At 65.0% G+C, this 922,746-nt stretch carries 812 protein-coding genes, 1 tRNA gene, 6 pseudogenes and 3 riboswitches (1 of these 822 cut by a window edge); of the genes and pseudogenes, 321 read left to right on the top strand and 498 right to left on the bottom strand.

Annotated elements, in window-relative coordinates:
• The 5 genes from XH83_RS14260 to XH83_RS14240 form a co-directional block, all read right to left on the bottom strand.
• Positions 1-815 carry the 5' portion of an AMP-binding protein gene (locus XH83_RS14260; RefSeq protein WP_194407597.1) on the bottom strand. Its footprint begins 904 nt before the window's first position, so the window shows 815 of its 1,719 coding nt (coding positions 1-815); the start codon lies at positions 813-815; the stop codon falls past the left edge of the window.
• A gap of 128 nt (positions 816-943) precedes the next feature.
• Positions 944-1,831, bottom strand: a complete 888-nt coding sequence (gene mmsB / locus XH83_RS14255; protein WP_194407596.1) for a 3-hydroxyisobutyrate dehydrogenase — start codon at positions 1,829-1,831, stop codon at positions 944-946.
• A 25-nt stretch (positions 1,832-1,856) separates the two neighbouring features.
• Positions 1,857-2,924 carry an enoyl-CoA hydratase/isomerase family protein gene (locus XH83_RS14250; RefSeq protein WP_194407595.1) on the bottom strand — a complete coding sequence of 356 codons (1,068 nt, stop codon included), beginning with the start codon at positions 2,922-2,924 and terminating at the stop codon, positions 1,857-1,859.
• The gene (locus XH83_RS14245) at positions 2,921-4,066 is read right to left on the bottom strand and encodes an isobutyryl-CoA dehydrogenase (RefSeq protein ID WP_194407594.1); all 1,146 of its coding nucleotides are present in this window, start codon (positions 4,064-4,066) and stop codon (positions 2,921-2,923) included. The genes XH83_RS14250 and XH83_RS14245 overlap by 4 nt, the downstream gene beginning before the upstream one ends.
• Positions 4,067-4,089: 23 nt before the next feature.
• Positions 4,090-5,586, bottom strand: a complete 1,497-nt coding sequence (locus tag XH83_RS14240) for a CoA-acylating methylmalonate-semialdehyde dehydrogenase (RefSeq protein ID WP_194407593.1) — start codon at positions 5,584-5,586, stop codon at positions 4,090-4,092.
• Between the two features lie 102 nt (positions 5,587-5,688).
• On the opposite strand from XH83_RS14240, the gene XH83_RS14235 reads away from it, so the two are divergent.
• The gene (locus XH83_RS14235; RefSeq protein WP_194407592.1) at positions 5,689-6,597 is read left to right on the top strand and encodes a LysR family transcriptional regulator; all 909 of its coding nucleotides are present in this window, start codon (positions 5,689-5,691) and stop codon (positions 6,595-6,597) included.
• A 28-nt stretch (positions 6,598-6,625) separates the two neighbouring features.
• On the opposite strand, the gene XH83_RS14230 is transcribed toward XH83_RS14235, so the two are convergent.
• Both XH83_RS14230 and XH83_RS14225 read right to left on the bottom strand, forming a co-directional pair.
• Positions 6,626-7,240 (bottom strand): TetR/AcrR family transcriptional regulator, encoded by a 615-nt coding sequence (locus tag XH83_RS14230; protein ID WP_194407591.1) that lies wholly within the window; start codon positions 7,238-7,240, stop codon positions 6,626-6,628.
• A gap of 64 nt (positions 7,241-7,304) precedes the next feature.
• Positions 7,305-7,838 (bottom strand): PaaI family thioesterase, encoded by a 534-nt coding sequence (locus tag XH83_RS14225; protein WP_194407590.1) that lies wholly within the window; start codon positions 7,836-7,838, stop codon positions 7,305-7,307.
• 157 nt (positions 7,839-7,995) lie between these two features.
• On the opposite strand from XH83_RS14225, the gene XH83_RS14220 reads away from it, so the two are divergent.
• From XH83_RS14220 to XH83_RS14210, 3 genes are all read left to right on the top strand, one after another.
• Complete coding sequence (locus XH83_RS14220) at positions 7,996-8,766, top strand: enoyl-CoA hydratase (RefSeq protein ID WP_194407589.1); 771 nt, start codon at positions 7,996-7,998, stop codon at positions 8,764-8,766.
• A gap of 151 nt (positions 8,767-8,917) precedes the next feature.
• Complete coding sequence (locus XH83_RS14215; RefSeq protein WP_194407588.1) at positions 8,918-10,114, top strand: acetyl-CoA C-acyltransferase; 1,197 nt, start codon at positions 8,918-8,920, stop codon at positions 10,112-10,114.
• Between the two features lie 111 nt (positions 10,115-10,225).
• On the top strand, positions 10,226-11,524 hold the full coding sequence (locus XH83_RS14210; RefSeq protein WP_194407587.1) for an MFS transporter: 1,299 nt from the start codon (positions 10,226-10,228) through the stop codon (positions 11,522-11,524).
• Positions 11,525-11,712: 188 nt separating this feature from the next.
• Here the strand turns inward: XH83_RS14210 and XH83_RS14205 are convergent, their stop codons facing one another.
• From XH83_RS14205 to XH83_RS14180, 6 genes are all read right to left on the bottom strand, one after another.
• Positions 11,713-12,459 (bottom strand): CoA-transferase, encoded by a 747-nt coding sequence (locus XH83_RS14205; protein WP_194407586.1) that lies wholly within the window; start codon positions 12,457-12,459, stop codon positions 11,713-11,715.
• Complete coding sequence (locus XH83_RS14200) at positions 12,456-13,262, bottom strand: CoA transferase subunit A (RefSeq protein WP_194407585.1); 807 nt, start codon at positions 13,260-13,262, stop codon at positions 12,456-12,458. Before XH83_RS14200 ends, XH83_RS14205 begins: the two co-directional genes overlap by 4 nt.
• A gap of 106 nt (positions 13,263-13,368) precedes the next feature.
• A complete protein-coding gene (locus tag XH83_RS14195) occupies positions 13,369-13,944 on the bottom strand; it encodes a peroxidase-related enzyme (protein ID WP_194407584.1) in 576 nt (191 codons plus the stop codon).
• A gap of 364 nt (positions 13,945-14,308) precedes the next feature.
• A complete protein-coding gene (locus XH83_RS14190) occupies positions 14,309-14,962 on the bottom strand; it encodes a TadE/TadG family type IV pilus assembly protein (RefSeq protein ID WP_194408264.1) in 654 nt (217 codons plus the stop codon).
• 8 nt (positions 14,963-14,970) lie between these two features.
• Complete coding sequence (locus XH83_RS14185) at positions 14,971-15,522, bottom strand: TadE/TadG family type IV pilus assembly protein (protein WP_371746349.1); 552 nt, start codon at positions 15,520-15,522, stop codon at positions 14,971-14,973.
• A gap of 9 nt (positions 15,523-15,531) precedes the next feature.
• Positions 15,532-16,926: a TadE/TadG family type IV pilus assembly protein gene (locus XH83_RS14180; protein ID WP_246776502.1), complete on the bottom strand. Its 1,395-nt coding sequence runs from the start codon at positions 16,924-16,926 to the stop codon at positions 15,532-15,534.
• Between the two features lie 514 nt (positions 16,927-17,440).
• On the opposite strand from XH83_RS14180, the gene XH83_RS14175 reads away from it, so the two are divergent.
• Positions 17,441-18,916, top strand: a complete 1,476-nt coding sequence (locus XH83_RS14175) for an FAD-binding oxidoreductase (protein ID WP_194407582.1) — start codon at positions 17,441-17,443, stop codon at positions 18,914-18,916.
• Between the two features lie 5 nt (positions 18,917-18,921).
• On the opposite strand, the gene XH83_RS14170 is transcribed toward XH83_RS14175, so the two are convergent.
• From XH83_RS14170 to XH83_RS14160, 3 genes are all read right to left on the bottom strand, one after another.
• Positions 18,922-20,619, bottom strand: a complete 1,698-nt coding sequence (locus XH83_RS14170; protein ID WP_194407581.1) for a GMC family oxidoreductase — start codon at positions 20,617-20,619, stop codon at positions 18,922-18,924.
• Between the two features lie 110 nt (positions 20,620-20,729).
• Positions 20,730-22,289 (bottom strand): acyl-CoA carboxylase subunit beta, encoded by a 1,560-nt coding sequence (locus XH83_RS14165; protein WP_194407580.1) that lies wholly within the window; start codon positions 22,287-22,289, stop codon positions 20,730-20,732.
• Positions 22,219-23,193, bottom strand: a complete 975-nt coding sequence (locus tag XH83_RS14160) for an IclR family transcriptional regulator (protein ID WP_194407579.1) — start codon at positions 23,191-23,193, stop codon at positions 22,219-22,221. Before XH83_RS14160 ends, XH83_RS14165 begins: the two co-directional genes overlap by 71 nt.
• 94 nt (positions 23,194-23,287) lie before the next feature.
• Between XH83_RS14160 and XH83_RS14155 the strand changes: the two genes are divergently transcribed.
• The 4 genes from XH83_RS14155 (at position 23,288) to glsA (ending at position 29,018) form a co-directional block, all read left to right on the top strand.
• Entirely contained in the window at positions 23,288-23,509 is a 222-nt protein-coding gene (locus XH83_RS14155) for an acetyl-CoA carboxylase biotin carboxyl carrier protein subunit (protein WP_194407578.1), read from the top strand.
• Positions 23,510-23,675: 166 nt separating this feature from the next.
• Positions 23,676-24,842 (top strand): TAXI family TRAP transporter solute-binding subunit, encoded by a 1,167-nt coding sequence (locus tag XH83_RS14150; RefSeq protein ID WP_194407577.1) that lies wholly within the window; start codon positions 23,676-23,678, stop codon positions 24,840-24,842.
• Between the two features lie 231 nt (positions 24,843-25,073).
• Positions 25,074-27,149, top strand: coding sequence for a TRAP transporter permease (locus tag XH83_RS14145; RefSeq protein WP_194407576.1), 2,076 nt, complete (start codon positions 25,074-25,076; stop codon positions 27,147-27,149).
• Positions 27,150-27,170: 21 nt separating this feature from the next.
• Complete coding sequence (gene glsA, locus XH83_RS14140) at positions 27,171-29,018, top strand: glutaminase A (protein ID WP_194407575.1); 1,848 nt, start codon at positions 27,171-27,173, stop codon at positions 29,016-29,018.
• Positions 29,019-29,108: 90 nt separating this feature from the next.
• Here the strand turns inward: glsA and XH83_RS14135 are convergent, their stop codons facing one another.
• From XH83_RS14135 to XH83_RS14070, 14 genes are all read right to left on the bottom strand, one after another.
• Entirely contained in the window at positions 29,109-29,411 is a 303-nt protein-coding gene (locus XH83_RS14135) for a nucleoside triphosphate pyrophosphohydrolase family protein (protein ID WP_194407574.1), read from the bottom strand.
• Positions 29,412-29,437: 26 nt separating this feature from the next.
• Positions 29,438-29,965, bottom strand: a complete 528-nt coding sequence (locus XH83_RS14130) for a carboxymuconolactone decarboxylase family protein (protein WP_194407573.1) — start codon at positions 29,963-29,965, stop codon at positions 29,438-29,440.
• Positions 29,966-30,561: 596 nt separating this feature from the next.
• The gene (locus XH83_RS14125) at positions 30,562-30,921 is read right to left on the bottom strand and encodes a Zn-ribbon domain-containing OB-fold protein (RefSeq protein WP_194407572.1); all 360 of its coding nucleotides are present in this window, start codon (positions 30,919-30,921) and stop codon (positions 30,562-30,564) included.
• Entirely contained in the window at positions 30,918-32,054 is a 1,137-nt protein-coding gene (locus tag XH83_RS14120) for a thiolase family protein (RefSeq protein WP_194407571.1), read from the bottom strand. The genes XH83_RS14125 and XH83_RS14120 overlap by 4 nt, the downstream gene beginning before the upstream one ends.
• A gap of 146 nt (positions 32,055-32,200) precedes the next feature.
• A complete protein-coding gene (locus tag XH83_RS14115; protein WP_194407570.1) occupies positions 32,201-33,400 on the bottom strand; it encodes a CaiB/BaiF CoA-transferase family protein in 1,200 nt (399 codons plus the stop codon).
• 126 nt (positions 33,401-33,526) lie between these two features.
• Positions 33,527-33,733, bottom strand: a complete 207-nt coding sequence (locus XH83_RS14110) for a hypothetical protein (protein ID WP_194407569.1) — start codon at positions 33,731-33,733, stop codon at positions 33,527-33,529.
• A gap of 166 nt (positions 33,734-33,899) precedes the next feature.
• Positions 33,900-35,069: an acetyl-CoA acetyltransferase gene (locus tag XH83_RS14105; RefSeq protein ID WP_194407568.1), complete on the bottom strand. Its 1,170-nt coding sequence runs from the start codon at positions 35,067-35,069 to the stop codon at positions 33,900-33,902.
• Between the two features lie 60 nt (positions 35,070-35,129).
• Positions 35,130-35,780: a bifunctional 4-hydroxy-2-oxoglutarate aldolase/2-dehydro-3-deoxy-phosphogluconate aldolase gene (gene eda, locus XH83_RS14100; RefSeq protein ID WP_194407567.1), complete on the bottom strand. Its 651-nt coding sequence runs from the start codon at positions 35,778-35,780 to the stop codon at positions 35,130-35,132.
• An 18-nt stretch (positions 35,781-35,798) separates the two neighbouring features.
• Positions 35,799-36,767: a sugar kinase gene (locus tag XH83_RS14095; protein ID WP_194407566.1), complete on the bottom strand. Its 969-nt coding sequence runs from the start codon at positions 36,765-36,767 to the stop codon at positions 35,799-35,801.
• Between the two features lie 24 nt (positions 36,768-36,791).
• Positions 36,792-37,778 (bottom strand): D-erythronate dehydrogenase, encoded by a 987-nt coding sequence (gene denD / locus XH83_RS14090; protein ID WP_194407565.1) that lies wholly within the window; start codon positions 37,776-37,778, stop codon positions 36,792-36,794.
• 67 nt (positions 37,779-37,845) lie between these two features.
• On the bottom strand, positions 37,846-38,769 hold the full coding sequence (locus tag XH83_RS14085) for a carbohydrate ABC transporter permease (RefSeq protein WP_194407564.1): 924 nt from the start codon (positions 38,767-38,769) through the stop codon (positions 37,846-37,848).
• 81 nt (positions 38,770-38,850) lie between these two features.
• Complete coding sequence (locus XH83_RS14080; RefSeq protein WP_018319834.1) at positions 38,851-39,768, bottom strand: ABC transporter permease subunit; 918 nt, start codon at positions 39,766-39,768, stop codon at positions 38,851-38,853.
• 100 nt (positions 39,769-39,868) lie between these two features.
• Positions 39,869-41,188 carry an ABC transporter substrate-binding protein gene (locus XH83_RS14075; RefSeq protein WP_194407562.1) on the bottom strand — a complete coding sequence of 440 codons (1,320 nt, stop codon included), beginning with the start codon at positions 41,186-41,188 and terminating at the stop codon, positions 39,869-39,871.
• Between the two features lie 47 nt (positions 41,189-41,235).
• The gene (locus XH83_RS14070) at positions 41,236-42,303 is read right to left on the bottom strand and encodes an ABC transporter ATP-binding protein (protein WP_194407561.1); all 1,068 of its coding nucleotides are present in this window, start codon (positions 42,301-42,303) and stop codon (positions 41,236-41,238) included.
• Positions 42,304-42,505: 202 nt separating this feature from the next.
• Here XH83_RS14070 and XH83_RS14065 point away from each other — a divergent pair, with 202 nt between their 5' ends.
• The 7 genes from XH83_RS14065 (at position 42,506) to XH83_RS14035 (ending at position 48,917) form a co-directional block, all read left to right on the top strand.
• A complete protein-coding gene (locus XH83_RS14065) occupies positions 42,506-43,606 on the top strand; it encodes a LacI family DNA-binding transcriptional regulator (protein WP_194407560.1) in 1,101 nt (366 codons plus the stop codon).
• Positions 43,607-43,729: 123 nt separating this feature from the next.
• Complete coding sequence (locus XH83_RS14060; RefSeq protein ID WP_194407559.1) at positions 43,730-45,559, top strand: IlvD/Edd family dehydratase; 1,830 nt, start codon at positions 43,730-43,732, stop codon at positions 45,557-45,559.
• A 137-nt stretch (positions 45,560-45,696) separates the two neighbouring features.
• Positions 45,697-46,428, top strand: coding sequence for an SDR family oxidoreductase (locus XH83_RS14055; RefSeq protein WP_194407558.1), 732 nt, complete (start codon positions 45,697-45,699; stop codon positions 46,426-46,428).
• A 19-nt stretch (positions 46,429-46,447) separates the two neighbouring features.
• A complete protein-coding gene (locus XH83_RS14050) occupies positions 46,448-47,194 on the top strand; it encodes an SDR family NAD(P)-dependent oxidoreductase (protein WP_194407557.1) in 747 nt (248 codons plus the stop codon).
• A 7-nt stretch (positions 47,195-47,201) separates the two neighbouring features.
• Complete coding sequence (locus tag XH83_RS14045) at positions 47,202-47,594, top strand: GFA family protein (RefSeq protein ID WP_194407556.1); 393 nt, start codon at positions 47,202-47,204, stop codon at positions 47,592-47,594.
• Positions 47,595-47,750: 156 nt separating this feature from the next.
• Positions 47,751-48,431 carry a site-2 protease family protein gene (locus tag XH83_RS14040; RefSeq protein ID WP_194408262.1) on the top strand — a complete coding sequence of 227 codons (681 nt, stop codon included), beginning with the start codon at positions 47,751-47,753 and terminating at the stop codon, positions 48,429-48,431.
• Positions 48,432-48,494: 63 nt separating this feature from the next.
• The gene (locus tag XH83_RS14035; protein WP_194408261.1) at positions 48,495-48,917 is read left to right on the top strand and encodes a hypothetical protein; all 423 of its coding nucleotides are present in this window, start codon (positions 48,495-48,497) and stop codon (positions 48,915-48,917) included.
• Here XH83_RS14035 and XH83_RS14030 read toward each other — a convergent pair.
• From XH83_RS14030 to XH83_RS14005, 6 genes are all read right to left on the bottom strand, one after another.
• Positions 48,905-49,717: an energy transducer TonB gene (locus XH83_RS14030; RefSeq protein ID WP_194407555.1), complete on the bottom strand. Its 813-nt coding sequence runs from the start codon at positions 49,715-49,717 to the stop codon at positions 48,905-48,907. The genes XH83_RS14035 and XH83_RS14030 overlap by 13 nt on opposite strands.
• A gap of 11 nt (positions 49,718-49,728) precedes the next feature.
• Complete coding sequence (gene exbD, locus XH83_RS14025) at positions 49,729-50,184, bottom strand: TonB system transport protein ExbD (protein ID WP_194407554.1); 456 nt, start codon at positions 50,182-50,184, stop codon at positions 49,729-49,731.
• A 3-nt stretch (positions 50,185-50,187) separates the two neighbouring features.
• Complete coding sequence (gene exbB / locus XH83_RS14020) at positions 50,188-51,141, bottom strand: tonB-system energizer ExbB (RefSeq protein ID WP_194407553.1); 954 nt, start codon at positions 51,139-51,141, stop codon at positions 50,188-50,190.
• A complete protein-coding gene (locus XH83_RS14015; RefSeq protein WP_194407552.1) occupies positions 51,138-51,827 on the bottom strand; it encodes a Fe2+-dependent dioxygenase in 690 nt (229 codons plus the stop codon). The genes exbB and XH83_RS14015 overlap by 4 nt, the downstream gene beginning before the upstream one ends.
• A 2-nt stretch (positions 51,828-51,829) precedes the next feature.
• Positions 51,830-54,232, bottom strand: a complete 2,403-nt coding sequence (locus XH83_RS14010; RefSeq protein ID WP_194408260.1) for a TonB-dependent siderophore receptor — start codon at positions 54,230-54,232, stop codon at positions 51,830-51,832.
• Positions 54,233-54,475: 243 nt separating this feature from the next.
• Entirely contained in the window at positions 54,476-54,715 is a 240-nt protein-coding gene (locus XH83_RS14005; protein WP_027571757.1) for a hypothetical protein, read from the bottom strand.
• Positions 54,716-55,094: 379 nt separating this feature from the next.
• Between XH83_RS14005 and XH83_RS14000 the strand changes: the two genes are divergently transcribed.
• From XH83_RS14000 to XH83_RS13990, 3 genes are all read left to right on the top strand, one after another.
• Positions 55,095-56,264, top strand: coding sequence for an efflux RND transporter periplasmic adaptor subunit (locus tag XH83_RS14000; RefSeq protein ID WP_194407551.1), 1,170 nt, complete (start codon positions 55,095-55,097; stop codon positions 56,262-56,264).
• The gene (locus XH83_RS13995; RefSeq protein WP_194407550.1) at positions 56,261-59,407 is read left to right on the top strand and encodes a multidrug efflux RND transporter permease subunit; all 3,147 of its coding nucleotides are present in this window, start codon (positions 56,261-56,263) and stop codon (positions 59,405-59,407) included. The genes XH83_RS14000 and XH83_RS13995 overlap by 4 nt, the downstream gene beginning before the upstream one ends.
• A gap of 64 nt (positions 59,408-59,471) precedes the next feature.
• Positions 59,472-60,038, top strand: a complete 567-nt coding sequence (locus tag XH83_RS13990) for an invasion associated locus B family protein (protein ID WP_194407549.1) — start codon at positions 59,472-59,474, stop codon at positions 60,036-60,038.
• A 12-nt stretch (positions 60,039-60,050) separates the two neighbouring features.
• On the opposite strand, the gene XH83_RS13985 is transcribed toward XH83_RS13990, so the two are convergent.
• The gene (locus XH83_RS13985) at positions 60,051-62,339 is read right to left on the bottom strand and encodes an arylsulfatase (RefSeq protein ID WP_194407548.1); all 2,289 of its coding nucleotides are present in this window, start codon (positions 62,337-62,339) and stop codon (positions 60,051-60,053) included.
• Between the two features lie 137 nt (positions 62,340-62,476).
• Here XH83_RS13985 and XH83_RS13980 point away from each other — a divergent pair, with 137 nt between their 5' ends.
• Positions 62,477-63,151 (top strand): TetR/AcrR family transcriptional regulator, encoded by a 675-nt coding sequence (locus XH83_RS13980; RefSeq protein WP_246776465.1) that lies wholly within the window; start codon positions 62,477-62,479, stop codon positions 63,149-63,151.
• 8 nt (positions 63,152-63,159) lie between these two features.
• Here the strand turns inward: XH83_RS13980 and XH83_RS13975 are convergent, their stop codons facing one another.
• The 8 genes from XH83_RS13975 to XH83_RS13940 form a co-directional block, all read right to left on the bottom strand.
• Positions 63,160-63,522, bottom strand: a complete 363-nt coding sequence (locus XH83_RS13975; protein ID WP_194407546.1) for a DUF1428 domain-containing protein — start codon at positions 63,520-63,522, stop codon at positions 63,160-63,162.
• Between the two features lie 144 nt (positions 63,523-63,666).
• Positions 63,667-63,740, bottom strand: a tRNA-Gln gene (locus XH83_RS13970).
• Between the two features lie 248 nt (positions 63,741-63,988).
• Positions 63,989-64,960, bottom strand: a complete 972-nt coding sequence (locus XH83_RS13965; RefSeq protein ID WP_194407545.1) for a tripartite tricarboxylate transporter substrate binding protein — start codon at positions 64,958-64,960, stop codon at positions 63,989-63,991.
• A 59-nt stretch (positions 64,961-65,019) separates the two neighbouring features.
• Positions 65,020-66,150 (bottom strand): iron-containing alcohol dehydrogenase, encoded by a 1,131-nt coding sequence (locus XH83_RS13960; RefSeq protein ID WP_246776464.1) that lies wholly within the window; start codon positions 66,148-66,150, stop codon positions 65,020-65,022.
• Between the two features lie 13 nt (positions 66,151-66,163).
• Positions 66,164-67,201, bottom strand: a complete 1,038-nt coding sequence (gene pdxA / locus XH83_RS13955; RefSeq protein ID WP_194407543.1) for a 4-hydroxythreonine-4-phosphate dehydrogenase PdxA — start codon at positions 67,199-67,201, stop codon at positions 66,164-66,166.
• On the bottom strand, positions 67,198-68,304 hold the full coding sequence (locus XH83_RS13950) for a four-carbon acid sugar kinase family protein (RefSeq protein WP_194407542.1): 1,107 nt from the start codon (positions 68,302-68,304) through the stop codon (positions 67,198-67,200). The genes pdxA and XH83_RS13950 overlap by 4 nt, the downstream gene beginning before the upstream one ends.
• Complete coding sequence (locus XH83_RS13945; protein ID WP_194407541.1) at positions 68,301-69,746, bottom strand: FAD-binding oxidoreductase; 1,446 nt, start codon at positions 69,744-69,746, stop codon at positions 68,301-68,303. The genes XH83_RS13950 and XH83_RS13945 overlap by 4 nt, the downstream gene beginning before the upstream one ends.
• Positions 69,747-69,750: 4 nt before the next feature.
• Positions 69,751-70,671 (bottom strand): dihydrodipicolinate synthase family protein, encoded by a 921-nt coding sequence (locus tag XH83_RS13940; protein WP_194407540.1) that lies wholly within the window; start codon positions 70,669-70,671, stop codon positions 69,751-69,753.
• Between the two features lie 103 nt (positions 70,672-70,774).
• Here XH83_RS13940 and XH83_RS13935 point away from each other — a divergent pair, with 103 nt between their 5' ends.
• Positions 70,775-71,626 carry an IclR family transcriptional regulator gene (locus tag XH83_RS13935; protein ID WP_246776463.1) on the top strand — a complete coding sequence of 284 codons (852 nt, stop codon included), beginning with the start codon at positions 70,775-70,777 and terminating at the stop codon, positions 71,624-71,626.
• 16 nt (positions 71,627-71,642) lie between these two features.
• On the opposite strand, the gene rnz is transcribed toward XH83_RS13935, so the two are convergent.
• The 4 genes from rnz to XH83_RS13915 are packed head-to-tail and all read right to left on the bottom strand — an operon-like array spanning position 71,643 to position 76,202.
• Positions 71,643-72,545 (bottom strand): ribonuclease Z, encoded by a 903-nt coding sequence (rnz, locus tag XH83_RS13930; protein WP_194407539.1) that lies wholly within the window; start codon positions 72,543-72,545, stop codon positions 71,643-71,645.
• Positions 72,546-72,573: 28 nt separating this feature from the next.
• Positions 72,574-73,557, bottom strand: a complete 984-nt coding sequence (locus tag XH83_RS13925) for an antibiotic biosynthesis monooxygenase (protein ID WP_194407538.1) — start codon at positions 73,555-73,557, stop codon at positions 72,574-72,576.
• 14 nt (positions 73,558-73,571) lie between these two features.
• Entirely contained in the window at positions 73,572-74,969 is a 1,398-nt protein-coding gene (gene guaD, locus XH83_RS13920; RefSeq protein WP_194407537.1) for a guanine deaminase, read from the bottom strand.
• Between the two features lie 15 nt (positions 74,970-74,984).
• Complete coding sequence (locus tag XH83_RS13915) at positions 74,985-76,202, bottom strand: multidrug effflux MFS transporter (RefSeq protein ID WP_194407536.1); 1,218 nt, start codon at positions 76,200-76,202, stop codon at positions 74,985-74,987.
• A gap of 436 nt (positions 76,203-76,638) precedes the next feature.
• Between XH83_RS13915 and XH83_RS13910 the strand changes: the two are divergent.
• A pseudogene (locus XH83_RS13910) lies at positions 76,639-78,119 on the top strand (amidase).
• Positions 78,120-78,202: 83 nt separating this feature from the next.
• On the opposite strand, the gene XH83_RS13905 reads toward XH83_RS13910, so the two are convergent.
• Together XH83_RS13905 and XH83_RS13900 are read right to left on the bottom strand one after the other, a co-directional pair.
• The gene (locus tag XH83_RS13905) at positions 78,203-78,607 is read right to left on the bottom strand and encodes an MBL fold metallo-hydrolase (protein ID WP_194407535.1); all 405 of its coding nucleotides are present in this window, start codon (positions 78,605-78,607) and stop codon (positions 78,203-78,205) included.
• A gap of 229 nt (positions 78,608-78,836) precedes the next feature.
• Entirely contained in the window at positions 78,837-79,439 is a 603-nt protein-coding gene (locus tag XH83_RS13900) for a TetR/AcrR family transcriptional regulator (RefSeq protein WP_194407534.1), read from the bottom strand.
• A 199-nt stretch (positions 79,440-79,638) separates the two neighbouring features.
• Here XH83_RS13900 and XH83_RS13895 point away from each other — a divergent pair, with 199 nt between their 5' ends.
• Both XH83_RS13895 and XH83_RS13890 read left to right on the top strand, forming a co-directional pair.
• Positions 79,639-80,880 (top strand): efflux RND transporter periplasmic adaptor subunit, encoded by a 1,242-nt coding sequence (locus XH83_RS13895; RefSeq protein ID WP_194407533.1) that lies wholly within the window; start codon positions 79,639-79,641, stop codon positions 80,878-80,880.
• Positions 80,881-81,056: 176 nt separating this feature from the next.
• A complete protein-coding gene (locus XH83_RS13890) occupies positions 81,057-84,245 on the top strand; it encodes an efflux RND transporter permease subunit (protein ID WP_194407532.1) in 3,189 nt (1,062 codons plus the stop codon).
• Here the strand turns inward: XH83_RS13890 and XH83_RS13885 are convergent.
• The 15 genes from XH83_RS13885 to XH83_RS13815 all read right to left on the bottom strand — a co-directional run bounded on the left by XH83_RS13885 (position 84,242) and on the right by XH83_RS13815 (position 102,948).
• Positions 84,242-84,970, bottom strand: coding sequence for a sulfite exporter TauE/SafE family protein (locus XH83_RS13885; RefSeq protein ID WP_194407531.1), 729 nt, complete (start codon positions 84,968-84,970; stop codon positions 84,242-84,244). The genes XH83_RS13890 and XH83_RS13885 overlap by 4 nt on opposite strands.
• A gap of 14 nt (positions 84,971-84,984) precedes the next feature.
• Positions 84,985-85,218 (bottom strand): hypothetical protein, encoded by a 234-nt coding sequence (locus XH83_RS13880; RefSeq protein WP_194407530.1) that lies wholly within the window; start codon positions 85,216-85,218, stop codon positions 84,985-84,987.
• A 426-nt stretch (positions 85,219-85,644) separates the two neighbouring features.
• Complete coding sequence (locus tag XH83_RS13875; protein ID WP_194408258.1) at positions 85,645-86,763, bottom strand: helix-turn-helix transcriptional regulator; 1,119 nt, start codon at positions 86,761-86,763, stop codon at positions 85,645-85,647.
• 108 nt (positions 86,764-86,871) lie between these two features.
• A complete protein-coding gene (locus XH83_RS13870; protein WP_194407529.1) occupies positions 86,872-87,987 on the bottom strand; it encodes a helix-turn-helix transcriptional regulator in 1,116 nt (371 codons plus the stop codon).
• Positions 87,988-88,132: 145 nt separating this feature from the next.
• Entirely contained in the window at positions 88,133-91,345 is a 3,213-nt protein-coding gene (locus XH83_RS13865; protein ID WP_194407528.1) for an autotransporter domain-containing protein, read from the bottom strand.
• A 220-nt stretch (positions 91,346-91,565) separates the two neighbouring features.
• Positions 91,566-94,382 (bottom strand): autotransporter outer membrane beta-barrel domain-containing protein, encoded by a 2,817-nt coding sequence (locus XH83_RS13860; RefSeq protein WP_194407527.1) that lies wholly within the window; start codon positions 94,380-94,382, stop codon positions 91,566-91,568.
• A gap of 222 nt (positions 94,383-94,604) precedes the next feature.
• A complete protein-coding gene (locus XH83_RS13855; RefSeq protein ID WP_194407526.1) occupies positions 94,605-94,853 on the bottom strand; it encodes a hypothetical protein in 249 nt (82 codons plus the stop codon).
• A 119-nt stretch (positions 94,854-94,972) separates the two neighbouring features.
• Complete coding sequence (locus XH83_RS13850) at positions 94,973-95,938, bottom strand: AraC family transcriptional regulator (RefSeq protein ID WP_194408257.1); 966 nt, start codon at positions 95,936-95,938, stop codon at positions 94,973-94,975.
• Positions 95,939-96,174: 236 nt separating this feature from the next.
• Positions 96,175-97,326 carry a LuxR C-terminal-related transcriptional regulator gene (locus XH83_RS13845; protein ID WP_194407525.1) on the bottom strand — a complete coding sequence of 384 codons (1,152 nt, stop codon included), beginning with the start codon at positions 97,324-97,326 and terminating at the stop codon, positions 96,175-96,177.
• A 305-nt stretch (positions 97,327-97,631) separates the two neighbouring features.
• Complete coding sequence (locus XH83_RS13840; protein ID WP_194407524.1) at positions 97,632-98,129, bottom strand: hypothetical protein; 498 nt, start codon at positions 98,127-98,129, stop codon at positions 97,632-97,634.
• 443 nt (positions 98,130-98,572) lie between these two features.
• A complete protein-coding gene (locus XH83_RS13835) occupies positions 98,573-98,995 on the bottom strand; it encodes a hypothetical protein (protein WP_194407523.1) in 423 nt (140 codons plus the stop codon).
• 12 nt (positions 98,996-99,007) lie between these two features.
• Entirely contained in the window at positions 99,008-99,229 is a 222-nt protein-coding gene (locus XH83_RS13830) for a hypothetical protein (RefSeq protein ID WP_018319783.1), read from the bottom strand.
• 130 nt (positions 99,230-99,359) lie between these two features.
• Entirely contained in the window at positions 99,360-100,175 is an 816-nt protein-coding gene (locus XH83_RS13825) for a lytic transglycosylase domain-containing protein (protein ID WP_194407522.1), read from the bottom strand.
• Between the two features lie 119 nt (positions 100,176-100,294).
• Complete coding sequence (locus XH83_RS13820; protein WP_194407521.1) at positions 100,295-101,098, bottom strand: shikimate dehydrogenase; 804 nt, start codon at positions 101,096-101,098, stop codon at positions 100,295-100,297.
• Positions 101,095-102,948 (bottom strand): NAD(P)/FAD-dependent oxidoreductase, encoded by a 1,854-nt coding sequence (locus XH83_RS13815; RefSeq protein ID WP_194407520.1) that lies wholly within the window; start codon positions 102,946-102,948, stop codon positions 101,095-101,097. Before XH83_RS13815 ends, XH83_RS13820 begins: the two co-directional genes overlap by 4 nt.
• Positions 102,949-103,125: 177 nt before the next feature.
• Here XH83_RS13815 and XH83_RS13810 point away from each other — a divergent pair, with 177 nt between their 5' ends.
• Positions 103,126-104,751: a long-chain fatty acid--CoA ligase gene (locus tag XH83_RS13810; RefSeq protein WP_194407519.1), complete on the top strand. Its 1,626-nt coding sequence runs from the start codon at positions 103,126-103,128 to the stop codon at positions 104,749-104,751.
• Positions 104,752-104,797: 46 nt separating this feature from the next.
• Positions 104,798-106,009 (top strand): acyl-CoA dehydrogenase family protein, encoded by a 1,212-nt coding sequence (locus tag XH83_RS13805; RefSeq protein ID WP_194407518.1) that lies wholly within the window; start codon positions 104,798-104,800, stop codon positions 106,007-106,009.
• 84 nt (positions 106,010-106,093) lie between these two features.
• On the opposite strand, the gene XH83_RS13800 is transcribed toward XH83_RS13805, so the two are convergent.
• Positions 106,094-107,002 carry an amino acid ABC transporter substrate-binding protein gene (locus XH83_RS13800; protein WP_194407517.1) on the bottom strand — a complete coding sequence of 303 codons (909 nt, stop codon included), beginning with the start codon at positions 107,000-107,002 and terminating at the stop codon, positions 106,094-106,096.
• 131 nt (positions 107,003-107,133) lie between these two features.
• A complete protein-coding gene (locus tag XH83_RS13795; protein ID WP_194407516.1) occupies positions 107,134-107,553 on the bottom strand; it encodes a nuclear transport factor 2 family protein in 420 nt (139 codons plus the stop codon).
• Positions 107,554-107,698: 145 nt separating this feature from the next.
• Between XH83_RS13795 and XH83_RS13790 the strand changes: the two genes are divergently transcribed.
• Both XH83_RS13790 and XH83_RS13785 read left to right on the top strand, forming a co-directional pair.
• Positions 107,699-108,940 carry an amidohydrolase family protein gene (locus tag XH83_RS13790; protein ID WP_194407515.1) on the top strand — a complete coding sequence of 414 codons (1,242 nt, stop codon included), beginning with the start codon at positions 107,699-107,701 and terminating at the stop codon, positions 108,938-108,940.
• Positions 108,941-109,145: 205 nt separating this feature from the next.
• A complete protein-coding gene (locus tag XH83_RS13785; RefSeq protein WP_194407514.1) occupies positions 109,146-109,493 on the top strand; it encodes a hypothetical protein in 348 nt (115 codons plus the stop codon).
• Here the strand turns inward: XH83_RS13785 and XH83_RS13780 are convergent.
• From XH83_RS13780 to XH83_RS13745, 8 genes are all read right to left on the bottom strand, one after another.
• Positions 109,483-110,400 carry a DUF1932 domain-containing protein gene (locus XH83_RS13780; protein WP_194408256.1) on the bottom strand — a complete coding sequence of 306 codons (918 nt, stop codon included), beginning with the start codon at positions 110,398-110,400 and terminating at the stop codon, positions 109,483-109,485. The genes XH83_RS13785 and XH83_RS13780 overlap by 11 nt on opposite strands.
• The gene (locus XH83_RS13775) at positions 110,397-111,266 is read right to left on the bottom strand and encodes a hypothetical protein (protein ID WP_194407513.1); all 870 of its coding nucleotides are present in this window, start codon (positions 111,264-111,266) and stop codon (positions 110,397-110,399) included. The genes XH83_RS13780 and XH83_RS13775 overlap by 4 nt, the downstream gene beginning before the upstream one ends.
• A 19-nt stretch (positions 111,267-111,285) precedes the next feature.
• Positions 111,286-111,969: a 4-carboxy-4-hydroxy-2-oxoadipate aldolase/oxaloacetate decarboxylase gene (locus tag XH83_RS13770; RefSeq protein WP_194407512.1), complete on the bottom strand. Its 684-nt coding sequence runs from the start codon at positions 111,967-111,969 to the stop codon at positions 111,286-111,288.
• On the bottom strand, positions 111,966-112,679 hold the full coding sequence (locus tag XH83_RS13765) for a PIG-L deacetylase family protein (protein ID WP_194407511.1): 714 nt from the start codon (positions 112,677-112,679) through the stop codon (positions 111,966-111,968). The genes XH83_RS13770 and XH83_RS13765 overlap by 4 nt, the downstream gene beginning before the upstream one ends.
• Before the next feature lie 67 nt (positions 112,680-112,746).
• On the bottom strand, positions 112,747-114,048 hold the full coding sequence (gene dctA / locus XH83_RS13760; RefSeq protein ID WP_194407510.1) for a C4-dicarboxylate transporter DctA: 1,302 nt from the start codon (positions 114,046-114,048) through the stop codon (positions 112,747-112,749).
• Positions 114,045-114,929 (bottom strand): amidohydrolase, encoded by an 885-nt coding sequence (locus XH83_RS13755; RefSeq protein ID WP_194407509.1) that lies wholly within the window; start codon positions 114,927-114,929, stop codon positions 114,045-114,047. Before XH83_RS13755 ends, dctA (XH83_RS13760) begins: the two co-directional genes overlap by 4 nt.
• Positions 114,929-115,888, bottom strand: coding sequence for an amidohydrolase (locus tag XH83_RS13750; protein ID WP_194407508.1), 960 nt, complete (start codon positions 115,886-115,888; stop codon positions 114,929-114,931). The genes XH83_RS13755 and XH83_RS13750 overlap by 1 nt, the downstream gene beginning before the upstream one ends.
• 70 nt (positions 115,889-115,958) lie before the next feature.
• Positions 115,959-116,669, bottom strand: coding sequence for a TetR/AcrR family transcriptional regulator (locus XH83_RS13745; protein WP_194407507.1), 711 nt, complete (start codon positions 116,667-116,669; stop codon positions 115,959-115,961).
• Between the two features lie 94 nt (positions 116,670-116,763).
• Here XH83_RS13745 and XH83_RS13740 point away from each other — a divergent pair, with 94 nt between their 5' ends.
• Together XH83_RS13740 and XH83_RS13735 are read left to right on the top strand one after the other, a co-directional pair.
• Positions 116,764-117,741, top strand: a complete 978-nt coding sequence (locus tag XH83_RS13740; protein WP_194407506.1) for a tripartite tricarboxylate transporter substrate binding protein — start codon at positions 116,764-116,766, stop codon at positions 117,739-117,741.
• A 137-nt stretch (positions 117,742-117,878) separates the two neighbouring features.
• Positions 117,879-118,801, top strand: a pseudogene (locus XH83_RS13735) (PepSY domain-containing protein).
• Positions 118,802-118,813: 12 nt separating this feature from the next.
• Here XH83_RS13735 and XH83_RS13730 read toward each other — a convergent pair.
• A complete protein-coding gene (locus tag XH83_RS13730; RefSeq protein ID WP_194407505.1) occupies positions 118,814-119,953 on the bottom strand; it encodes a mechanosensitive ion channel family protein in 1,140 nt (379 codons plus the stop codon).
• 127 nt (positions 119,954-120,080) lie between these two features.
• Here XH83_RS13730 and XH83_RS13725 point away from each other — a divergent pair, with 127 nt between their 5' ends.
• Complete coding sequence (locus XH83_RS13725; protein ID WP_194407504.1) at positions 120,081-121,331, top strand: DUF763 domain-containing protein; 1,251 nt, start codon at positions 120,081-120,083, stop codon at positions 121,329-121,331.
• Positions 121,332-121,366: 35 nt separating this feature from the next.
• On the opposite strand, the gene XH83_RS13720 is transcribed toward XH83_RS13725, so the two are convergent.
• The 6 genes from XH83_RS13720 to XH83_RS13695 form a co-directional block, all read right to left on the bottom strand.
• Positions 121,367-121,609 carry a hypothetical protein gene (locus tag XH83_RS13720; protein WP_194407503.1) on the bottom strand — a complete coding sequence of 81 codons (243 nt, stop codon included), beginning with the start codon at positions 121,607-121,609 and terminating at the stop codon, positions 121,367-121,369.
• A gap of 66 nt (positions 121,610-121,675) precedes the next feature.
• Positions 121,676-121,876, bottom strand: coding sequence for a hypothetical protein (locus XH83_RS13715; RefSeq protein WP_194407502.1), 201 nt, complete (start codon positions 121,874-121,876; stop codon positions 121,676-121,678).
• 15 nt (positions 121,877-121,891) lie between these two features.
• Positions 121,892-122,077 (bottom strand): hypothetical protein, encoded by a 186-nt coding sequence (locus XH83_RS13710; protein WP_194407501.1) that lies wholly within the window; start codon positions 122,075-122,077, stop codon positions 121,892-121,894.
• A 140-nt stretch (positions 122,078-122,217) separates the two neighbouring features.
• Positions 122,218-123,489, bottom strand: a complete 1,272-nt coding sequence (locus XH83_RS13705) for a cytochrome P450 (protein ID WP_194407500.1) — start codon at positions 123,487-123,489, stop codon at positions 122,218-122,220.
• Positions 123,490-123,571: 82 nt separating this feature from the next.
• On the bottom strand, positions 123,572-123,898 hold the full coding sequence (locus tag XH83_RS13700) for a hypothetical protein (protein ID WP_194407499.1): 327 nt from the start codon (positions 123,896-123,898) through the stop codon (positions 123,572-123,574).
• 95 nt (positions 123,899-123,993) lie between these two features.
• Positions 123,994-124,767, bottom strand: a complete 774-nt coding sequence (locus XH83_RS13695; protein WP_194407498.1) for a ferredoxin--NADP reductase — start codon at positions 124,765-124,767, stop codon at positions 123,994-123,996.
• A gap of 159 nt (positions 124,768-124,926) precedes the next feature.
• Between XH83_RS13695 and XH83_RS13690 the strand changes: the two genes are divergently transcribed.
• Complete coding sequence (locus XH83_RS13690; RefSeq protein ID WP_194407497.1) at positions 124,927-126,123, top strand: amidohydrolase family protein; 1,197 nt, start codon at positions 124,927-124,929, stop codon at positions 126,121-126,123.
• A gap of 125 nt (positions 126,124-126,248) precedes the next feature.
• Positions 126,249-126,938 (top strand): hypothetical protein, encoded by a 690-nt coding sequence (locus tag XH83_RS13685; RefSeq protein WP_194407496.1) that lies wholly within the window; start codon positions 126,249-126,251, stop codon positions 126,936-126,938.
• Between the two features lie 18 nt (positions 126,939-126,956).
• On the opposite strand, the gene XH83_RS13680 is transcribed toward XH83_RS13685, so the two are convergent.
• The 8 genes from XH83_RS13680 to XH83_RS13645 form a co-directional block, all read right to left on the bottom strand.
• Positions 126,957-127,412: a MarR family winged helix-turn-helix transcriptional regulator gene (locus tag XH83_RS13680; RefSeq protein WP_194407495.1), complete on the bottom strand. Its 456-nt coding sequence runs from the start codon at positions 127,410-127,412 to the stop codon at positions 126,957-126,959.
• Positions 127,413-127,438: 26 nt separating this feature from the next.
• A complete protein-coding gene (locus XH83_RS13675) occupies positions 127,439-128,143 on the bottom strand; it encodes an ABC transporter ATP-binding protein (protein WP_172786252.1) in 705 nt (234 codons plus the stop codon).
• Positions 128,140-128,931: an ABC transporter ATP-binding protein gene (locus XH83_RS13670; protein ID WP_194407494.1), complete on the bottom strand. Its 792-nt coding sequence runs from the start codon at positions 128,929-128,931 to the stop codon at positions 128,140-128,142. The genes XH83_RS13675 and XH83_RS13670 overlap by 4 nt, the downstream gene beginning before the upstream one ends.
• Positions 128,928-130,817 (bottom strand): ABC transporter permease, encoded by a 1,890-nt coding sequence (locus XH83_RS13665; RefSeq protein WP_194407493.1) that lies wholly within the window; start codon positions 130,815-130,817, stop codon positions 128,928-128,930. The genes XH83_RS13670 and XH83_RS13665 overlap by 4 nt, the downstream gene beginning before the upstream one ends.
• Before the next feature lie 159 nt (positions 130,818-130,976).
• Positions 130,977-132,179 (bottom strand): ABC transporter substrate-binding protein, encoded by a 1,203-nt coding sequence (locus XH83_RS13660; RefSeq protein WP_194407492.1) that lies wholly within the window; start codon positions 132,177-132,179, stop codon positions 130,977-130,979.
• A gap of 76 nt (positions 132,180-132,255) precedes the next feature.
• Positions 132,256-132,840, bottom strand: a complete 585-nt coding sequence (locus tag XH83_RS13655) for an amino acid synthesis family protein (protein WP_194407491.1) — start codon at positions 132,838-132,840, stop codon at positions 132,256-132,258.
• A gap of 15 nt (positions 132,841-132,855) precedes the next feature.
• Positions 132,856-133,752 (bottom strand): UPF0280 family protein, encoded by an 897-nt coding sequence (locus XH83_RS13650; protein WP_194408255.1) that lies wholly within the window; start codon positions 133,750-133,752, stop codon positions 132,856-132,858.
• Positions 133,749-135,206 (bottom strand): 6-hydroxynicotinate reductase, encoded by a 1,458-nt coding sequence (locus XH83_RS13645; protein WP_194407490.1) that lies wholly within the window; start codon positions 135,204-135,206, stop codon positions 133,749-133,751. Before XH83_RS13645 ends, XH83_RS13650 begins: the two co-directional genes overlap by 4 nt.
• Positions 135,207-135,456: 250 nt before the next feature.
• Between XH83_RS13645 and XH83_RS13640 the strand changes: the two genes are divergently transcribed.
• Both XH83_RS13640 and XH83_RS13635 read left to right on the top strand, forming a co-directional pair.
• Complete coding sequence (locus XH83_RS13640) at positions 135,457-135,939, top strand: (2Fe-2S)-binding protein (RefSeq protein ID WP_194407489.1); 483 nt, start codon at positions 135,457-135,459, stop codon at positions 135,937-135,939.
• Positions 135,939-139,460, top strand: coding sequence for a molybdopterin cofactor-binding domain-containing protein (locus XH83_RS13635; protein WP_194407488.1), 3,522 nt, complete (start codon positions 135,939-135,941; stop codon positions 139,458-139,460). The genes XH83_RS13640 and XH83_RS13635 overlap by 1 nt, the downstream gene beginning before the upstream one ends.
• Before the next feature lie 12 nt (positions 139,461-139,472).
• Here the strand turns inward: XH83_RS13635 and XH83_RS13630 are convergent, their stop codons facing one another.
• Positions 139,473-140,441, bottom strand: coding sequence for a catechol 2,3-dioxygenase (locus XH83_RS13630; protein ID WP_194407487.1), 969 nt, complete (start codon positions 140,439-140,441; stop codon positions 139,473-139,475).
• 436 nt (positions 140,442-140,877) lie between these two features.
• Here XH83_RS13630 and XH83_RS13625 point away from each other — a divergent pair, with 436 nt between their 5' ends.
• On the top strand, positions 140,878-142,617 hold the full coding sequence (locus tag XH83_RS13625; RefSeq protein WP_194407486.1) for an ATP-binding protein: 1,740 nt from the start codon (positions 140,878-140,880) through the stop codon (positions 142,615-142,617).
• Positions 142,618-142,907: 290 nt separating this feature from the next.
• Complete coding sequence (locus XH83_RS13620) at positions 142,908-143,411, top strand: MgtC/SapB family protein (RefSeq protein WP_194407485.1); 504 nt, start codon at positions 142,908-142,910, stop codon at positions 143,409-143,411.
• Here the strand turns inward: XH83_RS13620 and XH83_RS13615 are convergent.
• Together XH83_RS13615 and XH83_RS13610 are read right to left on the bottom strand one after the other, a co-directional pair.
• Positions 143,408-145,972 carry an HAD-IC family P-type ATPase gene (locus tag XH83_RS13615; RefSeq protein ID WP_194407484.1) on the bottom strand — a complete coding sequence of 855 codons (2,565 nt, stop codon included), beginning with the start codon at positions 145,970-145,972 and terminating at the stop codon, positions 143,408-143,410. The genes XH83_RS13620 and XH83_RS13615 overlap by 4 nt on opposite strands.
• Positions 145,969-146,136 carry a hypothetical protein gene (locus XH83_RS13610; RefSeq protein WP_194407483.1) on the bottom strand — a complete coding sequence of 56 codons (168 nt, stop codon included), beginning with the start codon at positions 146,134-146,136 and terminating at the stop codon, positions 145,969-145,971. The genes XH83_RS13615 and XH83_RS13610 overlap by 4 nt, the downstream gene beginning before the upstream one ends.
• A gap of 420 nt (positions 146,137-146,556) precedes the next feature.
• Here XH83_RS13610 and XH83_RS13605 point away from each other — a divergent pair, with 420 nt between their 5' ends.
• A complete protein-coding gene (locus XH83_RS13605; RefSeq protein ID WP_194407482.1) occupies positions 146,557-147,528 on the top strand; it encodes a hypothetical protein in 972 nt (323 codons plus the stop codon).
• A 34-nt stretch (positions 147,529-147,562) separates the two neighbouring features.
• On the opposite strand, the gene XH83_RS13600 is transcribed toward XH83_RS13605, so the two are convergent.
• Entirely contained in the window at positions 147,563-147,706 is a 144-nt protein-coding gene (locus tag XH83_RS13600) for a hypothetical protein (RefSeq protein WP_194407481.1), read from the bottom strand.
• A gap of 46 nt (positions 147,707-147,752) precedes the next feature.
• Between XH83_RS13600 and XH83_RS13595 the strand changes: the two genes are divergently transcribed.
• A complete protein-coding gene (locus tag XH83_RS13595) occupies positions 147,753-148,130 on the top strand; it encodes a hypothetical protein (RefSeq protein ID WP_194408515.1) in 378 nt (125 codons plus the stop codon).
• Between the two features lie 28 nt (positions 148,131-148,158).
• Here XH83_RS13595 and XH83_RS13590 read toward each other — a convergent pair whose 3' ends face one another.
• From XH83_RS13590 to XH83_RS13580, 3 genes are all read right to left on the bottom strand, one after another.
• Positions 148,159-148,464, bottom strand: coding sequence for a hypothetical protein (locus XH83_RS13590; protein ID WP_194407480.1), 306 nt, complete (start codon positions 148,462-148,464; stop codon positions 148,159-148,161).
• 83 nt (positions 148,465-148,547) lie between these two features.
• Positions 148,548-148,844 carry a hypothetical protein gene (locus tag XH83_RS13585; RefSeq protein WP_194407479.1) on the bottom strand — a complete coding sequence of 99 codons (297 nt, stop codon included), beginning with the start codon at positions 148,842-148,844 and terminating at the stop codon, positions 148,548-148,550.
• A 24-nt stretch (positions 148,845-148,868) separates the two neighbouring features.
• Positions 148,869-149,498, bottom strand: a complete 630-nt coding sequence (locus XH83_RS13580; protein WP_194407478.1) for a ParB-like protein — start codon at positions 149,496-149,498, stop codon at positions 148,869-148,871.
• Positions 149,499-149,824: 326 nt separating this feature from the next.
• On the opposite strand from XH83_RS13580, the gene XH83_RS13575 reads away from it, so the two are divergent.
• The 6 genes from XH83_RS13575 to XH83_RS13550 all read left to right on the top strand — a co-directional run bounded on the left by XH83_RS13575 (position 149,825) and on the right by XH83_RS13550 (position 154,599).
• On the top strand, positions 149,825-150,166 hold the full coding sequence (locus tag XH83_RS13575; protein WP_194407477.1) for a hypothetical protein: 342 nt from the start codon (positions 149,825-149,827) through the stop codon (positions 150,164-150,166).
• A gap of 222 nt (positions 150,167-150,388) precedes the next feature.
• On the top strand, positions 150,389-150,676 hold the full coding sequence (locus tag XH83_RS13570) for an acyl carrier protein (RefSeq protein ID WP_007592476.1): 288 nt from the start codon (positions 150,389-150,391) through the stop codon (positions 150,674-150,676).
• Between the two features lie 10 nt (positions 150,677-150,686).
• The gene (locus tag XH83_RS13565) at positions 150,687-151,157 is read left to right on the top strand and encodes a 3-hydroxyacyl-ACP dehydratase FabZ family protein (RefSeq protein WP_194407476.1); all 471 of its coding nucleotides are present in this window, start codon (positions 150,687-150,689) and stop codon (positions 151,155-151,157) included.
• Positions 151,154-152,359 (top strand): beta-ketoacyl-ACP synthase, encoded by a 1,206-nt coding sequence (locus XH83_RS13560; RefSeq protein ID WP_194407475.1) that lies wholly within the window; start codon positions 151,154-151,156, stop codon positions 152,357-152,359. The genes XH83_RS13565 and XH83_RS13560 overlap by 4 nt, the downstream gene beginning before the upstream one ends.
• 18 nt (positions 152,360-152,377) lie before the next feature.
• Positions 152,378-153,655, top strand: a complete 1,278-nt coding sequence (locus XH83_RS13555) for a beta-ketoacyl-ACP synthase (protein WP_194407474.1) — start codon at positions 152,378-152,380, stop codon at positions 153,653-153,655.
• An 11-nt stretch (positions 153,656-153,666) separates the two neighbouring features.
• Positions 153,667-154,599 (top strand): lipid A biosynthesis lauroyl acyltransferase, encoded by a 933-nt coding sequence (locus tag XH83_RS13550; protein ID WP_194407473.1) that lies wholly within the window; start codon positions 153,667-153,669, stop codon positions 154,597-154,599.
• Between the two features lie 32 nt (positions 154,600-154,631).
• On the opposite strand, the gene XH83_RS13545 is transcribed toward XH83_RS13550, so the two are convergent.
• The 7 genes from XH83_RS13545 to XH83_RS13515 form a co-directional block, all read right to left on the bottom strand.
• The gene (locus XH83_RS13545; protein WP_194407472.1) at positions 154,632-155,756 is read right to left on the bottom strand and encodes a polyamine ABC transporter substrate-binding protein; all 1,125 of its coding nucleotides are present in this window, start codon (positions 155,754-155,756) and stop codon (positions 154,632-154,634) included.
• Positions 155,757-155,763: 7 nt separating this feature from the next.
• Positions 155,764-156,942 carry an aminotransferase gene (locus tag XH83_RS13540; protein WP_194408254.1) on the bottom strand — a complete coding sequence of 393 codons (1,179 nt, stop codon included), beginning with the start codon at positions 156,940-156,942 and terminating at the stop codon, positions 155,764-155,766.
• A 21-nt stretch (positions 156,943-156,963) separates the two neighbouring features.
• A complete protein-coding gene (locus XH83_RS13535; protein ID WP_194407471.1) occupies positions 156,964-157,290 on the bottom strand; it encodes a rhodanese-like domain-containing protein in 327 nt (108 codons plus the stop codon).
• A 304-nt stretch (positions 157,291-157,594) separates the two neighbouring features.
• Complete coding sequence (locus XH83_RS13530; protein WP_194407470.1) at positions 157,595-159,523, bottom strand: potassium transporter Kup; 1,929 nt, start codon at positions 159,521-159,523, stop codon at positions 157,595-157,597.
• 140 nt (positions 159,524-159,663) lie between these two features.
• Positions 159,664-161,562, bottom strand: coding sequence for a potassium transporter Kup (locus XH83_RS13525; protein WP_194407469.1), 1,899 nt, complete (start codon positions 161,560-161,562; stop codon positions 159,664-159,666).
• Positions 161,563-161,774: 212 nt separating this feature from the next.
• Positions 161,775-162,605, bottom strand: coding sequence for a flagellar motor protein MotB (locus tag XH83_RS13520; protein WP_194407468.1), 831 nt, complete (start codon positions 162,603-162,605; stop codon positions 161,775-161,777).
• Positions 162,606-162,629: 24 nt separating this feature from the next.
• Positions 162,630-163,403: a motility protein A gene (locus XH83_RS13515; RefSeq protein WP_063195489.1), complete on the bottom strand. Its 774-nt coding sequence runs from the start codon at positions 163,401-163,403 to the stop codon at positions 162,630-162,632.
• A 299-nt stretch (positions 163,404-163,702) separates the two neighbouring features.
• Between XH83_RS13515 and XH83_RS13510 the strand changes: the two genes are divergently transcribed.
• Positions 163,703-163,996 (top strand): hypothetical protein, encoded by a 294-nt coding sequence (locus XH83_RS13510; protein WP_194407467.1) that lies wholly within the window; start codon positions 163,703-163,705, stop codon positions 163,994-163,996.
• Positions 163,997-164,010: 14 nt separating this feature from the next.
• On the opposite strand, the gene XH83_RS13505 is transcribed toward XH83_RS13510, so the two are convergent.
• The 4 genes from XH83_RS13505 to XH83_RS13490 all read right to left on the bottom strand — a co-directional run bounded on the left by XH83_RS13505 (position 164,011) and on the right by XH83_RS13490 (position 168,556).
• Positions 164,011-164,730, bottom strand: coding sequence for an RraA family protein (locus XH83_RS13505; RefSeq protein WP_194407466.1), 720 nt, complete (start codon positions 164,728-164,730; stop codon positions 164,011-164,013).
• Between the two features lie 122 nt (positions 164,731-164,852).
• On the bottom strand, positions 164,853-165,737 hold the full coding sequence (locus XH83_RS13500) for a phosphatidylcholine/phosphatidylserine synthase (protein WP_194407465.1): 885 nt from the start codon (positions 165,735-165,737) through the stop codon (positions 164,853-164,855).
• An 86-nt stretch (positions 165,738-165,823) separates the two neighbouring features.
• Positions 165,824-166,522 carry a phosphatidylserine decarboxylase gene (locus XH83_RS13495; RefSeq protein ID WP_194407464.1) on the bottom strand — a complete coding sequence of 233 codons (699 nt, stop codon included), beginning with the start codon at positions 166,520-166,522 and terminating at the stop codon, positions 165,824-165,826.
• A 78-nt stretch (positions 166,523-166,600) separates the two neighbouring features.
• A complete protein-coding gene (locus tag XH83_RS13490) occupies positions 166,601-168,556 on the bottom strand; it encodes an ABC transporter ATP-binding protein/permease (RefSeq protein WP_194407463.1) in 1,956 nt (651 codons plus the stop codon).
• 201 nt (positions 168,557-168,757) lie between these two features.
• Here XH83_RS13490 and XH83_RS13485 point away from each other — a divergent pair, with 201 nt between their 5' ends.
• Positions 168,758-169,363, top strand: a complete 606-nt coding sequence (locus XH83_RS13485; protein ID WP_194407462.1) for a TIGR00730 family Rossman fold protein — start codon at positions 168,758-168,760, stop codon at positions 169,361-169,363.
• A 100-nt stretch (positions 169,364-169,463) separates the two neighbouring features.
• Here the strand turns inward: XH83_RS13485 and XH83_RS13480 are convergent, their stop codons facing one another.
• On the bottom strand, positions 169,464-170,081 hold the full coding sequence (locus XH83_RS13480; protein ID WP_194407461.1) for an FMN-dependent NADH-azoreductase: 618 nt from the start codon (positions 170,079-170,081) through the stop codon (positions 169,464-169,466).
• A 100-nt stretch (positions 170,082-170,181) separates the two neighbouring features.
• On the opposite strand from XH83_RS13480, the gene XH83_RS13475 reads away from it, so the two are divergent.
• Complete coding sequence (locus tag XH83_RS13475) at positions 170,182-171,099, top strand: LysR family transcriptional regulator (RefSeq protein ID WP_194407460.1); 918 nt, start codon at positions 170,182-170,184, stop codon at positions 171,097-171,099.
• Between the two features lie 6 nt (positions 171,100-171,105).
• On the opposite strand, the gene XH83_RS13470 is transcribed toward XH83_RS13475, so the two are convergent.
• The 4 genes from XH83_RS13470 to cysS form a co-directional block, all read right to left on the bottom strand.
• Positions 171,106-171,483: a VOC family protein gene (locus XH83_RS13470; RefSeq protein ID WP_194407459.1), complete on the bottom strand. Its 378-nt coding sequence runs from the start codon at positions 171,481-171,483 to the stop codon at positions 171,106-171,108.
• Positions 171,484-171,526: 43 nt separating this feature from the next.
• Complete coding sequence (gene cimA / locus XH83_RS13465) at positions 171,527-173,125, bottom strand: citramalate synthase (RefSeq protein ID WP_194407458.1); 1,599 nt, start codon at positions 173,123-173,125, stop codon at positions 171,527-171,529.
• The gene (locus XH83_RS13460) at positions 173,122-173,613 is read right to left on the bottom strand and encodes a GNAT family N-acetyltransferase (protein ID WP_194407457.1); all 492 of its coding nucleotides are present in this window, start codon (positions 173,611-173,613) and stop codon (positions 173,122-173,124) included. Before XH83_RS13460 ends, cimA begins: the two co-directional genes overlap by 4 nt.
• 115 nt (positions 173,614-173,728) lie before the next feature.
• Positions 173,729-175,111 carry a cysteine--tRNA ligase gene (gene cysS / locus XH83_RS13455; RefSeq protein WP_194407456.1) on the bottom strand — a complete coding sequence of 461 codons (1,383 nt, stop codon included), beginning with the start codon at positions 175,109-175,111 and terminating at the stop codon, positions 173,729-173,731.
• Between the two features lie 288 nt (positions 175,112-175,399).
• Here cysS and XH83_RS13450 point away from each other — a divergent pair, with 288 nt between their 5' ends.
• The gene (locus XH83_RS13450) at positions 175,400-175,699 is read left to right on the top strand and encodes a hypothetical protein (protein ID WP_194407455.1); all 300 of its coding nucleotides are present in this window, start codon (positions 175,400-175,402) and stop codon (positions 175,697-175,699) included.
• 131 nt (positions 175,700-175,830) lie between these two features.
• Positions 175,831-177,024, top strand: coding sequence for a DUF2865 domain-containing protein (locus XH83_RS13445; protein ID WP_194407454.1), 1,194 nt, complete (start codon positions 175,831-175,833; stop codon positions 177,022-177,024).
• A 42-nt stretch (positions 177,025-177,066) separates the two neighbouring features.
• On the opposite strand, the gene XH83_RS13440 is transcribed toward XH83_RS13445, so the two are convergent.
• The 3 genes from XH83_RS13440 to XH83_RS13430 are packed head-to-tail and all read right to left on the bottom strand — an operon-like array spanning position 177,067 to position 180,594.
• Entirely contained in the window at positions 177,067-178,824 is a 1,758-nt protein-coding gene (locus tag XH83_RS13440) for an NAD+ synthase (RefSeq protein ID WP_194407453.1), read from the bottom strand.
• Positions 178,825-178,847: 23 nt separating this feature from the next.
• Complete coding sequence (locus tag XH83_RS13435) at positions 178,848-179,201, bottom strand: diacylglycerol kinase (RefSeq protein ID WP_194407452.1); 354 nt, start codon at positions 179,199-179,201, stop codon at positions 178,848-178,850.
• A 4-nt stretch (positions 179,202-179,205) separates the two neighbouring features.
• Positions 179,206-180,594, bottom strand: a complete 1,389-nt coding sequence (locus XH83_RS13430) for a class II 3-deoxy-7-phosphoheptulonate synthase (RefSeq protein ID WP_194407451.1) — start codon at positions 180,592-180,594, stop codon at positions 179,206-179,208.
• Between the two features lie 181 nt (positions 180,595-180,775).
• On the opposite strand from XH83_RS13430, the gene XH83_RS13425 reads away from it, so the two are divergent.
• Entirely contained in the window at positions 180,776-181,672 is an 897-nt protein-coding gene (locus tag XH83_RS13425) for an alpha/beta fold hydrolase (protein ID WP_194407450.1), read from the top strand.
• Between the two features lie 7 nt (positions 181,673-181,679).
• Here the strand turns inward: XH83_RS13425 and XH83_RS13420 are convergent, their stop codons facing one another.
• The 6 genes from XH83_RS13420 to XH83_RS13395 form a co-directional block, all read right to left on the bottom strand.
• The gene (locus XH83_RS13420; protein WP_194407449.1) at positions 181,680-181,943 is read right to left on the bottom strand and encodes a hypothetical protein; all 264 of its coding nucleotides are present in this window, start codon (positions 181,941-181,943) and stop codon (positions 181,680-181,682) included.
• Between the two features lie 205 nt (positions 181,944-182,148).
• A complete protein-coding gene (locus tag XH83_RS13415; protein ID WP_194407448.1) occupies positions 182,149-182,730 on the bottom strand; it encodes a TIGR00645 family protein in 582 nt (193 codons plus the stop codon).
• 34 nt (positions 182,731-182,764) lie between these two features.
• Positions 182,765-183,400, bottom strand: a complete 636-nt coding sequence (locus XH83_RS13410; protein WP_194407447.1) for a TerC family protein — start codon at positions 183,398-183,400, stop codon at positions 182,765-182,767.
• A complete protein-coding gene (locus XH83_RS13405; RefSeq protein ID WP_194407446.1) occupies positions 183,397-183,759 on the bottom strand; it encodes a hypothetical protein in 363 nt (120 codons plus the stop codon). Before XH83_RS13405 ends, XH83_RS13410 begins: the two co-directional genes overlap by 4 nt.
• Positions 183,760-183,761: 2 nt before the next feature.
• A complete protein-coding gene (locus XH83_RS13400; protein ID WP_194407445.1) occupies positions 183,762-184,235 on the bottom strand; it encodes a TerB family tellurite resistance protein in 474 nt (157 codons plus the stop codon).
• A 267-nt stretch (positions 184,236-184,502) separates the two neighbouring features.
• Positions 184,503-184,889: a nuclear transport factor 2 family protein gene (locus XH83_RS13395; protein WP_194407444.1), complete on the bottom strand. Its 387-nt coding sequence runs from the start codon at positions 184,887-184,889 to the stop codon at positions 184,503-184,505.
• A 135-nt stretch (positions 184,890-185,024) separates the two neighbouring features.
• Between XH83_RS13395 and XH83_RS13390 the strand changes: the two genes are divergently transcribed.
• The 3 genes from XH83_RS13390 (at position 185,025) to XH83_RS13380 (ending at position 187,347) form a co-directional block, all read left to right on the top strand.
• Positions 185,025-185,852: a class II glutamine amidotransferase gene (locus XH83_RS13390; protein WP_194407443.1), complete on the top strand. Its 828-nt coding sequence runs from the start codon at positions 185,025-185,027 to the stop codon at positions 185,850-185,852.
• Positions 185,853-185,869: 17 nt separating this feature from the next.
• Entirely contained in the window at positions 185,870-187,099 is a 1,230-nt protein-coding gene (locus tag XH83_RS13385) for a carboxylate-amine ligase (protein ID WP_194407442.1), read from the top strand.
• Positions 187,100-187,161: 62 nt separating this feature from the next.
• Positions 187,162-187,347, top strand: a complete 186-nt coding sequence (locus XH83_RS13380) for a hypothetical protein (RefSeq protein WP_194407441.1) — start codon at positions 187,162-187,164, stop codon at positions 187,345-187,347.
• Positions 187,348-187,360: 13 nt separating this feature from the next.
• Here the strand turns inward: XH83_RS13380 and XH83_RS13375 are convergent, their stop codons facing one another.
• Positions 187,361-187,669, bottom strand: coding sequence for a hypothetical protein (locus tag XH83_RS13375; RefSeq protein ID WP_246776461.1), 309 nt, complete (start codon positions 187,667-187,669; stop codon positions 187,361-187,363).
• Positions 187,670-188,041: 372 nt separating this feature from the next.
• On the opposite strand from XH83_RS13375, the gene XH83_RS13370 reads away from it, so the two are divergent.
• Entirely contained in the window at positions 188,042-189,181 is a 1,140-nt protein-coding gene (locus tag XH83_RS13370; RefSeq protein ID WP_194407440.1) for a hypothetical protein, read from the top strand.
• Positions 189,182-189,190: 9 nt separating this feature from the next.
• On the opposite strand, the gene gor is transcribed toward XH83_RS13370, so the two are convergent.
• The 3 genes from gor to rpiA are packed head-to-tail and all read right to left on the bottom strand — an operon-like array spanning position 189,191 to position 191,887.
• Positions 189,191-190,579: a glutathione-disulfide reductase gene (gene gor / locus XH83_RS13365; RefSeq protein ID WP_194407439.1), complete on the bottom strand. Its 1,389-nt coding sequence runs from the start codon at positions 190,577-190,579 to the stop codon at positions 189,191-189,193.
• A gap of 46 nt (positions 190,580-190,625) precedes the next feature.
• Positions 190,626-191,171 (bottom strand): DUF2059 domain-containing protein, encoded by a 546-nt coding sequence (locus XH83_RS13360; protein ID WP_194407438.1) that lies wholly within the window; start codon positions 191,169-191,171, stop codon positions 190,626-190,628.
• Positions 191,168-191,887, bottom strand: coding sequence for a ribose-5-phosphate isomerase RpiA (rpiA, locus tag XH83_RS13355; RefSeq protein ID WP_194407437.1), 720 nt, complete (start codon positions 191,885-191,887; stop codon positions 191,168-191,170). The genes XH83_RS13360 and rpiA overlap by 4 nt, the downstream gene beginning before the upstream one ends.
• Positions 191,888-192,058: 171 nt before the next feature.
• Between rpiA and XH83_RS13350 the strand changes: the two genes are divergently transcribed.
• The 6 genes from XH83_RS13350 to XH83_RS13325 all read left to right on the top strand — a co-directional run bounded on the left by XH83_RS13350 (position 192,059) and on the right by XH83_RS13325 (position 198,353).
• Entirely contained in the window at positions 192,059-192,730 is a 672-nt protein-coding gene (locus tag XH83_RS13350) for an HAD family hydrolase (RefSeq protein ID WP_194407436.1), read from the top strand.
• A gap of 156 nt (positions 192,731-192,886) precedes the next feature.
• Entirely contained in the window at positions 192,887-193,381 is a 495-nt protein-coding gene (locus XH83_RS13345) for a hypothetical protein (RefSeq protein ID WP_194407435.1), read from the top strand.
• Positions 193,382-193,489: 108 nt separating this feature from the next.
• Entirely contained in the window at positions 193,490-194,509 is a 1,020-nt protein-coding gene (gene moaA / locus XH83_RS13340; protein ID WP_194407434.1) for a GTP 3',8-cyclase MoaA, read from the top strand.
• A 171-nt stretch (positions 194,510-194,680) separates the two neighbouring features.
• Complete coding sequence (locus tag XH83_RS13335) at positions 194,681-195,262, top strand: TRAP transporter small permease subunit (RefSeq protein WP_194407433.1); 582 nt, start codon at positions 194,681-194,683, stop codon at positions 195,260-195,262.
• Between the two features lie 26 nt (positions 195,263-195,288).
• Positions 195,289-196,944, top strand: a complete 1,656-nt coding sequence (locus XH83_RS13330; RefSeq protein WP_194407432.1) for a TRAP transporter large permease subunit — start codon at positions 195,289-195,291, stop codon at positions 196,942-196,944.
• Between the two features lie 119 nt (positions 196,945-197,063).
• Positions 197,064-198,353 (top strand): M20/M25/M40 family metallo-hydrolase, encoded by a 1,290-nt coding sequence (locus XH83_RS13325; RefSeq protein ID WP_194407431.1) that lies wholly within the window; start codon positions 197,064-197,066, stop codon positions 198,351-198,353.
• A 119-nt stretch (positions 198,354-198,472) separates the two neighbouring features.
• Here XH83_RS13325 and XH83_RS13320 read toward each other — a convergent pair whose 3' ends face one another.
• Together XH83_RS13320 and XH83_RS13315 are read right to left on the bottom strand one after the other, a co-directional pair.
• The gene (locus XH83_RS13320; protein ID WP_194407430.1) at positions 198,473-199,900 is read right to left on the bottom strand and encodes an ATP-binding protein; all 1,428 of its coding nucleotides are present in this window, start codon (positions 199,898-199,900) and stop codon (positions 198,473-198,475) included.
• Between the two features lies 1 nt (position 199,901).
• A complete protein-coding gene (locus XH83_RS13315; RefSeq protein WP_038946264.1) occupies positions 199,902-200,576 on the bottom strand; it encodes a response regulator transcription factor in 675 nt (224 codons plus the stop codon).
• A gap of 3 nt (positions 200,577-200,579) precedes the next feature.
• Between XH83_RS13315 and XH83_RS13310 the strand changes: the two genes are divergently transcribed.
• A complete protein-coding gene (locus XH83_RS13310; RefSeq protein WP_246776460.1) occupies positions 200,580-201,314 on the top strand; it encodes an AAA family ATPase in 735 nt (244 codons plus the stop codon).
• Between the two features lie 227 nt (positions 201,315-201,541).
• Positions 201,542-203,070 (top strand): annotated as a pseudogene (locus tag XH83_RS13305) (FAD-dependent monooxygenase).
• 36 nt (positions 203,071-203,106) lie between these two features.
• Here the strand turns inward: XH83_RS13305 and XH83_RS13300 are convergent.
• The 5 genes from XH83_RS13300 to XH83_RS13280 all read right to left on the bottom strand — a co-directional run bounded on the left by XH83_RS13300 (position 203,107) and on the right by XH83_RS13280 (position 207,991).
• Positions 203,107-203,457, bottom strand: coding sequence for a hypothetical protein (locus XH83_RS13300; protein WP_194407429.1), 351 nt, complete (start codon positions 203,455-203,457; stop codon positions 203,107-203,109).
• Positions 203,458-203,719: 262 nt separating this feature from the next.
• Positions 203,720-204,808: a TRAP transporter substrate-binding protein gene (locus XH83_RS13295; protein WP_194407428.1), complete on the bottom strand. Its 1,089-nt coding sequence runs from the start codon at positions 204,806-204,808 to the stop codon at positions 203,720-203,722.
• A 166-nt stretch (positions 204,809-204,974) separates the two neighbouring features.
• Positions 204,975-206,063, bottom strand: a complete 1,089-nt coding sequence (locus XH83_RS13290) for a TRAP transporter substrate-binding protein (RefSeq protein WP_194407427.1) — start codon at positions 206,061-206,063, stop codon at positions 204,975-204,977.
• Between the two features lie 218 nt (positions 206,064-206,281).
• Positions 206,282-207,424 (bottom strand): Mrp/NBP35 family ATP-binding protein, encoded by a 1,143-nt coding sequence (locus tag XH83_RS13285; protein WP_194407426.1) that lies wholly within the window; start codon positions 207,422-207,424, stop codon positions 206,282-206,284.
• 129 nt (positions 207,425-207,553) lie between these two features.
• Positions 207,554-207,991: a VOC family protein gene (locus XH83_RS13280; RefSeq protein ID WP_194408252.1), complete on the bottom strand. Its 438-nt coding sequence runs from the start codon at positions 207,989-207,991 to the stop codon at positions 207,554-207,556.
• A 208-nt stretch (positions 207,992-208,199) separates the two neighbouring features.
• Here XH83_RS13280 and XH83_RS13275 point away from each other — a divergent pair, with 208 nt between their 5' ends.
• The 5 genes from XH83_RS13275 to XH83_RS13255 all read left to right on the top strand — a co-directional run bounded on the left by XH83_RS13275 (position 208,200) and on the right by XH83_RS13255 (position 213,032).
• Positions 208,200-209,072: an NAD(P)-dependent oxidoreductase gene (locus tag XH83_RS13275; RefSeq protein ID WP_194407425.1), complete on the top strand. Its 873-nt coding sequence runs from the start codon at positions 208,200-208,202 to the stop codon at positions 209,070-209,072.
• A 114-nt stretch (positions 209,073-209,186) separates the two neighbouring features.
• Positions 209,187-210,467, top strand: coding sequence for a sodium:proton antiporter NhaD (gene nhaD, locus XH83_RS13270; protein ID WP_194407424.1), 1,281 nt, complete (start codon positions 209,187-209,189; stop codon positions 210,465-210,467).
• A 138-nt stretch (positions 210,468-210,605) separates the two neighbouring features.
• Positions 210,606-212,201, top strand: a complete 1,596-nt coding sequence (locus tag XH83_RS13265; protein WP_194407423.1) for a HAMP domain-containing sensor histidine kinase — start codon at positions 210,606-210,608, stop codon at positions 212,199-212,201.
• 44 nt (positions 212,202-212,245) lie between these two features.
• Positions 212,246-212,449 (top strand): DUF1289 domain-containing protein, encoded by a 204-nt coding sequence (locus tag XH83_RS13260; RefSeq protein WP_194407422.1) that lies wholly within the window; start codon positions 212,246-212,248, stop codon positions 212,447-212,449.
• Positions 212,450-212,477: 28 nt separating this feature from the next.
• Positions 212,478-213,032 (top strand): TIGR02281 family clan AA aspartic protease, encoded by a 555-nt coding sequence (locus XH83_RS13255; protein WP_194407421.1) that lies wholly within the window; start codon positions 212,478-212,480, stop codon positions 213,030-213,032.
• A gap of 31 nt (positions 213,033-213,063) precedes the next feature.
• On the opposite strand, the gene XH83_RS13250 is transcribed toward XH83_RS13255, so the two are convergent.
• From XH83_RS13250 to dctA (XH83_RS13240), 3 genes are read right to left on the bottom strand one after another with little or no spacing between them, the layout of a single operon-like run.
• On the bottom strand, positions 213,064-213,903 hold the full coding sequence (locus tag XH83_RS13250; protein ID WP_194407420.1) for a bifunctional allantoicase/(S)-ureidoglycine aminohydrolase: 840 nt from the start codon (positions 213,901-213,903) through the stop codon (positions 213,064-213,066).
• A gap of 30 nt (positions 213,904-213,933) precedes the next feature.
• Complete coding sequence (locus XH83_RS13245; protein WP_194407419.1) at positions 213,934-214,434, bottom strand: ureidoglycolate lyase; 501 nt, start codon at positions 214,432-214,434, stop codon at positions 213,934-213,936.
• Positions 214,435-214,458: 24 nt separating this feature from the next.
• Complete coding sequence (gene dctA / locus XH83_RS13240; RefSeq protein WP_194407418.1) at positions 214,459-215,793, bottom strand: C4-dicarboxylate transporter DctA; 1,335 nt, start codon at positions 215,791-215,793, stop codon at positions 214,459-214,461.
• Between the two features lie 202 nt (positions 215,794-215,995).
• Here dctA (XH83_RS13240) and XH83_RS13235 point away from each other — a divergent pair, with 202 nt between their 5' ends.
• Complete coding sequence (locus XH83_RS13235; RefSeq protein WP_194407417.1) at positions 215,996-216,892, top strand: LysR substrate-binding domain-containing protein; 897 nt, start codon at positions 215,996-215,998, stop codon at positions 216,890-216,892.
• A gap of 374 nt (positions 216,893-217,266) precedes the next feature.
• Here XH83_RS13235 and XH83_RS13230 read toward each other — a convergent pair whose 3' ends face one another.
• From XH83_RS13230 to XH83_RS13220, 3 genes are all read right to left on the bottom strand, one after another.
• On the bottom strand, positions 217,267-218,049 hold the full coding sequence (locus XH83_RS13230; protein ID WP_194407416.1) for a hypothetical protein: 783 nt from the start codon (positions 218,047-218,049) through the stop codon (positions 217,267-217,269).
• 187 nt (positions 218,050-218,236) lie between these two features.
• Positions 218,237-219,004 (bottom strand): hypothetical protein, encoded by a 768-nt coding sequence (locus XH83_RS13225; protein ID WP_194407415.1) that lies wholly within the window; start codon positions 219,002-219,004, stop codon positions 218,237-218,239.
• A 116-nt stretch (positions 219,005-219,120) separates the two neighbouring features.
• The gene (locus XH83_RS13220; protein WP_194407414.1) at positions 219,121-219,507 is read right to left on the bottom strand and encodes a hypothetical protein; all 387 of its coding nucleotides are present in this window, start codon (positions 219,505-219,507) and stop codon (positions 219,121-219,123) included.
• Positions 219,508-219,862: 355 nt separating this feature from the next.
• On the opposite strand from XH83_RS13220, the gene XH83_RS13215 reads away from it, so the two are divergent.
• The 9 genes from XH83_RS13215 to XH83_RS13175 all read left to right on the top strand — a co-directional run bounded on the left by XH83_RS13215 (position 219,863) and on the right by XH83_RS13175 (position 228,372).
• Entirely contained in the window at positions 219,863-220,336 is a 474-nt protein-coding gene (locus XH83_RS13215) for a pathogenicity island protein (protein WP_194407413.1), read from the top strand.
• A 5-nt stretch (positions 220,337-220,341) separates the two neighbouring features.
• Positions 220,342-220,947: a hypothetical protein gene (locus XH83_RS13210; RefSeq protein WP_194407412.1), complete on the top strand. Its 606-nt coding sequence runs from the start codon at positions 220,342-220,344 to the stop codon at positions 220,945-220,947.
• A complete protein-coding gene (locus tag XH83_RS13205) occupies positions 220,944-221,954 on the top strand; it encodes a hypothetical protein (protein WP_194407411.1) in 1,011 nt (336 codons plus the stop codon). The genes XH83_RS13210 and XH83_RS13205 overlap by 4 nt, the downstream gene beginning before the upstream one ends.
• Before the next feature lie 68 nt (positions 221,955-222,022).
• The gene (locus XH83_RS13200; RefSeq protein WP_194407410.1) at positions 222,023-223,474 is read left to right on the top strand and encodes a hypothetical protein; all 1,452 of its coding nucleotides are present in this window, start codon (positions 222,023-222,025) and stop codon (positions 223,472-223,474) included.
• 68 nt (positions 223,475-223,542) lie between these two features.
• The gene (sctV, locus tag XH83_RS13195) at positions 223,543-225,669 is read left to right on the top strand and encodes a type III secretion system export apparatus subunit SctV (RefSeq protein ID WP_194407409.1); all 2,127 of its coding nucleotides are present in this window, start codon (positions 223,543-223,545) and stop codon (positions 225,667-225,669) included.
• Positions 225,666-226,823, top strand: coding sequence for a MotA/TolQ/ExbB proton channel family protein (locus tag XH83_RS13190; protein ID WP_194407408.1), 1,158 nt, complete (start codon positions 225,666-225,668; stop codon positions 226,821-226,823). Before sctV ends, XH83_RS13190 begins: the two co-directional genes overlap by 4 nt.
• On the top strand, positions 226,820-227,335 hold the full coding sequence (locus tag XH83_RS13185; RefSeq protein ID WP_194407407.1) for a hypothetical protein: 516 nt from the start codon (positions 226,820-226,822) through the stop codon (positions 227,333-227,335). Before XH83_RS13190 ends, XH83_RS13185 begins: the two co-directional genes overlap by 4 nt.
• Positions 227,332-228,096 carry a hypothetical protein gene (locus tag XH83_RS13180; protein WP_194407406.1) on the top strand — a complete coding sequence of 255 codons (765 nt, stop codon included), beginning with the start codon at positions 227,332-227,334 and terminating at the stop codon, positions 228,094-228,096. Before XH83_RS13185 ends, XH83_RS13180 begins: the two co-directional genes overlap by 4 nt.
• Before the next feature lie 18 nt (positions 228,097-228,114).
• On the top strand, positions 228,115-228,372 hold the full coding sequence (locus XH83_RS13175) for a hypothetical protein (protein ID WP_194407405.1): 258 nt from the start codon (positions 228,115-228,117) through the stop codon (positions 228,370-228,372).
• Positions 228,373-228,416: 44 nt separating this feature from the next.
• On the opposite strand, the gene XH83_RS13170 is transcribed toward XH83_RS13175, so the two are convergent.
• The 3 genes from XH83_RS13170 to XH83_RS13160 form a co-directional block, all read right to left on the bottom strand.
• Complete coding sequence (locus tag XH83_RS13170; RefSeq protein WP_194407404.1) at positions 228,417-230,750, bottom strand: hypothetical protein; 2,334 nt, start codon at positions 230,748-230,750, stop codon at positions 228,417-228,419.
• 450 nt (positions 230,751-231,200) lie between these two features.
• A complete protein-coding gene (locus XH83_RS13165; RefSeq protein ID WP_194407403.1) occupies positions 231,201-231,581 on the bottom strand; it encodes a hypothetical protein in 381 nt (126 codons plus the stop codon).
• Between the two features lie 6 nt (positions 231,582-231,587).
• Positions 231,588-232,826 (bottom strand): hypothetical protein, encoded by a 1,239-nt coding sequence (locus XH83_RS13160; protein WP_194407402.1) that lies wholly within the window; start codon positions 232,824-232,826, stop codon positions 231,588-231,590.
• 335 nt (positions 232,827-233,161) lie between these two features.
• Between XH83_RS13160 and sctI the strand changes: the two genes are divergently transcribed.
• The 12 genes from sctI (at position 233,162) to sctU (ending at position 242,669) form a co-directional block, all read left to right on the top strand.
• Complete coding sequence (sctI, locus tag XH83_RS13155; RefSeq protein ID WP_194407401.1) at positions 233,162-233,650, top strand: type III secretion system inner rod subunit SctI; 489 nt, start codon at positions 233,162-233,164, stop codon at positions 233,648-233,650.
• A gap of 49 nt (positions 233,651-233,699) precedes the next feature.
• Entirely contained in the window at positions 233,700-234,515 is an 816-nt protein-coding gene (gene sctJ, locus XH83_RS13150; protein ID WP_194407400.1) for a type III secretion system inner membrane ring lipoprotein SctJ, read from the top strand.
• A gap of 194 nt (positions 234,516-234,709) precedes the next feature.
• The gene (locus XH83_RS13145; protein WP_210347002.1) at positions 234,710-235,312 is read left to right on the top strand and encodes a hypothetical protein; all 603 of its coding nucleotides are present in this window, start codon (positions 234,710-234,712) and stop codon (positions 235,310-235,312) included.
• The gene (locus XH83_RS13140; protein ID WP_194407398.1) at positions 235,291-235,971 is read left to right on the top strand and encodes a FliH/SctL family protein; all 681 of its coding nucleotides are present in this window, start codon (positions 235,291-235,293) and stop codon (positions 235,969-235,971) included. Before XH83_RS13145 ends, XH83_RS13140 begins: the two co-directional genes overlap by 22 nt.
• A gap of 71 nt (positions 235,972-236,042) precedes the next feature.
• Positions 236,043-237,368 (top strand): type III secretion system ATPase SctN, encoded by a 1,326-nt coding sequence (gene sctN / locus XH83_RS13135; RefSeq protein ID WP_371746360.1) that lies wholly within the window; start codon positions 236,043-236,045, stop codon positions 237,366-237,368.
• Positions 237,365-237,841, top strand: coding sequence for a YscO family type III secretion system apparatus protein (locus XH83_RS13130; protein WP_194407397.1), 477 nt, complete (start codon positions 237,365-237,367; stop codon positions 237,839-237,841). Before sctN ends, XH83_RS13130 begins: the two co-directional genes overlap by 4 nt.
• Positions 237,841-238,542, top strand: a complete 702-nt coding sequence (locus XH83_RS13125; RefSeq protein WP_194407396.1) for a hypothetical protein — start codon at positions 237,841-237,843, stop codon at positions 238,540-238,542. Before XH83_RS13130 ends, XH83_RS13125 begins: the two co-directional genes overlap by 1 nt.
• A gap of 36 nt (positions 238,543-238,578) precedes the next feature.
• Positions 238,579-239,682 carry a FliM/FliN family flagellar motor switch protein gene (locus XH83_RS13120; RefSeq protein ID WP_194407395.1) on the top strand — a complete coding sequence of 368 codons (1,104 nt, stop codon included), beginning with the start codon at positions 238,579-238,581 and terminating at the stop codon, positions 239,680-239,682.
• A 23-nt stretch (positions 239,683-239,705) separates the two neighbouring features.
• On the top strand, positions 239,706-240,350 hold the full coding sequence (sctR, locus tag XH83_RS13115) for a type III secretion system export apparatus subunit SctR (RefSeq protein ID WP_194407394.1): 645 nt from the start codon (positions 239,706-239,708) through the stop codon (positions 240,348-240,350).
• Positions 240,351-240,421: 71 nt separating this feature from the next.
• Positions 240,422-240,688, top strand: a complete 267-nt coding sequence (gene sctS, locus XH83_RS13110; RefSeq protein WP_194407393.1) for a type III secretion system export apparatus subunit SctS — start codon at positions 240,422-240,424, stop codon at positions 240,686-240,688.
• A gap of 8 nt (positions 240,689-240,696) precedes the next feature.
• On the top strand, positions 240,697-241,554 hold the full coding sequence (gene sctT, locus XH83_RS13105) for a type III secretion system export apparatus subunit SctT (RefSeq protein ID WP_194407392.1): 858 nt from the start codon (positions 240,697-240,699) through the stop codon (positions 241,552-241,554).
• The gene (gene sctU / locus XH83_RS13100; protein WP_194407391.1) at positions 241,551-242,669 is read left to right on the top strand and encodes a type III secretion system export apparatus subunit SctU; all 1,119 of its coding nucleotides are present in this window, start codon (positions 241,551-241,553) and stop codon (positions 242,667-242,669) included. Before sctT ends, sctU begins: the two co-directional genes overlap by 4 nt.
• Before the next feature lie 76 nt (positions 242,670-242,745).
• Here sctU and XH83_RS13095 read toward each other — a convergent pair whose 3' ends face one another.
• From XH83_RS13095 to XH83_RS13085, 3 genes are all read right to left on the bottom strand, one after another.
• The gene (locus tag XH83_RS13095) at positions 242,746-243,795 is read right to left on the bottom strand and encodes a hypothetical protein (protein WP_194407390.1); all 1,050 of its coding nucleotides are present in this window, start codon (positions 243,793-243,795) and stop codon (positions 242,746-242,748) included.
• A 140-nt stretch (positions 243,796-243,935) separates the two neighbouring features.
• Positions 243,936-244,943 carry a hypothetical protein gene (locus XH83_RS13090; protein ID WP_194407389.1) on the bottom strand — a complete coding sequence of 336 codons (1,008 nt, stop codon included), beginning with the start codon at positions 244,941-244,943 and terminating at the stop codon, positions 243,936-243,938.
• A 123-nt stretch (positions 244,944-245,066) separates the two neighbouring features.
• On the bottom strand, positions 245,067-247,085 hold the full coding sequence (locus tag XH83_RS13085; protein ID WP_194407388.1) for a hypothetical protein: 2,019 nt from the start codon (positions 247,083-247,085) through the stop codon (positions 245,067-245,069).
• Positions 247,086-247,470: 385 nt separating this feature from the next.
• On the opposite strand from XH83_RS13085, the gene XH83_RS13080 reads away from it, so the two are divergent.
• The 4 genes from XH83_RS13080 to XH83_RS13065 all read left to right on the top strand — a co-directional run bounded on the left by XH83_RS13080 (position 247,471) and on the right by XH83_RS13065 (position 249,397).
• Positions 247,471-248,301, top strand: a complete 831-nt coding sequence (locus XH83_RS13080) for a Crp/Fnr family transcriptional regulator (protein WP_194407387.1) — start codon at positions 247,471-247,473, stop codon at positions 248,299-248,301.
• Entirely contained in the window at positions 248,294-248,539 is a 246-nt protein-coding gene (locus tag XH83_RS13075) for a hypothetical protein (protein ID WP_194407386.1), read from the top strand. Before XH83_RS13080 ends, XH83_RS13075 begins: the two co-directional genes overlap by 8 nt.
• A gap of 72 nt (positions 248,540-248,611) precedes the next feature.
• The gene (locus XH83_RS13070) at positions 248,612-248,950 is read left to right on the top strand and encodes an EscF/YscF/HrpA family type III secretion system needle major subunit (protein ID WP_194407385.1); all 339 of its coding nucleotides are present in this window, start codon (positions 248,612-248,614) and stop codon (positions 248,948-248,950) included.
• A gap of 108 nt (positions 248,951-249,058) precedes the next feature.
• Positions 249,059-249,397, top strand: a complete 339-nt coding sequence (locus tag XH83_RS13065) for a hypothetical protein (RefSeq protein ID WP_194407384.1) — start codon at positions 249,059-249,061, stop codon at positions 249,395-249,397.
• Between the two features lie 30 nt (positions 249,398-249,427).
• On the opposite strand, the gene XH83_RS13060 is transcribed toward XH83_RS13065, so the two are convergent.
• Positions 249,428-250,093 carry a hypothetical protein gene (locus XH83_RS13060; protein WP_194407383.1) on the bottom strand — a complete coding sequence of 222 codons (666 nt, stop codon included), beginning with the start codon at positions 250,091-250,093 and terminating at the stop codon, positions 249,428-249,430.
• A gap of 180 nt (positions 250,094-250,273) precedes the next feature.
• Here XH83_RS13060 and XH83_RS13055 point away from each other — a divergent pair, with 180 nt between their 5' ends.
• The 12 genes from XH83_RS13055 to XH83_RS13000 all read left to right on the top strand — a co-directional run bounded on the left by XH83_RS13055 (position 250,274) and on the right by XH83_RS13000 (position 261,443).
• The gene (locus tag XH83_RS13055) at positions 250,274-250,654 is read left to right on the top strand and encodes a hypothetical protein (protein ID WP_194407382.1); all 381 of its coding nucleotides are present in this window, start codon (positions 250,274-250,276) and stop codon (positions 250,652-250,654) included.
• Between the two features lie 17 nt (positions 250,655-250,671).
• Positions 250,672-252,318, top strand: a complete 1,647-nt coding sequence (locus tag XH83_RS13050; RefSeq protein ID WP_194407381.1) for a hypothetical protein — start codon at positions 250,672-250,674, stop codon at positions 252,316-252,318.
• Between the two features lie 69 nt (positions 252,319-252,387).
• Entirely contained in the window at positions 252,388-252,768 is a 381-nt protein-coding gene (locus XH83_RS13045; RefSeq protein WP_194407380.1) for a hypothetical protein, read from the top strand.
• A 2-nt stretch (positions 252,769-252,770) separates the two neighbouring features.
• Positions 252,771-253,229, top strand: coding sequence for a hypothetical protein (locus XH83_RS13040; RefSeq protein WP_194407379.1), 459 nt, complete (start codon positions 252,771-252,773; stop codon positions 253,227-253,229).
• A 150-nt stretch (positions 253,230-253,379) separates the two neighbouring features.
• Complete coding sequence (locus XH83_RS13035; protein ID WP_194407378.1) at positions 253,380-255,821, top strand: hypothetical protein; 2,442 nt, start codon at positions 253,380-253,382, stop codon at positions 255,819-255,821.
• A 141-nt stretch (positions 255,822-255,962) separates the two neighbouring features.
• Positions 255,963-256,517, top strand: coding sequence for a hypothetical protein (locus XH83_RS13030; RefSeq protein WP_194407377.1), 555 nt, complete (start codon positions 255,963-255,965; stop codon positions 256,515-256,517).
• Between the two features lie 150 nt (positions 256,518-256,667).
• Positions 256,668-257,312 carry a hypothetical protein gene (locus tag XH83_RS13025; protein ID WP_194407376.1) on the top strand — a complete coding sequence of 215 codons (645 nt, stop codon included), beginning with the start codon at positions 256,668-256,670 and terminating at the stop codon, positions 257,310-257,312.
• A 142-nt stretch (positions 257,313-257,454) separates the two neighbouring features.
• The gene (locus XH83_RS13020; RefSeq protein WP_194407375.1) at positions 257,455-258,036 is read left to right on the top strand and encodes a M48 family metallopeptidase; all 582 of its coding nucleotides are present in this window, start codon (positions 257,455-257,457) and stop codon (positions 258,034-258,036) included.
• Between the two features lie 32 nt (positions 258,037-258,068).
• Positions 258,069-259,043: a hypothetical protein gene (locus XH83_RS13015; RefSeq protein ID WP_194407374.1), complete on the top strand. Its 975-nt coding sequence runs from the start codon at positions 258,069-258,071 to the stop codon at positions 259,041-259,043.
• Between the two features lie 30 nt (positions 259,044-259,073).
• Positions 259,074-259,868 carry a hypothetical protein gene (locus XH83_RS13010; RefSeq protein ID WP_194407373.1) on the top strand — a complete coding sequence of 265 codons (795 nt, stop codon included), beginning with the start codon at positions 259,074-259,076 and terminating at the stop codon, positions 259,866-259,868.
• Between the two features lie 108 nt (positions 259,869-259,976).
• The gene (locus XH83_RS13005) at positions 259,977-260,453 is read left to right on the top strand and encodes a type III secretion system chaperone (RefSeq protein WP_194407372.1); all 477 of its coding nucleotides are present in this window, start codon (positions 259,977-259,979) and stop codon (positions 260,451-260,453) included.
• Between the two features lie 78 nt (positions 260,454-260,531).
• Positions 260,532-261,443 carry an HD domain-containing protein gene (locus tag XH83_RS13000; RefSeq protein ID WP_246776459.1) on the top strand — a complete coding sequence of 304 codons (912 nt, stop codon included), beginning with the start codon at positions 260,532-260,534 and terminating at the stop codon, positions 261,441-261,443.
• Between the two features lie 25 nt (positions 261,444-261,468).
• On the opposite strand, the gene XH83_RS12995 is transcribed toward XH83_RS13000, so the two are convergent.
• The 11 genes from XH83_RS12995 to XH83_RS12945 form a co-directional block, all read right to left on the bottom strand.
• Positions 261,469-261,978 (bottom strand): DUF2249 domain-containing protein, encoded by a 510-nt coding sequence (locus XH83_RS12995; RefSeq protein WP_194407371.1) that lies wholly within the window; start codon positions 261,976-261,978, stop codon positions 261,469-261,471.
• A gap of 30 nt (positions 261,979-262,008) precedes the next feature.
• A complete protein-coding gene (locus XH83_RS12990) occupies positions 262,009-262,830 on the bottom strand; it encodes a CbiX/SirB N-terminal domain-containing protein (RefSeq protein WP_194407370.1) in 822 nt (273 codons plus the stop codon).
• Positions 262,814-264,379 (bottom strand): cytochrome D1 domain-containing protein, encoded by a 1,566-nt coding sequence (locus XH83_RS12985; protein ID WP_194407369.1) that lies wholly within the window; start codon positions 264,377-264,379, stop codon positions 262,814-262,816. The genes XH83_RS12990 and XH83_RS12985 overlap by 17 nt, the downstream gene beginning before the upstream one ends.
• Positions 264,357-265,565, bottom strand: a complete 1,209-nt coding sequence (nirJ, locus tag XH83_RS12980) for a heme d1 biosynthesis radical SAM protein NirJ (RefSeq protein ID WP_194407368.1) — start codon at positions 265,563-265,565, stop codon at positions 264,357-264,359. Before nirJ ends, XH83_RS12985 begins: the two co-directional genes overlap by 23 nt.
• Before the next feature lie 15 nt (positions 265,566-265,580).
• Entirely contained in the window at positions 265,581-266,057 is a 477-nt protein-coding gene (locus XH83_RS12975; protein WP_194407367.1) for an AsnC family transcriptional regulator, read from the bottom strand.
• Between the two features lie 2 nt (positions 266,058-266,059).
• The gene (locus XH83_RS12970) at positions 266,060-266,512 is read right to left on the bottom strand and encodes an Lrp/AsnC family transcriptional regulator (protein ID WP_194407366.1); all 453 of its coding nucleotides are present in this window, start codon (positions 266,510-266,512) and stop codon (positions 266,060-266,062) included.
• A complete protein-coding gene (locus tag XH83_RS12965) occupies positions 266,512-267,495 on the bottom strand; it encodes an Lrp/AsnC family transcriptional regulator (protein ID WP_194407365.1) in 984 nt (327 codons plus the stop codon). The genes XH83_RS12970 and XH83_RS12965 overlap by 1 nt, the downstream gene beginning before the upstream one ends.
• Positions 267,492-268,667: a cytochrome D1 domain-containing protein gene (locus XH83_RS12960; protein WP_194407364.1), complete on the bottom strand. Its 1,176-nt coding sequence runs from the start codon at positions 268,665-268,667 to the stop codon at positions 267,492-267,494. The genes XH83_RS12965 and XH83_RS12960 overlap by 4 nt, the downstream gene beginning before the upstream one ends.
• A complete protein-coding gene (locus XH83_RS12955; RefSeq protein ID WP_246776458.1) occupies positions 268,664-268,975 on the bottom strand; it encodes a cytochrome c in 312 nt (103 codons plus the stop codon). Before XH83_RS12955 ends, XH83_RS12960 begins: the two co-directional genes overlap by 4 nt.
• The gene (cobA, locus tag XH83_RS12950; protein WP_194407362.1) at positions 268,965-269,744 is read right to left on the bottom strand and encodes a uroporphyrinogen-III C-methyltransferase; all 780 of its coding nucleotides are present in this window, start codon (positions 269,742-269,744) and stop codon (positions 268,965-268,967) included. Before cobA (XH83_RS12950) ends, XH83_RS12955 begins: the two co-directional genes overlap by 11 nt.
• 75 nt (positions 269,745-269,819) lie before the next feature.
• A complete protein-coding gene (locus tag XH83_RS12945) occupies positions 269,820-271,604 on the bottom strand; it encodes a nitrite reductase (RefSeq protein ID WP_194407361.1) in 1,785 nt (594 codons plus the stop codon).
• Between the two features lie 131 nt (positions 271,605-271,735).
• Here XH83_RS12945 and XH83_RS12940 point away from each other — a divergent pair, with 131 nt between their 5' ends.
• Both XH83_RS12940 and XH83_RS12935 read left to right on the top strand, forming a co-directional pair.
• Positions 271,736-273,814, top strand: coding sequence for a NosR/NirI family protein (locus tag XH83_RS12940; RefSeq protein WP_194407360.1), 2,079 nt, complete (start codon positions 271,736-271,738; stop codon positions 273,812-273,814).
• Positions 273,815-273,823: 9 nt separating this feature from the next.
• Positions 273,824-274,813, top strand: a complete 990-nt coding sequence (locus XH83_RS12935; RefSeq protein ID WP_194407359.1) for an FAD:protein FMN transferase — start codon at positions 273,824-273,826, stop codon at positions 274,811-274,813.
• Positions 274,814-274,848: 35 nt separating this feature from the next.
• Here XH83_RS12935 and XH83_RS12930 read toward each other — a convergent pair whose 3' ends face one another.
• From XH83_RS12930 to XH83_RS12920, 3 genes are all read right to left on the bottom strand, one after another.
• Positions 274,849-275,232: a cytochrome c family protein gene (locus XH83_RS12930; protein ID WP_194407358.1), complete on the bottom strand. Its 384-nt coding sequence runs from the start codon at positions 275,230-275,232 to the stop codon at positions 274,849-274,851.
• Between the two features lie 24 nt (positions 275,233-275,256).
• Positions 275,257-276,039 carry a Crp/Fnr family transcriptional regulator gene (locus tag XH83_RS12925; protein WP_371746339.1) on the bottom strand — a complete coding sequence of 261 codons (783 nt, stop codon included), beginning with the start codon at positions 276,037-276,039 and terminating at the stop codon, positions 275,257-275,259.
• A 251-nt stretch (positions 276,040-276,290) separates the two neighbouring features.
• Positions 276,291-277,436, bottom strand: a complete 1,146-nt coding sequence (locus XH83_RS12920; RefSeq protein WP_194408249.1) for an MFS transporter — start codon at positions 277,434-277,436, stop codon at positions 276,291-276,293.
• On the opposite strand from XH83_RS12920, the gene XH83_RS12915 reads away from it, so the two are divergent.
• Positions 277,345-277,638, top strand: a complete 294-nt coding sequence (locus tag XH83_RS12915) for a hypothetical protein (RefSeq protein WP_194408514.1) — start codon at positions 277,345-277,347, stop codon at positions 277,636-277,638. The two genes, XH83_RS12920 and XH83_RS12915, sit on opposite strands and share 92 nt — an antisense overlap.
• Positions 277,639-277,668: 30 nt before the next feature.
• Here the strand turns inward: XH83_RS12915 and XH83_RS12910 are convergent, their stop codons facing one another.
• From XH83_RS12910 to XH83_RS12880, 7 genes are all read right to left on the bottom strand, one after another.
• Complete coding sequence (locus tag XH83_RS12910; RefSeq protein WP_246776457.1) at positions 277,669-278,805, bottom strand: helix-turn-helix transcriptional regulator; 1,137 nt, start codon at positions 278,803-278,805, stop codon at positions 277,669-277,671.
• Between the two features lie 364 nt (positions 278,806-279,169).
• The gene (locus XH83_RS12905; RefSeq protein ID WP_194407356.1) at positions 279,170-281,617 is read right to left on the bottom strand and encodes an autotransporter outer membrane beta-barrel domain-containing protein; all 2,448 of its coding nucleotides are present in this window, start codon (positions 281,615-281,617) and stop codon (positions 279,170-279,172) included.
• Between the two features lie 158 nt (positions 281,618-281,775).
• Positions 281,776-282,279, bottom strand: a complete 504-nt coding sequence (locus XH83_RS12900; protein WP_194407355.1) for a DUF3455 domain-containing protein — start codon at positions 282,277-282,279, stop codon at positions 281,776-281,778.
• 151 nt (positions 282,280-282,430) lie between these two features.
• The gene (locus XH83_RS12895; RefSeq protein WP_194407354.1) at positions 282,431-284,740 is read right to left on the bottom strand and encodes a TonB-dependent receptor; all 2,310 of its coding nucleotides are present in this window, start codon (positions 284,738-284,740) and stop codon (positions 282,431-282,433) included.
• Positions 284,721-285,800, bottom strand: a complete 1,080-nt coding sequence (locus XH83_RS12890) for a HoxN/HupN/NixA family nickel/cobalt transporter (RefSeq protein WP_194407353.1) — start codon at positions 285,798-285,800, stop codon at positions 284,721-284,723. The genes XH83_RS12895 and XH83_RS12890 overlap by 20 nt, the downstream gene beginning before the upstream one ends.
• A 203-nt stretch (positions 285,801-286,003) precedes the next feature.
• A complete protein-coding gene (locus XH83_RS12885; RefSeq protein ID WP_194407352.1) occupies positions 286,004-288,265 on the bottom strand; it encodes a TonB-dependent siderophore receptor in 2,262 nt (753 codons plus the stop codon).
• Positions 288,266-288,492: 227 nt separating this feature from the next.
• Positions 288,493-289,485 carry a tripartite tricarboxylate transporter substrate binding protein gene (locus XH83_RS12880; RefSeq protein ID WP_194407351.1) on the bottom strand — a complete coding sequence of 331 codons (993 nt, stop codon included), beginning with the start codon at positions 289,483-289,485 and terminating at the stop codon, positions 288,493-288,495.
• Positions 289,486-289,693: 208 nt separating this feature from the next.
• On the opposite strand from XH83_RS12880, the gene XH83_RS12875 reads away from it, so the two are divergent.
• Positions 289,694-290,830 (top strand): GNAT family N-acetyltransferase, encoded by a 1,137-nt coding sequence (locus tag XH83_RS12875; RefSeq protein WP_194407350.1) that lies wholly within the window; start codon positions 289,694-289,696, stop codon positions 290,828-290,830.
• A gap of 27 nt (positions 290,831-290,857) precedes the next feature.
• On the opposite strand, the gene XH83_RS12870 is transcribed toward XH83_RS12875, so the two are convergent.
• A complete protein-coding gene (locus tag XH83_RS12870; protein WP_194407349.1) occupies positions 290,858-292,057 on the bottom strand; it encodes an NAD(P)/FAD-dependent oxidoreductase in 1,200 nt (399 codons plus the stop codon).
• Between the two features lie 456 nt (positions 292,058-292,513).
• Here XH83_RS12870 and XH83_RS12865 point away from each other — a divergent pair, with 456 nt between their 5' ends.
• The 3 genes from XH83_RS12865 to XH83_RS12855 all read left to right on the top strand — a co-directional run bounded on the left by XH83_RS12865 (position 292,514) and on the right by XH83_RS12855 (position 296,812).
• Positions 292,514-293,860, top strand: a complete 1,347-nt coding sequence (locus XH83_RS12865) for a lipopolysaccharide biosynthesis protein (protein ID WP_194407348.1) — start codon at positions 292,514-292,516, stop codon at positions 293,858-293,860.
• A 212-nt stretch (positions 293,861-294,072) separates the two neighbouring features.
• Positions 294,073-295,248 (top strand): glycosyltransferase family 4 protein, encoded by a 1,176-nt coding sequence (locus XH83_RS12860; protein WP_194407347.1) that lies wholly within the window; start codon positions 294,073-294,075, stop codon positions 295,246-295,248.
• A gap of 28 nt (positions 295,249-295,276) precedes the next feature.
• Positions 295,277-296,812: a hypothetical protein gene (locus XH83_RS12855; RefSeq protein WP_194407346.1), complete on the top strand. Its 1,536-nt coding sequence runs from the start codon at positions 295,277-295,279 to the stop codon at positions 296,810-296,812.
• A gap of 156 nt (positions 296,813-296,968) precedes the next feature.
• Here the strand turns inward: XH83_RS12855 and XH83_RS12850 are convergent, their stop codons facing one another.
• The 6 genes from XH83_RS12850 to XH83_RS12825 form a co-directional block, all read right to left on the bottom strand.
• On the bottom strand, positions 296,969-297,973 hold the full coding sequence (locus tag XH83_RS12850) for a hypothetical protein (protein WP_246776456.1): 1,005 nt from the start codon (positions 297,971-297,973) through the stop codon (positions 296,969-296,971).
• 463 nt (positions 297,974-298,436) lie between these two features.
• Positions 298,437-299,384, bottom strand: a complete 948-nt coding sequence (locus tag XH83_RS12845; RefSeq protein ID WP_194407345.1) for an ABC transporter substrate-binding protein — start codon at positions 299,382-299,384, stop codon at positions 298,437-298,439.
• A 100-nt stretch (positions 299,385-299,484) separates the two neighbouring features.
• Positions 299,485-300,525 (bottom strand): ribose ABC transporter permease, encoded by a 1,041-nt coding sequence (locus XH83_RS12840; protein ID WP_194407344.1) that lies wholly within the window; start codon positions 300,523-300,525, stop codon positions 299,485-299,487.
• A complete protein-coding gene (locus tag XH83_RS12835; protein ID WP_194407343.1) occupies positions 300,518-302,041 on the bottom strand; it encodes a sugar ABC transporter ATP-binding protein in 1,524 nt (507 codons plus the stop codon). The genes XH83_RS12840 and XH83_RS12835 overlap by 8 nt, the downstream gene beginning before the upstream one ends.
• A 130-nt stretch (positions 302,042-302,171) precedes the next feature.
• Positions 302,172-303,617 (bottom strand): xylulokinase, encoded by a 1,446-nt coding sequence (gene xylB, locus XH83_RS12830; protein WP_194407342.1) that lies wholly within the window; start codon positions 303,615-303,617, stop codon positions 302,172-302,174.
• Positions 303,618-303,630: 13 nt separating this feature from the next.
• Positions 303,631-304,554 (bottom strand): LysR family transcriptional regulator, encoded by a 924-nt coding sequence (locus tag XH83_RS12825; RefSeq protein ID WP_194407341.1) that lies wholly within the window; start codon positions 304,552-304,554, stop codon positions 303,631-303,633.
• 108 nt (positions 304,555-304,662) lie between these two features.
• Here XH83_RS12825 and XH83_RS12820 point away from each other — a divergent pair, with 108 nt between their 5' ends.
• From XH83_RS12820 to XH83_RS12770, 11 genes are all read left to right on the top strand, one after another.
• On the top strand, positions 304,663-304,986 hold the full coding sequence (locus XH83_RS12820) for a Dabb family protein (RefSeq protein ID WP_194407340.1): 324 nt from the start codon (positions 304,663-304,665) through the stop codon (positions 304,984-304,986).
• Positions 304,983-306,062 carry a maleylacetate reductase gene (locus tag XH83_RS12815; protein WP_194407339.1) on the top strand — a complete coding sequence of 360 codons (1,080 nt, stop codon included), beginning with the start codon at positions 304,983-304,985 and terminating at the stop codon, positions 306,060-306,062. Before XH83_RS12820 ends, XH83_RS12815 begins: the two co-directional genes overlap by 4 nt.
• 4 nt (positions 306,063-306,066) lie before the next feature.
• Entirely contained in the window at positions 306,067-307,431 is a 1,365-nt protein-coding gene (locus XH83_RS12810) for an amidohydrolase family protein (protein ID WP_194407338.1), read from the top strand.
• Between the two features lie 21 nt (positions 307,432-307,452).
• Positions 307,453-308,355 (top strand): NAD(P)-dependent oxidoreductase, encoded by a 903-nt coding sequence (locus tag XH83_RS12805; RefSeq protein ID WP_194407337.1) that lies wholly within the window; start codon positions 307,453-307,455, stop codon positions 308,353-308,355.
• Positions 308,356-308,369: 14 nt separating this feature from the next.
• A complete protein-coding gene (locus tag XH83_RS12800; protein WP_194407336.1) occupies positions 308,370-309,254 on the top strand; it encodes an intradiol ring-cleavage dioxygenase in 885 nt (294 codons plus the stop codon).
• 58 nt (positions 309,255-309,312) lie between these two features.
• Positions 309,313-310,707: an FAD-linked oxidase C-terminal domain-containing protein gene (locus XH83_RS12795; RefSeq protein ID WP_194407335.1), complete on the top strand. Its 1,395-nt coding sequence runs from the start codon at positions 309,313-309,315 to the stop codon at positions 310,705-310,707.
• Positions 310,704-312,227: a sugar ABC transporter ATP-binding protein gene (locus XH83_RS12790; RefSeq protein ID WP_194407334.1), complete on the top strand. Its 1,524-nt coding sequence runs from the start codon at positions 310,704-310,706 to the stop codon at positions 312,225-312,227. The genes XH83_RS12795 and XH83_RS12790 overlap by 4 nt, the downstream gene beginning before the upstream one ends.
• The gene (locus XH83_RS12785) at positions 312,220-313,170 is read left to right on the top strand and encodes an ABC transporter permease (RefSeq protein ID WP_194407333.1); all 951 of its coding nucleotides are present in this window, start codon (positions 312,220-312,222) and stop codon (positions 313,168-313,170) included. Before XH83_RS12790 ends, XH83_RS12785 begins: the two co-directional genes overlap by 8 nt.
• On the top strand, positions 313,167-314,144 hold the full coding sequence (locus XH83_RS12780; protein WP_194407332.1) for an ABC transporter permease: 978 nt from the start codon (positions 313,167-313,169) through the stop codon (positions 314,142-314,144). The genes XH83_RS12785 and XH83_RS12780 overlap by 4 nt, the downstream gene beginning before the upstream one ends.
• A gap of 42 nt (positions 314,145-314,186) precedes the next feature.
• Positions 314,187-315,161 (top strand): sugar ABC transporter substrate-binding protein, encoded by a 975-nt coding sequence (locus XH83_RS12775; RefSeq protein ID WP_194407331.1) that lies wholly within the window; start codon positions 314,187-314,189, stop codon positions 315,159-315,161.
• Between the two features lie 69 nt (positions 315,162-315,230).
• Positions 315,231-315,518, top strand: coding sequence for a YciI family protein (locus tag XH83_RS12770; protein WP_194407330.1), 288 nt, complete (start codon positions 315,231-315,233; stop codon positions 315,516-315,518).
• Between the two features lie 89 nt (positions 315,519-315,607).
• On the opposite strand, the gene XH83_RS12765 is transcribed toward XH83_RS12770, so the two are convergent.
• The 7 genes from XH83_RS12765 to XH83_RS12735 all read right to left on the bottom strand — a co-directional run bounded on the left by XH83_RS12765 (position 315,608) and on the right by XH83_RS12735 (position 325,038).
• Positions 315,608-316,600 carry an ABC transporter ATP-binding protein gene (locus XH83_RS12765; RefSeq protein ID WP_194407329.1) on the bottom strand — a complete coding sequence of 331 codons (993 nt, stop codon included), beginning with the start codon at positions 316,598-316,600 and terminating at the stop codon, positions 315,608-315,610.
• The gene (locus XH83_RS12760) at positions 316,597-317,586 is read right to left on the bottom strand and encodes an ABC transporter ATP-binding protein (protein WP_194407328.1); all 990 of its coding nucleotides are present in this window, start codon (positions 317,584-317,586) and stop codon (positions 316,597-316,599) included. Before XH83_RS12760 ends, XH83_RS12765 begins: the two co-directional genes overlap by 4 nt.
• 13 nt (positions 317,587-317,599) lie before the next feature.
• A complete protein-coding gene (locus XH83_RS12755) occupies positions 317,600-318,523 on the bottom strand; it encodes an ABC transporter permease (protein WP_194407327.1) in 924 nt (307 codons plus the stop codon).
• Positions 318,520-319,461, bottom strand: coding sequence for an ABC transporter permease (locus tag XH83_RS12750; protein ID WP_194407326.1), 942 nt, complete (start codon positions 319,459-319,461; stop codon positions 318,520-318,522). The genes XH83_RS12755 and XH83_RS12750 overlap by 4 nt, the downstream gene beginning before the upstream one ends.
• Positions 319,462-319,478: 17 nt before the next feature.
• Positions 319,479-321,080, bottom strand: a complete 1,602-nt coding sequence (locus XH83_RS12745) for an ABC transporter substrate-binding protein (RefSeq protein WP_194407325.1) — start codon at positions 321,078-321,080, stop codon at positions 319,479-319,481.
• 148 nt (positions 321,081-321,228) lie between these two features.
• Positions 321,229-322,662, bottom strand: a complete 1,434-nt coding sequence (locus XH83_RS12740; RefSeq protein WP_194407324.1) for a PepSY domain-containing protein — start codon at positions 322,660-322,662, stop codon at positions 321,229-321,231.
• A gap of 12 nt (positions 322,663-322,674) precedes the next feature.
• Positions 322,675-325,038 (bottom strand): TonB-dependent siderophore receptor, encoded by a 2,364-nt coding sequence (locus tag XH83_RS12735; protein WP_194407323.1) that lies wholly within the window; start codon positions 325,036-325,038, stop codon positions 322,675-322,677.
• Between the two features lie 114 nt (positions 325,039-325,152).
• A riboswitch (cobalamin riboswitch) is annotated at positions 325,153-325,355 on the bottom strand.
• Between the two features lie 75 nt (positions 325,356-325,430).
• On the opposite strand from XH83_RS12735, the gene XH83_RS12730 reads away from it, so the two are divergent.
• Positions 325,431-326,003 carry a histidine phosphatase family protein gene (locus tag XH83_RS12730; RefSeq protein ID WP_194407322.1) on the top strand — a complete coding sequence of 191 codons (573 nt, stop codon included), beginning with the start codon at positions 325,431-325,433 and terminating at the stop codon, positions 326,001-326,003.
• On the opposite strand, the gene cobT is transcribed toward XH83_RS12730, so the two are convergent.
• From cobT to cbiE, 8 genes are all read right to left on the bottom strand, one after another.
• Positions 325,996-327,048 carry a nicotinate-nucleotide--dimethylbenzimidazole phosphoribosyltransferase gene (gene cobT, locus XH83_RS12725; RefSeq protein WP_194407321.1) on the bottom strand — a complete coding sequence of 351 codons (1,053 nt, stop codon included), beginning with the start codon at positions 327,046-327,048 and terminating at the stop codon, positions 325,996-325,998. The genes XH83_RS12730 and cobT overlap by 8 nt on opposite strands.
• 10 nt (positions 327,049-327,058) lie before the next feature.
• Positions 327,059-327,808: a precorrin-6A synthase (deacetylating) gene (gene cobF / locus XH83_RS12720; protein ID WP_194408247.1), complete on the bottom strand. Its 750-nt coding sequence runs from the start codon at positions 327,806-327,808 to the stop codon at positions 327,059-327,061.
• A 44-nt stretch (positions 327,809-327,852) separates the two neighbouring features.
• On the bottom strand, positions 327,853-328,530 hold the full coding sequence (locus tag XH83_RS12715; RefSeq protein WP_194407320.1) for an energy-coupling factor ABC transporter permease: 678 nt from the start codon (positions 328,528-328,530) through the stop codon (positions 327,853-327,855).
• A 36-nt stretch (positions 328,531-328,566) separates the two neighbouring features.
• A riboswitch (cobalamin riboswitch) is annotated at positions 328,567-328,786 on the bottom strand.
• Between the two features lie 45 nt (positions 328,787-328,831).
• Positions 328,832-329,563 (bottom strand): uroporphyrinogen-III C-methyltransferase, encoded by a 732-nt coding sequence (gene cobA / locus XH83_RS12710; RefSeq protein ID WP_194407319.1) that lies wholly within the window; start codon positions 329,561-329,563, stop codon positions 328,832-328,834.
• On the bottom strand, positions 329,560-330,870 hold the full coding sequence (locus XH83_RS12705; RefSeq protein WP_194407318.1) for a cobyrinate a,c-diamide synthase: 1,311 nt from the start codon (positions 330,868-330,870) through the stop codon (positions 329,560-329,562). The genes cobA (XH83_RS12710) and XH83_RS12705 overlap by 4 nt, the downstream gene beginning before the upstream one ends.
• A complete protein-coding gene (gene cobM / locus XH83_RS12700; protein WP_194407317.1) occupies positions 330,870-331,652 on the bottom strand; it encodes a precorrin-4 C(11)-methyltransferase in 783 nt (260 codons plus the stop codon). The genes XH83_RS12705 and cobM overlap by 1 nt, the downstream gene beginning before the upstream one ends.
• The gene (locus XH83_RS12695; RefSeq protein ID WP_194407316.1) at positions 331,649-332,017 is read right to left on the bottom strand and encodes a cobalamin biosynthesis protein; all 369 of its coding nucleotides are present in this window, start codon (positions 332,015-332,017) and stop codon (positions 331,649-331,651) included. The genes cobM and XH83_RS12695 overlap by 4 nt, the downstream gene beginning before the upstream one ends.
• Positions 332,014-333,195 (bottom strand): precorrin-6y C5,15-methyltransferase (decarboxylating) subunit CbiE, encoded by a 1,182-nt coding sequence (gene cbiE / locus XH83_RS12690; RefSeq protein WP_194407315.1) that lies wholly within the window; start codon positions 333,193-333,195, stop codon positions 332,014-332,016. The genes XH83_RS12695 and cbiE overlap by 4 nt, the downstream gene beginning before the upstream one ends.
• On the opposite strand from cbiE, the gene XH83_RS12685 reads away from it, so the two are divergent.
• Complete coding sequence (locus XH83_RS12685; protein WP_194407314.1) at positions 333,194-333,940, top strand: cobalt-precorrin-6A reductase; 747 nt, start codon at positions 333,194-333,196, stop codon at positions 333,938-333,940. The two genes, cbiE and XH83_RS12685, sit on opposite strands and share 2 nt — an antisense overlap.
• On the opposite strand, the gene cobJ is transcribed toward XH83_RS12685, so the two are convergent.
• Genes cobJ through XH83_RS12650 form a run of 7 tightly spaced genes read right to left on the bottom strand, consistent with a single transcriptional unit; the run spans position 333,916 to position 341,823 of the window.
• Complete coding sequence (gene cobJ / locus XH83_RS12680; protein WP_194407313.1) at positions 333,916-334,650, bottom strand: precorrin-3B C(17)-methyltransferase; 735 nt, start codon at positions 334,648-334,650, stop codon at positions 333,916-333,918. The two genes, XH83_RS12685 and cobJ, sit on opposite strands and share 25 nt — an antisense overlap.
• Positions 334,647-335,378, bottom strand: a complete 732-nt coding sequence (locus XH83_RS12675) for a precorrin-2 C(20)-methyltransferase (RefSeq protein WP_194407312.1) — start codon at positions 335,376-335,378, stop codon at positions 334,647-334,649. The genes cobJ and XH83_RS12675 overlap by 4 nt, the downstream gene beginning before the upstream one ends.
• A 2-nt stretch (positions 335,379-335,380) precedes the next feature.
• Positions 335,381-336,010 (bottom strand): precorrin-8X methylmutase, encoded by a 630-nt coding sequence (locus tag XH83_RS12670; protein ID WP_194407311.1) that lies wholly within the window; start codon positions 336,008-336,010, stop codon positions 335,381-335,383.
• Complete coding sequence (gene cobG, locus XH83_RS12665; RefSeq protein WP_194407310.1) at positions 336,010-337,173, bottom strand: precorrin-3B synthase; 1,164 nt, start codon at positions 337,171-337,173, stop codon at positions 336,010-336,012. The genes XH83_RS12670 and cobG overlap by 1 nt, the downstream gene beginning before the upstream one ends.
• Positions 337,170-340,418, bottom strand: coding sequence for a cobaltochelatase subunit CobN (cobN, locus tag XH83_RS12660; protein WP_194407309.1), 3,249 nt, complete (start codon positions 340,416-340,418; stop codon positions 337,170-337,172). The genes cobG and cobN overlap by 4 nt, the downstream gene beginning before the upstream one ends.
• A complete protein-coding gene (gene cobW / locus XH83_RS12655; protein WP_194407308.1) occupies positions 340,418-341,452 on the bottom strand; it encodes a cobalamin biosynthesis protein CobW in 1,035 nt (344 codons plus the stop codon). The genes cobN and cobW overlap by 1 nt, the downstream gene beginning before the upstream one ends.
• Complete coding sequence (locus XH83_RS12650) at positions 341,449-341,823, bottom strand: DUF1636 domain-containing protein (RefSeq protein WP_194407307.1); 375 nt, start codon at positions 341,821-341,823, stop codon at positions 341,449-341,451. Before XH83_RS12650 ends, cobW begins: the two co-directional genes overlap by 4 nt.
• 92 nt (positions 341,824-341,915) lie before the next feature.
• Positions 341,916-342,136: riboswitch (cobalamin riboswitch) on the bottom strand.
• 40 nt (positions 342,137-342,176) lie between these two features.
• On the opposite strand from XH83_RS12650, the gene cobO reads away from it, so the two are divergent.
• Positions 342,177-342,812, top strand: coding sequence for a cob(I)yrinic acid a,c-diamide adenosyltransferase (gene cobO / locus XH83_RS12645; protein ID WP_194407306.1), 636 nt, complete (start codon positions 342,177-342,179; stop codon positions 342,810-342,812).
• Between the two features lie 5 nt (positions 342,813-342,817).
• Complete coding sequence (locus XH83_RS12640) at positions 342,818-344,266, top strand: cobyric acid synthase (protein ID WP_194407305.1); 1,449 nt, start codon at positions 342,818-342,820, stop codon at positions 344,264-344,266.
• On the opposite strand, the gene cobD is transcribed toward XH83_RS12640, so the two are convergent.
• Both cobD and cbiB read right to left on the bottom strand, forming a co-directional pair.
• On the bottom strand, positions 344,255-345,220 hold the full coding sequence (gene cobD / locus XH83_RS12635; RefSeq protein ID WP_194407304.1) for a threonine-phosphate decarboxylase CobD: 966 nt from the start codon (positions 345,218-345,220) through the stop codon (positions 344,255-344,257). The two genes, XH83_RS12640 and cobD, sit on opposite strands and share 12 nt — an antisense overlap.
• Positions 345,221-345,231: 11 nt before the next feature.
• The gene (cbiB, locus tag XH83_RS12630) at positions 345,232-346,173 is read right to left on the bottom strand and encodes an adenosylcobinamide-phosphate synthase CbiB (RefSeq protein WP_194407303.1); all 942 of its coding nucleotides are present in this window, start codon (positions 346,171-346,173) and stop codon (positions 345,232-345,234) included.
• A gap of 122 nt (positions 346,174-346,295) precedes the next feature.
• On the opposite strand from cbiB, the gene cobU reads away from it, so the two are divergent.
• Genes cobU through bluB form a run of 3 tightly spaced genes read left to right on the top strand, consistent with a single transcriptional unit; the run spans position 346,296 to position 348,215 of the window.
• On the top strand, positions 346,296-346,799 hold the full coding sequence (cobU, locus tag XH83_RS12625) for a bifunctional adenosylcobinamide kinase/adenosylcobinamide-phosphate guanylyltransferase (protein WP_194407302.1): 504 nt from the start codon (positions 346,296-346,298) through the stop codon (positions 346,797-346,799).
• Positions 346,796-347,578 carry an adenosylcobinamide-GDP ribazoletransferase gene (gene cobS / locus XH83_RS12620; protein ID WP_194407301.1) on the top strand — a complete coding sequence of 261 codons (783 nt, stop codon included), beginning with the start codon at positions 346,796-346,798 and terminating at the stop codon, positions 347,576-347,578. The genes cobU and cobS overlap by 4 nt, the downstream gene beginning before the upstream one ends.
• A gap of 4 nt (positions 347,579-347,582) precedes the next feature.
• Entirely contained in the window at positions 347,583-348,215 is a 633-nt protein-coding gene (bluB, locus tag XH83_RS12615) for a 5,6-dimethylbenzimidazole synthase (protein WP_194407300.1), read from the top strand.
• A gap of 17 nt (positions 348,216-348,232) precedes the next feature.
• Here the strand turns inward: bluB and XH83_RS12610 are convergent, their stop codons facing one another.
• From XH83_RS12610 to XH83_RS12595, 4 genes are all read right to left on the bottom strand, one after another.
• A complete protein-coding gene (locus XH83_RS12610; protein WP_194407299.1) occupies positions 348,233-349,306 on the bottom strand; it encodes a hypothetical protein in 1,074 nt (357 codons plus the stop codon).
• A gap of 252 nt (positions 349,307-349,558) precedes the next feature.
• Positions 349,559-351,241: a ShlB/FhaC/HecB family hemolysin secretion/activation protein gene (locus XH83_RS12605; RefSeq protein WP_194407298.1), complete on the bottom strand. Its 1,683-nt coding sequence runs from the start codon at positions 351,239-351,241 to the stop codon at positions 349,559-349,561.
• 3 nt (positions 351,242-351,244) lie between these two features.
• The gene (locus XH83_RS12600; RefSeq protein WP_194407297.1) at positions 351,245-367,867 is read right to left on the bottom strand and encodes a leukotoxin LktA family filamentous adhesin; all 16,623 of its coding nucleotides are present in this window, start codon (positions 367,865-367,867) and stop codon (positions 351,245-351,247) included.
• Positions 367,868-367,933: 66 nt separating this feature from the next.
• The gene (locus XH83_RS12595; RefSeq protein WP_194407296.1) at positions 367,934-368,683 is read right to left on the bottom strand and encodes a hypothetical protein; all 750 of its coding nucleotides are present in this window, start codon (positions 368,681-368,683) and stop codon (positions 367,934-367,936) included.
• Between the two features lie 295 nt (positions 368,684-368,978).
• On the opposite strand from XH83_RS12595, the gene XH83_RS12590 reads away from it, so the two are divergent.
• Genes XH83_RS12590 through XH83_RS12580 form a run of 3 tightly spaced genes read left to right on the top strand, consistent with a single transcriptional unit; the run spans position 368,979 to position 373,028 of the window.
• The gene (locus XH83_RS12590; RefSeq protein ID WP_194407295.1) at positions 368,979-370,010 is read left to right on the top strand and encodes an ABC transporter substrate-binding protein; all 1,032 of its coding nucleotides are present in this window, start codon (positions 368,979-368,981) and stop codon (positions 370,008-370,010) included.
• Positions 370,007-372,700: a hybrid sensor histidine kinase/response regulator gene (locus XH83_RS12585; protein ID WP_194407294.1), complete on the top strand. Its 2,694-nt coding sequence runs from the start codon at positions 370,007-370,009 to the stop codon at positions 372,698-372,700. The genes XH83_RS12590 and XH83_RS12585 overlap by 4 nt, the downstream gene beginning before the upstream one ends.
• Before the next feature lie 19 nt (positions 372,701-372,719).
• On the top strand, positions 372,720-373,028 hold the full coding sequence (locus tag XH83_RS12580; RefSeq protein ID WP_194407293.1) for a hypothetical protein: 309 nt from the start codon (positions 372,720-372,722) through the stop codon (positions 373,026-373,028).
• Between the two features lie 24 nt (positions 373,029-373,052).
• Here XH83_RS12580 and XH83_RS12575 read toward each other — a convergent pair whose 3' ends face one another.
• Positions 373,053-373,961, bottom strand: coding sequence for a LysR family transcriptional regulator (locus tag XH83_RS12575; protein WP_194407292.1), 909 nt, complete (start codon positions 373,959-373,961; stop codon positions 373,053-373,055).
• Positions 373,962-374,092: 131 nt separating this feature from the next.
• On the opposite strand from XH83_RS12575, the gene XH83_RS12570 reads away from it, so the two are divergent.
• Together XH83_RS12570 and XH83_RS12565 are read left to right on the top strand one after the other, a co-directional pair.
• Positions 374,093-375,031 carry a ring-cleaving dioxygenase gene (locus XH83_RS12570; RefSeq protein WP_194407291.1) on the top strand — a complete coding sequence of 313 codons (939 nt, stop codon included), beginning with the start codon at positions 374,093-374,095 and terminating at the stop codon, positions 375,029-375,031.
• On the top strand, positions 375,028-375,654 hold the full coding sequence (locus XH83_RS12565) for an alpha/beta hydrolase (protein ID WP_194407290.1): 627 nt from the start codon (positions 375,028-375,030) through the stop codon (positions 375,652-375,654). Before XH83_RS12570 ends, XH83_RS12565 begins: the two co-directional genes overlap by 4 nt.
• 48 nt (positions 375,655-375,702) lie before the next feature.
• On the opposite strand, the gene XH83_RS12560 is transcribed toward XH83_RS12565, so the two are convergent.
• The 9 genes from XH83_RS12560 to XH83_RS12520 all read right to left on the bottom strand — a co-directional run bounded on the left by XH83_RS12560 (position 375,703) and on the right by XH83_RS12520 (position 386,786).
• Positions 375,703-376,569 carry a L,D-transpeptidase gene (locus XH83_RS12560; protein ID WP_194407289.1) on the bottom strand — a complete coding sequence of 289 codons (867 nt, stop codon included), beginning with the start codon at positions 376,567-376,569 and terminating at the stop codon, positions 375,703-375,705.
• Between the two features lie 247 nt (positions 376,570-376,816).
• The gene (locus XH83_RS12555; protein ID WP_194407288.1) at positions 376,817-378,022 is read right to left on the bottom strand and encodes a calcium-binding protein; all 1,206 of its coding nucleotides are present in this window, start codon (positions 378,020-378,022) and stop codon (positions 376,817-376,819) included.
• Positions 378,023-378,238: 216 nt separating this feature from the next.
• The gene (locus XH83_RS12550; RefSeq protein ID WP_194407287.1) at positions 378,239-379,441 is read right to left on the bottom strand and encodes a calcium-binding protein; all 1,203 of its coding nucleotides are present in this window, start codon (positions 379,439-379,441) and stop codon (positions 378,239-378,241) included.
• Positions 379,442-379,861: 420 nt separating this feature from the next.
• A complete protein-coding gene (locus tag XH83_RS12545; RefSeq protein WP_194407286.1) occupies positions 379,862-381,358 on the bottom strand; it encodes an ABC transporter substrate-binding protein in 1,497 nt (498 codons plus the stop codon).
• A 55-nt stretch (positions 381,359-381,413) separates the two neighbouring features.
• Positions 381,414-382,418, bottom strand: coding sequence for an ABC transporter ATP-binding protein (locus XH83_RS12540; RefSeq protein WP_194407285.1), 1,005 nt, complete (start codon positions 382,416-382,418; stop codon positions 381,414-381,416).
• On the bottom strand, positions 382,415-383,428 hold the full coding sequence (locus tag XH83_RS12535) for an ABC transporter ATP-binding protein (protein WP_194407284.1): 1,014 nt from the start codon (positions 383,426-383,428) through the stop codon (positions 382,415-382,417). Before XH83_RS12535 ends, XH83_RS12540 begins: the two co-directional genes overlap by 4 nt.
• A gap of 2 nt (positions 383,429-383,430) precedes the next feature.
• Positions 383,431-384,318, bottom strand: a complete 888-nt coding sequence (locus XH83_RS12530; RefSeq protein ID WP_194407283.1) for an ABC transporter permease — start codon at positions 384,316-384,318, stop codon at positions 383,431-383,433.
• Positions 384,315-385,265, bottom strand: a complete 951-nt coding sequence (locus tag XH83_RS12525) for an ABC transporter permease (RefSeq protein ID WP_194407282.1) — start codon at positions 385,263-385,265, stop codon at positions 384,315-384,317. The genes XH83_RS12530 and XH83_RS12525 overlap by 4 nt, the downstream gene beginning before the upstream one ends.
• 99 nt (positions 385,266-385,364) lie before the next feature.
• Entirely contained in the window at positions 385,365-386,786 is a 1,422-nt protein-coding gene (locus XH83_RS12520; RefSeq protein ID WP_194408246.1) for an amidase, read from the bottom strand.
• 122 nt (positions 386,787-386,908) lie between these two features.
• Between XH83_RS12520 and XH83_RS12515 the strand changes: the two genes are divergently transcribed.
• Positions 386,909-387,796 carry a LysR family transcriptional regulator gene (locus XH83_RS12515; RefSeq protein ID WP_194407281.1) on the top strand — a complete coding sequence of 296 codons (888 nt, stop codon included), beginning with the start codon at positions 386,909-386,911 and terminating at the stop codon, positions 387,794-387,796.
• A 6-nt stretch (positions 387,797-387,802) separates the two neighbouring features.
• Here XH83_RS12515 and XH83_RS12510 read toward each other — a convergent pair whose 3' ends face one another.
• The 15 genes from XH83_RS12510 to XH83_RS12440 form a co-directional block, all read right to left on the bottom strand.
• Positions 387,803-388,738, bottom strand: a complete 936-nt coding sequence (locus XH83_RS12510) for a carbohydrate kinase (RefSeq protein ID WP_194407280.1) — start codon at positions 388,736-388,738, stop codon at positions 387,803-387,805.
• A gap of 5 nt (positions 388,739-388,743) precedes the next feature.
• The gene (locus XH83_RS12505; RefSeq protein WP_194407279.1) at positions 388,744-390,390 is read right to left on the bottom strand and encodes an FGGY-family carbohydrate kinase; all 1,647 of its coding nucleotides are present in this window, start codon (positions 390,388-390,390) and stop codon (positions 388,744-388,746) included.
• 40 nt (positions 390,391-390,430) lie between these two features.
• On the bottom strand, positions 390,431-391,204 hold the full coding sequence (locus XH83_RS12500) for an SDR family NAD(P)-dependent oxidoreductase (protein WP_194407278.1): 774 nt from the start codon (positions 391,202-391,204) through the stop codon (positions 390,431-390,433).
• A 20-nt stretch (positions 391,205-391,224) separates the two neighbouring features.
• Positions 391,225-392,232, bottom strand: coding sequence for an ABC transporter ATP-binding protein (locus XH83_RS12495; RefSeq protein WP_194407277.1), 1,008 nt, complete (start codon positions 392,230-392,232; stop codon positions 391,225-391,227).
• A 15-nt stretch (positions 392,233-392,247) separates the two neighbouring features.
• A complete protein-coding gene (locus XH83_RS12490) occupies positions 392,248-393,078 on the bottom strand; it encodes a carbohydrate ABC transporter permease (RefSeq protein WP_194407276.1) in 831 nt (276 codons plus the stop codon).
• A gap of 4 nt (positions 393,079-393,082) precedes the next feature.
• Entirely contained in the window at positions 393,083-393,955 is an 873-nt protein-coding gene (locus tag XH83_RS12485; RefSeq protein WP_063203477.1) for a carbohydrate ABC transporter permease, read from the bottom strand.
• Between the two features lie 152 nt (positions 393,956-394,107).
• The gene (locus XH83_RS12480) at positions 394,108-395,361 is read right to left on the bottom strand and encodes a sugar ABC transporter substrate-binding protein (RefSeq protein ID WP_246776500.1); all 1,254 of its coding nucleotides are present in this window, start codon (positions 395,359-395,361) and stop codon (positions 394,108-394,110) included.
• 304 nt (positions 395,362-395,665) lie between these two features.
• Positions 395,666-396,616, bottom strand: a complete 951-nt coding sequence (locus XH83_RS12475; protein WP_194407274.1) for a sugar-binding transcriptional regulator — start codon at positions 396,614-396,616, stop codon at positions 395,666-395,668.
• A gap of 7 nt (positions 396,617-396,623) precedes the next feature.
• Positions 396,624-397,286 (bottom strand): HAD family hydrolase, encoded by a 663-nt coding sequence (locus tag XH83_RS12470; protein ID WP_194407273.1) that lies wholly within the window; start codon positions 397,284-397,286, stop codon positions 396,624-396,626.
• Between the two features lie 72 nt (positions 397,287-397,358).
• The gene (locus XH83_RS12465; RefSeq protein ID WP_194407272.1) at positions 397,359-399,278 is read right to left on the bottom strand and encodes a nitric oxide reductase activation protein NorD; all 1,920 of its coding nucleotides are present in this window, start codon (positions 399,276-399,278) and stop codon (positions 397,359-397,361) included.
• Between the two features lie 10 nt (positions 399,279-399,288).
• Positions 399,289-400,098, bottom strand: coding sequence for a CbbQ/NirQ/NorQ/GpvN family protein (locus XH83_RS12460; RefSeq protein ID WP_194407271.1), 810 nt, complete (start codon positions 400,096-400,098; stop codon positions 399,289-399,291).
• 64 nt (positions 400,099-400,162) lie between these two features.
• A complete protein-coding gene (locus XH83_RS12455) occupies positions 400,163-401,509 on the bottom strand; it encodes a cbb3-type cytochrome c oxidase subunit I (RefSeq protein ID WP_194407270.1) in 1,347 nt (448 codons plus the stop codon).
• 40 nt (positions 401,510-401,549) lie between these two features.
• Positions 401,550-402,002 (bottom strand): cytochrome c, encoded by a 453-nt coding sequence (locus tag XH83_RS12450; RefSeq protein WP_100177802.1) that lies wholly within the window; start codon positions 402,000-402,002, stop codon positions 401,550-401,552.
• A 112-nt stretch (positions 402,003-402,114) separates the two neighbouring features.
• Positions 402,115-402,375 carry a cytochrome C oxidase subunit IV family protein gene (locus tag XH83_RS12445; protein ID WP_371746359.1) on the bottom strand — a complete coding sequence of 87 codons (261 nt, stop codon included), beginning with the start codon at positions 402,373-402,375 and terminating at the stop codon, positions 402,115-402,117.
• Positions 402,375-402,953: a cytochrome c oxidase subunit 3 family protein gene (locus XH83_RS12440; protein ID WP_194407268.1), complete on the bottom strand. Its 579-nt coding sequence runs from the start codon at positions 402,951-402,953 to the stop codon at positions 402,375-402,377. The genes XH83_RS12445 and XH83_RS12440 overlap by 1 nt, the downstream gene beginning before the upstream one ends.
• Positions 402,954-403,126: 173 nt before the next feature.
• Between XH83_RS12440 and XH83_RS12435 the strand changes: the two genes are divergently transcribed.
• Positions 403,127-403,294 carry a hypothetical protein gene (locus XH83_RS12435; protein ID WP_194407267.1) on the top strand — a complete coding sequence of 56 codons (168 nt, stop codon included), beginning with the start codon at positions 403,127-403,129 and terminating at the stop codon, positions 403,292-403,294.
• A 77-nt stretch (positions 403,295-403,371) separates the two neighbouring features.
• Here the strand turns inward: XH83_RS12435 and mmsB (XH83_RS12430) are convergent, their stop codons facing one another.
• From mmsB (XH83_RS12430) to XH83_RS12355, 16 genes are all read right to left on the bottom strand, one after another.
• On the bottom strand, positions 403,372-404,562 hold the full coding sequence (gene mmsB / locus XH83_RS12430) for a multiple monosaccharide ABC transporter permease (RefSeq protein WP_194407266.1): 1,191 nt from the start codon (positions 404,560-404,562) through the stop codon (positions 403,372-403,374).
• The gene (mmsA, locus tag XH83_RS12425) at positions 404,559-406,136 is read right to left on the bottom strand and encodes a multiple monosaccharide ABC transporter ATP-binding protein (RefSeq protein ID WP_194407265.1); all 1,578 of its coding nucleotides are present in this window, start codon (positions 406,134-406,136) and stop codon (positions 404,559-404,561) included. The genes mmsB (XH83_RS12430) and mmsA overlap by 4 nt, the downstream gene beginning before the upstream one ends.
• A gap of 179 nt (positions 406,137-406,315) precedes the next feature.
• Complete coding sequence (gene chvE / locus XH83_RS12420) at positions 406,316-407,389, bottom strand: multiple monosaccharide ABC transporter substrate-binding protein (RefSeq protein ID WP_194407264.1); 1,074 nt, start codon at positions 407,387-407,389, stop codon at positions 406,316-406,318.
• A gap of 73 nt (positions 407,390-407,462) precedes the next feature.
• The gene (locus tag XH83_RS12415; protein WP_194408245.1) at positions 407,463-408,341 is read right to left on the bottom strand and encodes an SMP-30/gluconolactonase/LRE family protein; all 879 of its coding nucleotides are present in this window, start codon (positions 408,339-408,341) and stop codon (positions 407,463-407,465) included.
• The gene (locus tag XH83_RS12410) at positions 408,341-409,417 is read right to left on the bottom strand and encodes an aldose epimerase family protein (protein ID WP_194407263.1); all 1,077 of its coding nucleotides are present in this window, start codon (positions 409,415-409,417) and stop codon (positions 408,341-408,343) included. Before XH83_RS12410 ends, XH83_RS12415 begins: the two co-directional genes overlap by 1 nt.
• A gap of 2 nt (positions 409,418-409,419) precedes the next feature.
• Positions 409,420-410,346, bottom strand: coding sequence for a Gfo/Idh/MocA family protein (locus XH83_RS12405; RefSeq protein WP_194407262.1), 927 nt, complete (start codon positions 410,344-410,346; stop codon positions 409,420-409,422).
• Complete coding sequence (locus XH83_RS12400; RefSeq protein ID WP_194407261.1) at positions 410,343-411,119, bottom strand: FadR/GntR family transcriptional regulator; 777 nt, start codon at positions 411,117-411,119, stop codon at positions 410,343-410,345. Before XH83_RS12400 ends, XH83_RS12405 begins: the two co-directional genes overlap by 4 nt.
• Positions 411,116-412,096, bottom strand: coding sequence for a galactofuranose ABC transporter, permease protein YjfF (yjfF, locus tag XH83_RS12395; RefSeq protein WP_194407260.1), 981 nt, complete (start codon positions 412,094-412,096; stop codon positions 411,116-411,118). The genes XH83_RS12400 and yjfF overlap by 4 nt, the downstream gene beginning before the upstream one ends.
• Positions 412,093-413,085, bottom strand: coding sequence for an ABC transporter permease (locus XH83_RS12390; RefSeq protein WP_194407259.1), 993 nt, complete (start codon positions 413,083-413,085; stop codon positions 412,093-412,095). Before XH83_RS12390 ends, yjfF begins: the two co-directional genes overlap by 4 nt.
• Positions 413,082-414,626, bottom strand: coding sequence for a sugar ABC transporter ATP-binding protein (locus XH83_RS12385; RefSeq protein ID WP_194407258.1), 1,545 nt, complete (start codon positions 414,624-414,626; stop codon positions 413,082-413,084). The genes XH83_RS12390 and XH83_RS12385 overlap by 4 nt, the downstream gene beginning before the upstream one ends.
• A 121-nt stretch (positions 414,627-414,747) precedes the next feature.
• Positions 414,748-415,713: a galactofuranose ABC transporter, galactofuranose-binding protein YtfQ gene (gene ytfQ, locus XH83_RS12380; protein WP_194407257.1), complete on the bottom strand. Its 966-nt coding sequence runs from the start codon at positions 415,711-415,713 to the stop codon at positions 414,748-414,750.
• 340 nt (positions 415,714-416,053) lie between these two features.
• The gene (locus tag XH83_RS12375; protein WP_194407256.1) at positions 416,054-417,226 is read right to left on the bottom strand and encodes a fumarylacetoacetate hydrolase family protein; all 1,173 of its coding nucleotides are present in this window, start codon (positions 417,224-417,226) and stop codon (positions 416,054-416,056) included.
• Between the two features lie 132 nt (positions 417,227-417,358).
• On the bottom strand, positions 417,359-418,336 hold the full coding sequence (locus tag XH83_RS12370; protein WP_194407255.1) for a HEAT repeat domain-containing protein: 978 nt from the start codon (positions 418,334-418,336) through the stop codon (positions 417,359-417,361).
• Positions 418,337-418,338: 2 nt separating this feature from the next.
• On the bottom strand, positions 418,339-418,572 hold the full coding sequence (locus tag XH83_RS12365) for a ferredoxin family protein (RefSeq protein ID WP_007593252.1): 234 nt from the start codon (positions 418,570-418,572) through the stop codon (positions 418,339-418,341).
• Between the two features lie 31 nt (positions 418,573-418,603).
• A complete protein-coding gene (locus XH83_RS12360) occupies positions 418,604-420,346 on the bottom strand; it encodes a fumarate reductase/succinate dehydrogenase flavoprotein subunit (protein ID WP_194407254.1) in 1,743 nt (580 codons plus the stop codon).
• Between the two features lie 104 nt (positions 420,347-420,450).
• Entirely contained in the window at positions 420,451-421,224 is a 774-nt protein-coding gene (locus XH83_RS12355; protein ID WP_194407253.1) for a ferredoxin--NADP reductase, read from the bottom strand.
• Positions 421,225-421,432: 208 nt separating this feature from the next.
• Between XH83_RS12355 and XH83_RS12350 the strand changes: the two genes are divergently transcribed.
• The 5 genes from XH83_RS12350 to XH83_RS12330 all read left to right on the top strand — a co-directional run bounded on the left by XH83_RS12350 (position 421,433) and on the right by XH83_RS12330 (position 426,077).
• Positions 421,433-421,744 (top strand): gamma-butyrobetaine hydroxylase-like domain-containing protein, encoded by a 312-nt coding sequence (locus XH83_RS12350; RefSeq protein ID WP_194408244.1) that lies wholly within the window; start codon positions 421,433-421,435, stop codon positions 421,742-421,744.
• Positions 421,745-421,923: 179 nt separating this feature from the next.
• Positions 421,924-422,700 carry a Crp/Fnr family transcriptional regulator gene (locus tag XH83_RS12345; RefSeq protein ID WP_194407252.1) on the top strand — a complete coding sequence of 259 codons (777 nt, stop codon included), beginning with the start codon at positions 421,924-421,926 and terminating at the stop codon, positions 422,698-422,700.
• A gap of 181 nt (positions 422,701-422,881) precedes the next feature.
• Positions 422,882-424,303 (top strand): ABC transporter substrate-binding protein, encoded by a 1,422-nt coding sequence (locus XH83_RS12340; RefSeq protein WP_194407251.1) that lies wholly within the window; start codon positions 422,882-422,884, stop codon positions 424,301-424,303.
• A complete protein-coding gene (locus XH83_RS12335; RefSeq protein ID WP_194407250.1) occupies positions 424,300-425,208 on the top strand; it encodes an ABC transporter permease in 909 nt (302 codons plus the stop codon). The genes XH83_RS12340 and XH83_RS12335 overlap by 4 nt, the downstream gene beginning before the upstream one ends.
• Positions 425,205-426,077 carry an ABC transporter ATP-binding protein gene (locus tag XH83_RS12330; RefSeq protein ID WP_246776455.1) on the top strand — a complete coding sequence of 291 codons (873 nt, stop codon included), beginning with the start codon at positions 425,205-425,207 and terminating at the stop codon, positions 426,075-426,077. The genes XH83_RS12335 and XH83_RS12330 overlap by 4 nt, the downstream gene beginning before the upstream one ends.
• A 132-nt stretch (positions 426,078-426,209) precedes the next feature.
• Here the strand turns inward: XH83_RS12330 and XH83_RS12325 are convergent, their stop codons facing one another.
• The 7 genes from XH83_RS12325 to XH83_RS12295 form a co-directional block, all read right to left on the bottom strand.
• The gene (locus tag XH83_RS12325; RefSeq protein ID WP_194407248.1) at positions 426,210-427,268 is read right to left on the bottom strand and encodes a YeiH family protein; all 1,059 of its coding nucleotides are present in this window, start codon (positions 427,266-427,268) and stop codon (positions 426,210-426,212) included.
• A 128-nt stretch (positions 427,269-427,396) separates the two neighbouring features.
• Complete coding sequence (locus XH83_RS12320) at positions 427,397-427,615, bottom strand: hypothetical protein (RefSeq protein WP_194407247.1); 219 nt, start codon at positions 427,613-427,615, stop codon at positions 427,397-427,399.
• A 163-nt stretch (positions 427,616-427,778) separates the two neighbouring features.
• Positions 427,779-428,492: an ABC transporter ATP-binding protein gene (locus XH83_RS12315; RefSeq protein WP_194407246.1), complete on the bottom strand. Its 714-nt coding sequence runs from the start codon at positions 428,490-428,492 to the stop codon at positions 427,779-427,781.
• Positions 428,489-429,244: an ABC transporter ATP-binding protein gene (locus XH83_RS12310; protein WP_194407245.1), complete on the bottom strand. Its 756-nt coding sequence runs from the start codon at positions 429,242-429,244 to the stop codon at positions 428,489-428,491. Before XH83_RS12310 ends, XH83_RS12315 begins: the two co-directional genes overlap by 4 nt.
• Before the next feature lie 2 nt (positions 429,245-429,246).
• Entirely contained in the window at positions 429,247-430,266 is a 1,020-nt protein-coding gene (locus tag XH83_RS12305; protein WP_194407244.1) for a branched-chain amino acid ABC transporter permease, read from the bottom strand.
• Positions 430,263-431,165 (bottom strand): branched-chain amino acid ABC transporter permease, encoded by a 903-nt coding sequence (locus XH83_RS12300; protein WP_194407243.1) that lies wholly within the window; start codon positions 431,163-431,165, stop codon positions 430,263-430,265. Before XH83_RS12300 ends, XH83_RS12305 begins: the two co-directional genes overlap by 4 nt.
• Positions 431,166-431,254: 89 nt before the next feature.
• Positions 431,255-432,514: an ABC transporter substrate-binding protein gene (locus XH83_RS12295; RefSeq protein WP_194407242.1), complete on the bottom strand. Its 1,260-nt coding sequence runs from the start codon at positions 432,512-432,514 to the stop codon at positions 431,255-431,257.
• Positions 432,515-432,688: 174 nt separating this feature from the next.
• On the opposite strand from XH83_RS12295, the gene XH83_RS12290 reads away from it, so the two are divergent.
• From XH83_RS12290 to XH83_RS12280, 3 genes are read left to right on the top strand one after another with little or no spacing between them, the layout of a single operon-like run.
• Positions 432,689-434,182, top strand: coding sequence for an AMP-binding protein (locus tag XH83_RS12290; protein WP_194408243.1), 1,494 nt, complete (start codon positions 432,689-432,691; stop codon positions 434,180-434,182).
• Positions 434,179-434,814 carry a TetR/AcrR family transcriptional regulator gene (locus tag XH83_RS12285; RefSeq protein ID WP_194407241.1) on the top strand — a complete coding sequence of 212 codons (636 nt, stop codon included), beginning with the start codon at positions 434,179-434,181 and terminating at the stop codon, positions 434,812-434,814. The genes XH83_RS12290 and XH83_RS12285 overlap by 4 nt, the downstream gene beginning before the upstream one ends.
• Positions 434,811-436,718 carry an NAD(P)/FAD-dependent oxidoreductase gene (locus tag XH83_RS12280; protein ID WP_194407240.1) on the top strand — a complete coding sequence of 636 codons (1,908 nt, stop codon included), beginning with the start codon at positions 434,811-434,813 and terminating at the stop codon, positions 436,716-436,718. Before XH83_RS12285 ends, XH83_RS12280 begins: the two co-directional genes overlap by 4 nt.
• Positions 436,719-436,754: 36 nt before the next feature.
• On the opposite strand, the gene ald is transcribed toward XH83_RS12280, so the two are convergent.
• Positions 436,755-437,870, bottom strand: coding sequence for an alanine dehydrogenase (gene ald, locus XH83_RS12275; RefSeq protein WP_194407239.1), 1,116 nt, complete (start codon positions 437,868-437,870; stop codon positions 436,755-436,757).
• A 143-nt stretch (positions 437,871-438,013) separates the two neighbouring features.
• Here ald and XH83_RS12270 point away from each other — a divergent pair, with 143 nt between their 5' ends.
• Positions 438,014-438,493: an Lrp/AsnC family transcriptional regulator gene (locus XH83_RS12270; RefSeq protein WP_194407238.1), complete on the top strand. Its 480-nt coding sequence runs from the start codon at positions 438,014-438,016 to the stop codon at positions 438,491-438,493.
• Between the two features lie 61 nt (positions 438,494-438,554).
• On the opposite strand, the gene XH83_RS12265 is transcribed toward XH83_RS12270, so the two are convergent.
• From XH83_RS12265 to XH83_RS12255, 3 genes are all read right to left on the bottom strand, one after another.
• Positions 438,555-438,767 carry a hypothetical protein gene (locus tag XH83_RS12265; protein ID WP_194407237.1) on the bottom strand — a complete coding sequence of 71 codons (213 nt, stop codon included), beginning with the start codon at positions 438,765-438,767 and terminating at the stop codon, positions 438,555-438,557.
• A 121-nt stretch (positions 438,768-438,888) separates the two neighbouring features.
• Positions 438,889-439,338 (bottom strand): flagellar basal body rod protein FlgC, encoded by a 450-nt coding sequence (locus XH83_RS12260; protein ID WP_194407236.1) that lies wholly within the window; start codon positions 439,336-439,338, stop codon positions 438,889-438,891.
• A gap of 115 nt (positions 439,339-439,453) precedes the next feature.
• A complete protein-coding gene (locus tag XH83_RS12255) occupies positions 439,454-440,503 on the bottom strand; it encodes a hydroxyacid dehydrogenase (protein ID WP_194407235.1) in 1,050 nt (349 codons plus the stop codon).
• 241 nt (positions 440,504-440,744) lie between these two features.
• Here XH83_RS12255 and XH83_RS12250 point away from each other — a divergent pair, with 241 nt between their 5' ends.
• The 3 genes from XH83_RS12250 to XH83_RS12240 all read left to right on the top strand — a co-directional run bounded on the left by XH83_RS12250 (position 440,745) and on the right by XH83_RS12240 (position 442,371).
• Positions 440,745-441,311, top strand: a complete 567-nt coding sequence (locus XH83_RS12250; RefSeq protein WP_194407234.1) for a thiamine pyrophosphate-binding protein — start codon at positions 440,745-440,747, stop codon at positions 441,309-441,311.
• The gene (locus tag XH83_RS12245; protein ID WP_194407233.1) at positions 441,308-441,916 is read left to right on the top strand and encodes a thiamine pyrophosphate-dependent enzyme; all 609 of its coding nucleotides are present in this window, start codon (positions 441,308-441,310) and stop codon (positions 441,914-441,916) included. Before XH83_RS12250 ends, XH83_RS12245 begins: the two co-directional genes overlap by 4 nt.
• Before the next feature lie 77 nt (positions 441,917-441,993).
• Complete coding sequence (locus tag XH83_RS12240) at positions 441,994-442,371, top strand: VanZ family protein (RefSeq protein WP_194407232.1); 378 nt, start codon at positions 441,994-441,996, stop codon at positions 442,369-442,371.
• A gap of 40 nt (positions 442,372-442,411) precedes the next feature.
• Here the strand turns inward: XH83_RS12240 and XH83_RS12235 are convergent, their stop codons facing one another.
• The 11 genes from XH83_RS12235 to XH83_RS12185 form a co-directional block, all read right to left on the bottom strand.
• The gene (locus XH83_RS12235; protein ID WP_018315876.1) at positions 442,412-442,795 is read right to left on the bottom strand and encodes a DUF1236 domain-containing protein; all 384 of its coding nucleotides are present in this window, start codon (positions 442,793-442,795) and stop codon (positions 442,412-442,414) included.
• Positions 442,796-442,909: 114 nt separating this feature from the next.
• Positions 442,910-443,797: a 2-hydroxy-3-oxopropionate reductase gene (locus XH83_RS12230; protein WP_194407231.1), complete on the bottom strand. Its 888-nt coding sequence runs from the start codon at positions 443,795-443,797 to the stop codon at positions 442,910-442,912.
• 112 nt (positions 443,798-443,909) lie between these two features.
• A complete protein-coding gene (hyi, locus tag XH83_RS12225) occupies positions 443,910-444,695 on the bottom strand; it encodes a hydroxypyruvate isomerase (protein ID WP_038947129.1) in 786 nt (261 codons plus the stop codon).
• A 13-nt stretch (positions 444,696-444,708) separates the two neighbouring features.
• On the bottom strand, positions 444,709-446,499 hold the full coding sequence (gene gcl / locus XH83_RS12220; protein WP_194407230.1) for a glyoxylate carboligase: 1,791 nt from the start codon (positions 446,497-446,499) through the stop codon (positions 444,709-444,711).
• Positions 446,500-446,650: 151 nt separating this feature from the next.
• Entirely contained in the window at positions 446,651-448,453 is a 1,803-nt protein-coding gene (locus tag XH83_RS12215) for an adenine deaminase C-terminal domain-containing protein (protein ID WP_194407229.1), read from the bottom strand.
• Between the two features lie 85 nt (positions 448,454-448,538).
• Positions 448,539-449,336 carry an NYN domain-containing protein gene (locus XH83_RS12210; protein ID WP_194407228.1) on the bottom strand — a complete coding sequence of 266 codons (798 nt, stop codon included), beginning with the start codon at positions 449,334-449,336 and terminating at the stop codon, positions 448,539-448,541.
• Between the two features lie 52 nt (positions 449,337-449,388).
• Positions 449,389-450,888, bottom strand: a complete 1,500-nt coding sequence (locus XH83_RS12205; protein ID WP_194407227.1) for a tripartite tricarboxylate transporter permease — start codon at positions 450,886-450,888, stop codon at positions 449,389-449,391.
• Positions 450,888-451,373, bottom strand: coding sequence for a tripartite tricarboxylate transporter TctB family protein (locus XH83_RS12200; protein WP_194407226.1), 486 nt, complete (start codon positions 451,371-451,373; stop codon positions 450,888-450,890). The genes XH83_RS12205 and XH83_RS12200 overlap by 1 nt, the downstream gene beginning before the upstream one ends.
• Entirely contained in the window at positions 451,370-452,338 is a 969-nt protein-coding gene (locus tag XH83_RS12195) for a tripartite tricarboxylate transporter substrate binding protein (RefSeq protein ID WP_194407225.1), read from the bottom strand. Before XH83_RS12195 ends, XH83_RS12200 begins: the two co-directional genes overlap by 4 nt.
• A 104-nt stretch (positions 452,339-452,442) precedes the next feature.
• A complete protein-coding gene (locus XH83_RS12190) occupies positions 452,443-453,285 on the bottom strand; it encodes an IclR family transcriptional regulator (RefSeq protein WP_194408242.1) in 843 nt (280 codons plus the stop codon).
• Between the two features lie 190 nt (positions 453,286-453,475).
• Complete coding sequence (locus XH83_RS12185) at positions 453,476-455,605, bottom strand: acetate--CoA ligase family protein (protein WP_194407224.1); 2,130 nt, start codon at positions 455,603-455,605, stop codon at positions 453,476-453,478.
• Between the two features lie 350 nt (positions 455,606-455,955).
• Here XH83_RS12185 and XH83_RS12180 point away from each other — a divergent pair, with 350 nt between their 5' ends.
• The 3 genes from XH83_RS12180 (at position 455,956) to frc (ending at position 459,799) form a co-directional block, all read left to right on the top strand.
• Positions 455,956-456,651, top strand: a complete 696-nt coding sequence (locus tag XH83_RS12180) for a GntR family transcriptional regulator (RefSeq protein ID WP_194408241.1) — start codon at positions 455,956-455,958, stop codon at positions 456,649-456,651.
• Positions 456,652-456,724: 73 nt separating this feature from the next.
• Positions 456,725-458,458, top strand: a complete 1,734-nt coding sequence (oxc, locus tag XH83_RS12175; protein WP_194407223.1) for an oxalyl-CoA decarboxylase — start codon at positions 456,725-456,727, stop codon at positions 458,456-458,458.
• A 63-nt stretch (positions 458,459-458,521) separates the two neighbouring features.
• Entirely contained in the window at positions 458,522-459,799 is a 1,278-nt protein-coding gene (gene frc, locus XH83_RS12170; protein WP_063195930.1) for a formyl-CoA transferase, read from the top strand.
• Positions 459,800-459,868: 69 nt separating this feature from the next.
• Here frc and XH83_RS12165 read toward each other — a convergent pair whose 3' ends face one another.
• Positions 459,869-460,828 carry an alpha/beta fold hydrolase gene (locus tag XH83_RS12165; RefSeq protein ID WP_194408240.1) on the bottom strand — a complete coding sequence of 320 codons (960 nt, stop codon included), beginning with the start codon at positions 460,826-460,828 and terminating at the stop codon, positions 459,869-459,871.
• Positions 460,829-461,048: 220 nt separating this feature from the next.
• Here XH83_RS12165 and XH83_RS12160 point away from each other — a divergent pair, with 220 nt between their 5' ends.
• Positions 461,049-461,492, top strand: coding sequence for an SRPBCC family protein (locus XH83_RS12160; RefSeq protein ID WP_194407222.1), 444 nt, complete (start codon positions 461,049-461,051; stop codon positions 461,490-461,492).
• A gap of 144 nt (positions 461,493-461,636) precedes the next feature.
• Here the strand turns inward: XH83_RS12160 and XH83_RS12155 are convergent, their stop codons facing one another.
• The gene (locus XH83_RS12155) at positions 461,637-462,968 is read right to left on the bottom strand and encodes an Hsp70 family protein (RefSeq protein ID WP_194407221.1); all 1,332 of its coding nucleotides are present in this window, start codon (positions 462,966-462,968) and stop codon (positions 461,637-461,639) included.
• Positions 462,969-463,312: 344 nt separating this feature from the next.
• Between XH83_RS12155 and XH83_RS12150 the strand changes: the two genes are divergently transcribed.
• The 13 genes from XH83_RS12150 (at position 463,313) to XH83_RS12090 (ending at position 478,460) form a co-directional block, all read left to right on the top strand.
• On the top strand, positions 463,313-463,450 hold the full coding sequence (locus XH83_RS12150; RefSeq protein ID WP_194388353.1) for a hypothetical protein: 138 nt from the start codon (positions 463,313-463,315) through the stop codon (positions 463,448-463,450).
• A 244-nt stretch (positions 463,451-463,694) separates the two neighbouring features.
• Complete coding sequence (oxlT, locus tag XH83_RS12145) at positions 463,695-464,984, top strand: oxalate/formate MFS antiporter (protein WP_194407220.1); 1,290 nt, start codon at positions 463,695-463,697, stop codon at positions 464,982-464,984.
• 252 nt (positions 464,985-465,236) lie between these two features.
• Entirely contained in the window at positions 465,237-466,571 is a 1,335-nt protein-coding gene (gene oxlT / locus XH83_RS12140) for an oxalate/formate MFS antiporter (protein ID WP_194407219.1), read from the top strand.
• 176 nt (positions 466,572-466,747) lie between these two features.
• On the top strand, positions 466,748-467,176 hold the full coding sequence (locus XH83_RS12135) for a CBS domain-containing protein (RefSeq protein ID WP_194407218.1): 429 nt from the start codon (positions 466,748-466,750) through the stop codon (positions 467,174-467,176).
• 108 nt (positions 467,177-467,284) lie between these two features.
• The gene (locus XH83_RS12130) at positions 467,285-468,304 is read left to right on the top strand and encodes a 2-dehydropantoate 2-reductase (protein ID WP_194407217.1); all 1,020 of its coding nucleotides are present in this window, start codon (positions 467,285-467,287) and stop codon (positions 468,302-468,304) included.
• Entirely contained in the window at positions 468,301-469,089 is a 789-nt protein-coding gene (locus XH83_RS12125; RefSeq protein WP_194407216.1) for a fumarylacetoacetate hydrolase family protein, read from the top strand. Before XH83_RS12130 ends, XH83_RS12125 begins: the two co-directional genes overlap by 4 nt.
• Positions 469,090-469,672: 583 nt before the next feature.
• Positions 469,673-471,079: a hypothetical protein gene (locus XH83_RS12120; RefSeq protein ID WP_194407215.1), complete on the top strand. Its 1,407-nt coding sequence runs from the start codon at positions 469,673-469,675 to the stop codon at positions 471,077-471,079.
• A gap of 169 nt (positions 471,080-471,248) precedes the next feature.
• Positions 471,249-471,449 carry a hypothetical protein gene (locus tag XH83_RS12115; protein ID WP_049820038.1) on the top strand — a complete coding sequence of 67 codons (201 nt, stop codon included), beginning with the start codon at positions 471,249-471,251 and terminating at the stop codon, positions 471,447-471,449.
• Positions 471,450-471,500: 51 nt separating this feature from the next.
• Positions 471,501-472,151 carry a hypothetical protein gene (locus XH83_RS12110; protein ID WP_194407214.1) on the top strand — a complete coding sequence of 217 codons (651 nt, stop codon included), beginning with the start codon at positions 471,501-471,503 and terminating at the stop codon, positions 472,149-472,151.
• 245 nt (positions 472,152-472,396) lie between these two features.
• Positions 472,397-473,392, top strand: coding sequence for a nitronate monooxygenase family protein (locus tag XH83_RS12105; protein WP_194407213.1), 996 nt, complete (start codon positions 472,397-472,399; stop codon positions 473,390-473,392).
• A gap of 25 nt (positions 473,393-473,417) precedes the next feature.
• Complete coding sequence (locus XH83_RS12100) at positions 473,418-474,386, top strand: zinc-binding dehydrogenase (RefSeq protein ID WP_194407212.1); 969 nt, start codon at positions 473,418-473,420, stop codon at positions 474,384-474,386.
• Between the two features lie 129 nt (positions 474,387-474,515).
• A complete protein-coding gene (locus XH83_RS12095; RefSeq protein WP_194407211.1) occupies positions 474,516-475,889 on the top strand; it encodes a cation-efflux pump in 1,374 nt (457 codons plus the stop codon).
• 240 nt (positions 475,890-476,129) lie between these two features.
• Positions 476,130-478,460 carry a PAS domain-containing sensor histidine kinase gene (locus tag XH83_RS12090; protein ID WP_194407210.1) on the top strand — a complete coding sequence of 777 codons (2,331 nt, stop codon included), beginning with the start codon at positions 476,130-476,132 and terminating at the stop codon, positions 478,458-478,460.
• A 178-nt stretch (positions 478,461-478,638) separates the two neighbouring features.
• On the opposite strand, the gene XH83_RS12085 is transcribed toward XH83_RS12090, so the two are convergent.
• Positions 478,639-479,532, bottom strand: coding sequence for a LysR family transcriptional regulator (locus XH83_RS12085; RefSeq protein ID WP_194407209.1), 894 nt, complete (start codon positions 479,530-479,532; stop codon positions 478,639-478,641).
• A gap of 223 nt (positions 479,533-479,755) precedes the next feature.
• Between XH83_RS12085 and XH83_RS12080 the strand changes: the two genes are divergently transcribed.
• From XH83_RS12080 to XH83_RS12060, 5 genes are read left to right on the top strand one after another with little or no spacing between them, the layout of a single operon-like run.
• A complete protein-coding gene (locus XH83_RS12080; RefSeq protein WP_194407208.1) occupies positions 479,756-480,232 on the top strand; it encodes a formate dehydrogenase subunit gamma in 477 nt (158 codons plus the stop codon).
• The gene (locus tag XH83_RS12075; protein WP_194407207.1) at positions 480,229-481,785 is read left to right on the top strand and encodes an NADH-quinone oxidoreductase subunit NuoF; all 1,557 of its coding nucleotides are present in this window, start codon (positions 480,229-480,231) and stop codon (positions 481,783-481,785) included. The genes XH83_RS12080 and XH83_RS12075 overlap by 4 nt, the downstream gene beginning before the upstream one ends.
• 10 nt (positions 481,786-481,795) lie before the next feature.
• Positions 481,796-484,669 (top strand): formate dehydrogenase subunit alpha, encoded by a 2,874-nt coding sequence (fdhF, locus tag XH83_RS12070; protein WP_194407206.1) that lies wholly within the window; start codon positions 481,796-481,798, stop codon positions 484,667-484,669.
• Between the two features lie 4 nt (positions 484,670-484,673).
• Entirely contained in the window at positions 484,674-485,501 is an 828-nt protein-coding gene (gene fdhD / locus XH83_RS12065; RefSeq protein WP_194407205.1) for a formate dehydrogenase accessory sulfurtransferase FdhD, read from the top strand.
• On the top strand, positions 485,491-485,724 hold the full coding sequence (locus XH83_RS12060; RefSeq protein ID WP_194407204.1) for a formate dehydrogenase subunit delta: 234 nt from the start codon (positions 485,491-485,493) through the stop codon (positions 485,722-485,724). Before fdhD ends, XH83_RS12060 begins: the two co-directional genes overlap by 11 nt.
• On the opposite strand, the gene XH83_RS12055 is transcribed toward XH83_RS12060, so the two are convergent.
• The 14 genes from XH83_RS12055 to XH83_RS11990 all read right to left on the bottom strand — a co-directional run bounded on the left by XH83_RS12055 (position 485,699) and on the right by XH83_RS11990 (position 503,057).
• Complete coding sequence (locus XH83_RS12055; RefSeq protein WP_194407203.1) at positions 485,699-488,668, bottom strand: bifunctional [glutamine synthetase] adenylyltransferase/[glutamine synthetase]-adenylyl-L-tyrosine phosphorylase; 2,970 nt, start codon at positions 488,666-488,668, stop codon at positions 485,699-485,701. The two genes, XH83_RS12060 and XH83_RS12055, sit on opposite strands and share 26 nt — an antisense overlap.
• Positions 488,665-490,125: an ATP-binding protein gene (locus tag XH83_RS12050; RefSeq protein ID WP_194407202.1), complete on the bottom strand. Its 1,461-nt coding sequence runs from the start codon at positions 490,123-490,125 to the stop codon at positions 488,665-488,667. Before XH83_RS12050 ends, XH83_RS12055 begins: the two co-directional genes overlap by 4 nt.
• A complete protein-coding gene (locus XH83_RS12045; RefSeq protein WP_194407201.1) occupies positions 490,109-490,789 on the bottom strand; it encodes a response regulator transcription factor in 681 nt (226 codons plus the stop codon). Before XH83_RS12045 ends, XH83_RS12050 begins: the two co-directional genes overlap by 17 nt.
• A 274-nt stretch (positions 490,790-491,063) precedes the next feature.
• Positions 491,064-492,647 (bottom strand): Do family serine endopeptidase, encoded by a 1,584-nt coding sequence (locus XH83_RS12040; protein ID WP_194407200.1) that lies wholly within the window; start codon positions 492,645-492,647, stop codon positions 491,064-491,066.
• A gap of 220 nt (positions 492,648-492,867) precedes the next feature.
• The gene (locus tag XH83_RS12035; protein ID WP_194407199.1) at positions 492,868-494,211 is read right to left on the bottom strand and encodes a methyl-accepting chemotaxis protein; all 1,344 of its coding nucleotides are present in this window, start codon (positions 494,209-494,211) and stop codon (positions 492,868-492,870) included.
• Positions 494,212-494,335: 124 nt separating this feature from the next.
• The gene (locus tag XH83_RS12030) at positions 494,336-494,818 is read right to left on the bottom strand and encodes a cytochrome c-type biogenesis protein (protein ID WP_194407198.1); all 483 of its coding nucleotides are present in this window, start codon (positions 494,816-494,818) and stop codon (positions 494,336-494,338) included.
• Positions 494,819-494,822: 4 nt separating this feature from the next.
• Positions 494,823-496,805 carry a heme lyase CcmF/NrfE family subunit gene (locus tag XH83_RS12025; protein ID WP_194407197.1) on the bottom strand — a complete coding sequence of 661 codons (1,983 nt, stop codon included), beginning with the start codon at positions 496,803-496,805 and terminating at the stop codon, positions 494,823-494,825.
• Complete coding sequence (gene ccmE, locus XH83_RS12020; RefSeq protein ID WP_194407196.1) at positions 496,802-497,329, bottom strand: cytochrome c maturation protein CcmE; 528 nt, start codon at positions 497,327-497,329, stop codon at positions 496,802-496,804. Before ccmE ends, XH83_RS12025 begins: the two co-directional genes overlap by 4 nt.
• A 37-nt stretch (positions 497,330-497,366) precedes the next feature.
• Positions 497,367-498,473: a c-type cytochrome biogenesis protein CcmI gene (ccmI, locus tag XH83_RS12015; RefSeq protein WP_194407195.1), complete on the bottom strand. Its 1,107-nt coding sequence runs from the start codon at positions 498,471-498,473 to the stop codon at positions 497,367-497,369.
• 131 nt (positions 498,474-498,604) lie between these two features.
• On the bottom strand, positions 498,605-498,874 hold the full coding sequence (locus tag XH83_RS12010; protein WP_194407194.1) for a hypothetical protein: 270 nt from the start codon (positions 498,872-498,874) through the stop codon (positions 498,605-498,607).
• Positions 498,875-498,973: 99 nt separating this feature from the next.
• Positions 498,974-500,374, bottom strand: coding sequence for a hypothetical protein (locus tag XH83_RS12005; RefSeq protein WP_194407193.1), 1,401 nt, complete (start codon positions 500,372-500,374; stop codon positions 498,974-498,976).
• A gap of 160 nt (positions 500,375-500,534) precedes the next feature.
• On the bottom strand, positions 500,535-501,911 hold the full coding sequence (locus XH83_RS12000) for a sensor histidine kinase (protein WP_194407192.1): 1,377 nt from the start codon (positions 501,909-501,911) through the stop codon (positions 500,535-500,537).
• Between the two features lie 94 nt (positions 501,912-502,005).
• The gene (locus XH83_RS11995; RefSeq protein WP_018315821.1) at positions 502,006-502,671 is read right to left on the bottom strand and encodes a response regulator transcription factor; all 666 of its coding nucleotides are present in this window, start codon (positions 502,669-502,671) and stop codon (positions 502,006-502,008) included.
• A 230-nt stretch (positions 502,672-502,901) separates the two neighbouring features.
• The gene (locus XH83_RS11990; protein ID WP_174718932.1) at positions 502,902-503,057 is read right to left on the bottom strand and encodes a hypothetical protein; all 156 of its coding nucleotides are present in this window, start codon (positions 503,055-503,057) and stop codon (positions 502,902-502,904) included.
• Between the two features lie 234 nt (positions 503,058-503,291).
• On the opposite strand from XH83_RS11990, the gene XH83_RS11985 reads away from it, so the two are divergent.
• From XH83_RS11985 to XH83_RS11955, 7 genes are all read left to right on the top strand, one after another.
• A complete protein-coding gene (locus tag XH83_RS11985; protein ID WP_194407191.1) occupies positions 503,292-504,266 on the top strand; it encodes a Ku protein in 975 nt (324 codons plus the stop codon).
• Positions 504,267-504,324: 58 nt separating this feature from the next.
• A complete protein-coding gene (locus XH83_RS11980; protein ID WP_194407190.1) occupies positions 504,325-504,561 on the top strand; it encodes a hypothetical protein in 237 nt (78 codons plus the stop codon).
• Positions 504,562-504,846: 285 nt separating this feature from the next.
• Positions 504,847-505,011, top strand: a complete 165-nt coding sequence (locus XH83_RS11975; protein ID WP_194408239.1) for a Flp family type IVb pilin — start codon at positions 504,847-504,849, stop codon at positions 505,009-505,011.
• 217 nt (positions 505,012-505,228) lie between these two features.
• A complete protein-coding gene (locus tag XH83_RS11970; protein ID WP_194408238.1) occupies positions 505,229-506,770 on the top strand; it encodes a thymidine phosphorylase family protein in 1,542 nt (513 codons plus the stop codon).
• Entirely contained in the window at positions 506,767-507,687 is a 921-nt protein-coding gene (locus XH83_RS11965) for a ribose-phosphate pyrophosphokinase (protein ID WP_194407189.1), read from the top strand. Before XH83_RS11970 ends, XH83_RS11965 begins: the two co-directional genes overlap by 4 nt.
• A complete protein-coding gene (locus tag XH83_RS11960) occupies positions 507,684-509,279 on the top strand; it encodes an MBL fold metallo-hydrolase (protein ID WP_194407188.1) in 1,596 nt (531 codons plus the stop codon). The genes XH83_RS11965 and XH83_RS11960 overlap by 4 nt, the downstream gene beginning before the upstream one ends.
• Positions 509,280-510,379: 1,100 nt before the next feature.
• A complete protein-coding gene (locus XH83_RS11955) occupies positions 510,380-513,133 on the top strand; it encodes a calcium-binding protein (RefSeq protein ID WP_194407187.1) in 2,754 nt (917 codons plus the stop codon).
• A gap of 57 nt (positions 513,134-513,190) precedes the next feature.
• Here the strand turns inward: XH83_RS11955 and XH83_RS11950 are convergent, their stop codons facing one another.
• Positions 513,191-513,829 (bottom strand): VOC family protein, encoded by a 639-nt coding sequence (locus tag XH83_RS11950; RefSeq protein WP_194407186.1) that lies wholly within the window; start codon positions 513,827-513,829, stop codon positions 513,191-513,193.
• A 215-nt stretch (positions 513,830-514,044) separates the two neighbouring features.
• Between XH83_RS11950 and XH83_RS11945 the strand changes: the two genes are divergently transcribed.
• Entirely contained in the window at positions 514,045-515,679 is a 1,635-nt protein-coding gene (locus tag XH83_RS11945; RefSeq protein ID WP_194407185.1) for a thiamine pyrophosphate-requiring protein, read from the top strand.
• An 86-nt stretch (positions 515,680-515,765) separates the two neighbouring features.
• A complete protein-coding gene (locus XH83_RS11940) occupies positions 515,766-517,724 on the top strand; it encodes a GAF domain-containing protein (RefSeq protein WP_194407184.1) in 1,959 nt (652 codons plus the stop codon).
• Positions 517,725-517,727: 3 nt separating this feature from the next.
• Here XH83_RS11940 and XH83_RS11935 read toward each other — a convergent pair whose 3' ends face one another.
• Positions 517,728-519,311 carry an MDR family MFS transporter gene (locus XH83_RS11935; protein ID WP_194407183.1) on the bottom strand — a complete coding sequence of 528 codons (1,584 nt, stop codon included), beginning with the start codon at positions 519,309-519,311 and terminating at the stop codon, positions 517,728-517,730.
• 157 nt (positions 519,312-519,468) lie between these two features.
• Positions 519,469-519,984: a YcgN family cysteine cluster protein gene (locus tag XH83_RS11930; protein ID WP_194407182.1), complete on the bottom strand. Its 516-nt coding sequence runs from the start codon at positions 519,982-519,984 to the stop codon at positions 519,469-519,471.
• 293 nt (positions 519,985-520,277) lie between these two features.
• Between XH83_RS11930 and XH83_RS11925 the strand changes: the two genes are divergently transcribed.
• The 4 genes from XH83_RS11925 (at position 520,278) to XH83_RS11910 (ending at position 525,098) form a co-directional block, all read left to right on the top strand.
• Complete coding sequence (locus XH83_RS11925; RefSeq protein WP_194407181.1) at positions 520,278-522,566, top strand: transglycosylase domain-containing protein; 2,289 nt, start codon at positions 520,278-520,280, stop codon at positions 522,564-522,566.
• A gap of 9 nt (positions 522,567-522,575) precedes the next feature.
• A complete protein-coding gene (locus XH83_RS11920) occupies positions 522,576-523,154 on the top strand; it encodes a DUF1214 domain-containing protein (RefSeq protein WP_194407180.1) in 579 nt (192 codons plus the stop codon).
• Entirely contained in the window at positions 523,151-523,735 is a 585-nt protein-coding gene (locus XH83_RS11915) for a DUF1254 domain-containing protein (RefSeq protein ID WP_194407179.1), read from the top strand. Before XH83_RS11920 ends, XH83_RS11915 begins: the two co-directional genes overlap by 4 nt.
• A gap of 175 nt (positions 523,736-523,910) precedes the next feature.
• Positions 523,911-525,098, top strand: a complete 1,188-nt coding sequence (locus XH83_RS11910; RefSeq protein WP_246776499.1) for a sulfotransferase — start codon at positions 523,911-523,913, stop codon at positions 525,096-525,098.
• A gap of 30 nt (positions 525,099-525,128) precedes the next feature.
• Here the strand turns inward: XH83_RS11910 and XH83_RS11905 are convergent, their stop codons facing one another.
• From XH83_RS11905 to XH83_RS11865, 9 genes are all read right to left on the bottom strand, one after another.
• Positions 525,129-525,569 (bottom strand): hypothetical protein, encoded by a 441-nt coding sequence (locus XH83_RS11905; RefSeq protein ID WP_194407177.1) that lies wholly within the window; start codon positions 525,567-525,569, stop codon positions 525,129-525,131.
• 44 nt (positions 525,570-525,613) lie between these two features.
• The gene (locus XH83_RS11900; protein ID WP_371746326.1) at positions 525,614-528,826 is read right to left on the bottom strand and encodes an adenylate/guanylate cyclase domain-containing protein; all 3,213 of its coding nucleotides are present in this window, start codon (positions 528,824-528,826) and stop codon (positions 525,614-525,616) included.
• A gap of 106 nt (positions 528,827-528,932) precedes the next feature.
• Positions 528,933-530,384: a serine hydrolase gene (locus XH83_RS11895; RefSeq protein WP_194407175.1), complete on the bottom strand. Its 1,452-nt coding sequence runs from the start codon at positions 530,382-530,384 to the stop codon at positions 528,933-528,935.
• A gap of 33 nt (positions 530,385-530,417) precedes the next feature.
• Positions 530,418-531,623 (bottom strand): cytochrome P450, encoded by a 1,206-nt coding sequence (locus XH83_RS11890; RefSeq protein ID WP_246776453.1) that lies wholly within the window; start codon positions 531,621-531,623, stop codon positions 530,418-530,420.
• Between the two features lie 445 nt (positions 531,624-532,068).
• Positions 532,069-532,578, bottom strand: a complete 510-nt coding sequence (locus XH83_RS11885) for a DUF2867 domain-containing protein (protein WP_194407173.1) — start codon at positions 532,576-532,578, stop codon at positions 532,069-532,071.
• A gap of 130 nt (positions 532,579-532,708) precedes the next feature.
• Positions 532,709-533,062: a hypothetical protein gene (locus tag XH83_RS11880; protein ID WP_194407172.1), complete on the bottom strand. Its 354-nt coding sequence runs from the start codon at positions 533,060-533,062 to the stop codon at positions 532,709-532,711.
• Between the two features lie 166 nt (positions 533,063-533,228).
• Positions 533,229-534,407 carry an MFS transporter gene (locus XH83_RS11875; protein WP_194408237.1) on the bottom strand — a complete coding sequence of 393 codons (1,179 nt, stop codon included), beginning with the start codon at positions 534,405-534,407 and terminating at the stop codon, positions 533,229-533,231.
• A 58-nt stretch (positions 534,408-534,465) separates the two neighbouring features.
• Positions 534,466-535,827: an NAD(P)-binding domain-containing protein gene (locus tag XH83_RS11870; RefSeq protein WP_194408236.1), complete on the bottom strand. Its 1,362-nt coding sequence runs from the start codon at positions 535,825-535,827 to the stop codon at positions 534,466-534,468.
• Between the two features lie 61 nt (positions 535,828-535,888).
• The gene (locus XH83_RS11865) at positions 535,889-536,206 is read right to left on the bottom strand and encodes a helix-turn-helix transcriptional regulator (protein ID WP_194407171.1); all 318 of its coding nucleotides are present in this window, start codon (positions 536,204-536,206) and stop codon (positions 535,889-535,891) included.
• Between the two features lie 121 nt (positions 536,207-536,327).
• Here XH83_RS11865 and XH83_RS11860 point away from each other — a divergent pair, with 121 nt between their 5' ends.
• The 4 genes from XH83_RS11860 to XH83_RS11845 all read left to right on the top strand — a co-directional run bounded on the left by XH83_RS11860 (position 536,328) and on the right by XH83_RS11845 (position 538,770).
• Entirely contained in the window at positions 536,328-536,690 is a 363-nt protein-coding gene (locus tag XH83_RS11860) for a helix-turn-helix transcriptional regulator (protein WP_194407170.1), read from the top strand.
• 75 nt (positions 536,691-536,765) lie between these two features.
• Positions 536,766-537,821 (top strand): ACR3 family arsenite efflux transporter, encoded by a 1,056-nt coding sequence (arsB, locus tag XH83_RS11855; protein WP_194408235.1) that lies wholly within the window; start codon positions 536,766-536,768, stop codon positions 537,819-537,821.
• A gap of 17 nt (positions 537,822-537,838) precedes the next feature.
• On the top strand, positions 537,839-538,240 hold the full coding sequence (arsC, locus tag XH83_RS11850) for an arsenate reductase (glutaredoxin) (RefSeq protein ID WP_194407169.1): 402 nt from the start codon (positions 537,839-537,841) through the stop codon (positions 538,238-538,240).
• 122 nt (positions 538,241-538,362) lie between these two features.
• On the top strand, positions 538,363-538,770 hold the full coding sequence (locus XH83_RS11845; protein ID WP_194407168.1) for a GFA family protein: 408 nt from the start codon (positions 538,363-538,365) through the stop codon (positions 538,768-538,770).
• Positions 538,771-538,788: 18 nt separating this feature from the next.
• Here the strand turns inward: XH83_RS11845 and XH83_RS11840 are convergent, their stop codons facing one another.
• The 7 genes from XH83_RS11840 to XH83_RS11810 all read right to left on the bottom strand — a co-directional run bounded on the left by XH83_RS11840 (position 538,789) and on the right by XH83_RS11810 (position 547,417).
• Positions 538,789-541,977 (bottom strand): efflux RND transporter permease subunit, encoded by a 3,189-nt coding sequence (locus XH83_RS11840; RefSeq protein ID WP_194407167.1) that lies wholly within the window; start codon positions 541,975-541,977, stop codon positions 538,789-538,791.
• Positions 541,974-543,395 (bottom strand): efflux RND transporter periplasmic adaptor subunit, encoded by a 1,422-nt coding sequence (locus XH83_RS11835; RefSeq protein WP_194407166.1) that lies wholly within the window; start codon positions 543,393-543,395, stop codon positions 541,974-541,976. Before XH83_RS11835 ends, XH83_RS11840 begins: the two co-directional genes overlap by 4 nt.
• Before the next feature lie 64 nt (positions 543,396-543,459).
• A complete protein-coding gene (locus XH83_RS11830; protein ID WP_194407165.1) occupies positions 543,460-543,852 on the bottom strand; it encodes a FixH family protein in 393 nt (130 codons plus the stop codon).
• A gap of 99 nt (positions 543,853-543,951) precedes the next feature.
• The gene (locus tag XH83_RS11825) at positions 543,952-544,428 is read right to left on the bottom strand and encodes a hypothetical protein (protein ID WP_371746325.1); all 477 of its coding nucleotides are present in this window, start codon (positions 544,426-544,428) and stop codon (positions 543,952-543,954) included.
• Between the two features lie 20 nt (positions 544,429-544,448).
• On the bottom strand, positions 544,449-545,435 hold the full coding sequence (locus XH83_RS11820; protein ID WP_194407164.1) for a tripartite tricarboxylate transporter substrate binding protein: 987 nt from the start codon (positions 545,433-545,435) through the stop codon (positions 544,449-544,451).
• A gap of 68 nt (positions 545,436-545,503) precedes the next feature.
• Positions 545,504-546,409, bottom strand: a complete 906-nt coding sequence (locus XH83_RS11815; RefSeq protein ID WP_194407163.1) for a VOC family protein — start codon at positions 546,407-546,409, stop codon at positions 545,504-545,506.
• A gap of 15 nt (positions 546,410-546,424) precedes the next feature.
• Positions 546,425-547,417, bottom strand: a complete 993-nt coding sequence (locus XH83_RS11810) for a zinc-dependent alcohol dehydrogenase family protein (protein ID WP_194407162.1) — start codon at positions 547,415-547,417, stop codon at positions 546,425-546,427.
• A 111-nt stretch (positions 547,418-547,528) separates the two neighbouring features.
• Here XH83_RS11810 and XH83_RS11805 point away from each other — a divergent pair, with 111 nt between their 5' ends.
• The 3 genes from XH83_RS11805 to XH83_RS11795 all read left to right on the top strand — a co-directional run bounded on the left by XH83_RS11805 (position 547,529) and on the right by XH83_RS11795 (position 549,784).
• A complete protein-coding gene (locus XH83_RS11805) occupies positions 547,529-548,230 on the top strand; it encodes an FCD domain-containing protein (protein ID WP_194407161.1) in 702 nt (233 codons plus the stop codon).
• A 91-nt stretch (positions 548,231-548,321) separates the two neighbouring features.
• The gene (locus tag XH83_RS11800) at positions 548,322-549,185 is read left to right on the top strand and encodes a fumarylacetoacetate hydrolase family protein (RefSeq protein WP_194407160.1); all 864 of its coding nucleotides are present in this window, start codon (positions 548,322-548,324) and stop codon (positions 549,183-549,185) included.
• A gap of 20 nt (positions 549,186-549,205) precedes the next feature.
• Complete coding sequence (locus XH83_RS11795; protein ID WP_194408233.1) at positions 549,206-549,784, top strand: amino acid synthesis family protein; 579 nt, start codon at positions 549,206-549,208, stop codon at positions 549,782-549,784.
• 15 nt (positions 549,785-549,799) lie between these two features.
• Here the strand turns inward: XH83_RS11795 and XH83_RS11790 are convergent, their stop codons facing one another.
• On the bottom strand, positions 549,800-550,627 hold the full coding sequence (locus tag XH83_RS11790) for an MBL fold metallo-hydrolase (protein ID WP_194407159.1): 828 nt from the start codon (positions 550,625-550,627) through the stop codon (positions 549,800-549,802).
• Positions 550,628-550,720: 93 nt separating this feature from the next.
• On the opposite strand from XH83_RS11790, the gene XH83_RS11785 reads away from it, so the two are divergent.
• Positions 550,721-551,602, top strand: coding sequence for a LysR family transcriptional regulator (locus XH83_RS11785; protein WP_194407157.1), 882 nt, complete (start codon positions 550,721-550,723; stop codon positions 551,600-551,602).
• Here the strand turns inward: XH83_RS11785 and XH83_RS11780 are convergent.
• From XH83_RS11780 to XH83_RS39710, 5 genes are all read right to left on the bottom strand, one after another.
• Positions 551,568-552,332 carry a hypothetical protein gene (locus XH83_RS11780; protein WP_194407156.1) on the bottom strand — a complete coding sequence of 255 codons (765 nt, stop codon included), beginning with the start codon at positions 552,330-552,332 and terminating at the stop codon, positions 551,568-551,570. The genes XH83_RS11785 and XH83_RS11780 overlap by 35 nt on opposite strands.
• A 196-nt stretch (positions 552,333-552,528) precedes the next feature.
• Positions 552,529-552,945, bottom strand: coding sequence for an Ig domain-containing protein (locus XH83_RS11775; protein ID WP_246776497.1), 417 nt, complete (start codon positions 552,943-552,945; stop codon positions 552,529-552,531).
• A gap of 57 nt (positions 552,946-553,002) precedes the next feature.
• Positions 553,003-556,422 carry a CHAT domain-containing protein gene (locus tag XH83_RS11770; protein WP_194407154.1) on the bottom strand — a complete coding sequence of 1,140 codons (3,420 nt, stop codon included), beginning with the start codon at positions 556,420-556,422 and terminating at the stop codon, positions 553,003-553,005.
• Between the two features lie 231 nt (positions 556,423-556,653).
• A complete protein-coding gene (locus tag XH83_RS11765; protein WP_194408232.1) occupies positions 556,654-557,415 on the bottom strand; it encodes a hypothetical protein in 762 nt (253 codons plus the stop codon).
• 16 nt (positions 557,416-557,431) lie between these two features.
• Positions 557,432-557,620: a hypothetical protein gene (locus XH83_RS39710; RefSeq protein ID WP_212067156.1), complete on the bottom strand. Its 189-nt coding sequence runs from the start codon at positions 557,618-557,620 to the stop codon at positions 557,432-557,434.
• Positions 557,621-557,874: 254 nt separating this feature from the next.
• Here XH83_RS39710 and XH83_RS11760 point away from each other — a divergent pair, with 254 nt between their 5' ends.
• Positions 557,875-558,852 (top strand): DUF2336 domain-containing protein, encoded by a 978-nt coding sequence (locus XH83_RS11760; protein WP_194407153.1) that lies wholly within the window; start codon positions 557,875-557,877, stop codon positions 558,850-558,852.
• Between the two features lie 174 nt (positions 558,853-559,026).
• On the opposite strand, the gene XH83_RS11755 is transcribed toward XH83_RS11760, so the two are convergent.
• The 4 genes from XH83_RS11755 to XH83_RS11740 all read right to left on the bottom strand — a co-directional run bounded on the left by XH83_RS11755 (position 559,027) and on the right by XH83_RS11740 (position 562,372).
• Positions 559,027-559,371 carry a DUF1491 family protein gene (locus XH83_RS11755; protein WP_194407152.1) on the bottom strand — a complete coding sequence of 115 codons (345 nt, stop codon included), beginning with the start codon at positions 559,369-559,371 and terminating at the stop codon, positions 559,027-559,029.
• Between the two features lie 52 nt (positions 559,372-559,423).
• Positions 559,424-559,633 carry a hypothetical protein gene (locus tag XH83_RS11750; RefSeq protein ID WP_194407151.1) on the bottom strand — a complete coding sequence of 70 codons (210 nt, stop codon included), beginning with the start codon at positions 559,631-559,633 and terminating at the stop codon, positions 559,424-559,426.
• 158 nt (positions 559,634-559,791) lie between these two features.
• The gene (locus tag XH83_RS11745) at positions 559,792-560,496 is read right to left on the bottom strand and encodes a peptidoglycan-binding domain-containing protein (RefSeq protein WP_194407150.1); all 705 of its coding nucleotides are present in this window, start codon (positions 560,494-560,496) and stop codon (positions 559,792-559,794) included.
• Positions 560,489-562,372 (bottom strand): PAS domain-containing sensor histidine kinase, encoded by a 1,884-nt coding sequence (locus tag XH83_RS11740; protein ID WP_194407149.1) that lies wholly within the window; start codon positions 562,370-562,372, stop codon positions 560,489-560,491. The genes XH83_RS11745 and XH83_RS11740 overlap by 8 nt, the downstream gene beginning before the upstream one ends.
• A gap of 409 nt (positions 562,373-562,781) precedes the next feature.
• On the opposite strand from XH83_RS11740, the gene XH83_RS11735 reads away from it, so the two are divergent.
• Complete coding sequence (locus XH83_RS11735) at positions 562,782-563,225, top strand: DUF5330 domain-containing protein (RefSeq protein ID WP_194407148.1); 444 nt, start codon at positions 562,782-562,784, stop codon at positions 563,223-563,225.
• 68 nt (positions 563,226-563,293) lie between these two features.
• Positions 563,294-563,722: a SufE family protein gene (locus XH83_RS11730; RefSeq protein ID WP_194407147.1), complete on the top strand. Its 429-nt coding sequence runs from the start codon at positions 563,294-563,296 to the stop codon at positions 563,720-563,722.
• Positions 563,723-563,862: 140 nt separating this feature from the next.
• On the opposite strand, the gene XH83_RS11725 is transcribed toward XH83_RS11730, so the two are convergent.
• Together XH83_RS11725 and XH83_RS11720 are read right to left on the bottom strand one after the other, a co-directional pair.
• Positions 563,863-564,282: a MucR family transcriptional regulator gene (locus XH83_RS11725; RefSeq protein ID WP_194407146.1), complete on the bottom strand. Its 420-nt coding sequence runs from the start codon at positions 564,280-564,282 to the stop codon at positions 563,863-563,865.
• Positions 564,283-564,415: 133 nt separating this feature from the next.
• Positions 564,416-565,300, bottom strand: a complete 885-nt coding sequence (locus tag XH83_RS11720) for a DUF308 domain-containing protein (RefSeq protein ID WP_194407145.1) — start codon at positions 565,298-565,300, stop codon at positions 564,416-564,418.
• Positions 565,301-565,610: 310 nt separating this feature from the next.
• On the opposite strand from XH83_RS11720, the gene XH83_RS11715 reads away from it, so the two are divergent.
• Together XH83_RS11715 and XH83_RS11710 are read left to right on the top strand one after the other, a co-directional pair.
• Positions 565,611-567,260 carry a glycosyltransferase family 39 protein gene (locus XH83_RS11715; protein ID WP_194407144.1) on the top strand — a complete coding sequence of 550 codons (1,650 nt, stop codon included), beginning with the start codon at positions 565,611-565,613 and terminating at the stop codon, positions 567,258-567,260.
• 120 nt (positions 567,261-567,380) lie between these two features.
• Complete coding sequence (locus XH83_RS11710) at positions 567,381-568,160, top strand: class II aldolase/adducin family protein (protein ID WP_145663372.1); 780 nt, start codon at positions 567,381-567,383, stop codon at positions 568,158-568,160.
• Positions 568,161-568,349: 189 nt separating this feature from the next.
• Here XH83_RS11710 and XH83_RS11705 read toward each other — a convergent pair whose 3' ends face one another.
• Positions 568,350-569,756: a M20/M25/M40 family metallo-hydrolase gene (locus tag XH83_RS11705; protein ID WP_194408231.1), complete on the bottom strand. Its 1,407-nt coding sequence runs from the start codon at positions 569,754-569,756 to the stop codon at positions 568,350-568,352.
• Between the two features lie 131 nt (positions 569,757-569,887).
• Positions 569,888-571,510 carry a helicase HerA-like domain-containing protein gene (locus XH83_RS11700; protein WP_194407143.1) on the bottom strand — a complete coding sequence of 541 codons (1,623 nt, stop codon included), beginning with the start codon at positions 571,508-571,510 and terminating at the stop codon, positions 569,888-569,890.
• A gap of 349 nt (positions 571,511-571,859) precedes the next feature.
• On the opposite strand from XH83_RS11700, the gene XH83_RS11695 reads away from it, so the two are divergent.
• From XH83_RS11695 to XH83_RS11655, 9 genes are all read left to right on the top strand, one after another.
• A complete protein-coding gene (locus XH83_RS11695; protein ID WP_194407142.1) occupies positions 571,860-572,225 on the top strand; it encodes a DUF2267 domain-containing protein in 366 nt (121 codons plus the stop codon).
• 41 nt (positions 572,226-572,266) lie between these two features.
• A complete protein-coding gene (locus XH83_RS11690) occupies positions 572,267-572,674 on the top strand; it encodes a DUF4332 domain-containing protein (RefSeq protein ID WP_194407141.1) in 408 nt (135 codons plus the stop codon).
• A gap of 233 nt (positions 572,675-572,907) precedes the next feature.
• Positions 572,908-573,777, top strand: a complete 870-nt coding sequence (gene folP / locus XH83_RS11685; protein ID WP_194407140.1) for a dihydropteroate synthase — start codon at positions 572,908-572,910, stop codon at positions 573,775-573,777.
• The gene (gene folB, locus XH83_RS11680) at positions 573,777-574,145 is read left to right on the top strand and encodes a dihydroneopterin aldolase (protein ID WP_194407139.1); all 369 of its coding nucleotides are present in this window, start codon (positions 573,777-573,779) and stop codon (positions 574,143-574,145) included. Before folP ends, folB begins: the two co-directional genes overlap by 1 nt.
• A gap of 1 nt (position 574,146) precedes the next feature.
• Entirely contained in the window at positions 574,147-574,638 is a 492-nt protein-coding gene (gene folK, locus XH83_RS11675; protein WP_194407138.1) for a 2-amino-4-hydroxy-6-hydroxymethyldihydropteridine diphosphokinase, read from the top strand.
• 82 nt (positions 574,639-574,720) lie between these two features.
• Positions 574,721-576,592 (top strand): methylmalonyl-CoA mutase family protein, encoded by a 1,872-nt coding sequence (locus tag XH83_RS11670; protein ID WP_194407137.1) that lies wholly within the window; start codon positions 574,721-574,723, stop codon positions 576,590-576,592.
• Positions 576,589-577,053, top strand: coding sequence for a GFA family protein (locus tag XH83_RS11665; RefSeq protein ID WP_194407136.1), 465 nt, complete (start codon positions 576,589-576,591; stop codon positions 577,051-577,053). Before XH83_RS11670 ends, XH83_RS11665 begins: the two co-directional genes overlap by 4 nt.
• 16 nt (positions 577,054-577,069) lie before the next feature.
• Positions 577,070-579,226 (top strand): methylmalonyl-CoA mutase, encoded by a 2,157-nt coding sequence (gene scpA / locus XH83_RS11660; protein ID WP_194408230.1) that lies wholly within the window; start codon positions 577,070-577,072, stop codon positions 579,224-579,226.
• Between the two features lie 58 nt (positions 579,227-579,284).
• Positions 579,285-580,052 carry an RsiV family protein gene (locus tag XH83_RS11655; RefSeq protein ID WP_371746358.1) on the top strand — a complete coding sequence of 256 codons (768 nt, stop codon included), beginning with the start codon at positions 579,285-579,287 and terminating at the stop codon, positions 580,050-580,052.
• Between the two features lie 7 nt (positions 580,053-580,059).
• Here XH83_RS11655 and XH83_RS11650 read toward each other — a convergent pair whose 3' ends face one another.
• Positions 580,060-580,539: an SRPBCC family protein gene (locus XH83_RS11650; protein ID WP_194407134.1), complete on the bottom strand. Its 480-nt coding sequence runs from the start codon at positions 580,537-580,539 to the stop codon at positions 580,060-580,062.
• Between the two features lie 220 nt (positions 580,540-580,759).
• On the opposite strand from XH83_RS11650, the gene XH83_RS11645 reads away from it, so the two are divergent.
• The 6 genes from XH83_RS11645 (at position 580,760) to XH83_RS11620 (ending at position 587,084) form a co-directional block, all read left to right on the top strand.
• Positions 580,760-581,752 (top strand): tripartite tricarboxylate transporter substrate binding protein, encoded by a 993-nt coding sequence (locus tag XH83_RS11645; RefSeq protein WP_194407133.1) that lies wholly within the window; start codon positions 580,760-580,762, stop codon positions 581,750-581,752.
• Between the two features lie 173 nt (positions 581,753-581,925).
• Positions 581,926-582,417, top strand: coding sequence for a tripartite tricarboxylate transporter TctB family protein (locus XH83_RS11640; protein WP_194407132.1), 492 nt, complete (start codon positions 581,926-581,928; stop codon positions 582,415-582,417).
• A gap of 6 nt (positions 582,418-582,423) precedes the next feature.
• Positions 582,424-583,935 carry a tripartite tricarboxylate transporter permease gene (locus XH83_RS11635; RefSeq protein ID WP_194407131.1) on the top strand — a complete coding sequence of 504 codons (1,512 nt, stop codon included), beginning with the start codon at positions 582,424-582,426 and terminating at the stop codon, positions 583,933-583,935.
• A 51-nt stretch (positions 583,936-583,986) separates the two neighbouring features.
• The gene (gene meaB / locus XH83_RS11630; protein WP_194407130.1) at positions 583,987-584,976 is read left to right on the top strand and encodes a methylmalonyl Co-A mutase-associated GTPase MeaB; all 990 of its coding nucleotides are present in this window, start codon (positions 583,987-583,989) and stop codon (positions 584,974-584,976) included.
• The gene (locus XH83_RS11625) at positions 584,973-585,638 is read left to right on the top strand and encodes a pyroglutamyl-peptidase I (protein ID WP_194407129.1); all 666 of its coding nucleotides are present in this window, start codon (positions 584,973-584,975) and stop codon (positions 585,636-585,638) included. Before meaB ends, XH83_RS11625 begins: the two co-directional genes overlap by 4 nt.
• 75 nt (positions 585,639-585,713) lie before the next feature.
• Positions 585,714-587,084 (top strand): TIGR03808 family TAT-translocated repetitive protein, encoded by a 1,371-nt coding sequence (locus tag XH83_RS11620; protein WP_194407128.1) that lies wholly within the window; start codon positions 585,714-585,716, stop codon positions 587,082-587,084.
• 135 nt (positions 587,085-587,219) lie between these two features.
• Here XH83_RS11620 and XH83_RS11615 read toward each other — a convergent pair whose 3' ends face one another.
• The 4 genes from XH83_RS11615 to XH83_RS11600 all read right to left on the bottom strand — a co-directional run bounded on the left by XH83_RS11615 (position 587,220) and on the right by XH83_RS11600 (position 591,475).
• Positions 587,220-587,957 carry a TIGR03809 family protein gene (locus XH83_RS11615; protein WP_194407127.1) on the bottom strand — a complete coding sequence of 246 codons (738 nt, stop codon included), beginning with the start codon at positions 587,955-587,957 and terminating at the stop codon, positions 587,220-587,222.
• A gap of 524 nt (positions 587,958-588,481) precedes the next feature.
• A complete protein-coding gene (locus tag XH83_RS11610; protein WP_194407126.1) occupies positions 588,482-590,197 on the bottom strand; it encodes a S8 family serine peptidase in 1,716 nt (571 codons plus the stop codon).
• A gap of 16 nt (positions 590,198-590,213) precedes the next feature.
• Complete coding sequence (locus XH83_RS11605) at positions 590,214-590,909, bottom strand: hypothetical protein (RefSeq protein ID WP_194407125.1); 696 nt, start codon at positions 590,907-590,909, stop codon at positions 590,214-590,216.
• Positions 590,906-591,475: a sigma-70 family RNA polymerase sigma factor gene (locus tag XH83_RS11600; RefSeq protein WP_194407124.1), complete on the bottom strand. Its 570-nt coding sequence runs from the start codon at positions 591,473-591,475 to the stop codon at positions 590,906-590,908. The genes XH83_RS11605 and XH83_RS11600 overlap by 4 nt, the downstream gene beginning before the upstream one ends.
• Positions 591,476-591,930: 455 nt before the next feature.
• Between XH83_RS11600 and XH83_RS11595 the strand changes: the two genes are divergently transcribed.
• Both XH83_RS11595 and XH83_RS11590 read left to right on the top strand, forming a co-directional pair.
• Positions 591,931-593,085, top strand: coding sequence for a GGDEF domain-containing protein (locus tag XH83_RS11595; protein ID WP_194407123.1), 1,155 nt, complete (start codon positions 591,931-591,933; stop codon positions 593,083-593,085).
• Positions 593,086-593,148: 63 nt separating this feature from the next.
• Positions 593,149-594,249, top strand: coding sequence for a DUF2336 domain-containing protein (locus XH83_RS11590; protein ID WP_194407122.1), 1,101 nt, complete (start codon positions 593,149-593,151; stop codon positions 594,247-594,249).
• A gap of 10 nt (positions 594,250-594,259) precedes the next feature.
• Here XH83_RS11590 and XH83_RS11585 read toward each other — a convergent pair whose 3' ends face one another.
• A complete protein-coding gene (locus XH83_RS11585) occupies positions 594,260-594,898 on the bottom strand; it encodes an NrsF family protein (protein ID WP_194407121.1) in 639 nt (212 codons plus the stop codon).
• A 2-nt stretch (positions 594,899-594,900) separates the two neighbouring features.
• A complete protein-coding gene (locus XH83_RS11580; protein ID WP_194407120.1) occupies positions 594,901-595,446 on the bottom strand; it encodes a sigma-70 family RNA polymerase sigma factor in 546 nt (181 codons plus the stop codon).
• A gap of 284 nt (positions 595,447-595,730) precedes the next feature.
• On the opposite strand from XH83_RS11580, the gene XH83_RS11575 reads away from it, so the two are divergent.
• The 7 genes from XH83_RS11575 to XH83_RS11545 all read left to right on the top strand — a co-directional run bounded on the left by XH83_RS11575 (position 595,731) and on the right by XH83_RS11545 (position 601,337).
• Entirely contained in the window at positions 595,731-596,396 is a 666-nt protein-coding gene (locus tag XH83_RS11575; RefSeq protein ID WP_194407119.1) for a hypothetical protein, read from the top strand.
• A 146-nt stretch (positions 596,397-596,542) separates the two neighbouring features.
• Entirely contained in the window at positions 596,543-597,322 is a 780-nt protein-coding gene (locus XH83_RS11570; RefSeq protein ID WP_194407118.1) for an enoyl-CoA hydratase, read from the top strand.
• 220 nt (positions 597,323-597,542) lie between these two features.
• Complete coding sequence (locus tag XH83_RS11565; protein WP_194407117.1) at positions 597,543-598,940, top strand: TolC family outer membrane protein; 1,398 nt, start codon at positions 597,543-597,545, stop codon at positions 598,938-598,940.
• A gap of 105 nt (positions 598,941-599,045) precedes the next feature.
• Positions 599,046-599,336 carry a type II toxin-antitoxin system RelE/ParE family toxin gene (locus tag XH83_RS11560; protein WP_194407116.1) on the top strand — a complete coding sequence of 97 codons (291 nt, stop codon included), beginning with the start codon at positions 599,046-599,048 and terminating at the stop codon, positions 599,334-599,336.
• Positions 599,336-599,686: an addiction module antidote protein gene (locus tag XH83_RS11555; protein WP_194407115.1), complete on the top strand. Its 351-nt coding sequence runs from the start codon at positions 599,336-599,338 to the stop codon at positions 599,684-599,686. Before XH83_RS11560 ends, XH83_RS11555 begins: the two co-directional genes overlap by 1 nt.
• An 80-nt stretch (positions 599,687-599,766) precedes the next feature.
• Positions 599,767-600,324: a hypothetical protein gene (locus XH83_RS11550; protein ID WP_194407114.1), complete on the top strand. Its 558-nt coding sequence runs from the start codon at positions 599,767-599,769 to the stop codon at positions 600,322-600,324.
• A 50-nt stretch (positions 600,325-600,374) separates the two neighbouring features.
• Entirely contained in the window at positions 600,375-601,337 is a 963-nt protein-coding gene (locus XH83_RS11545; RefSeq protein ID WP_194407113.1) for an amidohydrolase family protein, read from the top strand.
• A 3-nt stretch (positions 601,338-601,340) separates the two neighbouring features.
• Here XH83_RS11545 and XH83_RS11540 read toward each other — a convergent pair whose 3' ends face one another.
• The 3 genes from XH83_RS11540 to XH83_RS11530 all read right to left on the bottom strand — a co-directional run bounded on the left by XH83_RS11540 (position 601,341) and on the right by XH83_RS11530 (position 607,289).
• On the bottom strand, positions 601,341-604,457 hold the full coding sequence (locus XH83_RS11540; RefSeq protein ID WP_194407112.1) for an efflux RND transporter permease subunit: 3,117 nt from the start codon (positions 604,455-604,457) through the stop codon (positions 601,341-601,343).
• Positions 604,458-604,486: 29 nt separating this feature from the next.
• Positions 604,487-605,731, bottom strand: coding sequence for an efflux RND transporter periplasmic adaptor subunit (locus XH83_RS11535; protein ID WP_194407111.1), 1,245 nt, complete (start codon positions 605,729-605,731; stop codon positions 604,487-604,489).
• Positions 605,732-605,876: 145 nt separating this feature from the next.
• Positions 605,877-607,289: a CoA transferase gene (locus tag XH83_RS11530; RefSeq protein WP_194407110.1), complete on the bottom strand. Its 1,413-nt coding sequence runs from the start codon at positions 607,287-607,289 to the stop codon at positions 605,877-605,879.
• Positions 607,290-607,345: 56 nt separating this feature from the next.
• Between XH83_RS11530 and XH83_RS11525 the strand changes: the two genes are divergently transcribed.
• Positions 607,346-607,633 (top strand): hypothetical protein, encoded by a 288-nt coding sequence (locus tag XH83_RS11525; RefSeq protein ID WP_057027154.1) that lies wholly within the window; start codon positions 607,346-607,348, stop codon positions 607,631-607,633.
• A 199-nt stretch (positions 607,634-607,832) separates the two neighbouring features.
• Positions 607,833-608,603: an SDR family NAD(P)-dependent oxidoreductase gene (locus XH83_RS11520; RefSeq protein WP_194407109.1), complete on the top strand. Its 771-nt coding sequence runs from the start codon at positions 607,833-607,835 to the stop codon at positions 608,601-608,603.
• A gap of 172 nt (positions 608,604-608,775) precedes the next feature.
• On the opposite strand, the gene XH83_RS11515 is transcribed toward XH83_RS11520, so the two are convergent.
• The 3 genes from XH83_RS11515 to XH83_RS11505 are packed head-to-tail and all read right to left on the bottom strand — an operon-like array spanning position 608,776 to position 614,520.
• Entirely contained in the window at positions 608,776-612,249 is a 3,474-nt protein-coding gene (locus XH83_RS11515; RefSeq protein WP_194407108.1) for an error-prone DNA polymerase, read from the bottom strand.
• Positions 612,246-613,835 carry a DNA polymerase Y family protein gene (locus XH83_RS11510; protein WP_194407107.1) on the bottom strand — a complete coding sequence of 530 codons (1,590 nt, stop codon included), beginning with the start codon at positions 613,833-613,835 and terminating at the stop codon, positions 612,246-612,248. Before XH83_RS11510 ends, XH83_RS11515 begins: the two co-directional genes overlap by 4 nt.
• Entirely contained in the window at positions 613,726-614,520 is a 795-nt protein-coding gene (locus XH83_RS11505) for an ImuA family protein (protein WP_194407106.1), read from the bottom strand. Before XH83_RS11505 ends, XH83_RS11510 begins: the two co-directional genes overlap by 110 nt.
• Before the next feature lie 161 nt (positions 614,521-614,681).
• Between XH83_RS11505 and XH83_RS11500 the strand changes: the two genes are divergently transcribed.
• The 3 genes from XH83_RS11500 (at position 614,682) to XH83_RS11490 (ending at position 619,087) form a co-directional block, all read left to right on the top strand.
• Positions 614,682-615,917, top strand: a complete 1,236-nt coding sequence (locus tag XH83_RS11500; RefSeq protein ID WP_194407105.1) for a putative DNA modification/repair radical SAM protein — start codon at positions 614,682-614,684, stop codon at positions 615,915-615,917.
• The gene (locus XH83_RS11495; protein WP_194407104.1) at positions 615,917-617,359 is read left to right on the top strand and encodes a UdgX family uracil-DNA binding protein; all 1,443 of its coding nucleotides are present in this window, start codon (positions 615,917-615,919) and stop codon (positions 617,357-617,359) included. Before XH83_RS11500 ends, XH83_RS11495 begins: the two co-directional genes overlap by 1 nt.
• A 99-nt stretch (positions 617,360-617,458) precedes the next feature.
• A complete protein-coding gene (locus XH83_RS11490; protein ID WP_194407103.1) occupies positions 617,459-619,087 on the top strand; it encodes an inorganic phosphate transporter in 1,629 nt (542 codons plus the stop codon).
• Positions 619,088-619,279: 192 nt separating this feature from the next.
• On the opposite strand, the gene XH83_RS11485 is transcribed toward XH83_RS11490, so the two are convergent.
• Positions 619,280-620,452: a M20 aminoacylase family protein gene (locus XH83_RS11485; protein ID WP_194407102.1), complete on the bottom strand. Its 1,173-nt coding sequence runs from the start codon at positions 620,450-620,452 to the stop codon at positions 619,280-619,282.
• 174 nt (positions 620,453-620,626) lie between these two features.
• On the opposite strand from XH83_RS11485, the gene XH83_RS11480 reads away from it, so the two are divergent.
• From XH83_RS11480 to XH83_RS11450, 7 genes are all read left to right on the top strand, one after another.
• On the top strand, positions 620,627-622,246 hold the full coding sequence (locus tag XH83_RS11480; protein ID WP_194407101.1) for a GMC family oxidoreductase: 1,620 nt from the start codon (positions 620,627-620,629) through the stop codon (positions 622,244-622,246).
• Positions 622,247-622,258: 12 nt separating this feature from the next.
• Positions 622,259-623,137: an alpha/beta fold hydrolase gene (locus tag XH83_RS11475; protein WP_194407100.1), complete on the top strand. Its 879-nt coding sequence runs from the start codon at positions 622,259-622,261 to the stop codon at positions 623,135-623,137.
• Between the two features lie 237 nt (positions 623,138-623,374).
• Positions 623,375-624,319 (top strand): metallophosphoesterase, encoded by a 945-nt coding sequence (locus XH83_RS11470; RefSeq protein ID WP_194407099.1) that lies wholly within the window; start codon positions 623,375-623,377, stop codon positions 624,317-624,319.
• Between the two features lie 14 nt (positions 624,320-624,333).
• Positions 624,334-624,669: a cupredoxin family copper-binding protein gene (locus XH83_RS11465; protein ID WP_194407098.1), complete on the top strand. Its 336-nt coding sequence runs from the start codon at positions 624,334-624,336 to the stop codon at positions 624,667-624,669.
• A 109-nt stretch (positions 624,670-624,778) separates the two neighbouring features.
• Positions 624,779-625,327, top strand: coding sequence for a sigma-70 family RNA polymerase sigma factor (locus XH83_RS11460; RefSeq protein ID WP_194407097.1), 549 nt, complete (start codon positions 624,779-624,781; stop codon positions 625,325-625,327).
• Positions 625,324-626,091, top strand: a complete 768-nt coding sequence (locus tag XH83_RS11455) for an anti-sigma factor (RefSeq protein WP_194407096.1) — start codon at positions 625,324-625,326, stop codon at positions 626,089-626,091. The genes XH83_RS11460 and XH83_RS11455 overlap by 4 nt, the downstream gene beginning before the upstream one ends.
• A gap of 106 nt (positions 626,092-626,197) precedes the next feature.
• The gene (locus XH83_RS11450; RefSeq protein WP_194407095.1) at positions 626,198-626,383 is read left to right on the top strand and encodes a hypothetical protein; all 186 of its coding nucleotides are present in this window, start codon (positions 626,198-626,200) and stop codon (positions 626,381-626,383) included.
• A gap of 19 nt (positions 626,384-626,402) precedes the next feature.
• Here the strand turns inward: XH83_RS11450 and hpnO are convergent, their stop codons facing one another.
• Positions 626,403-627,794, bottom strand: a complete 1,392-nt coding sequence (gene hpnO / locus XH83_RS11445) for an aminobacteriohopanetriol synthase HpnO (protein ID WP_194407094.1) — start codon at positions 627,792-627,794, stop codon at positions 626,403-626,405.
• Positions 627,795-627,935: 141 nt separating this feature from the next.
• Between hpnO and XH83_RS11440 the strand changes: the two genes are divergently transcribed.
• Complete coding sequence (locus tag XH83_RS11440; protein ID WP_194407093.1) at positions 627,936-628,568, top strand: DUF2147 domain-containing protein; 633 nt, start codon at positions 627,936-627,938, stop codon at positions 628,566-628,568.
• Here the strand turns inward: XH83_RS11440 and XH83_RS11435 are convergent.
• Entirely contained in the window at positions 628,536-631,124 is a 2,589-nt protein-coding gene (locus XH83_RS11435) for an MMPL family transporter (protein WP_194407092.1), read from the bottom strand. The two genes, XH83_RS11440 and XH83_RS11435, sit on opposite strands and share 33 nt — an antisense overlap.
• Before the next feature lie 466 nt (positions 631,125-631,590).
• Between XH83_RS11435 and ispH the strand changes: the two genes are divergently transcribed.
• Positions 631,591-632,517: a 4-hydroxy-3-methylbut-2-enyl diphosphate reductase gene (gene ispH / locus XH83_RS11430; protein ID WP_194407091.1), complete on the top strand. Its 927-nt coding sequence runs from the start codon at positions 631,591-631,593 to the stop codon at positions 632,515-632,517.
• A 36-nt stretch (positions 632,518-632,553) separates the two neighbouring features.
• A complete protein-coding gene (gene hpnH / locus XH83_RS11425; RefSeq protein WP_194407090.1) occupies positions 632,554-633,714 on the top strand; it encodes an adenosyl-hopene transferase HpnH in 1,161 nt (386 codons plus the stop codon).
• A gap of 996 nt (positions 633,715-634,710) precedes the next feature.
• On the opposite strand, the gene XH83_RS11420 is transcribed toward hpnH, so the two are convergent.
• The 6 genes from XH83_RS11420 to XH83_RS11395 all read right to left on the bottom strand — a co-directional run bounded on the left by XH83_RS11420 (position 634,711) and on the right by XH83_RS11395 (position 640,859).
• Positions 634,711-635,460, bottom strand: coding sequence for a phosphorylase (locus tag XH83_RS11420; RefSeq protein WP_194407089.1), 750 nt, complete (start codon positions 635,458-635,460; stop codon positions 634,711-634,713).
• The gene (shc, locus tag XH83_RS11415) at positions 635,457-637,409 is read right to left on the bottom strand and encodes a squalene--hopene cyclase (protein WP_194407088.1); all 1,953 of its coding nucleotides are present in this window, start codon (positions 637,407-637,409) and stop codon (positions 635,457-635,459) included. Before shc ends, XH83_RS11420 begins: the two co-directional genes overlap by 4 nt.
• Positions 637,410-637,470: 61 nt before the next feature.
• Positions 637,471-638,724 (bottom strand): hydroxysqualene dehydroxylase HpnE, encoded by a 1,254-nt coding sequence (gene hpnE, locus XH83_RS11410; protein WP_194407087.1) that lies wholly within the window; start codon positions 638,722-638,724, stop codon positions 637,471-637,473.
• Positions 638,724-639,563 carry a presqualene diphosphate synthase HpnD gene (gene hpnD, locus XH83_RS11405; RefSeq protein ID WP_194407086.1) on the bottom strand — a complete coding sequence of 280 codons (840 nt, stop codon included), beginning with the start codon at positions 639,561-639,563 and terminating at the stop codon, positions 638,724-638,726. Before hpnD ends, hpnE begins: the two co-directional genes overlap by 1 nt.
• A complete protein-coding gene (gene hpnC, locus XH83_RS11400; RefSeq protein WP_194407085.1) occupies positions 639,553-640,437 on the bottom strand; it encodes a squalene synthase HpnC in 885 nt (294 codons plus the stop codon). Before hpnC ends, hpnD begins: the two co-directional genes overlap by 11 nt.
• A 188-nt stretch (positions 640,438-640,625) precedes the next feature.
• The gene (locus XH83_RS11395) at positions 640,626-640,859 is read right to left on the bottom strand and encodes a hypothetical protein (RefSeq protein ID WP_194407084.1); all 234 of its coding nucleotides are present in this window, start codon (positions 640,857-640,859) and stop codon (positions 640,626-640,628) included.
• Between the two features lie 459 nt (positions 640,860-641,318).
• Here XH83_RS11395 and XH83_RS11390 point away from each other — a divergent pair, with 459 nt between their 5' ends.
• On the top strand, positions 641,319-641,816 hold the full coding sequence (locus XH83_RS11390) for a hypothetical protein (protein WP_091953368.1): 498 nt from the start codon (positions 641,319-641,321) through the stop codon (positions 641,814-641,816).
• A 91-nt stretch (positions 641,817-641,907) separates the two neighbouring features.
• Positions 641,908-642,741, top strand: a complete 834-nt coding sequence (locus XH83_RS11385; protein ID WP_194407083.1) for a hypothetical protein — start codon at positions 641,908-641,910, stop codon at positions 642,739-642,741.
• Between the two features lie 28 nt (positions 642,742-642,769).
• On the opposite strand, the gene XH83_RS11380 is transcribed toward XH83_RS11385, so the two are convergent.
• The 4 genes from XH83_RS11380 to XH83_RS11365 all read right to left on the bottom strand — a co-directional run bounded on the left by XH83_RS11380 (position 642,770) and on the right by XH83_RS11365 (position 649,251).
• Complete coding sequence (locus XH83_RS11380; protein WP_194407082.1) at positions 642,770-645,136, bottom strand: RND family transporter; 2,367 nt, start codon at positions 645,134-645,136, stop codon at positions 642,770-642,772.
• A 207-nt stretch (positions 645,137-645,343) separates the two neighbouring features.
• On the bottom strand, positions 645,344-646,129 hold the full coding sequence (gene eutC / locus XH83_RS11375; protein WP_194407081.1) for an ethanolamine ammonia-lyase subunit EutC: 786 nt from the start codon (positions 646,127-646,129) through the stop codon (positions 645,344-645,346).
• Positions 646,126-647,712, bottom strand: a complete 1,587-nt coding sequence (locus tag XH83_RS11370; protein WP_194407080.1) for a B12-binding domain-containing radical SAM protein — start codon at positions 647,710-647,712, stop codon at positions 646,126-646,128. The genes eutC and XH83_RS11370 overlap by 4 nt, the downstream gene beginning before the upstream one ends.
• A 156-nt stretch (positions 647,713-647,868) precedes the next feature.
• The gene (locus XH83_RS11365; protein WP_194407079.1) at positions 647,869-649,251 is read right to left on the bottom strand and encodes an ethanolamine ammonia-lyase subunit EutB; all 1,383 of its coding nucleotides are present in this window, start codon (positions 649,249-649,251) and stop codon (positions 647,869-647,871) included.
• 225 nt (positions 649,252-649,476) lie between these two features.
• On the opposite strand from XH83_RS11365, the gene XH83_RS11360 reads away from it, so the two are divergent.
• Both XH83_RS11360 and XH83_RS11355 read left to right on the top strand, forming a co-directional pair.
• A complete protein-coding gene (locus XH83_RS11360; RefSeq protein ID WP_194408229.1) occupies positions 649,477-651,207 on the top strand; it encodes a methyl-accepting chemotaxis protein in 1,731 nt (576 codons plus the stop codon).
• A 255-nt stretch (positions 651,208-651,462) separates the two neighbouring features.
• On the top strand, positions 651,463-652,980 hold the full coding sequence (locus XH83_RS11355; protein ID WP_194407078.1) for a M81 family metallopeptidase: 1,518 nt from the start codon (positions 651,463-651,465) through the stop codon (positions 652,978-652,980).
• A gap of 96 nt (positions 652,981-653,076) precedes the next feature.
• On the opposite strand, the gene XH83_RS11350 is transcribed toward XH83_RS11355, so the two are convergent.
• Together XH83_RS11350 and XH83_RS11345 are read right to left on the bottom strand one after the other, a co-directional pair.
• The gene (locus XH83_RS11350) at positions 653,077-654,228 is read right to left on the bottom strand and encodes an FAD-dependent monooxygenase (protein ID WP_194407077.1); all 1,152 of its coding nucleotides are present in this window, start codon (positions 654,226-654,228) and stop codon (positions 653,077-653,079) included.
• Positions 654,229-654,273: 45 nt separating this feature from the next.
• Positions 654,274-655,473, bottom strand: coding sequence for an ABC transporter substrate-binding protein (locus XH83_RS11345; protein ID WP_194407076.1), 1,200 nt, complete (start codon positions 655,471-655,473; stop codon positions 654,274-654,276).
• Between the two features lie 134 nt (positions 655,474-655,607).
• On the opposite strand from XH83_RS11345, the gene XH83_RS11340 reads away from it, so the two are divergent.
• Complete coding sequence (locus XH83_RS11340; RefSeq protein ID WP_194407075.1) at positions 655,608-657,203, top strand: winged helix-turn-helix domain-containing protein; 1,596 nt, start codon at positions 655,608-655,610, stop codon at positions 657,201-657,203.
• A 92-nt stretch (positions 657,204-657,295) separates the two neighbouring features.
• On the opposite strand, the gene XH83_RS11335 is transcribed toward XH83_RS11340, so the two are convergent.
• The 16 genes from XH83_RS11335 to hpaR form a co-directional block, all read right to left on the bottom strand.
• Positions 657,296-658,258 carry an alpha/beta fold hydrolase gene (locus tag XH83_RS11335; RefSeq protein WP_194407074.1) on the bottom strand — a complete coding sequence of 321 codons (963 nt, stop codon included), beginning with the start codon at positions 658,256-658,258 and terminating at the stop codon, positions 657,296-657,298.
• 143 nt (positions 658,259-658,401) lie between these two features.
• Positions 658,402-659,616, bottom strand: coding sequence for an acyl-CoA dehydrogenase family protein (locus XH83_RS11330; protein WP_194407073.1), 1,215 nt, complete (start codon positions 659,614-659,616; stop codon positions 658,402-658,404).
• A gap of 175 nt (positions 659,617-659,791) precedes the next feature.
• Positions 659,792-661,003 (bottom strand): ABC transporter substrate-binding protein, encoded by a 1,212-nt coding sequence (locus XH83_RS11325; protein WP_194407072.1) that lies wholly within the window; start codon positions 661,001-661,003, stop codon positions 659,792-659,794.
• Positions 661,004-661,213: 210 nt separating this feature from the next.
• A complete protein-coding gene (locus XH83_RS11320; RefSeq protein WP_194407071.1) occupies positions 661,214-661,789 on the bottom strand; it encodes an HdeD family acid-resistance protein in 576 nt (191 codons plus the stop codon).
• Positions 661,790-661,915: 126 nt separating this feature from the next.
• Positions 661,916-663,439: an FAD-dependent oxidoreductase gene (locus tag XH83_RS11315; RefSeq protein ID WP_194407070.1), complete on the bottom strand. Its 1,524-nt coding sequence runs from the start codon at positions 663,437-663,439 to the stop codon at positions 661,916-661,918.
• A 26-nt stretch (positions 663,440-663,465) separates the two neighbouring features.
• On the bottom strand, positions 663,466-664,092 hold the full coding sequence (folE, locus tag XH83_RS11310) for a GTP cyclohydrolase I FolE (RefSeq protein ID WP_194407069.1): 627 nt from the start codon (positions 664,090-664,092) through the stop codon (positions 663,466-663,468).
• Positions 664,093-664,199: 107 nt separating this feature from the next.
• Positions 664,200-665,102 carry an alpha/beta fold hydrolase gene (locus XH83_RS11305; protein ID WP_194407068.1) on the bottom strand — a complete coding sequence of 301 codons (903 nt, stop codon included), beginning with the start codon at positions 665,100-665,102 and terminating at the stop codon, positions 664,200-664,202.
• Between the two features lie 47 nt (positions 665,103-665,149).
• Positions 665,150-665,977, bottom strand: a complete 828-nt coding sequence (locus tag XH83_RS11300) for an HD domain-containing protein (RefSeq protein WP_194407067.1) — start codon at positions 665,975-665,977, stop codon at positions 665,150-665,152.
• Positions 665,978-666,188: 211 nt separating this feature from the next.
• Complete coding sequence (locus XH83_RS11295) at positions 666,189-667,067, bottom strand: transglutaminase family protein (RefSeq protein WP_194407066.1); 879 nt, start codon at positions 667,065-667,067, stop codon at positions 666,189-666,191.
• Positions 667,064-669,601: a circularly permuted type 2 ATP-grasp protein gene (locus XH83_RS11290; RefSeq protein WP_194407065.1), complete on the bottom strand. Its 2,538-nt coding sequence runs from the start codon at positions 669,599-669,601 to the stop codon at positions 667,064-667,066. The genes XH83_RS11295 and XH83_RS11290 overlap by 4 nt, the downstream gene beginning before the upstream one ends.
• A gap of 27 nt (positions 669,602-669,628) precedes the next feature.
• Entirely contained in the window at positions 669,629-672,898 is a 3,270-nt protein-coding gene (locus tag XH83_RS11285) for a DUF2126 domain-containing protein (RefSeq protein ID WP_194407064.1), read from the bottom strand.
• Between the two features lie 334 nt (positions 672,899-673,232).
• Complete coding sequence (locus tag XH83_RS11280) at positions 673,233-674,537, bottom strand: methyl-accepting chemotaxis protein (RefSeq protein ID WP_194407063.1); 1,305 nt, start codon at positions 674,535-674,537, stop codon at positions 673,233-673,235.
• Positions 674,515-675,033, bottom strand: coding sequence for a PAS domain-containing protein (locus XH83_RS11275; RefSeq protein ID WP_194407062.1), 519 nt, complete (start codon positions 675,031-675,033; stop codon positions 674,515-674,517). Before XH83_RS11275 ends, XH83_RS11280 begins: the two co-directional genes overlap by 23 nt.
• A 228-nt stretch (positions 675,034-675,261) precedes the next feature.
• The gene (locus XH83_RS11270; protein WP_194407061.1) at positions 675,262-676,785 is read right to left on the bottom strand and encodes a UxaA family hydrolase; all 1,524 of its coding nucleotides are present in this window, start codon (positions 676,783-676,785) and stop codon (positions 675,262-675,264) included.
• 166 nt (positions 676,786-676,951) lie between these two features.
• Positions 676,952-677,728: an HpcH/HpaI aldolase/citrate lyase family protein gene (locus tag XH83_RS11265; protein ID WP_194407060.1), complete on the bottom strand. Its 777-nt coding sequence runs from the start codon at positions 677,726-677,728 to the stop codon at positions 676,952-676,954.
• A 114-nt stretch (positions 677,729-677,842) separates the two neighbouring features.
• Positions 677,843-678,361, bottom strand: a complete 519-nt coding sequence (hpaR, locus tag XH83_RS11260; RefSeq protein ID WP_194407059.1) for a homoprotocatechuate degradation operon regulator HpaR — start codon at positions 678,359-678,361, stop codon at positions 677,843-677,845.
• Between the two features lie 111 nt (positions 678,362-678,472).
• Between hpaR and hpaH the strand changes: the two genes are divergently transcribed.
• From hpaH to XH83_RS11245, 3 genes are all read left to right on the top strand, one after another.
• The gene (gene hpaH / locus XH83_RS11255) at positions 678,473-679,279 is read left to right on the top strand and encodes a 2-oxo-hept-4-ene-1,7-dioate hydratase (protein ID WP_194407058.1); all 807 of its coding nucleotides are present in this window, start codon (positions 678,473-678,475) and stop codon (positions 679,277-679,279) included.
• Between the two features lie 30 nt (positions 679,280-679,309).
• Positions 679,310-679,708 carry a 5-carboxymethyl-2-hydroxymuconate Delta-isomerase gene (locus tag XH83_RS11250; RefSeq protein ID WP_194407057.1) on the top strand — a complete coding sequence of 133 codons (399 nt, stop codon included), beginning with the start codon at positions 679,310-679,312 and terminating at the stop codon, positions 679,706-679,708.
• An 86-nt stretch (positions 679,709-679,794) separates the two neighbouring features.
• The gene (locus tag XH83_RS11245) at positions 679,795-681,423 is read left to right on the top strand and encodes a thiamine pyrophosphate-dependent enzyme (RefSeq protein ID WP_194407056.1); all 1,629 of its coding nucleotides are present in this window, start codon (positions 679,795-679,797) and stop codon (positions 681,421-681,423) included.
• On the opposite strand, the gene XH83_RS11240 is transcribed toward XH83_RS11245, so the two are convergent.
• From XH83_RS11240 to XH83_RS11220, 5 genes are all read right to left on the bottom strand, one after another.
• Entirely contained in the window at positions 681,401-682,645 is a 1,245-nt protein-coding gene (locus XH83_RS11240) for an MFS transporter (protein WP_194407055.1), read from the bottom strand. The genes XH83_RS11245 and XH83_RS11240 overlap by 23 nt on opposite strands.
• A gap of 57 nt (positions 682,646-682,702) precedes the next feature.
• Positions 682,703-683,356: a DNA oxidative demethylase AlkB gene (gene alkB, locus XH83_RS11235; protein WP_194407054.1), complete on the bottom strand. Its 654-nt coding sequence runs from the start codon at positions 683,354-683,356 to the stop codon at positions 682,703-682,705.
• 9 nt (positions 683,357-683,365) lie between these two features.
• Positions 683,366-684,112, bottom strand: a complete 747-nt coding sequence (locus XH83_RS11230; protein ID WP_194407053.1) for a 2OG-Fe(II) oxygenase — start codon at positions 684,110-684,112, stop codon at positions 683,366-683,368.
• Positions 684,113-684,291: 179 nt separating this feature from the next.
• Positions 684,292-684,978: a DUF2848 domain-containing protein gene (locus XH83_RS11225; RefSeq protein WP_194407052.1), complete on the bottom strand. Its 687-nt coding sequence runs from the start codon at positions 684,976-684,978 to the stop codon at positions 684,292-684,294.
• Complete coding sequence (locus XH83_RS11220; RefSeq protein ID WP_194407051.1) at positions 684,971-686,320, bottom strand: amidase; 1,350 nt, start codon at positions 686,318-686,320, stop codon at positions 684,971-684,973. The genes XH83_RS11225 and XH83_RS11220 overlap by 8 nt, the downstream gene beginning before the upstream one ends.
• A 177-nt stretch (positions 686,321-686,497) precedes the next feature.
• Here XH83_RS11220 and XH83_RS11215 point away from each other — a divergent pair, with 177 nt between their 5' ends.
• The 4 genes from XH83_RS11215 to XH83_RS11200 all read left to right on the top strand — a co-directional run bounded on the left by XH83_RS11215 (position 686,498) and on the right by XH83_RS11200 (position 690,393).
• Positions 686,498-686,911, top strand: coding sequence for a Zn-ribbon domain-containing OB-fold protein (locus XH83_RS11215; protein ID WP_027568974.1), 414 nt, complete (start codon positions 686,498-686,500; stop codon positions 686,909-686,911).
• A 3-nt stretch (positions 686,912-686,914) separates the two neighbouring features.
• Positions 686,915-688,054: a thiolase gene (locus tag XH83_RS11210; RefSeq protein ID WP_194407050.1), complete on the top strand. Its 1,140-nt coding sequence runs from the start codon at positions 686,915-686,917 to the stop codon at positions 688,052-688,054.
• Between the two features lie 145 nt (positions 688,055-688,199).
• Positions 688,200-689,114: an SDR family NAD(P)-dependent oxidoreductase gene (locus XH83_RS11205; protein ID WP_194407049.1), complete on the top strand. Its 915-nt coding sequence runs from the start codon at positions 688,200-688,202 to the stop codon at positions 689,112-689,114.
• 115 nt (positions 689,115-689,229) lie between these two features.
• Positions 689,230-690,393, top strand: coding sequence for an SMP-30/gluconolactonase/LRE family protein (locus XH83_RS11200; protein WP_194407048.1), 1,164 nt, complete (start codon positions 689,230-689,232; stop codon positions 690,391-690,393).
• A gap of 75 nt (positions 690,394-690,468) precedes the next feature.
• Here the strand turns inward: XH83_RS11200 and ppc are convergent, their stop codons facing one another.
• Positions 690,469-693,261, bottom strand: a complete 2,793-nt coding sequence (gene ppc / locus XH83_RS11195) for a phosphoenolpyruvate carboxylase (RefSeq protein WP_194407047.1) — start codon at positions 693,259-693,261, stop codon at positions 690,469-690,471.
• 200 nt (positions 693,262-693,461) lie between these two features.
• Positions 693,462-694,403 carry an IS110 family transposase gene (locus XH83_RS11190; RefSeq protein ID WP_194404488.1) on the bottom strand — a complete coding sequence of 314 codons (942 nt, stop codon included), beginning with the start codon at positions 694,401-694,403 and terminating at the stop codon, positions 693,462-693,464.
• Positions 694,404-695,665: 1,262 nt separating this feature from the next.
• On the opposite strand from XH83_RS11190, the gene XH83_RS11185 reads away from it, so the two are divergent.
• Together XH83_RS11185 and XH83_RS11180 are read left to right on the top strand one after the other, a co-directional pair.
• Positions 695,666-696,583, top strand: coding sequence for an NADP-dependent oxidoreductase (locus XH83_RS11185; protein WP_194407046.1), 918 nt, complete (start codon positions 695,666-695,668; stop codon positions 696,581-696,583).
• A gap of 214 nt (positions 696,584-696,797) precedes the next feature.
• Positions 696,798-697,994, top strand: coding sequence for an MFS transporter (locus tag XH83_RS11180; RefSeq protein ID WP_194407045.1), 1,197 nt, complete (start codon positions 696,798-696,800; stop codon positions 697,992-697,994).
• Positions 697,995-698,104: 110 nt separating this feature from the next.
• Here the strand turns inward: XH83_RS11180 and XH83_RS11175 are convergent, their stop codons facing one another.
• The 5 genes from XH83_RS11175 to XH83_RS11155 form a co-directional block, all read right to left on the bottom strand.
• Positions 698,105-698,560 (bottom strand): hypothetical protein, encoded by a 456-nt coding sequence (locus XH83_RS11175; protein ID WP_194407044.1) that lies wholly within the window; start codon positions 698,558-698,560, stop codon positions 698,105-698,107.
• A gap of 255 nt (positions 698,561-698,815) precedes the next feature.
• The gene (locus tag XH83_RS11170) at positions 698,816-699,220 is read right to left on the bottom strand and encodes a YccF domain-containing protein (protein WP_194407043.1); all 405 of its coding nucleotides are present in this window, start codon (positions 699,218-699,220) and stop codon (positions 698,816-698,818) included.
• A 139-nt stretch (positions 699,221-699,359) separates the two neighbouring features.
• Positions 699,360-700,163 carry an enoyl-CoA hydratase/isomerase family protein gene (locus XH83_RS11165; RefSeq protein ID WP_194407042.1) on the bottom strand — a complete coding sequence of 268 codons (804 nt, stop codon included), beginning with the start codon at positions 700,161-700,163 and terminating at the stop codon, positions 699,360-699,362.
• A gap of 110 nt (positions 700,164-700,273) precedes the next feature.
• On the bottom strand, positions 700,274-701,818 hold the full coding sequence (locus XH83_RS11160; protein WP_194407041.1) for an acyl-CoA synthetase: 1,545 nt from the start codon (positions 701,816-701,818) through the stop codon (positions 700,274-700,276).
• 156 nt (positions 701,819-701,974) lie between these two features.
• Complete coding sequence (locus XH83_RS11155; RefSeq protein WP_194407040.1) at positions 701,975-702,784, bottom strand: crotonase/enoyl-CoA hydratase family protein; 810 nt, start codon at positions 702,782-702,784, stop codon at positions 701,975-701,977.
• Positions 702,785-702,900: 116 nt separating this feature from the next.
• On the opposite strand from XH83_RS11155, the gene XH83_RS11150 reads away from it, so the two are divergent.
• Both XH83_RS11150 and XH83_RS11145 read left to right on the top strand, forming a co-directional pair.
• Complete coding sequence (locus XH83_RS11150; RefSeq protein WP_194407039.1) at positions 702,901-703,773, top strand: SDR family oxidoreductase; 873 nt, start codon at positions 702,901-702,903, stop codon at positions 703,771-703,773.
• A gap of 150 nt (positions 703,774-703,923) precedes the next feature.
• Positions 703,924-705,501: a fatty acid--CoA ligase gene (locus XH83_RS11145; RefSeq protein WP_194407038.1), complete on the top strand. Its 1,578-nt coding sequence runs from the start codon at positions 703,924-703,926 to the stop codon at positions 705,499-705,501.
• Positions 705,502-705,618: 117 nt separating this feature from the next.
• Here XH83_RS11145 and XH83_RS11140 read toward each other — a convergent pair whose 3' ends face one another.
• Positions 705,619-706,893, bottom strand: coding sequence for an acyl-CoA dehydrogenase family protein (locus XH83_RS11140; RefSeq protein ID WP_194407037.1), 1,275 nt, complete (start codon positions 706,891-706,893; stop codon positions 705,619-705,621).
• Positions 706,894-707,106: 213 nt separating this feature from the next.
• On the opposite strand from XH83_RS11140, the gene XH83_RS11135 reads away from it, so the two are divergent.
• Positions 707,107-707,886 carry an enoyl-CoA hydratase-related protein gene (locus XH83_RS11135; RefSeq protein ID WP_194407036.1) on the top strand — a complete coding sequence of 260 codons (780 nt, stop codon included), beginning with the start codon at positions 707,107-707,109 and terminating at the stop codon, positions 707,884-707,886.
• Positions 707,887-708,027: 141 nt separating this feature from the next.
• On the opposite strand, the gene XH83_RS11130 is transcribed toward XH83_RS11135, so the two are convergent.
• From XH83_RS11130 to XH83_RS11120, 3 genes are read right to left on the bottom strand one after another with little or no spacing between them, the layout of a single operon-like run.
• Entirely contained in the window at positions 708,028-708,405 is a 378-nt protein-coding gene (locus tag XH83_RS11130) for a DUF6285 domain-containing protein (protein WP_194407035.1), read from the bottom strand.
• Positions 708,406-708,408: 3 nt separating this feature from the next.
• A complete protein-coding gene (locus XH83_RS11125; protein ID WP_194407034.1) occupies positions 708,409-709,395 on the bottom strand; it encodes a phosphotransferase family protein in 987 nt (328 codons plus the stop codon).
• A gap of 10 nt (positions 709,396-709,405) precedes the next feature.
• A complete protein-coding gene (locus XH83_RS11120) occupies positions 709,406-710,194 on the bottom strand; it encodes an enoyl-CoA hydratase/isomerase (RefSeq protein WP_194407033.1) in 789 nt (262 codons plus the stop codon).
• Between the two features lie 168 nt (positions 710,195-710,362).
• Between XH83_RS11120 and XH83_RS11115 the strand changes: the two genes are divergently transcribed.
• From XH83_RS11115 to XH83_RS40370, 5 genes are all read left to right on the top strand, one after another.
• Positions 710,363-711,142 carry an SDR family NAD(P)-dependent oxidoreductase gene (locus tag XH83_RS11115; RefSeq protein WP_194407032.1) on the top strand — a complete coding sequence of 260 codons (780 nt, stop codon included), beginning with the start codon at positions 710,363-710,365 and terminating at the stop codon, positions 711,140-711,142.
• A gap of 105 nt (positions 711,143-711,247) precedes the next feature.
• Positions 711,248-711,628, top strand: coding sequence for a VOC family protein (locus XH83_RS11110; protein ID WP_063196139.1), 381 nt, complete (start codon positions 711,248-711,250; stop codon positions 711,626-711,628).
• 292 nt (positions 711,629-711,920) lie between these two features.
• Positions 711,921-713,198: an acyl-CoA dehydrogenase family protein gene (locus XH83_RS11105; protein ID WP_028143270.1), complete on the top strand. Its 1,278-nt coding sequence runs from the start codon at positions 711,921-711,923 to the stop codon at positions 713,196-713,198.
• Between the two features lie 113 nt (positions 713,199-713,311).
• Positions 713,312-713,929, top strand: coding sequence for a flavin reductase family protein (locus XH83_RS11100; protein WP_194407031.1), 618 nt, complete (start codon positions 713,312-713,314; stop codon positions 713,927-713,929).
• A 20-nt stretch (positions 713,930-713,949) separates the two neighbouring features.
• On the top strand, positions 713,950-714,675 hold the full coding sequence (locus XH83_RS40370; RefSeq protein ID WP_371746322.1) for an N-acetyltransferase: 726 nt from the start codon (positions 713,950-713,952) through the stop codon (positions 714,673-714,675).
• 117 nt (positions 714,676-714,792) lie between these two features.
• On the opposite strand, the gene yghU is transcribed toward XH83_RS40370, so the two are convergent.
• Entirely contained in the window at positions 714,793-715,668 is an 876-nt protein-coding gene (gene yghU, locus XH83_RS11090; protein ID WP_194407030.1) for a glutathione-dependent disulfide-bond oxidoreductase, read from the bottom strand.
• A 301-nt stretch (positions 715,669-715,969) separates the two neighbouring features.
• On the opposite strand from yghU, the gene XH83_RS11085 reads away from it, so the two are divergent.
• Together XH83_RS11085 and XH83_RS11080 are read left to right on the top strand one after the other, a co-directional pair.
• The gene (locus tag XH83_RS11085; protein WP_194407029.1) at positions 715,970-717,103 is read left to right on the top strand and encodes a nitronate monooxygenase; all 1,134 of its coding nucleotides are present in this window, start codon (positions 715,970-715,972) and stop codon (positions 717,101-717,103) included.
• 136 nt (positions 717,104-717,239) lie between these two features.
• A complete protein-coding gene (locus XH83_RS11080; protein ID WP_194407028.1) occupies positions 717,240-718,748 on the top strand; it encodes an acetyl-CoA acetyltransferase in 1,509 nt (502 codons plus the stop codon).
• A gap of 150 nt (positions 718,749-718,898) precedes the next feature.
• On the opposite strand, the gene XH83_RS11075 is transcribed toward XH83_RS11080, so the two are convergent.
• From XH83_RS11075 to ltnD, 8 genes and pseudogenes are all read right to left on the bottom strand, one after another.
• Positions 718,899-720,095: an efflux RND transporter periplasmic adaptor subunit gene (locus XH83_RS11075; protein ID WP_194407027.1), complete on the bottom strand. Its 1,197-nt coding sequence runs from the start codon at positions 720,093-720,095 to the stop codon at positions 718,899-718,901.
• Positions 720,082-723,261, bottom strand: a complete 3,180-nt coding sequence (locus XH83_RS11070; RefSeq protein ID WP_194407026.1) for an efflux RND transporter permease subunit — start codon at positions 723,259-723,261, stop codon at positions 720,082-720,084. Before XH83_RS11070 ends, XH83_RS11075 begins: the two co-directional genes overlap by 14 nt.
• Before the next feature lie 168 nt (positions 723,262-723,429).
• On the bottom strand, positions 723,430-725,526 hold the full coding sequence (locus tag XH83_RS11065) for a methyl-accepting chemotaxis protein (RefSeq protein ID WP_246776452.1): 2,097 nt from the start codon (positions 725,524-725,526) through the stop codon (positions 723,430-723,432).
• A 257-nt stretch (positions 725,527-725,783) separates the two neighbouring features.
• On the bottom strand, positions 725,784-727,976 hold the full coding sequence (locus tag XH83_RS11060; protein WP_194407025.1) for a methyl-accepting chemotaxis protein: 2,193 nt from the start codon (positions 727,974-727,976) through the stop codon (positions 725,784-725,786).
• Positions 727,977-728,153: 177 nt separating this feature from the next.
• A complete protein-coding gene (locus XH83_RS11055; protein WP_194407024.1) occupies positions 728,154-729,845 on the bottom strand; it encodes a methyl-accepting chemotaxis protein in 1,692 nt (563 codons plus the stop codon).
• Positions 729,846-730,015: 170 nt separating this feature from the next.
• Positions 730,016-731,305 carry a 3-oxo-tetronate kinase gene (otnK, locus tag XH83_RS11050; protein WP_194407023.1) on the bottom strand — a complete coding sequence of 430 codons (1,290 nt, stop codon included), beginning with the start codon at positions 731,303-731,305 and terminating at the stop codon, positions 730,016-730,018.
• Positions 731,302-732,084: a 2-oxo-tetronate isomerase gene (gene otnI, locus XH83_RS11045; RefSeq protein ID WP_194407022.1), complete on the bottom strand. Its 783-nt coding sequence runs from the start codon at positions 732,082-732,084 to the stop codon at positions 731,302-731,304. Before otnI ends, otnK begins: the two co-directional genes overlap by 4 nt.
• A gap of 14 nt (positions 732,085-732,098) precedes the next feature.
• Positions 732,099-733,058: pseudogene (ltnD, locus tag XH83_RS11040) on the bottom strand (L-threonate dehydrogenase); the annotation flags it as partial.
• Between the two features lie 65 nt (positions 733,059-733,123).
• Between ltnD and XH83_RS11035 the strand changes: the two are divergent.
• Positions 733,124-733,810, top strand: a complete 687-nt coding sequence (locus XH83_RS11035) for an aldolase (RefSeq protein WP_194407020.1) — start codon at positions 733,124-733,126, stop codon at positions 733,808-733,810.
• A 180-nt stretch (positions 733,811-733,990) separates the two neighbouring features.
• On the opposite strand, the gene XH83_RS11030 is transcribed toward XH83_RS11035, so the two are convergent.
• The 6 genes from XH83_RS11030 to XH83_RS11005 all read right to left on the bottom strand — a co-directional run bounded on the left by XH83_RS11030 (position 733,991) and on the right by XH83_RS11005 (position 739,569).
• On the bottom strand, positions 733,991-734,695 hold the full coding sequence (locus XH83_RS11030) for an ABC transporter ATP-binding protein (protein WP_194407019.1): 705 nt from the start codon (positions 734,693-734,695) through the stop codon (positions 733,991-733,993).
• Positions 734,679-735,410, bottom strand: coding sequence for an ABC transporter ATP-binding protein (locus XH83_RS11025; protein ID WP_194407018.1), 732 nt, complete (start codon positions 735,408-735,410; stop codon positions 734,679-734,681). Before XH83_RS11025 ends, XH83_RS11030 begins: the two co-directional genes overlap by 17 nt.
• Positions 735,407-736,390 carry a branched-chain amino acid ABC transporter permease gene (locus XH83_RS11020; RefSeq protein ID WP_194407017.1) on the bottom strand — a complete coding sequence of 328 codons (984 nt, stop codon included), beginning with the start codon at positions 736,388-736,390 and terminating at the stop codon, positions 735,407-735,409. Before XH83_RS11020 ends, XH83_RS11025 begins: the two co-directional genes overlap by 4 nt.
• Positions 736,390-737,223: a branched-chain amino acid ABC transporter permease gene (locus XH83_RS11015; protein ID WP_246776496.1), complete on the bottom strand. Its 834-nt coding sequence runs from the start codon at positions 737,221-737,223 to the stop codon at positions 736,390-736,392. The genes XH83_RS11020 and XH83_RS11015 overlap by 1 nt, the downstream gene beginning before the upstream one ends.
• Positions 737,224-737,420: 197 nt before the next feature.
• The gene (locus XH83_RS11010; protein ID WP_194407015.1) at positions 737,421-738,665 is read right to left on the bottom strand and encodes an ABC transporter substrate-binding protein; all 1,245 of its coding nucleotides are present in this window, start codon (positions 738,663-738,665) and stop codon (positions 737,421-737,423) included.
• 88 nt (positions 738,666-738,753) lie between these two features.
• Positions 738,754-739,569, bottom strand: coding sequence for a putative hydro-lyase (locus XH83_RS11005; protein ID WP_194407014.1), 816 nt, complete (start codon positions 739,567-739,569; stop codon positions 738,754-738,756).
• Positions 739,570-739,689: 120 nt separating this feature from the next.
• On the opposite strand from XH83_RS11005, the gene XH83_RS11000 reads away from it, so the two are divergent.
• The 5 genes from XH83_RS11000 (at position 739,690) to XH83_RS10980 (ending at position 744,691) form a co-directional block, all read left to right on the top strand.
• Positions 739,690-740,607 (top strand): LysR family transcriptional regulator, encoded by a 918-nt coding sequence (locus XH83_RS11000; RefSeq protein WP_194407013.1) that lies wholly within the window; start codon positions 739,690-739,692, stop codon positions 740,605-740,607.
• A 32-nt stretch (positions 740,608-740,639) separates the two neighbouring features.
• Positions 740,640-741,890 (top strand): Zn-dependent hydrolase, encoded by a 1,251-nt coding sequence (locus XH83_RS10995; RefSeq protein WP_194407012.1) that lies wholly within the window; start codon positions 740,640-740,642, stop codon positions 741,888-741,890.
• A gap of 12 nt (positions 741,891-741,902) precedes the next feature.
• Positions 741,903-742,814: an NAD(P)-dependent oxidoreductase gene (locus XH83_RS10990; protein WP_194407011.1), complete on the top strand. Its 912-nt coding sequence runs from the start codon at positions 741,903-741,905 to the stop codon at positions 742,812-742,814.
• 11 nt (positions 742,815-742,825) lie between these two features.
• A complete protein-coding gene (locus XH83_RS10985; protein WP_194407010.1) occupies positions 742,826-743,899 on the top strand; it encodes a malate/lactate/ureidoglycolate dehydrogenase in 1,074 nt (357 codons plus the stop codon).
• A 150-nt stretch (positions 743,900-744,049) separates the two neighbouring features.
• Positions 744,050-744,691 (top strand): suppressor of fused domain protein, encoded by a 642-nt coding sequence (locus XH83_RS10980; protein WP_194407009.1) that lies wholly within the window; start codon positions 744,050-744,052, stop codon positions 744,689-744,691.
• Between the two features lie 193 nt (positions 744,692-744,884).
• On the opposite strand, the gene XH83_RS10975 is transcribed toward XH83_RS10980, so the two are convergent.
• Positions 744,885-745,958: a tartrate dehydrogenase gene (locus tag XH83_RS10975; RefSeq protein ID WP_194407008.1), complete on the bottom strand. Its 1,074-nt coding sequence runs from the start codon at positions 745,956-745,958 to the stop codon at positions 744,885-744,887.
• A gap of 156 nt (positions 745,959-746,114) precedes the next feature.
• Between XH83_RS10975 and XH83_RS10970 the strand changes: the two genes are divergently transcribed.
• Positions 746,115-746,891: an SDR family oxidoreductase gene (locus tag XH83_RS10970; RefSeq protein ID WP_194407007.1), complete on the top strand. Its 777-nt coding sequence runs from the start codon at positions 746,115-746,117 to the stop codon at positions 746,889-746,891.
• 143 nt (positions 746,892-747,034) lie between these two features.
• Positions 747,035-748,447 carry an amidase gene (locus XH83_RS10965; protein ID WP_194407006.1) on the top strand — a complete coding sequence of 471 codons (1,413 nt, stop codon included), beginning with the start codon at positions 747,035-747,037 and terminating at the stop codon, positions 748,445-748,447.
• A 190-nt stretch (positions 748,448-748,637) separates the two neighbouring features.
• On the opposite strand, the gene XH83_RS10960 is transcribed toward XH83_RS10965, so the two are convergent.
• Together XH83_RS10960 and XH83_RS10955 are read right to left on the bottom strand one after the other, a co-directional pair.
• Positions 748,638-749,744 (bottom strand): amino acid ABC transporter permease, encoded by a 1,107-nt coding sequence (locus XH83_RS10960; RefSeq protein ID WP_194407005.1) that lies wholly within the window; start codon positions 749,742-749,744, stop codon positions 748,638-748,640.
• A 2-nt stretch (positions 749,745-749,746) separates the two neighbouring features.
• Entirely contained in the window at positions 749,747-750,931 is a 1,185-nt protein-coding gene (locus tag XH83_RS10955; RefSeq protein ID WP_194407004.1) for an amino acid ABC transporter permease, read from the bottom strand.
• Between the two features lie 87 nt (positions 750,932-751,018).
• Here XH83_RS10955 and XH83_RS10950 point away from each other — a divergent pair, with 87 nt between their 5' ends.
• The 4 genes from XH83_RS10950 to XH83_RS10935 all read left to right on the top strand — a co-directional run bounded on the left by XH83_RS10950 (position 751,019) and on the right by XH83_RS10935 (position 755,086).
• A complete protein-coding gene (locus XH83_RS10950) occupies positions 751,019-751,891 on the top strand; it encodes a MurR/RpiR family transcriptional regulator (protein ID WP_194407003.1) in 873 nt (290 codons plus the stop codon).
• A 3-nt stretch (positions 751,892-751,894) separates the two neighbouring features.
• Positions 751,895-753,244: an aspartate aminotransferase family protein gene (locus tag XH83_RS10945; RefSeq protein WP_194407002.1), complete on the top strand. Its 1,350-nt coding sequence runs from the start codon at positions 751,895-751,897 to the stop codon at positions 753,242-753,244.
• Between the two features lie 10 nt (positions 753,245-753,254).
• A complete protein-coding gene (locus tag XH83_RS10940) occupies positions 753,255-754,268 on the top strand; it encodes an amino acid ABC transporter substrate-binding protein (RefSeq protein WP_194407001.1) in 1,014 nt (337 codons plus the stop codon).
• A 167-nt stretch (positions 754,269-754,435) separates the two neighbouring features.
• Complete coding sequence (locus tag XH83_RS10935; protein WP_194407000.1) at positions 754,436-755,086, top strand: aspartate/glutamate racemase family protein; 651 nt, start codon at positions 754,436-754,438, stop codon at positions 755,084-755,086.
• Here XH83_RS10935 and XH83_RS10930 read toward each other — a convergent pair.
• On the bottom strand, positions 755,083-755,730 hold the full coding sequence (locus XH83_RS10930; protein ID WP_194406999.1) for a TetR/AcrR family transcriptional regulator: 648 nt from the start codon (positions 755,728-755,730) through the stop codon (positions 755,083-755,085). The genes XH83_RS10935 and XH83_RS10930 overlap by 4 nt on opposite strands.
• 156 nt (positions 755,731-755,886) lie before the next feature.
• Here XH83_RS10930 and XH83_RS10925 point away from each other — a divergent pair, with 156 nt between their 5' ends.
• Genes XH83_RS10925 through XH83_RS10905 form a run of 5 tightly spaced genes read left to right on the top strand, consistent with a single transcriptional unit; the run spans position 755,887 to position 760,640 of the window.
• The gene (locus XH83_RS10925; RefSeq protein WP_100181354.1) at positions 755,887-756,096 is read left to right on the top strand and encodes a ferredoxin; all 210 of its coding nucleotides are present in this window, start codon (positions 755,887-755,889) and stop codon (positions 756,094-756,096) included.
• A gap of 54 nt (positions 756,097-756,150) precedes the next feature.
• A complete protein-coding gene (locus tag XH83_RS10920) occupies positions 756,151-757,371 on the top strand; it encodes a cytochrome P450 (RefSeq protein WP_194406998.1) in 1,221 nt (406 codons plus the stop codon).
• Positions 757,372-757,400: 29 nt separating this feature from the next.
• Positions 757,401-758,723, top strand: coding sequence for an MFS transporter (locus tag XH83_RS10915; RefSeq protein WP_194406997.1), 1,323 nt, complete (start codon positions 757,401-757,403; stop codon positions 758,721-758,723).
• A 3-nt stretch (positions 758,724-758,726) separates the two neighbouring features.
• Positions 758,727-759,389 (top strand): sulfite oxidase-like oxidoreductase, encoded by a 663-nt coding sequence (locus XH83_RS10910; protein ID WP_194406996.1) that lies wholly within the window; start codon positions 758,727-758,729, stop codon positions 759,387-759,389.
• Between the two features lie 27 nt (positions 759,390-759,416).
• A complete protein-coding gene (locus XH83_RS10905) occupies positions 759,417-760,640 on the top strand; it encodes a bifunctional alpha/beta hydrolase/OsmC family protein (RefSeq protein ID WP_194406995.1) in 1,224 nt (407 codons plus the stop codon).
• A gap of 66 nt (positions 760,641-760,706) precedes the next feature.
• Here XH83_RS10905 and XH83_RS10900 read toward each other — a convergent pair whose 3' ends face one another.
• Positions 760,707-762,137 carry a PLP-dependent aminotransferase family protein gene (locus tag XH83_RS10900; RefSeq protein WP_194408226.1) on the bottom strand — a complete coding sequence of 477 codons (1,431 nt, stop codon included), beginning with the start codon at positions 762,135-762,137 and terminating at the stop codon, positions 760,707-760,709.
• 101 nt (positions 762,138-762,238) lie between these two features.
• Here XH83_RS10900 and XH83_RS10895 point away from each other — a divergent pair, with 101 nt between their 5' ends.
• Entirely contained in the window at positions 762,239-763,153 is a 915-nt protein-coding gene (locus XH83_RS10895; protein WP_194406994.1) for a DMT family transporter, read from the top strand.
• On the opposite strand, the gene XH83_RS10890 is transcribed toward XH83_RS10895, so the two are convergent.
• The 17 genes from XH83_RS10890 to XH83_RS10810 form a co-directional block, all read right to left on the bottom strand.
• Positions 763,132-764,190 carry a YeeE/YedE family protein gene (locus XH83_RS10890; protein WP_194406993.1) on the bottom strand — a complete coding sequence of 353 codons (1,059 nt, stop codon included), beginning with the start codon at positions 764,188-764,190 and terminating at the stop codon, positions 763,132-763,134. The two genes, XH83_RS10895 and XH83_RS10890, sit on opposite strands and share 22 nt — an antisense overlap.
• Positions 764,191-764,192: 2 nt before the next feature.
• On the bottom strand, positions 764,193-765,197 hold the full coding sequence (locus XH83_RS10885) for a zinc-binding alcohol dehydrogenase family protein (RefSeq protein WP_194406992.1): 1,005 nt from the start codon (positions 765,195-765,197) through the stop codon (positions 764,193-764,195).
• Between the two features lie 103 nt (positions 765,198-765,300).
• Positions 765,301-766,629 (bottom strand): phenylacetate--CoA ligase PaaK, encoded by a 1,329-nt coding sequence (gene paaK / locus XH83_RS10880; RefSeq protein WP_194406991.1) that lies wholly within the window; start codon positions 766,627-766,629, stop codon positions 765,301-765,303.
• A gap of 42 nt (positions 766,630-766,671) precedes the next feature.
• Positions 766,672-767,121, bottom strand: a complete 450-nt coding sequence (paaI, locus tag XH83_RS10875) for a hydroxyphenylacetyl-CoA thioesterase PaaI (protein ID WP_194406990.1) — start codon at positions 767,119-767,121, stop codon at positions 766,672-766,674.
• 101 nt (positions 767,122-767,222) lie between these two features.
• Entirely contained in the window at positions 767,223-768,308 is a 1,086-nt protein-coding gene (gene paaE, locus XH83_RS10870; RefSeq protein WP_194406989.1) for a 1,2-phenylacetyl-CoA epoxidase subunit PaaE, read from the bottom strand.
• 2 nt (positions 768,309-768,310) lie between these two features.
• Positions 768,311-768,814, bottom strand: a complete 504-nt coding sequence (paaD, locus tag XH83_RS10865; RefSeq protein WP_194406988.1) for a 1,2-phenylacetyl-CoA epoxidase subunit PaaD — start codon at positions 768,812-768,814, stop codon at positions 768,311-768,313.
• Positions 768,808-769,584 carry a 1,2-phenylacetyl-CoA epoxidase subunit PaaC gene (gene paaC / locus XH83_RS10860; protein WP_194406987.1) on the bottom strand — a complete coding sequence of 259 codons (777 nt, stop codon included), beginning with the start codon at positions 769,582-769,584 and terminating at the stop codon, positions 768,808-768,810. The genes paaD and paaC overlap by 7 nt, the downstream gene beginning before the upstream one ends.
• Entirely contained in the window at positions 769,584-769,871 is a 288-nt protein-coding gene (gene paaB, locus XH83_RS10855) for a 1,2-phenylacetyl-CoA epoxidase subunit PaaB (RefSeq protein WP_008136594.1), read from the bottom strand. The genes paaC and paaB overlap by 1 nt, the downstream gene beginning before the upstream one ends.
• 10 nt (positions 769,872-769,881) lie before the next feature.
• Positions 769,882-770,874: a 1,2-phenylacetyl-CoA epoxidase subunit PaaA gene (gene paaA / locus XH83_RS10850; protein WP_194406986.1), complete on the bottom strand. Its 993-nt coding sequence runs from the start codon at positions 770,872-770,874 to the stop codon at positions 769,882-769,884.
• A 76-nt stretch (positions 770,875-770,950) separates the two neighbouring features.
• The gene (paaX, locus tag XH83_RS10845) at positions 770,951-771,817 is read right to left on the bottom strand and encodes a phenylacetic acid degradation operon negative regulatory protein PaaX (protein ID WP_194406985.1); all 867 of its coding nucleotides are present in this window, start codon (positions 771,815-771,817) and stop codon (positions 770,951-770,953) included.
• A gap of 233 nt (positions 771,818-772,050) precedes the next feature.
• Entirely contained in the window at positions 772,051-772,821 is a 771-nt protein-coding gene (locus XH83_RS10840) for an alpha/beta hydrolase (protein WP_194406984.1), read from the bottom strand.
• Positions 772,822-773,019: 198 nt separating this feature from the next.
• The gene (locus XH83_RS10835; protein WP_194406983.1) at positions 773,020-774,306 is read right to left on the bottom strand and encodes a DUF445 domain-containing protein; all 1,287 of its coding nucleotides are present in this window, start codon (positions 774,304-774,306) and stop codon (positions 773,020-773,022) included.
• Positions 774,307-774,386: 80 nt separating this feature from the next.
• Positions 774,387-775,328: an IS110 family transposase gene (locus tag XH83_RS10830; protein ID WP_194404488.1), complete on the bottom strand. Its 942-nt coding sequence runs from the start codon at positions 775,326-775,328 to the stop codon at positions 774,387-774,389.
• Between the two features lie 320 nt (positions 775,329-775,648).
• Positions 775,649-776,104 carry a phasin gene (locus tag XH83_RS10825; RefSeq protein ID WP_194406982.1) on the bottom strand — a complete coding sequence of 152 codons (456 nt, stop codon included), beginning with the start codon at positions 776,102-776,104 and terminating at the stop codon, positions 775,649-775,651.
• Positions 776,105-776,317: 213 nt separating this feature from the next.
• Positions 776,318-776,911 carry a GNAT family N-acetyltransferase gene (locus XH83_RS10820; protein ID WP_194406981.1) on the bottom strand — a complete coding sequence of 198 codons (594 nt, stop codon included), beginning with the start codon at positions 776,909-776,911 and terminating at the stop codon, positions 776,318-776,320.
• The gene (locus XH83_RS10815) at positions 776,908-777,990 is read right to left on the bottom strand and encodes an alpha/beta hydrolase (protein ID WP_194406980.1); all 1,083 of its coding nucleotides are present in this window, start codon (positions 777,988-777,990) and stop codon (positions 776,908-776,910) included. The genes XH83_RS10820 and XH83_RS10815 overlap by 4 nt, the downstream gene beginning before the upstream one ends.
• Positions 777,987-778,370 carry a hypothetical protein gene (locus tag XH83_RS10810; protein WP_194406979.1) on the bottom strand — a complete coding sequence of 128 codons (384 nt, stop codon included), beginning with the start codon at positions 778,368-778,370 and terminating at the stop codon, positions 777,987-777,989. Before XH83_RS10810 ends, XH83_RS10815 begins: the two co-directional genes overlap by 4 nt.
• 160 nt (positions 778,371-778,530) lie before the next feature.
• Here XH83_RS10810 and XH83_RS10805 point away from each other — a divergent pair, with 160 nt between their 5' ends.
• A complete protein-coding gene (locus XH83_RS10805; RefSeq protein ID WP_194406978.1) occupies positions 778,531-779,445 on the top strand; it encodes an alpha/beta fold hydrolase in 915 nt (304 codons plus the stop codon).
• On the opposite strand, the gene XH83_RS10800 is transcribed toward XH83_RS10805, so the two are convergent.
• The 6 genes and pseudogenes from XH83_RS10800 to XH83_RS10775 all read right to left on the bottom strand — a co-directional run bounded on the left by XH83_RS10800 (position 779,442) and on the right by XH83_RS10775 (position 787,201).
• Positions 779,442-780,116: a spermidine synthase gene (locus XH83_RS10800; RefSeq protein ID WP_194406977.1), complete on the bottom strand. Its 675-nt coding sequence runs from the start codon at positions 780,114-780,116 to the stop codon at positions 779,442-779,444. The two genes, XH83_RS10805 and XH83_RS10800, sit on opposite strands and share 4 nt — an antisense overlap.
• A gap of 30 nt (positions 780,117-780,146) precedes the next feature.
• Positions 780,147-783,383 (bottom strand): bifunctional cytochrome P450/NADPH--P450 reductase, encoded by a 3,237-nt coding sequence (locus tag XH83_RS10795; RefSeq protein ID WP_194406976.1) that lies wholly within the window; start codon positions 783,381-783,383, stop codon positions 780,147-780,149.
• A gap of 152 nt (positions 783,384-783,535) precedes the next feature.
• Positions 783,536-784,530 (bottom strand): annotated as a pseudogene (locus XH83_RS10790) (alpha/beta fold hydrolase).
• Between the two features lie 10 nt (positions 784,531-784,540).
• On the bottom strand, positions 784,541-786,091 hold the full coding sequence (locus XH83_RS10785) for a wax ester/triacylglycerol synthase family O-acyltransferase (protein WP_194406975.1): 1,551 nt from the start codon (positions 786,089-786,091) through the stop codon (positions 784,541-784,543).
• A 48-nt stretch (positions 786,092-786,139) separates the two neighbouring features.
• Entirely contained in the window at positions 786,140-786,940 is an 801-nt protein-coding gene (locus tag XH83_RS10780; protein ID WP_194406974.1) for a triacylglycerol lipase, read from the bottom strand.
• Positions 786,941-786,943: 3 nt separating this feature from the next.
• Entirely contained in the window at positions 786,944-787,201 is a 258-nt protein-coding gene (locus XH83_RS10775; protein ID WP_028135213.1) for a DUF6489 family protein, read from the bottom strand.
• A 373-nt stretch (positions 787,202-787,574) separates the two neighbouring features.
• Between XH83_RS10775 and XH83_RS10770 the strand changes: the two genes are divergently transcribed.
• The 12 genes from XH83_RS10770 to XH83_RS10715 all read left to right on the top strand — a co-directional run bounded on the left by XH83_RS10770 (position 787,575) and on the right by XH83_RS10715 (position 801,327).
• On the top strand, positions 787,575-789,170 hold the full coding sequence (locus XH83_RS10770; RefSeq protein WP_194406973.1) for an ABC transporter substrate-binding protein: 1,596 nt from the start codon (positions 787,575-787,577) through the stop codon (positions 789,168-789,170).
• Positions 789,171-789,274: 104 nt separating this feature from the next.
• Positions 789,275-790,255, top strand: a complete 981-nt coding sequence (locus tag XH83_RS10765; RefSeq protein WP_194406972.1) for an ABC transporter permease — start codon at positions 789,275-789,277, stop codon at positions 790,253-790,255.
• 11 nt (positions 790,256-790,266) lie between these two features.
• Positions 790,267-791,238 (top strand): ABC transporter permease, encoded by a 972-nt coding sequence (locus XH83_RS10760; RefSeq protein ID WP_194406971.1) that lies wholly within the window; start codon positions 790,267-790,269, stop codon positions 791,236-791,238.
• A gap of 43 nt (positions 791,239-791,281) precedes the next feature.
• Positions 791,282-792,268, top strand: a complete 987-nt coding sequence (locus XH83_RS10755; RefSeq protein WP_194406970.1) for an ABC transporter ATP-binding protein — start codon at positions 791,282-791,284, stop codon at positions 792,266-792,268.
• On the top strand, positions 792,265-793,254 hold the full coding sequence (locus tag XH83_RS10750; RefSeq protein WP_194406969.1) for an ABC transporter ATP-binding protein: 990 nt from the start codon (positions 792,265-792,267) through the stop codon (positions 793,252-793,254). Before XH83_RS10755 ends, XH83_RS10750 begins: the two co-directional genes overlap by 4 nt.
• Positions 793,255-793,336: 82 nt before the next feature.
• Positions 793,337-795,142, top strand: a complete 1,806-nt coding sequence (locus tag XH83_RS10745) for a gamma-glutamyltransferase family protein (protein WP_194406968.1) — start codon at positions 793,337-793,339, stop codon at positions 795,140-795,142.
• 10 nt (positions 795,143-795,152) lie between these two features.
• Positions 795,153-795,863, top strand: coding sequence for a DUF1028 domain-containing protein (locus XH83_RS10740; protein WP_194406967.1), 711 nt, complete (start codon positions 795,153-795,155; stop codon positions 795,861-795,863).
• Positions 795,860-796,849 (top strand): ABC transporter ATP-binding protein, encoded by a 990-nt coding sequence (locus XH83_RS10735; RefSeq protein ID WP_194406966.1) that lies wholly within the window; start codon positions 795,860-795,862, stop codon positions 796,847-796,849. The genes XH83_RS10740 and XH83_RS10735 overlap by 4 nt, the downstream gene beginning before the upstream one ends.
• Entirely contained in the window at positions 796,849-797,955 is a 1,107-nt protein-coding gene (locus XH83_RS10730) for an ABC transporter ATP-binding protein (protein WP_194406965.1), read from the top strand. Before XH83_RS10735 ends, XH83_RS10730 begins: the two co-directional genes overlap by 1 nt.
• Before the next feature lie 22 nt (positions 797,956-797,977).
• Positions 797,978-799,486: an ABC transporter substrate-binding protein gene (locus XH83_RS10725; protein WP_194406964.1), complete on the top strand. Its 1,509-nt coding sequence runs from the start codon at positions 797,978-797,980 to the stop codon at positions 799,484-799,486.
• 10 nt (positions 799,487-799,496) lie between these two features.
• Positions 799,497-800,438 (top strand): ABC transporter permease, encoded by a 942-nt coding sequence (locus XH83_RS10720; RefSeq protein ID WP_194406963.1) that lies wholly within the window; start codon positions 799,497-799,499, stop codon positions 800,436-800,438.
• Positions 800,439-800,442: 4 nt separating this feature from the next.
• Positions 800,443-801,327, top strand: a complete 885-nt coding sequence (locus XH83_RS10715) for an ABC transporter permease (protein WP_194406962.1) — start codon at positions 800,443-800,445, stop codon at positions 801,325-801,327.
• Positions 801,328-801,392: 65 nt separating this feature from the next.
• On the opposite strand, the gene XH83_RS10710 is transcribed toward XH83_RS10715, so the two are convergent.
• The 9 genes from XH83_RS10710 to XH83_RS10670 form a co-directional block, all read right to left on the bottom strand.
• Positions 801,393-802,139: a hypothetical protein gene (locus XH83_RS10710; protein ID WP_194406961.1), complete on the bottom strand. Its 747-nt coding sequence runs from the start codon at positions 802,137-802,139 to the stop codon at positions 801,393-801,395.
• 9 nt (positions 802,140-802,148) lie between these two features.
• A complete protein-coding gene (locus XH83_RS10705) occupies positions 802,149-803,399 on the bottom strand; it encodes an adenylate/guanylate cyclase domain-containing protein (RefSeq protein ID WP_194406960.1) in 1,251 nt (416 codons plus the stop codon).
• The gene (locus XH83_RS10700; RefSeq protein WP_018315558.1) at positions 803,396-803,785 is read right to left on the bottom strand and encodes a response regulator; all 390 of its coding nucleotides are present in this window, start codon (positions 803,783-803,785) and stop codon (positions 803,396-803,398) included. The genes XH83_RS10705 and XH83_RS10700 overlap by 4 nt, the downstream gene beginning before the upstream one ends.
• Positions 803,782-806,358: an ATP-binding protein gene (locus XH83_RS10695; RefSeq protein WP_194406959.1), complete on the bottom strand. Its 2,577-nt coding sequence runs from the start codon at positions 806,356-806,358 to the stop codon at positions 803,782-803,784. The genes XH83_RS10700 and XH83_RS10695 overlap by 4 nt, the downstream gene beginning before the upstream one ends.
• 156 nt (positions 806,359-806,514) lie before the next feature.
• Positions 806,515-809,610, bottom strand: a complete 3,096-nt coding sequence (locus tag XH83_RS10690) for a MexW/MexI family multidrug efflux RND transporter permease subunit (protein WP_194406958.1) — start codon at positions 809,608-809,610, stop codon at positions 806,515-806,517.
• A 70-nt stretch (positions 809,611-809,680) separates the two neighbouring features.
• A complete protein-coding gene (locus XH83_RS10685) occupies positions 809,681-810,874 on the bottom strand; it encodes an efflux RND transporter periplasmic adaptor subunit (protein WP_194406957.1) in 1,194 nt (397 codons plus the stop codon).
• Position 810,875: 1 nt separating this feature from the next.
• Complete coding sequence (locus tag XH83_RS10680; RefSeq protein ID WP_194408225.1) at positions 810,876-811,577, bottom strand: TetR/AcrR family transcriptional regulator; 702 nt, start codon at positions 811,575-811,577, stop codon at positions 810,876-810,878.
• Between the two features lie 145 nt (positions 811,578-811,722).
• Positions 811,723-812,313 (bottom strand): thiamine pyrophosphate-dependent enzyme, encoded by a 591-nt coding sequence (locus tag XH83_RS10675; protein WP_194406956.1) that lies wholly within the window; start codon positions 812,311-812,313, stop codon positions 811,723-811,725.
• Positions 812,310-812,852, bottom strand: a complete 543-nt coding sequence (locus XH83_RS10670) for a phosphonopyruvate decarboxylase (RefSeq protein ID WP_194406955.1) — start codon at positions 812,850-812,852, stop codon at positions 812,310-812,312. Before XH83_RS10670 ends, XH83_RS10675 begins: the two co-directional genes overlap by 4 nt.
• A gap of 104 nt (positions 812,853-812,956) precedes the next feature.
• Here XH83_RS10670 and XH83_RS10665 point away from each other — a divergent pair, with 104 nt between their 5' ends.
• Positions 812,957-814,177, top strand: a complete 1,221-nt coding sequence (locus XH83_RS10665) for a cytochrome P450 (protein ID WP_194406954.1) — start codon at positions 812,957-812,959, stop codon at positions 814,175-814,177.
• Positions 814,178-814,276: 99 nt separating this feature from the next.
• Here the strand turns inward: XH83_RS10665 and XH83_RS10660 are convergent, their stop codons facing one another.
• The 9 genes from XH83_RS10660 to XH83_RS10620 form a co-directional block, all read right to left on the bottom strand.
• Positions 814,277-815,140 carry a sugar phosphate isomerase/epimerase gene (locus tag XH83_RS10660; protein ID WP_194406953.1) on the bottom strand — a complete coding sequence of 288 codons (864 nt, stop codon included), beginning with the start codon at positions 815,138-815,140 and terminating at the stop codon, positions 814,277-814,279.
• A complete protein-coding gene (locus XH83_RS10655) occupies positions 815,140-816,330 on the bottom strand; it encodes a dihydrodipicolinate synthase family protein (protein ID WP_194406952.1) in 1,191 nt (396 codons plus the stop codon). Before XH83_RS10655 ends, XH83_RS10660 begins: the two co-directional genes overlap by 1 nt.
• A gap of 10 nt (positions 816,331-816,340) precedes the next feature.
• Entirely contained in the window at positions 816,341-817,492 is a 1,152-nt protein-coding gene (locus tag XH83_RS10650; protein ID WP_194406951.1) for a Gfo/Idh/MocA family protein, read from the bottom strand.
• On the bottom strand, positions 817,489-818,886 hold the full coding sequence (locus XH83_RS10645; protein ID WP_194406950.1) for a hypothetical protein: 1,398 nt from the start codon (positions 818,884-818,886) through the stop codon (positions 817,489-817,491). Before XH83_RS10645 ends, XH83_RS10650 begins: the two co-directional genes overlap by 4 nt.
• A gap of 203 nt (positions 818,887-819,089) precedes the next feature.
• Positions 819,090-819,932 (bottom strand): ABC transporter ATP-binding protein, encoded by an 843-nt coding sequence (locus tag XH83_RS10640; RefSeq protein WP_194406949.1) that lies wholly within the window; start codon positions 819,930-819,932, stop codon positions 819,090-819,092.
• A 59-nt stretch (positions 819,933-819,991) separates the two neighbouring features.
• A complete protein-coding gene (locus tag XH83_RS10635) occupies positions 819,992-820,984 on the bottom strand; it encodes an ABC transporter substrate-binding protein (protein WP_194406948.1) in 993 nt (330 codons plus the stop codon).
• Positions 820,985-821,035: 51 nt separating this feature from the next.
• On the bottom strand, positions 821,036-821,845 hold the full coding sequence (locus XH83_RS10630) for an ABC transporter permease (protein WP_194406947.1): 810 nt from the start codon (positions 821,843-821,845) through the stop codon (positions 821,036-821,038).
• A gap of 325 nt (positions 821,846-822,170) precedes the next feature.
• Positions 822,171-822,878, bottom strand: a complete 708-nt coding sequence (locus tag XH83_RS10625; RefSeq protein WP_194406946.1) for a TetR/AcrR family transcriptional regulator — start codon at positions 822,876-822,878, stop codon at positions 822,171-822,173.
• Between the two features lie 213 nt (positions 822,879-823,091).
• Positions 823,092-823,940 carry a VOC family protein gene (locus XH83_RS10620; RefSeq protein ID WP_194406945.1) on the bottom strand — a complete coding sequence of 283 codons (849 nt, stop codon included), beginning with the start codon at positions 823,938-823,940 and terminating at the stop codon, positions 823,092-823,094.
• A gap of 224 nt (positions 823,941-824,164) precedes the next feature.
• Between XH83_RS10620 and XH83_RS10615 the strand changes: the two genes are divergently transcribed.
• Together XH83_RS10615 and XH83_RS10610 are read left to right on the top strand one after the other, a co-directional pair.
• Positions 824,165-825,058: a sugar kinase gene (locus XH83_RS10615; protein WP_194406944.1), complete on the top strand. Its 894-nt coding sequence runs from the start codon at positions 824,165-824,167 to the stop codon at positions 825,056-825,058.
• Positions 825,059-825,076: 18 nt separating this feature from the next.
• Positions 825,077-825,994 carry a ribokinase gene (locus XH83_RS10610; RefSeq protein ID WP_194406943.1) on the top strand — a complete coding sequence of 306 codons (918 nt, stop codon included), beginning with the start codon at positions 825,077-825,079 and terminating at the stop codon, positions 825,992-825,994.
• On the opposite strand, the gene XH83_RS10605 is transcribed toward XH83_RS10610, so the two are convergent.
• Complete coding sequence (locus XH83_RS10605; protein WP_194406942.1) at positions 825,995-827,215, bottom strand: NAD(P)/FAD-dependent oxidoreductase; 1,221 nt, start codon at positions 827,213-827,215, stop codon at positions 825,995-825,997. It abuts the gene before it with no gap.
• A gap of 227 nt (positions 827,216-827,442) precedes the next feature.
• On the opposite strand from XH83_RS10605, the gene XH83_RS10600 reads away from it, so the two are divergent.
• On the top strand, positions 827,443-828,237 hold the full coding sequence (locus XH83_RS10600) for an enoyl-CoA hydratase/isomerase family protein (protein WP_194406941.1): 795 nt from the start codon (positions 827,443-827,445) through the stop codon (positions 828,235-828,237).
• Positions 828,238-828,240: 3 nt separating this feature from the next.
• Here the strand turns inward: XH83_RS10600 and XH83_RS10595 are convergent, their stop codons facing one another.
• From XH83_RS10595 to XH83_RS10580, 4 genes are all read right to left on the bottom strand, one after another.
• Entirely contained in the window at positions 828,241-829,581 is a 1,341-nt protein-coding gene (locus XH83_RS10595; protein WP_194406940.1) for a TRAP transporter large permease, read from the bottom strand.
• Positions 829,578-830,156 carry a TRAP transporter small permease gene (locus XH83_RS10590; RefSeq protein ID WP_194406939.1) on the bottom strand — a complete coding sequence of 193 codons (579 nt, stop codon included), beginning with the start codon at positions 830,154-830,156 and terminating at the stop codon, positions 829,578-829,580. Before XH83_RS10590 ends, XH83_RS10595 begins: the two co-directional genes overlap by 4 nt.
• Positions 830,157-830,310: 154 nt before the next feature.
• Entirely contained in the window at positions 830,311-831,318 is a 1,008-nt protein-coding gene (locus XH83_RS10585) for a TRAP transporter substrate-binding protein (protein WP_194406938.1), read from the bottom strand.
• Positions 831,319-831,375: 57 nt separating this feature from the next.
• Positions 831,376-833,091 carry an IlvD/Edd family dehydratase gene (locus XH83_RS10580; protein WP_194406937.1) on the bottom strand — a complete coding sequence of 572 codons (1,716 nt, stop codon included), beginning with the start codon at positions 833,089-833,091 and terminating at the stop codon, positions 831,376-831,378.
• A 172-nt stretch (positions 833,092-833,263) separates the two neighbouring features.
• Between XH83_RS10580 and XH83_RS10575 the strand changes: the two genes are divergently transcribed.
• Positions 833,264-833,944, top strand: coding sequence for a GntR family transcriptional regulator (locus XH83_RS10575; RefSeq protein WP_194406936.1), 681 nt, complete (start codon positions 833,264-833,266; stop codon positions 833,942-833,944).
• A 39-nt stretch (positions 833,945-833,983) separates the two neighbouring features.
• Here the strand turns inward: XH83_RS10575 and XH83_RS10570 are convergent, their stop codons facing one another.
• Together XH83_RS10570 and XH83_RS10565 are read right to left on the bottom strand one after the other, a co-directional pair.
• Complete coding sequence (locus tag XH83_RS10570) at positions 833,984-834,394, bottom strand: hypothetical protein (protein ID WP_194406935.1); 411 nt, start codon at positions 834,392-834,394, stop codon at positions 833,984-833,986.
• 197 nt (positions 834,395-834,591) lie between these two features.
• On the bottom strand, positions 834,592-836,385 hold the full coding sequence (locus tag XH83_RS10565; RefSeq protein ID WP_194406934.1) for a winged helix-turn-helix domain-containing protein: 1,794 nt from the start codon (positions 836,383-836,385) through the stop codon (positions 834,592-834,594).
• Between the two features lie 152 nt (positions 836,386-836,537).
• On the opposite strand from XH83_RS10565, the gene XH83_RS10560 reads away from it, so the two are divergent.
• On the top strand, positions 836,538-836,843 hold the full coding sequence (locus tag XH83_RS10560) for a nickel-binding protein (protein WP_194406933.1): 306 nt from the start codon (positions 836,538-836,540) through the stop codon (positions 836,841-836,843).
• Between the two features lie 52 nt (positions 836,844-836,895).
• Positions 836,896-837,135, top strand: a complete 240-nt coding sequence (locus XH83_RS10555; RefSeq protein ID WP_194406932.1) for a hypothetical protein — start codon at positions 836,896-836,898, stop codon at positions 837,133-837,135.
• Here the strand turns inward: XH83_RS10555 and XH83_RS10550 are convergent.
• A complete protein-coding gene (locus XH83_RS10550) occupies positions 837,119-837,364 on the bottom strand; it encodes a hypothetical protein (protein ID WP_194406931.1) in 246 nt (81 codons plus the stop codon). The genes XH83_RS10555 and XH83_RS10550 overlap by 17 nt on opposite strands.
• A 91-nt stretch (positions 837,365-837,455) precedes the next feature.
• Here XH83_RS10550 and mddA point away from each other — a divergent pair, with 91 nt between their 5' ends.
• Complete coding sequence (gene mddA, locus XH83_RS10545) at positions 837,456-838,229, top strand: methanethiol S-methyltransferase (protein WP_194406930.1); 774 nt, start codon at positions 837,456-837,458, stop codon at positions 838,227-838,229.
• A 70-nt stretch (positions 838,230-838,299) separates the two neighbouring features.
• Here the strand turns inward: mddA and XH83_RS10540 are convergent, their stop codons facing one another.
• A complete protein-coding gene (locus XH83_RS10540; protein ID WP_194406929.1) occupies positions 838,300-839,124 on the bottom strand; it encodes an NAD(P)-dependent oxidoreductase in 825 nt (274 codons plus the stop codon).
• 90 nt (positions 839,125-839,214) lie between these two features.
• Between XH83_RS10540 and XH83_RS10535 the strand changes: the two genes are divergently transcribed.
• On the top strand, positions 839,215-840,195 hold the full coding sequence (locus XH83_RS10535; protein WP_194406928.1) for an SMP-30/gluconolactonase/LRE family protein: 981 nt from the start codon (positions 839,215-839,217) through the stop codon (positions 840,193-840,195).
• 214 nt (positions 840,196-840,409) lie between these two features.
• Here XH83_RS10535 and XH83_RS10530 read toward each other — a convergent pair whose 3' ends face one another.
• A complete protein-coding gene (locus tag XH83_RS10530) occupies positions 840,410-841,840 on the bottom strand; it encodes an aldehyde dehydrogenase family protein (RefSeq protein ID WP_194406927.1) in 1,431 nt (476 codons plus the stop codon).
• Between the two features lie 337 nt (positions 841,841-842,177).
• On the bottom strand, positions 842,178-844,541 hold the full coding sequence (locus tag XH83_RS10525; protein ID WP_194406926.1) for a transketolase: 2,364 nt from the start codon (positions 844,539-844,541) through the stop codon (positions 842,178-842,180).
• A 134-nt stretch (positions 844,542-844,675) separates the two neighbouring features.
• Here XH83_RS10525 and XH83_RS10520 point away from each other — a divergent pair, with 134 nt between their 5' ends.
• Positions 844,676-845,137: an Lrp/AsnC family transcriptional regulator gene (locus tag XH83_RS10520; RefSeq protein ID WP_097659511.1), complete on the top strand. Its 462-nt coding sequence runs from the start codon at positions 844,676-844,678 to the stop codon at positions 845,135-845,137.
• A gap of 4 nt (positions 845,138-845,141) precedes the next feature.
• On the opposite strand, the gene XH83_RS10515 is transcribed toward XH83_RS10520, so the two are convergent.
• The 11 genes from XH83_RS10515 to XH83_RS10465 all read right to left on the bottom strand — a co-directional run bounded on the left by XH83_RS10515 (position 845,142) and on the right by XH83_RS10465 (position 860,003).
• Positions 845,142-846,221, bottom strand: a complete 1,080-nt coding sequence (locus XH83_RS10515) for a zinc-binding dehydrogenase (protein ID WP_194406925.1) — start codon at positions 846,219-846,221, stop codon at positions 845,142-845,144.
• Positions 846,222-846,281: 60 nt separating this feature from the next.
• Positions 846,282-847,223 carry a DMT family transporter gene (locus XH83_RS10510; protein ID WP_194408224.1) on the bottom strand — a complete coding sequence of 314 codons (942 nt, stop codon included), beginning with the start codon at positions 847,221-847,223 and terminating at the stop codon, positions 846,282-846,284.
• Positions 847,224-847,411: 188 nt separating this feature from the next.
• Positions 847,412-848,251 (bottom strand): aldo/keto reductase, encoded by an 840-nt coding sequence (locus XH83_RS10505; RefSeq protein WP_194406924.1) that lies wholly within the window; start codon positions 848,249-848,251, stop codon positions 847,412-847,414.
• 8 nt (positions 848,252-848,259) lie between these two features.
• On the bottom strand, positions 848,260-849,156 hold the full coding sequence (locus tag XH83_RS10500) for an SMP-30/gluconolactonase/LRE family protein (protein WP_194408223.1): 897 nt from the start codon (positions 849,154-849,156) through the stop codon (positions 848,260-848,262).
• Positions 849,157-849,445: 289 nt separating this feature from the next.
• The gene (locus XH83_RS10495; protein WP_194406923.1) at positions 849,446-852,157 is read right to left on the bottom strand and encodes a nitrate reductase; all 2,712 of its coding nucleotides are present in this window, start codon (positions 852,155-852,157) and stop codon (positions 849,446-849,448) included.
• A 1-nt stretch (position 852,158) separates the two neighbouring features.
• Positions 852,159-853,376, bottom strand: a complete 1,218-nt coding sequence (locus tag XH83_RS10490) for an NAD(P)/FAD-dependent oxidoreductase (protein WP_194406922.1) — start codon at positions 853,374-853,376, stop codon at positions 852,159-852,161.
• A gap of 10 nt (positions 853,377-853,386) precedes the next feature.
• Positions 853,387-853,815 (bottom strand): globin family protein, encoded by a 429-nt coding sequence (locus XH83_RS10485; protein WP_194406921.1) that lies wholly within the window; start codon positions 853,813-853,815, stop codon positions 853,387-853,389.
• A 122-nt stretch (positions 853,816-853,937) separates the two neighbouring features.
• Positions 853,938-855,317: an MFS transporter gene (locus tag XH83_RS10480; RefSeq protein WP_194406920.1), complete on the bottom strand. Its 1,380-nt coding sequence runs from the start codon at positions 855,315-855,317 to the stop codon at positions 853,938-853,940.
• A gap of 327 nt (positions 855,318-855,644) precedes the next feature.
• Entirely contained in the window at positions 855,645-857,363 is a 1,719-nt protein-coding gene (locus XH83_RS10475; protein WP_194406919.1) for an ABC transporter ATP-binding protein, read from the bottom strand.
• 9 nt (positions 857,364-857,372) lie between these two features.
• Complete coding sequence (locus XH83_RS10470) at positions 857,373-858,461, bottom strand: ABC transporter permease (protein WP_194406918.1); 1,089 nt, start codon at positions 858,459-858,461, stop codon at positions 857,373-857,375.
• 78 nt (positions 858,462-858,539) lie between these two features.
• On the bottom strand, positions 858,540-860,003 hold the full coding sequence (locus XH83_RS10465) for a CmpA/NrtA family ABC transporter substrate-binding protein (RefSeq protein ID WP_194406917.1): 1,464 nt from the start codon (positions 860,001-860,003) through the stop codon (positions 858,540-858,542).
• A gap of 679 nt (positions 860,004-860,682) precedes the next feature.
• Here XH83_RS10465 and XH83_RS10460 point away from each other — a divergent pair.
• Together XH83_RS10460 and XH83_RS10455 are read left to right on the top strand one after the other, a co-directional pair.
• Positions 860,683-861,522, top strand: a complete 840-nt coding sequence (locus tag XH83_RS10460; protein WP_194406916.1) for a formate/nitrite transporter family protein — start codon at positions 860,683-860,685, stop codon at positions 861,520-861,522.
• Positions 861,523-861,588: 66 nt separating this feature from the next.
• The gene (locus tag XH83_RS10455; RefSeq protein ID WP_194406915.1) at positions 861,589-863,319 is read left to right on the top strand and encodes a bifunctional protein-serine/threonine kinase/phosphatase; all 1,731 of its coding nucleotides are present in this window, start codon (positions 861,589-861,591) and stop codon (positions 863,317-863,319) included.
• A gap of 78 nt (positions 863,320-863,397) precedes the next feature.
• Here the strand turns inward: XH83_RS10455 and XH83_RS10450 are convergent, their stop codons facing one another.
• The gene (locus XH83_RS10450) at positions 863,398-864,267 is read right to left on the bottom strand and encodes an SDR family oxidoreductase (protein ID WP_194406914.1); all 870 of its coding nucleotides are present in this window, start codon (positions 864,265-864,267) and stop codon (positions 863,398-863,400) included.
• A 99-nt stretch (positions 864,268-864,366) separates the two neighbouring features.
• Here XH83_RS10450 and XH83_RS10445 point away from each other — a divergent pair, with 99 nt between their 5' ends.
• On the top strand, positions 864,367-865,260 hold the full coding sequence (locus XH83_RS10445) for a LysR family transcriptional regulator (protein ID WP_194406913.1): 894 nt from the start codon (positions 864,367-864,369) through the stop codon (positions 865,258-865,260).
• Between the two features lie 10 nt (positions 865,261-865,270).
• Here XH83_RS10445 and XH83_RS10440 read toward each other — a convergent pair whose 3' ends face one another.
• Complete coding sequence (locus XH83_RS10440) at positions 865,271-866,188, bottom strand: intradiol ring-cleavage dioxygenase (RefSeq protein WP_194406912.1); 918 nt, start codon at positions 866,186-866,188, stop codon at positions 865,271-865,273.
• A gap of 173 nt (positions 866,189-866,361) precedes the next feature.
• Here XH83_RS10440 and XH83_RS10435 point away from each other — a divergent pair, with 173 nt between their 5' ends.
• Positions 866,362-867,636, top strand: coding sequence for a serine hydrolase (locus tag XH83_RS10435; protein WP_194406911.1), 1,275 nt, complete (start codon positions 866,362-866,364; stop codon positions 867,634-867,636).
• Between the two features lie 80 nt (positions 867,637-867,716).
• Here the strand turns inward: XH83_RS10435 and XH83_RS10430 are convergent, their stop codons facing one another.
• The 3 genes from XH83_RS10430 to XH83_RS10420 form a co-directional block, all read right to left on the bottom strand.
• Positions 867,717-869,036, bottom strand: a complete 1,320-nt coding sequence (locus tag XH83_RS10430; protein ID WP_194406910.1) for a TRAP transporter large permease — start codon at positions 869,034-869,036, stop codon at positions 867,717-867,719.
• On the bottom strand, positions 869,033-869,548 hold the full coding sequence (locus tag XH83_RS10425; protein WP_194406909.1) for a TRAP transporter small permease: 516 nt from the start codon (positions 869,546-869,548) through the stop codon (positions 869,033-869,035). The genes XH83_RS10430 and XH83_RS10425 overlap by 4 nt, the downstream gene beginning before the upstream one ends.
• Before the next feature lie 84 nt (positions 869,549-869,632).
• Positions 869,633-870,631 (bottom strand): TRAP transporter substrate-binding protein, encoded by a 999-nt coding sequence (locus XH83_RS10420; protein WP_194406908.1) that lies wholly within the window; start codon positions 870,629-870,631, stop codon positions 869,633-869,635.
• Positions 870,632-870,995: 364 nt separating this feature from the next.
• On the opposite strand from XH83_RS10420, the gene XH83_RS10415 reads away from it, so the two are divergent.
• Positions 870,996-872,453: a sensor histidine kinase gene (locus XH83_RS10415; protein WP_194408222.1), complete on the top strand. Its 1,458-nt coding sequence runs from the start codon at positions 870,996-870,998 to the stop codon at positions 872,451-872,453.
• A gap of 11 nt (positions 872,454-872,464) precedes the next feature.
• Here the strand turns inward: XH83_RS10415 and XH83_RS10410 are convergent, their stop codons facing one another.
• Together XH83_RS10410 and XH83_RS10405 are read right to left on the bottom strand one after the other, a co-directional pair.
• Entirely contained in the window at positions 872,465-873,196 is a 732-nt protein-coding gene (locus tag XH83_RS10410) for a cytochrome c biogenesis CcdA family protein (RefSeq protein WP_194406907.1), read from the bottom strand.
• A gap of 206 nt (positions 873,197-873,402) precedes the next feature.
• Positions 873,403-873,669, bottom strand: a complete 267-nt coding sequence (locus tag XH83_RS10405; RefSeq protein ID WP_194406906.1) for a hypothetical protein — start codon at positions 873,667-873,669, stop codon at positions 873,403-873,405.
• Between the two features lie 483 nt (positions 873,670-874,152).
• On the opposite strand from XH83_RS10405, the gene XH83_RS10400 reads away from it, so the two are divergent.
• From XH83_RS10400 to XH83_RS10385, 4 genes are all read left to right on the top strand, one after another.
• A complete protein-coding gene (locus XH83_RS10400) occupies positions 874,153-875,202 on the top strand; it encodes a LysR family transcriptional regulator (RefSeq protein ID WP_194406905.1) in 1,050 nt (349 codons plus the stop codon).
• Positions 875,203-875,231: 29 nt separating this feature from the next.
• Complete coding sequence (locus tag XH83_RS10395; RefSeq protein ID WP_020608151.1) at positions 875,232-875,603, top strand: helix-turn-helix domain-containing protein; 372 nt, start codon at positions 875,232-875,234, stop codon at positions 875,601-875,603.
• Positions 875,604-875,877: 274 nt separating this feature from the next.
• On the top strand, positions 875,878-876,693 hold the full coding sequence (locus XH83_RS10390) for an enoyl-CoA hydratase (protein ID WP_194406904.1): 816 nt from the start codon (positions 875,878-875,880) through the stop codon (positions 876,691-876,693).
• A gap of 102 nt (positions 876,694-876,795) precedes the next feature.
• Positions 876,796-877,080, top strand: a complete 285-nt coding sequence (locus tag XH83_RS10385; protein WP_194406903.1) for a hypothetical protein — start codon at positions 876,796-876,798, stop codon at positions 877,078-877,080.
• Positions 877,081-877,140: 60 nt separating this feature from the next.
• Here the strand turns inward: XH83_RS10385 and XH83_RS10380 are convergent, their stop codons facing one another.
• The 8 genes from XH83_RS10380 to XH83_RS10345 form a co-directional block, all read right to left on the bottom strand.
• Positions 877,141-878,220, bottom strand: a complete 1,080-nt coding sequence (locus XH83_RS10380) for an isocitrate/isopropylmalate dehydrogenase family protein (protein ID WP_194406902.1) — start codon at positions 878,218-878,220, stop codon at positions 877,141-877,143.
• Positions 878,221-878,328: 108 nt separating this feature from the next.
• The gene (locus XH83_RS10375; RefSeq protein WP_194406901.1) at positions 878,329-879,396 is read right to left on the bottom strand and encodes an alcohol dehydrogenase; all 1,068 of its coding nucleotides are present in this window, start codon (positions 879,394-879,396) and stop codon (positions 878,329-878,331) included.
• A 75-nt stretch (positions 879,397-879,471) separates the two neighbouring features.
• Entirely contained in the window at positions 879,472-880,443 is a 972-nt protein-coding gene (locus tag XH83_RS10370) for an ABC transporter ATP-binding protein (protein ID WP_194406900.1), read from the bottom strand.
• Positions 880,440-881,432, bottom strand: a complete 993-nt coding sequence (locus XH83_RS10365) for an ABC transporter ATP-binding protein (RefSeq protein WP_194406899.1) — start codon at positions 881,430-881,432, stop codon at positions 880,440-880,442. Before XH83_RS10365 ends, XH83_RS10370 begins: the two co-directional genes overlap by 4 nt.
• Positions 881,429-882,301, bottom strand: coding sequence for an ABC transporter permease (locus XH83_RS10360; protein ID WP_194406898.1), 873 nt, complete (start codon positions 882,299-882,301; stop codon positions 881,429-881,431). The genes XH83_RS10365 and XH83_RS10360 overlap by 4 nt, the downstream gene beginning before the upstream one ends.
• Positions 882,288-883,238 (bottom strand): ABC transporter permease, encoded by a 951-nt coding sequence (locus tag XH83_RS10355; protein WP_194406897.1) that lies wholly within the window; start codon positions 883,236-883,238, stop codon positions 882,288-882,290. Before XH83_RS10355 ends, XH83_RS10360 begins: the two co-directional genes overlap by 14 nt.
• A gap of 7 nt (positions 883,239-883,245) precedes the next feature.
• Positions 883,246-884,790, bottom strand: a complete 1,545-nt coding sequence (locus XH83_RS10350; RefSeq protein WP_194406896.1) for an ABC transporter substrate-binding protein — start codon at positions 884,788-884,790, stop codon at positions 883,246-883,248.
• A 130-nt stretch (positions 884,791-884,920) separates the two neighbouring features.
• Entirely contained in the window at positions 884,921-886,117 is a 1,197-nt protein-coding gene (locus XH83_RS10345; RefSeq protein WP_194406895.1) for a CaiB/BaiF CoA-transferase family protein, read from the bottom strand.
• A 192-nt stretch (positions 886,118-886,309) separates the two neighbouring features.
• Between XH83_RS10345 and glgA the strand changes: the two genes are divergently transcribed.
• Complete coding sequence (gene glgA, locus XH83_RS10340) at positions 886,310-887,725, top strand: glycogen synthase GlgA (protein ID WP_194406894.1); 1,416 nt, start codon at positions 886,310-886,312, stop codon at positions 887,723-887,725.
• Positions 887,726-887,852: 127 nt separating this feature from the next.
• Here the strand turns inward: glgA and XH83_RS10335 are convergent, their stop codons facing one another.
• The 3 genes from XH83_RS10335 to XH83_RS10325 all read right to left on the bottom strand — a co-directional run bounded on the left by XH83_RS10335 (position 887,853) and on the right by XH83_RS10325 (position 890,908).
• Positions 887,853-888,803 (bottom strand): oxygenase MpaB family protein, encoded by a 951-nt coding sequence (locus XH83_RS10335; RefSeq protein WP_194408221.1) that lies wholly within the window; start codon positions 888,801-888,803, stop codon positions 887,853-887,855.
• Between the two features lie 76 nt (positions 888,804-888,879).
• The gene (locus XH83_RS10330; protein ID WP_194406893.1) at positions 888,880-890,022 is read right to left on the bottom strand and encodes a patatin-like phospholipase family protein; all 1,143 of its coding nucleotides are present in this window, start codon (positions 890,020-890,022) and stop codon (positions 888,880-888,882) included.
• A gap of 61 nt (positions 890,023-890,083) precedes the next feature.
• Positions 890,084-890,908, bottom strand: a complete 825-nt coding sequence (locus XH83_RS10325; protein WP_194406892.1) for a 3-hydroxybutyrate dehydrogenase — start codon at positions 890,906-890,908, stop codon at positions 890,084-890,086.
• Between the two features lie 177 nt (positions 890,909-891,085).
• Here XH83_RS10325 and XH83_RS10320 point away from each other — a divergent pair, with 177 nt between their 5' ends.
• Positions 891,086-891,967, top strand: a complete 882-nt coding sequence (locus tag XH83_RS10320) for a LysR family transcriptional regulator (protein ID WP_194406891.1) — start codon at positions 891,086-891,088, stop codon at positions 891,965-891,967.
• A 178-nt stretch (positions 891,968-892,145) separates the two neighbouring features.
• On the opposite strand, the gene XH83_RS10315 is transcribed toward XH83_RS10320, so the two are convergent.
• Together XH83_RS10315 and XH83_RS10310 are read right to left on the bottom strand one after the other, a co-directional pair.
• Positions 892,146-892,859, bottom strand: a complete 714-nt coding sequence (locus XH83_RS10315) for a peroxiredoxin-like family protein (RefSeq protein WP_194406890.1) — start codon at positions 892,857-892,859, stop codon at positions 892,146-892,148.
• 83 nt (positions 892,860-892,942) lie between these two features.
• On the bottom strand, positions 892,943-893,227 hold the full coding sequence (locus XH83_RS10310) for a hypothetical protein (RefSeq protein WP_194406889.1): 285 nt from the start codon (positions 893,225-893,227) through the stop codon (positions 892,943-892,945).
• A 238-nt stretch (positions 893,228-893,465) separates the two neighbouring features.
• On the opposite strand from XH83_RS10310, the gene XH83_RS10305 reads away from it, so the two are divergent.
• Complete coding sequence (locus XH83_RS10305; RefSeq protein WP_194406888.1) at positions 893,466-893,948, top strand: cupin domain-containing protein; 483 nt, start codon at positions 893,466-893,468, stop codon at positions 893,946-893,948.
• Between the two features lie 90 nt (positions 893,949-894,038).
• A complete protein-coding gene (locus XH83_RS10300) occupies positions 894,039-895,244 on the top strand; it encodes an MFS transporter (RefSeq protein WP_194406887.1) in 1,206 nt (401 codons plus the stop codon).
• Here the strand turns inward: XH83_RS10300 and ccoS are convergent.
• The 10 genes from ccoS to XH83_RS10250 all read right to left on the bottom strand — a co-directional run bounded on the left by ccoS (position 895,241) and on the right by XH83_RS10250 (position 904,675).
• On the bottom strand, positions 895,241-895,408 hold the full coding sequence (ccoS, locus tag XH83_RS10295; RefSeq protein ID WP_008550618.1) for a cbb3-type cytochrome oxidase assembly protein CcoS: 168 nt from the start codon (positions 895,406-895,408) through the stop codon (positions 895,241-895,243). The genes XH83_RS10300 and ccoS overlap by 4 nt on opposite strands.
• Positions 895,408-897,597 (bottom strand): cation-translocating P-type ATPase, encoded by a 2,190-nt coding sequence (locus XH83_RS10290; protein WP_194406886.1) that lies wholly within the window; start codon positions 897,595-897,597, stop codon positions 895,408-895,410. Before XH83_RS10290 ends, ccoS begins: the two co-directional genes overlap by 1 nt.
• 11 nt (positions 897,598-897,608) lie before the next feature.
• A complete protein-coding gene (locus tag XH83_RS10285) occupies positions 897,609-898,094 on the bottom strand; it encodes a FixH family protein (RefSeq protein WP_194406885.1) in 486 nt (161 codons plus the stop codon).
• Positions 898,095-898,109: 15 nt separating this feature from the next.
• The gene (ccoG, locus tag XH83_RS10280; RefSeq protein WP_194406884.1) at positions 898,110-899,576 is read right to left on the bottom strand and encodes a cytochrome c oxidase accessory protein CcoG; all 1,467 of its coding nucleotides are present in this window, start codon (positions 899,574-899,576) and stop codon (positions 898,110-898,112) included.
• Between the two features lie 122 nt (positions 899,577-899,698).
• Positions 899,699-900,574, bottom strand: coding sequence for a cytochrome-c oxidase, cbb3-type subunit III (gene ccoP, locus XH83_RS10275; protein WP_194406883.1), 876 nt, complete (start codon positions 900,572-900,574; stop codon positions 899,699-899,701).
• A 6-nt stretch (positions 900,575-900,580) separates the two neighbouring features.
• Complete coding sequence (locus XH83_RS10270) at positions 900,581-900,745, bottom strand: cbb3-type cytochrome c oxidase subunit 3 (RefSeq protein WP_194406882.1); 165 nt, start codon at positions 900,743-900,745, stop codon at positions 900,581-900,583.
• A gap of 13 nt (positions 900,746-900,758) precedes the next feature.
• Positions 900,759-901,493 carry a cytochrome-c oxidase, cbb3-type subunit II gene (gene ccoO / locus XH83_RS10265; RefSeq protein WP_194406881.1) on the bottom strand — a complete coding sequence of 245 codons (735 nt, stop codon included), beginning with the start codon at positions 901,491-901,493 and terminating at the stop codon, positions 900,759-900,761.
• A 12-nt stretch (positions 901,494-901,505) separates the two neighbouring features.
• Complete coding sequence (ccoN, locus tag XH83_RS10260; RefSeq protein WP_194406880.1) at positions 901,506-903,155, bottom strand: cytochrome-c oxidase, cbb3-type subunit I; 1,650 nt, start codon at positions 903,153-903,155, stop codon at positions 901,506-901,508.
• A gap of 226 nt (positions 903,156-903,381) precedes the next feature.
• Complete coding sequence (locus XH83_RS10255; RefSeq protein WP_194406879.1) at positions 903,382-903,807, bottom strand: HPP family protein; 426 nt, start codon at positions 903,805-903,807, stop codon at positions 903,382-903,384.
• Between the two features lie 34 nt (positions 903,808-903,841).
• A complete protein-coding gene (locus tag XH83_RS10250; protein ID WP_194406878.1) occupies positions 903,842-904,675 on the bottom strand; it encodes a universal stress protein in 834 nt (277 codons plus the stop codon).
• Positions 904,676-904,873: 198 nt separating this feature from the next.
• Between XH83_RS10250 and fixL the strand changes: the two genes are divergently transcribed.
• From fixL to XH83_RS10230, 4 genes are all read left to right on the top strand, one after another.
• Positions 904,874-906,391, top strand: coding sequence for a sensor protein FixL (gene fixL, locus XH83_RS10245; RefSeq protein WP_194406877.1), 1,518 nt, complete (start codon positions 904,874-904,876; stop codon positions 906,389-906,391).
• A gap of 2 nt (positions 906,392-906,393) precedes the next feature.
• Positions 906,394-907,011, top strand: coding sequence for a response regulator FixJ (gene fixJ, locus XH83_RS10240; RefSeq protein WP_194406876.1), 618 nt, complete (start codon positions 906,394-906,396; stop codon positions 907,009-907,011).
• A 43-nt stretch (positions 907,012-907,054) separates the two neighbouring features.
• Positions 907,055-907,471: a response regulator gene (locus XH83_RS10235; RefSeq protein ID WP_194406875.1), complete on the top strand. Its 417-nt coding sequence runs from the start codon at positions 907,055-907,057 to the stop codon at positions 907,469-907,471.
• A gap of 103 nt (positions 907,472-907,574) precedes the next feature.
• Positions 907,575-908,273, top strand: coding sequence for a helix-turn-helix domain-containing protein (locus XH83_RS10230; protein WP_194406874.1), 699 nt, complete (start codon positions 907,575-907,577; stop codon positions 908,271-908,273).
• A gap of 72 nt (positions 908,274-908,345) precedes the next feature.
• Here XH83_RS10230 and XH83_RS10225 read toward each other — a convergent pair whose 3' ends face one another.
• From XH83_RS10225 to XH83_RS10210, 4 genes are read right to left on the bottom strand one after another with little or no spacing between them, the layout of a single operon-like run.
• Positions 908,346-909,632, bottom strand: coding sequence for an MFS transporter (locus XH83_RS10225; protein WP_194406873.1), 1,287 nt, complete (start codon positions 909,630-909,632; stop codon positions 908,346-908,348).
• A gap of 23 nt (positions 909,633-909,655) precedes the next feature.
• The gene (locus XH83_RS10220) at positions 909,656-910,168 is read right to left on the bottom strand and encodes a PRC-barrel domain-containing protein (RefSeq protein ID WP_194406872.1); all 513 of its coding nucleotides are present in this window, start codon (positions 910,166-910,168) and stop codon (positions 909,656-909,658) included.
• Between the two features lie 20 nt (positions 910,169-910,188).
• The gene (locus XH83_RS10215; RefSeq protein ID WP_194406871.1) at positions 910,189-912,393 is read right to left on the bottom strand and encodes an amylo-alpha-1,6-glucosidase; all 2,205 of its coding nucleotides are present in this window, start codon (positions 912,391-912,393) and stop codon (positions 910,189-910,191) included.
• A 59-nt stretch (positions 912,394-912,452) separates the two neighbouring features.
• Entirely contained in the window at positions 912,453-914,216 is a 1,764-nt protein-coding gene (locus XH83_RS10210; RefSeq protein WP_194406870.1) for an ABC transporter ATP-binding protein, read from the bottom strand.
• 273 nt (positions 914,217-914,489) lie between these two features.
• Between XH83_RS10210 and XH83_RS10205 the strand changes: the two genes are divergently transcribed.
• On the top strand, positions 914,490-915,560 hold the full coding sequence (locus tag XH83_RS10205; RefSeq protein WP_194406869.1) for a glycosyltransferase family 4 protein: 1,071 nt from the start codon (positions 914,490-914,492) through the stop codon (positions 915,558-915,560).
• Between the two features lie 63 nt (positions 915,561-915,623).
• Here XH83_RS10205 and XH83_RS10200 read toward each other — a convergent pair whose 3' ends face one another.
• The 5 genes and pseudogenes from XH83_RS10200 to XH83_RS10185 form a co-directional block, all read right to left on the bottom strand.
• Positions 915,624-917,552 (bottom strand): alkyl/aryl-sulfatase, encoded by a 1,929-nt coding sequence (locus XH83_RS10200; RefSeq protein ID WP_194406868.1) that lies wholly within the window; start codon positions 917,550-917,552, stop codon positions 915,624-915,626.
• 142 nt (positions 917,553-917,694) lie between these two features.
• Complete coding sequence (locus XH83_RS40365) at positions 917,695-918,936, bottom strand: TRAP transporter large permease (RefSeq protein ID WP_371746357.1); 1,242 nt, start codon at positions 918,934-918,936, stop codon at positions 917,695-917,697.
• Positions 918,937-919,245: 309 nt separating this feature from the next.
• Positions 919,246-919,473, bottom strand: a pseudogene (locus XH83_RS40360) (TRAP transporter small permease); the annotation flags it as partial.
• Between the two features lie 352 nt (positions 919,474-919,825).
• Positions 919,826-920,827: a DctP family TRAP transporter solute-binding subunit gene (locus tag XH83_RS10190; RefSeq protein WP_194406866.1), complete on the bottom strand. Its 1,002-nt coding sequence runs from the start codon at positions 920,825-920,827 to the stop codon at positions 919,826-919,828.
• A gap of 196 nt (positions 920,828-921,023) precedes the next feature.
• Complete coding sequence (locus tag XH83_RS10185) at positions 921,024-921,794, bottom strand: methyltransferase domain-containing protein (RefSeq protein WP_194406865.1); 771 nt, start codon at positions 921,792-921,794, stop codon at positions 921,024-921,026.
• A 138-nt stretch (positions 921,795-921,932) separates the two neighbouring features.
• On the opposite strand from XH83_RS10185, the gene XH83_RS10180 reads away from it, so the two are divergent.
• On the top strand, positions 921,933-922,676 hold the full coding sequence (locus XH83_RS10180; RefSeq protein ID WP_194406864.1) for an SDR family NAD(P)-dependent oxidoreductase: 744 nt from the start codon (positions 921,933-921,935) through the stop codon (positions 922,674-922,676).
• The last annotated feature ends 70 nt before the right edge of the window (positions 922,677-922,746 follow it).

The raw sequence follows: 922,746 nt of genomic DNA, 5'->3' as shown, positions 1-922,746 counted from the left end.
GGCTGGTTGACCACGAACACGGTGGCGCCCGCGTTCCACGGCGCAAAGAAGCAGCTCCAGGCATGCTTGGCCCAGCCGGGCGAGGAAATGTTAAGATGGACGTCACCGGGCTTCAGCCCGATCCAGTACATGGTCGACAGATGCCCGACGGGATAGCTGCGCTGGCTGTGCCGGACGAGCTTTGGTTTTGCCGTCGTGCCCGAGGTGAAATAGAGCAGCATCGGGTCGTCGGCGTTGGTCGGGCCGTCCGCCGCAAAACTTTCGGAGGCCTTCGCGGCTTCGTCGTAAGCGAGCCATCCGTCGGAGGCGCCGCCGACCATGATGCGAACGATGTTCTCCGCGCCAAGGCCTGCGAATTTCGCAACCTGATCCTCGGCGGCCACCACGGCCCTCGCCTTGCCGCGATCGAGACGATCGCGCAGCTCGTCCGCGGTGAGCAGCGTCGTTGCGGGAATTACGACGACGCCGAGCTTCATCGCCGCCAGCATCGTCTCCCACAGCGGAACCACATTGCCGAGCAGCAACAGAAGATGATCGCCACGTTTCAGGCCCTGCGCACGAAGGAAGTTCGCGACCTGGTTCGAGCGCTTGGAAAGCGCCGCGAACGACAGCTTGGTCTGCTTGTCCTGCGCGGCATCGACGATCCAGAGCGCGGGGCGGTCCCTGCTCTCCGCATTCGCCGCCAGCTCGGCGTCGAACCAGTCGAGCGCCCAGTTGAAGGGAACCGGATCCGGCCAGCGGAAACCTTTGACCGCGGCCTCGTAATCCGTGCGGTGGTCCAGCAGAAACGCGCGTGCGTCCAAAAATGTCGTCATGATCCGGGCCCGTCGAATGAGCGTTCGAGCGTAGCCCGGATGGAGCGAAGCGCAATCCGGGGCCGGTCGCGCCAGTCGAGGGAATTGTCCCGGATTTCGCTTCGCTCCATCCGGGCTACGAAGCTTCGCTATTTTCCAGCGAGGCTGCGAACGTGCTTGATAATTCCGGAAAAATCCACCCCACCCTGGCCGGCTGCGTCGAAAGACTGATAGATCTCCTGCGCGTGCTTGCCGAGCGGCGTCGCGGCACCCGCGGCCTTGGCGGCGTCCTGCGCCAGCGTCAGATCCTTCACCATCAGCGCCGAGGCAAAGCCCGGCTTGTAGTCGTTGTTCGCGGGCGAGGTCGGCACCGGGCCGGGCACCGGGCAATAGGTCGTCAGCGACCAGCACTGGCCTGAGGAAGTCGATGCGACGTCGAACAGCGCCTGATGCGAGAGCCCGAGCTTCTCAGCCAACGCAAAGGCCTCGCTGACCGCGATCATGGAAATGCCGAGGATCATGTTGTTGCAGATTTTGGCCGCCTGCCCTGCACCGGCCCCGCCGCAATGCACGATCTTCTTGCCCATGTTTTCCAGCACCGGCTTGGCCGCGGCGAATGCCTTGTCCTCGCCTCCGCACATGAAGGTGAGCGTCGCGCCCTTGGCGCCGCCGGTGCCGCCGGAGACCGGCGCATCGACCGACAGCACGCCGCTCTTGGCAGCCAACGCATGCGCGGCCCTCGCGCTCTCGACATCGATGGTGGAGCTGTCGATGATCAGCGCGCCCTTGGCCATGGCGGGCACGACCTCGTTCCAGACGCCGAGCACGTGCTTGCCGGCGGGGAGCATGGTGACGACCACATCGGCGCCCTTCACCGCGGCGGGCGCGCTGTCGGCGATGCCCGCGCCGTCGGCCTTGGCTTGCGCACGCGAGGCCTCGACGAGATCGAACGCCACCACCTTGTGGCCGGCCTTCACGAGGTTAGCCGCCATCGGGCCGCCCATGTTGCCCAGACCAATGAATGCGATCGTGGCCATTGTCGTTTCCTCCGCTGTCGCGTTGTTAGGTAAACTTCAGCTCATCCGCGCCGATCTCGGCAAGATACGGCGCCAGCATCTGCGGCGTCACATCCTCGATTGCTCGCGGCGACCACGTCGGATTGCGATCCTTGTCGATCACCGCCGCACGCACGCCCTCGCGAAAATCATCGCTGCGGAAGACTTCCAGGGCAGCGCGGTATTCGCGCACCAGACACTCCTCCAGGCTCGATGAAGCGCGCGCGAGCCGCAACAGCTTCAGCGTCACCACCATGCCGCGCGGCGATTTCTCGCTCAGCGTCTTCAGCGTGGCCAGCGCAAAGTCGGAGCCATCGCGCTTCAGCGCCGCAAAGATGTCCTCCATGCGGTCGAAGCCGAACAAGGCATCGATAACAGGCTCCTTTGCGGCCACCGGCCCCGTGCTCTCGCCGGTCGCAAAGCCGTCGATGAGCTTGCTGACGTCCGCTGCGGTCGCACCGGAGCGGACTTTCGTCAGCGCCTCGCGCAGCTCCGGCAATCTCGAAGCCGGCACGACCCAATCGGCGAACTTCGCATGGATCGCGTCCGGCCCGTTCATGGTCTGGCCGGTCAGTCCGAAATAGGTGCCGACCTCGCCCGGCGAACGCGACAAGAGATAGGTGCCGCCGACATCGGGGAAGAAGCCGAGGCCAACTTCGGGCATCGCCAGCTTGGTGCGATCCGTGACGACGCGATGGCTGGCATGGGCCGACAGGCCGACGCCGCCGCCCATCACGATGCCGTCCATGAAGGCGACATACGGCTTCGGAAACTTCTTGATGCGGGCGTTGAGGATGTACTCCTCGCGCCACAGGATCTTGCCGAGGTCGCCGTTGACCTTCGAGCTTTCCCAGAGCGTGCGGATGTCGCCGCCCGCGCAGAGGCCGCGCTCGCCGGCACCTTCCAGCACGATCACGGCAACGGCAGGATCGGCCTCGAAACGGTCGAGCGCCTTGTCGACGTCGCGAAACATCTCCAGCGTCACGGCATTGATGGCCTTCGGACGGTTCAGCCTGATGATGCCGGCCGCACCCTCGACGCGGGCGACGAGATCGCCCTCCTCCGCTTCGCTCATCGCGCGCCCTCGATCAGCTTGCGCGCCACGATCAGCCGCATGATTTCGTTGGTGCCTTCGAGAATCTGGTGCACGCGAAGATCGCGCACGATCTTCTCGATGCCGTACTCGCTGAGGTAACCATAGCCGCCGTGAAGCTGCAGCGCGTGGTTGGCGACCTCGAAGCCGACGTCGGTGCCGAAGCGCTTTGCCATCGCGCACAGCATGGTGGCATCGGGGTCCTTGCGGTCGAGCGCCGCGGCGGCGCGCCACAGGAAGGTACGCGCGGCCTCGAGCTCGATTGCCATGTCGGCTAGGCGGAATTGCAGCGCCTGGAATTCGTCGAGGCGCTTTCCGAACGCCTTGCGCTCCTTCATGTAGGCGCGCGCCTTGTCGAGCGCGGTCTGGGCACCGCCGAGCGAGCACGCCGTGATGTTGAGGCGGCCGCCGTCGAGGCCGGCCATCGCGATCTTGAAACCGATGCCCTCCTCGCTCAGCCGGTTGGCGACGGGCACGCGGGCGTTCTCGAACATCACCGCACGGGTCGGCTGCGCATTCCAGCCCATCTTGCGCTCATTGGCGCCGAAGGAGACGCCCGGCGTCTTGCCGTCGATCACGAGCGTCGAGATGCCACCGGGACCGTCGCCGCCGGTGCGCACCATCGCGACCAAGAGGTCGGTACCGCCGGCGCCGGAAATGAACTGCTTCTGGCCGTTGAGGACGTAATGAGCGCCGTCGCGCACGGCGCGGGTGCGCAGAGCTGCCGCGTCGGAGCCGGCGCCCGGCTCAGTCAGGCAGTAGCTCGCGATCAGCTCCATGGTGCAGAGCTTCGGCAGCCATTGATGGCGCTGGGTGTCGCTGCCATAGGCATCGATCATCCAGGACGCCATGTTGTGGATGGAGATAAAGGCGGACGTGGTCGGGCAGCCCGTCGCCAGCGCCTCGAAGATCAGCGCCGCATCGAACCGCGTCATCGCGGATCCCCCGACATCGTCGCGAATGTAGATGCCGCCCATGCCGAGCGTTGCCGCCTCGCGCATGACCTCGACGGGGAAATGCTTTTCCTCGTCCCAGCGCAGCGCGTGCGGCGCGATTTTCTCCGCCGCAAACGCCAGCGCCATGTCGCGAAATGCGATCTGATCCTCGTTCAGAGCGAACTGCATCCCCGGCCTCGCTCCTGAAAGGATTACTTCATCAGCGGGATCGAGAACTCCGCGCCTTCCTTGACGCCGGACGGCCAGCGCGACGTTACCGTCTTGGTCTTGGTGTAGAAGCGAATGGAGTCCGGGCCGTGCTGGTTGAGATCGCCGAAGCCCGACTTCTTCCAGCCGCCGAAGGTGTAATAGGCGATCGGCACCGGGATCGGCACGTTGATGCCGACCATGCCGACATTGACCTTGGCCGCGAAGTCGCGCGCGGCATCGCCGTCGCGGGTGAAGATGGCAACGCCGTTGCCGTAGTCATGGTCCGACGGCAGCGCCAGCGCTTCCTTGTAGTCATGCGCGCGCACGACCGAGAGCACGGGGCCAAAGATCTCTTCCTTGTAGATCCGCATGTCCTTGGTGACGTTGTCGAACAGCGAACCGCCGAGATAGAAGCCTTTCTCGTAGCCCTGCATCTTGAAGCCGCGGCCGTCGACGGCGAGCGTCGCGCCTTCCTTGATGCCGATGTCGATATAGCCTTTGACCTTCTCGACCGCCTCGCGCGTGACCAGCGGGCCGTAATCGGCCGACGGATCGATCGAGGTGCCGATCTTGAGGCTTTCGACGCGCGGGATCAGCTTTTCCATCAGCCGGTCGGCAGTGGACTTGCCGACGGGCACGGCAACCGAGACGGCCATGCAGCGCTCGCCGGCCGAGCCGTAGCCGGCACCGATCAGCGCGTCGACCGCCTGGTCCATGTCGGCGTCGGGCATGATGATGGCGTGGTTCTTGGCGCCGCCGAAGCACTGGCAGCGCTTGCCGGTTTGCGCCGCGCGCTCATAGATGTACTGCGCGATCGGCGTCGAGCCGACGAAGCCGACGGCCTTGATATCGGGATCGTCCAGGATGGCGTCGACCGCCTCCTTGTCGCCGTTGACGACGTTGAGGATGCCGGCGGGCAGGCCCGCCTCGATCATGAGTTCAGCGAGCAGCATCGGCACGCCGGGATCGCGCTCCGAAGGCTTGAGGATGAAGGCGTTGCCGCAGGCGATCGCGGGCGCGAACTTCCACATCGGGATCATCGCGGGGAAGTTGAACGGCGTGATGCCGGCGACGACACCGAGCGGCTGGCGCATCGAATAGATGTCGATGCCAGGGCCTGCGCCTTCGGTGTACTCGCCCTTCATCAGATGCGGAATGCCGCAGGCGAACTCGGCGACTTCGAGGCCACGCTGGATGTCGCCCTTGGCGTCGGGTACGGTCTTGCCGTGCTCGCGCGCCAGCAGCTCGGCGAGCTTGTCGTAGTCGCGCTGCACCAGCTCGACGAATTTCGACATGACGCGGGCGCGGCGCTGCGGGTTGGTCGCGGCCCATTCGGGCTGCGCGGCGCGCGCGTTCTCGACGGCGGCGCGGACCTCGGCCTTGGACGCCAGCGCCACCTTGGCCTGGACGTCGCCGGTCATCGGCTCGAAGACGTCGGCGGTGCGGTTTGAGGTGCCCTTGACCTCCTTGCCACCGATGAAATGTCCGATTGAGCGCATGGAATGATCTCCTGAGGTCCGAGCTTGAACGCTTTGACAAATCCTATTGACCTGCATTTTATAGGATTCAAGTCTGAGATAATGCACCATAGATGTGCGAAAATGCTGGATCAAGGCGCTATCGATTGGGACGACTTTCGCTTCGTGCTGGCCATCGTGCGGGGCGGCTCGGTCTCGGCTGCGGCAAAACAGCTCGGCGTCGACCATGCCACGGTGATCCGTCGTGTCGACCGGCTGGAAAAGCACCTCTCGGCGAAATTGTTTGACCGGCGCAAGACCGGCTACCTCCTCACCGAGGCCGGCCAGCGCGTCGCCGACAGCGCGGAAGCGATGGAATCGACCATCGTCGCCAACCAGGAGCAGGTCGGCGGCTCGGTGGCGCGGCTGACCGGCACGGTGCGGATCGGCGCGCCCGATGGCTTCGGCACCGCGTTCCTGGCGCCGCGGCTGGCGCCCTTCGCCGACCGGTATCCCGATCTCGACCTGCAACTTGTGGCCACCGCGCGACTATTCAGTCTCTCCAAGCGCGAGGCCGATATCGCCATCAGTCTGACCATGCCGAAGGAAGGCCGCATCGTCGGCCGCAAGCTGCTCGACTACCGCCTCGGCCTCTATGCGGCCCCCGCCTATCTCGACCGCTTCCCGAAAATCACCTCGCGCGAGGTGCTGCCGCAGCATCGCTTCGTCGGTTACATCGAGGAGCTGCTGTTCACGCCGGAGCTCGATTATCTGCCGCAGGTGTCGCCGCGGATCTCCGCGCGCTTTCGCAGCGCCAATCTGATCGCCCAGCTCAATGCCACGCTCTCAGGTTTCGGTATCGCCGTGCTGCCCCACTTCATGGCGAGCGACTACCCGCAACTCGTCCCAGTGCTGCCCGATGAGATCGCGATCACGCGGACGTTCTGGATGCTGATGCACGCCGACAGCAAGGATCTGGCGCGCATCCGCGCGGTGGCGGATTACGTCAGTGAGATCGTGGAGCGCGAGCGGGCGCTGTTTGCGGGGCGGTAGCACCGGTCTCGCAGGATGCGCAACGCGCCTAGTTCTTTGCCTTCTTCGCCGCCACTTTCGGCTCGCGCTTCGCGCCCTCGAGCGTACTGTCCCTGCCCGCCTTCAACACCTCGTCCGACAGCTCGCTTGACCCCGCGATGCGGGCCAGCAGCATGGTGCCGGCCATCGTCGCCAGCGTCGCGATCGCCTGCTTTCGCGCCGCCTTGCGCGGCATGTTCGGGATGTAGTCCGTCAGTTGCTCGATCATCTCGTCGAGCTTGCCGGCGAACGCCTTGCGCGCCTTGGGGCTCTCGCGGGCAATCTCGGCGCCCAATGCGGGAATCGAGCAGCCATGGCCGGGATTGTCGCGATGCAGCGTGGAGAGGTAGGCCTCTGCGACCAGCGCCAGCCGCTTGTCCGGCGAGACCTCGTCGGTGATCTGGCGCCAGTGCTCCATCGAGCGGTCCATCGCATAACCGAACGCCTCGATTACCAGCGCCTCGCGGGAATCGAAATGCGCGTAGAAGCCGCCATGGGTCAGGCCGGCCTCCTTCATGAGGTCGGCGACGCCAATGCCGTGGGCGCCCTTTTCACGCAACCGCGTGGAGGCCTTCCTCACGATGCGGTCGTGGGTTTCCTGCTTGTGTTCCGGGGAATAGCGCATGCTGGTCTCATTGGATGTCGAAGGTCATCTCATAACACGCAAATGACGAATTAGGTGCATTAATTCATGTTAAGTTGCCGCCGATCATCGAAAACGTTGCAGTTGCGTGCACCGCAAGGGCGCCCTTGCCGTCCCGGACGAAGCCTTCGGTGTAGCTGGTCTGCCGCCCGAGCTTGATCACTTTACCTTCGGCCGAAATCAGCCCGGAACGAACCGAGAGCGGACGCAGGAAGGCCAGCTTCAACTCCAAGGTCACCGAACCCTGCCCGGCCGCGAGCCGGGTCGAAATGGCACAGCCCATCGCGGTATCGAGCAGCGCCGCGGCGGTCGCGCCGTGGAGAAGACCGATGGTATTTTCGAGATCCTCGCGCGGCTCTAGTTCCATGACGATCCGGCCCGGCTCGACCATCGCCATGGTGAAGCCGATCAGTTTCGCGAAAGGCGGCGGCGGCAGCCGGCCGTCGCGAATCCCCAGCATGGCATCCATGCCGGACAACCCCATGGCCGCTCTCGCGACCGGGGCGGGCATCTGCCAGTCCACCACGCGCTCACGCCGCTGTGCCGGCGAAAACAGGTCGAGTTGTTCGATGTCGGTCATGGCCGCCCCTTTGAATGACACGCGTCATACTATGTCGCGGACTTCGCGCTGGCAACTCCACCTCGCCTGCCCGCTTGACAAGCAGGACGCTTCGGCCCGGAAGTAATCTCCGACCAGCGCGCCTTGCGCGCCTACGAAAGCCAATCGAGATCCCACGATGGAAATGCTCAACCACCATTGCGGCGTGACGCGCGATGCGCGCGGCGTCGTCCATGTCGCGATCTGCAACGCCGGCCCGCTCAACATTCTCGGCTCAGCGGTGACCAATGCCGTGCGCGAAGGCTTGCAGCAGCTCGCGCCCGACCGCAGCATTCGCGTCGTGGTGCTGCGCGGCCAGAGCGAGAAGAGCATGATCGGCGGTGCCGACATCAAGGAGATGGCCAAGCTCGACCAGGCATCGGCCGAAGCCTTCATCAGCCGCCTGCGCGATCTCTGCGAGGCCGTGCGCCAATTCCCGGCGCCCGTGATCGCACGGATGCCCGGCTGGTGCCTCGGCGGCGGCCTCGAGGTCGCCGCGGCCTGCGATTTCCGCATCGCCGCGCATGATGCCCATTTCGGCATGCCCGAGGTGCGTGTCGGCATTCCGTCGGTGATCCATGCGGCGCTGCTGCCGCGCCTGATCGGCTGGGCCCGCGCGCGCTGGCTGGTGATGACGGCGGAGAACATCGACGCGCCGACTGCGCTCGCCTGGGGACTGGTCGACAAGGTCGCGCCGGAGGGCGGGCTGGATGCGGAGATCGAGCACCTGGTGAAGGCTTTGCTGGAATGCGGCCCCGAGGCGCTGCGCTCGCAGAAGGCCCTGCTGCGGCAATGGGAGGAGCTGCCGCTCACCGAGTCCGTGAATTTGAGCGTGAAGGTGTTCGGCGAGTCGTTCCTGACGGACGAGCCGACGCGCTTGATGGGCGCGTTTGTGAACCGGAAGCGGTAGGATGCAGGCTTCCGTGCCCCGGACGCAGCAGCAGCCGCCGCAATAAATCTCATCTCACCACGACAATTTCTCATCCTCGCCGCGGTTGCATTTTTTGCACTGCATAATATGATGATCATAATCTTACCCGCCATCGCCAGGGAGTTCCATCATGGCCGAAGCTGCCGATCCCGTCGTCATCGTCTCCGCCGCCCGCACCCCACTCGGCCGCTTCATGGGCGAATTGTCCCCACTCCCCGCGCACAAGCTTGGCTCACACGTGATCGGCGCTGCGCTGGAGCGCGCAAAACTCTCGCCCGACAAGATCGACGAAGTCTTCATGGGCTGCGTGCTGCCGGCCGGCCAAGGCCAGGCGCCGGCACGCCAGGCTGCACGTACCGCGGGTCTTCCCGATGCCACCGGCGCGACCACCGTCAACAAGGTGTGCGGCTCCGGCATGAAGGCGACCATGCTGGCGCACGACATCATCCGCGCCGGCTCGGCCCAGATCGTCGTCTCCGGCGGCATGGAGAGCATGAGCAACGCGCCGTACCTGCTGGCCAAGGCCCGCGGCGGCTATCGCGTCGGCCATGACCGCATCATCGACCACATGATGATGGACGGGCTGGAGGACGCCTACGAGTCCGGCCGTTCCATGGGTGATTTTGGCGAAGCAACGGCGGAGGCCTATCAGTTCACGCGCAAGGACCAGGACGCTTACGCCATGGAGACGCTCAGCCGCGCCCGCAAGGCGGTCGATGGCGGCGCGTTCCAGGCCGAGATTGCGCCGATCACGCTCGCCGAAAAGGCAGGTCCCCGCATCGTTGCCAATGACGAGCATCCACTGAAGGTCGATCCGGCCAAGATCCCGGGCCTGAAGCCGGCGTTCCGCGCCAACGGTACGATCACGCCGGCGGCCTCTTCCGCCAATGCCGACGGTGCGGCTGCGCTGGTGCTGACGAAGCGTTCGCTCGCCGACCGGAGCGGCCTTCCCGTTCTCGCCGAGATCAAGGGCCACGCCACGCACAGCCAGGAGCCGCAATGGTTCACCACGGCGCCGATCCCGGCGATCCGCAAGCTGCTCGACAAGGTCGGCTGGGCTGCGTCCGACGTCGACCTGTTCGAGATCAACGAGGCCTTCGCCGTGGTGGCGATGGCGGCGCAACGCGATCTCGGCATTCCCCGCGAGAAGCTCAACGTCAATGGCGGCGCATGTGCGCTCGGCCACCCGATCGGCGCCACCGGCGCACGGCTGATCGTGACGCTGCTGCATGCGCTCGAGGCGCAGAACCTCAAGCGCGGCATCGCCGCGCTGTGCATCGGCGGCGGTGAAGCCACGGCCATCGCCGTCGAGCGGTCGGCCCGCTGATCAATGATGTCCGAAATTGAGGGAAGTCTGTCATTTTAGACTTCCATTCCTTGTGCCAGATTGCAACCGTGATGCGGGTCTCCAGGGGCCCGCCAAAAAGATTGAGGCCCAATGATCTCGAACTGGCTCGCGGCAGCATTGTCCCGCCGCAACGTCCATTACGGCTGGGTGATGGTCGGCGTGACCTTCCTCGCCGCGCTGATCAGCGCCGGCACGGTCGGCGCGCCCGGCGTCTTCATCGTTCCCCTGCAAAAGGAGTTCGGCTGGAGCACGGCGGAGATTTCTTCCGCGCTGTCGATCCGCTTCATCCTGTTCGGGCTGATGGCCCCGTTCGCGGCCGCCCTGCTCAACCGCTATGGCCTGCGCAACGTCACGCTGACCGCGCAGCTGATCGTCGTCTCGGCGCTGGTAGCCTCCCTCGGCATGACCGAGGTATGGCAGCTCATCGCGCTCTGGGGCGTGGTGATCGGCATCGGCACCGGCATGACCGCCCTGGTGCTGGGTGCGACCATCGCCACGCGCTGGTTCGCAGCAAGGCGCGGCCTCGTCGTCGGCATCATGACTGCGAGCGTCGCCACCGGCCAGCTCGTGTTCCTGCCGCTGCTGGCAAGCCTGACCGAACGTTACGGCTGGCGGCTCGCGCTCGGCTTCGTCTGCATCATGCTGGGCGTCTCCGCGCTGGCAGTGCTGCTCGCGATGCGCGATCGGCCGAGCGATGTCGGCCAGCGTCCGTTCGGCGACGAAGGCACGACACCCCTGCCCGCACCGCCCGTCAGCCACGGCTCGATCACAGGCGTGGCGCTCGGCACGCTGCGCGACGCCTCGAAGTCGACCGCGTTCTGGATCCTGTTCGCGACCTTCTTCGTCTGCGGCGCCTCGACCAACGGCCTCGTCCAGGTGCACCTGATCCCGATGTGCCTCGATTTCGGCATCCCGCAGGTGCAGGCCGCAAGCCTGCTCGCGGCGATGGGCATCTTCGATTTCTTCGGCACCATCATGTCGGGCTGGCTGTCGGACCGCTACGACAACCGCTATCTGCTGTTCTGGTACTACGGGCTACGCGGGCTCTCGCTGAACTTCCTGCCGTTCAGCGATTTCTCGTTCTATGGCCTCTCGATCTTCGCGATGTTCTACGGTCTCGACTGGATCGCGACGGTGCCGCCGACAGTGCGTCTCACCGCGCAGAAATTCGGGCCCGAGCGCGCCAATCTGGTGTTTGGCTGGATTTTTGCCGGCCATCAGCTCGGCGCCGGCGCGGCGGCTTTCGGGGCAGGCTTCTCGCGGACGGTCTATCAGAGCTACCTGCCCGCGTTCTTCATCGCCGGCGCACTCTGCGTGTTCGCCGCGTTGATCGTGCTGGCGCTGTCGCGGCAATCGAAACCTCAAGCCGCGATGGCGCAAGCGGCGTAGGCAGACGGAGGACGCAACTCTTCCCTACTCGTCAAGTGCGGCGTTTCGCCTCTCGGTCCAAATCAGGTGTGGCCCTTCACGACATCTGCCGCAATTGCATGAGGACGGCAGTATCGACGCGAGGCAGATATCGACGAATGTTCATGAGTACGCGCCCTAACCCGACCGCAGAGTGCAGGCGCGATCCCCTACCCCGGACCCGGCATGTTGCCCGCGAACTGCGGATAGCATTCGCGCAGCTCCTCGCGGATCCGTCCCCGGATCAAGGCCAGCGTCGCGTCGTCCGGCGACGGCGTCGTGACCTCGCATTGCTCGTTGTCGTAGGCAAAGCCCGTCGTGCCGCGAATGTCGCGCCAACCATAGCCGGGATGCGTGCTCTCGAGGCGAAAGCGCCCCGCCTCCCGGTCGAAGGAGAATAGCGCCGCGTTGGTCAGCAGCGCATGCGGGCCGCCGCGCCGATAGACCGTCTCGTCGGTGACCCCAGGCGCAGACACGAAGTCCACGCGCTCTACCAGGGACCGCAGGCTGTGCTCCTCGCGGAACAGGATGACCCGCGGAACGAGGAAGTACAGATAGGCGGAGCCGAACGAGCCGGGCCACCTGACCGGATTGTTCGGGTAGTCGCCGGTGCCGACGAGATTGACATTGCCCTGGCCGTCGATCTGGCCACCGCCGAGAAAGAAGGCATCCAGGCGCCCCTGCGCGGCACAATCGAACAACTCCTCGGCACCACCGGTGAAGGAATTGTGCTTGACCGATCCGAGGATCGAGAGCTGCACGCGCCCCGCTCCGTCACGCTCGTTGAGCGCACGCAACAGCATCGCACCGGCCGCCGGCATCGGCGAGGATTGACCGACCGCAACATGCCGCACGCCCTTCAGCAGCCGCGAGATCGTATAGATCATCAGCTCGCGGCTGGTGCACGCCTCGGTCATGCCGCGCTCCTCGAACCCCGGATATAGGCCTGGAACCCCTCCGGCGAGCGCGCCGCGCGCGCGTATTTCTCGACTTCCTGCCCATCCCTGGGATACTCGGCGTAAAGCCCCGTGGGCCACCCGCCGTTCTTCAACTGCGCCACCGCACTCACATAGATTGCAGGCAGGACGCCCGCGGCCATTTTCTCGTCCTCGAGCAGTGACGTCTCGGAGATGCGCTCGACGGTCACGAACGCCTTCTTCGAGGCGTGCGCCAGCAGCATCGTTTCGCGCCGGCGCCCCAGCCGAACGTTGCCGAACCGGTCCGCTTCAGGGGCATGAAACAAGGCAATGTCAGGCTGGATCGCCGAGACCACGACGATCTTCTCGCCGTCATCGAACGGATTCGACGTCACCTTCCAGTCGTCCCGCTTCTTGAGGACGTCACTGCCGATGATGCCGCGGATCGGCATGAACGGCACGCCCTTCTCGGCGGCCGTCAGGCCTGCGAACACCGCGGGACAGGTCGCATCGCGCAGGCGAATGGACCCGTCGCGGACGGCCCGGCTGAAACAGGGTGCGCCGCCGGCTTCGCCGAGACTGACGGCGCTGGTCTCCAGCGTCGTCACGGCGCCGGCGCCGATCAGCATATCGACTTGCATGCCCCCGATCGGCGCACACACTACATGGAGATCGCGAACGCCGCGATCGATCAGCAGCCGAATCATTCCGGGGGACGCAGCGTAATCGTCAGGCGCCAGACCGAGCTTGCACCCCGAGGGTATCATCTCCGCCATCTCTTGCGGCGTTACGAAGTCTGTCATCTCTTCACCTCTTTCAATCAAGACGCCGATCGAGCAAGATCAACTTCCGGATTCGTCGAAACGCCTAAGTCGCACGAACCGCCCGATCGTGATTGAGCGAACTCCGTCAGCCGCGTCCCATGCTGTAGAACTCTGCGTTCGGCCGCATACTGGTGACGTTGGCGAGCCGGTTGGACAGGCCGAAGAAAGCCGTGATCGCGGCAATGTCCCAGATGTCCTCTTCGGTGAAGCCGTGCGATTTCAGCGTGACGAAATCGGATTCGGAAACCTCATAGGCCTCGGTCGAGACGCGCACGGCGAAATCGAGCATCGCCTTTTGCCGGTCCGTGATGTCGGCCTTGCGGTAGTTGACCGCGACCTGATCCGCGATCAGCGGATTCTTTGCGCGGATGCGCAGGATCGCGCCATGCGCGATGACGCAATATTGGCATTGATTGAGGTTGCTGGTCGCAACCACGATCATTTCCCGCTCGGCCTTGGTGAGATTGCCGGGCTTGTCCATCAGCGCATCATGGTAGGCAAAGAATGCGCGAAATTCGTCCGGCCGGTGCGCGAGCACGAGAAAGACGTTCGGAATGAAGCCGGACTTCTCCTGGACGGCCAGGATACGAGCCCGGATGTCGTCCGGCATGTCGGCGAGATCAGGGACAGGGAAGCGACTGATGGCAGGTGCCTGGGTCATGGCTTGGATATCCTCGGGGCTGGTCGATGGGATTCTCTACCCATCGCGTTCCTCATGTTCTTGGCCCGGGTGATTGCAGGACATCCTCGGGCGGTTGCGTCGAGCGCGTCAGGGGTGGTCCGCGGTCGCCCGTAGCGCCCCCCTCCCAGCGCGGCTATCGCCATCAATGCCTGCTTCGACGTCGTAAAGCAATGCGGGCTACCGTAGCCCAGCCCCCCGCGCCGAGCGCGCCGGGGCGATCGCAGGCGCGCTTGTACGCAGACGCCCCCGCCTGCAAGCCCCGGCTCTAGCGTGATGAACTGCTCGAAGAGACCGACGTGCCGCCCGGCACCATCCCCGATCGATCAACCTCGCTCCCGCGGGACTAACAGGTCTTCTTCTGCAGGTGCTGGACGCAGGTGCAGGTGGACGTCGCCGGATATTTCACGTCGTAATAAGGAGGTTTCAACGTGGCCGGGCCGTTCGTCGAGCAGCGCGGGAACAGGTAGTAGCTGTCGGACAGCTTGACCGTGCCCGCGATGGTGAAGCCGAGGTTCGGCGTATAGTCGTAGGACACCTCGCTCAGGATGAGCGAAATGTTGGCGTTGCTGGTGCCGCCCGGCGCGGTGAAGGACGACAAAGTCATCGCCTGACCGACAGTCCTTGCTCCCGACGCACTGGTCGATTTGCTCCATCGCACCGTAGCGTTGCCGCTGGCGTCGGTCGAGACTTCCGAGACCGTGATCGTCATCAAGGACGTGTTGCCGTTCTTGATCGGATATGGGGCCATGGTGGCGGTCGCGGCCGCGAGAATGCCGTCCATCTGGGTCGTGGTAAGGGCCGTGTTCTGCGTGATCATGTCGGCGACGCTGTGCGCGGTCGCGCTGACCTTGACGTTCATCGCAAGCCCGTTGCCGAGCTCGACGCCGCCGATATAGAGCAGCAGCATGAACGGCGTCACGATGGCGAACTCGGTCGCGGCGACGCCGCGGACATCGCTCAACATGTGACGGGCGCGAGACGACAGGGTGGAGATCATCGGGTAGCTCATGGCTCGTTCTGGAACGCGGCGGACGACATGATCAGCCGGTTGCCGTTGCTGAGGTTCGACAGGTTGAAACCGAGCGGACCGAGGACGACCGGCCACTCGTACATGACGCGGAGCACGACGATATCGCCGGGGTCGCCCGGGTCGTACTGCCAGACGTTGGAGACCTTGCCCGTGCCGTCGTAGGTCAGGGTCGGCATCGCCGTGTTCGCGGACGTCCACGAAGTCGCGACCTGCATATCCACCATGAGGCCGCTGCAGCTGAACAGGATCAGGATCTGATCGCAGACCTTCTGCTTGAAGACGGCCTGCGTCATGTTCGCGGACTGAACCTGTCCGGTCATAACGAGACGCGCCGACTGGCGCACGATGGATTCGAGCGTCTGCTGGGCAAAGAAGACGAGAAAGGTCTGGATCAGCGCGATGACGAGGGCGAGGAACGGCGGAGCGATGAGCGCGAACTCGACCGCCGTGGCGCCCCTGCTGTCCCGCGCGAAGGCAGCGCAGCGATTGCGGCGTTTCTTGGTTGCAGCTACACCCGACTCCATCATGGCGCTTCTCTATTGCACCAGGCTGGCCGTGCTTGACGCGACCTTGATGAACAGGTCGGTCAGCGCGTCGGAAATGTTCTGGCCGTTCTGAACACTCTTGTAGAATCCGGGCGATGCGCACGCCTGGAGATTTTGTGCGATCTTTCCGGTCGAGGACGTGGGCTGGTCGTACTTGTCGATCCAGGTCATGTACCAATTATCGGTTTTCTGGATACCGGTATTGGGATCGGCGATGAGCTGCAGATACTCCGTGTAGAGGACAGCGATCTTGATCCCCCTGTCCTTGATGGTCTTGCACATCGTCGTATCGAGCGGCTGCTGGCATCGACTGTTGGAGGCGAAGCTCGCGTTGGGGCAAGTCGCGGAGATCTTGTCCTCGACGCCGTCGGTGACGAGGAACACCACTTCCTGTGGCGTATCGTTCGCCGTGTTGCTGCCAAGCCCGGGGTTAGGCATCTTGTCGTTGAGGCTCTTGAGCGCGCCGGCGATATCCGTGCCGTTGTCGGTCTTGCAGTTGGTCTTCACAACGACGCAGTTCTGGTAGGCGACCGGCATCAGCGAGATGTTGGAAACCTGGGCTCCTGCGGTGGTCGGGGTGGTCAGCGCCGCCAGTTCGTTCAAGCCCAAGTCGAACGTGTAGAGCGCCGCCTTGTAGGTGGTGTTGTTCAGCGCCGCCATGCACTGCATGACGCCCCCCGAAATGCCTGACTGCGGGCAGTTCGACCATGAATTGAGCAGCTGGTTGACGGCGCTCGTCACGAGATCGATGCGGAGGGTGATGTTTCTTTGCCGCGCGATCGCGAGGTTGTCCTTGCTCCCGCCGTCGTGGGCGATATCGGTTTGATGACAGGCGAAGCCGCAATTCTGCGAGGCCGCTGCCGACTGGTAGGCGGAAGAGGTGTACTTGATGAGGTTGCTGATGTCCGTCGCGGTCGCACCGATGCCCATGGACGGCGAGTCATCCATCAGCAGATAGAAATTCATGTTGGGGGCGCTGGATGCCCGCGCCGTCGCCGAACCGGACACCTGCCAGGTCTGCTTGCCGAGAACGCCGGGGAAGTTATTCACGGACTCCGCGGTGTAGGCCACCGTAATGGTTCGCGTGAGCCCTGAATCGCTGACCGTGATCGTCGGCGTCGGCGCGGCCGCCAGCCCGGGAAGGTTCGCTTTCGCGGCAAAGACGGCAGCCGCCGTGTCCTCGATAACGGACTTGGTGGTCTGCGTCAGCATCGCGGGCCGCACGGCCGCGATCGCGGCCGCGTCGGCGGCTGCGTTCAATTGCTCGCGCTTGCGCAAGGCCAGCGTGTAGTCGAGCGTCATGCCCAGGAGAAAGATGATGGGAACCATCGTCAGCGCGAAAATGATGGCGACGTTGGCCTTCCGGTCTGTCGCGAAACAGAGCATTGCGCGGCGGAGCATGAGGTTCATCCTGGCTGCCGTCGTGGCGGCAACGGTCCTTTCCCTGTGACATCGACGGAAGAGGCTGCCCGGTTCGATCCCGGCACTCGCCCATCACGGGCGGAATATGGCGATTGGTCTCTTAATCAACACTTACGGGCATTCCGCAAACCGGAACCTCACATGAGGCAGATGTCTCATATCGAGAAGGCATCATTAATGTCGCTTAAATGCGATCGCAGTGATTGACGCTAAACCCTAAGAAACACCCGTAAAACTCCGGACTGCCCCGATGCGCTTGCCGACAGAACGCGCCTCAGGCGGTCCGGCCGCTCAAACGGCAAATCCGAAACATCCCCACACACGGTCGTCGGCGCGAGCCGCGCCTGCCCGCCTGGCGCTCCGGGGAAGAGGCATATTGCCGTTAGACTCCACGGCGCAAACGTGGACAATGCCCTGACGCACGCCAGCGTGCGCAGTGCACATCAAGATGCGCCAGGGGAAACAAGAAGGGAAACAAATGCCGGCTGCCGGCCCGTCGTCCGAACCCACCATTCCAACCATTCCGCTCACCGCCCAGATCCGCGATTCACTGCGCGCGATCGTGGGCGAGAAGGGCCTGATCGAGGACGAACACGGCAAGCAGCCCTTCGTGACGGATTGGCGCGGATTGCTGGTGGGAGGTGCCGGCGCCGTCGTCCGCCCCGGCAGCACCGAGGAAGTCGCGCAGGTGGTCAAGCTCTGCCATGAGCATGGGATCGCGATCGTGCCGCAGGGTGGCAACACCGGCCTGATGGGCGGCGCAACGCCCTGGCCCGCGCACACCGGCATCGTGTTGTCGCTCGGCCGCATGAACCGCGTGCTGGAGGTCGATGCCACCGGCTACACCATGACGGTCGAGGCCGGCTGCGTGCTGCAGACCCTGCAGGAGACGGCGAGCCGGCACGACAGGTTCCTGCCCCTCAGCCTCGGCGCCCAGGGCTCATGCATGATCGGCGGCAATCTGTCGACCAACGCCGGCGGCGTGCAGGTGCTCCGCTACGGCAACGCCCGCAATCTCGTCCTGGGACTCGAGGTCGTCTTGGCCAATGGCGAGGTCTGGAAGGGATTGCGTGCGCTGAAGAAGGACAATACCGGCTACGACCTCAAGCACCTCTTCATGGGCGCGGAGGGAACGCTCGGCATCATCACCAAGGCCGTGCTCAAGCTCTGGCCGGCGCCGAAGGACGTCTGCACGGCGTGGCTGGCGATCCGCGATCCGCGCGCGGCGCTGGAGATCCTGTCGGAAGCCCATAGCGCGTCCGAGGACAATGTCGGCTCCTGCGAGCTGATGAGCCGCAGCGCGATCGACATGGTGCTCCGTCACATACCCGGCGTGCAGGATCCGCTGAGGGCGGAGACGCCATGGTATCTCCTGATGGAATGGTCGTCGGCGCGCGCACGCCGGGATGGCGCCGAGGGCATGTCCGAGAAGCTGGAGCAATTTCTTAGCCAGCAGCTCGAGGCCGGACGCGTGCTCGACGCGGTGATCGCCCAGACCGGAAACCAGTCGCGCAACATGTGGCGGATCCGGGAAAGCGTCGCGGAGGCCTCGCGCGCCGAGGGGCCGGGGCTCAGCTACGACATCTCCGTGGCCATCTCCAGGATTCCCGATTTCATCGACCTCGGGCTCAAGGCGGCGCTCGAGATTCTCCCGACCATCCGGCCCTATCCGCTGGGGCATATCGGCGACGGCAATCTGCACTTTTCGTTCATGGCGCCCGCCGGCATGGATCAGCAGACGCTGACGCAATACAAGGCCGCCATCACGCGGGCCGTGAACGATCTCGTCACCTCCATGGACGGCTCGATCTCGGCGGAGCACGGCATCGGCATCGACAAGCTCGACGAGCTCAGCCATTACCGTTCCAAGACCGAGCTCGACATCATGCGCACCATCAAGCGCGCGCTCGATCCACAGAACATCATGAATCCCGGCAAGGTGCTTCGGGTGTAGGGGCCCTATTGCATGATCGCGGCCGCGATCTTCTCCGCAGACATCAACACCGGGAAATTAGTGTTGGCGCACGGCACCACCGGGAAGATCGAGGCGTCGACGACGCGCAGGCCCTGGATGCCCTTGACGCGGCCCTGGTTGTCGACCACCGCCATCGGATCGTCAGCGCGGCCCATCCGGCATGAACAGGAGGCGTGCCACACGCCGATGGTGGCCTTGCGCACGAAGGCCTCCAGCGCATCGTCGTCGTTCATGACCTGATCGAAGGTAAAACCTTCGACCACGAAATTGTCGATCATGTAATGGCGCAGCGCGGCCGGCCCGTCCATCAAGGCCGCGGCGATCCTGGTCAGGATCCTGTTCCTTGTATTGACCACGCCGATCTTGCGGACCTTGTCGGTATAGGCGGCCGGGAACGGCTTGTCCGTCACTGTCCTGACGATGTCGCTCATCTGGACCGCAGCCATCTTGCGGAATCCGCTCATCAGCCGATCGAGATCGCGCCGGTCGGACAACAAATTGAACTCGACGAGCGGCTCCGCGGACGGATCGCGCGAGGCAAGCTTGACCTGCCCGGTTTCGGAATAGGTCTTGTTGACGAAGGTCAGCAGCGAGCCGATCTGCTCGCCGACCGCATGCCAGGCCGACTTGGAGAGCAGCACGACGAACATGTCGCCCTTCGGCACATCAGGCAGCCCCGACGAGTAGCGCAGCCCCAGCTGCATGTGGCGCCTGGTGTGCTCGTTCATGCGCGCGCCGCGGCGGACAAAGGACGACAGCGAGATCGAGGGATGATCCATCAGGCGCTGGCCGACGCCCGGCAGACCCATCAGCACGGGAATGCCGAGATCCTTGAGGTGGCCGACCGGCCCGATGCCGGCGCGGAGCAGATGCGCGGGCGAATGGATCGCGCCGCTGGAGAGGATGATCTCGCGTCCCCGGAATTCCTGTTCGCGTCCGCCGACAACGGCCTTCACGCCCACGCATCGCGTGCCTTCGAACAGCAGCTCCTTCACCTGCGTGTTGGTGGAGATGGTGAGATTGGCGCGCTTGCGGGTGTCGCGGTCGAGATAACCCATGGCGGCCGAGACGCGCTGCTCGGCCTGGTTGGAGTGCGTCACCGGGAAGAAGCCGTCGACGAACTCGCCATTCTGGTCGGGCAGGAATCGGTGGCCGGCCTGCTGGAACGCCTCGGCAAAGGCCTGCGAGTGCTTCGTCCAGTGCTCCCTCGGAATCCGGCGGACCGGAATCTTGCCGTCCTTGCCGTGATAGGGACCGTCGAAATCGAGGTCGCGCTCGACCTTCTTGAAAAAGGGCAGCACGTCATTCCACGTCCAACCCTCCGCGCCGCGCGCGTCCCATTCGTCGTAGTCGGTCGGCGCGCCGCGGTTGGCCATCTGGCCGTTGATCGAAGAGCCGCCACCAAGCACGCGGGCCTGCTCGTATTTGCGCAGCGGCGGACGAGCCTCGTTCGGATTGTTGTGGCTGACGACCTGGGTCGTGACCTTCAGCTCGGTCCAGTGGAAGCGCGGATCGAAATAGGCTGTGCCGGGATAGCTGTCTCGAATTTCAGCCGGCTCGTTGCCGGGCGGCGTATCCTGTCCGGCTTCGCACAGCAGGACCTTGTTGGCGCTCCTGGCGGAGAGCCGGTGGGCCAGCACGGACCCCGCCGAGCCGCCGCCCACGATAATGAAGTCATACACGATTGGCGCTTCCTCTTGTTCTTGCCCGGGGAACGTAGCGCGTTCTTATTTGGAGGTCACGATGCAAGCTGCCCGGCAAGATGCCGCGCAGCCGCACCAGCAGCCGAACCTCACGGCCTGATCGTCATGTTCTCCGGCGGCCCCGCTTTGCGCAGCGGCTCGGCAAGCCGCGCGAACTCGCACAGCAGCGAGCGGGTCTTGCGGGGATCGATGATCTCCTCGACCCAGAATTTCTCGGCCGAGCGGAACGGCGAGCGCAGCTTGTTGAGGCGCTCTTGGATTTCCTCCAGCTTGCCCGCCTTGTCCTCGGCCGCATCGATGTCGGCGCGATAGGCGGCCTCGATGCCGCCCTCGAGCGGCAGCGAGCCCCAATAGGCCGAGGGCCAGGCGTAGCGGATCGAGAAGCGGTCGGCCGGCTGGTGCACGACGCCGGCAACACCGAACGCGTTGCGCAGGATCACGGTGCACCAAGGCACGGTGGTCTGGTTTACCGCGGCCATGGCGCGCACGCCGTGGCGGATGGTCGCCGCCTTCTCGGCATCGAGGCCGATCATGAAGCCGGGGCAGTCCATGAGATAGACAATCGGCAGGTGGAAGGTCTCGGCGAAATCGACCCAGCGCACCACCTTCTGGCAGGCATCCGCCGTCCAGGAGCCGCCATAGTGAAAACTGTCGCTGGCCAGCACCATCACCGCCCTGCCCTCGAGCCGCGCCAGGCCGACGATGATGGGCTTGCCGAAATTCTTCGCGACCTCGAAGAACGAGCCCTTGTCCACGACAGACTCGACGATCGGCCGTATCTTGTAGACCTGCTTGCGGTTGCGCGGCACCGCCTTTATCAGCGCGTCTTCGCTGCGCTCGGGATCGTCGGCGCAGGGCAAGGTCGGCGGCAGCTCATAGACCGAAGACGGCAGATAAGACAGGAAACGCCGCGCGCAGGCGAACGCTTCTTCTTCGGTATCGACGGCATGATCGACCGCGCCGGCGCGGGTCTGGATGTCGGCGCCGCCGAGTTCCTCCTTCGAGAGATCCTGCCCCAGCGCCTTCACGACAGGCGGCCCCGCGACGAACATCGCGGACTTCCGGGTCATGATCGAATAGTGGCTGGCGGCAAGGCGCGCCGCCCCCAGGCCCGCCACCGAGCCGAGGCCAAGTGCGACCACCGGCACACGCGACAGGTTCTCCGTCGTGAAGCGGTACCAGCGCGTGCCGCCGATGCCTCCCGGCAAATTGGCTGCTCCCTTGGTCTCGATGGTCTTGACCGAGCCGCCGCCGCCGGAGCCTTCGATGATGCGGACGATGGGCAGGCGGAAGTCGTGCGCCATCTCCTCCGCCATCAACGGCTTTGCCGAGATCGACGCATCAGCCGAACCACCGCGGACGGTGAAATCGTCGCCGACGACCACCACGGTGCGCCCGTCGACGCGCGCCCGGCCGAACACGCAGTTCGCCGGCGTCAATTTTTGCAACTCGCCGCTGCTATCGTATTCACCGATGCCGGAGACGGCACCGATCTCGTGAAAGCTGCCTTTGTCGATCAGCTTGTCGATACGCTCCCGAACAGTCAGCCGGCCCTGGTCATGCTGTCGCTTGACCTTGTCAACGCCGCCCATCTCCCGCGCGAAGGCTTCGCGCCGGGCGAGCTCGTCGAGTTCCGGCTTCCAGTTCATTCACTCCCTCCGAATGGATCGGCTTGTTATTGTTGTGCACGGCCATTGCGACCGGTTTACGCGGGATGCGGTTGTTGAAGACGTCGCCTTCCGCGCCTTCCACCAGACTGCCGAGCGAGCGACCGAGTTCGAGCATCAATGGTGCGACTTCGGCGTGCAGCCGCTCCTCGTCGTACATCGACGAGAGAAGACCGATCGTGATGACCACGAAGGTCTGGTACTGCGGCGACCAGATCGGCACCGCGAGTCCGTTGATGTGCGGGCTCCACAGGCCGCAGGCCGTGACATAGCCGCGCTCACGCAGCGACTGCCTGTTCGCCTCGATGCGGGGCTTGAGGATCTTCGCAGCCTCGGGCGCTTCGCGCTCCATCTCCGCGATGAAGGCATCGCCGACTTCCGGCGACAAGGCCGCGGTGTAGGCCGCGCCCGCGGCCGTCGAGGCCATCGAGATGCGACTGCCGGTGCCCTCGTGCAGACCGAGTGCGGTCGCCGAGCGCGCGAACAGGAGATAGACGAGATGGAAGCGATCCGGAACGACGAAGCCGACCGTTCCCGGCAATTGCTCGGCGACGTCCTGCAGTCGCTGCCGGATCATGCTGCGCAGCTGCGCGCCCTTCATCATCGTCGCGCTCATCGCGACCGCGCTCGGGCCGATGCGATATTTCTGATCGCGCGGCAGGTAAACCAGTTGCCCCATTCGCGTCAGCGTGTGCGTGAGCCGCGACACCGTCGAGCGCGGCAGGCCGCAGCGATTTGAAATCTCGAGATTGCCGAGTCTCGCCTCGTGGCCCTCGAAGCATCGCAACACGTCGAACGCGCGCGAGACCACCTGGATGACATCTCCCTCACCGGCATCGCCAGCGAGCACGCCTTGCCTACTCAACCGCTCGGATCGTCGTCCCATGTTCCCTACCGTCTGTTCCGCTCTGCGGAATTAAATTCCACTTGCAGACGACGCTACCTCAGGCATTTTGCGACGACAACAAAAAGGCGATGGCATGCCAGAAATTAAGATCGTCACCGAAGTCGCGGGACGTGTCTGCGCAACTCCCGTGCAAGTTGGAGGAACCGTTGCGGATGGCGATGAAATTGTGGTGGTCGAAGCGATGAAGATGGAGATACCGGTGCCCTCGCCCGCGAATGGCACGATCACGTCACTTCTGGTGAAACTCGACGACATCGTTGCCGAGGGACAGGCGATCGCGATCGTCGCGAGCTGAGCATTCTCTCCGTCAATTGCGCGACAATCTGTCAGCTTCATCCCCGCATGCGCGGTACGGCGTTGCCATCGTTTGATGGCGGTGACATGATCTGCTGCAAACAAAACGTTGTTTCAAACAAAGAAAGAAAATCTTCGCGGCAAAGCGAGGATCATTGGAGGAAAACATGCTTCGTGGGCTGCTCATACTCGCGCCTGCCTTGGTGGCAGGCATTTCTTTTGCGTCTACACGCTACGCGTTCGCCGAAGACGTCAAGTTGCCGGCGACATTGACTTTCACCGCCTACGACACCGGAACAGCGGGCTTCAACATCGCCGTCGGCGTCGGCAAGATGATGAAGGACAAATACGGCACCGACGTGCGCGTGCTCCCCGCAGGCAACGACGTCGCGCGCCTTGCGCCGCTGCGTGCCAAGCGCGCGGCATCCGCGGCGATGGGATCGGGCACCTATTTCGCGCAAGAGGGCGTGTTCGAGTTCGGCGCGAAGGAATGGGGCCCGCAGCCGCTGCAGATCCTGCTCTCGACCGTCGACTGCAATTGCGGCTCGCTCGGTGTCGCCGCCGACACCGGCGTGAAGGAGCTGAAAGACCTCAAAGGCAAGCGTGTCGGCTTCGTGGTCGGCTCGCCGGCGTTGAACCAGAACTCGCTTGCCGTGCTCGCCTTCGCCGGCCTGACGCAGAAGGACGTCAAGGCTGTCGAGTTCGCAAGCTACGGCGCGATGTGGAAAGGCCTGATCAACAACGACGTCGATGCCGCCTTCGGCACCACCATCACCGGCCCCGCCAAGGAGGCTGAGACCTCGCCGCGCGGCCTGATCTGGCCGCCGCTGCCCGCGAAGGACAAGGAGGGCTGGGCGCGGATGCAGAAGGTCGGCTCGTTCTTCTTCCCGCAGGTCGCGACCTGTGGCGCCGGCATCTCGCCGGAGAAACCCGTCGAACTCGGCAACTACCCCTACCCGATCTTCGTAACCTACGCGTCGCAGCCGGCCGATCAGGTCTATGCGATGACCAAGGCCATGATCGTGAACTACGACGCCTACAAGGATTCCGCACCGGGCGCCGGCGGCCTCGCCGCCGACCGCCAGACCAAGAACTGGGTGGTGCCGGTGCATCCTGGCTCGGTGAAGGCACTGAAGGAAGCCGGGCAATGGAGCGATGCGCAGGAGGCACACAACAACAAGCTGATCAAGCGGCAGGAGGTACTCGGCGCGGCGTGGGCTGATTACGGCAAGTCCAGTCCGCCGTCGGACGACAAGGCGTTTCTCGCGGGCTGGATGAAGGCGCGCGCGGCTGCGCTTGCGAAGGCTGACATGACGAACGGGTTCGAGGAATAGAACGCGATGTTATTGCGCCCGATCGCGGCTCCGCGAGAAGTGCGCTCCCTCTCCCGCTTGCGGGAGAGGGTTTCTCCGCATTGCGATTCCTCAAGGGGCAAGAGCCCTCACACGGCGCTGCGCGCCGACCTCTCCCGCAAGCGGGAGAGGTTAAGGAGCCCGCGGCCCGACCGATTCAAACAACGGCCGTTCGCTTAATCTGCATTCAACTGCCCACGCGCGGGATCGATGATGCCTTCTGCTTCCACCTCCACCGCCCCGCAAGACGCGCCCAAGCGGATTGTGTTCGACGATCCGCACGGTGCCGCCGCTAACATGCAGGAAGCGGAGGTCACGCGCGTGCGCGCGCTTCGCGGCGCCTGGCGCTGGATGCTGGTGGCCGCGACCGCGGCGACCATCCTGCTCTGCATCAACCAGCAATTCTCGCTGCGATTCTTCGTCGGCTATACCCAGCTCAACACGGAGTATTTCTATCTCCTGATCGCGCTGATGCTGCCGTTCACGTTCCTGATCTTCCCCGGTACCGAGCGCGCGCCGCTCGACCGCATTCCCTGGTATGATCTCGTCCTGTTCGTCGTGACCTTCGCCGCGGCGCTGCTGTTGATGTCGAACGTGCGCAAGGCGGCGGAAGCCGGCTGGGAATTCGGCGGTGCACCGAACAATGTGATCGCCGCCGGGCTCGTGATGTGGGTGATGCTGATGGAAGCGCTGCGCCGCACCGGCGGCTGGAGCCTGCTCTTGAGCGTTCTCCCCTTCACCGTCTACCCGTTGTTTGCGGAGTCCGGCTGGCTCGGACCGTTCCGCGGCACGCAATCGACGATCGAACAGGCGACCGCCTATCACGTGCTGTCGGGCGAGAGCCTGCTTGGGATTCCCATCCAGGCCTTTGCCGACACCGTGATCGGCTTCCTCGTGTTCGGCACCGCGCTGATGATGACCGGCGCCGGAAAGTTCTTCATCAACCTCGCCTTCGCGCTGTGCGGCACCTTCCGCGGCGGCGCGGCAAAAGTCTGCATCTTCGCCAGCGGCCTGCTCGGCATGATGTCCGGCTCGATCATCTCCAACGTGCTGACCGCCGGCACCATGACCATCCCCGTGATGAAGAAGAGCGGTTTTCGCGCCTCCTATGCCGGCGCGATCGAGGCCTGCGCCTCGACCGGCGCGGTGCTGGCGCCCCCGGTGATGGGCGCAACCGCCTTCGTGATCGCGCAGTTCCTCAACGTCAGCTACGCCGACGTCGCGCTCGCCGCGATCATTCCGGCGGTGCTTTACTACGTCGGCCTCTTCATGCAGGTCGACGCCTACGCCGCCCGCCACAAGCTGAAGGGCATTCCGCGCGCCGAGCTGCCGCGCATCATGGATACGATCAAGGACGGCTGGTACTACGTCTTCGTCATCGCGCTCTTGATCGTGATGCTGCTCTACTTCAAGCGCGAGAGCCACGCGCCGTTCTATGCCACCGCGCTGCTGCTGGTGCTCAACCAGTTCTTCTCGAAGGATACGCGCTGGACGTTCGCGACCATCGGCAAATTCCTCGAGGTCAACGGCCGCACCTTCGTCGAGCTCGTCGGTATCCTCGCCGGCTGTGGCCTCCTGATCGGCGCGTTCTCGATGACGGGCGTGGTGTCGAGCCTCGCCAACGACTTGCTGCATATTGCAGGCGACAATCCCTTCCTGCTGCTGGCGATGTGCGCCCTCACCAGCCTGATCCTCGGCCTCGGGCTGACGACGACGGCCTGCTACATCTTCCTCGCCATCCTGGTCGCGCCCGCGCTGGAGAAGCTCGGGCTGAACAGGATGGCGGTGCACATGTTCATCTTCTATTGGGGCATGCTGTCGTCGATCACCCCGCCGGTCGCGATCGCGTCCTTCGCCGCCGCAGGCATCGCCGGCTCCCCGGCGATGAAGACGGGCTGGGAATCGATGTGGGTCGGCAGCATCATCTATTTCCTGCCGTTCTTCTTCGTGCTCAATCCGGCGCTGGTGCTGCAGGGGCCGAGCCCGTATCTGGCCGGGTTCGGCCTGATGGGGCTCGCGGCATTCGGGACGCTGTTCATCTGCGGTGGCATTCAGGGCTACCAGCCCTTCGTCGGTGACTTGCGCGGGACGGGCAGCCTGGAATGGCCGATCCGCGTTCTGCTGGTGATCGGCGGCTTCGTGGTGGCGACGCCTGGCGGCGGGATCATGCCGCTGTCGCAGCTGCAGGTGACGCTGCTGGGACTTGCGATCCTGGCGCCGACGGCTCTGCTCGCCCTGCTGCTGGTCCGGCGGCAGACCATGGTGCCGCACGGGTTGCGCGCTCCCTGATTGCGTTGCACAAGTGAGGCGATGACACCTCTCTCGCCTCTTGCCACCGCCTGGACCCGCTCGAAGCCGCCTTTGCTGCGGTTTCTGGACAATTGCCTCAACGAATTCTCTGCCGAAACCTCGGGCAGTGTCGCCGATTACATTCCCGAGCTGAGCAAGGCCGACCCTGCCTATTTTGGCATCAGCCTGGCTACGCTGGACGGCCATGTCTATGAGGTCGGCGATTCCAGGGTGCCCTTCACCATCCAATCGATGTCAAAACCGTTCGTGTTCGCGCTGGCGCTGGACCTGCTCGGCGCCGGCAAGGTTGAGAGCGCGATCGGTGTCGAGCCCTCCGGCGATCCCTTCAACTCGATCCGGCTCAATGCGGAGAACCATCCGTTCAACCCGATGGTCAATGCCGGCGCGATCGCCTGCACCGGGCTGATCTACGACAGCAAGGGCGCGGAGGCCTTCGAGCGAATCCGGCTCGCCCTCGGCCGCTTTGCCGGACGCGATCTGGATGTGGACGAAGCCGTCTACGCCTCCGAAAGCCAGACCGGCGACCGCAACCGCGCGATCGCGTATCTGCTCAAGACCAACGCGGTGATCTCAGACAACGTCGCCGCGGTGCTCGACGTCTATTTCCGGCAATGCGCCGTGCTGGTGACCGCACGCGACATCGCGGTGATGGCGGCAACGCTGGCCAATCGCGGCGTCAATCCGGTCACGGGCGAGCAGGTGCTGACGCCATACGCGATCTCGCGCGCGCTCTCGGTGATGACCTCGTCGGGCATGTACGACTATGCCGGCGAATGGATCTACCGGATCGGCATTCCCGCCAAGAGCGGCGTCGGCGGCGGCATCCTGGCGGCGCTGCCCGCTCGACTCGGTCTCGGCAGTTACTCGCCAAAGCTCGACAAGCACGGCAACAGCGTGCGCGGCATCAAGGTCTGCGAGGCGCTGTCGGCGCATTACGACCTGCACATGCTCAACCGCAGCGACGATGCCCGCAACGCCGTCATCGCCGATTACGATATCGGCAAGAGCCCGTCGCGCCGCGTGCGCCGGGCGCAGGAGCGCGAGATCCTGGCCGCGCACGACCAGGCAGTACGCGTGATCGAGCTGGTCGGCGTGCTGTCCTTGTCCGCGGTCGACTACGTGACGCGCAGGCTGGCGGGGCAACCGCGGCCGCAGATCGTCGTGTTCGACCTGCATCGCGTCACCTCGACCACCCGCGCCGGGGCGCGGCTCGTTGCCGAAGCGTTCGAGGAGCTTGCCGCACTGAATGTCACGGTCGTGCTGTCCGGCGTCAGGCGTGCGTCCAGGGAATGGGACTCTTTGCGCGAATGGACCGCCGAACTGAAGAACGTCCGCGACTTCTACCTGCTAGATACCGCGATCGAATGGGCGGAAGACCAGATTGTCTACCGCTATGGCGGCTCGATCGATTTCCACGAGACCACCGAGCTTGCCGAGCAGCCGCTGCTCGAAGGCCTCAACGAAGAAGAGCTGACGGATCTCGCCTCGATCTGCACGATCCGGACCTTTCAGGCCGGCGCGAAGATCATCACCACGGGCGATCCCGCCTCCTCCCTGTTCTTCCTGCGCAGCGGCGCGGTGCATGTCACGCTGCCCGACGGCGTGCGGCTGGCGACGCTGACCGCCGGCATGGCCTTCGGCGAGATGGCGCTGCTGGAGACGACGCGCTCGGCCGACGTGTTCGCCGACATGGCGGCGACCGCGTTCGAGGTCCCGCTGAAGGATTTTGAGCGTTTCCGCAAGCAGCACCCGCACGCCAGCGAGCGCGTCATGCGAAATCTCGCGCAGCTGCTTGCCGACCGCCTGATCGTCGCCAATGCGAAGGTGGATATTCTGACGTCGACGTGAGCGGCCTCATTCACCAGAGGTCGTCATGCCCGGGCCTGTCCCGGGCATGACCCTGCGGAGGGACTGTCGCCCGCGAACGTACACGTTTGCTCAGCGGCTCGCCGCCTCGCTCAGCCGCCGCTTGATCTTCCTTGCGCTGGCTTCCAGCAGCTCGGACGGCTGCTGGCCGGTGGCCGCGCACAGGCAGGCCCAGTAATAGATGACATCGCCGAGCTCATCGACCAGACCCGCCTTGTCGAGCCAGTCGTCGCGCAGCAGCTTCTTGATGTGGTCGGCGACCTCGCCGGATTCACCGGCGAGGCCGAGACCGAGATAGGACAACCGCTCGTTGGACGGATGCTCATCGACCTTCGCGATGGTCGCAGCCCAGGCCGCATATTCGTCGATCGTCATCGGCATCCCTCGCCGTTTCTGTCGGCTCAGCCCACCACTTCGGTAACAGGCTGAAGGTCGATCTCGAAAGTCTCCAGGAATTTCGAGGTCATGATGTAGAAGCCGACCGAGAGCTGCAGCTCGACCAGCGCGGCCGGCGTCAGCTTCGACGCGATCGCCTTGAAGGTCACATCGGTCGGCTTCTTCAGCTTCACGATCTCGTCGGTGAAGGCGAGCGCGGCGCGCTGCACCTCGTTGAAGCAGGTCGCGGCCTGCCAATTCTCGAGCGCCTCGTTCTGCTCGTCAGTGACGCCGACATTCTTGCCGATGCGCTTGTGCGCGACGATCTCGTACGGCGCCTCGCACAAGATGCCGGTGCGGGTGATCGCGAGCTCGCGGACGACAGGATCGAGCTCGCCCTTGTGGCGGATCGCGCCCCCGAGCCGGCAGTACTGCTCGAAATAGCTCGGCGAGTGCGACATCATGCGGAAGATATTGGCATTGCGGTTCTTTTCGAGGATCTCGCGGGTGCGGTCTGATGCCTTGGACGGGTCGCTGTACGGAATGCGGGCCATGATTTTCCTGAAGTTTTCCCTGAGTTTTTGATGCTTTTTGTAGGTACCGGCGAGATTTCCCTGAAACTCTATTCTTGCACCGACGCCGGAGCAACATCATCGAGTCAAAATGCCGCCGCATTGCTGATCGACCTTGAGACAGTCGATATTCGCCGTGTGGGGACACATCGCGGTGAGTACTCGAGAAGTGGGGTGTTCCGAGTAAAACAATTGGCCGTCGGGTGCGCTTGCCGCACAACGATGAGTCACGCCCAAGTCTAGGGAGAAAACGGCATGAAGGAAGCCACCAAGGGGGCGGCCTCGGGAGCGCTCGCGCATATGCTGGCGGTGACGGCGATGCTGGTCATCGCCAGCATCTTGTTCTACGGGCGTTAGTCAGCGTTGTGTGAGAGTTTTCGTCATTCCGGGGTGGCTCTCGCACAGGCCAGGCCCAGAATTCCCGTTCCAGGCTCGGTCTCTCAGGACCGCCCCCGAATGACGAATCCCATCGTTGCTCCGTAGCCCGGATGAAGCGAAGCGCAATCCGGGAAAGTCCAACAGCGAGGTGAGGACCCATTACGCTTCGCTCCATCCGGGCTACGGCAATCCCAATCTCACTATTTCTGTTTGGCGAAGAACGGCACGAGCTTTCCGGCGAACAGCTTGAAGCTCGCAACGACCGAATCGCCGATGGCGAGGTCATTCTCGCCGTGCGCCATCATGCGAAATCCCTCGGCGCAATCGACCAGCAGGATGTTGTAGGGCACGTGCGCCCGCGTCTCGGGCGTAGCGGCGCGGCAGACCAGCGAGGTGGCGTAAACTCTACCCTTGCCGCTGGCGCGCAGCTCGCGCGGATTCGATTCGCCGCACGCCGCGCAGAAGGCGCGGTGAAAATATTGCACATGCCCGCATGAGGTGCAGGCCTGGTAGGTGATGGCCTCCTCGCCCTCGGTCCAGTCTGCCACAGGCTCACTCATCGCACGCGCTCCAGGAACATGCTGACGTGCGACGACAGCACACCGCCGTCGCCATGCAACAGGGCGATCGAGGCGTCGCGCACCTGGCGATTCGCCGCCCGCCCCGTCATCTGCAAATGCGCCTCGACCAGATGCGCCATCGCGCCGCCGACACCGCAATGGCCATAGCTGAGCAGCCCGCCATGGGTGTTCAACGGCATCGCACCATCGCGGCCGAAATGACCCGCACGCACCTGCGCCGCCGCCTCGCCCCGAACGGCAAGGCCGAGGTCTTCCAGCAGCATCGCGAGCGTGATGGTGAAACTGTCGTAGATCGCGGCGTAGCGGACATCGGAGATCGCTAGGCCCGTGGCCTGCTTGGCGCGCGCGATCGAAATCTCGGCACCGAGTTCACTCAGCGCCGGCGCGGCCGTGACATGCTGATGCGTATGCGCCTGGGCGCAACCGCGGATGCGCACGCCCGCGTCCCCGGTCCGCTCGCGGCTGATGACGAAGGCCGCGCCGCCGTCGGACACCGGGCAGCAATCGAGCAGCTTGAGCGGCATCGCCACCGGCTTGGAGGCCATGACGTCGGCAATCGTGATGGGATCGTGGAATTGCGCGCCGGGATGGGTGCAGGCGTGCGCGCGCATCAGCACGGCGAATTCAGCGAGATCTTCTTCGGTCACGCCGTATTCGTGCATGTAGCGGTTTGCGACGAGGCCGTAATAGGCGGGAATGGTCGGCCCGAGCGGCACCTCGTAATCGGGATGGCCGACCTGCGCCAGCGCCTGGATCGAGGCGTCGCGGCTCTGCCCGGTGAGACGGTTCTCGCCGGCGACGACGAGTACGTGGCGCGCAACGCCGGCTTCCACGAGATGATGCGCCAGCATCGTCATCGCGAGCCCGGTGGCGCCGCCGACCTGCACGGCGTGGGCGTAAGACGGGCGGATACCGAAATGTTCGGCGAAGACGGTCGCGAGCATGATGTGCGGTGAGACCGTGGAATAGCCGCAGAGGATGCCGTCGATCTCGCTGCGCTTCAGCCCGGCATCGTCGAGCGCGGCTTGCGCGGCCTTGCTCATCAGGTCGAGCGAGGATGCGCCTTCGTGTCTGCCGAAGGGCGTGAGGCCTACGCCGGTGATGAAGCTCATGCTCTCTCTCCGCTGTCATTCCAGGGCGGCCCGAAGGGCCGAACCCGGAATCCATCGCGCCGCGTGTGCGGAGGACAGATGGATTCCGGGCTCGCGCCGAGGTGGGCGCGCCCTGGAATGACGGATGAGAGATTTATCGTCATTCCCTACTCCGGCGCCGCGCGCGTGACGCCGTCGCGCACCATGGCGGCGATCTCATCGGCCGAGTAGCCGATCTCGCGAAGGATCTCCGCGCCGTGCTCATTCAGTCGCGGTGCCAGCCGCACCGGCTCGGCTTCGGTCTCCGACCAGCTTGCCGTCACCTTCATGCTGCGGATTGGCCCCTCCGTCGGGTGGGTCACGACCGGGAAGAAATTCGTCGCCTCCAGATGCGGATCGTGCAGGATCGAGCCGAGGTCGTGCATCGGCATGACGGGGACGTCGGCCTTGGTCAGCAGGTCGATCCATTCGGCCGTGGGGCGCGTCTCGAAGATGCGGGCAAGCTCGGCATAGACGACGTCGATGTTGGCGGCGCGGCCGGCGAAGGTCGCGAATTTCGCATCGGCGCGCAGGTCGTCGCGTCCCGTCGCCTTGAAGAAATTCTCCCACTGCTTGTCGTTGTAGACGATGACGCTGAGATAGCCGTCCGAGGTCTTGTAAGGGCGGCGGTCGCGCGAGAGGTGGCGGGCATAGCCGCCCTTGTCGAGCGGCGGCTCGTAAGTGAGGCCGGCCATATGGTCGCCCATGACGAAGCCGGCCATGGTCTCGAACATCGGAATGTCCAGACGCTGGCCGCGCCCGGTGCGGTCACGATGGACGAGGCTGGCGCAGATCGCGCCGACGGCGGTGAGGCCGACGATGCGGTCGACCAGCGCATTCGGCACGTAGCGCGGCACGCCGTCGCCGGTCTGCGCCATCAGCGCCGGCAGAGCCGTGGCACCCTGGATCAGATCGTCATAGGCGGGTTTTGCCGCGTACGGCCCGTCCTGGCCGAAGCCGAACACGCCGGCATAGACCAGGCGCGGATTGATGGCGGAGACGACGTCGTAGCCCAGCTGCAACCGCGCCATCGCCTGCGGGCGGACGTTGTAGACGAGGACGTCGGCGTCCTTCAGCAGCCTCAGCACGACCTCGCGTCCCGTGGGCTTCTTCAGGTCGAGACAGATCGAGCGCTTGCTGCGATTGGTGTTGAGAAACACCGGGCCCATGCCGGCGTGGCGCATCGGGCCGATCAGCCGGGTGACGTCGCCGTCGAGCGATTCCACCTTGATGATTTCGGCGCCATAGTCGCCGAGCATCTGGGTCGCATAGGGCCCCATCAGCACGGTGGTCATGTCGACGACCTTGACGCCCTTCAGCGGCCCCATCGTTCGCTCCCGATTGCGCGGGAGCCAAGGCGCGGCCCCGCGATTGGGTCCAGCTAAAGGCAGCGAGGCCGCGCGCACAAGGGCGGCCGGCGTATGGCCGCATGCGCCGCGCGGCGTTACCGGACGCTATTTCTTCTGGCGGGATTCGCGGATCTTGAGCAGCCGGTCAAGCTCGTCGTTCTGCTGGCTGATCCGGTCGGCGATACGCGACTCGTTCTGCTCGCCCGAGGCGGCCGCGGCCTGCTCGATGAGCTGGCGGATATTGTCCTCGAGGATCGCGATGCGATCGTTGAGTGCGTCGAGGGAGAGAGAGTCTTCGTAGTCATTGCTCATGATGCATTCCCTGCAAATCAATCAGGAGCTTTAAGGGCCGCTGGCCGGCCCACCATGATCTAGCGCAAAGGTCGTAGGGTGGACTTAGCCGCATGCGTGATCCAGAGGTGGGTTACGCCGGCACCTGCGCTTCGCGCAGCCGCAGGCTAACCCACCCTACAAGAGCCTATTTCAGCGGCTCCAGGATGGAGACGTAGTTGGCGACCGCGGCCCCGCCCATGTTGAAGATGCCGCCGAGCTTGGCGTTGTTGAGCTGCATGCCTTCGGGCGCCTGGCCTGCGAGCTGCATCGCGGTCATCACGTGCATGGAGACGCCGGTGGCGCCGATCGGATGGCCCTTGGCCTTCAGGCCGCCGGACGGATTGACCGGCAGCTTGCCGTCCTTGAGCGTCCAGCCCTCCTTGATGGCGCGGGCGCCCTGCCCCCGCGGCGTCAGGCCCATCGCTTCGTACTCGATCAGCTCGGCCACCGTGAAGCAGTCATGGGTCTCGACGAAGGAGAGATCGCCAAGCGTCACGCCGGCCTGCTCCAGCGCGCGCTGCCAGGCGACGGTGCAGCCTTCGAACTGCAGGATGTCGCGCTTGCTCATCGGCAGGAAGTCCTGGGCATGCGCGGTGGCGCGGAAGCCGATCGACTTGCCCATGGTCTTGGCGGTCTCGGCATCCGCCAGCACCAGCGCCGCGGCGCCGTCGGAGACCAGTGAGCAATCGGTGCGCTTGAGGGGACCGGCGACGTAAGGGTTCTTCTCGCTCTCGGCGCGGCAGAAGTCGAAGCCGAAATCCTTGCGCATCTGGGCGAAGGGATTGGCGACGCCGTTCTTGTGGTTCTTGGCCGCGATTAGCGCCAGGGCGTCGGACTGGTCGCCGTATTTCTGGAAATAGGAGCTGGCGATCTTGCCGAACACGCCGGCAAAGCCGCCGACGGTGTCGCCGTCCTCGGGCAGATAGGAGGCTTTGAGCAGGTTCTTGCCGATCTCCGGACCCGGCGTGCGCGTCATCTGCTCGACGCCGACGACGAGGACGATCTTGGCGGCGCCCGCGGCAATCGCGCGCAGGCCCTGATGGACGGCGGCCGAGCCCGTGGCGCAGGCGTTCTCGACCCGGGTGGCCGGCTTGAAGCGCAGCTTCGGGTCGGCCTGGAGCACCAGCGAGGCGGTAAAATCCTGCGCCGAGAAGCCGGCGTTGAAATGGCCGAGCACGATCTCGTCGACATCGCCGGCCGAAATGCCGGCATCGGCCATCGCCTCGTTGGCGACGCGGGTGACGAGGCTTTCGACGGTCTCGGTGTCGAACTTGCCGAACGGCGTATGCGCCCATCCGACGATGCTGGCGGTCATGGTCTTTTCTCCCTGGCGGTCTCTTGCTGACCTAAGTCTTAGCGCAGGGATGGCAAGACTTCACGCAGGTTTAAGCGCCCCGAGGGTGCGCTGGCAGATGGCAGTTATGCCGGCCCAGTTCCCGGCCCTGACCTCGGCCGCCGGGCACAGCCAGGAACCGCCGACGCAGACCACGTTCGGCTCGGCCAGCCAGCTCGCCGCATTGGCCTCACCGACCCCGCCGGTCGGGCAGAACCGCACGTTCGGGAACGGACCGCCGAGGGAGCGCAGGCCCTTGATGCCGCCGGCCTGCTCGGCCGGGAAGAATTTTGCGACGTCGAAGCCATGGGACAGCGCCATCATCAGCTCGGACGCCGTGGCTATGCCCGGCGCGAACGGCAAGGAGCTATGGGCGGCCGCCTTGAGGAGGTCGGGGGTCAGGCCCGGGCTGATGGCGAACGCGACGCCGAGCTTCTCCACACGGGTGAAGTCGGCCGGATTGAGGACCGTGCCGATGCCGACGACAGCCTCGGGCACTTCGGCCATCATCGCCCGCGCCGCCTCGATCGCAACGGGGGTGCGCAGCGTCACCTCCAGCGTGCGGACGCCACCGGCGACCAGCGCACGCGCCAGCGGCACTGCGTCCTGGATGCGCTCGATGGTGAGAACGGGAATGACGGTCGCCGCCTTGAACAGCGCGACGAGGTGGTTCTGTTGGGCAGCAGTGGGCATCTCGTGGATCTTTTCGCTTTACTTGGTCGCTTGGCGCGTGGCCGCCGGCCGGTGCCGCTTCTTCGGCGGCATGGCATAGCCTGGAATAATGGCGCCGGGATAGCAGATCACGAGGCTGGCGAGGCGATGCCCGGCCTGGGCGGCCTCGACCGGATCGGAACCGGCGAGCCTGGCGGCAATGTAGGCGGCGGCAAAGCTATCGCCGGCCGCCGTGGTGTCGACCACGGGCTTGGTCATGGGCTCGGCGCGGACCTCGTGCGTAGCCCCGGGAACGCGCAGCAGGCTGACCGGCTCGGCGAGGCGGAACACCAGCTCGGGCGTCGGGATGCGCGCCATCAGTTGGTCATTGCTCTCGGCGGGATAGAGCGCAAGCAGATCCTCGGTCGAGGTCAGCACGATGTCGGCGGCCGCGAAGGCTGCGGCAAACACCTCGCGCGCGACGTCGCGGTCCGGCCAGCCCCGCGCGCGAAAATTGGTGTCGAACACGAAGCGGGTGCCGAGCAGGCGCGCGCGCTTGATCGCCGCGAACAGGCGATCGCGCCCCGAAGCGTCGTAGATCGAGAGCGTGATCGCGGAGAGATAGACGATGTCGTAGCTCATCAGCGAATTGAGCAGCTCGTCGGTCTCCGGCAGGCACATCAGCTGCCGCGCCGCCGCGCTGTCGCGCCAGTGAAAGAACTGGCGCTCGCCCTTCGCATCCGTCTGGATCATGTAGAGGCCGGGCAGCTTGCCCGGGATCCGCACGACGCGTCTGGTGCCGACATTCTCCGCGTTCCAGGCGGCGATCATCTCATCGCTGAGAGCATCGTCGCCGAGCGCGGTGAGATAGTCGACCTTGACCTCGAGCCGCGCCAGATAGACGGCGGTGTTGAGGGTATCGCCGCCGAAGCCGCGTGAGTAAAGGCCGCCCCCCTGCCCGGCAGACGCGCCGCCTTGCGCCTGCCTGAGCTCCACCATGCATTCGCCGATGCAAGCAACGCTCGCCATCACCAGGGCCCGCTCTGTCGGAGATCAGGCGACGAAATTGCCGCCGAGCTCGTCTTCGATGTGAATGCGGATGATGTCGTCGAAAGTCTTCTCGGCCGTGGTGAAGCCGAGCTCGAGCGACCGCTTGGCGTTGAAATTGCGCGGCCAGCCGCCGACGATGCCGACGATGAAGGGATCGGGCTCGCGCTTGATGCGCGCGGCGACCTTGTCGCCCGCAACCCGCTTCAACGCCGCGATCTGCTCGCCGACCGTGGCCGACAGGCCCGGCATGGTCAAATTGCGGCGCGGGCCGACGGCAGCGAGATCCATGGTGCCGGCGTGGAGCAGGAAGCCGACGGCCGAGCGCGGCGTGGCGTGCCAGTGACGAACGTCCTCGGACACCGGAAGCACCGCTTCCTTGCCGGCCAGCGGCTCGCGCAGGATGTTGGAGAAGAAGCCCGACGCCGCCTTGTTGGGCAGGCCGGGCCGGATGCAGATGGTCGGCAGGCGGATGCCGATGCCATCGAGGAAGCCGCGGCGCGAATAGTCGGCCAGCAGCAGCTCGCCGATCGCTTTCTGCGTGCCGTAGCTCAGCAGCGGGGTGTGGAAGAACTCGTCGCCGATCGCATCCGGGAACGGCGCGCCGAACACCGCGATCGAAGACGTGAAGACCACGCGCGGCTTGTAGCCGCCGCCGACGAGCCTGATGGCATCGAGCAGCATCCGCGTGCCGTCGAGATTGATGCGGTAGCCCTTGTCAAAATCGAGCTCGGCTTCGCCGGAGACGATGGCGGCGAGATGGAAGATCACATCCGGGCGGCCGGCGATCAGCTTTTCGGCCGCGTCGGGGACTGCGAAATCGCCCGACACCGTCTCGACCGGGAAACCAGCCTTCTCCGGCTTCTTCGGCTCGACCACGTCATGCATGGTCAGTTTCGTGATGTCGCTCTTGCCGAGCCGGCCGTCGCGCAGCAGCCGTTCACAGAGCTTGCGGCCGACCATGCCGGCGGCGCCGAGAACCAGAATGTGCAAGAGCTCAACTCCTTCTTATTGGCCCGGAGCGCACCGCTCCTGGCGCGCTCTTAAGGCAGCCCCGCGATCATTCCTTCACGGCGCCGGTCATCGCGGACACATAATGCTCCACGAAGAAGGCGTAAAGGATGACGAGCGGCAGCGAGCCGGCCAGGGCTCCCGCCATCAGCGAACCCCAGCGGTAGATGTCACCGTCCACGAACTCGTTGACGATCGCGACCGGCACCGTCTTGTTGCTGGTCGACTGCAGGAACGTCAACGCGTAGATGAACTCGTTCCAGCACAGCGTGAAGCAGAAGATGAAGGCCGATATCAGGCCGGGGATGGCGAGCGGCAGGACGATCTTGATCAGGATCTGCCAGCGGCTCGCCCCGTCGATCAGCGCGCATTCCTCGAGCTCGAACGGGATGGTCTTGAAATAGCCCATCAAGAGCCAGGTCGAGAACGGGATCAGGATGGTCGGATAGGTCAGGATCAGCGCCAGCGGCGAGTCGAACAGGCCGTACTGGAATACGACGGTGGCCAGCGGGATGAACAGGATCGACGGCGGCACCAGATAGGCGAGGAAGATCAGCCCGCCGACGAGATTGGCACCCTTGTAGCGCAGGCGGACGATGGCGTAGGCCGCGAGCACCGATGCGATGATCGAGAGAATCGTGGCGCAGATCGCCACGTACATCGTGTTCCAGAGCCAGTGCGGATAGTAGCTCTCGAACAACAGCTTGTGGAAATGCTTGAAGGTCGGATTCCAGGTCCAGAACGGGTTGAACCTGTCGAGATCGAGCAGCTGATCGTCGGGCTTCACCGAGGTCAGCGCCATCCAGTAGAACGGAAACAACAGCACCACGACGATGATCGTGAGCGGCAGGTACAGCGTCACCATGCGGCGCGGCACCGACTGCAGATAGCTCATGCCCTCGCTGTTATCGACGCGCGCCGACGTCGCCAGGACGGTCTTGAGATCCACTTTCGAGGCAGGAAGATCAGTCATTGTTCTCTCCCTGTTGCCAGTTGCGGCAGCGCGCGAGGGGCTTGCCGCGTTCGCGCAAAAAATACGGGCACAATGCGGAGATCAGTCATTGTTCTCCCCCTGCTGCCACTTGCGACGCTGCAGGCCGAACCATGACACCATGATCGCAGCGAGCAGGAACGGAATCATGGCGCTGGAGATCGCCGCGCCCTCGCCGAGCTGTCCGGCGATGATCGCGCGCTGGTAGGACAACGTCGCCATCAGATGGGTGGCGTTGACGGGGCCGCCGCGGGTCATCGCCCAGATCAGCTGGAAGTCGGTGAAGGTGAACAGCACCGAGAAGGTCATCACGACGGCGATGATCGGCGTCAGCAGCGGATAGGTGATGAATCGGAAATTCTGCCAGCGCGTGGCGCCGTCGAGCGTTGCGGCCTCGTAGAGCGACGGCGATACCGTCTGCAGGCCTGCGAGCAGCGTGATCGCCACGAACGGAACGCCGCGCCAGATATTGGCGAAGATCACGCAAATGCGCGCCCAGGTCGTGTCGCCGAGGAAATTGATGTTTTGATCGATCAGACCAAGATGCCTCAGCGACCAGGAGATGATCGAGAATTGCGAGTCGAAGATCCACCAGAATGCCAATGCCGAAAGCACCGTCGGCACGATGAAGGGAATCAGCACCATCGCGCGCAGCATCGCCTTGAACGGCATGTTCTCGTTCAGCAGCAGCGCGAGATAGAGCCCGATCGCGAATTTCAGGGCGCTGGCGACGAAGGTGTAGAGCAGCGTGTTGAACACCGACAGCCAGAAGATGGAATCGTCCCACAGCCATTCATAGTTTTCGGTGGCGACGAAGTGACCGACCCTGCCGATGCGGGTGTCGGTGAAGGACAGCCAGATGCCAAGCCCCAGCGGATAGGCCAGGAAGAAGATCAGGAAGGCCATGGCCGGCACCATGAACCAGAAGCCGAGCCAGTTGCGGTTGTGTTTGAGCTGGGTCCAGGCGCTGTCCTCGCTCATCTGAGGCTTGGCCCGGGGAATTGCGACATCAGTCATGCCCGATATCCCTGATCGAAATGTTGACGAGCGGGCGGCACGACTGCCGCCCGCTCCGTGATCTTCAGCGATAGATGCGCTTCAGCTGGCGCTCGGCTTCCGCCATCGCGCCCTTCGCATCCTTGGTGCCGGTGCAGTAATTGGCGAACATATCGACGACGATGAAGTCGGCGATTGCCGTTGCCGCCTTTTCGCCGACCGTGCCGATACCGGACGCCGGCAGCGTGCGCTTGGACGCCTGCGAGAACACCTCGTTCTTGGGATCGGCCTTCCAGATCGGTGCCGATTCATAGCCGTTCAGGGTCTGCGTCAGATAGCCCTGCGCGCCATCCAGCCACTTCTCGTAGTTCTCCTTCTCCAGCATGAAGGCGACGAAGGCCTTCGCCGCGTTCGGATATTTGGTGAAGTTGAACGCGAGGATCGGCAGCGCAAGCTGCAGCTCGGTCGGCTTGCCGACCGGTCCGACCGGCCAGAGCGCGTGATAGGTGTCCTCGGCGAGCTCCTTCTTGCTCGCATCGGTCTTGGCGGCGACGTAGATCGAGATGCCGTTCGCCGTGCAATAGAGCTCGCCGGCGAGGAACGCCTTGTTGTTGGAGGAATCGTTCCAGGACGCCGTGCCGGGAATGAAGCTGTCGTACAGCGCCTTGCAATATTCCAGCGCCTTCGCCGTCTCCGGCGAATTGATGATGATCTTGTCGTTCTGGTCGACCGTGTAGGCGCCGTGCCCCCACAGCACCCAATGCAGCCACGAATTGCCGTCGCCCGAGGCATGGCCGAGAGCGAAGCCGGCCGGCGTGTTGTTCTTCTTCAGTGCCTTGCACATCTCGAGGAAGCCGGGGAAGTCCTTCGGGAATTCTTTGAAGCCCGCCTTCTCGAGCGCCGACTTGCGGTACGTCATGTAACCGCCGTTGGTTGCGACGGGAATGCCGAGCCAGTCGTTGCCCTGCTTGCAGGTCTTGGCCGCCGCATCGGTCCAGCCGCCGTACTTCTTGCCGAGGTAGTCGGCGACGTCGTTCATCTTCAGCACTTTGGTCGGGAACAGCTGCGGCAGCGTGTGCAAGCCCCAGGCAAGATCGAGCCCCGAGCCGGTATTGGCCGCAACCGAGGCCTTCGGCTGCACGTCCTCGAACGACTCGCTGAACACGTTCATCTCGGTGCCGGTCGCGGCCTTGAAGGCCGCCACCATCGCGTTGAACGCATCGTCCTCAGCCGGCACGAAGCGCTTCCAGCGCATCACGGTCAGCTTTGCACCGGGCTCCGCCTTCCAGGGCGAGCTCTGCGCCCAGGCCTTTGCGAACTCGAAGAGTGCCGGCCCGGTGAGCATGCCGGTTGCAGCCAGTGCCGTTCCGCCCTGAAGCAGAGTCCGGCGGGTAAAGTCTTGCATGTCGTCCTCCCTGTGATGCTTTTTTATTGTCTTAAGTAAAACTCACGCTACGCGTTCAGGCGTTTTCCCGTCGCCTCGTCGAACAAGTGCACCAGTGACGGGTCGGGCTTCAGCCGGATCTTGTCACCCGGATTGAACTGGTGACGCTCGCGGAACACCGCGACGACCTGCTCGCCGCCGATCTTGGCGAACACCTGCGTTTCCGAGCCGGTCGGCTCGACCACGATGATCTCGGCTTCGGCGCCGTCGTCGGCGATGGTGAAATGCTCGGGCCGCACGCCGTAGACCGCGGGACGGCCGTCGGACGCCGCGGGCGCGGTCTTGAGCGGCAGCTTGACGCCGTTCGGCCCCTCGAAGGTCGCAACGCCGTTGGTGCGCACATGTCCCTTCAGGAAGTTCATCGCGGGCGAGCCGATGAAGCCGGCGACGAATTGGTTGTCGGGCCTGTCGTACAGCTCGAGCGGCGTGCCCATCTGCTCGACGATGCCGTCATGCATCACGACGATCTTGTCGGCCATGGTCATGGCTTCGATCTGATCGTGGGTGACGTAGACGGTCGTCGTCTTCAGCCGCTGGTGCAGCTCCTTGATCTCGGTGCGCATGGCGACGCGCAGCTTGGCGTCGAGGTTGGACAAGGGTTCGTCGAACAGGAAGACCTGGGGGTCGCGCACGATGGCGCGGCCCATCGCGACACGCTGGCGCTGACCGCCCGAGAGCTGGCGCGGATAGCGATCGAGCAGCGGCGTCAGTGCGAGAATTTCGGCAGCCCGCTTGACGCGCTTGTTGATCTCGTCGGAGCCGGCATTCCGCAGCTTCAGCGAGAAGCCCATGTTGTCGGCAACGGTCATGTGCGGATAGAGCGCGTAGTTCTGGAAGACCATGGCAATGTCCCGCTCCTTGGGCTGGACATTGTTGACGACGCGGTCGCCGATCGAGATCGTGCCGGAGGTGATGTTCTCGAGACCCGCGAGCATGCGCAGGAGCGTCGACTTGCCGCAGCCGGAGGGGCCGACCAGAACGACGAATTGGCCATCCTCGATCGGTACAGTCACGCCGTGCAGGACTTCAAAATTGCCGAACGATTTCCGCACGTCGCGGATTTGCACAGACGACATCTAGCTCCCTCCTCGAAAGTCCACGGCGCCTCTCGCGCCGCGACCGTCTTGTTTTTTCAGACTTCGCCAAACGAAGCCCGACCGTAGCGGGCAACATTGTCGGCAGTTTGTGCGGTTTTGGCAATTTGTCTTTGGTTAGTCGTTGCTGGTAGCGCTGTCAACGTTCCTTTGTTTGCGGGACTGACTGTGTTAAGAGCAGCAAATGGTTCGAAAACGCACCAAGTCAGGCAAAATCCGGCTGGCGGAAGTCGCCGAGCTTGCCGGCGTCAGCCCGATTACGGCGTCCCGTTTCTTTCGTAATCCGGAAGCCCTGTCGGTCGCCAAGCGGACGCGGGTCGAGAGCGCGGCCAAGGAGCTTGGCTATGTGCCGAACCTTGCGGCGCGCGCGCTGGCCTCGCAACGCACCGAGGTCATCGGTGTCTTGATTCCCTCACTCACCAACAACGTGTTCTCGGACGTGCTGCGCGGCATCTACGACGCGTCCGAAGGCAGCCGTTACTCGATCCAATTGTCCAACACGCGCTACAGTATCCTCCAGGAGGAGAAGCTGCTGCGCCTGTTTCTCGCGCAGAAGCCGGCCGGGCTGATCGTCACCGGCATCGACCAGACCGCGGAATCGCGTGCGATGCTGGATGCCGCCGATTGCCCGATCGTGCAGATCATGGAGATCGGCCCCGATCCGGTCGACATGATGATCGGCTTTTCACACTATGATGCAGCCCGCGCAGCGGTTGCGCACCTGTTCGAACAGGGCCGCCGCAAGATCGGCTTCGTCGGTGCGCGCATGGATCCGCGGGTGCAGCGACGACTGGACGGATACGTCTCGGCCATGAAGGACGCGGCCTTGTTCGAGCAGCGACTCGTCGTCACCACCGCGACGCCGACCTCGGTGACGCTCGGCGGCGCCCTGTTCACCGATCTGCTGGCGCGGGAGCCCGACCTCGACGCGGTGTTCTGCGCCAATGACGACCTCGCGCTCGGCGTGCTGTTCGAATGCCGCCGCCGCGAGATCACGGTCCCCGACCAGATCGCGATCGTCGGCTTCAACGATCTCGAATTCATGGCCTCCGCGGTGCCCACCCTCACCAGCGTGCGCACCAACCGCTACGAGATGGGCAACACGGCCGCCACCATGCTGATCGAGGCGATCGACGGACGGCGTCCGGAGCAGCCGGTGCTCGATCTCGGCTTCAAGGTGATCGAGCGGCAAAGCTCGGCGTCGCGCCATTCGGACAGCAGGCCAGCCGGCTCGGGCGCGGGTGCGGCGAACAAAATGGTAGCGTTACCAAGTAGCCATGACTAGTATCGGAATTGTGAGGAAACGACCCGCCAGCGGGCCAGCGATCCATCATTCGCGCCGTTGGGCATCGCACAAGCCGACAGCCCAAGGACGGAAGCCAGTGCGTTTGCATTGCAGGAGAAACCAATGACAAAAAAGCCAACCAATGGGCATACCCCCGCCGGCAACGGCTCTCGCCGCCACCTTCGCTCGCAGGAATGGTTCAACAACCCGCATAATCCGGGCATGACCGCGCTTTATATGGAGCGCTACCTCAACTACGGCCTCACCCGCGCCGAGCTGCAGTCCGGCAAGCCGATCATCGGCATTGCCCAGACCGGCAACGACCTCTCTCCCTGCAACCGTCACCATCTCGAGCTGGCCCACCGCGTCCGCGAAGGCATCCGCGAGGCCGGCGGCATTGCGATGGAATTCCCGACCCATCCGATCCAGGAGACCGGCAAACGCCCGACCGCGGCGCTCGACCGCAACCTCGCCTATCTCGGCCTGGTCGAGATCCTCTACGGCTATCCGCTGGACGGCGTCGTGCTCACCACCGGCTGCGACAAGACCACGCCCGCCTGCATGATGGCGGCGGCAACCGTGAACCTGCCCGCGATCGTGCTGTCGGGCGGGCCGATGCTGAACGGCTGGCACAATGGCGAGCGCACCGGCTCCGGCACCATCGTCTGGAAGTCGCGCGAGCGGCTCGCCGCGGGCGAGATCGACTATGAAGAGTTCATGGAGATCGTGGCCTCCTCCGCGCCCTCGGTCGGCCATTGCAACACCATGGGCACGGCGTCGACCATGAACGGCCTCGCCGAAGCGCTCGGCTTCTCGCTGCCGGGCTGCGCGGCGATCCCCGCCCCCTATCGCGAGCGCGGCCAGATCGCCTACGAGACGGGAAAACGCATCGTCGAGATGGTCTGGGAAGACCTCAAGCCTTCGGACATCCTGACACGCAAGGCGTTCGAGAACTGCATCGTGATCAATTCGGCGATCGGCGGCTCGACCAACGCGCCGATCCACATCAACGCGCTGGCCCGCCACATCGGCGTCGAGCTCACGATCGAGGACTGGCAGAAAGTCGGCCACGACGTGCCGCTGCTGGTCAACATGCAGCCGGCGGGCTTCTATCTCGGCGAGGAATTCCACCGCGCCGGCGGCGTGCCCGCCGTGGTGCGCGAATTGATGAAGCACAAGCGCATCCACGAGGACGCCGTCACCGTCAACGGCCGCGGCATCGGCGAGAACTGCAAGGATGCGCCAAAACCCGACAACGACGTGATCTGGACCTATGACAAGCCGCTGGTGAAGGACGCCGGCTTCCTGGTGCTGAAGGGCAATCTGTTCGATTCCGCGATCATGAAGACCTCCGTGATCTCCAAGGAGTTCCGCGACCGCTATCTCAGCAACCCCAAGGACCTCAACGCCTTCGAAGGCCGCGCCGTCGTGTTCGAGGGGCCTGAGGATTATCACGAGCGGATCGACGATCCCGCGCTCGAGATCGACGAGCGCTGCGTGCTGTTCATCCGCGGCACCGGCCCGATCGGCTACCCCGGCGGCGCCGAGGTCGTGAACATGCAGCCGCCGGCGGCCCTGATCAAACGCGGCATCCTGTCCCTGCCCTGCATCGGCGACGGCCGCCAGTCCGGCACCTCGGGCTCGCCCTCGATCCTGAACGCCTCGCCGGAAGCCGCGGCCAATGGCGGCCTTGCGATCCTCAGGACCGGCGACAAGGTGCGCATCGACCTCAACAAGGGCAGCGCCAACATCCTGATCTCGGACGACGAAGTGAAGAAGCGCCACGCCGAACTGATGGCCGATGGCGGCTTCAAGCATCCGGCGAACCAGACGCCGTGGCAGGAGATCTATCGCAACACCGTCGGCCAGCAATCGACCGGCGCCTGCATGGAGCTCGCCACGCGCTACCAGAACGTCGCCGGCACGTTCGGCGTGGCGCGGGATAATCACTGAAGACGTCTGTCATTCCGGGGCGCGACGCAGTCGCGAGCCCGGAATCGATCGAACCTCACAACACGCTGCACAATGCATTCCGGGCTCGCGCCAAGAGGCGCGCCCCGGAATGACGAACCCACAAGGAGAAGAACAACATGGCAAACCGCCTCAAGGGCAAACGCGCCGTCGTCACGGCTGCAGCGGCCGGCATCGGCCGCGCCTGCGCCATCGCATTCGCGCGTGAAGGCGCAACCGTCATCGCCACCGACATCAACGAGGCCGGCATCGCTGGCCTCACCAAGGAAGGCATCGCCGAGGTCGCAAAGCTCGACGTTCGCAACACCGCCGACGTCAACGCCTTTGCCACGCGCGTCGGCAAGATCGACATCCTGCTCAACGCGGCCGGCTTCGTGCATCACGGCACCATCCTGGAATGCTCGGAGGAAGACTTCGATTTCTCGTTCGACCTCAACGTCAAGTCGATGCACCGGACCATCAGGGCATTCCTGCCCGACATGATCGCGGGCGGAGGCGGCAGCATCGTCAACATCTCGTCCTGCGCGGCTCTGCGGCCGCCGGCGAACCGCTACGTCTACTCCTCGTCGAAGGCAGCGGTGTCGCTGCTGTCGCGTGCCGTCGCGCTCGACTTCATCACCAAGGGCATCCGCTGCAACTCGATCTGCCCCGGCACCGTCGAGACGCCCTCGATGCTGGACCGCGCCGCCGCGCAGGGACCGCAGGGCAAGGAGATGTTCATCTCCCGCCAGAAGATGGGCCGGCTCGGCACCGCCGACGAGATCGCCTCCATGGCGGTCTATCTCGGCAGCGACGAAAGCGCCTTCACCACCGGCGTCGACCTCGTCGTCGACGGCGGCTACATGCTCTGACGGCGCAGGGATCAGCCTCATGAACAAGATCGATCTCAACGGCCGCATCGCTGTCGTCACCGGCGGCGCGCAGGGCTTTGGCCGCGCCATCACCGAGCGCTTCGTCGCCTCCGGTGCCAAGGTCGCGATCTGGGATTTCGATGCGGCGCTGGCCGAGAAAACCGCGAAACAGATCGGCGATAGCGTCCGCGTGTTCAAGGTCGACGTCACCGACACCGTCGGTGTCGAGCAGGCGCGCGACGCGACGCTTGCCGCCTTCGGCAAGATCGACATCCTCGTCAACAATGCCGGCATCGCCGGTGTCAACAAGCCGGTCTGGGAGACCGATCTCGAGGAATGGCGCAAGGTGCTGCGCATCAACCTCGACGGTCCCTTCATCGTCTGCAAGGCGATCGTGCCCGCGATGCTCAAGCAGAAGTACGGACGCATCGTCAACATCGCCTCCATCGCCGGAAAGGAAGGCAATCCGAACGCCTCGCACTATTCGGCGTCCAAGGCCGGCCTGATCGCGCTGACGAAGTCGCTCGGCAAGGAGCTCGCGGCGCACGACATTCTCGTCAACGCGGTGACCCCGGCGGCCGCCAAGACCGCGATCTTCGACCAGATGACGCAGCAGCATATCGACTTCATGTTGTCGAAGATCCCGAAGGCGCGTTTCGTGCTGGTCGAGGAGCTGGCCGCGATGGTGAGCTGGCTGGCATCCGAGGATTGCGCATTCTCGACCGGCGCCGTGTTCGATATCTCGGGCGGGCGCGCAACCTATTGAGGACAGCATGATCCACGAGGGCGGATGCCTGTGCGGCGCGGTGCGGTTCAAGGCCGAGGGCGAGCCGCTCAACGTTCGCGTCTGCCATTGCCGCACCTGCCAGAAGGCGATGGGCTCGCCCTTCTTCGCCCGCGCACAGTTCGACCAGCGCGCGCTGACCGTCGAGGGCGAGACCGAGCGCTACGCGTCCTCGGAGAACATCGATCGCGTGTTCTGCAAGCGCTGCGGCACGCGGCTGTTCGCCTGGCGGCGCAACGGCACGCTCGCGGGCGCCGCGCTTGCGACATTCGACGACCGCAATGCCTTTGCGCCGACGGAGCACATCTGGGTGTCGGAAAAGCTCGCATGGCTGAAGCTCGACGACGGCCTGACCCAATATCAGACGACGATCCCGGCGTGACGTCAGGCAACGGTCGGCCGTTGCGCGGCATTATTCGCGGGTCATCTGCAGCGTGGCATTTCGGAACCGGCGCCCCTATCTTGAGCCTAAGCGTTGCTGCACCGCCGGTTGGCTGGGACGGCTGCAAGGCCGCAAGCAAACCGGGATCAACGAGCCGTGAACATTTCCATTTATGACTTCTCGGTCTGGGTGCTGCCGCTGGTGCTCGCCATTACCTTCCATGAGGCGGCGCATGCCTTCGTCGCGGACCGGCTCGGGGACAACACGGCCGCGCAGCTCGGCCGTGTCAGCTTCAATCCGATCAGGCACATCGACCCCTTCGGCACGCTGATCCTGCCGGCGATGCTGCTGTTCGCGCATTCGCCGTTCCTGTTCGGCTATGCCAAGCCGGTGCCGGTCAACTTCCGCAAGCTGAACAACCCCAGGCTCGACATGGTCTGGGTGGCGCTGGCCGGGCCCGTCACCAACATCCTGCTGGCGCTGGCCGCCGCCCTCGCCTTCCATGCCCTGCCCCTGGTGCCGGCGAGCTCGGCGAAATGGGTGGCCGACAACCTCAAGAATGCCCTCATCATCAACGCGATCCTGGCCGTCTTCAACATGATGCCGATCCCGCCGCTCGACGGCGGGCGCGTGGCGGTCGGGCTATTGCCGCGGCCGCTCGCCTTGCCGCTGGCCCGGCTCGAGCCGTTCGGGATGCTGATCCTGATCGGCCTCCTGATCCTGCTACCGCTCGCGGGCTCGCAGTTCGGTCTAAATCTTGATGTTATTTCAGCAATACTGCGGACGTTGACCGGTTATGTGATTCAGGCTGTTCTCTTCCTGACCGGCAATGCGTAGTTGAACAGCGACATTCGAACACAAGCCGAAGGGCCAGAGGCCGACTTGGTCAAAGCTGCCGATATGCTCATCGCGCGACGCGCCGATACCCGCGCCCGCGCCGATTTCGCCACCTGGAAGATGATGGCCAAGCTCAACGGATCGTCCGCGCTGCCGCCGGAAGCCCAGGAGTTCCTCGCAAGCTACCAGAACCTGCTGGCGCAGATGAGCGAGGGCGAAGCCACCGAGGCCACCATCGGCGCGATCTACAAGGCCTATTATGCGGAGATGGGCGGGGCGGGAACCCCGCCCGACGTCCGCCCACGCGCGGCCGAGCCGGCTGCGGACAATGTTACCGCCTTCCGCCGCCCGGCTCCGGCGCCGAAGAAGTCGGCGTCCTTCGGGGCGGCGGCGTTCGCCGGCCCTCAGAAGCGACCGCTCCCGGTGGCGCTGATCTTCGCGTGCCTGGTCGTGGTCTATGTCGGAATCCGGCTCTACTGGCGCTGAGCGGTCTTCTTCTTTTTCGCGTCCGGCGGCGTGAAGATGATATCGACGGTGCGCTCGAACCGGTCCTCGGTCAGGCCGGCAGGCGGCTGCGGGATGGGATCAGACTTGCGGACGATCGAGACCGCGGCCGCGTCATAGGCTGCATCCCCGGACGATTCCACGACATCCACCGACAGCACGTTGCCCTTGCGATTGATCGCGAAGCTCACCTTGACCTTCTGGTTGCTCGGTTGCTTGCCCTCCGGATTGACCTTGTGAGTCGCAAGGTGCGCGCTGATCTTGCGGTTCCAGTCGGCCGTGATCTTCAGGATGTCCTTGCCGAGCCCGATGACGGGCGCCAGCGCCTTCTCGGCCTCGCGCGCATCCTCGTCGAGCGTCTGCCGTGCCGTCGCCACCGATTTCGGCGACGCTTCGGCGGCCGGCGTTTCGACTGCCTGAATCTTCGGATCCTCTTCCGTCGGCTTCTTCGCGTTGTTCTCGGTCACGACGCGATCGGGATCCTCGACCTGCTGCGGCTGATCCTTTGGCAGCTCCGTCTCCTTGGTCTCGGCCTTTTGCTCGGGAAGCGCCTGCTGCTCCTGCATCGCTTCGCTGTCGGGCCCGGGCGGCAGGTCGGCTTCGGGCGCCTTGGGCGAGGCCATCTCGACCGCGAACTCCGCGCCGGCGGCCCCGAGACCATCGCCGTCATCATCGGCGCGCAAATGCGCCAGCGCGAGTGCAGCACCACCCAGATGGAGCACCAGCGCCGCTACCGCCGCCAGGATCCAGAGTTTTCGGGATGGTCTGAGTTCGTCTGACATAACGGGTCTTCTTAAGGCTGAGCGGCGCCGGCCGCAGGCGCCCCCGGAGCGCCTTCCAGCGCCACCAGCTTCACCCTGGTATAGCCGCCTGAGCGCAGGAGCTCCATGACGCCCATCAACTCCCCATACGGTACCGACTTGTCGGCACGCAGGAACACGTATTTGTCCTTGCTCATGTCGGACAGGCCGTCGAGGGTCCCGATCAACTCGGCCCGCTGGACCGGATTTTCTCCGATCGCGAGCGTCAGGTCGGGCTTGATGCTGAGATAGGTCGGCTTGTCCGGCTTCTTCTGCGGCGTCGCGCTGGACGTCGGCAGGTCGATCGGCAGATCGACCGTGGAGAGCGGTGCTGCGACCATGAAGATGATCAGCAGAACCAGGATGACGTCGATGAACGGCGTGACGTTGATGTCATGCGTTTCCGAGAAATCGTCGTCGTCATCATTGTCTGCGAGCGAAACGGCCATGGTTCACTCCGCTGCGCGCGAATGCACGCTGCCGTGGCTGCGATCGAGATCGCGCGAGAGCAGCCGTCCTGCCGCGCCCGAGGCGCGGCTGACGAGCTCGAGATAGCCCTTCGTCACGCGCGAGAAGTGGTTGTAGATGATGACCGCGGGGATCGCGGCGACGAGGCCGATCGCGGTGGCGAGCAGCGCCTCGGCGATACCGGGCGCGACGACGGCGAGGTTCGTGGTCTGCGACTTCGAGATGCCGATGAAGCTGTTCATGATGCCCCAGACCGTGCCGAACAGGCCGACGAAGGGCGACGTCGAGCCGATGGTCGCGAGCACGCCCATGCCGATGCGGATGCGCCGCGCCTCTGCGCGCACGATCTCCTGGAAGCTGGAGGCCGCGCGCTCCTTGATGCCGGCATCGCTGGACAGGCCGGCCGACATCCGCGCCTCGCGCAGTGCCGCCGCCAGGAAGGACGGCAGGATGCCCTCCTTGGCGCCGAGCGCCATCTGCGCCTCGGCAAGCGAGCGCGTCTCGGCAACCTTCTTCAAGGCCGAGCGAAGCTTGGTGGAGGCGACCGACAGCTCGATCGACTTGGCGATGAAGACGGTCCAGGTCATCAGCGATGCGAAGGCAAGCCCGATCATCACCGCCTTCACGATGACGTCGGCCGACATGAACATGACCCAGGGCGACAATTCCTTCATCGCCGGCGCGATACCGGATGCCGGCTCGGACTTGGCAGGCGCTGGAGCTGCGACCACGGACGGGGTTGCCGGAGCCGTCGAAGCCGCAGGTGCCGTTGCCGAGGGCGCAGCCGCCGGAGCCGGGCTGGCTACGGGCGGCGGAGCCGCCTGCTGCGCGGCCGCCGTGGGAGGGGTTTGTGTCTGGGCGGAAACGGGAGATGCGAGCCAGGCGGCCGTCAGCATGACGGCTGCGGCAAGGCTTGCTTGGAGGGACATGATCTTCATACTTCGGCCCAGTAGCGAATGAGGTTGTGATAGATACCCGTCAATTTGACCGTTTCGGGATCGTCACGCCCGAGCCGTTCCACCAGCGCCTGAATCGCGGTGTCGAGGTCAAAGATCATGCTCCGGGCTTGATCGTCCCGTATCATGCTCTGAAGCCAGAAGAAAGACGCAACCCGCGTTCCCTTCGTCACCGACGTGACCAGATGCAGGCTGGTCGAAGGATAGAGCACGCAGTCGCCGGCCGGCAATTTGACCTCGTGCGAGCCGTAGGTGTCCTCGATCACAAGTTCGCCACCATCGTACTCTTCCGGTTCGGCGAGGAACAGCGTGACCGACAGGTCTGTGCGGATGCGAAGGCCGGTCAGGCGGTCGCCGCGGATCGCGTTGTCGACATGCAGGCCGAAATGGTGGCCGCTATCGGCCGCATAGCGGTTGAACAGCGGAGGGAAGATCTGCAGCGGGATCGCGGCCGCGATGAAGCGCGGATTCGACGTCAACGCCGAGATGATGCGGTTGCCGAGTTTTCGCGCGACCTCGCTATCAGGCGGCAGTTGCTCGTTGCGTTTGACCATCGCCGATTGCGCGCCGGCGGTCGAACGGCCGTCTTCCCATGCGCTGGCGTCCATGATGCGGCGGAAATCCGCCACATCATCCTTGCTGAGAACGCCAGGCAGGCATGTCAACATGATCAGAACTTCGCCGTCGTCACGAGGTAGAACGCCCGCCCCGGCGCGACCGCAACGAACGGCACGTTGCTGCGATAGAACGAGTCGTAGTAGAGCTTGTTGGTCAGGTTCTGCGCGTAGAACTTCATGGTCCAGTTCTTGTCGATCTTCTTCTCGACGAACGCGTCGAAGCGCCAATAGCTCGGCAGCTCGTTGGTGTTGGCCGCAAACGTGCCGCCATAGACCTTCGAGCGGTACACCGCCTGCCCGCCGAGCTCCCAGCCGTCGTCGAACTTGTACTTGGTCAGCATGCTGAACGACTGGTGAGCCACGTTGGCAAGCTGCAGGCCGAGATTGGAGGCGACGCCGCTCTGCGTGACCTTGGACTGCATCAGCACCAGGCCGCCGAAGATGCTCCAGCGATCGGTGATCTTGCCCTCGGCTTCGATGTCGATGCCCTGGATCCTGTAGGCAGCACCCGACGTCAGCAGGCCGTTGACGGTCTCGCGCGCGTTGTCCTTAGTGGTTTGGAACAGCGCACCGGTCACCAGCAGGTGGCGATCCGCAAGCTCCCATTTGGTGCCGACCTCAATCGCCTTGTTGCGCTCGGGCCCAAGCAAGATGGTCGAGTTGGCGGGAACGCCGCCGTAGTCGGTGCCGGTCGCGTCGAGCTCCGAACCGAACGGATTGGCCGAGGTGGCGTAGGCTGCATAGACGCTGCCGATCGACATCGGCTTGTAGACCAAACCGACGTTGTAGTTCACCAGATCGGAGTTCTGCTTCACATAATTGGTATTGTTCGACGCGCTCTGGCTATAACCGTCGTAGCGAACGCCACCGTTCACGATGATCGTGTCCTGCCAGTTCGCGGTGTCCATCACATACACGCTGCTGGTGTTGACGCCGTAGCGCGTCGGATTTCCGATGAGTGACGGAATGCCGAAGCCGGAGAGATAGGTGTACTGGGGCGCATAGAGATTGACACCCGAGATGGCGCCGGTGCTCGTGAACGGCGAGCCGGACAGCTCCGCCGCGAGGCCGGAGTAACGGTCGATCGAGATGTTCTCGTTCGCATATTCGACGCCGAACACCGCAGTGTGCTTGACCCCGCCCGTGTCGAGCTTGAACGTAGCCTCGTTCTGGTTGGCCCACACGTCCACGGTCTGATAGCGGCTCTGCGCGCTCGCCGTCGTGGTCCAGAGCAGCGGATTGGGGCTGGTCGTAATCGGGTTCTGCGGCAGCGTGCCGATGTAGTTGAGCAGCGAGTGCTCGCCACGCACCTTGCTGGTCAGCGTGATGGCGTCGTTGACCTTGTACTCGACCGTGCCGGTGCCGAAATCCTGCCGCGCCGTCTGGAAGTCGCGGTTGAGGAAGCCGTACCAGTTGCCGCGCGGAATGCCGGCCGAGGTCACCGGCACGTTGCCCTGCTTGTAATAGGGCACGCCGAAATCGGGGTAGCCGCTGAGGTCGGTGTGGACGTAGTTGGTCGTGATCTTGAGGTCGCTGGTCGGGGTGTACTTGGTCGAGATGAAGGTGCCCCAGCGATTGTCGGTCACGTAGTCGCGGCCGGCAACATTGGCGTCCTGGAACAGGCCACCGGTACGCACCGAGAAGGTCGGGTCGATGACCTGGTTGACGTCGAGCGTGACGCGCTTGGTCCGGTCGGTGCCGAACTCGGTGTCCATGCGCTGGAAGTTGCGGTCACCGGCCTGCTTGGTGACGATGTTGATGGCACCGCCGGCGGTGCCGCGGCCGGCGTAGGACGATGCAGGGCCGCGCAGGATTTCGATCTGCTCGGTGAAGAAGTTCTCGCGGATGGAAACGGCGGGATCGCGGATGCCGTCGATGAACACGTCGTTGCGCGCATCGAAGCCGCGAATGAAGAAGCGGTCGCCAAACGCGTTGCCGCCCTCACCCGAGCCAAGCGTCACGCCCGCGGTCGAGCGCCCGATCTCCTTCAGGGTCGTCGCGTTCTTGTCCTCGAGAACTTCCTTGCTGAGCACCGTGATGCTCTTGGGCGTGTTCAGCATCTTCTCGGGAAACTTGCCCGAGGCCTGGACGTGGTCGACCTTGTAGGGAGCGGCAGGATCGGCATAGGGATTGCCGTCGACAGCGCCTGACGGCGTGGTCGGCGCGGCCTGCTGCGCCGCCTGTTCGCGTTGCGCGGCACGACGAATCGCGTTGCGGGCGCGGACCTGCTCCGGCGAGGGCTTCGATGCCGTCGGACGCGGCCGCTCGACGGGAGCGTCGACCGTCACCGGCGGCAGGTTCGACTGCTGCGCCTGCGCGCCGCTCGATACCGACGCCACCGCGATCAAGCTCGCAACCGCTGAAGCCTTCTTGCCAGAAACGCCCGCGAATTTTTCATCCACCAGATCGAATGCTGCGACCGAACGCAACGATTTCGGTGCGACCACCTGCCCCATTACCAAACGCCCCATCTTCCTGTTCGCTCATTCACTTCGACGAACGATGAGTTGTTGGTATCGGCGGCAAAATAGCGGGTCAATGCGAGCAGCTCGCAAGAACCCTTGAATCGATCCAGATCAAAACAATTCTAAACTGCAGTTTGAAACCGTTCTAAACTATGACTGGACTCATTCTAAAAAGCTGCGCCATTTGCCGGCATAAGCGCAGCCTCCTTCACATCATCGATCTCCCGCACGACATCAATCGCTGCTCGGCGGCTTCATCAGCGAAAACAATTCATCGACGGTCTTCTGCGCGACGGCGCGCACGCGATCGGTTGAGTCCATGCCGGCGATGTTGACACCGTTCACGACGGCTTTGATCTCGTCCCGGAAGTCGGTGAGGAAGCGCAAGGGATCGCGCTGCTCGTTGGCCACCCGCGCGATCAATCCCGTGATCAGAATCTGACACGCGATCAGCTTGCCGTTCAATTCATCCATTCTGCGCTCCATAGGTGGCGGCGCCGGATATGGCCGATGCACGAATTGCTGACAACCAAAACGGCTGCCATACGATTTAGAACCATTCTTGCGAGCAGTGCCGAGCGGCGACCCGGCGCGGCGCCATTCGGATCGAGCACACTGTCTGCGGGTGCCGCACAAGACTTGCCCGCCGTTCGAGCCGGCCAAGCAAATGCAGCCCTGCACACCGCCGCGCCAGAGCACTGCCCAGACGGTGCAAAGCTTTCCAATTGTTTAGGATTCTCAACCGATAGTGCTGTTTACACTGGAACTTGGCGTGTATTATACAAACTCGCTGGAACCCTGCGATTGCCCTGTCATTCGTTAGCTGAGGGCATACGAGCCGACACGAGACGACATGAAAAAGTCCCGGCCGATCCTCTGGCTTCTGATCATCGCGGCCGTGGCCTCCGCGGGTTACTATGGTTGGCAGAAATTCGGATCTGGGGCCGGAAAAACCCAGACCGCCCAGAAGGGTCCACCCCGCCCGCCCGCCGTCCCTGTAAGCGTTGCGCCGGTCCAAAAGGTCGACTTCCCGGTCTACTTGACCGGTCTCGGCACGGTTCAGGGCTTCAACACCGTCCAGGTCCGCAGCCGGGTGGATGGCCAGATCGACAAACTCACCTTCAGGGAAGGCCAGATCGTCCAGGAGGGCGAGCTTCTGGTCTCGATCGACCCCCGTCCCTATCAGGCCACGCTCGACCAGGCCAAGGCCAAGAAGGCGCAGGATGAGGCCAGCCTCGCCAACGCCAATCTCGAACTTCAGCGCGCCATGAAGCTCGGCGAATTCGCGACCGCGCAGCGGGTCGACACCCAGCGCTCGACCGTCGCCCAGCTCACCGCCCAGATCGCCGCCGACGAAGCCGCGATCGCCAACGCCCAGACCCAGCTCGACTACACCCAGGTCAAGGCGCCGATCACCGGCGTCGCAGGCCTGCGCCAGGTCGACATCGGCAACATCGTCAACGCCTCGACGCAGACGGGCATCGTCACGATCTCGCAGGTCGAGCCGATTTCCGTGATCTTCACCGCGCCGGAAGACCAGCTTCCCTATATCAGCGAGGGCCAGAAGAGCGGCGCGCTCAAGGTCATCGCTTTCAGCACCGACGGCAAGAAGACACTGGCCGAGGGCAAGCTTGCGGTCATCAACAACCAGGTCGACACGACCAGCGGGACGATCCGGCTCAAGGCGGTGTTCGACAACAAGGACCACGCGCTGTGGCCGGGCCAATCGGTCTCGACGCGGCTTCTCGTGCGGACGCTGAAGGACGCGACCGTGGTTCCGGATGACGCGGTCCAGCATTCCACCAACGGCCTCTATGCCTATACGGTCAATCAGGACAACAAGGCCGAGGTGCACAAGGTCAAGGTCAGCTATGCCATCGACGGCCATTCGGTCATCGAAGAAGGCTTGAGCCCCGGTCAGCAGGTGATTGTCGGCGGTCAGTTCAAGGTCCAGCCCGGGAGCCTCGTCTCGACGGCGGTGGCGAGCTCGGATCCGGCCCAGAGCAAGGTACGACGGGAATGACCGAGGGCGGGATTTCGGCACCTTTCATCCGTTATCCCATCGGCACCTCGCTGCTGATGGCCGGTATTCTCTTCATCGGTCTCGTCGCCTATCCCCTGCTTCCGGTCGCACCGCTGCCGCAGGTCGACTTCCCGACCATCCAGATCACTGCCAATCTGCCGGGCGGCAGCCCCGAGACGATGGCCTCGTCCGTGGCCCAGCCGCTGGAGCGCCAGTTCGCCCAGATCCCCGGCATCGCGCAGATGACCTCGACGAGCTATCTGGGCACCGCGTCGGTCACCATTCAGTTCGACCTCAATCGCAGCATCGACGGTGCCGCCAACGACGTTCAGGCAGCCATCAACGCGGCCTCCGGCCAGTTGCCGAAGAACCTGCCGTCGCCACCGACCTACCGCAAGGTCAATCCGGCGGACTCGCCGATCCTCATCATGTCCGCCACGTCGGACACCCTGCCGCTGACCACCGTGAGCGACTCCGTCGATGCGCAGCTGGCGCAGCAGATCAGCCAGATATCCGGCGTCGCGCAAGTCATCATCGGCGGCCAGCAGAAACCGGCGATCCGTATCCAGATCGATCCCGCCAAGCTCGTCGCCAAGGGCCTGTCGCTGGAGGACGTGCGCAGCCAGATCGCGATCACGACGGTCGATAGCCCCAAGGGCAACATTGACGGGCCCAACCGCGCCTACACGATCTACGCCAACGACCAGCTCACCCATTCCAAGGACTGGAACGACGTCATCATCGCCTACCGCAACGGCGGGCCGCTGCGCATCCGCGACATCGGGCAGGCCGTCACCGGCCCGGAAGATGCCAAGCAGGCGGCCTGGGCGAACGGCAAACGCGGCGTGTTCCTCGTCGTGTTCAAGCAGCCCGGTGCCAACGTCATCGAGACCGTAGACAAGATCAAGGCGGCCCTGCCACGCCTCGTTGCGGCGATCCCGCCGGCGATCAAGATCGAGCTGATGAGCGACCGAACCCAGACGATCCGGGCCGCGGTCGAAGACGTCCAGTTCACCCTGCTCCTGACCATCGTCCTTGTGGTCATGGTCATCTTCATCTTCCTGCGCAGCTTCTGGGCGACGGTCATTCCCACGATTACCGTCCCTCTGGCGCTGCTTGGCGCCTGCTCGCTGATGTGGGTGGCCGGCTATACCCTGGACAACCTCTCCCTGATGGCACTGACGATCGCGGTCGGCTTCGTGGTCGATGACGCCATCGTCATGCTCGAAAACATCTCCCGCTACGTCGAGGAAGGCGAAGCGCCGATGGCCGCCGCCTACAGGGGCGCGAAGGAAATCGGCTTCACGATCGTTTCCATCAGCATTTCGCTGGTCGCGGTGCTGATCCCGCTGCTGCTGATGGGCGGCATCATCGGCCGCCTGTTCCGCGAGTTCGCCGTCGTGCTGGCGATGACCATCTTCGTCTCGATGGTCGTCTCCCTGACGCTGACCCCGATGATGGCCTCGCGCTTCCTGCGCGCCCATGGCGAAGTCAAGCACGGCCGCTTCTATCAGTGGAGCGAAGGCGCCTTTGACGCGATGCTGCGCGGCTATGAGCATGTTCTCGACATCGCCCTGAGCTGGAGGCGCACCACGCTCGCCATCTTCTTTGCGACCCTCGCCCTGTCGGTCTATCTCTTCGTGCTGATCCCCAAGGGCTTCTTCCCGCAGCAGGACAACGGCCTGATCACCTCGACCTCCGAAGCCTCGCAGGACATTTCCTTCGCGGCCATGAAGGAGCGGCAAGAGGCGCTCGCCAAGGTCGTGCAGGCGGATCCAGGCGTCGCCAGCGTCGCCATGGCGATCGGCGGCAGCGGCAGGGCCGGCAACAACGGCGGCCTGTTCATCACGTTGAAACCGCGCAATCAGCGCGACGCTTCGGCGCAGGAGATCATCGCACGCCTCCGTCCCCAGCTCGACAAGGTGCCCGGCGCCCGCCTCTACATGCAGGCGTCGCAGGACGTCCGGCTCGGCGGCCGGCCGACGCGTACGCAGTTCGAATTCACGCTGCAGGACGCCAATCTGGAGGAGCTCAACGAATGGGCGCCCAAGATCCTCGCCAAGATGCAGACGCTGCCGGAGCTGCGCGACGTCGCGACCGACCAGCAGACGCAGGGCACCACCGTCCAGCTCAAGATCAACCGCGACACCGCCTCACGCTACGGCATCCAGCCGCAGCTGATCGACGACACGCTGTATGACGCCTTCGGACAGCGGCAGGTCACGCAGTATTTCACCCAGCTCAACACCTACAAGGTGATCCTGGAGATCCTGCCGGAGATGCAGGGCAATCTCGACAGCCTCAACAAGCTCTATCTCAAATCGCCGCTGACGGGCGATCAGGTCCCGCTGTCGACATTCGCGACCTGGACCACCGATCCGGTCCGCCCGCTCTCGATCAGCCATCAGGGCCAGTTCCCGGCGATCACGATCAGCTTCAACCTCGCGCAAGGCGTCGCGCTCGGCCAGGCAACCGAAGCCGTCCAGAAGGCGATGGCCGATCTCGGCGCGCCGCCGACGCTCAACTCGAGCTTCCAAGGCACCGCGCAGGCGTTCCAGCAATCGCTCGGCACCGTGCCGCTGCTGATCCTCGCCGCGCTCGTCGTCGTCTACCTGATCCTCGGCATTCTCTACGAGAGCTACATCCATCCGATCACGATTCTGTCGACGCTGCCCTCGGCCGGCGTCGGCGCGCTCGCGATCCTGATGGCGGCCGGCTTCGACTTCAGCCTGATTGCGCTGATCGGCATTATCCTTCTGATCGGCATCGTGAAGAAGAACGGCATCATGATGGTCGATTTTGCGATCGCCGCCGAACGCGACGAGCACAAGACGCCGGAGGAATCGATACGCCAGGCCGCGCTGCTGCGCTTTCGCCCGATCATGATGACGACGATGGCCGCCCTGCTTGGCGGCGTGCCTTTGATGCTCGGTCACGGCACCGGCGCCGAGATCCGCCAGCCGCTCGGCTACGCCATGGTCGGCGGCCTCATCGTCAGCCAGGCGCTGACGCTGTTCACGACGCCCGTCGTCTATCTCTATCTCGACAAGCTCAACAATTGGTTCTCCACCTGGGGCCGTTCGGACGACGACGAAGGCGACGAGGCGACCGCGCACGGCACCGTCAAGCAAGCGGCCGAGTAAGCTTGCGCCGCGCCTCCCGCGACGCTACAGCGGGGCCCCCGGTTCACGCCAACGCGGTTTCGTCATGCTCATGCAATCCAGACTTGTCGCCCTCGCCGCATTTATCCTGTTGTCCTTGGGCGCCGCGCATGCCCAGCAGGGCGCGAAGAAGAACGCAGCACCTGCCCCGGCCGTACACCCCTCGCCCGCGTCGACACAAGCACAGGCTGACGGTGCGCCCGGGCAGCCCGGCTGGATCGTCCGCTGCACCAGCGCCAGCCGCGATGCGCCGCTCGAATGCGCGATGGAGCAGAACGCGGTGCTGACCAAGACCGGCCAGACCGTCGTCCTGATCAACATCCGCATCGCGCCCGACACCCGCACGCCGGTTGCGCTGCTGCAATTGCCGCTCGGCCTCAACCTTCCCGTCGGCGCCAAGCTTCAGGTCGATGAAGGCAAGACGTTCGACCTGCAGATCCAAACCTGCGAGAATCGCGGCTGCTACGCCTCGACGCCGGTCGCGGCGGACCTCCTCGCCGCCTTGCGGTCGGGCAAGCAGTTGAAGGTCTCGTTCCAGAACATGGCCAAGGAGACGATCGCGATCCCGATGCCGCTGGGCGATTTTGCGGCCGCCTACGACAAGATCAAGTAAGGGGCTTCTCCGTCACTGCCGCGCCATCTGCGCGTTGCCGACGGCTTCGCCGTCGAGCTTCTGGTCGTCATGCATGGTGACAGTGACGCGCAGCAGCTTTCCCCCGTACGCGAACGGCGCCGCGTAATGCGAGACCGGGCTGCCGCGGTCGCGGCCGATGTCGAGGCCTGACCACGAGATCAGCGTGTGGAAGCCGAGCTGGGTCTGCAGCGACCCCGCCGGCTCGCCGTCGATCAGCAGCGTGTACGCGCTGACGCCGGTGCGCGCGCCCTTCGCCGGCGGCTCCTTGCGCACCAGACGCTCGACATGCACGCCGAGCCGCCGCGCGCCTGACGGTACCTTGCGGTCCGACCGCACGATCTGGTGGCTGCCGCCGATGTTGAGATCGTGCACGAGATGGCCGTCGCTGACATAGAGGCTGTAGCCCGACGTCGCATCGCCGTGCGAGATCAGCACGCCGTCAGCGCCCTGCTCGTCGGTCTCGACATGCGCCTCGATCGTGTAGCTGCGGCTGCGCACATCGGGCGCGACGTCGGTCGGCACGTGGCCCATGCCGGCGTGAAAGACGAAGTGGTGGCGCGCACCGTGGAAACGCTTGGCATTCTCCGCAAAGCGCGGCCCGAAGCGATCGTCGAGCGGCAGCACGTTGTGCTTCTCGGCCTCGTCCCACCACATCGCGATCATCCGGCCGAGACGCTCCGGCTCGGTTGTCGCAAGGTCGTTGGTCTCGGAGAAATCCGCATCCAGATGGAACAGCTCCCATTTGTCGTTCTCGAACGGCGTGCCCGACGGATGAAAGGCGACCGCCTTCCACCCGGCGTGCCAGAGACCGCGATGGCCGAACATCTCGAAATATTGCGGCGAGCTCTTCGACGGCGCGGATGCATCCGCGATCGACCGCGCAAAGCTCTCGCCTTCGAGCGGCATCTGCCGGCAGCCCGCGATATCCGCGGGAGCGTCGATGCCGATCAGATCCAGCAGCGTCGGCGTGAGGTCGCAGGCGTGGACGAACTGGTGACGCAGCTCGCCTTTGGCCACAATCCTCTTCGGCCAGTTGATGACGAAGGGATCGCGGATGCCGCCGCCATGGGTGTTCTGCTTGTAACGGCGCAACGGCGTGTTGGACGCCATCGCCCAGCCATGCGGGAAGTTGCTATGGGTGTCGGGCCCGCCGATATCGTCGATGCGGGCGAGCTTTTCGGCGATCGGCTCCGGCTTGAAGTTGAACGGCCCCATCGCATTGACGAAGCCGAGCGGCCCGCCCTCCTGGCTCGCGCCATTGTCGGACATCACGATGATCACGGTGTTGTCGCGGATGCCGGCCGTGTCGAGGAATGCGACCAGCCGCGCCAGATGGCGGTCGGAATGGTCGAGCATGCCGGCGAAGGCCGCCTGCAGCCTGGTGAAGACGCGCCGCTCGTCGGCCGAATGCTCCTCCCAGGCCTTCACGCCGTCATTGCGCGCGGGCATCTTCGTAGCCGCGGGCACCAGGCCCATCGCCTTCTGGCGCGCGAGACGCTGCTCGCGCTCGACGTCCCAGCCATGGGCGAAGGCGGCGTCATAGCTCCTGATGATCTCGGCCGGCGCCTGATGCGGCGCGTGGCAGGCCCCGAGCGCGACCCAGGTCAGCCAGGGCACATCAGGCCGATCGGCGAGGTGATCGCCGATGAAGCGGATCGACTGGTCGATCAGGTCTTCGGTCAGATGATAGCCGTCGGCGTAGCTGCCCGGCGGATCGACATGCGTGTTGTCGGAGACGAGCTCCGGCGCGTACTGGTCAGTCTCGGCATCGAGGAAGCCGTAGAAGCGATCGAAGCCGCGCCCGAGCGGCCAGCCGTCGAACGGGCCGGTGGCCCCGCTCTCGGTCAGCGGCGTGACGTGCCATTTGCCGACCATGTAGTTGCGATAGCCGTGCCCGCGCAGCATCTCGGCCAGTGTCCCCGCCTCGCGCGCGATCTTACCGCGATAGCCGGGATAGCCGGAATCGAAATTGGCGAGGCACCCGACCCCGACCGAATGATGGTTGCGCCCGGTGAGCAGCGCGGCGCGCGTCGTCGAGCACATTGCGGTGGTGTGGAAACCGCTGTAGCGCAGGCCTTCCGCGGCGAGCCTGTCGATGGTCGGCGTTTTGATCACCGAACCGTAGCAGCCGAAATCGGAGAAGCCGACGTCGTCGAACAGCACGACGAGGATGTTCGGCGCGCCCGCGGGCGGCTTCACGGCGTCCGGCCACCAGGGTTTTGACTCCGCAACCGTCTTGCCGACGCTGCCGCGGAACGGCGTACCGCTGCCTGCGCTCATCTGATCCTCCCTGCTGGGCCGTATTTCGTTGTCTTGAGCCCCGTTGTCTGTGGCGCGCCCGCGGTTGACCCGCGGTTCGTATCGGCCTAAATTATAATCCGAATTATGATTATGATTTTTGGCGGATGCAAGCCCGGATGCGCCCACGGTCAGACCAGCATGAGCTTCCCGATTTTGACCTGCCGGGGGTGGCTCCGTCGCGGCAGAAGCGCAGCCGGGAAACGACGCTGGCTCTGCTGCACGCCGGCGCCGCGATGCTGAGGACGCGCAGCCTTGGAGAGCTCTCGATCGAGGCGCTGTGCACCGAAGTCGGAGCCACCGTCGGCGCCTTTTACAGCCGTTTCGAAAGCAAGGAGAGCTATTTCAACGCGCTGATGGCACTGGCCACACGCGACGCGGAGCAGCGGCTCGGCGACATCCGTCCGCCCTTCCCCGGCATGGGCCTCGACGAGCTCTGCCATGTCGTCGTCAGCGGCGTCATCGTCTGGATGCGCAGCCACAAGGGCGTGCTGCGCGCCGCACTTCAGCACGACGACACTCGTCCGGACCAATGGACGCCGTTCAAAGCCCTCGCCCGGGCGACCACCACGCGCGCGACCCCGCTCCTGCTGCCGGCCATGGGCAAGGGCCGCAAGGCGGCAAAGACCCGCGCCATCGCCTTCGGCTTCCAGATCGTGCTGGGCACGCTGGTGAACGCGATCCTCAACGATCCCGGACCGCTGTCGCTCTCGTCGAAGGAGATGGAGACGCGGCTCGCCGACTGCCTGTTGCTGCTGCTCCAGGCCGAATGCGGCCGCGCGGCCCCGAGATAGGACTTCTGTCAGCCGACGACGTCGCTCGCCTGCATGAGCGTCGTGAAGCCGCCATAGATCATGCGCTTGCCGTCGAACGGCATGCCCTCCATCTTCAGCCGCGGGTCCGCCATTACCTTCTTGTTGACGGCGTCGCGGGTCTCCCGGTCGCGGTAGACGATCCAGGAGAACACCACGACTTCGTCTTCTTTCGCCATCACCGCACGCGGGAACGAGGTCAGCTCGCCATAGGGGACGTCGTCACCGATGCATTCGACGTAATCGAGTGCACCGTGCTCCATCCAGAGCGCGCAGGTGGTCGCCGTCAGCGTCTTGTAAGCCTCGATCTTGTCCTTCGGCACGGCCAGAACGAAACCATCGACATAGGGCATCACGGATCTCCCAAGGGTTGTATGGCCCAAGGACGATGCAGAGCGCGGCGATCCGACGGCGAGATGCGATTTTCAGCTGAGGCAAACCGTCGCGAGCGGCGCGGCTATCCGAACGAAGCCTGGATCGTGGAGAATGCCCGGGACTGGCTGGGGAACCTGGATTCGAACCAAGACAAACAGAGTCAGAGTCTGTTGTGCTACCGTTACACCATTCCCCAACGGAATAGTCGAACAAATTCAAACACTTGCTGATTTGTTCGACTGTCACCGGAAGCGCGTTTGGCGCAAATCACGGCTCGGGCGTGGCAGGGTTCTACCCGCTCGTTTCCGGGCTGGCAAGCGCCGCGGTGGATGGATCGCCGCCTAAAGCATGACCCGGAAAAGTGCGCAGCGGTTTTCCGAAAAGATCACGCTTTAACCATTAACCTCGAGCGCGATGGCGATTCCATCCTCATCGCATCGCGCTTTAGTCCAGCTTGATGTTCGCGGCCTCGATCACCTTCTTCCAGCGCGCCGTCTCGGCGGCGATGTAGGCCGCGAACGGTTCGGAATCCACGGCGACCGCGGTGGCGCCGAGCTCGGCCAATTTCTGCACCGTCTCCGGCTGCTGCATGAAGGCACGGATCTCGGCTGAGAGCTTTTCGACGATCGGCTTCGGCGTCCCGGCAGGAACGAAGAAGCCGTGCCAGGCCACGGCCTCGAAGCCGGGCAGGAACTCGGCGACGGCCGGCGCCTGCGGATCAAAGTCTGCGCGCTTGGGCGTTGCGGTCGCGAGCAGCGCGAGCTGGCCGGTCTTCACCTGCGGCAGCAGCAGCGGCACGTTGTCGAACGCGAGATCGATCTGTCCGCTCAGCAGATCCGTCAGCATCTGGCTCGAGCCCTTGTAGGGCACGTGCACCATCTTAGTGCCGGTCATCTGCTGGAACAGCTCGCCGGCAAGATGCTGCGAGGTGCCGACACCGGCCGAGCCGAACGAGACCTTGTCCGGATTCGCCTTCAGATAGGAGATCAGCTCGGGCACGGTGCGCGCCTTGATCTTGTTGGGGTTAACGACGAGCACGTTGGGCACGACGCTAATCTGAGCGACCGGCATCAGGTCCTTGTCCGGCTGGTAGCTGAGCTTCGGCCCGTAGAGCGACGGGTTGATCGCAAGCGCGGACGTGCTGGCAACGCCGAGCGTGATGCCGTCAGGCGCGGATTTCGCGAGCCGCGTCACGCCGAGGATCGAGCCGGCACCGCCGACATTCTCGACCACGAAGGGCTTGCCGAACTTCACCTGCAAATGGTTGGAGACCATGCGCGCGAAAATGTCCGCTGTGCCGCCGGCGGCAAAGGGAACGATCACCGTCACCTGCTTGGACGGATAGGCATCCTGCGCCTTCGCCGGTGACGTCGCCAGCAGCATGACTGAGGCAAGAGCAGCCCACATCGATCTCATCAAAGTTTCCTCCGTTGTCCGTGTCGTTGATTGGCCGCCGCGCGGAGCGGCGGAAAGAGCTAGAACGCGGCCTCGTACATGCTCAGGATCGAGTCCCGGCCGAGGTCGCGCGGATTGTTGTCGAGCAGGCGGCGAATGGCGTGCGCCTCGTCGGCCATCACGCCGAGATCGTTTCTGGGCACGCCGAGCGCGGCGAGCCGCATCTCGATGCCGAGCTCCTTGCAGAACCCATAGGTCGCGTCGAATGCGAGCTTCGGATCGTTGCGTTCCTGCAAGCCCAGTGCGCCCAGCACCGCGACCGTCTTCGCCTCCACCGCCGGCATGTTGAAGGCGAGCGTGTGCGGGAAGATCACCGCACAGGCCAGCCCATGCGCCACGTGGTGACGCGTGCCGAGCGGATAGGCCACCGCATGACCGGCGGTCGTGTTCACCGGCCCGAGGCAATAGCCGCCATAGAGCGAGGCCAGCGACAGACCCGCGCGCGCCTCGCGATCACCGCCATCGGCCACCGCGCGCTTGAGATAGCGTCCGACCAGCCGCGCGCCCTCGAGCGCGTAGAGATCGATCGTCGGATGCGCCTTGCGGCTGGTATAGGCCTCGACGCAATGCGCCAGCGCATCGACGCCGGTCGCCGCGGTGACGTCCTTCGGCACGGTCATCGTCAGGTCCGGATCGACGATGGCGATGTCGGCCAGCATGAAGCGGCTCTGCACCGCCTGCTTGTTCTGGCTGACGGGATCGGTGACGAGCGCGCGCGTGCCAGCCTCGCTGCCGGTGCCCGACGTCGTCGGGATCTGCATCAGGGCCACGCTGCGGCCGGCCACCTTTTCCGGCCCGACGATGTCGGCGAAAGGCACGTCACTCGTGCACATCACCGCAACCAGCTTGGCGAGATCCATCGCGCTGCCGCCACCGAAACCGACGACGAGATCGGGCTTGACGTCCTTCGCCATTGCCACCGCCTTCTCGAGATTGGGCAGGTCCGGCTCGGGCTTGACGTCGCCGAACACCTTGACGGCGCCCGGCAGCGCCAACGTGTCGACGCGGCGTGCGTTGAACGGATCGGAGATCACCAGCGGCCGCTTGGCGCCGATCCGCGCGGCGAAGCGCGCCGCGGCGGTGATGGTGCCGTTGCCGAACTCCAGGATGGTGGGGCGCTGGATTTCGATGGGCGTGAAGGCGTTGGTCATCTTGCGTTCGATCTCATGATTTGGATGCGGAGGCGCCGGCGGACAGCCGTTCGGCATAGTCGATGGCCTCGATCAGGCTGTGCTCATTGGCGATGCCCTTGCCGGCGATGTCGAAGGCGGTGCCGTGATCGACGGATGTGCGGATGATCGGCAGCCCCAGCGTGATGTTGACGCCCGAGAGCTCCTGCCAGCGGCCGGTCGCGGGATCGACCTGGAAGCCGAGCAGCTTGACCGGGATATGGCCCTGGTCGTGATACATCGCGACCGCCGCATCGTACTGGCCGGCGCGCAGCTTGACGAAGATGGTGTCGCCGGGCACGGGGCCGACGACGTCGAGACCATCCGCAACCGCTTTCGCGATCGTCGGCGCGGAGACGTCGATATCCTGCCGGCCGAACAGGCCGCCCTCGCCGGCATGTGGATTGAGCGCGGCGATCGCGATCTTCGGCTTGGCGATGCCGAGCCGCAGCAAGGCATCATTGGTGAGGTCGATCACCATGCGCAGGCGCTCCGGCGTCAGACGCTTCGGCACGTCCTCCAGCGCCACATGGGTCGAGACGTGGCTGACACGCATGTTGCCGTGGGCGAGCAGCATCACCGAGCCGCGCACGCCGGTGAGATGCGCCAGCATCTCGGTATGACCGGGAAAATGATAGCCGGCCTTGTTGAGCGCTTCCTTGTTGAGCGGCGCGGTGACGATGGCCCCGGTCCGTCCCGCCTGCGTCAAACGCACGCCTTGCTCGATCGCCTTGTAGGCAAAGCGGCCGCCATCGGCGCTGAGCACGCCGGGCTTGATCGGGTCTCCCTCAGCATCCGCCTGCAGGTAGCAGAGGTTCGGCCACTCACGATCCTCCGCGGAGACTTGGGGGATCGCAACATTGGCCCCGAGAGCCGCCTTCGCACCATCGAGCGCCGCGCCGCTGCCGATGATCAGCAGGCGCAGATCGCCGGTCGCGATCCGGTCCTTCAGCCCGACGCAGGCCTTGACGATGATCTCCGGGCCGATCCCGGCCGGGTCGCCCATGGTGATGGCAAGATGACGAGAGGTCATGTCGGACTCTCCATTCTGAGTAGATGATTGTCCCGCAGCAGATCTCGCCACAGCTCGCTGGGACCGAATGCACCGGATTTCGAGATGATTTCGACGCCGGCCCAGCGGCCGCCCTGCAGGATCGAGCGCGGCAGTCCCGGAACAACTCGCCCTGTCACCTCGAGCGCATGCGCGCCGAGGGCGACGCATGCGGCTCTCAGGGTTTCTCCACCGGCAACGATCAGCGTGCCCGGCGGTTCGAGTGCCGCAGTCAGTGCTGCCATTTCGCGCGCGATCCGCTGCGCCGCCTCGACGCGCGACAGACCGTCGGCAAGCGAGAACTTGACCAGCGCCACGCCCTCGTCGGCCAGCTTGCGTCGCACGCCCGCGCCACCCTCGCCCTCCGTCACCGCGATGGTGGCTTCGCCACATGCCGCGAGTTGGGCTGCGGTGGCAGCCTGGTCGGAGCCGAACAGCCCCAGCACCGGCGACTTCAATTGGCTCGGCGCATCGGCACGATGGCTGCGGGCCAGCGCACCCGCCAGGCCGCCGCTGCCGCACCACAGCACGGGCCCCGGCATGCGGCGCGCCATGTCGACGACGCGATCGAGGTCGAGGTCGCTCTCGGCATCGAACACCTGAACGCCGCCTTGCGAGAGCGTGTCGGGTGTGCCCGGCCGTGCATCGATGCCGTCTTGCCTCAATTGATCCAGCAGATTGTCGCCGACCCGATGCCAATCGCCATGCACGGTGCGCGCGAAGTGCTGGCCGCCGACGGTGCGGCGCCCCTGATAGTCGAAGGCGGGCGCGACCACGCAGGAGGCCCAATGGCCAGTGCGCAGGCAGGCGCCAAGCTCGGCCGCCCACGCGCCCCGAAGAAGGCTGTCGACCTTCTTGTAGGCGATCGTCCCGCCCTGGAGGTACGGCGCCAGTCGGCCGACGATTCCGACGCTCTCCGCCTTCGACCGCTCACGGGTGCCGCTGTCGATTGCCAGGCTGCCGGAGCCCCGCGGCGCAAATGTTTCCGACCAGATAACGTCGAACGGCCCGCACAGGCCGACGAACTCCGCCGCGGTGTCGAGCGCGCCGGTGAGATCGTCGGCGAGCAGGCGGACGCTGGTCATCGCTGCACGCCTCCTGCGGCGAAAATCTTGCCCGGATTCATCAGGCCGTTCGGGTCGAGCAGCCGCTTGATGTCGCGCATCAGGTCGATGTCGTTGGGATCGGCGACGCGGGCGAGACGGCCACGATTGGTGATGCCGATGCCATGCTCGGCGCTGATCGCCCCGCCCTGCGCCGCGGTCTCGTCATCGACGATCTCGTTGATCTCGGCGACCAGCTTGGCCGTAGCATCCGGGTTCTGGCAATGCATCCGGTCGATCAGGGCCACGACGTGGATGTTGCCGTCGCCGATATGGCCGTGCATCACCACGTTCGCATGCGAGACGGCCGCCTTGATCCGGGCTTCGACATTGGTCACGAAGGCCGCCTGACGCTCCAGCGGAACCACGCTGTCATGCGACACGACATAGCCGCTACGCTTGTTGCCTTCGGACACACTGTGCCTGACGGCCCAGATCGCCTTGGCCTGCGCGAGATTGGACGCGAGGATCACGTCTTCAGCCAGACCGACCTCCATCGCGTCCGCCAGCACCGTGGCCAGCGGCTCGTCGAGATCGACGCCGGGAAGCGTGTCGGTCAGCTCGACGATCAGATACCATGGCGTCGTCAGCTCGAAGGGAATGGTGACATGCGGCACGGTCGCGGCAATCGCCTCGATCTGCGACCGCGACATGATCTCGAGGCTGCCGAGCCGGTCCCCGACCGTGCCGCGCAGGCGCTGCATGATCTCGAGCGCCTGCTCGACGCCCTGCAATTTCAACAGCGCCAGCGCCGTGCTGCGCGGCGGCGCGAACAGTTTCAACACCGCCGCGGTGACTATGCCGAGCGTGCCCTCCGCACCGATGAAGAGCTGCTTCAGCGCATAACCGGTGTTGTCCTTGCGCAAGGCGCGCAGCCCATTGAAGACGCGCCCGTCAGGCAGCACGACCTCCAGGCCGAGCACGAGATCGCGCGTTGGACCGTAGCGCAGCACGGCGGTGCCGCCCGCATTGGTCGAGATGTTGCCGCCGATCTGGCAGGAGCCCTCGGCGCCGAGGCTCAAGGGGAAATAGCGATCGACGTCCCGCGCCGCGTTCTGCACCTCCGCGAGAATGCAACCGGCCTCGACCGTGATGGTGTTGGCAAGCGGGCTGACGTCGCGCACGGCCCGCATCCGGTCGAGCCGGATCACGACATTGCCCGCGTGATCGTCGGGCGTCGCCGCCCCGCACATGCCGGTGTTGCCACCCTGCGGCACGATCGCGAGCCGCCTTGCTGCGCAGAACTTCACGATTGCGGCGACCTCGGCCGTCGAGCCGGGCTTCACCACGGCGACGGCCCGACCGTGATAGCGCCCGCGCCAGTCCACCACATAAGGCTCCTGGTCGGTCCCTGCCGCGATGACGTGCTTGTCGCCGACGATCGCGGCGAGCCCGGTCAACGCATCCTGGAATGCGCAGGACATGGCGCTAGACGTCCGCGGCGAACGCCGCCGCATTCGCGAGCAGCTCTTTCACCTGAGCTGGCGGCAAGGATTCCAGCGGCGGCCGCAGGCGCTGCCAACCGGCATGCCGGGTGCGATCGGCCACCAGCGCCTTCAGCGAGGCCATCTGCGGAAAGCGCGAGACCAGCTCGCGCGCCTTCACGATGCGCGCCTGCGCCGCCTTGAGGGGTGCGTCGTCGTCGCTGTCGCGAAAGTGCTTGTAGACATAGGCCAGGTCGCGCGCGACGAGGTTGGAGGTCGCGGTGATGCAGCCGGCGCCGCCCTTGCGCAGCAGCGGCAGGAGCAAGGGATCAGCCCCGACCAGAACCGAGAAGCCCGGGAAGCACTCGACCATGGCACTCATGTTGGCGAAGTCGCCCGAGGAATCCTTGATGCCGGTGAAGGTCGTCGGATAGGCGTTGCGCAGCCGCTCGATCAGAGCATGCGAGATCGGCTGCGCCGACATCTGCGGAATGTGATAGAGCACGATCTTCAACCCGGCATCGCCGATGCGCTGCACGACCTCGCTGTAGGAGGCAAAGATGCCGTCGTCGCTGACGCCCTTGTAATAGAACGGCGGCAGCATCACCACGGTCTCGACGCCGACCGAGAGCGCATGACGCGTCAGCGCGATGGTCTCGGTGAGCGCGGCGACGCCCGTTCCCGGAAGAAGCCGCTGCGGCGCGATGCCCGCGGCCATCGCCGCGTCGAGCAGTGCCATGCGCTCGGCCGCCGAGAAGGAGTTCGCCTCGCCGGTGGTGCCGAGCAGCGCAATGCCGTCGCAGCCCTCCTCCAGCAAATAGCGGCAATGCGCGACGAAGCGCGCATGATCGGGGGCAAGTTCGGCGTCGAGCGGCGTCAGCGCGGCGGAGAACACGCCATGAGGGTGCAGCGATGATGTCGACAAACTTCCTCCGATCGCCAAATCGATATTGTTCGGAATGCGAACATTTGTTATTGTGTTGACCTGTCGTAAAATCAGCCGGCCGCCACGTCAAGGGCGGTGCGTCATGGCGAGGCATTCGGGCATGACCAAGGTCGAGAAAAAGGCCACGAAGCGCAAAGCGGAATCGCTCCCGAAAAATCCAAAGAACTACGTTGCTTCCGTCGGCAAGGCCTTTGCCGTGCTCCAGAGCTTCAGCAGTGAGGCTTTCGAGCTGACCCTGAGTGAGATTGCCGCACGGGCCGATCTCGATCGCGGAACGGCGTTTCGCCTGATCCAGACCCTGGTCGAGCTCGGCTATCTCCAGGCTGTTCCACCGAGCCGGCGGTTCCGCCTCGGGATTGCGTGTCTCGACCTCGGCTACAACGTGCTCTCGCATGGATCGTTGCGGCCGATGGTCGAGCCGCTGCTGCGCGGCCTCGTGCCTGATGTTGGCGACGCGGCTTCCCTCGGCATCCTCGACGGCGGCGACGTCGTCTATCTCGCGCGCGTCGGCGCCGGCCTCGACCGCCACAAGATGGACCGCCGGCCCGGCACGCGCATTCCCGCCTACAGCGCCGCGCTCGGCCATGTCATGCTGGCGCATCTGGCGCGTGAGGAACAGATTGCGCGGCTGGAAGCGCGCCCACGCGTCAAGCTGTCAGAGCGGACGCTGACCGATCTCGATGCCCTGCTCGCCCGGCTCGACCAGGTGAAGAAAAAGGGCCACGCCGTCTCCGACGGCGAGAACGCCTACGGCTTGCGCACGCTGGCAACGCCGATCTTCGACGCGCAGGACCAGGTGATCGGAGGATTGAGCGTCACGGTCGATGCGATGCGCATGGACATGGCAGCCTTCCGCGATCAGGCGCTGCCGAAGTTGATGCAGCTGACGGCCCAGGTGCAGGATCTCGCGATCAAGTCGGGACTGACGAGCTGATCACGGGGCGGGGTAACTAGATCTCGATATGATCGAAATCGGCGGCGATCCCGGTATTCGGAAAGATCCTCGCCGCCTCGGCCAAGATCTCATCGTCCTCGTACCGTCCCGACATGTGGGTCAGCACGAGTCGGCCGACGTTGCTGGCGGCCGCAAAGGCGGCCGCTTCCGCCGCGGTCAGATGGCCGTAATCCCGCGCAGTCGCGGCGTCACGATCGAGGAAGGTCGCCTCGATCACCAGCAGATCGGCGTCAGCGACGTAGCCGGACAGCCCGTCGGTGGTCTCGGTGTCGCCGATCACCACGAGCTTCCTGCCGCCGCTCGGCGGGCCCAGAACCTCTTCCGGATCGATCGTTCGACCGTCGATCACAACCGGCCGTCCTGCAGCCAGTTCGCCGCGCATGGGACCATCCGGGACGCCGAGCGCCGCGAGGCGATCGGGCCGAAGGTGGCGACGCGATGGACTTTGGAACACGAAACCAAAACTGTCGGTGTCGCGGTGACGGACTGGAAAGCAGTCGATGGTGAAATCACCGGCGTCGAGAAATTGGCCCGCGGCCAAGCCTGCGAACTCCACTGGAAGCGGCGCCCTGCCCGCGCCCCAGATCCCGGCCAACATCTGGATGACGATCTCGAGCGTGGCTGGTCCACCATGAACCGTCATCACCTCGGCGCTCTGCCGCAAGCGGAGCGTCGAGAACAGGCCGGGGATGCCGAGCACATGATCCAGATGCGCATGCGTGAGCAGGATGCGGTCGAGCCGCCGGAAGCCGGCGCCACTGCGCAGCAGCTGGCGCTGCGTGCCCTCGCCGCAATCGACCAGCATGCGCTGACCGGCCGCCTCGACCAGCAAGGCCGGATGGTTGCGTTCCGCCGAGGGAACGCTTGCCGAAGTGCCAAGGAATGTCAGGGCAAACATGGTCGTCGCGTGCCAGCTGTGGACGGTCTCACCGCCCCCAATGCCACGCGAGCAGCAGCGCGTACAGACCCATCGACGCCGCATAGAGCGCGGCAAGCAGTGTGTAACCTGCGATCTGGCGACTGATAGCCGCCTTCGGCGCCACCCACCAGTCGAGCGCCCTGAAGGCGGCGGGCACCAGCCACCAGCCGAGCAACTGGGTGCTGACAAGATTCCCGACGAACAGCGACAGCCAGACCGGCACGCCGTGGCTGTCGATCAGCGGTGCGCTGATGAACGTGCCCCAGAGGTAGACCACGGGGTAGAGCACGAGAAGGACGATGAGGTTGCTCTTCCAGATGAAGCCCGGCCCTTGCTCCGGCGCCCGCTCCTTGCCGGCCGGGAACCAGAAATTGAAGCCGTAGCTCGCACGCTTGACGTTCAAGCCGGCGTTGAAGCGCTCGCCTTCCTTCAGCAGCGTCTGCCGCACGGGCGAGCCGAGCCATGCATCGAGGTTGGCATCAGAGTCGAACGACAGGATGACGATCCATTCCTCGTGCAGTCCCGGAATCGGCCGCTCGATCTTGTGGCGCAAAAATCCCTTGAACTCGGCCTCCGTGGCCTGGATGCGCTGCTGCCATTTGAGGAACGAATCTTCCAGCTCGGCCGGGACCCTGAAGGAGATCACCGCGGACACCGCGTTGTCGCGCTGAACGCCGGTATCGGGCAGGATGTGAACGTCCTCCGAGCCGACGAAATAGCGCTGCACCTCCGCAATCAGCTTCGCCCGCACCTCGCTCTGAAGCCAGGCGCGCGCCGCGGCAGGACTCGCAAAGCGCAGGATCGTCACCCAATCGACGTGGGCCGGCGGCCGCGGCGGCACCACCTCCTGCCCCAGGAATCCGGGCCAGGCCTTGAGCGCCTCGCCGACCTCGCCGTTCCACCGCGCAAACGCGGCGAAGCCGTCATCGGCGATACGGCGCTGGATGACGAGGGCAACCGGCTGACCGGCGGTGTCTGACGATGCGCTCATGAGCTTGCCGCCGCTCAGCTCTTCTTGTAGAGGCGCTTGCCCATCACCCAGGTTTCGTCGACGCAGCGGTCGTCGCCGACCATCATGACGGCGAACAGCATGCTCGCGGCCTCGTCCATCGTGCGCGGGCCGGCGCCGTCGGCAATCAGCGACTGGTGCCAGGCTTGCGCGACCTGCCCTCCGTTCGGATCGAGCGCGACGAAATCGGCCTCCTTGCCGGCCTCGAAATTACCGAGCTTGTCGTCGATGTAGAGGCCTTCGGCGCCGCCGAGCGTGATCGACCAGAAGCCGCGATAAGGCGAGAGCTTGTTGCGCTCGGCCTCGGCAAGATCCTTGCGCGTTGGATCGATGCTGCCGTCGAGCAGCGTGTTGTTGCACATACCGACCTTGTAGGCGTCGTCGAGCACGGAAATCATCGAGAAGCGGTTGCCGCCGCCGACGTCGGTGCCGAACGACATCTTCACGCGGTGCTCCGGATCCGTGGCGCGGCCGAGGCGGAACAGGCCGCTGCCGAGGAACAGGTTCGAGCAAGGGCAAAACACCACCGCGGCGCCCTTCTTCGACATGCGGCGAAATTCGTTGTTGGAGAGATAGACGCCGTGGCCGCCGGAGAATTTCGGCCCGACCAGGTCGAACTTCTCGTAGACGCCGAGATAGTCCTGGCAGTCCGGGTGCTCGACCAGCACGCCGCTGCACTCGGCCGGATTCTCGGAGATGTGGGTGTTGACCCAGCAATCGGGATGCTCGTGCTTGAGGCGCTGGCACGCCTTGAGCAATTCGGGCGAGGCGCCGAAGGCGAAGCGCGGCGTGATGGCGTAGAGGTTGCGGCCCTTGTTGTGATATTCCGCAATCAGCCGCTTGCTGTCGCGATAGAAATTCTCAGGCGTATCGATGAAGTCGGCCGGCGCGTTGCGATCGATGCCGGTGAGGCCTGCAATGACGCGCATGTTGCGGCGCGCCGCTTCCTCGAACAATTCCTCGGTCGAAACCGGCGAGGAGCTCGTGAAGGCCTGGCAGGTGGTGGTGCCGGACGCCAGCAGCGCGTCGAGGAAACGCTTCACGCCCTCGCGCGCATAGTTGCGATCGCGGTATTTGAGCTCTTCCGGATAGACCCATTTCTGCAGCCATGGCAGCAGCTGCTCGCCATAGGCCCCGAGCACGCGGGTCTGCGGCAGATGGATGTGACCGTCGATGAAGCCAGGGACGATGATGCGGTCCTTGATATGAGTGACCTGCACGCCCGGATGCGCAGCAGAGATTTTGCCATAAGGACCGAACGCCTTGATGACGCCGTCCGTGACGATCATCAGGCCGTCCTGGTGAAAGCGCGCGGCGGCCTGCTCGTTGCCGACGTGCTTCCAGGGATCATCGACGAAATCGAAGAACGTGCCGCGAATACCGACGCTGGTCATGAATGGGTTCCTCCCTTAGGTCTGTGTGGCGTGGCGCACTGACGGCAGCGAGATCGCAAGCAGCGCGCCCGCAATTGCGCAGAGGCCGAGATAGAGCCATCCGATCGGCGCCTGCGTGGCTTCAGGCAGCACCGCCGCGATCGCCATGGCGCCGCTGACGGCGAGATAGCAGAGCGCGCTGATCAGGCCGCCGATCAGGCCGTGGTCGCGTTCGAACAGGCCGAGCGCCATGCCGTACATCATCGGGCACAACACGCCGCAGCCGCCGAGCACCAGCGCGCCGCCGATCGTGATCGACACGAAGTCGAGACCGACCGTCATGCCTGTCGCGGTCAGCACGGCCGAGCCGGCAAGAAACAGCGCGAAGGCGCCGAAGCCGAGGACGCGCGCCGGCATGAAGCGCGCGAAATGCGCGCAGCCGAGCTCGCCGGCGAGATTGACGCCGCCGAGGCCGAGCGCGACGAGGCCGTAGATCGCCGCCGAGTAGCCGAGCCCGGTCTGGTAGAAGAAAGGCGCGACGACGCCTAAGGCCAGCTGCGCGCTGGCCGCTGCGGCAAAGACAAGGACGAAAGCCAGGAAGCCCGGACGCAGCAGCGCATCGCGCAGGATGCCGGCCGTGCGGCGCGGATCGAACGGTGCCCGCCGGTCAGCGGGCAGCGTCTCTGGGAGAAAGAATGCGACGATCCCGGCTACGATCGCCGCGGCGATGGCGATGATGACGAAGACGCCGCGCCATGAGGTCAGCTCGACGATGAAGCCGCCGGCCGCGGGCGCCAGCACAGGCGCAAGACCCCAGGCCGCGCCGAGCAGACCGGAGATCGCCGTGAGCTCACGGCCGCGAAAGCAGTCGGCCGCGACGGCATAGGCGACGACGAGGCAGGTGCAGCCGCCGATGCCTTGCAGGAAGCGCAAGCCAAGCAGCAGCGAGGCACTGGTGGCGAGCGCGCAGGCGATGCTCATCGCAACGAGTACCGACAGGCCCGCGAGCAGAACTTTGCGGCGACCGAGCGTGTCGGAGGCGATGCCGACCGGCACCAGCGCGAGAGACATGCCGAGCATGTAGGCGGTGACGGTGTTCTGCATCGAGGCCGCGTCGGTGGCGAGATCCACCACCATCTGCGGCAGGCCGGGCGTATAGGCATCGAGCGGGATCTGGCTGAACGGCACGACGCACAGCAGGATCGGCACGATCCCGCTCCCGGCGCGACCGGCGTCCGAAGCGAGTGCAGTCATGAATTACGCCCCCTCGATTCCCGCGGGCCCGTCTTTTCGTGCGCGCAATGAGAGGCGACGATGCGGGTTGCGGACATTGACGCGCGGAACGTGCCAGAACTGTGTGTAGAAACTCTTAGGAGCTGCCGGCTGAGCCCCGGCCGTCGGCCTCCAAAACAAAAAGTGCGAAAACAACCCCATGCACAGTACAAATCATTGAAGAATTTTGCGAGCGGACAGTTCGATGTCGGCGAGCGCGCAGATTTGACACGTCGGGCAAAACAGGCGCACGGTTACATCATCAGCCTAGGATCAATTCGCCGTTGAGACGCCCCATTAACCTGTCGGAAGGCATGAGCAACGGCGACCACCCCGCGCCCTATCCGCATCGGAAGGCGCTCGATTCGGATGACGGTGCCATGGCTGCGATACAACGGAGTGCGTGGTGCAAAAGGGATTGAACGCAGATGCCGGCGACTTGAGCTACGGCTCGATCAGGACATTGCTGAGCGCCCTGCACACGCGCAAGATATCTGCGTCGGAACTGCTCGAACACACGATCGCGCGCATCGAGGCGCTGGACGGACAGATCAACGCGATCATCGTTCGCGATTTCGATCGCGCGAGAGCGGCTGCGCGCGCCGCCGATGCCGCGCTTGCGGCGAGCGGCTGCCGCTGCTCGGCATCCCCGTGACCTTGAAGGAGCCGTTCAACGTCGCCGGCCTGCCGACGACATGGGGCTTCCCGCATTTCAGGGATTACAAGCCGGCGGAAGATGCTCTCATCGTCTCGCGGCTGAAGGCGGCGGGCGCGATCATCATCGGCAAGACCAACATCCCGATCGGCCTCAGGGATTTCCAGAGCTACAACGAGATCTACGGGACGACCAACAATCCGTGGGACCTCGGCCGCTCGCCCGGCGGCTCCTCGGGCGGATCGGGCGCGGCGCTCGCGGCGGGCTTCGGTCCGCTCTCGATCGGCTCGGATATCGGCGGCTCGATCCGGGTGCCTTCGCATTTTTGCGGCGTGTTCGGACACAAGCCGAGCCTCGGCCTCGTCCCATTGCGCGGATATAGTCTGCCGCCGGCGCCGCCCGTTCCCGGTCAAGGCGATCTCGCCGTCGTCGGGCCGATGGCGCGCACCGCCTCCGACCTCGCGCTGTCGCTCGACGTGATTGCCGGTCCCGATGAGACGCGTGACGGGGTTGGCTATCGGCTTGCACTGCCTCCCGCGCGCCACGATCAGCTCGAGGATTTCAGGATTCTCGTGGTCGATACCCATCCACTGATGCCGACGGGCAATGCGGTGCGTTCTGCCATCGGGCGATTGGCTGAGCGGCTCGAACGAACCGGCGCGCGCGTTGCTCGTTCAAGCGCGGCCCTGCCCGATCTCGCCGAGTCCGCGCGGCTCTACATGAGGCTGTTGAACGGAGCGAGAAGTCCGCGCCTGACGGCGGCCGCGCTCGCCGAAGCGCAAGCAGCTGCCGCGACACTTTCGCCAGACGACCGCAGCCTGCAGGCCGAGCGCGCCCGCGGCTGGGGCATGAGCCACCGCGACTGGCTCGCGGCCGACGCGGCGCGGTTACAGCTGCAACAGAAGTGGCATCAGTTCTTCCGCGAGTTCGACGCGGTAATCTATCCGGCCGCGGCCGTGCCGGCCTTTCCGCAAGACCAGTCCGAGCCGTTCGACGCGCGGCAGCTCGACATCGACGGCAAGTTCTACAACTACGCCGATGCCTGCTTCATCTGGGCCGACCCGGCTTCGACCTGCGGACTGCCTGCAACCGCCATCCCGATCGAGCGCGCGCCGTCGGGCCTGCCGATCGGCGTCCAGATCATCGGGCCGTATCTGGAGGACCGCACGACGATCGCGCTCGCCGGTCTGATCGAACGCGAATTCGGCGGGTTCGTGGCGCCGCCGGGGCTGGCTGCAAAGTAATCTGCGCGATGATCGAGGCCGGCAGCGTTGACAGCCGCGACCAAGTCGTGCGGTCGCGACATGTCACGACGCGCCATGGACATTCAGCTCCGCCGGACCCAAGGCTGATGACCTAACCTCACGATCATGTTGGGGTGACGTTCACTCAAGGCTTTCAGTTGGAGCAGACTCTTTCGTTCGCTTTCCCGTTCGAAGGTGAAGCTTCCGGGCTCGACACCATGCTCCCACCCCCAGCGGGTATGGCAAGCATCGCCGGTAAACAGCACCGGCCCCGTTGGGGTGCGGGCGAGATAGGAGAGGTGGCCGGCCGTATGTCCGGGGGTCAGGATCGCAAACAGTGAACCATCGCCAAAGACATCGATCACGCCTTCCAGTTTCCCATCGGGGTCCTTCGTGAACTGAAACTCCTGGATTGCGGGTCTACCTTCAAAGAAGCCATCCTCCATCCCCTGAACGACGACGTTTTCGAACTTCTTCTCCTCAGCCACACCAGGGCCTGTGTAGAACGGAACGTCTTTCGGAACGTTTCCAATCCGAACTCGCGACAGTCCTGACCGCGATCGATCCCGGTTGATTGATCAGGGCCTCCATGGCCGACGGACTGATCGGTTTGCCGAGGCCGGCTGCGGCAATCGCAAAGCGGGCCAAGGATTAAGAGGAAGGCTCGCCCAAACGCGCCGCTTGCCGCGAGTATTCTCGTCGAGACACGACCAGGACCTATCTGTTCCCCGACTGCGCCTCGACCGCCTGCACCGCGACATCAGCGACCTGTCGCAGCGCTTCACGATCGGCGCCAGAGGACGCCATTACGCCCATGCCGACCGACACCGCCGAAACATAGCGCGCGAGCGCCGCGGGATCGGCGCTGTCCTTGAGATCACCTTCGGCCTTGGCGCGGACGAAGCGAGCGCGCAGCTGGTCTTCGTTCTGGGCTCTCCGGGCGGCGAGCTCGAAGGGGACGTTCTCGGACCCGGTGCCGCAGGCGATGCCACCTTGCACGAGCAGGCAGCCGGGCGGATTGGCGGGATCGGTCTGCTTGTCGGCGATGCCCATCAGCATCCGCTCGGCGACGGCGCGCGCGGTGGGGGCCGCGACCACCTCGTCCATCCACGCGCCCCGCAATTTGCTGTAGCGATCGAGGGCGGCCTTGAGCAGGCCTTCCTTGTTGCCGAAGCAGGCATAGAGACTCGGGGGGTTGATGCCCATGGCCTCGGTGAGCTGGGCGATCGTGGCGCCCTCATAGCCATGGCGCCAAAACACTTCCATCGCCTGGTCCAACGCCGTTTCGGCGTCGAATTCGCGGGGGCGTCCCATGCGCATGTGCCAGTCTCCTCGGAATCAGCGGGCCTTATGAGTCTAACGCCAGTCCCTATCTATTTGTTCTGACTTTCTTTTTCTTATGTCTTCCAATCGTCGCGGTATCGGCGTACAATTTTCTTAGCGACTGATACATAAGTATCTTGCGCTGCGGTATCCAGCTCCACATCTGTAGTGAACACTACATATCTGGAGCGCGCAAATGCCCCCCTCCCAAGAAACATCTTCTGCCGGCCGTTTTCGCCGTCTTCTCGGCGGTGTCGCTATCGTCGGCGCCCTCGCCGCCGCCGGCTCGATTGCGACCGGCCACTACTTCCACGCCGCCCAAGCGACGGCAACGGCAGCCGCGGCCGAGCAAGCCGTCCCCGTTACGGTCGCACTGATCGAACCCAAGCAGACCGCGCTGTGGGACGATTTTTCCGGTCGGCTCGAGGCAATCCAGCGGGTCGAGCTGCGCCCGCGGGTCGCCGGTGCGATTTTGTCGGCGAATTTCACCGAGGGCGCGCTGGTGAAGGCCGGCGATGTCCTGTTCAAGATCGATCCGGCGCCCTACGCGGCCGAGGTCGACAAGGCCAACGCCCAGCTCGAGGCGGCGAAGGCGCGCGTGGTGTTCACCACCAGCGAGGTCGAGCGCGGCGCGCAGCTCGTCGGCAACGCCGTCGTGACGCGGCGCGATTTCGATCAGCGCGAGAACGCCAACCGCGAAGCGATCGCCAACGTGAAGGCGGCCGAGGCAACGCTGCAGACCGCAAAGCTCAATCTCGACTACACCGAGGTGCGCGCGCCCGTGGACGGCCGCGTCGGCAAGATCGAGGTCACCGTCGGCAACCTCGTCGCTGCGGGCACCGCCTCCCCGGTGCTGACCTCGCTGGTCTCGGTCAATCCGATCTACGCCTCGTTCGATGCGGATGAAGAGATCGTGTTGCGCGCGCTGAATTCGATTGCGGACAGCTCCGGCCAGCGCGGCAAGCTCGACCAGATCCCGGTGGAGATGACGACCTCCGGCGGTCTGGCGGCGAAAGGCCATATCCAGCTCATCGACAACCAGGTCAACGGCCAGAGCGGCACGATCCGTGTCCGCGCGGTGTTCCAGAACGACGACGGGCGTCTCATCCCCGGCCAGTTCGCCCGCGTGCGCATGGGCCAGCCGAAGCAGCAGACGCTGGTGATGATCGACGAGCGCGCGATCGGCACCGACCAGGACAAGAAGTTCGTGATGGCGGTCGGCGACGACAGCCGCGCGGTGTACCGGCCGATCACGCTCGGTGGCGCCGTCAACGGATTGCGCGTCGTCACCGAGGGCCTGAAGCCCGGTGATCGCATCGTCGTCAACGGCCTGCAGCGCGTGCGGCCTGGTGCGCTGCTCAAGACCGAGGTGGCGGCGATGGGTGCGCGGGGGCAGCAAGCTTCCAATCACAGCAACCAGGACGTGGTGCAACGCTGACGTCATTCCGGGGCGCACGCAAACGCGAACTACGGTGCGCAATTGCGCACCCGAGAATCTAGAAATTACAAAGCTCCGATCGCCTCACCTCTGGATTCCGGGTCGCGCGTGCTACGCGCCCCGGAATGGCGGGGGAGTTGCCGGAGAACCGCACGATATTGCCCAGGGGCAAGGCCATGAATCTCTCAAAATTCTTCATCGATCGTCCGATCTTCGCCGGGGTTCTGTCGGTCGTGATCTTCCTTGCCGGCCTGATTTCGCTGTTCGCGATGCCGATCTCGGAATATCCCGATGTCGTGCCGCCCTCCGTCGTGGTGCGCGCGACCTATCCCGGCGCCAACCCCAAGGTGATCGCGGAAACGGTGGCGACGCCGATCGAGGAGCAGATCAACGGCGTCGAGAACATGCTGTACATGTCGAGCCAGGCGACCACCGACGGCGCGATGACGCTGACGGTGACGTTCCGCCTCGGTACCGACCCCGACAAGGCGACGCAGCTGGTGCAGAACCGCGTGCAGCAGGCCGAACCGCGCCTGCCGGCAGTGGTGCGCCAGCTCGGCATCATCACCAAGAAGTCGTCGCCCGACCTCACCATGGTCGTGCATCTCTTGTCGCCCAACGGCCGCTACGACATGACGTATTTGCGCAACTACGCCGTGCTCAATGTCAAGGACCGGCTCGCCCGGATCGACGGCGTCGGCGACGTCCAGCTCTATGGCGCCGGCGACTATTCGATGCGGGTCTGGGTCGATCCGCAAAAGGCCGCCGAGCACGGGCTGACCGCGAGCGATATCGTGAGGGCGATCCAGGCGCAGAACGTCGAGGCCGCCGCCGGCGTGGTCGGCTCCTCCCCGAACGTGAAGGGCATCGATCTCCAGCTCTCCGTCAACGCGGAAGGCCGGCTCGCCAACGAGGACCAGTTCGGGGACATCGTGGTCAAGACCGGCACACGCGGCGAAGTCGTACGGCTGCGAGATGTCGCGCGCATCGAGCTCGGGGCCTCCGAATACGGGCTGCGCTCGCTGCTCGACAACAAGCAGGCAGTGGCGATCCCGATCTTCCAGGCGCCCGGCTCCAACGCGCTGCAGATCTCCGACAACGTCCGCGCCACCATGGCCGAGATCAAGAAGAACATGCCCGAGGGCGTGTCCTACCAGATCGTCTACGACCCCACGCAGTTCGTGCGCTCGTCGATCGAAGCGGTGATCCACACGCTGCTGGAAGCGATCGCGCTGGTGGTGCTGGTCGTGATCCTGTTCCTGCAGACCTGGCGCGCCTCGATCATCCCGCTGCTGGCTGTGCCGGTGTCGATCGTTGGCACATTTGCCGTGATGCATGTGTTCGGCTTCTCCATCAACGCGCTCAGCCTGTTCGGCCTCGTGCTCGCGATCGGCATCGTCGTCGACGACGCCATCGTCGTGGTCGAGAATGTCGAGCGCAACATCGAGGCCGGGCTTTCGCCGCGCGATGCCACCTATCAGGCGATGCGCGAGGTCTCGGGGCCGATCATCGCCATCGCCATGGTGCTGATCGCGGTGTTCGTGCCGCTCGCCTTCATCTCCGGCCTCACCGGGCAGTTCTACAAGCAGTTCGCGCTGACGATCGCGATCTCGACCGTGATCTCCGCCGTTAATTCGCTGACGCTATCGCCAGCGCTGTCGGCGCTGCTACTCAAGGGCCACAACGAGCCGAAGGACCGGCTGACGTTGATCATGGAGAAGGGCCTCGGCTGGTTCTTCCGCGGCTTCAACAAGGCCTTCACACGCTCCTCGGAGAATTACAGCGGCACCGTCACCAAGGTGATCTCCGGCAAAGCCGCCGTGATGGGCCTCTATGTCCTGCTGGTCGGACTGACAGCTCTGTTGTTCCAGCAGGTGCCGAGCGGCTTCGTGCCCGGCCAGGACAAGCAATATCTCGTCGGCTTCGCCCGCCTGCCCGACGGCGCGACTCTCGACCGCAGCGAAGAGGTGATCCGCAAAATGAGCGACATCGCGCTGACCCAGCCCGGTGTCGAGAGCTCGGTGGCCTTCCCCGGCCTGTCGATCTCCGGCTTCACCAACTCGTCTAACGCCGGCATCGTGTTCTCGACGCTCAAACCGTTCGACGAGCGCAAGGATGCGGCCCTGAGCGGCAATGCCATCGCGGCCGAGCTGAACAAGAAATATGCCGGCATCCAGGAAGCCTTCATCGCCATGTTCCCGCCGCCGCCGGTCAACGGCCTCGGCACCATCGGCGGCTTCAAGCTGCAGATCGAGGACCGCGCCGGCCTCGGCTACGACGCGCTGAACGAAGCGACCAAGGCGTTCATGACGGCGATGCAGAAGGCGCCGGAGATCGCCGGCGTGTTCTCGAGCTTCCAGGTCAACGTGCCCCAGCTGTTCGCCGACATCGACCGCACCAAGGCACTACAGCTCGGCGTGCCCGTGACGGAGGTCTTCAACACGCTGCAGATCTACCTCGGCTCCTATTACGTCAACGACTTCAACAAATTCGGCCGCACCTATTCCGTCCGCGTGCAGGCTGACGCGCCGTTCCGCGCGCGTGCCGACGACATCAGGCAGTTGAAGGTGCGCTCGTCCTCGGGCGACATGGTGCCGTTGTCGGCCCTGCTCAAGATCCGCCAGAGCGCGGGGCCGGAGCGCGCGATCCGCTACAACGGATTCCTGTCGTCCGACATCAACGCGGCGGCTGCGCCCGGCTTCTCCTCGGGGCAGGCGCAGGAAGCCGCGACGCGGATCGCGGCGGAAGTGCTTCCGCAGGGCTTTGCCTTCGAATGGACCGACCTGACCTATCAGGAGTTCATCGCCGGCAATTCCGGCCTCTGGGTGTTTCCGCTGGCGATCCTCCTGGTGTTCCTGGTGCTGGCCGCGCTCTATGAGAGCCTGACGCTGCCGCTCTCGATCATCATGATCGTGCCGATGGGGCTTCTGGCTGCCATGTTCGGCGTGTGGATCTCCAAGGGCGACAACAACGTCTTCACCCAGATCGGCTTGATCGTGCTCGTGGGCCTCTCGGCCAAGAACGCGATCCTGATCGTCGAATTCGCGCGCGAGCTCGAATTCGCCGGGCGGACGCCGATCCGGGCCGCGATCGAGGCGAGCCGCTTGCGGCTTCGCCCGATCCTGATGACGTCGATGGCCTTCATCATGGGCGTGCTGCCCTTGGTGCTCTCGACCGGCGCCGGCTCGGAGATGCGGCGGGCCATGGGCGTTGCCGTGTTCTCCGGCATGATCGGCGTCACCGTGTTCGGCCTGTTCCTGACCCCGGTGTTCTATGTGCTGCTGCGGACCATCACCGGCAACAAGCCGCTGGTGCATCACGGCAGCGACATCAGCGCCGCGCCGGTTCAGACGGCGGGTCACTAAACCAGGGAAACTCCCGATATCAGCAACAGAACGAGCACAGTCTTGCGAAAGACCGTCTCGTTGACGCGATGGAAGGCGATCACGCCGAGCGCCGAGCCGGCAAACAGCGCCGGCAGACTGATGGCGAGATCGACGAAGACCTTTGACGACAGGTCCTGGTGCCCGACCAGCAGCGCGATGGCAAAGACCTGCATCGCCGCAATGAACGGCTGCACCAGGCCGCGTTGCTCGCTCTTGGGCATGCCGCGCATGTCGCACCATATCGTCGGGATCGCACCGGGCATCGCCGTGAGGCCACCGACCAGCCCTCCCCCGAAGCCGATCAGCGCGACCCAGTGCCGACCGACGGCCTCACCGGCCGTCACCAGCGTCGGCCGCAGCAGCATGTAGGCGGCATAGAGCGAAACGATGATGCCGAATCCGCGCCTGAGCAGATGCGTGTCCGTAGACTGCAGCAGCGACACTGCGATGGGAACGCCAATCAATCCGCCGACGATCAGCATCAGGCTGCCCTCCCAGCGGATGTTGCGCCGGAGCGCCCACAGATTGGTCGCCTGCACTCCGATGCTGCACGCCATCATCAGCGGCACGGCTTCGAGCGGCTGAAACACCCGCAGCAGGATCGCGCCGGCGACCGCCGAAAACGCGAAGCCGGAGAGTCCCGAAACGAAGGCCCCCGCGAATACGGCAACGCTCAGCAGAATCAGAGTCGTGATATCAGGCACGGACCGTCCTCCGGTCAGTCGGTTGGAATCTGCGAAGCCTCGGCATCCAGGCCCTCGGAGCAGACGGCCGTCTCGTGCGGAAACGGCGTTTGCATCGCGTGGGCGTGGGACCGCTCCAGGATTGCGAGACCGATCAGTTGAAGAGCGACGAGCGCCGCGGTCAGAACGACCGCGACGATGTTGAAATTACGCGCGCTCGAGGGCCGGCTGGCCGGCGGGGCGCCCGCGCGCATCAGATCCGTGGGCATTTCCTGAAATATCCTCTTTCCTGCTGACCGAAATGACGTCGTTCAAGAGCAATGGTTGGCCCGGCTGAGCCAGCAAATGGTGATAGCGCTGCAACGCGCGCCGCGCGTCGATCTTGCGCTGCTCGTGAAATACAGCACCGACGCGAGCTAAGATGTCTCGGAACTTGTCGGCCATAACAAGTGACGTCCTTCGCATGACGATCTCCTCTCAACCTGCGCGAGAGAATGACGGGATTCACTCCAGCCTGCTGTGAGTTGCTTCACAGAAGCATCTGATGGGTCGAACAAGAACTCGTGTGATGCCTCTCTAGAAGAGGACAAAAAAAATCGCGTCATTCGATCGTATGACGCGCGATAACTTTCTAATGATGTTACTGTTTGAACCCAGCGCGAGCTGCAGCGATCAGTCAGCGGCGCGGCTGCGCGTCAGTGCAGAAGCGGATTGGAAAATCCGGCCGCAAGCTTGACGAGATCGGCCTGGCGGGACACGCCGGTCTTGGCGAAGACCCGATGCAGGTGCGTCTTCACCGTCGTCTCGGCAATTCCCAGCGCCGCCGCGGTCTCCGGCACACCGCCGACCTCGACGATCGACTGCAGAACTCTCAGTTCCGCAGGCGTCAATTCGAACGTGCGGTCGATCAGGCCGGCACATGAGCGGCTGTCGAGTTCCGCTTTCCAGACGAGCAAGGCTCCGACAGCCGACGTCCGCTCCGTCGCGCCATCGCGCAACAGCGACGGCAGCGCGATCACATGAGCGACGTAGTACGACCCGTCATGCGACGTCAGGGGGATCTTTCGGCCCTCGGCCGCCGCCACCGCAACCTCTCCTGGATCGCGGAAGATATTGCGCAGGGCCCGGTTGGCGTCGGGCGATCTCGTCACCAGCCGGCCCGATATCGAGCGCAGGACATCGTCGGTCGCCAGGATCGTCTCCGCGGCCGGATTGCTGTGGACGATCCGGCAGGCCGCATCGAGCAGGACGACGCCGGCATTCAGGCGATCCACGACGTCGGCCAGCGCGGTCGCGCGTTGCTGTTTCCGCTCGATCGCGCGGTTGATCAGCAGCGCCCGGCTCGCATGCGGGACCAGCGACTGCATGCGCGCGCGTTGCCCGGCGTCGAGCATCTCCCGGCCCGGGATGACGGTCATCAACATCGGACACGGCGACTTCGATTGCTCGAGCACCACGTTGGCAACGTCGACGCAGCCCTGGGGGCGCAGCCATTCCTGATAGAAGCGCCCGCGGCGGTACTCGTCGAAATTCACGAGGTCCGGAATGTTGCGCACCTCGCCGTACTGGGGCAGCCGGGCGAGCGGATCGTATTGCGAATAGGTTTCGGAATAGAGCTGGATGTAGTGCGGATCGACCCCGCAATAATAATGGGTCGCACCTGATTTGCTGACCGTATCCTTCGAGATCAGGCCGCAGGCCTGGCTGCCGATGAACGCATTGAGCATGACGACGACGTCGCCCCACAACTCAGGGTGGAGCCCTGCATCATAGATGCTCTCGATCAGCTCGGCGTGATTGGGAACTCGGGACATCCGAACAGCCATGGTCAAACGCGATTGCGGAAATGTTCTACACGCCCGGAGGCTATGGTGAGTCTGTCCCGGCGACAAAAGGTTCAACGCCCACTGCGGTCGTGCCGGTCAATTGACGAGCGGATTGGCAAACCCTGCCGCGAGCTTGACGAGATCGGCCTGCCTGTTGACGCCGGTCTTGGCGAAGACGCGGTGCAGATGCGTCTTCACCGTACTTTCCGCGATGCCCAGCGCGGTCGCCGTCTCCGGAACGCCGCCGATGTCGACGATCGACAGCAGCACGCGGAGCTCTGTCGGCGTCAGGTCGAAGGTCCGCCCGATCAATTCGCCCCAGGATTGTCCGTCGAGCGACACCTTGCGCAGCAGCAGCGCGCCGGCGGCATCGACGACGCGCTCGCTGCCGTTCCGCAGCACGGAGGACAACGGCAGCATATGAGCGACATAGCGCTCGCCCGTAGACGACAGCAGCGGCATGGCATGGCCGCGAGCGGCAAGCAGCGTGGCATTGCGGCCCGAAAATGTCTCGCGGAACTTCTGATTGGCTTCGGTGCTGCTGGTCACGAGCTGTCCGGCGATGGTGCGAACCACGTCGTCGGCTGCAAGCAAGGCGTGACCGGCCGAATTCGCGTGCACCACGCGGCAGAAGGCGTCGAGCAGGAAGATCCCGGCCGTCAGATTGTCGAGGACATCAGCCAGTGCCGTCGCCAGCGTGAGTTCCGCGGTCATGGTGCGGTTGATCAGGAGCGCGCGGCTGGCGTGCGGCACGAGGAGCGAGAGGCGGTGCTTCATGCCGGGATCGACCATGCGGCGGTCCGACAGCACGGTCATCATCACGGGGCAGCTCGCATTCGACATCTCGAGCACGACGTTGGCCGCATCGCTGCAGCCCTGCGGCTGCATCCATTCCTGGTAAAAACGCCCCTTGCGATATTCTTCGAATTCGACGAGGTCCGGAACACTCACAACCTTGCCGTGTGGCGGCAGAACCGTGAGCGGATCGAACTTCGCATGCGTGTCGGCATAGAGCTGGATGAAATGCGGGTCCGCCCCGCAATAATAGTGAGTGACGCCGGATTTGCTGATCGAATCCTTCGAAAACAATCCGCAGGCCTGGCCGCCGACGAAATCGCGGACGCCGGCGACGACGTTGTTCCAGAGCGAGGGATCGAGCCCGGCATCGTAGATGGATTCGACGAGGTCTGGCAGTTTCTGCGGTCCGGGCATGGCTCGAAATGGCACTGGAATGATCAATGCCGGCGAGATTAACACAGCGGACGCATGCGACATCCTCCGATCGGAGGAGGCGCCGGCCGGGCGGATGGCACCCGGCCGGCGGCATCGTGTTCGAGCCGCCAGGGCTGATGCCGGCTCAGAACGCGACGCGAACGCCGCCTTTCGCCGTGCCGGTGCGGCTCTGGTCGGACATCATCACGCCCTCGACCGCGCCGAACACGGACACGTTCGCCCCGGTGCGATAATCGAAGCCGAAGCCGGCCACCGCACCGACCGTGCTACGGCTGCCCGGCGTCACGAACGACAGGTTCTGCCCGAGGAGCACTGCGTTGATGCCGGTGTCTCCGGCACGCTGGAGCGCGATCACGCCGCCGTGGATGTTGGCCTTGAGCTCGCCGCTAGCAAAGGCGGTGACACGTGAGAGATCGACCTCGCCGCGCTCCTCGAAATCCTGCAGCGTGCGGCTCCCGATGGATAGTCCTTGTGCCGAACCGCTCTCGCTGTAGCCGTCGAACCGGCCCGCGACATAGCGCAGCCGCGCCGTCGGCGTCAGCGCGTAACCGTTGCCGATGTTGAGCCTGTAGCCATAGGCGACTTCCGGACTGACGTACCAGCCGCTGTAATTCGCTCTCGCCGTCTCCAAGACGCCGACCGCAGCATTGTTCAGCACCAGCCGGCGCGATTTGTTGTCGGCATTGCCGCCCTGCAGCGAGAAGTCGAAGAACTGCGAGGCCCATTCGAACCGGCTATAGGCGCCGGCGAACACGTAATTGGTGTCGACCGACTGCGAGTTGAGATCGACCGAGAGGCCGCCCTGCCCGCCGCCGAGGAAGGCGCCGACCAGCCAGTCCGGCCGCACCTTGCGGTCGAGGCCGATCGCCCCGCCCCACGCGGTCGAGGCTGATCGCAACGTCGATGCCGTCTCGTCCTGGATGCGCTGGCCGCCAAAGCTGTTGGCCCAGACCGTGATCGGCGCCGGATCGGTCCACAGGCTGCGCGGCGCCTTGGTGAAGGGCCCGGCCTGCGCGGTCTCCGGCGCATAGGCCATCGCCATCATGTTGCTCCCGGCCGGCCCGGCACCGCCGCTGAGGCGGCCCTGCACCAGCGAGGACACCCCGCCGGTGAAATCCATCAGCGTGCGATCGGTCTGCGCCAAAGCGGTCGGATCGAGCGTTGCGAGCGTCAGGCCGGAGGCAACAGACGGGCCTTTGAAGTTGCCATTAGAGACGGTGGTGTTGATCGTACCCTCGAAGTTGACGAAGGTCGGGAGCTGAATCGTGGTCAGTGACGACACCCGCGTCGTCGGCGCAACGAGATTGACGTTGACGACGTCGGCCCCGAAGCCGAAATCAACCACGCCGTTGATCTTGGAGCCCGGCAGCAGGGTCAGCGTATCAGCCGCATTCGAGAGCAGGATCGCTGTGCCGCCGGTGCCGATGATCGTGCCGGAGTTCGTGATGTTTGCTGCCCCGCCCGAGCTGATACCGGTGCCACCGGAGATGACGCCGGAATTGAACAGGGTCGCGGTGGTCGCCGCTCCGACCGCCCCGCCCGCCGCTCCCGAGATCGAACCCGCATTGTTGAGGACAAAATGCCCCTGCGAAAGGACGCCATGGACACTGCCCGAGATGACACCGCCCGCAGCGTTCGTCAAATCGAGGCCGCCGAGGGTCTGTATGCCGTAGCGCCCCGAGATCGCACCGGCGTTGATGATTGTTGCCTGCCCTTGGGCGAAGACCGCAGGCGCCGTCGGCGCACCCTGGATGGTGCCCGAGTTGTTCAAGGTGAGATCACCGAAGACTTGAACCGCGCTGCCAGCCACCGACCTAAGGATACCGGAGTTGCTGATGTCAGCGGACTGCGCGTCGATGGCGGCCCCACCGAGCGTCGACTCCATGATGCCGGCATTGCTGACCTTGACCTCGTCCCCACTGACCGCAAACTGGCCAGCGGAAATCAGCCCGCCGGCCGCGTTCTCGACGGTCGCCTTACCGGTGGCACGGATTCCAATTCCGCCGCCGATTCCGCCCTTGATCGTGCCTGCATTGAACACGCTGGCGTTTGGGCCCGCGGAAATCGCGACAGCACCGAGGCTCGTGCCCAGGATCGTGCCGCCTGCATTGTTGTTCACGGCCACAACGCCTGCCGACGAGCGGATCCCGAAGCTTTCGCCCGAAATCAGGCCGGTGTTGGCCGTCACATTCACGGTGTCGACGTCGATGCCGACGCCCCCGGTTGCCAACGCTGATATTTGTCCGGCGTTGGCAACCGTCGCGGTGGTCGCCCGGATGGCCTTGCCGTTGGCGTCGAGCGCCGAGATCGTGCCGCCCACACCGTTGGAAATTGTTGCCGTGTTTGCCAAAATACCACGTGTGCCGCCGGAGATGAGGCCAGTATTTGCTGACACCACCACTGCATCCGCTTCGATAGCCGCACCGTTGGTAACCTTTGCGGAGATTTCACCGGCATTGGTCACCGTCGCGGTACCGCTGACAACAAAGACGGCAATGCCGCTTGGGCCGGTGGCCTCGATCAGCCCGCCTGCGCTATTGTTGATGGTAGACGACGTGATGGCAGTGATCGCGGTGTGGTGACCTGCGATGCGACCCGTGTTGCTTGCAATGGTCACGGTCCCGCCGGAGATGCCGGTCCCGCCGGCTCCGGCTGCGGCAATGACGCCGGCGTTGTTGACGACGACATCGTTGCTCGCGACTATCGCCAAGCCGTTCGATCCGGCGATGAAGATCTGCCCCTCGCTGTTGTTCGTGACTGTGGCATTGGTGGCGACGATTCCGAACCGATCACCCAAAACAGTGCCGGAGTTGGCTGTGACGTTGACCGCATCCCCCCTGATCGCGGCCGCGTCGGTGCCAAATGCCACGATCGTGCCGGCGTTCTCGAGGCTCACTGTGCCTGACAGAGCGTCGACTGCAATGCTGTTCGCGCCACGCGCATCGATGCGGCCGGTGCTCGTGTTGATCAAATCCACGCCCTGAAGCGCGGATATCCCGGTTTGTCCGTTCGTTACATCGGTGCGGATCGAGCCGGCATTGTTGACGGTCACGCGACTCTGCGCGATGCCGATGTTGGTACCGATGACGCTGGCCCCCGCAACCACGTTGATGGTATTGCCGCTATCCGTGGCGGTGCCGTAGCCCGTCGTTCCGTTCGCGTCGGTCGTCGTTCCCGTGCAGGTCACGATTGCGCCGCTGGTCGGCGACGGAGGCGTGCACGCCGCCTCGGCACGACCGCCAAGGATCCAGGGCATCAGTGCCAACGTAAGCGCGGTGGTCGATCCCCAACTCAGGAGACGGCTGCGTTGCGCGACGGACCAATTCATTCCCGGCATCTTTATATCCCCAGACGATTTCACAGGCCGAAAGCGCCATCCCTCGCTGTCCGCGGCAAACGCGGGACGGAGATCGAAACGCATGATTCTTCGATTGGCAGCGTAGGCACGCGGTTTCCTTCCAGCTTGGAGGGAAACGTCAGCGGCTTTGCCGGAAACGAACCGGCGCATAATCCGCGGGCGTGTTGCATGAGCGCCATAGATCAGCATGCACCCGCTTTCAGAACGCGACGCGAACGCCGCCTTTCGCCGTGCCGGTGCGGCTCTGATCGGACATCATCACGCCCTCGACCGCGCCGAACACGGACACGTTCGCCCCGGTGCGATAATCGAAGCCGAAGCCGGCCACCGCACCGACCGTGCTACGGCTGCCCGGCGTCACGAACGACAGGTTCTGCCCGAGCAGCACCGCGTTGATGCCGGTGTCGCCGGCACGCTGGAGCGCGATCACGCCGCCATGGATGTTGGCCTTCAGTTCGCCGCCGGCAAAGGCGGTGACGCGCGAGAGATCGACCTCGCCGCGCTCCTCGAAATCCTGCAGCGTGCGCCCGCCGACGGATAGTCCTTGCGCCGAACCCGTTTCGCTGTAGCCGTCGAACCGGCCCGCGACATAGCGCAGCCGCGCCGTCGGCGTCAGCACATAGCCGTTGCCGATGTTGAGCCTGTAACCGTAGGCGACCTCCGGGCTGATGTACCAGCCGCTGTAATTCGCTCTCGCCGTCTCCAAGCCGCCGACCGCAGCATTGTTCAGCACGAGGCGGCGCGATTTGTTGTCAGCGTTGCCGCCCTGCAGCGAGAAGTCGAAGAACTGCGAGGCCCATTCGAACCGGCTATAGGCGCCGGCGAACACGTAATTGGTGTCGACCGACTGCGAGTTGAGATCGACCGAGAAGCCGCCCTGCCCGCCGCCGAGGAAGGCGCCGACCAGCCAGTCCGGCCGCACCTTGCGGTCGAGACCGATCGCTCCGCCCCACGCCGTCGAGGTCGCACGCAGCGTCGATGCCGTCTCGTCCTGGATGCGCTGGCCGCCAAAGCTGTTAGCCCACACCGTGATCGGCGCCGGATCGGTCCACAGGCTGCGCGGTGCCTTGGTGAAGGGCCCGGCCTGCGCGGTCTCCGGCGCATAGGCCATCGCCATGATGTTGCTGCCGGCCGGCCCGGCGCCGCCGCTGAGGCGGCCCTGCACCAGTGACGACACGCCGCCGGTAAAGTCCATCAGCGTGCGATCGGTCTGCGCCAGCGCGGTCGGGTCGAGGGTTCCGACGGAAGTACCGGAGACAACCGAGGGGCCGTTGAAGTTGCCGTTCGAGATGTTCGTCTTGATGGTGCCCTCGAAGTTGACGAAGGTCGGGAGCTGAATCGTGGTCAACGACGACACCCGCGTCGTCGGCGCAGTGAGGTTGACATTGACGACGTCGGCCCCGAAGCCGAAATCGACCACGCCGTTGATCTTGGAGCCCGGTAGCAGGGTCAGCGTATCCGCAGCGTTCGACAGCTTGATCGCGGTGCCCCCGGTGCCGGTGACAGCGCCGGAGTTCGTGATGTTGGCAGCGCCAAGCGAGAGGATACCCACGATGCCAGCAATGGAGCCGCTGTTATTCACGTTGACGACGTTGGCGAGCAGCGCAGTTCCGTCGATCGAACTTGTCCCGCGAATCGTCCCGGCGTTCACGAGGTTCACCGTGCCCGCCGACAATATTCCGTCCGCGCCGATGATAGTGCCAGAAGCCGCGTTCGTTATCGTCAAAGGCACATCCGGGTTGGCAAAATGGAGGATCGCCGCCCGGTCTGCGACTACGCTTCCCGTGTTGACGATCGTTCCGCCACCTCCGATATGAAGGGCCTCTGATGCGCCGCTGCCTCGGATCGTTCCGGAATTCTCCAGCTCGAGCGTGCCGACCGTTCCTATCGCGAATGCGGTCCCCGCTCCCGAAATCAAGCCGGAATTCCTGACCGTGGCCTTGCTCGCGAATATTCCGAGAACGTCTCCGGAGATCGTGCCCGAGTTCGAAACCGAGACATTGGTACCTGAGACACCCCACGCTCCCGAGATGGAGCCGGTGTTGACGACCGTTGTCTGGAGACCCTGAATTGCAACGCTGTTTACGGCGAAGGACGCGATCTTTCCGTCGTTTGTAACCGTCACGGTCCGGCCCTTGACGCCTCCCAGGTCCGCCTGGATCAGTCCGGTATTGGTCAGGTTGACGATGTCGGAATCGATCGCAAGGCTGTTGCTGGCAAGTCCGACGATCTGCCCGGCATTCGAACCGGTGAGCGCCCTGACGGATATCACGCTGCCGTTCGGATCAATTTGATTGATCCGCCCCGTTCGGTCGTTCACCAGATTCATCGTGTCAGCCGCGATCGCAAAGCGACCGCCGGTAATTGTGCCCGTGTTGCCCAGGAGGTTCACGTTGGTGCTGCTGAAGATCGCCGTTCCGCCTGAAGCGGCTTCTATCCTTCCGGAATTCGTCACGGCGATCGTTCCGACGCTGCGGATGCCAGCTGCGGTTCCTTCTATGGCGCCCGAGTTGAAGACCTCGCTCCGCTCGGTGTTTCCCGCATTGACCGCAGTTCCGTTGATCCCTGATGCCGTAATGGAGCCCTCATTCCGCACATGCAGCTCAGATCCCACGACGGCACTGGCATTGTTTCCGGTGGCAGAGATGATCGATGACGTCCCGATGTTATTGATGATGGCCGTGCGATTGGAATCGACCGCAAAGTCGCCACCCGTGACGGTGCCGGAATTGTTGACTGTACCGGTCTCGAATACCAGACCGACGTCCGTTCCGGTCAGCGTCGCGCCGGGACCGATCACGTAGGTGTTGCCGACGTCGATAAGCGTGCCATAGCCGTTGGTGCCATTTGAATCCGTCGTCGTCCCAGTGCAGCTCACCGTCGCGTTGTTGACGGGGGAAGCCGGCGAACAGGCGGCTTCCACCCGCTTGATCACGAAGCAGGGCGCCAGCAGCAGCGCCGCTGCTGAAATTCGCAAAAGCCGATCATTGACGGTCGTAAGACGCTTACGTTGCATAGCAATTCCCCGGTCGATGCCTTCACCGCCGGGGGCGTGCAGGCGTTCACCATCGACCTCCTCCGCTCGGATGAGGCCGATCGCCGCGAACTGGATTCGCGACCCCTAAGGTAGAAACTTCAGCAAGGTGCGACTTGGACGAACACGACCGCCGCTCGGCTCAAAACGAACCGAATGCGCTTCGCGCCGCACTGGTGCAGAGTTGCTACACCGCTGCGCCGCTCACGCTTGGTCCCAGCCGTGCTTCTCAGCACATTCCGACCAGACCGCGGCGCGATAGATCTCGGTCCCGCCGGCATCCCTGACGCGGATGAAGGCGTCGCGATCGCGCAAATCGTCGCGCCAGACGAACAGATGCCTCGCCATCTCGTCGGCAACGACGAACGTCGCGTCGGCCTGCTCGAAGACCATGCCGCCGGGATCGATCTTGACGATGTTGCCGACCAGAAGGTCGAAAAAGAAACGGCGCATTCGATACTCCGGCTGCCGATGCCGCACGCAATGCCGTGGTCACGTCTTGGCGATCACGGAACGGGGCAATCTCCGTCCGCCGATCGAAATTGCAGATGACTGAATTCAGTCGCGCCCGGTCAGGGCATCTCGCCGCTCCTGACGTCGCTCGGCGTCGCGTTATAGGTCCGCCGGAAGCAGCGGTTGAAATAAGAGAGATCGCCGAATCCGACGTCGTAGGCGATCGAGCTCACCGTTCGCTCGGCGAATCCGGGTTCTCGCAGCATGCGATGCGCACGCTTGACGCGCTGTTCGATCAGGAACGAGGAAAACGTCTTGCCGTCCGCCTCGAACAGACGCTGGAGATAGCGCGGCGTCACGCCGAGCTCCTGGGCAACCGAAGCGACCGACAGATCCTGCCGCCAGCAATTGTTGGCAATGGAGACTTTCGCCTTCTGAAGCCGGGCCGCCTTGACGCCGCGCCGTCCGGCCAGCTCACGCGTCTCCCCGGTCGCGCCGAGGACGAGCGCCAGGAGATCGTGCAGATGCCCGACCCCGAGCTGCCGGAGCTCGGGCGTCGCGAACGCTTTCTCCCGCACCAGCGTCACCGCGTAGTCGACCAGCAATCTGAGCCCGGCGGAACTTCCCGGCATGACGCGCATCACGGCATCATCGACGTCCACGATCATCGGCGCCAGAACGCGCCTCGGGACGCGCAACGAGAAGCAGCTCCCCAGCGACAGACGCTCGAACGTCGTGACGTCCTCCGCACTCGTCAGGACCGCCTCCCCGGCATGGAGCCTCAAATCGTGTCCTCGCTCGGATATCCCGAGAACGCCCGACCTGTTCACGATCAGGGCGAGGCTGTCGTCGCCGTCGGACACGAGCTGCTTGGTGCGAATGACCCGCGCTCCGTACAGTCCGCCGAACAACAACTGGGCTTCCGGCAGGACGTGCGACGTGAAACTCGCCGCGGCCGGCTTTCCTTCTCTTGCCTCGACCTCCGCCTTCAACACTCCACGACAATAGAAATCGCGAAGCATCGAAATGCGCTCACCTTCTGGAACTTCGTTCGTTGAAACATTGAGAACCGAAAAATCAATCATGCTGCTCACTGCAATCTCTCCAACCGACGAGCAGGCCGGCCATTTGCTGTCGTTCCCCACACGCGCATTCGATGCCGTCGCGGCATGTCCGTGCGGCGCACGCTGCTCTTCTTCTCGGAAGCGCGATATACGAAAGTCTCGAATGACTCGCGTCCTGCGTTCGGAGGACCCGCGAGATCGACCCATCACAATGGATTGAGAGCGCGGCGCGTAACATCGAGGCGCGCGGAAACGTATTAGGTCGCCTTGTCGTCGCCGCTCGCTCGCCGCGCGAACGGCACGGCAAAGCCGGCAGCGATCTTCACCAGATCGGCCTGCCTGCCCGCGCCCGTCTTTTCAAACAGACGCCCAAGGTGCGTTTTCACGGTCGTCTCCGCGACGCCGAGTTTTGCAGCGATGTCGGGAACACCGCCGATCTCGATGATCGCCATCAGCACGCGCAATTCGGATGGCGTCAGCCTGAAGGCCGCCGCGATCGCGTCGGCGGCGAGCAAGGGCAGCATGGAAGCTCTTTGAACGAAGAGCATCGTGGCCGCAATATCGCGCGGCAGGTTGCGTTCCCGCTTCAACGGAAAGGCATGAAGCAGATAATGCTGCCCATCGGCCGACGTCGCAAGCTCAATCTGACGAGGAGCTGCAGGGTGTACGCCTGAATCGATTTCGCACAAGCCGCGGAATATTTTGTCGGTCTGGGTGTTGCGGGCCACGATCCGGTCGCCAACCAGCGCAAGCAGATTGGCATCGACGAACAATTGCCGGCATGCCGCGTTGGCGTGGACGACCCGGCCATCCGCATCGAGCAGGCAGATCGCAATGTTCAATCCGTCGAGCACGTCGGCAAGGTCGTCCACCGTGTGAGAGCGAGCGCGGATCTGCCGGCCCATGGTCTGCGATCGCTGGATGTGCGGAGCGAGCAACCGCATGCGATCGCGCATCGCATCGTCGACGGTTCCGCGGGAGCGATGGCGCAACACCTGCAGAATCGTGGTGCGGGCGACGGTCTTCTCGAGTTCGACCGTCGCAAGGTCGATCGCCCCTTGCGGTTCCACCCACTCGCGATAGAAGCTCGTCTCACGAAACTCCGCATGGGGCATGATGTCGGTCACGCCGATCGCCTGTTCGGACCCGAGGGCGAGATGACGATCGAGCAGAGGATCGAGCTCCACGTAACGGTCCCGATAGAGCTGACGGAAACGGGCGTCGGTGCCAAAATGCTGGTGAATCTCGATCGAAAGCCGCGCTGAGTCCCTGGACACGATCATCGCGGCACAACCGCCGACGAAATGCGAAACCTGCTCCAGTGCGCGGCTACGTAGCGCTGGATCGACCGCCGCATCGTAGATCTCGCCGATGAGGGACGAGAACCGATTTGCCTGGTGGGTCGTCATCGGGCGGACAACGCAATCGGCGCGCGGCCCGCGCGAGTCGGAGAGTTCGCGATCGGGAAACTGACGGAGAAGACGGGCCGGTCAATTGCCGCCTTCGACGAGGGAAATACGTTGCAGCCGGAAGCTGGAATATCGAACATCGTCCTTGCGTAACGTCAACCGCAGGGTGCGGCTTGGACTGTTTCGCCAAAGACTAGGATAAATGCGAACACCACGCGGACTGTGTGCGATGAGTCACGCGCCTGCTCGCTGCCATCGACTTCTCGGCTGCCGTCCTGCCGGTTTTCACAGCCCGCATCGGCAATCTATTTCCGGTTCTCCTCACAGAACTTCAACGCGGCCAGCGCTTCGCCGGCGCGCGGTATCTGCATCTCGATACTGTCGTCGTCATCGTCCTCGAAGTCGAGCGTGAGGCGCCTCGCCTTCGACAGGCGGTCCATCATCGACTGATCGTATTCGAAGATGCCGCGCACGGTGGTCTTGTCCATGACCTCCCACTTCGCCCTCTTCATGATGTCCGCATCGTCCGTGCCGACATCGGCCCGCAGGATCTCGCCGACCGTCTCCCATTCCCAGCCATCGTAGATCATCACGATCACGATCGCCTTTTCGGAATAGGTGATCACGATGACATAGTCGCGGTTCTCGTCATCCTTGTCCTTGTAACCACGGCTCGCGTTGCAATGCGTGTCCTGCGTCCGCTTTTCGATGGTCCAGTCGCCGACCTTGGATTGTTGCGCAAGCGCCGGCGCGCTGTCCAAGACGCCCGCGGTCAGCAAAGCGGCGAGAAGAAATCGTTTCATGTCAGCCTCCAGCGCGTTCCCCAGGCCGAGATGACCACCTCCGCGGGAGAGCCGCAAGGGGAGAGCCATAAGGGCCGCGCCAGCCGCAAGACGTGCCTGAATCCCCTGTCCGGCCCCCGACATTCGCGCGGCCGCAGCGCACAAACCCACCTGCGGGTTCCCCCGCGAAACCCCTTTCCCGATGCGACGAAACACGCCTGAAACAGAAGGCCGTCTAAGTGGTTGTCAAAATAAATACAGGGACGGCCACCATGCAATTCCTTCTCGACCTGATCTACGACTATGCCTGCTGTCAAAACCTCGTCGCCCAGCCGCCACAGGAGGACGAGTTATGATCGAGCTGATCTCCGCCCTTCTCGCCCTTTGCAGCGTCGGCGTTTTTGCGGCGCATGCGGTGGATGCCTACCGCACCACGCACTACTGACCGCTTCGCTGCTCCGGCGCTAGAACGGCCGCCGGTAGAAATGCTCCGAATGCGTTGCCGGCGGAAACCGATTGGCAAGCGCCAACGCGCCCTTCTCGTCCGTTTCGAGCGCGATCTTCTGCGCCAGCATCACGTCGCCCGGCACCAGAAAGCCTGACGGGACGAAGCACCATCCCATCGTCGGATGCCCGGCCTCGTCGATCTCGTGGACATTGGCAGCCGTGCCGTAGTGAATGCGATAGGTCTTGCCGGTATCGCAACCTACGACGTCGAAATACCGGTACTGCTCGAACTGGGCGCGCTGCGCCGGCGACAGCCATTCGGCCAGAAGCCGGCGGCCACGCGCGTCCGGCGTGTTCTCGCCGAAGAACCGTCGATAGAGTTCCCGCAGCGCATGCAGACGCGCACGCGCCGGCGCGCGGAGCCAAACTGCCGCAATCATGTGCAGCTCAGATCAACCGCCGACCAAGCGGGGATAGAACAACGTTTCCTGCGCGGTCGGGTCGAACGATCTGATGCGGGTGACTTCGCCGGGTCCGTTGCGAAGGGCGGCGGTGAAGCCGGCGCCGGTCAGCTCCCGAAAGCGTCGTTCGGCTCGCGCCAGCGCTTCGGCATTGCCAGGATCAAACTCGTGGCGCGTGTCGCCAGTCTGGTCCATCACGATCTGGGTTGCCATGTTGAGTCTCCTCATGCCCACCCCTGAATCTGATCAAAGCAAACCTCGTGCCGTCGGTTCCCGATAGCAACAACTTTCTCGTGCCCGCGCATCACGCCTTGCTGAACATGACCGTTATCGAGCGAAGTCGTCAGCGGGAGGCCGCCGCCCCTCCACCTTCGTCGATTTGACGGCCCATCAAGGCGATCGCCTTCTGATAGACGCCGGCGGCATTCCAGGCCTCGATGGCGGCGAAATTCGGCTCGCCAGGCTGATAGCCGGCGCCGGCGCGCCAGCCATGCGCTTTCAGGAAATTTGCCGTCGAGTTCAGCGCGTTGGCGGCCACCTCGAGATTGCCGGTGCCATAGGCCAGGATGTTCTTGGGCATGAACTGGGTCTGGCCGACCTCCCCGTGCATGGAGCCGCGGGTCGCCCCCGACAGCGTGCCGCGGTCGATCAGCTTCAAGGCGGCGTAGAGCTGGTCGGTGAAGAATTCGGGGCGGCGGCAGTCATAGGCAAGAGTTGCGATCGACGACAGCATGTTCTGGTTGCCGCGCTGGCTGCCGAAACCGGTTTCCATGCCCCAGATCGCGATCAGGGGACCGGGCGGGACGCCGTAGCGCTGCTGGATGGAGGCGAACAAGGCCGCCTGCGACTGCTTGAGCTGACGCCCCTTGGCGACGATGGTGGTGGCGCCGCGCTTGGCGAGGAACTGGTCGAGCGTGAGCTGGAAGCTGCGCTGGCCGCGGTCGGCCGCGATGGTGGCACTGGCATAGTTGGTCTGCATCAGGGCCGAGAGCGCAGTCTGGCCGATGCCCTTGCCTTGCGCCTCCGCGCCGAACTCGCGCTTCCAGGCCTCGAAGCCGCCGGGCCCGTTGCCGCAAGTGGCGGCCTCGGCCATGGGCAGAGCGAGCAGCAGCGCGGTCGCGCCGATCACCGCCGTTGCGACTAACCTGCCCTTGATCATTGCGCGTTCCTTTTGCTGCTGCGCGACCGGCTCGCGCGAGCGCATGATCCTACGTCAGTCGCAATCGCTCAAGTCCCGACGGCACCAATCGATCCAGTGAAAGCCCTTGACACCAGCAGTCACGCCTCATCCGTTCCCAGCAGGAAATCCACCATGATGCCCTGGTGCTGTTGGTACATGTCCGTGCCGGTGGCCGTGACACAGCCGAGCTCTCGGGCCGCTGCGATGAACGGCGAGACCTCGGGCCTGGTGATAACGCAGCCGCAATAGGCAGACGGCGCGAGCCGCGCGACATCGACCGGCAGCGGGTCGCCTTGTTTCATCCCAGCGGGCGTCGCATTGGCGACAAAATCCAAGCCTTGGGGATCCCTGGTGCCGGCCCGCACCGGCGCTTTGCCGAGGGCGTTGAGCCGGCCGATCAAGGCGTCGCGGCGCTCAGTTGAGCTGTCATGAACGGCAAGCTCGCTGACGCCGGCCTCGACCAGTTCGCGTGCAATCGCCGAACCGGCACCGCCGGCGCCGACAAGCAGCGCCCGCATTCCCTTCGGATCGATCCCCTTCGCCCGCGCCGCACCGACGAAGCCAAGACCATCCACCATGTCGCCATGCCACGCGCCATCGGCGCGCCGGCGCATTAGATTGACGGCGCCCAGGAAATGCGCACGGTCGGTCGCACTTGCGCAAGCCAGGTAGCAGGCGAATTTGTGAGGGATGGTCACGACGATGCCGTCGAGGTTCTTCAGCCGCGCCGCGACCGCAAGGAAATCGGGCAAATCCGCCGGCGCGACCTGAACGGGCATGAGAATGCCGTCGTGCCCCCGCGCGGCGAAGGCGGCAGTCACGCCTGCCGGAGAGCGCACTTGGGCGATGGGATCGCCGACGATGACGTGGAGCCGGGTCGCGCCTGTCGGGGCCGGGATCATGCCGTTCGGGCCGGAACCGCGAAGCCGTCCTCCGAGGTCAGTTCGAGTCCCTCCAGATTGCCGTCCTTGCGCCATTTGTCGAGCAAGCGCAGGAACGCCACCGGCCCGCGCCAATACTGGCTGTTTCTGGCCGCGATCGGATCGAACACGCCTTCGTTGTTGTAGTAGCCGGGCGTGCACTCCGCGAGATAGGTCTGCCGGCCGATCGCGGCCTTGACGACCTCCTCGACCCAGGCGTTCTCGGCGGCGAGCGTCGGCTCCAGCGTTTTGGCGCCGCGCTTGCGCGCCTGATCGATGACATAGGCAATGTGTCGCGACTGCTCGTCGATGATGTGCGGGAAGTTGGCGCTCTGGCCGGCCTGCACCGTGACGATCAGGAAGCAGTTCGGGAAGCCGCGGCTGTAGAAGCCATGCATGGTCTTGACTCCGTCCCGCCAGCGCTCGGACAGGCTCATGCCATCGCGGCCATAGACCTCGAAGCCCATGCGGCGGGCGTAGTCGGTGCCGACCTCGAAACCGCTGGCATAGATCAGGCAGTCGAGCTCGTAGGCCTTGCCGTCGACGATCACCGCATTCTCGGTGATGCGTTCGACGCCCTGGCCCTGGGTGTCGACGAGATGCACGTTCGGCCGATTGAAGGTGTCGAGATATTCGTCGTGGAAGCATGGCCGCTTGCAGAACGCCTTGTACCAGGGCTTGAGCGCGTCCGCCGTCGCCTTGTCCTTGACGACGGCGTCGACGCGGGCGCGGATCTCCTCCATCTTGCGGTAGTCGGCCTGCTCGATCACCTTCAGCGCCTCCTCCATCGAGGTCACCGGCTGCGGCTGACGACGCGGCGCCAGCAGGATCTCGCCGAGCAGGCCGGTCCAGCCGTCCTGCACCAGGTCCCGCTCGAACGGCTCGCCCGAGATCACGGCGGTGAAATTGTCCATGCGCTCGCGCTGCCAGCCCCTCTTCAGGCTGTCCGCCCAGCCTTGATCGGTCGCGCGATCATCGCGCACGCCAATCGCCGACGGCGTGCGCTGGAAGACATAAAGCTCCTTTGCCGAACGGCCGAGATGCGGCACGCATTGCACGGCGGTGGCACCGGTGCCGATGATGCCAACGCGCTTGTCGGCAAGTCCGGTCAGGCCGCCATCGGCGTTGCCGCCGGTGTAGCCGTAGTCCCAACGGCTGGTATGAAAGCTGTGGCCTTTGAAGGTCTCGATGCCGGGAATGCCCGGCAGCTTCGGCCGGCTGAGCGGACCTCCCGCGAGAATGACGAAGCGGGCAAGGATCCGGTCGCCCCGATCGGTCTCGACCAGCCAGCGCGCCTTCCGCTCCTGCCACACCATCCGCGAGATGACGGTCTGAAACAGCGCGCGCTCGTAGAGCCTGAAATGACGGCCGATGCGGCGCGAGTGCTCGTAGATCTCCGGCGCCCTCGCGTATTTGCGCACCGGCATGTAGCCGGTCTCTTCCAGCAGCGGCAGATAGATGTAGCTCTCGGTATCGCAGGCAGCGCCCGGATAACGATTCCAGTACCAGGTGCCGCCGAAATCGGCAGCCTTTTCCACGATGCGGAAATCATCGATGCCGGCCTCGCGCAACCGCGCGCCGCAAAGCAGCCCGCCGAAGCCGCCGCCGACGACCAGCACCTCGGTCTCTTCACTGACAGGTGCGCGCGCAAATCCGGGATCGGCCCAGGGGTCGTCGAGGTAGCGACCAAAATCGCCCGCTGCCTCGACATACTGGGCCTTGCCCTCGGCACGCAAGCGGCGGTCACGCTCGTCGCGATAGCGCGCACGGAGACCTGCGATATCGACGGTAGGTTCGCCGGCTGCACCGGTCTTGTGTCTTTCCGCTGACATGCATTTCCTCCACGACGAGCGCTGCTTCGCCGGCAGCTCATCTCACGTTAGCCCTGAAAAAGTGACGCATGCAATCGCGTCCGCTGTTTTTTGCGTGAACGCCGCCGGACGTTCCGCTAACCTCGCGCGCAAATCACACGCGTGCGCCACGCAACGACGTGGCTTCCGGAGGAGACCATGCAGGGATTGATGATGGACATGCCGCTTCTGATCAGTGGCCTGATCCAGTATGCCGCGGACTATCACGGCGAAGCCGAGATTGTCGCGCGCGAGATCGAGGGCGACATTCATCGCTATACCTATGCGGACGCCCACCCGCGCATCAAGCGGATGGCGTTGGCATTGAAGCGGCTCGGCATGAAGCAAGGCGACCGCGTCGGGACGCTGGCCTGGAACACGCACCGTCATTTCGAGATGTTCTATGCCGCGCCGGGCATGGGCTATGTGCTGCACACCATCAACCCGCGGCTGTTTCCCGAGCAACTCGTCTACATCATCAACCACGCCGAAGACCGCCTGCTGTTCATCGACCGCGCCACGCTGCCGCTAGTCGAGGCGATTGCGCCGCAGCTGACGACGATCGAGGCTTTCGTCGTGATGTCCTCGCGCGAGAGGATGCCCGAGACCAAGCTTGCCAACGTGCATGGTTATGAGGACCTGCTCGACAAGGAGAACGAGGCCGGCTTCGCCTGGCCGGAGTTCGACGAGAAATCGGCATCCACGATCTGCTACACATCGGGCACGACGGGCAATCCGAAGGGCGTCATCTATTCGCATCGCGCTGCGATCCTGCAGACCATGACCTGCTGCAATTTCGACTTCCTGCCGGGCCATGTCGAAGGCGTCCGCGAAGTGATGATGCCGATGGCGCCGCTGTTCCACGGCAATGGCTGGAACATGCCGTTCACCGCGCCCTACACCGGTTCGAAGCTGGTGCTGCCCGGCCGCAACTACGAGCCTGATAAACTCTATGAACTGCTCGAAGGCGAGAAGGTGACGCTCTCGGCCGGCGTGCCGAGCTTCTGGCTGATCCTGCTCGACTGGCTCGGTCGCACCGGCAACAAGTTCTCCAGCCTGCGCGCAACGCTGTCGTCGGGCTCGGCCCCGCCGCGCGCGATGGTCGAGAAGCTCAAGCGCGACTATGGCATCGACTACATCCAGGCCTGGGGCATGACCGAGGCCCTGGGCTGCTCCATGCCGGGCCTGCGGCCCGGCTCCGAGCACCTCGGCGAGAAGGAGAAATTCGATCGGCGCCAGGTGTCGGGCCGCGCCTGTTTCGGCACCGCCTTGCGCATCGTCGACGATGCCGGCAACGAGCTGCCGCGCGACGGCAAGACCGTCGGCCATCTCCGAGCCCGCGGCCCCTGGGTCGCCTCCGGCTATATGAAGCTGGACGAAGGTCTCGACCGCGACGGCTGGCTGATCACCGGCGACATGGCGGTGATCGATCCTCAAGGCCACGTCACACTGACCGACCGCTCCAAGGACGTGATCAAGTCCGGCGGCGAGTGGATCTCCTCGATCCAGCTCGAGGACGTCGCACTGTCGCATCCCGATGTGCTGCAGGCTGCCGTCGTCGCGATCCACCATGAGAAATGGCAGGAACGCCCCCTCCTCCTCGTCGTCCGCAAGAAGGGCGCGACGGTTGATGGCAAGACGCTGCTCGACCATATGCGCCCGAAAATCGCGAACTGGTGGATGCCGGACGCCGTCGAATTCCTCGACGAGTTTCCGATGACGGGGACCGGCAAGGTGCTGAAGTCGGCGCTGCGCGAGAAATTTAGAGAGTATCGCGTCGCTTAAGCCGGTGCGCCCAAGAAGATTCCGTCCATCGATTAAGGAACGAAAGATGCTTTACCCGATGTCGCCGAGGGTCGTCGAGCTCAAGCGCAAGCTCGAGAGCTTCATGGACCGGCACATCTACCCGAACGAGGAGCGCTTCCATCGCGAGGCGGAGGAGCTCGGACCCTGGAAGGTCTATCCTGTCGTCGAGGAGCTGAAGCCGCTGGCACGCGCGGAAGGCCTCTGGAATCTGTTCCTGCCCGAGAGCAGCCATGGCGCGGGTCTCACCAATCTCGAATATGCCCCGCTCTGCGAGGTGATGGGCCGTTCGCATCTCGCGCCCGAGGTGTTCAACTGCTCGGCGCCCGACACCGGCAACATGGAGGTGCTGGAGCGCTACGGCACGGAAAAGGACAAGCAGCGCTGGCTGAAGCCATTGCTCGCCGGCGAGATCCGCTCCTGCTTCGCCATGACCGAGCCCGCGGTCGCATCATCCGATGCGACCAACATCGAGAGCTCGATCGTACGGGACGGCGACTATTACATCATCAACGGGCGCAAATGGTACACGACCAACGCAACCGATCCCCGCTGCAAGATCTGCATCTTCATGGGCAAGACCGACCCAGATAATCCCGACCGCTACAAGCAGCAATCCATGATTCTGGTGCCGATGGAGACGCCTGGCATCGAGGTGAAACGCCCGCTGCCGGTGTTCGGCTTCTACGGCGTGCCCGACCGGGCCTCCGAGGTCGTCTTCACCAATGTCCGCGTCCCGAAGGAAAACATGCTGCTCGGCGAAGGCCGCGGTTTCGAAATCGCGCAGGGCCGTCTCGGGCCCGGCCGCATCCACCACTGCATGCGGCTGATCGGCCTTGCCGAGCGCACGCTGGAGAAGATGTGCCGGCGGGTGCGCAGCCGCGTCGCCTTCGGCAAGCCGGTCTCCGAGCAGACGGTGACGCAGGAGCGTATTGCGGAAGCCCGCATCATGATCGAGCAGGCCCGGCTGCTGACGCTCAACGCCGCCTCTGCCATGGATACGGTCGGCAACAAGGTCGCAAAGAGCGAGATCGCGATGATCAAGGTCGCCGTGCCCAACATGGCTTGCCAGATCATCGACTGGGCGATCCAGGCTCATGGCGGCGGCGGCACCTCGAACGATTTCGGCCTGACCCAGGCCTACGCCACCGCGCGGCTGCTGCGGCTCGCCGACGGTCCGGATGAAGTTCACCGGAACCAAATCGCGCGGTTCGAGCTGAAGAAGTATTCGAACGGGTGAAGCAAAGGCGCGTATCTTGCCGCGATAAGGCGGAGATGCCCCCTCCCACAAGGGGAGAGGGCGCAGTAACTCCCCGCCCTCGCCTCAGTTCGCCGTATACGCATCCGGATCGGCGCTGGAGCTCGGCTTCTTGAAGGCGTTGCGCAAGGCGGACGACATCGGGACGTTGTAGTTGAGGCCGTTCGGCGGCGTCGGCGATTGCAGCCATTTCTTGTAGAGCACCTCGATCTCGGGGCTTGCATAGAGCTCCGCCGTGGCGCGATCGGCGAGCGCCTTGAACGGCGCATCCTCCCGCCGCAGCATGATGCCGTAAGGCTCCGGCTTCGAGAACGCTTCCTCGCTGATCATGAAGGCTTGCGGCTCCTTGGAGCGCGCGATCGCGACCGCGAGCTGCACGTCATCGAGTGCGTAGGCCTGGGCCCGGTCGGTTTCCAGCAACAGGAAAGCCTCGGCCTGGTCCTTCGCGGGCATCAGATTGATGCCGAGATTGCGTTCGGTATTGACCTTGGCGAGCTGCGTCAGGTTGACCGAGCCGGCGACGGCCGTGACCGCCTTACCCTTGAGGTCGTCGATGGTGTTGATCTTCGCCGCCTTCTTGGCCGCGAACCGCGTCGCACTGAGGAAATGCGTGTTGGTGAAGGCGACCTGCTTCTGGCGATCGGCGTTGTTGGTGGTCGCCGAGCAGTGCAGATCGAGCGTGCCGTTGACCATCAACGGGATCCGGTTCGACGAGGTCACGGCGAGCGTGTCGACGGCGATGTCGGGCATGCCCAGTTGCTTCTTCACGGCGTCGACGATCTTAAGGCAGATATCGATGGCAAAACCGACCGGCTTCTGGTTGCCGTCCAGATAGCTGAACGGGACCGAGGCCTCCTGATAGCCGAGGGTGATCTTCTTGGTCTCCTTGATCTTCTGGAGCGTGCCCGACAGATCTTCGGCCGAGGCCGCACCGGCAAGACATGTCAGGGCCAGGATAACGATAGGTAGACGCATCGGCTGCTCCTCAAGGGGTCTCGCGCCTCCATGCCGGGCGCAAGCGGGGACTTGATAGCGCAGCATCGCTCAAGTCGCCAGACGTGCCCGTGCCTAGCAGCTATCGCAGCTTTCGATACGACGAGACGCGCTTACGCGTCGATGCCGCGCTGGACCAGGATGCGCTCGGCGCTGTCGTTCCAGACATCCATCTTGGTGATCTTGCCATTACGGACCACGAAGCGGTCGACATAACGGTTGCCCTCGAACGGGGTCCCGTCCTTCCACTCGCCGTAAAGCGTGCCGATGCTGTAGACCACGGTCTCGCCGTCCCCGGGGCAGACGTCGAACCGGTCCATCTTCTTCTTGACCCAGCGGTAGCGCTTGGCGTTGAAGGCGGTCGGGCCGCGTGGATGATCGAACGTGTTTCCGCCGGTGAAGGTGATCACCGTGCCCGGTGCCATATAGGCTGCGGCAGCGTCCGGATCAGGGATCATCGATGCCGTGAGATAGGCCTCCACGATCGCGGCGTCGGACAAATGAGCAGCTTCGGTTCTGACGGCAACGGACATGGCTGGTTCTCCCGGGATTGATGGAATACTACCGCCACCTGCGCAAGATCCATGCATATATTTTGAACATTTGCCTCGCTACACTGCCGACAATCTGGAGCCGCCGATCCCGGCTGATTGCTCTAAACTCCGTCCGCAAGAGCCCATGATCATCAAGCCTGCCTTCGACCTGATCTTCCGTAACGCACTGCTGCGATCATCCGCCGCGCCCGTCGACATCGGCGTGAAGGACGGCCGGATCGCCGCGATCGAGCCACGGCTGGCCTGCGAAGCAGTCGAGGTCGATCTCGGCGGGCATCTCGCCCTGCCCGGCTTCGTCGATACCCATATCCACCTCGACAAGGCCTGCCTGCTCGACCGCTGCGGGCATGATCACGGCAGCCTCGGTGATGCCATCCGGGCAGTGTCGGCGATGAAACGCGACTTCACCGTCGAGGACGTCTACGCCCGCGGTGCCAAGGTGCTGGAGCGCGCGATCGTGCACGGCACGACGCGCATGCGCACGCATGTGGAGATCGATCCACGGATCGGCCTGCGCAGCTTCGAGGCTGTGAAGGCGCTGAAGCGCGATTACGCCTGGGCGATCGACCTGTCGCTCTGCGTCTTCCCGCAGGAAGGCCTGACCAACGACCCCGGCGCTGAGGACCTGCTGATCCAGGCGTTGCGCGACGGCAGCGAGGTGATCGGCGGCTGTCCTTATACCGACACCGATCCGAACGCGCATCTGGAGCGCATCTTCGATCTCGCGCAGGAATTCGACGTCGACGTCGACCTTCACCTGGATTTCGACCTCGATCCCTCCTGGTGCCACCTCGACGAAGTCTGCCGGCAGACCGAGCGGCGCAATTATCTCGGGCGGGTCACGATCGGCCACGCGACAAAACTCTCGGCCCTACCGCCGGAGCGGATGAAGGCTGCGACCGCGCAACTGGCAAGAGCCGGCGTCGCCGTCACCGTGCTGCCCGCGACCGATCTCTATCTGATGGGGCGCGAGGCCACCCACAACGCGCCGCGCGGGCTGACCCTCGCCCACAAGCTCGCGGGCGATGGCGTCGTGTGCTCGGTCGCGACCAACAATGTGCTCAATCCCTTCACGCCGTTCGGCGACGCCTCGCTGCTGCGGATGGCGAACTTCTACGCCAATGTCGCGCACGCCTCGGTGAACGATTTCGACACTTGCCTCGATCTCGTGACCGAACAGCCGGCACGGCTGATGAACCTCGACGACTACGGCATCAGGACCGGAAATCCCGCCGATCTCATCGTGCTCGATACCAGGGATAGCCGCTTTGCCGTGGCCGAACTGCCTGATGTCCTGATGGGCTTCAAGCGCGGCCGACAGACATTTGAGCGGCAGCGGCCTGCCCTGTTCCGCCCCGGGCGCTGAACCCGTTTCCGGTCGAACTCGTAGCGGTAAAATGGTCGGGAACGCAGCCGATTGTCCAATCCTGCGCTCTGATTTCACGACCGATCTTGTCCAAAATGTGAGTCCGGTAGAATCCCGGACCGTAGCCCTGCGCATTGCACAAGAGCTGCCCGGATCATACGAAAGGGCGCTCTGAACCACGTCGGTTCAGTGGGGAAGTCTGTACATGTTCAGCGCATTCAGTAGCATCGATTATCGCTCCATTCGGGCCAACACGCCTGCCGAAACGGCCGTCAAGCGACTGAATGGAATCGGCGAAGTTCTATCTGACCTCGATATCTCGGCGATCCACACGCAGGACGACATGACCCGCGCACTCTGGACGCTCGATACCGCCGACAAGTGCATCCGCATGATCCTCGCCGAGTTCCGCACGGCGCCCGCCAAGGAGCAGGTCGCGCGCAAGGCCAAGAGCCTGGTCGATCTGATCGAGCTCGCTCGCGACGAAATCTCGAACTATCGCGACGACGGCAGGGTCTTGAGCCGAACGCACGGGTTCGGCGTCAGCGCTTGATTCTTGCAAGTATCCGGTCTGCCTCGGTCCGCCAATCCGCGCTGCGGGCGAACTCCTCGGTTCCCCTGGCCCCGAACAGCCCTTCATCGGCGAGATCGGCCACCCACGCCTGCCGCTCAGCCGTGCCCTGCGCGGACCATGGTGTCAGGCCCGCCTCGCGCACGGTCTCGGCGACCTCCCGCACCTCCTCGGCACGGCGGCGGCCGTGCTCGATCACGCGCTGAAAGAAATAGGCGCCCTGCTTCTCCCAATTGATGGCGGGAAACGTCTCCGCGAGCGAGGCCAGCACGGCATCCTCGACGCCATAGGCGCGCGCGGTGGTGAAGCTTTCAATGACCATGGCCTCGAGGCCCTTGATCATGATGCTGCGGCACATCTTCACGGCTGAGGACACGCCGAGCTTGTCGCTGGCGACCTTCGCCGCAAAACCGATCGCATTCAGCAGCGGCTCCAGCTCCTTCGCGCCGGGCCCGCCGAGCAGCAGCGGCACCTTGATGCGATAAGGCGGCACCGAGGTCATCACCGCGCCCTCGACATAGCGACCACCCCCGCCATCGATCAGGTCCGCCGCGCGCTGCTTGGCACCGGGAGAGGCTGAATTGAAATCGAGGAACCAGGTGCCCTGGTTGAGCGCGGCGGCGCAGGCCTTTGCCACCGGCACAGCCTGACTGGCGGTGACGGCGGAGATGATGAAGTCGCATTTCGCCGTCAGTTCGGCGTGCGAAGTCGCGAGCGTCACGCCGAATTTCGTCGCATGCTCTTTCAGCGGTGCACCCTGCTCGCCTCCGAGCTTGATGTCGTAGGCGGAGACCTTGATGTCCTGCTGGCGCAGATCCTCGGCCAGGATCCGGCCGACCTCGCCATATCCGACCAGCCCGATCTGCCAGCGCTTCGGATCCGCCATCAGTTCAATCCTCCTGTCGTCGCGTCGAACAGCTCCTCGACCGCATAACGGCGCGGGATCAGCGCCTGCTGGAAGGCGTAGTCGACGATCAGCTCGAGCGGCTTCCTGTTGGCCGCGATCCCGAATGGAAGGAGATCGGGTGCTGCCGCAGGCCTCATCTGCTCCTTGTTGCGCTTGAGCAGATCATAGACATTAGCGACCACATCGGGGCGCGATTTCGCGAGCTGCTCGGTCACGACGACGAGATGATTGACCGGCACGACGCCGCGCCGGGCGTACCATCTGGCGGCTTCCGCGGCCGGATCAGGGAAGAGAGACTTGAGCTTGGGGTTATCAGAGGTTTCGCCGAGCACGGCATCGAGCTCGCCATCGAGCAGCATCTGCAGGATCTTCTTGTCCTTCGGGGCGCGCTCGGTGGTGTCGACATATTCGGCGACATGCGGATCCTCGAAGGTTACCCAATTGATCCTGTCGAGGTTGACGCCATAGTCGTTGGCGAGGATGCCCCTGATCCAGGCGCCGGTCGTGGTCGTGAACGAGCGGATGCCGACGCGCTTGCCTTCGAGGTCGGATGGGCCGAACGGTCCCCGTGCGGGATTGTAGAGCGCATAGGAGTGCTGGAAGCGGCCGAGCATGGTCGCCGGCAGCAGCACCAGCGGCTTGCCATGCGCCTTCGCCATCAGATAGGTGACGATCGCCATCTCGCAGACATCAAACGCCTGCTCGCGCACCATCGGCTTGAATGCCGTGTTGGTCGGCGCGTAGTCGATGAAGTCGAGATCGAAGAGGCCGGAGCGGAGCTCGCCGCTCTTGACCGCCTGGACATGGGGGTGACTGCCGAGCACGGCCTTCAGCTTGAGACGATCCATCCGCCCGCTCCGCTAACCTTCAGACATCCTCGGGATTGTCGACATAGACGAGACCCGCCTTCGCCAGCGCCTCGCGCATGTTGTACATGTCGAGGCCGAGCTCGCCGGAGCCGAGCCGCTTGCGCTTGCCGCCCTCGTCCGCGTTACGCTTCTTCGCCTTCTCGGCGACCTCGGCGGCATAGCGATTCGGCACCACGACGACGCCATCGTCATCGGCGACGACGATGTCGCCGGGATCGACGTTGACGCCGGCGCAGACAACGGGGACGTTGACCGAGCCGAGCGTGGCCTTGACCGTGCCCTTGGCCGAGATCGCGCGCGACCACACCGGAAACTTCATCTCTTGCAGCGCTTTGACGTCACGGCAGCCGGCATCGATGATCAAGCCTTGCACGCCGCGCGCCTGCAGCGAGGTCGCCAGCAGCTCGCCGAACATGCCGTCGGTATTGTCGGTGGTGCAGCCGACGACGAGGATGTCGCCCTTCCTGCACTGCTCGACCGCGACATGGATCATCCAATTGTCGCCAGGCTGCGCCAGCACGGTGACGGCGGGACCGGCAATCGCAGCGCCCGGCCAGACGGGCCGCAAATAGGGCTTCATCAGACCGATGCGGCCATAGGCCTCGTGCACGGTCGAGACGCCGTATTCGGCCATGCCGGCGGGATCGGCACGCTTGATGTTGCGAACGACGATCGGCTTCATGCAAGCTCCTCCGCAACCGTCGGGAACAGGCGCTGATAGGCCTCACCATAAGTCATGGGCACGCCGGTGTTGCGGCTGCCCTGGATGCCGCGGTTGAGCGCGACGCGCTCGTAATAGCCCCAGAGGTGCTTTTGCGCGGCGAGGATCTGGAACGCTTCGTATTTCTCCTTCCAGACCTCGTCGATCTTGAGGATCGTGTCCGGCTTGTAGTTGCATTGCTCCGGCTGGTGCGGCTCGAACAGAAACACCGGCGGCGCGGAGTATTTGTATTGCGCGCCGGGCTTGTGGCCCATCGCCTGCGCGACTACACGCGTCTCCTGCGCGAAATGCGCCGCATTGGGATGATCGAAATTATAGGGATCTTCCAGCGCGTGCGTCAGCACGAAGCTGGGGTTGAGCTCGCGGTAGATGTCGACCATGCGGTCGAAATGCGCTTCCGTGAGCTTCAGCGGATAGTCGCCGCAGTCGAAGAACTCGATCTCGGCGCCCAAAAGCCTGGCCGCCCGCTCCGCCTCGTCCTTGCGGCCGGCCTTGACCGATTCCAGCGTCGCGCCCTTCTCCTTCCAGGCGAACTGGCTCTCGCCGCGTTCGCCGAAGGACATGCAGACGATCTTCATGCGATAGCCCTTCTTCGCATGCAGCGCGATGGCGCCGCCGGCGCGCCAGACGAAATCGCCGGGATGGGCGGTGACCACGAGACCTGTCTTCATGGGACGAACTCCCCTATTTCATTCGTAAGCATCATAGGCTCCCTGCTTCATGCGGGGAGCAAGTTCCTCAAGCTGCGACGGCCGCCTGTTCCTCACCGTCGAGCACGCGCCTCAGGCGCTCGACATCGAGCGCGCCCTCCCATTTGGCAATCGCGATGGTCGCAACCGCGTTCCCGATCAGATTGGTCGGGGTCAGCCCTTGCGACATCAGGCGATGGATGCCGAGCACCAGCGCGACGCTGGTGACGGGAATCGTGCCGGTGGCCGACAGGGTCGCCGCCAGCACGACGAAGGCCGCCCCGGCGATTCCCGCCGCACCCTTGGAGGTCACCAGCAGGATCAGCAGCAACTCGATCTGCTCGGCGAGCCCGAATGGCGTGTTGGTCGCCTGCGCCAGGAACACCGAGGCCGCGGCGAGGTAAAGACACGTGCCGTCGAGATTGAAGGAATAGCCGGTCGGGATCACCAGCCCGACCACGCTCTTCTCGCAGCCGGCTTTCTCCAGCTTGATCAGCATCCGCGGCAACACCGTCTCGGACGAGGTCGTGGCGACGCAGATCAGCAGTTCCTCCCAGATATAGCGGATCAGCTTGAGCAGCGAAAAGCCACAGAGCCGCGCGACGGGGCCGAGCGCCACGACGATGAACACCAGGCACGTCAGATAGAAGCCGCCCAGGAGCTTTCCGAGCGAGGCGAGCGAGCCGACGCCGAACTTGCCGACCGTGAAGGCAATGGCGCCGAACGCACCGATCGGCGCGGCCCACATCACGAAGCCGACCACCGCGAACACCATCTTGGCGGCGACGTCGATCAGATGAACCAGCGGCGCGCCGCGCTCGCCGAGCTGCACCAGAGCAAAGCCGCACAGCACCGAAATGAACAGAACCTGCAGAATGTTGCCCTCGGCGAAGGCGCCGATGAAGGTTGCAGGCACGATGTTCATCAGGAACGGCACGAAGCCGATCGCACCGGTCTGCTTGACGTAAGGCTCGATCGCGCTGGCATTGATGCTGGCAGGATCGATGTTCATGCCGGCACCGGGCTTGAGCAGATTGACCGCAATGAGGCCGATGATCAGCGCAATCGTGGTCATGATCTCGAAATAGACGATCGCCTTGACCGCGACGCGCCCGACGCGCGCCATGTCGGCCATATGGGCGATGCCGTGCACGACGGTGCAGAAGATGATCGGCGCGATCAGCATCCGGATCGCCTTGATGAAGGCATCGCCCAGCGGCTGCATCTTGGCGCCAGCCTCGGGGCTGACGATCCCAAGCGCGATGCCGGCCGCCATGGCGATGAGCACCTGGATCCAGAGCTCCTTCCACCAGGCGCGGCCGCGCGGCTTGTCGATCGAGAGCGCCGTCATCGGTCGAACTCGAACAGGCGCGCAGGATTGTCGACGAGAATCTTCTGCTGAAGCTCCGGCTCCGGTGCGAACAGCGGAATGAGATCGACGAGGTCGCCGTCATTCGGCATCGCCTTGACGTTGGGGTGCGGCCAGTCCGTGCCCCAGATAATGCGGTCCGGCGCGGTCTCGACGATTTTTCGCGCAAAAGGCACCGCGTCGGTGAATGGCGGACCGGCCGACGACACCCGTTCCGAGCCGCAGATCTTGACCCAGCATTTCTCGTCGCGCCGCATCAGCTCGATCAGGATCTTGAACGGAAGCTGGTCGAGCCCTTCGGAGGCCTTCACCCGGCCCATGTGGTCGATGGTGTAACTCAGCGGCAGCTTTGTCAGCATGTCGGCATAGTCAGGCAGGTCGATCGCATCGAAATGCAGGTCGATGTGCCAGCCGAGCGGGGTGACCATCGCGACGATGCGGTCGAACGCGCGCTTGTCGGGAACACCGCCGAGATGCCGGACGAAATTGAACCGGCAGCCGCGGAAGCCGCCCTCGTGCAGCACGCGAAGCCCGCTTTCGGTGATGGTGTCGTCGATATTGGCGACCGCGCGGTAGGCGCCGTTGCTCTGCGCGATGGCATCGAGCGCGACCGTGTTGTCGGTGCCGTGCACGCTGGCGTTGACGATGACCGCGCGCTCGACACCAAGCTTGGCGTGCAATGCCCTGAAATCCTCGAGCGGCGCATCCGGCGGTGTGTAGGAACGGTCGGGCGCGTAGGGGTATTTCGCGCCGGGTCCGAAGATGTGACAATGCGCGTCGCAAGACAGCTTCGGCAGCTTGAACTTCGGCGTGCGCGTGTTCGGATCGGGCGGCGGAATGGTCGGCGTGTACATCATGTTCATCAGCAGAATTTGAACAGGCGCGCGGGATTGTCGACCAGCAGCTTGTGCTGGATCTTTGCGTCGGGCGCGTAGAGCGGGATCAGGTCGACGAGCTCGCCGTCATTCGGCATGACCTTGACGTTGGGATGCGGCCAATCCGTGCCCCAGAGCACACGGTCGGGCGCATTGTCGATCAGCGCCTTCGCGAACGGCACGGCGTCGTGGAACGGCTTGCCGGCGCTCGAGGCCCGTTCAAGGCCGGTGATCTTCACCCAGCACTTCTCGTCCTTCTTCTGAAGGTCGAGCAGCGCCGTGAAGCCGGGATCGTCGAGCCCCTTCGCGGCCTGCACCGTGCCCATGTGGTCGATCACGTAGGGCGTCGGCAGCGCGGTCAGGATCGGCGCAAATTCCGCGATCGTGCCCGGCTCGAAATAGACGTCGATATGCCAGCCGAGCTCGGCGACACGGTGCACGATGCGCTGGAACTTGTTCATGTCGCCGACGCCGCCGAGGCGCTTGAGGAAAGCGAAGCGGCAACCGCAGATGCCGGCCTTGTCGAGCGCCGCCAGCTCCTTCTCGCTCATCTCGTCATTGACGTTGGCGATGCCCTTATAGGCGCCCTCGCTCTGGGCGATGGCATCGGTGACGACGCGATTGTCGGTGCCGTGCACGGTCGCATTCACGATGACGCAGCGCTCGACGCCGATTGTCTCATGCACGCTGCGGAACGCTTCCAGCGGCGCATCGGCCGTGTTGTAGGGGCGCTTCTCCGCGAAGGGATAACGGGACGCCGGGCCGAAGATGTGGGTGTGGCTATCGCAGGATTTCGCCGGCAGCTTGAATGACGGAATCTTGGGATGCGGATCCGGTGGCGTGATCGTCGGCATGACTTTCGGCTCCACGCCTTGCGCGCGCGCTTCGTTCGCGAGCGCGGCGCCTGCCAAGCCGGTCAAAAGATGCAAGCACTCCCGCCTGTTCATGTCTCCAACACCCCGTCACATCGTCCGCTTGCGAGCGGAAGCGCTACGCGCCTCCCCTCGGTGGCTTCTTTCAGGTCTTGCTGCTGACGACCGGCCGGCGCCGTGCCGGCGCGGCCTGATCGAGCGGCGGCGCCTGGAACGAGGCAACCGTCGCCTGCACCAGTTGCTCGATGGCCCCTGCGGGATCGCCGCCATCGGCCTCGCCGCGCGACAGGCGCGAAACGCGGTCCGGCGTCACCAGTGAATAATAGAGCGCGCCGAGCAGGAAGTGGCTGCGCCAGACGATGTCGGTGCGCGGGATGTGCGGCAGGCTCTCGTGGATCGCATCGATGAAGGCGTGGCTGGTGTCGTCGAATGTCTGCGCGATGATCTTTCGCGCGACCTCGTTGCCTTCCGCAGACATCACAGCGCGCAGCCGCGTGAAGCGCGCCCCGCCGCCGGCGAGATCGCTGCCCGAGGTGAAGGCCGGCACCACATAGGCGCGCACGATCGCTTCCAGCCGGTCCTGGAGATCGCGCACACGCCTCGCCGCCGCGAGCAACTCGGAACGGCGCAGGTTCATCGGCCCGCAATGGCGCCGATAGATCTCCAGCAGCAGGCCGTCCTTGGTCTTGAAATGATAGGTCACGCTGCCGGGATTGGCTCCGGCGGCCTGGGCGATGTCGCGCACCGAGACGGCATTGAAGCCGTTGGTGGCGAAGAGCTCCTCGGCCGCGGCGAGGATTGCCTCGCGCATATTCGGCTTCCGGGCCGTTTCCTTGCTGGTGGGCTTGCGTACCATGTGATTTGTACTATCGTACAAAAGATCAGGTCTCGTCAACAAAAACCACGGGCAGCGTGCGATCGTGCGCGAATGCCCTTAGGAGTGCTGGGAAATGCTGGGTTTGAACAAGAAGATCGGCCGTCTGATGCTCGGTGCCGGTTTGCTGCTCGCGAGCAGCGCCGCGCAGGCAGACAATTATCCGAGCAAGCCGGTCCACATCCTGGTGCCTTACGCGGCCGGCGGCGCGGTCGACGTGCTCGCGCGCACGCTCGCCCAGGCGCTGGCCAAGACCTGGGGCCAGCAGCCGGTGGTCGACAATCGGCCCGGCGCCGGCGGCATCGTCGCCTCGCAGGCGCTGACGCAGGCCGCGCCCGACGGCTACACGCTGATCCTGGTGGCGAGCGGCCATCCGCTCAACCAGTTCATCTATCCGAGCGTGCCTTACGACACCTTCAAGGACTTTACGGCCATCACGGAAGTCGCCTCCTCGCCGCTCGCGATCGTCGTGGCCAAGGACAGTCCCTACAAGACGCTCGGCGATCTGCTCGCTGCGGCGAAGAAAGAGCCGGACAAGCTCTCCTACGGCATGTCCGGCAACGGCACTTCGGCTCATCTCGCCGGCGAGCTGCTCAAGCACATGTCCGGCACCAAGATCGTCGCGATTCCCTACAAGGGCGGCGCGCCGGCGCTCACGGCCGTGATCGCCGGCGAGATCCCGCTCAGCATCAACCCGCTCGCCGAAGCGATCGGCCAGCTCGAAGGCGGCCCGGTGCGGGCGCTCGCCGTGACCTCGGCCGAACACTCCAAGGCGCTGCCCAACGTGCCGACCGTCGCGGAATCCGGCATCCCCGGCTATGACGTCTCGGTCTGGTGGGGCGTTCTCGGTCCGGCCAAGATGCCGCCCGAGATCGTCGCGAAGCTCGAGACCGATCTCAAGGCTGCGCTGCAGGATGCAAACGTCCTGTCGACGCTCGGCAAGATCGGCGCGACTCCGGTCGGCTCCTCCGCCAAGGAGTTCGACGCCTATATGCACGCCGAGGCGACCAAATGGGAGCCGGTGCTGAAGGCTGCCAACATCCGCGCGCAGTGAGGCTGCGCGCGACTGAAATATGCATCAGCGAACTTTAATTCCGTTGCTGCAAATCAACGCAACAACATGGACAAAGCGTCATTTGTGTTTTGCACGGCTCTGCGCGAGCACGGTCCTGAGAACACCGAGGACGACGAATGAGCAAACCATTATTGTTGCGACTGCATCGCTGGATCATCTGGTCTTTGCTCTTCCCCTGTTCGCGATCATCGTCACCGGCCTCATCCTGTCCATCGAGCCGCTCGTGCAAACGAGTGGCATTGGCGGTCCCGCGATCGACGCCGGCCGTGTCGTCGAGCTGGTGAAGCGGTATGACCCCGACGGCAAGGCGCGCGGACTCTCGATCAATGCAGCCAGCCGGCGGATGACCCTGCAGGGCACGAGCGTGCCCGCAATCGATCTTGCAACCGGCGAAGCCGCCGCGGCGGGTTCAACCCTGTCGAATGTCTTCCTCTGGGCGCGGTTCACGCATGAACGTCTCATGGGGCAGGCCTGGCTGGTGACGGCATCCACGCTGGCGATGGTGATCATCCTGCTGCTCGGTATCGTCATGGGACTGCCGCGGCTGCGCAACACGCTCTCGGGATGGCACAAGGCAACCGCCTGGTTCACGCTGCCGCTGATCCTGCTCAGCCCGCTGACCGGCCTTTGCATGGCGTTCGGTCTGACTTTTCAGACTTCACCTGCGCCCGCCGCGGCTGGCCGCCCGCTCGCCCTGCCAGATGCGATACGCATGGTCGCAGGCTCGCACGAGCTGTCGCACGTGATCTCGATCCGCATCCGCGGGGGCAGCATGATGGCGAGACTGTATGATGGCGGAGAGCTGCGCGCCTACGCCGTCACATCGTCTGAGGTCACACCGCTGCCGCGCAACTGGCCGCGCCTGATCCATGAAGGAAACTGGTCGGCCCTGATCGCCTCGCCGCTCAATGTCGTGACGTCAATCGCGCTGTTGACGCTGCTGTCGACCGGCCTCCTGATCTGGGCGCGACGGACATTGCGCAAGCGGCGACCGCGCGCGCAGGGGCCGGCCGACGCGGCCGTGGTCGGCGCCGGCTGATCGGGCGGAGGGTCAATTGCGCGCGCTCGCCCGCATTCTCTGCGGTGCGACGCGCTGGAGGAGATCGCCATCGTCGTTGGCCGACGGGATCAGGATCGCGCGATCGCGCGGCAGCGCCTCCGGCATCTCGTCGCGGATGAATGCGATCAACTTCTCCCGCATCTCGCAGCGCAGGTCCCAGGATTGCGGCGCGTTCCGCGCGCTGACCAGCGCCCGCAGCTCGATGGTGCGCGAGTCCGCGTCGATCACCTGGAGATTGACCACCGCCCCGTCCCAGAGCTTGGACTGCTTCACCGCATCCTCCAGCCAGCGCCGGATGCGCGGAACGTCGGCGCGATAATCGACATGGAGCGCGATCACGCCGATCAGGGACGCGGTGTCGCGGGTCCAGTTCTGGAACGGTTTTTCGATGAAATGAGACAGCGGCACCACCATGCGGCGCCAGTCCCACAGCCGGATCACGACATAGGTCGAGGCGATGTCCTCGACCCAGCCCCACTCGTTCTCGATGATCACCGCATCCTCGATGCGGATCGGCTGGGTGATCGCGATCTGCAAGCCGGCGATCAGATTGCTCAAGAGCGGCCGCGCGGCAAGACCGACGATGATACCGGCGGCACCGGCCGATGCGAACAGGCTGACGCCGTATTGCCTTACGGAGTCAAACGTCATCAGCGCGGTGGACACAGTGATGACGACGATGATGGTGTCGGTGACGCGCTTGAACACGCGGACCTGCGTGACGTGCTTGCGCGCGACGAAATTCTCAGTGACATCGCGAAAATTCTGCAGGTAGCGCGCCGCGCTCATATCGACGACCCTGATCGAGATCCAGCCGATCAGGGCGATGACGGCGACGACGAACAGCCGCATCAAGGGCGTACGGATGTTGTCGTCGAGCGGCGCAAGCGGCAGAACCAATGCAACGGCGGCCAGGCATAGCGCCAGCTGGGCCGGACCGGACGTGCGTTCGATGAACACGCCGAGAAGCGGAAGGCGGGTGCCAAAGGCGCGGTTCAGCAGCCATGTGGCGATCCGGTACAACGACAGCGCAAGGAGCATCGCTCCCACAACGAGACCGAGGCCGATGAACCACGACGGTATCCAGCCGAACATCCTGTCGATGTCGGCCATGAGAGCCTGCCAATTCATTGCTGTCCCCGTCCTTGTATTCGCGTAGCCGGCTCAACGCATCGCGGCCGGCTTCGCTCCCCCGCCCTGTGCAACGCAGCATTCCCCAGGTGCAAGCGTTGCCGAACTGGGCTAATTTGCGGCACCCATGACTCGACGTAGCGGCAGCGCCGATCTTCCCTTGCACACCGGACGGGTTCCACCCTGGCTGGCGAGCCGCATGGCTTCGCTCGGGTCGATCGTCACGCAGGCCATCGTGCATCATTACGGTCGTGATGCATTTCTGCAGCGGTTGTCCCATCCGTTCTGGTTCCAGTCGTTCGGCGCCGTGATGGGAATGGACTGGCACTCCTCGGGGATCACGACCTCGGTGATCGGCGCGTTGAAGCGCGGGCTGGGGCCGCTTCAGGACGAGCTCGGGATTTATGTCTGCGGCGGCCGCGGCCAGCATTCGCGCAAGACACCGGACGAGCTGATGCAGCTCGGCGAGCGCGTCGGATTCGATGGCGCGAAGCTGACCCGCGCCAGCCGCCTGGTGGCGAAGGTCGACAGCGCGGCCGTGCAGGACGGCTTCGACCTCTATCTCCACGGCTTCTTCGTCACCGCCGACGGCAAATGGACCGTGGTGCAGCAGGGCATGAACGGCGACAAGCGCCAGGCTCGCCGCTATCACTGGCATTCCGAGGCGCTCAAGAGCTTCGTCGATACGCCGCATAGCGCGATCGACGGGCCGCAACAGGGCGAGATCGTCAATCTCACCGACCATCGCGCCGACGTCTCGCGTAGCGCGCAGCTCGATCTCTTGGGGGATCTCGGCCCCGATCGCATCGTCTCCGAATTCGAACGGCTGGCCGGGACCGCGCCCGAGCCGGCGCAGGCCATGCTGCCGCATCTGATCATGCCCGCGCATCACGATGTCAGGCCCAAGGACGTGTTCGCGCGCCGCCTGCACGGCACGCTCGCCGCAGCAGCCGAGCGCGGCCCGGTCGACTTCCCGGAATTGCTGCTGACGCCCGGCGTCGGCGCGCGCACCGTTCGCTCACTCGCGATGGTCGCGGAGGTCGTGCACGGCGCGCCCTATCGCTTCAAGGACCCCGCGCGCTTCTCGCTCGCCCATGGCGGCAAGGACCGGCATCCCTATCCCGTCCCGATCAAGGTCTATGACGAGACCATTCGCGTGTTGAAGGACGCGATCCAGAACGCCAAGCTCGGACGCGACGAGGAAATGCAGGCGATGAAACGGCTCGACGATCAGGCACGGCGCCTGGAGCGGTCCGCGCACGGACCATCCGTTGAGGCCTACATCGCCGGCGAGCGCGCGGCTTCGCCCGATCTCGACGGCCGCTCCGTGTTCGGCTGGGAGCGCGATCTCGCGCCGACAAAAAAGCGGACCGGCTGAACATCGGTCCGCGAGTTGGTCGGGGAGGAACGCTCTCAGGTCTCGTCAGCCTCCGGCTTCCCGTCGAGCCGGTTGGCTGAATGATCCTGATATTGTTCGGTCTGGATCGTCTTGCCGTCCATGCCGCGGATGTCCGAATGCTGCTTCTTGTCGCGGTTGGACAGGACCATGTTGTCGCCGATCATCTCCTTGGGGATTTCGGTCATGCCGCCGGTGCCGTCGCCCTTGCCATGCATGCCGGATCTGAAATGCGTCTTGCTGCCGTGCCCAGATGGCATCGGTCTCTCCTCTTGCCGTGATCCTCGTTAAGGCTTCCGTTGCGGGCCTCGCATCGGATTCACTCTTTATCTGCCGCCGCCCTTGCCCGCCTCGTCGTGCGCGTGATGCGAGTCCTGCTCGCCTCCGCCACCCGAGACGCGGCTATGGCTGCGCTGCGCATTGTCAGCCGGCGGCTTCTTGACCTCCAGCGGCGCCTTCGCGTTCTCGTGCGAAGCACCGGGGCCACCCTGGCGAATGCTGCTTGGTGTCTTGGTGGATGTCGACATGGAATGTCGCCTTCCTCAGCGATCTTGCTGATATCCCTGATTGGTCGTGTTCTGCTTGATGTTGCCCTGCTGTCCCTGCTGGTCCGGATTTTCCGCGCGCTGTTGGCCGCGCGGCGTCTGATCAGCGGACATTTGTTTGCTGTCGCCGGTTCCCTTGCGGCTCTGATTTTCCGGCGGAATAGGTGGCATCTTGCTGGTCATGATTTGACCTCCGGGAGATGTGGAAACCTCGGATGCGGAGCCTGTTCCATGGCGTGCCCGCAGTCCCGATGACAACAGCAAGCGCTGGGGACCGTTCCTGGCAGATCACAACCAGCGACGATTTGCCGAATCCAGACGTCTCAGTCCGCGCGCGCGAGGGAGCGATCAACGATCGCGCCCTCAGACGCCGCGGCATGTGTTCCGCGCCCCTCTGGCGTGACAGGAAGCTTTGCGATGGCACGAAGCCCTGGCCGCTTGCGCCAGTGGACATCGACGGGGTCGACGGCCAAGCCAAGCTTGGGCCATCGCACGAACAGCGCTTCCAGCGCGCAAGCCGCCTCGATGCGCGCGAGCTGGTGGCCGAGGCAGAAATGGATTCCAGTCCCGAACGACAAGTGACGGTTCGGCTTGCGTTCGAGATCGAGGCTTTCGGGGCGGTCGTGCATCGCCGGATCCATGTTCGCGGCGGCGAGCATCACCATGACGCGATCGCCCTTCTTCAGACGGACACCTTCGACCTCGACATGCCGCCGCACATAGCGCGGCTTGGAGAACTGCACTGGCGAGACGAAGCGCAGGAACTCCTCCACCGCAAGCCCGATACGGCTCCAATCCTGCTCCAGCCAATCGCGCAAGCCCGGACTTCTGAGGAGCTCATAGGCGGAACCGCTGATGAGGTGCGTGGTCGTTTCGGAACCCGCCGCGAGCAGCAGGAACACCATCGAGACCATCTCGTCCGGCGAGATCTCGCCGCCTTCGCGCTCGACCTGGATCAGTTCGGCAATCAGGCCTTCGCCGCCCTGCACACGGGCGATCTGCAATTGCCGTTCGAGATAGGCGCGCATCTTGCGGAACGCCCACAACAGGCGGAAAAAGCTGACGACATTGGTCAGCGAGGACATCTCGTTGGCCCAGGCGATGAATCTCGGCCGGTCCGCCGGCGGCAAGCCCAGGAGTTCGGAGATCACCGCGAGCGGCAGGATGCGGGCGTAGCGCTGGACGAGATCGGCCGGACGTCCCGCCGAGAACAGCTCGTCGGCGAGACCGTCGGCGATGGCACGGATGCGCGGCTCCATGGCGACGATCGCGCGGCGGCGAAAGGCTTCATCCACGATGCTGCGCAGCCTGGTATGGTCAGGCTCGTCCATCGTCAGCATGTTGTTGGCGATGGTCCTGACGTATCGCGGCATCCACCAGCGCAGACCGGCGACGTCGCCGTCTTCCTTGCGTAGCGTGAAGGTCGCGCCGCCCTTCAGGACCTGCGCGGTCGCGTCATGGGTCGTGGTGATCCAGACGTCGCCGATGAGAGGGAATCGCGTCGCGACCACGGGCCCGGACATGCGCAAGCTCGCAATGACCTTGGGCGGATCGCGAAAGAAGGCCTCGCTGGTGAAATCGAGGCGCACTGTCATGGGATCACCGGACTGATTGCTGGCGTGTCACCCAGATGGTGCGCGGCGCGGCCGGTGCAAGGAGGCTGCGAACGAGGTGCGACTATCCGCGCCCCGGCGAGCGCTGGCCGGTCTTGCGCTGCTGCTGGTTGGTATAGGAGTCCCAGTGGCTCCAGCTGCCATTGCTGAGGCTCTGCATGTCGGTGCCGAGCGGACGGCGCGTGCGCTTGTCATGGTCGGCGATCACGCGTTCCGACTGCGCGATCTTCCGCTTGAGTTCCGCGATGGTCTTCTGGGTCTGACCGTTGCGCTTCGATGAGGCAATCTCGCCCATCGTGAAGCGCGCCGTCTCCACCGCCTTCAACTCGGCGCGGTTCTTCTTCAACTGGACCCGGTGCCAGGCGATGTTGCTGTCGCTGTCCGCAACCATGTGGGAACTCCGCTGATTCGCTCCCGCAGTGTATCAAGCGCCGAATCGACGCCGCAACGCCTGCCCGACGGCGAAAATACGGTCTTATTGCGGGCTTAGCGCTCGGCGAAGGCCTTTTCGACCACGAATTGGGCCGGTTCGCCATGATTGCCCTCGGCGAAGCCGCGCTCGCCCAGGAGCACGCGGGTATCGGTCACGAGCGCCGGGCTGCCGCAGATCATGACGCGATCGTGGGCGGCTTCCAGAGCCGGCAGGCCGATATCGGCGAACAGCTTGCCCGACGTGATGAGATCGGTGATGCGGCCGCGGTTGCGGAAGGGATCGCGGGTCACAGTCGGGTAGTAGATCAGCTGCTCGCGAATGTACTCGCCGATCAGCTCGTCCTTCGGCAGCGTCTGCGTGATCATCTCGCCATAGGCGAGCTCCTTCACGTGCCGGCAGCCGTGCAGCAGCACCACCTTCTCGAACCGCTCGTAGGTCTCGGGGTCCTTGATCACGCTCAGGAACGGCGCGAGGCCGGTGCCGGTGCCGATGAGGTAGAGGTTCCGCCCCTCCTCCAGATTGTCGATGACGAGCGTGCCGGTGGCCTTGCGGCTGACGATGATCTCGTCGCCTTCCTTCAGGTGCTGGAGGCGCGAGGTCAGCGGTCCATCCGGTACCTTGATCGAGAAGAACTCCAGCGTGTCCTCGTAATTGGCGCTGGCGACGCTGTAGGCCCGCAGCAAGGGCTTCTCGCCGACCTTGAGCCCGATCATGGTGAACTCGCCGTTACGGAAGCGGAAGGTCGGGCTGCGGGTGGTCTTGAAGGAGAACAGCGTGTCGGTCCAATGGTGGACGCTCAAAACGCTTTCCTGATTGAAATTGCTCATCTCACCTTCCCTGTCGCGTCAATTGCGGGTGTCGAGGCGGTCCAGCTATGCGTCGTTTGTACACGATCATTCGTATACTAATGAATAATCCCGCTTGATCCCGCGGTCAAGGCTGCCCAAGATCGAAAGCGTTGCAGTTAGGAATAAGGAGCCCCTTCCATGGCGCATGACGCACCCCAGGCCACCGGACCCTCGAAGCTCGTGATCCGCAATATCGGCCTGATCCTGTCCGGCGCCCTGGAAAAGCCGATCCTGGACGGCGACACCATCGTCGCAGAGAACGGCAAGATCACCGCGATCGGCCGCTTCAAGGACGTCGACATCGAAGGCGCGACCACCATCGTCGACGCCCAGGGCACCACGGTGGCGCCGGGCCTGATCGACAGCCACGTCCACCCCGTCGCCGGCGACTGGACGCCGCGGCAGAACCAGATCAACTGGATCGACAGCTACCTGCACGGCGGCGTCACCACGATGATCTCCGCCGGCGAGGTGCACATGCCCGGCCGCCCGCGCGATGTCGTCGGCTTGAAGGCCATGGCCGTGTTCGCCCAGCGCGCGTTCTGGACCTTGCGTCCCGGCGGCGTGAAGGTTCACGCCGGCGCACCTGTCATCGAATGCGAGATGGTGGAAGAAGACTTCAAGGAGATGGCCGCCAACGGCGTCAAGCTGCTCGGCGAGGTCGGCCTCGGCGGCGTCAAGGACGGCCCGACCGCACGAAAGATGGTGGGCTGGGCGCGCAAATACGGCATCCAGAGCACGATCCACACCGGCGGCCCCTCGATCCCCGGCTCCGGCCTGATCGACAAGGATGTGGTGCTGGAGGCCGACACCGACGTGGTCGGCCACATCAATGGCGGCCACACCGCGTTGCCCGACGACCAGATCCGCTGCATCTGCGAGGGCTGCAAGCGCGGGCTCGAGCTCGTGCACAACGGCAATGAACGCTCGGCGCTGTTCACGCTGCGCACCGCGCGCGAGATGGGCGATCTGCACCGCGTCATCCTCGGCACCGACGCGCCCGCCGGCTCCGGCGTGCAGCCGCTCGGCATCCTGCGCATGGTCTCGATGCTGTCCTCGCTCGGGGAGCTGCCGGCCGAACTCGCCTTCTGCCTCGCCACAGGCAACACCGCCCGGATGCGCGAACTCGATTGCGGCCTGATCGAGGTCGGCCGCTCCGCCGACCTCGTCATCATGGACAAGGCGCAGCACTCGCCCGGCAAGAACATCCTGGAGAGCGTCCAGCTCGGCGACCTCCCCGGCATCGGCATGACCATCATCGACGGTATCGTGCGCACCCAGCGCAGCCGCAACACGCCGCCGGCGGGGAAAGTGCCGGAGGTGGTGGCGAAGTGACGCAGCCGGAGCGGCGCACCGCTCAGCATCCTCTCTCGGAGGCGTTGAACAAGTCTGCGGCCTGCTGCGTCTAACGCAGGCAGCCCTCGGCGGCGGCAGTTCATTGCTGGACCCATCGAGGAGACATGAAGAGCTCATCTCGCGTAGCTATCGGCGTTGTCGCCGCAATGGCGGGCTATGTTGCGACTTTCGTGCTGCTCTCCCTGGTCGATTTCGGCAACCGGGCAGACCCGATCACATCGGGGCTGCTGGGACTGCTCGTTTACTCCCCCATGGGAGCGATCGCCGGCGCCGTGCTCGCCAACTGGCTGATGGGGAGTGCGGGCAAGCAAACCAGCAGTGGCAGCATCGCCAGCAATAGCTTGAAGTCGCTCGGCGTCCTCGCCCTGCTCTGCATCGCCGGGATCGGCATCTACATTGCCTATGCGTATGCGACGGCGACGCCCTGGCTCAACCGGAACGGCGCCAATCCCCTGCTCGTGTTCGAAGTCCGTTTCCCTGCAGGGGTAAGGGTCCCGACATCAGAGCAGGGCATAGCCATCGAACTGCAGACCGACCTCAACACCATGCCGGGAAAAGTGAACCAGGCCGCGTCTTATCGCGATGGCGACCAGGCTGTCATCGCGGGCGAGGTCGAGCTCGCGTTTCGAACCTCGCATCGGCAACTCGCGGTCGACATCCAGGGCCAACCGAGCCGAATCTATCCGATCGACTTGAGCGCCCGCGCGCCGCATACGCCGGAGTTTGGAACCTGGCGGCGGCTCGCGGATGGCAGCGAAATCAGGTACCGCGCAAAGTGGCCGGGCAAGACATGAACGTTCAAATCACCGTCGCTACCGCAACTTGTTCAACAGCGCCATCAGCGTCTCGCGCTCTTTGGCGTCCAGCGGCGCCAGCGTTTCGCGGGTGATGGCAAGCGCATTCGGCGCAACCTTCTCCGCAAGCTGCTGACCGGCCCGCGTCAGGCTCACCAGCAGCCGCCGGCCATCCTCGGGATCCTGGCTGGTCTCGGTGAGGCCGCGCGCCGTCAGGCGGTCGATCACGCCCTTGATAGTGGCGACATCCATGGCCGTGAGACGGCCGAGCTGGTTCTGCGAGCACGCACCGGTCTCGGCGAGCTTCGACAATGCCGCCCATTGCGTCGGGGTCAGATTGGTGCCGATGTCGCGGGAGAAGATCGCACTGTGACGCTGCCAGACCTGGCGCAGGATGAAGCCGACCTGCTCGTCGAGCACGTAAGGCGGTTTTGCCGGTTTGATGCTCTTCTTCGCCGCAACGCTTCTGGCCATCCGTCCGCTGCCTCTTCCCTTTGCCTTCACAACGACAGATGCGCGTCGCGGATGTCCGGACGCGCATCGAGCTCGGCCATGGTGCCGCCGAAGCAGATGCGGCCGCGCTCGATGATATAGGCGCGATCGGAGATCAGCCGCGCGAAATGCAGGTTCTGCTCGGAGACGACGATGCTGACGCCCTCCTTCTTCATGGTCAGGATGGCATCGACCATCTGCTCCACGATCTTCGGCGACAGGCCTTCCGAGGGCTCGTCGAGCAGCACCAGCGACGGATTGCCCATCAGCGTGCGCGCAATGGTGAGCATCTGCTGCTCGCCGCCGCTCATGCGGCCGCCCGGACGGTTCTTCATCTCGCCGAGATTGGGAAACAGCGCAAACAGCTTTTCGCGGGTCCAGTGCGGAGCGTTCGGACGCTTCGGCTGGCGGCCGACTTCAAGATTTTCCTCTACCGTCAGATCGGTGAAGATACGCCGCTCCTCCGGCACATAGCCGAGCCCCTCGCGCACGATCTCGTGGGTCGGCTTTGACGAGACGTCCTTGCCCTCGAACGTGATGCGACCGGAGCGCTGCGCGACGAGGCCGACGATCGAGCGGAACGTCGTCGACTTGCCGGCGCCGTTCCGTCCCAGCAGCGCCACCACCTCACCCTCCCCGACCTCGAAGCCGATGTCGAACAGGATATGCGCCGGGCCGTAATGGCTGTTGAGGTCCTGCACCGTGAGCTTCATGCCGAGGCCCCTTCGCGATGGCGGGCATCGTAGACGAGGCCCTCGCCGAGATAGACCGCCTGCACCTGCGGATTGCCGCGCACCTCGGCCGGCGAGCCCTCGGCGATCAGGGTGCCGCGATTAAGCACGAGAATGCGGTCGGCATGCTCGAACACCACGTCCATATCGTGCTCGGTGAAGAGCACGCCGATGGATTTTTCGCGCGCGATCTGCGCCGTGAGCCGCATCAAATCGACGCGCTCGCGCGGCGCCATGCCGGCGGTCGGCTCGTCCATCAACAGGAGCTTCGGCTGGTTGGCGAGCGCCACCGCAAGCTCGAGCCGCTTGAGATCGCCATAGGCAAGCTCGCCGCAGGGGCGATCTGCGTAACCGCCCATGCCGACCAGTTCGAGCAGACGGCCGGCCTCGGCGCGATCGAACTTCGGTGCCGAGCCGAACGGATTGAACAGCTGCTTGCCGTGCGAGATCAGCGCGACCTGCACGTTCTCGCGCACGGTCATGGTGGCGAAGGTCGCGGTGATCTGGAAGGTGCGCCCGACGCCGAGCCGCCAGACCTCACGCGGCTTCCTGCCCGTGATCTCCTCGCCAAGCAGGCGGACGTGGCCGGTATCAGGCTTGTTCTGGCCGTTGAGCATGTCGAAGCAGGTGCTTTTTCCCGCACCGTTCGGCCCGATTAGCGCCAGGATCTCGCCGGCGCGCAGCGAGAACGAGACGCCGCGCACGGCGTGGATGCCGCCATAGGATTTGGTCAGGCCTTCGACCGCGAGAAGTGTGGGTGCAACGCTCATTCGGCGGACTCGATCGGCTTGGCGAGCAGGGACGATCCCGGCGGCGAGGACTTCCGGCGGCGCTGCGCCAGCATCTCCAGCATGCCGACGATGCCCTTGGGGAAGACGACAACGATCAATACGATGAAGCCGCCGAGCACGAGTTTTGACAGATCGGTCTGGCTGACCAGCCAGATGTTGAGCGCCTTGTAGACGATGGCGCCGATCACCGCGCCCGACACCGTCTCGACGCCGCCGAGCAGCACCATGACGAGCGCATCGACCGAGAGCGAGATGCCGAGATTGTCGGGGAAGACGCTGCCCTTGAGATACGCGAACAGCGCGCCGCCGATACCGGCGGTGGTGCCCGCGATCACGAAGGCCGTCCACTGAATGCGTTTGGCGTTGATGCCGACCGCTTCGCTGCGCAGAAGCGAGTCGCGCGTGGCGCGAAGCGCGTAGCCGAATGGCGAGAACACCATGGCCCGGAGCGCGATGGTGACGAGCGCGGCGACGCCGAGCGAAAGCCAATAGAAATGCGACGGGCTCGCGGCCCAGCTCGAGGGCCAGACGCCCAATATGCCGTTGTCACCGCCGGTGACGCTGACCCACTGGAACGCGATCGACCAGACGATCTGTGCGAAGGCCAGCGTCAGCATCGCGAAATAGACGCCGGAGAGCTGCACGGCGAAGAAGCCGAACACGGCCGCGCCCATGCAGCCGAGCAGCGGCCCGAGCAGCAGGCAGACGATCATCGGCAGCCCCGCCATCTTGGCGAGGAAGGCGATGCCATAGGCGCCAAGGCCGAAATAAGCGGCATGGCCAAACGACGCGAGCCCGCCGACCGACATCAGGAAGTGCAGGCTGACGGCAAAGATGACGAAGATCGCGATCTCCGAGCCGACGGTCAGCGCATAATTGCCGGCGAACAGCGGCAACATCGCCGCGACGACGAGAGCTGCCAGCGCCGCGAGCCGCTCGTTCGACGTCAACGGCCGCCACGGATTGACGGTAAGGCCCGGCGTCTTGCGCGCGGCAGCCTCCGGCTTGCCGAACAGTCCCCAGGGCCGCACGATCAACACCACCGCCATCACCAGGAAGACCAGGATGATGGAGATCTTCGGAAAGATCAGGATGCCGAAAGCATTGAGTTCGGAGACCAGCACCGCTGCGACGAAAGCCCCGATGATGCTGCCGAGGCCGCCGATCACGACGACGACGAAGACCTCGACGATGATGCGCAGATCCATGGCGTGATGGACGGCATCGCGCGGGATCTGCAACGCACCGCCGAGCGCGGCGAGGAAGACGCCGACCGCAAACACCGACGTGAACAGCCATTTCTGATTGACGCCGAGCGCCGCGACCATGTCGCGGTCCTGCGTCGCCGCGCGCACCAGCACGCCCCATCGCGTGCGCTGGAACAGCAGCCAGAGAATGCCGAGCACGACGGGCCCGAGCACGATCAGGAACAGGTCGTAGCTCGGGATGTTCTGGCCGAAGAAATCCACCGCGCCCTTGAAGCCCGGTGCGCGGCGGCCGACGAGATCGTCCGGACCCCAGATCAGCACCACGAGGTCCTCGACCATCAAGGTCAGGCCGAAGGTCGCGAGCAGCTGGAACAGTTCTGGTGCGTGATAGATGCGGCGCAGCAGCACCATCTCGACCAGCACGCCGATCAGCGCCACGGCCAGCGCGGCCAGCACGATGCTGCCCCAGAAGCCGAACGCGCCCGACAGGCGCTCGGTCAGCGTGAAGGCGATGTAGGCGCCGATCATGTAAAAGGCGCCATGCGCAAAATTCACGATCCGCGTCACGCCGAAGATGATCGACAGACCCGAGGCCACCAGGAACAGCGACGCCGCGCTGGCGAGACCGGTCAGAAACTGTACGACGTAAAAGGCCATCGGCGGTCCGGGTTGGTTCGTGCGATGCCGCGGCAAGCGCGGACCTTGTAGGGCGGGTTAGCGACGCGTAACCCGCCCCTCTTTTCTCGTGTGGCGCCGAAGGCGGTGGGTTAGCCTTTGGCTAACCCACCCTACGGCAGCGGAGGTCGAAACAACTCCTCAGTCCTTCGGGCGAAGCTTCGCGACTTCGGCATCGCCAGGCAGGTAGTCCGCGCCCTTCTTGTAGGCAGATTCCACCATCACCCCCTTGCCGTCCTTCAGCGCGGTCTTGCCGACATAGGCACCGAGCGTCGACTGATGGTCGATCTTGCGGAAGGTGATCTCGCCGAACGGCGACGGCACGGAGAGGCCTTCCGCCGCGGCAATCAGCTTCTCCGGATCGCTCGAGCCGGCCTTTGCGAGGATCGCAGCCGCCGACTTGATGGTCTGGTAGCCGACGATCGAGCCGAGGCGCGGATAGTCGTTGTACTTGGCCTGGTAGGCCTTCAGGAACGCATCATGCTCGGGGGTCTTGATCGAGTACCAGGGATAGCCGGTAACGATCCAGCCCTCCGGCGTCTCGTCCTTGAGCGGGTCGAGATATTCGGGCTCGCCGGTCAGGAACGAGACGACCTCGCGCCCCTTGAACAGACCACGGGTGTTGCCTTCACGCACGAGCTTGACGAGGTCGGCACCGAAGGTGACGTTGAGGATCGCCTCGGGATTGGCGGCGGCAACGGCCTGCACCACCGGGCCCGCATCGATCTTGCCCTGCGGCGGCCACTGCTCGTCGACCCACTGGATATCGGGGCGCTTCTCCGACATCAGCTTCTTGAACACCGCGACCGCCGACTGGCCATATTCATAGTTCGGCGCGATCGTCGCCCAGCGCTTGGCGGGCAGCTTGGCGGCGGCCTCGACCAGCATCGCCGCTTGCATGTAGTTGGATGGGCGCAGGCGGAAGGTGTATTTGTTGCCCTTCGACCATGTGATGGCGTCGGTCAGCGGCTCGGCCGCGAGGAAGAACACCTTCTTCTGGTTCGCGAAGTCGCTGACGGCAAGACCAATGTTCGACAGGAACGTGCCGGCGAGCATCGCGACACCCTCGCTCGACACCAGCTCGTTCGCCGCAGTCTGCGCATCCGCGGGCTTGCCGCCGTCGTCCTTGGAGATGACGACGAGCTTCTTGCCGTTGATGCCGCCGGCCGCGTTGACCTCCTCGACCGCGAGCTGCCAGCCCTTGCGATAGGGCTCGGTGAACGCCGGCAGCAGCGAATAGCTGTTGATCTCGCCGATCTTGATGTCCTGCGCCAGGGCCGAATGAGCCATACCGCCCGCCAGAAGCGCGAAGGCCGCGCCTACAAAAGTGTTTCTCGCTCGCATCCCAACCTCCAGTTTTGAACTCTACGTCTTCAGCGTGTCTTGTCGGGAAAGCTGTGCCACCTCCCCGGTTCAAATCCTATCTCAGACCGTCCTCGCCCTTCACTTCCGCAACCGTGAGCCCACCGACGCGCGGCAATGGACGCCCGCTGTCGGTGACGGCAACAGCGACCATGATCTCGTTGGCGCGCGGCGCATCATTGATCTGAACTTCCATGCCATCGAAATGACTGCGCACGAAGGCAGCATCCTTGTGCCCGAGCGGAATGTCGAGCGTCGTACCGGGCCCGCTGCGCTTCTTCGACGACGGGATCAGCGCTGCGCCCTTGCTCAGAACCTTGCGTACTGGCGCACCCATTTTCGGATGAAGGATCGCGGCGGCGTGCTCAAGCTCGCCGTTCTCGCCGACGGCGGCCGCCTTGCCATAGCTCTGCGCTTTCGCGCCATCGATGCCGAGCGCAGCCACCGCGCGCTTCGATAGAAGTTCCCCCAGCTCCTCGCCGATCGCGATCAGCGGCGAGAGATCCTCGACATATCGTCCGGCGAAGGGATTTTCGATCACAGCGATCGCCGCGGCCCGCCGGGTCGGCGGCGAGACCTGGCGGCCCATCTCCATCTGCGTCTCTTCGACGACGGTGACGATCTTGCGGATGATCGCGCTCATGTTTCGCTTCCCTGCTCAGGCACAGACCGCGTTCTCCAGCACCAGCGGGCGCGATCGTCGCTGTTCTATATCCTTAGGTCCGATGACAAGCATATCACCACAAAGCTGCAACACGGCACCCTCGATCAATCCGCGATCGAACAATTGCCGTGCACATTCCGCGCCAGAGTCGAGGGCAGCGGCGATCTCATTCTGTGACAACTCACCGACATGTCGGGTGACGAGGCGCGCACCGAGATCGCTATCGGGCTGAAGCTCGCAGGCCGGTTGCCTGACAATGGCAGGATGTCCCGGCAGATCCACGGCATTGGCGATGACGGTCGCCGCCGCATCGGCTTGCGATGCCGTCGCCGCCAGCACCGTCACCGCGTCGGCAATCCCGAGCGAAAAACTGCGGCCGTGACGCCCGCTGGTCGCAACGCCCCGAACCGGGTCGTCCGCATCCACCCTCATGGCCCGCATCACGCCATCACGATCGGGACGATCCATCAGCCCAATCGAAAAATGCTCGCCTTTGCCGAGATGAAGTGCGATGTCGCCGCCATTGTTGACATAGGCCTGATCGAGCGTTGCCGCGCCCAGCATGGCACCCAAGATCTCCTCCGCCACACTGCCGGCAACGGCAGCCATCGGCGTGATGAAGCCATCAACGGCAAAGGGCGCGACCGCGGCGTGCATCCGGCGCGCCACCACGCCCCTCAGCGAGGTCCGCGCCGCGGCCGCAGCACGCAGCTGCGGCAGCTCCGCGCAGAGCTCGTCGAGCAGGCCCGTGGACCGCTGCGCCGCCGCCTCGTAAGCCGCGCGCACCGCATCCGCAGGCCCCCTCCCCTCAATGATCAGGTCGATCGGTCCATCCTGCAAATGCAGCCGCCGGCCATCAGACAGCAATGCGATTTGCGGGAGCCTTGTCATGCCCGAGGTCCCGGGATCGGGTTCTGCCAAGGCAGCTGGCGGACGTCGTCGCCGTTCTGCACCTCGGACAGCGGCTTCACGTAATCCATGTGACCGCCGAGCGCGGCATAGTCGGACAGCTTCATCGTGAACTCGATCGGCGCGACCAGCGCCGGCGTCGGCACGTAGCCGAACGCGCCGGCGGGCATCTGCGTCACGTCGACCATGTAGGTGATGCCGCCGCCGGGCCAGACATAAACAGGCGCGCCGCCGCTGGTGACGCGGGTCAGCGCGTCCTTCACCGAGCGCGTCAGCCGCACCGGATTGTCGGTGACGCCGGCGCGCAAGGATCCACCGGCGCCCGCCATGAACAGCACCGTGCACAACGCCGGTTCGCAATTCTCCTGGATGCGCTCGACCGAGAACTTCAGATCATCAGGCATTTCGGTTTCGACCGGCTTCAAGGTCTCGTCGAGCACGTAATAGGACGAGTGCTCGCCGGTGGTGGAGACCATCAGCATGGAGAGGCCGGGTCTTGCCTCCTTGGCATCGAACGGCCCGAGGATCGCCAGCGGATCGGAAATGTTGGTGCCGCCCCAGCCCGTGCCGGGATCGGCGACCTGGAAATAGCGGCCGGGCGTCGAGCGGCGGCCCTTCATCTTGATGCCGGTATCGGCGATATCGAGCAGCTTGCCGGCCTGGTGCTCGCTCAGCACGCCGGTGATGTGGTCGTCGACCACGACGACCTCGTCGACCTTGCCGTGCCATTGTTTTGCGAACATGCCGATCGTCGCCGAGCCGCATCCGACGCGCATGCGCTCTTCCTTCACGCCGTTGACGATCGGCGCCTGGCCGGCCTGCACCACCACGCTCGCGCCGCCGTCGATGGTAAGCTCCACCGCCTTGCAATTGGCGAGGTCCATCAGCGTGTCGCAGGTGACGCGGCCCTCCTTCTTGGAGCCGCCGGTGAGGTGATGCACGCCGCCCAGCGACAGCATCTGCGAGCCGTATTCACTGGTGGTGACGTGACCGACCGCTTCGCCCTGCGCGCGCACCGTCGCGGTTTCCGGGCCGAGATAGCGGTCGGTGTCGATCTTCACCTTGATGCCGCAATAGGAGAAGATGCCCTCGGTGACGACGGTCACCATATCGACGCCGTCGACCTCCGCAGAGACGATGAACGGCGCCGGCTTGTAATCGGGATAGGTCGTGCCTGCCCCGATCGCCGTCACGAAGGTTGAAGGTTCGTGGACGATCTTGCCGTCCCAATCTTCCGTGCGGCTGAACGGGACCAGCTTGCCGCCATGCGAGACGGTGCGCTCCAGGATCACGTGCGGATCCACCCGGACGAGCTTGCCCTCGTGATTGGCATAGCGGTCGCAGGCACCCGCCGCGCCCGGCTTGATGTAGCACATCACCGGACACGCATCGCAGCGGATCTTGTCGGCAACAACGCTCGTCGGTTCAGTCAGCATGTGCGAGCCTGCGGATCGAGGCGGTTATCATTCGTATACGAACAATGTTGCGCGCGGTCCCCGGGAGCTGTCAAGCGGCGGTGCAGTGCAAAAGATACGGCTGCCGCATAAAACCTCATTTGCCTATCCGACCTGTCCACAAAGAAGGCAGCGCGCTGCAGTGCGGCATGCACGGCTTGCACGTTTGTGTACAAACGGTATCGTCGCGGTCGAGATTTGGCAGCAATTTGCCGCGAGCCTGAGAATGAGGATGACGCAGACACCGATCCGCCTCACCGTGAACGGTGGGATCCACGAGATCGCCGCGGCGCCGGAGACGCCGCTGCTCTACGTGCTGCGCAACGATCTCGCACTCAATGGCCCGAAATACGGATGCGGCCTCGGCGAATGCGGCACCTGCACCGTCCTGATCGACGGCGCGGCGGCACGCTCCTGCGTGATTCCCGTCAGCGGCTGCGCGGGCCGCGACATCGTGACGCTCGAAGGGCTAGGCACGCGCGACAAGCCCGATGTCGTGCAGCAGGCCTTTATCGACGAGCAGGCCGCGCAATGCGGCTACTGTCTCAACGGCATGATCATGACCACCAAGGCGTTGCTCGCGATCAACCCGCGGCCGACCGAACAGGAGGCACTGGCGGCGTTGCGCTACAATCTCTGCCGCTGCGGCACCCATGTCGAAATCCTGCGCGCCGTGATGCGCGCATCGGGCGAGCTCACCGAGGCCGCGGATTGATGGCCTCCCCTGTTTCGAACGGGACTGAGCAGTCCCCCGGTTCGCTCGTCGTCGTCCGCACCGTGGACGAGGTCACCTCCGAGACCTTCGTCCGCATCACCCCGGACGGATCGGTCACGGCCTATAACGGTCATGTCGATCTCGGCACCGGCATACGCACCGCGCTCGGCCAGATCGTCGCCGAAGAGCTCGACGTCTCCTTTGCGCGCGTCGTCGTGGTGCTCGGCGACACCGCTTTGGTGCCGAACCAGGGCGCGACGATCGCGAGCGAGACCATCCAGATCACCGCCGTGCCCCTGCGCAAGGCCGCAGCGCAGGCGCGTCGGTTTTTGATCGCGCGCGCGGCCGAGCGGCTCGAACTTCCCGCGACTGACCTCAGGATCGAAGACGGCCTCGTGCGCGGGCACGACAACCGCAGCGTCAGCTATGGCGAACTGATCGGTGGCGACGAGATCAGGCTCGAGCTTGCCGACGACGTCACGGTCAAACCCGTCGGCAACTACACGATCGTCGGTCAGTCGACGCCGCGCGTCGATCTGCCGGCCAAGGCCACAGGCGGGTTGACCTTCGTGCACGACATCCGCGTGCCGGGCATGCTGCACGGCCGCGTGGTGCGACCGCCCTATTCCGGGGTCGATGCCGGGCCGTTCGTCGGCACCAGCCTGATCGCGGTCGACGAAGCATCGGTCCGCGACATCCCCGGCATCGTCGCCGTGGTGAGCATCGGCGATTTCGTCGGCGTCGTCGCCGAGCGCGAGGAGAATGCGATCCGCGCGGCGGAGCAGCTCAAGGTGAGCTGGAAGCGGACGCCCGCCCTCACCGATCTGTCCGACGTCGAGACCGCGCTGCGCGCCAATCCATCGACGCCGCGCACGCTGATCGACAAGGGCGATGTCGATGCCGCGATCTCGGGTGCGGCCAAGCCGATGCAGCGCACCTACGTCTGGCCGTACCAGATGCACGCCTCGATCGGCCCGTCCTGCGCGGTCGCCGATTTCAGGGATGGCAATATCCGGGTCTGGTCGGGCACGCAGAATCCGCACATGCTGCGCAGCGACCTTGCGCTGCTGATCGAGCGGCCCGAGAGCGAGATCGACGTCATCCGCCTGGAGGCCGCCGGCTGCTACGGCCGCAACTGTGCCGACGACGTCACGGCCGACGCGCTGCTGCTGTCTCGTGCGGTGGGACGCCCCGTGCGCGTGCAGCTGACGCGCGAGCAAGAACACGCTTGGGAGCCAAAGGGCACCGCCCAGCTCATCGACGTCAATGGCGGGCTGAATGCGGACGGCAGCATTGCCGGCTACGACCTCGCCACGCGCTATCCTTCGAACGCCGCGCCGACGCTGGCGCTGCTGCTGACGGGACGGATCTCTCCGGATCCCGCGGTGCTGCAGATGGGCGACCGCACCGCGATCCCGCCTTACGATTACGACCACATGCGCGTCGTCGCCCACGACATGGCGCCGATCGTGCGCGCGTCCTGGTTTCGCGGCGTCTCCGCGCTGCCGAACACTTTTGCGCACGAATCCTACATCGACGAGGCCGCCACCGAGGCCGGCGTTGACCCCATCGAATATCGCCTGCGCTATCTGAAGGACTCGCGCGCTGTCGATCTGGTCAACGCGGTCGCCGAGCGCGCCGGTTGGAAACCGCGACCGGTGCGCGAGGAAAAGGACGGCGAAATCGTGCATGGGCGCGGCTTTGCCTATGCGCTCTATGTCCACAGCAAATTTCCCGGCTATGGCGCGGCGTGGTCGGCCTGGGTCACCGACGTTGCCGTGAACAAGACGACGGGCGACGTGAGCGTCACCCGCGTTGTCGCGGGACAGGATTCCGGCCTGATGATCAACCCGGAAGGCGTGCGCCACCAGATCCACGGCAACGTCATCCAGTCCACCAGCCGCGCGCTGATGGAGGAGGTTTCGTTCGAGCGCGGCGCCGTGGCAGCGCGGGAATGGGGCGCCTATCCGATCATCCCCTTCCCCGACGTGCCCAAGATCGACGTCTTGATGCTGCCGCGTCAGGACCAGCCGCCGCTCGGCGTCGGCGAGTCCGCCTCGGTGCCGAGTGCGGCGGCGATTGCGAATGCGATCTTCGATGCCACCGGCGTGCGCTTTCGCGAGCCGCCGTTCACGCCGGAACGCATCTTGAAGGGGTTGTACGGTGAGGCAGCGCCGGTGGCGCAGGCCCTGCCCGCACCCGCCGCGGCAAAACCGTCGCGGATCTGGGAGAATCCCGTCGCCAGACGCGCCGGCGTCTTCGCGACGATCGCAGCCGTCTGCACCGCCGCGATCGGCATCGGCGCAGCCCTGCTGCCCGGCCGCGCCATCGCGCCGATCACACGGCCGGATGCCTCAGTCTATTCCACAGCGACGATCGCCCGCGGCGAGCAGCTTGCCGCGCTCGGCAATTGCGCGGAGTGCCACACCAGCCTCAAGGGCGTGCTCAACGCCGGCGGCCGCGCCCTGGAGACGCCATTCGGCACGATCTACAGCACCAACATCACGCCCGACGTCGAGACCGGCATCGGCGCATGGTCCTATCCCGCCTTCGAGCGCGCGATGCGCGATGGCTTGCATCGCGACGGACGACAGCTCTATCCCGCCTTTCCCTACACGCATTTCGCCAAGACTGCCGATGCCGACATGCAGGCGCTCTACGCCTATCTGATGGCACAGCCTGCGGTGCGCGCGACCCCGCCGGCGAATGAGCTCGCCTTCCCGTTCAATCTCCGCCCGCTACTCGCGGGGTGGAATGCGCTCTTCCATCAGAGCAAAGTTTTTGAACCCGACCCTACCAAATCGGAAGCTTGGAACCGCGGCGCGTACCTGATCGAGAGCCTCGGCCATTGCAGCGGCTGCCATTCGCCGCGCAACGCGCTCGGCGCCGAGCAGCGCAATGCCTATCTCGCCGGCGGCTTTGCCGAAGGCTGGGAGGCGCCGCCGCTGACCGCGCTGTCCCACGCGCCGATCCCATGGAGCGAGGACGACCTCTTCGCCTATCTGCGGACCGGCCATTCGCGCTATCACGGCGTCGCCGCCGGCCCGATGGCGCCTGTAGTCAGGGACCTCAAGGCCCTGCCAGATCAGGACATCCGTGCAATGGCGGTCTATCTCAATTCCTTTAACGACGCCGTGGCCGATGCGCCTGCTCTTGCAGGGAAGCTCGAGAGCGCAACGCAGGTCACCGTCGCCTCGACCGCCGGCGCGCGCATCTATCAGGGCGCCTGCGCGGTGTGCCACGAAGTCGGCGGCCTCCCGTTGTTCGGCAGCCGCCCCTCGCTCGCACTCAATAGCAACATTCACAGCACGAAGGCGGACAATCTCGTGCAGGTGATCCTGCACGGCATCACCGAGCCAGTCTCCAGCGATCTCGGCTACATGCCGGCCTTCAGGAACAGCATGAGCGACACGCAGATCGAGGAGCTCGCCACCTTCCTGCGCAAGCAGTTTGCGCCAGACAAGCCAGCGTGGACCGGTATCCGAGAAACGATCGCACGGACGCGATCGTCAGTGCGCTAGACAATCCTGCACTCACCCGTGCTTCTTCGCCTCCACCGGCGGCGTGCCGTGGGTGTGGAAGGACTCGATCGTCTTCAATCCCCACGCCTGCCCCTTCTTGCGCTCCTCTTCCGTCCACACGATAGGCTTCCAGTCGGGCGCGAGAATGAGGCGGGCGCCGGCATTGGCGACTTCGACGCGGTTGCCGCCGGGCTCGTAAACGTAGAGGAAGAAGGTCTGCTGGATCGCGTGCTTGTGCGGTCCGGTCTCGATGTGCACGCCGTTCTCGAGAAAAATATCGGCCGCGCGAAGGATCTCCTCGCGGCTGTCGAGCGCGTAGGTGACGTGATGGAAGCGGCCCGGCACTCCGGAATGGTCGAGCGAATAGGCGAAGTCGTAGCTCTTGTTCGACATCGTCAGCCACATCGCAGCTTCCCGGCCGTCGTTGAGCACGATCTGCTCCGTGAGGCGCAAGCCGAGATAGTTTTCGAAGAACTCGCGATTGGCTTTGATGTCGACGGCGAGGCAGTTGAGGTGATCGAGCCGGCGGACATTGACGCCGCGCGCCGGAAAGCGCTGCGCCTGGTTCTTCAGCGCGGGCTTCAGCTCCGGCGGCGCCTCGTACCATTCGGTCTCGTAATACAGCTCGACGATGTGACCATCGGGATCTCGGCAACGGAAGGTCGGGCCCTGGCCCATGTCGCCGTCGATCCATCCGATGTCGAAGCCTGATCCTTTCAGCGCGGCGACGCGCCGCTCCAGCGCTTGCTGGCTGCGCGCGCGCAGCGCCATGTGCTCCATGCCCGAGGTCTTCGACGCGGTGAGCTTGAGCGAATACCGCTCGTAATCGTCCCAGCCGCGCAAGTACACGGACTCGCCCTTCCGGCCGCTGATCGTCATGCCCATGATGTCGACGAAGAATTTCAGGCTCTCATCGGGCTTCGGCGTCAGCAGCTCCATATGGCCGAGATGCGCGAGATCGAGGATCGGTTCGGGCTGCATGTTGTTCTCCAGCACAGCTAGCGATCCGCCGGACCGGATCGCGCGATCGGGCGCAGGGCTGCAACAAGCTCACCCGCCCGAAGGCGGCATCTAAGCCGCCGGTTCATTTGTACTAATGTACAAATGATTAGGTCTCGTCAACAAATCAAACGACATCCCCTGGCTCTGACGAAGTTCGCTGCTCGAAGGCACCCTCCAAACGGCGGACCCGACTGGCCGGATGGTAAAATATTCCTTAATTGCGTCCGGCCTTCAACAGCCTGGAATTGCAGCATTTTCCCGCCGTTTCCGCCTGTAAAAGGGCAATCGGAATAAACCTCGCGGCCGAATTGTCGCGGATTTAACGAAGCGGCCGCGCCTGCCGCTTAACCGTTTGTGCAGCGACGGCCGCGCATAGTCCGGTGCAAATCGCTTGCTCTTGCCAGGTTCATCGATCGTGACATCCTTTGGACGCGTGATTTCGGTTCGCGGATCGCTCGCCCGGGTCGGGCTGCTGGCGGAAAGCCAGATGCCCATCTCGGAAGTTCGGGCAACCGTCGGCCGCTTCGTCAGCATTCGCAGCGCCAGCTCGGTCATCGTCGCGATGATCACCGAGGTGTCCTGCGAGAATTTGTCGAGCAGCGACAATTACATCGCGGTCGCCTCGGTCGACCTGCTTGGCGAGATCCTCAACGCCAGCGACAAGCCGAAATTCCAGCGTGGCGTCACCAACTATCCGACCATCGGTGATTCCGTCGATCTGATCACCAGCCAGGAGCTGCGCACGATCTACGCGCCGACCGGCTCGGACCAGATCAATGTCGGTTTCCTCCAGCAGGACCGCTCGGTCGTCGCCTATGTCGACGTCGAGGAAATGCTGTCCAAGCATTTTGCCGTGCTGGGATCGACCGGCGTCGGCAAATCGACCGGCGTGTCCTTGCTGCTCAACGAGATCCTGAAGGCACGTCCGAACCTGCGCATCTTCCTGCTCGACGTGCACAACGAATATGGCCGCTGCTTCGGCGACCGCGCGCTGGTGCTCAACCCGCGAAACTTGAAGCTGCCGTTCTGGCTATTCAATTTCGAGGAAATCGTCGACGTGCTGTTCGGCGGCCGCGCCGGCGTGCCCGAGGAGCTCGACATCCTCGCCGAGGTGATCCCGCTCGCCAAGGGCGTCTACACCCAGTACCAGAATGCCGACCGCATCGGTCTCAAGCGCATCGATCCCAAGCAGATCGGCTACACCGTCGACACGCCTGTGCCCTATCGCCTGGTCGATTTGATGTCGCTGATCGACGAGCGCATGGGCAAGCTCGAGAACCGCTCCTCGCGCATCATCTATCACAAGCTGATCTCGCGCATCGAGGCGGTGCGCAATGACCCGCGCTACGCCTTCATGTTCGACAACGCCAATGTCGGCGGCGACACCATGGCCGAGGTCATCAGTCATCTGTTTCGCCTGCCGGCGAACGGCAAGCCTATGACGGTGATGCAGCTCGCCGGCTTCCCGGCCGAAGTCATCGATTCCGTCGTCTCGGTGCTGTGCCGCATGGCCTTCGATTTCGGCCTGTGGAGCGACGGCGTCTCGCCGCTGCTATTCGTGTGCGAGGAAGCGCATCGATACGCCTCCGCCGACCGCAACATCGGTTTCGGGCCGACCCGCAAGGCGGTGTCGCGCATTGCCAAGGAAGGCCGCAAATACGGCGTCTATCTCGGCCTCATCACCCAGCGTCCGGCCGAGCTCGACGCCACCATCATCTCCCAGTGCAACACGCTGTTCACGATGCGTCTTGCCAACGAGCGCGACCAGGCGTTGCTGCGTGCCGCGGTGTCGGACGCCGCCGCGAACCTGTTGTCCTTCGTGCCCTCCCTCGGCACGCGTGAAGTGCTGGCCTTCGGCGAGGGCGTTGCGCTGCCCACGCGCTTGCGCTTCAAGGAGGTACCGCCGCATCAATTGCCGCGCGGCGAAGCCACCATCTCGAGCGTCCCGTCCGTCACCTCCGGCCACGACATGCATTTCGTCGGCGCCGTGCTCGAGCGCTGGCGCGGTGCCACCTCGCAACGCGACGTGCCGAACGATCCGGTGTTCTCGGCCCCGCCCGCCAAGACGCTCTCCAACGTCGAGGCCCCGATGCTGCAGCCCTCGATGGGGCTCGATCCCGACCGCTTCTCGCTCCTGAAGAAGCCGCTGCGGTAGAGACTCTCGTGTCCCGGACGCGCTGCAGCGTGAGACGCTGCTGCGCAGAGCCGGGATCCAAACCGCAACACCGCACATGTCAGTGAGATGGGCCCCGGCTCTGCAGCGAAGCGCTGAACCGGACGATGCTGCGCATCGCCCGGGGGAGCGCTGCGCTGCGTCCGGGGCACGAGACGTTCCGACGCCTCTGGAGCGTCGCGCCCGCGTGGACTATGGTTTGTCCCCTCGCAGCCGGCTTTCCTGACCGTGGCAAGCCTGCGCGCGCATGCCGACGACGTGACGGAAAAGACATGACCGAACTGGACTGGCCCGAAATTCTGCTGCGCCTCGGAGCTGCGACGCTCGCCGGCAGCGCGATCGGCCTGAACCGCGACCTGCACGGCAAGCCGATCGGGCTGAAGACGCTCGGCATTGTCGGGCTCTCCACCGCAACCGTCGTGCTGCTCGCGGTCCAGATCGGCGAGCCCGGCAAGATTACCGACGCGGCGAGCCGGGTGATCCAGGGCATCCTGACCGGCATCGGCTTCCTCGGAGCCGGCGTCATCGTCCACGAGAGCGAACGGTTTCGCGTGCGCGGCCTGACCAGCGCGGCCTGCACCTTCCTCGCCGCCTGTCTCGGCATTGCCTGCGGCGCCGGGCAGTGGAGAATCGTCCTGGTCGCGCTGGCCTTTGCGTTCGTGCTGCTCACGATCGGCCGCCGCGGCGAGCGCTGGCTGCATCGCGCACTGGGCGGTAAAGACGATCCACACCACGCTGAAACCGCGGCATCTCGCGATCATGTCGAGGGTCGCTAGAACCGCAACCGCCGCGCCCAGATCGGCTTCAGCAATTCGAGCACCGTGAGCACCAATAGTCCTGCGCCGAGCGTGAACATCAGATCGTCCGGGTGCAGCGGACCGAACCGAAACAGGCTGGACGCCGGCGGCCAGAACAAGGCCGCGGCGAGAACGACCGCGATCGACAGGAAGATCCAGAGCAATGCCAGGTTCGGACGGAAGAAGGCGGACAGGAACGACGCGCTGAAGGACCGGTTGACCAGCACCAGCGCGACGATACAGACGACCAGCGCAACGAAAGCCAGTGCGCGCGCCTCGTCGGGCGGCATGCCGGAACGAAGCGCGACGACGAAGATCGCGGCAATCAACGCAAATGCCATCACGCCCTGCAGAATGCTCCAGCCGACCAAGGCCCACGAAAACAACTCCGCATCGGCGCGCCGCGGCGGTCGCGTCATGACATCGCGCTCCTCCCGCTCGGCTTCGAATACGAGCGAGCAGACGGGGTCGATGATCAGTTCCAGAAACGCAATGTGCACGGGACCGAGAATCAGGGGCAGCCCGAACACCAGGGGAAGCAGGGCCAGCCCTGCGATCGGAACGTGGACGGCGAAGATGAAGGCCATCGCCTTGCGGAGATTGTCGTAGATCCGGCGCCCGAGGCGGATGGATGCAACGATGGATGCGAAATCGTCGTCGAGCAGGACGATCGAGGAGGCCTCGCGAGCGACATCCGTGCCGCGGCCGCCCATCGCGATCCCGATATGGGCAGCCTTCAGGGACGGCGCGTCGTTGACGCCGTCGCCAGTCATCGCGACGATCTCGCCGTTGCGCTTCATCGCCTGAACGATCCGCAGCTTCTGCTCCGGCAGGACCCGCGCGAAGACGTTCACGTTCCCAACGAGAGCCTCCAGCTCACTGTCGTCCGCAAGCTTGATCTGCTCGCCGGTCACGACCTCGTTGACGTCGAGCCCGGCCTGCCCGGCGATCGCCATGGCGGTCGCCGGATAGTCGCCCGTGATCATGACGACGCGGATGCCAGCCGAGCGACATTCGGCCACCGCTTCGGAGACGTGCGGACGAAGCGGATCGGCCAGTCCGACGAGACCGAGGAAGCGAAATGAAAAGCCGTCCTGCGAAGCCGGCAGCGACTCACTGTGGCAGGTCGCAGCGGCAACGCCCAGCACGCGAAGACCATTCTTCGCCATGTCCGCGACCGACTCGCGCATCGCGGCCTGCTCCGCGGCATCCAGCTTGCAGAGACGCGCAATCGCTTCGGGGGCGCCTTTCGCCGAGACGAAGAGCTCCTCGTGATGCGGCAAGCGCCAGACTTGGGTCATCGCCAGCAGTTCGGGCCGCAGGCCGTAGGTCCGTATCAAGGTCCGGGCGCCCTCGGTGTCCTCATCCTTCGGCAGGCTCGCCTGCACGAACGTATGCAGGGCTTTCTCCATCGGGTCGAACGGCTCCGGCGAGCTCGCCAGAACGCTGCAACGCGCCAGCTCGAAGAACTCCGCGCCTACAGCTGCAGCCTGCGACGCGGCAAGGCGCAGGCTCGTCCCGCCAGGCAGCCTCAGCTCCGCGACCGACATCCTGTTCTGCGTCAGCGTGCCGGTCTTGTCGGTACACAGCACCGTGGCCGAGCCAAGCACCTCGATCGCAGCAGCGCGCCGCGTCAGCACGCGCGCCTTCGAGATGCGCCAGGCGCCCATGGCCATGAACACCGTGAGGACGACGGCAAACTCCTCGGGCAACATGGACATGCCGATGGCGATGCCCCCGAGCAGCGCCTGCAGCCAATCCCCGCGCAATGTTCCGTAAAGCAGGACTGCGGCCAGGCTGATCACCGCGCCGCCGAGAAAGCAAAGCCGCACGAGCCGGGCGGTCTGTTGCTGCAGCCGCGGCGGCTCTGTCTGCAAGCCATGCAGCGACAATCCGATCTTCCCGATCTCGCTGCGGGGGCCGGTGGCCTCGACCTCGGCTAGGCCCTCGCCTCGCACGACCAGCGAGGCCGAATACACGAAGGGCTGATCATCGCCGCCCGGACGATGCTCGGCCAAGGCGCCGTCAGGGGCCGGCGTCTTGAAGGCCTGCTTGCGCACCGGGACCGACTCTCCAGTCAGCAGCGACTCGTCGACCGCCAGATCGCGCGCGCTGACCAACATAGCGTCCGCCGGAACACGGTCGCCTTCGGCCAGAACGAGAAGATCGCCACGAACGACGTCCCGGCCCGCGATCCGTCGCCGCTCCCCATCCCTGACCACGAGCGCCCGCGGACTGGTCAGCTCGCGCAACGCCTCCAGCACGCGTTCGGTGCGGGTCTCCTGCACGATGGTGATGACGACGGAGATGCCGCCGAAGGCCAGCAGCAGCAGCGCCTCGCGGAGGTCGCCGAGCAGGAGGTAGACCAGCCCGCCGCAAAGAAGGAGTGCGAGCATCGGCTCGCGCACGACCTCGAGCACGATGCGCAGCGGCGTGCGCCGTTCCGGCCGAGGCAGTTCGTTGTAACCGTCCTGTTGCAGTCGCAGCCGGGCCTCGGCTTCGCTCAGCCCCGCTGAATCTGCGCGTTCTTCCTTGCTCACGTCTTGCGCCGCACGCTCCAGAGACTTCCGGCTCCGACGATGGCCGTCGCAAGCAACACGGCGACGAAGGTCTGGAAGATGGTGAAGTTCAGGGCGTCGCGCGCGACGAACAGCGCGGTGATCGCGCCGGCGATGACAAAGAGGATGCGAAAGATGATGCTCATGGCCATGTCTCCGATCAGCATGACCTGGAGCCTACCTCGCCCTCGACATCGGGGCGCAATGCTCGTCGGCATTCATGCAGGCGGACAGTACCGGTCAGCACCGAGGAACATTTGCGGCATGTCAAGCCGCACCTGGGACGCGATGCCGCTGGTCCGGTGAACCGCTTGCTTTATGACATGTCCACGACCAGCACGGCCGGATGATCGGCGTGTGACTCGCATGCGAAATGACGCCGCCAGCGGGAACTAAAATTCGCGCTCGACGGGAACCGCAACGATTTCACAATCGAACACGTTTTATTAAGAGGTCTCGCCCGTTACTAGCGCAAACACTTCGGCACAACCTGCGCAGTTCCGTTCCCACCGCGGACGGAGACGCCGACGAGTCGTGCCTGCAAAACGAAAAGGGGGCGCCCTCTCATGAACCTGCGAGCATCGATCATCGCGACATGCGTCGGCGCGGCATTCCTCGGGGTTGGCTACGTCTGGAACTACCAGCCCGACATCGTCAATCCCGACGAAATATGGAGCATGTTTCAATCCGAGCATCGCATGGCCCGAGCGGCGGTCTCTCGCATGCTCATCGAGCCGCATTCAGCTCACTTCAGCGGTTTGCGAACGGTCGAGGCAGACACGGCGAGATACGTATGCGGCGCCGTGAACGCGAAGAACAAGGCGGGCCATGCGATCGATGCCGCGTTCGTCTACACCGTGGCCAGCGACTTCGCCCGGGTCGACGACGATGGCCGGATCACCTCCCAACACTTTCCATACAAATCGTGCCCAACGGCAACCGACGTCAGGACTGCCGAACAGCAAATGCCGATATCCCCCGGCGCGCTGGCGGCGGCCAAGGTCATCGGAAAGGTCATTCCCCAATCCAGCGGCGGGACGATGGAGCAACAGCTTGGCCAACTGGCCGCGCAGACAACAGCCGTCGCACCGGCTGCGGGAGGCTCGTCGGGTCCGGTGGGGACAAGACCCGCCGCAACGGGACTGACGAGGATGGGACTGACCGGGACGGGAATGGCTGGGACGGGACTGGCGCCGGCAGGACAGCCTTCAGCTTCGCCGAAGGCTGTCCCGGACACCGAACTCACCTGGGAGGCCGATCGGCCGCCGGTCGCATGGCCGGCGCTCCCTACAGGCCAATGCCCGGCGAAATCGATGCAACCGCGGACGGCCGCTGAAGCCCTGGCTCTTGCGAAGGAGATCGAGGCGCGCTGGGATCAGCCGAGAACATTGCAGCCTCCGACGAAACGTGTGTCGTCGGAGGAGATCGGAACAGCACGCTGTGCGCTGCTTGCGATCGATCCCGCGGACAAGGACTATCCACAGGCCTGGGCAGCCTTCGTGCGGCTGCGCAACATCGATCGCGCACTGGCCGGTTAAAGCCATACGCTTGCCCGCGCAAGTCGCGATGCCGCTATTGCTTCGCCATCAACTCGAGCGCCGGAGCAAAGCGCTCGGCGAACGTCAATGTCTTGGCGTGATGAACCGCGGCAAAGGATGCCGAGATTCCTGCCGAAGCAACCGCGAGCAAGGCAACTACGAAAACCAGACGGCGCATGTTCGCCTCCCGTGTGAGCTCGACTCCTCCAAAGCATGGGGCGGCTATGTTTCAGGACGGTTTCGTGGGCGAGGAAATTGATTTCGCTCAAGCGGCTGTGATGAGATTCGGCTTATCTGGGCGCGTGCCGCAACTACCTAATAATGGTCGACGTGTTTTTGCAGCGGAGCGCGAGCATTGTCGGGAATTCCACACCCGCGGCCACGATCCCAAGCACTGCAGCGACAAGCAGCATACGCTGGAATGGGAGTTATCGAGGACTATCCAAATGAAGATCGTGATCCAGAAGCTCAATGGCCTGTGGCACCTCATCGTCGGGTCGTGCCAGATCCGAACGCCCTTCCTGGACACCCAGGACCGCGCCCTGGTGATCACCTACGCCCGCCGCGCCTACCCAGGCGCCAGGATCTTCCAGCGCGACTGACGGGCGATTGCGCATGATGGTCCACTCACTAGAGGCGCGGGGTGAATCCAGTCGCCTGCAGCCCCACGACCTTGCCGTTCGGACTGACCGACCACTTCATCGAGATGCGTGTGGACCCGCAGATGAAATTGACTGGCCCGCGGTACTCGTACGTCATCTCCCGTGAACCAACGGGGCATGACCCGTAGCGGCGCATCGATCCCGGCGATATCTGGGGCAACCTGCATAACGGGCGCGGCTGCGCGACGTCCGAAAAGCCGTCCTTCAGCAGGGATGCTCTCAACACCGCCTCTTCTGTCCCCTCTGGGAACTGCGCATTCAAGGCCGCGGTCATCGGACCATCTCGGTCATTCAAAGGCGAGGCGAGCGGCTCCGCCAGGATTCTTGGCAGTGACCAATTGTATGTGAGCGACAGCTTCAGCGCGTATCCCGTGATGGCGAAGAACAGCAATAGAACGCTATGGTGCGTATCCGAAGAGACGCCCCTGCCGAGACGGCCAGCAGACGCTGGCCCAATCCACCACACGCCAATCCAAACGACGCAATGATCAGGAGGATCGCAACCGGCACCAGATATGAATAGCTGGCGAGCCAGCACACCAGAACGACGGCCGGCAGGCTCCAGCTCAGCGCCCGGCCATCCCGGCGGAGGATGGCAATGAGTGGCGGAATGGACGCCATTATCGCGAGGATGAAAATGCCCTGCTGAAGCATCACAACGTCCAATTCCCGATGCCTCTAATCATCGTCCTCCGGACCGCACCAGCCGGGCAGATAGATCGCATCCTTACTCTTGGCTGCGGACATCGCCTTCTCGAGGGCCTTGTCGAAATCGCCCTCCACCACCTTGCGCGAGACTTTTCGGCGCAGGAAGTCGGCCCACAGGAATTCTGAGAACGGCGTCGTGTCCTTGGCGAAGCCGCCCATGCGGCGCAATTCGCCGGCAAGGCTGCGGAACGGATCGTCCTTGAGATCGGCGATCGATTTCGGCAGGTCGCGGAAGCGCTGCCGCTCCCCCTTGGCGTCGTAAGGATAGACCCAGCGCTTGTTGTCCATCACGCCCCAGAACGCCTCGCGCTCGACCATGCGGAGGTCGCCGACGATGGTCACCAGCACCTCCTTGACGCCTTCGTCGTGCAGCGCGCGGCCGAGATGATGGTGGTCGATCACGTAGTAGCGTGCGTCGGGGCCGTGGACGACGGGGATCATGTGCTTGCCGAGCAGATCGGCCTGTTTATTCTTGTCATGCTCGCGCCAGCGCTTGCGCTTCTCCTTGACCTCCCGCATGCCGACCGTCATCTGCGTCGGCCGGAGCGACAGGATCGGAACCGGATGCACTCTTGGCTCGCGCGCGTTGGTCGTGGTCATGGTCGAAGCCCCTCGCATGGATGCAACTGACATTCAGGTTCCCAACTATGCCATGGGCCCTGCAGCGGCAAAACGTGCTCGGAAGGACGACGGGATCACAAGCCGCTGTAGACGGACAAGAAGGCACGAAGTCCCTGACTGTCGCTGTGCCCGTTGTTGCAACGCAACCCTCGCGTCGCGCGGGGGACGTGACCGCGAACGCTCCGCGCCGATCCATTCACAAATAGCGCGGGCGCTCGATTACACGCGGGCATTGAGAAGATTTTCTGCAACGCGTTCATCCCGTGTGCTATCAAAAACCGCTGCTTCGGAGTGATCCCCGCCCCATGACGACCCAGCGGCCCATAAGCTCTGACGACGAGCACCGGGTGCTCCAGTTCAGGCCGCGCACCTCGCCTTCCCCGTCGGTCCGCCACGGTAGCGGTACCGTACAGCCGTTGCGCGTCGCGCCCGAACCGCTCGACCTGTCACGCTACGAGCAGCCCCGCGCCGAGCCGGACGATTTCCGTCATCGCATGCTCGCCAATATCGCGGCGCTGGCCTTCACCATCGCGCTGACCGCCATCGGAATCTGGCTCGCGGTCAGCATTGCGGACCTGCGCCGGACCCAGGATTGCGTGCTGATGGGCCGTCGCGACTGCGTCAAGATCACGACACCGCATATCTAGGCCCGATCCGCCGGCCGGCCCGGCCGAAGGGGCTCCGGCGGGCATCCCCAACCCCCGTCTCCTCGCCTGCCCGGCTCCATTGAACTCAGGGCGGCGCTCCGATATACGGGCTTTCGACCCGGCCAGAGGGGGGTTTGAGGGCGTCATCAGGGGCGCGATGCCCACCCACCGTGCCACTCTGGACAATCTGACAAATATCCGCAATATATCAAAGGCTTAGTGATGTCTTCCACATTCGATCAGGTCGCCACGATCATCGCTGAAACCTGCGACATCCCGCGCGACACGATCACGCCGGATAGCCATGCCATCGACGATCTCGGCATCGACAGCCTCGATTTCCTCGACATCGCGTTCGCGATCGACAAGCAGTTCGGCATCAAGCTGCCGCTGGAAAAGTGGACCCAGGAGGTCAACGACGGCAAGGCGACCACCGAGCAGTATTTCGTGCTGAAGAACCTGTGCGCCCGCATCGACGAACTGGTTGCGGCCAAGGGCGCGAGCGCGTAAGCGCGCGGCCATGCAACTCGAATACTTCCACATGATCGATCGCATCGTCGACCTCAAGGTCGACGAGAAGACGATCGTCGTCGAAGCCCAGGTCCCGAAGGAGAGCACCATCTTCGAGGGGCACTTCCCGGGTTACCCCTTGATGCCCGGCGTGCTCCTGATCGAATCGATGGCGCAGGCTTCGGGCTGGCTTCAGCTCGGCGTGTTCAAGTTCGAGCGCATGCCGATCCTTGCCGCCGTGAAGGAGGCCAAGGTCCGCGGCTCGGTCTTCCCCGGCGATCTCATGAGCATCGAGGCGAGCCTCACCTATGAAGGCTCCGGCTATGCCATGACCGAGGCCAAGATCAAGGTCGGCGGCAAGCTGCGCGCGAATTCGGCGCTGACCTTCACGCTGATCCCCTTCCCCAATGCGGATATGCGCGGATACATGGCGAAAGTCGCCGAGCGTGTCGGCTTTCCGCAACAGGCCGTATCGCCATGACTGACACTGCTTCGAAGCCCGGCCAGACGGAAGTCTGGATCACCGGCATTGGACTCGCAACCTCGCTCGGCGAGGGCCTCGACGCCAACTGGGCTGCGCTTTCCGAGAAGCGCATCAACGTCGACGAGAAGGGCTTTGCGCCCTACATCGTGCATCCCTTGATGCCCGTGACCTTCGACAGCCAGATCCCCAAGAAGGGCGACCAGCGCCAGATGGAAGCCTGGCAGCGCATCGGCACCTATGCCGCCGGCCTTGCGCTCGATTCCGCCGGGATCAAGGGCAACAAGGATATCCTGTCGAAGATCGACATGGTGGTGGCCGCGGGCGGCGGCGAGCGCGACCTCAATGTCGACACCGGCGTCCTGACGGCCGAGGCCAAGGGCGCGAACGCGCCCGGCTTCCTCAACGAACGGCTGATGAGCGATTTGCGCCCTACCTTGTTCCTGGCGCAGCTTTCCAACCTGCTCGCCGGCAACATCGCCATCGTGCACGGCCTCGGCGGCACCTCGCGCACCTTCATGGGCGAAGAGGTTGCGGGCGCCGATGCCGCCCGCATTGCGCTCGCGCGCATCGCCTCGGGCGAGAGCGACATTGCCCTCGTCGGCGGCTCGCACAACGGCGAGCGCAAGGACCTCATGGTCCTCTACGAATTCGGCGACTTCAACCTGAAGGACAAGTTTGCGCCGGTGTGGGCGCGCAAGGACCATCCCGGCTTCGCGCTCGGCTCGGCCGGCGCGTTCCTGGTGCTGGAATCGAAAGCGCATGCAGAGGCGCGCGGCGCCAAGCCGTTCGCAAGGCTGTCGAGCGTCGTTGCCGATCTCGCCCGGCGCAAGCAGCCCGGCGACATGGCCGCGACGCTGGAGCAGTTGTGGGCCAAGCTGCCCAGGCGCGAAGGCAAGGGCGCGATCATATCAGGCGCGACCGGCGCGGAGCCGGCGACGAGCGAAGAGCGCGGCTTCCTGAAGGCTCACGCCGACTTCCCGGTGCGTTCGACCGGTACCATGTTCGGCCACACCATGGAGACGCAATTCCCGCTCGGCATCGCGCTCGCTGCGCTGTCGATCTCGCGTGGTGCGCTGTTCCCGCCGAACGATTCCACGGGCACCGAGATTGAAATGCAGGGAGCGCCCACCCAGATTGTGGTGGTGGGAGCCGGACACTGGCGCGGCGAAGGCATGGCGCTGGTCGAGGCAGTTGGCTAGCTCACCCGGGGGATCGACATGACTGCACCACGCGACAAACTCGGGCGTCCCGTCGTCGTCGTCACCGGCATGGGCATCATGACCTCGCTCGGTGCCGGCAAGGCCGACAATTGGGCCAAGCTCGTCGCCGGCGAATCCGGCATCCGCACCATCACCCGCTTCCCGGTCGACGGCCTGAAGACCACGATGGCCGGCACTGTCGATTTCGTCAGCGTCGATCCGTTCTCCTCCACCGGCCTGTCCGAGCGGATGGCTGAATTGGTGACGGAGGAAGCGCTCGAGCAGGCCGGCATCGGCGCCAAGGCCGATTTCCCGGGTCCCCTGTTCCTGGCGGTCGCACCGGTCGAGGTGGAATGGCCGCAGCGCCGCGAGCTCGGCCGCGCGGTCGGTGCGCCCGACTTCACCTATGACGATCTCTTGCGCATCTCCGGCGGCGGCAAGTACAGCGCATATCATCACCGTTTCATGTTCGGCTCGGTCGCCGCCCACCTCGCCGAGACCTTCGGCACCAAGGGCTCGCCGATCTCGCTGTCGACGGCCTGCGCGTCCGGAGCCACCTCGATCCAGCTCGGCGTCGAGGCGATCCGCCGCGGCGAGACCGATGCGGCTCTGTGCGTCGCGACCGACGGCACCGTGAATCCGGAGGCGCTGGTGCGCTTCTCGCTGCTCTCGGCGCTGTCGACCCAGAACGATCCGCCGCAGGCGGCCTCCCGCCCCTTCTCCAAGAACCGCGACGGCTTCGTCATGGCCGAAGGCGCCGGCGCGCTCGTGCTGGAAAGCTATGAAGCGGCCACCGCGCGCGGCGCAAAGATCCTCGGCGTGATCGCCGGCTGCGGCGAGCTCACCGATTCCTTCCATCGCACCCGCTCCTCGCCCGACGGCAAGCCGATCATCGGCTGCATGAACAAGACGCTGGCCGATGCCGGCATGACGCCGGACCAGATCGACCACATCAACGCGCACGGCACCGCGACGCCCGAGAACGACAAGATGGAGTTCAACACGACGTCGGCCGTATTCGGCGAGCTCGCGCAGAAGATTCCGGTCACCTCCAACAAGTCGATGGTCGGCCACACCATCTCGGCGGCCGGCGCGGTCGAGGCGATCTTCTCGCTGCTCACGCTCGAGCATCAGCGCATCCCGCCGACGATCAATTACGAGACCCCGGATCCCACGATCCTGTTCAACGTGGTCGGCAACAAGGCCCGCGACGCCCGCGTCACCGCCGTGATGTCGAACTCGTTCGGCTTCGGCGGCCAGAACGCCTCGCTGATCCTGACCCGCGAACCGGCCTGACCGGACGCAGCATGGCGCTGATTCCTATCAGCACGAAGATTCGCGCGCGGAATGCAGCCAAATCGCTCAGCGGCAGCCTGATCGGAGCTGCCACGGTCGGCATGCTGCGCACCACGCGCTATTTCGATCCGGTCAAGACTTCGGACTTTTTCGCACGCGTCGTGAAAACGATCGGCCCGCGCCTGCGCGAGCACCGCATCGGCCGTGCCAACCTCACTGCCGCCTTTCCCGAGAAATCGCCGGAGGAGATCGAACAGATCCTGATGGGCGTGTGGGACAATCTCGGCCGCGTCGGCGCCGAATTCGCTCACATGGACCACGTCTGGGATTACGACCGCGCCCATCCGGAAAACAGCCGGATCGAGCTGCCCCAGCCCAGCATCGAACGGTTCGACCGCATCCGCGACGACGGCAAGCCGGCGCTGATCTTCGCCGCGCACCTCGCCAATTGGGAACTGCCGGCGCTCGCCGCGGTCGCGCATGGGCTGGATACTGCAATCCTCTACCGCCGCCCCAACATCGCGTCCGCCGACCGCATCATCCAGGAGATGCGCCAGGTCAACATGGGCACCCTGATCCCCGCGGGCCGCGACGCGCCATTGCGGCTCGCGCAGGCGCTGAGGGACGGCAAGCACGTCGCGATGCTGATCGACCAGTATCTGACCGGCGGCGTCGAGGTCACCTTCTTCGGCCGCAAGACCCGAGCCAATCCGATGCTGGCGCGCCTGCTGCGCCAGGTCGAATGCCCGATCCACGGCGTGCGCATCATCCGCAAGCCCGGCGGCCGCTTCGCCGCGGAGCTGACCGAAGAGGTGCAGCCCGTGCGCGATGCCGAAGGCAAGATCGACATCCAGGGCACGACGCAGGCCGTCACCAACGTGGTCGAGGGCTGGGTGCGCGAGCATCCCGAGCAGTGGTTGTGGCTGCACAGAAGGTGGCGGTAGCTGCCGTCACGGCAGGAGCCCGTGGCAGCCCTCTACCGCCCCGTCTTCACCTTGGTCCAGAGCCGGTTGATGATGCGCTGGGTTGCCGGCTCGCGCGCGGTGATGACGAACAGTTTTGAAAGCGTCGCCTCGTCCGGATAGATATTCTTGTCGTTCAGGATCTTCGGATCGACCAGCTTCTGGCTGGCGAGGTTGCCGTTGGCATATGACAAAAAGTCCGAGTTCTTGGCGGCAACATCCGGGCGGTAGAGATAGTTGATCAGCTCATAGGCTTCGCTGACGTTCTTGGCGTCCGCGGGGATCGCGAGATTGTCGAAGAACATCTGCGCCCCCTCCTTCGGAATGGCATAGCCGATCTCGATCCCGCTGCTGTCGTGTTTCTTGGCCTCGGCCGCACGCGCGCGGGCCTGCATGATGTCGCCGGACCAGCCGACCACGAAGCAGATCTCGCCGGTGGCAAGCGCGCTTAGGTATTCGGACGAGTGAAACTTGCGCACCGACGGGCGGACCTTGGCGACGACATCGGCAGCCTTCTCGAGGTCCGCCTGTTTGGTCGAGTTCGGATCGAGCCCGAGATAGTTCAGCGCCGCCGGGAAGATGTCATCGGCGGAGTCGAGCATGTGGACGCCGCAATCCTTGAACTTGGCGAGGTTCTCCGGCTTGAAGACGATGTCCCAGCTGTCGATCTTGGCATCGGCCCCAAGGATCTGCTTCACCTTGGCGACGTTGTAGCCGATGCCCGTGGTGCCCCACATGTAGTTGGCGGCGTAGATGTTGCCGGGGTCGTAGGTCGCAAGGTTCTTGGTCACCATGGGCCAGGCGTTGGCAAGGTTCGGCAGCTTGGCCTTGTCGAGCTTCTGGAAGATGTTGGCCTTGATCTGGCGCTGCAGGAAATAGGCGGTGGGCACCACGACGTCGTAGCCGGACTTGCCGGCCATCAGGCGCGTCTCCAGCGTCTCATTGGCATCGAAGGTGTCGTAGACCACCTTGATGCCGGTCTCCTTGGTGAAGGCCTCCAGGACATCCGGGGCCATGTAGTTGGACCAGTTGTAGAAGTTGACGACCCGCTCCTCGGCGCGAACGGGCGCAGAGAGCAACGTCAGCGCGGCGGCGAACGCGAGACCAAGGCGACCCCCCGGGCGGCTGGCATTCGTCATCGCTATCTTACCTCTTTCGTCCGCGCACCGCGTCCGACAGCCGCTCCAGCGCGGTGTCCAGCGTCTGGTCCTTCTTGGCGAAGCAGAAGCGCACCACTGAAGTCACCGGGTCCTGCTCGTAGAACGCCGAGACCGGGATCGCCGCAACCTTGTAGTCTTTCACGATCCGCCAGCAGAACTCGGTGTCGCTCTCGTTGAGCCCGAGCGGCGACAGGTCGACGGTGAGGAAGTAGGTGCCTTGCGACTTCAGCACGGGGAAGCCGAGGCTCTCCAGCCCCTTGGTCAGGCGGTCCCTGCTCCGCGTCAGATCCTTGCGCATGGTCAGGAAGTAGTCGTCGGACTTGCCGAGGCCATAGGCGACGGCGGCCTGCAGGTTCGGCGCGGTGGTGAAGGTCAGGAACTGGTGCACCTTGGCGGCGACGCGCAGCAGCGGCGGCGCGGCACAGACGAAGCCGATCTTCCACCCCGTCAGCGAGAAGATCTTGCCCGCCGAGCCGACCTTGATGGTGCGCTCGCGCATGCCCGGGAGGGTGATCAGCGGGATGTGCTTGTGCTCGTCGAAGGTGACGTGCTCCCAGACCTCGTCGCAGATCGCGATGACGTCGAACTCCTGGCAATAGCGCGCCAGCAGCTCGAGGTCTTCGCGCGGATAGACCACCGCGGACGGATTCAAGGGATTGTTGAACAGCACCGCCTTGGTCTTTGAATTGAAGACGCTTTTCAGCATGTCCTCATTCAGCCGCCAATGCGGCGGCTCGAGCCGGACCAGACGCGGGATGCCGCCGGCCTGGCGGATGATCGGCAAATAGGAATCATAGACCGGCTGGAAGCAGACCACCTCGTCGCCGGGCTGGACCACCGCGAGGATGGCCGAGGTCAGCGCCTCGGTGCCGCCCGATGTCACCATCACCTCGCTCATCGGATCGAGGTTGAGGCCGTGCCAATGGCCGTAATGGGTCGCGATCGCCTGGCGCAGTTCCGGCAGGCCCATCATCGAGGGGTACTGGTTGTAGCCGTTCAGCGAGGCGTCGGCCGCGGCGCGGCGGATGTCCTCGGGGCCGGGATCGTCAGGAAAACCCTGGCCGAGATTAATCGCATTGTTGTCGCGCGCGGCCTGCGACATCGCCTCGAAGATGGTGACGGGAAGGTCGGCAAAGACCTTGTTCAGCGAGGAGCTCTTTGACATCGAATTGGACATTGGGCCCGATCAGCCGCCGACCTTGCTGGGGAGACCCGCCGCCTTCCAGCCGAGCATGCCGCCGGCCAAATGCTTGTCGTAAGGCAGGCCCGCCTCCTGGGCGGCAAGGGAAGCTGTCACCGAGCGCTTGCCCGAGCGGCAGGCGAACACGACCTCTTTGCCTTGGGGATCGGGGATCGCCTTGGGATCGAAGGTCGAGAGCGGCACGACGACGCCGTAAGGATAGGCCTCGGCTTGGACCTCGTTCGGCTCGCGCACGTCGACCAGCAGATAGCGCCCTTCCGCGACACCTTTGGAGACCTCGTCCGGGGTCAGATCCTGTACCTGGTTTGCCACATCATCCTCCAACGTCGCGGGGCCGCATGCCGGGGCGTCCCCGGCCGGCGGCAACCTCGCCTCTCGGGAGACGAAAATCAAGCGCTACAAAGGCTTGAGCCGCGCGGCGCAAGTTAAAGCTAAATCGCAGCGACTTGAAGTGCGGCTTTCGGAATGTCTGAGTATCCCAGCTCTCTCACTCCGCGCTCGGTGTCATTCCCCGCGAAGGCGGGGAATCCAGTACGCCGCGGCTTCGCGGCTCAACCACACCCGTCTCGGCGTACTGGATCGCCCGGTCAAGCCGGGCGATGACAGCGGAGCTAAATTAGATCGCCACCTGGGTACCGACCTCGACCACGCGACCGCTCGGGATCTGGAAATAGTCCGTGGCGTCGTTGGCGGAGCGGCTGAGCGAGATGAACAGCCGGTCCTGCCAGCGCGGCATGCCCGAATGCGCGGCAGGCTTCAGCGCCCGCCGCGACAGGAAGAACGAAGTCGACATGATGTCGAACTGCCAGCCGAGCTTGCGCGCGATCGCGAGGGCCTTCGGCACGTTGGGCGATTCCATGAAGCCGAACTTGAGCGTCACCTTGGAGAAGGTCGGCGAGATCTGCTCCAGCCTGACGCGCTCGGCGGGATCGATCCGCGGGGTCTGCGCCGTCTCGATGGTGAGGATGACGTTCTTCTCGTGCAGGACCTTGTAGTGTTTCAGACTATGCATCAGCGCGGTCGGCGCGCTGAGCGGGTCCGAGGTCAGGAACACGGCGGTGCCCGGCACGCGCTGCGGGGGCCGCTTCTCCAGCATCGCCACAAGGTCGGCGAGCGGGAACTCGAGCTTGCGCGACTTCTCGAACAGCAGCCGGCTGCCGCGCCGCCACGTGTACATCAGGATGATCATGAGCGCGCCGAGCGCCAGCGGCACCCAGCCGCCCTCGAACACCTTGAGCAGGTTCGCCGTGAGGAAGGTCAGGTCGAGGCACAGGAACGGGGCGATCAGTGCCGCGGCCGCAAGCGGCTTCCATTGCCAGCCCTTCCAGATCACGACAAAACCCATCATCGCCGTGACCACCATGGTCCCGGTGACGGAGATGCCGTAGGCTGAGGCCAGCGCGCTGGATGAGCGAAACAACAGCACCAGCAGCACCACCGCGACCAGCAGCAGCTGGTTGATGCGGGGGATGAAGATCTGGCCGGAATGGGCTTCGGACGTATGGCGAATTTCGAAGCGCGGCAGCAGGCCGAGCTGGATCGCCTGGCGCGTTAGAGAATAGGCGCCGGTGATCACGGCCTGGCTGGCAATGACGGTCGCCATGGTGGCGAGCACGACCATGCAGCCGCGGAAGAAGCCTTGCGGGAAGAGCTGGAAGAACGGGCTCACGATCGCGCCGGGATCGCTGAGCACCAGCGCGCCCTGCCCCAGATAGTTCAGCGCCAGCGAGGGCAGCACGATCGACAGCCAGGCGATCTGGATCGGCCGTTTGCCGAAATGGCCGAGATCGGCATAGAGCGCCTCCGCACCCGTGACCGCCAGGAACACGGCGCCCAGCGTCACGAAGCCGATGATGCCGTGGTGGAGCATGAAGGACACGGCGTAGAGCGGGTTCAGGGCCAGCAGCACCTGGGGCTGCTGGATGATCGGATGGATGGCCGCCGCCGCGATGACTGCGAACCAGACGCACATGATCGGACCGAAGAAGGCGGCGACGCGGGCGGTGCCGCGCGACTGCACGGCAAACAGGCAGACCAGGATCACCACCGTCAGCGGCACGATATAGGGCTCGAACCGCAGCGTGACGTCCTTCATGCCCTCGATCGCCGATAGCACCGAGAGCGCCGGCGTGATCACGGCATCGCCGTAGAACAGCGCGCCGGAGATGATGCCGAGCAGGACGATGGTGGCGCCCCCAGTGCCGACCGCACGCTGGGCCAGCGCCATCAGCGCCAGCGTGCCGCCCTCGCCATTGTTGTCGGCCCGGAGCAGGATCACGACGTATTTGAGCGTCACCACGACGATCAGCGCCCACAGGATCAGCGAGAGCACGCCGAGCACCGCGGCCGGCGTCGGCAGCCCCTCGGCGCCCGAGGCAGCCATCACCGCCTCGCGGAAGGCGTAGAGCGGGCTGGTGCCGATATCGCCATAGACGACCCCGATGCTGCCGAGGGTCAGCGCACCGAAACCAGCGGTCGTGTGGGCATCGCCATGCCCATTGGCCGCCGCCGTTTCCGGGGCGGAAATCGCTACGTCACTTGTCATGGGAGAGCCCAATGGCCTCTAAAATGCTTCACTGCACAATGGCGGAAGAGCGCGCGGCTTATAGTCCTGCGCTGCCGGCATAGCCTAGCCCGATTCCGGGCCTTAGCCATGCAAATTTGCATAGATGCAGCAGTTGCGTTCTAGATGGTGACTTGGGTTCCGACTTCAACCACGCGCCCGGTGGGAATCTGGAAATAGTCCGTGGCATCGTTCGCCGACCGGCTGAGGGCAATGAACAAATGATCCTGCCACAGCGGCATGCCCGACTGCGCCGAGGCCTTCAGCGACCGTCGTGACACGAAGAATGACGTGGACATGATGTCGAACTGCCAGCCCTGCTTGCGCGCGATCGCGAGCGCCTTGGGCACGTTCGGCTGCTCCATGAAGCCGAAGCGCAGGCGGACCTTGGAGAACTTGTCGCTGACCTTCTCCATGCGGAAGCGCTCCGCCAAATCGACCCGCGGCGTGTGGGCGGTCTCGATGGTCAGGATCACGTTGTGCTCGTGCAGCACCTTGTTGTGCTTGAGATTGTGCAGCAGCGCGGTGGGGACGAACGAGGGATCGCTGGTCAGGAACACCGCGGTCCCCTTGACGATGTGCGGCGGCCGCTTCTCGAGGCTCCGGATCAGGTCGTCGAGCGGCACCTCGATCCGGCGCGTCTTCTGGATCAGAATCCCGGATCCCTTCCGCCAGGTCCAGATCGTTCCCGCCATGGCGACGCCGAACAGCAGCGGCACCCAGGCGCCCTCCAGCAGCTTCAGGAGATTGGCGCTAAAAAAGCTGATGTCGACCACGACGAAGGGCACGATCACGGCCGCCGCGGTGGCGGCGCGCCAGTTCCACAGTTTCCAGATCACGACGAAGCCCATGATGCCGTCGGCAACCATGGTGGTGGAGACCGCGATGCCGTAGGCCGAGGCCAGGTTGCTCGGGGTGTGAAACAGCAGCACCAGCAGCATCACGCCGATCAGGAGCAGCCGGTTCACGCGCGGCAGATAGATCTGGCCGGCATGGGTCTCGGAGGTATAGCGGACCTCGAAGCGCGGCAGGAGACCAAGCTGCACCGCCTGATAGACCAGCGAATAGGCCCCGGTGATCACGGCCTGGCTCGCGATGACGGTCGCCGCGGTCGCAAGCCCGACGAGCGGCAGCACCAGACTCTCGGGCACCATGCGATAGAACGAGTGCTCGATCGCGCTGGGGTCGGACAGCACCAGCGCACCTTGCCCGAAATAGTTGATCAAGAGCGCGGGCAACACGAAGAACATCCAGGCGAGCTGGATCGGCTTGCGGCCGAAATGGCCGAGATCGGCGTAAAGCGCCTCACCTCCGGTGACCGCCAGGAACACGGCACCGAGCGTCACGAGCCCGATCGTGCCGTGCGACAGCACGAACTGCACCGCGTAATAGGGATTGATCGCCGCCAGCACGGAGGGATCATCGACGATGTGGACAGCCCCCATCACGGCGATGACGGTGAACCAGATCACCATCACCGGTCCGAAGGCCGAGGCGACTAGCGCGGTCCCCTTGCTCTGGACCGCGAACAGCAACGCCAGAATGAGGACCGTGAGCGGCACGACATAGTGCTCGAACGCAGGAGTTGCGAGCTTGAGGCCTTCCACTGCCGATAGCACCGAGATCGCCGGCGTGATCATGGAATCGCCGATGAACATCGAAGCGCCGACCACGCCGAGGGCGAGCAGAACCCAGCTTCGCCGCCCGAGCGCCCGCTGGCCGAGCGCCATCAGCGAGAGCGTGCCGCCCTCCCCGTTATTGTCTGCGCGGAGCAGCAGCAGGACGTATTTGGCCGTGACGACGATCAAAAGCGCCCACAGGATCAGCGAGAGCACGCCGAGCACGATGACCCGCGAGACCGGCTCGCCATGGGCCGCGCCCTTGACCGCCTCGTGGAATGCGTAGAGCGGCGAGGTGCCGATATCGCCGAAGACGACGCCGATGCTCCCGAGCGTAAGGGCCCAAAAACCTGATGTGACCGGCCCTTCCTGGGTCTCGGCCTGTGTGATGCTCGCCGTCATGAAGGTGGAAAACGCTTCTTCCCTGGAATTGATCCGGCGCCTTTTGACGCTTCCGGCGCGCGTGTCAATCGGCGCACCACCATAGCAGGCGCCGAGCCGGAAGCTGTGACACCACAGCCACGCTTATCGTCAGCGCGACGACATGCCTCAGGTAAGATGGTAGCGCAAGGGAGCCTGTTGGAAGACCGGTGCTCACCGTCTCCGGATCGTGCTCACGGCTTCAGATTCGGCGGCAGCGGCGGATCCTCGCGCATCAGGGTGATGGTCACCCGCCGGTTGGCCGCGAGCGAAGGATCGTCCGGAAACAGCGGCTGGGTGTCCGCCTTGCCGGAGACGGCGAAGATGTGCGAGGGCGGCAGGCCCTCGCGCTCGAGGATCTGGCGCACGGCATTGGCGCGGTCCGCCGACAGGTCGAAGGCACCGTATTCGCTGCGGGTCGGCACGAAGCCGGCCGCGGTATGACCGGCGATGGAGACGCGGAGCGGCGTGGCCTTGAGCGGGATCGCGAGCTTCTCGACCAGGCGGCGGGTGCGGTCATAGGGCACCTTGGAGCCGTCGGCGAACATCGAGCGGCCGTCCTGGTCGACGATCTCCAGGTTGAGCCCCTGCTTGGTCTCCTCGAACATGATGTGCTTGGACATCTCGGTCAGCTCCGGCATGTCCTGCAGCGCCTGGCGCAACGAGGCCGCGGCAAGCGCGAAATTGCGGTCGACCTTGATCTTCGCGCCGGACGTCTTGTCGCGGTCTTCCTGGTCCGGCGTCGGCGTATTGGAGGCATCCTCGGGCTGGATGTGGTCGACGTTCTTCAGCCGCGGGCGGGTCGGCAGACCGTCGGATTCGACAATGCCGGCATAGCGCGCTTCGCTCTGCACGCCGAAGGCGTCGCGCATCGAGCCGGCGACGATCTTCAGCTTGTTGGCGTCCTGCGTCGAGAACGCGACGAGCATCACGAAGAAGCTCATCATCAGGCCCATGAGGTCGGCGAAGGTCACGAACCAGCCGTGACCGCCTCCATGCGCATCGCCGCGTTTCTTCTTGGCCATGGCTGAAAATCCCGGCGGCCGGGCTTACGCCGGCACCGGCTCGCCCTCGGCGTGACGATGCTTCTCCGGCAGATAGGCCAGCAGCATTTCGCGCACGAGCGTCGGGCTCTTGGAGTCGCGGATCATCAGGATGCCGTCGATGATCAGCGTGCGATTGGTCTCCTCGTCGAGCAGCTTGCCGTGCAGCTTGTCGGCGATCGGCAGACAGAACAGGTTCGCGACCAGCGCACCGTAAAGCGTGGCGAGCAGCGCGGTCGCCATGAACGGGCCGAGCTTGGAAGGGTCGGTCATGTTGGCGAACATCTGCACCATGCCGATCAGGGTGCCGATCATGCCGAACGCCGGGGCGCAGTCGCCGATGGCGCGGTAGATCTTGCTGCCTTCGTCGAGGTGCATGAGGAAGTTGTCGCGGTCGCGCTCGAGATTGTCGCGGATGAAGTCGAGGTCGTAGCCGTCGGCGACGTAGCGGATGCCCTTGGCGAGGAACGGCTCGTCGGTCTCGACCTTTTCGAGACCCACCGGGCCCTGCTTGCGGGCGATCTCGGCGATGCGGGCGAGTTCGTCGACGAGGTCGTGCGCGGACAGGCGGCTCATGGTGAAGGCGAACTTGGCGCCGAGCGGAAGGCCGTGCAGGAGTGCCGAGAGCGGAAAGCGGATCATGGTAGCGGAGATCGAGCCGCCGAAGATGATGATCATCGCATGTTCGGAGATGAACATGTGCAGGTCGCCGCCCATGAAGATCATCGCGGTGATGACGATGATGCCCGCCGTGAGCCCGACGCTCGTCATGATATCCATGGGATACTCCAACGCGTACGCAACAACGGCCGTCCTGGCCGCTGGCGCGGCCCAACCCCGAACCGCATCGGAAACCCTAGAGCGCTGCCCTTAAAGCCGCGTAAAGGTTAAGTCTGGACAGCGCAGTAGGCGCCGCTGGAGGCGTGTCGATTGCCGTCCCGCGATAGGAATTTCAACACTTCGCTAACCATACCGGCGGCAACCGGACGCCCCGCCGCTGCGGCCCTGCGCCACATCGAGGCCATGGAGCCTTTGGTGTCATGTAGCAGCACCGCATACCGATCGCGGGAGCAATCGCCATGTTGACGCTGTTCAGTCTTCTCACCGCGCTGCCTGCGGTGTTGGCGCTCCACCTGCTCGAGCCGGAGCTCGTGCTGCCCGCCTTCAGCCTTGCGCTGTTTGCCGAGGCCGCCTTCGCGGTGATCGCAGCGCGCCTCATTCATCTCCCCGACAATGCGGAGGGTCTCACGCTGTGGGACCTCGCCGGCGGCTTCACCCTGATCGGATGCGCCGCCGCGGTGTTTGGCGAGCCGGATCAGGCCGCGCTGTTTCTGACGGAACAAGGCGGCCTACGGCCGGCGTCGCGGCCGTAAGCCGTTCAGTCGCGTCAGTGAATTTCCGCCGAGCGCTTCAGCGCCGCCTTCAGCTTCTCCAGCGAGAAGTCTGGGCTGCGGGCGATCTCCAGGATCGGCGTCTCGCGGCGGCCGCAGAGCTCGGCGGCCTCGGGCAGCTTGGCAGCGATGTCGAGCGGGATCACGATGGCGCCGTGCTGGTCGGCATGGATCAGGTCGTCCGACCTCACGGTCATGCCGGCAACGCGCACCTCGCCGCCAAAGCTTTCCGCATGCACCCAGGCATGGGACGGGCCGATCGAGCCGGCCAGGGCCTGGAAGCCCGGCGCCCATTGCGGAATGTCGCGGATCGAGCCGTCGGTGATGACGCCGAGGCAGCCGAGCGCCTTGTGCACGTTGCTCTGCACCTCGCCCCAGAACGCACCATAGCCGACATCGGGGCCGTCGATGTCCTGGATCACCGAGATGCGCGGGCCATGGCCGGTGCCGACATATTCGTAATATTCGATGCGGCGCTTGGACTGCTCTTCGGGCGGGAGCGATGACTTCAGCACGGAGCGGATCGCGACCGTGCGGGCATAGCCGACGATCGGCGGCAGATCGGGGAACGGGCAGACCAGTTGCTTGGTGGTGTAGCCGATCAGCCGGCGCTCGGGCGCCACGATCTCCATGGCATTGCAGATCGTCGGCGTGTCGTAGCGGCCCAGCGCTTCGAGCACGGAAGCGGGCAGCGGCCCGGTCGCTTTATCAGTCACGGCGTTCTCTCCCAGATTGGCGGCCGCTGTTGGCGCGGTGCCGCCGGCACAGGGCGATATAGCCGAGATCGGGCCTCAACCCAACTCAGCACGCCTTCATGGCAGATATCCCCGAGAACCGCTCAGTGCAGCCGTCCGGGCCGGTCGTCGTCCTCGTGGGGCGGCTCCGACAAATTCGCCAGCGTCGGCGCCGAGGGCGGCGACGAGACCTCGCCGTCCGCCGGCCCGGCCGTTTCCAACGCACGCGCCTGGTCGCGATAGGATTTGTAGCCGAGCGGCAAGGCGAGAAGATACAGCACCGTGCCGATCGACAGCACGTGCCAGGGATAGGCGATCAATAGCGCGATGAAAACGATCACCGCGACGAACGCCGGCAGCACCAGCTCCGGCGGCACGCGCATGCGCTTGGTCTTGCCGGAGAACACCGGCAGGCGCGACACCATCAGGAACGCGATCAGCAGCGTGTAGGCGGCGGTCAACCCGGCCGGCCAGCGGCCGAGATCGAGGAACGCGACATAGATCGGCAGCAGCACGGTGATCGCACCAGCGGGCGCCGGCACGCCGGTGAAGAAATTGGCGGCGAAAGCCGGCTTGTTCGGATCGTCCATCGTGGCGTTGAAGCGCGCGAGACGCAGGCCGCCGGAAATCGCGAACACCATGGCGGCGATCCAGCCGGCATTGCCGAGCTCGTGCAGCTGCCAGAAATACAGCATCAGGCCGGGCGCGACGCCGAAATTGACGAAATCGGCGAGGCTGTCGAGCTCTGCGCCGAACTTGGACTGCCCCTTGATCATGCGCGCGATGCGCCCGTCGATACCGTCGAGCGCGGCGGCGAACACGATGGCGTAGACGGCGAGCGACATCCGCCCTTCGATCGACAGGCGGATCGAGGTCAGGCCGGCGCAGATCGCCAGCAGCGTGATGACGTTGGGCACCAGCATCCGCACCGGAATCGGACGGAACCGCCGCCGGCGCGTATCGGGATATTTGAAGTCATAGGGCGTCATGGCTCGTCCTCACCTTGAGGCGAGATATAGCAAGCCGCGTCCCCCTCCGCCATTGCGGCGGAAGGCCCTCGTGGACCGACTATTGGTTAATTGGCGCGGAAGGCGCGGTTGGGGTCCTCGCCCGCGAGATCGGCCAAGATCGTCTCGCCCGCGATGGCGGTCTGTCCTTCCGAGACCAGCGCCCTGGTCCCCACGGGCAGATAAACGTCGAGCCGCGAGCCGAAGCGGATCAGACCGAAGCGCTCGCCGGCGCCGATCGCCTGGCCTTCCCTGACGAAGCAGACGATGCGCTTGGCGACGAGACCTGCGATCTGCACCACGCCGATCCGCGCATTCGGCGTCGAGATGACCAGCGAGTTGCGCTCGTTGTCCTCGCTGGCCTTGTCGAGCTCGGCATTGATGAAGAGGCCGGGCCGGTAGGCGATGCGGTCCACCCTGCCTGCGACGGGCGCGCGGTTCACGTGGCAATTGAACACGCTCATGAACACCGAGATGCGCGGCAGCGGCCGGTCGCCGAGGCCGAGCTCGGCCGGCGGCAGCGCCATGGTGATCATCGAGACGCGGCCGTCGGCCGGCGACACCACCAGCCCCTCGCGCACCGGCGTCACGCGCACGGGATCGCGGAAGAACAGCGCGCACCACACGGTCAGGATCGTGCCGATCCAGCCCAGCGGCGACCACAGCCAGAACAGGATCAGGCTTGCCAGCGCAAAGCCGCCGATGAAGGGATAGCCCTCCTTGTGGATCGGCGGGATCTGACGCTGGATCGAATCGAGAATGGACATCGTTATCTGCCGCTCGGGGTTAATGGCGCGGATCGTCGCGCGGGCCTGTTTAGGCCAGAGTTGGGACCGGAGACAAGCTCACTCCGCCGCCGCGGGGGCCGTCAGGGCATCGTTGACCGGCGGCGGCTCCCGGTTGGGCGCCTCGCCGGTATCCGCCATCTTGGCCAGTTTCTCGCGTGCCTCCTCGGCCTCGCGCTGCCTGTTCCACATGCTGGCATAGAGGCCGCCATGCGCGAGCAGCTTGGCGTGGGTGCCCCGCTCGGCGATGCGGCCCTGATCCAACACGATGATCTCGTCGGCCCCGACGATGGTCGAGAGCCGGTGCGCGATCACCAGCGAGGTGCGGTTCTTCGCCACGCGCTCGAGCGCGCCCTGGATCTCGTGCTCGGTATGGGTGTCGAGCGCCGAGGTCGCCTCGTCGAGCACCAGGATCGGCGGTGCCTTCAAGACGGTGCGCGCGATCGCGACCCGCTGCTTCTCGCCACCGGACAGCTTGAGCCCGCGCTCGCCCACCTGGGTCTCGTAGCCCTTGGGCGACATGCGGATGAAATGATCGATCTGCGCGAGGCTCGCGGCCTCCTCGACTTCGGCATCGCTGGCGTCCCAACGGCCGTAGCGGATGTTGTAGCGGATGGTGTCGTTGAACAGCACGGTGTCCTGCGGCACCATGCCGATCGAGGCGCGTAGCGAATCCTGCGTCACGCTGCGGATGTCCTGCCCGTCGATCAGGATCTTGCCGCCGGAGACGTCATAGAGGCGGAACAGCAGGCGCGAGATGGTCGACTTGCCTGCACCCGACGGGCCGACGATGGCGACCGTCTTGCCGGCCGGCACCTCGAAGCTGAGACCCTTCAGGATCGGACGCGTCGGCTCATAGGCAAAGCGCACGTCCTCGAAGCGCACGGTGCCGGCGGAGATGACCAGCGGCCTGGCATCGGGCGCGTCCTTGATCTCGGCCTCGCGGCCGAGCACGCCGAACATCTTCTCGATGTCGATGATCGCCTGCTTGATCTCGCGATAGACCATGCCCATGAAGTTCAGCGGTTGGTAGAGCTGGATCATCATGGCGTTGACCAGCACGAAATCGCCGACCGTGTTGGTGCCGTTGCGCACGCCGATCGCGCACATCAGCATGGTCGCGGTCAGGCCCAGCGTGAAGATCACGGCTTGTCCCGTGTTGAGCACCGCGAGCGAGGTGTACGTCTGGATGCTCGCTTCCTCGTAGCGCGCGACCGATTTGTCGTAGCGTTGCGCCTCGCGGGCCTCGGCGCCGAAATATTTCACGGTCTCGTAGTTGAGCAGCGAGTCGATCGCCTTGGTGTTCGCCTCGGTGTCGGAATCATTCATCTTGCGGCGGATGCCGATCCGCCACTCGGTCGCAATGTAGGTGTAGTACATGTAGAGCGTGACCGTGATCAGCGTTGCGGCCACGTAGCGCCAGTCGAACTGCCAGAGCAGCACGGCCATCAGCAGCGAGACCTCGACGATGGTCGGGATCAGCTGCAGGATCACCATGCGGACGATGACCTCGATGCCCTCGCGGCCGCGCTCGAGCACGCGCGTCAGGCCGCCGGTCTTGCGTTCGAGATGAAAGCGCAACGACAGCTCGTGCATGTGAACAAAAGTGATGGTGGCGAGCTTGCGCACCGCGTGCATGGCGACGCGGGCGAAGATGCCGTCGCGCCATTGCGTCAGCAGCGCCATCAGGATGCGCATCACCCCGTAGCTCGCCGTCAGCAACAACGGCGAGGCGAGCACCCAGAGCTGCCAATTGTCGGCCTGCACCGGCGCCGAATTGGCCCCGGTCAGCGCGTCCGTCGCCCATTTGAAGCTGAACGGCACCGAGAGCGTGATCAGCTTGGCGGCGAGCAGCAGCACCAGCGACCACACCACGCGCATTTTCAGGTCGAAGCGGTCGCCCGGCCAGATATAGGGCCACAGATGGGCCAACGTGCCCATCAGCGTGGCCCGCTCAGGCGGGCCGCCGACAGGATTGGGAACGTCGGCGCCGTCGAACGATTGAGGTTGGTCCATCAAGAAGCCTGAAAGCCCGCCGGATGCGGGCGTCACCACGATTTACGATTTTCGCCTGTCATATAGAGCCTTCCCCGTGTCAGCGCACCCCGCCAGATGGCGAATCTTCGATTGTTTGTCGCCATTTACCGGTAGATTTCCGGGCGATCCGAATCACCTGAAGGGCTTGACGTCTCTTCGCTGCAATGCATCATGGCATCAATGAGCACGATCAAAACCGTCTGTGTCTATTGCGGCTCCGGCCCTGGAACCAATCCCAACTTCATCGAGGCGGCGAAGGCGCTCGGCAAATCGTTGGCGGACAACAAGATCCGCCTCGTTTATGGCGGCGGCTCGCTCGGACTGATGGGGGCGGTCGCGACCTCAGTGCTCGATCACGGCGGCATGGTCACCGGCATCATCCCTGACTTCCTGCGGATGCGCGAGAACGCGCTGACTCGCGTGCAGGAGATGGTCGTCACACCAGACATGCACGAACGCAAGCGGCTGATGTTCGAGCGCTCTGATGCCTTCGTTGCCCTGCCCGGTGGGCTCGGCACGCTGGAGGAGCTGGTCGAGCAGCTGACCTGGCAGCAGCTCGGCCGTCATGCCAAGCCGGTGCTGCTCGCCAATATCGACAATTTCTGGGAGCCGCTGTTCTCCCTGGTGTCCCACATGCGCCAAACCGAGTTCATCCGCGCCGGTCTTTCGGTCGATATCCTGAAGGCGGACAAGGTCGAGGAAATCGTCCCACGGCTGCGCGCCGCGGCCGCGCAGATTCCCGACAGCCAGCGCGATCTCGCGCCGGAAGTGGCGCGCAAGCTCTAGAGAGCTGCGCCCCTATCGATCCGGACCGGCCTGGATGATGCCCGCGACGTGGCTCACGCCGACGTCGCGGTCCATCACGCGCGGTCCGGGCTTCGGCGTGTCATGCCGCCTTGGCGGCAATACCGGCTTTCGCGTGCTCGACCTGCCGGGCAAGGTCGGCAGGATCGCCCGTCGTGGCCTCGACGCCGATCTGCTGGATCTCGGCGACGCCCAGGAAGCCCAGCACGAACTTCAGATAGTTGAAGCAGAAGTCCGCGCCGCCCAGCGGCCCGCCCGCGAGATAGCCGCCGGCGCCGTAAGCGCTGGCCACGGTCGCACGGCGCGCGGTCAGCAGTCCCTTGAAGTTCGTGCCGTCATAGGAGAACGTCAGGTTGATGCGGACGATCTGGTCGATCCAGGCCTTCAGCGCTGCCGGAATCGTGAAATTGTACATCGGCGCGGTGATCAGGATCTCATCGGCCGATTTGAGTTCGGCGATCAACCTGTCCGATAGCGCCGTCGCGGCGCGCAGCTCGGCGGTCATCTCCTGTGCGGCGGTGTAGAAGCCGGCGATCGTGGTCTGCGTGATCTGCGGGACCGGATCGGCGGCGAGATCGCGCCGCGTCACGCGAAAGTCCGACCCGCGCGCACGCCACGCCGCCTCGAATCCGTCGCCGAGGTCGCGGGAAACGGAGCCCTGAAGGCGGGCGCTGGAATCGATACGAAGCAAGACAGGCATTGGGCTCTCCGGAATGTCGAATTGACACCCGGACGCTATTCGCGGTGCCGCCCGGCAAAAACGGCTGGCGTCGCACCACGCTCATGCTTAATTTGCACGAATGGACATCGATTCAATTCGATTGGTGATCGAGGTCGCTCGCCAGGCGAGCTTTGCCGGCGCCGCGCGGCAACGCGACGTCGACCCCTCCTCGGTCTCACGGATGATCGCCCAGGTCGAAGCGGAGCTTGGCTTTCGCATCTTCCAGCGCACCACACGCAGCATGTCGCTGACGGAGGCTGGCGAACGCTACGTGGGCAGGGCCGAGCTCGTTCTACAGGAGCTCGATGCCGCCGCCGAGGAGGCGACCGCCCTTGGCACCATTCCCCGCGGCCGGCTTCGCGCGACCGCTTCAGTCGCATTCGGCAATCGCTGCCTGGTGCCGCTGCTGCCCGAATTCAGGGCGGAATTTCCCCAGCTCCAGCTCGAACTCATCCTGACGGACAGCAATCTCGATCTGGTCAGCGAGGGAATCGACCTCGCGATCCGTCTCGGTCCCGGATTCAGCGGCGACCTCGTCGGCGCCAAGCTGTTCGATACCCGTTACCGGGTCTGTGCAAGCTCGGCTTTTCTGCGTGGGAAGCCCCGGCCAAGACGGCCCGCCGATCTGTCCGCGATGTCCTGCCTTCTGTTCACGTTTCCCGATTTCCGATCCCGCTGGATGTTCCGCGACCGACGCGGCGAAATCACCGAGGTCGCCGTCCAGGGAGACCTTCTGCTTTCGAACGCGCTCGCGCTGCGCGATTGCGCACGGGCGGGGCTCGGTCCGGCGCTCCTGCCGGACTGGCTGATCGACGAGGATCTCGTCGGCAAGCGGCTCGTCGATCTGTTTCCCGATTGGCAGGTGACGGCGACGACGTTCGATACTGCGGCCTACGTGCTCTACCCAAACCGGGCATTCCTGCCAGTCAAGGTGCGTCGAACGATTGATTTCCTGCGCCGGCATTTGGTGAAGCAGGCAAAGCGCGCGCGACGGTGAGCTTCGCTACGCGCTCGGAAACGTCACCGCCTCGATCCGGTTGCCGTCGGGATCGGTGACGAAGGCTGCGTAATAGCGCACGCGATCGTGCGGGCGGATGCCGGGCGCGCCGTCGGAGGCCCCGCCCGCCGCGAGAGCTGCGGCATGAAACGCATCGACCTCGCCCGTCGTCTTCGCCCGCAGGCAGATGTGCACGCCGCTTTCCGCCGGTACGCGCGGCATGGTCTCGCGTAAGTTGACCCAGAACTCGGGATAGGCCTTGCCGAAGCCCACCGTCCGCGGCCGCGTGACGAGGCGCGTGAGGCCGAGCGCTGCGAGCGTCGCCTCGTAGAATCTTGCGGCGCGGTCGAGATCGCTGACGCCGACGGAAATGTGGTCGATCATTGGTTACTCTCCCCTCCGCTGTCATTCCGGGGCGGAGCAAGTCCTACGCCGGCGCGCCCGACTTCACGAGCTTGTAGATCACCGAATCCATCAGCGCCTGGAACGAGGCGTCGATGATGTTCGGGGACACGCCGACCGTGGTCCAGCTGTCGCCGTTCTCGTCCTCGCTCTCGATCAGGACGCGCGTGACCGCGCCGGTGCCGCCGTTGAGGATACGCACCCGGTAGTCGATCAGCTTCAAGCCCTCGATGTATTTCTGGTACTTGCCGAGGTCCTTGCGCATGGCGACGTCGAGCGCGTTGACGGGGCCGTTGCCTTCGGCGGCCGAGATCAGGTGCTCGCCGGCAACGTCGACCTTCACCACCGCGAGCGCCACGGTGACGCGCTCGCCGAGCGCGTTGTAGCGCTGCTCGACATTGACGTCGAACTGCTCGACCTCGAAATAATGCGGCACCTTGCCGAGCGTGCGGCGCGCCAGCAGCTCGAACGAGGCATTGGCGGATTCGTAGGCGTAGCCTTGCGCCTCGCGCTCCTTCAGCACCTCGACGAGGCGCGTCAGCTTCGGATCGCTCTTCTCGTAAGGAATGCCGGCACGGTCGAGCTCGGCAATGACGTTGGACCGGCCGGCCTGATCGGACACCAGCACCTTGCGGTGATTGCCGACCAGCTCAGGCAGCACATGCTCATAGGTCTGCGGATCCTTGAGCACCGCGGACGCATGGATGCCGGTCTTGGTGACGAAAGCGCTCTCGCCGACATAAGCCGCGTGCCGGTTCGGCACGCGGTTGAGCATGTCGTCGAGCGTACGCGAGACCTTGACAAGGGTCGCCAGCTTCTCCGTCGTGACGCCAATCTCGAAGGCATCGGCGAACCCCTGCTTCAACTTTAGCGTCGGGATCAGCGAACAGAGATTGGCGTTGCCGCAGCGCTCCCCAAGGCCGTTCAACGTGCCCTGGATCTGCCGCGCGCCGGCCCCCACGGCGGCGAGCGAATTGGCCACCGCCTGCTCGGTGTCGTTATGGGCGTGGATGCCGACGTGATCACCGGGGATGTGCTTTGTCACCTCGGTGACGATGGCCTCAACCTCGTCAGGCATGGTGCCGCCATTGGTGTCGCACAGCACCACCCAGCGCGCGCCGGCATCATAGGCAGCCTTGGCGCAGGCGAGCGCGAAGCCCGAATCTTCCTTGTAGCCATCGAAGAAATGCTCGCAGTCGAGCATGACCTCGCGACCGGCGGCCTTCGCGGCCGCGACGCTGTCGCGGATGGACGCAAGGTTTTCTTCCTTCGTCGTTTCCAGCGCCACACGCACCTGATAGGCCGACGCTTTCGCCACGAAGCAGATCGCATCCGCCTTCGCTTCCAACAGCCCGGCAACGCCTGGGTCGTTCGAGACCGAGCGCCCTGCCCGGCGCGTCATGCCGAAGGCGGTGAAGCGCGCGTGCCTGAACTCCGGCTTTGTGCCGAAAAATTCGGTGTCGGTCGGATTGGCGCCGGGATAGCCGCCTTCCACATAGTCGATGCCGAGGTCGTCGAGCATCGCGGCGATGACCTGCTTGTCTTGAAGCGTGAAATCGACGCCATTGGTCTGCGCGCCATCGCGCAGCGTGGTGTCGAACAGATAAAGCCGCTCCTTGCTCATGCCGCGGCTCCGAGCATCTTCTTCATCGTGGTGTTGGCGAGCCATTCGTCGTTGACGGTGACGCTGTTGCGCTGCTGGGCGACGTAGCCGCGCTTGGCGAAGAAGCCCTGCGCGGTGTCGCTGGCATCGACGGTGAGGCTTTGCGCGCCGCGGCCGCCGGCAAGCTTCTCCAGCGCATCGACCAGCATGGCGGCGATGCCCTGCCCGCTGACGGCCGGATGCACATAGAGCATGCGGATGTGGTCGGCACCGCGCAGCGAGGCAAAACCAACCGGCGAGCCCTCCAGCGTCGCGATCAGCGTCAGGTCAGCCGCAAGCCGCTTGCCGAACTCTTCGGTTTCCGCCGCCTCCATCCAGGCCTGCTGCTGCGCCTCGCTGTAATCGTCACCGGTCAGCTCTTGGATGCTCGCGGTGAAGATCGCGGCGAGCACGGGAACGTCATCCGGCAGGAACGGCCGCAATCCGGGCTTTGGCAAAGTCTGTCCCATCGTCCTCACCACATCCCATACAGCTTGAGCACGATCGCGACGGCGCCCACGAGCAGCGCGATCTTCAGCGCGATGTAATAGAGCCAGTGCCGCGGGAAAGGCGTGTCGGGCCGCTTCATCGCGCGACCTCCCACGTCGTTCCTTGCTTGGAATCCTTGATCGCGACACCCATCGCGGCGAGCAGATCACGGATGCGGTCGGACTCTTTGAAGTCCTTGCGAGCGCGCGCGGCCGTCCGCTCCGCGATCAGGCGCTCGACCTCCCCGGCATCGACGCCGCTCGCCTGTTGCTTGCGACCTTCCCACTGCGCAGCGCTCTCGGACAGGAAGCCGAGCAGCCGCAACGACCCCGCCAGGGCGGGCACATCGCTGCCGCGCAGGCTGTGCAGCGCCGCGATCGCCAGCGACGTGTTGAGATCGTCGAGCAGCGGCTCGACGACGGACGCGGCCGGCTTGCCGGGTTCGACGTCCGCCGCGACACGATACCAGTCGTCGAGCGTCCTGGCGCTCTCCTCCAGCGACTTCATGGTCCAGTCAATGGGCGAACGGTAATGCGTCTTGAGCATGTTCAGACGCAGCACCTCGCCCGGCCAATCCTTGAGCAGCTCATGGATCGTGATGAAGTTGCCGAGGCTCTTCGACATCTTCTCGCTCTCGACCTGCAGGAAGCCGTTGTGCATCCAATAGTTCGCCATGCGCTCCTGATGGAAGGCGCAGCAGGTCTGTGCGACCTCGTTCTCGTGATGCGGAAACACGAGATCGATGCCGCCGCCATGGATGTCGAAATGCTCGCCAAGATGCTTCCAGGCCATGGCCGAGCACTCGATGTGCCAGCCCGGCCGCCCCTCGGCCTTGATGCCTGAAGGCGACGGCCATGACGGCTCGCCGGGCTTCGACGGCTTCCACAGCACGAAGTCGGTATTGCCCTTCTTGTAGGGTGCGACGTCGACGCGGGCACCGGCAACCATCTCGTCGAGCGAGCGATTGGACAGCGCGCCGTAGCGCGGCAGCCCGTCATTGGCCGCGTTCATCGCCTGCGGCGAGAACAGCACGTGGTCCTCGGCGACATAGGCAAAGCCGCCCTTGACCAGCCGCTCGATGATCTCGCGCATCTCGGTGATGTGCTCGGTCGCCCGCGGCTCGACGCTCGGCCGCAGCGCGCCGAGTGCATCGACGTCGGCATGAAACTGCTTGCCGGTCTGCTCGGTCACCTTGCGAATGGCTTCGTTGAGCGGCAGGCCCGGGAAATCGCGCGCGGCGCGGTCGTTGATCTTGTCGTCGACGTCGGTGATGTTGCGGACATATTTGACATGCGCCTCGCCATAGAGATGGCGCAGCAGCCTAAACAGCACGTCGAACACGATCACCGGCCGCGCATTGCCGATATGGGCGAAGTCATAGACGGTCGGTCCGCAGACATACATGCGGACATTGTTGGGATCGAGCGGCACGAAGGGGCGCTTTTCCCGGGTCAGCGTATCGTGAAGACGCAATTCCATGACAACCCATCCCTTGCGGCCGGGCGTCCGAGGCTCTCAATGTTTTGAGAAAAGACGGCTCCAGCCAGCGAATCGCTAGCTCGTAATCTCGCGGCAAATGGCGCAAATGGCGAGGAGACCGTTCATGCGGAACATATGGGCTATCAGGCGCCCCGGCGTCAAGAGAGGCGCGAAACCGCCGTTTTATCTCCGCAAGGCGCGCTGCCCGCCACGATGGTTCATAATCCCCTAACCATTTGAGCCCATTTTGGAACCGGCGGTTCCCCTTTTTGCCCCCGGTGCTTTTTCATGCGATTTTTGCCCGCGCTCATTTCCAGCGCCTTCGTCTTTGCGGCCTCCAGCGCCCTTGCCGAGAGCCGCGTCTTCATCATCGCCAACCAGGCCAACGGCTATGACCAGTGCCTGGCCAAAGGCGACAAATGCGGCGCCTCCGCCGCCCGCAGCTACTGCCAGTCACGAGATTTTGCCCAGGCTTCGGCCTATCGGCGGGTCGATCCCGACGAAATTACCGGCTCCGTCCCCAAATCCGGCACAAATTGCTCCCATGGCCATTGCGACGAATATGTCGCAATCACCTGCCAGCGCTGAATTCGCTCGGAGCTGGCGTAGCTTAGGCCCGGTGCTTCGGCCCCGAAACGACGTGACGATGCCGCAGGAAGCGGCTATGGGAGGGCGCGCTTCGGCCCTTCAGAGTCATGCCGGGCCGTGACCTCGCTAGAATGGCGGATATGCCTGAATTTTTGCTCCTGTCCCGTACCCGCTTCCTCCTTGCCTGTACCGTGCTTCTGAGCACGGTCGTGCTCGCCACCGGCGCTTTTGCGCAGGCGGGTCCCCCGGGACCGCCGCCTCAAGCGGGCCAGAACGGTCTCGGCCCCAATCCGATGTGCGTGCGACTGGAGGGTCAGCTCGCGGCACTGGACCGCGGCGGCGGCGGTGATGCCGCGCGTGAGGAGCAGATCCGCCGCTACCAGGAGTCCCAGAGCCGCCAGCAGGCCGAGCTCGACCGCGTCACCATGCAGGCCAAGCGCATGGGCTGCGATTCCTCCGGCTTCTTCTCACTGTTCAACGGCCAGTCGGCGCAATGCGGCCCGGTGAACACCCAGATCCAGCAGATGCGCGCCAATCTGGACCAGATCACCGGCAATCTCGAGCGCCTGCGCGGCGGCGGCCAAGGCGGCTTCAGCCCGGAGCGCGACAACCAGCGCCGCTCGGTGCTGGCAGCGCTGGCGCAGAACAATTGCGGCCCGCAATACGCGGCGGCGGCGCAGCAGCAAGGCGGCGGCAACTTCCTCAGCAATCTGTTCGGCGGTAACAACGCCGGCAATCCGCAAGGCCTGCCGCCCTCCGATCTCGGACCGCAATCGCAATCCGGCACCTACCGCACCGTGTGCGTGCGCACCTGCGACGGCGCCTATTTCCCGGTCTCGTTCGCGACCGTGCCTGCGCGCTTCCCCGACGACGAGAAGACCTGCAAGGCGCTCTGCCCGGCCGCCGAAGCCGTGCTCTACACCCATCGCAATCCCGGCGAAGACATGAACTCGGCGGTCTCGATCAGCGGCCAGCCCTACACGGCACTGCCGACCGCCTTCAAATTCCGCAGCGAGTTCAACCCGTCCTGCTCCTGCAAGGCCGCGGGCCAGACCTGGGCGGACGCGCTGAAATCGGCCGACGATAAGGCGACAGCCGAGCAGCAGGGCGACATCATCGTGACCGAGGAAAGCGCCAAGAAAATGCAGCAGCAGCGGCTCAACAAGGGCACGCCTGCGAATGCCAGGAAAGGCGCAGCTCCCGCGCCGACGACGGCAACTGCACCGGCCGCAACGCCGCCCGCGGATACGGGCACCGCCGCAGGCTCCGAGAACAAGCCGATCCGCTCGGTCGGGCCGACCTTCCTGCCGCAGCAGCAGAAATAGGTGCAGCGGCGAGCCGCCACCTCCCACCCTACGCCGATCAACTCACCCCTCGAATGCGTCGATCGAGGCCTTGCTGCCGCGTGACACCAGCGTCTCGTCCGCCGCCGGCAGCTTCTCGCCTTTGTCGCGAAAGCGGTTGGTGATGGGATAGCGGCGGTCGCGGCCGAAATTCCTGGGTGTGACCTTCACGCCGGGCGCGGCCTGGCGGCGCTTGTATTCGGCGACGTTGAGCAGATGGTCGATCCGGGTGACGATCTCGCGATCGAAGCCGGCGGCGATGATCTGATCCAGCGGCTCTTCGCGCTCGACAAGACGCTCCAGGATGGCATCGAGCACCTCGTAAGGCGGCAGAGAATCCTGATCGGTCTGGTTCTCGCGCAGCTCGGCGCTCGGCGGGCGCGTGATGATGTCGGGCGGGATCACCTCGCCTGAAGGCCCGAGCGCGCCGTCCGGCTTCCAGCTATTGCGCAAGCTTGCCAGCCGCAACACCTGCGTCTTGTAGATGTCCTTGATCGGATTGAAGCCGCCATTCATGTCGCCATAGAGCGTGGCGTAGCCGACCGACATCTCGGACTTGTTGCCTGTCGTCACCACCATCAGGCCGGTCTTGTTGGAGATCGCCATCAAGAGCGTGCCGCGGGTGCGGGCCTGGAGATTCTCCTCGGTGATGTCAGGCGGGAGATTCTTGAAGAGGCCCGAGAGGATCATCTCGAACCCGCCGACGGCTTCCGCGATCGGCAAGACCTCGTAGCGGATGCCGAGATGGCCGGCGAGTTCGCCGGCATCCGCAATCGAGTGTACCGCCGTGTAGCGATACGGCAGCATCACGCCGTGCACCTGATCGGCACCGAGCGCGTCGACCGCGATCGCGGCGCACAGCGCTGAATCGATGCCGCCGGAGATGCCGAGCAGCACGCCGGGAAAACCGTTCTTGCCGACATAGTCTCGCAGACCGAGCACGCACGCGGCGTAATCGGCCTCGTCGCCCTCGAGCAGCGTAGCGATCGGCCCTGCGCAGCGCCAGTCGTCGCCGTTGCGAGTGAAGCGCAGCGTGACGATGCCTTCTTCGAATGCCGGCAGTTGCGCCGCCAGCGACAGATCACCGTTGAGCGCAAAGGACGCGCCGTCGAACACCAGCTCGTCCTGGCCGCCGACCTGGTTGAGATAGACCAGCGGCAGCCCGCTCTCGGTGACGCGCGCCACCGCGACCGACAGGCGCACGTCGTTCTTGTCGCGGGCGTAAGGAGAGCCGTTCGGCACCAGGATGATCTCGGCGCCGGTCTCGGCCAACGTCTCGACTACGTTCTCGTAGTCCTCGGACTCTTCCAGCCAGATGTCCTCGCAGATCGGCACGCCGATGCGTACGCCGCGCACCGTCACCGGGCCCGCGGCGGGCCCGCGCGAAAACAGCCGCTTCTCGTCGAACACGCCGTAATTCGGCAGATTGCATTTGAAGCGCAGGCTCGCGATGCGGCCGCCGTCGAGCAGCGCACAGGCATTGTACAGCTTGCCCTCCTCGACCCAGGGCGTGCCGACCAGCATGGCGGGCCCGCCATCGGCGGTCTCGCGGGCGAGAGCTTCGACCGCGGCGCGGCAGGCCGCCTGGAAAGACGGCTTCTGCACGAGGTCTTCCGGCGGATAGCCGGCGATGAACAATTCCGGAAACAGCACGAGATCGGCGCCGTCGGCGATCGCGCGCGCGCGCGCCGAACGTGCCTTGGCGGCATTGCCCTCGATGTCGCCCATGGTCGGATTGAGCTGGGCGAGCGTGACCGCGAATGCGTTGAGACGTTCGGTCATCGGGCGCCCTTATTCGATCCGCGTTAGACGAAACCCAACCGCTCGACGACGGCGAAGATCCAGAACGCGCCGGCCATCAGCAGCGCGACGCCAACCGCGGCCGAGCCCATGTCCTTGACCCGGCCGATCTGCTTGTCGTGGTCCATGGTCAGGCGGTCGGCGAGCTTTTCGATCGCGGTGTTGAGCAGCTCGACGACCAGCACGAAGGCAACGGCACAGACCAGCTCGACGGCCCGCATCGCGGTCGCGCCGATCAACCAGGCGAGCGGCACCGACAGCAGGAGCGCAAAGATCTCCTCGCGAACGGCCTGCTCCGATCCAATCGCAAAGGCCAGACCGTTACGGGAATTGATCGTGGCCTTCCAGATCCGCAACAAGGTTTTAGAGCCCCGCTGCGACCGGCATCGGCTGAGCCTTGCCGGCGCGCTCCTGCTTGAGGAGCTCTGCGACCAGGAAGGCCATGTCGATGGATTGCTCGGCGTTGAGGCGGGGATCGCAGACCGTGTGATAGCGGTCGTTGAGGTCCTCGTCCGTGATCGCGCGGGCGCCGCCGAGGCACTCGGTGACGTCCTGGCCCGTCATCTCCAGATGCACGCCGCCGGCATGGGTGCCTTCGGCGGCATGGATCGCGAAGAACGACTTCACCTCGGACAGGATGCGGTCGAACGGGCGCGTCTTGTAGCCCGACGTCGAGGTGATCGTGTTGCCGTGCATGGGATCGCAGGACCAGACCACTACCTTGCCCTCGCGCTTCACGGCGCGGATCATGTTCGGCAGGTGCTCGCCGACCTTGTCCGAGCCGAAGCGGCCGATCAGCGTCAGCCGGCCCGGCTCGTTGTCGGGGTTGAGCACGTCGATCAGCTTCAGGAGCTCGTCAGGCTTCAGCGACGGGCCGCATTTCAGCCCGATCGGATTCTTGATACCGCGGAAATATTCGATATGGCCGTGATCGAGCTGGCGGGTGCGATCGCCGATCCAGATCATGTGGCCCGAGGTCGCGTACCAGTCGCCGGTGGTGGAATCGACGCGGGTCATGGCCTGCTCGTAGCCGAGCAGCAGGGCCTCGTGGCTGGTGTAGAAATCGGTGGCGCGCAGCTCGGGATGAGCCTCGAGATCGAGGCCGCAGGCGCGCATGAAATTCAGCGCGTCCGAGATGCGGTCGGCCAGTTCCTTGTAGCGGCGCGACTGCGGGCTATCCTTGAGGAAGCCGAGCATCCATTGATGCACGCTGCCGAGATTGGCATAGCCGCCGGTCGCGAACGCGCGGAGCAGGTTCAGCGTCGCGGCCGACTGGCGATAGGCCATCAGCTGGCGCTGCGGATCGGGAACGCGCGCTTCCTTGGTGAAGGCGATGTCGTTGACGATGTCGCCGCGATAGCTCGGCAGCTCGACGCCATCAATCTTCTCGGTCGGCGATGACCGCGGCTTGGCGAACTGGCCGGCGACGCGGCCGACCTTTACCACAGGCACCGCGCCGGCATAGGTCAGCACGACCGCCATCTGGAGCAGCACGCGGAAGAAATCGCGGATGTTGTTGGCTCCGTGCTCGGCAAAGCTCTCGGCGCAGTCGCCGCCCTGCAGCAGGAAGGCCTCACCGGCCGCGACCCGGCCCAAGGCCTTCTTCAGATTGCGCGCCTCGCCCGCGAACACCAGCGGCGGAAAGGTCGCAAGCTGCGCCTCGACGTCGGCCAGGGCCTTGGCGTCGGGATAGTCGGGCACCTGTAGCACCGGCTTGCTGCGCCAGGACTCGGGCGTCCACCGCTCGGACATCACAATCTCTCCGTGAAGCAAAAAAGTGCAACCTGATCTAGGGGTTGCGAGGGCCGCCTTATACACAGGCTGGCTCCGCCCCGCCAGTTGTAAATCCGTTTCGCATGGCAAACCCTTGCAGGGAAAGCCAAATTCGCATTTGCTGGGTGGGCGAGGAAACTGGCAGGATAACCTTGCACCCATGGACGTGGCACTGGACGACGTTTTCATCGACGAGATCAGCTTCCCGGCGACCGACGGGTATGGGCTGACCGGCACCCTGTTCCTGCCGCGGGGCGCCAAGCGCCATGCCGTACTGATCAACTCAGCGACCGCCGTCCCGCGCAAGATCTATCGCGGCTTTGCGTCCTACCTCGCCCATCGCGGCTGCGCGGTGCTGACTTACGACTACCGCGGCATCGGCGATTCCCGCCTGCCGGCGATGGTCGGCTACAACCAGCCGAAATCGCTGGTCGGCTTCAAGGCCTCGATGTCGGACTGGGCCGCGCTCGACGTCACCGCCGCGGTGCGCTGGATGCGCGAGCGCTACAACACGCTGCCGCTCGCCTATATCGGTCATTCCTTCGGCGGCCAGGCGCTCGGGCTGATCGCGAACAACACCGACATCTCACGCGCGGCGTTCGTGGCCTCGCAGGCCGCGACCTGGCGGCTGATGACCTCGCCGGAAAAATACCGCGTCTTCGCCTTCATGAATTTTGTCGGTGTGCCCCTCACCTACGCGCTCGGTTATGCGCCGGGCTGGGCCGGCGTCGGCGAGGATCTGCCCAAGGGCGTCTTCCTGCAATGGGCCGAGTGGGTTTCGAGCCCGCGCTATCTCTTCGATTCCAAGCTGCCGGCGCTGGACAACTTTGCAAAGTTCAAGGGCGAGCTGCGCGCGCTGTGCTTCTCCGACGATCCCTGGGCGACGCGGCCGGCGGTCGAGCTGCTCGCGAGCGGATTCACTGCGATCAAGCCGGAGGTGCTGACGGTGACGCCGTCCGATGTCGGCGCCAAGGGAATAGGCCATTTCGGCTTCTTCCGCCCCGATCACCGCGACACGCTGTGGCGCGGGTTGGCGGAATGGGTCCAGGGCGAGTGAGGCCGCGTCAGCGAATGATGGTCGTCAGCGACGAGTAGCGCCGGGTCGGCTTGGCCTCGCCTGCCGAGAATAGAGCGAACGCTTCGCTGACGCGGACCGCCGGCGGCGTGTCTGTCGCAAACCGAAATTCCTTCGGTCGCGGCGCGTAGAAGCTCGCGCGGTAATAATTGTCGTCGAAGCGCACCTCGCCGACTCCGAACAATGCGTCGCAGACGAGCAGGAGTGCGTAGACTCCCGCAACCGCTGCGACGATCTCCCTGAGAATTGACATGCCGATAGCCCTGCCCTTTTCCGAGCAGGATGCAGATCGGTTCCAAAGACCTGGTTTAAGGCACCACGCTTCTTGTCCGCACGGTTTGCCGCCGCTGAGCGGATTGCAGACAATTTTATCTATCTCGAAAAGGAGCCCGCCGGATCTGAGGATCAGGCGGGCTCAGGATTGGCCGCTCGGGAGGTAATTGAGACGGCCAGGTTGATCAGTCGTGGGCGGCCTTCTCGCGATGGGCGCTCTCGCTGAGACGGTCGACCCAGGCGATGCCGACCGCCGAGATGATGAAGGTCAGGTGGATCAGCACCTGCCACATCACGCCGGTCTCGGTGAAATTGCTGCGCGTGGTGCCGAGATTGCCGGCTTCGATGAAGGTCCTGAGCAACGAGATCGAGGAAATGCCGATGATCGCCATCGCAAGCTTGATCTTCAGCACACTGGCATTGACGTGACTGAGCCATTCGGGCTCGTCGGGATGGCCGGTCAGGTTCAGCCGGGAGACGAAAGTCTCGTAGCCGCCGACGATCACCATGATCAGGAGGTTCGAGATCATGACGACGTCGATCAGCCCGAGCACGACCAGCATGATCTGCTGCTCGCTGGCGTCGAACGAGTGCGCAACCAGATGCCAGAGCTCTTTCAGGAACAACAGCACATAGACGGCCTGCGCGACGATGAGACCGATATAGAGCGGGAATTGCAGCCAGCGCGAGCCGAAGATGAGCTGGGCGAACAGGCCGAGGCGCGGCGGCACGGCCTGCGCCGAAGGTGCTTTGGGTTCAGACGTCATTGATCACTCCGGAATGCCGACAGGAAGCCTCGCCTCAGAGACTCGCGATGACGGGGGCGAGCTCGAGCGAGCCCCGATAGATCATCTCGAAGGCGACGTAAATGATGATCGCGAGGCCGACATAGGCGACCCAGCGATGCTTCTGGAGCACGCGACCGAGCAGGTCGGCGGCGACGCCCATCATCGCGACCGACAGCAACAGGCCGAAGGCGAGGATGTAGGGATGCTCGCGCGCGGCGCCCGCCACCGCGAGCACGTTGTCGAGCGACATCGAGACGTCGGCGGCGACGATCTGCACCGCGGCCTGGCCGAAGGTCTTGCGCTGCGCCGGAGCGGCATCCGCGCCGCCGCCATGGCTGAACGCGAGTTGTCCCGTATGCGACTGCTCGCGCAGCTCGCGCCACATCTTCCAGCATACCCAGAGCAGCAGCACGCCGCCGGCAAGCAGCAGGCCGATGACTTGCAAAAGCTGGGTCGCGACGCCGGCAAATACGATGCGCAGCACCGTGGCGGCCGCAATGCCGACGATGATGGCGCGGCGGCGCTGCTCGGCCGGCAGGCCCGCCGCAGCGAGGCCGATGACGACGGCATTGTCGCCGGCGAGCACGAGGTCGATCAGGACGACTTGAAGGAGCGCGGTCAGCGCATCGGGCGTGATGAATTCAATCATGTCTGGTCATTTTTCGGTGCAGACGGCTCGAGCCAATGCGGCTTCTTCCGCTCGACCCAATCCAGGACCTTCGAACGTGAGGAGCGCAGCGCAGGCACGTCCTCGGCGAGCAGCGCGAGACCGAGGGGCAGCATCCAGACGCCGAGAATCGGCAGGAAGGACAGCACGCCGCCGACAATGAGCAACGCGCCGGAGGGGATTCTGACCCAACGGCTCGACGGTTTGAGCAGATAGGTGACCGTGTCACCCATGCGCGGCGGCAGGCGATCGACGAGCCTCTCAAAGCGCGGGTCACCGCCCGCCAATTCGCTGGCGGGGCCTGCGGCCTCGTTGGTACGCTCGTTCGATGCTGCGCTCATGCTTACTCCTTTGTGGCCATCTGCTGCTTGATGCGCCCCTCACTCGAGTTGACCGGCTTGGCGCGCGGCAGCGCCAGCGTCAGCAAGCGCAGCAATTTGATCGCCTGCACTTCGTGGGGATGGACGTCTTCGTCGGCGGCCGCGACTCGCTCCGAGAGTTCCATCAGATGTGACGACAACGGCATGTTCGAGACCGGCCGCAGCGTGTCGATCACGACATTGGCAAAATCCGGCTCCTCCAGTCGTTCGGCGAGTGCGTCGAACATCGCAAACAGCCGCTCGTCGTCGATATGCGGCGCCAGTCCGCGATCCCTGATGAACCGGATCACCTCGTCGCGCTCGACCGGCGAAACCTGCCGGTCGGCCACGGCGACGAGCGCGCCGGCAATCACCAGCGCGGCCGCAGCCTGCTCGTTCAGGCTGGACGGCTCCGCGATCTCGATCTCGACAGAATTTGAATGCTTGGCGTCAGTCATCGTTGCTCCCTTATCTTGCGAAATGACCGCACGGAGCTGCGATGGGGACGAATGGTCGGAAAGAACGTCCAAGGCCCGACGATCGGCCAATCCATCGCATTCGCGCGGGACAGGTCATCCGACATCACGAGGTTTGCCGACATCGTCGGCGTCCTCGCCAGAGGGGCCCGGATTCTTGTTCGTGCCAGAGATAAAGGTGGGCCTGCCGGAATCAAGGCGAGATGACTGCGACCAGCCGCCGCATCGGGTTCCGTGTGGCGGGTTTGGTCAAACGTTCGTGCGACGCTCGACTAGATGTGCCCGCGACGGCGCAGGCTCGAAGCGGTCGCCGAAATATTGCGTCTCGTGCGCCACCAAGCCGTCGCGAAATTCCATGATGCTCACGACATACGACGGCACCCCGTCATAGCTCAGCACGAATTCGCTCACCCAAAGATTGCCACCGCCAACGATCCGTCGAACGGTGAAGCGTTTCCGGTTCGGCTGTACGAACCGGCTCTCCTGAATGTTCCCGCGACCGCTGATGCGCTCGCCCGACTGCGGATAGTCGAGCACAGCATCGTCGCGATAGATGTCGTGCTCGGTATCGAAATCATTCGCGTCCGAAGCGTCCCAATGGCGCTGAAGCGCCGCCAATATGGCTTGATCGTCCATCTCGGTCTCCGATCTCGACACCTGCATCCTAACACCGAAGGCTTTCGGTCGGGATAACCGCTTCGCGCCGGGAACCACCGTGCCGGCACTCGGTTAGTGCAACTCACGACCTATCCGCCGCCGACAGGGACTTCCATGTGCCGCTGGATCGCATACCGGGGCGAGACAACGTCTTTCGAGCCCTATGTCACAGAACCCGAGCATTCGCTGATTGCGCAGAGCATCCGCTCGCTGCAATCCACCGCGGGCTCGAATGGCGACGGCTTTGGTCTCGGCTGGTACGGCGAGCATCAGGAACCCGGCCTGTATCGCGAGACGCGGCCGGCCTGGTCGGACGAAAATTTGCGCTACCTCTGCCGGCATCTGCGCTCGCATCTGTTCTTTGCCCATGTGCGTGCCGCCACCGGCACGGCGGTGACGCGGCAGAACTGCCATCCTTTCGCATGCGGCCACTGGATGTTCATGCACAACGGATTCGTCGGAAGCTGGAATCGGCTGCGGCGCAAGGTCGAGGCGCTGATTCCCGATGCCTATTATCCGTCGCGACTGGGCACGACCGATTCGGAAGCCGTCTTCCTGGCGATGATGGGCGCCGGTCTCGACAGCGATCCGCTTCAGGCGACGCGGCGCGTGTTGCAAGCCCTCGTCGGCCTCGTCAACGAAGGCCACTTGCGCGAACGGCTACGCTTCACCAGTGCGATCGCCAACGGCAAGGATCTCTACGCCTTCCGCGTCGCGGTCAACGACGCCGCGAACACACTCTATTTCCGCGAGGACGGCGGCCAGGTCATCGTCGTGTCCGAGCCGTTCGATAAGGAAGAGAACTGGACCGAAGTGCCGCCCAATCACGCGTTGATCGCGCGCGAGTCAGAAAACGTGAAAATTGTTCCCTTTGACGCGGCAATTTGCAGTAGCAGCGGGCGGGAACCCGTCCCAGCTAAAAGGATTAGTGCCGGCAGGTGACCTTTGCCGGGTGGGACATGACTTTTGCTTCAGACGTTCTGAAACTCCTTCGGCTGGATCCTTCTGACGACAAGCAGCATCTGGTGATTCGCTCGGCGGGTGGCGGCGGCAAGGCGGCCGAATACTCGTTCGGCATCGAGGAAGAATACTTCCTCGCCGATCGCCGCAGCTTCGAGGTCGCGATCGAAACGCCCAATGCGCTGTTCGAATCGGCGAACTGGTCGACCGGCGGCCAGGCCATGCGCGAGATGCTGCAATCCCAACTCGAGGTCGCCACCAACATTCACGTCGACGTCAACGACGCCCGCGAAGAGCTCCGCTTCCTGCGGCGCGAAGTCGCGAACGTCGCCGCGCAATATGGCTTCGTGATCATGGCCTGCGGCACGCATCCGACGGCGGTCTGGCGCATGTCGCAGCCGAGCCCGAAGCCGCGCTATGAGGAGATGATCGAGGATCTGCGCAGCATCGGCCATCGCAACATGATGTGCGGCATGCATGTGCACGTCCAGTTGCCGGATCCCGAGAAGCGCATGGCGGTGATGCGAGCGATGCTGCCGCATCTGCCGCTGTTCATCGCGCTGTCGGCCTCATCCCCGTTCTGGAATTCGCACAAGACCGGACTGAAGGGCTACCGGCTCGCCGCCTATTCCGAGCTGCCGCGCACCGGCCTGCCCGAGCTGTTCGAGACCAGGCGGGATTACGACGAATATGTCGGCGCCCTGCAGCGCTCCGGCGTGATACCCGACGAGAGCCACATCTGGTGGGCGATGCGTCCTTCGATGCGGCACCCGACGCTCGAGCTTCGTGCGCCCGACACCTGCACCCTCGTCGACGATGCCGTTGCCATCGCCTCGCTGTATCGCTGCCTGACGCGTCACCTCTATCTGCGGCCTCATTTGTCGAGGGAGGTCACGGTGGTCGAGCGCGCGATCGCGGTGGAGAACAAATGGCGCGCCCAGCGCTACGGAACCGATTGCATCTTCGCCTCCCGAGACGGACCGGTCACGATCTCGGAGATGCTGTCGCGAATCATCGACGACACCGCCGGGGACGCGGACGCATTGGGCTGTGCCGCCGAGATAGAGCATTGCCGCGTCATTGTGAACCGCGGCAGCTCGGCCGAATTCCAGCTTCGCGCCTATCGCGAGAACGGCGAGGACATCGCAGCCGTGTCACGATGGATCGCTACATCGACGGTCTCAGGGACGAGCGCGCCCATCGGACGCTCTACGCCGGCGCCGTCATAGCGCTCGCGCAAGCTTCGCGAACGAGAACGTCATTTCTGAATTTGTACGCCTTGGGGGAACGCATGACTGACATCGCCTGCTGCGCCGGTTGCGGCCACAGCCTGGTTCCGATCCTGTCAGAGAACGGCCGCGCGCGGCCAAGCTGTTTCTGGTGCGAGGGCGTCGACGCCCAGGCCATGGAGATGGCGAAGTGGGCGGACAGCCCGGCCGGCAAGCCGGATCGGGCCGCGCCTCGCGCTTTTGAGTGAGCATCCTGCCGCGTCAAACCCGCGCCACCACGCGCGGACGGAATACGGATTCGGCGGTGAGGGACAACGCCGCGACCGGCTTTCGCGTCGGCCGGCGCCGCGGGATGAAGAAATTGTTCACGAGGATGGGGTCGTGATCGCCGAGCGCGATCCGTTCCTTCGCGAGCAGGCCCATGACCTGGCGCATCTTGATGACCTCATGCGCCACGAAGCTGCAGTCCTCGTCGCGGTTGATCTGCTCGTGCATGATCGCCTCAGCTTCGCGCATGCTGACGCGGAGTGCTCTGATGGTCTTTCGAATCTCGCTGATGCGGTTGTCCATGGCTGCCTCCATCTCGGTCTCAGCATAAGAACAAAACATGAACAATCTGTCAATCGCCGCCCTGAGGGTCGCGATGTTATTGCCGATCGCAAGGCGGCATCGCGCCGATCTCCGGCAACACCGCTGCACGCGTCCTGATGAGGCTTGCTGACAAATTAGACAGGTCCCGCCGCGCCCCGAAAGCGGGCGCGGCTCGCACGGCATCGAACGATCAGAGCAGGTCATCGTCTAACGTCCCGTGCAACCACCGGATTTTATCCCGAACGGCACGCGCGCATCACGGCGTAGGCGCGCTCGCTGCTCCGCAAATCAACTGGCCCGGAATTCGCAATGACGTCGTCAGCGAAGCAACGGCGCGGAGCGGAGAACGTCATGAACGTGCATGCCGTGGTTGATCTCGAGACGACCGGCCTCACCCGTCCGAATGGCGCGCCGCTCCGCCTCAACATGCAGGACTTCGTCGCGATCGACCGGGACCGGAATGCGACGTTCGAGGCGACTTATCGCCCGCAAGCGCTCTACAATCGCGCCAATGAAGGCTTTCACGCCAACAACGAGACCTTCCTGCTGCACGAAGTCGCGACCAACCTGCCGATCTACCGTCCCGACACCGGCCCCACCGACTTTCATCTGCATCTTCCACCCGGCGGCTTTCAGCTCGTGCTGGTCACCTCGGGCGCTTTCACCTTCGATTATGACGGGCGCTTCTACAATGTCGGCCCTGGCGCGGTGATGCTGCAAAGCGCGATCGTGCATCGCCAGCTGTTCTACACCTGGTCGGGCTTGCCAACCGAACAGAATTTGAGGACGCCCCAGACGGTCGTGCCCGACCCGATCTCGATGGGCTATTCCGGCAAATTCCTCGAAGCCTTCATCACCGATCCCACCACCTTTCCGAATCCGACCATCGTCGGTCCCGACCAGATCGACGAGGCCGAGACACCGCGCGTGGCTTGGAGCCACAAGCTGCACAACCGACCGGCCGATGCCGGCTTCTGGCTGCAGGATCCCCTGGCGCTGGATGCGCTGTTCAAGCCGCTCGCGGACGGCGCGATCAAATCGGCGCTGCCGGTTTACTTGCGCGATATCGGCATCGAGGTGCCGAGCGGTCATCTCGTCACCGGCCACATCATCGCAACCGACCCGCGCGGCCAGTCGCTGCTGCCGAAGAGCACGTCGGCCGCCGCGGACGCCGCCTCGCTCGCCAAGGGCGAGGTCGTTATCTATCGCCTCATTCGCGGCACGGCGGAATTCAGGAAGACGTCTGGCGAGAGCTTTGAACTCTCAGCCGGGGATGTCGTGACGGCGGGCAAGGCTTCGATCAGCCTTGTCGGCGTCGGCGAGAACACGCAGGTACTCCGGCTCGGCCTGCTCAAGGGCATGAACGAGCTGCGCAGCTGGACGCCGACGCAGCGCGACGAGATCGACGGCCTCGCCGGCCGGATCATCACGCAAAGGGACGTTCGCCCGCTGCGTACGGAGGGCAAGCCGGTCGGATATCTCTACGGCTGAGCGCCGGAGTTACTCCGCCGCCTGCCGCACGTGGCGCGCGCTCGGCGTGCGCATGGTAACGAGCTCCTCGGCCGCGGTCGGATGCAGTGCGATCGTCGCGTCGAAATCGGCCTTGGTCGCCTTCATCTTCACCGCGATCGCGACGGCCTGCGTGATCTCGGCTGCGGCATCGCCGACGATGTGGCAGCCGAGCACGCGATCGGTCGCACCGTCGACCACGAGCTTCATCAGCACGCGGGTGTCGCGGCCGGACATCGTCGCCTTGATCGGGCGGAACGTCGTCTTGTAGATGTCGACGTGACTGAATTGCGCGCGCGCCTCGGTCTCCGTCAGGCCGACAGTGCCGACTTCCGGCTGCGAGAACACCGCGGTCGGGATGTTGGCGTGGTCCACCTGCACCTCGCGCTTGCCGAACACGGTGTCGGCGAAGGCATGGCCCTCGCGGATCGCGACGGGAGTCAGGTTGAAGCGATGGGTGACATCGCCGATCGCGTAGATGCTGTCGACCGAGCTCTTCGAGAAATGGTCGACCGCGATGCCGCCATTCGCAGGATTGATGGCGACGCCGGCCTTCTCCAGGCCGAGATTGGCCACCGCCGGATGGCGGCCGATCGCGAACATCACCTGGTCGGAAGCAAGGCTCGATCCGTTCGACAGATGCGTGGTGAACTCCTCGCCGTGGCGATCGACCTTGGCGACCGTGCAGCCGGTGAGGATGGTGATGCCCTGCTTCTCCATTTCGCTCCGGACATGGGCGCGAACGTCCTCGTCGAAGCCGCGCAGGATGTTGTCGCCGCGATAGATCACGGTGACGTCGGAGCCGAAGCCGGCGAAGATGCCGGCGAATTCCAGCGCGATATAGCCGCCGCCCTGGATCACGATCCGCTTCGGCAGCTTCTTGAGATGAAACGCCTCGTTGGAGGAGATCACGTGCTCGATGCCGGGAATGGCGGCGCCGTGGTTGGGCGCGCCGCCGGTGGCGATCAGGATGTATCTTGCGGTGATCTTGCGGTCGTTCTCGAGCAGGCGGACGGTGTGCTTGTCCTCGATCACCGCGCGGCTCTTGACGATCTGCGCGCCCGACTTCTCGACATTGGCGGTGTAGGCCGCCTCCAGCCGCGCGATCTCCTTGTCCTTGTTGGCGATCAGCGTCGCCCAGTCGAAGGTGGCGGGCGGAACGGTCCAGCCGAAGCCCGCGGCGTCCTCGAGCTCGTGACGGAAATGCGAGCCGATCACGAACAGCTTCTTCGGCACGCAGCCGCGGATCACGCAAGTCCCGCCCATGCGGTACTCTTCCGCGATCATCACGCGCGCGCCGTAACCGGCCGCGATGCGGGCGGCACGCACGCCGCCCGAACCGCCACCGATGACGAAGAGGTCGACGTCGAATTCAGCCATTGTCCACTCCGACCTCTTTCAGCAATCACCCTTCAGATAGGTGCGCTCAGATCTCCTTGCCACGCTTGCGCATCTCGGCGCGGAAGGCGCCCATCACGGTCTCGGAGAAGTTCTGGGCCCAGGAGTTCATGAAGGCCATGCTGAGCCCGATGGCGCGCGGTTCGGCGTCGATCAGCTTCTTGCCGAGCGGCGACTTGTAGAAGGTGACGAGGTCCTTCAGCTCCTGCTCGGTGAACTCGCTGGCATAGATCTGCGCCATGCCCTCGCCGATCTCGTTCTGGCGGCCCTGGAGCTGCTGCGCCACGATCGGAGCGACCTCGTTGAGGTCCTTCTGATAATTCAGATTCTGCTGGGTCAGCGCGATCTTGGTCTTCTCGACGAGGCCGGGTACGGCGCCGGCATACATCGCATTGGCGTTCTTGATCTGCAAAATCTCCTTGGCCGCAGCGATCGCCGCGGGCGAGGCCTTCGGCTGGGCAGGTGCGGCGCCAGCCTTCGGCTGGGCGGGCTGCTGCGCCACGGCCGGGGCGGCCGTAAGGGCCAATCCCACGACGAGCGTCGCGGCCGGCAAGAATTTCAAAACGCTCTTCATTCCTGGTCTCCTTTCGGCTTGCGCCGTTCAATCACGCGAATTCCCTCGCCACCCGCCAGAACGGCAGAGCTGGCCAAGCCGATGAACAATCCATGCTCGACCACGCCGGGGATCGTGCTCAACGCCCTGGCGAGGCCGGGTGGATCCACAATACGTCCGAGCTGGGCATCGACGATCCAGTGGCCGCCGTCGGTGACGAAAACGTGGCCGTCCTTGCCCTTGCGGACCGCCATTTGCCCGGAAACGCCGCATTGCGCAAATGCCTTCTCGATCGCCCGCCGCGTCGCGCCGAGGCCGAAGGGGATGACTTCGACCGGCAGCGGAAATTTGCCGAGCGTCGGCACCCATTTGGTGTCATCGGCAATCACGATCATACGATCCGAAGCGGCCGCCACGATCTTCTCGCGCAGCAGCGCGCCGCCGCCGCCCTTGATCAGGTTGAGCTCAGCATCGATCTCGTCGGCGCCGTCGACCGTGATGTCGAGATGGTCGATCTCGTCGAGCGTGGTCAGCGGCACGCCGCAGCGCGTCGCGTCGAGGCGCGTCGCCTCGGAGGTCGGCACGCCGATCACTTTCAGCCCGGCGGCGACGCGCTCGCCGAGCAACTCGACGAAATGCTTGGCGGTCGAGCCGGTGCCGAGCCCGAGCTGCATGCCGTCCCGCACCTCTTCGAGCGCGCGGGCAGCAGCCTGTCGCTTCAACTGGTCCATGTTCACGTCTGGGCCCGCCTTCTGAAATCCGGGAGATCTGCCGCCGATCGTGGCCGCTTTCGGCGGCCTATGTAGCCTCGTTTTCCCCCGGAGAACAGGGTCTGGGAACAGGCCTATAAGGTGATCTTATGGGCCCGCCCCTTGCGCGGACACGGGGGGGCCGGTAGCGCTGGGGTCATGACCCCTCACACCATCGTCTTCGATCTCGACGGCACGCTTGTGGATACGGCGCCCGACCTGATCACCGCGCTGAACCACGTGCTCGACCGCGAAGGCCTGCCGCCGGTGCCGATGGCCTCGGCGCGCAACATGATCGGCGCCGGCGCCCGCAAGCTGATCGAGCGGGGGCTGGAAGCGGAGGGCCGCAGCGTCACCCCCGCCGACATGGACCGGATGACCGCGGATTTCATCGCCTATTACGCCGACCATATCGCGGTCGAATCCCGCCCCTTCGAGGGGCTCGAGGCCGCGCTCGATCATTTTGCGGCCCAGGGCCATCGCCTCGCGGTCTGCACCAACAAGCTGGAATGGCTGTCGAAGCGGCTGCTGGACCAGCTCGACCTCAGCCGCCGCTTTGCCGCGATCTGCGGCGCGGACACCTTTGGCGTCCAGAAGCCCGACCCGACCATCTTCCGGGAAACGGTGGCGCGCGCCGGCGGCGCGGTCAAAGCCAGCCTCATGGTCGGCGATGCCGGAACCGATGTCGGGGTAGCCCGCCGGGCCGGAGTGCCGGTCATCGGGGTCAGCTTCGGCTATACGGACGTGCCGATCGCCGAGCTGAAGCCGGACCGGCTGATCCATCACATGCGCGACCTGCCGGAAGCAGCCAGCAGCCTGATGACCGCCTAGCGCCGTCAAGCTACTGAAATCACATTGCTATTCTGCGAGGCTCGGCATTAACCATTCATCAACCATGCGCCGCCCGCCGGTTGCCTGCCCCAAACGACGCTCCTAAGGTCCGCGCGGGGTTGTGTGGCGGTTTGTCGCAGTTGAAGTGGATGGGTCATGCGTCGTGTCATCGCGGTTGCGTTAGCGGGAGCCGGTCTGTTGGGAGCGGCGGGTCTTGGCGGCTGCTCTTCGATGTCCTGGGACATGTTCAAATCGGCGCCGCCGGCCGTCCAGGTCCGGCTCGAATCCAACCCCCCGGGTGCGGACGCCACGACCTCGCTCGGTCCGGGCTGCAAGACGCCTTGCTCCGTCTCGGTTCCCGCGCCCGACGCCCCCTTCACGGTGGCTTTCGCGCTCCCAAAGTACCAACCGGCAAGCGTGCCGGTGAACGTGATCAGGAATCCCGGGGATTTCACCACGCCTGCCTCGGTGACGACGGACCCGAATCCGGTCTTTGCGGAACTCCAGCCGGCCACCCCGCCCAAACCGGTTCGCAAGCCTCACCGGCCCAGGAAGCCCAAACCCGCCGCAGCGGCGCCGACTGCAGCACCCGCCGAAGCGGCTCCGGCCGCCGCCTCGCCGTTCCCCGATCCGAACGCCGGCAGGCGCTAACCTACGTATACCACCCGATTGTCCTCGTCGCGTCCGATGCTTAGATTGCATCCTGAGCACCGCTGAAGCAAAGGTGCACCCGTCGCCGTAAGTGACAAGGCCTTTTCAATGGACGGACCTGCCGCGCTGTCGACCCCGATGACCGATCCGTTCGGGCGGACCATCAGTTATTTGCGCGTGTCCGTCACCGACCGCTGCGACCTGCGCTGCTTCTATTGCATGTCCGAAGACATGACGTTCCTGCCCAAGGCGAACCTGCTGACGCTGGAGGAACTCGACCGGCTCTGCTCGGCCTTCATTGCCAAGGGCGTCAAGAAGCTGCGGCTCACCGGGGGCGAGCCGCTGGTCCGGCGCAACGTGATGACGCTGGTGCGCTCGCTATCGCGGCATCTTTCCAGCGGCGCCCTGAACGAGCTGACGCTGACCACCAACGGCACCCAGCTGGCGAAACACGCAAGCGAGCTCGCCGATTGCGGCGTCCGCCGTATCAACGTCTCGCTCGACACGCTCGATCCCAAGAAGTTTCGCGAGATCACCCGCTGGGGCGAGATCGACAAGGTGCTGGAGGGCATTGAGGCCGCGCGGGCCGCAGGCCTTGCCATCAAGATCAACGCGGTGGCGCTGAAGAACCTCAACGAGGACGAGCTTCCCGAGCTGATGCGCTGGGCCCACGGCAAGGGCATGGGCCTGACGCTGATCGAGGTGATGCCGATGGGCGAGATCGGCTCCGGCCGCATCGACCAGTATCTGCCGCTCTCGCTGGTGCGCGCACGCCTCGCCCAGCAATTCACGCTGACGGACCTCGCCGAGAGCACTGGAGGGCCGGCCCGCTATGTCAGCGTCGCCGAGACCGGCGGCAAGCTCGGCTTCATCACGCCGATGACGCACAATTTCTGCGAATCCTGCAACCGGGTTCGGATTACCTGCACGGGAACGCTGCACACCTGCCTCGGTCACGAGGATGCCTCGGATCTGCGCAAACCCTTGCGTGCATCTGACGACGACGTGCTGCTTGCGGATGCAATCGACCGCGCCATCGGCCTCAAGCCCAAGGGCCATGATTTCATCATCGACCGCCGCCACGACCGTCCCAGCGTCTCCAGGCACATGAGCGTCACCGGCGGCTGACACCGTCGGACTACGGCCTTATTCCCCTTAACTATCAACAAACTTCCGATTGACTGGCGGCACGCCCGCTGGTTTGGTGCGGCGGCTTCATGCCTGCGCGGCGAAATAAGCCACGCGCCAGTTCGGCGCAGTCAAGACGGCCGGGGCATACCATCGGGGGAGGACCTATCGTTGCAAGCGCTCCTAAAGCTGAGCCAGGGGATTGACGCGTTCACACGCTGGACGGGCAAACGCCTGGCGTGGCTGATCGTCGCCGCCGTCATCATCTCGGCGGTCAATGCGATCGTCCGCAAGACCTTCGACACATCCTCCAATTCGTGGCTCGAGCTGCAATGGGTGCTGTTCAGCATCGTATTCCTGTTGTGCTCGCCCTGGACGCTGCTCGACAACGAGCACATCCGCATCGACATCGTGAACAACGCGCTGCCGAAGACGCTCCGCAACGTCATCGACGTGATCGGTCACCTGTTCTTCCTCATTCCGCTCTGCATCGTGATGATCATCACCGGCGTGCCGTTCTTCCAGCGCTCGTTCCACATCAACGAGCAATCCGGCAATGCCGGCGGCCTGCCGCAATGGCCCGCCAAAGCCCTGATCATGATCGGGTTCGCCTTCCTGCTCGTTCAAGGCATCTCCGAGCTGATCAAGCGGATTGCGGTGATGCGCGGAATGATTCCGGACCCGCATGAATCCCAGGTGTCCGCGCTGGAAGCGGAAGTCGAGCATCTCGTCGAAGCGATCGAGAAGAAGTAGCCGTTGGCGACGGTGTAGGGGAAATCATGACCGCTTTTATTATCGCCAATATGGCGCCCATCATGTTCGCGTCGCTGGTCGTCGTGCTGCTGCTCGGCTATCCCGCGGCATTCTCGCTCGGCGCCGTTGGCCTGTTCTACGCCATCATCGGCGTCGAGCTTGGCCAATTCCACCCTGACTTCCTCCAGGCGCTGCCGGAGCGGGTCTACGGCGTGATGAACAACGACACGCTGCTGGCCATTCCCTTCTTCACCTTCATGGGACTGGTGCTGGAGCGGTCGGGCATGGCCGAAGACCTGCTCGACACCATCGGCCAATTGTTCGGTACCATCCGCGGCGGCCTTGCCTATGCCGTGATCTTCGTCGGCGCGCTGCTCGCGGCGACGACGGGCGTGGTCGCAGCGTCCGTGATCTCGATGGGTCTGATCTCGCTCCCGATCATGCTGCGCTACGGCTACGACCGCCGCGTGGCAGCCGGCGTCATCGCCGCGTCCGGTACGCTCGCGCAGATCATTCCGCCCTCGCTCGTCCTGATCGTGATGGCCGACCAGCTCGGCAAGTCCGTCGGCGACATGTACGAGGGCGCCTTCATTCCCGGCCTCGTGCTCGCCGGCCTCTACGCCTCCTACGCCTTCCTCGTCAGCATGATCTTCCCGAAGGCGACGCCGGGCCTGCCCAAGGAAGCCATCGGCTTCCGCGAGGACAATGGCGATCGCGGCCTGCTCTCGCTCGGCGTGCTGTTCCTGGCGAGCTGCGTGTTCGGCTGGTTCATGATGCGCAATTCGACCGTACATGGCGCCGATTACGTCGTGCTCAGCATGTTCTGCGGCATCATCTTCGCCTTCATCGTCGCCGTGGTGAACTGGGTCATCGACAAGCTCACCGGCTTCCGATTCCTCTCGAAGATGGCGCAGCAGACCACCTTCGTCATGGTGCCGCCGCTGTTCCTGATCTTCCTCGTGCTCGGCACGATCTTCATCGGCGTCGCCACCCCGACCGAAGGCGGCGCGATGGGGGCCGCCGGCGCCCTCATCCTCGGTGCCGCGAAGCGGCGGCTGAGCTGGGACCTGATCCGGCAGGCCACGGAATCGACCGCGAAGCTGTCGGCTTTCGTGGTGTTCATCCTGGTCGGCGCGCGCGTGTTCTCGCTCACCTTCTACGGCGTCAACGGCCACGTCTGGGTCGAACACCTCTTGACCTCGCTGCCCGGCGGCCAGGTCGGCTTCCTGATCTTCGTCAACGCCTTCGTGTTCGTGCTGGCCTTCTTCCTCGACTTCTTCGAGCTGGCCTTCATCGTGATTCCGTTGCTCGGACCTGCGGCCGAGCATCTCGGCATCGACCTGATCTGGTTCGGCGTCATCCTCGGCGTCAACATGCAGACCTCGTTCATGCATCCGCCGTTCGGCTTCGCCTTGTTCTATCTCCGCTCGGTCGCGCCGAAGGATCGCTACACCGATCGCGTCACCGGCAAGCGAATGGAGCCGGTCACCACGGGGCAGATCTATTGGGGTGCGGTGCCGTTCGTCGTCATCCAGATGATCATGGTCGGTCTGGTGATCGCGTTCCCGTCGATGGTCATGCATTACAAGGGCGTGCAGTCGAATATCGATCCCTCCACGATCAAGATCGAGGTGCCGCAGATCGAGCTGCCGCCGCTGGATCTCGGACCGCCGTCGAAGTAGTGGGAACCACACCCGCCGTCGTGTTCCACGCAAGTGGCGCATGACGCGCGACGGCGCGCGTGACAAGCACGGGAAACGCGGGCATATCGGGCCATCCTCAGTCCTAGGGATGGCCGCTCATGCCCAGCTCGCACCCTGCTCCCTCCGCCCTCGGCCCATTGCTCACCTCGCTCTGGCTGACATGTGCCGCAGCGACGGTGCACGCCGAGCCGGCCGCCGACCTCCACGTGCTGGCGCAAAAGGAGCAGCAGCCGCTGCTCGACACGCTGCGCGATCTCGTCAATATCGAATCCGGCAGCAAGGACATCGAGGGTCTGAACCAGATCGCCGAGCGCGTTGCCGGTCAGCTCAAGCAGCTCGGCGGCACGGTGGAGATCCTGCAACCCACCGACATCCATCGCCTCGACGACAGCCCTGAGAAGATCGGGCCGGCCGTGCACGCCGTGTTCAAGGGCACGGGAACCAGGAAGATCATGCTGATCGCCCATATGGACACCGTGTACCTGAAGGGCATGCTGAAGGACCAGCCGTTCCGCATCGACGGCGACAAGGCCTACGGCCTCGGCATCGCCGACGACAAGCAGGGCGTTGCGCTCATTCTCCATGCCGTGGCGTTGCTGCAGAAGTTGAATTTCAGGGATTACGGCACGCTCACGGTTCTCACGAACGGCGACGAGGAGATCTCCTCGCCCGGCTGGCGCAGCACCATCACCAAATTCGCTGCGGATCAGGACGCGGTGTTCTCGTTCGAGGGCGGGGGCGCCGACGGCACGCTGCGACTCGCCACCAGCGGCATCGGCTCGGCCTATCTCACCGTGCAGGGCAAGTCGTCACATGCGGGCGCGCGGCCCGAGGGCGGCGTGAATGCGCTGTACGAGCTCTCGCACCAGCTGCTGCAGATGAAGGACCTGTCCAAGCCCGAGCAGGGTCTGAAGCTGAACTGGACGGTCGCCCAATCCGGCACCAACCGCAACGTGATCCCTGCGAACGCCATGGCGCAGGCCGATGCGCGTGCGCTCAAGGTGTCGGATTTCGACGCGTTGCAGAAGGAGCTGCAGGACAAGATCAAGAATCGCCTGCTGCCCGATTCCAAGGTCGACCTGAAGTTCGAGGTGCGTCGCCCGCCGCTCGAGGCCAACGAGGCCTCGCGCCGCGTGGCGGCCCACGGCAAGACGATCTATGGCGAGATCGGACTATCCCTCAAGGTCGACGAGAAGGCGACCGGCGGCGGCACCGACGCCGCGTTCGCCGCGTTGAAGACCAGCGGAGCCGTGGTCGAAGGCATGGGCCTGTCAGGCTTCGGTGCACACTCCAACGATGCCGAATATGTGCAGCTCGGCAGCATCGTGCCGCGGCTGTATCTGGCGACGCGGATGATCATGGACCTGTCGAGCGGCAAGGTGAAATAGCGACGGCGCTTCTTCCTTCTCCCCCTGTGGCAGAAGGTGGCGCGAACACAGTCCGCGCCGGATGAGGGGTTGCTTCAGCAAACTCCATTGGAGACGGCTCACACGCTGAGAGAGAGCCCTCACCCGTCTCGCCGCTGTCGCGGCGAGCCGCCCTCTCCCACAAGGGGAGAGGAAAAAGAAGCTTCCTCCTCCGCCAGCCGAAACCGCAGCGTGAACTCGGCTCCGCCTCCCGGAAGATTCTCCACCGCGACCGTGGCCGCGTGATCGTCCGCCACCGCGCGCACGATCGAGAGTCCGAGGCCCGCACCGTCGCTGCGCCGGCGGTCGGCGCGCCAGAAGCGCTGGAAGATCAGCTCGCGCTCGGCCTCCGCGATCCCCGGGCCGGAATCGCGCACGCGCACCGAACCGTCCTCGCCCACCTCGACGTCGACGGTGGTGTCCTTTGCCGTGAACTTGATGGCGTTTTCGGCGAGGTTGAAGATCGCGCGCTGCAACATCTCCGCATTGCCGTGGATCAGCACCGGCACGTCGGCGCCCTTCAGCGCGATGTCCTTGTGCTGCGCGATCGCGAACGGAGCGATCGAGGCCACCACCTCGGCGCTGACCGCGCGCAGATCCGCGGTCTCTGCGGGATCGAGCACCAGGGTGTCGAGCTCGGCGATCTCCAGGAGCTGGGCAACGAGGCGGCTCATGGTTTCGATATCGGCATGCAGCGCCTGCCGCGCCGCGCGATCGTCGAGCGTCTCGATCCGCGTGCGCAGGATCGCGAGCGGCGTGCGCAATTGATGCGCGGCGTCCGCCGTGAACTGCCGTTGCACCCGAAAGCCGCCTTCGAGCCGGTCGAGCGCCTCGTTGACGGCGGTGACCAGCGGCAGGATCTCGCGCGGGATCTGCTCCGTCGGCAGGCGAATGTCGGTGCGCGCCGGACCGATATTGCTGGCCTTCTCGGAGGCCCTCCACAGCGGCGCGATCGCCCGGCGAAAGATGATGATGTCGGTGGCGAGCAGGATCAGGAGGATCGGAATGGTGATCCATCCCACGCGCCGGAAGAAGTTCGAGACGATGTCGTCGATGATGACGTCGCGGTGTGCGAGGTCCTCGGCGACCTGGATGCGCACCGTCTTGCCGTCGATATCGCGGGTGACGGTGGCGCCGGAAATGCTCTCCGACGAGCGCACTGCGGCAGCGGAACGCCGGTGCGAGGAGAACAGCAAGCGGCCCTCGGCATCGCGAATGTCGTACTGATAGCGGCCATACGCTTCCGAATAGAGGCCCTTGAGACTGTCGGGCAGATTGAACGTCAACGAGCCGCCCGGCTGGGCAACGATGCGCTCCGCCAGCACTTCGGCCTGGGCGCGCATGGCATCGCGATGCAGCTGGTCGATCTCCGAATTGAGCAGCCAGAACAGCACCAGCGGCAGGAAGACCGCGACCACCGCGACCGCCAGGATGTGCAGGAAGACGATGCGCCAGATCAGCGATTTGAACGTCGGCGACCTGCCATAGGAGCCGGCAAGGGAGCCGGGATGGGACCCGATCCGGGCCACGCTATTTCTCCACGTCCATGAGATAGCCGACGCCGCGGATGGTGTGGATCACGACCTTGGCGCCGTGTTCGGCAAGCTGCTTGCGCAGCCGCGAGACATAGACCTCGACCGCGTTGGAGGCGACCTCGCCGTCCAGCCCGAAAATATGGTCCTCGACGTTCTTCTTCGGCACCACCCGCCCTTGCCGGCGCAGCAGGATCTCGAGCACCGAGGTCTCGCGCGCGGAGATGATCCGCGGCTGGTCGTCGACGAAGATCTGGCGGCTCTCGGTGTCGTAGACAAGGTTGGCGAGACTGAGCGAGCGGCCAAGCAGTTGGCCGGGTCGGCGCAGGATCGCCTCCAGCCGCGCCACCAGCTCCTCCATCGCGAACGGCTTTGCGAGATAATCGTCGGCGCCGCTGCGCAGGCCGCTGACGCGGTCCTGCAGGCCGCCTCGTGCAGTCAGCACCAGCACGGGGAGCGGTTCCATCTTGAGGCGCAGCTCGCGCAGCACCGACAGACCGTCGCCATCGGGCAGCCCGAGGTCGAGGATCATCGCGGCATAGCTGACGCTGCTCACCGCCTCGCGTGCCTCGGCCGCGCTGCCCACGATGTCGCTCTGGTAGCCGGCCGCCGCCAGCCCGCCCGCGACGAGCCGCGACAGTTCGGCATTGTCCTCGACGATCAGAAGACGCATCGCATGTCCGCAAGATACTCAAAGTCACCGCACGGCCCGCGCGCGGCATCTCTGCTCTCTTCCACCATTCCGGCCGCCTCGGCCAGCGAAAAAGTGACCGGAAGGCAGCTCAACCTGTCGTCAGGTTCGCGTCAGCAACCCTCGGCAGCGCCGGCTCCGGCCCCGTTGCGGGCCTCGGCCCGATGCCGCATCATCGACATCATGAGCCTCTCACCTGTACTCATTGTGTTCGGCGGCCTTCCCGGCACCGGCAAGACGACGATTGCTCGCGAGCTGACCGTTCGGCTCTCGGCCACATATCTTCGTATCGACTCGATCGAGCAGGCGTTGCGCGACGCTGGCTTTGCCGCCGGCGCAGAGGGTTATGCGATCGCCAATGCGCTGGCTGCCGAAAATCTCAAGCTCGGGCGCATCGTTATCGCTGACTGCGTCAATCCGGTACTGGCAAGCCGCGCTGCCTGGCGGCGATGTGCCGTGAAGACCTCGGCACGCCTGGTTGAGATCGAGACGCTTTGCAGCGAGCCGCCGCTGCACCGGCAACGCGTGGAAAGCCGCACCCCCGACATTGAAGGTTTTCGACTCCCACCCTGGAGTGATGTCGTGAGCAGAGCGTATGAACCGTGGGATCGTGAACGCCTCGTGCTCGACACCGCCGATGGTTCGCTTGACGATCTGCTGGAGCGGGCGGAGACCTACATTCGTGACAGGATTGGCCGGCTCGCAGGACCGTCGCCATAGTCGTTCCATTGACGAGGCTGCGACCAGACGGCTAGATTGGCCATGTCGGAAAAGGCAGACTTGGTCTGGTAAGCCCAAGTCCTTTCGGTAACGAAAGCTCTGGTCTTTGGCCTCGTGCCTGAGATCCCCACGACGAACACGATCGCTGTTTGGGCGATCAGGCGTTCGTCCGTGAGGTCCTCAGGTCTGGGAAACGCTCCGGTCGAACATCGACAATGGAGCCGTTCATGCAGATTTCCGACACTCCCCTATATGACGTCATCATCGCGGGCGCCGGTCCCGTCGGCCTGTTTCTGGCTTGCGAGTTGCGGATGGCCGACTGTTCGGTGCTGGTCCTGGAAAAGACAGACGATCCGCACGCGCCGCTCAAGGGCCTGCCTTTCGGGTTGCGCGGTCTTTCGGCGCCGACGATCGAGAGCTTCGAGCGTCGTGGCCTGCTGGAGCATCTGACAGATCGCACGGCGAGCCGGGAAATACCAACGGGTGCGCACTGGATGCAGCAGCAGCGTCGCCCTGCCGGTCATTTCGCCGGCATCCAGTTCTTCCACGATCAGATCGACGCAACGCAATGGCCATACCGCCTGCCCGGCCGGATCGGGAGCATCGCGGCCGACATGGCTAGCATCGAGGCCGTGCTTGCGATCCGCGCCGAGATTCTGGGTGCGGAGATCCGGCGCGGCTGCGCCGTCGAGGCTCTCAGGCAATCCACGGATGGCGTGACGGTGGAGTCGGCCGGCGGAGCCGTCACGGCCGCTGGCTCGTTGGTTGCGACGGCGGGCGCAGCAGCGTGCGAAAGGCGGCCGGCATCGGCTTCACCGGGACCGATCCGGAATTCACCGGCTATTCCGTGCAGATCGAGCTGGCCGATCCGGCCGCGCTCGCGCCGGGTCGCCATTACACACCTTTCGGGATGTACACCTATGCGGCGCCGGGGACGATCGCGATGGTCGATTTCGACGGCGGCGCCGCGCACCGCAGCGAACTGGAGCGCGATCATGTCGAGGCGGTGCTGCGCAGGGTTTCGGGCGTCGACCTGACGGTCTCCGCCCTGCTGCTCGCAACCACCTGGACAGACCGCGCCTATCAGGCAACGAACTATCGCGCCGGCCGCGTGTTGCTGGCCGGTGATGCCGCGCACATCCATTCGCCGCTGGGCGGCCAAGGCCTGAACCTCGGCCTCGGCGATGCCATGAACCTCGGATGGAAGCTCGCGGCAACGATTCGTGGCGATGCGCCCGCCGGGCTGCTGGACAGCTATTCAACCGAGCGACATCCGGTGGGATCACAGATCCTCGACTGGTCGCGCGCCCAGGTCGGGCTGATGCGCCCGAGCAGAAGCTCGCGCGCGCTCGAAGCCATTATCCGTGATCTCATCGACACGCTCGACGGCGCGAGCTACTTCGCCGCGCGCGTATGGGGCCTATCCCTCCGCTATGACCTCGGCGAGGACCATCCGCTGGTGGGGCGCAGTGTGCCCGACTTCGAGCTCAGCGATGGGACAAGACTGAACGAGCTCCTCAGAACAGGGAAAGGGCTGTTGCTGGATTTCGGCGCGCAGCCATCGCTTCAAGCGCTCGCAAGCCGTTGGCACGGCCGGATCGCCTATGTTGCAAGCGAAGCAAAGGATCGACTGGGCCTGCTCGCTTTGCTCGTGCGCCCCGACGGCGTCGTGGCCTGGGCCAGCGAACAGGCTGCCGACAACGAGGACGTATCTCGGGCCGCGGCGCGATGGTTCGGTGAGCCCAATGCGAGCTGAAGCCGTTCGCGTCGTCGTCGGCAGCGTCGTTTCGATCTAGCGTGACTTCGGACAATGCAGCCGAAAAGCGCTCTTGAATTCGGCTAATTGAGGCGCCGTCGCGCCCCGCTCAGCGTCGGCCCGACTCGCGGGCAAGTCCAGATAATCGATCGACGCGTCGAACTGGCTTGCCGTGAAGTCGTACCTCTTGCCTTCGATCCTGTTGTAGAAATGATCGCCGGCCGGCAGCGGCGTCTTCAAAAGCTCGCCGCCGAACATGTCGTGAATGAGCAGCGAGGTGACATTGCACTGTCCCGCCGCCGGATTGCTCGCGGTCCATTGGCTCGCTGTCGATGGCGACCATGCCTTGCGCAGCGCTCTGCGAACGTCGTCGGGATCGAAGCTCATCGTCGTCTCCGGCTTGGCATCGACGAATGAAGTTTCGGATTATTCGATATTTGTCTTGTACGATTGTTTTGCCCGACAGATCAAGTGCAGCACTGCTCCGAGTCCGCGAATGCCGCTCGAACGGCCAATTTTTTCCGATGACTTATCAAGCCCTTGGCTACTGTGCATGGGGTTGTTTTTCATCTTTTTGAGTCTGGCCCTCCAGACACGACAACGCCCCGGAGCTTTCGCGCCGGGGCGTTGCCTGCAACAGGTGGCGTGATCAGCTCTGCGAGCGCCGCGCCATGAAGATGTCGTAGCCGACCTCGGCGACCTGGAACCAGGCGTAGCCGTCGCTCGTGAACTTGGCGAGCGAGTCGTGCACCTTCTTGAAGTTGGGGTTGGTCGCGGCGACCTCGGCGTGCAGCTCCTTGGCGGCCTTGTGGCAAGCATCCATGATCGACGGCGAGAACGGATGCAGCTTGGTGCCGCCCGCCAGCAGCTTCTTCAGTGCCAGGGGGTTGGCGGTGTCGTAGCGCGCCATCATGTAGTTGTTGGCGTAGTGGCCGGCCTGCTCCAGCACGCTCTGGTAATATTTCGGCAGCGCGTTCCACTTGTCGAGGTTGACGAAGGCCAGCAGCATCGGCCCGCCCTCCCACCAGCCGGGATAGTAGTAGTGCGGCGCGATCTTGTAGAAGCCGAGCTTCTCGTCGTCATAGGGGCCGACCCATTCGGCGGCGTCGATGGTGCCCTTCTCCAGCGCCGGATAGATGTCGCCGCCGGCGAGCTGCTGCGGCACCACGCCGAGCTTCTGGAGCACGCGACCGGCGAAGCCGCCGATGCGGAATTTCATGCCCTTGAGATCGTCGGGTGTGTTGACCTCTTTCCTGAACCAGCCGCCCATCTGGCAACCGGTGTTGCCCGCGAGCAGCGAGACGACGTTGTAGCCCTTGTAGAATTCGTTGAGCACGTCGCGTCCGCCGCCCTGCATGTACCAGGCCTGGTTGATGCGCATGTTGGGACCGAACGGCACGGCCGAGCCGAATGTGAAGGTCGGATCCTTGCCGAAATAATAGTAGGACGCGGTGTGGCCGATTTCGCAGGTGCCGTTCTGCACGGCATCGAGCACCTGGAGGCCCGGGACGATCTCGCCAGCCGCGAAGATCTGGATCTGGAATTTGTTGTCGGTCGCCTCCGCGACCATCTTGCACATCATCTCGGCGCCGCCAAACAGCGTGTCGAGCGACTTCGGCCAGCTCGTCGGCATACGCCATTTGATTTCCGGCATCGACTGCGCGATCGCGGGAGCCGCGAGCGTGGCGGCGCCGGCCGCGCCAAGACCTGTGACCTTGATGAAGTCTCTTCTCTTCATGATTTCCTGCCCTGATGTATCAGTGATTGTGGGCCTTCTTGCCGAGGCTTGGAACCAGCATGACGCAAGCCGGGACCGAATGCCATCCCGATCGCACTGCGGCAAAGAAAAAGCCCGGCCTCCACGGAGGCCGGGCTTTTAGTCTTGCGACTTTAGACCTAGGCGATCAGCCGCGCGTGCGCGAGCGGATCATGAAGCTGTCGTAGGTATATTCGGCAACCTGCCACCACAGATATTCGTCGGAGCGATAGGCCTGCATGGCGTCGATCGCCTTCTTGAAGTCGGCGTTCTTGGCCGAGACCTCGCCCCACAGCTCGTTGGTCGCCTTGAGGCAGGCTTCCAGCACCTCGTTGGTGAAGGGACGAAGCTGGGTGCCGCCGGCAACCAGGCGCTTCAGGGCCGCCGGGTTCTGCATGTCGTAGCGCGCCGCCATCCAGGTGTTGGCATTGGCCGTCGCGTTGGTGAGGATCGCCTGGTAGTTCTTGGGCAGCGCATTGAACTTTTCCAGGTTGGCGAAGGCGTGGACGGTGGGACCGCCCTCCCAGAAGCCCGGATAATAGTAGTACTTCGCGACCTTGGCGAAGCCGAGCTTCTCGTCGTCGTAAGGCCCGACCCACTCAGCCGCGTCGATGGTACCCTTCTCCAGAGCCGGATAGATGTCGCCGCCGGCGAGCTGCTGCGGCACCACGCCGACCTTCTGGAGCACCTGGCCGGCGATGCCGCCGATGCGCATCTTCAGGCCGGAGAGGTCGGCAACGGTCTTGATCTCCTTGCGGAACCAGCCGCCCATCTGGGTGCCGGTGTTACCGCACGGGAATCCGACCACGTTCGACTTCTTGAAGAACTCGTTGGCGAGCTCGTTGCCACCGCCCTGATAGAGCCACGAATTCTGTTGGCGCGCGTTCAGGCCGAACGGCACCGAAGCGAAGATTGCGAAGGTCGGATCCTTGCCGACATAATAGTAGGACACCGTGTGGCACATCTCGACGGTGCCGCTGGATGTCGCGTCGAGCGCCTGCAGGCCGGGAACGAGTTCACCGGCGGCGAACACCTGGATCTGGAATTTGTTGTCGGTCATCTCGGCGACATACTTTGCCACCTGCTCGGCACCGCCATAGATGGTATCGAGCGATTTCGGGAAGCTCGAAGTCAAGCGCCACTTCACCTCGGGCGAGGACTGCGCGATCGCCGGCGAGGCCACCGCGGTCGCTGCCGCGCCTGCTGCCGACACTTTCAGAAAATCACGACGCTTCATCTTCAGGTCTCTCCTTGCTGGGGCGTTTCCCCTTAACTTCTCTTTTGCCACCGCTCATTCCGGCGACGCGCCAGGGACGCGTCGAACCGAAGGGGCTTGACTGCGGTGGGCCTTTAACACGGACGGCCCGGTTTCGGAACGCGACAATGGCATGACGGGGCTCTACGAAAGTCGCATGTCCCCAGAAGTCATGAGGGCGCGCGCCGCGGGCGGCCGATTCAGGCCGCTGCGATCACACCCTTGAGCTGGTCCCGGACCTGACCCGCAATGGCGCGGTAGATCGCCGCATGGGGACCGTCCGGCTCGCTGTCGACGACGGGATTGCCGGCGTCCGACGTGGCACGAATCGCCATGTGCAGCGGGATCTCGCCGAGGAACGGGACCTCGAGCTTCTCGGCCTCGTGCCGCGCCCCGCCATGGCCGAAAATGTCGGACTTGGTGCCGCAATGCGGGCACTGGAAATAGCTCATGTTCTCGACGATGCCGAGCACGGGCACGTTGACCTTCTTGAACATGGCAAGCCCCCGCCGCGCATCGATCAGGGACAGGTCCTGCGGGGTCGAGACGATCACCGCGCCCTTGAGCGGCACGTTCTGCGCCAGGGTGAGCTGGGCATCGCCGGTGCCCGGCGGCATGTCGACGACCAGCACGTCGAGCTTGCCCCATTCGACGTCGCGCAGCATCTGCGTCACCGCCGACATCACCATGGGACCGCGCCAGATCATCGCGGTCTCTTCCTCGACCAGGAAACCGATCGACATGATGGCGAGGCCGAAACGCCGGAGCGGAATCATCTTGCGCTCGTCGTTCAGCTCCGGCTTGTCGTGCAGGCCCGTCAGCCGCGGCACCGAGGGACCGTAGATGTCGGCATCGAGCAGCCCGACCTTGAGGCCGAGGTCGCGCAGGCCGAGCGCCAGGTTCAGCGCGGTGGTCGACTTGCCGACGCCGCCCTTGCCGGAGGCGACTGCGATCACGGCGGCGACGCCGGGGATCTCCGACTGCCGCGCCATGGGCGATTGGGCGCCGCCCTGCGGCGGCGGCTTGTGGGCATGCACCGGCTGCACGCCCGGCGCGCCGCGGCTGGGTTGCGGAGGCGGCGGTGGTGAGGAGCCCGGCTTGCGCTCGGCGGTCAGCGCCACCATCACGGTGGTGACGCCGGGGATGGCGCGTACGGCGGCCTCGGCCTCGGCCCGGATGGATTCCCAGGCCCTGGCCTCGGGGGCGTCGACATTGATCGAGAAGAACACCTTGCCGTCGGACGCGCTGATCGCGCTCAGCACATTGGCATTGGTGAGCGCGACCCCGCGGGGCGACTTGATCCTGGCGAGGCTGTCGAGAACCTGTTGCTGCGTCACGCTCAAAGTACATCTCCTGGACGGAGCCTGATCCGGACCCGGAGGGCCGCAGCAGCGCAAAGCGTGGAGCGGCTTTCCGGCAAGGTCATGCTCGAAACTCTGGGATGCCCCATTAGAGCGGAAACGCCCAAAAGGCTACTGCCTGCCGATATCGTCAGCCATCTCGGCGGGCGCCGCTCCCTGCTCCCTGGCGGCCTCGTAATTCAGCTCGATCATGACCCCGTTGGGGTCGTTGACGAAGATCTGCCAGAGCTCGCCGCCGGGCACCTGGCGGGAGTCGAATTTCATGCCCTTGGTGGTCAGGCGCTGCTTCATGCCGTCGAAGCCGCGGCTGGCGAAGGCGACATGATGCACGACACCGGAATCCGGCTTCTGCGGCTCCGCCGTCGCCGAGATATCGACGAGGTGCACCACCGGCTTGCCTTCGCTGTACATCCAGGCGCCTGGGAAGGCGAAATTCGGCCGGGGGCCTTTTTCCAGGCCCAGCACGTCCTCGTAGAAACCGACAGTCTCGGCCAGATTCCGGGTCCGGATGTTGAAATGATCGAGGACGCCAACGCTCACGCCGCCCAAGCCCGATGCCATGTTTCGCTCCCTTTTTCGAAGTCCTTAGGTCCGCCATCCTAGCACAGGAGGCCGCCAAACGAAGCCGTTGCCCTCCGCCCTTAACGGTTTATGGTGCGCCTCCGATCCGCCCTCGCGGCGGAACTTCGAGGGTGCCGCCCGGCGCCCTCACCCGGCTACAACCGTAAATCTCAAAACTACGGACAAGGTACCACACATGGCTAAAGTCGCTTTCCTCGGTCTCGGCGTGATGGGCTTCCCCATGGCCGGACACCTCGTGAAAAAAGGGGGCCATGAGGTCACCGTCTACAACCGCACCGCGGCCAAGGCGAAGGAATGGGCGGACAAGTTCGGCGGCAAGACCGCGGCGACCCCGAAGGCGGCCGCCGAAGGTCAGGATTTCGTGATGTGCTGCGTCGGCAACGACAACGACCTGCGCGCAGTCACGATCGGCGCCGACGGCGCCTTCGCCGGCATGAAGAAGGGTGCGACCTTCGTCGATCATACCACCGCCTCGGCCGAGGTCGCGCGTGAGCTGGACGCAGCCGCGACCAAGGCAGGCTTCAAATTCGTCGATGCCCCGGTCTCCGGCGGCCAGGCCGGCGCCGAGAACGGCGTGCTGACGGTGATGTGCGGCGGTGCGCCCGATGCCTATGCCGGCGCCGAGCCGATCATCACGGCCTCCTATGCGCGGATGTGCAAGCTGCTCGGGCCCGCCGGAAGCGGCCAGCTGACCAAGATGGTCAACCAGATCTGCATCGCCGGTCTGGTGCAGGGTCTCTCCGAGGGCATCCACTTCGCCAAGAAGAGCGGCCTCGACGTCGCCGCCGTGATCGAGACCATCTCGAAGGGGGCCGCGCAGTCCTGGCAGATGGAGAATCGCTACAAGACCATGAACGAGGACAAGTACGATTTCGGCTTCGCGGTCGAATGGATGCGCAAGGACCTCTCGATCTCGCTGGCTGAAGCCCGTCGCAACGGCGCCAACCTGCCGGTCACCGCACTGGTCGATCAGTTCTATTCCGAGGTCGAGAAGATGGGCGGCAAGCGCTGGGACACCTCCAGCCTGCTCGCGCGCCTGCAGCGCTGAGGAACGCCCCGGCGGTCGCGGCCGGGCAGCCGCGACCGTCACGGGTCTCGAGGCGGCACCTGCGCCGCGACGCGGCCCGCATTGAGCTGAAGAACGAATACCGGGGGGACTGACTTGCTGAGCGTGATAGCCGCCGTTTTCATCGTTGCGTACGCTGCCATCGCGCTCGAACATCCGCTTGGCGTCAACAAGAGCGCGTCGGCTCTCTTGGGAGCGGGCCTGCTCTGGACCATCTACGCGGTGTCCGTCGGCGATGCCTCGCTCGTCAACCACCAGCTCGACGAATCCGTGGCCTCGACCGCGCAAATCGTCTTCTTCCTGATCGGCGCCATGACGATCGTCGAGGTGATCGACGCCCACAACGGCTTCGAAGTCATCACCTCCGTCATCCGCACCACGAAGCAGACCACGCTGATGTGGATCATCGGCTTCGTGACGTTCTTCCTTAGCGCGATCCTCGACAATCTGACGACCACCATCGTGATGATCTCGCTGATCCAGAAGCTGATTGGCCACAAGGGCGATCGCCTGCTGTTCGCCTCCATCATCGTGATCGCGGCGAACGCCGGCGGCGCCTGGACCGTGATCGGCGACGTCACCACGACGATGCTCTGGATCGGCGGCCAGATTTCGCCCGTCAACATCATGAGAGCGGTGTTCCTGCCGTCACTGCTCAACCTGCTGGTCCCGCTGCTCATCATCGGCTATTCGCTCAGGGGAAAGGAGATCGTCCCTCCGCTGCAAGGGCGCGATCAGGCCCTCAGGGTCGAGGTGTTCGAGCGCAATCTGATGTTCTATCTGGGCCTCGGCACCCTGGTGGCCGTACCGGTTTTCAAGGCCGTAACGCACCTTGCGCCGTTCATGGGTATCCTTTTCGGGCTGGGCATCCTCTGGCTGGTCGGCGAGGTCGTGCATCGTCACAAGGACGAGGATGCGCGCCGTCCCCTCACCCTCGTCCATGCGCTGACTCGAATCGACATGGGCTCGATCGTGTTCTTCGTCGGCATCCTCATGGCCGTCGCGTGCCTGGAGCACGCCCGTGTCCTCGAATTGTTGGCGAAATGGCTCGACGCCACGGTCGGCCGTCTAGACATCATCGTCATCCTGCTCGGTCTGTTGAGCGCGATCATCGACAACGTGCCGCTCGTCGCGGCGACGATGGGCATGTACAATCTGGTGCAATATCCGCCGGACAGCTTCCTCTGGGAGTTCATCGCCTATTGCGCGGGAACTGGCGGCTCGATCCTGATCATCGGTTCGGCCGCGGGCGTCGCCGCCATGGGCCTCGAGAAGATCGAGTTCTTCTGGTACGCCCGCCGGATCGCGGGCCCCGCCCTCGTCGGCTATCTGGCGGGAGCGATGGTCTACATCGTGCAGCACGCGGCGCTGCACTGAACCGCGCAGGCGGGATCCAAATTAACGCCGGGTTAACGTAATTCTTTAGCTCCTTAAGTCACCTCTTAAGGATTTCTTGCCAGAGATAGACAATGCAGAAGGCCCGCGTCCGGCGTGGGCAGGAATCGTTGTTGCTTGATGAGTAACCCCGCTGAAAAGCCAGAGGTAGTGCAGCTTCCGGCCGAGCCGGTGAGCGCTCCATCGGCGAGCAGCCGACGGGCTGCGGCGCAGCGGGTCCGCGAGGCGCGCGATAAGTTAACCTCGACCAGTGGAACCCGACCGGCGTTCGACGCCGAGATGCTGCGCCAATATGCTCAGACGCGGCTGTCGGCGTCCTATGTCGTGATGCTGCTGGTGGTCGCGACCGGCGTGCTGTTCGGCCTGTGGATGCAGCCAATCCCTGCCGCCGCCTGGACCACCGGCATGCTCTGCATCCACGCGGCGATGATCCGCAGTTGCCGGCGCTTCCTGACCGAGCCCTCTTCCCCTGCGGCGACGCGTGCATGGCGGACGCGCTTCGTCGTGCTCGATCTGCTCTACGGCCTGTGCTGGATGGCGATCCTGATCCATCCCGTGCTCGACATGGTCACGGAAACGCTGATGATGTTCCTGATGCTGCTGGTGATCGCAGTATCGAGCATGGTCGCCGCGAACTTGCCGATCGCGGCCCTTGCCGCCACCGCGCCGGTTGCAGTTGCCATGGCGCTGAGCTTCGCGATGACCGGCTCGCTGGACAATTACATCCTGGCCGCGCTCGCGCTCGCCGCCGAAGGCTATTTCGTGCTGCTGGCGCATCGCCTGCACTCCTCCACCTTTGCCGCGCTGGAAGCGCGCGCCGAGAAGGACGCCCTGATCGGCGAGCTCGAACAAGCCAAGGCGATCTCGGACGAAGCCCGCCACCGCGCCGAATCCGCCAACGTCGCCAAGTCGCGCTTCCTCGCCCAGATGAGCCACGAGCTGCGCACGCCGCTGAACGCGATCCTCGGCTTCTCCGAGGTGATGAAGAGCGAGATCTTCGGCGCGCATGCGGTGCCGGTCTACAAGGAATACTCGGCAGATATCCATAATTCGGGCGTGCACCTGCTCAACCTCATCAACGAGATCCTCGACCTGTCGCGGATCGAGGCCGGCCGCTACGAGCTGAACGAGGAAGCAGTGTCGCTAGTCGGCATCGTCGCCGACTGCCATCATCTGATGAAGCTGCGTGCCTCGAGCCGCGGCATCACCATCCACGAAGTGTTCGAGCAGGCCATGCCGCGGCTCTGGGCGGACGAGCGCGCGATCCGCCAGGTCGTGCTCAACCTGATTTCCAACTCGATCAAGTTCACCCCGCAGGGCGGCGAGATCTGGCTCAAGGCCGGCTGGACCGCCTCGGGCGGGCAATATCTCTCGGTGAAGGATACCGGCTCCGGAATCCCCGAGGACGAGATCCCGGTCGTGCTCGCCTCGTTCGGCCAGGGCTCCAACTCGATCAAATCGGCCGAACAGGGCGCGGGCCTCGGCCTGCCGATCGCCAAGAATCTGATTGACCTGCATGGCGGCACGTTCACGCTGAAATCGAAACTGCGCATCGGCACCGAGGTGATCGTCACCTTCCCGCCGGAGCGGGTGATGAGCGCGCTTGCGCCGCTGTCGGATGATTCGCCGCCGCTCCAGCCGGAGAGTTCCGTACTGCCCGACGAGAAGCGTCGGCCGCGCCACAAGCCGATCATGAGCGCCGGCACCGGCTCTTAACCAGAAGCTTGCAGAGATGCCCGACCATCCCCCACTATGTCCGAATGAGCAAAGAAACGCCGTGCGTCGCCGTCTGCATGATCGATCCCAGGACCAAGCTGTGCTTCGGCTGCGGCCGGACCTTGCCCGAGATCGCGCGTTGGCACGCCATGGAAAGTGCCGAACGGCTCGCGGTCATGGCTCTGTTGCCGGCACGCATGACGGAAGCCGGACTAACTCCGATCGCGCCATCGCCGCAACGCGGCTGAACGGCCTGCGCGCCCGCGGAGGCGCACGATGATCCGCTTCCTGCTCGTTCTCGTCATGCTCGCCTGCACGGCAGGCGCGGTCGTCGCTTATGGCGATCCCGACCAGATCGCGCGCGCCAGCCACAAGGTCTCGCACATCTTTCGCACGCAACCGGTGGCGCTTGCCCCTGCGGTGCAGATCCCGCGCGGCCAGGGCGGCGAATTTGCACTCAAGGCCAGGATCAACGGCGTTGCGGCGCCGATGGTGATCGATACCGGTGCGACGTCGGTGGTGCTGACCTGGGAGACCGCGAAAGCCATCGGGCTCCCGCTCGAGATGCTCGAATACGATGTCGATCTCGAAACCGCGGGCGGCCATACCAAGGCGGCCCGCCTCACGCTCGACCGTCTCTCCGTCGGCCATCTCGTCGAAAAATCAGTGCCGGCCCTCGTCGTTCAGCGCGGGCAGATGAAGACCAATTTGCTCGGCATGAGCTTCCTCGACCGCCTGGAGAGCTGGGGCGTCCGCGCCGACAAGCTGATGCTGACCGGCTATCCCGAGCTTCAGAGCAGCCACCGCCGCTCGCGCACCGCGATCGACTAGATCGCAGCGGGACGCAGCGCCACGGCCCGGGCTAGATCAGCGGAGCTCCCTGCCGCAGATTCATGTGGCGGTTGACGTCCTTGTAGAGAAGGTAGCGAAACCGGCCGGGGCCTCCTGCGTAGCACGCCTGCGGGCAGAAGGCGCGCAGCCACATGTAGTCGCCGGCCTCGACCTCCACCCAATCCTGGTTGAGACGGTAAACCGCCTTGCCTTCGAGCACGTACAAGCCGTGCTCCATGACATGCGTCTCCGCGAACGGGATCGTCCCGCCTGGCTCGAACGTCACGATGGTGATGTGCATGTCGTGGCGCATGTCGGCGGGGTCGACGAAGCGCGTCGTCGCCCACCTGCCCTCCGTGCCCGGCATTGCGACCGGTTCGAGCGTGTCCTCGTTGACCACGATAGCTTCGGGCGCGGCCAACCCCGGCACGCGCTGATACAGCTTGCGGATCCAGTGAACCTGCGCAGGGCCCTCGCCGCGATTGCGAACGCTCCAGGCGCAGCGTGGCGGCAGATAGGCGAAGCTGCCAGGCCTCAGCTCAAACTCTCGCTCCGACAATTTGAGGGTCAGCTGGCCGCCCGCGACGAACAGCGCTCCCTCCGCATCGTCGTCCGGTTCCGGCATGTCGCTGCCGCCGCCAGCTGCGATCTCCATGAGATAGTGGGAGAACGTCTCGGCGAAGCCGGAGAGCGGTCGCGCCAACACCCAGACGCGCGTGTCGTCCCAGTGCGGCAAATAGCTGACGACGATGTCGCGTTGCACGCCGCTCGGGATGACAGCATAGGCGTTGGTGAAGACCGCGCGACCGCTCAGGAGATCCGTCTGCGGCGGCAGGCCACCCTGCGGTATGTGGTAAGTGCGCGACGACATGATCAAGCCTCGGGTTATCGACAGGATATATCAGCTTGCAGCTGGGTTGAAATCGAGCTGTATCGTCTCACCCAGCCACACTTCTTCGAGATTGTCGCCCTCACCCTTGCGGTCGACGACGAGGAACGGGCTTCTGTCCTTGAGCACCAACAGCGGGTGGTGCCAGCAATTTCGGGCATAATTCACGCCCTGATGGCCTTTTGCTGCGAACGCCCGGTAGCTCGACGAGATGTGGGGATCCGCGCAGACAACGACCAGCCAGTTCGCCCCGTTCAAAGGCATGAACATCTGGCTTCCCAGCGGATGGCGCTCCATCAGGCTGATCGCGATCGGCGCCGGCCGCACCGAGGCGACAAACCAGCTGATGTTGACCTGTCCGCCTTCCGCGGCAACGTCGATATTGGCGAGCCCGTTGAAGCGCTGAGCGTAGCCCTGGTTGATCGAGAGGGGCGTCTTCCCATCCGTCTCAACGACGTCTCCGAACAGGGCGAACGCCTGCTTCGTCAAAGGCTCGATCGCGAGTGTCACCATTGGGGGCCTCAAGCGCTACCGTGCTCATAGGGTCTGCAGGCCCGCGACGGGAGCATCGGCATTAGCCGGATCGACCCGCAGATTGTCAACCGAAGGATCAATCTCGCCGTTCAGAATGCGACGCGCCTTGGCGTGATCGAGGTCGCCCTCCCACGAGGCGACGACGACGGTCGCGACGCAGTTTCCGACATAGTTGCCGAGCGCGCGCGCGATGCCGATGAACCAATCCACCGACAGGATCAGCACCAGTCCAATCGCCGGGATGGCCGGAATGGCGGCGAGCGTCGCAGCGAGGACGACGATGGCCGAGCCCGGCACACCATGAGCGCCCTTGGAGGTGAGCAAGGCGACGCCGAGGATGGCCAGGAGATCGCCCGTGGCAAGCGGCGTATTCGTCGCCTGGGCAATGAAGATTGCCGCCAGGGTCAGGTAGATCGAGAACGCATCCAGATTGAACGAGTAGCCGGTCGGGATCACGAGACCAACGGTCGATCGCTTGATCCCGAGCAGCTCGAGCTTGCGCATGGTCTGCGGCAGCACGCTGTCGCCCGCGGCCGTCCCGAGCACGATCAACAGCTCTTCGCGCAGATAGGCCAGCAACTTGAACAGGCTGAACCCGGAGAGCCGCATGATCGCTCCGAGAACGACGACCACGAACAGAACCACCGCCAGGTAGAACAGGGCAACGAGGCCCCCGAGCTGCTTGAGCGAACCGATGCCGTATTTCCCCACGGTGAATGCGATTGCACCGAAGACGCCGATCGGCGCGAGCCGGACCACGAAGTTCATCATCTTGAAGATGATCTCGTTCACCCGCTCGACGAACTCGACCACGGGTTTCGCGCGCTCGCCGCACAGCGACACGGCGCAACCGAACATGATCGAGACGATCAGGACCTGCAGAACGTCGCCGGAGCTGAAAGCGCCCACAAGCGTCGAAGGAATGAGCTTCATCAGGAATTCGGAGACACCTCCGCCGGCGACCTGGGCGGCGGTCTGGCTGAACCCGCTGAGCGCCTTGGCGTCCAACGCCTTCGGATCGATGTTCATGCCGGCGCCCGGCTGGAAATAATAGGCGAGCGCAATGCCGAACACCAAGGCGACCGTGGTGACGACCTCGAAATAGACGAGCGAACGAATGCCGACCCTTCCAACCTTGGAAAGATCACCGGCCGCCGAAATACCCTGCACGACGACGCAGAACACGATCACCGGCACCAGCATCTTGATCAGCTTGATGAAGCCGTCACCCAGAGGCTTCAGCTGCACCGCGGTGTCCGGATAGGCGACGCCGAGCGCAATGCCGGCGGCGAGCGCGACGACGACCTGGAAGAAGAGTGACTTGAAGATCTTGGGCATGAAGATTTCCTCGCTCGCTGCACGTCGATCTGGCTTGGTCGGCCGAAGCCTTCGCCATTCTTGTCATTGGCAGCGACGCGAGGTCGCCGCGGACGGAGCGTTCCGCCGCGACGGCACGCGTGGAAGGCTCCATCGGTCATTCGTTGACCAGGTGCGACATTAAGTCCAATATATAGAGCGACAGGATTGATAGGTTTTCACTATGGATCTCCGCCAGCTTCGGTACTTTATCGCCGTCGCCGAAGAGCGCAGCTTCACCCTCGCCGCCCGGCGCCTGAACCTGTCGCAGCCGCCGCTCAGCCAACATATCCAGGCTCTCGAGGCAGAGCTCGGGACCCGGCTGCTCTACAGGACCAGCCGCAAGGTGGAGTTGACGCAGGCGGGAGAAGCGATGCTGGTGCGGGGCCGCGCCATCCTGCAACAGGTCAAGGCCGCGGAGGACGAGGCACGGTCGATCGGCGCCGGCCTGATCGGAACGCTGGATGTCGGAGCGACCGGCTCGATCCTGCGCGGCCGTCTCGCAGAGCTGCTCGCCGCGTACCGGAAGGTCGCTCCGCAGGTGAGGATGACCGTGCATGAGCAGGCCCCGGCCCTGCAGATCGCGGCGCTCCTCAGCCGCACGACCAACATCTGTCTCATCCGTGGAATTCCCACCGAGCGCGACCTGACCAGCAAGCTTGCATGGCGGGAAGAGGTCGTCATCGCAATGCCCCGCACCCATCAGCTGGCGCGCCGCAAACGCATCGCCCTCGGTGAACTGGCGTCCGAGGATCACGTCATCCTCGATCCCAATAGCTCTGATTTCGCGCGATACGTGCAGACGTGCTGCGTCGATGCCGGCTTCCTGCCAAAGGTGTCCCAGCAGGTCGTCGACGCCCAGTCGATCCCAAGCCTGATCGCCGCGGGTTTCGGTGTGGCGCTCGTACCGCAGTCGATTGCCCGCTTCACCACCGCCGACATCGCATTCCGTCCGGTCAGACCCTCGCCGCCCACGGCCGACGTGTTCCTGGTCTTCAGGGCGGACGAGACGTCGATGGTGGTGCACAACTTCATCAAACTCGCGCTTCGATACCTGAATCCTCGGAAGGGGCTGGGGTAGAGCCCACAACGCCGATCTTGGCCGGGCCTCTCGCGCATCGTTCATCTTCAGACCCAGAGCGCGCAAGGGAGGATTCAGATTCAACTCGGCGAAAAACCACTCGACCTTTCCAGGAGTTCATGAAGGTCAAACGCAGTTGCGGCGTGATCATTCGCCTACCTGCGGACATGCCGTCTTGCAGCGACAAGCTGACGCCGGCAGCGTTCGCGTCCGACGAGAGCGTGATCAGATCGGATTTGATTGGCCCAGCGGAGGTGCCCCTCTCCCGCTTGCAGGAGAGGGTTGGCCCAGCACCAGCCGGGGCACACAGATCATTCGGGTCTCACGAGCGCGCCCCCAGCGCCGGCTTGACGGGATCGGGCACGACCGGTCGGTCACGGCCGGAGCTGCTCATCATCGCCGTAGGGTAGGTTCGCAGTTGCCTTGACGACCTCCTCGAGCTTCTGCGATGCCGCCTTGAAGCCGTCTTGACACGCTGCAAGATCGTCCTTCACCTCACCGGCGTATGGACGGCGCTGCGAGTCGAGCTTGGCAACCTCCAACGCATGCTTCCACAGATCCTTGTTCTGCTCGGCACGCAAATTGAACTCGTTCTTCGCTGCCAACAGCGACCCGGTTGCCAAGTCCCGCTCCGCTTTCGTAGCCTCGCGGTCCAGGAGACCCGCCGGCGTCTTCGTGAAGGCCTCTTTCACGTTCTTGTTCTTTGCAACTGTGAATTTCTGTTCGGCCTCCTGTATCGGCTGAGCCTGTCGTTCGGCCGATACAGCCAACCGCACCTTCGGGTCCTTCGCCTGCTCGAGCAGGTATTTGGCATAGTCGACGTGGACCGTCTGGTCGGTACGGTCGCCCAAGGCTTCGCCGACCTTCTTTGCAAACAGCTGCGTTTCGTAATTTGCCTCGGCGACGTCAACGGCATGTTGCTGGTATTGGGAATTGATCTGCCAATCCCTGCCGGGGGTGCGATCGTAAGACACGAAGTTCTCGACAGCGATGGCCGCCGCCCGCTCGCTTTTCGTTGCCGCCGCACCAATTCCGCTCGCCAGCAGCCCGGACGACACCGGAGGCTTCTGCGCTTCCGGCTTGGCGTCCTTGCTCTGGTCCTGCGCCGACACGATCTGGCTGTTCAGCCTCTCGGCGATATCCGCAACGATTCCCATTTTGACCCTTCACTGTTTCACCGGCGTCGCAGGCACGCGATTGCCGGGTGGCAACTGAGCTAACACGCCGATGCGCACCTGCCTGTGCCTGATGTGACTGTCATCGCAGCTCATCGATGAGTCCGCGCCGCTGCGAGCGGCCTTCAGGACGCGAGGCGACGAGGCGGCAACGTCGCCCGACCGCGGCTCAAGGTTTGCTGGCTCCACCTGCCGCCGCCGCGGCAGCAACTGCCTTTTGCTGATCACGATACTGTGTCGCGTATCGAATGACGTCGTTTGCGTCGTCGACCGCTTTCTGGCGGATGCGATTGGTTGCGGCATTCGTTCTCGGCGTTTTCGGATCGTGGTCCGACTTCAGCCAGTTGATATGGTCTTGCTCGGCCTGCTTGGCCGCCTCGAACGCCTTCGTGAGCCGCTTATCCGCATCCACCGCGATGCCCGCCGGCGTCAGCGTCTTGGCCAGCTCTTCTGCGTGCGCGAGGCGATCACCCGCATCCAACCGCTGCTTATGGGTAGCGCCGGGATCCTGGTAAATCCTGTGATATTCTTGCTTTGCAAGCGCGACCTGCTCTTTTGCCAACGCCAGCGCCTTGACCTTGAGCGCAGCGTCCTTTTCCTGCGCCTCCTTCTTCTTCTCCGCCTTGAGCGGTGCGAAGGGATCGCTCTTGCCCGGTTTCGGGACACTGTGCTTGTCGATCTCGGCGAATTCCTTGTTCAGACCATAGTGATGATCGAGAAATTCAGCGACCGCCGTCTCGGCCTTGGACGCTCCTGCCGGCATCGGCGGCGAGGCCGGCTGCGGCTTGACCGCGGGCGGAGGCGTCTGCACACCGGAAATACCTGCACTCTTCCGGGCAGGTGTGGATTCGGCTTGTGCGGTTCGCGGCGCAGACGGTTGATGTATCGTCCGCGCCGCCGCCGGATCTATCGTCGAGCCGCTCATCTCATTCTCCATGACAGCGCTTCAGATATCCGCCCCCATCGAGCGGTGTCGCCATCATGCACACCGCCGCCGGCCGCCGCGTCATGCGAAAGCAGGAGACTCCGGCATTCCTGCGCTTCGCCGGACGGTCATCGGAACATCGGCTCGGCCACGCCGTCCAGCTCGACGAGCAACTCACGCGCCAGCGCGGCGTCCGGCCTGTCGCCGGCGGTCTGCATGACTTCGAGCAGAATCTCGCGCGCCGCGGCGCGATCTCCGCTGCGATAGAGCGCCATGGCCAGGAAGGCCTGCTGCGTATCGGTCGGCGGCAACGCCCGCATTGTCCTGACTGCGCCGGCGTAATTGCCCGCAGCCAGGTCCACCAGGGCGGCGCCGATAAAGCCCGCCTCTTCCGCCGGTCGCGCAGCCTGGACGCCGGCAAAGATCGCCGCGGCCTTGGCCCCCTGTCCGCGCGACAGCGCCATGAAGCCCAATTCGGCGAGTGTCCGTACGTCGTCGGCCGTGAGCTCGATCATGCGGGTCCAATCCAGAAGCGGTTGCTCTTCGAGGCATCAACCGCCGAGGATATAACGCAGCGATCAAGCTGCAAGCGGACAACTGCACAGCACTTGTCACATGCGGCACACGGCTCGCCGCTTTCATGATCTATCACGACGCTCACTTCGTTTTCGCACCCGAGGGGATGACAGAGGGAGTTCGTTTACGGCACATGCTTTGTCGTCATTGACCAACTCGCCGGCGCCGCGCCTCCGACGATCGGAGGATTATTGCCCGATCGTGCCCCGCTATAACCGGAGCCGCCCTGCGGCACCCACGCCTTGAAACAACGCGAGCGCCAAGATGTCCGTTGCGATTCCACGAAGGCCTCTCATGCACGATGCGGACGAACGCGCCGAGCTCGGTGAAGCTGAGCGCCTCATCGCCCAGGGAGCGGTTCGCAAGGCGCTCGGACTGGAGCCGGTCGATCTTCGCCTCGGCCTCGACGTCGCGCGCAATCAGCTTCAGAAGGGCGCGCCAATCGAGGCCTTCCGTACCTATGCTGCCCTCGTCGTATGCGATCCCAGCGATCCAGAGCTTCAGGCCGGACTTGCCAATTGCGCCTTGCTGCTCGGCGAACACAGCCTTGCCCTCCATGCCGCGTCGGCGATCGTTACGCTCGCTCCGTCGGATCCCCGCGGCTACTTCTTTTCCGGACGCGCCTGCCTTGCCATGGGCCAGCTCGCCGAAGCGATCGAAGACCTGACGGAGTCGACGAGGCTGGCCAGAGGACGGCAAGGTGATGCCCCTGCCATTCGCGAAGAAGCCAGGAAGCTGCTGGACCGGATTGCCTTGCTCAAGAAGTAACCGCCATGTCGGCCGAGCCCGCAGTCCATCGCGACATTCCGGAACCGGCCGATGCCGACCCGGCGGCGACGGAATTTCAACTGCTGGAGCAGCTCTTCGTCGCGGCCGCGGGCGCAAGAGGCCTGCCGGGCCGCAAGATTATCGCGCGACTGAAAGACGGCGTCATGCTTGGCCAAGCGCTCGGAATCAAGCGCGAGCCCATCGAACTCCTGTACGCCCGGGCCCATCGCTGGGGGACGGTCGGCGAACACGCGAGGGCCGAACGGCTGTTCCGGGCGCTCTGCATCATCGAAGCCGGCTGCGCCGATCACTGGGTCGGCCTCGGAGTCTGCCTGAGGGCGCGTTCACTCTGGCCGGAGGCGGTGGCCGCGTTCGAGCGTGCGGCGGCGCTGCGGCCACACTGGGACGTCCCGCATTTGCACCTGCTCGAACTGTGCGCCCGCCGCCGCGACTGGACCAAGGCCGCGGCCGAACTTGCCGCCTTCGACCAGAAGACGACGACGCAGACACCGCCTGCCCTGAAAGCGGAAGCCGACCGCTACCGCATCGCCATCGAACTGCACCTGTCCGGACAATCGGACGCGCACCACGCGGGAGAAGCCGGGCCATGACGCCGATCGAAGGCCTGCTTCACACGCTCGATGGCCTCTTGCGAACCAGCACGGCGGTGGAGATCGCCAAGGCGCTCGCGCCGGACTCGGATGATTCGACGTCGTCGGAGATGCCCGCGGCCGGCAGCTACGGCACCGGCGCCACGTCCTCGCAGGCGAACTCGCCCGGCTTTGCCGGCCTGCGGTCGCCTACGGCATTTTCCGACCGGCTCGAGGCCGAGATCGTCCGCGCGGTGTTGATGAGTCTCACCGGAAGCGGCAACCCGGGTACACCCGAGGCGCACTCACTCATGCTGACGGCCGCAATCCGCCAGGCCCTGGCCGCGCAGCCGGAGATCGCCGCGGAGCAGCAGGGCTTCGCCGGGGAAGATGCCGCTCAGTTGCTCGCCACGCCGCCTTCAGCCGCCCGTCTCGCGATGCCCTTGCATCAGCAGGTCGTCGCGAGCGGTTTCCGGACGGAGCTGTGGGACGGCGCGACATCCGGATCGAACGCGCAGCCACGGCACGGCGAAGCGGCCGATACCGCGACGACGCATTCTACCTCACAACCAACCGCGGACTCGACCGCTGCACCTGACCAGCCATCGCGGGCCGCGGACAAGGCGCTCAGTCCCGGCAATTTCATTGCGGCGGGCTCTTCCGTGAACGAGATGCGAGGCATCATCGCTTCGTTCGCGTTGAACGCCGCCATGATTCCGGGATGGCCCTACCAGACGCAGTTCGTGGCCGGCGCCCCGAAGATCAGCGAGGAGGAGCTTCTTGCTTATCTGGCGAACATGGGCGCTCAGGGCGAATTGGTCGAGAAGCTCCGGAAGTCGCGGCCGCCCGCCGGCAAGCGGTTGCTCTTGTGTCTGGCGGCCATGCTGACAGCAGTTGAGACGGTCGTCGACGCGATCGCCAGTGAGCTCGCCCTGCTGGCCGGGGACGAAACGGCGCTTGCGCAGGATCGGGCGGCCGCGAACGCGCATGGCCGGACCGGCGCACGGCATCGGCTCTACATCGAGTGATTTTCTGCACAACAGCCGCCGTGCGGCCCGACTAGGCTCGCGCCATCCATCAAGCGAGGGAAAATGCAATGTCCTCCGTCTCAGGCGTCTCCCCCTATGCGTCCTCCCTCTGGCTCGAACTGCCGAACGAGCCGGCCGGGGGCCCACGCCCGGACGGAACATCGGGGGCGTTCGCCACCGGCCTGCCGCCCATCGGGCCTTCGAGCGACGACGCCAGCCTGCAGCTCGTGCTCTCGATCCTGCGGAGCGACAGCGACAAGGCCGCGGCGAACCGGATCCGCGCGCTCCTGACCGGCTTCGCCGGCGTGATCGGTGCGTTCGGCGCCAATGCCATCCAGCGACAACGGCTGGTCGAGCAGAATGCCGCCAATGCGGCCGAGATCGCCGGCCTGCAGCAGCAGAAGAGCAGTGCCGCGTCCGATCTTGCCACTGCCCAGGACAGGCTGCAGCACGACCAGCAACTCGACCCTCCCGATCCCGATCTCGTCAAGGCCGACATGGATGCCATCGCGGCGATCCAGGCCTCGATCGCCACGCTGACGCAGACGATCGGCAATCTCCAGGCTCAATCGGACGCAAACGCTGCCAGGATCACCGGCCTGCAATCGGGCTTCCTCAACGGCTTCGCGTCGATCGCAGCCGCAATCAGCCGCAACCTCGCCAGCCAGCAGCGCGCCGTTGGCACCGACAACGACAGCTCGATCAGCCTGATCGAGAGCATCTACGCCGATGTACAGCAGTTCCTGAACGAGGCCCAGGCCATCAAGGAGCAGCGGCTGCAGCAGGACAGGACGGCCGACGAAAAGGAGATCTCGACGCAGCAGACCGAGGTCTCGACGCGGCCGAACGCCGACACGGCGGCAACGCCGCGAGTTACGGCTGAGACCGCTGCCGACAATCGGGCGGCCGCCTTGGAAACGGCAGCTCGCAGCGCGAGGGACGACGCGATCGCGCAAGCCGGCCGGCAATCGCAGCAGACGCTCGGCCTCGATTCCGCGCGCGCGAACGAGCTGGCCGGGCCATCGGCAGCGGCCGACGATCCGTCAGCACGGCCCGACGATATCGGACGGACTGACGCCGCGGCGATCATCGCCGCGCAGGCTGCACGCCCCCCAACGGACTCTACCGCAGATGCGCCCAAGGACGATCCTACGCGGGACGACCGCGGGCCTGACCGCGGCATCGCGCTGGGTCCTGACAGATCGGAAGCCCCTGCTCCTCAGGTCGACGCGCACGACGCCGCGACCGCCGTCCTGCAACACGAACGCACCGCGAATGCCGATGCCGTCGCGTCTGCCGAACGGGCCGTGGCTAACCGCGAGATCGCGGACCGGTTTCAGCGGCGCGATGCGACCGACCAGGGCGCGCTCCTCAACCAGTTGGTCGACCATGCCGACCGGCTTGTCGCGACGTTGAACCATCTCCTCAATCCGCCGGCGGCCTCAATCGGCCCGTCAGGACACGGCCTCACGCCCGCGAACCTGCAGGACGGCTCGGGACGGCTGCGGATCCCAATCTAGCCCGTCCGCGCGAGCCGAGAGGCGGGCTTGCCGCCGCGACCGCCGCAAGACGATACGAGGAATTGAACATGCTGACCGGTTTCCTGCGAACGATCTCCAAGCGAAACGACCTGATGCTGGCATTCATGCTGGTCTGCATCGTCTTCATGATGATCCTGCCGCTGCCGACGCAGGTGATCGATCTCCTGATCGGCATCAACCTGACGCTCGCGGCGATCCTGCTGATGGCCTCGGTCTATCTTCAGAACGTGGTCGAACTGTCCTCGTTTCCCTCGATCCTGCTACTCACCACGCTGTTTCGTCTCGCGCTGGCAATCTCCACGACCCGCCTCATCCTGATCCAGGCCGACGCCGGCCACATCGTCGAAACGTTCGGCCAGTTCGTCGTCGCGGGCAATCTCGTCGTCGGCCTCGTGGTGTTCCTGATCCTGACCATCGTCAATTTCATGGTCATTACCAAGGGATCCGAACGGGTTGCGGAGGTGTCCGCACGGTTCTCGCTCGATTCGATGCCCGGCAAGCAGATGTCGATCGATTCTGACATGCGCGGAGGCCAGATCGAGCTCGGCGAGGCGAAGCGCCGGCGCAATAAGCTCGAGAAGGAAAGTCAGCTCTACGGCGCCATGGACGGCGCCATGAAATTCGTCAAGGGCGACGCCATAGCCGGCCTCATCATCATCGCCATCAACCTCATCGGCGGCATCGCTATCGGGACGCTGCAGCACGGCATGACGGCCGCCGAGGCGCTGGAGCGCTACTCGCTCCTCACCATCGGCGACGGCCTGGTCTCGCAGATTCCGGCGCTGTTCATCTCGATCACAGCCGGCTTCATCGTCACCCGCGTCTCCTCCGAGGAGAACAAGGATCTCGGCACCGACATCGCCTCCCAGCTCATGAACGAGCCCAAGGCCCTGATGATCACGGCCGGCATCCTCGGTATTTTCGCCATCGTGCCCGGCTTCCCGCCGATCGTCTTCATCGCCTTGTCGATGGCCTGCGCCGGCGCCGGCATTCTGACCGCGCGCGCCCGCAAGCGCAATTTGTCCGACCAGCGCACGCAGGAAATGCCGGCGCTCGCGGCGGCCCTCTCCGGTGGCGACGTCCCCTCCTTTCCGAAGGAGGATGCCGAGGACAACGAGCCGATCGAGAACGTGAAATTCACCCTCGTCGTTCCCCTGATCGTCGACCTCTCCTCCGCGGTGCGCAACTCGATCCGTCCGAACAAGCTCGACCGCGAGGTGGCGCGCGTGCGCCGGGCGCTCTATTTCGATCTCGGCGTGCCGTTCCCCGGCGTTCACCTCCGCCTCAACGACAATCTGCGCGAGGGCCAATACCGCATCCTGGTGAACGAGATTCCGGTGGCCGCGGGCATGCTGCAGCCGAACTGGTTCATCGTTCGCGAGACGGAGGAAAACCTCAACATGTTCGAGATTCCATTCGAACGCGGCGAGGACTTTCTGCCGAACACGCCCAGCTACTGGGTTCAGATGAAGCATCTGCCGCTGGTCGAGCGTGCCGGCATGCAGGTCATGACGCCCTCCAGCATGCTGACCTATCACCTGGCTCACGTGCTGAAGAGCCACGCGTCGGAGTTCATCGGCATTCAGGAGACCATGTACCTAATGAACCAGATGGAGGACAATTTCGCCGAGCTCGTGCGCGAGGCCACGCGCGTCCTGCCGGTCATCACCATCACCGACGTTCTGCAGCGGCTCGTCATGGAGCAGATCTCGATCCGCGACATGCGCACCATCCTCGAAGGGCTGGTCGAGTGGGGGCAGCGCGAAAAGGATCCCATCATCCTCGTCGAGCACATGCGCGGCGCCATGTCCCGCTACATCACCCACAAGTTCTCGGGCGGCCAGAACATCATCCCCGCCTACCTGCTGTCGAAGGAGATCGAGGACGCCGTGCGCGGCGCCGTCCGGCAGACCAGTGGCGCCTCCTATCTGGCGCTCGCGCCCGACATCCATCGCCAGCTCATCGCCTCGATGAAGAACGTGATCCGCAGTTCCGGCCAGCACGGCCTGTCGCCCGTTCTGCTCGCGCCGATGGATATCCGCCGTTTCATGCGCAAGGTCATCGAGCGCGACTTTCCCGATCTGACCGTGCTGTCCTATCAGGAGCTCGAGCCGAGCTCGAACGTGCAGCCGCTGGAGAGAATCAAGCTCGTCAACCAGCTCTCCGCCGCGTGACCTCGACCGCCGCCACCGCAGGGCCGGCCGGCCAGGTCGATACAAGGCTTCGCGTCGAACATTGGCGGGTGCGCATCTACAGCATCGGCTTCATCGTTTCCTACCTGCTTTATCTTGGCTCGGGCGGCTTCGAGCACTGGCCCGTGGTTGCTGCTGCGGTGCTCGTCACGACCGGCTTCGGCGCATGGAAGATCCACCACCGGTGGCTGCGCGGCGGCCTCGTGGCTGGAACGATCCACGCGCTGCTGTTTCCGTTCCTGGTGGAGGCCGTGTCGGCCGGCGAACCGCTCGTCGCCCTCGTCGCCCGCTTTCCCGTCTGGCCTCAGCTTCTCGTGACGCTGATGGCAAGCCGTGCATTGGCGAGCGAAAGCCACCTCGCTTTCGCGCGCTTCTGGCTACGGCCGCTCGACCGGACCGGACCGGTCGAGATGCAGTCGGCCGCGGCGCCGGTCGCCCTCGCCTGCTTCCTCATCCTCCTGTTCTATCTGGTGATACCTCACCTCTTCGCTCCCGGCTCCGGACAGGTGCAGTCCGTCGTCGTGTCCGCCGTGCTCGGACGGACCATCGTGCACAGCGCCATCGTCTTCCTGTTCCTTGTCGTGATGGCCTCGATCGTCGACGCCGCGTCCTTGCACATCGCCGACAGAAGGGTGATCGCCGGCTTCAGCCGCACGATCGAGGCCGAGCGCGGCAATGGTCGCCGCGTCGATCTCTCCGCCATCCTCACCCGGCAGCTCGCCCCGGCCGCTCACACCCGCGCGGTCCGGTTGCTGAATGCCGCGATCGATGGCGCGGGAGCGGAGGTTGCAGGTCCGTCGCGCCTGACGGCGCTGTCTTTCGATCGTTTCCAGTGGGCGTCACGCCAGTTCGTGCGGTCGCTGCTGCCGCTTCTGCCGCTGCTCGGCTTTCTCGGTACGGTGATTGGCCTCGCAAGCGCGATATCGGACCTCCCCCATGATCTGAACGCTTCGTCGGGCCACAATATCGACATTTCCGCGAGCCTCGCCGGGCTCGCGGTCAAATTCGAGACCACGCTGCTCGGCTTGATCGCAAGCATCATCTGCTCGCTCGCCCTCGGTCTGCTCGAGAAGCGGGAAACCGAACTGGCCGCGATGTGCATGCTGATCGTGGACAAGACACGGGAGGCCCGATGACCAACCCGCCCGGGATCCTCGGGGCCGTCATGCCCGATCACGAGGAATTCGATCCAGTGCTGGCGGGCGACCCGCTGGCGGATCTCCTGCTCAGCGTCGCAGCCATCATCGTGTTAGCGGTCCTCGCCATCCTGCCCAGCCTGCCGCAGCGAGACGCATCGACGGCGGAGGCGGAGGTCGAGTTTCAACTGGATGGGCGCCGCGTGACACCCTGGCTGGCCACCGCAGCCGGTCTTGCGATCGACGCTCCCCCGACAACTCTGATCCCGCTGGACCGCATGTTCCTCGACCAGACCCTGGCCGCGACATTGCAGGGGATGCAGCGCACCAGCGAACCGCTGGTGTTGTTCATCGCGCCGGGCGGCAGCGAAGCAGCGTTTCAGCTCGAGGTGATCGCGAGCCGGCATGGAATTCGGCGCATACGCCAGGTGCGGCTGGATTCCGGTTGCGAACGAACCATCGCGCTACACTGCGCGCGGCGGCCGCCTCTTCCAAGCGAGCAAGTTCGATGAAATCCGCGCCGGCCGGCCTATCCGCCCTGACCGACATTGCCGCGAATTTGTTCGCATTGTTGCTGCTCGTTCTCATCCTGCTGCTCGGCGCCCGGCCGGGATCACCGGGTTCCCCCGCGACGGCCCTTTCGCCCATCGACGTGGAGAACGATCTCGTCAGTGTCGACCGCACACCGCTTGGCAGCGAGGATCTCTTCGACCTTCTGTACGAACGCCGTCAGGACTCGGACTCGATCCGCATCGACCTGCTCAACCAGGGGATCGTCGTGACATCGCAGGGCCGGACCGCACGTCTCGGCCTCGCCGACGATGTCACGCCGCGCCTCGCTCGTCTGATCGCGCCGCGTAAGGTTTCCATCGGGCTCTATGTGTTCAGTCCACGCTTCTACCGGGCTGTGCTCGCGGCCCTTGAGGCATCGGGCGCGAGCTGGCGCGAAATGTCGGTGCCGCAGGCGCTCAAGAGCAGCTCGGTGACAAGCGACCACGGCTGGTCTGACGATTTCATGGGATTGGTCTCGAGGCCCTCCGATCGCGCGCGGTTCCGCCATGGACTTGCCCGGCTGCTCCAGTCGGGCGGCGACGAGGCAGCCGCACGGGCGTTCAAGGCCGCAGGCGACCAGATGCAGCCGAGCAGCACCGGCGATCGAATCGCGCGCTGGTCACGGGCGGCCCTCAACGCGATCGTCATCCTGGGCGGGCTGATCTTCATCATCTGGGTGGAATTCTGCCGACGCCGGGCATTGTCGGCCGCCACGACGTAGCGAGACACGGAGACAGCCATGCCCTTCGACAGCGATCCCATTCAGCGCACCGCCGCTCCCCTGCCGCGCTTTCAGACCGAGGCGGGCGGCCGAGACCCGCTGCCGCTCGGCTCGCCGCTGGAGACGAAGAAACAGGTCGAAGCCGCGCACAAATTCGAGAGCTATCTCGACAATCACGCGAGGCGATCCCACGAAGCGCGGGTCGAGGAGCGCTCCCTGCTGTTCAGCACCCTCGCGCATTTGCGCGAGGAGAGCATTTATTCGTTCCGATTCTGACGTAACGGCCGATCGTTCCATCGGTCGTTCCGCAGTCCGTGGGATCATTCGCGGATGCGCATCGCTCCGCGCAGTTGGCGCGTGATGTTCTCGATCTGGTTCGAGGCCCGGATCACCCGCGGCGTGATCAGGACGATCAGCTCGCGGCGGACCGCGCGTTCCTCCGATTGCTTGAATAGCTCACCGAGCACCGGAACCTTGCGAACCACCGGAATGCCAGTCTCGGTTCGATCGACGCTTTCCTGCATCAGCCCTGCCAGCATGACTGTGGCGCCCGACTGCACCATGATGTCCGACTTCACCTGCCGGGTCTTGATCGTCGGCGTCAATCCGCCTGTCGTGTCGTTCGGCACCGCGTCACTGACCTGCTGGTCGATCGTCAACAACGCCGAACTGTCGGCCCGGATCTTTGGCGTGACTTCCAGAACGATTCCGGTGTCCTTGACCGTGATCTGCTGGGTCACGGTGGTGCCGGTGTTGAGCTGTGCGGTCGCCGTCGAGGACGAGAACGGAATCTGGTCGCCGATGACGAGGCGCGCGGTCTTGCCGTCGACGACGGTCAGGTATGGCGTCGAGATGACCTTCACATTGGTCACCAATTGCAAGGCCCGCAGGACCACATCGACCGTCGCACCCTGTACCCCGAATTTCGCACGAACATACCCTCCGCCCTGGTTCGCGGTGACCGCGCCGTGCGGCGTCGAGCCGACCTCCAATCCCTTTCCGCTGAGAAACGCCTCGACGCCACGAGCCAGGGTATCGTTCAACGTCACTTCCGCGACCGTCGCCTCGATCACCACCTGCGCCTGCGGCACGTCGAGCACCTTCAACCGATCCCTGATCAGCTTGAAGAAGGAATAGGACGAATAGACCATCACGGCGTTGCTGCGCGTGTCGGCGACGAACTTCACGGGCGGCGCTCCAGCCACCGCGACGGCGACCGGCGCCTGGCCGATGAGGCTGGACGCGATGGCGGCAGCGGTGCTGCCATTGCCCGAAGGCGCCGCACCGCCTGCCGGCGGCGATGCGCCGCCCCCGAGCGCAAAACCGGGGCTGCTGAAGCCGCCTTCTTCGGGCGCGACGCCGCGGGGCACCTGGACCGGAGGCACCGGGGCCGCCGACGGAGCGGACGCCGCGGCCTGGCCCGGTTGCGCGCTCGCGGCCACGGGCGCCGCCGCTGGCGCGGCGGCCGCAGCCGCAACGCCGCCGCTCGCGGCGTAGATCGCCGTCAGTTGCGGCACGATCTCGTCGGCACCGAGATGGATCAAGGGAATGATGCGCATCGCCAGATCACCGCCGGTGTCGCGATCGAGACGCCGGATCAGCTCCTTCAGGCCCTGCAGCGCCCTCCTGTCCTTGGCGCCGATCAACAGCGCCTGCTGGTTGTCGAGCGGAACGATGGTCGCGGCCTGCGCCTGCGCACGATAGAATTCCCCGAGCTGCTGAGCTATCTTCTCCGGCGAGCTCTGGCTCAGGGGAACGATGGCGACGCGATCGTCGCCGAGGCTGCTGTCGGAGATGCTCACGAGCTCCGCGATCTTGTCGAGCTCGGTCGCCGGTGCCTTCACCACGATCGAGGCACCGCCGCTTGCGGGGACCATCGTGATCTCCTCTGGCACCAGCTGCCGCACGAAGGCGATGACCTCATTGGCGCTGCCCTTGCGCAGCCGCAGCACGCGGGTCGTCTGATCGGTGGCTCGTCCGGGCGCCACGGTCTGCTGCAGCCCGGTCATCGCCTCCGAGGTCGCGATCTGGTACACGCCGTTCATGTAACGCATCTCGAGGCCGTTGCGGCCGAGCACGTCGCGCACGACTTGCAGCACCTGGTTCTTGGAGATCGGCTGCTCGGTGCGGAACGTCACCGACCCCGTCATATCGTCCGGCGCGACATAGTTGACGCCGAGCGCACCGCCCAGCATCTGCTTCAGGAAGAAGGCGAGCGACGCCTTCTCGAACTTCACCGTGACCTTCTCGTCGGGATCGAACTTGTTGCCTCCCGCCGACCGGATCTCCGCAGCATCCTTGCTGGTCACCTCCTCTTCCGAGGGAACCTCTATCTTCAGAGAGCCAGACCAGGCCGAGATCGGCGAACGCGACGCCGGCGGCTGGTTGACCCTGCTTGGGTCAACATTGGCGCCGCGCCGCACTTCGGGCCCCGTCCAAAGCCGCGAGCTGTCATCGCCGCGATAGACAGTTTCCCGCGTCGTCTCGGCCGACAGCACACCGCCGTTGCAGCCCCTGAATTCGAGCTGGTCCGGCGGAAGGTTGGCGCGATCCGCACAGCTATCGGCGTTCAGGAACGCACAGCCCGACACCAGAAATGCGGCCGGGATCAGCGCCGCGACTGTCGCAACGGCAGAGCGCCCTGCACGTATCATCAGAGGGCGGTCCTTCTTTCGTCCGGCCTGGGCGGCGAGGCGTTCGGAAGCGTCACGCGATCGTTCAGGCTGCGGACAGGTCCGGCTTGGCGCCTGGGGGTCTCGCCGATAGCGACGGCTCGGTGAACCGGTGACGGCGTCGAACAACTCTCGCGAGAAACACACTTCAAGCTCAAATCTCCAGGTCCCGCGGACCAATATCGTCGCGGGCGCAAACACGAATGGTGTCCCCCGAACTCCTCCTTGCCAGACCAATGGAATTCAGGCGTCCTACGTTCGAACGATGCAAAACGTTTTCTCAGTCATTGCCCCAATGGACAGCTCCAAAAGTGCAGCCGTTTCAGTCCGGCGGGGGCAATGCCGGGCTAATCTGGAGCGGCGCCAAGCGAGATTTTCGAGCGTTGTTACAGCAAAGCCATCATCGCGCGTCATCGTGGATGACCTATCCCATCACGAGATCGAGCGATGGAGTTCGTCGAGCCGCGACAGCGCCTCGTCGAGCGATTGCAGATCGAAGCGCGGCTCGTCCATGTCGATCGCGAGCGCGAGTGCGCCATCCAGCGCCAATCCCGCATGGACCATGGCTCCGCTGAAGGGATCGTAGCCGGCAATGTCGAGCAGATCCTTCAGCACGGATGAACCCGCGCGGCGCGGCCTGCGCGATAGGCAGACGATGATCCGCTGGCCGTCCTCCGCCGCCACGATCGACAGCGTTCCCCGCTCGGCGAACTCGAATCCGTAGCTGAAATCCGGAGCCGCCTGGGCGACAATTCCGGCATTCCCGGCAAAGGTCTCGATGACCCGCCGCGCCATCACGGAAAGCTGGGCCATCTCGCTTTATGCCGCCGACGCGCCGCTGGCCTCTTCATAAAGGCGCTCCTCTTCCTCGGTGAGCCGTTGGCACAATGCGCCAAGTGACAGATGCTGCAGCATCCGTTCCTTGGCATTGGACCAGATTCCATCGGGCAATCTGCTGTGCAGATCCATCAGGCCGTTGGCAAACACCACCTGGCTTGCGAGCGCCGCGTTGGCGACTGGACCAAGCAGAGCACGCGAGTCGGACGGACCGACCACGGGCTTCGCACAGAACAACAGCAGCACCAACGTCAGCTTGACCGGCTCGGGACGCCATTCGACGCGCGGCAGATGCGGCTCGGTCAGGCGCAACATCTCGCGCGTGTCTTCCCACGCGCTCCTCAGCTGCCAGAGCTTCTTCAGTTCGGAGGTCAGCGAGCGCAGAAAAGCTCGATCGCTCTGCCTGGTCACGCCGGCGAGATCGCTCCCGATCTCGGTGAGCAGCGCCGACAGGCTGCTCTCCAACCCGATCTCGACGAGCTCCTCGAACAATTCGCCGAGATTTTTCCTCTCGCGAAGTCTCTTGCGGTACCGCCTGCGGACTGCGGCGGGGCTCGTTTCAAGCGATTCCGCTGCAAGCAGGGCTTCCTGCGCCGCAATCACCTGCGCCAATGTGGCCTGCGGGACGATACCGTCCAGCTTGGCCGACAGCAGGCTCAGCATGTTGAGGAAGAGCGGGTTCGCGCCCCTGGACTCGAAATAGCCGCGCGCCAACGCCACGGCCGTGGCCTTGTCGGTGGTGCTGCCGAACTTGCCGAGCGCCTGCGTGAGCTTGCTCTCCAGATCCTCTTCGTCCCGCGCCTGCCCCTCGCCGTCGCCGCCACCGCGGCTGCCTTCGCGGTCACCGATGGTGCGGACGCGCTCACTGTCGACCTGCGCCGCCTCCTGCTCCGCAAGCGCATCAGCGCCTTCAACCGGCTCGCTGTCCTCGGCTAGGTGCTCGTGCGCGGTATCGCCGCCGGCCAATTCCGCAAGGCCGTCGATAAATTCGAACATGCGCGGCAACGCCGTCTTGTCGATCTCGGGCAATTCGGCCAGCGTCTCATAGAGAGACGCCGTCGTCACCGGCGGGTCCTGCTGGACTCGGCGCGCCAGGTCCTGGACGTTGGTGCGCACCGCCGTCATCACCCCAGCACCCTGCGCCGCGGCCTTGGTGATCACCGCGTTCTCGAGCGTCGGCCGTACGGCTTCACTGCGATAGCTGCCCTGCCGCTCGGCCATCAGCCCGGTTCCAACCGGCGAGTTGGCGTTCTCGGCGGCGATCGACTGCCGAACCGTCTCGACCGATACTGCCAACGTCCTCTCCTTCGGCGAACCGTTTTCCTATCGACGGTATCAACCCGATCGCCAGCGACGTGTGCCGCAGGTTACAGGGCATGCATCTCTCGAATGGAACTGTGCAGCACACGCGTCATCGCGAAAAGCTGATCGACGATTCAACGACGCGTCATTCGATCGACGGATGTTGGGCGGAATTTTTGGTGATAAGCCCGTACCCACAAGGGGCTTTCACTGGATCGCCCGTACTTTGATTTTTTATTTCGGGAGAGTGGCTCGTGGCTAGCATTGGCTTGACGGATTTTGCGCGACAGGCGGGCACCCCAAAGGTCGGACGGCTCGAAGCAAGCGAAGCAGCTGGCCAGCGGTTTTCCGCCGCGATGGAAAGAACCGCGACGGACAGGTCCGCCACCACCTCATCGTCCCTCGACAGCACGACCGCGACGCGTCCCCCCGAGGTAAAGGTCGCTGCCAATAGCAGCACCACCGCGGACGCGCAGGAGCGCGCGCGCCGCGCACTGAACCTCAATCCGCCGAAGACGGCGCCTCAAGGCGACACGATCCTGCATGGCCTGCAGAATCTGCGCGGCGTGTTCGACAAGCAGGAGGCCCGCATCAACAATCTCTCCTCAGTGCGGGCGGCCGACACCAACACGCTGCTCTCCATGCAGATGGAAGTCGCAAAGTTCTCCGTGCTCGTCGACGTCACCTCGAAGCTGACCGGAAAGTCGACACAGGCGCTCGAGTCCCTGCTCAAGGGGCAATGACGGCCAACGACAGTCGCTTCCAGGACTCACAGCAAGCGGAGCCGCCCGCATGGGCCTGCGTATCAGGGCTTTGATCGTTCTAGCTACGCTCGTGCTCGCGGGGTGCCAGCAGGAAGTCTATTCCAATCTTTCCGAAGCCGACGCCAACCAGATGCTCGCCGTCCTCACGGCCAACGGCATCGCGGTGGACAAGGCCTCCAAGGGAAGCAAGGACGGCTTCGCCATCTCGGTCGACCAGCGCGACATGTTGCGCGCAATAGCGCTGCTCAAGGACGCCGGCTATCCGAAGAGCAGCTACGTGTCGCTCGCAAAGGCGTTCGAGAAGACCGGCATAATGTCGACACCGTTCGAGGAGCGGGTCCGCTACATCAATGCGCTCGGCGCCGAGGTGTCGCAGACGTTGAGCCAGATCGACGGCGTCGTCTCGGCGCGGGTCCATATCGTGCTTCCGGATTCTCCGACCCTCGGTCAACCGGTCAAGCCCTCCTCCGCGGCGGTCTTCATCAAGCACCAGCCCGGCGTCGACCTCGATTTCTTCCAGCCGCAAATCCGCCGATTGGTTTCGAGCGCCGTCGAGGGCCTGGACTACTCGGCTGTCACCGTCGTGCTGATGGACGCGGCGCCGACCAAGCTGAGCACGGCAGGACCGGCCGATCGGCCCCGGACCATCGAGGTTCTTCCCGGTCTGAGCGTCCTCGAAGGCAGCCAGGCCCGTTTCTGGCAGGTCGCCTCGGGAGCTGCTGCCCTGCTCGTCGTTCTGCTCGCCCATAGCGTGATCTCCCTGCTGTCGTGGTGGCGCAGCCGCCGGCACGAACGGAGCGCCCGATCACCAGCAACGGCAATGGCCATGGTGGAGCCGTCGTGACATCGGTCCTGGCAGCGCGAGCCGCGGAGCTCCCCGACCCGGCGCGGCCTCCGCTCACCGACATTCCCCCGACAGCGGATCCGCGCGCCGACGGCAGAATGCTGGAATTGGCCGTGCGCCTCGCATCGCTGCTGCGCCGTCCGATCGACTACATCGATCCGTTCCACCGCGCGCTCCATCCTTTTGATCCCGACATGATCGGCGCCATGGCCGATCATCGGGCGTTTCGGGCGCCGATCAACCGCGTCGTCGCCGGCCGGATCGGTTTCGATGCGGTTTCAATCGACGAGCCGATGCTCAGCCGCCTGCGCCGGGCGCCATCCTCTCGCCTCCCGGTCGCTATCCTGACGGCTCCGATGGTCGAGGTGACGCACGTGGCAAGGCTGCTGGCAGCCGCTATCCTGTCCCGGAAAATCCGTGGCACGGTCATGAAGGTCGATCGCAAGCGGATCCGCGATGCACTCGGCGACGGCGTCTTCGAATTCGCCATCCAGGAAGTCCCGGTGCTCTATCCTGCACTGTGCGAGCTCGACCTGACGCCCCGCGATGAGCCGGTACGGCCGGCCGAGGAGCACAGTGATATCGGACAGATCGAGCAGCTCGGGATGTCCGCGCTCGGCAGGTTTCTCGACGCCACCGAGCCCTCGCTCGCCGGGCCGTTTGCGCTCCGCCTGCCGCCGGCAACCGATTATGCCGCGCGCGCCAGCGCCGTTGGACGATTCGAGACAATCCATTGCGATCAGATCGTGAAGATCGTGCGCCGGAGACAGCAATCGTGGTCGGCTATTATCGATTGAAGGAATTCGACTACACGCTCGCGGCCGGTGCCCATGTCCTGCCGCGATCGGAATTCGCAGCCATCGAGGAAGCCAATCGGCTGATCGCGGATGCGGAAGCTGCGGCGGCGGAACTGCGCCATCGCGCCGAGCTGTCGTATCAGAGCGAGACGCGGCGCGGCTACGAGGACGGTCTCGTCGAGGCGCGCATTCGATCGGTCGGTCAGCTCATCGAGGAGAGCCGCACGCTCGATGTGGGACTGGTCGCGATCGAGCGCGATCTTTCCCGCCTGGTCGTCGAGTGCGTCCGCAAGCTCGTCGACGGGTTCGACGATGTGGCGAGGGCCGAGGCGCTGGTCAAGGCCGCGCTGCGGCAGATGCGCCGCGAGAAGAGCGCCGAGCTTCGGGTTTCGCCCACCCTGCACGCGCATTTTCGCGGACGCATCGCGGCCATCCTGCACGAATTCCCGGAAGTCCAGCTCGTCGACCTCGTCGAGGATGCGACGCTGCAGGGATCGCGCATCATCCTCGAGACCGGTGTCGGCCGCGTCGACGGCAACATCGCGGAGCGGTTCGCCGAGCTCGAAGCGGTCATCCGCAGCGCGCATGCGAAGGCCGCCGCCGATGTGCTCGACGCCCTCAGCAACCACAGCGACGCTTCGAACGAGATCCAGCCGTGAACAAATATGCAGGCTCGAACGACACCGCAGCCTTCGACGCAGCCTCGATCCGTGCCGCGCGGTCGGCGCGGATCACCTCCAGGCTGGCCGGCTTCGTCACCGACCTGCAATCGCGGATCGCGACATTCGAGCCGTTTCATCTCACGGGGCGGGTGCGGAAAGTCGTCGGCACCATCATCCACGCCGCGGTTCCGGACGTTCAGGTCGGAGAAATCGTCGAGCTCTACACGCGGTCGACCGGCAGCAGCCTGCTCGCCGAATGCGTCGGATTCCTGCAGGAGGAGGCGCTGCTGTCGCCGATCGGCGAAACTCATGGCGTCTCGCCGCGGACCGAGGTGCGCCGCACCGGCCGCGTGCAGTCGGTCGCAGTCGGTCCCGGGCTCAAGGGCCGCGTGCTCGACGGGCTCGGCAACCTCATCGACGGCCGACCCGAGCGTTTCGAGCCCGAGGCCTGGTATCCCGTCCACAAGGGCTCACCCGATCCGATGAAGCGGCGGGTGATCGACCGGCCGCTCACCACTGGGCTGCGAGCCATCGATGCCCTGTTGACGCTCGGCGAGGGCCAGCGGATGGGGATCTTCGCCGCGGCGGGCGGCGGCAAATCCACCCTGCTCTCCATGATGGTCAAGGGCGCCCATGTCGACGTCACGGTGCTGGCATTGATCGGCGAGCGCGGGCGTGAGGTTCGCGAATTCATCGAGCACGACCTCGGTCCCGACGGCATGGCCAAGGCGGTGCTGGTGGTCGCCACCTCCGACAAGAGCCCGATGGAGCGCGCCAAGGCCGCCTATGTCGCCACCGCGATCGCCGAGTATTTCCGCGACCAGGGCCAGCGGGTGCTGTTCCTGATGGATTCCGTGACCCGCTTCGCGCGCGCACAGCGCGAGATCGGCCTTGCCGCCGGCGAGCCGCCGACCCGGCGTGGTTTCCCGCCGTCGGTCTTCGCCACGCTGCCGAAGCTGATGGAGCGCGTCGGCATGAACGACACCGGTTCGATCACGGCGCTCTACACCGTCCTCGTCGAGGGCGACGACATGAACGAGCCCGTCGCCGACGAGACCCGGTCGATCCTCGACGGCCATATCATCCTGTCGCGAAAACTGGCGGCGGCAAGCCACTATCCGGCCATCGATATCCTCAACTCCAAGAGCCGCGTGATGGATACGATCGTCCCGAAACGGCAGACGGCCATGGCGCGCAAGGTGAACGCTTGGCTCGCAGCTTACGCGGATATCGAGTTGCTGGTGAAGGTCGGCGAATACAAGAAGGGCTCGGACCCGCAGTCGGACCTCGCGATCGACAAGCACGATCCGATCAACCAGTACCTGCAGCAGGCAACCGACGAATTCGACGACATGGAAACGACGCTCGCCAAGCTCGCGGAGCTCACCTCATGATCGAGCAGCTGAAGCTGTTGCTACGACTCAAGGAGCTGAAGGAAGACCGCGCATTGCGCGCGGTGAACAGCAAGCGCATCGAGGTGTCTGCCGCGCTCGCCGAGCTCGACCGCGCGCGAAGCCATGTCAGCGACAGCGAGAGGACGCTGCCGGAGCGCGAGGATGCCATTTACGAACCCATCATCGGCCGCGTGATCGACCACGACAAGATCGAAGAGACCAAGGGTCTGCTGTGGCAGCTGGAGAGCCAGCACGCCAGGCTGGTGGACGCCTCCGAACGCGCCGTGCACGTCCACGCCCGCCTCGAGCGGCAATTGAAGGACGCCGTTGCCGCGCATCGCCGGTCGATGAAGGAGCGCGACAAATATTCGATCCTCACCGACACGATCGGCGACGAGGTTCGCGGCGAGGCGATCTACCGGGAAGAGATCGAGATCGACGACATGTTCAGCTCGAGAAGCAGGAGGCCATGATGATCAATGTCGGCAAACCCGGCAGCGGCGCGTTGCCCGGGAACGGGCTCATGACGCCGAACAATGTCGGCGTCGATCCACGCACCGGCCCTCAGGCCGACCTGACGGACGGCGGATGCCTCGACTTCGACGAGGACGCCACCGGATCGTCCTACGCGATGACGGACCGCGAGGCCGGCTTTCTCCGCAGCTTCCGTGCCGCTCTCCGCGAGTCGAAACGCGATTCCCAGGGCCAGGATGGCCAGGAGCAGCAGATGCCGGAGCCGCGCGTGGTGGCCGTCGCCGAGCAGCCGCGCTGGACCGGATTGCCGACGCCGGCCGACGCGGCTCCCGCGTCCGCCGGCACATCGTCGACCGACGCGATCGTGAACGCCGTGACGGAAGCGATCGACCGCTCGATACGTGCCGAGATGGCGCCTCGCGACGGCACTCCGCTGCAGCTCGCCATAGCTTTTCCCCACGAAGGCCTGGGTCTGACCGGGCTCTACATCACGGTCACGCCAACCACCCTGGACGTCACCTTCGAGCGCGTCGGCCCGGAACTCTCGGAAGCGCTGGTCCGTGCCGCGGAGGCCCTCGCGGCCCGGTTGTTGACGCGCCAGTCCAAGAAGATCGTCCGCATTCTCGATATCGAAAAGCGTCCTGAATCGGCTGATCGGGAGCCCGAGGCTTCGTCGCCGCCGCTCAGCCTGTTTCTCTGACGGCTCACCCACCGCAATGATCGCTGCCTTACGCCCATGACCATCGCTCACTGGCACCCGCCCGCATTGTCAGGCGCGTTCAAGGACCACGAGCTGTGGAACGCGATCCTGTCGTATCGTGACGTGCCGCTGTCGCACGGCGGCTCCACCGCGGCGTTTCGGTTTTCGGCGATCGATCCGCCCGATCCGGCAATGCCGGCACTCTTGCTGCAACCGGATGGCGGTCCGCGCTTCGCGGCCATCATCGACGCCTTCCCGTTCACGGCGCTGTTTGGCGCCGATCTCGATATGCATGACGTTCGTGACCTGCCGCCTGCACTGCGCAGCTGCATCGAGGAAGGCGTCGTGCGAACCATCTGGGATGCAATTCCCGAAAACCACATGGGCAGGCCGCAAATCGTCGCGAGCGGCGCGCTGGAGACCGTGTCCCGGCAGATCGGCGAAGGCGTGCAATGGTTGTCGGTCAGCATCGACCGCGTCGCGGCCGAGCCGGTCAGGCTGTCCCTCGGCGCGACGATGTCCTCGTTTGGCTCACTGGTCGCGGCAAGAGCGTTTGCGCCCGCGGCTGTCAACAGGGGGCTGGCGGAGAGCCTCGCGGCCGAGGCCTGCCACACCCTCGGAAGCCTTCGGTTGACGTACCGCGATCTGGCGGGGCTCCGACCGGGCGACGTCATTGCGCTCCCGCAGTTGCCGCCCGACCTCATCGTGCTGCGAGCGCAAGGCCGCGCGCATGCGTTCCGCCGCACCGATGAAACCTGGGTCTGCCTCGGCCACGAAGTCACCGAGCGCTACCGACGATCCTTGCTCGAGAGGGTGAACAGCATGTCCGACGACCACGATCCCCTGCCCCGGATCGGCGAAGATCCGCACCAGGAATCCGCCACGGCCGAGACGCAAGTCGCGGCCATGGCCGAACTCGGCGTCATCATCGATTTCGACATCGGCCGCATGAGCATCCCGCTCGCCCAGGTGCAGGCGTGGCAGCCCGGCACCATCGTCTCGCTCGATCCGCCCGCGCTCGACAACGGCGTAGAGGTCGCGATCCGCGCCAACGGCCAACTGATCGGGACAGGCGATTTGATCCGCATCGACGGACGCATCGGTGTACGCATCACCCGCGTCATGTCGTCTCCGGCCTAACGCACCCCCGGCATCACGCGCCAATGACCGATCCTTTCAACCTCATCCTCATCCTCGCGGTCGCGGCGCTCCTGCCGTTCATCGCCGTGGTGACCACGAGCTTCATCAAGCTTTCGGTGGTGCTGTCGCTGGTCCGCAACGCGCTCGGCGTCCAGCAAGTGCCGCCGAACATCGCGCTCAACGCACTCGCCATGATCCTCTCGGCCTATATCATGGCGCCGGTGGTCATGGAGACGTACGATCTCGTCAGCACGGCCAAGCCGAACTACGGAACCGCCGACGGCCTGAAGCTCGCCTTCGAGACCGGCCGCGGCCCCTTGGAGCGCTTCCTCGGCAAACATGCCTCGGGCCGCGAGAAGGCCTTTTTCCTGGAATCGGCACGGGAGCTGTGGCCCAAGACCCTCTCCGACGGATTGACGGCGGACAACATCGTGATCGTCCTGCCGGCCTTCACCGTCAGCCAGCTCCGTGAAGCCTTCGAAGTCGGCTTCCTGCTCTACCTTCCCTTTCTCGCCATCGATCTGATAGTCACCAACATCCTGCTGGCACTCGGCATGATGATGGTCAGCCCGTTGACCATTTCGCTGCCGTTCAAGCTGTTCCTGTTCATCACGGTGGATGGATGGTCTCGGCTGATCCTTGGATTGGTGAAAACCTACTCCCATTGATCGCCTCACCGCGTCCCCCGCGACTCACGACGCGGACCATTCCCAGGAACGATCGCCCAGGAAAGATCACCATGTCTCCCAATGAAGCCGTGCACCAATTGAACGAGGCGATGATGCTGGTCCTGCTGCTGTCATTGCCGCCGATCCTGGTTGCCTCCGGGGTCGGTATCCTCGTCGGCCTGCTGCAGGCGCTGACCCAGGTGCAGGAACAGACGATCTCGTTCGCCGCCAAGCTGATTGCCGTCGCCGTTACCATCGCCGCCATGGCCGGCTTCCTCGGCGGCGAGATCTTCACCTACACCATGAATCTCTTCAACAACTTCCCGGCGATGACCTGAGGCTTCCGATGCAGGCCCTGGTCGAGGTGTTTCGGCTCTACACCGACTATTTCCTGGCGCTGCTGCTGTCCTTGCCACGGCTCTACGCGTTTCTCAGCGCCTCGCAGCTGTTGAACTCCGCCGCAGTTCCCATGATGCCCCGCACCGCGACGATCCTGTCGCTGGCCCTGATCGCCGCCCCCATCAATCTCGACTACGCGATGAGCTTCGACCATTCCGCCGCCGCGCTCGCGCTCTACTTCGCAAAGGAATATGCGGTTGGCTTCCTGGCCGGCTACGTCGTCGGATGGATGTTCTGGGCGATACAGGCCGCCGGCGGGCTGATCGACAGTCAACGCGGTGCGGCCGTGGCGTCCGCGATCGACCCGCTGCAGGGCGAGGAAACCTCCCTCTTGGGCACGCTGCTGTCTCAGGCCTTTCTGACCTATGTTCTGTCGACCGGGGCATTCCTCCTGGTGCTGGGCGTCGTCTTCAAATCCTACGCGATATGGCCGGCGACCAAGGCCATCCCGATTGCATCGGATCTGTTTCCCGGGATGGCGCTCGGCCTGGTCGACGTCGCCATGCGAATGGCCTTCGTGACCGCGGCGCCCGTGCTCGCCGTGATGTTTCTTGCCGAGTTCGCCCTCGCCATCGTCAGCCGCTTTTCGCCTCAGGTGCAGGTCTTCGTGCTGGCGATGCCGATCAAGAGCGTGCTCGCAATCCTGGTGCTGGTCTTCTACGCGCCAACCTTGATGCCCTTCGTCGAGCGCCAGTTCGCCTCCTTCGAGCGGAACGTCGGTCAGATGTATGGGCTTCTGAAGCTCGGCGACCGGATCGGCCCACCCGCAACCGCCACCGAACCGGCCGCGGGAGGCCGCAAATGAGCCAGTCGACGGGTGAAAAGACCGAGCCGCCTTCCCCAAAGAAGATTCGCGACGCCCGCGCCAAGGGCCAGGTGGCGAAGAGCCAGGAGGTCGTGACCACGGCATCGCTCGCCGCCGTGTGCGCCACCATCTGGTTCAACTGGCCGAACATGATGGCACGTCTGGTCGGGTTGCTCGACCAGATCGCGTATTTGCAAACCGGAAGCTTCAGCGACACCGCGGCCGTGGCGATCGAGATCGCCTCGCATGAGACGGTCGCGATCCTGCTCCCGATCCTCGCCGCCGCGCTGATCGCCGGCATCTTCGCCAACTATTTGCAGATCGGCACGATCTTCGCGCTGGAAAGCCTGATGCCGAAGCTCGAGAAGGTCAGTCCCGCCTCGGGCCTGAAGCGCATCTTCTCCATGAAGCAGCTGGTCGAGGTGCTGAAATCGCTGGTGAAGATCAGCTTCCTGTCCACCCTGCTCTACCTCGTCATCAAGGACGCGATCGGCCCCTACATCGCCTCGCTGTCGTGCGGGTTGATCTGCCAGACGTCGATCACCGTAGCGATGCTGCGCGATTTGCTGCTGTATTCGGCCCTGGCCTTCGTCGTCGTGGCCGGTTTCGACTTCATGTATCAGAAATACAGCTACACCAAGGGCCTCATGATGTCGAAGGAGGAACGCAAGCGCGAATACAAGGAAAGCGAGGGCGACCCTCACATCAAGAGCCATCGCCGCCGGCTGGCGCAGGAGCTGGTGATGGGCGATGCCGGCCAGAAGGCCCGCCGCGCGACCGCGATCGTCGTCAATCCCACGCACGTCGCGATCGCCCTGCACTACGACAGCGACAAGGTGAAACTGCCGATCGTGACGGCAAAAGGGCTCGGCAGCCAGGCTCATGTCATCCGCACCAAGGCCGAATTTGCAGGCGTGCCGATCTTCCGCAATGTCACGCTGGCACGCTCGCTCTACGCCAGAACCGAGCTGGAGGATATCGTGCCCGATGAGCTGTTCGATGCCGTCGCCGAGGTGCTGGTCTGGGTCCAGGCGAACCGGCACCTGCTCTACAAGGGCCCGCTCGAGCGCGGCGTGATCGACATGGACGCCGGCGACCACCGGCCGAGGAAATAGCCGATCGGCGCAGCGCACGCGGACCCGCTCCATTCCGTTGCAGGGCGCGATCAGGGCGCTCGTGCAGCGCAAAGCGTCACTTCAGATCACTCTCCAGCTTTTCGCCGAGCCTCTTGAAGGGACCCTGCAGGCTGGGGTCGACCAGCGTGGCCGCATATTTGATGCAGCTCACACGAATGGCCTTCGCGAGTTCCACCCGATGCGGTCCGTGATTCTGATCGACCGCGGTGGCGAGACGTCTAAGGACTATGAGCGCTTCTTTGGGGTCGTCCAGCTGGGCGATGATTCCCGGAACGAGTTCGCGGTGGTGTTGCAGCTTGTTCACCAGGGATTGCATCGTGCGCGGTGTTCCCTCGCGCACAACGTATTTCAGCACAGTCGCTCGGCTATAGGCGTCGAGCTTCTCGCTGCTCAGGCTCGCAATCTCCCTGTTCACCACCGTCTCTTGGCCGGTATATCCCGCGGCCTGCGAAACGGCTCGGCCGACAGTCGCCTGGTCACTGCTCGGATCGGCAAGCAATCTATTGAGCGTAATCACCAGCGCTCCTGCATACAACTTTCTCTCGTCTTCGCCAGGCAGGATGCCGATCGCCTGCACGAGCGGCAAGGCCGCAACGTTGGCCTGCCCGACGTCGAGCGCTTCGATCGCCTCGAGCAGCGGAACGGTGCCGCCGTGCTGAACGATGCTCGACATCACGTTTCGAACGATTTGGCCGGTCGCAACCTTGTCGACCTCGGTTTTTCGATGGGTGGCGAAGTACAGCAGGTTGGTGAGCTTTGCCGCGCGGTCCTTGGCATCGCCGGGCCCTTTGAACGATCGATCGAAGTCTTCGAGCGCTTCCAGCAGCGTGGATGGCCGCTTCGTAGCCGGGGCGCCTCCTCCGCTCGTGACGCCATCCGGACCGACGAAAGCCGATGCAGGCACCAGCGGTCCTTTCGCGTGAGCGGCAGGTGTCCCTTTCACCCCGACATGCAGATCCGCAACGACGGTCACAGGCGCCGAGGACTGCTGCGTCGAGATGCCCGATGAGACACGGCTTTCCGGTTTGGATGGCGCGACCCGGTTCTGCACGCCCTGGATCGAATTGTCGGCATCGACCTGCCGAGGTTGGGTCGTTTCGATCATCTGATCTGCTCCAGTCCCGTTCCTTGCGTCCGTCTTGCCAACCGGTAGCGCGCGCGGCCGCCAAATGATGTGTCGAACGTCATGGCAGGGTTTCCGCCCCTGGTCCCGCAGGACGCGGCGCTGACCTGCGCAGGCTCGCGTCAGATATCATCCCAGGGCTTCCGTGTAGCGGACGCGGACGAGGGCCTAGGCGACGGCGACTGGGACGGCCGGTTCGGCCAGACGTCGATGACACTCCTCTTGTCGTCGAATGCCCTGATCTGGCCCGGCGCCAAATGCTCCCTGCGGGTGACGTCGATGTCGAGGAACGGTTTGTCGTTATCCCTGGCGCCGCCGAGAACCACGAACGCACCATCGTCACCCGGCGCGCGGACCGGTTGCTCGCCCTTCTTCAGCACGCGGATCTCGATCCCTTGCTCGTGAGCGGCCTTCAGAAATCCAACGGCGGATTTCAGCCTCGTCGACAAGTCGGGCACGTTCTTGTGGTCGCTCGCGACCTTCTTGAGCATCATGTTCCAGTCTTGCTCACTGGGGCCGCCCTCTCGTGCCAGGATCCGGGTTACCAAGGGCTGGTCCGAAGACAGGGTATCGGTCCACACCACTTTCACCTCTGCCTTCACCAGAACGGGTATCAGCTTCTTCGTCATCCCGGTGAACATGTCATTGACATGCTCATAATCCAGCCGCCGGTCCGCGGATCGGTCAGCGATCTGCATTCCGCCATAGCCCACGATCTGCTCATAAACGAACTCGGGCGCGTCATGCGCGTCGATCACCCCGATCTTTCCCAGTAGCGGCAATTCCTCTGTCACCACGTGACCGGTCTGGCTTTCTGCGTGAGGCGCTCGCGCGTTCCAGGCAAAGGGTATGTCCGCCGTTCCCGGCGGGGGATCACGCATCGTCGCCGGCACATCGTCCTCTCCGAGACGCCAAGCCGGAATGGTCGCGCCGGGATGAACCGGCGCACCATCCTGCGCAGGTGCTGCGTAGCTCCCGTGCTGTCCGACAAGGACGGTCTGCGCGACGTCCTGGCTCAGATTTCCAGGCGTGACGCTCTCCTTGCGTACCGCCTCATCCACCCGGCCAGCCTCCGCCGGCGATTGGGGGACTGACGCGATGGACTGGCCTGCGCTTGCCGACACGGTCATGGGACGCTCTCCAGATCTCCGCGGCAACCATGCGGACGCCGCGATCGAGGTTACCATGGCGGCACCTCCGGTCAGACCTGGCTAACGCATCGCGGCGCCGGGTGGAGTGCGGTAGATGACAGCCTATCTCTGGTTCAACCAGTTCAGCTGCTGCGCGTAGATGACGGTCGCGTAACCGTTCTTCTGCTGGATCACGGAGCCGAGCTCGCCCACCAGCGCGAGACGGCTGGCGCCGTCGGGTGCTCCACCCTCGCGCATCCGCTCGCCGCTGCGGGTCTGCACGTAGCGGCTTCCAACCACGCTCGCGCCGGATACATCCAGGGCATATGGCCGAAAATCCCGCAGCAAGAAGCGAATGAAATCCGGATTGCGCGGCGCCTCGCTCAGATACAGCGAGATCGGCGCAATGTCCCCCGGAATGCGCGCAAGGCATTCGGTCGCCAGCCTCGGGTCCAGTGCGGCTTCCAGGATGAACGCCTGGTCCTCCTGCGCAAACTCCGTCAAGGAGTAGGAGTTCGAGATGCTGAGCAGGTCGAGCCAGAAGATCGCAGTTGGCAGGTTCTCGGTCGTGAGACGCGATCCGACGCGGCAAGCGTTGGCGATCCCCTGAAGATTCCCGGTCGCGAGCAGCGGCATGTACTTCTCAACGGCCTTGTCGCGGTCGGTCTGCTCGTCAGCATTGCCGCGCCGCGCGATTGCGAGCCGCTGCTGCAACAGGAACTCGAAGTCCCTCGCCGTCGCGTCGTCCGCCCCCCTCCGCCATCCCGCCAGCAGCTCGTTGGCACGCTCGGCGAGCCGCAACGGATCAGCGCTGACGCGCGGGGCCATGAGGCTGCTCGCGGCCGCTCTCACCGATCCCGTCGGCTTGGCATCGGCCACCTGCGGCGAGGCCCCGGCGAACAGATCGTCGATCCGGTATTGCCCTTGCAGCAGCTTGTCCCGATCGAGCGTACGATCACCCCCTTGCGCTCCGAGCGTGACCGGCAGGGTCGCCGCTCCCACCAACGTTCCGTCCGGCTTCTGCAGCTGGACGAAGGATCGCAACGGAATATCCTTGCTCACCCGACGCGAATAGGATGTCAGGAATCCGACCCAGGAGTCGATCTTCTCGATCGGGAGAATGCCGCTCGCCTCGATCAGCTCGCCATCGAGCCGGAGCAATACGAACTGATCGATCTGCGCCGTGCGCGCGATCTTCTGAACGTCATCGAGCAGCGTTCGACCGGTTCGGATCCTGGACTCGACGGCGTTCAAGCCCGCTATCGACCCCCTCAACTTCTCGACGAACTGCCGAGCGGCTTCCTCGTTGAGAACGACGCCGTCCAGCGTGAGCTCTCCGTTGGGCGAGAGCGTGTAGCTCACGGGCATCTTTTCGGACTTGATCAGCCCTTCGATCTCGCTCCTGAGCGCCTCCAACACGCCCAGGCGGAAATAGACCTGCGCACCGGTCTTATCGACCGCGGCCACCAGAGCGCGGCGTTCGAAGCCGTCCTTGACGAAGCCGCTCGCGAACACCGTGCCGTCGACCTCTCGCTTCAAGGCGACCGCCCTGCCGAACGGAAACTGATCCAGCGCTGCGCGCGCCACCCGTTCGGTATCGGCTTGCTCGACCCGGGGCACCGAGCGCTCCCGGCTGCCGAAAGCGAGATAGGCAACGCCGATCCCGATAACGCCGAGCAGGGCTGCAACCGGCATCGCCAATCGTACGGTCCGGCCGTTCAGCTTCAGCGCTGATGGCAGCGCCGCCACGAAGGCCGACAGCCCGCTCTTCCGAACCTCGCTCTTCGGCTCGTTCTGCTCGATCAGCGTGGTCCAGTTGGCATTGGGCGGTGCCAGAACCAGGCGCATCATGCCAACGGTGATGATGTCCAGCGGCTCGACGTCGTGCCATTCCGACCCCGCGGCGATATCGGTCGATCCGCCGACCGTCACGCCGCCCGAGCCGCCTGCAATCTCGATCTTGCCCGGCGCAATGCGCAACCTCGCCTGGCCACTCTGCAGGCTGACGTCGATCAATTGAATGTCATCATCGTTTCCGGAACCGATCGAATATTCACCCGGAACGAGTGAGACCTCGGCGCCGACCTGGACCCCGTTGAGGATCTTCAGGATGACACGGTCGAACAGTTTCGATTCATCCATCGCCAGCCCCGCAATCCGATCCGCATGTCAGCCGCTACGATTCCGGATCGTCCTTCTACTCCCAGACGATTCCGCCACATCCTCCGATCGAAGGATTGATCGGCACGCGTTTGCCGATATGTCTTCTAGTATGAAACGCGCTCCATGTTTGCTTGGACAATTGCGACCGTCGCTTCGACAGGAGCGCACTCGCCATCAACTTCGTGAGGTCGGCCTCTGCCGCAAGTCGTATTTGACCGTCGATCGCGTCGATACGTGACACCGTTCACCGACGAACGCTCGCGACCGCGCGACGATGCGACGGGTTCCATGATTGCGACGCTGCTGGACATCGGGTCTTTCAGCATCAGAACGATTTCGGATATTTATCGTGCGGGAAACTGGCGTGTCCTTACATGATCGAACCGTCCTGAATTCGGAATCGACGAGCGCACATCATCGCGCCGTTTCGGCATTCGACACCGATGTCGGTGCCGCGGTGGCGCGCACCACCAGTGCAACCGGCGCCGTGGGGTTTCGCGCGCTCAAATCCTGCTCCGATTTCGCATCCGTCGGCAACGATGCCTGGGACGCCCTGATCTCGGCATCGTCGCGCCGGCTCTACGGCAACAACGAGGTGATCTATCTTCAGGAAGAGTCGGCGCAGCAGCTCTATTTCGTGATATCGGGGCACGTTCGCCTGTCCTACGTGCTCGACGACGGCTCCGCGATTCTCTACGCGATCCTGCCGGTCGGCGCGAGCTTCGGCGAGCTCGGCGTGTTCGACGGCGGCGTGCATTGCGACATGGCGACCGGCATCGGGGCGACCATCGTGGGCAGCCTCTCCACCGCAAAGTTCAACGAGCTGCGCAGACGCTTTCCTCCGCTCCAGGACTGCATCGCGCACCTGATCGCGCGGCGCTATCGGTCCTACGTCGATCTCACCCGGCTCATGAGCCTGAAGACGCTGCACGGGCGCGTTGCCCAGGCGCTGCTCAGGCTGGCCGACGGCCTCGGCTCCAAGGAGGATCATGACGGGCAAGCGGTGCCGCGGATCGGGCCGATGGTCACGCAGGCCGACATCGGCCTGATGGCGCGGGGCGCGCGCGGGAGCGTCAACCGGACCTTGAAGGCATGGGAACGCGCGGGATGGGTCGTCTCGAAGGATCGCGCGATCTTGATCGTCGATCGCAAGGCACTGGAGACCGTCGCCATGGAGCAGGACTGCGATGGCTGACCTCGGACCGATCGGACTCTCCGGCTTCGCGATGACCGAGCTCGAGGAGCGGCTGTACGGTAGGGACCGCCTCGCCGTCATCGCGGCGACGCTGGCGCGGCTCGACCATATCGCCGCCGGGATCGCGGCATTTCAACGTTCAGGCCCTTCTCCCGGCGATTACGCGCGCGCAACGACGATCGGCAATGCCGTCGCCGCCGCGCGCGGCGTCATCACGGGAGCTCACCCGGCTCGATGAGCCTCGCTCGCGAGCAATGCTGCAGGCAACCTCGCCGGGAACCTCCCGGCGAGCAACACAGGAGAACTGACTATGGCCGGCTCAACCAACGCTGGATCATCGGACTTTGCACCGACGCTCGACTCGGGCTCGGATCACAACGGAACCATCACCCAAGGCGGCTTCAAGTATAGCTATCTCAACCGGGACGGCTTCGACCTGGTCTGGAACCAGCAGCATCTGCAGACCCAGATGAGCAAGATCGAAGACGACATTCGCAACATCCAGCAGAACGCCAACCTCTCCGATACCGAGAAGGCATTCTCGATGCAGATGGCCATGAACACGTGGTCGACCATCGCGAACTTGCGCACCAATACGCTCAAGGCGGTGTCCGACGTGCTGCGGTCCTGCGCCCGCAACATCGAGTAACCGGCGGGGCACCGATCCGGACGTTCCGGCGAGTGCATTCGCTGCTGGCGGAATGCACTCGCAACGACGGTTGCGGATCGCCCGCCCCTTCCGCGACCGGGATCAATCATGTCCTCGCAACGCCTCTTCGCCTTGGCCCTTGTGGCCGCTGGATTGGTCTTCGCGGCGGCGCCGGCCAAGGCGCAGCTCGTGCTGATCTGCTACACGCTGCACAACGATCTCGCGAATTTCGACCGCCGCGCGCATCAGGTTGCGCATTTCTACGTGGGTGGCCCGCGTTCCCATCTCGGCGGCGCCGACGGCATCCGCCTGCGGATCATCGACCAGATGCGGCAGCTCGGATGCCCGTTGCCGCTCGAGCCGGTGACCTACAACGACTTCCGCGTCCGTTCGCGGGCGCCGCACGCTTCGATGCATCCTCGCCCTGCCCCGTTGATCGTCAAATAGAGCACTGAGCAGAGGTCGACGCTATCAACCTCAGGCAAAGTGCAAAATCAGGAGCACACGCTGGGCGGCACGCAGCATTTCGGCAAAGTCCGGACGGCCGCGCGCGATCCGGGCGCCGACCGCCAGCAGCGACTGCGCGGCCTTGCGGTTGCCCCGATCGAGCTCGCAAAAGCCCGCGATGCAATAGGCGCGTGGGTGCTTCTGCGGCAGCTTCAGGCATTCGTTGGCAAGCAGCAGTGCCTCTTCGAAGCGACCGAGGCGAGCGGCGCACAGCGCGAGCGCCGAGAGCGTCTCCGCCTCGTCGACCTCAAGATGAAGCAGCGTCGCGAGCAGGACTGCGGCACGGCCGATCGATTCAGCCGCAAATGCCTCGGCCACGCAGTCGCGCAGCAGCAGCGACGGCTCGCCGCATTCCATATCCGCCCGACGCGCGGCGATCGTCTCGTGCAAGCCTTCGATGGCGTCATCGCTCCAGTCGTCCCGGACGAGCGCCAGCACCGCCGAGGCAACCGGATCGCCGCTCCACCGGCGGGCCTCGAACGCGCTGCGCGCCCCACGCAGAACGAGATCCGGCCGCGTCAGGTCGATCGCCCCGGCGATCGCCGGCATCGCAAAGCCGACCCCGGCTGCGCGTGGCGCGAGAAGATCCAGCACGATATCGATATCCCGGCTTTCCAACGACAGCTCCACGATCATTCGGCGTACAGACAAGCCATCATCATTCAATCCGGGTTGTCACCTACATGACACCCGGCCGCAGAGCGGGATGATACGCGCTAGATCCGGGCTGACGACCCTGAGTGTCACTCTTCAATGCGACCTCGTACGAAGAGCGGCAGGCGCGCCGGCGGCGCGCGCAAACTGACGGATGCTGTCTTGGATACTGAACGGTTCGTGCAAGACCAGCCGCCCTCCCGCGAGACGCGGGAATGGGCTCGCGTACTCGGTGAGCTTCGCGCGCAGCTCGAGCGCATCTGCGCCGTTCCGCTGATCGCATCCGACGGCGAAGCCAGGCGCATCATCCTGACGATGCCGTATTGCGCGGACATGACCGAGGTCGACGCGCTGATGGACCGCCTCCTGATCCGGGTCGGCGAATTGCTGTCGGCGGCGACCGGCGACCCGTCACAACTCACCCGCCTCGTCCACAAGGCGCGCGCGCACGGTCGCACAGCCCTGCGCAGGAACAGCCTGCAGCACGACTTCGGCGAGCAGAACACCGCGGGCTTCGTCCCGCGCGCCCGCATCCACCTTTGATTCCTGGGGAACATGGCATGAGCGATTTCTGGAGCGGTGCGTTCGGCAATTCGCCGGTGATCCAACCGACCCGCGGCGAGCAGCTGCCGCCGCCGCAGAACACGCCCTATGACAATCCGCTGGGCGGCGCCGTTGGGCTCGATCCGTCGATCAACAACGCCGGTGCCCAGGCGGTGTTTCCGGTTCTGAGCCCAGATCCGGATTCGCCGGACAGCCTGATCGCAAAGGCCGGCAAGCCCGCCCACTTCGACGATCCACCCTTCGCGCTCACCGCAAACATCTTCGCCAGCTGGCATAGCGCGTATCAGGCGGAGTACATCAATAGTCGCAGGAAAAAAGGCGAAGGCGATGAGATGGGCATCCTGACCATCGGCACCGGAAACGACGCGATCCACGTCATGCTCTCAGGCGACCAGACCAAGGTGTACATCCTGGAAGCCCTGCAGAAGGCGGATTTCGCCACCATGACCATGGCCGACCAGACGCGAATCTCATCGGAGGCGGCCGCCGATATGGACGGGACCGGCGCCGCCGCCAAGACACTGGTACGGTTGGGAATGACGGCAAAGGTCGACGAGGCGAGCAGTGCGATTGATGATTTGAAAACGGCGATAGGCAAGGACACGTCAGTGTCCAGCGCAGACAAGCAGGTATTCCTCGACGAGCTCGCCAACGTCCAGAAGCGCGTCGATGCCACCAAGGTCTATTCCGTCACCAACATCAACAGCGAGGTCAGCGCCATATCGGATCGCTTCCATCGTGTTGCGGTGTTCGCAAAAGCCAAGGCCGCCGGCCCGCTCGTCCCCGATCCCAGCGATCCCAATCAGTTCAGGAACGTCACCGGCCTCAATCTCGACGATGACGGCAACAACCTCGATATCCTGAACGGCCTTAAAGGCTTCATGAACGCGGAGAAGCAGATTCTGGCGGCGGACAACGCGGCGATGCAGATCGCCAACACCGGCACGCTGGTCGGGCTCACGAAACATCTCGACGCGCCGAACCTGCTCGCTGCGTTTCAGCTCAGCGCCAACCTCAAGGACCAGGCCATCAACGCTGCCGACACCGAGGAGATCAACCAAATCAACCAGCTCCTGAAAACCTACAACGTGATCCAGGAGCTCATCAACCAGACCATCGCGACGTTCGACGCATCGAAGAGCGACGAGAAGCGCGGGCTGCTCGGCTACGATGAGCACGGCGATACCGGCAATAATTCGGGCTTCGGACCCGGAACCGATAAGGCACACACGGGCATCAACAAGCTGCAGTCTCCGATAGAGGTTGACGGCGATGACGATGACAAGAGCAAGTTCACTCCACCTGCCCTGAGCGATGCGCAGCTCAAGGCCGTCAGCATGTTCGAGAAGGACCTCAACAGCACCCTGAGCCCGATCGAAGAGTTGCTCGGCGTCACGCGGCCCAGCGGCCTCGATTTCTATGACAACGCGGGCAAGACGTTGAACTATTTCCAGAAGTCGACCTGGGACCAATGGTCGGCGATATTGAGCAACACGGTGCAGCAGATCAGCCAGGAGAACCAGCTCAAGTTCAACGACATCAACACGCTGGAGAAGGAGCGCACCACGCATTTCCAGGCGGCCACCAACGCGCTGACGAAGGCCGGCGACATCATCGCGAGCATCGGCCGAAACATCAGTTAGCGCATCGCGGGGAAGAGCTGGGATCTTCCGTCGGCCCCTCCTCCATGCTGCAACCAAGCGGAGTCGCCCATGCGGATCAGGAGCCTCGAAGTCGGCCTGGAGACGATCTCCCGCTACCAGGTGGGAGACGACGTCCACCTTCCCAAGGACAAAGGACTGCGTCCGGTCTTTCTGCCGGTCAGCCAGCCGCTCGACGACGTCTTGAAACGGCCGTCGCTCGATGAACGCCTGCCGGCTCTGCTCCAACCGGAATTCCTCGATCCCGACCTGCTCGAACCCTCGACATTGGCCGATATCCGGCTGCAGGCGCAGGAATTGATCGCGGCTTGTGCGAGCCGGGAAAGCGGCGCTCGCAGGGAGCTGCTCGCGCGGGCGGCGGGTTGTCTCGAGGACGAAAACAGCCTCGACGAGGAGGTGCGCCGCTCGCTTGCCGCACTGCTGCGCGGCTAGACATGAGCCCGACCAACCTTCCGACCGTCAAGGACGCCTCGCGCACGGTGCGCGCGACCACCAGCCAGCCGCCGCTCGCCACGAGCCCGCTGTCGGTCAAGCAGCGCGACTTCCTGCTGCTCAACATCTACGTCCTGGCGCAGAACGGCTTCACCGAACGCGCCTCCACCCTCGCGCAGGCGCTGCACGTGCTGGGCGACAATTCGGCCGAGGTGACGCTGGCGCGTGCCGTGCTCGGCTTTTTCGGGCAGGACTGGCGCGCGGCGCTGGCCTGCCTCGACGAGCTCGACCGCATCGATCCGGTCGAACGCTTCGGCGCCTACAGGATGACCGATGCGCAGCGGCTGCGCCGCTATCTCAAGGCGCGGTGCTTCTATGAGCTCGACGACCTCCCCCGCGCCCGTGACGTGGTGGAGAGCTATCTGCGCCATGGCACGGAAGCGGCGGACCAGGCGGGATAGCCCAGCACCAGTTCCTTGCAAACTTCGCCAAGGCGCCCTGCGCGACGTGTCACGCCTGAGACAGGAGGCCGCGGCCTCTCGTGCAACAACACGCCTGAAGTCTTCGTACAGCAACCGCGGCATCGGCGCGGTGTAAACAGGAGAAATCGGATGTCGCCACGTACCGAAGCAGCTCCCCGGCCGGCGCTTCCCCCGACGATCCCAGGCGGCGACGAGCGGCCTGATGCGAAGGCTCAGCAATCCCGCCCGTCGGCGGGGCTTCTCGGGCCATCGCAGGCACCTGCTGCGCCCCTCACCCTGCTCCCAACGGCGCAAACGACGGCAGCGTCGGTGGTCAGTCCGCAGGCCATTCAGACCGCGTCGGATATCGTTGCGGCGGCGCTCAAGGACGCCCACGGCGACGCCCTGAAGACGCTGCAGCATCTGAGTACGAGCTGTCAGCAGCAGCCCGATGACGTGCGACGACTGGTGTTGCAGGACGCCATGACGTCCTACCTCGTCAACGAAGCCGTCAAGCAGATCAACGCGCCGTTGGCCGACACTGCTCTGCTGCCGCGCCAGCGGGCGGACCGAGCCGTGCACAATCTCGCGGCGGCGGCCGCTCTCGTCGATCGCGAATTCGCCGCCACGCTCGCGGAATGGGCGGCAGTGGAGTATCGCCAGGGCGCCGGAAACCATCAGAGCTTGCCGACGCTCGCGGCGCTCGGACCGGACGGCCATGCCGACGTCGTTGCGCTCTGCGACCGGATCTCCGGCGCGAGCAGTGGCGATCGCGTGGTCGCGGACTTCGCATCCCTCACCGCATGGGATGCGGAGCCCGTGCTCAGCGCCATGCAGCGCGGAGGCGGCATGGCCTACGCGGTCGCCAATGCCCGTCAGGCCCGGGCGCAAGGCGGCGATGCATCTGAAGTGTTTCAGACCCTCGCCGCCGGGACACCGGGATCGCAGGCCGAGATTCAGCACAAGACAAAATCCGACGTCGAGGCGCTCGCCAAGCATGACGGCGAACTGGCTTGGCTGTCGACCACACTGGGCCCTGCTGTCTCCGCGGAGCAGTCGCAAGCGGCGATGAATGCCTATTTCGCGCATAAGGGCCCGGAATGGCGAACCGAACACGACCGCTTGAATCAGGCGCTCATCGACGACGGCAGCAAATTGGTCCGGCACATGATCGCGCTGGGCAAGCTGACGGGCAAACTGAACGCCGGCCCCGAATTGCTCGGCCAGTGGATGGCCATTGCGAACGACAAGTCCGCACGACTGGCAATCGAGATGGCGATTCAGGCAGACCCAAATCTGCAGAAGGACGAATCGCTGAGCGATATCGCCGACATGCTCAAGTCTATCAAGGACCACGACGGCTCTGCCTTCTCGCTGGCAACCGCAGGCAAACTCGGCTTTCTCGGCTTGCGGCTCACCAACGTCGCCGCAGGCGTGATCGTGCGCCGGATGGTGTCCAGCAAGCTCGCTGGTCTCAGCGTGACGGACCCGAAACGGATCGAAAAGGCGGTGGAGGCCATCAAGGGATTGGCGGATACGCGCCTCGCGAGACTGTTGGGAGTTTCCAAGCCCGAGCTCGACAAGGCCGTCGCCGCCGTGACGAAGGTTTCGCGCCTGGCTACCGACGATGCTGCAGCGCTCGCGAGCTTGGAGGCCGAGTTGAAAGCAGCCGGACGCACCGCCGGCGCCTTCGCGCGGGAAACCCCGGCCGGCAAGTTGATGCGCGGCCTTGCGCTCGGGGTGGTTGCCCTCAACTTGTACAATACCATTAGCCTCGGGCATCTCGACCTGAACGGCGTGGCCAAGACCGGGGTGCTCGGCGCCCTCGCGGCGCAGAGGCTTAGTGAATCGTTGGTCAGTGTCGGTTGGGCCGACGCCACCAAGGGATTTGGACGGTTGGCCGGCGCGAAAGTGAGCGGCGTGGCCGCCGGCGAGGTCTTGATTGGTGTGTTCGCGCTGATCGAAGCCGTGAACAGCGTGCGCTCCGGTTTTGGACTCGGCGTTCCCCAGGACACCGCTGCAGCCCTGGCTTCCGCCGGCTCGGCCATCGGATTCGGTGCCGCGGTCGCACCGGCGTTCGGCGCGGCATCCTGGGCTGGACCCGCGGGAATTGCCGTCGCGACAGTATCGGTGGTCGGCAAGGCAGTCTACGACGGGCACAAAGCAGCTCATCAATACGAAGAGCCCATGCGAATCATGCTGCGCGCGGCCGGCTTCAACCCGTTGGCAGCGAGCGAACTGAGCAAGCAAAGCGACTATTTGACCGCGCTTCCCGGCGGCTCCCAAGTCGCCTTCCTCGCCCGATATGCGGAATACCGGCAGATGACGCCCGATCAGCTTCTCTCCTGGATCAACGGCCTCAATGCCGGCCAGCTGCGGCAGCTCTCCGAGAGCGTGCTGTCCGAGCTCGGACAGGGTGAGGACGGCCGCGACAGATCCGCTGAGGTCGGGCCGCAATGGGCCGGTGCGGCGATCGCCAAGGGCGTGAATTACGGGCTGGATCAGGACACCATCTTCGGGGTCTTCGACCACGCGCTCGATCGCGAGCGAATTCCTCATCCGCTGGCTGAGGAGATAAATCCCTATCGCTAGGGTCGATCGCCGGCCGCGGGATGAAAGCTTCCAGCCTCTGTCATCCCCGGCACAATTCCGATCAAGCAACCGTGTCAGCAATGTGTGCAGGCACGCGCGACAGGCGACATCGGCTGACGCGACAGCATGGGAGAAGACACAATGAGCAGTGAAGTCAGCAGCTCCACACCCCAACAGCCGGTGCACCTGCCGTCCCCGATCGAGGTTGCTGAAGCGCCTGCGGCCGGCAAGCCGGTCTCCGGCGGGATTGCCACGCAGAAGACAACGCCTCCGCCTGCCCCGCCCGAACCACGCACAGAGCTCGAGATAACGGCGGAGCACAGCGCCAGAGCGGCCAGGGATGCGGTCGCGCGCTACAGGCAGGACAAGAAAGAAATGGAAGCTATCGAGCAGTCGGACCTGCCGCGGAAGGCAAAGCAGGAAAAGCTGGAAGCCCTCAGGCCCAGCCTCGACCATCATTGGGCCGAAGCGTATCGGCTCACCAAATCCAATTTCGAGCTGCAGGATCTGATGCTTCGACCGGCCTGGGATGCGTTGCAGAAGGTCAAGGGGGAACTGGAACAAGCCAAAAAGGGAAATGACCAACAGGCGATCCACGCGGCAGCACACAAATATGCGAACACCTACGACACCTATATAGGCGCCCAACAGCGCCACACCGAGGCATTGAATCTGAAGAATAGCAAATATTGGTAGACGTGAAGCGGAGCCGGACCGAACTGCGTGCTCCCCGACCGCTGCAGCGGACGTGACCGCTCTCGCCGCACGATCCGCCACGCTACGCTTCGTCTTCAAGCGCGGCCACCGCCGTCGGCGCCGCTTGCGATTTCGAACAGGAGGGACAGGATGGGCGATGGGATCGTACGTCCACAAGATCAACCGCTGCACGTCCAGGCGCAAATCCGCGTCGCACAAGCACCCGCGCCGGGCAAGCCAATCTCCAGCGGAATCGCCTCGCAAACGACGCCGCCGCCTGCCGCGTCGGAACCCTTCAATCTCAACCACGAGATCGTCGAAGCGCTCAACAAGGCGACGGTCGATGCACTCACCGTTTACGAGACCGACATCGGGACCAGGCGAGCGATCGAGCAATCGAACCTGGCACCCGCCGCGAAGCAACACAAGCTGGCTCAGCTCCGACCCTCGCTCGAACGTCACGCCACCGAAGTGCGGAATATGGCCGACGCGAATGTCGAATGGCAGCAGCGATTCCTGCGGCAGGCATGGGACGCGAAGCGCGAGGCCGGTGAGGCCTCGAAGCGCGCAGGAAAGACGCTTTGGCTCGCCAGGCACACCGTCCACTCGGAAACGCCTGGCGCCGCGCAATATTTCGACTCCGTCTACGGGGAAGTGGACAGGACGAGGATACAAAAGGAGCGGACCGAAAACGTCTATGACGAGGCGCAACGCCACGCCGGAGAGGCCCATAAGCTCCAATTGAGAGTCTATCACCTCCTGGGCGTCAAGCCGCCGCCGCTTCCCCTCGAATAGACGAGCGTCGCTCCGCAACGCGGAGGCTCTGCGCATCCCAGCGGCGTCCGCAGCAAAACAGACCGGCGCTGTAACTCCTGCGACACGGGGCCGATGGAGCCGGGGCTATCGTGCCGGCACCGGGTTCAAGGACCTCATCGCCATGTCGATACTGGATGGACTGCCGAAGACCGAGGCCGATTGGCGTCGCCGGATCGAGATCGCCGCTCCGGTCGCGCAAGGGCTGATCGACGGCCTCGCGCTTCCGCCGAAGGTGCGGAGCGTCCTCAAGCTGATGTCGGAAGGCATGGCGTTGGCCGACATCTGCGGCCTTACCAGCGAGGAGCGCGACGCCATGTTCATCCGCGGCTGCCGGATGATCCAGGCCGGCGACGTCAAAAAGGGGCGCGAGTGGATGATCGTGCTGCATCAGCTTGAACCGCTCGACGCCCGCGTCATCTACGCGATCGCCCTCACCTATCAGAGCGAAGGCAACGTCGCGCTCGCCGCCAAGCTCTACGTGCATTTCATCGCCCTCGACGCCGCCAATCCGGAGGGACATCTGCGGCTCGGCGAGTGCCTATTGTCCGCCCGCGAATATGATGGCGCGATCGCGCATTTCGCGGTGGGCGAACGGCTCAGCCGCGGCAGCAATGCGGCCGCCGCGGCACACGCCGTACGGATGCATGCGCATGCCATCGAGCGCCGCTCCGCGCAGAGGCACGCAGGCCGGGCCGCGCGATAGCGAATAGTCACCACCAGCAAGAGCAGTTCGCCATGGACGTCGCAGTCAAGCCAGTTTCGCCGATCTCGACCGGACAAATCGCGCCGCAGGTCGCGCCGGTCGATCCGAAAGTCGGCGCCGGTGTGGCCGGTGCCGTCGCCGGCAGCGGCAACCTGCCGCCGCCAGGCGGCGTTGCCGACGACCTCGGCGCGGCCTTCGCCAGCCTCGCCGGATTCATGCCGAACCAGGAGAGCCCGGAGCTGGTCTGCGCGGTCGCCGCCGCCAAGATCGCGGAGATTCTGGGCAAGGCCAGCCACGACGAGATCAAGGTCGACAACCAGCGCCGCGAGGAGGCGGTCGCCCGGAGACTGGCGTCCGCACAGAAGGCGATCGACGAGCTCGCCAAGCAGTCGGACGGCGATTGGTGGGATGCGGTCAAGACGGTGTGCGACGTGGTCGTCTCGGTCGTCAGCATCATTGCGGGATGGACCGCGATGGCGAGTGGCGTCGGCGGTCCGATCGGGGTGCTGCTGATCGCTAACGGCGTCTGCGGGTTGATATCCGCGACCGACAGCACTCTGAACATGACGACAGGACACGGAATTGCCGGAAATCTTCATTTGTTGACCCATCCGGGCGACGAGGAAGGCGCCAACAAGGCCGATGAGAGCTTCCGCCTTTCGTTTGCCATCGCACAAACTACCGTCGGCCTGATGACCTTGGCATGCGGCGACCCAACGCAGCTCAACAACGGCATTCTGCAACTGGGGACCAAGCTCGTGAAGATCGGGGGCGATGTTGCAGTCGGCTATATCAATTACGACAGCGCGAGCCACCAGGTCGCGGGCCGGCGCGCGCGCGCCGACGAGCAGATAGCCCAAGCCGCCATCGAGCAGATCGACGAGTATGTGCAGCAGGCCATCAAACGCTTGACGACGACGAGCGAGAGCTGGGCACGCGTCATCGAGGAGACCGCCGACACGCTGCGCAACAAGGCGAGTGTGACCTCGCGCGTTCGCTTCGCCTGACAATCCGTTCACGCAAGGAGACATCAGATCATGATCGAGAACATTCGCAATTCCGGCTCTCGACTGGACCAGCCGTTGCCGGATGGCGCCCAGCCGGTCGGCAGGTCCACCAAAGCCACCGCATCGGGCATCTCGAGCCTGCAGGGCGCCGTTCCGCCCTCCATCACGTCGGCTTCCCGAAGCACGACGGCGACGTTCGCACCGGCCTCGGCGGTTCCGCCGGCCGAGTATGACGGCGCCGTCGGAGCCGCCGCAAGCCGCTTCTCCGCCGCCGCGGATGCGTTGAACCCGGCGAGCGTCCCGGACGGTGACGCTGGCTTGGCACTGTCGCCGCGGGACGCCGCACGCGCGCTGTTCAAGGCCGCCCTGCAATCGAACGAACACCAGCAGGACGACGCCCTCCAGAAGCGCAAGGAGGCCATGGAGGTCGCACGCTCGCAGCAGCTCGCACAGGCGGCGAGCAACAGGGCGGCGGCCAAGGACATCAAGAGCAACGCAGCGAATGCATTTTATGCGACGCTTGGATCCTGCGCCGCCAGCTTGGCGACGATCAAGTGGGACACCGGTTCGACGAGAACGATCCTGGACGTCTCTTCGAAGGGACTTGACGGCTTTGCAAAAAAATATGAGGCCACAGCCAGTGCGGCCACCAAGACTCACGAAGCCGACGGCAGCCTGGCTGCGTCCAATGCTGAATTGGCCAACACTCACAAGGCCGACGCCAACGACCTGACCGAGCGGCTGCGCCAGCAATTTCAGCAGCTGTTCCAGGCCTTGTCGGAGATGCGGGCCGAGAAGGCCAACCAGCTTCGCGCGCTGGTCTAGGCCCGTCATTCCGGACCGGCAAGGTTTGATGGCCACATCCTTCACGATCGCACAACCGTGCCGAACCGCCACCCGGCGGCTGCGGCACGGCCATCGAGACCGCTCGCGATGAACGACGAATTTCGTCGCCTGATCGAGACGCTCTGGCAGTCGCTCGGCCTGTCGCCGCCCCGTTTCCGGTCCGGCGACGGCGCCTCGCTCAGCGTCGACGGCATCTCCGTCGCGCTGACACTGAGCCATGACGAACGCCATGTCGTGGTCTGCGCTCCGGTTGGCACACTCTCCGACGATCCCCTCGTGATGGAGGAGCAGATCGTCCGCCTGCTCAAGTCCAACCTGCGATGCCTGCCCTACCGGCGCGCCTGTTGTCGCATCGACAACGGATGCTCGCCGCCGGCCGTCAGGATCGAGGCGATCTCGCCCTGCCTGCGCGACGCGATGACCCGCCTGGTCGAGACCATCGGCGACGTCGCGCATATGGCGGTGGACTATGCCGCGGAGCTCGGCCATCCCAAGGCGCCACGTTTGCGGTCGCCCGCGCCGAGCCAAGGCCATGACGAGACCATTTTGATTTTCCGACCCTGACGCCTGTCGGCCCGAAGGCCGCCGGTGATTGCCGGAATCGAGCGGATTGCCGAACGAAGCATTGCGTGGAGAAGGCCTATGAGGACCATCACGGCCGATGCGGCGAACAGCCTCGGAAAGTTTCTCGCCAGCGACTTTCGTTCGATCTTCGGGCCGGCTGGCAGCACGATGGCGGATCAGCTAGGATCGCTCGCGCGCATGACCATCGAATGCATCGCAAGGAGCGATGCGCTCTATCACAATTACGAGCACACCTGGCTCGTGACGATGGCCGGCTGCGACATCCTGCACGGCCTGATGATGTCGCGGCGGATCGAGCCTTCCGACTACATGCACCTGATCCTGGCGTGCCTGTTCCACGACATCGGCTATGTCCGCGGCATCCTCGGCGGCGATACGGCCGAGGAGTTCGTCGCACACGAGGATGGTCGGAGGATCAGGCTTGCCCGCGGCGCCTCCGACGCCGCGCTGATGGGCTGTCACGTCAACCGCTCGAAGATGTACGTGCGCGAACGGCTGGCCAATATTCCCGGCATCGATGCCAACCGCATCGCCGACGCGATCGAATTCACGCGGTTTCCACCCTCGCCGGCCGACAGGTCCGCGACGACCGATTTCGTGCCGCGGCTGGTCCAGGCGGCGGACTTCATCGGCCAGCTCGGCGATCCCATGTATCCGCGCAAGGTGAATGCGCTGTTCTACGAATTCGAGGAGAACGGCCGCAACCGGCAACTCGGCTATTCCTCTCCCGCCGACCTCGTGGACAAATATCCCGAGTTCTTCTGGAACACCGTCTCGACCTATGTCGGCGACGGCATGACGTATTTGAACCTGACCATCTCGGGCCGGCAATGGATCGCCAATCTGCATCATCATGTGCTGTGCGCAGAGCACGCGCTGCGCATGATGGGTCCGCAGCTCGGGCCAAACAAGGCCGCGCGCGCGGCGCGGCAGAGGTTGTTGTCTCCGACTCTCTCCGGCGCGGGGTAGAGGCGCAAGTGCGCCTTTGCCTACCCTACGAGGCGGACGGCGCCCGCACCGTCAGCTCGTAGGTTACGCCGTCGGGCAGAAAGCCGCCGAGCCAGTTGTAGCCCCTCTTCTCCAGCTGCGGGAACAGGAACATCGGCTCGCGGCTGAGGAACGCGGTCAGCGTTTCTCCGGGCCCCAGCGTCTCGGCCGCAGCGAGGATTTTGGTCATCGGCTCCGGCGGATCGAGCTGTCTGGTGTCGAGCCGGATTTTCGACTCCGGCCATTGGATGCTGGGCCGCGCTTGCGACGCCGGCGCTTCGGCAGGTGCCCCGGTCGGTGTGAACAGCACCTGCCAATCGCCTCCGCCGATCTCCGTCGCGGAATGGGCAAAGCCCTTGCCGGCCATCACGTCGAACAAGGGCACGGGCTTGAAGGGCGCGTACAGCCGGATGCCCTGGCCCGGTTTTGCACTTTCAACAGCGGCCATGATCGTCGAAAAAGGCTCGCCCCCGGCGCGCAGGATCGGACGAACATCGACGTCAAGATACTCCGTCATCTCTCGTCCCTTTCCTGCAACGCCGCGCCGTCAATCGACTGAAACCGCCCAGCCTCTCGGCGCCGGCGCAAGCGACGACGGCTCCGCGACCTGCACCGCGCCTGCGTCTTGCAGGGCCGCGACCACCGCCCGTGCGACGAGGTCCTCGATCCCAGGTCCGCTGCCCATGATGCCCGCGAACACGATGTCGCGGCGGCCGAGCCGCGCAACCAGCTTCGGCGCATCCTTGGCGCCATGCAGGCCTTCGCCGGAGAACAGGCCAAGGACGATCGCGGGCCCGCTGATCGATGCCGCGGCCTCTTCGAGCGACGGTTGCTCTTCCAGGAAGGCGACGACGACCTTCCGGCAGACCGCCCGCGTCTCGATCTCACGCGCGACCTGCTCGGTGGCCTGGCGCGAGGCTGGATTGCGCTTCGAGCCGTGCGCCAGCAGGACGAAGGTGCAGTGCTCCGGCGCGAAACCATGGTCGCGCGCGCAAGCCACGGCTTGATCGCACAGCAAATCCGGCAGGCCCGGATCGAGCCCGAGCGGCGGCAGCATGTCGATCCTGCGGCCATCGCCCCTGGCTTCGTCGAGAAGCTGGACCAGACGGTCACGGGTGAAATAGCCGCTGGAGGCAAATAGCGGATAGACCAGGATTCGACCGGCCGTCAGCGTCTCCAGGGCTTCCCGGATACCTGGTTTGCCCGAGATGAAGCCGACGGCGACCTCGCCCACCAGGCCGCGCGCGGCCAGCGCGTGCGCAAGCTGGAACGCGCCCGTGTTGCCGGCACCCGGCCGCCGCTCGCCATGGGCTGCCAACAGCAATGCGATCGACGGGACGCTGCCCGGCTGCTCAATGACTGGTGCCATCGGAAAACGTGATCTTGTTCCAGACGTTGTATTTGCCCGAAGGACGCGACATCGGAATACGCTTCACCTCGGTAAAGGTTGCCGCATCATAGACCACCAGCGCGCCCTGGTCCTCCCAGATCGACACCAGGGCATAGCGCCCGTATCTGTCGAATTCGACATGCGCAGCGGTCTTGCCGGGTTCCGGCGTGACGCGACGGACCACTTCCAGCGAGCGCTTGTCGATGATCGAGAGCGTGTCCTTGCCGGCGCCCATCATGCTGTCGGTCCAGGCATAGGGCGTGTTCTCGTGGCTGCGCATGAAGAAGCCGGGGCCAGGCGTCTCGATCACCTTGATCTGCGACCAGTCCTGCATGTCCAGCACGCTGATCTTGCCGGCTTTCAAGAGCGGCGTCGCCATCACCAGCCGGCCGTTCCACGTCCAGGAGATCCCCGAGCCGAGATGGGGCAGCCCCGGCAGATCGAGCTGCTTGATATCGCGCCCGACCGTCAGGTTGACCACGATCGCCCTGCCCTCGCGCGCCGAGCCGATCAGATTGCGATAGGGCGGATCGAAGAAGAAGTCGTCGAGCGGCTCCGGGGTCTCGATCCGGCGCAGCGCGAAGAGCCCTTGCGAGGACGGCAGCGCCTCGATCATGCCCTTCTCATGGCTGTGCACGAAGCCGGCATAGACCGGGCCGGCGTTCGGATCGGTCGCGATCTCCCAGATCTCGGGAACATCCTTCAGTGCCGCGATGAAGCTGTTGCGCGAGGGCGCCTGGTACACCGCCGAGACCCGCGAGGACGTCCCCAGGCGGTCCTTCACGTCAAAGATCTTCTCGACCGACAAATCGTCCGCCGAGAGCATCACCAGCGTGTGGGGCAGATAATTGGCGACCGCGATGTGCTTGCCGTCGCGCGAGATCGCGATGTTGCGCGAATTGATTCCGGCGCGCACCTCGGTGAGCATGGTCAGCGTCCAGAGATCGTATTTGCTGACCCAGCCGTCGCGCGACATGAAGAACACGTAGCGCCCGTCGGGGGTGAATTTCGGACCGCCATGCAGCGCGAAACGCGTCTGGAAGCGCGCCAGCGGCTCGATGCGGTCGCCGTCCAGGATCGTCGCGTGGTGATCGCCGGCCTCGACCACGACGAAAAGGTTCATCGGGTCGGCTTCGAAGCGTGGCCGCTCCAGTGGCGGCGCCTTGGCATGCACGACGCGGCTGGCGTCGATCTCGGCCGCGCCCCAGGCCGGCACCGCGGGCAATGGCGATGAGACATAGGCCACGAGCGCCGCGATCTCGTCCTTGGAGAGCTTATTGGAAAAGCCCGGCATCTGGGTGGCGGTCCGTCCGTCGGCAATCACCGCGGCGACCCGCGCACCCATCATGCGGCCGAGATTTTCCGGGAGCAGCGCCGGTCCGAGACGGCCAAGCCGGTCCGCGCCGTGGCATTCGGCGCAATTGTCCGCGAACAGCTTTGCCGCATCCGGCTCGGCGCGCGCAGGATCTGCCAGCACGAGGAGCGCGAGAGCGAGGAGACTGCGATCAAACAGAGAGCGGCGCTTCATGACGTGTTCCGCGATAGATGCTGGTCTTGACCCGGTCGCTTGGTGCCGCAAGGCCGATCTCGTCATCGCTGAGATAACAGCCGGGATCCTCCGCCCAGGCGTCGCCGGTGATCCGCTGCGCGCGCACGCGGGTGTTGCCGTTGCAGATGTCGAAATGAGAACAGGCGCCGCAGCGTCCGGAGACGCGACGCGGCTTCTGCTTCAGGCCCGCCATGATCGGATCGGAGGTGTCCGGCCAGATCTCGGAGAAGGCCCGCGTCTTCACGTTGCCCAGCGTATGGTGCCACCACATCGTGTCCGGGTGCACATTGCCGAGATTGTCGATATTGGCGACGTTGACGCCGGAGGAATTGCCGCCCCAGCGCACGAGTTTTGCGCGCAAGCTCGCCGCGCGATCGGGAACGGTTCGCTCGGCCCAATGCAGCAGGTAGACCGCGTCGGCATCGTTGTTGCCGGTCACGATCTCCATCTCGCTGCCCGACTGCGCCCAGCGCCAGGCACGTGCGATCACCATGTCCATGCGATCGCGCGTCGTCTGCCACATGGCGTCGTCGCCGCGGTTCTTGTTGCCGCGGCCGGCATAGACGAGGTGCGAGAGGTAGAATTTTGGAAAGTTCTCCTGCTCGACCAGATCGAGCAGGCGCGGCAGCTCGGCCGCGTTGTCCTCCGTCATGGTGAAGCGGACGCCGACCTTGATGCCGCGGTCGCGCAGCAGCCGCAGGCCGTTCAGCGCCTCCTGATAGGCGCCCTGCTTGCGGCGGAAGCGGTCGTGGGTCTCGCCGATGCCGTCGAGGGAGATGCCGACATAGTCGTAGCCGATGTCGCGGATGCGGTCGGCCATGGCGGCGTCGACCAGGGTGCCGTTCGACGACAGGCCGACATAGAACCGCATCGCCTTGGCGCGCGCCGAGATCTCGAAGATGTCGCGCCGCATCAACGGCTCGCCGCCCGACAGGATCAGCACCGGCACGCGGAACGCCTTGAGGTCATCCATCACGCCGAACACTTGCGCGGTGGACAGCTCGCCGGGAAAGTCGACGTCGCCCGAGATCGAGTAGCAGTGCTTGCAGGTGAGATTGCAGCGGCGGATCAGGTTCCAGATCACGACCGGTCCCGGTGGCTGCCGAACCGGTCCGCTCGGGGCCGGCTCGTCCAGCTCGCGTAAATATTGGCTGAGGCGAAACATGACCGGCTCCCGTCGTCAGGCAGCAATGCGAAGGCCGGTCTTCTTCAAGATCCGGGTCGAGAACAGAACCTCGTGGGCCCGCGCGGCGGGACCGACCAGCACGGCGATCTCGGCGACCTTCGCCCTCACCTCGTCGCGCGTCCGGCCATGGACCATGGCAAAGAGATTGTAGGGCCAGAGCGGCAGATGACGCGGCCGCTCATAGCAATGCGTGACGAAATCGAGCGCGCCGACCCTGGCGCCGACATCGGCGACGGCCTCGTCCGCGATGTCCCATACGGACATGCCGTTGGCGGTGGTGCCGAGCGCATAGTGATTGGGGATCGCCCCGATGCGGCGGATCGCCCCGTCGTCGAGCAAACGCGCGAGGCGGCGGACGATTTCGGCCTCGTCGAGGCCGAGTTCGTCGGCGAGCGCGCGGTACGGTTCTGCGACGAGCGGAAGACCCGCCTGCGTGGCGGCGATCAGCTTGCGATCGATGGCATCGAGCATGTCTAGACCTCCACGCGGAAACCGACGAAGAACTCGCGCGTCTTGGGCATCGCGCGCACGGCAAGGCCCGTCTCCCGCTCGATCTCCGCAATCACCTGATCGATGCGTTCGGGAGCATCCGTCGACACGACGAACCACATGTTGAGCTCGTGATCGCGCTGGTAATTGTGCGCGATCTCGGGATGGGCGTTGACGAGCCCGGCGACCTCGTCGAACCGCTCGGGCGGGACGGCGATGGCGGCAAGACAAACGGCGCCGCCGAGGGCTTCGGCATTCCAGAGCGGCCCGAAGCGGCTGAGCTGTCCGCCGGCGAGCAGGTTGCCGATCTCCTCGATCATTTCGCCTTCGCTCAATCCCAGCTGCGCGCCGGCATCGCGGTACGGCCGGTGCGTCAGGGGGAAGCCGCCCTGCAGGCCATTGATGATCGCCCTTTCGGTCGGGTCCAGCGCGCGCATCAATTCGTCTCCTTAGGCCGCGAGAAGACCGCGCCGCGCTGCTTGAAGCAGCGCTTCGAGAACAGCACGGCCTGTTGCATCAGGCCGGTATCGGCGAGCAGATTCACTTCGTCGAGCGCGGCATAGGCTTCGTCGCGCGATCGCGCATGCACCATGCAGAACAGGTTGTACGGCCAGACCGTCGGCCGGCGCGGACGCTGGTAGCACAGCGTCACGCTGGGATGTCGGGCGAAAATCGCGGCGACATCGTCGATGGTCTCGTCCGGAATATTCCAGACCGCCATCGCATTCGACCGGAAGCCGAGCTTGTCATGGCGGACCACGCAGCCGAAGCGCGTCACGACGCCGGCGGCGACCAGGTGCTCCAGCCGCGCGATGACCTCGGCCTGGCCGAGCGCGAGCTGATCGGCGACCGCACGATAGGGATGCTCGACCAGCGGCAGTCCGTTCTCGATCGCGGCGAGGATGCGCTGGTCGCGCGGATCGGGGCGATAGTCCCCGGCGGCCGGCGCCGTGCGCTTCTGCGCGCGCGGCTCGCACAACGAAAAGCCGAGGCCGAGATGATAGGCCTGCACCATCGGCAGATCCACGACGGGGAGCCCCGTCTGCGCCTCGATCCTGTCGATGGTCTCTGTGAGCGCCTCGGCATCGCCGCCGGCGACCACGAACCACAGGTTCAGATCGTGCTCGCGCTCGTAATTGTGCGTGACCAGCGGCTCGCGGCTGACGATCTCGGCGACCTGATCGAGACGATCCGGCGGGACATGCAGCGCGGCGAGCGTGCTCGCGCCCACCGTGTTGGGGCGGACCACGGCCCCGACGCGGGAGATCAGATCGTGCGCCCGCATGCGACGGAACACGCCGATCGTCGCCTGCTCGTCGAGCGCGGCGGAACGGCCGACGATCTCGAACGGTTTCGCGACAAGCGGAAAATCGTGCTGCCAGCGATCGATCAGGGCGAGTTCGACGGAGCTTGGCGTCATTGTCCGATCCTCGTCGCGCGTGCGGTGAAGAAGATTCCCGACGGCTTCTGTGCCGGGATCTCGGTCTTTTTCACGAAAGAAGTGGCGTCATAGACATCGATGCGATCGGCATCGCGCACCGAGACCCAGACCTCGTTGCCGCGCGGGGTGAACTCCATGTGGAGCACCGCAGGCCCGGGCGTCAGGCGATGGATCACCTTCAGCGTCTCAGTGTCGACGATCTCGACCGTGTCGTTGAAGGGGTGCGCGTAGTTCACCCAGACATGGCGCCCGTCCGGCCGCGCCACGGCAAACACCGGCTGTCCGTGGGTGGCGGTGCGTCCGACCTCCGCAAAGCTGCGTAGATCGACCGCGATCAATTCGTGATGACCGACGGCGGGAAGCAGCAGCTTGTCGCCCACCGCGCCCCAGCCTTCCAGATGTGGCATCTTGTAGACCGGCAGCGCCTCCTGACCGCGGCCATAGCCGTTGAGGATGCGCTCGGCCTTCAGGGGCGCGCGCCAGGTATCGACGTGCACGACGCCGTCCTCGCCGAACAGACCCGCGAGATAATGGCGGCCGTCTGGCGTGACGTTGCCGTCATAAGGCAGCTTGCCGACATTGGTCAGCCTGGTGATTGCAGGCGTTTCGACATTGGTGAGATCGGCGATCCAGATCTCGCCGGCGTCGTAGAGCGCCCAGGCAAAACGCCGTCCGGGCAGGTCGACCAGCCCGACCGTCTTCGAGGCTTTGCCGCCCTCACCGATTGCCGGAATGTTGGCGACGGGATCGAGCGTCCTGGCGTCGAACACCTTCACTCCGCCCGGCTCGTAGTTCGAGACCGCGATCAGCGCGCCATCGTCGGAGATGGCGCCGCCGATCGAATTGCCGGCCTGCACGATGCGCTTGGCGATCGTGCTCGTGAGCATATCGACCTTGGTGAGGCCGCCGTCACGTCCGAAGACATAGGCGTAGCGCTGATCCGGCGAAAACACCGCGGAGGCATGCGAGAGATCGCCGAGCCCCTCGACACGGCCGATCGATTTGCGCTCGGTGGCGTCGACGATCAGCACCGAACCCGCCGCCCGCTCCACCACGAGGCCGAGATTACCCGTGCCGCGCAGCTCGGCTGCACTCGCGAGCATCGGCATCAGCAGCAACAACGCCAGACACCATCGCGCCATAACTCTCATGGCAGATCTCCCTGCTGCAGGCGCTCTACGATCCAGCGCACGTCCGCTTCGCTCAGCAGCGGGCGCCAGGGCGGCATCGGCGTGCCCGGCACGCCGTCGAGGACGATGCTGACGAGCTGGTCGCGATTCCAGGCGCGCAAATGATCCGGCGTCAGCGGCTTGCCGAGCCCACCCTTCAGCGTCAGCCCGTGGCAGGAGCCGCAGTCCTGCCGCACCAGGCTGGCGAGCCTTGCGGCATTGGCATTTGCTTCGCCCGCAGCGGCCGGCCCGATCGCAACGACTGACGCCAGGGCGACGCTAGGCCACAACTGAGATCGCCTCGCAAGTTGCCGCATCGCTCCGCGCGCTCCGTTCTGACGCGAGCCCTGCGACCTTTCCGATGATGAAAAGGACGGGACCGCTGAAGGAGACGTCTTTCAGAGCGACCGGAAGCGCCTCCAAGGGAGCACATATTCTGCTTTCCTGCGGCGTCGTACCTTGACACACCGCAAGCACCGGAGTGGTTCCCGGCAATCCCTGCGCGATCAGATTGCGGACGATCTCGGGAATATTGGCCAGGCCCATATAGACGACGAGCGTCGTGTCGGGATCGGCGAGGCTCTTCCAGTTGAGATCGAGCGGCGCGTTCGCCTTGCGATGGCCGGTCACATAGCGCACGCCGGAGGCCATCCCGCGATGCGTCAACGGCATCCGTGCGGCCGCCGCGCAGCCCTGTGCCGCGGTGATGCCCGGCACCACCTCATAGGGAATGCCGGCCTTGTCGAGCTCGGCCGCCTCCTCCGAACCGCGCCCGAAAATGAAGGGATCGCCGCCTTTGAGGCGGACGACGGTGCGGCCGGCGCGCGCCAGCCGGACCAGCATCTCGTTGATTTCCTCCTGCGGCACCGGGTGATGGGCCGCCCGCTTGCCGACATTGATCTGGAGCACGCCGTCCGCAATGGTCGACAGGATCTCCGGCGGCACCAGGCGGTCATAGACGACGACGTCGGCCTCACGAATCGCGCGGACCGCCTTCAGCGTGAGCAGCTCCGGGTCACCGGGACCGGCGCCGACGAGATAGACCTTTCCAACAGCCATGATGCGCTCCGCCGAAAACCACCTGCGAAAAGGCGGGCTGGTGCAGCGATCGCTCGCCGCACCAACCCAGGCTTGTCAGTAGACGTCGTTACGGGTGTTGAAGACGTTGAACTTGCCGGTCGGGGTGACCAGTCGCCGGTCACGAATGACCGTCTTCAGGGTCAGCGTCTTGTCGTCGACGACCACGATGGCGGAGTCCTGCGCCTTGTTGTTCCAGACGGAGAACCAGATCTCCGTGCCGTCCTTGTTGTACTCGCCCTGTACCACGCGGCGCGCGCCTTCCGAGATGCCGGACCACTGGCCGATCGGCAGCACCTTGTAGGTCGGCTTCTCCTTGGCGAGGTCCTTGATCTTGAACACCGCGACCGATGAGGAGATCTCGGCGTCCGTGTTCAAGGGCGTGTCGACATAGAGGTTCTCCGACTTCGGATGCGTCTTGATGAAGAGCGATCCGCCGCCCTGCCCGTCGACCGTCTGCACGACCTTCCAGGCGAACTGCTTGTGCTTATCGGGATCCGTGCCGATGAAGGAGATATGCTCGCTGCCGAGATGGCTCGTCGCCCACACCGGCCCGAACTTGGGATGCTCGAGGTTGGCGCCGCGTCCGGGATGCGGGGTCTGGCCGCCGGTTTCGACGACGCCGACCAGCTTGTCTTCCTTGGTGTCGACGATCGCGACCTTGTGGCGAGCGTTCGCCGCGACCAGGAAGTAGCGACCGGTCTTGTCGAAGCCGCCGTCATGCAGGAAGCGCTCGGCCTCGATCGATGTCACCTTCAGGTTCTTGAGGTCCTGATAGTTGACGAGCAGGACCTGGCCGGTTTCCTTCACGTTGACGACGAATTCCGGCTTGAAGTGCGAGGCCACGATGGAGGCCACGCGCGGCTCCGGGTGATACTCCTGCGTATCTTCCGTCATGCCGCGGGTCGAGACCACCTTGATCGGCTCGAGCGTCGCGCCGTCCATCAGCACGTATTGCGGCGGCCAGTAGGCTCCGGCGATCGCAAGCTTGTCCTCATAGCCCTTGAACTTCGAGGTTTCGACCGAGCGCGCCTCTGTGCCGATCTTGAGCTCGGCCACCGTCTGCGGCGGGTCCATCCAGAGGTCGATCAGGTTGAGCTTGGAGTCGCGGCCGATGATGTAGAGATAGCGGCCCGACGCCGACATGCGCGAGATGTGCACGGCATAGCCGGACTTGATGATGTGCTCGATCTTCTTGGTGGTGCCGTCGATCAAGGCGATTTCACCGGCATCACGCAGCGTCACCGAGAACAGATTGTCGATGTCGAGCTTGTTCATCTTCTTGGTCGGACGCTGCGCGACCGGAACCAGGACCTTCCAGCTGTCTTTCATCTCCTTCATGCCGAACTCCGGCGGCTGCGCCGGGGTGTTCAGGAGGTAGCGCGCCATCAGGTCGATATCGGCCGCCTCGAGCTGGCCCGAGGTGCCCCAGTTCGGCATGCCGCCGGGCGAACCATAGGTGATGAAGTCACGCAGATAGTCGAAGCCGAGCTTCTTGGTGAGATCCGGCGTCAGCGGCTTGCCGGTCGCGCCCTTGCGCAGCACGCCATGGCATCCGGCACAACGTTCGAAATAGATCTGGTTGGCCTTGTCGAACTCGGCCTTGGTGAGGTTGGGATCGCCCGGCTTGGTGCCGGGCTGCTCGGTCGCGCCCTTGCCGAGAACGTCCAGGCTCGGCTGGTACTGGCCGCCCGGCGTCGTCTTGTGCTGCTCGACGTCGGCAGGTTTCGGCGCCGGGGCCTGCTGCTGCGCGTAGCCGGCCGTCGTCGCACTCAGAAGCAAAAGGCCCGCTGCGGCTACGCCGCCCGCAAGCTTGGGAAACAGGGAAGCTCGGCCTCGCATTACATTCCTCCAGCATGAGAATCCGATGGGAGCCTTATGCAGGGAATTCGACGAACTCTCCTTGACCGCGGTTAATCGCAACATTGATCCACCTCAATGCGCGCGGCCAACAACGCTGCCTGATCCCCAGCATGCGATCGCCTGGAATCATCTCCGCCGCCGCACGGCACGCCCTGTCCGCGCTGGCGGCGCTCGCGTCGATGGTGTGCGCTGCAAACGCAGCCGATCTCAGCGTCGCCGCGAAGTTCTTCTCCGAGCCCGTCGTGATCGATCGTGCCGACGGCAAGCCGCCGGCGGCGATCGTACGTGCCGCGGACGGGCGCTTGCTCGGCTACGCCTTTTCAAGCCTCGATGTCTCCGGCTCCGTCGGCTACGCAGGCCGGCCGCTCGACATCGTCGCGGCCGTGACGCCCGACGGCATCGTCGCCGGCGCCGAGATCGTCGCGCATGAAGAACCGATCCTGGTGATCGGGATTCCCCGCGATGCGCTCGCTGCCTATGTCGCCAATTTCCGCGGCTTCGACGTGCGCGGCGGCACCACGCTCAAGCCCGCCGGCGAGTCCGCGCGCGGCCCGCACGCCGTCGCCGGCGCGACCATCACGAGCACCGTGATCCGCGATGCGATCGTGCGCTCGGCACGCGCCGTGCTGCGCAGCCGCACCAATGCGCCGGAGCGGGCTGCGCGGCTCGACCGAGAGACCCTGCGCCGGCTATCCTGGTCCTCACTGCTCGCCGAAGGCGCGGTGCAGCGACGGCTCGTGAGCCGCGGCGAAGCGGCAAAGCTGCTCGGGACGCGGGACAATGAACCCGACAAGGCCTTCATCGATCTCTGGATGGCGCTCGCCACGCCGCCGCCGATCGGCGAGAGCCTGCTCGGCCAGCGGACTTACGAAAGCGAGACGGCGAAGATCGGCCCCGATGACGACCTGCTCCTGATCGGCGCATCCGGGCTCTATTCGTTCAAGGGCACGAAATGGCGCCAATCCGGGACCTTCACCCGGATCGAGATCGTCCAGGGTTCGCGGACCCTGCGTCTCAAGCCGGCCGATCACACGGCGGTGGAGTCGCTGCACGCCGCCGGCGCGCCGGAGCTGCGTGAGATCGCGGTGTTCCGCATTCCGCAGGCGAGCGGCTTCGATTCGACCAAGCCGTTCCGGCTCGACGTCGATCTCGGCGCCGGCGCCGCAGCGAGCGGCGCCACCCTGGTCTCGCTCGATTATCGCATTCCCGATCGCTATTTGATCGCCGCACCTAGCGAGCCGCCCGCGGCATCGACGACGGCCGCGCCCGCTCCGGTCCAGACGGTGTGGCAGGAGATCTGGTGGGCGCGACGCTACGAGATCGGCGTGCTCGGCGCGATGCTGACGGTGCTCGCCGGCATCCTGATCTTCCAGGACGCGGTGACGGCACACGGCGTGTTTTACTACCGGCTCCGGACCTTCTATCTGCTCACGACACTGGTGTTCCTCGGCTTCATCGCCAACGCGCAGCTCTCGGTCGTCAACGTCCTGACCTTCATCCACGCCCTGCTCTCCGGCTTCCGCTGGGAGCTGTTCCTGCTCGATCCCCTGGTGTTCCTGCTCTGGAGCTTCGTCGCATTCAGCATGCTGTTCTGGGGCCGCGGCGTATTCTGCGGCTGGCTTTGCCCGTTCGGCACATTGCAGGAGCTCACCAATCAGCTCGCGCGCCGGCTCGGCATCAAGCAGATCGAGATCCCGTTCGGGCTGCACGAGCGGCTGTGGATGATCAAATATGTTCTGTTCGTCGCCATCCTCGCGATCTCGCTGCGCTCGATCCTGACGGCCTTCCAGCTCGCCGAGGTCGAGCCGTTCAAGACGGCGATCACCATGAAGTTCCTGCGGGAGTGGCCGTTCGGTGTTTACGCCGGATTGCTGCTGCTGGCTGGCTTGTTCGTCGAGCGCTTCTACTGCCGCTATCTTTGCCCGCTCGGCGCGGCGCTGGCGATCCCGGCGCGGATGCGGATGTTCGAATGGCTCAAGCGCTACCGGGAATGCGGTTCAGAATGTCACGTCTGCGCACGGCGATGCACTGTGCAGGCAATTCATCCGCTCGGCCAGATCAACCCCAACGAATGCATCTACTGCCTGAAGTGCCAGGCCAATTATTTCGACCAGGACGTCTGCCTGCATCTGAAGAAGCGCGCACAGCGGCGTCAGCCATTGCCGCAATCCCCCTCCCCGCCGTCATGAGGAGACACGATGCTCCCTGATCATCCGACACGACGCCGCGCCATCACGATCCTCGCATCGGCCGCCGCAGTCGCCATCGCGGGTCCTGCAAGCCCTGCCCGAGCCGATTTCGAATGGCGGGGCACCGCCATGGGCGCGGATGCGCGGATCCTGTTCAGCGACATCGAGCCGGAGAGTGCAAAGGGCATCGCCGCGCTGGTCGAGGCAGAGATCGATCGCCTGGAAAAAGCGCTGAGCCTGTTCCAATCCGGATCGGAGCTGTGCAGGCTCAATCGTGCCGGCGCGCTCGCCGAGCCGGGCGGCGATCTGCGTCGCGCCGTGGCGCTGGCGCTGGAGATCGCGGATGTCACGGGCGGCCTGTTCGATCCGACCGTGCAGGCGCTATGGGAAGCCCATGTCGATTGGTTCGCGGACAAGACCCGCACCGGCCTGCCGCCGGAAGCCGTCCTTGCCGACGCGCGGCGGGCGGTGGACTGGCGGCGCGTCCGGCTCGAAACGGATTCAATTCGTTTGGGCGAAAACCAGCGCCTGACGCTCAATGGTCTCGGCCAGGGTTACGTCACCGACCGCGTGGCGGAGCTGCTGGCGGCCAAGGGGTTCAGCAACATCCTGGTCGATCTCGGCGAGATGCGGGCGCTTGCCCCTCAGCGCGACGGATCGCCATGGCTGATCGCGCGCGGCGGCGCCGATCCGCTGCATCTGGCGGAAGGCGCCCTCGCCACCTCCGAAGCCTCGGGCTGCGTGCTCGGTGCCGAAGGCACGGCGCATCATCTGTTCGATCCGCGCAGCGGCCGCAGCGCCGCGCATTGGCGCACCATGACCGTGCACCATCGCTCGGCCGCAATGGCCGACGCGTTGTCGACGGCGCTTTCCATCGCGTCCGCGGAGGAGATCGAGGCCTTGCTGCCACGGTTGAGCGGCACCGCGATCTGGGCCACCGATCCGGCCGGGCATCACTCAACCTGGGCCGTCGGCCAACACGACGGCATCGTCGGCTGAGCGACGATGCGCGCCGGTCTCCAGTTGGTCTTGGACTACTTCGTCTTGCCGTCGGCGTCGTATTGCTTGAGATAGGCCCAGAGATTCTTGGCCTCGGCCTCGTTCTTGATGCCGGCGAACGCCATCTTGGTGTTGGGCACCTTGGCCTTGGGATCCTTGATATAATCGAGGAAGCTCGCCTCATCCCAGGTGATGCCGGAATTCTTGTTCGCGTCGGAATAATTGTAGCCGGCAATCGATCCCGATTTGCGGCCGTCGAGACCATTGAGCACAGGGCCGACCTTGTTCTTCGCGGTCGCGCCGACGTCGTGACAACTGGCGCATTTCTTGAACGCGGTGGCGCCCGCCGTCAGATCCTGCGCGTAAGCAGCACTGCCCGAAGCCGCAGCGACTGCAACTGCGATTAAAACACGCCTCATTTCGTCGTCTCCTGTTTGAGTGGTTCACGCCGGCACGGATTTCGCCTCGGGCCGCATCGCGCGTGGGGCGGACAGCTCGGGGCACATCATCCTCGGCTTCACGGGGCAGCGCGCGCTGATCCGGTCGCAGGCCACGAGCTTGCAGAGCTGCGCCATGTCGCGCACCACCACGTTCGAGGCGCGCACATCGACACCCACCATGCGCAGCTTGGCAAACACCCGCGAGAGCGACTCCGGCTTCAGGCCGAGCCTGCCGGCGATCAGCGATTTGTCGTATGGCAGCGTGATGGTGCATGGCCCCCTGGTGCGCGGCGCGAGCGAGGCGAGAAACTCGGCCACCCTCTGCGTGGCGCTCTGCGCCATCAATTGCTCGATCTGCTGAACCATTCGATGCAGATGTTGCGACGTCGACGCGATCATCGCGATCGCGACGTCAGGCATCTGGCGAATGCAGGCGATGACGTGGTCGGCCGGAATGACCATCACACGGGCCGCAGTGACGGCGCTGGCGGTAGCTGGATAGCGGCCGGCCGTGAATGTGACCGCCTCGGCCAAGCTCTCACCCCTGGTGAGCACGTTGAGGACGGCCTCGTCGCCGGCGGGGGTGACCCGATACAGCTTGATCCAGCCATCCATGACGACAAAGAAGGCCTGGGCCGGCTCGCCCTGGCGAAACAGCGTATGACCCGGACGGAGGTTGAAGATGTTGGCGGGCCCCAGCAAGACCGCGAGCTCTTGCGGTTCGAGCCCGCTGAAGACGGGTATTTCCGCGGCGATCTCAAGATCAACCGGAGTGGGCGCCATCATCGTCTCATCCCTGATGCTTGATCTTGCTGCCTGACTATTGATCATCCATCGCGTCGTATTTTGAGCTGGATCAATTCACCGAAGGGTCGTCTCGCCCGGCGCTCCATCAAGCGAACGGTCGGCGCGTCGGAACAGCCGCGATGCGACAATCGACCTATTTTCCTCCAAAGCTCTTTGTGGAAGCGCAAACTCCGGCGCGTTCGCAGCGTCGGGTCCTGAAGTCCCACACAGGAGAAACGAGGTCCGGCACGCTATGCATGATCGCCGATGAGCCGCCGCGACGTCCTCGAAAAGACATGCAGCAGCAGTGCGACAACAGATGTCGCCGCAAGAACGACCGTAAGTCCTTGAACCGGATCGCTGGAGAGGACTGCCGCAAGCGAGGCACCACAAGCTGCGCCCGCCATTTGCGAACAGCCGAATAACGCCGCCGCCTGGCCGGCCCTGCCGCCGAATGACGACAGGGCCGCTGCGCTCGAAAGCGGGCTCGCAATGCCGACCCCGAATAGGAAAACCGGAACGATCATCAGAAATGAACCCAGCGCGACCTCGTCGACCAGCATCAGCCCCAGCAGCGCAACCGCTGCAACGGCGGCCAGAGCAAGACCGGCCGACGTCGCAGCTTGGCGGCTGAACCGGGCCGACAGTCTTGGTGCCAGCAGGCCGGCGCCGAACACGATGAAGACGACGCCTGCAAACAACCAGCCGAGAGCAATGGGCGACAGACCGAATCCCTCGAGAAGCACCCGCGGCGCGCTCGCCAGGACCGCGTACAAGCCGGCCATGAGAAGACCGGCGGTCCTTGCGGGTGCGCTGAAGCGCATGTCTCGAAGCAAGCCGAGATAGCAGCGGATGATCTCGAGCGGGTGGCGCGGGCCGCCGACCACCTCCAGGGTTTCCCCGACGAAGGTCACATACGCCGCTCCTGCGCCGACGGCGATGGCCGCGACAAGGACGAACGCAAAGCGCCAGCCGAGGAGAAGATCGATCGCGCCGCCGAGGAGCGGTGAAAAACCCGGGGCCGCCGCGGTGGCGATCGTGATCGACGCCATCACCCTGGTCAGCGCCTGGCCGTCGAACAGGTCCCGGGCGATCGCACGCGACAAGACGGCAACAGCGCAGACTCCGGCCGCCTGAACCGATCGGCCGACCAGCAGGTTCAGGAAATCCCCCGCCAACGCGCACCATGCCGTCCCGAGCACGAAGATGCAGAGCCCGACAACGATCGGACCCTTTCGCCCGAGCCTGTCCGACAACGGACCGACGATGAGCTGCCCTCCGGCGAAGACGATCAGAAACACTGTTATGCTCGACGTCACGGCCGCGCTGGACACGCCGAGATCGACCGCGATCGCCGGCAGGGAGGGGAGGAAGATATTGGTCGACAGGAGCCCCATCGCCGCAAAGGCGCAGATCACTGCTCTTGCAGCGATCCCAGTCCGTTGCTCGGGCTTTTCGGCAGCAGCCTTGCCCGTGACGACGTCGCTGCTCATTGCTGTGCCCTCGCTGTATAGCATGCAGGATTGCCGGCCTGACCGTCAGCAGCGCCGACCGGACGCGGGCAATTCTGAGCCGTTGCTCGGGGGCCTGTCGTCCTAGGAATGCACGAGAATTTGGCTGGAGAGGCCTTCAACCCGCCAGCGGCGTGGCATACTCCGCCACGAGCCTGACGAGATCGGCCTGCCGCGCCGCGCCGGTCTTTTCGAACAGGCTGCTGACATGCGTCCTGATCGTCGTGTCGGCAACGCCGAACGCGTTGGCGATCTCCGGGACCCCACCGATCTCGACGACCGCAAGCAAAACGCGGAGCTCGGTCGGCGTCAGCTTGAAGGCGTTGCCGATCGTCTGCGACGCGAAGGGCATCGCCAGCAACGCCTTTCGAACGAACAGTGCGGCAACGGCGGTATGGACGATGCCGGCGCGCCGACGCGCACCCGATGTCAGGGGCAGCGCATGGGCAACATAGCGTTCGCCGTCGCTGCCGGTCAGCGGCATGGCGATACCCCTGGTCCCGAGCGCGGCGTCGCCCTGTCCTGCGCCCGCGAAGACCTCTCGCAAGGCCCGGTCGACCTGCGTGTCACGCGCAACGAGCCGCCCGCCGACGGAGTTCAGAACTGCGCATGTGGCGAGAATCGCGTTGCCGGCAGCATTCGCGTGAATGAGGCGCCCCGCCATATCGACCAGAAACATGCCCGCATCGAGCCCGTCGAGCGTATCGACGAACGTCGCGACTTCCGCCGCCCTGAACTCGAACATCCTGCCGATCAATACCGAACGCCGGATATGCGGGGCGATCAGCTTCATCTGCCGCCGCGCATGCTCGTCGGCGATGCCGTGTGCCTGATGACGAAAGACGCCGAATATCGCCGCGCTGATCGTGGTTCTGTCGACGACTGCGCTGAGAAAGTCGACCAGGCCCTGAGGTTCGGCCCACTGACGATAAAAGCCGGTCCGGGTGAGCTCATCGAGCGGGATCATATCTGCGGTCGCAACCGGCTCCTCGAGGTCACCTTGAAAATGCGCAGCGGCAGCCGGATAGATCTCGCGAAACAGCTCCACCGGCAGCGGCCTTTGAAATCCGAAGCTATGGGGGATGGTCGCGTGCTGGACGCCGACATCCTTGCAGAACAGCCCGCCGCCGGTGCCGCCGACAAACCGGGCGGTTCTTGCGATGGCCTCCTCCCATCGGGAAGGATCGATCGCGGCGTCGTAGACGATGCCGATCAGATCGCCGAACTCTCGCGGATCACCGGAATTGACTGGCACGGACAATGTCTGGACCGATCGCAGGTTTCGCGCACGTTTCAGGAGAGCCGGCGCATCTTTGGAGCCTTCCGACCCGATCATCGTCCGCTTCTTTCATGTCAAACCGCCCGCTCACACTCACTTGGCGCAGGCGCTCAGTCATCCTCCGTTCGGAGGATGACCGTCGCGAGGAGGCCGCGAGCAGGCCGCCAACGAGCGACGGTCCCCGCAACTATCACCGCCGGAGCCACTCCGCCTCCTGCAAACCTAGGAGGTCGCAGCCGTGCACCTCGCGCTCAAGCAGATGTGAGGGCTCATCGCGCGGCGCTTCGTCGAACGCCTGGAGGGCGTCACCGCCGCCCCTCTGGGCGATGACGGAACCGTTTCAGAACGACACGCGAAGGCCACCCCTTGCCGTGCCGATCCGGCTCTGGTCCGACATGGCGGCGCCTTCCACGGCGCCGAACAGCGTGACGCCCTTGGCCGTGCGATAATCGAAGCCGGCGCCGAACACCGCGCCCACCGTGTTGGCCTGGCCGAGTGTTGCGAACGACAGGCCCTGCCCGATCAGCACCGTGTTGAGCGTCGTGCCGCCGACACGCTGCTGCGCGATGACGCCGCCGTGCACGCTGGTCTTCAGGGTGTGGCCGCCGCCAAAGAAGCTCATGGTACGCGACAGTTCGAGCTCGCCGCGCTCCTCGAAGTTCTGCAGCGTGCGGCTGCCGACCGCCAGGCCCTGGGCCGAGCCCGCTTCAGCATAGCCGTCGAAGAAGCCCGCGACGTAGCGCACGCGCGCCGTCGGCGTCAGCAGGTAGCCGTCGCCGATCTGATAGCGCCGGCCATAGGCGAGTTCCGGACTGATGTACCAGCCGTCATACGTCGCCCGCGCCGTCTCCACGGCGCCGTTGTTCAGCACCAGCCGGCTGGACCTGTTGGAGGAGCCGCCGCCCTGCACGGTGAAATCGAAGAACTGCGCGGCCCATTCGAAGCGGCTGTAGACGCCCGCGAATACATAATCCGTGTCGACGCGCTGCGAGCCGAGATCGACCGACAGCGCTCCCGAGCCGCCGCCCAGGAAGGCGCCGACCAGCCAGTCCGGCCGTATCCTTCGGTCAAGGCCGACCGCGGCGCTCCAGGCCGTGTTGGTGGCGCGCAGCGTGGCCGCCGTCTCGTCCTGGGTGCGCCGGCCGCCGAAACTGTTGGCCCACACCGTGATCGGCGCCGCATCGCTCCAGCCGCCGGCGCCGGGCGCCTTGACGAAGCCGCCGGCATGGCTGCTGTCAGGCGCATAGGCCATCGCCATCATCGCGCCGTTCGCAGATGGCTGCACGCCGCCGAGACGGCCCTGCACCAGCGACGACACGCCGCCGGTGAAATCCATCAACGCGCGATCAGCGAGCGCCAGCGCGGTCGGATCGAGCGTGGCGAGCGTTGTTCCGGTCGCGACCGCTGGATTACTGTTGGCGTTGGAAAAGCTGGTGTTGAGCACACCGGTGAAGTTGACGAAGGACGGCAGCTCCACCGCTGTCAGCGACGAGACCCGTGTCTTGGGCGCGGCGACGAGGACGTTGACGACGTCATCGCCAAGCCCCATGTCGACCACGCCGACGATGTGCGAGCCCGGCCGCAGCGTCAGCGTGTCGGCGGCCGAGCTCAACTTGATGGCTGTGCCGCCGGTGCCGATGACGGTGCCGGAATTGTCGATGCTCGTGCCGTTGGCCGGATTGCCCGCCTCGACGCCGATATTGCCCGAGATCGTGCCGGAATTGGCGAGGTTCAGCGTTCCCGCCGCTATGCCCCACTGGCCTCCCAGGATCGACCCGGTATTCACGATCCTTGCATTGGCGCCTGAAATGACCGCTTCGCCGCTCGACATCGTGCCCGAATTGAATAGGTCGACATTGATTGCGCTGATCGCCCGGTTTCTCCCCGATATGGTTCCTGACGTGCTCACGCTGACATCGTTTGCCGAGAGTGTGATGTCACCGGACTCGATGGTCCCGGAATTCGTGACGTCGAGCCTCCCGGTTAGGACGCCAGCGCCGTCGAAGACGGCAAGTCCGAAGACGCCGCCAGAGATGAGGCCGCTGTTGTGGACGGTTGCACTTGTCGAAGCGCGAATAGCGATAAGCACGCCAGTGATGCTACCCGTGTTCGCGACGTCGACGACGCCGCCAGAAATCCCATCCTGTTGACCTGAGATCCTCCCTGCGTTGAAGAGGGTGACGGTCTCGGCGAGAACGCCGGTCCCGCCAGAGATGGTTCCATCCGCCGTGTTGTTGACCGTGGCGGCGACGGCGGCAATGCCGGCACCGATGCTACCTCCAGCGATGGCGCCCGCATTATCGACGCTGACGTTTCCGGCCTGAATTCCGACCAAACTCGATATGCGACCGAAGTTGTGTATGATCGCGGTGCCAGTGTTGCCTGCCTTGATTCCAAAGAAGCCGCCGGTGATGACCCCATCGGCCCCGTTGGTCACGTCGACGAACGCATTGGCTTCGATTGCGGCACCGCTCGGGTCCAGCACCGAGATGGTGCCGGAGTTATCCAACCTGACAATGTCCTGGAATTGCAGACCAGCGAGAACTCCCGTCACGGAAGCGCCTGACACGATGTTGATGGTGTTGCCGGTATCGGTGGCGGAGCCATAACCGACAGTCCCGTTCTGGTTATTCGTCACGCCGGTACAGGTGACGATCGCATGGTCGACCGGCGAGACCGGGTCGCAGGCCGCGGCGGCGCGGTCCGTAGATGCGGCTATCGCGATCAGGGGCAGCAGGCGGACAAGGCGGCGGCGCAGCAGATCATGACGTTGGACCAAACGTGGCATTTCCAGCTCCAGAGTGACTCGATTCCGTGTTGCCCATTCACGTACCGGTCGCGCACGACGTCCGCGTCCTGCAAACCTAGGAGACTGCTGCCCGCGATCCCTCCATTCTCGCGTGGTGAGATATTTTCGCCACGTCGGCTGGTCGCATCGCGATCGCTTCAATTCCTCTCGCGCACGAAGACGTAAGTGGCGGAGTACGGAGCAACGAGCGAGGTGCCCGTTGCTTCGCAGGGGCCTTGCACGGCACCACCATGGGTGTCGATCCGCTGCACGGTCGTCACTTTCGAAAACACGCCCTCGCCGCGCGTGCTGACGACGCTGAGCTTGAGCCAGGAGATGTCATTCGGCGTCGCGCCCGGAACGCTGGCTACGACCTTGCCGGTGATCGCGCTGCCGTCCACGTTCTCCCAGACCGGGCCCGCATAGTGACGACCGACCGTGGCGCCGTCCGAAATCAACGTCGCGATCGGCTCGCGGAATGTCCAGACCAGCTTGCCGTCGCTGCCGGCCTTGCAGTCGTAGGTCTGCGCGCCCTCGGCCAGCAGGCTCGCGACCACCGTTCCGTCGGCGGCAATTTCCTTCGGCACCACGGACTTCGTCGTTCCGCTGCCGAACGTGACGACCGTGAGGATCAGCGACAATGTCGGGACGACGCTCTGCATGCCTGTCTCCTGCCTGGCGTTTAGCCGACCGTTCAGGTAGCAGTCGCGCGCAAGATCTGCCTCCTGCAAACCTAGGAGGCCATCGCCGGCAATCCCGGGATGACGGACGCTGTCAATCGGCAAGTCAATCGACCCGCGCTCCCCAAAAAACCTAGAACGCCCCGGCGATGGTGAGGCGGAACGTCAACGGCTCCACGGGATGCAGCACGTAATCCATCACGCCATTCTGGCAGACCGACATTGGCGCGGCGCCCGATGTGCAGAGGTTATAGAGCGTGTCGGTCTTGAGCAGCGACCCGTAGGCATAGGTGATCTGGCTGGCCTTCGTGTTGAACAGGTTGAGCACATCGAGCTGAAGGCGCCAGCCATTGTCGATGCGATAGCCGAGGCGGCCGTTGAAGATGCTGGTCGCGGCGGAGCGGAGTGCGTTGTCCTCCGTCAGAGGACTCGACGCCAGATAGCGCCAGCGCAAGGCGCCGAACCAGCCGGTTTTCTCGCCCAGCGTGACGCCGGCCGACGCCACCATCGCAGGCGCGTTCGGAACGGAGTTGCCGGGTGCATTGCCGATCTGCGCCTCGGGATAACCGGCGAGCGAGGCGTAGACCTCCGCCTGCTCGCTGTCATAGCCACGGAAGCGCGCATGGGTCATGGCGAGATCGGCGTCGACATCGATCCATGACCGGGGCCGGTAGTGGTTGGTCCACTCAAAGCCGTAGCGGCGGCTGGCGCGGGTCGCCGAGGTGTCGCCGGCATCGCCGGAGAACAGGATCTCGGAATCCTGATCGAGGATGAAGAGGCTGAGCGAGGTGTCGAGGCCGGGAACGATCCTGCTGCGCACACCAACCTCTGCTCCCTTGGTCCGCACCAGGAGTGGGGACGGTGTCAGCCTCGTTGCGGGATCGCTGGGGTCTTCCGTCGTGGTCGCGCCGCGGGCGTCGTTGGAGTGCATGCCGTTGCCGGCACCGAGGAAGAATTCGGTCTGATGGAACGGGCCGACCACCATCCTGAATTTCGGGCTGCCGAGCGCCGCGTCCTCGCGGCCGGAATTGTTGGCATTGAACCGCGAGGTGACGTCGGCGGCATAATAGTCGCCGCGCCAGCCGACGCTGGTCCGCAGCCAATCGGTCCAGCGCACGGTATTCTCGGCGTAGACGCCGACGCTGCCCTCACCGGCCTTGTCACTGCGGATGTCGGCAAGGAAGCCGCGCCGGAAGGTGTTGCTGAGCGCGAGGTCGATCGCATCATAGCGCGATTGCAGGCCGAAGGTCGTTTGCATCGGCAGACCGGCAAGCGAGCCGTTCAGCGTGCGCGAGACGTTGGCACCCAGCATCAGGCGATCGTCATGCTGACGAAACTGATCGCCGAGCACGGGATCGCTGAGGAAATAGGTGAAGTTGTTGAAGAGATCGAGTTGGCTCTTCACCACATAGGCGTTGGCTTTCCAGGAGCCGAGATCGTCGCTCTGCGCGATGCGGCCCGAAAGCGCAAAACGGTTGGTGTTGCCGCCGTCGCTCGGATCTTCCGAGCCGAAGCGGTTGAGGAAGCCGGCCGAGATCGCGCGCTGCGGCACCTGATCGGTCGAATTCCATGCATTGGTGTAAGCCATGCCGGTGACGGCGACGCCGTCGGTCGCGGTGCCTTGGCTGTAGCGAACGAGGCCGCTGAGCTTGCGCACATTGTCCGGATTGTCCCACGGCCCGTTATAGCCGCCGATCTCGCCGGCCACGAGAAGCGCGCCGTCCCCGAGATTCGCGGAATCCATGCCGAGCAGGCGGCGATAACCGAAGCTGCCCACACTCACCTGTGCCAATCCCTTGGTGCGGTCGATCAGGCCGACATGGACACTGCCGACCGAGGCGAAATCGCCTTCATCGGCGAAGTACGGCCCCTTGCGCACATCCACGGCGGCGATGGTTTCCGGAATCAGCCAGTTGAGATCGGCATAGCCTTGGCCGTGCGCGTGGGTCCGCATGTTGACGGGGACGCCGTCGACGGTGATCGCAAGGTCGGTGCCATGGTCGAGATTATAGCCGCGCAAGAAATACTGGTTGGCTTTGCCCTCGCCGGAATGCTGCGTCACCATCAGGCCCGGCACGGCTTCGAGCGCTTCGCCCGGCCGCGTGAAAGGGCGGGCGTTGAGCTCTTCACCAGCGATTGTGATCTCGCTGGCCATGCCAGGCTGGCTCTTTGCACCGGAGGCAACGCTGCGCCCATCGGGGGTCTGCGCCGCCGCTGGATCGACGAAGATGCGGTGGCCCGCCGAAGGCGGCTTGGCGGTGCGGCGGGGTGCGACCGGCTTCCTGCGCGCCAAATCTTGGCCGCCACCGACCTCGATCGGCGGCAGCTCTCGTGAGGCGTTGCTGCTCTGCGCGAAGGCGCGGCCGTCATCCGCGAGCAGCACCACGGCCGAGAGTACCGTCAGCGCGCCGCCACGACAGGGCTCACGCCGCTTCGGTCGCATCGGCGCAGTCCAGAGCTTTCGTTGCGGCCTGCTGCCGACCGCCCTCGAAGATGCGACGATAGAGTAGGACCGAGACCAGCCAGGCGATCGCAAACAGCGCGATCACGGCGAAGCCGACATTGGCGAGCGACTCGTTGAGGCCGTCGACCAACGTCCACAGGCCCCCGGACAGGCCGAGCCGGTCCGCGGCCAAGCCGAGCGCCTCGATGCCGCCGATGAACAGCGCCACCGCCACGGAGGCGCCGGTGATCGTGAGGTTGTACCAGAGCTTGCGCAAGGGATCGACGAACGCCCATCGATAGGCGCTCACCATCAGCGCGGAATCGGCGGTGTCGACCAGCGCCATGCCCGCGGCGAACAGCGCCGGGAAGACCAGGACATCCGCCATCGACGCCCCGCGCGCGGCTTCGGTGGCGGAGATGCTGAGCAGGCCGATCTCGGTTGCCGTGTCGAAGCCGAGCCCGAACAGGAAGCCGAGCGGATACATGTGCCAGGGTTTTGTGACCAGCCGGAACAGCGGCCCGAGCAGCCGCGCGAGGAAACCGCGATTGGCGAGCAGCGTCTCGAGCCCTTCGGCGTCGTGAACGCCCTGCCCCCGCGCCGCGCGAAACGTCCGCCACAGGCCGATGAAGATGACGAGATTGATGGCTGCGATCACCAGCAGGAACAGCGCCGACACCGACGTGCCGATGAGACCGCCGATCTCCTTGAGCAGGCTGTCGCCACCAAGGCTCACCACGCCGAGCGCGAGCAATATGGTCGCAACCACCACCACGGTGGAATGACCGAGCGCAAAATACAGGCCGACGCTCTGCGGCGCGCCGCCCGTCTGCATCAACTTGCGCACGACGTTGTCGATGGCGGCGATGTGGTCGGCGTCGACGGCGTGGCGCAGGCCGAACACCCAGGCCAGCAGCGCCGTCGCCAGCACCGTCGGCCGGTCGCCGAACAGCGCGAAGGCCCAGGCCCAGGCGGCGATGTTGACGGCGATCAGCCCTCCGAACAGCACCAGCGTGCCCGGTTCGATCGCCCGCAAAGTCCGCCTCAAAGCCTGCTCCATCCACCCGATCCCGCAGTATGAGGTTTATCAAGACCCCTCATACTGGCAAGAGCAAGGGCCGCGCCATTTTTCGGCAGGCGGGCCGAAAAGCAGGCAGCGGCGGAAGTCACCCCGTTGATTCCATGGAGGCTTTTTCAGTCCGGCGCGTCACGGCGCCGGAACGGAATGCTGGCCTGCGTTTGACGCAAGCGCGTGCGCGACGATCACATGTCCACGGTCATCGACAGCAGATAGGTGCGCGGCGCTCCCAGAAAGAACGTACCGAACGAGGCCACGCTCGACCAGTAGCTCTCACCGGTCACGTTCTGGATGTTGGCGCGGAACACCGTCTTCCTGCCGTTGATCGCCGTTGTGTAGCGGGCGCCGAGATCGAGCCGCGTCCACTCCGGAATCGGCTGCTTGTTCGCGGAGTCGACGAACTGCCTGCCCGTGTAGATGACGGCTCCGTTCAACGTGAGGTCTCGCATCCACGGCAGATCCCATTCCGCGCCGATATTGGCCTGGACGTTCGGAACACCGATCGGCGTGTTGCCGACATTCGTCGCGACCGCGGTCTTCGTCAGGGTACCGTCCAGCAACGAGATGCCTCCGAGGACGCGGACGCCCTGCATGAGCTCGCCGTAGACGTTGAACTCGAGCCCACGGACTCGCTGTTCGGCGGTCGCCGCGAAGCGACCGGCGGACAGCTCGCCGCTCGCCTTCGAAATCTCGAAGGCGCTGAAGGTTGCTGCGATCCGGCCGAAATCCACCTTGATGCCGGCTTCGTACTGCTTGGCGACGTAGGGCTGCAGCACCTCGCCGAAATTGGACGCGGTCTGCGGCGCCACGTCGCCACGCGCGAGGCCTTCGACATAGTTCGCGTACAGGGAGACATTCTCCACGGGCTTGACGACGAGGCCGACCACCGGCGTAACGGCGCTCCTGTCATAGGACGACGCCAGCGTGCCGACATTGGAGGCATAGTTGTTCGTCTCGATGCCCTGGCGCCGGACACCCAGGGTCAACAGGATGCGCTCGTCGAGCACGGACATGGTGTCGGCAATCGAAAGCCCCGTGAGCTGGCTGTCAGAGAGCCGGGGCCGGTCGCTGATCTCATTGGCGAACTGGGTTGGCGCGACGGTGGGATTGTAGATGTTCGACGAGACCAGAGTGCCATTGGTCAGCCGCCGGTACAGCGCATCATGATAGACCGAGGCCTGGAATGCGAGAGCATGATGGACGAAGCCGGTATCAAAGCGGGCGCGAAGGCCGCCATCATAGGTGGTTCGATCGATACTCAGGCCGAAGTACTGAGGCGTCGAGGTCGTATTGCCGCTCCCGCTGACAATGGTTGGAAGACCGAAGAACCGCTCGACATTCGTCCTGGAGCCGCCGACATCCGCAAACAGCGTGACCTGGTCGCTGACGTCGTACTCGGTCCGCAGCAGGGCCGATTGATCGTTGATGCGCGACCATTCCCAGGGCTGGGTCACGTTCAACCGGCCATCCGGCGCCTTCGGCACCTGCAGGCCGGAAGGAATCAGAAAGGGCCGCGACGGCGCATCGAACCGGTCGGTCTGCGCGATCAGATAGAGCCAGGACCTGAACCGTTCCCCTCGATAGTCGAGGGCGAGTGATCCGACACCTGTCGTCTCGGATTGGCGGTTGATGGGCGTATCACCGTCGCGGAGGCTCCCGCTGGCGCGTATGCCCCACTCCTTGCCGTCGCCATAACGACGCGCAACATCCCAGTGCCCGCCGAAGCGGGCCGTCGAGCCGTAGCTTGCGGTCAAGCGGGTCAAGTCCTCGTCCGCGCGCTTGGGCACGACATTGATGACGCCGCCAACCCCGCCATTGGGCGCCATGCCGGAGAGCGCAGCGGAAGGACCTTTCAGCACCTCGATGCGCTCGACGTAGTCCGTGAAGATGCGATAGGTCGGCGCAATTCCGTAAAGACCCTCGAAGGCGAACTCACCGTTGTTGCCTTCGTTGACCGGAAACCCGCGAATGTTGAAGGAGTCCACCACGCCGCCCGTGGGATGAGAGCTTCGCACGGACGGATCGAGGATGAGGGCATCCGCACCCGTCGCCGCCTGCTGATCCCGAATGAACTTGTCGGTGTAGCTCGTCACGCTGAATGGCGACTTCATGGTGCCGGTGTTTCCGAGCAGTCCCAGCCGCGCGCCTTGCGCGACCTGACCGCCGGCGAAGGCGGGAACGACACCGGGCTGCGATGGCACTGCGACCGTTGGGGCTTGCGGAGCGCGCCGCGACGTCGATCGGACCGGAGCGTTGTTTCGCCTGGTCGGCGCGCGGCGGGCCGATTGTTTGACCGGGGCTTCGACAGTTACCGGTGGAAGGGAGGAGCTGCCGCCTTGCGATGTCTGGGATCGAGCAGGCAATTCAAACCACGTGAGCAACGCTACTCCACCCAGCAGCGCCACGCCGAAGCGCGCTACCGTCTCAACTCCACCCGCACGCCGCATTCCAGAAAGCCCCTCATCGATAGCCCTCTCTAGAAAGGCGCCGTGATGACGGCAACGAAAATGCGTGCGCGACGACTTAGAATGTCTCGATCATCAATGACTGCAGTGGACAGCGCATCTGGAACGATTCCAAAGGACGCTTCTCAGTCGCGCAGAATGACGCAGCGCGCTTGGATCTGCGACAGCACGTCACTTGCAAATGCCGCGCTAAGTTTTGGAGCGTGATCTCAGTCGCGCTTCAGCCCGATCGCCTTGACGATGGGAGCAAGGCGAGCCAGCTCGTCTTCGACCAGGCGCTGAAACCTGTCGGGACCTGAATCGACGTCCGGCTCCAGCCCCTGTGAGCGATAGCTTTCCTGCAATTTTGGATCGGCCATCGCCGTGCGCGTCGCCGCAGCGATCCGCTCCACGATCGTATCCGGCGTTGCTTTTGGAGCGAACAAGCCAAACCAGCCGGCATATCTGAGGTCCGGCATGCCCTGCTCGATCACCGTCGGAATATCAGGCGCGCCGTTCAACCGCCGATCGCTCGTCACGGCGATCAGCCGCAGCTTGCCAGCAAAGTGCAATTGCAGGATCTGGCTGGAGACCACCGCGATCACCGAAGATATCTGGCCGCTCACCAGGTCGTTGGTCGCAGGCCCCATGCCGCGATAGGGGACGTGGATGAAATCCGCTGCGAGGCCGGACTGCATCCTCAACATCTCCCCGACGAGGTGATTGCCGGTGCCGACGCCCGGAGTGCCATAGGACAGCTTGCCCGGATTGGCCCTGGCAAAGATGATCAGCTCCCGCAGATCCTTGACCGGCAAGGCAGGATGAACCGAGAATGCGAGCGTGCTGGTGATCAGGCGGTAGATGGCACGGAAATCACGAATCCCGTCATAGGCCGGCTGCGCCGAGGACAACGGAATCATCACTTGCGTGCTGCCGTTGCCGAGCAGCAGCGAATAGCCGTCCGGCGCGCTCTGCGCCACCGCGGCTGATCCGATCGCGCCGCCGGCGCCGCCGATATTCTCGACATAGACCGGCCCCAGCAGCGGAGCAATCCTGTCGGCCCAGGGACGGCCGATCTGATCGCCCGCGGCGCCGGCCGTATAGGGAATGACCAGCCTGATGGGCCGCGAGGGGTAATCGTCAGCGGCTGCGGCGCCGGGCCAGGCGGCCAGCGTCGCGATCTGTGTCGCCGTATTGAGCAATTCTCGTCGTGAGAGGGACATCGTCGACGTGTTCTGGACCGTACGGGACCATCTTGCATGATCGAGGAGATCGCGATCGGTGGATTAAGGGTTTGGTAACGATACGAACGCGGTTGAACACATTAATGCAAATCCCAGGCCGCTGGTGTCTAGCCCGTAACGAGCCTGCTATAAAGCCCAGCTACGGCTCGATCGATCGTCGCGAATTGTCCGGTTTCCCTGATTGCACATGAACAAGCCCAGCAACGATTTCGACATTGTCATCGAGCAGTCGTTCGACTTTTTGTCCGAGGACTACGCCGAGCTGTTCGATCGCTCGGCGGCGACCGCGTTCCAGCATCCAATCTGGCTGCACAGCCTTTATGCCCGGCTTGCTGCGAATGCCGGAGCAACACCTCTGGTCGTCGTCGTCCGTGACCGCACGACGGGAACGCTTGCGATGGTGCTGCCCCTGCTCCGGCTACGACGCGGTCCGATCCGAACCGTCGAGTTCGCCGACCTGCGTGTCTCCGACTATCTGGCCCCGGTCTGCAGCCCGGACGTGTTTGCGCGGCTGCTCGACGACGCCGATGCATGCGCGGAGATCAGGCGCCTCGTTCGTCCGTTCGATCTGCTTCGCATGACCAAGCTGCCCGACGGGCGGCTTCCGATCGAAAATCTCCTCGGGGCCTCCCGCCGCGTCTCGATGGAGACCAATGCCTACGCGACGGTTCTCGTCGCGCCGTTCGAGCAATGGCGTGCCAGCGCGATCGACCGCTCCTATCAGAAGGAGCTCGCAAAGAAATCTCGCCAGCTCCAGAAGAAGGGCGCGCTGAGCTTTGCTTGCTGCGACGACAACGCTTCCGTGCTCGAGGCACTGGAGGTGATGAAGAAGTTTCGCGGCCCGCGCTTTCAGGCGCAGGGCGACGGCGACCTGCTGCAGCGTCCCGAATATTTCGGCTTCTACTCCGACGTGGCCCTGCGTGGTCTCGGCGGCTTCGTGCGCCTCTACGCCATGAAGATGGACGGCGAAGTGATTGCGGCCGTGCTCGGACTATGCCATCGCGACAGCTTCCTCATCATCATGAGCGCCTTCGACATCGCCGGATACAAGAGCCAGTCCCTGGGCGCGCTGATGTTCGAGCAGGTGGCACGCGATTGTATCGAGCGCGGCGATCAGATGCTCGATTTCACCATTGGAGACGAGCCCTACAAGAAATTGTTCGGCGGACAGCCGTCGCCGATGTGGGCGGTCACGCAGGCCGGCAGCGCAATGGGCGCCGTCGCCCTGTTCGCGCTGAACCAGGCGCCCTGGCTCAAGCTCGCAGCCAAGCGGCTATCGGATTTGCGGCTCCTGCCCGCCCGCACGCCGACGCCGACGCGCTGACCGGCGGCAGGCGAAAGAACCCAAGCCTCAAGCGCGCAGCGCGCCGCGAACGCGTCCAATCCAGCCCGGATGCATCTGATCGACACGGTGCGCCAGGCTGCGCCGCAGGAAGTGCAAGCGGCGCCGGACGTCCCAGCCGATATCGTCGCGGGACGTCAGCGCCTGGCGGAAGCGCGCCATTTTCAGGGACTGCTGATCCGCCGCGATCTTGTCGCGATCGGAATAGAATTGCGCGATCTTCTCCTGGCCCATGCCTGATGTCGCGAGCCATCGCGGCGCATAGTCGGTGCAGAGACGATCGACGTCCACCAAGAGGCGCGCGACACCGGTGCCGGCGGCGGGGCAATTGGTCTGGAACGCATCGCCGATGAGCACGATTCCGGGCTGCAGATGTCCTTCGACGACGGTCAGGTCCATCACCCAGTTCTGGACCCGGTCGATGACGCGGAAATCGCCGAGATAGGGCCGCAAGCCCGGCAGCAGGCGCAAAACGGTCGCCTCCGGCTCGCGACGCAGCTCGCGCATGATCGGGTCGGTCGGGTCGCGGAACATGAAGAGATTGGCCCGCATCCCGGCGCGGACGGGAAACAGGCTGAGATAGTCGATGCCATCCGCCGTGCGCTCGCCATAGCAGGTCAGCGCCTCGAAATCGAACGGGCGGCCGTCCTGGCGGGCAATCGTGAAGCCGAACGAGACCGAGTGGCGCTCGGCCAGCACGCGCCGCTTGATGCCGAGCTTGTAGCCGAGCGCTCCCGCCATGCCCGTGGCGAGAACGACGAGGCGCGCGGTCACGCGCCGTCCGGAGGCCAGTTCGAGATGCTGGACGTCGTCGCCGCAGTTGATCGCGGCGACCTCGTCGACGATCAGGCTGGACGGATCAGGCATCTGGCTGCGCGCCATCGCCACGAGATCGGCATAGGGAAACCCGTAGGCCCGACCGACATTGACGTCGACCACCTTGCCTTCCCGGATATTGAGCACCTGATCATATCGACTGGCGACACTCTCGAGCGCATCGAGAAAGCCCAGCTTGCGCAGCATCGCCAATTGATGGCCGCCGATCTTTTCGACCCGGAATTCGTCCGGATACACCGCCCGCTTGTCGATCAGGACGATGCGGTGCCCTGCCCGCGCCAGCACGGCCGCCGCGAGTGATCCCGCAAGGCCGCCGCCGACGATCGCGATGTCCGCAGCGATCGGCTCGTTCACGGTTTTGTCCGCCGTCATGATCTGGGCTCCCACGGTCAACCAAAGTCGCACGTGCAATTCTCCGGCCTGATGTCGCATCACGCGGCCAAACGCGATCATTTCTCTATATCGAGGTTAACGGGCGGGAGGGCCGCTTATCCTGACAACAATCCGGCACACCTCTTGCTGGGAATTCCCCGTCAATTGCGGTTTCTGCGAACCTGGCGGCCGATCCCGCGAGCCATTCGCCATCCGACCGCTGATCTCGGCCTTCTCGGCCATCGTTGCGGCGATACGCCGTCAGACGGTCCGAGCCGGCCTTGCTTGATTTGGGACAACGGGAACGACGATGTTCCACAGTGAAGCAACCGACGTCACCGCGATATCGTCGCCGACGGCAGGATCCTGCATGTCGCCCATTAACACTCGTGTTTTTTCGGCATGCTAGCTTGCCGCCGGCGCCGTCTTCAGGAGAAAGCAGCTCCCTAAACTTCCATGATCGAATCCATCCTCCAGCTTCTGCGGCGTGACGTCACGCGCGGTGTCGTCGGGACCATCCTCCTCAAGGTTGGCAGCGGCGCGCTCGCGTTTGCGTTGTTCTCGCTGGCGGCACGAACGATGTCGCCAGATGGCTTCGGCATCTTTGCGACCTGGCTTTCGGTTGCCCAGATCGCCGCCGTCGTGGGACTGGTCGGCCAGGAATCCTTGCTGGTGCGCTTCCTGAACGAGTATCAGGTCGGCGACAGGCCGGATCTCACCAAAGGCGTCCTGCTGTCCAGCTTCAAGATCACCTCGATCGCCATGCTGATCGTGATCGCGGGGATTGCCATCGCGGCCAACATGAGAGGCGACTGGTGGGTGCTGATCCTCGCAGTGTCCGCGTACACGGCCGTGAACGCCGGCGTGATGCTTGGCAGTCAGATCGCACGCTCGCTGGTCAGCATTCTCATGGGCGAAGGTAATCGCGAGTTCTTCTGGCGGGTCATCGTCGTCCTGTTCCTGCTCGTCATGCTGGTCGGTCATCGGCAGCTCGATCCCGCCGAGCTGATCGCGGTGATGACGATTGCCATGTCGGTCGGGCTGGCTGCGCAGATCATTTCGATTGCGCACGTTCTGCCGAATTTGCGCGGCACGGCGGCGGGCTCCGAGACATCCCGCTGGCGATCGAGCGCCCTGCACTTCTGGCTCGCGTCCATCCTCGAGGTCGCAAACCAGTATTTCGACGTCATCCTGGTCTACTGGATGCTGGATCCGGCGACGGCCGGTATCTACTTCGCCGCCTCGCGCCTCGCCAACATCTTCGCCATGGTGTCCGCGGCGCTGTACACATTCGGCGCGCGTCGGCTTCCCTCGCTGTATTTCAGCAAGAATCATCGGGAGTTCGAGCGAACCTTGCGGTTGATGGCGGAAGTGACCGCGCTTTGCGTGGCCGCCGGGCTCGCCGCGATCTGGATCGGCGGCCCCTATCTCCTCAACCTGTTCGGACCTCATTTCACCGAACAGCATTCGGTCCTGATCGTCCTTGCCATCGGAACGGCCATCCAGGCTGCAGGCGGCCCGTCGGCTGCGATCCTGCAGCTGACCGGCCATGAACGAATCTACGTTCCCGTCGTTGCGGCCAACGTCGCGCTACGCCTTGCGGGATTTCTCGTTCTCATCCCCTGGCTCGGCGTGCTTGGTGCTGCGATTTCCGCCACGGTTTCGCTGGCGCTCGCGACCATTGCCCTGAACGTGCTCTGTCGCCGCCGGACGGGAGTGGATCCTTCAATTCTCGTGCTTCTGCGCTTCAGCGCATTCAAGCGCGGCAGTTATGCGGTCCGCGGCGCCGACTCCGGTGAGTAGGTCGGGTTCACGCGCCGGCGGCGTGCAAGATCGATTGGTTAATAGGCTTGCTGCGCAGTGTTCGGGAACCCGTGAAATGGCTGCGCCAACGATGGCGATGGCAGGGCCTTGCATTAACTCCGTTTGTTTCTAGTCGGTGTCCACGCGGTGCCCGCATGATAGGTACGGAGTTAAGAAGGTGAAGATTTCGTTTCTCTAGCGGGTCGGGATCCGTGCTGCACTATCAGCCAAACAAGGAATTGGGCGAGACGACCGCGGCAGCACCCGCGCAGTCGAACGGCAGCGGACGAAAGCTGCACGTGCTTCTCGCGCAAACCCAGGCCGAGAACGCCGGCGCGCAGGAGATCTCCAGGCTGCTCGGCGCCGGGCTGACCGCGCGCGGCTACCGCGTCACCAATCTCTTCTTCTTCCGCAAATCGGAGTCCTTCGATGAGCCGCCCGATACGCTCTATTGCGCGCCGAGCCGGCCGGGCAATCCATTGGCGCTGCTGCGGATGCTGTGGACGCTCGCCCGTCATATCAGGACGGTCAGGCCCGACGCCGTTCTGACGTTCCAGCATTTCGGCAACGTCATCGGCGCCGGCATCGCGCGCCTCGTCAGCCGAGCACCTGTCGTCGCCAATCAGGTTTCATCCGCGCTGGCGATGAGCCGACCGGTCCGCACCGCCGACATCGTCATGGGCAGCCTCGGCTTCTTCGACCGCATCACGCTCAATTCGAAGGACATGGAGCGCGAATATTCGCGCTACCCCGCGGCCTACCGTTCGCGCATGGTGCATGTGCCGCACGGCTTCGACGACAAGGCGCTCACGCTGTCGAAGGACGCGGCCCGGCAGAAATTCGATCTGCCGACCGATCGCGTCCTGCTCGGCTGCGCAGCGCGGCTGCATCCGCACAAGCGGCTCGACATGGCGATACGTCTGCTGCCGGATCAACCGTCCTGGCATCTCGCGCTCGCCGGCCAGGGCGCCGACCAGACGCGGCTGAGGCGGCTGGCTGACGAATTGAAGGTGTCGGACAGGCTGCATCTGCTCGGAGAAATTCCCCCGAGCCGGATGGCGGAGTTTCTCGCCTGCCTGGACGTGTTCGTGTTCCCGACGCAGGCCGAGACTTTCGGCCTGGCTGCGGTCGAGGCCGCGAATGCCGGTGTTCCCTCCGTCGTGACCGATCTTCCCGTCCTGCGCGAAGTGCTATCCTACGAAGGCAGACCGACCGCGCTCTTCGTCGATGCCTCCGATCATGCGAAGCTCTCGGCAGCCGTCTCGACGCTGCTGACGGACCAGCATTTGAGCGACGAGCTGCGACAAAACGCCAAAGGCCTGAGGTTGCGCTATTCGGTAGATGCCATGGTGGAGGAATACGTTCGAATTCTCGACCAGGTCATTTGACCGGACGATTGGAAGTGATGGGCTCGACATGATCATCGAGTTTCGCTGTGAACGTGAATACGCGCGGCGATGGATGGGCCGCGCGACGCTGTCGGTCGACGGCCGGGATGTTCCGGTTCAAATCGCCTGGGCGGCGACGGCCGAGCCGCGGCCCGCAGGTCTCGACGCCCTGTTCGAGCTCGAACGTGTGGTGTTGCACAAGGGCAAGCCCAGCGGCGCCAACAGGCTCGACGCCATTCCGGCGCGGACGCAGGCTCATGCCGGGAGCGCCGACGTGGTCGTCGATTTCACAGGCGGCGCGCGCAATCCGAACTGCTCCGCCCGGCTGTATCTCCGTCCGCTGTTCAATGGCGTTGCCGGCGAAAACGCCGCGCTCGCCGCCATTCTGGCCGGCGACCTGCCGGTGATCGACATCGTCAACGAGATCGACGGCTCAGTCCTCGATCGCGGCCATCCATCCGGTGAAATTGCCGCAGGGCTCAGCGGCGCTCTCGAAACCGTCATGGCGCGAACCCTGACCATGGTGGCGGCGATCCTGTCGGGAAGGCCGCGGATTGTGCCGGAGCTGGCGCGCCGCGCCGGACATGGTTCGGGCCGTGGCCCCGCTGGCTACGTCATACGTGGCCTTGCCGTCTCAATTGCCAAGGAGATCTATCGCCTCTGCTGCTATGCCCCGCATTGGCATGTCGGCTGGCGCTTCAACGACGGCGCAGGGGTCTGGCAGACCGGCGATCTGTCCGGACCGGGCTGGAACGTCCTTCCCGATCCAGGGCATCGCTTCTACGCGGACCCGTTTCCGATCAATTGGCAGGGGCGAACATTCGTCTTCTTCGAAGATCTCGACCACCGCGTCGGAAAAGGCATCATCTCGGCGATCGAGTTCAACGACGCCGGCCCGGTGGGAGAAGCCGTGCCGGTGCTGGAGGAGCCCTGGCATCTCTCCTATCCGTTTCTGATCGAAGACGGTGGCGCATTGTGGATGATCCCGGAGAGCTCGACCAACGGGGACGTCGCCCTCTACAAATGCGTCCGGTTCCCGGACAAATGGGAGCGGCACGCGACGCTGCTGTCAGGCCTCGAGCTGGCCGACGTCACGATCACGCGGCATAACGGCCTGCATTACCTGTTCGGCGCCTGGCGCGACGGAGCCGGCGGCTACTCGGATTCGCTGGCGATCTATCATGCCGATCACCTCCTGGGGCCCTGGCTGCCGCACGCCAGCAATCCGGTGCTGATCGACCGCGCGAGCACGCGGCCGGCGGGGAATTTCGTCACGATCAACGGCACATTGTGGCGCCCGGTGCAGAACTGCACCGACGGCTACGGCGCGGCACTCGCGCTGGCGGAAGTGGTCGAGTTGTCGCCGACCGCCTTCAGGCAGGTCGTGCGCCATTCGCTGAAGCCCGGACCGGCATGGCCCGGCAGGAAGCTCCACACCCTGAACCGTTGCGGCCGGCTCGAGGTGATCGACGGATCGCACGTCCAGCCCAAGACGAACGCTTTTGCCAGCAAGTCTCCGTCGAGTGTGTTGCCCGCGCGAACCAATCCTTCCGCCGCGCGCTGACGCGGATTAGATTTACGGCGTGTACTCATGAACGTTCGCTTCCAACGCAAAGCGGAAGTCCGCCACTCGAGGGGGATCGGCGGCTTGTGAGCCGTTGCGTACATATCGAAATCAAGCCAGACCGAAACGGCTGAGACGAGAAGCACTGCGGCTCGGCTAGGGGAGTCCTTTTGTCATCGTAAAGGGATTGAACCCACGTTCCGCGAGGGCTGCCCACGAAGCTGCGCCAAGATGTGACAATCGGAAATAGTTTCGCGGCTTGGTCGGGTCGGTGTCCAACACGAACCCCGTCGGTAACGCGCGGACACTCGTGGCATAGAACCCACCATCGGGCGACCTATGGGATTCGATGACAGAGATCAACGATTCCGCCCTCTCAGTCTTGCCGAGCAATCTCATCAAGAGAGCCATTTGGCCCGTCCCTTCGGTCCACACACCATCCCGGTCTTCACCGTAAGAAAAGCCTCCGTCGACACTCATCCGCTGTTCAGCGGTCGTCATTGCCGTTGCAAATTTCCCGGCCGCTCCGTGAAGCGCCGTTAAAGGCCAGATTTGGGCATCCAGGGCCAAAATCGGATTATGCGTGACTCCGTCTTCAGCGGTCCCCGCGGCAAAACAGGCGCACCCCGGATCCCACATCGTATTTACGAAGTACTCGGCAACCGTTGCCTTTTCGCGCCAGCGCGAGTCGCCTGTACGGATCGCAAGAAGGCCAAACGCGGCGGCGAGGTCAGTATTATGTTCAGTCGATTTCCACGTCCGCACTTCCGGCGTCGGTTCGTGCCCAAACGTACCACCCGTGAAGCCGCCAGTACCGCGCGTATCGGCCCATTGCGCGACCCAGGCGCCAAGCCGCGCTGCGCCATCGCGGAACCGAGAGCCGGTGTTTGCGCCATCGATCGACAGCAACGCCAACATGGCCAATGCCACGTTACCAACATCGCTGCCCACCTGATATCGATCCTCCAACCATTTGTCTTGAGTATTGTCCCACCACCCCGGAAGTTTGGCGGGGCCGTTCACCACCACGCCCGCCGCGTAAGCGTTCCTGAGGCGACCATCATGCCAGGTGCGGTCGTTGTCGAGGGCCCAGAGAATTGCCGAGCCGATTCGAGACGCTTTGTCTCGCTCACCGCAACCGACCAACGCGATGGCGGCCACCGCATTGTCATAAAGGTATGCGGCGCCATGGAGAGGCCCCGATTCCACGGTCGGATAGCTGCGCAAAAACAACGGCCCTGGCTGTGCCTTATCGATTAGACCAGCGAGGTACCCGCATGCAGACGCTTCTGGTGTTGCTAAAGCCCGTAGGGAAGTGGCGGCCAAAAGGATTATGAAACTCGCTGCGATCCATACGAAGGTTTCTATTCGGGCCACTTGCTGTTCTCCGGGGTGGACGATGATTCCATATACCCATCGGCGACGTCTGGAAGTGGCCCTCAGCGGCCTAACTAGGGCGCATTAGCCATGCCCGGTGTGAAAAACTAGCGGACACGGCCCACGCGCGGGCCGGCCGGATTTATGAGTACACGCCCTGGCGCGAGCCTGCGGCCATGACGCCACGGGCGGCGTGAATCAAACACACCGCCCGCAATTCGTGGTTTGCCGCCTCAGCAAGGGAGGCTTACTGCGAACGATCGGAGGTCCAGCCCTTGTACTCGGCGACGTTGTCCCTGGTCACGAGCTTGGACGGCAGCAGCTCGACGGTCGAGGCCGGCTTCTGGCCATTGAGGATACCGACACCGACCTGCACGGCGCGGCGCGCCATGAAGAACGGATCCTGCGAAGCCGAAGCCTGAATCTGCGGCGACTGCGGATCCTTCAGCGCGGCCTCGATATCGGGCGCACCGTCGACCGCGGTGATGACGATGCCGGTGCGGTTCTGCTGGCGCGCCGCTAGGTCGGTGCCGATCGCCTGGGGATCGTTGATGGCGAAGATGGCGTCGATCTTGGGGAAGCGGGTCAGATAGCCCTGAGCAACGGTGAGACCGCCTTCGCGCGAGCCTTTGCCGTCCTGGTCGTTGGACAACACCTTGATGCCGGGATTCTTCGAGAAGACGTTCTTGCAGCCGACGACGCGGTCGATCACGGCGGAGACCTGCGGTCCGTTCTCGATGATGACCTCGCCCTTGCCGCCCAGCTTGTCGACGATGTACTGGCAGGAGATCTCGCCGGCCTGCACGTTGTTCGTGGTCACGGTGGCATCGGCGCCTTCGGCTGCGGTATCGACCGCGACGACGACGATGCCGGCGGCCTGCGCCTTCTTGATCGCAGGTCCAATCGCCTTGGGATCGCCGGGGTTGAGCAGGATCAGATCGACGCCGGCGGCGATGAAATTGTCGATCTGGGTGACCTGCTTGCCGAGATCGTATTCGAAGCCGACCGCCGTGATCTTCACGTTCGGATTGGTCTTCCTGGCCTCGAACTCGGCGCCCTTCGCCAGTGCGACAAAGAACGGGTTGCCCATCGACCCCAGCGAGACGCCGATCGATTTGAGCTCCTTCGCCGAGGACGGCACGGTGCTAAGAACAAGCGCCGTCGCGGCACCGGCGAGCATGATCGTCTTCAACATGGACTTCCTCCCTGGTCTGTCTTGGTCCCCGGCGCGGCAGACCAGTTGCCGCAACGGAAGCTTTATGTTCTGGCGGAGCCTTTATGTTCTGGCGGAGCCTTTATGTTCTGGCGGAGCCTTGCAGCCGGTACCGATCCAGCGCCACGGCGCCAATGATGACGAGGCCCTTGATCACATATTGCCAGATGTCGGAGACACCGACGAGGATGAGGCCGTTCGACAGCACCGCGATGATCAGCGCGCCGACCAGCGTCCCCCAGATCGAGCCGATGCCGCCGACGAACGAGGTGCCGCCGAGGATCACGGCGGTGATCGCGTCGAGCTCGTAGGACTGGCCGAGTTGCAGGCCATTGGCGGCATAGAGCCTTGCCGCCTGCATGGCGCCGCCGAGCCCGGCGAAAAGCCCGGAAACACCGTAGGCGAAGATCAGCACGGCCCAGACCTTGATGCCCGCAAGCCGCGCCGCGCTCTCGTTGCCGCCCACCGCGTAGATGTGCACGCCGAGCACGGTCCGGCGCAGCACCAGCCACGAGACCAGAATGACGAGCAAGGCGATCACCGAGAGCCACGGGATCGATGCGACGCCGGGAACGAGCGTCAGCGAGCCGTTGCCGATGAAGGCATAGGGGATCGAGGGATTGAACACGGTGGTGTCGGCCCCGAGCAGTCGCGCAAGGCCACGCACCGCGGTAAGAGAGCCGAGCGTGACGATGAAAGGCGGCAGGCGGAGCAGCGCGATCAGCGCGCCGTTGACGATGCCGAAGCCAAGGCCCGTGAGCAGCGAGGCCGGCAGCCACAGCATGCCAAGCTCCGGCAGCTTGGACAGCGTCAACCCGGCCATCGCGGAGGCCGCCAGGATCGAACCGACCGAAAGGTCGATGCCGCCGGTGAGGATGACGAAGGTCATGCCCGCGGCGAGCACAGTGTTCACTGCGGCCTGCTGCAACACGATGCCGAGATTCTGTCCGGTGAAGAAGCGTCCCTCGGACAGAAAATGAAAGCCGATGCAGAGGATCAACAGCACCGGCAGCATGCCGAGCGCGCTGATCAGCACCCTCACCCGCTGGCGCTTTGTCTCGGCGGCAGCGCCATTGGTCGTCGTCGGGGCGGACTGGACCTCCGCAGCACCGTTGTCAGGCATCGAGATGCTCCATCCCCGTGGCAAGCGCCATGATGTCTTCTTGTGTCAGCGGCGAATTGGGTCCGCGGCTCACCTCGCCGGCGATGTGCCCGGCCCGCATGACGGCGACGCGGTCGCAAATGCCGATGATCTCGGGCAGGTCGGACGAGATGACGAGGATCGCGGTGCCGGCCTTGGCCAGATTGTCGATGATCGAATAGATCTCGGACTTGGCGCCGACATCGACGCCACGCGTCGGCTCGTCGAGGATCAGCACCTTCGGCGCGATGGCGAGAAGCCGCGACAGCAGCAGCTTCTGTTGATTGCCGCCGGACAGGCCACCGGCGGGGACGCCGACATTGGCGGCGCGGATGCTGAGGCCAGCGAAGGCCCGATCGGCGCGCTCGCGCGCCTTGTCACGGTCCAGGAACCAGCCGAGCTTGGCATCGCGGCCGAGCACCGCGAGGTTGATGTTGTCCAGACAGGACATATCCAGGAACAGGCCGAGCGCTTTGCGGTCCTCGGTCAGATAGGCGATGCCGGCCTCGAGCGCCTCACCGGGGGTGCGGATCTCGACCGGCTGTCCTTCCAGCTCGAGCCGGCCGGAGGTTTTTGGCAGCGCGCCGATGATGAGATGCGCAAGCTCGGTGCGGCCGGCGCCGATCAGGCCGGCGAGCCCGACCACCTCACCTGCATGCACCGTGAGCGAGCAGCCCTTGACGCGCTGGCCATCGGCTATGTCGATCGCTGCGAGCACGGGGTGCCCGCGCCCCGCGTCGGGATCGTGGTCCTTCTTGTAGAACGAGGAGACGTCGCGCCCGACCATCAGCCGCACGATGGTGTCGGCACGGATCTCGGGCTTGTCGAGCGAGCCGACCAGCCGGCCGTCCCGCAGCACGGTCACGCGGTCGCCGAGCGCGTAGACCTCGTCCATGCGGTGCGAGATGTAGATGATGGCGAGCCCTTCCGCCCTGAGCTGGCGGATCAGCGCGAACAGCCGCGCGCTCTCGCCCGCCGACAGTGCGGTGGTCGGCTCGTCCATGATCAGGATCTTTGACCTCGCATGCAGGGCACGGGCGATCTCGACCAGTTGCCGCTGGCCCATGGACAAATGGGCGACCAGCGTCGAGGGCAGGAAGTCTGCGCCAAGCCGCTTCAAAATGGGACCGACGCCCTCACGCATCTCCCCGCGCGCCAGCAGTCCTGAACGCGAGATCTCGCGACCGAGATAGATATTCTCGGCGACGCTGAGATTGGGAGCGAGCGACAGCTCCTGATAGATGATGGAGATGCCCGCCGCGCGGCCGCCGAGCGGACCTTCAATCCGGACCGGATGCCCTTCGATGCGGATCTCGCCGCCGGGATCAGGCTTGTAGGCGCCGGACAGGATTTTCATCAGCGTCGACTTGCCGGCGCCGTTCTCACCCATCAAGGCATGAATCTCGCCGGCATAGACGGTGAGATCGACGGCACGCAGCGCCTTGATGCCGAAGAAGGATTTGGAGACCCCGCGCATCTCGAGGATCGGAGCATTCATCGTGCCTCCCGGCGCACAATGCGTTTCCCACCCGCGTCTCGATCTTCTTGTCAGCGCGGCTCACGCATTAAACAAAAGGCCGCGACACAGGGCAATACCGAACACAGCGAAATACGATATCGCGGCGATGCTAGTGGCGCGGCCGATACAGTTCGCGCCAGGCGGGAAGCCGTTCGGCGTAAGCATCGGTCAGCCCGGTGTCAGGTTCGAACGTCTCGACGCGTTGCGGTCGCGTGCACACGGTTGCGATTGCCTCACCCGTGACAGCAAGCCGCCCCAATCTTGCCGCACCGAACGCCGCGCCGGTCTCGCCGCCGGCAAAGCGGTGGATGGGAACATTCAGCACGGTTGCGAGAACCGAAAGCCAGAACGATGACCGCGAACCACCGCCGATGACGTCGGCTTCCGCGATCGCGATACCGGCATCCGCGAGCGCGTCGCGGCAATCGGCCAGCGCGAAGGCAACGCCTTCGAGCACCGCCTGCACGATCGCATTGCGATCGGTGCCATGGCTCAAACCATCGAGCATGCCGCGCACGGCGGGATCGTCATGCGGTGTCCGCTCCCCTGCGAGATAAGGCAGGAAGCTCACCGGCGACGGCGCCCGCGGGCGCGATCCTAGCGGCGCCAACAACTCGGTCTCAGTGACACCGAACAGGCGCGCGGCCCAGGCCAGGCAGGAGGCGGCCGACAGGATCGCGCCGGCCTGTATCCACATGCGCGGGATGGCATGGCAGAACGTGTGCACCGCGCGGTCCGGATTGGCGGCGATCATGGCGGTCGGCGCCAACAGGGCACCCGATGTTCCCAAGGATATGAACGCGGTTCCCGGCTGGATCGCGCCGATGCCGATGGCGCCCGACGGATTGTCGCCGGCACCGCCCGCGATCACCGGCCGCCCGGTTATGCCCCAGCGCCGCGCCAGCTCGCTCCGCAGTCTTGCTGCGGGCGCGCATCCTTCGACCAGACGCGGCATGTGCTCGCGCGTCAGACCGGTTGCGGCCAATGCGGCGTCCGACCAGTCCCGGCGCGCAGCGTCGAACCACAGGGATCCCGATGCATCCGAGACATCCTCGACGGCCTCGCCCGAAAGCGCCAGGCGCAGATAGGCCTTTGGCTGCAGCACGAGCTTCGTCGCAGCGAAAATGTCGGGCTCATGCGTCGCGATCCAGAGCAGTTTTGGCGCGGTGAATCCCGGCATCGCCTTGTTGCCCGTCACCGCGCGCAAGGCGGGCCAGCGTTGCTCCAGGACACGACATTCCGCGGCGGCGCGTCCATCGTTCCAGAGGATGCAGGGCCGCAAGGGTCTCAAGCCCGCGTCGAGCAGCGTGGCGCCATGCATCTGGCCGGACAGCCCAATGCCCTTGACCGCCGCTAGCTCTTGTCCATGCGAAGCCTTCAGCGCATCGAGCGTGGCGAAGGCGGCATCGATCCATTGCGCGGGGTTCTGCTCGGAATGTCCCGGCTGCGGCGAGGCGATCGTCAGCGGCCGGCTCGCGCTTGCAATCACACGCTGAGTGTCGTCGACGAGAACCGTCTTGACTGCGGAGGTGCCGAGATCGATGCCGAGATACATGGATGCTTCCCGCTCACTTCGCCGCGTCCATCCAGATCCCTGGCTCTGAATGCTCGCGGATGTGGCTGACCAGGAAGTCCGAGAACACCCTGATCTTGGCCGGCAGCCTGACGCGGTTCTGGTAAGCGATGTTCATGGTGAGCAGCGGCAGCTGCCAGTCGCTCAGGACAGGCACCAGCCGACCGGCCGCGATATCGCCCTGCACGATGTAGAGCGGCTGGATCAGGATGCCGAGCCCCGCACGCGCTGCACCACAAATGATCTGGCCGTCATTGCTGTCGAGCGTCGGCGCGATCCGCACCGTCTGCGTCGTGCTGCCCTGGCTCAGCCGTAGCGAATAGGGATCGTTGGCGAGATTGTAGATCAGCATGTCGTGGCGGGCGAGATCGGCGGGATGCTCGGGCCGGCCGTGCTTTTCCAGATAGGAGGGAGCCGCCGCGAGCACACGGTGCATCTGGCCAATGCGGCGGACGACGATGTTGGAATCCGGCTCATGCTCGCGCGTGCGGATCGCGACGTCGATGCCGGCCTCGATGAAATCCAGATAGCGGTTGGCGCTGATGATCTGCACACTGAGATCGGGGTAGAGCGCGCGGAAGGCGGGCAGCATCGGCGCGAGATAGATCATCGCAAAGGACAGCGAGGACGTGACGCGCAGCATGCCCTTCGGTGACAGCGCACGGTCGGAGACGGCGTCCTCGGCTTCGGCGAGTTCGTTCAAGAGCGTGCTGCAGCGTTGCAACAGCTCCTGCCCTGCCTCGGTCAGCCATTGCCGGCGCGTGTTGCGCTCGATCAGCCGGACCGCAAGCCGCTCCTCCAGGGCGCTGAGATGGCGGCTCGCGGCCGCGTTCGACATCCGCAATGTTTCGGCAGCTTTGGAAAGGCTGCCGAGCTCGGCCGTTTTGGAGAAGACCTCGAGTTGAAGCAGCCGGTCCATTTTTGCGCATATCGGAAAAGAGACTTACAAATTTTGGTCTTTATTTCCGATTTCTGCAAGGCAAAATAGCTCCCAACAAAGCACTGGGACAGGCGAGGAAATCAGGAAATGTCGGGCCCGATCAGGCACATCGTGATGTGGCGGCTGCGCGGGGAGACCCCTGAGGAGAGATCCGCCGCCCGGGTCAAGGTCAAGACGCTGTTCGAGGGCCTCAAGGGCCGGATCGACGGCCTCACCCATATCGAAGTCGGCATGGATGTCAGCGCGGTCGATTACGCCTGCGATGTCGTTCTGTTCTCCGAATTCACCGACCAGACAGCGCTCAGCGCCTATGCCAGCCATCCGGAACATCTACGGGTGCGCGAGGCATTGGGCGACTTGCGGATCGGGCGCTTCCAGGTCGATTATCCCATCAAAGAGACCGGCGCATGATCGGTTCGTTCACCTTTGAAAACCTGCCCTGCCGCGTCGTGTTCGGCAGCGGAACGCTGGCTGAAGCAAAGGCCGAGGTCGAGCGACTCGGGGGCAAGCGCGCGCTGGTGCTGACGACGCCGCAGCAGGAGGCGCAGGGCAAGAGCCTCGGCGCGGCGCTCGGCCCGCTCTATGCCGGCATCTTTCCCGGCGCGACCATGCACACGCCGGTCGAGGTCACGGAGCGCGCGCTCGCCGCGATGCAGGCGTGCGAGGCCGACTGCGTCGTCTCGCTCGGCGGCGGCTCGACCACGGGCCTCGGCAAGGCGTTGGCCTTGCGCACCGGAATCAACCAGCTCTGCATTCCCACCACCTATGCCGGCTCGGAGATGACGCCGATCGTCGGGCAGACCGAGAACGGCCTGAAAACCACGGTGCGCGACGCGGCGATCCTGCCCGAGACCGTGATCTACGATGTCGATCTCACCTTGACGCTGCCGGCGAGCCTCGCGGCAACATCCGGCATCAACGCGATTGCGCATGCGGTGGAGGCGCTGTACGCACGCGACGCCAACCCCGTGACATTGCTGATGGCCGAAGAAGGCATTCGCGCCCTGGCCAAGGCCCTGCCCGCCATCGCCGCGAAAAGCGACGATCGCGAGGCCCGCACCGAAGCGCTCTATGGCGCCTGGCTGTGCGGCGTTTGTCTGGGCACTGTCGGCATGGCGCTGCATCACAAGCTCTGCCATACGCTCGGCGGCACGTTTGATCTGCCGCATGCCGAAACCCACACCATCGTGCTGCCGCATGCGCTCGCTTACAACGCCCCGGCCGTGCCCAATGCGATTTCACGCATCTCGCGCGCGATCGGCGCGGCTGACGCACCGCAAGGTCTTCACGATCTCGCCAAGCGGCTCGGCGCGAAGCTGGCGCTGCGCGACGTCGGCATGCCCGAAGCCGGCATCGACAAGGCGGCCGATCTCGCGGTGACCAATGCTTACTGGAATCCGCGGCCGCTCGACCGCAACGCCATTCGCGATGTGATTGCACGCGCCTGGGCCGGCGAGCCGCCGGTCCCCGTCAAAGCGGCGGTGTGAGGCGATGCGGCGCACGCTGATCAAATCCGCTATTGTCATCACCATGGATGACGCGATCGGCGATCTCGCAACCGGCGATGTGCTGGTCGAGGGCAGCCGCATCATCGACGTGCGGCCATCGATCGACGTCGCGACAGATGTCGAGATCATTGACGGCAAGGACCGCATCGTCATTCCCGGCCTGATCAACGCGCATATGCACACCTGGCAGACCGGCTTGCGCGGCTTCGCCGCGAACTGGACGCTGCTGGAATATTTCCGCCGCATGCATGCCGGCCTTGCGACCGTGTTCCGGCCCGAAGATATCCACATTGCAACCCTCGTCGGCGCACTGAACCAGATCAATTGCGGCACCACCACGCTGGTTGACTGGTGCCACAACAATCCGACGCCAGATCACACCGACGCTGCCGTACACGGCTTGATCGAGAGCGGGATCCGCGCCGCCTTCTTCCACGGTTCGCCCAAGCCGGAGCCGAAGCCGGGCGAGCCGCATTTCTCGGAAGTGCCACACCCGCGCCGCGAGGTCGAGCGGCTGCTGGCGGGCCCCCTTGCCGACCGCGACGGCCTCGTCACGCTCGGGCTCGCCATTCTCGGTCCGCATTATTCGACACTCGACGTTGCGGTGCAGGACTTCCGTCTGGCGCGCGAGCTGAACCTGATCGCCTCCATGCACCAGGGCGGCGGCCCGGCCAAGACGGCCGGCGGCTGGGAGAAGCTGATCGAGGCTGGCCTCGTCGGTTCGGGCACCAACATCGTCCATGGCAACGACCTGCCGGACACGTTGCTGGACCGGATGGTCGATCTTGGCGTGTCGTTCTCGGTGACGCCGGAGAACGAGATGATCCAGGGCCATGGTTTTCCGATCACCGGGCGTTTGCTCAAGCGCGGCGTGCGGCCGACGATCGGCATCGACCTCGAATCCATCCTGGCCGGCGATCTCTTCTCCGCCGCCCGCATCGCGCTGTCCATGCAGCGGGCGCTCGACAATGCCGAGTCGCGCAAGACCAGCGGCAGCATTCCGGCGACGACCACGGTTCCCGTGCGCGAGGCGCTGCGATGGATCACGACGGAAGGTGCCCGCATGCTCGGCCGCGAAAACCAGATCGGATCGCTGACACCGGGCAAGCTCGCCGACCTCGTCATCATCAACGCCTCCGACCTCAATCTCCACCCGGTTCATGATCCCGTCGCGACCGTGGTGATGCAGACAAGCCTCGCCAACATCGAGGCCGTCATGATCGGCGGCGCCTGGAAGAAGCGGAATGGCCGACTGCCGGTCGAAGGATTGGAGGCCAAGAAAGAGCTGCTAGCGCAATCGGGCCGGCGGCTGGTGCAGGACATCGAACGACAGGGACGCGCCGCCTGAAGGCGCCAACGGACGATAACAATGACAAACGCTTCGAAGAACATCGCTTTCATCGGAATTGGTAAGATGGGCCTGCCGATGTCGGCGCTCGTGGCCAAGGCCGGTTACGCCGTCACCGCGTTCGATCAGAGCGCGGCACGGATCAACGAGGCGCGCACGCAAGGCATTGCGACTGTGGCATCGCCGGCCGAGGCCGTCAGCGGCAAGGCCGCTGTCGTCACCTCCCTGCCCGACGATGCAGCCTTGCGCGGGGCGCTGCTCGGCTCCGCCGGCTTGGTCGCCGCAATGGCGCCAGACGCGGTCCTCATCGAGACCAGTACCGTCAGCGTCGAGGCCTCGACCGAAGTCGCAGCCGCCGCGCAGGCGCGCGGCATTGCCTATCTGCGTTCGCCGGTTTCCGGCAATGCCAGCATCGTCCACACGGGCGCGCTGACCTGCTTCGTCTCGGGCCCCAAGGATGCGTTCGAGAAACTCAAGCCGCTGTTCGCAGCCTTCACCCGTGCCCAGACCTATCTCGGGCCCGCCGAAGAAGCGCGCTACGCAAAGCTCTCGGTCAATCTAATGATCGCGGTGTCGGCCGCGATGATAGCGGAAAGCCTCGCGCTGGCTCGCAAGGGCGGCATTGCCTGGCAGGACATCCTGAAGGTGCTCGACGACAGCGCGGTCGCCTCCCCCATGGTGAAGTACAAGACCGCGCCACTGCGCAGGCGCGACTTCGAGTCAACCTTCTCCTGCAAGCAGATGGCCAAGGACCTCGACCTCATTCTCGGTGCCGGCCATGCCGTCGGCGTGCCGCTTCAGCTCGCCGCACAAGTGCGCGAGACCTATGGCTCGCTGGTCGCCCAAGGCGACGGCGACACCGACTTCATCGCCACCGTCAAACATCTCGAGCGGCTGTCCGGCCTTGGCGAACCCGAACTCTGATCCTCGGAGGCCCCATGCGTAACTTCAACGAGACCACGATCACGGAAGCAGTGCTGGAGCGGATCGCGGGCGCGACCGATCCGCGGATCAAAGAGATCAGCGAAGCGCTGGTGCGTCATCTTCACGCCTTCGTCCGCGAGGTGCGTCCGACCCAGAAGGAGTGGGAGTTCGGCATCGACTTCCTGACCCGCACCGGCCACATGTGCAACGACAAGCGCCAGGAGTTCATCCTGCTGTCGGACACGCTCGGTGTCTCCATGCTGGTCGATGCCATCAATCACCCGGTGCCGGAGGGCGCGACCGAGACCACCGTGCTCGGCCCGTTCTTCGTGCAGGCCGCGCCGGAGAAGGACAGCGGCGCCGACATCTCCGGCCCGATGGAAGGCGATTCGATGCTCGTCACCGGATCGGTTTCGACCGTCGACGGCAAGCCGCTGGCAGGCGCCGTCGTGGACGTCTGGCACTCCGACGATGACGGCTATTACGACGTGCAGCAACTCGACAGCATCGGCGATCTCGCCATGCGCGCCCGCTTCCACACCGATGCCAACGGCCGCTTCCATTTCTGGTCGATCAAGCCGGCCGCCTACCCCATTCCGCATGACGGTCCGGTCGGCGACATGCTGGAGGCCCAGGGACGCCATCCCTGGCGCCCGGCACATGTGCACTTCATGATCTCGGCGCCCGGCTTCGAGCAGCTCGTGACGCACGTGTTCGTTGCCGGCGACCAATATCTCGACAGCGACGTGGTGTTCGGCGTCAAGGACAGCCTGATCCGGGAGTTCGTCCGTCACCCCGCCGGCCGTGCGCCGGATGGTCGCATGGTGGACGGTGAGTATTTTCACCTCAATTATGATTTCGGCCTGAAGCAGGTCGCGAGCAACGCAAGAGCCGCCTAAGCTTGGCGGCGATGGACCGAACAAGAGTCCGGCAACAGGGAGCAGACAGGGAACCAGGATGGGACCGCGGGTCAGCACGAGCATATTGGCCGATCGCCTCACCGGCCTGATCGGCCCGCGCGCGAGCGTTGCGCGCGGCGTGCTCGATCAGCACGGGCAGAGCGAGTCGCATTACCGGAGCCTGCCGCCCGACATCGTCGTCTTCCCCGAGACGACGCAGGAGGTCGCCGAGATCGTCAAGCTGTGCGCTGGTGCGAATATGCCGATCGTGCCGTTCGGCGCCGGCACCTCGCTCGAAGGCAATGCGGCCGCGGTCGCGGGCGGAGTCTGCTTCGACTTCGCGCGCATGGACAAGGTGCTGGCCGTGCACGACAGCGACATGGATGTCGTGGTGCAGCCCGGCATCACCCGCAAGCAGCTCAATGCGGAGCTGCGCAATACCGGCCTGTTTTTCCCGATCGATCCCGGCGCCGACGCCTCGATCGGCGGCATGACCTCGACCCGCGCCTCCGGGACCATGGCAGTGCGTTACGGCACCATGAAGGATAATGTCATGGCGCTGGAGGTGGTGCTGGCCGACGGCCGCATCATCCGCACCGCCAGGCGCGCGCGGAAATCAGCCGCGGGCTACGATTTGACCCGCATGTTCGTCGGCGCGGAAGGCACGCTCGGCGTCATCACCGGGATCACGCTGAAAGTGCATCCCGTGCCGCAGGCGATCTCGGCGGCTGTCTGCAGCTTCGACAGCCTGCACAACGCCGTGGATACCGCCATCTCGGTGATCCAGTCCGCGATCCCCGTGGCCCGGATCGAACTGCTCGACGACGTCATGATGCGCGGCATCAACGCCTACGCCAAGCTCGGCTATCGCGAGGCACCGACCCTGTTCTTCGAATTCCATGGCTCCGAGAGCTCCGTTGCCGAGCAGGCCGAGGCCGCACAGGCGATCGCCGCCGACCACGGCGGACATGGCTTTGCCTGGGCCAAGGCACAGGAAGACCGCAGCCGGCTCTGGCACGCGCGCGACAACACGCTTTATGCGGGGCTGGGCCTGCGGCCTGGCGCGCGCGCCGTGATCACCGATGTCTGCGTGCCGATCTCCCGGCTGGCGGAATGCCTGACCGAGACGCGGCGGGACGCAGACCAGCACGGTTTTACGGCGCCGATCGTCGGCCATGTCGGCGACGGCAATTTCCACATGCTGATCCTGATCGACCCGGCGAAGCCCGAGGAAGCCGAAGGCGCCAAGGCGCTGCAGGCCCGTATGGTCGCCCGCGCCATATCCATGGACGGCACCTGCACCGGCGAGCACGGCATCGGGCTCGGCAAGATCGACTATCTCACGGACGAACTCGGCGAGGCAGTGGACGTGATGCGATCAATCAAGCGGGCGCTCGATCCTGACGGGTTGATGAATCCCGGAAAGATCTTTGCGAGCGGAGCCAACATATGAGCGACGCGCTTCCGATCGATGTTACCTCACCCACGCCGCTCTTGGAGCTGCGCGGCATCAGCAAGGAGTTTCCCGGCGTCAAGGCGCTGGATGACGTGTCCTTTGCAGTGTATCCCGGCGAAGTCCACATGCTGCTGGGCGAAAACGGCGCCGGCAAGTCGAGCCTGATGAAGGTGCTGTGTGGCGCCTATCGTGCCGATGCCGGGGAGTTCTATCACAACGGCGAGAAGGTCGCGATCTCCTCGACTGCGGATGCGCAGAAGCTCGGCATTGCCGTGATCTTCCAGGAATTCTCGCTGGTCCCCTATCTGGACATCGCCCAGAACATCTTCCTTGGGCGCGAGCCGAAGGGCCGTATCCCCGGCACCATCGACCGCCGCAGGATCCTGGCCGACGCCAGGCGCGTCCTCGACACGATCGGCTTTGACATCGATCCCTCCACCACCGTCGACAAGCTCGGCGTCGCGCAGCAGCAGATGGTCGAGATCGCCAAGGCGATCAGCCAGAACGCGCGGATCCTCGTCATGGATGAGCCGACCGCGGCGCTGTCCGACCGCGAGACAGAGCTCTTGTTCGCTTTGATCGCACGGCTCAAGGCAGACGGCGTGTCCATCGTCTACATCTCGCATCGCATGGCCGAAGTGTTCGCGCTCGGCGACCGCATCACGGTGCTGCGCGACGGCCGCCGCATCGACGGCGTCAGGCCCGCCGACGTCACGCCGGACCAGCTCGTGCGCATGATGGTCGGCCGCAACGTCGACATGACCTATCCCCGTCACTTTGCCGACAAGCCGGGCGAGCTGCTGCTGGAGGTCAAAGGCCTGACTTCGCCCACCGGCATCTCCGACATCAACATCGAGGTGCGCCGGGGCGAGATCGTGGGCCTGTGCGGCCTCGTCGGCTCCGGCCGCAGCGAGGTCGCGCGCGCCATCTTCGGCGCCGATCCCGTCACGTCAGGCGAGATCATCTTCGACGGCAAGGCGATTTCCGGCGAGCCTGACCTTGCCGCCCGCCGCGGCATCGCGCTGATCCCGGAGAGCCGCAAGAGCGAGGGCCTCGCGCTGCTGCGGTCGGTGAGCGACAACCTCGTGGTGTCGGCGCTGCGAAAACTGTTCCCGAGCGGCTTGTTCGACCAGCGCGGCGCGCAGCGCACCTCCGACGCCCTGATCCGGCAATTGCGCATCGCAACGCCGAGCGCGCGGCAGACCGTCGGCCTGCTCTCCGGCGGCAACCAGCAGAAGGTCGTGATCGGCAAATGGCTGGCGGCCGGCTCAAAGCTCTTCATCTTCGACGAGCCGACGCGCGGCATCGACGTCGGCGCCAAGTCGGAGATCTTTGCGCTGATCGACCGTCTTGTGGCCGACGGCGCGGCGGCGCTGATGATCTCGTCCGAGCAGGTCGAGATCTGCCACGTCTGCGACCGCGCCTATGTGATGCGCGAGGGCCGCATCGCCGGGCATCTGACGCGCAACGAACTCACGGAGGAAAACATCGTGCGCCTGGGGATGCATCATGCGTGAAGCCGCGGTCGTCTCACAGCCGAATCCATTGCAGCGCATTCCCGGCGTCGCCATCGTGCTGGTGCTGCTCATCGCCCTGTTCGGCGCGATCGCACCCGGCTTCCTGTCGGTCGCCAACCTCTCCAATGTGCTGGTGCAATCGACCATCCTCACCATGCTCGCTCTGCCGATGACGCTGATCATCATGACCGAGGGGCTGGACCTGTCGATGGGCGCGGTGCTGACGCTGACCTCGCTGTGCGTTGCCATTGTGTCGCTCGCGACCAAGTCAATGCTGCTGGGCCTCGGCGCCGGGCTCCTCGTCGGCGCAGCCTTCGGTGTCACCAACGGCTGGCTGGTGGCGATCCTTGGCATTCCGCCCTTCGTCGCGACGCTGGGCACGCTCGGCATGGCGCAGGGCCTGTCGCTGATCGTCAGCGACGGCCAGAGCGTGGTCGGCATCCCCCACAGCGTGCGCGACATCTATTCGGCGACGCTGCTCGGCATTCCCGTGCCGATCGTGATGGCGCTGGTCACCTACGCGGCGTTCCACGGCTTGCTCTATCACACCCGCTTCGGCACCTACATTTTCGCGCTCGGCGGCAACCGCGAGGCGCTGCGCTATGCCGGCCTGTCGCCGAACAAGCTGCTGATCGCGGTCTATGCGATCGGCGGCGCCATGGCCGGCATCGCCGGCCTGTTGATGACCGCGCGGATGAATTCCGGCCACCCGACCGCGGGCCTCGGCCTCGAATTCGATGCCATCGCCGCGGTCGCCGTCGGCGGCACCTCGTTCGAGCGCGGCAATGGCTGGCTGCTCGGCACCCTGCTCGGCGTCCTCTCCGTCGGCGTATTGCGTAACGGGCTGAACCTGATCTCGTTGCCGTCCTCCGTGCAGGTCGCCAGCGTCGGCGTGCTCGTCATCGTCGCGCTGTTCCTCGATGGCCTCAGGAGCCGGGCATGACCGACATCACCAAAGAGACGATCATGCCGCCGCGCTCTTTCCTGTCGCAAGACGCGATCCAGGTGTTCTACCGCCTGCTCGCGGCGCTGCTAATCTGCGCGGTGCTCGCCGTGCTCAGCGACTCCTTCCTCAGCCTCGGCAATATCCTCAACGTGCTGCGCCAGGCGAGCCTGACCTTCTTCATCGCCTCAGGCCTGACACTGGTGGTGCTGACCGCCGGCCTCGATCTGTCCGTCGGCGCCAATGTCGCGCTGTCGGCCTGCATCGCCGGCACCGTGATCCACAAGACCGGCTCGCCGGCGCTCGGCATCCTCACGGGGCTCGCCTGCGGCGGCATCGTCGGCCTCCTCAACGGCGTCATGGTCACCGCGCTGCGCATCCCCTCCTTCATCGCAACTTACGGCATGCTGTGGGTGCTGAACGGGCTCACCTATTGGTACATGGCGGGCGAAACGCTGCACGGCTTCCCCGCGGGCTTCCGCCAGATCGGCAGCGGCTATCTGTTCGGCCTGCCGATCCCGGTCTATCTGCTGCTGGTGTTCCTCGGCATCGGAACGTTCTTCGCGCAACGCACGATCTGGGGTCAGGAGATCTATGCGATCGGCGCCAATCCGGTCGCGGCCCGCCTCTCCGGCATTCCGGTCGCGCGGCGCCTGCTGCTGGTCTACACGGTCTCAGGCATCATGGCGGGGCTCGCCTCGATCATCTTCCTGTCGCGGCTCAATTCGGCCGAAGCCGACATCGGCGAAAGCCTGACCCTGCCCGCCATCGCGGCGGTGCTGATCGGCGGCACCTCGTTGTTCGGCGGCGTCGGCACCGTGTTCGGCACCTTCATCGGCGCACTGATCCTGACCTTGGTGCTGAACGGCATGAACCTGCTCTCGGTCAGCGCCAATTGGCAGCCGCTCGTCACCGGCATCATCGTCATTCTCGCGGTCTGGCTCGACATGAAGACGCGCCGCCGCGCGCAATGAGTTCTTAGAGTTCCAACAAGCAAAACGAGGGATGGAGGCAACATGAAACGGACACTGGGCTATCTGACGCTGCCGCTGCTGATGGCGGCGGCATTCACCACGCAAGCGCGGGCCGACGGCGAGACCATCGCCGTCTTCACCAAGAACCAGACCAACCCGTTCTTCCAGACGGTGCGGGTCGGCGCCGACAACATGGCGAAGACGCTGAATGCGAAGACGCTGCAATACATCCCGACCAAGCCGGACTCGATCCCCGAACAACTGAGCCAGATCGAAGACGTCGTGGTGAAGAAGCCGAGCGCGATCGTGTTCACGCCGGTCGACTACAAGGCCATGGTGCCTGGTGTCGAGAAGATCAACGAGGCCAAGATCCCTGTCGTCAACATCACCGACCGCTCCGCGGGCGGCAAGTTCCTGTCCTTCGTCGGCGCCGACGATTACAGCCTGGGCCTCGAGACCGCACGCTTCCTGCTGAAGACACTCGGCGGCAAGGGCAACATCGTCATCATCGAGGGCGTCAAGGGCTCGCTGACCAACGTCGACCGCGTCCGCGGCTTCAACGACGCGCTGAAGGAGAATGCGGGCGCCAAGCTGCTGGCCTCGCAGCCCGGCAACTATCAACGGCTGCAGGCGCTCCAGGTCATGGAGAACCTGATGCAGTCGAATTCGCAGATCGACGGCGTGCTCGCCGCCAACGACGCCATGGCGGTCGGCGCGATCGAGGCGCTCGACGGCGCCAACCGCAAGGCGCAGGTGATCGGCATCAACGGCACCAAGGAAGCGATCGACGCGATCAAGTCAGGCAAGCTGCTCGCGAGCGGCGACTACAACGGATTTGCGCAAGGATGCCTCGGCACCATGATGGCGATCCGCGCCCTGCGCAACCAGCCCGTCATCGCCGAGATCGTGCTGAAGCCGACCGTCATCACCAAGGACAATTACCAGCCATTCGACGTGCCGCTGGAGCAGCGGACGTGCCCGACCTTCGAGGACGCCAGCAAGCTCGGCGCGAAGTAACTCCACCCATCACGTCCGGACGGCCGCCATGGCGGCCGTCCCAACACTGAAGCAAGACACGGAGACACCATGCTGTTCGCCATTCACGCCGTCGACCGCGCCGGCGCGCTGCCGACCCGGCTCGCCAATTACGATGCCCACAAGGCGTTCCTCAGCGACACCTCGCGCTTCGGGGTCAAGATCGTGATGTCGGGGCCGCTCGTCTCCGACGATGGCCAGACGATGATCGGCAGCCTGTTCCTGATCGAGGCGCCCGGCCGCAGCGAGGTCGAGGCTTTCAACCGCGCCGATCCCTTTGCCGCGGCCGGGATCTGGGAAAAGGTTACCATCACAGGCTTCCTGCGCCGGCAGGGTTGAGGCCGGCCAAATCGAAAACGCGAAAACAACCCCATGCACAGTAGAATGGGGTTGTTTTTGTTGACGAATTTCCGACGAAAATCCAGTCCTCAGCTGCTCGTCGCGGCGGCACCGTCTTCGAGATGACAGGCCACCCACTGCTCGGCTCCGGCCGCGCGCAGCACCGGCTCCTCGGTCCGGCAGCGATCGAAGACGAACGGGCAGCGGGTGTGGAAGCGACATCCCTTCGGCGGATTGATCGGGCTCGGGACGTCGCCCTTCAGGATGATCGGATTGCGCTGGGCGCCCGGTTCGGGCAGCGGCACCGCCGAGAGCAGCGCCTTGGTGTAGGGGTGTCTCGGCGCGGCAAAGATCTCGCGGCGGGGAGCCACCTCGACGATCTTGCCGAGATACATCACCGCGACGCGGTGCGTCATGTGCTCGACGATCGCGAGGTCGTGGCTGATGAACAAGAGCGCTAGGCCGAACTCGCTCTGCAGATCCTGCAGGAGATTGACGATCTGCGCCTTGACCGAGACATCGAGCGCCGAGACCGCCTCGTCGCACACGATCAGTTCGGGCTCCGCCGCGAGCGCCCGCGCGATGCCGATACGCTGACGCTGTCCGCCGGAGAATTCGTGCGGCCTGCGATGGAGCGCCTCGCGCGGCAGGCGCACGGTGTCCATCAGCGCCGTGAGGCGAACCTCGAGATCCTCCGCCGACTTGGCGAGGCCGAAATTGCGGATCGGTTCGGCGAGAATGTCGCGCACCCGCATGCGCGGGTTGAGGCTCGAGAACGGATCCTGGAACACCACCTGCACGCGGCGGCGCATCTGGCGTATCGTGCTGGGTGCGGCGTCATCGATGCGCTGGCCGTCGAGAATGACTTGCCCTGCGGTGATGTCGAACAGCCGCAGGATGGCGCGGCCGACCGTCGACTTGCCGCAGCCGGACTCGCCGACCAGCGACAGTGTCTCGCCGCGCGCGATCTCGAAGGAGACGCCGTCGACCGCATAGACGAACTCACGCTTGCGGCTGAACAGACGGCCCTTGACCGGAAAATGCTTCTTGAGGTCGTTGACCTGGAGCAGCGGAGGGCTCATGCCGCGACCGCTCCCTTGGCCGCGTAGTGACAGGCGGCGATGTGGCGCGGCCCCTTCTCTTCGAGGCCCGGCGCGTATTGCCGGCACAGATCGGTCGCGAGCGCACAGCGGCCGGCGAAGACGCAGCCGGTGATCGGCTTGCGCAGGTCGGGCACCTGGCCGGGAATTTCGGCAAGCCGTCGTGCCATGCCCGTCAGGGAGGAGCCGAGCCGCGGCACGGCGCCCAGCAGGCCTTGCGTGTAGGGATGGCGTGGGGAACGGAACAACTCGGCGACCGGCGCCTCCTCGACCTTGCGGCCGGCATACATCACCATGACGCGCTCGGCGATCTCGGCGACGACGCCAAGGTCGTGCGTGATGAGAATGATGGCCGCGCCGACCCGGCGCTTGAGATCCAGCATTAGCTTGAGGATCTGCGCCTGGATCGTCACGTCGAGCGCGGTGGTCGGCTCATCCGCGATCAGGAGCTTCGGATTGCAGGCGAGCGCGATGGCGATCATGACGCGCTGGCGCATGCCGCCGGAGAGCTGGTGCGGATATTCGCGCACCCGCCGCTTCGGCTCGGGGATGCCGACCAGCGTCAGCATCTCGATCGCGTGTGCCTCGGCGGCCTGCTTGTCCAGGCCCTGATGGATCATCAAGGTCTCGCGGATCTGGCGACCGACGGTGAGAACCGGGTTCAGGCTCGTCATCGGTTCCTGGAAGATCATCGAGATGTCGTTGCCGCGGATCGCGCGCATCTCGCGGTCAGAGAGCTCGAGGAGATCCTTCCCCGCAAAGCGGATGCTGCCTGCGATCCTGCCCGGCGGCTCCGGGATCAGCCGCATCAAGGACATCGAGGTCACCGATTTGCCGCAGCCGGATTCGCCGACGATGGCAAGCGTTTCGCCTTCATTGACGTGGAAGGACACGCCATCCACCGCGCGGTTGATGCCGCCGGGGGTGCGGAAATGGGTCTGGAGGTTTTCGACTTCGAGCAGGGCCATAGCGGTCAGCCCCTCACAGGCTCTTGGCCATGCGCGGGTCGAGCGCATCGCGAAGGCCGTCGCCGAGCAGGTTTACCGCAAGCACCGTGACGGACAGGAACGCTGCCGGGAAGAACACGATGTAGGGCTTGACCTGCCACAGCGCGCGGCCCTCGGCCATGATGTTGCCCCAGGATGGAATGGTCGGCGGCGTGCCGGCGCCGATGAAGGACAGGATCGCCTCGGTGATCATGGCGCTGGCGCAGATATAAGTCGCCTGCACCAGCATCGGCGCCACCGTGTTCGGCAGGATGTGGCGCAGGATGATCATCGGCGTGCGCGTGCCGCAGGCCACCGCCGCATCCACATAGGGCTGCTCGCGCAGCGACAACACGACGCTGCGGACGAGACGCGAGACGCGCGGGATCTCGGCCACGGTGATGGCCAGGATGACGTTGCCGACGCTGCCGCGCGTCAGCGCCATCAACGCGATGGCGAGCAGGATCGGCGGGATCGACATCAGCCCGTCCATGAAGCGCATCAGGATGCCGTCGGTCCAGCGGATGAAGCCCGAGACCATGCCGATGGCAAGCCCCGCCGCGGATGCGAAAATCGCCACCGACAGGCCGACCGTGAGCGAGACCCGTGCGCCGAACAGCACACGCGAATAGATGTCGCGGCCGAGAACGTCGGTGCCGAACCAGAAATCAGCCGACGGCGCCCGCGTGCGTTTGGCCGGCGCAAGCGCGGTCGGATCAACCGTCCAAAGATAGGGCGCAAAAATCGCGATCAGCACCAATGTCAGCAGCAATGCGCCGCCGATCGCGACCGTGGGGTGGCCGCGCAACAGGCCGACGAAGCCGCGGCGTATCCTGACCGGCCGGAGAATCTCCGGCAATTGCGGCGCGAGGACGAGGCCGGTGGGTAGCGATTGCGGATTGACGGTGGTGTCGGTCAATAGCGAATCCTCGGGTCAACGAGCGTATAGATGACGTCGATCATCAGATTGACGAGGACGTAGACGAAGCTGAACAGCAGCACGATGCCCTGGATGACGGGATAGTCGCGGCGCAGGATCGCATCGATCGTGAGACGGCCGAGGCCGGGAATCGCGAACACGCTCTCGGTCACCACCGCACCGCCGATCAGCAGCGCAATGCCGATCCCGATCACGGTCACGATCGGCACGGCCGCGTTCTTCAAGGCGTGAATGAACAGGATGCCGCCCTGGCCGAGGCCCTTGGCCTTGGCCGTGCGGATATAGTCCTGCTGCAGCACTTCGAGCATGGCGGCGCGGGTGATGCGCGCGACCAGGGCGATGTAGACGCAGCCGAGCGCGATCGCTGGCAGGATCAAATTCTCCAGCCACGGCCAGAAGCCTTGATTGAGCGGCGTATAACCCTGCACCGGCAACCATTCGAGCTCGAGGGCGAAGATGTAGGCGAGCATGTAGCCGACCACGAAGACGGGGAGCGAGAAGCCGAACACGGCAAAGCCCATGATGACGCGGTCGATCAGGCTGCCGGCCTTCCAGGCCGCCACGACGCCGAGCGGCACCGCCACCACGATCGTGAGCAGCAGCGTGACGATCATCAGCGACAGCGTCGGTCCGAGCCGCTGCCCGATCATCGCCGATACCGGCAAATTGGTGAAGATAGACGTGCCGAGATCGCCGTGCAGGATGCGCCAGACCCAGCTTCCGAACTGCACCAGGAACGGACGATCGAGGCCGAGGCTCTGGCGGATGCGCTCCACATCCTCCGGGCTCGCCTGATCGCCCGCGATCACCACGGCGGGATCGCCCGGCGCGATGTAGAGCAGGCTGAACACGAACAGCGCGACGATCGCCATCACCGGCAAGGTCGCGACGACGCGACGGAGGATGTAGGAGAGCATCTGGCTTCAGCACACCATCATGCGGACTTCGACACGCCCCAGAAGAACGGCAGCGGCCCCTTGGCGATGCCGGAGACGTTCTTGCGCCACGCCGTGTAGGTCAGGAAGAAGCCGGTCGGCGCATAGACGACATCCTCGATCGCTGCCTTGTTGACCCGCCCGATCGCCGCCTTCTCTTCCTCGACACTCTTGGCGTCGAACCAGCCTGCAATCTCCTTCTCGGTGTTCGGGCTGTTGGGCCAGCCGAACCAGGCCTTGTCGCCGTTGGCGCGGATGGCGGTGTAGGCGGCGGGCGTGATGCAGTCGGCGCCGGCATGCCAGCTGTGGAACATGTTCCACCCGCCCTGCCCGGGCGGCGTCTTCGCCGCACGGCGAGAGCCGACCGTGCCCCAATCGGTCGCGACGAAGTCGACATTCATGCCGAGCCGCTTCAACAGATCCGCAGTGACGTCGCCCTGCGCCTTGGTGATCGGCTGGTCCTGCGCGACGAGACATGTCACCGGCTGGCCGGAATAGCCGCTTTCGGCCAGCAGCTTCTTGGCGGCATCGAAGTCGCGCTTGCCCTTCAGGATCTCGCCGCCCATCTCGTTGTACACGGGCGTATCCGGCGTGAAGAAGCCGGGCAGCGGCTTCCACAACGCGTTGTCGTCGCCGACGATCGCGCGCATGTAGTCTTCCTGGCTGAGCGCCATCAGCACCGCGCGCCGCGCCCGCACGTCGTTGAACGGCGCGAACAAATGGTTCATGCGGAACGAGCCGATATTGCCGAGGGGATCGCCGATGTCGACGCTGATGTTCTTGTTCTTCTTCAGGACGGGCACGAGATCGGCGATCGGGTTCTCCCACCAGTCGACCTCGCCGTTCTGCAAGGCAGCCGCCGCGGTCGCGGGGTCCGGCATCACGATCCATTCCACGCGATCGACCAGGATCTGCTTGCCGCCGGCGAGCCAGGAGGCCTTCTCCTGCCGCGGCACGTAATCGGTGAACTTCTCGAACACCGACTTGGCGCCTGGGACCCACTCGCTCTTGGCGAACTTCATCGGACCCGAGCCGACATATTCGGTGATCTGCTTGAAGGGATCGGTCTTGGCGATCCGTTCCGGCATGATGAAGGAGCACGGCGCGTTGTTCTTGGCGAGCGCATAGAGCATTTTCGGGAAGGGCTGCTTCAAGACCCATTTGAAGGTGCGATCGTCGACGGCCGTCAGTTCCTGCTGGATGGCGATGATCATCAGCCCCATCGGATCGCGCGCAGCCCAGCGTGACAGGCTGGCAACGGCGTCCTTGGCCAGCACCGGCTCGCCATCGTGGAACTTGAGACCGGGGCGCAAGCGGAACGTCCAGGTCTTGCCGTCGTCCGAGGTCTCCTCGGACTCGATCATCTGGCGCTGCGGCTGCAGCTGCGCGTCGATGCCGTAAAGCGTGTCCCAGACCAGCGCCGCGGCATTGCGCACGACATATTGCGTGCCCCAGATCGGATCGAAATTGGCGAGATTGGCCTGCGGCACGAAGCGGAGGGTACGGGCTGATGCGCCTTGCGCGATCGCCGGGGCCGAGAGGCCGGTCAATGCCAGACCGCCCGCGCCGGCAAGTCCCTTCAATACGGTCCTGCGATCCATGACGTCCTCCCAGTAATGCTGTGATGCCGGCCGTCGTTGGCCAAGGGCAGGTGAAACCAGAACCCATTGGCGTGCAAATGGTATGCCACTAACCGGACCTTCGCCAGCGGGATCTCACCGCCATTCGGGCCGGCTGGTTCGCCTGGAGTCAGACCCTCAGAGACAGCCGCAGGCGCCGCCAGCCGATGACGACGCCGGTCATGGAAAACACGAATCCGATTGCACAGAGCCCGACGATCAGGATATCGCGCAGAAGCGGATGCGCCATGAGGATCGGAAAATCCAGCGTGTGCAACGCGGCGTAGAACCAGCGATAGGCGCGCCGCGAGGCATCCAGCCTTTGCAGCACATTGCCGTCGGCGCCGTCGATATCGAACCAGAGCTCGCCGCAATGCACCCGGTAGACCGGCGCACTTGGTACGGCGGATCGTGCGGGATAATCATCATTGCCGGCCAAAACGCCTGGGATGCCGCAATCTTTGGCAAGGCGGGACGTCAAGCCCCGAACCTCGCCCGCGCTCAGGACGCCGGCTTGTCCCGCGCCGGATGTATCTTTGGTCCTGATCAATTTCTGCGAAGCCAGCGCGAGCCGATCGCGACGATAGACCTCGCCATCGAAGCCGAACCATTCGGCTTCCCAGACCGATGACGCCAGTGGCGTCCGCTCCAGCGACAGTGCCTCCGTCCAGCGGGGCACGGCGTACGCGGCGCCAGCTTCCGAGCCCGTCAGCTGTCCGCGCGAGAACAGCCGGCCATGGTCCATCGAGAGCCAGCCGCTGAAGATCCAGCTGAGCACGAACAGCGTCGCGGCAAGGCCAAGGACGTGATGCCATGCGTGCCACCCGCGATAAGGCGTTGCGGGGCGGCCATTCCTCGTCCTGATCTGCGCGATTCCGAGCGCCGCACCCAGCACGGCTGCGATCAAGGCCAACAACGACAATGTCCAGACGACGCCGTCCCACAGCGCCCAGTCGCGTCTCAGCACCGTCGGGTAGATCCAGTGCAGCACGCTGCCGGCCCAATTCCAGCCGCGCTCGCCTCGCGTCGTATCCAGGACGACCTCGCCGGTGCGCGAGGAGACATAGAGCTCCGTTCCGGCGGCATCGCCGAGGGCGATGCGAAACAACGGCCGGTGACGATCGAAGCCGTTCGGCACGGTCCATTGATCGTAATCCGCCTTCGCGAGCAAGGTTGCGTGCGCGGCATCGAGCCCGCGGTTGCGGGCGTGATCCCGCCCGATGGCGAGCGCCACATCGGAGGACACCACCTCTGCGTCGCTCCCGTCGGAGCCGCGCACGGCGCGCAGGCGCGATGGTCCCGTAATGACATAAGCGAGCCCATCGCTTCGCCGGATCAGCCTGACACGCGTGGCGTCCGTGATTCCGCTCGCGACGACGGCATCGGCAACCGCGATCCGCGCATCCGTCCGGTCCAGCGGCGCAAGACCGGCAAAGCGCTCCGCTTCCGTCAGCGACGGAAACGGAACGAAGTGCATCACGATTCCCGTCGCGAACCACATCGCGAACAGCAGGCAGAACGCGATCCCGAGCCAGCGATGCAGCAGGACGATCGCGGCCATCATGCGGTCAGCGCCCTACCATTTGAACGCCGCCGAGAGTTCATAGGTGCGCGGCGCGCCGAGCAGGATCTGATCGGGATAGAACGGATCGCCCCAGATCGCGTAGCGCTTGTCGGTGATGTTGCGGACGCGGAAGGTCAGGCGGGCCTGGTCGACAGCGCCAAATACGGTCTTGGGAATGTCGACGAAGGCGTAGACGTCGGCGACGGTGTAAGCCTTCATCGTCACCGTGTTGGCGTCGGTGTTGTAGCGGTCGCCGACATGGCGGCCGGTGATTCCGAGCTCCACCGGCCAGGGCGTGAAGAACCGATACGATGCGCCGGCATTGGCGACGATGCGCGGTACGTTCGGCGGCGTGTTGCCGGAGAACGATCCGCCGACGAAGTCGTAATCGGCATAGCGCGCATCGACATAGGCGATGTTGCCCCACAGCCGCAGCGGATCGATCGGGCGCACCGAGGCGGCAAGCTCGACGCCCTTGGACTCCTGCCGCCCGGCGATATTGAGCGCCTGCCCGCCGGCGGCGGCATAGACGTTCTTGCGCAGGATGTCGTAGGCCGAGAACGACCATTCCGCCCTGTTGTCCCAGAACAGGTGCTTGACCCCGGTCTCGTAGGTGCGCGCGGTCGTGAGATCGAGCGGCTGGGTCGGTGATAGCAAAAAGATGTTGTTGGCCGAGACGTCCGCGCCGGTGGCGTACTGGCTGAAGAAGGTCAGGCCCGGCACGGCTTCCCAGGTGTAGCCGATGCGCCCGGTCACCGGGGCCCAGTCCTTGGTGTAAGGGAAACCCGCGTTCACGAGCCCCGCGGAGTCCATCGAGTTGCGGTCGAGCCCGATATGCTCGACGCGCAGGCCGCCGATCAGCGAGAACGTCCGCGTCAGCTTCAGCCGGTCCTCGAACGACAGCGCCTCGTTGTCGATCCGGGCGGTCTGCCGCTTGGTCGTGAGCGTGCCGTAGAAGCCGCGGTTGGGATCGACGAGGGACACGGAATCGCCGGGGAAATTGGCGGCGCCCGGCCTGACGAAATCGAGATAGCTCGAGGACAACGTCGTGACCAACCGGTTGTCGAAGCCGGCGATGTCTGTGTCCCAGATCAGGTCTGTGACATTGCCGACGAGACGCTGGCTATGGGCGACGTAAAAGCGCTCGCGATCGACCAGGTTCGTTCCGGAATTGAACGCCTCAACCTCATTGTTGAACCACGTGCGCTCGGCGCCGTAGCCATAGGCCTGGCTCTTCAGGATCAGGTCGGGCGCCAGCTTCAGCTCGAAGCCACCGCGGAGCCACACCTCCTGCGCCACGTTGCGATTGTCGAGAACGTTGTAATTGGTGTTGAAGGTCCGGTCGTCGATGGTGACGGCGCCGAGGTTGGTCTTGTTGTAGTTCGAGACGTAATTGCCGGACACGATCCCGCTCGTCGCATGCGCGCCGCTGAAAGCGACCGGCACAAGCGGTGCGCCCCAATAGGCCTTGCCGCGATCCTCGCGATATTCGATCGCGCCCCAGACCTTGAGGCTGTCGGAGATGCGGTAGTTGAGCTGACCCGACACATCCAGCATCTTGGTATTGGTGTCGTCGACAAAGCCGTTGAGCGAGGAACGGCTGATGTCGAAGCGATAGTCGAGGCCCTGCACGTTGGTGCTGCCGCCCGAGCCGTAATGCGCGCGGAACGAGTTCAGCGAATCCCAGGAGAAGTCAGCCTCGTTCCGGATCGGCCCCGTATGCGGCTGCTTGGTGACGAAATTGATCGCACCGCCGGCGGCGCCCTCGCCCGAGATCAGCGAGGCCGGTCCCTTCAAGAACTCCACGGCTTCCAGATTGGCGGTGTCCATGATCCGCGAGGTCATGTTCTGCGGGCCGATCTTGATGCCGTTGTAGAGCGTGTTGATCTGACTGTTGGTGAAGCCGCGCATCGAGAAACCTGCCGGCTCCCCCGGCGCATCCCCGGAGGTGACGCCGACCGCGCCCTGCGCCACCTCGGACACGGTGCGATAGCCCTGCTCGCGCATGGTCTCGGCAGAGATCACCTCGACGGTCGCCGGCGTCTCGCGCACCGTCAGGCCGAGCCGCGAGGCGCTTTCGGCCACCGCATTGCTGTTGAGCGGTGTCGCCGCCTGCGTCTGTACGCCATCGCCAGGCACCGCAGGCTTTGGCGCTGCCGTAGCAGCGGATCTGTGCGAGGACGCGCGGCGGGCGCTTTGCCCCTCCCGGCCAGCAGGCTTCGCCTGCTTGCGGGATTGGGCCGGCGAGATTTCGACCGCCGGCAGCCGTTCGCGAGCCTGCTGCGCCATCGCGGCGGGCAGATCGGCCACTGCCAACGTGAGCGCTGCGGAGGCGATCAGGAAGCGGCGCGGTCGTAGGATGCGGATGGAAGACACGGCACAAAACCTCGGTATGACGTCAGTGGCACGTCACAGCGAACGAGGTCTCACCTTTGGCCTTGCGGCCGTCCGATGAAGCCGAATGTCTGTACTCCCCGACCGACATCTTCGCGTGTGACCACGGCTGACGGCAGGTCTCCTGGCTCGCGGGTCAGTACCTTGCGTCGCCTTCCCGGGACCGAGATGCCCAGTGGCTCGTGATGCAAGATTCGCCGCTTACAGTTGCGGGGGCAGCCGCGGCATTGGAGACAATGTCCCCGCACCGCATTCCCTTTTCATCCCCTCTCGGGGAAACCGTCGCGAGCATCTAGGATTACCATCAGGACAGAGTCAATGTATCCCGTGCGACGTTATTGCCACAGCAACCAACTTCCTTGGAGTGTTTGAGCATGGAAGGCGAGACCTTCCTCTGGCTGATCCGGCACGCGCCGGTCGACGGCATCAAAGGCACCATCCACGCCGCCGACGCACCGGCCGACCTCGGCGATCGCGCGCAATTGGAGGCGCTGCAGCGCCATCTGCCGCGGAATGCCGCCAGCTATGCCAGCCCGTCGCGGCGTACGGTCGAGACGGCGCGCGCGCTGGGTCTCGAACCGGAGCTGGTCAGCGAATTCCGCGAGCAGGATTTCGGCGACTGGACCGGCCATCGGCACGACGCGCTCGCTGCGACCGGCGACGAGACTTACGCCCAGTTCTGGAATGATCCGGCCGGCGGGCGGCCACCGGGCGGCGAAAGCTTTGCGGATCAGGTCACGCGTGTCCGGCTAGGCCTGTCGCGGATCGGGACCGGACCGGCCACGCTCGTTGTGCATTCCGGCACCATCCGCGCCGCGCTGTGCATCGCGCTGGATCTCACGCCGCAAGCCGCCTTGCGCTTCGTGATCGAGCCGCTGTCGCTGACCCGGATCGATCGCCTCGCGACCGGATGGCGCGTCGTCTCGGTCAATCAGCGGGTCAGCTAGGCCTGTCCGGCACATTGGCTTCGGCAAAGGTCGCCATGCCGTTGTGAAGTGCACAAGCGCTGCGCACCAAGGGTAGCGCGATGGCGGCGCCCGATCCCTCGCCGAGCCTGAGATCGAGGCTGATCAGCGGCTGCACGTTCAGCGCGCGCAGCACCAGCCGGTGCCCCTGCTCGGCCGATTGATGCGACGGCAGCAGGAACGGCTGACAGGACGGGTTCAGCCGCACTGCTGCGAGCGCTGCGACCGACACGATGAAGCCGTCGATCAATACGGGAATGCGGCGCTGCGCGGCCGCGATGATCGCGCCCGAGATCGCCGCGATTTCGAGACCGCCGACGGCGCACAGGATTTTTTCGGGCGACGCTCCCGCAACGCCATGATGCGCAATCGCAGCGTCGATCACCCGCGCCTTGTGCGCCCGGCCGGCGGCATCGACGCCGGTCCCGCTGCCTGCGATCTCCTCGGCGCTGATGCCGAGCAGGCTCGCGGCAATCGCCGCCGATGTGGTGGTGTTGCCGATCCCCATCTCGCCGAAGATCAGGAGATCGGGCGGATTGGCCGCCACGCGCTCCACGGCGCGCCGGCCCGCCTCGAAGGCGAACGCCAGTTCCGCAGGTGTGAGCGCGGCTTCGACGCTGAAATCGCGCGTGCCACGGCGCGGCTTGTCGGTGACGATTCCCGTCATCTCCTCCTGCGCAAGCGTGCCGGCGTCGACCACTTCCAGGCTGGAGCCAAGCTCGCGCGCCAGCACCGAGATCGCGGCACCGCCCGCGGCAAAATTCGCCATCATCGCGATGGTCACCGCTTGCGGATAGGCCGACACGCCCTGCGCGACGATGCCGTGGTCGCCGGCGAAGACGATGATCGGCACGCGCGCCGCGCGCGGCTGCTCGGTGGCCTGCAAGCCCGCGAGCTCGATCGCGAGCTGCTCGAGCCGGCCGAGCGCGCCGGTCGGCTTCGTCAGTTGCGCCTGACGCGCGATCGCCGCGTCGCGATGGACCGCGGAGATTTCGGGGCATTTGTCGGTGACCCAGTCGGGGAGCATGCTGCCTCGCTTAACGCGTCCGCTTGAGAATGTAGCTGTCCATGATCCAGCCGTGGCGCGCGCGCGCCTCCTGCCGCACGGCCACGATGCGCGGGCCGATTTCGGCGAGCGCGCCGGATAGGATGATCTGATCTTGCATGCCGAGATAGGCGCCCCAGTAAATGTGGAGGCTATCAGGATCGAGCGACTGGAACGCCGTGCCGCCGTCGAGCATCACCACCACGGTGTCGACGCCTTGCGGCCAGCCGCCTTCGCGCAGGCGCCGTCCCGTCGTGACCAGAAATGGCTCGCCGATGTCGTTGAGGGGCAGCGCATGGGCCGCGCACAGCGCCTGGATCGCGGTGATGCCGGGTACGACTTCGATTTTGGGCAAGGGATCGAGCCGCCGCGCAATGCGCAGCGAGGAATCATACAGCGAGGGATCGCCCCAGATCAGCAGCGCAACCTTGCCCTCACCCTTGAGATGATCTGCGACCGCGTGCTGCCAGGTCGCGGCAACCGCATCGTGCCAGTCGTCCACGCCCTTGCGGTAATCCGCTTCCTCTGTGTCGCGCACGGGAAGATCGAACTCGGCAATACGCGTCGTTTGATTGGTCAGAACATCCGCGCAGATCGTCCGCCTGAGATCGGCGAGATCGGACTTCGCCGTTCCCTTGCGCGGGATCAGGACGAGATCGGCGGCGTTGATGGCTTCAATGGCGGCGCGCGTGAGCTGGCCAGGATCGCCGCAACCGATGCCGATCAGGGAAAGCGTGAGCATCGCGGGCGCCGGGGGGGCGGCCATGACGGCCGCCCCTTGTCTCTTTAGGCCGCGTTGTGCAGGCGCGGGGTGACGAAGCCCGGCGCGGTGACGCCGCGCAGCGACTTCGCCAGCGCCAGCACGGCCAGATCGGCCAGCGGCTCGATCACGATGACCAGCGCGTAAGAGGCGGCGAACGTCGCGATGCTGGCGAGGTTGCTCATCGCAAAGCCCGAGCCGTAGAGCGCCCAGAACGCCACCCAGCCGATCACGCCGGCCTGATAGGTCGTCGACAGCGCCAGCGCCTGGCGATACTTCAAATCGACATAGGCGGTGTTGCGCGGGATGGTCCGTGTGGCGATCGCCTGGATCGCGAACAGCGGCACCAGGAGCGTCGTGACGTTCATGCCGTATTGCGGGATGTCGGCCGGCTCGAAGAACACGCCCTGAAGCAGCAGGCCGAACGCGAGGCCAAAGGCGGCGGGCGCCGCACCGAACAGCAGGAACAAGGTCGAGCCGAGAATGAAGTGGACCTCGGAGACGCCGACCGGGAAGTGCGGCAGGATCTCGAAGAAGACGAAGACGAGGACCGTCGTGGCCAAGGCGCGCGCGGCAAACGACGTCATGCCCTGCTCGCGTACGGTCTCGGCCGCGAGCTTCAGGGCAACGCCGCCTGCGGCGATGCCGGTTGCGTAACTCAACACGAGCTTGGCGCCCGTCACGATCCCGGGTTCGATATGCATGGCTCAGATCCTTCCTGCCGTCACACCCGACGGCCTTGGCCTCAAAACGTGCAGGGCCGGTCTCCTGGCTCGCGGTTCACTGGGTTCTCCGGCCTTCCCGGGCCTTGCGGCCCAGTGGCTGATCGGAGCCCCTCACCGCTTACAGTCGCGGGGGCGGCTGGGGTTTTGAGCGCCGCAACTTGGTCCGCCCATCCCCATTCCCGATTATGCTCCGGCGCTTTGCGCCGCGTTGAGCACCATGCCTCTCCTGTGTGCTCCTTTCGGCGCGCCTGCGTCAAGAGGCGAAGGGCGGCCGCGGCCGTCACGACGGATAATCCCCTGCCAGCGCGCCGAACAGGATCACGGCGGCGGTGGAAGCCGCGCCGCCGCGGGCAAGCTGCTCGGCAAGCTCGGCAATGGTGGTGCGGACCAGCCGCTCGTCGGAACGGCCGAGGGATTCGGCGACCAGCGCCGGCGTATCCGCGGCAAGCCCATGCGCGATCAATTTTGCGGCAAGCGCCGGAAAGGTGCGCCGGCCCATATAGACCACGGTCGTCGCTTCAGGGTCGGCCAGCGCCGCCCAATTCAGGTTCGGCGGCAGCTCGCCGGTGACGTCCGCGCCGGTGATGAACTGCACCCGGCGCGAGGTGTGGCGCCTTGTCAGGGGAATGCCGGCCTGAGCCGCGGCGGCGCAAGCCGAGGTGACGCCGGGGACGATCTCATAGCCGATGCCGGCTTCGCGCAGCGTCTCGATCTCCTCCTCGAGGCGGCCGAATATCCCGGCATCGCCGGACTTCAGCCGCACCACGCGCGCGCCCGTTACGGCATAGTCGACCAGCAGGCGGTTGACGTGATGCTGCTTGGTCGAGGGCCGCCCTGCCCGCTTACCGACCGAGACGAGATTGGCTTCGGGCCGGGCAAGATCGAGGATCGCGCCCGAGGCGAGATCGTCATAGAGCACGACGTCGGCCTCGCGCAGCCGCGCGGCGCCCTTGAGCGTGAGCAATTCGGGGTCGCCGGGTCCGGCGGAGATGAAGGAGACGAATCCGCTCACCGATCCTCCGCGATCAGATGAAAGAACGTGCCGCTGACACGGCCGCGCCGCGAGCCGGTTTCGGCGATGACTGCACCCGTCGCATCATGCACGACCGCGAGCGGCGTGTCAGGCTGGGCGAGAATGGTCGAATAGTGAAACTCGTGGCCGCGCAGGCGCGCCCCGGCGCGATATCCCGGCATCGGCGCGGCGAGCGTCGCGAGGCGATAGCCCAGATGCATGCGGCGTTTGGCAAAGCTGGTCTCGAGGCCAAGCAGGTCTGTCATCTCATGGCGGATCCCGTCCGCGTCGGTCAAAGCGGCTCCCAGCACCATATAGCCCCCGCATTCGCCATGCACGGGTCGCGTTTCGGCGAAGGCGCGCAGGCCCTCGCGAAAACGCGCATTGGACGCGATCCTGCCGGCATGAAGCTCGGGATAGCCGCCGGGCAGCCAGCACACATCGGCGCTCGCGTCAGGCGTTTCATCGGCCAGCGGCGAGAACGGCAGGATCTCGGCGCCCGCCGCGCGCCAGGCTTCCAGCATATGGGGATAGACGAAGGAGAACGCGGCATCACGCGCCAACGCAATGCGCTGGCCGGGCGGCACCACGGTCAGGCCATTTGCGGCCGGCTGCGGCGACCAGCCGGCTGCGGAGCGCAACACGGCAGCGAGATCGACATGCTCGGCGACGAAGCGCGCGGCCTCGTCGATCAGCTTGCCGATCTCGGCCTGCTCTTCGGCCTGCACCAGGCCGAGATGCCGCTTCGGCAGGCTGATCTCGGCATGGCGCGGCAGCGCGCCGAACACGGCGATGCCGGCATCTTTGAGCGCACGCCGCACCAGGTCTTCATGGCGTGGGCTGGCGACACGATTGAGCACGACGCCCGCGAGGCGCACGCCGGCGCGGTAATCGCGCAGGCCTGCGGCGATCGCCGCCGCTGTCTGCGCCTGTCCAGAGGGGTCGATCACCAGCAGCACCGGCCAGCCCAGCATCTCCGCGATGTCGGCGGTAGCACCGGTGCCGCAGACGCCGCGCGCGGCGACGCCGTCGAACAGGCCCATCGAGCCCTCGGCGAGCACGATATCGGCATCCGCGCCGCGGCTGGCGAGATGGGCGATCGTGCCGCGGTCCATCGCCCAGCTATCGACATTGACGGAGGCGCGGCCCGTCGCGGCCGCGTGGAAGGCGGGATCGATGTAGTCGGGGCCACTCTTGAAGCACTGCACGTTCAGGCCGCGATGGCGCCAGGCGCGTGCGAGCGCCAGCGTCAGCGTGGTCTTGCCGACTCCGGAGGCCGGTGCGGAGATGACAAGGCCCACCGCCATCACGACGCCTCCGGAAAGCGAGGCTCGGCGCCGACAGGTCGGTAGCGACGGTCGTAGTCGGCGGCGTAGAGGCGGCTCTCGTCAAAATCCGTAGCGCCAAGCGTCTTGCCGGCCAGGATCAGCGCAGTACGCTCCATCTCCGCGCCGACTGCTGCATCGAGCGTGCCGAGCGTCGCGCGCACGATACGCTGGTCCGGCCAGCTTGCGCGCCAGACGATCGCGACCGGACAATTTTCGCCGTAATGCGGCGTGAGCTCGGCGACGACTTGGTCGAGCAGGTGAATCGACAGATGAATCGCGAGCACCGCGCCGGTCGCGGCGAACGCGGCCAGCTTCTCGCCGTCAGGCATTGCACTGGCGCGGCCCGGCGTGCGCGTCAGGACGACCGTCTGGGCAAGCCCCGGTAGGGTCAGCTCAGCCTCGAGCGCTGCCGCAGCGGCGGAGAAGGACGGCACGCCCGGCGTGACCGAAAAGGGAATGCCCAGCGCGCGCAGGCGGCGGAGTTGCTCGCCCATCGCCGACCAGATCGAGAGATCGCCGGAATGCAGCCGTGCGACATCCTTGCCCTCGGCATGCGCCGTGGCGATCTCCGCGATGATCTCATCGAGCGACAAAGGCGCGGTGTTGACGATGCGCGCGCCGGGAGGGCAATGCGCAAGCACGCCGTCAGGGATCAGTGAGCCCGCATAGAGACAGACCGGACAGGCCGCGATCAGGTCGCGGCCGCGCAGGGTCAGCAGATCTGGCGCGCCCGGCCCGGCGCCGATGAAATGCACCGTCATGCGCCGTCTCCTTCCGCGATTGCGGCGGTTGCGGTGCGATCCTGCGAGACCGCCCGCGTCGCAATCAGCCGCGCGCGAGGGCCAGCCGCCGCGAGCGCCGCGGCTTCTGCGACCGATCCGGTCCTGAACTTCTCCATCACGAGATCCGACTGGCTTGGCGTTGCGATCCCGGCCAGCATCTCAGCCGGAACAGCCTTGATCGGCACACCGCACTCACGCGCGAGCTGCTTTAGCGGCTCCGCGTCGGCCTTGTCGCTGACAGTCGCCATCGCTGCGAGACCTTCGGGACCGCCCGCCGCCCGCAGCGCATCGCGCAGCGAGGCCAGCGTGACATCTCTCCTGAACCCGAAGCCAGCCACTTTCATCGGGTCACACTCCACTGCACCACCGGCCGTGCAGCTTCCCAGGAACGATAGCGGCCGAGCGGCGCGGAATGCGCGATCTCGACCCGCATCAGCTGACCGCCATGGCCCTGCTCTAGCTCGCCGAGCAGCGCTTCGGTTTCCAACGTGATCGAATGTGCAACGAGCCGCGTTCCAGGCGCGAGGCGCGACCAGACGGCATCGAACATCGCACGATCGAGGCCGCCACCAATGAAGACCGCATCCGGCGCTTCCAGTGTAGCGAGCGCTTCGGGCGCTTTCCCCGTGACGACGCTGATCCGGTGCGCCAGCCCGAACGCGGCTGCATTCTTGCTGATGTTCGCGACGCGATCCTCACGCGCCTCGATGGCGGTTGCCGTCCCGCCGCACAGTGCCCACTCGACCGAGATCGACCCCGATCCCGCGCCGATATCCCACAGCCCTTCGCCCGGACGCGGCGCCAGCGCCGAGAGCGCGAGCGCGCGCACAGGGCGCTTGGTGATCTGGCCGTCGTGGGCGAACAGATCGTCCGGTAACCCTGAGCTGCGGGGAATGCCTTGCGTGCCCCTCGCCCACAAGGCCACCGCGACCAGATTTGAGGTCACCTCCTCGGCAAAGAGGTCGACGCGATGCTGGTCGGTATATTCCTGTGGCCCGCCAAGCGCCTCGAGTGTCCACATCAGCGAGGCACCCCATCCGCGATCGGTCAGCCATTTCGCGAGAGCATCAACCGCCGTTGCATCACGCATCAGGCAGATGATGCGCGCGTCTCGCGCCAGATGCGGTACGAGACGCTCGAACGGCGCGGCATGGAGGCCAATGCATATCGTGGTCTCCAGCCGCCAGCCTAAGCGCGCAGCCGCGAGCGAAAACGTCGACGGTCCCGGATGCGCGATCCACTCGTCGCTACCGAGTCTCTCGGCGAGAACAGCGCCTGCGCCATGCCAGAACGGATCGCCAGAGGCGAGCACCGCCGTCGGCCGATCGCGGCAGCTCAGCACGACACCGGCATCGAATGGCACTGGCCACGCACGGCCGCGACTGCCCACACCGGCGAGCGCGAGGTGCCGTTCCCCGCCAAAGACGGTTTCGGCATCGGCAAGCGCCTTTCGGCTTGCTTCCGACAGCCCGGCAAGGCCATCTTCGCCGATACCGATGATGGTCAGCCAGGGATCAGCCATGATGCGCGCCCTCATACTGGGCGGGACGGCCGATGCGAGCTCGCTCGCAGCCGAGGTCGCGCGCGCGCGCATCGATGCCGTCTATTCGTACGCCGGTCGCACTCACGTGCCGGCCGATCAGCCGCTGCCGACCCGCATCGGCGGTTTCGGCGGCGTCAGCGGGCTTGCGGGTTACATCCGCGACGAGCGCATCACGCATGTGATCGACGCGACGCATCCATTCGCAGCCGAGATGAGCCGCAACGCGGTCGAAGCTTGCGCGGACACCGGGACATCGCTGCTCGCGCTGGAGCGCGCGCCCTGGGGCAGCATGTCCGGCGACAATTGGATCGAGGTTGCAGATATCAGTGCCGCCGCCGCCGCGCTGCCGGAGGCGCCCGCGAACGTGTTCCTCGCCATCGGCCGCCAGCATATCACGCCGTTCGCGATGAAGCCGCAGCATGCCTACACGCTGCGCTTCGTCGATCCGCAGGAGGCGGCCCTGCCCTTCGCCGCTGACGTGATCGTGTCGCGCGGGCCGTTCACGCTTCACAGCGAGCTCGAGATGCTGCGCGCCCGCGAGATCGCGTGGATCGTCGCCCGCAATTCCGGCGGCGACGGCGCGCGTGCCAAGGTCGACGCGGCCCGCATGCTCGGCCTTCCCGTGGTCATGATCTCGCGGCCGACGCTGCCCGAGCGCCGACGGGTCGAGAGCGTCGCTGAGGTGATGGAGTGGCTCGGTCATTCGACCCGCCTCGGTGCATAGACCCAGCGGCCGACACGGCGCGTCTGCGAATTGCCGACGATCACCAGCGTGCGCATGTCGGCCATCTCCGGCGCCGCTTCGTTCAGCGTCACGGTCACGATCTTCTCGTCGGCCGCGCTGACCGCGCGCGCAAAGATGACGAAGCGCTCGCCGCAGCCGGCGTCCTTCAGCACCGCGAGCGCGCGGCCAAAGCCCTCGGGCCGGCTCGCCGATCGCGGATTGTACATCGCAATCGAAAAATCGGCTTCCGCTGCGAGGCGCAGACGCCTCTCGATGATCGTCCAGGGCTTGAGATTATCCGAGAGGTTGATCGCGCAGAAATCATGGCCGAGCGGCGCGCCGGCACGCGCAGCCGCCGCCAGCATGGCGGTGATCCCGGGCAGCACGCGGATCGGCAGCGCCTGATATTGCGGCGCCTGCTCCAGCGCCTCGAACACGGCCGAGGCCATCGCGAACACGCCGGGATCGCCGGATGACACGACGACGACCTGCCGGCCTTCTGCGGCGAGCCGCAAAGCCTCGCCGGCGCGCTGCAGCTCCTCGCGATTGTCGGAGGGATGCAGCTTCAGCCCAGCACGCGGCGGCACGCGCGCGACATAGGGCGCGTAGCCGAGAATGTCGGTCGCGGTGGCAAGCGCGGCCGTGACCTCGGGCGTCACCAGGGCATCGCTGCCCGGCCCGAGGCCCGCGATGGTCAGCGTGCCCGTCATTCGGCGGCTTCCAGATGCCGGCCCTTGCCGTGCACCAGCACGATCGCAAAATAGGGACAGTCGGCGGCATCGATCTCCGCGAGCCGCGCCACACGCTCGCCCGGCATGGTGCCGCGCTCGACCAGCCAGGCGTCGTCCAGCCGGCCGGCAGATGCGAGCGCGCGGCGCACTTTCGCAAGATTACGGCCGGTCTTCATCACGACGAGCGCATCGGAATCCCGCATGCGGCGCTCGAGCTCACCTTCGGGAAGCGTGCCCATCAGCACGGTCGTCACATCATCGCCAAGCGCGATCGGCTGGCCGACGCCGTTCCAGCAGCCGACCATGCCGGGAATGCCGGCGATCACCTCGATCTCGACACGCCCTTGCAGGCGCGTGTGCAGATGCATGAAGGAGCCGTAGAAGTAAGGATCGCCCTCGCAGAGCACAACGACGTCGACCGCACGCGAAAGCCGCGCCAGACGCTCCGCCCATTCGTCGTAGAAACCGGCGAGCAGCTGGACGTATTCCGCACTGTCGAAGGCGATCTCCGTCGTGACAGGGTATTCCATGGGGTATTCGGTGACGTCAGTCGCGAGCATGCCCTCGACGATGCGCCGCGCCTGGCCCGGCCTGCCCTTCTTGCGAAAGTATGCGACGTGCTTCGCAGCCCGCACCGTGCGGTCTGAGCGCACGCTCATCAGATCGGGATCACCGGGGCCGAGACCGCAGCAGATGATGCGTCCCATCGCTATTCGCTCCGGCTCGCCAGCGCGTTGACGGCCGCGACCGTGATCGCCGAGCCGCCGAGGCGGCCTTCGACGGTCAGCGCCGGCGCCGGCGGAGCGGCCATCAACGCCGCCTTGGACTCGGCTGCACCGACGAAGCCGACCGGACAGCCGATGATCGCCGCCGGCCGCGGGCAGTCTGTATCCTCCAGCATGTTGAGCAGATGAAACAGCGCCGTCGGCGCATTGCCGATCGCGACGATCGCGCCGTCCAGATGCGGCCGCCACAGTTCGAGTGCCGCGGCCGAGCGGGTGTTGCGCATGGATTGCGCGAGCGCGGGCACGGTCTCATCGCCGAGCGTGCAGATGACGGCATTGGCCGCGGGAAGCCTTGCACGCGTGATCCCTTCCGAAACCATGCGTGCGTCGCACAGAATCGGCGCGCCTCTTTGCAAAGCGGCGCGAGCGATCGTCGCCATGCCCGGCGTGAAGCGGATATGGGCCTCCAGGCCGACCATGCCGGCGGCGTGGATCATCCGCACCACGACCTGCTCCTCGGCCGGCGTGAAGCGGGCAAGATCGGCCTCAGTCCGAATGGTGGCGAAGGACTGCCGGTAGATCGCCGCGCCATCGGTCTCGTAAATGTGCGGCATCAGTTCCCTCCGACGAGGATCGAGGGATCGCTGACGATGTCGGCGCCGTTCAACCCGCGCAGGACCGGCTCATCGCGGATCGAACCGTTGCGGACGAGATCGAAGCCGGCGCGCGTCGCAACCAGCGTGACGGCGGCCGTGCCGGAATGGGCGCAGCCCTTGCCGCAGCCGGAGACGTGCAGCCGCGCGTCGGCGGCGATGCGCGGCGCGAGCGCCGCGGCCAGCGCGCGGGTATCGGCATGGGCTTCGCGGCAGCGCGGCGCACCGCTGCAGGCGATGACGCGCAGCGCGGGATCAAAGGGCTCGGTGATGAGGCCCGGCGCGCTCGGCATCTCGCGCTTGCCTTCGCTGAGCACCATTCGCCAGGGCGTCATGCGTAGCGCATGGCCACAACCGGCGAACTGATGCAGCGTCGTGTGCAGCAGCTGCCCGAACGCGACGCCGACCATCGCGCCTTGCGGATAGTGCCCGGGCCGCGACGCCGCCATCACGGGCGCAGGCTCCGTCTCGCCGCGCAGCGATGGCGGCAACGCCGCGCCGGAGGCGATGTGGGCTGCCATCCGGCCGCGCCCGTCCTTCGCGCCGCCGGAGACCAGGAACCAGCTTGCGAGCGCCAGCGCCGTGCTCACGGCCTCGCCGCGCGCGACGGAGCGGCCGAGCCGCGCGCCGTCGGCCCGCACCAGAAGGCGGCCCGCGCGATCGCGCTCGATGCGGATGTCGGCGGAATCGCCGGCGAGCACCCGCGACCGTCCGTCATCGATGGCGAAGCCGAACTTGGTGGGAAGCGCGAGGCCGCGATCGGCCAGCGCCTCCTCCAGCCCAGCGGCGAGCGACTGGGTTTCGTCACCGCCGCTCCAGAACGGAGTCACCAGAATATTGCGTCGGGCTTCGATCTCGGCGTCGGGGTCGAGCAGCGCGAGTTGCGAAAGGCCGTCGAGCAGCGGCCGGTGGCTTTGCTCGCTGACGCCGCGGATCTGGAGATTGGCGCGGCTCGTCACATCGATCAGGCCGTTGCCGTGTTGCCCGGCGAGTTCGGCAAGCCCGATGATCTGTGGCGCTTCAAGCCGCCCACCGAACGGCCGCACCCGCACCACGAGCCCGTCGCCCGACAGCATCGGGCGCAGCGCGCCGGGACACCAGCCCTTGACCGCAGACGCGCTCATGATGCCTCCCGCAGCGCCGCCGCGATCGAGTTGCGGCGCGTTTGCCACAGCGCCGCATCGTGCAGGCGCGCAAAACAGGTTTCCATCGCGGCAAGCGCCGCAGGATTCTCGCGCGCCATGAAGGCACGGACGTCGTCATGGCCAAGCGTCGCGTCGTAATAGAGATCGAACAGATGCGGCGGCACGGCGCCGGCAAGATGCGCGAAGGCGGCCATATGCTCCAGCGTTGCGGTGATCTCCGCGGCCCCGCGAAAGCCGTGACGCATCATGCCGGCGATCCAGGCCGGATTGGCGGCGCGCGCCCGGACGACGCGCGATATCTCTTCCGTCAGCGTGCGCGCGTGCGGCTGTTCGGGACGCGTCGTGTCGAGGTGATAGAGCGATGGCGCTGCCGCGCCGAGATGCACGGCTGCCGCCGCAACCCCGGCTTCATGCGCGGCGTAATCGGCGGCAAGCAGCAGGTCGGTTTCCGGCAGATCCTGAACATGGACAAAGGCGTCGGCGGCCGCGAGGCGCTGCTCGATGCCGGCGCGGTCATGCTGCATCTCGCCATCCGCCGAGAACGCCCATGACGAGGCCGACAGCCAGGCTTCGCCCGCGGCATCCCGCGTCTCCGGCGTGAAGGCATCGGGGACCGCCGAGAGGCCGACGCCATATTGTCCGGGCCGCGGCGCGAACACGCGCGAGGTGCGATGGCGATACGGATTTTCCTCGCCCTCATCGTCGCGGCCTGCAAGCGTTTCGGAAGCGGCCTCGAACAATTGCGCGAGACCGGAGAAGACGTCGCGGAACAGGCCCGAGACGCGCAACGTGACATCGATGCGCGGGCGGCCGAGCTCGGCCGGCGCGATGATGTCGTAGCCGGTGACGCGGCCGGAGGCGTGATCCCAGCGCGGCGCGAGCCCGGCCAGATGCAGCGCCATGGCAAACTCCTCGCCCGCAGTGCGCATCGTCGCCGAGCCCCAGAGATCGACGACGAGGCCTTTCGGCCAGTCGCCGTGATCCTGCAAATGGCGCCGCAGCAGCTCCTCGGCGAGTTTGATCCCCTGCGCATGCGCCGACGGCGTCGGCACGGCGCGCGGGTCGACCGCAAAGAGATTGCGCCCGGTCGGCAGCACGTCGGCGCGGCCGCGATAGGGCGAGCCCGACGGCCCCGGCGCGACACGCTGCCCTGCAAGGGCGGCACGTAGCGCATCGCGCTCCGCCTCGCCACAGGCGCCGCGGCCGAACACGTGCAGACCGTCGCCGAACTGACTTTCCTTGAGATCGCAGACGAAGCGATCGATCCGCGGAATGGCTTCGGCCGGCGCGGCCGAGGCATCGAGGCCGAGATCGTCTTCGAGGCCCGCCGCACGCGCCTCGTCGCGGATCGCCGCGATCAGCCGCTGGCGGCGCGCGGGGTCGAGACCGTCGGCGGTCGAATATTCGTCGAGAAGACGTTCGAGCCGGCGCAAACCTTCCGGCACGGCCGATGTTTCCAGCGGCGGCGGGAGATGGCCGATGGTGACGGCACCGATGCGCCGCTTGGCCTGTGCAGCCTCGCCGGGATCGTTGACGATGAAGGGGTAGATGATCGGGAGATCGCCGATCAGCGCCTCAGGCCAGCACGCAGACGACAGCGCGACGGATTTTCCAGGCAGCCATTCCAGCGTGCCATGCGCGCCCATATGCACGACGGCATCACAGCCCTGCTGCCGAAGCCAGAGATAGAACGCGACATAGGCATGGCGCGGCGTGCGGGCGAGATCGTGATAGTCGGTATCACGCGCGGCGGCATCGCCACGCTCCGGCTGGACCGCGATGACCGACCGACCGCGTGGGATTGCGGCGAAATGGAATGCGCCATCGCGACAGCCTGGATCGTTCTCCGGCGCGCCCCAGGCCTGCGCGAGATCGTCCTGCAAGGATTGCGGCAGGCCCGAGAGCGCCGTGCGGTAGTCGGCAACGCTCCACGTCAAATTTCGCGTCAGCAGCGTCTCACCGAGAGCTCGAACCGGCGCGACATCAAAGCCAGCCTCGGCGAGATCGGACATCAGGGCCTCGACCGAAGCCAGCGCATCGAGTCCGACCGCGTGCGCGATCTGATGCGGCCGCCCCGGATAGTTCGAGAGCACGATCGCCAGCCGCTTCTCGGCGGTTGTCCTTTCCGCGAGGCGCCGCCACGCCGCAACGCGCGTGGCGACGGCTTTCACGCGCTCGTCATCGGGCCTGTGCGCCAGATGCGAGAACTGCAAATCCGGATCACGGTCGGCGGCGGATTTGAAGCTCACCACGCCCGCGAACAGCCGGCCGTCGACCTCGGGCAGCACCACATGCATCGCGAGATCGCCGGGCGACAGGCCGCGCAACGAGGTCGCCCAGTCCTCGCGTCGCGCCGTGGACAGCGCGACCTGGAACACGGGGCACGATGCGGCGTCGAACGGCGTCGTGCCGTCGTCGCCGATGGCGGAGAACGCCGTTGCGTTGACGATCGCCGCCGGAGGCTTCGTCGCAAGATACGCGCGCAACCAGTCCGCGACACCCGGAGCCTTCAGCGAGGTGACGAACGCGCCGAACGCGTCAAAACCATTCTCGCGCAGCGCCGCGATCAGCGCATCGACCGGGCCGGTGTCGGCGGCCGTGAGATAGGAGCGATAGAAGGTCACCAGCGCGAGGGGCTTCCCCTCGCCGCCCGCCGGCGCAGCAATGACACCGCGCGCGGGATCGAAGAATCCCATCTCGGGCACGGTCATGTCGCCGACAACAGGCCCGGCATAAAGTCCCGAGGCCAGTGCCAGTTGCGCGATCGCCGCCTGCGCCGCGACCGGGCCGCCGGTATCGCAGAGCACCTTGAGGCGGCGCAGCGTCGAGACCGGCAAGGTCGAATAGGCATCAAGCCTGACGTCGTCGCGGCCATCGGCCGGCAGCACGGCGAGCACGATGCCGCGATCCTTCGCCAGTTGCTGAAGGGCGGCGAGGCCGTATGGCCAATAGGATTCGCCGCCGATCAGCCGCACCAGAATGCCGCGCGCCTGCGACAAGGTGCGCTCGACATAGGTGTCGACCGACAGCGGATGACGCAGCTCGGCGAGGTTGGCGAGCCGCAGCGACGGCAGGCTGCCCCGGCCACGGCGCCAGCCGGCTGCGAAGGCAGCAAGGTCGGAATCCGAATACGAGAGCACCACGAGATCGGCCGGGTCCTGGCCGATGTCTCTTGGCGTCGCGGTCTCCTCGAGACCGCGGCTCTCGCGGAAGACGACGTGCATCAGATACCTAATCCCAACCTGATCGCGGCCTCGTCGATATCGCCATGCTCGCCGATCACGACGAGCTTTGATTGCCGGAGATCTGCGCCCCAGGGCTTGTCGAACTGGTGGCGCACGCGCTCGCCGACCGCCTGCAGCAACAGGCGCATCGGCTTGCCCGCCACCGCGATATAGCCCTTGGCGCGCAGCACATTCTGCTCGCGCGCCAGCTTCTGCACCGAGGCGACCAGCGCGTCGATGTCGGCGACCTCAGGGAGATCGATCACGACGGAGGCAAAATCATCGTGCTCGTGCTCCTCCTCGCCGTCGTGATGCGAGGGACGTGCGGCGAGATCGTTCTCGGCGGCAGCGCCGAGGCCGAGGATCAAGCGGGCGTCGATCGCGCCGTCAGTGACGGGCAGCATCGGCACGCGGCGCGGCATCTCGGCGGTGATCACAGCCCTGGCGGCTTCGATCCCGGCGGCGCCCGCAAGGTCGGCCTTGGTCAGCAGCACGATGTCGGCGCAGGCGATCTGGTCCTCGAACACTTCCGACAGCGGCGTCTCGTGGTCGAGATTTTCGTCCGCCGCGCGCTGCGCTTCGACCGCATCAGGATCGGGCGCGAAGCGGCCGGCCGCGACGGCCTCGGCATCGGCCAGCGCGATCACGCCGTCGACCGTGATGCGCGAGCGGATCTCGGGCCAGTCGAACGCCTTCAAGAGTGGCTTCGGCAACGCCAGGCCCGAGGTCTCGATCAGGATGTGATCGGGCCGCACGGGGCGCGCCAAGAGCTGCTCCATGGTCGGAATGAAATCATCGGCGACGGTGCAGCAGATGCAGCCATTGGCGAGCTCGACGATGTTCTCTTCGGGGCAATTGGCGTCGGCGCAGGACTTCAGGATCTCGCCGTCGACGCCCTCGCTGCCGAACTCGTTGACGAGCACCGCGAGCTTCTTGCCATTGGGATTCGCGAGCAGATGCTGGATCAGCGTCGTCTTGCCGGAGCCGAGGAAACCGGTGACCACCGTCACAGGGACTTTTGCGAGCGAGCTCATTCGGCGGCCTCCGGCACGACGGCAACAGGGGGAATGCGGGCAAGCGACTGCTTGCGGAAGATTTCGGGCCGGCTGCGCCAGGGCACGAGGCCATCGGGCGCGGCCGCGTAGGCCGCCGCGCCCGCGACCACGTCCTGCGCATTCGCATCCGACAGGCGGCCATAGACATAGGACCAGCGGCCGGGCGCGCTGAGCGCGACCGAGCAGCCCTGGCTGCATGCAGAGAGGCATTCGACGGGAACCACATTGACGCCGTCAGGCACGCCAGCCTCGAGGATCGCACCATGCAGGCGCTTGCCGGGCGTCGTCTCGCCCTCGCCGAGCGTCTCGCCGGCACGGCAGGTGATGCAGACATGAAGTGTGACGGTCATCGCCTCTTCCAGATATCAGCGGGAGGCGATGAGGCACACGGACCATTCTTCAGAAGGCCCGTTTCCCCGTCGCGGAACACCCCGTCCGCCGGTCCAAAACTCGTCGCGCTGGCAGGTCTCCCGGCTTGCGGAGCAGGGTTTTGCCCTTCGATCCCCGCCTTCCCGATTCCCGTGGGAATCAGTGGCTTCGGGCATCTCTCCGGTCACGGTCGCGGGGGCGGCTGCATTTTGGACCCTAATCTTGCCGATTCGGACCCTATCGCATTCCCTCTTCGCCTGTCATAGGACAGGAACCAACGCCGGGCCACCATTTGCCGGTGGCCGCCTCTTGTCAAGCCGAAGGACCGGGACCCATGACGCCTGAACCGGATACCCAAACAACCGAGGACACCGACATCAGGCACGCCCAGAAAATGGCGAAGAAGAAGGCCGCCCGCGGCAAGATCATGGCGACCAAGAGCGGCGAAAAGGGCCTCATCATCGTGCACACCGGCGCCGGCAAGGGCAAGTCCTCCTCGGCTTTCGGCATGATCGTGCGCTGCGTCGCTCACGGCTTCCCCTGCGCCGTCGTGCAGTTCATCAAGGGTGCCTGGGACACCGGCGAGCGGCGCCTGCTCACCGGCCATTTCGGCGAGCTCTGTCAGTTCCACGCGATGGGCGAAGGCTTCACCTGGGAGACACAGGACCGCGCCCGCGACATCGCCGCCGCGCGCGCCGGCTGGGAGAAGGCCAAGGAGCTGATCCTTGACGAGAGCCTGCGCATGGTCGTGCTCGACGAGATCAACATCGCGCTGCGCTACGACTATCTCGACATCGCCGAGGTGGTGGAGTTCCTGACGACCTCGAAGCCGCCGATGACTCACGTCGTGCTCACCGGGCGCAACGCCAAGGACGAGCTGATCGAGATCGCCGATCTCGTCACCGAGATGACGCTGGTCAAGCACCCCTTCCGCTCCGGCATCAAGGCGCAGGCCGGCGTCGAGTTCTGAAGTCGATGGCACGGGCGCTGATGATTCAGGGGGCCGGCTCGGACGTGGGCAAGTCGCTCATCGTCGCCGGTCTCGCGCGCGCCTTCACGCGGCGGGGCTTGCGTGTGCTCCCCTTCAAGCCGCAGAACATGTCGAACAACGCGGCCGTCACCGTCGATGGCGGCGAGATCGGCCGCGCGCAGGCGTTGCAGGCGCTCGCCGCCGGCGTCGAACCGCACACCGACATGAATCCGGTGCTGCTCAAGCCCGAGACCGATGTCGGCGCGCAGGTCATCGTGCATGGCAAGCGCATCGCGACGGCGCGCGCGCGCGACTATGCGGCCATGAAGCCCTCGCTAATGGGCGCGGTGCTGGAGAGCTTCGAGCGGCTGAAGGCGCGCGCCGATCTGGTGCTGGTCGAAGGCGCCGGCAGCCCGGCCGAAGTGAATCTGCGCAAGGCCGACATCGCCAATATGGGCTTTGCGCGCAAGGCCGACGTGCCCGTCGTACTGATTGGCGACATCGATCGCGGCGGCGTCATCGCCCAGCTCGTCGGCATCAAGACGGTGATCGATCCTGACGATGCCGCGATGATCCAAGGTTTTGTCATCAACAAGTTCCGCGGCGATCCCACGCTGTTCGACGACGGCTACCGGCTGATCGAAGAAAAAACCGCCTGGCGCGGTTTCGGCGTGCTGCCCTGGTTTGCCCGCGCCGGCGAGCTGCCGGCCGAGGACGCGCTGGGGCTGAGCGACGCGCGCAAGCCGGGCCAGTGCAAGATCGCGTGCCTCGCGCTGTCGCGGATCGCCAATTTCGACGATCTCGATCCGCTCAAGCTCGAGCCTTCAGTCGATCTCGTGATGGTGCGCCCCGGCGAAGCAATCCCCGGCGACGTCAGGCTCGTCATCATCCCCGGCTCAAAATCCACTCGCGGCGATCTCGCCTTCCTGCGCGCGCAGGGCTGGGACATCGACCTGCTCGCGCATCATCGCCGGGGCGGCCACGTGCTCGGCCTCTGCGGCGGCTACCAGATGCTCGGGCGCCGCGTCGCCGATCCCGACGGCATCGAAGGGCCCGCGGGCGACACGCCGGGGCTCGGGCTGCTGGATGTGGAGACGGTGATGAGCCCGCAGAAGACGCTGACGCGTGTCGCGGCGGTGCATGCCGCCACGGAGCAGCCGATCGAAGCTTATGAAATCCACATCGGCCGCACCGACGGACCGGATCGCGCACGTCCCTTCGCGAAGCTGAACGACGAGCCGGAAGGCGCGATCTCGCGCGACGGCCGCGTGCAGGGCAGCTATCTGCACGGCCTGTTCACCTCGGATGATTTCCGCAAGGCGTACCTGGCAAAGCTCGACATTCCCGCCGGTAACGAGCCGTATGCGGCCCGAGTCGAGAGCGCGCTCGAGGCGTTGGCCGATCACATCGAAAAGCATCTCGACGTCGAAGGCCTGCTCGCGCTAGCACGCTAGCGCCTCTCCGAGCCGCGACCATTCGCTTTCGCTGCCGGGAAGGCCGAGCCTCAGCCATGTCGGATTGTGCGTGAACACGCGCGACCAGATATGGCGATGTGCCAGCTGCTCCTGCGCGGCAAGCGCATCCGGCGTTTCGTAGAGACGAAACAGCGACGCGCCGCCGACGAGCCGCCATCCCTGCGCACGCGCCATCTCGTCGAGACGAACGCAATCGCGCGCAAGCCGCGCGGTCGTGGCCTCGGCCCAGGCATCGTCGTGCAGCGCGCGACAACCGATGGCGATCGCTGCACCCGAGACCGGCCATGGCCCCGAAGCCGCCGCGAGCTTGGCCACATCAGCCGCACTACCAAGTGCGAAACCCAGCCGCAGGCCGGCAAGACCATAAAACTTTCCGAAGGAGCGCAGGACCAGCAGTCCAGGCCGATCCGCTTCGCTCGCGAGCGACAATGCCGGAACAGCATCGGCAAAGCTCTCGTCGATCACGAGACGGCCGACGCCCGGCAGAAGCGCGAGCAGATCCTTTGGCGCATGATTCCGGCCGTCGGGATTGTTGGGATTGACGACGATGGCGAGGTCTGCGTCTTCAAGCGCGCCGAGCTCGCCGACCTCCTGCACGTCCCAGCCCGCGGCCGACAGCACGCCCGCATACTCATTATAGGTCGGAGCCAAGATGCCCGCGCGGCCGGGCGGCCCGAGTTGCGGCAGCAATTGAATGGCGGCCTGCGCGCCGCCCAGTGCGACGATCGGCGCGCGCGTGCGGTAGGCGTGCCGCGCAGCCTGATGCAGAGCGTCGGTTTCGGCTCGCGATGGCAGCGCCGTCCACGCGCGCGCCGTCACCTCGCCCACGGGATAAGGCAGCCGGTTGATCCCGGTCGACAGGTCGATCCAGTCCTCAGCGCGTCCGCCAAAACGCTGCTGGGCCAGATCGAGATTTCCACCGTGCTCGCGCATGCCCCGTTCTTTCACGCGAAGGCCAGGATCGCAAGCACACCGGCTAGCAGCAACATGGCGCGGCGATAAACCGTTAGTCCCTCGCCGATATCCGCGGCCAGCGGATCGCGCGCGCCTTCATTGAGCCAGGGCTCGTTCGTGATGCTGCCGTGATAGATGCGGGGGCCGCTGAGCCGTACACCGAGTGCGCCGGCCATGGCCGCTTCCGGCCAGCCCGCATTGGGCGAGCGGTGACGGCGCGCATCCCGCGTCATGCACGCCAGCGCTTCGGATCGTCGCGGCGCCAGCAGCACGAACAGGAATCCGGTCAGGCGCGCCGGGATGAAGTTGACGACATCGTCGATGCGCGCGGCGGCCCAACCGAAGGCTTCGTGGCGCTCGCTGCGATGGCCGATCATGGAGTCCAGCGTGTTGATCGCCTTGTAGCCCAAAATGCCGGGCAATCCGAACAGCGCGCCCCAGAACACCGGCGCCACGATGCCGTCGGACGCGTTCTCTGCAAGGCTCTCGATCGCCGCACGCGCGATCCCGGCCTCATCGAGCGCCGCGGGATCGCGACCGACGATACGCGAAACCGCCTCGCGCGCGGACGCAATGTCCCCGGCCAGCAACGGAGCCGCAACCGCCGCGACGTGATCGTGCAACGAGCGCAGCGCGGCCAGGGGCCAGGCCAGGACACCGACCAGCACGATCTGGATCCAACCCGCGGGCAGCAAGACCTGAATCATCCAACCGATCGCAACGGCGGCTGCGATCACCAAGAGCGCTCCGGCGATACCGGCCGCGCGGCGGAGCGCCGGCGGATCGGAGGCGCGATTCCAGCTGCGATCGATGGCGCCGATCAGCCGACCCAGCCAGGTCACGGGATGACCGATCCACGCGAACAGCCATGACGGCCAGCCCAGGAGGGCATCCACCGCCATCGCCACCACCATCGCGCCCGCAAAGCCCAATCTCGCCTCCTGTCCCGCCCCTGTTGCGCAAAGCGAGGGCCAAGCGCAACCCCCTCCGCATCTGATTTCGGCTTTGTCTTTGGCGGCGATTGATGGTTAGTCAGGCCCTCGAGGAGAGTTTCATGGCCGTCATCTTGATCACGGGCGGAGCCCGATCGGGCAAGAGCAAGCGCGCGGAAATGCGCACGCGCACCTTTGCCGGCCAGCCGGTCTATGTCGCGACGGCCGAAGCGCTCGATACCGAGATGGAGGCGCGCATCGCGAAGCATCGCTCGCGGCGCGGAACCGACTGGCTCGAACGCGAGGTGCCGCTCGATCTCGTATCCGCACTGGCCGAGACGGACGGCGGCGGCGCACGACTGGTGGACTGCCTGACGCTGTGGCTCTCCAATCTGATGCATGCGACGCGCGACTGGGAGCACGAAGTGACCGAACTCGCAGCCGTCCTCCCCCGCTTGAAAAGCCCCGTCGTGCTCGTCACCAATGAAGTCGGCCTCGGCATTGTCCCCGACAATGCGCTGGCGCGCAGTTTTCGCGATGCCGCCGGGATCATGAACCAGATGATCGCTGCGATCGCTGACGAGGTCGAGTTCGTCGTCGCCGGCCTGCCGATGAAACTGAAATGATGCCGCGCGCCGAACTCCTCAAAGACATTGTCGCCGATCTCAGGATGGCGGCGTCGTTCGTCACGATCCTCCCGGTGGCATCGTCGAAGCCGGCGGCTGACGGCGCCATCGCGCGGGCGACCTGGGCGCTTCCCTTCGCGGGACTGCTGGTCGGCCTTGCCGGCGCCTTCGCCTACAAGGTCGCCTTCCGTTGCGGGTTGACACCGAACCTTGCTGCCCTGCTCGCCCTGGCGACCACCGCCCTCATCACCGGCGCGCTGCACGAGGACGGTCTCGCAGATACCGCCGACGGACTTGGCGGCGGACGCACGCGCGAGCGCAAGCTGGAGATCATGCGTGACAGCCGGATCGGAACGTACGGAGCCTGCGCGCTGATCCTGTCGTTCGGCCTACGCTGGAGCGCGCTCGCGACGATCGCCGATCCCATCGCCGCCGCGCTGGCGCTGTGCGCCGCGCATGCGGCGGCGCGCGCGGGCGTGCCGGCCTTCATGTCGCTGGTGCCGCCCGCGCGGCCGGACGGACTGTCAGCGAGCACCGGCGTGCCGCCGGGCCGCAGTGTCGCCATCGCCTTCGCGGTTGGAACGCTCGCGCTCGTCCTGGCGTTGGGGCCAGGCAAGGCGCTGGTCGGCCTGGTCCTGCTGTCGCTCGCCGGATGGACGTTGGCGCGGCTGGCCATCCGCCAGATCGGCGGGCAGACCGGCGACATTCTCGGAGCGTTCGAGCAGATCGGCGAAATCTTGATCCTGCTGGTCGCCGCAGCCTTTCAGATCGGACGTTGACCCCATGGTCGAGTTCGACGACAGCTTCCGTCGGCAACTGCACGAGCTGTTCGTGTGGCGCCGCGACGTCCGCCGCTTTCGCAGCGATCCGCTGCCGGAGGGCGCCATCGCAGGGCTGATCGAGACCGCCTGCCTGTCACCCTCGGTCGGCCTCAGCCAGCCCTGGCGCTTCGTCATCGTCGATGACGCCGCGCGGCGCCGGGCCGTGATCGAAGACTTCAGGGCATGCAATGCCGATGCGCTCAGCTGCTATTCCGGCGAGCGTGCCGCGCGTTATGCCACGCTGAAACTGTCGGGCCTCGAACAGGCGCCCGGCCATCTCGCCGTGTTCGCCGACAAGGCCAGCGACACCGGTCATGGCCTCGGCCGCGCCACCATGCCGGAGACCACGGAATATTCCGTCGTCGCCGCGATCACCGCGATGTGGCTCGCCGCGCGCGCGGAAGGCATCGGCCTCGGCTGGGTGTCGATCCTCAACCCGGATCGCATCCATGCCATTCTCGACGTGCCGGATACCTGGAAATTCATCGCCTATCTCTGCATCGGCTATCCCGAGGTCGAATGCGACCAACCCGAGCTCGAGCAGGCGAAATGGGAGCACCGGCTGGGCGCCGACGAGTTTACCTTGCGGCGCTGAGACGAACGGGATTTCCGCTACGGCAGCTCGACAATCTTGCGCTGCATGAGCATTTTAAGAGCCGCGCCCACCCCGCATCGCATGTCCTTCAAATTGGGATCAAAGGTGGCGTCACGTCCGAACTTTCCGGACACGTACAAATTGGTGCAGCCCCAGACATACGGCGACCTGGCATTGTGGTTTCGATAGCCGAGCCCGTTGAAGCTTTCCAGCCGGTACAAGACCGTTCCGATGCCGGACCAATCGAGACCTTGCCAACCAAGGAGGGTGAGATAGTCGATCGTGCTATCCTCCCAAGAGAACGGCGGATCGCCTGAGGGTCGTCCCTTCGGGACGTTCACGGTCTTGGCCGACAGCGGATCGCCGTTCAGGTGACGCGAAAAATCGAAATTGGTATCCGCGTGAATCAAGCCCACGACGTACCAGGGCACACTCATCCTGGCTTCGATGGACTGATATCGCTCCTTGTTGGCCTGGATGCGCCCAACGAACTTGTCCAGATCGGACAGGCGTTGGGGATCGAGGGTGGCTTGGTCAAAGAGTTGCTCGGCCTCCGACTGGATCGCTTTCCGATCGAACCTCGGGGCAACAGTCGGTTGGCTCGGCACGGTGATATTGCTGTCCTGTCTCGCGTATCCGACCTCCGCATAGTTCCAATCGAGCTCCCTGCGCAGGGCCGCAAGTTTGATCTGGTCGGCTTCGCTCGGTCGAGCATGCGCGCCCAGATGCGCAGCATCCATCTCCTTGTCGTTGATGCTCTGTCTGATCGCGTCGCGCCGCTTCTCCAAGCCGTCGTGATAGAGCCTCCATTGCTCCCTGCTGTCCTTGTCCGAGACATACGAGAAGTATTCGGAGAAGCGCAGGCGCAACTCGATGTCCTGGTTGAGGGCCGTGTCGATGAATTTCGAGATGTAGGTCTGGTGCAGATCCTGGGCCTTGCTCTCGATCTCCTTCTGCTTGAGGGCGACCTCCTGCTCCGCCTTCCTGAGATCGAGCCGCGCCTTGTAGGCATCGACCGCGGCTGGAATGGCAACGGCGACACCGCCGCTGATCAGCGTGCCCCAGATCGCCTGCCAGAAGCCGAGGCGCAAGCGATAGCGCTCGAGACTCACCGGGGCCTGCTCGGCATTCGGATCTGCTGCGGCCATTTTTCCCCGCCAACCAGTTATGGAACGAATTGGCGCCGCGGGATGACATGCTCTCCCTGGCGCAGCCCCGAAAAATGGGCTGGCTCCGTCCCGAGTAGATTGCAATGTCATATGCAACCGCAAGCCGCCGGTTTAAGCAACCGTCAAATCTCTCCCGGCGGGGTCATTTGCGGTCCGGCCCGGCAGGCGGAACGGCTATGACTTTCGCGCGGCTGCAGCGGCTGGCGCCACGCTGTCCTGCTTCTGGAACATCAACAGCGGCCGGAAGACGACGCGGCCATAGGCCTCGTAATGGTGCTGGGTGGACACCGCCATCTTCAGCGGCGTGGCGTAGTTCGCCTCGAACGTCATGAATTGCGCGTAGGTCCAGGAGAAGCCGACGCCGACAGAGGCCATCTCGGTGACGCCCGGGAAGGTCGAATACACCGCGCCCCAGTCGGTGAAGATGTAGGTGTCGAAACCCCTCAGCCATTGCGACCAGTTGTAGTGCAGCTCGGCGTTGAAGTAATAGCCGCTGTCGCCGGACGCCGCGTTGGAGGGGTAGCCGCGCACGGTGGTGGGGCCGCCGATCGAGAAGATCTGGTCGCCCGGCAGCAGCTTCTCCTGCGCGTACTGCCAGCTCGCCAGCACATTGGCACTGAAGTTCTGAGGTCCCGCGGCGCTGGTTGCGATCAGCGAGCCGGTAAAGGTGTTGAACGCGCGGTTGTTGCCGAGCACGTAATCATGCCACGCGACGTAGTTCACCGCCGGCGACACCGTGATCGAATAGGTGTTGCCGGACTTGGTCACCGATATTCCCGCGGTGGTCTTGTCGTAGTGATCGTCGGTGACGGCAACAGTTGCGAAGCGGCTGACCGTCTTGCCTTCGGTCAAGGCGGCATTGAGCAGCACCAGCCAGTCCTGCGTCACCCAGACCGGTTGGCTGAAATTGACCGCGGCCTGGCTCGAGCGACCGGTAACGTCGAGCGCGACGAACGGTCCCTGGACGATCTTGATCTTGCCTTCGGTATAGCTGACGCCGGCGCGGCCGCCCCAGGGATTGACCGGGATGCTGTAGGCGACATTGCCGTTGAGATTGCCGTCGGAGCGGACGCCGTAGAAGGTCAGGCGGTCGTCGACGCCGAACAGGCCGTGGCGCTTGTAGAAGGCTCCGCCCTCCCAGCGCCCCGTGTTGTCGGCCCCCTGGTTGTCGGTGAAGAGCTGCAAGGTGTCGACCGGCGGCTCGATCACGGCGAACTGCAGGTCGGTGAGACCAAAACTCGTGCCGGGCTGCAGCAATGCCTTGATCTGCACGTCATTGGTCCGGTTGAACCAGATCACGTCGCGGTTGAGCTTGGGAACGTCGAGCACCTCGCCTTCGGGCTCCTTCACACGCTGAAGGATGTAGTCGGTGCGGGTCTGCTTGTTGCCCTCGACGGTCGTCTTCTGGAGCCGGCCTTCGGTCAGCTTGATCCTGACGACGCCGCCCTTGGCGTCCTGCTCGGGCAGCGTCGCGATGCCCGTGACGATGCCGCGCGCGGCATAGACGGCGTTGATGTCGGCCACGAGCTGCAACAGCGAGGCGATGTCGACGTCCTTGCCGACATATTTCTTCGCGATCTCGTCGAGCTCTGCCGGCGTGATGAACTTGGATTCGTCGAACGTGACCTTGCGCAGGCGGAATTTCGGCCCGCCCGGCTTGAGGAGCTGGGACTTCTCGCGCTCGCCACCGATTACCGCCGGCCCTGTGAGCTTGGGCGGCGCGCTCTGCTGCTCGAGTTGCCGGCGCTGGCGGTCGACGTCGTTCTGGATCACGCCGGGATTGATCGACTGGGCGCGCGCGGATGCAATGCAGGACCCTGCAAGCCCGATCACCAGAGCTGCCCTCAGAACCCGCATTCTCTACCACGCCTCCGCGAGACGGCTCACGGCCGGCTTCGCCGTCTGCGCGCTTGCGTCCTTCCAGCCCGCGCGGCCCGCACGCTGCCCCTTCTGCCGCAGCTTGCGCATGTCGCTGAGGCCCTCGATGTTGACCGCGGGACCGGAGCCGATCGTCTCGACCGGCCGCGGCGTCAGCAGCGCGTCGAGACGCGCCTGGCCCGAGAGGCCGAGCAGGTAGAACGTCCCGCTGTCCTTCTTCGCGAGCCAGCTCTCGATGTTCTCCTTGCCCTCGCCATCGACCGAGATGTTGCGCATCATGCTCGCGCCGGTGAAATCGTTGCAGCAGGTATGGGTCGGACCGTAATTGGTGACGGTCGCCGAGATGTCGCCGGTATAGAACACCACATAGGCATTGCTGACATTGGCGTTGCCGACCTGGCTCATCGTGAACACGCCGCCGGGCTGGTAGAGCTGCAGCGTCGGCCAATTGGACGGCGCCGGCGTGCGGTTGTTCAGCAGCACCTGCTGGGTCGCCGTGGTCAGCATGAGCTGGCCCGGCACATAGCCGTTCAGGATCGAAACCGCCGGCGCATCCGTCCAGAAGGTCGCGTCGACCACCTTGAACTGGTTGATGATGATGCTGTCGGGATCGATCGAGATGTTGGCATATTTGGCGACGCCGCCGTTATAGCCGGTGATGTTCAGGATCAACGGAACGGCCGGGTTGGAGCGGATCTGCTCGCCCTTGACGTTGATCGTATCGGCCGCGAGGTCGAGCTCCCTCACGACGCTGACCCAGGCGATCGTCAGGTCACCCGACGAGGTCATCTTGACGACGTCGCCGCTGATCCGGTCGAACGAAACAGATCCGGCCACGTCGAAACGCGTGGCGCCGTTCGCGGAGATCGAGCCACCGCGGAGCGAGCCCCTGTCGGATTTGACCTCGAGGTCGCCGGCATCGCCCGGGATGCCCGTCGTGGTGAGCTGGCTGAAGACGATGTCGTTCACCGCGTGCAGGGTCTGCGTGCCGCCGCTGATGGCGGTGCCGACGGTGATCCCTCCCGTCGTCGCGGTGACGTCGAGGGTGCCGCCGACGTTGAGATTGTCCCAATGAACGACCGTTCCGCTGAGCACCGCGTTGCCGGTCGAGGCCGTGAGGTTACGACCGGTGTTGGTGCCCGCGGCGATCAGCTTCGCCGAGCCGTTGGCCGAGACCGAGCCCAGCGTGGTCGCCCCGCCCGACGTCACCGTCTGCGCCAGGATGAAGCCGCTGTCGGCGGTGACGTTGATGCTGCCGGCATCGCCATTGATGCCCGTCGCCGTCAGCGCGTTGAACGTCACGTTGTCGCGGGCGCGGATGGTCTGCGTGCCGCCGCTCTGGGCGGTTTGGACCATGATGCTGCCCTGCCCCGCCGTCATGCCCAGCGTGGTTCCGACGTTGAGCGTGTTCCAGTTGATCGGGCCGCCGCCCGCGGTCAGCAGGCCGGAGCCGGTCGTGGCGGCGAGCGTGTTGCCGGTGATGGTCGTGGCGGCCAGCAGGCTCGCCGAGCCATGGGCCGAGACCGAGCCCAGCGTGGTCGCCCCGCCCGACGTCACCGTCTGCGCCAGGATGAAGCCGCTGTCGGCGGTGACGTTGATGTTGCCGACGTCGCCGGCAGCACCGGTGGCCGCGAGCGACTTGAACGTCACGTTCTGCGTTGCGTGGACCGTCTGCGAGCCGCTGCTGCCGGCGGTACCGATCACGATGCTGCCGTTGTTCGCGACGGCGCTGAAGCTGCCGCTCGCGCCGGTCGCGGTGCCCGCCAGCACCTGGTCGAGCGTCAGGCCAGCAGTGCCGATGATGTCCACGCTGCCCTTCACCGCGGACAGCAGGCTCACCTCGGCGTCGGTCAGCGCCTTCAGGTAGATGCTTCCGGCGCTCGCGCTGGCCGACAGCCGCGTGGCGTCGGCGGTGAACCGGCCCGTCGCGCCGCCGATGCCGTTCGATGCGCTCAGCGACACTTCGGCGCCCGCGCCCGACGCGATGAACTTGGTCTGGCCGTCGCCATTGTCGACGATCGCGCCGAGCGAGGCCACACCGCCGGCGGTGACAACGATCGACGGCGTGTTCGAGGCCGCCGCGTAGGACAGCGACGAATTCAGTTGGCCAAGCGTCGCATCGCCCGTGGTCGTCACGGAGATCAATCCGGGCGCGTTGATGGCGGAATAGGCTCCCATCGACAGCGTCGCGGCCACCAGCGTCACGCCATCAGTGCCGCTGGTGGCAACCACCGGCGCCGCGCTGGTGCCGGCCGCGAAAATCATGCCGCGATTGGCGAGCAGCTGCATCAGGCCGTCGCTGCTGATGCTGGTGTTGATGGTGAGCGCGCCGCGCGCCACGTTCAGCGTCATCGCACCGCCGGCCGTCAGCGTGCCATAGCTGCCGCTGCTGCCGACCGCGAGATCGCCGGTGACCGCGAGGAGGCTGAGGTCGCCCACCGCCGAGCCGGTCACCGCGCCGGAGATGTTCACCTGCAGCGGCTGGAAGGCGCCGCCATTGAAGCCGATGCTGGCGCCCGCGCGCAGATCGAGGTCGGTGCCAAGGATATGGATCGCGCTGCGGTCCGTGAAATCGGCCTCGGCATAGATGCTGCCGGTCGCAGCCAGCTGGATCGCATTGCCGGCGGAGATGTTGCCGAGGATGAGATCGCCGGTGGTCTGCTTCACATAGATGCCCTGCGCCGACGAGACCTGGTCGAGCTGGTCGTGGCTCGGATCGGCAAAGGCGATCTGAAGCGCGTTGGAATTGTTCGCGGGATTGCTTCCGGCGGTTCCCGAGGGAGCCCCGACATTGCCGCGCTCGGCGATCAGGGTCAGGTTGGCGATGTCGCCCGAGATCACGGCGCCGCCCACATTGGCGGAGATGCTGGTGACGGCATCGAGCTTGACGTCGCCGCGACCGGTCACCTGGATGCCGTTGGCCTGCGCGGCCGTGATCGGGCCGTAATTCGCGGTGACGCCGCCGAGCGCGAGGCTGTTCTTGCTGCCGAGATAGATGTTGGTCAGCGCCTTGGCCGAGATCGCGATCGGATTGTCGACGACGACCAGGTTCTGCTGCGACAGGCTGACCGTATAGGTCGTGACATGGGTCGTCGGATCCGTGACCGCGCCGACGGTGAGCTGGCCGGGACCGGCCGTCGCCAGCAATGCCCTCTGCTCCGGCGTCAGCGACGAGGAATCGACGCTGGTGAAGGTGAAGGTCTGGGGCGCGGCCGAATTGCCGACCGAGCCGCGCGGCGCGTAGAGCATGATCTGGTTCGCGCTGACATTGGCGATGACGTTGTCGTCGATCGGCGGCGGCGCCGCGCCGACGGCCGACGACGACACCGTGTAGGCGAGCTGGCTCTGCGTCCACTGCGAACCCGCGGTGATGATGCTGTAGACCCGCTCGGTCGACGCCAGCGCATAGCTGTAGCTCGCGTCATAGGTGTTCAGCGCCGTCTGCAGCGCCGTGTTGCTCGGCAAGCGCTGGTTGGCCGTCGAAACGCCGTCGAACAGCTTGGTGAACAGCGTCGTCGACAGCGAGCTGCCGAACAGCGTCGCCAGCGGATCAGCCGGAGCGGTTCCGAGCAAGGTCGTCAGCGAGCTCTTGAGCTCGTCGGTGGTGATCTTGCCGAGCAGGAACTGATCCCGCAGGAACCGCGTCGTGGCCTCGGTCTTCATCTGGGTCGCCGTGACGTTGGCAGGATCGATGCCGAGCTTGGCGGCGACCTGCGCCCGCAGCACGGTCAGCCCCACCGAGGTCGGGGCGTAGGTGCTGCCGTTGGGGAACGCGATGTTCTTGAGCTGGAAATAGTCGTTGTAGGCCGACGTCACCATCGACTGGTAGCTGTTGACGGCGTTGGTGGCCGCGTTGCCGCTGAGCAAATCGAGGCTCGCCCAGACGTCCTGCAGGTGCTGGCTCTGCGCCGGGGTGAGACCGACCGCCGCCCGCCCGTTCAGGATGCTGGCCTGGTTGCCGTCGGAGCCCGCCGCTTCCAGGAAGACTGGGCCGCCGGTCGACTGGATCGTGCCGAGGCGCAAATCGCCCTTGGATTGGATGATGTAGGTGCCGGTGGCAGAAGTGCTGTCGAGCACGCCGCCATCGACGGCACCGCCGGCCTGAACCGTTCCCGTCGCCTGGATCACCAGCGGATTGATGTTGGTCAGCGTGCTCGCGCCGTTGACGACGGCGCTCGTCGCGCCGATCGCACCGGAGGTGGAGTTGATCTCGATGTTCTTGCCGGTCACGACGGGATTGGCGGGGTTGTAGGCAGAGACCGAGTTGATGTCGCCGGTCGCCGAGAGGAAGACGTTGCCCTGCGGCGTGGCGCCCGCCGAATTCACCTTCACCTGGTTGATCGACAGCGCGCCGATGGCCGAGATCGCGATGTCGCGGTCGATCGAGCTGGCAGTCAGGCTGCCGCCATAGAGCTGCACCTGGACGGGAGCCCCGTTGGCACCGAGCGTGCCGATGCCGCCGTCACCCCGAAGCGTCACGCTCGTGCCCGAGATCACGGGGTTGTTGGCATTGGCGCCGACCGTGATGGACGAATTGGCGCCGGTGGCGTTGAGCGTCGTCGTGCCCTGAAGGTTGTTGATCGACCCGTTGACGACGATGCCGGAGGTCGAATTGACCAGGACGTCGCTGTTGCCGCCGCCGGTGAACTTGATGTTGATCGGGTTCGACGCCTTGACCGTGTTGGTCAGCGTGAGCGTCAAATGATCGTAGATCTGCTGGTACCAGTTGAATTGCGCGTCCGCGCCGCAACACTTGTCCGGATGCGTGCCGAGCGGATTGGGATTGCCTTGTGAGTCGACGCCGTCAGCCCAGTGATAACTGCCGGTCGCAGTGGTAACCTTTTGGTAGTTGCTGCCCTGCACGCCGGAAACCAGGCTGGTCGTGGTGGTCCAGTTCGCCCCGGTGGCCTGATTGGGCGTGAAGTGCCAGCCGTAGTCGAACTGCGTGCTGTTGGTCGGGCGATCCAGTGTCGCGGTGTCGACCCACTGATAGAGCATGTTCGCCTGCGTCGCGTACTGGATGCCTGCCGTACCAGTCCTGGATGTAATCATCGACGGGTCGACCGCGGCCGCAGTGACGCTGTTGGTCTCGTATTTCGTGACCTGCTGGTTGCTCGCCGCCTTGGGATCGTAGACATACCACGTCGTCTTGCCCTGGAGCTGGTCGACGATCTCGACCACGCTCTGGGCGCTGGCACCGGTGTTGATGGTGTTGGTGACGAGCGCAAGCCCGCTCGTGTTGTTGACCGTGATCGTGCCGGCGCCGCCCTTGATCTCGATGTTGCCCTGGGTCTGGGTATTGTCGGTCGAGGTCGAGATGATCTTGCCGTTCAGATAAACATAGCCGCCCGCGCCCTGCACCACGCCGTTCAGCATGAACTGGTCGGTGAGAGCGTTGTACTTGACGCCGATCTTGACATCGCCGGTGCCCGACGTCGTCAGGTTGGCCCCTGAGATGTCGACATAGCTGCCGTTCCGCGCGTTGGCCTGGGCCTGGGCGAAGGCAGCGCTGTTGTTCTTGAGATTCGTGACCTGCTGCGCCGCGTCGGCGCCGATATTGACCGAGTAATTGCTGCTCGAGCCGGCCTGGATGGTGCCGTTGATGTTGATCACCGAGGCCGAAATGATGACCGCCTGGGCGCTGATGGTCCGGGTATCCGTCACGGTGGCCGGTGTCTCAGCGGTCTTGGGCGTGATCGCATCCGGCTGGATGTTGATGACCTGGAAGAAGGCCGAGCAGCCCGCGCAGTTGAACGGCGTCTTGTACGGACCGCTATCAGCGTAGACGTTGCGGCCGTCGTAGGTCGTCTTCTCCCACGGCGCAGTCGAGATCACCTGACTGGTCGGCCCCTCGATTTGCTGGAGCGTGCTGACGCTCGGCACGCTGCCGGCGTTGGGATTGCCGTTGCCCGGCGCGCCCTGGCCCATCGGCAGGAATATCGCCGAGTAGAGCGAGGTGCCGTCGTAATACGTCATCAGCATGCGCGCGGTGAAGATCGTGCTGGCGTCGGCGTTGCCGACGGGCTGATAAATGCCGTGGCTGCCGTCGGCGCAGCAATAATAGAAGTACGGGTGATCGCCTCCCGAGCCGATGTGCGGAGCGGTGTAGTAGTCGCCATAGGCGCCGAGATAGGTCGCCGCCGTCATCACCGCCGTCAGCGCGTCTTCCGGCCTGTTTTCGGTGCTCGCCCATTGCGAGGTGACCGCACTGCTGCTGTCGTAGAAGCTGCCGATGCCGCCGAGGAAGGTGAACGTGCCCTTGGGCACCACGATCTGCACGGTCGCAGCGCTGAGCGACTTCGATGCGACCACACTGCCGAGGTTGTTGACGACCTTGAGCAGGCCGTTCGGGTTGTTGACGGCTCCGTTGAAATAGATGTCGGGCGTGCGGGTCAGCACGTTGCCGTTCTGGTCGATGCCCTGGCCGCTGTCGGGATCCAGGCGGTTGTAGGTGGCCGAGACGTCGATCACGGGCGAGGCGCTAGGCATCGCGGTGAAGGTCACGTTGGAGTGCGAATCCGGATCGACATGGTCGATCTGGCGGTAGGTGATGTTGCCTCCGCTCACGTCGGTGACCGTGAGGTTGCCGAGGCTCATGAAGTCGAGGCCCTTGTTCTCGATCTTGATCAAGGGCGAGCTGCGCGCGATGACCGCGGGCGCGGCCGGATTGGTGCCGCTGTTACCGGTCAGCTTCTGCGCCAGGATCGAGACGTTGCCGGCGGAGACCAGGATGTCGCCGAATGCGAAGGCGTTGCCGGGCGCGTCGGAGGTGAATGGCGCTTGCTTGATCAGGGTGTCGATCTGGCGCTGGATGTCGCCGGTCGGATCGGTGCCCGAAGGCGACATCGTGGCGGGATTGGTGGGCGTCGCGGCTGCGAGCTGGGAGCGAACCTGTGCCTCGGAGAGGCCGGTCAGCGTCGCCAGCTGGTTAACCACCAGCTGATAGGGATTGAAGCTGCCGATGGTGGTGTACTGGACCGTCTGGTGGTTCCAGCTCATCACCGGATTGAAGTGATTGACGTCGGAAACGGACTCCAGAGTCAGCGCGGAATACGGGCTGGTCGTGCTCAGGGTCGGCGTGCTCGCGCCGAGGTCGATCGTGATCGTCAAGTCGTTGTTGATGCCGGCCACCACGAGGCCGTTGAGCGCGACGTCGCCGGTGCCGCTGGTGTGGCTGTGGTTGTCGCTGTTCTTGGCGCTGAAGATGTCCAGATACGGATTGTAGTTGCTGCCGTTGCCGACGGCCGTGACCTGCCCCTGCGTGGCGCCCAGATAGATATTTCGGGCGCCCAGCACGCTCGAGGTGGGCGCGAGCGTCAGGCTCGTGGTGTCGTCGGCATTGGCCGTTCCGCGGTACAGCGTCGAGATCGGAATGGCGGTGTTGTTGTAGACCACCGTCGTCGCAATCGCCTGCACGCTACTGAAGACCGAGCCGTCGCCGGCAAGACCGGCATAGATGGCGATGTCGCGCCAGGCCACGATCTTCGTGCCCGCGCCGACATTGACGGACTGGTTGGCGTGAACCCAGCTGTTGGTGCTGGCGCCGACGCCAGCGATCGCGCCGTAGAGGCTGGCATTGGCATTGTTGGACGCCGCCATCTTCGCCGCCGTGCCGACATAGATCTTGCCGGCACTGAACAGCTGGCGGGCGTTGATGTTGACCGCGAGCGTGGCATTCGCCGTCATGTTGGATTCGGCACCGCCGCCGGCGAAGAAGCTGGCGGTGGCGAGGCTCGCGGTGTCGTTGGTGTTCAGCGTGTTGTAGGCCTCGATGTTGATCACCGCGGTCGAGGTCCTGGGATCGTCGTTGAGGCTCAACACCGTGCCGGCGCCGATATTGGTGGTGACGGTCTGCGTCACATAGGACTCGCTGAGCGCGGCCGCTCCCGAGAACGAGCCGCCGGAACCCGAACGCGCACCGCCGCCGGCCTGGTTGACGATGTCGTTGGCGATGACGACGATGTCGCCGCCCGCCGAGTTGATGATCAGATGCGGTCCGACCTCCGCCGTGGTGGTGGAGTCGACGTCGTTCCGCGCCTTGCCGGCGGACACGCCGGCCGTGGACGCCTGGTAGGCGTCGCCGCTCGCGAGGTAATTCGTGGTGTGCTTGGCGTCGATGCGGAAGCCGCCGAAATAGAGCGTGTCGTCCGTCGCACCGCCGTCGAACCGCGCATTGGTCACCGCGGACGAGCTGGTGGTGGCGACCGCCGCCGCGCCGGCATAGGTGCCGCCCGCGCCGACCTTCGCGTTGGACAGGTTGGCATCCGTGCCGGTGGCCTTGATCCAGAGGACGCCCGTGTAATTGCCGTGGTTGAGGCCATCCATGTCCGCAGGCGCGCCCAGATAGGCATAGGTGTGCGCGCTGGATGACGTCTGCGCGACGGTGGCGCCGAGCGCCAGGAACCCGGTCGAAAGGCCGGTCGCCTCGGCGTATTGCGCGCTGTCGTTTTCAGCCTCGATCGTCACGTTGGCGTTGGGCAGCCTGATCCCCACCCCGCCATAGGCACTCACGGTCGCGTTCTGCGACGCCTTGGCGTAGCTGCCCTGCGCGCCGATCAGCGAGCCGCCGCCGCCGGCGAGCGCCTTGGCCCAGGTCGTCGTACCACTGGTCGGAACCAGCGCCTTGGCGCTCACGTCGAGCGCACCGCCCGAGAAGCTGACGCCGTCGCCGACATCGGCCGTCACCGTGGCGCCGACCGTGGACTGTGCGATGGCGACGCCGACGGCACCGCCGCCGACCGAAACGCCGATCGCCTCGCTCGACAGATTCGGCGCGATCGCTGCCGACACCAGCGTGCCGATCCCGCTCGCGGACGTCGTGATCGAGGCGCTGGCGCCGATCTCCGCGAGCACCGAGGAGTTCTCCGTCGCCTCCGCGTCCGCACCCGAGCCGGCGACGATGCCGCCGCCGAGTGCGGTTGCCGTCGTGCTCAGGGTGCCTGCCCCGGCAGCGCCAACCAACAATTGCGAGGTGCTGATGGTGGCACCGTTCAAGACCCGCGCTGCGACCGAGCTGGTCCGGCTAGCCGTCGCGACCGAAGCGCCGACGGCGACAGCACCGGCGGAGACACCGCCCGTGAAGACCACCTGGGTCGTGGTATCCTGCGCCATGACGGCAGCGCCGGTCCCGCCCGTGCCGGTGATCTGACCGCCGAGCAGCGCCGCCACGGTATTGGTGACATTGCCGACCGCCACGGCGGCTTGGGCGCCGAAGTAAAGCGCCGCACCACCGGCGATCGCCTCGGTGTCGATGGTCTTGCCGCTATAAGGTCCGGTATCGGCGTCCTTGACCGCCGCCGCCACGCTGACGGAAGGCGCCGAGACGACCAAGGGCGTATCCGCCGCCTCCAGCACGCCGGAGCGATTGCGTCCGTAGTCGCTCAGATTGGCCACCACGGTGCTGTTGACGCTGGTGTAGCCGATGCCGGCACCGATGCCGACATTCTTGGCAAAGCCGGCGCCGAGCAGGTACATCTTGGCCGCGTTAGCGCTGGTCGCAACGACGTTGACCTGAGTGGTGCTCGTGACGTGGCCGCCTGCGATCTGTGCGACGACGACATCGCTGCCGCCGCTCAGCACACCACTGACATCATAGGTCGAGCTGACATTGGCGCTGTTCGGATTGCCGGCGGTGCCGCTGGCGACGGCGTCGCTGCCATGCGTGCTGCTGGTGCCGCTGTTCACGGACGCGATGGTGCCGTTGCCGTTCTGGTTGAGCTGGCCGGTCTGCTGGCCCTGGGTGTCGGCATCAGCGGTGTTGGTGCCGATGATGATGACGCCGACCGTCGCGCCGATGCCGACGCTGCCGCCGATGCCGGCGGTCACCGCGTAGGACAGCACCTCCTTGGTGCTGAGCGCGGTGACGTTGACCGCCCCGGACGAATTCAGGTTGCTGTTCCAGCTCTCCGCAACGGTCCGGCTCTTGAACACGATGACGTTGGCCGCGGCGCCGACGCCAACCCCTGCCCCGCTTGCGCCCACGGCAAGCGCGCCGGCGATCTCCTTGATCGCAACGTCCTCGTTGGCGTTGATCGTCACCGCACCGGCGGCGTCTCCCGTCACCCCCTGCAGCGTGGTGTCGTACACGCCGGCGATGGTGGTGTTGTTGGCGACCTCGATGTTGGCCATGCCGGCGATCGCCGCCGTGCCGGTCGAGAGCGCGCCGCCGATCGCATAGGCCTCGAAACGATTCTTGGTCTTGGCCTCGACGTCGAGCGCGCCGCTCAAATTGAGCGCGGTCGTGTGCGGCGCGCTGCCGCCCTCATAGTGGAACTCGTCGCCGACATAGGCCAGCGTGCGGTTCGCGGAGACCTGGACAAGGAACGCCGCGCCGATCGCGGCCTGGCTGCCATAGGCGCCGGACCCATTCGCGGAGAAGATGCCGGTGTTGCTGTTGGCGTTCACCGTCAGAGACGAGGCCGTCAGCCCGCCGCCGTCGACATAGGCCTCCGTCGTCGCCTGGAACACGTTGAGCCCGACCGAGCCGGTGTTGAAGCCGATCGCGATCGAGGATGCATCCTGCTCCGCGTTGGCTTTCACGGTGACGGCGCCGACCGTCTCGCTCGACGACTGCACGCCGCCGACCGTGGCATTGGTGATATAGGCGACGGTCTCGCGCGACATCGTCGTCGAGACAATCGTCGCACCACCGCCGACGCTGCTGCCGTAGGCGATGCCGGCGCCGAACGCGCCGGAATAGGAGAAGCTCGACGCCGCCACTTCGATCTGCGGCTTGAGCGTCGAGGAGGTCAGGCGCGTGTCGATGGCCGCGCTGTCGATATAGGCCCGCGTCGCCCCGCTCATCACGTTGGTGATGGGGTTGATCATGATCGAGATGCCGCCGCTCGCGGCGACCGAAGCGACGTTGGTCACGACCGCCTGATGCGAGCTCGCCACCACGGCAAGGCCGCGGACGATGTCCTGGTTCTCGGAGAGATCGGGCGTGGTGTCGGTCGGCGCATGGGCGGTGCCGAGGTCGAAGGCGTGGACCAGCGTGCCGTTGTTGACCGACAGCGTATCGGTGGAGCTGGTCCCGAGCGCGTCAACCTTGGTGTTCGCGCCCGTGATATAGGCCGCGGTGGTTCCGGTGATCTGGTTGGTCACCAGCGAGCCGGCGCCGCCGGCGGCGCCCTTGCTGATCGACAAGGCACCCGCGAACACGGCCGCCTTGTCGTTGTTGCCGGCGATCACGCCGACATTGTTGGTGGCGGTGACGTCGGCCCCGTTGATGCCGTTGGCGCCGGCGGCGGTGATGCTGGCGGTGACGCTGGTCCCCATCAGGTTGGTGGCGACCGAGCCGGCGAGGCCCACCTGCGAGGACATCGCAATGCCGACGGCGACGGTCGAAATGCTGGCATTCGAGTTCGCGTTGACCCCGACATTGCCCGAGGCGGTCAGCTTGGAGCCGGTGACGCCGGCACTGACATTGTTGGCGATGCTGCTGTAGACCAGCGCCAGGCCCGCGGCGCTGCCTTGCGTCGAGGCGCCCGCAATGGCGGCGGTGCCGGTGATGCTGGAATTGTCGGTCGCGTTGACGGATATGTTGCGTCCGGTGACGGAGGATTGCGACGCGCTCGACAGGTTGTTGCCGATGGCGGCCGAAACGGTGTTGGCGATCGAGCTTATCGTTGTGCCGCCGACGCCGGCAAACTGGCCGGTCGCAAGGCCGAACCCGATCGTAACCGCCTGGATCTTCGAGGAATCGACCGCGCTGACGCGGACATTGCCCGGGGCCGACATCAGCACGTTGGCTATGTAGGCCGAATGCGTGGTGGCGATGGTGTTGTAGACAATCGAGGCGCCCGCATTGTTCTTGCCGGCCTGGATGAGACCCGCAACGGAGACGATGCTAGCGCCGGGACCATTGCCCGTGCCGTCGTTGAGCGCGGCCGCGCTGAAGTCGATGCAGTTCTGCCCGCCCGTGCCGCCAGCGACCGTGCAGGTGTCGGTGGCGAGATGGTTGTTGTTCGACTTCTTGACGAGGTTGCCGAGCGCGGTGTCCAGCGCCGAGACGGCGCCGCTGTCGGCCAGCACCGTCACGCCACCGACATTGATGTTCACCGTCGCGCCGCTGTTGATGTAGGCCGTCGTGGTCGGCGCGATCTCGCTGACGACGATCGCACCGGCAAGCCCGTTGGACCCCGCCCCGCCCGAGGCCGCACCGGCCGCAATCACGCTGGCGCTGTCGGCCAACACCAGCAGGGTGTCGTAGTTCGAGATCGACGTGCTGCGGATATGCGCATCTGTCGCGTTGCCGCCCGTGGGATCGGCGACCGACGCATAGGTCAGGCCGATGCCGACGCCGGCCTGGCCACCCGATATGTAGAGCGAGCCACCACCAATCGCGATGTTCGTGGTCTGGTAGGCATCGACCTCGAGCGCGCGATTGACGCCGGAGGACTGGCCCGTGACCGTCGAGCTCTCGATATAGGCGTTGGCACTGTCCGTGACGATGCCGACGGAGGCCGACAGTGACGCGGCATTGGATTTCGATCCCGCCACGCCGAGCGCGACGACGGTCTCCGAGCCGCCATTGAGCGCCTGCACCGTCACCGAACTCTGGTCGCTCAGGGTGGTGCCGTAGATATAGGCGAGCGTCGCATTGTTCGACATCGCCGCGGCGATCGCGCCGCCGATCGCGGCCCCTTGAGCGGATGCTCCGGCTAGATTGAGCGCCGCGGAGCCGGACCCATTGTTGAGCATGGTGTCGTTCAGCGCCTGGACGATCGTGTTGGTCACCACGGTCCCAGTCGTGGTGAACTTGTTGACCGCCGTGTTCCTGATATAGGCGCTGGTGCCGAGTGCGACATCGCTGATCGACGAGCTGCCGGCGAGATCGATGCTGAAGCCTTCGGTGCTCGATCCCGAGGACGAGCCGATCTTGCTCGCGGCCGTCGCCACGCCCGCGGCCCCTCCGGTCGCGCCTGCCCCGGCAGCGCCCGCCTTGTCGGAGAAACTGGACGCCTGCGGCTCGGAGATCGATGCTGCGACGGCCGCTGCCGTGATGCGCCCCGAGGTGGTCGCGCTGAGCGTGAGATTGTCGACGTTGACGGCTCCGCTGCCGCCGCCATTGCCGGCAAACGGATCGTCGGCGCTGAACGGCCCCGGCCGGATGTCGGAATGATTGTCCCCGATATAGGCGGAGGTGTCGGTGTTTGCACCGAGATAGGCGACAGCCAACCCGACGGCCGAACCGCCGCTGGTGTTTCGGCTCATCGCGCCGGCCAGTGTCACGACCGACAGATCCTGCTGTGCCAGGATATTGACGGTCGGGGCATAGACAGTGGCTTGGCTGGAGATTGACGCATGCGTCGTGTTGTTCAGGAAGCCGAGCGAGGTAATGCCGTTCAGCGCCAGCGCGCCCGCGGCCTTGCCGGACGACGGCGCGACGGCGACGAACTGGTCCGACGTGATCGCGTTGACGGCGATGTCGTCCGCCGCCCGGAGCGTCGCGCGGTCCGAGACGCCGGCAATGGTGTTGGTGTTGAACTGGACGAGATTGAGCGCGCCGCCGACCGAAGAGCCGCCCGACGTGTTGCCGGTCAGGAAGCCGAGCGTACCGACATTGCCGGCGGCGTCGATCGACGCGGTCGTCGTGGTCGCCGCAACCTGAATGCTGGTGTCGTAGGTGTGGAGGTCGCCATTGTCCATTCCGACCGACCAGCCGGTGCCACTGCCGCAGGCCGCCGCGGCGCAGGTTGCCGTCAGGTTCGCGCTGCCGGCGACCCACGCCGTCGTGTTGTTGTTCACGACGAAATGGTTCAGCGAGCCGGCGATGCCGATCGTGTCGCCCGCGTCCGCCGTGGCGTTGGCATAGCTGGTCAGGATGTTGCCCCCGACGCCGAGACTGCCGTTGAGGTGGCTCAGAACCGCGCCGAGCCCATCCCATTTCAGCCAGGTGTTGGTGATGGGCAATTCGGTGGTGGCGTCAACGGCGATGTTCGCCGCGTTGATCAGGGTTCCGTTGCCGACATAAGCATTCGAGTTGTGGGTGAAATTGCCCCAGGCGACGGCCGCGCTGATGGCCGTGCTCTCGCCGGACACCACGTCCTTCGTGATGGCGCTGGCCGTCGCGTTGCTGCGAACGCCGCGATCGATGACGTTGCTGGCGACGGCGACGTTGCCGCTGGCATAGATGCTTGGCGCGCCGCTGCTCGGGTTTTGCGCGATCGCAGCGGTCGCACTCTGCGTACTGTTGGCCAGGGAAAGCGCGCCTGCGGCCTTGAAATTGAAGTTCAGCGGCACTAGCGAGGACATGTGGTCCTGGATGATCGACGTCGGCGCGGTGACGGAACGCAGTCCTCTCTCGATCGCCGCGATCAGCGCCGGCAGGCCGGCGATGGACGAAGCCATCGTGGAATTGCTCGTCGTGTCGGACGTCGCCTCGACCAGCACGGAACCGTTCATCCGGTTGGCGGTATCGGTTCCGAGCGATGCGCCGAGCGTCGCGGTCACGGACGTCGTGATGTCGCTGATGGCGAACGCGCCGCCGACGGCGCCGCTCGCCCCCAATCCGGGTGCAGCAACCGACGTCGCGCTGGTTGAGAACGAATTGTTGTTGATCGCGCGCACCTTCAAGGTGCTGCCGCTCGTGCTCACCGTGCCCGCCGCAAGATGCGCGCCGCTCTCGACGTTGGCGATCGTGGTCACCGATCCCTTGGAATAGGCCACCGTCGGGACGATCTGTGCGCTCGTCGATGCCGCGAGGGCAGAGACAGCGATGGTCGCATCATTGAGCGCCTTGATCTCGAGGTTATCGCCGGCGTTGATCGTCGCACCCGAGGCGACGTTGGTGGTGGCGGTGCCGTCGATCTTGCCGACGACCACGCCGGCGGCAACCGGCGTGAGACTGCCGAGCAAGGTGGAGGCGATCGCGGGATCCGAGGCGGTCTCCGATGTATGCGCCGAAATGGTGACGTCGCCACGGCCGTTGATGTCGGCGTGGCTGTTGATGTTGATGGTCGCCGTGGCGCTGGCCGCGACATAGCCGCCATTGAGCCCGAGCAGAGAGGCGGCAAGTGTCGAGCCGACGAGCGCGAAATCGCCGGCCAGCGAACCGTCCAGGAAGCTCGACACCGCCGTCGACGTCGCGGTGATCGAGACGGTGCCGCCGGTGATCTTGCCGTCGACGGTGATCGCCGTCGCAGCGGTGGCCTGGCCGGACAGCTTGATGTCGCTCGCGGTTGCCCTCAGCGTGACGTTGCCGTCGGCGTAGTTGGTTCCGCCGAAATTGACCGTCTGCGCCAGGATCTGCGCCCCGTTCCTGATATCGATGTTCGGCGCATCGATGATGACGTTGTTGGCGTTTCCGGTGGAATGGCCGGAGCCATCGAGGCGGCGGGCATCGATCACCGCATGCGCAGCGAGCGTGATGGAGTTGTCCGCTTGAATGAGGTAGTCGGCACCGGCACTGAGCCCCGCGAGCGCATTCGCGATCGAGCTGTTCGACAAGGTCACGCCGGTGTCGCCCTGACCGGCATCGCCGACCACCACGTCGGTCGGATCGAACAGCAGCGTGCCCGCCTTGCCGTTCGGCGCGGCAAGGTTGATTGCAACGCCCCTGCCCACGCCGATGATCCCGTTCGCGCTGAAGTCCACGAGACCGGCGTTGCCCGTCATCGAACTCGCATTGAACCTGGCGCCGCCCGCCACGGTCAGGTTTTGCGTCGCCTTCAGGCGGATCTCGCCGGCATCGCCGGTCTTGCTCGCGATGTTCAGCCTGGCGTTCTTGCCGACATCGATATTGTTGCCGGCCTGAACGGTGATGTTGCTCGGCGTCGCGGTCTTGCTGTGCGCGGTCAGGCGCCCGTTGACGCGAGCGTTGCTGACGGCGCCGATATGGATCGAGCCGTTGCTGACGGTGATCGCGCTGGCGCTACGCAGGCCCTTGGAATTGACCGAGGCTGCGAACTTCGCGGCATGGTCGAGATTGGCGATGTCGCGCTGGCTGGCGCCGCCGACATAGACGTTCTGCCCGGTCAGGCGTACGCCGTCCTGGGCGTTGATGCGACCATAGATGCGGATATTGCCGTCCGGCGAGACCGGGAACGAGCCCGCCATGAGGTTGCCGACCGCCGATTGGTTGATCTGCCCGCCCGCGCCGATCAGGCTGTCCGTGAACTCGCGCGTCGGCGTCGAGACGTTGAGGCTGCCGACATTGACCACGCCGCTGCGGCCGACCACGAAGCCCTTGGGATCGGCGAAGTAGACGTTGCCGCCGATCGCACCGTTCATGTAGGAGTTCAGCGTGCCGTTGACGTAGACCGGCGCGTCGCGAACGATGTTGACGAGATTTTGCGTGCCCGTCGGCAGTTGCAGGTTGACCGTGTTGCCCTGCCCGACGCTGAACTGCGAGAACGAGTTGAAGGCGCTGTTGCCCGAGACGGTCGACGTCGTGACATTGGTGACGCTGCCGGACGTCTGAAGGCTGGTCCCGGTGCGCCCATCCGGGAGGATGACGTTCGCCGTCTGCGCCCGGACGCGAACGCTGTATACCGGCAGGAAGACCATCTGCATCGCGCAGAGCAGCGACATCGAACGGAAGCGGGAAAGCTTCCGCAGCGTCGTCAGGTCGTCATTGCCTCGCGTCGCAGATGGCCCGCGCATGTCAGATCCTCATCATCGGCATTGGCGCCGATCCACAACCAGGTGGGAGAATGTCGGCGCCCGGCATCAGAACTGGCCGGGCGGCAGCTTGAAGATGTCGGGGCTCTTGGCGTCGGCCACGTAGAACAGCAGCAGGCTGGTCGGCGTCAGCATGCGTTGGTTGTTCTCCTTGTTCTCGAACGTGCCCTGGAGCAACAGGATCACCGAGCGATCCCTGGCGTCGCTGCCGCGGAACATCACGATGCCGCCGGCGACGGGCATGTTGACCGCGATGGAGTCGGGCTTGAAGCCTTCGCCCATGAAATGGGCGCGCAGGATGTTGGCGTTGGAGAACAGCTTCTCCGGCGTCATCGCCGTGTCGGTCCCCTTCGACCAGACCGCGCCGACCTGGATCAGCAATTTGGACTTGTAGCCGAACACGTAGGAGAGTTCGGCGGTCCCGCCGTTCGGCAGCAGCTCGGGAACCGACAGCAGGATGCTGTGCGTCAACTCGGACGCATTGTCCTGCGCCTTGATGGCCTCGGGCCTGACGCTGAAGTCCTTCGCCATCGCCGCGCGGACGTCGGCCTCGTTCATGCCGAACTTCGCCGAGCGGAAGCCGTCGATCGCCTTGATCTTGTCGTCCGCGCCTGGTGCCTCCGCCGAATTCGTCCCGGCGGCGACGGCCGTGCCGGCTGCGGAAGGAGCCCCGGCAGCAGCGGCTTTGGGTGCCGGTGCAGCCTTCTGCTTCGGCACGGCGCCCTGGGCCGCGAGCGGCCCGGCAGCAAACGAGGTGAGCAGGCCGAGGACGGCCGGAACGAGATAGATTTTGCGCATCGAAAACCTTCGAAACAACTTGAAAGAACGCTTCAAAAATCGGTAGCTGCGAAATCGACTTCCCCGAACCTTCACCGCAACAGAGGCGGAAAATGTTGCAACGCCATAGGGCGCTACAAGACGCCACCGAGGAGACCAAGTTCGAAACAGCGACTCTTTGGCGGCGTAGGAATACGGTATCGGGCTGCCAAACGCTGCGAATGAACATTCACAAGCGCATTTTTTGATCAATTGTGGACGCCGGCCGATCGCGCTAAGCATCCGAACTGGGGCAAGCCATCATGCAAAGAACTCCATGACCGAACGGCCTTCCGCTTTCGCGGTCGATCGCCGCGGCCTCATTCGTCTTGCGGGAGCCACCGCCGCAGGATGGATCGCGCTCGGCGCAAGTTCGGATCGCATGCGGATCGTCGCATCGTTGACTGCATTGCCGCTCGACGACGAGCTGACAAAGCGGGCCATGATCGACAGCGCGACCTCGCGCCTCGGCGGTCTCATCGTCGGCTTGAGGCAGCGCGGCTGGGTCGAAGGCGTCAACTTCCGCCTCGAGCTGCGTTCAAGCTTCGGCGCACCGGACCGGCTGAAGGCGGCCATTCAGGAGTTGCTCGACCTCAAGCCGGATGTGATCCTGACGGGATCCACCGTCGAAACCGCGGCGGTCCTTGCCGCCACCAAGACCATTCCGGTCGTCTTTGCCACCGCCAACGATCCCGTCGGCAACGGCTTTGTCGAAAGCCTCGCCCATCCCGGCGGCAACGTGACCGGCTTCACCAACAGCACCGCCGAGATGGGCGGCAAATGGCTGCAACTGATCCGGGAGGCGGTGCCCGACCTTGCGCGCGTCGGTGTCCTGTTCAATCCGGCGACCACACCTCGGGCGGGACGCTTCTTCCTAGACTCGATTGAGCAGGAGGCGGCGGAGTCCGGGGTGTCGGTCCTCGCCGCCCCCGTGAGCGCGCCGGCGGAAATCGAAGATGCCGTCAGGCGCTTCTCCGAACCGCCCAAGGCGGCGATGATTGCGCTGGTCGACAGCTTCCTCGTCGTCAACCGCCAGGCGGTCGTCGCCGCGGCGGACAAGTATCGCGTGCCCACGATCTATCCGTTCCATTACTTCATGGATGCCGGCGGGTTGATGAGCTACGGACCGACGCTGGAAGTGCGCTCGGCCGATTACGTCGATCTCATCCTGCGCGGAACCAAGGCCGGCGATCTTCCGGTGCAATCGCCTCGGAAATTCGAGCTCCTGATCAACCGCACCGTTGCTCGCACGCTCGGATTGACCATTCCATTCACGCTGCTCGCGCGTGCCGACGAGATCCGCGAGTGAACGAGACGATCGACCAGGGACATTTGCGGACGCCTCCCGGCCGGCTGTTCCGCAAATATCTCTACTCGATCCTCGCCCTCGCCTTTGCCGCGCTCGCCATCAACACCGGCTTCGACGTCTGGTTCTCCTATCGCGAGCAGAAGCAGCTTCTGGCGGCAACCCAGCGCGAGCAGGCAGCGTCCGCGGCGATCCAGATCGGCCAGTTCGTCGGCCAGATCGAGAACCAGATCAGATGGCTCTCCCGCCTGCCGCCGGAGCTGTCGAGCAACGAAGACGAGCGGTTGAACGCCATCCGTCTCCTGCGCCTGTCGCCGGCCATCGCGGAGATCGCCGAGCTGGACTCGCGCGGGCTCGAGCAGGTCCGGGTGTCCCGCCGCGTGGCGGACAGGATCGGCAGCAAGGCCGATCTGTCCGCCTCGCCTGCCTTCCGCGGCGCCAACGAAAGCCGCGCATATTATGGGCCGGTCTACTTCTTCGCCGACACCGAGCCGTTCATGACGCTCGCCACGCGCGGCACTGGCCGCAATCCGAACGTGATCGTCGCCGAGGTCAATCTGCGTTTCATCTGGGACCTCGTCACCGGAATCAGGGTCGGCAACACCGGCAAGGCCTATGTGGTCGATCGCATGGGAGTGTTGATCGCGCATCCGGATTTGTGGCGGGCCCTGCAGCGCAGCGACCTCTCCGGCCATGCCGACGTCCGCTCCGCGCTCGATGGTGTGGGACCGCCCTCCGGCGGATTGGTCAAGGAGGATCTGACCGGCCAGCGCGTGCTGTCGACCTACGCGACGGTCCCCTCGCTCGGCTGGCTGGTATTCGTCGAGCTGCCGCTCACCGAAGCCTATGCGCCGATCTATGCATCGATCGGCCGTTCGACCTTCCTCCTCGTCGTCCTCCTGGTCGGTGCGGTGCTGGTCTCGCTCTTTCTCAGCCGGCGCATGACGGGGCCGATCCAGCTCCTGACGCAGGGCGCACGGCGGATCGGGAGCGGCGATCTCGGCCTTCGGCTCGCGATCAAGACCGGCGACGAGCTGGAAGCGCTCGGCGACCAGTTCAACCGCATGGCCGCGCACCTACGCGAATCCTATGCGACGCTCGAGCGCAAGGTGATCGAGCGCACCTCCGAGCTGGAGAAAGCGCGCGATCAGGCCCTGGCCGAGCACGATGCCGCCGAGCGCGCGCGCAGCCTCGCCGTGCAAGCCAACGAAACCAAATCGCGCTTCCTCGCCGTCGTCAGCCACGAGCTGCGCACGCCGCTGAACGGCGTGATGGGCGTGCTGCAATTGCTCGACGACGGCACCATCAGTGAAGCACAGCGGCGCCACCTCGCGACCGCAGCCGCATCGGGCGAAACGCTGATCGCGCTGGTCGACGCCGTCCTGGAATATGCCCGCCTGGAGGCCAGCACCGAGACGCTGGAGCCGCGCAATTTCCGCCTCGACCAGCTGATCGAGACGGCCGCCGAGCTGATGCGTCCGCAAGCCCTGGGCAAGGGGCTGACTTTCGACCTGGCCTGCGATGCGTCGGTCCATGCCTCGGTGCATGGCGACCCCGTCAGGCTCAATCGCATCCTGCTCAACCTCATCGGCAACGCCATCAAGTTCACGCCGTCAGGCGGGATCGCCGTGAACGCGGCCGCCGGGCGGCACGACGATCATGTCCTGCTGCGCGTCACCGTTCGCGATACCGGCATCGGCATCGCCCCCGACATGCACGAGCGGATCTTCGAGGATTTCGTGCAGGCCGACGACAGCATCGCGCGGCGGTTCGGCGGCACGGGCCTCGGCCTTGCGATCGCGCGGCGCCTCAGCCGCCTGATGCGCGGCGAGTTGACGGTTGCGAGCACGCCGGGCGCGGGCAGCACGTTCACCTTCGAAGTGCCGCTGGACCTGGCAGCAAGCGGTGTCGCGCAAGGCGCGCTTCCGCCACCGTCGCGGCCGCTCAACGTGCTGCTGGTCGACGACGATCCCGTCAATTGCGAGGTCGGAGAGGCGATCCTGAAACGGCTCGGCCATCACCCCATGATCGCCAGGAACGGTGCATCGGCCGTCGCGCTCGCCCGCGATCATTCATTCGACGTCATCCTGATGGACCTGCACATGCCCGACATGGACGGCGTGGAGGCCGCATCGCGGATCGCCAAGCTCGGCCTGCGGAGCACGCCGCGCATCATCGCCGTCACGGCGGACGTGTCGACCAGCGCGCGCGAACGGCTCGCGGATGCCGGCATCGTCCAGATCGTCAGCAAGCCGATCCTGGTCAACGCGCTGCGCGAGGCGCTCGAGGACGATCCGCACGTCGCGCCGGCCACGGCACGGCTCGCCGTGGGCGCCTTGATCGACCGGGACTTCCTCGACGACCAGAGGGAACTGCTGGGCCCGACCCAGATCGCAAAGCTGCATCATCTGCTGCAGGAAACCAGCGACAGACTGATCGAGGACATCACCAGGGCCGCAGCGACCGGCGACCACAAGCAGCTCGCGCGCTTTACCCACCAGCTCGGCAGCGCCGCCGGCGCGCTCGGCCTCGTCAGCCTGTTCGAGCACTGCCGCGAGGTCGAGGACGCCGCCCCATCACTGTCCGCGCCTGAATGCAAAGATGCCGCGGGAAAGCTCGCAGCGCTCCAGAAGGCCTCGATGAGTGCGCTGGACGAATTGCTCGCACCGGCCGAACAGCGGTCGGTCGGCTAGACAAATCACTTGGTATGCCATGCACGACATAGAACTCGATGCAAGCACTTGGAAAACTGCTCAGGATTTTCGACTAGCGCTCAAGGCTGCAATGGGAGCGCCAGAATGGCATGGCGATATTGTGGGAGCATTCCTCGACTCGATTTTTGGCAGAGGGATGAACGCTCTCAAAGCGCCCTATGTGATCAAAATCGTGAACACGGGCGAGTTGGCGCCCGAAGTGATACAGATGGTTCACGATTTCTCATCAGCGATCGCGGAGACACGAGCGCGCAGGCTTGCCCGCATTGGTGAGGATGTGGAAGTTCGGCTCGAAATCGAGGCCTGACAGAGGCGCGATCATGAGTTGTCCTCAGCGCGACCGCATGCCTTCCTCCTCGCGGCCAAACCGCTCGACGAGGAAGTCGATGAACAGCCGCACCTTCACCGACAGATGCCGCGTCGGCGGATACACCGCATAGAGTGCGAGCGGCGGCGCGGCATAGTCGTCCAGCACCGTCCGTAGCTCGTCCTTCTTCAACGCATCAGTCGCGATGAAGTCCGGAAGCAGCGCAAGCCCCCTGCCCTTGATCGCGACGTCGCGCAGCACTTCGGCGTTGTTGACGCAGAGCGACCAGGCCGGCTGGATCCAGTGATCGCCGTCGCTGCCTGTGAGCTTCCACTGGTTGCCGGTGAGCAGGAAGCCGTAGGTCAGCGAAGCATGGTCGCGCAAATCCTGCGGATGCTTCGGCGTGCCATGCCGCGCCAGATAATCCGGCGAAGCGCAGATCATGCGCGTCACCGGCATGATTTTTCGCGCGATAAGGCTGGAGGATTCCAGTTCCGCGATCCGCAAGGTCACGTCAAAGCCATCCTGGACCGGATCGAGCAGGTCGTCGCTGAGCACGATCTGGAGCTGCAGGTCGGGAAAGCGCGCCATGAAATCGGCGAGCACCGGCCCGAGCCGCATCGTGCCGAACGACATCGGCGCGTTGACGCGGAGCAGCCCGCGCGGCGCCGACTGGGCCTGCGTCACCGCCTGGTCGGCGGCCTCGACCTCCGAGAGGATGACGAGCGCGCGTTCGAAATAGCGCTGGCCGTTCTCGGTCGGACTGGCGTGCCGCGTGGTCCGGTTCAGGAGCTGGACGCCGAGGCTTTCCTCGAGGTCGGCGATGTATTTGCTGATCGCCGAGCGCGACAGCCGCAGCTGCCGACCGGCCTCGGCAAAGCTGCCGCTTTCCACCACCTTCACGAAGGCCCGGAGGCTGCCGAGCTTATCCAAAGGCTGCTTCCACCGATTGTTTCCAAATCGTAGACATAGCCGTCATATTTGCATGGATTGTCTTCAATCCAAAGCGGAACAATATTTCCACCCAGAGAGCGAAACCGCTCCTCGAGTTCTGGAGGACAACAATGTCTGGACTGCACCATGTCACCGCGATCGCCGGCGACCCCATCCGCAATTTCGGCTTCTACACACGGGATCTGGGCCTGCGCTTCGTCAAGAAGACGGTCAATTTCGACGATCCCGGCACCTATCACTTCTATTATGGAGACGAGACCGGCCGCCCCGGCACCATCCTGACCTTCTTCCCCTGGGCCGGCGTGTCACCCGGACGCCGCGGCGTCGGTGAGACCCATCAGACCGCCTTCCGCGTGCCGCAGCGCTCGCTCGGATATTGGACCCAGCGCTTCACCGAGAAGGGCATCGCCTACGAGGCACTTGAAAAGCGTTTCGGCGAGTCCGTGCTGCCGTTCACCGATCCTGACGGCATGGCGCTCGCCCTCGTCGGCATTCCCGGCGCCGAGAATGAGCCCGGCTGGAGCAATGGCGACGTGCCGGCCGAGCATGCCATCCGCGGCTTCCACGGTGTGACGCTGCTGCTCGACAGCGCCGCGAAGACCGCCGCCGTTCTCACCGACGTGTTCGGCTTCAAGGAGACCGGCCGCGAAGGCTCGGTGATCCGCTTCAAGGCCCCGGGCGATGCCGAGGGCAGCGTCGTCGACATCTACGAGGCCAAGGGCTTTCTGCGCGGGCATCAGGGCGGCGGCTCGGTGCATCACATCGCCTTCCGCGCGGCTGACGATGCCGAGCAGGGCCGGATGGCGCAGAAGCTCATGAGCAATCACGGCCTGCATCCGACCGAGCAGCGGGACCGCAACTACTTCCGCTCGATCTACTTCCGCGAGCCCGGCGGCGTGCTGTTCGAGATCGCGACCGACATCCCCGGCTTCGCCGTCGATGAGCCCGTCGCGACGCTGGGACGCGACCTCAAGCTGCCTGTTTTCCTCGAGCATCAGCGCAAGCAGATCGAGGGCGTGCTGCCGAGCCTGGAAGAGACCGCGTCATGACCGAGAATGCCTTCATCCATCGCTTCGAGCCCGCGACCCGCGCGGGCTCCCCTCCGCTGCTGCTGCTGCACGGCACCGGCGGCGACGAGAACGACCTGCTCGGGCTCGGCAGGATGATCTCAGCAGGTTCCGCCCTGCTTTCGCCGCGCGGCCGCGTGCTCGAGCACGGCATGCCGCGCTTCTTCCGTCGTCTCACCGAGGGCGTGTTCGACGAGGACGATGTGCGCCGCCGCGCGCAAGAGCTCGGCGACTTCGTGAGCGAGGCGCGGCAGCGCTACGGCATCGCCGCGCCTGTCGCGGTCGGCTTCTCCAACGGCGCCAACATCGCAGCCGCGCTGTTGCTGCTGAAGCCGGACGTGCTTGCCGGCGCGATCCTGCTGCGCGCGATGGTGCCGCTGTCGGATCCGCCAAGGGCCGATCTTGCAGGCAAGCCGGTCCTGCTGTTGTCCGGGCAAGGCGATCCGATCGTGCCGGCCGGCAATTCGGCCAGGCTTGCGGCCCTGCTCTCGCAAGCAGGTGCGAGCGTGACCCACAGGGTGCTGCCGGCGGGCCATCAATTGTCGCAAGCCGACGTGACGCTCGCCCGCGACTGGATCGGCAATGTCGACGCGGAAGCCGCATGAGAGGAGCGGCGCATCGTTTTCGAACGGTGCGCCGCCGCCTTGCATCGGTTACTTGACCTCGGCGACCTTCGGTCCGGATGACAGCATCTGCGCGTTGGCAGCCAAGGGCCGGTTCGACGGCGATGCAGGGTCAGGCAACCGGAAAGCGGCGTCGGGCGGCGTTCCCTGGGATGGTCGACGGGCAACACTCGCGGGAAGCACGATCACTTTCGCTCCGACCTTCACCCGCTCGTAGAGGTCCATGACATCTTCATTGGTCAGCCGGATACAACCGGACGAAACCCGCTTCCCGATCGTATCGGGCTTGTTGGTGCCGTGAATTCTATATTCGGTCTCGCCCAGATACATCGCGCGCGCGCCGAGCGGATTGCCGGGACCGCCCGCCATGAACCGCGGCAGATAAGGCTGACGTCCAATCATCTCTGCGGGCGGATGCCAATCCGGCCATTCCGCTTTGCGAGCCACGGTCTGCTCACCGGACCATGTGAAACCCTCGCGGCCAACACCGATGCCGTAGCGCAATGCCTGCGTATCGCTCAGGACGAAATAGAGGAACGTGTTTTTGGTATCGATAATCACGGTGCCAGGCGCCTGGCGGCTGGCATAGTCCACCACTTGGCGGGCAAGAGCGCCGGGACCCTCAGCGGCTTTCGGTGGTTCGACCAGAGGCGCCGGGGCCGGGGCCGGAACTGGAGCCGGAGGCGGCGCCGAGGCATGAACCGGAGGTGCCACGTAAACCGGAGTTGACGAGGCCTGGGCCTGGGATGCGGATGGTTTCCGTGCCGGTGGCACGCTCGCCGGGCGAGAGAGCAAACCGTACCCCAATGCGGCGACGGCCACGGCGCCGATTGCAACCCTCGCGACCATGGGTATTGCGAGCGTTTCCGCTTTCTTGCGCTTGGCCCGCTTGCTCATATCCGTCCCCAGGTCACCATGCCCGAAGTGGTAACCCGGCAAAATTTAAGAAACTTCGAAGCGATTGCGTTCAGGTTGAAACCGTCGATGATGGTTAACGCAGAACCAGTGGAGCACACCCGCTCCGCCTGGCGGCTGCGGGGCACGTCCAGGCGGGAAGGCGGTGGTCCTGTCGGGCGTCGAAGGCGGAACCCACCTCTCGCCCCGCTGTCGGCAGGGCGAGGTCGTTGCGCCCGAAGCAACTCGCTCAGATCAGGAAGTCGGTCGCATGCAGGTTCGCCGCCTGGACGCCGTCGAGCGTGATGGTATCGCTCGCCGACAGATGAATCACGGCATCGCCGGCGTCGTTGTCGCTGATCAGTTTCGACAGCGCCGTCCAGTCCGCAAACCCGTAGTTCTGCACGTTGATCAGATCGTGCTCGGTCACGGTGCTGCCGACCGCCTTGTTGCCTTGATCGAAATCGGTGATCAGGTCGTTGCCGGAGCCGGTGTTGAAGACGAAGGTATCGCTGTTTCCTCCGCCCGAAAGCTGATCATCGCCGGCGCCGCCGTTGAGGATATCCCTGCCGCCGGTAATCGAGCCCGGCGTTGCGGGGGCATAGTTCGCGGCATCTCCATAGAGGTGATCGTTAGTCCCCCCGCCGGTGAGAATATCGTTACCGCCTTGGGCATTGCCGGACATGGTCCGTGCATCGCCGAAGAGCTCCGGGTGCGCAAACTGGACGGTGTCGATGCCATCGAACGCAAGTGTGAGAATGTCATCGCCCCCTTTGGCATTGTCGGTCAGCGAGGTCACCGAATCTCCGTAGCCAAATCCGCCTGTCATGGCGACGTCAGTGCCGAAACTGAAGCTGATGTTGTCGTTACCGCCATGCGCATCGCCGCCGATGGAGCCGATGGCATCGCCACTGGCCGTCGCAAAGCCCTGCAGAGTGTCCACGTCGATGTCGATCGTGTCATTGCCGCCCTTGGCCGTGCCACTCATGGAACCACCGGCATCGCCGGCATACAGATGGTCGTAGCTTCGCCAGCCCACCGCACCCGTGATGGTGTCACTGCCGCCCTGGGAACTGCCCGACATGTCGCCGGCAACATCGCCGAAAACATGGACGTCGGTGTACAGCCCCCTGGCCTGGACATCGATCGTATCGTTGCCGCCCTCGGCGTCGTCGGTCATCGCCTGGGCATCGCCGACCACGAGGAACGAGTTCCAGCCGTAGTTCAGATTAACGGTCAGAGTGTCGTTGCCGCCGTGGGACTGGCCATGCAACGTCGTATTGTCGTCGCCGAAGATCGTGACATCGGCTTCGGGCTGGGTGACGGTTGCCGTCACGGTGTCGTTGCCGCCCCAAGCGTCCGTGGTGGTCGGAAAGTTCGGATCGCCGTAGACGGTTTCGATTTGACCAAACTGGTCGAGCAGGACGTCGATGGTGTCGTTCGGCAGATGCTGCATGGCGTAACTCCCATTTCATTGTCGGAAGCGGGCCTGACGTCGCTGGATTTTTGCGACGTGCTGTGACCCGCTTCGCGGAGACGAATGTAGTTTTGTTGGATGGCGGAGGTTTGCTGGAATTCGGGACAGAGTTTGATAGCGACGAGTTTCGCTGCGTCGTGCAGCGAACTCGTCATGGCGCGGTCGCGATCGCGATGCCGCCCTTGCTCCGGGCCCTCAGATGATGAAGTCGGCTGGATGCAAGTCCGCCGCGTGAACCCCGTCCAGCGTGATCGATGCGCTGGCGGAAAGATGGATCACGGCATCGCCAGCGGTATTGTCGCTGATCAGTTTCGACAGCGCCGCCCAGTCCGCGAAGCCGTAGTCCTGCACGTCGATCAGGTCGTGTTCCGCTGCGGTGCTGCCGACGACCTTGTTGCCCTGGTTGAAGTCGTTGACGGTGTCGTTGCCGGAGCCCGTGTCGAAGGCGAAAAGGTCGCTGTTTCCACCGCCCCACAGCTGATCGTCGCCAGCCCCGCCGTTCAGCGTATCCATGCCGCCGGTGATCGACCCGGGCGATGCAGGCTCATAGCTCCACGCATCGCCATACATGAAGTCCCGGCCGGCGCCGCCGTTGAGGATATCGTTGCCGCCATGAGAATGACCCGACATGATCGGCGCGTCGCCATACACGAACGAGATCGCATCCGCATACTGGCCGTCGATCTTGACGTTGAGGACATCGTCGCCCCCCTGGGCAAGATCCATCAGGGACGTCGACGAATCGCCCGACAACCGTCCGCCGGATATGGCGCTGTCGCCGTTCAGCGTCACGGTCAAATTGTCGTTGCCGCCTTGTGCGAGACCTCGCAGGGCACCGATGGCGTCGCCGCTGATGGTCGCCCCTCCGTCGGTGGTGAGCACGCTCACATCGATCGTGTCGTTGCCGCCGTGCGAAGTGTCGATCATGGAACCGCCGGCATCGCCGGCGAACTGGTTCTCGCCACCGCGCCACCCGATCGAGCCGGTCATGTCGTCATGGCCGCCCTGCGCGTTGCCTGACATATCCCCCGCAACGTCGCCGAAGGCCGAAACCGTGGTGTAGACCGTGCCGCCGGCATCCGCGACGATGGTGTCATTGCCGCCCTTGGCGTCGTCGATCATCGACTGGCTATCACCCACTACGACGGCGGTGTCCCAGCCGCCGTCGATGTCGGCGATCAACGTGTCGTTTCCGCCTCGGGAATGACCAAGCAACATCGTGTGGTCGTCGCCGAAGATCGTGATTTTGGCATTGAGCGCGGCGACGGTGGCCGTCACGGTGTCGTTGCCGCCCACGACGTCGGTGGATGCCGGAAAGCCGGGATCTCCGTAGACCGTCGCGATTTGGCCAAATTGGTCAAGCGTGACGTCGTAGCTGTCGTTCGGCAGATGCTGCATGGCGTAACTCCCATTTCATTGTCGGAAGCGGGCCTGACGCCTGCAGAATGCTTTTCTTTTGCAAGACGCGTTGTTGACCACGCTTCACCGGGAGCGAATCTACCTTTGGTAGATGGCAGAGATTTGCAGGAATTCGGGAGAGAGTTTGATTGCCGCAGGGAACCGCGCTGCGTTCCCGCTGCACGGCGACGGCCGACGCGCCGATGCTGGATTGCCGGTGTTTTGCCCGACGGATCAATGCCCCGGCGCATCGCCTCGAGCATTGAATGCGCAAGACGCAAGCCATTGAAATGACTACGCCCGGCTACTGTGTATGGGGTTGTTTTTCAGATTCTTGTTTGGACACGCCAAAAAGATTGGCCCCTCCCGATGGGGAGAGGCCAGAATTGAAGCAACAGGCTCGGCTTGATCGGGCGTTCCTTACTCCCAGGACCAGGTCGAGAAATCGTTCTCGTATTGCGGGACGTCCTTCCAGACGCCCTTCAGCTTCTTGGCCGTGATGGTGATCAGCTGCGGCTGGTAGAGATAGGCGGAGACGGCGTCGGTGGCCAGCATGCGCTGGGCGTCGCCGAGCAGCTTGGCACGGGCGGCCTCCTCCGGCGTCGACACGATCTGCTTGTAGAGCGCGTTGAACTTCTCGTTGTTGTAGCCGAGATAGTAGTCAGGCTCAGTAATCTTGACGAGGTCGAACGGCTCGACGTGGCTGACGATGGTGAGATCGAAATTGTGCGGCCCGTTGCCGGCGAAGACCTGCGACAGCCATTGCGCCCATTCGACGTTCTCGATCTTGGCGATGATGCCGACCTTGGCGAGCTGGGCCGCGGCGATCTCGCCGCCCTGCCGCGCATAGGACGGCGGCGGCAGCTTGAGCGACAGTTCCAGCGGCGTGGTGACGCCGGCTTCAGCGAGCAGCTTCTTGGCCTTCTCGGGGTCGTAGGGGTTGACGCCAGTGGTGTCGACATAGCCGAGCGCACCAGGCACGTAGAAGCTGCCGATCGGCGTACCGAAACCATCGACGGCGCCGTCGATCATCGCCTTGCGGTCGATCGCGGCGAGGATGGCGCGGCGCACGCGGACGTCGTCGAGCGGCTTCTTGCGGTGGTTGATCGCGACGATGGTCTTGGCCCTGGAGCCGCCGACCAGAACGGTGAAGCGCGGATCGGCCTTGAATTGCGCCAGGGCACGCGCCGCGGCGACGCGCGGGAACGCATCGACGTCGCCCGAGAGCAGCGCCGCCACCTGCGCCGCCGGATCGGAGATGAAGCGGATCGTCACCTTGGAGAGCTTGATCGCCGAGGCATTGCGATAGTCTGCCCATTTGGTCAGCGTGATCGAGGACCCCTTGGCCCAGGCCCCTAGCTGATAAGGTCCGGTCCCGACCGGCTGCGTGACGTTGGTCGCCGCGCTCTTCGGCTCGACGATCGAGCCGCCCGCCTGCCCGAGCAGGAACGGCAGGTTCGGCTCGGAATATTTCACCGTGATCACGACCGTGTCGGCGTCGGGCGTCTCGACCTTCTCGAAAGCCTGGTACAGGCTCTTGTCCTTGTTGGTGCTGTTCGGCGCGGCGTTGCGCTCGAACGAGAACTTCACCGCGGCGGAATTGAACGGCTCGCCATTGTGGAATTTGACGCCCTTGCGCAGCTTGAACGTATAGGTCTTCAGGTCGGGCGATGCGGTCCAGCTCTCGGCCAGCAGCGGCGAGGTGGAACCGTCCTCGTTGATCTTGGTCAGGGTCTCGTAGATGTTGTAGAGCGTCACCTCGGCGATCGCGGCAGCCGCGGCGTTGGTCGGATCGAGCCCCGGCGGCTCCAGCGCCATCGCCATGACGACGCTGTCCTTCTTGCTTTGCGCCAGCACCGGCAAGGGCGCTGCCAGCAACGCGGCGGCAAAGGCGACGATCGATAGTTTCCTGAACATGCGTAACTCCCCGGCCTGCTTTTGTCCTAAGCCTATGCCAATCCCGCTTGGGACGCTAACCTTCCATGGCCGTCCGCGGCAACGCCATCACGGCCTCCGCCCTGTGGCAGGCGGCAAGGTGCCCCTCGCCGACCTTGCGTAACGCAGGCAAGGCTTCTCGGCAATGCTGCTCGGCGAGCGGGCAGCGCGGGACATAGGGGCATCCGGCCGTCGCCGCCGATTGCGAGGCGATCGCCTGGCCACCGCGCCGCCGCCGGTCGCCGACGGCCCCCGCCCGCGGCACGGCCTCCAGCAGCGCCCGCGTATAGGGATGGGCGCAATGCTCGAACAGGTCTTCGGGGCGGCCCTGCTCGACGATGCGGCCGAGATACATCACCGCGACCTCGTCGCAGAGATAGTCGACGACCGCGAGGTCATGGCTGATCAGGATGTAGCTCAGGCCGAACTGCTCCTGCAGATCCTGCATCAGGTTCAGCACCTGGGCCTGCACCGAGACGTCGAGCGCGGAGACCGGCTCGTCGGCAACGATCAGCTTGGGCTGGGTGATCAGCGCGCGCGCGATGGCGATGCGCTGGCGCTGGCCGCCGGAGAATTCGTGCGGATATTTCTCCATGTCCGCATCGCGCAAGCCGACCTGGCGCAGCACGGCGGCGACGCGGTCGCGGAAGGTGGTGCGATCGGCGCCTTCCAGCACGGTCAAGGGCTCGGCCACGATGCGCGCGATGGTCTGGCGCGGGTCGAGCGAGCCGTAGGGATCCTGGAACACCATCTGGAAATCGCGCCGGGCGCGGCGCAGCTCATCCGCGGGAATGCGGTTGAGATCGCGCCCGAGCAGCGCGACCTGCCCCGACGTCGGCCGCTCCAGCGCCATCACCAGCCGCGCGAAGGTCGACTTGCCCGACCCGGATTCGCCGACGACGCCGAGGCTCTTGCCCGCGGCAACCTGCATGCTCACGCCATTGAGCGCACGGACCTGCCCCGGCGGACGAAACAGGCTCTCCCGCGGCAGCGCGTAGCGCTGCTCGAGATCCCTCACGTCGAGAAGGGGTGCGGCGGTCATGCGGTCAGCGCTCCAACACGTTCTGCCATCGAGACGTCAGTTCGGACGCAGCGCACGCCATGGCGAGGTCCCACCTCCACCATCGGCGGCAGCGCGGCGCGGCACGCATCGATCACCAGCGGACATCGCGCGGAGAAGGTGCACCCAGCCGGCAGGTCAGCCAGCTCCGGCACGGTGCCCGAGATCGTCATCAGCCGCGTCCCCTTGCGCGCGCCGAGCTTCGGCCGGGCGCGGAACAGGCCTTGCGTATAGGGATGGCCCATGCGGCGGAAGACTTCGTCGGTCGGTCCGCTCTCGACGACGGTGCCGCCGTACATCACCATCATGCGCTGCACGTTCTCGGCGATGACGCCGAGATCGTGCGAGATCAGGATCATCGACATGCCGCGTTCCTCGACGAGGTCGGCAATGAGGTCGAGGATCTGGCCCTGGATGGTGACGTCGAGCGCGGTGGTCGGCTCGTCCGCGATCAAGAGATCCGGCTCGCAGGCGAGCGCCATCGCGATGGTGATGCGCTGACGCTGGCCACCGGAAAACTGATGCGGATAGGCATCGACCCGCCTCGCCGGATCGGGCAATCCGACGCGATCGAGCAAGGCAATGGCTTCCTGGCGTGCCTGTGCCGCCGAATGCTTCTTGTGACGTCGCAGCGGCTCGGCAACCTGATGCCCGATCGTGTGCATCGGATTGAGCGCGGTCATCGGCTCCTGGAAGATCATGCTGATGCGGTTGCCGCGCAGGCGGCAATAATCCGCATCCGGCAGCCCGGCGAGCTCGTTGCCGTCGAGCCTGATGCTGCCCGAGACCACGGCGCTATCAGGCAGCAGCCCCATGAGCGACATCGCGGTGACGGACTTGCCGCAACCGGACTCGCCGACCAGCCCGAGCGTCTCGCCGCGCTTGAGCGAGAAACTGACACCGCGCACGGCCTGCGCCGGCCCGCGGCTGGTGTTGAGGCGGACGCCGAGATTGTCGACCTCGATCAGCGGCATATCGGAGCGCTCAACCATCGTCATCGCTCCCGCGCCAGTCTGGGATCAAGCAGATCGCGCAAGCCGTCGCCGAGCAGATTGAGGCCGAGCACCGCGATGGCGATGGCAGCGCCCGGATAGACCGCGAGCATCGGCGACTGGAACAGCAGTGTCTGTGCATCGTTCAGCATCCGCCCCCAGGACGGCTGCGGTGGCTGCGTGCCGAGGCCGAGATAGGACAGCGCCGCTTCGGCGAGAATGGCGAGCGCGAACTGAATGGTGACCTGCACGATCAGGATCGACAGGATGTTCGGCAGCACGTGCTCGACGGTGATGCGGAATTTCCCCTTCCCCGCCGCACGCGCGGCCAGCACGAATTCGCGTGCCCAGATCGCGTTGGCCGAGCCGCGCGTCAGCCGGGTCAACGTCGGGATCTGGAAGATGCCGATCGCGACGATCGAGGTGACCATGCCCGGCCCCACCACCGCGGCGAGCATGATCGCGGACAGAACGGCCGGAAAGGCGAAGGTGAAATCGGAGAACCGCATGATGACCTCTTCGGTCCAGCCGCGCCGCGCCGAAGCGATCAGGCCGAGCGTGACGCCGAAGGTGAGACCGATGCTGACGGCGATGATCCCGACCATGATGGTGGAGCGGGCGCCGGCGAGCAGCAGCGAGACGATGTCGCGGCCGAAGGAATCGGTGCCGAGCCAATGCGCTGCCGACGGCGGCCGCAGCTTCGAGGCGATATCGATCTCGTAAGGCGACCACGGCGTCCACACCAGCGACAGCAACGCGGAGAGAAGCACCAGAAGGCTCAGCGCGCCGCCGAGCACGAAGCTGCGATGGCGCAGCGCGCGTCGCCAGAACGTCCGCGCCGGCAGCGGGCGCGTCGCGAGCGGTGCATCGATGATCAGGGGCTCGCTCACAGGTCGTGAACCTTGATGCGGGGGTCGATGAAGGCATAGAGCACGTCGACCACGAAATTGACGATGACGACCATGGTCGCGAGCAGCATCACGCAGTTGCGCACCACGATCAGGTCGCGGTTGGCGATCGACTGGAAGATCAGGCGGCCGAGGCCCGGCAGGTAGAACACGTTCTCGATCACGATGGTGCCGGCCAGCAGATTGGCGAATTGCAGCCCCATCACCGTCATCACGGGGATCATGGCGTTGCGCAGCACGTGGCTCCACAGCACTTCGCGCTTGCCGAGCCCTTTGGCGCGCGCAGTCCGAACGAAATCCTCCCGCAGCACTTCCAGCACGGCGGAACGCGTGACGCGCGCGAGGATCGCCGCCTGCACCACCGCCAGCGAGACGGCGGGGAGCAGCAGCGACTTGATACCGAGCCAGATGCCGTCCTCCCAGCCGGCAAAGCCGCCCGCCGAGAGCCATTGCAGCCGCACCGAGAACAAGAGGACCAGCAGGATCGCAAACCAGAAATTCGGCAGCGCGATGCCGATTTGCGTCAACGACATCACGCCGACGTCGCCGAGCTTGTTGTGGTTGGCAGCGGTGTAGATGCCGGCCGAGAGCGCCAGCGTCACCGTGATCGTCATGGCCATGATGGCGAGCGGAACGGTCAGCAGCAGCCGCTCCGCGATCAGGCTCGCAACCGGCGTGCCGTAGACATAGGAGTTGCCGAGATCGCCGATGAAGAGGCCCTTGATCCACTGCAGATAGCGAACCGCCAGGGGCTGGTCGAGCCCGAGCTTGACGGTGAGCGCGCGGACCGCATCCGGCGAGGCATCCGCGCCCATCAGCATCTGCGCGGCATTGCCGGGAAGCGCGTCGAGCACCAGGAAGATGATCAGCGAGGCGCCGACCAGCGTCGCCAGCAAGGTCACCAGACGTCGGAGGACAAATACGCTCATGCGCGCTCGGGCTCGAAGCTCACTTGCGGCACGATCAACATGTCCGGCCGCCGGAGGCAAGTCCTTTGACAACGGCCCTTTTGCTGCGTGGGCATGTCGTCACTCCGGCCAGCGCGACAGAAGGCCGCTCGAGGCCTCGAACAGCGCGCTCACGCGCAGCAATTCCGCGTCGGCCCGGAAGCGGCCGACCAGTTGAAGGCCGATCGGCAAGCCGTCGCGGGCAAAGCCTGAGGGCAGGCTGATCGCGGGATGGCCGGTCATGTTGAACGGCATGGTCCAGGGGAACCAGTGTGGCCGGACGCTGTCGAAATGCCGGCCATCGATCTCGATGCTGCCGAACAGGTCCTGGCTGATCGGAAGTGCGGTCCGCGTCAGGGTGGGCATCGCCAGCAGATGCCCGCGCGCAAGCAGCGATTGCACACGGCGGAACAGCGCGGTACGCGCGAACATCGCCTCCTGGTAGTCGACGCCGCTGACCTCGGTCGCGAGCGCGAGCTGCTTGAGGAAGGCCTCGCTCAGCTCGTCCTTGTGCTCTGCGGCGAGCTTGGCAAAGCGCGTGCGCCAGACCGTGTGGTTGATGGCACGCCAGATCGGCTCGATGTCGAAATCCTCGCCGGAGAATTCCTCGAGCTCCGCCCCTAACCCCGCCAGCCGATCGAGGCTCGCCCTAAAATTGGCGGCGACCTCAGCGGACACTGGACGGCCCGGCGGCGTCAGGCAGCACATGATCCTGAGCCCGCGCAGGTCACCGCCCGCCGCACTCGTGCCGATGAAGTCAGGCACGGGCACGCCGATCGACCAGGGATCGCAGGCATCCTCTCCGGCCATTGCCTGCATCATCAATGCGGTGTCGGCAACGGTGCGGGTGGTCGGCGTGACATAGGTCTGGTTGCCGAAAACATCCAGCGCCTGGCTGTGCGGGATCACTCCGTTGCTCTGCTTCAAACCCACCACGCCATTGCAGGCGGCGGGAATCCGCGTCGAGCCGCCGCCATCGGTCGCAATCGCAAGCGGCGCGATGCCGCTGGCGACCGCCACGGCCGCGCCACCGCTGGAGCCACCGGAGGAGCGGCAGGCGTCCCACGCGTTACGGGTCCGGCCGAACAGCGGCGAATCCGTCAGGCACTTGCTGCCGAATTCCGGCGTCGTGGTCTTGCCGATGAGGATGGCACCTTCGCGGCGCAGCCGCGCCACCGCCACGGCGTCCTCGGCCGGCACATTGTCCTTGTAGGGAACGGCGCCGAAGGTGGTCTTGACGCCCCTGGTGTTGACGATGTCCTTGACCGTGACGGGGATGCCGTGCAGCAGGCCGAGCTCCTCGCCGGTCATCACCTTGCGCTCGGCCGCGCGGGCCTGCGCCATCGCCTCGTCGCCGCAGATCGTGATGAAGCAGTTCAATTTGCCCTGCAGCGCCTCGGTGCGGGCGAGCACGGCGCGGGTGATCTCGACCGGAGAAATGCGTTTGGCGGCGATGAGGCCGCGCAGCTCGGTTGCAGACAGGAGACAGGGATCGCCGTTCATCGTCACACCACGCTCCGAAGCTGGCCCTCGTTGGCCAAAGCATTGACAGCGAGAATGACAGTTCTGTTAACTGGCCGTCCAATACGATTTTGGTCGCCAACCCATACGTTTTCGGTATGCCAATGGATCTTCGCCGGCTCCGCTATTTCGTCGCCGTCGCCGAGGCGCGCAGCATCGGCAAGGCCGCCGAGCGGCTGCGGATGGCGCAGCCTCCGCTCTCGGTGCAGATCCGCAAGCTCGAGGCCGAGATCGGCGCGCCGCTGTTCCGCCGCGGCACCCGCGGCATGGACCTGACCGAGGCAGGCCAGGCGCTGCTGTCGCGCGCGAGCGAGGCGCTGGCGCTGGCCGTCGACGGCGCCGAAGCCGCGCGCGCGGTCGCCGCCGGCAAGCGCGGGCGGCTCTCGGTCGGCTACATGTTCGTGCTGGCGAATGCGATGCTGCCGCGGCTGATCCCCGAGCTGCGGCGCTCGGTGCCCGGTGTCGACCTCGAGTTTGCCGAGCTCAGCGCATCGACGCGCGAGGCCCGGCTGCTCGATCGCAGCGTCACGGTTGCGCTGTGCATGCCGGCCATCAACCATCCCGAAATCCAGGTGGCTCGGATCGGTGCCCAGCCCTTCATGCTGGCCATGCCGATCCGCTCGCCGCTGGCGCGGCTCGGCACCGTGCCGATGGAACGGTTGCAGGGCCGCCCGCTGATCGCATTGCCGCCGCCGGAGCAGGATCCCGCCTCTTCCGCAGTCGCGGCCCTGCTGCGCCGGCATCAGATCGTGATGCCGATTGCGAGCCGGGTGGAGACGGTGCATTCGGCGCTGAGCCTGGTGCTCGCCGGCGAAGGTTTTGCGATCGTGCCGGCCTGCGCCAAGCTCGGCGCGCCAAGCGGCATCGTGTTCAGGCCGCTGCGCGATGCCGCCGATTCCATCGACATCGCGGTGTGCTGGCGACGGGATTCCCAGAGCCCGCTGATCTCCAGGTTTCTCAAATGCGCCGAGAAGGCCGTCGCGCGGATGTGAGGCGGGCTACCAGCGCCAATTGATCTCATGGCTCCAGGGCGGATCGGCGCCCGGGCGCGTGCAGGTGAGGCCGGCGCAATTGGCGGCAAAGGACAGGGCGCGACGGAGCTCGTCGGCACTGATGTCCTTCAATGCTTGCCGGGCAATGCGTCCCTGCTTGTGCAGGGCAAAGAGCAGTGCCGCCTGAAAGCTGTCGCCCGCGCCGATCGTGTCGGCAACCTCGACCTTGGGCGCGGCGACCTCGATCTGCCCTGCCCCCGCGTGCCACGCGATCGCGCCATGATTGCCGCGGGTGATGACGACGAGACTGGTGCCCTGCCCGAGCAGCATGCGGGCGCGCTGCGGATAAGGCTCGTCGCCATGGAGATAGGCGAAGTCGACGTCCGACATCTTGATGAGATCGGCCCTCCCCGCAAATTCGCCCATGCGCGCGAGATAGGCCGGCTTGTCCTTGACCAGATTGGGGCGGCAGTTCGGATCGAAGGAGATCGTCGAGGACGTGCGCGCATCCGCGATCAGCGCCTCGGTCTCGGCTGCGCCCCGGTCGTTGACGAGCGTGGTTGAGCCGACATGGACGGCCTCGACCGTGTCGAACGGAATGGAGCCACGCCGATAGGTCCAGTTTCGTGTCGCGGTCTCGGCATCGTAGAAGGCGTAATGCGACTCGCCCGCGACGATGCGGACGAAAGCGAGCGTGGTCTGATGATCGCTCCGAGTGGCGAAGCTGAGGTCCACATGCGAGGCCGCGGCATGATCTGCGATCATCCGCCCGAACAAGTCTGTCGAGATGCCGCCGACGAAGCCGGGCGGCGCGCCCAGCCGCGCCATCCCGATCGCGACGTTGAGGCAGGAACCACCGACCGCCGGCATCACCGCCTCGCGCCCCTCGGCGTTTCGCGTCGGCACGAAATCGATCAGCGCGTCGCCGCAGGCAATCAGCATGTCTTTCAACCTCTCGCGATGTCGCCCATCGCCGCGCGGCTGCCGCGGTCGACCTCGCGCAGCAGCTTGTAGACCGCGCGCTTGCGCCTGTGAAACGCCGCCATGTCGGGCGCGGTCGGCTCGCTCTTGCGGCCCAGCGCCGACATCCTGGCCATGGTCTCGCCGATCGAGGCGTAGGCTCCTCCGGCCACCGCCCCCAGCATCGCAGCACCAAGCAGCACCGGCTCCTTCGTCTGCGGCAGCGCGACGGTAAGCCCCGTCGTGTCGGCCATGATCTGCCGTACCAGCGGACTGCGGCTGGCGCCGCCGCCCATGATCATGATGCTGGAGCGCACGCCATGCGCGGCAAAGGCTTCGATCACCTCGGCGAGGCCATAGGCGAGTCCGCACAGGCCAGCGACGAACAGCCGCTCCATCGAGGCGATGTCGGTATCGAGATCGAGGCCCGCGATCACCGCGCGCGTGTCGGGATCGGCGTAGGGCGAGCGGTTGCCGATGAACTCGGGAAGCACATGGATATCGCGGGCAAGCAGCGCAGCATGGCTGGCGCTGCCGGTACGCGCGATGATGCGGCGCTCGAGGAAGTCGATGAGGTCGAGACCCTCACCGCGCGCAGCGGCGCTGGCCTCGGCATGGCCGGGATGCGACTTGAGGAGATGGTCGATCGCCGCACCCGCTGCAGACTGGCCGCCCTCGTTGAGCCAGAAGTCCGGGACCATGCCGGAGTAATAAGGTCCCCACACCCCCGGCACGAAACACGGTTCTTTCGTCGTCGCCATGATGCAGGCCGACGTTCCCATGATATAGGCGAGCCGGTCGCAGGCATCGCTGGTCCCGCCCGCGCCGTCGCGGCCGCCGATCGCGCCGATGCCCCCGGCATGGGCGTCGATCAGCGAGGCGCCGACTGGTATGCCCGCTGGCAGGCCGAGTTCGGCCGCGGCCGTGCGGGTGAGTCCGGAGCCAAGCCGCGTGCCGGGGGCGACGATCTCGGTGCCGATGCGGGCGTATTTCTCGGTGACGAAGTCCGACAGGCCGATGCGCTTGAAGAATTGCGCGCTCCAGCCCCCGCCGTCATGGGCGAGATAGTTCCACTTGCAGGTCACGGTGCAGGTCGAGCGCTGCAGCGAGCCGGTCGCGCGCCAGGTCAGATAATCCGCGAGATCGAAGAAGTGGCCGGCGGCGTCGAAGCTCCCACGAAGGTGCCGCTTCAGCCATAGCAGCTTCGGCATTTCCATTTCTGGCGAGATCGAGCCGCCGACATAGCGCAGCACAGCATCCTCGGTCTCGTTGATCAGCCGCGCCTCGGCAACGGCACGATGATCCATCCAGACGATGACATTGCGCTCGGCCTCGCCGGATGCGCTGACGGTGAGCGGCTCGCCCTGTCTATCGAGGACAACCAGCGAACACGTGGCGTCAAAGCCGATGCCGCCGATGCTGTCAGGCGCGATCGACGCTTCGGCCATCGCGGCCCGCACCGATCTGACGCAGGCTTCCCAGATGTCCTGCGAGGACTGCTCGACAACGTCGCCGGGCTCGTGCCAGATCCGGATTGGATGCCGGGCGGTTGCAAGCAGGGTTCCAGACTCGTCAAACACCCCGGCCCGCGTGCTGGTGGTCCCCACGTCGACGCCGATATACGCTCGCGGCATTGTCGCTCCCGGTCGCTTTCCGTCAGTTTTGACGGTGAGCCTACCAGCAAGTGTAGCCGCCATCCACCAGCACGATGCTGCCGGTCATCAGGCTCGCGGCCTCCGAGGAGAGGAACAGCACGACGGAGGCGATCTCCTCGACCTGTCCCATCCGCGCCATCGGAGTTCCGCCGATCCAGGCGTCATACATCTTGGCGTTGCTCTTCACGAAGGCGTTGAGCGGCGTTTCGATATAGGTCGGCGCCACCGCATTGACGCGGATGCCGCGCGCGCCCCATTCGGCGGCCAGCGATTTGGTCAGGTGATGAACCGCAGCCTTGGAGGCGTTGTAGAAGCACTGCTCCTGCGGCTTGTTGACGATGAAGCCGGACATCGAGCCGACATTGACGATGGCGCCGCTCTTCGCCTTCAGCATATGCTTGCCGAATTCGCGGCAGCACCAGAAGGTACCGTTGAGATTGACGTCGATGACGTTGAGCCAGTGCTCGTCGGTGACGGTTTCGGCCGGAGTTTCGCTGCGGGCAATGCCGGCATTGTTGACGAGAATGTCGACCTTGCCGTGGCGGGCGACGAGGTCGTTGGCGACCTCCGCCACGCGCTTGGTGTCGGTCACGTCCATGATCGCGGTCTCGATGTCAAAGCCCTTCGCCTTCAGGCTGGCCTTGGCACTGTCGGCGATCCTGCTGTCGCGGTCGCCGATGATCACCCTGGCGCCCGCTTCAGCCAGCGCTTCCGCGCAGCCAAGGCCGATGCCCTGCCCGCCGCCGGTGATGAACGCGGTCTTGCCGTTCAGCTTGAATTTCTCCAGGTACATGGTCGTCTTTCCGTTTCTTGTCAGTTCCGAAGCGCGTTGCCGCTCGCATCGAAGCGGTGAATGCGGGCGGGGTCCGGCACCAGTGAGACGCGGTCGCCGGCGTGCAGGCTCAATTCCCCGATATAGCGCGCCGTCAGCATGCCGAGCGCGCCGGCATCGACATAGAGAAAGGTGTCGCTGCCGAGATGCTCGGCGACCGCGATCGTGCCCTGCCAGCCGCCCGCTCCGTCGCGCTCGATCTTGAGATGCTCCGGCCGCACGCCAATGGTCGCCGCCCCCTGCTGCTGGGCGAGCTCGCCGGTGACGAAATTCATCTTGGGTGAGCCGATGAAGCCGGCGACGAAAAGATTGGCGGGCCGCTCGTAGAGCTCCAGGGGCGAGCCGTATTGCTCGATCTTGCCGCCGTTGAGCACGACAATCTTGTCGGCCATGGTCATGGCCTCGACCTGGTCGTGGGTGACGTAGATCGCGGTGGTGCCGAGCTGCTTCTGCAGCCGCGTCACCTCGATGCGCATCTGCACGCGCAGCGCGGCATCGAGGTTGGACAGCGGCTCGTCGAACAGAAACGCCTTGGGCTCGCGCACGATGGCCCGGCCGATCGCAACGCGCTGGCGCTGGCCACCGGAAAGCTCGCGCGGCTTGCGATCGAGATAGGGTGTGAGATTCAATGTCGCGGCGGCGGCCTCGACCTTGCGGTTGATCTCGTCTTTCGCCAGCCCAGCCATCTTCAGGCCGAAGCCGATATTGCCGCGCACGCTCATATGCGGATAGAGCGCGTAGGACTGAAACACCATCGACAGTCCGCGCTTGGCGGGCGGCGTGTCGACGACGTTCCTGCCGTCGATCAGGATGTTGCCGCCGGTGACGTCCTCGAGCCCGGCGATCAGCCGCAGCAAGGTGGTCTTGCCGCAGCCGGACGGACCGACGAACACCACGAAGGAGCCGTCGGCGATGTCCAAGTCAGCGCCCTTGATGATGTGCACGGGGCCAAACGATTTCTGCACGCCTTGAAGTGTAATCTGACCCATGATCCGGCAGCCCCTCTACTTCACCGCGCCGAAGGTGAGCCCACGCACGAGCTGCTTCTGGCTGAACCAACCGAGGACGAGAATGGGCGCGATCGCCAGCGTCGAGGCCGCCGACAGCTTTGCCCAGAACAGCCCTTCCGGGCTGGAATAGGAGGCAATGAAGGTGGTGAGCGGCGCCGCGTTCGAGGTCGACAAATTGAGCGTCCAGAACGCCTCGTTCCAGGCGAGGATCAGGTTCAACAGCATCGTGGACGCCAGCCCCGGGATCGCCATCGGCGTCAGCACATAGACCAGCTCACGGCCGATGGTGGCGCCGTCCATGCGCGCGGCTTCAAGAATGTCGCGCGGAATCTCCTTGAAATAGGTGAAGAGCATCCAGATGACGATCGGCAGGTTTCCGAGGCACAGGATGAAGACGAGGCCGATGCGAGAATCCAAAAGACCGAAGGACTTGTAGATCAGGTAGATCGGCACCAGCACGCCGACCGGCGGCATCATCTTGGTCGAGAGCATCCAGAGCAGAATATCCTTGGTGCGCTTGGTCGGCGAGAACGCCATCGACCAGGCCGCGGGAACGGCAATCAAGAGAGCGATGAACGTCGAGCCGCCGGCGATGATGATCGAGTTCATCGCGTGATGAAGATAGTCGCTGCGCTCCTGCACCGTCGCGTAATTCTCGGTGGTCCAGTGGAACAACAGGAAGGACGGCGGGATGGCAAAGGCTTCCAGCTCGGTCTTGAAGCTCGCCAGTACCATCCAGAGGATCGGGAAGAAGATCAGGAAGCCGAAGAACCAGGCCCCGATCGTCGAGACCACCACCTGCTGCGTCGTCGCCCTCCGTGCCATGATCTCACGCCTCCAGATTGCGGCCGACGATGCGGACCAGGAAGAAGGCGACGATGTTCGCGATCACGACCGCGACGAGGCCGCCCGCCGAGGCCGTGCCGACATCGTATTGAATCAGCGCCTGCGAATAGATCAGGAAGGCGATGTTGGTGGTGGACAGGCCAGGGCCGCCGCCCGTGGTGACATAGATCTCTGCAAAGACCGTGAGCAGGAAGATCGTCTCGATCAGGATCACCACCGTGATGGGGCGCGCCAGATGCGGCAGCGTGATGTAGATGAAGGTCGAGACCGCGCTGGCGCCGTCCATCTCGGCAGCCTCCTTCTGCTCTTCGTCGAGCGATTGCAGCGCGGTGAGCAGGATCAGCGTCGCGAACGGCAGCCATTGCCACGTCACGATCAGGATCACCGCAAAGAGCGGCACGTCGTTGAACCAGTCGATCGGCGTCAATCCGAAAAGCGAGGCGAGCCAGGCGAACAGCCCGGACACCGGATGCATCAACAGATTCTTCCAGACCAGCGCGCTGACCGTCGGCATCACGAAGAACGGCGCGATCACCATCAGTCGCACGAAATTGCGCCCGATCACCGGCTGGTCCATCAGCAGCGCGAGCGGGATGCCGAGCAGGATCGTCAGGGCCAGCACGGAGCCGACCAGCACCAGCGTGTTCTGAAGCGAGGCCAGGAAGGCGGGATCGGTGAGGAAGTAGCGGAAGTTCTCCAGGCCCACGAACGACTCGGAGCCGGGATCGAGCAGGCTGTAATGCAGCGTCGAGAAGTAGATCGTCAGCGCCAGCGGGACGATCATCCAGATGAAGAGCAGCCCGACCGCAGGCGTCAGGAGCGAGCGCGCAAGGAACTGCGTCTGCCGGGTTGCCATCCCTGACTTCTCCTTCAGAGCGTTTTCGCGCGGAGGTGCGACGGGTTCGCGGGAAGAAAACGCGTCAAAATGAAACCTCGGGAAGAAGGCGGCCATCCATCCGGGGATGGGCGGATGGCCGCAAGTCTGAGCTCAGGAGGTCGAGCCCGGGTTCACTTGATGTAGCCGGCGCGCTTCATCTCGCGCTCGGTCGCCGATTGCGCCGCGGTCAGCGCGGCATCGACCGTCATCGAGCCGGCGAGTGCGGCCGAGAACTGCTGGCCGACCTGGGTGCCGATGCCCTGGAATTCGGGAATGGCGGCGTATTGCACCCCGACGTAAGGCACCGGCTTCACCGTCGGCTTGTTCGGATCGGCCGCGTCGATCGAGGCCAGCGTCAGCTTCGCGAACGGGGCGACCTTCAGATAATCGGGGTTCTGGTAGAGCGAGGTGCGCGTGCCCGGCGGCACGTTGGCCCAGCCCTCCTTCGATGCGACGAGCTTGGTGTAGTCCTTGCTGGTTGCCCAGGCGATGAACTTCTCGGCAGCTTCCGTCTTCTTGGAGCCGGCGGGGATCGCGAGGTTCCAGGCCCACAGCCAGTTGGCGTTCTTGCCGAGGCCGGTGTTGGGCGCCAGCGCGAAACCGACCTTGTCGGCGACCTTGGAATCCTTCGGGTTGGTGACGAAGGATGCCGCCACCGTGGCGTCGATCCACATCGCGCACTTGCCGGCGTTGAACAGCGCCAGATTCTCGTTGAAGCCGTTGGAGCTCGCGCCGGGAGGACCGGCTTCCTTCATCAGATTGACGTAGGTCGTCAGCGTCGTCTTCCATTCCGGCGTGTTGAACTGCGGCTGCCACTTCTCGTCGAACCAGCGCGCGCCGTAGGAATTGGCCATGGCCGAGAGGAACGCCATGTTCTCGCCCCAGCCGGCCTTGCCGCGGAGGCAAATGCCGTAGGTGCCGGCGCTCTTGTCGGTGAGCTTCTTGGCGGCATCCACCACGAAATCCCAGGTCGGCTTTTCCGGCATCTTCAGCCCGGCCTTCTCGAACAGGTCGGTGCGATACATCACCATCGAGCTCTCGCCATAGAACGGCGCGGCGTAGAGCTTGCCGTCGACGGAGACCGCGTCCTTGATCTTGGGCAGGAGGTCGGCCACGTCGTAATCGGCCCCTAAATTGGCCAGCGGCACCAGCCAGCCCTTCTTGGCCCAGATCGGCACCTCATAGGTGCCGATGGTGAGCACGTCGAACTGACCGCCCTTGGTGGCGATGTCGGTGGTGACGCGCTGGCGCAGCACGTTCTCCTCCAGAGTCACCCACTTCACCGTGATGTCTGGATTCTTCTTGGTGAATTCGGCCGTCAGCCCCTGCATGCGGATCATGTCGCCATTGTTGACGGTGGCGATCGTCAGGGTGGTTTCGGCCATCGCGGGGACGGCCAGCAAAAGTGCAGACGCGCCGCAGACGGCGCCCAGGACGTGTTTCACGGTGACCTCCCCTCAACTCGCGTTTTGAGCATATGCCCACGCGTTGGGCGTATGTTCAACCGAGAGGGCGACGGTTGTCAAGCAGGCGCGCACGCATTTGCTCAACTTATGAGTGCTGCGGTGCGACAGGGATGAGAGTGGCAGCGCGGAGCGGCGGCAGTGGCTCGGGCGAACGCGCGGCTTGCTCCACCCTCTCCTGCTTGCGTGGAGAGGGAGCGCAGCGCCGCTGCCGCGCTAACTTCGCCTACCGCTCCAGGATCGCCCGCGCCGTCGTCTCGTCGGTGATGAGCCCGTTGACCAGGCCGCCGTTCAGCGCCGCCGCGATGGCCGGCACCTTGGCTGCCCCGACCGCGGCACCGATCGTCGTGGTCTTCGCCGGCACTTCCGGCGGAATGCTGGTGAGGCGCTTGTTGGTGCCGGCCTTGAGCAGGCGGCCCTTGGAATCGTAGGCCCAGCCGGTGATCTCGCCGATGGCGCCCAGCCGCATCATCTCGAACAACTCGTCGCGGGTGACGAAGCCGTCGATGTGAACCTGCGCCTTCTGGTCCATCTGGCCGATGCCGACGAGGCGCAAATCCGCCTTGGCCGCCACCGCCTTCACCTTGGCGATCGGCTCGATGCGGACCATCTTGTTGCGCTCGTCCTCGGACGACATCAGGAACGGCAGCGGCATCGGATAGTGCCGCGCGCCCGTGCGGTCCGCGAGCCGGCCGACGGTGTCGTAAAAGCTCGCCGAACCGTCGGCGGAGATGTTGCCGACCAGCGAGACGATCTGGTGATTGGGCCGGTCGATCGGCGTGACGCGCTCGACCGCGGCGCGCACGGCACGGCCGGTGCCGAGCGCGACGATCACGGGCGTCTCCGACCGCAGCGTCGCGTCGAGCAGATTGGCGCAGCGCTCCGCGATGCCTGCGGTGGCCTGCGGCGCCGCCGGATCGGCCGGCACCACCTCACAATGGGCAAGGTCGAAACGCTCCCTGAGGCGCGCTGCGAGTTCCATGCAGGCGGCGATGGGATGCTCCAGCCGAAAGGTGATGAGGCGCTCGGCGAGGCACAACGAGACCAGCCGCTGCGCCGAGGCGCGCGAGACCTGGAGCATCTTTGCGATCTCGTCCTGGGTGTGACCGGCGATGAAATAGAGCCAGCCGGCACGCGCGGCATCGTCGAGTCGCGATCTGTCGTTCTCGGCGGCCATGCGGGCCTCACGCCTCCCAGAAATCGCTCATGCGCGCGAAGACCCGGTCGGCCCCCGCGCCGGACAATATAGCCCGCCCGTCACGGCCGCGGTAATGGCTGCCGCCGACAAATCCCCAGACGGTCATGCCGGCCGCCTTGCCCGCCGCAACGCCGCTGACGCTGTCTTCGATCACCAGCGTGCGCGCAGGTTGCACCGCCATCTTCTCCGCCGCGAGGAGAAAGAGATCCGGCGCCGGCTTGCCGTGCCTGACCATTTGCGCGGTGTAGAGCCGGTCGCCGAAATGCGCCCGCAGGCCGGTGACATCGAGGGAGAGCGCAACGCGATCGAGGTCGCTGGACGATGCCACGCAAAACGGCACGGGGAGTTCGGAGATCACGCCGGCAATGCCGGGGATCGGCTGCAGCGATGCTGCGAATGTCGACAGCACTTGCGACTTCAGGCGCGGCAGAAAGCCGTCCGGCACGATCTGCCCGAGATCACGATAGTGCTGCTCGATCGCCTTGGTGCTGCGCCCGAGAAAGAGTTCGAGCGCCTGCTGCGGGCTGAGCGCGATGTCGAACTCGGCCAGCACCTCGGACAGGCACCGGCAGCTCAGCAGCTCACTGTCGACGAGCACGCCATCGCAATCGAAGATGATCAGATCGGGTCTTGGCCGGCCGGGGTCCATCCGGCTATACGATCATATACTCAACATATGAGCAATAGCTCACGCGGGAGCGGAACGACGCGGCCTTTCCCCTTAATGCGCGACCTGCCGGTAGATCGCCGGCAGCGCCGCGGGCAGCCGCTTGATGTTGCCGACGATCGCGTAGCCGCCACGGCCGAACAGGGTCGGGAAGTAGGATTGCGCGGTTGCGTCCACCGTCACGCCGAAGGCGGCGATGCCGAGCCGGCGTGCCTCCTGTACCGACTTGCGAGTGTCCTCGACCGCAAAGCGACCTTCGTAATGGTCGACGTCGTTCGGCTTGCCGTCGGTGAGCACGATCAGCAGCTTCTTGCGCTGCGGCTGGCGGGCGAGCTCGGCCGCGGCATGGCGCACGGCCGTGCCGATCCGCGTGTAATAGCCGGGCTTCAGCGCGCCGATCCGGCGTTCCACCGTCCCGCTCATCGGCTCGCCGAAGGCCTTCACGGTTTCGAGCCGCACCCAGGAACGCCGGCGCGAGGTGAAGGTCAGGATGCTGTGGTGATCGCCGCAGGCCGAAAGCCCGTGGGCAAGCACCAGCAGCGCCTCCTTCTCGACGTCGAGCACGCGGTAGCCGTCGACCCAGGCGTCCGTGGACAGCGAGACGTCGACGAGCAGCGTGACGGCGAGATCGTGCCCTTGCGGGCGCATCGCGACATGGATGCGATCGAGACCGCTGCCGCCGCTGCCGGCGCGCAGGTCGCACTGCGCGCGCACGAGCGCGTCGAGATCGAGGTCGTGGCCGTCGGCCTGGGCGCGCATCAGCTCGTGGCGCGGCCGCAGCACCTCGAAGCGGCGGCGCACCTGGCGGATGTGCCGGCGCGTGGCGTCGTCAGGCGTCCAGCTCTCGCCCTGCTCGGAGGCCGCAGCCGCGAGCACGCGGCAATGATCGGGCAGATAGGAGCCGCTGCGGTAGTCCCATTCGGGATAAGTGAGGTCAGCATTCAGCTTCGAGGCGTCGAGGGCTTCCGGCGGCAGGTCGAGATCGAACTTGAACCGGCTCGCCGGCTTGCCGGTGCGGCGGCTGAGCGTGATCTCCTCGAGATCGTCGGCGGCCTTCTGCGCATCCTCGTCCTCGCTGTCATCGGCCGGACGGTCGACATTGACCATCTCGGCCATCGCGAGGATCTTCTCGAAGCGATTGAGCACGAAAGGATCGCGGCGGTTGGCATTGTCCTCACGCTCGCGGACGGCAAAGCGCTTGCGATCGTTCTCGGCCGCCGCTTCCGCGCCCGGTGCGCATTCGTCCTCGCCGGCATGCGCGGGCGAGAGCTCGCGCGTCCAGCAATCCCCCCAGAGCGGGCACGGCAGGATCGAATGATAGCCCGGCGGCGCCTTGTCCGGCAGCGGGCCCGTCCCCATCATCGCCGGCCACAGTCTGCCCGAAGGCGCCTTGCCGGTTCCGAGCAGGGCCAGCACGATCTGCTCGACCTCCTGCTCGATGCGCGGCAGGGGGCGACGCGGCCGGGCCTCGGCAGTTGCCGCGGCGAGCTGCGCATAGTCGGCAACAAGCCCGGGAAATTGCGTGAGCACCCAGACCGCCGTCTCGCTGGCCCGGCGCAACACCAGAAGATCGCGCCGCAGCGGATCGGCTTCGGTGATCGTTTCAATCGGCGCGGCCGCGAACCACGCCGCAAGCCAGCGATAGAGCGCCGCGTTCAACGCGCGGTCGGGAAAAATCGAGATGCGATCGGGAAGAAAGATGGTCGCGGCGTCACGGCCCGGCTGCTCGAGCCGCTCGTCGCCGAGGCCGATACGCTGCCGCCAGCCGAGACGGTGCCCCGATTTTCGCGCGCCTGCGCTTGCGATCTGCACCCCGGTCTCGCCGCCGAGCGCGCGGAACATCACCGCGAGCCGGCCCCTCACCTCGGTCAGTGCGACGGCGTGATCGTCGTGAACCGGATAGCTCGCGGTGCCGCCGACCATCCTGTGCCAGGCGCGGCCGACCGTCTCCTCCAGTTCGAGGAAGTCGAGCATCGGCGCGGCCTCACCCGATGACGGCGCGTGCGACGTCGAGCAGCGCCGCCTTCACGTCGGAATCGTCGGTGAGCGGCTCGATCATGCCCGCCAGCACGGCATCGGCGATCGGCGTGCCCGCGGCGATCAGGGTCGCGCAATAGACCACGAGCCGGGTCGAGACGCCCTCCTCCAAATCGTGGCCTTTGAGCGCGCGCAGCCGCCCAGCCAGCCCCACCAGCGGCCGCACGCGCTCCGGCGACAGCCCGCTTTCGGCGGACACGACGCCGATCTCCTGCTCTGGCGGGAGGAAATCGAATTCGATCGCGACGAAGCGCTGGCGCGTCGAGGGCTTCAGGGCCTTTAGCAGCGTCTGGTAGCCGGGATTGTAGGAGACGACGAGCATGAAGCTGTTCGGCGCCACCAGCTCCTCGCCGGTACGCTCCAGCGGCAGGATACGGCGATCGTCGGTCAGGGGATGCAGCACGACGGTGACGTCCTTGCGGGCCTCAACGACCTCGTCGAGATAGCAGATGCCGCCTTCGCGCACGGCGCGTGTCAGCGGACCATCGGTCCACACGGTGTCGCCGCCCCTGAGCAGATAGCGGCCGGTGAGATCGGCGGCGGTCAGATCGTCATGACAGGCGACGGTGTGAAGCGGCAGTCCCAGCCGCGCCGCCATGTGCGCGACGAAGCGGGTCTTGCCGCAGCCGGTCGGCCCCTTGAGCAGAACCGGCAGACGCCGCCGCCAGGCATGCTCGAACAGCTCGCATTCCTTTCCGGACGGAACATAGGCCGGCAATTCGGGCGCCGAGGTGACCGTGTGAAGGGCAGCTTTCATGATGTCTCTCCGGAATTTCCAAGGAAGCTGGCGGCCGCCGCGAACCGCGGCCGCCCTTTCTCGTTTACTCGGCCGGCTGCAGCGCGGCGGGGATGACCGCCTGCTTCTCGCGGCCCGGCACAAGCACGGCCCAGACGAACATCAGCGCGGAGATCGCGACGAACACACCGGAGCCGAGCCGGACCCAGTAGAACATCGCGAGCTGGTCCTGCACGTCCATGTAACCCTGGCCGAGCACGCGCTGCAGATGGACCTGGACCACGCCGGCGAAGGTCAGCGCGAAGGTCATGGTCATCATCGCCGTGCACATGATCCAGAAGCTGGTCATGGAGAGCCACTGGTTATAGGGCGCCCGTCCCTTGAGCTGCGGGATCGCGTAGGCCATCACCGACAGGTTCAGCATCACATAGGCGCCGAAGAAGGCGAGATGGCCGTGCGCGGCGGTGACCTGGGTGCCGTGGGTGTAGTAGTTCACCGAGGACAGCGTGTGCAGGAAGCCCCACACGCCGGCGCCGAGGAACGCCATCACCGAGCAGCCGACCGACCACAACAGCGCGGCGCGGTTCGGATGCTTGCGGCCGGCCTTCCAGGTCATCTGCACCGTGAAGATCACCATGGTGAAAAACGGAGCAACCTCGAGCGTGGAGAACAGCGAACCGATCCACTGCCAGTAGCCGGGCGCGCCGATCCAGTAGAAATGGTGGCCGGTGCCGAGGATGCCGGAGAACAGGGCAAGGCCGATGATGACGTAGAGCCACTTCTCGACGACCTCACGATCGATGCCGTTGAGCTTGATCATGAGATAGGCGAGCACGGAGGCCATGATCAGCTCCCAGACGCCCTCGACCCAGAGATGGACGACGTACCACCAGTACATCTTGTCGACGGCAAGGTTCGCCGGGTTGTAGAAGGCGAACAGGAAGAAGATCGCGACGCCCCACAGGCCGAACAGCAGGATGTTGGTGATCGTGGTCTTGCGGCCCTTCAGCGCCGTCATCGTGACGTTGAACAGGAACATCAGGCAGACGACGACGATGCCGACCTTGATGATGAAGGGCTGTTCGAGGAACTCGCGGCCCTCGTGATAGTGGAAGAGATAGCCGACCACGGCGACGCCGGCTGCGCCGAAGAACATCCAGAACTGGATCTTCGCCAGCAGCGGGCTGTAGAGCTCGGTCTCGGTTTCTTCCGGAAGCAGGTAGTAGGTCGCTCCCATGAAACCGATCAGCGACCATACGATCAGCGCGTTGGTGTGGATCATCCTGACGATGTTGAACGGCAGGATGACCGACAGGGTATTGGGCAGGACGTAGATCGTTCCGGCAAGGAGGCCAAACAGGACCTGGGCCAGGAACAAGGTCAGCGCGCCGTAGAAATACAGCATCGCGACTTTCTGGGTTTGATATTTCATCTCGGGTTCTCTCTGTCTTAAGAAGAAGAAAGCAGCATGCTCAGCCGGCCTTGTTCGGCGGCCAGCTCTGGCGCTTGATCGTGCTGGCCCATTGCAGGAAGTCAGCGAGATCATTGAGCTCCTGGTCGGTCAGGTTGAACTGCGGCATCTGCCGCCGCCCCTCTGCGCCCGAGGGCTGCGACTGCATCCAGGCTTTCAGCGTCTCGCGTGCAGCGGCCGGATCCTCCTTGCCGCCCCAGCGATCCCAGACATTGCCGACCTCGGGGGCGAAATAGGCGCCCTCGCCCAGCAGCGTGTGGCAGTTGATGCAGGAGTTCTTCTCCCAGACATGCTTGCCGCGAGCGACCGACGAGGTCAGCGTCGTCGCGTCCGTGGACGTCGTGGCCATGTAGTAATGGCTGTGCGCCGTCAGCCCTATGAAGATGGCGAAGAAAAAGGCCGAACCGCCGTAAAACACATTTCGCGCGGCCGACTTGGTCAGGCGTTCAGCCATTGCCAATCCTTTCCGGTTTGAGTCGAGAAAATCTGTGATGCTATTTATTGCCGATCGGTAGGGAGCGCTCTTTGACGAAGCGCAACGATGGCGACGATACGCAAACCGCCGGTCAGATCAGGACGACGATGGCGGATGCGAGCCAGGCGAACAGCACCACGATGACAACCCAGGCGCTGACGAGGCCGCGCCAAAGCGCCGGCGCCGAGCGAAGATCGAGGAAATCGAGCACGATACGGCGGCCCTTGAGGGCGGCGAAGGTCAGCAGCAAAGCATTGGCGAACAAGGGGCGCGACACCAGCGTCGGAACCAGAAGGGTCGCGAGCGCTAGGCCGATCAACGTCATCCAGGCGATGTCGAGACGATCGGGAATCACGGGTGCACCAGATAGATGATGGGAAACATGACGATCCAGAGCAGATCGACCAAGTGCCAGAAAGCGGTTCCGGTCTCGACGCCCGCCGGCCGGGCACCCCGCAAGACTACGGCCAGGATGACGATGCCGAGGCCGACATGCAGGAGATGGAAGCCGGTAAGGAGAAAGTAGAGCGTGAAGAACGGGCTGGTCTCCAGGCCGTTTCCTTGCGCGATCTCGCCGGCATATTCGGTCAGCTTGACCGCGATAAAGACGCCGCCAAGGGCCATGGCGCCGAGCAGCCAACCGCGCGCACGCCCTCTTTCCCCCGCCCGTGCAGCAGCCGCTGCCCGCGCGGCGGCCCAGCCACTGGTCACGAGCACGATGGTGTTGAGTCCCGCCAAATGTGGGTCGAGCGTGGCCTGTCCGGCGGCAAAGAGCGCCGGGTGAAGCGCGCGGGCGATGACGAAAGCGCCGAGGAACAGGCCGAAGGCGGCGAGCTCGCTGAAGATGAGCACCCAGATCATGGGATCGCCGGGAAGATCTTCCAGGATTCCCCAACCGGTTCCCTCTTGTTCGCAATCCGTCGCCGACATCTGATTTCCAAATCAAGTCGCCGAACAGATAGTCCACCGGCGCGATTCCGACTTTGTCGCCGGACAAATAGTGCAACCGGCCAGGGGCGCGTTTGCGCTACCGCAACGTTCCGGCCGCCCCGCCGTCATAGGGTGGATATTTAGAGCGGTTCCGCAAAACAGTGAGCGATGCGATGAGCGATGCACAAATCGGGCTGCTGACCGCGACCCCCATCATCATCGTGTTTGCCATCGCGCTCCGGCGCATGGGGGTGCTGTCGACCGTGGCAACCGTATCGGCGGTGACCCTCTCCGTCGCGATCGCGACCGTGCTGTTCACGACGCAATCACCGCTGCAGTAGTGTCGGAGGCGTAGGGTGGATTAGCCCTACGATTGCGCAACGCGCAATCGCTCGGTGTAACCCACCCTACGGCATCGTTACCGCCGCTGGTTATACACGTCGATACACACCGCCCCGAGCAGCACCAGGCCCTTGATGACCTGCTGATAGTCGATGCCGATGCCGAGGATCGACATGCCGTTGTTCATCACGCCCATGATCATGGCGCCGACCACGGCGCCGCCGACGCGCCCTACCCCGCCATAGGCCGAGGCCCCGCCGATGAAGCAGGCGGCGATGACGTCGAGCTCGAAGCCGAGCCCGGCCTTAGGGGTCGCGGTGTTGAGGCGCGCGGCGAAGACGAGGCCGGCGAGCGCGGCGAGCACGCCCATGTTGACGAAGGTGAGGAAGGTCAGCCGCTCGGTCTTGATGCCCGACAGTTTTGCCGCCTTCGCATTGCCGCCGACCGCATAGACCTGCCGCCCGATCACGGTGCGCCGGGTGACGAAGCCGTACAACGCGATCAACGCGGTCATGATCACCAGCACGTTCGGCAGTCCGCGATGCGAGGCGATCAGATAGGTGAAATAGAGCACGGCGCAGGCGAGCAGGACGCTCTTGCCCAGGAAGAACGCATAAGGCTCGACCTCGATGCCATGCGATTGCTCGCGCGAGCGGCCCTTGGCGCTGGCATAGACGAGGCCGAGCGCAAGCACGGCGCCGATCAGCATCGAGGTCGGATGCAGCGTGCCGGCTTCGGGCAGAAGCTCCGGAATGAAGCCGGAGGACAGCTTCTGGAAGGTCGCCGGGAACGGGCCGAGTGACTGGCCCTGCAGCACCGCAAGCGCGAGCCCCTTGAACACCAGCATGCCCGCCAGCGTCACGATGAAGGACGGAATGCCGAAAAAGGCCACCCAATAACCCTGCGCCGCGCCGATCGCCGCGCCCAGCAACAGGCAGGCGACAAAGGCGAGCGTGTAGTCGACCTTGTAGGTCACCATCAGCACGGCGGCGACCGCGCCGACGAAGCCGGCGACCGAGCCGACCGAGAGGTCGATATGGCCGGTGACGATCACCAGAAGCATGCCGAGCGCCATGATGACGATGTAGCTGTTCTGCAGCACGAGGTTCGTCAGGTTGAGCGGCTGCAGCAGCGTGCCGCCCGTCATGACCTGGAAGAACAGCATGATCGCGACCAGCGACATCAACATGCCGTAGTTGCGCAGATTGTTCTTGATGAAGCTGCCGTGCCGGCGCTCCTCGGGCAGCGATACCGTCTTGTCGGTCATGGCTGCATTCCTCCCATTTCCGCGGCCGCGCGCGCGGCGTTCCCAATGTTTCGTTCGTTGCGCATGATGGCGCGCATGATCTTTTCCTGCGTCGCCTCGGCGCCTGCGAACTCCCCGACGAAGGCGCCGTCATTCATGACGCAAATGCGGTCGCAGATGCCGAGCAGTTCGGGCATCTCCGAGGAGATCACCACGACACCGCGGCCGGCTTCCGCCAGCTCGTTGATGATACAGTAAATCTCGTATTTGGCACCGACGTCGATGCCCCGCGTCGGCTCGTCCAGGATCAGGACTTTCGGGTCGGTCATCAGCCATTTCGACAGCACCACCTTCTGCTGGTTGCCGCCGGAGAGCTGGCCGGTCTCCTGGTAGACGTCGGAGCAACGGATGCGCATGCGGGTGCGATAATCGCTGGCGATCTTCAGCTCTGCGATGTCGTCGATCACCCGTTTAGGCGCGACCTGGTCAAGGCTTGCGAGCGTGATATTCTTGCGAACGTCGTCGGCCAGGATCAGCCCGAGCTGCTTGCGGTCTTCCGTGACATAGGCAAGTCCGGCATCGATCGCCGCCGCGACGCTCGGCAATGCCATCTCTCTGCCCTCGAGCCGGAGAGAGCCGCTGATCGCAGTGCCCCAGGAGCGGCCGAACAGGCTCATGGCGAACTCGGTGCGCCCGGCGCCCATCAATCCGGCAATGCCGACGACCTCGCCGCGCCTGACGCCGAAATTGACGTTCTTGATCACCTGCCGCTCGGGATGGATGGGGTGATAGACCGACCAGTTCGCGACGTCGAGCACGGGTTCACCGATCTTCGCGCTGCGCTCCGGGAAACGGTGCGCCATATCGCGATTGACCATGCTGCGGATGATGCGGTCTTCCTGGATCGGCTCGCTGCGGCAATCGATGCTGTCGACGGTGCGGCCATCGCGCAGCACGGTGATGTGGTCGGCGACCTTGGCGACCTCGTTGAGCTTGTGCGAGATCAGGATCGAGCCGATGCCCTGCTCGCGGAAGACCATCAGTCGTTCGAGCAGCGCGGCGCTATCGGCCTCGTTGAGGCTGGCGGTCGGCTCGTCCAGAATGAGCATCCGCACCCGCTTGGACAGCGCCTTGGCGATCTCGACCAGCTGCTGCTTGCCGACGCCGAGATCGGTGATCAGCGTATCCGGGGATTCCTTCAGGCCGACCTGCGCCAGAAGCGCGCGCGTGCGCCGATAGACCTCGTCGCGATCGATCACGCCCAGCTTCGAGGGCGGATGCGACAGGAAGATGTTTTCCGCGATCGACATCAACGGAATCAGCGCCAGCTCCTGATGAATGATGATGATGCCAAGCGCCTCGGAATCGTTGATGTCGCGAAAGCGCCGCTCCTCACCGTCGAAGACGATGGTGCCCTCGTAACTGCCGGCGGGATAGACCCCGCTCAGCACCTTCATCAGCGTCGACTTGCCGGCGCCGTTCTCGCCGACGAGCGCGTGGATCTGCCCGGCGTGAACCGAGAAGTTGACGTCGCGCAGCGCCTGCACACCGGCAAAGCTCTTGCTGACGTTGCGCATCTCCAGCATGGCGGTCATCGTGTCATATCCCATCCGTTACCTCACCTCTCCCCGCTTGCAGGGAGAGGTCGAAATGCGCGCGTCGCGCGGATTTCGGATGAGGGGGAGTCTCCGCAGGAGCAATGTCCACCGTCCCCGTGGAGGCTCCCCCTCACCCACCCCTCTTCCCGCAAGCGGGGAGAGGGGAAGAAAACGTCTTACTGGAATTGCGACTTCTTGTAGTAGCCGCTCTCGACCAGGACCTTCTCCCAATTGTCCTTGTAGACCACAACCGGCTTGAGCAGGTAGGAGGGCACGGTCTTGACGCCGTTCTCGTAGGTCTTGGTGTCGTTGACCGTGACCTGCTTGCCGGCGAGCGCGGCGTCGACCATGTCGGCGGTCACCTTGGCGAGGTCGCGGGTGTCCTTGAAAATGGTCGAATATTGGTCGCCGCGCAGCATCGCCTTGATCGAGGGCACCTCGGCGTCCTGGCCCGAAATGATCGGCATCGGCTGATCGGCGCTACCATAGCCGACGCCCTTCAGCGAGGAGATGATGCCGATCGAGATGCCGTCATAGGGCGACAGCACGGCGTTGATCTTCTTGTTGCCGTAATAGGCGCTGAGCAGATTGTCCATGCGAGCCTGGGCGGTGGCACCGTCCCAACGCAAGGTCGCGACCTTGTCCATGCCCATCTGGCCCGAGGCGACGACGAGCTTGCCGCTGTCGATGTAGGGCTTCAGCACGCTCATCGCGCCGTTGTAGAAGAAATAGGCGTTGTTGTCGTCGGGCGAGCCGCCGAACAGCTCGATGTTGAACGGACCCTTGCCGTCCTTCAGGCCGAGCCCCTGCTCGATCGATTGCGCCTGCAAGACGCCGACCTGGAAATTGTCGAAGGTCGCGTAATAATCGACGTTCGGCGTGCCGCGGATCAGGCGGTCATAGGCGATCACGGTGATGCCTTTTGCCTTGGCCTGCTTGAGCACGTCGGACAGCGTCGTGCCGTCGATCGCGGCGATCACCAGCGCCTTCGCACCCTTGGTCACCATGTTCTCGACTTGCGAGAGCTGGTTCGGAATGTCGTCCTCGGCATATTGCAGATCGGTGTTGTAGCCGCGCTCCTTCAGCACCTTGACCATGTTGTTGCCGTCATCGATCCAGCGCGCTGAGGATTTGGTCGGCATGGCGATGCCGACGGTCGCCTTGTCCTGGGCGGAGGCGGCGAGACCTGTCGCCATCGTCGCAGCGCCCGCCAGCGCCAGCGCGAGGAATGTGGTCTTCAGTTTCAGCATGTTTCACTCCCTTGGGTGTCAGATTATTTCTTCGTGTCGTCGCGAACGTGGTCGTGGGCTGCTTTGTCGTCTCCTATGCGAGCTTGACGTCGGGCTCCGCACGACCGCGCGCGGAGGCCTCTAGTAGAAAAGTGCAGCCGGCCTGCGGATCGGCGGCGCGTGCGGCTGCGTCCATATCCTGCCATGCGGACGTGACGAGAAGGCGCGACAGGTCGGGGTCGACGAAGGCCGGGCAGCTCGCCTGCTTGGCCGGCACGCTGAGCGAGCGCTGGCGTTCGCCTTGCGGGGAATAGACATCGATCCGGCCCGCGCCCCAGCAGGCGTTCCAGATGTTTCCGTCGGCATCGCACACCGAGCCGTCGAGACCGCCAATGCCGGTATGGCGCAGCAGCACCTCCGGCTCGCCGCGCGGCAGGCCGGTCGCGGGATTGAGCGGCACGGCATAGAGTACGGCGCGCGGGGTGTCGGTGAAGTAGCCGGTGGCTCCATCCGGCGAGAAGCAGATCGAATTGGGAATGCTGATGCCGGGAAACAGTGTGGAGATCTTGCCGCGATGGAGCGCGTAGATCGCGCCTGCCTTCGGCTCGGCCTTCTTGCCCATGGTGCCGATCCAGAACGTGCCGGATTGATGCACACGGCAATCATTGGAGCGCGTGACGGGATTGTCCGCCTCGAGCGGAAGGAACAGCGTCATCTCACCGTCGGCGAGCTTGCGGATGTAAAGCCCGTCCTCGGCGACGATCAGCTGCCGTTCGGCATCGATGCGCCCGAGCGCGCTCGCCATCCGGCCGAGCGTATGAATGCGGATGCTGCCGCTGCAAAGCTGCGCCTCGAACAGCCGTCCCTCGCGGATATCGAACCACCAGGCGGTATCGGTGGTCACGTCATAGGTCGGACCCTCGCCGAGATGGCAGGGATCGCTAGAGAGAACGGTGGTGGCGACCTGCTCCATCATGGCGTCCTCACTGCAAAGCGATAGACCGTGTGATTGCGATAGACCTGGCCGGGATCGAGGCGCGGGCTCGGAAAATCCGGCCGGTTCGGCGCATCAGGCCAGATGTGCGGCTCCAGGCACATGGCGTCCGACTGCCGGATGAGCTTGCCGCCCTTCCCCGAAATCGTGCCGTCCAGATAATTGCCGGAATAGACCTGAAGGCCGGGCTGGTCGGTGAAAAGCTCCATGATCCGCCCCGAGCGCGGCGCCTCCAGCCGCGCGGCGAGCGCGAGCTTGCCATCACGTCCGAGGCAGTAGGTGTGGTCGTAGCCCCGGCCGTTCTGCAATTGCTGATCGCCCTGCCGGATGCGCTCGCCGACCGGCCGAGATTCGCGGAAGTCGAACGGCGTGCCGGCAACGGGACGCGGCGGCTCCGACAAGGGAATGGCGGTGGGATCGATGGCGAGAAAATGCTCGGCGGCCACCGCCAAGCGGTGGTCGAGAATGGGAATGCCTGACGTCGCGCCTTCGAGATTGAAGAAGCTGTGGTTGGTCAGGTTGACGATGGTCGGCCGGTCGCTCCGCGCCTCCATGTTCAGCGACAGCTCGGTCGGCCCGGTGATGCGATAGGTCAGGCGGACGTCGAGCTTGCCGGGATAATTCTCCTCCCCGTGCGGGCTGACATAGGTCAGCGTCACCGCAGGCGCGGCGCCCTCGTCGATCTCCACGATCTCCCAGAGCTTGCGGTCGAATCCATCGAGGCCACCATGCAGCGCATTCGGCCCGTTGTTGACGGCAAGCTGCACCGTCTTACCATCGAGCGAAAACTGTCCCTTGGCGATGCGGTTGGCGTAGCGGCCGACGGTGGCGCCGAAGAACTTTCGTTCCGCGAGATAGCCGGCGAACGCGTCGTGGCCGAGCACGACGTCGTCATGGCCGCCCTTCGCGTCCGGCGCGATCAGCGCCTGAAGCACTGCCCCATGGGTGATGATGCGCGCCTCGAACCCGCCTGTCCCGCGCAGCACGATGCGCTCGACGTCGCGGCCATCAGGCAGTCTTCCGAAGACATCTCTTTCGATTTTTGAGCCAGCCATGTCTAATCCACGAACGGTTCGACAATTGTGCGCTTGCCTAGCAGGAAGGCGTCGGCGACGAGGCGAAGCGGCGTCAGATCGACGTCGCTCGCGCCGGTCGCCGCGAGCTCGACGAAGCGCCGGTAGAGTCCGCGATATTCCTCATCGGGAGCTTCGGCAAGCACCTTGCCGTCAACGGCCATGCGCGCGCCACCGCTGGACAAGGTCATCCGGCCGCGATCGGTGTCGACGACGATATCCCAGCTTTGCGGCCCGGACTGGCGGAAATCGAACTCGGCGGTTGCAGGCAGGCCGTCGACGTCGGTGATTGTCAGGTTCGCGGCGATCGGCGCCTGGCAATTGGCGGGAAAGGAAAGTTCAGCCGCGGTGACGAACACCGGCTTCGGCAGGATCCTGGTCAGGATCGACAGTGCATTGATGCCGGGATCGAACACGCCGAGGCCACCCGGTTCCCATATCCAGCCCTGACCGGGATGCCAGACGCGGACGTCCTCCTTCCAGCTGATGTGAACGGAGGCAATGCGGCGCGCGGCAAGCCATTGCCGGGCCGGCTCGACCGCCGGTGCGTAGCGCGAATGCCAGGTCGCAAACAGCGTTCGCTTTGCCGCCGCCGCCATCGCGATCAGCGGGTCGAGCTCGACAACGCCGGCACCCGGCGGCTTCTCCAGCATGACATGCTTGCCGGCCGCGAGCGCCGCCGCGGCCTGCGCGCGCCTCACCTGCGGCGGCGTGCAGAGCGAGACCGCGTCGATCGGCGGTCCCTTCTCCAGCAATTCCTCGATGGTCGCAAAATGCGGCAATCCCGGCAACGAGGCGTTGCGGCTGGCGACTGCCGCCAGCGTCACGCCGGGCACGGCGGCAATCGCGCCGACATGCTGGTCGCGCGCGATCTTGCCGAAACCGACGATGCCGATGCGAAGTTCGGTCACGCTTGCTCTCCCGTATTCGCAGAAGACGGCGGGTCCGCCGGGGCTGTTTCGATCACCGTTCCCTCGTGACGCCTCATGCCGTTGTGAATGACATAGACCATCGCCTCCGACGCAGCCTCGGCATCGCCCGCTGCGATGGCATCGACGATCTTCTGGTGCCAGAGCAGCACGGTGTCGCGGTCCTCCGGCTCGACCGGCGCGCTCAGCAGGAACGAAGCGCGCAGCGCGGCCTCGATGACGTGTCCGATCGAGCGCATGAAGAGGTTGCCCGAGGCGCGCGCGACGGCGACATGCAGTGCGAGGTCGGCATCGGCGAAGCCGACCGAATCCGACGCCTCAAGCCGCATATGGTCCATGCACCGGCGAAGCTCGACGAGATCCTGCTCCGACCGCTGCGTGGCCGCCAGCATCGCCGCGCGCGGCTCGACCGCGAGACGGATCTCGGCGAGATCGTTGAGGAAACGCTTGTCGATGCCGGCGTCCAGATGCCAGGCCAGCACGTCGGCGTCGAACATGTTCCAGGCCGCGCGTTCGCGCACGACGGTGCCGACCCGCGCCTTGGTGGTGAGCAAGCCCTTGGCCACGAGAGTCTTCACGCTCTCGCGCAGCACCGGCCGCGACACGCCGAACATCGCGATCATCTCGGCATCGCCCGGCAGGCGCGTCCCTTCCGCATAGCGGCCGGCGATGATGTCGACGCCGATCGAGCGGGCCACCTCCGCATGGTTGGAATGGGCCCGCCGCGTCGGGATGATGACGATGCGCGAAGTCATATGGCAGCTCCCGCGCGTTTCGCCGCCGGCCGCCGCGCGAGTGCGACCAGGGCCTGCTGCAACGCGATGAACGCGAACAGCAGCACGCCGGTCGCGATCTTGGTCCACCAGCTCGACAGCGTACCGTCGAAATTGATGTAGGTCTGGATCAGCCCCTGTATCAGGACGCCGAGGAAGGTTCCGATCACCGAGCCCTGCCCGCCCGTGAGCAGCGTGCCGCCGATCACGACCGCGGCGATGGTGTCGAGCTCGACGCCGACGGCGGAGAGAGAATAGCCGGCGCTGGTATAGAACGAGAAGACGATGCCGGCGATGCCCGCGAGCAGGCTCGACAGCATGTAGATCTTCACCGTCATCGTGCCGACGGCAACGCCCATCAGGCTCGCGGTCGCCCGGCTGCCGCCGAGTGCATAGACGTTGGCGCCAAACCGCGTGAGATGCAGCAGCAGGGCGCCGCCGATGACGATCACCAGCATGATGATCGCGACCGCGGTCAATCGCCCGCCGCCGGGCATCCGCAGTGCGAAGTCGGACACCGTGGAATAAACAGGTGCCGTGATCGGCACCGATTCCGTCGAGAGCAGGAAGCTGGCGCCACGGGCCAGGAACATGCCGGCGAGCGTCACGATAAACGGCGGCAGGTCGAAGACATGGATGACGGCGCCCATCGCCGCGCCGAAGGCCGCCGAGAGCGCGAGGATGGCGACGAAGGCGACCAGCGGCGGCACGCCCCAACGCTCGATCGCCAGCGCCACGAAGACCGTGGTGAAGCCGATCACCGAGCCGACTGACAGATCGATGCCGCCGGAGATGATCACAAACGTCATGCCGGTTGCCACGATGCCGAGGAAGGCATTGTCAGTCAGGAGATTGCCGACCACGCGGGTCGAGGCGATATTGGGGAACTGCATGGCGCAGAGCGCAAAGCCTGCCACGAGCACGATCGCGGTGATGAGGACGGGCGGTAGGCCTCTCATGCTTTCGTCCTCCGCAGCCGTGCGGCGATACCGGCAAAGCCGGACAGCTTCGGCGATTGCAACAGCAGCACCGCGAGCACCACCACCGCCTTGACCAGCAGGTTGAACTCCGGCGGATAGCCGGACAGGAGAATTCCGGTGTTCATCGTCTGAATGATCAGCGCACCCAACACCGCGAGTACGAGGCTGAAGCGGCCGCCGAACAGCGAGGTACCGCCGATCACCACGGCCAGAATCGCATCGAGCTCGAGCCACAAGCCGGCGTTGTTGGCGTCAGCGCCCATGATGTCGGCCGCTGCGATCACGCCCGCGAGCGCGGCGCAGACTCCGCACCAGACATAGACCGACAGGATCATCGCACGGGTGCCGACGCCGGAAAGCTCGCTCGCGCGCGCGTTGCCGCCGGTCGCCTCGATCAGCAGCCCGAGCGCCGAGCCGCGCACCACAGCGCCAGTGAGAATGAGCATACCGAGGGCAATGACGACCGGCACCGGAAGGCCGAGCACCGAACCATTCCCGAGCCAGACCAGATCCGGCGAGGAGAACGTCACGATGCGTCCTTCGGTGATGAGCTGGGCGATGCCGCGGCCCGCGACCATCAGGATCAGCGTCGCCACGATCGGCTGCATGCCGAGCACGGCGACGAGAAATCCGTTCCAGAGGCCGCAGACAAGGCCCGCCCCCAGCGCGGCCGCCACCACCACCGGAAGGCTGTGACTGTCGGCAAGACTTGCGGCGATCGCGCCGCAGATGGCCATCACCGCGCCGACCGAGAGATCAATGCCGCGCGTCGCAATCACCAGCACCATGCCGAGCGAGAGCAGCGCCACCGGCGTGCCGCGGTTGAGCACGTCGATCAGGCTACCGAACAGACGGCCGTCCTGCAGCCGCAGATCGAAGAATTGCGGCGACACCACGCGGTCGACCGCGAGGATGACGATCAGCGCGAGAATCTGGGCGAGGCCGCGGCGCGGCAGCAGCGCTGTCATGTGTGAGCCTCAAGCGCAACAGTGACGCTATCGGCGGCGATGGCGGCGAGGATGTTGCCGACGTCGACCGCCTCGCCCGCGAGCTCCTCGACATGGGCGCGGTCGCGCAGCACCACGACGCGGTCCGAATAAGTCACGATCTCGTCGAGCTCGGAGGAGATCACGAGCAGCGAGAGGCCATCGTCACAGAGCTCGCGGATCAGCCGGATGATCTCGGCATGGGCGCCGACGTCGATGCCGCGGGTCGGCTCGTCCAGCACGAGGAGCCGCGGCGAGGTCGCGAGCCAGCGCGCCAGCAGCACCTTCTGCTGATTGCCACCGGACAACAGCCCGACGGGACGCTCGGGGTCGGCCGGACGGATGTCGAGCATCTTGACGTAACGCCGCGCGATCTCGTCCTGCTCGCGGCGGGACAGCGGGCGATGCAGGCCGCGCTTGGCCTGGAGCGCCAGCACGATGTTCTCGCGCACGGTGAGCTCGGCGACGATGCCGTCGGTCTTGCGCTCTTCCGGGCAATAGCCGAAGCCATGGCGGACGCCGTCGCGCGGCGACTGAAGGCGGACGGGCGCGCCTTCCACCCTCGCCTGCCCGCGATCGGCGCGCTCGGCACCGAACACCAGCCGTGCGGTTTCGGTGCGGCCCGAGCCGAGCAGTCCGGCAAGGCCGACGACCTCGCCATGACGCAGCTCGAGATTGAACGGCGCAACGTAACCGGCCTTGCCAAAATTCTCAAAGCTCGCGCAGACCTCGCGCACTTCATGTTCGCTCGCCGCCGCCCGCGCACTGGTGGTCTCCGCCAACTCGCGGCCGAGCATCATCCGGATCAGCTCGAGCCGCGCCAGGGACGCGGTCTCGCGCTCGCCGACAAGGCGGCCGTTGCGCAGCACCGTGATCCGGTCGGAGATCTCGTAGACCTGATCAAGGAAATGGCTGACGAAGACGATACCGATGCCGCGCCCCGCGAGCTGGCGCATGATTCCGAAGAGAATCTCGACCTCGTGGCGGTCGAGGCTCGCGGTCGGCTCGTCCAGGATCAGCACGCGCGCGGAGAGATCGACAGCGCGGGCAATCGCGGTGACGTGCTGGATGGCCACGGAATAGCTGCCAAGCGGCGCGGCGACGTCGATGTCGAGACCAAAATCTGCAAGCAGCGCCTTGGCGCGACGGCGCATCTCGCCTTCGCGCACGATGCCGAAGCGCATCGGCTGGCGGTCAAGGAAGAGATTTTGCGCCACCGAGAGGTTCGGCAGCAAATTGACCTCCTGGTAGACGGTGGCGATGCCCGCTGCGAGCGCCGCCTTGGCCGAGCGAGGCGCGATCTCTTTTCCGCCGATCCTGACGATGCCGGAGTCGCGCGGGAACACGCCGGTGACGACCTTGATCAGCGTGGACTTGCCAGCGCCGTTCTCGCCCAGCAGCGCATGGATCTCGCCGGCGCGCAGTGTGAAGTCGACCTCCTGCAACGCGTGCACGGCGCCGAAGCTCTTGCTGATCCCGCGCACCTCCAGCAGGGGGGCAGCAGGATCACGGCTGTTCTGCATGGCAAAAATCACTCCCACGGGTGTCCGCCAATGATGCGGACATCCAGCCTACGCGTTCGCGCGGCGGTTTCGAAGCGGGTTGCCGGACCACCGGACGACGGCGGTCCGGCAATGCGCCGCCTCAGTAACCGAGCCCCTTCTTGCTGTCGTATTCCTTCTGCGGATTGTCAGAGGCGGTAAGCAGCCTGGATTCAGTCTGGATCCATTTCGGCGGAACGGTGCCCTTCTCCTTGAAGGCCGCGACGGCATCGAAGGCCGGACCGGCCATGTTGGGCGTCAGCTCGACCGTGGCATTGGCTTCGCCAGCGACCATCGCCTTGAAGATATCGGGGACCGCGTCGATCGAGACGGTGAGGATGTCCTTGCCGGGCTTGAGGCCGGCTTCCTTCATCGCCTGGATCGCGCCGACCATCATGTCGTCGTTATGCGCATAGACCGCACAGATGTTCTTGCCGCCGCCTTCGGCCTTGATGAAGCTCTCCATCACCTCCTTGCCCTTGGCGCGGGTGAAGTCGCCGGTCTGGCTGCGTACCACCTTCAGGTTGGCGTGCTTGGCAATCGCCGTGTCAAAACCCTTCTTGCGGTTTGCGGCGACGCTGGCGCCGACCGTGCCCTGCAATTCGACGATGTTGCAGGCCTTCGTCCCGACGGTCTTGGCCAGCCAGTCGCCCGCGACCGCGCCTTCGTGCACGCTGTCGGAGGTGACGGCGGTGAGATAGAGTTCCTTGCCGGAGGGATCGATATCGCGGTCGAGCAGCACCACCGGGATCTTGGCCTCCTTGGCTTCCTTCAGCACCGAGTCCCATCCGGTCGAAACGACCGGGGCGAGGAAGATCGCATCGACGTTCTGCGCGATGAAGGAGCGGATCGCCTTGATCTGGTTCTCCTGCTTCTGCTGCGCGTCGGCGATCTTGAGATTGACCTGGCGCTTGGTGGCCTCCTGCTTGGAGACCGAAGTTTCGGCTGCGCGCCAGCCGGATTCCGATCCGATCTGCGAGAAGCCGATGGTGAGCTGGCCGGCATTGGCGGGCAGCGCGAGCAGCAAGGCGGCCGTGGCGCTGGCCGCAAAGAGGGCTTTGAGGGTCATCAGGCGTGTCTCCCAAGATGTTATCCGGAGCGCCGATTGGTAGCATGGCACCCGCAGGCCGGCCTCTGAGGCGGCGGGAGGCACTATTTCATAGGAGGCGAGTTCCGACTAGTCATATTATTTGACTATTTGGAGGAAAACGCGCGAGAGGGAGAGCGCGCGGTTTTATGACACGCTCAGCGCGACTTTGTTCCAGAGATGCAACGGGGAGATGAAGGGAATTTTGCGCGGTGGGTGCAGGCGCTCATCCCAGCGACGGAGATAAACGACTCGTGGAAAGCGCCCTCACCCGCCACGCTTCGCGTGTCGGCCTCTCGCCGCAGGCGAAAGAGGCGAAGAACTAGATCAGCTTCCGCTGCGCCAGGTTCTTCATCAGCGCGCCGATGCCGAAGGTCCAGGGCTCGCACTTGTCGCTGGTGCGCATGCGGTTCACCAGCTTTCCGAGCTCCGGCGCTGCGATGGTGACGATGTCGTCGCGCTTGTGCGTGAACCCCTGCCCCGGCGCATCGCGATCCTTGACCGGCGCGAACATGGTGCCGAGGAAAAGCACAAAACCGTCGGGATATTGATGGATCTTGCCGATGGTCTGCGCGACGAGGTCGGTTGGATCGCGGCTGATCTTGCTGATCGAGGAATGACCGTCGAGGACGAAGCCGTCCGTGCCCTTCACGTTCAGGCTGATGTCCAGCTTGCGCGCGTCGTCGAGCGTAAAAGTGTCGTCGAACAGGCGCAGCAGCGGGCCGATCGAGCAGGACGCGTTGTTGTCCTTGGCCTTCGACAGCAGCAGCGCCGAACGGCCCTCGAAGTCGCGCAAGTTCACGTCGTTGCCGAGCGCGCCGCCGACGATCTTGCCGCGGCTGGAGACGAACAGCACCAACTCCGGCTCCGGATTGTTCCAGGTCGATTTCGGATGCAGGCCCGCATCCATGCCGGTGCCGACGGACGACATCGTCGGGGCCTTGGTGAAGACCTCGGCATCTGGGCCGATGCCGACCTCGAGATACTGGCTCCAGGCGTTCTGGTCGATCAGCACCTGCTTCAGGTGCATGGCCTGATCCGAGCCCGGCTTGAGTTTTGACAGATCATCGCCGATCAGCCGCGTCACTTCTTTGCGGATGGCTTCGGCGGAGGCGGGATTGCCCTTGGCCCGTTCCTCGATGACGCGCTCCAGCATCGAGATCGCGAAGGTGACACCGGCCGCCTTCAATGTCTGGAGATCGACAGGCGCGAGCAGCCAGGGCTTGTTCGGATCACGCCCGTCGGGAGCGGTGTTGGCAACGATCTCCTCGAGTTCGCCAATGCGCTCGCCCTTGGTCGAGCCAAGCGCCTTGGCCGGATTGTCTTCCTCACACAGCGCGCTGACGGTCGGAAACCTTGCCGTGACGTCAAAGACGCCATCACCGCGCACGGCGACGACGGCCGGACCGTTCACCTGTGGCAACCAGACGCGGCCGACCAGCGTCCCCTTCGTTCCATCCTCGGGGAGAAGGTCCTTCACCGTCAATGTCGTCATGGCCGCGCCCTCGCTGTTTCTAAGGACCAGCCGCGTTTGCAGCCGCTGATCCCATTGGCGAAGACCAATAAACGTCTGGCGGGGGAAGTCCAGAGCGGCCGCGAAAGGCCCGCTATGTCCCGGCCCTCCCCTTTACGCGCCGGCCCGCGCCTTGCGCGCCGCGATCTGCTGCAGCGCCCAACGCGCATTCTTGCGGACTTCGGGATCGGGATCGTCAGCGATCACGGCGAGGAACGCCTCGCCGTCGGGATGGGCGATCTCGCCGAGCGCGGCGGCCGCTTCTTTACGCAAATTGGCCTGGTCGTGATTGACGCAATAGCCAATCGGCCGCACTGCGCGCTCGATCTTCATCCGGCCAAGGCTGCGGATCGCTTTCAGCCGCACCTGCCAGAATTCATCAGCGAGCGAGCCGATGAGTTGGTCGGCCGCGATCGCGCCATTGGCGTTCAAGCCCAGCGTTTCCGCGGCCATCTCGCGGACCATCCAGTCGCTATCCTTCAACGCACGGGTGATGGTCTCGGCCGCGGGTTTCATCTGCGAGAACGCCAGCGCGCTCACGGCGGCACGGCGGACATGCGCGTCGGGATCGTTGATCAGCGCGGTCAGCGCGGGAATCGATTCTTCCAGCTTGAGAAAACCGATCACGCCGATTGCCTGCACGCGCACGGCGGCGTCCGTGTCTTGGAGCGCTTCCAGCGCCGGCTTCAGCGTGTCCTTGCTTCGCAATTCCTTGAGCGCACGCAGCGCGCCCATGCGGACAAAGGCGTGGGGGTGCTTCACCAGCGGCAGGATCACGCCCGCGCAAGCAGGATCCTTGAACTCGGCCATGCTGTCGGCGGCGGCCGCCGCGACGATCCTCTCCGGGTCGACCAGCAGTCTCACCAGTGCGCTTGCCGCCTCCGGACCGTCGAACTCGCCGAGCGCCATCGCGACCTGCTGGCGCACGCCTGCATCGGGGTCGGCGACCATGTTGGCGAGATGTCCGACCGCGGCCGGATCGCCGGAATGGCCCAGCGCGATGATGGCGACGCGGCGTTCGGCGGGATCGGCAGCCTGCAGCCGCTCGTCCGCGTCTTCGAGGTCGTCGTAGGACTCGAACGGGCTCGACATGTTCACCTCAACAGATAGGGAATATTGACGGTGACGGCGCCGGTCGGACAATCGGCTTCGCAGGGCATGCAGTACCAGCACTCGTCATAGGCCATGTAGGCCTTGTTGGTCATGTCGCTGATGCGCAAGACGTCGAGCGGGCAGACGTCAACGCAGACGGTGCAGCCCTTGTCGGCGATGCACTTGGCATCGTCGACGACCACCGGAACCGAGGTCTGATAGGACGCGAGAGGCATGTGATGTCTCCTGTTGCTGTGGCGCGGTGGGTCAGGCGGAGGCGCGGATGCGCTGCTTGTCGTAGAGATCCTTCTCGTCATCGGCGATCGGCACGACATAGGGCTCCACGGCGCGCTTCTCGCTGGTCATCTTGCCGTCCTGCTTCGACAGCAACGTGTGGCAGAACCAGTTCTCGTTGTCCTTCTCCGGGAAATCGGTGCGCCAGTGATAGAGGCCCCAGCGGCTCTCCTCGCGGTAGAGCGAGGCGTGCGCCGCCATGTCGGCGCAGTCCATGATCGACTGCACTTCGAGGGCACGGAGCAATTCGTGCGCGTTGCGCGCGATCATGCGCTCCTGCATATCCTCCCGCGCCTCGGCGAGGCGGCGCATGCCGAGCTCGTATTTGCGCGTGACTTTCGGCGGCTGGAGATAGTCGTTGACGAGGCGGCGGGTCTTGTATTCGACCTGGTTCGGCGGAATGCCGTCCTCGCGCTTGGTCGGCGCCATCACGCGGTCGCGCTCCATCGCGATGTCGGCGGCGTCGAACTCCGCAAAATCGTGGTTGTCGGCGTACTCCATCGCGTCGATGCCGGCGACCGATCCGTTGGTGAAGGCGCCAAGCATGTAATTGTGCGGCACGCTCGCCATGTCGCCGGCGGCGTAGAGACCCGGCACGGTGGTGCGGGCGTTGTCGTCCACGAACACGCCGGAGGCGCTGTGGCCGGAGCAGAAGCCGATCTCGGAGATGTGCATCTCGATCGACTCGCTGCGATAGTCGACCCCGCGTCCCTGCTGGAACAGACCGCGCGTCGGACGCTCCACCTTGTGCAGCGTGGATTCGATCTCGGAGATGGTGTCGGGATGCAGATGCTTGAGCTGGAGGAACACCGGGCCCTTACCGGACAGGAGCTCGTTGTAGAATTCCAGCATCATCTGGCCGGACCAGTAGTCGCATTCGATGAAGCGCGAGCCTTCGTTGTTCGCCGTATAGGCACCGAAGGGGCCGGCGACATAGGCGCAGGCCGGACCATTATAGTCCTTGATCAGCGGGTTGATCTGGAAGCATTCGAGGTTCGCGAGCGCGGCACCGGCGTGATAGGCCATGGCGTAACCGTCGCCTGAATTGGCGGCGTTTTCATACGTGCCAAACATGTAACCGGAGGTCGGCAGGCCGAGGCGGCCGGCAGCGCCCATGCAAAGGATGACGGCCTTGGCCTTGATCACCAGCATCTCTGCGGTGCGGGTGTTGACGCTGACCGCGCCGGCGATGCGACCGTCGGCGGACTTGAGCAGCCGCGTCGCCATATAGCGGTTGGAGATCAAGATACGGGCGCGGCGGAGCTGGCGGTAGAGCGCCTTCTTCACGGTCTCGCCGTTCGGCATCGGCAGGACGTACGTGCCGATGTGGTGCACCTTCTTGACGGCGTAGTCGCCATTCTCATTCTTCAGGAAACGGATGCCGAAACTGTCGAGTTCCTCGATGATCGAGTAACAATTCTGCGCGTATTTATAGACCGCCTTCTGGTCCACGATGCCGTCGTTAGCGATTGTGATTTCCTTGGTGTACTGCTCCGGCGTCGCATAGCCGGGGATGACGGCGTTGTTCAGGCCATCCATGCCCATCGAAATCGCGCCGGAGCGCTTCACGTTGGCCTTTTCGAGCAGGACGACATTGGCCTTCGGATTCTTCAGCTTTGCCTTCAGCGCCGCCATCGGGCCGGCCGTGCCGCCGCCGATCACCAGCACATCGCAGGAAACCTCCGAAAGTCCGTCGACGATCTGATCTAGTGACATCACTTGCTCCTGGTTCGCCGGCAGGTCCGGCGCCTTTGCATCAGATTTGTTCAGCAGACGTCCCGGCGATAGCAATTAGTTGTCGCTGGGGTGCGATTTGCGCGTCAGCGCTCGACAAAGGCCTTTTCGATCACGAAATGGCCGGGACGGCTGTGATTGCCCTCGACAAAACCGCGCGCGGAAAACATCGCGGGAAGTTCCTCCAGCATCGCCGGGCTGCCGCACAGCATGATGCGGTCGGTCTCGATATCGAGGCCTGACAGGCCGATGTCGTCGAACAGCTGGTTCGATGCGATCAAGTCGGTGATGCGGCCGCGATTCCTGAATGGCTCGCGGGTGACGGTGGGATAGTAGACGAGCTTGTCGCGGATCAGCGGCCCGAAGAACTCATGATTGCGCAGGCCTTCGACCAGGTGCTCGCCATAAGAGAGCTCGGAGACCTGCCGGCAGCCATGGGCGAGCACGATGGTCTCGTAATTCTCGTAGACGTCGGGGTCCTTGATCAGGCTGGCGAACGGCGCGAGCCCCGTTCCGGTCGAGAGCAGCAAGAGGCGCTTGCCGGGAATGAGATTGCCGGTGATCAGCGTGCCCGTGGCCTTGCGGCCGACCAGGATGACGTCACCCTCCCTGATCTTCTGAAGGCGCGAGGTCAGCGGGCCGTCCTGCACCTTGATCGAGAAGAACTCGAGCGCTTCCTCGTGATTGGCGCTGGCCATGCTGTAGGCCCGCATCAACGGTTTGCCTTCGACCTCGAGCCCGATCATCGCGAACTGGCCGTTCTGGAATCGAAAGCCGGGATCGCGCGTCGCGGTGAAGCTGAACAGGGATTCAGTCCAGTGCCTGACCGACAAAACCGTTTCCTTCTGAAAGGCGCTCATGATCTCTCCTTCTCGATGGCGTCAAGGTCACGGAGAGAAGAGAGTCCGGCAATTCGGAAGTGAGATTCCCTGTCGATTAGTTTCACATTTCGCGGACGATGATCGAGCGAAGGCCCTGAAGGGGGCACCACGCATCCGCTTCGGCAATTAGTTGCTATCCGTCCGGCTCCGCGTCGACGTAGGAAGAAGCCGGAGGTTTGTCATGACCATGACCCTGGTGGCACCGACCGTTGCCGACTACGAAACAAGTGCCGATCTGGCATCGCTGCTCGTCCGAACTGCGCAGGACGACGCACTGGCCGTGCCCGCCGAAACGCTCCGCCTCTCCTGCAAATGCGCCCATTGCACCCGCGCCCGCTTCGACGGTCGATTCCCGGAAACGTTCCCGGGCATTGCGATCACCGAGATCGGCGATCTCGGTTATGGGCTGAACATCGCGTTCTCGGATGGGCACAACCGGGGGATTTACCCGAAGCCGTATTTGCTGAGCCTGGCTGCAGCAGACAACCCTGCATCCTGAGCGTTCGGTTGCTCAAACCGGCGTCATGGCCGGGCTTGTCCCGGCTCCCTAAATTTCCTGCCGCTCCAAGAACGTGGATGCCCGGGACACGCCCTCGGGCATGACGGCAGAGGAAACCTCGCCCCCATCTGGCACGGACATTGCTCCTCTTTAGAACGATTTGAACGTTCCGGAGGCAGATGATGTTGCAGGCGGCAAACGTGGTTCGCGGGACCGTCCCCCCCGCAGTCCGGCCTGCGGGCAGTTCCTCGCTGCTGCTCACCGAGAACCAGCAATGGATCGGCGGCCCACCGCCGCTGATGGACAAGCTCACGCCGCGCGAGCGGGAGCTGGTGCTCAAGCAGGGAAGACGAAAGGTGCTGAACCGCGGCCAGACGCTGTTCAGCCAGGGTGGCAAGCATGACGGTATCTGGCTGATCGAGAGCGGCCGCATCCGCGTGTTCTACACCTCGCCGCTCGGGCGCGAGATTACGCTCGCCTACTGGCATGTCGGCAATTTCGTCGGCGGGCCTGAGGTTTTCGAAGGCACGGTGCATCAATGGTCCGGCGTTGCGTCCAGCAATTGCAGCGTCGTGCACCTCCCCGGAAAGGAACTTCGGTCCCTCGCCGCCGAGATCCCGAACCTCGCGATCGGCCTGATCGAGGGCCTCACCTTCAAGGGCAAATGCTATTCCGCCCTGGCGCAGATGCTGGGGACCCGCTCGATCACCCAACGCCTCGCGCATCTCTTGCTCCATCTCGTCGAGCTTTACGGCGTCGAGGATGCCGACGGTCACGTGATCGCGGCCGCCTTCACCCACGCCGACATCGCCCACATGGTCGGCGCCACCAGGCAATGGGTTACGATCAGCCTGAAGCGCATGCAGGAAAAGGGAATCGTGCAGACCAAGCGGTCACAGATCGTGGTCTGCCGGACCGACATATTGGAGGAGATGCGTGGTCACGCATCTGACTAGGCGAATTTGCGGCCAAGGCCGGTGCACAGGCAAGCGGCTTTATAGTGCAGGACTGCCCAAGGAGTATGCAATCACCTTTTCCCGGCAACTAATCGACTGCGGTCACCATTCCGGATTTGCCCTGCCCCCTCCCTCCCCCAATCATGGCCACCACAGCACATCCAACCGAATGAGGATGAGAATGGTCCGCCATCTTCCCACGCTCTCAATCGCGATGTCGGTGACGTCGCTGGCGCTTCTAACTGCGCCGCCAGCCTCCGCGGAAACCGTCACGCTCGGCATCGGAACGCAGGACACCACGACCAACACGGTGACTGCGGGCGTCGTCATCCGACAGCTGCACCTCCTCGAAAAGTACCTACCGAAGGACGGCAAGTACGCCAACATCAAGTTCGAGCTGGAGTGGCAGAACTTCACCTCCGGTCCGCCCGTCACCAATGCGATGATGGCGAACAAGCTGCAGATCGGCATGATGGGCGACTATCCGCTGATCGTGAACGGCTTCACCTTCGAGAGCAATCCCGACAGCAAGAGCCGCCTCGTCGGCGTCGCGGCCTACAGCCTCGCTGGTTCCGGCAACGGTATCGTCGTTCACAAGGATTCGCCCTATTACGAACTCGCCGACCTGAAAGGCAAGCTCGTCAGCGTGCCGTTCGGCTCCGCGGCGCACGGCATGGTGCTGAAGGCGATGCAGGATCGCGGCTACGCGTCCGACTTCTTTCAGCTCGTCAGCCAGAGCCCCGAGGTCGGCTCGACCAATCTTCAGGAGAAGAAGATTGACGCGCACGCCGACTTCGTTCCGTTCGCCGAGCTGCTGCCCTTCCGCGGCTTCGCGCGAAAGATCTTCGACGGCGTCGAGACCAATCTGCCGACGTGGCACGGCGTGGTCGTGAGAACCGACTTTGCGGAGAAGTATCCCGAGGTCGTCGTCGCCTACTTCAAGGCGCTGATCGCCGCCAATCAGTGGCTGCGCGACGATCCCAAGCTCGCGGCCGAGAAAATCCAGGAATGGACCGGCATCAACAAGGAAGTCGTCTACATCTTCCTGGGCCCCGGCGGCAACATGACCACCGACCCCACCATCAAGCCGGCGCTGATCGATGCCGCAGCGACCGACGTCAAGGTGCTGCAGAACCTCGGCCGCATGAAGGAGTTTGATCCGAAGAAATGGGTCGACGAAAGCTACATCCGCAAGGCCTTTGCCGAGATGAAGCTCGACTATGACGCCCAGCTTGCAAGCACCAAGAATTACGAGATCTCCGGCGAAGATTCCTTCTGCAAGAAGCCGATCGCCGACCCCCGCAAGGCCGGCGAGGTCTGGGTGGATGGCGCCGGCATCATGCCCTTCTCGTCCGCCGCCTGCACACTTGGCGCCTACGCTGACTACAAGGCCAAGGGCAAGAAGATCAACGTGGCCTACGTCTTCGATTCGACCCGCGGCATCAAGCTGTTCGCCGATCAGGCCTTCTTCGCGATCGGCAATGGCGAGGTCGCCCCGTTCCTTCTCAAGAAGGATGCCGAAGCCTACGCCGCCAAGATCAGCGGCAAGGTGCTCGGCTTCGATGACGCAGTGAAGATCGCCGTCGGCGGAGGCAAGACGTGAGCAGTCCCGCCCTCCTCAGGCATTCCGAGGACAGCATGCCGGCACCGGCCATTGCAGAGGCGGGCCTCGCGCCCGCCGTCACACCTCCCGCAACACCGCCCTCTTTCGGCACGCTCGCGCTGCGATGGTACCGGTTGAACCAGGGCCGGCTGCGCGCGACCGCCATCGGCGTCATCTCGCTGCTCGCATTCCTGCTGGTCTGGCACCTGCTCACGACCTATCGCGTCGTGTTCTTCGTACGCTTCACCAACGTACCCTCGCCGCTCGCGGTCTATGCAAGCTTCACCAAGGCGATCCACGACCCCAAATTCCTGATGCACATTCTGCTCAGCTGCCGGCGCATCTTCATCGGCTTCTCGCTGGCTGCGATCGTCGGCGTACCGCTCGGTCTGATCATGGGCCGCTTCAAGCTGGTGCATGAGATGATCTTCCCGGTGGCGGAGGTGCTGCGGCCGATTCCCGCGATCGCCTGGGTGCCGATGGCGATCATGCTGTGGCCGACCAACGAGCAGAGCATCGTCTTCATCACCTTCCTCGGTTCGTTCTTTCCGATCCTCGTCAATACGCTGCACGGCATGTCGCTGGTCGATCCGGTGCTGGTCCGCGCCGCGCAATGTCTCGGCGCGCGCGAGCGTTCGATCTTCCGTGAGGTTTATTTCCCGGCGTCGATGCCGCACATCTTCACCGGCCTCACCGTCGGCATGGGCGTCGCCTGGGTATCGCTGATCGCCGCCGAGATGATCTCCGGGCAATACGGCATCGGCTACTTCACCTGGGAAGCCTATTCGCTGGTCCAGTACGCCGACATCGCGCTCGGTATGATTGCGATCGGCGTGCTCGGGCTCGGATCGAGCATGTTGATCCGGGGGGCCGGACGATTGGTGATGCCATGGAGGACGACGTGAACGAGATCATTGCGGCCACGCCGAAGGGCCATATCGAGGTCAAGAACTTCTCCCTCGCCTATGAGTCCATCGAGGGACCGGTACAGGCGGTCACCGATACGCAAATCCATGTGAAGCCCGGCGAGTTCGTCTCGATCGTCGGCCCCTCCGGTTGCGGAAAGTCGACGCTGCTCAACGCAGTCGCCGGCTTCCTCAGGCCCACCACCGGCATCGTCACCGTCGACGGCGAGCGCGTGAACGGCCCCAGCGCCGAGCGCGGCATGGTGTTCCAGCAATATTCGCTGTTTCCCTGGAAGACGGTGCGCGAGAACGTCGAATTCGGCCTGAAGATGCGCGGCATGCCGCGCTCGCAGCGCGAGCGGGCGGCACGCACGCTGCTCGGCCTCGCCGGGCTCGAGGCATTCGAGAAGCATTATCCGGAAAAACTCTCCGGCGGCATGAAGCAGCGCGTCGGCATCGTCCGCGCACTCGCCACCGGTCCGAAAGTGCTACTGCTGGACGAGCCGTTCGGCGCGCTCGACGCGCAAACTCGTGTCATCATGCAGCAGATCCTCACCAATATGTGGCAGCGGCTGAAGATCTCGGTGCTGTTCGTCACCCACGACATCGACGAGGCGATCTTCCTGTCCGACCGCGTTTACTGCATGACCGCGCGCCCCGGCTCGATCAAGGCGGAGATCCCGATCCCGCTGGAGCGGCCCCGCCAGCAATCCATGATGATGTCGTCGGAGTTTCTGGCGCTCCGCCGTGGGCTGATGTCGCTGATCCGCGAGGAAAGCCTCAAGGCGATGGGCGGTGAGATCAACGACATGGGCATGCAGGGGCTCAACATCGAGCTGCACGGGCATTCGCTGGCGGATGTGCTTTAGATTTCGGCTCGCAGCGATGACGGTCTCATAAGGATGGGCGAAGTTTAAGCGAGCCCACCAATGTCGCGCACCGAAACGGATCGTGGGCACGGCGCATCGCGCCATTGCCCACTCTACGGCAGTTTACCCTGATCACTTGAACCAGTGGACCAGCGCGATGCTGATGCCGAGCAACAGCATCAGCGACAGCGTCACGGCGGCCGTCACCCTGCCCCCGACATTGGCGAGCACGCGGACGTCGACGCCCAATCCGAGCGCGGCCATCGACACCACGGTGAGAAAGCTGGTGATCTTCGTGATCGGCGCCACCACTGTGCTGGGCACAATCTCCAGCGAGCGCAGCGTCGCCAGCGCGAGGAAGCCGAGGATGAACCAGGGGACCAAGCGGAAGAACCCCACATTGGCCTTCTTGGCGCCGGCCTGCCAGCGCGAGGCGACGAGCGACAGGCCGACAACCACGGGCCCGAGCATCAGGACGCGCATCAGCTTCACGAGCGTGCCGATCTGGGTCGAGACGAGACCAGCCGGCACCGTCGCTGCGAGCACTTGCGGGACCGCATAAACCGTGAGGCCTGCAAGGATGCCGTATTGTGTGGCGGACAAATGCAGCAGCGGGATCAGCAGCGGCAGGCCCAGCACCATCATCACGCCCAGGATCGCAGTGAAGGAGATCGAGGACGCGATCTCGTCGTTGTTGGCGCCGATGATCGGCGCCACCGCCGCGATCGCGGAATTGCCGCAAATCGAGTTGCCGCAGGCGATCAGGATCGACAGGCGTGTCGACAGGCCGAGCATGCGGCTGAGCCCGAAGGAGACGCAGAGCGCGATCACGACGACCGCGGCGATCGAGGCCAAAAGCGCGATACCCGAGGCGGCGATGGCCGCGAAGCTGATGGAGGCGCCCAGCAGCATCACAGCGACTTCGAGGAGTTGTTTGGCGCTGAAGGCGATCCCGGCCTGCCAGCGCGGAGCGGGCTTCCAGAAGCTGCGAAGCGCCATGCCGAGCAGGATCGCCATCACCAGCGCTTCGACATAGGGATGCTCGAAGAAGCCCAGTTCCAGGTGCTCGAGCAGGGCCGAGACGCCAGCGACGGCAACGCAGAGGAGAATGCCGGGAATCAGCGCGACGACGCGGCTCGTGGCAGTGGTCGGTTTGGCGTCGGTCGGGCTGGATGCTTGATTCTGCGACACAAATCTCTCCCAGAGGAGAAAGATTTATACGCACGGCGATCAGATTGGGGAATAAGTTTTCGGCATATCAGGGCCGAGGGAAGTTCTGCCGTCAGCTCGGAATAAGCGGCTGAGAAGATCAGGCGGCCTTAGAAGATCAGGCCCCTGGCCAGCGAAGCGACCCGGCTGAAGCCGTCATAGATACCCGGCTCGAAGAAGGCCGCCCGCGCCAGCACGATGCCCGCGACCAGCGACCAGAACACCGTCGTGCCGGCCCGCAGCAGGAGCTTTGAGGCACGCGACTTCGGCTGAGTGTCCGTTGCGGACACCAGCTGCTCGCCGAAGGGCTCAAATCCGGTGCGTTCCATGACCGTCAATCCATCAAATCGTGATGGGAATGTCGTCGTTTCGGCCGAAAACGGCAATGGAAGCGATTGGCGTTTTTGCCTCCCGGAGGGGAAACTCCTTCCGCCAGAGGCCCCTGAGACAATAGTTTTCTTCTGATGCCCTATTTGGGCACCGGTCCGCCCGTTACAGCGCCAGATAACGCCGCCGGATGGTATCGTTGGCCTTGAGCTCGTCGATTCCGGCGGCATAGACGATCTGGCCCTTGTCGATGACCGTGGCGTGGCTCGCAAGGCCCAAGCAGAAATGCATGTTCTGCTCGGCAATCAGCACGGTCGATCCCAGTGAACGGAGCTGCCGCAGCAGCTCGCCGATCCGCTGCACGATGATCGGCGCGAGCCCCTCGCTCGGCTCGTCCAGCAGCAGCAGTGCCGGATTGCCCATCAGCGTGCGCGCGATCGCCAGCATCTGCTGCTCGCCGCCCGAGAGGCGCCCGGCGATGCGATGGCGCAGCGGCTCCAGCAGCGGGAAGACGTCGTAGATGCGCTTGATCGGCCATTCGTCCTGGCCCTCGGGCCCGCGCTTCTTCCCGATGACCAGATTGTCCTCGACGCTGTGCTCCGGGAAGATCTGACGATCCTCCGGCACGAAGCCGAGCCCGGCACGTGCGATGTGGTGCGGCTTGCGGCCGGAAATCACCGCGCCGCGCAGGCTCACCCGGCCGCGCCGCGGCGGCGCCAGCCCCATGATCGCCTTCATCGTCGTCGACTTGCCGGCGCCGTTGCGGCCGAGCAGCGCCATGGTCTCGCCCTGCCGCACCGACAGGCCGACACCGAACAGGATCTGGCTGGTGCCGTAATAGACGTCGAGATCAGCGACTTCGATGACGACAGCACTCATGCGGCCGCTCCCGCATGCTCGGCGCCGAGATAAGCATCGATCACGGCGCTGTTGTTGCGAATCTCGTCGGGCGTGCCCGTTGCCAGGATGCGGCCGTAGCAGAGCACGACGATTTTGGGCGCGATCTTGAACACGATGTCCATGTCGTGCTCGATGAAGACGACCGTGATCTTCTGGATCTCCCAGAGCTCCCGCACCTTGTCGATCATGCGCCAGCGCTCTTCCGGTCCCATGCCGGCCGTCGGCTCGTCCAGCAGCAGCACTTTCGGCTCGAGCACCAGCGCAAGGGCAATGTCGAGGAGCTTCTGGTCGCCGTGCGACAGCGTCGCCGCGATGCGATTGCGTTTGCTTGCGAGCCCCAGCAGCTCCATGACATGCTCGGCGCGGTCCCGCGTCTCCGGCAATGGAAAGCGTTTATGCAGCACCGCGGATGAACGCTGGTCCGCGCTGACAGCAGCGAGCATGGTCTCCTGCACCGTCAGCGATTTGAAGATGCTGGCGACCTGGAAGGCACGACCGATGCCGTGCCGCACGATCTCCGGCGGCGAGCGGCCGGCGAGATCGACGCCGTCGAGCAGGACTTGTCCGGTGTCAGGCTTGAGCGCGCCGGTGATCAGGTTGAAGAACGTGCTCTTGCCGGCGCCGTTCGGGCCGATCACCGCCGTCAGCGAGCCGTCGGGGAAGTCGAGCGAGACGTCGTTGGTCGCCTTCACGCCGCCGAAGGACTTTGCGAGGTTGCGGATCTCGAGCATGGCTAGGGCCCCTCGCCCGTCTCGCGCCGGCGCGTCACCCATTCGGCGACGAAATCGAGCAGGCCTTTGCGCAGGCCTAGCGCGAAGAATAGGATGACCACGCCGAGCACGATGCCGTGATACTCGGTGACGCGCGTGACGGTGTCGTTGAGCAGCAAGAGCAGCACGGTGCCGACTATCGGGCCGAGGAAGGTCGAGACGCCGCCGAGCATGTTGATGAAAATGCCTTCGCCCGAGATGGTCCAGTAGGCAAACTCGGGATAGGCACCCGAGACGAACAGCGCCATCACCATGCCGCCCATGGACGCGAACAGCGCCGCCAGCACGAAGACGGTGAGCTTGGCGCGCCAGACGTCGATGCCGAGGAAGCTCGCGCGCGCGGCATTGTCGCGGATCATGCGCAAGGTGTAGCCGAACGGCGATTGCGCGATCTGTCGCATCGCCAGCAGGCCGAGGACCAAAAGCGCGCAGCTCGTGACATAGAGATGGACGTGGTTGGACAGGTCGATGCCGAGAAATGCAGGCCTCGGAATGCCGCCACGCAGGCCCTGATCGCCGCCGGTGAAGGACGCCCAGGACAGGATGGTCGAGTGGATCAGCATCTGGAAGGCGAGCGTGACGAAGGCGAAATAGATCTCCTTCAGCCGCACGCAGATCGCGCCGATCACAGCGGCGACCACCGCCGTGATCGCGAGCGTCGCGACGAAGGCGACCGGAATGGGCACGGCAAGCTTCTGCATGATCAGGCCGAAGCCGTAGGCGCCAAGGCCGAAGAACATGCCATGGCCGAACGAGGTCAACCCGGTGTAGCCGACCAGGAGATTGAGCGACGTCGCGAACAGGCCGTAAGCCGAGCAGCGGATCACGAAATCGAGCAGCGCCTTGCTGCCAGTGAACAGCGGAAGGCTCGCCAGCACCGTGAAGGCGATCAGCGCAATCAGGACGTCGCGATAACGCCCAAGCGCGATGCCACCGCGCACTGGCACCAACCTCTCGGCACGCCCGGCCTCGAGCTCGGTCATGCCGCCTCCTTGCCGAACAGGCCGGTGGGTTTTGAGACCAGCACGATCACCATGAACAGATACATCAGCCCTTCCGTGAACAAGGGAAAGCCGAGCGAGCCGAACGAGCGGATGAGGCCCAGCAGCAGCGCGCCGATCAGCGCGCCCAGGATCGAGCCCATGCCGCCGATCACGGTGACGATGAAGGATTCGATCAGCACCGAAAAACCCATCCCCGGCGTCAGCGAGCGCACCGGTGCTGCGAGCGCGCCGGCAAGGCCCGCCAGCATGCCGCCGAGCGCGAACACGCCGCCATAGATCAGGCCGGTGTTGATGCCGAGCGCGGAGACCATGCCGGGATTATGCGCGGCGGCGCGGATCACCTTGCCGATGCGGCTGCGCGAGAGCCCGATGCCGAGCACGATCGCCGCGACGAGCGCGACGCCGATCAGCAACAGATAATAGGGCGGCACCACGCCGCCGGCGATGAACAGCGGCATCACCTGGAACGCCGAGGGCATGCCCATCGACTTGAATTCGGGTCCCCAGATGATGCGCACGATATCGTCGAAGATCAGCACGAAGGCGTAGCAGACGAGGAGCTGCATCAACACGTCGGCGCCATAGACGCGGCTCATGAACACGCGCTCGAAGATCAGGCCGAGGATCGCCGTGCCGGCTGCGCCGGCCAGCATCGCAAGGGCAAAGCTCTCCGTGAGCTGATACGTCGTCATCGCAAAATAGGCGCCGAACATGTAGAAGGCGCCGTGGCTGAAATTGACCACCTTGAGCACGCCGAAAATCAGGGTCAGCCCGACCGCGACCAGGAACAGCAGCATGCCGATGATGAGGCCGCTGGTGGTCTGCGTCACCAGGCAGGCGGAGCTGGCGAGGCAGCCGGCGAGCGCGTCGATGTCCACGGAAGCACTTTCATTGTCGCGCGCCCAAGACGGCGCGGAGGACCAAACGAAAACGGCGGAGACGGTCACCCGCCCCGCCGCGCATCGGATTAGGTGTAGCCCTTGCTCTTCTTCCACTCGGCCTCGAGCTCGAAAATCGTCTTCCAGTCGCCGGCCTTGACCTCGGGCACATAGGGCTCCTGCGGGATCGTGGTGCCCCAGCCGATGGCGTAGCCTACCAGCGTGTGGTCCTCGCCGCGCATCGTCACGGTGCCGTCTGCGCCGAACGGGCACTTGATGGTGAGGCCCTTCAGCACCTCCGCGAGCTTCTTGCCGTCCGCCGAGTTTGCCTTCTTGGCGGCTTCGGCCAGGAACATCACCGCGGTCGCGTTCTGCCACGACCAATTGGTCGGGTATTCGTTGTACTTGGCCTTGTAGGCATCACCCCAGGCGGCGTTCTCCGGCGTGGTCGGGAACGTCTTGATGTAGCGATTGCCGGAATGGATGCCCTTGGGCAGGTTCTTCACCACCGTGAGCGCGGTGTAATCGGCCATGTTGACCGCGAACACCTCCATTTGATTGAACATCGCGTAGATGTTGGCCTGGTCGATGTAGGAGGTGAGATCGCCGCCCCACAGGCAGGAGTACAGCGCCTGCGGCTTGGCCTGCAAAATCTTCGTCACCACCTCGGTGTAGTCGGGCTGGAACAGCTTCGGCCAGGACTCGCTGATGATCTCGACGTCAGGCGCAAAGCGCTTCAGGTACAGCGTGAACTCGCCGGTGGTGTCGCGGCCATAGGCATAGTCGGGCGAGCAGGTCGCCCATTTCTTCAAGCCCTTGGTTTTGGCGATCGAGGCGGCGTAGCTGCCGCCGACGATGGAATCATGAATGCCCTGACGGACGCAGCGGAACGCGTTGGGGATGTGCTGCTTTGGATCGGCCGTGAGCGAGGATGCTTCCGAGCAGGTGTGGATGCAGAGCACGCCGAGATCGCGCGCGACCTCGTGCACCGCGAACGATCCGGACGACGCCTCGCCGTCGAGCAGCAATTCGCAGCCGTCGGTGTTGACGAGCTCTCGCGCAACGCGCGCGGCTTCCTGCGGCTGGCCCTTGGAGTCGCGGATCACCATCTCGATCTGCCGGCCGGCAAGGCCGCCGGCGGCGTTGACCTTCTCGACCTCGAGCATCACCGCGTTGCGCGAGGACGTGCCGAGCTGCGCCACGCGGCCCGACAGGATCGTCGGCATTCCGATCTTGACGGTCTTGGCTTGGGCGCGCGCCACCCAGGGCGCGGCAAACGTCATCGCTCCGGCGCCCATCAGCGCCAGTGTTGAACGGCGGCTGATCCCCGGACTGCGGGTTCTCGTCATTTTCCCCTCCCTCTTTCGGGTCGGCGTTTTCCTGGTCCCTTGCCGGAGATCGTCTCGTCTCCGTGTTCTCAAGGATTTCAGAGGGCGGGGGGTGACGTCAAGCCAAAGATGAATTACGAGTCAGAATTCATCGAGGGAGGAATCGAGGCCGGCAACCGGCCCAACATCCGCAAAATGATCAATCTTTCGAGCTTCATCGCCTTCCATGCCCGACGCACGCCGGACCGGCCCGCGCTGAAATATCGCGGCGAGGAGATTTCCTACGCGGCGTTCGATGCGCGCGTCCGAACGGCGGCAGGCTGGCTCGCTGCGCGAGGCATCGGCGCCGGCGACGTCGTCGCCGTGCTCATGAAGAACAGCGCGGCGTTCCTGGAGCTCGTCTTCGCCACCAGCCATCTCGGCGCGGTGCTTCTACCGATCAACTTCCGCCTCTCCCGCGACGAGGTCGGCTACATCGCCAGCCATGCTGGCGCGAGGCTGCTGATCGTCGACGAGGAACTGGCCGCGAACGCCGCGGGCACAAGGACGGTCGTGCTCGACGAGACCGCGCAGCAGAGCATCACGCATCTCGCAGGCGACGCGCCGCCCGCGCCGATGCATCGCTGCGCGCCATCCGACCTGATGCGGCTGATGTACACCTCGGGCACCACCGACCGCCCCAAGGGCGTGATGCTCTCTTACGACAATTTCTACTGGAAGTGCGCGGACCAGACGATCGCGCTCGGCCTTGGCGCCGAGACGCGGCTGCTCGTCGTCGGTCCGCTCTATCATGTCGGCGCGCTCGATTTGCCCGGCATCGCCGTGCTCTGGCATGGCGGCTTCATTCGCATCGAACGCAATTTCGAGCCGGAGAGCGCACTTGCGGCGATCGCCGAGGACAAGCTCAACGCCGCCTGGTTCGCCCCCGTGATGACCACGGCGATGCTGACCTGCCCGAGGCGTGACTGTTATGACGTCTCCAGCCTGAAATGGGCGATCGGCGGCGGCGAGAAGACGCCGGAGATGCGCATCCGCGCCTTCTCCGAATATTTCCGGAACGCGCGCTATATCGATGCCTATGGCCTCACCGAAACGGTTGGCGGCGACACCTTCATGGAGGCCGGCCGCGAGATCGAGAAGATCGGCTCGACCGGGCGCGCCATCGCCCATGTCGAGATCGAAATCCGCGACGAGGACGGCAAGACTTTGCCGCCGAACGTCACCGGCGAGATCTGCCTGCGCGGTCCCAAGATCACGCGCGGCTATTGGAAGGATCCGGAGAAGACGGCGTCCGCCTTCTTCGGTGACTGGTTCCGCAGCGGCGACGTCGGCTATCTCGACGGGGAAGGCTTCCTCTACCTGACCGACCGCAAGAAGGACATGATCATCTCCGGCGGCGAGAACATCGCCTCCTCCGAGGTCGAGCGCGTCATCTATGAATTACCGGGGGTGCGCGAAGTCGCAGTGATTGGCCTCCGCGACACACGCTGGGGCGAGCGGCCGGTCGCCGTGGTCGTTTTGGCGGAAGGTGCCGTAATGGAGCTACCTGCTCTCACCGAGCACTGCCGCGCGCGGCTGGCGAGCTTCAAGGTGCCGAAAGAGCTGATCCTGCGAGACAGCCTCCCGCGCAATCCCAGTGGCAAGATCCTCAAGCGCGTCCTGCGCGCCGAGCTGGAGACGTCTGAATGACGCAAGCGACCGCCAAGGTGACCAAGCTGAACCGCGTCGAGCGCAACGCCTGGACCAAGCAGAAGATCTTTGAGGCCGCCACCAAGGTCGTCGGCAAGCATGGCTATGCGGAGGCCTCCGTCGCCCGCATCACCGAACAGGCCGGCGTCGCGCAGGGCACCTTCTATAATCATTTCGAGAACCGCCAGGAGCTGCTCGACCAGCTGCTACCGAAGATCGGCCTCGACATGGTCCAGTTCATCCGCGCCCGCACCGGCACGGCGGATGCGGCACGCCAGGAGATCGAGCGCTTCTCAGCTTTCTTCGACTTCATCCGCGAGGTGCCGGAATTCCTGCGCATCCTCAACGAGGCCGAGTTCTTCGCACCCATCGGCTATCAGAAGCATCTCGACAACATTTCGGTCGCCTATGTCCGAATCCTGCGCCGGGCGCGCGCGTCAGGCGCGATTCACGATTATAGCGATGAGGAATTCGAGGCAATCGTCCACATGCTGATGGGCGCGCGCGGCTATCTCAGCCGCCGCTATTCCTATTCGCAAGACGGCGTCACCGCCGTGCCCGAGCACGTCATCTCCGCCTATCGCAAGCTGATGACGCGCGGCCTCTTCACCGGATTCGGAGACATGCCATGAACATCGAATCTCCGCACAGGCTCGACCTTGCCTCGACAATCGCGGAAGGCGACATCCGCTGTCTCCTGATGGTGCTGGTGCACATGACCGGGGACGAGAAATGGCTCGCGCCGCCGTACTTGCCGAAGCGCGATATCCGCCTCATTCCCGATCCCGAGGCCGGGGTGCCGCGGGAGATCCAGGACGAAATCCGCGCCGCAGTGGTCAAGCTCTTCGTCGATGGTACGCCAAAACCCGTCATCGCCGACCCCGGCGAGGAGCTGCTGCTGAAGATGATGCGCGCCTGTCTCGGCGAGAACGTCGCGCCGGAATATGCGCCGCTGATGCGGGAGGAGATGGGCTTTGTCTCGCGTGAGCCGCGCTGGACCAAGCAGCCGTCGAACGACAAGCTCGCCGTGCAGCATGTACTGATCGTCGGCGCCGGCGTCTGCGCCATCGCGCTTGGCGTGGCGCTCGGCCATCTCGGCATCCCCTACACCATCGTCGAGAAGAACGCCGAGCTTGGCGGCACCTGGTGGATCAACCGCTACCCAGGCTGCGGCGTCGACACGCCAAACCATTCCTATTCCTACTCGTTCGGCTCGGGCAATGCATGGACCCGTTACTTCTGCCAGCGCGAGGAACTGCTCGGTTATCTGCTGAAGGTCGCTGACGAATACGGCATCCGAAAACATCTACGCGTCAACACCGAACTGACCTCGTCGCGCTGGGACGAGGGCAAGAAGCGCTGGATCTCGGCGCTCAAGACCGGGAACGGCGAAGAGACGTTCGAATCCACCGCGCTGGTCAGCGCGATTGGCCAGCTCAACGATCCTTCTCGCGCGCATTTCAAGGGCGAGGAGCATTTCAAGGGAAAAATCCTGCATTCGGCGCTGTGGTCCGACGACATCAAGCTCGACGGCAAGCATGTCGCGGCGATCGGCACCGGCGCGACATCGATGCAGCTGGTGCCGTCGATCGCCAGCCGCGTCGCCTCGATCGCGGTCTATCAGCGCAGCGCGCAATGGGCGCGGCCGGTGAAGGGTTATGCCGATCCGATCAGCGAGGGCGCGCGCTGGCTGCTGGCGCATCTGCCGTTCTATGTGCAGTGGTATCGCTTCAACATGTTCTGGCGCTATGGCGACGGCCTCTTGCCTTTCCTGCGCAAGGACCCGGCCTGGCCGCATCCCGAGCGCGCCGTCAACAAGGGCAACGATCGGCACCGCCAGGAGCTGACGGACTTTATCCTGTCGGAGCTACAAGGCCGTCCCGACCTGATTGAAAAATGCGTGCCGACCTATCCGCCCTACGGCAAGCGCATCCTGCTCGACAACAACTGGTTCAAGACGCTCACGCGCGACAATGTCGAGCTCGTCACCGACACGATCGACCATTTCGACGAGACCGGCATCGTCACCGCCGACGGCAAGCATCGTCCCGCAGACATCATCGTGGTCGCGACCGGCTTCAAGGTGACGGAAATGGCGGCCCGCCTCAACATCAGCGGCCGCGACGGCAAGGATTTGCGCGAGGCTTGGGCCAACGACAATCCAACCGCGTTTCTCGGCCTCACCGTGCCCGACTTTCCGAACTTCTTCTGCATGCTCGGGCCGAACTCCGGCCCGGCCCATGGCGGCAGCGTCATCTTCCAGTCCGAATGCCAGAGCCGCTACATCGCCGCTTGTCTCGCCAGCATGATCGAGCAAGACGTCGCCGCGATCGACGTCCGCCAGGACGTGCTCGACGACTATGTCCGCAAGGTCGACGCCGAGCACGAGGCGATGATCTGGACGCATCCGGGCATGAGCACCTATTACCGCAACTCGAGCGGCCGTGTGTTCTCGGCGATGCCGTGGCGCTTCGTGGACTATTGGCGCATGACGCACGATCCGGATCTGCGGCAGTACAGGGTGACGAAGGGGTAAGAAAGACGCCGGCTCCGCGGAGCTACAGGTGTACTCTTATGCCGCCAGCCCGCTCTCCACCGGCGCGAAATCCAGCCCGAGACTCTCCGCCACCGCCCTGTTGGTAATGCGGCCGCGATGTACGTTCAGACCGTCGCGCAAATGCGGTTTTTCCAGCACCGCAGCAAAGCCCCTGTTCGCCAGCGTCAGGCCGAACGGCAGCGTCGCGTTGTTCAGGGCCTGGCTCGAGGTCACCGGCACGGCGCCCGGCATGTTGGCGACGCAATAGTGCACGATGCCGTCCATCTCATAGGTCGGATCGGCATGCGTGGTCGGATGCGAGGTCTCGAAACAGCCGCCCTGGTCGATCGCGACGTCGACCAGCACGGCACCGGGCCGCATCGTCTTCAGCATGTCGCGCGTCACCAGCTTGGGTGCGCTGGCGCCCGGCACCAGAACCGCGCCGATCACGACGTCGGCGGCGAACACTTCCTCCTCGACCGATTCGATGGTCGAGAAGCGGGTGCGCACGCGTCCGGCAAAGAGATCGTCCAATTCGCGCAAGCGTGGAATCGAGCGGTCGATCACGGTGACTTCGGCACCGAGGCCCGCGGCCATGCGGGCCGCCTGCGTTCCGACCACGCCACCGCCAAGCACGACGACGCGCGCCGGCTGCACGCCGGGCACGCCGCCCAGCAGCAGGCCACGGCCGCCGGCCGAGCGCCTGAGCGCGGCGCCGGCGGCCTCGATGGCGAGGCGGCCGGCGACTTCGCTCATCGGGGCGAGCAGCGGGAGGTGGCCGTTCGCGTCCGTGACGGTTTCATAGGCGACCGCCGTGCAGCCGGAGGCAAGCAGCCCCTTGGCCTGCTCCGGATCCGGCGCAAGATGAAGATAGGTAAACAGAATCTGGCCTTCTCGAAGCTGGGCCCACTCACTCTTCTGCGGCTCCTTCACCTTCACGATCATGTCGGACCTGGTAAAGATGTCGCGGGCGCTGTCGGCAATGCTGGCCCCTGCCCGCCGATACACCTCGTCGGGCGCGCCGATGCCGGCGCCAGCGCCGGTCTCGACCTCTACCTGATGACCCGCCGCGACATATTCACGGACGGCGCCCGGGGTGAGCCCGACGCGATATTCCTGCACCTTGATCTCCTTGGGAACACCGACGCGCATCTTGCTCTCCCTGGCCAACGCATTGATTCCGCTCTTCATCGTAGCGAGGGGGCAGGTTTGGTTTCGTGCAAATATCCGCTAGTTTCATTGAGCCCGCGCCGGTTTCCGGCGCCGAAATGTCCTTTCACGCTGGAGACCAAACTTTGGCCCTCGACCGGAAAGACCTCGCGATCCTCGCGGAACTCACGACCAATGCGCGCGCCAGTCATACCGAACTCGCCAACAAGATCGGCTTGTCGAGCACCGCGCTGGCCCGGCGGCAGAAGACGCTCGAGGACGACGGCTACATCCAGGCCTACCAGGCCGCGCTCGACCTCACCCAGTTCGGCCTCACCACCACGGTGCTGGTCCGGATCGCGCTGGAGAGCCAGAGCGACGACGCGCTGAAGGCATTCGAGGCGGAGGTGGTGAAATGCCCTTCCGTCGTGCGCTGCTTCCTGATGTCGGGCACCGACGATTACATCCTCATCGTGCTGGCCCGCGACATCCAGGATTTCGAGCGCATCCATCGCACCGAGCTATCCCGGCTGCCGCGCGTCGCACGCGTGCAATCGAGCTTCGCGCTGCGCGAAATCGTCAACCGTGCAGTGCCGATCGTGGTGTTCGGCGAAGCCAAGCGCTAGCTGCGTCGACCGCGGCTCAAATCACTTGAGTGTGCGCCCTGCTTGCTCGAACAACGAGCCCTCACGACGGATAATCGGCCGGTCTCACATGGATGCGGTCGGCATGCAGCGACCAGTGATGCAGCGCCTGGTCCTTGCAGAATCTCGCTTTCGCCCGCTCCTTGGCCTCGTCCTCGTCGGCGGCGTCGATCTCCAGCGTACCCTGGCAAATCTCGCTCTGCCGGCCGTACTCGCCGAGCACATTCTTCATGAACTTGACGACATAGGTTGACATGGGACCTCCCTGCTGCCCCGGCGACACTCTAGTCCCATTTAGGCCGGATGGGGAAAGGAGATTTTGACGCGGATCAAGGCCAGGCAAAGTTCCCGGCGCCCATTCGGGCAGCAATCCGCCCTCATGTGGTGATGTCGAGCAGCGACTTTTCCGTTTCCGCGTAGGCCTGAATGACCTTTGCGCTGGCAATGAAGCTGTACTTTGCGGCCGCCAGTTGGACGAATTCGCTGGCGATATCGACATTCGGCGCGGCGACCAGGCCATCCTGGTTGGCGAAGGGAGCGCTTGGGTCGTATTGTGCGGTGTAGCTCGGCGATACCGTCGACACCGTCGCGACCGTGCCGCCCGGCGTCGAGCCGCTCGATTGGTCGACCTGGTCGACGCGCAATGGCATGTAAGCTGCGGGATACGTCGGAGCGATGCCCGAACTGCCCGTGGCGGCCTGCGGGCTCGATGCGCCCGACGCTGGCAGCGGGCCCGTCGTTTGAACGTTGGCGATGTTGCTCGCAGCAACATTCACACGCAAACTCACCGCAGAAAGCCCGGATGTCGCAATCGAGAATATGCTCATGGACTTTCAACTACAGGACAAGTGATACGCGTCCACTTACCCCGTCGATAAGATGCGGCGCTTTGCCTTTCCGTCGCGGTAACCAATGATCGGAGCGCGCTGACCCTTCGCGCCCCTACCCCGGCGTCACGCCGAACGCCTGCTTGAAGCGCTCCGCATAGCGCGGCCAGACCTCGGGATTGATGATACGCGGCGGGCGCTTGCCGTCGAGCGTGTCCAGCACCTGCTCGGCCGCGATCCGGCCCATGTTTTGGCGCGCCTCGATGGTGACGCCGGCGGTGTGCGGGCTCGCCAGAACGTTGTCGAACTGGAGCAGCGGATGCTCCGGCGGCGGGGGCTCCTTGGACCAGACGTCGAGGCCGGCACCGGCGATGCGCTTGTCGCGCAGCGCCTGGAGCAACGCATCCTCGTCGTGAATGAAGCCGCGCGCCGTGGTGATGAAGTAGGCATGCGGCTGCATCAGCGCAAACTCGCGCGTGCTGATCATGTTGCGGCTGCCCTTGTCGAGCGGACAGGAGATCGAGACGAAGTCAGACCGGCGCAAAAGCTCGTCGAGCTCGACCTTCTCCCCGCCCCGCTCGGCCATCACCTCGGCCGACAGATACGGGTCATAGGCCAGCACCTTCATGCCGAGCAGGCCCTTGCACAAAGCGGCGATGCGGCGGCCGACATTGCCGAGGCCGATGATGCCGACGGTCTTGTGCTCGACCTCGTTGCCGACCAGCTCGTTGCGGTTGACGTTGGCTTCCCGGCGCAGCCTGCGATCGGACTGGATGATGCGTTTGGACAGCGTCAGCATCATCGCCAGCGCGTGCTCGGCCACCGAATGGGCGTTGCCGCCGGACTGGTTGACGACCAGCACCCCCGCCTCCGTGCAGGCCTCGACGTCGACAGGATCGAAGCCGGCGCCATTGCTGGAGACAAGTAGCAGGTTCGGCGCGCGCTTCAGCAAGGCGGCATCGACATGGAAATGCGGGGCGAGTTCGTCGCGGGCCGCGCCGATCTGGTAGACATGCGCCGCGCTCATGATCGGCGCGTAGAAATCTTCGGGGCTCTCGTTCTCGATCCGATCGAGCCGGACGTCGGGCCGCGCCTTCAGGATGTCCACGTAGATCGGATTGGCCAGGTATTTGACGTAGAAGACGCGCTTGCTGTTGACGGACATCAGGACCCTTCCGGCTCTCTTGAGGGGCCGCAAGGTCAGCGCGATCCGCGCCCGTCCGTGCCTCCCTCCCATTTTGTAATTGTCGCCGCTTATGACACGGCGGTGCCGGCCATGGCAGGCCGTCTGGCGCAGATCACGGTGCCGGCCCGGACATGTTGACAATCCCGCTCGCTCCGTCAAGTTCGGCTGACAGCCGCGGCGGCCAAGGAAGAAGCATGCGCGGCGGCAAGGGAGAACGCAAATGGCGATTGCGGAACGGCAGGCTTCGCCCGAGGCGACCCAAGGGTCCAGCGACCGAAGCTGGCACGGCATCGTCCTGCAAACCCTGAAGCGGAACGAGATCAGCCTCGTCCCCTACGTGCCCGACCGCGTGCTGACCCCGCTGATCAAGAATCTGCATGCCGATCCCTTCTTCACCACCTTCACCACGGCTCGCGAGGAGGAGGCGGTCGGCATCGTCTCGGGCGCCTGGATGGGCGGTCGGCGCGGCGCGGTGCTGATGCAGACCTCGGGCTTTGCGACGCTCGCCAACGTGCTCGCCTCGCTCGCAGTGCCCTACCAGATTCCCCTGATCATGTTCGTCTCCGAACGAGGCACGCTCGGCGAGTTCAACTACGGGCAGTCGCTGGTCTGCCGCACCATGCGCCCGGTGCTGGATTCGCTCGCGCTGGAGCACCACACCATCACCCGGCTCGACGAGCTCGAATTCATCTCCGACCGCTCGATCAAGCAGGCCGTCACGACGCAGGCGCCGGTGGCCCTGATCCTCAACCCGCTGCTCACCGGCGGCAAGACCTTCGACAAATGAGTTTGGCGATGGATACCCGCAACACCAAGGTCATGAACCGCTTCGACGTCACCTCGCGGCTGATCGCAAAGCTCAAGCACGAGGAAGCCGTGATCGGCGGCATCGGCAACACCAATTTCGACCTCTGGGCCGCCGGCCACCGCCCGCAGAATTTCTACATGCTTGGCAGCATGGGGCTCGCCTTTCCAATCGCGCTCGGCGTGGCGCTGGCGCAGCCCGACCGCCGAGTCTTCGCGCTCGAAGGCGACGGCTCGCTGCTGATGCAGCTCGGCGCGCTCTCGACCATTGCGGCGTTGAAGCCGAAGAACCTCATCATGATCGTGATGGACAACGGCATCTACCAGATTACCGGCGCACAGCCGACACCTGCGGCGGGCGTCGCGGACATCGTTGCCATCGCGATCGGCTCCGGCCTTGCCAATAGCGCGTGGGCTGCGGACGAGGAGGATTTCGAACGCCTGGTTGACGCGGCCATGTCCGCCGCCGAGCCACACCTGATTGCGGTCCGGATCGACGACAAGCCCGGCGTCGGCGCCACGAGGCGTGATCCCGTGCAGATCCGGGAGCGGTTCATGCATGGGCTCGGCGTGCGCGAGCCACTTTAACGTTTCGTCATTAACTACACAGCGATCTGATGGAGGGACTGTACCGGCCCGCCGCAGATCTGTGCTAAGCGAAACGGATGTCCATTTTGGTACGTTCCTTTGCCTGGCTGCTCGCGGCCGCCGTGACCTTCGCGACCCTCGGTCCCCCCGGCCTGCGGCCTCATTCCGACCTCGGTCAGGACGGCGAACATGCAGTCGCATTCATCCTGGTGGGGCTGGCCTTCGGCCTCGCCTATCCGCGCCGGCGCCTGCTCAGTACAGCGGCCGCGATCGTCCTGATCGGGGTGCTCGAGTTGATGCAGTTTTGGGCACCCGGACGCCATGCCCGGCTGGAGGATTTTCTGGTCGACGCGCTCACCGCCTGCATCGGCTTTGCGCTCGCGGCCGTGGCCGATTGGCTGCTGACGCGCTTTCGCGCTGGCCCCGCCGTCACAAGCGAAGGCCCCGCGGAGTGACACTCCGCAGGGCCCGTCTTTCAACATATGGAATTGCCGATCAGTCGATGATCTTGACGACGCGGCGCGTGCGTGGCTCCACGATCACGCGGCGATCGTTCACGACCGCATAGCGATACTCGGTGTAGTTCGGCACCGGCCGCAGCACGACGGTGGGTGGCAGCGGCTCACCGACCACGACGCGCTCCTCGACCACGACGGAGTCGCTGCGAGGAATTCCGCCGAGGACCGCATTCGGAATTTCAAGACCGGCGCCGACGGCCGCGCCGACGGTGCCGCCGACCATCGCTCCGATCGGACCGCCGATGTCGCCGCCCGCACGCGCACCATCCCTGGCGCCCTGCTCGGTCGTCGACTGGGCAAAGGCGGCGCTCGACGCCAGCAGCGACGCGGCAGCCAACGTAATCGCAAGACGGGTTTTCATGTTGTTTTGTCTCCAGTGATTGTCCTGCGCCTTCAACCGCGGGGCCGGGGCATTGTTCCGGTTCCCCCGTGGCGAAAGACGCAGCAAACACGAAGACTGTTACCGCGTAACAGTTCAGGCTGCGGCGATCTCGTGGCTCGCCATCAGTTCCAGAGCCCGCACCATCGCCGAATGATCCCAGCCCTTGCCGCCATGCGCGGCGCAGGCCGAGAACAATTGCTGCGCGACCGCCGTGCTCGGCAGCGACAGGCCGAGCGCGCGCGCGCCTTCCAGCGCGAGGTTGAGATCCTTCTGGTGCAGCTCGATGCGGAATCCGGGATCGAAATTGCGCTTCACCATGCGCTCGCCGTGGACTTCGAGGATCCGCGAGGAGGCGAACCCGCCCATCAGCGCCTGCCGCACCAGCGCGGGATCGGCCCCAGCCTTCGATGCAAACAGCAGCGCCTCGCTCACCGCCTCGATCGTCAGCGCGACGATGATCTGGTTGGCGACCTTGGTCGTCTGCCCGTCGCCATTGGCGCCAACGCGGGTGACGTTCTTGCCCATCCTGTCGAAAGCCGGCTTCATGGTGTTGAAGGCCCGTTCCGGCCCGCCGACCATGATGGTGAGGCTCGCCGCCTTGGCGCCGACCTCGCCGCCTGAGACCGGCGCGTCGAGATAGTCCGCGCCGAGCGCCTCGATCTTCTTCGCAAATTCTTTCGTCGCCAACGGCGAGATCGAGCTCATGTCGACGACGATCTTGCCCTTGGAGATGCCGCTCGCAACCCCGTCCTTGCCGAACAGCACCGCCTCAACATGCGGCGTATCCGGCACCATGATGATGACGGCATCCGCTCCTTCCGCGACCTCCTTGGCCGACTTGCACGCAACGCCGCCCGCGGCGATCAGCTCCGGCGAAACCGGCGCGACGTCGTGCAGGAGAACGCGATGGCCCGCGCTCAGGAGGTGGCCGGCCATCGGCCGTCCCATGGTGCCAAGTCCGATGAAGCCGATGTCGATCATGTCTGGGTTTCCTCTCGATTTGGGCGAAGTCGTATCCACTGGCTCGGTACACCTTCCCCGCTTGCAGGAGAGGGAGCGCACCGTCATCGCAGCTGCATCTGAGCCCGAGCTCCTATGTCTCAAACGTCTGCGCGGCGTGCCACGAAAGCCCTTCCAGCGTCGTAGTGCGCGGCTTGTATTCGCAGCCGATCCAGCCGCGATAGCCGATCGCGTCGAGATGGCGGAACAGGAAGGGATAGTTGATCTCGCCGGTGCCGGGCTCGTGCCGGCCGGGATTGTCGGCGAGCTGGATATGGGCGATTTGCGGCAGATATTCCTGCATGGTGCGGGCGAGATCGCCCTCCATGATCTGCATGTGATAGATGTCGTACTGGACGAACAGATTGTTCGACCGCACCTCCGAGATCAGCTGTATCGCCTGCTCGGTGCCGTTGAGGAAGAAGCCGGGAATGTCGAGCGTATTGATCGGCTCGACCAGCAGCTTGATGTTTTCCCTTGCCAGCGTCGAGGCGGCAAAGCGCAGGTTTCCGACCAGCGTCTCGTTCAGCTCGCGCGGATCGGCGTCGGCAGGCGCAATACCCACGAGACAGTTGAGCTGCTCGCAATCGAGCGCCTTGGCATAGTCGATGGCGCGGAACACGCCGTCACGGAATTCAGCGGTGCGATCGGGCAGGATCGCAATGCCGCGCTCGCCCCCCGCCCAGTTACCCGCCGGCAGATTGTGCAGCACCTGCGTCAACCCGTGGGCCTCGAGCTGCTCGCGCAGCTGCGCCTTGTCGAAATCATAGGGAAAGAGATATTCGACCCCCGAGAAGCCCGCCGCCTTCGCCGCTGCGAAGCGGTCGAGGAACGGCATCTCGTTGAAGAGCATGGTGAGGTTGGCGGCAAACTTCGGCATGATGCTTCTTCCCTTATTCAGCCGGCTGCAACACGCCGGGCCTGACGGTCCCGACCTCGTCGAGCGGCAGATCCAGCACCTCCTCGAACTCGACGATGTTGTCGATCTCGGTGCCCATCGCGATGTTGGTGACGCGTTCGAGGATGAACTCGACGACGACAGGCACGCGGTGCTTGGCCATCAATTCGCGCGCGGTCGCGAACGCCGCCTGTGCGTCCTTCGGATCGGTGACGCGGATCGCCTTGCAGCCGAGACCCTCGGCGACCGCGACATGGTCGACGCCGTAGCCATTGAGCTCCGGTGCGTTGACGTTCTCGAAGGAGAGCTGGACATGATAGTCCATGTCGAAGCCGCGCTGGGCCTGACGGATCAGGCCGAGATAGGAATTGTTCACCACGACGTGGATATAGGGCAGATTGAACTGGGCCCCGACCGCGAGCTCCTCGATCAGGAACTGGAAGTCGTAGTCGCCCGATAGCGCAACGATGTCGCGATCCGGGCACGCGGCACGCACGCCGAGGGCGGCGGGCAAGGTCCAGCCGAGCGGCCCCGCCTGCCCGGCATTGATCCAGTTGCGTGGGCGATAGACGCCGAGGAACTGGGCGCCAGCGATCTGCGACAGGCCGATCACGGTGACGTAGCAGGTGTCGCGACCAAAGGCCTTGGTCATCTCCTCATAGACGCGCTGCGGCTTGATCGGGACGTTGTCGAAATGACTCTTGCGCAGCATGGTCTTCTTGCGGTCGCGGCAGGAAGCGGGCCACGCCTGGCGCTCGCGAAGCCTGCCTGCCCGGCGCCACTCCCTGGCGACGGTGACGAACAGCTCGAGCGCGGCCTTCGCGTCCGAGACGATGCCGAGATCGGGATTGAACACGCGCCCGATCTGCGTCGGCTCGATGTCGACATGCACGAAGGTGCGGCCTTTGGTGTAGGTTTCGACCGAGCCGGTGTGGCGGTTGGCCCAGCGGTTGCCGATGCCGAGCACGAAGTCCGACTCCAGCATCGTGGCATTGCCGTAGCGATGGCTGGTCTGAAGCCCGACCATGCCGGCCATCAGCACGTGATCGTCGGGGATCGCGCCCCACCCCATCAGGGTCGGGACAACAGGCACGTTGGCGATCTCGGCGAATTCGACCAGGAGATCCGAGGCGTCGGCATTGATGATGCCGCCGCCCGCGACGATCAACGGCCGCTCGGCGGCGTTGAGCATCTCCAGCGCCTTCTCGACCTGCTTGCGGGTCGCGGTGGGCTTGTAGACCGGCAGCGGCTCATAGGTCTCATCGTCGAACTCGATTTCGGCGAGCTGCACGTCGAGCGGCATGTCGATCAGCACCGGCCCCGGCCGGCCCGAGCGCATCACATGAAACGCCTGGCTGAACACCCGCGGCACCAGCGCGGGCTCGCGCACGGTCACCGCCCATTTGGTCACGGGCTTGGCGATCGACTCGATATCGACGGCCTGGAAATCCTCCTTGTAGAGCCGCGCGCGCGGCGCCTGCCCGGTGATGCAGAGGATCGGGATGGAATCGGCGATCGCGGAATAAAGCCCGGTGATCATGTCGGTGCCCGCCGGCCCCGAGGTTCCGATGCAGACGCCGATATTGCCGGCCTTGGCGCGCGTGTAGCCCTCGGCCATGTGCGAGGCACCCTCGACATGCCGCGCCAGGATGTGGCGGATCGAGCCGCGCTTCTTCAGCGCCGAGTAAAGCGGATTGATCGCAGCCCCGGGAACTCCGAAGGCGGTGGAGACACCCTCCTTTTCCAGAATTCGCACGGCAGCATCGATAGCTCGCATCTTCGCCATATCGGACCTCGCTCGAGTTGCGTCAGCGAGCGAGATCATCGGGCGCGCAGCATACGATCTCAACGAGATCGATTTTATTTTCCACGATGCGGCAGCCGTGGAAAAATCGCGGCAGCTTCAGTCAGTTAGGCTGAGGCACGCGTGAAAGCCATCACTCGAACAGCGGCGCCAGCTCCATTTGCGGCACCAGCACGAGGCCCTTGTCGGTGATGCGAATTTCCGGAATGACCGATAGCGGAATCAAATTGAAACCCATGTAGGGGATGGTGCAGCCGGCCTTGGCCCACTCTTTCTTCAGGGCCTTAACTTCTTCGGCCACTTCCGTGACGCGCTTGTCGGACAGGAGGCCCGCGATCGGCAGCGCGACCAGCGCCCTCACCTCGCCGTCGGCGACGACGCAGACGCCGCCCTGCTGCGCCTTGATGGCGGCGATCGCCGCCTGCATATCCGGCTCGTTGGTGCCGGCGACGATGATGTTGTGGCTGTCGTGGCCGACGCTGGAGGCCACCGCGCCGCGCTTCAGGCCAAAATCCTTCAAGAGGCCGTGCGCGACGTTGCCAGCCGACTTGCCGTGGCGCTCGACCACCGCGACGAAGCAGAGGCCATAGCGCTCAAACAGCGCCGGCCAGCCCTTGGCCGGCTCGATCTTGACCTTCTCGTGGATCAACGTGATGCCGGGCAGCGCGGTCTTGATCGCGTTGACCGTACAGGCCTTCGCCGGAAGCTCCGGCGTCAGCTTGACCTTCTCCGGCAGCTTCACGGTCGCGTAAGCCGCTTTGGGATATTGATAGCGCTGCGACAGCGCCCGATCGAGGCTATCAGTGATCTTGCCATGCTCGACCACGAGCTCGCCGCCGTACCAGGTGCATTGCGGCTTGAGCTGATCGTCCATCAGCACGAGATCGGCGCGGCGCCCGCCACCGAGCCCGCCGATGTCGCCATCCATGGCGAAGCGCGTCGCGCCATGCAGCGAGCCCATCGACCAGGCCTGCTCCGGCGACATCCCCGTCTTCACCGCTTCGCGCACCACCCAGTCGAGGCCGAACAGCAGGAGATCGTCGGCGTCGCGGTCGTCGGTGCACACCGCCGTGCGCTTGTGCGAGGCTCCGAGCTCGGTGACGGTGCGGATCGCCTGCGGCAGCGAATGCCAGGGCGTCGTCGGCGGGCCGCCGCGCAAAAATACCCAGACGCCGGCGTCGAGCAGATCGTCAGCGATGTCGCGGTCGATCGCTTCGTGGGTGTCGGTGACGCCTGACGCCGCATAGGCCGCGACGAATTCGCGGCCGTAGACGTGGCCAGAAACGGGACGGCCACGCTTCAAGGCGGCCGCGAGGATGGCGTGGCTGCGCTCGTCGCCCATCGTAACAGGCACAAAATCCATCTTCTCGCCGAGCGCCACGGCCTCCGGCCAGCGATCGAACAGGCCGGCGATCTTGTCCGGTGTGAGATCGCCGCCGGCGGTCTCCAGTTCGGCCGAGGTCGCCGGAACCGTGCTTGGCACCGTCAGGAAGATCGAGAGCGGCGCCTGCCGCGCGTCCTCCAGCATCGCCTCGACGCCGGCGACATCCATGACGTTGCCGATCTCGTGGCTGTCACAGAAGATCGTGGTGGTGCCGTTCAGCAGCGCCGCTTCGGCGTAGGCACAAGCCGTCACCATCGAGGACTCGATATGGATGTGCGGATCGACCAGACCCGGCGCGACGATGCCGCCGGCGGCGTCGTAAGTCGCAGCGCCGCTCCAGATCTTCTTCGCCGCGCCGGCCGGCTTCACCGCCGCAATGCGGCCGCCTGATATCCAGACCTCGCGGTTCCCATGGATGCGCTCCGAATAAGTCGAGAGCACCTGCGCACCGGTGATGACGAGATCAGGCGCGACGCGTGCTGAGGCCACATCGGCCAGACGCCGGGTCATGCTGTGCAGCGGTGCGACGGAAAAGCGCGTGAGTTTGGTCATGGGAACCCTCGCTTGGCGTTACGGCCGAACGATAGTTACGCCCTACGCCAAACCGGGCAAACTCAAATATAACGGCACGCCCTGCTTACGCCTTAGGCGTCGAACCGCCTGCCGCCCTCGACCTTGGACGCCTGCGCGACTTCTGTGCTGTCGTCGCTGGCGCGGCAACCTTGACCCTGATCCGCACCGACCGCCCGTTTGTCTCATCGATCTCGAACGAATTGGTCTTTCGGACGAGGTCGCTCAGCTTGCGAAAACCGAACGTTCGCGGATCGAAATCGGAAGCCAGGTTGGCTAGCCGCTGCCCGAGTTCACGGAGCGCGACCCAACCGTCCTCGCTTTCCATCTGGGTGATGACCTTCTTGATGATGGGCGTGGCCGCATCGGGCGGCTGAAGCGGCGCAGACTTCGAGGCCGCGTCCTGGGTGGTCGCGGTGCCGGCAAGCAGGTTCTCGGTGTAGACGAACCTTCGGCAGGCCTGTCTGAAGCTCTCCGGTGTCTTCTGTTCGCCGAACCCAAAGACATCGACGCCCTGCTCCCGGATGCGGGCCGCGAGGCGGGTAAAGTCGCTGTCGGATGACACCAGGCAGAAGCCGTCGAACCGGCCGCTGTGAAGCAGATCCATCGCGTCGATGACCAGCGTGATGTCGGAGGCGTTCTTTCCTGTCGTATAGGCGAACTGCTGCTGTGGGATGATGGCGTGCTTCGACAGGATGTCGGCCCAGCCCCTGGATCGTGCATTGGAGAAGTCGCCGTAGATACGGCGAACGCTGGCCTCGCCGATCTTGGCAATCTCCTCGAACAATCCGTCCGCGATCTTCGCGGAGGCATTGTCGGCGTCGATCAGAACCGCAAGACGCGGCGAGCGGAGCTCGGAAGGCATGACAGTTCTCCACGAATGGCCGCGACACGAGACGACAAGTGCGCCAGGACGGTCAGTCCTCGTTCGCCTTGAACCGCCCCAGCCCCTTCAGCACGAATGGGGCCAGCAGCGCAACCAGCGCGACGCCGAGCAGCGTCGCCGAGATCGGGCTCTGCAGCAGCGTCATGGGATCGCCGAGGCTGATCGCGAGCGCGCGACGCAGCTGGCTCTCGGCGATCGGGCCGAGGATCAGGCCGACCACGACAGGAGCGATCGGAAAATCGAACCGGCGCATCAAGAAGCCGAGCACGCCGAAGCCTGATAGCATCGACAATTCCACCACCGAGGGCTTTGCCGCGATGGTGCCCATGGTCGCGAACACGAGGATGCCGGCATAAAGCCAGGGCTGCGGGATTGCGAGCAACCGCACCCAGAGCCCGACCAGCGGCAGGTTCAGCACCAGCAGCATCAGGTTGGCGATGAACAGGCTGGCGATCAGGCCCCACACGAGGTCCGGCCGCTCGGCGAACAGCAGCGGGCCCGGGTTGAGGCCGTATTGCTGGAAGCCCGCCAGCATCATCGCGGCCGTCGCCGAGGTCGGCAGCCCCAACGTCAAGAGCGGAACCAGGGTGCCGGCCGCGGAGGCGTTGTTGGCGGCTTCCGGCCCCGCGACACCTTCGATCGCACCCTTGCCGAATTCTTCGGGGTACTTCGTGAGGCGCTTCTCGGTCGAATAGGACAGGAAGGTCGGGATTTCCGCGCCGCCCGCGGGCAGCGCGCCGATCGGGAAGCCGAACATGGTGCCGCGCAGCCAGGGCTTCCACGAGCGCTTCCAATCTTCCTTTGTCATCCACAGCGAGCCACGCACCGCCTCCAGCTTCTCCTCGCTGTGGTGGCGGCGCGACGCGACATAGAGCGCCTCGCCGACCGCGAACAGCCCGACCGCCAGCGTCGTCACCTCGACGCCGTCGAGCAATTCAGGAACGCCGAATGCAAGCCGCGCCTGTCCCGTCAGCTTGTCGATGCCGACGAGGCCGAGCGTCAGGCCGATGAACAGGCTGGTCAGGCCGCGGATCGGGGAATCGCCGAACGTCGCCGATACCGTGACGAAAGCGACGCACATCAGCGCGAAATAATCCTCGGGGCCGAAGCGCACGGCGAAATCGACCAGCCACGGCGCAAGGAAGGCAAGACCGATGGTGGCAATGGTTCCGGCTACAAAGGAGCCGATCGCGGAGGTCGCAAGCGCCGGCCCGCCGCGGCCGGCCTTGGCCATCTTGTTGCCTTCGAGCGCGGTCGCCATCGAGGCGCTCTCGCCGGGCGTGTTGATCAGGATCGCGGTGGTCGAGCCGCCATACATGCCGCCGTAATAGATGCCCGCGAACATGATGAGCGAGCCGCCGGGATCGAGCTTGTAGGTCACCGGCAGCAACAGCGCGACCGTCAGCGCGGGGCCGATGCCGGGCAGCACGCCGACGGCCGTGCCGAGGAACACGCCGATCAGCGCATAGAGCAGGTTGATCGGCTGAATGGCGACGAGCATGCCGTGCGCCAGCGCCGCAAAAGTGTCCATCACAGCAGTCGCTCCAGCGGGCCGGTCGGAAGGCTCAACGTCAACAATCGGTCGAACGCGAGATAGATGAGGGTCGACATCACGACGGCGATGATGCTGTCGACGAAGATGGCCCGGCGTCCGAAGGCCGCCGACGTCGTCACGAACAGCGCCGAGGTCGCAAGGATAAAGCCGCCGCCGAAGCCGATGATGGCGATCAACAGCGCCAGGCCGACGAGGATCAGAAACACCGGAACCGGATCGGTGCTCTCGCGCGCCGGCAGATTGCCGCGCACCGCGTCGATGAAATTGCCGATCGCGAGCAGCGCAAGGCCGCTGGCGACCACGACCGGCATCGCCTCCGGCCCCATGCCATACATCGCGGTGGATGACAGGCCGCGCGCGTCCCAGACCAGCACCGCGGCGAGCACGGCGAGCAGCGCAGCGATGACGATACCGGCGCGATCGACGCGCCGCGGCGGCTGGGTGGGACCGCCCGAGGTCATGACTTGACCAGGCCCACCGATTTCAGCACGTCGGTGACCCGCACGGTTTCCTTCTTCAGGAAGTCGGCGAAGGCGTCTCCCCCGAGATAGGCGTCCTCCCAACCCTTCTGCTTGAGGATCTCCTTCCAGGCATCCGACTTCACCATCTTCTCGATCGCGTCGCTCAAGGTCTTCTTCTGCTCCGGCGTGATGCCGGGAGGCGCGACCACCGAGCGCCAATTGGCGATCACGAGGTCGATGCCCTGCTCCTTGAAGGTCGGGATGTCGCTGCCCGGGATGCGCTTCTCCGAAGTCACGCCGATCGCGCGCAGCTTGCCGGACTTGATCTGCCCTTCATATTCGCTGAGGCCCGAAATCCCCGCGGTGACCTTGCCGCCGAGGATCGCGGCAAGCGACTCGCCGCCACCGGAGAACGGGATGTAATTGATCTTCTTGGCGTCGGCGCCGACGGCCCCGGCGAACAGTGCCGCCATCACATGATCGACGCCGCCGGCAGAGCCGCCGGCGAAGGTCACCTTGGCGATATCGGCCTTCACCGCGGCAGCGAGATCCTGCGCGGTCTTGATCGGCGAATTCGCGGGCACCACGATCACCTGGATTTCTTCGGTGAGACGCGCGATCGGCGTTACCTGTTCCAGCGTCACCGGCGACTTGTTCATGGCGAGCGCGCCCACCATGACGAAGCCGTTGACCATCATCTGGTTGCCGTCGCCCTTGGCGCCATTGACGAACTGGGCGATGCCGACGCTGCCGCCCGCACCGGGAACATTGGTGACCTGCACACTGCGCGCAACGCCCGAAGCCACCAGCGCCTGCTGCATCGAGCGCGCGGTCTGGTCCCAGCCGCCGCCCGGGGCCGCCGGCGCCATCAGCTTGAGTTCGAGCTGCTGGGCAAGAGAAGGCGTCGCTGCCGCAAGGGTCAGCGCGACGGCTGCGCCGACAAGGCGCGTGGAAAATCGAAACATTGGGCATCTCCAGGCTCATGCGGACGTTTGCCGCATTGTGTCGTTTGGTCGCATATCAGCCAAAACGACCGATGCTGTCCAGCGACAGTGCCCGGATTTTCCAATTAGCGGGGCGTCGGCATCACCCCGCCGAGCGCAAGGGTCAGCTCGCCGGCGACGTCGCGCACGATTTGGCCCACTTCCGGCAATCTGTCGTCGGTCAGGCGGCTGGTCATGCCCGAGACCGAAATCGCCGCCAGCGGCTCGGCGCAGTCGTTGTATACCACCGCAGCAATGCAGCGCAGGCCCATGCAGGCCTCTTCATCGTCGAGCGCAAACCCCTGCTTGCGGATCTTTTCGAGCTCCTTGAACAGGTCACTCGGGCGCACGATCGATTTCTCGGTCAGGCGGGGCATGCCGTGATGGCGGATGACGGCGCCGACGTCCTCGTCCGAATAGGTCGCGAGCACCGCCTTGCCCACGCCTGACGTGACCATGGCGACGCGGCCGCCGACCTGGGTCAGCGAGCGCATGATCTCGCGGCTTTCCATCCGGGTCAGCACGATGATGAATTCGTCGTCGACCACGGCGAGATTGGCGGTCTCGCGGGTGAGATCGCGCAGCTTGCGCAAGTAGGGAATTGCCTGCGTGGAGAAATTGCGCCGCCGCGCAAAGCTTGCGCCGACCGTGAAGGCGCGCGAGCCGACGTGCCATTTGGATGCCGCACGGTCGAACTGGACGAAGCGCCGGCTTTCCAGTGTCGCCAACAAGCGGTGCACGGTCGAGGCCGACAGGCCGGTGCGGATGGCGAGATCGCTGAGGCGGTAGCCTTCGTCGTCCTCGGCCAGTGTTTCCAGGATCGACAGCGCGCGGTCGACCGACTGCACGCCGCCGTCGCGTGCGTCATGGTCAGCCTCCGATGACGATCGAGGCTCAAGTGATTTGCGCCGGATCACGTTCTTGCTCATCGCGACCTGCATCTCTTCTTTCCCCTCTCCCCCGCTTGTGGGGCCGAGACGAGCTTCGCTCGCTCAGAGAGGGTCAGGGTGAGGGAGTCTCCGCAAGGACAGTGGCAGATGAACTCGCGGAGGGCCCCTCACCCGGAATTTGCTGCGCAAATTCCGGTCTCTCCCCGCAAGCGGGGAGAGGCGAAGATCGTCAGAGCAGCCCTGCCCCGCGCGCCCACCTGTACTTGGCGCCGAGGACCTCGACCGGCAACTCGGTCGAATAAGCATAGGCCGGGATGCCGTTCTGGTAGAGATATTCGGCGGCTTCCTCGACCTCGACGTCGCCGGCGAGCGAGGCGACGATCGGCTTCACGAAGCCCTTGGCCTCCATCTCCTTCTTCACCTCGACCATGTTGCGGGCGAACACCATCGGCGGGGTGACGATGGTGTGCCAGTAGCCGAGGATCAGCGAGTGGATGCGCTCATCGGAGAGGCCGAGCTTCACCGTGTTGACGTAGGTGATCGGCGGCTCGCCGCCGGTGATATCCACAGGATTTCCGGCCGCACCGAACGGCGGGATGAACTTGCGGAAGGCCGCATCGAGATCCGGCGGCATCGACATCAGCGACAGGCCGTTGTCGACGCAGGAGTCCGACAGCAGCACGCCCGAGCCGCCGGCACCGGTGATGATCAGCACGTTCTCACCCTTCGGCGTCGGCAGCACCGGCACGCCGCGGGCGAATTCGAGCAATTGCCGCAAGCTGCGGGCCCGGATCACGCCCGACTGCGCCAGCACGTCCTCGTAGATCTTGTCGTTGCCGGCGAGCGCGCCGGTGTGCGACGAGGCCGCCTTGGCGCCGGCCGACGTGCGGCCGGCCTTGAGCACGACGACCGGCTTCTTTTTGGAGACGCGCTTTGCCGCTTCCGCAAAGGCGCGACCGTCCTTGAGGTCTTCGCAGTGCTGCGCGATCAGGTTCGTGTTCGGATCCTGCTCGAAGAAGGCGAGCAGATCGTCCTCGTCGATATCGGACTTGTTGCCGAGGCCGACGATGGCCGAAACGCCCATCTTCGCCGAACGCGAGAAGCCGATGATGGCCATGCCGATGCCGCCCGACTGCGACGACAGCGCCGCGTGGCCCTTGACGTCGTAGGCCGTGCAGAAGGTCGCGCAGAGATTGGCCGGTGTATAATAGAAGCCGTAGATGTTCGGCCCCATCAGGCGGATGTCGTACTTCTTGCCGACCTCGACGATCTCGGCCTGCAGCTCCGGCGCGCCGGCTTCCGCGAAGCCCGACGGGATCAGCACCGCGCCCGGGATTTTCTTCTCGCCACATTCGGTCAGCGCCGCCGCGACGAACTTGGCAGGGATCGCGAACACGGCGGTGTCGATCACGCCGGGCACGTCCTTGACGCTCTTGTAGGCCTTGTAGCCGAGGATCTCGGCGGCCTTGGGATGGATCGGATAGATGTCGCCCTTGTAGCCGCCGTTGATGAGGTTCTTCATCACGGAGTTGCCGATCTTGCCGTCCTCGGCGGAGGCGCCGACCACGGCGACGGCCTTCGGCTGCATGATGCGGCTCATCGCCGCGACGATCTCTTCGGTCGGGCGCGGCTTCGGCTTCGGCACATAGGCGAAGTCGACGACGATGCGGACGTCGGCCGCGATCGCGCTCTTCGCCGTGGCGAACACCGGGTTGAGGTCGAGCTCGACGATCTCTGGGAAATCGGTGACGAGCTGCGAAACCTTGACGATGACATCGGCCAGCGCCGTACGGTTCACCGCTTCCCCACCGCGCACACCCTTCAAAATCTCGTGCGCCTGGATGCCGTCGAGCATCGAGAGCGCGTCTTCCTTGGTCGCGGGCGCGAGGCGGAAGGTGATGTCCTTGAGCACCTCGACCAACACGCCGCCGAGGCCGAAGGCGACCAGCTTGCCGAACGAGCCGTCGGTGATCGAGCCGACGATGACTTCGGTGCCGCCGGCCAGCATCTGCTGCACCTGCACGCCCTCGATCTTGGCATCAGCCTTGTACTTCCTGGCGTTGGACAGAATGGTCTCGTAGGCCTTTTCGGCGTCCTCAGCCGTCTTGAGGCCGACGATGACGCCGCCGGCTTCGGTCTTGTGGAGAATGTCCGGCGAGACGATCTTCATCACGACCGGGAAGCCCATCGAGGAGGCCATCTTGCCGGCCTCGCCCGCCGACTTGGCCACGCCCTCCTTTGGAACCGGAATGCCGTAGGCGTCGCAGACCAGCTTGCCTTCCGGGGCCGTCAGGCTGGTGCGGTTGTCCGCCTTGACCTGGTCAAGCACCTTGCGGACGGCTTCTTTGGAATTGGACATGTGGCTTCTCCCTTGACCTCAGTTCGTTCTTTTCAAAGCGCGCGCGTATTTGCGGCTGCCCGTGATGCTTGCCATTCGCCGCGCTCTGTTCCATGTCGCGGGCGGGAGCGGCATAAAGCCCAAGATTACTCCGCCGCTTTGGATCAAAAATGGCTGGCGATGGCATTTGGTATGCCAGAAGCCAACTTGTCAAGCTGCAGCATGGCTTAGAACGCCGCAAAAAATAGCCGCCTTGACATTCTGGCATGTGGTATGCCAAAAACTTTCCCGTTAATATTCCTGTAAAAGACGACTCCCACTGGAGGAGATTCGTCGTGTCACTACGGAAACCAACCAAGGCGTTGCCGAACATGGCCGAGGCAGACATCGCAATCGTTCGTATTGCCCCGGAGAGCAGCTTCAAGAACAAGGCGTATGACGCCTTGAAGGAAGCCATCCTCAAGATGGACATCTATTCGACGCCCGAGCCGGTGATGCTGGACGAGCGCGCGCTGTCCGAACGCCTGGGTGTCAGCCGCACCCCGATCCGCGAAGCCATCGCGATGCTCGAGCAGGACGGTTTCGTGAAGACGGTTCCGCGCCGCGGCATCATGGTGGTGCGCCGGACCAAGAGCGAGATCGTCGACATGATCCGCGCCTGGGCGGCGCTGGAGAGCATGGCCGCGCGCCTCATCACCACCACCGCGCGCAAGAAGGACATCACGGCGCTGCGCGACTATTTCAAGGACTTCGGCAAGGACCGCCTGCCCGAGGATCATGTCGAGGAATATTCGCGCGCCAACATCGCCTTCCATCAGGCGCTGATCTCGCTGTCGGAATCGCCGGTGCTGGTCGATCTCACCAATGACCTGCTGCTGCACGTGCGCGGCTATCGCCAGCTGACCATCGGACGCAAGGACCGCACCGCGACCTCGCTGCCCGAGCATCTCGCGATGATCGAAGCACTCGAAGCGCGCGATACCGAACTTGCGGAGAAGCGCGCCCGCGACCACACCCTCGGCCTTGCCTCTTACGTCGAAGCGCATGGCCAGGAATTGTTCACGTAACTGTTCACCTAGCAACGTTCACCAGAAGGGCGAACAATTCGCCCCGCTACTTGAGACCAGGGAGAGAAGGCCCATGCTGAATACCGCGACCAAGTCCGAGGCACCGGGCACCGAGCAGGAACTGACGGATGGCTTCCATCTCGTCATCGACGCGCTCAAGCTGAACGGCATCAACACTATCTATAATGTGCCGGGCATCCCGATCACGGATTTGGGCCGCATGGCGCAAGCCGAAGGCATTCGCGTGATTTCCTTCCGCCACGAGCAGAACGCCGGTTACGCCGCAGGCATCGCCGGCTATCTCACCAAGAAGCCCGGCGTCTGCCTCACGGTCTCCGCGCCCGGCTTCCTCAACGGTCTCACCGCACTCGCGCACGCCACCACCAACTGCTACCCGATGATCCTGGTCTCGGGCTCCTCCGAGCGCGAGATCGTCGACCTGCAGCAGGGCGACTACGAGGAAATGGACCAGCTCGCGATCGCCAAGCCGTTGTGCAAGGCGGCCTATCGCGTGCTGCACGCCCAGGACATCGGGATCGGTTTTGCCCGCGCGATCCGCGCCGCGGTCTCGGGCCGTCCGGGCGGCGTCTATCTCGACCTTCCCGCAAAACTGTTCGGCCAGGTCATGAGCGCCGATGCCGGCCAGAAGTCGCTGGTCAAGGTGATCGACGCGGCGCCCGCGCAGATCCCCTCGCCCGCTTCGGTCAAGCGTGCGCTCGACGTACTCAAGAGCGCCAAGCGTCCGCTCATCATCCTCGGCAAGGGTGCGGCCTACGCGCAGGCCGACGAAGAGATCAAGAATTTCGTCGAGAAGAGCGGCGTGCCGTTCCTCCCCATGAGCATGGCCAAGGGCCTGCTCCCAGACACCCATCCGCAGTGCGCCGGCGCGGCCCGCTCGACGGTGCTGAAGGAATCCGACGTCGTCATGCTGATCGGCGCGCGGCTGAACTGGCTGCTCTCGCACGGCAAGGGCAAGAGCTGGGGCGAATCCCCGAAGAAGTTCATCCAGGTCGACATCGAGCCGCGTGAGATGGACTCCAACGTCGAGATCGTCGCGCCCGTGGTCGGCGACATCGGCTCGGTCGTCTCCGCCTTCAACCAGGCGATGGGAACGGGCTGGACCGCCCCTCCCGCCGACTGGACCAAGGCCATCTCGTCCAAGCGCGAAGAGAACGTCGCCAAGATGGCGCCGAAGCTCATGAACAACAAATCGCCGATGGACTATCACGGCGCGCTCGGCGTGCTTAAGAACGTCATCAAGGAGCACCCCGAGGCGATCCTCGTCAACGAGGGCGCCAACACGCTCGATCTCGCCCGCGGCGTCATCGACATGTACCGGCCGCGCAAGCGTCTCGACGTCGGCACCTGGGGCGTGATGGGCATCGGCATGGGCCAGGCGATCGCGGCCGCGCTCGAGACCGGCCATCCCGTGCTGGCCGTGGAAGGCGACTCGGCCTTCGGCTTCTCCGGCATGGAGGTCGAGACCATCTGCCGCTACAACCTGCCGATCTGCGTCGTCATATTCAACAATGACGGCATCTATCGCGGCACCGACGTCAACGGCGCCAATTCCGATCCGGCGACGACAGTGTTCGTCAAGGGCGCGCGCTACGACAAGATGATGGAAGCCTTCGGCGGCGTCGGCGTCAACGCGACCTCGCCCGACGAGCTGAAGCGCGCCGTCAACGAGGCCATGAAGTCCGGCAAGCCGACGCTCATCAACGCGGTGATCGATCCGGCCGCCGGCTCGGAAAGCGGCCGCATCGGCAACCTCAATCCGCAGAGCGTTCTGCAGAAGAAGAAGTAAGTCCACCCCTCAACCCTTTATTCCCTGCCGGCTGCAGGGGCAGACACAGTACGGAGCAACAAGATGACCAAAGCGCTCACGGGCGTTCGCATTCTCGATTTCACTCACGTCCAGTCCGGGCCGACCTGCACGCAGCTGCTGGCGTGGTTCGGCGCCGACGTGATCAAGGTGGAACGTCCGGGCGTGGGTGACATCACCCGCGGCCAGCTGCAGGACATCCCGAACGTGGACAGCCTGTATTTCACCATGCTCAACCACAACAAGCGCTCGATCACGCTCGACACCAAGAACCCCAAGGGCAAGGAAGTCCTCACCGAGTTGATCAAGAAGTGCGACGTGCTGGTCGAGAATTTCGGCCCCGGCGTGCTCGACCGCATGGGCTTCCCCTGGGAGAAGATCCAGGCGATCAACCCGAAGATGATCGTCGCCTCGATCAAGGGTTTTGGCCCCGGACCGTACGAAGACTGCAAGGTCTATGAGAACGTCGCGCAGTGCACCGGCGGCGCCGCCTCGACCACGGGCTTCCGCGACGGCCTGCCGCTCGTCACCGGCGCGCAGATCGGCGATTCCGGCACCGGCCTGCACCTGGCGCTGGGCATCGTCACCGCGCTCTATCAGCGCACGCATTCGGGCAAGGGCCAGCGCGTCACCGCCGCGATGCAGGACGGCGTGCTCAACCTCGCCCGCGTCAAGCTGCGCGACCAGCAGCGCCTTGCCCACGGCCCGCTCAAGGAATACAGCCAGTTCGGCGAAGGCATTCCGTTCGGCGATGCCGTGCCGCGCGCCGGCAACGACTCGGGCGGTGGCCAGCCCGGCCGCATCCTGAAGTGCAAGGGCTGGGAGACCGATCCCAACGCCTACATCTACTTCATCACCCAGGCTCCGGTCTGGGAGAAGATCTGCGACGTGATCGGCGAGCCCACTTGGAAGACCGATCCGAACTACGCGAAGCCTGCGGCCCGCCTGCCGCGCCTCAACGAGATCTTCGCCCGCATCGAGCAGTGGACGATGACCAAGACCAAGTTCGAGGCGATGGAAATCCTCAACAAGGACGACATCCCCTGCGGCCCGATCCTGTCGATGAAGGAAATCGCCGAAGACCAGTCGCTGCGCGCGACCGGGACCGTGGTCGAGGTCGATCACCCCACCCGCGGCAAGTACATCTCGGTCGGCAACCCGATCAAGCTGTCGGATTCACCGAGCGAGGTGGAGCGCTCCCCGCTGCTCGGCGAGCACACCGACGAGATCCTGCGCTCGGTGCTCGGCTTCAGCGACCATCAGGTCGCCGAGATCCACAAGTCCGGCGCGCTCGACCCGCCGCAGAAGCAGGCCGCGGAGTAAGCGGACACAACAGCGAATGACGAAGGCCGCCGGTTTCGGCGGCCTTTTTGTTTGATCCCGATTTCGAGCTTAGTGCTCTCCGAGCTGACCGCGAAAATACTTCACCACCGCTGCATTGAACTCGCGATGAAAGCCCACCCGGTCGAACCCGGCCGGCGTGTCGGTACAGATGCGGGGGACGGCTGCCGCGAGCTCGGCCGAACACGGCGCGAGGAACGCAAAATGGCCGGCCGGCACGACATGAATCTCCGGCTTGCCCGGCAATCCCTGCGCGACGCGCTCCGTGCCCGAGCCGTCGCCGACACCGGGGCCGCCGAACTGCGAGCGCCAGAACTGGAACGGCACCTTGACGACGGCGAGATTCTCCCGCGTCAGGGTGCCTGGCGCGGGATCGACGATGACGGCGGTTCGGATGCGCGCATCCTGGATCGGCTCGGGCGGCGTCTCACCATTGTGAAGCTGCGCGCAAGCGCCGCTCGTCTCCTTGCAGAAGCTGGCGACCCTCGCGAAATCAGGCTTGGTCCCCATCAGCACGAAGCCGGTCGCACCGCCACTCGAGAAACCAAAGAACCCAACCTGGGCAGGATCGATCACCGCCCTGTCCTTCCAGTTCTTCAGCATGAAATCGAGCAAACGAACGATATCCGCCGGACGCGAGCCCCAGAGAGACAGCGTATCGCGCCGTGAGGAATCGTTTGCGGTGTCACCGGGATGGTTGACGGCCGCAACGACGAAGCCCGCATCGGCCAGCGCCTCCGCGGTGTCGTGATGCTGGCCGAACCAGCCGCCACGACCGTGCGAAAAGATGATGACCGGGAGTTTCGCGCCGGTGACGGGACAATCCCTCGCCCCCTTCAGGTCGAAATCGGCGCCGACCGCAAGGCTGCCCAACGCCACATGCGCCGGCTCGGCCGCGCACGGATACCAGATCGCGCCTGACAGCGCCGGGCCGGATTCAAGGAGCTGAATGCCCGCAGCCTCCGCGGTCGACGTGAAACAGCAGAAAATGACGGCAAAAGCCCAAAGCATCCTGCGCAACGGAAGTCCCCCGGTTTCGCGCTAGAGTTGAACGAAGAAGGGCAGCGGAATTGTGGCTTCGGTTTTGAAGCGGATGCAGATTGCCGGCGGCCGGTCACCCGCCAAAAAACTCGAGACCTCGTGTCGGATCGGCGGTGTCCCGGTCGTCCTCGTGACATGAAGGGGCCATAGACACCAATCTCGGGCCCATCAATCAATGAGGATAACAACCATGCCCAGCACGATCCGCCTGCACCGTGTTCTCGCCACCAGCCCGCAGAAGGTCTATCGCGCCTTCCTGGAGGCGGATGCGATGGCGAAATGGCTGCCGCCGAACGGCTTCACCTGCACCGTGCATCATTTCGAGCCCAAGGTGGGCGGCACGTTCAAGATGTCGTTCCGGAACTTCACGACGGGCAACAGCCATTCGTTCGGCGGTGAATATCTCGAGCTCGTGCCCGGCGAACGCCTGCGCTACACGGACAAGTTCGACGATCCCAACCTGCCCGGCGAAATCCAGGTCACCGTGATCCTGAAGAAAGTTTCGGTCGGCACCGAGATCGACATCACGCAGGCCGGCATTCCCGACGTCATCCCGCCGGAGGCCTGCTATCTCGGCTGGCAGGAATCGCTGCGCAATCTGGCGAAGCTCGTCGAGCCCGAGATCACTCAGTAGCGGCGACATCAGTATCGTAGGGCGGCAAGCCGCACTGGCGCCGCGCCGCCATTCGTTTCTGGTCGCGTACGGGACGTGGGCACGCTTCGCATTGCCCACCCTACGGCGCTGCGCCCGCAATGGCGGAGAACGAGGAAGCGAGCGCTACGCGCCCGCCTTCTTTCCGATCCCGCCATCGGCGGTCCAGCGATCCGGCTCCGGACTGTGCCCGATCAGCGCGAGGCCATAGGCGATCGACTCGAACTGGTCGCCCGACATCAGCTGTTCGTTGCCGAAGCGTTCGGCGAACAGTTTTCGCACCGCCGGCACGAACGAGGTGCCGCCGGTCAGGAACACCTTCTCGACTTCGCGCGCGGTGATGCCGGCTTCGCCCAGCACCTTGTCGACGGTGGCGCCGAGGCGAGCGATGTCGTCGGCGATCCAGGATTCGAAATTCTTTCGCGTGACGGTCGATCCGATATCGACGCCGCCGCCTCTGAAACGGAAATTCACCTCGTCCTGCGCCGACAGCGCAACCTTGGCGTCGGACACTGCGCGGTACAGCGCAAAGCCGAGGTCGAGATCGACGATGGTGATGAAATCCTCGAGCAGTTCAGGCTTCAGCGCGGTGCGCGCAAGCTCCCGGAGCTCGCGCAGATCGCCATTGCTCTTCATCATCGCCAGCTGATGCCAGCGGGCCAGGTTGGTAAAATGACCGCTGGGGATCGGCAGCACCTTGTCGAAGGAGCGGAAGCTGGAGCCCTTGCCCAGGCGCGGCGAGACCACGTGATCGACGATGCGGTAGTCGAACGTGTCGCCGGCAATCCCGATGCCGGCATGGCCGAGCGGCTCGGCGCGTAGGGCACCGCCTTTGCGCGAAAAGCGCATCACGGAGAAATCGCTGGTGCCGCCGCCGAAATCCGCAACCAGCACGGTGGCATCGCGCTCAAGCTTTCGGGCGAAGGAGAACGCGGCGCCGACCGGCTCGTAAACATAGCGCGCGTGGCCGGCGCCGAGGCGCTCGAAGGCGGCACGGTAGCGCTGCATTGCCAGCGCCTCATCCGGATTGCCGCCGGCAAAGCGCACGGGCCGGCCGACCGTGATGTTGGACGCCTCGAAGCCGAACTTCTCACCGCCATGGCGCGCCAGCGTGCGCAGGAATGCCGCCAGGATGTCCTCGAACTTGAAGCGCTGCCGGAACACTTGCGTCGTCTGGAAGCTGCTGCTGGCGGCAAACGTCTTGAACGACTGGAGGAACCGGTAGACGTGGCGGCCTTCGAGGAACGTCTCGATCGCCCACGGGCCGCCCTCGGCCTGGGCCCCGGCGCCCGGCCGGTCCTCCCAGAAGCACAGCGCCGAGACGTAGGTGCTGTGGCGCTGGCCGCCGTGGTCGAAGCGGATGGCCTCGACCCGGCGGTCGTCCGCCGCGAGCGCGACGACCGTATTGCTGGTCCCAAAATCGATGCCGATCGAGACGGCGGGCGAGGCGCTCGACATGAACCACTCTGACGGTTGATTGGATAAGGGGGCGGACCACTAGCCGCTTTGACTTGTCCTGCCAAGCCCGTCTGCTGCAGTGCGGCCGGAGCCTGGCGCCCGCCGCAATGAGATTCCGGGATTCCGCCCAGGCTTTCGCGCCTTTCGGCAATGATAGGGCCCGCTCAGCGGCTCAAGATGGGCAATTTTATGCCCGAACCGGCCGCATTAACCCGGCGTTATGCTGCAATGCGGCGCATTACATGCTGCCATGCAAACAAACACATGGACAGTGGCATCTGGTATACATAGATTGTTCCCAGACATGAGACGCAAGACTGACCGTCTCAAGAAAGGAAATTCCAATGTCCAAGACCGCTTCCGTTGCTTTGGCCCCCTCCGCCTCGCTGTTCGCCCGCCTGATGGCCGCGATCGACAGCTTCCTGATGGCGAGCGCCGAGATCTCGAACCACAACGGCGACCTGCCGCGCTTCGGCCTGTAAGCCGTTACTTTCCCGCGCTGCCACGCAGCGCGACGGTTTCAGAACGATCCACATGCTACTTTTGATGAATGGCCCCGCACGACGGGGCCATTTCTACTTGTGCTGTTCCGAGTCACAGTTGCCGCTGAACAAGGCTGCGACATTTGCGCACGGTGGCCGGACCAGCGCTTGAAGCTTGGCATAATGCATACAAGAATGCCTCTCCAGCGCTCGCAGAAAAATTAGAGGCGCCACGGGAGGCTTTATGACGGACATGGTGCAGGCAACCGCCCCTACTACCGCGCGCGTTAGCGACACGTATCGCTGGGCGCAACTGGCGATCGGTGTAGGCGCGATGGTGATGATCGCCAACTATCAATACGGCTGGACGTTCTTCGTCCCCGACATCCAGAAGAAGTTCGGCTGGGATCGCGCATCGATCCAATGGGCCTTTACCCTCTTCGTGCTGTTCGAGACCTGGCTGGTGCCGATCGAAGGATGGTTCGTCGATAAATACGGTCCGCGAATCGTCGTGCTGGTCGGCGGCGTGCTCTGCGCCATCGGCTGGGCGATCAACGCACAGGCCACCACGCTCAACGGCTATTACCTCGGCATGATCGTCGCGGGCATCGGCGCCGGCGGCGTCTACGGCACCTGCGTCGGCAACGCGCTGAAGTGGTTTCCGGACAAGCGCGGCCTCGCCGCGGGCATCACGGCGGCAGGTTTCGGTGCAGGCTCTGCGCTGACGGTCGCGCCAATCCAGGCCATGATCAAGGACAGTGGCTTCCAGACCACCTTCCTCTATTTCGGCCTCGGCCAAGGCATCGTCATCTGCATCCTCGCCTTCTTCCTGCTGTCGCCGAAGGCGGGCCAGGTGCCGAACGTGGTGGCGAACGCCAATCTGCTGCAGACCCGCCGCAACTACCAGCCGACCGAAGTTCTGCGTCAGCCGATCTTCTGGCTGATGTACTTCATGTTCGTGATCGTCGGCGCCGGCGGCCTGATGGTGACGGCCAACCTGAAGCCGATCGCGGCCGACTGGAAGGTCGACAACGTGCCGGTCACGCTAATGGCGGTGACGATGACGGCAGTGACCTTCGCGGCCACGATCGACCGCGTGCTCAACGGCCTGACCCGTCCGTTCTTCGGCTGGATCTCCGACATGATCGGCCGCGAGAACACGATGTTCATCGCCTTCGGCATGGAAGGCTTCGGCATCTGGATGCTCTACCTCTGGGGTCACGATCCGATCTGGTTCGTGCTGCTCTCGGGCTTCGTGTTCTTCGCCTGGGGTGAGATCTACTCGCTGTTCCCCTCGACCTGCACCGACACGTTCGGCGCCAAGTTCGCGACCACCAATGCCGGCCTGCTCTACACCGCCAAGGGCACCGCCGCGCTGCTGGTACCGATCGCAAACTACATGCAGCAATCGTCGGGCACCTGGGACAGCGTGTTCATCATCGCAGCCGGCGCCAACATCCTGGCCTCGCTGCTGGCGATCGCGGTGCTCAAGCCCTGGCGCAAGGTCGTCGTCGCAAAATCGACGGTCGCCTGACGCCCACCACAGCTTCATCGAGCAGACGCCCGGCCTTGCGGCCGGGCGTTTTCGTTCAGGGAAAGCTTGCGGCGCCAGCTCCCCGCTGGAACCGAAGATTTGTGACAATCCGCCGCAGATAGCACTTGCTTTCTGGAATATGGTATACCAAGCTCCGCCCCAGCGCTTGCGACGATAAGCCACAACATTTGCGACACTGGGTCATCTTGCAATCCAAAGTCGCAATCAATCAGGCGCGTTGGGAGGTTCTTGATGATTTCCAGCACGGATGGCGCCGTCACGGCCGCGCCTCTTCGCACCGGTTTCCGTTGGTTCCAGCTCGCCATGGGCATCGTCTGCATGGCGATGATCGCCAATCTGCAATATGGCTGGACGCTGTTCGTCGATCCGATCGACGCAGCCCATCATTGGGGGCGCGCCGCGATCCAGCTCGCTTTCACCATCTTCGTCGTCACCGAGACCTGGCTGGTGCCGGTCGAGGCGTGGTTCGTCGACAAATACGGCCCGCGCATCGTCATCATGTTCGGCGGCGTGATGATCGCGCTGTCCTGGATCCTCAACTCCTATGCCGACTCGCTCACGCTGCTCTACGCGGCAGCGGTCATCGGCGGCATGGGCGCGGGCGCGGTGTACGGCACCTGCGTCGGCAACGCGCTGAAATGGTTTCCCGATCGCCGCGGCCTTGCCGCCGGCGCGACGGCCGCGGGCTTCGGTGCGGGCGCTGCGCTCACCGTGGTGCCGATCGCAGCCATGATCGCATCCAGCGGCTATCAGCACGCCTTCCTCACCTTCGGCATCGGCCAGGGCGTGATCGTGTTCGTGCTCGCCTTCTTCATCCAGCCGCCGCGGCTCTCGATCCCGCCGAAGAAGAAGCAGCTCAATTTGCCGCAGACCAAGATCGACTTCACCCCGCCGCAAGTGCTGCGGACGCCTATTTTCTGGGTGATGTATCTCGTCTTCGTCATGGTCGCCTCGGGCGGCCTGATGACCGCGGCGCAGATCGCCCCGATCGCGCACGACTTCAAGATCGCGAGCACGCCAGTCACGCTCGCCGGCTTCCAGATGGCGGCACTGACCTTCGCGATCTCGCTCGACCGCATCTTCGACGGATTCGGCCGCCCGTTCTTCGGCTTCGTCTCCGACACGATCGGCCGCGAGCACACCATGTTCATCGCCTTCGGCACCGCCGCCTTGATGCTGCTGACGCTGTCGGCCTACGGTCACATCCCGCTCGTCTTCGTGCTGGCAACCGCGGTGTACTTCGGCGTGTTCGGCGAGATCTACTCGCTGTTCCCCGCGACCTGCGGCGACACCTTCGGCTCGAAATTCGCAACCACCAATAACGGCATGCTCTACACCGCGAAGGGCACCGCCTCCCTGCTCGTTCCGCTCGCAAGCGTGATCTCGGCGGCCTATGGCTGGAAGGCCGTGTTCGTGGTCGCAGTGGCCTTGAATGCGACGGCGGCGCTGATGGCGCTGTTCGTGATCAAGCCGCTGCGCCGCTCCTTCATCCTCGGCAAGGAAGCCGAGAGCACCGAGACCGCGACCGGCAGTGCCAAGACAAGTGCAAAGACCGAGACGGCGTAGCCGCCGCACATTCGCAACAACGAGAAGGGGCGCAGCGATGCGCCCCTTTTCTTTTTGTCTCGACGGCAAACGTCAGTATCGCTGTCGCAAGATTTTTCGGATCGGCCAAATCCAGCGCTTGACGATTGGCATTATGTATACCACACTTCTCTCAACATTCACCCAGGGAGGTTGCAATGCTGGTCGGAGACATTCTGCGCAAGAAGACGCCGCGCGTTGTCACGGTGCGGATGAACGAAACGGTGGGTATCGCCGCCAAGCTGATGCGCGCCAACAACATCAGCGCACTGGTGGTCAAGGACGTGGTCCGCTCCGAGGGTAACACCGCGGTCGGCATGTTCACCGAGCGCGACGTGGTGCGCGCCGTCGCCGAGCACGGCACGAACGCCGTCAACGTCAAGGTCTCGCAGCTCGTCTCGGTGCAGCAGCTGGTGTCCTGCACCTCGAGCGACACGATCGATGAGGTCCGCCACCTGATGAACCGGCACCACATCCGCCACCTGCCGGTGATCGACGATTACAGCCTCGTCTCCGTGATCAGCATGCGCGACATCGCAGCTGCCATCGACGAGGCCCTCAACGGCACGCCGCAAGCGGCCGCCTAAACGATACGACCCTTCCCCTGCGACTACCGGCCCCGGCTCGGATCCTTCCGAGCCGGACCGGATCTTTCGTCCCAAAAATCCGACTTCGGCTCCCTCCGCGAGGATTTCATGAAGATCTGTATCTACGGCGCCGGCGCGATCGGCGGATATCTCGGGGTTCAGCTCGCACGCGCAGGCGCCGATGTCAGCCTCATCGCACGCGGCGCCCACCTCGCCGCCATGCGCGAGCACGGCCTGACGCTGCTCGCGGGCGAGGAGAAGCACACCGTGCATCCGCGCTGCACCGACGACCCCAATGAGCTCGGCGTGCAGGACTACATCATCATCACGCTGAAGGCGCATTCGATCACGGGCGTGATCGAGAAGATGCAGCCGCTGCTCGGGCCGCACACCCGCATCGTCACCGCCGTCAACGGCATTCCCTATTGGTACTTCCACAAGCACGGCGGCCAATACGAGAACTCGACGCTGGAGAGCATCGATCCCGGCGGGCGGCAGTGGCGCGAGCTGGGCGCCGAGCGCGCCATCGGCTGCATCGTCTATCCCGCCACCGAGCTCGAGGCGCCCGGCGTGATCCGTCACGTCTACGGCAACAATTTCCCGCTCGGCGAGCCCTCCGGCGAGATCACACCAGACGTGCAGCGCCTCGCCGATCTGTTCGTCGCCGCCGGGCTGAAGGCCCCGGTGCTCGACCGCATCCGCGACGAGATCTGGCTGAAGCTCTGGGGCAATGTCTGCTTCAACCCGATCAGCGCGCTCACGCACGCAACGCTCGACGTGATCTGCACCGATCCGTCCACGCGTGCGCTGTCGCGCGCGATCATGGTGGAGACGCAGGCGATCGCCGAGACGTTCGGGGTCAAATTCCGCGTCGACGTCGAGCGCCGCATCGAGGGCGCCCGCAAGGTCGGCGCCCACAAGACCTCGATGCTCCAGGATCTCGAGCGCGGCCGCCCGATGGAGATCGACCCGCTGGTCACCGTCGTGCAGGAGATGGGCCGCCTCACCGGCATCCCGACGCCCGCACTCGACTCGGTGCTGGCGATGGTGACCCAGCGCGCCCGCATCGCCGGGCTCTACGACGGCGTATCGACGCCGGCAGATCCCCGCGCACTGGCGGTGGCATGATGGCTGGCGAGATCAAGAAGTGGCTGCGCTTCCGGAATAATGGCACGACCGGTTTCGGCACCCTGACCTCATCGGGCATCAGCGTGCATGAAGGCGAGATGTTCGGCCGCAACGCCGCCACGGCCAGGACGCTGGCGCTGTCGGAGGTCGAGCTGCTCGCACCTTGCGCGCCCAGCAAGATCGTCGCGCTCTGGAATAATTTCCACGCGCTCGCCGCCAAGCTAAACCAGCCCGAGCCGCCGGAGCCGCTCTATCTCCTCAAGGCAACCACGAGCATCACGACGCCGGGCGCCGTGATCCGCCGTCCCTCTTACTACGACGGCAAGACCACCTATGAGGGCGAGCTCGGCATCGTCATCGGCAAGACCTGCGCGCGCGTCTCGCCGGCAGAAGCCGACGGCTTCATCTTCGGCTACACCTGCGTCAACGACATCACCGCCAACGACATCCTGACCAGCGACCCTACCTTCCCGCAATGGGCCCGCGCCAAGAGCATCGACGATTACGGCCCGTTCGGCCCCGTGATCGCAACCGGCCTCGATCCGGCAAAACTCACGGTGCGCACCATCCTCAACGGCGCGGAGCGGCAGAACTATCCGATCTCCGACATGATCTTCTCGGCGCAGGAGCTGGTCAGCAAAATCTCCCATGACATGACCCTGCTCCCCGGCGATCTCATCGCCGTCGGCACCTCGGTCGGCGTTGGGGTGATGAAGGAGGAGGTGAACATTGTGACCGTCGCGATCGACGGCATCGGCGAGCTCACCAACGAGTTTCGACTCTAGCTCGTCTTTCGTCGGCGCGTCTCCATCATTCCGGGACGGCGGCTCACCGGCCGTCTTTCGCCGCAGCGCGGCAAAATTGATCCTGCGCAAATCGCGCCGTCCCGGCCGCCACTATCCTTTCCGGCAAGAGATCGATGTCTCATGCCAGGGAGGAAGCCATGACAAATGCCAATAATGCACTTTTGTGGACGGCTCTGTACATTGCGCTCGCATTCGGCGCGATCTTCGTCGTCTGGTTCGCCGACAAGATACGCGCGAGCTTCCTCGGCAAATGAGCGCGCCGCGTCGCGTCGGCGGCTGAGGCGAGTAACGAAATCTGCGTGGAATGGAGCGTAGTCCTGGTCCCGCGCGCGATGCTCCCGCGTGCGCCCATCCGGGCTACAGAAATGCTCGCTCCGTCATTCCGGGGCGGAGCCCCCACCGCTGCGGAAAGACCCGGGGCACCCCGCCGTGCCGTCTTTCCCTCAATCAGCGGTGGATCGCGCGTCCCGAGACATCATGCACCTCCGACAGCCCCTTGCGCGGTGTTCGGCTCTCCAATAGCAATCATGGCGAAAATGTGTGCCGGCGTGAGGAATTCACGATGTGGCTGTTTTTCCTGATTGCCTGGTTGGTGCTGCTGGCCGTCATCGCGTTTCTCACCCAGCAGACGTTTGGTTACGACTTTGCCCATCTGCCCGCCTGGTTCGCGGGGCTTCCCATGCCGCAACGCATCACTGTCGGCGCGATCCTGGCGGGGACGCTGGCCCTGATCGGCGCGTCTGCCTGGCGGCTGTCACGCCAGGACCGCAGCCTGAAGACGCTGCGCGACCGTCTCAAGAAGACCCGCGAGGACGTCGTCGTCGCCCACGCCCTGCAGAACCATCTCGACGCCACCGTCCAGCACCTGATTGAAAGCGATCCCCGGGAAGCGGTCTCCGCCCTCCACGACAAGCTCGGCGAGACCGAGCAGCGCGCGCTGCTGCAGCAGGGCCGCAACGAATCCACCGACATGCACGACCAGCTCGCCGAGATCCGCCGCCGCCAGCAGGCACTGCGCGAGATGGTCGGCAAGGTCGCCGATCAGCGCCGCGCGGTCGAGCCCATCTTCACCGAGATCCGCGACCGCCAGAACCAGCTCGAACGCTCGCTGCACGACCTCGAGACCGACGACCGCAAGAACAACCTCGCCGACCGGCAGCGGGACATCGCGCGCGACGTGTCGGCGCTTCTGGGGCGGGTGAACGCGGTCCAGGACACATTCGCGACCCTCAACCGGCACAAGGAGGATCTGGCGAAATCCCACGCCGAGCTGGCGCCGCTGCGATCCTCGGATGCCGGCATCAACGCCTTGATCGGCGAGCTCAGCCTCAGCCACGACCGTCTCGCCAAGACCATCGACGAGCTCGAGACCGGCGGCGAGACGCCGCTCGCGACGCGCGTCGAGACACTCTCGAAGAACAAGATCGAGATCGAGCAGCGCCTCGCCCGCATCGACGACAGCTTCGACATCCTGAAAAGCATCCGGCTCGATTTCGAGGAGCTCGGCCAGCGCCAGGCCCAGCTCGAACGCGCGCTCGCCGACGTCGAAACCGATTCCGACGGCAAGACCCTCGCAGACCGCCAGAACGCGCTGAACGAATTCGTCCTCCAGTCACGCCAGCGTCTGGCTGCCTTGCAGGAGACACTGGCGACGCTGAACGCCTTCAAGACGGAGCTGTCGAAGTCGCAGGCCGACCTCGTCCCGCTCAAGGCGCCGGTGTTCGGCATCGAGGCCATGATCGCGGAGGTCGGCGCCACCCGCGATCTCCTCGCCAAGACCGTCAGCGAGATCGAGGCCAACGGCGACGTGACGCTGGCCTCGCGCGTCGAGACCCTGACCCGGAGCAAGCGCGAGGTCGAAGACCGCCTCGCCCGCATCTTCGACAATTTCAACGCGCTCGACGCCCTGCGCAAGGACATCGGCGGCATCTTCGCGACGATCAGGAATGGCCTCAATCGGATCGGGTGAGGCGCTTCACGCCGTCCCGAAACATCCAGACACATCACATCTTTGCGCGTCAGACATATGCCGCTGACATGCCCCGTGCGCGCCGCAACTTGGTCGCATTCGGACGCCCTTTTGTGAGGTGTGTCTGGGGGCACGGCATGGCCGTGTTTGGGCCAAACCTTCTAGGGGTATCACTGTGAAGAAGATTGTAATTGCTCTGGGTGCCACGCTTGCTCTGGTGACGGCCGCGAACGCTGCGGATCTGCCGCGCCGCCAGCCCGTGCCGGTCTATTCCGAGCAGGCGCCGATCGGCAAGATGCCGATTGGCAAGAGCCCGGTTGGAAAGGCCCCGATCGGCAAGGCGCCGGGCCCGGTTGCGGCGCGCTACTGACGCGTTAGCGCGCAAGACCAGCGTAAGCGGCCGACAGTCGAGGGGCACAGCGTGACGAACAAACCTGATCGATCGGGATCCTGCATTCTTGCCGGGCTCGCTCTCGCGGCGATGATCGCCTGCCTGATGCCCTCGGCTTCGGCCCACGAAGCCAACAAGCGCGCTGCGGATGCCAATGCGCTTGCCACGACCGACTCCACGTCACGGCCGGCGCCACAATCGACGCGGCGCTCGCTCGCGCGCGCGGAGAAAGGTCCCTATTACGTCGACTTCCGCGCCCGCACGGCCGCGAGCTGGGGCCATGCCTTCGTCTGGTACGGCAAGACCAGCGAGAAGGCCGTCGAGGTCGCAGGGCTGACGCCCGCCGGCGACACGCTCGCTTACGTGCTCGGCCACATCACCTTCGTGCCGTCGGAAACCGGCGCGAGCTATGGCGATCTCGATCCGGAATATCTGACCGCCAGCTACCGCGTCTATCTGAACGAGGCCGACGCCAAGCGCGTGTTCGCCTATATCAAGAAATTGCAGACGAACTCGCCGGTCTGGAACGCCGAGACCGCCAATTGTACCGGCTTCATCGGCGACATCGCCGAGTTCATGGGCCTCGAGGTCCCCAACCGCTGGCAGCGCCCGGAAAACTTCGTCAACCGCCTCAAGGAAATGAACGGCGGCCGCCAGATGGTGCGGCTGTCGGCGGAGTAGCTTTCCCCTCATTGCGAGGAGCGTAGCGACGAAGCAATCCAGAAAGCAGCCTCAGCATCGCCTTGGCGGACGCCCCTGCAAAGGCGGCACACCCCAATTATCCGCCTCGCGGAATCTCCTCGTCCCCCGCATGCCGCCCCGCCTCCACCGCACGCTCGGCTGATAGACTTTTCCCACCCCCGGCGGCATCCTTGCGGCATCAACCGACAACAGAGCCTGCGGGCCATCGCTGGGGGAAACTTATCATGCTGCAGACAAGGTTCACTGAACTCGTGGGGGTCGAGCACCCGATCGTCCAGGGCGGCATGCAATGGGTCGGGCGTGCCGAGCTGGTCGCCGCCGTCGCCAATGCCGGCGCGCTCGGCTTCATCACCGCGCTGACCCAGCCGACGCCGGAGGACCTCAGGAAGGAGATCGCGCGCTGCCGCGACCTCACCGACAAGCCGTTCGGCGTCAACCTCACCATCCTGCCCGCGATCAAGCCGCCGCCCTATGCCGAGTACCGCGCCGCCATCATCGAGAGCGGCATCAAGGTGGTCGAGACTGCCGGCAACAAGCCGCAGGAGCATGTCGACGAGTTCAGGAAGCACGGCGTCAAGGTCGTGCACAAATGCACCAGCGTGCGTCACGCGCTCTCGGCCGAACGCATGGGCGTCGATGCCATCTCGATCGACGGTTTCGAATGCGCCGGCCATCCCGGCGAGGACGACACCCCCGGCCTGATCCTGATCCCGGCCGCCGCCAACAAGATCAAGATCCCGATGATCGCCTCCGGCGGCTTTGCCGATGCCCGCGGCCTCGTCGCCGCGCTGGCGCTGGGCGCCGACGGCATCAACATGGGCACGCGTTTCATGGCCACCAAGGAAAGCCCGATCCACCAGCTCATCAAGGAGAAGATCGTCGCCAATGACGAGCGCGAGACCGAGCTGATCTTCCGCACCATGCGCAACACCTCGCGCGTCGCCAAGAACGAGATCTCGACCAGGGTGGTCGCGATGGAGAAGGAAGGCGCAAAATTCGAGGACATCCGCGAGCTCGTCGCCGGTGCCCGCGGCAAGATGGTCTATGCCACGGGCAATTCCGATGAAGGCATCTGGTCGGCCGGCCAGGTTCAGGGCCTGATCCAGGACATCCCGAGCTGCGCCGAGCTGATCTCCCGCATCGTGCGCGAGGCGGAGGCGATCATTCGCAGCCGGCTCGAAGGCATGATCGTTCAGCCGCAACGCGAAGCGGCGGAATAATCACCTCAGGAGGCGAGAGGATTTCATGAAAGCCTATGTCTACGGTCCTGAAGGCGCTCGGATTTCCGACGTCGCTCAACCCAAGCCGAAAGGCACGCAGGTTCTCGTCAAGGTCCGCGCCTGCGGCCTCAATCGCGCCGACACCGGCATGCGCAAGGGCCACGCCCATGGCGCGGCCGGCGGCGTCGGCACCGTGCTCGGCATGGAATGGGCCGGCGAGGTCGCCGAGCTCGGGCCGGATGCGAAGGGCGTCAAGATCGGTGACCGCGTCATGGGCTCGGGCGGCGCGGCCTTCGCCGAATACACGCTGGCCGATCACGGCCGGCTGTTCCACGCACCCTCGAACATGAATTTCGAGGAGGCGGCCACCCTGCCCGTCGCGCTCGCGACCATGCACAACGCCGTGGTCACTGTCGGCGGGGTCAAGCCAGGCCAGAGCGTGCTGATCCAGGGTGCCAGCTCCGGCGTCGGCCTGATGGCGATGCAGATCGCCAGGCTCAAGGGCGCAAAGCTCGTGATCGGCTCCTCCACCGATGCTGTCAGGCGCGGCCGGCTGAAAGAATACGGCGCCGACCTCGCGGTCGACTCATCCGATCCCAAATGGGTCGACCAAGTGCTGAAGGCGACGAACGGCGAAGGCGTCGATCTCATCGTCGACCAGGTCTCGGGCAAGGTCGCCAACCAGAACCTCGCCGCGACCAGGGTGAAGGGCCGCATCGTCAATGTCGGCCGGCTCGGCGGCACCCATGCCGATTTCAACTTCGACCTGCATGCGGCGCGCCGCATCGACTATGTCGGCGTCACCTTCCGCTCCCGCACCATCGAGGAGGTCCGCGAGATCTTCGCGGAGGTCCGCAAGGACATCTGGGGCGCGGTGGAGTCGCGAAAGCTGCAGCTGCCGATCGACAAGGTATTTTCCTTCGACGACATCGACCGGGCGTTCGAGCACATGGAGGCGAACAGGCATCTTGGGAAGATCGTGGTGACGGTGTGAGGAAAGTCATTCCGGGGCGGTCCGCGGGACCGAACCCGGAATGACATCGCCCCGCTCCTGCAACTCACTCGCGACTACTCCTGTGGATCGCCGCTTGATGTTCGGCCCCGGGCTGCTAAATCCCCCGCCATGACCTCCCAGCACGACAAGACCTCGGTCGCGGCGATCTCGATCTTTGCCAGCGGCGCCATGGCGGCGGCCAAGTTCGTGGTCGGAATCGCGATCGGCTCGCTCGCGCTAATCTCCGAGGCCCTGCACTCCTCGATCGACCTGGTCGCGACCATCATCACCTGGGCGGTGGTGCGGGTGTCCGACAAGCCGGCGGACGATGAGCACCATTACGGCCATGGCAAGCTGGAGAGCATCTCCGCGCTCGGCGTCACCGCCCTGCTCTACGTGCTCGCCGGCGGCATCCTGGTCGAGGCGTATAGCCGGCTCCGCGAGGGGACGCCGCCGCCAACCATTTCGGCCGTGCCGTTCGTCGTGCTGGTGATCGACATCATCGTCAATCTCTGGCGCGCCCGAGCCCTGCACCGCGCCGCGCGTGCGACGCGAAGCCAGGCGCTCGCGGCCGACGCGCTGCACTTTGCTTCCGACGTGATGGGCTCGTTCGCCGTGATCGTGGGCCTGATCCTCGCCGCCCTCGGCTTCTGGTGGGGCGATGCCGCGGCGGCGGCGGCGGTCGCCGTGATGATCGCGGCTCTCGGCCTGCGCATGGCCGGCTCGACCGTGCAGACGCTCGTCGACCGCGCTCCCGAGGGTGCGCAGGAAAAGGCCACGGCCGCGATCTGCGGCGTGCCCGGGGTGATCGACGTCGAGCGCCTGCGCGTGCGCATGGTCGGGGCGACGACCTTCATCGACACCATCGCCAAGGTGCCGCGGACCTATCCGATCGACCGTGTCGAGGACATCAAGCGCAACGCGCAGGCCGCCGTCACCAAGACCTTCGGTGATGCCGACCTCACTTTCGCCGCGGTGCCCGTCGCGCGCGACAACGAGACCGTGCGCGACCGCATCATGGTCATCGCGCGCAATTCGGGGCTCGCCATCCACCACGTCACAGTGCACGATCTGGGCGGCAAGCTGATCGTCAGCATCGACCTCGAGGTCGATGGCGGCATGCAGCTCGACGCCGCCCACGACATCGCCAACACGCTGGAGCGCAACATCCAGGTGGAGTTCGGCGAGGACGTCGAGGTCGATGTCCATATCGAACCGCTGGAACCGGAACTTCCGTTCGGCATCGATGCCGCGCCGGAGCGGGTGCGGACGATCGCCGCCGCGCTGGCGGACTATGCCGCCGGCGGCGAGATCCACGACATCCACAATGTCCGTGTCCGCAACACCGATGCCGGCGAGATCGTCAACTTTCACTGCCGCGCGACACCCTCGATGAGCGTGATCAAGGTGCACGAGCAGGTCGATGCGATCGAGCGCGCGTTGCGGCGCGCGTTCCCGAGCGTCAAGCGCGTCATCAGTCACGCCGAACCGCCGCGCGCGTGACGAGTCGCACGACACGAAGAATGTGCGTGGAGTCACACGTTCCCGTTTCGGACTCCTCCCGCCCGTGAGTTTGCGGACGCGCGATGCACAAATCTCGCGTTGGATAAGAATAATTTCGCGTTAACGATTCGTTGACTCTCGACAGCCCGCGAAAACTGGATTCAAATCGCTGTGATTCGGAAGCGATGTGGGGCTGCTTCCGGACTTCAGTTGCAAGCTGGTTTTCAGGGGGCCGAAGGCATGTCGCGTGCAGACGCCGCGAACGCGTGCGTCCAATCCGATTCGATCAAAGGATTGGCGCAATCGATCGCGAAACCTGCCTATCATCGGCTCTTGATCGCGGAGCCGGCGCTTCGTCGCGCCGTGCCGACGCTGATCATCGCTTTCCTGATCACGATCTGTCTCGGCGCGTTCGTTCAGGTCGTCGACCAGACGCGTCAGAAGCGGCTGGTGATCCGCCACGACATCTCGGCGCTCGCCGATCTGCTGGCCGAGCGCATCGACCGCATCACCTCCGTGCGGCAGGAGCGGCTGAAGAACATCGAGAGCCTGCCGACGCTGCTGCCGGACCTGATCCCGTCCTGGGGCACGGCCTCGGGCCGCCACGTCATCGTCACCTCGGCCGGCATCGACCGACGCGTCCTCGCCCGCGTTCCGGTCGACAGCGACCCCTCGGGCAACGACCGTCTGCTCGATGCCATCACGACGGCACAATTGCTCGCGGCGCCGACACGCGACGGCAATATCTCCGACATGACGCTGCCGAACGGCAACGCCGCGATGGCGACCTCGCGGCAGATCAAGTCGATGCCCGGTTTCGTCACCGTGATCCAGGAGCGCAACGAGCCGATCTGGGGCTCGGACGCCGCGCTCTCGGTGACGCTGTCGGCCACGACAGGATTCGTCGTCCTGATCCTCGGCTTCGCCTTCCACTGGCAGTCCACCCGCGCCCGCGAGGGCGACCTCATCAACGACGCCGTGCGCGGACGCATCGACACCGCGCTCAACCGCGGCCGCTGCGGGCTGTGGGACTGGGACCTGTCGCGCGGGCGGATCTTCTGGTCGCAGTCGATGTTCTCGATGCTCGGCCTCGACGGCCGCAACGAGCTCCTCACCTTCGGCGAGGTCAATGCGCTGGTGAAGTCCGACGACATCGACCTGTTCGCGATCGCCGACCAGCTCATCTCCGAGAAGATCGACCACATCGACCAGACCTTCCGCATGCAGCACGTCGACGGCCACTGGATCTGGCTGCGCGTCCGCTGCGAGAAGACCCGCGGCGCCACCGATTCCAGCGTGCACCTGATCGGGATCGCCGTCGACATCACCGAGCAGAAGAGCCTCGCCGAGAAGACGGTGGAAGCCGACCTTCGCCTGCGCGACGCCATCGAGACGATCCCGGAAGCCTTCGTGCTGTGGGACGCGAGCGACCGTCTCGTGCTCTGCAACTCGCACTTCCAGCGCCTGCACAAGCTGCCCGAGACCGCCGTTATTCCCGGCACCTCCTACGAGACCGTGCTGGAGGTCGGCCGCATGCCGGAGGTGCGCACCCGCCACAACGAGACCGCCGCCCAAGGGCCCGGCGCGCGCACCTTCGAGGCGCAGCTCGACGACGGCAGCTGGCTGCACATCAGCGAGCGCCGCACCAAGGATGGCGGCTACGTCTCGGTCGGCACCGACATCACCCGCATCAAGGAGCACGAGCAGAAGCTGGTCGACAACGACCTGCGCCTGCGCGCCACCGTCATCGACCTGAAGCGTTCGCAGGCCGCGCTGGAGCGCCAGGCGGTCGAGCTCGCCGACCTCGCCGAGAAATACCAGCGCGAAAAGACCCGCGCCGAGGAAGCCAACCAGACCAAGTCGAAATTCCTCGCCAATATGAGCCACGAGCTGCGCACGCCGCTCAACGCCATCATCGGCTTCTCCGAGATCATGGGCTCGGGCATGTTCGGCGAGCTCGGCAGCGAGAAGTACCAGGAGTATTGCCAGGACATCCTGACCAGCGGCCACTATCTGCTCGAGGTCATCAACGACATCCTCGACATGTCGAAGATCGAGGCCGGCCGCATGAAGCTCGACATGGAACAGCTCGACCTGTCGCGGACGCTGGCGGAATCTCTGCGGGTCGTCACCGGCCGCGCCCAGGACAAGCACATCACCCTCGACGCCGACATCGCCAAATCCATCGCCGTCGTCGCCGACCGCCGCGCCACCAAGCAGATCATCGTCAACCTCCTCTCCAATGCGGTGAAGTTCACGCCCGACGGCGGGCGCGTCGTGGTGCGCAGCCGGCAGCTCGACGACCGGATCGTGCTGATGATCGCGGACACCGGCATCGGCATCGCGCCGCATTCGCTGGCACGGCTCGGCCGCCCGTTCGAGCAGGTGGAGAGTCAGCTCACCAAGACCTATCACGGCTCGGGCCTCGGCCTTGCGATCGCCCGCTCGCTGGCCCAGCTCCACGGCGGCTCGATGCGGCTGCGCTCCAAGCTCGAGGTCGGCACCGTCGTGCGCGTGACCCTGCCACGCGACGCGATCAAGGCGGCGTCCGGGATATCGGCCGCGGCCTGAGACCCTACAGCTGCAGCTCCCTTCCCGCTTGCGGCGGAGGGTTGGGGAGAGGGTAGCTCCGCAATCGAGAACCCCCAAGAGGAGAGAACCCTCACCCGGCGCGTTGCGCCGACCTCTCCCGCAAGCGGGAGGTGCACCGAGCGCGCGGCCGCTTAATTCAACTCAACTGCATTCTGCTCTACAATTGCAGCGACGGCGCCACTTCCCGCGCGACATTGACCAGCGCCGCGATCAGCGGCGTCATCGGATCGCGCTGCGGGATGACCATGCCGATGCTGTAATTGACGTCGGGATCGACGATCGGGATCGAGCGCACCGTGTCGGACAGACCGAGCGTCTCGGCGAGCTTGGCCGGCATCACGCTCGCCCACCGTCCCGTCTTGACATGCGTGAACAGCACCAGCAGCGAGTTCGAGGTCAGGGTCGGCGTCGCCTCTGCGCCGACCGAGCGCAGCGCGCGGTCGATGATGCGGCGGTTCTGCATGTCGGGCGTCAGCAGGCAGAGCGGCACCTGCCCGACCTCGGTCCAGGTCACCGTCTCGCGGTCGCCGAACATCGCATCCGGCGCGGTCAGAAGACGATAGCTCTCGTTGTAGAGCGGAATGGTCCGCACCTTTCCGATCGGCTCGTTCTCGATATAGGTCAGCCCCGCATCGACTTCGAGATTTTCCAGCAGCCCGAGCACCTCGGACGAGGTGGTGGACTGGATGCGGAAGCGCACTTCCGGATGCTTTGCACGGAACGGCGTCGTCAGCGCGGCCACCATGCCGAGCACGGTCGGGATCGCCGCGATGCGGATCTCGCCGGAGAGCTGGTGCTTCAGCCCGTTGATCTCCTCGCGCATCGCGCGGGCATCGCCGACGATCCGCCGCGCCCAGTCGAGCGCCCGCTCGCCTTCGGGCGTAAAGCCCTGGAAGCGCGACCCGCGCTGGACCAGCATCACGCCGAGGATCTCCTCGAGCTGCTTCAGCCCGGTCGACATCGTCGGCTGCGTCACGCCGCAAACCTCCGCCGCGCGTCCGAAATGCCGCTCCTTCGCCAGCGCCAGCAATAGTTCAAGCTTGTCGATCAACCGCCAGTCCTCTCGGATCCATCGTGGCATGCAAGCTAGCACGCCTGGCCTGCACCAACACGCGAAAACCGGCAGCCGATCCAGTTTTCATTGCCATTTCGTATCGATCGATTGCGGTTGCAAATCGATCTGAATTCGCAATCGCAGCACGGGACGGCTTTATTGATCTTCGAATGATTCCAACTAGTTTGCGCTGAGGAAACGCTCAGGTTGAGAACGAAGAATGACAGCGCTTTTTGAGCCTTGGAACGAGACGCGCGGCGGCGAGATCATCGCCGAACATGCCAACCAAGAGGGCGCGACGCTGGTCATCCTGCATGCGTTGCAGGAAGCCTTCGGCTATGTGCCGGAGGCCGCGATCCCGATGGTGGCGCAGGCGCTCAATCTGTCGCGCGCCGAAGTGCATGGCGTGTTCACGTTCTACCACGACTTCCGCCACAAGCCCGCCGGCCGCCGCGTGCTGAAGCTGTGCCGCGCGGAGGCCTGCCAGGCCGCGGGCGGCGATGCGTTGGCTGCGCGCGCAGAAGCAAAGCTCGGCGTGTTGCTTGGCAACACCACGGCCGACGATCGCGTCACGCTGGAGCCGATCTACTGCCTCGGCCTGTGCGCGACCGCTCCGTCCGCGATGCTCGACGGCCGCCTGATCGGCCGGCTCGACCAGAAGCGCCTCGATGCCCTCGTTGCGGAGGCCCAGCGATGAGCTTGCGTCTGTTCGTCTCACGTGACGCCGGCGCAGTCGCCGTCGGCGCCGACGAAGTTGCCCTGGCGCTGAAGCAGGCAGCAAGCAAGCGCGGCGTAGGAATCGAGATCGTCAGGACCGGCTCGCGCGGGATGTATTGGCTCGAGCCGCTGGTCGAGGTGGCGACCCCCCAGGGCCGGATCGCCTTCGGTCCGGTCACGGAAGCCGACGTGCCCTCGCTGCTCGACGCGCTCGCCAGCAACACACCGCATGCGTTGCGGCTGGGGGCAACCGACGAGATTCCCTGGCTGAAGCGCCAGACCCGCCTCACCTTCGCCCGCTGCGGCGTGATCGATCCGCGCTCGCTCGACGATTACCGCGCCCATGGCGGCTACAAGGGCTTTGAGCGCGCGCTCTCGCTCGGACCCGAGGCGATCCTGAGCGAAGTCACGGCATCGGGCCTGCGCGGCCGCGGCGGCGCGGGCTTCCCGACCGGCATCAAGTGGAAGACCGTCGCGCAGGCCAAGGCCGACCGCAAGTTCATCGTCTGCAACGCCGATGAAGGCGACAGCGGCACCTTCGCCGACCGCATGATCATGGAAGGCGATCCTTTCCTGGTGATCGAGGGCATGACGATCGCCGGCCTCACCGTCGGCGCGACCAAGGGCTACATCTATATCCGCAGCGAATACCCGCACGCGGTCGAGGCGTTGAATGCGGCCATCGCAGCCGCCAAGCGCGGCGGCTATCTCGGCGACAGGATCGGCGGCTCGACTGACAGCTTCGATCTCGAAGTCCGCGTCGGCGCCGGCGCTTACGTTTGCGGCGAGGAAACCTCGCTGCTGGAAAGCCTCGAAGGCCGGCGCGGCATCGTGCGCGCCAAGCCGCCGCTGCCGGCGCATCACGGCCTGTTCAGCAAGCCGACCGTCATCAACAACGTGCTGTCGTTCGCGGCTATCCCCTTCGTCCTCGCCGAAGGCGCCAAGGCCTATGCGGATTACGGCATGGGCCGTTCGCGCGGCACCATGCCGATCCAGCTCGCCGGCAACATCCGCCATGGCGGGCTGTTCGAGACGGCGTTCGGCGTGACGCTCGGCGAGCTCGTCGACGATATCGGCGGCGGCACCTTCACCGGCCGCCCGGTTCGCGCCGTGCAGGTCGGCGGGCCCTTAGGCGCCTATTTCCCCCGCGCGCTGTTCGACACGCCGTTCGACTACGAGGCGTTTGCCGCCCGCGACGGCCTGATCGGCCATGGCGGCATCGTCGTGTTCGACGACAGCGTCGACATGCGCCGGCAGGCGCGCTTCGCCATGGAGTTCTGCGCCGTCGAATCCTGCGGCAAGTGCACGCCCTGCCGGATCGGCTCGACCCGCGGCGTCGAGACCATCGAGAAGATCATCAACGGCGAGCGCGTCCATGAAAACCTCGCGCTGGTCGAAGACCTCTGCAACACCATGAAATTCGGCTCGCTCTGCGCACTCGGCGGTTTCACGCCGTACCCTGTGCTGAGCGCATTGAAGCACTTCCGGGAGGACTTCATCCCGGCACCGACCACGCTTCAGGCCGCGGAATAGGAGAACGACGATGTCTCTGATCGAAGAAATCGACTACGGCACGCCGCGCTCGAAGTCGGAAACGATGGTCACGCTGACCATCGACGGCAATGAGGTCACGGTGCCCGAGGGCACCTCGATCATGCGCGCCGCGATGGATGCCGGTCACCAGATCCCGAAACTCTGCGCGACCGATATGGTCGACGCGTTCGGTTCCTGCCGTCTCTGCCTCGTCGAGATCGAGGGCCGCGCCGGAACGCCGGCGTCCTGCACCACACCGGTGATGAACGGCCTCGTCGTGCACACCCAGACCGAGCGGCTGAAGAAGCTGCGCAAGGGCGTGATGGAGCTCTACATCTCCGACCACCCGCTCGACTGCCTGACCTGCGGCGCCAACGGCGACTGCGAATTGCAGGACATGGCCGGCGCGGTGGGCCTGCGCGACGTGCGCTACGGCTATGAGGGCGAGAACCATGTTTTCGCCAAATCCCATGGCTGCGACAACGACCATTGGATGCCGAAGGACGAGTCCAACCCGTACTTCACCTATGATCCCTCCAAGTGCATCGTCTGCTCGCGCTGCGTCCGCGCCTGCGAGGAGGTGCAAGGCACCTTCGCGCTGACCATCTCCGGCCGTGGTTTCGACAGCCGCGTCTCGCCTGGCATGAGCGAGAGCTTCCTCGGCTCGGAATGCGTGTCCTGCGGCGCCTGCGTGCAGGCCTGCCCGACCGCGACGCTGACCGAAAAATCCGTGATCGAGATCGGCCAACCCGAGCACTCCGTCGTCACCACCTGCGCCTATTGCGGCGTCGGCTGCACTTTCAAGGCCGAGATGCGCGGCGAGGAAGTCGTGCGCATGGTGCCCTACAAGGACGGCAAGGCCAATCGCGGTCATTCCTGCGTCAAGGGCCGCTTCGCCTGGGGCTACACCAACCACGGGGAACGCATTCTCAAGCCGATGATCCGCGACCGGATCGAGGATCCCTGGAAGGAAGTGTCCTGGGACGAGGCGTTCTCGTTCGCCGCGACCAGGATGCGCGGCATCCAGACGAAGTACGGCCGCGATGCCATCGGCGGCATCACCTCGTCCCGCTGCACCAACGAAGAGACCTATCTGGTGCAGAAGCTGATCCGCGCCGGCTTCGGCAACAACAATGTCGACACCTGCGCCCGGGTCTGCCACTCCCCGACCGGCTATGGCCTTGCCACCACCTTCGGCACCTCCGCAGGCACGCAGGATTTCGACTCGGTCGAGGACACCGATGTCGTCGTGGTCATCGGCGCCAACCCGGCCTCCGCTCACCCGGTATTCGCTTCGCGACTGAAGAAGCGGCTGCGCCAGGGCGCCAGGCTGATCGTGATCGATCCGCGCCGCACCGAGATGGTGGAATCGCCGCATGTGAAGGCGCTGCACCTGCCCCTGATGCCCGGCACCAACGTCGCGGTCATGACCGCGCTGGCGCATGTCATCGTCACCGAAGGCCTCGTCAACGAAACCTTCGTGCGCGAGCGCTGCGACTGGAGCGAGTTCGAGGAATGGGCGGCCTTCGTCGCGCAGCCCAAGAACAGCCCGGAAGCCACCGCCATCCTCACCGGCGTCGATCCGAAGGACCTGCGCGAAGCCGCCCGCACCTACGCCACCGGCGGCAACGGTGCGATCTATTACGGTCTCGGCGTCACCGAGCACAGTCAGGGCTCGACCACCGTGATCGCGATCGCGAACCTCGCGATGGTCACCGGCAATATCGGCCGCCCCGGCGTCGGCGTGAATCCGCTGCGCGGCCAGAACAACGTGCAGGGTTCCTGCGACATGGGCTCGTTCCCGCACGAGCTGCCCGGCTATCGCCACATCTCCGGCGATGCCGTGCGCGACCAGTTCGAGGCGCTGTGGAACGTCAAGCTCAACCCCGAGCCGGGCTTGCGCATTCCCAACATGTTCGACGCCGCGGTCGAAGGCACGTTCATGGGGATCTACGTGCAGGGCGAGGACATCCTCCAGTCCGACCCCAACACCAGCCACGTGGTGGCGGCGCTGTCGGCGATGGAATGCGTCATCGTTCACGACCTCTTCCTCAACGAGACCGCGAACTACGCCCACGTCTTCCTGCCCGGCTCGAGCTTCCTCGAGAAGGACGGCACCTTCACCAACGCCGAGCGCCGCATCCAGCGCGTGCGCAAGGTGATGACGCCGAAGAACGGCATGGCCGACTGGGAGGTCACGATCGGCCTCGCCAAGGCGATGGGTTTCGAGATGAACTACAGCCACCCCTCGGAGATCATGGACGAGATCGCGGCGCTGACGCCGACCTTCGCCGGCGTCTCCTACGCCAAGCTCGACGAGCTCGGCTCGGTGCAGTGGCCCTGCAACGAGAAGGCGCCCGAAGGCACGCCGGTGATGCATATCGACGGCTTCGTCCGCGGCAAGGGCAAGTTCGTCGTCACCGAATATGTCGCGACCGACGAGCGCACCGGCCCGCGCTATCCGCTGCTGCTGACGACGGGGCGCATCCTCAGCCAGTACAATGTCGGCGCGCAGACCAGGCGCACCGAGAACGTGGTCTGGCATGCCGAGGATCGCCTCGAGATCCATCCGCACGACGCCGAGCAGCGCGGCGTCCGCGACGGCGACTGGGTGCGGCTGAAGAGCCGTGCCGGCGAGACCACGCTACGCGCGGAGATCACCGACCGCGTCGCGCCCGGCGTCGTCTACACCACCTTCCACCACCCGGACACGCAGGCCAACGTCATCACGACAGACTATTCGGATTGGGCGACCAATTGTCCCGAATACAAGGTCACGGCGGTCGAGGTCTCGCCCTCGAACGGCCCGTCGGACTGGCAGAAGGCCTATGACGCGCAGGCGCGGCAGTCGCGTCGCATCGCGCCGGCCGAGGCCGCGGAGTAACGGCATGCACGTCGCGGTTCAGGCGATCGATCGCGGAATCTGGCGCAACGGCGTGGCGTCCGAAGGAACGCGCTTCATTCCGGAGGAGACGCCGCTGGCGCTGACCTATAATGGCGGCACCTACGCCGTCATGATGGGAACGCCGCAGAACCTGGAAGACTTCGCGGTCGGCTTCAGCCTCAGCGAGGGCATCGTCAAGTCGGTCGACGATATCCGCTCGCTCGAAGTGGTTCGCCTGGACGACGGCATCGAGCTCAGGATGTGGCTTGCGCCTGAGGATGCCGCGCGCATCAGCGAGCGCCGTCGCCACGTTGCCGGACCGACCGGCTGCGGCATCTGCGGCATCGAGTCCATTGCCGAAGCCGTGCGGCCCGCGGCGGTCGTGTCGCGGGGCCAGCGCTTCACGCCGGAAGAGATCATGGCGGCGATGCAGGCCATCGCGCCCTTGCAGTCGATCAACCTGCAAACCCGCGCGGTGCACGCCGCCGCATTCTGGTCCCCCGCCGGCAACATCGTCGCGCTGCGCGAGGACGTCGGCCGCCACAACGCGCTGGACAAGCTCGCGGGCTCGCTGGCGCGAAGCCGCACCGACGCCGCGGCCGGCATGGTGCTGCTGACGAGCCGCGTCTCGGTCGAGATGGTGCAGAAGGCCGCCGCGATCGGCGCATCAGTGATGATCGCGGTGTCCGCGCCGACCGCGCTCGCAATACGCACCGCGGAAGCCGCCGGCATCACGCTGGTCGCGATCGCCCGGCAGGACGGATTCGAAATTTTTACGCACGGCAGCCGGGTCGCGGCTCGCCATGCTACGGAGGTTGCCGATGTCGCCTGACCGCCTGATCTACATGGCCAACCAGATCGGCACGTTCTTCCGCAGCCAGGGCCACGGCAAGGCCGTGCCGGGGATCGCCGAGCACATCAAGAAGTTCTGGGATCCCCGGATGAAGCGCGCGATCTTCGCCCATCTCGACGCCGGCGGCGCGGGCCTGGAGCCCGACGTGCGCGAGGCGCTCGCCTCTCTGAAGCAGGCTACACCCCTTCCAGCAGCGCCCTGAAGACGCGCCGCACCTCGCTCTGCGTCTCCTTCACGCGCGCCTCCAGCGACGAGAAATCCGGCGCGTCGCCGGCCCGCGCCATCACGCGCTGCAGATCGTTGCCGGCGGTTTCGGGCTTGAAGCGGTCGCTGACGCACAGCCGCAGGATCTGCGTCAGGTCGTGATAGAGCCGCGCGGCGGCACGCAATATCCCGGTCTCCGATTGGGGCAACACGCCAAGCCTGCAGGCGTTGTCGAGCACCTGCATGGTGCTGACATCGAGGATCTCCGGCTTGTCGTGCGCGTGCACGAGCTGGAGATATTGCGCGATGAAGTCGATGTCGACCATGCCGCCGGCGGCATGTTTGAGATCCCAGCAGTCGGCCTCGCCCTTCTCCTGGGCAATGGCGCGCCGCATGTCGGCGACGTCGTTGGCGGTGATCACGGGATCGCGGTGGCGGGTCAGGACGTCGCGGATGACGCGCTCGATCCGTTCCCGGAATTCCGGCGAAGCCGATACCACGCGGGCGCGCGTCAGCGCCATATGCTCCCAGGTCCAGGCCTCGTTGGCCTGATAATCGGCGAATGAGACGAGGCTCGAGGCCACCGGGCCGGCGCGTCCCGAGGGTCGCAGCCGCATGTCGATCTCGTAGAGCACGCCGTAATTGGTGCGCGTCGTGAAGGCGCTGATCAGGCGCTGGGTCAGCCGCGCGAAATAATGCGCGCCCTGCAGCGATTTCGGCCCATCGGAGTCAGGATTGTCGGCGTCGAAATCGTAGAGCAGGATCAGGTCGAGATCGGACGAGGCCGTCATCTCGCGGCTGCCGAGCCGGCCCATGGCGATGATCGCGGTCTCCTGCCCCTTGATACGGCCGTGCTGGGCGGCGAAGCGGTCGGCCACGAGTCCATGCACGGTGTGGACGATGCCTTCGGCGACATCGGCAAAGGCCGTGCTCGCCTGCTGCGCCGAGACGGTACCGGAGAGGATCCGCGTGCCGATCAGGAACAGGCTCTCCTGCCCGAACAGGCGCAGGCGATCGAGGAACTCTTCGTAGGAGCCGGCATCCTGCACGGTCGCAGCCAGCCGCCCCGACAATTCCTGCCGGTCCGGCATGGCGCCGAAGAAGCGCGGATCGATCAGGCCATCCATCAGCTGCGGCTGCCGCGCCAGCATCTCGCCTAACCGCGGCGCCGCGCCCAGCACCAGCGCCACCAGCGCGACGAGCTCGCGGTTCTGGCCGAGGAGCATGAACAGCCGACCGCCGCGCTGCAGCGCGCCCAGGAATTGATCGAACGCCACGACGGCGCGATCCGGCTCCTCGGCATGGGCAAGCCCGTCGATCAGCGCCGGCACGAATTCCACGAAGGCATTCCGCGTGGCGTCATTGCGGAACACGCGATAGTCGCCGGTGACCCAGTCGCGCACGGTTTGCGCCACTGCGGCAGGCTTCTTGAAGCCGAGCGCTGCGAGGTGCTGCAGCATGCGCGGATCGTCGGGACCGGCGCTGTAGTCGAGCGCCGGCAGCTTGGCCGTGCCGGTCGGATCGTCGCCCTCGAACAGCTTTTCGTAGTGCCCCTGCACGATCTTGAGCTGCCGCAGCAGGTCGCTCGCAAAGGCTTCGCGATCCCGATAGCCGAAGAAGCGCGCAAAGCGCTCGACCGCGTCCTTGTCTTCGGGCAGCGCATGGGTCTGCTCGTCCGCGATCATCTGGAGGCGATGCTCGACCCGGCGCAGGAATTCGTAGGCCGTCGTCAGCTCGTCGCGCGCAACAGAGGTGATCCAATTGCTCGACGCGAGAATGTCGAGCGCTCTCAGCGTCGGCCGCACCCGCAATTCCGGATGGCGGCCGCCGGCGATCAGTTGCTGGGTCTGTGCGAAGAACTCGATCTCGCGGATGCCGCCGCGGCCGACCTTGACATTGTGCCCCTCGACCGCGACCTCGCTCTGGCCGCGATAGGTCTGCATCTGCCGCTTCATGTCGTGGACGTCGGCGAGTGCGGCGAAGTCGAGATGCTTGCGCCAGACGAACGGCGCGATCTCGGCCAGCAGCGCCTCGCCCGCTTTGGCATCGCCGGCGCAGGCACGCGCCTTGATCATGGCGGCGCGCTCCCAGGTGCGCCCTTCCCGCTCATAATAGTTCAGCGCGGCGTCGCGCGAGATCGCCACCTGCGTCGAGGACGGATCGGGCCGCAGGCGCAGATCGACGCGGAACACATAGCCGTCATAGGTGCGCTGCTGCAGGATGCGCGCCATGCCTTGCGTGACGCGGACGAAGAACGGCTGCGGCTCGATGTCCGCGACCAGCGTCGTCGCATCGGGATCGAAGAACACGATGAGATCGATGTCGCTGGAATAGTTCAGCTCGCCCGCGCCCATCTTGCCCATGGCGAGCACGATCAGCCCGCAGCCCTCCTCGGGCGCCTCGGGATTGGGCGGCGCGATCTTGCCACGTGCGGCTTCCTGCCGCAGCAGGTATTGGAGCGCCGCCTGCACCGAAGACACCGCGACATCGGTCAGCGCCGCCGTCACCCGCAACACCGGCCAGACCCCGCCGATGTCGCACAGAGCCGTCAGCAGCGCGGCCTCCGCTTTCATGCGGCGAAGCAGCCGCATCACCTCGGCCTCATCCGCCGCCGCGAGCACCGCCTCCCTGGCGTCCGCGATGAGTTCCGTCAGATGCGCATCCGGATCGCATTCGAGCAGCCGGATCAGGCGCAAGGCATCGGCGCGCACCAGATCGAACAGATAAGGCGAGAATTCCGCGATACCGGCCAGGATGTCCCGGGCAAAGGGATGAGCCAGCAGCGTTTCGAGACGGGCCGATTGGGCCGGCTCGAGCTCGCTCAGCCAGCTTTCGAAACGTCGTTCGTCGGTTGTGGAAGCGGCAATATGGGGAGCCTCCGCGAAGCGCGCGGCCAGCCTCTCACCATGCTTGTCCGCGTTTCCCGGCGCGGAGTGGTTCATGCCACCTTCTGTGGCACATCCGGTATTGGCGGAGCAACCCTGTCGCCAGCACCGAGGCGCACCGGCAGCACCAGCGTGGCGACGAGGCCGGGCTGGGCGTCGTCCAATCTCAACTCGCCGCCATGCAATGTCGCGACCGCCGCGGCGAGGCTGAGACCGAGGCCGGAGCCCGGCAGCGTGCGGCTCGCTTCCAGGCGGACGAATCGTTCGACGGCATGCGCGCGGTCGGCCTCGGGTATCCCGGGACCGCGATCGGTGACGCTGAGCAGCACCTTGTCGCCGTCGCGCCTCGCCTCGATCAGGATCGGCCGGGCCTCCATGCTGACCACGGTTCCGCCCGCCTGGGCGACCGGCTTGCCGTATTTGATCGCGTTCTCGACCAGATTGGCGAGCGCCTGACTGATCAATTCGCGGTTGGCGTGAACAGGCGTCGGGTCGGCCTTGACCTTCAAGGTCATGCCGTCGTCCTCGGCGAGCGGCTCATAGAGCTCGTGAATGCCACCCGCGACCTCGGCCGCGTCGAAATCATCCATGTTGCCGCGCGCCTGTCCGGACTCGGCGCGCGCGATCATCAGCAGCGCGTTGAAGGTGCGGATCAGACCGTCGGATTCCTCGATGGTGCGCTCCAGCGCCGCCCGGTAATCGGCCTCGCAGCCCGATTTCGCGAGCGCTTCCTCGGCGCGGTTGCGCAGGCGCGTCAGCGGCGTCTTGAGGTCGTGGGCGATGTTGTCGGAGACCTCCTTCAGTCCCGCCATCAGCGCCTCGATCCGCTCCAGCATGGCATTGAGGTTCTCGGCGAGGCGATCGAGCTCGTCGCCGCTGCGCCCGACCGGCAGGCGCTCGCTGAGATCGCCGGTCATGATGCGCTGCGCGGTCCCCGTCATCGCATCGATGCGCCGGAGCACGCGGCGCGCCACGAAGACGCCGCCGCCGAGGCCGAGCACCACGACGATCAGGACGGACCATTGCGCCGCCTTGGCGACGATACCGAACAGCCGCCGCCGCTCGGCAAGGTCGCGGCCGATCAGGAGGCGGAAGCCGTTCTCGAGTTCGGTGACACGCACCAGCGCACGATGGTCGCGGTCGTCGGCGTCTTCGATCCGCCGGTAGGCGGTCTCCGACCAGCCGCGCGTCGCCATCACGCCGGGCGCCAGGGAGCCGACATTGCCGGCGATCGCCTGCCCGGTCGGCGTGGTCACGAGATAGAGGTTGGCGCCCGGCCGCAGCGCCCGGTATTCGATCGCCAGCACGAGAGCCCGCAGGCCCCGGCGGCCGTAGATCTCGGAGATCTCCGAGGTCTCGGCATTGACCGTCTGCGTGATCTCCTCGGTGATCAGCCGCCGCGTATTCCAGGCGAAATAAGCCAGCAGCGAGGCCGCGAACATCGCGAACAGCAGCAGATAGACCAGCGTCAGCCGGAATGCCGTGGTGCGGACGAGTTTACCGAATGCCGTCACGGATCATGTACCCGGCGCCGCGGATCGTGTGCAGCAGCGGCCGCTCGAATCCCTTGTCGATCTTGGAGCGCAGCCGCGAAATGTGCACGTCGATCACATTGGTCTGCGGATCGAAATGATAGTCCCAGACGTTCTCCAGGAGCATGGTCCGCGTCACCACCTGGCCGGCATGCTTCATGAGATATTCGAGCAGGCGGAATTCGCGCGGCTGCAGCGTCAGCTCGTCCTTGCCGCGGGCGACGCGATGCGAGAGCCGGTCGAGTTCGAGATCGCCGACGCGGTAGAGCGTGTCCTCGGCGGGCCCGCCGCGGCGGCGCGACAGCACCTCGACCCGGGCTAGCAGCTCGGCGAAGGAATAGGGCTTTGGCAGATAGTCGTCGCCGCCGGCGCGCAGGCCCTTGATGCGGTCGTCGACCTGCCCGAGCGCGGAGAGAATCAGCACCGGCGTGGTGTTGCCTTTGTCGCGCAGCGCGCCGATGACAGACAGTCCGTCGCGCTTGGGCAGCATGCGGTCGACCACCAGCACATCATAATCGCCGCTCTCGGCCATGGCGAGGCCCTCCTCGCCGTCTGCGGCGTGGTCGGCAATATGTCCGACTTCGCGAAACGCCTTCACGAGGTAGTCGGCGGATTCGCGGTCGTCTTCGATGATGAGGAGGCGCATCGTGCGTTCGGCGGCGGTCAAGGAGGTCAACCTTCTCTAAACATGGCGCGAGCGGCAATCGCATGCAAGCCGAGTGGGAGACTCTGGCATCGGGAAAAAAGGCGGGCGGTGAAGCTGGGGGGACTCCACCGCCCTAGGCCTTCCGACGGAGGGGGGCGTTTTTCCACCGGAAGGTAGCAAGGGGAAGCTGACGTTACGCTGCTTCCCCGAAGGGCGCCGACGGCGGGGGCGACTGATGCCGGCGACACCCTTCATCTCAAAACCTCCTGAAGGCCTACCCCTTGGCGAGGGGCACCGCGACGAAGCGCGACTGGCCGCCGCTCTTCACGCGCATCAGGACGCTGTTCTTGTTGTCGGCCCGCGCCGCGGTGATGGCATCGCGGACTTCACCGGCGGTGGCGACGCTCTTGCCGCCGACTTCGAGAATCACGTCGCCTTCCTTGAAGCCGCGTTCGGCCGCGGCGCTCTTCGGATCGACCTCGGTGACCACGACGCCTTCCTTGCCCGCGCCGGCCACGGAATTGGCAGGCGCAACGGTCATGCCGAGCTTAGGCACATCGGTGCCCTTGCTCGCACCCTTGCCGCTGTCATTGTCATTGTCGGCCTTGGCCTCGACCGTGTTCGGCAACTGGCCGAGGGTGAGGTTGATGACCTTGTCCTGGCCCTTGTGCAGCACGTTGAGCTTCACTGTCGCGCCGGGCGCCATGCCGCCGATTGTGCGGGCGAGCTCGCGGGCGTCCTTGACGGTCTCGCCGTTGACCGACGTGATCACGTCGCCGGATTCGATGCCGGCCTTCGCGGCCGGACCGTTCGCCTGCGGCTCCGCCACCAGCGCGCCTTCGGCCTTCTTCATGCCGAGGCTGTCGGCGATGTCGGACGTGACGGGCTGAATCTGCACGCCGATCCAGCCGCGGCTGACCGAGCCCTTGTCCTTGAGCTGGGCGACCACGCTCTTCACGGTGCTCGCCGGAATCGAGAACGCGATGCCGACGCTGCCGCCGGACGGCGAGTAGATCGCGGTGTTGACGCCCATCACCTCGCCGTTGGTGTCGAAGGCCGGACCGCCGGAATTGCCCTTGTTCACGGGCGCGTCGATCTGGATGAAATCGTCATAGGGACCGTTGCCGATGTCGCGGCCGCTCGCCGAAACGATGCCGGCGGTCACGGTGCCGCCGAGACCGAAGGGATTGCCGACTGCGAGCACCCAGTCGCCGATCCGCGGCTTGCTGTCGGCGAGCTTGGCGAACGGGAAATTCGAGCTGCCCTCGACCTTGATCAAGGCGAGGTCCGTGCGCTGGTCGGTACCGATCACCTTGGCGGTGTAGGTCTTCCCGTCGTCGGTGGTGACCTCGACCTTGTCGGCGCCGTCGACCACGTGGTTGTTGGTCACGGCAAAGCCGTCAGCCGAGATGAAGAAGCCGGAGCCCTGGCCCTGCACCACGCGACCACGGCCACCCCCCTTGAGGCCCGGGGGGAAACCATCCTGACCGCCGAAGCGGCGGAAGAATCGCTCCATCGGCGAGCCCGGCTGGAACGGCGAGGAGGAATCGTCGCCATCGTCGTTGCTCGCGGTCTTCTCCTTGATGTTGACCTTCACCGAGATCACCGACGGCTTCACGCGCTCGACGATGTCGGCAAAGCCGATGGGACGTTCGACCTTGCGGACCTCGTTGTTGACCTGGGCATGCGCCGGGCTCGAGAACAGATCGGCCGGCGACGTCGACGGGCTGAAGCCGTAGACCGCCGCGCCGAGACCGGCGACGACCGAGGCCATCAGCGCGAATTTGCGCGCGGAGAACACCGACCGGCGCGGCTGCCGATAGGACGGAAGGTTCGAGAGGTCGATACGGTCGGTCATGCAGAGATCTCCAGGGCCTTGAAATCCATGTGATGCCTGAGGGCGGCACCTTACGGACCTGAAGATGGGGGCTCCCGCCTTACCGTGCGCTGGCGGCGGGGTTAAACTTTTGTAATGAAGAGGGAACGCGGATGCGGCAGTTCAGCGCAGGCGAAAATTGTGATTCTCCAGGAACTTAACCAAGTTCCCGTGATGGCGCGAAAGGCGCCTTTTTACGTGCTTAGCTCGCCCTGACGCTGACGATGAACTCGTCGACCTCGCGCTTCAGGGTCTCGGCCTGCTGCGACAGATCGACCGCCGAATCCCTGGCCTCGGCGGCCATTCGGCCGGTCTCTGCGGAGGTCGAGGTGATCTGAACGATATGGTTGGAAACGTCGAGGGTCCCGCGCGCGGCGTCCTGGGCGCTGCGCGTGATCTCCTGGGTCGCGTTACGCTGCTGGGCGGTGTCGATCTCGATGCCGGACATGATCGACGAGATCTCAGACAGCGTCTTGGAGATGGCGTCGATCGCGCCGCGGGTCTCGGCTGTGATGCCCTGAATGCTGGCGACATGGGAGGTGATCTCCTCCGTCGCCTTGCTGGTCTGATGCGCCAGAGTCTTCACCTCGGAGGCGACCACCGCAAATCCCTTGCCGGCCTCCCCTGCCCGCGCCGCCTCGATGGTGGCGTTCAGCGCCAGCAGATTGGTCTGCGACGCGATCGCCTGCACGAGCTGTACGACCTCACCGATCTTGTCGGCGGCATCGGACAGCGTGTGGATGGTGTCACGGCTCTTCTCCGCCTGCGACGCTGCGCCTTCGGCGCGCTGGGTCGCGTCCGTGACGCGGCGGCTGATCGTGCCGATCGAATTCGTCATCTCCCCGGCAGAGCCTGCCACCGTCTGCACGCTGGCGCTGGCCTGGCTCGCGGCGCTCGCCACCGCATTGGCCTTGGTGCTGGTGTCGTTGGCCGTTCGCGACAGCGTCTCGGCGTTGCTCTTCAGATGCACCGCCGACGACGCCACGCTGTCGACGACGCTGGCAACGAGATCGTTGAAGCGCTTGATCCGGTCGTCCAAAAATTTCGATCGCTCGGCCTGGTGCTGCGCTTCGTGCAGCTGCCGTTCGGTGAGATGGCGCCGCTCGATGCCGTTGGTCTTGAAGACCTCCAGCGCGCCGGCCAGCAGGCCGATCTCGTTGGTGCGGCCGAGCCCCGGGACTGATGTCTCGAACTTCTGGTCGGCGACCTCGCGCATCGCATGGACGATCGCCGCCAGGGGACTCAGGATGCCGTTGCGGACGGCGAACCAGGTGGTGAGGCAGATCGCGAAGGCGACGATTGCGATCACGCCGCAGGCGGCCAGGAAAAACGAGAACGCGGTCTGCGCCTGCTGATAGATCTGCATGGCGTGATCGCGCGCAGGACCGCTCAGCGCCGCGAAGTCCGCGGACAGGCTGGTGATCTCGTTGTTGAGATAGAGCACCGCGATGAAGCCGGTGCCGCCGCCAATGCCGAGCAGAAACAATAATGCAGCGACGACGGCGCCGACCAGGAAGCGGATCGTCAGATTGCTGTTCGCGAACATCGGGGACTCGGAGTCTGGAATCAAAGCTCGCGACAAGCTTCCAGACAAAGGTCAAAATACCATGAACCGCGCGGCGGCGCGCCGCCCGTCTACGTAGCATTACGTAACCAGGGCGCGTGAGTTGCTAGGGAGATTTGGCTTCGTCGGACATCAAGGCCGCGACCCGTGCCTGTTCATCGGGCGTGAGTGGCGGCGCTGGTAAATCGGCACCATCACGCGCGCGACGCCGGATTTGCAGCCACAGTGCCACGCCGCCCCCCATCAGCAGCAGCGGCCCGAGCAGCCACAGCACCAGAGTCTGACGCTCGAAGCGCGGCTTCAGCAGCACGAACTCGCCGTAGCGCGCGACCAGGAAGTCGAGCACCTGCGAATTGCTGTCGCCGGCGCCGATGCGCTCGCGCACCAGGAGCCGCAGGTCGCGCGCCAGCGGCGCATCGGAATCATCGATCGACTGGTTCTGGCAGACCATGCAGCGCAGTTCGCGCGACAGCTCGCGCGCACGGGCTTCCTTGGCGGGATCCGACATGATCTCGTCGGGCTGCACCGCGTGGGCCGCAGGCAAAGCCAGCAGCATCAGCACGGCGAACGCAGCCATCATCCGGCGCATCGGATCACTCCGCCGGCTGGAGGCGCTGCTTGGCCCGCGCCGGCTTCGGCGCGCCGACCCGCAGGCGCCGGTCGGACAGCGACAGCACGCCGCCGAACGCCATCAGCACCGGCCCCCACCAGATCATGAGCACCATCGGCTTGTAGTAGATGCGTACGGCGATGGCGCCCTCGGCATTGGCGTCGCCGAGCGAAATGTAGAGCTGGCTGGCGCCGCGCGTCAGCAGCGCGGCCTCGGTGGTCGAGGAGCCGCGGGTGGTGAAGCTGCGCTTGGACGGCGTCATGACGCTGAGCGGGGCGCCGTCGCGGCTGACGTTGAACTGCGCGATCATCTCGCGAAAGTTCGGGCCCTGACGCTGCAGCAGTCCGTCGAGCTTGACGTCGAAGCCGGCGATGTGAGCGACGTCGTTCTGCTTCATCGTCGCGATGTGTTCGCTGTTCCAGGTGGTCTCGCAGACGATCCCGATCAGCGCGACACCGAGGCCGGCATGCGCAAACGCCGTGCCCCAGGCCGAGCGCGGCAGGCCGCGGGCCCGGTGCAGCACCGTTGCGAACGGCAGCCGCACGAGGCCGGTCCGCTCGACGATGTCGGTGATGGCGCCGGCGATGACGAAGACGCCAAGCCCGATCGCGAGCGGCGCCAGCGTGCTGCCGCCCGTTGCCCAGCCCCAGGCGACGGCGACGGCCACGAGCCCGGCAACGCCTGCAGCCAGCAGACGCTGCGTCACGCCGAGCAAATCGCCGCGCTTCCACGCCAGCATCGGCCCGAACGGCACGGCAAGCAGCAACAGGGCGAACAGCGGCGCGAAGGTCAGGTTGTAGAAGGGTGCACCGACCGACATCTTGAAGTCGGCGAGCATCTCCATCGCCAGCGGATAGAGCGTGCCGAACAGCACGACGGCGCAGGCGACCGTAAGCAGCAGATTGTTCAGGACCAGCGCGCCCTCGCGCGAGATCGGCGCGAACAGGCCGCCCTGCTTCAACGAGCTGGCACGGCCCGCGAACAGCGACAGGCTGCCGCCGATGAACAGGCAGAGGATCAGCAGGATGAACACGCCGCGGGTGGGGTCGGTGGCGAAGGCGTGCACCGAGGTGATGACGCCCGAACGCACCAGGAAGGTGCCGAGCAGCGACAGCGAGAAGGTCAGGATCGAGAGCAGGATGGTCCAGACCTTCAGCGCGTTACGCTTCTCCATCACCAGCGCCGAATGGAGCAGCGCCGTGCCGGAGAGCCACGGCATCAGCGAGGCGTTCTCGACCGGATCCCAGAACCACCAGCCGCCCCAGCCGAGCTCGTAATAGGCCCAGTACGATCCCATGGCGATGCCGAGCGTGAGGAAGATCCACGCGACCAGCGTCCACGGCCGCACCCAGCGCGCCCAGGCCGCGTCGATCCGCCCCTCCATCAGCGCCGCGATGGCGAAGGAGAACGAGATCGAGAAGCCGACATAGCCGAGATAGAGCATCGGCGGATGAACGGCGAGCCCGATGTCCTGGAGCACCGGATTGAGATCGCGTCCCTCGATCGGCGGGCTCGCGATGCGCAGGAAGGGGTTCGAGGTTACGAGGATGAAGAGATAGAAGGCGCTGGCGACCCAGGCCTGGACGGCGAGCACATGTGCGCGCAGCGACAGCGGCAGATTATTGCCGAAGGCGGCAACCAGCCCGCCGAACAAGGCCAGAATCGAGACCCACAGGAGCATCGAGCCTTCATGGTTTCCCCACACGCCGGTGATCTTGTAGAGCAGCGGCTTCATCGAGTGGGAATTCTCGTAGACGTTGGCAACGGAGAAATCCGAGTTCACGTGCAGCATCACGAGCGCTGTGAACGAGGCGCCGACGAACAGCAGTTGCGCCAGCGCCGCGGAGCGCGCCACGTTCATGAGCGCGACGTCGTGCAGGCGCGCGCCGATCAGGGGCACGACGGATTGGATCAGTGCGAGCCCAAGCGCCAGCACCAGCGCGTAATGTCCGGATTCTGCGATCACCGCACTGCTCCCTGCGGATTGCCCTGCGCGGTCGTCGCCGCGGGCTTGCCTGCGTCAGACGTCTTGCCGCCGTCGGAAGGCTTGCCGCCGTAATCGTCCTTCCAGTGCCCCTGCTTCTTCAGGGCATCGGCAACGTCCTTGGGCATGTAGGTCTCGTCGTGCTTGGCAAGCACGGTATCTGCCTTGAACACGCCATTGGCGTCGAGCGCGCCCTCGGCGACGACGCCCTGCCCCTCGCGGAACAGGTCCGGCAGGATGCCCTTGTAGGCCACCGGCAGCTTGGCGTTGCCGTCGGCGACCTCGAAACTCACCGCGAGATTGTCCCCGCGCTGCAGCGAGCCGGGCTGCACCAGCCCGCCGAGACGAAACCGCTTGCCCGGCTCGACGTGCTTCTCGGCGACCATGGTTGGCGTCGAGAAGAACACGATGGAGTCGCGAAGGGCGTTGAGCACCAGCGCGGCCGCGAGCGCGAGCACGGCGAGCGAGCCGCCGATGATGGTCATACGTCGCTGCTTGCGCGTCATGGCGTATCCGTTCTCCGCTGCTCTCGTCCCGACATCGTCATCCGCCGAGCCCGAGCGTCTTGAGGCCTTCGTTGAGCTGGCGAAGCCGCTCGGCATCGCTGGCAACCGCCTGCCGGGCATCGACTGATGCCCCCATCGCCTTGTCCCGCTCGCCCATCACGAGATAGGCGCGCACCAGGCGCAGCCAGCTCTCGACGTCGTCGCCGTTCTGCTTCAACCGGGTGGCGAGGCGCTCGACCATGCCGCGCACCATCGCGTTGCGATCGCCTTCGGCCATGTCCTTGGAAGCGGCAATCGTCTCGTCGGACAACGCGGGCATCGTGCCACCGCCGCCGACCCGCGCCAGCGAGGTCTGCACCAGGGCACGCCACGGCGCATCCGCGGGCGCTTTCGAGAGCAGCGCGCGCCAGATATTGGCAGCATCGTCCTTGCGGCCGTCCTGCTCGGCGGCAAGACCCAGGAAGTAGTTCGCCTTGGGATCCTCGGCGTCCAGGGCGTGGGCACGGTCGAATTCGGATTTGGCCTCGGCGGTCACCACGCCGCCGGCGGCGGCCGAGAGCGCCTCGCCGAGATCGGCCCGGCGCTCCGCGCTCTCGCCATTGTAGGTGAGCGAGCTGCGATAGGCGCGCACGGCGTCGTCGAAACGGCCGAGCCGCTGCAGCACCGGCGCAAGCACGTTCCAGCCGCGCCCGTCGGTGGGATTCTTCTCCAGATGCTGCTGGACCTGCTCGACGAGATTCTCGAGCGACTGCGCCTTGCCCGGCGCGCGCTCGCGTTGTGCCAGCGGGAAGTCCTGGAGCTTGGGCGAGCCGAGCGGCATGTAGACGGCGATCGCAACGAGCGGCAGGCCGGCGAGCGCCGCTACGGCCGCGGCGCGGCGCCATTTCAGATTGGACGTCGGTGCCACCGCGGGCTCGCTGGCGGCCGCGGCAAGCAGCCTGCGGCTGATCTCGACGCGCGCAGCCTCGGCGTCCGGGGCCGGAATCAAGCCTGCGGCGAGATCACGCTCGACCTCGGCCAGCTGGTCCTTGTAGACCGCGACCTCGCTACCTTGATCTTGCGCGCGTCCCTTGCGGCCAAGCGGCCAAAGCACGGCGAAAATCGCCGCGACCGTCATCAGCGCGAACACGAACCATAGCGTCATCTGGCAAGCTTCCGGCAGCGCACGAACCGCGCCCATAGGTGGCTTTACACCACGGCCGGACGATGCGGCAATTGACAATTGTCAATTCGGCGCGACCGCGCACGGTCTCGAAACGGTGGAAGACCAACGGCTTAGCCGATCTCGAAATCCGCACTTTGCGCGGCGTCCTCACCGTGCCCGTTGAAGGCCTTCAGGAAGTATGTTCCCGGCTTGACGGCCTCCGGCAGTCTGATGCGCAGCGCGCCGACCGGAACCGGAGATGCAACCCTGGTGATGGTCTCGGACAATTGCCGACCGCTTGCCTTCTCGATCAGCACCACCTTGGCGCCGACCATCAGTCTTTGATACTTGGCAACAATGATGCGGTTCTCAATTTCGATCGAGCTGATAACGGGTTTCATGCGCCCACAAATAGAAGTTCCCCGGAGTTGCACGGGACCGTACGGCGCGCCATCGGCACCGTCAACCACAAATTGTGATCACGAAAAGATGCGCTTGAATCAGCTTGCGCGCGACGATTTGCGCTCGCCCGTCGCGGCGTTCTGCGCGGCCCGACTCATCAGCGAGGCGTAGTCGTCGCCAAACAGCACCTGGCAGAAGCGAATCGCGGCGTCGACCTGCTGCTGCCTGTAGGTGCGGACCTTGTGGTCGGCGGCGCGCAACGACTGCACCAGCTGCTCGGTCGAACGTTCGACGTATTGCTGGAGATCGGAATAGGTGCGCAGCGTCACCTCGTTGATCGCAAGCTCGCTCGCATAATTGCGGCAGGTCGCGACGAAATCGATCAGCGCCACGGTTTCCTCAACCTCGGTGCTGTCGATGCGCGCGCCCGGTGGAATGTCCTTCTCGGGGCGCTGGCGCAGGATGCGGCGGACGCGACCGGGAACGCTGTCGATCTCGGATTGCAGCGCGTTGGAGATGTCGGCTCGGATCGAGGTCAGCTGCTTGCCCCAGGCGGAATCGTTGCGCAGGTCGAGCTCGGTGCGCAGGCCCCGCACGCCATCGTGCAACGTCTTGAGGTTGCCGGCCACGTTGTCGAAATGGCCGCGCTTGATGTCCATGCGCAGGGTGGCGGCGACACAGGACAGATCGTGCAGCGCGATCGTGACCGCGACGCCGTAAGGCGTCGCCGCAACGCGGATCTCGTCGTCGGAGGCGGCAATCTTGATGGCGAGGCGGATGATCTGCCACGGCGCGGTCATCCGCTGCACCACGATCGACAGCGCGAAGGGCAGCATCTGCGGCGTCTGGAGCACCGGAATGTTGAGCGCCGACGTCACCGAGGCGATCTGGGAATCGCCGAAGGCGCGCAAGGTCCGCGGCAGCTTCTCGTTCAGGCCGGCAATGGCCTCCCGGACCTGCAGCACCGCTCCGATCGAGTAGAGGTCCTCGATCACGTTGGGCGGGCCGACCCGGGCCAGCGCGCGCGATTTGTCGCCGCCGCCGGGACCCGTCAGCTCGAAAATGGCGTCCGCAGCCACCGCTTGGAGCTTCTGCGCCAAGGCCTCGACCTGCCCCGCACTGTCGGCGGGCATACGCGCCAGCGCGGCCTCGAATTCGTTGACCTTGTCCGGCGCGCCGTCGCGGCCGAGCCATTGCCAGATCGGCTGCAGCGAAGAGCGGCGGATCTGACCGACCCGGATCGGGGTGCCGGCTTCGACCAGGAAGGGTTCCAGCACCTGGAACAGCAGCCGCGACAGATCATCCGTGCGCGGCGGCGGGGCTTCTTCGGCTTCGGTCTTGCGGACGATCTTGCGCAACTGCTCGAGCACGAGGGTCGCCACCGCGGTGTCCTGGCCGCGATCGAGCGCACGCTCGAACTCCCGCATCAGCAGCGCCTGCGACTGCGGCGGGAGCTGCGCGAGATATTCCCTCAGCCGCTCGATCGATGTCTGGCTCATGCGCCCGGGTAATGCACGGTAAAATGGCGGACATGGGATGCGTCCGGGCGCGATCATAGGAGGGCCCACTTAAGAAGCCGTTTAGGAAGTCGGGTCGAATCCCCTCGGTTGGCGTCCGCAGGCCTTGGGCGGGATCGAAAAGCCACGTCGGAACAAGGGATTATATTCCCGGAAGGACCAGTTCGGCCCGCAGGCCGCCGGTCGGCGCGCCACCGAGCGAGAGGCTGCCGCCGTAGAGCGCGGCAAGGTCGGTCACGATCGACAGCCCCAGCCCCGATCCGGGCTTGGACTCGTCGAGCCGCTGGCCGCGCCGGGAGACCTGGGCGCGCTCGGCCTCCGACAGCCCGCGGCCGTCGTCATCGACGATGATCCGCAGCCGCGGGCCCACCCCCGCCTGGTGCGGCGCCTCCACGAGGACCTCGATGAAGACGCGCGAGGCCGCCCATTTGCAGGCGTTGTCGACGAGATTGCCGACCATCTCCTCCAGATCCTGGCGCTCGCCGCGAAATTTCGCCGAATGATCCGCCTTGGCCTCGACCACGATGCCGCGATCACGATGGATCTTCTCCATGGTCCGCCGCAGCGCCTCGATGGCAGGCGCCACCTCCGTCACGGTCGCGACCACGGAGACCCGCGCCGCGATGCGCGCGCGCTCCAGATGATGGGCGACTTGGTCGCGCATCACGTCCGCCTGCTCCATCACCTTGGCTGCGAACGGATCGGCAATGTGGGCGCCGGCCTCGTTGACGATCACCGAGAGCGGCGTCTTGATGGCGTGGGCGAGATTGCCGACATGGGTCCGCGCGCGCTCGACGATCTCGCGGTTGGCATCGATCAGCGCGTTGGTCTCGCGCGCCAATGGCGCGATCTCGACCGGGAATTCGCCCTCAAGCCGCTCCGCCCGCCCGGAGCGGATATCGGCAATCGATTCCGAGATGCGCTTGAGCGGTGCGAGGCCGAAGCGGACCTGGAACACGGTCGTCAGCAGCAGCACGATGCCAAGCGCGGTGAAGGTGCCGCCGAGATAATAGTCGAAGCTGCGCGTCTCGTCGAAAATCTCGGTGTCGTCGCCGGCGACGCTGACGAGAAATTTGCCGTCGGCGCCGAGATCGACGGGACGTTCGACCATGCGCAAATTCTGCCCCTCGGGCCCGTCGACATAGGCGAGGCGAATGCCGGCGGCGGTGAGCTCGGTGCCCTGCTCCTCCAGCTTCGGCAGCTTCTTGTCCCAGAGCGAGCGCGAGGACCGCACTTCCGGCTTCTCGGTGTCGGTCCGCGTGATCTGCCAGTACCAGCCCGACAGCGGCAGCTCGAACAGGGGCTCGCCCAGCGACTGGAACTGGCGGTCCGGCGGCTCGTCGGGGGTCGCGACCTCCGCGATCAGGGTGCGCAGATAGAGGTTGAGCCGGCGGTCGAAGGCGCGCTCCGTGGCGTTCTTGTAGACCGACGACAGCACCACGCCGGTGATGGCCAGGATCACCACGAGCCAGGCGGTCGCCGACAGGAACAGTCGGTTGGCAAGTGAGCTAGCGGCCATCGGAACGATCCCGGGAGGCGCAGGATGGCAGGGCGGCGGAGGTCATGATCGGACCAAGGCCCCTGTGGGGCGGCCCGTCAAGCCCCGGAACGCCTCAAGCGGCCGGCGGGGTCAGGAGATAGCCGAGGCCGCGGACGGTCTGGATGATGTCGACGTCGAGCTTCTTGCGGATGCGGCCGACGAACACTTCGATCGTGTTGGAGTCGCGGTCGAAGTCCTGGTCGTAGAGGTGCTCGACCAGCTCGGTGCGGGACACCACACGCCCGGAATGGTGCATCAGGTAGGCCAGAAGCCGATATTCGTGCGAGGTCATCTTGACGGGATTGCCGGAAACGCTGACCCGGCCGGTGCGGGTGTCGAGGGTCACGGGGCCGCAGCTGAGCTCGCTCTGGGCATGGCCGGTGGAGCGGCGCAGCAGCGCACGGATGCGCGCCAGCACTTCCTCCAGATGGAACGGTTTTGCGACATAGTCGTCGGCGCCGGCATCGAAGCCCTGCACCTTGTCGCTCCAGCGGTCGCGTGCGGTGAGGATCAGGACCGGCATGGTGCGGCCGTTGCGGCGCCAGGCCTCCAGCACCGAGATGCCGTCCTTCTTCGGCAGACCTATGTCGAGCACGACGGCATCATACGGCTCGTTGTCGCCGAGATAATGCCCCTCCTCCCCGTCGAAGGCCCGATCGACGACATAGCCAGCGTCGGTCAGCGCCTTGGTGAGCTGGCGATTGAGATCGGGGTCGTCCTCAACAACGAGCAGGCGCACGTTTCTCTCCAGAGATAGGCCGCATCAACACTGCGCCAGATGAGCAATTCCGGCGTGAACTGAATATGAACGCCGGGAACCTGCCGCGTTACTTTTTGGTCATATACGCCGTGTTCGCAGCCAACGCGACTGCGCCCGCCCTGCGGCCGGATGAGCCGGCAGCAGGACGGGCGCAGATGTGCCGCGGACTGCGGCAAGTGGAAGGTCCGCCCTTCCCGTGAATTTGGCCGTCAGGTCCGGAAGAACACGAACCAGATGACGGCGAGGATCAGGATCGCAAGCCCGGTCGAGATGGCGAGCAGGGCGGCAACGGACGGCCCAGGTTCACCCTGCCGCGCCTCGGTTGCCGTTTCGACGATCTGATGCTGCTCTCGCGTGGTTGCCATGATGCCCTCAATCTCTGGATGTCGCTCCCGATAGCCGCGACCTCCTCGCAGCCGATGTCCAGAGCCAACGCGTGATGGGATACGATGTTCCGGCTTTTGCGGCCGGATCGGGCGGCACAGCATGGCCCAGCGGCCAGTTAACGCAGTTGCAAGATTCAGCAGCCGACCTTGCTTTGATTCGTTGTTCCCCGATGGTATCCTAGTCGTCTGTCCCCGTTGCGTTTGGAGTAGCCCATGGCCCCCCGCGCCAATTGGAAGGGTTTTCTGCGTCTGTCGCTCGTGACCTGCCCGGTCGCGCTCTATCCGGCCACTTCGGATACCGAGAAGGTCTCCTTCAACCAGATCAACCGCAAGACCGGGCACCGGATCAAGTACCTCAAGGTCGACGCCGAGACCGGCGACGAGGTCACCTCCGAGGACATCGTCAAGGGCTACAAGGTCGACACCGACACCTATATCGAGGTCACCAAGGACGAGCTCGACGACATCGCGCTGGACTCCACGCACACGATCGAGATCGACGAGTTCGTGCCGAAGTCCGACATCGACAACCGCTATCTGATCCGCCCCTATTATCTCGTGCCGGACGGCAAGGTCGGCCACGACGCCTATGCCGTGATCCGCGAGACCATCCGCAGCATGGACAAGGTCGCGATCGGCCGCGTGGTGCTGACCAACCGCGAGCACATCATCGCGCTCGAGCCGCTCGAGAGCGGGCTGATGGGCACGCTGCTGCGCTATCCCTACGAGGTCCGCAGCGAGAGCGAATATTTCGACGACATCCAGGACGTGAAGCTCACCAGGGACATGCTCGACCTCGCCAAGCACATCGTCGAGAAGAAGTCCGGCGCGTTCGAGCCCGAGCTGTTCGAGGATCATTACGAGACCGCCCTGATCGATCTCATCAACAAGAAGCGCTCGGGCATGCCGATCGCGGCCAAGGCCGCGCCGAAGACCGGCAGCAACGTCATCAACCTGATGGACGCGCTGAAGAAGAGCATCGCGAACGAGAAGGATACCGCGCCCGCGGCGAAGGTCGCCAAGGAGACCAAGGCCAAGAAGCCGAAGAAGCGCGTCGAGGGCCAGCGCGAGATGCTGCTGCCGATCGCCGGCAAGGGTGGCAAGGAGGCCGCGGCGAAGGCCGCAACCGCACCGAAGAAGCCCGACAAGCCGGTGCGCGCGCCGGCGCGAACGAAGAAGGCCGGTTAGCCGCACCGCGCGCGCGATCACGCCGTGATGTCACCTCTCGCGGATCGGGCGGCCTGACATGCCCTGGTCGACGGCGTTCGACGATCCCGTTCGCGTGAGCAGCAAGCGCGCGCTGCTCACGCTCCAGGACGCCGCCGACTACATCATGCAGCTGCCCGCGGACGCCCAGCACGAGGCGCATTGGCAGACCGCCGTCGAGACCTTGATCAATGCGGCCGAGACGGGCGGCGGCTGGATGATGTTCGCCCGTATCGCCATGTTGCGGGCCCTGAACGCGCCTGGCGGGCGCCGATGACCGCGATGGCCCGGCAAACAGCCTCAACAATTCGTTAAGCGCCACCCCTCTCTCGATGCCGGTATCGTGCAAGCGCCTCCCGAGGCTTGACCAGCCACACGGGCCCCGCGATTTGAATCCATTTGGACAGGCCGGCGGAACCTTAATTTAATGACTGCCGTCGTATCAGCGGAGGCGCGATCGCCCGGTCTTAATTCTTTTGGCGCGCATAAAGACTTATTCGATCTATTGACGAATTCGATGACGACGCGGTCATACGTTGGATCGGACGAACAGGAGTTGGCAATGCCTTTGCTTAGGTCTTTCCTTGCCGATGAAAACGGTGCGACCGCGATCGAGTACGGTCTCATCGCCGCCGGCATCGCGCTGGCAATCATAACGGCCGTGAACACCATGGGCACGACCCTCCTCAACAGTAAGTTCGTCGCAATCAGCACGGCAATGAAGTAGCCCCGATCCCGATCTGGCCGGGGCCGATATCGGCGATATCGCCGCCGCATTCGGCTCCTCCCATTTCCGGACCGACGCGCCTGCAGCAGCACGGCTGCGTGACGGCACGCCGCAGCCCGCCCGTGCTGTAGCCGCGCGCGGGCCATGATCTGGGTCAACAGCATCAGGACCGCGACGTCTAAGCATGGACGCCGAGTTTCCTCCTGCCGGCCCGTCCATGCATCCAGACCTTCCGCACGCCCAACTGAAGATACGCCGTGTCCGGCTCGATACCGGACGCGAAAACGTCGTCGTGCTCTCCCGGCAGTCGAAAGCGCTGCGCGCCGAGATCTTCCGCGGCTTCAGCCGCGTCGAGCTGCGCCAGGGCGGCAAGGTCCTGCTGGCGACGCTGCTGATCACCGACGACGATACGCTGGTGGCCCCCGACGAGATCGGCCTCTCTGAACCCGCGTTCCACCGCTTCGCGCAAGGCGTGGGCACCCAGGTCACCGTCAGGCCGGCCTCGCCTCCGGAGAGCCTGGAAGCGGTGCGCGCAAAGATCCGCGGCCGAACCTTGAGCCAGGCCGAGATCGGCGCGATCATCGACGACCTCGCCCATTATCGCTACTCGGACATGGAGATCGCCGCCTTCCTGATCGGCTCGGCGAGCTTCATCACCAGCGACGAGCTGCTCGCCCTCACCGGCGCGATGGCCCAGGCCGGCACGCAATTGGTGTGGCCGACGCCTGTTGTCGTCGACAAGCATTGCATCGGAGGCATCCCCGGCAATCGCACCTCGATGGTGGTGGTGCCGATCGTCGCCGCGCATGGCCTGCCGATCCCCAAGACCTCCTCGCGCGCCATCACCTCGCCCGCCGGCACCGCCGACACGATGGAGGTGCTGGCGCGGGTCAATGTCGGCGTCGAGGAGATGAAGGCGATCGTCTCGGCCTGCAATGGCTGCCTGATCTGGGGCGGACATGTGAACCTGTCGCCGGCCGACGACGTCCTGATCTCCGTCGAGCGCCCGCTCAGCCTCGATACCCGCGAGCAGATGGTCGCCTCCATCATGTCCAAGAAGATCGCGGCCGGCTCGACGCATCTGTTGATCGACATTCCGGTCGGGCCGACCGCGAAGGTCACGAGCGGCGTCGAGGCGATGCGGCTGCGCAAGCTGTTCGAATTCGTCGGCGACCGCTTCGGCCGCTCGGTCGAGGTGATCATGACCGATGGCAGCCAGCCGATCGGCAACGGCATCGGCCCGGTGCTCGAGGCCAATGACGTCATGGCCGTGCTCGGCAACGATCCGGATGCGCCTCGCGATCTGCGCGAGAAGTCGCTGCGGCTGGCCGCGCATCTGCTGGAATACGATCCGAAGCTGCGCGGCGGCGCCGGCTATGCGCGGGCGCGCGAGCTGCTCGACAGCGGCGCGGCGCTGAAGCAGATGCAGAAGATCATCGACGCCCAGGGCCCGTCGACATGCGGCAGCGAGCTGGGATCGCTCAGCTTCGACGTCAAGGCGGCGCATGACGGCACCGTGTCCGCCATCGACTGCCTGCGTCTGAACCGCCTCGCCCGCACCGCCGGCGCGCCGCTCGACAAGGGTGCCGGCATCCGCCTGTTCAAGAAGATCGGCGATCGCGTCGAGCAGGGCGAGCCGCTCTATCGCGTCTACACGTTCGGCCGCCCCGAGCATGACCTGGCCACCGATGCCGCCACCGAGGAGAGCGGTTACGTCGTCAACGGTCATGAGCCCCCGCAGGGCAAGACCGCGCCATGAGCACGATCGCGCTGCAGACATTGTCCGGCGGCAACGATGCGGCGAAACGCCTTGCGGCGCGGCTTGGGTTGTCCTGCGCGGAGATCGCCGTGCATCGCTTTCCGGACGGCGAGCTGCGCGTCACCGTCGCGCCGGCGACAGACACCACCCTCCTCTATGCCCCGCTCGATCAACCCAATGACAAGCTGATCGCCCTGCTGTTCGCTGCGGAGGCCTTGCGACGTGGCGGTTCGAAGCGGCTGGTGCTGGTCGCGCCCTATCTCTGCTACATGCGGCAGGATGCTGCGTTTCATGCGGGCGAGGCCATCAGCCAGCGTGCCATGGGTGATCTGCTCGCAAGGACCGTCGACCGAATCGTCACCGTGGATGCGCATTTGCATCGCACCTCCGACATCCGCTTGGTCTTTCCAGGCATTGAAGCGGAGAATCTGTCCGCCATGCCTGCGATCGCGGCCGCACTGGCAAGCGGCGGCATCGACCCCTCGACCATCGTGATCGGACCCGACATGGAGTCCGAGCCCTGGGTCAGCGACATCGCGCGCCGGCTGCAATTGCAGCACACGGCGGCAAACAAGACGCGACACGGCGATCGTTCCGTGGCGATCAGTTTTGCCGATCCCGGGCTGCTGTCGGGACGGCCGGCGCTGCTGGTGGACGATATCGTCTCCTCAGGGACGACGCTGATGGAAGCGGCCAAGGCTCTGACGGCGATGGGCGCGACCGCCGTCGACGCTGTCATCACGCACGCGCTGTTTCCGCCCGCGATGACCGTCGCATTCTCCAGCGCTGGCATCCGGTCGATCCGCTCGACCGACAGCGTGCCGCACCCGACCAACGCGATCGCGCTCGACGAGATTCTCGCGACCGCGTTGCGGTCCGAACTGCCGACGACACATCTTGCGGAGACGATTCCATGAGCACTACCGTTCGATTTTGCGGTGCCGCCCGCACCGTGACGGGATCGAGCTATCTGTTCCAGACCGCAGGCGGCCGCTTCCTGGTCGATTGCGGCCTGTTCCAGGGCCAGAAGACGCTGAAGGAGCTCAACTACGGCGCCTTTCCGTTTCGCCCCGCCGATATCGATGCCGTGCTGCTCACGCATGCCCATATCGACCATAGCGGCCTGTTGCCGAAACTCGTGCGCGCGGGATTCGAGGGACCGATCCTGGCGACGCGCGGCACGATCGATCTCTGCTCCTACATGCTGCCCGACGCCGGCAGCATCCAGGAATCGGAAGTCACCCAGCTCAACCGGCGCAACGCCTCGCGAGGCCGCAAGGAAGTTTTCCCCATCTACACGCAGGCCGATGCGATCGCATCGCTGCAATCGTTTCGAGCGGTCGACTACGAACGCTGGACCGACGTGATCCCGGGCGTCCGCGCGCGCTACTGGAACGCGGGCCATCTGCTCGGCTCGGCCTCGATCGAGCTCGAGATCGCCGAGCAGGGCGCGCCACGTCCGCTGCGCGTGCTGCTCTCCGGCGACGTCGGGCCGGAGGCCAAGCTGCTGCAACCCGATCCCGAAGCGCCAAGCGATCTCGACTACGTCATCTCGGAATCGACCTATGGCGACCGGGTGCGCGAGGCGACGACGCCTGCCCTTCGCCGCAAGCACCTCGCGGCCGAGGTGCGCGATGCGGCGGCGGCCGGCGGCGCGCTGCTGCTGCCCGCCTTCGCGGTCGAGCGCACCCAGGAGCTGATCGTCGATCTCGTCGACCTGATGGAGCACGGCGAGATTCCGACCGCACCGATCTTCCTCGATTCTCCGCTCGCGATCCGCGCCACCGAAGTGTTTCGCCGCCATGCCGAGAGCCTCGACCCATCGGTCGATGCCGCGCGGCTGCTCAACTCGCCGCATCTCAAATTCACGGAGACGGCGGACGAGAGCAAGGCGATCATGCGCCTGTCCGGATTCCACATCATCATCGCCGCAAGCGGCATGTGCGACGCCGGCCGCATCCGCCATCATCTGAAGCGCTGGCTGTGGAACGAGCGCGCGACCGTGCTGCTCGCCGGCTTCCAGGCCAACGGCACGCTCGGCCGCTTCCTGCAGAACGGGGCCAAGGCGGTGCGGATCCAGGGCGAGGAGATCAAGGTCGCCGCCCGCATCCGCATGATCGACGAATATTCGGGCCATGCCGACGGTGCCGGCATGGCCGGTTGGATCGCGGCGCGCCGGCCGATCGCCCGCGGGCTGTTCCTGGTCCACGGCGAGGAAGCCGCCATCGCAGGCCTCGCCGAACGCGTTGCCAAGCGCATCATTCCGGCGGCGAAGGTCTATCAGCCGACGCTGGACGACATCTACGAACTCGCCGCGCCCGAACCGCGCGTGCTCGACGTCGATCACCGCCGCCGCCTCGCGCCGGAAGCCGTGACCCGCCTCGACTGGCACAACGAGATGTCCGAGCTCATGCTCGACATCAACGACCGGATTGGAGTCGCCGCCGACGACCGCGCCCGCGGCGTGATCATCCGACGGCTGCGCCGCGCGCTGGAGGAGACGACGTAGCGGCGCGTTGGCGCCTCTCCAACCGACGTCATTGGCGATATCGCACCGCTCTCGTGTCCCGGACGCGCAGCAGCGCTCTTGCGCTGCTGCGCAGAGCCGGGACCCATGTTTCCGACGGTCGCGCTGTGAGATATGGGCCTCGGCTCTGCGCCGCATCACTTCGTGCCGCCGCGCGTCCGGGGCACGAGACCGCTGTTTGGCAATGGACATACCTGCTCATCCTCGCGGCGAATCTCGCCCGAGCTTTGCTGTCTCTTCCGCCCTCTTCGAAAGCAAGGGCGCAGGGAAGGCCGGGCGCCGGCTGGCACCCGAAGTCCCGCGTGTGCTAGAGAACGCGCACGGGGTGGACGACAGGTGATGCCGGTCGCCCGGCCTTCCCTGCGCGATGGTTTTCACGGTGTCCTTCGTGCTCTCCTCGGGGAGCGTTGCACTATTGCCCCCGTCGCCTTGCGGATGTGTGATGCGCGCACCGGTTGGCCGCTGCATCTCCGCTAAGACTTGACGCCAGAGCCGCGGGCGTCGGGACCACACGACTTCTCCGTCCGCGCACGTCCTCGCTGGGCTCTCCGCGGCTGGCGTGCGCTCACCGCAAAGACCATTCGAAGACGCTGTCAGCGCCGTGTCGTATCGCGCCTGGCGCTGCTCACGGTTTCCCGCCCTGCTAGCCACCATCGCGCGCCGACGCCGTCGCGGCCACCGCATCCCGGCCCGCGTCTCGTGACGATCGCGAAACGCCCCTTGTGGCGGGCGGGATGGCGCGCGTTGTACGGCAAAACCGAACTTCTGTAAATACGAATATTTTTGCCAGGGCATATGGACCCAGCGCTGGCGTGTTTTGCCCGTCGGGCGACACAACGGATGGTGGGCGGCATCGGCTGGGTTGCTGCGAACACGGCTGCGTGAACTGCCGCTCCACCGCGCCCTTCCCGAAAAATCAAGCTGTTCTCAAGGAAAACAGGAGCCCATCGGAAGACTTCAGCCAAGCCGGAACCGGCATCCCGGCCTACAGACGAGATTGTTTGCCGTTCGCCTCGGCATCGCGAAAAGCGTCACGATACCGCCGCACGGCCTATTTCGATCACGCAGAGCGAGAAGTGCACATGGCTGTCACAGCAAATTTTTCCGCCGGAATTCTTACCGTCCTTGGCAACGGCCACAACAATTCGGTCACGTTGGGCCGCAACGCAGCCGGGACGATCGTCGTCAACCACGGCGCAGTCGCGATCAAGGGCGGCCCCGCGACGGTCGCCAACACGAAATTGATCCAGGCCTTCGGCCAGGACGGCAACGACATCATCACGATCGACGAGAGCAACGGCGCGATGCCCGCGGCGAACCTGTTCGGCGGCGCCGGCAACGATGTGCTGACCGGAGGATCCGGCGGCGACATGCTGTTCGGCCAGTCCGGCAACGACACGCTGTTCGGCAAGGGCGGCAACGACCTGCTGTTCGGCGGTTCCGGCAACGATGTGCTGGTCGGCGGCGACGGCAACGACCAGATGTTTGGTGAAGCCGGTAACGACCGCATGATCTGGAATCCCGGCGACGACAGCGACCTGATGGAGGGCGGCGAAGGCATCGATACCGCCGAGGTGAACGGCGGCAACGGCAGCGAAACCTTTGCCATCACGGCGAACGGCACGCGCGTGCGCTTCGACCGGGTCGACCCGGCCCCCTTCTCGCTCGACATCGGCACCACCGAGAACCTCGTGGTCCATGCCGGCGGCGGCGACGACATGATCTCGGCCTCAGGCAATCTCGCCGCGCTCATCGCGCTGACGCTCGACGGCGGGGCCGGCAACGACACGATCCTCGGCGGCAACGGCGCGGATCTGCTGCTCGGCGGCGACGGCAACGATTTCATCGACGGCAACCAGGGCAACGACACCGCCCTCCTGGGCGCGGGCAACGACACCTTCCAGTGGGATCCCGGCGACGGCAGCGACAAGGTCGACGGACAGGCCGGCACCGACACCCTGCTGTTCAACGGCTCGAACATCGCCGAGCACATCGCCCTGTCCGCCGCCAATGGCGGACGCACGCTGCTTACGCGCGACGTCGCCAACATCGCGATGGACCTCGACAGCATAGAGACCGTCACCATCAACGCCCGCGGCGGCAGCGACGATATCGTCGTCAACAACCTGGCTGGAACCGACGTCAAGCAGGTCAATATCGATCTCGGGTCGAACGGCACTGGTGACGGCGCGGCCGACGCCGTGACGCTCGTCGGCACGAACGGCGCCAATGCGATCGAAGTGTCCGGCACGGGCACCTCGGTTGCGGTCACGGGACTGCCGGCCGCACTCGCCATCACCAATGCGGAAGGCGCGAACGATGCGCTTCTCATCGAGGGCCTCGGCGGCAACGACACGATCTCGGCCGCCGCGCTGGCCGCCGGAATCGTGCACCTGACGATCGACGGCGGCGCCGGCAACGATACGATCCTCGGCAGCGCCGGCAGCGACACGCTGATCGGCGGCGACGGCAATGATTTCATCGACGGCAACCAGGGCAACGACGTCGCCCTGCTTGGCGCCGGCAACGATATCTTTCAGTGGAATCCGGGCGACGGCAGCGACACCGTCGAGGGCGGTGCCGGCGTCGACACGCTGCGGTTCTTTGGCGCCAACATTGCCGAGACCATGTCCATCGTGGCGAACGGCGACCGCGCCCTGCTGACACGCGACGTCGCCAACATTACGATGGATCTGCACGGGGTCGAGCATGCCGATCTCCATACGCTGGGCGGCGCCGACCATATCGCGGTGGGCGATCTGAGCGGGACCGAACTGACGCAGGTGAACATCGACCTCGGCGGCTCGACCGGTACGCCCGACGGAGCCGTCGATACCGTCTCGGTCGATGCCAGCCAGGCTGCCGACACGTTCGGCGTGCGCGGCAACGCCGGTGGCGTGACGGTGTTCGGCCTGCATGCGGCGACGCACGTGACCGGAATGGACGGAACCGATCAGCTGACCCTCAATGGCCTCAGCGGCGACGACGTCATCGACGCGAGCGGGCTCGCTGCCGGCGCGCTGCAACTGACGATCAACGGCGGCATCGGCAACGACACCATCCGCGGCAGTCAGGGCGACGACATCATCAACGGCGGCGACGGCAATGACGTCGCGCTGATGGGCGCCGGCAACGACACCTTCGTCTGGAATCCCGGCGACGACAACGACACGGTCGAGGGCCAGGCGGGCAGTGACTCCCTGCTGTTCAACGGCGCCAACATCGCCGAAACCATCAACATCTTCGCGAACGGCTCCCGCGCCGAGCTGACGCGGGACGTCGCAAATATCACGATGGACACGGGCGGCGTCGAGACGATCGCGTTCAACGTCCGCGGCGGCGCCGACAAGATCACTGTCGGCGACATGACCGGCACCGACGTGACGCAGGTGAAGATCGACCTCGGCGCCGTTCCCGGCACCCCCGGGGGCGACGGCGCGGTCGACAACATCGTGATCAACGGCACCGGCGGGGACGACGTCATCACGCTGTCGCTCAACAGCAACGGCGCGCTGGTGATCGACGGTCTGGCCAGCCAGGTCGTGATCGAGAATTTCGACTTCAACGACACCATCACCATCAACGGTCTCGGCGGCGACGACGTGATCACGGCGTCTGGCGTCGGCCCGGGCGGGCCGCACCTTGTGTTCGACGGCGGCGCCGGCAACGACGTGCTCATCGGCAGCGCCGGCAACGACACGCTGCTCGGCGGGCTCGGTGACGACGTGCTGATCGGCGGCGGCGGCATCGACGTGCTGGACGGCGGTCCCGGCGACAACGTCGTGATCCAGTCCTTGCTCGCCCACGCGGGCTTGCATGTGGACACGCTGGTCTGAACTTCGAAGGCCGCGCCGCTGGAGAATGGACAGAGCGCCGCCGGATGCCGGCGGCCCTCAGGTCAGCTCTCGGGGTCCGCCTGATGTCTCGATCCGGGCGCGGTAGCGCAGCTTGGGTCCTCTGACGATGTCCGGCGGCCGGTCGATCGTCAACGACCGATACAGCGTCTGCAGCGCGGCGGGTTCCGGATGCTCGAGCGTGAAGGATGTTAGCCGCGCGCCGAGATCCGCGATCGCAGCCATCGAGCGGGGCTTGCCACGCCTGTCGATGATCGAGGGAGCGGCGCCGTCGAGCGGGAGTGAGCCGTCGTTCGGAATGGCGAAGTCGAACGACGGATCATTTGCGGGAAGCGGAACCTTGGCGCCGAAGATATCTTCTCGGCCCGCGAGGACCGCGTCGATCACATCGGTTCGCGCGACCCAGCCGCGCAGGCGGCGGCCCTCATCCCAATCGGACCTGACCTGGTCCTGGTCGTCCAGGCCGAACCAGCGCGGGCGGCCCGGCGCAACGGCCTCGGGATCGAGCGCCACGATTTCCAGGTAGACGGAGTCACCGAGCTGAAGCAGGTGATTGTGGGTGCCCATATAGGCATGGCGCTGCCCGAATGGGACATCGAGATCGAGGCAGTTTCGAACATGGAGGACGCCTTCGGCCAGGCTCGGAGCGATGACCGTGATATGATCGAGCTGCAACATCTTCCGGGATTCCGCGGCGAGGTTGCCTCATCATGCAATCGTCATCTCCGGCTTGCAACGTCGTCACTCGGCTCCACTTTGGCCTGGTGACGCCCCTCCTGCATGGCTGACCTACCGCATCCGCGCCGCGCTTCGCTTTACCCTGCAGTCGATTCCTGATCCTCTCTGCCCAACCGGCCGGATCAACCGGCCAAAGCCTCAAGGGGAGAGACGCCATGAAGCTCGGCACCGCTATTGCGGAAATCATGCGGCGCGAGGGGATCGAGATCCTCTGCGGCTATCCCGTCAACCATCTGATCGAGCACGCCGCGAAAGCAGAGATCCGCCCGGTGATGGTGCGGCAGGAGCGCGTCGGCATCCACATGGCGGATGCGATCTCGCGGGTGACCTCGGGACGCAGCATCGGCGCGTTCTGCATGCAGCATGGGCCCGGCGCGGAGAATGCGATGGGCGGCGTCGCGCAATGCTTCGGCGAATCCGTGCCCGTGCTGGTGCTGCCGATGGGCTATCAGCGCCGGCTTTCGCATATCGAGCCGAACTTCAATTCCAGCGAAGCGATGAAGCCGTTCGCGAAATCGTCGGAGCCGATCATCCTCGCGGCGGAGGTCGCCAACATCTTCCGCCGCGCCTTCACCAAACTGAAGAACGGCCGCGGCGGCCCTGTCATCGTCGAGATCCCCTCCGACATGTGGAACGAGGAGGTGCCGGAGCCGCTCGACTACACGCCGGTGCTGCGCACGCGCTACGGCGCCGATCCCGTTCATGTGAAGGAAGCCGCGCAACTGCTCGTCAACGCCAAACGCGCGGTGATCTATGCCGGCCAGGGCGTGCATTACGCGCAGGCCTGGCCGCAGTTGAAGCGGCTCGCGGAGCGGCTGGCGATCCCCGTCACCACCAGCTTAGGCGGCAAATCGTCATTCCCCGAAACGCATCCGCTCTCGCTCGGCTCCGGCGGCCTTGCGGTGCCGCGCGCGGTGCCGAAATTCCTCGGCGAAGCCGACGTCATCTTCGGCATCGGCTGCTCGTTCACGGAAACCAATTTCGGCATCGCGATGCCGAAGGGCAAGACCATCATCCATTCCACGCTCGATCCCAATCATCTCAACAAGGATGTGGAGGCAAAAATCGGCCTCGTCGGCGACGCCGGCCTGGTGCTCGATGCGCTGCTGGAGGAGATCGGCAAGACCGTCACCGCGGACCGAGATGCCTCATCCGTCGCGGCCGAGATCGCGGCCTCGCACAAGGAGTGGCTGGCGAAATGGATGCCGAAGCTCACCAGCAACGATGCGCCGCTCAGCCCCTATCGCGTACTGTGGGATTTGCAGCACACGGTCGACATCGACAACACCATCATCACGCACGATGCCGGCAGCCCGCGCGACCAGCTCTCGCCGTTCTGGAAATCGACAAAACCCCTCACCTATCTCGGCTGGGGCAAGACGACGCAGCTCGGCTATGGCCTGGGCCTTGCGATGGGCGCCAAGCTGGCAAGGCCCGACAAGCTCTGCGTCAATGTCTGGGGCGATGCGGCGATCGGCTTCACCGGCATGGATTTCGAGACCGCAGTGCGCGAGCGCATCCCGATCATGTCGATCCTGCTCAACAATTTCTCGATGGCGATCGAGTTGAAGGTGATGCCGATCTCGACCGAGAAATATCGCTCGACCGACATTTCCGGCGACTATGCCGCCATGGCGCGCGCTTTCGGCGGCTATGGTGAGCGGGTGACGCGGCCGGAGGACATCATCCCCGCAATCAAGCGCGGCATCCAGAAGACGCAGGAGGGCATCCCGGTGCTGCTGGAATTCATCACCAGCAAGGAGACGGAGGTGTCGCGGCCGGGCACGTGAGGCAAGCCGGGCGCTGGCTCCGGCCGCAGGGGATGTGATAATCCGGCCCGGTGCCGCGCCTGCCGCGGCACCAAGGCGGATTGCGAATGACCAATTCTTCCCATGATGTCGCCGTGGAGCTTGCGGCCGAGAATGCGCGGTTGCGCAGCGAGCTTGCCATTGCGCGCGACCGCCAGAACGCCAGCGCCGAGATCCTGCGCAACATCGCGGCCTCGCCCTCCGATGCCCGCCCGGTGTTCGCCGCGATTGCGTCGAGCTCCAAGCGCCTGCTCGACGGCTTCTCCGCCACCGTGCTCCAGTTCATCGGCGACGAGCTGCATCTCGTGGCCTACACGCCGACCAGCCCGGAGGCGGACGAAGGGCTGAAGGCCTCGTTCCCGCGCAAGATCGCGGAGTTTCCGACCTTTGCGCTGGTGCGCGGCGGCGAGACGATCCAGTTTCCCGACAGCGAGGCCGCTGACGTCCCCGAGCTGAATCGCGAGCTGGCGCGGCTGCGCGGCTTCCGCAGCGTACTGTTCATGCCGTTGATGAACCGCGGCACGCCGGTCGGCATGATCAGCGTCACGCGCGCCGAGCCGGGCGCGTTCGCTCCCGACCTCGTGCAGCTCTTGCAGACCTTCGCCGACCAGGCCGTGATCGCGATCGAGAATGCACGCCTGTTCAACGCGACACAGGAGGCGCTGGAGCGCCAGACCGCCACCGCCGACATCCTGAAGGTGATGGCGGCCTCGCCGTCCGACGTGCAGCCGGTGTTCGAGGCCATCGCCGCCAACGCCAACCGGTTGATCGGCGGCTTCTCGACGGCGGTGCTGCGCTACGTCGACGGCGCCGCGCACATTGCGGCGTTCACGCCGACCGATCCGGCCGGCGATCGCGTGCTGCAGGCCTCGTTCCCTGTGCCGTTCGCGCGATTCCCGCCCTATCAGCTCGTGGCCAAGGGGACCGCCGCGCAATTGCCCGACACCGAGCTTGAGCCGGCGGCGCGCGACATCGCGCGCGCCCGCGGCTATCGCAGCATGCTGTTCGCGCCCTTGATGAGCGAGGGCGGAGCGATCGGCATCATCATCGCGACGCGACGCGCAGCGGGCCCGTTCGCCGAGCATCACGTGCACCTGCTGCAGACCTTCGCCGACCAAGCGGTGATCGCGATCAAGAATGTCAGCCTGTTCAATGAAGTCGCGAGCCGCACGCGGGAGCTTGCCAGGTCGCTCGACGATTTGCGCGCGGCGCAGGACCGGCTGGTCCAGACCGAGAAGCTCGCTTCGCTCGGCCAGCTCACCGCCGGCATCGCGCACGAGATCAAGAACCCGCTCAACTTCGTCAACAATTTCGCCTCGCTCTCCGCCGAATTGACCGACGAGCTGAACGAGGTGCTCGCACCTGTCGACCTCGCCGACGACGTTCGCGCCGAGGTGGACGAGCTCACGGGGCTGCTGAAGGACAATCTCGGCAAGGTCGTGCAGCACGGACGGCGCGCCGATTCCATCGTCAAGAACATGCTGCTGCATTCGCGCGAGGGCGGCGGCGAGCACCGGCTGAGCGACATCAACGCGGTGGTCGAGGAGAGCCTCAACCTCGCCTATCACGGCGCGCGGGCCGAGAAGCCGCAGTTCGACGTGACGCTCGAACGCGACCTCGATCCGGCCGCCGGCTCGGCCGACGTATTCCCGCAGGAGATCACGCGGGTGCTGCTGAACCTGATTGGAAACGGATTCCATGCGGTCGCCAAGCGCAAGGCGGAGACCGCAGCGGGCGCTTACGAGCCGGTCGTGACCGCCGCGACCCGCGACCGCGGCGACAGCATCGAGATCCGCATCCGCGACAACGGCACGGGCATCCCGGATGAGGTGAAGGAGAAGATGTTCAATCCGTTCTTCACCACCAAGCCGGCCGGCGAAGGCACTGGCCTCGGACTGTCGATGAGCCACGACATCGTGGTGAAGCAACATGGCGGCACGATCGAGGTCGCGACGGAGCCGGGCAAGTTTACCGAATTCACGATCCTGCTGCCACGCAAGAGCAGCTTCCCGGTTCGCGCGGACTGAGCCCTACTCCGCCATCTCGACGGGTTGCTTCGCCGAAGGACCGGCCAGCGGCCGCTCTTCCATCGCGATCAGGCACAGCGCGGCAATGGTCATCAGCGCGGTGGCGGCGCCGAACACGTAGCGGAAGGCGTGCCGCATGTCCTCGGTGGGAATGGCGACGCTGCCCGCGGCGTGATGCTCGCCGGCGAGCGGAACGTCGATGCCGAGCGCGATCAGCAGGATCGCGGCGAAGGCGGCAACCGTGAACGAGGACATCAGCGAGCGGAAGAAGTTCATCGCGCCGGTGATGGTGCCGACCTGCGGGCGCGCGACCGAGTTCTGCAGCGAGACCACGCAGACCGGGAACGTGGTGCCGAGCCCAAGCGCGAACGCCGCCATCAGCGTGAGCAGGCTCCACAGCGGCAAGGTGGTGAGCGTGAGGCCGAGGCCGCACAGCGCGGCCCAGGAGGTGCCGATGATGGCGACGCGCTTGTAGTGTTTTGCACGGGCCATGGTGCGGCCGGCGATCGCCGCGCCGCAGGTCGAGACCGCCGCCAGCGGAATCAGCGCGAGACCCGCCTCGCTGGCGGTGAGATGGTAGACCGACTCGTAATAAAGCGGCAGCTGCACCGTGAGGCCGGTGATCGCGCCGAGCCCGCAGCCGCCGGCCGTCAGCGCGAACGGCGCCACCGATCCGGTCAGCAGCTTCAGCGGCAGGAACGGCTCGTCGGCCCGCCGGGCGTGCCAGACGAAGGTCACCGCGAGCGCGACGGCGCCGCCCACCATCGCCAGTACGGTCGGCGACAGCCAGGGATAGCGCGAGCCGCCCCAGGTCAGCACCAGCATGAAGACGACCGCAGACGCCATCAGCAGCACGCCGCCGAGCCAGTCGACCTTGCGCTTGCGGTGGAACACCGGGATCTTCTTCATGTTCGGCAGCAGCAGCCCAAGCGCCGCGGCGGTGAGCGGCAGATTGATCCAGAAGATCATCGACCAATGCAGATGCTCGGCGAACACGCCGCCGATGACCGGACCCAAAATGCCGCCGACCATCCAGACGCTGGAGAAATAGGCCTGGTACTGGCCGCGCTCGCGCGGCGAGACGACGTCGGAGATCACGGTCTGCACGACAGGCATGATGCCGCCGCCGCCAAGCCCCTGAAGGCCGCGCGCCAGGATCAGCATCGGCATGTTCGGTGCCACCGCGCACAGCACCGAGCCCGCCACGAACAGGCTGAGCGAGATGATGATCATGACGCGGCGGCCGTAGATGTCGCTGAGCGTGCCGAACACCGGCGCGACCGCGGTCGAGGCGAGCAGATAGGCGGTGATGACCCAGGAGAGATTGGAGACGTCCTGGAACTGGCGCCCGATGGTCGGCAACGCCGTCGCCACGATGGTCTGGTCGAGCGCCGCCAGGAACATCGTCAGCATCAGGCTGATGACGATGGTGCGGACCTCGTCCTGCGACAGCGGCGCCGGCGGCGTGATGGACGGCGCGTCATCGACACTGATGACCTCGCTCGGAAGCCGGGACAGCTCCTCGGCGATGTCGTCGGGCAAAGTCTGGATGTCGGCAGAACTGCTCTGCCGGTCGAACTTGTTCATCTCGCTCGGACGTCATGGGGCGGCGCAACGCCGCAAAGGATTCGTTCTATGCAGCCCAATCTAGACAGCAAAGTTTGTCCCGGGCAGGCACCCCGGCGCATGGGAGCATCCCGCCCCCGGGTCATCCCGAACAAGTGATCGGAGCCCGTGCGGCGGCTCAGTCCTTCGGACGTCGCTTCAAGCGCGCCCGTTTCGGCAGAAGCGCGGGCCATTGCACGATGTGGTCTTCGAGCTCCTCGTCCGGGATCTCCTCCTCGCTGCCCTCGACCCGGCCGCGCACGGAGACGCCGGCTTCGTGCACCGTGTTGGGATCACCGGAGACCAGCGGATGCCACCAATAGAGGTCACGGCCCTCGGCGACGAGCTTGTAGCCGCAGCTCGGCGGCAGCCAGTTCAGGGTGCGGACATTGGCCGGCGTCAGGCGGACGCAATCCGGAACCTTGTCGGACCGATTCGGATAGTCCTTGCAGGCGCAGCTCGCACCATCGAGCAGCTTGCAGCCGATATGGGTGAAATAGATCTCGCCGGTGTCTTCGTCCTCGAGCTTGTTCAGGCAGCAGCGGCCGCAGCCGTCGCACAGGCTTTCCCATTCGCCCGCCGACATCTCTTCCAACGTCTTGGTTTTCCAGAAGAATCCTTCCTGGCCTGAAGGTCGTTTGGGAGCTGCGGTCATGCGCCTCAACAAAGGTTCGAAAGAGCAACGAGCCATGCCATCTAGGGCGTGCGGCCGCCATGGTGCAAGCAACGCGCCTTTGAGGCCCGTAATGACCCGGGGTCAATTAGGCCTGTTGTTCAAAATCGCGAGCCTGACCATTGGTTTATGGCCCCCGCTCGGCTAGAAGGAACAGCAAGTCCCTCGGATGCTGGCCGGGCGCCTTGGGTTTGCCGCAACATTCCCCCAAGACGTCTCGACGCCGCCCCGGCCGGGTGCTTGGACGCTTTCGAAGCGAGCCTCAAGGGTTCTAGGTGCGCCAGATCATACCACCGCATTGGAAGCAGAAGATCCGGAATTTCTTCCTGGATCTCGATGCGCGCATCGACTCCTCGCTGTTCTCCTCGGCCAAGGGCATCCGCGAGCTCTACGAGCGCTATTCGACCTTCATGGACCGCTTCTATGTCGGGCGCTGGAAGCGCTGGGTGTTCATCGAGCCACTGTCGGAAGCCGCAACGCTGGGCCTCGGCGGCCTGGTCGTGATGCTCACGCTCGCCATTCCCGCCTTCCGCGAGACCGCGGACGAGGACTGGCTGAAGAAGTCCGATCTCGCGGTGACCTTCCTCGACCGCTACGGCAACCCGATCGGCAGCCGCGGCATCAAGCACAACGACTCGATCCCGCTGGAAGATTTTCCTGACGTGCTGATCAAGGCGACGCTGGCGACCGAAGACCGCCGCTTCTACGAGCATTTCGGCATCGACATCGCCGGCACCGCGCGCGCGCTCGTGACCAACGCGCAAGCGGGCGGCGTCCGCCAGGGCGGCTCCTCGATCACCCAGCAACTCGCCAAGAACCTGTTCCTGAGCAACGAGCGCACCATCGAGCGCAAGGTCAACGAGGCCTTCCTCGCGGTCTGGCTGGAATGGCGCCTGACCAAGAACGAGATCCTCAAGCTGTATCTGGATCGCGCCTATATGGGCGGCGGCACCTTCGGCGTCGACGGCGCGGCGCATTTCTACTTCAACAAATCCGCGCGCGACGTGACCTTGGCGGAAGCCGCGATGCTCGCCGGCCTGTTCAAGGCGCCGACCAAATACGCCCCCCACATCAACCTGCCCGCCGCCCGCGCCCGCGCCAACGTCGTGCTCGACAACCTCGTCGATGCCGGCTTCATGACCGAGGGCCAGGTGTTCGGCGCCCGCCGCAATCCGGCCTTCGCGGTCGACCGCCGCGACGAGGCCTCGCCGAACTACTATCTCGACTACGCCTTCGACGAGATGCGCAAGCTGGTCGACACCTTCCCGAAGTCGTACACCGAGCGCGTCTTCGTGGTCCGGCTCGCCATCGACACCAACGTGCAGAAGGCCGCGGAGGACGCGGTCGAGAACCAGCTGCGCCAGTTCGGCCGCGACTATCACGCGACGCAGGCCGCGACCGTGGTGTCCGATCTCGACGGCGGCATCCGCGCCATGGTCGGCGGCCGCGACTACGGCGCCAGCCAGTTCAACCGCGCCACCGACGCCTATCGCCAGCCCGGCTCCTCGTTCAAGCCCTATGTCTACACCACCGCCCTGCTGAACGGTTACACGCCGAACTCGGTCGTGGTCGACGGCCCGGTTTGCATCGGCAATTGGTGCCCGCAGAATTATGGTCATTCCTATTCCGGCTCGGTGACGCTGACGCAGGCGATCACGCGCTCGATCAACGTGGTGCCGGTGAAGCTCTCGATCGAGATCGGCCGGAGGAACGAGCCCAAAGCGCAGAACCCGGCCAAGGTCGGCCGCGCCAAGATCGTCGAGGTCGCGCGCCGCTTCGGCCTCAAGGCGCCGCTGCCCGACACGCCGTCGCTGCCGATCGGCTCGGACGAAGTCACCGTGCTCGAGCACGCCGTCGCCTACGCGACCTTCCCCAACCGCGGCAAGGCGGTGACGCCGCATTCGGTGCTCGAAGTGCGCACCGGCGCCGGCGACCTCGTCTGGCGCTGGGACCGCGACGGCCCGAAGCCGCGGCAGGCGATCCCGGCCTCCGTTGCCGCCGACATGGCCGGCATGATGAGCCACGTCGTCAGCGAAGGCACGGCGCGCCGTGCCGCGCTCGACGGCATTCCGACCGCGGGCAAGACCGGCACCACCAACGCGTATCGCGACGCCTGGTTCGTCGGCTACACCGGCAATTTCACCTGCGCGGTGTGGTACGGCAACGACGATTACTCGCCGACCAACCGCATGACCGGCGGCTCGTTGCCGGCGCAGACCTGGCACGACATCATGCTCGCGGCGCATCAGGGCGTCGAGGTGCGGGAGATCCCAGGCATCGGCATGGGCCAGAAGCTGCCGCCGCAGCACGTGAGCAACGCGCAGGCCAACGCAGCGCCGAAGATCCTGGAGACCAAGCCCGGTCCGCCGCCGGTGCTGACCAAGCGCGGCGCCGACATCCTGGTGCGCGTCGAGAAGCTGCTGGATGACGCGGCCAAGACGGCCAGGAAATCGGCGGATGCCGACGCCAAGGCGGCCAAGCCGGCCTCGGCGACGAGCGCGCTCGCCTTCCCGCAGAACTATGCGGAAGAGAATGCCAACGCCACCGCCCCGCGCAAGAACTGATCGAAACCCGTGCGGCTGATCCTGATCACATTGACGGCCCTTCTGCTCGCGACGGTGGTCGGCGTCGGCGCAACCTGGATGACGACGACGCGCGGCACCGAGATCGGTGCGCTGACCATCGGCGCCTGGACCGCGCGCCCGCGCACCGGCACCGCCGACGTCGATCCCTATTCGCGCGCCACCATCGTGCGCAACGGCGAGCTGCCGATCGGCACCGGCGACGGCGTCGCCTTCACCGCCACCACCGACGACAAGAAAAAGGCGCTCGACGGCCGCTGCGACGTGATCGTCTCCGGCGTGACGCCGCCCGCGCGGTTCTGGACGTTGACGCTCTACGACCGCAAGGGCCATCTCGTCGCGAATTCGCTCCAGCGTTACGGCTTCACTAGCCAGGAGATCGTGCGGCAGTCCGACGGCTCGTTCGAGATCCGCATCGCCTCGCGCTCGCGCGCCGGCAACTGGCTGCCGACCGGCGGCATCGAGCGCTACGCCCTGATGCTGCGCCTCTACGACACCCCGGTCGGCGTTGCGACGCGTACCCAACGCGATGCGCCGATGCCCTCCATCTCGACGGTGGGCTGCTCATGATCCGCCTGCTGTTCACCATCGTTGCCGGCATCGTGCTGGGCCTCGTCGTCCATCTCGTCAGCGTGCTGGCGCTGCCGCGGATCGCGACGCAGGACGCCTATTCCAGGCTGACGCCGATGACGAAGCTGAACGCCGTCAGCCAGCTTCCCCTCGCCGATCCCTCGACGTCGCCGATGCCGTTCATGGACCCGGCCTTTGCGCTGGCGATCTGCCGCTACGACCTTTCGGGTGGACCGATCAAGCTCACCGTGCCCGTCAGCCAGGCCTACACCTCGGTGTCGTTCTACACCCGCAACGAGATCGCCTATTACGCCATCAACGACCGCTCGGCGGGCCGCAAGGTGATCGAGCTCGATTTGATGACGGAAGCGCAGCACAACGATCTGCCCGAGGACGAAGAGGTCACCGCGGCCGACCGCCTCATCATCGATTCCCCCAGCACCACCGGCCTGATCGTGATGAAGGCGCTCGCCCCCGAGCCCGGCCTGATGCAGCAGGCGCAGGCCACGCTGCAAGCCGCGACCTGCGCGCCACAGACCGAGCCGCCCGCCAAGGCCGAAGCGCCGCGGGGCCGGCGCTGAGCGCGGCTGGTTCGGCGGCCCTCAAGATCCAAAATCTGAAAAACAACCCCATGCACAGTAGCAGGGGCATTGAAATCGTTGGGTTTAAGCCGCGGACCCGTCAAGCGGCCGCTGACCTGATGTCGGCCTGTTCGGATCTTGAAAGCCTTTGTCGGCGCGCATAGCCTTGCAGCCAATGTCGCCGGCTCGCACCATCGATATCGACGACCTCCGGCGCGCCGCCGCGCGAAAGCTCGGCGGTTGGAGCAAACCACCCGACGATGTCCATCTCGATGGATTGCGCTGCCTCGCCTCGGCGCTGGCGAGACCCGGTCGGTACACCGAAGGGGAGTTGCGTCTCCTCCAGCGCGAATTATTCGTCCGCATCCTGGCCGACCTCAGCGTATCCCGGGATATCGCTGATCATCCCGAGATCGCCGACGTTCCGGTCAGGCGCCCGCTCTTGATCACCGGATACGGCCGCACCGGAAGCACTCTCCTCCATAATCTGATCGCGCTCGATCCTCACATGCGCGCGCCTCGGCTGTGGGAATTATGGAGCCCGTCGCCGCCTCCGCGTCCCGAGACGGCCGCGTCCGATCCGCGCATCGCGTTCGCGCGGCGACGGCTGAAGGCGTTTACTGCCGCCGATCCGTCGATCCTGAAGATACATCCGATGGCAGCCCTTGCGCCGGACGAGTGTCACTGGATGATGCGGCATAACACGCTGACGCCAATGTTCTATCAGGCACCTGAATACTGGGAATGGTTAAAGCAGCTGAGCAAGGGAGACCTCCACCAGCTCTACTCGCATTATCGGCTCCAGGTACAGCATTTGCAGTTATATGTCCGCGGCGATGTCTGGGTGAGCAAATCCCCTACGACCCACCTGCATTTCTTGCCAGTGTTGTTCGACGTCTTTCCCGACGCCAACGTGGTGCGGCTGCACCGCCATCCCTCCGACGCGGTGCCATCCCTGTGCAGCCTCGTGTCCGGTTACCGGCGGCTGTTCGCGCAAAGAGTGGACTATGCCGAAATCGGCTCCACTCTTCTGGACATGTTCGTGGATAACATGGACCGGTCCATGGCGGCGCCGGCGGACAAGGCGGGCCAGATCACCGACATCCAATTTGAGGATCTCGTCGCAGATCCAGTGGCGACGGTACGCAGCGTTTACCGGCGCTTCGGCTATCCCTACGGCGGCGCGAGTTTTGAAGGCGCGATGGCGCGCCATCTCGAGAGCGAGCAGGCCGCAAAAGCGCGGCACACTTATGCGCTCGAGCAGTTCGACCTTTCCCAAAGCGAGGTGATCGATCGTTGCGGGAACTATCTCCGCTGGCTGGGGACGCACGGCAGCGGGTCCGTCGGTGGCACACCGTCGTGACGAACCCGAACCGCCTTGAGCCCCGCAGATTCAGCTGCCGTACGGCGGCTCGTTCGCCAACGGATGGCTGTCGGAGGGATAGCGACTCTTGATCAGGATGGTGATACCGCCGCGCGAAGTCCGGGTGTCCGGTGCCTGCCAAATCAAGACCTCGAAATCGTACCCAGGTGCCCAGGCAAATGTGATGGGCGTCGCCGGGTCAGTCCCAAGCGCGGCGAAAATGACGGCGCGGATCGCTTCCTGCTGCGCGATCGGTATCTGCCCCAGGAACTTCCTCCATTCGCCCTTGATCGCCATCTTGTCGTCGATGACGACGCCGCTCTGCCCAAGAGGCTGGCCTTCCTTGAAGGCGTCCCTGTGCGGCACCAACTTGGCAATCCTTTCCTTCGAGAACGCGATGTTGAGCTTACCGAGCGCTGTTTGAAGATGAGGCATCCGCAATCTCCGATCAAATGGCTGAAGAAAACTCAATGCAGCTTAAGATTGACACCGCTCCATAGCCGGCGCAACGGCGATTATCTGCCCTGACCGTTTACCGCATCGCGTGCAGACGTCGGACCTTCATCGAACCTTGCCGCAACCTCATCCATCAAAGGCGCGTATAGCTGCGCGCCGGTTTCCTGCATCAGGCTTCGGGCGCGCGCTAAATCCGAGAGCGCAAGCTCGACCCGGCCCGCCTGTCGCTGTACATCCGTCCGGACGAGACGGGCGAGACATTCGGCAACGCGCGCCGTCCGTGCCGTCGCCACCTCGATTGCCTCTGCTGCCGCGAGTTGAGCCGCCTCCAGCTCATTGTTCAGCCGGTGTGCATTGGCAAGATCGGCCAGAATCCGCGCCTCCGATTCAAGCCCGGCCTTGCGCACTCGCGCAACCGACAGCGCCTTGTCGAGGCTTTCCACCGCCTGGGCAAACCGGCCGCCGACCAGATGCGCCAGGCCGAGACAGGCGAGCGCATTCACGAGGATATAGGGGCTGCCGGTTTCGGTGGCCATCGCCATGGCACGCGCGGCGTGAAGATCGGCGAGCGCCTTATCCTCAAGCGCCCAAGCCATGTCGACAAAGGCAACGTTGACGAGATGGAGCGTGATGTCGTTGGAATCGGCTTCGATCTGCAGCATACGGTCGAGCCAGGGCCTTGCCTCGTCGAAGCGCCCGAGCTGGACCAGGACCTGCCCGCGCATTACGGTCAGCCAGCGCGCGACGTCGAAGTTGAAGAGCTGACGGTCGAATTCGCTGATGGCGTCAGCGCGGTCGGTCGCGTCGATGATAGCCTGCAGCGCCTCGTCGAGCCGTCCCGACAACCGCATTGCTTGTGACAGCACGGCGGTCAGCATCGCCTCGCCGCTACGGTCCTGCCCACTCGTCAGCGCGAGCGCCTCGCGCGTCCGCGCGACGTAGTCGTCCGCTGATCCGCTCACCGCGAGGTTCCGGCCATATGCGGCATGAATCCAGGCATGGGCCCGCGCATTGCCCGAGACGAGCGCCAGTTGCCGTGCTTCCTCGAACCAACGCCGCGCCTCCTCGGCCGAAATACCTTCGCGCCAGCCGAAGGTCAGGACCTGGATGCAGCAGGTCAGCCGCAGATAACCGATAGACTCGGATAACGGCTGGCCTTCCAGCAATTGATGGACCTTCCGCCAGCTTCGCAAGGCCTGGCTTGAATCGTGCGTACCGATCCATAGTGCGGCCCGGATATGGGCCTGCGCCGCTTCCATCGGCTGGCCGGCTTCTTCGAGATGATAGGCCAGCAGGCTGGCCCGCTCCTCCTTCCGGTCCGTGAAGTGCTGCTTCATGATGCGCGCGACGTCGCCATGGATGCCGCGACGGCGCTCGCGCAGGAGAACGCCATAGCAGGTCTCCTGAACGAGTGGATGCGAGAAGGCATGGACGCCGGGATCGAGCGCCAGTTCGCGCAGCAGCTCCGAGCGGCGCAACCGGTCGAGCGCGTCGTCGAGCTCCGGAGACGACAGCCCCGTCAGCGCTTCGAGAATATCGCGCGGCGCTTCGCGGCCGATCACCGCGGCATACTGCAACACGCGGCGCGCTGGTTCGTCGAGGTGATCGATCCGGGCAGCGAGCAGGGCTCGGATCGTGGGCGGCAAGGGAATCGCCTCGATGCCTCCCGCAAGCCGGTAATTGCCGCGTTCCCCCTCTAAATCGCCGCGGTCGACAAGGCAACGCACCAGCTCCTCGAGAAAGAACGGGTTGCCCTGTGCGCGATGGGCGATATTGCGCGAAACCAGCGCCAGCGAGGAATCGGAGCCGAGAAGCAGGCGCAATAGTCCTTCGGACTCGGTATCGGCCAGCGAGGAGAGGTTGATTTGCCGGTAATGGCTTCGCTGCATCCAAGGCGCGCTGTAGCCATGCCGGAAGTTCAGCAGCAGCATGGTCTTGGTGCCGGTGATGGCATCGGCGATCACGTCGATGAATTCCTCGCTCGCGGCGTCGATCCAGTGCAAGTCCTCGAGGAGAATGAGCGCGGGCTGCAGCTGCGGTCCCGATCGCACGAACAGACGCACCAGTTCGACGAGCCGCTTCTTGCGCATCGCGGGATCGGTCTGGGCCGTCGGCTGATCCGGGTCGACGAGGCCCAGAAAGCCGAGCAACAGTGCCAGCGTCTCGTCGTCCACCCCGTATGCCGACATGACGCTTTCCACCCGCTCCTGCGCCTCGGAGGCCAGCGTGCCGGGCTTGATGCCAAGAAAGTCGCGAGCCAGTTCGACGACGGGCTGATAGGGCGTCGCGTGGCCGTGCGCTGTCACACGAGCTTCGAAAACCCGATAGCCTCGATCGCGACAGCGCTCGGCGAATTCGAAGCAAAGCCGGCTCTTCCCCGAGCCGGCTTCTCCGACGACGCCGACAGCCCGCGGCTCGCCGGCGGCTGCGCTGGCGAGTTCTGCCTCAAGCAGGTCGATCTGAGCGGAGCGACCGATCAGCGGGGTTAGCGCAGTCTGACTGCGAAATATGACGCTAGCCGGCGCATGATGCAGGCGCTCCAGCCTGAAAACCTCCATTGGTTCGGTCACTCCGCGAACCACACGCAGTCCAAGCGGCGTCGCTTCGACGTAGTTGCGGGCCGCGGCGGCCGTGGCGCCGGTGATCAGGATTTCGCCCGGCTCGGCCATCTGCTCCATGCGCGCCGCCACATGCGCGGTGGACCCGGACACATCGTATGTGTGATAGAGGCTGTTGACGACCGCCTGCAGGATCACCTCGCCGCTGTGGACGCCGACCCGGATCCTCAGATCGCGATCACCGAGTTCCGCCAGGGCAGCCTGAAGCGCCAGGGCCGCGCCGCAAGCGCGCACCGCGTGGTCCTCACGGGGCACCGGTGCGCCGAACAACGCCATCACGCCATCGCCCTGCACCTTGTTGACGATGCCGTCGTAGCGCTCAACCCCCCGCCGCATGGCGTTGATCGCCGGCTGGATCCGACGCATTGCGTCCTCGGGATCGGCGTTTTGGATCAGCCACGTCGAGTTGCTGATATCGGCGAAGAGGACGCTGAGCTGTTTGCGTTCGCCGCCGGTCGCGCTCAGCGCGCGCAACCATTCTTCCGCCGACCGACTCGAGGAAATGGTGAGCGGCGCGCTGCACTTGCCGCAGAAGCGGCTGATCGGGCCGTTGATGTGGCCGCACGCGATGCAGACCGTGCGCATCGGCTTTCCGCAGGTCTCGCAGAATGCATTCGTCGCGCTGTTGTCGCTATTGCAGTATCGGCAAAGCATACGCAGGACCTTGCATCCGATCGCCACGGATCAGGATAACGCGGGAAATGCGTTGTTGCCATAGTCATGGTCCCGCCGCGCATTCGACCCCCAACCTGCCGAGGTCCTAACGCTTTGCGAACGGGATCATCATCAGGAGCGGTCGCTGGACAAGCTGGGCGGAAAGTCCCGCGATGGCACCGTCGTTATCCCTATAATATTCGACCAGCACGGGGAAAAAGGTCCCGAACGCCCCCACTGTGAACAGGAAGGTCGTGTCGCCAAACTGATCCAGCTGCCAGCTCGACCCGTAATAGCTGATCGACAGAATGGTGCCATTCAGGCTCACCACGAGATCGCCATATCCGGGATTGCTGAACATTCCCGTGAATTTCGCGATTGCGGGCGGCGCCAGGGCCATGGCCACGCCCTTGGCCACCGGCGACGGCGGCTCGGCGGACAAGCTCAGGGCTCCCATCGGAGCGCAGCTGGGAAGCTCGACGGTATTGGAAAGCGAGTTGGTTAGCAAATGATCGTAAACGGCGGTCGCGATCTTATCGGGCCATTTGTTGCGCAGCATTTGGTTGGTGCAGTGCTGGTTGGTGAGGACGACCACCCCCATCCCGTCGTCCGGCATGAACGACACGTATGCCGAACCGCCCTGGGGATCGCCGGTATGGAACACCAATCTCTTCTGCCGAGGACCGTTGGGTGTCTTGATGGTCAGCTTCCCGACGTTCCACCCCAGTCCATACATGGTCCCGTCGCCGGGATCGCTGAACGGGTGATAGGTGAGTCCCAGCGCTCCCTCGCCGATCACGACCTTGCCGTTCCCTGTCATCCCCCTTCTCAGCAACAGCTCGACCCACTTCGCCATGTCGAGTGCCGATGAGTTGATCTCGCCCGCGGGACCAATGTTGGTGAAGTCCTTCAGGGCCAGGGATGCCTCGCCGATATAGCCGAGCACGCGATTCGAATTTTGCAGATAGTCCGCAAACGACAGCGTCGTCTCAGTCATTCCGAGAGGACCGAGGATGCGGCTCCGTATGATATCCTCGTAGCTCTCGCCGGTCAGTATCTCGAGGAGATGGCCGGCAACCATGTACAGCAAGTTGTTGTAGATGAACTTCGCCCGGAACGGCACCGCTAACGGCAGATCGCGCAGGCGGTAGAACAACTCCGCCCGCGCGAAAGGACCGAGGTACCAGAGGCAATCATGCGGGGCGAGCCCGGTGCGATGACAGAGGAGGTCGATCAACGTTGCCTCGCCCGACGCGAGCGGGTCCGACATCTTGAAGGATGGAACAAACTGGCAGATCGGCCGGTCAAGCGATAACACCTTGTCCTCCGCGAAGATCGAGAGCAACGTGCTGGTGAACGCCTTGGTGGCCGAGCCGATTGGAAAGAGCGTGTGCTCATTGACCAGCGTCCCGGTCGCGCGGTTGCGGAAGCCGAAGCCACCGGCATAGACCATCCGGCCGTTCTGCAGGATCGCGACGCCAACGCCTGTATTTGCGACCGGCGGATCGGCAGCCTCGATTGCGTCCTCGACGATGCGTGCGAAATCCGGAGTACTCATTGGTTTGTCCTCAAATGCCGCCCACGTAAAAGATCACAGAACGGAAAACCTGACAGGCAGAGTCCGAGGGCCGCCTATAAAAATCGACGCCAGCCGGCGCGGCGTACCCGAAAGCTCGATGAACGTCAGCCGGCGCAGCAATTCCTCGAAAAAGACCTGCATTTCCAGCCTTGCCAGATGTTGACCAAGGCAAATATGCGCACCATGACCAAAGGCAACGTTGCGGCCGCGGTCATGGCCGATACGGAAATGGTCCGGCGAGTCGAAGGCCAGCTCGTCCCGGTTTCCCGAGAGATAGCACAACATCAACCAGTCGCCGGCGGCGATTTGGCGCCCGTCCAACACGACATTCTCCCTCGCGGTCCGCATGACATGCTGCACTGGCGCGGTCCAGCGCACCGCTTCCTCGACCAGACCAGGCACGAGACGGAGGTCGGATTTGACTTTGCGGAATTCGCCGGGATTTTCGCACATTGCCCAGATTGCGCCCGATATGGCGGAGCCAACGGGGTGATGACCGGCCGTCAGGAGCACCATCAGATAGCTGACGGCTTCAAACCGATCGATCGGCTCGCCGTCTACCGTGGCGTTTGCGATTACGCTGATGAGGCCATCGCGCGGGGATCGACGTGCCTGTTCGATCAGCGGTGCAAAATAGCTGTCGAAGTCGGCAACCGCGTCTCTCAAACGCCTGGCGTGCCGTGCCGGATCACGGCTGGCCCAGCGCGCGCGCGCCGGTGGGTCGTCCTGACTACGGAATAGTCCCTGGATGAGAGCGAGCAGATGCGCCTCGTCCTCCGCCGGTAGCCCGAGCATCGTCATCGTGACTCGCAACGGGTAGAGCTGGGCAACGTCGTGCACGAATTCGCAGGTCTCGCCCCGCTTGATCGTGTCGTCGACGAGGTCACGCGCGATCGCTCGAACGCGATCTTCAAGCATCGCAACGCTTTGCCGCGCGAACCATCGTTGCGTGACTTGGCGATATTGTGAATGGTCCGGGGCGTCCATTTGCAAAAGTGTTCGCATGAGATGCGGACTGCCGCCGGTCAGGCTGCGCGCCAGCCGGTCGGCGGCCTTGGGCACGAGTGTGCTGGCCCGATCGCCATTGCGGAAGAGATCGTGGCGGCGGCTGACCTCGACGATATCGGCATATCGAGTGACCGCCCAAAACGGGTCGAAGCCGTCCATCTCGAGCCAGCCAAGCGGCTTATTCGATCGCAACCAGCGAAAGCCAGCCATCAATGCATTCTGGGTGGCGTAGGCCCTGGGAGACACCAAGAGCGCACTTAACTCGGCGGGTATAGCGGAGGCATGACACATGGCCAAAACTAAACTGGCGGGCGGAACTGCACCAATGCTAGCGCTCGAAATTGGCCCGGCCCCACATCAGAGCGAAGGGGCGAGCACGATCGCAATCAATGATCAGACTGGCAGGGCGCGAGCCTGCGAGGCTTGATCCGAAGGTAGATTGCAACCAAAAATTGGTGAGAACAATGTATTTTCCGGATCCCCGTCGTTCAGGGGGTCTCGGCTGGCTGTTTTGATTTGATTTCAGCGCTTTGCGCTGTAATCCAACGCGACGAAAACCCCATCGTCTCAGGCACCTATGCGTTGCCTTGTCATCGTGAGCACGCCGCCTCGTCACGTCTTGCCCAGATGCGATTGCCCCTACAGCGTGGCCGGCCTAGATCTTCACGGCTCTTGCCGCCTGCTCCAGACTGGCCGGCACGATCACGCGATGAAACGGTGCTATCGTCGCCAGATAGATGCGCCCGAGCCGGTTATGGCAATGCACCACTGTGCCCGCGACCAGCTCGCGCCGATTTGCTGCGTCGGCACGAAGCTGGATCGTGAGGCGGAAGTCGAGATGCCGGTCGTCCGCGCCCAGGATCAATTCCGTCGCGCTCTTTGACAGCACCGGGAAGAAGCCGATCACCGGCCCATGCGCCGCGCCGGCGAGACCGACGGCGCGCGAGGATTTGACGCCGACCGTCGACATCACCACATCGCGGAGGCGCGTGAGTGCACGAATCCACCACGCCTGTCGCTCGAGCGCGGCGCGTGTCAGCACCTCGACATCGTCGCTGGCGCCCGCCGGCAGGTAAATTGCAAACGCGTCCAGAAGGTCCGCGCCCCCGTAAAGCGGCGTGAGCGCGCTGTTGCTGGGCATGGGCACGGCGCGCGCTTTGGTCATGAGATCAGGTACCCGTGGGCGTTGCGCAGTTGACGTTACGCACGATCTTACCGCCATCATCTTTTCTATACCGATGCGCTGTGCATCGCAACAAGCTCGTAGCCCGCATGTCAGCTGCGCGCACCGTCGATCAAGTCTGACCATGCCGAGGCCCGGTGATCCGCAAGCCGGAGGTCGGCGCCTCGTTAACCCAAGCGGCTGCGGAAATCAGTGCGAATTTGAAGTGGGCGACCGCCGCGGAAGCGACCGTGAACATTGCCGACGCAATCCAGATCGGCACCAGCAGGAAGATGGCAATTGCGCCCTGGCCACAGGCGCCGCACCCCAACTCAAACACGATGGGAAAAACACCTAGCAGGGTGACGACGGAAATTCCTGTACTGAACCAAACGCCCCTCCTTCCCCATCGCGCACCAAAAAGCCATGGCACGGCGGGAAAGCCGACGGAGAGAACGACCAGGGAATTCACCAGGGTGTCGAACATGATTTTACCCAATCGGCTGTTCGACGGCGCTCTCAAACCGCGCAGTTCAGCCCATTCACGCACGGATCTTGGTCGTCGGTACGAGGCCGATAGTTCAAACGCATCCGACAATCCGCGCGAGCTCTACCCAGTGCGTGATGACTAGCGATCCCCGCAGCGGCCGGGCTCACGATGAACGCTTGCCCGCATGATCCCGCCGCGCCCACAATAGCGCCAGCGGCCCCAGTGCGATTCCGGCCGCGAGCACGATGAACACCAGCAGCCAGCCGCTTGCGCTCTGCGGTCCGCCGGCGATGTCGAGCGCCACGCCGGTGCCCCAGGCGCCGAGCGCCGACAAGCCAAAGCCGACCGTCGAGTGCAGGGCCAGTGTCGCGCCGCGATGCTCGGAGACAGCCGCAGCCGACATGCCCGCGGTGAGCGCGCCTGAATCCGCCGGCACCGTCAGGCCGTAGAGCATCAGCAGCAGCGCGAGCACCCATGCCGGAGCCGTGGCGTTGAGTCCGATCACCAGCGCAACGCAGGCCGACGCGATCATCACGACCGTGATCGCGCGGTGGCGTCCGAATTTCAGGGCGGCCTCGTTGCCGAGGATGCTGGCGGGCATCGAGATCACCGCGAAGCAAAAGCTCATCAGCACGGGCGTCATCCAGGACGGCCCGCCTTGATGCGCAACGACGAAAGTCCAGAACCCGACCAGCCAGGTGCGGATGCCGTAGAGTTCGAAGCAGTGGGCGCCGTAACCGAGGATGTAGCCGAGCGCCTCGCGATTGGTGAAGACGGGTGCGAAATTCAGCAGCCGTCCGGCCTTCGGCGCCGGCCGCCGTTGCTCGATCAGCAGGCACGCGGCCACCATCGCGATCGGGCCGACGCCGGTGACGTAGAACGCGGTCCGCCAGCCCCAGCGATCGGCGAGGACTTGCGCAACCAGGAACGACAGGCCGACGCCCACCGAGAAACTCGACGTGTACAGCGTCACCGCCCGCGACGTGTCGCCGGCAGGCAATCGGTCGGTCAGCGCCTTCAGCCCCGGCATGTAGGCGCCGGCAAAGCCCAACCCCGCGAGCGACCAGATGATGGTACCCGACCAGAACCCGTCGGCGAAGACGCCGAACGCCAGGGTCGCGAGTCCGCTGACGATGGAGCCGCACAGCAGCACGATCCGCGCATCGATGCGATCGGTCAGCGTCGTCAGGACCGGAACAGCCAGCATGTATCCGAACGCGTAGCCGCTCGCCATCAGCCCGCCTTCGGCAGCAGACAGCCCCCACGCCGGCATCAGATGCTGCGCCAGGTTCGCGGACAGCGTCACATGCGGCAGCAGATTGCCGAGCTGGCCGAGACACATCACCGCAATCAGCGGCGCCCCGCTCAAGCTCCGAATGCTCTCCTCCCGTCTGATCGCGTCATGAGCAGCCACACCCGGCGCGGCCTGCCTTCTTGGCCGATTCATCCGCCGCGCAGCAAGCCGAGAGATCCTGCTTCGCCGGGCCGCCGCAGCATCCCGCATCGGCCGTCTCGACCCCACCCCGCGTGCAGACGCCGGTCTCCGGCAGCACGAGCTCGACCCGAGCAGCGGCCTTCTTGTCACCTGAGATGTCGGCCGCGATGGAGCGGACCTGCTCGTATCCGGTCATCATCAGGAAGGTCGGCGCACGGCCGTAGGACTTCATGCCGGCAAGATAGAAGCCCGGCTCGTCGTGCGCGAGCTCGCGCGCGCCGTGGGGACGGACCGTGCCGCAGCTGTGCTCGTTGGGATCGATCAGCGGCGCCAGTGCGGCCGGAGCCTCGATCGCCGGATCGAGCCGCAGCCGCAATTCGGACAGGAACGATAGATCGGGACGGAAGCCGGTGGAGACGACGAGTTGATCGGCCACCACACTTCGCGCACCACAGCCGCTGCCAGCCGAAATCTTCAGGCGACCTTCGGCCTCCCCGAGATGCGTGACTCCAAATTCGCTCTCCACCTTGATCTTGCCGGCGGCGACGAGTGCGGCAAAGGCCGAGCCCAGTTCGCCGCGCGCGGCCAGCTTGTCATTGCGGCCGCCGCCGAAGGCCTTGGCGGGATCGGCGCCGCGCAACAACCAGATCGCTTGCGTGCCCGGTACCTCGCCCGCGAGCTGCGCGAGATCGATCAGCGTACCGACCGCCGAATGGCCGGCACCGAGCACGGCAACGGTCTTGCCGGCATATCTGGCGCGACCCGTGCCCCGCACATCCGGCATGCCATAGGAGATGCAGTCGGCCCGCTCGCGCTCGCCAATCGCGGGCAAACCGTTGCTGCCAGCGGGGTTGGGGGAGAACCAATTGCCTGACGCGTCGATGACGGCATCGGCACGCAGCACCTCGGGACCCCTGCCGTTCTGATAACGGATTTCGAACGGAGCCTGCTCCCTCCCCTTCGTCTTCGCCTTGTCGAAGCCGGCGCGGCTGATCGCCGTAACCCGGCTAGAAGTCCGGATCGTCTCGCGCAACGGCGTGCGCGTGGCGAGCGGCGTCAGATATCGGTCGATGAGCTCGCCGCCTGTCGGATAGGACTGAGGGTCCGGCGAATTCCACCCCGTCGGCGCGAGCAGGCGCGCCGCCGCCTTGTCGATATTATACTCCCACGGCGAGAACAGCTGGACATGCTGCCACTGTCGGACCGCGTGCGCGGCTTCAGGCCCGGCCTCGAGCACGATGGGAGACATGCCGCGTTCGAGCACATGTGCGGCGGCAGCGAGGCCCACCGGCCCGGCTCCGATGATAGCGACCGTCTTGGCGCTGATTTTGGTGCTCACTCCGACTTCTCCCGTATTTCTAGAATCATCGAATAAGTTCGTAAATGAATCACGCCGCCGTTTGCGCCCCCTTGCATCCGACTTCGTCGGCGCAGCATTCCGCCGCCAGGAAGGCCACCAGGCCTCGCATCGCGTCAAAATTGGCGTGGCAGATCAGCGTGGTCGATTCCCTGACCTGGCTGACGAGCCCGACCGCAACCAGGGTCTTGATGTGATGCGACAGCGTCGACGCCGGGATCTTCAGCTTGTCCTGCAGGCGGCCGACGGGCATGCCCGCGTGCCCGGCCCGGACCAGGGCCCGGTAGATCTGGAGCCGGGTCTGATTGCCCAGGGCTTCCAATCGTGCTGCTGCGTCGGCGATCTTCATGGCAGTAACGCTGCGCCTGTTCTGCCTGCGTGTCAACCATATTTCTAGAATGTTCGAATTAATGCACGCCGCTTCGGAATTCCGGTTGACCCGCCGGAAACATTTCCGTAAATCTAGATATATGGAATCAGAAGAAGCCGTCCTCGCCCTTGCCGCGCTGGCGCAGCCGACGCGCCTGGAAGCCTTCCAAACGCTGGTCAGGCATGAGCCCGACGGCTTGGCCGCCGGCGACCTCGCCCGCCTGCTGGAAGTGCCGCAGAACACGCTGTCCGCGCATCTGGCGATCTTGAGCCGGGCGCGCCTCGTCAGCTCCGAGCGGCACAGCCGCTCGATCGTCTACCGCGCCAATCTCGACGAATTCCGCGACGTCGCGCTGTTCCTGCTGCGCGATTGCTGCGGCGGACGCCCGGAAGTCTGCAATCCCGTGGTCGAGACGCTGCAAGCCTGCTGCGCGCCGAAACGGAGGGAGCGAAGCCGTGCCTGACCAGGTCTACAATGTGTCGTTCCAGTGCAGTGGCCATTCGGCGCGCTCCATCCCGGCAGAGCGGGTGGCGTGACGATGGGCATCTTTGAACGATACCTCACTCTGTGGGTCGCGCTCTGCATCGTCGTCGGCGTGGCGCTGGGGCACGTCATGCCCGGATTCTTCGGCACGGTCGCGGCCGCCGAGGTCGCCAAGGTCAACCTGCCGGTCGCCCTGCTGATCTGGCTCATGATCGTACCCATGTTGTTGAAGATCGACTTCGGTTCGCTCGGTCGGGTCCGGGAGCACTGGCGCGGCGTCGGCGTCACCCTCTTCATCAACTGGGCCGTGAAGCCGTTCTCGATGGCGCTGCTCGGTTCCTTCTTCATCGGCCATCTCTTCGCGCCGCTGCTGCCGGCCGGGCAGATCTCGTCCTACATCGCCGGCTTGATTCTGCTGGCGGCCGCGCCCTGCACTGCGATGGTGTTCGTGTGGTCGAACCTGTGCGAGGGCGAGCCTCACTACACGCTGAGCCAGGTCGCCCTGAACGATTTGATCATGGTGTTCCTGTTCGCTCCGCTGGTGGGACTGCTGCTGGGAGTCGCCTCGATCAGTGTCCCCTGGGGCACGCTGCTGCTCTCCGTCCTGCTCTACATCGTGGTTCCCGTGATCGTCGCACAGCTGTGGCGCAAGGCGCTGCTGCGGAATGGCGTGGCCGGTTTCGACCGCGTCATGCGGCTGCTGCGGCCTCTGTCGCTGGTGGCGCTGCTCGCGACATTGGTGCTGCTGTTCGGCTTCCAGGGCGAGCAGATCGTCAGGCAGCCGCTCGTCATTGCCATCCTCGCCGTGCCGATCCTTGTCCAGGTCTATCTCAATGCGGGCCTGGCGTACTGGCTGAGCCGACGGTTTGGCGTCGCCTGGTGCGTCGCTGCTCCGGCCGCCCTCATCGGCGCGAGCAACTTCTTCGAGCTGGCGGTTGCCGCGGCGATCAGCCTGTTCGGCCTCGACTCCCGCGCCGCGCTGGCAACCGTGGTCGGCGTGCTGGTCGAGGTCCCCGTGATGCTGTCGGTTGTCCGCATCGTCAAGGCGACCCGGGGCTGGTATGAGGGAGGCGCTGGCAGAGCCCGGGCGGCCCTGGAAGCGCGCCAGTGAGTTGCGGAGAATCGATCATGAGCGTCACGATCTATCACAACCCCGCCTGCGGCACCTCGCGCAACACGCTGGCGATGATCCGGCAGAGCGGCACCGAACCCGTCGTGATCGAATATCTGAAGACGCCGCCCTCGCGCGAGACGCTCAAGGAGCTGATCGACACGATGGGCGTTTCCGTGCGCGCGCTGCTGCGCGAGAAGGGAACACCCTACAAGGAGCTCGGCCTCGAAGATCCCAAATGGTCCGACGACGAGCTGATCGACCAGATGCTCGCACATCCCATTCTCATCAACCGTCCGATCGTCGTGACCTCAAAGGGCACGCGGTTGTGCCGCCCATCGGAAGCCGTCATCGACCTGCTGGACAATCCCGTCGGCCGCTTCGTCAAGGAGGACGGTGAAGTGGTGGAAGCGCGATAGACGGGTCGATGGCAGCAGCTGTCACGCGACAGTAGGACGCAAGCGCAAACCGATTGCATCGTTGATGCCGCAAATCGCGGACACTATCGATCGGCAAAGCAATATCCGGTCGGGAGAGACGCATGAGCACCATCACCGGCGGCTGTCACTGCGGCGCGATCCGTTATGAGGTCGAGGGCGAGGCGATCGTGCATGCGCTGTGCCATTGCCGCGATTGCCGGCTCCATGCCGGCGCACCTGTCGTTGGCTGGACGATGTATGCGGACGGCGCCGTCAAGCTGACCAGGGGCGAGCCCAGGATCTACAGTTCGTCGGAGCACGGACGGCGGCACTTCTGCGGCGATTGCGGCACCGGCCTGTTTTACGTCAATGCCAGCCTGATGCCGGGCGTGATCGACATCCAGAGCGCGACTTACGACGATCCCGAGGCCGTGCCGCCCACGATGCAGATCCAGGTCGCCGAGCGCCTGCGCTGGATGGAGCACGCGCATAAATTGCCGGCGTTCGAGCGCTTTCCGCCGCAGCCGTAGTACCCTGCGACGCTGATCCTACTCTGCCGCTTGCGACGCCTGCATGGCGTTGGCCGATTCAACGGCATGGTTATCGGCCAGCGCCGGCTGCTCGCCATCAGGCAGTCCCCGCCCCTTCACCAGGCCGAAGATCGCGGGGATCACGATCAGCGTCAGCAGCGTCGACGAGATCATGCCGGCGATCATCGGCAGCGCGATGCGCTGCATGATCTCCGATCCCGTTCCGGTGCTCCACATGATCGGCAGCAGGCCGGCCATGATGGCGACCACGGTCATCATCTTGGGCCGAACGCGCTCGACCGCGCCGACCATGATGGCGTCGTGAAGATCGGCACGGGTGAAGACCCTGCCCTCGGTGCCGCACCTTGCCTTCATCTCGGCCAGCGCGTGGTCGAGGTAGATCAGCATCACGACGCCGGTCTCGGCGGCAACGCCCGCGAGCGCGATGAAGCCGACGGCGACCGCGACCGACAGGTTGAAGCCGAACCACCACATCATCCAGATGCCGCCGACCAGCGCGAACGGCAGCGACAGCATCACGATCAGGGTCTCGGTCAACGCCTTGAAATTCAGGTACAGCAGCAGGAAGATGATCGTGAGCGTCACGGGCACCACGATCTTCAGGCGCGCGGCGGCGCGCTGCAGATATTCGTACTGTCCGCTCCAGACCACATAGGTGCCGGCGGGAAACTGGATGCTCTCCGTCACCGCGCGTTGCGCGTCCGCGACGTAGCTGCCGATGTCGCGATCGCGGATGTCGACATAGATGTAGGTCGCGAGCTGGCCGTTCTCGGTCCGGATCGAGGTCGGCCCACGCGCTGGCTCGACCTTGGCGACCTCGCCGAGCGGCACGGCGCCGCCCGCCGGCATCGGCACCAGGATTTCGCTGGCGATCGCCTTGGGATTGTCGCGGAGGTCGCGCGGATAGCGCATGTTCACCGTGAAGCGCTGCCGGCCCTCCACGGTCGTCGTCACCGTCTGGCCGCCGAGCGCAGCAGCGATGGTGTCCTGAACGTCCTGGATCAGGATGCCATAGCGCGCGAGCGCTTCGCGGTCCGGCACGATCTCGAGATAATAGCCGCCGATGCCGCGCTCGGCGTAGGCCGAGGACGTGCCCGGGACGGTCTTGATCACGCGCTCGACCTGCCGTGCAAGCCGGTCGATCTCGACGAGATCGGTGCCCATGACCTTGACGCCGACAGGCGTGCGGATGCCGGTGGACAGCATGTCGATGCGCGCCTTGATCGGCATGGTCCAGGCGTTGGAGACACCGGGGAATTGCAGCGCCTTGTCCATCTCAGCGATCAGGCTGTCGACGGTGACGCCGGGGCGCCAAGCCTCCTTCGGCTTCAGATTGACCACCGTCTCGAACATCTCGGTCGGCGCCGGGTCGGTCGCGGTCGCCGCCCGTCCCGCCTTGCCGTAGACCGAGGCGACCTCGGGGAATGATTTGATGATGCGGTCCTGGGTCTGCATCAGCTCGGCCGCCTTGGTGACGGAGATGCCGGGCAGCGTGGTCGGCATGTAGAGCAGCGTGCCCTCGTTCAGCGTCGGCATGAACTCGGTGCCGAGCCGGCCTGCCGGCCAAGCGGTGACCGCAAGCACTGCGACGGCGGCAAGGATCACCAGCGTCTTGGCGCGAAGCACGCCCTTGATGACGGGCCGGTAGATCCAGATCAGGAAGCGATTGATGACATTCCTGCCCTCCGGCACGATCCGGCCGCGGACGAAGATCACCATCAGCGCCGGCACCAGCGTGACGGACAAGAGGGCCGCAGCGGCCATCGAGAACGTCTTGGTGAAGGCGAGCGGACTGAACAGCCGCCCCTCCTGCGATTCCAGCGTGAAGATCGGCATGAACGACACGGTGATGATCAGCAGGCTGAAGAACAGCGCAGGACCGACTTCCGAGGCGGCATCGATCAGGATCTGCACGCGCGACTGATCGGGCTTGGCGCGTTCGAGATGCTTGTGCGCGTTCTCGATCATGACGATCGCTGCATCGACCATGGCGCCGATCGCGATCGCGATGCCCCCTAGGCTCATGATGTTCGAGCCGAGGCCGAGCAGCTTCATGGCGCCGAACGCCATCAGCACGCCGACCGGCAGCATCAGGATCGCGACCAGCGCGCTGCGGACGTGCAGCAGGAACACGATGCAGACCAGCGCGACGACGATGCTCTCCTCGAACAGCGTGTGCTTGAGCGTGTCGATCGCCGCGTAGATCAGGCTGGAGCGGTCGTAGACCGGGACGATCTCGACCGATGCCGGCAGGCTGCTCGCGATCTCCTTGAAGCGTCGCTTGACGTTCTCGATGACGTCGAGGGCGTTGACGCCGAAGCGCTGCAGCACGATGCCGCTTGCGACCTCGCCCTCGCCGTTCAGCTCGGTGATGCCCCTGCGCTCGTCCGGTCCGAGCTCGACATGGGCAACGTCGCGGAGCAGCACCGGCGTGCCGTTGCTCGTCTTCAGCACGATGTTGCCGAGATCGTTGATGCTCTTGATGTAGCCCTTGCCGCGGATGACGTATTCGAACTCGGCGAGCTCGACGGTGCGCCCGCCGACATCGGCGTTGCTGGCGCGGATCGCGTCGCGAATCTTCTGCATGCTGATGCCGCGATCGCGCATCCGCTGCGGATCGAGCACCACGTTGTACTGCTTGACGAAGCCGCCGATGCTGGCGATTTCGGCGACGCCTTCGGCCTTGGCCAGCGCGAACTTCAGGTTCCAGTCCTGGATCGTCCTGAGGTCGGCGAGATTCAACTCTTTCGACATCACCGCGTACTGATAGACCCAGCCGACGCCGGTGGCATCGGGCCCGATGGTCGGGCTGACGCCGGCGGGAAGCCGCGACGCCGCGCCGTTCAAAAACTCCAGCACGCGCGAACGCGCCCAGTAGATGTCGGTGCCGTCCTCGAAGATCACGTAGACGAACGACACCCCGAAGAACGAGAAGCCGCGCACGACCTTCGATTTCGGCACGGTCAGCATCGCCGTGGTCAGGGGATAGGTCACCTGGTCCTCGATCACCTGCGGCGCCTGGCCGGGATATTCGGTGTAGACGATGACCTGGGTGTCGGAGAGGTCCGGGATCGCATCCAGCGGCAGATGGATCAGCGCATAGAGACCGGCGGCGGCCGCAAAGCCGGTACCGAACAGCACCAGCAGCAGATTGCGCGCCGACCAGGCGATGATGCGGGCGATCATTTGTGCTCTCCCGCGGCGTGGCCGGATTCGGACGCCTGCGGCGCTCCTTCCGCAAAGCCCTTGAGCGCGGCCTTCAGATTGCTTTCCGCATCGATCAGGAAGTTGGCGGAGGTGACCACTGCCTCGCCGTCCGCGAGTCCGTCGCGCACCTCGATATAGCCGCCGCCGCGCCGGCCAAGCTTCACCTCGCGCGGCTCGAAGCGGCCCTCGCCCTTGTCGACCAGGACGGCCTGACGCGCGCCGGTGTCGAGCACCGCGCTGTCCTGGATCGCCAGCACGGGCGCGCCATCGGCCGTGTCGATGTCGGCATCGACATACATGTCCGGCAGCAGCACAGCATCGGGATTGGCGAGCTCGATGCGGACGCGCACCGTCCTGGTGTCGCGGTTCACCTGCGGATAAACCACGGCGATCTTGCCGCTGAAGATGCGGCCGGGAAAGCTCCGTGCGCGCACCGCCACGGGCTGCCCCACCGCGATCGTGCCGAGATCGCGCTCGGCGACGTCGACCAGCGCCCAGACCAGCGAGATATCCGCGATCCGGAACAACACGTCGCCGGGATTGGCGCGCATGCCTTCGATCGCGCTGCGTTCGAGCACGATGCCGTCGCGCGGCGCCGACCAATGCACGGTGACGGGCGCGACGCGCGTCCGCTCCATCTCGGCGATGATTTGTTCGGGCACGTTGAGGTTCATTAGCCGCTGCCGCGAGCCGCGGCCGTACATCTCGACGCCGCCCACCGTCTTCGAGGTAATCGTCGCGAGATATTCCGCCGCGGCGGAGGCGACCGCCGAACTGTAGATCTCCATCAGCGGCTGGCCTGCCCTCACGCGCGTGCCGGTGGTGACGTCGGCAACCTCTTGCACGAAGCTTTCGGCGCGCATCGCGATCACCGAGATGCGGCGCTCGTCCAGCTGGATCGTGCCGGGCGCCTTGACCGAGACGCGGATCGCGCGCCGTTCGACGGGCTCGGATTTCACGCCGGTACGTTGAATCTTGCCCGGCGAGAGTTTTACCGTGCCGTCGTCGACCTCGTCGCCTTCGTAGACGGGGATGTAGTTCATCCCCATCGGGTCCTTCTTCGGCACCGGCGAGGTGTCGGGCAGGCCCATGGGATTGCGGTAGTAGAGGATCCTTCGCGATGACGCCGCCTGCGGCGGCTTTGGTGCCGCAGCGGCGGCTTGGCCGTCCTCGTAGACCGGCAGATAGTCGCGGCCGCGGTCATCCTTCTTCGGAGCGGCGGACCAGAACGGCGCGCCGCTGGAATCGCGGTAATAGAGCGGAGCCCGGTTCGCCTCGGCCACAGCCGGCGTTGCCTCGGCGTGAACGGACCAATGCCCGTCGAACAAGGCCCATGTCGCGCCCAGCGCGAGGCCACCGCCCAGCGCGAGAGCAGTCAGGAGACGCAGCTTCTTCATGGTGTGATCGTGTCCATGTGAATGGGACAGAGAAGTCCGGACGCCGCTTGCGACGTCCGAACGCTCACTTGATCGCCGTGACGATCACCTTGCCGGTGACGGTCTCAGCCTCGCCCTGCACCTTGGCCGACAGCGTGACCTGGTAACGGCCCGCCATCGGCAGGTCGGTCCTGAAGGCGTAGACGCCCGGCTCCTGCGACGGCAACGGCGCCACGGCCGATTCCATCTCGGCCATGCCGTCCGGGGCCATGTCGACGCGGGTCTTGAAGATGACGGCGTCCGCCACCGGCTTGCCGGTCTGCTTGTTGGTCAGGCGCACCGAGAGCGTGACGTCGTCGCCCTTCTTCATCTGCGCCGTGACGGGCTCGAAGGCGTAGTCGCCGGCGCCCGCCATCGCGGCGGAAGCGGCAAGCGAAAGGGTGGCGGCGAGCGCCGCTGTGCTGAATCTGGCAAGCATTGTCTTGTCCTCATGATCTGATCTTCGCCGTGGCGCAGGAAGCGCGCACGTCAGTTCTCGCGCGCGGGCATGCCGCACGTGTCTTTGGGCTTGGCGAGATCAGATTCGAGGAGGTCGGAAGGGAGGAGGGCCGCCGCGGACGGAGACGACCTGGTCCTCAGGGATGGGAAGCGTGCTCGCCGCGACGGCGAAATGCCCGAAGACGACGGGCCTGACGTCATCGAGCGCAACGAGCCCGCCGACGCAGCAGAAGCCCATCCCGCATTTGTAGCCGCCCGTGGAGGAGGCCGGTCCCTTCATGTCGGGGCAGCAATCGTCCATCGCCATCTCAGCGTCGCCGCCCATCTGCATGGTCGCGTGCATGTCGTCCGACGACGTGGCAAGGCTTGATGCGGACACGCCAACCGGCAGCATCGCCAGGGAGATGGCGATGGCAATTGCCAGGATGGTACGGACGAACCGCATCTGGATGAATTTACCTTTCGGGCCGCAATGCCTTCTTCCTAGCATATCCCAGAGCCAGCGGCGCTTGTTGATCCGGATCAAGCATTCGTGAGCAGGGAGCCCGGCCGGCATCGCGCGGTCCCCTGCCCGGCTCAGATCCGCGGGATCTTTGCCCGCTCCACCACGCCGGTCCATTTGGCGATCTCGGTCTCGATCAGCTTCTTCATCTCCTCCGGCGAGCTGCCGCGGACCTCGCCGCCGACGGCCGTCTCCAGGCGCTGCTTGAGCTCGGGATCCCTCAGCGCATCCAGCGTTGCGGCATTGAGCGCGGCGATGATGGCGGGCGGCGTTCCCTTGGGGGCCAGCAGGCCGGCCCAGGTGCGCACGTCGTAGCCCTTGATGCCGGCCTCCTGCACCGTCGGGACATCGGGCAGCAACGCGGTGCGCGCCGGCGAGGTCACGGCAAGGCCGCGGATCGCGCCGCTCTGGATTTGCGGGGCGAGCAGAACAGGCGTGCCGACGACGACAGGAACCTCGCCGCCGAGCAGCGCGGTGGTGGATTGGGAATCGCCGCGATACGGCACGTGCACCATCTCGATTCCGGCGGTGGCGTTGAGCAATTCGCCCGCGAGGTGATGGGTCGAGCCGAAACCCACCGATCCGAAGCTGAGCGAGCCGGGCTTTGCCTTGGCGATCGCAATGAGCTCGCCCAGCGATTTCGCGGGATAGTCGTTGCGCACGGCGATGACGAGCGCGTAGTAGACCAGCGTCGAGATCATCTCGAAGCTGTCGGCCGGCTGATAGGCGAGGCTCTTGTAGGTCGCCGCGGAAATCGCGTGGGCGCCGGTGACGAGCCCGAGCGTGTAACCGTCAGGCGCCGCCTTGGCGACCGCGTCCGCCGCGATGTTGCCGCCGGCGCCCGGCTTGGCCTCGACGATGACCGGCTGGCCCAGCTTCTTCGACAGTCCGTCCGCGATGATGCGCGAGAGCGTGTCGGCCGCACCGCCGGCGGCAAAACCATGCAGCAGGCGGATCGGACGCGACGGATAATTCTCCGCCGATGCCGGACCGGCCAGACAACCGGCAAGAAAAACGCCGACCAGAAAAATGGCCGCAGCAAGCCGCTTCATCCCTCGCATGGATGCTTTTCCCCTTGATTGTTCTATCGTTGGCCGCAGCTTGTGCGGCGTCTTCAAGTCGTGACGCGCTAGCGCGCGAACTCGGTGCATTCAGGCGATGGCGGCATGCCCCAGACGTCGCGCGGCAGCCCGACCCAGACCTTCGGCCGCTGCGGGCGATCGCGGTGCCAGGGACGCGGCTCGAAATAGCCGAGTTCCTCGTCCACCATCCGGTCGAGATCATGGAACAGCTCGACCAGGTGGCCATCGGGATTGCGGTGATAGATCGCGGTGTTGTGGCCTGGGCCGTGACGCACCGGCCCCCAGAGCACGGGCAGCTTGTGCCGCGCGAGATGATCGCAGGCGCGATGCATGTGGTCGGGGCCCCGCAGCTCGAAGGCGAAGTGATGAAGACTGCGGACGGGCGCGCGGGCAAAATTGAGCGTGTGATGCTCGAAGCCGCTGCGCATGAACACGAAGCGGTCCTCGATCCAGTCGGAGACGCGCAGGCCCATCACGTTCGCGTAAAACTCCGAGGCGGCTTTCGGGTCAGGCGTGCGCAGCGCGACATGGCCGAGCTTGCTGACGGCAAACCCGCCGATTCGCTCCTGCGCGGGCGTCGGCGTCCAGCCCTGGATCAGCTCGAAGCGCGTGCCTTCCGGATCGGTAAAGGACAGCAGTCTGGAAACACCGGGCAACGGATCGCTCCGCAGCTCGGGCCGCAGATCAGCCTGCTTCAGCGCGGCGCCCAGTGCGTCGATCTCCACCTCCGGGGAGATTTCAAAGGCGACGCTGCCGAGCGCGGCATCGCCAGGCTCGATCACGAGCGAGAGCTGCTCGGACTCGCTGGCGAGGAACAGGCGGTCGCCATCGCGGGCAACGAGGCCAAGGCCGATCACGCCGCGATAATAATCGAGCAGCCGCTCCGGATCCGGCGAGGTGAAGGTCGCGTGCCGCAGCCGGGTGAAGCGTGCAATGGGTGCTTGTGTGCTCATCGTGCAATCCACCCCTTATGGAATCATGATGATCTTGCCGAGCGCCGAGCCCTGCTCCAGCAGCGTATGCGCTTTCCTGACCTCGTCGAGCCTCAGCACGGCCGAGATCGCCGGCTTGATCGCGTTGCGGCCGAGCGCCTCGATCACGCTGCGCATCAGGGCACGGCGGCCGTCGCGATCGTGGTCGTAGATGTGGAAGGAGAAGCATCGTATCGCCGGACAAATGTCGAGATGGTTGCGCATCGCCGCCATCAGGTTTTCTTCCGGAAGTCCCGCGAAGGCGTTGTAGGACAGCAGCGTGCCCCATTTGCCGAGTGCGCCAAGATAGCCGGTGAACTCGGGACCGCAGACATGATCGAGCACGAGGCCGACGCCCTCGCCCCCGGTCAGCTCGCGGGTGCGCGCCACCACGTCCTCACTGCGGTAGAAGATGATGTGATCGGCGCCGTTCGCTTTCGCGAAGGCAGCCTTCTCCTCGGTGGAGACCGTGCCGATCACAGTCATCCCGGCGAGCTTGGCCAGTTGCACCAGCGCGGTGCCGACGCCGCCGGCGGCGCCAATCACCAGCACGCTGGCCGGCGAGCGCGGATGGCGGCACTCGTGCAGCAGGGCATAGGCCACCTGGTAGTTCGACAGGCACACCGCGGCTTGCAGATCGACATTGTCGGGCAGCGCGTGAACGGCATCCGCGGGCGCGACCACATAGTCGGCGTAGCAGCCGCCGCGCTGGGAGAGATCGCGCGCGCTCAGCAGCACCTTCTGGCCGATCGCAAAGCCTTCGACGCCGGAGCCGAGGGCGGAAATGCGCCCCGCGACGTCATTGCCGGGATTGGCCGGCAATGGCGGCATCCATTTGTAGACGCCGCGCCGGATCAGCACGTCGGGCTGACCGACTCCGAACGCCTCGGCCCGGATCTGCACCTGGCCGGCGCCGGGCGCAGGCACCGGAAGCTCGACCATTTCGAGTGCATCCGGCCCACCCGGCTGACGCACCAGCACCGCTCTCATGACGTCCTCAGCCTCCCAAGCCATATTTTCGAAAATCATACTCATTACGAAAATTATTGCAAGATGGTCGTTGGCACGGCATCTTGGGGCATCGATTCAATGGCAAACCCCATGGCTGACAGCGCCGTTCGCCCGCGCAAGGAATTCGGCAAGACCATCGCCGCCGACATCACGCATCGGCTGCGCGAGGAGATCATCGCCTGCGCGCTTGCGCCCGGCGAGCCGTTGCGCTTCGACGTGCTGCGCGAGCGGTTCGGCGCGAGTTTCACGACACTGCGGGAGGCGCTGACCGCGCTCGCCGCTGAAGGCCTGGTCGACGCCCAGGAGCAGCGCGGCTTTCGCGTCGCGCCGGTCAGCCGCCAGGATCTGATTGAGGTCACCGACGCGCGGGTGCTGATCGAGGTGGAGTTGATCCGCCGGTCGATCGAGCGCGGCGACGACGACTGGGAAATCGCTGTCATCTCCACGCTGCATCGCCTGAAGCGGATCGAGCAGCGCGATCCCGAGCATCCCCTGCGCGACCCCGAATGGAAGATCGCGCATCGGCAATTCCACCAAGCACTGGTGTCTGCTTGCGGCTCGGCGACGTTGCTCGCCATTCGCGCCGAACTGTTCGACCGTGCCGAGCGCTACCGGCACCTGTCGGCCAATTTCCGGCCGCGCCCGCGCGACAAGGCCGGCGAGCACCAGGCCATCATGCAGGCCGCGATCTCGCGCAACGCCGATCTCGCCGTGCAGCTGATCGAGACCCATATCCGCACCACCGCGGATAATGTCGCAAAATACGCCGCCCACCTGCTCGACAGCGATTAGGCGATGGCATTTTCACCGGGCGGGCTTGCGCCCCGCCTCATTTTCGAAAATAATAGACTGGATCGAAAATAGGAACCCTTGGGGCGAAACCATGAAGCTGCTGTCGTTCTTGGATGGAAATCGGGAAAGCTGGGGCGCCGTTGTCGAAAACGGCGTGGTGGATCTGGGCCGCGCCCTGCCCCAATACCCTGCGCTTGCGGACTTCCTCGGCAGCGACGACTACGCCAAGCGCGAGGCGATCGTCGCCGGGCACAAGCCCACGATCGCGCTGAGCGACGTCAAATACCTACCGGTGATCCCGCGCCCCGAGAAGATCGTCTGCGCCGTGCGCAACTATCTCGATCACCACAACGAAGCCGTGGCGTTCGGCATGAAGCGCGAGATCACGGAGTTTCCGCCGATCTTCCTGCGGGTCTGGCGCTCCCAGGTAGGCCACAACGCGCCGGTGATCCGGCCAAAAGTCTCGGACAATTTCGACTGGGAGGGTGAGCTCGCCGTGGTGATCGGCAAGGGCGGCCGTCACATCAGCCAGGCCGACGCCTGGACTCACGTTGCGGGCTACTCGATCTACAACGACGTCAGCGTGCGCGACTGGCAGCGCCATGCGCAGCAGATCGCCTCCGGCAAGAATTTTGTCGGCACCGGCCCGTTCGGTCCGTGGCTGGTCACGCCGGACGAGATCGGCGACCCGACGAAACTCAAGCTGGAGACGCGCGTCAACGGGGCGACCGTGCAGTCCTCCGACACCTCGATGCTGATCTTCTCGATCCCGCGGCTGATCGAATATTGCTCGACCATCTTCGACCTCGTGCCCGGCGACGTCATCGCGACAGGCACGCCGGCCGGCGTCGGCTTCACCCGCAAGCCGCCGGTCTTCCTCAAGCCGGGCGACGTGGTCGAGGTCGAGATCCAGAATATCGGTGTGCTCCGCAATCCCGTCGTGGACGAGGCGTAAGACGCCGCATGTCCCAAGACATGTCTTACGACATTCGCAAGACCGCGCTCGGCGTCGAGACCGTCTGGCACGAGCGCGGCCCCCGGCTGGAGAAGCCGCTGCTGGTCGGCACCGCGATTGCCGTGATCCGCAATCCCTTCGCCGGCCGCTATGAGCCGGATCTGATGCCGTTCCAGGCGTCCTTGCGCGGCCTGGGCCGCGAGCTCGCTGGCGCACTGATCGCGCAGCTCGGCGGCGCCGAGCGCATCGAGGCCTATGGCAAGGGCATCATCGTCGGCGAGGACGGCGAGCTCGAGCACGGCGCGGTCTGGCATGAAGCCGGCGGCCAAGGCATGCGCGAGGTGTTGGGACAACCGAAGGCGATCGTGCCGGCGGCAAAGACCATCGGCGGTCCCGGCACGCGGCTGATGGTGCCGCTCGGCCACATCCACGCGTGTTATGTGCGCAGCCATTTCGGCACCGCGGAGATGACGCTGTGGGACGCACCAAGACGTGACGAGATCGCCTTCGGCCTCGTGATGGCAACCGGCGGCCGCCCCCACGCGCGCATCGGGGGCCTGAAGGCATCCGAGATCTCCGTGCACGACGGGCAGCGCTGAGGCGCTGCCGCGCGCTCAATGCGCGCCGCAGCGGCAGCGCTCGTAATCGGCGGGATCGTGACTGTTGACGATCGTCACGCGATCGCCGTGATCGCGCTTCAGCGCGCGCAGCCGGGCCTGGTTGGCGATCCGCATCGCGCGGTCCATGTCGCCGCGGCGCTGGAAGTAGCCGAGCATCAGGGGCACGCGCGGCGATGGGTCGAGCTGAGCATGATGGAAGTAACTGTCGCCCGCATGCAGCAGCCATGTGTCGCCCGAGCGCACCGCGATGCCGCAATGGCCGAGCGTGTGCCCGGCGAGCGGGATCATCAGGACGTCCGCTTCCGTGTCGCCGAGCGCGCGCACGCCCTTGAAGCCGAACCAGTCCTCGCCGGTTTCGCCATAGAATTGCCAGCGCGGTCCGTGGCTCCACTGCCCTGTGACATAGCGCCCTTCGGGCGGCGCCGGCTTGCGCTCTACCGCCATGTCGTATTCGGCGCGATGGACGTGAATCGCGGCGTGGGGAAAATCGGGCACGCCGCCGGCGTGGTCTCGGTCGAGATGCGTCAACAGCAGGTGACGCACGTCGTTGGGTGAATAGCCGAGCGTCCTCACCTGTTCGACCGCCGTCTCCGCGGGATCGAGCTTGGGCGCGGTCTGCCGCACCCACCGCCGCCCCAGCCGCTCGGGCGTGCCGATGTCGCCAAGACCGATGCCGGTATCGACCAGGGCGAGTCCATCGCCGGTCTCCATCAGAAGGCAATGGCAGACCAGGCGGGCGCGCTGGAACAGGCCGCCGGAACCGTTCACCAGGCGGCGGCCGAGCGGGCACATCGTGCCGGTGTTGAGATGGTGAATCTTCATGGATGACCCTCGCCTGTCCTGAGCAGCCGTTCTTGTCATCGCTCTCATCATAGGTAAAATATCGATTATTGATGCTATCTCTAGGCTTATCCTATGGACATCCGCGAGCTTCGCTATTTCGCCGCCGTCTACCGCGAACGCAATCTGACCGCGGCGGCGCGGGCCTGCTTCGTGTCGCAGCCGTCGATCTCGACCGCGATCACCAGTCTCGAGGCCGAGCTCGGCACCACGCTGTTCATCCGGCACAAGAAGGGCGTGGCGCCGACCGCCTCGGCCGAGCAGTTTCACATTCTGGCGCGCCGCATCATCGACGAGACCGACGCGGCGCGCAGCCTGTTCAGGAAGCCAAGCACGAAGACCAATGTCACGCTCGGCCTGATGCGCACGCTCGACGTGCCTCGCACGATCGCGCTCTTGAAGCCGCTGACGGCGCGCAGCGACGTCGCGCTCCGCCTCGTCGGCAGCGACGAGCAGGCGGATGCGCGGATCATCTCGAAGAGCATGCGGCGCAAGGACGAGCAGTTCGTCGCGATGTGGAGCGAGCGCTACGTCGCCGCGCTGCCGCCGTCGCATCCGCTGACGCTGAAGGACAAGCTTCGCACCGCCGATCTCGCCGGCGTCCCGCTGATCGACCGCTGCCATTGTGAGCAAAGCGCGTTCTTCGGCCGCAATGCGCAGCGGCGCCAAACCGCTGCGATCGCACAATCCGAGGATTGGGCCATCGCGCTGGTCGCGGCCGGTGTCGGCATTGCCATCGTCCCCGAGGGCGCGGCGCGCGGCAATCCCGACATCGCGGTGCGCGAGATCGAGGTCAAGGTGACGCGCGAGGTCGGCCTCGCCTACCGCGCCTCGGTCCCGCTGGCGGATGCGCTGAAGGAGTTTGTGGGGAATCTGCAGAAGCAGCGGCCGGCCGGACCGCGCGCTGGGGCTAAAGACCGAGCTAACCCAACAAGCCCTTCAAGCCGGCATAGATAGAGCCGATACCGGTCGCGGCCACGCCGGCCAGCGGCCCGACGGTCTGCATGAGATCCTGAATTAGGCGGGCGCGGCGGCGCAGTTGCTCTTCGCCGACGTGCTGGCCGATCAAGCGCGCCACGCGGAAGGCAAACGCATTCGGCTTGCCGCCCTGGGTCAAAACGCGCGGCAGCACTTGGAAGATCACCACGCTCAAGATGTTTCCGGAGACGAAGGCAAGCAGGATGCTAGCGCCATACTCGAACACCTCGCGCCATTCGATCCAGGCTTCCGGCAAGATCGGGACATGATCGTGAACTCCGGTTACCGTCAGCATCGACAGGATGCTGACACCTGCCGTCAGGAACGCCAGCACGAAGGCGGGCAAGGTAGAGACGCGGTGCAACGGATAGGCCACGAAGCCGAACAGAAGTGGTATCGCGATCGACGCGATCCGAAGCGGGAGCGCAGATACGTTGAAAGTGATGGTCACGAGCACATGCGCGACCACCAGCAGGAGGGATGGAATGGCAACGTAGAGCACCGCGTGCGTGCCGTAATAACGCAGCGGATTGTTGTAGCGCTCCAGCCGGACATTGATGCGGTCGAGATCGCGCCTGAGCTTGTCCAGATCGGCGACAATGTCGTCGATCTCGCGCAGCATCGGCTGCACGACGCGTAAGTCCCGCGAGCAATGCTTGCACGCGATCGCTTCATCCTTGATGGTTTCGGCGCAGAACGGGCATTCCATCGCTAGCGCGACTTCCTTCGCCTTGTGACGGCTTCGATTTCGGCTCTGGCGCGCCTCAGTTCATCGCGCAGCTCCTCCCGTTTGCGCAGGAGATCGTCTCTCTCGGCGATCAACGTGGCGGGCACGGCGATGTCGCGCCCGCAGGCAGCGCAGACCAGCGCACCCTCGGCGCTGTCAGCCCGGCAGTAAGGACACGTCACTTGGGTGCAACCTTCAAGGTGAAGATGGTCGTGCCGGGCCGACCATCGCTGTCCTTGACGTCGACCCGCACGGTGTATTCCCCCGGTGGCAGCTCCGCGTCGAGCATGTTGATGCCTTCCGCTTTCACGAACGGCTTGACCCGCGGAGTGAGGTCCACGTTGGGCGTGCGGAGGAAGATCACCTTGACCGATTCCGGGTCGATCTTAGCCCCGCCGAACGACTCGAACTTCAACACCAGCGGCATCGGCGAGCTGACGGCACCGCCGGGCGAGATGAATTCGACCTTGGGACCGCGCAGAATGCCGCGCCGGTCGGCCGCGACCGCTCCCTTCGGCGGCGGCAGCTTGGCTTCTTCCTCGGTGATCAATTGCGTGGCGTGCGCAGGTGCCGAAAGCAACAAAGCTGCCGCCACAACGCCCAACAAGACATTCCGCGTCATCGTCCGTTCATCCCTTCCCTCATCTTTTTGTCAGCGAACGCCGCCATCGCCGATGATCGTGTACGGCGCCCAGAACAGCGGATGCGCATAGGCAAACTCGGTTTTTCCTTCGCTGTTGAGATAGCCCGGACCATCGACGAGAGCCATCGCCGCCTGACGCAGCGCTTCGCTGCGCGACAGCTTGGGATCGTCGGCCTGCCGTTTGAACAAGTCCGTCACCAATTGCCGCGCCGACTGCGAATGCACCGACCAGTTCGTCACTAGGAGCGCACGCGTTCCAGCGTAGAAGAATGCGCGCCCAAGCCCGGACGCCGCCTCAGCCCCTGCGCCAGCGCCCGCACCGGTGTTGCAGGCCGACAGGATCACCCAGTCAGCATCGAGCTTGAGACCCAATATCTCCTCCATGGTCAGGAGGCCGTCGCCGCCCTCTCCCGTCACCGCCGGCGAGGACAAGGCGAGTGCTGGCTGCGTGAGCCCGTTCAGCTCGCCCGGGACGAGGCCGTGGGTGGCAAAGGCCAGGATCCTGAAGCCGGACAGATTCATGGTCTTTACCGCATTCTCGGTGGCGTCCTTGCCTAGGAACAGGACTTTCGAGGGATCGGCCTGCAGCGCCAGCGCGATCGATTTCAGCTCGTCCGCGGTGTCGGGTAGCCGCGGCAGCAAACCAAGCTCGGCGCTGTCGACGCCATCGAGCTTCGGACTGTTGCGCCGCTTGAGCGGGCCGCCGCGCGTGACATTGCCGCCCGCGTCGGCGACCTGAACCTTCTCCCCGGCGCCGTCCGCCTCAGCCTGCTGATCCCTGTTGAAGTAGGGATCGCCGAAGGCGACGAGGTCGCCGCGTCCCGGCTTGCCCGGCGGCAGTTGCCGCAGCGTGCGCAACGCCGCCGCGGATGGGACCGTCGACACGGCATGGGTTCGCGCCAGCCACGCCACGTTGCGGTAACCGATGAACAGCGGATCCTCGTCGGCGGCGACCTCCGCCGGCGCCGTCGGCAACAATGACAGTGGCAACAGGCCGAGCGCGCCATTGGTCACGACGATCAGGTTCCTGGCCGGCTTCCATCCGCTCTCAACGGGCTTGAGCAACAGCTCGTAGAGTTCATAGCCGAGCTTGAGGTCGAACGGCGGGATGTCCGAGATCATCGCGGCCTGCGGTTCGAGCGCTTCGCGCAGCTTGCGGATCTTGCTTTCGATATCGCCGATCTTCGCTTGGACGGCGGCGAATGCGACAGGCCCCGACTTCGGCACGGCCCAGACGAAGCTGCCGTTCTGGCCGAAATAGAACGACAGCATGGCCTCGTTGTCGGCCAGCGTGGCGCGGATTTCCGCGACACTCGGCGGCCGGGGTGAGACGAGATCGGCGTAGATCGGGAATTTCTGCTTGATCTCCTGGCGTGCCTTGTCGCGCTGTCCGCGCAGTGCCGCGATCGAGGCCTGGATTTGCGCAACGCCCTTGTCGTCCCGTTCCGCGGCGGGGAGCGCAAGCACGTTGTTGAGCGTACCGAGCTGGGCGTTGACCTGCTTGGTCAAATCCTGCTCCTTGCGCACGAGGTCGGCGAGCGCGGGATCCTTTGCCGCCGCGCGCGCACTCGAAGCCGCCAGCGCCTGCTGGACCGAACGGCCGCGGACAGCGTCGGCGAGGCCGAACGTCTCTTCCCCGACGTCCTTGCCGGTCCCTTCGGCCCTGGCGAGCAGCATCAAGTAACTTTCGACGATGGTTTGCAGCCGCTGGCTGCGCGCGGCCACCACCGTGGTGTTCTCGTCATCGGCGTTCTCATTGGCGCTCGCCATCATGACCGGAATGGCCGCCTTGAACTCCCTGATCGCATCGGAGTCGCGCCGAGCGCGCATCAATCCGACGGCCAACGTGCCGCGCGCCGAAGCGGCATCGAAATGGTTCTCGCCGACCCGGGCGATCTGCTTCTTCACGAGCTGCTCGGCGGCGGCAATGCCTGCGTCCAACTGTCCGGAACCATAGAGCGACAGGATACGAGACGGATTGAGTTCGAACACCTGACGGCGCTGCGAATCCCAGCCGGCGACGGCCTTGTCGATCCTGGCAAACATCTCGCCCGCCTCGGCGGTCTGGCGGCGCAGCGTCAGGATGCCTGCAAGCTGCGACAGCAACTGCACCGTCGCCTGCGACTCCTCCGGCACGCCGACCTTCTTGTTGATCTCGAGGGCGACACGGCCGAGCTTCTCGGCCTCCTCGTAACGACCCTGGTCGACCAGAATGCCCGCCAGCCCCATCACGAAGCGCGGCGTGACGGAATTGTACTTGCCGGTATCCTTCAGGCGCGAGAGCAGCGCGCGGCGCGCATCCACCTCAGCCTCGGCGAGCCTGCCCTGCCTGGCCTTCATGCGGGCTTGATTCAGCACCATGCCGTCGATCGCCTGCAGCAGGATGGTCTCCGCCGGCGGATTATCGGATTCCATGACTGCCTTCGTACTTGCGCGCTTGCGCAGCTCGGCCTTGCGATATGCGGCCTCGGCGTCGGCAAACTGCCCGCGCGCCTCGAAGATCAGGGCGCGCGAGAGCTCCAACTCGCCTTCCCAGCTCTGGCCGAACTTCGCGTAAGCCGACCGCCAATTGGGATGACCGCTGGTGCGGGCCTCCTGGATCGCGATCTGGCTGCGGCGGACATAGGCTTCGGCCTGGGCGACATCGCCCATCTGGATGAGGACGGACGCGACGGCGCGGTTGGTGTTGAACTGCAATCCCTTGGCGCCCGGCATGCTGGCCGATTCGCGCAGAAGCCTCTGCATGATCTCGAGCGAGCGCTTCGGATCGCCAGCGAGAGCATATTGCAGCGACTGGAGTTGAAGAATCCGTCCTAGCAATTGCGGACCGACCGCGCCGCGCCCCACCTCTACGGCCTTGTCGGAATCGGAGATCGCTTCGGCCAGCCGACCGAGCTGAGCGCGTGCGTTGGCGCGATCGAAATAGAGCTGAGCGAGATCCTGGCGGGATTCCTTACCGCTGGGCGCGGCGTCGGCGTCCGATTTCAATTCCGCGATCATCTTCTCGTCGGGCTTGTCGCCGTCGAGGACCGCGGTGATGTCGGCAATGCTGCGCGGCGGCGCAACGAAATCCTTCGGGAGCGCGGCACCCGCCTCGAGCTTGGGCGCCGTTTCCTTGGGAAGCTCGACCGCGATATTGGCACGACCATTGGCAGCATTCAGCGCCGCCATCACGCAAGCCTTGACCTGAGGCGAGGCCTTGGCGCGGCAGGCTTCGAGATTGGCGCCCCCGGCGGGTCCGCCGCCAGCGCGCATGCAGGCCTGCACGATCGGTTTGCCGACGCTCATCCGGCAATTCTCGATCGCTGCCTCCTTGGTCAACGCGGCCGCGGAGCCGGTCGACCCGAGGAAAATGGCAAGCGCGAGCAAGTGATGGCGCGGGGTAACGTCCGGACGGCTCTTGAACGGACGCAGGGCGTCTAAGCTCATCGCGAAAGACCTTCGGGGTAAAATGACTTTGAAGAAACGGGACAATCCTATCCGGCCGGTCCGGAAGGACAAGAGCCATGAATCCGGTTCCCTGAGGCCTCAACAGAGTTGGGCGGCCCAGGGACGGCACAGGTCCTCGGGATTTCGAACTGACGCGCGGCCTCGGGCTGAGCGCGCTGATTGGCCGCGGGGGCAGGATCGCCTGGCGCGAGTGCCGACAGGGCCGCGCCCTCAGCCCTTCGAGATGACCGCGCGGCCGTACGGCGGTTGCGCCTGGACCGGCGGGTTGGCGGTCTGGGCGGCGAGCTCGCCGATCAGGCGGTCGGCGTCGGCGGCCATGCCGTCGGGCGCCTGGATCACCAGGCGCTCCAGCGCCCAGCGGTAGGACGAGACGCGCTGCTCCAGGCATTGCTGCACCCACTGCACGATCAGCGAGTTCTCCTGCATGCGCGCGACCGCGTCGTCCTTCTCCTTCGGCGAGAGCGCTGAGACGCGCGCCATGCTGGCATCGCGCTTCCTGTCGAGATCGATGACGCGGATGGCGCTGCCGAAGAACGGCTCGAAGCGGGTGATGTCGTTGCGCACGTCCTCGATCAGCTGCGCATAGCGCGAGGAGTGCGAGCGGTGCGGTTCGTCGATCAGCGTGCGCCCGTACATGGTGCGGTCGAACACGACCTTCTGCCGCCAGGGCGAGGGCATCGCCTTGTAGTCGCCGAACACGCTCTTCCAGGCGGGGCGCGACAATGGCGGCTCGATCATGGGATAGGCGAGGTCGCGCAGCTGGCGCTCCTCGTCGGTGAGCTGGAATTGCGAAGGCTTCAGGCCGACGCTGGAAGTGACCTCCGCACCCAGCCAGCGATGCATGTCGTCGCTGCGCATGTCGGCGCGCGTACGGCCGAAATCGCCACCGCTGCACGCACCGAGCGTGGCAGCGAGCAGCGCGAGCAGGACGGCCGATATGACGGGCCGGATCTGGCGGATGGTGTCCGGCATTGCACGCAGCCGGATGTCAGCGGCGGCGACGACGGCGTCCCGGCGCTGTGCCCTGCTCAGGGCCGCGATCGCCGCTGGTTTCATCTGCCTCGCGCTCGATACGGATGACGGGAAGGATCAGGATAGTTCCCATGTCCGCGCGCGGAGCGACATCCCCCGACGAGCCCACCCGGCGACCGGCCGGAAATTCAATGATGGTCCCCATGTCAGCTCTCTTCAATTGCCGCGCGACCGAACGCGCCCCTGCAACATGCAATTCATTAAGATCAGTTCATGGTTAACGGGGTGTAAACGCGGCGTTCCGACCGTAGCCGCACGGGCCGGCCGCGACGTCCCTTCAAGGCACGGGATCGATACAAGTCGAGCGTTCGGCTTCACGCCTCGTTTTCCTTAACGAGCCTTTAAAGGAGCCTGCGCTAGGCTGGCGGCGAGCATGTTTTCCAGGTCGCGTATCCCTCCATGACCAAGTCGCTGTTTCCCGGATTCGACGGGCTGATGTCACTGTCCCGTCGCGAAGGCGTCGATGTTCGGCCGACGCTGCTGCGCGTGCTGACCGACCTCTATGTCCAGACGCGCGTCCACAGCGAGGACGAGCAGCGGCAGTTCACCGAGCTTGCAACACGGCTGATCGACCAGGTCGACGATGCGACGCGCGCGGCCATCAAGGCCAAGCTCGCGGTCTATCCGCAGACGCCCGTGGCGGTGCTGCAGAAGCTCGGGCTGGTCGCAGCCCAGGAAGGCCGCAGGATTCCGCTCGCCCGCGAGCTTCCCGTTCCCGCCCCCGCCCCCGCTCCGGTCCGCACGCCCTCCGACGCCGAGCTGCGCATGGCCGCCAGCATGGCGATGCAGCCGAAGGACGCCGCCGAGATCCACGACATGTTCTTCGGCGCCGGCCCCTCCGAGCGCGCGCTGATCCTGCACAATCTGGCGCAGACCCCGCTGAAGGCCGCCCCTCGCATTCCGACCGTGCGCGCCAAGCGTGCGATTCAGATCCTGGAGATGGCGGCGATCGCGGGCGATGTCGAGAACTTCGCCCTGGAGCTCGGCGACAGCCTGATCCTGCCCTCGCGCGTCGCAGCCCAGATCGTCGACGATGCCGGCGGCGAGGCCCTCGCGGTCGCCGCGCGCGCGCTCGACATGCCGAGCCCGAACTTCCAGCGCATCCTCTTGTTCTTCAAGCCGGAGATCGGCACCTCCGTGAACGAGGTGTACCGGTTGTCGCGGCTCTACGACCGAATCAGCGAACGCGCGGCGCTGGTGATGCTGGCGGCCTGGCGCGGCTCGACGCTCGCCGTCACCCGCGCGAAGTACCAGCCGTCACTGCACGACGGCGAACGCCAGCGCGCCCGTGCCGGCGCGAGCCAGACGCGGCCAAGCGTGCAGCCGGGCGCGATGCCGCCGCGCCGCACAGGCACCGACGGGTCGTCGGAGCGCTAGAGCCGGCCCTGAGGCATCTTCAGCTCGTGCCCCGGACGCAGCGCAGCGCGCTAGCGATACGCTACAGAGCCAGGGTCCATCTCACCGCGTCACGCCGTGCAGCCCACTGGGTTCCGGCTCTGCACGGCGACGCTGACGCGTCGCCGTTTGTCCGGGATACGATCGAAGGAGCCGCTACGTCTTCGCCAGCTCCAGAAAATGCCGCCCGGCGCGGTCCTCGGTCTCGACGATCCACGCGTCCGGGTCGAAGCGGACTTCCTTAGTGAGACGTTCCTCGATGGTGTGCTCCGGCAGAGGCTGCGGCGCGACCGGCACGAAGAAGCGATCGACGGGGCGGCCGTCATCGTAAGAGGTCTGCGGGGCCGGCGCATACAGCATCGCCTGGCCGTCGAGCAGCGACACCTTCACGAACACCGCGCCCGCCTCCTCGGCGCCGCGACGGCGGACTGCTCCGAACACGCCCTCGGTCTGGCACCGGCGCAGGTAAGCCGCGACCCATATATTGGATTTCAAACGCATGAGTCGAACGATAGGCCAGCGTGACGCGCGCCGCCAGTCTCAGCGTCCGATTTCACGCCTTGCTGATGCCTTGTCCGCCGCGGATCTGGCGTGCGACCAGATATGACAGCGGGATCGCGAGCGCAAATCCCACAGCGGCTGCATAGGGGATGTTCCGGAGGGCATCTGCGGCGAAACTCGGCACCATCAGCACGACGATCAGACTGACGCCCGCCAGCACCGTACCCAGCATGATCCAGACCAGGACCGAGACCTTGAACATGACACCCTCTCTTCCTCGTTGAAGATGGGCGATCATGGTCCACGTAACTCTCGGCCGTAATTTTGATCCCAAGCAAATCGCGCCTGCCGAACACGCCATGATGTGCCGGTGCGGCATGCCCGACAATTGATCGGCGTCAATGACAGCGAGCGGCGTGGCTATTCGACGGGATGACCGATCGCGGCACCGAGCTCGCGCAGCAGCCGGTCGGACAGCTGGCCGGTGACCTGCATCTTGTGCTCGCGCTCGAACTTCTGGATCGCGGACTGGGTCTCGCCGCTCATCGTGCCCGTGATCTTCAGATTGCCGTAGCCATATTCGGACAGCGCGCGCTGCACGCCGGCGATACGTCGTGCGGCAGGGTTGTGGGTTACGGGAATCGGGGCCGGCGGACGCATCGCGGAGGGCGGCGTCGAGGTCGTCTGCTTGACCAGATTGGTCATGGGATCGTTCGCGCGCGTCGATGCGGTCGCTTCGACGGGTTTCTCCGGCGGCTTCTCGGCGGCGCGCTCGGCGGGTTTGGGCTCAGCGCGGAATTCGGTCGCGCGCGGCTCGAGTGGCGAGCTGTCGGCGCCGACGGGGCGCGGCCGCGGCAAGGGATTCGACAGCGCCACGGAGGACGGCGCGGGCAGATTGATCACGGTGCCGAACATCGGCGCCGGATGCCGGCCGGTCTGCAGGAACAGCGCATTGGCAACGATTGCGCCGATCGCGGCGACGGCGATGAGACCGGCCAGCGTGTCCTTGGGGCTGTGCAGCAGCACGCGCATCACGAGGTTGCGCTCGGTCTCGATATCGACAATTGCGGCTTTGGCACCACGGCGGCGCGGAGCGGCTACGTCCTTGGCAGATTTCTTAGGCACTTTTCTTCACCAGAGCGGATTGGTCCTGAGAGGGGGCGCGAGCCTGGTCTTGAATCTCCCGGCCTTGAAGTTCCTGACCTTGAATTTCCTGGCGCAGCACCGGCGTCAGCGTCGCGATCTTGCTCTCGGCCGGCTTGGCTTGCGACGGCGTGTAGACGAGCGGCAGCCTGACGGTGACGGCGGTGCCCTCGCCCAACCTGCTTTGTACCGTCAATTCGCCGAGATGCAACGCCACGAGGCTCTTCACGATCGACAATCCGAGGCCGGTGCCTTCGTGACGGCGCTGATAGGTTTTGCCCGCCTGGAAGAACGGCGCGCCGATGCGCTTGAGATCGTCGGGCGAGATGCCGACGCCGGTATCGCTGATGCGCAGCGTCAGCTGCGAGCCGGTCACCGCTGCGGACACGGACACCTGGCCGCCGCGCTCGGTGAACTTGATGGCGTTGGCAACGAGGTTGAGCACGATCTGCTTGAAGGCCCTGGGATCGCCGGTCATGACGGGCAGGTCCTGCGGCGCGTCGGTGATGAGGTCGATGCCGTTCTCCCGCGCCTTCAGCGCCAGGAGATTGCAGCAATGCAAGAGCGAGGCGCGCGGCGCGAACGGCTCGGACGCGATCTCGAAATTGCCCGACTCCATCTTCGACATGTCCAGGATGCCGTTGACGACCGACAACAGATGCTGGCCGGAATCGTTGATGAGCTGGGCATATTCCCGGCGCTGGGCCGCACCCAGCATCAGGGTCTGCTCCTGCGCGATCATCTCGGAGAAGCCGATGATGGCGTTCAGCGGCGTCCGCAGCTCATGGCTCATGGTGGCGAGGAAGCGCGTCTTGGCGGCATCGGCCGCTTCAGCGGCGCTGCGCGCCTGCTCGAGCGCCTGCTCGGACAGCTTGTGACCGGTGACGTCGCGCATCACGGCGACGACTTCCGCCTCGCGCGCGGCGTCACGTCCCAGATCCTGGTCGAGCGGGCGGCAGCGCATCTCGACCCAGAGAAAATCGATCTGGCCGCGCTCGGTCCCATCCGGCTCACGCCGCAGCCGGAACTCGACACTGCGCACCTCGCCGCGCGCGGCATCGGACAGCGCGGTGAGATAGGCCGGGCGATCGGCGACATGGACGCGGTCGAACAGGCCATGACCGAGCAGTTGCGCCACCGGCATGCCGAGCATGGCCTCCGCCGCCGGCGAGATGAACTGCACGGCGCCGTTGCGCTGATGCCGCGAGACGACGTCGCTCATGTTGCGGGCGAGCAGGTGGTAACGCTCCTCTTCGCGGGACAGCAGTGCAACGCTGGTGCGCGCGAGCGATTCTGCACCGAAGGCGAGGCCCGCGGCATAGACCGTCGCCGAGACGACACCGCACGCCATCAGCACGCCGCGTTCTGCGGCGCTGGTGTCTGCTGACGGCAGCCAGCCGAGCTGACTGAGAAGGGTCAGCAGTCCCGCACAGGACAGTGCGAGCAATGCTGCGAAGACGGTGACGCGGCGCGAGGCCGACAGCGCGGCTTCGAGCGGAACCACGACCAGCCACACCGCGCCGAACGATTCGATGCCGCCCGTTGAGCCCGCGACCGCCATGATCAGGCCGGCGAGCGCCAGCGACGACAGCACATGCGCGCCTTCATAGCGGCCGGTGCGCGACAGGAACCAGGACAGCATGATCGGCGCGATCAGCCATGCAAAGGCGGCGACCTCGATCGCGCTCGGCGCGCCGCGCAGGACGAGATAGATCGGGAATGCGGCAAAGGCGGCCAGGCTGCCCAGCAGCCGCGGCGCCATGAAGGCACGGTGCCGCGCGCGCATCAGCGCATCGTAACGCGCGGAGGGATGCAGCAGCGCATCGAGACAATCGCGGATGATACTCAAAACTGTCACGGGTCTCGCGCTTCGGCTCAATCGTCTTAGAAGACGCGCCGGAACGCCTCCTTGTCGTTGAGCCCACCGTGTCAGAGCGACCTTAAACGAGTGCTAAGGCGGCGCGGCACGCGGCCGGACGCCGGGACATCGCGGGGCTTTTTAGACGATTTGGCGACGTCTTCAGTGAGGATGGTGAACACAGGGTTTCACCGTTCCGCTCATGGTTTCGAATTGGTGGAAGGCCCGCCAGCAGTAACACGGGCCGCGGCGTCAATCGAAAATTTACGACACCTTCGATCGCGAAGAAATTTGCGCCAATTTTCCGCGAATTAAGCTCAAGGCAATCACTTGCGATTTATCGAGAGTTGCTAGGTCCGACATCCCCGGAGTTCGCCGCGGACGGGATCTACCATACAGGTCGATAGAGATGCGCTTTCTGCTCCGCATCACATTCTGGCTCGGGCTGGTGCTGGTGCTCCTGCCGCGGGACAAGACGCCCGAATCGGACAAGCTGCCGCAGATCGGCGCTGCCGACGCGGTTCAGGCTGCGACCGCGGCCGTCTCCGACATGACCCAGTTCTGCAAGCGCCAGCCGGCGGCTTGCGAGGTCGGCGGGCAGGCCGCGACCATCATCGGCCAGCGCGCCCAGGACGGCGCGAAGAAGATCTACCAGATCATCAACGACAAGAAAGATCAGATCACCAACGACAAGAACGAGAAAAACGACAAGAACGACAAGAAGGCGCCCGACCATACCGGCTCGATCGCCATGGCCGGCGAAGGCGATGCCGTCTCGAGCGAAGCGCCGCACGACACCCTGAGCCAGGACGATCTCGCGCTGGAATGGCGCGGCCCTCAAGCAGCGAATTAGGCCCCAAACCCTATCGATTTCGGCGCTTCGCATCCCTATATTGGCGGGAAGCGGGAACACGGGCCAGCATGACGACAATCGACGAAATCAGGGACAATTTCGAGCTTCTGGACGAGTGGGACGACCGCTACCGGTACGTCATCGAGCTTGGCCGCACCCTGGAACCGATGCCGGAGGCGGAACATTCCGCCGCGAACAAGGTGAACGGCTGCGTCAGCCAGGTCTGGCTGCAGAAGCTGGTCGACCGCAGCCATGGCGCGCCGATCCTGAAGTATCGCGGCGACAGCGACGCCCATATCGTGCGCGGGCTGGTTGCGATCGTGTTGTCGCTCTATTCGGGCCGCACGCCGCAGGAGATTCTCGATACCGACGCGATCGCGGTGTTCAACGAGTTCGGCTTTCGCGATCATCTGACGCCGCAGCGCTCCAACGGCCTTCGCTCGATGGTCGAGCGCATCAAGACCGACGCGAAAGAAGCGCTCGCGGAAGCGTCGTAAGTAGCTTTCGCAGGGGGCGCAAAGCGAAGCGTGCCCACGTCCTGAGCGTGATCGGAAAAAACTCGTGGCCACGGCGCGCAAGAGCGCACCTTGCCCGCCCTGCGACACCTCCCGAGCAGCGGCGTGTCACGCTACCCGCGCTACTTCCCCTTCTTCCGCTGCTGCTGCCCGAGGCCCATCTGCTTGGCCAACTGCGAGCGCGCCACTGCGTAGTTCGGCGCGACCATGGGATAGTCGGCCGGCAGGCCCCATTTCTCGCGATATTGCTCCGGCGTCATGTTGTACTGCGTGCGCAGATGGCGCTTCAGCGATTTGAAGCGCTTGCCGTCTTCGAGGCAAACCAGATAATCCGGCGCGATCGACTTCTTCAGCGAGACCGCGGGCTTCGCCGGTTCGAGCGGTGCGGTCTCGGTGCGGCCGGACGACACCCGCACCAGCGCGCCATGCACCTGGCTGATCAGGTTAGGAATATCGGCGGCCGGCGTCGGGTTGTTGCCGACATAGGCCGACACGATGCTCGCCGTCAGCTCGATGAAATTTTTCGCCCCAGCGTCCGACATCGGCCCGCCCTCTCTCCACCTTGCGCCTCACGGGATAGACGACGCCGAACTATCCGTGTCAACCAGCCGTTCGGCCGAAATGCGACAACTGGCGAGGATGAGCTGACGACGTGTGGAGGGAGCTTTATCTCGCTCAGCCGCGCTGGTCGAGATGCGAGCGCAGTTCGTCGATCGAGGCAAAGCGCATCATGCCCTCCGGCATCTGCGCTTCGATCGAGCCGTCGGAATAGAGCGAATAGGCCATGCCGTCGACGATGCCGGATTTGAGCACGGTGACAGGCGGCTGCTCGACAGGTGGTGGAGGCGCCGGCTCCGGCGCAGACGGGGCGGCCTCCGCGAAGGTCGATGGCGAACGCGGCGGCGGGCGGCGCAAGGCAGGCGGCGGCTCCGGCGGACGCATGCGGTCCGGCTTCGGCCAGGCATCGTCAAAGCTTGCAGACGGAGTCTCCAGGGCCTCACTGGGCTCGGCAGGCAGTTGCGGCGGCGCGCCGTCGGTGGCCTTCGCCTCGGCACGCTCCCGCTCCTTGCGCGAGGTCGATGCGAACAACAGATTGCGTCGGCGCGGCGTTTCCGGAGCCGCGAGCGGCGTTGCAGCCTCAGGCTCCGGCGGAGCCTCGACACGCGGACGCTCCCGCGCGGCAGCTTCGCTCTGCCAAGGCGGGGGGCCTGCAGCCGGTGGCGGCGGTGGCGGCGCCGAGTCGTTTCTTGCCTCGCTCCTTGCCGCCGATGCAGGCATCGGCTCGGGCGCAGCGGCGCCCGGCCCGGATGCAGCGAGGCCCGGCAGCACGGGCCTGACCCGCACCTCGGACGGCGCACCGGCCAGCCGGCGCGCGATGCCCCGCAGTTCCGCGACCACGACGTAGAGGCCGGCCAGTAACAATCCGGAGCAGACGGCGATGGTGCCCGAGATTATGAGGGGACTGCCGAGGCTGAACTCCCTGACTGAGAAGCCGAACAGGATCGAAAGGAGGCCCGCCACGACGGCGAAAATCCCCGCGATCAACAATGCCAAGGTCATCGAACTCACCCCCGGCCGCACGTCCACACGCGACCCGTCACGCCACGATACCGTCATACGGTGTTCCACGCCAACGACCAAATACAAGCAGCGTTCCTAATGGGAAGGAAATCAGGGACTTATTCACATTCCCTTCAGCTAGGGCTCGCTACTGCTGGGTGACTGCCGCTGATCCGGAATTGCTGCGTCGCATCAGGAATTTAGCCATAATGCCCAATTACTTGGTAATGGAACTGCGCTATAGGGAGTCCGGGGTTGAGGCCCGCGCGCACCAGCAGGGCCAAGAGGGGATTCCGGGGCACCGATAGCCATGACATCCATCACGACTTCGGCGATCGACACGCCGCAGCGGCGCTCGGTCGAACGAACTTGCGACGATCTTGCCATGCTGGTGCTGGCTGCGGTCGCCGTCATTGCCGGCTTGACCTTCCGCGACTACGGCCTCGGCTGGGACGATTACACCCACGCTGAATATGCCGACCTGCTGCTGCGCATGTTCGGTTCCGGCTTCAAGGACACCGCGGCGCTCTCCTTCGCCAATCTCTACATGTATGGCGGCGGCTTCGACATGGTCGCGGCCCTCCTGCACAAGATCATTCCGCTCGAATTGTTCGAGACACGACGCCTGGTCGGCGCCATCGTCGGCGTGATCGGACTTGCGGTGACCTGGCGCCTCGCCCGCCGCATCGGCGGCCCCCTCGCCGGCCTGGCCGCACTCCTGCTGCTCGCGCTGTGCCCGATCTTCTACGGCCACATGTTCATGAACCCGAAGGACGCGCCCTTCGCGGTGGCCATGATCATCCTGATGCTCGGCCTCGTCCGGCTCGCCGAGGAATATCCTCAGCCGTCGCCGCGCACGATCCTGATCGTCGGGCTCGGCGCCGGCCTCTCGCTCGGCTGCCGCATTCTCGGCGGGCTTGCGCTGGTCTATGCCATGCTCGGCTTTGTGCCGCTGTTCCTGGAGGAACTGCGCGGCGAGGGTCTGCGCGAGGCTATCAGGCGCTTCGCCCATGTCGTCTATGTGCTGCTGCCCGGCCTCGCGTTCGGCTATCTCGTGATGGGCCTGATCTGGCCGTGGTCGATCCTGGAGCCCGGCAATCCCTTCGAGGCGCTGACCTATTTCTCGCACTTCTTCGAGAAGCCGTGGAAGGAGATGTTCGACGGCGCGATCGTGTCGGTGCCCGACATGCCGTGGTCCTATCTGCCGACGCTGTTCGCGCTCCAGTTGCCCGAAGTGATGCTGGTGCTGACGGCCGGCGCCGTGGTCAGCACCTTCGCCATGCTGCCGCGAGGCCACGTGCCGGCGCGGCGCAAGACCATCATGCTGATGCTGACGCTGGCTGCGACCCTGCCGCTCGCGATCGCGATGGTGAAGCGGCCGGCGCTGTACAACGGCATCCGCCATTTCGTGTTCGTGATTCCGCCGATGGCGGTGCTGGGCGGCGTCGCATTCGCGAGGGCAATGGAGCGCCTGCGCGCCAATCACCGCACCTGGCAGCCGGTCGTGCTCGCGACCTTCTGCTTCGGCCTCGCGCTGTCGCTCGCCGAGATGATCCGGCTGCATCCCTATCAATACACGCATTTCAACCACATCGCCGGCACCGTGCGCGGCGCCGACGACCGCTTCATGCTGGACTATTGGGGTCTGGCGCTGAAGCAGGCCTCCGACGAGTTGCGCGAGCAGATCGTCGAGCGCCAGGAAGTGCCGCCGGCTGGCCGCAAATGGAAGGTCGCGGTGTGCGGTCCGCAGCGCCCGGCGCAGGTCGCCCTCGGGCCCGACTTCACCATTGGCTGGGATTCCAACGCGGCCGATTTCGCGATGACGCTCGGCGAGTTCTACTGCAAGGGCCTCACCGCGCCCGTGATGGTCGAGATCAAGCGCGACGACGTGGTGTTCGCCCGCGTCTACGACATCCGCGGCCGCAGCATTTCCAGCCTGCTGTCGATCCCCGCGCCGTAATGATCTTCGTGGCCCGCTCCATGCGGGCTACGCTGGACTGCCGCGCTCTGTGTGCCTTGCTGCCAACCTGGAGCGGTACTACGCTCCTCCCCGCAACAACGATGTTCGGAGAGACCAGCCATGTCGCCAGCGGAAGCGCGCCTGAAGGAAGTGCCGTCCAACATGACGGAGGCCGAGTGGCAGCAACGGGTCAATCTCGCCGCCTGCTATCGCTTGGTCGCGCTGTACGGCTGGGACGATCTGGTCGACACCCACATCTCCGCCCGCGTGCCCGGTCCCGACCATCACTTCCTCATCAACCCCTATGGGCTGATGTTCGACGAGATCACGGCATCGAGCCTCGTCAAGGTCGACCTGCACGGCAACCAGCTCTCCGAGAGCGAATACAGCATCAACCCGGCCGGCTTCACCATTCATTCTGCGATCCACGAGGTGCGCGAGGACGCGATCTGCGTGCTGCATCTCCACACCCTCGACGGCACCGCGGTGTCGAGCAGCGCGGAAGGTCTGCTGCCCCTGAACCAGACCGCCCAGCTCGTCACCCACGACCTCGCCTATCACGACTACGAGGGCATCGCGCTCGACCACGACGAGCGGCCGCGGCTGCAGAAGGATCTCGGCGACCACAATCACATGCTGCTGCGCAATCACGGCACGCTGACGGTCGGCCGCTCGGTCGCCTCCGCCTTCGAGCGCATGTACCACCTCGAGCGCGCCTGCTCGATGCAGGTGCGCACGCGCGCGCTCGGCACGCCGGTCTATCCGGTCGAGGAGATCGCGATCGAGAAGAACACCGAGCTGCTCGCCAACCGCGATCGCGCCGAGCTGCGCGCGACGAACCTCGTCTGGCCGCCCTTGCTGCGCAAGCTCGATCGCGAACTGCCGGGCTACCGGTCTTGAGATTTTCGGGATTTGGTGTAGAGTAGCTCTCAACGAACCTCTACGCCTTTTGGAATGAAACGCCGCCCAATTCCGGGCGGCGTTTTTATTTGGCCCACTCGTCATTGCGAGAAGCGAAGCGACGAAGCAATCCGCGGCGGGATTTCTGGATTGCTTCGCTGCGCTCGCGATGACGCGGACAGAGTGCCCTTATTTCACCTCCGCCAGCGCGGCGAGGATCCTTGCCCACGACCGGATGCCCTTCTGGAAGCTGCGCAGGTCGTATTTCTCGTTCGGCGAGTGGATGTTGTCGTCATCGAGGCCGAAGCCGACCAGCAGCGAGTCGAGGCCGAGCGTGCGTTTGAAGTCGGCGACGATCGGGATCGAGGCGCCCGAGCCCATCAGCACGGTCTCCTTGCCCCATTCCTCCGTGAGCGCCTTGCTGGCCGCCGCAAGCGGCTTCATGTTCCAGTCGAGCGCGACGGCGGGCGCGGCGGAATGGTCGCCGAACTCGACCTTGCAGTCGCCCGGCAGCCGCGCCGTGACGTAGTCGCGGAAGGCTTTGCGGATCTTTTGCGGGTCCTGCCCTTCGACCAGGCGGAACGAGACCTTGGCCGAGGCATGCGAGGGGATCACCGTCTTGGAGCCCTCGCCGATATAGCCGCCCCAGATGCCGTTGACGTCGCAGGTCGGGCGCGACGATGCCTGCTCGATCAGCAGGCGGCCCTTTTCGCCCGCCGGGATCGACAGGCCGATCGGCTTGAGGAACATCTCCGGCGTCAGGTTGAGCTTCTTCCATTGCGCGAGGATGTCCGGCGGCAGATCCTTCACCCCGTCATAGAAGCCGGGAATGGTGATGCGGTTGTCATCGTCGAACAGGCCGCCGAGAATTTTCGTGAGCACCCGGATCGGGTTCATCGCGCTGCCGCCGAACACGCCGGAATGCAGGTCGCGATTGGCGGCGGTGATCTTCAGCTCTTCATAGAGCAGGCCGCGCAGCGAGGTCGTGATCGCCGGCGTGTTGCGATCCCACATGCCGGTGTCGCAGACCAGCACGTAGTCGGCCTTGAACTCGTCCTTGTTGGCCTCGATGAAGGGCACGAAATTCTTCGAGCCGACCTCCTCCTCGCCTTCGATCAGGAAGGTGACGTCGATCGGCAGCGAGCCGGTCACTTTCTTCCAGGCACGGCAGGCTTCGACGAAGGTCATCACCTGGCCCTTGTCGTCCTCGGCGCCGCGCGCGACGATGATCTTGCGGCCGTCGGCGTGGTCGGTCACGACGGGCTCGAACGGCGGACGGTGCCAGAGATCGAGCGGATCGACCGGCTGCACATCGTAATGGCCGTAGAAGATCACATGCGGCCGCCCGCCGGACTTGCCGTCTCCCTGGGTCTTGCCGACGATGGCGGGATGGCCCGCGGTCGACCTCACCTCGGTGGCGACGCCGAGGCTCGCGATGTCCTTGGCGAGGTGGTCCGCCGCCGCCTTGCAATCCCCGGCAAAGGCCGGATCCGCGGAAATCGACTTGATCCGGAGCAGTGCGAACAGACGCTCCAGGCTGTTGTCGAAGTCCTTGTCGATGTGATCGAGCACGGATTGAAGCTGCGCATGGGCCATGGTCATGTTCCTGATTTCCGGTGTCGAGATATCTGCGCTTTTAGCGCCGCCGCCGCGCCGGTGCCAGCCACGACACGACGTAGCAAGCCTGCGCACGGCGGGCGTCTCGAAGGTGGCGACGCGAGAGCTGCCTACCTTCGCAGCAATCCGCCGAGCGCGCCGCGAACCAGCGTGCGGCCGATCGAGCCGCCGAGCTGGCCGCCAAGCGATTTGCCGATATTGGCCGCCATCCCGCCGATCACCCGGTTGGTGACCGATCGCGTCACATCCCGCGCGATGACCTGGCCGGTCGACATGCGGCCACGCTTGACGTTGGTGCCGAACACCGTGCCGACGATCGAGCCGATCTGGCCAAGAATCCCGCCGCCGCTTCCGCCAGCCGATCCGTCGGTCGTCGCCGCCGTGCCGGCGATGCGCTTCTGGATCATCTCGTAGGCGGACTCCTCATCGACCGCGGTGTCGTATTTACCCTTCACCGGGCTTGCAGCCATGATCGCCTTGCGCTCGTCCGGCGTGATCGGTCCGATGCGGGCCGACGGCGGACGGATCATCACCCGCTCGACCATGGTCGGCGTGCCGTTACCTTCGAGGAAGGACACCAGCGCCTCGCCCTTGCCGAGCTCCATGATCACCTTGGCGGTATCGAGCTTGGGGTTGGGCCGGAAGGTCTGGGCCGCGGCCGCGACCGCCTTCTGGTCGCGCGGGGTGAAGGCGCGCAGCGCGTGCTGCACCCGGTTACCCAACTGTCCGAGCACACGGTCGGGCACGTCGATCGGGTTCTGCGTCACGAAGTAGATGCCGACACCCTTGGAGCGGATCAGGCGGACCACCTGCTCGATCTTGTCCATCAGCGCCTTGGGCGCGTCGTTGAACAGCAGATGCGCCTCGTCGAAGAAGAACACCAGCTTCGGCTTGGGCAGATCGCCTGCCTCGGGCAACTCCTCGAACAGCTCCGACAGCATCCAGAGCAAAAATGTTGCGTAAAGCCTGGGGTTCTGCAGCAGCTTGTCGGCGACCAGGATGTTGACCATGCCTCGGCCGTCGCGGTCGGTCTTCATGAAGTCCTTCAGCGTCAGCGCCGGCTCGCCGAAAAATTTGGTGCCGCCCTGGTTCTCCAGCACCAGCAGCTGGCGCTGGATGGTGCCGACGGTGGCCTTGGTGACGTTGCCGAACCCCTGCGCCGCCTTTTTGACGTCGGCCAGCGGGCTCTCTTCGGCGTCCGCCCCCTTCTTCCCGCTATCGGGCACGATTGCGTCGAGCAGCGCGCGGAGATCCTTCATGTCGATCAGGGTCAGCCCGGCGTCGTCGGCGACGCGGAAGGCGACGTTGAGCACGCCTTCCTGCACGTCGTTCAGATCGAGCATGCGCGCGAGCAGAAGCGGCCCCATTTCCGTGACGGTCGCGCGCACCGGGTGGCCCTGCTCGCCGAACACATCCCAGAACACCGTCGAGAACTGGTCGGGCTGGAATGTCAGCCCCATCTCGGAGGCGCGCTTGAGGATGAAGTCCTTGGCTTCGCCGACCTCGGAGATGCCGGAGAGGTCGCCCTTGATGTCGGCGGCGAAGACCGGAACGCCGGCGCGCGCAAATCCTTCGGCCATGACCTGCAGCGTCACGGTCTTGCCGGTTCCGGTTGCACCGGTGACGAGGCCGTGGCGATTGGCGAGCGCCAGCGTCAGCCATGCCTGCTCGTCTCCCTTGCCGACGAAGATCTTGTCGTCGGTATCGCCGAGCTTGCTGTCCTGTGCGGTCATACTTCTCTCTGATCTCTTCTGCCGGGTTTCGCGTATTGAAACTCGAATGCACCAGTTCCGTAGTTTAACGCATGTCGCGCGCCGATTAAAACCATTCAACGCGCTCCGCGCATGCGACATTGTCGGAAACCGACGAATGCTATCAGCCAAAAGTAGGAACGAGCCGTTCGCAACGCGGCAATTTTTCGCCGATTCCATCTCCGCTCTTGCAACGCTGCAACACCTTTTGCGCGTTCGAAGGTGAATCGCGGCGAGGCCCGCGTTCATCGCTTGTATTTCGCATCACACCGGCTCAAGATCATTTTCGAAAGCAATACTCCGGCATACAACCGGCTGAGGGGCGGGCCTTATGGACGAGCTGATCGGGCGGCTGGCGACAAGCGCCAGCATAGATGGTGCTGTCGCTGAAAAGACCGTCGGCATCATCCTGGGCTTCCTCCGCAGCGAGGGTCCTCCCGATAGCGTGCAGGCCCTGATCGATCATATCCCCGGAGCGGAAGCCGCGATCGAGGCATCCAGGAGCGGCGGCGGACTGTCGCGGCTGATGGGCGGCGGCCTGATGGCGGTCGGCACGCGCCTGATGGGCCTGGGGCTCGGCATGTCGGAGATTCAAAACGTCGCCCGTGAACTTTTCCGCTTCGGCCGAGACAAAATCGGAGCGGATCAGATGGGCAAGATCGTTGCGGGGACGCCGGGCCTCAGCCAATTCGCCTGAGCCTTATTTCGCCTGAGCCTTGGCATTTCATATCGAGTATCATGACATATCCGATCTCCGAGATTGAGGGCCTGTCGGTCTTTGCCGCCAACAAGTTGAAGGCGGAAGGTATCCGCACCACCGACGCGCTGCTCGAGGCGGCCGGCACGGTGAAGGGCCGCAAGGCGCTGTCCGCCAAGACCGGCATCAGCGAGCAATTGCTGCTGGAATGGGCCAACGTCTCCGACTACATGCGTATCCCCGGCATGGGCCGGGCCAAGGTCGGCCTCGTCCGCGCCGCCGGCGTCACCACCGTGCGCGAGCTCGCCTATCGGAATCCGGCAAGGCTGGCCCAGAGCATGCGCGACGCCAACGAGAAGAAGAAGCTGCTCCGTATCCTGCCCTCCGAGAAGTCGGTCGGCGACATCATCGCCAAGGCGAAGAAGCTGCAGCCGAAGATCACGTATTAGCTGTGGCGTATCGGTCCGCCCTCTCCCCGTCATGCTGAGGTGCGAAGCACGGGACGCAGCGCGTCCCGTGGAGCGCCTCGAAGGATGAGCCGCCACACCTCGACAGCCGGGCCGTCGCCCTTCGAGGGCCGCTGAAGGAGCGGCCACCTCAGGGTGACGGGAAAGCGAGGCTCGTAGCCCTCGGCATCCCGACCCCGCTTGACTCCCCCTCCCCGACCGCTAAAGCCACCCGCATGAATGCCTCGCCCTCCCCAACCGTCTCCCCGGCCGGCTCGGCCGGGCCAGATGCGCTGCGGACGCTGCTGGAACGGCCTGTCCCGGCGGTGATGGGCGTGCTCAACGTCACCCCGGACTCCTTCTCCGACGGCGGCGAGTTCATCACGCCCGACAAGGCGCTCGCGCGCGCGCGGGCGATGATCGCGGACGGCGTCGACATCATCGATATCGGGGCCGAGTCCACCCGGCCCTACAAGGGCGCGAAGCCGGTCACGGCGGGCGACGAGCTCGCCCGGCTGAAGCCGGTGCTGGCTGGCGTCGCGGCCCTCGGCGTGCCGGTCTCGATCGACAGCATGAAGGCGGAGGTTGTGGCCTTCGCGCTCGACCAGGGCGCGTCGATCGCCAACGACGTCTGGGGCCTGCAACGCGACCCCGCCATGGCGCCGCTGGTGGCCGCAAGAGGCGTCCCCATCATCGTCATGCACAACCGCGACGACGCCGATCCCGCCATCGACATCGTCACGGACATGAAGACGTTCTTCCTGCGCTCGCTGGATATCGCCGCCAAGGCCGGCATCGCCCGCGACAAGATCGTGCTCGATCCCGGCATCGGCTTCGGCAAGACCGCCGAGCAGAGCATGACCGCGCTGGCGCGCTTGCGCGAATTCGAGATGTTCGGCCTGCCGATCCTGGTCGGCGCCTCGCGAAAACGCTTCATCGCCTCGGTGTCGCCGTCCGAGCCATCGGAGCGTCTCGCCGGCTCGATCGCCGCGCATCTGATCGCCGCGCAGCGCGGCGCCAAGATCATCCGGACCCATGACGTCGCCGAGACCCTGCAGGCCCTGCGGGTCGCGCACGCGATCGAGGGCAAGCCAGAGGGCAAGTAATGACCGACACGATCTTCGTCACTGGCCTGTCGATCCATGCCCGCCACGGCGTGATGGATCACGAGACCGAAGTCGGCCAGCGCTTCGTCATCGACCTCGAACTCTATACCGATCTCTCGGAGCCCTCGCGCAGCGACCGGCTCGCCGACACCGTGTCCTATGCCGACGTGGTGGCGACGACGACGGCGGCGTTCAAGAACACCAATTACAAGCTTCTGGAGCGCGCCGCCGGCGCGGTGGCCGATGCCATCCTGTCGCATTTCCCGCGGATCCGCGCCGTGAAGATCACAGTGCACAAGCCGCATGCGCCGATCGCCGCGATCTTCAACGATGTCGGCATCATGCTGACGCGCTCGCGGCATCCATAAGATGGCAAGCGTGCTGATCGCGCTCGGCGGCAATGTCGGCGATGTCCGCGGGACATTCACCAAGGCGATCGCCCATATCTGCGGCATGGCGCAGGGTGCGCTGATCGCGCGGTCCTCGGACTACGCGACGCCGCCCTGGGGCGACGAGGATCAGGCCCCCTTCATCAATGCCTGCGTCGAGATCGAGACCGGCCTCGATCCGCACGCGCTGCTGTTCGTGCTGCAGAAGGTCGAGCAGAAGTTCGGCCGCACGCGCGACAAGGATCGGCGCTGGGGCCCGCGCACGCTCGATCTCGACATGATCGCCTATGACGATGTGTCCTTGCAGAAGCCCGACCTGACCTTGCCGCATCCGCGCCTGTTCGAGCGCGCCTTCGTGCTGGTGCCGCTGGCCGAGATCGCGCCGGACCGCGTGATCTCGGGCATTCGTCTGCGCGACGGGCTCGCCAGCGTCTCGACGCAAGGCATTGAGCGGCTTCCGGATACCGGTTAACCAAAAACGACCGTTTGCAGGGACGGTCCGCCGTGGCAAATTCGCCCCGCGAATAACAAGACGTTTGGGAGCCCCTCGCCGCATGACCTCCGTGACTGACGACCTGCCGCTGGCGGCGGATTTTCCCAAGGCGACCGTCGAGGACTGGCGCAAGCTGGTCGATGGCGTGCTGAAGGGCGCGCCGTTCGAGAAACTGGTCGGCAAGACCTATGACGGACTCAAGATCGATCCGCTCTATCCGCGCGCCAAGGGTGTCGCGCCCGTGGCGGGACGGGCTGCGGCCGCGCCCTGGCAAATCATCCAGCGGATCGACCATCCCGATGCGGCGCTCGCCAATGCGCAGGCCTTGCAGGATCTGGAGAACGGCGCGACCGGGCTCGCGCTGGTGTTCGCCGGCGCCAACGGCGCTTACGGTTTCGGGCTGGAACCTTCGGCCGACGCGGTCGCAAAGGTCCTGAAGGACATTCATCTCGATGCCGGCATCGGCCTGGAGCTTCAGATCGGTCCGCAGTCACGGATGGCGGCGATCCATGTCGCGGAATACGTGAAGATCCAGGGCCTCGATCCCGCGGCCTGCAACATTCGCTTCGGGCTCGACCCGCTCGCGGCCGGCGCGGTGTGGGGCCACAGCCCTTACACGTGGGAAGAGATCGCTCCCGCGATCACCGGTGCCATCAAGGGCCTCGCCGGGCTCGGCTTCAAGGGACCGTTCGCCTCCGCCGACGGACGCGTGATCCACGATGCCGGCGGCTCCGAGGTGCAGGAGCTCGCCTTCGTGCTCGCTTGCGGCATCGCTTATCTGCGCGCGATCGAAGGCGCCGGTATTCCGCTCGAGCAGGCGCAAGGCATGGTCTACGCGCGGCTGTCCGCCGACGCGGACCAGTTCCTGACGATGGCCAAATTCCGCGCGCTGCGGCTGCTCTGGGCGCGTATCGAAACAGCGTGCGGGCTGACGCCGAAGCCGCTGTTCATCGCTGCCGATACGGCCTGGCGCATGCTGACGCAGCGCGATCCCTATGTGAACATGCTGCGCGCGACCATCGCGACGTTTGCTGCCGGCCTCGCCGGCGCCAACGCGATCACCGTGCTGCCGCATACGCTGGCGCTCGGGTTGCCCGATCCGTTCGCGCGCCGCGTGGCGCGCAACACGCAGCTTTTGCTGCTGGAAGAAAGCAACCTCGCCAAGGTCAGCGATCCCGCAGCGGGCGCCGGCGGCATCGAGACGCTGACCGCGCAGCTTTGCGAAGCCGCCTGGGCCCTGTTCCAGGAGAGCGAGAAGGCCGGCGGCGCTTTTGCCGCGCTTCAGCGAGGCCTGTTCCAGAGCAAGGTCGCGGCCGCGCGAAAAGCGCGTGACGCCAACATCGCAAAACGCCGCGACGTGCTGACCGGCGCCAGCGAGTTTCCGAACCTGCATGAAAGCGAAGCTACCGTCCTGAAGGCGACGCCGGTCGCGCTCGCCCCCTATGGCGAGCAGAAATATAAATTCGATCCGCTGCCGCCGATCCGGCTGGCGGAACCGTTCGAGGCGCTCCGCGACAAATCCGATGCGACGCTGAAAGCGCGTGGCGTGCGGCCAAAAGTGTTCTTGGCCAATCTTGGTACGCCCGCCGATTTCACGGCGCGCGCGACCTTTGCCAAGAGCTTCTTCGAGGCCGGCGGCATCGAGGCCACGGGCAGCGAAGGTTTTGCCGATCCGGCGAAGCTGGCTGCGGCCTTCAAGGCTTCCGGCGCCGAGCTCGCCTGTCTGTGTTCCAGCGACAAGGTCTACGCCGATCAGGCGGAACCTGCCGCGAAGGCCCTGCAAACCGCGGGCGGCCGACATATCTATCTGGCGGGCCGCCCGACGGAAGCCGAGGCGGCGCTGCGGACCGCCGGCGTCACGGGTTTTGTCTTCGCGGGAGGCGATGCGCTTGCCACGCTGCAAGACGCCTATCGACGGATGGAGCAGGCATGACCGACACCAGCAAACCCGTTCTCACCGGCGGCTGCCAATGCGGCGCGGTGCGTTTCGGTGTCACGACGGCGCCGAACAGGGTCTCGATCTGCCACTGCCGCATGTGCCAGAAGGCGGCCGGTGCGCCCTTCGCCTCCTTTGCCGACATCAACAAGACGGACTTCGCCTGGACCAGGGGACAGCCGTCGTTCTTCCGCTCCTCCACCATCGCCGAGCGCGGCTTCTGCGCCGCCTGCGGCACGCCGCTGAGCTTCGGCCGCATCGACGGCGACCGGATCGAGATCATGACAGGCGCGTTCGATCGCCCCGACCGGGTGATCCCGACGCGCCAGTTCGGCACGGAATCCCGCCTCGGCTGGGTGGTCGGCATCGCCAATTTGCCGAGCCAGACCACGCAGCAGAATTACGGACCGGAGAAGATGGCGACCATCGTCAGCCATCAGCATCCGGATCATGATTGATGATATGGTTGAAGCCATGAGCCGCATTCCGAATTTTGCCGACATCGCCTTCGCAAGGGCTACCACCGCCGCGCCTGCGGGCAGCGCCGAGCCGTGGCTGACGCCCGAGGGCATTCTGGTGAAGCCCGCCTATGGCGAGGCTGATCTTGCCGGGCTCGATTTCCTCGAGACCTATCCGGGCATTGCGCCGTACCTGCGCGGCCCCTACCCGACCATGTATGTCAACCAGCCCTGGACCGTCCGGCAGTATGCCGGCTTCTCCACGGCGGAGGATTCCAACGCCTTCTATCGCCGCAACCTGGCTGCGGGACAGAAGGGCCTCTCGGTCGCCTTCGACCTCGCGACCCATCGCGGCTATGACTCCGATCATCCGCGCGTCGGCGGCGACGTCGGCATGGCCGGTGTCGCCATCGATTCCATCTACGACATGCGCACGCTGTTTGCGGGCATTCCGCTCGACCAGATGAGCGTGTCCATGACCATGAACGGCGCGGTGCTGCCGATCCTCGCGCTCTACGTCGCCGCCGCGGAGGAACAGGGCGTGCCGCCGGAGAAGCTGTCGGGCACCATTCAGAACGACATTCTGAAAGAGTTCATGGTGCGCAACACCTATATCTATCCGCCCGCGCCCTCGATGCGGATCATCTCGGACATCTTTGCGTACACCTCGCAGAAGATGCCGAAGTACAATTCGATCTCGATCTCCGGCTATCACATGCAGGAGGCCGGTGCGACGCAGGACCTCGAGCTCGCCTATACGCTCGCCGACGGCGTCGAATATCTGCGCGCCGGACTTGCCGCAGGCTTGGATGTCGACCGCTTCGCGCCGCGCCTGTCGTTCTTCTGGGCGATCGGCATGAACTTCTTCATGGAAGTGGCAAAACTGCGCGCCGCGCGGCTGCTCTGGGCGAAGCTCCTGAAACCCTTCAACCCGAAGGATCCGCGCTCGCTGTCGCTGCGCACGCATAGCCAGACCTCGGGCTGGTCGCTGACCGCGCAGGATGTCTTCAACAACGTGATGCGCACCACTGTCGAGGCGATGGCGGCAACGCAAGGCCACACCCAGTCGCTGCACACCAACGCGCTCGACGAGGCCTTGGCGCTGCCGACCGATTTCTCGGCGCGCATCGCCCGCAACACCCAGCTGTTCCTGCAGCAGGAGAGCGGCACCACCCGCATCATCGACCCCTGGGGCGGCTCATATTATGTCGAGCGGCTGACGCGCGACCTCGCGGCCAAGGCGTGGGGCCACATCCAGGAGGTCGAGGAGCTCGGCGGCATGGCCAAGGCGATCGAGGCCGGCCTGCCGAAGTTGCGCATCGAGGAAGCCTCAGCCAAGACCCAGGCGCGGATCGACGCCGGCAAGCAGGCGGTGATCGGCGTCAACAAGTACAAGCCGACCGACGAGGACAAGATCGAGATCCTGAAGGTCGACAATTCCAACGTCCGGCGCCTGCAGATCGACAAGCTGACGCGGCTGAAATCCGAGCGCAATCAGAAGGACGTCGATGCCGCGCTCGCCGCGATCACGCGTTCGGCCGGCGAGGGCAACGGCAATCTGCTGGCGCTCGCGATTGATGCTGCGCGCGCCAAGGCGACCGTCGGCGAAATTTCCGACGCGATGGAGAAGGTGTTCGGCCGGCACCGCGCCGAGATCAAATCCATCACCGGCGTCTACAAGCGGGAGGCGTCCAGCATGGGCAACCAGGTCGAGAAGGTTCAGGCGCTGATCGACGCCTTCGAGGAAGCGGAAGGCCGCCGCCCGCGCATCCTGGTCGCCAAGATCGGCCAGGACGGCCACGACCGCGGCCAGAAGGTGATTGCGTCCGCGTTTGCCGATATCGGCTTCGATGTCGATATCGGGCCGCTGTTTGCCACCGCGGATGAAGCCGCCCGGCAGGCGGTCGAGAACGACGTGCACATCCTCGGCGTCTCCTCGCTCGCCGCCGCCCATCTGACCGCAGTACCGGAGCTGAAGGCAGCGCTGAAGAAGCAGGGCCGCGACGACATCATGATCATCGTCGGCGGCGTGGTGCCGCCGCAGGATTACGATGCGCTCTATGCCGCAGGCGCGGAAGCCATCTTCCCGCCGGGCACGGTGATCGCGGAGGCCGCCGAGGAGTTGATCCGCAAGCTGAACACCCGGCTCGGGCATAGCGAGGCGGCGGAGTAGCTTCGCCGTCTATTTTCCGGCAAGAAAGGTTTGCGTGATGTTTCTCGCGCCAGGTTTCATGCGCGCGCTCGCTGTTGCCGCGATTTGCAGCGCGCTGTTCGGTCCCACCCACGCCGCCGACCCCAAGCCCGACACCGTCATCAAGACCAAGAGCATCGAGGCGCGCCTCTTCCTCGACGACAAGATCAAGGCGGATGCGGCACTGGCGGCGGACTGCCTCGCCGAAGGCAAAAAGTGGCTCGACAAGAATGCGGCCGAAGCTGCCGCCGCGCGCAAAACCGATCCGCAGTTCTTTAAAGACGGCGGCTGGGATTTTGAGCGCAAATACTCAATCCGCTCGGTCGTCGCCGATCGCTATGTCAGCATCCTGCGCGACGACTACATGAATACTCGCGGCGCGCATCCCAATTCGGACGTGAACACGATCCTGTGGGACAAGGTGGACAACAAGCGCATCTCGATCCGCCCGTTCTTCACCGAGACCGCCGACAACGGCGCGACCATGAAGGCGATGGTGAAAGCCATCGTCACCTGGCTGAAAGCCGAGAAGAAGAAGCGCGACGCCGGCGAGACCGCAACCGACGAATGGTTCAAGGAGCTGAAACCGAGCCTGCTCAAGGTCGGTGCGGTGACGCTCGCGCCGTCAACCGAAGCCGGCAAGAGCTCCGGCCTCACCTTCCACTATCCGCCCTACGCCGTCGGCCCCTATGCCGAAGGCGAGTATGTCGCCTTCGTGCCGTGGGAGACGCTGAAGCCTTACCTGGCGGCGGAAGGCACCCGCATCTTCGGCGGCGCGCGGCCGAAGGGCGATGCGGACGAGCCGTGAGCGATCACTAGCCGGATCGCGGTTGGGTCCGCGCCAACGTCCGCGCAAGTGAATCCGTCCAATCCGGAATCCAGGACGTAAACAGGGCCTGCCAGCGATCAGCGTCCGCGGGCTCGGTCTCGAGGGCGACCGACCATTCGATGAGGGTGCGATCGCCCTCGGTGATCGGGCGCAGATGCATGGTGCCTTGATAGCGTGTCGGTGCCGGCGCTTGACGTCCGTCATCTTGCGGATAGGGCAGCGCTTCGAGGCCGGCATAGGTCAGGGTGTGCTTGCGGTCCGAATGATCGACCAGGCGCTGGCGGATCCAGTTTCCGAGATAGCAGAAGCGCCTGACGGCGCCGACTTCATCGCCGGGCTTGTCGTCTTCGATCACGCTCTCGCTGACGCCGTCGATATAGGCGGGATAATTGTTGAAATCCCGGATCAGCGACCAGACTTGGTCCAGCGGGCGGTCCAGCACGGCGCTGTAATAGGCTTGGGTCATGTGTGTGGCTTGCCTCTTGTCATCCATTGCGCGCTCAGGTTGGTGGGGCGCGCAGACAAAACCCACCCGATTTCCGATTGCACATCCGATGGGCATGCGGTTTTCACACAACATGTCGATCTCGTTGGTAGCGCTACCTTGCGGCGGCGCTGCAAAGCCGACTAGAATGTCGTCATTGACAAGAGCGCCCGACGTCACGGGCGCCGCTGGGAGGCATTCAATGTCCAAGATTTCGCGCCGCACCTTTGCGGCTTCGACCGCCGCCGTCGCGGCATCCGCCGCTTTCGGGTTCAAGCCGGCACTCGCACAAGCCTATCCGGCCCGTCCGGTCACCGTGATCGTGCCCTGGGGCGCCGGCGGTGGCACCGATGCGACCGCGCGCATCGTCGCTGCGCTGCTGGAAAAGGACCTCGGCCAGCCCTTCAACGTGGTCAACCGCACCGGCGGCTCCGGCGTGGTGGGCCATAGCGCGATCGCGACCGCGCAGCCCGACGGCTACACCATCGGCATGCTCACCGTCGAAATCTCGATGATGCACTGGCAGGGCCTCACCGAGCTGACGCCGAAGAGCTACACACCGCTGGCCCTCATGAACGAGGATCCCCCGGGCATCCAGGTCTCGTCCTCCTCGCCCTACAAGACGGTCAAGGAGCTCGCCGAGGCGATCAAGGCCGCCCCTCCCGGCAAGTTCAAGGCTTCGGGCACCGGCCAGGGCGGCATCTGGCATCTGGCGCTGGTCGGCTGGATGCAGGCGATGGGCCTGCCCGCCAATCAGGTCGCCTGGGTGCCGTCGAACGGCGCCGCGCCCGCGATGCAGGATCTCGCCGCCGGCGGCCTCGATCTCACCACGTGCTCGGTTCCGGAGGCGCGCGCCATCATCGAGGCCGGCAAGGCCAGGAGCCTCGCCATCATGGCGCCTGCGCGCAATCCGGTCTTCAAGGACGTGCCGACGCTGAAGGAGGCGATGGGCATCGACTACGCGACCGGCGCCTGGCGCGGCATCGGCGCACCGAAGGGCCTGCCGCCGGAGATCGCAACCAAGCTCACCGCGGCGCTGAAGAAGGTCTACGAGTCCGCCGAGTTCAAGGACTTCATGAGCAACCGCGGCTTCGGCACCGTATGGGGCGATGCAACCCAGTTCGCCGGTTTCATGGACAAGGGCGACGCCCAGATGGGCGAGGCGATGAAGGCGGCGGGCCTCAGCAAGGCTTGATTTTTTCACCTCGCCCCGCTTGCGGGGAGAGGTCGAACTCGAGCTTCGCTCGAATTCGGGTGAGGGGGAGCTTCCACGAGTCCAACTCTCACCGTTGTCGCGGAGACTCCCCTCACCCCACTCTCTCCCCGCATACGGGGAGAGAGAGAACTTCTCTCACAGGACTTCTCTCCATGCGTCTTCCCGACTCCATCACGGGATCGTTTCTCGTCGCACTCGGCGCTGCGGCCGCCTATGGCGGCTATATCCTGCCGCCGGTGCCGGGCCAGCCGGTCGGCCCCAACGTGTTTCCGCTGGTGATCGGCAGCGGGCTCGCGCTGTGCGGGCTCGCGATCGTGTTCGGGATCGGCCACTCCTTCGAGGAAGAGGAAGAGCTGATCCCGCTGGAGGACGGCCAGGCCGCAGCTCCGCCGCCGCAGAGCAAGCTCTACGGCCTGCGCGCGTTGCTGCCGCCGGCGCTGCTGCTGTTCTACGTGTTTGCAGCCGACCGGTTCGGCTTCATCATCACCGCGGCGATCATGGTCTATGTCACCTCGACCGCGCTCGGGGCCAAGTGGAAGCTGGCGCTGCCGCTCGCGGCGCTCTCGCCCTTCGCCATCCACCTCATCTTCGGCAAGTTGCTGCGTGTGCCGCTTCCTGCCGGCCTGCTGCCGACGCCCTGGTAATTCCCCATGCTCAAGACCTTGATTGAAGCGTTCGCCTTGATCTCCACCTGGGAGGTCATCATCGCGATGGTCGCAGCCTCCGTGTACGGCCTCGTGATCGGCTCGCTGCCCGGCCTGTCGGCGACGATGGCGACCGCCCTGCTCGTTCCCGTCACCTTCTACCTGTCGCCGATCGCGGCGATCGCGACCATCGTCGCGGCCTCCTCGATGGCGATCTTCTCGGGCGACATTCCCGGCGCGCTCTTGCGTATTCCCGGCACGCCCGCCTCCGCCGCCTATGCCGATGAAGCCTACGCCATGACGCGCAAGGGCCAGGCCGAGCTCGCGCTCGGCGCCGGCGTGTGGTTCTCCGCCGTCGGCGGCATCGCCGGCGTGCTGTCGCTGATGATCCTGGCGCCACCGCTCGCCGAGATCGCGCTGTCGTTCTCGACCTTCGAATATTTCTGGCTGGCGCTGCTCGGCCTGATGTGCGCCACGCTGGTGGCGCGCTCCTCGCCGGTGAAGGCGATCGCCGGCATGTTCATCGGCCTGCTCGTCTCCTGCGTCGGCATCGAGAATCCCGGCGGCGTCCCACGCTTCACTTTCGGCCTCACCGATCTGTTCGGCGGCATCGAGCCGATCCCGGCGCTGGTCGGCGTGTTCGCGGTGGCGCAGGTGATGCGCGCGATGCTCACGCCGGAACCGCCGCCCCTGCCGCGCCGAAAATTCGGAAGCATCATGGCGGGACAGTGGAAGCTGACCAAGCAGTATCACTGGCAGATGACGCGCGGGAACATCGTCGGCATCATCATCGGCGTGCTGCCGGGCGCCGGCGCCGACATGGCCGCCTGGGTGTCCTACGCGATGTCGAAGCGCTTCTCCAAGGAGCCGGAAAAGTTCGGCACCGGCCATGTCGAAGGCCTGGTCGAGGCCGGCGCCAGCAACAATGCCAGCATTGCCTCCGGCTGGGTGCCCTCGCTGCTGTTCGGCATCCCCGGCGACACCATCGCCGCGATCGCGATCGGCGTGCTCTACATGAAGGGGCTCAATCCCGGCCCGACGCTCTTCACCGAGAAAGCGTCGAGCATGTACGCGATCTATCTGATGTTCATCATCGCGAACATCCTGATGATCCCGCTCGGCATCGCCATGATCCGGGTCGCCGCCTACATCCTGCTGGCGCCGCGCGCGGCCATCATGCCGATCATCATGCTGTGCTGCGCGGTCGGCTCGTTCGCGATCGGCAACAACATGTTCGGCGTCGTCACCGTCGCCGCCTTCGGCGTGATCGGCTATGTCATGGAAGCGAACGGCTATCCCGTCGCTGCGATGGTGCTCGGCATCGTCATGGGCACCATGGTCGAGCAGGCCTTTGTCACGTCGCTGATCAAATCCGACGGCAGTATCCTGCCGTTCTTCGAGCGGCCCGTCGCGGCCATCCTCGCGTCGATGGCGATCGGCGCCCTGCTCTGGCCGGTGATGGTCTGGGCCTGGCGCAAGGTGAAACCGGCGCAAGCCGCGGCAGCAACAAGCAGGTGATTTGAGGCGAGCGGCCCTCGCCTGCCCCGCATCGGCGTTGTAAAGCAGGGCATGACTGAGAAGAAGGCCTCGCTCGACATCAAATCCCTCGCCAAGGAGCTCCGCGCCGGCAGCCGCGCGGCCCTCGCCCGCGCCATCACGCTGGTGGAGAGCCGGCGCGGCGACCATCAGGCGCTGGCGCGCGAGCTGGTGCAGATGCTGCTCCCGGACACCGGCAAGGCATTCCGCGTCGGCATCACGGGATCGCCCGGCGTCGGAAAATCCACCACCATCGATGCGCTCGGCACGTATCTCATCGAACAGGGCCACAAGGTCGCAGTGCTCGCGGTCGATCCCTCCTCGGCGCGCAGCGGCGGCTCGATCCTCGGTGACAAGACGCGGATGGCGCGGCTGTCCGCCTCCAGCGACGCGTTCATCCGGCCCTCGCCGTCCTCGGGCACGCTCGGCGGCGTCGCGGCCAAGACGCGCGAGGCGATGCTGCTGTGCGAGGCGGCGGGCTTCGGCGTCGTGCTGGTCGAGACCGTCGGCATCGGCCAGTCCGAGACCGCGGTCTGTGACATGACGGACTTCTTCCTTGCGCTGATGCTGCCGGGCGGCGGCGACGAATTGCAGGGCATCAAAAAGGGCCTGGTCGAGCTCGCCGACATGATCGCGATCAACAAGGCCGACGGCGACAATCTCAAGCGCGCCAAGGTCACGGCCGCCGACTATCGCGGCGCGCTGCACATTCTCAGTCCCCGGTCCGAACATTGGCACCCGCCGGTCGAGACCTATTCGGCGCTGACCGGCGACGGCATCGCAAAGCTCTGGCAGAAAGTCCTCGACCACCGCAAGGCGATGAATGCCTCCGGCGAGTTCGCCGCGCGGCGTCGCGAGCAGCAGGTGAAATGGATGTGGTCGATGCTGGAGCAACGCATGCTGGCGCGGCTGCGCAGCGAGGCATCGGTTCGCACCAAGGTGAAGAAGATCGAGACTGAAGTCGCCGAAGGCCACCTCACCCCGGCCCTCGCCGCCGAGCAGATTTTGGAGTTGCTGCAATGAGCGACAGGCTCCGCGTTCTCCTCACCGGCTTCGGGCCGTTTCCCGGCGCGCCCTACAACCCGACCCAGCCGCTGGTGGCGCGGCTCGCGCAATTGCGCCGGCCAGCGCTCGACGATGTCGAGCTGTTCAGCCACATCTTCCCGGTCACCTACGCCGCGGTCGATCGGCAATTGCCTGACGCGCTCGCGAAAGTGAGGCCGGATGCGCTGTTGATGTTCGGCCTCGCCGCGCGCACGCCTTACCTGCGCATCGAGACCCGCGCGCGCAACGCCGTCACCATGCTCTGGCCCGATGCCGCCAACACCCGTTCGAGCAAGCGCGGCATCACAGGCACCGCGGACGCCATGGCGTTCGGCCCGCACACGGCAAGGCTGCTGCGCGCCGCGCGCCTCACCGGCATCGACGCACGGTCCTCGCGCGATGCCGGCGCCTATCTCTGCAACTATTTGAGCTGGCGCGCGATCGAGAACGTCAAGGCCGGTGGTCCGCAGCTTGCGGCGTTCATCCACATCCCTCTGCTTGGGCGCAGCGGCGCGGTGCGACGGAAGGGCGCAGCCCGGATCACGCTGGAGGAACTCGTTGATGCCGGCGAGGCCATGCTGATGGAAATGGTGGGGTTGGCAAGGAAGCGACGGAACACGCTGGCACCTCCGCCGCGGTAAACGTTTAACCCTACCGCGAACAATCCCCGCGCCCGCGTCGGCCCTGCGCTACCTAATCCGCGCGGAGGACGCGTCATGGACCTCAATCGCCGCCACCTCATCGGAGCTTCCACTGCCGGCATCGCCGGTGCGCTGGCCATGCCGGCCGACGCCGCGCGCGCGGCGCCGCTGGCGTCCCTGCTCGGCCGAGATGCCACGCAATACGGCGTGCGACCCGGCAGCAGCGAAGATCAGACACGCGCGCTGCAGCGTGCGATCGACGAGGCGGCGCGAGCGCAGATGCCGCTGGCGCTGCCGCCCGGCGTTTATCGCAGCGGGCTGCTGCGGTTGCCGAACGGCGCACAATTGATCGGCGTGCGCGGCGCAACGAAACTCATCTTCACCGGTGGAGCTTCGGCGATCCAGAGCGACGGCTCCGATGCGATCGGCCTCACCGGCCTCACCTTCGACGGCGCCGGCATCCCGCTGCCGACGCGGCGCGGACTGATCCATGTTCTCGGCGGCCGCGACGTCCGCATCACCGACTGCGAGGTCACGCGATCGGGCGGCAGCGGCATCTGGCTCGAGCAGGTCTCCGGCGAGATCGCCGGGAATATCTTCACCGACATCGCGGTGACGGCGGTGGTGTCGTTCGATGCCAAGGGCCTCAACGTCTCCCGCAACACGATTCTCGGCACCAATGACAACGGCATCGAGATCCTGCGCACGGCGATCGGCGATGACGGCACGCTGGTCACTGATAACCGCATCGAGAACATCAAGGCGGGCCCCGGCGGCTCCGGCCAGTACGGCAACGCCATCAATGCTTTCCGCGCCGGCAACGTGATCGTGCGCGGCAATCGCATCAAGAACTGTGATTACTCGGCCGTGCGCGGCAACTCCGCCTCGAACATCCAAATATCAGGCAACAGCGTCAGCGACGTGCGCGAGGTCGCGCTTTATTCCGAGTTCGCGTTCGAAGCCGCGGTGATCGCCAACAACATTGTGGACGGCGCGGCCGTCGGCGTCTCCGTCTGCAATTTCAACGAGGGCGGCCGCATCGCGGTGGTCCAGGGCAACATCATCCGCAATCTGATTCCGAAGCGGCCGATCGGCACCGCGCCTGATGACGATGCCGGCGTCGGCATCTACATCGAGGCGGATTCGTCCGTGACCGGGAACGTGATCGAGAACGCGCCGTCCTACGGCATCGTCGCCGGCTGGGGCAAATATCTCCGCGACGTCGCGATCACGGGCAACGTGATCCGCAAGGCCCTGGCCGGAATCGGCGTCTCCATCGTGCCGGGCGCCGGCATTGCGCTCGTCAACAACAACATGATCTCGGAGACCCCGCGCGGCGCCGTCGTCGGCCTCGATCACGCGCGTGCCGTGACCTCGGATCTGTCGGCAGAGGGCGCGCAGCGATTTGCGCAGGTGGTGCTCGGTGGAAATGCGGTCCGAAGGTAGGCGCGGCTGGCAGCCAGGCCGTTCATCCTTCGAGGCTCCCCATGGGACGCATTGCGTCCCATGCCTCGCACCTCCAGCGACAACCGCTTCGCGGTTGCGCGGGGATGACGGATGCAATCCCTTGCTGAGCGTCTCTTAGAACGCGTTCCGCAGCAGCGGGTACTTGGCTTCCAGGCCGTCGAGGCTGAAGGTGAATTCGACGACGCGCTCGGGGGCTGCGACGATTTCCTCGGCCGGCGGGGTGAATTGCGGCAAGAGCGCCGCCATCGCGGCAGGCGCGGCCTTGGGCGGCTTCGCGGCAGGCACCGCCAGCGGCGGCTTCACGTCCGGCGCGGTGAACTGAGCCATTGCGGCGGGCGTGTCGAGCGGTGACCTCACGGCGGGTGCAGTGAGCGGGGCCCTCGCAGCGGGAGCCCTGAGCGGTGGCACCTCGGCCGGCGCGGTAAATGACGCCAACGCTACGGGCGCGGCGAGCGGCGCGAGCGGGGCTTCGGTGATTTCGGCAAGAACGTTCGGCTTGGGATCAAGCCTGACCGGCACGGCGGTCTCGGAGGCGATATGGACGGCCTTTGGCTGCAGGGTCTTGGGCTGCACGGCCTGCGCCTGCTGCTCACGCGGAAATACGCGGGGCATGGTCGCCGGCGACCAACCGAATGCCGGCGTCACGCTCGCGGCTGCCTCCGCGACGTCCCCGCCGGTTGCGAGCGCGCGCCAGGTCTGGACGGCGCGCTTGGCTTCCTGGATGTTTTCGAGGAATGCGATCTCGGAATGATAACGGCGCCAGCGGCCGGTCTCGAACATTTCGGAGAGATGCTGCAGCCGCTGCTCGGCGAGAGCGCACCAGCGCGCCGCGACGTCGCGGCCAACGGCCACGGCGCGAATAGACGCGCCGTTAGATTCTTGGCGAAGTGTCATAGACCAGCCCGTCAGGAGAGAACACGGACGCGGGGACGCAACGCACACGAATCAATTTAGAAGCGACATGAATATTTTGTGGAAAAGTTTTGACTTGTCCAGCAACGACACCCCGCGCGTCGCCAAACTCCGTAGTCGTGCGGAGATTTACTGCGTTTTCGCGTCAAGCTTCGCACAAGCATAGCGGGCTTGCGGCGTGTTGCTCGAGCGGCGGCCGGAATGCCGACGCGACCTTTCAACCGAAAGCTGAACGCATGCAGAGTTTCAAAAATCGGACGCCCAAAAAGAAAAGACCCGTCCGGGGGGACAACCGGACGGGTCGAGCCATATGGGCGCTTGGGGTGGATGGGCGCTCGCGCCTGATATGACTGATGGGGAGGGATGACCGCTCCCACATAATTTGGTCGTGGCAGCGGGCTGAACGTTCAACGGGGGGTTCGCTTTTTTGAGCTTCGCTCTGCCGCGCAGCTTTGCCGCAGCCGCTAGCGCGTCGCCGGCCTATCCGCCTGAGAAACCGTGGCTTTATCATCCGCGCTCGACAGCGAGGGTTGTTCGATCGCGCGGCTATTGGGCTCGTCGCGACGCTTGCCGGCATCTTCACGTTTTGTTGTACCGGACGCAGCCGCGACCGGCGTCGCGTTGTCGGCGGGGACGGCCATGACCGCGGCAAATGCATCGGCCTGCCCGTCGCCGAACAGCTCGTCACGCCCGGGCGAGCCGAGGTCGCGCGCAGTCTTCGAAAGCGTCATGCGCAACGCTTCCGGCTTCAGGGCGTAGTTGCGCTCGAGCAGCAACGCCGCGACGCCGGAGACATAGGCGGCCGAGAACGAGGTTCCCGAGGTCATCTGGTATTTGCCGTCCGGCGCCGGCAGGAAGATGTCGACCCCGGGCGCTGCGACGGCGATGTAATTGCCACGGTTGGACGCGGTGAACAGCCTGTCCTGCTGGTCGGTCGCGCTGACCGCGATCACGTTGGGATTGGCCGCCGGATAGAGCGGCGGCGATTTCGCGCCGGCATTGCCGGCGGCCGCGATCAGCACGAGGCCGCGCGCGGCGGTCGCCGCGATGGCGCGCTCGATCACCGCGTCCTTTGGACCGGCAAAGCTCATATTGACGATCTGCGCGCCGTGCTCGGCGGCGTAATTCAGCGAGCGCAGGATGATGTAGGACGAGCTTTCGGCGCCGCCATTGGCACCGCCAAAGGCACGGATCGCGATGATGCGCGCCTCGGGCGCGCTGCCCATCAGGCGGGCATGCGCCACGATCGCGCCGGCGATGCCGGTGCCGTGGACGTGCGGCCCCTCGGCGCTGCCGAGCGCATCGAAATTGTCGGAGACGGAATCGGCCAGCTCGGGATGCTTGGCGTCGATGCCGGAGTCGATCACGGCCACCGTGACGTTGGCGCCGTGCGCCAGCGTATGCGCCTGCGGCAGGCGGAGCTTGGCCAGGGCATATTGCGCCGGATCGCCCTCGCTCTGCGTCGTCGATTTCTGGTCCTGGAGCACATACCGGAAGTTCGGCTGGACCGAGCGGACACTGCCGTCGGCCGCGAATTCGCGTTTCACGGTCTCGTACGGTCGGCCGTCCGTGATGCGGAAAAGGCCGAACGTCGCCCCGATCAGCGGGAAATTCTCCGAGGAGACGCGCGTCAGGCCGTGCCGGCGGGCAAGCGCGTCGGCATCGCCAGGCGACAGCGTGCCGTCGATCTCCGCCACGAATTCGTTGGCGAAGCTGCGCACATTGGCGGCGCTTGGCGTGGCATCGCCCCGGCCCTTGCCGGCGCTCTTCTTGCCGGATTTGGCTGAGCCACCGCCGCCTGCATTCGGCTGCGCCAGGCATTCGCCATCGGCATCGCGATAAGGCGCGGTGCAGGCCGGGTACAGATTCGGCGAGTAGTGCGCATAGGGCAGCACCGTCGTCGTCGGCCGGATGCGCGACGTCGTGGTGTGGGGAATCGTGGCCATCGTCCGCGGGCCGCGGCCGACGCTGACCGCGCGCGCGGCGATATTGGGACTGACCCGCGGGGTGATGTTCGTGGAGATGGTCGGCGTTCGCGAGGGCACGCTGATCGTGGGCGTGCGCATGATCGCCTGCGCCTGTGCAACCTCGACGCCGAGACAGGCGGCGATCAGAAGCGCAGCGCCGACCGATGAAGCGTAGGCCCCGGCGCGCACCCTGCTCTCGGATTTGCCCGTCATCGGTTCGGCGGCGCGCCTAGGGCGCCGCGACGGCAAGGTTGACGAACTTCTCGCGCTGCATCCTGCCGAGCAGCGAAGCGAGCTCGTCCCGGTTCATGGCCTTGTCGAACTGGAGACGGAACATGCCGCCCTTGGCATCTCCGATGATCGAGGCCTGGTAGCTGTCGAGCAGCCCGGTGATGTCGGAGACGCGCGCCTCGGGCGTGAAGCGCACCAGCGCGCGGGCCGGCGCGGTTGCGCTGCCAAGCTCGCGCGTGATCGGCGCGCTGGTCGAGAGCGAGGCGGTCTGGAAGGTCGCGGGCTGGTTCTTCATCAGCACGGCGCCGATGATGCCGGCCTGCAGCACGAGCGCGACGGCGCCAAGGCTTGCCGACCACGCCAGCGTACGCGGCGACAGGCTCGCGAAGAAGGTCGAGATGCGCGCCGACAGCGGCAGCGAGCCGATCGCCCGCGCCGGCTCGGCGTCGATGGCGGCGAACAGCTTCTGCATCGCGCGTGCCGACGGAGCGCCCAAGCTCTCGTTCAAATGAATGGTCTCTTCGTATTCGCCGCGGATCACGGCATATTGCTTGGCGAGCTCGGGATCGCGCGCCAGCGCTTCCTCGACACGGCGCGCATCGCGCGCGTTCAGCGTGCCGGCAGCGTGCCAGGGCAGCAGCAGTTCAATTTCACTGGGCTCTTGCTCCAGCATCTTCTTGCTCAAAGCCATCATGGCCAGCCTCGCTCAACGCCGGCTGCCTTCAGCAGTTCGGCCAGTTTCTTGCGCGCATAGAACAAGCGCGTCTTAACAGTGTTCTCGGGTATCCCGACGATTTCGGCCACCTCTTCCACGGACTTCTCGTGGTAGTAGACGAGATCGACGATTTCCCTGTGTTCCGGCGAGAGGCCCGTCAGACACCCTCGCAACGCTTCACTGGTATCCTTCTTCTGAGCCACCGTTTCCGGATTGTCGGACGTGTCCTCAATCGCGTTCGCGGCGTCTTCGTCCAGTTCGAAATCCTTCCTGCGCCGGAGCGCAGACAGGGCCTTGAACCGGGTAATTGCCAGCAGCCAGGTGGAAACGGCGGATCGGCCCTCGAACTTGCCGGCTTGACGCCAGACGTCGAGAAACACCTCGCTGATGAGGTCTTCCGCCGCCTGCTCGTCTCGCACGAGCCTCAGCCCGAAACGATACACCCTGACATGATGCCGCCCGTACAGCACCTGCATGGCGAGCCGGTCACCTTGAGCGATCCTGGCGATCAGGACCTCGTCCGAAGCCGCCTGTGTCACGCTCAATTGCCGTCTCGCAAAGTTGGTCGGGTCGATACGGCGGACGGTTCGACGGGGGGTGCAAAATTGTTCAACATACCGCAGTCATACGGGCGCCTGTGTGATCCACCCCACATACGCGCGTTTTTCTCGTCCCACCCGCGGCGGTCGGCCGCTACAATCCAGATCGGTAACATAATACTGAGATACTTCCCTGCGGAATGCCTGTCCGGCACAGGCGGCCCGGCCTCATCCGGTTCCCATAGCAGTTTTGCCCGACAGCAGTCCTGCCCGACATATGTCGCGCCAAGCACGACTTTGGCTCGACCGCATCGCAGCGGATGCCTGATCCCCGTAAAATTTCCTCCGCCGGCCCATCACCTTGTTCCGTGCTGCACGGTTCGGATTCGGTTTCAAAAGGATACCAAACCTAAAGGCTTGCCACGTAGATTTTTACGCTGACATCCACCATTGGCGGGACCATGAGCACGGCCGCGACGTCCTTTCCCGAGAGGAATGCCGCTGAGGTCGCGGATCTCGTCCTCGCGCCCGAGGCCGCCCCCGAGGTCCAGGGGCGCCGGACCCGGCAGCGCCGCCAGATGTATATCGGCCAGGTGGCAAGCTATTCGCTGGGCGCCTCGGTCCTGCTGCTCTACGCCTATGGCGGCGCGGTCGATATGGCCGTTCCGTCGCTGTTCTGGCTCGGCGGCCTCCTGATCATCGGCACGTTCACCGTGCTGTCGGAAGCCGGCTTCGGCGACCGGTTCGAGGATCATTACCTCACCGTGTTCCAGATCTCGGCGCATATGGCGCTGCAGCTGGTGTTCCTGCTCGCCGTGCCGACGGTCGGGGTCGCGTTCCTCGCCGTGCTGTTCCTGATCTTCGCGTTTGGCACGCTGCGCATGACCTCGCGCCAGGCGATGGTCACCTGGGGCCTTGCCACCGGCGGGCTCGCCCTGGTTTTCCTGGGCTCGGACCTGCCGATCGGACTGCCGGTCGGGACCCGCCTGGAGCGAACCGCCTCGATGCTCTGCTTCGTGCTGGTGATCGGCCAATGCGCCTTTCTCGGCCTGTTCGGCGCCACCCTGCGCAAGATCCTGTACCGGCGCAGCATCGAGCTGAAGGCCGCCTATCAGCGCATCGAGGAACTGGCCGAGCTAGACGAGCTCACCGGCTCCTACAACCGCCGCTGCATCATGCGCCTCCTCGACGTCGCGATCGAAAAGTCGCGACAGGCCTCGACGCCTTGCGCGATCGCGCTGATCGATCTCGACTGGTTCAAGCGCATCAACGACGCCCACGGCCATCCCGTCGGCGACGAGGTGCTGCGCACCTTCGCGATCACCATTTTCGCCAACATCCGCCCGGCCGACAGCTTCGGCCGCTACGGCGGCGAGGAATTCCTGCTGCTTTTGCCGGACACCCCGGACGACGCCGCCCAGCGCATGCTCGATCGCCTGCGCAGCATCGTCGCCGATCTCGACTGGAGCGCATTCTCTCCGGGCATGCACGTGACCATTTCCGCGGGCGTCGTCACGCTGCGCGACAATGATACCGCCGACACGTTTCTCGCGCGCGCCGACCGCGCGCTCTATTCCGCCAAGGCGCAAGGGCGCAACCGCATTGCAACGAGCTGACCAATCCATTTTTCTCCGGTGCGGCAGAAGCCGCAGCCGGACCGAGCGCTCCAGGACAGGGCAATGAGATCCAAATCCGCAAAATCATCCGAGAATCTGCTGGAAGAACTACAGACCGCGCTCTCGCACGGCACCGTGGCGCGCCGGGTCGAGACGTTGCGCCGCGTCACCGATCTCTTCGTGGGCAACGCGGTGGATTATTCCGACGACCACATCCGCGTGTTCGACGACGTATTCCAGTGCCTGGCCGAGCAGATCGAGACGTCGGCCAGGGCGCTGCTCGCCGACCGCCTCGCACCGATCGCGGCCGCGCCGCCGAAAATCATGCGCACGCTCGCGCTCGACGAGGTCATCGAGGTCTCCGGGCCCGTGCTGTCGAAATCGGAGCGGCTGGACGAGACGACCCTGATCGAGATCGCGCGCACGAGAGGCCAGGCGCATCTCAAGGCGATCTCGCTGCGGCGCGTGCTGTCGGAAGCGCTGACCGACGTGCTGGTGACGCGCGGCGACGCGGACGTGGTGCAGTCGACCGTCAAGAATCCGGGCGCGCGGCTCTCCGAGGGAAGCCTCACCGACCTCGTCACCCGCGCCGAACGGGACGACGACCTCGCCACCTGCATCGGCCTGCGGCCCGACCTGCCGCGTCATCATTACCTGAGGCTGGTCGCCAAGGCCTCCCTGAGCGTGCGCAGGAAGCTCGAGGCCGCGCATCCCGAGCTCGCGGACGAGGTGTCGAGCGTGGTCCAGGAAGTGGCCCAGAGGGTCCGCGCCGCCGCCATGACCAAGCAGACGGAGATGGCGCGCGCGCTGGTGAAATCGCTGCACGAGGACGGCCGTCTCAACGAATTCCAGGTCACCAATTTTGCCGAGCAGGGCAAGTTCGACGAAACCAATGCGGGGCTCGCCGCGCTCGCGGGCATCCCGGTCGAGACCGCCGAGACCATGATGATCGAAAGCCGCACCGAGGGCGTGATGATCCTCGCCAAGGTCGCGGGCATGACCTGGCCGAGCGTGCGCGCCATCATCGCCATGCGCGAGAAGCTCTCGGGCGGCTCGCAGACCGACATGCTGACGCTGCGCGATACTTACGAGGCGCTGCGCTCGTCGACCGCGCAGCAGGTGCTGCGCTTCCACCGCATGCAGCAGGGCACGATTCCGGCATGAGACTGGCTCGTCAGTAGCGCAGGACCCTGGATCCGACCGCCGCGCCGATCGCCGTCACCAGCGCGGCGGCAAGCGTGTACCAGGTCGCGACGAACAGGGGCGAGTCATCGGTGCAGTGCGAGGCGTAGAGCGTCGCGGCCAAGCCGGCCGACACCAGGCCGGCGAGCGCGCCGGCCAGCGCGGGTTGCGAGGGTGCACCATGTCGCAGGCCGAATAGTGCACCCGCGAGCAACGGCAGCGACATCGCGGGGATCGCGAGCAGGCACACCCTGGAATTCTTGCCCACCAGCCGCATCGTCATCGGCATCGCCGGCGCCATCATCGCCTCGCTGCCGATCGCGACCGCAAGCAGCCCAACGGGGAGCAGCAGCAGCCAGCCCCAGCCGCGCATCAGGGCTTCGGGACGCGACAGATGCAGGCTGACGATGATCGCCGGGATCGCGAGCGACAGCGTGACCGCGAACTTCATGTCGAAGAACGGATTGCGCATGGCCGTCATCACGTCGGCGCGCACGCCGAGGAAGGTCGCGAAAATCAGGATCGACAGGGGCGCGGCCACCAGCAGCGCCATGGTCAGCACGGCCCCGACGCGCGGGGCGCGGTGGGCGTTGTCGGCTGCGAGCGAGCGGATCAGTTGGTCGGTATCCATGACTAGTGGTCCCGCAATTTGGCAGTCAGTGCCGCAAGTCCGCGATGCAGTGCGACCCGCACCGCGCCTTCGCTCATCGAAAACTTCGACGCCGTGTCCTTGATCGAGGCGCTCTCGACCGCGATCGACTGCAGCACGTCGCGCTGGCGCTGCGGCAGCGTGCCCAGTTGCGCTGCGACCTCGCCCGCAGAGACTGTTTCCTGCGCAGTCTCGCCCGGCAGCGTCTCGGCGAAATCGTCGATGTTGACGAAGACGCGCCTGCCGCGTCGCCTCAGCGCATCGATCAGCTTGTTGCGGGCGATCGCGAACAGCCAGGGGGCAAAGGGGGCCTCGCTGTCCCAGGTGTGCCGCTTCAGGTGCACCGCCAACAGTATCTCCTGCACGATATCCTCGGCCTGATCAGGGGGTTGCCCGGCCCGCGCCAGGCCACGCCTCGCCGCGGCGCGCAGCACCGGCGTGATCGCCTTCAACAGGCGATGATATGCCGCATCATCGCCTGCCATGGCCGACCGCATCAGGCCGGTCCATTCGTCCTCACGTCCGCGCACGCGCGCCCCTCACCATGCAATTCGGCCGTTCGTTCAATTTGTTACGCGGGCCGAACGAGATCACGAATTCGTGATCAATGCCCGGACCTCGCGACCGATACGGCCGTCAACCTCTGCGACGGCTCATAACACCGATCGGCCCGTCCCGCACCCGGTGGCAGCGGGCGGGTTTGCCCCGTTTTTGCCCGGTCTAGCTCGAAGATTCCCATTTTCTGCCCCGCTGTCGTCACGCCCCGGGGTCTCTGTTCGCTCCCGGGACGGGCGGAATTGGGGAGATCATCACCATGATGAAAGCCAGCGGGCGCGCGGCATTGATCCTTCTTGCCGGCCTTTTCGTGCTGTTCGGAGGCGTTGCACAGGCGGCGCCGGACCAGGCCACCGGCGGAAAATCGGACAGCGCAGGCAAACAGGCTGACGCGGCCAAGCCGAGCAAGCACCGGCGCCATGAGTCGCGCCGCACCAGCAGCAGCAAGACCGCACAGAAATCCGACGACAAGACCGACGCCCCGGCAAAGACCGAGGAGCCGAAGGCCGACGCCAAGGCCGAGAATGACACGCCGGCCTCGAGCCAGATGCCGCCGGCGGTCGCCAATGCCAATGCCCAGCTCGCCGCCGCCGATACGCCGCCCGCGGCGGCGGCCTCCGCGATGACTGACCGCGCCAACGACAATGTCCAGGCCGCGGCCGATAATCCCGGCGCCCCGAACCCCGAGAGCCAGGTCGTCGCACCCGATCAGCTCAACGACATCGACCGTGCCGTGCAACAGGACAGCCCGCCGGCGCAGAAGACGGTGATTGCCGCAACCGAGGCCCAGCCACGGCCGGCGCCGGTGATGGCAAGCAGCCAGCAGAGCTCGGCCTGGGACCAGAGCTCCCTGATCGGGAAGATCTTCATCGGCGTAGGCACGCTGCTGACGCTGGCATCCGCCGCACGCATGTTCATGGCGTGATTGCGAGCCCGGCCCGGCCCGAATTCTTCGTCTGAAACACCTCTTCCGGAACGCGCGCTCGCCGCGTGTTCCGGGGCCTTGAGCCCCCTTGAAGGCATCCGCGCCAGCGGGCACATTGCCCGCCCAATCAAACGCGTGGGTGGAGCATGAGCACGTTCGAACACATCATCGTCGAAAGCAAAGGCGCGGTCGGCATCATCAAGCTGAACCGGCCGAAGATGCTCAACGCGCTCTCCTTCGGAGTCTTTCGCGAGATCGCAGCTGCCGTCGATGATCTCGAAGCCGACGACGCCATCGGTTGCATCGTCGTGACCGGCAGCGAGAAAGCCTTTGCCGCCGGCGCCGACATCAAGGAGATGCAGCCGAAGGGCTTCATCGACATGTTCTCCGAGGATTTTGCCGCGATCGGCGGCGACCGCGTCGCACGTTGCCGCAAGCCGACGATTGCGGCAGTTGCCGGTTATGCCCTCGGCGGCGGCTGCGAGCTCGCCATGATGTGCGACATCATCATCGCCGCCGACACGGCAAAGTTCGGCCAGCCCGAGATCACGCTCGGCACCATTCCCGGCATCGGCGGTACGCAGCGCCTGACGCGCGCGATCGGCAAGTCCAAGGCCATGGATTTGTGCCTCACCGGTCGCATGATGGATGCGGCGGAAGCCGAGCGCTCAGGCCTCGTCAGCCGCATCGTCCCCGCCGACAAGCTGATGGACGAGGTGATGGCGGCGGCCGAAAAGATCGCCGCGATGTCGCGCCCTGCCGTCGCGATGGCCAAGGAAGCGGTGAACCGCGCCTTCGAGACCACGCTCGCCGAGGGCATGAGCGTCGAGCGCAACCTGTTCCACGCGACCTTCGCGCTCGAGGACCGTTCCGAGGGCATGGCGGCGTTCATCGAGAAGCGCAAGCCGGTGAACAAGAACCGGTAATTTCGGCGAGCGGTCAGGCTGGTGTAAGGCTCTGCCGCGCTCCCTTAAGCCCCCTGTGACGAAGCTGCAACAAGCACGGATTTCATGGGGGTTTCCCCCGCGGCAGTTTGCCTGCGGGACCTCGGCTGGTTAAACAGTTAAGAGGCCACCGTCGGCGGGGGCGGACAGCCGGATTAAGCGGGATTACATGATTGGACGTACCGCCAGAGCTGGTCGCGTGATGACGCGGCATCGATCGGGCGTGGGTCCTGCGCTTGCGACATGGACCACGCTGGCGCTCTGTTGCGCCCTGCCCTCCAGCGCCTGGGCCGAAGCCCTGCCGGAGGCGCTGGCCAAGGCCTACCAGACCAACCCGCAGCTCAATGCCGAACGCGCGCGACAACGCGCCACGGACGAGAACGTGCCGCAGGCCCTCGCCGGTTACCGGCCGCAGATCGTGGCGAGCCTCAGCGCTGGCCTGCAAACGGTGCGCAATCTCTTGCCCGACAACACGATCCAGACCGGCAATTTGAAGCCATGGATCATCGGCGTCACCGTGACGCAGACCCTGTTCAACGGGTTCCGTACCGCCAACAATGTGCGGGCCGCCGAACTCCAGGTGCAGTCGGGCCGCGAGGCGCTGCGCAATGTCGGCCAGGGCGTCCTGCTCGACGCGGTCACCGCCTACACCAACGTGCTCGCCAACCAGTCGCTGGTCGAGGCGCAGCGTTCCAACGTCGCCTTCCTGCGCGAGACGCTCGCGGTCACCCAGCGCCGCCTCAACGCCGGCGATGTCACGCCGACCGACAGCGCGCAGGCCGAGGCGCGCCTCAATCGCGGCCTTGCCGATCTCAACGCCGCAGAAGTCGCGCTCGCCATCAGCCAGGCGACCTATGCGCAAGTGATCGGCAATTCGCCCTCACAGCTTCGGCCCGCCGAAGTCGTCGACCGCTATCTGCCGAAGAGCCGCGAAGACGCCATGACGATGGCGATCCGCCAGCATCCGGCAGTGATGGCCGCCAGCTTCGACGTCGACGTTGCCTCCACCAACATCCGCATCGCCGAAGGCGCGCTGCTGCCGAGCGCCACCATCCAGAGCAGCGCCAGCAAGAGCCGCAACAACGACCCGACGCTCGGTACCTTCGCCGAAGACCAGGCTTCGATCGTCGCCAACGTCACCGCGCCGATCTATGACGGCGGCCAGGCCGCCGCGCAGACCCGGCAGGCCAAGGAGATCACGGCGCAGAGCCGGCTCGTGCTCGACCAGGTGCGCAACCAGGCGCGCACGGCCGCCGTCAGCGCCTGGGTTGCAAATGAGGGCGCCAAGGTCGCGGTCTCCGCGTCGGAGTCCGAGGTGAAGGCCGCGACCGTCGCGCTGCAAGGCGTGCAGCGCGAGGCCGCCGGCGGACAGCGCACGACGGTGGACGTGCTCAACTCGCAGGCCGACCTGATCCAGGCCAAGGCCCGCCTGATCGGCGCGCAGCGCGATCGCGTCATCGCCTCCTACACGCTGCTCAGCGCGAGCGGCCATCTCGACGTCAAGACGCTGAGCCTGAACACGCCGGACTACCTGCCCGAGGTGCACTACCACCAGGTCCGCGACGCCTGGCACGGCCTGCGTACGCCGTCGGGACAGTAGGCGCCCGCGCAGCATCGCTTCACAGCATCCTGCACCGCCTGCGGTCTCGTTGCGTCACCCCGGTTTCTTTGACATGCTGTCGCCCATGGGCTACAGTTGTGTCCCATGATCGAGGTGAGGCAGACCGAGCTTTTTTCGGAGTGGCTGAATCGCCTCAAGGACGCGAGCGCGGTTGCCCGTATCACCGTCCGCCTTCGCCGCATGGAGATGGGTAATCCTGGCGACAGCAAGGGCGTCGGCCACAACATCCGGGAAATGCGCATCGACCACGGTCCGGGCTACCGGATCTATTATGTGCAGCGCGGAACGCAGATCGTGATCCTGCTATGTGGCGGCGACAAACGCACGCAGCGACAGGACATCAAGCTAGCTCAGCAACTAGCGGAGACATTGTGATGCCGAAAGCAGCAAAAACGGCGGTCAAAGCGGCATCCAAGACGACGCGCTTCGATGCCGCCGACTATCTCGACACTGAAGAGCGCCAAGCCGCCTATATTGCCGCCGCGCTGGAAACCGGTGACGCCGATTTCGTGCGCGACGCCCTCGGTCTCGTTGCGCGTGCGCGCGGCATGAGCACCATCGCCAAAAAAGCCGGCTTGAACCGCGAAAGCCTGTATAAGGCCCTCGGAGAGACGGGAAATCCCGAGTTCGGCACGGTCATGCGCATTGTCGCGGCGTTGGGCCTGACATTGTCGGCTCAACTCGCGACCAGCGGACGAGCGACGAAGCGCCGCCGCGCCGCCTGAGGGAGCCCGCCGCAAGGCGCCCTGGACGTCGCGATTGCTGTGACCAGCCGCCCGACCGGTTCAGACAATGTCAGGTGAACATGAAGAGCCGCCGCATCCATCTGACGGGAGCCTCGGGCGCCGGCGTGACGACGCTCGGTCGCGCGCTTGCCGGCCGGCTTGCGCTGCCGCATCACGATAGCGACGATTATTTCTGGCTGCCGACCGTGCCGCCCTACCAGACCACGCGCCCGGCCGCTGATCGGCTGCGTCTGATGCGCGAGATGTTCCTGCCGCGGCACGACTGGGTCTTGAGCGGAACCGCCACCGGCTGGGGCGACGAACTCGTCACGTATTTCGACCTCGTCGTCTTCGTGGTCACGCCGCGCGAACTACGGTTGAAGCGATTGCGCGCCCGCGAGGCCGCGCATTTCGGTGCTGATGCCGTCGCGCCCGGCGGCTGGCGTCATGAGGAGACCGAAGCCTTCATCGAATGGGCCGCGCATTACGAGGCCGGCGACCGCGACGGCCGCAGCCTCGCAAAGCATGAAGCGTGGCTCGCCGGCCTGTCCTGCCCGGTCGTGCGTGTTGACGGCGCACGCCCGCTTGCGGACCTCGTTGAGCAGCTATGCAGTGACGTGCAGCGGTTGCCGGGCTGATGTGATACTGTCCCGGCATCGTCTTCAAGAACGATGCAGGGAGAGAAACCATGCTCAGCCGACGCGGCGTCCTCTTCGCCTCCCTTGCCGCCGGAGTAGCCATGACCAGCAAAGCCCACGCCCGTGCGGCGCAGCCTGCAACGCCGGTGAATTTCGACGTCCCGGCGCATGCCTGCGACTGCCACACCCACATCCATGGCGATGTCGAAAAATTTCCGTTCTTCGCAGGGCGCGTCTACACGCCCGAGCCCGCCAGCCCCGAAGAAATGGCCGCACTGCACAAGGCGCTGCATATCGAGCGCGTGGTGATCGTCACCCCGAGCGTCTACGGCACCGACAACTCGTCCACCCTGTTCGGCATGAAGGCGCGCGGCGCGACCGCGCGCGGCGTCGCCGTGATCGACGACAAGACCACCGAGGCGCAGCTCGACACGATGCATCAGGACGGCTTCCGCGGCATCCGCCTCAACCTGGCGACCGGCGGCGTCAACGACCCCAATGTCGGCCGGCCGCGCTTCACCGCGGCCGTCGAGCGCATGAAGGCGCGCGGCTGGCACGTGCAGCTCTACACCACACTGACCATGATCTCGGCAATCAAGGACCTGGTCGAGACGGCGCCGGTGCCCGTCGTGTTCGACCATTTCGGCGGCCTCGAAGCCGAGCGCGGCGCGGAGCAGCCTGGCTTCTCCGATCTCGTCGCGCTGGTGAAGTCCGGCAAGGCCTATGTGAAGATCTCCGGCGCCTATCGCTCGTCGAAGCTCGCGCCCGACTATCAGGACATGGTGCCTTATGCGCAGGCGCTGATCGCGGCAAATGCGGACCGCATCGTCTGGGGCACGGACTGGCCGCATCCGGATTCGAGCCGGGTCGAGGGACGCAAGGCCACCGACATCGCGCCGCTCTACCAGATCGACGACGGACGTCTCCTCAATCAGCTTCCGGTCTGGGCGCCGGATGCCGGCGTGCGCAAGAAGATCCTGGTCGACAATCCGGCGCGGCTCTACGGCTTCTGACGCTCAGCGCGCGCGGCGCGAGAAGAACGAGATCAGGACCGGCAAGGTCACGAGGATCACGACCGGCGCCAGCATCATGCCGGTGACGACGACGACCGCGAGCGGCTTCTGCACCTGCGAGCCGATCCCCTCCGACAGCGCCGCCGGCAGAAGGCCGACGCCGGCGACGACGCATGTCATCAGCACCGGCCGGAGCTGCAGCTCTCCGGTGCGCACCACCGCGGTCATGCGATCCATGCCTTCTTCGATGAGCTGGTTGAACTGCGACAGGATGATGATGCCGTCCATCACCGCGATGCCGAACAGCGCGATGAAGCCGATCGCCGCAGAGACGCTGAATGCCGTGCCTGATATCAAGAGGCCGAGCACGCCGCCGAAGATCGCCATCGGGATCACGCTCATCGCGAGCAGCGTGTCGGTCATCGAGCCAAAATTGAACCAGAGCAGCACGCCGATCAGCGCCAGCGAGATCGGCACCACGATCGACAGCCGCCGGATCGCATCCTGGAGATTGCCGAACTCGCCGACCCAGTCCATGTGCGCGCCGGGCGGCAGCTGCACCTGGTCCGCGATCTTCTGCTGGGCCTCGCTGATCGCGCTGCCGAGGTCGCGCTCGCGCACCGAGAACTTGATCGGTAGATAGCGTTCCTGCTGCTCGCGATAGATGTAGGCCGCACCCGAGACGAGGCTGATATTGGCGACCTCGCTGAGGGGAATCTGGGTGACGGTGCCGTTCGGCCCGGGCGCACCGATCCGCAAATTCTGGATGGCCTCCGCGCTCCTGCGATATTCCGGTGCGAGGCGGACGATGATCGGGAAGTGACGATCGCTGCCGGGCTCGTAGAGGTCACCGGCCGTGTCGCCGCCGATCGCGACCTTGATCGTGGCATTGATGTCGCCCGGCGCAAGGCCATAACGCGCGGCCTTGGCGCGGTTGATGTCGATCTGGACGGTCGGCTGGCCAAGCGAAGTGAACACCGCAAGATCGGTGACGCCCTGCACGGTCGACAGCACCTGCTTGATCTTGTTGGCGGTGTCGGTCAGCGCCTGGAGGTCGCTGCCGAACAGCTTGATCGAGTTCTCGCCCTTCACGCCGGAGACGGCTTCGGAGACGTTGTCCTGGAGATATTGCGAGAAGTTGAACTCGACGCCGGGGAAGCGATCGTCGAGCTGCTTGAGCAGCTGCGCGGTCAGCTCTTCCTTGTCGCGGGTCCCGGGCCATTGGCTGATCGGCTTCAGCGGCGCGAAGAACTCGGCGTTGAAGAAGCCGGCGGCATCGGTGCCGTCGTCGGGACGGCCGTGCTGCGATACGACGGACTCGACCTCGGGCCGGGCGCGAATCACCTTGCGCATCTCGTTGACGTAGGAGTTACCCTCCTGGAGCGAGATGGTCGGCGGCAACGTGGCGCGAATCCAGAGATTGCCCTCTTCCAGCTTCGGCAGGAATTCGAGGCCGAGCAGCCGGGCGAGCGCCACCGTCATCAGCACGAGGCCGACCGCACCGCCAAGCACGATGCTGCGATTGGCGACCGCCCATCGCAGCAGCGGCGAGTACAGCCGGTGCAGGATCAGCATGACCCTGGTCTCGGTTTCCTCGACATGCGCGGGCAGGATGATCGCGGACAACGCCGGCGTGACGGTGAAGGTCGCAAGCAGCCCGCCGGCCAGCGCATAGGCATAGGTGCGGGCCATCGGTCCGAAGATATTGCCCTCGACGCCCGACAGCGTGAACAGCGGCAGGAAGGCCGCGATGATGATCGCCGCCGCGAAGAAGATCGAGCGCGAGACGTCGGCCGCCGCGCTGAGGATGGCGTGGCTCTTCATGCCGAACAACGTCTCATTGGACATGTGCTCGGATTCCGACATCGGCGTCGTCTGCGTCAGACGACGGAAGATCGCCTCCACCATGATGACGGTGGCATCGACGATCAGGCCGAAATCGATCGCGCCGACCGACAGCAAATTGGCCGATTCCCCGCGCAGCACCAGGATGATGACGGCGAAGAACAGCGCGAACGGAATGGTGGCGCCGACGATCAGCGCGCTGCGCAGATCGCCGAGGAAGATCCACTGCAACAGCACGATCAAGAGAATGCCGACCACCATGTTGTGCAGCACCGTATGGGTGGTGAGCTCGATCAGATCGCCGCGGTCGTAGATGCGCTCGATGCGCACGCCGGGCGGCAGGATGCTGGAATTGTTGATGGTCTGGACGAGCTGATGGACCCGCTTGATGGTCGGCGAGCTCTGCTCGCCGCGCCGCATCAGGACGATGCCCTGCACGATGTCGTCGGCCTCGTCGAGGCCGGCAATGCCGAGGCGCGGCTTCTGGCCGACGGTGACGGTTGCGACGTCCTTCACCAGCACCGGATTGCCGCCGCTCTGTGCCACCATGGTATTGGCGAGATCGTCGATCGACCGGATCAGGCCGACGCCGCGCACCACGGCCGACTGCTGGCCGATATTGACGGTGTTGCCGCCGACATTGACGTTGGAATTGCCGACCGCCTGGAGCAATTGCGGCAGCGTCAGCCCGTTGGCGACCAGCTTGTTGAAGTCGACCTGGATCTCATAAGTCTTGCTTCTGCCACCCCAGCCGGTGACGTCGATGACCCCTGGCACGGCGCGGAAGCGGCGCTGCAGGATCCAGTCCTGAATGGTCTTGAGATCGAGCACGCTGTAGTTCGGCGGCCCCACGAGGCGGTAGCGGAAGATCTCGCCGATCGGGCTCAGCGGCGAAATCTGCGGCTGCACGTTGCCCGGCAGCGGCGCCAGCTGCGCCAGGCGGTTCAACACCTGCTGCAACGCCTCGTCATAGGTGTAGGCGAAGGAGAACTGAATCTTGACGTCGGAGAGACCGTAGAGCGAGATGGTGCGGATGGTCGTGACGTTCTTCAGGCCTGCGACCTGGGTCTCGATCGGGATCGTGATGTAGCGCTCGATCTCCTCCGCCGACAGTCCGGGGCTCTGCGTCACGATGTCGACCATCGGCGGGGTCGGATCGGGATAGGCCTCGATGTTGAGCTGGTTGAACGCGATCACGCCGCCGATCAAGACAGCGACGAACATGCCGACCATCAGGAAGCGCCGGTTGACGGCAAGGGCGACGAGACGATCCATTCAGGTCTTCAATTTTCTTGGGTCGTCGATCAGCTGCCGGACGCCGCGCGGTCGATGAACAGGCTGCCCTTGGTGACGATCTGCTCGCCGGGTTTCAGATTGCTGGTGACTTCGACGAGGTTGCCGTTGATGAGGCCGATCTTGATCTGGCGCAGTTCGACCGATTTGTCCTCACGCGCGACCCAGATACGAACCTTGTCGGCTTCATAGATCAGGGCCTGTTTCGGCACGGCCGGAGCGGCGCGGTCGCCGGCCGAATAGATCGTGACGTTCGCGAACATCTCCGGCTTGAGCAGGCCGTCCTTGTTGTCGATGGTGGCGCGGACCAGCAGGCGGCGGGTGTTGGGATCGATGGCGGCGGCGACGTAGTTGATCCTGGCGGTCAGCGGCCGGCCCGGCAGCGCCATCACGTTGACGGTGATGTCCTGCCCGATGCACACGGCGGCCGCGTCGCTCTCGCGCACGAAGGCGGTGAGCCAGACCGTGGAGAGGTCGCCGATCACGAAGACCGGATCGCTGGCACCGGAATTGACGTACTGGCCCGGGCCGATCTTGCGCTGTACCACCGTGCCGGCGATCGGCGAATAGATCGTGACTTCCGGATTGATGGCGCCCTTGTCCTGGAACGCCTTGATGGTCTCGTCGGTGAAGCCGAGGATGCGGAGCTTGTTGCGTGCGGCTTCCAGCGCGGTCTGCGAGGAGCGCATGTCGTTGCGCGCCTGAACCTGCGTCGCTTCCGCCTGCTGATAGTCCTTCAGCGGAATGGCATGGCCCTCATAGAGGTCCTTGGCGCGCTTGTACTGGATATCGGAAAGTTCGAGCGCCGACTTCGCCTTGTTCTGCGAGGTCATCGCCGCGATGAAATCGTTCTGGGCCTGCACCGTGTCGGCGGCCTCGATTGTGAACAGCGGTTGACCTTGCTTCAGCGTCTCACCCGGCTTGGCCAGCAGCTTGGTGACGCGGCCGGCATAGGGCGAGAACACCGGCGTCGAACGGTCCTCGTCGACGGCGACCTTGCCTTCGGTGACGTATTCGGCGCGGAAGGCCCTGGCTTTGACCGGCTCGATCGTCAGCGTCGCCCATTCGGACGGCGTCGGCGTGAAGTTCTGCGCATTCCTGCGCGACTGGCTGGAGATCTCGGAGTGCTTCTTTTCCTTGGGGCCCAAGGACAGGAAACCGTAGGCACCGGCGCCGGCAAGAGCTAGTAGAACTACGGATGTGATCACCCGTTGTTTTGTAAACACCTGCAATAGCTTGGTATTTTGATCTACCATGGAGCCCGGTCGTGTCTGCGACGATCTCGGCAGGTACCTGCCTTATCGGTTGCGCTAATAGTGCCGAATTAGGATTTCAGACAACCTAAAAAACGCTGCGCACCTTTCGGTTTGCGTTAAATTTTTGCGACGTGTCAGCTTCACGTCAGCTTCGCTCCGGCCACCGTGCCGGATGAGAGCCGAGCGGCATCGCCGGACGAGACCATTGTGCCGGTGTCGTCGATAGCAGCGCCGAATGGCGCACCGCCTTCAATATGCCGAAGCCAGATGGCATGCTCTCGATGAACGCAGCATGTACGGCCTCGCCCGTAAGATCCGGGGTGTTCAGTCCGCCGTCGAGCCGGCCGAGATTCCAGAGCCAGCGCCCGGTCTGCGCCAGCGACACGCGTACGTGCCAGCTGCCGCCCTCGCTCGCCTGACGCGCCTTGGCCATCATCGCGCCGAACGCCATCAGATAGCCGGTGGCGTGGTCGAGCATCTGCGCCGGCAATTCCTTGGGACCATCGAGGCCGGCCGCGCGCCCTTCGGCGTGGTTGAATCCGGTCGTGGTCTGCACGAGCGAGTCGAAGCCGCGGCGCTCGGCCCAGGGACCGGCATGGCCATAGGCCGACAGCGTAACATAGACGATGCCGGGATTGATCTTCGCTGCATCCTCCGGCGCGAAGCCGATCGCGGCGAGCGCATGCGGGCGATAGCCTTGCGAGAAGATGTCGGCATCCGCCAGCAATTCGCGCAACTGCGCCCTGCCCGCTTCGCTCTTCAGTTCGATGAAGGTGGTGAGCTTGCCGCGGCCGGTGTCGATGGTGAGCCAGTCGATGGCGGGCAGCTCCGGACCCGACACCAGCAGCACATCAGCGCCGTGCGCGGCGAGCGTGCGGCCGGCGACGGGACCTGCGATGACACGGGAGAGATCGAGCACGCGAAGGCCCGAAAGCGGACGATCGTCGCTCGATGATCCTTGTGGCCACGGCTTCGGCGCGGCTTCGCCGATCTTTTCGATCGAGATCAGCGGCAATTGCGCGAGCGCGCACGCCTGGGGCAGCGCGGACCACTCGTCGTAGCTGCGCATCAGGGCAACGACGCCGCCCGCGGCGTAAGCCGCAGTCTCGAAATCCTCGCCCTTCCAATGCATGAGCGCCGCCTGCACCTTGTCGCGCTCCGGCTCGCAGGCAAGCACCTTGCAGACGGCGTCACGATGGTGCGGGAAGTTGGTGTGGCAGCGAACGAAGCGGCCATCGCCGGTCCTGTAGACGCCGGCGATGGCGTCCCAGGCCGGCGGCGGCGGTTTGTCGTCGAGACGGAGATAGCGCTCGGAGCGGCATTCGGCGACGGCGTGGCGCATGTCGACGGAAACTTGCTGCGTCTCGCCGCTGCGCAGCCGCCAGATTTCAGCAGCAGCAAGGCCGGCGGCAGCGATCGTCGTCTGCCCGGCGACCGCGACGCGAAACGAGGACGGGATTTGAGGCTCCTCGCCGGTCAGCCGCACGCGATCGAGGGCGGCCGCGTCACCACCTGCAGAGGTCCAGATGTCCTTGAGAATGTCGGCGGGGCTTTGCATGCCGCTTCTCTCCCTTTAGTTTTCCCGACCATGTCACGTTCACAGAAAGGTTTGCAATGGCCGCCATCGATCCCCTCATCGCAGGTGCCGTATTCATCGCGACGGCGGCCACCGATGCCGTCTATGTCATGTTCACCTCGGCCGTGATCGCGCGCAAGCGCATTCCGGCGGCGAACTGGAGCGCGGTCTGGTACCTGCTCTCCTCCTATGCCGTGATCAGCTACACCGAAAACGCCTTCTACGTCGCCTTCGCGGCCATCGGCTCCTGGGCCGGCGCCTATGCCTCGCTGACTTTCCTGCACCGCCCGCCCGGCGGCCCGCCGGTGGGAGCGGCGCCGGAATGAGGGTCTCTCCCCGTCATTGCGAGGAGCTCTTGCGACGAAGCAATCCAGACTGTTTCCGCGGAAGCATTTCTGGATTGCTTCGCGGAGCCTGTCATCGGGCCGCGCTTTGCTCGGACCCGTTGGCTCCAATGACGATGTGAAGGCTTATGCGGATCTCCTGAAACAGCTACACTCGCGGCACCAAAAAAAGGAGCCAACAATGGATCTCGGTCTCAAAGGCAAGAACGCCATCGTCCTCGGCGGCACGCGCGGCATCGGGCGGGCGATCGCGGCGACGCTCGCCGGTGAAGGCGCCAATGTCGCGGTGTGCGCGCGCAACGCCGATCAGGTCGCGGCCACTGTCGCGGAACTGAAGGCGAGCGGCATCAAGGCGACCGGCGGCGCGGTCGACGTCACCGACGGCGCGGCGCTGAAATCCTGGATCGAGGACGCGGCCAAGGAGCTTGGCGGCGTAGACCTTTTGTTCGCCAATGCCGGCGCGATGGCGCAGGGCCACGATCCTGCCTCGTGGGAGCAGAATTTCCGGCTCGACGTGCTCGGTGCCGTGCACGCGTTCGACGCTGCGCGGCCGCTTCTCGAGGCCAGTGGGGCGAGCAGCGGCGACGCCGCCTTCGTCATCATTTCCTCGATCTCGGCAGCGCAGGCCGACACGGCCAGCTCCTACGGCCCGATCAAGGCGGCGCTGATCCACATGGCCAAGGGACTGGCGCGGCAATACGCCAGGAAGAGGATTCGCGTGAATGTCGTGTCGCCCGGCACGGTCTATTTCAAGGGCGGCGTCTGGGAGATGATCGAGAAGAACATGCCCGAGCGTTACAACGACGCGATGAAGCGCAATCCGACCGGCCGCATGGCAACGCCGCAGGACGTCGCGAACGCCGCGGTGTTTCTGGCGAGCCCGGTGTCGGGATTCACCACGGGATCGAATCTCGTCGTGGATGGGGCGATCTCGAACCGGGTGAATTTTTGAGGATGCGGCTTGCCGGGCTCTCTCTTCCGTCATGGCCGGGCTTGTCCCAGCCATCCACGCGTTGCCGCGCTCGCTGAACAACGTGGATGCCCGGGTCAAGCCCGGGCATGACGACCGAGAGTGTGGCGCACCGTCGTCGCAATGACGGTGTAGAGGCATCCCGCGCCATCCCTCAATGGAAATCCCGCGACGGCGGCAGGATGCGCACGTTTCGGGGGTGGCGGATCTTTTGCGCGGGCATATCCGCGAGCGCGCGGGGGTCTTCATTGAGCGGCTCGACCAGTGTGGCGCCTGCCGGCGCCGAATGCTTGCGGCTCAGCGCATCGTTGGCAAGACCGACCAGATCGTGCGAGCGGTCGATCATGCGCTGGGCGATCAGATGCGTCACCTTCTCGGGGCTGCTCTGGATATAGCCGTGAACCTCGATGAGGCGCGCGCCCATCACTTCTTTCCGATATTGCTCCATGATCTTCGGCCACACCACGACATTGGCGATGCCGGTTTCGTCCTCCAGCGTCATGAACACGACGCCGCTGGCGCTGCCCGGCCGCTGCCGGACCAGCACCACGCCCGCACAGCGGACGCGGCGCCGCTCGTTCTCGTGGCTGATCTCCCTGCAGGCGACGATCCGCTCACGCGAAAACATCTCGCGCAGAAATTCCATCGGATGACCCTTCAGCGACAGCCGGATGGTCTGGTAATCCGCGACAACCTGCTCGGGGAGCGGCATCTCGGGCAGAGGCTTGGCATGCTCGTCCGGCTGCTCGCGGGCGGTCGCCGCCTCGAACAGCGGCAGCGGCACATCATCAGGCAGCCGCCGCACCTGCCACAGCGCTTCGCGGCGGTCGAGCCCGAGCGAGCGGAACGCGTCGGCATCCGCCAGCAGGATCAGCGCGCGCTTGGGCAGACCGGTGTCGCGGGCAAAGTCTTCCAGCGAGGTGAAGGGCCGGCGCTTGCGGGCGGCGACGATGCGGTCGGCCCAGTCTTCCTTCCTGTCATTCCAGGACGCGTCAGCGTCGAGCTCTGATGCGCAATTGCGCATCTGAGAATCCATTCCTCCAGGCGTATGCGGCCCGATGGATTCCGGGCTCGCGCCAAGCGGAGCGCCCCGGAATGACAGCTGAGAGCGCTTCAGCCGCTCCTCATCCTCGTCCAGCCAGTGGAATCCGTCGATCTGACGGAAGCCGAGACGCACCGCGCAATATTTGCCGTTCCCCTCCTCCAGCGTGTTTTGCGCAAAGCTGCAGGATACGTCGATGTCACGAATCTCGACGCCGTTCTTGCGGGCGTCGCCGACAATCTGCGCCGGGGCATAAAACCCCATCGGCTGCGAGTTCAACAGGCCGCAGCAGAACGCGTCAGGGTGATGGTATTTCAGCCACGACGAGATATAGACGAGTTGCGCGAAGCTCGCCGCATGACTCTCGGGAAAGCCGTAGGAACCAAAGCCTTTGATCTGGTCGAAGCAGTTTCGCGCGAATTGAGGATCGTACCCTCGACGGATCATATTGCCGATCATTTTCTCTTCGAAATTGCCGATGGTCCCGACGTTGCGGAACGTTGCCATGGCACGCCGCAATCCGTTGGCCTCTTCCGAGGTGAACTCTGCGGCCACGATCGCAATCCGCATGGCCTGCTCCTGGAACAGGGGCACACCGAGTGTTTTGTGCAGGACCTCACGAAGCTCGTTCTTATTGCCACCCTTCGGATAAGGATACTCGATATCCTCCGGCTTCATTTTCCGACGCCTTAAGTAAGGATGCACCATGTCGCCCTGGATCGGCCCGGGCCGCACGATCGCGACTTCGATGACGAGGTCGTAAAACGTCCGCGGCTTCAGGCGCGGCAGCATGTTCATCTGGGCGCGACTCTCGACCTGGAACACCCCGAGCGACTCTCCCCGCTGCAGCATTTGATAGACTTCGTCGTCATCTTCTCCCTTGATATCCGCGAGCGCGTAGCGCTCGCCCTTATGCTGGTCGATCAGATCAAAGCACTTGCGGATGCAGGTCAGCATGCCCAGCGCGAGCACGTCGACCTTCATCATGCTGAGTGCGTCGACGTCGTCCTTGTCCCATTCGATGAAGGTGCGGTCGTCCATCGCGGCATTGCCGATCGGCACATAGGTGTCGAGCCGGTCCTGCGTCAGCACATAGCCGCCGACATGCTGGGAAAGATGGCGCGGGAATTCGATCAGCTCGGTCGCAAGCTCGACCGCGAGGTTGATCATGGGGTTTTTGGGATCGAGCCCGGCCTGCCGGACCTGCATGTCGTTGAGGCCCTTGCCCCAGCTGCCCCAGACGGTGTCGGCGAGCGCGGCGGTGACGTCCTCGGTCAGGCCCAGTGCCTTGCCGACGTCGCGAATGGCACTGCGCGGGCGATAATGGATGACGGTGGCGATGATCGCGGCGCGGTGGCGGCCGTAGCGGCGATAGACATATTGCATCACCTCCTCGCGGCGCGAATGCTCGAAATCGACGTCGATATCGGGCGGCTCCAGCCGCTCCTTGGAGATGAAGCGCTCGAACAGCAGATCGACCTTGGTCGGATCGACCGAGGTAATGCCGAGCACGTAGCACACGGCCGAATTCGCCGCCGATCCCCGCCCCTGGCACAGAATGTTCTGGCTGCGCGCGTAGTGCACGATGTCATGCACGGTGAGGAAGTAATGCGCGTATTTCAGCTCGGCGATCAGCGCGAGCTCCTTGTTGAGCGTCGCGCGCAGCTTGGCGTCGATATTGCCACCAAAGTATTTGTCGACGCCCGCCCAGGTCAGGTCCTCCAGATGTCCCTGCGCGGTCTTGCCCGGCGGCACCGGCTCGTCAGGATATTGGTATTTGAGCTGGTCGAGTGTGAATGTAATCCTGTCCGCAAAGCGCATGGTCTGTGCGATCGCATCGGGGATATCGCGGAACAGCCGCGCCATCTCGCGCGGCGTCTTCAAGAACCGTTCGGCATTGGCCTCGAGCTTCCGCCCCACAGCTTCGATCGTGGTCTTTTCCCGGATGCAGGTCAGCACATCCTGTAGCGGACGGCGATCGGGATCGTGATAGAGCACCTCGTTGGTCGCGAGCAGCGGCACCTTTGCCTTCATCGCGAGATCATCGAGCCGCGCGAGGCGGCGGCGGTCGTCACCGCGATAGACCAGGCTCGCCGCCAGCCACACGCCCTCGGCGCGGCTTGCTTTCAGCTTTGCGAGGACATCCAGCGCCTGCACTGGCTCGAAGCGATGCGGCAGCGTCAGGACCAGGAGCTGTCCTTCCGAAAACTCCAGGAGATCGGCAAAGGCGAGACGGCACTCGCCCTTCTCGATCCGCGTGATGTCGTCGCCACGCTTGCCCCGGGTCAGGAGCTGGCACAGCCGGCCATAGGCGGCGCGGTCGCGCGGGTAGACCAGAATGTCGGGCGTGCCGTCGCTGAAGACGATGCGCGCGCCGATCAGCAGTTTCGGCTTGTGCACCACCTTATCGTTGTCGAGCTCACTCCACGCTCGCACCACGCCGGCTAGCGTGTTGTGGTCGGCGATTCCGATCGCGGGAAGGCCGAGCTCGCTCGCCTGACGCACATAGGCGCGCGGATCCGAGCCGCCGCGCAGGAAAGAGAAGTTCGTGGTGATGCCGATCTCGGCATAGGCGGGGGACGTCATGCGAAGAGACCGTGCACATACCAGCCGGGAGAAGCGGGCTTGCCATCGCCATCGAACACCTCTCCCTCGTAAAGACCATCGCGAAAGATCCAGAAGCGCAGGCCCTCGGCATCCTCGATGCGGAAATAATCACGCGTCAGCTGCTTGCCGTCCTGCCGCCACCATTCCATCGCGATGCGCTCGGGCCCCTCCACCCGCACCACGGCATGCAGCGCGCGGCGCCAGGTAAATTGATGCGGCGGACCATCCGGCACGGCCGCGAACGGCACCTTGATCGGCTCCGGCTTGTCGAACAACCTCAGGGGACGCAGCGGCGGCTCGCTCTCGACACGCGCGGGCCATTCGGCCTGCATGGCGGCTGCGAGATGATGCTGCGCCGGCGCGGCCATCACCGCACATTCAGGAATATGGGTATCCTCCGGCAGGTGCACGACGACGCGTTTCCCCCCGATGCGCGCGGCGATGCGGTCGATCAGCGCGGCAAGCTCGTCATTGTCATGGACATGGGCGTCGAGATCGCGCTGCTCCTGCACCACGATCTCGGTGCGGCTCGCCGACAGGCGCACCATGTCGAAGCCGAAACCGGGATCGAGGGGATCTGCGAGCGCATCGAGCCGCTCGCGGAACAGGCGGTCGATCACCGCGCTTCGCGTCACGGGACGTCCGGTCTCGACCATGATGGCGCGCACCACGCCGTCGGTGCGGAAGAAGGCGGCTTCGAGCCGCCGCGCGCCTTTGCCCTGTTTCTCCATCGATGCGATCAAGGTGTCGGCGAGCCGCGACAGCGTCATTGCGATCATGGTGTCGGTCGCGATCGGTTCGGCAAAGCGCTTCTCGACGATGTAATCGGGCAGCGGCTTGCGCGGGCTGATCGGCGCATCGCCCTGCCCCAGCGCATGCGCGAGCAGCGTGGAGAACCGGGCGCCGAACCGCGCCGTGATCTCGGAGGCGCTGCGCGATGCGACGTCGCCGATGGTCTTGAGGCCGGCGCGGCGCAAGCCGGTGGTGATGGCCTCGTCCGCACCGAGCGCGGACACCGGAAACCGCTCGATCGCCGCCGCCTCGTTGCCATCGGCAACGATGCTGCCAGATGCCTGCCGCGTCAGCGTACGCGCGCAGATCGACGTGCCGGCGATCGCCGCACCGACGGCAAAGCCCTGGCGGGCGAGCGCGCGGACCAGCGTCTTGAGCAGCGCAGCCTCGCCGCCGAACAGATGTGCGCAGCCGGTGATATCGAGGAACAGCCCATGCGGCGGATCGAGCGCCACCAGCGGCGTGAAGCGATCGCACCAATCGGCGATGTCGCTGAGCGTCTTCGCATCGGCCACGACATCGGCGTCGAATACACGCAAATCCGGACACATCGCCCGCGCATTCGCCAGCGGCTGGCCGATATACAGGCCGAGGCGCTCGGCGGCCTCGTCCAGCGCATGGATCACCAGCGCATTGTTGTCCTTGATGACGACGATGCCGGGTTCATCCTGCGCGCCGCCGCTCACCTGCAAGAACCGCTGGATCCGGTCGATGGGCAGGCGCGGCAGCCACAAGCTGAGAATACGCCTTCGGCTCACTGAACTGGCACTCATCACAATTCCATTCCATGATCCACCGGCCGCAGGGGCCATGACGATTGCGCAAGAGCTCGGCATCGAAGCGCGGCGCGCCCCAGGCACTCCACACAGCTCCCGGCGGCGAATGTGCCGCGCGCAACATCCACCTGGTCTCTGCGGTCGAGGGCAGCGGCTGCGCCGCCATGCGCAGCAAGAGACCGGTGACGCCGGAGCCTTGCGCGGCCAGCGTCAGCTTGCGGCTCGCCACGAGATCGAACTGCCTGGTCTCCCCCCAGAGCTCGAGCACGACGGCCCCCAGCGCGTCGCAGGCAAGCGCATCGGCCGAGGTTCGCAGCGCGCTCTCGACATCGGCGGCGCGCACCGTCACCACGCGGCGCGGGTCGAGGCCGAGCTCTTTGAGCCCGCTCATCGACAGCGCGCCGGCTTCCAGTTCCGAAAAATCCTGCCGCACCCACAACAGCGGCCGCTGTGCGCTCACGCGTCCCGCAAGACCCATGACGAATCCTGTGGCGGTCGTACCCTGCCGCCCCTCGCAAAACACCTCATGGATCGCCGCGCGCGCGAGCCCGCCCTTCAGCACGGCATCGACCTCGTTATGGCCGAGCGCGACCCGATCGTGCTGGTGCACGATCTCCGCGGTCTCGATGCGTTCGATCTGGCCGCGCAAGGTCGCAAGCGCGCTTAGACGTGCGCCGCTCATGCTCGCCGCTCCTTCAGAGGTGATTGCCGGTGGCTCTCGAAGAGAACCAATGGCTGGCTCATTTGTTCATGATATGTTCTAATATAAAGCTAACGGCGCGCGGAGAGTCAATCGAATTGGCGCGCTTGCGGATTCATCAGTGGAATCAACGGGATTCAAACATGGACGTACAACGCAAGCTGGAAATCCTGGCCGACGCCGCCAAGTACGACGCGTCCTGTGCCTCCAGCGGTACTGAAAAGCGGGATTCCAGCGACCGCAAGGGCATGGGCTCGACCGCGCCCGGCATGGGCATCTGCCATTCCTACGCACCGGACGGACGCTGCATCTCCCTGCTCAAGGTGCTGCTGACCAACGCCTGCAATTACGATTGCCTCTATTGCGTCAACCGCGCCTCCTCGAACGTGCCGCGCGCCCGCTTCACCATCGAGGAAGTGGTCAAGCTGACGCTCGACTTCTACCGGCGCAATTACATCGAGGGCCTGTTCCTTTCCTCCGGCATCATCCGCAGCCCCGATTACACCATGGAGCAGGTGGTCAGCGTCGCGCGAAGACTGCGCGAGGAGCATCACTTCCGCGGCTACATTCATCTCAAGACCATTCCCGAGGCCGATGACGCATTGATCGCGGAGGCCGGCAAATATGCCGACCGCCTCTCCATCAATATCGAGATGCCCGAGGAGACCAGCCTGCAGCAATTCGCGCCCGAGAAGGACGTGCGCGCGATCCGCCGCACCATGGGCCGGCTGCGGCTGAAGCTGGACGAAGCCGAGGACGACCGCAAAGCAAAGACGAAGGCGAGGCCGCAGCGCTTCGCGCCGGCGGGCCAGAGCACGCAGATGATCGTCGGCGCCGACAGCGCCTCCGATCACACCATTCTCCACACCAGCTCCAATCTCTACGGCTCGTACAAGCTGCGGCGCGTCTATTATTCCGCCTTCAGCCCGATCCCCGACGCGAGCCGCGCCTTGCCGCTGGTGCAGCCGCCGCTGCTGCGCGAGCACCGGCTCTATCAGGCCGACTGGCTGATGCGGTTCTACGGCTTCGACGTTGCGGAGATCGTCGACGACAGCGCGATGCTGCCGCTCGACATCGATCCAAAGCTCGCCTGGGCGCTGCGCCACCGCGACCGCTTTCCGCTCGACGTCAATCGCGCCAGCCGCGAGGAGCTGCTGCGTGTGCCCGGCTTCGGCACCAAGGCGGTCGAACGCATCATCGCGACACGGCGCACCACCACGATCCGCTTCGCCGATCTCGCACGGCTGCATGTGCCCAAGCACAAGGCGCTGCCGTTCATCGTCCTCAGCGATCACCGCCCTTCGCCGTACCGTCTCGACGACGCGCGGCTGATCGAACGGTTCAAGCCGAAGGCAACACAATTGGGATTTGGCTTCTGATGCAGTACATCACCCTCGAGACCGAAACCGATTTCGACGGCTGGCGCACAGCCGCCCGCAGCCTCGTGCTTCACCACGTGAGGCCCGCCGATGTCACCTTTGCCGTGCAAGGCGGCGAAGCCGAGCTGTTCGCCCCGCCCGCGCCGTCACCAATCCTCGAGGTGAACGACGGCACCTTCAACGTATCAGGCAAGTTCATCGAACTCGCGAAAGCAGCGATCCTGCACCGCGATCCCGAGCGCTTTGCCATCCTCTATCGGCTGCTGTTTCGGCTGAAGGACAATCACGATCTCATCGAGGCCGCGACCGACCCTGACGTCGCGCAAGTCACCGCCATGGCGAGAGCGGTCCATCGCGACGAGCACAAGATGCATGCCTTCGTGCGCTTCCGCGAGATCGGCAGGGAACGCGCAGCGCATTACGTCGCCTGGTTCGAGCCGGAGCATCACATCGTCGAGCTCGCAGCGCCGTTCTTCGCCAAACGCTTCGCCGACATGCCCTGGTCGATCCTGACGCCGGACCTCTGCGCGCATTGGGATGGCCATGCGCTCGCGTTCACACCGGGTGTCAGCAAGAGCGAGGCGCCGGGCGAGGATCGACTGGAGGAAACCTGGCGGCGCTACTACGCCAGCATCTTCAATCCGGCCCGGCTCAAGGTGAAGGCGATGCAGGCCGAGATGCCGAAGAAATACTGGAGGAACCTGCCCGAAGCCTCGATCATTAAGCCCTTGATCGAGGACGCCGAGCGCATGACCGGCGCCATGATCGCCAACGCCGCAACCGATCCGCACAAGCCCCAGAAGCGGCCGGAGGCTCCGATGCCACGCAAGACCGCCGCCGACGATCTCGAAACCCTCCGCGAGGAGGCCGCGCATTGCCGCGCCTGTCCTCTCTACAAGGACGCGACACAGACCGTATTCGGCGAAGGCCCGAGATCGGCCAACATCATGCTGGTCGGCGAGCAGCCCGGCGACAAGGAAGACCTCGCGGGCCACCCCTTCGTCGGCCCGGCCGGGCAGATGCTCGACCGTGCGCTTGCGGAAGCCGGGGTCGACCGCAAGAAGGTCTATGTCACCAACGCCGTCAAGCACTTCAAATTCGTGCCGCGTGGAAAGATCCGCCTGCACCAGAAGCCGAATACGCCGGAGATCCGGGCGTGCCGGCAATGGTTCGAGCGGGAAGTCTCAGTAATCCAACCCGATCTGATCGTAGCGATGGGTGCCACCGCGGCGCAGAGCGTGTTCGGCAAGATCACCCCGATCGGCAAGACCCGCGGCCGCCTCATAGACCTTCCCGACGGGCGAAAGGCTCTGGTGACGGTGCACCCGTCCTATCTGCTGCGACTGCCCGATCCGGAGGCCAAGGTGCTGGAATATCGGCGCTTTGTCGAAGATCTGAAGATTGCAGCGGGCCTGCAGAGGAAAGCCGCGCACGCCGCCTGAATAGTGGTGGGAAAGCGGCCTTCAACCGCCGCTTGTCATCCAGCCTTCAAATCCATCGCGGACAATGCCCCTCAACTGCAAGGTAAGGGGCGTCCAGACATGACCGATGTTGCATTCGACCGCGCGGTAGCCGATCCCGCGCCCGTTCAGCCGGCCTCGCGGCCGAATCTCGACAAGGGCTTCAATCCACTGACGATGATTTTGTTCTTCGGCATCCTCGCCGCGGGCCTGCTGTTCGTCGCCTACAGCATCTATGCCGACGTCAACGCCACCGGCACGAAGGTGACGACCTATCTGCCCTACATCCTCCTGCTCGTCGCGCTGCTGATCGCGCTCGGCTTCGAATTCGTCAACGGCTTCCACGACACCGCCAATGCGGTTGCGACCGTGATCTACACCCATTCACTGCCGGCCGAAGTCGCGGTGATGTGGTCGGGCTTCTTCAACTTTCTCGGCGTGCTGCTCTCCTCCGGCGCGGTCGCCTTCGGCATCGTCTCGCTGCTGCCGGTCGAGCTGATCCTCCAGGTCGGCTCCAGCGCCGGCTTCGCGATGGTGTTCGCGCTGCTGATCGCCGCGATCCTGTGGAATCTCGGCACCTGGTTCTTCGGCCTGCCCGCCTCCTCCTCGCACACGCTGATCGGCTCGATCATCGGCGTCGGCGTCGCCAACGCCGTCATGCGCGGCCGCGACGGCACTTCGGGCGTGGACTGGACCAAGGCGACCGAGATCGGCTACGCACTGCTGCTGTCGCCGCTGTTCGGCTTCATCTGCGCCGCCGTGCTGCTGCTGCTGCTCAAGTTCATCGTGCGCAACCCGGCGCTCTACGCCGCGCCCGAGGGCAACAAGGCGCCGCCGCTCTGGATCCGCGGCCTCTTGATCGCAACCTGCACCGGCGTCAGCTTCGCGCACGGCTCCAATGACGGCCAGAAGGGCATGGGCCTGATCATGCTGATCCTGATCGGCACCGTGCCGACGGCTTACGCCCTCAACCGCGCGCTGCCGGAATCCCAGGTCGCCCAATTCCAGAAGACCTCGGAGGCCGCGTCCAGGGTGATCGCGGCGAAAGGCGCCGGCCACAGCATCATCGGTGATCCCCGCCCCGCCGTGACGCAATACATCGCGCTGCGTCAGCTCAACGAAGGCACCTATCCCTCGCTCGCCGTGCTGGTGAAGGATGTCGGCAATCAAGTTGCCCAATACGGCTCGCTGAGCAAAGTGCCGGCGGAGGCCGTCGGCAACACCCGCAACGACATGTACATGACCTCGGAAGCCATCCGCTTCCTGATGAAGGACAAGGAGAACGATCTCGGCAAGGACGAGATCGCGACCCTGAACGCCTACAAGGGCTCGCTCGATGCTGCCACCAAGTTCATCCCGAATTGGGTGAAGATCGCGGTTGCCATCGCGCTCGGCCTCGGCACCATGATCGGCTGGAAGCGCATCGTCGTCACCGTCGGTGAGAAGATCGGCAAGACCCATCTCACCTACGCGCAGGGCGCCTCGGCCGAGCTCGTGGCGGCCGCCACGATCGGTGCCGCCGACGTGTTCGGCCTGCCGGTCTCGACCACCCACGTGCTGTCGTCAGGCGTCGCCGGCACCATGGCGGCGAACGGCTCGGGCCTGCAATGGTCGACCATTCGCAACCTGCTGATGGCCTGGGTGCTGACGCTGCCCTGCGCGATCATGCTGTCGGCCACGCTCTACGTGATCTTCTCGCGGATCTTCTAAAGCTCTTGCCTCTCAAGACTGCACAGACGTCGTCATGCCCGGGCTTGTCCCGGGCATTCACGTTCTCAGCGCGTGGAAAGGCGTGGATGGCCGGGACAAGCCCGGGCATGACGTCGTGGTTGGTGTCAATGCCCCAGCCCAAACCTCATTCGCGATGCCCGACCGCAAGCGGGGCTAGGTGAAGAAAAAGCCTTACGACGCCGCCAGCGATTCCTCGACCAGCTTCACCCAGTACGACGTGCCATACACGATCGCCTCGTCGTTGAAATTGTAGGCGGGGTGATGCAGGCCGGCGCTGTCGCCGTTGCCGCAGAAGATGAAGGCGCCGGGCCGCGCTTCCAGCATATAAGCGAAATCCTCGCCGCCCATCAGCGGTGGCATCTCGTGCACATTCGCATCGCCTGCGACCTGCCTGGCGATGCGGCGCGCCACCTCGGTCTCCGCGGCGTGGTTGTTCACGACGGGATAATTGCGTTGATAGCGCAGGTCGATCTTGGCGCCGGTGATCTGGGCGACGCCCGCGACCACCTCGTGCACGCGCTTCTCGACGAGCTTGCGCACCTCGGGCGAGAGCGTGCGGATGGTGCCCTTCAACGTCGCGGTCTGCGGAATGACGTTGCGGGCGTTGCCGGCGTGGAATTCGCAGATCGAGATCACGGCCGATTCCAGGGGATCGACGCTGCGTGCGACGATCGACTGCAAGGCGGTGATCACCTGCGCCCCGACCAGCACGGAATCGATGCATTTGTGCGGACGCGCGGCGTGACCGCCGACGCCTTCGATGTTGATATCGAGCTCGTCGGTCGCCGCCATGATCGGACCGGGCCGGATCGCGAACGAGCCGATCGGGATGCCCGGGCCGTTGTGCATGCCGTAGACTTGCTCGATGCCGAAGCGTTCCATCAGGCCGTCCTTGACCATGGCCGCGCCGCCGGCGCCGCCCTCCTCGGCAGGCTGGAAGATCACGATCGCATCGCCGGCGAAGTTGCGGGTCTCGGCGAGGTAGCGGGCTGCCCCGAGTAGCATCGCGGTGTGACCGTCATGACCGCAAGCGTGCATCTTGCCCGGGGTCTTGGAGGCGTAAGGCAGGTTGGTCTGCTCGTCGACCGGCAGCGCATCCATGTCGGCACGCATGCCGATCACCTTGAGCCCCTCGCCGGCCGGCTTGCTGCCCTTGATCACGCCGACGACGCCGGTCTGGCCGAGGCCGGTCACGACTTCATCGCAGCCGAACTCGCGCAACCGCTCCGCCACGAATGCTGCAGTGCGATGAACATCGTACAGCAGCTCGGGATGCTCATGGATGTCCCGGCGCCAGGCCTGAATATCGGGTTGGAGGTCGGCGACGCGGTTCACGATGGGCATGGAGGGTCTCGAGCTTTGTTGAAAATGCAGGACTGTCTACCATGCAAGCGGCAGTCCACCTAACTCCCGCAGATTGAGGGTAGCTCTGTCCTGTCGTCATGGCCGGGCTTGTCCCGGCCCGCAGCGTCTGCCTATTAGGACGAAACGTTGAGTGACCATCCGGGTGGAAGCCGAATGCCAAGACGGCTCGAAGGTGAGTTTGACTACATTGTCGTTGGGGCCGGCACGGCCGGCTGCATCGTCGCCAACCGGCTCTCGGCCGAGCCCAGGAACCGCGTCCTCATCCTCGAAGCCGGCGGCGACGACAACTGGATCTGGTTCCACATCCCCGTGGGCTATCTCTTCGCGATCGGCAACCCGCGCTCGGACTGGATGTTCAAGACCGAGGCCGAGCCGGGGCTGAACGGCCGCTCGCTCGCCTATCCCAGAGGCAAGGTGATCGGCGGCTGCTCGGCGATCAACGCCATGATCTCGATGCGCGGACAGGCTGCCGATTACGATCACTGGCGCCAGCTCGGCATGACCGGCTGGGGCTACGAGGACGTGCTGCCGCTGTTTCGGAAGCTCGAAGACCACTTCCTCGGCGCGAGCGAGCATCACGGCGCCGGCGGCGGCTGGCGCATCGAAGCGCCGCGGCTGTCATGGGACGTGCTCGACGCGGTCGGCGACGCCGCCGAGGAGATGGGCATCAAGCGCATTCCGGATTTCAACACCGGCGACAACGAAGGTACCAGCTATTTCCACGTCAACCAGAAGCGCGGCCGGCGCTGGTCCTCGGCGCGCGGCTTCCTCAAGCCGGCGCTGAATCGTCCGAACCTGCGGCTCGAGAAGCATGTGCTGGTCGATCGCCTGATCATCGAGCAGGGCCATGCCGTCGGCGTGCGCTTCATCCAGAACGGCGAGATCATCGAGGCACGCGCGAAACGCGAGGTGATCCTCTCGGCCGGCTCCATCGGCTCGGTGCAGGTGCTGCATCGTTCGGGCATCGGACCCGCCGACTGGCTGTCGCCGCTCGGCATCGACATCGTGATGGACAAGCCCGGCATCGGCCGCAATCTGCAGGACCATCTGCAGCAGCGTGCGATCTACAAGGTCGAGGGCGTGCGCACGCTGAATGAGACCTATTACAATCTGTTCCGCCGCGGCTTGATGGGCCTCGACTACGCCTTCCGCCGCCGTGGTCCGCTGACCATGGCGCCCTCGCAGCTCGGCATCTTCACCCGCTCGGATGCGACGCGCGCGCGCGCCAACATCCAGTTCCACGTGCAGCCACTGTCGCTCGACAAGTTCGGCGATCCCCTGCACCGCTTCCCCGCCATCACCGTCAGCGCCTGCAATCTGCAGCCGACCTCGCGCGGCACCGTGCGGCTGCGCTCGGCGAGCCCGGACGAGAAGCCGATCATCGCGCCGAATTACCTGTCGACCGACGACGACCGCCAGGTCGGCGCCGACGCCATCCGCACCACGCGCCGCCTGATGCAGCAGAAGGCGCTCGCCAAATATCGCCCGACCGAATACCTGCCCGGCCCCACCGTCGGCGATGACGACGCCTCGCTGGCCAAGGCTGCCGGCGACATCGGCACCACCATCTTCCATCCCGTCGGCACGGCGAAGATGGGCGCGGTGAGTGATCCCATGGCCGTGGTCGACGAGCGCCTGCGCTTCTACGGCCTCGAAGGCTTGCGCATCGTCGACGCCTCGATCATGCCGACCATCACCTCGGGCAACACCAACACGCCGACGGCGATGATCGCCGAGAAGGGCGCGACCATGATCCTGGAGGATGCGAAGTAGCGTCCCGCCATCATGAACCCCCACCGCTTTTCAATCGGCCCGGCCGGCGCAGAGATCGCGATGTTGCAATGGGGCGAGAGCGGCAGGCCGCCCGCCTTGCTCGTGCACGGCACCGGCTTCGTCGCCGCCGTCTGGGACGAGGTCGCGCGCGAGCTTGCCTCGACCTACACCGTCTATGCGCTCGACCGCCGTGGCCACGGCGCCAGCCACAAGCCCGGTGCTTATCATTTCCTGGATTATGCCGATGATATTTGCCGGGTGATCGAGGCGCTCGAGCTGCGCGATGTCTACGGCATCGGCCATAGCGCGGGCGCGACCGATCTTCTGCTCGCGGCAAAGCTCCTGCCCGGACGTTTCACCCGCCTGTTCGTGATGGAGCCGACCGTGATGGACCCGCGCGCGGCCCGTTCCGGAGGACTGAACGACGAATCCCTCGCTCGCGTGCAGGGCACGCTGCGCCGGCGCGCCGAGTTCGACAGCGCGGATGCCGTCTTCGAGCGCTACCGCACGGCGCCAGCGTTTGCGGATTGGACCGAGACCTCGCTCCGCGCCTATGTGCGTCACGGCTTCGTGTCGCTCGACGATGGGCGAGTGCGGCTCTGCTGCACGCCCGAGATCGAGACCGCGATCCTGCGCCCGATCTACGAGGCAATGGAGCAGGTTTACGTCGGCGATGCCCGCGGCAATCCGTTCGGCTCTCTCACCGAGATCGACTGCCCGGTGCGCGTCACGACCGCAGCGAAGTCGGGGCCGATCTACAAGGAGATGGCAGCGCGCGCGGTCTCGCTGATTCCTCGCGTCAGCACGATGGTGTTCGAGGGTGCCGGGCATTGCGTGGCGCAGGAAATGCCGGCGGCTGTGGTGGATGCGGTAAGGGAATTCACAAGATAGGTCTCGCGCCCCGGACGCGGCGCAGCACGCAGTGATGCGCTGCTGAGCCGGGGCCTATCTCGCGGCGCGCAGTGCAGCTTGCTGGGCCCGGCTCTGCGCAGCAACGCTTGCGCGTTGCAGCGCGTCCGGGACACGAGATCGTCCTCCTCACGAAAACGTCATCCCATCCGGGAATAAGTTTCCCCCTCCCGCAATCACCTCCCCGAAGCCCAATTCAGGGCGAGCGGGAGATGCGCGATGAGCGGACACGATCACGGGAACGACGGCGTCAGCCGCCGCAAGGTGCTGGAATGCATGACATGGGCCGGCACCGGGGTGCTCTGGACGGTCACGGGCGGCGTGCCGCGCTCGCTCGGCATCATCGATTCCGCGCAAGCCGCGACCGCGGCCGCGCCCGGCATGACCTTCCTGCAGATCAGCGACAGCCATGTCGGCTTCGACAAGCCGGCCAATCCCAACGCGCTCGGCACGCTGGAGGAGGCCGTGAACAAGATCAACGCGATGCCGGCCAAGCCGTCCTTCATGATCCACACCGGCGACATCACCCATCTGTCCAAGGCCGCCGAGTTCGACAACGCCGAGCGCATTATCTCGCAGACCAAGCTCGACGTGCATTACGTCCCCGGCGAGCACGACTTCATCGATGAGGAAGTGAAGCTCTATCGCGAGCGCTACGGCCGCGGCACCAAGGGCCACGGCTGGTATTCGTTCGACGCCGGCGGTGTGCACTTCGTCGGCCTCGTCAACGTGGTCGATCTCAAGGCCGGCGGTCTCGGCAATCTCGGCGCCGAGCAACTCGCATGGCTCGAGAGCGATCTGCGCGGCAAATCGAAATCGACGCCTATCGTCTTGTTTGCGCACATTCCGCTCTGGACCGTCTATCCCGAGTGGGGCTGGGGCACCGAGGACGGCGGCCGCGCGCTCGAATACGTCAAGGGCTTCGGCTCGGTCACCGTGCTCAACGGCCACATCCACCAGGTGATGCAGAAAGTCGAGGGCAACGTCACCTTCCACACGGCGCGCTCCACCGCTTTCCCGCAGCCGGCGCCGGGCGCCGCCCCCTCGCCTGGTCCGATGAAGGTCGAGGACGCCAGGCTCCGAAGCATGCTCGGCGTTGCCAGCGTCAACTTCAAGCAGAACGAGCAGCGGCTCGCGATCATCGACACGCCGCTCCAGGGCTAGGGTGGAAGCTGACAATGAAGACACTCAACCGCCGCGACTTCGGCGTCGATCTCGGTCTCGCCTTGGCCGCTTCCATCCTGTTGCCCGCAACAAGCGCCCGCGCCGACGACATGGAGATCCATATCGACAATTTCGTCTTCCAGCCGCCCGAGCTCACAATCAAGGTCGGCACCACCGTGACCTGGACCAACCGGGACGACATCCCCCACACCGTGGTGTCGGCCGGCAAGTTCAGGTCCAAGACCCTGGACACCGACGACAAGTTCACGTTCACCTTCACCAATGCGGGCGACTACAAATATTTTTGTTCGTTGCACCCGCATATGACGGGGATGATCAAGGTTGAGTAACGTCTCCAACCAAGGCATCAACGTCTTGCCCGGCCGGTGGTCCCACGCCGGCCGGGCGCGTGCGCCTTCGATCGCGACAACAAAAGAAGCAGAGGCAAAGCGAGGAGCGATGCCCGCCACCGACGATTTGCAGAAGGCGCAACGCTTCCGCGAAGCGGCGCTGCCCTATCTCGACGACGTCTACACGCTCGCGCGCTATCTGCTGCGCGATGCCTCCGACGCCGAGGATGCGGTGCAGGAATGTTATCTGCGCGCGCTGAAGCACTTCGACAGCTATCGCGGGCCGGCCATGAAGCCCTGGCTGTTCGCGATTCTGCGCAATGTCTGCAACGCCGAATATGCGCGGCGCGCGTCGAGGCCCAGCCCGATCGAGGATACGCCCGGTGCCGCCGAGCAGACGCCGATCTGGCAGGAGAACGAGGCAAGCCCGGAAACCGAGATGCTGCGCAGCCGCGATGCCGGCGCGATCCGCAAGCTGATCGACGCGCTCGCCGAGCCGTTCAAGGAAACCTTCGTGCTGCGCGAGATCAACAACCTGTCCTATCGTGAAATCGCCGACGCCGTCGGCGCCCCCGTCGGCACCGTGATGTCCCGCCTCGCCCGCGCCCGCGCCATGCTGCGCGCGGCCTGGACGGCGGAAGAGGAGCAAGCGAAATGACCTGCGACGAAGCAAGGATCCTGCTTCACGCGCTGCTCGACAACGAGCTCGATGCCGGCCATGCGCGCGAGGTCGAAGCCCACATCGCAATCTGCCCGGACTGCGCCGCGGAGCTCGCCGCGCAGCGCGAGATGCAGCGCGTGCTTGCCGACACCAATCTGCGTTACACCGCGCCGGCGAGCCTGCGTACTCGCATCGAAGCCTCGCTGCCGCAGGCACCAGGCCAGCAGCCGTCACGGCGCTCCGTGCTGCGCGGCTTTGCGATGGGCTCGGCCGTCTCCGCGCTCGCGGCGTCCGGCGTCGTCGCATTTGTGCTGCGCCAGGACGACCAGCAGCGCATCCTGTCGGAGGTCGTCTCCGCGCATCTGCGCTCGCTGCAGGCGGGCCACCTCACCGACGTGGTCTCGACCGACCAGCACACGGTCAAGCCGTGGTTCAACGGCAAGCTCGACGTCGCCCCGCCCGTGATCGACCTCACCGCGCAAGGCTTCACGCTGGTCGGCGGCCGGCTCGACTATGCCGACGCCCGCGCCATCGGCGCCGTCGTCTACCGGCGCCGACAGCATGTGATCAACCTGTTCGTGTCGCAGACCTCGAACGCCGAGTATCGCGCGCCAAAGACCGAGACGATGCAGGGCTTCAACTGCCGCCGCTGGGGCAATCGCGGCCTGAACTTCTGGGCCGTCAGCGACATCGGAGCCGACGAGCTCGCCGAGTTCGTCGACAAGTTCGAGGCAGCGATGAAGGCGAATGTGGAGGGGTAATTGCCGGCAGCGGGCGAAGCGCCGCACCATGGTTTGAAGAAGTGACGCCTCTCACAGTCCTCGCGAGCGCAATTTGGCAGATTGCAGCTCCATTGGGAGGACAGACATGATTCCGTCACTGATTATCTGCACCACGCTTCCGTCGATGTTCGCGGCGGGCTGCGCTGCATTGCTGGCCCTCAAGGAGCGCAAGCAATGGATTTGGTTCGCGCTCCTCGCCGCCATTGCCGGCTTTGCCGGCCTGTTCACGCTGAACATGCTTCATATCTGGGACTACGCCGGGCGCTGCTGATCGGCGCGTCGGCCGAAGATCAGGCCGACCTTCTCACCGCGTTGTCCACCAGCGTCTTGCCGAGCGACCAGATCGCGCCGGGGACCTTGTGGCTGCCGGCGATGACGTCGTCGAACGCCTTCTCGATCCAGGTGCAGTCTTCCTCGGTGATGGTGAGCGGCGGCAGCAGCTTGATGGTGTGGCTGCCGTGGCCGGCAACCTGCGTCAGGATCTTGTGGTCCTTGAACAGCGGCACGGTGATGAGCTGGCAGAACAGGCCCTTGTTGGCGGTCTCCAGCACGTTCCAGGAGGCGCGCAGACGCAGCGACTTCGGCGGGCCGAACTCGACGCCGATCATCAGGCCCTTGCCGCGCACTTCCTTCATCAGCTCATAGCCGGGCACCATGCGCGTCAGCGCGAGGCGCAGCTCGGCGCCGCGCTTGGCGGCGGACTCGATCAGCTTCTCGGACTCCATGACGTCGAGCGTCGCAATGCCCGCAGCCATCGCCAGATCGTTCTTGGAGAACGTGGAGCCGTGCACCACGGCGCGGTCCATCTGGTTGAAGATCTTGTCGAAGATGGCCTTGCGCGTCAGCACCGCGCCGACCGGCACGTGGCCGCCCGACAGCGACTTCGACAGCAGCACCATGTCGGGCTCGACGTTCCAGTGCTCGACCGCGAGGAAGCGGCCGGTACGGCCCATGCCGGTCTGGATCTCGTCGGCGACGAACAGCGTGCCGTACTTCTTGCAGAGCGCGGCCGCGCCGGGCAGGAACTCGTCGGTGGGCATGTTGACGCCCTTGCCCTGAATCGGCTCGACGACGAAGGCCGCGACCTCGCGCGAGGCCAGCGCCTTTTCCAGCGCCGCCAGATCGTTGAACGGGATCGAGGTGCAGCCCGGCAGCAGCGGCTCGAAGCCGGTGCGGAAATTCGAATCACCGGTTAGCGACAGCGCGCCATAGGTCAGGCCATGATAGCCATGGGCGCAATAGACGATGCCGGGGCGCCCCGTGGCGCCGCGCGCGAATTTGATCGCGGCCTCGACGCATTCGGCGCCGGAATTGGCGAAGAACGCCTTGTCGAGATAGGGGACGTATTTCAGGAGCCGCTCGGCGAGCACGCCGGCGAGCACCGAGACGTCGAACTGCACCAGGTTGGGCAGGTCGGCATCGAGCACGCTCTTGAGCGCATCGCGCATGACCGGATGATTGCGCCCGATCGCAAACACGCCGAAGCCGGACAACAGGTCGAGATAGCGCGCGCCATCGCGATCGTAGAGATACTGCCCCTGCCCCTTCTGGAAGCCGACATCGTAGCCGATGGTTTTGAGGACCCGAACGAACTGCTCGTTCAGATACCGATTATGCAGGGTGCTGCGCTGGGCCTGACGGTCCGCGAATAGCTGAGACATGTCTGGATTTGGGCTGTGCATCCGTTACATACTTCGGTTGAGGGTCGTCTCGTCAACTGAAAAGGGACCGTGACTGAAAACGGTCTGTGCGGCCTTTTGCCCTTTTTCGGACCATCTTCGCAAGCACAGCTTTAAACCATGTTGCACTGCCGAGGAACTATCATGCGTTTAGCCCTTTACACCGGACTAATACTGGCTGGCGGTTACACCTGCCTGACCCCGGCGCTCGCCGCCGACCCGACCGGCGACTGGCGGGTCGCTGACGGCGTCGCCAACATCCGCGTCGCCCAATGCAATGGCAGCATGTGGGGCGCCGTTGCCTGGGAAAAGAAGCCCGGCGGGCGCGACGAGAACAATCCGGATGTCTCGAAAAAGAACAGGCCGACGCTCGGCATGGTGACGCTGATCGACATGAAGAAGAAGGCGGGCGCCGATCAGTGGGAGGGACAGGTCTACAACGCCCAGGACGGCCAGATCTACAGCGCGACCATCACGCCTGTCAGCACCGACCAGCTTGAAATCAAGGGCTGCGTGATGGGCTTCCTCTGCGGCGGCGAGACCTGGACCCGGGTCGGCCCGCCGATCCCCTTGAGCCCCGCCAACGCCATGGCCAAGGGCGGGCCGAAGCCCGCCGGCGCGGCGCCGAAAGCCGCAGGCACGACGGTTGCCGCCGCGCCCGCGCCTGCTCCCGCAGCCCCGAAGGCGGCCGGCGCCGCCAAACCCGCTCAGAAGGGCGCCGCCGATCCGGTCGGCGACATCTGCCTACTCCCTGAGATTGCGGGGTTTGCCCATTAGGGCCGGCTGGAACAGCAACACGGCTGCGAGCGTCGTCACCAGCGAGAGCGCCAGCAGCTTGCCCATGCTGGACGTGCCGGGATGGCTCGACAGCCACAGGCTGCCGAACGCCGTCGCGGTCGTCAGAGCGCTGAAGAAGATCGCGCGTGTCAGGCTGGTCTGGAGCAGGTTTGTCCTGCCTGAGCGCCAGGCCACGACATAATAGATCTTGAAGGCGACGCCGACACCGAGCAGCAGCGGGAACGCGACGATGTTGGCGAAGTTGAGCGGCAGGCCGATCAACACGCAGATCTCGAGCGTCACCGCGCCTGCAACCAGGAGCGGCACCAGGGTCATCAGCACGTCGACGAACCGGCGCAGCGTGATCCACAGCAAGAGGCTGATCACCAGCAGCGCATAGATGCCGGCGTGGATGAACGCCCGCACCACGGTGTCGCCGGATTTCAGGATCGAGACCGGCCCGCCGATCGCGGTCGGCTCGGCAACGAGCACCGCCGCCGCAAATTTGCGCAGCGTGTCGTTGTCGTTGGGATCACCCTTGGGCAGCGCCTCGACGCGGATGATGCCGTCCTTGCTCTTCCAGGCACTCGCGAGGTCGGGCGGCAGCGAGTTCAGGGTGACGGGCCCCGCCTGCATCGCGTTCCTGAGCTGGTCGAACACGACCTTCAGCGGCGCGACGAACACATCCTGCGCCTTGTTGCGTGTCGCCTCGTCGCCATTGGCGAGCTTTTCGAGCGCGTCGGCGAGACGCCGCGAGGCGACCGCGCCCGGGCCTTTCGCGTCGCCCGCGGTTCGGCGGAGATTGTCGACCGAGGATTTCAGGGCCTCGACGTTCTCCTGGTCGGACGGCGCCGCATCGATCTGATCGGGGTTGAGCGCGGGGTTCAGCACCTTGGCGCCCTGCGCGAGCAGCTTCAGCTTCGGCGGCTGGTCCGGCGGCACGAAGCTGTTGAGCGACATCACCCGCAGCACTTCGGGCACCTTCTCCAGCTTCGCCTCTATCTGCCTTGCCTGCTCCTCGGACGTCGCCATCACGTTGATGGCGTTGGCGCCGGTGTTGGGGTCCTTGCGCAGATCGAGGAAGGTCGCGATCGATTCGGCACGCGGGTTACGCAAGTTCATCGGGTTGAAGTCGAACTTCATGAAATAGAGCAGCGGCAGGCCGGCGAGCGCCAGCAACAGCGTGCCGCCGACGACCAGCACGCGGTGCTTCTCCAGGAAATTGTCGAGCGGCGCCAGAAAGGCATAGCCGACCGGCTCCTTCTCGCCGGGCGGGTTCAGCAGCTTCAGCATGGCCGGCAGCACGGTGATCGACGAGAGGAACGCCACCAGCATGCCGACGCCGGCGATCTGGCCGAGCTCCGCGATGCCCTTGTAGTCGGTCGGCATGAAGCAGAGGAAACCGGCGGCCGTCGCCATCGCAGCGAGCGACAGCGGCACCGCCGAGCGCTTGGCCGCCAGCACCAGCGCGCCCGAAAGGTCGTTGTGCTTGTAGCGCTCCGAGCGGTAGCGGACGCTGTACTGGATGCCGAAATCGACGCCGAGGCCGACGAACAGCACCGCGAACGCGATCGACAGCAGATTGAACGATCCGACCATCATCAGTCCGGCCGCGGTCGTGATCGCAAGGCCGACGAAGAGATTGATGAACACTGCGAAGATGATCTTCGACGAGTGCAGCGCCAGCCACAGGATGACCAGCACGACGAGAACGGTGCCGACGCCGTTGACGACGGCGCCTTCCTGCACGGTGGCGTATTCCTCGTTGGCGATCGGAATCGGGCCGGTCAGCCGCACGCGGGCCTGGTACTTGGTCGAAAAATCCAGATCCGTTGCGGCCATGCGGATCGCGTCGGTAGCGTCCTTGCCGGGCTCCAGCGCGTTGTAGTCGAGGATCGGCTTGAACTCGATGAAAGCGCGCCTGTCGGAATCCTTCAGCGGCTCGTCGCTGACGAGCTCGCGCCAGGAGAAGCTCGCATTGCCCTTGTTGAGCAGGGTCTCGACCGTCTGCGCGATCAGGTTGAAGGGCCGCTCGGTGTTGTCGAGCTTGACCTGCCCGCGCTTGACGCCCGCAAGTCCGGTCTCCAGCGCGCCGGTCAGGCCGCGGATCGAGGGATCGCCGGCCATGATCTCGATCAGGGGCGCGGCGGATTCGAACTGGCTGGTGATCTTGCCGACCTCTTCCGTCGGCAGGAACAGCAGGCCGTTCTTCTCGAAGAACTCGCCGCTGCCGAGCTGCTGCATCGACTGGAAGTTGGTCTTGTCGCCCTTCAGCTTGGCATAGAGCGCGTCTGCCGCAGCGCTCGCCATCTCCGGCGTTTGGGCTTCGACAACAGCCAGGATTAATTCATTCTGATCGAACGCCTTGTCGAATTGCTGGTCACGCTTGCGCCAATCGAGGTTCTGAGAAATCAGCGAATTGATGTCGGTGTTGATGGCGAAGTGCTGGGACGCGTAATAGCCCGCACCCACCGCCAGCAGGAGCCCGAGGACGACGACGAGGGAGGCAAGCCGGGTGCAGGCCCTGACGATGGCAACGACTACGCTTTGCAGCACTTCTTTTCTTTCTGCGGTTAACAGCTTGCCGGAAACGCCCGCTGTTTATCGGAGTTCCCGGGCGAAACCTATTGCTGTTTTGGGTGGTTCTCGCCGCAACAAGGTTCGAAGTAAACGGCGCGAGACCGGGCAAAATCATGCGGGGCGGCCCCGGTATAGCCGGCGAGTTGAGGCGGGAAAGTGGCCAAGTGTGAGCGCAAATGTCGCCATTTTGCCTGAGATGAAATCTATACTATAATACCTTCAAGCGGGTGGCTGGGTATCCCAGAGTTTCATTCGACCTTTCCTTGCTGCCGATTTTTTGACACAAAGTATTGCGCCTCCATGCGCCGGAGCCCCAACGGGGGTGGGTGGCTACCGCGTGCGCGAACCAATGGTGCGGATATTGCAACTCATTGGTCAGTATCGGGGTGCCGCCGGGGACTTGCGGAAAGCGGATTGGTGCAACTTGCGTGATGGGCGTCCTATGGAAGTTTATCTGGCGCAACCGCGTGGCTTCTGCGCGGGCGTGGTGCGTGCAATCGAGATCGTGGAACGGGCGCTGGAGAAGTACGGCCCGCCCGTCTACGTGCGCCACGAGATCGTGCACAACAAATACGTTGTCGAGAGCCTGAAGAACAAAGGCGCCATCTTCGTGGAGGAACTGTCCGAGGTTCCGCCAGGATCGGTGACGGTCTTCAGCGCCCATGGCGTCGCCCGGAGCGTCGAGGAAGAGGCCACCGCGCGCGACCTTCCGGTGCTCAATGCCACCTGCCCCCTGGTCACGAAAGTTCACAATCAGGGGAAGCGCTACATCACCAGGGGCCGCACGCTGATCCTGATCGGCCATGCCGGCCACCCCGAGGTCGAGGGCACGATGGGCCAGGTTCCCGCCCCCGTGCTGCTTGTTCAAAGCGTTCAAGAGGTTAAGGCGCTCACCCTGCCGGCGGATACGCCAGTGGCCTACATCACCCAGACCACCCTGTCGGTCGACGACACCAAGGACATCATCGCGGCCCTCCAGGCCCGCTTTACAGACATTCAAGGTCCGGATATCCGGGATATCTGCTATGCGACACAGAACCGCCAATCTGCGGTAAGGGACTTGAGCAAGCTGGTCGACGTGATCTTGGTGGTGGGCGCTGCCAACAGCTCGAATTCGAACCGGCTTCGCGAAATCGGCACCGAGGCCGGCGTCGCGAGTTATTTGATTGCCGACGGCAGCGAGCTCAATCCGGAGTGGTTGAAAAATGCCAGGACCGTCGGCATCACGGCCGGCGCTTCGGCGCCTGAGGTACTCGTGGATGACGTGATCGAAGCGATGCGGCGGATCGGACCGGTGAAGATCCAGGTGTTGCCGGGCCGCGAGGAAAACATCGAATTCCGGCTTCCGGCCCAACTGGCTGCGAGCTGACCCACCCGAATTGAAAAGCCCAGAAAGAAACTTGTAATGGCAATCCCCTTCTTCAAGGAAATGCGTATCGGCGGCTATTTGCTCAAGCAGAAACTGCTTGGCCGCAAGCGCTACCCGCTCGTGCTGATGCTGGAGCCGCTGTTTCGCTGCAACCTCGCCTGCGTCGGCTGCGGCAAGATCGACTATCCGGATGCGATCCTCAACCGCCGCATGACCGCGCAGGAGTGCTGGGACGCGGCCGACGAGTGCGGCGCGCCGATGGTGGCGATTCCCGGCGGCGAGCCGCTGATCCACAAGGAGATCGGCGAGATCGTGCGTGGCCTCGTCGCGCGCAAGAAGTTCGTCTCGCTCTGCACCAACGCGCTGCTGCTCGAGAAGAAGCTCGACCTGTTCGAGCCCTCCCCGTACCTGTTCTTCTCGGTGCATCTGGACGGCCTGAAGGACCATCACGACAAGGCGGTGTCGCAGAAGGGCGTGTTCGACCGCGCCGTGTCCGCGATCAAGGCGGCCAAGGCGCGCGGCTTCACCGTCAACGTCAACGCCACCATCTTCGACGGCCATCCGGCCGAGGAGATCGCAAAGTTCCTGGACCTTACCGTCGAGCTCGGCGTCGGCGTCTCGATGTCGCCGGGCTATGCCTATGAGCGTGCGCCGGACCAGGAGCACTTCCTCAACCGCACCAAGACCAAGAAGCTGTTCCGCGACGTCTTCGCGATGGGCAAGGGCAAGAAGTGGAACTTCATGCATTCCGGCCTGTTCCTGGACTTCCTCGCCGGCAACCAGGAATACGAGTGCACGCCCTGGGGCATGCCCGCGCGCAACATCTTCGGCTGGCAGAAGCCCTGCTACCTGCTCGGTGAAGGCTACGCAAAAACCTTCAAGGAGCTGATGGACACCACCGACTGGGAAACCTACGGCACCGGCAAGTACGAGAAGTGCGCCGACTGTATGGCCCATTGCGGCTACGAGCCGACGGCTGCGACTGCCGCGCTCAACAACCCGCTGAAGGCGATGTGGGTGTCGCTGCGCGGCATCAAGACCTCGGGCCCGATGGCGCCGGAGATCGACATGTCCAAGCAGCGCCCGGCGCAATACATCTTCTCGGCCGAAGTGCAGAAGCGCCTGTCGGAGATCCGCAAGGACGAGGCCGAAGCCGCGCAGGCGAAGGCCGCGCAGAAGGCTTCGACCGCGGCGTAAGCGGACGCCATCAACTCTCACGACAAAGGCCCGGCCGCGATTGCGACCGGGCTTTTTGTTTCGAGCAAGTGTCGTGGGGCTCGGAGGCACGCTGGCCAACCCAGCGTCATTGCGAGCGCAGCGAAGCAATCCAGACTGTCTCCGCGGCAGCAGTCTGGATTGCTTCGTCGCAAGGGCTCCTCGCAATGACGGAGCAAGTTGAATCGCCGGTGTCCTCCAGCTCGCAACTCAACTCAACGTGCAGACACGCCTTCGCATTCCCGCGGCTTCTTTCGCCCGAGTTTTGCTGTTCGTTCGCCCTCGAAAGACCAGAGGACGCAGGGAAGGCCGGGCGCCGGCGGCACCCGCGGTCCGTGCGCAATGAAAATGCACACGGGATGGATCACAGGTGTTGCCGGTCGCCCGGCCTTCCCTGCGCGGATGGTTTTCGCGGTGTCCTTCGTGCTCTCCTCGGGGAGCGTTGCACTATTGCCCCCGTCACCTCGCAGCTGATCGATGCACGTGCCGGTCGACCGCCACATCACCGCGAGGTTTGACGCCAGAACCGCGGGCGTCGGGACCACACGACTTCTCCGTCCGCGGACGGTTTCGACCTGATCGCCGGGAGCTCGCGTGTGCTCACCTCCGACGGCGACCGAAACCGCTGTGACCGCGCCGTGTCGTAGCGCGTCGCGCATGCCTCAACGGTCGCCCGTCCCTGTCATCGCCTGTCGCGCCGGCGCTACCGCGTCCACCGCACCCCAACCCGCATCTCGTGCCGATCGCGAAGCGCCCCTCTGGCAGGGCCGGGATGAACGCTCTATGCTACAAATCCGAAATTCGGGAAAGTGGAATATTTTTGTACGGAGGGGTTGACGGGGTTTGCGGTGTTTTGCCGACGGCTCTCGCTGGCACCAGTCCAGTACTGTCAGCGAGTTACATCCGGATCAGGACACCAAACAAAAAGGCCCGGTCGCGCGACCGGGCCTTTCCTTATTCTAGGGATCGACGTCCCGCTCAGGCCGCCTTCGACACCATTGCCTCGCTCTCGATCAGCTCGGTCCCGATCAGATAATCGCGGCAGCCGCGCAAGGATCGCAGCGCGCGGTTGAAGTCGATGCCGGTCGAGACCAGGGCATGCAGCGTCGCCGGATTGCGGACGATGCCGCGCAGCACGGCGGCGAGATCGATCTGGCCGTTCGGCTTGATCGCGGCACGGGCGAGCGCCGGCAGCGCGCGGTGGGCGGGATCGCTGATGACGCGGACCGCGGCGAAGGGCAGCCCGGCTTCCGTGGCGTAGGCGGCGGCGATGTGGCTTTCCATGTCGACGGCGGCAGCGCCCGTCTCAGAATGCAGCGCGGCCTTGCAGGCGCGCTTGGTGACCACTTCCTCGGCACCGGCGAGGCTGCCGCGCACCACGCGGCGGCGTCCCGAGGTCAGGCGGTCGATCAGATCGTCACCGAGCGAGAGGCCCGCGGCCCAGCGGGTGTCGCCGGAGAGCACCTCGGTCGCCAGCACGACGTCGCCGGAACGCAGAGTCGGGTCGAGCCCGCCGGCCACGCCGAACGAGATCACGCCGCGAATCGTCTCAGGATCGACCACCGTCAGCAGCGCCCGCAATTGCGTCGGGCTGCTGGACGAGCAGATGACCGCCATTCCTGGCCCGGCTGCGATGCGGGCCTCCTGCACCAGTCCGGTCACGATCAATATCGGCCGCGGGTCGATGGCCTGACCCGCGGTTAAATAGTCCCCCGTCCCCAAAGTCACATTCCGACCCCTACCACCCTGCTGTTGGTGTTCCGCAAGTTCCGATACCGCGCCAACGCCCACAGCGGAAAGAACTTTGGGTAACCATGATAACGTAGATAGAACACGCGGGGGAAGCCTGTGGCGGTGTACCGCTGCTCGTCCCACAGTCCTTTTTCGTTCTGTGTTGCAATCAGGTACTCCACCCCGCGGGCGACGGCCGGGTGATCAACCTCGCCTGCCGCCATCAGGGCAAGCAAGGCCCATGCCGTTTGCGAGGCGGTCGAGGGGGCGGCTTCCCAGCCCCGGTAGTCCAGCCGGTAGCTCACGGCATCCTCGCCCCAGCCGCCGTCCTCGTTCTGGATCGAGGCCAGCCAGTCGGCGGCCTTGCGAATCATGGGATCCCCGTGGTCGACGCCGGCCACGTTGAGGGCACAGAGCACCGACCAGGTTCCATAAATGAAATTCATGCCCCAGCGGCCGTACCAGGACCCCTCGGGGTGCTGGGTCTTCCGGAGGTAGGCGACCCCGTCGGCCACGTGCTTGCTGGTCTTCGCGGTCTCGCCGAGCTGGGCCAGCATCGAGATGCAGCGCGCCGTGACGTCCTCGGTCGGCGGATCGAGCAACGCGCCGTGGTCCGAGAACGGGATGTTGTTGAGGTAGTATTCGAGGTTGTTGACGTCGAAGGCAGCCCAGCCGCCGTCGTCGCTCTGCATGCCCTCGATCCACTCCCGGCCGCGCGCGATGGCGGCGTCATAGCCGGTGGCGCCGTGCTCCCGTCGCATGCGGTCCATCGACATCACCACCACCGCGGTGTCGTCGAGGTCGGGGTAATGCGCGTTGTTGTACTGGAAGGCCCAGCCGCCCGGGCGCACGTCGGGCCGCTTCACCGCCCAGTCGCCCTTCACCTCGAGCTCCTGCCGCGGGATCAGCCAGTCGAGGCCCTGCTTGGCCGCGGGCACCGCCTTGTCGCCGCCAGCCTCGAGCAATGCGTGCGCGGTCAGCGTCGTGTCCCAGACCGGCGAGACGCAGGGCTGGCAATAGGCCTCGTCGTCGTGGATCACCAGCAGCTTGTCGATGCCGCGGCGCGTGATCGCGCGCGGCGGGAAATTCTCGTCCTTGCCGAGCGCGTCGTACATCATGACGATGTTGGCCATGGGCGGATAGATCGCGCCCATGCCGTCCTCGCCGTTGAGCCGCTCCTCGGTGAAGGCGAGCGCGGCATCGATGGCGCGCTTGCGCAGGCTCTTCGGAAACATCGGCTCGACGACGCGCAGGATGCCGTCGAGCGCGCGGAACAGCACGAACCAGGCCATGCTCTGGTGCGGCGCCTTGGCGGTCATGCCGATCGAGCGCGGATCCTGCAGGAACAGTTCGTCGATGCCGACGCCCTTCGGGTTCTTCGCGCGCGGCTTCAGCGCCGCGAGCACCATGAGCGGCACCATGGTCGTGCGCGCCCAGTAGGAGATCTTGTTGAGGTGGAACGGCGACCAGAACGGCAGCAGCACGATCTCGATCGGCAGCACCGGCACCGCGCGCCAGGTCACCACGCCGTACATCGCAAGCAGGAAGCGGGTGAAGACGTTGCTGTTGATCGCCCCGCCGCGGGCATGGATCGCCTCGCGCGCACGCACCATGTGCGGCGCGTCCACGGAATCGCCGATCATCTTCAGCGCGAAATAGGCCTTCACGCTGGCGCTCATGTCGAACTCGCCGTCATGCACCAGCGGCCAGCCGCCATGAGCGCCCTGGATGCGGCGCAGGTAACTGGCGATCTTGGCTTCGAGCGCGACATCGACGGGCTCGGCGAGATAGTGGCGCAACAGGACGTATTCGGCGGGAATCGTGCAGTCGGCCTCGAGCTCGAACACCCAATGGCCGTCGGATTGCTGGACGTCGAGGACGCCCTGCGTCGCCGATGCAATGCTCGATTCCAAAGCTTCGCGGCTGGTCGCGGTCACGGAATCCATGTCGCTCGATTGCTCCGATAGTCGATTGAAATAGGCCGGGACATTTGCCCGTCAGGGCCGCCTACCCTTTGGCGGCCAGAACCAGATCGGCGGCGCGATCACCGGACCGGACTGATCCCTCGATGGTTGCAGGCAATCCCGTAGCAGTCCAATCCCCCGCAAGGAACAGGTTTTTCAGCGCTGTGACCGGCCCCGGGCGCAGGGCATTCTGCGCCGGCGTCGCCGCAAATGTGGCACGGCGCTCGCGCACGATTTGCCACGGAGGCAGCTCACCCGACACCCCGCCCGCCTTGCAGACGTCGTTCCAGATGCTCTGCGCGAGTTCCTCGCGCGGCATGTCGACCAGACGATCGCCATTGCTGATGGTGACGGACAACCGGTTCGGAAACGCGAACAGCCATTCCACGACGCCGCCGATCACGCCGAGGATCGGCGCCGAGCCCGCCGGCGGCGTGATGCGGAAATGCGCGTTCACGATGGCGCGGAATTCGGTCGGCGTCTTCAGCCCCGGCAGCAGGCCGGCGGCGGCGCGCGGCGGCACCGCCATCACGACGACATCGCCCTCAGCGAGCTGGATGACGTCCTCGCCGCCAAAATGCAGCGCACTGGCCTTGCCGTCGCCGCTCGCAAACGAACGCAGCTCATGGCCGAGCTGAACGGTGTGTCCACGATCCTGCAGAAACTTCACAGCGGGCTCGATCAGCACGGCGCTGAGGCCGTCGCGCGCGATCAGCGGACGGCAGGCCTGCCCGCCCGCAAGCAGCGTCTCGCGCACGATCGCGCCGGCGAGCCCGGCCGAGCCCTCGGGCGGATCGACGTTGAGCGCTGCCAGCAGCAGCGGCTGCACCAGGCGCTGATAGAGGATGCCTTCGGTCGGAATGGACTTGCCGACCAGCGTCTCTTCCGACGCCCAGATCAGCGGCGCCAGCTTCAGATAATCGGTGAGACCCGTGTCGGGAACGCGACGGCCCTCGTCGAGCACCCAGGTCGGCAGCCGGCCGGTCCCGAGATCGATCTGCCAGCGCTGCCCGGTCTTGAGGTCGACGAACGGAAACTGCGCGCTCTCCGGGCCGACGAGGCCGGCCTCGGTGCCGATCGCGCGCGCATAGGCGCGGGCGTGGCTGTTGCCCGACAGCAGCAGATGATTGCCGTTGTCGATGGTGAGGTTGGTGGCGCCGTCGAAATAGGAACGGCAGCGGCCGCCGACCTGCTGCGTGGCCTCGTGCACGGCGACCTTGAAGCCGGCATTGGCGAGCCGCACGGCGGCGGAGAGGCCGGAAATTCCAGCACCGATGATGTGAGCTGTCTTTTGCATCAGATGAAAGCGTAGCGGAGCAGGATCAGGATGCGTGTGATCTTTGACACACGCACCGGCTGGCGCGGCGCATTGAAACCGCGCGCAATCAGGAGATCCAGAATGGAATGATAGTATTTCGACATGATCCGCGGCGCGCGCACGGTGCGGCGCTTGTTGCGGTTCATGATCTCGTCCGACTTCTCGAAATGCGCTTTCGCACGCTGCGTCAGCGGCAGGCAGACCTTCGGCAGCGCGCGCTCGGCGATCACGCGGTTCGGATCGTCGGAGGTGATGCCGGCATGAAGCAGCGCCTCGCGCGGCAGATAGAGCCGGCCGAGACCCGCGTCCTCGTCGATGTCGCGCAGGATGTTGGTGAGCTGAAGCGCGCGGCCCAGATGATAGGCGAGCTGGATGCCGTCGTCTTCGGGCAGGCCGAACACCCGCACCGACAGCCGTCCCACGGCGCTGGCGACGCGATCGCAGTACAGATCCAGCGTCGCCATGTCGGGCGCGCGGATGTCCTGCGGCACGTCCATCTCCATGCCGTCGACGATCGCCAGGAAATCCTCGCGCTTGAGGCCGAAGGTCTTCACCGAGGCGACGTAGTCCTTCAGCCGCGGCGGCGGATTGCCCTGGTAGAGCGCGTCGATGTCGTTGCGCCATTCCTGCAGCGCGGCGAGCCGCTCTTCGCGCGGGCCATGAGAATCGGCGATGTCGTCGACCTGGCGGCAGAAGCTGTAGATCTGGAACATCGCTTCGCGCTGGTCGCGCGGCAGGATGCGCATCGCGGCGTAGAAGGAGCTGCCGGATGCGGTCGAGCCATAATTGGCGCCGGGCGCTGTCGCCTCAAGCGTCATGTGCGGTCCCCGGTCTGGAAATGGCCTTGCGTCCCATCGCGCGGCGGCCTCCCTCACCGAGCATTCCGGCAAGGCTGAAGACGAGCAGCTCGAACTTGTTCAGATGCACCCGCTCGCGCAACGGATCGCGCACCTTCAAGAGGCGCACGATGCGGTCGGCATAGGCCTGGATCACCGCGACGTCGATGCCGAGACGGAAATCCCGGATCTCCGCAGCCAGCGACCTGCCCTCGTCGAGCAGCGCTTCGTTGCGCGCGGCGAGCGCCTGCAGGCAGGCCAGCATCGCCGGCGGCGACTGCGAAAGCCCGAGCTGCTCGACCGAGGCGCCATGTGCTGCCAGCGCATCGCGCGGCAGATAGACGCGGTTGAGCTCGCGGAAATCCTTGCCGCAATCCTGCAAATGATTGGTGATCTGCAGGCCCGCGCAGAGCGCATCCGATGCCGCCCAGGTCGAGGTGCTCTCGCCATGGACGTCGAGCATGAAGCGGCCGACCGGCATCGCCGAATAGCGGCAATAGTGAATGACCTCGTCCCAGGTCTCATAGCGCAGCTTGGTCACGTCCATGCGGAACGCGATCAGCACGTCGAGCGCATGGCGCGGCGCCATGCCGCGCTCGGCGAGCGCACGGCGCAAGCTGACGGCCTCTGCCTGGGTGTCGCCCTTGCCGAGCAGCTCCGCCTCGAGCAGGTCGAGATAGGCCAGCTTCTGGTCGGGCGGCAGCGTCGCGTGGTCGGCGATGTCGTCGGCGGTGCGGACGAAATTGTAATACGCCAGGATCAGGGCGCGATGACGCGGATGAATGATCCAGGACGCGACGGGAAAATTCTCGTCGCGGTCTCCCTTGCCGGATCGCAATTCGCTCGCAGAGGTCATCGAGGGCTGGCTACAATCGTTTGGATAGAAAGGGCTTCTTCTCGCGGGCTCATGCCGGCGATCCGCCGCGGCCCCCATATAGGGGAATACGGCCGCAAAACCAATCCTGTCTGGCGATGGCTGCCTTCCGCGAATCGGGCCCGAAAAGGCGGCCCTCGAGGCCGCCTTTTGTGGGCCAGTGGCCGATCTTACTGGTTGTGGTTCTTCAGGACCTGGTCGCAGGCCTGCGAGATCTTGGACCGGTTCTCCTTGAGGCAGGCCAGGATGGTGAAATCGCCCTGGTCGATGACCGGACGGCAGAACTTCTGCACGTCGCGCGTGCAGGCCTTCTGCTCGGACTCGGTGCCACGCCCCTGCTGGGCGAACGCCACCGTCGAAACAGATGCCGACAGCAGGGTGAGAGCGACGAGAAGCTTACGCATTGTATTCCTTCATTCTGACGGCAGAATCGCACCGAACCCGGACTGCACAGGGCGGACGACCGGAACGGATTGTTCTGATGGCAAGTCGCCGCGCGGTAGCGGCTTCGGAGAAGGCACAAGCACTGGCAAATGCGGCCAAATTGGCGCCGCGCCCACCAAATCAGGTCTTCCCTTCGCCTTCATTGGCAGATGTAAGAGATTGATACTACGTCATAATTCAGGACCGCTGCGTTTTACTGCATACCTGTTGCAGAGCTGCATCTCTCCTCCCGGCCTTTTCCGCCGGAAACATACCGAAACAGAGCAAATCGGCGGATCCAGGCCTGGCGCAAGGCGTTGTGAACCGCCATCTCTGGCAGCCTGGCTTTGAACCTGACACCGGCTCGGAGCACTAAACTTTCGATGTGGCGAGACGTTCTCGAGCGTGAGCGGGCGTCGTTCTAAAACGGGATATTTGAGATGAAATTCTTTGGGCGATCTGGACTGGCAATCAAGGCGGCCGGCATCGGGGCGGCACTGCTCTTCTCGGTTTCGGCAGGCCACGCTCAGTCCTCCGGCCCGTTTGCCGGCTTCGACGGCGCCTGGACCGGCACCGGCACGGTGTCGCTGTCCGACGGCTCCACCGAGCGCATTCGCTGCAAGGCCGACTACAAGGTCGCCGGCAGCGGCCTCAATTTAAAGCAGGCTCTGCACTGCGCGTCCGACAGCTACAAATTCGACCTCACCAGCGACGTGACGAGCCAGGGCGAGCGCATCTCCGGCAATTGGAGCGAGTCCAGCCGCAACATCTTCGGCAATCTGCAGGGCACCGCCGGCGGCGGCCAGATCGACGTGTTCGTGGAGGCCAACGGCTTTGCCGCCAACCTCTCGCTGCGCACCAACGGCACCAAGCAAACGGTGCAGATCTCGTCCAAGGGCGAGATCCGCGGCGTCAACATCACCATGACGAAGAGCTGATCTCATCTCGCGTCGATGAGAATCAAGCCCCCGGTTCTCGCGAGCCGGGGGCTTTTTGCTGACATGGACTCACCGAGACGGACTTGCCGAGATGGACCCGATCCGCAGACATCTGCTCAAGGCCGCCGGGCTCTTCGCGGCCACGCGCGCCTTCGCCAATGATCCGCCCGGAGCGAGCATGCAGCCTTCGTCCGTGAAGCCGCGTCACGTGCTCTGCTTCCTCGGCAAGAATGAAAATCTGCTGCAGCCGCCGAAGGCAGTCGCCAAGACCATCGCCGATTTCGGTTTCGAGATCGACCGCACCCATTCGCAAGCAAGGCCCGATGCGAACATGACGCGTTCGTTCGGCGTGTGCTGGGACCGTGTCTTCCCGAAAGCGTGGTCTGCATCGGACGAGGCCGCGGTCGCCAATCACAAGGCGGTGCTCTATGTGCTGAGCCCGCGGATGGGTCAAGAGAAGACCGCCGCCGGCTCGGCCGCCGCACTGCAGATCGTGGACGAGATGTTCGATGCAGGCGCCATTGCCGCAAAAGGCGAAAGCGCCGGCATCGCCCATGGCGTCGCGCGGTGGCGCAGTCTCGCGGATCAGGCGCGCAATGGCGCGAAGACCGACCAGGGCCTGCGCATGACGCCCGCCGTGACCACGGCCTGTCGTCTCGCCCTCGCCAAGCGTCCGCTGGCCGGCGATCGCTATTACGAGACCGTCGGCTACCACCTCGTCGGCCTGCCGGACGTCTATGTCGCAAGATCGCGCGGCAACGATCGGTCCGCGGTGTTGCTGATGGATGAGATCGCCGACGCCATGGCCGAGCACGGCATCGATGCGACCTTGCGCGATCGCAAGCTCACGCTGTCGCGCGAACAGGACTACGCCGAGGCCGACTTCAAGTTCAATCCGTACGGCATCGTTCGGATCGAGGCGTGAGCGCTGGGCGACGTCCGCCGTCCCAGTCTCAGATCGCCGGCTTGTCGGTGCCCTGCAGCTTGCCGTGCAAATTGATCAGCCACATCGCCGTCGGCCTGAGGATGAAGAGGTCGGCGACGAGGGCCATCACCATCGAGAAGGCGCTGAGCCAGCCGAACAGCCGCAGCGACGGCAGGTCGGAGAACACGGTGACGACCAGGCCGCAGGCCAGCACCACCGTGGTCAGGATCAGCGCAGGTCCGACCAGCACGGTCGCCCGCTCCACCGCGAGCGCCGAGCCGACCCCCGGCTTGCTCTCCAGGCGCAGGCGATTGAGGAAGTGGATGGTGGCGCTGAGGCCGAGCCCGAACGAGACGGTCAGCGCGACGACGCTGGCGAATTGCAGGCCCTCGCCCATCGCCCACAGCACTGTTCCCGACATCACCACCGGGAAGATGCCCGGCAGGATGCAGGCGAACATCACCACCCAGGAGCGGAATGCAAGGCCGATGAAGATCGCGACCAGCGCGAATTCGACGGTGAGCCCGCGGTTCAGCTTTTCGATCATGCTGGCCGAATTGCGTGCCGCGATCGCAGCAAGACCGGTCACCGCAACCTCATAGCCGGGATGCTTCTTGCGGACGGCGTCGAGCTCGGCATCGAGCTTGTCGACGATCGGCAACAGCTGGCTGGAATCCTTGTCCGGCACGCGGCCGGCGACCACGACGGCGTCCTGCTCGGCGTCGATGAACCGACGCACCAGATGCTCGGGAATGACGCTGACATATTCCTTCAGCGTCGCGACGTCGGCGCTGCCGGCCTTTTCCGCCAGCCAGCGGCGCAGGGTCTCGACCGACCAGACATTGCCGACGCCGGCCGCCTTCTCCACGGTCGCATGCACGTCCGCGATAGTCTGGAGCGTCTCCGGCGAATAGAGCGATTCACCCTTCGGGAACTGGATCAGCACGTTGACCGGATTGGCGCCGGTGAGCTTGGCATCGAGCCGGTCGCTGGCGGCGACCGCCTGCCGCTTGTCCGGCACCTGGTCGGCGAGCCGGTAGCGTGGCTCCAGATTGGCGTAGATGACGCCGAGGCCGCCGACGAACAGCACCGCGATCAGGCTGAACAGGCCGGGCCGGCCGACCATGCGCACCGCGATCCAGTAGCAGAAATTGCGCAACGCCTGGACGCCGGCATCCGCACCCTGGAACTTGACCGCGAACGTCTTCTCGTTGCGCACGAGGAGCACGCCGAACACCGGTACCAGCGACAGCACCGCGACCAGCGCGATGATGGTGGCGGCCAGACCCGCCTCGCCGAACTTGCGGATCAGGTCGGAGTTGGAGAACTGCAGCGCGATGAAGGAAATGCCGGCGGTGCCATGCGTCAGCACGCAGGCCGGTCCCACCACCAGCACGGCGTTCTTGAACGCGGTGAACTTGTCCTGGCCCGCGATCAGCCGGTCACGCGCGGCAAAGGTGAGCTGCATCGAGTCCGAGAAACTGATGACCATGATGAGCGGCGTCATCACGTTCAGGAACATGTTGAGATTGAAATTGGCCCAGCCGAGCGCGCCGAGCGCCAGCAGGATCGCGATCATCGGCGGGAACGCCGCGGCGACCATGAAGGAGATCTTGCGGAAGAAGATGATGGCGATGATGCAGCCGGCGAGAATGCCGAGGATGTTGTAGGTGAGGCCGTCGCGCTCGACGGCGTTGCGGATCTCGAGCTGCATCACGGGCACGCCGGAAAGCTGCACGTTGAGCCCGGTATCGCTGAGATCCTCCTTCATCAGCGCGCGGATGTCGGCGACGGTCTTGGTCAGCCTGCTGGACGCCACCACCTCCGGATCGAGCGACAGCACGATCAGCGCCAGCGTGCCGTCTTCTGACAACAGCTTGCCGCGGATGATCTCGTTGTTTTTGACCGTCTCGATGAACTTGTCGTAGTCGGCGCCTTCGGGCAGCTCGGCCGGGAACAGGGCCGCCGGCAGCTTGCCCGGCGCCGGCGCCTGGCGGGCGGAGAACAGCGAGACCAGCCCGCGCGTGCCTTCGACCAGCTGCATGTCGGTCACGAAGTCGCGCAGCTTCTCGAGATTATTCCGCGCCAGGAGGTTCTTGCCTTCGACCACGACGAGGACGTCGAATTCCTCGGCCGGGAACTTCTTCGTCACCTCTTCATACCGGTGGAATTCGCGGCTGTCGGAGCGGAAGAGCTGCGACAGCGAATCGTCGATCTTGATCCGGTGGATGCCGAACACGGCGCCGACGATCAGGACGAGCAGGACGATGCAGGAGACGATCGGCGCCCGGACGGCGATCAGCCCGAGACGCTCCAGCCCGAAGGCGATCGAGGACGTAGGTCCCTGCTCGACCTTGTCGACATGAACCTCATTCTCGCTGTGCTTTTCGAGCATGCCTTATCCAGTTCCTAAATCGGCTCGGTCTTGAGAGCTTGTTGCGCCCCGCGAACGGCTTGAAAATGCCATACCAATGGGAGGCTTGCCCTTTGAAAATGCGCGGAAAATCGCCGCGAGGGGTTTAGCAGGTCAACTGGTCTTTTCGCAAGCAGGCGAAGTGTGGGCGAATCGATCAAGATGCGGCGATTTTGGGTCCTGCGCGGGTCATCCGGCCGAGAATGTGCCAATTCGACGCGGCGCGCGGTCCGCGCTCTCGTCCTTCAGCGCCACGCCGCTGACCTGACGCGCCAGCCCCTCGCGGACCAGCCAGGCGATCTTGCAGGCAGCCTCGTCATAGCTCAGTCCGGCGTGGTGGATGTTGGACACGCAATTGCGTTCAGCATCGGTGCGGCCGGGCTTGGGCGCGAAGGTCAGATAGGCGCCGAGACTGTCGGGTGCCGACAGGCCGGGCCGCTCGCCGATCAGCGTCACGACCATGCGCGCGCCGAGAAGGGCGCCGATCTCGTCGCCGAGCGCAACGCGCGCGCCTGAGGCGACGACGACAGGGCCGAGCGCGACAGCATCGCCTTCGGCGAGCAACGGCAGCAGCCGCCTCACCAGGGCCACCGCATGGGCATGGACCGCCGCCGCGGACAGGCCGTCGCCGATCACCAGCGCGAGCTGGCATGGCGCGGAAGCCGCTCGCGCCAGAACATCGGCCGAGCCGGGCTCGAGCCGTCGCCCCAGATCCGGCCGCCGCAGATAATCCCCGCGGTCGACCGCCTGGCTCCTCGCCTCGGTGACGTCGAGGCCGAGGCCTGCGAGATCGGCGACCAGACGCGGCGCATCGAAGGCGGCATGCACGGCATCGCGGGCACGGGCATGATCGAGCGTGAAATCGAGCAGCGCCCTGGTCGGCACGCTTGCCCCGCTGCGCCCGAGCGCAACGCGCGCGGGCGTGAACGACCTGAGGTCGATGATCGGGCGAGCCGGAACGGACGGATCACTCATTCGGCGGGAACGGCGGCCTCGCGCAGCCGGATCGAGTAGTTCGAGGCGTTCTGCCTGCCGCTGGAGGCCGCGCGCGCGAAGGTGATGAGATGATGCGCGATGAGGGTGCAGCCGATCAGACCTTCGAGATCGCCGCGCTTGATGCGCCCCAGCGCGAACTTCCAGAACACGCGCTTGTAGTCGCCGAGCACGCCGACCTTCCAGAAGATGTTGCGCAGCATGACGAGACCGCGCCGGATGTTGGGCCAGGTCTTCATCTCGTCCGGCGTCGGCATCTTCAGGCGATGCACATAGACGTGGTCGCATTGGTACTGGAAGCGCGCGTAGACCCTCTCGGGCTCATAGGCGACGCCCATGGCGTGCTTCCAGGACGCGACGACCTCGTCATAGGGCAACAGGAAGTCGACGTTGGAATCGCGGCCATCGTCGTGGACAAGACGACCCTCGCGCTCCAGCCGGTCCCACAGCGGCGTCTTCGGCAGCGCCTGGAGCAGGTTGATCGTGAGCAGCGGGATGCGCGATTCCTCGACGAAGCCGAGCAGCGCCTCCGACGTATTCGGCTTGTCGGTGTCGAGCCCCATGATGATGCCCGAAACCACCTCCATGCCGTAGGAGTTGATGGTGCGCACGCCCTCCAGGATCGGGACCATCATGTTGTGGTCCTTCTGCATCGCCTTCAGCGCGTCGGGATCGGGCGTCTCGATCCCACAGAAGATGGTGATGAAGTAGGCCTCGCGCATCTTCTCGAGGATCTCGGGCCGCTTGGCGATGTTGAGCGTCGCCTCGCAGGCGAGCCGGACCACGTAGCCGGTCCGCTTCTGCCATTCGATCAGGTGCGGCAACAAATCCATCGCCGCCTTGCGGTTGCCGATGAAATTGTCGTCGACGAAATAGACCGTGTCGGTCATGCCGCATTCACGTAGACGATCCAGCTCGGCGATGATCTGCTGCGGCGACTTGATGCGCGGGTTGCGGCCGTAGAGACCGGGGATGTCGCAGAACTCGCACTGATAGGGACAGCCGCTGGAATACTGGATGCTGCCGAGGAAGTACTTCTTCACGTCGGCAAGCTCGTAGGCCGGGATCGGAAACTCCGTCATCGGCACGCGGTCCTTGGTGGTGAGGACCACCTGTTCGTCTGGACGCGCCGTGTCGCGCGACAGGATCTCAATCAGCTGGTTGGTGGCATCGCCGAGCTCGCCGACATGGAGATAGTCGAACGACGGGTAATAGTCGGGACAGGCACTGACGGAGGGGCCGCCGAGCGCGACCGGCAGATCGAACTCATGGGCGCGGCGGCAGATGTCGTTCATCTGCTGGCGCTGGATGTGCATGCCGCTGACGAAGACCGCCTCGGCCCATTCGAACTCTTCCCTGGTGGTACGACGCAGGTTCTCGTCGACGAATTTGACCTGCCAATCCTCAGGCAGATAGGCCGAGATCAGCAACAGCCCCTGCGGCGGCATGAAGGCACGGACACCGTCGGTCAGCGGATAGGAATGCTCGAACGTGCCGAACGAGGAGGTGTAGCGCGGAAACACACAGAGAATCCGCCGGGATGTTCCGTTACTTTCAGCTCGCATCTAAGCTCCCCCGCCACGCTCGACTGATGTTGCGGAAATTGCCAGCCAGACACATAGCGTAATGCTGCCGCCGGAATTTCTCAATATTGTGGCACAAGCATAATTCCGGGAGGCGCAGATAGTTTCCTCGAAGGGAGTTTGGCGCTGCGCACCGCCTCACGCAATCAGCCGCGAGGCAAAATCGGGCAGCAGGCCTGCATCGCCGGCAAGCCGGAAATCTGAGCCTGTAATGCCCGACCGAGCCAGCCAATCGTCGAATTCCGGCGCGCGGCGCAAGCCGAAGACGTCACGGACATAGAGCGCGTCGTGAAAAGACGTCGATTGGTAGTTCAGCATGACGTCGTCGGCGCCGGGGACGCCCATGATGAAGGTAACGCCGGCGGCGGCGAGCAGCGTCAGCAGATTGTCCATGTCGTCCTGGTCCGCTTCCGCATGGTTGGTGTAGCAGATGTCGATCCCAAGCGGCAGGCCGAGCAGCTTGCCGCAGAAATGATCCTCCAGTCCCGCCCGGATGATTTCCTTGCCGTCATAGAGATATTCCGGGCCGATGAAGCCGACCACGCTGTTGACCAAGAGAGGCGCAAAGGCGCGGGCCACCGCATAGGCGCGCGCCTCGCAGGTCTGCTGGTCGACGCCGTGATGGGCGCCGGCCGACAGCGCCGAGCCCTGGCCGGTCTCGAAATACATCACGTTCTGCCCGATGGTGCCGCGCCGCAGCGACAGCCCGGCCTCCTGCGCCTCCTTGAGAAGCGCAAGGTCGATGCCGAAACTGCGGTTGGCGGCCTCGGTGCCGGCAACGGACTGGAAGACGAGATCGACCGGCACGCCCTGCCCGATCAGCGACAGCGTCGTCGTGACATGGGTGAGCACGCAGCCTTGCGTCGGGATCTGCAGCCGCGAGATGATCTCGTCGAGCAGCCGCAGCAATCGCGCGATGACGGCCGGATCGTCGCTCGCCGGATTGATGCCGATGCAGGCATCGCCGGCCCCGAGCAGGATGCCGTCGAGGATCGAGGCGGTGATGCCCCTGGCGTCGTCGAACGGATGGTTGGGCTGCAGCCGCGTGCTCATCCGGCCCTTGAGGCCGATGGTGTTGCGGAAGGCGGTGGTGACCTCGCGTTTCCGTGCCGCCAGGATCAGATCCTGGTTGCGCATCAGTTTTGAGACCGCTGCCGCCATCTCCGGGGTGATGCCGGGGGCCAGCGTCTTCAGGACCTCCGGCGTCGCGGCGTCCGACAGCAGCCAGTCGCGGAAGGCCCCAACCGTCAGGGAGGCCACCGGGGCAAACGCCTTGGCGTCGTGGCTGTCGATGACGAGGCGGGTAACCTCGTCGGCCTCATAGGGGATGACGGCTTCCTGCAGGAATCTTGCGAGCGGGACGTCGGCGAGCGCCATCCGCGCCGCGATCATCTGCTCGGCCGTGTCGGCGGCGATCCCGGCCAGCCGGTCGCCGGAGCGCGGCGGCGTCGCCTTGGCCAGGAGATCGCGCAGGTCCGGGAAAATGTGGGTCGTGGCGTCGATGGTGTGGCGGTAGACCAAGGGCCTCTCCGAGAGGTGGTCGGCCAACGGCCGACGCAAGGACTATCCTGAAACTCTACCTTTTGATCAAGACGCTGAAATAACTTGCCTTTCCTTCGACCAAGGACGGAGGCCGCGGAGCGGCGCGTTAACGCCGCATCCATCTTCGTTCTGCATAGTTTTGCATCAATTTTGCAGAATCCCCCTCACCGGCCACTTCAGGCCAATCCGGGCACCTGAATGACCATGACATCAGACCGATCTGGGAATGCCGCCGGTCCCGCCGGCCGCTTCACGCTCGCCACCAAGCTCTATGCGATCTTCGCGCTGTTTGCGCTGCTCACGGCGGCGATCGCCGGGCTGTCCGACTACAACAGCCGCCGCGGCGCCGAGTTGACGAGCGCGATCGAGACGGCGAACGCCGCCGCGCTGAACGTCGAGCGCGTCAACTCGCTGGTCTATGCGGTCGTGATGGAATCCCGCGGCGTCTACATGTCGACCGAGCCGAAGGTCGTGAAGAAATACGGCGACGGCCTGCTCAAGTTCAACGAGCAGATCCTCGATGTCGTGAAGCGCTGGCAGACCATCGTCAAAGCCGACGATGCCGAGCAATTCGCCACGTTCAAGAAGCGCATCGAGCAATTCGTCGAGTTCCGCAAGGAGCTGGTGCGCCGCGGCGTCGAGATCAATGCGGCCGCGGGCCGCGAATGGGGCGACAACGACGCCAACCGCGCCGTGCGCTCGGCGCTCAACAAGGATCTCGAGGCACTGTCCAAGGTCTATGCCGAGCGCGCCAAGCAGATCGCGCACGAGACGGAGACCAACCGCACCCTGTCCTTCGTCCTGACCTGCCTCGGCGGCGTGGCGCTGGCCCTGGTCGTGATCGGCATCGTCATCATCGCCCGCTCGATCGCAAGGCCGCTGGCCGCCATCACCGACACCATCAAGCAGGTCGCCGACGGCGCCGAGGACGTCGTGGTGCCGCACTCCGGCCGCGCCGACGAGATCGGCGCGCTCGCCCGCGCGATCCAGGTTTTCCAGGAGGCCATGGGCCGCAACCGCAACCTCGCCTCGCAGGTCTCGCAGGACTCCGCCGCGCGCGAGGAGCGCGCCCGCCATATCGAGCAGTCCGTCGAGCAATTCCGCGAGGCGATCGGCGCGATCATGCGTGGCCTCAGCGACAACGCCTCCACCATGCGCGAGACCGCGCAGACCATCACCCGCGTCACCGCGGATGCGAACAGCCGCGCCGGCACGGCGGCCAACGCCACCGAGCAGGCCTCGCACAACGTCACGGCGGTGGCGGGCGCGGCCGAGGAGCTGTCGGCGTCGGTGGTGGAGATCGGGCGCCAGGTGCGGCAGAGCGCCGGCGCGGTCGAGCAGACCGGCCAGCGCACCGAGAAGTCGATCTCCGAGATCGAGAGCCTTGCCGCGGCCACGCAGCGCATCGACGGCGTGCTCAACCTGATCCAGGCGATCGCCGAGCAGACCAACCTGCTCGCGCTCAACGCCACCATCGAGGCCGCCCGCGCCGGCGATGCCGGCCGGGGCTTTGCCGTGGTCGCTCATGAGGTGAAGGCGCTGGCTGGCCAGACCGCCAAGGCCACCGCCGAGATCTCAGAGAACGTCGCGATGATCCAGGCCTCGACCCGCAACGCGGTCGATGCCGTGCGCGAGATCGGCGGCGCGGTGCGCGAGATCAACGAAGTCACCTCGGCGATCGCCGGCGCCATCGGCCAGCAGGACGCCGCCACGCGCGAGATCTCGTCCAACGCGCAAAGCGCCGCGCAAGGCAACGAGACGCTGGTCGCCAACATCACCTCGCTGCGCGACGCCATCGGCAAGACCGATGCGGCAGCAGCCTCGGTGTTGACGGCGGCGGGCAGCGTGGCCGAGACCGCGGACACGCTGTCCCGCGAGGTCGAGACGTTCTTCCAGAACCTGCGCGCGGACAGCCGCATCGCCAAGGCGGGGTGAACGCGCCAACGCCACCGCCGGGCGGCGGTGGGGGCCTCCAAACAAAAATCTGGAAAACAACCCCATGCACAGTAGCCGGGGTCAGGTTTTTCAATGGCTTGGCGGCCCGCGCGAAACCTGCAGCTCTTGCGCAATTGATTTTGACTCGTCGGGCAAAACAGGGGCACGATGCGGTCATGCAGTGCCGAGCAGGAGACGGCGCGTGTCGGCGCGGCTGACTTGTGAGATTGCATAAGAAAAAAACAAAGGAATCCCATGAGCCAGACGCGGCGCGTTCTCTCGGCGCAGATCGCCCACGAGACCAACACTTTCTCAGTCATCCCGACCACGCTCGAGGACTACCGCAAGCGGCTGTTTCTGCGTGACGGCGAGATCGCCGCGGCGCTGGCCGACACAAGAATGGAGATCGCCGCGCACCTGGCCGCAGCCAAACGTTACGGCTGGACCCTGGTGCAGCCGCTCGCCGCCGCGGCCACCCCGTCCGGCAAGGTGACGGCGGCGTGCTGGGCCGAACTGCAGCGCCTGGTCTACGCGGCCTGCGAGAGCGGGCCGCTCGACGGCGTTATCCTGGCACTGCACGGCGCGATGGTGACCGAGACCGACGACGACGCCGAAGGTGCGCTGCTCGAAGGACTGCGCCAGCGTCTCGGTGAGACGATTCCGATTGCGGTGACGCTCGATCTGCATGCCAACGTCACCGAACGCATGGGCCGGCTGGCCAGCATCATGCTGCCCTACCGCACCTATCCGCACATCGACCAATACGAGACGGCGTTCCGGGCCGCCGAGCTGCTGCAGGCGGCGATGGACGGCACGACCCGCCCGAAGGTCTTCCGCTCGCAAGCACCTCTGCTCGACGGATGCAATCACGGACGGACCCAGGGCGGCGTGATGAGCGACCTCTTGGCGCGCGCCGCGGACATGGAGGCGCAAACGCCGGGCCTGTTGTCCGTCGATGTCTGCGCGGGCTTCAGCCGCTCGGACATTGCCGAGGTCGGCCCCAGCATTCAGATCACCTACGATGCCTCCCACAACGCCGCCGAAGCGGCCGCGCGGCAGGCCGCGGCGGCGCTCGAGGACGAGATGGTCCGCCGGCGCGCCGAGGTCACCGTCACGGCGCTCGACTTGCCTGATGCAATGAAGCTTGCCGCCGCAGCCGCGACTGATGTCGCTGACACCCGCCCCTTCGTGATCGCCGACTTCAGCGACAATCCCGGTTCGGGCGCCTACGGCGATGGCATCCGCCTGCTGGAGGCGCTGCTGCAGGCCGAAATCCGCAGCGTGCTGTTCGGCGTCCTCGGCGATCCCGAAGCCGCTTCCCGCTGCCACGCTGCGGGCCTCGGGGCCAGCGTGGGTGTCGTTCTCGGGGCCAAGCGTCATCCCGAAAGCTACGGACCTCCGCTCACGCTGACCGGGCGGGTGACCGGCCTGTCGGACGGCGCATTCGTCTGCGAGGGGCCGATGAATGCCGGTCAACCCATGACGCTCGGGCCCAGCGCCTTGCTCGAGGTCGACGGCATCTCCATCGCGATTTCGACCAACACGCTGCAGACCTACGATCAGGAGATGTTCCGGATTCTCGGAGCAGAGCCGGCTCAATTCCGGGTCGTCGCCGTCAAGTCGGCGCACCACTTCCGGGCGGCCTTCGCGCCCATGGCCAAGGAGGTGATCCTGGCCGACAGCGGCGGCCTTGCCACCTTCGATCACAGCAAGCTCACGTATCGAAACGTCCGCCGTCCGATCTGGCCGCTCGACGAGATCGTTCCGGGTTGACGCTTGCCCACCCGGGCTTCACAGGCTTCCGGGTTGCCGCGGCAACGGCGGCCAGCGCGGAGGTCCACGACGTCCTGAAGAGAGACTTTAGGCGATCTACAGAATGGCCAAAGCAGCCTTCTCGGCGTCGTGCGGGAAGATCCATTCCGCCGCCGACATCCAGGCTTGCGATCGCTGCGCCTGTTCAGCGCGATCGCTGCCGGCAGACCGGTAGAACCGGCCGGCGAGGCGCGAAGCGGCCTGAACACGACTGGTCCGCCCCAATCTCAGTTCCTGATAGGCGTTCAGCCGTGCCGGAATCTCGTCACGCCTCGCGCGCTCCAGCAGGACGGCAAGTGCGAAGCCATCCTCGATCGCTTGCCCCGCGCCTTGCCCGAAATGGGGCACCATCGGATGCGCGGCGTCGCCGAGAAGCGTCACATGTCCGCGCGACCAATACGGCAACGGCGGCCGATCGTAGATGCCCCAGCGAAACGTCTGGTCGAGCGCCGAAATCAAGTCTTGGACAGGCGAATCCCAGCCCTCGTACTCGGCTGCAAGAGCCCTGACGTCGCCGGGTGCGTACCAGGTTTCCTCCATGTCACGCATGCTCGGGACAAATGCAACGATATTGATCAATCGCCCCTGCGATACCGGAAAGCAGATGAAGCTGCGGCCCTCGCCCATCCACATGTTCAGGCCACGCAGTTCTGCGCCCCATGACAGCTTTTGCGACGGCACCAGGCCGCGGTAGGCCACGATGCCTTCGCTGGTCGGGTGGGCTGCCAGGCCGATCTGGCGCTGGACGACTGAATGAATGCCGTCCGCACCGATGACAACATCCACATCGCAGACGGCGCCATTGGCAAAGATCAGGCGCACTCCGGTCGGCGTGTCTTCAACGGCTGCACACCGATGTCCGAACCGGACCGGCCCTTTCACCTCACCAAGGAGCATCTCGAGGAACTCCACGCGGTGAATCTGATAGCTGAGCACGGTGGGCGAGCCGGGCAAGACAAGCTCTCCCCGTGACGTCCGTCGCGTAAGACCCTGGCTCCTGGTGGTGATCTTCTCGATTTTGTCACAGAGCGATGTACGTTTGAGCAAGATCAGTGCGTTCGGAGGGATGGACAGTCCGGCCCCGGCCTCGCGCGGGGTCTCTGCGCTTTCGAAAACCGTAACATTCATGCCCCGCGCGCCCAGCGCGAGCGCCGCAGACAATCCGCCGATGCCCGCGCCGACGATGGCGATATTCAGGCTGTCGGTCATTTCGCAATCCCCCTCGAACACTTCGCTTTTGCGAACAACCGATCGTCAGTTGCCGACGACGTCATCGAGCAGCACCCATCTGGTGCCGTCGAAACGTGCCATCCTCGCCTTTGTCCAGCCGATCCGGCGCGATGGAGAGACGTTGATCGTAAGGCCCGGCAGGAACGTCGGCAGTTGAACCTCCCGGATGTTGGTGGCCTGCCTGATGAGATTCTCGCGCGACAGGTCGTCGCCGCACTTCTTGAGGACCTCGACGATGATCTGAGCCGTCGCATAGGGAAAAATCGACTCCTCGATATCGTCATTTGGCGCCCACCGCTGCATGAATGCCCGAAACTCGCGCATGCCGGCATCGTCGTCCCACATCGGATCCTCCGACGTCTTCAACCAAAACGCGCTGACCGCGCCTGTGGAGGCCACAAGTCCCGCCGGACGCAGGACAGCCGAAATGCTGCTGACGCCGGAGAGCAGCACATGCTGGACCTTCCAGCCGATCTCGTGCGCCTTTCGAATAGATTGTGCAGCAAATCGTGCGTTGGAGGCATGAAACAACGTATCGGCACCCGATGCCCTCAGCGCGAGGATCTGTGAATCGACCGTCGGCTCCGCGATATCGTAGGCCGCCTCGGCCACCACCATGGTCGAAGCCTTCGATCCCAGAGCCGCCTTGAAGCTGGCCAGATTGCCCTTTCCGAGATCGTCGTTCTGATAGATCACGGCGACCTTCGCGTCAGGTTTGGTCTTCAGCAGATACTCGGCGTAGATCCTGGTCTCGACCGGCTGCGGCATCATGAACGTGGTCGTCCATGGCAAATTCTCGGGATCGTCGAGCTTCGGCGTGCTGGCGAGCAGCAGGATCTGCGGAACTTGCTTGCTGTTGAGATACTTCGCTACCGCGAGATTGGTCGGTGTGCCGATTGATCCCACGATCGCAAGCACGTCGTCGTCCTCTACGAGTTTGCGCGTCTGTTGCACTGTCTTGGCCGGCGAAAAGGCATCGTCGAGCGAAATGAGCGTCACCTTGCGGCCGTTGATACCGCCGGCCGCGTTGATCATTTTGAGATAGGCTGTTTCAATCCGGCTGAAGCGGCTCAACGACGAGATCGGCCCGCTGTAGGGCGCCGTCTGGCCTATTCTGATTTCGGTATCGCTGACACCGGGACCGTATTTTCTGTCCGTCCCGGCAACGGGCGAAAGGCCGACGATCAAGAGACTCAACGCAGCAGCGATGGGGGTCCGGATCATGGAAGCTTACCTCGCGTTGGTGGCTTCGATAGGGTGCGTTTTGCTATCCCGCGCTGCAGGATGATGCTGTACAATCCCGTCGGCGTCCCGAAACTGCGCCGAAATTTTCCGAAAGCAAGGTTCACGAGGCATCCTTGTTGAAGGCATCGCAGCATTCCATCGTCATCGGCGATCGGATCGTGGACCTCGCCCACGAAACTCTGCGCGACGGGAGCGGCGCTGTCGTTCCCCTGCGTCCGCGCGCCTGGGCGGTACTGCGGCTGCTGGCAAAGCGGCCCGGGCAGCTGGTCGACAAAAGCGAAATCATGGATGAGGTCTGGTCGGATTGCGAGGTCACGGAGGATTCCCTCGTCCAGGCCATCGGCGATGTCAGGCGCGCCCTGGGAGATGTCGGCCGATCTGCGCTGAAGACGCTGCCCCGCCGCGGCTATATGCTGGTGCCCGACGAACAGTTGGCCGCGCCCCTTGTTGTTTCCGGCGAGACGCCGCGGCTATCCGATGATGGGGAACCGCCGCCGCCTCCGACGGTGCCGCATTTGTCGATCGTCGTCCTGCCATTCGCCAACATCGGAGGCGATCCGGCGCAGGATTATTTCGTCGATGGCGTGACGGAGAGCCTGACGACGGACTTGTCGCGCATCGCCGGCTCGTTCGTGATCGGCCGCAACACGGCATTTACCTTCAAGGGCAAAGCAGTCGATGCCAGGCAAATCGGCCGCGACCTGAACGTGCATTACGTGCTCGAAGGCTCCGTGCAACGCGGCGGCAACCGTTTTCGCCTGAACGCGCAGCTGACCGACACAGAGACGGGGAGCCAAGTGTGGGCCGACCGCTTCGACAAGCCCGCCGCCGAGCTCCTGGACATGCAGGATGAGATCGTGTCTCGACTCGCCAACACCTTGAATGCGGAGCTCATCGCCGCCGAAGCACGCCGCGCGGAGCGATCGCCCCGCCCCGATGCGATGGACCTGTACTTCCAGGGCCGAGCCCTTCAGAACAGGGGCGTGACGCGCGTCCTTCTAACGCAGGCAAGGGATTTTTTTACCCGATCCTTGACGCTGGATCCCGGCAACATCGAAGCGGCCGTCGCGGCGGCTCAGGTCGATGTGTCCGTTGGATCGGCTTTCATGGCCGATGACGTCAAGGTGCATTTCGACGCTGCGGAAGCAGCCTTGAACAGCGCGTTGCTCCGCGCCCCCAATCATCCCAGAGCCCACATGCTGCTCGGCGCCGTGCAAATTCAGACGAACCGCATCGATAACGGTGTTGCACAATGCCGGCGCTCGCTGGCGCTCGACCGGAATCTGGCCGATGCGCATGGATTCATTGGTCTCGGCAAATATCAATCGGGCCTTAGCGAGGAGGTGGAGGGGCACATCCAGGAAGCGCTTCGGCTCTCCCCGCGGGATACGCGCGCCTTTCTGTGGTACATGTTCGTCGGGCTGGCCAGATTGAGCATCAATGCCGATCGCGAAGCCATCGACTGGTTCCGGCGCAGCATGGAGGTGAACCGAAATCACGCGCTATCGCATTTTCATCTTGCGACAGCGCTGGCGCTGGCGGGAGACCTCAAGGAGGCGCGATCCGTCGCCGATGCAGGGCTTGCTCTCGATCCCAGCTTCACGATCCGCCGCTACCGCTTCAACGCCAAGGGCGACAATCCCATCTACCTCGCACGACGCCAGCGCTACTTCGAGGGGCTGCGCCTGGCCGGCTTGCCTGAAGGATGATCGGAAGCGGACGGTAAGTCGCTACGCCATCACGAGGCGCGAAGACGGCGGGCCAAGCGCAGGGCGCGGACCCACGCCGATCATCCTGCCCCTCATTTCCCGTCGAGGAACGCGCGCACCTTGCTCACGGTCTGCGCAGGCTGCTCTTCCATGATCCAATGTCCGGAGCCGGTGATGATACCGCCGTCCACCGTGGTGCCGACGTCCCGCATGATGGCGGCCTGCTGCTCGCCAAAGGACTTTTCGGCGCCAAGGGCAAGGATCGGCATGTTCAGCTTGGTCGCGGCAAAAGCCTTGTTGTCCGTAGCGTCCTTGCCGAACGCTGCGAACTGCTCGAAGGCGTAGTGCATGTTGCCCGGCCGGGCGTACAGCTTCGCATAATGATTGCGCTTCGCCTCGTCGATCGCCTTGGGGTCGGCCGAGAGCTCGTTGTAGAAGCGGTCGAGATAGATGCGCTCGCGGCCCTTGACCAGGCGATCGACGTCGGGGCCGCGGAAGTTGAAATGCCACAGCATGGGGCTCTTCAGGATCTCGTCCCAGGGGCCGATGCCGGGCAGCGGCGCATCGATGACGACCCATTTGGTGATGCGATCGGGGTATTGCGCCGCGAGCGCATAGCCCACCATGTTGCCGATGTCGTGTGTGACCAGATCGGCTTTCTGCACGTTGAGCTTGTCCATGACCATGGCGATGTCGACGCCCTGGGTCTTCTTGTCGTAACCAGCTGGGGCCTGCGGCGACAGCCCCATGCCGCGCAGGTCCGGAACGATCACGGTGTGGTCCTTGTAGAGCGCCTTGGCGAGCGGCGCCCACATGTCGCCGGTGTCGCCGAAGCCGTGCAGGAGGACGACGGCCGGCCCTTGTCCGCCCACGCGGACATGCAGCGTGACGCCGTTGACCGAGATACGCTCGGTTTTGAAAGCCGCGGGAAAGGATTCGACGGCGGCAAGCGCCGCAGTGCCGCTCCAACTGATCAGGATCGTCAGGACGGAGACGAAAACGGCCGCGATCGATCGCGCGCCGGAGGTCCGGCTGCCGGGGGCGAAACTGCGCATTGTTGACCTGCTCGCTCATGTGCCGAGCGCAACAACGTCGGCAGTGCACGCATCAAATGATCCGGTTCATCAAAGCACACCATACTACCTGTGGCCAGATACTTCTCCGCAGTTCTGCATCGTCAACGAGGAGTTACCTGGTCCTACCCCATCACCCCGCCCCGCTTGATCAGCTCTTTCCCCACCGCAGCGAGGTGCACCTGGTCCGGGCCGTCGCCGATGCGGATGAAGCGGGCGTAGACGTAGGCGCGCGCGAGGAAGGTGTCCTGCGAGACGCCGGCGGCGCCGTGGATCTGAATGGCGCGGTCGATGACGCGGGCGGCCATGCCGGGCACCACGATCTTGGCCGCGGCGATCAGGTCGCGCGCGGCCTTGTTGCCATCGCGGTCCATCTTGTCGGCGGCCTGCAGCGTCAGCAGGCGCGCCTGCGCGATCTCGCAGAAGGAGTGTGCGATGTCCTCGCGCACCGAGCCCTGCTCGGCGAGCGGCTTGCCGAAGGCGACACGCGACACCGCGCGCTGGCACATCAATTCCAGCGCGCGCTGGGCACAGCCGATCAGCCGCATGCAATGGTGGATGCGGCCGGGACCGAGCCGGCCCTGCGCGATCTCGAAGCCGCGGCCCTCGCCGAGCAGGATGTTCTCGGCGGGCACGCGGACGTTGTCGTAAGAAATCTCGGGGTGGCCGCTGGGGGCATCGTCATAGCCGTAGGTCAGCATGTCGCGGACAACGCGCACGCCCGGCGTGTTCCGGGGCACCAGGATCATGGATTGCTGGCGGTGGCGGTCGGGGTCATCAGGGGCGGTCTTGCCCATCACGATCAGGATCTCGCAATCCTCGTTCATCGCGCCTGACGTGAACCACTTCCGGCCGTTGATGACGTAATCGTCGCCGTCGCGCGTGATGGCGCACTGGATGTTGGTGGCATCGCTGGAGGCGACCTGCGGCTCCGTCATCGAGAAGCCGGAACGGATGCGCCCTTCCAGGAGCGGCGTCAACCACCGCTCCTGCTGCGCCTTGGTGCCGTAATTCGCCAGCACCTCCATATTGCCGACATCGGGCGCCGAGCAGTTGAACACTTCGGGCGCCCAGAGGATGCGGCCCATGATCTCCTTCACGGGGGCATAGTCGAGATTGGAGAGGCCCGGCCCGTGCTCGCCTGACAGGAACAGGTTCCATAGCCCCTGCTCGCGCGCCATCTTCTTCAGGTCCTGCAGCACCGGCGGCGTCCTGTAGCGCGCAGCTTCCGGCTTCACCTGCTCGTAATAGAGCTCCTCGACCGGCTCGACATGCGTCCGCATGAACTGCCGAACGCGCTCCTGCAGCTCCAGCGAACGGGCGGAGTGTTGAAAGTCCATGGTGGTCTCCTCTTTCCTTCTCTTGCGGGAGAAGGTGGCGCGAAGCGCCGGATGAGGGGTTCTCTCCGCTAGCGATACCGTTCGTGAGGATAGATACCCTCACCCGGCTCGCATCTTCGATGCGATCCATCCTCTCCCGCAAGGGGAGAGGATGCACCGTCTCCACGGCAGCCCCTCACGTCCCCTTCAAGAGCTCGCTGGCCACCACCCAGTCGTTGCCGTCGAACTGCAGCATGTAACCGTCCTTGATCGGGCGGAAATCCTGCGGCGTGGTATTCAGCGTAATGCCGGGCATCAGCAGCGACAGCGGCACGTTCTTCAAATTCGCGGCCTGCGCCATGATGTTCTCGCGCGTCAGATTGTCCTTGCATTGCCTCAGCAGCACCACGAGGGCCTCGGCGACGGTGTAGCCGTAGAGGCCGGCGACGTTGTTGACGTCGGCATTGGGCAAGCGCTTCTTCATGAAGTCGATATAGGCCGTCATCGCCGGATCGTCCTTCGGCTGCTCGACGAAGGGCTTGAGCGAACCGAGCGACAGCACGCCCTTGCCGGCATCGAGCCCCGCAGGCACCATCACGGTCGCCTTGTTGGCGCAGCCGCTGGCGAGGAAGCGCGTCGGCTGCCAGCCGACCTCGTGCGCTTTCCGGATCGCCTGCGCGCAGGCGCGCGGCGTCACCGAATAGATCATGAACACGTCCGCCTTGGTGTTCGCCAGCGTCAGCACCTGGGAATCGACGGTGGGGTCGGTGACCTCGAAGCTCGAGGCCATCGCGATCGCCTTGTCGGCATCGGCGCCGAGCGCCTCCTTGACCCCGCGCAGATATTCCTTGCCGGCATCGTCGTTCTGATAAAGCACAGCGAAGCGCGCATTCGGGTTCTTGGCGCGGGCATAGGCGACGTCGATCGCGGCCTCGCTGGTGTAGTTCGGCGCCCAGGGCAGCGCCATCGACCACGGCATGTTGGCGGGATCGTTCCACTTCGAGGCCGAGCTGATCAAGAACAGCTGCGGCACCTTGTTGCTGTTGAGATATTTTGCGATCGCCGAGCTCGGCGCCGTGCCCATGGTCGCGAAGATGAAGGCGACGCCGTCGCCCTCGACGAGGCGCCGCGCCGCCTCCATGGTCTTGGGCGGCGAGAATGCGTCGTCCAGCGAGATCAGATTCAGCTTGCGGCCATTGACCCCGCCCTTCTCGTTGACCTCGTCGAAATAGGCCGCAATGACCCTGCCCGTGATGCTGAGCGGCGAAGCCGGCCCGCTATAGGGCATGGTGTTGCCGATCTTGATCTCGGTGTCGGTGATACCAGGACCATAGGATTTTTGCGCGGAGACAGGCGTCGACAGGCAGCCGGCAGCCAATGCTGCGGCCAGGACCAAGGCAGCTTTCATGGTTTCTCCCCGATGATCATCGTCCGCGCGAAGAGGCGCGCGGCGTGCTGCTTTATAGTCAGCACGTCAGATCAGCGGAGTTCCGCCAGGCGGTCTTGCGTCGAGTTGCTGATGGTGCGTTCGCACCATGAGGCGGCGCTTCACCTCTCATCGGTGAGATGGCAAACCGAACTCTTGGGCGCGTCGCGATTCAGTTCGCTCTCATTTCGCCTAGCGGCGCTGCTTCAGGCTGAGGCCAAGGCTGACCCAGCCGGCACCCGCCATGATCAGGTCGATGCCGAGAAACAGGCCGAGAACGTAGACGCTGTTCACCGGCCAGCGTGCCAGGATCAGCAGCCCGAGCAGCAGGGTGACGACCGCCGACAGCGCCACCCAGACCCACGGGCTTTCCCGCTTCATGCTGAAGGCGAGAAACAGCCTGACTGCCCCGGAGGCCAGCAGCGAGGCGCCGAGGAACAGCGTCAGCAGAACCGCGGCAAAGAGCGGGTTCTCGAAGGTGAGGAAGCCGGCAATGATGTAAAGCACGCCGAGCAAGGCCCAGATCAGAAACTTGCCCCAGCTCTTCATCTGGAAGGCGCCTATGACCTCGGTCACGCCGGCGACGATCATCATCGCGCCGACAACGATCACGCTCGCCACCGTCGCCATCACCATGCTGCCGAGCGCGACGAAGCCGGCGATGAGGTACACGACGCCAAGCGCAACGATCCAGCCCCATTTGCCATGGAGCGCCGAGATACCCGAGCCGAGACCGGAAGGATGAGATGCATCTGAAGCACTGGTCATGGGCCACTCCTGCATGCGAAGCCCGGGGCACACGCCAGGATAGCACGCGCCGCACCGGGACCACAGCGATCAGAGCAGCCCTCACCTGCTGCAACGTTGACGCAAATCAAGATCGAGCGCGCAGCTTCAGCCCTGCGAGCGCTCCATCTCCAGTTCGGCCTTGAGATTGTCGAGATCGCGATAAATTGAAGCGACCGCGAGCACGCGGCCGTCCTTGCGGTACTTCAGCAGGCAGTCCTTTCCGGAAATGCTGCCGTCGATGGCGATGTCGTCGAAGCTCTCGGCGTGGCCGACATAGTTGATCGGCACGTCGTAGTGCTGGCTCCAGAAGAACGGCACGGCGTCGAAGCGCTCGCGCCTGCCGAGCATGTTGCGCGCCGCGGTCTGTCCCTGCCGCTCCGCCACCACCCAATGCTCGACGCGGATGGTCTGCCGGGAATGCGGATCGGGCCAGCGCGCGATGTCGCCGGCCGCGAAGATGCCCGCGACGCTGGTCTCCAGATATTCGCTCACGCTGACGCCACGATCGGCCGCCAGTCCCGCCTGCTCAGCAAGCGCGAGACGCGGCTTGACGCCGATGCCGACGACGACGAGGTCAGCCTCGATGACCGCGCCGCTCTTCAGCGTCCCAAGCATGCCGTCGAGCTTCTCCACCGTATCCTTCAAATGGAAGATGACGCCGTTCTCCTCATGCAGGGAGCGGACGAAATCGCCCATCTCGGCGCCCAACACCTTCTGCATCGGCCGCTCGTCAGGCGCGACGACATGCACCTCGATCTTGCGCGCCCGCAAGGAGGCCGCGACCTCGAGGCCGATGAAGCTGGCGCCGATCACCAGCGCACGCCTGGCACTGCCTGCAGCCTTGATGATGGCGCGGCTGTCCGCGAGGGAGCGCAGGGTGTGAACATGCGGCTGGTCCGCGCCCGGAATCCGCAGCTTGACCGGCTCGGCGCCGGTTGCGAGCAGCAGCCGGTCGAACGGCAGCTTGTCGCCATTGCCGAGCGTGACGCTGCGCGACTTGGCATCGATGGCGGAGACCTCGGTGTTGAGCCTGAGATCGATGCCTGCGTCCCCATAATAGTCCTCGCCGCGCAGCGGCAGCCAATCTTCCGGCGCGTTACCCGCAAGGTAATCCTTGGAGAGGTTCGGCCGGTCGACCGGCATCGCGCCGTCATTGCTGAGCATGGTGATGGCGCCGGCAAAGCCCTCGCGCCGGAGCGTCTCGGCGGCGGTGAGGCCGGCGGCACCGCCGCCGACAATGACGAATTTTTCCCGAGCGGGCGCGCTGCGATGCGCGGCCGGCGGCTTCGGGGCCTCGCGCTTGCGCCGGACGATGATGTTGTCGCGATCGCGCTCGACTTCCCAGACCGCCAGCGCGTTCAAAGCCGGCGGTCGGCTGGCTTCACCCGTACGCAGAGAGAAACAGGCATGATGCCAGGGGCAGCGGATGGTATCGCCCACCACCAGGCCCTCGGCGAGCGGGCCGTGATAATGGCTGCAGGCCGGCTCGATCGCAAAGATCTCGCCGCCGGCCTGCACCAGCAGGACGTCGTCCTCCCCGACATGACCGAGCAATTTGTCGTCCTTGAACGCGGTCAGCGGCACGCCCTTGCTCAGGTCCTGTCCGCTCGGCTTTTTGTCCTCGGCCATGGCAACGCCTCCTTCATGCGTGCGGATCAATCGTTCGAATTGGCGAGCCCCAGCAATTCCTGGCGCGTCAGCGCATTGTCGCGGAACACGCCCAGCATGCGGCTGGTGACGAGATCGGTGCCGGGCTTGTGCGCGCCGCGCGTGGTCATGCAATGATGCGTCGCCTTGATGATGACGCCGACACCTTCGGGCTTGAGCACGTCGTTGATCGTGTTGGCGATCTGCGCGGTCATCTTCTCCTGGATCTGAAGCCGCTTGGCGTAGACGTCGACCACGCGCGCGAGCTTGGAGATGCCGACGACGCGCCCCTGCGGGATGTAGGCGACCCAGGCGCGGCCGACGATCGGCGCCATGTGGTGCTCGCAATGGCTCTCGAAGCGAACGCCGCGCAGCACGATCATCTCGTCATAGCCTTCGATCTCCTCGAAGGTCTTTTGCAGGATTTCGGTCGGGTCCTGCGCGTATCCGGAAAAATACTCCTCGAAAGCCCGCGCAACGCGATCAGGGGTCTCGCGCAGACCGTCGCGAGCGGGATCATCGCCGGCCCAGCGGATCATGGTCCGGATCGCCTGCTCGACCTCCGCCCTGTCGGGCCGTTCGACCGGCGCCTGCGCCACCGCGACCCGTTCCAGCTTACGCACGTGCGACTTCATCGAGATCCTCCCCTGCAGCGAGCCCGGATCCAGAAGCGGGCCCACAGCTTGGACGGCTGCGATCGGAAAAGGTTCCCGAAGGTGAGGGAAATTTGGGAGGGCCGAGCTTAGGCCGGCTGTGACGCCGCCGCTTTCCGCACGTCGACCACGGCCTGCGCCCATTCGGCCGGCCGCTCCTGCGGCAGATTATGGCCGGCGCCAGCGAACACGCGCCGCTCGAAGAAGGCCTCGAACTTGCGGGCGTGATGGGCCGTGCCGGGATTGACGCCGTCGCTGTCGCCGTCGATCGCAATCGCGGGGACGCGGATTGCCGGCTGCGCGGCGAGCTTCGCCTCGATGTCCGCATAGGCGGGATCGCCCGCGACCAGCGCGTAGCGGTGGCGATAGGAATGGATCACGACGTCGACGAAATCAGGATTGTCGAACGACGCCGCGCTGGTCTCGAACGTGGCATCGTCGAAGCTCCATGTCGGCGACCACATGGCCCAGAGCTGACGCGCAAAGCCGCGCCGGTTGCGCTCCAGCGCGCGGCGGCCGCGCTCATTGTGGAAGAGATATTGATACCACAGCGCCGCCTCTTCCGGCGGCGAGGCCGGCTCCATGGCGCGGGCGATGTTCTGGATGTTGTAGGAATTGCCGGAGACGAGGCCAATCACGCGCTCGGGATGGAGCGCCGAGACCACGCAGGCGGCGCGCCCGCCCCAATCGTAGCCGCCGACAACCGCGCGTTCGATGCCAAGCGCATCCATGAAGGCCAGGAGATCGGCGCCGAGCGCCGCCTGCTCGCCGGAGCGCAGCGTGTCGGGAGAGCGAAACCGCGTCGGCCCGTAGCCGCGCAGCCAGGGCACCAGCACCCGCGCGCCGGCCTCGGCGATGACAGGCGCCGTCTCGGCATAGGCGTTCACGTCGTAGGGAAAGCCGTGGCCCATGATGCAGGGCCAGCCGTCGGGCGCACCGTATTCGCGATAGGCGATGTCGAGAATGTCCGTGGTGACGGTTTTTTGTTGCATGGTTTGCTCACGGAGCTTTGCGGAGGCGTAGCCCCGATGGAGCACCCCTACTTCTGCGGTCCCGACAGCGAGATGTCGCGCTCGGCGCGGAACACGTTGCTGTAGAGATTGGCGATCCACTGCCGGCCGATCTCGGTCTTGTTGAGATAGCCGATCTCGGTCTGGATGTACGGTGCGACGCTGTTCCAGTAGAACTGTGGATAGCGGTTCACGATATCGGCGGGCGAATCGTAGCCGAGTTGGCGGTTGATGCCGACCTCCTCGAACTCGTAGTAGAGCGCGTTGGCCTTGCGCAGATAGTTGGGATCGCCGAGCTGGCCGATGAAGTCGGCGGCGCGCAGGATCGAGGCTTCGTCATCATATTCCTGCCCTTCGCGCGCCGGGAAGCGTGTGCCCTCGATGGCGCGGGCAACGCGCTCCGGATCGACTCCGGGAATATGCCGCAACCGCCGAGTCACATACAGCTTCGAACGATCCACGTGATACATCATCAGGCTGGCATCCGATGCACCGCGCGGCAGCGAGATCTTGGTATCGGCCGCGTCGATCACGAAGCCCTCGGCATCGTCCTCCTCGAACAGTCCGCGCACATAACCGATGTCGTGGGCGAGGCAGGCGATCAGCACGTGGACGTAATCCTCGGCCGACAGATGGGCATGAAGGCTTCGGCCGCCGAGGATCGCCTGGGCCGCCAGCGTCACCAGCATCGTATGCTCGATATTGTGATAGAGCGCATCGCTGTTGCCGATACATTCCATCGCGGTGCGGGTCGCGCTCTCGACGATATTGGCAGAAGTCTCATCGTACCGGCGACGCATGAACTTACCGAGAAAGTTCTCGAGGGATTCAGCCGCTAGTCTCGGTAAGGTTATCATGGATGCAGCCCCCTCCGCCGCTGGTGTCCCATGCCATCTCCCGAAGTCTCTATTGTTCTCGACGCGACGCCAGCATAGCCCATCTTGGGCCGAGTAACCAAATGCTGGAACGAGAACACGAAAAAATGTTGCGGTTGTGCTGTGCGACATCACGGTTGCGCTAACGGCTCGCTACACCCCGCGAGCGGGCTGCGGGAGACGCTGATCGCGGTCATTCCACCAGCAGCACGTCGACGGCGACGCCGAGCTTCTGCTTGGGCGAGCCGACGATGATGCCGTCGATCGGCGAGACGTCGGAGAAGTCGCGCCCGACCGCGAGCACGATATGGTCGTTGCCGATCAAGAGGTCGTTGGTCGGGTCGAAATCCACCCAGCCCAGCACCGCACCGCACCACAGCGAGACCCAGGCGTGGGTGGCGTCGGCGCCCTGCAGGCGCGGCTGGCCCGGCGGCGGAATGGTGCGCAGATAGCCGCTGACATAGGCCGCCGGCAGACCGAGCCCGCGCAGCCCTGCGATCATCACATGGGCAAAATCCTGACAGACGCCGTGGCGCTTGTCGAAGACCTCGGTCAGCGGCGTCGAGATCACCGTCGCCTTCGGGTCGTAGCGAAATTCGCCGCGGATGCGGTGCATCAGATCGACGGCACATTCGAGGATGGCCGCGCCGGGCGGAAAGCTTTCCGCCGCATAAGCGCTGACCGGACGGAGCACCGGCACCAGCGGGCTCGCAAAGACATAGCCAATCGGCGAGGACGGCCCGAGGCTGGTCGCCTCGAAGGCAATGTCGCGAATGCTTTCCCAGGCAGGGCTCGCCGCATCGCGCGCCGGCGGCTGCCGCGAGATGGAGACACGCGACCGTGAATCGATCCGCAGATTGCGATGCGCGGCTTCGATCACCACGCTCTCGGTCAGCGTGCCGAAGAAATCGCGCCGCACATTGCGCTCGGCAGGACGCGGACGGATCTCGACACTGTGCGAGATCAGCTCCTGGCCGGCGCCGCTTCTGGGCTCCAGCCGCAGCGTGCAGCGGGCGAAGCTGACCGGACTCTCGTATTCGTAGGTGGTGACGTGACGAATGTCGTAGATCACGCCAGCCCCGTCAGCTTTTCCGGCCGGGCGGCATTGGGGCCATGCGGGAAGTAGTGCTGCCCGATCGCATCCGCGAGGCTGAGCAGGTCCTGCTCCAGCGCGAACAGCGTCTTGACCTCGAGCTTCTCGGCCTCCGCCGTCGCAAGCATCGCCTGCATCGCCACCGCCAGCCGCTCCGGCTTCTCGATCAGGCCGTGCTCCCTCAGGCTCGGCAGCGCGGCGATGTGCTCGTTCAGCGTCGTCACCTGGAACGCCACCGACCGCGGATTGTAGCCGTCGAGCACGGCGAGGTCGCGCACCGGCGCCAGGATCGGCGCCAGCAGATAACGCGAGCGGTATGTGATCTGGCAATCCACCAGGGTGAGCAGGATGTCGAGGTCCTCGTCGCCGGCCTCGTCATAGGCGAATTGGCGCGTGAAGCGCGTGGTGTTGATGGCACGCTCGGTGCGGCGGCCGATGTCGAGGAAGCGCCAGCCGGCGGCGCGGTTCATGTTCTCCTGCGCGAGGCCAGCGAAGCTCGCCAGCTCCTGCAAGGTCAGCTCGGCCGCGCTCAGCACGCTGTCGTCGTCCTCGACTTCGTACGCCAGACGCTCGGCCATCTCGGTGATGACCTGCCAGGCATCGGGCGACAGCCGCTCGCGCAAGGAGGTCGCCGTGCGCTGCGCCGCGCGGACCAGTGACAGGGCCGAGCCGAAACGATCAGGGCTCTGCAGCGCTTCCGCCACGATGCGCCCGGACGCGGTGCGCGATGTCTGCGAGACCGCGCCCCAGGCTACCAGCAGGCGCTGGATGCGTTCGGCCGATTGCAGCGAGGCCGCAGTGCCCTTGTTGGGTCCGCTCGGCGAGCCCAAAGCGCGCACCAGGCGCAGCGTCGCCTCGGCGCGTTCGAGATAGCGGCCGAGCCAAAACAGATTGTCGGCGGCCCGGCTCGGCAGCACGCCGGCGATGCGGCGGATGCGGACCTTGTCGGTCGCCGGCAGCAAGGTCGCGGTCGAGACCTGCTTGTCGGAGACGATCCAGACGTCGGCGGCGCGCGCACCGTCGCCCATCGACACGGCGCGCGCGTCCGGCTGTTCGGCGATCCGGCAGAAGCCGCCGGGCATGATGGCCCAGCCGTCGGGCGTTGCGGCGGCGAACACGCGCAGCACGAAAGGACGCGGCGTGATCTGACCCTGCTCCCACACCGGCATGGTCGAAAGCCGCACCACCTCCTGGCCGACATAGTCCATGCCGCGCGTGGTGATGGCGTCGACCAGGCGCTGGCGGTCGCTTGCATCGAGCTCGCTCGCGAGCACCGGCCCTGCGCGGTCGAAACCGGGCACGCCGCGCCGATAGGCGCCTTCGATCGCGACCTCGTCGAGCCGCGCCAGCACCTCCTCGCGCGCGCTGCGCTGGCCGCACCACCAGGTCGCGATATGCGGCATCTTCAGCTCTTCGCCGAGCAGGCGCCGGCTCAGCGCCGGCAGGAAGCCGAGCAGCGCCCGCGCCTCCAGGACGCCCGAACCCGGCATGTTGGCGACGACGACGCCGTCCTTGCGCAGCACGTCGATCAGGCCGGGCACGCCGAGATGCGAGGACGCATCGAGCTCGAGTGGATCGAGCGAATTGGAATCGACGCGGCGCAGCAGCACGTCGAGCCGCTTGAGGCCGGCAACGGTGCGGATGTGGATGCGGTTGTCGCTGACGGCGAGATCGTCGCCCTCGACCAGGAGGAAGCCGAGATAGCGCGCCAGCGTGGCGTGCTCGAAATAGGTTTCGCTGAAGCTGCCGGGGGTGAGCACGCCGATGCGCGGCTCGTCGCGGTCGGCGCGTGCGCGAAGAGAGTCGCGAAAGGCCTCGAAGAACGGCGCGACGCGCGGCACGTTCATCGACTTGTAGAGGTCGGAGAAGGCGCGCGACAGCACCAGGCGGTTCTCCAGCGCGTAGCCCGCGCCTGATGGGGCCTGGGTGCGATCGCCGAGCACCCACCAGCGGCCGTCGGGACCGCGGCCGACATCGGCGGCATAGAGCGAGAGATAGCGCCCGCCCGGCGGCGGCACGCCACAGACGGGGCGGAGGTATTCCGGGCTACCGGCGATCGCGGCCGCCGGCAGCGCGCCCTCGGCGACCAGCCGGCCCTCGCCATAGATATCGGCCAGCACGCGCTCGAGCAGCTCGGCGCGCTGGGTGATGCCGGCGCAAAGCTGCCGCCAATCGGTCTCGTCGATCAGAAGCGGCAGATGGCTGATCGCCCAGGGCCGGTCGGCGCTGTCGCCGGGGGCGCGGTAGGTGACGCCGGCCTCGCGGAGGTGGCGGTCGGCCATGCCGAATCGCCGCTCGATCTCGTCGGGCGCGAGCGCGCCGAAGGCATCGAAGAAGCGGCTCCAGACCCCGCGCGGGGCGCCGTCCGACCCCAAGAACTCGTCGGGGATGCCGGGCAGCCGGCGATAGTCACGGACCCATTGCGCGAGGCGGCGCTGGCTCTCACGTTGTCCATCACGTTGACTTGGCGCCCTACCCGCCTGGTCGTTCTCTTCGGCTGCGCCCTCGGCCATGCGCCTCTCCCTGCCCCACCATCATACTCATTGCAGGAGCGGAGTCCGCAAGTCGAGGGTCAGCGGGAACTCATTTGTGCGTTCCTCGGGCGGCGGCTGGACCGGTCCCGGGGTATGGCCGTGGTCCTGGAAGCGCGCCAGACGCCGCGCCTCGGCCTCATAGGTGTTGACCGGCTTGGTATCGTAGCTTCGGCCGCCGGGATGGGCGACATGGTAGACGCAGCCGCCGAGCGAGCGGCCGTTCCAGGTATCAATAAGGTCAAACGTCAGCGGTGCGTGGACCGGGATGGTCGGGTGCAGGCCGGAGGCCGGCTGCCAGGCCTTGAAGCGGACGCCGGCGACAGCCTCGGCCGAGCGGCCGGTCGAGGTCATGGGCAGGCGGCGGCCGTTGCAGGTGACGATGTGGCGGCCCTCGACGAAGCCCTCCGCCTTGACCTGGAGCCGCTCGACCGAGCTATCGACATAGCGCACGGTGCCGCCGGCCGAACCCTCCTCGCCCAGCACGTGCCAGGGCTCCAGCGCCTGGCGCAATTCCAGCGTGACGCCGCCGTGATGGACGCGGCCAAAGGCGGGGAAGCGGAATTCGAGCTGGGCCAGATACCATTCCGGCTCGAACGGGTAGCCGAACTGCTTGAGCTCGCCGAGCACGTCGAGGAAGTCTTCCCAGATGAAATGCGGCAGCATGAAGCGGTCATGCAGCGCGGTGCCCCAGCGCACGAACTTGCCAGCTTGCGGCTCGCGCCACATCTTCGCGATCAGCGCGCGGATCAACAGCTGCTGCGCCAGCGACATGCGCGGATCGGGCGGCATTTCGAGCGCGCGGAATTCGACGAGGCCGAGCCGGCCCGTCGGCCCCTCCGGCGAGTAGAGCTTGTCGATGCAGATCTCGGCGCGGTGGGTGTTGCCGGTGATGTCGACGAGCAGGTGGCGGAACAGGCGGTCCACCAGCCATAGCGGCGTCTGGTACCCCGGCGGCGGCACGTGCGAGAGCGCGATCTCGAGCTCGTAGATGCTGTCGTGGCGGGCTTCGTCGATGCGCGGCGCCTGGCTGGTCGGGCCGATGAACAGGCCGGAGAAGAAATAGGACAACGAGGGATGCCGCTGCCAATACAGCACGAGGCTCCTCAGCAGATCCGGCCGACGCAGGAACGGCGAGTCCTGCGGGCTCGAGCCGCCGATCACGACGTGATTGCCGCCGCCGGTGCCGGTGTGGCGGCCGTCGACCAGGAAGCGGTTGGCGCCGAGACGCACCTTGCCGGCGTCTTCATAGAGACCGGAGGTGATCTCGACCGCTTCGCGCCAATTCTTTGCCGGCTGGATGTTGATCTCGATCACGCCAGGATCGGGCGTCACCTTGATCACCTCGATGCGCGGATCGAACGGCGGCGGATAGCCTTCGACGTGAACCGGGAGCTGCATCTCCTCGGCGGTGGCTTCGAGCACGGCGACCAGCTCGAGATAATCCTCGATGCGCTCGACCGGCGGCATGAACGCGCAGATGACGCCGTCGCGGACTTCCACCGACATCGCGGTGCGCACCGGGACGACCGTATTGAGGTTTTCAGGGGCGGCCCGCGGTGGTAATTCCGGACGCGCCGCGAGCGTGAACACCGGCAGCTTGCCGCGGGACTCCATCGGGTCCTGCTCGACGATGTAGGGATATTGGTTCGGCGGGACGTAGCCGAGCGACCCGATCGGCAGGCGCAAGCCCAACGGTGAATCGCCCGGCATCAGGAACAGATGATTGCGCCGCAATTGCCAGCGCTCGCTGCGCCAGCGCGGCGGCGCGTTCCAGCGCTGCACCGGCAGCACGAAGCCGCGCGGCGTGTTGAGGCCCTCGTCGAACACCCGCGCCATCCGTGCGCGCGCTTCCGGATCGGACAATTTGGCGTCGGAGGGATCGACATTGAAAGGAAGCTCGGCCTCCTTCTGCAGCCAGTAGGCGGTGTCCTCATAGGCCGGCATGATGTAGCCGGGATCGAGGCCGAGCCGGGCCGCGGTGCCTTCCATGAAGGCCTCGGCGTCTTTCACCTCGGCGCGGCGCGGATGTTCGATCCTGGCGATCAGGTCTGCATTCTTCCAGATCGGCACGCCGTCCTTCCGCCAGTACAGGCCGAAGGCCCAGCGCGGCAGGCTCTCGCCCGGATACCATTTGCCCTGGCCGTAATGCAGCAGACCGCCGGGCGCGAAGCGCGTGCGCAAGCGGCGGATCAGATCATCGCCGAGCGCGCGCTTGGTCGGGCCGACGGCTTCCGTATTCCACTCCGCAGCTTCGAGATCGTCGACCGAGACGAAGGTCGGCTCGCCGCCCATGGTGAGCCGCACATCGGCGCTCGCGAGATCACCGTCGACCTGCTCGCCGAGATCGTTGAGCCGCGCCCAGGATTCGTCGGAGAACGGCTTTGTGATGCGCGGCGCCTCGCGGATGCGCTTCACGCTCATGTCGAAGGCGAACTCGACCTCGGCAAAGCCGGCGCCGCCCGAAATCGGCGCGGCGGAGCGATAATGCGGCGTGGCGGCAACCGGGATGTGGCCCTCGCCCGCCAGCATGCCGGAGGTCGCATCGAAGCCGATCCAGCCGGCGCCGGGCAGATAGACCTCGACCCAGGCGTGCAAATCGGTGAAGTCGTTCTCCACCTCCGGCGGGCCCTCGATCGGGTCAATGTCGGGGCGGATCTGGATCAGATAGCCGGAGACGAAGCGCGCGGCGAGCCCGAGATGACGGAAGATCTGGATCAGCAGCCAGGCGGAGTCGCGGCATGATCCCGCACCCGAGGCAAGCGTCTCCTCCGGCGTCTGCACGCCCGGCTCCATCCGGATAATGTAGCGGATCTTCTTCTGCAGTTCGCGATTGAGCTCGACCAGGAAGTTGACGGTGTTCGGAGCGTCCTGCGGGATCGTATCCAGATATTTCGCAAACAGGCGATCGGGCTTGATGGTCTCTAGATAGGGTGCGAGTTCGGTCTTGAGATCCCTGGGATATTCGAACGGAAAGCTGTCGGCATAGGGCTCGACGAAAAAGTCGAACGGGTTGACCGTGGTCATCTGCGCCGTGAAATCGACCTCGATCTTCAATTCGGTCGTCTTCTCCGGGAAGACGTAACGCGCGATCCAATTGCCCAGTGGATCCTGCTGCCAGTTCACGAAATGGTTGGATGGCGTGACCTTGAGCGAATAGCTCAGGATCGGCGTACGCGTATGCGGCGCCGGGCGCAGGCGGATGGTCTGCGGACCAAGGTCGATCGGGCGGTCGTATTTGTAGTGCGTGACATGATGCAAAGCGACGTAGATCGACACGGGGTGCGGTGCTCCAGCAGCTTTTTTGAGCAGAACACCTGATGTGGGTGCGATCAAGCACTAACAACGGGCAGCGGGTGCCTAGGTAAGTTGCGGCTGGGTGCTTTCCTCCTTCTTCCCTTGCGGGAGAAGGTGGCATAGGCGGCCTTCAGCCGCCGTTCCTAAGAACGCCGAAGCGAAGTTCGGGTATGGCGCCGGATGAGGGGTATGTCTCTGCGGACTCGGTGCAGGATCACTTGCGGAGAGAACCCCTCACCCGTCTCGCCGCTACGCGGCGAGCCACCCCTCTCCCACAAGGAGGGAGGGAAGACGGCGCCGTCCTCTCCGCGACAGCCTACGCCGCCGAGGTCAGTCTTTGCAAAAACTGCGTCACCTCGCGGCGGAGCGTCTCGACTTCGCCGTGGACGCGCTCGGAGGCGCTGTTGACGCGGCTGGCGACGCGGCCGGTGTCGGCGGCGGCTTCACTGATGCCTGTCACGTTGGAGGAGACCTGCGAGGTGCCGGCGGAGGCCTCCTGGACGTTGCGGGCGATCTCCCGGGTCGCGGAGCCCTGCTGCTCGATCGAGGCCGCAATGCTCGCGGTGATGCCGTCGATCTCGGCGATGGTCTGTGCGATCGCCTCGACGGCTGCGACCGAATTGGTCGTCGATTGCTGCATCTCGCCGACCTTGGCGCTGATCTCCTCGGTCGCCTTCGCGGTCTGGTTGGCGAGGCTCTTGACCTCGGAGGCGACGACCGCGAAGCCGCGGCCGGCCTCGCCCGCCCGCGCCGCCTCGATCGTGGCGTTGAGCGCCAGCAGGTTGGTCTGCTCGGCGATCTCGCTGATCAGCTTGACGACGTCGCCGATCCGCAGCGCGGCATCCGCAAGGATGCGGATCTCGCTGCCGGCACGATTGGCCTCATCGACGGCGCGGCCGGTGCTGGTGGTCGAGCCCTCCACCTGGCGGCTGATCTCCGCGATCGAGGATGTGAGTTGCTCCGCGGCGCTCGCCACCGTCGCGACGTTGCTCGAGGCCTGATCGGACGCGTTGCGCATGCCGGAGGTTTGGCGGCTCGTCATCTCCGCCGCGGCCGCCATCTGGCCGGCGTCGGATTCGAGATCTGTCGCGGCGCTCATGAGGCTGCCTGCGACGTCGTCGAGATGCGTGCCGAACTGCTGGGCGAGGCCCGCGATCTCGACCACGCGGCGGCCGAGGCTGTCGGTGCCGGCATTGATCACGGTGGCCGAGCGGCGGAACGAGCCGGGCAAGCCGCGCGCGAGGATCTTGCGGAAATACTTGCCGCGGCTGGCATAGTCCATCGACGCCGAAGCCTCGCGCACGAAGGCGTCGGTGATGTCGAGCATGTCGTTGACGGATTTCTGGATGGCGCCGATCCGCCCGGCCTGGCGCTCGCTCAGGATCCGCGCTTCGAGATCGCCGCGCGCCGCCTTGCGGCAGACGTCGGCGACTTCGTCGACGGCCAGTGCCGCGCGATGCTGGCACCAGAGCCCATAGCCGAGCAGCGCGACCGTCGCGCCGAGCAACGCGGCGCTGGCCACTCCGGTCACACCGATAACAGAGAGAACAAAAGCAACGACGGCAACAACACACGCGAGCGCGGTCGCTCCCTGCGCCTTAGAGAGAGAGCACAAATTCATCGTAACCGACACCGTTTTGCTTGAGCAGACCGACCATCACGTCGAAGCTCGCGCGCATGCCGTCCTTGGCATTGGCGTGGCGCGCCTCTTCGGCGCAGAGCGCCTTGTAGATCGGCTTGATTTTCTCGACCGGCGCCGGATCGGGCCTGCGCCGATTGGAATGATAGCCGATGATGTTGCCGCGATCGTCGAGCGTCGGGGTGACATGAGCGAACACCCAATAATGGCTGCCATCCCCGGCGAGATTGACGACGTAGGCGAAGATTTCCTGCTTGGCCTGGAGCGTATCCCATAGCAGCTTGAAGACGCAGCGCGGCATGTCGGGATGGCGGATCAGGCTGTGGGGCGCGCCCATCAGTTGCTTCCAGGGATATTTCGCCATGCGCAGAAAGACGTCGTTGGCGTAGGTGATGCGTCCCTTGAGATCGGTCTTCGATACGATCAGCTCCTCCTCACCGAGGAGATTCTCCACCCCAGTAGGACGTATCGCTTGCATCGTCTGATCCCTGAACAAAGGCCGGCCCCACCACGCTGTGGAGCCGCATCACGCCCTGTCTACGGCAACAGTGTTAATCAGGTGTAAGCTTGGGAACTTGCGGGCGCGATACGCGCCTCCGTATCATTACTTAGCGAGCGATCGTTGCGTCGGGCGCAACTGCACGCGCCGCCGTTATCACTTGATTCAATTGCGACTGCATCGCGATTGCATCGGTGCGTAGCGCGACTACATCGTCGCGCCGAGCACCCAGGGCGCGAACTCGGCGCCGCCGAAATCAAAACTCTCGCTCTTGGTCGGCTGGCCCGAGGCCGTCTTCAGGATGAGGTCGAAGATGCGCTGGCCGCATTCCTGCACGCTTTCCTCGCCTTCGAGGATGGTGCCGCAATTGACATCCATGTCCTCTTCCATGCGCTTGTACATCGGCGTGTTGGTGGCGAGCTTGATCGAGGGCGCCGGCTTGCAGCCGAACACGCTGCCGCGACCGGTCGTGAAGCAGACGAGGTTGGCACCGCCGGCGACCTGGCCGGTCGCCGCGACCGGGTCGTAGCCGGGCGTGTCCATGAACACAAAGCCCTTCTTGGTGATGGGCTCGGCATAGCGCAACACCTCGACGAGATTGGTGGTGCCGGCCTTCGCCATCGCGCCGAGCGACTTCTCCAAAATGGTGGTGAGGCCGCCGGCCTTGTTGCCGGGACTCGGATTGGCGTTCATCTCGGCGCCTTCGCGCGCGGTGTAGTCGTCCCACCAGCGCATGAGATCGACCAGCTTCTCGCCGACCTCGCGGCTGACGGCACGGCGCGTCAAGAGATGCTCGGCACCGTAGGTTTCCGGCGTCTCCGACAGGATCACGGTGCCGCCGTGGCGCACGATGAGATCGCTGGCAGCACCCAGCGCCGGATTGGCGGACACGCCGGAATAGCCATCTGAGCCGCCGCATTGCAGAGCCACGGTGAGTTCGCTTGCCGGCACGGTTTCGCGCCTGACCTTGTTGGAATCCGCCAGCGCCTCGCGCACGAAGGCGATGCCCGCCTCCACCGTCTTGCGGGTGCCGCCGACCTCCTGGATGTCCATCGCGCGCAGGCGGCCGGCGAGCTTCTGCTCTTCCATGAGTCCGCCGATCTGGTTCACCTCGCAGCCGAGGCCGAGCACGATGACGTGGGAGAAATTGACGTGCCGCGCATAGCCGCCGAGCGTGCGGCGGAGCAGCGCGAGCGGCTCGTTCTGTGTCATGCCGCAGCCGGTCTTGTGGGTCAGCGCGACCACGCCGTCGACATTGGGGAAATCGGCCAGCGGATTGTCGCCGGTGAAGGGATTCTTCTTGAAGACGTCGGCGACGAGGCTTGCGACATGCGCGCTGCAATTCACCGAGGTGAGGATGCCGATATAGTTGCGGGTGGCGACACGGCCGTCCGGACGGCGGATGCCTTCGAACGTTGCCGGCAGATCGAAATTCGGTGTCGGCTTGACGTCGGCGCAGTAGGCGTAGTCCTTGGCGAAATCGCCCATGCCGATGTTCTGCACGTGCACGTGCTGACCCGGCGCGATGGCTTGGGTCGCAAAGCCGATGATCTGGCCGTAGCGGATCACAGGTTCGCCCACAGCGAACGGCCTGATCGCGACCTTGTGGCCGGAGGGAATGCGCTCGACCGTGGTCACGCCGTCGGCCACCGATGTCCCCGGCGGCAGGCTGGCGCGCGCGATCAGCACGCCATCATCGGGATGCAGGCGGATGACGGGGCTGATGGTCATGGGAGGTCTCCTTGGCTCTTCAAGTATCGTGCCCCGGACGCTGCGCTGCGCGACAGCGGTGCGCTGCAGATCCGGGGCCCAGTGTTACGTCATGTGCTTGACAGCGACTGGGTCCCGGCTCTGCGGAGCAGCGCTTTGCGCTGCGCCGCGTCCGGGACACACAAGCTCAAGCCTTGCCGCCGGAATCCTTGCGGGTCGCGTTGACCTGCATCTTGGCGTAGGTCGTCATCAGGCCGACCTCATTCGACAGCGTCACCAGCTTGAAGCCCATGTTGATGGCGCGCGCTGCGCCTTCGGCGCCGCTGCAATGGATGCCCGGATTGAGGCCGCGCTTGCCGCACTCCTTGATGATCTTCTCGTAGATCGCGAGGATCTCGGGCTCCGAGCGGTCGAGCTTGGGCTCGAGGCCGTAGGAGAAGCCGAGATCGGACGGGCCAATATAGACGCCGTCGATGCCCTCGACGTCGAGGATCGCTTCCATGTTCTCGACCGCGGTCTTGGTCTCCATCATCGGCAGCAGGATGGTGTCGGCGTTGGCGGTCTTCTGGTACGAGCCCGCGGTGCCGTACATGCCGGCGCGGATCGGGCCGTTGGAGCGGACGCCCTGCGGCGGATATTTCGAATAGGAGACGAGGTTCCTGGCTTCCTGCGGCGTGTTGACCATCGGGCAGATCACGCCATAGGCGCCGCCGTCGAGCACCTTGCCGATGATGCCGGGCTCGTTCCAGGGCACGCGGACCATCGGGGTGACCGGATGCTTGTCCATCGCCTGGAAGCATTGCACCATCGACAGATAGTCCTGCACGCCATGCTGCATATCGACGGTGACGCTGTCGAAGCCGCATTGCGCGATCATCTCGGCCGAGAAGCCGGAGGGAATAGCCAGCCACGCGTTGACCACGGCCTTGCCCGACTTCCAGATGTCCTTGACCTTATTGCCCACGTTGCTTTCCTTCCCTGTTGCTTTCACTCGCCGCGGATCGGGTTCGGCCGCACTTTGAGCGAAAAAAAGCGTGAATGTCCATGGCTCTCGCCGCGCACGCGCGCATATCTGGGTTCACCCCTCCGCGAGGGTATCATCCGCGCTTCCGAGCCCGGCAAGACTGTGTTCGAGTTCGCTCAGCATGTCCTGCAATTCGGCGAGCTTGCGTGCGCCAAAGCGTCGCGTGATCTCGGCATAGATCGCTTCGGAATTCGGCGCCACGGCGGCCATCAGCTTCACCCCCTCTTTGGAGATCGAGACCATGCTGCGGCGTTGGTCGGCTTTCGCGATTCTGCGCTCGATCAGATTGCGCGCCTCGAGATCGCGCAGGATGCGTGACAGGCTCGGTCCGAGCAGGAACGCCGTGCGCGCGAGTTCCGTGACCTCGACCGCTTCGATCGCCGCCAGCGCGCGCAGGATACGCCATTGCTGCTCGGTCAGGCCGTGCTCGCGCAGCGAGGGACGAAACTGCCGCATCACCGCTTCGCGCGCCCGCAGCAGCGACATCGGCAGCGAGCGCGAGAAATCGCGCATCGGCACCTGACGTGTGGCGGACACGCTTCCGTTCGCTGGATCAGCCGGTTTCTTCACCATGATGCCCTTTCAAACCGCAGGAAGTTTGCGGTGCAGCAAGCCGAAATGGGGTTTGACGCATTCATTTAACATGTTAAGCATCTCGCGGCACCTCAATTTGTAAGATCGCAAATGGCGCTTTCCGACGACGATATCCAAGCCTGCGCGAGGCGTCTGCACCAGGCGGAGAAGACCCGTACGCAGATCCGGCAGCTCTCGCAGGATTTCCCCGGCATTACCATTGCCGATGCCTACGCGATTCAAAAGGCCTGGGTCGACGTCAAGATCGCGGAGGGGCGCACCGTCAAGGGCCACAAGATCGGCCTGACCTCGAAGGCGATGCAGAGCGCGCTCAACATCGACGAGCCGGATTCGGGCGTGCTGCTCGACGACATGTTCTTTGCCGATGGCGGCTTGGTGCCGACCGAGCGCTTCATCGCGACGCGGGTCGAAGCCGAGCTCGCCTTCGTTATGAGCAAGCGCCTCTCGGGCCCCGACTGCACGCTGTTCGACGTGCTCAACGCCACCGACTTCGTCGTGCCGGCGCTGGAGATCCTCGACACCCGGATCGAGCGCGTCGATCCCGCCACGAAAGCGACGCGGAAGATTTTCGACACCATCGCCGACAATGCGGCGAATGCCGGCATCGTGCTCGGCGGCCGGCCGATCCGCCCGCTCGACGCGGACCTGCGCTGGATCGGTGCGCTGTGTTTCAAGAACGGCCAGCTCGAGGAGACCGGCCTTGCCGCCGGCGTGCTCAATCATCCGGCGACCGCGGTGGCGTGGCTCGCCAACAAGATCGCGCCGCTTGGGCTCGCGCTCGAACCGGGCCAAATCGTGCTCGCGGGCTCCTTCATCCGTCCGATCGAGACCCGCAAGGGCGACACAATTCAGGCCGATTATGGCGCCTATGGCTCGGTGAGCTGCTACTTCGCGTAAGGCAACAAGACGACAGGGAGTGAAAACGCGATGCCGCATTTCACGATCGAATACTCGGCCAATCTCGACGGCCGTCTCGACATGAAGCTGGTGTGCGAAGTCGTGCGCAAGGCGGCGGTCGAGACCGGCATCTTCCCGCTCGGCGGCATCCGCGTCCGCGCCATCCGCTGCGAGCATTATGCGATCGCCGACGCCAGACAGGATTACGGCTTTCTCGACATGGTGCTCCGCATCGGCGAGGGCCGCGACCTCAAGACGCGACAGCAGGCCGGCGAGCACGTCTTCCAGGCGCTCTCGCGCCATCTCGATCCCGTTTTTGCCGCCAGCAAGTTCGCCTTGTCGTTCGACATGCAGATCAACGACAAGGACACCAGCTGGAAGCGCAACAACATCCACGACGCCCTGAAAGCGGATGCACAAGCGGGTTGATGTTTTTCGAAGCCGCGGGCGTCCGAGTTCTGCCAAAATGGCAGTGTCGCGGATACCCGAACGTCAATTGAATTGGATTTAGCGCAATGACCACCCTCACCGGCGGCGAAGCAATCGTAAGCGGCCTGGTCGCCCACGGCGTCGACACCGTGTTCGGCCTGCCTGGCGCACAGGTCTACGGCCTGTTCGACGCCTTTCACCAGGCCCAGCTCAAGGTGATCGGCGCGCGGCACGAACAGGCCTGCGGCTACATGGCGTTCGGCTATGCGCGCTCCAGCGGCAGACCCGGCGTGTTCAGCGTGGTGCCCGGCCCCGGCGTACTGAATGCCAGCGCGGCGCTGCTCACCGCCTTCGGCTGCAACGAGCCGGTGCTGTGCGTCACCGGCCAGGTGCCGACGCCATTCCTGGGCAAGGGCCGCGGCCATCTGCACGAGATGCCGGACCAGCTCGCGACCCTGCGCACCTATGTGAAATGGGCCGACCGGATCGAATATCCAGCCAACGCGCCGACAATCGTGGCGCGCGCCTTCCAGGAGATGAATTCGGGCCGGCGCGGCCCCGCCTCGGTCGAGATGCCCTGGGACGTCTTCACGCAGCGCGCCGCAACTTCGGCGGCCCGGGTGCTGGAGCCGCTGCCCTCCCCGCAACCAGATCCCGATCTGGTCAAGCAGGCGGCGGCGCGGATCAAGGCCAGCAAGGCGCCGATGATCTTCGTCGGCAGCGGCGCGATCGAGGCCGGCGAGGAGATCCTCGAACTCGCCGAGATGATCGATGCGCCCGTCGTCGCCTTCCGCAGCGGGCGCGGCATCGTCTCCAACGCGCATGAGCTCGGCCTGACCATGGCCGCGGCCTACAAGCTGTGGCCCACGACCGATTTGATGATCGCGATCGGCACGCGCGCCGAGCTGCCGGCGTCCGGTTTCCGCTGGCCCTATCAGCCGAGCGGCCTCAAATCCATTCGCATCGACATCGACCCGGCCGAGATGCGCCGTCTCGCCGTCGATACCGCCATCGTCGCCGATGCCAAAGCCGGCACGGCCGACCTGGTCACGGCGGTGAAGAAAGCCGGCCATGCGCGGACGCGTGGGCGGCGGGAGGAGATCCGCGAGGCCACCGCGGCCGCGCAGGCCGAGATCCAGCGCATCCAGCCGCAGATGGCCTATCTCAACATTTTGCGCGAGGTGCTGCCGGCGAATGCGATCGTGACCGATGAATTGTCACAGTTCGGCTTCGCCTCCTGGTACGGCTTTCCGATCTACCAGCCGCGCACCTTCATCACTTCGGGTTACCAGGGCACGCTCGGCTCGGGCTTCCCGACCGCGCTGGGCGCCAAGGTCGCCAATCCCGACAAGCCGGTGGTCGCCATCACCGGCGACGGCGGCTTCATGTTCGGCGTGCAGGAGCTTGCCACCGCGGTGCAGTTCAACATCGGCGTGGTGACCTTGGTGTTCAACAACAACGCCTACGGCAATGTCCGCCGCGACCAGCGTGAACGCTTCGACGGCCGCGTGGTGGCGTCGGATCTGGTCAATCCGGATTTCGTCAAGCTCGCGGAGTCATTTGGCGTTGCGGCTGCGCGCGTTACGGCGCCGGACCAGTTCAAGGCAGCGATGGAGAAGGCGCTTAGCCATGGCGGGCCGTATTTGATTTCGGTGGAAGTGGCGCGGGATTCCGAAGTCAGCCCGTGGGCGTTCATCCACCCGCCGAAGCCTTGATCTGAGCACCGCCGCCCTGTAGCCGCGCCGCCGCGATCACCAGCAAGCCCGCGCCTGCGACCGACCAGCAGGCGACCGGCGCCCAGTGCAGCAGCGGCGCGTATTCGGGCATCTTCTGCAGGCCGCCAGCGACGGCCGCCATGCGTGCGAACGTGCCGAGGGCGAGTGCGGAGAAGACCAGGCCCGTGACCTTGCCCTCGGCGCCGGTCGAGCCGATCGCGAGCGCAGCCGAGATCGCGCTCATCAGCATGCAGCCCCATGCGGCGCCGGCGAGAAACTGCGCCGCGATCAGCGTATTGAGGTTGCCGGCGAGCTCGGCCGCCGCGATCGCGACCGCGCCGAGCAGTCCTGCGGCGCCCATCACGATCAGGCCGCCGCGATGCTTGACGACGAGACTCGCCGGAAACATCGCGATGTTGAAGCCGATCCAGAACACCGGCATCAGCCATTGCAGTTCGCCGGATGCCGCGAACCGCAGATAGGCCGGCGCACTGTTCATGGCAAAATGCAACTGGTAGCCGAGCGCGAGCGCGACCATCGCGACGATGAAGGCGATCGGCACGAGACCGAGCGGCTTTGCCGCCTCGTCCGGCCTCGGCGGCATGGTGTCGCGCGCCACGTCGTGCTCGATCCGCGACAGCCCGAGTGCCGTGAGCAGCAGCACCACGCTGGAGATGACGAAGGGCAGCTGCGCATCGTGCTCGCGCAGCACCACGCCGAGATAGGGCGAGACCGCGCCGGCGACGCCGTAGCCGAGCATCGCCAGCGCCGCGAGGAACGGCGCCTGCGGCTTGGCGCGGTGCTTGCCGAGCAAGGTCAGCGGCGGCGCGCGCAGCGCCGAGGAGGTCGCCGACCAGATCACGATCAGTGCGATGAACCAGCCTTGCGCAGCCGCACCGGTTCCGGCGACGAAGGGCAGTGCCACGAATGCGGCGCAGGAGATCGCGGTGACGATCCCGACGAACAGGCCGAGCCGGCCGGCGTAAGGCGAGAGCTTGTCGGCGGCGATTCCCATCGCGGTGTCGGCAATGGTGAAGATGGCCTGATCCAGCATCAGGATAAGGATGACGGCGCCCGGCGCGATCCCGACCTCGGCGGCGAGCTTCGGCAGGTAGATGACGTAAGTTGTCCAGCCCAGCGTGAACACCAATTGCAGCGCGGCCAGATAAAGGCCGGTGCGATTAGCCGTCCCGGCATCCGCCGTGTGCTCGATGGTCGTCATGTCAGCCGCCTCCCCCCGGTCCCGAGCTTAGACGAGCCAAGCGGGCGAGGAAACGCCTCAGCGCGTTCGGCGGAAGGTCAGATTGATCCGCTTCCGCCCGAGCAGCGCATGCTCGCCGTAGGCGAGCGGCGCGACGCCGTGATAGGCGAGCCTGGACGGGCCGCCCCAAACCACGACATCGCCGTGGACCAGCCGGAAACGCCGCGGCCTGTCGGCGCGAGCGAGGCCGCCGAACAGGAAGGTCGCGGGCAGCCCGAGCGAGACCGAGACGATTGGCGCCGAATAATCCAGCTCGTCCTTGTCCTGATGCAGCGACAGCCGCGTGCCGGGCTCGTAGCGGTTGACGAGGCAGGCATCGGGCGCGAAGCCGGTAAAACCGCCCTGCTCCGCCGCGCGGCGAGCGAGATCGCGCAGCACCGGTGGCATCGCCGGCCAGGGCGCGCCGGTTCTGGGATCGATGGGATCGTAGCGATAGCCGGTGTGATCGGTGATCCAGCCGCGCTCGCCGCAATTGGTCATCGCCACCGACATCAGGTGGCCGCCGGGCGTGGTCATGCGGCGGAACGGCGATTGCGCCACGATGGCGCGCACGGCGTCGATCAGCTCGCTCTCGATCGGCGTGACGAAGCCGCGCAACAGTACGGCGCCGTCTGCGATCTCCTCGCGCGACGGCTGCGCCTCGGCAACGCTGTCGAACAAATCAGCCGTCAATGGCTCCGCTCATTTCGCGTCGTGAAAGATCACACCCAGCGTGTGGCGCTGACCGGACCTGATCCGGCTGACGCCATGGCGGAGATTAACGCGATAGGCGCCGCGTGTCCCCTGCACCGGGCGGTGATGCACAGCGAAGGCGACCGCGTCGCCCTGCGCGAGCGGCACCACCTCTGCGCGCGATTGCATGCGCGGGCGCTGCTCGGTCAGCACGAACTCGCCGCCGGTGAAGTCGCGGCCCGGCTCGGACAGCAGGATCGCGACCTGCAGCGGGAACACGTGCTCGCCGTAGAGGTCCTGGTGCAGGCAGTTGAAGTCCCCGGCCTCATATTGCAGCAGCAGCGGCGTCGGCCGCGCCTGCCCCGCCTCGTGGCAACGCTTGAGGAAAGCGGCATGCACGGCGGGATAGCGGATGTCGATCCCCATCGCTTCGTTCCAGCGATTGGCGACGGGTTCCAGATGCGCATACAGCGCAGGCCGCAATTGCGCGATCAGGTCGGGCAGCGGATAGGCGAAATATTTGTATTCGCCGCGGCCAAAGCCATGGCGGCTCATCACGATGCGGCTACGAAAATGCGCATCGTCAGGATAGAGCGCCGCGACGGCGCGGCACTGGTCCGGCGTCAGCAGGTTTTTCAGGACGGCACAGCCCTGGGAGTCGAGCTCGGCGGTGATCTGCGACCAGTCGAGGGCATCGACGTGCGATGCAAGATCGGGCGCAGCATCGACATCGGTAATACGTTTCGCGATTGCCATGGCGATGATCCTGTCTCTCCGTCATTCCGGGGCGCGACGCAGTCGCGAGCCCGGAATCCATTCCTCCACCGATTTGCTCCACGATGGATTCCGGGTTCGCGCCAAGAGGCGCGCCCCGGAATGACGAAGAATGTTTGGCAGAACGCAACGGCTACGACCACCCGATTCCCGTAGGGAACCTAGCCCCGCACCGGCAGCGTCACGACGTCGTAGCCGTGCCTGATTGTACGTTTCAGCACGGGGTCCTCGAGCTCGAAATCGAACCGCTCCGCCGGGCGAATGCCGCCTTTGGCGGCGAAGGTACCGCCGAACATGGCGCAGCCGTCGGGGAACTTGCCGCCATCGAAGCCGCGCGCGATCAGGTCATTGACCGGCAACATCGCGTCCAGTGTGCCCTCCTGGTAGAGCACGCGTTCGCCCTTGATGGTGGCGTAGGAGCGCAGGATCATCTTGTCCCAGTGGCCGATGACGTCCTCGAGCTCCCACAGCGTGGAAGCGACCGGCTTGTCGCACATCTGCTTGGAGACCGTGACGTTGTAAGCCTCGACCTTGCGGTCGGTATGATCCGAGCCGCAGCCGACGAAGATGCGGCCCTGCCAGCCGATCAGCACGAACTCGACCTCGCCGGAGGAATCGCCGCCCGTGCATTCGATGCTGTCTTCCTGGGTCAGCCGCCGCGCCGAGGCGCGGTAGTAGATCGGCGTCGAGGCCGGTGGGGCGATGCCCATCTCCTGCAGCTCTTTGATGTGCTTGTCGCGCGCGACGGGATCGCGGCCGGTCCAGCCGGCGATGACCATCTGGTCGATCGCCAGCGTCAGCGGCGTGGTGGTATCCTGGGCGTCGACGGTGAAAGTGAGGTCAAACACGAATGACGGCCTCCATGCCGGCAGCAAGTTCGAAGATGCGGCGGTCCGAACCACCGCTACCAGCCAGCATCAGGCCGACGGGAACGTCGCCCTGGCGATGCGCAGGGAGCGAAATGGCGCAGCCGTCGATCATGTTGATCAGGGTGCAGTTGCGCAGCGCGCGCAAATTCTGCGTGGTGAACGCCTTGTCGTCGGCCAAATCCGAAATCTTCGGCGGCGTGTTGGCCGTGGTCGGCAGCACCAGCGCGTCATAGGGCGCGATGCGTGCATTGACGCGGGCGATCAGCGAGCGGCGCTCGTTGAGCAGATCAATGTAGTCGGCCGCGCTCTGCGCCTCGCCGCGCATGATGCGAACGGAGACGCGGGGATCGTAGACGTCGCCCTTCGACGTGAGGAGATAGCGATGCCAGGCATAGCTCTCGGACGCGGCAAAGCCGCCCTTGGCGTTCATCGGTCCGATGTCGTGGAATTCGGCCATCTCGATGCGCTCGATGATGGCGCCGTGGTCGGCCAGCGTCTTCAGCGCGCGCTCGAAGGTCTCGGAGACCTCTGCGTCGAGGTCGTCGAGCGCGATGGTGGTCGGCACCGCGAGCCGCATGCCCTTCACCGGGCGCGGCTTGAGCGCAGTGATCGGCTCGTTCGCGAGCACGGCATCGAGAATGGCACAGCAGCTGACCGATCGTGCCAAGGGCCCGATGCTGTCGAGCGAGAACGACAGCGGCACCGAGCCGTCGAGCGGCACGCGCCGCTGCGTCGGCTTGTAGCCGACGATGCCGTTATAGGCCGCGGGAATCCGGCAGGAGCCGCCGGTGTCGGTGCCGAGGGCGCCATGTGCCATGCCGTCGAGCACGGACACCGCCGCGCCCGAGGACGAGCCGCCCGGCACATGGCCGGCAGCCCGGTTCCAGGCGCCTTTCGGCGTGCCGTAATGCGGATTGATGCCGATACCGGAATAAGCGAACTCGGTCATGTTGGTGCGGCCGATCACGACGAAGCCGGCTTTGCGCAGCCGCGCCACCGTCGCAGCATCCTGCTCGGCCGGCGGCGAATCGTCGAGCGCGCGGGAGCCGGCGCGCGTCACCTGGCCCTTGATGTCGAAGAGATCCTTGATCGAGACCGGAATGCCGGCATAGCGCGACGGCGCCGCCTTCACCTTGCGCAAGCCGTCCATCGCATCCGCCGCGGCAAGCGCAGCGTCCTTGTCGACATGGAGGAAGGTGCGCCGGCCCTCGCCCGAGGGATCGGCGATCCTGGCGATGCACGCCTCGACCAGCTGTCGGGAGGTGGTGCGGCCGCTTTCGAGGTCTTCGGCGATTTTTGCCAGTGTCGGAAAATCGGGCATGTCTGTCTCACGGAATATTGTCGCGCGCAATCTATAGCGCTGGCTGAGTTCGACACAAGCATTGTGCGCATGATGGCATGCATGCGTATTGCTGGACCGTTGACGCACGATAGCCGATTGTCGCATCAAGATCGAAACAGGCGGGCGCCAAGCCTGTCTCTTGGAGGAGCCGCCGAGATGGCCGAACCGCAGCGCGCGCGACCGAAACCGACGCCGGAGACCCAGCATTTCTGGGACGGCACCAAAGCCGGCGAATTGCGCCTGCAGCGCTGCGACGCCTGCGCGCATGTCTACTTCCCGCCGCGCCCGTTCTGCCCGTCCTGCGCCTCGCGCAAGGTCAGCATCTTCAAGGCAAGCGGCAAGGGCTTCCTCTACAGCTACGTGATCAACCACCGGCCCGCCGCGCCCGGCTTCACGCCGCCCTACGCGATCGCCGTGGTGGAGCTTGCCGAGGGGCCGCGGATGATGAGCAACATCATCGACTGCCCGCAGACGCCGGAGGCGCTCGAGCTCGACATGAAGCTCGAGGTCGCCTTCGAGGCGCTCGACGACAAGATCACCCTTCCCGTCTTCCGTCCGGCGAAGGGGTAAGCCATGCGCAAGAACCAGGTTGCCGTCGTCGGCGCGGCCGAGACCACTGAGCTCGGTGTTATCCCGAATATGTCGCAGCTCCAGCTTCACGCGGATGCGGCGCTGAATGCCATCGCGGATGCCGGGCTGAAGTTGTCCGACATCGACGGCTTCGCCACCGCGGTCGAGACGCCGCAGCAGGTCTGCCATTATCTCGGCATCAAGCCGACCTGGGTGGACGGCACCTCGGTCGGCGGCTGCTCGTTCATGCTGCACGTTCGTCACGCCGCGGCAGCAATCGAGGCCGGCCTGTGCAAGACCGTGCTGATCACTCATGCCGAGAGCGGCAAGTCGATGATCGGCAAGGCGCCGCGCTCGATCCCCGCCGATAGCCTGCAAGGCCAGTTCGAGGCGCCCTACGGCGTCTACGGCCCGCCCAGCATGTTCCCGATCCCCGTGCTGCGCTTCATGAAGACCTACGGCATTACCCACGAGCAGCTGGCTTCGGTCGCGGTGGTGCAGCGCGAATGGGCGGCGAAGAATCCGCGCGCGATGATGAAGGACCCGATCACCGTCGCCGACGTTCTCAACTCGCGCATGATCGCCTATCCGTTCCGCCTGCTGCAGTGCTGCCTCGTCACCGATGGCGGCGGCGCGCTGATCCTGACCTCGGCCGACCGCGCCAAGGACTTTCCGCGCAAGCCGGTCTACATCATGGGCACCGGCGAGAGCGTCGAGACGCCGATGGTCAGCCAGATGGAAACGTTCAATTCTTCGCGGGCGTTCAAGACCGCAGGTCCCCTCGCGTTCAAGGAAGCCGGGATCGCGCACAAGGACGTCGATCATCTCATGATCTACGACGCGTTTGCGCATCTGCCGCTGTTCGGCCTCGGCGATCTCGGATTCATGCCCCATGAGGAGACCGGAAAATTCATCGCGGACGGCAATACGCGGCCCGGCGGGAAACTGCCGCTCAACACCAATGGCGGCGGATTGAGCTATATGCATTCGGGCATGTACGGCATGTACGCGCTGCAGGAGAGCGTGCGACAGATGCGCGGCATCGCGCCGGCGCAGGTGCCGAACGCGACAATTTCGGTGTGTCATGGCGTCGGCGGAATGTTCGCGGCGAGTGGCACGATCGTGTTTACGAACGAGAGGTAGCTGGCTGTCATTCCGGGGCGGCGCAAAGCGACGAGCCCGGAATCCATCGTGCAGCGAGCGAGGCGGAAAAATGGATTCCGGGCTCGCGCCAAGAGGCGCGCCCCGGAATGACAGCGGAATTTCGAACACATAGCGGAGAACCCACATGAGCAAATCACTGCAGGACAAGGTCATCATCGTCACCGGCGCAGGCCGCGGCATCGGGCGCGAGATTGCGCTCTTGTGCGCGGGCGAAGGCGCCAAGGTCGTCGTCAACGATCCCGGTGGCGCCTCCGACGGCGCGGGCTCGAACGCGGCACCGGCCGAGGAAGTGGTCGAGGAGATCAAGAAGCGCGGCGGCACGGCGGTCGCCAATTTCGAGAGCGTCGCGGAAGCCATTCCCGCCAGCAAGATCGTGAAGACGGCGACCGATCATTTCGGCCGGCTCGACGGCGTCGTCAACAATGCCGGCATTTTGCGCGACATGATCTTCCACAAGATGAGCGTGGAGGCGTTCGAGGCCGTCATCAAGGTGCATTTGATGGGCTCGTTCTACGTCTCTCACGCCGCGGCGCGGATCTTCCGCGAGCAGGAGAGCGGCTCGTTCGTGCACTTCACCTCGACCTCGGGCCTGATCGGCAATTTCGGACAAGCCAACTACGCTGCAGCCAAGCTCGGCATCGTCGGCCTCTCCAAATCCATCGCGCTCGACATGGGCCGCTTCAACGTCCGCTCCAACTGCGTCTCGCCGTTCGCCTGGACGCGCATGATCGGCACGATCCCGACGGAGACTGAAGCGGAGAAGGCGCGGGTCGAAAAGATCAAGCAGATGGGACCCGAAAAGATCGCCCCGCTGTGCGGCTATCTGCTCGGCGACTCCGCCAAGGACGTCACGGGACAGATTTTCGGCGTGCGCATGAACGAGATCTTCCTGTTCAGCCAGAACCGCCCCATTCGCTCGGTGCAGCGGAGCGAGGGCTGGACGCCGCAGTCGATCGCGGAACACGGCATGCCGGCGCTGAAGGGCTCGTTCTACAAGCTCGACCGCTCCGCCGACATCTTCACCTGGGATCCCGTCTAGCCGGATCCCTTCTATTGCTGCATTGCGATCTCCGGTTGTTCGGCCGGAGATCGCCCGCTTTACGCCCGAATGCGGGCGGATGGTCTCCTCCCAACAAAAAAATCGGGAGGCGACCATGACGATACCCCAGCCTATCATCACCGATTCCGGCGAACCCGTTCTCGCCCGCCGCACCCTGCTCAAGGGCGCCGCCGCAGTCGCGGCAACGGGCATGACCATCGGCGCGGCCGGCGCTGCTTCCGTGGCGCCCCTGGGCCAGACCGGCGCGCCGACGATGTCGACGGCGCCATTGCCGCTCGGACCGTTGCCCGGCAGCCGCTACCCGGATGCCCACCTGGAATCCGCCAAGAAAGGGCCGCCGACATTCGGCCCCTCCGGTTTTCCCGCCTTCGCAGGCACCATGGCGGTCGAGCGCGTCGCGACCGGCTTCCGCTGGGCCGAGGGGCCGGTCTATTTCGCGGCAGGCCGTTATGTGCTGTTCAGCGACATCCCGAACAACCGCATCATGCGCTTCTCGGAGGATGACGGTCACCTCAGCGTCTATCGTCAGCCCTCGATGAACTCGAACGGCAACACCATCGATCGCGAAGGACGCCTCATCACCTGCGAGCACAGTGGCCGGCGCGTGACGCGGACCGAGCTCGACGGCTCGATCACCGTGATCGCCGACAAGTTCAACGGCAAGCGGCTGAACTCGCCGAACGATGCAGTCGTCACCGCCGACGGCGCGATCTGGTTCACCGATCCCGCCTACGGGATCGGCGGGTTCTACGAGGGGATCAAGGCCGAGCCCGAGCAGGAGAAGAAGAATGTCTACCGGGTCGACCCCAAATCCGGCGAGGTCAAGGTCGTGGTCGACGACTTCGTCGAGCCGAACGGGCTCGCCATCTCGCCGGACGAGAAGAAGCTCTACATCTGCGACACCGGCTTCACGGACGGGCCGGACAATCCATCGCATATCCGCGTGTTCGACCTGGACGTCGCCGCGGGCAAGGTCTCGAACGGCAAGGTCTTCGCCGAGATGCCGAAACCTGGCATCACCGACGGCGTCCGCTGTGACACCGAAGGGCGGGTCTGGTGCTCGGTCGGCTGGGGCGATCCGAACGAGGACGGCGTGCGCTGCTATACGGCATCGGGCGAATTGCTCGGCAAGATCCACATTCCGGAGACCGTGGCCAACCTCTGCTTCGGCGGCCAGCAGCGCAACAGGCTCTATATTTGCGGCTCGACCTCGCTCTATGCGGTCTACACCAGCGTGCAGGGCGCGATGAAGCCGTGAGGTAGCGCGAGTGGCGAGTGGCGAGTCGTTAGGGAATATGTCTCCTTTTCGCTACTCGCCATTCGCTACTCTCCCCTATCCCGTATTCCGCAACCCCGCCGAGATCCCGTTGATCGTCAGCTGAATCCCGCGCAGCACCTGCTCGTCCGGGTTCTGCGCGCGGTGCTCTCTCAGGAGCTCGACCTGCACGTGGTTGAGCGGATCGAGATAGGGGAAGCGGTGGCGCACGGAGCGCTCCAGCAACGGATTACCCTGCAGCAACCGGTCCTGGCCCATGATGTCGAGCAGGCTCTCGATCGAGGCGTGCCATTCGCGGCGGATGCGGCCGAAGATTTTTTCACGCAAGGCTTCATCCGGCACGAGCTCGGCATAACGCGAGGCGATCGCGATCGAGCTTTTCGCGAGCACCATGTCCATGTTCGACAGCAGCATGCGGAAGAACGGCCATTCCCTGTAGAGCTCCTTGAGGAACGGCATGCCCTTGTCGGGATGCTCCGCGATCCACTGCTCGACCGCGCTGCCAAAGCCGTACCAGCCCGGCAGCATCAGGCGGCATTGCGCCCAGGAGAACACCCAGGGGATGGCGCGCAGGTCCTCGATGGCGCGGGTCTTCTTGCGCGAGGCCGGGCGGCTGCCGATGTTCAGCGTCGCGATCTCGTTGATCACGGTCGATGACCAGAAATAATCGACGAAGCCCTCGGTCTCGTAGACGAGGCCGCGATAGGCTTTGAAGGCGAGGTTCGACAATTCGTCCATCGCGGTCAGATATTCGCGGCGCGGCGCGCTCTGGCGCGGATGCAAGAGACTCGCCTCGAGCGTCGCGGCCGCCAGGATCTCCAGATTGTTGCGGCCGACCTCGGCGTTGGAATATTTCGACGAGATGATCTCGCCCTGCTCGGTGATGCGGATCTGGCCGTTCACCGCGCCGCCGGGCTGCGCGATGATGGCGTCATAGCTCGGTCCGCCGCCGCGCCCCACAGAGCCGCCGCGGCCGTGGAACAGGCGCAAGCGCACGTGATGCCGCTCGAACACCTCGACGAGATTGATCTCGGCCTTGTAGAGCTCCCAGCCCGAGGTGACGAAACCGCCGTCCTTGTTGCTGTCGGAATAGCCGAGCATGACCTCCTGCACGCTGCCGCGGCTGTCGACGAGGCGCCGGTAGTCGTGCAGCGACAGCATGCGATCCATGATGCCGGAGGAGGCCTGCAGATCCTCGATGGTCTCGAACAGCGGCACGATGTTGATGGCGCTGCGGCCGGAAGGATGGACGAGGCCGACCTCCTTCAAGAGCACCGCGACCTCGAGCATGTCGGACATGCCCTTGCACATCGAGATGATGCATTGGGGAATGGCGTCCGAGCCGAACTTGGCGTGCGCCTCCGCGGCGGCATGGAAGACGTTGAGCTCGCCCATGGTCTCGTCGCTGTATTTGACGAAGGGCGACACCAGCGCGCGCGTCGAGCGCAGCTCGTTGGTCAGCAGCGAGATGCGGGCGTCTTCGCCGAGCGCGAGATAGGACATGCCGGGGTTGGCGGCATCCATCAGCTCGGCGATGGTGCGCTCGTGCACCGCGGAGTTCTGGCGGATGTCGAGCCGCGCCAGATGGAAGCCGAAGCAGTCCACCGCGCGCCGGAGCAGCCGCAGCCGGCCGCGCGCGATGACGCGGGCGTTGTTGGAGATCAGCGAACGGTGCAGCACGTCGAGATCGGCCTGCAGCTCCTTCACGCTGGTATAAGGCGCCCCCTTGCCGACGGGCCGGCGCGTGATCTCGACCTCGAGCTTTTCGGCCGTCGCGGTCAGGCGCGCATAGATGCCGGAGACCGCCAGCCGATAAGGCTCGCCGCTCCGGTGCGGCGAGGTGTCTGGCGAGCGCTCGGCGAGGTTACGCAGCTCCTCGGAGACATCGGCGAGGTGCGCCGCGATCGACAATTCCGAGCCGAGCACGTGCAGCTCGTTCAGATAGAACTGCATCACGCGGCTCGACTGCAGCCGCAGCGTGCCGCGCATCACGTCGGCGGTGACGAAGGGATTGCCGTCGCGGTCGCCGCCGATCCAGCTCCCCATGCGCAGGAACGAGGCGAGCTCGCCGGCCGCCTGCTCGCCGCCCTCCTCCAGCCGGTCTTCCAGCGCGTTGACGAGGCGCGGGACCTCGCGCAGGAAGGTGTAGTCGTAGAACGACAGGCCGTTGGCGACCTCATCGAGCACGGTGAGCTTGGTGCGGCGAAGCAGATTGGTCTGCCACAGCGTCAGCACCTCGCGGCGGAGCTGCTCGTCGCTGGCATCCGCCTCCTCCGCGGTCAGCGCGACGCGCTCGCGGCGGTCGAGCAGGCCTGCGACCTCCATCTCGCGATCCATGGTGCTCTTGCGGCGCACTTCGGTTGGGTGCGCGGTCAAGACCGGGCTGACCAGCGCGGACTTGAAGAAGCTGCGCAGCGCGTCGGGGTCGATGCCCGCCGCCTTGGCGTGGGCCAGCGTTTCCGCCAGCACACCTGAGTTCTTGCCTGCGCCGCGAGCCCGCATCTGGCGGATGTTGTTCTGGTCCTCGGCGATGTTGGCGAGGTGGGAGAAATAGCTGAAGGCGCGGACGATCCGCACCGTCTCGGAGGTCGACATGCTGTCGAGGATCTGCTCGAGCTCGCGGCGGGCGAGCCGGTCCTCGTCGCGGTGGAACCGGATCGAGGTCTGCCGGATGCGCTCGACCAGGTCGAACACGTCGGCGCCCTCCTGGTCGCGCACGGTGTCGCCGAGGATGCGCCCGAGCAGGCGGATGTCGTCGCGCAGCCGCGCCTCCGCTTCCGTGGCCTGGGCGTCCTCGGGCCGGTTGGCGCGATGCTCAGTGGCGTCGGATGAAATGGTCTGGAGGGACATGGCTCGCTCCTCTTGCAGAGCTCCCTGTGGCTCCCCGGCGCGAACGAGTGTGCGATATTTTTCTACCGCAGCGCAAGATGAACTTGGGAGCGGTGCACACGGTGGCATCCGTGTCCCGGACAAGCAGCAACGCCGTTCGTGCGTCGAAGACGCGCGTAAACGCGCTGGCGGCGTTGCTGCGCAGAGCTGGCCGGCAACTGTTATGTTGGCCTAGTGTACAGGTACGGCTTTCGATCGCGGATGATGGCGTTGAGGACCGTCAACAGCTTCCTGGCAACGGCAATGAGAGCGAGCTTGGCAGGTTTACCGGCCTGTCGCAGTCGAGCGTAGAAGGCCTTGAATGGATCGGCCCGGCGGACCGCATTGAGAGCGGCCATGTAGAGGGCATCGCGGACGCGCTTTCGGCCCCCGACGATCTTCCGCTTGCCGCGGTAAGCGCCGCTGTCGACGTTGAAGGGAGCCAGGCCGGCGAGCGCGGCCACCTGCTTCGGTCCCACTTTTCCGAGTTCCGGCATCTGCGCGATCAGCTGCATGCAGGTTACGGGGCCCACGCCGGGAAGTGACCGCATCAACTGCGCATCATCGGAGACCTCCGGCTCAGTCTTGATCAGTGCGCTAATATCGGCCTCGATTGCGGCGATCTCATTGTCGAGGACTTCAATGAGCCGACCGATGCGATCGGCCATGGCGCGGTCCTCGGCCTCGCTGCGCCTGTTCTTCTCCTGGGCACGCATGAGAACCAGTTGATCCCGCCGTTTTGCAAGCCCCGCCAGGGCATTGCGGGCAGGATTGGCAGCCTGCTCAGCGGCAGGCTGCATGGCCCGGGCAAAGCTCGCCAGCATCCGGGCATCGATCGGGTCGGTCTTGGCGAGCTGGCCGCTGGCGCGCGCAAAGTCCCGGGCCCGGGCCGGGTTGATCCGGGCAAAGCGGATGCCGGCCTGGCTGAGCGCCTCACGAAGCTCAAGGTCATAGACGCCCGTGGCTTCAAAGACGACCAGCACATCGCAGCGCCAACGCGCCGCGATCTGTGTGATGGCCTGCGGCGCGTTGGCGATGCGCTCCGGCACGCCCAGGCTCTCATCGAAGATATCGAGATATCGTTTGGAGACGTCGATTCCGACGTAACGAGGGCGTATGATCATGGTGCCTGTCCCTGTGATGCGAGGTCTGTTGGCGCAGCCTCGTGCAACTGTTCAGGTTGATAAATGGAACGGGCGGGAGACCGAGCCGGCTCACGGCGTCAAACGCCAAGGACCCAACGGCTTCCCGCCCACTCCACCATGACAGGATTTCGATACACAGGGACCCAGGAGCCACACGGTCCACGTGGAGAGATGGGCCCCGGCTCTGCAGCGCACCGCTGAAGGAGCGCTGCGCTGCGTCCGGGGCACGAGAGCTTCGACTGGCACGAGAGCTGCCTGGTTTATCTCTGTAAACACGCCTTCGCGATCCCGCGGCCGTTTCGCCCGAGCTTGGCTGTCCGTTTCGCCCTCGTCGAGAACAAAGGGCACAGGGAAGGCCGGGCGCCGGCTGGCACCCGAAGGTCCGCACGCGACAAGAACGCACGCGGGGTTGACCACAGGTGATGCCGGACGCCCGGCCTTCCCTGCGCAATGGTGTTACGGCTTATGGCGCGCTCTCCCCCGGGAGCGATGCACTATTGCCCCCGTCGCCTTGCGGCTGATCGATGCACGCGCCCGGTCGGGCCGCCACATCACCGCAAGCCTTGACGCCAGAACCCCGGGCGTCAGGACCACACGCTTTTGCCGTCCGCGGTCGTCCCTCCCCGGACAGCCGGAAGCTCGCGCGTGCTCGCCCCCGACGCCGAAAAGAAACGCTGTGACCGCGCCGTGTCGTATCGGGGATCGTGATGGCTCACGAGGGTTGCCCGCCCTGCCATCACCTTACGCGCCGGCGCTGCCGCGTCCATCGCATCCCGGCTCACGTATCGTGACGATCGCGAAACGCCCCCTTGGCAGGCCAGGATGGAATGCGGTTTAGCCGAAATTTTTAATTCGGTCAATCAGAATATTTGAGACGCAGCCCCGTCGCCCCGCGTTGTCGGAGGATGCCTCGACATGATGGGGGCGCAGGATCGGTCGAGCCCTTGCGAAATCCATCGTGTTTCGTCAGAGGCGGCGGAATTCATGGGCTTCGCTGACGCTCTACTCATCCTCCGAGCTGAACCTGCTCTCCGCCTCGATGCGCTTGGTACAGCCAGATTTTGCAATCTTGGTACTGGTGTCATGACGAGGCGCGAAGCATCTACCCGCCAGTACCACGACCGAAGCATCCCGATCAGTCTCAGTGGGAGCCCCGGTCCATGCAGACAGCGAAGATAGCCGTCGCGCTCGCGCTGCCTGCAACAGTTGCATGAGGAAACAATGACCGAGGAGATAATCCCATGAAGGCGATCGTTGTAACGGAGCAGGCCGCGGGAACCGCCGGGATGAAGCTGGCCAACCGGCCCGAGCCGCAGCCATCGATAAACGACGTCGTTGTTCGAATTCATGCGTCGGGATTTGTTCCGACCGAGCTGACGTGGCCCTCGACCTGGACCGATCGCCTCGAGCGTGACCGAACCCCGTCGATCCCCGGGCACGAGCTGGCTGGCGTAGTCACCGCACTCGGATATGGCACGACGGGGCTGTCGGTGGGACAGCGGGTGTTTGGCCTCGCGGACTGGTATCGCGACGGCACGCTCGCCGAATATGTGGCGATCGAGGCGCGCAACCTCGCGCCGCTCCCGGGTGACGTCGACTTCACGGTGGGCGCGAGCCTGCCGGTCTCGGGCCTCACCGCATGGCAAGGGCTGTTCCAGCATGGCCGTCTCCGGGCGGGGCAGAGCGTCCTGGCACACGGCGCGGCCGGCGCAGTCGGTTCGATGGTGACGCAACTCGCGCGGGAGGCCGGCGCCTACGTCATCGGCTCCGGACGCGCCGCCGACCGTCAGACGGTGCTCGGCTTCGGCGCAAAGGAATTCGTCGACCTCGACAACGACGCCCTGGAAGACATCGGCAAGGTCGACCTGGTGTTCGACGTCATCGGCGGCGACATCCAGAAGCGGTCCGCAGGACTGATTCGAGCCGGAGGAATCCTGGTCACCATCGTCGGACCGGCCGAGGCGCGGCCCTCCGACGGCCTGGCGATCGACTTTGTCGTCGAGGCCGATCGTGCCCAATTGAGTGAGATCGTCCAGCGGGTACGTGGCGGACGATTGCGGACGAACATCGGCAACGTCTCGAACTTCAACGACGCGCTCGCCGCCCTGAACCCGACCGGACGGCGCAAAGGGAATACGATCATCCGCATTCGCCCCTGAGTGAACAGCGCGCAGGATGGATTGAGCCCCTGCGAAACCCATCATGCCTTGCCATCGACGAACAGGGCGTTGGACTTCGCTGGCGCTCTAGCCATCCTATGAGCTGCGCCAACATCTGGTTCCCAGAATTGCTTGTTGAAAAGAGCTTGTTTCTTCCGCCGAGCTTCCGATAGGGAGGGATAAGGGCCAAGCAGCGCCCGCGAGGAAACAAGCAGTGAGCAAATCGCCGTTCCGGCGGATCATCGACGCACCGGACTTCTGGCGATTGTGGTGGGTTGGGCTGATCATCGCCACCGTCCGCTGGGTGGAGACCGTCGCGGTCGGGGTTGTCGTCTACCAGCGCACCGAATCGGCGTTTCTCGTCGCGATGATGACCATGCTCCGTCTGCTTCCGATGGGGTTGTTCGGCGTGTTTCTCGGCGCGCTCGCCGAGCGCCTCGACCGCGGCCGGATGCTCTTCGTCGTCGTGGCTCTGATGGCCGGCACCTCCGCAGTGCTCGCAGTGCTGAACGCGATCGGGCAACTCGCGATCTGGCATCTCGCCTTCGCCAGCTTCGTCAATGGCTGCGGCTGGTGCACCGACAATCCGGTGCGCCGGGTGATGATCGGCGAGGCCGTCGGCCGCGACAAGATGAGCCTTGCTATGTCGCTCGACGTCGGCGCCAGCAACGCCAGCCGTATGGTCGGTCCGGTGATTGGCGGAATCCTGCTCGCCGGCGCGGGTCTCCAGGGCGTCCTGCTCTTGAGCACGCTGATGTATGGCGCGGCGCTGGCGACCGTTCTGACGGTCCGCGCACACCATGCTCACGCTGTGCAGACGGGGCCCGTGCTGGCGCGCATCGCCGAGGGTCTCGCCCTCGCGCGCAGCGACAAGCGTATCCGCGGCGTGCTGATCGTGACTGTGATCTACAATGTGTTTGCCTGGCCGTTCACCAGCATGATCCCGGTGATCGGACGCGATCGCCTGCATCTGGGCCCCGAGGGCGTCGGCCTGCTGGCGACCATGGACGGCATCGGCGCTTTCGCAGGCGCCCTCGTGCTGGCGCTGTGGCTCACGCCGAGATGGTACGGCCGGGCCTTTGTCGGCGGCGTGCTCTGCTACATGCTCACCGTCGTGACGTTCGCACTGTCACAAAGCCCGGTGCTGGCGGGTGCGGCATTGATCGTGACGGGGATCGGTGGCGCCGGGTTTGGAACGATGCAGGCCACGCTGGTCTACCTCGCATCCCCGCCGGACATGCGCTCGCGTATCCTCGGCGTCCTCACCGTCTGCATCGGCATCGGTCCGCTCGGCTTCTTCTGGCTGGGCTGGCTCGCCGACCGCATCGGATCCCACAACGCCACGGCCGTAACAGGCGCGCTCGGCCTGCTGGCGATGGCGACAACCTGGCGCTGGTGGAAGGAGATTTGAGGGCCAAGCTGCGTAGCGCGTAGGATGGGTAGAGCGTAGCGAAACCCATCATGCTTCGTCCTCGGAAGACGGAACGATGGGTTTCGCTGGCGCCCCGCCCCTCCTGCCGGCTAATTGCCTCCCGCGCAGCGATGCAGGCCCGCAGTCTCTCGTCCGGAAGCGACGAAGCGGCCGTCGCGTGCGGTGTAATTGCCGGCGTCGTCCCGGTTAAAGATCGAGCGCAGCGTCCCATCCGCCTGCAGGACAATTCCATTCTCACGCGTCTTTTGAAAGTTGGGAAACTCTGTGCGGAGGATGAGCATGTTGTTCTCGCCTCTCGTCACCTCCACCACCTCGTACCCGCGATCCCTGTCAGCGGGATCCTGCCGGTAGATGAGACGGCCTTCCCTCGTAATCTCATAGGCCACGCCGTTATTCGCGCCACGCTGAACCGGTACGGCGCAGTCGATGGCCCATCTGCCAATCAATCCCCATTTACGGACGATCTCCGCCGGCGTCGCGGCGCTTGCTGATCCAGCCGTCAAAGTGAGGATAATGAGCGGAAGGGATTGGCGAAGAAGGGTCATGAGATCATGCCGTCGCGCACGGCAGCTTCCCCGGTTTGGAAACAACAGCGACGACATCCCGGCCTGCGCATTTGGCTCCCCACTCCCGAGCTTGGCGAGAACGAGAATACAAAATCAACCAGGGACTGCAACAGAACTCATCATGCACCTGACAGCGGGGGCAGGATGGGTCGCGCCCCTGCGACGCCCATCGCGCTTCGTCACCGGCGGACGGGTCGATGGGGTTCGCTTTGCCCACCCCATCCTGAGATTCCCTCACGCCGGCACGATCACCTTGCCGATCGGCCAGAGCGCGATGCCGGCAAGCTTGAGGTGAGCCCAGGCGAAGGGGATGCCGATGATGGTGATTGCGAGCACCAGCGCCGTCAGGAGATGGCCGAGCGCGAGCCACCAGCCGGCGAGCACGAACCAGATGATGTTGCCGATCACCCCGAGCGGGCCGGTGCCGATATCCTCGATACCGGTGACGTCGTAGCGGTTGACCGCGCGCGAGCCGAACGGCAGCAGCGTGTAGACGGCGATGTTGAATGCCGCCCGCGCCCAGGGCAGGCCGACGATGGTGATGGCCATGATGACCGCGGCGATCAACCAGCCGAACGCCATCCAGGCGCCGCCGATGAGGATCCAGAGGATGTTGAGGAGGATGGAAACGGGGGTCATGGGATGATCCGTTAGACGATGACGCCCTCTATATAGGATCGAAATCTGTCTCTGCTAAGACGGCAAGGTAGCCCGGATGAACGAAGCGAAATCCGGGACCTAACTCTCACCGTCCCGGGTATCGCTGCGCTCACCCGGGCTACCGCCCTTCAAATTTCGGCTCCCGCTTTTCCATGAACGCCTTCATGCCCTCGGCCATGTCCTGGGTTTTGAACAGCGGCAGCAGCTGGAGATAGACGTGATGGACGTGGTCGTGGAAGGTCTCGTTGAGGCCCATCCGCATCATCCGCTTGGAGGCCTGCACCGCAAGCGGCGCGTTGGCGGCGATCTCCCGGGCGATCGCGGTGGCACGGGTCATCAGCTCCGCGTCCGGTACGACCTCGTTGGCGAGGCCCCATTCGAGGCATTCGCGGGCACTGAGGGTGCGGCCGGTGAAGATGAGTTCGGACGCCTTGGCCCAGCCGAGCATGCGCGGCAGCAGCCAGGTGCCGCCGGATTCCGGCACCACGCCGCGCTTGACGAAGGCAGCGGCTAGTTTCGAGGACTCCGCCATGATGCGGATGTCGCAGCCGAGCGCGGTGTCCATGCCATAGCCGGCCGCGCCGCCGTTGACGGCGCAGATGGTCGGCTTGTCCATCGCCTGCAGGACTGTCGGCGGCGTGTTGCGGAGGTTGATCGTGGTTGGCGACGACGCGGCGCTGAGGCCGTTGCCGTCGCGCTCTTTGCGCAGATCGAGCCCGGCGCAGAACGCCCTGCCCTTGCCGGTGAGGATCACGACGCGGACGTCCTTGTCCTCGTTGGCTTCGGTGAGCAGCCGCGCCAGATCGTTCAGCATCGGCCCGGAGATGGTGTTCATGCGTTCCGGCGCGTTCAGCGTGATGGTCGCGATGTGATCGGCGGTCTCGTAGAGGACTTCGTGGGTCGCAGCTGCCGCGTCGTTCATGGAGGTCCCTTCCCTGATCGGTTCTGTAACCCGGATCAACGAAGCGACATCCGGGGCTCGACTCTCATATCGGCCCGGCTATCGCTGTCGCTCATCCGGGCAACGGACTGTCAGATCTTCCGGCCCGCCTGCTCCCAATAGGGATCGCGCAGGCGGCGCTTGAAGATTTTTCCGGAATCCTCGCGCGGCAGGCCGCTGCGGATCTCGATGTGCTTGGGCACCTTGTAGTCGGCCAGATGCGCCTTCAGCGCGGCACGAACGCCGGCGGCCTCGAGCGTGACGCCGGCTTGCGGCTCCACCACGGCCATCAGCGCCTCGCCGAACTCGGCATCGGGGATGCCGAACACGGCGCAATCATGCACGCCGGGAACGGCATGCAGCACGGACTCGATCTCGGCCGGGTAGATGTTGACGCCGCCCGAGATCACCATGTCGCGCTTGCGGTCGCAGATGAAGACGTAGCCGTCCTCGTCGATATAGCCGACATCGCCCGAGGTGATAAAGCCGTCGCGGTCGATCTCGGTGCGCTTCTCCGGCTTGTTGTGGTAGGTGAAATCGGCAAGCTCGGTCATGCGGGAATAGATCTCGCCGATCTCGCCAGTGCCGAGCACACGGCCGTCCTCACCGAGGAAGCGCAGCTCGGCGCCGGGCGAGATCTTGCCCACCGTGCCGGGCTTCTTCAGCGCGTCCTCCGAGGTCGCGAAGGTGACGGCGCTGGATTCGGTCGAGCCGTAGAACTCGTAGATCACCGGTCCCCACCATTCGATCATGGCGCGCTTGACGTCGGCCGGACAGGGCGCTGCGGCATGGATGACGTGGCGCAGCGAGGAGACGTCGTACTTCTTGCGTACCTGCTCGGGCAGCTTCATCAGGCGGATGAACATGGTGGGCACCATGAAGATGGTGTCGATCTTGTACCGTTCGATCGCTTCGAGAAATTCTTCCGCTTCGAAGCGCGGCATCAGCACCAAGGCGCCGCCGAGCTTGCCGGCGCGGATGCCGAACGAGTTCGGCGCGGAATGATAGAGCGGGCCCGGCAGCAGCGCGCGGGCGCCGGGCTTCAGCCCGTAGATCATCGCGCGCATGCGCTCGCCGGCGGCCTGCTGCTCCGGCGTCGGGGCGTTGCGCCGGACCCCTTTGGGGTGACCTGTGGTGCCGGACGTGTAGATCATGTTCATGGGCTGCGGCACGACTGGCCCGGCATAGGGCTGATGCTGCGCAAGCCAGGATTCGAAATCGATCGCGAAGTCGGGCGTCGTCAGATGACCCGGATCGATCTTGTAATTGGACAGGATCTCCGGCGGCGTCGGCACGCTGAGCACCGTGACGCCCTCAGGGATGGCATCGCGCAGGGCGTGCAGCATGTCGGCATGCCCGATCAGCACGGACGTGCCGGTGTCGCCAAGGATGTAGTTGATCTCCTCCGGCTTGAAGTGCCAGTTGATCGGCACGCCATAGGCCCCGAGGCGCATCGCGGCATAGGCCGCCTCCAGGAACGCGATGTCGTTGCGCATCAGCATGCAGACGCAGTCGCCTGGCTTGACGCCGATCCTGGCGAGGCCGGAGGCGATGCGGTCGGCACGGGCTGCGACTTCGGTGTGGGTGCGGCGGCGGTCGCCGGAGACGATGCCGAGGAAGTCGGAGGTTTCGCTCATTGTTGTTTTCCGATCTTTCGTCGGGTTGAGAAATGGGTACCAGTCAGATCGTCATTTAGGGACGATGCGAGCATCGAACCCGGAATCCATTTGGCGACAGAGCGTGCGGCTCGATGGATTCCGGGTCTTCGGCGCATCCCGGAATGACAGGAGGGGCTAATCCGCATACTTCGCCGCACGCTTCTCCAGATTGGAGCGCACCGCCTCGGTCTGATTCGGGCTGCCGATCAGCTTCTGCTGCTCGACGGATTCCGCGAGCAGCGCCGGACCCGGGTCGACCGAGAGATTGTTGAGCAGCCGCTTGGCGGCGCGGATCGCATCCGGGCTCTTGCCGGCGATCTCGCGCGCGACCTCCAGCGCCGCCGCGCGCGGGTCGTCGCAGATGCGGGTGGCGAGGCCGTAGGTCATCGCTTCCTGCGCCGAGAAGATGCGGCCGGTGTAAGTGAGATCGCGCAGGATATCGTCGCGCACGAGGCTTGCCAGGATCGGCGTGCCCGCCATATCGGGCACGAGACCCCATTTGATCTCCATGATCGACATCCGCGCATCCGCCGAGAGGAAGCGCATGTCGGCGCCGAGCGAGAGCTGGAAGCCGCCGCCGAAGGCGACGCCATGCACCGCTGCGATGACGGGCACCGGAAGCTGGCGCCAGCCCCACACCGCCTGCTGCGGGAAGTTGGCCTGGCCATGCGTGCGCTTGGTGAGATCACGATTTTCGCCACCCGGAATTCCGTTGCCGCCCTTCTCCTTCATGGCGGCAAAACGCCCCATGTCGAGCCCGGCGCAGAAGGCGCGGCCCTCGCCTGAAAGCACGACGGCGCGCACGCTCTTGTCCCTTGAAAGCCGGTCTGTGGCGGCGACAAGCGCCTCGAACATGGCCTGATCCAGCGCATTCATCTTGTCCGCACGCACCAGGCGCACGTCGGCGACGCCTTCCGAGATCGAGATCGAGACGCGCTCTTCCATGGATGAATTCTCCCCTAGTTCTTGCCTGTTCTTGTTCAGTGCCGCTTTACAGGACGCTGGCGGCCGGATTTAGTCAATCGACCAATTAACTGACAATCCGTACGGGAGAAACAGCCATGTTCAAGGAAAATCTTCTGGCTGGACGGCGCATCCTCGTGACCGGCGGCGGCACGGGCCTCGGCAAGTCGATGGCGGCGCGCTTCCTCCAGCTCGGCGCCGAAGTGCACATCTGCGGCCGGCGCAAGATCGTGTGCGACGAGACCGCGACCGAGCTGATGGATCTCCATGGCGGCCGCGTCACCAGCCACGGCGTCGACATCCGCAACGCGCTCGCGGTCGAGGAGATGGTGGAGACCATCTTCCGCGACGGCGGCCTCACCGACCTCATCAACAACGCTGCCGGCAATTTCATCTCGCGCACCGAGGAGCTGTCGCCGCGCGGCTTCGACGCCGTCGCCAACATCGTCATGCACGGCACGTTCTACGTGACCCAGGCGGTCGGCAAGCGCTGGATCGCGGCCAAGCAACCCGGCAACGTCGTCTCGATCACCACGACCTGGGTGCGCAACGGCTCGCCTTACGTGGTGCCGTCGGCGATGAGCAAGTCGGCGATCCACGCCATGACGATGTCGCTCGCCGCCGAATGGGGCCGCTATGGCATCCGCCTCAACACCATCGCACCCGGCGAAATTCCGACCGAGGGCATGAGCAAGCGCATCAAGCCCGGCGACGAAGCCGGCGCGCGCACCAAGGCGATGAACCCGATGGGCCGCGTCGGCACCATGGAGGAGCTGCAGAACGTCGCGGTGTTCCTGATCTCCGGCGGCTGCGACTGGATCAGCGGCGAGACCATCGCGATGGACGGCGCGCAGGCGCTCGCGATGGGCGGCAATTTCTACCAGCTCCGCGACTGGAGCGACGACGACTGGAAGACCGCGCGCGAGAGCATCATGGCGCAGAACGAGAAGGACCGGGCGAAGCGGGGATAGTGCTCTCTCGTGCCCCGGACGCAGCGCAGCGCATCACTCTGTGGTGCGCAGCGTCCGGGACACGAAACTGCGGCATCCCCCTCCGTCTTGTCTTCCTCCGCGATTGACTTCACACTCCCCCGCACAAAAACAAGACGCCACGGGAGAAACATGTCCACACAGAAATTGGCAACTCTCGCCGACATCGTGCGCGAGCGCGCCGGGAGCCGCGGCGATGCCATCGCCTACGAGTTCGAGGGCCGCCTCACCAGCTTCGCCGAGTTCGACGTCAGGACCAACAAGGTCGCCAACGCATTGATCGCGATGGGCGTCAGACATGGCGACCGCATCGCCTATCTAGGCAAGAACAGCGACATCTATTTCGAGCTGCTGATGGGCGCGATGAAGGCCGGCGTCGTGATGGCGCCGGTGAACTGGCGCCTCGCCGGGCCCGAGGTCGCCTTCATCGTCGAAGACTGCAAGGCGCCGGTGCTGTTCGTCGGGCCGGAATTCATCACGCAGGTCCATCAGATCAGGGATCAGATCCCGGGCGTGCGCACTGTCATCACCACGGAAGGCGGTGTGCCGGAATGGCAGGATTTTACGGCCTGGCGCGATGCGCAGGGCGGCGACGATCCGAAGGTGGCGATCGACACCAAGGACATCGCGATCCAGCTCTACACTTCGGGCACCACGGGCAAGCCGAAGGGCGCGATGCTCTCGCACGCCAACTTCCTCAACCTGGTGCAGTCAGGCAATGCCGAGGACAAGCCGGAGTGGAACCGGTGGTCGAACGACGACGTCTCGCTGGTCGCGATGCCGGTGTTCCACATCGGCGGCTCCGGCTGGGGCGTGATGGGCCTCTATCACGGCGCCCGCGGCGTGATCGCGCGCGAGTTCGATCCGACCAAGGTGCTGGACTTCTTCGAGCACAGCGGCATCACAAAGCTGTTCATGGTGCCGGCGGCGATGCAATTCGTGGTGCGGCAGCCGCGCGCCAAGACGGTGGACTTTTCACGATTGAAATACATGCTGTATGGCGCCTCGCCGATCCCGGCGGCGCTGCTGAAGGAGTGCATCGAGGTCTTCAAATGCGGCTTCGTGCAGCTGTACGGGATGACGGAGACCACCGGCACCATCGTCGCGCTGCCGCCTGAAGATCACGTCGAGGGGCTGGAGCGGATGCGTTCGGCCGGCAAGGCGCTGCCGGGCGTCGAGATCGCGATCCTGGACGCCGACGGCAAGCCGCTGCCGCCGCGCGAAGTCGGCGAGATCGCGACGCGGTCGGGCTCGAACATGGCGGGCTACTGGAACCTGCCGGAGGCGACCGCTTCGACATTGCTCAGCGACGGCTGGCTGCGCACCGGCGATGCCGGCTACATGGACGAGGACGGCTATCTCTATATCCACGACCGCATCAAGGACATGATCATCTCCGGCGGCGAGAACATCTATCCCGCCGAGGTCGAGAGCGCGCTGTGCGATCATCCTGACGTCGCGGAGGCCGCCGTGATCGGCGTGCCCGACGACAAATGGGGCGAAGCGGTGAAGGCCGTCGTGGTGATGAAGCCGGGCAAGGAGGCGACCGCCACCGACATCATCAATTTCACCCGGACGCGCATCGCCGGCTTCAAGACGCCGAAGAGCGTGGAGTTCCTGCCGGCGCTGCCGCGGAACCCGTCGGGAAAGATTTTGCGGCGGCAACTGCGCGAACCGCACTGGGCGGGGAAGGATCGAAGGGTGAATTAGGACGAGATGCCGTAGGGTGGGTTAGCCGCAGGCGTAACCCACCTCTTTATTTTCCGGGGCGACGGAAGTGGTGGATTAAGCCTGCGGCTAATCCACCCTACGAGAGCGGTGCAAGCCTCAATGCTTCCCCGGCCCCATATAGCCGAACAAGAACCCCGCGACTTTCCGCATCTGGATCTCCTCGCTGCCCTCGGTGATGCGGTAGCGGCGATGGTGGCGGTAGATGTGCTCGAACGCCTTGTGGCGTGAATAGCCCATGCCGCCATGGACCTGCATGGCGCGGTCGGCGGATTCGCAGCAGAGGCGGTTTGCCCAGTAGTTGCACATCGAGACGCGGTCGGAGAGCGTGCGCTCGATCTGCTCCTCGGTGAGCTGGTCCATCTCCCAGGCGGTCTTGCGGATCAGAAGGCGCAGCATCTCGGCCTGCGTCGCAAGCTCCACCAGCGGGAACTGGATCGCCTGGTTCTCGGCGAGCGCCCTGCCGAACGGCTTGCGCTCGCGCGCGTATTTGACGCTCTCGTTGATGCAGTAGACGGCAGCGCCGAGCGAGCTTGCGGCCTGCCGGATGCGGTTCTGGTGCACGAAGCACTGCGCCAGCGACAGGCCGCGGCCGACCTCGCCGAACAGTGCATCTTCAGGGACGAACACATCCGTAAAACTGACGCGCGGATGATCGGTCGGCATGTTGAAGGTCCACATGTATTCCTCGACCTTGACGCCATGGCTCTTGGCCGGCACCAGGAAGCACGTGATGCCGCGCGCGTCGCCGTCATTGCCACTGGTACGCGCGAACAGCGCGCAATGCGTGGCAACATGCATGCCGGTGGTCCACATCTTCTCGCCGTTGATGATCCAGCCCTTGACGTTGTCGCGGGTCGCGGGCACCGCGCGCGTCTCCATGTGGGTGGCGTCCGAGCCGTGATGCGGCTCGGTGAGGCCGAACGTGATGCGATACTTGCCCTTGATCGAGCCGTCGATCATCGCCTTCTGGTCGTCGCGACCGTAGCGGTCGAGCATGGTGACGACGGGGAAATTGCCGACGACGGAGTGCTCGTTCTGGAGATCGTTGTGCAGGCCGAGGCCTTTTGCGGCGAAGTGCTCGCGGATCACGGCCATCCAGAGGTTGGAGCCATCCTTGCCGCCATATTGCTTCGGCACCGGAAAGCGCAGATGACCCGCGGCATCCGCGAGGTCCTTGGCCTTGCGCAGCAGCGCCTCCCATTCGTGGCGCGGCAGGCCGCCGTTCTCGAAATCGGTGCGCGCCCATTCGCGGCGATGATCGAAGAAGCGGATGTTGTCATCGGCCTCTTCCAGCGGCTTGATCTCGCGTGCGATGAAACGGTCGAGCTCTCCGAGATAGGCGACGAGATCGGCTGGCAATGAAAAATCCACAGGTTCTCTCCCGGATTGATTTTATCGTTTTGCGTTAAGGCGCTAGGCGCGCTTTTGCTTCGCACGATTAAGGTGAGAAGAGCGCGGCCGAGTCAAGCAATGCGAGGCGTGCCGGATGCGCAAGGCGCACCCACGCAATTCGATGGTGCTTGAGCGTGGGCGCGCGGTAGTATGGCGCCAATATTCCTTCGAAAGAAAATCCGGGAGCGCGCGATGGAGCTGAAATTTTCCAAGGTGGAACGCAAGGGGCCGATCACGATCGTGACGCTGTCGCGGCCGGAGGTCTACAACGCCCTGCACACCGATGCGCATTTCGAGCTGCAGAAGGTGTTTGACGATTTCTCCGGAGATCCCGAGCAATGGATCGCGATCGTCACAGGCAGCGGCGACAAGGCGTTCTGCGCAGGCAACGACCTGAAGTGGCAGGCGGCGGGCGGCAAGCGCGGCTGGGACAAGGGCGGCTTTGCCGGCCTCACCGCGCGCTTCGACTGCGACAAGCCTGTTATCGCGGCGGTGAACGGCGTCGCGATGGGCGGCGGCTTCGAGATCGCGCTCGCCTGCGACCTCATCATCGCCTCGGAGAACGCGACCTTCGCCCTGCCCGAGCCGCGCGTCGGCCTCGCCGCGCTCGCCGGCGGCCTGCATCGCCTGCCGCGGCAGATCGGCCTCAAGCGCGCCATGGGCATGATCCTCACCGCGCGCCATGTCAGCGCCAAGGAAGGCCTCGAGCTCGGCTTCGTCAACGAAGTGGTGCCGCAGGGCGAAGCGCTCACCGCCGCGCTGCGCTGGGCCGAGACGATCGCCAAGAACTCGCCGATGTCGATCCGGGCTTCCAAGCAGGCGATCCAGAAGGGACTTGGCGTCTCGCTGGAGCAGGCGATCGCGGAGCAGCGCGAGTACCCGGCGGTGCAGGCGATGGTGGCCTCGCAGGATTACATCGAGGGCCCGAAGGCGTTCTCGGAGAAGCGGCCGCCGAAATGGGTGGGGAAGTGATCGGGCTTCTCGCCGCTCGTCATTCCGTGGCGCGCCGACAGGCGCGAGCCCGGAATCCATCGAGCGCCAAAGCGAGCCGATGAATGGATCCCGGGTTCGTCGCTGTGCGACGCCGCGGAATGACGGCGGATGGAACGTCGTTTATCCGCCCCGCCCCAGTTCCCGCTTGTAGGACGCGTAGTTCGGCTGATCGACGGCGAGCTTGTCCATCGTGGTCGCCCACAGATGCTCGGCGAGGCCTGGCGTTGCGAGGTCGATCTCGCCTTTGGCGATGCGATCCGCGAGCGCACGGTTGAGATCGGTCACTGATCCGTCGATTCCGAGCAGCGCGCGCAGCCGCTCCACCTCCGCCGCATCGCTCCCCTCTTCCCGCGTCAATTGCCTTGTCACGAGGTCGAGGATGTTGATGGCGACGCGGAGCTTGAAGGCCTGGTGGCCGGAGATCAGCGGGGTGATGTCGCTCCGGAGGAAATCGGCGACCGATTTGGTCAGCTCGATCGGGGTCGGCTCGTCCTGCATGGCTCAGCTCCCGCGCGGCGCTAGCAGCCGCAACAGATCGATCTCGGTCTCGCTGGCGCGGCGGCCGATCATGGCGCGCTCCATCGAATGGTCGGGGCCCTCGCGGAAGCGCTGCATCATGCCGCCGCACATGATGCCCCAGCGCAGCGTGCCCATGACTTCCCAGAATTCGACGCGCGTGGGATCGACCTTGCGGCCCGCGGCTTCATAACCCGCAAACAGCTCCTCACGCGAGCCAAAACCGCCGACAGGCTTGTCGATCTCGCCGAAGCGCCACGAATTGACGCAGACCCAGCCGAGATCTTCCATGGGATCGCCGAGATGGGCGAGCTCCCAATCGAGCACGGCGCGCACGCCGTCGGCACCGATGATGAGATTGCCGTTGCGGAAATCGCCGTGCACCAAGGTCGTCTCGCCCGAGGGGCCAGGATCGTGGTCGCGCAGCCAGCGCAGCGCCAGCTCGAACACGGGCTTGGGCCAGTTCAGGCTGCGATAGTCACGCTCGAACTCGGAAATCTCCTGCGTCGCCGACCTGCTGCGCAGTTTTGGCAGCTTGTCCTGCGGCAGCCGATGCAGGCCGGCGAGAATGCCGCCGATCTGGCGCGCCAGATGCGGCCGCGCCGCCGCGAACTCATCGTCGCGCAGAATCTTGCGCGCGATGGTCTCGCCTTCGACGCGCTGCATGATGAAGCCGGTTCCAAGATCGTCCTCCGGCACGAGCACATGCATCACGCGCGGCGACGGCACACCGGCCTCATAAGCGAGCTGCATCAGCTGCGCTTCAGCCCCAAGACCCGCCGCGCGCGTCGGCGCAGCGCCGTAGCCTTTCGGCGAGCGGCGCAGGATCGCGCCGATCGGCCCATCAGGGTGCGTGATGTCGAAGCGCCAGGTTTCCTGGCTGGCGCCGCCCGACAATTTGGCCGCGCCGATGACGCCGGTCGCGCCCTTGCACCAGCGCTGGACGCTGCGGGAAAGCTCCGCCTCGATCATTTGCCTTTGATCATCTGCCGTTGAATTTGGCGGGCCGCTTCTCCAGGAATGCGCCGACGCCCTCGCGGAAATCCTGGGTGTCGCCCGCACGAAGCTGGCATTGGAATTCGAGATTGAGCTGATCCTCAAAGGAATTTTCCGGGCTGTCCCAGTAGAGCTTGCGGATCAGCGACAGCGCCACCGTCGGACCGCTGGCGAGGTCGCGCGCGAGCTTCATCGCCTCCTCCATCAGCACGCCGTCGTCATAGACGCGGTTGACGAGGCCCCATTCCAGCGCCTTCTCGGCCGGCAGCCGCTCGCCCATCAGCGACAATTCGATGGAGCGCGCGCGGCCGACCAGCCGCGGCAACAGCCAGGTCGAGCCGCAATCCGGCACGAGGCCGATGCGGCGGAAGGCTTGCAGGAAATAGGACGAGCGCGCGCACAAGATCATGTCGCCGAGCAGCGCGAAGCTCATGCCGGCGCCGGCGGCCGGGCCGTTAACTGCGGTGATGATGGGACAGTGCAGATTGCGGATACGGCGGAGGAAGGGATGGAAACCGGTCTCCAGCGTCAGGCCGGCCTTGGTCTTCTTCGACTGGTTGTTGCGGCCTTGCAGATTGGCGCCGGTGCAGAAGGCGCGGCCCGCGCCGGTCAGCACCACGCAGCGCACCTCGTCCTTCTTCTCCTCGATCGTATCGAGCGCTTCGGAAAGACCGCCCAGCATGTCCACGGAGACCGCGTTCATCACCTCCTGATGGTCGAGCCTGAGGATAGCGACCGAACCATCGAAATCGAGCGTGACGTGTTTGAACTGCATGGTTTCCTCGTGAGTTGCGGCCTGCGCCAGTTTCGCAGACCGGAATTCGTTTTGCCGGGGCGCATATTTGATTTTTGACGCGGTCTTGTCCATGGTGATCAGAGCATAGCAAGCAATCTTGCGCGCAGCGGCTGATGCGCGTCTGTGCCAAAAAACGGGAAACGCGCCATGAACCTTTTCGACCTCACCGGCCGCGTCGCCGTGATCACCGGCGGCAATGGCGGCATCGGGCTCGGCATCGCGCAGGCGCTCGCGGGCCAGGGCTGCAACGTCTCGATCTGGGGCCGCAATGCCGAGAAGAACAAGGCCGCCGCCGCGAGCCTGTCGGGGCTCTCCGGCAAGGTCGACAGCCGCGTCTGCGACGTCACCGATCCGGCCTCGGTCAACGCCGCGATGAAGGCGACGCTCGACACTTTCGGCCGGGTCGACGGCTGCTTCGCCAATGCCGGCATCGGCGGCGGCGGCCGGCGCTCCTTCATCGAGCGCACCGAGGAGGAATGGCGCACGATGTTTGCCACCAATCTCGACGGCGTGTTCCATGCCTTCCAGGCTGCCGCGCGGCACATGACCGAGCGCGCCAATGCCGGCGACCCCTTCGGCCGACTGGTTGCGACCTCGAGCCTCGCCTCGATCTTCGGCACCGCGCGCAACGAGCATTATGCCGCGACCAAGGCCGCGATCAACGCGCTGGTGCGCGCGCTCGGCGTCGAGCTCGCCCGCCACGGCGTCACCGCGAACGCGATCCTGCCAGGCTGGATCAAGAGCGACATGACCGCAGGCATCATGGCGAACGAGAAATTCGTCGCCAACGTGATGCCGCGGATTCCGGTGCGGCGCTTCGGCGAGCCATCCGATTTCGGCGGCATCGCGGTCTATCTGATGAGCAAGGCCTCGTCGTACCACACCGCGGATACTTTCGTGATTGACGGCGGCTATACGGCATTTTGATTTTATAGCCCGGATGGAGCGAAGCGCAATCCGGGACCGCACAAGCAAACAAGACCCGGATTTCGCTTCGCTCCATCCGGGCTACAATACTGAGGGAATGGGCAAATGTTCTCGCACATCATGATCGGCACCAACGATCTCGACAAGGCCAAGACGTTCTACGACAATTTGCTGAGCACGCTCGAGGTCCGGCCCGCCAGGGTCGACGGCCACCGCATCTTCTACATCACCAAGACCGGCGTGTTCTCGGTGTCGAAGCCGATCAACGGCGAGCCCGCGACCTGCGCGAACGGCGGCACGATCGGCTTTGCCGCCAATTCGCCGGAGCAGGTCGATGCCTGGCATGCGGCGGGCGTTGCCGCCGGCGCAAAATCGATCGAGGATCCGCCCGGCATCCGCCAGGGCCCCGGCGGCAAGCTCTATCTCGCCTATTTGCGCGATCTCGACGGCAACAAGATCTGCGCGATGCATCGGCTACCGAACTAAACCTCACGCTGGGTGTCATTCCCCGCGAAGGCGGGGATTCCAATACGCCGCGACATCTCGATCCAATCGTCGCTCTCTCTGGAATACTGGATCGCCCGGTTTTCACCGGGCGATGACAGCGGCGTGTAAGGCGCGGACCTGCCGCCTCTCCACCCCATTCAAACAACATTTCAAACGAGCTCGCCAAATTCCATCGCGTGGCATGGCTCCGCGTGAAAAATGCGCGCTCGCACTTTGGCCGCGCTGGCACTATTCTGCCGCCAGAACGATCTCAGCGTCCCCGGGAGGAACAATGACAAAACACACCTATATTCCCCGCACCACCAACTACACCCTCAATCCCGGCGACGAGCTCAACGACCTCCGGATGTCGGACCAGGTCCGGCCGCTCTACGATCACGTCAAGAAGTTCATCCGCGACACGGTCGAGCCGATGTCGATCGAGTTCGCCAAGGCCGGCGAAGGCAAGGAAGACCGCTGGAGTTTTACGCCGAAGCAGCTCGAGGTGCTGGAGAAGGCCAAGAACAAGGCCAAGCAGGAAGGCCTCTGGAACTTCTTCCTGCCCGACGACGAGACCGGCCAGGGCCTGAAGAACCTCGACTACGCCTATATCGCCTCCGAGCTCGGCAAGAGCCCGCTGGCGTCGGAGAGCATGAACTGCTCGGCCCCCGACACCGGCAACATGGAGGTGCTGGAGCGCGTCGGCACCAAGGAGCAGAAAGAGAAGTGGCTGAAGCCGCTGCTCAACGGCGAGATCCGCTCGGCCTATGTCATGACCGAGCCGAACGTCGCCTCCTCCGACGCCAAGAACATCTCGACGACCGCAAAACTGGTCGGTGACGAATGGGTCATCAACGGCGAGAAGTACTACATCTCCGGCGTCGGCGATCCCCGCTGCAAGATCCTCATCGTGATGGTGAAGACCAACCCGGATGCGGCGCCGAGCAAGCAGCAGTCGCAGATCCTGGTGCCGCGCGACACGCCCGGCGTCGAGGTGCTCGGGCCCATGTACGTGTTCGGCCAGGACCATGCGCCGCGCGGCCACATGCACATGCGCTTCAACAATGTGCGCGTGCCCAAGGAGAACATGCTGCTCGGCGAAGGCCGCGGCTTCGAAATCTCGCAGCTCCGCCTCGGCCCCGGCCGCATCCATCACTGCATGCGCACCATCGGCAAGGCCGAGAAGGCGCTCGACCTGATGGTGCAGCGTGGCCTCACCCGCGAAGCCTTCGGCAAGAAGATCGCCCATCTCGGCGGCAACATGCAAATCATCGCGCAGGCGCGCTGCGAGATCGAGGCGATGCGACTGATGGTGCTGAAGGCCGCCAAGGCGATGGACGTGCTCGGCAACAAGGAGGCCCGCGTCTGGGTCTCCATGGTCAAGGCCATGGTGCCGGAGCGCGCCTGCAAGATCATCGACCAGGCCATCCAGATGCACGGCGCCACCGGCATCTCGCACTGGACTCCCCTCGCCGAGATGTACCAGGACGTGCGTCACCTGCGCTTTGCGGATGGTCCGGACGAGGTGCACTGGATGGTGGTCGGGCGCCACGAGCTGAGCATGGCGTGATCCCAACTCCTCATGCGCGGGCTTGACCCGCGCATCCATCGTGAGGAGCATGTCTTCAGGATTGACTGATTGCCGGGTCAAGCCCGGCAATGACGACTTGCCCAGGAGCCACTATGGACTACGCCGCCAGCGAGCTGACGCCGCGCGAGCGCTACAAGGTGCTGACGTCCTTCATCCTGCCGCGGCCGATCGCGTGGGTCACGACGCTGGGGCCGACCGGCGTCGTCAACGCAGCGCCATTCAGCTTCTTCAACGCCTTCTGCGAGGATCCGCCGCTCTGCATGTTCGCGGCCAACCGCAAGCCTGGTGGTGAGGACAAGGACACCTTCCTCAACATCCAGCGCACCGGCGAATTCGTGGTCAATATCGCTGATGAGCCGCTGGCGCGAGCGATGCACGAGAGCAGCGGCGACTTTCCGCCTGAGGTCGGTGAGCCAGATTATCTCGGCCTCAAGCTTGCGCCCTCGACGACAATCGCGGTGCCGCGGCTCGCCGACACGCCCTGGGCGATGGAGTGCAAGCTCTGGAAGCTGATCGACGTCAACGACGATCGCAAACTGATCATGGGCGAAGGTCTCCACTTCCACATTCGCGACGAGCTGTGGGATGACGAGACGATGCGGGTGCACATGGACCGCTATCACCCGATCGGCCGCATGTTCGCCGACCGCTATTGCCGCACCGACGACCGCGTGGTGTTTCCGGCGGCGGAAGGCGCAAAGACCAAATAGTCGAACCCAGGAGCGAAACGATGCCGGAAGCCTTTCGCGACAATGAAGAACGCGAGCGGTTCGAGCTCGACGTCGACGGGCCGATCGCCTTCGTCACCTACCGCAAGACCGACGGCGCGATCACGCTGGTGCACACCGAGGTGCCGCCGGAGCTCGGCGGCCGCGGCATCGGCTCGAAGCTCGGCCGCGCCACGCTGGATGCGGTGCGGGCGCAGGGCCGCAAGCTCTTGGTCGAGTGCGATTTCATTCGCAATTTCATGCGGAAGAGTCCTGAATACAACGATCTCCTCGCCGAGGGAAGGAACACGCATGCCGAGCCACAGGCGAGCTATCGCGCCGGCTGTTTCTGTGGCGCGGTCGAGGTCGCGGTCACCGGCAAACCGATGTTTGCTGGCTATTGCCATTGCGCCGATTGCCAAGCCTGGTCGGCGGCGCCGATCAACGCCTTCAGCCTGTGGAAGTCGGACGCTGTGCGCATCATTAAGGGCGAGGCAGAGCTCGGGACGTTCAACAAGACCGAGCATTCCTATCGAAAGTTCTGCAAGCGCTGCGGCGGCCACGTCATGACCGAGCATCCGCGGATGCGGCTGATCGACGTCTACGCCAATCTGCTGAAGGGATACCGACACCAGCCGACCCTGCACGCGAACTACGCGAGCAAGATGGTCTCGGTTAGGGATGGCCTGCCGAAATATGCCGACCTGCCCGCGGATCTTGGCGGCTCCGGGGGAATTTTGCCGGATTGATCGCGTAGGGCGGATTAGCTCCCGGCTGCGCAAAGCGCAGTCCGAGAGCGTAATCCGCCGAACGCCTACGTGACGAAGAGTGGCGGATTACGCCTTCGGCTAATCCGCCCTACGCACCTACGTCGCAGGCTCGATCTTGTCCTGCGTCTTGGTCTCGAAATCGCTGGCGTCGTGGCGTTCGTGCAGCTGGCTGGCGGGATCGCCGGAGACGCGGTTGACCATGCGGCCGCGCTTCACGGCGGGGCGCTGCGCGATCTGGTCGGTCCAGCGCTGCACGTTCTTGTAGTCCTGCACCGACAAAAACTCGCCGGCGCCATAGACCAGCCCCTTGGCGAGAGCGCCGTACCACGGCCAGACCGCCATGTCGGCGATCGTGTACTCCTTGCCCGCGAGATATTCGTTGTCGGCAAGGCGCCGGTCGAGCACGTCGAGCTGGCGTTTGGTCTCCATCGCAAAGCGGTCGATGGCGTATTCGATCTTGGTCGGCGCGTAGGCGTAGAAATGGCCGAAGCCGCCGCCGAGATAGGGCGCGCTGCCCATCTGCCAGAACAGCCAGGACATCGCCTCGGTGCGGGCCTTGACGTCCTTCGGCAGGAAGGCGCCGAACTTCTCGGCGAGGTAGAACAGGATCGAGCCGGATTCGAACACCCGGATCGGCTCCCGGCCCGAGCGGTCCATCAGCGCCGGGATTTTCGAGTTCGGGTTGATGGCGACGAAGCCGCTGCCGAACTGGTCGCCATTGCCGATCTTGATCAGCCAGGCGTCGTATTCGGCGCCCTTGTGGCCGAGGGCCAGCAGCTCCTCCAGCATCACCGTGACCTTGACCCCGTTCGGGGTGGCCAGCGAATAGAGCTGCAGCGGGTGCTTGCCGACCGGAAGCTCCTTGTCATGGGTGGGGCCGGCGATCGGGCGATTGATGCTGGCGAACTGCCCGCCATTCTCCTTGTTCCAGGTCCAGACTTTGGGCGGCACGTAGGCGGGGGTGTCGGTCATGCGGGGGCTCCGGCGGAAAGATGCGCCTGCATTAATTAGCCCTGGAATGGCCGATGACAAGGGCACGGCAACGCATTGCCGGCCGGGACAACTTCACGTTTTGTCATGGCAGGCGGCCCTCCCCGTCATTCCGGGGCGCCAGCAGGGCGAACCCGAAATGACGGGCGGTCGGCGTGAGGGAAGCGCGCGACGCCTACACACAAGATGCCTCGCCGAATCCGGCATGTCATCGATTGGCTCGCGTCACTTTGCTTCGCCAGCGAAAACAACGAAAATGCGAAGGCCGCCGGGAGAGAGAGCCATGAAATCGCCGATCTGCGACATGCTGGGAATCGAGTTCCCGCTGCTGGCCTTTAGCCATTGCCGCGACGTCGTCGCCGCCGTCAGCCGCGCAGGCGGCTTCGGCGTGCTGGGGGCGACCGTGCACACGCCCGATACGCTCGAACGCGAGTTGAAGTGGATCGACGATCACGTCGACGGCAAGCCCTACGGCATCGACGTGCTGATCCCCGAGAACATCTCGACGGCGGGCGAGAAGGACGTCACCTGGAAGAGCCTGGAAGCGCGCGTGCCGCAAGAGCACCGCGCCTACACGCGCGAGCTCCTGAAGAAATACGACATCGAACTGGCGAGCACGGAGGTCGCAGCCGATCAGCCGCAGCCGTTCGACGGAAAAACCGCGCTGCAGCTGCTCGAGGTCTCCTTCAATCATCCGATCCGCCTCATCGCCAACGCGCTCGGCGTACCGCCCAAGGCGATGATCGAGATGGGCAAGAAACACGGCGTGCCGGTCGCAGCGCTGGTCGGCGCCAAGGAGCACGCGCTGCGCCAGGTCGCGGCCGGCGTCGACATCCTCGTGGTGCAGGGCACCGAAGCCGGCGGCCACTGCGGCGAGGTCTCGACCATGGTGCTGGTGCCGGAGGTGATCAAGGCGATCAAGCCGATTCGCGACGTGCCGGTGCTGGCGGCCGGCGGCATCATGACCGGACGGCAGATGGCGGCCTGCATGGCAATGGGCGCGGCCGGCGCCTGGACCGGCTCAGTGTGGCTTGCGACGGTGGAAGCCGAAACCACGGAGATCTTCCGCGAGAAGATGATCGCGGCATCCTCGCGCGACGCCGTGCGCTCCAAGGGACGCACCGGCAAGCCGGCGCGGCAGCTCCGTTCGGTCTGGACCGACGCCTGGGACCGCGCGCCGGACAGCCCGGGCGCCTTGCCGATGCCGCTGCAGAGCATCATCAGCCGCGACGCGTTTCATTCGATCGATCGAGCGGCCGCGAGCGGCAACGCCAGGGCGCGCGATCTCGTCAGCTATTTCGTCGGCCAGGGCGTCGGGCTGATCGACAGCGTGAAGTCGGCGGGTGCCGTGGTGCAGGAGTTCAAGGTAGATTTCGCCGAAGCCGTCGAGCACATGAATGCGCTGGTGGCGGAATGATAGACCCTCGTGGTGAGCAAGCGCGCAAGCGCCGTCTCGAACCATGAGAGCCCGCGGCCCGTCCTTCGAGACGCCTGCTTCGCGGGCTCCTCAGGACGAGGTCGGAGATTTCTGAGAGAGTGAAGAAGCAAGAAAAATGACGATTGTTTCCCCCGACCGCATCCCCGTCATCGTCGGCATCGGCGAGATCGTCGACCGCCCGAAGGAGATCACCGAAGGCCTCGAGCCGCTCGACCTGCTCGAACAGGCGCTGCGGCGCGCCGAGGCGGATGCCGGCGCAAAGCTGCTCGGCGAGGTGCAGTCGCTCGACGTCGTCAACTTCCTGAGCTGGCGCTATCGCGATCCGGAAAAGCTGCTGGCGCAACGGCTCGGCATTACGCCAGCGCATTGCTATTACGGCCCGGTCGGCGGCGAGAGCCCGATCCGCTACATCCACGAGGCAGCCAAGCGCATCGCCCGCGGCGAATGCAGCGTGGCGGCGATCTGCGGCGCCGAGGCGCAATCGACCGCGACCAAGGCGGAGCGTGCCGGCGCAAAGCTGCCATGGACGCCGTTCGCCCATGACGTCGAGGAGCCCAAGCGCGGCGCGGCGTTCCAGAAGCCGCTGGCGGTGAAGCTAGGGGTGTTCCGGCCCGTCACGGTCTATCCATTCTACGAGGCCGCCTCCTCCGCGCATTGGGGCCAGACGCCGCGCGAGGCGATGGCGGAATCGGGCACGCTGTGGTCGCGCTATTCGGAGGCCGCCGCGCAAAATCCCAATGCGTGGCTGAAGCGGCGCTATGCGCCGGAGGAGATCACGACGCCGAGCGCGGACAACCGCCTGATCGCGTGGCCCTACAACAAGCTGATGGTCGCCAATCCCAGCGTCAACATGGGCGGCGCACTGATGCTCACCAGCCTCGCCAAGGCGCGCGCGCTCGGCATCGCGGAGGACAAACTGGTCTATCCGCTCGGCGGCGCCTCGGCGGAAGAGCCGCGCGACTATCTGCTGCGCGACCAGTTCTACGAGAGCCATCCGCAGAACGCGGTGCTCAAAGCGGTGGTGGACCTCGCCGGCGGCGACGGGAAAAAGTTCGACGCGATCGAGCTCTATAGCTGCTTCCCCTGCGTACCCAAGATGGCACGGCGCACGCTCGGCCTTGGTGCCGACGTGCAGCCGACCGTGACCGGCGGCCTCACCTTCTTCGGCGCACCGCTCAATACCTACATGACGCATGCGGCCTGCGCGATGGTGCGGCGCCTGCGCGACGGCGGCAGGCTCGGCCTGCTCTATGGCCAGGGCGGCTTCGTCACCAAACATCACGCGCTGGTGGTGGCGAAGGCGCCGCCGCGCGAGGCGCTGGCGCAGGAGACCGGCGTGCAAGCCGAAGCCGACCGCAACAAGCGCGCGGTGCCGGAGTTCGCTAGCGAGGCCTCGGGCAAGGGCAGGGTCGAGAGCTTTACGGTGCTCTACGGCCGCGGCGGCAATGTCGAGCATGGCGTGGTGATGCTGCGGACGGCGGACGACCGGCGCACATTGGCGCGGATACCGGCGAGCGATGAAGCGACGCTGGCGCATCTGCTCGATATGGACCGGACGCCGGTGGGATCGCTGGGCGAGATCACGATGGCCGCGGATGGTGTGCCCGAGTGGCGCGTGGCATAGCTTGTTCTCGTGTCCCGGACAGGGTGCAGCGCGAAGGGCCGCTCCGCAGAGCCGGGACCTAGAAAGCGACATGCTACGGCGCGAAGAGACGGGCCCCAGCTCTGCAGCGCACCACTGCGTGCTGCGCTGCGTCCGGGGAACGAGACTGCCCTACCCCTTCGGCGCCTGCTTCTCCGACGCCGTCGCCGGCTTGCCCCTGGCGCCGACCACGCGCACCGGATCGCCGTCGGAGAGGCCGTCCGGCGGGGCCGTGATGACGCGGTCATCTGCCGCGATGCCCGAGGCGAGCTCGATCTCGCGGCCGAGGTCGCGGGCGATGGTCACGGGCTTGAACAGCACCTTGTCGTCCGCGCCGACGGTGGCAACGCGCAAGCCGCTCCCGTTGAATATCAGGGCGCTGGCGGGGATGCTGAGAGGCGCGGAGTCGCGCTGCAGGTTGAGCTTCACGCTGGCATAGCCGCCGGGCATCAGCTCTCCGCTCGAATTGTCGAGCCCGAGCTGCATGCGCGTCGTGCCGGAGGCGACGTCGACGGCCTGCGAGGAGGCTTCCACGGTCGCCTGGAAATTCCGGTTCGGATATTCCGGCAGCGTGATGGTCGCCTTGGCGCCGATCTTGATCGCCGGCACGTAATTCTGGGGGACGTTGACGTAGACGCGCAGCTTGGTGATGTCCGAGACCACGAACATCGCCGGACCGGAGCCGCCGCCGGCATTGATCAGGGCGCCGACGTCGGTGTCGCGCGCGGTGACGATGCCGTCGAACGGCGCGGCGATCTTCTTGTAGCCGGCCAGCGCCTCCAGCCGTTCGACATTGGCCTTGCCCGAATTGACGGCGGCGTTCTTGTTGGAGAGGTCGGCAGTGCGCTCGTCGATCTCCTGCGCCGAGACGAAGTTGGAGGCGACCAGCGTCTTGCGCCGGTTCAGCGTTGCCTCCGACAGCCTCGCGCTGGCCTGCTGGCTGGCGAGGTCAGCTCTGGCTTGCAAGAGCTGCTGATCGAGGTCGGGCGCCTCGATCTCGGCGATCACCTGCCCCGCCTTGACGCGGGCGCCGATGTCGGCGCTCCAGCTCTTCAGATAACCCGACACGCGGGCGAAGATCGGCGCGCGGTAATAGGCTTCCAGCCGGCCCGGCAGGTCGATGGTGGCGCTCTGCGCCTTGGCGCTCGGCTGTATCACCGCCACGCTCGGAATGGCCTGGTCATCGGTCCATTCCCTCAGCTTGGAGCCCTGCTCCTCGCGAGCACGGATGCCCGTGCCGACGACGAGGCCAGCCGCGATCAGCGCCACCACGCCGAAGATGCCCAGTTTCCGGCGCGACACCGGGGAGCCGGATTCAGTAGGCGACATGCGAGGTCTCCAAAGGGGCGGCGACTTTGGCGCCTTGTTTCTTGTGTACCATACTGAACACCACGGGAACAAACATCAGCGTGGCGAAGGTCGCAAAGATCAGGCCGCCGATCACCGCGCGGCCAAGCGGCGCATTCTGCTCGCCGCCCTCGCCCAGCCCCAGCGCCATCGGCGCCATTCCGATGATCATGGCGAGCGCGGTCATCAGCACCGGGCGGAACCGCACGAAGCCGGCCTCGAGCGCGGCGGCAATGGGATCGCCGAGCGCCTCGTAGCGCTCGCGCGCAAACGAAATCACGAGCACGCTGTTGGCGGTGGCAACGCCCATGCACATGATGGCGCCCGTCAGCGCGGGGACCGACAGCGTGGTCCCGGTCGTGAACAGCATCCAGACGATGCCGGCGAGCGCAGCCGGCAACGCCGTGATGATCACGAAAGGATCGGACCAAGACTGGAAGTTCACCACGATCAGGAAATAGATCAGCACGACAGCACCGAGCAGCCCGAACAACAGGCCGGTGAAGGCGCTGTTCATGGTCTGCACCTGTCCGAGCAGCACCACTGAGGAGCCTTTCGGCACCTCTTTGGCCGTATCCGCGATCACCTGGCGGATGTCGGCGGCGACTGCGCCGAGGTCGCGGCCCGAGGTGGTCGCAAAGATCTGCACCATCGACTGGATATCGTATTGCGAGACCACCGCGCTCGAGGCCGAGCGCCTGATGTCGGCGATGCCGCCGAGGATCGGCGACTGCGCATTGCCCGCGGCTGTGATCGGCAGCGTCTGCAGCGCGCTGAGCGAGTCGATCTGGTATTGCGGCGTCTGCATCACGATCGAATAGGACACGCCGTTGTCGGGATTGAGGTAATAGGTCGGCGCGACCTGCGAGGATCCCGCGAGATTGACCACGAGGCTGTTGGTGACGTCGCGCTCGGTCAGGCCGACATATTGCGCGCGGGTGCGATCGACGTCGATGTTGAAGGTCGGCGCGTTCGGCGATTGCTGGATCCGCGCGTCGGCCACGCCCGGGATCCTGCGGACCTTTGCCAGCAGGGAGTTGGCGTAAGCGAAGTTGGCGGCGAGATTGGCGCCGCGAATCTGCAGGTCGATCGGCGCCGGCGCGCCGAAATTCAGGATCTGGCTGACGATGTCGGCCGGCAAGAAGGCGAAGCTGACGCCGGGGAACAACCGCGGCAATTGCTCGCGCAGCACGCGCACATGCTCTTCGGTCGGCTTGTGGCCCTCCTTCAGCTTGATCTGGATGTCGCCGTCCTGCGGGCCGATCACGCCGGTGTTGTTGTAGGTCATGTTGATGCCGGAGATCGGCATGCCGATGTTGTCGGTCATGGTCTCGATCTCGCCCGGGATCAGCTTGCGCACCGCCTTCTGCACGTCGGCGAGCTGGTTGGCGGTCTCCTCGACGCGGGTGCCGACCTGGGTGCGGACATGCATCAGGATGTTGCCGGCATCGACCGCGGGAAAGAAGTTGCGCCCCAGGAACGGCACCAGCGCGAAGGACGCGCCGACCACGCAGAGGAAGCCGATCACGAACACCGCACGGTGGGCCAGCGCAAGGCCGAGGAAATCATGGTAGCCGCCGCGGATGCGCTCGAACCGCGCCTCGAAGCCGCGCTGGAACCAGACCAGCGGATTGCGCGATTTCGGCGGGGCGCCCTCGTGGTGGACATGCGGCTGCAACAGATAGTTCGCCATGGTCGGCACCAGCGTGCGCGACAGGATGAACGACCAGATCATCGCGAACATAACGGCTTCCGCCATCGGCACGAACAGGAAGCGCGCGACGCCGCTGAGGAAGAACATCGGGACGAACACGATGCAGATGCAGAGCAGCGACACGAAGGCCGGCGTCACGATCTGGTTGGCGCCGTCGAGGATCGACTGCTCGACCGGCTTGCCCTGCTCCAAATGGTAGTTGATGTTCTCGATGGTCACGGTGGCGTCGTCGACGAGGATGCCGACCGCGAGCGCGAGGCCGCCAAGCGTCATGATGTTCAGCGTCTCGCCGATCGCCGACAGCATGATGATGGCGCCCAGCACCGAGAGCGGGATCGAGACCGCGATGATGATGGTCGAACGCCAGCTGCCGAGGAACAGCAGAATCATGACGCTGGTCAGCAGCGCCGCGATCACGCCCTCGACCGCGACGCCTTGAATCGCGCCGCGGACGAACACCGACTGGTCGCCGATGAAGCCGATCTTCAGCGCGTCGGGGAGCTGGTCCTTGACGTCAATCACCTTCTGCTTGATGCCGGCGATGATGTCGAGCGTCGAGGTCGCGCCCGCCTTCAGCACCATCATCAGCACCGAGCGGTTGCCGTCGACATGGACGATGTTGGTCTGCGGCGGATTGCCGTCGCGTACGCTCGCAACGTCGCGCACATAGACCATGGCGCCGTTGACGGTCTTGATTGGAAGGTTGCCGAGCTCGTCGATCTTCAGCGGCGAATTGTTGAGCTGGATGTTGTATTCGAACTGGCCGATCTTCTGGGTGCCGACCGGCGTGATCAGGTTTTGCGCGGCCAGCGCGTTGGCGACGTCCTGGCCGGATAGCCCGCGGGCCTGGAGCGCGGTGGGATCGAGATCGATCTGGACCTGGCGCTGCTTGCCGCCGAACGGATAGGGGATCGCCGCGCCGGGCACGGTGACCAGCGGCGTGCGCAGCTGGTTGATGCCGATGTCGGCGAGGTTCTGCTCGGTCAGGCCATCGCCCGACAGCGCCACCTGGATGATCGGCACGGTGGAGGCCGAGTAGTTCAGGATCAAGGGTGGCGTCGCGCCTGGCGGCATCTGCTTGAGCAGCGTCTGCGAGATCGCGGTGACCTGCGCATTGGCGGTGCGGATGTCGACGTTGGGCTGGAAGAAGATCTTGATGATGCCAAAGCCGTTGTAGGAGTTGGCGGTGATGTGCTCGATGTCGTTGACGGTCGTCGTCAGCGCGCGCTGGAACGGCGTGGTGATGCGGCCGGACATCTGGTCGGGCGGCAGGCCGGTGTACTGCCAGACCACGCCGATCACGGGAATGCGGATGTCAGGGAAGATGTCGGTCGGCGTCCGCAGCGCCGCCAGCGGTCCGATGATCAGCAGCAGGAGCGCGAGCACGACGAACGTATACGGCCGACTCAGGGCAATACGGACCAGAGCAATCATGCGCCAGGCAATTCCAGGTCAAATGAGACTACGGAAGCCGCCCCCACGGCGATCCCCATTTCCCTTTACCGGAGCACCGCCGGAAACGCTAATAACCAGAACTATCCTGCCTTCACTTCCCTGCTACCGCACTGCAAAATCGACATCACAGCCATGCACCAGCCTGTCTCAGGCGGCGCGGACCGCGTTCAGGAACTTGCACACCTCGAGCTTGAGACGATTGGAGTCGCGCGACAGCATCTGCGCCGCCGACAAGACTTGCGAGGACGACGCGCCGGTCTCGGCGGCTCCCCGCTCGACCTCGCCGACATTGGTCGAGGCCTGCTGCGCACCCTTGGCCGCCTGCTGGACGTTGCGCGTGATCTCCTGCGTCGCCGCGCCCTGCTCCTCCACCGCCGCGGCAATGGCTGCAGCGATTTCGGACAGCCGCGCGATGGTGCCGCCGATGTCGCGGATGGCCGTGACGGATTCCTGGGTCGCCGACTGGATGCCGGTGATCTGCTGTGCGATCTCGCCGGTCGCCTTCGCCGTCTGCGCGGCCAGGGCCTTGACCTCGGACGCGACCACCGCGAAGCCGCGCCCGGACTCGCCCGCTCTTGCCGCTTCGATCGTCGCGTTGAGCGCGAGAAGATTGGTCTGCCCTGCGATCTGGTCGATGAGTTCGACGACGTCGCCGATCTTGGCGACCGCCCGCGACAATCCGTCGATATGCCCATCGGTCAACCGGACCTGATCGACGGCCTCGTTGGCCATTCGGGCCGAATCCTGCACCCGGCGGCTGATTTCGGTGACGGAGGACGACAGCTGCTCGGTCGCGGAGGCGACCGACTGGACGTTTGCGGAAGCTTCCTCCGAACCGTCGGCGACGGCGACGGCGAGCGTTTGCGCCCGCGCGGCCGTCACGTTCATCGCACCGGCAGAGGCTTCCAGCTCGGTCGAAGCCGAGCTCACGGCATCCACGATCTCGCCGACTGCGGTCTCGAATTGACCGGCAAGCCTGTGCATGTCGGCGCGGCGCTGTTCGGCCGCGACCTGGTCCTGCCTGATCTTGGCATCTGCCACCTCGTGCGCCTTCTCCTCGGCCTTGACCTTGAACGTCTCCACCGCGTGGGCCATGTCGCCCACCTCGTCCTTGCGGCCAAGTCCGGGGAGAACCACCGCGAAATTGCCGCTCGCCAACTCGCCCATCGCACCCGTCAAAGCCGACAATGGGCGCACGATCCGCGACAGCGCAACCCAGAAGCTCAGCAGCGTGAGGCCAAGGCTCGCGAACAGAATCGCAACGCTGACGATCAGATTGGAGGCGCTCGCCTTCGCCTGTTCGGCAGCCTCCATATCCGCCGCCGCGCCGATCGCGTCCGCCAGGGCGAGAATGGAATTGATGGCCGTCGTCGCGCGGCTCACGTAATCCCGGCCACCGATCCTGTACTCACCGGTCGGACCGACCGCGAGGATTTCGGCACGCAGTGCGCCATAGGTCCGAAAGTAATCCTCATTCACCGACTTGATCGCTCTCGCGAGTGCTGCCGGAACGTCGCTGCGTTCGGCGATCGGAGCGACCGTCTCCCAGGCGAGCTCGACGTGGCCGCGGAAGGTGGCGATCCGGCCGATGCCGTCCGCTGCAAGTTTCGCATGCGAGCTGATCAACCCGCCGAGGAAAGCACGTTCGCGGCCGGCGTTCTCGGCCATCTCCGCCGTCAGGTGCCGAAGGCCGACGAGGCGTGCCATGGCCGCCGAGGGCGAGCTGGTCAGCGTCTCCAGCGTGAGGCGCAGCCTGTTGGTGGCAATTTCGATCAGGTCGGTGATCGCCGGGGCAAAGGCCTTGATCACCTCGCCGTCGCGCTCCGGCAAAGGCTTGGCGAGATTCGCATCGACCTTGCGGCGCAGGTTTTCGAAGTTCTGGAATGCCCGCTCCGCTTCCGAGACACGCTGTTCGGCGCCCTTCATCGCCGTGACGCCGCGCAGGCGTTGCACGGCATCGCGGAAGGCCTGATCCGACGTCGCACGCACGCCGTCGATTTCCGAGCGTCGATCGGCGGCAAGCACCTCGGGCGAATTTAGCGCCGCATTGGTCATGCCGCGCTCCTTCGCCCATTGCCCGGCACCGTGCAGCAGCAATTGCGAAATGCCGTTGAGACCGACGAAGACCTCCGCCTCCTGACGGTCGTGGTAGGCTTGAACGGCCGTGTAGCCGGTGGCCGCCACCCCCATCAAGGCAAGCGCTGAAATGATGACGGGTAGTACCGTGCCTATTCTGAGATGCACCGCTGGCTTCCTTCTTCCGAGCACCGCTTCCAATGACGGAACCGGTCGGCTTCACGAGAACTACCCAACGTTCGCAACGCGATGTTGTCTCACGTCAAAGTGCAATCGTAAGGCCCTGGGCTTCACTGCTTATGCTTATCAAAACGTTGCCCGCGAGAACCTGCGCGGCGCAGCGCCGCCGCACCGTGCCACTCACGCGCCGGCTCAACGAAACGAGCGGCGCTCTTGGCGCCGCTCGTCGTTCGATCGGACAAGGATTATGCCGCGCGGACGTTGGTCAGGAACTTGCTGACCTCGTTCTTCAGCCGGCCCGAGTCGTTCGACAGCATTTGCGCGGCCGACAGCACTTGCGAGGAGGCCGAGCCGGTCTCGGTCGCGCCGCGCTGCACGTCGGTGATGTTGGAGGAGACCTGCTGGGTGCCCTGCGCCGCCTGCTGCACGTTGCGGGCGATCTCCTGGGTCGCCGCGCCCTGCTCTTCCACCGCGGCTGCGATCGCGGAGGAGATTTCCGAGAGACGCTCGATGGTGGAGGAGATCTCCTTGATGGCGCCGACCGAATCGTTGGTCGCCACCTGAATGCCGGAGATCTGCTGGCCGATCTCGCCGGTCGCCTTCGCGGTCTGCTCGGCGAGCGCCTTCACCTCGGAAGCGACCACCGCAAAGCCGCGGCCGGCCTCGCCCGCGCGCGCCGCCTCGATCGTGGCGTTCAATGCCAGCAGGTTGGTCTGGCCCGCGATGGTGTTGATCAGCTCGACGACGTCGCCGATGCGCGCGGCCGCCTTGGACAGCTCGCTGACGCGCTCGGTGGTGGCGCGTGCCTGACCGACGGCATCGTTCGCCATCCGCGCCGATTCCTGCACCTGACGGCTGATCTCACCGACAGACGAAGCCATCTCCTCGGTCGCCGAGGCCACCGATTGCACGTTGCCGGACGCCTGATCGGACGCGGCGGAGACGACGGAGGCGAGTTGTTGCGCCCGCTCGGCGGTCGAGCTCAGCGATCCCGCCGATGTCTCCAGCGCGCCGGATGCGGCCGAGACCGTCTCCACGATGCCGCCGACCTGCGCTTCGAAACTGTCCGCCAGCTCGTTCATCGCGCGCTTGCGTTCGCGGTCGGCAGCGGCCTGGTCCTGGGCGCGCTGCTCGATGCTGCGCTTGATGTCGCCCTGCATCGAGCCCAGCGACGTCGCGAGCCTGCCGACCTCGTCAGCCTGATTGATCTCGAGCTGCTGGTTGAAATCGCCCTTGGCGATGCCATCGGCGAAATTGGCGCAATCCTGGATCGGCCGCGCGATCTTGCGTGCCGCGAACGAGATCAGGAAGATGGCCGCCAGCACGATGACGAGGCCAACGCCGAGCTGCCAGAACGTGTTCGACGTCGCTCGGGCGCTGAGCGAAGCATCCAGTTGGCGGGCGGAGGCCAGCACCACGTCGCGCGGGATCGAAATCACGACCGACCAGGCGTTCTCGGTGAGCCCGAAGCGGATCGGCGCATAGATGTCGATATTGGCGTACTTCGGATCGTCCTGCACCGTGCTCTTGCCGGCCTTGACGATGGCGAGGCTCTCGCTCCAGCGCGGGTCGGCTTCCGACGCATTCTTGCCGATCACCTCTTGGTTTGCGCTGTTGGCGACGATCAGGCCGGTATCGTTGAGGATCGCGACCTTGCCCTTGCCTTCGAACAGCGAGCCGTTGATCTTGATTGCGAGCTTCTGCACGAAATCGAGATTGTAGTCGGCGCCGGCAACACCGCGGAACTTGCCGCCGATCATGACCGGGACCGACATGGTCGCCAGAAAGACCGCCTTGCCCTGCACGATGTAGGGCAGCGGGCCTAGGATGTTCTCCTTGCCCGTCGTGTTCGGATTGATGTACCAGGCGCCCTTCACGAGGCCGTTGGGGTGCCGCTCACTGCTGTCGTACTCGACCAGCGGCTGGACTGCGATATCGCCGTTTGCGTTGCGCGTCCAATACGGCAGGAAGCGGCCGGTGTTGTCCGATCCGACCTCCTTGCGACCCTTGAACGCCGCGTCATCGCCATCCAGCGCCCCGGGCTCCCAGGCCGAATAGGTGCCGTTGAAGGCGGGGTTGAGCTCGAGCACGTGACGCAGCAGCGCGTTGAACTGGGCCCGCCGCGCCGCGATCGGAGTGCCGGTCTTCTCGTCCGCCAGGGTCGCGAAGGCATGCGCCGTGGTGCGCGCAGCATCAAAGCCGACCTCGAGCTCGGCCTTGATCGCGTTGGCTTCGGTGGAGGCCCGGTTCATCAGGCTCTCCTTGGTCTGATGGTCCACCAGCTGCATGACCTCGTGGGTCACGTACTGGTTCATGCTCTGCGTCGAGAAGAGGCCGTAGCCGATCAGCACGACACAGGTGACAGCAAGGCAGAGGCCGGCGATCAGCGCGATTTTCAATTGGATGGAGCGAATGGCGGAAAATGAAAGCAGCTTCACGGGTTGAGTCTCCGAAACACTGCGAGGAAAGTTAAAGTTCCCTCAGTTCGGAACCCGTAAAGATTTGGAACCGTACGACCCACGTGAAAAATATGTCAGTGCGCGCAGGCTCTCCCCAAAAGCAAAGAGCGGCGCCGAGGGCGCCGCTCTTGCGTCATCCGATACCTGACGGAGGGATCAGGCCGCGCGGACGTTGGTCAGGAACTTGCTGACCTCGTTCTTCAATCGGCCGGAGTCGTTGGACAGCATCTGCGCTGCCGACAGCACCTGCGAGGACGCCGTGCCGGTCTCGGTCGCGCCGCGCTGCACGTCGGTGATGTTGGAGGAGACCTGCTGCGTTCCCTGCGCCGCCTGCTGCACGTTGCGGGCGATCTCCTGCGTCGCCGCGCCCTGCTCTTCCACCGCGGCCGCGATCGCCGAGGAAATCTCGGAGAGGCGCTCGATGGTGGAGGAGATCTCCTTGATGGCGCCAACCGAATCGTTGGTCGCTGCCTGAATGCCGGAGATCTGCTGGCCGATCTCGCCGGTGGCCTTCGCGGTCTGCTCGGCGAGCGCCTTCACCTCGGAGGCCACCACGGCGAAACCGCGACCGGCTTCACCGGCACGCGCGGCTTCGATGGTCGCGTTCAGCGCGAGCAGATTGGTCTGGCCCGCGATGGTGTTGATCAGCTCAACGACGTCGCCGATGCGCGCGGCGGCCTTGGACAGCTCGCTGACGCGCTCGGTGGTGGCGCGCGCCTGGCCGACGGCATCGCCTGCCATCCGTGCCGATTCTTGCACCTGACGGCTGATCTCGCCGACCGACGAGGCCATCTCCTCGGTGGCAGAGGCGACCGACTGCACGTTGGTCGAAGCCTCCTCCGAAGCGCCTGCAACCGTGGTCGCAAGCCGCTGGGAGCGGTCGGCAGTCGAGGTCAGCGTCGAAGCGGAGGCTTCGAGCTGCGTCGAAGCCGACGACACGGTCTGGACGATCTCGCCGATCATGGTTTCGAATTCGCGGGTGATGTTGTCGACGCGGCGGCCGCGCTCGATCTTGGCTTCGGCATCCGCGGCCGCAGCTTCGTCCGCGGCCTTCTTGGCGATCAACGCCTCCTTGAAGATCTGGAGCACGTCGGCCATGGCGCCGATCTCCGTCTTCTCGCCGCGATGCGGGACCTCGGCGGCCAGATCTCCCCGGCCCAGCGCCTGCATCGGCTCGGTGATGGAATTGATGCCGTTCGAGACGTCGCGGACCAGATAGAAGCTGAGGCCGATCCCGATCACCACAGCGGCGCCGAGAATGACCGACACCAGCATGAAAGCGTAGGAATAGTTGTCGGCGGCATCCTGAGCGGCCTGTTCGCCGCCCTTGGTGTTGAGCTCGATGTCCTTGTTCAGGACCTCATCCGCCTGAAGGCCGATCTTGTTGACCGTCTTGGAGTTGAGCTCCTGTGCCTCGCGCGGGATCTTGCCCGCCTCCTTGCGCGACAAGGCCATGACCTCGTCGGTGCCCTTCTTGTAATCGTCCCAGAGTTTCGACCACTGGCCGTAGAGCGCGCGCTCTTCCGGGGAGCTGATCATGGCTTCATACTTGCTGCGCGTCTTGGCGAGCGCCTCGGTCACCGTGCCAGCGGTCTTCTCCACCACGAGCTTGTCTTCCAGGGCCTCGGCCAGCATGTGCTGGCGAACCACGTTGCGGTATGTGATGACCGCGGCTCGCAGGTCGCCGATCACCCTGACGCTCGGCATCCAGTTCGTGGTGATATCGACGGTACTGGCATTCATCGACCGCATCTTCGACACGGCGAGCAGGCCCATGCCGGTCATCGCGAGCAGCAGGAACGCCACGACGCTGATGATCTTGGCGCGAATGGAAAGCTTGGCAAACATAATCGGGTCTCGTTGTGCTGGCGCGGCGGCGCGTGCGGAGGTCTTACGAATCAACCAAAAGGAGCAGCGCCGACATCCAACACCAGAGCACCTGAGCAGACGTTAACTACGACTCCGTACGAGTACGGAAGCCAGAAAGAAATGAATGGGCAGCTAAGAACGCCCTGCGCTCAGCGCATGAGCCCAAGCGCGTCGGAGAAGAACGCGGGGCCGCCGAAATTGCCGGATTTCAGGGCAAGCAGCATCTCGCCTGCAGCCGCACCGACCGTGCGCAACACGGGGACCCCCGCCGCAATTTCTACCCCCACGAGAAATCCGGGGATCTTCAACCGATCGACCACGGCGCCGGACGTCTCGCCGCCGGCAACGACGAGGCGCCTGACGCCGGCCTGCACCAGCCCTTCGGCGATATCGGCCATGGCCTGCTCTATGGCGTGGCCGGCGGCGTCGCGGCCGTGGCGCGCCTGGACGGCGGTAACGGCCTCCGGCGTCGCGCTCGAAGCAATCAGAACGGGACCTTCCGCCAGAAGTGGCCGAGCCCAGGCGAGCGCGCGCTGCGCTTCGCCTTGGCCTGAGACAATCTGCTCGGGATCGAGGTGCAACACCGGCATGACACGTTCGGCATTGGCGATCTGCTGAAGCGTCGCCTGCGAGCAGCTTCCGGCAAGACAGGCGGCCGGTCCGCCGACCGCTGCACCGGCGTCGCTGCTCGCAGCGGTCGATTTGACCTTGCCCGTCGAGACCAGCGCGCGCGCAAGCCCGAGGCCCATGCCGGAGGCACCGACCGACAAGCGATGTTCACCGGCCACGAGGCCGATGGTCTCGAGGTCGCGGTCGAACACGGCGTCGATGATCGCAGCGCCGATCCCCTTGCCGGCGAGCTCGGTCAGTCGCGCCCGCACGGCATCGGCGCCGCGCGTGACGGTCGCGAGGTCGACGAGACCGATCCGCGTCCTGCTCTGACGCGCGAGCACGCGCACCAGGTTGGAATCGTGCATCGGGTTGAGCGGATGGTCCTTCAGCGGGCTCTCGTTGAGCGGCACGGCGCCGACGAAGAGGTTGCCCTGGTAGACGGTGCGACCGGTCTCCGGAAAGGCCGGCGTCACCAGCACGATCGCCTCGCCGCACTCGGCGCAGAGCGCGTCCATGACAGGGCCGATATTGCCGGCGTCGGTGGAATCAAAGGTCGAGCAGATCTTGAACAGCACATGGCTTGCGCCACGGCTGCGCAGCCATGTCTCCGCCGCGCGCGAACGCGACACGGCAAGGCCCGCCTCGATCGAGCGGCTCTTCAGCGACACCACGACGGCATCGACCTCGGGCAGTGCTAGATCGTCCGCGGGCACGCCGATGGTCTGCACGGTGCGCAGGCCCGCGCGCGTCAACGTGTTGGCGAGATCGGACGCGCCGGTGTAGTCGTCGGCGATGCAGCCAAGAGCAATGTTCGCTGCAAGTGTCACGGCTTCACTCCAGCGTAGGGCTTGAACCAGGCAAGGCCGTCGGCGGTCTTGCCGCGCGGATTGTACTCGCAGCCGACGAAGCCGGTATAGCCGAGGCGGTCGAGCTCTTCGAACAGGAACGGATAGTTGAGTTCCTCGCCGTCGGGCTCGTTGCGCGAAGGGATGCTGGCGATCTGGATGTGACCGATGATCGGCATCATCTCGCGCAACCGCATGGTGACGTCGCCATGGATGATCTGGCAATGATAGATGTCGAACTGGAGCTTGAGGTTCGCAAGCCTCAGCTCCTGGATCAGGTCGCGCGCGAAGCCGAAATCGTTGAGGAAGTAGCCGGGCACGTTGCGCGCGTTGATCGGCTCGATCACGACGTCGATGCCGTGGGGTGCGAAGAACTCCGCGGCCCATGCCACCGATTTGTAGAAGGCCTCGATCGCGACGCGCTCGCCGCGGTTGGCGATGCCGGCCATCAGGTGCAGGCGCTTCACGCCGGTCGCCCTGGCGTAAGGCAGCGCCGTCTCGAGGCTCGCCTTGAGATCGTTGAACCGCGCCGGCAACGCCGCAAAGCCCTTCTCGCCGGCATTCCAGTCGCCTGGCGGCAGATTGAACAGCGCCTGGGTCAGGCCGTTGCGCTTGAGCCGCTCGCCGACCGCCTCGGCGGGATGATCGTACGGAAAGAGAAACTCGACCGCGGTGAAGCCGGCTGAAGCGGCGGCATCGAAGCGATCGAGGAACGGCACCTCGGTGAACATCATCGAGAGATTGGCGGCAAAACGCGGCATGGAAGTCCTCTTGCTTACTTGTCGCCGGGCAGCTTCACGCCGGTGACCTGCGCATACATTCGCGCCACCGACGCGTCGTCGTCGCGGCCCATGCCGGCGGCTGATGTCATCAGGAACATCTGGAGCGCGGCGGCGGAAACCGGCACGGGGAATCGGGCGCTGCGCGCCATGTCCTGGATGATTCCGAGATCCTTGACGAAGATCTCGACGGCGCTACGCGGCGTGTAATCGCCGTCCAGCACGTGCGGCATGCGGTTCTCGAACATCCATGAATTGCCGGCGGACGCGGTGATCACCTCGTAGACCTTGCGGATATCGAGGCCCTGCTTGGCGGCAAACGCCATCGCCTCCGACGCGGCGGCGATATGCACGCCGGCGAGCAGCTGGTTGATCATCTTGAAGGCGGCGCCCTGCCCTGCGGCATCGCCGAGCTCGTAGAGCTTGGCGGCCATGGCATCGAGCGCCGCCCGCGCCTTTGCAAACGCGGCGGCACTGCCGGAGGCCAAGATCGTCAGCTCGCCTTGCGCAGCACGCTGCGCGCCGCCTGAGATCGGCGCATCGAGATAATGCCGGCCGGTCGCCTCGAGCTGCTTGGCGAGACGTCGCGCCACATCGGGATCCATGGTGGCGGAGGAGACGAACACGCTGCCCTTCGGCATGGTCTCGGCGGCGCCATCCTTGCCGAACAGGATCGTCTCGGTCTGCGCGGCATTGACGACGACACTGACGACGATATCGACGCCCTTGGCGGCATCTGCCGGCGTGCTGGCACCCGCACCGCCATCCTTGACGAAACGCGCCACGGCGTCAGCCGAAACGTCGCAACCGGTGACCGCGTGGCCGGCGCGCTTCAGCGAGGTCGCCATGCCGTACCCCATCGAGCCGAGCCCGATGACGGCGATGCGCTGATTTTGAGACGTGGAGGCGGACATATGCAACTGACCCTTGCGAACGTTTCCTGGACGGCCGGCCTTTGCGGCGGGCTCGACGAACCGATAACACGGCTTGGTCGCGCTGCCAAAGCGTGAGACAAAGGGGCATGACGGCCATGAGGACTGAAAGCAGCAACGAGACCCGGCTGCGCGAGGACATCTGCCGCTTCGGACGGTCCCTGTTCGAGCGCGGGCTGACGCCGGGCTCCTCCGGCAATATCAGCGTCAGGCTGGACGGCGGCGGCTGGCTGGTGACGCCGACCAACGCCTCGCTCGGCTTCCTCGATCCGGCAAAGCTGTCGCGGCTGGACGAAACCGGCCGGCTGCTCTCGGGCGATGCGCCGACCAAGGAAGTTCCGCTGCACACCGCGCTTTACGACACACGCGGCAGCGCGAAGGCGATCGTGCATCTGCACTCCACCCATTCGGTCGCGCTGTCGATGCTGCCCGAGATCGACCCGCGCGCCGCGCTGCCGCCGATGACGGCCTATTATTTGATGAAATGCGGCGCCACCGCGCTCGTGCCGTATTATCGGCCCGGCGATCCCGCAGTGGCCGATGCGATTAAGGGATTGGCGGGAAACTACTCATCGGTGCTGCTCGCCAATCACGGCCCGGTGGTTGCCGGTGACACGCTGGAAGCGGCGGTGTTCGCGACCGAGGAGCTGGAGGAGACCGCGAAGCTGTATCTGCTGCTGCGCGGGATGAACCCGCGGTATTTGTCGCCGGAGCAGGTGGCGGATCTGGTGAAGGTGTTCGGAGTAACGCTGCCGGAGCATGGGCACGGGCATTAGGGCCGTGTTTCCATAAGCGCACCAGCGCGGCCTCACCCACCGCTGTCATTCCCCGCGCAGGCGGGGAATCCAGTACGCTGCGGCTTATCCGTATCTCGTTGGCGTCTCGGATTACTGGATCGCCCGCCTTCGCGGGCGATGACACCGGGTATGCGGGGACGTTCGCCCCACACGTCGTACCTACAGCCCCAGATACGCCTTGCGCACATCCGGATTGCCCTTGATCTCCGCGGCCGGGCCCTGCATCAGCACACGGCCGGTTTGCAGGATGTAGGCGCGGTCGGCGATCTCCAGGCACTCGGCCATGCGCTGCTCGACGATCAGCACGGTCATGCCGGCGTCGCGGATGCGCAGCACCGCCTGGAAGATCTCGTCGACCAGTTTCGGCATGATGCCTTGCGAGGGCTCGTCCAGCATCAGAAGCCGCGGACGCGTCATCAGCGCGCGGCCGATGGCGAGCATCTGCTGCTCACCGCCGGAGAGCGTTTCGGCGCGCTGATCGAGGCGCTCGGCGAGGCGCGGGAACAGCTGGAAGACGAGATCGAGCGGTCCCTCGCGGTCGGCTTCGCCGCGATAGAGATAGCTGCCGAGGCGCAGATTGTCGCGCACAGACAGGCGCGGAAACAGGCGGCGGTTCTCCGGCACATAGGCGATGCCGGCCGCCGTGATGTGGTGCTGCGCCATGCCGTTGAGCGGCCTGCCGTCGAATGTCACGTTGCCCGAGCGCGGACGCTCGGCACCGGCGATGGATTTCAGCAGCGTCGACTTGCCCGCGCCGTTGGCACCGGCGACGCAGACGATCTCGCCCTTCTGGACCTCGATCGAGACCGCGGAGATCGCGACCAGACCCTGATAGGCGGTCGTGACTTCACGCACCGACAGCATGACGATCTCCCAGATATGCCTTGATCACCTTGGGATCGCGGACGACATCGTTTGGCTTGCCCTCGACCAGCACCTTGCCGAGGTCGAGCACGATGGCGCGGTCGACCAGCGGCATCACGATCTCCATGACGTGCTCGACCATCAGCACGGTGATGCCGGCATCGCGCACCTTGCGCACCAGCGCGACGCCGGTCTGCGCCTCGGTCGGCGTGAGGCCGGTGAGGACTTCGTCGAGCAGCAGCAGTTTCGGCTCGGTCGCGAGCGCACGGGCGACTTCGAGGCGGCGCTTTTCGGCCGGCACGAGGTCGCTGGCCAGCACGTCGGCGCGCGCGGCAAGGCCGGTGAACTCCAGCACCTCGTGCGCCTTGCGACGCGCTTCGCGCATCACGGTGTTGCGGACGAGCGCACCGACGATGACGTTGTCGATGACCGTCATGGTCTCGAAGCTCTTGACCACCTGGAAGGTGCGCCCGACGCCGCGCTGGCAGCGCTGGGCCGCCGGCATGCGGGTGACGTCCTCGCCGTCGAACAGGATCGAGCCTTGCGTCGGCGGCAGCACGCCCGCGATGAGATTGAACAGCGTCGACTTGCCGGCGCCGTTGGGGCCGATCAGGCCGACGATCTCACCGCGGCCGACGGAGATCGAGACGTCGCTGTTGGCGACGAGGCCGCCAAAGCGTTGCCAGACCCCGCGGGTTTCGAGAAGCGGCGTCATCGTGCGGCTCCCGTCTTCTTCGGGCGTGAAAACAGGCTCAGCAGGCCTCGTGGCAGGGCCAGCGAGATCAGGACGATCAGCGTGCCGTAGACGATGAGGTCGACACCGCGCCCCGAGCCGCCGAACTTGAAGCGCGTCAGCTCCGTCAGCGGGATCAGAATGGCGGCCCCTAACACCGGTCCCCACAGGGTGCCGATGCCGCCGAGCACGGCGGGCAGCGCCATCAGCAGCGAGAACTGGAAGCCCATGACGCTCTCAGGGTCGATGTAGGAGACGAACTGCGCGTAGAAGCTGCCACCGACGGCGACCAGGAAGGCGGAGACCGCGGCCGCGCCCATCTTGGAGTTGAACACGTCGACACCGAGGCTCTCGGCCGCGTCCGGATTGTCCTTCACCGCGCGCCACCAGAAGCCCCATTTGGAGTCTTCCAGCCACCAGGTGACGAACCAGGCGAGGCAGCACAGCGCCAGCGCGAAATAGAAGTATGGCAGCTTGGTGCGCAGGAACTGGAATTTCAGCCAGCTGTCGCCGCGGATCGGAATGGTGATGCCCATCGCGGCGCCCGCCCATTCCCAATTGTGGAACAGCAGCAGGCCGATCTCGGCGATGACGATGGTGGCGATCACGAAGTAATGGCCACGCAGGCGGAAGAAGGGATAACCGAGCCCCATCGCGATCAGCGCCGACACCACGCCGCCGGCCAGCATGCCGAACCAGGGCAGCACGCCGAACTTGGTGAACAGCAGCTCGGTGGTGTAGGCCCCGAGGCCGAAATACAGCGCGTGGCCGAGCGAGATCTGCCCGCAATAGCCGGACAGGATGTTCCAGCTCTGCGACAGTCCCGCATACATCAGCGTCAGGATCAGGATGTTCTGGACGACGACGTCCTTCACGAACAAGGGCGCCGCTGCGGCAATCGCGGCGAGCACCGCGGCGATGATCAGGTCGCGGCGGCGCCGCGCTGCAAATTCCTTGTCCATCAGATCGATCCGAACAGGCCGCGCGGCCGGATGAAGACGACCAGCAGATAAACCGCGTAGATGCCGACCGATTTCAGCGACGGCGGGAGCACCAGGGCGGTGGTGGCTTCGACGAGACCGACGATGATGCCGCCGGCGAAGGCGCCGAACACGCTGCCGAAGCCGCCGAGCGCCACCGTGACATAGGCGATCAGGGCAAAGGACGCGCCGACGTCGGGATAGATGTAGAAGAAGCTCGCCATGATCGCGCCGGCGAGGCCGACCAGCGCGGCACCAAGGCCCCAGCCGAACGCGAACACGCGGTTCTTGTCGATGCCGACCAGCGCGACCGCACCGGGATCCTCGCGGGTGGCTTCCAGCGCACGGCCGAAATCAGTGCGGTGGATGAAGAAATAGAGACCGGCGAAGGCGAGGATCGAGACCAGCGCGCCGACCAGCTGCGGCTCCGGCAGGAAGATGCCGGCAATCGAGATGGTCTTTCCGCCGAGCCAGGACTGCGGAATACTGCGATAGTCCGGCGTGAAGAAGAACTGCGCGAGGCCGCGCATGACGATGGCCAGGCCGAAGGTGGTGAAGATCTGCACCATGCCGGCGTTGGCCTTGGCCCGCATGGCGAAGCGTACAATCAAGAGATAGATCACCGCCCCGAACACGAAGAGTGCCGCGGCGACCAATGGCGCCGACAGCAAGGGGTCGATGGCGAAGAACGCGAACAGGAAGAAGGACAGGTACATCGCGATCATCAGGAACTCGCCATGGGCGAAGTTCGTGACGTCCATCAGGCCGAAGATCAGCGCGAGGCCGACCGCGATCAGTCCGTAGAGCAGGCCCATGAGCAGGCCGCTCGCGAGACTCTGGATAATGGCTTGGGCTGTCAAAAGTCTGTCCCCCGAAATAGATCTTCATCCTGAGGAGCGCGCACAAGCGCGCGTCTCGAAGGATGGCCCAGCCCCCGTCCTTCGAGACGCGGGCTACGCCCGCTCCTCAGGATGAGGGCGGGAGCTACGTCTGAGCTCCCGCTTTCCCAATCTTACTTCATCGGCCAGATCGCCTCGGCGATCGCGGCCTGCGGCGGGAAGATGGTGACGAACTTGCCGCCGACATATTGCAGCAGCACCGGATCGGCGTCGTTGTTCTGGCCCATCTCGTCGAACTTGACCCGCTTCCAGGGCATGATGGTCTGCTCGCCCGGGATGTCGGTCGCCGCCAGCGCATCGCGGATTTTCTCGCCGTCGGTCGACTTGGCGCGGCTGATGGCGTCGGCGAGGATGATCAGGCCCATGAACTGGCGCGAGGTCAGGTCGTTGAAGTCCTTGCCCGAGCGCGTCTTGAACATCTCGTTGATCTTGCCGACCATCGGGCGCTTCTGCGCGAGGTCGAGCGAGAAGGTGCCGCGCGAAATCACGCCTTCGAGCTTGTCGCCGACGGCATCGTAGAGCGCCTTCTCGGAGAAGCCGGCATCCTGCGCCACGATCGCGTTCGGCTTGTAGCCGAGCTCGGCCATAGTCTTGACCAGGAGGATGCCGTCGGTGGTGTAGCTCGAGGGCATCAGCACGTCGGCGTTGGCAGACTTGAGCTGCTGCACCTCGGCCGAGAGCGAGGGCGAGTTGGCGCGATACTTGATGTCGGTGACGATCTTGTAGCCGCGCTCGCCGGCGATCTTGGTCTGGGCATTGCCGGAATCGGTGCCGAAGATGGTGTCCTCGTGGAACAGCGAGAGCGTCTCGATCTTGGTGCCCTTCTTCTTCATGGCGTCGAAGAAGTCGAACATGGCGGCCGAGTACATCTCGTCATGCGGCGCGGCGCGGAAATAGTACTTCAGGCCGCGGCGATGCAGGCTCGGCGAGGAATTGTCGGCGGACACGAACGGGACCTGATAGCGCTCGCAGATCTGGCTGACGGTGACGGCGACGGCGCTCTGATAGGTGCCGATGATGGCGCAGACCTTCTCCTGCGTGATCAGGCGCTCGGCCTCGGCGCGGCCCTTCTGCGGATCGGCCTGGTGATCGGCGAAGACGAGGCGGATCTTCGCGCCGCCGAGGCCCGGCAAGCCCTCGCCCTTGGCCAGCGGCAGATCGAAATCGGTGTTCTTGTTGATGACTTCGAGCGCGGTCTCATAGGCCTTCTGCGCGTCGACGCCCTGCTGTGCGCTGCCGCCGGAGAACGGATAGATCACACCGATCACGACTTCCGGGGTCTGCGCGCGCGCTGCCAGCGGCACGAGAGCGGCAGTGGCGGTGGCTCCCAACAACACGTCGCGGCGAGTGATCGTCATGGCAAAGTCCCCTGTACTGAATTTCGGTTGATCGAATGAAGCGATTGATGGATGCGGTAAAGCCCGAAGAAGCAGCAAACGCTGCCCACTAAATCACGGCCATGGTCCTGTTCTTGAGATCCGTCACCAGCATCAGGCCGGGCGAATGCGTGATCGCGAACGGAAGCTTCGCGGCGTTGATGACCGATTGCGGCGTCACGCCGCAGGCCCAGAACACCGGGATCTCGTCCTCGGCGACCGGCACGGGATCGCCGTAGTCGGGCTTGGCGATATCCTTGATGCCGATCAGATGCGGGTGGCCGAGATGCACGGGCGCGCCGTGCACGGCGGGATAGCGCGAGGTGATCTGCACCGCACGGATCGCGTCCGCCGGCTTGAACGGCCGCATCGACACCACCATGGGGCCGGCGAACGGACCGGCCTCGCCGCAGGCGATGTTGGTGCGGTACATCGGCACGCGCACGTTCTCTTCGATGTGGCGGATCGGCATGCCCTCGTCGAGCAACGCCTCTTCGAACGAGAACGAGCAGCCGAGCACGAAGGTGACGAGATCATCGCGCCAATGCTTGGTCACGTCGGTCGGCTCGTCGACGACTTCGCCGTCGCGCCAGACGCGGTAGCGCGGCACGTCGGTGCGAATGTCGAGATCGGCGCCGAGCGCGGGAATGTGGGGGCTGCCGACATCGGACATGCCGATGATCGGGCACGGTTTCGGATTGAGCTGGCAGAAGCGGTGGAAGGCGCTGGCATATTCCGCCGGCAGGATCGCCAGATTGCCCTGGACGAAGCCGGGAGCGACGCCGGCGGTGGAAGCGACCAGTCCCTGACGATAGGCAAGCCGCGCCTTGCGGCTCGGGAGCGTGTCGGGCGTTTCAGTTTGCTGCGCTGCCACCAAAACAGTCATGAGATCGACCTGCCTATAAACTCGACAAAGACAAGCCAACACCAAGCGTGCTATAAAGTCTAATCGTCGTTTCTAATCAATCTCGATAAATCTGATTTATCGACTGGGAAAATCCTTCCAATGCTGGACTTCAGGTCGATCGAGACGTTCCTCTGGGTTGTGAAGCTCGGCAGCTTCCGGGGCGCCGCCCAGCGGCTCAACACGACCCAGCCGGCGATCTCCCAGCGCATCGCCCAGCTCGAGCGCGAGATGGGCGTGAAGCTGCTCAACCGCGATCATCGCGTGGCCTCGCCGACGCCGAGCGGCCGCCAGATGATGGTCTATGCGGAGAAGCTGATCGGCCTGCGCGCCCAGATGATGGCGGAGATCGGCGATCGGTCGGCGATGCGCGGCGTGATGCGGCTCGGCGTCGCCGAGACCATCGTGCACACTTGGCTGCCGCGCCTCGTGAAGAGCGTGAACCAGGTCTATCCGAACCTGTCGCTGGAGATCGAAGTCGACATCACGCCAAACCTCACCGCGCGCCTGCTCGCGCAGGAGATCGAGCTTGCGTTCGTCGTCGGGCCGCTGTCCGCCTCCGGCGTGCATAACCGCGTGCTCGCCGATTATCCGATCGGCTTTCTCGCAAGCCCTTCGCTCGGCCTCGGCAAGGGCCCGGTGACGCCGGCGGATCTCGCGCGATTTCCGATCATCACCTTCCCGCGCAAGACCAAGCCTTACGAGGTCGTGCGCGAGGTGTTCGACCGGCCGGACCTGCCGCCGATCCGCCTGCACGCGTCGGCTTCACTGGCCACCGTCATCCACATGGCGGTCGAGGGGCTGGGCGTTGCCGTCATCCCCGACGCCATCGTCGAGAACGAGCTTGCCGACGGGCGGCTGCAGCTGCTCGACACCGATCTTGCCATCGCGCCGCTGACCTTCACCGCGAGCTGGCTTGCCTCGCCCGACGTCGTCGCCGTAGAGCGCGTCGCCGAGCTTGCACGGCAAATTGCGCAGAGCAGCCTCGCGGTTGACGCGCCCGCGCTGGCGGGTCATTGAAAAAGGCGCCGGACAATCGAGAGACCGAACGCATGAGCCGAGCCGTCACCAATTTGCAAATCGATTCTGCCCGCCTCTGGGGCTCCATCCACGAGACCGCGCAATTCGGCGCGACGGCCAAGGGCGGCGTGCGGCGGCTGACACTGAGTGCCGAAGACAAGCAGGTGCGCGACTGGTTCCGCAAAGCCTGCGAGGAAGCCGGGCTCGAGGTGCACACCGATGCGCTCGGCTCACAATTCGGCCTGCGCAAGGGACGCGACATGTCGAAGCCGCCCGTCGGCATCGGCTCGCATCTCGACACCCAGCCGACCGGCGGCAAGTATGACGGCATCCTGGGCACGCTCGGCGCGCTCGAAGTCATCCGCACGCTGAACGATGCCGGCATCGAGACCGAGGCGCCGATCTGCGTCGTCAACTGGACCAACGAGGAAGGCTCGCGCTTCGCGCCGGCGATGATGGCCTCCGCAGCCTATGTCGGCGACTTCACCACCGACGACATTTTGTCGCGCAAGGATATCGACGGCACGACCGTCGGCCAGGCGCTCGACAGCATCGGCTATCGCGGCGACAAGCCGGTGGGCTTCCAGAAGCTCGGCTGCTTCGTCGAACTGCACATCGAGCAGGGCCCGATCCTAGAGGCCGAAGGCAAGACCATCGGCGTGGTCGATTCCGGCCAGGGCGTCTTGTGGTATGACGGCAAGATTTCCGGCTTCGAGAGCCATGCCGGTTCGACCCCGATGCCGCTACGACGCGATGCGCTGGCGACGCTGTCGGAGATCGTGCTGGCGATGGAGGCGATCGCGAAGAAGCATGGGCCCAAGGCGGTCGGCACCATCGGCGAGGCCGTGATCGCCAATCCCTCGCGCAACGTCATTCCCGGCGAGATCGCCTTCACCGTGGATTGCCGCAGCGCGGATGGGGCGATCATGGACGCGCTCGACCGCGATCTGCGCGCGGCGATTGCCGAGATCTCCGCGCGTCGCAAGGTCGAGGTGAAGCTCGATCTGGTCTGGCGCAAGCCCCCGACGCATTTCGATCCCAAGCTCATTGCAGCGGTCGAGAGCGCGGCGAAGACGCTCGGTTACTCCTCGCGCCGTATCACCTCGGGCGCCGGCCACGACGCGTGCAACCTCAACACCAAAATGCCGGCGGCGATGGTGTTCGTGCCCTGCAAGGACGGTATCAGCCACAACGAGCTGGAAGACGCCACGCAGGCCGACTGCGCCGCAGGAACCAACGTCCTCATGCATACCGCGCTGGCGATCGCCGGCGTCGCGTCCTGACCGGAGAGAGCCATGCGCGGAGTTTTCGTCGACGCCAACGAAGCCCTCGCCGTGATCATGGAGCGGCTGGAAAAGCCCGGTGATCCCAAGGTGCGGATCCACCGGAATCCCGACATCAAGCCGGAGCAATATCCGGAAGTTCTCGACGGCGCCGAAATCGCGATCGTCGACCACACCGCACTGCCGACCGAGGTCGCCAAGAAGTGCGCGGGGCTCAAGCACGTCGTGTTCCTCGGAACCGGCGCACGCAGCTACATGAATCCGGAAGAACTTAGCGAGCTCGGCATCTCCGTGCATCTGATCAAGGGATACGGCGACACCGCAGTCGCCGAATCCGCGATCGCGCTGATGTGGGCGTCGGCCCGGGTCATCGCGAAGATGGATCGCGAGATGCGCGTCGGCAACTGGCTGCGCGAGGACGGCATGCAGCTCACCGGCAAGACGCTCGGGCTGATCGGCTTTGGCGGCATCGCAGCTGAAGTGGCGCGCATTGCGTCCGGCAGCGGCATGAAGGTGATCGCCTGGAACCGCTCGCCGAAGAGCTATCCGGGCGTCGAGTTCACCGATCTCGACACCTTGCTGGCGCGGAGCGACGTGGTGTCGCTGCATCTGCTGCTCAACGACGAGACACGCGGCATGATCACGCGCGAGAAGATCGCTCAAATGAAACCGGGCGTCATCTTCGTCAACACCGCGCGCGCCGCGATCGTCGACGAAGCCGCGATGATCGACGCGCTGAAGTCCGGCCACATCCGCCATGCCGGCCTCGATGTCTTCAACACCGAGCCCCTGCCCGGCGATCATCCGCTGACGAAGATTCCAAACGTGACGCTGTCGGCACATTCGGCATTCCGGACGCCGGAGGCCAGCGAGAACCTGATTGGCGCGGCGTGGGAGCACTGCCGCCGGATCGTGAAGGGATAAGAGCAACGACAATGGCCGACTATCGCATCATCAAGGCTGAGCCGCTCACCAAGGCCATCCGTGCCATCGTCAAGGCCGGCGGCTCCTCGGACCGCGAGGCCGAGCTCGTGTCCAGCAACCTCGTCGAGGCCAATCTGAAGGGACACGATTCCCACGGCGTCGGCATGATCCCGCGCTACGTCCAGAGCGTCACCAATGGCGGCCTCGCCGTGAACGCGCATGTCAAGATCGTGCTCGACACCGGTCCGCTGCTCACCCTCGACGGCCTCACCGGCTACGGCCAGGTGATCGGCCATGAGGCGATGGAGCTTGCGGCCGAGCGCGCCAAGCAGAACGGCGTGTGCCTGGTCGGCCTCTCCAACTCGCACCACATCGGCCGCATCGGCCATTGGGCCGAGCAGTGCATCGACCACGGCCTGATCTCGATCCACTTCGTCAACGTGATCTCGCGGCCGATCGTGGCGCCCTGGGGTGGCAGCGATCCGCGCCACGGCACCAACCCGTTCTGCGTCGGCATCCCGCGACGGGGCAAGGACCCGATCGTGCTCGACTTCGCCACCAGCAGAATCGCGCAAGGCAAGACCCGTGTCGCCCACAACAAGGGCGTCGCGCTGGAGCCCGGCACCATCATCGACAATGAAGGCAAGCCCACGGTCAATCCGCGCTACACCGTGATCCCGCCCTACGGCGCCATCCTTCCGTTCGGCGAGCACAAGGGTTCGGGCCTTGCGCTGGTGTGCGAAATCCTCGGCGGCGCGCTCTCCGGCGGGCAAGTCGTCAAGGGGCCGTCCGACGGCAAGTACAACGTCCTCAACGGCATGCTCTCGATCGTCATCGATCCCGCCAAGCTCGGCACCGGCGAGAACCTCGCGCGTGAAGTCGAGAGCTTCGTGGCCTGGCACACCGGCTCACTGCCCGCTTCCGGCGTCGACAAGGTCAAGATCGCCGGCGAGCCCGAGCGCGAGACCAAGACAAAGCGCCTCGCCGAAGGCATTCCGGTCGATCCGACCACCTGGCAGGAGATCCTGGAGGCCGGGAAGAAATTCGGGTTGGATCAGGCGGCGATCGAGAAGATCGTGAGCTAGTCGCGCGACATCGCTCGGCATGAGCCGGGGCTCCTGGACAATTGCGCAAGGAAATCTGGACTAGGGCGAAGCTTGCGGAGCGGAGATGAACCGGCCCCCATTGTGTTGCGACAACGGGGATATCCCGGCCCATATCCGCTCGAGGTTCACATGCTCTCCCGTCTCGCAAAGCTCATGTCCGGCTCCAGCGAGCCCTCTCCCGCAATCGACCTCTACCGGCATCGGCTCGACGTCTATGAAAGCGAGCTAGGCGAGCCCGAGCACAGCTTCACGCACGACGCCGAACGTCGCATCGACATCCATGCGTTTGGCCGTGATTTCGTTCCTGAATGCCGGGAAGGCTCCGACGAAGGCTATGTCCTCTTGACCAACGGCATGAGCCAGCAGCGGATGCACGGCGTGCAGGGCGACGCGAAGCCGCGCGCCGAGCTGATGTGGTATGTCCGCGAGCCGACACCGGATGTCCGCGACAATCTGCGCTGGCTGGCCAATCTGCCGTTCGTCGACACGACCTGGTTCGGGTTCGGTCACCGCATCGCGTTGCCGTGGCCACCGGTTGCAGGAACGGACTTTCAGACTTTTCTGTTCCTCACGCCGATCATCGGCACCGACAAGCAGATCGCCGAAGCGCTGGAAATCGCGGGCGATCCGGTCGAGATTTTGACCGTGAACCTGATCTCGGATCGGGAGCTGGCGTTGATCAGGGCCGGCGGGCTCAATGAGTTTCTCGACCTGCTCGACGACAACGATTATCCGCCGATCTTCGATCCGGCGCGGACGTCGTATGTGTAGCACGAGCCAAACGCACGGCTGTCCTACCCTTCTCCCCCTGTGGAAGAAGGTAGCGCGAAGCGCCGGATGAGGGGTTCTCTCCGCACGTAATCCTGCGACGGATGATCGGTGTTCGCGGAGACAGACCCCTCACCCGTCTCGCCGCTGCGCGGCGAGCCACCCTCTCCCACAAGGGGAGAGGGGAAGCCCCGCCTCAATCCACCATATCCGCAACCGCCTTGCCGCAGGCCGTGGTGTCGGCGTTGCCGCCGAGGTCCTTGGTCCGCAGCGTACGCTCCGCCAGCGTACGCTCGATCGCCTCGACGATCGAACGGCCGGCTTCCTTTTGGCCGAGATGCTCCAGCATCATCGCCCCCGACCAGATCATGCCGATCGGATTGGCAATGCCCTGTCCCGCAATGTCGGGCGCCGAGCCGTGCACCGGCTCGAACACCGAGGGGAAGTCGCCTTCGGGATTGATGTTGCCTGACGGCGCGATGCCGATCGTGCCGGTGCAGGCCGGGCCGAGGTCGGACAGGATGTCGCCGAACAGGTTGGAGCCGACCACGACGTCGAACCAATCGGGATGCAGCACGAAGTTCGCGGTCAGGATGTCGATGTGGTACTTGTCCCACTTCACGCCGGGAAACTTCTTCGCCATCGCCTCCACGCGCTCGTCCCAATAGGGCATGGTGATGGAGATGCCGTTCGACTTCGTCGCGGAAGTCAGGTGTTTCTTCGGCCGCGACTGCGCGAGCTCGAAGGCGAATTTCAGGATGCGGTCGACACCGGTGCGGGTCATCACCGTCTGCTGCGTCACGAACTCGCGGTCGGTGTCGGGGAACATGCGGCCGCCGACGGAGGAATATTCGCCTTCGGTGTTCTCGCGCACCACCCAGAAATCGATGTCACCGGGCTTGCGGCCCGCCAGCGGCGACGGCACGCCGGGCATCAGCCGCACCGGGCGCAAATTCACATATTGGTCGAACTCCCTGCGAAACTTGATCAGCGAGCCCCAGAGGGAGACGTGGTCCGGAATCTTGGCCGGCCAGCCGACCGCGCCGAAATAGATCGCGTCGTGCTTGCCGATCTTCTCCTTCCAGTCATCCGGCATCATCTGGCCGTGCTTCTCGTAATAGTCCCAGGACGAGAAATCGAAATGGTCGAAATGCAGGGCGATGCCGTGCTTCTTCGCCGCCGCCTCCATGACGCGCAGGCCCTCGGGCATGACTTCCTTGCCGATGCCGTCGCCGGGAATGACCGCGATCCGGTATTGTTTCTTGCTCATCGAGAACGTCCCTTTTTGGTCAGGCAGCCGCCGCCTTTTTGACCGCACTGCAATGGACCAAACGCGGCGGCAGTGCAACGCTGCACTGCAATGTTGACCGTGGCGCGGCCGAGCGCCTACTGGTTTGATCCAGTTCCAATTCCGAGAGTACCCCCAATGGATCTGCATCTGCGTGGCAAGCGCGTCCTGATCACGGGCGCGTCGAAGGGCATCGGCGCTGCCGCGGCCGAGGCATTTGCCGAGGAGGGCGCGCATCTCCTGCTCGCCGCCCGCAGCGGCGATCAGCTCAAGGCGCTGGCCGAGCGCTTACGCTCGGCGCATCAAATCGACGCCGCGACAAGCATCGTCGATCTGCGCAAGGCGGAGGACGTGGCACGGCTGGCGAAAGAAGCCGCCGACATCGACGTGCTCGTCAACAATGCCGGCGACATTCCCGGCGGCTCGATCGACAAGATCGACGAAGCGACCTGGCGCCACGCCTGGGAATTGAAGGTGTTCGGCTATATCAACCTCACGCGGCAGATCTACGCGCAGATGAAGGCCAAAGGCGGTGGCGTCATCGTCAACGACATCGGGGCCGCCGGCGAGAAGTTCGACGCCAATTACATCTGCGGCAGCGCCGGCAATGCCGCGCTGATGGCCTTCACCCGCGCGCTCGGCGGCAAAAGCCTCGCCGACAACATCCGCGTGGTCGGCATCAATCCGGGCCCCGTCGGCACCGATCGTCACGTCACGCTGCTGAAGACGCGGGCCAAGCACCAGTTCGGCGACGAGAGCCGCTACAAGGAATTCCAGAAGAGTCTGCCGCTCGGCCGCCCTGCGCATGCGCGCGAGATCGGCGACCTCATGGCGTTCCTGGCCTCGGACCGCGCGGGCTATACGTCGGGTGTGATCTACACCGTGGACGGCGGCATCAGCGCAGGCTGGGGTTAGCTGCCTCGTCCTTTTTGACACCGTCGTTCCGGGGCGATGCAAAGCATCGAACTACAGTGCACAATTGTGCACCAGAGGACCTCGAGATTCCGGGTTCGCCCTCCGGGCGTCCCGGAATGACAATCTAGGTAGGAGTAAAATAATTGTCTCAAGACCTGATCCAACAAACCGCCTGCGCCGTCGTCGAGAAGCTGCGCTCCGGCGACGTCTCACCGCTCGAACTGCTGGATGTGGTGGAGAAGCGCGTCAAGGAGGTCGACGGCAAGGTCAATGCGCTGCCGACGCTCTGCTTCGATCGCGCGCGGGACAGCGCCAAGGCCTTGATGCGCAAACCCGCCGGCGCGCGGGGGCTGCTCGCGGGCCTGCCGGTGCCGATCAAGGATCTGACCGACGTTGCGGGCGTCCTGAACACGCAGGGCTCGCCGATCTTCAAGGACAACATTCCAGCCAAGTCCGACCTGATGGTCGAGAACCTCGAGGCCAACGGCGCGCTCGTCTACGCCAAGTCCAACACGCCGGAGTTCGGCGCCGGCGCCAACACCTTCAACGAGGTGTTCGGCGCGACGCTCAATCCCTGGGATATGACGAAGTCCGCGGCCGGCTCCTCCGGCGGCGCCGCGGTGGCGCTGGCCACCGGCATGGCCTGGCTCGCGCAGGGCTCGGACATGGGCGGATCCTTGCGCAGCCCGGCAGCCTTCTGCGGCATCGTCGGCATGCGGCCGAGCATCGGCCGCGTCGCGCATACGCCGAAAGTGGCGATCGATCGCAATCTCGGCGTGCAGGGCCCGATGGCACGCAATGTCGAGGATCTCGCGCTGCTGCTCGATGCCATGAGCGGCGATTATGCCGACGATCCGCTGTCGCTGCCGGCGCCGGCGACCTCGTTCCTGACATCCGCGCGGTCCGGCAAGAAGGCGAAGCGCATCGCCTATTCGGCTGACCTCGGCATCACCCCTGTCGATCCCGAGGTGAAGGCGATCACGCGGAAGGCTGCGGAACGCTTTGCCGAGGCCGGTGTCATCGTCGAGGAAGCGCATCCGGACTGGCGCGAGGCGCATGAGTGCTTCCACGTGCTGCGCGCCTTCGATTTCGCGATCAGCAAGGCGGAGCTGCTGCGCACCAAGCGCGACCTGCTCAAGCCCGAGGTGATCTGGAACATCGAGGAAGGCCTCAAGCTCACCGTGGAGCAGCTCGCGCGCGCCGAGGCCCAGCGCGTTGGCATGACCGCGCGGGCGGTCGAGTTCTTCAAGACCTATGATCTGCTGCTGACACCCACCACGATCGTGCCGCCCTTCCCGATCGAGCACCGCTACGTCGCCGAATGTGCCGGCAAGAGATTCGAGAACTACGTCGAGTGGCTCGGCATCGTCTACGCCATCACGCTGGCCTGCTGCCCCTCGCTATCGCTGCCCTGCGGCTTCACGGCCTCGGGCCTGCCGGTCGGCGTGCAGGTGGTCGGAGCGCCCAGGGGCGACGCGGAGGTGCTCGCGGGCGCCAAGGTGCTTGAGGATATTTTGGGCCTGCGCGGAACGATGCCGATCGATCCGAAGGGTTAAGACGTAACGCTTCTTTGCACGACAAACTCCCCAGTACCCTCTCCCCTTGCGGGAGAGGGTGGCTCGCCGCAAAGCGGCGAGACGGGTGAGGGGTTCTCTCCACAAGGGACTCTCTCACCGCCTGAATACGGCGACAGAACCCCTCATCCGGCGCTTCGCGCCACCTTCTCCCACAAGGGGAGAAGGAAGATCATCTCCTGCTCGCGCCCTCCAGGCCGCGGCTGTACCGCGACATCGCAAAGCAAAAGACAAAATAGATCGCGGCGACGAAGATGTAGACCTCGACCGAGAACTGCTGCCAGGCCGGATCGATGATCGCGGTCTTCGCCGTCGTCAGCAGGTCGAAGATGCCGATGATGAGGACGAGGCTGGTGTCCTTGAAGAAGGCGATGAAGGTGTTGACCAGCGGCGGGATGACGTGGCGGATCGCCTGGGGCAGGATGATCAGCCGGTTCTTGCGCCAGTAGGACAGCCCGAGCGCATCGGCCGCCTCGTATTGTCCGCGCGGCACGGCCTGGAGGCCGCCGCGGATCACCTCGGCGAGATAAGCGCCCGCGAACAGGATGATGGCGATCTGCGCGCGCAGCAGCTTGTCGATGTTGAACCCGCTTGGCATGAACAGCGGGAACATCACGCTCGCCATGAACAACAGGCTGACCAGCGGCACGCCGCGGATCAGCTCGACATAGAGCACGCTGAGCGAGCGGATCGCCGGCAGCTTCGAGCGCCGGCCGAGCGCGACGAGGATGCCGAGCGGAAAGCCGAATGCGAGCCCAAAGGTCGCGAGGATCAGCGTGACCGGCAATCCGCCCCAGCGGTCCTGCGAGACGAAGGAGAGCCCGAGCACCCCGCCCCACATCAGCACGCTGATCAGCGCCAATACGCCGATCCAGAGATAGACCAATTCGCGCCGCCACAGGGCGCGACGGCTCGAGAGATAGAACAGCGCGATGAACAGCAGCACCGATAGCGCCGGCCGCCACTGCTCGTCGAACGGATAGGTGCCGAACAGGATGAAGCGGTACTTTTCGGGAATGATGGCCCAGCAGGCACCGACGCCGCGCACCGCGCGGCAGGCGCTGGAATCGTTCGCGGGCGTCAGCCACACGGCGTTCGCAACACCCCACTGCACGAAGCTGAAAACGCCCTTGGCAAGAATCGCCAGCAGCACGATCGATAAGATACCGTTCGGGACCGACGAGAACAGATTGGCGCGCAGCCAGCGCAGCACGGGATTTCCAATCTGCGGACGGCGGGCGCGGCGCGGCGCATCGGGGATATCGACGATCACCGTCATGATCAGCGCTCCACCAGCGCAATGCGCGCATTGTACCAGTTCATGAAGAAGCTGATGGAAAGGCTGATGGTCAGGAACACTGCCATGATCAGCGCGATCGCCTCGATCGCCTGGCCGGTCTGGTTCAGCGTGGTGTTGGCGATCGAGACCACGTCCTGATAGCCGATCGCGACCGCGAGCGAGGAATTCTTGGTCAGGTTGAGATACTGGCTCGTCATCGGCGGCACGATGACGCGGAGCGCCTGCGGCAAAATGATCTGCCGCAGCATGAAGCTGCGGCGCAGGCCGAGCGCGTTGGCGGCGTCCCATTGCCCGCGCGGCACGGACTGGATGCCACTGCGGACGATCTCGGCAATGAAGGCCGAGGTGTAGGTCACGAGCGCGATCAGCAGCGCGAAATATTCCGGAGCGAGCGTCAACCCGCCGACGAAATTGAAGCCGCGCAATTGGGGCCACTCGATCGTCCAGGGCACGCCAAGCACCAACGAGACAGCCGCCGGCGGCACGATGATGAGGCCGAGCGCAACCGGCCAGGCCGGGCGCGGCTTGCCGTCGCGCATCTGCTGCGCGATCAGCCGCCTCCTGACGAGATAGAACACGGCAGCTCCGAGCACGGCGGCGCCGAGCACCCAAAACTGCAGCGGGCCAATCGGAATGGCCGGCAGGATCAGGCCGCGATTGGACAGGAACACGCCCTCGATCGGCCGCCATGCCGCACGTGCGGCCGGCAGCGCCTGCATCAGCACGTACCAGAACAGCAGCTGGAGCAGCAGCGGGATATCGCGGAGCGTTTCGACATAAACGGCGGCCAGCCGCGACAGCAGCCAGTTGGCCGATAGCCGGGAGATACCGATCAGCGTGCCGAGGACGGTCGCGAGCACGATCCCGATGACGGCAACGCGCAGCGTGTTGCCGACACCGACGACGAAGGCCCAGAGATAGGTGTCTCTCGGATTATAGGCCAGCAAACTATCGGCAATGGGCATGCCGGCCTCGCGGCCGAGGAAGGCAAAGCCGGTCGTGATGCGGCGAGCCGAGAGGTTGGTGACGGTGTTGGACCAGAGGAAGCCGATCACCGCGAGCGCGATCCCGACCACCAGCACCTGCCAGAACAGGCCTTGCAGCTCGCGGCGTCCCCATGCGCCGTACAGGCGGCGCGGCGGCGGTCTTCGAGCATCGGTGGTCACAGCGCAAAAATCCTTCTCGACAGGGACGATTTCCGGCAGCGCACGTCAACTGTTGCACTGATATAAAATTCATGCAACAAATGTTTCATGGCCGAGCCCGCGAAATCCTCGCCGTTGAGCGAACTGCGCATTGCATTGCCATCGCTCCCGATGCGGCTGCAGGAGGTCGGTCGCTTCGTCGCCGCCAACGATTACGACGCCACCACCCGTTCGATGCGCGACCTCGCGGCGGAAGCCGGCGCCGATCCCGCCGCGTTCACGCGCCTCGCCAAGGCGATCGGCTATTCGGGCTGGGACGAATTGCGCGCGGCGCTGACCGAGGCGCGGCGGCCGTCGCAGGCCTCGCCGTTCTCCGGCCGCGCCAGAGGCCGCAGGCCTGGCCCGAACGCCGATGTTGCGCTCGTCACCGAGAAGCTCGAGGCGGAGGCCGCCGGCCTGCCACGGATCCCGGCCCAGCCCATTGCGGAAGCTGCCCGCGCGCTGCACGAGGCCAAGCGCATCTGGATCGCTGGCTATCGCAGCTGCCGCAGCGTTGCAGAGCTCTTGAACTACGAGCTGCGGCTGTTCCGCCCGGAGCAGGTGCAGCTCGTTGGCGTCTCGGGCCCCGACGATCTCGACCTCGGTGCGTTCAGGCCCGGCGAGGCCGTCATCGTCATCGGCTTCCTGCCCTATACCCATGCGAGCGTCGGTGTCGCCCAGGCCGCCTATCGCAGCGGCGCAACGCTGATCGCGATTGCGGACAGCCTCTCGGCGCCGATGGCCGAGGGCGCCGACCACGTGCTGCTGTTCGAGGCGGCCTCCTCTCCCGGCTTCTTCCCCAGCCTCACCGGCGCGATCGCGATCGCGCAGTCGCTTGCGGCGGTCACATTCTCGCTCGGCGGTGTCGCCGCGAAGAAGCGACTGGAAAATACCGAGGCGCGTCTCACTGCTGCCGCCACCTACGTCTCGGAGAAAGGTTGATCCATGAGCACTCGCACCAGCCGCGTGCTGCACCGTTCGCTCCGCGAGACGCCGCCCAAGGCGATCGGCGGCGAAGGCGTCTATCTCTTCGCCGAGGACGGACGGCGCGTGATCGACGCCTCCGGCGGCGCGGCGGTCTCATGCCTCGGCCACCAGCATCCCCGCGTGATCGCGGCGATGGCCAAGCAGGCCTCGACGCTGGCCTATGCCCACACCGCCTTCTTCTCGTCCGAGCCCGCCGAAGCCCTCGCCGAGGCGCTGGTCGGACACGAGCCCGGCGGTCTCGCCTATGCCTATTTCGTCAGCGGCGGATCCGAGGCGATCGAAGCGAGCATCAAGCTGGCGCGACAATATTTCATCGAGCGCCGCGAGCCACAGCGGCAGCATTTCATCGCACGGCGACAGAGCTACCACGGCAACACGCTCGGCGCGCTCGCCGCCGGCGGCAATGCCTGGCGCCGCGCGCCCTACGCACCCCTGCTCTCCGGAGCCTTCAGCCACGTGACACCGGCCTTCGCCTATCACGAGAAGCACGACGTCGAATCGGATGCGCAGTTCGTGGCGCGGCTGGCGGCCGAGCTGGAAGCCGAGTTCCAGCGGCTTGGCCCTGAGACCGTGGCGGCGTTCCTGGCCGAGCCGGTGGTCGGCGCCACCGCCGGCGCCGTGGCGGCACCAGACAGCTATTTCAGGGCCGTGCGCGAGATCTGCGACCGCCACGGCGCGCTGCTCATCCTCGACGAGGTCATGTGCGGCATGGGCCGTACCGGCACCACGCACGCCTGGGAGCAGGAAGGCATCGCGCCCGATATCCAGGCGATCGCAAAGGGGCTCGGCGGCGGCTACCAGCCGATCGGGGCCATGCTCGCCAGCGGCAAGCTCATCGACACCATCCGCGCAGGCTCAGGCGCTTTTCAGCACGGCCACACCTATCTCGCACATCCCCTCGCCTGCGCGGCCGCACTCGCAGTGCAGGATGTGATCCGCGAGGATCGCCTGCTCGACTGCGTCAGGGAGCGCGGCAAGCAACTCGAGCAGCGGCTGACCGAGCGCTTTGGCAATCACCGCCATGTCGGCGATATCAGGGGCCGCGGCCTGTTTTGGGCGATCGAGCTGGTCGCTGATCGCGCCAGCCGCACCCCGTTCGACCCCGCGCTCAAGCTTAATCAGAAGATCAAGGCGGAAGCATTCGCTGGTGGGCTCGGCTGCTATCCGGGCGGCGGCACCGTGGACGGCGTGCGCGGCGACCACGTGTTGCTGGCGCCGCCCTATATCGCCTCCGCCGACGAGATCGACCTGATCGTCGACAAGCTCGGCACGGCCGTCGACAAAGTGTTGCGTAGTGTCAATCACTGAGGGGAGTAGCATGATGAGGAAAGTGGTTATCGCGGCGGGCGTGCTCGCTGCATCGACAATTGTCGCATCCGCCGCAACGTTGGACACGGTGAAGAGCCGCGGCACGCTGGTGTGCGGCGTCAGCGCCGGCTTTGCCGGCTTCTCCGCGCCGGACTCGCAAGGTGATTACCGGGGTCTCGACGTCGATTATTGCCGCGCGCTCGCAGCCGGCGTGCTCGGCGATGCCAGCAAGGTGCGCTACGTTTCGCTGACCGCGCAGAACCGCTTCACCGCCCTGCAATCGGGCGAGATCGACGTGCTCTACCGCAACTCGACGCAGACGTACTTGCGCGGCGTCACGCTCGGCCTGCGCCAGGGACCGATCAACTTCTACGATGGCCAGGGTTTTGTCGTGAAGAAGGACCTCGGCGTCAAGGAGATCAAGGACCTCAAGGGCGCCACCGTTTGCGTCGCTCAGGGCACCACGCACGAAGTCACGCTCGGCGATTACGGCCGTGCCAACGGCATCGACTGGAAGCCGCTGGTGTTCGACCGCGTCGACACCATGTATCAGACCTTCTTCGGCGGCCGCTGCGATGCGATGACCCAGGACGCCTCCGCGCTGGCCGGCGCCGTGACCACCGCGGCACCGAACCCTGCCGACTACGTCGTGCTGCCGCAGACCATCAGCAAGGAGCCGCTCGGCCCCTTCACCCGCAACGGCGACGAGGTCTGGAGCGACATCATCACCTGGCTGCATTACGGCCTGATCGAGGCCGAAGAGCTCGGCGTCACCCAAGGCAATGTCGAGGAGATGACGAAGTCGCAGACGCCCGCGATCCAGCGTCTGTTAGGTGCCTCCGGCGATCTCGGCTCCCGGCTCGGGCTCGACAACAAATGGCTGGTCACCGCGATCAAGGCCACCGGCAATTACGGCGAGATCTACGAGCGGAATGTCGGCAAGGCGAGCCCGCTCAAGCTCGACCGCGGCCTCAACGGCCTCTGGAGCAAGGGCGGCTTGATGTACGCGGTGCCGTTCAAGTAATTGTCTCCCGTGTCCCGGACGCGCTGCAGCGTGCAACGCTGCTGCGCAGAGCCGGGACCCAGGAAGCCACGACTTTTAACGCCAAAAAGGATGGGCCCCGGCTCTGCAGCGCAATACTTCGCATTGCGCAGAGCCGGGGCACAAGATCACCCAGGTAGCCACCTTCAATGACGACGCCCCCACGCATCGCCCTGATCCATGCCCTCAAGCACTCCATCGCTCCGATCGAAGCGGCGTTCGCAAAGGCGTGGCCGGCGGCGCGGCTGATGAACCTGCTGGACGACAGCCTGTCGGCGGATCTGGCCCGCGACGGCAAGCTCGACGATGCCATGACCGAGCGCTTCCTCGCGCTCGGCGACTATGCCGCGGCAACCGGGGCGAGCGGGATCCTGTTCACCTGCTCTGCCTTCGGCCCCTGCATCGAGGCGGTCGCGCGCGCGCAGGCGCCGATGCCGGTGCTCAAGCCGAACGAAGCGATGATCGAGCGTACGGTGACGATGGGCAGGCGCATCGGCCTGCTCTCGACCTTCCCGCCGACCCTGGTCTCGATGCCGCCGGAGTTTCCGGCCTCGGTCCAGGTCGTTCCGAAACTCGCCGAGGGCGCGCTGGCGGCGCTCGACCGCGGCGATCGCGCCACGCACGATCGGCTGATCGTCGAAGCGTCGAGGGACCTGCGCGATTGCGACGTCATCGCGCTTGCGCAGTTCAGCATCGCCGCCACTGCTCCAGGGGTCGCGGAAGCCACCGGCCGTCCCGTCGTGACCACGCCCGACAGCGCGGTCGACAAGTTGATAAACATGCTGAAGGCGAAAGCCTAAGCGCCGGTCTTCTTCCGACGCCGCGCGTCCTTGATCGCCACGGCGAGGGCCGCCTTCGTTTCGTTGACGAAATCCTCGACCAGTTCCTCGCGCGTGGTCTGTGCAGCCTCGCCGGTGAACAGGCCCTGCTCGGCCAGCATCACCACGCCGTGCAGCGCCGCCCAGATCTTGAGAGCCTGCCGTTCGCGCAAATAGCCGACGGCAGGCACCTCCAGGGCATCGATCACGAGCGCAAACGTTTCGCGCGTGGCCTCGTGCAGCTCGCTGCCCTTGGCCGCACACGACACGGTACGAGACGCGAACATCAGGCGATAGATACCGTTGCGGCGCAATCCGAAATCCAGCATGGCCTGCGCCAGCCGCGACAGCTTCGACTGCCTGGACGGTTTCGCCATCGCCGTCCGAAAGGTTGCGCTGAGCTGCCGGAACGCCTCCGCCGTCACCGCCGCAAGCAGCGCCTCGCGATCGGCAAAATGCCGGTACGGCGCCGGCTGCGAGACCCCGAGCTGCTTTGCCAGCGCCTTGATGCTGATCGCCTCGGCGCCGCCCCGCTCCGCCTCGCGTAGCGCGGCCTTGATCAGGGCGTCGCGGAGATCGCCATGATGATAGGTGTTTTCGGGCTTGCGGGCGAGTTGAGAGCGCATGTTGTGGCCAAGCCTACAAGTTTGCGCTTGACAGGGAAAGCCGGTCGCGAATGTAATAGTATATAACTTAAAGCCTGCGGCAGATGCCGCGGATAAAATCGACACGAGGAACGCGCCGCCCTCCCGGGCCACGCGCATACGACCAAGGATGCCGCCATGACAGAGCGATTGAGGGTTCACGTCGACCCCGACAAATGCCAGGGCCACGCACGCTGCAAGGCACTCGCGCCGGAACTTTTCGAGCTCGACGAATTCGGCAACGCACATGAAGCCGGCGACGGCACGGTCCCGCCCGGGCTCGAAGACAAGGCCTGGCTCGCCAAATCCAATTGCCCGGAAATCGCAATCGATGTGATCGAGGAGTAGCGCGGCCCCGCCGCTTGCGTCCTGTCAGCGACCACGAGCCAAGGATTTCCTGCCATGTCCGACGTCAGCCAGCCTGTCGCCCATCCGCCCGTCATCGACTGGGTCAACGACTTCGACCACACCGATCCGCAGTGGACGGAAGACCCGTTCCCGATCTGGGATGAGCTGCGCGCCGCAAGTCCGGTCGTGCACACCGAGCGCTTCCTCGGCTGCTACATGCCGACGACCTATGAGGCCGTGCGTGATATCGCCAACGACACCGAGCATTTCTCCTCACGCCGTATCATCGTCCGCGACGTGCGGCCGGAGATCGCCAGGAACGCAGCCCCTCCGATCACCTCGGATCCGCCCGCGCACAAGCCGGCCAAGCAATTGCTGCTGCCGCCCTTCACGCCGGATGCGATGAAGAAGCTGGAACCGCGGATGCGCGCGATCTGCAACGAGCTGATCGACGGGTTCATCGCCGACGGCAAGGTCGACGCCGCCGCTCGCTACAGCAAATACGTCCCGGTTCGGGCGATCGCGCACATGCTGGGCATCCCCGAGAGCGACAGCGACCTCTTCATCAACTGGATCCACATGATCCTCGAGCTCGGCATCAGGGACGAGACCAAGCTGCTCCAGGCCGTGCAGGAGATGAGCGCCTATTTCAGGACGCATATCGAAGACCGCAAATCGAGGCCGACCGACGACCTCATCTCCTACCTGATGAACGCCAAGGACAAGGAAGGCCAGCCGCTGGAAGAGTCCCACGTGCTGGGCTCGCTGCGCCTGCTTCTGATCGCCGGCATCGACACCACCTGGAGCGCGATCGGATCTTCGCTATGGCATTTGGCGAGGGCGCCGGCCGATCGCGAGCGGCTGATCGCCGAGCCCGCATTGATCCCGACCGCGGTGGAGGAACTGCTGCGCGCTTATTCCCCGGTGACGATGGCCCGCGAGGTCGTCAAGGACACCACCATTTCGGGCTGCCCGGTCAAGGCGGGCAACATGGTGCTGTTGTCCTTCCCCGCCGCCAATCGCGATCCCAAGATGTTTCCGGATGCTGACAAAGTCGTGATCGATCGCCGCGAAAATCGCCACGCCGCCTTCGGCCTCGGCATCCACCGCTGCGTCGGTTCCAATCTCGCCCGCATGGAGTTGCAGGTTGCGCTGGAGGAATGGCTGAAGCGCATTCCGGACTTCGCCCTCGATCCGGCAGGCACGGTGACCTGGTCGCAAGGCACGGTGCGTGGGCCTCGCCAGTTGCCATTTTTGCTCGGAAAGGCGATGTAAAGCCTTTCCAGACAGCGGAGAGGCCGGACGTGACAGAGCAAGCAACCCAACCGGCCTCTGACCACATCGACCTCGCCGATGCCAGGCGGCGGATCAAGGCGATCTTCATCGGTTCGATCGGCAATCTCGTCGAGTGGTATGATTTCTACGCTTACACGGCGTTCGCGCTCTATTTCGCGCCGGCTTTCTTCCCCGGCAACGACCCTGTCGTGCAGCAATTGAACGTCGCCGTCGTGTTCGCGGCGACCTTCCTGATGCGCCCCCTCGGCGGCTGGTTCTTCGGCTATCTTGCCGACCATTTCGGCCGGCGCATCTCGCTGACCCTCTCGGTCGTCTTCATGTGCTTCGGCTCGCTGATCATCGCGCTGACGCCGACCTATGCCACGATCGGCTTCGCCGCGCCGGTGATCCTGGCGCTTGCCCGCGTGATCGAGGGCCTCAGCCTCGGCGGCGAATATGGCGCCAGCGCCACCTATCTCAGCGAGGTCGCCGATCCCAGGCATCGCGGCTTCTATTCCAGCTTTCAGTACGTGACGCTGATCGGCGGCCAGCTCACCGCGATCATCGTGCTGCTGCTCCTGCAAAAGGTCTTCCTCACGCCGGAGGAGCTGAAAGCCTGGGGCTGGCGCATCCCGTTTGCGATCGGTGCGGCGCTCGCGATCTTTGCCGCGGTGATGCGGCGCGGCTTGCATGAAACCGAGGCGTTCGAGGAAGCCAAGAAGGTGGTGAAGCCCACCGGCTCGATCACCAATCTCCTGCGCTATCCGCGCGAGCTCCTGCTGGTCGTCGGCCTCACCGCCGGCGGCACCGCGGCGTTCTACACCTTCACCACCTACATGCAGACTTTCGTCAAGCTGTCGGTCGGCTTGACCGAGGACCAGACCACGCTGGTGATCTTCGGCACCCTGATCTTCGCGACCATCCTGCAGCCGATCTATGGCGCGATCTCCGACCGGATCGGGCGCAAGCCGCTTCTGATCTTCTTCGGCGTCGCCGGCACGCTTGCGACCGTTCCGCTGTTGATGACGCTGAAGGAGACCAAGTCACCCTTCGTCGCCTTCATCCTGATCTGCTGCGCCTGGCTGTTCGTCGCCGGCTATACCTCGATCAATGCGGTGGTGAAGGCCGAGCTGTTCCCGACCAATGTCCGCGCGCTCGGCGTCGGCCTGCCCTATGCGATCACGGTCTCGATCTTTGGTGGCACGGCGCCGGCGATCGCGCTCTACTTCAAGAGCATCGGGCACGAAGACTGGTTCTACTTCTATCTCAGCGCCATCATTTGCGTGTCGCTGATCATCTATTCCACCATGCGCGACACCAAGCACGCCTCCGCAATGCAGCGCCACGAGTAGCCCATGTCCGACGACAACGACCCGCCCGACAGCAAGCTGACCCGCACCAAGGAGAAATGGGCGCGCGAGGGCCGCTTCCTCACCGGCAAGATCACGCGTCCGGAGGAGCAGCGCCTGCCGCCGGGCCAGCACCTCACCAAGGATTGGCCGGTGCTCGACCTCGGCGTCGTGCCGCCGGTGTCGCGCGAGCGCTGGCGCCTCGACGTTTACGGCGCGGTCGAAACGCCGGTGTTCTGGACCTTTGCGGAGTTCGCGGCGCAGAAGCAGGCCCACTTCACCTCCGACATCCATTGCGTCACCACCTGGTCACGCTATGACAACGAGTGGGAAGGGCTTGCCACGCGCGAGCTGCTGGCCGCCTGCCAGCCGCGCGAGGACGCGCGCTTCGTGACACTGCATTCCTACGACGGCTATACCACCAACCTCGCGCTGGAAGACTTCGCCGCGGAGGACGCGCTGCTCGCCCATAGCTGGTCCGGCCAGCCGCTGACGGACCAGCATGGCGGGCCGGTGCGGCTGGTCGTGCCGCATCTCTATTTCTGGAAGAGCGCGAAATGGCTCCAGGCCATCGAATTCCTGACCAAGGATGCGCCGGGCTTCTGGGAAGTCCGCGGCTATCATAACCGCGGCGATCCCTGGGCCGAGCAGCGCTATTCGAACGATTAGCATTCAAGCAAGAATCGGGGAAAGCCCATGCCGACGGAACGTTTTCAATTCACCGGCGAAGGCGGCCATCAGCTTGCGGCCGCGCTGGAATTGCCGGACGGCGAGCCCGCGGCCTACGCGCTGTTCGCGCATTGCTTCACCTGCGGCAAGGATACGCTTGCCGCCAAGCGCATCGCCGTTGCGCTCGCGGCCAAGGGCATCGCGGTGCTGCGCTTCGACTTCACCGGGCTCGGCTCCAGCGAGGGCGATTTTGCCAATTCGACATTTTCGTCCAACGTCGCCGATCTCGTCCGCGCCGCCGATCATCTGCGCAGCGTCCGCAAGGCGCCGTCGATCCTGATCGGGCACAGCCTCGGCGGCGCCGCGATCCTTGCGGCCGCTGGAAAGATTTCGGAAGCCAGGGCGGTCGTGACCATCGCGGCCCCCTCCGATCCCGCGCATGTGACCGGGCTGTTCAAAGAGCATCTCGACGACATCCGCGCGCAAGGCGAGGTCGAGGTCACGCTGGCGGGACGCCCATTCCGGATCAAGCGCGAATTCCTCGAGGACATCGCCGAGCACGAACTGATGAGGGATATCACCGGCCTGCACAAGGCGCTGCTGGTGATGCACTCGCCGGTCGACGACACCGTCGGGATCGACAATGCGACCAAAATCTTTGTGGCAGCGAAGCACCCCAAGAGTTTCGTCTCGCTCGACCACGCCGATCACCTGCTGAGCAGGCCGGCTGACGCGCTTTACGCGGCCGACGTGATCGCCGCCTGGGCCAGCCGCTACGTCGACACGGCAAAGCCCGCGAGAGTGATGGATCTCCCGGAGGAACCACGGAAGGTCGTGGTCCAGGAGACCCGCAAAAGCAAGTTCAACCAGACCATCACCGTCGGTCCGCATCATCTGGTGGCGGACGAGCCCGTTGCGGCCGGCGGCGCAGATGCCGGGCCCGGCCCGTATGACTTCCTGCTCGCTGGCCTCGGGGCCTGCACATCCATGACCATGCGCCTCTATGCCGACCGCAAGTCGCTGCCGCTCGACCGCGTCACAGTCACTTTGAAGCACTCCAAGATCTACGCAAAGGATTGCGCGGAGTGCGACACGCGCGAGGGCATGCTCGACCAGATCGAGCGCGACATCACCATCGACGGCGCGCTCGATGCCGAGCAACGCAGGAAGCTGATGGAGATCGCCGACAAGTGTCCGGTGCACCGCACGCTGACGTCGGAGATTCGTATCGTGACGAAGGCGGTGGGTTAACGCGCCAGGCTATTGTTTGAGTATGATCTTGTCGGAAAACCGCTGCGCACTTTTCCGGATCATGCTCTAGAAGCACGAGGCCATCGTCCGCAAGGCGGCGCTGATCTCGCTCTCGCGCCACGCCGCAAAGCCGAGCAGCAGGCCGTGATCTCGCGGCTGTCCGAGCGTCAGGCTCGACAAGGCGCGCGTTTCGACCCCTGCCTCGACCAGTCGTTTGACTGCTGCCTGATCGGCGCGGCCGCGCTTGAGGCGCGCCACGAGCTGGATGCCGCCCGAGGGCACCTCGACCGTGAGCACCTCGCCGAGATAGCGCTGCAGCCCCTCGACGAGATGATCGCGCCGCGCGTGATAGAGCCGGCGCATCCGCCGCAGATGTGCGAGAAAATGCCCGTCCGCGATGAACTCGGCCAGCGCGTCCTGGACGGCGCTAGCGGCGATCAGCCCGATATGCCGCTGCACGATCTCCAGCGTAGAGACCAGCGCCGGCGGCGCGACGAGATAGCCGAGCCGGATGTCCGACGTCATCGCCTTGGAGAAGGTGCCGACATAGAACACGCGGCCGTGGGCGTCCAACCCCTGCAACGCCGGTACCGGCCGGCTGTCATAGTGGAATTCGCCGTCATAGTCGTCCTCCACGATCCAGGTCTTGCCGGGCCTGCTCAGCTTCAGAAACTCGGTGCGGCGGGCCAGTGACATCAGCCGCCCGGTCGGATGCTGGTGCGACGGCGTCATGAAGATCAGCGTTGGAGGCGCCAGGCCCGCCATCCGCTGCATCCCCTGTTCGTCCAGACCGATGCCAGTCACGCGCGCGCCGGAGGCACGAAAGGCGGCCGCAGCACCGGGATAGCCGGGATCCTCGACCCAGACCTCGTCGCCGGGCGTGATGACGGCAGCCGCAATCAGGGTGAGCGCAGCCTGCGCGCTCGGCAGGATCAGGATCTGCTCCGCGTCGGCACGAACGCCTCTACCGGTCGCGAGGTAATGCGCCAGCGCCGCGCGCAAGCGCGGCCGGTTGACCGGACCGGGCTCGCGCCTGGTTGCCCCCACGGCGCTGCGACGCAGGCAGCGCCCCCAGATTTCGTTCGGAAACTCTCTCGCGTCGCCATGCCCCGGACGCAAGGGCTTTAGCGGCGCCAGATAAGACATCGGCCAGTCCGTCTGCTCGAGCTTTGAGGCCCAAGGGGAGAGCCGCGGCTTACCGGAGCGCGGGCGCGATGCCGCTGCCCCTGCCGCGTCCAACCGCCCAGCACCGTCGACGGTCACGACCGCGCGCCGCCCTTGCGACGCAGCTAGATACCCCTCCGCGGCGAGCTGCTCGAACGCGTAGGTGACGGTGTTGCGGGACACGCCGAGATCGCTCGCGAGCCGGCGGCTCGACGGCAGCTCATGGCCCTTACCAAGTCGACCACTCGCAATCAGGCTTCGGAGCTGCACCGTCAGCCGCGCCGTCAAACCCTCGTCGTCGGCGCGATCGAGGTCGATCAGGCCCGCGATCATGCCCTCGGACACTGGCCCCTCATTCTTCTCCAATCTGGCACTTTTTCAGGTGCCAAGCGGAATGCTATCCGCCGCACTGGACTGTTTCAAGGACCATCGAAATGAACACCCTGTCCCCTCGCGCCGCCGTCGGCCTGTTCCTCATCGTCGTGCTGGCCTGGGGCGTAAATTGGTCGGTGACGAAACAGCTCGTCCAGTTCCTTCCGCCGCTGTGGACATCGGCGATCCGGAGCTGGATCGCGCTGGCTGGCTTGTTCGTGATCCTGGGGCTCAGCAACAATCTGGTGATTCCGGAACGGCGCGACATTCCGGTGGTGCTCAGCGTCGCACTGCTGCACATGACAATCTTCTCGGTCCTGGTCGCGGCCGGCGTGCGCTTCCTGCCCGCGAGCAAGGCCATCGTGCTCGGCTACACCACGCCGCTCTGGGTCGCGATCGCCGCGCCCTTGCTCGGGAAGGACACGCTGACCGCGCCAAAAGTCGCCGGCGCCTTGCTCGGACTGGCCGGCCTTGCCGTGATCCTGAATCCCACCTCGATCGACTGGACCAATAGCAACGTCGTGATCGGCGCCGGCATGGTCATCCTGGCCGCGATCTCCTGGGCCGCGAACATCATCTACATCCGTGCGCACCGCTGGATCGCCTCACCGCTCCAGCTCCTGATCTGGCAAGTGCTCGTGGCGACGATCGTGCTGACGGGATCGGCGGTGGTCACGGACGGCCCGCCGCACGTCGAATGGTCGTGGCGGCTCGTCCTGCTGTTTCTGTACGCCGGCCTGATCGGGACGGCGCTGGCCTATTGGGCGATGTCGATGGTCAACAAGAGCATCTCGGCCTTGACGACGGCGCTCGGCACCACGGGAACGCCGCTCGTCGGCATTGCCAGCGCCGCCATCCTGCTCGGTGAGCCCGTCGATGTGAGTCTCGCCGTCGCGGCCGGGCTGATCGTCAGCGGCATCGGTCTTGCGACGCTAGGCGACCGGTTCCTGCGAAGTCAGGCTACGGCGAGAGGCTGAACCCGCAGCGCGCCGCGCAGGCCTGCCGCAGTCCCGAGCAGGATGCCGGCGATCGCGACGAACGAACCCAGCGCGAGGGTCGAGACGCCCGTGAGCCCCTGCCCGATCGAGCAGCCGAACGCCATCACGCCGCCGATCCCCATCAGCGCAGCGCCGGTGCCCGAGCGCAGCATGTGGCGTGGCGATGAATAGCCTTCGAGCTTGAAGCGGCCGGTGGCGAGTGCCGTCATCAGGCTGCCGACGAAGACGCCGGCAACCGTCGCGATGCCGAAGTTGGGCGTCAGGCCGGTCGAGAGCATGGCGTATTGCAGGCTGTCGGCGATCGGCGCGATGAAGGTGAGCGAGGTCACCGGGATGGGATTGAAGTCGTCGGCACCGAGACAGCCGGTCACGTACCAGCCGCCGGCAACGAGGAGGCCCACGATGATGCCCGCGACGATCTGGCCGGGCGAACGGCGGAACGCCGGATGCGCGAAGGCAAACAGCATCAACGCGACGACGATCGTGACGGTTGCGAGCGCGCGCGAAAGCGTCTCCGTGAGACCGAGCGTCGCCAGCAAGGACGGCAGCGAATTCGCGTTGACCGTGGTTTGCGAAGCCTGGACCAGCGCGATGCGCGCCGGCGCGATCAGGCCCTTGAGCGTCATCTGCGCGGCGATGGCCAGCACGACCACGACGACGAAGGAGCGGAGATTGCCGCGGCCGAGCAGCACCAGCGCGCGCGAGCCGCAGCCGTTCGACAGCACCATGCCGTAACCGAACAGCAGGCCGCCGATGAACAGCACCGGCACCGAGAACGACGGTTGCAGGTAGATCGTCTTGCCGAGATCAACCATGCCGTTGCCGGCGAGGAATTGGCTCGCGGCGATCGCGACCGCGATCGCCAGCGCATAGGTCCGCACCAGCCGCCCGTCGCCCTCGGCCAGCCAGCCGCGCATGCTGCTCATCAGGCAGAAGCCGCTGAGCAGGCCGACGGCGCCGTAGACGAGACCGATGCCGAGGCCGGCGAGGATGACGAGCAGGGAGGACGATTCCATGATTACGGCTTCATAATCACCCGGTCGCGCGAGGAGCCGGCGACGGCAACATAGGCCTCCTTGGCGCGATCGAGCGGATAGACGGCGCTCGCTTTGATCGGGAACGGCTTCAGTTGGCCGCCGGCAAAGCCCGGGCCGAGATCGCGCAGCACCGCGCCGGTCGCGGCCGAAGACAGGCCGAGCGTGTCAATGCCGACATAGGTGTGCTGGCCCCGATAGAATTCGAGGATGTTGAACTGCACGATGCGGTCGATCGCGGCAATCAGGATCTGGCGACCGCGCAAGGCGAGCGACTTGTGCGCCGCCTGGAAATAGGGATCGCCCACCGTATTGAAGACGATGTCGGCGCCTTTGCCGCCATTCAATTCGCGCACGCGCGCGGCAACGTCGGTCGTGGAGGCATCGACCACCTCGATCGGCGCGTTGCTGTGGCCTTCGTAAGTTTCCGCCTTGCGCACCACGCCGATGACGCGCGCACCCTGCCAGGTCGCGATCTGCACCGCAGCCTGACCGACCTTGCCGTTGACGCCGAACACCAGCACGGTCTCGCCGCTCTTCGGCACGCCGGCGCGGCGAAAACCTTCCATCGCGGTGACGAAGGGCACGCCGATGCCGGCGGCCTCCTCCCACGACACGGTCTTCGGCTTCTCGACGACCGCCTCGGCCTCGACCACGAGATGGCTGGCATGGGTGCCGTCGCGGCGGATCCCGAGATCGCCGGAAGAGCCGAACACCTCGCGGCCGGCGGTGCCGGCCGGCCCGTCGATGACGATGCCGGCATAATCGCGGCCCGGCGTGCGCGGGAACACGGCATAGGGCATCAGCCCGGTCGCGGCCTTGACGTCGGACGGATTGACGGCTGCGGCCTTCACCTCGATCAGGAGATCGTTCGGACCGCGCGTCAGCGTCTGACGCTCGACCACCGGCGCAAGCTCGGCGGCGTTCTCGGCTTTGGCATTGAGGCGCACGCAGCGCGCTTCGACGGTTTTGGCATCGGCTGGCGACATGAAAAGACCCGCGATTTCTCGCGGGCCTTGTCGCCTCTGGGACCGGTCAAGTCAATCCGCCAAGTCGATCCGCCATGTCAATCCGCCAAGTCGGTCCTTCCAGTCAGTCCTTGGGCCGCTTGTCGTAGAGCCGCTTGGCCTTGCCGAGCGAGCGCTCCAGCGTATCCGGCGCGACTACCCTCACCCTGGAGCTGATCCCGATCGTGTTCTTGATGTGGGTCGAGATCCGGTCGGCGTGGTCGACGAGGCCTCGTCCGTCCCAGCTTTCGGACCGCGCCTCGGCGATGATGGTGAGCTCGTCCATGCGGCCTTCGCGGGTCAGCTCCAGGATGAAATGGCCGCCGCACCAATCGGTCGCGAGCAGCACCTCCTCGATCTGGGTCGGGAACAGATTGACACCGCGCAGGATGATCATGTCGTCCGAGCGTCCCGTGACCTTCTCCATGCGCCGCATGCCGGGGCGAGCGGTGCCGGGGAGAAGCCGCGTCAAATCGCGGGTGCGATAGCGGATCACCGGGAACGCTTCCTTGGTGAGCGAGGTGAAGACCAGCTCGCCCTTCTCACCGTCGGGCAGCACCGCGCCGGTCTCGGGGTCGATCACCTCGGGGTAGAAATGATCCTCCCAGATGTGCAGGCCGTCCTTGGTCTCGATGCATTCCTGCGCGACGCCTGGGCCGATCACCTCGGAGAGGCCATAGATGTCGGTCGCGTCCATGTCGAAGGCGTCCTCGATCTCACCGCGCATCGCATTGGTCCAGGGCTCGGCACCGAAGATGCCGACCTTGAGCGAGCATTGGCGCGGATCGAGCCGCTGGCGCTTGAACTCGTCGAGGATCGCCAGCATGTAGCTCGGCGTCACCGTGATGATATCAGGGCGGAAATCATTGATGAGCTGCACCTGCCGCTCGGTCATGCCGCCTGAGATCGGCACCACGGTGCAGCCGAGCTTCTCGGCGCCGTAGTGCACCCCTAATCCACCGGTGAAGAGACCGTAGCCATAGGCATTGTGAATGATCATGCCGGTGCGGCCGCCGGCGGCGCGGATCGATCGCGCCATCACGTCCGACCATGTGTCGATATCGGCCTGCGTATAGCCGACCACGATCGGCTTGCCGGTCGTGCCGGAGGAGGCATGCACGCGCACCAGCTTTTCGCGCGGCACCGCGAACATGTTGAACGGATAATTGTCGCGTAAATCCGTCTTCACCGTGAACGGATATTTCGCAAGGTCGGACAGCTCGCGAAAGTCGGACGGATGCACGCCGGCTTCATCGAACGCCTTGCGATAATGTGCAATGTTGTCATAGGCGTGCTTGAGCGACCAGGCGAGCCGCTGCTTTTGCAGCGCCATGATCTCGTCGCGCGAGGCGCGTTCATGCGCGTCCATCTCGGCGCTATAGCCGCCGCTTTCTTTCAACCTCGTCAAAGCCATCCTCGCTTCCCCACAACATTGATTTGTTCTTTTCTTGGTTGGTTATTGCTCTTGTGTCGGCAGCCACGTGCCGGGAATGACGCGCGAGTGTCCGCGGAATTCCGCGATCACGGTGTCGCCTGCAGTGACGCGCACGTCATAAATGCCGGAGCGCCCGCCGCGCGTGATCTCGCGCGCCCTGGCAACGAGGCGATCGCCGAGCTTGCCGGGCTTGATGAAGGTGATCTGGCCCTGCGCGGCAACGACGCGGTCGTTGTGCGAGTTGCACGCAAAGGCGAAGGCGGAATCGGCGAGCGTGAAGATGAAGCCGCCATGGGCGATGCGCTGGCCGTTGACCATGTCCGGCCGCACCGTCATCGCCAGCGTCGCGAAGCCCGGACCGATCTCCACGATCTCCATGCCGAGTCCCTTGGAGGCATCGTCATCCGCCCACATTGCGTCGGCGCAGGCGCGGGCGACATCGTCAGGCGACACAGCGGCTTTGAGGTTCACGCGCCTCTCCCGGTCAAATGCTTGCACATGATGTTCTGCTGGTTGGCCAGGACTGTCAAATAATGCGACGCATTTGCAACGTCAGGCACTGATACGCCTCCTCAGACATGATCATAATCGACCACGACGCGCTCCGACGATGGCTTGGCCTGGCAGGTCAGGATGAAGCCCGCCTTCAGCTCCCACGGCTCCAGCGAATAGTTGATGCCCATCGGCGCTTCGCCTTCGACCAGCTTGGCACGGCAGGTCGAGCACATGCCGCCCTTGCAGGCGAACGGCAGATCGACGCCGGCGCGCAGCGCGGCATCGAGGATCGCCTCGTCCTCGGCGACCGGCACGTCGCGCCGCTTGCCGTCGATGATCAGCGATGCGATCGCCTTCGGCGGCGCGTCGGGCGCAACCAGCTTCTTTGGCCTGGGCTTGCCGCCGAATTCGGAGACGAAGCGCTCGACGTGGATACGGTCCTGCACGATGCCGAGCTCGCGGCACGTTGCCTCGATATCCTCGCTCATGCCAAGGGGACCGCAGACATAGACGTGATCGACGCTTCCCGCCGGCACCAGCGAGCGCAGCAGCACCCTCACCTTGTCGCCGTCGAGCCGGCCATGCAGGATCGGGATGTCCTGCTCCTCGCCGGAGATGACGTGGAAGATCGAGAGGCGGTCGATGAAGCGGTCCTTCAGCTCCTCGAGCGCTTCGAGGAACATGATGTTGTCGGTGCTGCGGTTGCCGTAGAACAGGAAGAAGCGGCTGCCCGGCTCGCGCGCGAGCACGCCCTTCACGATCGACAGGATCGGCGTGATGCCGGAGCCAGCGGCGAAGCCGACATGAACACGCGCGCTTTCTGCCGGCGGGACTATGCCGAAGCGGCCCGTCGGGGTCATCACGTCGAGCTCGTCGCCGCATTTGAGATCTTCGGCTGCCCAATTCGAAAACGCGCCGCCGTCGACCTTCTTCACGGCGATGCGGATCTCACCGTCGTCAGGGCCGGAACAGATCGAATAGGAGCGGCGCACCTCTTCTCCATCCAGCGTAGTGCGGAGCGTCAGGTACTGGCCGGGCGTGAAGGCGTAATCGCCGGCGAGTTCGCCCGGGATGGCGAAGGTCATGGAGATGGCGTCGGAAGCCTCGCGGCGGAGATCGTTGACGGCCAGGCGATGAAAGCGCGGTGCGGCTGCTGCTGACATGGTCAATGACACTTGAAGTAATCGAACGGTTCGCGGCAGGACTTGCAGCGCCACAGCGCCTTGCAGGAGGTCGAGCCAAATTCGGATAAAAGCTCGGTCTTGTCCGAGCCGCATTGCGGGCACGTGATGGTCTGCTCGCCGAACAGCGCGCGGCGCGAGTTCGAGGCTTGCGGCGGCGCAATACCATAGGCGCGCAGCTTCTCGCGTCCCTCCTCGCTCATCCAGTCGGTGGTCCAGGCGGGCGACAGCACCGTGTGCACCTTCGGACGGCTAAAGCCGGCGCGCTCCAGCGCCAGCTCGATCTCCAGCGCGATCATGTTCATCGCCGGACAGCCAGAATAGGTCGGCGTGATCGCGACCTCGACATGATCGCCGGCCAACGCAACCTCGCGGAGCACACCGAGATCGGCGATGGTCAAGACCGGGATCTCCGGATCGACCACGCTCGCCGCAGCGTCCCAGGCGCGCTGGCGCAGCTCGCTATCGCGCTCCAGCACGCTCACCATGTCTGCCCCGGGAAGGTGCGCTGCATCGATTGCAGTTCGGACAGGAGATGGCCGAGATGTTCGCTGTGCCGGCCCGTGCGGCCGCCCTGCTGCATCCAGTCGTTCTGCGACAGCACCAAGGTGGCCTCGCTGACGACATCGGAAAGCGTCTGCAGCCAGCGACCGCGCAAGGTGCCGGGATCGGCGGCGAGACCGGCATGGATCAGGGCGCGTTCGGCCTCGTCGACGGCAAACATCTCGCCGGTGAAGGCCCAGAGGTGATCGACCGCGGCCTGCGCGCGTGCGTGGCTCTCGTCGGTGCCGTCGCCGAGCCGGATGATCCACTCCGAGGCGTGGCGCAGATGATAGGCACTCTCCTTCTCCGACTTGGCGGCGATCGCAGCCAGCGTCGCATCACGCGAGCTCATCATCGCGCGCCAGTAGAGGTCGGCGAACGCCGAATAGAAGAACTGCCGCACCAGGGTGTGCGCGAAATCGCCGTTGGGCTGCTCGACCAGCAGCAAATTGCGGTACTGCCTGACGTCGCGCAAGTAGGCGAGCTTGTCCTCGTCGTTATCCCTGCCTTCGACCTTGGCGGCGTAGCTGTAGAGCTCTCGCGCCTGGCCGATCAGGTCGAGCGCAATGTTGGAGAGCGCCATGTCCTCTTCCAGCATCGGCGCATGCCCGCACCATTCCGACAACCGATGGCCGAGGATCAGCGCATCGTCGGCGCGGCGCAGCGCGTAGAGCACCAAAGGCGTTTCGGAGACCTCGATGTTGGCGGTCGCCATCACATGTGCCCCACTTCCTCGGGCACCTCGTAGAACGTCGGATGCCGGTAGATCTTGGATTCCGCCGGCTCGAACATCATGCCCTTCTCGGCGGGATCGCTCGCGGTGATCGCGGTCGACGGCACCACCCAGATCGACAGGCCCTCGCCACGCCTTGTGTAGATGTCGCGAGCGGCCTGCAGGGCCATGGTGGCATCGCTCGCGTGCAGCGATCCCACATGCTTGTGCGCGAGCCCGTTGCGGCTGCGAATGAAGACTTCCCACAGCGGCGTGTTCGGCGTGGCCATATCGATCTCCCTATTCCGCGGCTTGCGCGGTCTGGCGCTGTGCGCGCTTGGCGGCATAGGCTGCGGCCGCCTCGCGCACCCAGGCGCCCTCTTCGTGGGCCTTGCGGCGCGCGGCCATGCGGTCGCGATTGCAAGGGCCGTTGCCGGCGAGCACCTGCTTGAACTCGGTCCAGTCGATCTCGCTGTAGCGCCAGTGCCCGTCGGCATCCTGAATCATGCCGGGATCGGGAACGGTGAGGCCGAGATATTGCGCCTGCGGCACGGTGGCATCGACGAATTTCTGGCGCAGCTCGTCATTGGAGAAGCGCTTGATCTTCCATTTCGTCGAAGTGTCACTGTGCTGGCTGGTCGCATTGGGCGGACCGAACATCATCAGCACCGGCCACCACCATCTGTTCAGCGCGTCCTGCGCCATCGCATTCTGCTCGTCCGAGCCGCGGCACAGCGTCAGCATGATCTCGTAACCCTGGCGCTGGTGGAACGATTCCTCCTTGCAGACCCGGATCATCGCGCGCGCATAGGGGCCGTAGGAGCAGCGGCACAGCGGGATCTGGTTCATGATCGCGGCGCCATCGACCAGCCAGCCGATGGTGCCGATGTCGGCCCATGTCAGCGTCGGATAGTTGAAGATCGAGGAATACTTCGCTTTGCCGGCGAGCATGGCGTCGACCAGCTCCTCGCGTGAGGTGCCGAGCGTCTCGGCAGCGGCGTAGAGATAGAGGCCGTGGCCGCACTCGTCCTGCACCTTGGCCAGCAGCGCGGCCTTGCGGCGCAGCGTCGGCGCGCGCGTGATCCAATTGCCTTCGGGCAGCATGCCGACGATTTCGGAATGGGCGTGCTGGGAAATCTGGCGGGTGAGCGTCTTGCGATAGGCCGCCGGCATCCAGTCGTTCGGCTCGATGCGCTCCTCGGCATCGATACGGGCCTGGAACCGCGCAGCCCTGCCGGCGTCCTCCAGACCGCGGTCGTCGGTCTCGGCCGTGTTCAGCGCCTGGGTATACATGCGCATCCTCCCGATTGATTGGGAGAGAATATATAACAAGAATTACTTCATGCAAGATATTTCTGTAACATAAATCTCAGGCGCCAAACCTCCGTTCCAGCAGCTTTCGCGCCGGCGGCAATGGCCCCTTTTCGTTGGTTCCATGATCATCGAGCCATTGCTCGGAGGGAGCGAGCAGCGCGCGATAGATATCGCCGCAGAGGTCACGGGCCGCCCTGCCCGGCCAGTCCGCCGGCAGTAATTCGCCCGGCAGCAAGGGATCACGCAGCACAACACGGCGATAATGGTGGATCAAGAGGATGCGCGCGGTGAAGGCGTCGGCCTCGGACAGATCCGTGCCGCGCGCGATTGCGGCGCGGAGCGGCTCGAACGTTTTCATGAATTTCAGATAAGCGTCCGCGGTGCGCTGCAGCGGCCAGCTCGCGCTGAGCAGACGGCGGCCGCTATCGTCTTCGGCGGAGACTTCCAGACGGATGGCGCCCGCGGCTTCGTCCGGCACCGGCACACCCGACGGCGCGACCCAGACGCCCGGCAGCGGACTGCCGAAGCCGGCGTTGCGAAGCGCCTCGCGGGAAACGTCACGGTCCTCGCCATTGCCGATCAGGAGCAGCTCGAAGCGTCCGGTCCAGTCCGACGGCGGCGGATCGTAGATGTGGCGCGTGGCAGCTTCAAACGTCTGGCGTCCTTTGTCGGCAAGCCGGTAGAAACTGTTGCGGCCGACCTTTTCGCGCGTCAGCCAGCCATCGGCGGCAAGGCGCGACATCGCGGTGCGGACGACGCCGCTGTCGATATCCAGGCGTTGGAAGAATTCCAGCAGCGTGCCCAGCCACACGGATCCGCCGCGCGGCACGATAGCATCGCCGAACACGGTGATGACGATGGAGCCGGTGCGCGACGGTTCACGCTTGAGCTGGTCGATGATGCGGGAAAGCGGATGCGCCATGCGGCAGGCATAGCGCGTTTGGTGCGGGCGCGACAATGGATGGAAGCGACAATGCCTCCACTCCTTCTCCCCGCTTGCGGGGCCGCGACGAGCTTCGCTCACGCTGAGAAGGTCGGGATGAGGGGGAGTCTCCGCGGAGTCGGTGAGAATTGGACTCGTGGAGAGTCACCCTCACCCGGAATTTGCTTTTCGCAATTGCGGCCTCTCCCCGCGAGCGGGGAGAGGCGAAGAAATCACCTGTGCGGGTCGGGATACACCACGCTGCGCCAGCCGCTGCGGTCGAACGGACGCCATTGGCCTTCCTTTTGTGCGAGGCGGTCGGCCACCGCATAGACCGCGGCCGGATGATGGCCCATGCCGCAATGGCTGCTCTCGATCTCAATGCTCTCGGTCTGCGCGCCCGATTTCTCCATGCAGCCTTGCCAGGCGCAGACGCCGTCGGTGCGGCTGAAGATGGCGGTGGTCGGCACCGGCGGCGGGACGGCAAGCTCGCCACCGAACTGCGGATCGACCTCGTCGGACTTCCGTCCGCTCGCCCATTCATAGACGCGCCAGGCGTTGGTGGAGCGGGGATTGCCGGCGAAGGGGCTGCCGAGCGTAATCACCTGACGCACACGCTCCGGCATCATCTTGGCGAGCTGGCGTGCATAGAGACCACCGAGGCTCCAGCCCACAAGACTGATCTTGCGGCTGTGATTGTCGCTGAGCTCCTGGACCAGATCGACCATCGCGTGCTGCACGCCATCGCGCAGGCCGTAATTGCGGCCTTGGCGCCACCCGCTCACCGCGTAGCCCTTGCCGGACAGGAAGGTGCGCAGCGCGCGCGTGGACGCGTCGGAGGCGACGAGGCCCGGCAGCACCAGCACCGGATGCCCATCGCCGCGCGGCGCGAGGCTCAGCAGCGGCAGCGCGCCGAGGAATGCGCCGAACTCGTGGATCGCGCGCCCTTCCAGAAACATCAGAGTACGGGACGGCGGACGCAGCGTCTGGGCAGTAGCGGTCATCAATGGTCCCCTGGAAGAATTGCTGAAAAGGTGGCCGGACGAGGCCGGCAAATGCATGGAGATTCCAACTCGCCGGCTTCTTGATCGTTCCGCAGCGCAACATGAATCAGCTAGGCGGCCGGTTCCCGGCATTCAAGCGGGAGAGATGCGGGGCGACAATAGGCCTGCGTGTGAATGCCACCGGCCGTGACGCAAAAGTCACAGCCATCTCAGCAGGGATTCTACGGAGTAGAGCGCGAGCCCGGCGAGGCCGCCGATCAGCGAGCCGTTGAAGCGGATGTATTGCAGGTCGCGCCCGATGTTGATTTCGATCAGCGAAATCAGCTGCGCCATATCCCACGCCTTGACCTGGTCGGAGATGAAGATCGAAACGCCGCTCTTCTGGTCGGCGACGAAGCTGCGCAACACCGTCACCAAGCCCTTGTTGATCTCGCCGCGCAGTTCGGCATCGCCCGCGAGCGCTTCGCCGGCCGCGACGAACATGCCGGCGAGATGATGCTGCAGCACCTGCGTCTCGCCGCTCGCGCTGCGCTCGATGAAGGAGCGCGTATTGGACCAGACGGTGCGGGCAAGATCCGCGAGCTCGGGCCGCGCCAAGAGATCGCGCTTCAAGCCGTCGATGCGGTCGATATAAGCCTGATCGGTGCCGAGCCGGTCGACGAAGCTCAGCACCATGCGGTCGAACTCGCCGCGGAACGGATGCTTGGGATCATTGCGCACCTCGTTGAAGAACGCGGTGGCGGACGCCACGATCTTGTTCACCAGAAACTTGTCGGCGCGATAGAGCCGGAGCAGGGTCGGCAACTCCGCGCGCACCTTCTCGCGGATCATCCCCATCGTCTCTTTCTGGTTCAGCGTCTCATGCATCACGCGCAGGAGATCGTCGAACAGGATCTGGTGGCGCCCTTCCGCCACGAAGCCGCGCAGCGTGCCGGCCGCGAGCGGCGCAAGGTCGACCGCCTGGAGCTGCGACGACATGCGGCGAATGATGAAGGTCATCAGGCCCGAGCTCTCCGTCGCAGAGACGGCCTCGGGCAACAGGCGTAGCGCAAAGCGCGCCAGATCGTCACTGCGCTTGCGATCACGCAGCCAGTCGGCGACGAAGGATCCGAAATCGATCTCCTTCAGCTTGGCCTCGACCGGGCCGGCCTCGAGGAAATGCACCTGGATGAACTCGCCGAGCTTGTCGGCGATGCGGGCCTGATTGCTCTGGATGATCGCGGTGTGCGGGATCGGCAGGCCGAGCGGCCGCTTGAACAGGGCAACCACGGCATACCAGTCGGCGAGCCCGCCGATGGTCGCGGCTTCCGCGAAGGCGGCGATGAAGCCGAAGACGGGATGCACGTTCAAGAAGATCTTGGCGACGATGAAGAGCCCAAGCGTGGACGCCAGCACCAGCGTCGCCAGCGCCTTGACGCGGCGCAGCTCGGCCGCACGTTCGGCATCGCCGGGAGTGTCGAAGGAAAAGGTGGTGGGCGGAGTCATGAGGGATACTTAGCGCGTCGGTCTCTTCGTGTCCCGGACAAGGCGCAACGCGCAGCGCTGCGACGCAGAGCCGGCAACTGTTATGTTGGCCTAGTGTACAGGTACGGCTTTCGATCGCGGATGATGGCGTTGAGGACCGTCAACAGCTTCCTGGCAACGGCAATGAGAGCGAGCTTGGCAGGTTTACCGGCCTGTCGCAGTCGAGCGTAGAAGGCCTTGAATGGATCGGCCCGGCGGACCGCATTGAGAGCGGCCATGTAGAGGGCATCGCGGACGCGCTTTCGGCCCCCGACGATCTTCCGCTTGCCGCGGTAAGCGCCGCTGTCGACGTTGAAGGGAGCCAGGCCGGCGAGCGCGGCCACCTGCTTCGGTCCCACTTTTCCGAGTTCCGGCATCTGCGCGATCAGCTGCATGCAGGTTACGGGGCCCACGCCGGGAAGTGACCGCATCAACTGCGCATCATCGGAGACCTCCGGCTCAGTCTTGATCAGTGCGCTAATATCGGCCTCGATTGCGGCGATCTCATTGTCGAGGACTTCAATGAGCCGACCGATGCGATCGGCCATGGCGCGGTCCTCGGCCTCGCTGCGCCTGTTCTTCTCCTGGGCACGCATGAGAACCAGTTGATCCCGCCGTTTTGCAAGCCCCGCCAGGGCATTGCGGGCAGGATTGGCAGCCTGCTCAGCGGCAGGCTGCATGGCCCGGGCAAAGCTCGCCAGCATCCGGGCATCGATCGGGTCGGTCTTGGCGAGCTGGCCGCTGGCGCGCGCAAAGTCCCGGGCCCGGGCCGGGTTGATCCGGGCAAAGCGGATGCCGGCCTGGCTGAGCGCCTCACGAAGCTCAAGGTCATAGACGCCCGTGGCTTCAAAGACGACCAGCACATCGCATCGCCAACGCGCCGCGATCTGTGTGATGGCCTGCGGCGCGTTGGCGATGCGCTCCGGCACGCCCAGGCTCTCATCGAAGATATCGAGATATCGTTTGGAGACGTCGATTCCGACGTAACGAGGGCGTATGATCATGGTGCCTGTCCCTGTGATGCGAGGTCTGTTGGCGCAGCCTCGTGCAACTGTTCAGGTTGATAAATGGAACGGGCGGGAGACCGAGCCGGCTCACGGCGTCAAGCGCCAAGGACCCAACGGCTTCCCGCCCACTCCACCATGACAGGATTTCGATACACAGGGACCCAGCATGGCCCGCGGGATCAGCAGTGCACCACGCCACCTGGACGATGCATCGCATCGCCCGGGCGCGCTGCGCTGCATCCGGGGAACGCAGCAGACAAAAACAAAAGGCCCGCCGAAGCGGGCCTCAAATTTCAGTTTGCACTCAGGGCGCCGGATCAGGCGGTCTTGTTGTAGACCTTGGCGAAATTGTCCTGAACGGACTTCGCACCGTTGGCGGCGAGCTTGCCGAAATAGTCGGCGGTCGCCTTGGCACGCGAGACGAACACTTCGCCGCGCGAACGGAGCAGGCCCGACTGGATCTCGACGGCCTCGCTGAACGACTTGGCGGAAGCGAGCTTGTCGATGCTGGAGAAGAACGCCTCGGCGTCCTCGTAGATCGCCTGCTGGATGTTGCGGCTGATCTTGCCGGCTTCAGTGACGGATTCGGTCACCGCGTTCTCGACGGCGGCAGTCACGCGCTCGGAACCGGCGAAAGCCTCGGCAGCACGGTCCTTGGCGGTGTTGGCGGTCTTCTTGACGAACTCGCGGGCGGCCTCGGGAACTTCCAGGTTCTGGATGTTCTTGAAAGCGTCCTTGAAGCCCTCGAAAGCGGTGTTGGTTTCAGTGGTCATGGGGTTCTCTCCATCCTCATTAGGTTGAGCTATGGGCTCACCCCGTCCGTATCGGCCCGGGGCACGTCCTATATGGCATAGTTAATTGTGCGATGCAATATTCATATTGCAGTGCGATATCACGAATTCGTGAACAGCCTTAATGGAAGGCACTTCGATGCCTCCCTGGCCAACGGGTTCTCAGCGGAGCTTCCGGCGCCGGCTGCCCGGCCCCTAGTGTTGCACCGCCCCCGGCAGCCCATAGGCCTCCATTTGGGCCTGAACCTGCGCGATGTTGTGGCCGAGCACCACGATATCATGGGTCTTGCCCTCGACGTCCCGGACGTGGTCGCGCAGCAACGCTTCGGCCTTGAAGCCGAGGCTCTCGAACAGGGCGATGGCGGCCTGCTGGTCGACCGTCATCTGGACCGAGAGCTTTTCCAGGCCCGCCCCAAGTGCGAGCGCAAAGGTCTCCTGCGACAGCGCCCGCCCCACTCCCTTGCCCCGCACATCGAGCGAGACCACCATCCGGATCTCGCCGACATGGGGCGACCATGAATGAGGATCGCGCACCAGCGTGCCGCAGCCGACGACCTTGCCGTCCCTGACCGCGAGCAAGCTCGTGATCGCGCCGCGCTCGATCTCCTTGACCCAGGCCGACAGCACCTTCGGCTCGCTGATGTTGCGCGGCAGGAACAGCAAATCGTGCGTCGGCAGGCCCTTGCCGAAGGCGAGCACCGCAGCTTCGTCTGAAGGTGCCATCAGGCGAATCTCGATATCGCCGGCGTCGGTCTTGACGTGACGCGGATAGGAACGCTGCTCGCTCATATCGATCTCTTTCCCAGCCAGGTATCCAGTTTCGGCCACAGCCGCTTCACGGCGTTGGCACCTGCGACCAGCGAGACGTGACCGCCTTTCAGCATCACCTCTTCCTTGTCCGCGGATCCAATCTTCGTAATCAGGTGCTTGGCGGCCTCATACGGCACGATGTGGTCGTGCTCGGCCACCGCATGCAGGATCGGCACCTTGATATTCTCCAGCTTCGCCGCGCGGCCACCGACCGACATGGTGTCGTTGAACAGCTTGTTGTCCCACATCAGGTCCTTGGTGATGGTGCGGAAATACTCGCCCGCCAACGGCAGCGTGTCGGTCGCCCAGCGGTCGAACATCCGGTAGGATTTCACGAACTCGTCGTTCCAGATGTTTTCCCAGAGCTGGATCTGGCTCACGGTGCGCGAGGCCGGGCGCAGCATCTCGAACGAGGACAGGATCATCTCCGGCGGCACGTTGCCGACACTGTCGACGAGATGGTCGACGTCGAAATAGCGACGGTCGGAGAAGTTCGAGAACAGCTTCATCTCGCGGAAGTCGATCGGCGTGGTGAAGCAGATCAGGTTCTTCATCGGCCCTTCCGCGTGGATCGAGCCATAGAGCAGCGACAACACGCCGCCGAAGCAATAGCCGATGACGGAGACGTCCTGCTCGCCGGAGTCCGCCTGCACGCGGCGAACGCAATCCGGGATGAAGTCGAGGACATAGTCCTCCATCCGCAGGCTCTTCTCCTCCGGCCGCGGCGCGCTCCAGTCGAGCATATAGACGTCGTAGCCGCGCTTGAGCAGGAACTCGATGAAGCTCTGGCCGGGGACGAGATCGAGAATATAGCCGCGGTTGGTGGTGGCCATCACGATCAGCACCGGTACGCGGTAGATCTCGTCCGACATCGGCCGGTAGTGATAGAGGCTCATCGTGCCGCGCGAATGCAGCACGTCCTTCGGTGTCGAGCCGAGCGAAGGGCCCGAGGTCGAGAAATATTCAACGCCCTTGATGCTGCGCTGGATGGCGCGCTGCACCTCGGACTGGATGCGGTCCGGGATGGATGCGAAATCGAGTCCCGTCGGCGCGTTCATGTCGGCTCTCCGTTCTCGGAGGGCGGACGCTTGGTGCGCGGCGGCCGCGGCGTGCCATCCAAGCCTTGCGCGATGCCGGAACTCGCCGCCATCTGGTTCAGCATCGACTTCATCTCGCCGATCTGGGCCTCGATCGACTGCAACCGCTCCGCAAGACCCGTGATCTGCTCCCGGCTCGGCAAATTCATCGTGACGAGGTATTTCTCCATGAGCTCGCCGAGCTGCTTCTGAGCACCTGCAGCAACTCCGCCCGCACGGTTCATCGCCTGCGAAAATTCCGGCGACGACATGGCCTGATTGGCGAAAGAGTTGAACCCTTTCTCCATCTCACCAACCATCTTCTGCCACATGGCAACGGGGTCGTTGGTCTTGTCGGTCATCGGCGTCCTCCTGAAATCGAGAGCTGCGATGCCCTTCTTTTCTCGCCATACCACACCGTTGCGCGATGCCGGTCAACCGGCAAGCACGCCCGCCACTTGGCACGCCGCTTCTTTGAGACGGGAAACCGTGCGATACAGCATCGATCAGCAGGAGGGACCCGTGACCAGCCATCAGCCGCCCCAGACCGTCCGCGCCAACGGCATCGACATCTGCTACGAGATTTTTGGCAACGACAATTCCGAGCCGCTGCTGCTGATCATGGGGCTCGGAGCGCAGATGATCCACTGGGACGATGCGTTCTGCGAGCAGCTTGCCGCGCGCGGTTTCCGCGTGATCCGCTTCGACAACCGCGATATCGGCAAGTCCAGCCATCTCACCGGCGGCAAGCGCCTGACGCCGCTCGAGCTATTGAAGCTGCGCTTCCTCAGGATTCCCGTCGCCGCGACCTACAGACTGATCGACATGGCGAAGGACACGGTCGGGCTGATGGATGCGCTCGGCATCAAGTCGGCGCATCTGGTCGGGGCGTCCATGGGCGGCATGATCGCGCAGGAGGTCACGTTGTCGTTTCCGCACCGCGTCCGTTCGCTGACATCGATCATGTCGACGACAGGCAATCCGCGCATCCCGCCGCCGTCGCGCGAGGCTGCCGCGATGCTGATGGCGCCACCGCCGCGCAGCAAGGAAGAATTCATGGTCCGCTACGGCCAGACCTGGAAAGTGCTCCGCGCAGGGCATTTTCCGGAGGAGGAAGCCCTGGACCCGGGTCGTGCCGAGCGCGTGTTCGCCCGCGGGCTCAATCCGGCCGGCGTCGGCCGTCAGCTCCGCGCCGTGCTGGCATCCGGCAGTCGCAAGGAACGGTTGCACGCCGTGCAGACGCCGACACTCGTCATTCACGGCACCGTCGATCCGCTGGTGCGCCCCGAAGGCGGCAAGGACACGGCGGCGTCGATCCCGAATGCAAAGCTGCTGATGATCGAAGGCATGGGCCACGCGCTGCCGATGCGGTTCTGGCCGGAGATCATCGGCGCCATCGACAAGCACGCGCATGGCGCGGCGGCACAGGCCGCTTAACTCTTCCTCGCGATCCAGATCACGTGGCGCGCGCCGCCGCCTCTGCCGGTGGCGCGGACAGCGACTTCGTTGACGTCCAAGCCGACGCGCTTGAGACGCTTGGTGAATGCGGGGTTGGGTCCGGACGACCACACCGCCAGCACGCCGCCCGGCCGCAGGGCCGTCTTCGCCGCCGTTAGCCCGCTCGCATTGTAGAGCGCGTCGTTGTCCTTTCGGGTCAAACCCTCGGGCCCGTTGTCGACGTCCAGGAGAATGGCGTCGTAGGCTGCGCTCTTCGCACGGATGATCTCGCCGACGTCGATTTCCCTTATGTCCACCCTGGGATCATCGAGGCTGTCGCCGAAGACCTCCGCCATCGGGCCTTTCGCCCAGCTCACCACCGCCGGCACGAGCTCGGAGACCACGATCTTCGCCTTGGACCCGAGCACGGCGAGCGCCGCGCGCAAGGTAAAACCCATGCCGAGGCCGCCGATCAGAACGACGGGTTTTGCGACTCTCTCGATCTGCTTTGCGGCAAGCGTCGCGAGCGCGGCTTCCGACCCGGACAGGCGATTGTTCATCAGCTCGTTGGTGCCGAGCTTGATGGAGAACTCCTTGCCCCGCCGCATCAGGCGAAGCTCTTCGTCGGAGCCGGGGATCTTGGCGGTGTCGATTTTTTCCCAGGGAATCATGGGCGACGTTTAGCACGGTCGGACGAATAATCACCCGCCCGCCCAGACGTCGAGCACATAGCGGTTCTGCGTCCCCATCTCCTCGATCCAGCGCGCACTGGCGGCGGCATCACTGCCGCTCTTCTCGCGATGGATCGCAACCAGCGCCGCCTTCACGTCCGGCTCCATCTTGCTGCCGTCGCCGCAGACATAGATGATCGCGCCCTGCTCGATCAGCGGCCAGACCTTGTCCTTCTGCGCGGCCAGCACGTGCTGCACATAGGTCTTCGGTCCGTCGGCACGCGAGAACGCCGTGAACAGCTCGGTGATGCCGCTGGCCGCCAGCGCCTTCAGCTCCTCCGCGTAGAGAAAATCCTGATCCGGATGGCGGCAACCGAAGAACAGCATGGATGGCCCGAGGCTGGCCCCCTTCGCCTTGCGCGCGGCGCGCTCCTGCAGGAAGCCGCGGAACGGCGCAAGGCCGGTGCCCGGGCCGATCATGATGATCGGCACGGATGGATCGTCCGGCAGGCGGAAGCCAGCCTTGGTCTCACGCACGGTGGCATAGACCGTATCGCCCACGCGGCGATTGGCCAGATAGTTCGAGCAGATTCCCTTGTAGACCCCGCGGCCGGAGGCGGCGGGACCTTCGACCACGCCGACCGTGACGCTGCAGCGCGCCGGGTCCACCGACGGCGAGGACGAGATCGAGTAATAGCGCGGCGCCAGCAGCGAGAGCATCTCCAGATAGACGTGGAACGGCAATTCGCAGGCGGGATATTCGAGCAATAGATCGAACACCGATTTGCGCTTGGCCAGGATCTCGGCGCGATAGCGCTCGAGCGGCTCCGTCTCCTCGCCGACGAAGGCCAGCAACTTCGGCTTGGTGACAGGACAGCGGGTGTGCTCCGCCATGATCTGGATCTGCTTGCGCGTCGCGACCTGCTGCAGCTCGACGAACTCGCTGAGCAGGCGCCCGACCGACACGGCATCTCCCACCGGCAATTGCGCGCGGCGGCCTTCGGCGACCTGGAGCCTGATCTGGTCCGCCGGCAGGAAGCCGAAGCGACGCGCCACCGAATCCACCAGGGTTGGATCGTTGCGCGGGACGACGCTGAGGTGATCGCCGACGCGGTAGCTGACATTGGACGGCAGCTGCACCTCGATATGGCGCGTCGAGCGCTCCGACGGATTGGCCCCGCCCTTGTTCTGAAGCTCGTCGTTGGCGAGCACCTTCATTGCCACAGCGCCGCCCTGGGCGACGATGGTGTTGACGGCGGTCACCGCCACAGGCTCGATCGCGTAGAGCGGATCGTCCTCGGCGGTGCGGGTGAAATTCCAGTCGATGCCGAATTCCTTGGTCGCGACCTGGGCGGCGGCCGGGAACCATTTTTGGAACTGGCCATCGAGATCGCTGCGCGCATCGCCCTCGCCACGCGGATAAACCGCACGTGCGCCGTGCTTCGACAATTGCTCGTCGATCAGGCGCGGCACCGATTGATAGGTCGCAGCCCAGTCGCTGTTGCCGCAGCCGAACACGGCATAGCGCACACCCGCAAAGGCATCCTTCGGCAGATCGTCGCCCAGCCATTTGACGAACTGCGTCGCGTTGTCGGGCGGTGCACCATTATAGGAGGCGCAGATGATGAGCACGCCACCCTCCCGCGGCAGCTTGCCGACATAATCGTCGAGCGGGCCGAGATGCACGGCAAAGCCGTTGATCTCGGCAAGGTCGGCCATGCGCGTCGCGAGTTCCTCGGCGGTGCCGAGGTTGGAGCCGTACAGCACCAGCATCGGCGTGTTATGGCCGGGCCGGGCCGTCGGCTGACGCGGCGCCTTCGGCGCTGAACCGGTAGCCGCAACGGGCCCACCATAGGCACCCCGCTCGCGATCGGCGCGCGGACGTACCTTGATCTTGAAGCCCTCCGGCTTCATCGTCAGCGTTTCCTTCAGATGCATCTGGTAGCGCTGGTGGTCGATCAGCTTGAAGCGCTGCAGGATCATGCCGAGCGCCAGCGCGGCCTCGTGCATCGCAAAGCCGCGGCCGATGCAGGCGCGCTGGCCGTTTCCGAACGGCTTCCAGGCATTGATCGGCCGCTTCGCCTCCGCCTCGCGGCTGAAATTCTCGGGATCGAAGGCATCGGGATTCGGCCCCCAGACGGAGGGATCGCGATGCAGCGCGGTCACCAGGATCGTGGTGAAGGTGCCTTTCCGAAGCTTGTACTTGCCGCCTCCAATGGTCTCGTCGTTCAGCGGGGAGATGCCGTAGGCCGGCGCCGGCGGCCACAGTCGCAGCGCTTCTTTCAGGATCTGCGTGATGTAGGTGAGCTGCGTCACCTGCTGATAGGTCGGCTTCGCGTTGACGTCGGGACCGAAGACGCGGTCGACCTCGTCATAGGCCTTCTTGAGAATGTCCGGATGCTTGAGCAGCGCATAGAGCGTGTAGGACAACAGCCCGCTGGTGGTCTCGTGGCCCGCGATCAGGAACGTGTTGATCTGATAGCGGATGTTGACGTCGTCGAGTTGCTCTCCGGTCGAACGATCGACGCCGGTCATCATCGCGGCCAGCATGTCCTTCTTGTCGTCGATCCCCTCCGCGCTCTTGCGCCGCTCGGCGATGATCTCGTCGACCATCTTGTTCATGAAGGCGACGTCTTCGGCCAGCGTCTTGCGCCGCTTCTGCATCCAGATCTGCTCGAACGGCAGGCCGCGCGTCATCATGATGGTTTCGAGCGAGCGCACCAGCGACTCGACGAAGGGATGGTAGTCCCGCCGGTAGAACGAATTGAAGCGATAGTCGAAGCCGCACAGCCCGATCGTATCAAGCGTCAGCGCGGTCATGTCGTGGACGACATCGATCTCCTCGTCGGCGTTGAGCCGTTCCCATTTCTGGACGAGCTGCTCGGCGATGTCGACCATGCTCGAATGGTAAGACTGCATGGCGCGGTTGCCGAAGGGCTGGAGCAGGATGTTGTGCGCCTTGCTCCAGTTCGGCTCCTTGGTGTCGGCCGTGAAAAGCCCGTCGCCGCCGACCGCGCGCACGCGCCGCAGCGCGCCGCGCACTGTCTTGTCGAACCGCTTCTCGTCGGAGAGCTCGTCGACGAGGTCGTGGCCTGACACGACGACGATCGGCGAGCCCATCATGTCGAGCCAGAAGATCGGGCCGAGCTCCTTGGCGAGCCGCGTCAGGTGCTGCACGGGAGCAGCCGAATCCAGCGACAGCATGTTGCCGACCACGGGCTTGGTCGGCGGATGCGGGATTGGGTCCAGACGGTTCTTGGATGACATTTAACTTCGCTTCCCCCTCTTGCCGTCATTCCGGGCGATGAGCAGCATCGAACCCGGACTGTCGAGGTTCCGGGTCTGGTCCCCAGGGTCGCTTCGCGATCCCTTCGGACCATCCCGGAACGACGGTGCCACTTACCTGGACGACCGCGTCGTCAACCAAACCGCCTTCTACGCCATTCGATCAGCTTGGCGCTGACCTCTTCCGGCTTCTCCTGCTGCGTCCAATGGCCGCTATCCTTCACCAGATATTTCTCGAGATCGCCGATCAGCTTCTCCATGCCGTCGGCCGCGGACGGCGGCAGCACCGCATCGTTCTCCGCCATGATCATCAGCGAGGGCACATGGACGTTGTGATCCAGGCCCTTCGACCGCTCCCAGTTACGGGAGAAGTTGCGATACCAGTTGATACCGCCGGTGAAACCAGTTTTCGTGAAGGTGTCGACGAACACCTTCTTCTCGTCGGCCGACAGGATCGGTGCGCGCGGATCGACTTTGGCATCGTAGGCTGCGATCATTTGCGGAAACGCCAGATTGGTCTTCGACGAGGCGCCGACACCCGCGATCGGCGGCTCATCGGCCTTTGCCGGCGGCGCGCCAGCGGCTTGCGCATGAAGGCATCGAACGTCTGCTCGACGCGGCTGCCGAAGATCCTGTCCGGCCCGCGCGCGGGATCCTGGAACTGGACGATATACATCTGATCGCCGAAGCGCTGGCGAAACAGGGCGATGGGGTCGATCGGCGTGCGGTCCCAATGCGGGGTATTGACGCCAACCACGCCGGCGACGCGCGAAGGGTGCCGCAACGGCATCTGCCAGACGACGAAGCCGCCCCAATCGTGACCGACGAAGATCGCCTTGTCGATATTGAGATGGTCGAGCAGACCGACGAGATCGCCGGTCAGATGCTCCATGTCATAGTCCTCGACCGGCTCGGGCCGGTCGGTCGCGCCATAACCGCGCTGGTCCGGGGCGATCACCCGGATGCCCGCCTCGCTCAGCGCCTTGATCTGGTGACGCCAGGAGAAGGCGAGCTCGGGCCAGCCGTGGCACAGCACGATCGGCGGCTTGTCGTCGGCCGGGCCTGCCTCGTAATAGCCCATGCGGATTCCGTTCGTCTGCGCGAACTGGAGCGGCGGCATTTCAATCATCACGAACTTCCTATTCCGCGGCGCCCTTGATCTCGGCCGCCGGTGGCGCGTAGGCCGCCTCCAGCGCGGCGAACTCCTCCGGCAGCATGTCGCACATCACCTGCACATGCGGAATGATGTTGGCGCCGACGATGAAGCCGAAATCGAGCTGGTCGCGGTAGCTCTGCACGGTGATGTTGAGCGCCTGTCCGTGCGTCGAGATCGACACCGGGAAGATGTGCAGCAGCTCGGCGCCCGCGGCATAGAGCGTCTGCCGCGGCCCCGGCACGTTGGACACCGTGATGTTTGCGGCCGGCGGCAGAACGTCCGAGAGGTTCGAACGGCTGTAGAGCAGCGCCAGGATCTGCACCATGATCGGTGCGCCCAGCATCGAGATGTTGGAGACCTGCGGCATCAAGGCACGCAGCGGATGCGACATCTCCTTGGATTTGGTCGACTGCGCGATGATGGCCTCGAGCCTCGCCTTGGGATCGTCGATATTGGTCGCAATCGCGCAGATCATGCCGAACACCTGGTTGTTGGCCTCGGTGTTTCCCTCCTCACGTAGCGAGATCGGCACGGCCGCCGTCAGCGATTTCGCAGGCAGCGTGCCATATTGCTGCAGATAGCGGCGGACCACGCCGGAGGCGAGCGCCAGCACGACGTCGTTGAGCTTGCCGCCCGCGCGCTTGGCCAGCGCCTTGGAGCGCGACAGCGAGATCGACACGCCGGCAAAGCTGCGCTCCGAGGAGATGGTCTTGTTCAGCATGGTCGGCGGCGAAACCATGCTGGCAAGGCTCTCGCGCGATTTCGGATCGGAGACCTTGCCCAGCACCTCGGAGACGCTCTTGACCATGGTCGGGATATTGCCCGCGAAGCGCACTGCGCTCTCGATCTGGTACATCGCGTTGTCGAACAGGATCGAGCCGATGTCGCTCTTGCCGGTGCGCGGCAGTTGCAGGTTCTGGGCGGCCTTGCCGGCATCGAGGGGCTGGTTGAACAGCTGCTGGTAGGAATCCAGCAGGTTCGCCGCGATGTCGCGCGGCTCCTGCCCCGGCTTGCTTCCGGCCGTCGGCGGCTCGACCTGCCGCGGGATCGGCGAGATATCGTAGATCATGTTGGTCAGCGCCGCGCCGGCGCCGCCGTCGATCGCGGCATGGTGCATCTTGGAATAGAGCCCGACCTCGTTGTCCTTCATGCCCTCGAACACGTAGAACTCCCAGAGCGGGCGGGCACGGTTCAAGAGCTTGGCATGCATCCAGCCGACGATGCGCTCGAGCGTGGCGCGGTCGCGTGGTTGCGGCAGGCTGGCGCGGAAGATGTGACGATCGATGTCGAACTGATCGTCCTCGACCCAGGAGGGATGGTCGATGTCGAGCGGCGCCTTCTCCAGTCGCGCCTTCAGGATCGGCGCGATGTGCAGGCGCGAGACGATCATCGCCTTGAAGTCTTCGAAGAAGTCGCCCTTGTAGTCGTCGGGCAGGCGAAAGATCGCCATGCTCCCGACATGCATCGGCATCTCAGGCGTTTCCAGATAGAGAAACGACGCGTCCAGCGACGACAGCTTCTTACCGTCAGCCATAGTTCCCTCCCGCAAGATTTGACGGGCGCCTTTGGCCGGCGCTTCTCGTCAGGCCGATATTGCCTGTTCCGGCGGGGCATATGCAATGGCAAACGGCCCTGCCCGGTCAAATGGCGAGAATTCTCCCTCCGGCTGGGCCAGACGATCGGCCACGGCCCACAGCGCCGCGGGATTGACCCCGAGGCCGATATGGCTCGCCAGGTGCACTTCGATGTTCTCGGCACGGTCGGAGGGACGCAGCAAGCAGGTCCGCCAGTTCACCACACCGTCGGCACGCGAATAGATCGAGGTTGTCGGCACAGGCAGATCGCCGGCGATCGCCTCGCGCGCTTCCGCAAGATCCTCAACCCGCTCACCGGATAGCGCTTCGTAGAGCCGCGTGGCGTTGGTCGCCCGCACGTCATTGGCAAAGGGGCTGCCGAGCGTGACGACGTAGCGGACCATGTCGGGTGCCCACAGCGCGAGATCGCGGGCGTAGACGCCACCGAGACTCCATCCGACCAGGCTGACCTTGCGTCCGCTCGCAGCATGAATCTCCGTGAGACGGGCACGCAGAGCGTCCCGCATCCGGCCGAGACCGCCGAGATTGCGGCCCATCCGCCAGGCCTGTGCCTCATAGCCCAGCTCGCTGAGATAGCGCCGCATCGGCACCATCGAGAGGTCGCTGGCCAGAAAGCCCGGCAGTGCAAGCACCGGATGGCCGTCGCCCCTCGGCGCCCGCATCAGAATCGGCGACAGCAGCAGGCTCGCATTGAGCTCGAACAGGCCGCGGGCTTCGGCGAGCAACAGACCAAGACCCGGCGGACGAAGCCGGCCTCTCTCCTGCCCCTCCTCCTGCCCGGGCGACACTATTTATTTCTTCTTGTCGCTGCTGCGCGTGCCGCCGAGGCCCGCCATCGTGACGAACATGTCCTGAAACCGCTCGGCGATCTTCGGATCGAACGTGAACCAGCTCTGGATCAGCGATTCCGGCGAGACCTTCTCGATGTTGCTGAGCACCTGCTGCTGCAACTTGTCCATCACCGCCGTTTGCATCGGCCCGACGTCGGGCAGACCGAAGAACTGGCGGGCCTCGAGGGGGGTGCAGTCGATTTCGATGTTAACTTTCATGTCCCCTCCAGATGAGATTCGAGCGGCTTGGCGGGAGTATCGCCGCGACACGGTGTGCAACGCAAGCGACCTGAGGCGGACGGCAAGGCGCCGGCTTCCGCAATCCAGGGGTATGGTCAATCAACCCCCTTTTGGCGACGTCCCGCGGCAGAGGCGTCACCGCACTGCCCCGGGGAATGCACAGGTCGAAAGTCGAATATCTCCACGGGCCTCCACCCCAAATTGCTGGTCAGCATTGCTGCACAGCGGTGCAACTTGGCGCGTTCCTTGCTGGAATGGCGCTTGCACCGGTCGAGAACTCTGGGCAACATGGATTAATCGGCCGGCCGAACAATCAAAAACCACCGGCACGGCGGCGTGGAGAGGGTCAAGAATGTCTGTATGTCGAAGTCTGTTTGCGGCGACGCTCGCCGGTGCATTTGCGTTGACGGTCTCGCCGGCAACCAGCCAGACGCTACGCTATGCCAACCAGGGCGACCTGAAGTCGCTTGATCCCTACACGCTCAACGAGAGCACGACACACGCCCATCTCGGTCACGTCTATCAAGGCCTCACCGCGCGCGACAAGGAGCTCAAGATCATTCCGGCGCTGGCGGAGAGCTGGGAAACCCCCGAGCCGACCCGCTGGCGCTTTCATTTGCGCAAGGGCGTGAAATTCCACAACGGCGACCCCTTCACCGCCGACGACGTCGTGTTCTCCGCCGATCGCGTCCGCAAGAAGGGGTCCAATATGCAGACCCGCCTTGCGCCCGACGTCAAGGTCGTCAAGGTCGACGACTACACCGTCGATTTCGTCCTGCCTTCGCCCAATCCCATCCTGCATAATTCGTGGGATGTCTGGTACATCATGGACAAGAAATGGGCCGAGGAGAACAACGTCGTCGATCCGACGCCGGTGGCGGCGACCACGCCGAGCTACGCCTCGCTGCACGAGAACGGCACTGGCCCCTTCATCATCGAAAGCCATCAGCCCGGCGTGAAGACGGTCTTCAAGGCCAACCCCAATTATTGGGGCAAGATGGAAGGTAATCTGAAGGAGATCATCTTCACCCCGATCTCCTCCGACGCTACCCGTGTCGCCGCGCTGCTCTCCGGCGAGGTCGACGTCATCGAGCCGGTGCCGATCCAGGACATCTCCCGCGTCGATTCCAGCCCGAACGCCCAGGTACTGAAGGGGCCGGAGCTGCGCACGATCTTCATCGGCTTCGACCAGACGCGCGATGAGCTGCTGTACTCCAACATCAAGGGCAAGAACCCGTTCAAGGACGCTCGTGTCCGCGAAGCCTTCTACAAGGCGATCGACATCGAGCTGATCAAGACGCGCGTGATGCGCGGGTTGTCGACGCCGTCAGCCCTGATGATCGCGCCCGAGCTGTTCGTGCTGTCCAAGGAGTTCACGCGGCCGAAATTCGATCCTGACGGCGCTAAGAAGCTCCTGACCGAGGCCGGTTACCCCGATGGCTTCGAGGTCACGATGGATTGCCCGAACGATCGCTACGTCAACGACGCCGCAATCTGCCAGGCCGTCGTCGGCATGCTCGCCCGCATTGGCGTCAAGATCAATCTTTTGGCGCAGCCGAAGGCGCAGTACTTCGCCAAGGTGCTCAAGCAGGGCGGCTATCAGACCTCGTTCTACCTGCTGGGCTGGACGCCGAGCACGATGGACTCGCACAACGTGCTCTACGACATCATGGGCTGCCGCGACGATGCGAAATCCTCGCGCGGCGAGGCCAACCTCGGCGGCTATTGCAACAAGGAGTTCGACGCCATCACCGACAAGGTGCTGGTCGAAACCGACACCGCCAAGCGCAACCAGCTGATCAAGCAGGCCTACGAAATCAGCATCAAGGACTGGGCCTACATTCCGCTGCACCAGCAGGCGCTGGCCTGGGGCGTATCGAAAAAGGTCAACCTGCCGCAGCGCGCCGACAATCTGGTGATGTTCCACTGGGCGACCAAGAAGGAATAGAAGTCGATTGATCACAAGGTCCCGGCAGCGCGAGGCTTCCGGGACCTTTCCTTTTTCCGGCTGACAAAGTCGTCGGCCGCAGGCTCACAAGGACAGTGGAAGGCATGCTCGCTTTCACTCTTCGCCGCGCCATTCAGGCCATCGGCGTCATGTTCGCCGTCGGCATCATCGCCTTCTCGATGTTCCGTTTCGCCGGCGATCCCGTCAACCAGATCGTCTCGATCGACACGTCGGCGGCCGAACGCGAAATCGTGCGCAAATCGCTCGGCCTCGACGACCCCGTGCCGGTGCAGTTCGTACGCTATTTCGCCGATGCCGCGCAGTTCAAGTTCGGCGTCTCCTATCAGTTCCGCCAGCCGGTCTCGACGCTGTTGATGGAGCGCATGCCCGCCACGCTGGAACTTGCGATCTGCGCCACCGTCTTTGCCATGGTGTTCGGCATTCTGATGGGCGTCTATTCGGCACTCAGGCGCGATACCATGTTGGCCAAACTGTTGCAGGCGGTTTCGTTGATAGGCATCTCGTTGCCGACTTTCCTCATCGGCATTCTGCTGATCTATCTGTTTGCGGTGACGTTGGGCTGGCTGCCCTCGTTCGGCCGCGGCGAGGTGGTCAAGCTCGGTTGGTGGAGCACGGGCCTGCTCACGCTGTCGGGACTGAAGGCCTTGATCATGCCCTCGATCACCCTCGGCCTGTTCCAGATGACCTTGATCATGCGGCTGGTGCGCGCGGAGATGCTGGAAGTGCTGCGGACCGACTACATCCGCTTTGCCCGCGCCCGGGGCCTCACCACCCGCGCCATCCATTTCGGCCACGCGCTGAAGAACACGCTAATTCCCGTGATCACGGTGGCCGGGCTCCAGTTTGGCTCGGTTATTGCATTTTCCATCATCACCGAGACCGTATTCCAATGGCCGGGCATGGGGCTGCTCTTCGTGCAAGCCGTGCAAAACGTCGACATCCCGATCATGGCCGCCTATCTGCTGATGGTTTCGCTGATCTTCGTCACCATCAATCTGGTGGTCGACATCCTCTACACCGTGGTCGACCCGCGCCTGCGCGCGACGGTCGGCCGCGCCACATAAGGCAATCCTGCATGTCCGACGCAGTCGCCTCCAGTCCCGACAAGCCGAGCGCACCGCCGGCGCATGCCGGCCGCAGCTGGCTGAGCCGCGCGCTCGACAGCGACATCTTCTATTCGTTCCGCCGCTCCAAGCTGACCATGGTGGCGGCGGCCGTCACCGTGCTGTTCTTCCTGCTCGCGATCTTTGCATCCGCGCTCGCGGTCCAGAATCCGTTCGATCCGGCGCAGCTCCAGTTGATGAACTCGCGCATCTCGCCGCTATGGACCGCCGACGGCCAGGCCCCGTTCCTGCTCGGCACCGACGAGCAGGGCCGCGACGTGTTCTCCGCCATCCTCTACGGCATGCGCATCTCGCTTGCCGTCGGCGTTGCCGGCGTGATCTTCGCGGGTGCGCTCGGCATTGCGCTCGGCCTGATCGCCGGCTATTTCGGCGGTGCGGTCGATGGCGTGATCATGCGGATCGCGGATGTGCAGCTCACCTTCCCAGCCATTCTGATCGCGCTGCTCGTCAACGGCATCGCCAAATCGATCTTCGGCAACCGGCTGGATGCCACCAGCATGCTGGTGGTGCTGGTGATCTCGATCGGCCTGAGTTTCTGGGTGGGGTATGCCCGGACGGTGCGCGGCTCCGTGATGGTCGAGAAGAACAAGGACTACGTGGCGGCCGCGCAGCTGATCGGCCTGCCGGCGCCGAAGATCATGCTGCGGCACGTGCTGCCCAACACGATGGGTCCGATCCTGGTCATCGCCACCATCAACCTCGCGCTCGCCATCATCACCGAGGCGACGCTGTCCTTCCTCGGCGTCGGCCTGCCCGACACGATGCCCTCGCTCGGCACGCTGATCCGCATCGGCAACAACTATCTGTTCGCCGGCGAATGGTGGATCGTCGCCTTCCCGGGCCTCGCGCTGGCCGGGCTGATCCTGTCGATCAATCTGCTCGGCGACTGGTTGCGCGACGCGCTCAATCCGAAACTCCGATGAGCAACACTCTGATGAGCAATCCTTCGATGAATACGCCTCGCTCATGACCGAACCCATCCTCTCCGTGCGTAACCTTCAGGTGGAGTTCGCCTCCCGCCGCGGCACGCTGCGCGCCATCGACGGCGTCTCCTTCGACATCGCCAAGGGCGAGGTGCTGGGCGTGGTCGGCGAATCCGGCGCCGGCAAGTCCGTCACGGGCCTTGCCGTGATCGGCCTGATCGATCCGCCCGGCCGCATCGCCGGCGGCGAGATTCGCCTTGCCGGCCAGCGCATCGACAATCTGCCGCCGGAGGAGATGCGGCGCATCCGTGGCAAGCGGATCGGCATGATCTTCCAGGACCCCCTCACCTCGCTCAATCCGCTCTACCGGGTCGGCGACCAGATCGTCGAGACGATCAGGACCCACCTGAACCTGTCAGAATCCGCCGCGCGCCGCCGCGCCATCGACCTGCTCGCCGAGGTCGGTATTCCCGCGCCGGACAAGCGCATCGACGGCTATCCGCACGAATTCTCCGGCGGCATGCGCCAGCGCGTCGTGATTGCGCTGGCGATCTGCGCCGAGCCCGAGCTGATCATCGCCGACGAGCCGACCACCGCGCTCGACGTCTCCGTGCAGGCGCAGATCATCTCGCTGATCAAGCGGCTCGGCCGCGACCACGGCACCGCCGTGATGCTGGTAACGCACGACATGGGCGTGATCGCGGAGACCTCGGACCGTGTCGCGGTGATGTATGCCGGCCGTGTCGCCGAGATCGGTCCGGTCCAGGATGTCGTCAGAAATCCGCTGCACCCTTACGCCAAGGGCCTGATGGGCGCGATCCCGACGCTGGCCGGCGACGACAAGCGCCTGCAGCAAATTCCCGGCTCTATGCCGCGCCTCTCGGCGATCCCGCGCGGCTGCTCCTTCAATCCGCGCTGCGCCTTCGCGTTCGACCGCTGCCGGGTCGAGCGGCCGGAGCCGTTGCCGCGGGGCGCGCAATCGGTCGCCTGCCATCTCTATGACAGCGTGCCGGCGGAGAGCGCGGCATGAGCACTCCCTTCGTCCAGGCGACAAATTTGCGCCGGGTGTTCGACGTCTCAAAACCCTGGCTCAACCGCGTGCTCGAAGGCGGCCACCTCGAATTTCTCAAGGCGGTCGATCACGTCACCTTCGACATCAGGAAGGGCGAGACGTTTGCGCTGGTCGGCGAGTCCGGCTCGGGCAAGACAACGGTCGCTCGGATGGTCGTCGGCCTCTTGCCGCCGAGCGCGGGCGACGTGCTGATCGACGGCGTCTCGATGACCGATCCGCGGCAGGCGCCTGCGCGCCGCAAGCTGCGCCGCCGCATCCAGATGATCTTCCAGGATCCCTATGCCAGCCTGAACCCGCGCTTCCGCGTCGACGCCATCATCTCCGAGCCGATCCGCGCGTTCGACCTGATCCAGGGCGAGCGCGACATCCAGGCCCGCGTCGGAGAATTGCTCACCCTGGTCGGCCTGCATCCCGACGACCGGCTAAAATTTCCACACGAATTCTCCGGCGGCCAGCGCCAGCGCATCGCGATTGCCAGGGCGCTCGCCTCGGATGCCGAGTTCATCGTCTGCGACGAGCCGACCTCGGCGCTCGATGTTTCCGTGCAGGCGCAGATCCTCAACCTGATGCGCGACCTCCAGGACAAGTTCGGCCTGACCTACATGTTCATCAGCCACAACCTCGCCGTGGTCCGCCACATGGCGAGCCGCGTCGGCGTGATGTATCTCGGCCGCATCGTCGAGATCGCGGAGGGACGCGAGCTGTTCGCCAATCCGCGCATGCCCTACACCAAGATGCTGCTGGGCGCCGTGCCTGACCTTGCCATGAGCGGCCGCCAGCGAATTCCGGTGAAAGGCGAGATCCCGAACCCGATCAATCCGCCCCCCGGCTGCGCCTTCAATCCGCGCTGCCCGCTGGCGTTCGATCTCTGCCGCAAGGAAACGCCGGAACTGATCAACGGCGTCGCCTGCCACGCTGTTAACACCGCGCCGGTCCCAGCGTGACGCGCGCGTGCCATGCGGCCTGCGCATTTGGCATCCCAGCATCGGCTGTGATCAATTGCGCGCGCCGCAAATGAGGTAGCCCATGGCCAGCAACGTCAATCCCGATCCGTTCACGACACGCCCCGAAATCGAGGGCACCTTCGGGGTCGTCGCCACCACGCACTGGATCGCGACAGCCGTCGGCATGGCCATCCTGGAAAAGGGCGGCAACGCCTTCGACGCCGGCGTCGCCACCGCCTTCACGCTGCAGGTGGTCGAGCCGCATCTGAACGGCCCCGGCGGCGACGTGCCCGTCATCGTGCACGACGTGAAGCGCGGCCGCACCGAAGTGATCTGCGGCCAGGGCCCGGCCCCGGCGCGTGCCACGATCGCGCATTACAAGAGCGAGGGCCTCGACATGGTGCCGGGCACCGGCCTGCTCGCCGCCTGCGTCCCCGGCACCTTCGAATCCTGGATGATGCTGCTGCGCGACTACGGCACGATGCGCGTGCGCGACGTGCTGGAGCCCGCGATCTCCTACGCCCGCGATGGCTATCCGCTCGTGGAGCGCGCCTGCGCCACCATCCAGACCGTCGAGCAATTGTTCCGCAAGCACTGGCCAACCTCCGCCGCGGTATACTTGCCGAACGGCGAGGTGCCGAAGCCCGGCACGCTCTTCACCAACAAGACGCTGGCCGCGACCTACGCGCGGATCCTGAGCGAAGCCGAAAGCGGCGGCGGTGGCCGCGATGCCGAGATCGAGCGCGCACGCAAGGCCTGGTCGCAGGGTTTCGTCGCGGAAGCGATCGACAAGTTCTGCCGCACGCAGGAGGTAATGGACGTCAGCGGCTCACCGCATCGCGGCGTGTTGACCGCCGACGACATGGCGCGCTGGCAGCCGACGATCGAAGCGCCGCTCACCTACGATTATGGCCGCTACACTGTTTGCAAGGCCGGCGTCTGGAGCCAGGGTCCGGTCACCCTGCAGCAGCTCGCACTGCTGAAGGGCTTTGCCCTCGACGGCCTGGATCCGACCGGGCCCGAGTTCATCCATCTCCAGATCGAATGCGCAAAACTCGCCTTTGCCGACCGCGAAAAATTCTACGGCGATCCGAAATTCAGCGAGATCCCGATCGCGACGCTGCTATCGGATGCCTATAATGACGAACGCCGCAAGCTCGTCACCGAGAAGGCTTCGCTCGATCTGCGGCCCGGGGCGGTCGAGGGCCTTGGCGGCGTGGTCAAGCTGCGCCGCGCTGAAGGCCAACGCGAAGCCGTTGGCGCTTTAGGCGCCGGTGAACCGACCGTAGGGCGCTTCGGCGAGGTGCGCGGTGACACCGTGCATTTCGACATCATCGACAAGGCCGGCAACATGGTGTCCTCGACACCTTCAGGAGGCTGGCTGCAATCCTCGCCTGTCATTCCCGAACTCGGTTTCTGCCTCGGCAGCCGCGCACAAATGTTCGATCTGGAGGAGAACCAACCTAGTTCGCTCGCGCCAGGCAAGCGCCCGCGCACCACGCTGTCGCCGAGCATGGCGCTGCGGGATGGCGAGCCCTATCTCGCCTGGGGCTCACCCGGCGGCGACCAGCAGGATCAGTGGATCACCCAATTCTTCCTGCGCCACGTCCATTGCAATCTCAATCTGCAGGAAGCCATCGACGCGCCGGCCTGGCATTCCGAGCATTTCCCGATCTCGTTCTGGCCGCGCACTGCGCGTCCAGGCGTGCTCGTGGTCGAGAACCGTGTGCCGAAGGCGACGATCGAAAACCTTCGCGAGCGCGGGCATATCGTCGAGGTCGGCCCCGACTGGTCCGAAGGCCGCCTCACCGCGGCCTCGCGGGTCGGCGTCCGCCGGCGCGCCGCCGCCAATCCGCGCGGCATGCAGGGTTACGCCGCGGGACGCTGATAGGCAGCACATGACCTGGTCGATCATCGCGAAAGATCCTGCCACCGGCCAGTTCGGCATCGCAGTCGCGACCCGGTTCTTCGCCGTCGGCGCGCGCGTGCCGTATATTGAGGCCGGCCTCGGCGCCATCGCGACGCAGGCCTTCGTCAATCCCTATTACGGCATCGACGGCGTCAAGCTCCTGCGCGAGGGCCTCAACGCCCACGACGTGCTTGCCGCCCTGCTCGCGGCGGACGACGGCCGCGAGAGCCGGCAGGTCCACATCATGGATGCGAGCGGCGAAGTCGCTGCACATACCGGGCGCGACTGTGTCGACTGGTGCGGTCACACCGCGGGCAGCGGCTTCTCGATCGCCGGCAACATGCTCGCGGGCGCCGACGTGCTTGCCGAGACGGCAAAGACCTATCTCGCCAACGACAGCCTGCCCTTCCCGCGCCGCCTGCTCGCGGCGATGCGCGCAGGGGAAGCTGCCGGCGGCGACAAACGCGGCAAGCAGTCCGCGGCGCTGCTGATCCACGACGAGGAGGAATGGCCGGCGCTGGACATACGCGCCGACGACCATCCCGACCCACTCGGCGAGCTCGAACGGCTCGAAGCGGTCAGCCATGAGCTGTGGGTGCACTTTCGGCCCTCGATGCCGACGCGGCAGAACCCGGCCGGCAACACCGATCGCAGCGTCATCGACGCCAGCATTCAAGCAGCGCGCGCAAGACGATCATGAGCGCGAGCCCCCTCATCGAGATCACCGAGCTGCGCATCCGCTTCCATGGCGACGACGGCCGCGTCACCCATGCCGTCGACAGCGTCGATCTCAGCGTCGCCAACGGCGCCACGCTCGGCCTCGTCGGAGAATCCGGCTGCGGCAAGAGCGTGACGTCGCTGGCGATCATGGGCTTGTTGCCGAAACAAAGCGCGGAGATATCGGGCGCGATCCGCTTCGACGGCATCGACCTCCTGCGGACGCCGGACCAGACCCTGCGCGACCTGCGCGGCAACCGGCTCGCGATGATCTTCCAGGAGCCGATGACCTCACTCAATCCGAGCTTCACCATCGGCGACCAGATCATCGAGACCATTTTGCGTCACCGCGGCGGCCCGCGGAAGAGCGCGCGCGATCGGGCCATCGAGCTGTTGCGCCGCGTCCACATCCCCTCGCCGGAGCGGCGGATCGACGAATATCCGCACAAGCTCTCCGGCGGCATGCGCCAGCGCGTGATGATCGCGATGGCGCTCGCCTGCGACCCGCGTCTCCTGATCGCCGACGAGCCGACCACCGCGCTCGACGTCACCTTGCAGGCCCAGATCCTGGAGTTGATGCGCGAGCTGAAGGCCGCAAGCGGCGCCGCCATCATCCTGATCACCCACGATCTCGGCGTCGTCGCCGAAGTCTGCGACGAGGTCGCGGTGATGTATGCAGGCGAGATCGTCGAGCGCGCCGCCGTCGATGAGCTGTTCTCCGCGCCGCAGCACCCCTACACCGTCGGCCTGCTCGGCTCGATCCCACGGCTCGACCATCGCGCCGAGCAGCTCGCCACGATCCAAGGCATGGTGCCGAACATGGCGCAGCCGCCGGCCGGCTGCCGCTTCGCCGCGCGCTGCCCGTTCGTGCTGGAGGCTTGCACCAAGGCGCCGCCGCCCTTGATCAAAGTCAGTCCCGGCCACCTCTCGCGCTGCATCCGCGCGCCGCTCGAACGCCTGGTGTCGTGATGGCGCTGCTCGAGGTGACCGGCCTGGTCAAGCATTTCGTCGCCCAGCGCTCGCTGTTCGGCCGGCCGCTGGCGCACGTCAAGGCGGTCGATGGCGTGTCCTTCTCGCTCGATGCCGGAAAGACGCTGGCCCTGGTCGGCGAATCCGGTTGCGGCAAATCCACCGTCAGCCGCCTCCTGCTGCGGCTGATCGAGCCGGATGCAGGTACGGTGCGCTTCAATGGCCGCGACCTGCTCGCGCTGGATGCCGACGGCTTGCGAAAATTCCGTCGCGAGGCGCAGATCATCTTTCAGGATCCCTACGCCTCGCTCAATCCGCGCATGACCGTCGGCCAGATCCTGACCGAGCCACTGGCGCTGCACGATCTCGTGCCGCCGGCGCAGCGGCGCGCGCGCGTCGCGGAGATCCTGCGGCTGGTCGGGCTGGAGCCGCGGCTGGCGCGGCGCTATCCGCACGAATTCTCCGGTGGCCAGCGCCAGCGCATCGCCATCGCCCGCGCGCTCGCGGTCGAGCCGAAGCTGATCATCTGCGACGAGCCGGTCTCGGCGCTCGACGTCTCGATCCGCTCGCAGATCCTCAACCTGTTGCGCGAGCTGCAGGACCGGCTCGGTCTCGCCTACATCTTCGTCTCGCACGACCTCGCCGTGGTCAAGCACATCGCCGACCACGTGGCGGTCATGAATCTCGGCCAGATCGTCGAGACCGCGGAAGCCGACGCGCTGTTCGCATCGCCGCGCCATCCCTATAGCCGGGCGCTGCTGTCCGCGATCCCGCTGCCGCAACCGAAGGCGAAACGAGCGACGGTCCTGCTGCAGGGCGAGATCCCGAGCGCGCTCAATCCGCCCGCGGGCTGCCGCTTTCACACCCGCTGCCCCTTCGTGATCGAGCGCTGCCGCAGCGAAGCGCCGAAGCTCTTGGCCGACGGCACCGGCCATGCCACCGCCTGCCACCGCATCGCGGAGCTGCCGCCAGCCGACGCCATCCTGCCGGCCGCCGGCGGATTTTCGCCCACTCTTGCAAAATTGGTCGCGGCCTTCAGCCAAAAGACGGAAGGCGGAAGCCTCGCCGGGGTTGGTATACAAGGCGCCGCGTCCACAACGACATAGCCGAAGCAATGGGGATTGACCGATGAAGATGTTTCGCCTGGCCGCAACGGCCGCCGCCATCCTGTTGTCGATCGCAGCCGCGCAGGCCCAGAGTACGTTGCGCATCGGCCTCGCCGAGGACCCCGATATCCTCGATCCCACGATGGCGCGCACCTATGTCGGCCGCATCGTCTTTTCCGCCTTCTGCGACAAGCTGTTCGACATCGACGAGAAGCTCAACATCGTGCCGCAGCTCGCGCTATCGAGCGAGACCGCCGACGACGGCAAGAGCCTCGTCATCAAGCTGCGCCCCGGCGTGAAATTCCACGACGGCGAGCCGTTCGACGCGGAAGCCGCAAAGTTCTCGCTGGAGCGGCATCTGACCTTCCCCGGCTCGTTCCGCAAACCGGAGCTGGCCTCGGTCGATCATATCGAGGTCGTCGATCCCCTCACAATCAAGCTGGTGCTGAAGTCGCCGTTCTCGCCGCTCTTAGCCCAGCTCACCGATCGCGCCGGGATGATGGTGTCGCCGAAGGCGGCGAAGGAAGGCGGCGACAAGTTCGGCCTGCGCCCGGTCTGCGCCGGCCCCTACAAATTCATCGAGCGGGTGCAGCAGGACCGCATCGTGTTCGAGAAATTCGCGGACTACTGGAACAAGGACAATATCTTCATCGACAAGATCGTGTTTCAGCCGATCGTCGATGCCACCGTGCGGCTCGCGAACCTGAAGTCCGGCGGGCTCGACCTGATCGAGCGTGTGCTCGCCACCGATCTGAAGGACGTGCGCGCGGATTCGCGGCTGAGGGTCGCGACCGCCATCGAGCTCGGCTATCAGGGCATCACGCTCAACATCGGCAAGGACAAGGCCAAGGGACCGCTCAGCCAGTCCGCCAAGGTGCGGCAGGCACTCGACCTGGCCATCGACCGCGAGGCGCTCAACCAGGTCGTGTTCAACGGAGAGTTCCAGGTCGGCAATCAATGGGTAAATCCTGACCATCCCTACTATCAGAAATCGCTCCCGGTCCGTCCGCGCAACGTCGAGAAGGCCAAGGCGCTGCTGAAGGAAGCCGGCGTAACGCCGCCGGTGAGCGTCGACTTCCTGGTGCCGAAGGGCGCGGAGACCGAGACGCCGGCGCAGGTGATCCAGTCGATGGCGGCGGAAGCCGGGTTCGACATAAAGATCCGCCTCACCGAGTTCGCAACCGGACTGAAGCAGGCTGAGGCCGGCGACTACCAAGCCTACATGCTCGCCTGGAGCGGCCGCGTCGACCCCGACGGCAACACCTTCGTGTTCCTGCATAGCGGCGCGCCGCAGAACTATGGCGCGTGGAACAATCCGCAGGCCGACAAGGCGCTGGAAGACGCGCGGCTGGTCACTGATCCCGCCAAGCGCAAGGCCAGCTATGAGATGCTCGCCAAGCTCGTACAGGACGAAGAGCCGCTGCTCTACCTCTACCACCGCCGCATCATCATCGCGCACACGACCAAGCTCGAAGGCTACAAGCAGATGCCCGACGGCCTCGTGCGCGTGGTCGGCCTCAAGCTGAAGTGACGACGAGAGGATGCTGAACTTCCTCGCCCGCCGCCTTGCGCAGATCGTGCCGACGCTGTTCTTCGTCTCGGTGCTGATCTTCTCGCTGCAGCAATTGCTGCCGGGCGATCCCGCGCTGGTGATGGCGGGCGAAGAGCGCGACCCCGCGGTGATCGAGCAGATCCGCCGCCAGTACAAGCTCGATCAGCCCGTCCCGGTGCAGTATGCCTACTGGATCAAGGGCGTGCTGTCGGGCGATTTCGGCGAGTCGCTGCGCAACAAGATGCCGGTGCGCGAGCTGATCGCACAGAAGCTGCCGGTGACGCTGCAGCTCGGCTCGATGGCGATCGTGATCGCGTTCCTGATCGGCATTCCCGCAGGCATCGTCGCGGCCGTGAAGAAAGGCTCGGCTTGGGACTATGGCGCAAACCTGTTTGCGCTATGGGGCATCTCGACGCCGAACTTCTGGCTCGGGATCATGCTGATCTTCCTGTTCTCGATCGAGCTCGGTTGGCTACCGGCGTCCGGCTACGTGCCGCTCACCGAGAACTGGCGCGCCAGCCTGGCTGCCACCATCATGCCGGCTTTCGTGCTCGGCAACGCGATCGCCGCGGTGCTGATGCGGCATACGCGCAGCGCCATGCTTCAGGTGCTGGAAAGCGACTACGTCCGCACCGCACGCGCCAAGGGATTGTTGGAGCGCTCGGTGATCCTCAAGCACGCCATGCGCAATGCGCTGACGCCCGTCATCACGCTCGGCGCGCTGGAGCTCGGCACGCTGCTGTCCGGCGCCGTCTTGACCGAGCAGATATTCTCCATCCCCGGCTTCGGCAAGCTGATCGTGGATGCCGTCTTCAACCGCGACTACGCCGTGGTGCAGGGCGTGGTGCTGGTGACGGCGACCGTCTACATCACGCTGAACCTCGTGGCCGATATCGCCTACATCCTCGTCAATCCGCGGCTTCGAGGCTAGATCCATGACCGACGCCGCGCTGCCGAGCCCTCTCACCCTCGCCGACGAGCTGGATAGCCCGGCCCGCCGCGCGCGTCGGCGGCTGTTCAAGCGCAAGGCGGCGGTGTTCGGGCTCGTCGTGCTCGTGCTGGTCATCGTGCTCGCCGTGCTGGCCCCGCTCATCGTGCCCTACGATCCCATCGCGACGAGCTGGAGCCTGGTACGCAAGCCGCCCACCGCGGCGCATTGGTTCGGGACCGACGAGCTCGGCCGCGACATCCTCAGCCGCGTCGTCTACGGCGCACGCGCCTCGCTGCTCGCGGGCCTCATCTCGGTCGCGATCGCGCTCGGCATCGGCGTTCCGCTCGGCCTCCTCGCCGGTTATCGCGGCGGCTTCCTCGATGCGCTGATCAGCCGGATCACGGACGCGATGCTGGCCTGTCCCTTCCTGATCCTGGCGATCGCGCTCGCCGCGTTCCTCGGGCCGAGCCTCGGCAATGCCATGATCGCGATCGGCATCTCGGCGACCCCGATCTTCGTCCGCCTGACCCGCGGCCAGGTGCTCGTCGTCAAGGCCGAGGATTATGTCGAGGCTGCGCGCGCGCTCGGCAATCCGCCGTGGCGGATCGCGCTCTCGCATATCCTGCCGAACATCCTGCCCGCACTGCTGGTGCAGGCGACGCTCTCGATCGCCGCCGCCATCATCGCCGAGGCCGCGCTCTCGTTCCTCGGCCTCGGCCAGCAGCCGCCGGCACCGTCCTGGGGCAGCATGCTCAACGCGGCGCAGCGCTTCCTGACCCAGGCGCCGTGGATGGCGATCTGGCCGGGGCTTGCGATTTTCCTCGTGGTGCTGTCGCTGAACCTGCTCGGCGACGGCCTGCGCGATGCGCTGGATCCCAGGCAGCGCTAACGCTGAAGGAACGAGCCTCGCTTGGCGCTCCGACGAAAGGGACTTCCCTCCTCAGCACAAGGACCTCAAATCACCACCTCCCGCATCACGCGGCGGCAATCCATCTCGTATTCGAGATCGACCACAGGCGGCCGTGCGAAATGCCAGGTCAGGCCGGAGCGCAGCGCGCCGCGGCGGACCAGTTCATCGACGAGCGCGTGGTGGAAGTCGTGGACGGAATAGGCCTGCACGCCGGTCGTGTCCTTCCAGCCGAAACCGAACGCCGCCATCCGGTTCTCCATCTGCGACGTCGTGGTGAAGCGCACCTTTTCCCGCAGCCCCTCCGGGCTGAGGTCGCGATAGCGCACGGTGCGCTCGACATAGGTCCCGCTGCCCTCGCGCGCCTCGGCGCCGCCGGCGATCACGAACGACGCTGCCTTGGAGCGCGTGGGGCGGGTGAAGGAGAACGCATAGAACGACGGCTCGGCCGGCGGATCGATCTCAGGGCAGACATTGCTGCGTGCCACCGGGTTGGTGGTGCCGTCGAAGATGCCCCATTCCGACAGCGTCTTCACATAATGCAGGTTGAACGCGCGAAAGCCCTCCTCGCTGAAGGCCGCCGGCGAACGCAGTTCGCAGGCGCAGAACGCCGTCAGGGGACGACCCGCCTCCTGGATGAACTTTGCCGCCATCGCAAAGCCTTCCGCGAGCGGCATCAGGCGATCGAAGCGGACGCGCTCGATCTCATAGCCCTCATCCGCGGCTGCGCCCGCAGAATATTGAAACACGGACGGAATGAACCGGTAATTGCCGGCAGAGAACTCACGAACCATGACGCACTCCTATTCAAGCTGCATGCGAATGCCCTTGGCGCCGTTGAGCAGGCGCTTCAGGTGAAAGCCGGCCAGGGAATCGTCGGCATGCATGCCGACCAGCGCGGCAAAGGCCGGCATGGCCGCCGCATCGCCGGCTTCCATCTTGGCGAAAGCCTCAGAGTACAGCGCCGTTTCCGGCGCTTCGAATTTGCCCGGGGGCAGCGGCTCGAACGCGCGTAGCGGCTCGCTGCGCCCACGCAGCATCAGCTCGCCCACGGGGCGGCCTTGAAAATTCTCAGCCGCTGCGGCAACGCTGGCGCTGACGCAAATGCGGGTGCCCAGATGCTTGTTGGCGGCCTCCAGCCGCGCCGCGATGTTGATGGAATCGCCATACGCGGTGTAGTCGAAGAAGCGGTTGCCGCCAAAATTACCGACCAGCGCCGGGCCGGCGTGAATGCCGATGCGGGTGGCGCCAAAGGCAACGCCCATGGCACTCTGGCGCGCGCGAAACTCCTGCGCCCAGACATCGAGCTCGTGGGCGCAGGCCACCGCGCGCGTGGCATAATCGGGCTGATCTCCGGGCGCGTTGAAGAGCACCTGGATCGCGTCGCCGATGATCTTTGCGACCGTGCCCTCATGGGCAAAGACGACCTCGGTCATGCCGCCGACATACTCGTTGAGCAGCTTGCCCAACGTCTCGGGCGGCGCAGTCTCGACCAACGAGGTGAAGCCGGTGATGTCGGTGAAGATGGTAGCGACGTCGCGCCACTGCACTTCGATGCCCTCGCCCTCACCGCTGGCGGCCAGACGCCTGGCGAGCTCAGGCGAGAAATGACGCGACAGCGCGGCGTGGGCGCGCTCGGCTTCCATCTGGCGGCGCTTCACCTCGCGCAGCATCTCGATATGACGGATGGTCTTCCCGATCGTGGCTTCCAGATCGGCAAAGTCGATCGGCTTGGTCAGGAAGTCGAACGCGCCGCGGTTCATCGCGGTTCGGATGTTGCTCATGTCGCCATAGGCGGAGACGATGATGGTCGACTTCTTGTCCTCGGCTTCCTGGAGCTTCGCCAACAGCGACAGCCCGTCCATCCGGGGCATGTTGATGTCGGAGACCACCATGTCGACTTGCGGATTCTGTTCGAGCGAAGCCAGCGCCTCGATACCGTCGCGAGCGAACATGATCGTGACCTCTCCGCCGCGAATCTGCCTGCGGAACTTTTGCAGGACCAGCGCCTCGAGGTCCGGCTCGTCATCGACGAAGAGGATGGTCGCGCTCATGCGGCTTGCTCGAGCCTCGTGTCGATCTCCTGCCGCAGCAGCGCGAAATCGATCGGCTTGGTGAGAAGCCCGACGGCGCCGCGCTCGATCGCCTTCCGCCGGGTCTCGGCGTCACCATAGGCCGTGATCATGATCACGGGAACGTCCGGGTGTGCGGCGCGAACTTTCGGCAGCATGTCCAGCCCGCTCATGCCGGGCATATTGATGTCGGACAGGATCAGGATCAACGAGGGGTCGCGAACCTCCGCGGCGCGCTTGAGCGCATCGGGCGCCGACGAGGCGAACTCCATCTGGAAGCGGCCGGCGCGCAGCTCGCGGCGGAATTGCTGCCGGAACAGCGCCTCGACGTCGGGCTCATCGTCGACGACCAGGATGTAAACGTTCAAGACTTGCCTCCGGAAGTGTCGCCTGCCGTCATCGTGCGCGGCAGGGTGATGACGAATTCGGTGAATACACCGGGTGTGGAGTTCACGTCGATGGTGCCGCCGTGCTGTTTCACGACGATATCATGGCTCATGGACAGGCCGAGGCCGGTGCCCTCGCCGGCCGGCTTGGTGGTGAAGAAGGGATTGAACATCTTCTCCATCACCTCGGGCGGAATGCCGGTGCCGTTGTCACGGATCCGGATTTCGACCCTGGCGCCGAGGTCCTTGGTCGCGGCGCTCAAGGTGGGCTCGAACGCGTCGCCCGCGCTCTCCTTGCGCTTGGCGGCGGCATAGAATCCGTTGGAGATCAAATTGAGGAGGACGCGCGTGATCTCCTGCGGATAGATGTCGACCATGCCGGCGGCGGGATCGAGGGCGCGCTGAAGCGCGACGTTGAAAGACGGTCGTTCGGCGCGCGCGCCGTGATAGGCGAGGTTGAGGCTCTCCTCCACGACCGCATTGATATCGACGGCGCGATGCTCGCCGGAGCCTTCGCGCGAATGCAACAGCATGTTCCTGACGATGGAATCGGCGCGCTTGCCGTGCTGCACCACCTTCTCGAGGTTGCCCTTGAGCATGTGGGTGAGCTCGTCGACCTCTTGTTTGGTCTTGCCGTCGAGGCTTGCCGCTTCGAGCACCTCGTTGAGCTCGTCGATCAGCTCCGTCGAGAGAGCGGAGAAATTGTTGACGAAGTTGAGCGGGTTCTTGATCTCGTGAGCGATGCCAGCGGTGAGCTGGCCGAGGGACGCGAGCTTTTCGGTCTGGACAAGGCGGTCCTGCGCGGTGCGCAGATCGTCGAGCGATCGCGACAGTTCTGTCGTGCGTTCCTGAACCTCCTCGAACAGTCGGACATTCTCGATCGCGATGAGGGCCTGATCTGCGAAGGTCGTAGCGAGTTCTATTTGCTTGTCGCTAAAGGGCCGCACCATATGCCGCGTCAGGACGAACACGCCGATCGGTGTCCCCTCTCGAAGGAGAGGGACACCGAGCATCGTACGTACGATGGAACGCCGGCGCGCGGCCGAGGGGGCATAGTCCGGGTCGGCCTGCACGTCCGGAACATGGACCGTCTTGCCATCGAGCAGTGTACGCCCGACCACACTCCCACGCTCCGGTACGGAGGCGAAAGTCCGAAGCTTGCTTTCCTGCTCCGCGTCGAGCCCGCAGCTTGCCGCCAAATAGAAAACGCCGTCGCGAGGCCGGAAGATCGTGCCCTCGTCCGCGTCGCACAAGCGCGCGGCCGATGCGACCAGCGTGTTCAGCACGGTCTGCAGATCGAACGCCGAACGGCTGATGACCTTCAGCACGTCGGCGGTCGCGGTCTGCTGCTGCAAGGACTCGCTCAATTCCGCAGTTCGCCGTTCGACCTTGTTTTCGAGGTCCGCATAGGATTCCTGCAGGCGCGCGCCCATGTCGTTGAACTGGTCGGCGAGCCCTTCGAGCTCGTCGCCCGTCCGGATCGCGATGCGCTGGGAGAAATCGCCACCACCGATCCTTTCAGCGCCGCTGCGCAGCGCCTGGATCGGCCCGACCATACGGCGCGCGAGGAATATCCCCGCAAGCACCGCGAAGATCGACGCCGCGAGCAGCACGATCGCGAGCCGCTGCAGCGAGGCGTAGAGCGATGCATAGGCCTCCTCGACGGGCAGCTCGACGAACATGGTCCAGTGCAGCGGCTCGATCGGCGCCGAGGCGGTCAGGACCTTCTGGCCCTGGATGTTGCGCGCTTCCTCGAGCGCATCCGGCATCGTGCCGCCGGCAGCTTGCGCGGCGCGCACCTGTGCGAGGCCGGACATGTCGGTGTTGCGCAGCACGAGACTGATGTCGGGGTGGGCGATCAGGCGGCCTTCCGGGCCGACCACATAGGCGTGCCCGCGCTGGCCGACCTTGATCTGCGAAACCACGTCCCAGATCAGCTTGAGATTGACCTCGGCGATGCTGACACCGGCATCCTTGCGCGCGCCGGCCAGCGCCAGCGTCATGTAGGGCTCGGACTCCCGGCGGAAATAGACCGGCCCGTAATAGACCTTGTGGGCGACCGCCTCGATGAACTTGGGGTCACCGGACAGGTCGGTCCCGCTCTCGATCGCGTCCATCGCCAGCCGCGAGACCCGCAACCGTTCCTTGCCGGTCGAATCCACCTGGGCAAGCTCGGTGATGGCAGGTACCTGACGCAGCAGCCGCAGCGCGTCGAACCGGCGCTGCTCGATCGAGCTCGCCGACCACGGCAGTTGCGTGGTCCAGCCGAGCTGGCTCTCGATCTCCTTGACGAACTGGCCGATCTTGGCCGCGGCTGCTTCGGCCTGCTCATGCTGGACCTGGATCAGCGAGGCCTTGTGCTCACGATAATAGAAGAAGACCTCGAACAGGCCGTTGGCCAGCAGCGCGATGGCGACGACGGCCACGAACAGCGCAACGTATTTGGTGAACAGCCGCGCCCGGATCCCCCGTCCCGCGCCGGAGGCGGCGCCAGCCGGAGCCGCGCTCGGCAGCGTCCCAGCTTGCGGGGTGTCAGGATGGAGGGAAAGGCTCATCCCGCGAAACTAGCAAGAAGCGCGGACCTTGTCTCTTGCGAGCGCAGGAGGCCGCGCCCCCCAGGGCTGCGGCGCCGACTGCGGATGCGGTGGCACAACGAAAAAGGGCGGCAGCGGATGGACCGCTGCCGCCCCCTGGTTCGCTTGCTGACAGCTTCAGGTCGGCCGCAGGGCCTTGGCGTCGAGATCGAGCTCGGCAACCTGCTTGTTCCGCTCGGAATCGGCCGCGGCACGGTGGTCGGTCGCCAGCACGACGTACACCGCCGGCAGCACGAACAGCGTGAACAGCGTGCCGATCGACATGCCCGCGACGACGACGAGGCCGATCGAGAAGCGGCTGGCCGCGCCCGCGCCGGTCGCGGTCAGAAGCGGGATCAGGCCGGTCACCATCGCGGCCGTGGTCATCAGGATCGGCCGCAGGCGGATGCGGGCCGACATTTCGATGGCCGAGCGGCGGTCGAGCCGCTCGTTGACCTGGAGCTCGTTGGCGAACTCCACCATCAGGATACCGTGCTTGGTGATCAGGCCGACCAGGGTCAGCAGCCCGACCTGTGTGTAGATGTTCATGGTCGCGACGCCGAAGAACAGCGGGATCAGCGCGCCGACGATCGCCATCGGCACCGAGATCATGATCACCAGCGGGTCGCGCAAGCTCTCGAACTGCGCCGCGAGCACCAGGAAGATGATGATCAGGGCGAAGCCGAAGGTGATCGCGAGCTGGTTGCCCTCCTGAACATATTGCCGGGAATCCGCCAGATAGTCATGGCTGAAGCCCTGCGGCAGCTTCTTGGCCTCGCTTTCGAGGAAGTCGACCGCCGCGCCGACCGTCACGCCGGGCATCGGCACCGCCGAGAACGTCGCCGAATTGAGCTGATTGTAGTGCGTCAGCGAATTTGGATCGGTCTTGGTCTGGATCGACACCACCGTCGACAGCGGAAGCTGCTGGCCGGTATTGGTCGTCACGTAGTAACCGCCGAGCGATTCCGGCGACAGCCGCTTGGCGCGCGGCACCTGCGGGATCACCTGATAGGACCGCCCCTCGAGATTGAAACGGTTGACGTAGTTACCGCCGAGCAGCACGGCGAGCGTCGCACCGAGGTTCTGCATGTTGACGCCGAGATCCTGCGCCTTGCTGCGGTCGATCGTCACCTTCACATTGGGCTGGTTGAAGTTGAGATCGCTATCGGAGACGATGAACATGCCGCTCTTGCGGGCTGCGTCCTTCAGCTTCTCCATCTGCTCGTAAACCGTCTGGAACCCCGCCGTGGAGTTGATCACCATCTGAACCGGCAGGCCGCCGGGCCCGCCAGGCAGGGGCGGCAGGTTGAAGGCGAACGCTTGCACGCCCTCGATCTTGGAGAGTTCGGCCTGCACCAGCGGCTTCAGAGCGATAGACGAGCGCTTGCGCTCGTCCCAGGGCTTGAGCAGCATGCCGGCGATGCCGCCCTGCGGGCCGTTGATGCCGTTCAGCACGAAGCGCAGATCGGTCTCGGGGAATTGCTGGAATTTCTCGTCGAGTTTCTCGCCATAGAAATCGACATAGTCGATATTGGCGTATTTCGGTGCCTTGGTGACCGCGAACACGATGCCCTGGTCTTCCTCCGGCGCCAGCTCTTTCGAGGTGTGCATGTAGAGGAAGCCGACGAGCCCGAGGATGGTGATCGCGAACAGGCCCGTGATCGCCTTGTAGTCGAGCGAGCGGTCGAGCCTGCGGCCATACCAGCGCGTCAGCGCGCCGAACACCCGGTTGACGAGCTTGGCGAAGCGGCCCTCTTCGGTGTTCTTCAGCAGCACCGAGCACATCATCGGCGACAAGGTTAGCGCGATCACGCCCGACACGATCACCGAACCCGCCAGCGTAAAGGCGAACTCGCGGAACAGCGAACCGGTGAGGCCGCCGAGGAAGCCGATCGGCGCGTACACGGCGGCCAGCGTGATGGTCATCGAGATGACGGGACCAACGATCTCGCGCGCGCCTTGCAACGACGCCTGGACCGGCGTCTTGCCCTCCTCCAGATGGCGATGGATGTTCTCCACCACGACGATGGCGTCATCGACCACGAGACCGATCGCCAGCACCATCGCGAGCAGCGTCAGAAGGTTGAAGCTGAATCCCAGCGCCAGCATCAGGGTGCAGACGCCGATCATCGACAAGGGAATCGTGACGACCGGGATGATGACCGACCGCAGCGAGGCCAGGAACAGGAAGATGACCACGATCACGATGATCACGGCTTCGCCCAGCGTCTTCTCCACCTCGTCGATCGAGGACTGGATGAACTTGGTCGAGTCGTAGGCGACCTTCATCTTCATCGACGGCGGCAGATTGCGTTCGAGCTCGGGGAACAGCGCGCGCACGCCCTTGACCAGCGTCAAGGGGTTACCCTGTGGGGTGGCCTGCACACCGATGAAGATCGCGTGCTCGCCGTTGAAGGCGACGCTCGCATCGGTGCTCTGGGCGGCGAGCTCGACGGTGGCGATGTCCTCCATTCGTACGAAGCCGCCGTCCTTCGCCTTGACGATCATCTTCTTGAACTGGTCGACGTTGGTCAGGCCCGTATTCGTCGAGACGTTCGAGACGATCAGATAGCCCTTGGCCTGTCCGGCCGCGGACTGGAAGTTGTTGGCCTGGATCGCCGACGCCACGTCCGCCGGCGACACGTTGCGGCCGGCCATCTTCTCGGGGTCGAGCCACAGCCGCATCGCGAAGGTCTGCCCGCCGAGGATGTCGGCGGAAGCCACGCCGTCGACGGTCGACAGCACCGGCTGCACCACGCGCGTCAGATAATCCGAGATCGCCGAGCCCGAGAGCTCCTCGGACGAGAAGCCGAGATACATCACGGCCGTGGTCTGGCCCGTGGTCTTGGTGACGATCGGGTCGTTGGATTCCTTCGGGATCAGATATTTGACCGAATTCGTCTTCGCCAGCACCTCGGTGAGCGCCTGGTTCGGATCGAAGTTCAGCTTGATGTAGACCTGGATCGTCGAGGTGCCGAGCACCGAGGACGACGTGATGTAGTCGACGCCCTCGGCGGACGCTACCGCCTGCTCGATCGGCGTCGTGATGAAGCCCTGGATCAGGTCCGCAGATGCGCCCGGATAGACGGTCGTGATGTTGATGACCGTGTTCGACAGCTTGGGATATTGCCGGATCGGCAGCACCATCGCCGCACGCAGGCCGATCAGCAGAATCAGCAGGCTGACGACGACCGACAGAACCGGGCGCTTGATGAAAATATCGGTAAGGGCCATCGCGGCGATCTCGATTTCTTTGTCTCAAGAGAAGTGATCCGGCGAGGCCGGATCACTCGAATGTCATGGATCAGTAGCGCGGCGGCTGCGCCGGGATCTGCGGAACCGGGTCGGTCGAAATCGACACCGCAGCGCCCGATTGCAGCTTGAGCTGGCCGACGGCGACGACCTTGTCGCCCGCCTTCAGACCCTTGATGATCTCGACGCGACCTTCGACCCGGCTGCCGGTCTGCACGAAGGTGCGCACCGCGGAGAGACTGGTCTTGCCATCCTCTCCTTTCTTCTCGGTGATCACGAACACGGAATCGCCGTACAGCGTGTAGTCGACCGCCGTCTCCGGCACGGTGATCACGGCCGGCTTGTCCGGCAGCACCACCGTGGTGTTCACGAACATGCCGGGCTTAAGGATCTTCTCCGGATTGGCAACGGTCGCCTGCACGCGGATGTTGCGGGTGTCGGCCGAGATCTGCGGCTCGATCGTGGTGATCTTGCCCTCAAAGATCCGGCCCGGATAGGCATCGACCTTGAGGCGGACGGTCTGGCCGACCTTGAGGCTGCCGGAATCCTTCTCGGTCACCGTGAAGTTGGCCCACAGTTCGGAAAGGTCGGTCAGCGACACGATCGCCGTGCCTGCCGTCAGATATTGACCGACCTCGACCTTGCGGACGCCGAGATCACCGGCGAAGGGTGCGCGCACCAGCTTCTGCGAGATCAGCGCTTCAGTCTTGGCGATGCCGGCCTGCGCCTGGTCATAGGCAGCCTGCGCGGAATCGACGGTGGCCTGCGGCCCGAACTGGCGCGAGGCGAGCTGCTTGGCGCGATCGAGCGACAGCTGCGCGACGGTTGCCTGGGCCTTGTAGTTGGCGAGGTCGCCCTGCTCCGGCGCGTCGAACAGTTGCACAAGCGGCGTGCCGGCCTCGACACGCGTGCCCGGCTCGAACTTGATCTCGGTGACGCGGCCGTTGACGTCGGCGCTGACGTCGACCTGGTGCACGGCGACGAGGCCGCCGACCGCGGTGAGCAGGTTCGGCACCACTTCGGATTTCGCCTCCGCCGCGCTGACCGCGGTCGGCGGCGGCTTGTTGTTGGCGAAGAACTGCTTGATCATCTGGCCGCGGAAATAATTGAACCAGACGAGGCCGCCGACGAGCGCGGCCAGCAGCGTGCCGACGATGATGAACCAGAGCACCGGCCGGACCGGACGCTTGGGAGCCTTGTTGTCGATCGGTTCGCCCGAAATCTTATGTTCGGTTACGATGTTCATGTCATGCACTTTCTGCAATCGCCGTCCTGCCGGCATCCGCGGCCTGATCGTGGCCCAGATGCGAAGCAATTGCGGCGTCGTTAAGTCCGATACCCCTCAGGAGAAACTCACACAGCTGCCGCTCGAGGTCGTCAGCCTTGCCGTAGACCAGGCAAGGCGTGGCCGAAAGTCTGGTCAGCGCCGTGGTCATCACCGTGTGATGCGCAAACCAGAACAGGTTGAGCGGATCGCCGCTGCATGGCCGCGCGTCCCCGGCGACAACGGCACGTTCGAGCGAGGCGACGAAGATCGCCCCGATCAGCGTCTCGATCTTGGCATACAGCAACCGGGCGAATTCGCCATCATCCAAATGGCTCGTGGCCATCAGTCGCAATCGCTGTGCCTCTTCCTGATCGGGACCATCGGCGATGTGGAGGAAATGCTGGACCATGCCGCGGATCACCTCGACCAGTGTGGCGGTCGAAGGCTCCCGTTCGAGAAGTTCGGTGAGCGCCGGATCGGCCTCGCATTCGTCGCTGAGGATTTCGGCGTAGAGCGCCGCCTTGGACGGGAAATGCTTGAACAGCAGCGCCTCGGAAATGGCAGCGGCGGCCGCCACGCTCTTCGTCGTGGTGCCGGTATAGCCATGTCGGGCAAAGCAGCGCTTCGCGGCACCGAGGATCAATTGACGCCTCAGGTCGCTCGTCATACGCAATGAGCTCATGCTGGGTGAGTAAGCACTCACCCACGCAGAAGTCAAGCATTATGTTGCATCGCAACCTAAGTGCGTTGTAAATTCAGTGGAAATTGATCCCGCCCGCTCGGGTCGCGTGCAGGCCCTAGGCGCCACCGGAAGGGACAGGGCCGCCCTAGATCGGCTGGAAGCCGAGGTCGCCGCGGATCCGGTTGAGAATGTAAGTCCCGTCCCGGCTTGGCAAAATCCGCTCCAGCTCGGCGCTGCCGATCTTGATATTGGCAAAGCGCGGCCCGGCCGAGACGTCATGGACGGCTTTGGCGAAGGCCTCGACCTCGGCCATGGTCGTGACAGAACGGCTGTCATTGATGCCGCAGGCGCGGGCGACGCCGACGAGATCGGCGGCCGCCGAAGTGTGGCTGGTCTGCCCGCCCGTCTCGCCATAGGCCTCGTTATCGAGCACCGCGATCGACAGGTTGGACGGCTTCTGCAGGCCGATGGTGGCAAAGCTGCCCAGGCCCATCAGCATCTCGCCGTCGCCGGTAATGACCAAGACCGGCAGCTTCGGCTGCGCCAGTGCGAGGCCGAGCCCGATCATCGCAGCGCCGCCCATGCCGCCCCAGAGGTAGAAGTTACGGGCGTGGTCGCCGGCCGCGCACATGTCGTTGGTGGAGGCCCCGAGGCCGCCGATCGCGACGACGTCCTTGCGGTTCGCAAGCAGTGTGGAGACCACCTGCCGGCGGTCGAGGAGATTGGCCTTGCTCATTTGGTGAAAACCTTAGCGCCGATCAGGCGCTGCGACAGGAGGACAGCGGTGGGCGTCAGCGCGTTGTAGGCCTGCGATGCAGCCGCCTCCAACACGGCCGGCACCTCGGCCGCGTGCGAGGCGCGCAGCACCTGGACGCCCGAGAGCTCGAACACGCCCTGCGTGGTCGATCCCATCGGCACCTGCCACGGGTTGAACTCGCCCCACTCGCCGCGCATGGTCACGAGGGTGAGGAATGGAAAGCGCAGGATCGGGATCAGCGACAGCATGTTGATGCAATTGCCGACGCCGCTCGACTGCATCAGCAGCACGCCGCGCTGCCCGCCGGTCCAGGCGCCGGCGAGGAGCGCAACGCCCTCCTCCTCCGTCGTCAGGGGAATGCCGCGCATCGTCGGTGAGGCCAACACGCGGTTGATCAGCTTCGAATGGCCTGCGTCAGGCACATAAGGCACCTGGCGGACGTCGAAGCGTTGCAGGGTTGCAAAGATATCATCGGGCCAAGTCGGGGCCGTGTCGGGAGCGTCAGCGCGCGCGTGCATTTTCCTGTCCGGTCGGCTAGCAGTGTTCGAAGACTGTAGACGCATGCTCGCGTCGACCGAACAACAAAAACGGCATATCGGCTTTAACCGGCGAGTATAACGGGATGAACGCAGATGCGAAGGAGCTGGCGGCAAGCTTCGACCTCGAGAAGCTGACGCCCGAGTTCTACGACAACCCCTATCCGACCTATCGTGCACTGCGGGAGAACGAGCCGGTCAAGCGCCTGCCGAATGGCACCGTGTTCCTGACCCGTTACGACGATCTCGTCACGACCTACAAGAACACGAAGTCGTTCAGCTCGGACAAGAAGCGCGAGTTCGCGCCGAAATACGGCGACACCCCGCTCTACGAGCACCACACCACCAGCCTTGTCTTCAACGATCCGCCGGCGCACACGCGCGTGCGGCGCCTGATCATGGGGGCGCTGTCACCGCGTGCAATTGCTGGGATGGAGGGCGATCTCATCAAGCTGGTCGACGGCCTGCTCGACGCCATCGCAACCAAGGGCGCGTGCGAGCTGATCGAGGACTTCGCAGCCTCGATTCCGATCGAGGTGATCGGCAATCTGCTCGACGTGCCTCACGAGGAACGCGGGCCGCTGCGCGACTGGTCGCTGGCGATCCTCGGGGCGCTCGAACCCGTCGTGTCGCCCGACGCCGCCGCGCGCGGCAACAAGGCGGTGACGGATTTCCTGGCCTATCTGGAAACGCTAGTGGCGCGCCGGCGTGCGAAGCCGGGCAATGCCGAGCGTGACGTGCTGACGCGGCTCATCCAGGGCGAGGAGAATGGCGAGCGGCTGACCGAGAAGGAGTTGCTGCACAATTGCATCTTCCTGCTCAATGCCGGCCACGAGACCACGACCAACCTGATCGGCAACGGCCTCGTCGCGCTGGACCGCAATCCCGACCAGAAGCAGCGCCTGATCGACCATCCGGACCTGATCAAGACGGCCGTCGAGGAGATGCTGCGCTACGAGAGCTCGAACCAGCTCGGCAACCGCATGACAACCGAGCGCGTCGAGCTCGGCGGCGTCATGCTCGAAGCCGGCACCTCGGTGACGCTGTGCATCGGCGCGGCCAACCGCGATCCCGCGCAGTTTCCGGACCCCGAACGCTTCGACGTCGCGCGTACGCCAAACCGGCACCTCGCCTTCGCCACCGGCGCGCATCAATGCGCAGGCATGGCGCTGGCGCGGCTGGAAGGCGCGATCGCGATCTCGCGCTTCCTGGCGCGCTTCCCGAACTATGCCGTGAGTGGACAGCCGGTGCGGGGCGGCCGGGTGCGGTTTCGCGGCTTTTTGAGCGTGCCCTGCACGATCGGCTGAGGCGCCAAAACAAAAATTGCGAAAACAACCCCATGCACAGTAGCCAACCCTCTGATTCAACTCGTCAATCAGACGGGCAGGCGCACGGTGTCAAATTACCTACACCACCGTCTTGTGCCTGGTGATGCAGGTGCTGAGCACCTCGTCCATCGGCTTGCCCCACCAATCGTTGGAAAAGATCTCGATCTCGGAATAGCCGGCAAAGCCCTGCGCCTCGACCGCAGCACGCACAGATTTGATGTCGATGACGCCGTCGCCCATCATGCCGCGGTCGTTGAGGATGTCCCTGGTCGGCACCAGCCAGTCGCAGACGTGGAAGGCCAGCAGGCGATCCTGACCGGCACGCGCGATCTGCTCCATCAGATCCGGATCCCACCAGATGTGATAGACGTCGAGCGCGACGCCGAGCATGCCGGTGCGGCCGGGGTCGAGCCGGTCGCAGATATCGAGCGCCTGCTTTGTCGTGTTCACGCAGGCACGGTCGGCCGCATAAGCGGGATGCAAGGGCTCGATGGCCAGCGGCAGCTTTGCCTGTTTGGCATAGTCGAGCATGTCGGCCAGCGCCTCCTCGACCTGCCCGCGCGCTGCCGCGATGTCCTTCGACGCATCGCTGCCCGGCCGCGAATATTGCGGCAGGCCGCCGACGACGAGAACGATGCAGGGCGCGCCCAGCGCCTTGGCTTCGTCGACGCAGCGGCGGTTGTCGTCGCGGACCTCGCCCCGGCGCGAAGCGTCCGAGGTGAACATGCCGCCGCGGCAATAGCCTGAGAGATCGAGGCCGGCATCCCGCACCGCGCGCGCGGCACGCTCCAGACCGACGGACGCAACCTGGTCGCGCCAGGGATCGATGGCGCGGACGCCGTGCCTGGCACAGGCCTCGATGATTTCGATGAGGTTACCCTGCTTGCGGACGGTCGCGGTGTTCAGCGACAGCCAGCGATGGTCGGACGAGAAATCGCGCATCAGGATTCGATACCGTGGGTAGCGAGCACGGTCTTCATCCGCTGCGTCGCGAGTTCAGGATTGGCGAGCAGGCCGGCCTTGTCGGCGAGACGGAACAGCTCTGCGAGATGCAGCGTGGAGCGCGTGCTCTCCTGTCCCCCGACCATGGTGAAATGGTCCTGGTGGCCATTAAGGTAGGCCATGAACACGACGCCGGTCTTGTAGAAGCGCGTCGGCGCCTTGAAGATGTGGCGCGACAGCGGCACGGTCGGCCCCAGCACGTCGTGGAAGCCGGCCTCGTCGCCGGCAGCTAACCGCGACAGCGCATAGGACGCCGCCGGTGCGATGGCATCGAAGATGCCGAGCAGCGCGTGTGAAAAGCCTTCGCTGTCGCCGGCGATCAGCTCCGCATAGTTGAAATCATCGCCGGTATACATCTTGATGCGCTTGTCGAGACGACGGCGCATGTCGATCTCGCGCTGCTTGTCGAGCAGCGAGACCTTGACGCCGTCAACCTTGGCGGCGTTGCCGTTGATAATGGCGACGGCCGTGTCCATCGCCTTGTCGAGATCCCCGGTGCCCCAATATCCTGACAGCGCTGGATCGAACATGTCGCCGAGCCAATGGATGATCACGGGCTCGCGGACTTGCGACAGCACGCGGTCATAGACCTTGGCGTAGTCGTCGGCGTCGCGGCCGAGTTTCGCCAGGGCACGCGAGGCCATCAGGATGATGCGGCCGCCGACCTTCTCGACGGCCGAAATCTGCTCCTCATAGGCGCGGATCACATCATCGAGGCTCCCGGCGTCCTCGACCGCGAGATGATCGGTGCCGGCGCCCGAGAACACCAGCGCGTTGCGCCGCTTGGCGGCGCCGACCGAGCGCGTGATCAGCTCGAGCGAGGTCGGCCAATCCAGCCCCATGCCGCGCTGCGCGGTGTCCATCGCTTCGGCAACGCCGAGGCCGAGGTCCCAGACGTGTTCGCGAAAGGCGATGGTCTTGTCCCAGTCGACGGCAACCGAGAGCCAGGGATCATTGTCCGCGAAGGGATCGGCCACGGTATGCACCGCGGAGAACGCGATACGGTTCAGCGGCCCCTCGAGCTTTGCGGGAAACGTGCGCGAGGCAGCTAACCGGTAAGTCTCGATCGAGCGATCGGCCTTCGGCAGCTTCAGGGACAACGACGACATGGGTTGGACGGGCTTGTTCATGTGTCCCTCCTCAGGCCTTGATTGGCGCGACGTCGATCCAGCGCCGCTCCTTCCAGCTCTTCAGCGCGCATTCGGCGAGTTGCACGCCCTTGACGCCTTCAAGCAGCGTGAACTTGTAGGGGGCATCCTCGTAGACGTGGCGGATGAACATCTCCCACTGCTCCTTGAAGCCGTTGTCGTAAGCGACATTGTCGGGCAGCTTCTGCCAGTCGCCGTAGAAATCATGCAGCCGCTTCTCGTCGGGATTCCACACCGGCCTCGGGGTCGCCTGCCGCGCCTGGATCATGCAGTCGGAGAGGCCCGCGACCGCCGAGCCGAGCGTGCCGTCGACCTGGAAGGTGACGAGGTCGTCGCGATAGACGCGCGTCACCCAGGACATGTTGATGTGGGCGATGATGCCGCCCTCGAGCTGGAACGTCGCGTAGGCGGAATCGTCCGCGGTCGCCTTGTACTTCTTGCCCTGCTCGTCGAAACGCTCGGGAATGTCGGTATTGCCGATGCAGCTCACGCTCTGGACGTTGCCGAAGAGGTTGTCGAGCACATAGCGCCAGTGGCAGACCATGTCGAGAATGATGCCGCCGCCGTCCTCGTCGCGGTAGTTCCAGGATGGCCGCTGCGCCTCCTGCCAGCCGCCTTCGAACACCCAATAGCCGAACTCGCCGCGCACCGAGAGGATGCGACCGAAGAAGCCGGAGTCGCGCAGGAAGGCGATCTTCTTCAGGCCGGGCAGGAACAGCTTGTCCTGCACCGTGCCGTGCTTGACGCCCTTGGCGTTCGCCAGCTTCACGACCTCGAGCGCCTCCTCGAAATTCGTCGCGATCGGCTTCTCGCAATAGACGTGCTTGCCGGCATTGATGGCCTGGGTCAGCAGTCCCGGCCGCGCCTGTGTGGTCGCGGCGTCGAAGAACATGGTGTCGTTCTTGTCGGCGAGCGCGGCATCGAGATCGGTGGTCCAGCGCGTGATGTTGTAACGCTTGGCGAGCGCCTCGACCTTCTCGGCGCTGCGGCCAACCAGGATCGGATCCGGCATGACGCGATCGCCGTTCTTCAGGCGCACCCCGCCCCGCTCGCGGATCGCGACGATCGAGCGGATCAGATGTTGGTTGAGCCCCATGCGGCCGGTGACGCCGTTCATGATGAGACCGAGGCGTTGGGTGGTCATGCCAATTGCTCCCTAGGTGATTTTGGCTGTTCGAGCGGGCTGAGCGCCGACCAGTCCGGATGGACCGACGTCGCAAAGCCCGCAGCATGGAGCGATCCCGTCAGGAGATCGCCGTCGTGAATGGAGAGGCGGATGCCCTGCCCGGCATCGGCGTAGAGATCGGGATGCGCGGTGGCAAAGGCCTGCGCTTCGGCGAGAGGCGTTTCACCGAAGCCATCGACATAATGATGGCCGTTGCGCTCGGCGTGGGTGGCGCCGATAAACGCGCCGAGCGCGAGGTCCTGCTGCACGGCAAGGCCGGCCTGGCAGGTGAGGTCCTCGCCGGAGACGAAGAACTGCTCGCCTTCCCCGCTCCATTTCGCTGCGCGCGTTGCATTGACGATGGATTTGTAGAGGCCCTTGCAGGACTTCGAGGAGATGCCGCGATAGCCGAGCGCCCGCGCCGCCGGGAAGGCATCGTAGGAATCGTCGGCTTCGTCGACGATGAAACCGCGGGCGGCTAGAGCGCCGAGCGGGGACTGCCGCGTGATATCGCGCGGCATCGGCTGTTCGACATAGAGCAAGCGCGAGGCGATCGGCCGCAGCGCGGCGTCATGATCGAGCCGGTCCATCAAGGCCTGCAACGGGGCAAGGTCGGCATATTGCTCATTGGCATCGAGCGTGACGCTGGTGTCACCCCCCAACATATCGAGCTCCTTGCCGATCCGCGCCAGGCGCGCCCCATCGGCGACGGGGTCGCCGGACAGCTTGAGCTTGTAGTAACGAGCACCAGCGCTCTCGCGCGAGTCGGCAACGCCGCCCTCGCCTTCGATCGTATCATCGAGACCAACCGTATGCCTGATAGCAACACGCTGCAGCGGCACCCGGCTGGCGAGAAAAGTCGTGATGTCCCTCTCGCTCAGGTCAGGAGAAAGCCGCGCATCGATGCCGGCGACGTTCGCGGCCATTCCGCGGAAAAAGCTTGTCTCTGCGGCGCGCAGCAGCGCATCGAGGATTGCCTTGTCGATTTCCGCGGGACCATACGCGGCGGCAAGCAGCGGAATGTTCTCTTTCGCGCAAGCCGCGACCTGGGCATTCATGCACGAGGCGTGCAGACCGAACGCCGTCTGATATCCCGTGCTCGCCAGATAGAGCCCGCGCGCGATCTCCAGCGACCGTCGCAGCCCGTCGACCGTCTGCGCCGGCGACAGCTCCGGCCGCTTGTCGAACCATTTCGGCACCAGCAGCTCGGCGCTGGCGCCGACCTCAACGCCCCTGCCCTCGACCTCGATCTCGACCCTCACGAAGAGCTGCGGCGTTGCATTAATTGTAATCGCGCCGAAGCGGAACGGCCGCGCGAAATGCACGGGACGTTCGAAGAAGGCGATGTCTCGCAGCTTCAGGCGCGGCGCCATGGTGTTAGTTCTTTCCCGAGATGCAGCTCAGGCGGCGTTGCACCTCTCCCGCTTGCGGGAGAGGTCGGCGCAAAGCGCCGGGTGAAGGCTTTCTCTTCCGGGGGGTTCTCGCGAGTGGAGACACCCTCTCCCCAACCCTCCCCCGCAAGCGGGGGAGGGAGCGCACCGCGCTTGAGGCGATCAATGAGAATCCGATGACCACTCTAATCCAACGCCCCTTGCGAGAAGAAATGCTTGCGGATGCGCTGCACGAGCTCGGTGAACACTGGGTCGGCCATCACGTCGAGCGAGCGCGGGCGCGGCAGCGGCACGTCGTAGATCGCGGCGATTGCGCCGGGGCGCTCGGTCATGACCAGCACGCGGTCGGCGAGGAACACGGCTTCCGGAATCGAATGCGTGATCAACAGCACGGTCTTCTTCGTCTCGCGCTGGATTCGCATCAGCTCGACGTTCATGCGCTCGCGCGTCAGCGCATCGAGCGCGCCGAACGGCTCGTCCATCAGCATGATCCTGGGATCGTGCACCAGCGCTCGGCAGATCGAAGCGCGCTGCTGCATGCCGCCGGAGAGCTGCCAGGGCAGCTTCTTCTCGAAGCCCTCGAGACCGACCAGCTTCAACAGTGACTTGGCGCGATCGAGGTATTCCTGCCGCGGCAGTCGCTTCATGTCGATCGGCAACATCACGTTGCTCAGGATGTTGCGCCAGGGCAGCAGCAACGCGTTCTGGAAGACGATGCCGACATTGCCGTGCGGCGTCGTCACCTTCTCGCCCTCGACCAGGATCTCGCCCGACGTCGGCGGCAGCAATCCCGAGATCAGCTTGAGCAGCGTAGACTTGCCGCAGCCGGAGGGGCCGACCACGACGAAGAACTCGCCGTCATTGATATGGAAGTCGAGCGGCCGCAGCGACGGCACGTCGCCATCGCGCGTCCGGTAGGTCTTGGACACGCCCGATAGTCTGATGCCCGAAGCATCGCCCGCGCGGTCTGAGACCAGGCGCAGATGGGTGGACGGTTGCATATCGATTGGCTTGGTCGCTGGGTTCATCTCACCTCTCTCCAACCGTCGTCCCTGCGAACGCAGGGACGACAGCGGAAAATCATCGCTCACGAACCGCTCTTCGGCAGGTAATCATTGGTGTAGAAGGCCTTCGGGTGGTCCTTGGCCTTGGCATCCAGCCCGCCATATTCAACCAGCAGATTGACCGTTTCCGTCATGTTCTGATCGGTGACCTGGAAAGGCCGCTTGGTCTTGGTCTCCGCGGTCCGGTAGAGCGGGATGGTCAGCTCGAAACCTTGCGTCAGCGTGTCGATCTTGCCGCCCTTGGGGTTGGCATCGAGGATCGATTGCGCTGCCGCCTTCGGCTCCTTCTCGGCGGCCTCGACGGCCTTGGTCGTCGCCGACATGAAGCGGCGGACGAGGTCGGCATTGGCCTTCACGTAATCGGTGTTGGCGATGATTCCGGAGGAAACCATGTTGATGCCGTAGTCGGCGAACTTGATCGGATAAACGTCCTTGCCGGTGGCGTCCTTGATCTTCATGGACTGATCCATGACATAGCCGAGCAGCAGATCAGCCTGGCCGTTGATGACGGCATTGAGCTTGGTCTGGCCGTCGCCGGCAACCGTCTGGAAGTCGCTCTCCTTCAGGCCGGTCTTCTTCAGAAACAGCGGCCAGATCTGGGTCATGGAATCCGCGGGCGTGATCGCCACCGTCTTGCCCTTGATGTCCTCGGGCTTCCTGATGTTCTTGTCGACGAAGCCCATGGCGGACATCGGTGAGGTCTGCAGCAGCACGCCGGTCGCGACCACGGGCGCGCCCTTGATCGCCGCGCGCATCATAGTGGGCACGTCGACATAGCCGAAATCGGCGGTCTTCGCCGCGACGGCCTGCGTGGTCGCAGCCGAGCCGCGGCCTTCCTGGATCTCGAGGTCGATGCCCTCGGCGGCATAGATGCCCTTGGCCTTGCCGTAGTAGAACGGCGCGTGCTCGCCATAGACGTACCAATTCAGCATCAGCACGACCTTGTCGGCTGCCTGCGCGGGCATGGCCGCGAACAGCATCAACGCCGCTGACGCAGCCCCAATCAAACGCTTCATCGTCACTCTCCCTTGTCGTTATGTTTCGGCCATTGACGGCCGTTGCTTAAGTTAAGAGGCGAAAATCACGTCCTCGCGCTGGCTGACATGCCAGGGAATCACCAGCTTCTCGATGCGGTCGACGATCCAGAACAGGACCACGCCGAGCAGAGCGAGGATCACGAGCGCTGCGAACATCGTCGGCAGGTCGAACGTGCCGATCGAGCGCTGCATGACGTAGCCGATGCCGGAATTGGAGCCGACGAACTCGCCGACGACGGCGCCGACCACGGCGAGCGTCACCGACACTTTCAGCCCTGAGAAGATCGCCGGCAGCGCGTGCGGCAGGTTCACCGCGCAAAACACCTGGAAACGGCTGCCCTGCATGGCGCGGGCGAGATCGACCATATCAGGGTCGACCGATTTGAAGCCTTGCACGGCGGAGACGACCACCGGGAAGAAGCCGAGCAGGAACGCGGAAATCACCTTGGGAATGATGCCGAAGCCGAACCAGACCACGAACAGCGGCGCGATCGCGATCTTCGGCACGGATTGCGAGAACACCAGCAGCGGATAGACGTAGCTCTCCACCGTCTTCGAGCCCGCGATCAGCATCGCGACGGGAATGCCGAACAGCGCCGACAGCAGGAAGCCGCAGACGGTCGCATAGGTGGTCGGCCAGGACTGGCGCAGCAGCTCCGGCCATTCAGTCCGCAGCACGGCGACGACATCGAGCGGCGACGGGATCTGGTAGGCAGGGATCCTGAACAGACGGATCGCGAGATCCCAGGCAACGACGATGAAGACCAGGAACAAGAACGGCCGAACCCAGGCTGCATTCAGCATCTTGGAAACAGCGTTTTGCGGCTTCGGCTCGGCCAATTTTCACTCCCGGCAGTCTTCTTCGTTGTGGGGAGAAATTAACCCGTTGGATAAATACTGTCCAGAGCTTTCCCTGTGACGTTTTGTGCCGGGGTTCCGTTGGGGTGGCGGGACGGTCGCGCCCATGTCCCGGCTCTGCGGCGCACCGCAAGAGCGCCCCGCTGCGTCCGGGCCACGAGAGCGACCCACCCTCGGTGTCATTCCCCGCGAAGGCGGGGAATCCAGTACGCCGCGGCTTCTCGGCTCAATCAAAACCGCCTTTGGAATACTGGATCGCCCGATCAAGTCGGGCGATGACAGCAAAGAGAGTGGCAACGGAACGTCGCTAGACCGTCTGCGCCAACGCGGTGCGCGACTTCGGCGCCTTCGCGATCTCGAACAGGGCAACGGACTGTCCGGTCAGCGCGGCCAGCACCAGGCCCACCATGTGCGCCAGCCGCTCGTCCTTGGCCTTCTTGTCCAGGAGATCGCGGCCGAAGATCACGCTGAGCGTCGCCGAGTTGGAGAGATAGAAGAAACAGAGCCCGGCGATCGAGATGTAGAGCTGCACCGGGTCGACCGCGACCTGGAAGTCGCCGCTGTCGACGCCGCGCCGCACCACGGTGCGGATCATCTCGACGAAGGGCGAGTGCATCGACTTGACCTTGGTCGACTTCTTCAGATGCTTGGCGCGCGCGAGGTTTTCGGTCTGGAGCAGCGACAGGAATTCGGGATTGCGCAGGAAGTAATTCCAGGTGAACTCGATCAGGCGCCTGATCGCTTCGGGCGGATCGAGATGTTCGAGATCGAGCCCGCGCTCCTCGCTGCGGATCTTGTCGTAGGCGCCTTCGAGCACCGCGAGATAGAGCTCGTCCTTGTTGCCGACGTGATAGTACAGCATGCGCTTGTTGGCGCCGGCCTTGGCCGCAATGCGGTCGACCCGCGCACCGGCGAGACCATGGGCGGAGAACTCCTGCTTGGCGGCTTCGAGAATGCGCAGCCGCATCCCCTCGGGGTCACGCTGCCATTTCAGAGTTCGCTTTGCCTTCGCCAAACCGTGTGCTCGCTGGGTGGTCTCTCGTCAGCTGTAACACGCGGGCGAGCGTTTGAGAACGATCTCATGCCCCGGACGCAGCGCAGCGCTTCTTCGGCGGTGCGCTGCAGAGCCGGGCCCATGTTGCAGCGGATTCGTGGAGAGATGGGTCCCGGCTCTGCGCAGCAACGCCAAGAGCGTTGCAGCGCGTCCGGGACACGAGAGTGAGGTCCCTCACTCGACCGGCTTTGGAGAGCGCTCGAGCAGCACCGTCTGAATCCCGCAAGTGCCATTCCGCACCGTCATGATCCGCGTCCCCGGCTTGCGGCCGTTGCGGACTTCGGTGACGTCGAGGCCGGCCGCGATCAGGCGGGCGCGGGTGGCGTCGATGTCGGTGACGCGCCAGCTCAGGCCCCAGAGACGGTCATGCGCGAGGTCGCTGCCGGCGACGGGCCGGCGCACCACCTCGACGATGAGGTCGCCGCAGCGGAAGAACATCAGCTGGCCCCAATCCTGGTGCGAGCGGTCGAGCGCCAGATCGAGGCCGAGCCGCGCGCCGTAGAGCGCGGCGGCTCGTTCGGAATCCTCGGTGGTGACCACGACGTGGTCGAGCGCGTCGATCGGCGCGATGTCGGTCGCCGGGGAGAGCGGCCGCTCGTCGGCGAGCTCGAGGAAGAACATGCGCACGCCGCGCGTGAGTTCCGTGGCGGCGCGTGTGCGCTTCCAGTGCAGCACGTTGCCTGTTTCCGTATCGCTGCTTTCGACCTCGGCGACCGGATCCGGATTCAAGGCCACCCGCTCCAGCCGCCGGTGCATCCGGCTCATGTCCGCGACACGAAAGCACAGGCTGGCGAGCACGCCCTCCTGGTCGTCCAGCAGCGCGCGCATGCGATCCGCCGTCACGCTGAAGCCGCTGGGCGCCATCAACTCGATCGTCATGTTTGCGAGGGTGAACAGCACGCGGTCGGCGCCCTCACCCGAATTTTGCCAAGACGGCGCACGGGCCAGCAGCGTCTGATAGGCCGCCTTTGCCGCCCCGATGTCCCTCACTAGAACGACGACATGATCGAGGCCGGTGATCATCTTTCCCCCTCTTGATCGCCCGTTTCAGGGCTCTGGAACCCCCGGGCAGAAACACGGCGTTTGTCCGGGCTTGGCATTGCCCGGTGATGGTCGTATTCCCTGACCATGCTGACCTCAAGCGCTTCGGGCGGCAGATTTGCGAATAATTTCAGCGTCCCGCCGGAGCGGAACCGGTGCTACAGTAAGCGCGCCGGCCGGGACCACAAGCGCATGACGGACAAGCAATGCAGGCTCTCTTCATCGGACAGACCTATATCGACGTCGTCTTCATCACCGACCACATGCCGACCGGCGACGAAAAGCACGTGGCCTCCGACTACGCCGTCTCCTTCGGCGGCAATGCGGTGACGGCGGCGTTCTGCTGCGCCAAGCTCGGCATCGTCCCCGATCTCATCGCCACCGCGGCCAATGACTGGCTGGGACGCATGTTCCAGGACATGTGTGCGAAATACGCGATCTCGCTGCACGGGCGGAAGGTCAACCAATCCTCGCTGTCCTTCATCATGCCCAAGGACGGCAAGCGCGCCATCGTGCGCTGCCGCGACGACGAGCACATCCATCCCTTCCCGATGCTCAATCTCGGCGGCTGCCGCGCGCTGCATGTCGACGGCCACCAGCCGGACGCCGCGATCCATTATGCCAAGGTGTGCCGCGAGGCCGGCATCCTGACCTCGCTCGACGGCGGCGGCCTGCGCACCAACACCCATGAGCTGCTGGAATTCATCGACGTCGCGATCGTCGCCGAGCGCCTGTGCGAGCAGATGGACCTAACGCCGGAGAAAATGCTCGACTATCTCAAGAGCCGCGGCTGCAGGATCGGTGGCGTCACCATGGGCGAGAAGGGCCTGCTCTGGTTCGACGAAACCGGAACGGTGCAGGTGATGCCGGCGATGCCGATCCCGCGCGAGCGGGTGATCGACACCAACGGGGCCGGCGACGTCTTCCACGGCGCCTATGTCTATTCCTACCTCGCCCATCCCGGCAAAAGCTGGCGCGAGCATTTCGATTTCGCGCGGGCCGCCTCGACCTACAAGATCCAGCGCCTCGGCAACGAGGCCGGCCTGCCGACGCTGGTCGACATCGCCAAGGTCAGGCACGAGTTCGAGGTCAGGGTCTAGCGTTCGCCGAGGTTTCCCATGGGGCGCGTCTTTGTCGCCGGCAGCATCAACATGGATGTGGTGGCGACCGCCCATCGCCATCCCCGCGTCGGCGAGACGGTCGCCGGCAAGCAGGTGCTGTATTTTCCGGGCGGCAAGGGCGCGAACCAGGCGGTGGCGGCGTCTCGGCTCGGCGCCGGCACCACGCTGATCGGCCGGCTGGGCAAGGATTTCTTCGGGGCCGAGCTGAAAGCCTTCCTCGGCGACCAGGGCATCGACCTCGGCTATCTCAAGGAGAATGCGGAGGCCCACACCGGCACCGCGATCATCACGGTCGCCGAGGCCGACAATACCATCGTCGTCATTCCCGGCGCCAACGCGCTGGTGAGCGCCGATGATGTCGGCGGCGTGCCGCTCCTGAAGGGCGATGTCGCGGTCAGCCAGTTCGAGATTCCGTTGCCGACGATCGCCGCGTTCTTCCACCGGGCGCGCGAGGCCGGCGTCGTCACCGTGCTCAACCCGGCGCCCGCGCAAAAGATGTCCGATGAGCTGCTCGCGCTGGTCGACGTCCTCGTGCTGAACGAGACCGAGCTCGGCTTCCTCGCCTGCATGGAGCTGTCCGAAGACGATACTGCCACACGGATCATCGACGTCGCGCGACGACTTCAGGCGCGCGAGGACCAGACCATCTGCATCACGCTCGGCAAGCGCGGCGTGCTCGCGCTGGCCGGGCGCGAAGAGTTTTCGGTGCCCGGGCGCGTCGTGAAGGCGGTCGACACCACCGGCGCCGGCGACTGCTTTGCCGGCGCGCTGGCGGCGCAACTGGCTGACGGCGTGCCTCTGCGCGCCGCCCTCGCCTTCGCCAACGCGGCGGCGTCGATCAGCGTGCAGCGCATGGGCGCGGGGCCGTCGATGCCGGCGGCCGCGGAGGTTAAAGCTGTTCTCGCCGCTGGTTGATCACGCCAGCGCGCTCTTCAGATCAAAGCTTTCGTCCGCGGCCTGCTCCGGCGTGATCGAGCGGTCCATGGCCTGCAAGCGGCGGCCGAACATGTGATCGCCGGCGCGGTTGATCGATTCGATGCCGAGCAGCCTGTCGCCCTTGTAGCAGAACGCCGAGAACGCCTTGTTCGCGGGACTGCCGCGCAGCACGACGCGGTCATAGCCCGTGGTCAGGCCTGCGATCTGCAGCTTGTCGTCGCCCTGGTCGCTCCAGAACCAGGGATGGCCGTCATAAGCTTTCTTGTCGCCGGTCAGCCGCGCCGCGAGGCAGCGGGCGTGATCGGTCGCGTTCTGCACCGATTCCAGCCGCAGCGATCCGCCGAATCTGGGACTCGCGAACAGCGCGCAATCGCCGATCGCGGAGATGTCAGGATCGGCCGTTGCAAGATATTCGTCGACGATGATGCCGGCGGCGACCGGCAAGCCCGCCTCCGCCGCGAGCTCGATGTTCGGCAGCACGCCGACGCCGACCAGGACGAGGTCGGCCGGCAGATGCCGTCCGTCGCTCAAGGACACGCCGGTGACCTTGCCGTTCCCTGCCTCGATCGAGGTCGCCTGCACGCCGAGATGGATGCGGACGCCGGCCGCGCGATGCCGCTCCTGGAAATACTCCGAAACCTCCGGCGTCACCGCGCGCGCCATCACGCGAGGGGCAAGCTCGAGCACGTCGACCTCGAGGCCCTTGATCCGCGCGGTCGCCGCGAATTCGAGGCCGATGAAGCCGGCACCGATGATCACGGCGCGCGTCTTCGACGGCATGATCGCCCGCAACGCCTCGCTCTCGTCGAGGATGCGCAGATATTTCACGTCGGGCAGATTGGCGTTGGGCAGATCGAGCAGCCGGTTGCGCGCGCCCGTCGCCAGCACGAGGTGGCCGTAGCCAAGAGTCTCGCCCGAAGCGAGATGAACTTTCCGCGCCGCGCGGTCGATCGACGCCGCCCGGCCGGCGATCAGCTCGATCTTCTGGTCCTGGTAGAATTTTTCGGGCCGGAACATCAGGCTCTCGGGACCGGCCGAGCCCTTGATGTAGGCCTTGGACAAAGGCGGCCGCTGATAGGGCAGATGCGCCTCGTCGTTGATCAGGCAGATGCGGCCGGCAAAGCCTGCCTGCCGCAGGGATGCCGCGACCTGGTAGCCGCCATGGCCGGCACCGACGATGATCACCGGACCGTCGCTCATCGGACAGCCCATTTCCGGAAGACACGAGCGTGACCCATGCCGTCTCCTCTCTCGCTGATTTTGGTTGCTGACCTTACGAGGAGCCGGCGCTCGTGTCCGTCCCTTGGAAAAGGCGGGTCCATTTGAGCCTATCGTTCCGCCCAGTGCAAGGGCGCAGCGCGGGGATTGTCTCCCCCGCCCTTCTGCGATTTAGTCGCTGCCAGCCACCTCATGCCGGGGATATCCAGATGCCAGTTCCCATCTCCCAGCCCGACGATCCCGCCTTGCTCAAGGTCGACGGCCCGATCGCGACCATCACGCTCAACCGCCCCGCCGCGTTCAACTCGATCAACCTTGCGATTGCGCAGAAGCTCGAGCAGCTCGCCGCCTGTATCGAAGGCGACGACGCCATCAAGGTCCTGGTGATCGAGGGCGAAGGCCGCGCCTTCTCGGCCGGCGGCGATCTGCAGACGATCGGGGCGGCCGCCGAGGCCGGCACTGTGACACCGGTCGTCGGCGAGCTGTTAAGGCACTATCATGCCTTCATCGAGATCATCAGGCGCATGCCGAAAATCTCGGTGTCGAGCGTGCACGGCTCGGCCGCCGGTGCCGGCATGGGCCTCGCCTTCGTCACCGACCTCTGCATCGCCGCCGACGATGCCAAGTTCACGCCGGCCTATGCCAAGATCGGGGTATCGCCGGACGGCGGCTCGACGGTCGGAATCGTCGGCACGGTCGGCTCGCGCCGGGCGCTGCAGATCTTCCTCGGCGAGGACAATTTTACCGCACAGCAGGCCTACGAATGGGGCCTGGTGGCCAAGGTCGTTCCCGCCGGGGAATTGAAGGCGGCGACGCGACAGCTCGCCGAGCGGCTCGCGCAGAACCCGCCGGCCGCGATATCAGGCACCAAGTCGCTGGTGTATCAGGCCGCCACCACACCGGTGAAACAGCAGCTCGATGCCGAGGAGCACAAGATCATCATGGCGATGAACACGGAAGACTTCCGCACCGCCGTGAAGAAGTTCACCAGCAAGGGCAAGTAGCGCCTATTGCGGACAGATATAGCCCGTCCCGGCCGGCGACTTGAAGCAGCCGACCGATTCGGGCAGCACGTGCCGCGGCAGCCACAATACCACGCTCGGGAAATAGATCGCGAACGCGATCGTCGCCAGGAACACGACATAGATCGGCAACGCCGCGCGCAGCGCCTTGGCGAAGCTGACGCCGACGAATTTCGAGCCCATCAGCAGCACCAGCCCGTAAGGCGGCGTGATCAGGCCGAAGGCGAGCGTCGCGATCAGCACTACGCCCATGTGCACGGCGTTGATGTCGCCCGCTTCCGTCAGCGCGTTGACCAGCGGCATGAAGATGATGATGGTGGGCACCGGCTCGATGAAGTCGCCGACGATGGTGAACAGCAGCACCATCAAAAGCATGATCAGATGCGGGTCGGTACCGGCGATCGACGTGATCCACTCGGCGATATAGGTCGCACCGCGCAGATAGGCGAGCATCCAGCCGAAGGCATTGGCGGCGCCGATGGTGATCAGCGGCAGCGAGAAGATCAGGCCGGCGAGGCAGAAATCGTAAGGGATCTTCTTGATGTGTCCGCGGTTGAGCGCGGGGATGACCACCAGAATGATCCAGACGACGGCAACGACGCCGGCCTCCGTCGGCGTGAACCAGCCCGTCAGGATGCCGCCGAGCAGGATCACCGGGATCATCAGCGGCAGCGCCGCATCGCCAGCCGCGAACACCACCTGGCGCAGCGGCGCGCGGGGCTTGCGCAGGCCCGAGGGGCCGAAGAAATAGCAATAGATCATCAAACCGAAGCCGATCATCAGGCCCGGCACGACGCCGGCCATGAACAGGCCGGCGATCGAGACGTTGCCGACGGCGCCATAGACCACCGCGGTGATGCTCGGCGGCACCAAAGCTGCAATCGTCGAGGCCGAGGCAATGATGGCGGCGATGAAGGCAGGCTCATAGCCCTCGCGCTTCATCGGGCCGCCCAGCGCGCGGCTCATCACGGCGACGTCGGCGGTGGTCGAGCCCGACATCTCCGAGAAGAACATGCTGAAGACGACCACGACCTGCGACAGCCCGCCCCTGATATGGCCGACCAGCGATACCGAGAGATTGGCTATTCGCACAACGACGTTGGCGGAGCTCATGAGCTCGCCGACCAACAGGAAGAACGGGATCGCCAGCAGCGCCTCGGAGTCCACGCCGTCGAAGATCTTCTGAATGATCGCGGCGAGCGAAACATCCGACAGCAGCGCGCCGACGAAGACACCCGCCATCAGCGAGAACGGCACGGGCACGCCCAGATAGCCGAAGAACAGGAAGCAGAACGTCATCAAGGTCAGGACAACAGGTGCGCTCATAGCTGAGCCCTCGCCTGCGCGTCGGTGACGACTGGCGTTCCGTCCTCCTCGGGCGGCTCGGGATGGTCAAAGCCGTTGCGCAGGCCGTTGACGAGCTGCTCGATGGTGAACAAGCCGATCAGCACGCCTGACAACGGAATGATCGCATAGAGCGAGGCGATCGGCGTGCCCGACGGCAGCCGAAAGCTGCCGAAGCCGCGCAGATAATTCTGATAGCCGTACCAGACGAGGCAGAAGGCGACGCCGAGCACCACGATGCGGATGATGACCTCGACGATCAGCCGCGAGGTGCCGTGCATCGCCTCGGAGATCGCGGTGAGATAGAGATGGTCGTTGCGGCGCGTCGCCGCGGCCGTGCCGACGAAGATCGCATAGATGAACAGCGTCGAGGTCACCTCCTGCAGCCAAAGCCAGGGATGGCCGATGGTGCGGGTGACGATGTCGGCGGTGACCGACAGCGAGAAGCCGAAGCATAGCACGCCGCAGAGGATCATCAGGGCGAGCTCGAGCCAGTCGAGCGCGCGCCATTTGAGATGGCGTTGGCGTTGCACGAGCAGTTTGTCGGCGATGGCCATGATTGTTCCCGGCTGCGGCTTTCCATCATGGCCGGGCTTGTGCCGGCCATCCACGCACTCGGCGCGGACTCGAAGGAAGAACGTGGATGCCCGGGACACCTGGCGCGAAGACGCGCTTCGCGCTTCCGCCCGGGCATGACGACCTTCTTGGCGGTCAGTTGATCGACCGGATCAAATCCTTGATCTTCTCGGCGTGCGGGCCGAGCTCCTTGGCGAGCTTGTCGAGATAGGGATCGGCGATCGCCGTGAAGCTCTTCTTGTCGACGTTGTCGACGATCTTCACGCCCATCTTCTTCAGCTTCTCGGCCGCGCTGCGCTCGAGGTCGAACGCCTTCTGCGGCTCCTTGGTGCTGACCTCGTTGGCCGCGGCCTGCACCCAGCCCTTCTGCTCGGCAGACAGGCTCTGCCAGAGCTTGTCGGAGATGAACACCAGCGCGTTGTTGGCCTCGTGCTCGGTGATGTTGAGGACCGGCGCAACTTCGTAGTGCTTGTTGACGAGATAGACGTTGATGCTGTTCTCGGCGACGTCGACGACACCGGTCTGCAAGCTGGTGTAGACGCTGCCGAACGGCATGTGCACGGTCTGGGCGCCATAGGCCGGGAACATGGTGTCCTCGGTTGCGGTCGCCTGCACGCGGATCTTCGCGCCCTTGATGTCGCCCACGTTGCGGATCTCTTTCCTGGCGTACATGTGGCGCACGCCCTGCGAGCCGGTCGCGATCACATGCAGGCCCTGCGTGGTCTCGTCGATCATGGTCTTGAGCGCTTCGAACACGCGGGGATCGGCCAGCCCCTTGACGACGTGGTTCTCGTCACGGAACAGATAATGCAGCGACATCACGCCAGCCTGCGGCGAGATCGTCGCCGTGTTGGCGGAGGAGATGATCGAGAATTCGACGTCGCCGGCTTTCACGAGCTGGAGCACTTGTGGCTCCTGCCCGAGCTGTGCACCGGGATATTGATCGATGATCATGGTGCCCTTGCTCAATTCCTTGAGCTTCTCGGCAAACAGGTCACCCGCGATGGAATAGCCGGTATTGCGCGGCTGGTCATAGGCGAAGCGATAATGCTTCACCTCCTGTGCCCCCGCTCCGGTGACGACAAGCATGGCGGCCGCGGCCGTCAACCCATGGAAGAATCTCGGCATGGATCGTGCAATCATCGTTTCCCCCTGTTGTATCGCCCGCCGCTTTAAGCGGTCTGAGCGTTCGTCGTTCGGTCAGCTCGTCTCGGTCTTCCCAGTCCTCTGCATGAAATCGAAATCGCAGCCCTCGTCGGCCTGCATGATGGTCTCGTTGAACAGCCAGGCGTAGCCGCGGCGTGCTTCCTCCGGCGCCGCAGCCGGTTTTAGCGCAGCACGGCGCCGCTCCAGCTCGGCCGCGTCGACCAGCAGCTCGATGCTGCGCTTGGCCACGTCCAGGCTGATCATGTCGCCGTTCTGCACCAGTGCCAGCGGCCCGCCTACGGCGGATTCCGGGGTGATGTGCAGCACGATGGTGCCGAACGCCGTGCCGCTCATGCGCGCGTCCGAAATGCGCACCATGTCCTTGGTGCCGCCACGCGCGAGCTTCTTCGGGATCGGCAGATAGCCCGCCTCCGGCATGCCGGGCGCGCCCTTGGGGCCGGCATTGCGCAGCACCAGCACGTCGTCGGCGGTGACATCGAGATCGGGATCGTCGACGCGCAAGGTCATGTCCTCGACGGATTCGAACACCACCGCGCGGCCGGTATGCTTGAGCAGCTTGGGGCTCGCAGCCGACTGCTTGATGACGGCGCCGCGCGGCGCGAGGTTGCCGTGCAACACGGCGAGGCCGCCTTCCTTTTTGATCGGATTGTCGCGCGAGCGGATGGCGTCCTGCCCTGGCACGTCCTCGGCATTGGCGACGACATCGCGCAGCGTCTGGCCCGAGATCGTCCTGGCGTCGAGATCGACGAGGTCGCCGAGCTGCGCGAGCAGTTTTGGTACGCCGCCGGCGTGATGGAAATGCTCCATGTAGTGCTCGCCCGACGGCTTGAGATCGACCAGCACCGGCACCTCGCGGCCGATCTGGTCGAACACTCCGAGATCGAGCCGATGCGGCGAGCGATGCGCCATCGCGGTGAGATGGATCAGGCCGTTGGTCGAGCCGCCGATGGCCTGAAGCACCACCTGCGCGTTCTTGAAAGACGCCGGTGTCAGCAGCTCGCTCGGCTTCGGCCCCTTGGTCTTGGCCATCTCGGCGGCGACCTTGCCGCTGGCCTCGGCAAGACGGAAACGCTCGGCATGCGGCGCGGGAATCGTCGCGCTCATCGGCAGCGACAGGCCCATTGCTTCGATCATGCAGGCCATGGTCGAGGCGGTGCCCATCACCATGCAGGTGCCGACCGACGGCGCCAGACGCCCGTTCACCGCCTCGATCTCGGAATCGTCCATTTCGCCGGCGCGGTATTTGGCCCAGAGACGGCGGCAGTCGGTGCAGGCCCCCAGCACTTCGCCCTTGTGATGGCCGACCACCATGGGGCCGACCGGAATGACCACGGTCGGCAGGTCGGCGCTGATGGCGGCCATGACCTGCGCCGGCAGCGTCTTGTCGCAGCCGCCGATCACGATCACCGAATCCATCGGCTGGGCGCGGATCATCTCCTCGGTGTCCATCGCCATCAGATTGCGCAGGTACATCGAGGTCGGATGCGCAAAGCTCTCGGCGATCGAGATGGTCGGGAACACGAACGGCATCGCGCCCGACAGCATCACGCCGCGCTTGGCGGCTTCGATGATCTGCGGAACGTTGCCATGGCAGGGATTGTAGTCGCTATAGGTGTTGGTGATGCCGACGATGGGGCGCTCCAGCGCGTCGTCGGAATAGCCCATGGCCTTGATGAACGCCTTGCGCAGGAACAGCGAGAAGCCGGCATCGCCATAGCTCGTCAGACCCTTGCGCAACCCACTCGTCATCATGCCACTCCTCAATTTGCCATTGTGGTACAGCCTGCGTCCTGATTGTCAATAAGATTGGTCCATATTGTCGCATTTTCGCGCCTGGGACACCTCTACGGACTTGGATTATTGACAATCTGCCTTGTCCCTGCTCCACAGGGCAGACCGGCCGCAGCCGGAGGCCGAGGGCATGTCCGACATTCATACCGCAGACAGCATGCCCGTCCGGCGCGACGATCCGGACAACGTCGTCGCGCGGCTGGAGGAGGACATCATCTTCGGCCGCCTCGCGCCGGGAGCGCGCCTGACCGAGGACGCGCTGATGTCGCGTTACGGCACCTCACGCCATTTCGTGCGCCAGGCGCTGGTGGACGCGGAACGACGCGGCATCGTCCGTCGCGAGAGGAATGTCGGCGCCACCGTGCGGTTCTACTCGGCCGAGGAGGTCCGGCAGATCTACGAGGTCCGGGAGATGCTGACCCGGCAGGCCGCGCTGATGATCCCCCTGCCCGCGCCGCAGGGCCTGATCGACGAGCTGACCGCGCTGCAACGGCAATATTGCGCCAAGGCGGATGCGCAGGACCTGCGCGGCATCCATGAAGCCAACGATGCCTTTCACCTCGCGCTGTTCACCGCCTGCGGCAATCCCTATCTGGTGCGCTCGCTGCAGGACTACATGAACCTGACACTACCGATGCGGGCGAAGAACCTCGCCGATCGCGACGGCCTCGCACAATCACGTCGTCAGCACGAGATGATGATCGAGCTCCTGCGGGGCCGCGACAGCTGGGCGCTGGCGCAGCTGTGCGTGGACCACATGCAGTTCAGCAAGAAGGATTATCTGGCGCGGATTGGAGGAGCTCGCGCGTAGATCGGTCGAGCTGCGGTTAGAATGACGCCGAAGACCCCTTCAATACCGCCTCAACAACCCGCGATCCACGCTCGCCTCGCCATATTCGGCGCAGGCCCTTTTTGGGTTCCTGATCAAGTCCGTCCGAACATGCCTGAACGTTCTGCTGGCCGCATCGGACACTTCGGGACGGAATTTGGCGGGATCGTAGCTCTCGCCATCGCGGGCCTTGATGGCCGCGGCATAGGCGTCGATCATGGCCATCGCCGCATCCGGACTGCCGAGCAGCCGGGCGCCGAGCTGAACGCTGCCGCTGCCATCAACCTCGTAACCGTCACATCGCTGTTCCAGCACCACAGATGCGATGACCATCTGATCGAGGAACGCCGCCTCGGCGTCGGTGAGCGTCGCGGCTTGCGCCGGTCTGGAGACGATCATCGCGAGTATTGCAACTGACAATTTGAGTTTCATTGTCGTGACTTCGCTACCGTCCTTGCGTCGTCATCAACACAACCGTTGCTGAATTACGATTGCAGATCGAAAGCCAAAAGACAGGAGCACCATTGATCCACATCAAGGGATGGGACACCAAAGCAAGCGGCGGCGCGCGCTGACCTGAACGAAAAATCTATGCCGCTGACAAGGCTGGGCAAGTATCGCGACGGTCGCTAGGCAGCTCGTCCCGTCGCTCGCGTATCGGCCTCGCCTCGCAAAGCCGCACACGCAGCCTCGAACTTCCGCGAACCGAGTTCGCCAGCCGCAAGCTGGGCTGCGTGGATCTCCGCCGATGCGCCTCGCACGTCATCATGAGCCAATTGCAGCTTCGCGATCCGCAATCTCAACCTGACGGCCTGCACTCGCCCGTCGATGCTCGACCACAATTGCCGGGCGAGATGCAGATGTCGCAGCGCTGCCTCATAGTCATCGCGCGCGTGCGCGAGCACCGACTGCGCTTCATTCGTCAATGCCCGGATCGACGGCATCGGCCATCGGTCGGGACTTCCGGAAAGCTCTTCGATCAGCTCCCGGGCCTGCTCATGGCGGCCTGTATGCGCGGCGGCAAGCGCCAGATGCGCGAACAATATTCCTCGCCGCTGCAGGGTCCACCAGGATTTTCCGATCAAGCTACGCTCGAGACTGCTGTAGGCGGCTTCGGCTTCGCCACGTTCCAGCAAGAGCATGGCGCGGCCGGGCTCGGGACACCAACCGAGGGCATAGGCCTTTTCGTAGGCCTCGAACGCGGCGTCGTCATTCCCGATCGCAGCCTGAATGTCAGCGAGCACGCGATTGGCATCGCCGGTCGCCCATGGTGCATCACTGGTCAGCCGCGCCAGCGAATCTTGAATGCGCGACAGGGCTTCGCCGAGCGAGCCCCTGACGCCAAGGACTTCCGACCGATGAAGCTGGCAGGAGCCGGTTAATTCCATCCCGCTCTCGGTGCAATATTTCTGATAGCCCAGCGTCCACTGGTCGGCCCTCGCCCAATCCCCGAACATCCGCGCCGCCCACAGGATGTTGCAGTAGAGGATGCCTCCAATGATTGGATCGATATCGCCGCTGGAGAGTGCCATCGCAGCGGCGAGGTCCTGATCCGCCAGTCCTGCGCGTGTATCGCCCAGACACAGCCGGTAGAACCCGCGATAAGCAAGACTCAGGGCCTCGATGCCAAGAGCGTTCTTGTGCCGGACCGTGCTGTACGCGACATCGGCAAGCGAAAGCGCCTGTTCGGGCTCGCCTTCGAACGCCGCGACCTTCGACTTCATCCAGAGAATAAGCGCAGTCGTGGCGGGATCCTCGACTTCGGAGGCCCAATCCTCCGCCCGTGCCAGCCAGCCCTTGGCAATCGCCGCCTGGCCGCGCTCGAAGTGCAAGCCGGAGAGCGTGACGGCATCGACGACAGCCAGCGGCACCTTGCCGGCTCTGGTATGGGCGGCAACTGCGCGAGCCAAGAGCGGAAGGGCTGCATCGGCCTTGCCGGTGCACTGCAGGGCCAGCGCCCATTGATGCAAGTCCGCGCCCTCGAGCGGTTGAACGGCATCGACGGCCTCGAACAGTGCTGCGGCTTCGTCCCAGGCTTGCGCGGCAGCGGCACGCTGCGCTTGCGCCCGCAGGTCCGGAGCTTGCTCATCCCTCGCCCCGGGAGCGGCAACCTGCAGCTCCGATACGCCTTCGATACAGAAACGATAACCCCTGCCCGGCATATTCCGGACGGCGCCATCCATGCCACCCTTGCGCAGCACGCCACGCAGCATGCTCACCGCACGTTGCAAGGAATTGTCGGTGACGGTGACATCAGGCCACAGGGTATCAAGCAGCTCTGCCTTGGTGACGACCCGGTCGCGGTTGCGGGTCAGGTAGACCAGCAGATCGAACACACGCGGCTGCAACGGGACTTCCCGCTGCGCATGGATGAGCGCACGGCCCTCTTCATCGAGCTCGAAGGGTCCAAACCTGAGGGTCATATCGTTAAGTCCTGGCAAGGTCGAAAAGGTTCAGACAAGGATCAGGCAATGATCAGCCCACGGTAAGGACGGTCAGCGCTAGCCGCGCCTATAGCTCCTCACGGCCTGGGTCGCTCCCGACCCGCAGGCGACAACCCCTGAGGAGATGTTTGATGGAACTCTATGTCATTCGCCGCCCGAGCGCCTGGGCGAACCTGAACGAACTGGAAGCCGCCGGCGCGAAGTCCGCGCGGATCGGCAACGAACAGATGTCCGACCGCGTCCGTTGGATCCGCAGCTACGTGGTCCATGAGGCCGACGGGCGCATCGGCACCTTCTGCATCTACGAAGCGCGCGACGGGGAGTCGATCCGCGAGCATGCGCGGCGCGTCGGCATGCCGGGCGAGGAATTCTACAAGGTCGCCACGACCGTGGTCGTCCGCGACGATCCCACACCGCAGACGGCTGCCGCCGAATAGCAATCAGCGCGGGCGCCGTCATCGTCTCGTGATTCCGCGAAAGGATAAGGAAATGTCCGTTCAGTCTCAGGCGCCGCCCGCGCCAAGCCCTTTGCAGCGACATCTCGCCGCCATCCTGCTGCGGCTTCGCCGGCTCATCAATCGGTCTGTCGCCAGCATGCTGGCGAACCGCGAGAAGGCCGCAATGCAGTTCGCGAAGGGGTGCAGCACCACAGCCAACGACCACAGCACGGCTCGAGACACGCTGCAGAGCATTTGCATTCCCCACAACGATTTCATTTCGAGGACATAGTCATGAATTCCTTCATCCAACCCGAGGCCGAAGTCAGGACCTCCGATTTCAAGATTTCCATGCTCGGAAATTTCAAGTTGAGAACCGCTGCGCTGGCGACCGGGACAATCGGCGCCATCATGATGTCGCTGGTTCTGGCTTCGGCCGCAACGACGTCAGACGACCTTCGGCCCGAGGCGGCGAGTGCCGCAAACGCCCGGAAAAGCCCCGGCAAATGCAAGGCGCCCATGGTCCCGACAGTCCTTGCAATGTGACGAAGGCAACAGTGGCACGCCCCCAACTCAGCCATTCAATGTCCACCACAAGATCGGAACTTTATCATGTCCATCACCCTGCATAACGGACCAGCTCAGACCACAAGCGCGCTGGCGGCACGAAGCTTCGTGCTTGGCTACGGCGTGCTCGCTTATCTCATCTTCTTCGGGACTTTTCTTTACGCTGTCGGCTTCGTTGCGCAGCTCGTCGTGCCCAAGACGATCAACAGCGGCGCGACAGGCTCGACCGGACAGTCCCTCTTGATCAACCTCGCGCTGATGTCCCTGTTTGCCGTTCAGCACAGCGGCATGGCGCGCCAGGGCTTCAAGAAGCTGTTCGCCGCCTTCGCCTCGCCCGCGCTCGAGCGCAGCACCTATGTGCTGCTGGCAAGCCTGAGCCTGGTCCTGCTGTTCTGGCAATGGCGGCCGATCACGGCCATCGTCTGGGAGATCGAGACGCCGATGGCAGCTTACGCCGCGGTCGCCGGCAGCTTCGCCGGCTGGCTGATCGTGCTGTACAGCACGTTCCTGATCAGCCATTTCGAATTGTTCGGGCTGACGCAAGTCGTCAGCCACTTTGCAGGCCGGCTTGCCGAGCCGATGAAATTCAGGACGCCGGGCCTCTACCGCCTGATCCGGCATCCGATCTATCTCGGCTTCATCATCGCGTTCTGGTCGACGCCCACCATGACGCTTGGGCACATGCTGTTCGCGACGGTGACGACAGCCTACATCTTCGTCGGCATCTGGCTGGAGGAGCGCGACCTGGTCACCCTGTTCGGAGATCAGTACCGGCACTACAGGCAGAAGGTGGCGATGTTGATCCCCGGCCTGTTCTGATCCCGCGCGAGCGTCCGGTGAGAGCGGCCAGGCAGAGCTTTGGCCGCTCTCACCATGTCGAGCGCGCTCCCTACCGCTTCTTCCAATCAATGATCCGGCTCGGATCAGCATCGAACTCCATGCTGCAGAACGTGCCGCCCTGGAAATAATCGCCGACCGGATCCGGCTTCAGCTTGGCCTGCTCGGCCATTGCGTGCTCGCGGAAATCTTCGGCACGGCCCGTGGGGCGGTAGCCGAACTCGTAGGCGCGGTGGTTGTCCCACCAGGCGCGCTCGTTGAGGGAGGCGCCGTAGAACACTTCGAAATGGATGTCGGGATGCTCGAGCCCGATGCGGCAGAGCTGCACGAGGTCGTCTGGCTTGAGCCAGATCGAGAGCCGGCGCTGGTCGAGCGGCATGTCGCCGAAATTGCCGATGCGCAGGCACGTCACCTTCAGCCCGTGCTTGTCGGCGTAGAGCGCGCCGACGGCCTCGCCGAACACTTTGCTGACGCCGTAGCGCCCGTCGGGGCGCGGGGTCACGTCGGTGCCGATCTTGTGGTGGCGCGGATAGAAACCGACGGCGTGGTTCGACGAGGCGAACACCACGCGCTTGACGCCCTTGCGGTAGGCGGCCTCGAACAGGTTGTAGCCGCCGATAATGTTGGCCTGGAGGATCTGATCCCAAGTGCCTTCGACCGAATAGCCGCCGAAATGGATGATGCCGTCGACGCCCTCGCAGATCGCCTCGCATTGCGCGAGGTCGGCGAGGTCCGCCGCCTTGAACTTTTCATTCGCGCCGAGATCGGCCGGCGGCTTGATGTCGGAGAGCAGGAGATCCGGATAGATCGGCGGCAGCAGTTTTCGCAGGCTCGTGCCGATTCCGCCCGAAGCTCCCGTCATCAAGATACGCGGCATTGTCGTCCCTCGCCGTTAGTGACCGATTTGCGGTCACGTGTCTCTAATGATAGCAGAATTGTCCAGAGGGAACGAAACGAGAGAACCGACATGAATGAGGCATCGTCCCACTCCCCGGATTTCGGCCAAGGCTGGCGGCCAGCGACCTATTACCCCGACCCCGCGATCAGGGCATTGGATCCCCGCTTCGAAAAATACTGGCTAAAGCTGTCGGCGGTGGAGCGGCTCGCGACCGGCCTGCGCTGGGCCGAGGGTCCCGTGTGGTTCGGCGACGGGCGCTATCTGCTCTGCAGCGACATTCCGAACCAGCGCATCATCAAATGGGAGGAGGAGACCGGCGCAGTCAGCGTGTTCCGCAAACCCTCCAATTTCGCCAACGGCAACACGCGCGACCGGCAGGGCCGGCTCGTCACCTGCGAGCATGGCGGTCGGCGCGTGGTGCGCACCGAATATGACGGCAGCATCACCGTGCTGATGGATCAATTCAACGGCAAGCGGTTGAACTCGCCGAACGATGTCATCGTTAAATCGGACGGCTCGATCTGGTTCACCGATCCGACCTTCGGCCTGCTCGGCAATTACGAGGGCTACAAGGCCGAGCCGGAGATCGAGCCGAATGTCTACCGGTTCGATCCCGCGACGAATAAGGCAACCATCGTCGCCGAGGGCGTGCTCGGGCCGAACGGGCTGTGCTTCTCGCCGGACGAGAAGATCCTGTACGTCGTGGAATCCCGCGGCGTGCCCAACCGCAAGATCCTCGCTTACGACGTCTCGGCTGACGGCACGACGATCTCCAACAAGCGCGTTCATATCGACGCGGGCCCGGGCACGCCCGACGGCATGCGCTGCGACATCGACGGCAATCTCTGGTGCGGCTGGGGCATGGGCGATCCCGAGCTCGACGGCGTCGTGGTGTTCGCGCCCGACGGCGTCATGATCGGCCGCATCGCCCTACCCGAGCGCTGCGCCAATCTCTGCTTCGGCGGCGTCAAGCGCAACCGCCTGTTCATGGCGGCGAGCCAGTCGATCTACGCGCTGTATGTGAACACGCAGGGAGCCTTGGGAGGATAAGCGCTTCTCTCTGGCGTCATTCCGGGGCGCGCCTCTTCGGCGCGAGCTATGGTACGCAATGGCGCACCTGAAAATCCGTTGTGCAGCAGAGGCTGCGGACAAATGGATTCCGGGCTCGTCGCTACGCGACGCCCCGGAATGACGAGAGAGAGAGATCAACAAAAACGCCGGAGCGGTTGCCCGCTCCGGCGTCATGTCCGTCAGTCGCGTGCGCTTACGCCGCGTTGAAGCCGGCAACCGCCTTCACTTCGAGGAAGTCCTCGAGGCCGTACTTGCCCCACTCGCGGCCGTTGCCGGACTGCTTGTAGCCGCCGAACGGCGCGGTGCGGTCGTTGGGCACGCCCTGCAGGTTGACGTTGCCGGCGCGGATCTGGCGGCCGACGCGCTTGGCGTCCTCGACCGTCGCACCCGTGACATAGCCAGCAAGACCGTACGGCGTGTCGTTGGCGATCTGCACCGCCTCGGCTTCGTCTTTGGCGCCGATGATGGTCAGCACCGGTCCGAAGATCTCTTCGCGGGCGATCGTCATGTCGGGCGTGACGTCCGCGAAGATGGTCGGGCGGACATAGAAGCCCTTGTTGACGCCTTCGGGCAAGCCCGGGCCACCGGCGACGAGCGTTGCGCCCTCGTCGATGCCCTTCTTGATCAGGCCCTGGATCTTGTCCCACTGGCCGCGGTTGACGACGGGGCCGATGGTGGTGCCTTCGGCGCGGGGATCACCGGCCTTGGTCTTGTCGGCGACGGCCTTCGCGATCGCGGCGACTTCCTTCATCTTCGCGGCCGGCACGATCATGCGCGAGGGCGCGTTGCAGGACTGGCCGGAATTGTTGAACATGTGCATCACGCCGCCGGTCACCGCCTTGGTGAGGTCGGCACCTTCGAGGATGACGTTCGGCGATTTGCCGCCGAGCTCCTGGCTGACGCGCTTCACGGTGGGAGCAGCGCGCTTCGCCACATCGATTCCGGCGCGGGTCGAGCCGGTGAAGGAGATCATGTCGATGTCGGGGTGCTCGCTCATGGCGGCGCCGACCTCGGGGCCGAGGCCGTTGACGAGGTTGAACACGCCCTTGGGCACGCCGGCTTCATGGAGGATTTCCGCGAAGATCAGCGCCGAGGTCGGCGTGAATTCGGATGGCTTCAGGATCATGGTGCAGCCGGCGGCAAGCGCGGGCGCGACCTTGCAGGCGATCTGGTTTAGCGGCCAGTTCCAGGGCGTGATCATGCCGACCACGCCGATTGGCTCGCGCAGCACCATGGCGGTGCCGACCGGCTCCTCGAAATGATAATTCTTGAGCACGTCGAGCGTGGTCATGAGATGGCCGAGGCCGGCGCCGGCCTGCAGCTTCTCCGCCATCGGCAGCGGCGCGCCCATCTCGTCGGAAACGGCGGCGCCGATCTCCTTGAGACGGCCTTTGTAGACCTCGATGACTTTCGAAAGCAGCGCGACGCGCTCGTCACGGCTGGTCTGGGAGAAGGTCGCGAAGGCGCGCTTGGCGGCGGCAACCGCCTTGTCCACGTCGGCCTTGGAGCCCAGCGCAACCTCGTACATCGCCTCTTCCGTCGCGGGATTGACCACGGCGGTCGACTTCTTGACGGCGGGATCGACCCAGGCGCCGTCGATGTAGAATTGCATGCGATTGACCATCGTTAACCTCTTCTTGGGGGCATGGTGGGGGCGTTTCGGCAGGCATCCTTGCACGAAAGCGCCGGCAATTGAACCCGCCATATGCGGGGCCAGCGTTGCGGCGGACGGGCGGAATATGGGACTTGGTTTGAACCGAGGCAAGCGCGGCCATGGGTCCCGCTTCAGCACCGCGGCACTTCGCGCCGCAGTGCGCCCGGGACACGAAATTAGAACGCGTGCAAATACTCTCGTGCCCCGGACGCCATTAGCGCGTTTACGCGCGTCTTTGACGCGCTATGGCAGCGCTTCTTCAGCGGAGCGCTGCAGAGCCGGGGCCCATGCGCCGGGGTTACCTCGACTACACCGCCATCTTCCGATGCAGCACCGGAGCGCCGGTGGTGAGGCTTTCGGCCGCGTCGATGATGGCATTCGCATCGATGCCGTAGTGCCGATAAAGGTCGGCGATGCTGCCGGTCTGGCCGAACTGCTCGACGCCGAGCGCCTCGACGCGGTGGCCGCGGACGCTGCCGAGCCAGCCGAGCGCGGACGGGTGGCCGTCGATCACGGTCACGATGCCGCAGTCGCGCGGCAACGGCGCCAGCAACTTTTCGATATGGCTGAGATGCTGCACGCCGCGGCGATCGCGCCGCAATTTCCGCGCGGCGGTCCAGCCTGCGTGAAGGCGATCCGCGGAGGTGATTGCAAGCAGGCCAATGTCGCGGCGGCTCTCGCCGATGAAGCCGGTGGCCTCGATCGCTTCGGGCGCGACCGCGCCGGTATAGGCGATCACGAGTTCGGCATTCGGGCCAGGCTTGCGTAGCCAATAGGCGCCGTCGGTGATGCCCTGCTGCAATTCCGGTGTCATGATGCGCTGCGCCTGCTCGATGCTGCGCGTCGAGAGCCGCAAATAGACCGAGCCGCCCTCGCCCGGATCGCGCTGCATGTGCTCAAAGCCCCAACCCATGATCACGGCGAGCTCGTCGACGAAGGCCGGCTCGAACGAGGCGAGCCCGTCCTGTGCCATGCCGATCAGGGGCGTCGCGATCGACTGGTGCGCGCCGCCTTCGGGCGCGAGCGTGATGCCCGACGGCGTCGCCGCCACCATGAAACGCGCGTCCTGATAGCAGGCGTAATTCAGCGCATCGAGGCCGCGCTCGATGAAGGGATCATAGAGCGTGCCGACCGGCAGCAGCCGCTCGCCGTTGATCTGGTGCGATAGGCCGAGCGCCGAGAGCATGATGAACAGGTTCATCTCGGCGATGCCGAGCTCGAGGTGCTGACCCTTTGGCGAAGCGTCCCAATTGTAGGTGGATGGAATTTTCTCGCTGCGGAATAAGTCCGCCTTCTCGGCGCTGGCGAACAGGCCGCGCCGGTTCACCCAGGGACCGAGATTGGTCGAGACGGTGACGTCGGGCGAGGTCGTGACGATGCGCCTCGCCAGCTCGCTGTCGCCGCGGGCGATCTCGTTCAGCACGAGGCCAAAGCCCTGCTGGGTCGACATCTGCGGCGTCGGCTTGAACGCGAGTTGCTGGGAGACCTCGATGACGGGCGCGGTCAGGCGGCGGCCGTCCTGGTTGAACGGCACGCGCGCGAGGAAGGCGTCAAGCTCGGCGGCGGATTGTGCGAGGCCCTCGTATTTGTCCCATTCGTGGCCGGGCCGGATGTTCTGGCTGTCGCGATATTTCTCCATCTGCGCGACCGTCATCAGGCCGGCGTGGTTGTCCTTGTGGCCCTGGAACGGCAGGCCGACGCCCTTGATGGTGTAGGCGATGAAGCAGACCGGGCGGTCGTGGTCGATCGACTCGAATGCCTCCAGCATGCTCGCCATGTCGTGGCCGCCAAGGTTCGACATCAGCGCCAGCAGTTCGTCGTCGCTGCGCCTGTCGATCAGCCTAGTGATCGGGCCCTGATCGCCGATCTCGTCGTGCAGATGCTTGCGGAACGCAGCGCCGCCCTGGAAGCACAGCGCGGCGTAGAGCGCGTTCGGGCAATTGTCGATCCAGCGCTTCAGTGCCTCGCCGCCCGCTTCCGCGAACGCCTCGCGCATCAGACGGCCGTATTTGACGATGACGACGTCCCAGCCGAAATTGCGGAACATGGTCTCGAACTTTTCCCAAAGCCCCTCGCGCACGACGGCGTCGAGCGACTGGCGGTTATAGTCCACCACCCACCAGGTGTTGCGTAGGCCGTGCTTCCAGCCCTCGGCGAGCGCCTCGAAGATGTTGCCTTCGTCCATCTCGGCGTCGCCGACGAGGGCAATCATCCGCCCTTCGCGGCGGTCCTTCATCCAGCCATGCGCCTTGACGTAGTCCTGAACCAGCGAGGCGAACAGCGTCTGCGCGACGCCGAGGCCGACCGAGCCGGTGGAGAAATCGACGTCGTCGACATCCTTGGTGCGCGAGGGATAGGACTGCGCGCCCTTGAAGCCGCGAAAGTTCTCCAGCTTCTCGCGGCTCTGCCGGCCGAACAGATACTGGATGGCATGGAACACCGGGCTCGCATGCGGCTTCACCGCGACGCGGTCCTCAGGGCGCAGCACATGGAAATACAGCGCCGACATGATGGTGGCGAGCGAGGCCGAGGAGGCCTGATGTCCGCCGACCTTGAGTCCGTCCGCGCTGGGGCGGATGTGGTTGGCGTGGTGGATGGTCCAGGACGACAGCCACAGCGCCTTGCGGGCCAGCGCTGTCAATGTGTCCAGACGGGCGGAATCAACGGGCATGGCAATGCTCCCGGAAAACAGGTGGCGCGATGATACGCCCGCGAGCGGCCCCAAATTTCTCAATTTTTCGCGCCATACCTGACGATATTGGGATATTTTACCAACCGACCGCCCCAATGACAGGTTTCATCCCAATGCCCGAGCTCGACGCCATCGACCGCAAGATCCTCAGCCATCTCCAGGCCGACAGCCGGCTGACCATGCAGGAACTCGCCGACAAGGTCGGGCTATCGGTCTCGCCCTGCCATCGCCGGGTCAAGCTGCTGGAGGAGCGCGGCGTCATCTCGCGCTATGTCGCGACGGTGGACCAGAAGGCGCTCGGCCTGCATGTCAGCGTCTTCATCTCGATCAAGCTGGCGCGGCAGAAGGAAGAGGATCTCAACCGCTTCGCGCGCGCGATCTCGAAATGGGACGAGGTGCTGGAATGCTATCTGATGACCGGCAACCGCGACTATCTCTTGCGCGTCGTCGCGGCCGACCTCGCCTCCTACGAGACGTTCCTGAAGACCAAGCTCACCAGGCTCGACGGCATCGCCTCGATCGAATCGAGCTTCGCGCTCAGCCAGGTGAAGTATTCGATCGCGCTGCCAGTGTAGCCCCTCACCGCCACGGCTGCACGATGATCTTGGTGTGCGCCTCGGGATTGGCGAGATCCGCGAACGCCCTGGCGACGCCGTCCAGACCCACCTCCGCCGTCACCATCGCAGCCGCGTCCACCTGCCCTTCCGCGATCAGGCGCAGCGAGGCGGCGAATTCCTCCGGCGTGTAGCCGAGCACGTATTGGACGTTGAGCTCCTTCATGATGCCGAGCATCGGCTCGTTTCTGTCGCTCTCCATGCAGACCCCGACAACGACGATACGCGCGTCGCGCGGCGCGCCCTCGAACACCTGCTGCAGCAGGCCGGGCACGCCGACGCATTCGAAGATGATCGCAGGCTTCAGCGCCGGCAGCATGGCCTGGAACGGCGGCCGCGCCGCCTTCTCGGCCTCCGACATCTGGGCGTGCTCGGCCCAGGTCGCATAGGGCTGCGACACGCTGGGATCGACAACGATGTCGGCGCCGAGCTTGGCTGCCAGCGCGCGCCGTGCCGGTGAATAGTCGGCCGCAACGATTGGATGCAGTCCCCTCAGCTTCAGCGCGGCGATCACCGCAAGCCCGACCGGGCCGCAGCCGATCACGAGCGGCACCTCGCCGCCGCGGATATTGGCTTTCGCCACGGCATGGACCCCGACCGCGAGCGGCTCGGTCAGCGCCGCGTGTTCCGGCGCCAGACCGTTCGGCACCTCGAGCAGCAGCGCTTCGCTCAGCAGCATCGCCTCGGCATAGCCGCCGATATTGTCGTTGGAATAGCCGATGCCCTCGATACCCCCGGGCGTCACCAGCGCCGGCAGCGAGCAGACGCGGGTGCCCGGTTTGAGCTTGCGCGCGGTGCCGGGACCATGGTCGACGATCTCGCAACAGAACTCGTGGCCGAACACGACGTCGCGGGTGAGGTCCATCGGCTTGCGCCCGGTCTTCCGCGCCATCTCCACCATGCGATGCGCGTGCTGGCGCGCGTGCAGGTCGGAGCCGCAGATGCCGCAGGCGAGCGTCTTGACCAGCACCTGGCCGGGCCCGGGCTTGGGTTCGGCCATCTCGCCGACGACAATCTCGCCGTTTCTGAAAATCGCAGCGCGCATCCGGCTCCTCCCCTTTTCGGTGGAGCCATTGATAGCACGAAGCAGGCGGGGCGACTTGCGTCAGGGATTCGGGGAACGCTCTTCGAGCACCAGCAGTTGGGCCCGTCGGACCCGCTCGCGATGCGCGATGTAGAGGCCGCTGGCGACGATGAAGGCGGCGCCGACGACGGTCCAGACGTCAGGCACCTCACCGAAGATGAAGAAGCCCAGAATACTGACCCAGAGCAGTTGCGTGTAGGAGAACGGCGCCAGCACCGAGGCATCGCCGTAGCGATAGGCCAACACGATGATCCACTGGCCGACGGTGGAGGCAACGCCGATCACGATGCCGAGACCGATCGCGGTCCAGCTCGGCGTGACCCAGACGAACGGCACCATCACGGACAGGATCGCAACGCCGGTCAGCGCGGAATAGGCCATGGTGGTGAGCACGGCTTCGCGGCCGCTCATCATGCGCGTCAGGATCAGCGCGGCAGCCCAGCAGAATGCCGAGATGATCGGGAAGAACGCGGCGGCGTGAAACGCGCTCGTGCCCGGGCGCAGGATGATCAGCACGCCGGTCAGGCCGATCGCAGTGGCGATCCAGCGCCGCATGCCGACCTTCTCGCTGAGAAAGATGATCGACAGCGCAGTGACGAAAAGCGGCGAGACGAAACCGGTGGCGGAGGCTTCGGCAATGGGCAGGAAGCGCAAGCCCGTGATGAAGAACAGCGACGAGCCGAGCAGCGCGGCGCCGCGCATCAATTGCAGGCCGAGGCGATCGGTGCGCATCGCGTGGAGCGGCGAGCCCGGCAGCATCACCGGCGTAAACATCAGCGCGAAGGTGACGAAGCGGATCCAGGTGATCTCGATCGACGGCAGGCTGGTCGAGAGGTATTTCGCGGTGACGTCGGAGGTGCCGAGAAACACCGTCGACAGCAGCACCAGCGCAATGCCCTTGAAGGGATGATCGACGCGCGCGGGGGCACGGCGAGCCTCCTGCTTCTTCTCCGGGGCGGGCATGGGAATACTGTCGAGCCTTGCGGCTACGGCGGGCGGCGGTGTCACGGCTGGAACCCGGGCAAAATGCGAATCGAGAGCGGTTGTAAAAAACGACAAATGCGCCGCGTTCACAACTTCCGAAAACAGGATGCCGATATGCGCGAGCCGCCGCGCGCGTCAATGCTCCGTTAATAATGGGCGTTTGTGCGTTACAGCATGGGCAGGCTGCGCGGCTTCGGGCCGCGCGGAAACGCCGCATCGAGCGCCGCAATCTCGTCTTTCGTAAGCACGAGATCGCCGGCCGCCGCATTCTCGGCAGCATGTTCCGCGGACGAGGCCTTCGGAATCGCGAACACCGTAGTTGCACGGGTCAGGAAGCTCAGCGCGACCTGACGCGGCGTCGCGCGACGCGCTTCCGCAATCTTCGCCAGCACCGCACCGCCCTTGCTGCGCGCGTCCGGGAAGTCGTCGTGCCCGAGCGGCGAATAGGCGACCACCGCGACGCCATGCCGCTCGCACCACGGGATCACCGCGTGCTCGATCGCGCGCTCCTTCAAATGATAGAGCACCTGATTGCAGGCGATGCGCCCCTTGCCGGCGACGGCGAGAATCTCGTCGAGATCGTCGGCGTCGAAATTGGAAACGCCCCAAGACCCGATCTTGCCAGCCTTCACCAGCTCCTCGAACGCGGCGACGGTATCTTCGAGCGGATAGGAACCGCGCCAATGCAGCAGATAGCAATCGAGACGGTCGGTCTTCAGCCGCTTCAGCGAGCGCTCGCAAGCGGTGACGGTTCCGCGGCGCGAGGCGTTGCTCGGCAACACCTTGGAGACCAGGAACACCTCATCGCGACGTCCCGCGATGGCATCGGCAATGACAAGCTCCGCATCGCCATACATCTCGGCGGTGTCGATATGCGTCATGCCGAGATCGAACCCGCGCTGAAGCGCTGCAATCGCGCGGTTGCGGTCGCCGTGATCGAGATACCAGGTGCCTTGCCCGATCACGGAAACATCGGCGCCGGTCTTGCCGAAGGATTTGGTGTTCATGTCAGAGCTCACAGTCCACTGATATCCGCCACCAGCACGCTGCCGGCCGACGACTCCGTGATATAGAGACGATCCTTGCCGGCGCCACCGATCGCGACATTGGTGCAGTTCGGCCCCGCGCATGACTTGATCCGCGCGATCAGCTCGCCGTTCGGCGCGAACACGAAGACGTGGCCGAGCGAGGCGTGGCCGACGAACAGGCGGCCCTTGGCGTCCATGGTCAGGCCATCGGGACCGCTGGTGCCGAACAGCGAGCAGAAGCGGCCGACCTTGGACACGCTGCCGTCCTTCATGAACGGCAAGCGCCACACTGCATTGTCGCGCGTCATCGCGACGAACAGCACGGTTTCGGTTGCGTCGAGAACCAGGCCGTTCGGGCTGATGCCGGTGTTGATCAGGCAATCGAGCCGGCCGTTCGACGCCAGCCGATAGACTCGGCCGCTTGGATCATGCAACCCGGTCTGGCCCTGATCGGTGAAATAGACGTCCCCGTTGGAGGCGAGGTGCAGATCGTTGCAGCCGCGAAAGGATTCCGAGTTGCGCGCGGTCAGGACCGGCGTCATGCGGCCGGCTTTGACGTCGAGCTCCATGATGCCGTGCATGTAGTCGGCCACCAGGACGCGGCCGTCGGCCGCGATCTTCAGCCCGTTCGGCCATCCCTCATATTCAGCGATTTGCGACCATTCGCCGTCAGGCGCGATACGGAAGATGCGGCCGAAGGGAATGTCGACGACGTAGAGGTTGCCGTCCTTATCGAAGGATGGTCCCTCGATGAAGCTGTCGGTGGCAATGCCCGGCCGGTTGGCGTCAGCCCAATCGGTCCGCACGCCCTTGCGGCGGAATTTTTCGGGCATGGCGGAGAAGAGTTTCGTCTCGATCAGACGCGGCGGCGTTTCCAGGTACATCATTGTTGTTGTGATTGTTGAGGGGAGCGCGCGGCACCATAAGGCACAATCGAGCGCGCGTCGAATGGGGCGAAGGCGCGGCGGAATCGCCGCTCACCCTCCTGTCCCGGACGCGCAGCAACGCGTCAGCGTTGCGGCGCAGAGCCGGGACCCGGAAAAGCCCAGCACTCGAGGCAACATGGGCCCCGGCTCTGCAGCGCACCGTCAAGAGGACGCTGCGCTGCGTCCGGGGCACGAGACCGTCATTTCGGCAGAGGAAGAGCGGTGGATTACGCTGCGCTAAACCACCCTAGGAAACCGATCCCACGGCCCGCGCGAGCTTGGCCTCTTTCACGGGCGCATCCGTCGTCGCGATCAGGCGCTTCAATTCGGGGATGCAGGAGCCGCAATTGGTGCCGGCCTTGAGCTTCGCACCGATGTCGGCCGCCGTGCGCGCGCCAGTGGCGATGGTGTCGCAGATGGTGCCGCGGCCGACGCCGAAGCAGGCGCAGACGATCGGTCCGGTCGAGGCTGCCCCCTCCGTCGACTTGCCCGACAGCAACATACGGCGCTGCTCGTCGCTGACGTGATCGGCCGCAAAGGCGGTTTTGACCACCTCCCAGTCACCGGCATCATGCCCGGGGCCGACGAACAGACAAGCCTCGATCCGATCGCCGGTGAAAGAGGCCGCACGATAGATACCGCCGCCGAAATCGCGATATTCGGCGACATCCTCGCCGGCGACGCCGTCGAGCCAGGCCGGCCAGCGCGACAGGTCCGCATTGTCGGCGAACAGATAGCCGAAACCGCCGGCGACCGTGACACGGGTCCACATCAGGTTCGGCGGCAGATCGAGCTGCTGCCGCGACAGCGCAAAACCGCGGAAGACGTATTCATAGGGCGCGATCGCGGCCGGCGTCGCTTTCGATTCCGGCTGCCCCGAGAACGGATCGGTGAACGACTGCACCAGCGCCCCGACGCGGCCGTGCGAGGCGTTCATCGCGCTCCAGTGGATCGGCACGAACAGAGCGCCGCGCTGCTGGCGATCGCTCACAACCGCTTTCAGGATACATTGGCCATAGTCGGTGGTGATGCGGGCGTAGCCGTCATGGACGATGCCATATTTGCTGGCGTCATCGGGATGGATCTCGACGAACGGCTCGGGCAGATGCGCACCGAGCCGCTGGCTGAGGCCCGTGCGCGTCATGGTGTGCCACTGGTCGCGGATGCGTCCGGTGTTCAGTCGCAGCGGACGCGATGGTCCGGTCTCGCTGCGCAGCGCCGGCACCTCCGGTGCAACGAAGCGGCCCTTGCCGTCATTGGTGAAGAAGCCGCCGCTCGCGAAGAAGCGTTCGCCGGGCGCCCCGCCTTCGCGCACCGGCCACTGCACCGGCTTCAACGCGTCGAAGGCTTCGTCGGAGAGCGAGGTCAGCGCGCCAATGTCGAAATCGCGGCCGCCCTCGTTCTCGAACGCCGAGAGCGCGGCATGCTCGCGGAAAATATCGGCGGCGGATTTGTAGTTGAAACTGTCGCCGAAGCCGAGACGCTTTGCGGTCTCGCTCAGGATCCACCAGTCAGGGCGCGCCTCGCCCGGCGCCGGCAGGAACGAGCGCTGTCGCGAGATGCGGCGTTCGGAGTTGGTCACCGTGCCCGACTTCTCGCCCCAGGCCAGCGCCGGCAACAGCACATGCGGACCGGCCTCGACCGTGTCGTTGGACAGCACGTTCTCGGAGACCACGAACAGCTCGAGCTTCTTCAACGCCTCGCGCACGAAGTCCGCATCCGGCAGCGACACCGCGGGATTGGTGCCCATCACCCAGAGCGCCTTGACCTCACCGCGATTGATGGCCTCGAACAATTGCACCGCCTTCAGCCCCTCATGGGTGGCGATGCGTGGCGCCTTCCAGAACCGCCTGACGCGGTCGATGTCGGGCGGCGTGAAGCCCATATGCGCGGCCAGCATATTGGCGAGGCCGCCGACCTCGCGGCCGCCCATCGCATTGGGCTGACCGGTGAGCGAGAACGGCGAGGCGCCCGGCTTGCCGATGCGGCCGGTCGCGAGATGGCAGTTCAGAATCGCGTTGACCTTGTCGGTGCCCTGCGCCGACTGGTTGACGCCCTGCGAATAGAGCGTGACGACCTTCTCGGTGTCGCGGAACATCTTGAAGAAGGTCGCGACGTCCTGTTCGGAGAGGCCCGTGGCGAGCGCAGTCGCGGGGACGCTGCCGGCAATGCTCCGCGCGCGCGCCAGTGCGTCGTCAAAACCGCTCGTGTTCTGCGCGATATAGTCTTGATCGAGCGCCCCATTGTCGGCGAGATGGACGAACAGGCCGGAGAACAGCGCGGTGTCGGTGCCGGGCTTGAGCCCCAGGAACAGATCAACGTCATCAGCCGTGTCGGTGCGGCGCGGATCGATCACGATCATGCGCGCGCCGCGCTCCCCGCGGTTCGTCAGCATGCGCTGGAACAGCACCGGGTGACACCAGGCCGCGTTCGAGCCGACGAAGACGAGCAGATCGGCCTGGTCGAGATCCTCGTAGCAGCCGGGCACGGTGTCAGCGCCGAAGGCGCGGCGATGGCCGGCAACCGACGACGACATGCAGAGCCGCGAATTGGTGTCGACATTCGCCGTGCCGACAAAACCCTTCATCAGCTTGTTGGCGACGTAATAGTCCTCGGTCAGCAGCTGGCCGGAGAGATAGAACGCGACCGCGTCGGCGCCGTCGCGGGCCACGATGTGCTGCATGCGATGGGCGACATGATCGAGCGCATCGCTCCAGGCGACGCGTTCCAATAGGCCTTTGCAGCGGATCATCGGATAGAGCAGACGGCCTTCCAGCCCGACGGTCTCGCCGAGCGCGGAGCCCTTGGAGCAGAGCCGGCCGAAATTGGCAGGATGATCGGGATCGCCGGCGATTGCCGCCCCGCCCCTGCCGTCGGGCGTCGCCAGCACGCCGCAACCGACGCCGCAATAGGGACAGGTCGTCTTGGTGGCGCGGAGCGTGGGATCGACCGCCGTCATATCAAGCCGCTTTCGAAGGAAGCGCGAGCGCGCGGCCGAACATCATGTCGGTGCGGATCGCCGCGACCTTGTCGCGATTGCGGATCAGCTCGAGATACCAGAGCGCATCGACGGTATCGCCGATCAGCACCGCACCGGTGAGCCGGCCGTCCGCGATCACGAGCTTCTTGTAGGTTCCACGCCTGCGGTCGGTCAGCACGAGGCTCTCGCTGCCCTCCCCGCCCATGAAGTCGCCGGCGGAGAACACGCTGACTCCGGACACCTTCAAATTGGTCGAGACCACGCTGCCCTGATAGGCGGCGGGCCGGCCGGCCAGGTGCCGCGCCAGCACCCGCGCCTGCTCATAAGCGGGCTCGACCAGGCCGTAGCAGGTGCCGCGATGCTCGGCACACTCGCCGAGTGCGAAAATGTCGGACGAGGAGGTCTGCATCACGTCGTTGACGACGACGCCGCGGTTGACGGCGATCCCCGCCTCTTTGGCCAGCGCGACGTTCGGCTTGATGCCGGCAGCGAAGATCACGGCGTCGGCCTCGATACGGCTGCCATCGGCAAGCTCGACGGCCTCGACATGTCCATCGCCATGGATCCGGGCGGTCGAAGCGTTGAGCAGGATGCGGATGCCCTTGCGCTCGACCAGCGTCTTGAGCAGATCGGCAGCCGGCCCGTCGAGCTGGCGCTCCATCAGCCGGTCCATCAGATGCAGCAGCGTCACCGGCGCGCCGGCCTTGGCAAGGCCGTAGGCTGCTTCAAGCCCGAGCAGGCCGCCGCCGACGACGACAACGCGCTTCTTGGCCGCGGCCAGCGTCAGCAAAAGGTCGACGTCGCGCGTATCGCGAAACGTGTGCACGCCGGCGAGATCGGCGCCCGGCACGTTCAGCCGCAGCGGCGTCGAGCCGGTGGCGAGCACCAGCTTGGAATATTCCATGCTCTCTTCGCCGTCGATCTTCAGCTCGCGGCGGCCGACGTCGATCTCGCTGACGCGATAGCCATAGCGCACGGTGACGCCGCGATGGCGCCACCAGTCCGCCGGCCGGAGCTCGATCTCGTGCGAGCCGGTCTCGCCGGCCAGCACGGATGAGAGCAGGACGCGATTGTAAGCGAGCCGCGGCTCCTCGCCGATCACGGCGACCGCGTAGCGGCCGAGTGAGGTCTTGGCGAGCTCGTCGACCAGACGCGCGGCCGCCATACCGTTACCGACGATGACCAGCGGTTCACTCACGAGGCATCTCCTATTCAGCGGCCTGCGGCTGGGCGCCGTAGGCTTCGGACATCATGTAGCCGGACAGCACGCCGTAGGCGTCGGTCCAGGCCTTTGCCAGTTCGGGCGTCCAGGCTTCGCCAAGACCCTTCTCCAGGGTCCACAGCAAGGTCTCGCCGACCACGGGATAGTGCTCGGCCACCGCGCCGTAGGCGACGTGGCGCTTGGCCAGCGCGGAGGCCGCGGGAAGAATCGTCTCGAGGTTCGACAGGCCACCGACGACGGCCGCGAGCATGCCCATCAGCTTCTTGCGCTGCTCGGTCATGTCTTCAGGGAACATCGCGCGCACCGACGGCGCCACTTCGAAAAGACGATCGTAGAACAGCACCGCGGCCTGCTCCGATATCGGCGCGACCTTGGCGAAGCTCTGCTGGATGAGGGCGATCTGTTCTGGCGTCATGATGTTCTCCTGTCTGTTTCGGTCTGCCTTCGTCCGCGCCGTTGCGGAAAAAGTTCATGGGTCAAACGTCATCAGAGGGACTTCTCCCCGCGTACGGGGAGAAGCGAGATTCGTACCAAGTATCAGACCCTGGCTTCGGCAAGGCCTGAGACGCCTTCGCCCTGCGGGCTGCGACGCAGGTAGAACCACCAGGTCAGCGCGAGGCAGGTGGCGTAGAAGGCGAGATAGATCACGAGCGCGAGTTGCGGCCCGCCGGTCATGGCGATCGACTTGCCGAAGCCGGTCGGGATCAGATAGCCACCGACGGCGCCGATGGCGCCGATGAAACCGACTGCCGCGCCGCTCTCGATGCTCGCCGTCTTGAGCGCCATCGCGCGCGCCGCATCGCCCTTGCCGCGCACCTTGAACAGGTTCTCCTCGCGGAAGATCGAGGGGATCATGCGGTAGGTCGAGCCGTTGCCGATGCCCGTCGTCACGAACAGGATCAGGAACATCGACAGGAAGCCGATGAAATCCTTCTGCCCGACGAAGTAGAGCACGCCGACCGTCGCGCCCGCCATCACGATGAAATTCCAGAACGTGATGATCGAGCCGCCGATCCTGTCGGCGAGCCAGCCGCCGAGCGGACGCGACAGCGAGCCGACCAGCGGCCCCAGGAACGCGATCGCAATCGTGACTTGCGGAAACTGCGTCTTGATCAGCAGCGGAAACGCGGCGGAGTAGCCGATGAAGGATCCGAACGTGCCGATATAGAGATACGCCATGATCCAGGTGTGCTTGCGCTTGACGATGGCAAGCTGGTTCTTCACCGACGATTTCGCCGCGGTGAGGTTGTTCATGAAGAACACCGCGCCCAACACCGCGATCGCGATCGGCAGCACCCACATCAGGCCGGCATTCTGCAGGAAGATGCCGTCGACGGGCGTTGCCTGGAACAGGTTGAAGACGGCGAGCGTCATCAGGATCGGGGTCAGCAGCTGCACGCTGGAGACGCCGATATTTCCGCCAGCCGCGTTCAGGCCGAGCGCCCAGCCCTTCATCCGGTCGGGGAAGAAGAAGGAGATATTGGTCATGCTGGAGGCGAAATTGCCGCCGCCAAGGCCCGCGGTCGAGGCAACCAGCAGCATCAGCCAGAACGGCGTGTCGGGCTGGCTCACGAAATAGGCCAGCGACAGGGTCGGAATGAACAGGATCGCCGCACTGAAGATGGTCCAGTTGCGGCCGCCGAACGTCGTCACTGCGAATGTATAGGGAAAGCGCATCAATGCGCCGATCAGGCCCGGCACCGCGACAAGCTGGAACAGTTGGTCGGTGGTGTAGTGGAAGCCGGCCTGCGGCAGCTTGGTGGTGACGATGCTCCAGATCAGCCAGACCGAGAAGCCGATATGCTCGGCCACGATCGACCAGATCAGGTTGCGTCGCGCGATAGTCTTGCCGGTCGCGTTCCAGAACGCCTCATCTTCGGGGCGCCAGTCTGAAATCCAAGTCGGATTCTTCGTCATTGAGTATCCCTTCCAGGCTCACCGCTGCGTCGTTGCAGGCTCAGCCTCCGGCCACGGAGGCACGCTCCGAGGCTTCACCCCGGTGGCGAGTTACGATGCTGATTGATGATGTTGAGGGACGTCGTCGTTGGCGTCGCGCAAAGACGCTTCAATTTCCGTGCCAGTTGCGCGCACGCTGGAAATACAGGGAATTCAGAACGTTATTCGCGTTGCCCGAATTTTTCGCAGGGCCTTTCCGCACGCTAAATTTGCGATTCGCTCAATCCTTGTGCGACGCACAAGGATTGAGCTTGATGTCGATTATTTGGGCGCGTCGCGGATGGACGATCACGCCGCTTCAGGACTTGCTGCAGAGGTCGCCACGGGCGCCTTGGGTGCAGCTCCGTGCTCATAGGCCTCGAGGAAATCGAGCAGCTCGCGGCGGTAGCGGTAGTAGTCCGGATGCTCGAGCAAGGTCTTGCGCGTGCGGGGTCGGGGAATGTCGACTTCCATGATATGGCCGATCCGCGCGTTGGGCCCGTTCGTCATCATCACCACACGATCGGCAAGCAGGATCGCTTCGTCGACATCGTGGGTGACGCACATCGCCGTCACCTGCGTGCGCTTCCAGACCTCCATCAGCACTTCCTGCAGGTCCCAACGGGTAAGGCTGTCGAGCATTCCGAAAGGTTCGTCCAGCAGCAGCAACTTCGGGGACAACGCGAAGGCGCGCGCGATTCCGACGCGCTGGCGCATGCCGTTCGACATCGCCGCGGCCGGCTTGTCGAAGGAATCGGCGAGACCGACCCGTTCGAGGTAATAGTCGACGATCTCGTCGCGCTGCCGCCGCGTTGCATGTGGATAGACACGATCGACGCCGAGCGCGACGTTCTCGCGAGCCGTGAGCCACGGAAACAGCGAGGGTGCCTGGAACACCACCGCCCGGTCTGGGCCGGCCGCGGTCACCTCGCGACCGTCGAGAATGATGCCGCCGAGGGATACGTCGTTGAGGCCCGCGGTCATCGACAGCACCGTCGACTTGCCGCAGCCGGAATGTCCGATCACCGATATGAACTCGCCCTTGCGTACCTTGAGATCGAAGTTTTCGACCACGGTCAGCGGCCCAGCCGGCGTCGGATACACCTTCGACAACTGGGAGAATTCGAGGTAGCGATCGAGATTGAAGGTGACGGCGGCTGCCCGTTTCTGATAGGCCGCCGGCGGTTTGTCGGTTTGGGTGATCGGCACGACGTTTGGTAGCGTTCGTACCGCGCCGTCGGACCGCGAGGCGCGCTCGTCGACCACGTCGAGAAGATAGCTGGTGACGGCCTGGCGCAGCCGCTTGAACGCAGGGTCCTCGTTGACCGATGTGCGGTCGCGCGGGCGCGGGATGTCGACCTTGAATTCCTGGCCCAAGGTCGCGTCCGGGCCCGGCAACAACGGGATGATGCGGTCGGCAAGCAGGATCGCCTCGTCGACATCGTTGGTGATGAGCACCACGGTACGCTTGTCGCGCGACCAGATGTCGACGATCTCGTCCTGCAACTTGGCACGGGTCAGGGCATCAAGCGCCGACAGCGGCTCGTCGAGCAGGAGGATCTCCGGACTGGTTGCCAGCGCGCGCGCAACGGCGACCCGCTGCCGCATGCCGCCGGACAACTCGGCGGGCAGGCGCGTTGCGGCATGTGACAGCCCGACCATCGCGATGTAGCGATCGACCCGGGCCGCGCGCTCGGCCTTGCTCTCGCGGGCGAAAACTTGGTCGACCGCGAGCGCCACGTTGCCGCGCACTGTAAGCCACGGCATCAGGGAGTAGGACTGAAACACGACGCCACGGTCGGGACCAGGCGCGGTCACCGGCTTGCCCTTCAGCGTGATCTCGCCCGAATCGGGCTGCACGAGGCCTGCGATGGTCGAGATCAGCGTCGTCTTGCCGCTTCCCGAGAAGCCCACGATGGCGATGAACTCGCCTTCGGCAACATCGAGGTTGACGTCGGAGAGCACGCTGGTCCGCTTGGCGCCGGTACCATAGGCCTTGCACAGACCCTTGAGAGACAGAAACGACATGGGCCGTCCTCAGCGCTGGCCGGAGAAGGTGAAGGCGGACTGCAACGCGTACATCACCCGATCGAGCAGGAAACCGATGATGCCGATCGTCAGCACGGCGACGATGATCCGCGCGAGCGACTGCGAGGAGCCGTTCTGGAATTCGTCCCAGACGAACTTTCCGAGCCCGGGATTCTGCGCCAGCATCTCGGCCGCGATCAGCACCATCCAGCCGACGCCGAGCGAGAGTCGCAGACCGGTGAAGATCAGCGGGAGCGAGCTCGGCAGCACCAGCTTGGTGATGGTGCGCCGGGTCGGCAACTGGAGAACCCGTCCGACATTGAGCAGGTCCTTGTCGATGGAAGCAACGCCAAGCGAGGTGTTGATCAGCGTCGGCCACAGCGAGCAGAGCGTCACGGTGATCGCGGAGATGACCAGCGACTTCGGCAGGAATTCCGATGGATTTACGTAAAGCGCCGAGACGACCATCGTCACGATCGGCAGCCAAGCGAGCGGCGACACCGGCTTGAAGATCTGGATCAACGGGTTGAGCGCGCCGTTCATGGTCTTGGACAGGCCGCAAAGGATGCCGAGTGGAACGGCGACGATCGTCGCCACCACGAAGCCGAGCGCAACCGTCATGAGGCTGGTCATGATCTGGTCGAAATAGGTCGGCTTGCCGGCGTAGTTGCGATGCCGGACCTCCTCGGGATGGCCGTCGGCGATCACCTTGGCGTTCCGCGCGTCCTGACGCTCATAGAACGCCGTCTGTTTGGCGCGCTCGGCACGGTGATCGGCGTAGAGGTTCTTGGTCTGGACCCAGACCTCAGCCGGCCCGGGAATGGCGCCGAGCGAGGTCTTGACCTGAGGCGCGGCCACGGCCCATGCGAGGAGAAAGGCGCCGATGCCGAGGAGCGGCACCACCAATCCCTGCCGCAGTTCCTTCAACTGGGGCTTGACCATATCGCCCGCGGCGATGCGCGCAAGCGGCGCAAGCCAGCCGAGGCCCAGGATGTTCAGATAGACGGCGGCGCCGTTGATGCGCGCGAGCATCCGCTCCCGCCGCGCGCGCTTGGCCTCTTCCGCGCTGACGTCGACGTATTCGCTAACCAATGCCATTTGCGTATTCCCTTGGCGTCCACCGCCGGATTGCGAGCAGGGAGCCGGGCCGCGCTGCAGCGGCCCGGCTGCGATTTCTCAGCCGTCGATGACCTTGGCACCGTCGATCTTCTGCTTGCCCTTCAGGCCGATCTTCAGGCTGTCGATGTAGGCATTGGGCTTGCGGCCGTCGTAGCTCAGACCGTCGATGAATTCGGATGTCGGCGCCCGATAGCCGTCGCTGTCCCAGGGAAAGTCTTCCTTCCTGGCCTTGCCATCGGCGACCAGAAGCTTGGCTGCAGCCAGATAGAGATCCGACCGGTACACGCTCTTGGCCGTGTCGTGATACCACGCGTCACTCTTGGCTTCGCCGATCTGTCCCCAACGGCGCATCTGGGTCAGGTACCAGACCGCATCGGACAGATAGGGATAGGTGGCGAAGTAACGGAAGAAGACGTTGAAGTCCGGGATCGGCCGCTTGTCGCCCTTTTCGTACTCGAAGGTGCCGGTCATCGAATTGGCGATGACTGCCTTGTCTGCACCGACATATTCCGGCTTCGAGAGCAGCTCGACCGCCTTGGTGCGGTTGGCATTGGCGTTCTCGTCCAGCCACATCGCCGCGCGGATCAACGCCTTGGTGAGCGCGAGCACCGTGTTGGGATTCTTCTCGGCGAATGCGGCGGTGATGCCGAACACCTTCTCCGGGTTGTTCTTCCAGATTTCGTAATCGGTGATCACGGGCACGCCGATGCCCTTGAAGACGGCGGCCTGATTCCAGGGCTCGCCGACGCAATAGCCGTTGATGGTGCCGGCCTCCAGAGTTGCCGGCATTTGCGGCGGCGGCGTCACCGACAGCAGCGCTTCGGCCGCAACCGTTCCGCTCACGTCCTCGGCCGAATAATAGCCGGGATTGATGCCGCCCGAAGCGAGCCAGTAGCGCAGCTCGTAATTGTGAGTCGACACCGGGAACACCATGCCCATCTTGAAGGCCTTGCCGTCAGCCTTCAGCTTCTCGATGGCAGGGCGCAACGTCTCGGCCTTGATCGGGTGCACCAGCTTGCCGCTCGCATCCTTCGGGATGCCCGGCTTCATCAACGCGAAAATCTCGTTCGACACCGTAATGGCGTTGCCGTTCAGATCCATCGAGAACGGTGTGATGATGTGCGCCTTGGTGCCGAACCCGATCGTCGCGGCCAATGGCTGGCCCGCCAGCATGTGCGCACCATCGAGCTCGCCGCTGATGACGCGGTCGAGCAGAACTTTCCAGTTGGCCTGGGCCTCCAGCGTGACGAACAGGCCTTCGTCTTCGAAATAACCGTTCTCCTTGGCGACCGCCAGCGGAGCCATATCGGTGAGCTTGATGAAGCCGAACTTCAGCTCCTCCTTCTCCGGCTTGAGCGCGGCTGCGCGCACGCGACCGGCGGAGACTGCATAAGCCGCGGCGGCAGCTCCCCCGGCAAGGAAGGTACGGCGGTCGAGACCGGTGAGCGGGTTCGCGCCAGCTCCGCCGAGCAGATTGCTCTTATGGCGGCCGCGCAAGGACTTATCAGTTGGCTTCGTCATTGAATGTGATGCTCCTTTGTGAACGAAGGACCATCCGCGCACGCCAGCCACCCCCACGCGCACAGGTGCACGTCTCCGGGAAGGCCCCGGATGGCGAAGGTCACGATTCGGATGGAGATCTTCGAGGGACGGCGTCGATGGCGTCGACCACTATCAAACAAGAAGCGTGCCAGACCGAGCCATTCCGGAATAACCAACAGGATCAGATAGTTATCTTAAAGTCGCTTGTAACGCGGGGCTCGATTGCGCCCGCAAATCCAGCGGGCCGCCCAGTCCTTGTGCGACGCACAAAAAATGGGCAGACCTCACTTCGAGGGCAGGGATCACCGCACTGCTCTGATCTCAACAGCATCCCATCCTTGGTCGAAATCGGCATCAGGACAGCTCAAAGACCACCCGCAAGGCTTGGCACGCAGATTGCTTTCTCACAGATCGCTCAGTCAACGACGACTGCGGTTCGCCGAAATGTTGAGGCCTCCAGGGGCTGAAACGCGGGGAAAGCTTGAGCGTGCTTCGCTGGACCCCCGGCGCAGTCGTCGTGATGCGATTCCGCGCGAGATTCTCCCTGCCCTTGGGTCCGCTGGATCTCGGCTCGCCGATCAGCGCGCCAAGGAACGCCGCGAGACCGGCGCCGCCCGAACGAACGTACCTTCATTCATACGAAGCAAAGGAACCATTGATGTCGTATCTCGCGCCTTCGGAATTCGTCACCAAGATGGTGGATGCGGGCGAGTCCAAGATCTTCATGTCCACCCGGGATACCATCATCCGCGCCTATATGGCCGGCGCCATCCTGGCCCTGGCGGCCTGGTTCGCCGTCACCATCAACGTCAACACGGGCCAGCCGATCATCGGCGCGCTGCTGTTCCCGGTCGGCTTTTCCATGCTCTATCTCCTTGGCTTCGACCTGCTGACTGGCGTCTTCGTGCTCGCCCCGCTGGCGCTGATTGACAAGCGCCCGGGCGTCACGCTCGGCGGGGTGCTGCGCAACTGGAGTCTCGTCTTCGTCGGCAACTTTGCCGGCGCCTTTACCGTGGCCTTCATGATGGCCTTCGTCACGACGTTCGGCTTCACGCAGGCGCCCGACAAGGTCGGCGCGGCGATCGGCAACATCGGCGAGGGCCGAACGCTCGGCTACGCCGCGCATGGTGCGGCCGGCATGGCGACGCTGTTCATGCGCGGCATGCTCTGCAACTGGATGGTCTCCACCGGCGTCGTCGGCGCCATGATCTCAACCTCGGTCCCCGGCAAGGTCATCGCGATGTGGATGCCGATCCTGGTGTTCTTCTACATGGTGTTCGAGCATTCCGTCGTGAACATGTTCCTGTTCCCGTCGGGCCTGATGCTCCATGCGAAGTTCTCGATCATGGACTATCTGATCTGGAACGAGATCCCGACCGTGCTCGGCAACCTCGTCGGCGGCCTCGCCTTCACCGGCATGACCCTCTACGCCACGCATGTCATGACCAAGCCGAAGCGCCAGGTCGACAAGGCTGCGAAGCCCCGCGTCGCGGCCTGATCGAATACGTCTCGACAGGGGAGCCTTGCCCGAGCAGGGTGAGGCTCCCCTCTCATGGTGACGACGATGACCCGCGGACTCCTGATTTCGGTCGGCCAGCACTCCGACAAGGGTCGCAAGCCCGTCAACCAGGATTTCCACGGCGTCCTGATTCCCGAGGAGCCGCTACTCGGCCTGAAAGGGATCGCCGCGGTCCTCGCCGACGGCATCTCGAGCAGCAGCGTGAGCCAGATCGCCAGCGAGTCGGCGGTCAAGAGCTTCCTGATGGACTATTACTGCACGTCGGAATCCTGGACGGTGAAGACGTCCGCGCGCCGCGTGCTCGACGCCACCAATTCCTGGCTGCATGCGCAAACGCGCAAGAGCCAATACGCCTATGACCGCGACAAGGGCTATGTCTGCACCCTCAGCGCCATGGTCATCAAGGCGACCACCGCGCACATCTTCCATGTCGGCGACTGCCGCATCTACCGCGTCGCCGGCAAGGCGCTGGAACAGCTGACCGACGACCACCGCATCATCGTCTCGTCCGAGCAGACCTATCTCGGCCGCGCGCTCGGCATCAATCCGCAGCTCGAGATCGACTATCAGGCTTTCGAGGTCGAGGCCGGCGACACGTTCCTGCTGGCGACCGACGGCGCCTACGAATTCGTCGACGCGCGTTTCGTCACGAGCGCGCTGAACGAGCACGCCGCCGAGCTCGACGGAGCGGCCAAGGCGATCGTCGAGGAAGCCTACCGGCGCGGCAGCGACGACAACATCACCGTCCAGATCATTCGCATCGATGCGGTGCCGCAGCGCGAGCCGGCCGGCATCTTCAATCAGACCTCGCAACTGCCGCTTCCCGCGCTGCCGGAGCCGCGTGCACTGTTCGACGGCTACCGGATCGTCCGCGAGATCCACGGCAGCAGCCGCAGCCATATCTACCTTGCCGTCGACACCGAGACCGAGCAGCCGGTGGCGCTCAAGCTGCCGTCGGTCGAGCTGCGCGACAACGCCGCCTATCTCAAGCGATTCCTGATGGAGGAATGGATCGCCCGCCGGATCGACAGCCCGCATGTGCTCAAGCCGCTGTCGCAGTCGCGGCGGCGCAGCCATCTCTACGTCGCGACCGAGTTCGTCGAGGGGCAGACGCTGAAGCAGTGGATGACCGACAATCCGCGCCCCGATCTCGAAACCGTGCGCGGCATCATTGAGCAGATTGCCGCGGGCTTGCGCGCCTTCCATCGCATGGAGATGCTGCACCAGGACCTCAGGCCCGACAACATCCTGATCGACAAGACCGGCACCGCGAAGATCATCGACTTCGGATCGGTCAGGGTCGCCGGCGTCGCCGAGGCCGCGCCGCCGGACGAATCCGATGAAATCCTGGGCACGGTGCAGTACACTGCGCCGGAATATTTTCTCGGGCAAGGCGGCTCACCGCGCTCCGACATGTTCTCGCTGGCCGTGATCTGCTACCAGATGCTCACGGGAAAGCTGCCTTATGGCACCCACGTCGCCAGGATCCGCCGCAAGGCGGACGTGCGAAAGCTCAAATACCGTCCGGCCGACGACGACCGCAACGTGCCGGCCTGGGTCGACGGCGCGCTCCGCCGCGCGCTGCATCCCGATCCCTACAAGCGGCACGAGGATCTGTCCGAGTTCGTCTTCGAGCTGCGCACCCCCAACCCGGCCTATCTCGACACGCGGATCACGCCGCTGCTCGAGCGCAGCCCGCTGATGTTCTGGAAACTGACCTCGGCCGCGCTTGCCTGCGCGGTGGTCGTGCTGCTGGCGCTCTTGCACGCGCGCTGATCCGGGCTACCCGCTCACCACATGATCAGTGGCGAGCGATGCAGCCAGGCGCCAGCGCGCACCTGCTCGAGCAAGCCCTCAGGCCGAGGCCATGATCTCGGCGACGAAGTCGCGATAGGAGCGCAAGGGACGTCCCAGGATGTCGGTCAGACGCTTGACGTCACCGGCTTCGGGGATCATCCCCTCCGTGACGAAGCGCTCGCTCATCACCCGCATGTCGAACGCCATCCAGCCGGGCATGAACTGCCTGAGATTCTTTTCGAATGCCGCGGCGTCGTCGCCACCATAGGCGATCGAGCGTCCGAGCACCTCCGACCAGATCGCGGCCGCCTTGGCGCCGGTGATCGTATCGGGGCCAACGAGATTGATGCGCTCGATCGGAAGCGTCGCGGCGGACGTCTCGCGGCGGATCAATTCGATCGCCGCGATCTCACCGATATCGCGCGCGTCGATCATCGCAAGCCCCTTGCTGCCGATCGGCATGGGGTAGACGCCATATCCGGTCACGGCGTCCTTGATCATGAGCTCGTTGTTCATGAAATAGGCGGGGCGCAGGATGGTCGCATTGAAGCCCATCTGCTCGATCATGCGCTCGACGCCGAACTTGCCGGCGAAGTGCGGCACGTTCACGTAGCGGTCGCTGTGAATGACCGACAGGTAGACAAACCGCTCGATGCCGGCTTCACGCGCGAGATTGAGGGCAGTCAGCGCCTGGGTGAATTCGTCCGGCACGACGGCGTTGAGCAGAAACAGCGTCGAAACGCCGGAGAACGCCGCGCGCAGGGAATCGACGTCCAGCAAGTCGCCCTGCACCGCAACGACGCCTGCCGGGAAGTTGGCCTTCGCGGGATTTCGGACCAGCGCGCGCACATCGGCGCCACGCTTGACGAGTTGCTCGACGACGTGACGGCCGATCGTGCCGGTGGCGCCTGTAACGAGGATGGTCATGGGGATCACTCCGGTTTGGTTGAGACACCCGGAAATTAGTGATCCACATGTGAGCCGATAGACGCTATATCTGGACAGGCCGTCTCACTGGTGGAACAGATGGATTTGCTTGCGCTCGCCGACTTCAATCTCGTCGCCCGACACGGAGGGTTCGGAAAGGCCGCGCGCGCCGCGGGACGTCCGAAAGCGACCTTGTCCCGGCGCGTGTCCGAACTCGAGAGCAGCCTCGATTTGCGCCTTTTCGAGCGCGGCGGCCGCACGCTCAAACTCACCCAGGAGGGACGCGCGCTGTACGAGCGGACGGGCGCGCTCCTCACCGAGCTCGACGAGGCGGCGGCAGCGATCGCCGCGGGCGGCGACAAGCCGAGAGGCAGATTGCGGATCAGCGCTCCCCTGCTCTTTTCGCAGACCGCCATGGGCCGGCTCGCGGCCGGCTTCGCGCTCAAGCATCCCGAAGTAAGGCTCGAGGTCACGACGGATGATCGCTACGTCGACATGATCGAGGAGGGTTTTGACCTCGCGATCAGGGTCAACCCCCATCCAGATGAAAGCCTGGTCGGCCGCATCTTCTTGCACGACCGCCTGGTGGTCGTGGCCAGTCCCAATCTCAAGCGACCGAAGGGCGATCTCGCCGTTCCTGTCGTCGTGCGCGGAGCGGACAACGAGGCTGCCGCCTGGAACATCAAGCGACCAAGCGGTACCTCGCGTCTCGCTGTCGACCCCGTTCTTCGACTGTCGTCGCTGATGATGGTTCGCGATGCTATTCGAGCCGGCGTCGGCGCTGCGCGGCTGCCCCTGTCACTGGTCAGCCACGACCTGGCCAGCGGCACGCTGCTACGCTGGGGCGATGTTGAGGGATCCGATATCGCCCTGTGGACGCTCTATCCCTCGCGGCGATTGCTGAGTGCTCGCGTCTCCGCTTTCCTCGATCATCTCAAGGAAGCATTTCCGAAGGGAACGCCCGACGAGTTGGCAGCCTACATCGGGGGATGAATCCGCGCCCTCACGCCGGCTCTCCGGCCTTCACGCCCAGCGGCTTCGGCGCCATGCCGCCACCGGGCTTGAGGTGGAATTCGTAAGACATCAAATGCCAGCGCCCGCTCGCCTTGGTGCCGTCGGGCATCGTGGGGTCGGTGCGCGGCTCGACCCTGGCGACGAGATCGTCCTTCACGCCGAACACCACGTCGGAATCCAGATATTTGTCGCCGTCCATGAAGACGTGGGTGATCAGCGGCTCATAGCCTTTCGCATTCACCAGGAAATGCACATGCGCGGGGCGCATCGGATGGCGGCCCGTCTGCACGATCATCTCGCCGACCGGGCCATCGGTCGGGATCGGGTAGCTGCATGGCAGGATGGTGCGGAAGAAGAAGCGGCCGTCATCGTCGGTGATGAAGCGCGCCCGCGCCGAGGCGCCGACCTCGTCATAATTGGCCTTCTGGGAATCGTAGAAGCCGTCGTCATCGGCATGCCAGACGTCGACGGGGACGTTCGCGAGCGGCTTGCCCTTCAAATCCGTGACGCGGCTCTGCACGAACATCCGCTCGCCGGTCTGGTTGTTCGGCGAGATGTCGGTGCCGTGCGCCGTCACCTTGTGCTCGCCGACATAGAACGGGCCCAGCACGGTGGTCTGGGTGGCACCCTCGCGGTCGCGATGGTTGACCGCGTCGACCAGCATGGAGACGCCGAGCACGTCGGACAGGAGAATGAACTCCTGGCGGGTGTCGGTGCATTTCTGCCCGGTGCGGGTCAGGAAATCGATAGCGTAGTCCCATTCCTCGAAGGTCAGGCCGGTCCTGCTCACGTAATCGTGCAGCGACTTCACCAATTCCTGGAGCAGGAATTTCGCGCGGGGATTGGGCGTGCTGTCGAAGCTCCTGACGACGGCTTCGGTGAGGTCAGTCTCGTTGAACTGGGTCATGATGGCTTGCCCTGTGTTTTTCTCGTTCGCCCATTCTGAAGGCCTTGGGGGCTCCTTGGAGGCGTTCCAGGGGCAGCCTACACCAGCCGGCCCCCCTGCGTTAAGCGCGAGCGGCTTGGAATGGGGCCGTCATTTGGCTATCAACGGAGCGACAAAACTGCCCGGAGGAACTGATGCTCGCGCCCACCCCTGCCTCGCCCGAATCCGTCGGCATGTCCAAGGCCGCGCTCGACCGCATCGATGCGCATCTGAAGAGCCGGTACATCGATGCCGGCCGCTTCCCGGGCACGCATCTTCTGGTCTATCGCCGCGGCAAGGTCGCGCACAGCTCGATCCAGGGCCTTGCCGATGTCGAGCGCAAGCTGCCGGTCAAGGACGACACCATCTACCGCATCTATTCCATGACCAAGCCGCTCACCAGCGTCGCCTTCATGATGCTGGTCGAGCAAGGCCTCGTCGCGATCGACGAGCCCGTCGCCAAGTACATTCCGGAATGGAAGGATCTCGGCGTCTTCGTCGCCGGCACCTACCCGGCCTTCCTGACCCGGCCGCCGTCCCGGCCGATGCTGATCGTGGACCTCCTGCGCCACACCGCGGGCCTCACTTACGGCTTCCAGCAGCGCTCCAATGTCGACGCCGCCTACCGCACTGAAAAGATCGGCGAGGTCGAGAAGTCGGGCACGCTGCAGACCATGATCGAGGGTCTGGCCAAGATCCCGCTGGAATTCTCGCCGGGCGAAGCCTGGAACTACTCGGTCGCGACCGACGTGCTCGGTTATCTCGTCGGCAAGATCTCGGGCATGCCGTTCGAGCAATTCCTCAAACAACGCATCCTCGATCCGCTCGGCATGACCGACACCGATTTCCATGTGCCCGCTTCGAAGGCTCACCGCTTTGCCGCGTGCTATTCTGCCGACCCCGGCGGCGGCATGACGTTCCATGCCGGCCAGCGGCGCGAGGGCCTGACCCTGCAGGACGATCCGTCGACGAGCTCGTTCCTCACCCCGCCGTCCTTCATCTCGGGTGGCGGCGGCTTGTGCTCGACGGTTGCCGACTATCTCACCTTCTGCCGCGCGCTGCTGAACGGCGGCGAGCTCGGCGGTGTCAGGCTGATCGGACCGAAGACGCTGGCGCTGATGACGAGCAACCACATTCCGGGCGGACGCGCGCTGCCGGAGGTCTCCCGTTCGCTGTTCTCCGAAGCCGCCTATAACGGCATCGGCTTCGGCCTCGGCTTTGCCGTGACGATGCGGCCGGCCGAGACGCTGATCGCCGGCAGCCCCGGCGAATACAATTGGGGTGGCGCGGCCACCACCTCGTTCTGGATCGATCCGGCCGAGGAGCTGATTGCGATCTTCATGACGCAGGTGTTGCCGTCGAGCGCCTATCCGATCCGGCGCGAGCTGCGCAGCATGGTCTACGCCGCGATCACCGAGAGCAACCTGTAGCCAATTGGCTCGATCCCGCGGCCCTCGTCCGCGGGATCGCACTTTCAGAAGCTTATTTGCAGAAGCTCACTTGCAGACGCTCATTTGAGCATTTGCGGCACGATCAGGCGCGGCAGGAACAGCGACACGCTGGGCCAGACGATAACGGCCGCCAGCACGAGCAGCATCGGGATCAGCATGATCACCGTGTCCTTCAGCGCATAGCGCAGCCGCACGCCCGCGATCGAACAGGCGATCATCAGACAAAGACCATAAGGCGGCGTCACCAGTCCGAAAGCCAGCGACACGATGGAAATGATCGCAAACTGGACCGGATGAAGATCGACCGATTTGGCGAGCGGCTCCAGCACGGTGCCGACGATGATGATGGCTGGGATGGCGTCGAGAAAGCAGCCCACCACCAGAAAGCAGAAGGAGATGAAGAAGCCGGCCGCAACGGCGCCCATGCCCCAGGTCGAGACATTGGCCAGGAGCTCTTGCGGGATCTTGTAGTAGGCGAGCAGCCAGCCGAACGCGCTGGCGGTGCCGACGCAGAACAGCGCCACCCCGGCAAGGCGCCCGGTGTCGAGCAGCGCCTTGTACAACTCGCGAATGCCAGTCTCGCGATAGAAGAATGCCGAGAGCACCACGGAGTAGAGCACGGCGACACAAGCCGACTCTGTCGCAGTGAACCAGCCGAGCAGAATGCCGCCCACGATGATGAACGGCGTCATCAGCGCAGGTATCGACTTCCAGATGGCGCAGCGCATCTCCACCCAGGTCGACTTTGGATAGGTCGGGTAGCCGCGTCGGACGGCGTAGACGTGCACCGTCGCCATTTGCGCGCCCGCGATCAGCAGACCCGGCACGATGCCGGCCAGATACATCGCGGCAATCGAGGTCGAGATCAGCCCGCCCCAGACGATCATGAGGATCGACGGCGGGATGACGACTGCGAGCACCGCGGAAACCGCGGTGATCGCGATCGAGAACGAAAGGTCGTAGCCCTCCTTGGTCTGCGCATCGATGAAGATTTTTGATTGGCTCGCCGCATCCGCGGTGGACGAACCCGAGATACCGGCGAAGAATACCGACAGCACGACGTTGATCTGCGCCAGGGACCCCGGCCAGTGCCCGACCATCGAGCGCGACAGCGCCACCAGGCGGTCGGTGATGCCGCCGATGCTCATCAGGTTCGCTGTCAGCAGGAAGAACGGCACCGCCAGCAGGATGAAGGAATTGTAGGCATTGAAGGTTTCCTGCGCGAGCATCATCAGCGACAGGCGCGGCTCGATCAGCAGGATCGGCACGCAAGCGAGGCCAAGCGCGAAAGCGACCGGCACGCGCACGATGAGCAGGCCGACGAAGACCCCGAACAGCACCATCGCGGCCTGTCCGGCGGAGAGTACATTGCCGCTCATTGCCGTGCCCCGACCAGTACGCGCATTTCATCGACGATCTGTTCGCCCGCGAAGACGATCCACGTCACGCCGGCAACGGGCCATGCGACGTGAATCAGCCAGAGCGGCAAATCGGCAAGTTCTGACGTCCTGTTCCAGGCAAAGCGGGTGAACTCGATTCCGGCCGTTACGAACACCAGCGCCAGCGCCAGGACGCCGAGCCGCGCCAGGATCCGCACGGCAGCCTCCGATCGCCGCGACAGATCCGGCCACACGTCGACCTCGAAATGCTGCGCTTCGCGGACGCCGACCATGGCACCGATCATGATTGTCCAGATGAACAGGAAGCGCGCCATCTCCTCCGTCCAGATGTAGGACGGAATGAAGGGCGTGTAGCGCGAGATGATCTGCAGCGTGACAGGAACGACGAGGATGCCGACGCAGGCGGCCAGCAGGAATTCGAGCAATTTCGCATAAGCCGCCGTAGCGCGGCGCCACAGCGACGGTGTGGACGGGACGGGCATGTCAGACATTGGGACTCCCAGCGGCAGCACATCCGCCACGTCCGGGCAAGAAGCGGGGCTTGCCCGGAGATGCTGTCGGCGGACGCAGAGATCTCAGACGACGTTGATCTTCTCGAAAATGCCTTCCGCGCCGATTTCCTTGGCGTAGGCGGCCATCACGGGGTCGGCGAGCTTCTTCATGGCGTCCCGCTCCTCGAAGGGGACGCGCTTGAGCTTGCCGGCCTTCTCGAGCGTGTCGAGCTTGACGACCTCTTCGCTCGACTCGAGCTGTCGGCCGTAATCGCCGGCCTCCTTGCCGGCCTTCATGATCGCGTCCTGCAGATCCTTCGGCAAGGTCTTCAGCGTCTTCACCGAGAAGCAGATCGGCCGGATCGACACGGCGTGCTGGGTCAGGCTGAGATGCGGAGCCACTTCGTAGAACTTCATTGCCTCGACGCCGGCCGCCTCGTTTTCACCGGCGGCGATCACACCGTTCTGGATCGCGTTGTAGATCTCGTTATAGGCGATCACCGTAGGGCTCATGCCGACCGCCGCGAAGGTCTTCGACCAGATCGGCGCGCCCTGCACGCGAACCTTGAGCCCCTTGAGATCGGCAAGGTTCTTGAGCGGCTTGTTGGCGAAGATGTTGCGGATGCCGCCGCCGGAATAGCCGATCAGGACCACCTCGGCCTTCGCCGCGACCTCGTCGGCAATCGGCGCCAGGATGTTGGCTTCGACCACCTTGTTCATGTGGTCGATGCCCTTGAACACGAAGGGCGCATCGATGAACGGGGCGGCCTTGGCGAAGGTCGACATATGGGCCGGCGAGACGATGCCGTAATCGACCGCCTTTCCTTGCGACATGTACTCGAAATACTGCTTCTCGAGGCCGAGCGAGGAATTTCTGTGCAGGGTGAAATTGACGGGCTTGCCGTAATACTTCTTCACGAGCTCCTCGAACCGGAGCAGCGCCCGGTTGAAGGCGTGGTCGTCGTTGAACTGCACGGCTCCGTTGAGCGTGATCGGCGCTTGCGCCCTGAGGATCGACGGCATGCCGATCGTAGCCGCCGCAGTGGTCGCGCCGATACCAGCGAGAAATGATCTTCGCTTCATCGTCTCCCCTCCCTTTGATGCTCCGACCCTGTCGCCGGGGCGTGAGCGCAGCCGGTATGCGGCTTGCGAGGGCAAGCGTATGAAAAACCCCGGCCGGACGGAAGTCATTTCGCCTGCGTAGGAGCGACTCCTTCGTCGCAGGGCCACTGCTGCAGTGCAATCGGCCTCCAGCCGGCCTGCACTTCTGTCCCTCTCTTCAATACGCAGAGGCTTGCGCTCGACGCGAAAATCGTGGCGCAGCGCCAGTCCCGCCCGTATGGTCTGGCCAAAATCATACTCCGGCGCCGCCGCGCCGGAACCGGGACACTCGCGTTTGTCAAAGCTTACCCTGCCGGTCCGCCTCGCTCTTCTGGTCACGGGAACGATGTTGCCGCTGATCGTCTTCGCGGTCGGCATTGCCGTCTACAATTACCAACAGGACCGCGGCGACGCCACGCGCCGCGTGCTGGAGAACGTGCGCAGCATGCGCCTCGTGCTGGATTCGGAGGTTCAGCGCATGACCGGCGGCCTGCAGGTGCTGGCGCTGACCAATTCGCTGCGCAACGGCGACTTCGAGAGCTTCCGCCGCATCGCGCTCGGTTTTGTCGAGCAGTATGGCAAAGGCGGTCTGGTGCTGGTCTCCGACCGCAAGGGCCGGTTGCTGTTTTCCTCCGCGACGGACGACACCGCGAGCCTGCCGGCGCGCGGCAATCTCGCGATCGTCGAAAGGGTCTTTGCGAACAAGTCGCCGCAATATTCCGATCTGTTCACCGGTGCGATCAACGGACGGCAGGTGCTCACCGTCGAGGTTCCGGTGTTTCGCGACGGAGAGGTGATCTACGATCTCTGCTTCAGCCCGCCGATCGGCATCTTTCAGGAGCTTGTCGAAAAGCAGCGGCCCGACCAGCTCTGGACCGTGTCCCTGGTCGACACCAAAGCCATCGTTTTCGCCCGCGTACCGAACCCGAGCGCGACGATCGGCAAGCAGGCGTCCGGCGCGATTTACGACGCGATGTCGCGCAGCTCGGAGGAGACCTTATCGACGGTGTCGCTCGACGGCGTGGCGCTGTCTTCCGCCTTCACGACCTCGCACCTGACCGGCTGGAGGGTCGTGGCCGGCGTCGCCGAGAGCTCGCTGATCGCGCCGCTCTGGCGCAACATCGCCATCACCAGCCTGATCGGGGGCATCCTGCTGCTGACCGGCCTGACCTTCGCGGTCAGGATGGCGACGACGATCGCGCGCGGCGAGATGCTGCACAATCTCCTGATCGACGAGCTCAACCATCGCGTCAAGAACACACTGGCCTTGATGCAGGCGATCGCGGTGCAGACCTTCCGCAGCGCCAGCCGGGACGAGCGGACAAAGTTCGAGGGCCGGCTCGGCGCGCTGGCCGAAGCGCACAACCTGCTGAGCCAGGAGAAATGGGCCGGCTCCGAGCTCCGCGACGTGATCGCCCGCGCGCTTCAGCCATTCCTGCTGAACAATCCCGACCGCATCCGCATGGCCGGTCCCGACGTGCCGCTGTCGCCGCGACTTGCCGTGGTGCTGTCGATGATCGTGCACGAGATCGCCACCAACGCCGCGAAATACGGCGCGCTGTCCAACGAGACCGGCCGGGTGACGCTGGACTGGGAGGTCATCACCGATGCGCCGAAGCCGCGGCTCCGGCTGATCTGGACCGAGATCGGCGGACCGCCGGTGACGGCGCCGGTGCGACGCGGCTTCGGCTCGCGCCTGATCGAGCGCAGCGCCCGCGACCAGCTCGGCGGCGAAGCAACCGTCGACTTCCTGCCGCGCGGCGTGGTCTGCACGGTGGTCTGCACGCTGGACGAGGCGCGGTAAACGGGGACGCTCTATCCGATGGTCTGCAGCGCCGGAAAGGTCTCGAGCAGCCAGATGCTCACATTGGAGACCGCGCCGGTGAGAAAGCCGATGCCGGTGATCACCATCAACACGCCCATGGCGCGCTCGACATTGACGAGGTGGCCCTTCATGCGCGCGAACAGCGCCGAGAACTGCTCGATCATCAGGGCGGCGATCAGGAAGGGAATGCCGAGGCCCGCGGAATAAACCGCGAGCAGGCCGGCCCCCTTCGTCACCGTGGCCTCGGCCGCGGCGATCGACAGGATGGCGGCGAGGATCGGGCCGATACAGGGGGTCCAGCCGAACGCGAAGGCAAGGCCCATGATGTAGGCGCCCCAGAGGCCGACCGGCTTGGGAATGGGCAGCCGTCCTTCGCGCATCAACAGGCCGATGCGCGTCAGTCCGAGGAAGTGCAGCCCCATGACGATGATGACGATGCCGGCGAGGATCGACAGCTCCGCCGACCAGGCTCGGATCAGCCCGCCGACCAGCGAAGCGCTGGCGCCGAGCGCGACGAAGACCGTGGAGAAGCCGAGCACGAACAGCAGCGCCGACATCATGATCGCGCGCTTGGAGGCCGAGGACGGCTCGTCGCTCTCGACATGCTCGATCGTGGCGCCCGTGAGGTAGATCAGATAGGGCGGGACCAGCGGCAGGACGCAAGGCGAGAGGAAGCTGACGAGGCCGGCAATCAGCGCCGCCGGGATCGAAACATTTTGCATGATGCCGTCTGAGCCATCTCAGGTGCCGGTACGGCGCGCGGGGAATGCGCCCGGCCCGGAGCCGAACCGGCTCAGGTGTAGCCGATGCCGGAGAATGCGCAACAGAGGCGCGCGAAACCAGGGCTCCTCCCGATGCCGTCTGTGATCACAGGTGCGGCATCGGGACGCGCACAAATCTCGCCAAAAAGCGAGACTCGGCGGCGTGGCTATTTCACCACGCGGAGCAGCGGACGCCGGGGCTGGTCCTGCGTCTGCTTGGAAGGGTGCGGCGGTTCGCTCGCAGCGCTCCGCAGCATTTCGTCGCACAATGCCTTGAGATCGGCACTGTCGATTCCTTTGAGTTTCATCCTGACGTCGAGGATGACAATGGACAGCAGCTCGGCCGACTCACGGCTGTTGCACGCGTTGAGAACCTTGCGGCACTCCTCGAGCGTTTCCAGCACCGACTGCAACTGTTCGTCTGAATGCGACACCGGCGTTCTTTCCGTTAATTCGGCCTGCGAGACGTAATGGTGACGACCCCCTCGGCCCCCATGGAAGACCAAGGATAGCACGAGGCCGCTGTGCCTCTGAACCTGATTTCAGCGGGATTCCGCTGTGGAACCGCGGTTCCGGCTGCCATCGCCGCGTTGCGATGTCGCTCGGTTTCGAAATGATCGGCGAGGAAACGCTTGGTGCGCTGTGATTGATCCATCGAGGGAGACGGCGCCAGCTCTCGCGCAACGGCATCCATTGCGGACAGTGCCTGCAATCCCGCAGCCATTTCACGGCTCGCAACGGAACTCACGCCACACCCCTCATCCGGGCGAACAGTCTGCCCGATTCCCAGCCCCTGGCAGCAATCTGATACCACCCACGGGGTAGTAAGGATGACGTTCAAAACTCATCATCCCCCAACCCGCAGTGGTTGTGGTTTGCGCCAGATTCTGCCAGTTTAGCTGTCCGAAGGGACTTGTATGCACTCCTTGGCGGAAAGGGGCGTTCCTGTGGCGGAACGCCCAAAGACAAATCTCAGCGGCCTCTCTGATTGGGATGCGGCCCGCATATTCCTCGAAGTCGTCCGATGCGGAAGTTTCCGTTCGGCGGCCGAACGCCTGTCGCTGTCCATCAACGCCGTGCGCCGGCGGATCGACGATTTCGAACGCCAGACCGGCACCACGCTGTTCACCCGCGATGTCCACGGTACCCATCTGACTGATGAAGGCGCGCTCGTGGTGTCCGCCGTCGAGCGCATGGAGGCTGCCACCTTCGACGTGCTGCGCGCCAGTGATTCGATGGCCAACGCCCTGTCCGGCGAGGTCCGGGTCGCCGTCACCGAGGGGCTGGGCACGTTCTGGCTCGCCCCGCGCCTGGTCGAGTTCCAGCAGGCCTATCCGAAAATCCTGGTCGACCTGCATTGCGCGATGCGCTCGGCCGACGTCTCGCGCCATGAGGCCGACGTCGCCATCCATCTGTCGCGTCCCTCGGCGCTCGACATCAAGCTGGTGCGGCTCGGCCGCATGCACCTGATGTTCTGGGCCTCCGAGAAATACATCGAAAAGCATGGCGCGCCGCGTTCGGCGGCGGAATTGATCAAGCATCGCCTGGTGCTGCAATTCGCCGACCAGCTCGCCGCCAAGGAATCCTTCGAGAGCTTCTTCCCGGGCGTTTCGGAGCGTGACCTTCTGGTCATGAAGACCAACGTCTCGAGCGCCAATTATTGGGCGGTCGCGAATGGCGCCGGCATCGGCGTCTTCCCCAGCTACGCCATTGCGCTCGGCGGGAAATTGATTCCACTGGAGGTCGAGCTGAACCGACCGCTGGATATCTGGTTGTCCTACCATCCCGGTAGCGGCCGTATTCCGCGCGTGCGGCACATGATCGACTGGCTGATCGAAGCTTTCAGTCCAGCTCGTTTCCCGTGGTTTAAGGAAGAATTCGTGCACCCGCATGAATTCAAGGACTCGTATATGGGCGAACCCCTGACCCAGCTCTTCGGGGGATTTTCAACCGAAGAACAAAGGTGAAAACGAAAATGAAAGCAGCGGCGAAGAGAATGAAGCAGCGTAGTGCCGGCAAGCCGGACATCGAGCTCGGCAAGCGGATTCGTTTGCGGCGCGTCGAGATGAAGATCTCGCAGGCCGAGCTCGGCGAAAAGCTCGGCGTCAGCTTCCAGCAGGTCCAGAAATACGAGAAGGGCGTCAATCGCGTCGGCGCGGCTCGTCTTCAGCAGATCGCTTCCGCCCTCGACGTGCCCGTGACCTTCTTCTACGACGGCGACAACAAGGCGCGCGAAGTCGAGAGCCTGCTGTTCCTCGATTCGGCGTTCAGCCTCCGCCTGCTGCGCGCCTACAGCAAGATCAAGGACCAGACGGTGCAACGCCAGCTCGTCTCGCTGATGGAATCGATCGCAGCGAACGAAAGCTGAGATCGACCGACGCTCCGGTCTTCAAGGCCGATCTTTCAATCCGCCGCGTCGCGGGGGCGCGGCCGGATTGAACGAGCATATTCCGGCCCGCGCACCTGCGCGTGGCCTTTCCGGGGCGGCTCGACCGCCCCTTTTTCTTTGCGCGCACGACACTCGGGACGACGCGCCATGCAATCCCGGCACAGGCGGATGCAGACAGGCCCACCCGGCCCCGGTTGACCCCGCAAGGGCCCGCGCCCCACATTGCCCCCGGCCTACGACCAGCGAGTGCCCAATGCCCGACATCTCCCGTGAAATAGCCCACGCCGACGGCAAGATCCTCCAGCACGTCACCGACGGCGTCGGCGTGATCACCTTCAACAATCCCGACAAGCGCAACGCGATGTCGCTGGAGATGTGGGAGGGATTTGGCGAGGCGCTGACGGCCTTGCGCGACGACGAGACGGTGCGCGTCGTGATCCTGCGCGGTGCCGGCGGCAAGGCCTTCGTCTCCGGCGCCGACATCAGCCAGTTCGAGAAGACCCGCCATAACGCGGCGGCGTCCGAGGAATATGCCAAGCGCAGCGCCGCCCAGCGCGCACTGCTGGCCAACTATCCCAAGCCGACCATCGCCTGCATCCAGGGCTTCTGTCTCGGCGGCGGCATGCAGGTCGCGATGCTCGCCGATATCCGCCTTGCCGCATACGGCAGCCAGTTCGGCATTCCCGCCGCGAAACTCGGCATCGCCTATGGCTATGACGGCTTGAAGCATCTGGTGTCGCTGGTCGGCCCGTCCTGGGCACGGCTGCTGATGTACACGGGCATGCGCATCGAGTCCGCGGAGGCGCTGCGCATCGGCTTCGTCGAGCGCGTGTTCCCCGAGGGCGAGCTCTGGGGTGAGACGATGGCGATCGCGCAGACCATCTCCGAGAATGCCCCGCTGGCGATCAAGGCCGCAAAGATCACGATTGCAGAGGTGCTGAAGGACGAAAGCCGACGCGACATGGACGCGATCAAGTCGATCGGCACCGCCTGCATGGACAGCGCGGATTTCCGCGAGGGCCGGCAGGCCTTCATGGAAAAGCGCAAGCCGCAGTTCCAGGGCAAGTAGCTGAACCTTTGTTCAGGAAGATTAAATTCCTCGCGCGGCTCAGCGCGCTAGCAACCAGTTGATCCCGCGGTAGTTCTCCCGCCACCAATAAGGGAGATTGCGATGAAACTGAAATTTGCTGTGCTTGGTCTGGCTGCCCTTGGCGGTGCGGCGCTCGCATCAGGGCAAGCGCTTGCCGCGATGCCGAACGGCATTCCGCAGGCCGACCGAGTCGCGAGCGGGCCGGCCGCGAATGTCGATCAGGTGCGCTGGGTCTGTAACCCCTGGGGCCGCTGCTTCTGGCGCCCGAACTATTACGGCGCCTATGGCTATTATGGCGGCCCGCGCCGCTTCTACGGCCCGCGTCCGTGGGGCTGGGGTCACCGCCACCACTGGCGCCGCTGGTGAACGACAAAGGGGCCGTAAGGCCCCTTTTCTTTGAGATGAACTGGAGCCTTCGATTGCTTTTCAGAGCGCGCCCAGCACCGCTTTCGTGATGTCCGCGGTGCCGTTGCTGCCGCCGAACTCCATCGGCTTGATGCCGCCGGCATAGACCTGATCCACCGCACGCTCGATCGTCTCGCCCGCTTCCGCCGCGCTCTCGATGCCGTGCTTGTCGGCGAGCCAGTCGAGCATCATCGCCGCCGACAGGATCATGCCGGTCGGATTGGCCTTGCCCTGCCCCATGATATCGGGCGCCGTGCCATGGCAGGGCTGGAACACCGCGTATTTGTCGCCGATGTCGGCCGACGGCGCCATGCCGAGGCCGCCGATCAGGCTCGCGGTGATGTCGGAGACGATGTCGCCGAACATGTTCTCCATCACCATCACGTCGAAATCCCAGGGGCGCTTCACCAGCATCGCCGAACAGGCGTCGACATAGAGCCGGTCGGTCTTCACCCCAGGATGCTTCTTCTCGATCTCGTCGAAGATGCCGCGGAAGAATGCAAAGGCCTTGAACACGTTCGCCTTGTCGACGCAGGTGAGCATCCCCGGCTTGCCGCGCGCCTTGCGCCGCTCGGCCAGGCGAAACGAGAACTCGAACAGGCGCTCGGAAGTCCTGCGCGTGATCACCATGGTCTCGCGCGCGTCCTCGTGGGTCACGACGCCCTTGCCCATCGAGGCGAACAGCCCTTCCGTGGATTCGCGGATCACGACGAGATCGATGCCGCGCTGGTCGGCACCGACGATCGGGCTCGGCACGCCAGGAATGAGGCGCGCGGGCCGCACGCCGGCATAGAGATCGAAGATGAAACGCAGCTCGATCTGCGGCGCGATCTCGGTATTGTCGGGGTAGCGCACCGACGGCAGCCCGCAGGCGCCGAGCAGGATCGCGTCGGCCTCCTCGCAGAGCTTGATCGTCGAATCAGGCATCGATTTTCCGGTCGCCAGATAATTGGTGGCGCCAGCCGGCGCCTCGGTGAAGCGGAAGCTCAGGCCAGATTTGTCGCCGACCTTGCGCAGCACCTCGAGCGCGGGCGCCATGACTTCGGGACCGATGCCGTCACCGGCGAGCACGGCAATGTGGAAGGCGTTGTTTGCGGACATGGATATTCCTAAGACAAAGGCGTCATTCCGGGGCGGTCCGCAGGACCGAACCCGGAATCTCGAGGTTCCGGGTTCGATGCTTCGCATCGCCCCGGAACGACAACTGAATTACGGCGTCAGCACCGTGCGCCCGACCACCGCGCCCTGCTGCAATTGCAACAGCGCGTCGTTGGCTTTGGCGAGCGGCGCCGTCGTCACCGGGATCGGCGGCACCTTCTTGGTGCGAACGAGGTCGAGCAGCTCCTGCGTTTCGCGCAAGTTTCCGACATAGCTGCCCTGGATCGTGATCGCCTTGATCGGAATCAGCGGCAGCGCCCAGGTCGCGCCGCCGCCGAACAGGCCGACGATGACGAGCTTGCCGCCCTTGGTGAGGCAATCAAACCCGAGCTGGGTCGTCGCGGCGTTGCCGACGAGGTCGATCACGGCGCGGATCGGCCCGCCCGCTTTCTTGGCAAGCTGCTCCAGCGCGTCGGGCGCCTTGGGGTCGACGGTGGCAAGCGCACCGGCCTTCTCGGCGGCTTCGCGTTTCCTGGCGTCGATATCGACCATGATCGCGCCCTTGCCGCCCATCGCCTTCAAGAGCGACAGCGCCATCAGGCCGAGGCCGCCGGCGCCGAACATCACGATCGGCGTATCGAAGTACTGCTCGACCTTCTTCAGCGCACTGTAGGTGGTGACGCCCGAGCAGGCATAGGGCGCGGTGGTCGCCGGATCGAGCCCTCTCAAATTGAGCAGATAGCGCGGATGCGGCACCAGCATGTGATCGGAATAGCCGCCGTCGCAATAGACGCCGAGCGAGCGCGGCGTCAGGCACATGTTTTCGTCGCCAGCCAGGCAGGTCGCACATTTGCCGCAGCCAATCCAGGGGTAGACGAGACCGACGTCGCCGAGCCTGAGATCGCCCTGGTCGGTCGGCTTCACATCGGGGCCGAAAGCCAGGACTTCGCCGACGGTCTCGTGTCCCATGGTCAGCGGCAGATTGATGCCGCGGTCCTTCAGCGAGAGCGGCTTGCGGCCGTGGCCGAGATCGTAGCCGCCTTCCCAGATGTGGAGATCGCTGTGGCAGACGCCAGCCGCCTTCACCTTGATCAGCACCTGCGTGCCCGACGGCTGCGGCGTCGCTTCGTCGAACTCCTGCAACGGCGCCTTGAAATCGGCAACCTTGAAACTCTTCATCGGCGTCCTCCCGCATGCTTCTTGTCGCCGCGCCACCATGCCATGGCCGGCAAGGCGAGACAAACCGGTCTTAGTTCAGGCCAGCGGATGATGGCAAGCCACGAACTGGGCGGGTGCGACTTCGCGCAACTCCGGTATCTCCGCGCTGCATCGCTGATCGGCCCGCGGGCAGCGGGTGCGGAAGCGGCAGCCGGACGGCGGTGCAATCGGCGATGGCGGCTCGCCGCCCGCGACACTCTCGGCGGGACGAACGTCCGGATCGGGCACCGGGATCGCCTGCAACAGCAGTCCCGTATAGGGATGCGCGGGCCTCGCGAACAATTGCTCGGAAGGGCCGACCTCGCAGAGACGGCCGAGATACATCACCGCAACGCGGTCGCTGACCGCTTTGACCACCGCAAGATCATGCGCGATGAACAGCAATGTCAGGCCGAACCGCGCCTTCATCTCCTCCAGTAGATTGAGGATCTGCGCGCGAATGGAGACGTCGAGCGCCGAGACCGGCTCGTCGCAGACGATGAACTCCGGATTGAGCACCAGAGACCGTGCGATACAGATGCGCTGGCACTGGCCACCGGAGAACTCATGCGGCAGGCGGTTCGCCACCAGATCAGGATCGAGCCCGACCGCGCCAAGCACCTCGTAAACCCTGCGCTTGCGCTCGGCGGCATCCTTGACGCCGGCGATGATCAGCGGCTCGGCCACGATGTCGCCAATGCGGCGGCGCGGATTCAGGGAGGCGATCGGATCCTGGAAGATCAGCTGCACGCGGCGGCGCATCTTGCGCAACGCCTCGCCCTCCATCGCGGTGAGATCCTCGCCATCGAACAGCACACGCCCGGATCTGGCGCGTCGCAACTGCAGCACGGCGCGGCCCAGCGTCGACTTGCCGCAGCCGGATTCGCCGACCAGCCCCAGCGTCTCGCCGCGCGCGACCTGAAAGCTGACGCCGGAAACGGCATGCACCGTCTTGTTGCCGAGACCGTATTCGACGACGAGATTGTCGACGTTCAGGAGCGGTTCGGCGCGCACGGCAGGCTGCATCATGCGCCAACGCCCTCCGTCATCTGGATCGGATGGAAGCAGGCATAGAGATGTCCGGGTGTCTCCGCGCGCGTCAGCGCGGGCTTGGCGTGGTGACAATCGCTCGCCGCATAGCGGCAGCGCGGCGCGAAGGAGCAGCCACGCAGCGGCCGCGTCGGATCGGGCGGACGGCCGGAGATGGCCGGCAGCGGCGTATGCGGCGCGGCATCCAGCTTCGGGATCGCCGCCAGCAACGCCTCGGTGTAGGGCATATGCATGCACTTGAACAAGGCCGAGGTCGGTGCGCGCTCCACCACCCTGCCGGCATACATCACTGCGACCTCGTCGGCACGGCCGGCGACGACGCCGAGATCGTGAGTGATGATGATCATGGCCATGTGGCGGCGGCGTTGTTCGCGCGCGAGCAGATCCAGGATCTGCGCCTGGATGGTGACGTCGAGCGCGGTCGTCGGCTCGTCCGCGATCAAGAGCTTCGGCTCGCAGGACAGCGCGATCGCAATCGCGATGCGCTGTCGCATGCCGCCGGAACATTGATGCGGATATTGCGCGAGCCGCTGCTCCGGCGCGGGAATGCCGACCGCCGCCAGAAGCTCGATGCTGCGCTTCCGTGCCTCGGGCGCATCGAGCTCGAGATGCTCCTGGATCGTCTCCATCAACTGTGTGCCGATGGTCAGGACCGGATTGAGCGAGGTCATGGGATCCTGGAACACGACGGCGAGGTCGCGCCCGCGCAGGCGTCGCAGGCGTTCCGGCGCGAGCCGCACCAGGTCATGGCCGTCGAACATCACGCGACCCGTGAGCTTTGCCTTTTTCGGCAGCAGCTGCAGCACCGCGCGCGACAGCATGGTCTTGCCGCAACCGGATTCGCCGACGATGCCGAGCGTGCGGCCCGCCTCCAGCGACAGGTCGACATGATCGACGGCGCACAGCGTTCCGCGCGGGGTCGGCAGCTCGACCGCGACGTCCGCGATGGTCAGAAGCGGGCCGCTCACAGTGCCCCCTGACGCGGGTCGGTCAGGGCCCGCAAGGTGTCGCCGACCAGATTGAAGGCCAGCACGGTCAGAAACAGTCCGGCCGCCGGCAGAAACGCCAGCCGCGGCGCGACGTCGAGGCTGTCGCGCCCCTCGCCGATCATGCTGCCCCAGCTCGCCACCGGCGGCGGCACGCCGAGACCGAGGAAGGACAGCGCACCCTCGACGACGATGGTGACGGCGACGCCGAGCAGGAAGAAGGCCAGCAGCGGCAGGATCACGTTCGGCAACAGCTCGCGCAGGAGGATGCGCGCATGGCTGGCACCGAGCGCCTCAGCCGCAATCACGAATTCCCGCCGCGCTAGCGTCAGCGTCGCCGCCCGCGCCACCCGCATGAAGGCGGGTATGCCGAGCACACCGAGGATCAGGGTGAGGTTGGGGACCGACTGGCCGAGATAAGCGGTCACCGCGAGCGCAAAAATCAGCGGCGGAAAGGCGAGAAGCACGTCCATGCTGCCGACCACCAGCGTCTCGAACCGGCCGCGGAAATAGCCGGCGAGCAAGCCAAACGCGCCGCCGATGGTCAAGCCGATCATCGGTGCGATCAACCCGACCGTCAGCGAGGCCCGCGCGCCGAAAATCAGGCGGGCGAGCTCGTCGCGGCCGAGCCCGTCGGTGCCGAACCAATGCTCGCTGGAGAACGCCGCACGCCGCTCCAGCATGTCCATGTCGACGGGATTTTGCAGCGGCAGCACCGGCGCGAGGATCGCGAGCGCAAGGATGATCGCGAGCCAGGTGCTCGCGATCCAGAACAAGAGGCCGAGCTTTCGCTCGCGGCCAGCCGACACGGGCACCGCCTCGTCCTGCATCGAGAGCTCAAGCGCGGCCATGGCGGATCCTGGGGTCGAGCACGGCGTAGAGCATGTCGACGATGAAGTTCACGATGACGAAGCCGCAGGCGACCAGCAGCACCACGCCTTGGAGAATGACGAGGTCGCGGGTGTAGATCGCACCGACAAGGAGACGGCCGATGCCGGGCAGCGCAAAGATCGATTCCACGATCAACGTGCCGCCGAGCAGGCGGCCGATATTGATGCCGGTCACCGTCACCAGGGTCAGGGACGACGGCTTCAGCGCATGCACGAACAGGATACGAGCCGGCTTGAGGCCCTTTGCCTTGGCGAGCGCGATATAGTCCTCCTGCAGGGTCGCGATCATGTCGGAGCGCAGCACCCGCATGATGCCAGGCCATTCCGCCAGCGCCAGCGTCAGCGCCGGCAGCACGAAGAAGCGCAGATTGCCCAGCGGCTCCTCGGTGAACGGCACATAGCCGGTCGCCGGCAGCCAGTGCAGCTCGACCGCAAACAAATAGATCAGCAGGATCGCCATCAGGAAAGACGGCATCGACAGCATCGCGAACGCGCTGCCCGTCATGAAGCGGTCGAACGCGCCGCCGGCCCGCGCAGCACAGGCGATTGCGACGGGAACGCCGATCAAGAGGCCGATGAACTCGGCCATCAGCATCAGCTCGAGCGAGACGGGAATGCGCTCGGCGACCGCCTGCAACACCGTCTGCCCGGTGCGGAACGAGCGGCCGAGGTCGCCTTGCAGGACGTGACCGAGCCAGCTCAGATAACGCCACCACAGCGGCTGGTCGAGCCCCATGTCGCGGCGCAGCGCCGCTACGTTCTCCGGCGTCGCCTGATCGCCGAGGATGACCAAAGCAAGATCGCCCGGCAGCAGCGAGGCGATCAGAAAGGTCAGCAGCGAGACCGCGAGCAGCACCGGGAGCATGGCAAGCAGTCGCCGAACGACGAAGTTCAGCATCGCGCGGTCATTCCAGCCAGGTCGTCGAAACGTCGATCACGCCGTTGTAGATCTTCGGGAAGCCCTTCAGCTTGGCGCTCGACAGCGCGTAATAGGTGTTCTGGAACGTCCAGAACCAGATCGCCTCCTTGTTGATCAGGCGTCCGATGGCGCAATAATCCTCGGTGCGCTGGCCGACATCGGCGGTGACGCGCGCGTGGTCCAGCAGCTTGTCGAGCTCGGGGTTCGAATACCCGGCGAGCGCCAGCGGGCTGCCGGTGCGGAAATTCGCGTACATTTGCGGATCTGGATCGGCGAGATCGACGATGCGCCACGGCGTCATCTGGAACTGGCGGGTGAAGGCACGCGAGGGAATGGTGGCCTGATCGACCTGCTCGATCTCCATGTTGGCGCCGACGCGCTTCCAGAACTGCTGCAGCACCTGGCCGACCATGCGGCCCCTAGGCGTCGCGGTCACCAGCGTCTTGAACTCGACCGGCTTGCCGTAATCCTTGATCAGCGCCTTGGCCTTCTCGACGTCGAACGGCAGCGCGCCGTCGTCCTTGCACTTGACCCAGGAGCCGTCGCCATAGGGGTTGGTCGCGGGCCGGCTGAGGCCATTGGTGATCGCCTGTGACATCTTCGGGCGATCGATCGCCATCACGAGCGCCTGTCGCACACGAACGTCGTCGAATGGCGCCACCTTGGTGTTGAAGGCGTAAACCTGCGCACCCGAGCCCTTGTAGGTGTGAACGGTGAGCTTGGGGTCCTTCTGCGCCTTCATGATGTTGTCGGCGTCGTTCTCGTCGTCCCAGATGATGTCGGCCTCGCCCGATTGCAGCGAGGCGAAGCGCGACTGCGCATCTGGCAACGGCTTCAGGACAATGCGGTCGAGATAGGGACGGCCCTTGTCCCAGTAATTGGGATTCTTCTCCAGCACCATGCGGTCGCCGGCGGTCCATGATTTCAGGATGTAGGGACCGGTGCCGACGGGGTTGCGGTTGTAGTCATCGCCCTTGGTCTTCCAGGCCGTCGGCGAATGCACGACATTGTTTTGACTCTGGATGGTGATCGTTGCCGGCAGGTTCACGGAGGGATCGGTCAGATTGAAGACGACGGTGTGTTCATCCGGCGCCAGCACCTCCTTTATGTTAGTGATGTAGAAGGCGCAGCGGCACTTGTTGGCGGGGTCCTTCTGCCGGTCGAAATTCTCCTTGAAGGCCTGCGCATTGAACGGCGTGCCGTCATGGAATTTCACGCCCTCGCGCAGCTTGAAGGTCCAGCTCTTGTAATCGTCGGAATGGGTCCAGGACACCGCGAGCTTCGGTGCCGGCTCACCCTTGTCGTCGAGCGTTGTCAGCGTGTCGAAGATCGCGGCGGCAGCGGTGTTGGTCGAGGTGTCGTAAACGCCGACCTTGAGCGGGTCGAAGCCGGGGATGTCGAGCTCCTGACCGACGGTGATGCTGCCGCCGGACTTCTGCGCCTGCGCAGGCTCGGTCAGCGGAAGGATGCCAAATGCCGCAACAAGGAAAATCGGCGCGTGCTTGCGCGCCGCGGCAGCAATCTTCGTCATGGTTCCTCCCCGGGATCCCTCGTCCGATGTTTCGGATCGCTGAATGACTGGAGGCGAGATTGACGACAAAAGCGCGCGGCGGCAAGAGGAACGCACGCGAGATCACGCCGCATGTGCGACGCAATGCTGCTCAGAATGTCGCGGCTGTTTTGCCTGTCGGAATTGGCGCCTCGTCAGCGAGGCCGAGCTCCTCGCGCAGCGCATTCGTATGCTCGCCGAGCGCAGCCATCGTCTTGGCGGGCGTGGTGTCGGCGCCCGACATCCGGAACGGCAGGTTGAGCACCCGAAAGGAGCCGCCCTCGTCCTGCACGGACGTGAGCGCCTGCCGGTGCGCGAGCTGCGGATCGGCCAGCGCCTCGGACACGGTGCGATAGGCCGAAGCCGGCACGCCGGCCGCACTGAGCGCTGCGAGACACGCATCGGTCGTGAACTGCCGCGACCAGGCTTCGACGCCGTCCATCACCTCCGCCCAATTCTCGCGGCGCGGGGCATAGGTGGCAAAGCGCGCATCGGTGATCCATTCGGGACGGCCGATCACACCCATCAGCGCCTGAAATGTCTTCTCGCTGGCGACCGTGATCATGACATAGCCGCTTGCCGTCTCGGTCGGCCCGAACATCGGGCGTGGCGGCGGCTTCACGGCGAATTGCGCACTCTGTAATTCGGTCAGCGTCAGTGACAGCATCGATTCCAGCATGGACACGTCGATGTGCTGGCCGAGCCCGGTCACGGTCCGCTGATAGAGCGCGGACGCGATCGCGCCGAAACCATAGGTGCCGGTGACGACGTCGGCGTGATAGATGCCGCAATAATCGGGGCGATTGCGGCCGGGCTGGTAGGCGAGATGCGCCATGTCGTAGCCGGAGGCGGCATGGATCACCGGCGCGTAGGCCGGTAGCTCGGCCGAAGGGCCGCTCTGCCCGTAGCCGGAGATCGAGCAATAGATCAGCCTCGGATTGACGGTGCGCAGCCTGTCGTAGTCGAGCCGCAGCCGGTGCATCACGCCGGGGCGGAAGTTCTCGACCAGGATATCCGATGTCGCGGCCAGCCGGCGGACCGCCTCCTTGCCGTCCTCGGATTTGAGGTCCAGCACCACGCTCTTCTTGCCCACATTGAGCTGGCCGAACGTGGTACTATGACCCTTGCGCAGAGGCGGCCGGGTTCGCATCGTCTCGCCGCCGTCGGTCTCGATCTTGATGACCTCGGCGCCCATGTCGGCAAGCATCCGCGCGCAGTGAGGACCGGCGATGGTGGTCGAAAAATCCAGGACCCTGAGGCCCGCGAAGGCCTTTGTCGTCATCCCCTCATGCTCATCTGCTAGCTGCATACTTGCTGCGTCCTCGGTCGCGTAGGAACAATCAATGTTCTCTCTTGTTGATGCGCCGACCCTAGAGGGCGGCGGCTGAGTAGGAAAGTCTTTACCGAACCGACGTGTCTCGTAGGCGGGCTTGGGAATTTCCGGGACAACTGGACCCGTTCTTGCATAACAGCAAACGGGATCGGAAGAGGGCAGCTGTTCTTGAGGGTCTTGTTCGTCACCACGGAGATGGACGATTTCGTCCGCGTCGGCGGACTCGGCGCCGTGTCCGCGGCCCTGCCCCGCGCCCTTCGCTCCTTCGCTGATATCCGGATCATGCTGCCCGGCTATCGCGACATCATCGAACAACTCACGCATATTCAGGTCGTTGGCCGTTGTCCGGCGTTCGCGGAAATGCCTGCCTGCTCGCTCGGCCGGGCCGCGACCAAGGACGGAATGCCGGTCTACGTGCTGCTCTGCTCGCAACTCTACGACCGGCCGGGCAACCCCTATGGCGACGAGTCCGGACGCGACTGGCCGGATAACGACATTCGCTTCGCGCGCTTTGCCTCGGCAGCCGCTGAGCTGGCCATGGGCAGGCTGGACAAGAATTGGGCAGCAGACCTGATCCATGCCAATGACTGGCAGGCCTCGCTCGTGCCGGCCTATCTCGCCTGGGGCGGCGCCAAGCTGCCGTCGATCCTGACGATTCACAACCTCGCCTATCAGGGCCTCTTCCCGAAGGAGGCGCTGCGGCGGATCGGCGCACCGGAGAGCTCCTTCCACATCGACGGCATCGAGTTCTACGACCAGCTCTCCTTCCTCAAGGCCGGCCTCGTCTACGCCTCGCACCTCACCACCGTGAGCGGCACCTACGCGCGGGAGATCACCACGGCCGAGTTCGGCTGCGGTCTGGAGGGCCTGCTCCGCCAGCGCTCAGACGCGGCCGAGCTCACCGGCATCCTCAACGGCATCGACGAGAGCTGGGACCCGCGCTCCTGTGCCCAGCTGGCCCAGCAGTTCGGCGCCGGTGACTGGGTCGGCAAGAGGGCCAACGCGGATTACGTCCGCAAGCAATTCGGCCTTGCGGTCTCGCGCGGCCCGATGTTCGGCATCGTCGCGCGCCTCGTGCACCAGAAGGGCATCGACCTCGTGCTGTCGGCCGCCGACGAGATCGTCGATGCCGGCGGGCAGATCGTGGTCACCGGCTCCGGCGAGCCGGCGCTCGAGCAGGCCCTGATCGACGCGCATCGCCGCCGCCCCGACGCCATCGGCGTGGTGATCGGCTTCAACGACGCTCAGGCCCGCCGCATCTTTGCGGGCAGCGATTTCACCCTGATGCCGTCGCGCTTCGAGCCTTGCGGCCTCAGCCAGATGTACGCCCAGCGCTTCGGCTCGCTGCCGATCGGGCACCAGACCGGCGGCCTCGCCGAGACCATCACCGACGGCGAGACCGGATTCCTGTTCTCGAAACCCTCGCGCGATTCCTTCCTCGGCGGCGTCCGCCGGGCCTTCTCGGCTTTCAGGGCGCAAGACCAACTCGACACCATGCGCCGCAGCGCCATGGGACGTTCGTTCTCCTGGAGCATCTCGGCGGGAAGCTACAGCGCGCTGTACCGGAAGCTGGCGTCGGTGTGAGGTAGGCTCCTCGCAATGACGGCGTTGAGAGAGTCTGCGCTCCACTCCGGCGCATCATGGGTCCCGGCTCTGCGCCGCAACGCGCTTTGCGCGTTGTGGCTTGTCCGGGACACGAGAGATCAGGCTTTCACACCTTCCCGCGCATGTCCATCTGCGGCCGACCGATCCAGGCGCGGTTGAGACAGCGCGTCATCCAGTCGGGCTGCGGTTCGCCGCGCAAGCGCGCCTGCGCTTCCTGATAGGGCCCGACGTAGCGCAGCCTGGCCGGCAATTTCGGATAGACGCGCCGGATCCTGCGCAGCGCATTGTCGGCCGCCTTCTCGTCGCGCGCGTCCGGCTCAAACCCAAAGCCTGCACGTATCGGCTCCGGCAACATCCGCGCCGTCAGCGCGCGGTACCAGCGCGGCGGCCGCAGCCAAGGTCTCGCACCGCTGAAGATTTGCGTCGCGATCTCGCGTGCCGCCGGGCTCACGGTCAGCGCCTCCGACTGCGCCATCGTCGCGGTGTAGGCGGTAAAGCCCGACCAGTCCGCCGGCAGATCGTCCGAGGTCAATCCGAACAACGCACCGAACAGCCGGCTCTCCGTCCAGTAACGCTCGCGCTCCTCCGCCGAGAATGACGGCAGCACCAAATCGTGCGCCATCAGCGCGGACTCCACCAGCGTCGCGTGAACCCAGCGCAGCGACGGAATGTCGTTGGCACAATAGCGCGAGCCTGCCGCGAACGGGCCGACGGTCTCGGGCATCTCTCCGACGATCATGCTGTGACGACGGTGCAATTGCCGGGCCGACAGCAAGGCACGGTCGAGCGAGCCGAACACCATGGCAAAGACGATGTCGAAGGTGCGATGGAAGCGGCCGATCGGATCGGCAAACGTGCTGGAATGCTCGGCGATGGCGGCAGCGACCCAAGGGTGGGCCAGCTGCAGCAACAACGCGCGGCCGGCGCCGAGAAAGACGATGGCCTCGCGGTCGATCCGCCAGGTCAGCGTGTCAGGGCCGAACACACCAGCCACCGGCCCCGCTGCGCAAGCGCGGACCTGATCGAGCGTTGCCTCGAGATCGTTCGCGGACACCATCTGCACGCCCTTCGACTGCGTGGGATGACCGACGATCGGCAAGCCCTGTGGCAATTCGATGAAGAGCGGCGCGTCCCTATTCCGCCGCCATCGGCATCTCGTCCGTATGCTCGTGCAGCACCACACCGGCGAGCGGATCGAATTCGCCGATCCAGGGCTTGCGCGCCAGCACCGACTTCGTGTGAGCATAGCCGGCGTGCCAGCGCCGCGTGATCCCGGCCGGGCTGAAGTCGATATCCTTGGTATGGGTCTCGCGCTCGAGCTGCGGCGCCAGCAGCCGCACGACATGCATGCGGGTCGGACAGCCGTAGCTCGTCAGCTCCCTCACCGCAGGATCGTTGCGTTCGCTCTCGGGGAGCCGCGCCGCGAGCTGGTTGATGACATGGCGCAGGCGATGCGCCTGCTGCTGACGGACGATCTGGCTCGCGATCCGGCTGGAATATTGCACGTCCTTGTGCCGGTTCAGCACCTCCGCCATCGTGGTGGGTTCGGGCCCGACCGGGTTCCACAGATGAACGGAGAAGATCAGCGAGTCCCTGCGTGGGTTGTCGTCGAACACCGCTTCGGTTGGCGTGTTCGAGAGGATGCCGCCGTCCCAATAGAGCTCGCCATCGATCCGCACGGCGGGAAAAGCGGGCGGCAGTGCGCCCGAAGCCATGACATGCTTCACCGTCAGTTCGCCGTCTCGGCTGTCGAAATAGCGCATCTCGCTCGTGCCGACATGAGCTGCGCCAACCGTCAGGCGCGGCGTGCAGCGGTTGGCGAGATCGAAATCGACGAGCTCGCACAGCGTCTTCTCCAGCGGAGCGGTCGAGTAATAGCCCGCGTGATCGGCACCTAGCGGGTAGGAATCGCCGGCATGTGCCAGTGGATTCGGGCGGAAGAAACCTGGAATGCCGTGGGTCACGGTCGCCCAATAGGCCAGCTTCTCGTTGAAGCCCGGAAACGCGGTGCGCCAATCCCAGACCGGCTGCTGCTCCATCCGCTTCCAGAACTCCTTCAGGCGCGCAAGCCGGTGCTCGGGCGCGTTGCCCGCAATGAGGCTCGCATTGATCGCGCCGATCGAGGTGCCGATGATCCAGTCCGGCTCGATGCCGGCTTCGTGCAATGCCTGGTAGGCCCCGGCCTGATAGGAGCCGAGTGCGCCGCCGCCCTGAAGCACGAGAACCACCTGCCCCGGCAGGTCCTTGCGCTGGATGTTCGTCTGCGTACCATTCATGTGTCGCTCCTGATCAGCTTGCACTGCCGCTGCGGAAGGCCGCTTGTTGCGCCGGCTCATGTTAGTGCGCGGTCCAGCCGCCGTCGACCGGAAGCGCGATGCCGGTGATCGAAGCCGCGGCGTCCGTCGACAGGAACACCGTGAGCGCGCCGAGCTCCTCGACCGTGGCAAAGCGCTTGTTCGGCTGCTGCGCGAGCAGCACGTCGCGGATCACCTGATCGCGCGAGATGCCGTGCGCCTTGGCCTGCCCGTCGATCTGCGCTTCGACCAGCGGCGTATAGACGTAGCCGGGACAGACCGCATTGCAGGTGATACCCGCCTCCGCGGTCTCCAGCGCCGTGACCTTCGTCAGACCGACGATGCCGTGCTTGGCAGCGACATAGGCCGCCTTGAACGGCGAGCCGACCAGGCCGTGAGCCGAGGCGACGTTGATGATCCGGCCAAAACCGTTCTGACGCATCGCCGGCAGCGCGAGCCGCGTGGTGTGGAAGGCCGACGTCAGGTTGATCGCGAGGATCTGGTCCCATTTCTCGACCGGAAACTGCTCGAGCGGCGCGACATGCTGGATGCCGGCGTTGTTGACGAGGATGTCGAGCCGGCCGGACTCGGCGATGGTCGCCGCGATCATCTCGGCAATCGATTTCGGTCTCGTCATGTCGGCCGGCGAGTAGCTCGCCTTGACGCCGAACTCGGCGGCGATCTGTTCCCGTGTCCGGCCGATCTCGGCGACGACACCGAGACCGTTCAGCACGACATCGGCGCCGGCTGCCGCCAGGGCACGTGCGATGCCAAGACCGATGCCACTGGTCGAGCCCGTGACCAGCGCGACCCTGCCGGCGAGCGCGCGCGCAGGTTGGGATGTCTGCGGCTTCAGCGGTATGTTCATGACACGGTCTCCGTTGGCGATGACTGGCTTCCAGCCTTCGCAATACTTGGAGGATCGCCAGCCCAAACGGAAATACCGGCTGGCTTCCGACTCCATACGTCCGCGCTATTGCGGGCGGGATGTCATTTCCCGTTCCGATCGGCTAGATTCGAGCCCATCTTGCTGGGGAGCCGATCCATGGAAATGCACCAGGTCCGCTATTTCCTCGCGGTGGCGCAGCTTTTGAACTTCACGCGCGCGGCCGAGGAGTGCAACGTCACGCAGCCCTCGCTGACGCGCGCGATCAAGCAGCTCGAGGCCGAGCTCGGCGGCGACCTGTTTCGCCGCGAGCGGCCGGCGGCGCAACTGACCGAGCTCGGCCAGCGCATGCATCCGCTCCTGAAGCAGTGCTTCGACGCCGCCGCCGGCGCGCGCTCGCTCGCCTCCTCGTTCAGGAGCGGAGAGATCGGCGCGCTGCGCATCGCGCTGACGCATTCGATTGATCTGGCATTGCTGATCCCGCACCTCAACGAGATCAGGCGACAGTTCAACCGGCTCGAACTGCGCTTCCTGCGCGGGACGAGCCGCGAGGTCGGTGAATTCCTGAAGAAGGGCGAGGCCGAGCTCGGCATCGCCGCGGAGATCGACGAGGCCTGGGACCGGCTCGACGCCTGGCCGCTGTTCACCGAGAGCTTCGAGCTCGTCGTTGGCGACGGACATCGGCTGGCCGGACGCAGCAGCATCGAACTGGAGGATCTGCGCTCGGAGCAATTGCTGAGCCGGACGTTCTGCGAGCATTCGCGCCGCATCTCCGCCAGCCTGCGCGAGCACGGCATCGAGCATGGCCACGAGATTTCGAGCGAGCGCGACCTGATCGAGCTCGTCGAGGCCGATATCGGTGTCGCCATGATGCCGCACACTTCCCCCTTGCCGGAAACGCTGACGCGCGCCACTGTCGCCGGACTGGACGCCCGTCGCACCGTCAGCCTTTACGGAGTGGCCGGCCGGCAGCGCACGGCGGTCGCCAATGCCGTGATGCGCATGCTGCGCGGCGCCGACTGGCGCGAGATTGCGGGATAATAGGGACGGCTTTTTCCCATCTCCCCTTGCGGAAGAAGGTGGCGCGAAGCGCCGGATGAGGGTCTGTCCGCGTATTCGACGCAAAAGATTCACGCGCGGAGAGAACCCTCACCCGTCTCGCCGCTTCGCGGCGAGCCGCCCTCCCCCACAAGCAGGGAGGGGAAGAGTGTGCGCGGCCTCAACCCCTGCTCGCGCTCTCCAGCGCCTCGAGCAGATCATCGATCTCCATGCGCTTGCGGAAATCGGGGTCGACGAAGCGGGCTTTGACGATCCCGTCGCGGCCGACCACGAACACGGCCGGGATCGGTAGCAACCAGCCGTCATTGCCGTGGAATTTCGCCATGTCCTGATACGACAACAGGCCCTGGATCTCGGCGCCGAGCCAGATTGCGAGATTGAGCGACAGCGCATAGCCGTTGTCCAGATCGGTCAGGATCGGAAACGGCGCGCCGGATTCGGCCTTGAGCTGCCGAGTGTATTCCTGCGTCTCCGGCATGACCGCGACGACCTGCGCCCCCATCGCCTTGATGCGATCGAGCGCCTGGACCACGGCGCGGACATTGAGCCGGCAATAGGGACACCAGTGGCCGCGGAAGAACATCACGGCGAGCGGACCGCGCTCCAGCAGCGCAGGCAGCGTGACGAGATGGCCGCCCTCGTCGGGCAGCATGAACGGCGGCATCGCATCGCCCGGACGCGGCGCGGTCTCGCCGCCGCCGTTACCGCCCAATCTCGCCACCAACCGGTCGACGGCCTCGCCATAGGCCGGAAAGACCGCGCGGCTGGCATCAGCATAGGCGCGGAGCTGCTCGTTCAGCGTGCCGTCCATGTCGCGACAGCGCTGGAAGGCAAGCCTGAGCTGTTCGGCATCGGCTGGCGAGAGAGACGTCATCTTCTGCTCCGGCATTGCATTCGGTGAATATTAGTTTCCCGGTTCGGCCGCCCGCAAGGGGCGGCCGCGATACCAGGACCCGTTCAGTTCACGTAGAAATTGCCGGTCGGATCGAGCCGCCCCGAAGTATAGTACATCGATCCGTTGCTCATGAAGAAGACGGTGTTGTCGGGCACCTTCTTGGCGTTCTTCATCATCGCCTCGTGGTTCTTCTCGGCCGGGGCCATGGCCATCGCCGACATCTTGCCCGGGCCGCCATAGACATAGGCCATGCCGGCCTTGAAGTCCCAGGCGGCCTCCGAGAAAGCCGAGGTGGCGATAATGGCAAACGCTGCGGTGGCGATCAGGGTCTTGGACAATTTCGGCATGGGGGTGCTCCTCCGGATTGACGTGAACGCCCGCCAATCGGGCGCCCTGTCATCGGACGCCGAATGACGCGAAAGCGGAAATGCAATTGCCCAATCGGATCGATAGCCGCCGCGCATCAACATAGCACCGCGCTATCGCATCGAGAGCGAGCCGGCATTTCAGGATGGAGACGATCTCGATGAAGCTCCCGTCATAGCCGGCAACCAGCGTGGTTGCGGTCAACACAGGAGACTTCTCATGTCCAAGCATCCCGGATTGTCGCGCCAGGCCTGGTCCGGCCTTGCCCTCGTCGGCGCACTGACATTCGTGTCGCAGCCGGCCGCCGCGGGCGAATGCCCCGCCGACAAGGTCAAGCCGAACGCCCAGCAGATGGTCGACTACAAGCCGGTCGGCGTCACCGATGTGACGCTGGGAGCCATCGACCTCGGCAAGCAGCCCGCCCATATCGAGGGCCGCGAGCTGCGTTTCCGCAAGCTGACCATCGCGCCTGGCGGCATCGTGCCCTGGCACAGCCATGACGACCGTCCCGCGTTGATCTTCGTGCAGCAGGGCGAGATCGTCGAATACGCCTCGAACTGCGTCGATCCGATCGTGCACAAGGCCGGCGACATCCGTCCCGAAGTCCACGGCACCTCGCATTGGTGGAAGAACCTCGGCAAGGACACCGTCATTCTCTATGTCGGCGACGTCCGCAAGGATCCCAACGACCACCACATGTAACGAGCGCCCCCAGCCCCAGCGCGCTCGTTACGAGATGTGGCGCCCGGGACTTCCCCACCCCGGGCGCCGCATCCCTACAGGACGACCGACATGACCGATCTTTCCGCACTGATCAAACCGGCCACACCGACAATGGAGACGCACGCGCCGGGTCTGGCGCTGCGCTCGCTCGTCATCGGCCTCACCGCGTTCCTGACCGTCGTCGACCTCTTCGCGACGCAGGCAATCCTGCCCTCGCTGACGCGGCACTACGGCGTCACGCCGGCGGCGATGGGCTTTGCCGTCAACGCCAGCACCTTCGGCATGGCCACGGCCAGCCTCGTGGTCGGCCTTTTCAGCCCGCACATCGACCGTCGCAGCGGCATCCTGCTCAGCCTGGCGCTGCTGGCGATCCCGACCAGCCTGCTGGCCTCGGCGCCGAATCTTGCCGTCTTCACCGCCCTGCGGGTCGCACAGGGCCTTTGCATGGCGTCAGCCTTCGCGCTCACCCTCGCCTATCTCGGCGAGCAATGCAGCGCGATGGACGCCGGCGGCGCTTTTGCGGCCTACATCACGGGGAACGTTGCGAGCAATCTCGTTGGTCGGCTGATTTCGGCGGCGGTTGCAGACAGTCTCGGTCTCGCCTGGAACTTCTATCTGTTCGCAGCACTCAATCTGTCCGGCGCGGTGTTGGTCTATTTCACGATCGGACGCGTGCAGCCGATGCATGCGATGATGCCGGCGGCGGCTTCGCCGCTTAAAGCAACCATTGCGCATTGGCGCAATCCGCGGCTGCGCGCTGCCTTCGGCATCGGCTTCTGCATCCTGTTCGCCTTCATCGGCACCTTCACCTTCGTGAATTTCGTGCTGGTGCGGCCGCCGCTGGCGCTGGGGATGATGGATCTGGGCCTGGTCTATTTCGTCTTCCTGCCGTCGGTCGTCACGACGCTTCTGGCCGGCAGGGTGGCGTCCAAGCTCGGAACGCGTCCGACCATCTGGGGCGCCCTCGCCATTGCCGGGCTGGGCCTGCCCTTGATGCTGATGCCGCATCTGCGCGAAGTCCTCACTGGTATGGTGCTGGTCGGCGTCGGCACATTCTTCGCGCAGGCAGCAACGACGGGGTTGGTCGGACAGGCGGCCGCCGACAACCGCGGCATCGCCAGCGGGACCTATCTTGCGTGTTATTTCAGCGGCGGGCTGATCGGTACGGCCGTGCTCGGACGCCTGTTCGACGCCTTCGGCTGGCACGCATGTGTGGCCGGAATCGGCATGGCCCTGGGGGTCGCAGCCCTGCTCACTTTCGCCCTGAAGCGCTAGCGCTTGGCCGGGGCTTCCTGCGGCGGCTCGTCGTCGGCGATGGCGCGCCAGGCGGCCCCGTCGAGATCGTCGTACTGGCCGCTCCGGAGCGACCACAGGAAGGCGACGAGGCCGGCACCGCCGAGCATCAAGGCCAGCGGGACCAGGATAACCAGGATCTCCATCACACGATCTCCCGCGAGGCGCTGCGAGCGCGCAGCGAATTCAGCATGACCAGGATCGAGGATCCGCTCATCGCCGCCGCCGCAATCAGGGGCGTCACGACACCGCTGACCGCAACCGGCACGGCGAGGACATTGTAGCCGATCGCAAGCCAGAGATTCTGCCGCATCAAATGCAGCGCTTTGCGCGAGGCGTCGATTGCGGCGACCACCGGAGCCAACGGCCGGCCGAGGAAGACGAGATCGGCGGTGGCCTGGCTCAGATGCGCGGCCGAAATCGGGGACATCGAGACATGGGCCGCCGCGAGCGAGGGCGCATCGTTCATGCCGTCGCCGACCATCAGCACCTTGGCGCCGCGCTGCTTCAATTCCTCGATCCGCGCGATCTTGTCTGCTGGCGTCACGCCGGCGCGCCATTCGGGGATTGCAAGCGCATGCGCCGCCGCCTTCACCGCCGGCTCGCGGTCGCCGGAGAGGATCTCGATGCCGATGTTGCGCGCCTTCAGCGCTGCAATCACGGCCTGCGCATCCGGGCGAAGGCCCTGGCGAACCGAGAGGATGAACCTTTCGTTGCCCTTGCTGAACGCGACGATGGAGGCTTCGGGATCGACCATGGCGCTGCCGACCAGCGCTTCAGCGCCGCAGAAGGAGGGGCGGCCAAGCCGAAGCTCGATGCCGTCTACGGTCGCATGGACGCCCTGCCCGGCCTCTTCGACCGCACCGACCACAGGCGACTTGGCGCCGGCGGCCTGCGCCACGGCGGCGGCGACCGGATGATGGCTCGACAGCGCAAGCCGGCCAGCGAGTTCGAAGATGTCAGTGGGAATGTCGGCGGCATTCATCACTTCGAGATCGGGCAGCGTCAGCGTGCCGGTCTTGTCGAAGATGACGTGGTCGGCCTCGGCCAGCCGCTCGATCGCATCGCCGGAATTGAGCAGCACGCCGGACTTGAACATCGCGCCGGAGGCGATGGTCTGCACGGTCGGAATGGCAAGGCCCAGCGCACAGGGACAGGTGATGATCAGCACGGCAACGCCGGTCACGATCGCATCATGCCAGGACGCGCCTGCAACGACCCAGCCGAGGATGGTCAGAAGCGCGGTCGCATGCACCACCGGCGCGTACAGCCGCGAGGCGCGGTCGGCGAGCCGCATGTAGCGCGAGCGCGCCTGCAGCGCGTTGTCGAGCAGCCGCGTGATCTCGGCGAGCAGCGTCGCCTCGGACGCGGCCGAGACCCGCACCCGCAGCGTGCCGGAGATGTTCATCGATCCCGCATAGACAGGCGTGCCATGCTCGGCCGTGACATAGAGCGTCTCGCCGGTGATCAGGCTCTGGTCGATTTCGGAGCGGCCCTCGATCACGGTGCCGTCGACCGCGCAGCGCTCGCCGGGCCTGAGCAGCACGATGTCGCCGGGATGGATCGCGGCGACCGGCACCTGGGAGATCTCGTCGGGACCTATGAACTTCGCGGCCGTCTCCGCCTTCAGCGCCGCGAGATTGCCGGCGACCGCGCGGGTCCGCCGCCGCATGTTCTGGTCGAGGAAGCGGCCGACCAGGAGGAAGGTCAGCAGCATGATCGCCGCATCGAAATAGGCGTGCTCGGCGTGGTGGATGGTCTCGACCACGGACATGCCGAGCGCCAGGATCACGCCGATCGAGATCGGCACGTCCATGTTGGTCGTCTTCGCCGACAGCGCGCGCCAGGCCGACCGGAAGAACGGCTGGCCGGCATAGGCCGCCGCCGGCAGCGCGATCAGCGCCGAGAGCCAGTGGAAGAAGTCGCGCTGCTCGGGCAGCATGTCCGAGACGTTGCCCGACCACACCGGGATCGACAGCATCATCACGTTCATGGTGGCGAAGGCGGCGACGCCGAGGCAGCGCAGCAGGAAGCGCGATTCGGCAACCTCCGCCACCTCCGCGCTCTCGGTCTCGAACGGATAGGCCTTGTAGCCGAGCTCCTCGAGCCGGTCGATGAAGCGGCCGGGGTCGAGCGTGCCCGCCTTCCATTCCAGCGCGACGCGGCGGTCGGTGAGGTTGACGCGCGCCAGCGTGACGTCGGGGATGGCGGACAGGCCGCGCTCGATCTTGGCCATGCAGCCGGCGCAGTGAACGCCCTCGACCGCGAGATCGATATGCTGGACCCCCTCGCCCGCATCGCGAACATAGTGAGAGAAATCGCGCGTGACCTGCATGACAAAATCCTTCAGTTCAGGATCACGCGATTGCGCGACATGAACACGCGCGTCCCTCGCGCCTCTCCCTCGATCACCAGGTCCCATTGGCCCGGCGCGACGGACGCGGCATCGCCGCGATAAAGGCCGATGCCGGCCTCGGTGAGCTCGACGGCGAGATCGGCGCGCTTGTCGGTCGGCCGTTCCAGGCGTCCGCCGAATTTCAGCCCGGAAATCGGCTGGCCGCCGGCATCGCGCGCCTCGACCTGGACCATTGCGCCGCCGTCGTTGCGGCGCTCGATATGGGCGTTGACCTTCCATTTGCGCGAAGCCTGGTCGTGCGCCGCCGAGATCTCGCGCTCGTAGGTCAGGCCGGCGGCATAGGGGCTGTCGACGTCGGTGCCGGGCAGCGTCGCGATCGCCAGCTTCATCATGGTGACGTTGACGCCGATCACGAGGCCGAAGAAAGCGACCAGCATCAGGAAGACCTTGGTTCCGGTCAGTGGCTTGGATGACATGACGGTCTCCTGAACTTACGGCGCGACGAAATTGTCGGTGGCGCTCGCGGCGACGCCGAGGCCGATATCCATGACGTGGAAGCGAACCGGAATTGACTTCTCCGGGTTGTTTTCAGCCGGTGCGGTGACGAGCAGCCGCAGCTCGCTGGTGGAGTCGCGCGGGATCACGATGATCGGGCGGTCCGGCGTCACCGAATCGACGCCGACGACGTGCATGGTGGGATTGACCGGCCCCTCGACGTCGATGGCGATCGCACGATCGTAGCCGCTCTTGTTCAACAGCCGCACCGTGTAGGCGTTGCGGATCGAGCCGTCGCTGAGCTTGACCGCGACCGGATTGCGATCATGCAGCACGTTGACGTCGAGCAGGCTGCGGGTCGCCAGCGTATAGACCATGAAGCCGCCGATCGCCGCGATGATCGCGCTGTAGACGATGGTGCGGGCCCGGACGATCCGGTAGATCGGCGCCTTGCCTTCCTGGCGGCGATGGATGTTGATGTCGTTGTCGTAGCCGATCAGCCGCTTCGGCCGGCCGATCTTGGCCATCACGTTGTCGCAGGCATCGATGCACAGGCCGCACTGGATGCACTCCATCTGCGGTCCGTTGCGGATGTCGATGCCGGTCGGGCAGACCGCGACGCATTGGTAGCAATCGACGCAATCGCCGACCTGTTCGCCGAGCGCGCGCAGCTCGGCAGCCTTCTTGACCGAGGTGCGCTTCTCGCCACGGTCGTAGCGGTAGGTGACGTTGAGCGCCCATTCGTCGGTGAGCGCGGCCTGAATGCGCGGCCACGGGCACATATAGGTGCAGACCTGCTCGCGCATGTAGCCGGCGAGGATGTAGGTCGTCGCAGTGAGGATGCCGATCCAGATATAGGCGATCATCGGCCCCTGGAAGGTGACGAGCTCCTTCACCAGGGTCGGCGCGTCATTGAAGTAGAGCACCCAGGCGCCGCCGGTCCACCAGGCGATCATGAGCCAGATCGAATGCTTGAGCACGATCTCGGAGATGCGCTCGAGCTTCAGCGGGTCGGACGATTTGTCCTTCTTCATCCGCTCGCGCCGGTCACCTTCGATCAGACGTTCGACCGCGTAGAACAGGTCGGTCCATACCGTCTGCGGACAGAGATAGCCGCACCAGATGCGGCCGCCGACCGAATTCATCAGGAACAGCGCCACCGCGGCCACGATCAACAGGCCGGTGAAGTAGTAGACCTCCTGCGGCCACAGCTCGATGAAGAAGAAGTAGAAGCGGCTGTTGGGAAGATCGATCAGCACCGCCTGGCTGGGGGCGCCGAGGCCGCGGTTCCAGCGCACGAACGGCAGGAAATAATAGACGCCGAGGCAGATCGCCATCAGGCCCCATTTGATCCGGCGGAAGGTGCCGGAGACGCTCTGTGGATAGACCTTCTTGCGGGCCGCGTAGAGCGGTCCGTTGTCGTCCACAGGCTTGAGCTCGTTCGGGTTGACGGTCTTGTTCATCGCTTGGAACTTCTGAAAGAGGTGCGATTGAACCTAGACCCGACACCGCCGCATCAGTTGATCCAGCTCAAACGGGGGCACTTTTGTTCACCCCCGCCTGAACCGTTCGAGCCGCGGATCCGCTATTTTCCACCGCCGAGCGAGTGGACGTAGACCGCCATCGCCTTGATGGTGGCGGGATCGAGCCGCCCTTCCCAGGCCGGCATCACGCCGGCACGGCCCTGGCTGATGGTCTCGATCAGGCTCGCCTCGTCGGAGCCGTAGAGCCAGATCTTGTCGGTCAGGTTCGGCGCGCCCATCTCCTGGTTGCCCTTGCCGCCGTCGCCGTGGCAGGCGACGCAGTTTTCCGCGAAGATCTTCTCACCCTTGGCTTTATCGAAGCCCTGGCGGGTCGACAGGCCCGACAGCGACCGCACGTAATTGGCGACCGTGACGATCTCGTCACCCTTCAGCACGCCGTCCTTGCCGAAGGCGAGCATCTGGCCCTCATGCGTCTTGGCATGACCGGAGCGTGCGCCGAACTGGATGGTCTGCATGATCTGGTCGAGCGTGCCGCCCCACAGCCAGTCGTCGTCGTTCAGGTTCGGATAGCCCTTGGCGCCAGCGGCGCCGGAGCCGTGGCAGGGCGCGCAATTGTCGCCGAACACGGTCTTGCCCTTGGCGCGGGCGAGCGCCAGCAAGGCCGGGTCCTTCTCGATGTCGGCGAGCGAGGCCGCTCCCAGCGCCGTCATCTTGTCACCGCGGATCTTCTCGAGATTGGCGAGCTCGACCGCGACGTCGGCGCGCGAGGAATAGCCGAACATGCCCGTGGTGTTGCTGGAGACGAGCGGCCAGGCCGGATAGACGACCCAGTAGCCGATCGACCAGACGATGGTGAGGTAGAAGCAGATCACCCACCAGCGCGGCAGCGGCGTGTTGAGCTCCTTGATGCCGTCCCACTCGTGCCCGGTCGTGGACTTGCCGGAGACGGAATCGATGTCGCTATGATGATCGGTCATGGTCTCTCACTCCTCCCGCAACGGCAGGTGTGCTGCTTCATCGAAAGCAGCCTTGTTACGGGGCCAAAATGCGTAGGCGATGATCGCGAGAAAGATCGCGACGAACACCGGCGTCCAGATCGTCGTCACGAGCTCGGACGCTAGATTGTGGACTGACAGGATAGCTTTCATCGTACGTGCCTTCTCAGCGTAGATTGGCTTTCTCGTTGTAGATCTTGAAGTCGACCAGCGTGCCGAGCATCTGCAGGTACGCGATCAGCGCGTCCATCTCGGTCGGCGTGCCGGTCTTGCCGTCGAAATTGCGCACGACGGCCTTGGCGTAGCGCTTGTTGAAGGCGTCGGCGCCGGCGTTCTCCGGATCGGCCTGGGCCTTCATATCGGCGGCGGCATTGGCGATCTGCTCGTCGCTATAGGGCACGCCGACGACCCTCAGCGTGCGCATGTCTCCGGCGATCGCATCCGGGTCGACCTCGGTCTTGCTGAGGAACGGGTAGCCGGGCATCACCGACTGCGGCACGATCGCGCGCGGGTTGGTCAGATGGGTGACGTGCCAGTCGTCGGAGTATTTGGCGCCGACGCGGGCAAGATCCGGGCCGGTGCGCTTGGAGCCCCACTGGAACGGGTGGTCGTACATGCTCTCGGCGGCGAGCGAGAAGTGGCCGTAGCGCTCGACCTCGTCGCGCAGGGGGCGGACCATCTGCGAATGGCAGAGATAGCAGCCCTCGCGGACGTAGACGTTGCGCCCCGCCAGCTCCAGCGGCGTGTAAGGCCTGACCCCGTCGACCTTCTCGATCGTGCTCTTGAGGTAGAACAACGGGGTGATCTCGACGAGACCGCCGATCGCGATCACCAGCAGGATGCCGACGATCAGGACGATCGAGTTCTTTTCGAAGACTTGGTGGCGTGTCCAGAACGACATTGCTTTAGCTCCTCATTCCGCCGGCTGAAGAGCGACGGGCATCTGAACTTCCTGTTCGCCGACGCGCACGGTCATCCAGAGATTGTAGGCCATGATCAGCGCGCCGATCAGGAACAGCCCACCGCCGGCGGCGCGGATGATGTAGAAGGGATGCATCGCCTCGACGGTCTCGATGAAGGAATATTCGAGGAAGCCGAGCGAGGTGTAGGCACGCCACATCAGGCCCTGGAGGATGCCGGACACCCACATCGCCGAGATGTAGAGGACGATGCCGAGGGTCGCGACCCAGAAGTGCCAGTTGACGAGCTTCAGGCTGTAGAGGCCCTTGCGATTCCACGCCCACGGCACCAGGCAGTACAGCGCGCCGAAGGAGACGAAGCCGACCCAGCCGAGCGCGCCGGAGTGCACGTGGCCGATGGTCCAGTCGGTGTAGTGGCTGAGCGAGTTGACCACCTTGATCGACATCATCGGGCCTTCGAAGGTCGACATGCCGTAGAAGGCGACGGAGACCACCAGCATGCGCAGCACGGGGTCGGTGCGCAGCTTGTCCCAGGCACCCGACAGCGTCATCAGGCCGTTGATCATGCCGCCCCAGGAGGGCATCCACAGCATGATCGAGAAGGTCATGCCCAGCGTCTGCGTCCAGTCCGGCAGCGCCGTGTAGTGCAGATGGTGGGGCCCTGCCCAGATGTAGAGGAAGATCAGCGCCCAGAAGTGGATGATCGACAGCCGGTAGGAATAGATCGGCCGCTCCGCACGCTTGGGGATGAAGTAGTACATGATGGCGAGGAAGCCGGCGGTCAGGAAGAAGCCGACCGCGTTGTGGCCGTACCACCACTGGAACATGGCGTCCTGGATGCCGCCCCAGGCGACGTAGGACTTCGAGCCGAACACCGAGACGGGAAGTGCCGGATTGTTGCCGAGATGCAGGACCGCGATCGTCACGATGAAGGCGAGATAGAACCAGTTCGCGACGAAGATGTGCGGCTCCTTGCGCTTGATGATGGTGGCAAGGAAGACGAGCAGATAGGCGACCCAGACGATGGTCAGCCACAGATCGGCGTACCATTCCGGCTCGGCATATTCCTTCGACTGGGTGACGCCGAGCAGATAGCCGGTGCCGGCGATCAGAATGAAGAAATTGTAGCCCACCACGACGAACCACGGCGCGAGATCGCCGGCGAGCCGCGCGCGGCAGGACTTCTGCACCACGTAGAAGGAGGTCGCGATCAGCACGTTGCCGCCGAACGCGAAGATCACGGCCGAGGTGTGCAGCGGCCGCAGGCGGCCGAAGCTGGTCCAGGGCAGATCGAAGTTCAGCGCGGGCCAGGCCAGCTGCGAGGCGATGATGAGGCCGACCAGGAAGCCGGCAATGCCCCAGAACATCGCCATGAAGGAGGAGAACTTGATCGGACCCATATTGTAGTTGGGGCGACCGTTGATCTCCTCCGGCGGCAGCGCCGCCGGGCGATCGAGGTAGCGGTTGACGATGACGAACACCGCGGCCAGGCTCGCCGCCGCGCTGAGCGCGGCATGGAAGGCGAAGGGCGCATCGAGCGCCTTGGCTGCGGCGATCACGCAGAGGAAGGCGGTGACTGCGAACACGACAGCCAGGCCGCTTTCACCGATGGTCATGGATTTGGACATGGAGGGCTGGCTCATGCGGATTCTCTCTGAAAGAACACAGCGCCAGAAACCACATCCGCTCTCACCGGGAATTGATTTCAATCAAGAGCAGCACTTAAGTTCTTCGGATCCGTCGACGATCTTGCCCGTTCCCTCGAAGATCGCGGCGCACGAGGACGCCGGCCCGGCGTGACACACGCGAACGGAAGCCGCCTCCGTAGATTCCCGGAGGCGACGATGAATCTCGATCAGGGATGGTCCGTCAGTCCTGCGCTGTCGCCTTGAGTGCTGCGATGACGTCCTCGCGGGCGATGATTCCGACCAGCTTCTGCGCGCTGTCGAGCACGATGATGCTCCGGATGCGGTGTTCGACCATGATCTGGAGCACGCGCGTCAGGCGCGTGTCGGGACTGACATAGATGAATTCGGGCGTCATGACGTCGCCGACCTTGCGGCTCATCAGGTCGTGATAGCGCGGCAGCATCTGGCTCGGCGTGAAGGCGAAGCACTTCAGGATGTCGAATTTGGTGACGATTCCCACCACCTGTCCGTCGTCCACGACCGGATAGGAGTTGAAATCGTCGGTCTCGAACATCTCGCTGAGCTCGAGCAGATCACGGTCGCGCTGCACCGCCTTGACGTTGCGCGTCATGTAGCCGTCGACGGTCTGTTCAAGAAATTTGTACACGGCGCGTCCTCCTCGATTCGATTCCGGCCGGCCGTCAGTGCGACAGCAGCACGATGCGGGCGGTCTGCGTGACCAGATACTGGGTGACGCCTCCCAGGATCAGTTCGCGAAACCTCGAATGACCATAAGCGCCCGCAACGATCAGGCCGGCATCGACGTCGCCTGCGACTTGCTCCAGTTGCGCGGCGGCGGTCTCGTTCCGCGCGCCCTCGCAGATGCGCGCCGTCGCGGTGACGCCGTGGCGGGCGAGCCAGGCGGCCACGTCGGTGACGCCGGCCGTCACGACCGAACGGTCGTCGTCGCGCTCCGGAATTGTGGCGATGGTGACGTCCCTCGCCTTGCGCAGCATCGGCAGCGCATCGGCCACCGCCCGCCGCGCCTCCGGCGTGTCCTTCCACGCCACCAGCACGCTGCGCAGATCGAGCCAGTTGGCCCGATCGGGGACGACGAGAAGCGGGCGACCGGCCTGCATCACCAGATCCTTGGGACTTGCGAGCGCGAACGCGTCGGAGAAGGCCGGGCTCTGCCCGCCGCTGACGACGATGTCGGCGCAGCGCGCCTGCGCCAGGGCGAATCGCGCCGGAAAGTCCATGGCGCTGCGCCACTCCGCATGTCCGCCACGATTCCTGGTCGCCGCACGGAATTGCGCCTCGAGGCCGGCCAGCCGACCCTTGACCGAAGCTTCGCCGTCGTCGATCAGCGCTTGCGCCTCGGCGCCGTCGGTGAAATAGAGCGGCGGTGCAAACTGCGCCGCGGCAACCCCGACGATGGCAGCCTCGAATCGTTCGGCAAGCTCACCGGCGACCTGAAGACGCGCTTCGTTGGGCTGATCGAGCGCCAGGCTGACCATCACCGTCGCGTATGTCATCGGAATTCTCCAGTGCAAAGACTTTGGTGAAACTTACGCCTGCCTCCGCACATGGAGATGAGATAGATCAAGGAGGCCGCCGACGCCCGGCTTGCCGTCAACGGGCGGGCAACAGAACTTGCCTCCGGCCCGGCCTTGGGCGACATTAGGCGAGCGGTAACCCCGTCCGGGGCCGCCGCATCAGGACAGGAGCATCATGTGTCGCCGACCCGCGTAACGCACTCGCAGGACGACGGTCGGGGCGAACGCTTTCGCGTTCGGATCGAGGGCTTTGGCGTCGGCACCTGGGATCTCGACCTCGCGACACGGGAATTGGACTGGTCCGACACCGCCAGGGCCTTGCTCGGCATCGAGCGGGATCGACCGGCGACCTACGACCTCTTCCTGTCGCGGCTTCAACCCACGGACAGAGAGCGGGTCGAGAGCGCAATCAAGCGGGTTTCCGAGCGTGGCGGCAGCTTCGACGTGTCCTTCAGGGTCACGAACGCCTCCGGCAGCGGGCAGTGGATCCGCGCCCGGGCCGGGGTTATCAGGGACGACGCAGGGACCGCCCGGCATCTCACCGGCATCTTTCTCGACATCGACGAGGAAAAGCAGGTCGAGGAGGCGCTCCGCACGCGCGAGACCCACCTCCGCTCCATTCTCCATACCATTCCTGACGCCATGATCGTGATCGACGGCCATGGCATCATGCAGCTCTTCAGCACGGCCGCGGAGCGCCTGTTCGGCTGGTCCGAGCACGAGGCGATCGGCCAGAATGTCAACATCCTGATGCCGGAGCCCGATCGCACCCGGCACGACAGCTACATCGCCCGTTACCGCACCACGAGCGATCCGCACATCATCGGCATCGGCCGCATCGTGACCGGCAAGCGCCGCGACGGTACGACTTTTCCGATGCACCTGTCGATCGGCGAGATGGAATCCGGCGGCGAGCCCTATTTCACGGGCTTCGTCCGCGACCTCACCGAGCATCAGCAGACCCAGGCCCGGCTCCAGGAATTGCAATCCGAGCTCGTCCACGTCTCCCGGCTGACCGCGATGGGCGAAATGGCCTCTGCGCTCGCCCACGAGCTCAACCAGCCGCTGGCGGCGATCAGCAATTACATGAAGGGGTCGCGGCGCCTTCTCGCCGGTAGCAGCGATCCCAACACGCCGAAGGTCGAAAACGCGCTGGATCGCGCGGCGGAGCAGGCCCTGCGCGCCGGCCAGATCATCCGGCGCCTGCGCGACTTCGTGTCCCGCGGCGAGTCGGAGAAGCGGGTCGAGAGCCTGTCCAAGCTGATCGAGGAGGCCGGCGCGCTCGGGCTCGCCGGCGCGCGCGAGCAGAACGTCCAGCTCCGCTTCAGCCTCGATCCCGACGCCGATCTCGTGCTCGCCGACCGGGTGCAGATCCAGCAGGTGCTGGTCAATTTGTTCCGCAACGCGCTGGAGGCGATGGCGCAGTCGCCGCGCCGCGAGCTCGTCGTCGCCAACACCCGCGTTGCCGACGACATGATCGAGGTGGAAGTCTCCGATACCGGCTCCGGCTTCCGGGACGACGTCATTCCAAATCTATTCCAGACCTTCTTCACCACCAAAGACACCGGCATGGGCGTGGGGCTCTCCATCAGCCGCTCGATCATCGAAGCTCACGGCGGCCGCATGTGGGCCGAGAGCAACGCAGCGGGCGGAGCGACATTCCGCTTCACCTTGCCGGCAACCGACGAAAGCTGATCATGACGACCAAGGGACACGTCTACGTCATCGACGACGACGCAGCGATGCGCGATTCGCTGAATTTCCTGCTGGATTCCGCGGGTTTCGGCGTCACGCTGTTCGATGACGCACTCGCCTTTCTCGATGCCCTGCCCGGTCTCGGCTTCGGCTGCGTTGTCTCCGACGTGCGCATGCCCGGCCTCGACGGGATCGAGCTGCTCAAGCGGATGAAGGCGCAGCAAAGCGCATTCCCGATCCTGATCATGACCGGTCATGGCGACGTGCCGCTCGCAGTCGAGGCGATGAAGCTCGGGGCGGTCGACTTCCTGGAAAAGCCGTTCGATGACGACCGCCTCACCGCCATGATCGAATCGGCGATCCGCCAGGCCGAGCCTGCCGCCAAGAACGAAGCCGTCGCGCAGGACATCGCCGCCCGCGTCGCGTCCTTGAGCCCCAGGGAACGCCAGGTCATGGAAGGTCTGATTGCGGGCCTTTCCAACAAGCTGATCGCCCGCGAATACGACATCAGCCCGCGCACCATCGAGGTCTACCGGGCCAATGTCATGACCAAGATGCAGGCCAACAGTCTCTCGGAACTGGTCCGGCTGGCGATGCGCGCGGGCATGCTCAACGATTGAGGCATGTCAAGGCACCTTCCCGGCGCGGTGGTAACCAGACAACATGATCGAGGTCAGCTCACATCGTGTGCGGCCGTCGTCCCCCGCACAACTCACCGTCTTTGTGGTCGACGATGACGCCGCCGTCCTGGGATCCCTGCGGTTCCTGTTGGAGACCGACGGCTTTGCCGTGCGAACCTTCAGGAGCGGCACGGCGCTGCTCAACATCGGCGGAGCGGCTGGACCGGACTGTTACGTCATCGACTACAAGATGCCGGACATCAACGGCATCGAGTTGGCCAGCCGCTTGCGCAAATCCGACCGCCAGGTGCCCGTGATCCTGATCACCGGCTATCCCGACGAGAACATCTCGGCCCGGGCTGCGATGGCGGGCATCAAAGACGTGGTTTTGAAGCCGCTTCTCGACGAAAACCTGGTCAAGTGCATCCGCCACGCCATCCAGGACCATCCCCGCGCCTGACCTACGGGATTCTACGTAAGGCGACACCCTTAAGATATCGATCGAAATTTTCGAAGCGCCGGATACCGCGTACCAAAGCGCCATCACAACGGAGATGGCGAAGATGCTGACCCAGACGATCAACACCCCGGCGATCAACACCCAGATTATCGGCAAGGCTGCTCCCGCCCATCCCGTCACCGACCAGTTCGGCGCCATCACCGGCCATGTCGGTCTGGTCGCGACCGAATTCTCCTACCGCAAGGACGAGGAGATCTATGGCGAGGACGAGCCGGCCGAATATGTCTACCAGGTCGTCTCCGGCGCAGTGAGCAGCTACAAGCTGCTTTCCGACGGCCGCCGCCAGATCGGCGCCTTCCATCTTCCCGGCGACGTGTTCGGCCTCGAATCCGGTCCTGCCCACCGCCTTGCTGCCGAAGCCATCATCGACACCACCGTGCGCCTCGTGAAGCGCGCCAGCCTCGAGAAGGCTGCAGGCACCGACGTCCAGGTTGCCCGCAAGCTCTGGGCGATGACGGCTGGCGAGCTGCGCCATGCCGAGGACCACATGCTGCTGCTGGGCCGCAAGACCGCGATGGAGCGCGTTGCCACCTTCCTGCTCGAAATGGACCGCCGCCTCGCCGTTGCCGGCATGATGGCGCTGCCGATGTGCCGCCGCGACATCGGCGATTATCTCGGCCTCACCCTCGAAACCGTGTCGCGCGCGCTGTCACAGCTTCACACCCAGGGCATCCTGGGCTTCTCCGGCGCCCGCCAGATCGTGCTGCGCAACCGTCAGCGCCTGCAACATCTCGACGCCTGATCCTAGCTTTCCTCCTCCCTACAACTTGGCCGGCCGAACTCGTTTCGGCCGGCCATTTTCTTGAGGCGGCGATCATGCCGTGCGTCGCGTCTCCGGCATCACGAAGAGAATCAGCAACAGCCCCGTCGCGGCAACGCCGGACAACCCGATGAAGGCGGTCGCGTTGCCGAACTTGTCGCTGACATAGCCGCCGAGCACCGTGCTTAGCGACGCGCCGATGCCGGTCGCGGTGCCGACGATGCCCTGGGCCAGGTTGAAATGGCCGCTGCCGAAGGCGACGTCCGCCACGATCAGCGGAATCATCACCGCGAACACCGCCGCGGTGATGCCGTCGAACACCTGCACGGCGACCAGCAGATATGGATCGCGCACGGTCGCAAACAGCAGGCCGCGAATCATCAGCGCGCCGAAGCCGATCAGAAGCAGAGGCCGCCGGCCCCATGCCTGTGCCTTGCGGCCGACGGTTGGCGACAGCAGCGCCACGATCGCCTGCGGGACGACGATGCAAAAGGCGACAAGCACCGTCGCCCATTGCGCGGACCGCGCCGTCACGGCGCTTGCCATCAGCGGCATCATCGAGGCGTTGGCGAGTTGCAACAGCAGCACGCTGAGGGCGAAGATGATGAGCGGACGCTGCCGGATCAGGTGCCAGATGTTGGTGTCGCCGCGCACGGCTGCGTCAGCCGGCATCTCGCCATGACAGCGCCTGATGTCGACCTCGTTCTCGCGGATGCGCGAAAGCGCGATCAGGGTCGGAATCGCGAGCAGGAAGGTCACCAGGAAAACCGAGCGGCTCGACAACAGATAGCCCGCGGTGCCCATCACGGCCGCCGCCACGCCGTTGCCGAGCGAGGCAAAGCGCGCATTGCGGCCGAGCCGCTCGCCGATCGCGAAGGGGCCGACGAGACCGAGGCTGATCGCCGCGATCGCCGGCCCCAGCACGCAACTCGCCGCCGCGTGCAAGGTGGCCGCGGCCACCACGACGGGGAAGATCGGCATCGCGGCATAGGCCAGCGCGCAAGCGCCGATGGTCGCGATCGCAAGGGCGGCAACCAGTCGCTCCGATTTCGCGGCATCGATGATCGCCCCGCCCGGCATCTGCCCGATCAACGCGACGATGCCGCCGATCGATAGCACGAGACCGATCTCGACCTGGGTCCATTTCTGGGTGGTCAGATAGACCGCGATGAACGGACCGAATCCCGTCTGCACATCAGCGAGGAAGAAGATGAACCAGTCGAGGCCACGCAGGCTCTGGCGCGACGGCGCCGGGATGCCAGCGACCGATGGCGCGGCGACGTCGTCCTGTTCAACGCGGCCCTCGCGATCTGCATGGTTCGGCTTCCTCGACAACAGCACAGGCGGTCAGCCCTCCCCGCACCTCACTGGATTGCTTGCAGCGGTTGAAGGCTGCCGGACGCACCGAGCACGACGATCGGCGTGTCTTCCTTGTATTCCGGCGCGGCCGCGACCTGCGCCTTGGTCAATTCCAGCGTGATGCTGTCCTTCTTGTTGGCGATCTTGCCGAAGCGCAGCGCGTTCCAGTCCACCACGATCTTGCGGCTGCCGACGCCGAGAAACCCGCCGAAATCGATGGCCGCGGCGCGGACATGGCCGGTGCGATCGACGATGACGTCGACGATGCGGCCCATGTCCTCGCCGGCCGCACTGCGCACGTCGCGGCCGAGCACGCCATGGGCCTCGCTCGCGCCGATGATGGTCACCGACGGCGGCGGGGCGGCATCCTTCGGCGTGACCGGCACGGTCGAGGCCGGCGGCTGGGCCGCCGGCGCATTGGCCTCACTCGGACTTGTGGGCGGCTCGTCTGCAGCGTGCGAGGTCGCGCCCGCCAGGCTCGCAACGATGGCTATGCCCAATATTCCGATCGCACGCATGACGCCCTCCATGCGCGCCGCTAGCGCGCCAGCACGATCGAGACCTGGATCTGGCCGCGGGTGCGCAACACCTCCAGCGCCACGTCGTCGCCATGGCGGCTGACGCGAAGATCGACGCTGGACTCGCCCAGACGCAGATCGCGCAGGATCACCTCGTTGAGGAACGCCGGCAGATGCGGGTTGCGCAGGCGAATCTCGCCGCGCACCACGTCGAACTCGATGCCGAGCGCCGCTTCCAGCAGCGTGAACGGCGTCGCGCTGGCCCAGGCCTGCGGCGCGCAGGCGACCGGATAGAGCGTCGGCCCTCGCCGCTTCTCGCGCCGGAAGCCGCAGAACAATTCGGGCAAACGGCGCAGGTCCATGTAGGTCGCCGCGTCGAACAGCCCCTTGAAGACGTGCGCCACCGAGTGCTTGAGGCCGTAGCGTGCGAGCCCGAGCGCGATCAGCGCGTTGTCGTGCGGCCAGATCGACCCGTCATGGTAGGACATCGGGTTGTAGCGCGCTTCGCCCCGCGCGACGGTGCGGATGCCCCAACCCGAGAAGAAATGCGGCCGCATCAGATCGGCGGCGACGAGGCGGGCGCGGTCCTCGCGGATCATGCCGCTGAACAGCACCTGACCGGCGTTCGAGGTCCGCACCTTGCAGGGCCGCTTCTTGCCGTCGAGGGCGAGCGCATAAGTGCCGAGCTCCTCGCACCAGAATGCCTTCTCGAAGCGTTCGGCCAGCGCTCTGGCGTCGGCCTCGAGCTTGCGCGCACGGTCCGGCTTGCCGAGCCGCAAGGCGCAACGCGCGGCGAGCTGCTTGGCGGCGTAGACGTAGCCCTGGACTTCGGCGAGCGCGATATTGCCTTCCGCGAGCTGGCCGTCGGCATGGAAGATGGCATCATACGAATCCTTCCAGCCCTGGTTGGCCAGTCCTTTCTCGGTGGCGCGCTGGTATTCGACGAAGCCGTCCTTGTCAGGATCGCCGGGACCGTCGATCCAGGCCAGCCCCGCCTCGATCGCCGGCCATAGCTCGATCAAGGTCTTCTCGTCGCCGGTCCGTTCGAAATAGCTCCCGGCCAGCAGGACGAACAGCGCGGTCGAATCGACGCTGCCGTAATATTGCGCGAACGGCACCTCTCGCAGCGCCGCCATCTCTCCGCCGCGCATCTCGTGCAGGATCTTGCCGGGCGCGGCATCGGCAAGCGGATCGACCACCTTGGCCTGGAAATGCGCGAGCCGGCGCAGGACGCCCTTGGCGACGCGCGGATCGACCCACAGCATCTGCAGCGCGGTGATCAGGCCGTCGCGGCCGAACGTCGTGGAGTACCAGGGAATGCCGGCATAGGGATAACGCCCCTGCGGCGTCTCCGTCATCAGCATGTTGAGGTCGGCCATGGCCTGGCACAGCACCTCGTTGAAGATGTTGTTGGAGGTTTCGATGCTGGCGGCGCCCATCGTGGACTGGCGCATCTCGCGGCGGTGGGCGAGCAAGCCCCTGAAAAAGCGCGCGGGCTTCTCCGCGACCGGCCGGTTGCAGGATACGGCTACGAACAGCGATTTCGATTCGTGAGGGTCCAGTTCGAGCTGCCAGGTCGCCGCGTTCACCGACAGCCGCGTTGGACGCGGGTCGAAATGCAGCCCCGTGGTGCGCTCGGCGTCATCCAGACCGCGATATTCGAACAGCACGTCGGTCGGCCCGAGCAGTCTGCTCGTGCCGGTCCCGCGGCGCGGCCTGCGCTCGCCGCGGACCTCGAACAGATCGGCGAAATCGTTGTCGAACAGCAGCGTCAGTTCGAAGCTGGCCCGCCCGTCACCGTGGTTCTGCACGCCGATGCGCTGATAGGCCGTGCCGCGCCAGAGGAAGATCGTGCGCACGATGTGCAGCAGATCCTTCTGAAACGCCAGGCGGCCCTGACGGTAGATGTCCGGATTGGTCAGATCGACGGTCAGCGCCGAATTGTCGTCGCGCAGGTTCGAGCCGAGCAGCAGCGGCTGGAGATCGTCGAGCACCAGTTCCAGCCGCGCCAGGTAGCGCGTGTCGTAGTGAAACAGGCCGTCCGGTCCGCCGGCCGACGCGCCGATGTCGCCATGGCTGTCGAGCACGATGAACATGTCGTCGTGCTTGAGGGACCGCCGCGGCCGGGCCGACGGCCCGGTCATCGGAATATAGAAGGGCTGCTCCGCGACCTGTTCCGGGGTTCGCGTCACGGAGACGAGTTGGGTTACGGCTTCAGCCGACATGAACTGCTCCCCTGCGCTTGTTTTGAAACGCGACCGACTCGAGAACGCGACTGTTGGCTTTACGCGGCGGCTTGCGCGAGCCGGCTCATTTCCTGCGTGACCAGTTCACGATAGGGTCCGTGACCCTGCATGAGGCGCTCGGGCGATCCGTCTTCGATGATCTTACCATTTCTCAGCACGACCACGCGATCGAAATTGCGCAGCGTCGCCAGCCGGTGCGCGATCGCGATCACGGTGCGGCCGCGCATCAGGCGCGACAGCGCCTCACGGATGGCCTCCTCGGATTCGCTGTCGAGCGCCGCGGTGGCCTCGTCCAGCAGCAGGATCGGCGCGTCCTTCAGGAAGGCGCGCGCGATCGCGATGCGCTGGCGCTGGCCGCCGGACATCTTGACGCCGCGGTCGCCGACCATGGTGTCGAGGCCTTCGGGCAGGCTGTCGATGAAATCGCAGCGCGCCGCGATCGCCGCCCGCAGCACCTCGTCGTCGGTGGCGTTCGGCCGGCCGTAGCGGATGTTCTCGCGGATCGAGCGATGGAACAGCGAGATGTCCTGCGGCACGACGGAGATCGCCTCGCGCAGGCTCTGCTGCGTGACCTTGGAGATGTCCTGGCCGTCGATGGTGATGCTGCCCTCGTCGGTATCGTAGAAGCGCTGCAGCAGCGTGAACAGCGTCGACTTGCCGCCGCCGGACTGGCCGACCAGGCCCACCCGCTGGCCGGGCTGAAGCCGCAGGCTGAAGCGCTCGAAAATCTTGTCGCCGCCGGGATAGCCGAAAGTGACGTTGTTGTATGCAATCGCGGCGCCGCTCTTGACGAGAGGTTCCGCCTCGGGGTGGTCGCGCAATTCGTGAGGCACCAGCAGCGTAGCGATCGCCTCGGTCAGCCGCGCGACGTGCTGGGTGACATCGACCAGCGCAACCGCGAGATCGCGCGTCGCGCTCAGGATGGAGATACCGAGCGTACAAACCAACACGACGTCACCGGTGGTCGCCTCGCTCTTCTGCCAGAGCGTGATGGCCCAGGCCATCAATGCGATCGTCAGAACCACAGTCACTGCGGCATGCAGCAGCCGTAGCTTCTCGAGGTATCGCAGGCTACGGCTCCGCGCCGTCAGTTCGCGGTTCACGGTCGCGTCGAACCGCTCATGCTCATGGCCGATGCCGCAGAAGGCGCGGACCAGCGGCATGTTGCTGATGACGTCGATCATCTCGCCGTCGACCGCGGCGGCCTTGTCGGCGAAGTCGTCATGCAGCGGTTTGCCGGCGGCGGCGAGGCGGAACATCGCGAGGACCATGCCGCCGGCGATCACGCTCAGGCCGAGCGCCATGTAAGGACTGACGGTTCCAATCAAGGCGATTGCCGCAACTGTGGCAATGCACGGCGGCAGCACGTTCCAGACGAACATGTTCTCGACCGTGAACACCGCGTTCGACGTCGCCGTGATGCGGCTCGTCAGCATGCCGGGCATGCGATCGGAGAAGTAGCTCGGCGCGTGCCCGGTCAGATGACGAAATATGTCACGGCGTAAATCACCCGTGACCCGAACGAAGGTGAAGCTCGCCGTCCAACTCGCAATCCGCCACAGGAAATTGTCGGCGGCGATCAGCGACATGAGTAAAATGAATGCCAGCCATACGCCACCGTCCTGCGACGGGCCAGCAGACAAGGCGTCGACCAGGGATTTGACCCCGTATTGCGTGCCTACGGAGCAGGCAACCGCTGCAACGACCGCGGTCAGGATCACCAGATGCGACGCCATTCGCATCCGAAGATAGCGCAAGACAAAGGCAAATGGTCTGCGCGCGTATCCAGAAAGATGATCCATGTGGCTATCGCCCCGTTATGCTTGGTTTTCGTTTGTTACTGATCGACTGAACATCGACCTCTTCGCCTCGGTTCCCGGGCCGGGCGATCACGACATGCGGATGCAGACGATCTGAGAAGATGTCGTGGCAGCATCGAGACGCTCCGCGGACGTGTCGAATAAGTAACGTTCGCAGGGAGGAACTTCGCAACTGCGGGAACGTTCCCCTGTCTGGCATGCCGGTGCCGTACTGGCGGGGGTTTCAACTTTCATGATCGCAGAGGAGATGGTGAGATGCGCATCGCGCAGGTAGCTCCGTTGACGGAGGCTGTTCCACCCAAGCTGTATGGCGGCACCGAGCGGGTGGTGCATTGGTTGACGGAGGAGTTGGTAGCGCTTGGGCACGACGTGACGCTGTTCGCCAGCGGCGATTCCCAGACCTCAGCCAAGCTGGATGCGCTGTGGCCGAAGGCCCTTCGTCTCGACGGTTCCGTGCGCGATCCCAATGCGTTGCACATGGTGCTGCTGGAGCGCGTGCGGCAGAAATGTGACGACGAGGAGTTCGACTTCCTCCACTTCCATCTCGACTATTATCCCTGGTCGTTGTTCCACCGGCAGCCGACGCCGTTCCTGACCACGCTGCACGGCCGGCTCGATCTGCCGGAGCATCAGCCGGTCTTCAACACCTTCTCCAAGATGCCCGTCATCTCGATCTCCAACGCACAGCGGCGGCCGGTGCCGCAGGCGAATTGGGTGACGACGATTCATCATGGCCTTCCGGAGAACCTGCTGACACCCAAGCCGGCGAAGCAGGAATATCTCGCCGTGCTCGGCCGCATCGCGCCCGAGAAGGGCGTCGACCGCGCCATCAAGATCGCGACCCATTGCGGCATTCCGCTGAAGATTGCGGCCAAGGTCGATCGCGCCGACCAGGATTACTATGACGAGCTGATCCGGCCGATGATCGAGAACAACCCGCTGGTGGAGTTCATCGGCGAGATCAGCGATCACGAGAAGTCGGATTTCCTGAGCGGCGCACTCGGGCTTCTGCTGCCGATCGACTGGCCGGAGCCGTTTGGTCTCGTGATGATCGAAGCCATGGCCTGCGGAACGCCGGTCATCGCCTTCAACCGCGGCTCGGTGCCTGAAATCATCGACGACGGGCTGACCGGCTTCATCGTCGAGGACGTGCTCAGCGCCGCCGGTGTCGTCGGCCGCCTCGGGCAACTCGACCGCGCCGCGATCCGCAAGCAGTTCGAGACGCGCTTCACCGCGCGGCGCATGGCGCTCGACTATCTCGCGGCCTACCGTAGCCTCGCCGAAAAACAGGCGCCGCGGATCAAGCTGGTGAGCAGCGCGGAGTAGCGCTGAGGCACTTGCTACTCTCGTGTCCCGGGCGCACTGCGTTGCGTCCGGGGCACGAGCCCTCTACACCACCACCGTCCGCTTCGGCTCGACGATCTCGAACATCCTTGGAAACTCGTCCATCAGCCCCATCAGCTCGGCAAGCTTCATCGGATTGCCCGCGAGCTGGACCTTGCCGGCGGCGACGGCTTCCGGAAAGCTCGTCAGCTTGGCGATCACCTCGTCGAGCGTTGCGCGAGCCAGCGTGAAGCTGGCATCGGCCCCCTCAGCCTGCACGCCCTCGGTGTAGGTCAGCGCGCAATTCTCCAGATTCAGCACGAAGCTTTCGCCGGTATCGGAAAAGCGCCAGTTCAAGACGATGTGCTTGCCCTCCGCCTTGGGGCCGTTGAGGCGGATACCCAGGACGTCCCAGAGCTGCGAGGTGCGCAGCGCGGCCAGCGTCTCGCGTGGCATCGGCGGACGCGCCGGCACCTTCGGCATGCCCTGGCGCAATTCCTGCGCGCCGAACAGATAGGCGTTGCGCCAGGTCGCGCTTTCGGCAGCGTAGCCGAGCTGCTCCAGCGTGTCGGCAAGCAGATCGCGCGCCGCCGTGTTATCCGGTTCGGCAAAGACGAGATGGCCGAGCACCTGGGCGACGAAGCGAAACTCGCCTTTGTCGAAATCGGTACGCGCCCGCGCCAGGACCGCGTCCGCCCCGCCCATATAGTCGACATACTTCCTGCCTGACTCGACCGGCGGCAGCGGATCGAGATTGACCGGATTGGCGTCGTACCAGCCGAGATATTTCTGGTAGATCGCCTTCACATTGTGGCGGATGTGGCCGTAATAGCCGCGCCCGTGCCAGGCTCCCTCCAGGCTCTTCGGCAAGCGGATGGTCTCGGCGATCTCGGCGGCGTTGAGGCCGTGGTTCATCAGGCGGATGGTCTGGTCATGCGCGAATTTGTAGAGGTCGCGCTGCTGCCGGATCATCGTGCCGATGCGCTCGCGCCCCCATACCGGCCAATGATGCTGGCCGCACATCGCCTCCGCCTTGCCGTCCCACAATTGCAGGGCCTCACCCAGATATTTCGACCAGGCCAGCGCATCGCGCACGTCGGCGCCGCGGAACGGCAGCAGATTGTGAAAATTGTGCGTGCAGTTCTCGGCGAGGTTCAGAACCTTGTAGCGCGGGATGAAGAAATGCATCTCCGCCGGCGCCTCGCTGTTCGGCGCCATCTGGAATTCGAACGCGACGCCATCAATCACACGCGTATCGCCGGTCGCCATGATCAGGTCGGTCGGCCGCAGCAGCGCGACCGATCCTGCCGCCATCGACTTGCCGAGCCCGCAATCGACCTGTCCCCGCGCGCCCTTGGCGAGCAGCGAGCCGAACTGATACTGCGCCCGGCGCAGCATCGCCGGCCCCGCAATGATGTTCTCGGAAACGGCATGCTCCATGAACAGATTCGGCGCGATGATCGGCACGCGGCCACTCGCCAGCGCATCCTCCTCCAGCACGCCGCGCGCGCCGCCCCAATGGTCGGTGTGCGTGTGCGTGAAGATGACGGCCGCAACGGGCTTTAGGCCCCGATGCCTGAAATAGAGATCGAGCGCGGCACGGGCGCCCTCGATCGAGGTCAGGGTGTCCACGACGATGATACCGCTGTCGCCCTCGATCAGCGTCATGTTGGCGATGTCGAGCCCGCGCACCTGATAGACGCCGGGCACGACCTCGAACAGGCCGTGCTGCATGTTGAGACGCGACTGCCGCCACAGGCTCGGATTGACCGTGGGCGGCGCCTGTTCAGAGGACAGGAAGCCGTAAGGCTGGAGACTCCAGACCGTCCGCCCTTGCGGGTTCGTGATCGCTGCGTTCTCGACCGTGCCGAGGAAGCCGCGCGCGGCATCGTCGAAATCCCGCGTGTCGGAAAACGGCAGCGCGTTCAGCAGCGCGTTCTGCTGCGCGATGACGGAAGGCGTCGCGTCCTTGGGCTCGCTGCTGCGTTCTGTCATGCTGGCATCCTCCCGGCTTGTCGCGCGGCATCTAACCGCATCTGGCGGATGATTGCCATTGCCGGCGGAAGCATGCGTAGCCCGGATGAAGCGACGCACAGGCCCCCCTCCCACAAGGAGAAAGGGGGCACCGTGTGCGCAGTTACATCCCCAGCAGCCGCGGCAGCCACAGCGACAGGCCGGGCCAATACGTCACCACCACGAGGAATCCCAGCATCGTCAGCAGCCACGGCCACACCGCGACCGTGAGTTCGGTAATTCCCATCTTGGCGATGCCCGAGGCGACGTAGAGATTGAGGCCGACAGGCGGATGGCACAGGCCGACCTCCATGTTGACCGTCATCAGGATCCCGAAATGAATGGGATCGATGCCGAGCTTGATCGCGACCGGGAACAGGATCGGCGCCATGATCAGGATGATCGAGGACGGCTCCATCACGTTACCTGCCACCAGCAGCAGCAGGTTGACGAGCAGCAGGAAGCCGATCCACCCCAGGCCCTGGTCGATCATCCATTGCGCGAGCGCCTGCGGCACATTCTCGTAGGTCATCAAGAACGAGAACAGCACGGCGTTGGTGATGATGTAGAGCAGCATCGCCGACAAATTCGCCGATGACAGCAGCACCCGCGGCACGTCGCGCAGCTTCAAATCCTTGTAGATGAACACCGCGACGATGAAGGCATAGACCGCGCTGACGGCGGCGGCTTCGGTCGGCGTGAACAGGCCGCTGTAGATGCCGCCGATCACGATCACGATCAGCAGGATGCCCCAGATCGACTTGCGGAAGGCGTCGAGACGCTCGACGAAGGTGGCTTTCCGCATCCTCGGATAGTCGTTGCGCCAGGCCCGATAGAACGTCGTGGCGCCAAGCAGCGAAGCGAGCACAAACCCCGGCACGATGCCGGCGATGAACAGCTTGCCCACCGAGCTGTTGGTGGAGACGGCGTAGAGCACCATCGGGATCGACGGCGGAATGAGGATTCCGAGCGAGCCCGACGTCGTGATCACGCCCGCGCCGAACCGCTTCGGGAAGCCTTGCGCGACCATCGCCGGCAGGATCACCGAGCCGATCGCCACCACGGTCGCCGGCGAGGAGCCGGAGATCGCCGCGAACAGTGCGCAGGCCACCACGCCCGACAAAGCGAGACCGCCGTACCAATGGCCGACCAGCGAGGTGGCGAAGGTGATCATCCGCCGCGCCACGCCGCCATGGGTCAGGAAGTTGCCGGCGAGGATGAAGAACGGGATCGCCATGATCTCGAAATTCTCGATGCCCGTGAACAGCTTCAGTGCCACCGATTCCGTTCGCACATCGGTCAGCGTGAACATGAAGCTGAGCACGGTGAGACCCAGCGCGATCGAGATCGGCATGCCCGTGAGCATCAGGGAGAGCAGCAGCGCGAACACGATGGCGACGCGCAGGCCCTGCGGCAAGGTGATGAGATGGCCCGCATGCGCGAAGCAGATCGCGACGATCAGCACCGGCAGCAGCATCAGGATCCAGCCGAGCGGGCTGCGCTCGTCCCGGACCACTTGGGTGGGCGTGACCGGCGCCGGATGCACCGGGTCCACCTCGACGCCTTCGACGCCCGCCATGTCGTGATGCGGCAGCTCGCCGGTGTGGTAGAACGACCAGGCGACCTGCAGGAAGCGGAAGCACATCAGGCCGGAGCCGAGCGGGATGGTGAGATACACCATCCACATCGGCGCCTCCAGATCGTTGGACTGCTGTCCGGTCTGCCACATCTGGCCGACGAACGCGGCGCCGAAATAGGCGACGATGGCGGTGAAGAGCGCGCCGCACAACAGCCCGAAGGTGATGACGCGGCGGCGCGATCCGCCCGGAAGGATGTTGACGAGCACGTCGACGCCGACATGGATGCCGGTCCGCACGCCGTAAGCGGCGCCGAACTTCGCCATCCAGATGAACATGTAGATGCAGAGCTCCTGCGCCCAGGACAGATCGAGCGCGGCCAGCCACACGAACGCCGCGCGCGCCGGGACGGACAGGAAAGCCAGGTTGCGGGCTTCCGCCCATTTGGCGATGTCGATCGACAGCCCGGCGCCGTAACGATGCAGCACGGCGACGAAGATCAGCGACGTCGCAGCCGCGATCATCGTCGCGATCAGCCATTCCTCGAGATGATCGAGAAAACGATTCAGCACACGCAGCAACTTGATCCCCCCAGCATCGGCTCATCGTTCAAGAGCGAAACGGCCGGGAGTGCGATCACCCCCGACCGTTGGTGTTGTTCTTATTGGGCCGCGGCCGTCAGTTCATCTTGACGTCGAGTTCCTTGGCAACGAGATCGAGCACCTCCTGCCCGACCCTGCCCTTGGCCCATTTATAGGTCGGCTGCATCGCCTCCTGCCAGGCCTTGCGATCGGCGTCGGTGAGATAGTGCAGATTGGTCTTGCCCGTCTTTTTGATCTCGGCCAGCGCGTCCTCGTTCTCCTGGCGCGCGATCGAGTTGGTGTAGTCGGACGCTTCCGCCATTGCCTTGTCGAGCTGGGTGCGGATATCGGGCGGCAGGCCCGACCAGAACTTCGAATTGACGATGACGGCGTATTGCAGATGGGCGTGATAGGACACGGTGATGTCCTTCTGCACCTCGTAGAACTTCTGCGTCAGATAGTTGGACGCGGTGTTCTCGCAGCCGTCGACCACCCCGGTCTGCAGGGCCTGGTAGACTTCCGAGAACGCCATGATCTGCGGGATCGAGCCCATGATACGAAGATATTGGTCGGCGATCTTCGATCCGGAGATGCGGAATTTAAGACCCTGGAAATCCGTCGGCTTCAGCAAGGGACGATTGGAGGAGAGCATGTGGAAGCCGTTGTCCCAATAGGCAAGCCCGGTGATGCCCTTGGCCTCGAGCTTCTGGAACAGCCACTTGCCGAGCGTGCCCTTCATCGCGTTGGAATAGGTCTGGTCGTCCTTGAACAGCCACGGCAGGTCGAGTGCTTCGAACTCCTTGACGCCCAGCGGCGCGAATTTCGCGGTGGAGGGCGCGAGCATCTGCACCGAGCCGAGCTGCAGCGCCTCGATCTCCTCCTTGTCCTTGTAGAGCGTGGAGTTCGGATAGACTTCGACCTTGACCTTGCCGTCGGTGTATTTCTCGGCGAGCTCCTTGAATTTCAGCGCGCCCTTCCCCTTCGGGGTGTCGTTGGCGACGACGTGACTGAACTTGATGACGATCGGATTTTGGGCCTGCGCAACGGCAGGGGCCAGAACCAACGCGGCCGCAGCGACCGCGAGAAGCAGTTTGCGCATGAAGACCTCCCCAACAACCTCGAAGACCGGGTTCTTTTTGTTTTACAGGTCAGTAGTGGCAGCAATCCGCCAGCCGAACAACTAGACCTAAGCCCAATTTGCCGCAGCCAAGCTAGCTTGACGGGTGCGGTCGGCGCAACCCGGCACGCGCGCCCGGCCTTCCGAACGAGCGCTTATGTCGCATTGCGGCAATGCATCAGCCCTTGCGCTGGGCCACCATGAAGAGACGGCGGAACGGGAACAGGGTCTGCCCAGCCGCATTCTTCGGATAGGCCTTTGCAACGCGCATCCCATAGGCGGCCTCGAACGCGATCTTCTCATCGTCCGCCAGCACGTCGAGATAGCGCGTCAACCAGGTCCCCTTGGTCCATTCCTTGACGGGATTCTCGCCTTCGAGCACTTGCAGATATTCGGTCTCCCAGATGTCGATGTTATCGGACATCGGCGCCAGAAGATCGTGATAGAAGGCCGGCCCCTCGACCGGCGGCGGGGTGACGAGATGCTCGACCTTGGACCGCCACGGACCATCAAGCGCCGTCTCGCCGATCAGCACGTGCGAGGGCGCCAGGAAGTTGCGCGGCATCTGCACCGCAAGCATGCCGCCAGGCTTCACCTTCTCCATCACCGACGGAAACAATGCCGCGTGATTGGGCAGCCAGTGCAGTGCGGCATTGGAATAGATCAAGTCGTATTGCCTGGCGGGACGCCAATGGCCGAGGTCCTCATGCGACCATTCCACGTCGGGTGCGGCCTTGCGGCCCGCGGCGACCATTTCGGCCGAGCCCTCGACCCCCGTCACCGCCGCGGCCGGCCAGCGCTCCTTGATGAGCTTTGTGACATTGCCGGCGCCCGCGCCGAGATCGGCAATCTCGCGCGGGCCGAAATCCGGAATCCGCATCAGGAGGTCGACCGCGGGCCGGAGCCGGTGGCCGGAGAATTTCAGATATTGCTGCGGATCCCAGACCATCGCTCAGGTGCCTTTTCTTTTTCGTGTTTCCTTCAACGTCGCTCTTGGTTACCACTGCTCGTCCCGCGGAGGCAATTCAAGGCCCGCGGGACGGGCAGGAAACGGACGGCGCAAAAACCAACAAGAGAGCGTGTGACCATGGACCTCGGGCTCAAATCGAAAACCGCTGTTGTCACCGGCGCGAGCATCGGCATCGGCCGTGCCATCGCCAAGGGCCTCGCCGCCGAAGGCGTGCGCGTCGTCGGTGTGGCGCGGCGCACCGATCTGCTCGCCGAGCTGGTGCAGGAGGTCGGCGGCGGGCTGATCACGCCGTTCGAGCAGGACGTCATGGCCAAGGACGCGGCGGAGAAGATCGCGGCCTTCGCGTTGAAGGAGCTCGGCCATGTCGACATCCTCATCAACAATGCCGGTGGCAGCCGGCCGCTGCCGGTCGACGCACCCGACAGCAAATGGGACGAGGCGATCGCGCTGAACTTCACCAGCTACCGCCGCATCGCGCATGCGCTGCTGCCGCAGATGATCGAACGCAAATGGGGCCGCATCGTCAACATCACCGGCAAGTCCGAGCCGGAGGGCCTCAACGCCGCGTTCGCCGCCAAGGCCGCGGTGCACGCCTGGGCCAAGGGCCTGTCCCGCGAGATCGGCGAGCACGGCATCACCATCAACTGCATTCCGCCCGGCCGCATCATGAGCGAGCAGATCCGCCGCAACTATGCGCCGGATTATCGCGAGCGTTTTGCGGAGGAAGAGATCCCGGTCGGCTATTGGGGCGAGCCGGAAGACCTCGCCGCGCTCGCGGTGTTCCTGGCTTCACCCGTGGCGCGGTACATCACGGGCACGGTGATACCGGTGGACGGGGGACTGCGGCGGTATCAGTTCTAGGGCGGGATGCGGAATCGCCACGCCGGCACGGAGATCGTGGGGTGAGTTAGGGCGCGCCGACAGACTGTGC

This window comes from Bradyrhizobium sp. CCBAU 53351 (assembly GCF_015291745.1).
In the GTDB taxonomy this organism is placed as follows: domain Bacteria; phylum Pseudomonadota; class Alphaproteobacteria; order Rhizobiales; family Xanthobacteraceae; genus Bradyrhizobium.
This window is presented reverse-complemented; position numbering and strand designations above follow the sequence as displayed.

Excerpts from the sequence above, each read along its gene's own strand:
- XH83_RS12090 (WP_194407210.1), top strand. The coding sequence starts at position 476,130 with ATGTCGCGTGCAGACGCCGCGAACGCGTGCGTCCAATCCGATTCGATC.
- XH83_RS13700 (WP_194407499.1), bottom strand. The coding sequence starts at position 123,898 with ATGGTTGCGGACAGCGACAGCAACATCGCCTGGCACCGGGTCCAGTTG.
- cobG (WP_194407310.1), bottom strand. The coding sequence starts at position 337,173 with ATGAGCGCGTCTGCGGTCAAGGGCTGGTGTCCCGGCGCGCTGCGCCCG.
- XH83_RS13010 (WP_194407373.1), top strand. The coding sequence starts at position 259,074 with ATGATCGAGAACATTCGCAATTCCGGCTCTCGACTGGACCAGCCGTTG.
- XH83_RS10770 (WP_194406973.1), top strand. The coding sequence starts at position 787,575 with ATGTCTGTATGTCGAAGTCTGTTTGCGGCGACGCTCGCCGGTGCATTT.
- XH83_RS13245 (WP_194407419.1), bottom strand. The coding sequence starts at position 214,434 with ATGGTGACACTCGCGATCGAGCCTTTGACGAAGCAGGCGTTCGCCCTG.
- XH83_RS13590 (WP_194407480.1), bottom strand. The coding sequence starts at position 148,464 with ATGACCGCGGCCTTGAATGCGCAGTTCCCAGAGGGGACAGAAGAGGCG.
- XH83_RS10590 (WP_194406939.1), bottom strand. The coding sequence starts at position 830,156 with ATGGCCATCGCCGACAAACTGCTCGTGCAACGCCAACGCCATCTCAAA.
- XH83_RS11530 (WP_194407110.1), bottom strand. The coding sequence starts at position 607,289 with ATGCAAAGCCCCGCCGACATTCTCAAGGACATCTGGACCTCTGCAGGT.
- XH83_RS10620 (WP_194406945.1), bottom strand. The coding sequence starts at position 823,940 with ATGATCACCGGCCTCGATCATGTCGTCGTTCTAGTGAGGGACATCGGG.
- XH83_RS13890 (WP_194407532.1), top strand. The coding sequence starts at position 81,057 with ATGAATCTCTCAAAATTCTTCATCGATCGTCCGATCTTCGCCGGGGTT.
- XH83_RS13830 (WP_018319783.1), bottom strand. The coding sequence starts at position 99,229 with ATGGCAACCCAGATCGTGATGGACCAGACTGGCGACACGCGCCACGAG.
- XH83_RS12320 (WP_194407247.1), bottom strand. The coding sequence starts at position 427,615 with ATGGAACGCACCGGATTTGAGCCCTTCGGCGAGCAGCTGGTGTCCGCA.
- nirJ (WP_194407368.1), bottom strand. The coding sequence starts at position 265,565 with ATGTTTCGCCTCAGCCAATATTTACGCGAGCTGGACGAGCCGGCCCCG.
- cysS (WP_194407456.1), bottom strand. The coding sequence starts at position 175,111 with ATGGAATTGCGTCTTCACGATACGCTGACCCGGGAAAAGCGCCCCTTC.
- XH83_RS11145 (WP_194407038.1), top strand. The coding sequence starts at position 703,924 with ATGTCCACACAGAAATTGGCAACTCTCGCCGACATCGTGCGCGAGCGC.
- XH83_RS13345 (WP_194407435.1), top strand. The coding sequence starts at position 192,887 with ATGCGTCGTGTCATCGCGGTTGCGTTAGCGGGAGCCGGTCTGTTGGGA.
- XH83_RS11075 (WP_194407027.1), bottom strand. The coding sequence starts at position 720,095 with ATGTCGCCTACTGAATCCGGCTCCCCGGTGTCGCGCCGGAAACTGGGC.
- XH83_RS13530 (WP_194407470.1), bottom strand. The coding sequence starts at position 159,523 with ATGACAAGTGACGTAGCGATTTCCGCCCCGGAAACGGCGGCGGCCAAT.
- XH83_RS11240 (WP_194407055.1), bottom strand. The coding sequence starts at position 682,645 with ATGACGACCATCGAGCACACGGCGGATGCCGGGACGGCTAATCGCACC.
- XH83_RS14160 (WP_194407579.1), bottom strand. The coding sequence starts at position 23,193 with ATGGGACGACGATCCGAGCGGTTGAGTAGGCAAGGCGTGCTCGCTGGC.
- hpnC (WP_194407085.1), bottom strand. The coding sequence starts at position 640,437 with ATGACCTCTGCGAGCGAATTGCGATCCGGCAAGGGAGACCGCGACGAG.
- XH83_RS10550 (WP_194406931.1), bottom strand. The coding sequence starts at position 837,364 with ATGGGCGCCTTGCATTTGCCGGGGCTTTTCCGGGCGTTTGCGGCACTC.
- XH83_RS12960 (WP_194407364.1), bottom strand. The coding sequence starts at position 268,667 with ATGAGAGTTATGGCGCGATGGTGTCTGGCGTTGTTGCTGCTGATGCCG.
- XH83_RS10750 (WP_194406969.1), top strand. The coding sequence starts at position 792,265 with ATGAGCACTCCCTTCGTCCAGGCGACAAATTTGCGCCGGGTGTTCGAC.
- XH83_RS11485 (WP_194407102.1), bottom strand. The coding sequence starts at position 620,452 with ATGCCCATCGTGAACCGCGTCGCCGACCTCCAACCCGATATTCAGGCC.
- XH83_RS11325 (WP_194407072.1), bottom strand. The coding sequence starts at position 661,003 with ATGAAAGCTGCCTTGGTCCTGGCCGCAGCATTGGCTGCCGGCTGCCTG.
- XH83_RS13720 (WP_194407503.1), bottom strand. The coding sequence starts at position 121,609 with ATGCCATCTGGGCACGGCAGCAAGACGCATTTCAGATCCGGCATGCAT.
- XH83_RS13300 (WP_194407429.1), bottom strand. The coding sequence starts at position 203,457 with ATGAGCTTCGATCCCGACGACGTTCGCAGAGCGCTGCGCAAGGCATGG.
- XH83_RS13380 (WP_194407441.1), top strand. The coding sequence starts at position 187,162 with ATGACTGACATCGCCTGCTGCGCCGGTTGCGGCCACAGCCTGGTTCCG.
- XH83_RS13665 (WP_194407493.1), bottom strand. The coding sequence starts at position 130,817 with ATGGCCTTTTACGTCGTACAGTTTCTGACCGGTCTCGCCAGCGCGGCG.
- XH83_RS12930 (WP_194407358.1), bottom strand. The coding sequence starts at position 275,232 with ATGAGGCGTGTTTTAATCGCAGTTGCAGTCGCTGCGGCTTCGGGCAGT.
- XH83_RS14015 (WP_194407552.1), bottom strand. The coding sequence starts at position 51,827 with ATGTTGACATGCCTGCCTGGCGTTCTCAGCAAGGATGATGTGGCGGAT.
- XH83_RS12915 (WP_194408514.1), top strand. The coding sequence starts at position 277,345 with ATGCTCGACGTCACGGCCGCGCTGGACACGCCGAGATCGACCGCGATC.
- XH83_RS12940 (WP_194407360.1), top strand. The coding sequence starts at position 271,736 with ATGCGATCGCCTGGAATCATCTCCGCCGCCGCACGGCACGCCCTGTCC.
- XH83_RS11480 (WP_194407101.1), top strand. The coding sequence starts at position 620,627 with ATGCCAAGACGGCTCGAAGGTGAGTTTGACTACATTGTCGTTGGGGCC.
- XH83_RS10420 (WP_194406908.1), bottom strand. The coding sequence starts at position 870,631 with ATGAAGCGAAGATCATTTCTCGCTGGTATCGGCGCGACCACTGCGGCG.
- hyi (WP_038947129.1), bottom strand. The coding sequence starts at position 444,695 with ATGCCGAAGTTTGCCGCCAACCTCACCATGCTCTTCAACGAGATGCCG.
- XH83_RS11320 (WP_194407071.1), bottom strand. The coding sequence starts at position 661,789 with ATGACCAGTGCTTCAGATGCATCTCATCCTTCCGGTCTCGGCTCGGGT.
- XH83_RS14065 (WP_194407560.1), top strand. The coding sequence starts at position 42,506 with ATGGTTCGAAAACGCACCAAGTCAGGCAAAATCCGGCTGGCGGAAGTC.
- XH83_RS12990 (WP_194407370.1), bottom strand. The coding sequence starts at position 262,830 with ATGGCACCAGTCATTGAGCAGCCGGGCAGCGTCCCGTCGATCGCATTG.
- XH83_RS12370 (WP_194407255.1), bottom strand. The coding sequence starts at position 418,336 with ATGTCGAGCCCGTTCGAGTCCTACGACGACCTCGAAGACGCGGACGAG.
- XH83_RS13645 (WP_194407490.1), bottom strand. The coding sequence starts at position 135,206 with ATGCTGACTGAACCGACGAGCGTTGTTGCCGACAAGATCCGCTGCGAT.
- XH83_RS12280 (WP_194407240.1), top strand. The coding sequence starts at position 434,811 with ATGAACATCGAATCTCCGCACAGGCTCGACCTTGCCTCGACAATCGCG.
- XH83_RS13450 (WP_194407455.1), top strand. The coding sequence starts at position 175,400 with ATGCGATTTTTGCCCGCGCTCATTTCCAGCGCCTTCGTCTTTGCGGCC.
- XH83_RS11795 (WP_194408233.1), top strand. The coding sequence starts at position 549,206 with ATGTCTTACGACATTCGCAAGACCGCGCTCGGCGTCGAGACCGTCTGG.
- XH83_RS12205 (WP_194407227.1), bottom strand. The coding sequence starts at position 450,888 with ATGGACACTTTTGCGGCGCTGGCGCACGGCATGCTCGTCGCCATTCAG.
- XH83_RS12150 (WP_194388353.1), top strand. The coding sequence starts at position 463,313 with ATGTCCAAGACCGCTTCCGTTGCTTTGGCCCCCTCCGCCTCGCTGTTC.
- XH83_RS10810 (WP_194406979.1), bottom strand. The coding sequence starts at position 778,370 with ATGACCGACAAGACCAACGACCCCGTTGCCATGTGGCAGAAGATGGTT.
- XH83_RS10705 (WP_194406960.1), bottom strand. The coding sequence starts at position 803,399 with ATGAGCGCGACCATCCTCTTCGTCGATGACGAGCCGGACCTCGAGGCG.
- XH83_RS13725 (WP_194407504.1), top strand. The coding sequence starts at position 120,081 with ATGACTCGACGTAGCGGCAGCGCCGATCTTCCCTTGCACACCGGACGG.
- XH83_RS13475 (WP_194407460.1), top strand. The coding sequence starts at position 170,182 with ATGGACATCGATTCAATTCGATTGGTGATCGAGGTCGCTCGCCAGGCG.
- XH83_RS13900 (WP_194407534.1), bottom strand. The coding sequence starts at position 79,439 with ATGCGCATGGGACGCCCCCGCGAATTCGACGCCGAAACGGCGTTGGAC.
- XH83_RS10450 (WP_194406914.1), bottom strand. The coding sequence starts at position 864,267 with ATGACCATCCTCGTTACAGGCGCCACCGGCACGATCGGCCGTCACGTC.
- paaE (WP_194406989.1), bottom strand. The coding sequence starts at position 768,308 with ATGTCAGCAGCAGCCGCACCGCGCTTTCATCGCCTGGCCGTCAACGAT.
- XH83_RS11535 (WP_194407111.1), bottom strand. The coding sequence starts at position 605,731 with ATGGTAGATCAAAATACCAAGCTATTGCAGGTGTTTACAAAACAACGG.
- oxlT (WP_194407220.1), top strand. The coding sequence starts at position 463,695 with ATGACGGACATGGTGCAGGCAACCGCCCCTACTACCGCGCGCGTTAGC.
- XH83_RS13015 (WP_194407374.1), top strand. The coding sequence starts at position 258,069 with ATGGACGTCGCAGTCAAGCCAGTTTCGCCGATCTCGACCGGACAAATC.
- XH83_RS13630 (WP_194407487.1), bottom strand. The coding sequence starts at position 140,441 with ATGCAGCCCGAACCGATCCTCGATCTCGCGCATCTCGGCCATATGGAG.
- XH83_RS10465 (WP_194406917.1), bottom strand. The coding sequence starts at position 860,003 with ATGACGAAGCCAACTGATAAGTCCTTGCGCGGCCGCCATAAGAGCAAT.
- XH83_RS13770 (WP_194407512.1), bottom strand. The coding sequence starts at position 111,969 with ATGAAGCCGATCGTCGTTCGCAACATCAAGCGTGCCGATCCCGCCGGC.
- XH83_RS13755 (WP_194407509.1), bottom strand. The coding sequence starts at position 114,929 with ATGAACATGATGTACACGCCGACCATTCCGCCGCCCGATCCGAACACG.
- XH83_RS10345 (WP_194406895.1), bottom strand. The coding sequence starts at position 886,117 with ATGCAGCTAGCAGATGAGCATGAGGGGATGACGACAAAGGCCTTCGCG.
- XH83_RS13865 (WP_194407528.1), bottom strand. The coding sequence starts at position 91,345 with ATGCCGGGAATGAATTGGTCCGTCGCGCAACGCAGCCGTCTCCTGAGT.
- XH83_RS13965 (WP_194407545.1), bottom strand. The coding sequence starts at position 64,960 with ATGAGATCGATGTGGGCTGCTCTTGCCTCAGTCATGCTGCTGGCGACG.
- XH83_RS11585 (WP_194407121.1), bottom strand. The coding sequence starts at position 594,898 with ATGGATACCGACCAACTGATCCGCTCGCTCGCAGCCGACAACGCCCAC.
- XH83_RS11185 (WP_194407046.1), top strand. The coding sequence starts at position 695,666 with ATGAAGGCGATCGTTGTAACGGAGCAGGCCGCGGGAACCGCCGGGATG.
- XH83_RS14085 (WP_194407564.1), bottom strand. The coding sequence starts at position 38,769 with ATGACTGATCTTCCTGCCTCGAAAGTGGATCTCAAGACCGTCCTGGCG.
- XH83_RS13705 (WP_194407500.1), bottom strand. The coding sequence starts at position 123,489 with ATGACAGTGCGCCTCGATTTCACCAGCGAGGCCTTCTTTCGCGATCCG.
- XH83_RS11160 (WP_194407041.1), bottom strand. The coding sequence starts at position 701,818 with ATGAGCGAAACCTCCGACTTCCTCGGCATCGTCTCCGGCGACCGCCGC.
- XH83_RS13815 (WP_194407520.1), bottom strand. The coding sequence starts at position 102,948 with ATGTCAGCGGAAAGACACAAGACCGGTGCAGCCGGCGAACCTACCGTC.
- XH83_RS12525 (WP_194407282.1), bottom strand. The coding sequence starts at position 385,265 with ATGAGCGTATTTGTCCTCCGACGTCTGGTGACCTTGCTGGCGACGCTG.
- XH83_RS10500 (WP_194408223.1), bottom strand. The coding sequence starts at position 849,156 with ATGTACCTGGAAACGCCGCCGCGTCTGATCGAGACGAAACTCTTCTCC.
- XH83_RS13060 (WP_194407383.1), bottom strand. The coding sequence starts at position 250,093 with ATGATCGTGGAGCTGTCGTTGGAAAGCCGGGATATCGATATCGTGCTG.
- XH83_RS13040 (WP_194407379.1), top strand. The coding sequence starts at position 252,771 with ATGAGCCCGACCAACCTTCCGACCGTCAAGGACGCCTCGCGCACGGTG.
- XH83_RS10930 (WP_194406999.1), bottom strand. The coding sequence starts at position 755,730 with ATGCGCTCTCAACTCGCCCGCAAGCCCGAAAACACCTATCATCATGGC.
- sctV (WP_194407409.1), top strand. The coding sequence starts at position 223,543 with ATGCTGACCGGTTTCCTGCGAACGATCTCCAAGCGAAACGACCTGATG.
- XH83_RS12870 (WP_194407349.1), bottom strand. The coding sequence starts at position 292,057 with ATGACGGCGGACAAAACCGTGAACGAGCCGATCGCTGCGGACATCGCG.
- XH83_RS11215 (WP_027568974.1), top strand. The coding sequence starts at position 686,498 with ATGGCCGAACCGCAGCGCGCGCGACCGAAACCGACGCCGGAGACCCAG.
- XH83_RS12975 (WP_194407367.1), bottom strand. The coding sequence starts at position 266,057 with ATGCTCGATGCCATCGATCGCAAGCTGATCGCCGCCACGCAGGCGGGT.
- cobJ (WP_194407313.1), bottom strand. The coding sequence starts at position 334,650 with ATGACGGGCACGCTGACCATCGCGGGCCTCGGGCCGGGCAGCGATGCC.
- ppc (WP_194407047.1), bottom strand. The coding sequence starts at position 693,261 with ATGTCCCTCCAGACCATTTCATCCGACGCCACTGAGCATCGCGCCAAC.
- XH83_RS13375 (WP_246776461.1), bottom strand. The coding sequence starts at position 187,669 with ATGGACAACCGCATCAGCGAGATTCGAAAGACCATCAGAGCACTCCGC.
- XH83_RS11135 (WP_194407036.1), top strand. The coding sequence starts at position 707,107 with ATGGAGCTGAAATTTTCCAAGGTGGAACGCAAGGGGCCGATCACGATC.
- XH83_RS12095 (WP_194407211.1), top strand. The coding sequence starts at position 474,516 with ATGACCTCCCAGCACGACAAGACCTCGGTCGCGGCGATCTCGATCTTT.
- ccoG (WP_194406884.1), bottom strand. The coding sequence starts at position 899,576 with ATGAACAAGACCGTCAACCCGAACGAGCTCAAGCCTGTGGACGACAAC.
- XH83_RS11635 (WP_194407131.1), top strand. The coding sequence starts at position 582,424 with ATGCTCAAGACCTTGATTGAAGCGTTCGCCTTGATCTCCACCTGGGAG.
- XH83_RS13690 (WP_194407497.1), top strand. The coding sequence starts at position 124,927 with ATGGCGCATGACGCACCCCAGGCCACCGGACCCTCGAAGCTCGTGATC.
- XH83_RS13540 (WP_194408254.1), bottom strand. The coding sequence starts at position 156,942 with ATGTCAAAGAGCTCCTCGCTGAACAAGGTCTTTGCCGACCTTCCCGTC.
- XH83_RS11315 (WP_194407070.1), bottom strand. The coding sequence starts at position 663,439 with ATGGCCGAGGACAAAAAGCCGAGCGGACAGGACCTGAGCAAGGGCGTG.
- XH83_RS12475 (WP_194407274.1), bottom strand. The coding sequence starts at position 396,616 with ATGGCCGCCGAGAACGACAGATCGCGACTCGACGATGCCGCGCGTGCC.
- XH83_RS14205 (WP_194407586.1), bottom strand. The coding sequence starts at position 12,459 with ATGACCGAGGCGTGCACCAGCCGCGAGCTGATGATCTATACGATCTCG.
- XH83_RS13310 (WP_246776460.1), top strand. The coding sequence starts at position 200,580 with ATGTCCGCAAGATACTCAAAGTCACCGCACGGCCCGCGCGCGGCATCT.
- XH83_RS12865 (WP_194407348.1), top strand. The coding sequence starts at position 292,514 with ATGATCGAATCCATCCTCCAGCTTCTGCGGCGTGACGTCACGCGCGGT.
- XH83_RS11880 (WP_194407172.1), bottom strand. The coding sequence starts at position 533,062 with ATGTTCGACACCCTGGTGAATTCCCTGGTCGTTCTCTCCGTCGGCTTT.
- paaC (WP_194406987.1), bottom strand. The coding sequence starts at position 769,584 with ATGGCGACCGCCAACATCGAGGTCTCCGAAACGCCTTTGGTGCTCTAC.
- XH83_RS11645 (WP_194407133.1), top strand. The coding sequence starts at position 580,760 with ATGTCCAAGATTTCGCGCCGCACCTTTGCGGCTTCGACCGCCGCCGTC.
- XH83_RS12570 (WP_194407291.1), top strand. The coding sequence starts at position 374,093 with ATGTCTGGACTGCACCATGTCACCGCGATCGCCGGCGACCCCATCCGC.
- XH83_RS11555 (WP_194407115.1), top strand. The coding sequence starts at position 599,336 with ATGCCGAAAGCAGCAAAAACGGCGGTCAAAGCGGCATCCAAGACGACG.
- XH83_RS13045 (WP_194407380.1), top strand. The coding sequence starts at position 252,388 with ATGCGGATCAGGAGCCTCGAAGTCGGCCTGGAGACGATCTCCCGCTAC.
- XH83_RS14000 (WP_194407551.1), top strand. The coding sequence starts at position 55,095 with ATGAAAAAGTCCCGGCCGATCCTCTGGCTTCTGATCATCGCGGCCGTG.
- XH83_RS12810 (WP_194407338.1), top strand. The coding sequence starts at position 306,067 with ATGCGGCGCACGCTGATCAAATCCGCTATTGTCATCACCATGGATGAC.
- XH83_RS13945 (WP_194407541.1), bottom strand. The coding sequence starts at position 69,746 with ATGTCCTGCGCATTCCAGGATGCGTTGACCGGGCTCGCCGCGATCGTC.
- scpA (WP_194408230.1), top strand. The coding sequence starts at position 577,070 with ATGAGCCGCATTCCGAATTTTGCCGACATCGCCTTCGCAAGGGCTACC.
- XH83_RS12340 (WP_194407251.1), top strand. The coding sequence starts at position 422,882 with ATGGTCCGCCATCTTCCCACGCTCTCAATCGCGATGTCGGTGACGTCG.
- XH83_RS13500 (WP_194407465.1), bottom strand. The coding sequence starts at position 165,737 with ATGACGCCCTATGACTTCAAATATCCCGATACGCGCCGGCGGCGGTTC.
- XH83_RS11545 (WP_194407113.1), top strand. The coding sequence starts at position 600,375 with ATGCTCAGCCGACGCGGCGTCCTCTTCGCCTCCCTTGCCGCCGGAGTA.
- XH83_RS10935 (WP_194407000.1), top strand. The coding sequence starts at position 754,436 with ATGACGACGCCCCCACGCATCGCCCTGATCCATGCCCTCAAGCACTCC.
- XH83_RS13520 (WP_194407468.1), bottom strand. The coding sequence starts at position 162,605 with ATGGCCAAGAAGAAACGCGGCGATGCGCATGGAGGCGGTCACGGCTGG.
- eutC (WP_194407081.1), bottom strand. The coding sequence starts at position 646,129 with ATGAGTGATCCGTCCGTTCCGGCTCGCCCGATCATCGACCTCAGGTCG.
- XH83_RS13000 (WP_246776459.1), top strand. The coding sequence starts at position 260,532 with ATGAGGACCATCACGGCCGATGCGGCGAACAGCCTCGGAAAGTTTCTC.
- XH83_RS13485 (WP_194407462.1), top strand. The coding sequence starts at position 168,758 with ATGAGCACGATCAAAACCGTCTGTGTCTATTGCGGCTCCGGCCCTGGA.
- XH83_RS12415 (WP_194408245.1), bottom strand. The coding sequence starts at position 408,341 with ATGGAGCAGGTCGCCACCACCGTTCTCTCTAGCGATCCCTGCCATCTC.
- XH83_RS13995 (WP_194407550.1), top strand. The coding sequence starts at position 56,261 with ATGACCGAGGGCGGGATTTCGGCACCTTTCATCCGTTATCCCATCGGC.
- XH83_RS10995 (WP_194407012.1), top strand. The coding sequence starts at position 740,640 with ATGAGCCGAGCCGTCACCAATTTGCAAATCGATTCTGCCCGCCTCTGG.
- XH83_RS11125 (WP_194407034.1), bottom strand. The coding sequence starts at position 709,395 with ATGATCGAGGCGGAGCTTTCCCGCAGCGTCCAGCGCTGGTGCAAGGGC.
- XH83_RS13750 (WP_194407508.1), bottom strand. The coding sequence starts at position 115,888 with ATGAACAGGCGGGAGTGCTTGCATCTTTTGACCGGCTTGGCAGGCGCC.
- XH83_RS12520 (WP_194408246.1), bottom strand. The coding sequence starts at position 386,786 with ATGAACGGCGATCCCTGTCTCCTGTCTGCAACCGAGCTGCGCGGCCTC.
- XH83_RS12740 (WP_194407324.1), bottom strand. The coding sequence starts at position 322,662 with ATGATGGCCGCGATCGTCCTGCTGCATCGCTGGCTCGGGATCGCGTTC.
- XH83_RS11155 (WP_194407040.1), bottom strand. The coding sequence starts at position 702,784 with ATGGAAGAGCGCGTCTCGATCTCGATCTCGGAAGGCGTCGCCGACGTG.
- XH83_RS10695 (WP_194406959.1), bottom strand. The coding sequence starts at position 806,358 with ATGAGCCTTTCCCTCCATCCTGACACCCCGCAAGCTGGGACGCTGCCG.
- XH83_RS10290 (WP_194406886.1), bottom strand. The coding sequence starts at position 897,597 with ATGCAGGTCACGCGCGATTTCTCTCACTATGTTCGCGATGCGGGCGAG.
- XH83_RS12605 (WP_194407298.1), bottom strand. The coding sequence starts at position 351,241 with ATGCGGGTTCTGAGGGCAGCTCTGGTGATCGGGCTTGCAGGGTCCTGC.
- arsC (WP_194407169.1), top strand. The coding sequence starts at position 537,839 with ATGAGCGTCACGATCTATCACAACCCCGCCTGCGGCACCTCGCGCAAC.
- XH83_RS12695 (WP_194407316.1), bottom strand. The coding sequence starts at position 332,017 with ATGAAAGTGGCTGGCTTCGGGTTCAGGAGAGATGTCACGCTGGCCTCG.
- XH83_RS40365 (WP_371746357.1), bottom strand. The coding sequence starts at position 918,936 with ATGCTCACGGGCATGCCGATCTCGATCGCGCTGGGTCTCACCGTGCTC.
- XH83_RS12590 (WP_194407295.1), top strand. The coding sequence starts at position 368,979 with ATGACCGAACGGCCTTCCGCTTTCGCGGTCGATCGCCGCGGCCTCATT.
- XH83_RS11335 (WP_194407074.1), bottom strand. The coding sequence starts at position 658,258 with ATGCGCAGTTTCGCCCCCGGCAGCCGGACCTCCGGCGCGCGATCGATC.
- XH83_RS12100 (WP_194407212.1), top strand. The coding sequence starts at position 473,418 with ATGAAAGCCTATGTCTACGGTCCTGAAGGCGCTCGGATTTCCGACGTC.
- XH83_RS14130 (WP_194407573.1), bottom strand. The coding sequence starts at position 29,965 with ATGGCCCGCATTCCGTACAGCGACCCGTCCAAGGCATCAGACCGCACC.
- XH83_RS13180 (WP_194407406.1), top strand. The coding sequence starts at position 227,332 with ATGAAATCCGCGCCGGCCGGCCTATCCGCCCTGACCGACATTGCCGCG.
- XH83_RS10525 (WP_194406926.1), bottom strand. The coding sequence starts at position 844,541 with ATGCCCGTTGATTCCGCCCGTCTGGACACATTGACAGCGCTGGCCCGC.
- XH83_RS11130 (WP_194407035.1), bottom strand. The coding sequence starts at position 708,405 with ATGCAGGACGAGCCGACCCCGATCGAGCTGACCAAATCGGTCGCCGAT.
- XH83_RS10210 (WP_194406870.1), bottom strand. The coding sequence starts at position 914,216 with ATGGATCATCTTTCTGGATACGCGCGCAGACCATTTGCCTTTGTCTTG.
- XH83_RS11055 (WP_194407024.1), bottom strand. The coding sequence starts at position 729,845 with ATGTTTGCCAAGCTTTCCATTCGCGCCAAGATCATCAGCGTCGTGGCG.
- XH83_RS13390 (WP_194407443.1), top strand. The coding sequence starts at position 185,025 with ATGTGCCGCTGGATCGCATACCGGGGCGAGACAACGTCTTTCGAGCCC.
- cimA (WP_194407458.1), bottom strand. The coding sequence starts at position 173,125 with ATGAGCAAGGAGCGGCTTTATCTGTTCGACACCACGCTGCGCGATGGC.
- XH83_RS11625 (WP_194407129.1), top strand. The coding sequence starts at position 584,973 with ATGAGCGACAGGCTCCGCGTTCTCCTCACCGGCTTCGGGCCGTTTCCC.
- XH83_RS11105 (WP_028143270.1), top strand. The coding sequence starts at position 711,921 with ATGACAAAACACACCTATATTCCCCGCACCACCAACTACACCCTCAAT.
- XH83_RS10650 (WP_194406951.1), bottom strand. The coding sequence starts at position 817,492 with ATGACCACCCAACGCCTCGGTCTCATCATGAACGGCGTCACCGGCCGC.
- XH83_RS10655 (WP_194406952.1), bottom strand. The coding sequence starts at position 816,330 with ATGAACAAGCCCGTCCAACCCATGTCGTCGTTGTCCCTGAAGCTGCCG.
- XH83_RS12685 (WP_194407314.1), top strand. The coding sequence starts at position 333,194 with ATGATGCGCGCCCTCATACTGGGCGGGACGGCCGATGCGAGCTCGCTC.
- XH83_RS13235 (WP_194407417.1), top strand. The coding sequence starts at position 215,996 with ATGGATCTCCGCCAGCTTCGGTACTTTATCGCCGTCGCCGAAGAGCGC.
- XH83_RS13085 (WP_194407388.1), bottom strand. The coding sequence starts at position 247,085 with ATGGATGAATCGAAACTGTTCGACCGTGTCATCCTGAAGATCCTCAAC.
- XH83_RS11370 (WP_194407080.1), bottom strand. The coding sequence starts at position 647,712 with ATGCGAGCTGAAAGTAACGGAACATCCCGGCGGATTCTCTGTGTGTTT.
- XH83_RS12375 (WP_194407256.1), bottom strand. The coding sequence starts at position 417,226 with ATGACGACATTGACGGTGAAGGACCTTCTCCCCGAGGATGGAACGAAG.
- XH83_RS10680 (WP_194408225.1), bottom strand. The coding sequence starts at position 811,577 with ATGAGCTCATTGCGTATGACGAGCGACCTGAGGCGTCAATTGATCCTC.
- XH83_RS10985 (WP_194407010.1), top strand. The coding sequence starts at position 742,826 with ATGGCCGACTATCGCATCATCAAGGCTGAGCCGCTCACCAAGGCCATC.
- XH83_RS10300 (WP_194406887.1), top strand. The coding sequence starts at position 894,039 with ATGACCGATCTTTCCGCACTGATCAAACCGGCCACACCGACAATGGAG.
- XH83_RS10940 (WP_194407001.1), top strand. The coding sequence starts at position 753,255 with ATGATGAGGAAAGTGGTTATCGCGGCGGGCGTGCTCGCTGCATCGACA.
- folE (WP_194407069.1), bottom strand. The coding sequence starts at position 664,092 with ATGAAGTCGCACGTGCGTAAGCTGGAACGGGTCGCGGTGGCGCAGGCG.
- eda (WP_194407567.1), bottom strand. The coding sequence starts at position 35,780 with ATGCCCACTGCTGCCCAACAGAACCACCTCGTCGCGCTGTTCAAGGCG.
- XH83_RS12260 (WP_194407236.1), bottom strand. The coding sequence starts at position 439,338 with ATGAGCATATTCTCGATTGCGACATCCGGGCTTTCTGCGGTGAGTTTG.
- XH83_RS10555 (WP_194406932.1), top strand. The coding sequence starts at position 836,896 with ATGTCCGTTCAGTCTCAGGCGCCGCCCGCGCCAAGCCCTTTGCAGCGA.
- XH83_RS12560 (WP_194407289.1), bottom strand. The coding sequence starts at position 376,569 with ATGAGCAAGCGGGCCAAGCGCAAGAAAGCGGAAACGCTCGCAATACCC.
- XH83_RS13915 (WP_194407536.1), bottom strand. The coding sequence starts at position 76,202 with ATGACTGCACTCGCTTCGGACGCCGGTCGCGCCGGGAGCGGGATCGTG.
- XH83_RS12945 (WP_194407361.1), bottom strand. The coding sequence starts at position 271,604 with ATGCGAGGCCGAGCTTCCCTGTTTCCCAAGCTTGCGGGCGGCGTAGCC.
- XH83_RS10785 (WP_194406975.1), bottom strand. The coding sequence starts at position 786,091 with ATGGCTGACGGTAAGAAGCTGTCGTCGCTGGACGCGTCGTTTCTCTAT.
- XH83_RS13845 (WP_194407525.1), bottom strand. The coding sequence starts at position 97,326 with ATGACGACCCACCAGGCAAATCGGTTCTCGTCCCTCATCGGCGAGATC.
- XH83_RS12510 (WP_194407280.1), bottom strand. The coding sequence starts at position 388,738 with ATGCTGATTGCCTGCGGCGACGCGCTGATCGATTTCGTGCCGACGCGA.
- XH83_RS13800 (WP_194407517.1), bottom strand. The coding sequence starts at position 107,002 with ATGCGTCTACCTATCGTTATCCTGGCCCTGACATGTCTTGCCGGTGCG.
- XH83_RS13510 (WP_194407467.1), top strand. The coding sequence starts at position 163,703 with ATGTTGACGCTGTTCAGTCTTCTCACCGCGCTGCCTGCGGTGTTGGCG.
- ccoN (WP_194406880.1), bottom strand. The coding sequence starts at position 903,155 with ATGAGCCAGCCCTCCATGTCCAAATCCATGACCATCGGTGAAAGCGGC.
- XH83_RS10610 (WP_194406943.1), top strand. The coding sequence starts at position 825,077 with ATGGGGCGCGTCTTTGTCGCCGGCAGCATCAACATGGATGTGGTGGCG.
- xylB (WP_194407342.1), bottom strand. The coding sequence starts at position 303,617 with ATGTATCTCGGCATCGATCTCGGCACCTCCGCAGTCAAGACGGTTCTC.
- XH83_RS12250 (WP_194407234.1), top strand. The coding sequence starts at position 440,745 with ATGGCGATTGCGGAACGGCAGGCTTCGCCCGAGGCGACCCAAGGGTCC.
- XH83_RS12600 (WP_194407297.1), bottom strand. The coding sequence starts at position 367,867 with ATGCGCGGGCCATCTGCGACGCGAGGCAATGACGACCTGACGACGCTG.
- XH83_RS12765 (WP_194407329.1), bottom strand. The coding sequence starts at position 316,600 with ATGAGCCCTCCGCTGCTCCAGGTCAACGACCTCAAGAAGCATTTTCCG.
- XH83_RS11380 (WP_194407082.1), bottom strand. The coding sequence starts at position 645,136 with ATGCTCGAAAAGCACAGCGAGAATGAGGTTCATGTCGACAAGGTCGAG.
- XH83_RS11700 (WP_194407143.1), bottom strand. The coding sequence starts at position 571,510 with ATGACCGCACAGGACAGCAAGCTCGGCGATACCGACGACAAGATCTTC.
- XH83_RS12030 (WP_194407198.1), bottom strand. The coding sequence starts at position 494,818 with ATGCGCCGGATGATGGCTGCGTTCGCCGTGCTGATGCTGCTGGCTTTG.
- XH83_RS10980 (WP_194407009.1), top strand. The coding sequence starts at position 744,050 with ATGCTCTCCCGTCTCGCAAAGCTCATGTCCGGCTCCAGCGAGCCCTCT.
- XH83_RS11875 (WP_194408237.1), bottom strand. The coding sequence starts at position 534,407 with ATGTGTCTCGGCCAGCTCGGCAATCTGCTGCCGCATGTGACGCTGTCC.
- XH83_RS13710 (WP_194407501.1), bottom strand. The coding sequence starts at position 122,077 with ATGACCAGCAAGATGCCACCTATTCCGCCGGAAAATCAGAGCCGCAAG.
- XH83_RS13220 (WP_194407414.1), bottom strand. The coding sequence starts at position 219,507 with ATGATCGAGCTCACGGCCGACGACGTACGGACACTCGCCGAATTGGGC.
- glsA (WP_194407575.1), top strand. The coding sequence starts at position 27,171 with ATGACACCTCTCTCGCCTCTTGCCACCGCCTGGACCCGCTCGAAGCCG.
- XH83_RS13030 (WP_194407377.1), top strand. The coding sequence starts at position 255,963 with ATGAGCAGTGAAGTCAGCAGCTCCACACCCCAACAGCCGGTGCACCTG.
- XH83_RS12120 (WP_194407215.1), top strand. The coding sequence starts at position 469,673 with ATGTGGCTGTTTTTCCTGATTGCCTGGTTGGTGCTGCTGGCCGTCATC.
- XH83_RS11460 (WP_194407097.1), top strand. The coding sequence starts at position 624,779 with ATGCCCGCCACCGACGATTTGCAGAAGGCGCAACGCTTCCGCGAAGCG.
- paaK (WP_194406991.1), bottom strand. The coding sequence starts at position 766,629 with ATGGCTTTGACGAGGTTGAAAGAAAGCGGCGGCTATAGCGCCGAGATG.
- XH83_RS12410 (WP_194407263.1), bottom strand. The coding sequence starts at position 409,417 with ATGGCTGGCTCAAAAATCGAAAGAGATGTCTTCGGAAGACTGCCTGAT.
- XH83_RS13680 (WP_194407495.1), bottom strand. The coding sequence starts at position 127,412 with ATGGCCAGAAGCGTTGCGGCGAAGAAGAGCATCAAACCGGCAAAACCG.
- XH83_RS11565 (WP_194407117.1), top strand. The coding sequence starts at position 597,543 with ATGACGCGGCATCGATCGGGCGTGGGTCCTGCGCTTGCGACATGGACC.
- XH83_RS10565 (WP_194406934.1), bottom strand. The coding sequence starts at position 836,385 with ATGACCCTCAGGTTTGGACCCTTCGAGCTCGATGAAGAGGGCCGTGCG.
- XH83_RS11710 (WP_145663372.1), top strand. The coding sequence starts at position 567,381 with ATGTCGCCAGCGGAAGCGCGCCTGAAGGAAGTGCCGTCCAACATGACG.
- XH83_RS13215 (WP_194407413.1), top strand. The coding sequence starts at position 219,863 with ATGCACGATGCGGACGAACGCGCCGAGCTCGGTGAAGCTGAGCGCCTC.
- XH83_RS12750 (WP_194407326.1), bottom strand. The coding sequence starts at position 319,461 with ATGCTCTCCTACATCCTCCGTCGCGTCGTCGCGACCTTGCCGGTGATG.
- XH83_RS12055 (WP_194407203.1), bottom strand. The coding sequence starts at position 488,668 with ATGAACCACTCCGCGCCGGGAAACGCGGACAAGCATGGTGAGAGGCTG.
- XH83_RS13685 (WP_194407496.1), top strand. The coding sequence starts at position 126,249 with ATGAAGAGCTCATCTCGCGTAGCTATCGGCGTTGTCGCCGCAATGGCG.
- XH83_RS11725 (WP_194407146.1), bottom strand. The coding sequence starts at position 564,282 with ATGTCGGACGCTGGGGCGAAAAATTTCATCGAGCTGACGGCGAGCATC.
- XH83_RS12550 (WP_194407287.1), bottom strand. The coding sequence starts at position 379,441 with ATGCAGCATCTGCCGAACGACAGCTACGACGTCACGCTTGACCAATTT.
- XH83_RS10370 (WP_194406900.1), bottom strand. The coding sequence starts at position 880,443 with ATGATGCAGCCTGCCGTGCGCGCCGAACCGCTCCTGAACGTCGACAAT.
- XH83_RS10355 (WP_194406897.1), bottom strand. The coding sequence starts at position 883,238 with ATGCTGAACTTCGTCGTTCGGCGACTGCTTGCCATGCTCCCGGTGCTG.
- XH83_RS11825 (WP_371746325.1), bottom strand. The coding sequence starts at position 544,428 with ATGCCGGCCGGGCTCCCTGCTCACGAATGCTTGATCCGGATCAACAAG.
- XH83_RS10800 (WP_194406977.1), bottom strand. The coding sequence starts at position 780,116 with ATGATTCCCTGGGAAAAAATCGACACCGCCAAGATCCCCGGCTCCGAC.
- XH83_RS13660 (WP_194407492.1), bottom strand. The coding sequence starts at position 132,179 with ATGCGAGCGAGAAACACTTTTGTAGGCGCGGCCTTCGCGCTTCTGGCG.
- XH83_RS10400 (WP_194406905.1), top strand. The coding sequence starts at position 874,153 with ATGCACTCCTTGGCGGAAAGGGGCGTTCCTGTGGCGGAACGCCCAAAG.
- ccmI (WP_194407195.1), bottom strand. The coding sequence starts at position 498,473 with ATGACGCTATGGTTCGTGTTCGCGCTGATGACGGTCGCGGCGATTTTC.
- XH83_RS10360 (WP_194406898.1), bottom strand. The coding sequence starts at position 882,301 with ATGGCCGCGCTTGAGCTCTCGATGCAGGACGAGGCGGTGCCCGTGTCG.
- XH83_RS11655 (WP_371746358.1), top strand. The coding sequence starts at position 579,285 with ATGCGCGCGCTCGCTGTTGCCGCGATTTGCAGCGCGCTGTTCGGTCCC.
- XH83_RS11575 (WP_194407119.1), top strand. The coding sequence starts at position 595,731 with ATGATGAAAGCCAGCGGGCGCGCGGCATTGATCCTTCTTGCCGGCCTT.
- XH83_RS13870 (WP_194407529.1), bottom strand. The coding sequence starts at position 87,987 with ATGCCCGGACCGCAGAAACTGCCAGACCTCGTCGAATCCATCTACGAT.
- XH83_RS13805 (WP_194407518.1), top strand. The coding sequence starts at position 104,798 with ATGCTTTACCCGATGTCGCCGAGGGTCGTCGAGCTCAAGCGCAAGCTC.
- XH83_RS12265 (WP_194407237.1), bottom strand. The coding sequence starts at position 438,767 with ATGTCAACCTATGTCGTCAAGTTCATGAAGAATGTGCTCGGCGAGTAC.
- XH83_RS13035 (WP_194407378.1), top strand. The coding sequence starts at position 253,380 with ATGTCGCCACGTACCGAAGCAGCTCCCCGGCCGGCGCTTCCCCCGACG.
- XH83_RS13840 (WP_194407524.1), bottom strand. The coding sequence starts at position 98,129 with ATGAAACGATTTCTTCTCGCCGCTTTGCTGACCGCGGGCGTCTTGGAC.
- dctA (WP_194407510.1), bottom strand. The coding sequence starts at position 114,048 with ATGACGGCGCTCTCGATCGACAAGCCGCGCGGCCGCGCCTGGTGGAAG.
- XH83_RS12760 (WP_194407328.1), bottom strand. The coding sequence starts at position 317,586 with ATGGCCCTGCTCGAAGTCGAAAACCTCCAGACCCATTTCCGCACCCCC.
- XH83_RS12545 (WP_194407286.1), bottom strand. The coding sequence starts at position 381,358 with ATGTTCAGGAAACTATCGATCGTCGCCTTTGCCGCCGCGTTGCTGGCA.
- XH83_RS13415 (WP_194407448.1), bottom strand. The coding sequence starts at position 182,730 with ATGACGTCTGAACCCAAAGCACCTTCGGCGCAGGCCGTGCCGCCGCGC.
- XH83_RS10335 (WP_194408221.1), bottom strand. The coding sequence starts at position 888,803 with ATGGTGTCCGCGAACGATCTCGAGGCAACGCTCGATCAGGTCCGCGCT.
- XH83_RS13785 (WP_194407514.1), top strand. The coding sequence starts at position 109,146 with ATGTTCAGCGCATTCAGTAGCATCGATTATCGCTCCATTCGGGCCAAC.
- XH83_RS14230 (WP_194407591.1), bottom strand. The coding sequence starts at position 7,240 with ATGCGCTATTCCCCGGAACACAAGCAGGAAACCCACGACCGCATCGTG.
- XH83_RS10475 (WP_194406919.1), bottom strand. The coding sequence starts at position 857,363 with ATGTCGTTTCTGTCTCTCAAGGGTCTGTGCAAGGCCTATGGTACCGGC.
- XH83_RS12715 (WP_194407320.1), bottom strand. The coding sequence starts at position 328,530 with ATGCATATCGAACCCGGGATCGTGACGGGCGCCAAGCTCGTGTTGAGT.
- mmsB (WP_194407596.1), bottom strand. The coding sequence starts at position 1,831 with ATGGCCACGATCGCATTCATTGGTCTGGGCAACATGGGCGGCCCGATG.
- XH83_RS12970 (WP_194407366.1), bottom strand. The coding sequence starts at position 266,512 with ATGCGCGCGCTGGACCCGACCGAAAGGGCGATCATCAATGGCCTGCAG.
- XH83_RS11515 (WP_194407108.1), bottom strand. The coding sequence starts at position 612,249 with ATGACGTCCCCCGCCTATGCCGAGATCGGCATCACCACGAACTTCTCT.
- XH83_RS10595 (WP_194406940.1), bottom strand. The coding sequence starts at position 829,581 with ATGAGCGCACCTGTTGTCCTGACCTTGATGACGTTCTGCTTCCTGTTC.
- XH83_RS11720 (WP_194407145.1), bottom strand. The coding sequence starts at position 565,300 with ATGACCTTGGCATTGTTGATCGCGGGGATTTTCGCCGTCGTGGCGGGC.
- XH83_RS11985 (WP_194407191.1), top strand. The coding sequence starts at position 503,292 with ATGGCCCCCCGCGCCAATTGGAAGGGTTTTCTGCGTCTGTCGCTCGTG.
- XH83_RS11990 (WP_174718932.1), bottom strand. The coding sequence starts at position 503,057 with ATGGCAACCACGCGAGAGCAGCATCAGATCGTCGAAACGGCAACCGAG.
- XH83_RS11805 (WP_194407161.1), top strand. The coding sequence starts at position 547,529 with ATGGCTGACAGCGCCGTTCGCCCGCGCAAGGAATTCGGCAAGACCATC.
- XH83_RS12985 (WP_194407369.1), bottom strand. The coding sequence starts at position 264,379 with ATGAAGCGCCGCTCTCTGTTTGATCGCAGTCTCCTCGCTCTCGCGCTC.
- XH83_RS10190 (WP_194406866.1), bottom strand. The coding sequence starts at position 920,827 with ATGCGCAAACTGCTTCTCGCGGTCGCTGCGGCCGCGTTGGTTCTGGCC.
- XH83_RS11570 (WP_194407118.1), top strand. The coding sequence starts at position 596,543 with ATGAGCACGTTCGAACACATCATCGTCGAAAGCAAAGGCGCGGTCGGC.
- XH83_RS13565 (WP_194407476.1), top strand. The coding sequence starts at position 150,687 with ATGCAACTCGAATACTTCCACATGATCGATCGCATCGTCGACCTCAAG.
- XH83_RS12890 (WP_194407353.1), bottom strand. The coding sequence starts at position 285,800 with ATGGAGCAGGCTTTGAGGCGGACTTTGCGGGCGATCGAACCGGGCACG.
- XH83_RS12185 (WP_194407224.1), bottom strand. The coding sequence starts at position 455,605 with ATGTCCAATTCCAAAGAAGCCGTCCGCAAGGTGCTTGACCAGGTCAAG.
- XH83_RS12295 (WP_194407242.1), bottom strand. The coding sequence starts at position 432,514 with ATGACGAGAACCCGCAGTCCGGGGATCAGCCGCCGTTCAACACTGGCG.
- XH83_RS13960 (WP_246776464.1), bottom strand. The coding sequence starts at position 66,150 with ATGACCAACGCCTTCACGCCCATCGAAATCCAGCGCCCCACCATCCTG.
- XH83_RS11505 (WP_194407106.1), bottom strand. The coding sequence starts at position 614,520 with ATGAGCGGCGCACGTCTAAGCGCGCTTGCGACCTTGCGCGGCCAGATC.
- XH83_RS12440 (WP_194407268.1), bottom strand. The coding sequence starts at position 402,953 with ATGTCGGCGACGGATTGCGAACAAGAGGGAACCGGTTGGGGAATCCTG.
- XH83_RS13545 (WP_194407472.1), bottom strand. The coding sequence starts at position 155,756 with ATGACGAATGCCAGCCGCCCGGGGGGTCGCCTTGGTCTCGCGTTCGCC.
- XH83_RS10685 (WP_194406957.1), bottom strand. The coding sequence starts at position 810,874 with ATGAACATCGTAACCGAACATAAGATTTCGGGCGAACCGATCGACAAC.
- moaA (WP_194407434.1), top strand. The coding sequence starts at position 193,490 with ATGGACGGACCTGCCGCGCTGTCGACCCCGATGACCGATCCGTTCGGG.
- XH83_RS10910 (WP_194406996.1), top strand. The coding sequence starts at position 758,727 with ATGTCCGACGACAACGACCCGCCCGACAGCAAGCTGACCCGCACCAAG.
- XH83_RS10580 (WP_194406937.1), bottom strand. The coding sequence starts at position 833,091 with ATGACGAGTGGGTTGCGCAAGGGTCTGACGAGCTATGGCGATGCCGGC.
- XH83_RS11015 (WP_246776496.1), bottom strand. The coding sequence starts at position 737,223 with ATGGGCCTGCTCTACGGACTGATCGCGGTCGGCCTCGCGCTGATCTTC.
- hpnH (WP_194407090.1), top strand. The coding sequence starts at position 632,554 with ATGGCAATCCCCTTCTTCAAGGAAATGCGTATCGGCGGCTATTTGCTC.
- sctS (WP_194407393.1), top strand. The coding sequence starts at position 240,422 with ATGTCTCCCAATGAAGCCGTGCACCAATTGAACGAGGCGATGATGCTG.
- XH83_RS10415 (WP_194408222.1), top strand. The coding sequence starts at position 870,996 with ATGTTGCCGCTGATCGTCTTCGCGGTCGGCATTGCCGTCTACAATTAC.
- paaA (WP_194406986.1), bottom strand. The coding sequence starts at position 770,874 with ATGTATACCCAGGCGCTGAACACGGCCGAGACCGACGACCGCGGTCTG.
- XH83_RS12730 (WP_194407322.1), top strand. The coding sequence starts at position 325,431 with ATGGAAGGCGAGACCTTCCTCTGGCTGATCCGGCACGCGCCGGTCGAC.
- XH83_RS11800 (WP_194407160.1), top strand. The coding sequence starts at position 548,322 with ATGAAGCTGCTGTCGTTCTTGGATGGAAATCGGGAAAGCTGGGGCGCC.
- XH83_RS13490 (WP_194407463.1), bottom strand. The coding sequence starts at position 168,556 with ATGGACCAACCTCAATCGTTCGACGGCGCCGACGTTCCCAATCCTGTC.
- XH83_RS13875 (WP_194408258.1), bottom strand. The coding sequence starts at position 86,763 with ATGTCCCGAGTTCCCAATCACGCCGAGCTGATCGAGAGCATCTATGAT.
- gor (WP_194407439.1), bottom strand. The coding sequence starts at position 190,579 with ATGGCTGAATTCGACGTCGACCTCTTCGTCATCGGTGGCGGTTCGGGC.
- XH83_RS14150 (WP_194407577.1), top strand. The coding sequence starts at position 23,676 with ATGCTTCGTGGGCTGCTCATACTCGCGCCTGCCTTGGTGGCAGGCATT.
- XH83_RS11355 (WP_194407078.1), top strand. The coding sequence starts at position 651,463 with ATGAGCCAGACGCGGCGCGTTCTCTCGGCGCAGATCGCCCACGAGACC.
- XH83_RS12500 (WP_194407278.1), bottom strand. The coding sequence starts at position 391,204 with ATGTACCTGGAGAAATTCAAGCTGAACGGCAAGACCGCGTTCATCACC.
- XH83_RS10775 (WP_028135213.1), bottom strand. The coding sequence starts at position 787,201 with ATGAAAGTTAACATCGAAATCGACTGCACCCCCCTCGAGGCCCGCCAG.
- XH83_RS11290 (WP_194407065.1), bottom strand. The coding sequence starts at position 669,601 with ATGGCCGAGGGCGCAGCCGAAGAGAACGACCAGGCGGGTAGGGCGCCA.
- XH83_RS12345 (WP_194407252.1), top strand. The coding sequence starts at position 421,924 with ATGATGTTGCAGGCGGCAAACGTGGTTCGCGGGACCGTCCCCCCCGCA.
- arsB (WP_194408235.1), top strand. The coding sequence starts at position 536,766 with ATGGGCATCTTTGAACGATACCTCACTCTGTGGGTCGCGCTCTGCATC.
- XH83_RS13850 (WP_194408257.1), bottom strand. The coding sequence starts at position 95,938 with ATGATTGATTTTTCGGTTCTCAATGTTTCAACGAACGAAGTTCCAGAA.
- XH83_RS12565 (WP_194407290.1), top strand. The coding sequence starts at position 375,028 with ATGACCGAGAATGCCTTCATCCATCGCTTCGAGCCCGCGACCCGCGCG.
- cobS (WP_194407301.1), top strand. The coding sequence starts at position 346,796 with ATGATGCCGCGCGCCGAACTCCTCAAAGACATTGTCGCCGATCTCAGG.
- XH83_RS11610 (WP_194407126.1), bottom strand. The coding sequence starts at position 590,197 with ATGACGGGCAAATCCGAGAGCAGGGTGCGCGCCGGGGCCTACGCTTCA.
- XH83_RS13585 (WP_194407479.1), bottom strand. The coding sequence starts at position 148,844 with ATGCTTCAGCAGGGCATTTTCATCCTCGCGATAATGGCGTCCATTCCG.
- XH83_RS11760 (WP_194407153.1), top strand. The coding sequence starts at position 557,875 with ATGACCAAGTCGCTGTTTCCCGGATTCGACGGGCTGATGTCACTGTCC.
- hpnD (WP_194407086.1), bottom strand. The coding sequence starts at position 639,563 with ATGACGCTTGAGGCGACAGCGCCCGGCGCCAATTATGGCTCGACCGCA.
- XH83_RS13860 (WP_194407527.1), bottom strand. The coding sequence starts at position 94,382 with ATGCAACGTAAGCGTCTTACGACCGTCAATGATCGGCTTTTGCGAATT.
- XH83_RS11955 (WP_194407187.1), top strand. The coding sequence starts at position 510,380 with ATGGCTGTCACAGCAAATTTTTCCGCCGGAATTCTTACCGTCCTTGGC.
- XH83_RS12190 (WP_194408242.1), bottom strand. The coding sequence starts at position 453,285 with ATGAGCAAGAACGTGATCCGGCGCAAATCACTTGAGCCTCGATCGTCA.
- XH83_RS10455 (WP_194406915.1), top strand. The coding sequence starts at position 861,589 with ATGACCCGCGGACTCCTGATTTCGGTCGGCCAGCACTCCGACAAGGGT.
- exbB (WP_194407553.1), bottom strand. The coding sequence starts at position 51,141 with ATGAAGATCATGTCCCTCCAAGCAAGCCTTGCCGCAGCCGTCATGCTG.
- folP (WP_194407140.1), top strand. The coding sequence starts at position 572,908 with ATGAATGCCTCGCCCTCCCCAACCGTCTCCCCGGCCGGCTCGGCCGGG.
- pdxA (WP_194407543.1), bottom strand. The coding sequence starts at position 67,201 with ATGACCTCTCGTCATCTTGCCATCACCATGGGCGACCCGGCCGGGATC.
- XH83_RS12455 (WP_194407270.1), bottom strand. The coding sequence starts at position 401,509 with ATGAAATATCAAACCCAGAAAGTCGCGATGCTGTATTTCTACGGCGCG.
- XH83_RS14250 (WP_194407595.1), bottom strand. The coding sequence starts at position 2,924 with ATGAGCGAAGCGGAGGAGGGCGATCTCGTCGCCCGCGTCGAGGGTGCG.
- XH83_RS10720 (WP_194406963.1), top strand. The coding sequence starts at position 799,497 with ATGCTGAACTTCCTCGCCCGCCGCCTTGCGCAGATCGTGCCGACGCTG.
- XH83_RS10385 (WP_194406903.1), top strand. The coding sequence starts at position 876,796 with ATGAAACTGAAATTTGCTGTGCTTGGTCTGGCTGCCCTTGGCGGTGCG.
- XH83_RS10430 (WP_194406910.1), bottom strand. The coding sequence starts at position 869,036 with ATGAGCGGCAATGTACTCTCCGCCGGACAGGCCGCGATGGTGCTGTTC.
- XH83_RS12010 (WP_194407194.1), bottom strand. The coding sequence starts at position 498,874 with ATGAAACCCGTTATCAGCTCGATCGAAATTGAGAACCGCATCATTGTT.
- XH83_RS13980 (WP_246776465.1), top strand. The coding sequence starts at position 62,477 with ATGCGCCCACGGTCAGACCAGCATGAGCTTCCCGATTTTGACCTGCCG.
- XH83_RS10445 (WP_194406913.1), top strand. The coding sequence starts at position 864,367 with ATGGATTTGCTTGCGCTCGCCGACTTCAATCTCGTCGCCCGACACGGA.
- XH83_RS12000 (WP_194407192.1), bottom strand. The coding sequence starts at position 501,911 with ATGGCCGCTAGCTCACTTGCCAACCGACTGTTCCTGTCGGCGACCGCC.
- XH83_RS12240 (WP_194407232.1), top strand. The coding sequence starts at position 441,994 with ATGTCCATTTTGGTACGTTCCTTTGCCTGGCTGCTCGCGGCCGCCGTG.
- XH83_RS13610 (WP_194407483.1), bottom strand. The coding sequence starts at position 146,136 with ATGAGCATCATCTTTCGCATCCTCTTTGTCATCGCCGGCGCGATCACC.
- XH83_RS11465 (WP_194407098.1), top strand. The coding sequence starts at position 624,334 with ATGAAGACACTCAACCGCCGCGACTTCGGCGTCGATCTCGGTCTCGCC.
- mmsB (WP_194407266.1), bottom strand. The coding sequence starts at position 404,562 with ATGACCGACAAGACGGTATCGCTGCCCGAGGAGCGCCGGCACGGCAGC.
- XH83_RS14135 (WP_194407574.1), bottom strand. The coding sequence starts at position 29,411 with ATGACGATCGACGAATATGCGGCCTGGGCTGCGACCATCGCGAAGGTC.
- XH83_RS11965 (WP_194407189.1), top strand. The coding sequence starts at position 506,767 with ATGAGCACGATCGCGCTGCAGACATTGTCCGGCGGCAACGATGCGGCG.
- XH83_RS11930 (WP_194407182.1), bottom strand. The coding sequence starts at position 519,984 with ATGACCGCAGCTCCCAAACGACCTTCAGGCCAGGAAGGATTCTTCTGG.
- XH83_RS13370 (WP_194407440.1), top strand. The coding sequence starts at position 188,042 with ATGAACGTGCATGCCGTGGTTGATCTCGAGACGACCGGCCTCACCCGT.
- XH83_RS12105 (WP_194407213.1), top strand. The coding sequence starts at position 472,397 with ATGCTGCAGACAAGGTTCACTGAACTCGTGGGGGTCGAGCACCCGATC.
- yghU (WP_194407030.1), bottom strand. The coding sequence starts at position 715,668 with ATGACCGACACCCCCGCCTACGTGCCGCCCAAAGTCTGGACCTGGAAC.
- XH83_RS10180 (WP_194406864.1), top strand. The coding sequence starts at position 921,933 with ATGGACCTCGGGCTCAAATCGAAAACCGCTGTTGTCACCGGCGCGAGC.
- XH83_RS10815 (WP_194406980.1), bottom strand. The coding sequence starts at position 777,990 with ATGAACGCGCCGACGGGACTCGATTTCGCATCCATCCCGGACCGCATC.
- XH83_RS11350 (WP_194407077.1), bottom strand. The coding sequence starts at position 654,228 with ATGACCGACAGCCTGAATATCGCCATCGTCGGCGCGGGCATCGGCGGA.
- oxc (WP_194407223.1), top strand. The coding sequence starts at position 456,725 with ATGCTGAATACCGCGACCAAGTCCGAGGCACCGGGCACCGAGCAGGAA.
- XH83_RS12580 (WP_194407293.1), top strand. The coding sequence starts at position 372,720 with ATGCACGACATAGAACTCGATGCAAGCACTTGGAAAACTGCTCAGGAT.
- XH83_RS10390 (WP_194406904.1), top strand. The coding sequence starts at position 875,878 with ATGCCCGACATCTCCCGTGAAATAGCCCACGCCGACGGCAAGATCCTC.
- XH83_RS11305 (WP_194407068.1), bottom strand. The coding sequence starts at position 665,102 with ATGCAACAAAAAACCGTCACCACGGACATTCTCGACATCGCCTATCGC.
- paaD (WP_194406988.1), bottom strand. The coding sequence starts at position 768,814 with ATGGTGAGCGTGCTGGAGCGCGATAGCGAGCTGCGCCAGCGCGCCTGG.
- XH83_RS10235 (WP_194406875.1), top strand. The coding sequence starts at position 907,055 with ATGATCGAGGTCAGCTCACATCGTGTGCGGCCGTCGTCCCCCGCACAA.
- XH83_RS11845 (WP_194407168.1), top strand. The coding sequence starts at position 538,363 with ATGAGCACCATCACCGGCGGCTGTCACTGCGGCGCGATCCGTTATGAG.
- XH83_RS11100 (WP_194407031.1), top strand. The coding sequence starts at position 713,312 with ATGGACTACGCCGCCAGCGAGCTGACGCCGCGCGAGCGCTACAAGGTG.
- frc (WP_063195930.1), top strand. The coding sequence starts at position 458,522 with ATGACCAAAGCGCTCACGGGCGTTCGCATTCTCGATTTCACTCACGTC.
- XH83_RS10410 (WP_194406907.1), bottom strand. The coding sequence starts at position 873,196 with ATGCAAAATGTTTCGATCCCGGCGGCGCTGATTGCCGGCCTCGTCAGC.
- XH83_RS12290 (WP_194408243.1), top strand. The coding sequence starts at position 432,689 with ATGATCAATCTTTCGAGCTTCATCGCCTTCCATGCCCGACGCACGCCG.
- XH83_RS12670 (WP_194407311.1), bottom strand. The coding sequence starts at position 336,010 with ATGCCGCACATTTACGAGACCGATGGCGCGGCGATCTACCGGCAGTCC.
- XH83_RS13650 (WP_194408255.1), bottom strand. The coding sequence starts at position 133,752 with ATGACAAGGCTCCCGCAAATCGCATTGCTGTCTGATGGCCGGCGGCTG.
- XH83_RS12165 (WP_194408240.1), bottom strand. The coding sequence starts at position 460,828 with ATGCTTTGGGCTTTTGCCGTCATTTTCTGCTGTTTCACGTCGACCGCG.
- XH83_RS13670 (WP_194407494.1), bottom strand. The coding sequence starts at position 128,931 with ATGAGCGTTGCACCCACACTTCTCGCGGTCGAAGGCCTGACCAAATCC.
- XH83_RS11650 (WP_194407134.1), bottom strand. The coding sequence starts at position 580,539 with ATGACCCAAGCCTATTACAGCGCCGTGCTGGACCGCCCGCTGGACCAA.
- XH83_RS12820 (WP_194407340.1), top strand. The coding sequence starts at position 304,663 with ATGTCGGGCCCGATCAGGCACATCGTGATGTGGCGGCTGCGCGGGGAG.
- XH83_RS11170 (WP_194407043.1), bottom strand. The coding sequence starts at position 699,220 with ATGACCCCCGTTTCCATCCTCCTCAACATCCTCTGGATCCTCATCGGC.
- XH83_RS11605 (WP_194407125.1), bottom strand. The coding sequence starts at position 590,909 with ATGATGGCTTTGAGCAAGAAGATGCTGGAGCAAGAGCCCAGTGAAATT.
- XH83_RS11470 (WP_194407099.1), top strand. The coding sequence starts at position 623,375 with ATGAGCGGACACGATCACGGGAACGACGGCGTCAGCCGCCGCAAGGTG.
- XH83_RS11220 (WP_194407051.1), bottom strand. The coding sequence starts at position 686,320 with ATGCCCGATTTTCCGACACTGGCAAAAATCGCCGAAGACCTCGAAAGC.
- XH83_RS11620 (WP_194407128.1), top strand. The coding sequence starts at position 585,714 with ATGGACCTCAATCGCCGCCACCTCATCGGAGCTTCCACTGCCGGCATC.
- XH83_RS14155 (WP_194407578.1), top strand. The coding sequence starts at position 23,288 with ATGCCAGAAATTAAGATCGTCACCGAAGTCGCGGGACGTGTCTGCGCA.
- XH83_RS13385 (WP_194407442.1), top strand. The coding sequence starts at position 185,870 with ATGACTTTTGCTTCAGACGTTCTGAAACTCCTTCGGCTGGATCCTTCT.
- XH83_RS13050 (WP_194407381.1), top strand. The coding sequence starts at position 250,672 with ATGAGCGATTTCTGGAGCGGTGCGTTCGGCAATTCGCCGGTGATCCAA.
- XH83_RS13525 (WP_194407469.1), bottom strand. The coding sequence starts at position 161,562 with ATGACGGCGAGCATCACACAGGCCGAGACCCAGGAAGGGCCGGTCACA.
- XH83_RS12805 (WP_194407337.1), top strand. The coding sequence starts at position 307,453 with ATGACAAACGCTTCGAAGAACATCGCTTTCATCGGAATTGGTAAGATG.
- ccoP (WP_194406883.1), bottom strand. The coding sequence starts at position 900,574 with ATGACCGATCATCATAGCGACATCGATTCCGTCTCCGGCAAGTCCACG.
- XH83_RS13935 (WP_246776463.1), top strand. The coding sequence starts at position 70,775 with ATGGCGAGGCATTCGGGCATGACCAAGGTCGAGAAAAAGGCCACGAAG.
- XH83_RS14110 (WP_194407569.1), bottom strand. The coding sequence starts at position 33,733 with ATGAGCAATGACTACGAAGACTCTCTCTCCCTCGACGCACTCAACGAT.
- XH83_RS10435 (WP_194406911.1), top strand. The coding sequence starts at position 866,362 with ATGCTCGCGCCCACCCCTGCCTCGCCCGAATCCGTCGGCATGTCCAAG.
- XH83_RS12045 (WP_194407201.1), bottom strand. The coding sequence starts at position 490,789 with ATGCGCCTCCTCATCATCGAAGACGACCGCGAATCCGCCGACTACCTC.
- XH83_RS14190 (WP_194408264.1), bottom strand. The coding sequence starts at position 14,962 with ATGATCTCCACCCTGTCGTCTCGCGCCCGTCACATGTTGAGCGATGTC.
- XH83_RS10645 (WP_194406950.1), bottom strand. The coding sequence starts at position 818,886 with ATGGCGCCGCGCCTGAAGCTGCGAGACATCGCCTTCTTCGAACGTCCC.
- XH83_RS14050 (WP_194407557.1), top strand. The coding sequence starts at position 46,448 with ATGAACAAGATCGATCTCAACGGCCGCATCGCTGTCGTCACCGGCGGC.
- XH83_RS12505 (WP_194407279.1), bottom strand. The coding sequence starts at position 390,390 with ATGCCGCGAGCGTATATCGGCGTCGACGTGGGGACCACCAGCACGCGG.
- XH83_RS10715 (WP_194406962.1), top strand. The coding sequence starts at position 800,443 with ATGACCGACGCCGCGCTGCCGAGCCCTCTCACCCTCGCCGACGAGCTG.
- XH83_RS11280 (WP_194407063.1), bottom strand. The coding sequence starts at position 674,537 with ATGAATTTGTGCTCTCTCTCTAAGGCGCAGGGAGCGACCGCGCTCGCG.
- XH83_RS11980 (WP_194407190.1), top strand. The coding sequence starts at position 504,325 with ATGCCCTGGTCGACGGCGTTCGACGATCCCGTTCGCGTGAGCAGCAAG.
- XH83_RS12235 (WP_018315876.1), bottom strand. The coding sequence starts at position 442,795 with ATGAAAACCCGTCTTGCGATTACGTTGGCTGCCGCGTCGCTGCTGGCG.
- XH83_RS11020 (WP_194407017.1), bottom strand. The coding sequence starts at position 736,390 with ATGGACAAGGAATTTGCAGCGCGGCGCCGCCGCGACCTGATCATCGCC.
- XH83_RS13765 (WP_194407511.1), bottom strand. The coding sequence starts at position 112,679 with ATGAAGACAGGTCTCGTGGTCACCGCCCATCCCGGCGATTTCGTCTGG.
- XH83_RS12825 (WP_194407341.1), bottom strand. The coding sequence starts at position 304,554 with ATGGACCGGCTGCTTCAACTCGAGGTCTTCTCCAAAACGGCCGAGCTC.
- XH83_RS11275 (WP_194407062.1), bottom strand. The coding sequence starts at position 675,033 with ATGCAAGCGATACGTCCTACTGGGGTGGAGAATCTCCTCGGTGAGGAG.
- sctJ (WP_194407400.1), top strand. The coding sequence starts at position 233,700 with ATGGGCCTGCGTATCAGGGCTTTGATCGTTCTAGCTACGCTCGTGCTC.
- guaD (WP_194407537.1), bottom strand. The coding sequence starts at position 74,969 with ATGACCAGCGTCGGTATTCGCGGCACGTTCTTCGATTTCGTCGATGAT.
- cobF (WP_194408247.1), bottom strand. The coding sequence starts at position 327,808 with ATGCTCACGCTTTCCCTGATCGGCATCGGTTGCGGCGATCCTGGCCAG.
- sctU (WP_194407391.1), top strand. The coding sequence starts at position 241,551 with ATGAGCCAGTCGACGGGTGAAAAGACCGAGCCGCCTTCCCCAAAGAAG.
- XH83_RS11245 (WP_194407056.1), top strand. The coding sequence starts at position 679,795 with ATGACCACCCTCACCGGCGGCGAAGCAATCGTAAGCGGCCTGGTCGCC.
- XH83_RS13160 (WP_194407402.1), bottom strand. The coding sequence starts at position 232,826 with ATGGCCGAGCGGCAGGGCAGCTATCGCAGTGAAGCCGTACGGCCGACG.
- XH83_RS13620 (WP_194407485.1), top strand. The coding sequence starts at position 142,908 with ATGACCGAACTGGACTGGCCCGAAATTCTGCTGCGCCTCGGAGCTGCG.
- XH83_RS12840 (WP_194407344.1), bottom strand. The coding sequence starts at position 300,525 with ATGCCTGACAACGGTGCTGCGGAGGTCCAGTCCGCCCCGACGACGACC.
- XH83_RS11330 (WP_194407073.1), bottom strand. The coding sequence starts at position 659,616 with ATGGACTTTCAACACTCCGCCCGTTCGCTGGAGCTGCAGGAGCGCGTT.
- XH83_RS11490 (WP_194407103.1), top strand. The coding sequence starts at position 617,459 with ATGACCGATGTTGCATTCGACCGCGCGGTAGCCGATCCCGCGCCCGTT.
- XH83_RS11120 (WP_194407033.1), bottom strand. The coding sequence starts at position 710,194 with ATGCAGTTCAAACACGTCACGCTCGATTTCGATGGTTCGGTCGCTATC.
- ispH (WP_194407091.1), top strand. The coding sequence starts at position 631,591 with ATGGAAGTTTATCTGGCGCAACCGCGTGGCTTCTGCGCGGGCGTGGTG.
- XH83_RS10745 (WP_194406968.1), top strand. The coding sequence starts at position 793,337 with ATGGCCAGCAACGTCAATCCCGATCCGTTCACGACACGCCCCGAAATC.
- ald (WP_194407239.1), bottom strand. The coding sequence starts at position 437,870 with ATGCGCGTCGGTGTTCCCAAGGAGATCAAGGTGCAGGAATATCGCGTC.
- XH83_RS10230 (WP_194406874.1), top strand. The coding sequence starts at position 907,575 with ATGCTGACCCAGACGATCAACACCCCGGCGATCAACACCCAGATTATC.
- XH83_RS10925 (WP_100181354.1), top strand. The coding sequence starts at position 755,887 with ATGACAGAGCGATTGAGGGTTCACGTCGACCCCGACAAATGCCAGGGC.
- XH83_RS14225 (WP_194407590.1), bottom strand. The coding sequence starts at position 7,838 with ATGACCGACATCGAACAACTCGACCTGTTTTCGCCGGCACAGCGGCGT.
- XH83_RS12155 (WP_194407221.1), bottom strand. The coding sequence starts at position 462,968 with ATGTCGAGCGCCTCGCCCGCCGTCTCGATCGGCATCGATTTTGGGACC.
- XH83_RS12515 (WP_194407281.1), top strand. The coding sequence starts at position 386,909 with ATGGATCTTCGCCGGCTCCGCTATTTCGTCGCCGTCGCCGAGGCGCGC.
- XH83_RS14035 (WP_194408261.1), top strand. The coding sequence starts at position 48,495 with ATGCTCATCGCGCGACGCGCCGATACCCGCGCCCGCGCCGATTTCGCC.
- XH83_RS13555 (WP_194407474.1), top strand. The coding sequence starts at position 152,378 with ATGACTGCACCACGCGACAAACTCGGGCGTCCCGTCGTCGTCGTCACC.
- paaX (WP_194406985.1), bottom strand. The coding sequence starts at position 771,817 with ATGGCGCATCCGCTTTCCCGCATCATCGACCAGCTCAAGCGTGAACCG.
- XH83_RS13575 (WP_194407477.1), top strand. The coding sequence starts at position 149,825 with ATGACGACCCAGCGGCCCATAAGCTCTGACGACGAGCACCGGGTGCTC.
- XH83_RS11960 (WP_194407188.1), top strand. The coding sequence starts at position 507,684 with ATGAGCACTACCGTTCGATTTTGCGGTGCCGCCCGCACCGTGACGGGA.
- XH83_RS11810 (WP_194407162.1), bottom strand. The coding sequence starts at position 547,417 with ATGAGAGCGGTGCTGGTGCGTCAGCCGGGTGGGCCGGATGCACTCGAA.
- XH83_RS10305 (WP_194406888.1), top strand. The coding sequence starts at position 893,466 with ATGTCCAAGCATCCCGGATTGTCGCGCCAGGCCTGGTCCGGCCTTGCC.
- XH83_RS13145 (WP_210347002.1), top strand. The coding sequence starts at position 234,710 with ATGATCGGCGCCATGGCCGATCATCGGGCGTTTCGGGCGCCGATCAAC.
- XH83_RS10730 (WP_194406965.1), top strand. The coding sequence starts at position 796,849 with ATGGCGCTGCTCGAGGTGACCGGCCTGGTCAAGCATTTCGTCGCCCAG.
- XH83_RS12895 (WP_194407354.1), bottom strand. The coding sequence starts at position 284,740 with ATGCGACCGAAGCGGCGTGAGCCCTGTCGTGGCGGCGCGCTGACGGTA.
- XH83_RS13480 (WP_194407461.1), bottom strand. The coding sequence starts at position 170,081 with ATGCCTGTCTTGCTTCGTATCGATTCCAGCGCCCGCCTTCAGGGCTCC.
- cobA (WP_194407362.1), bottom strand. The coding sequence starts at position 269,744 with ATGGCTGTTGGAAAGGTCTATCTCGTCGGCGCCGGTCCCGGTGACCCG.
- XH83_RS13820 (WP_194407521.1), bottom strand. The coding sequence starts at position 101,098 with ATGATCCCGGCCCCGACAGGCGCGACCCGGCTCCACGTCATCGTCGGC.
- XH83_RS10470 (WP_194406918.1), bottom strand. The coding sequence starts at position 858,461 with ATGGCATTGGTTAGCGAATACGTCGACGTCAGCGCGGAAGAGGCCAAG.
- XH83_RS10540 (WP_194406929.1), bottom strand. The coding sequence starts at position 839,124 with ATGCCGCGTATCTTGATGACGGGAGCTTCGGGCGGAATCGGCACGAGC.
- XH83_RS14200 (WP_194407585.1), bottom strand. The coding sequence starts at position 13,262 with ATGACAGACTTCGTAACGCCGCAAGAGATGGCGGAGATGATACCCTCG.
- XH83_RS14185 (WP_371746349.1), bottom strand. The coding sequence starts at position 15,522 with ATGATGGAGTCGGGTGTAGCTGCAACCAAGAAACGCCGCAATCGCTGC.
- XH83_RS11790 (WP_194407159.1), bottom strand. The coding sequence starts at position 550,627 with ATGAAGATTCACCATCTCAACACCGGCACGATGTGCCCGCTCGGCCGC.
- XH83_RS14055 (WP_194407558.1), top strand. The coding sequence starts at position 45,697 with ATGGCAAACCGCCTCAAGGGCAAACGCGCCGTCGTCACGGCTGCAGCG.
- XH83_RS12595 (WP_194407296.1), bottom strand. The coding sequence starts at position 368,683 with ATGCGCAAAATCTATCTCGTTCCGGCCGTCCTCGGCCTGCTCACCTCG.
- XH83_RS13330 (WP_194407432.1), top strand. The coding sequence starts at position 195,289 with ATGACCGCTTTTATTATCGCCAATATGGCGCCCATCATGTTCGCGTCG.
- XH83_RS14210 (WP_194407587.1), top strand. The coding sequence starts at position 10,226 with ATGATCTCGAACTGGCTCGCGGCAGCATTGTCCCGCCGCAACGTCCAT.
- XH83_RS10575 (WP_194406936.1), top strand. The coding sequence starts at position 833,264 with ATGTCCGACATTCATACCGCAGACAGCATGCCCGTCCGGCGCGACGAT.
- XH83_RS12390 (WP_194407259.1), bottom strand. The coding sequence starts at position 413,085 with ATGACAGCGCTGCTGCCGCGCCGCGGCCTCGCCCAGATTCTCGCGCTG.
- XH83_RS13635 (WP_194407488.1), top strand. The coding sequence starts at position 135,939 with ATGGCCTCCCCTGTTTCGAACGGGACTGAGCAGTCCCCCGGTTCGCTC.
- XH83_RS13400 (WP_194407445.1), bottom strand. The coding sequence starts at position 184,235 with ATGACTGACGCCAAGCATTCAAATTCTGTCGAGATCGAGATCGCGGAG.
- XH83_RS13715 (WP_194407502.1), bottom strand. The coding sequence starts at position 121,876 with ATGTCGACATCCACCAAGACACCAAGCAGCATTCGCCAGGGTGGCCCC.
- XH83_RS13655 (WP_194407491.1), bottom strand. The coding sequence starts at position 132,840 with ATGAGCGCGATCATCCGCAAGATCGTCACCGTCGTCGAAGAGACGCAG.
- XH83_RS13360 (WP_194407438.1), bottom strand. The coding sequence starts at position 191,171 with ATGAAGAGCGTTTTGAAATTCTTGCCGGCCGCGACGCTCGTCGTGGGA.
- XH83_RS13470 (WP_194407459.1), bottom strand. The coding sequence starts at position 171,483 with ATGATCGACCACATTTCCGTCGGCGTCAGCGATCTCGACCGCGCCGCA.
- XH83_RS12815 (WP_194407339.1), top strand. The coding sequence starts at position 304,983 with ATGATCGGTTCGTTCACCTTTGAAAACCTGCCCTGCCGCGTCGTGTTC.
- XH83_RS11935 (WP_194407183.1), bottom strand. The coding sequence starts at position 519,311 with ATGAACAAGTTCGACCGGCAGAGCAGTTCTGCCGACATCCAGACTTTG.
- XH83_RS12800 (WP_194407336.1), top strand. The coding sequence starts at position 308,370 with ATGCGTAACTTCAACGAGACCACGATCACGGAAGCAGTGCTGGAGCGG.
- paaB (WP_008136594.1), bottom strand. The coding sequence starts at position 769,871 with ATGGCCACGCCGAACACGCCGCTGTGGGAAGTCTTCATTCGCAGCCGC.
- XH83_RS10905 (WP_194406995.1), top strand. The coding sequence starts at position 759,417 with ATGCCGACGGAACGTTTTCAATTCACCGGCGAAGGCGGCCATCAGCTT.
- XH83_RS11455 (WP_194407096.1), top strand. The coding sequence starts at position 625,324 with ATGACCTGCGACGAAGCAAGGATCCTGCTTCACGCGCTGCTCGACAAC.
- XH83_RS10205 (WP_194406869.1), top strand. The coding sequence starts at position 914,490 with ATGCGCATCGCGCAGGTAGCTCCGTTGACGGAGGCTGTTCCACCCAAG.
- exbD (WP_194407554.1), bottom strand. The coding sequence starts at position 50,184 with ATGGCCGTTTCGCTCGCAGACAATGATGACGACGACGATTTCTCGGAA.
- XH83_RS11770 (WP_194407154.1), bottom strand. The coding sequence starts at position 556,422 with ATGAGCTTAGACGCCCTGCGTCCGTTCAAGAGCCGTCCGGACGTTACC.
- XH83_RS13895 (WP_194407533.1), top strand. The coding sequence starts at position 79,639 with ATGCCCCCCTCCCAAGAAACATCTTCTGCCGGCCGTTTTCGCCGTCTT.
- XH83_RS13210 (WP_194407412.1), top strand. The coding sequence starts at position 220,342 with ATGTCGGCCGAGCCCGCAGTCCATCGCGACATTCCGGAACCGGCCGAT.
- XH83_RS13230 (WP_194407416.1), bottom strand. The coding sequence starts at position 218,049 with ATGGGAATCGTTGCGGATATCGCCGAGAGGCTGAACAGCCAGATCGTG.
- XH83_RS11005 (WP_194407014.1), bottom strand. The coding sequence starts at position 739,569 with ATGACTGTTTTGGTGGCAGCGCAGCAAACTGAAACGCCCGACACGCTC.
- XH83_RS12125 (WP_194407216.1), top strand. The coding sequence starts at position 468,301 with ATGATGGCTGGCGAGATCAAGAAGTGGCTGCGCTTCCGGAATAATGGC.
- XH83_RS10945 (WP_194407002.1), top strand. The coding sequence starts at position 751,895 with ATGAGCACTCGCACCAGCCGCGTGCTGCACCGTTCGCTCCGCGAGACG.
- XH83_RS12540 (WP_194407285.1), bottom strand. The coding sequence starts at position 382,418 with ATGACCGCCGCACCCCTTCTCGACGTGAGGGATCTCGAGCAGCGCTAC.
- XH83_RS13250 (WP_194407420.1), bottom strand. The coding sequence starts at position 213,903 with ATGTCGTCGCGCACTTACCACATACCGCAGGGTGGCCTGCCGCCGCAG.
- XH83_RS12230 (WP_194407231.1), bottom strand. The coding sequence starts at position 443,797 with ATGATCGACATCGGCTTCATCGGACTTGGCACCATGGGACGGCCGATG.
- XH83_RS12005 (WP_194407193.1), bottom strand. The coding sequence starts at position 500,374 with ATGAGCCAGACATCGATCGAGCGGCTGAGGGAATATCTCGCGCAGCTC.
- XH83_RS13130 (WP_194407397.1), top strand. The coding sequence starts at position 237,365 with ATGATCGAGCAGCTGAAGCTGTTGCTACGACTCAAGGAGCTGAAGGAA.
- XH83_RS14180 (WP_246776502.1), bottom strand. The coding sequence starts at position 16,926 with ATGCTCTGTTTCGCGACAGACCGGAAGGCCAACGTCGCCATCATTTTC.
- XH83_RS12355 (WP_194407253.1), bottom strand. The coding sequence starts at position 421,224 with ATGAGCGCCTTTCAGAAGGAAACGGTTTTGTCGGTCAGGCACTGGACT.
- XH83_RS11010 (WP_194407015.1), bottom strand. The coding sequence starts at position 738,665 with ATGACGATCACTCGCCGCGACGTGTTGTTGGGAGCCACCGCCACTGCC.
- XH83_RS12365 (WP_007593252.1), bottom strand. The coding sequence starts at position 418,572 with ATGCCTCTCGCGTCCTATCAGACCTCGGTTCCGGTGGTCGTCGACGAT.
- XH83_RS10840 (WP_194406984.1), bottom strand. The coding sequence starts at position 772,821 with ATGACCGCTACTGCCCAGACGCTGCGTCCGCCGTCCCGTACTCTGATG.
- cobD (WP_194407304.1), bottom strand. The coding sequence starts at position 345,220 with ATGCGCGAGCACGGTGGAAATCTCGATCTGGCCCAGCAGCGTTTTGGC.
- XH83_RS14075 (WP_194407562.1), bottom strand. The coding sequence starts at position 41,188 with ATGCAAGACTTTACCCGCCGGACTCTGCTTCAGGGCGGAACGGCACTG.
- XH83_RS11440 (WP_194407093.1), top strand. The coding sequence starts at position 627,936 with ATGCGTTTAGCCCTTTACACCGGACTAATACTGGCTGGCGGTTACACC.
- XH83_RS12495 (WP_194407277.1), bottom strand. The coding sequence starts at position 392,232 with ATGGGTCAGATTACACTTCAAGGCGTGCAGAAATCGTTTGGCCCCGTG.
- XH83_RS10285 (WP_194406885.1), bottom strand. The coding sequence starts at position 898,094 with ATGTCATCCAAGCCACTGACCGGAACCAAGGTCTTCCTGATGCTGGTC.
- XH83_RS13350 (WP_194407436.1), top strand. The coding sequence starts at position 192,059 with ATGACCCCTCACACCATCGTCTTCGATCTCGACGGCACGCTTGTGGAT.
- XH83_RS11110 (WP_063196139.1), top strand. The coding sequence starts at position 711,248 with ATGTTCTCGCACATCATGATCGGCACCAACGATCTCGACAAGGCCAAG.
- XH83_RS11730 (WP_194407147.1), top strand. The coding sequence starts at position 563,294 with ATGACGACAATCGACGAAATCAGGGACAATTTCGAGCTTCTGGACGAG.
- XH83_RS13810 (WP_194407519.1), top strand. The coding sequence starts at position 103,126 with ATGCAGGGATTGATGATGGACATGCCGCTTCTGATCAGTGGCCTGATC.
- XH83_RS10425 (WP_194406909.1), bottom strand. The coding sequence starts at position 869,548 with ATGTCTGACATGCCCGTCCCGTCCACACCGTCGCTGTGGCGCCGCGCT.
- XH83_RS12935 (WP_194407359.1), top strand. The coding sequence starts at position 273,824 with ATGCTCCCTGATCATCCGACACGACGCCGCGCCATCACGATCCTCGCA.
- XH83_RS10795 (WP_194406976.1), bottom strand. The coding sequence starts at position 783,383 with ATGTCATCCAAGAACCGTCTGGACCCAATCCCGCATCCGCCGACCAAG.
- XH83_RS13410 (WP_194407447.1), bottom strand. The coding sequence starts at position 183,400 with ATGATTGAATTCATCACGCCCGATGCGCTGACCGCGCTCCTTCAAGTC.
- XH83_RS13290 (WP_194407427.1), bottom strand. The coding sequence starts at position 206,063 with ATGAAGCGTCGTGATTTTCTGAAAGTGTCGGCAGCAGGCGCGGCAGCG.
- XH83_RS13020 (WP_194407375.1), top strand. The coding sequence starts at position 257,455 with ATGTCGATACTGGATGGACTGCCGAAGACCGAGGCCGATTGGCGTCGC.
- XH83_RS10320 (WP_194406891.1), top strand. The coding sequence starts at position 891,086 with ATGGAAATGCACCAGGTCCGCTATTTCCTCGCGGTGGCGCAGCTTTTG.
- XH83_RS12995 (WP_194407371.1), bottom strand. The coding sequence starts at position 261,978 with ATGACGGAGTATCTTGACGTCGATGTTCGTCCGATCCTGCGCGCCGGG.
- XH83_RS13225 (WP_194407415.1), bottom strand. The coding sequence starts at position 219,004 with ATGGAGAATGAGATGAGCGGCTCGACGATAGATCCGGCGGCGGCGCGG.
- XH83_RS14080 (WP_018319834.1), bottom strand. The coding sequence starts at position 39,768 with ATGAGCGAGGACAGCGCCTGGACCCAGCTCAAACACAACCGCAACTGG.
- XH83_RS10480 (WP_194406920.1), bottom strand. The coding sequence starts at position 855,317 with ATGACGAAGAATCCGACTTGGATTTCAGACTGGCGCCCCGAAGATGAG.
- XH83_RS12790 (WP_194407334.1), top strand. The coding sequence starts at position 310,704 with ATGAGCGACGCGCTTCCGATCGATGTTACCTCACCCACGCCGCTCTTG.
- fixJ (WP_194406876.1), top strand. The coding sequence starts at position 906,394 with ATGACGACCAAGGGACACGTCTACGTCATCGACGACGACGCAGCGATG.
- XH83_RS10495 (WP_194406923.1), bottom strand. The coding sequence starts at position 852,157 with ATGACGGCGGTCGATCCCACGCTCCGCGCCACCAAGACGACCTGTCCC.
- XH83_RS12535 (WP_194407284.1), bottom strand. The coding sequence starts at position 383,428 with ATGGTTGAGCGCTCCGATATGCCGCTGATCGAGGTCGACAATCTCGGC.
- XH83_RS12925 (WP_371746339.1), bottom strand. The coding sequence starts at position 276,039 with ATGATGGCGCCCACTCCGGTTGATCTTGAGATCGCCGCGGAAATACCC.
- XH83_RS11705 (WP_194408231.1), bottom strand. The coding sequence starts at position 569,756 with ATGGCCCATGCGCAGCTTCAATCCGTGCTCGATCACATCGACAAGGAC.
- XH83_RS13640 (WP_194407489.1), top strand. The coding sequence starts at position 135,457 with ATGACGCAGACACCGATCCGCCTCACCGTGAACGGTGGGATCCACGAG.
- ccoO (WP_194406881.1), bottom strand. The coding sequence starts at position 901,493 with ATGTCGTTCTGGACACGCCACCAAGTCTTCGAAAAGAACTCGATCGTC.
- cobU (WP_194407302.1), top strand. The coding sequence starts at position 346,296 with ATGGCCGTCATCTTGATCACGGGCGGAGCCCGATCGGGCAAGAGCAAG.
- XH83_RS10670 (WP_194406955.1), bottom strand. The coding sequence starts at position 812,852 with ATGCACGCGCGCGCTGACGCTCCCGACACGGCCCCGACTTGGCCCGAT.
- XH83_RS11840 (WP_194407167.1), bottom strand. The coding sequence starts at position 541,977 with ATGATCGCCCGCATCATCGCCTGGTCGGCGCGCAATCTGCTGCTGGTG.
- XH83_RS13090 (WP_194407389.1), bottom strand. The coding sequence starts at position 244,943 with ATGACCGTGTCGGCAAGCGCAGGCCAGTCCATCGCGTCAGTCCCCCAA.
- XH83_RS14095 (WP_194407566.1), bottom strand. The coding sequence starts at position 36,767 with ATGGCGAGCGTTGCTTGCATCGGCGAATGCATGGTGGAGCTCAGGCAG.
- XH83_RS11695 (WP_194407142.1), top strand. The coding sequence starts at position 571,860 with ATGGACGAGCTGATCGGGCGGCTGGCGACAAGCGCCAGCATAGATGGT.
- XH83_RS13395 (WP_194407444.1), bottom strand. The coding sequence starts at position 184,889 with ATGGACGATCAAGCCATATTGGCGGCGCTTCAGCGCCATTGGGACGCT.
- XH83_RS14125 (WP_194407572.1), bottom strand. The coding sequence starts at position 30,921 with ATGAGTGAGCCTGTGGCAGACTGGACCGAGGGCGAGGAGGCCATCACC.
- XH83_RS13275 (WP_194407425.1), top strand. The coding sequence starts at position 208,200 with ATGGCTAAAGTCGCTTTCCTCGGTCTCGGCGTGATGGGCTTCCCCATG.
- hpaR (WP_194407059.1), bottom strand. The coding sequence starts at position 678,361 with ATGGTGAAGAAACCGGCTGATCCAGCGAACGGAAGCGTGTCCGCCACA.
- XH83_RS11735 (WP_194407148.1), top strand. The coding sequence starts at position 562,782 with ATGCGCTTTCTGCTCCGCATCACATTCTGGCTCGGGCTGGTGCTGGTG.
- XH83_RS12785 (WP_194407333.1), top strand. The coding sequence starts at position 312,220 with ATGCGTGAAGCCGCGGTCGTCTCACAGCCGAATCCATTGCAGCGCATT.
- XH83_RS11230 (WP_194407053.1), bottom strand. The coding sequence starts at position 684,112 with ATGGCAATCGCGAAACGTATTACCGATGTCGATGCTGCGCCCGATCTT.
- XH83_RS11975 (WP_194408239.1), top strand. The coding sequence starts at position 504,847 with ATGCCTTTGCTTAGGTCTTTCCTTGCCGATGAAAACGGTGCGACCGCG.
- XH83_RS10520 (WP_097659511.1), top strand. The coding sequence starts at position 844,676 with ATGCCCGAGCTCGACGCCATCGACCGCAAGATCCTCAGCCATCTCCAG.
- XH83_RS10250 (WP_194406878.1), bottom strand. The coding sequence starts at position 904,675 with ATGACATACGCGACGGTGATGGTCAGCCTGGCGCTCGATCAGCCCAAC.
- cobM (WP_194407317.1), bottom strand. The coding sequence starts at position 331,652 with ATGACGGTGCATTTCATCGGCGCCGGGCCGGGCGCGCCAGATCTGCTG.
- XH83_RS12040 (WP_194407200.1), bottom strand. The coding sequence starts at position 492,647 with ATGACCGACCGTATCGACCTCTCGAACCTTCCGTCCTATCGGCAGCCG.
- XH83_RS10485 (WP_194406921.1), bottom strand. The coding sequence starts at position 853,815 with ATGACGCCAGAACAGATCGCCCTCATCCAGCAGAGCTTCGCCAAGGTC.
- XH83_RS11205 (WP_194407049.1), top strand. The coding sequence starts at position 688,200 with ATGAGCAAATCACTGCAGGACAAGGTCATCATCGTCACCGGCGCAGGC.
- XH83_RS12360 (WP_194407254.1), bottom strand. The coding sequence starts at position 420,346 with ATGTCACTAGATCAGATCGTCGACGGACTTTCGGAGGTTTCCTGCGAT.
- XH83_RS10585 (WP_194406938.1), bottom strand. The coding sequence starts at position 831,318 with ATGATTGCACGATCCATGCCGAGATTCTTCCATGGGTTGACGGCCGCG.
- XH83_RS12770 (WP_194407330.1), top strand. The coding sequence starts at position 315,231 with ATGCTGTTCGCCATTCACGCCGTCGACCGCGCCGGCGCGCTGCCGACC.
- XH83_RS13070 (WP_194407385.1), top strand. The coding sequence starts at position 248,612 with ATGGCCGGCTCAACCAACGCTGGATCATCGGACTTTGCACCGACGCTC.
- XH83_RS11950 (WP_194407186.1), bottom strand. The coding sequence starts at position 513,829 with ATGTTGCAGCTCGATCATATCACGGTCATCGCTCCGAGCCTGGCCGAA.
- XH83_RS40370 (WP_371746322.1), top strand. The coding sequence starts at position 713,950 with ATGCCGGAAGCCTTTCGCGACAATGAAGAACGCGAGCGGTTCGAGCTC.
- XH83_RS13095 (WP_194407390.1), bottom strand. The coding sequence starts at position 243,795 with ATGATCGAAACGACCCAACCTCGGCAGGTCGATGCCGACAATTCGATC.
- XH83_RS13460 (WP_194407457.1), bottom strand. The coding sequence starts at position 173,613 with ATGGGACAGACTTTGCCAAAGCCCGGATTGCGGCCGTTCCTGCCGGAT.
- XH83_RS12130 (WP_194407217.1), top strand. The coding sequence starts at position 467,285 with ATGAAGATCTGTATCTACGGCGCCGGCGCGATCGGCGGATATCTCGGG.
- XH83_RS12060 (WP_194407204.1), top strand. The coding sequence starts at position 485,491 with ATGTCGCCTGACCGCCTGATCTACATGGCCAACCAGATCGGCACGTTC.
- XH83_RS13065 (WP_194407384.1), top strand. The coding sequence starts at position 249,059 with ATGTCCTCGCAACGCCTCTTCGCCTTGGCCCTTGTGGCCGCTGGATTG.
- XH83_RS13405 (WP_194407446.1), bottom strand. The coding sequence starts at position 183,759 with ATGAGCGCAGCATCGAACGAGCGTACCAACGAGGCCGCAGGCCCCGCC.
- XH83_RS10600 (WP_194406941.1), top strand. The coding sequence starts at position 827,443 with ATGCCAGTTCCCATCTCCCAGCCCGACGATCCCGCCTTGCTCAAGGTC.
- XH83_RS12160 (WP_194407222.1), top strand. The coding sequence starts at position 461,049 with ATGCCCAGCACGATCCGCCTGCACCGTGTTCTCGCCACCAGCCCGCAG.
- XH83_RS11395 (WP_194407084.1), bottom strand. The coding sequence starts at position 640,859 with ATGCGTAAGCTTCTCGTCGCTCTCACCCTGCTGTCGGCATCTGTTTCG.
- XH83_RS11765 (WP_194408232.1), bottom strand. The coding sequence starts at position 557,415 with ATGCCGGACACCATCCGCCAGATCCGGCCCGTCATATCGGCCGTCCTG.
- XH83_RS13595 (WP_194408515.1), top strand. The coding sequence starts at position 147,753 with ATGTTTCAGGACGGTTTCGTGGGCGAGGAAATTGATTTCGCTCAAGCG.
- XH83_RS10310 (WP_194406889.1), bottom strand. The coding sequence starts at position 893,227 with ATGCCGAAATTGTCCAAGACCCTGATCGCCACCGCAGCGTTTGCCATT.
- XH83_RS12285 (WP_194407241.1), top strand. The coding sequence starts at position 434,179 with ATGACGCAAGCGACCGCCAAGGTGACCAAGCTGAACCGCGTCGAGCGC.
- XH83_RS11085 (WP_194407029.1), top strand. The coding sequence starts at position 715,970 with ATGAAATCGCCGATCTGCGACATGCTGGGAATCGAGTTCCCGCTGCTG.
- XH83_RS10270 (WP_194406882.1), bottom strand. The coding sequence starts at position 900,745 with ATGAAAGCTATCCTGTCAGTCCACAATCTAGCGTCCGAGCTCGTGACG.
- XH83_RS12490 (WP_194407276.1), bottom strand. The coding sequence starts at position 393,078 with ATGGCACGGAGGGCGACGACGCAGCAGGTGGTGGTCTCGACGATCGGG.
- XH83_RS12215 (WP_194407229.1), bottom strand. The coding sequence starts at position 448,453 with ATGACCAAACTCACGCGCTTTTCCGTCGCACCGCTGCACAGCATGACC.
- XH83_RS12470 (WP_194407273.1), bottom strand. The coding sequence starts at position 397,286 with ATGGACCCCGGCCGGCCAAGACCCGATCTGATCATCTTCGATTGCGAT.
- XH83_RS11030 (WP_194407019.1), bottom strand. The coding sequence starts at position 734,695 with ATGCTGTCGGTGCGTGAAGTCACGACCGCCTATCAGGGTCTGGTCGCG.
- XH83_RS10505 (WP_194406924.1), bottom strand. The coding sequence starts at position 848,251 with ATGAACACCAAATCCTTCGGCAAGACCGGCGCCGATGTTTCCGTGATC.
- XH83_RS12255 (WP_194407235.1), bottom strand. The coding sequence starts at position 440,503 with ATGTCCGTCAACAGCAAGCGCGTCTTCTACGTCAAATACCTGGCCAAT.
- XH83_RS13120 (WP_194407395.1), top strand. The coding sequence starts at position 238,579 with ATGACCATCGCTCACTGGCACCCGCCCGCATTGTCAGGCGCGTTCAAG.
- XH83_RS13295 (WP_194407428.1), bottom strand. The coding sequence starts at position 204,808 with ATGAAGAGAAGAGACTTCATCAAGGTCACAGGTCTTGGCGCGGCCGGC.
- hpnE (WP_194407087.1), bottom strand. The coding sequence starts at position 638,724 with ATGCAAAAGACAGCTCACATCATCGGTGCTGGAATTTCCGGCCTCTCC.
- hpnO (WP_194407094.1), bottom strand. The coding sequence starts at position 627,794 with ATGCACAGCCCAAATCCAGACATGTCTCAGCTATTCGCGGACCGTCAG.
- XH83_RS12195 (WP_194407225.1), bottom strand. The coding sequence starts at position 452,338 with ATGTTTCGATTTTCCACGCGCCTTGTCGGCGCAGCCGTCGCGCTGACC.
- XH83_RS12075 (WP_194407207.1), top strand. The coding sequence starts at position 480,229 with ATGAGCTTGCGTCTGTTCGTCTCACGTGACGCCGGCGCAGTCGCCGTC.
- XH83_RS10535 (WP_194406928.1), top strand. The coding sequence starts at position 839,215 with ATGAATGAGGCATCGTCCCACTCCCCGGATTTCGGCCAAGGCTGGCGG.
- XH83_RS11715 (WP_194407144.1), top strand. The coding sequence starts at position 565,611 with ATGACATCCATCACGACTTCGGCGATCGACACGCCGCAGCGGCGCTCG.
- bluB (WP_194407300.1), top strand. The coding sequence starts at position 347,583 with ATGGTCGAGTTCGACGACAGCTTCCGTCGGCAACTGCACGAGCTGTTC.
- XH83_RS10185 (WP_194406865.1), bottom strand. The coding sequence starts at position 921,794 with ATGGTCTGGGATCCGCAGCAATATCTGAAATTCTCCGGCCACCGGCTC.
- XH83_RS10990 (WP_194407011.1), top strand. The coding sequence starts at position 741,903 with ATGCGCGGAGTTTTCGTCGACGCCAACGAAGCCCTCGCCGTGATCATG.
- XH83_RS11360 (WP_194408229.1), top strand. The coding sequence starts at position 649,477 with ATGACATCAGACCGATCTGGGAATGCCGCCGGTCCCGCCGGCCGCTTC.
- XH83_RS13835 (WP_194407523.1), bottom strand. The coding sequence starts at position 98,995 with ATGATTGCGGCAGTTTGGCTCCGCGCGCCGGCGCGTGCGCGTCTGCAT.
- XH83_RS12465 (WP_194407272.1), bottom strand. The coding sequence starts at position 399,278 with ATGCTCGACTTCCTCGAACTGGAGGAGACGGTCGGCCGCGCCTGGCAC.
- XH83_RS13125 (WP_194407396.1), top strand. The coding sequence starts at position 237,841 with ATGATCAATGTCGGCAAACCCGGCAGCGGCGCGTTGCCCGGGAACGGG.
- folK (WP_194407138.1), top strand. The coding sequence starts at position 574,147 with ATGGCAAGCGTGCTGATCGCGCTCGGCGGCAATGTCGGCGATGTCCGC.
- XH83_RS12315 (WP_194407246.1), bottom strand. The coding sequence starts at position 428,492 with ATGAGTGCTGTCGTCATCGAAGTCGCTGATCTCGACGTCTATTACGGC.
- XH83_RS11670 (WP_194407137.1), top strand. The coding sequence starts at position 574,721 with ATGACCTCCGTGACTGACGACCTGCCGCTGGCGGCGGATTTTCCCAAG.
- XH83_RS13675 (WP_172786252.1), bottom strand. The coding sequence starts at position 128,143 with ATGAAGCTCACGGTGCAGGACCTCAACAGCCATTACGGCCCGGCGCAT.
- XH83_RS13430 (WP_194407451.1), bottom strand. The coding sequence starts at position 180,594 with ATGTCCGAGCGGTGGACGCCCGAGTCCTGGCGCAGCAAGCCGGTGCTA.
- XH83_RS10960 (WP_194407005.1), bottom strand. The coding sequence starts at position 749,744 with ATGACGGTGATCGTCGATATCCCCGATGCGCCGCGCCGCGCCCGCCGT.
- cobW (WP_194407308.1), bottom strand. The coding sequence starts at position 341,452 with ATGAGCTCGCTCGCAAAAGTCCCTGTGACGGTGGTCACCGGTTTCCTC.
- XH83_RS10635 (WP_194406948.1), bottom strand. The coding sequence starts at position 820,984 with ATGAAGCGTTTGATTGGGGCTGCGTCAGCGGCGTTGATGCTGTTCGCG.
- XH83_RS12555 (WP_194407288.1), bottom strand. The coding sequence starts at position 378,022 with ATGCAGCATCTGCCGAACGACACCATCGACGTCCTGCTCGACCAGTTT.
- XH83_RS11300 (WP_194407067.1), bottom strand. The coding sequence starts at position 665,977 with ATGATAACCTTACCGAGACTAGCGGCTGAATCCCTCGAGAACTTTCTC.
- XH83_RS11595 (WP_194407123.1), top strand. The coding sequence starts at position 591,931 with ATGAGCACGGCCGCGACGTCCTTTCCCGAGAGGAATGCCGCTGAGGTC.
- XH83_RS10220 (WP_194406872.1), bottom strand. The coding sequence starts at position 910,168 with ATGCGTGCGATCGGAATATTGGGCATAGCCATCGTTGCGAGCCTGGCG.
- shc (WP_194407088.1), bottom strand. The coding sequence starts at position 637,409 with ATGGATTCCGTGACCGCGACCAGCCGCGAAGCTTTGGAATCGAGCATT.
- XH83_RS13825 (WP_194407522.1), bottom strand. The coding sequence starts at position 100,175 with ATGATCAAGGGCAGGTTAGTCGCAACGGCGGTGATCGGCGCGACCGCG.
- sctT (WP_194407392.1), top strand. The coding sequence starts at position 240,697 with ATGCAGGCCCTGGTCGAGGTGTTTCGGCTCTACACCGACTATTTCCTG.
- XH83_RS11200 (WP_194407048.1), top strand. The coding sequence starts at position 689,230 with ATGACGATACCCCAGCCTATCATCACCGATTCCGGCGAACCCGTTCTC.
- cobN (WP_194407309.1), bottom strand. The coding sequence starts at position 340,418 with ATGCACGTCGTCTTCCGCGAGAGCCGCGGTCTCGAGGAGACCGCGACG.
- XH83_RS11835 (WP_194407166.1), bottom strand. The coding sequence starts at position 543,395 with ATGAAGAAGCTGCGTCTCCTGACTGCTCTCGCGCTGGGCGGTGGCCTC.
- XH83_RS13570 (WP_007592476.1), top strand. The coding sequence starts at position 150,389 with ATGTCTTCCACATTCGATCAGGTCGCCACGATCATCGCTGAAACCTGC.
- XH83_RS10765 (WP_194406972.1), top strand. The coding sequence starts at position 789,275 with ATGCTCGCTTTCACTCTTCGCCGCGCCATTCAGGCCATCGGCGTCATG.
- XH83_RS13560 (WP_194407475.1), top strand. The coding sequence starts at position 151,154 with ATGACTGACACTGCTTCGAAGCCCGGCCAGACGGAAGTCTGGATCACC.
- XH83_RS12900 (WP_194407355.1), bottom strand. The coding sequence starts at position 282,279 with ATGCAGAGCGTCGTCCCGACATTGTCGCTGATCCTCACGGTCGTCACG.
- XH83_RS10885 (WP_194406992.1), bottom strand. The coding sequence starts at position 765,197 with ATGTCGCCAGCCGATGCCAAAACCGTCGAAGCGCGCTGCGTGCGCCTC.
- XH83_RS11035 (WP_194407020.1), top strand. The coding sequence starts at position 733,124 with ATGACGGCCATGAGGACTGAAAGCAGCAACGAGACCCGGCTGCGCGAG.
- XH83_RS13605 (WP_194407482.1), top strand. The coding sequence starts at position 146,557 with ATGAACCTGCGAGCATCGATCATCGCGACATGCGTCGGCGCGGCATTC.
- XH83_RS10835 (WP_194406983.1), bottom strand. The coding sequence starts at position 774,306 with ATGACTCCGCCCACCACCTTTTCCTTCGACACTCCCGGCGATGCCGAA.
- XH83_RS12200 (WP_194407226.1), bottom strand. The coding sequence starts at position 451,373 with ATGACCTCGGGCGGTCCCACCCAGCCGCCGCGGCGCGTCGATCGCGCC.
- XH83_RS12780 (WP_194407332.1), top strand. The coding sequence starts at position 313,167 with ATGACCGACATCACCAAAGAGACGATCATGCCGCCGCGCTCTTTCCTG.
- XH83_RS14030 (WP_194407555.1), bottom strand. The coding sequence starts at position 49,717 with ATGTCAGACGAACTCAGACCATCCCGAAAACTCTGGATCCTGGCGGCG.
- XH83_RS14045 (WP_194407556.1), top strand. The coding sequence starts at position 47,202 with ATGATCCACGAGGGCGGATGCCTGTGCGGCGCGGTGCGGTTCAAGGCC.
- XH83_RS10460 (WP_194406916.1), top strand. The coding sequence starts at position 860,683 with ATGTCGTATCTCGCGCCTTCGGAATTCGTCACCAAGATGGTGGATGCG.
- XH83_RS12905 (WP_194407356.1), bottom strand. The coding sequence starts at position 281,617 with ATGCCACGTTTGGTCCAACGTCATGATCTGCTGCGCCGCCGCCTTGTC.
- XH83_RS10530 (WP_194406927.1), bottom strand. The coding sequence starts at position 841,840 with ATGGTCAATCGCATGCAATTCTACATCGACGGCGCCTGGGTCGATCCC.
- XH83_RS13445 (WP_194407454.1), top strand. The coding sequence starts at position 175,831 with ATGGCGGATATGCCTGAATTTTTGCTCCTGTCCCGTACCCGCTTCCTC.
- XH83_RS11345 (WP_194407076.1), bottom strand. The coding sequence starts at position 655,473 with ATGATCCGGACCCCCATCGCTGCTGCGTTGAGTCTCTTGATCGTCGGC.
- XH83_RS11890 (WP_246776453.1), bottom strand. The coding sequence starts at position 531,623 with ATGGCTGGCTTTCGCTGGTTGCGATCGAATAAGCCGCTTGGCTGGCTC.
- XH83_RS10825 (WP_194406982.1), bottom strand. The coding sequence starts at position 776,104 with ATGACCACTGAAACCAACACCGCTTTCGAGGGCTTCAAGGACGCTTTC.
- XH83_RS11690 (WP_194407141.1), top strand. The coding sequence starts at position 572,267 with ATGACATATCCGATCTCCGAGATTGAGGGCCTGTCGGTCTTTGCCGCC.
- XH83_RS10660 (WP_194406953.1), bottom strand. The coding sequence starts at position 815,140 with ATGCGCGATTTCTCGTCCGACCATCGCTGGCTGTCGCTGAACACCGCG.
- XH83_RS10200 (WP_194406868.1), bottom strand. The coding sequence starts at position 917,552 with ATGACAGAACGCAGCAGCGAGCCCAAGGACGCGACGCCTTCCGTCATC.
- XH83_RS10665 (WP_194406954.1), top strand. The coding sequence starts at position 812,957 with ATGAACGCAGATGCGAAGGAGCTGGCGGCAAGCTTCGACCTCGAGAAG.
- XH83_RS11495 (WP_194407104.1), top strand. The coding sequence starts at position 615,917 with ATGCAGTACATCACCCTCGAGACCGAAACCGATTTCGACGGCTGGCGC.
- XH83_RS14195 (WP_194407584.1), bottom strand. The coding sequence starts at position 13,944 with ATGACCCAGGCACCTGCCATCAGTCGCTTCCCTGTCCCTGATCTCGCC.
- XH83_RS10440 (WP_194406912.1), bottom strand. The coding sequence starts at position 866,188 with ATGACCCAGTTCAACGAGACTGACCTCACCGAAGCCGTCGTCAGGAGC.
- XH83_RS14060 (WP_194407559.1), top strand. The coding sequence starts at position 43,730 with ATGACAAAAAAGCCAACCAATGGGCATACCCCCGCCGGCAACGGCTCT.
- XH83_RS13420 (WP_194407449.1), bottom strand. The coding sequence starts at position 181,943 with ATGTCAATTCTCAGGGAGATCGTCGCAGCGGTTGCGGGAGTCTACGCA.
- XH83_RS11165 (WP_194407042.1), bottom strand. The coding sequence starts at position 700,163 with ATGAACGACGCGGCAGCTGCGACCCACGAAGTCCTCTACGAGACCGCC.
- XH83_RS14145 (WP_194407576.1), top strand. The coding sequence starts at position 25,074 with ATGCCTTCTGCTTCCACCTCCACCGCCCCGCAAGACGCGCCCAAGCGG.
- XH83_RS11940 (WP_194407184.1), top strand. The coding sequence starts at position 515,766 with ATGACCAATTCTTCCCATGATGTCGCCGTGGAGCTTGCGGCCGAGAAT.
- XH83_RS13005 (WP_194407372.1), top strand. The coding sequence starts at position 259,977 with ATGAACGACGAATTTCGTCGCCTGATCGAGACGCTCTGGCAGTCGCTC.
- XH83_RS11390 (WP_091953368.1), top strand. The coding sequence starts at position 641,319 with ATGAAATTCTTTGGGCGATCTGGACTGGCAATCAAGGCGGCCGGCATC.
- XH83_RS13495 (WP_194407464.1), bottom strand. The coding sequence starts at position 166,522 with ATGTCCATTCTCGATTCGATCCAGCGTCAGATCCCGCCGATCCACAAG.
- XH83_RS10900 (WP_194408226.1), bottom strand. The coding sequence starts at position 762,137 with ATGATCGCGGGCCTGATCGACCTCGATCGCGCCGACGACGAGGGTTTG.
- XH83_RS12705 (WP_194407318.1), bottom strand. The coding sequence starts at position 330,870 with ATGGCGGTGGGCCTTGTCATCTCCGCACCGGCCTCCGGAGTCGGCAAG.
- XH83_RS13855 (WP_194407526.1), bottom strand. The coding sequence starts at position 94,853 with ATGCGCCGTTTCTTTTTCGACCTTCTGGTCGGCAACATCGTCAAGATC.
- XH83_RS10560 (WP_194406933.1), top strand. The coding sequence starts at position 836,538 with ATGGAACTCTATGTCATTCGCCGCCCGAGCGCCTGGGCGAACCTGAAC.
- XH83_RS11970 (WP_194408238.1), top strand. The coding sequence starts at position 505,229 with ATGCATCCAGACCTTCCGCACGCCCAACTGAAGATACGCCGTGTCCGG.
- XH83_RS12400 (WP_194407261.1), bottom strand. The coding sequence starts at position 411,119 with ATGACTTCGCGCATCGTCATCATCCCGACGCGGCGGGCCCATTCCAAC.
- XH83_RS10820 (WP_194406981.1), bottom strand. The coding sequence starts at position 776,911 with ATGAGCGAGCAGCGTTCCTATCCGCGTCACGTCAAGACCGACGCCGGC.
- XH83_RS14235 (WP_194407592.1), top strand. The coding sequence starts at position 5,689 with ATGCTGGATCAAGGCGCTATCGATTGGGACGACTTTCGCTTCGTGCTG.
- XH83_RS11665 (WP_194407136.1), top strand. The coding sequence starts at position 576,589 with ATGACCGACACCAGCAAACCCGTTCTCACCGGCGGCTGCCAATGCGGC.
- XH83_RS12885 (WP_194407352.1), bottom strand. The coding sequence starts at position 288,265 with ATGCGGCGTGCGGGTGGAGTTGAGACGGTAGCGCGCTTCGGCGTGGCG.
- XH83_RS13550 (WP_194407473.1), top strand. The coding sequence starts at position 153,667 with ATGGCGCTGATTCCTATCAGCACGAAGATTCGCGCGCGGAATGCAGCC.
- XH83_RS11755 (WP_194407152.1), bottom strand. The coding sequence starts at position 559,371 with ATGCGTTTGAAATCCAATATATGGGTCGCGGCTTACCTGCGCCGGTGC.
- XH83_RS12485 (WP_063203477.1), bottom strand. The coding sequence starts at position 393,955 with ATGGCAACCCGGCAGACGCAGTTCCTTGCGCGCTCGCTCCTGACGCCT.
- XH83_RS11500 (WP_194407105.1), top strand. The coding sequence starts at position 614,682 with ATGGACGTACAACGCAAGCTGGAAATCCTGGCCGACGCCGCCAAGTAC.
- XH83_RS10920 (WP_194406998.1), top strand. The coding sequence starts at position 756,151 with ATGTCCGACGTCAGCCAGCCTGTCGCCCATCCGCCCGTCATCGACTGG.
- XH83_RS13265 (WP_194407423.1), top strand. The coding sequence starts at position 210,606 with ATGAGTAACCCCGCTGAAAAGCCAGAGGTAGTGCAGCTTCCGGCCGAG.
- XH83_RS11750 (WP_194407151.1), bottom strand. The coding sequence starts at position 559,633 with ATGTTCAAGGTCTCGGTCCTGGTCTGGATCATGCTGGGTACGGTGCTG.
- XH83_RS12350 (WP_194408244.1), top strand. The coding sequence starts at position 421,433 with ATGACCCTGGTGGCACCGACCGTTGCCGACTACGAAACAAGTGCCGAT.
- XH83_RS10895 (WP_194406994.1), top strand. The coding sequence starts at position 762,239 with ATGAACACCCTGTCCCCTCGCGCCGCCGTCGGCCTGTTCCTCATCGTC.
- XH83_RS12875 (WP_194407350.1), top strand. The coding sequence starts at position 289,694 with ATGAACAAGCCCAGCAACGATTTCGACATTGTCATCGAGCAGTCGTTC.
- XH83_RS10330 (WP_194406893.1), bottom strand. The coding sequence starts at position 890,022 with ATGAATGGTACGCAGACGAACATCCAGCGCAAGGACCTGCCGGGGCAG.
- XH83_RS13170 (WP_194407404.1), bottom strand. The coding sequence starts at position 230,750 with ATGATACGTGCAGGGCGCTCTGCCGTTGCGACAGTCGCGGCGCTGATC.
- XH83_RS13695 (WP_194407498.1), bottom strand. The coding sequence starts at position 124,767 with ATGAGCAATTTCAATCAGGAAAGCGTTTTGAGCGTCCACCATTGGACC.
- XH83_RS10215 (WP_194406871.1), bottom strand. The coding sequence starts at position 912,393 with ATGTCGGCTGAAGCCGTAACCCAACTCGTCTCCGTGACGCGAACCCCG.
- mddA (WP_194406930.1), top strand. The coding sequence starts at position 837,456 with ATGTCCATCACCCTGCATAACGGACCAGCTCAGACCACAAGCGCGCTG.
- XH83_RS10755 (WP_194406970.1), top strand. The coding sequence starts at position 791,282 with ATGACCGAACCCATCCTCTCCGTGCGTAACCTTCAGGTGGAGTTCGCC.
- XH83_RS11070 (WP_194407026.1), bottom strand. The coding sequence starts at position 723,261 with ATGATTGCTCTGGTCCGTATTGCCCTGAGTCGGCCGTATACGTTCGTC.
- XH83_RS13950 (WP_194407542.1), bottom strand. The coding sequence starts at position 68,304 with ATGACCAGCGTCCGCCTGCTCGCCGACGATCTCACCGGCGCGCTCGAC.
- XH83_RS10740 (WP_194406967.1), top strand. The coding sequence starts at position 795,153 with ATGACCTGGTCGATCATCGCGAAAGATCCTGCCACCGGCCAGTTCGGC.
- XH83_RS10325 (WP_194406892.1), bottom strand. The coding sequence starts at position 890,908 with ATGAACATACCGCTGAAGCCGCAGACATCCCAACCTGCGCGCGCGCTC.
- XH83_RS13880 (WP_194407530.1), bottom strand. The coding sequence starts at position 85,218 with ATGCCCACGGATCTGATGCGCGCGGGCGCCCCGCCGGCCAGCCGGCCC.
- XH83_RS14240 (WP_194407593.1), bottom strand. The coding sequence starts at position 5,586 with ATGCGCTCAATCGGACATTTCATCGGTGGCAAGGAGGTCAAGGGCACC.
- dctA (WP_194407418.1), bottom strand. The coding sequence starts at position 215,793 with ATGCCCAAGATCTTCAAGTCACTCTTCTTCCAGGTCGTCGTCGCGCTC.
- XH83_RS12245 (WP_194407233.1), top strand. The coding sequence starts at position 441,308 with ATGAGTTTGGCGATGGATACCCGCAACACCAAGGTCATGAACCGCTTC.
- XH83_RS12675 (WP_194407312.1), bottom strand. The coding sequence starts at position 335,378 with ATGGGACGCATCATCTGCTGCGGTCTCGGCCCCGGTGATCCCGATCTG.
- XH83_RS13315 (WP_038946264.1), bottom strand. The coding sequence starts at position 200,576 with ATGCGTCTTCTGATCGTCGAGGACAATGCCGAACTGTCGCGGCTCGTC.
- XH83_RS11520 (WP_194407109.1), top strand. The coding sequence starts at position 607,833 with ATGGATCTCGGTCTCAAAGGCAAGAACGCCATCGTCCTCGGCGGCACG.
- XH83_RS12035 (WP_194407199.1), bottom strand. The coding sequence starts at position 494,211 with ATGTTCGCGAACAGCAATCTGACGATCCGCTTCCTGGTCGGCGCCGTC.
- XH83_RS13325 (WP_194407431.1), top strand. The coding sequence starts at position 197,064 with ATGCCCAGCTCGCACCCTGCTCCCTCCGCCCTCGGCCCATTGCTCACC.
- XH83_RS12210 (WP_194407228.1), bottom strand. The coding sequence starts at position 449,336 with ATGCCTTCCGAGCTCCGCTCGCCGCGTCTTGCGGTTCTGATCGACGCC.
- XH83_RS14115 (WP_194407570.1), bottom strand. The coding sequence starts at position 33,400 with ATGGGGCCGCTGAAGGGCGTCAAGGTCGTCGACATGACCACCGTGCTG.
- XH83_RS13200 (WP_194407410.1), top strand. The coding sequence starts at position 222,023 with ATGTCCTCCGTCTCAGGCGTCTCCCCCTATGCGTCCTCCCTCTGGCTC.
- XH83_RS11860 (WP_194407170.1), top strand. The coding sequence starts at position 536,328 with ATGGAATCAGAAGAAGCCGTCCTCGCCCTTGCCGCGCTGGCGCAGCCG.
- sctR (WP_194407394.1), top strand. The coding sequence starts at position 239,706 with ATGACCGATCCTTTCAACCTCATCCTCATCCTCGCGGTCGCGGCGCTC.
- XH83_RS11525 (WP_057027154.1), top strand. The coding sequence starts at position 607,346 with ATGGCCGCCATCGATCCCCTCATCGCAGGTGCCGTATTCATCGCGACG.
- XH83_RS13975 (WP_194407546.1), bottom strand. The coding sequence starts at position 63,522 with ATGCCCTATGTCGATGGTTTCGTTCTGGCCGTGCCGAAGGACAAGATC.
- XH83_RS11210 (WP_194407050.1), top strand. The coding sequence starts at position 686,915 with ATGCGCAAGAACCAGGTTGCCGTCGTCGGCGCGGCCGAGACCACTGAG.
- XH83_RS10950 (WP_194407003.1), top strand. The coding sequence starts at position 751,019 with ATGGCCGAGCCCGCGAAATCCTCGCCGTTGAGCGAACTGCGCATTGCA.
- XH83_RS10350 (WP_194406896.1), bottom strand. The coding sequence starts at position 884,790 with ATGACGAAGATTGCTGCCGCGGCGCGCAAGCACGCGCCGATTTTCCTT.
- XH83_RS12965 (WP_194407365.1), bottom strand. The coding sequence starts at position 267,495 with ATGACGCCAAGCTCCGTCGAACTCGCCCTGATCGATCGCTGGCAGCAC.
- XH83_RS11820 (WP_194407164.1), bottom strand. The coding sequence starts at position 545,435 with ATGCGAGGGATGAAGCGGCTTGCTGCGGCCATTTTTCTGGTCGGCGTT.
- XH83_RS13025 (WP_194407376.1), top strand. The coding sequence starts at position 256,668 with ATGGGCGATGGGATCGTACGTCCACAAGATCAACCGCTGCACGTCCAG.
- XH83_RS11475 (WP_194407100.1), top strand. The coding sequence starts at position 622,259 with ATGAACCCCCACCGCTTTTCAATCGGCCCGGCCGGCGCAGAGATCGCG.
- cbiE (WP_194407315.1), bottom strand. The coding sequence starts at position 333,195 with ATGGCTGATCCCTGGCTGACCATCATCGGTATCGGCGAAGATGGCCTT.
- XH83_RS12435 (WP_194407267.1), top strand. The coding sequence starts at position 403,127 with ATGAGCGATGCACAAATCGGGCTGCTGACCGCGACCCCCATCATCATC.
- XH83_RS10975 (WP_194407008.1), bottom strand. The coding sequence starts at position 745,958 with ATGAGCAAGAAACAATACCGGATCGCGGTCATTCCCGGCGACGGCATC.
- XH83_RS11175 (WP_194407044.1), bottom strand. The coding sequence starts at position 698,560 with ATGACCCTTCTTCGCCAATCCCTTCCGCTCATTATCCTCACTTTGACG.
- XH83_RS11190 (WP_194404488.1), bottom strand. The coding sequence starts at position 694,403 with ATGATCATACGCCCTCGTTACGTCGGAATCGACGTCTCCAAACGATAT.
- XH83_RS10890 (WP_194406993.1), bottom strand. The coding sequence starts at position 764,190 with ATGGAATCGTCCTCCCTGCTCGTCATCCTCGCCGGCCTCGGCATCGGT.
- XH83_RS10675 (WP_194406956.1), bottom strand. The coding sequence starts at position 812,313 with ATGAGCAAGGCCAATCTCCTCGACCGCCGGCAGGTGGTCTCCACACTG.
- XH83_RS14175 (WP_194407582.1), top strand. The coding sequence starts at position 17,441 with ATGCCGGCTGCCGGCCCGTCGTCCGAACCCACCATTCCAACCATTCCG.
- XH83_RS13990 (WP_194407549.1), top strand. The coding sequence starts at position 59,472 with ATGCTCATGCAATCCAGACTTGTCGCCCTCGCCGCATTTATCCTGTTG.
- XH83_RS13730 (WP_194407505.1), bottom strand. The coding sequence starts at position 119,953 with ATGAATTGGCAGGCTCTCATGGCCGACATCGACAGGATGTTCGGCTGG.
- XH83_RS13165 (WP_194407403.1), bottom strand. The coding sequence starts at position 231,581 with ATGGCCCAGCTTTCCGTGATGGCGCGGCGGGTCATCGAGACCTTTGCC.
- XH83_RS12650 (WP_194407307.1), bottom strand. The coding sequence starts at position 341,823 with ATGACCGTCACACTTCATGTCTGCATCACCTGCCGTGCCGGCGAGACG.
- XH83_RS12880 (WP_194407351.1), bottom strand. The coding sequence starts at position 289,485 with ATGTCCCTCTCACGACGAGAATTGCTCAATACGGCGACACAGATCGCG.
- XH83_RS10570 (WP_194406935.1), bottom strand. The coding sequence starts at position 834,394 with ATGAAACTCAAATTGTCAGTTGCAATACTCGCGATGATCGTCTCCAGA.
- XH83_RS11540 (WP_194407112.1), bottom strand. The coding sequence starts at position 604,457 with ATGGATCGTCTCGTCGCCCTTGCCGTCAACCGGCGCTTCCTGATGGTC.
- XH83_RS12640 (WP_194407305.1), top strand. The coding sequence starts at position 342,818 with ATGGCACGGGCGCTGATGATTCAGGGGGCCGGCTCGGACGTGGGCAAG.
- XH83_RS11590 (WP_194407122.1), top strand. The coding sequence starts at position 593,149 with ATGAGATCCAAATCCGCAAAATCATCCGAGAATCTGCTGGAAGAACTA.
- XH83_RS11080 (WP_194407028.1), top strand. The coding sequence starts at position 717,240 with ATGACGATTGTTTCCCCCGACCGCATCCCCGTCATCGTCGGCATCGGC.
- XH83_RS10515 (WP_194406925.1), bottom strand. The coding sequence starts at position 846,221 with ATGCGCGCTGCGATTTTCAGAAACGGCGAGATTGTCGTCGGCGAGATG.
- XH83_RS11385 (WP_194407083.1), top strand. The coding sequence starts at position 641,908 with ATGGACCCGATCCGCAGACATCTGCTCAAGGCCGCCGGGCTCTTCGCG.
- XH83_RS12385 (WP_194407258.1), bottom strand. The coding sequence starts at position 414,626 with ATGCAGAACAGCCGTGATCCTGCTGCCCCCCTGCTGGAGGTGCGCGGG.
- XH83_RS12480 (WP_246776500.1), bottom strand. The coding sequence starts at position 395,361 with ATGGCCGAAACCACCCTGACGATCGCCACCGTCAACAATGGCGACATG.
- XH83_RS11270 (WP_194407061.1), bottom strand. The coding sequence starts at position 676,785 with ATGACCATCAGCCCCGTCATCCGCCTGCATCCCGATGATGGCGTGCTG.
- XH83_RS12460 (WP_194407271.1), bottom strand. The coding sequence starts at position 400,098 with ATGAAAGCTGCCCTTCACACGGTCACCTCGGCGCCCGAATTGCCGGCC.
- XH83_RS11830 (WP_194407165.1), bottom strand. The coding sequence starts at position 543,852 with ATGCTTGCCAGATTCAGCACAGCGGCGCTCGCCGCCACCCTTTCGCTT.
- XH83_RS12305 (WP_194407244.1), bottom strand. The coding sequence starts at position 430,266 with ATGACCGAGCTCGAGGCCGGGCGTGCCGAGAGGTTGGTGCCAGTGCGC.
- XH83_RS11560 (WP_194407116.1), top strand. The coding sequence starts at position 599,046 with ATGATCGAGGTGAGGCAGACCGAGCTTTTTTCGGAGTGGCTGAATCGC.
- XH83_RS10710 (WP_194406961.1), bottom strand. The coding sequence starts at position 802,139 with ATGGTTCGTGAGTTCTCTGCCGGCAATTACCGGTTCATTCCGTCCGTG.
- XH83_RS13425 (WP_194407450.1), top strand. The coding sequence starts at position 180,776 with ATGGACGTGGCACTGGACGACGTTTTCATCGACGAGATCAGCTTCCCG.
- cobO (WP_194407306.1), top strand. The coding sequence starts at position 342,177 with ATGACGCCTGAACCGGATACCCAAACAACCGAGGACACCGACATCAGG.
- XH83_RS10375 (WP_194406901.1), bottom strand. The coding sequence starts at position 879,396 with ATGAAGAGTTTCAAGGTTGCCGATTTCAAGGCGCCGTTGCAGGAGTTC.
- XH83_RS11250 (WP_194407057.1), top strand. The coding sequence starts at position 679,310 with ATGCCGCATTTCACGATCGAATACTCGGCCAATCTCGACGGCCGTCTC.
- XH83_RS10830 (WP_194404488.1), bottom strand. The coding sequence starts at position 775,328 with ATGATCATACGCCCTCGTTACGTCGGAATCGACGTCTCCAAACGATAT.
- XH83_RS12745 (WP_194407325.1), bottom strand. The coding sequence starts at position 321,080 with ATGGATCGCAGGACCGTATTGAAGGGACTTGCCGGCGCGGGCGGTCTG.
- XH83_RS13515 (WP_063195489.1), bottom strand. The coding sequence starts at position 163,403 with ATGGATATCATGACGAGCGTCGGGCTCACGGCGGGCATCATCGTCATC.
- XH83_RS12795 (WP_194407335.1), top strand. The coding sequence starts at position 309,313 with ATGGGACCGCGGGTCAGCACGAGCATATTGGCCGATCGCCTCACCGGC.
- yjfF (WP_194407260.1), bottom strand. The coding sequence starts at position 412,096 with ATGAGAGGCCTACCGCCCGTCCTCATCACCGCGATCGTGCTCGTGGCA.
- XH83_RS13260 (WP_194407422.1), top strand. The coding sequence starts at position 212,246 with ATGAGCAAAGAAACGCCGTGCGTCGCCGTCTGCATGATCGATCCCAGG.
- XH83_RS14215 (WP_194407588.1), top strand. The coding sequence starts at position 8,918 with ATGGCCGAAGCTGCCGATCCCGTCGTCATCGTCTCCGCCGCCCGCACC.
- XH83_RS11910 (WP_246776499.1), top strand. The coding sequence starts at position 523,911 with ATGTCGCCGGCTCGCACCATCGATATCGACGACCTCCGGCGCGCCGCC.
- XH83_RS11945 (WP_194407185.1), top strand. The coding sequence starts at position 514,045 with ATGAAGCTCGGCACCGCTATTGCGGAAATCATGCGGCGCGAGGGGATC.
- XH83_RS12450 (WP_100177802.1), bottom strand. The coding sequence starts at position 402,002 with ATGGCTGAACGCCTGACCAAGTCGGCCGCGCGAAATGTGTTTTACGGC.
- XH83_RS13185 (WP_194407407.1), top strand. The coding sequence starts at position 226,820 with ATGACCAACCCGCCCGGGATCCTCGGGGCCGTCATGCCCGATCACGAG.
- rnz (WP_194407539.1), bottom strand. The coding sequence starts at position 72,545 with ATGTTTGCCCTGACATTCCTTGGCACTTCGGCAAGCGTTCCCTCGGCG.
- XH83_RS14005 (WP_027571757.1), bottom strand. The coding sequence starts at position 54,715 with ATGGATGAATTGAACGGCAAGCTGATCGCGTGTCAGATTCTGATCACG.
- XH83_RS13175 (WP_194407405.1), top strand. The coding sequence starts at position 228,115 with ATGCCCTTCGACAGCGATCCCATTCAGCGCACCGCCGCTCCCCTGCCG.
- chvE (WP_194407264.1), bottom strand. The coding sequence starts at position 407,389 with ATGCTGAAACTGAAGACCACATTCCTCGCGCTGGCGCTGGCGGGCGCT.
- XH83_RS10970 (WP_194407007.1), top strand. The coding sequence starts at position 746,115 with ATGGATCTGCATCTGCGTGGCAAGCGCGTCCTGATCACGGGCGCGTCG.
- XH83_RS11885 (WP_194407173.1), bottom strand. The coding sequence starts at position 532,578 with ATGACCAAAGCGCGCGCCGTGCCCATGCCCAGCAACAGCGCGCTCACG.
- XH83_RS14010 (WP_194408260.1), bottom strand. The coding sequence starts at position 54,232 with ATGGGGCAGGTGGTCGCACCGAAATCGTTGCGTTCGGTCGCAGCATTC.
- XH83_RS10735 (WP_194406966.1), top strand. The coding sequence starts at position 795,860 with ATGAGCGCGAGCCCCCTCATCGAGATCACCGAGCTGCGCATCCGCTTC.
- XH83_RS14220 (WP_194407589.1), top strand. The coding sequence starts at position 7,996 with ATGGAAATGCTCAACCACCATTGCGGCGTGACGCGCGATGCGCGCGGC.
- XH83_RS10615 (WP_194406944.1), top strand. The coding sequence starts at position 824,165 with ATGCAGGCTCTCTTCATCGGACAGACCTATATCGACGTCGTCTTCATC.
- XH83_RS14105 (WP_194407568.1), bottom strand. The coding sequence starts at position 35,069 with ATGACCGCCAGCATCGTCGGATGGGCGCATACGCCGTTCGGCAAGTTC.
- ccoS (WP_008550618.1), bottom strand. The coding sequence starts at position 895,408 with ATGGAGATCCTGGTTATCCTGGTCCCGCTGGCCTTGATGCTCGGCGGT.
- XH83_RS11915 (WP_194407179.1), top strand. The coding sequence starts at position 523,151 with ATGATCCGCCTGCTGTTCACCATCGTTGCCGGCATCGTGCTGGGCCTC.
- XH83_RS13790 (WP_194407515.1), top strand. The coding sequence starts at position 107,699 with ATGATCATCAAGCCTGCCTTCGACCTGATCTTCCGTAACGCACTGCTG.
- XH83_RS13740 (WP_194407506.1), top strand. The coding sequence starts at position 116,764 with ATGCTGGGTTTGAACAAGAAGATCGGCCGTCTGATGCTCGGTGCCGGT.
- XH83_RS12845 (WP_194407345.1), bottom strand. The coding sequence starts at position 299,384 with ATGTTGAAGACGATCATGCTCGCCGGTGCCGCGACGGCGCTTGTTCTT.
- XH83_RS10760 (WP_194406971.1), top strand. The coding sequence starts at position 790,267 with ATGTCCGACGCAGTCGCCTCCAGTCCCGACAAGCCGAGCGCACCGCCG.
- XH83_RS10315 (WP_194406890.1), bottom strand. The coding sequence starts at position 892,859 with ATGACGTCTCTCTCGCCAGCCGATGCCGAACAGCTCAGGCTTGCCTTC.
- fdhF (WP_194407206.1), top strand. The coding sequence starts at position 481,796 with ATGTCTCTGATCGAAGAAATCGACTACGGCACGCCGCGCTCGAAGTCG.
- cobT (WP_194407321.1), bottom strand. The coding sequence starts at position 327,048 with ATGCTCCCCGACTGGGTCACCGACAAATGCCCCGAAATCTCCGCGGTC.
- XH83_RS13925 (WP_194407538.1), bottom strand. The coding sequence starts at position 73,557 with ATGAGCGCATCGTCAGACACCGCCGGTCAGCCGGTTGCCCTCGTCATC.
- XH83_RS12920 (WP_194408249.1), bottom strand. The coding sequence starts at position 277,436 with ATGGGGCTCCTGTCGACCAATATCTTCCTCCCCTCCCTGCCGGCGATC.
- XH83_RS10510 (WP_194408224.1), bottom strand. The coding sequence starts at position 847,223 with ATGCCCGCCCCGGAGAAGAAGCAGGAGGCTCGCCGTGCCCCCGCGCGC.
- XH83_RS10640 (WP_194406949.1), bottom strand. The coding sequence starts at position 819,932 with ATGAACCCAGCGACCAAGCCAATCGATATGCAACCGTCCACCCATCTG.
- XH83_RS11640 (WP_194407132.1), top strand. The coding sequence starts at position 581,926 with ATGCGTCTTCCCGACTCCATCACGGGATCGTTTCTCGTCGCACTCGGC.
- XH83_RS11115 (WP_194407032.1), top strand. The coding sequence starts at position 710,363 with ATGAACCTTTTCGACCTCACCGGCCGCGTCGCCGTGATCACCGGCGGC.
- otnI (WP_194407022.1), bottom strand. The coding sequence starts at position 732,084 with ATGCCGCGTTTTGCCGCCAATCTCTCGATGATGTTCACCGAGGTGCCG.
- XH83_RS12080 (WP_194407208.1), top strand. The coding sequence starts at position 479,756 with ATGACAGCGCTTTTTGAGCCTTGGAACGAGACGCGCGGCGGCGAGATC.
- meaB (WP_194407130.1), top strand. The coding sequence starts at position 583,987 with ATGACTGAGAAGAAGGCCTCGCTCGACATCAAATCCCTCGCCAAGGAG.
- oxlT (WP_194407219.1), top strand. The coding sequence starts at position 465,237 with ATGATTTCCAGCACGGATGGCGCCGTCACGGCCGCGCCTCTTCGCACC.
- XH83_RS11780 (WP_194407156.1), bottom strand. The coding sequence starts at position 552,332 with ATGGAATGCCCGTTCTGCGCCGAAACCATCAAGGATGAAGCGATCGCG.
- XH83_RS10380 (WP_194406902.1), bottom strand. The coding sequence starts at position 878,220 with ATGTCCGCAAACAACGCCTTCCACATTGCCGTGCTCGCCGGTGACGGC.
- XH83_RS13075 (WP_194407386.1), top strand. The coding sequence starts at position 248,294 with ATGGCTGACCTCGGACCGATCGGACTCTCCGGCTTCGCGATGACCGAG.
- XH83_RS11865 (WP_194407171.1), bottom strand. The coding sequence starts at position 536,206 with ATGAAGATCGCCGACGCAGCAGCACGATTGGAAGCCCTGGGCAATCAG.
- folB (WP_194407139.1), top strand. The coding sequence starts at position 573,777 with ATGACCGACACGATCTTCGTCACTGGCCTGTCGATCCATGCCCGCCAC.
- XH83_RS12135 (WP_194407218.1), top strand. The coding sequence starts at position 466,748 with ATGCTGGTCGGAGACATTCTGCGCAAGAAGACGCCGCGCGTTGTCACG.
- XH83_RS12855 (WP_194407346.1), top strand. The coding sequence starts at position 295,277 with ATGATCATCGAGTTTCGCTGTGAACGTGAATACGCGCGGCGATGGATG.
- fdhD (WP_194407205.1), top strand. The coding sequence starts at position 484,674 with ATGCACGTCGCGGTTCAGGCGATCGATCGCGGAATCTGGCGCAACGGC.
- XH83_RS11450 (WP_194407095.1), top strand. The coding sequence starts at position 626,198 with ATGATTCCGTCACTGATTATCTGCACCACGCTTCCGTCGATGTTCGCG.
- ccmE (WP_194407196.1), bottom strand. The coding sequence starts at position 497,329 with ATGACGCGCAAGCAGCGACGTATGACCATCATCGGCGGCTCGCTCGCC.
- XH83_RS13440 (WP_194407453.1), bottom strand. The coding sequence starts at position 178,824 with ATGACCGAACGTCTCAACGCATTCGCGGTCACGCTCGCCCAGCTCAAT.
- ytfQ (WP_194407257.1), bottom strand. The coding sequence starts at position 415,713 with ATGACCCTCAAAGCCCTCTTTGCGGCCAGCGCCACGGCCGCCTTGCTG.
- XH83_RS10395 (WP_020608151.1), top strand. The coding sequence starts at position 875,232 with ATGAAGCAGCGTAGTGCCGGCAAGCCGGACATCGAGCTCGGCAAGCGG.
- XH83_RS12310 (WP_194407245.1), bottom strand. The coding sequence starts at position 429,244 with ATGCTCGAGATCCGCAACCTCGCAAAGTCCTTCGGCGGCGTGAAGGCG.
- XH83_RS14120 (WP_194407571.1), bottom strand. The coding sequence starts at position 32,054 with ATGAGCTTCATCACCGGCGTAGGCCTCACGCCCTTCGGCAGACACGAA.
- XH83_RS10690 (WP_194406958.1), bottom strand. The coding sequence starts at position 809,610 with ATGGCCCTTACCGATATTTTCATCAAGCGCCCGGTTCTGTCGGTCGTC.
- XH83_RS11900 (WP_371746326.1), bottom strand. The coding sequence starts at position 528,826 with ATGCTTTGCCGATACTGCAATAGCGACAACAGCGCGACGAATGCATTC.
- XH83_RS10605 (WP_194406942.1), bottom strand. The coding sequence starts at position 827,215 with ATGAGCGACGGTCCGGTGATCATCGTCGGTGCCGGCCATGGCGGCTAC.
- XH83_RS12775 (WP_194407331.1), top strand. The coding sequence starts at position 314,187 with ATGAAACGGACACTGGGCTATCTGACGCTGCCGCTGCTGATGGCGGCG.
- XH83_RS13985 (WP_194407548.1), bottom strand. The coding sequence starts at position 62,339 with ATGAGCGCAGGCAGCGGTACGCCGTTCCGCGGCAGCGTCGGCAAGACG.
- XH83_RS10725 (WP_194406964.1), top strand. The coding sequence starts at position 797,978 with ATGAAGATGTTTCGCCTGGCCGCAACGGCCGCCGCCATCCTGTTGTCG.
- mmsA (WP_194407265.1), bottom strand. The coding sequence starts at position 406,136 with ATGACCGCCATGCTGGAGATGCGCAACGTCAGCAAGAGCTTTGCCGGT.
- XH83_RS13600 (WP_194407481.1), bottom strand. The coding sequence starts at position 147,706 with ATGCGCCGTCTGGTTTTCGTAGTTGCCTTGCTCGCGGTTGCTTCGGCA.
- XH83_RS11785 (WP_194407157.1), top strand. The coding sequence starts at position 550,721 with ATGGACATCCGCGAGCTTCGCTATTTCGCCGCCGTCTACCGCGAACGC.
- XH83_RS11550 (WP_194407114.1), top strand. The coding sequence starts at position 599,767 with ATGAAGAGCCGCCGCATCCATCTGACGGGAGCCTCGGGCGCCGGCGTG.
- XH83_RS11025 (WP_194407018.1), bottom strand. The coding sequence starts at position 735,410 with ATGACGCCGCTTCTCGAAACCCGCGGGGTCTGGCAACGCTTTGGCGGC.
- XH83_RS13795 (WP_194407516.1), bottom strand. The coding sequence starts at position 107,553 with ATGTCCGTTGCCGTCAGAACCGAAGCTGCTCATTTGTCCGACGCCGCG.
- XH83_RS14245 (WP_194407594.1), bottom strand. The coding sequence starts at position 4,066 with ATGCAGTTCGCTCTGAACGAGGATCAGATCGCATTTCGCGACATGGCG.
- XH83_RS13580 (WP_194407478.1), bottom strand. The coding sequence starts at position 149,498 with ATGACCACGACCAACGCGCGCGAGCCAAGAGTGCATCCGGTTCCGATC.
- XH83_RS14165 (WP_194407580.1), bottom strand. The coding sequence starts at position 22,289 with ATGAACTGGAAGCCGGAACTCGACGAGCTCGCCCGGCGCGAAGCCTTC.
- XH83_RS13775 (WP_194407513.1), bottom strand. The coding sequence starts at position 111,266 with ATGGATCGTCTCAAGCTGAAGGCCGTGCTCGGCAGTCACCCCCATGTC.
- XH83_RS11510 (WP_194407107.1), bottom strand. The coding sequence starts at position 613,835 with ATGAGTGCCAGTTCAGTGAGCCGAAGGCGTATTCTCAGCTTGTGGCTG.
- XH83_RS12835 (WP_194407343.1), bottom strand. The coding sequence starts at position 302,041 with ATGAATGCTCCGATCCTCGAGATGCGCGGGGTCTCCAAATCCTTCTTC.
- XH83_RS13205 (WP_194407411.1), top strand. The coding sequence starts at position 220,944 with ATGACGCCGATCGAAGGCCTGCTTCACACGCTCGATGGCCTCTTGCGA.
- hpaH (WP_194407058.1), top strand. The coding sequence starts at position 678,473 with ATGGCGCTTTCCGACGACGATATCCAAGCCTGCGCGAGGCGTCTGCAC.
- gcl (WP_194407230.1), bottom strand. The coding sequence starts at position 446,499 with ATGGCGAAGATGCGAGCTATCGATGCTGCCGTGCGAATTCTGGAAAAG.
- XH83_RS11150 (WP_194407039.1), top strand. The coding sequence starts at position 702,901 with ATGTTCAAGGAAAATCTTCTGGCTGGACGGCGCATCCTCGTGACCGGC.
- XH83_RS13255 (WP_194407421.1), top strand. The coding sequence starts at position 212,478 with ATGATCCGCTTCCTGCTCGTTCTCGTCATGCTCGCCTGCACGGCAGGC.
- XH83_RS39710 (WP_212067156.1), bottom strand. The coding sequence starts at position 557,620 with ATGGGGACCATCATTGAATTTCCGGCCGGTCGCCGGGTGGGCTCGTCG.
- XH83_RS11000 (WP_194407013.1), top strand. The coding sequence starts at position 739,690 with ATGCTGGACTTCAGGTCGATCGAGACGTTCCTCTGGGTTGTGAAGCTC.
- XH83_RS13745 (WP_194407507.1), bottom strand. The coding sequence starts at position 116,669 with ATGGTACGCAAGCCCACCAGCAAGGAAACGGCCCGGAAGCCGAATATG.
- XH83_RS11815 (WP_194407163.1), bottom strand. The coding sequence starts at position 546,409 with ATGAGCACACAAGCACCCATTGCACGCTTCACCCGGCTGCGGCACGCG.
- XH83_RS12180 (WP_194408241.1), top strand. The coding sequence starts at position 455,956 with ATGGCCGAGGCAGACATCGCAATCGTTCGTATTGCCCCGGAGAGCAGC.
- XH83_RS11895 (WP_194407175.1), bottom strand. The coding sequence starts at position 530,384 with ATGAGTACTCCGGATTTCGCACGCATCGTCGAGGACGCAATCGAGGCT.
- XH83_RS14070 (WP_194407561.1), bottom strand. The coding sequence starts at position 42,303 with ATGTCGTCTGTGCAAATCCGCGACGTGCGGAAATCGTTCGGCAATTTT.